Raw genomic sequence first — 896,993 nt, 5'->3', positions numbered from 1 at the left:
AATAAAAAAGCAGCAAAAGCATGAAGCCTTTGCTGCACAGGATAACAACTTGATAAATCAACCTGTTTCCTAAAATTATTAAAGAAAAAATTTGTTTTTTGACACAGTACCTAAGCGTAGTGCGGGACTTCGGAGCGATTTACTGTCCGCCTGCACCAAACTTTGATAAATGCCAAAATACTCAATTTTAGCCATTCAGCCCGCATTACGCTTATACAATGTGCCTGTTGCACAAGTTATATAATAAAAGGGATTTGATCATTGCCGATCGTGTGAAGGATCGTAACTTGTCGGTATGCAGGGAAAAAAGGAGTACCAGGAAAAGTTGTTCGCGCATTTCCAGTTGAGCGAACGTATGCCTAGGGAGAATTTTTACAGGAGGTTGAAAGGGGCCGTGGACCTTGATTTCCTTTATCCGCTGACCAAGTGTTACTATGGTGATAGCGGGCAGAAGAGCATCGACCCTGTGGTCTTCTTCAAGCTCTGCCTTGTGGGCTATCTGGAGAACATCATCAGCGACCGCCGGCTGATCGCCCATTGTTCGCTGCGTTTGGACATCCTATATTTCATCGGTTACGGCATCGACGAGGAACTGCCCAATACAGTTCCTGATATCGATAGCTTGTTTCTACCATTGCCATATCAAAACCCCTAAATTGGTTTTCAACGGTTTCTAATTTTTCTTGTTCTGTTCCTTTTATCCATTTGCCTCGTGCATTTTGCTCTTGATAGTTTCCACACGACCAAAGCAGAAGCAAAGTGATAATTGATATTGACCATTTCATATTTCGTGGTTTTTAATGTTGTAAAATTATACAGCACATAACCAAGGGCCATTCCAAACTGAGCATATCGGTACAGTGCCGCAGTCTGTGTATCCACCGCTCGGGGCTGTATTATAGCCCAAGAGGGGAAACGGAGCTGAATCTGGAACTGATGCGGCTTATGGACGAGCATTACCTGTACCACCCCGAGAAGGGCGCCAAGCGCATGCACGTTTGGCATACCCGTGACAAAGGGCATAAGGTAAGCAGGAACCGTATCGAACGGCTTTATTACCGTGTGATGGGCCTAAGGGCCGTATTGCCGGGCAGACATACCTCCAAGAGGAACAAGGACCATAAAACCTACCCTTATCTGTTGAGGAACTTGGAGATAACCAGGGCCAACCAGGTATGGGCGACCGACATTACCTATATTCCCATGGAAAAGGGTATATGTACCTTATGGCGATAATAGACCTGCACAGTCGTTTCGTCGTCCATTGGAGCGTTTCCAACTCCATGGATGCCCAATGGTGCGCCAAGACCTTGGAAGAGGCCGTTGTACAGCATGGGAAACCTGAAATAATAAACACGGACCAAGGCAGCCAGTTCACCTCGGATGAATTCTCAAGTACCGTATTGGGCAAAGAGATCAAACTTTCGATGGACGGTAAGGGAAGGGCAACGGACATTGCATTTATAGAGCGCTTATGGGGAAGCGTAAAGTATGAGGAAATCTACCTGAACCCACCAAATGACGGACTCGACCTGTTCCTGCCATTGGCGGAATACTTTGAATATTACAACAACGAAAGAAGACATGGACCGATCGATTATGAAAGACCAATGGACATGTTTAAAAAAGCAGCATAAATTAACCTGGATTTGTAGAAAACCTGTCCTACTAATTGGGGAATGAACACAGATAAAGACTTTCCTTATTGTTCTTTAGTTTCTTTTTTCGGAGTATTATTTTCATGGGAGATACACATTATTGTACCTTCATTGTATTAACAGTTTAAAAGGTACACTTCGGCATCAACTAAATAAAGTACAATTATCATCCAATAAAAAGAAACGAAAATTTTGATAATTTTTTATAAATACCTGTTTATTAGTCTTTAATAGGGTATTGTTTGATGTTGTTCGACCTTATTACTTTCCAATACAAAAAGTAATTGGTATTGAATATCAATTAGTTAAGATTTTGAGGTACAAATAAGGTACAGGGGTAAGGGGAAAACATCATTTATTTATTGTTGCTTCAATAAAATGAATTGACGATATGTTATAGAATATTTAAACAAAATAATTTCTTATTCTATTTTACTAAACCCTTCTTCTAAAACAATATCATTTGATATTGTTCGGAGTATTAAAGTACTAGAACTTATCTCTATTATTTCACTTGTAAAAGCTTCTTCATTAGTGCTCTCATAAGAAACTATTATTGCGTTATCTACTAGTTTGTAAAGAAGATTAGTACTGAATTCTTCTTGACAATTTAAAAAAGCAAATTGTATGTATCTTCCGTTTTCAGTAAACTCAATGTAATCAGGCTTGAAATCAGAACACCCCTCACCAGAATGTACAAAATCAATTATACTGCCATTTCTTTTTACCGAAACATAAGCCCACTTACCAATTAGTAATTCAGAATTTTCATTGACCATTTGAGAGTCAGAATTTTCATCTGAACTGTTACAAGAAAAAAAAGATAAAATTAATATGAGTAATAAATTTTTTTTCATTGTGTAAATTTTATTTAACGAGTTAATATTAATCATTCAAAAGTGAAAAAAATAGTATGATAGAAGAAAGATAGATATTATAGTTAACCCAACAACAATTATAGCAAGTGCCCATCTAATAAAATATATTATGCTCTGAAATGTAAATTTTGATTGTTGGCAATGTTCGCAAAAATCAATGGACTGTATAATTGTTTGCATACCTAATTTATTTCTGCATTTATTACAAAAGTCCGCCATGTCTTAAAGGTACATGATAGTAGTGAAGAAAGAAAGTTTAAATCAAATTGTATTTTTTGCAAACGCTTTTAAAGCGTTTATTGTAATGGTATTCCCTTTGCTCTTTTAGCTTGGTAATAATTAGTTGTAACGCCTCATTGTATAGAGTTGGGAATTTATAAGGTTGTGGTATTTAATTCTCTTTTGTAATGAAACCTAAATAGTTAAGGAATAATTGAAAAATCTTGATTATTCAAATGATTTTTCAATTCATGTAATCGACTTAAATAGGGTAAAAACCTCGTTTTTCCATCGTTTTTTTTCACATTGATAAAATGGCTTTCAATGAATAAGGAACAGTTCTTTATTGTACTGCCTTTGTTAAGTTTTATAGGTTGAGTTGGCAGTTCAATACTTGCAAAGTAGTTTTCCAGTTCTGCAATATCGTTACCCCAGTTTTCGGGTTGTTCCTTTTTTGGTAGTTCAATTCGTTCAGTTTCTTTTATGTAGTTGGGTTCATTTAGTTTTGGTTCAGGTTGCGAAAAAAAGGTTTTTTTTTGACGTTCACGTTTTTCACTATTTTCACGGGTTGAGGTTTCAACTGGTTCAGGTTCGGGCTGTGATGTTTCCTTTTTTAGCGTTCTAAAAACAATTCTTTCTTGCTTCTTTCTATACAGTCGCCAATCCTGTTTTATTAGATAGTCTGCAATGTCTTTGCCTTGTTCTTTGTCTTGCTGTGGTGCTAACTGTTCCAGTAAGTCCGAAACGTGAAAGTATGTACCCTGTAAACGCTTTTGTATTTCGGTGGCCTTATTGCTCCATAACTCAAAGGCTTTGCCGTCTTTTGATAGGTCGGGAAACAAATAAACATTCCTGCCTTTTAAGGCCTTGCATTTGTTGAGGTTTAAACTGCTCAAATTGTAAACTGCCAACCAAAGTAAGTTTGTAGGCTGTTCAGGAAAACCAAAATACAACGTGCCATAAATTGCCGTTTTAGGGGCTTCAACCAAGGCAATAGGGTTGTATGTGTATTTACTTAAAAGGTGTTCGCCAAACAAACAGGAAACCTTTGTTTCATTCTTATTGTACGCTTCCAACCATTCAGGCAACGGCTTATTGTTTCGGGTATGGTACTTTTCAATTATTGAGTGCAAAAAGTCTGTTGCTTTTGTGCGGTTCTGTTCGTCAAAATGTTTCACTTGTATTGCCCTAATATTGCCGTTTATATCAACAAAAGGAAAAGTATTCGACCCCGTACGGTACCCGTTTTGTACTGTTCCCAAATGATACAATGAAATAACCTTTTCAATGTCCTGCACTTCAAAAGGAAAGGCAACCCGTGTAAGTAGGTTTTGAATAAAGGTATTCTGTTCATATCCTGCACGAGTACGGTTGAATACCTCAACGGGAATAAACGTTCTTTTCGGCTTGTTTACGGGCTTCTTTTTTCGTTTTGGCTGCTGTGGCTTCCAGTCTGTTTTATTTCCTTGCTCCCGCTCCCAAATAGCTTTTGTGTAACCGTCTTTGTATGGGTTTAAAAAATAACCGCATTTGCTTTCACGGTCGCAACGTCCGTACTGTTCAGGTAAGTATTCGCCTGTTTGTGTATCAATGTATCTTACAAAACGTTTTTTATCACAATTCGGGCAAAGGTGTTTTTTACTTCCTTTTTCAAATATGTATCGGTATTCTGTATTCATATCAAAAAGAATAAGTTTTACCGTTTGACAAATACGCTACATTACCTACATTAAGTCTATCAACCAAAACCCCGAAACCTGAAAGGCGTTTAATGAAATTTGACTTGTTCACGGGCTTAAAACCGTCCTCAATACAATAGCCCCTGTATTCGGCGTATAGTTCTTTTATTAGCCTGTAATCGGTTGGGCTGCTTTGGTAGTTGTTTTCATCAATAAACATCTTTACACTATCGGACTGGCTTTTGTACTGTTCAACGGCTTGTTTTACCGCTTCACAATCTGTAAACCTCTTTTGCTCCAATAGTCTGTTTAAGCCGTCCAGTACCCAGTTAAAAACGCCTGAAAGTTCCTTTTCAATTATTTTGGTGTGTAGTTGTTTATCCTGTTCCTGTGGTGGTATGGTAACATCAAAGGGAATGATTAAAAACCGTCTGAAATAGGCGTTTGTATGTTCAACGTCTTTGGGTAACTCATTACAGTTAAATATTAGTTTGGCGTATTGTTTCAGCGTGAAAGGTTCGCCATAAGGTAAACGGGCTTCAACGGGTTCGCCTGAAACTAATTGTTTAAAAATTGCACTTTCCAGTTTGCCGTTTATCTCACTTGCATAGTTTACCAACTTATTAGCCAATTTCGCCCTGAAATAGCCGTTATCATTTGTAAGGCTTTGCAATGAATAGTTGCTTGTATTTTCTGCACCCAGTAAGGCACTTACTATTTCAAAGAATACGGACTTACCATTTGCCCCAGTACCGTAAAGTATTAACGCCTTTTCTTCTTTTAGCCTATTGCTCCCGTGCTTAATGAAAACAAAGCCCAAATATTCAGCTAAAACCTTTTGTCGTTCTTTATCGGGCAATACCTTGTTTAAATACTCTTCAAATAAAGGGGCTTTTGCCTGTGGGTTGTATTCAAATGGTAATTGATAGGTAAGGAAGTCTGCACGGTCAAACGGTCTTAATTGTGTACCGTTTGGGCTTACTTCAAACGTGCCGTTTTGCAAGTTGATTAAAACCCTATTTGCCAACGGTGGTTTAGGTTCAAGGTATGCTGTACCTAAAAATTGTTCGTATAATTCTTTTCTGAATTTATAGTACCGAGCTGAAAAGGTAGGAACGCCCATTTTTTCGGCTGCCTTTCCTAAAAACTTTTGGAATGTTTCTTTATTGAGTTCATCCCAGTAAGTACCATTGAACAAATAAATAAAATCGTGGTTTTTGCATAAGCCCCAACGATTGTTTTCAGCTATCTGTAAGACGTTTTCAATAGATAAAACAGTATAGTGCTTATTACTTAGTTTGAAGTTTTCGGCATTGTGTGGGTTTGCCATTGCTTCAAAGTCCAACGGTTCAAACTGTTCAATTAACTGGTTTAATATTTCAGCGTGTGGGGTTGCTTTGGTTTCCGTTATTTCCTGAATATGATTAGTAAAGGTTTCTGCCTTTGCCAAGTCGTCAAACTGTGGGTTTAACTTTTTTGCTTCCATTACTCAAAAAGTTTAGTTTGGTTAGACTTAGATTTTAATAACCTCTCAAACTCTTTGGGGTTGGTGCTTAAAAGGTGTGCTGAACGTTTTGTAAAAGGGCAAATAACCTGATCAATAGACTGCACTAATAAACCGTTAATTTCAAGTTTACGCTTAAACCTGCAAGCATTATCAATGTTTATATCTAACGCCTTGCAAAGTGCTTTTTTAGTTGTAGTAACGTGTTTTAATGCAACTGCAAATAAAGTTTCTTCTGAATACTTATTTTTAAGTTCTGAAATACTCGCTCCAGTTCTTTTTTCAATTTGTTTTACAATAGATTTTAAAACTAATTGCTTAACTTGTGGCTGTCTTTTGTGCTTAAAAGCATTAGCCTTGTTGTTTTTGTTTTCCATTACTTCAAGGCTTTTTTATTGTTCGACAAATACGTTTCCGCTTTTTCTTGTATTTCTGCATTAGATTTTTTACGCCCTTGCTTTAACCATTCATCAATTTCAGATTTTAGGAAATAGATTTTTTTACCCCGTTTATAGTGTGGTACTTCATTGCGTGAAATTTTACTGTACCAAGTGGGTTTTGTACGCTTTTCAGGGTCGTACTGAATAAGGTCGTTGAGGTCAAGCCATTGTTCAGGCTGTTCAGTGGTGGGTTGTTCCTGTTTTTCAATTAACAGGCGTTTAAGTTCGCTAACTTCTTTAATTAGCCGTGTTACTCCTTGTGGTAACGTGTCGTGTGTTAAATTTTCAGTCATATCGAAAGTATTTTTGTTTATAATACTTTGCGAAATACTGAAACGGAAATACGGTTAATTCACGGGTAAAATCCGATTTTACGGGTAGTTGTATTTGTTAGTCGATTAACATAAGTTTCTTTACTTCTATGTCGTAATCAGTACCGTTGTCCTTCTTTTTCTTTACTTTCCAAAAGTTTGTTTCTCTATATCCTTTGTAATCTGCAAAACAACTTTCCCAAAGTAAAAACAAAGGTGTCTTGCTTTTTGTTCTTTGATTATGAAACCCTGTTTTTCTTAATTCATCAAACAGTATGTGAAACGCTAATTGGGTAATATAGAAATTTGTATTTACTGACTTTATAGGCTCTGAAATTTTAGGTACTTCAAAGTTGTTTTCAAAAAAATAAGTAGTCCATTTTATTAATTTATTAAAGTCGTTTTCATTGGTTAAAATTGGCTTTCCTTTTCGTGGACAATCACTTAACATAAACTCAAAATGCTTTTTAATCTTTTCCAAAAGTTCTGTTTCTTTTGGTTCAGGTTTTGGCTTTTCGGTTTGGTCTTTGTTTATTGGTTGAGGTAACACATTATTTTTTTCTGTTTCAGAAATCTCTATTGTTAAATTAGAAATTCTATTACTCAATTCAGTTAAAAAAATAGATGTTTTTTGTTGTTGCAATCTTTTGTTGCTTTCATATTTTGAAATAGCGTATAAATATTTGTTTTTTACATTTTCAAAATCATTAAAATCAATTTTTTTAAAAAACAATTCAAATCTACTTATCTCGTTTATTTGTGCTTTTGAAATTATATTATTTAATGAATTATATTCGTTGTTAAGATAGCCAAATTGACTTTTGAAACTTGTTTGCAAATCTTCAAATTGCGAAAAATAGTTATCAATTTTTTCAATATAATCAGGTAGCATTTTATTGAAGTAGAAATTTAATTTGTCACTTTTTGAATTAGGCTTTAAAAATTCCTTTTCAATTTCTTGTTGAAACTTACTAGTAAAAACTTGGTATTCCTCAAATAATTCAAAAACTTTTACAGGTTTTAGTTTGCTATAATCTTTTTGGGGTAATTGTAAAAGACTTCTAATTGTAAAATCAATTTTTTTTAACTTTTCAATAAAGGTCTTTAACCAAATTATTTTAAACTGCTCTTGCTGTGTTGGGCTAATTTTATACTCTTTATAAATTTTACTTATTGATTTTTCATTATTGTTAGGCTTAAAACTGTACCCGAATTTTTCAGGAACATTTACATTATCCAAATCAATGTTGTTACCGCAATTAGTTTGAATAGCCTTTGATAAATTTTGTAATACTACATTAACATAATTCTTGTTTACATTTATCAAAAGGTCTTGCAATATGAAGCTGTTTGGGTCTGTAAATTCCACCTGTAATAAACAACTATCTAAATAAATCAATCTTTGAATTGTAAGTGTGTTTAAAGGAATTGAACATATCGTGTTTGAAAAAAATAATAAGTCTTCTTTCATAGCCTTTTATGCTTTAAGTGGTTACATATCCAGTTTTATTTTATTGGCTGCTGTCCGTTTAGCTTCATCAACTATTTTGGCGTAAACCTGCGTTGTTTTCAGGTCTTTATGTCCTAACATTTTGGAAACGGTATAAATATCCGTACCATTAAACAGTTGCAAGGTGGCAAACGTATGTCTGAAACAATGAAAGGTAATATCCTTTGTTATTCCTGCTGCTCCAATCCATTGAAATAGGTGTTTATTATTGTAGGCTGAATATTTAAGCCCCTCAAATACGGGTTTATCCTGTGGCATATCCTTTGGGTTTTCTGTACCCTCTGTAAAGCTGTACGCCTGTTCTGAAATTGGCAATACCTCAACACCTTTGGTTTTCTTTTGGTTGAAGTTCAGGAAATACCCTTGCCCGTTTATGTATTCCAGTTCGCCCCAAGTCATTTTTTGAATGTCTGAAAACCTCAACCCTGTAAGTGCTGAAAATAGGGCTGCACGTTTTAATAAAACATCATTGCACGGGGTTTTTACAAGTTTATTAAGTTCGTCAAGGGTTAAGTATTCACGTCTTGTTTCGGCTGCTTTTATGGGCTTTACTTTGGCGTTTAAGTCGTATTGTAAAATACCGTCTTTGTAGGCTTGTTTTAGTGCAGCTTTAACCTTATTGAAATACGAAACGGCTGAATTTTGTGAAAGGGTTGTTTTGTTACTCTTATTGCTTTTGGTAGTAAGTAGGTATTCTTTGAAGTCTTCTAAAAACTTTTCGTTGAGGTCGGCAAACTTTAAACTACCATTTGTAAAGGTGTCAAGGTATTTGAGTGCTGAAACCCAACTTAAACGGTTACTGCCTTTGCGTTTGTTAGTTAACTTAGTGACGTATTCAATAAAACATTGTTCGTTTAATTCCTTTAACCTTAGTTGTTCCTTTTCGTACTGGCTGTAAATTTCGGGCTTGTTTAAGAAGTTTTCACGCTTTTGACGTATGCTTTCGCCTATTTTCAAAGTTTCAGTATTGTGCTGTTTGTCAATAGGTGTTTTAGGTTTCTCGTAAATGTAAAGCCCTAAAAACTCCCTGCGTGTGGGTTCGCCTGTTTCGGGGTGTGGTATTGGTGGGTAAAAGTCAAGATACAGGCTTTTACGCCCCTTACTTATTTTCTTTTGTCTTAAACTTACTTTTGTTGTCATTGTCTTTTATGCTTTAGTGAAAAAAGTGAAAAATGTGAACGTCTAAAAAAAACTTTTTTTTACGTCAATAATTCATCAATAATATGTTTCGGTACATAAGCATACCAACCCTTTTTTATTTTAGGTATTCTGTTTCGTTTAATTAACTGCTGTACTGTACTTTCAGAAACCTTGTATTTGTCTTGTACTTCTGTTAAGGTGTAACAGTCTTTAATATCAAATGCCCTTGTCTGTTTCCAGTTTTTGGGGTCATTTATTTGTTGTTCAGGTATTTCGGATTTTCCAGTTTCTTTATTACTCAATAGCCTGTTTAGTGCTGAACGTTTAATAAGGGTACGGCTTCCAATCTTAATTTTATTTAGGTTGCCATTTTCAATCAAACGGTAAACAGTACGCCTACTTATTCCAACTAACTGGCATACTTCTTTAATACTTAAAAACTCTTTAGCTTTCAGTTGCTCAATAGGTTGGTTAATTATTCGAGTAGATTCAGCGTTTGACTGCTTAACCTTTTCGGCTCTTTTACGGGCTTTGTATGCTCTTTGGCTGCACTTATGGGAACAGTATTTTGTTACCGTTGTACGGGCTGTAAACTCCTTACTGCAATGCTGACAAATCCGTTTTACTTTAATGTTACTACTCATTTTGTGCCTGTGTGTGCCTATGTGTGTCTATGTGTGCCACAATTGCCCTAAAAAAACGTTTTGAGGTACAAATAAGCCCTGCAAAACGTATTGAGGTACAACAAAGGTACAAATTTGTACATAATAAACGTATAACATCACAAAATAGATATTAACTTTACTGCAAACAAAAAGCCCTGTATTAAGGGCTTAATGGTGGTTTGTCGTATGTTTTCTGAATGTTTGTTTTGTGGTGATTACTTTCCAATACAGAAATTCGCGAATATATTGCCCAGCAACTCGTCGTTGGTTACTTGCCCGGTAATCTCACCAAGGTGGTAAAGGGCTTCCCGTACATCAATGGACATAAGGTCGCTAGATAGCTCTTCGGTAATGCCGAACTGTACTTTTTCTATGGCCTCCAGAGCTTGAATAAGGGCATCATAATGTCTTGTGTTTGTTATAATGGTTTCGTTTTTACCCAGTCTTCCGGTATTAACAAATTTCAATAGTTTTTTTTGCAGGGTATCGACACCTTCGCCCGTTTTGGCCGAAATATAATCAATGGTCTGTAATTGGTCATTAAGCTTGTTTTTGTCTTCTCGGGAAAGAGTGTCAGACTTATTCACCAATAATAGTAAAGGTTTTTGAGGGTTTTTATTCTTTATTTTCTCAAAGTCGACGGCGATGTTTTTAAGTTTTGTTTCATCACTTAAAATTTTAGGGCCGTCAACTAAAAATAAGACCACCTGGGCTTGTTCTATCTTTTCAAAGGTCCGTTTAATGCCCATACCTTCAACCACATCTTCGGTTTCACGTATTCCTGCAGTATCTATAAACCGAAAACCGATACCCCCTATAGATATTTCGTCTTCTATGGTGTCGCGGGTAGTACCTGCAATATCGGACACCAAAGCACGCTCTTCATTCAAAAATGCATTGAGCAAGGTAGATTTTCCTACATTGGGCTCTCCCACAATGGCAACGGGTATTCCGTTTTTGATCACGTTTCCTACAGCGAACGAATCTATAAGTCCTTTTAGTACTTTCTGTATTCTTTCCAGTAATTGGTTGAACTGGGTGCGGTCGGCAAACTCTACGTCTTCTTCCGAAAAATCAAGCTCAAGCTCTATCAAAGAGGCAAAGTTCAATAGCTCTTCCCTTAATTTTTTGATCTCGTTACTGAATCCGCCCCGCATTTGTTGCATGGCTATTTGGTGGCTTGCCGCATTATCGCTGGCTATAAGGTCGGCAACGGCCTCGGCTTGGCTCAGATCCATCTTGCCATTTAAGAAGGCCCGGAGCGTAAACTCGCCGGCATCGGCCATTCGGCAACCATTTCTTAAAAACAATTGAATAATCTGTTGCTGTATGTAAGGTGATCCATGGCAAGAAATTTCTACCACGTTTTCACCTGTATACGAATTGGGGCCTTTAAAGACAGTGGCCAAGACCTCGTCCAATACTTTTTCACCTTCGACGATATGACCTAAATGAACGGTATGGGATTTTTGTTCTTGTAAATTCTTGCCCCTAATAGATCTGAACAATTGACTACTAATGGATATCGCATCTTTACCCGATAGCCTTATTACAGCAATAGCCCCGGGGCCAGCAGGTGTTGCCAATGCAATAATAGTATCGTTAGGGACCATTTGAAAGTTTTTGCAAAAATAGTCAAAAACAAGTAGATGTACCTTTTGTACAGGGCCTCAAAAAATAGAAATTCTAAATGATACGGATATCTAAAAATAACTAACTTCGCGATCCATTAACTATAAAATTTATTATTATGAAAATGCATTTATTGCCCTTTTTAGTATTTCTTTTTGGAGTAACAACCTGTTCTTTCGGACAAGAACAAGAAGAGGGGGGCGTGGTTCAAAAAGAAGTGATTTCGGAGGCCGAGCGGGCAAAGCAGGAGGCCGAAGAAATAAAGAAGAAAGTAGAAGCTGCGGAAAAAGAGGCGAAAGCAGAAAAGAAAGCCCAAAAAGAGGCGGAAAAAGCGAATAAGAAGCATGAAAAACTCAACAACAAGATTAATTCCGTGAAGAAGGATATTGATAAGAACGAAAAAAAGTTAACGAAGATTAGTGACAAAATGGAGGTGGATAAAATTAAAGGAAAATTGTCTCCCAATGATATCGAAAAAACCGAAAAGAAGATTAGTAAATTAAAAGTAGGTATTACAAAGAAAAAAGAAAAGCTTGTAAAATTGCAGCGCAAACTATAAGCTTTTATATTCAAGTCATAAAAACCCTGTAAGATATAGCTCTTGCGGGGTTTTTTGTTATGTATACTGTAACATTTTCATTTTTTGTGCGTCTTATTTATAGTATTCATCATTAAATCAATCAAAAAATGGAAGTAGTTAATAAAAACGCCGTAGAAGTACGTGAGGACCGAAATCTCTTGGTTATTACACATTTATCTCAATATTTAGATTTTGTAACAGGTTTTGGCGGTCTCTTAGTGCCGTTCGTAATTTGGTTAACGACCAAAGATTCTGTTATAGGTATGGATGAGCATGGTAAATCTGTTATCAATTTTCAATTAAGCTTAATCTTGTATTTGGTTATAGGTATTCCTGGAATCTTATTATTCGGCCTAGGGATATTACTGTTAATATTTGCGGGTATATTATCTATAGTAATGCCAGCGGTTAATGCCTTTAGAGCGAGTAACGGGGAATCGCCCAGTTATTTTGGTACAATTAGGTTTATATAATTTACCTCATATAATTTTATTAAAGAGCTGCCATGTTTGGTGGCTCTTTTTTTGAGATTATTATTCAATATCACAATTACATTATTCTTAAAAATCAGTATTAACTTTTAATGGAATAGAAAAATGTATTCGGTCATATATATTTATATTTGAGTCTCAGGTTTTATACTAAACCGAGCCAAACTAATTCAGAAAATTTTTTTCCAAAGAAAATTATTGGACCAATATCATTCATGACCAAATTTCTGTCCTTCTTTAAAAAAATTCCACATGCCATTACGATGTTGTTCGGTATCATTGTTTTGATAACCGTATTGACCTATATCTTGCCAGCAGGCACATATGAGCGGGTAATGGTAGATGGTAGAAATGCCGTAGTACCTAATTCTTATAAGACCATAGCTTCTACACCAGTTGGTTTCTTAGATATGTTTAGGGCTATGCCTTTAGGCTTTAAGGCTGCTGTAGAAATTATTTTTATCGTACTGGCAGGTGGTGTCATGTTCGGGGTAATGGAAAAATCGAAAGCGGTAGAAAACGCTGTGGGTACACTTGTGAAAAAATTAGGATTAAAGAATAAATATGTCATAGTCGTCATCATGACATTTATATATGGCATTTTGGGTGTTACCGTAGGTTATGAAAATAACATAGCTATGGTGCCAATTGCAGCTGTATTGAGCCTTGCTCTTGGTGGAGATTTAATGCTAGCTGCCGGTATATCGGTTGGGGCAATGACTATAGGTTTCGGGCTTTCGCCAATTAACCCATATACCGTTGGTACCGGACATAAAATTGCAGAATTGCCCATGTTTTCTGGAGCATTGTTACGCAGCATTCTTTGCTTTTCGGCATTGGGAATTATGGCATACTATAATGTAAGGTATCTTAAAAAAATTATTGCAAACCCAAGTAAGAGCCTAGGTATAGGCCTTAACGTGTCAGAGTTGACATTGTCAAAACCTATTCAAGAATACAATTTAACCACCAATAACAAGATGGTAATTTCTGTTTTTATTGTGGGTCTTTTGTTTATTTTATACGGGGTTTTTAATTGGCACTGGTTTATTAACGAACTGTCGGCAGTATTCTTGATAATAGCATTGTTATGCGGTATAGTGTCTCGAATGAGTGCTACAACACTAAGTGAAACAGTTCTTAAGTCTGTGAGTTTGGCGGCACCGGGTGCTTTTATGGTAGGTTTTGCCACTTCTATTAAAATACTCATGGAAATGGGTAATATTGGTGATACTATTTCTTATCAGTTATCATTGCTTTTAGAAGGGTTGCCCTTGTATGTTAGTGCCATTGGCATGTCCATTTCTCAGTCTGTAATCAACTTTTTTATACCATCTGGTAGTGGGCAAGCATTGGCTACTTTACCTGTAATGCTTCCTTTAGGGGAGTCATTGGGCTTGTCTAGGCAAATAACGATATTGGCTTTTCAAATAGGTGACGGATTGTCAAATTTGGTTAACCCGACCTTAGGTGGGTTAATAGCAATGTTAAGTATGTGTCGCGTGCCCATCGATAGATGGATCCGTTTTATATTTCCAGTACTAATATGTCTGCTGCTAATTTCTTTTTTAGCATTGATTGTCGCAGTAGCAACAAATTATAGTTAAATATGACCGTTGAGAGTATTCTAGAAAAACTAGTGGCATTTCCTGTATTAGGGGGTGAAAGTAATTTAAGTATTATTCATTGGATAAAAGAATATATAGAGTCGCAAGGTATCGAAACTAGGTTGGTGCCTAATGAAGAAGGTACCAAAGCGTCGTTACATTGTAGAATAGGACCTGCTGTTGACGGAGGTGTTATTTTATCCGGTCATACAGATGTTGTTCCTGTAGAAGGACAAGAGTGGACTACGGACCCTTTTGTACTTACCGATAAAGGTGATGGAAAATTATATGGTAGAGGCTCGTGTGATATGAAGGGCTTTTTGGCTTGTTGTCTAGCTGCTTTACCGCAAATGATTGAAGCTGACTTGAAGAAACCTATTTATTTTGCTTTTTCTTACGATGAGGAAGTAGGGTGTTTGGCAGCACCAGAATTGGCGCGTGATATAAATACGTATTATGCAGAAACTCCAAAATATGCAATTATTGGGGAGCCATCTTTAATGGAGCCTATTGTTGGGCAAAAAGGTATTTATATTCTAGAAACGTATGTAAATGGCTCTGCAGGTCATAGTAGTAGAATTAAGCAAGAAATTAGTGCCATTCACGAAGCTATGCATTTGATTCTTTGGTTGGAACAGAAAATGGACCAGTTAATTGCAGACAAACAATTAGATGATCGTTTTCATCCGCCACATTCAAGTATACATATTGGTTTGGTAAAAGGGGGCATTGCCCCTAATATTATTGCGGACAAAGCAAGTTTTTATTGGGACTTACGTACCATTCCAAAAGATGATATTAGCAGTATTGTTGCCGAGTTTGAGGCATTTTGTAGAGAACGGGAGGAAAAGAACCGAAAAATATTTCCAGATTTTGAGATTAAGAATGTCGAACATCACCCACCTGTGCCTCATTTAGATACAAAGGCTGATGATGATATTGTTGGTTTGATCAAAAAGATATCTGGTAATGATAAGTTGGATACGGTTTCCTATGCCGCAGAAGCAGGTCAGTTTGCGAATGAAGGTTTTCATGCTGCTATATGTGGCCCAGGTTCCATAGCTCAAGCACATAGGGCAAATGAATTTATAGCTATTGAACAATTGGAAAAAGGTGTTGCCATGATGGAAAAATTAATAGTGGAATTGTGTGCTGAAGATTTTAAATAAGATTATATCTTTTTAAAACCATTGAAATTAAATTGCTTAATTCCATAATAGTTCAAAACCAAAAAGAGTCCGTTTAAAATAGTTTAAACGGACTCTTTTTTATAGGGTAATTTACTTTTAGTTGTTTAGCATAACTGGCATTACCAACATGGTTACGTTTTCACCCTCATCTAAACCATCTATTGGCGTAAGTATACCCGCTCTATTGGGTAGGCTCATTTCTAAAGAAACTTCGTCAGAACCTAGATTGTTAAGCATTTCGGTCAAGAACCTTGAGTTAAAACCTATTTGCATATCGTCACCTTGGTACGAACAGGTTAGGCGTTCTTCTGCTTTATTGGAGTAATCTATGTCCTCGGCAGAAATATTAAGTTCGGCACCTGCAATCTTTAAGCGGATCTGGTGTGTGGTCTTGTTCGAAAATATAGAGACCCTTTTTACAGAACTTAAAAATTGATTTCTGGCAATGGTCAATTTGTTTGGGTTCTCCTTTGGAATAACCGCTTCGTAATTTGGATACTTTCCATCAATTAATCTACATATCAGTTCGGTATCGTCAAAAGTAAATTTTGCGTTGCTCTCATTGTATTCGATAAGCACATCAGACTCGCTACCTGCTAAAATTCCTTTCAGCAATGTTAGCGGTTTTTTCGGCATAATAAATTCGGCAACTTCAGAGGCGGTTACATCTTCTCTTTGGTATTTGACGAGTTTGTGTGCGTCCGTAGCCACAAAAGTTAAATTTTCGGGAGAAAATTGAAAAAACACACCGCTCATTACAGGTCTTAGGTCATCGTTGCCCGCTGCAAAAATGGTTTTGTTGATCGCCGTGGCAAGTATATCGCCGAGTATGGTGGTAGAACTTGGACTTGCAAGCTCCACTGCCTTCGGAAATTCTGCTCCGTCGGCGTACGCCAATGCATACTTACCGTGGTTAGAGCTTATCTCAACGGTATTATTGTCCGCTACAATAAAAGTCAATGGCTGTTCCGGAAATGTCTTTAAGGTATCTAGCAGTAATCTGGCGGGTACCGCAATGGTGCCTTCGTTATCGGAGTCTACCTTGAGAACAGAACTCATCGTTGTCTCCAGGTCCGAAGCGGATACCGTTAGTTTATCCTTATCAAGGTCAAAAAGAAAATTGTCTAAAATAGGTAAGGTGTTACTATTGTTGATAACCCCTCCCAATATTTGAAGTTGCTTTAATAAATAAGTGCTCGAGACAATAAATTTCATTAGTTGTTCTTTGGTTTAATATAAATGGGATAAGCCGCTTCTTATTTCTTTATAAAGGTACTTTAATAAGAGCGCCTCCAACCATAAAACAAAGATATTTGAAATGGTTATTTATCGGAAACAAACTTATTAACAGTCGTGGGGCTTCGATTTATGGGGAAAAGCGCCATAATATCAAGGTTAAAAAGTAAGAGGGCAAAGTAGTGCCAAGAGTTATTAACTATTGTATAAAGGAATAAAACTGAAAGTTGTATCATTAATAGTAGTGATGCCCTCCTTTTAAATCACTTTTTTCGGTGGGTTTTGCTAATGAAAATCGATGATGACGGTATCTCGATAGTCGAGGCCTAAAAGAGTGGATGCTCCCCCTACTGTGGCCAGATTACTTTTGTAAATGGCCAATTCTATATATTCAGAAGAGTTGAACAGGGCAAGTAGGTCTCCGTCTCCCTTTCGTTTGTTTTTTTCAACAGTGTAATCTATAAAATCGCTATAAGCGTTATGTATTTTCTTTATCTTATGGTTTCTTACCAATAACTCAAAATCACGTCCTTTTCTATAGGTTTCGAACAGTTTTTTTTGAATGCTGGTAACCACGTTGCCATAATTGTCTATGTAGATTACGCTGCCCACGATTCGTTTGCCATCTTCGGTAATTCTAGGGGCAAATTCCCTTAGACTTTTTAATTCTGAAAATGGTTTTCCGACCACCTCTAGCGTACCGCCGCGGGCAATATGGCATGCCACCTGTATAAAAACGCTCAATACAGGAAACGACCCATGTATTGGGTCTGGAATGTTGATTTCGACAACTTTTTCAGGCTTTATTTCAGAAGTAATAAGACCAATGACGCCCGTATTGGCACTAATAAAAAAATGCCCGTTTACCAAGGCCACCACATGTTTGTTTTCTGGTGTGGCCTCAGAGTCCACCCCTACGATATGGATCGTGCCCTTCGGAAAACTGTAATACGAATTTTTTAGAATATAGGCACACTCATGTATGTTGAAGGGAGCTATGTCATGTGAAATGTCAACAATTTGTACATCCGGCAGTTCACTATAGATAGAGCCTTTTAATACACCCACAAAGTGGTCCTTTAATCCAAAATCGGTAGTAAGGGTGATAATTGCCATACAGCAATGTTGATATGTTTTTGGTTAAACAAACTTAAATTTTACTTAAATTTGATTTACAAAATTAAGCAAAAAAACAGCCAAGCGAAATTAATCTTGGGGAATTAAAATCTTCAAAATCCCACTATTTGAACGAAATAATTTTAGAACTTACAGATGTCAGTCCCAGAGAATTTTTTGGACAACAAAACGAGAATATCAATCTTTTAAAAAAGTATTTTCCCAAGCTTAAGATCGTTGCTCGCGGTAATAAGATCAAAGCCTACGGAGACGAAGATCAATTAGAGGAGTTCGATAAACGTTTTGACATGCTTACCGAGCATTTCATTAAATACAATAAGTTGGACGAGAACAGCATTGAACGCGTACTTACGAGCGATGCCTCGGGAGGATACCAATCTTCTGAAAAAAGTAGTGATACCTTGGTACATGGCGTTAACGGCAGACTTATCAAGGCACAAACCGCGAATCAAAGGCGCTTGGTAGATGCGGCCAGAAAAAATGATATGGTTTTTGCCATTGGGCCCGCAGGAACCGGAAAAACATATACAGGCGTAGCATTGGCGGTCAAAGCTTTAAAAGAAAAACAGGTGCGGAAAATAATTCTTACCAGACCAGCGGTGGAAGCAGGTGAGAACCTAGGGTTTTTACCGGGCGACCTTAAAGAAAAACTAGATCCCTATATGCAGCCCTTGTATGATGCCTTAAGAGATATGATCCCTACGGAAAAGCTGGCGCATTATATTGAGAACGGAACCATTCAGATAGCGCCCATGGCCTTTATGAGGGGGAGAACCTTGGACAATGCATTCGTAATACTGGACGAGGCCCAAAATACCACCCATGCCCAAATGAAAATGTTTCTTACCCGTATGGGTAGAAATGCCAAGTTCTTGGTTACGGGAGATCCCGGTCAAATAGATTTGCCAAGAAGAACTATTTCCGGTTTAAAAGAGGCTTTGCTTATACTTCAAAATGTAGAAGGAATCGAGGTAATATATCTAGATGATAAAGATGTGATCCGCCATAAATTAGTGAAAAAAGTAATCGACGCATATAAAACAATAGAACATCAAAATTAAGAGAATGTCCAACACCATTTTTGATACCAATTTCAACTTTCCGGGCCAGAAAAATGTTTACAAAGGCAAAGTTAGGGAGGTTTACACCATAGAAAACGATATATTGATTATGATAGCAACGGATAGGCTTTCGGCTTTTGATGTGGTCATGCCCAAGGGAATTCCCTATAAAGGGCAGATATTAAACCAAATTGCCACCAAAATGATGGAAGCTACGGCCGATATTGTTCCAAATTGGTTGATCGCGACCCCCGATCCTAACGTAGCCATTGGCCATGCCTGCGATCCGTTTAAGGTAGAAATGGTAATAAGGGGATATTTGAGCGGACATGCAGCCAGAGAGTACAAAGCGGGTAAACGTATGTTGTGCGGTGTGCCCATGCCAGAGGGGATGAAAGAAAACGATAAATTTCCAGAGCCCATTATTACCCCGGCAACCAAGGCCGAAATGGGAGACCATGATGAGGATATCTCAAAAGAGGAAATTTTAAAAAAGGGTATAGTTTCTGAAAGTGATTATGCCGTATTGGAAAAATACACAAAGTCCCTTTTTCAGAGAGGAACGGAAATTGCCGCCAAAAGAGGGCTGATTTTGGTAGACACCAAATATGAGTTTGGAAAAACGAAGGATGGTAAAATTGTTTTGATAGATGAGATACATACGCCAGACTCATCACGTTATTTCTATGCCGATGGCTATGAAGAAAGACAAAATAGGGGAGAGGCTCAAAAACAGTTGTCAAAAGAATTTGTGCGCCAGTGGTTGATTTCCAATGGTTTTCAGGGGCTGGAAGGACAGACGGTACCGGAAATGTCGGACGAATACATAGCAACCGTATCTCAGAGATACATAGAACTCTATGAGAATATTATTGGAGAAGATTTTGTGAAATCGGAAACGGATCACATTTTGGAGCGCATAGAGAATAATGTTCTAGCATATCTTACCGGCTCTTAATTACCGAAGATTTTTAAGGGTAAGTTCTTTTTTCTCCTTTAGTTTGGTAAGTAATTTTAAAAAGGCGACCGCTGTTATATAGGCATCGCCCAGTGCAGTATGCCTGTCTTTTTTTGATATGCCAAATTTCTCCGCTAGATCGTCTAAGGTGTAATGCTGCTGGGGTTGTACCAAATATGATTTGATCAGTGTCTTTTTGTAGAGGGTGCCAGTGTCCAACACTATATTCTTGAGTTTTGGAAGCCCCATTCTCTTTAAGCCCATATTGATCATGCCGATATCAAAACTGGCATGGTGGGCCACAATAATGGCATCGCCCACATACGCTAAGAATTGCTGAAGGGCCACCGTTTCTTCCACGCGATTGCGTTTACTGTTCTTTAAAATGCCATGTACCGCAACCGTTTCTTTATTAAACTTTTCTTGATATATATAAATATCTAGAACTTCATGTGCCTGAATAATGTTGTTTTTTAGTTTTAGGGCCCCTATAGAAAGAATTCTGTCTTGAACTTTGTCGAAACCGGTTGTTTCCGTATCCAGGACAACAAAAACAAGTTCCTCGAAATTCTTGCTTTTCTTTTGTTTAAAAAGATTGGCGTAATCATGCCAAAAAGAGGGTAGGTTCGAAGATGTGGAAAATAAACTCATTAGCCTAAAATATTGGAAACCTTAAACCTTATGGATATGACTTCTTGTATTTCCTTTACGGCCTTAAAGGTTCTTTTTAATTTCATTTTCTCTTCTTTTGTCAATGCTTCCAGTTCAATGAACCTTCCAGAATCATTGTGTAGTATGCCTTGTTTGGTTCTAAATTTGAGTAGGGCCTTAGTGGCATATGAACATGCCAAATATAGTTCTTGGTTGTTGGGTTCTATTTCTGCCAGTTTTTCGTAACGCTCCCAAGTGTTGCTAATACTTTTTACGGAATGTGATAGTACAAGAACCCGAGCGGCATCAATAAGGGGTCTGAGGGCCCTGCTCTTTAGATCGAAAAAATCTTTATGTTGTCCGTCTTGCTCTACAATAAATTGCCTAAAAAACCCTGTGGGAGGAGGGTTCTGAAGTGCTCCATTCGCTATATGGACCAAGAAAATAGGATATTTTTTTACACTTTTAAATATATGGTCCGACATTTGGTCCAACAAGTTTCTGTCGCCATAGGCCAAACTATAATCAAAAAAAATGGAAGACATTAAGACTTGGTTCGGACCCGGGTTTGTAATCCAGTAAGAAAGCTTGTTTTTCCACTCCTTAAGACTTAAGCACCATTGTGGGTTGCTTGCCATCATATCGGCAGGGCAGTATTCGTAACCAATTTTGTTAAGTCCTTTGGTAACCTTTTTTGATAAGCTTAAAAAATACTGGGTCGTTTCGGGCAACAGATCTTCGGGTACATCATCAAAAACCAATGCGTTGTCTTGATCGGTGTGCAGTAATTGTTCGCCCCGCCCTTGGCTACCTAGTGCCAACCATGCAAATTTGACGGGAGGCGGGTTTTTCATTTTTTGTAATGATATGTGAATTACTTGTTTAATACAAGTGTCGTTCAACTCCGAAATTATCTTCGATGTCAAGGCCATGGGTATGTTTTGCTCCAAATACCCTTTTAAAAGTACCATAATACTTTTTCTAAGCTCTTTGATCTGCTTTATTTTTCGGGCTCTTTTTATGGCTTTTACTATTACCGCTGGGTTATCGCCCAATGAGACCATGACATCGTTTTTAGATACGACCCCTACTGCTGGGGTGTTTACGGTACCGTCTTCGGTAAGTATCAAATGGCTTATATCGCTTTTCATCATGGCCATTTGTGCCTGGGTAATGGTTAGTTTTTTGGGGTAGGTGATTACCGGGGACGACATTATGGTCTTTACACTAGAGGAAATGGGGTGGTTTTCGGAAACCACCTTGTTTCTAAGGTCTTTGTCGGTAATGATGCCTATGGGTAGGTCTTTTTCACATACTAAAATGGAGCCGATACGGTTTTTGGTCATTCGTTGTGCCGCCTTCTGGATTGTATACCGGGGGCCGCAAGAGACAATTCTCTTAGAATATCTTACGGGTTGAAAATCGGTTAAGATAATATCTTTTCCGGTGTCTATATTATAGGGCGATTCTTGTGGAGTGATCCTATTTTTTTTGTTGTAAGGGTTTCTGGTGTTGGAAGCAAAACTCTCGGTTAGAAAATTAGAGATATTGGGGTTGGAATCTGCTATGGGTCTAAAAGAAGCTATGGGAATTGCATAAAGAATGGATTCTTCGTAGGCCTTTGCTTCCAATCGATAGTTTTCTTTGGCAATAAGGGGGCGCAAACCAAAAATGTCACCTTCGTCACAAAAATCGGCAATGACATTGCTTTTTGTATTACTAAGTTCAATAGCCCCTTTATGTACAACATAAAAATTGGAATGCGGATTTTCATCCATAGAAAAAACAACACTGTTCTTTTCCTTATAAACAATAGAGACTTCTTGTGACAACGTGTCCAATAATTTGTCGTCCATTAAATTAAAAGGAGGATAGTTCTTTAGAAAATCCGCAATGCGTTCCGATATAAGGTTTTTCATTGTTTCATGGTACTTGTTAATTAGGTTGCCCGGTTTAGCGGTCTTTAGCCATGGCTACTTTAGCAATCACTTAAGAAGACACCTACGGCAAGCCCTCCTTCAGAAGTTTCTTTGTATTTAGAGCTCATGTCCTTAGCGGTTTCCCACATGGTCTGCACCACCTTGTCAAGCGGTACCTTTGCTTCTGAAGGGTCTGACCCCAATGCCAGTTCTGCTGCATTGATGGCCTTAATAGCGCCCATAGAATTACGTTCTATACATGGTACCTGTACCAAGCCTCCTATAGGGTCGCAGGTAAGGCCCAAGTGGTGTTCCATCGCTATTTCAGCGGCCATTAGTACTTGTTCGGGTGAGCCTCCCAATAATTCTGTTAATGCTCCGGCGGCCATGGCCGAAGAAACACCTATCTCTGCTTGGCAGCCACCCATGGCGGCCGATATGGTAGCACCCTTTTTAAAAATACTTCCTATTTCGCCAGCTACTAGCAGAAATTGTTTAATGTGCTCAAAGTTTCCGGCATGGTTCTCTATCACCATATAATACATAAGTACCGCAGGTATTACACCCGCACTTCCGTTCGTAGGGGCGGTAACAACCCTACCCAACGATGCGTTGACCTCGTTGACACTTAGGGCAAAACAACTTACCCACTGCAATATTTGGCGAAATTTGACCTCGGTCTGTCGAATGCTCAGCAACCATTCCTCTGGACTGTTATACGGAAGATTGCCCTTAAGTTTTGAGTGCATTTCATAGGCCCTGCGTTTCACATTCAATCCTCCTGGAAGTTTACCTTCGGTATGGCAACCTATGTACATACATTCTAACATGGTGTTCCAAATACGTTTGATCTGGAAATCTATTTCGGCATCGCTTCTGAGCGAGCGTTCGTTCTCCAAAACAATTTCTGAGATTAATTTCGAGTTTTTTGAGCAGCACTCCAGCAGTTCTTCCCCGTTTTGTATGGGAAAAGGGAAGGTGTTAAAGGCAGCATCTTTTTTCTTGGCGTTTTTTCTTTCTTCGACCACCACAAAACCACCACCTATGGAATAGTATGTTTTTGATTTTTTCTTTCCAGAATTCAATATAGCTTCAAACTTTAACCCATTGGCATGAAAGGGGAGAAACTTTTTGTGAAAAACAATATCAATATCTGGCTCAAAAGGAATTGAATTCGTTCCCCCAAAATCCAATAATTTAGATTCTTTTACCTTTTCTACCATCGAATGGATGTTTTCTATCGGAACATATTCCGGGTCTGTGCCCAAAAGGCCTAACATTATGGCATAATCGGTGGCATGGCCTTTGCCCGTTAAGGACAAAGAACCGTAAACATGGGCTTTTATTCGTACGACCTCGTCAAAAATGTTGTCTTTTTTCAGCTCGTTTATCCACCTTTCGGCAGCTCGCCAAGGCCCTAAAGTGTGTGAACTTGAAGGGCCTACACCAATTTTTAGCATATCAAAAATGCTGATGCTCTCTCTTTGTGACATTTATATAAAATCTGTTTACTAAAATACAAAGTTACTTTGAGCTTACTTGTTTTTTTGTGTTTTTGTAGAGTATTTGACTATTTGTTTTAACCCTGTTTTAAATCATATAAATGACATCATGTCAGTTTTTGTCCCTTGGCATATTGTTTGACATTTACATGTTGATTTAAATTAAAAGACTAATATTTTAAAACATATAGAATGAGTAAAATTATAGGAATAGATTTGGGTACTACCAACTCGTGCGTTTCCGTAATGGAGGGTAACGAGCCAGTGGTAATACCAAATGCGGAAGGGAAAAGAACCACACCGTCGGTTATTGCCTTTGTTGATGGTGGTGAGATTAAAGTTGGAGACCCCGCCAAAAGACAGGCGGTAACCAACCCTCATAAAACCATTTACTCCATAAAAAGGTTTATGGGGAACAAATATTCAGAATCTAGTAAAGAAGCTGAAAGGGTACCTTATAAAGTTGTTAAAGGTGATAACGATACACCAAGAGTAGATATCGAAGGCCGTTTGTATACACCACAAGAACTTTCTGCCATGGTTCTTCAGAAAATGAAGAAGACCGCAGAGGATTATTTGGGGCAAGATGTATCACGTGCCGTTATTACAGTTCCGGCATACTTTAACGATGCGCAAAGACAAGCTACAAAAGAAGCTGGTGAAATTGCAGGTTTGACAGTAGAACGTATTATCAATGAGCCTACGGCGGCTTCTTTGGCGTATGGTCTTGATAAAAAAGACACAGATCAAAAAATAGTGGTGTTCGACTTTGGTGGTGGAACACACGATGTGTCTATATTGGAGTTGGGAGACGGTGTCTTTGAGGTATTGTCTACCGATGGTGATACACACCTTGGTGGTGATGATGTAGACCAAAAAATCATTGATTGGTTGGCCGACGAGTTTAAAGCCGAAGAAGATATGGATCTAAGAAAAGATCCTATGGCATTGCAACGTTTGCGTGAAGCGGCCGAAAAAGCAAAAATAGAGTTGTCTTCTTCTGCACAAACAGAAATAAACCTACCATATGTTACGGCTACCGCTTCTGGACCCAAACACTTGGTAAGAACGTTGACCAGGTCTAAATTTGAGCAGTTGATCGCTGATTTGGTAAAAAGAACCATAGCCCCTTGTGAGAGCGCATTGAAGTCTGCAGGATTGTCTAAGAGCGATATCGATGAGATTATCTTGGTAGGTGGTTCAACAAGAATTCCTGCAGTACAGGAAGCAGTTGAAAAATTCTTTGGAAAGAAACCATCTAAAGGTGTAAACCCCGATGAGGTGGTTGCTATCGGTGCCGCAATTCAAGGAGGTGTATTAACAGGTGATGTTAAAGATGTATTGTTGTTAGATGTAACACCACTTTCGTTAGGTATTGAAACTATGGGAGGTGTAATGACCAAGTTGATCGAGGCCAACACTACCATACCTACTAAAAAGTCGCAAGTATTCTCTACGGCGGCAGATAACCAACCATCGGTTGAAATTCACGTGCTGCAAGGAGAAAGACCAATGGCGGCCGATAACAAGACGATAGGAAGGTTCCACTTAGACGGTATTCCACCTGCGCCAAGAGGAACACCTCAAATTGAAGTTACTTTTGACATTGATGCCAACGGTATCATCAAGGTATCTGCAACTGACAAGGCTACAGGAAAATCACAGGATATTCGTATTGAAGCTTCATCTGGATTAACAGAGGAAGAAATCAAGAAAATGAAAGCAGAGGCAGAAGCCAACGCTGAAAGTGATAGAAAAGCCAAGGAAACTGCAGATAAGTTGAACGAGGCCGATGGTATGATCTTTCAAACTGAAAAACAATTGTCGGAATTTGGCGATAAGTTATCAGATGATAAGAAAAAACCTATAGAGGAAGCTTTGGCCGAATTGAAAAAAGCTTATGAGTCAAAAGATTTGGCAGTAATTACACCAGCTTTAGATAAGATAAACGAAGCTTGGAAAGTTGCTTCCGAAGAAATGTACAAAGCACAGGCCGAAGCACAACAAGGTGGTGCCGCCCCAGGAGCAGATACTGCTAGCGGATCAGGTGCGACCGAAGAAGGTGATAACGTTGAAGACGTAGATTTCGAAGAAGTGAAGTAATAGTAAGAACAACATTTTTCGATTTCAACATAATATAAGGAGCAGTTTTACTGCTCCTTATTATTTTTAGACAATTATAATTTCTATAGGAAAGAAATTGGAGTAATTTTGTTATATGGCAAAAAAATACCTTAGCATCATTTTATTAACATTGTTGGTTTCCCCTCTTTTTTTCTATGCCCAAGAGGTTAAGGTCTTTACCGTGAAGGACTTTGATCTAAGGGACAGTGTTAAAACCTGTCTGGTAAGTACCAAATATGGCAAAGAGGAATATAACTTTAATAAAGAAGGGTTGTTGACCAAATCTGTTACCAGATACAATGATGCTGATTATGATGTAGTCATATACAAATATGCAAACGGAGAGCTGCTTGAGAAAAGGTCGGAAACATACAGAGACAATAAATTTGACCCAAGTACTTCCATTGCCCACTTTTTTGAATCGGATACTACCTCTAACCGAAAAGTAATCGAAAAAATAATTTCATACGACAAAGAGTTTTTAGACAGTTATATCTATCATTATGATGATAAGGGGGATTTGGTAAGAATGATCAGGACCAATAATGAGGGTACCGATGAGACCTTGGTTGAGTATAAAAAATATAAAGGGGAGTATACGGTTACGTATTTATTAAACGAGGTGCCCTTAAAATCCATTAGAACCTCTACCCGAAAAAAGAATGGGACGGTTCAAAAAATAGTTTTAACGAAAGAATTTTTGAAAGGAGAGCCTAATAGGGCCATTGAAGAGGTTTTTGATGCCAATGACCTACTTATTGAGCGGCAGGAATTTGATTATAAGGTAACAGAGAAAAAATTTGTGCCCACTATACGTACTTCCTATAATTACGATAAAAACGGTATGTTGGAATCTGAAATTATAGTAGACGGAAAATCAACGGAAAAGAAAGAATATATATATCAGTTCGATGGGGAAGAGGGTGGTAATTGGATCAAAAAAATTATAAAACCCGATAACGCCTATACCACGAGGAAAATTACATATTATAAAACGGAGTCGGAGAAAAAAGAGGAGTAACCTTCAAAATCCGTTTTTTTAATTATTAGCCATTCTTCTTTTAATAGACCATAACAGCAGGTGTTTCTTTTAAACCCACTTAATAGGTAAACATCTTTTCGTAAAATGCCTTCTAGGGTGCAGCCTAATTTTTCTACCGCTTTTCTAGACTTCATGTTTCTTTCATCGACCCTGAATTCAATTTTTTCAAAATTTAGATGGTTAAAGGCATATTCCAGCATTAAAAACTTCATGTGGGTATTTAATCCTGTTCCCTGAAATTCACGGCCGATCCATGTAGAGCCAATATGGGCCACTTTGTTTTGCCAATGAATGTTCATATATCGGGTACTACCGGCATATTCCCCTTCTTTTTTGTCATAAATGATAAAAGGGATACCAGAGCCTTGTTCTTTTTGTTCTAAGGCAATGGCTACATAATTTTTTAATGCTTGCGGGGTTTCAATATCTGAAGGCGAAAATTGCACCAAGTCTTTTTGGGAAGCGATCGGCAACAGTAAATGATAGTTGTTAAGCGTTAAAGGGCTTAGTTGAACTCTTTCATTTTCTAAAACAATGTCCATATTAGTCCGCAAAAGAGTTAATAATTTCCTTTTTTATCTCATGCCCTCCTTCAAAAGTAATTTGTTTTGCGTTGCCTTGAAAGAGCGTGTCTATTTTTAACGCTTCGGTAGCAAGCCTTTCAGAGTTTATATATTCGTCTTCGGTGCCGACTATGGTGGTGACTTCTGTATTGCCGGTTATTAAATGTTGAAAATCTTCTTTTGTAAGTTCGTTGGGGATGGCTCCCGCGTAAAGAATTAGCTTTTTGCAGGGCTTTCTGTATTTTGCGATGAATCTGGTCGCAATAGAAACCCCTTGAGAGAAACCAAGTACAATTAAGTTACAGTCCGTAGGTATGTTTTCTTTTTCTAGTACAGCATTTATATATGCCATAACATTGGCCGTTTCTTGTTGGGTATCTACCTTGGTCAACCAACTGGCACCTACATGCCGATATTTGTTGTTAAGGTAATATTTAGAAGGGGCCTGTGGGGCAATTATATAGTTTTCATCGGGTTTTAGTTCATCAAAATACCTAAGAAAAAACTTACTAAGAAAGCCTATACCATGAAACGCCAGCCAAACGTTTTTGGTCTTGGTACCTATTTCATTTAAGGTTTCATAAGAATTTGTGTGTTGGTAACTTACCTGTTTTACCGAAATGTTCATAGTAAATCTATCTGTTCTATTAATGTTTTTTGATATTCTATTCCTTAATTTTACATAAAAAAATATGAGCGAGTACAAAGATAAGATTCTTCGGGTCTGTAATAACTCTTCGAAGAACACGATGATGGAAACTTTGGAGATTGAATATGTAGACGTCGGAGAGGATTTTCTGATCGCTAAAATGCCCGTAACACCCAAGGTGCACCAACCTGATGGGGTATTGCATGGGGGGGCGATGGTCGCTTTGGCCGAGAGCGTTGGCAGTATGGCCTCTTATATTTTCTTGAATGCCGAGGAGTATTTTGTACGAGGGATAGAAATTTCTGCAAACCATGTAAAAAGTATCAGGGAAGGTTTTGTGTTCGCAAAGGCCACCTTTATCCATAAAGGGAGAACTACCCAAGTGTGGGACATTAAAATTACCAATGAAGAGCAGCAGTTGATTTCAGTGTGTAAATTGACTACGATTGCATTACCTAAAAAGTAAGATAGTGCCAGCTATTTTTAAGCAAGCCGAAAGACATTTAGAGGAGCAATTGCCATTTGTTTTATACAGAAAACCAAAAACGGCGGTATTAAATGGTCTTTTTCAGAACGACGATAAAATCCATGCCATAAAAGATTTTAGGGAAAATGGATTTGTTTTTGCACCTTTTGATGATAAAGCTCCATCCGTATTGCTTTGTCCAGATGTTTTTGTGACAGAACCACTTGTCCAAAAGAAAACGGGCAGGGGGCATAAAAGCTTTTCTAATCCGATAGATGAAATAGAGAAATCGGAATTCAAGAATATAGTAAAAAAGGCGGTAGAAGGTATTGAGTCCGGTGAGTATAGAAAGGTGGTCTTGTCCAGAAAAAAGGAAGTTTCCATCTCAAAATCTGCCATTGCCATTTTTAAGGAATTACTTCATTTATACGAAAATGCATTGTGCTATGTATGGTATCATCCTAAAATTGGCACATGGTTGGGGGCAACGCCCGAAATCTTGTTAAAAACAAGGGGGACTGCTTTTACCACTATGTCCTTGGCCGGAACAAAGTTGATAAACGAAACGGAGGACAAGCCTATTTGGGAAGATAAGGAGCTACATGAACAGCGGTTGGTGACAGAATATATAGAAAGCGTACTAAAGGAAAGAAGTAAGAACTTGGAAGTGGGTGAGTTGGAAACCGTGAGGGCCGGACATCTTTGGCACCTTAGAACCAAAATTTCTGGTATGTACGAAAAAAATAATATAGGGGAATTGATAACTGCATTGCATCCAACACCGGCAGTATGTGGTTTTCCAAAACAGGAAGCAAAAGAGTTTATCCTACAGAACGAAAGCTATACAAGGTCTTATTATACCGGGTTCTTGGGAGAGCTTAATTTTAAAAACGAGCGCGCGCGTAATACCAATAACCGCAATAAAGAAAACAGTGCCTATAGATCTATAACAACCAGTTCAGAGCTTTATGTGAACTTACGATGTATGCAAATAGTTGATGGTAAGGCCATTGTATACGTGGGCGGTGGTATTACCTTTGATTCGAACGCGGAAAATGAGTGGGAAGAGACAGAAAATAAGAGCCTGACCATGTTAAAGGCGGTTATGACTTAATGCTTTCCCTTTTGGGTAAAGAGGTTCATAGGTCGTATTTTTGTATGTAATGAAATACTCAACAATACCCACAGCTCAGAGTCTAATAGAGCATTGTAAGGCCAAAGGATTAAAGAACATAGTTATTTCTCCTGGATCCAGAAACGCTCCGTTGACCATATCTTTTACAGAGAACCCTTATTTCAACTGTTTTAGTATCGTAGATGAGCGCTGTGCCGCTTTTTTTGCCTTGGGTATGGCCAGGCAGTTAAACCGGCCGGTGGCGGTAGTCTGTACATCGGGCAGTGCCCTGTTAAATTATTATCCCGCCGTAGCGGAGGCTTATTATAGTGAAGTTCCCTTAGTGGTCATTTCTGCAGACAGACCATCTTATAAAATAGATATTGGTGATGGTCAGACCATTCGACAAAAGGATGTCTTTAAGAACCATATCGGTGAATCGGCCAATTTAAGGCAAGATGTTAGCCATGCTACCAATACTATAAATAAGTACGATCCGGGCCTATTTCAGCATAAGGATGTAAAAGAGTTACAACAAGAAGTACAGGCCTATAACGATAAGCAATTAAATAGGGCCATTAACTGTGCTATACATGAGAACCTTCCGGTTCATATTAATATTCCTTTAGAAGAACCATTGTACAATGTGCAGAAAGGCACCTGTTTAAAGCCAAATATAGAGCTGTTTGAAGAGGACGAAGTAGGGCGGTTGTCCCAAGATATGTTAAGGCATTGGAAACATGCCAAAAAGAAGATGGTGCTTGTAGGGGGCAACCCTCCCCATGTAATTGAATCGGAGGTATTGGAAAAACTCGCCAACGATCCATCTGTTCTTGTATTTACCGAGACCACTTCTAACCTTCACCATCCAAACTTTTTTAATAGTATAGATTCTATTTTGGCCCCTATTGAGCTAAAAGAGGATAGGGAGGCATATTTTAAAAATTTACGGCCAGATGTATTGGTGACCATGGGGGGGCTGATCGTATCAAAAAAAATAAAGGCTTTTCTAAGGGATTATGCTCCCAAGCATCATTGGCATGTAGGAAATACCAGGGCCAACAATACCTTTTTTTGTTTGGAAGGGCATTTTAAAGTACCTCCCAATAATTTTTTGTCGTTTTTGTATGCATCTGATGACACCACAGATTCCGATTATTTTACTTTTTGGAATAAGCTAAAAAAGAACTATGAGGCAAAAAGAAAGTCTTATTTGGGTAAAATTCCCTTTTCCGATTTTTTGGTTTTTGATCGTATCTTAAAAGAAATACCTTCAAATTACCAATTGCATTTAGCCAATAGCTCCACCATTAGATATACCCAGCTCTTTGACCTAGATGCTTCTCTGAAGGTTTTTTGTAATCGGGGAACAAGTGGTATAGATGGCAGTACTTCTACGGCAATCGGAGCCGCTGTTCATGAAGACGCTCCTACCTTATTGATTACCGGTGACCTTAGTTTTTTCTATGATAGCAATGCTCTGTGGAACAACTATATCAGAAATGATTTTAGGATCATTTTGATCAATAACAATGGCGGGGGCATTTTTAGAATCTTGCCAGGTAAAGAGGATACCTCCAATTTTGAGCGGTTTTTTGAGACCAAACATGATCTTAACGCATCGTCTATCTGTAAAATGTACAATATAGAGTATGTGCTCTCGTCCGATGAAAATTCGCTCGCAAAGGAACTGTCCGATTTTTATAAAGCCTCTAACAGACCAAAACTTTTAGAGGTACAAACACCGCGAGTTAAGAACAATAAAATTTTGACGGATTATTTTCATTTCATATCTTAGGTGGCATATTAACTATTTAATTAAAAGACACTAATTATTATGAGTAAAAGAGACGATTTAATTGTAAAATATGCAGCGGACATCAAAGACAAATTTGGTGAAAGCGCGGATATGGATTTGCTAACAAAGGTAACAATAGGTTTAGGCCCTTCTATATATAACCTTGACGCTTCTAAAGTGTCTGGAGGAGATGAAAAAGAGTTGGAAACTGTTAAGAACAACTACCTTATTAAAAAATTGGGACTTAAAGACGGCCCTGAGTTAATGGATGCCATAAAAACCGTTATGGATAAATATGGTTCTTCTAACAAAAACAAGCATAGAGCCGTGGTTTATTATATGTTGTGCAAGCATTTCAACAAAGCTTCCGTGTATTAATCCGGATATTTTAAAATTTTTTAGGGCCGCTTCTTATGAAGCGGCCTTTTTTATTTGAATTTATAAGAATTGTACTCCCGTAATAATGTAATTTTGTAGCATGATAGAAATAGGGAAAAAAAACAATCTAACAATACTTAGAGATACCAGTGTAGGTCTTTTTTTGGGAGACGAGGAGGGTAATGATATTCTACTGCCTAACAAGTACGTACCTACGGCCTATGAAATAGGAGATAAAATAGAGGTGTTCTGTTATTTGGATTACGATGAAAGACCAATAGCCACAACTATTGACCCAGATATTATGATTGGTGAATTTCGTCTTTTGCAAGTCGCGGAAGTAAATGAATATGGGGCTTTTATGGATTGGGGCCTTGAAAAGCACCTTTTGGTCCCTTTTAGGGAACAACGCAATAAAATGAAGCAAGGCCAATGGTATGTGGTACACTGTTACTTAGATCAAAAGTCAGGAAGATTGGTAGCTTCCAATAAGCTGGATAAGTTTTTGAGTAACGAAAACCTTCAAATAAAGGAATGGGACGAAGTGGATCTCGTGGTAACCCGGCAAACAGATTTGGGATGGGAAGTTATCGTAAACGAAAAACATAAAGGGCTGGTCTATTTCAACGAAGTTTTCAAAACAATAAATATAGGAGACGTTATTCCAGGTTGTGTAAAGAAGATCAGAAATGACAATAAAATAGATATTTCTTTGCAGCCATTGGGGAGTCGGGTTCTAGAACCGGCAGCGAATAAAATTTATAGTGTGATCAAAGAAAATGGAGGTTTTTTGGCATTGCACGATAAATCTGACCCCGAGGAGATTAGGGATATGCTCCAAATGAGTAAAAAAACGTTTAAGAAAGGACTGGGCACTTTATATAAAGAGCGAAAAATTAAGTTGGAAGATGATGGGGTTAGCCTGGTTGACGAATAAATTTTGGATGTCAGAAAATTCTTAAATATTTGATTTTCAAATTTTTATTGAACAAATAGGATCTATATTATTTGTTATGTTTGCCGTTAATCCTATTTTTGTGTACAATAAGGGTCGATGTAACAATTATAAGACCTTTTTGAGTTATATTTAACAAACATAGTGTTGCCTAAAATATATTTTATATGCCCTTTATTGAAGAAAGTGATTTACTAGAGTTGCATAAAGACATAGATAAAGCTCAAATTATTAACGAGCGTCTTCTTGATCAGATCAAGTTTAAGAACAAAGAGCTGAAAAAAAGTAAGTTGCAAAGAAATATTTTTGCGGGTATTACTGCTTTTTTCTTGATCGGAGGATTGGCATTAACCTCTTTTACGGCAGGTCTGAGCAGTTCTAATTCTTATGATAAGCAAAACAATACCTTATTGGTCTCGATTGATAGTTTGGATGCCATTAAATCCAGAATAAATAACCTTAAGGCACAGAACGAAGAGTTAAGTTTGGTAAAGGAGTTTTACTTGGCCAAAGAATTTTTGGAAAATGAGAAAATCTATTCCGTACAGGTCAAATCTTTTGTAGATAACAATGTGACCCTTGCCTCAGAAGCATTAACCAATACTTTGTTTGTAAAGACAAACCCTTTTTATTCTTATTCATTGGGTAATTTTGAAACTTTGGAAGAAGCCCAGTCTTTTAGAAAACAATTGGTGCAAATTGGTTTTGAAGATGCATTCGTAGCCTCGTATAAAGGAGGAAAAAGAATTCAAATAGAAGATCCTTATTAGTAGTGTTAAAATTTAAGGCTTGGGTTAACGCTGCCAGACTCAGAACACTACCTTTATCTGTATCGGGTATAATTGTCGGGGCAGCATTGGCAGGGTATTACGGTACTATAAATTATACCGTGTTTTGGCTGGCAATACTTACCACCGTTGCATTTCAAATTACCTCGAACTTTGCCAATGATTATGGTGATGGTGTAAAAGGTACCGATAATCAAAATAGAATTGGTCCTAAAAGGGCTTTACAGAGCGGTCTTCTTTCTAGAAAATCGCTTAAAAAAGGTATAATCATTAATGTATTGGTAGACCTGGTACTGGTGATTGCCTTACTCTTTTTTTCGTTCGACACCAATGAGTTGCCTTGGGCTATCTTATTTTTGGTTCTTGGAGGTCTAAGCATATGGGCGGCCATTAAATATACGGTAGGGGAATCTGCCTATGGATATAATGGTTTGGGAGATGTATTCGTATTTGTGTTTTTTGGCTTGGTCAGTGTATTGGGAAGCATGTTTCTATTTATAAAAGAGGTGCCTATAGCGTCTATATTGCCGGCGGTAAGTGTTGGTCTGCTCAGTGTTGGCGTTCTAAACCTGAACAATCTTAGAGATCACGTGTCCGACAAACAGTCTGGCAAAAATACTGTCGTGGTTAAAATGGGTTTTGAGAAAGGAAAGAAATACCATTACATAATTTTGGTGTCGGCATTTATGTGTATGTTTGGGTACGTCGCGTTTACTTATGATAATTGGAAAAATATTATTTGCCTAATCGCATTTATACCCGTTTTTTTACATTTGCTAAAAGTTAAAAGAACAAACGATCCGGTATTGCTGGATCCTGAACTAAAAAAGTTGGCATTAAGTACCTTTTTTATGGCTTTGCTCTTTTATTTTAGTTATCACAATTTTTTGTAGTTTTGGACGTTAAACCACTAAACCGCTAACTATTTTGGAACAACCTATTAAAATACTTATTGTAGAGGATAATGTGATCATAGCCGATGACATGCAATCCATGTTAGAGGAGATTGGTTATGAGATTGTAGATAATGTAATTGTGTACGAACAGGCCGTTGAGGTGCTAAAAAATCAGCAAGTAGATCTTGTGTTGATCGACATTATTTTGGCCTCCGATAAAACGGGAATAGATCTCGGAAAGCATATAAGGGACAACTACGACATCCCTTTTATTTTTGTGACCTCTAACTCGGATAGGGCTACTGTTGAAAATGCCAAAACCGTAAAACCAAATGGATATTTGGTAAAACCATTTGAACAACAAGATTTGTATACCTCTATAGAGATTGCATTGTCCAATTTTATCTATGGTAAACAATCTGGTGGGTCGGGAACTAATGCAGATGTAAGTGAAGACGGACCTATGTCCAACTCCATTCTTAAAGACTCTATATTTGTTAAAAAGCAACACTTGTATTACCGTATCCAGTTTGGTGATATTCAATTTATAAAAGCCGATAATGTTTATTTGGAGGTAAATACCGTTGACAAGAAATTCTTGGTTAGGTCACCCTTAAAAGATTATTTGGAAAAACTTCCAAAGAACAAGTTCTACAGAGCCCATAAGTCTTACATTGTTAATGTAGATCATATAGATGCCATTAACTCTAAGGATATTATGATCAACGATACTTTGATCCCTATATCAAAAGACTTTAAGGAGTTTATTATTTCCGCGATGAACTCATAAAGCTTTGTCTTGTCGGGGATTTCCGACAAGATTGAAATATCGACAAAATGTGCAGAAAAATCGATAAAAAGAACATTTTCTCTGTTGCATTGCACTTCACAACAAAAAAGAGGAGTTACACAACAAATTGCTTTGATTAGAAATACGAAGCAATATTTTTGCTGTAATGTAACATAGGGTTGCCAAATAAACTCATGTTTGTGGGGTATTCATTAGCCAAATAGTTTTAATACTATACTGCTTCATGTTATAATTTTGATAGTTACGTGTATTTAAGAATGCAATTTTAAAGCTCACGCGCAATTTTATTTGTTATAGGCAATGTTGCTGATGCAGTTCACAACAAAAATTTAACTAAGCCAAGTATAACGATTAAGTTTGTTGCTGTGTTTGTTATGATATGAAAAAGCACTTAGGGTTAATAGTTTTTGGGGTGATTTGTTTCCTTATGTCTTCTATGAAGATGCAGGGGCAGGAAGTTGATTCCTTGCTTGAAAATCATTTTCAAGAATTTCAAAATTTACCCGACTCTCAAACTCGTTCTGAATTTTTCTTTGGAAACAGCAATCGATATACGTTGAATCCGGCATATGATTGGTTGGATTCTGTCAATATTTATTTAAATACTGCTGAAAAGGAAAACGACTCCACGGCCATCGTAGACTATCAATTAATGCAGTCCCAAATTTATTATGACCTAGGGGACTATGAGAAAAGTTTGGCCATTGCCAAGGAACTGTATGATAGAATAGATGATTTTAAAATGAAGGTCAAGACTTTAATACTTGACTTAATGGATTCCAATTATGCCAAGCTAGAGTTGTACGATAAACAAATTGAAGTAAGAAGGTACAAGCGTGAAATAGGTATAACGAACAATATTTCCTTCTATGATATATATTCTAGCCTAGGGCAGCACAGAAAGGCCATGGCGGATTACATGACCGAGGAAAAGAAAAACATTGATGAAGGCGACTTTTTGGGTCAAGCGATATATAACAACAATATTGGAAACTATTTAAGGCTGGACAAATCCACACCTACGGCATTAAGCTATTTTAACAAGGCAAAGGCATTGATAGATGTCTATTTCAGTGATGTTATCAAGGTTAAGACAAAGAACGAGATCGTAGAGGCCAATTATCTAAAAGGGATAGTATTGGGGAATATTGGAAAATGTCATGTTCAGTCAAAAGAGTACGAAGAAGCTATTCCTTATTTAGAGGAGAGTATCGAAACAATAAAAAAATATAATTCCGGTAAATTTTCTACTGAATTGGTCGAGAATACTTTAGAAATTGCAGAGTGTTATCTGCAACTTAACGATTATGACAAGGCTACGGACTATCTAAGTGACGATCTTACTCCAGTACGGATCGAGAACGTGCTGAAGAAAAATAGATTGTATGCCGCTTATTATGATCGTACCGGAGATTACAAAAGTGCCATTGACTACTTAAAACGTAATAATAGGATACGAGATTCCCTCGATGTAAATGCGACCAATATTAAAAGTCAGCAGCTAGAGTCAGTTCTTAGTCAAGATTTGGAGTATTCCCGTAAAATGATGGAAGAGCAGAAAGCCGATCTTGAAAAATCTAGAAACGAGATCAGTGAAATGGACGAAAGGATCAGCTTGGTTTTTATCTCTTTGATATTTACCTTGTTGGGGTTTGCGGGCTTGGTATATGCCTATTTAAAAAGTATCAAAAACCAACGCTTGATCGCAGAGCAGAAACACTTTATCGAGAATTCGCTGATAGAGAAAGATTCTTTGTTAAAAGAGATTCACCATAGGGTTAAAAACAACTTGCAGATGGTTTCCAGTTTATTGAGCCTGCAAACAAAAAATACCAGGAGCAAGGCTGCTATAGTGGCTTTGGAAGAAGGAAAGAGTAGGGTAAAAGCTATGGCTTTGATCCATCAAAAACTGTATCAGAACGATGATCTCTCGGTGATAGAAATGCAGGGGTATATAGAGAGTTTGATCAATAGTGTACAATCGGTCTATAAAAAGGGTGGACATAATATCAACATTACCATAGATGCCGAAGGTGTTGAGCTCGATATTGATAGGGCAATACCATTTGGGCTTATTCTTAATGAATTGGTTTCCAACTCTTTTAAATACGCATTTCCACATGATGAGGAGAATGGGAAAATTTATATTCATTTAAGAAAAACAGCTGGTCAAGAAGGCTTCTTCGAGTATACCGACAACGGTGTAGGCTTGCCGGAAGATACGGAGGAGAGAGCTAATTCCTCTATGGGAATAAGGCTTATGAATAGGTTGGCAAACCAACTGCAGACCACATTAAACACAGATAGGACTACAGAGGGAGTTCGTTTCTGGTTCAATTTTAAATAAGGTTATCTTACGCTGCTTTTAAGAACGGTTTTATGAAGTAGGTTTGGAAAAAAACGTTTTAAATAAACGCCGTATTTTTCTTTGCCCCCAATATACGCTTCGAATTTTTTCTTTTCAACAGCTCTTATAATTTCCTTGGCACATTGGTGTGCCGTTATTCCGTTTTTAGTAGCATCGTCTTCTTTTTTCTGTAAACTGCCGTCACCCGTAAGGGCATTTTTTGCGATGTTGGTCTGAATAAAACCGGGGCAGATAAGGGTAACATCTATACCGTCTTTTTCATGCTCCATTCTAAGGGAATCAAAGAAGCCGTGAAGGGCATGTTTGGCACCGCAGTAACCAGAACGATAAGGCGACGAAAATTTACCCATTAAACTGGTAACCGTGACAAAATGACCGCTTTTTTGCCTTGTGAAATAAGGCAATGTTTGCATGGTTAACTTTATCGTACCCAGATAATTAATATTCATCATTTGTTGGTAAACTTCAAATTTGGTGTCTGTAATGAGAGATCGTTGGCTAATACCTCCATTATTGATAAGAATATCTATTTTACCATAGAAAGAAACGGCCTTTTCCGGCATGTTTTCAAGTTGTTCAAAATTGCCAAGGTCTAATGGAAGAACGGAAACATTTTTGGGGGCTGTGCAATTGTTCTTGACCCTGTTCAGTTCCTTTTCCCTTCTTGCGGATATAATTAATTTGCATCCTTGTTCATTTAATTGGTAAGATAGTTCTTCACCGATGCCCGAAGAGGCTCCGGTGATCCAGATTATTTTATCTTTTATACTTTTCATAATTGTTTATTGAGTATCAAAATATAGCTAAATTTGAACGATTCTATGAATGTAACTTTTAAAAAGTACTTACTCGATTTTAAGAGACCCAGTGGCACCTCTAGAGGGGTGTTAAGAACTAAGGAGACATGGTTTGTTGTTTTAAGGGAGAACGACCGTTTCGGAATAGGTGAGTGTGGTCTTTTTCGAGGGCTTAGTTATGACGATGTTCCCGGCTATGAAGAAAAATGTAATTGGGTAGTGAAGAATATTGATTTGGGGTTAGAGGCCCTACTTCCCCAATTAAAAGATTTTCCGAGTATACAATTCGGATTGGAACAAGCATTTTTGTCTTTAAGTGCCCAAGATCCTTTTCGGCTTTTTTCTTCCCCTTTTTTAACCTCAAAAGAACCAATTTATATCAACGGACTTATTTGGATGGGGAGCTACGATTTTATGAGGTCTCAGATAAGGGAGAAGATCGATCAAGGCTTTTCTTGTATAAAAATGAAAATAGGGGCCATTAATTTTAACGATGAGCTAAAGCTCTTGGAAGCCATCAGAAAAGAGTTTTCGAAAAGTGAAATTGAATTAAGGGTAGATGCCAATGGGGCCTTTAAGCATGACGAAGCATTGGATAAATTAAAGGCTTTGGCGGAATTTGATTTACATTCTATCGAACAGCCCATAAAACAAGGAAATTGGAAGGCAATGCAACGATTATGTGAAGAAACGCCGTTGCCTATTGCTTTGGACGAGGAATTAATTGGTGTGGTAGATGTAACTAAAAAGGAGGAATTGCTACTAACGATTAAACCACAGTATATTATTTTAAAACCTAGTTTGGTCGGTGGTTTTAAAGGAAGTGAGGAGTGGATCGCTCTGGCTGAAAAATGTGGCGCAGGATGGTGGATTACGAGTGCCCTTGAAAGCAATATCGGTTTAAATGCCATAGCACAATGGACGGCCACGCTTGGTAATAAAATGCCTCAGGGCCTAGGAACGGGGTCTTTGTTCACGAACAATTTTGACTGTCCTTTAGAGGTGAATAATGGGGGGCTGTATTACAACAGCTCTATAGAGTGGAATAAAAATTTAATAGATAGTTTATGTATATAGAACAGGCGTACAAAGGTTTAAGTGATAGTTGGAGGTATGTTCTGGGGGTCTTCGTTGTTTTTGGTGCATGGCAGGTTTTTGGAGCCATCCCGTTAATAGTGGCCTTAATAATGAAAGGTGACGCCATGTCGGTTTTGGCCAGTGGTGATATGGGCGCAATGTCAGAAGTTTTAGGTTCCAATACTTTTTTGTTTTTTATGTTATTGACCTTCGCTATAGGGCTCGTCTTTTTGTTTCTTTATGTGAAATTTGTGCACAAACAATCCATAAAATCGTTGACCACCTCTAGAAAAAAGGTAGATTGGGGTCGAGTTGCCTTCTCCTTTTCTTTGTGGGCCGTTATCTCGATAATATTCATTTTCATAGATATTTTTCTTTCACCCGAAGATTATGTGTTCCAATTTAATCTGGTGCCATTTCTTACATTGGCAGTGGTAGCGATTCTTATGATTCCCATCCAAACAAGTATGGAAGAGTATTTTATGAGGGGGTATATGATGCAGGGCTTGGGTATTTTGACCAAAAATAGATGGTTTCCCTTAATTTTTACTTCGGTTCTTTTTGGAATGATGCACATTTTTAATCCAGAAGTTCAAAAACTGGGCTATGGTATCTTGATCTTCTATGTGGGTACCGGTTTTTTTCTTGGAATACTCACGTTGATGGATGAAGGCCTAGAGTTGGCTTTGGGCTTTCATGCGGCCAATAATTTAACGGCGGCTTTATTGGTAACTGCCGATTGGACCGCTTTTCAAACAAACTCTCTCTATACAGATGTTTCGGATCCGGTGCTAGGATGGGATGTCTTGGTTCCTGTATTCGTTGTCTTTCCAATACTGCTATTTTTCTTTTCTAAAAAATATAAATGGACTAATTGGAAAGGGAGGTTAACAGGAAAAGTTTTGTCGAAAGAGGCCTATTTAAATGGCGTTAAAGATCAATAGCATGTTTGTTGCATCTGTACACCCAGAATTTCGTGTCGATGGTAAAAGGGTTTCTGTAGGCGATTTAACCGAAATAGCCTATAGTTTTATCAAAGAAGGTGAAGAGTATCAAAAAAGTATTGGTGATTTTCTTTTAAATTGGATAGACGGTCGTGAATGCCTTAATGTGCAAACTTCTGGTTCTACAGGAGTACCTAAAGTAATTCCACTATTAAAAGAACATATGATCAATAGTGCTCTTGCTACGGGTGCTTATTTTAAAATTAAACAGGGTGATACCGCTTTACTTTGTTTGCCGTGCGATTATATAGCCGGAAAAATGATGCTGGTCAGGGCCATGGTACTAGGACTTAATATTTATATGGTACCACCTGGTTCGGACCCTTTAGGGAAATTGGACAAGACTTTTGATTTTTGTGCCATGATCCCGCTTCAGGTCGAAAAATCTATCAATAAATTATCAGCAATAAAAACACTGATTGTTGGTGGGGCGGCTGTTTCGCAAGAACTTATTAAAAGGCTAGATAACATAAATACAGGTGTTTTTGAAACCTATGGGATGACCGAGACCATTACCCACATAGCGGTAAGGCGCCTGAACCGTTCTAAAGAGGATAATGTCAATGAATTTTTTCAAGCATTGCCGGAGATATACCTATCACAAGACAAAAGAGGATGCTTGGTAATTAGGGCTCCAAAAGTTTCGAAAGAAACGATTGTTACGAACGATGTGGTTGATCTTATTTCAGATACGCAATTTAGATGGTTGGGAAGGTATGATAATGTTATCAATTCTGGAGGGGTCAAATTACATCCGGAGGCGATAGAGAAAAAACTAGACCTGTATATTCACAAACCCTTTTTTGTAACTGGAGTTCCAGATGGCGTTTTGGGTCAAAAACTGGTTTTGATTATTGAAGGCGAAGTAACGCATAATTACGATTTTTCGTCTATGAAAGAACTGGGTAAATACGAGCTACCCAAAGAAGTTTATTACCTAAGTAAATTTGCGAAAACCAATAATGGAAAGGTGCAAAGAAAAAAATGTTTGCAAATGGTTTTGGATAAACCTTAAAAAGCAGTAATCTTATTCAAATTAAATACATTAGGTTTATGAAAAAAGCGGTTTTTCTTTTGGTTTTGTTGTCTTACATCAGTAGTAATGCCCAGTATATTTTAGATGAACGGGAAAGGGCAACGGTAATAGATGAGATATTGGACGACCGTTTTAATAATCTGTTGCCAGGTTTGATGGACGCGGCCGATATAGATATGTGGATCGTAATTTCAAGGGAATATAACGAGGACCCTGTAATACGTACTATGTTGCCTGCAACATGGCTAAATGCCCGTAGAAGAACCATCTTGCTTTTTTACAGAAACAAAGAGAAGAACAGTATCGAAAAACTGGCCGTGGCCCGTTACAATGTTGGAAAAAATATTAAATCTGCCTGGGATAAGGAGAAAGAGCCCGATCAGTGGAAGCGCTTGATGGAATTGATAACCGAAAGAAATCCGAAGAAGATAGGATTAAATTTTTCTAAGGATCACAATATAGCCGATGGTTTGGATAAGACCGATTATGATGAGTTTATGAGGTACCTTCCAAAAAAATATAGTGCTAAAGTTGTTTCGGCAGAGCAATTGGCCGTTCGGTGGATAGAGACCAGAACAGCCCGCGAAATGGTCATATATAATCAGTTGGTAGATATTACACACGATATTATTGCAGAGGCTTTTTCTGAAAAAGTGATTACTCCCGGTATAACCACCACATCCGATGTAGAATGGTGGATGCGTCAGAAAGTAACAGATTTAGGTTTGGAGACCTGGTTTCATCCTACAGTGGACGTTCAGCGTTCTAAAGAAGAGTTGGTCGGTCATCTGTATTCATTTTCTGGCAGACCGGAAGATACGGTAATTTTGCCAGGAGACTTATTACATTGCGATTTTGGTATTACCTATCTGCGATTAAATACCGACTGTCAAGAACTCGCCTATGTGTTAAAACCAGAAGAGAAATCCGCTCCTGATTTTTTGGTCAACGGACTTAAAGATGGTAACAGGGTGCAAGATTTTCTTACCACTAATATGATTAAGGGTAGAACAGGAAATGAAATCTTGGCAAAATCGCTTAAAGAAGCAAAAGCGGCCGGACTAAGGCCTGCAATATATACGCATCCGTTGGGGATGTACGGACATTCTGCAGGTACTACTATTGGTATGTGGGATTCGCAAGGCGGTGTTATGAAAGATGATGGGGAAAACTATCCGTTAAACCCCAATACCGTTTACGCCATAGAATTAAATACGACCATCAACATTCCAGAATGGAAAAGAGATATTCGTATTATGCTGGAAGAGGCAGGCTTTTATGGTGAAGACGGATTTAGATATGTAAATGGTAGACAAACGGAACTTTTGCTGATACCAAGGGTAAAAGACCATCAAGGAAATTAAACCGATACCCAATAGTATAGGGTCAATGGTTTTATAAAGAAACATTCTAACCATTAATAAAACTACTTCTTTTATGAGGGATCTAAATTTTGTTTTAAAAAGGACCCTTGTTGTTATTGTATGGTTTTGTTTCTTTTTGCTATTCCAGAATTTGTTCTCTCAAACAATTTTTAAAGGGGTGGTTTTAGATGCCGATACAGGGCTTCCCCTGCCGTATGTAAATATGGGTTTCGTAAATAAAGGTTTGGGTACGGTTTCGGAAGAGGATGGTTCTTTCAATTTTTCTTTTGACGCGTCTAAATTATCATCTTCCGATACTTTAAAGGTTTCTTCGTTGGCCTATAAAGACTATAGATTGCCATTTTTAGAGGTACAAGGGCAAGGTGCCAAACCTCTAGAAATAAAATTAGAGCCAGAGGTTGTAAGCCTTAATGAAGTTGTTTTAAGTAGCCGCAAAAGAAAACGTAGGAGCAAAAATGATAAAATTGTCGGCTATTCTTATGTTGGTCAATTAAAAAATGGTTCGTGGGAAGGTGATGGGGCCTTGGGAGGTGAATTGGTGACCAAAATTAACGTGAACAAGAAAAGTAGGCAACTAAAGGCCTTCTATTTTTACGTTTTAGAAAATACCTCCGATAGTCTTTTGATACGGATAAACGTATATGATGGAACTACTAAATATCCAGAGAAGAAGATTACCAACCAGAATATTCTTTATACCCTTAAAACTAAGGTGGGCAAAGTAGGGGTAGACCTTGTGCCTTATAACATTGTAGTACAAAACGATTTTAGCATAGGTATAGAGCTATTAAAGGTATATGGTTCGCAGATCGGTCTTATATTGGCCGGTGACGATACTCCTGGGGTTTCTTATAGAAGATATACAAGCCAAGGGGAGTGGAAAAGATATTCTAAAGATGCTTTGACTTATTTTGTGAGTACTACACTATTGGATGACGACGAAGACGATACGGACATGGATGAAACTTTGGTCATTGATTACACAGAAGAACAACTGTTAAATACCATGGGTAAAAACAAAAAACAGGTCGGTGGCTTTGTTTTTAAAGAAGGGGAACCCATTGTCAAAGCACAGGTTCAGAATCTTATGACAGGTGAAGTTGCGTTTACCGATGAGAAGGGCAGGTATACCATAAGGGCCAAAGTGAACGATGAGCTGGAGTTTAGCCATTTGTTTTTAGAAAAGGAAAAAAGAAAAGTGCTGGAAACATCATATGCCATAAATGTTTCTTTACAGGAAAAAGTAGTGAATCTAGATGGGGTGACGGTGACGGCATCATCTAAAGGAAAAAGAACGCAAGAAGAATTGTTGGCTCAGTATAATGAGGATAAGGGAATTATAAAGACTTCTTTCGGAATTTTTGATAAAGAAACTTCTGGGGTCTCTTTGAAAATTTTGGATGAGTCCGACTTTACCAGTGGGGCCACTACATTGGGCAACTTGTTAAGGGGCAAGGTTTCTGGTTTAAGTATGTTGTCTACGGATAATCTAGATGGGTCTACCGAAATTTATTTAAGGCAAGGTGGTACAAGTAACCCTATCCCTGCGGCTTATGAAATTGATGGTCTTATTGTAGAGGGGTTTCCTAGCTTTCTCGATGTCTCGCAAATTAAGCGTATTGCTATTTTATCAGGGCTGTCGGCAGTGGCCAAATATGGTTCTATAGGGGCTGGTGGTGTAATCATAATCAATACAAAATCTAGTGCTTCTGGTGGTAATAATCCAAAAAATGGAGCAGGTATTGGTATTACCCGAACCGTGGCATCAGAAGCTATAACGGAAGAGGAGGCCCGACGTAATTGGCCAGATTTTTTGCAAGAGCTTTATGGTTCCACAAATTTTGCCCAAGCACAAGATATCTATAATACCTACGAACCTAAATATGGCTCCAATCCTAATTTTAATGTAGATGCCATTAACTATTTTCTTGAATTTTGGGAGAGTGAAACTTTTACCGAGAGATTGATAGAGGGTGCTTTTGATCGTTTTCCTAGAGATGTCAACTACTTAAAGGCATTGGCCTTTGTTTTGGACAAAAATGAAAGATTTGATCTGTCGGTGGATCTTTATAAACGAATTTTGACGCAGAAATCAAATTCGATGGAATCATATAGAGATTTGGCCCATGCATACGTTCTTAATAAGCAAGAAGAAAAAGGAATGGGGTTGTACGGTCGGTGTTTTAACCTTTTAAAAGAGGGTTATTTTTCGAAACCGCCCGATGCCCTCCAAAATGTAATGAACTCTGAGATAAAGTCATTGCTCGATATTCCAGAGGAGAAAGTAAGTTTCCCTTTGGGCAACATGATGGAAGAGGAGCGCAAAACAAGAATTTTGCTGGAATGGAACGACGATTCCGCAGTGTTGGATTTTCAATTTATCTCTTCGGATAACAATGTAAGCGATTGGTCCAACGAGAGGGATGGCGAAGCCAAAGAAAGTCTTGTGTCCAGAGGTTACACCAGCAAAGATTTCTTTATATATGGTAATGAGGAATCTTGGCAAATAAACTCCAATTATAGGGGTAACAAATCAGGGTTGGCTACCTATTTAAAAATAACCGTGAGTACCGATTACGGTACTACAAATCAAAAGAACAGTACCATGTTCTTTAGATTGGATGTTAAGGATGTTTATAGAGAACTCGTTAAAATACCATAACCGCGATTTATTCTAAACCTGTAAAACTCCCATATTAAAAGGTTTTTCGATAGGGGCATGGTCGGCAGCTTCAATTCCCATAGAAATCCATTTTCGGGTCTCCAATGGATCTATAATGGCATCTGTCCAAAGTCTTGATGCTGCATAATAAGGGGAAACCTGATTATCATACCTTTTTTTGATTTTGTCGTAGAGTTCGGTCTCTTTCTTCTCGGTAATCGTCTCTCCTTTCTTTTTTAAGGAAGCTTTTTCTATCTGTAATAGAACCTTGGCAGCAGAATTACCGCTCATTACCGCAAGTTCGGCACTTGGCCAAGCAACTATTAACCTAGGGTCATAGGCTTTTCCACACATGGCGTAATTACCGGCTCCGTAACTATTTCCTATTACGACCGTAAATTTTGGAACTACCGAATTACTGACCGCATTTACCATTTTTGCACCGTCTTTTATAATGCCCCCGTGCTCACTCTTGCTACCCACCATAAAACCGGTCACATCCTGTAAAAATACCAACGGAATTTTCTTTTGGTTACAATTGGCTATAAAGCGTGTGGCCTTGTCGGCGGAATCCGAATATATGACGCCTCCAAACTGCATTTCTCCTTTCTTTGTCTTTACTACCTTTCGTTGGTTCGCTACAATACCCACGGCCCAACCATCAATTCTTGCGTAACCGGTGATGATGGTTTTTCCGTAACCATCCTTGTAGGGTTCAAATTCGGAATTGTCCACTAATCTTTTGATGATTTCCATCATATCATATTGTTCCGCTCTAGAACTGGGTAGAATACCGTAAATATCCTCTTGTTTTTCTTTAGGGGCCAAAGGTTCGCTACGATTATATCCAGCCTTGGGAAAATCCCCTATTTTGTCCATAATATTTTTAATGGTATCCAAGGCATCCTTATCATCTTTGGACTTATAGTCCGTTACACCGCTAATTTCGCAATGGGTAGTGGCGCCACCAAGGGTTTCGTTGTCTATGCTCTCGCCGATAGCGGCTTTTACAAGGTAGCTTCCTGCCAAAAATATACTTCCGGTTTTATCTACGATCAAAGCTTCATCGCTCATAATGGGCAAATAGGCGCCACCGGCAACACAACTTCCCATAACGGCAGATATCTGTGTAATACCCATGCTGCTCATAATGGCGTTGTTTCTAAAAATACGTCCAAAATGCTCTTTATCGGGAAAAATTTCATCTTGTAACGGCAGGTAAACTCCTGCGCTATCTACTAAATAAATAATGGGTAGTTTGTTTTCTATGGCAATTTCTTGGGCCCTAAGGTTTTTTTTTGCCGTTATGGGAAACCATGCTCCGGCCTTTACGGTAGCGTCATTGGCAACTACGATACATTGTTTACCTTTTACATACCCAATTTTTACGACCACCCCTCCAGAAGGGCATCCGCCATGTTCCTCGTACATTCCTTCTCCTACAAATGCACCTATTTCCAATTGTTCAGAATCTGGGTCTAGCAAATAATCAATACGCTCTCTAGCAGTCATTTTTCCTTGTTCATGCTGCTTGGCTATTTTAGCTTTACCCCCGCCTAGTTGTACTTTCGCTAATTTTTGTTTAAGCGTGGACAGTAATAACTTGTTGGTATCTTCGTTTTGATTGAATTTTAAATCCATTCTTTACAATTTCTTTTTTCTAGGCTAAAGATAAGGAGTTAAATTTGGGTAAATACAATACTAAAAACAAAAGTATGATTAGATGGGGTATCGTAGGGGCCGGTAAAATAGCTCATACATTTTCAAAAGATTTGGCATTGGTAAAAGGAGGGCAGCTGACCGCGGTCGCCTCTAGAAGTTTAAAGAAGGCCCAAGAGTTTGCCTCTGAATACGGGGCGCCCCATTCTTTTGGAAGTTATAAGGAACTGTTTGAAAGTGAAACCGTCGATGTAATTTACATAGCGACTCCCCATACCGGTCATGCAGAGTTGGCCATGTCAGCTATGAAAGCGGGCAAGAATGTATTGTGCGAAAAACCTTTAGGGGTAAACAAGAAAGAAGTAGAGGACATTTTAAAAGTAGCCCAAGAAAATGGTGTATTTCTTATGGAGGCCCTTTGGTCTAGGTTTAACCCTACGATAAAAAAAGTTAAAGAATTAGTAGATGCCGGGGAAATTGGCCAAGTAGGATATTTGTATTCCGATTTTGCTTTTTATGCTTTGGATAGGGATGAGGGAGGAAGAATTTTGAACCCTGATCTTGCCGGCGGGTCTTTGTTGGATATCGGCATTTATCCTATTTTTCTTGCCTATTTAATGCTGGGTATGCCCACAGATATCATAGCTAAGGCCAATTTTCATCATACCGGTGTAGAAAAACAATGTAGCATGGTGTTCGATTACCCCGATGCACATGCCTTATTGTACAGTGGGTTAACTTCAAATTCTGAAATGAAAAGTGAGATTTCGGGAAGCAAAGGAAGTATCTATATAAATCCGAGATGGCATGAGGCAACCAGTTATACCATTGTAAAAGATGGGGAGGCGGTAACAGTTGAAGTGCCAAAAATAGGAAAAGGCTATACCCATGAGATAGAAGAGGTGCACCAATGTTTAGGTGTCAATAAGCTTCAGAGTAATTTATGGAGTCATAAAAACAGCCTTGATCTAATTTCTTTGATGGACAAAGTCCGACAAAAGACGAATATCAGGTTTCCTTTTGAGGAATAATCCACAATAAAATTAAAAAGACATTTTAAAAATTACGATATTTGAAGTTCGCTAAAAATTATAGATAAGATGGGAATGAACAAGAATACGGTTTTGGCATGGGCCACATTTATTATGATTTTGGTCGGTTTGGGGTTAATAGCCCTTGGAGCATTCAGATATGATGACGTAGCAGGATGGGGCTTTGCCTCTGTAGGGGTAGGTTTTTTTGCTATTGCCTGGGTATTTAATGCACTTAAGGGAAGGGTTTAATTCCCTTCTAAAACACATGCGTCTTACGCTTTTCTTTTAAATACAATACCTAATTTTTAATTATTATGTCTGACGATAAGAAAGTCATTTTTTCTATGTCCGGGGTTACAAAAACCTTTAAAACGGCAAATACACCGGTACTTAAAGATATATACCTGAGTTTTTTCTATGGTGCCAAAATCGGAATCCTGGGTCTTAACGGATCGGGTAAGTCCACATTGTTAAAAATTATCGCTGGGGTAGATAAAAACTTTCAGGGAGACGTGGTGTTTTCACCAGGTTACAATGTTGGTTATTTGGAACAGGAACCTAAATTGGACGAAGATAAGACCGTATTGGAGGTTGTAAAGGAAGGGGTGGCGGAAACCGTTGCAATTTTGGACGAGTATAATAAGATCAACGATATGTTCGGTCTGCCAGAGGTCTACGAAGATGCGGATAAGATGCAAAAGCTGATGGACAAGCAAGCAGCTTTGCAAGATAAAATAGATGCATCAAACGCTTGGGAATTGGACACCAAATTGGAAATTGCCATGGATGCCCTTAGAACCCCTGAGGCCGATAAGAAAATAGCAGTTTTATCTGGAGGTGAGCGTAGAAGGGTGGCCCTTTGTCGTCTACTCTTACAAGAACCTGAAATATTATTGTTGGATGAGCCTACCAACCACTTGGATGCCGAATCGGTACATTGGTTAGAGCATCATTTGGCCCAATATAAGGGTACGGTTATAGCGGTTACCCACGATAGATATTTCTTGGATAATGTAGCAGGTTGGATTTTAGAATTGGATAGGGGAGAAGGCATACCTTGGAAAGGAAACTATTCGTCATGGTTAGATCAGAAGTCAAAAAGATTGGCAGATGAAAGTAAATCCGCCTCCAAAAGACAAAAAACATTGGAGCGAGAGCTGGAGTGGGTGCGTCAAGGTGCCAAGGGGAGACAGACCAAACAAAAGGCCCGTCTTAAAAACTATGACAAGTTGATGAGCCAAGACCAAAAGCAGTTGGACGAAAAGTTGGAAATATATATTCCCAATGGACCACGACTGGGTACCAATGTTATCGAGGCCAAAGGTGTAAGTAAAGCTTTTGGGGATAAATTGCTATACGAGGATCTTAACTTTACATTGCCCCAAGCGGGTATAGTTGGTATTATCGGACCAAATGGTGCCGGTAAAACCACCATTTTTAAAATGATCATGGGAGAGGAAACTCCCGATAAAGGAGAATTCGTTGTTGGTGAAACTGCCAAAATAGCCTACGTAGACCAAAGCCATAGTAATATTGATCCGGAAAAAACCATTTGGCAAAATTTTAGTGACGAGCAAGAGCTTATCATGATGGGTGGTAGACAGGTGAATTCTAGGGCCTATCTGAGCCGATTTAATTTCTCGGGGAGTGAGCAGAATAAAAAAGTGAGCATGTTGTCGGGAGGGGAGCGTAACCGTTTGCATTTGGCAATGACATTAAAAGAAGAGGGCAACGTATTGCTTTTAGATGAGCCAACGAACGATTTGGATGTTAATACATTAAGAGCTTTGGAAGAAGGTCTGGAGAATTTTGCCGGTTGTGCGGTGGTTATTTCTCACGATAGATGGTTCTTGGATCGAATCTGTACCCATATACTTGCGTTTGAAGGTGACTCTCAAGTATATTTCTTTGAGGGGTCTTTCTCAGAATATGAAGAGAACAAAAAGAAACGTTTAGGCGGAGATTTAATGCCCAAGCGTATTAAATACAAAAAGTTGATTCGATAGAATCTACAGATGATATAAACTAAAAAGCCCCTTCAAATTTAATCTGAAGGGGCTTTTTAATTGGTCAATATTCATTGTTCGGGTACCAATCTAGTTGTACTACTTCAATATCAGGATTGCCTGTATTCACCAATTCTTTAAACTTGGCTACATCACTAACATCGGGTTTGCCTCTATAATGGTATGGGTATACTTGTTTTGGTTTAAAGGCAAGTACCCCTTTGGCAGCACTTTCAACGGTCATGGTGTAGGGTAAGTTCATACAAACAAAAGCCATGTCGATATTTTTTAGACTTCTCATTTCTGGAATATCTTCCGTGTCGCCAGAAAAATAGATTCGTTGATCGCCCATTTTCAATACATAGCCATTGCCCCTTCCTTTTTCATGAAAATTCTTGGCCTCTTCCCGCAGGTTGTACATAGCGATGGCCTCTACGGTAATACCAAATCGCTTTTTCGATTCCCCATTGGCTAAAATATCCAATTGTGTGGTAAACTCTTCCGGTAATTTATCGGCTACTGCCTTGGGAGCAATTATTTTGGCTCTTGAGGTATTTAGTTCCTGTAGGGTCTCAACGCTTAGGTGGTCACCGTGAATATCGGTAATCAATATTAAATCTGGCAGTTCTTGTCCTTCAAAGGCCTTTGCACCGCCCACAGGGTCTATATAAACCGTAATATCGTTCCATTGAAGTATGGCGGTAGCGTGTTCTATTGGAATAATGGATACGGAACTATTCGTCTCCTCTTTCGATGGTTTTGAAACGGCATTTTGGTTTTGTGATGTTTCATTAATCTTAGAATTCGGTCTTTTTTCGTTTTTACATGAAAAAATGAAGAGTACTAAAATAATAGGTACAAACAGTTTTGCTTTTTTCATAGGAGTGGTTTTAGGGTTTATATTATTAATTCCATTTTAATATCACTTCGGACATAAGGTAGGTGTGCTTCCAACTTTATCTCTTTAAACCCGAACTTTTTATATATGTGTAGGGCTGGGCCTAATTTGGTACTGGAATATAATTCAATTTTCTTGCAATTTTTCTGTTTGGCAAAATCAATAGCGGTTGCCAACATTTTTTGGCCGATCTTTAAGCCTTGATGTTTTTCGCTTACGGCCATTTTGCCCAATTCATATGACGTCTCGTTTTTCTTGATCAAGGCATAACACCCTACAGGTACTTCCTTTATAATAGCTATAAAGATGTAGCCTCCTTTGTCAATTATGTTCTCTTGGCAATTGTTTAATAGCTCAGTGTCCTTGTTTTCAACTTCAAAATATTTGTTTAACCATGACAGGTTTAAGTCTCTAAAGGCTTTAGCGTATTTTGGTTCGTACGAAATTATTTTTAGCATAGACAGTATCTGAATCGGTGACGATATAAAATTATATAATTGATGGGCAGTAAGCCTCTATGAAAATTATTTAACAATAAAAAATCTAAAAATTAGTTCTTTGCGTATATAGTATTGATACAAACAATTATTTTAGCTTAAACCAACGCGATTAATTAAAAATTACATTATGACTGAAACAAAAAGTAACAATGGATTGAAGGTCTTGGCCGCTTTGCTGGGTGTGGTACTTTTAGGTACTATTATATACACCGTAAGTCTTTATCAAGATAAGAAAAAGACAGAAAGTGTTCTTACCAAGGAAAAGGAACTTGTGGTCGAGGATTTGAATAGCCTTAAATCAGAATATGATAAGGCAATTTTGGAGAGCAATGCCACCAATGAGGAATTGGTTACCGCAAGGGACAACATTGCAAAGTATATTGACTCTGTAAAAACGATGAAAGCCGATATTTCTACACTTTCTAGATATAGAAGACAAGTAAGTGTTTTAAAAGCGGAAAGAGAACAGTTGTTAAAACAAGTTGATTCTTTGACAAGGTCTAACACTATGATCGCTATGCAAAGAGATAGCACCTACGTAGAATTGGAAAAACAAACTGTTTTTAACGATTCTTTGGTTGTTCAAAACACCCAATTGGCCGATGCAGTTGAAAAAGGTTCTGCCTTGAACTTGTCTAAAATCAACGTAGATGCAGTAAAAGAACGTAACAGTGGTAAATTGGTTTCTACACAAAGAGCCAGGGCTACCGACAAATTTAAGATCTGTTTTACAATTGCCGATAACGTTATTGCGCAAGCGGGTGATAGAGAATTTTATATAGAGGCTTTAGATCCCCAAGGAAATGTAATGGGAGAGAGCTTCTCTAAGACGAACGATGAAGGTGCTTCTATTACTTATTCTAAGTCAACTAGCTTCTACTATGAAAATAAAAGCTTGGACATCTGTGATTATTTGAACAAGCCTGCAGGTGATTTCAAAAGTGGAAAATACATGGTAAATGTATATGACGATAAACTTAAATTATTGGGTACATCTCAATTTACCCTGAAATAATAAACACATACACTATCCATTAAATAAAAAATGGCGGTCTGTTACAGACCGCCATTTTCATTTTATATTATTTAGTTAGGTCTATTTTAAACTGCCTACCATGTCTTCGGGTTTTACCCATTCGTCATAATCTTCTGCAGAAACGTAACCTAGGTTAATAGCTTCTTCTTTTAGGGTAGTACCGTTTTTATGCGCCGTATTGGCTATTTCGGCGGCTTTGTAATATCCTATTTTGGTATTCAGTGCCGTAACCAGCATTAAAGAATTGTTCAAAAGTTGTTTAATAACCTCATGGTTGGGCTCTATGCCTTTGGCACAGTGTTCTTCAAAGCTAGTGCAGGCATCACCTAATAATTGTGCGGACTGTAAAATATTGGCGGCCATAACCGGTTTAAAAACATTAAGTTCATAATGTCCTTGGGTGCCACCAACGGTTATAGCAACATCGTTGCCCATTACTTGTGCGCACACCATTGTTAATGCTTCACATTGGGTAGGGTTCACTTTACCCGGCATTATAGAGCTTCCTGGTTCGTTCGCGGGAATAATTATTTCACCGATACCTGAACGTGGACCAGAAGCCATCATTCTAATATCGTTTGCAATTTTGTTCAAAGAAACGGCAAGTTGCTTTAAGGCCCCATGACTTTCTACAATGGCGTCGTGCGCTGCAAGTGCTTCAAATTTATTGTCGGCCGTCTTAAAAGGAAGCCCTGTGAAATCTGAAATGTATTTGGCCACCAACACATCGTATCCGGCAGGGGTATTCAATCCTGTACCTACTGCGGTGCCTCCTAAGGCTAATTCGCTTAAATGGTCCAGGGTGTTTTTTAATGCCGCCAATCCATGGTCCAGTTGAGAAACGTATCCAGAAAACTCTTGGCCCAAGGTTAATGGGGTAGCATCCATTAGGTGGGTTCTACCGATCTTCACTACATTTTTAAACTCTTTTGCTTTATTGTTTAAAGTGTCCCTTAGTTTTGTGACTCCTGGGATGGTAACTTCAACAATTTTTTTATATGCAGCAATATGCATGCCCGTGGGGAAGGTATCGTTTGAAGATTGTGATTTGTTGACATCATCATTGGGTTGTATGGTTTTTTCTCCTTCACCAATAACGTTGCCGGCCAATTCATGTGCCCTGTTGGCAATTACCTCGTTAACGTTCATATTGCTTTGTGTACCTGAACCGGTCTGCCAGATAACAAGAGGAAACTGGTCATCATGTTTGCCCTGTAAAATTTCATCACATACGGTGGCGATCAAATCTCTTTTTGTTTCGCTCAAGACGCCCAACTCGCAATTAGCAAAAGCGGCAGATTTCTTTAAATAGGCAAAACCATATATTATGTCCAAAGGCATAGAGGCCCTTGGTCCAATTTTAAAGTTATTGCGAGATCGCTCGGTTTGGGCGCCCCAGTATTTGTCTTTGGGTACCTTAACTTCGCCCATGGTATCTTTTTCTATTCTGTAACTCATGATGATAAATTTTTAGAATAACAAAGTTAGCAGATTAACGAATTATTTGGGGATCATTGAGAATTAAATATTTTTTAAATTTGATTTGCAAAATTTAGGTATTTCAAAGTATCTTTGGAGCGTAAAACTTATGATTATGTTTGATTTTGACCAATATTTAGGATTTTTAGCATTTTTGACGATATTGACCATTGGTTTTTGGTTGATGATATTTTTATTAACGTTCGTTGTTCCGTATTGGTTGTTTGGTAATATAAAAGAATTGTTGAAAGAAAGGCGCGATAAGAAAAGGGCCGCCGCCGATAATATATAACGAAAAGGGAAGCAAAAAGCTTCCCTTTTTTGTTGCCGCTAAATTTATTTTCCTCCTTCTTAGTTGAGGTCTTTAATTGGTTATGTTCTCTTTTTACGGTTTCTTACCTTACATAAGAACTTTTTGATAAGTTATAGGTTTATGTGGTAGATTTTTATTTATAGAAAGAAAAGAACCAAAATCACATTGTATATAATAAAAAAACGGGAAGCGAATAGCTTCCCGTTTTTTTATAGAGGTTTTTACTGTTAACCTTCTATTTCTTCCTCCATGTCTTCTGCAGGACCTCTATTGTTGCCTCTGTTACGTTCTTTTGGCTGATTGAACCTATATACGAAACCTAAGGTAATTTGTCTTTGTCTCCATTGAAATTCGCTATCGGAGGTAAAGAATTCGGTTTCGGTGTAGGACTTTCTTTTTCTAGAGTTCAATAAATCACTAATGTTCATAGAAAGTGTTCCGTTGTCGTTCAGTATATCTTTACTAAAGGCAAGGTTCAATGATAATATCCCTTTGTATTCGGTCTGTGCAGTTTGTGAAGGCCCTCTATAAAAGGCATTCGTCTGCCAATCTATTTTTGCAGGTAAAGACACCTTAGAGCTGAACCTTGCAAACCAACTTGTATTGGTTGCGCCATAATCTACACCGTTAAAATCACCTTCGGTAGAGAATCTAAAAAAGTTGAAACTAGAATTTAAACGTAACCATTTGGTCGGGTTGTAAAGCATTCCCGCTTCAGCGCCGATTCTGTCGTTTGTAGACAGGTTAATAGGTATGGTCCTAATTATTTCTATACCATCGGTAGTTGTTTGTCCTGTTTCTTCTTGTACGCTTTGAAAAGAGTTGGTCTCTCTTTGGTAATAAATAGAAGAGGTAAATGTTAATTTGTCCCATCTTTTTAAGTAACCAACATCAAAAGCGTTAGAATATGCTGGATCTAGATCAGGATTTCCCTGAAAAATATTGGTTCTACTTGAACGGGAAGGAAAAGGGTTTACATACCTACCTCTTGGCCTATTGATTCTTCTGTTATAACCAAGTGATATATTTTCATTATCCGCCAATTCAAATATGAAATTAACCGTAGGGAAAAGTCCCAAGTAATTTTTATCAAAATTTAAATCAACGTCTACACCAAATTGTTCTTCTAGTTCGCTACTGTCATATTCAGAATCCAATTCCCCTTTAAGTTGTGTGTTTTCTAATCGTAATCCTAATAAGAAAGAAAATTTTCCGAATTTGTTACCGTATTGGGTATACAGGGCATTTACGTTTTCTGTATAGGTGAACATATTGGTCAAATCTTTATTGATGTCGAACAGACCGGTATCTTGGTTCAAAGAATCCAAACGGTAATCTGTAGCATCTTTTTCGAACGTTCCTCTGTAACCTGCTTCAAATTGTGCATCTCCCATCGGAAGTACATAATCTGCCTGAACTAAGTATTCGTCTTCTATTTCTGTTTCATAGACCTTTTCTAATGCGATTAAACTCTCATCGGGCATGGTATTGTTTTCCTCGATAATAGAAATTTTATTTTGGTCACCTTTAGAATATTGTAGGTCTACTGTTAATTTTTGACCATCTTCGTTCAGATTGTTTACATAGTTTAATGAAAACTGGTAGTTTTCATCATCCTCATTTTCGTCTTCAGTCCTAAACGTTTCACTGTTCAGTGCGCTATCGACATATCTCTTGTTGGTATTTTCGGTTTCATCTTCACTATCGGATGTTCTGTAGAAAACACTACCTGTAATAGAGGAAGTTTCTGTTAAGAAATACTCTAAACCTAAGTTGGTGTTAAACCCTTTTCTTAACCTATTGTATTCCCTGTCTTCAATTAGCCTATCGTAGGTTCCAGAAGTATACGTGTTATCGTAAAAGGCATTTCCGGGTGCGTCTCTATAACTATATCCGGTGGTGTTGAAGATATTGAACTTATCGGTTCTTAAATTTACGTTTGCGGAAATACCACTGTTTACGGGGTAACCAATGGTTGTGTTTACCGAACCGTTGAAACCTAGTGTCTTTTCTTTCTTTAACACAATGTTCAGTATACCGGCGGTACCCTCGGCATCATAACGTGCAGAGGGGCTTGTGATAACCTCTACTTTTTCTATGGCATCTGCAGGCAATTGTGTAAGGGCGTCCGTAGAACCAAATCCGGCAAGGGCAGATGGTTTGCCGTTTATCAATATTCTAACATTTTCGTTACCTCTTAAACTGATGGCCCCTTCTACATCAACATCTACAGAGGGTACGTTGTTAAGGGCATCTGTAATGGTGGCCCCGCTATTGGTAAGGTCTTTGCCGATATTGTAGATTTTCTTGTCCAACCGTACTTCTACCGTTGTTTTTTCACCGACAACTTCTACTCCTTCTAGCTGAGCAACATCCAAAGCTAATCTTACCGTACCCAAATCTTTTGATTCGCTTAGGGTTTGATTAGGTAGGGTATACGACTTATAAGAAATGTACTCTATTCTTATGTTGTATTTGCCCGGAGTGGTTTCGACGCTAAATTTACCGTCCATGTCCGTAATGCCTCCAGTGATTTTTTGTGGGTTTTGTGCGTCTTGTAAAACTAAGGTTGCGTATTCTAAAGGTTCTCCTGTTTCTTGGTCCAGTACTGTACCGGTGATTTTGATCGATGTTTGGCCATTTTCCCGGCCTCCTCCTGGTCTTTGACTTATAATAGGGTTGAAAGTTAGTAATAGCAGGAGTAAAGGGAAAAGTTTTTTCATTAGTTTAGTTTTTGTTTTTCTTTTGTTTCTTTTTTTGTTTTTTCTTCTTTTTCAATGTTTTCGCGACTCCATTTTTTTGAAGTTCAACAAAAGCCTCATATTTATCGGCTGGCAGGCCGGCCCTTAGTTCTTCGTCTTGTTTTTTGGTAATGTTTTCATAAACTTCCCTCATTTTTTCAGGTGGAAGCTTTAAAATTTGAGCTTCGATTCTTTCCTGAACGTATTTTTTTAAAACAGAACTTAATACGGCACTTTCAAAATCGTTTAGTTGTAACGCCTCGGTAATAGAGGGCATTTCAGCATCAACAATTTCTTCGGCTGTTTTGGGCTCTTCTTCTTTGGGGGTCTCTTGGGCTTGCGGAATACCAGTTCTCTGTCTTCCATAACCGTAACCTCCTCTTCCATAGCCATAACCTCCGTAACCATATTGGCCATAAATTTCACTGCCGGCAAATAATAATAGTACTACGGCAAAAACATTAAAACGACTAAGTATTAAAATATTTTTCATAACGTTAGATTGTGAAATTATACTTTGGTTTAAGTATGATTGGTTAATTATTTGTTAATTGTTGAGACCCCTAAATCATAAATTTATGAAATCAGGTTCTCTATGTTGGCAGAAGGTCTGCCTATGACCGCCCTGCCATCTTTTACGACGATAGGTCTTTCTATTAATTTGGGGTGTTTTATCATGGCGTCCAATATATCTTCATCTGATAAGAGTCTGTTTCTGTAATTTTCTTTCCAAATGGCTTCATTTTTTCTTACCAGGTTTTCGGCCGTGATGCCAAGACACTTTAAAACTTCCCTTAGCTCTTCTTTTGAAGGTATATCTTCAAGATATCTTTTGACTTCAAATTTCTTGCCAGACTTTTCCAATAGTTCTAATCCTTCCCTAGATTTTCTACATCTTGGATTGTGGTATATCTTAATCATTGTTGTATAATTAGTGTAAACAGTTTATTCTTCTTCTTTTTGGCCCATCATCATTAGGTAAGATTTTAAGAACGCGTCTATATCGCCATCCAATACGGCATCTACATTGCCTGTTTCCTCTCCGGTTCTAACATCCTTTACCAATTTATAGGGGTGCATTACATAATTTCTAATTTGTGAGCCCCATTCTATTTTCATTTTTGAGGACTCAATTTCTTGTCGAGCTTCCATTTTCTTGCGCAGCTCTATTTCATAAAGTTGGGATTTCAACATTTTCATGGCCGTGGCACGGTTATCGTGCTGACTTCTAGAATCGGAACATGAAATTTGAATTCCCGTGGGGTGGTGTACCAATTGTACTTTGGTTTCCACTTTATTTACATTCTGCCCACCGGCACCACTAGATCTAGCCGTTGTAATGGTTATATCTGCTGGGTTTACATCAATTTCGATGCTATCGTCCACCAATGGGTACACGTAAACCGAAACAAAAGAGGTGTGCCTTTTTGCATTGCTGTCGAAAGGTGAGATACGTACCAAACGGTGTACGCCATTTTCGCCTTTTAGCCAACCAAAGGCAAACTCTCCGTCGATTTCTAATGTTACGGTCTTAATACCGGCAACGTCCCCTTCTTGAAAATTGAGTTCTTTTACCTTGTACCCATTTTTTTCGGCCCACATCATGTACATGCGCATCAACATTGCTGCCCAATCGCAACTCTCTGTACCTCCGGCGCCTGCCGTAATTTGCAAAACTGCGGGCAGTTCGTCGCCTTCTTCTGAAAGCATGTTCTTGAACTCCATTTTTTCCAACGCATCCAAAGCCTTTTTGTATTGCAAGTCTACTTCTTCTTCAGATACCTCGCCTTCTTGCTGAAATTCTATCAGTACCTCTAGGTCGTTAACTAAAGTACTGGCCGCATTATAGTCGTCTACCCATTTCTTTTTGGACTGAATATATTTCATGTGGGCCTGGGCTTCTTGGGGGTTGTCCCAAAAATCCGGAGCTAATGTTTTCTCTTGTTCGTTTTCTATTTCTATAAGTTTGGCATCAATGTCAAAGATACCTCCTTAACGCACCAAGGCGATCAATAAGACCTTTATAGTGGTCTGTAGTTATACTCATCTAGATAAAATTTCTGGTAAAAATAGTATTCTTTTTTACCAAATTTGGAATTGTTGATATCTGTTTTATTGTTGTGCTGCCTTTTGCTGGCTTACTACCGAGACGGAGTGTGAAGTTTTGTTGGATCCTTGGGTATAAATAACGCCTTTTAGAGGTGAGCAGTCATCATAATCCTTTCCATGGCTAACTTTGATGTGGTTGTGGTCTGCTACAATATTGTTTGTGGGGTCAAATCCGACCCATCCTAATGAAGGTATATACGTTTCTGCCCATGCGTGCATTTGAGAATCTCCAAAAAAGCCACTTTCATGATTTAAATAACCCGAAACATATCTGGCTGGTATTCCGTTTAGTTTTGATATCGCACAGAAAAGGTGTGTAAAATCTTGGCATACCCCATGCTTTTTATCTATTATTTCGTCTAGGGTGGTATTTACATCTGTAACGCCGGCGGTGTATTGTAGGTATATGTAGGTCCAGTTGTTCAAGGCCAACAAATTTTCATAGATAGATAGAGAGGGGATAAATTCAAAAAGGCCTGTTTTTGAATTGGGGATCGAGGTAAGACGTGTTTCCCTAAGATATTTTTCGAAATCTACTTTGAAATCTGTCGTAGATGCCAATCTGGAATATTCCTCCATTGATGGGGTAGATGGTGTTCGGGTATTGTCCTGAAAAGATTTTATAATTTTAAAAGTAGCTTTAAATGATATTTCTTTGAATTTTTTTCTGGTATGTAGTCGAATGGTATTAAAGCCGTAACCGTTAATGGAAAACTGGTTTATGGCATGTATGGAATTTGTGAAATCGATAGAGACCAAATCTTGCGTTTCATTCTCTTCCGGAATAATCAAAAATTGCCAAAAAGCATCATCGACCCAATTTTCATACGTGTTTTCGGCTGTATAGGTAACAGTATATTCTTTCGACATAAACTTTCTGCATTATTGTTACAAAAATAGATTATTTAATTCTCTAATAATTAAAGAACTCTTCATTTATCTTATTGCTTATGTCGTTTAGACTTTTGAGTATGTTTTCAATAAGGGATTTAATGTCTTGCTCTATTTCTTCTATATATTTATACTGGTATTCTGCGCGCACCCTTCCAATTAAGAAAGTGGTGGAGTTTTTATCATATCTTTTTTTGGGGTTCAATATTTTTACATGCCGATAGACTTGATTAAGTGAATTCATGACCGATCGAGGGCAGTTTGGATTCAGAATCAAAAACTCTAGAGTGGAAATGCTGGTCGGGGTTTTTTTATAAATTCTTCTCATCATATCATAAGATTCCGCACATTTTAGTAAGGTGGCCCATTCGGCACTTTTGCTAAAGAGTACATTGTTGTCTCCATGGGTCAACAATGCGTCGTTGTATTTTGCGTTTATCATACGTGTAACCTGCGTGGCTCTTTCTATATTGACACCCATTAAAATAATGGCATAAATAGAATCGTGCAGAAGGGTTCCCCTTATTTTTCCCCTTAAAATTGCGCTCATTTCCGAAATATTGGTGGTAAAGTCATACAATCCACTTTTAACAAATATTTCTCTAGGGTAATTCAGCACAAAATGGTAAAATTTATTGATGGCCTCATAGAGTTCCGTTGAAATCAGGTCTCTGGCGCTATTGGCATTTTCCCTAGCTTGTTTTACATTGTTCAATATTGAAAATTCAAAATTGGGGTCAAGGCCTATCTTATATAGAATGTCCTCTTCCTTTAATATTATGTTATTGTCTTTTTCCGGTTCTCCAACCATGAACAACATAGATCTCAATACAAATTGGCGATCTTGCGACAGTTGATTGGGGGCATCTAACGAAGAAAAATAATTAACGTTCATGTACCGTGCTATATGTTCGGAACGTTCGATATAACGGCCCATCCAAAAAAGATTGTTGGCTACTCTTGCTAACATATGATTTATTATTTTTTTAGTACCCAGGTATCTTTTGACCCACCTCCTTGAGAAGAGTTTACTATTAGATTTCCTTTTTTTAGGGCCACTCTTGTTAATCCGCCCTTTAGTACAAATTGCTTGTCCTCTCCTAAAATTGTAAAGGTCCTAAGGTCTACATGGCGTTGCTCAAAAGATTCACTTTTATCTATGTAGGTAGGGTGCACCGATAAAGACATGATGGGTTGGGCAACATATTTTCTTGGGCATTCCTTTATCTGTTTTCTAACCTTTTCTATTTCTTCTTTGCTCAAACTGTCTCCAATAGAAATACCATAACCGCCGGCCTCGTCTACGGGTTTTATTACAAGGTCTTTTATATTGTCAAGAACATACTCCAATTCTGACGGTCTACTACAATGATAGGTGTGTACATTGTTTAAGATGGGTTCTTCCCCAAGGTAGTATCTTATGATTTCTGGCATGTAGGTGTATACTGCTTTGTCGTCGGCAACTCCTGTGCCAGGGGCATTTGCCAAGGTTACGTTGCCTTTTTTGTATGCTGAGAATAGTCCGGGTACCCCTAATGCGGAATCTGGCCTAAACTCTAAAGGGTCTAGAAAACTATCATCGATACGACGGTAGATAACATCTACCTTTTCTGGTCCTTGGATTGTTTTCATATAAACAAAGTCGTTCTCGACGAAAAGGTCTCTACCTTCAACTAGCTCAACACCCATGGTCTTTGCCAAATAAGAATGTTCGTAAAAGGCCGAGTTGTACATGCCCGGGGTAATGACTACACAATTGGGTATATCTACCCCTTTGGGTTTAACAGACTCCAAAAGGTCTAAAAGGTTTTCTGCATAATTTGTAACGGTATGTGTTTTGTAATGGTTGAATACGCCGAACAAAGCTCTTTTTAGGGCTGTTCGGTTGCAAATTACATAACTTACCCCCGAAGGGCACCTAATATTGTCTTCCAATACATAGTATTTGCCGTCTTTGTGCTTAATGATGTCGGTTCCCGAAATGTGGTTGTAAATGCCGCCCGGAGGATCTATACCGTTCATTTGGTCTAGATAGTTTACCGACGAGGTGATAAGTTCTAAGGGAACAATGTTTTCACGAAGAATGTTCTTGTCATGGTAAATATCCCATAAAAATAGATTTAAGGCCTTGCTTCTCTGAATAGAACCTTTTTCTATAATTTCCCATTCATCGTAATCTATAATCCGGGGAAAAAGGTCAAATGGGAAAATCTTTTCCTGTACATTGTCTTCCCCGTAGACCTGAAAGGTTATACCTTGATTAAAAAATGAGGATTTTGCCTTTGAATTTAGATTTACATAATCTTGGATGGAATGCCCTCCATAAATATCGAATAATTTTTGGTAAACAGCTTTTACCTTCCCTTCATCATCATAAATTTCATCATATAAATCAGGGTTTTTTTGATAGGATGAGAAAATTTGATTTTTGATGTTGGTCATACAATTTAGTTTTCCTAAAAGGTAATTTTTATTCTGTTAAAAACATATGATATTTTAATATTAATAGGACTCGAATATTTCGTTTTCAATAATTAAAACACGAATTTTTATTTAAATCCTGTTTTTTGGTTTTGGTGGCCCACTATAAAAAGTATTAACTAGAATTTGCATATTTTTAATGCTAAAACCAATTATGACCATGAAAAAAGCGCTACCGTTATTTTTGACCCTTACCCTTTTTTGTGCGGTCTTTGTATCTGCACAGTTCTCTGAAAAAAAGAAGAATTTTGAAAAATATGAAGGATTTTTTGACTTCTATTATGACGAAGGCAACGATAAAATATTTCTAGAGGTGAAGGACCTTGAGAAAGAATTTCTTTATGTATCCTCATTGAGCAGTGGAATAGGAAGTAATGATATTGGCCTTGATAGGGGGCAATTGGGTAATGAGCGGGTGGTATTCTTTAGAAAGGCGGGAAACAAACTTCTGTTGGTTCAGCCTAATTTAAAATTTAGGGCATTGACCGATAATGAGCTTGAAAAAAAATCAGTAGAACAGGCCTTTGCAAAGTCCGTTTTGTTCGGTTTTCCTATCGAAGAACAAAAAAACGGGGTTTATGTAATCGATATTACCAACTTTTTAATGCAAGACACACATGGCGTGTCTGCCAGGTTACAACGTAGCGATCAAGGTAATTATTCTTTGGACAAAGAGAAAAGTGCTATTGACTTGGATAGGACCAAAGCCTTTCCAAAAAATATAGAGTTCGATGTTACCATGACCTTTAAAGGGAGCCCTAAAGGAAGTTATGTAAGAAGTGTGGTGCCTACTCCAGGTTTAATAACGGTAGCGCAACATTACTCTTTTATAGAACTACCCGACGACGGATTTAAAAAACGGGCTTTTGATCCTAGATCGGGGGCTTATCCTTTTTCTTACTATGATTATGCGACACCTGTAGAGGAATCGTTGATTAAAAGATTTATTCCGCGCCATCGTTTAGAGAAAAAAAATCCTGATCTAGAGGTTAGTGAGGCCGTTGAGCCCATTATTTATTATTTGGACAATGGTACGCCAGAACCTGTAAGGTCTGCCCTATTGGATGGTGGCAGATGGTGGAACCAAGCTTTTGAAGCTATTGGTTTCAAAAATGCGTTTCAAGTAAAGATGTTGCCGGACGATGCCGACCCGTTAGATATAAGGTACAACGTTATACAATGGGTACATAGATCTACAAGAGGGTGGAGCTATGGGGCAAGTGTGGCCGACCCAAGAACAGGAGAAATAATTAAGGGGCATGTAAGTTTGGGTAGTTTGCGAATTCGTCAAGACTTTTTAATAGCACAGGCCTTAATGAACAAACCTTTTGCGGAACGTGACGATAATTATAAAACAATGTTAGATTTGGCTCTGGCACGTATCCGTCAGTTATCGGCTCATGAAATAGGGCATACCTTGGGTTTTGCCCATAACTTTGCCGCTAGTACCAATAATAGGGCATCTGTAATGGATTACCCACATCCACAATTTTCATTAAAAAATGGGGAAATAGATTTTACCGATGCATATGACACCGGTATTGGGGAGTGGGACAAGGTAACGGTGGCTTACGCCTATAGTGTTTTTCCTGAAGGAACCGATGAACGAGAGGCCTTGAACAAAATTTTGGAAGATGCCTCGGCCAAAGGTCTAAGATATATATCTGACCAAGACGCAAGACCAATGGGAGGGGCGCATGCCTATGCCCATTTATGGGACAACGGAAAATCTATTAGTGATGAACTTAAGGCTATGTTGGGTGTCAGAAAAACGGCCATTTCCAATTTTTCTATAGATAATATTAAAACCAACGAACCAAATTCTGTATTGGAAGATGTGTTTGCGCCTTTATACTTTTTTCATAGGTACCAAACAGAAGCGGCTACAAAGGTAGTCGGTGGCTTGGATTATAACTATACGGTAAAGGGAGACGGGCAGTTGACCGTTGCTCCTGTAGACAAAAAGAGCCAAGAACAGGCGTTAAAGGCAGTATTACTGACCTTGGACGCTGAAGAAATTGCGATACCAAAAGAAAAATTGTCCCTTTTTCCTCCTAGATCCATTGGTTATGGAAGAACAAGAGAGTCTTTAAAAGGAAAAACAGGAGTTGCCTTTGATGCATTATCAGCTCCGGAAACTGCTGCAGATATGACCTTAGAATTGCTTTTACATCCAGAAAGAGCCTCTAGGTTAATTCAACAAAAAGCCTTAGATCCCAATAACATTGGTTTACAAGAGGTATTACAAGAAGTGGTATCCAATACTTTTGATAAAAAGCATAAAGACCCTTACAAGAACGAGGTACAACAAAATATCAATTTTAGGGTATTGTTTTATATAATGAATCTTGCTGCAAGCGATAAGGTGCACCCTCAGGTAAATGCTATCGCTAACCAATATCTTCAAAAATTAAATCTTTCCGCTGCACAGGAAGCTATGAAAGACCCTATAAAGGGAGAAATTGCCAGAAGAATAAATAATTTCTACGAGTATCCAGAAACATTTAAGGTGGTACCTTCTCCAAAAATTCCCGATGGTTCACCTATAGGAATGGACTGCTTTCATTAAAATTTGACCTTCATTATAACATGAAAATAAATCTTATTAGTGATACGGTTACAAAACCTACACCTGGCATGTTAGATGCCATGATGTATGCAGAAGTAGGTGATGATGTATTTAAAAATGATCCATCTGTAAATAAGTTGGAAGAAAAAACGGCCAAATTGTTCGGAAAGGAAGCCGCGTTGTTTTTTCCAAGTGGCACCATGACCAATCAAACGGCGATCAAACTGCATACGCGACCAGGGGAACAGCTTATTTGCGATAAATATGCCCATGTGTTCAATTATGAAGGGGGTGGGGCGAGTTTTAATAGCGGGGTGTCCTGTAGACTGGTAGATGGTAATCGTGGAATGATGACCGCAGGTCAAGTGGAGGATGCCATTAATCCTCCCGATTTTTATCATAGTCCGTTAACCTCACTTGTTTGTATTGAAAATACCACGAATAAAGGAGGTGGTGCCTGTTGGGATTTTAGGGAGCTCAAGAAAATAGCGGACGTTTGTAAAAACCACGGTTTGGCATACCATTTGGACGGAGCCCGTTTATGGAATGCTTTGGTGGCAAAAAACGAAACACCAGAGCAGTATGGGGCTGTTTTTGATACCATAAGTGTATGCCTTAGTAAAGGATTAGGGTGTCCTGTAGGGTCTGTTCTCGTAGGGGATGCCAAAACGATTCATGATGCGGTCAGAATTCGAAAAATACTTGGTGGGGGTATGAGGCAGTCGGGGTTCTTGGCGGCGGCCGGCACCTATGCCTTGGACCACCATATAGAAAGGTTGGCCGAAGACCACTTAAGGGCAAAAGAAATAGGAGAGTTGCTTTTAGGGTTAAACTATATTAAAAAAGTAGAGCCTGTAGAGACGAATATTGTAATTTTTGAAATAGACGAAAATTATATGACCAGTTCTGAATTTACATCCAAGTTAGAGGAAAAGAATATATATATAATAAGTATGGGGCAAGGTAAGTTGAGAATGGTGACCCATTTAGATTATACCGATGATATGCACAATCGCTTTATGGAGGTGATTAAAAAACTATAATTTAATTTCTTTTCCTTGGCCGAGAATGTTCTTCAGGTTTTTAATGCCATTTTCCATTCCGGCCTCAGAAGTGTAAAGGCCACTGTTACCTATAATACGGCCCTGTTCGTTTGTAAGGTTGAAAAGAAATTTACCTTCAAAATTCGTTTTTCGCTCAAAACGTTTTGAGGAGGGGGTTGTTTTTAGGGCTTTTAAAGTGGTCTCCAGTATCTCTCTTTTTTCAAAAATAATACTTTCCAATAGCGTCTGTCCCGTTTCTGATTTTACCGTGAACCGGTAACCTTGGTTGTCAATTTTACCAACTTCTATCATAAGAATATCTTTCTATTAAAGATAGTCAATTAATATTTTTTTGAGGCCATATTTTAATTTTCTAAAAAAAATCTTAAAAAAAATGTGACCATTTAGAAATGTCTGTTTCTTAAACATTATAAACACTAATGATTAATTAAAGATCAGCCATTATGAAAAAAGTATTATTTCTTTTCACATTTGTTACCGCGTCTGTTGCAATGGCGCAAGATTTGCCCGCCGATCCCGAGCCGGGAAAATGTTATGTTCGTTGTACTACTCCGGACGTTTATGTCAATGAAACCGTAACGGTAACGGTTAAACCGGCCTATAAGGTCTTAAAAACCGTACCTGCAACTTACAAAACTGTCACAGAACGTGTTCTGGTAAAGGAAGAAGGTAAAAAGTTAACCGTGGTTCCGGCAAAATGGGGTACAGAGACCGTAACTTATGTATCTAAAGAAGGTGGAAACACTTTAAAAGTAGTTCCTTCTACCTTTAGGCCAAGCTCTGAAACAATAGAGATTAAGCCGGCATACGCCCAATGGGAATTAGGGGCGCCCGCACCTGATTGTGAATCTGGAAATCCGGATGATTGTAGGTATTGGTGTTACAAAGGGTACCCTGCAGAATTTGTGAACGTGGATACAGAAGTTTTGGCTTCTGACGCATCTACCGTTAAAACCCCTATTCCATCAGAAAATGGTTCTTATACCAAAAGAGTTTTGTTGGAGCCTGCCAAAGTGGTAGAGGAGATTATTCCAGCGGAGTATAAGACAATTACTAAAACGGTTTTGGATAAAGATGCTTACACTGTTGAAGAAATTGTACCTGCAGTAACAAAAACCATCACTAAAGAGGTGTTGAAAGAAAAAGGTGGACTTACTACTTGGAGAGAAGTTGAGTGTGCTTTAGTAGAGTACCAAGCTTTACCTATTAACTGGAATTTAGGAAGTGCTACATTAACTGCAGAGGCCAAAACGATCATTGATACCCGTTTAATGCCTGTTTTAAAGCAAAATCCTGGAGCTAAATTAGAAATCGCTTCCCATACAGACGTAAGGGGCAATGCTTCTTTTAACCAAGATTTGTCTGAAAGAAGGGCTAAGGCGGTAGCCGATTATTTAATAAGCAAAGGTGTAAACTCTAGCTTGTTGGTAGCCAATGGTTATGGTGAAACAAGAATTAAGAATAGATGTAAAGAAGGAGTTTCTTGTACAGAAAGAGAACACTCCGTTAACAGAAGAACAGAGTTTAGGTTAATAAATCAGTAAGCAGAATTTGCCCTAACAAAGTTCCCCCAATAGTTCCCGTAATAAAAAAGGCTTTCCAATCTGGAAAGCCTTTTTTTATAAATACTTTTTAAGGAGTTGCATGTGGTATCTAATATCGCCGTTCATTGCGTAGCCCGAATATTCGTCCAATACCTTTCCCTTTTTGTTTAAAACTTGAAACAAGGGGAATACTTTTCTTTTATTGAGTTTTGAAACCATTTGTTTGTTGTACGATAATTGATCGGGTGTTAGCAAATCTTGGTTTCGAGGCATATCTATATAGACCCAAATATAATTATCTGAAACATCATTGAACTCCGTAGTTTCAAAAAGGTCTTTTTTTAGCATTTTACACGGGGCACACCAATCACTTCCGGTAAAATATACCAACACCTTTTTATCTTGTTTTTTCGCTTTTTCAATAGCCGTGTCCAAATTATACTGCCATTCTATATTGCTGGGCTGCGCCTTTATTTCTTGTGCCATCAATAAGCATGGAAGAAATAAAAGTAATATCACTTTTTTCATTGTTTTGTTATTTAAGGGTAACGACCTTTATTACTTAAATAACGAATCCATTCCCGGAATATTGGGCATGCCTTCCTTTGCTACGGCGGCAAGTTCTGTTTCGTTGACCTTGGTGGCTTGCGCTATTGCCTTGTTTATGGTGAGTATCAAATAGTCTTCCAATTGTTCTTTGTCCTCTAAAAGGCTATCGGCAATTTCAATTTTCTTTATTTCCCTATTTGCTGTAATTGTGACCGTTAATGATCCGTCAGAATTTTTTTCCTCCAACATAACGGTATCCATTCTTTTTTTTGTGGCTTCTACTTTTTGCTGGGTCTCTTTAAGCTTGCCCATCATTCCCATCATATCTCCGAACATAGTTGATAAATTTATGTGTTTAGGGTGTAAAAGTAGTAAATTGAGCGGATACAGGTTTAATGATTAAAATCAATTCGATACACCCTATAGCCTCCCGGTATTTAGTTTTATTTTTGCATTTGCTTGTTATAACATTATCTAGATTTAAATGAACAAAATAAAAGCTCCAAGAGCTAAAAAGATAACCAAACAATTGGTTACACATAATGATGTAAGATTGGACGATTATTATTGGTTGAACGACAGGGAAGACCCAGAAGTTATTTCATATTTAAAGAGCGAGAATGAGTATTATGATCAAATGACTTCGCATACCAAGGCATTTCAAGATATACTTTTTAACGAAATGAAGGGTAGGATCAAAGAAGATGATTCTTCTGTTCCTTATAAATTAAATGGCTACTGGTACAAGACTAGATATGAAACAGGAAAAGAATACCCTATCTATACACGGTTTAAGTGGAGTTTGGATGCGGAAGAAGAAACAATTTTCGACTGTAACGAGATGGCCAAGGGGCACGATTATTTTAGCTTGGGGGGTATATCTGTCAGTCCTGATAATAAATTAGGGGTATTTGGCGTAGATACCGTATCTCGTAGGCAATATGTTCTTAGGGTAAAAAATTTGGAGACCGGAGAAGTTTACGGCGATAAGATCGAAAATACGACCGGTGGTGGCGTATGGACTAATGATAATAAAACGTTCTTTTACACAAAAAAGGATCCGGTCACTTTACGCTCCGACAAAATTTATAAGCATGTTCTCGGTACTCCGGTCGATGATGACGAACTGGTTTTTCATGAAAAGGACGAAACCTTTAGCACTTTTATCTACAAAACAAAATCGAAGAAATACATTGTAATTGGCTCGCATAGTACTCTAACATCAGAGTTTCAGATCATGTCGTTGGATAAACCGGAAGCGGGTTTTAAGATTTTTTCACCAAGAAAGCGAGGATTGGAATATTCTATTGCCCATTACGGTGAGTTCTTTTATATATTAACGAATAAGGACGGTGCCACCAATTTTAAATTGATGAAGGTGGGTGAAGAGAATACCGGTTCTGAACATTGGCAAGAGTTTATTGGGCATAGAGAAGATGTGTTGTTGAACGATATAGAAATTTTCAAGGACTACTATGTGCTTTCTGAACGTAAAAATGGGTTAAACCAGATAAAAATAGTACGTTGGGACGGTGCTGATGCGTATTACCTTCCATTTAATAGTGAAACGTATACCGCTTACGTTGGAAACAACCCTGATTTTGATACACAACTGCTTAGGTATTCCTATAACTCCTTAACGACCCCAAGCTCTGTCATAGATTTTAATATGGCAACGAAAGAGAAAGAGGTTAAAAAAGAACAAGAAGTTCTCGGGGGTACCTTTAAGAAGGAGAATTACGTGGAAAAACGAATATGGGCAACTGCGACTGATGGGGTAAAGGTTCCTATTTCCATTGTACACCATAAGAATTTTCCACTTTCAAAAGAAACACCGGTACTACAATATGCCTACGGATCTTATGGTTATACCATAGACCCGTATTTTTCTACCGTAAGGCTCAGTCTGCTGGATAGAGGGTTTGCCTATGCCATTACCCATGTTCGTGGGGGTGAGTATTTGGGGCGCCCATGGTATGAGGACGGAAAACTGTTGAAAAAGAAAAATACGTTTACCGATTTTATAGATTGCTCAAAGTATCTTATTTCCGAGGAAATGACCAGTCCCGATCACTTATATGCAATGGGAGGTTCTGCCGGCGGATTGCTCATGGGTGCTATAGTCAACATGGCACCGGAACTTTATAACGGTATTATAGCTGCGGTTCCTTTTGTAGATGTGGTAACCACAATGTTAGATGATTCTATTCCGCTAACTACAGGGGAATATGATGAATGGGGAAACCCGAACCAATTGGAATATTATGAGTACATGAAATCGTATTCTCCCTATGACAATGTAAAGCCCCAAGATTATCCAAATATGCTGGTAACAACAGGGCTACATGACTCTCAAGTGCAGTATTTTGAGCCAGCAAAGTGGGTGGCAAAGCTAAGAGATCTAAAAACGGATGAAAATATTTTATTGTTCCATATTAATATGGAAGCAGGGCATGGTGGGGCTTCAGGAAGGTTCGAAGCTTTACGGGAGACCGCAAAAGAGTATGCTTTTCTATTAGATTTAGAGAGAAAAATATTACTGTAGAAAAAAAATAGTAGATTTGTAACGGAATTTTAGCAAATAAAATAAAATTTGCTAAATAGAAAAAACATATCCCCCTTATGGAAAATAAGATAAAGGCTCATAACAATATCTTAGAATTAATTGGGAAAACACCGCTGGTAAAACTTAATAGAATTACCAAAAATTTTAAAGGTGATTTTTACGCTAAAGTAGAAGCGTTTAATCCTGGGCATTCATCCAAAGACCGTATAGCTATTCATATTATAGAAGAAGCTGAACGAGCAGGAATACTTAAAGAAGGAAGTACGATTATAGAAACTACATCGGGTAATACAGGTTTTAGTATTGCCATGGTCAGTATTATAAAAGGCTACGATTGTATTTTAGCGGTTAGTTCTAAATCTTCAAAAGATAAAATAGACATGCTGAGGTCTATGGGCGCGCAGGTATACGTTTGCCCGGCACACGTAAGTGCAGACGACCCAAGGTCGTATTATCAAGTAGCGAAACGCATACATGAAGAGACCAAAAATTCTATCTATATAAATCAATATTTTAATAAATTGAATATTGATGCGCATTACAGGTCTACAGGCCCGGAAATATGGGAACAGACCGGAGGGCAAATTACCCATTTGGTAGCTTGTAGCGGTACCGGAGGAACAATTTCCGGAACGGCAAGGTTTCTGAAAGAGCAAAACCCCAATATAAAGGTAATAGGTGTTGATGCCTATGGGTCAATACTTAAAAAGTATCATGAGACCGGTAGTATTGATGCCAATGAAATCTATCCCTACAGAATAGAAGGTTTGGGTAAAAACCTGATACCTGCTGCTACAGATTTCGAGATCATTGACGAGTTTATAAAAGTGACGGATGCAGAAAGTGCCCATACAGCAAGAGAAATTGCTAGAACAGAAGGTCTTTTTGTAGGGTATACCAGTGGTGCGGCGATGCAGGCCATGAAACAGTTGAACGAGTTGAATACCTTTGATGATAACAGTAAGGTAGTGGCTATTTTTCCTGACCATGGTTCTAGGTATATGAGTAAAATATACAGTGACCAATGGATGGAAGATCAAGGGTTCTTGGAGTCTAATCCTGTAGAGGAAACCCAAGAAATACAATATATAAAATAAAGAGTTTAAGATAATAATTATAAAAGCGGGCTTTTAGCCCGCTTTTCTGTGTGCAATTATTTATGAATGCTTCTTAAAAATTTTTACTTTTGCAGGCAGAACCAAATTTAGGCGATGAGAGACTTATTTGAAAGAATCATAGAGAACAAAGGTCCATTAGGAAAATGGGCCTCACAAGCAGAAGGCTATTTCGTATTTCCAAAATTGGAAGGTCCAATTTCGAACAGGATGAAATTTCAGGGGAAAGACGTTATTACTTGGAGTATAAATGATTATTTAGGTCTTGCGAACCTGCCGGAAATAAAAAAGGTGGACGGTGAAGCGGCTGCCGAACATGGTGCTGCATACCCAATGGGGGCCAGAATGATGAGTGGCCATACTGATTTTCATGAGCAATTGGAGAGAGAATTGGCAGATTTTGCCCAAAAGGACGCATCTTATTTATTGAATTTTGGATACCAAGGGTTTATGTCTGTCATTGATGCCTTGGTAACAAAAGATGATATTATTGTTTATGATGTGGATTGCCATGCCTGTATAATTGATGGCGTAAGGTTGCACATGGGTAAAAGGTTTACCTTTATTCATAATGATGTTGACAGTTTAGAAAAAAACTTGGAGCGTGCCACTAAAATGGCAGAGCAGACCGGAGGCGGAATTTTGGTAATATCCGAAGGAGTATTCGGAATGCGCGGTGAACAAGGTATCTTAAAGGAAATTGTAGCACTTAAAAAGAAATTCAACTTTAGACTTTTGGTAGATGACGCCCATGGTTTTGGAACTTTGGGAAAAACAGGTGCCGGTACCGGAGAAGAGCAAGGCGTACAAGATGATATAGATGTGTATTTGGCAACATTTGCAAAATCGATGGCAGGTATCGGGGCTTTCGTAGCTGCTGATCAAGAAATTATCGACTACCTTAAATACAATTTGCGTTCGCAAATGTTTGCAAAATCGCTTCCTATGGTATATGTAAAGGGAGCTTTAAAGCGTTTGGATATGTTGCGCAATCGACCAGAGCTAAAAGCAAAACTTTGGGAGAACGTAAACGCACTTCAAAACGGACTTAAAGACAGAGGTTTCAATATCGGAAGTACAAATACCTGTGTGACTCCCGTATATCTTAACGGAAGTATTCCTGAAGCTATGGCTTTGGTGAAGGATTTGCGTGAGAATTATGGAATTTTCTGCTCTATAGTGGTATATCCTGTAATTCCAAAAGGAATGATTTTGTTAAGGTTAATACCTACCGCAACACATACAATGGAAGATATTAGTGAAACATTGGATGCGTTTTCTGCTATTAGAGAGCGATTGAACAATGGAACCTATAAAAGATTATCGGCTGCCGTTGCCGCTGCGATGGGAGAATAAAGTATAGATTACCGAGTATTAGAAAGGCCAAACTTTACAAAGTTTGGCCTTTTTAATTTAAAGACTCTTTTTATATGTTCTTCGTCTTTTATAGATAACGGGGTCAAAATGTTTCCACATTTGTTTTATGGCGACATTCTCTTCCAGTTCAGGAGTTCTATAGCACATTTTAATTCCTTTCTCTTTGAATGTTTTATAATATTCATTGAAGATTATGGCGGTTACCCCTTTGTTTTGATAATCTGGATGAATACCTATTAAGTAGAATATAACGTCTTTGCTGTTCTTCTTGGCTTTTAAAAGATGGAATATGCCAAACGGGAAGAGTTTGCCCTTTGCCTTTTGCAGTGCTTCTGAAAAAGAGGGCATTACTATGGCAAACGCTATAAGTTTATCGTCTTTATCCTTTATAAACTTTATATACTCCGGATTTATAAAGCTGATGTATTTTTTTTTAAAATAATTTTTTTGAACCTCTGTGATAGGAACAAAAGAAGATAGTTTGGAGTACGTTTCGTTAAAAAGGTCGAACATCTCATCCGCCAAGGGCATGACCTCTTTGGTGCTGGTAAAGTTAACCTCTTTGAGTCCGTATCGTCTTTTTATTAAATCGTTTAGCTTGGTAAAAAGAGCGGGATCGGCGTTACTGGCAGGAAACTTATTTTCCATGTACTCTTTTTCCTTTACAAAGCCTAAATTTTCATAATGGGTTTTGTAATAAGGGTAATTATACCATGTGATCATGGTGCCGATATGGTCAAAACCTTCCACAAGAACACCTACTTTGTCCAAATTTGAAAAGCCTACGGGGCCTTCCATATATTCCAAATTGTTCTTGGTTCCGATTTCGGCTACCTTTTGTAATAAGGCTTTTGAAACTTCTTGGTCGTCGATAAAATCAAACCATCCAAAACGCATTTTTCTTAGGCCTTGTCGCTCCACTTCGAGCCTGTTGATTATAGCAGCGACCCTACCGACTATTTTGTTGTCTTTGTAGGCCAGATAAAACCATGCATCCGCATTTTTGAAGACGGGATTTTTGGTCTTGTCAAAAGTTTCCAGTTCATCTTTAATAATGGGAGGGACCCAATATTTAGAGTCTTTGTATAGCGAAAAGGGAAAGGTTACGAATTTTTTTAGTTCGGTTTGTGATGTAACCTCTTTTATTGTAATCATGGGCACATTTTATAGGTACCAATATTAGGGATATTAAACAACACCTAAAAATCTTATGAAAATAAATTCTATACTATATAAGAGGCTTAAAAATCTATTTCACTTTCGTCTTTCTTTTTCTTCTTTTGGGCTTTTTTAAGTTTGCGTAATTGTTTTTTAGAAGGTCCTAAATCTATATCCTCGGCGCCACTGCCTTGTTTTTTCCTTTTTTTCTTTTTCTCTTTTTTCATGGCGTTCTTTTCTATGGCACCGCCGTTTTCATCTGCAGATTGATCCTCTATGGGTACTAGGCTGTCTTTATGAAAATCGAAACGATAAGAACCCCCCAAGCCAGCGAACACACGTGATGGGGTATCTTTAAAACTAGCTCCTAAGCTTACGTCGAACTGTAGTCTTTCGTTCATTAGGTACGCTACACCGCCCCGTAATAACAAATCGGAATAGCGATCGCTTTTAATACCTTGATGCTCTAAAAAAGTACTCCATTTCGGATTGCGAAAGGCATGTGATAATGATATGATGTAGCTTAATTCCGGATATTCGGTCCCAATACGGTCATAAGATGTATTGGTGATCATTACAAACCTTGGGGTAAGCCTGCTTTGTGTAGCGATCATTACCCTAGGTGATACTGTTGGCTCGTCTAAATAATAGGGGTTGTCGCCAAGTACAAAATTTGCACCTGCATATATGGATATGGCCGGTAATAGATTTTTTAACTGAAATTTGTTGTTGGCACGCCAACTGTATAAATTGGGTTTGTTTCTTTCTGGGTTTTTAAAAGGATCGTATATCAAGAATTTTAATCCTAGGCGATTTCTGGTAAAATCGGTTCTTTTTGCCTCTAGATTAAAATTCTCATAAAGAATATTCTGGTTTTGAAACGTTCCTTCGTAATTAAGTTCCAACTGTTCGAACAGCAAACCATAGCGCAAAGAGAAATTGGTCCCCCAGATATCCGACTGCGTATTCAACAGACCATGATCACTTTGTTCATAGAACAGTCCCATCTCTGCCTGCACCACGTTTTTGCCCACTGCATAGGCACTTACCGATAATCCTGGCCTGTTCGAATTGATGACATCTGTATACTGACCAATGGATACCAATGGTAAAAACAGTACGAATAAAAGCTGAAAATTGATTCTTTTGATAATAAAGGACCTTCCCATTGAAACGACTTTATAATTATTTTAATACTTTGAATCTAGTAATACAACGTGATAATTGTATTTTTGATATATATCAAACTAAAATAAATGGCATTTTTAAAAACAATACTGATTATTCTTTTGGTGTATTATTTGCTTAAAATTTTAGCAAGGTTGTTTGCCCCAAAAATATTGAACTACGCCGCCAAGAAAACCGAATCTCATTTTAGACAGGCGTTTGATGGGTTTGAACAACAACCATCAAGGTCTGAAGAGAAGTTTGGGGATGTAATTATAGATAAGAAATCCAATAGAAAGAAGACCGATTCCGAAAAAGTTGGCGAGTATATAGATTTTGAAGAGTTAGACTAGTTATATTTGCGTAACTAACTACTACTCGGAACATGAAGAAAGGTCTAAAATTCTTTTTCACCCATTTTTTTGTAACCGTATTTTTTATCGTTGCCGCTTTGGCCTATTTTCATCCTGTTCTTCAGGGAAAGGTTATCTACCAGCACGATATTGCCCAGTATACGGGCATGGCCAAAGAGCAAAATGATTTCAGAAAAAAAAATGACGCTGAACCTTATTGGACCAATAGTGCCTTTGGTGGTATGCCCACCTATCAATTAGGTGCCAACTACCCACATAACTATATTAAAAAATTAGATCGTTTAATTAGGTTTTTGCCCAGACCGGCAGATTATCTTTTTCTCTATTTAATAGGTTTTTATATCCTTTTATGTAGTCTTAAAGTGGATTATAAACTGGCTATTGTAGGGGCCCTGGCCTTTGGTTTTTCAACATACCTGATCATTATTATTGGGGCGGGGCACAACGCCAAGGCACACGCGCTGGGTTATTTGCCAATATTATTGGCCGGTATTGTGCTGGTGTTCAGAAAGAAATATCTCTGGGGATTCTTGGTCACGGCCTTGGCAATGGCTTTGGAGATTGTTGCCAACCATTACCAAATGACCTATTATTTTATGCTCTTGGTATTGGTTCTAGGGGTTGTATATTTAATAGATGCGATTAAGAAGAAAGAATTAAAGCATTTTTTTGTTTCGGTAGGTATTTTGGTCTGTGCCGTTGTGCTGGGTATCGCGGCGAACGCCACGGGACTAATGGCAACCAAGGAATATGCCGATTGGAGTACAAGGGGCAAAAGTGAGCTGACCATTAACCCCGATGGGTCTCCGAAGGATAATACGGGCGGACTTAGTAAAGATTATATTACCCAGTGGAGTTATGGTATATCGGAATCTTTGAACATATTTGTTCCTAGACTTTTTGGGGGTGCGAGCCAAGAGAATCTAGGGGAGGACTCCAAATCTTTTAAGTATCTTATTGATAAAGGGTTACCAAGATCAAGTGCGTTGGATTTTGTAAGTGGTATTCCGTTATATTGGGGGCAGCAACCCGGTGTTTCGGGACCAGCCTATGTAGGTGCCATTGTGTTTTTCTTATTCTTTTTAGGACTGTTTTTGGTAAAAGGAAAGCATAAATGGTGGTTGTTGTTCGGCACAATACTTTCGCTGGTATTGTCTTGGGGAAAGAACTTTAGTGTCCTAACCGATTTTATGATCGATTACTTTCCTTTATACGACAAGTTTAGGGCCGTATCTTCTATTCAGGTAATACTGGAGTTGTGTATGCCTATTCTGGCAATTTTGGCATTAAAGAAAATCTTTTCTTCCAAGATGGATCTTAATGATAAGATTACCTCTTTAAAATATGCTGCGGCAACGGTTCTTGGTTTGGGGGTTCTTTTGTTCTTGTTTAAAGGTATGTTCGACTTTACCGGGCCGGTGGACGAACGACTAAGAATGACCGGGTTAGAGGAACTGCCTGAAATGCTTAAGTTAGACCGTAAGGCTGTGTACAACAGTGATCTGTTCCGTTCTTTAGGATATGTATTGGTAGTGGTTCTTTTATTATGGTTCTATTTGAAAGGAAAATTGAAAATGAACCTTACCGTTATTGTGATAGGAGCTTTGCTTGTTTTTGATTTGGTAGGTGTGAACCTTAGATATGTGAATGAGGACAACTTTGTGTCTAAAAGAAGAATGTTGGAACCTTTTCAGAAAACGGCGGCCGATACTCAAATTTTGAAAGATACTAGCGTATATAGGGTATTTGATCAAACCGATGGTTTTGACTCAGCAAAAACAGCTTATTTTCATAATAGTATTACCGGTTACCATGCCGCAAAACCTGCGGGTATGCAAGACCTTTTCGATTTTCATGTGTACAAAGGAAACCTATCCGTATTTAATATGCTCAATGTTAAATATGTAGTTCAGCAAGATGAGCAGGGAAATAAGTTTCCGATACAGAACCCGAATGCAAACGGAAATGCGTGGTTTGTTAAAGAACTACTGGCCGTAGGGTCGGCAGATGAGGAAATAATGGCGTTGGATAGTATAGATACCAAGGTAACCGCTGTTGTCAACACTAACAAGTTCAGTATTAACAGATTTGAATATCAAGTAGATTCTACGGCATCCATCACCCTTACCGATTATAAGCCCAATCATTTAACGTATAGTTCTAAAAATATGAACCCCGGAGTGGCGGTATTTTCAGAAATGTATTATGCACATGGTTGGAATGCCTATATAGATGGTACACCAACCGACCACTTTAAGGTAGATTATGTGTTACGTGCCATGAGAGTGCCAGAGGGGCAACACACGATTGAGTTTAAGTTTGAACCCAAGGTAGTGGAACAAGGAAGTAAAATATCTTTGGCAAGTACTATTTTATTGGGCCTTGTATTTCTTGGAGGGTTAGGATTTACTTTTTACAGAAATAAGAAAGAGAATAATTCTTAATGAGAAGGGTTCTGGTCATTACGTACTATTGGCCACCGGCAGGAGGGCCGGGCGTACAACGCTGGCTTAAGTTTGTAAAGTATCTTCCAGATTTTGGTATAGAGCCCATAGTTTATATTCCAGAGAACCCACATTACCCTTTGGTGGACGATACTTTTTTAGATGAAGTTCCTGAGCAGGTACGTATCTATAAACATCCGATTATAGAGCCTTACGGGATAGCAAGTTTTTTTTCTAGTAAGAAGACAAAGCGTATAAGTTCTGGAGTTATTAAAAACAGAGATCAGTCGTTTTTAGAAAAATTTATGCTCTGGGTCAGGGGCAATATCTTTATACCCGACGCTAGAAAATTTTGGGTAAGACCTTCTGTGCGATTCTTGTCCGATATTATAGATAAAGAGAGTATCGAAACTATTATTACCACGGGTCCGCCCCATAGTCTTCATCTTATAGGTCTTGGCTTAAAAGAAAAGAAAAATATTCAATGGATAGCCGATTTTAGGGATCCATGGACTTCCATAGGATATCATAAGAAATTAAAACTGACCAATTCTTCAAAGAAAAAACATAAGCGGTTGGAGTCTTTGGTATTGAACACAGCAGATAAGGTGCTGGTGACCAGCAAGACCACAAAAGAGGAATTTGGGCAACTTACATCAAAACCTATCAAAGTTATTACCAATGGGTTTGAACCTAAAGACCTTGATGAAGTTCAACTAGACCGTAATTTTACCATTTCACATATAGGATCCATGCTTACGGGGCGCAATCCTATTAATTTGTGGCAAGTTTTGGGACAATTGGTTAAAGAGAATAGTGAATTTAAAAATGTTTTTAAATTAAATTTTATAGGCATTGTCGGTGAAGATGTATTGGCCTCTGTACATAGGTATGGACTCAAAGACTATGTAGAAGTTGTCGGTTATGTTTCTCATAAGAAGGCTTTAGAGTACCAACGAAAAGCTCAGGTACTACTTTTGGCCGAAATAGATTCTTTTGAAACAAAGGGTATTATTCCCGGAAAGTTGTTCGAGTATATGTCCGCACAACGTCCTATCTTGGGTGTAGGGCCCCAAGGTTGGGAAGTGGCCGCCATGGTTTCCGATACGGAAACGGGAAAAGTGTTTGATTACCAAGACCGTTCTGAACTTAAAAATGTAATTTTAGAATGGTTCAAAAAATACAAAGAGAACTCGTTGCAGGTTTCATCCATGAATATTAATTCATATTCTAGAAGGGAGCTAACAAAAAAATTGGCCGAATATATTTAAATGGGAATTGTACTAAAGCAATCATTGAACAACACTGTAGTTACGTACTTTGGCTTTGCGCTCGGTGCCATCAATACGTTGTTTTTGTATACCCACTTTATGCACCCCGATACTTACGGACTTGTACAGGTCGTCTTATCCATTTCAGCGGTTTTAATGCCTATACTTGCCTTTGGTGCTCCTAATAGCTTGGTCAAGTTCTATAGTAGTTTTAAAGGAGGACGGGAGCAAGAGGGTTTTTTGACCATGATGTTGTTGTTGCCCTTAGTACTGATTATTCCGATAGGCCTTATAAGCTATTTTGCCAATGAGGCAATTGGTGCATTCCTATCCAAAGAAAATCCTATTGTTAGAGATTACATTTGGCATATTTTTTTTACCGGTATGGCAATGGCCTATTTTGAGGTTTTTTATGCTTGGTCCAGAATACGGATGAAATCCGTTTTTGGGAATTTAATGAAAGAACTGTTTTGTAGGATAGGACAGACTATTCTGCTAACGTTACTGTGGTTAGATATAATCGATGTTCCTTTTTTTATAAATGCATTGGTGGGCTTCTATATTGTTCGTACCCTGATCATGAAAATATATGCCTATCGTGTGCATATGCCTAAATTAATATTTCAGCTTCCGAAGAATTGGAAAGATATTGTAAAGTATAGTGGACTTATTATTTTAGGTGGGTCAACCGCCATTGTATTAATGGAGGTAGATAAGGTTATGCTTAACAATTATTTGCCTATAGAGAATGTGGCGTACTATGGTGTAGCGGGGTTTATTGCCATAACCATCGCCGTTCCATCGCGGGCCATGCATCAGATTACCTACCCGATGACCGCCGAATATATAAACAAAGGAGATATTGGAGCCCTTTCTAATCTGTATAAAAAAAGTTCCCTGACGCTTTTTATTATTTCAGGTCTATTGTTTTTGTTGATCGTTCTTAATCTTAATGATCTTTTTAAATTGCTTCCCCAAGGGTATGCAGGCGGATTCCTTATTGTCTTCTGGATCGGACTAACCAAAGTGTACGATGCATTATTGGGCAATAACAACTCCATATTATATAATTCAGACTATTATAGGTCTATTTTGTTGTTCGGTGTACTATTGGCCCTAATGGCCATAGGATTTAATCTATGGTTGATACCGGCCTATGGTTTAAATGGTGCGGCCATTGCCAGTTTTTCCGCCTTTTTTATTTATAATTCACTCAAGCTCTATTATGTAAAGAAAAAATTTAATATGGTTCCTTTTACAAAGGGCACTTTTAAAGTGTTTTGTTTGTTGGGGGCAATGGGATTTGTTTTTTACTACGTTCAATTTTCTTTTCACCCCATAGTCAATATATTGCTAAAGAGTGCCATAATGGCCGTGGTTTACTTAACCGTTTTGTATAAATTTCGAATATCTGAGGATATTTATCAGGTAATGAAGAAATTTATAGGAGATAAATGATGCATCGTTTTTAGAGAGTTTAAGGAGGTATCAATAGGTGTTTGCTAAAGTTGTTTCCCTAAAAAAGAGGTATAAATCAATACTTGCTTTTCTGAAGTTAAAAAGTGCATGGGGCAGAAGAAACATTATACAATAAAGTATCATATATAATAATGTTATACAGAAACTTAATTCATTAAATCTGAAAATAATAGAGACACATATTGCGACCAAACAAGATCGGCCCCAAAGAATACAAGAATATGGGGTAGGTATTTTTAGGTCATTGCCCACCAAATCGTCTTTGAAAAAGGCTATAAAAAAAGAATTGGTTCGAATAGATGGCAAGGTAGCTACTACGGGGTGGTTTATAAAAGGAGGGGAGTGTATAGAATTAATGGAAGCTTCAAAGAAAACTAGTTTTAAAAGACTAAATCTTCCATTAGAAGTAGTTTTTGAAGATGAATATTTGGCGGTGGTAAATAAACCCGCCGGTATTTTGGTCAGCGGAAACTGTTTTAAGACCGTTGCAAATGCATTGGAGCAAAATTTGAGTAAAAGTCAGGAGTCAGATGCCATTTCCCCGAAACCCGTACATCGTTTAGATTACCCAACCACAGGTTTGTTGGTAGCGGGAAAAACAAGTGCTAGCCTGGTGCAACTAGGACGTCTTTTTGAGGGTAAGAAAATTGTTAAGACCTATTATGCGGTCACTATCGGTAAAATGAAGCCTAAAGGTGAGATAACAACTCCTATAGATGACAAGGAAGCCCATACGGTTTATGAGATTGTAAAAACCGTTACCTCACCAAGATTTGGTTGGTTAAACCTGGTGAAATTACATCCGAAAACAGGAAGAAGGCATCAACTAAGAAAACACTTGTATATGATGGGGAATCCAATTTTAGGGGATGCTACATACCACTTGCCAGATTTATTGTTGAAAGGAAAGGGACTGTACCTTCATGCCGGTATGATCGAGTTTGTTCATCCATTTTCTAAAAAGCCAATTGTACTCCATAAAGAAGTACCTTCAAAATTCCGTAAGATTTTTGGGGACACTCTTGGGGTGTAGGTGTTGAACACATTTATAGGCAATGGCAATTGGTATAAAAAATGGCCCTGAAGTAAATTTATTCACTTCAGGGCCAATCAACTAACTAACTAACTAACTAACCTAAAAACTATCTTAAAAATCTTATTTATTAATTTCTTCTGGCCGACGCAGATCTAGAACTTGAACTACTTCTGTTATTGGAAGAAGCCTTGCTTATAGATCGTGAGCTTGTACTTCTGCTAACAGTACTTCTTTTCGTAGAAGGTGCTTTGTGAACAGACCTTGTAACGCTTCTCTGTGTTTTGGTCTGTACTACCGATCTTTGTGTTCTGCCTTGGCTACTACGTACCCCTGTATTTTTAGTTGTGGGTTTCTTATAAGTGGTCGTAGTTCTTTTCACCGTAGTGATACGTGGTGTTCTTGTAACTTCCCTTTTGGTAACAACTGTTCTTTTTTGGTTACCGGTCGCAACATTGTTTCCACGTTTTACAGTGGTAGATCTTTTAACCGTGTCACTTCTATTGTTTCTTGTCTTATTGTTAGAGGCTATTGCCCTATCGCTTCTATAGCTATTATTCTTGGCGGATACACTTCTGTTACTTCTATATGAATTGCTTCTAACAGCTACCTTTTTGTCATTTCTGTAGATGTTGGCTCTTTCACGTCTTACTTTATTGTATCTGTGTTCTTTTCCGATTTTCACATAAGCCCTTCTTTTATTGTATCTGTAGGGTTTATGAAAAGTATATCTAATAGGAGTGTAATACCTTCTGTAAGGTCTATTTAATACTAGACTAAACCCTATGGCCGGTCTAACAAACCATCTGTGGAACGGACGGAATATATAATTTCTGTTATAGATATTTATGAATCCGGTGTGATAATTGTAAAATCCTCTATTGTCATAAAAAACATACATTCCACCTATACTACGTATCCTATTGTTTCTATAGTTGATGTTTACATCGCCAATTTGACTTACACGACCATAATAGTCATAATAAATAGGTACGTTCTCTACTTGTATTACTGCACCGTAATCGTCATATTGGGCATAAGGGCTATAATCATATCCAGAATTAAATGTGATTCCGTTTCTATTTCCCGTAACATAATCTTCTATATAAAAGTCGAACTCCCCATCTGGGTAAACGGAAAAAGTAATGCCGTTTTCAACAAATATGAATGAGTTGTTGTTTCTATAAGCATTGCTGGTTGCAACCTTATCTTCGTTTGTACTTGTGGCCATGGCACCGGTAGTGCCTAAAATCATCGCCGTAAAAATGAGTACTAAATTTTTCATGATATAAGGTTTTAAAATTCTGAGTGCAATTATTTACACTCGCTTTACTTATACCAAACAGCGTGCCAAAATTTAGAATGCTATTATATTATACTGTAAATCAGTTTGTTATAATGGTTGTTGTAATTACTATAAGGGGAGCTTTTTAATTAAAGCTTCTCTTTTAGGTATTTGGCGGTAAAAGATTTTTTGCTTTTTGCGACCTCTTCTGGAGTGCCTTCAGCCAATAATTGTCCACCATTTTCTCCACCCCCCGGACCTAGGTCAATTATATAATCTGCACATTTTATAAGTTCAATATTGTGCTCTATAACTACTATGGAATGTCCTTTTTTAATGAGGGCATTAAATGATTTCAACAACTTTTTTATATCATGAAAGTGTAATCCGGTAGTTGGTTCGTCAAAAATGAACAGTGCCTTGTCCTTTGTGGATCCCTTTACCAAAAATGATGCTAATTTAATTCGCTGTGCTTCGCCACCCGATAGGGTAGAGGAAGATTGTCCTAAGGTTACGTAACCCAAACCAACGTCTTGTAATGGTTTCAGTTTTGTAACAATCTTATTTTGTAGTCCCTTTTCAAAAAAGTCGATGGCATCGTCAATGGTCATGTTTAGAACGTCATCTATATTGGCATTGTTAAAGGTAACTTCCAGTACATCCTTTTTAAAACGTTTTCCGCCACAGGTGTCACATTCTAAATGAACGTCTGCCATGAACTGCATCTCTACGGTAATTTCTCCTTCTCCTTTACATTTCTCACACCGTCCACCGTCTACGTTAAAAGAAAAATGTTTTGCTTGGTAATTTCTTATTTTACTTAACTTCTGGTTCGCAAAAAGGTTACGGATGTCATCGTAGGCTTTTATATAGGTTACCGGGTTGGAACGCGACGATCGGCCAATAGGGTTTTGGTCTACGAACTCTACATGTTTAATATGTTTGTATTTGCCGGATACAGAGGTAAATTGTCCGGCTTTTTCCCCATATCCGCCAACTTCTTTTAAGATAATGGGATACAATAGTTTCTTTACCAAGGTACTCTTACCGCTTCCTGATACTCCCGTAACCACAGTAAGCATATCTAAAGGAAAGGTAACGTTGATATTTCTAAGGTTATGGGCCCTACATCCTACAATTTCAATATAATTTTTAGAAGTACGTCTTTCTTTCGGAATTGAAATTTCCATACTGCCGTTGAGATAACTGGCCGTTAGGGAAGTAGATTTCAATACCTCTTTCAAAGTACCTTGTGCCACTACTTTTCCGCCATGGGTGCCCGCTTCGGGCCCTATATCTATAACTTGGTCTGCAGCTTTCATGATATCCTCGTCATGTTCCACTACAATTACGGTATTGCCTAAATTTCGAAGAGAGAGCAACACTTCGATCAGGTTTTCGGTATCTTTTGGGTGTAGGCCAATACTTGGTTCATCTAGTATATACATAGAACCTACTAGACTACTACCCAAAGACGTGGCAAGATTTATACGCTGGCTTTCACCACCGGACAAGGTATTCGATTTTCTGTTCAAGGTAAGGTAGTTGAGACCTACTTTATCTAAAAAACCGAGTCGGGTATTAATTTCTTTAAGTAACCTATCCGCAACTTTTAGATCGTGTTCACTTAGTTCTAGTTGTCCGAAAAATGCGATCAATCGTTCTATTGAAAGTTCTACCAGTTCAGAGATGGATGTTCCTCCGACTTTTACATAATCTGCTTCTTTGCGCAATCGTTTTCCGTTGCAGAGGTTACATTTTGTTTTGCCCCTGTAACGAGAAAGCATTACCCTGTTCTGTATTTTGTAGCTTTTCTCTTCTAAGGTTTCAAAGAATTTGTGTAATCCTATAAAGTGCTCGTTGCCGTTCCATACCAGTGTACGTTGTTCATCGCTCAACTCAAACCAAGGCTTGTGTATCGGAAAATCGAACTTATAGGAATTGTTTACCAATTGATCTCTGTACCAGCTCATACTTTCGCCCCGCCAAGGGAAAATGGCATTTTCATAAACGGATAGCGCCGTGTTGGGCACTACCAAGTCTTCATCGATTCCGATTACATCGCCATAACCCTCACATTTTGGACAGGCACCGTACGGATTGTTAAAACTGAACAAATGGACGTTCGGTTCTAAAAACTGCATTCCGTCAAGCTCAAATTTATTACTGAATAAACGTTGGTTCGAATCGTTCAGGGATTCTATGATGCATTGTCCCTTTCCTTCAAAAAAGGCAGTATCTACCGCATTTGCCAATCTATTGTAAAAATCCTCGTCATTTTTGGTGATGATCCTATCCACGACAAGGTCAAACTCTTTACCTATATCTGCGGGAGCCTGATCTATTCTGAGCACTTTTCCTTGATATTTTATACGTGCATAGCCTTGTTTTGAAAACAGCTCCAGTGATTTTATAGAATCTCGGTCTTCCCTTATCTGAATAGGGGCCAGCAATAGCAGCTTGGTGCTTTCTTCAAAAGACTTTACATAGTTTATGACATCCGAGACGGTATTTTTTTTGACCTCTTCGCCAGATATTGGGGAGAAGGTTTTTCCTATACGGGCGTAGAGCAATTTAATGTAATCATAGATTTCGGTGGTGGTACCTACCGTGGATCTGGGGTTGGTTGAATTTACTTTCTGCTCTATGGCAATGGCCGGGGCTATACCTTTTATATAGTCTACCTTGGGTTTATCCAATTTGCCCAAGAACTGCCTGGCGTATGAAGAAAGGCTTTCTACATAGCGTCGTTGCCCTTCGGCATAGAGCGTATCAAAGGTCAAACTAGATTTACCGGACCCTGAAAGTCCGGTTATGACTACCAATTTATTTCTGGGGATTACAACATCGATATTCTTAAGGTTATGAAGTTTGGCACCTTTAATGATGATGTTCTTCTTGGGGTTTACTTGGGATATAACGGGCATAGCAATTTCTAAATTCGCAAAGATACGATATGGTACTTTTCTAGGCGATTAAATACCGGTAATCTAAAAATATGAGCGTAATTTTTCACATAATTTTTAGAGTATTTATTTTTTTTTATCTTTGGTTCTCAATAAAATACAATCAGCCTATAACGCAAAATTACTTTTTAAGTTAGAATAAGACCCAAATTAACCCTAGTCATATTGATATAGGGAATGGGTTTTAACCCCAAAAAGTAAAGTTATGACACAGGCTACTAAAGATTCCCAATTAGTTCAGGATTATATTAATGGTAATGAAAGAGCCATAGAGGTTCTTATCAATAAACACAATGCCCGTTTAACGGGTTTTATCTATTCTAAGGTAGGTGACCGTGAACTGACCGAAGATATTTTTCAGGATACTTTTATGAAAGTTATCAGAACCTTAAAAAGAGGTGCGTATAACGAAGAGGGTAAATTTCTTCCATGGGTAATGCGTATTGCCCATAACCTTATAATAGACCACTTTAGAAAAAGTAATAGAATGCCAATGTTCGAAGGATCCGATGTATTTAGTGTATTCTCTTTAATGGGAGATGAGCGCCTTAATGTAGAAAAGCAGATAATAAAGGAACAGATCGAAACCGATTTGACCAAACTGATAAAAAAACTGCCCGAAGACCAACAAGAAGTATTGGAAATGCGTTTGTACAAGGATATGAGTTTTAAGGAAATATCGGAAAATACGGGAGTAAGTATTAACACCGCATTGGGTAGAATGCGATACGCACTGATCAACCTTAGAAAGCTGGTTGAAGCAAATAGTATAGTTTTGACCGATTAATTGGTCACAGGTCGAAGAGTTTTACTATATTTATTTTTCTAGCGTTGTAGAATAGAACCAAGAAAAACCGAAGAGGAATATGGAAAAAATTTACACGACCAAAAAAAACAAACACAAATTAGTATCGGCAAAACCGGAGACCATTAAGTTTTTACTGGATTACTCTAAGTCGTTACAAGTGATGGAGGCAGATGGAATCAAATATGAGAGTAATCTGAATTAGAAAAAACAATCTATCATATAAAAACCCCCAAGGAACTTTCCTTGGGGGTTTTTCTTTATAGGTATGATATATAAGGATATATATATAATAAGGATGGTTTGCCTTAGAAATATCGTATATACCTTAATATAAGTATGTTGGTATTCTTCGCCAGTAACTAGTAAAGCCCTTATTTATTGTACTGAGAAATAGGTTTTCGTTGTTTCACATCATAAAAAGCCAGTTTGACAACATACTTTTTCCTACAGGAGGGGTTTTATATAGTTTTATCTCAGAATTAAAACACTAATCATAATTATTAACTCAGGATTCCCCAACCAGTCACCTAAATGAAAACAACTAATATGGAATTACAAATAGAAGATTCAGAACTAGTAAGAGATTATATCAGTGGCGATGAAAAAGCCTTGGAAATCCTTATCAACAGACATAATCAACGTATTACGAGTTTTATTTACTCTAAAGTATTGGACAGGGATGTAACGGAAGATATTTTTCAAGATACCTTTATCAAGGTAATTAAGACCTTGAAAAGAGGTAGCTACAGTGAAGAGGGAAAGTTCTTGCCATGGGTAATGAGAATTTCTCACAACTTGATCATTGATCACTTTAGAAAGAACAAAAGAATGCCAATGTTCGAGGGCAGCGATGACTTCAATATTTTTTCCGTTATCGGAGATGATAAGTTGAATGCCGAAAAACAATTGATAAAAGATCAGATAGATACAGATTTGAGAGAGTTGGTAGAAGAACTTCCAGATGATCAAAAAGAAGTTTTGATTATGCGTATCTATAAGGATATGAGCTTTAAAGAGATTTCAGAAAACACGGGAGTAAGTATAAACACTGCTCTTGGAAGAATGAGATATGCTTTGATCAACCTTAGAAAGATTATCGAGAAAAACAATATAGTGCTTACAAATTAGAAGACCGTAACCGGTTGAAACAATATTTCTGATGTAGTTACGTTAATTTAATGTAACAACATTGGAAATATGGAAAAAATTTACACTAATTACCCGGAAAAGGCTGAATTTAGCAAAGTATGTCCGAAGACAATAAACTTTTTGTTAAGTTTTTCGCAAGCACTTTATGAAGTTGAATATAAAGATTTAAGGTTTGAGACCTTTTTAAATTAAAAAAGACCCGCATTAGCGGGTCTTTTTTTTGTTATAATATTCTTGCAGTACTGTTTTTCTTCCTATAGTCTTGGTAATAATGTCTTTTTCAAGATCCCAGCCCCTTGCAGGGGAATATTCACGCCCATACCATATAATCTGGAGGTGCAGATTGTTCCATAATTCTTTCGGAAAAAGTCTTTTTGCATCTTTTTCTGTTTGAACCACGTTTTTACCATTGGTAAATCCCCATCTATATAAAAGCCTGTGAATATGCGTATCTACCGGAAAGGCGGGTATACCAAAGGCTTGTGAAACAACTACACTTGCAGTTTTGTGGCCTACTGCGGGCAGCTCTTCCAACAGTTTAATGTCTTTTGGTACCTCGCCATTATATTTTTCTATAAGAATTTTAGAGAGTCCGTGTATACCTTTGGATTTCATGGGGGATAAACCCACGGGCTTTATAATTTCCCTAATTTCCTCAACGGTCAATTTTACCATATCAAAGGGGTTGTCGGCTTTCTCAAAAAGCAACGGCGTTATCTTGTTTACGCGTACATCGGTACTTTGGGCGGACAAAAGAACGGCTACCAATAATGTGTAAGGGTCTTTATGGTCCAAAGGTACCGGTATTTCGGGGTAAAGCTCTTGTAGGGTTGAAATTACAAATGACACTTTTTCTGCCTTCGTCATATATTGTTTAATTTTACGGTCTATAAGTTAACGACTTTAAAGAAATTGACTATGAACACATTAAAGGTAGGGGACAAGGTACCTTCATTTTCGGCCAAAGATCAAGATGGCAATACTATTAATTTATCGGATTATTCCGGTAAAAATTTAATTGTTTTTTTCTATCCAAAGGCAAGTACCCCGGGTTGTACCGCCGAGGCCTGCAATCTAAGGGACAATTATAAAGAATTACAGGACCAGGGATACGAGCTGTTAGGTGTTAGTGCCGATTCTGAAAAAAGACAACAGAACTTCAAAAACAAATATAAATTTCCATTTCCGTTATTGGCCGATGAAGACCATACGGTAATAAATACGTTCGGTGTATGGGGCCCAAAAAAGTTTATGGGTAGAGAGTATGACGGTATTCATAGAAAAACCTTTGTGGTAAATGGAGAAGGGGTCGTGACCAAGGTTATAGATAAGGTTAAAACAAAAGATCACGCGGCACAATTGTTGGCCGGATAAAAAAAAGCCCCGGTAAGGGGCTTTTATTATTTTTCTTCTGCTTTTGGAGCCAGTTCCTTTTTCGTGAACAGCTTCTTTTCCTTTATTATTTCTGCAATACCTTCAGGTAGCATTTCTTCCCAACCATCTTCACCGTTCATAATTTTCTTTAACACATCCCTGGAGAAAATATGCATGATCTCTGGCTCGTAATCTATAATGTCCATTACCTTGCCATTGTATTTAAAGAACTTGTAGAGTTCTTTCATTCTAGGGTGTACTTTTATATTGTTGCTCGTCATAATCTGCCCCGTATCCGGGTTCTTCATTGGGTACAGATATACCTGTAGGTCTTTGAAGAATAGTTTACCAAAGGCCTCAAGAATACCACCACTTAAATGGCGATAGTATTTTTCGTCAAAAATATCTACCAAATTATTGACCCCCATGGTAAGGCCGATCCTGTTTTTGGTATAGTTGTTAAAGTATTCCACCAACCTGTAATACTCTTGAAATTTAGAGATCATTACAGAGTGCCCAAGGGAGCATAGGAGTTCTGCGCGGCCCATAAAGTCTTCCTCATCTATTTCTCCTGAAGCTTTTAAGTTGGATAAAGTGATCTCAAATATTACGATAGTATTTTTTTCTTCTACTTGCGGGTCCCTTATAAAAATATCGTACGACTTATGAAACATGTCGCTGTTCACCTTGGTAACGGGTCTAAAACTACCACGCATGGCCAAGATGTTTTTCTTGTAAAGCACAGAGGCGGGGAGAAGGTTGTTTCCGTCGGGGCCGAACATCACCGCATCGGTCATGTCGTTTTTTATCAACTGAAGGCTCATTAACCTGTTGTCCACCTCTTTAAAGTTAGGACCTGAGAAATTGATCATATCAATCTCCAGAGTATCCTTATCTATATGGTCGTACAAATATTTAAGCATCTTTTTAGGCTTATGATATTTGTAAAAAGCACCATAAATTAGGTTTACACCAAGAATACCCAATGTTTCTTGCTGTAGTCTGGCTTCGTTCTGTTTAAAACGAATGTGAAGTACAATTTCGTCGTATTCTTTTTGGTCGGGATCAAGTTGATAACGGATTCCTACCCATCCATGACCTTTGTATCGTTTAGAAAAATCGATGGTGGCTACGGTATTGGCATAAGAGAAAAAAACCCTTTCTGGATGCTTTTTCTTGCTAATACGTTCTTCCATCAACTGCATCTCGTACCGCAACATGGTTTTTAAACGAGCCTGCGAAACGTACCTTCCGTCACTTTCGATACCATAAATAGCATCACTAAAATCTTTGTCATAGGCACTCATAGCCTTTGCAATGGTACCGGAGGCACCCCCAGATCTAAAGAAATGTCGCGCTGTTTCCTGTCCCGCCCCAATCTCTGCAAATGTTCCGTAGATATCGGGATTTAAGTTTATTCTTAAAGTTTTAGCTTTAATCGAAGGGATATTCTCAAAGACACTTTCTCTCTTTAAAATTGAAGCCATTATAAATTGTTGTTTCGAGCAAAGTTATAAAGAATGGGTTATCTTACGGGCATTACGGACAAAAAAATACTATAAGTTTACCTAATCGTTTATATAAACGAATCATTACCATCTATCTTATAAATAATCGCACCAATTTTTAAGGAATAAGAATTAAATTTGGGGCAATGAAGAGAGATTTGAAGGTAACATTTTTAGGTACGGGCACTTCGCAGGGCATTCCGATTATCGGGAGTGACCACCCCGTTTGCTTAAGTACCGATTCTAAAGACAAGCGTTTAAGGGTATCTGTTCTGTTATCTTGGGACGAGTATAACTATGTTATAGACTGTGGTCCCGATTTTAGACAACAAATGTTGACGAACAAGGTAAAAAGATTGGATGGCATTCTATTTACCCACGAACATGCAGATCACACGGCCGGTATAGACGATATTCGACCATTCTTTTTTAGGCAAGGAGACATCCCCATATATGCGCACAAGAGAGTGGTAAAATCGTTGAAAAAAAGGTTCGATTACATTTTTGAAACAAAGGACCGCTATCCCGGAGCGCCCGCCGTGGCCATTAATTATGTGGACAAGGACATGGAGATAGAGTTAGGGGGGCAAACTGTGGTGCCTATAGAGGCCATGCACAATAGATTAAAAATTTTAGGGTACCGAATTGGTGATTTTACCTATTTGACCGACGTGAAATCTATGAAAGATGAAGAGTTGGAAAAAATTAAGGGAACCAAGGTTTTGGTCGTAAACGCCTTAAGGATAGAGCCCCACCACTCGCATTTTAACTTGGAGGAAGCCCTGGATTTTGCCCAGCGGGTGCAACCCGAAAAAACATATTTTACCCATATTAGCCATTTGTTGGGTTTTCATGAAGAAGTAGAACAAAGTTTGCCGGATAATGTACATTTGGCTTATGATAATCTTAGCATACATATTTAAATTATGAAGAATAAAATATATCTGTACTTATTTATTTTTGCGGCTTTAATATGCCTTTACCTATTTGTTAGCTCAAATAAAATGACAGCGGCAAGTGATGCCAGGATCCAGGCTTTGGAAACCAAAGTGGAAAACTTAAAGGATTCTTTACAACAGGCAGAACTTAGTGTATTGGAGATGCAATATTTTTCTTTGGAAAACAATGATGATGCCTTGGCATACTATGAGCATCTAGATTTAGAAAACCCGTCGAGATATATTTCCGATAAATTGTTGGAGACCAATGAGTCTGAAGGAGATAACCCTTTGGTGCCTTACGAGGGAATGCAGAACGATTTTAAGATCAACAAGATAAAGGTACTCAACCATAAGTGGATCTTAACCGATTTTTCCGATGGAAAATATTGGGGGGAATTACTGATCAAATACGAACTAAAAGATGATTTGGGGGTTGATTTTACATTGGTAGATCACCTGTTGTACACCAGAAACAATTAAGAATTCGCTATCAACCATTTTTTAAAGGAATGAAAGTTTTGTGGCGATACCCCATGGCCTGTAGGGTATTCTTCGAACACGTTTTTTATTTTTAATTTATCTAAGAATACCGGTGTTCTTTGGGCCCATTCAATAGGGATCACTTGATCTACCTGACCGTGTGAGGTATATATTTTTAATTGTTCAAAGTTGTTGTTCGTGTAGTTTTCTGCCAAGATATTCTCATTGATGTATCCGCTTAGCGCAACGACCCTCTTTATCTTTTCTGGGTACGAGAGGGCAATGGAATAACTAAGGATAGTACCTTGGCTAAACCCTAAGAGGCTCACATTGTCTTTGTCCAACGAATAGGCTTCGCACGCCTCGTCTATAAACTTTACAATCTTTTCCCTTGACTCTATCGCCTGTTCGTCATCGCTCCACTTACCTTTTTCATTGTCAAAATTTATCGCGTACCATGCATAGCCAAAAGGTTGCAGTGTATATGGAGCCCTGACCGATATAATGCATAGGTCTGCCGGTAATTCGGATGCAAAAGAGAAAAGGTCATCTTCGTTACTGCCATAACCATGTAGCATAAAAAGTACAGGTGCCTTTTCCTGTGACAATGATGAAGGTCTGATAACGTGTTCTAAAGATAGGGGAGCGGTAGTCATAAAGTATTATTGAATAAAGGTGAACCACTTTTGAAAATAAGGTCCAAGGATAGGTATTAGTTGTTTTTTATTGTTGAGTACGCCAATGAAACCATATACCCAAAGCACAATGTAGCACAGGTATAGCCCATAAAGTCCATATTGGTTGTACCACACACTGGAAAATAAGGCGAATGCATGAAACAATAAATGAATGCCAAATGCCTGTCTAGTATGAAAACGGGCAAAATCATGCTTTGGTTCAACGTTCATCGTTATGGCTATAATGGCCCCTACAATGGTTAGGTAGGCGATGATGCCCGTGGTTTTACCGGGAATATCTTGGTTTGTTGCCATAGTTAAAAGTTTACGACCATTTTATGGTTAGAGAGTGTTCCCAAAACTTTTCCTTTTAGTTCCTGATTTATAAAAAGAGAGTTTTTGGAACTGCTCAGAATATCTTCAGAGGTAAAATTATAGGTTGTGTCCGGCTCAAAAAGGCTCAAGTTTGCGGTTTCGCCTTCTTTTAGTTTTGGCGTTTCCAATCCAAAATACTCTCTTCCTCGGGTCAATATTTCAATAGTCTCTTCGGTGTCGAATATTTTGTTCAAAATTCCGTAACTACTTTCTAGTCCTATGGTGCCATAATCGGCATTGTCGAACTCTACGTTCTTTCTTTCTATATTCAAAGGAGTGTGGTCAGAGGTTACAAAATCGATAGTGCCGTTTTTAACACCTTTAATTAATTCTTTTGTATCCGCACCGCTCCTTAAGGGGGGGAGCACCTTATAATCGGTTTCAAATTCTTCCAGTACCGTATCCGTAAAAAATAGGTTGTGTACCGCGACACTACAGGTTACGTTTAAGCCTTTCTTTTTGGCGGCCGCGATCAGTTTTACCGAATTGGCGGTACTAATCGTTGGTATGTGCAGTTTTCCGCCCGTATATTCCAATATAAAGAGGTCTCTAGACACCTGTAGCTCTTCTGCCATGGCCGGTATACCCTTTAAACCTAGACGTGTGCTAACAATGCCTTCGTTTACAATACCTTTTCCGGCAATGTGCATGTCCAAAGGAAAAGAGAAAACGGTAGCATCAAAATTTTGTGCGTATTGCAAAGCGATCTTTAGCAGGTTTGGGTTGGCTATGGGGTGTTTAAAATCGTAAAACCCTACCGCACCGGCATTTTTCATATCAAAAAGTTCGGCCAAGTCAACGCCCTCTCCACTTGTGGTAAGATTACCAAGTGGGTGTAGACCTGTCAAATGGTCTTTCGCAGCATTTTTAAGAAATACAATATCTGAACTACTGTCGGGCAACGGAAAGCTATTGGGGTTTAAGACCACATCTGTAAAACCACTACTTGCCGCCGTTTTAAGCCCATTGAATATAGTTTCCCTTTCCTCGTATCCCGGTTCGCCAAAACTTACCCCGGTATCTATCCACCCTATGGAAACATGCATGTTCTTATGGCTCAACACCTTTGTTTTGCTCGGCGGTTCAATGCTGGGGGCAATTTTTTCTATCACCCCATTTTTAATTAAAATATCTCTTTTTTTCAGATGAAATTCTTTCGATTCAGCATTTACTATCTTGACCGATTTTAAGAGTACGTTCATGTAAGGGTTATTTTAATAGTCTTTGGAGTATGGTTTCCAACACTGCAAATACCAGCGCTAAAATAGCAAACCATTTCCAAAATTCGTTGATGCGATTTGTTTTTTGCGTATCCTCAAAGAAATTTAGAACAGTGTCGTAGTAGTTGATATTTTCTTGGTTTTCCAGATTTAAATATGATAATCGACTTTCTGTTCTGTTATAGTTAAAACTAATGTTCTGTAAGGTTTTTCCGTTGTTTCGTATTTCGAAAATTCCGTCGGTAGTCGGGTTTTCCTCAAAAATAAGTTGCACTTTTTTTGGCAAGGACCTTTGTTGCGGAATAAACTCGTAGTCGTCTTTGACAAGGGTAAGAATATTGTCTTTTGATAGCGTTATGGGTATTTCTACCTCTTTGTACTCGCCCAGGGTAGTGTATAGCGAGGGCAGTTTTAGACTGCTCTTGGCAATGTTGTAAAAAGTGGGCACTATTAACGGCGAGTTCTTAAAGTTGGCGTTGTCGTCCGATAAAGACGCGCTAAAAAAGTAGGCATTGTCGTTGCCCATTAAAAACGGAGCCTTGTTCTGTAGTGCCAGTGCCGTTTGTGCATTGGTTTGTACACCATAATAGCTATTAACCTTTGGGTATTGAAAATTAGCCACGTTTCTCTCAAAAACATCGGTATAGATACGGTGGTCAAAAGCAATTTCGGAGATGGCCACGGTTTGTGCTATTGGGTCTTTGTAGGCCGTATTAAAATAGGTGGTAGAGAGCTGGTTGTAAGAATCCACATTGATCTCTATTGCGGGAATAACAACAATACTACCTCCGTTTTTTGTAAAGGTATTTAAGGAGGTAGAAAGGCCCGAAGGTATTTGTTGCAGCTCGTTCAGTATTATTAGGTTGTAATTGTCCAGTGCGCCATAATTTAAACTGGAGAGTGCGGTATTGGTAAAATCGAATTCATCTTCGGTGTATATGCGCTGAAGGTATTCCGCCTCTGCATTTGAAATGGCCAATACCTTTATTTTTTCTGTGGTATTTAGGCTAAAATAAAATTGGTTGTCATAAAAAAGCCCTGAATCGGAAATTACGATTCTGCCCAAAATGGCCTCTCTGGCGGGTATCGAAAAGGTAACGGTCGCCTTTTTGTTGGTATCGAATGTTGCAGAGGTCTTTGCGATCAATTTATCGCCATTGTACAAAGAAACGGGAGTGGCTTCCGTATTCTTATTGGAAGACAAGAGAGCCGTAAGTTCCATAATTTCATTGTTAGATCTTGAAATGAAAACAGAATCAATGGAGATGTTGGTAATATCCTGGGTCGGCGATTTTACAAGATATAGTTGCGATGGCAACGAATCGGTAGGCAAAGGGCCCATCAATGTTTGAAAATCCGAGAAGAGCACTATTTTTTTAGACGTTTCTTTTCGATTAGAGAACAAACTATTGGCCTTTAGTACGATCTGGTCTAATTTTAAGTGGCCTACACTTGGGGCCAGGTCTATAAGATCGTTCTGAATATCCGTAATGGCTACATTTTCGAAAACCTTGTCATTTGTAAATAGAGAGAACGTATAGTTCTCTGGCGTCTCTTTTATAAAATCTTGAATGGTGTTCTGCAATAAGGTACCGTTCTGTGTCTTGGCCTGTAGGCTAAAAGAATTGTCGATGTAAAAGACGGTTTCTTGGGGCCTAAGCGCTTCGTTATTGGCGCTGAAGGGTTGTGCAAAGGCAATGATCAACCCGGCAAATAGCCCTAATCTACATAGTAGGATCAACCACTTTTTTAAAGAGCTGCTCTTTCGTGATTCCGAAACCACTTTTTTAAGCAATTTTACGTTCGTAAAAGGGGTTTTTTTAAACCTGCGAAGTTGAAAAAGGTGAACAATAATGGGAATTATGAGGAGTAGAAGGGCCCAAAGAATTTCTGGATGTTTAAACTGCATTCCTGTTATTGATTAGTCAAAGATACTTATTTTGTAATTAGAAGATCCGCCCAAAGTTCTATTCTTTGGTTAAAATTAAAAACGGGGCATTTAACAAAAGAAGAAATAGTCGGTCATGGGTTGCATGTTTCTACTATTAAAATAATCCTTTATTTCTTTTTGCGCCTCTTCATTGGCCACCGTTATAATGCTTTGTGTGTTGGGTAGCTCTTCCAAGATTTTAAAAGGTAGCATTTTTTTACCGTATATATCTTTTCCTATTTTCTTGGGGTTGTCACATACCCAATAAAAAGGGATCTCTTTTTTTAATAGCTCTCTGGCAATTTTTTTTCCTTTGTTACCTGCGCCCCATACCACCAATGTTTTATTGGGGTCGTGATCCAGTTTTAAAAAATAGAACAGTTTAATGTCCAAAAAATAATTCTGGGCGTAGTGTTCACTTGTTCTAGAGGTTCGGGTATCATAATCTCGCCATAACAACAATACTTGGTCGCAGGGTATTATTTTAAGGTGGTTTTCGTAAAAACGAAAAGTAAGGTCGTAATCTTCGGGGTACCTATCGGGCGAAAAACCGCCACATTTTATAAAGTCTTCTCTATAGGTCATCCAGCAAGGGGAGGGGATCACACATTCTTTATAGATTTCGCTGTAGTTGGTGCCTTTGGCGGTAAGTTTGTTCAGCCATTTTTCGTACCGGTCGTAGCCGTTGCTGATACCTCTGTCAGAAAAATAGTTTACCTGGCCAACGGCCACATGGCCCGTACCATTTTTTAGTAAAGCCCTTACCATATAATCTAACCTGTGGGGTACCATAATATCATCAGAATCCATACGGGTAATAAAGGAGCCCTTGCTGTGGGCGAAACCGGTACGCAAGGCCGCTATAATGCCTTTTCCGTGGTTGTTTATATTTATGATCCTATAGTCTTTTTTCGAGAATTCGGCCACTACTTCGGGGCTGTTGTCGGTAGAGTGGTCGTTTACGGCAATAAGTTGCCACTGATCATAGGTCTGTTCTAAAATGGAAGAAATACAGGCCGGTAAATAAGCTTGGGTATTCTTATACGGAACGAGAATACTGACCAACGGATTTTTCATGGCGGCAATTTAAAAAAAAGGTGGTAACACCGCCCAAAAATGGATTTTAAAAATAATTATGGAAAAAAGATTTTAATAGAAAGAAAAAGCTTTCTATATTTGCACCCGCTTAGGAGGAATGGCAGAGTGGTCGAATGCGGCAGTCTTGAAAACTGTTGAGGGTCACACCTCCGGGGGTTCGAATCCCTCTTCCTCCGCATAAAAGCCCCGTAAACATCTGTTTACGGGGCTTTGTATTTTTAGGTGCTAATACCGGTATCTTATTTAAGATTTTTTAAGAGAGGTTTGTATATAAAAAAAACATATACCATTTAGTTTTTTTTTTACTTTAATTCTGTTATATAATTGAAAATCAGCATTTTAGTCTGTTTTTTATTCAAAAATTGTTAAATAAACCGTTAATAACTACGAGTAACTTTTAATCATCAATATTAAATACCTATTAATTTTGCGGAAGCCCTGTTTCCTAGAACCACTAGGATGAAAAAAAGCCAAGAGGGCAATCTTGGCTTTTAAAGGGATTTATAAATCCATTCAAATATCTTCATATGGAAGATTTTATTTTAATTCTCACCATGTTGGACATTCTGTCCAGATGGTTAGAGAGGCTTAAAAAGCCCTAGTTTTTAGAAGCTGTGTTGAAAGACACGGCTTTTTTTGTGTTACCTGATAGGTGTATCAGGTATATATTACATGCAATATTATGTAAAAAATTAAAAAAATAGTAATTATCATCTCTATTTAACAATTGATTGATATATGACAACTAAGAGAAATTTAACTCTATTGGTCTGTACTCTGTCTTTACTTTAATATTAATTAACGAAGGATAATAGTGGGATAAACAGTATTACGGGATAGATTCATGATTAGGTGATTGTTAAATGCAAATAACACAACGGTACTTTTATTTAGAAGTTAATTAAAAAAACTCTTTTTTTCATTGGCTGTATTAGAACAGGATTATAATAGAAAGTATATAAGCGATTATGGTCTAGGTGATTACGCTTTTCTGTAAGAGATCTTTTCAAAAAAATAGTTAATTTGAGGGGGATTTCTACTTATAGAAAGTATGTACATGTATACGCTTTACAAAACATAGCTATGGTTAAATAGTTTAAGGTTATGCCGGTATTACAGAAAGGTGATAAGACTCATTTAATACAATTTTAGTCGTTTGTAACGGTATCGTATACGTTTAATGTACCGATAAACCCTATAAATGCCTGTTTTATTGGTATTTAGTAAATTACGCCTAAAAAAGAAATAAACGTACCTCGGTACGTTTATACAATTGTTGTACACAATTATGAGAAAATCATTTTACATACTACTAATATTATTGATTTCAGGAAATGTTTTCTGTCAAAATTCAATAATTAGCGAAAGTGATATTCCAAAACTTGATTCCATTATTAATGACTTGGAAGGGAATTACAGTCGAAGTGAAACACCTAATTTTTACTCTCTACCACAAACATCAGCTAGTTATTTTGAAATCATTGCTAAAGACCCAAAAAATTTTCTTGCCGAATTAAAAAAATCAGAGAACCTAGAACAAATACAAAATAAATTCAAAGGATTACAAATTGACAATGATTTACTGGTAATAAAAAACGTTTATTCCGATTATAAAAATGAAAAGAAATTAGAAATAAAATCTTTTGAAATTGCGAACAATCAAAACCACGGCATTACACTATCATTTAATGATTCCCTTAACCAAAATAACTTAAAATATTTTTACTCTAGTTATACAAACAAAAGGGATAGCATAACCACAATTCGTGGCTTTTATTTGAATAATGAATTCAAATCAGTCGCTATTCCAAAAAGACTTTCGGATTGGATTAACTATACTGATTTAATAGTGAGACCAGAAACCTCTATTTTTTATGATAGTGACAATAAATCAAATGGATTTAAACCATACAAAAGAACTATCATTGACTCATTAGTAAATTATTACGAACTAAAAACCAACAAACCACCTTACAAAAAAGAGCAAGATTTCATTACCCGAAGAAAGGAATTAAATGAGTGGCAATCTAAAAAAGAAATATTTGCAGATAGTCTTTATACTAATGACCAAAATTTCAAAAAACTCTTAATTGAAGCGTTAGAATATGCAGAAGAAAATAAAGTTTCTAATGGAGATTTAGAGGACTTTACCGCACAATTAATTTCCAAAAAAAGAGCTTTAGAATTAATGAGACTAAATAGACAGGTTGGAACTTGCAGTTTCGATAATGGTCCAATCATTCAACAAAAAAGGATTGCAAGTTTAGCTTCCAAAACTCAAAATTGGGACGTTTTTATTAAGTCGTTCTTAAATGTGATGAATGATAACGTTTCCAGAAACGCAAATAGTAATATTGCTTCAAACGTTAGAAAAACTTATATCGAAGAGCTTGGAAAACTTGATTTAGATATTGATAAAATCTTATTGGGTTCCAATGTTAGAATTGAAGATGCAACTCGAAAACACTATTTTTCAGATGGTAGCAAAATCGCAAAAGCATATGCTAACTTAAATTCTGACAAACAAGAATATTTCGAGAGTAAAACTTATGAAATAATTAAAGACGAGGAAATTGATGCTTTTAACAAGCTACATTTTTATAATACACTCAAAAACTATCAATACTTTATAAAAGATAGTATCAAAAAAACAGAGTTGGAAAAAGATATTCAAAATTTAGTACCATTACTTCCAATAGAATTAAAATCTCGAATAGAAAACCCAAACAAACAACTTTACGATTTACTTTATCGTGAGAAAGAAGAGCTAGATAATTTTGATGTTAAATCATCAATTATAGCACACATTAGTTCTTATAGTTTTGATGGCGATTGCTGGCAAGCTGAACTTATTGACAAAAAATCTGACGGAAAGATTATTTACGACTTGACAATGGAAATTGGAGAAGAAATAACGCCACTTCAAAATTTTATAGACAAAAAAAGCGAATTGAAATCTCGTGTTGAGGAACATTTATTCTTACAAAAAATCATCAACGATAATAAAGAAAATAAGGTTTACATCAAATTCACAACCGACAAGTCATTTGTTAATCACAGAAACAGAGTGACCGAAGATATGCCAATGGAATTAGTAGACGAATTAGACTTTGAAAATGCAATTTCTCTATATGTGTCATTTCCGAAAAGAAAATATGTACGCTTTGTTTTATTAAATAATGGAAACTTATTGATGTTAGGAATACCTAAAGGCTTTGAGTTACCAGGTTATAAATTCGAAGACTTAATGACTAAAGAAGAAAAATCATTTCTATCAACATCATATAAAAGCTTTAAATTATTTGATGAGAATGGAAAAATATTGAATTAATAAAATAACTGGCTACAACAATGGTAACCGTTGCACAACCCCATAATCCTTAAAATAACGACTCACATAACCGCTTTTCAAGGCGGTTTTGATTTTTAAGCACCTGAACAAACTATTGTTCTAGACCTATAGGTTTATAAATCAAATTCCCGGGGCCGTTTCCGAGCTATTTTTTTTCAAAAACTACCTTAGCCTCAACAACTTGAAAACGAGATCTAAGGTCTCACAGAAGTGAACGTGGTTAAGGTAGTACAAGAGGGAGGATTACCAATGTTGTAGAAGTCTAAGCTTCATTGTATAACATAACCTTAATTCTCTCTTTTGTTATTTCTTATTATTGCATCAATTTAATGAGAATAAAACGTAAGAGGTATATAAGCCATTGAAACGGCTTATATACTAGACCGTTGGCCTTTATTATATTAAGTAAATGAAAATGATAGAATATTTATACTACGGAATGTTGCTAATTTCCATTTTCCTGATCTATTTTGCCTTACGGCAGTACAACGGCACCAGGGAACTAATGCAAAGCGGAATAAAAACGAAAGCGGAGGTTGTTGATTTAATAGAAGTTAGTGATGATGAGGGTACTGCTTTCAAGCCAGTTTTTGAATATAGGGATAGATCAAAAAATTTGATGACCTTCAAAAGTCAGGTCAGTTCACGTCCGGCGCCATACAAAATTGGAGATAAGGTCAATATTATTTACTCCCCGGAATCTGATGAAAGAAAAGTGGTATCGTTCTGGGGCTTGTACCGATGGACCATTATACTTTTATGTATTGCTTCTCCTCTGCTGATTATCGGAGGCGGATATTTGTTATATTCAAGAGGATAAAACAATGGCTAAGCCGTTTATAGTTTATAGCTTGTTTCAAGCTAGGCGCAAAGTCTCTACCAATTGATTAATTTAGTTACACGGAATAGTCCGAACTAGGGGCCATCCACGTGCGAACCGTTGTTATTAGTTATGAAGAAAAAAATTAAAAAATATGTAGCTGCATTTGTCATACTTCTACTTTCTAGTTGTTCTAACGGGCAAACCTCCGTTGCCGAAAATGGAATTAAAGTCATAAATAATAGTATCAATAAAGAACAGTCCGAACTTATATTTGATAACACCAAATCGTTGCCAAACAACACTCAATTATCCATTGCCTTAATTAAAAATGGAAAAATCGACTTTATTGGAACTGAAAGAAAAAATGACACAATTAAGTTAATTGAAAATTATAGGAACGCTTTTGAAATAGGTTCTATCACCAAAGTATTTACAGCGACCTTGTTGTCAAATTTTGTGAGCGACCAAAAAATAACATTGGATGACAACATTCAACACTATCTTGATTTTAACATTAACACAGAAAATGTAATAACGTTCAAACAACTTGCAAACCATACATCTGGACTTCCAAGATTGCCTTCCAATTTAAACCTTTTACTTGTAGATCAAGACAATCCTTATAAAGATTACGACCAAGAAAAGCTTATAAGTTATTTGACAACAGAAATGAAACTAAATCAAGATCCTGGAGTTACATACGAATATTCTAATCTTGGTGCCGGAATTTTGGGATTTGAATTGGCAACAATTTCAAAATCCTCGTATGAATCACTACTACAGAAGAAAATATTCTCAAAATACAAAATGTCCAATTCTACAAGTACAAGAGAAAACCTAAAAACAAAACTTGTCGGAGGACTAAATTCCAATGGAAAAACGACTTCAAATTGGGATTTTGATGTTTTAGCCGGTGGTGGCGCTATTTTTTCTACTGTTGAAGATCTATCCAAATTTGCTGTGGCTCAATTTGATACTGCCAATATTGAATTAACCCTAACCCAAAAGCCTACATTTAAAGTAAACGACAATATGAGTATTGGACTTGGATGGCATATATTAAAAAGAAAAAATGGAGGCGAATTAATTTGGCATAATGGAGGAACTGGAGGTTATACTTCATCAATGGCCTTAGATCTAGAAAACAAAAATGGAATAATAATTCTATCCAATGTTTCTGCATTTCATGAAAAAATGGGCAATATCGACCAATTGTGTTTTGGTCTGATAAGAACATTGGAAAAAAAATAACAAAATGCCTACACTGTATATTGTAAATGGGCCTTTTAGGCATGAATGTTGGCTTTTAAGCACTAACCATTAAAAACAAAATACAACGATTTGGCACCGTGCAAAATTAAAAGGGTTGCAGGTAGCAATTCGCTACTGCCCATCGCCAATATAGATGTGGCATATTACAATAAAACGAAATAAATGGAAGATAGAACATATGAGATAACCAATAGAATACTCTTTCTGATCGGACTTGTTTTCTTTTTGATTGGCCAAATATTATTATCTCAGGGAAATCATTTTGTATATAACCAAGAACCTATAGATTTTGCGCATTGGTTTTTATTGGTGGGAGTAACTTTTTTGATTCCCCAAACAGTGACTTTTCCTAAAAAAATATATAGCTTGATAGGAATTCCCTTGACCATCGTTGGTATTGTTTGCATTATTGGAATGTGTGTATTGGACTTTATTTGGTGGAGCTTTCCTGATGAGGAAATGAGAAATGAATTCACGGGACATATCTCTAAAATTCCGTCCATTTGGAAACCTTTTGTGACCATTGGGCCGAGCTCAAAAATTTTTAATCTGGGATTACTGATTTTAAGTTTCAACTATTTGAAGAAAGGTATATTAGGAATCATCTTGGTGTTCATGGCCAATCTTATTTTATGGCATATAATTCCGTTGCCTTATCGACTGGTTTTTGGTTATGCGCTAACCCTCATTGGTTTTAGCATTATTTTACTGAGAAAGCAATAAAAGCATGCTACAGCAAGGGCCATAGTTGATTGCTACACTTTTAGCCTTTTAAAATTTCTTACTTTTAATTATAACAAAGGCCAATACAGAATAGAACAGAAAAGTTAGTGGAGCAAGTTGGCTACTACTAATACAAGATACGCTTAACGGCAATTAAACCATTGAAAGAAAAGATTGAATGAATATGCTACTAAAGCAACTTAACGAAGAAAATGAAAAGGTTGGAGAAATAGATGTAGAGATACCTAATTTTATTTTCAAGGACTGGAACGTTTATTATAACCTTTATAACCCGGAAAATTTTGAAGATCCCGAAAATAGTCCGGAATGGTATGACGAATCAGATGTTTATGAATACTATGAAGAGCCTTGTTCCAATGCAGAAACGATAACTTTTTACGCGTCGGAAAAGGTTGGTGATTTTGAGACTATTGAAGCGTTTGTGAAAGAATCGGTCAATATTGAAAAAAAAGTATTGGATGCGGTCGTGGACTATACATTTGGAAACAATGGGGCATATGCGGCTGCAAAACATTTTGAATATGCGAAAAGAACTATGGAAATTTTACATCAAACTACGTTTTCCAACGAAGAATTCATAAAACGAAATTTATGCATTAATACCATTTGTGTTGGGCAAGAAGATGATGAATTAGAGTTGCTTTTTGATTGTAGTTGGAACGAGGAACATGGGCTTACGGTTTACTTAAAAAACAATGATGTAGTATCGCTTGAATAATACCATTGCAAAGAACCAGGGTAAAAAAACAATAAAAAATTGTGTACTCCACTTGCTAAAATCCTATCACGTTCTAAACCGGATCGGGCTATTACATAAGCCTGTTTTATACGTTTGTTTCAGACCGTTATCAATGTTGGTTTTGAGTATCCGAAGTATTTTAGCAAAGTGTTTAAAACATAAACGGGGCTCATCTTCTGAATACAGAAATATAAATTAAAATCATGAAGGTTATTATAACAGGATCTACGGGTATGGTCGGCAAGGGTGTTCTACTGGAATGTATAGACGATGAAAGAGTGGACACCATTCTCCTCGTAAACAGAAACCCCGTTGGTATTTCGAATCCTAAAATAAAGGAAATTATACATAAGGATTTTACCGATTTTAGTAGCATTAAAGAAAGTTTTAAAAATTATGATGCTTGTTTTCATTGTATGGGCGTATCATCGGCAGGTATAAGCGAGGAAGCCTATTACAAACTAACATATACAATTTCGGAGGCTCTTGTAAATACCGCCTATAGCGCAAATCCGAATATGCTTTTTACTTATGTTTCCGGTGCAGGAACCGATAGTACGGAGCAGGGAAAAACCATGTGGGCTAACGTAAAGGGCAAAACCGAAAATATGATTTTGAACAAGGGTTTTAAAGACGCTTACGCCTTTAGGCCGGGAGCTATTCTGCCTGAACGTGGCGTTAGATCTAAAACCAAATTGTACCATTTTTTATATGTTGTCACTAAACCAATTTTTCCTTTGTTAAAAAGAATGAAATCGGTTACCACAACTTCAAAAATAGGACTTGCCATGATCAATTTATACAATCGTCCACAATCGTTGAAACATCTTGAAGGTGCCGATATTAATATGGTATCCGAGTTATAAGAATTACTGCACATACCTCCGCATCAACTCCAATGTACAATAGGAAATTCAAGGATGAATTAAAAGGTTGGCCGTGCATCAAAGTTGGTGCATAACCATAAGTTTAGTGCTTAAAAACTGCCTACTTTTTATATATTCACCGTTGTAACATATTAGAAAGACTTTTGGCAATACTTAAAAACATCTTGATTTTAGCTAAAACTGGATTTGCTGAACAAGAAAAAAAAACATTTAAAGAATCGACCCGCATTTTAATCAGATTGTTTTTAGTGCTGCTCGTAATAAAAGTTTTATACTTGGGTATAACCGTTCTAATTGATTTGTTGGACAAAATAATGATACCTGCCGTTTCTAATAACTTTGAGGTAGATACCTTTTCTGGAACCCAAAAATTTATTTTAACGGCATTAATAGTTCCGATTATAGAAGAGCTTACATTTAGACTGGGTTTAAGGTTTTCAAAAATCAACTTTCTTATCATGTTTTCTGGTATTGCTTACATGATGTCAAAATTAATACTGCAATTACAATGGTACACTTCTCTTTGTATTGCCGGTATGGCAGTTTTGTTATTGGCCTTGGTGTTAAAGGATCAAATTGTGAATAGAATGGCGGAATTCTGGAAAAGTAACAGACTGATCGTTTTTTACTCTTTGCTATTCGCTTTTGCTTTCTTACATATGAGCAACTACGATTTGAGGGTTTCTATGTTGCCGTATGTTCCTTTTATGGTTATTTCACATTTGTTGGGCGGATTGGTCTTTAGTTATGCCCGATTTAAATATGGAATGGTAATGGCCATTGGTTTACATGTTTTAAATAACGCGCTCTTTTCGTTCCCCTTGTTGTTTGCATCCTAACATATATTAAAAGCGCTTACAGTCAATACTTTACTGTGTAATTTATCGAAAGATTTGCGTATTTTTATAAGGTAGCAAAATTCAAAGGATTTTGTTCGGGACAATAAAAGCAAAACAAAAAGATTTCGTCGTGTGAATAACAGAAAAAACGCTGGTTTGTTTCCGTATTGTTCATAGCCAACCATTATGTTCTTTTAAAGAAAAACCTTCATGAACAAGTCTTTAGTACTATTTGTTACCTTACTGGCACTATCTTGCCAAAAGAAAACAGAAAACTTAAACCTAAGAGAGGGACTCCACATTTCCAATGTTTCAATAATCACCACAGAAGATGGAAACTATAGTCCATATATTGGTCACCTAGTAGCGGAAAAGGACAAAATAGTTTACATAGGAGAAAACGAACCACCTATTAGCGGAAAATTTGAAAAAATTGATGGAACCGGAAAGTTTGTAGTTTCAGGGTTGATAGATAACCATGTACATATTACAGAGGTACAAGGAATGCTCCCTCATCATATGGAAAAGTACCCTGAGCTAACGAAAGAATTTAACAGCCAAATGCCAAAAAGCTATTTATACTATGGCTTTACAACGCTTATAAATCTTGGGGGCATATCAAAAGAGCAGATAACATCTTTTGATCAAGGCCCCTATAAACCCGATCTATATCATACAGGCTACTCAGGGGCATCCGTTGCTAATGGTTATCCAATGAATTTTGCCCCCGAAGAAAATAGATTTGAAACAACACCCAATTTCATTTTCATTGAAAGTGAAGCAAACAACATTCCAGATAAATTTGATCCTGCCGACCATACGCCCAAAGCAGTTGTTGAGCGAATTAAAAAATCTGGGGCCATTGCCGTAAAGTCGTATTATGAATCCGGTTTTAGGGGAATGCCCAAATTACCTGTGCCTACCAAAAGTATTATGAAAGAACTACTAGAGGAGTCTCGTTCAAATGAACTTGTTTTAACTGTTCATGGTAATTCTCTTGAAGCCCACTCCTTTTTGGCCGATGTGGGGGTAGATGTTATAGCACATGGTTTGTGGAACTGGGAAGAATATAAGGATGCACCTAGAGATTCTCTTCCCTTGCCCATAAAAGAAACGTTGGATTTGCAAATTCAAAAACAAATAGGCTACACACCTACGTTAACGGTTATTGCCGGTGAAGAGGCTTTGGCGGATGATGCCTTTCTAAACTTGCCCGAATTAAAAAAGGTTGTACCAAATAAACTACTTGAATGGTATAAGACGGAGGAAGGACAATGGTTTGCCAAAGAACTTTTTAGTGAATTCGACGTAGAGATGGTACACGGTATCTATGGAAATATTCAAGCACATGCGATGCAGGCACTAAAATACCTTTCGGACAACGACGGGTTCATTTTATTTGGCACAGATACCCCATCGGCACCAACTTATGGAAACCAACCTGGTTATAATGGATATTGGGAACTCAAATTAATGAAAGAAGCAGGCGTTCCATTAAATAAAATTCTTTCGTCCGCTACAATAAATAATGCAAAAGCTTTTCATTTAGATGCCTCTATTGGCTCCTTAAAAACGGGCAAAAAAGCTAATATGGTTATTATGTCTAAAAATCCGTTAAAAGAAATTGAAGCTTATAATTCCATAGAAAAAGTTGTTGTAGGAGGCGAAGTCATACATAGAGGAGACCTAGGGGTCAAAGACTAACGACCAGAGAACAAAGTTTATAAACAATGCGAATAGGTTTAACTATATTAATTGGAATACACGCAATTATCCATTTATTTGGATTTTTTAAGGCATTTGGGGTATCTGAGTTTAATGCAATTTCACAACCGATCTCAAAAACCTACGGTGTATTTTGGTTGTTTACATTTTTACTTTTTGTTATTACAGTAATCTTGATCCTTTTACATGCCGATTATTGGTGGTTAAGCGGTTTTATAGGTGTAATTTTATCGCAGGTACTGATTTTTAACTATTGGTCCGACGCAAAATTTGGCACAATTGCAAACATCCTTATTTTATTGGCGGCAATTATCGGATATGCAAGTTTCGGGTTTAATGAGAAAATCAAAAAAGAAAGAATAGCTCTATTTAAGAATGCACAACTAAAGAACCAAGAGATTGTTACCGAAAAAGCATTGGTATATTTACCACCAATTGTTCAAAAATGGTTGATGAATAACGGAATGGTCGGAAGAGAATTAATTTATAATGTCCATTTGACGCAAAGCCTAGAACTCAAATTAAAACCAGAACAATCATCTTTTAACAAGGGTACTGCAGAACAGTATTTTACCGTTCAACCCCCAGCATTCAATTGGAACGTTAATACCGAAATGAACTCAATATTGAGTGTGGTGGGTAGAGACAAGTTTGAAGATGGTAAAGGTGAGATGATCATTAAACTTTTATCACTTATTACGGTTGCAAACGCAAAAAATGACGAAAAGGTAAATCAAGCAACCTTACAGCGATATTTGGCGGAAATCGTGTGGTTTCCCTCAGCCTCATTGAGTCAGTATATAAAATGGGAGACTATAGATGACTATACGGCAAGGGCAACAATGGAGTATAAAGGAACAAAAGGTTCTGGTGAATTTTATTTTGATAAAGACGGAAATTTTGAAAAATTCGTAGCAATGCGTTACCAAGATTCAAACGATGCCGAACCTACCGAATGGACCGTAACCGCAACCAAAACCGAAAAAATTAATGGAGTAACAATACCCGTTGAGTGCGAAGCAAAATGGGGGCTCGAGAAGGGTGAATGGACTTGGTTAAAATTAAAAATAAAGGACATTCGATACAACGTGAAAAAAATACCAGTGGCCAAAAATGGATATAAAAAATAGGCGAGACAATAGGATCCTAGAAATGGACTTGTACGAAGTTTGTGCTAACAAAAATTTTAATGTTTCGAAATCAACTGCTTTCATAACGATAAAGGATAGAAACTTGTTTATGGGTCAGAACCTCTTTTAACATGCTTTATTTAGAAACGTTGGCGGCTTTCGTAAAAGACCTATTTGCAAGTAAACATAGCATCTCTTTTTTACCATTTTTTACCTTGTAAATACTTCATGTTTGTGTTGTTAACTTACACGGCACATCTAAAAATGACGATATTATAAAGTAAAGTTATACTTTGCTTATGTATTTTAGTCTATAAACGTCAAAACGTTTCAAAAACCGTACGGCGGTATATTTTTTAGAACCAAACAAAAAAAGGGCTATGAAGAGTTTTATTTCAATTTTTGAAATTCCTGCAACAGAAATTTCACGGGCGGTCGATTTTTATTGCGCCATTTTGAACATCAACATTGAAAAAATGGAATTTCCTGATATGCAAATGGGCATATTTCCGTACGAAGGACAAATGGTTACAGGGGTCATAGTAAAGGCAGAGGGGTACAGACCTTCGGCTGATGGAGTTACCATCTATTTAAATGGAGGGGACAATCTTCAAATAATTCTTGATAGGGTAGAGAAAAATGGCGGGAAAATTATGGTCCCAAAATCACTTCATGCAGATGAAAGCGGTTATTATGCCATATTTATTGACTCGGAAGGAAACAAAATTGGTCTGCATTCCCCAAACTGAACAAGAAAGTAAAAAACATACAACCATGGCTGTATGTAATACGGACTTTAGAACAGCATTAAATGTTTTCTGCGTATCTCTATATTCACTAAATTGTAAATTAATCGAGAGCGAATATTCAAATTCAGCTTTTGCCAAGACAAAATAGGCCTAAACAATAAGCTTTGGCTTCGTGCACAGATCAAACCGGCAATACGTATACTTGTCCGTAGCTGTAGCAGAAGGTGTATCCTCCCCACTACGCTTATATCTAAAATAATATGTTATGAAAAGTGTAGTTCTTGCGATCACCCTGATTTTAAGTACCGGTATTTATGCTCAAAATGAATTCGAAAATACTAATGTCTTTGTACGGGTTTATGATTTAGAAGGTAAAAAGGTAGGTAGGGGAAAAATATATTCAATTACCGAAACATCACTTCAATTATATAGAAAAGAGGTGTTTTTTGAAATTCCTGTTAGTAATATTGGCTCAATTAGAACAAAACGTTCTGCAGGAAACAATATTCTTGTCGGTGCGGCAACAGGAGCCACATCAATGGCAGTTTTAGGAGCCGCCACTGCGGATCCGAATGCCACTTTTTTTGCGTATTCAGTTGGGGAAGGAGCTGGTGCTGGAGCTTTATTAGGAGCGACCTTAGGTGCGGGAATCGGGGGTATTACTGTTCTTTTTAAGAATTCTAAATCATATGAAATAAGTGGAGATAAGGTAAAATGGAAAGCTTTTAAAGAAATGATATTACCTGATAAATAAGTTGTTGTTAAAAGTTGTTCGAATTAAATTGAAGGCTAATCACTTTTATATACTATTTTAACTCCGGCTCTATAGACTGTTTTTTTATATCATATATTTTATAACCAACAGGTTGGGTGCCGCATTAGGGATTATAACGGGAGCTAATTTTATAGCGATCCGTATATTTGACTTATGGCCACAACAAGAGAACCTGACAATAATATCAGGGATCTTTCAATCAATGTCGGTTTGGATACTTTATCCCTTATGTACCTACAATTGCTGTGGGTGATCATGGTATTGCTATTTGGTATGGAGTTTATCTGTGGTAAAAAAAAGGGCGAATAATACAGGAATATCATTGGTAGTTTAGTAAGATTTATTGCTTATCCGAGATTTTCCAAGTTTAATAGCACCTAATATGGGCCAAATAGATTCGGCTTTTATCATATCATTGTTTTACAAAAGTATGTAAGTACTCTTTGGTGTATTTGACCGGTATATGCAAAAATAAAAGGACCATTGAAAAAGGCCCACATCCGATGCTGGATATGGGCCTATTCGTTACGTTTTTATCCCAATAGGGTTTTATATGTTACTTACAACCTCTGGGTCCAAGTTTAGAAACGAATCAAAATATTGGCGGAAGTTGTTAGGTTTGGGTTACTGGCAGATGTAACGTTCATGGTTGTGGTAAAATGATCCATAGATCCTAGAACATTGAGCAATACTATTTGCCCCGACGCGTTGAGCTCTATAATTGAACTGGCCGTATCTACGCCGTTAATCTTATAGTCACTAAAGTTGACGACATAATTGCTGTACAGATCGGCTCCTTGTACCCTGACTCCGTCTAGGTATACCTCGGCGGTAAAAGCAATGTCGCCAGGAGAAAAGCCACTGCCTAGGGTTACGCTTTTGTTGGGCATAGAAAGTTCACTTAGATCGTTTAGACTAACTACCAATGATATATCCCTAGAAGTTCCTTTTTCATCCGTGGCCCTTACGGTCACGTTGAGGGTAGGGTTTGTTTCGTAATCGAATAAAGAGGCATCGCTTACCTCTAGCATACCAGCATTGGTTACACTGAAAGCACCAGAAACCGATTCGCTGTATACGGTGTAGGAAAGTGCCCCATGCATGCCTTCATGGTAATCTTCCAAATATTGGGTTATATCGGCAATAGGGGACGAAGTATTACGGTTTTCGTCCATAGAAATGTTCGTGCCGATACTCGTATTAAAACCCCATGAACTTTCTTGTATGTTGTTCAGTTGTACTAATATTGTAATGTCTTGGGTATGGCCTTGGTTGTCAGAAATAGTTACGTTAGCTGTCTTGGCCCCCGTTTCATAATCCATCAGGTAACCATGGTTCACAATAACATCACCATTGGTGTCTATAGCCAATAAATCGGTCGTAATTTGTGAAATGGAATAAGAAAACACGATATCAGGGTCATTTGTGTTTGGGGCAATGTTACCAATAACCGTTCCGCTATTTGGATGTTCATTTATGGTCAATGTCAGGTTCTCTGCCGTCCAACTAACCTCGTCAACGTCTATTAGTGAAATGGTAATGGTGTTTTCCAAGGATGTTCCATGACCATCGGTGACGGTAAACTTTGAGGTAATAAGAGGGTTGGTCTCATAATCAAATATACTGGCGTCGTTTACATAAAGCTCTCTGCCCTCTACACGCAAGGCACCTTCGTGACTTTGTTCGCTCAATGTAATGGTAGGTTCTCCATATAGCTCTTCGTCATAGTCGCCAAGTGCTATCGTGAGCAAGTGTTCATCGGCATCCGGGTTTTCGTACATACCGATCTCTATGGGGCCTATGGCCCAAACGGATTCGAGTACATCGTTTAGGGTAAGGGTTATGTTGAAATCTTTAGATTCGTCACCGACACTCACTGTTATCACGGCCGTAAATTCCGGATTTGTTTCATAATCCAATACAGATTTATCGTTAAGCACCAATACTCCGTTCTCTATGGAGAAGGCCCCGTCTACGGACTGTGATTTTATAGAAAACGTGGGCGACACATCTGCACCGTTCTCAATGGTAATGTAATCCGTAAGTTCGGCTAGATCAAGGGGCAACTCTTCTTCGTTATCAATTTCGGTGATCTCGTCCATTTCAATCGAAATGTCCTCTGTGGTGATGGATACCGTGGTTTGCTCCTCAATCGTTTCGTCGGTGGAGCTATCATCATCTTTGGAACATGATGAAATTAGAGACCCGAAGGTCAATGCGTAGATCAGTAAAAGATTTGTGTTTTTCATAATTGGTATTATTAATTTTTTGGGAGTTCAAAACTATATCGGTAGGGCCGTTATATAATCCGGTTCTTTCTTAAATGGCGTTTTTTTTTTCTAAGCCTTTTCGCTGTTTTCTGTTCAGAAAAAAAATCACGGGGTTTAGAAAAGTTTTGAACCTTGTATATAGGACTATCTTTTTTTTTGTGGCAACAACAAACCAATTTAATAATGAAGAGAATTTATTTACTGCTTTGTGCAGGCGTGATGTTAGGGTATCAATCGGCAGAGGCCCAGTTCATGAAAAAACTAAAGAATGTCGCAAAGAAAGAGTTAAACAAAAAAATGGATAAAGACGATCCGGAAACATCCTCCAAAACTTCTTCGCAACCGGTTTCGGGTCATGAGGGTACTTATGAAAATAGTACTACTAATGAAGCGGCAGATACCGAGGAGGCAGAAGAGGCAACGATAAACCTTTATGAAATTACGGAGCCATACCCATTTGTATACAATAGAAACAAGGTAAAGGCCTGGCCGGTCTATAAAAAAGATTTTACAGATGAAAAAGGGTTATCGGGAACTTATTACCTATCTGCGGTTATGTTCGATCAAGTAGGAAACCATTTTTCCGAATTTCCATTGTATGCCTACGGTGGTTTTTCGTTGGAATATGATCCTAAGGCATATAGTGGTACCATGCATTTGTCGGACGAGGCCAAGAACCATTTTGTGATTCTGGAGGAGTATAGAGAGCTGGTCGACCGTGGAACCTTTATTATAGAGTTCGCTAATTTTGCGGGGCCCGAGGCCATGAAAATGAAACGGGCCTATGCTATTGAAAAAGATGTACTGATCGTTGCTCCACCGGTTGTGCCCATAAAGGGCCAAGAATTGGGCAATGAATGGGTAGGGGGCGACCAGTATTTATTAATGGGTAGAGACTTGGAACATATTCAGAATTTGTTACAGACCCCCGAATATGTAAAAAAACGTAGTGTCGAGGTCTTTGATATGTTGCAGTTGCACCTTAAAGAACAAAGCTTGGCCAATGCTCCTGCCTTACCGGCCCGGGGTATGAAAGATGTGGGTATAGAGGCCGACGGTCTAAAGTTCATTAAAGAAAGGGCGGCTTATTACAAATGGAAAGAACAACCCGTGTATGCCTACATACAATCAAACGATTGGAATATTATTACCCATGCCCTAACGGGGGTACCCTTGAGAAGGGAGTTAAAATTGATCGCTGTGATGAAAACACCCGACGGCAATTACAAGCGAGAAGGCTTTTTTATCGCACAGAAATATAACGGTAGCGGTTATGGAAAAAGCTATATGCTTATGAACGACCAACGTATTTACTATGTAAAAAACGAAGAGGCCTTTAAATACAAAAACTGATCAAAACTATAGATATAGCATATAAAAGCGACCTTTTTTTGGTCGCTTTTGTTTTACCAGAATGTTTCTCTGACAACACTTATAAATTCTTCTTTCTTGCTTTTTGATACCGGAATTCTCTTTTTGTTCTCCATTAACAGGTAATCACCATCTTCGCGAACCAACTCCTCAACATATTTTAAGTTGATCAGATATGATCTGTGACATTTAAAAAATAGGTTGTTATCCGCTAATTGTTCTGCAAAAAACTTGAGTGGTTTGCAAATGGTCTTATTGCCCTCTTTCTTCATATATACGGTAGTGTACATGCCATCCGCCTCAAAATAAAGTATGTCGTTGTATGAGACAAATAAAATTCCTTTGGGTACTTCCAGTGCAATTTTATTTAGACTGATCATCTTCAACGATGTTCGTAGATGTTCTATTTTGCTATGTATAGCCTCGCTATTGGCGAGTACCTCCGCTTTTTCGACGGCCACTTTCAACTCATCGGAATCTATTGGTTTTAATAAATAGTCTATAGCGTTCAACTTAAAGGCATCAACGGCGTACGAGCTATAGGCCGTGGTAAATATAATTTGGAAGTTTACCTCGTCTGTGTAATGATCAAGCAGTTCCAGCCCCGAGGCCTGTGGCATTTCAATATCCAAAAAAACTATGTCGGGCCGTTCTTTTTTTATTTTTTCCACCCCTTCGAATAGATCTTTTGCAAGACTTATTTGGTGGATCTGTGGACAGTACTCTTTCAATAAATGAAACAATAGGTCCCTTGCTTTTTCTTCGTCATCTATTACAATGGCTTTCATGATCAATGTTTTTGTAGAGGAATGTTAATAGTTACCAATGTGCCCTGTTGGCCCAGTACCTTTAGATCCATAACTTCTAAACGGATCTTTTTGTTCCGCTTTAGGTTATAAAGTTCTATGCGTTCCATATTTGCCTTGCTGGCAAATGGTTTGTGTTCTGTTTTTTGTTTTTGTGCCATAGATGCGTTGATCCCGATACCGTTGTCCTTTATGGTACATACAAGTTCGTTCGATAGGGGGGCAAGGTCAAAGCAAATAGTCAGTTTGTTTTGGTTAGAATCTCCTCTTAGACCATGTTTGATCGAATTTTCGACATAGGGCTGTATAAAAATGGACGGAACCTTAATTTGGTGAACATCAATTTCTGGCGAAACGGTTATAGAAAAGTCGAGTTTTTCTTCAAAACGTATTTTTTCTAATTGTAGGTATAGTTTTAGGGCTTCTAGTTCTTCCGCAAGTGATACCTCGTTTTTTTGTCCGTGTTCTAAATAGATTCGTATCAACCTAGAAAACTTTACCAAGTAGGTGCGGGCGAGGTGTTTTTCATTGTTAACAATGTACAGTTGAATGGAGTTTAGGGCATTGAACATAAAATGGGGGTTCATTTGCGATCTTAAGATTTCTAGTTTAAGGTTGGTCAACCTTTTGTCCTTGATCAAATCGGCGAGTTCTTTTTGTTTTTCCCTTTCGTTTTTTTTCATTTTGCCCCTGTAGAACATCCACGCCGATAAACCGATTATGATAACACTTAATGACCGAAACCACCAAGTTTGCCAAAAAGGTCTGGTAATAACCAAGGATATTGATAAGGTTTCTCCTTTTTTGTTCGAAGATATTGGTCTTATGTTAAATTTATAATTGCCCGGAGGCAAACTTTCGTATGTTACTTGCGATTTATTGGTAACCTGCCAAGTGGTGTCCAAACCTTTTAATTGGTATTCGTAAGATACAAACTCAGGGCTTCTAAACGTGTTGGCATGAAAGCCAAAACTTACTGCATTTATATGGTAGGGCAATTTGTAAGAACTATGTATAAGTGTGTCTCTTTTGTTGAGTTTAATGTTGGTGAAATATACTTTCGGTACTTTAAATTGCTTAAAAGTTGAGCGTTCCTTTTTGTTTAAGATCAGCAGGCTTTTTTCCGATGATGCAAAAATATGGTCTTCGGTTATTTCAAGGTCACCTAGGTTATTGGGTATACCGTCTCTTTGGGTAATACTTTTTATGGAGTCTGTATCTGTATCTATTCTTTGAATTCCTTTTTGTGAAGTAATCCATAATATGTTGCCATCGCTTTTCAGGTTTTGTATGTTGGTACTCAACAATCCACTATTTGTTCCGTACTTTTTTACGACCTTTTTGTTTTTAATACCTATTAACCCATGTTCATTGCTGGTGCCCCAGACAATGCCGTTTGTGGTCTGTTCCAGGTTAGACAAATATAAAGAGCGGTCTTTATAGGTAATAGGTGTGGGGTTCCATATACTATCGTACTGGATTAGTTCATCGATATAGGCGATGTAGCTGTTTTTTGAATCATGGTCATATACGACCGAGTAGGGCCGTTTTGTTAAAATAGTTTTTGCGTTAAGGGCACCGTACCTTGGTTGTTCGTACAAAACGGCTTTGTTGTACGTAAGATAGATGCTTTTAGATTCGTTTATAAAAGCCAAATCTTTACAGACATTGTATTTTTTATATAAAGGGAACAATTTTTTGGTCTCTAGGTCCAATTTGTATGATTCCTCGCCATTTATACTAATGATCACCGTGTGTGTAAACGGGTCGTAGAATATTTTACCGATCGCATTTTGTTTGGGTAAACTAAAGGTATCGGTAATTTTTTTACTTTGTTGGTCCATCAGAACAATTTCCCCTTTCGTAGTGGCCAAGACCAAATACGATTTGGCCCCGATGATAGATGATATACTTCCTTGCAGCCCATCTAGATGCATCTTTTTTAAGGTGATATTCGGAATCAAAAAAACACCGTTCCTTAAAGTAGAGATCCAGTAATTATCATCTTTGTCCTTCAAAAGACTTGTTACAAAATAGGGAGCCAACAGTTGCTCTTCCAACAAATATTTTTCTTTATTTTTCCGGTAGATAAAAATACCATGGTTCGTGGCAAACCAAAGTTCATCTTCTAGATACCGAATCTGGTTTATTTTTGCATCTGCTATGGCATCAAAACCAGGGTGGGGCAGTAGGCCATGCGATTCGTCTATAATGTTAATTTTTCGTTCCCCGTTTACCAGATAACTGATGGCCAACCGATCGTCGATTTTAATGAAATAAGGATTTCGGATATTTTGTACGGGTTTAGATTTATGCAACGCCAATAATTCATTTTCAACGAGCTTATAGATATCCCCGGTAAGGGTTATGAAATAGAGTTTGCCATCGACCACTTGTGAGTAGAGAATATCCATAGTGTATTTAAAAGTGGTGTTGGCCGTACTCTTGTCAATACTTAGAATTCCGCCCTCCCAAATAACGATGAGGTTATTTTGCATATGGTGCAACTGGGCCAAATGTCCTTTTAAGGTAGGGTTTAGGTCTTTGAAAAGCTTTAGATCTTGTCCTTTGGGGGTATATAGAATTTGACCGTGCAGATTATTGCACCAAATGGTACCTTGTTCATCTTCGGAAACCCCAAAAACAGATCGTCCTTTTTGATCGGTTATTTTATATTCTGAAAAGACTTCCCCATTGTATCTATAAAGTCCCGAGTTACTCGCAAGCCAGATATAATCATCTTGATCTTGGATTATTTTATAGCATTCCAGGTCCGGAAGCCCATCTTTTTCTGTAAGATGAAGTGTTACCGGAAGCTGTGCACAGGCCAAAGAAGAACAGAGCACCGTGAGTACTACAAAAATCACTTTTTTGAGCATATTGCAAACATAAATCAATCCTAAAAACAGCGATACATTTTTTTCTTAATGCGAGTAGTTCTTTTCTAAATGGTGATCTAGGCCCGTAGTTTTTGTAATAACTCGTCTTTTCTTCTTACAGCGACTTCAATTTTAGTTTTGTCGGACAAGGTTATGTAACCTCCTTTGCCTTTGGTGTAGGTTTTTATATAGTCTAAGTTGACAAGGTGCGATTTATGGACTCTAAAAAACATGTTTTCGTCTAGTATTTCCTCAAAATACTTGATGGTTTTTGAGGCGGTTATCTTTTTTTGGGATAAAGTATATATATGGGTGTAGTTCGTATCGGATTGAAACCTGATGATCTCTTTGGTATCCATCATCGAAAAACCTTCTACGGTAGGTATCGCTATTCTTTTAGAGGATGCGTTGCTCTCTTTGAAATTATGAAATAGGACATCTATTTTTTTTGAAGCTTCTTTCAGGCTTCTTTGTTGCCGTAACTTTTGTAGGGCATTGTCAAGCTCTGTATTATCTATTGGTTTTAACAGATAGTCCAGGGCAGAGAATTTAATGGCCTTTAACGCATATTTGTCATAAGAAGTGGTGAAAATCACTTCAAAATCTATACTGTTTAATTGCGACAAGAGATCAAAACCGGTCTCGTTTCCCAGTTGTACGTCCAAGAACAGAATATCTGGGGTATTTTTGACAATTTCCTTTTTTGCCTCATCAATTGTTTTACAATAACCTACAATTTGTATGTTGTAGGTACTGGATTCTAACAACCGCTCTAGGCGATCTATACAGTGTTGCTCATCATCAACGATCAATGCTTTTAACATGCTGTTCTTAAAATTGAAGTTCTAAGGGAAGTGTTATTTCCACGCGTACCCCTTCTGGTTTATCCATCAAATTAATAGATCCCTTTTTGTTTTTTAGATGGCTCAGAATATCAATTCGGCTTTTGGTGATCTTAATGCCGTAAGATCCGTTCGATTTTTTCTCACTCATATTCTTTTTGGGTTGCCCTACACCGTTGTCATCCACCACATATTTTAGCATATCGCCCTCTTTTTTAATTTTAATATCTATGTGGCCATCTCCGTTTTTTGGGGCAATACCATGCCAAATACTATTTTCTATAAAGGGTTGTAATATTAGTGGTGGAACCAACGTATTGTTGGGTTCAATATCTTGGTCGATCGTAATTTTATGGTGCAATTTGTTTTCTAGACGTATGGCCTCTATCTGCATATATAGTTCCATCAGTTCAAGGTCCTCGTTTAAGGGAATCGATTTTTTCTCTGAGTTTTCTAGAATTGCCCGTGTCAGCCGAGAGAATTTGACCAGGTAGTCATCTGCCTGTTGAATATCGTTTTTGGAAATAAAATCGCTGATGGAGTTGAGCGAGTTAAAAATAAAATGGGGGTTCATTTGTGAGCGCAGGGCCTTAAGTTCCGTCTCCGATACCTTGGCATTGAATTCGGCGGTTTTCTTTTTTTCTAGCTCATCGCGTCTACGCTTGTAAATATAATAACCCAAGACGGCCAGTAACACTAATAAAATGGCCCCGATCAAATAGATATTTTTCACCAGTTGCTGCCGTTTGATCTCTTCGTTGGCCACCGCTTGCTGGCGCTCCATCTGAAACTGCATTTCCTTACGGGTCAATTCCGATTTTTTCTCTTCGCTCAAAACACTGTCCCTTAGGGTAACATATTCTTTGTAGGCATTGAGGGCTCCGGCCGTTTCCCCTTTGTTTTCATAAGCACTGCTAAGTACTTTCCACGAATCTGCCTGCCACTCCACGGCCCCGATTTCTTTGGAGATAGAAAGGGCGCGGTCGGCATAGGTCTCGGCAACGGCATAATTTTGTAAAAGCGCATTTATTTCACCAATACTGTTCAATGCTGAGGCCTCGATGTATTTATTGCCGATTATTTGTGCCAAGTCTGCGGCCTTTTGGTAGTTTTCCAATGCCTTCTGGGGCTTATCTTGTTTTTTTTGGGCCAAGGCCAAGTTATTGGTGATGGCGGCCACAAATAGATTGTTTTTCTCTAGTTTGGCCAATTCCAATGCTTTTTTCAAGTAAGATACACCCTCTTTAAAATTTTCAGTATCGTTGTAGATAATGGCGATATTGGAAAGTGCCTTGATTTCTTCCGCTCTGTTGCCCATTGCCTGTGACGTTTCTAGATAGGCATGGTAATTTTCTAGGGCCTGGTCGTATTCTTTTAAATCTGCATGTATATTTCCAAGGTTGCTTAAAATGCTTGATTCTAGTTGTTTGTCCGTTATTTTTTTACTGAGTACCAAAGCCTGTTGGTAGGCGTCCAAAGCATTTAAGTTATCCGCTAAAACGTAATACAAATTCCCTTTTTGGCGCTGGGCCAAAGCCTCACCTTTAAGCCATTTATTTTTTTTTGAAATAGTAAGGGCCTCTTCTATCAAAGAAAACCCTTGGTTGGGTTCAGAATAGGTCATTTCACTGGCCAGCTTAATAAGCAGACCAACTCTAATGGTATCTTTTAAGGCGTGTGCTTGTAGCTCGTTCTTTAAAGAGTCTAGCTTGTTTTGCTGTGAGGCACCAAAAAAATGTACCAAACAGATAAGTATTATACAATACTTGTTTTTAGTTGGTCGGGGCATGCTATGCGGTTGGTTATATTCAAATTTAAACTTTTTGTTCGATTAATCGGCTGTTATACCCATGTTTACGAATATTTGAACAATTACTACGGTAAAATGGCAAATGGATACGTAGAATAATTGTGTATGGTGCTAACCAGTTGTAATGGATAGTTTAGGTATAACTAAACCATATGATTTATTTAATCAAATGAAAAACAATATTAAAATTTTACTGTACTGTTCAGCCTTCTTTCTCGTTTTTGGTTGTGGGGCGGACGATAATACCGAAGAGGAAGTTGTTTCCAGCGAGGTACAGGGCAATATTACATTGTCAGGATCTGAGACCTCGGAATTGGGTACCTCGTTAACCGTTGTAAATATTGAGGTTGCAAATGCCTCCCTTACGGGAACGGATAAATCTGTTATACTCTTGTCGGAGAATATTTCTGTGGTCGATAATGAACTTGTTTATGAGGATGACCAAAACGGATTTGTTATCGTAGCGGCAGATTTTTCTACCGGAGGTTCGGCTGATATCGACAAAAGTATTTCCATGACCATCGTAAAAGATGGTGAAGAGTACAGGCATGCTTGTTCCTCTCCCTATCTAAACTTTTTTACTGCCTGTGGCGACGGATTCGCAATTGATTTTGAGGGCAAGAGCGTCACTTTCGATGGTACTACGGTAATCAACACCGACGATGATACCATTTTAACCATGGATGGGACCATTACTTGGGATTAAAAATATAAAGGGAAAGTTATGGTAAGGGCATGTTTGTTGATTGTTTTGTGTTTTTTGGGAGTGCTTTCTGGTAAAGCACAGTCTATAGATGATAAAGAGATGGTGGTTTACCAATCACCTTCCGATAAGTTTGCTTCCATCACATTACAGGCCCATAAGGGCTTGCCACGTTTTGGGGTTCCGAATATGTATCGAGAACAAACTGGAGGTATAAGACAGGGGATGCGAACGGTTAGACCGGTTCGTGGGGGCAAAAATCCTGTGGGTAATGATAAAAACAAGCTCGTAACCACCGGCAAAAGTAATCTTTCGCTATTGGTCAGCTTAAAATATTTACGACCGTTTATGGAAGATCTGGATCGGGAGCGTTTGACCACATTGACCTCCAATATGACCGAAAAGGAATCCAATTCCGCCTTCTTACAGCGATTTTTACGGAGTCAGGTGGCACCTAACCTATGCTTGGCAGATGAATGTAAGAATGCCAACCAAGGCAAAAATGAATTTGAACGGCTTCGTAATTATACATCTTTTGTAGATAACTGTTTAGATCCACTTTTAGATTGGAGCAAAAATGTAATGGAGGGCGATGAACTGGTCGGTTACCACGTTTCTATGCTGAACATTGGCAGTAATTATGATTTTGATAAAAAAGGATATACCGCATACCATTCTTTAATTCTCAACAATATTTTTTCCGTAAAACAAGGCATTGGAAGACAAGTGGTCTTTAAACCGGTGAAACCGTTCGAGGAGGCACTTCAAAACTCGATAGATAGGAACAAGAACATTGAATTTTTTCTTTCTATGGATGAACAAACGGCAGAACGATTTCAAAAAGAAGGCATAAAACGCTTGTATGCCGTAAAAAAAATAAAGTTACAACGGTCTAACAAGCCCATGGAGTCTCCCTCCAAGGCCATAGAATTTAATTATTCGCACGAAAGTGCCGATTTAGAAATCTATACGGACGAGGCACTGACACAACATTTTAAAACTTTGTCTCTGGCAGACCTAACCAATTAAACTATGAAACAGTTCCTCATTATTCTAATATCGTTTATAGTCTCTTTTTCGGTAAGGGGGCAAGGAAAGGAAATGGTGTATGAAGCCCCTTCGTCAAATTTTATAGATCTGTCGCTACAGACCCATAATGGTAAATTGCGGTTTGGCGTACAAGATGAGTATTATGTTAGATCCGATGGCAGTTATGTAAAGGCGAGCGAAGCATCGTACGTAGCTATGGACAAGCGATTTAGTCATAACAATGCCAGCAGACATGCTTTTGTAGAACTTTTAAAGATCAGGTTTAAAGAAGAGATGTTCGCGGCTATGGACAAGGATTATTTTACCGAACGAACCAATACAATGTTCGAAAAAGATATCATGTCACATACCGCCCAGCAACATACGTTGGCCCTTGCTAATGCACTCACTACCAATGAGCACGCAATGAGTTATTTCTGTAATCAAAAAGAAGGTTCAGATTGTACATCTAGATTTCCGCAAAAAGGATATTATAACGAGCCAAGGAACATACGGCCTTGGGGCGGCAGGGGAGCCACCGAGTTTCAGCAACTAAGGGCCTTCACTTCTTTTGCCAAGAACGATTTGCCCAAGATCGTAAAATGGGGAAGTACGTTGCTTCCAGACAATACTCTTGATGGTTATTATGTAACCCGGACCCATCTGGGAAAATATGATTTTAAGGCCGAAGGGTTTTGGTTGATGACACATCAATTTTATAATCAAGGCTTTTTGTTAAAGTGGTATGGTTTGCAGCCGGCCAATTCGTCCCAAAGAAAATTAATGCACCCCAATGGTGCCTCCATCCTCTTAAAAATGTCGCCTGAAAAAGCGGAGAACTTTTCGGAAAAATATCAATACCTGTTTTTGGTTTTTGACGTCACGGGGCAGCTGAACGGATTGGAAAACTATAGGGCCGACCAGCTAAAGACCACCTTTACCCTTAACAGTTCGGTTATTGAAATTTATACCGATGATGCACTTACCCATAGGGTGGGCGAAATTGATATAAACACCATGGAGGCCAAAACCAGATAATAGAAGAATGATGAAAATTGAAAATATAAAAATACGTTTTGTACTACTTTTTGCCATAACGGGCTTCATGGTACCAAGCGCCGTGCATGGTCAGTTTTTAAAAAAATTAAAAAAGAATGTAGAGGATAGGGTGGTGGAGGCCGCTGGTGAAAAATCGGACCAACTTTTAAACGGGGAAACGGAAACTACCGTAAACGATAATGTAAAAACAGGGACCGATACCAAAACAACACCAACACAAACAATGGCCAAAAAGGTAGACCCAAGTCTTCAAGACCAAGAGGTAATAAGGTTCAAGGCACCGTCTAAAGATTTTAGGGAGGTCGTAATACAGGCCTATAAGGGATTGCCCAGATACGGAGAGCTACATTTCAAGAGAAATACACATAAACTTATTACCAATAAGGCGTATAAGGCTCTTTTAGAGATGCGGTTTTTAGAGGAAACGTTCAACGATATGGATCGTTCAAAGCTTGTTAAAAATCAAAACTCAACAGGGGACCTAAGCAAAAAGAATTCAGAATTTGCCCAGAATCTTGTAAGGATTCTTGCCGGGGAAACGCTATCCGACGATAGACTGAAAGACTATTTTTGTGATTTCGAAGCAGCATCGCCCTGTAATTTTTACCATCCGTCAGGGGAGCGGATAAGCGTTTCATATTGGGGAGGTACGTCTACAAATGAATTTGCCCAGAACCGTAGCTACACCACCTTTGTAAAGGAATATTTCGACACCCTTAAAAAATGGAGCCAAACGTTTTATACCAATGGTAGCGAAGTCGCCTATTATGTGGCAAAGGGGATGGTGGCCGAAAAATATGATTTTAAGGAAAAAGGGTATTGGATAGGCAATCTATTTTCCATCGGAGGGGACTTCATACTACACCAGTCCAATTTTTTGCCCTACACCGAGAACGAAAAAGCAATAAGGCACCAGCGCAAAAAAATATTCCTGCCCATGGATGCCGATAAGGCGAAGACTTACAAATTAATTCCAAGGTCACCGGTATATGTAGTGTTCAAGGTGCTGGTAAACCCCAAGCCCAACAATACAACCTCCGTAATTTGGGAATATGAACTGGAGAGTCCGATCATTGAAATTTATAAAGATGTGGCACTTACGGACAAAATGGGAGAGGTAGATATTAATAGTACAAATCTTAAAAACTGATCGATGGGAAGCAGTCGTACAATTATGGTGGTAATGGGAATGTTGTTCTTTATAATGGCACCCCGGGTCAATGCCCAGTTTTTTAAAAAGCTGAAACAGCAAGCTGAAGAAAAACTTACCGAGAAAGCCAATAAAGAGGTAGATGATATTTTTACCGGAAACAAGGGTACAACAAAGAAAGAGGAGGGGGCAAAGGAATTGGGAACCGTCAAAACCGATGAGAATATAGTGGTACCGCCTACTACCGTAGCGCAATCGACGACCACTTTTAACGAATCGGATTATTTGGTGTATAAATCGCCAGATCCGGCGTTTCATGATATTTATGTTCAAAAATTTAAGGGGCTCCCAAGATTCGGTTCCTGTGATTTTTATACCATGCCCAACAATCCGAAAATGCCCGTACAGACTCCCGAGGTCAATGAGAAAAGAGTAAAAATGAAAATGGGTTATAATGCTTTTTTGTTATTGGCACGAATGCATACCCTAAAGGATCATTTTAAGGTAATGGACAGAACGGCCCTCACCCCCCTTAGTAAACCCTTGGTAGAAGAAGAGGTAAAATCCAATATGGCACAGGGATACCTAATGAATTTTGCATTTTTAATGGGCACGGATGCCTTGAAAAAGGAATATTTTATGAATGATCGCAACGGTACCGGTAATGCTCCCATTGTATCTAAATGGGGAGGGCAATATGCCGATGATTTTACCGAGAATGAAAAATATGTGGCATTTGTAGAAAAGTATCTGGATAAAATACTGCAATGGACCCAAACATTTTTTGAGGACGCTACGGAAGATTTTCAATTTGTTGTTCCGCTGGAGTTTAAAGGATCCTATGATTTCGACAAAAATGGATTTTGGGTGCAACTGCCCACCAAAAGGAGGTCTAGTTATAGTATGGATTTTGGAAGTACGAGGGATAATTATTTTTTTGAGTTTCTTCCCAAGACACCTTATGGGCAGCAAATATTGAATAAAACACAACAGGTAGAGCATATAAATGCTGAGGTGCTCTTTAAAATAGATCCGGCCGCGGCCGAAGCTTTGATAAACGATAAAACAAAGAACCCACAAATGGTAGTAAAAGTAAAGGTCGTTTATGAAGGGTTCCGACCCGAGAACCCCACGATTTATGCGCCAAAATACACTTATCATTTACTAGATCCTATGATGGAACTGTATTCCGATGCTGGGCTGACTTCAAAAATTGGAGAAATAAATCTCCAAAACCTGACGTATAAGGGGACCGATTAATTTTTGCCGAGAATAGAAGTATTTATTTATGCCCATGTATTCATTTTGAAATATAGTTTTTAAATACAACGATAGCTACAGTATTCTAGGATACTATAGCTATCATGTGCATGTATTTCTCTGTGCAATATAAATTTAATATTGCAATCTATGAGAAGAACTAAATTACGGAGTGTACCACCATTTAAAAATTAGGAGCACAATTTAGATTCTCATTATAGGGCTGAATATAATTCCAAAAGGCTTCGCCCGCACTGTTCATGTAATCCATTGAATAATTGAATTTTGTTCTGGAGCCTACTTGATAAATATACTCTTTGTACGAACTCGTAAACTGTACAATGGCGAAATAGTATCTGTTGAAGCTATCATCGGACACTTCGTAAAATGTGACTTTCGAAATAGCATCACTATCATAACTGTAATAAGTGGACCCATAACCTTCTGATTTAACCATTGCCATCAGGTCTGAACAAGACGATTGAGCTTTTATACCAATGGCGAATAGAAGTGCTCCCAAGAGAATTACCTTTTTCATGAATTTATAAAACCTAAGATTACTTTTTCTACACTTGAAGCTAAATCGGCATTTTGAATTTTGTATTTTTTTATTCCCATGGCTTCAAACCAATTGGTCCAATATTCCCTAATAATATCTATGGAATACGGATTGCCGGTATTGGCGCTTTGGACCCCAATCACCAATACCTCCAAATCTTCCAGCCCGTCGTTGGCAGGTATAAAACCATAGCCCTTTTCTTGTATGGTCTTTTTATAATCGGACTTGTTCAGTCGCAATGCCCCCAAAGATTTTGGGGTCAGATAAGAGCTTTTGTTCCCTTCTTTCATTTGGGTATCTTTATGGTACATATAACCATCGGTTAAAATCACCAATATGTTGCGATGGCAGGTACTGATCGTATAATCCTTCACATTATCCTTAAAAAATCGCCAAATATCCGAACCTGGGTAATCTTTAGCCTGTTTAGCATCGGCTTGGGCCAATCCATATAGTTTGATGGGCTCTTCAGCATACAGCCTATTGGTTTCTTCGATCCTTGATTTTGGCGTGTTTCTGTTGAATTCTATATGGAGCTTTTCAGCAATGGAATTGATTCCTTCATTCGCAGGTTCGGGATTAAAGTAAAGCTGTATCCGGTCTTGTAACAGAATAAGTTTTTTAGTTTTTACATGATCGGTGAAGGCCTTGGCAATACTTTTAAGGTATTGGGTGTCTTTTTGGATGGTTTTTGCTTCTGTAATTCTATCCGACAAATCTAGAAATACACTTATGTTCAGGTTGTTTTCTTTGTTTTTCAAGATATGTCCTAGGCAATCTCCGGTTACAGAGGTGGCAGGAGGATCAACTTCAGGTAGTTTTTCCTTAACGTCTCGTTTGCATCCCGTGGTACCTAATAGAAGGGACAAGGCAATTGCTATTTTAATTGAAAATTTCATTTTAGAGGGTTTTGGTATATACTTTGTTTTGATAAGTGTCTGTATCTAAATCGAGTTCTTTTATATGGTTGTCATATACCTTACGACATTCGTGTAGATACGCTTTGGTTTCCTCAGGACCCAAGACTACGTGCCTGGTGATACTTTCCAACCATCCTTGCAAATATTCAGAGGAGAGGGCTTTGTAATTTCTAATAGGCAAAATAAAACCTTCGATAATGTTCTCCAGTTCGGTACACCTTATATTAAGGTCATCCTTTACCTTTTCGATAGCTATAATCACTTCCTTGTGCTTTTCGGCACGGCCTAAAAGGTTATTTATATCTTGTTCTAGCGAGTTAATGAAATTTTGAATTTTGTCCCTGTCGGCATGCTCTTTCATAACAAAATCGAAAACTAGTCCCCAAATCACATACGAGACGAAACCTGCAAAGATGATGACCCAAAAACTTGGGCTATTAAGAGCTAAGGAGACTGAAAAATCCGGGTCTTCGAAAGTTTTGTTCAGGTTGTACAGTTTTTCGTCGATGAGATAGGCCAATAAGGCATCGAAAATAAAGGTGGTGATAAAAAGCATGATTACCTTTATTATATTAACTGTTGTCGGCTTATGCCAAAACATATGAATGAGGTAGCCTAATCCAAAAAATACGAAAGGAATAAATAGGATAAACCCTAACTCCAACCAGCCCCCATCATAGGCTTCTTGAAGAGCCTGAGGATAAAACATACCACTAAAGAGCTGTGTTGAAGGATCAAAAGTTCTAAAGAAGGCCGAAAATGAGGTCGAAATATAAAAAATGAAGGTGTATAGGGTTAGAAACAATAACAACACAAGGCCTATCCAAAACTTTGTAGATGATCTACGGTCTGCGGGAATACCGTAATCATGTGGGTTTCTCCTCACATTTACGATATCGTTTTTTAATCCATCTATTTTATCTTCAACTTTTTCAAGCCGTTCTGTTTCCCGTTTTAGCTCTTCTTCTTTGTTTAATAGAATAGTTTTTTTTCCCTTTAGCTCGGTCATGTACGGTTGTTTAAGCCTAATTTGGTCAAGCTCTTCTACCTTACATTTATTTTCGAACTTATAGTAGATGGCCTCTAGGTTGATCTTTAAGTTTTCAGGTTGCCCTTGACACGATTTAGAAGATTCAAGTCCGTCTTTGTGATAGGTCACTTTTTCATCTTCAATGGTTTTTACCGCTTTTAATGGTTCGGGTTTTTTGGTCGGTTTTAATTGAGCTATGCTTTTTAATAATCCCATGGTTTCTTATTTAATTATTAAGTTCTTGGAGAATAGCCTCTTTACTTTTACCCTCTTTGGCACTTTCAATAAGATAATCTGCCAGAGATATTATATTCTCTTCTAGAAATTCGAATTTCCTACAGTATTTTTTCAGGGTGTTATATTCATCTTCGGTTACCTTTTCATCTGCCCATATCATACGGGCAAGATCATAGAGGTATTCGATACGTGTTTCTACTGTTTTGGGTATCGTAATAGCCCCTGAGTGCGCTACCAAGATTTCATCTAATTGCTCTTTTGAAATGTTTCTTTCACTGGCGAATTCATATAACAACTTCATTTCTAGCGGACTAAAATCATCATCGGTCAATGCGATTTGGTACAATCGCAAGAAATGACTTTTAATTTCCTCGGATATTGTGGTTTCTTCCATAATTTAATTTGTTGGTTTAGAATTTTTTATCTCGTCCGTAAGATTTAATTGGTTTTTTTCTATTGTACGGTATGTAAGGTCTAGTCTTTTTTACCTGAAAAACGTTTGCTATAAATAGTAGGGCACTTATAACATCAATAGGGAACCAAATAGATTTTCGGTATAGGTATACAGGAAATATCGGATTGAATAAATAAGCAATAAGTATAAATGAAAGTAGAACAAAAGGCTTTTTTAATGATTTTATGGCTGTAAGTAGAGCTCCAATAAAAACAAGAAACCTCAATAAATCATAAAATATACTTTCTAAAGGAAATATTGCAATAATTAAAGCCAAGGAACATGAAATGGCCATGTAACCGTAGAAATCTTTTGTGAATGTATATTTCATTAAAATAGTATGGTTATTTGGTTAAATATGATCCAAACCTATTATAAAAGAACTTGTCTTCTTTACAGATTTCCGTAATGTCTTGTGTTAATTTTTTCAATTCTCAATAAGACGCAATCTTTTTATAGCCATACTTCCTGTTTTTTTACGAAGGGTGGCGATCAATGTTTTTTTTTAATCAAATGATAGATCTTCTATAAGGGTTAAATAGTATGTTTTTGGTGATTACGCTTTTCCGTAAAAGAATTTTTCAAAAAAATAGTTAATTTGAGGGGGACTTTCTAATTATAGAAAGTCTGTAAATTAGAGGCTTTATAAAACAAGACTATGGTTAGGTCGTAAGGTTATGCCGGTATTACAGAAAGGTGATAAGATTCATTTTTATACAATTTTAGTCGTTTGTAACGGTATCGTCTACGGTTAATATACCGATAAACCCTATAAATACCTGTTTTGTTGATATGTAATAAATTACACCTAAAAAAGAAATAAACGTGCCATGGTACGCTTACACAATTGCTGTCCGTAATTTGAAAAAAAGAAATGAAATTTAAACAAATATTAGTTTTAATTATTTTAATCGTACCACTTTTGGTTTACGTCTTATTTAAAGATAGTATTAAACCAATTTGGAACGAATTTGATACAATATTTACTATTTCTTCTTATTCGATTTCGGTAATCCTTTTACTATATAATCTTAATTTAAAATTCCATTTTGCAATTAACCGAATTTTTCAATGGTTTAAGCAAGACCATACTTATTGGAGGTTTTCTTATTGTATTGAACAAGAAAATGAATTTGACAAAATTCTATTTATAAAAAATTTAAAAAGATTAAACATTTCAATAAATAAAGAATATGAGGATTTTATTGAATTTATCTATAAAGACAGTCACTTATTCAGATTGCAAATCACAAATAATGAAACTTTTAGAATAAATTTATTTTCATCTAGGTTAATAGTACCGACTAAAAGAATAAAACCAACAATAAACGAATTAATTGAGGTTACTGAAGTAATTGAAAACTCATTGAATTCAATCATTAGTGATTCCAAAAAATTTGATTTGACTATCGAATATCCTAAAACAAGTCCTTTTTACAGTTATTGGATAAAAAAATTACCAGAACAATCAATTTATAATTTTAACTTTTCTATTAGAATTCCAAACAACGAGAATATTGTAAGTGTCAATAAAAATCAATTAATAATAAAATCTAACTCGATAAATAAACTTTTTGACACAACCAAAGATTATTTGAGTTTACAAATTGAGATATGAATACATACAGATTAGTAAATATTATAAAGTTCCCTAGTATTCATACAGGTCAAGAAAGGCATAATAATTATAATTTGACACTTCCTGGATTTACAGAGGAAAAACAAACTTCAATTCGAAACATAGCTACCGCATATCACGGTTTCGAGTATTACGAAGTAGAACACGAAATGCTTATAAAGGATAAAGGATTAGCTTTTGGTTTTGTAGACAATCAACCTGTAAAAATGGAACTTAATGGATACAAAAAAACTTTTACAGTTAAAATGTATTGCAATCCAGAAGAAGGATATGCATATTTATGTGAGAGCAGTAATGTAATTAAAGATTTACTTAGGACTTTAAAAAAGGATTCCTCATTAGGGATTGAATTAAAAGAAATAGAATTAGATCTTAACCAATTACATAAACATACCGAACAATATACAGGTGCTTGGTTTAAAGGAGTAAGTTCAAGAGTGTCTTCCTCAGCACTTTTTGGAGCTGATTTAAAAAATGAACCTCTATTTGAACAATTGAAAAATGATGGTGCTGATTTATCCAGTATAACAATTCCCTTTAAAGGAATGCAAATACAATTGAGTAAAAATGGCGGAATTAGTTCGCATCAAAATCTAAAAGGTGTGAAAAATCAACTAGCATTAATCAAACAAATTAAAGAAGAAATAATAAATCATCTAATAAAATAAAAAACTACGCACAACATTGCCTATAAGTAATTGCTTGTTCTCGCCTACTTCTAAAAATCCTCGCGGATTTTCAGATTGGTGTGTATTAGCAAAGTTAAGTGCCACCTCACGTGCAACAAACCGCATACAAACACGTTGTATAAGCTTAAAAGCAATTTACACGCTATAAGTTAACCCCTCCTCCAAACATGAATAAACTTTTACTACTGTTGTTTAGTGTACTAATGTATACACGTAGTTTTTCGCAGACAGAATTTAATAGAGATACAGAAAATAGATTTATTGGATCTATTACCAGCAGTGCGATTTCTAATGAAGTAGAACCTAAAGGTTTAATGGATAGTTTTACATTAGGCATCCAGTGGTGGGATTTTTTAGGTGAACCTTTGGAGTTTTACTCGTTTAAATGGGAGGCATCCGGTTCAATTATACTTGGTACCGGTAAAATATTAAACCGAAAAGATTTAGAAAAGTACCCAGACCTATTAAAAAGGTTTGACAATATTCAACCATCAAAAATAAGTATGGTTATTTCTGGAAATAAGGATAATAGAGTTGATTCCGACTTTACCTATAAATTATCCGATTGGCAGATATTATATTCGAAAGCAGGGGTACAATCGAAAAACTTGTCTCCTGGAAGTCCTGAAACTTGGAATGATTTTTGGCAATGGAATTGGGGACTTACGAATTCTCAAGAACATAATATACCGAAATCTGAATTTAAAAACCTCTCAAGTACACAGAAAAACGAACTACTTGGTAAACTAAAGACAAAGTTCGACAACTGTACTACAATTTATCTAAAAGCCCATATAGATAAATTGGAATGGCCTAAATATGAAATTGAAAGTATATATGATACTTTCTTAAGCTATGAAAAAGGAGAAGAAAAACCTTCACCGTTTGAAGAATTAAAGGCTGCTGAAAAAACGATTGCTAAAGAAACTACTTATACAAAAGATGATTTTTGGGGTGATATTACTCCTAAGAAAAATCCTGAATTGGAAATGTTTAAAAATGAATCAGGTAATTATGGAGTTAAAACAAAAGGAGAAAATAAAGTAATTCTTTCACCTGATGATTATAGGCATATTGAGGAAATAGAACTTGATACGGCTAAAAAAATAGATAACCAATACTTTTTTGTAAGGCTTAGGCTAAGTTTTAGGGAATATAGAATGAATGAATATCAAATCGTAGCTAGAAATGGTAATAAATCAACGGAAATTTTCTGGCGTCACAAGGTACATCTAGAAGAATATTCTGTGCATACAAATAATGGGTGGATTAAGAGAAATCCGAAAGTAGTTGAATATGAAATTGAGATAGATAAGGATATGGCTAAAAACCGCAATAATAGTTGGGTAGGAGATTCTGAAATTAGAATATACGATGAAAATCTAAATTTAATTGAAACTTACTATAGAACTTATGATTAATGCTCTTCAAATCAATTATATGAAATATCTACATCTATCCAATTTTAATATAAGTAAGGTACTAATTTTTATAGCCTTTTGCTTATTTAATATTTTTGGTTCTCAATCAATGGAACCAATAGTTGCACAAGATTCTAAGGAGTATTATAAAGAGGCAGAAACAGCGTTTGAGTCCGGTAATTATGATAATAGTATTATATATGCCAATAAAGCCAAGAATTTATTAGGAAGAACAAACCCTAAAATAGAATCACTACTCATGCAAGCCTATTATAAAAATGGAGACATAGTTAAGGCTAAAATTGCATATGAGACCTTTCTTAAGGTAACACCGCCCCAAAAACAAAGTTCTGAACTATTTGAAAGTTATAAAAAAACGGGAGCGTTAATAGATAGTGCTTTTAACGAACTAGAAAGAAAGTACCAACAACAAAAAATTGATAGGCAAAAAGAGGTTGAAAATGTGGCTATCGGTAATGAAAAAAAACAACGCCAAAAAGATAACGACAAACAAGAAGTCGTAAAAACAAAAAAAGAAAACCTGGAGAGGAGACTATTTTTAAAAGCAAAAAAAAGCATAGACCCAGTAGTACTTAAAGCGTATAAAGATAATTTTCCAAATTCATATTTCTCTGAAAAAACCCAGGACTTAATAGACATACTGGATGTTAAAGATGATTTGCCTCTAGCCGAGAACAGAGAAGCTTCGTTTAGGGGAGGTAGTGCTAATTTCAACAAATGGTTATCTCATTATATAATTTACCCTCTTAAAGCTCGTCAAATGGGTGTAGAAGGAACGGTACATGTATCGTTTACAGTTTTAAAAGACGGTAATATATCAGCTATAGAAATTTCAGAAGGAGCTAGTTATTTTAAAGAAGAAGTCATTCGAGTAATGAATATGAGTCCAAAATGGATACCTGCTAAAAAGAATGATGAATTTGTTGAAGAGAGAAAAACAATTGCAATTGATTTTAAATTTGGATAATATATAATTCTGGTCATGTGAATTATACAAGAATCGTTGTAGTCGTTACTACAGGCTATATTCTATATTTAGTTTTTGGGGCCGTGTAATGGTGAACCAAGAATTTTCAACTATTGCAAGAAAAAAATTAAACTGTAGGTTCTTGTGCCCAACAAAGAACTGAGGTGAAAATCATATAAACCCTTCCCTGATTTAAGACCATACTATTCTAGGCCGATAGATTCTAAAACACTAATTTTTTTCTATAACCTTCTTTCTCTACAACCTCATGTTTTTAAACCATTTCACGCAAGAAAACAGAAGAAGGTCAGAGGAAGTGTTTGCGTGAAAAATGTTCATAAATTTCGCAGATTTCAAAAAAAGTTTTTTTTATCCTGTCGTTGGTGTTGCTAAAAATGTCGTTTATCTCTTAAAATTCGTCGATTGTGTTAAAGCTTGTTAAATAAAGCATAACTTTTTTATAAAAAAGTGTTTTAAGGCTAGTTTTGTTATACCAGAAATAACAAACTACCAACGCAAACTTATGAAACTAAAATACATTATTTACACCCTTTTAATTGTAGGATTGGGAGGGATGATAATATATCGTATTAATACCAACTCAAAGATTGGGGAACCCAAAAGCTCTGAAGGTTCCATAAAAGCAACTACCGTAAAAGGCATGGTGTTAAAGCCCCAAAAGTTTAACGATAACATTTCGCTATCGGGTACTTTGGAGGCGAACGAACAGATAGAGATTAGAAGCGAAATTTCGGGTATTGTTCAAAGTATCAATTTTAAGGAAGGTAGTAAGGTAGCCCAAGGGCAAGTACTTTTTACCGTAGACGACATAGAGCTGCAGGCACAACTGTCGAAGGTGAAAACGGCCCAAAAATTGGCGGCTGAAAACGAAAGGCGTGCCCAGTTGTTATTGGACAAACAGGCCATTAGCCAAGAGGAATACGATATTGCCAGTGCCGATTATCAATCGGCCAGTGCCGAAGCTTCGTTAATAGCGGCACAATTATCAAAGACCGTTATAAGGGCTCCTTTTTCCGGTACGATCGGGTTAAGGTCCATTTCAAAGGGAACGTATGTAACCCCTGAGACACCCGTTGCAAAATTGGTGAACACCAGTAAATTAAAATTAACCTTCTCTATTCCTGAAAAGTACGCATCCAAAATAAATATAAACTCCGATTTTATCTTTACTACATCAGATTCGTCAGAGGAGTATACGGCTACCATTTATGCCGTAGAGCCCGAGGTGGAGATAGCAACAAGAACATTGAAAATGCGTGCAGTGGCCGATAATGCCGAGGGGCATCTTTATCCGGGAGCCTATGCGAACGTGGTACTGCCATTGGAAACCATTGAAGATGCCTTATTGGTGCCTTCCGAAGCATTGATACCTGTTCAAAACGGTAAAAAGATATTTATTGTCGAAAATGGTATGGCGAAAGAAATCGATGTTGAAATTGGGGCAAGAACAGGCTCTTCCGTTAGGGTATTGTCTGGTCTGCATGCCGGCGATACGGTTCTCACCTATGGTGTAATGGCGCTTAAAAATGGTGCGCCAGTAGAAGTAGAATTGGATGAACCAGAATTAATGCCCGCTAAATAATGAATTTATCTACCTTAAGCATAAAGCGCCCGGTTCTTGCTATTGTAATGAACATTGCCATCGTATTGTTCGGTCTTATTGGGTACACCTATTTGGGCATACGTGAGTTTCCTTCCATCGATCCCGCTCAAGTATCGGTTAGAACAAGCTATTCCGGAGCCAATGCAGATATTATCGAATCGCAGATTACCGAACCCCTGGAAAAGGCCATTAACTCTATAGATGGTATTCGAAATATTTCTTCTTCCAGTGTACAGGGGTCCAGTTCTATTAGTATAGAGTTTGATTTGGACAAGGATCTGGAAGATGCCGCAAATGATGTAAGGGATAAGGTCTCACAGGCGGTCAGAAGCCTTCCAGATGATTTGGACTCGGCCCCGGTAGTATCCAAATCAGATGCCGATGCACAACGTATACTTTCTATGACCGTACAAAGTGATGATCGGAATATTTTAGAATTGTCCGATTATGCCGAAAATGTCATTGCACAACGTATAGAGACGATCCCCGGGGTAAGTAGTGTTCAGATATGGGGGCAACGTAGATATGCCATGAGGCTGTGGATAGACCCTTTGAAACTAGCTTCCTACGGACTTACCGTTGCCGATGTACGTAATGCCCTGTTGGCCCAAAATGTAGAACTGCCTTCGGGAAAACTTACGGGTACCAATACCGAATTGGCCGTTAAGACCATAGGAAACCTACAGACCGAGGAACAGTTTAACAACATTATTATCATGGCCGAGGGCGAGAAGCTTGTTCGCCTTAGTGATATAGGCAAGGCTTCGTTGGAAGGAGAAAATATGGAGACCAAAATGAGCGATTCTGGTCAGCCAATGGTAGCAACGGCGGTAATTCCACAACCGGGTACCAATTATTTGGAAATTGCCGATGCCTTTTATGAGGAGTATGAAAAACTGAAAAAAGACCTTCCGGAAGGGTTTAAACTCAATGTGGTTATAGACGATACCGTTTTCGTAAGGCGTGCGGTTACAGAGGTGGTAGAAACCCTGATAATTTCTATAATCCTGGTTATTCTGGTTATCTATTTGTTTTTTAGAAATTGGTCTATGGCCCTGCGTCCGCTAATAGATATTCCTGTTTCTTTGATCGCTACTTTCTTTATCATGTGGCTCTTTGGTTTCTCTATAAATGTATTGACATTGTTGGCCATTGTACTGGCCACGGGCTTGGTAGTGGATGATGGTATCGTGGTTACCGAGAATATTTATAAAAAGGTAGAGGAGGGCATGAGCCCCATAGAAGCTGCTATTAAAGGATCTAACGAAATATTTTTTGCCGTTATTTCTATCTCCATAACCTTGGCGGCCGTTTTTCTACCTGTTATATTTTTAGAGGGCTTCGTGGGTAGGTTGTTCAGGGAGTTTGGGGTGGTGCTCGGTGCCGCGGTACTGGTTTCGGCCTTTGTATCGCTTTCGTTGACACCGATGTTAAATGCCTATTTGATAAAACCGGGTAAACAAAAGCAATCTAAATTTTATCATTTTACCGAGAAGTACTTTGTTAAAATGAATGAATCTTATGCGGAATCGCTACGGGTTTTTATGAAAAGAAAGTGGCTTAGCTTTCCTATTTTATTTGTTTGTCTGGGCTTAATAGCACTGTTCTATATTTTACTTCCGAAAGAAACGGCTCCATATGATGACCGTAGTTTTGTTCGGTTGAGCGTTACGGCGCCCGAGGGATCGTCCTATGAATATATGGATCGTTTAATGACCGATATTACCAATTTGATAAACGATTCCATTCCTGAAAAAAAGGTGAGTCTGGTGCTTACATCCCCTGGTTTTGGTTCTTCTTCGGTAAATAGCGGTAGGGCAAATATTGCCCTGGTGGATCCAAGTGAGCGGGAACGTACACAGCACGAGATTGCCGAGGACCTCGGCAGATGGGCCAAAGCTTATGTGGGAGGTAAATCAAACGTATCGGAAAAGCCGACAATTTCAGTGAACAGAAGGGGAGGGCCACCGATCCAGTTTATTATTCAGGCCCAGAACTTCGAAAAGCTGAAAGAAAAGATTCCCGAGTTTATGAAAGAGGCGGAGCAAGATGAAACATTCTCTTTTGTAGATGTGAACCTCAAGTTCGATAAACCTGAGATTTATGTGAACATAAATAGGGAGAAAGCCGAAAGTCTTGGCGTTTCGGTATTGGACGTGGCACAAACCTTACAATTGTCTCTTAGTGGTCAACGTTTTGGTTATTTTTTAATGAACGGAAAACAATATCAGGTAATTGGTCAGTTCGATAAAAAGGATAGGGACGCACCGGTAGACCTGACTTCAATTTTTGTAAAAAACAAAGATGGGCTACTGATCCAATTGGACAATTTGGTAGAAACTACAGAGCATAGTAGTCCGCCACAATTGTATCATAATAACAGATATATGTCCGCGACCATATCGGCAAACCTTGCAGAGGGTAAGACCATAAATGACGGTATAGAGGCTATGGAGGCCATTAAAGAACGGGTCTTGGACGATTCTTTTACCACAGATCTGGGTGGTGAATCTAGAGATTTTGTAGAAAGTAGTTCCAATACCTTGTTCGCCTTCGGATTGGCGTTGTTGTTAATATTCTTGATCTTGGCCGCCCAGTTCGAAAGCTTTGTAGATCCGTTTATTATTATTCTAACGGTGCCTATGGCCGTGGCCGGGGCCATGTTCTCGTTATGGTTGTTTGGGCAGTCTTGGAATATTTTTAGTCAGATCGGAACCATTATGTTGATCGGTCTGGTGACCAAAAACGGAATCTTGATCGTAGAGTTCGCGAATCAGCTAAGAGAGCAGGGCATGCCAAAAAATGAGGCTATTTTAAAGGCTTCCGAATCTAGGTTAAGACCTATTTTAATGACCAGTTTAACCATTGCACTCGGGGCATTGCCTATTGCGCTTTCTTTGGGTGCAGCATCTACCAGTAGAATTGGTATGGGGGTCGTTATTATCGGCGGAACCATGTTTTCATTGGTGCTGACCTTATTTGTGATACCTGCCCTTTACTATCTATGGTCAAGAGATAGGGTAGAAAGACCGGAGTTTAAAGTATTAGAAAGTAATTAAAATGCCATACCATAACCGTATTCTTTTATCAGTAGTTGTTTTATTTAGTTCTATTGTCACAGGTTTTTCCCAAGAGATCCTTACCGTTGATGAGACGGTAAAGTTGGCTTTAAAGAATAACTATGATATTATTATCGCCTCCAACGGTGTAAAGATCGATGAATATGGGGTTAGTCCTGGTTTTGCAGGTATGTTGCCATATGTTGAAGCCAGTATTACCGATGACAATAGTGTTCAAAATAGCTCACAGACACGTTCTGACGGTTCCGTTGTGGAACTGGACAATGCCAGAAACAGTAGTTTGGATTATGGGGTTGCCTTGGATTGGACCTTGTTCGACGGGTTTGGTATGTTCGCCAATTATGAGCAATTAAAAGAAAATAAAAAGTTGGGCGATGCCGAGCTAAAGCAGGTAATTTTATCTACGGTAGGTGATGTAATGGTTACGTATTACGATCTGGTACAGCAACAACAGCAACTATCTGCACTGGACAGTACCATTATAATATCGAAGCAAAGGGTAGAGTTGGCGCAGAACAGGTTTACCATTGGAAAGGCCTCTAAACTAGAGGTGTTAAATGCCGAAGTGGACCTGAATACGGATTTGACCTTAATGAAGCGTCAGAAAGAACTATATGCGAATACTAAGATTCAACTTAACCAACAACTGGCGCGTGACTTGGATACCGATTTTAAGGTGTCTCCCGAGATTTTTGTGGACGAAAGTCTATTGTTGCCCGATCTTGAGACTATGGTGCTCAATGAGAATCCGCAATTATTGGCCATGGAAATAAATAAAAGAATAGCCGAACTGGAATTAAAACAGGTGAAAGCTGCCAGGTACCCTACCATATATGCTACTACAGGTTATGATTTTGGTAAATCGGAATCTAGCCTTGGGTTTAATACCAGTTCTGAATCTCGGGGATTCAGTTATGGTTTTGGGGCAACCCTGAATTTGTTCGATGGTTTTAATCAAAATAGAAGCGAGAAGATAGGAAAACTGAACATCGAGAACACAGAGGTAGAAATTGCAAAACAAAAACAAGAACTTTTGGCTCTTTTGGGTACTACCTACCAAACCTATCTCACAAATATCAGTCTAATAGAGCTAGAAGGTAATAACGAGGCCATTGCCAAAGAAAATTTGGACATTACCGTAGAGAAATATAGAATAGGTATTATACCCACCATAGAGTTTAGAACGGCCCAATTAAACTACATAAACGCTAAAGTACGCTTTAGTAATGCCAAATTTCAGGCGAAAGTATCAGAAATTGTACTGAAGCAACTCGCAGGAAATTTATCTATTTAACCAATAAGGTGCTTTCTTTTACAGGATCAGTCCACTACAAATTTAAAACCTGCGGTAACTATACCTGAGGAGAAAGTAGTGTCTCTATCGTACTTGTAATATTTTAGGTCGATACTCTTTAAACCAAGACGCCAAAGATGTGCGCTGGTAAATATATCGGTGTAAGAGACACCAAAACCAAACTGGTTGGCGGAATATTCAGAAAGGTCATAATCGGAGGTGTAAAACTCTTCTGTTGATAAATGGGTTTCGTAAGGGGCAAAGTAATCTGCCATTGTCTGATTGTAAAACCTATAAGAGGGATACAGGGTAAATTTATCGGTAATCTTTACAGGAACTTCAATACTTGCCGTATGTGAGTTAATGCCCCAATCATCAAAATAATAACGATAAAAAGTACGTACCGTTACTGTTTCGTTTACATACCAATGCAATCTTCCTCCCATGGCAATTTTAAATCGGCTATCGGGTAGGCGCTCCACATCGTCGGCCAAATGAAAGTCTTCGATAAAACTATCGGCTACATCACTGAAATATACGCGCTGAAAAGGAGTGGACAACAAACCTTCCTGTTTAACAAAATCCAAGGCCAGGGAACCTTGCACATTCTTATGCAGTATTTGAGAAAAACCAAAACCTAAAGAGTAAGAGTTTCTGTTGTCTTTGTCAAATTCGGTGAAATTGGGATTGTAAGCGGTATTTCCCGTTATTTCGGTAGGTCTAAAAAAGCCGATGCCATTGTTTCCAAAAGGTCTTAGTTCAAAGGGGTATATAGTTTTCCAAGAATCTAGATAAATATTTCCGTTGACACTTACTTCGGTATTTTTTTCGTTGAAAAGTTTAGTGTATCCTCCACCAAAACCGAAAGAGAAATAATCGTACTCGGAAGAGACGGACACTTTGGCCGACCAAATATCATTTCTATCGTCGGAACTATGACTGTAAGAGCCGGTAAAATTTACCCAAGTATCCGATCTAGAGGCTCCGGAACTGGCCACAAAAGGGTCGGCGGCTTCCGAACCGTCAAAAGGGTTTACATTACTGGAAGAAGCCGAAGTATAGGCAGATACCCCTGCATCTATGGTTAAGACATCATCGTCGTTCAATGGTATGGAAACAACAAATGTTCCCGTTACGTCCGTTAGCTCCTCTGTACCAACACCACCGCTTACGGCCGCATTGTCGCCATCTTGGGAGTAATAGCTTGTTAAAAAGTCTACTTCCGTACTTTCCAAAACACGTTTTTTGTAGGATGAAACGTCACCCGTTTCTTGCGAAAGAAGAGATAGGTACGTTAATGCCGATAATAAGAATAAATAATATTTTAATTGTTTCATGGTTTGTTACCGTTACTAGATTATTAATTGCAACCGCAGCCTCCTCCGGTTTTTCCCCCATTGGCACCAGAGGCCGCTTCGCGGTACGAATGCATGGTAGACACGTTACGGTCGCAATTTTTATCGGCGAGTATCATATCGGGGTCATTGAGATTAACTTTGTCATATTCCTTTACCACGACACAGCTGCTAAAAGAACTGAGTATAACGGCAAACATTAATGCTTTTTTTATCATAATTTTTCTATTTCTATATGCTTCGATTTTGAAATATTGCCTTTATCATCAATGATGATGCACTCAATTTTTGGCATTTGGTTTATTCTATCAAGACCTATGTCTTTTCCCATTACAAAAACGGAGGTGGCAAGGGCATCTGCCAATTCTGCTTTAGGGGCAAATACGGTAACACTGATAATTCCACTAGACGGATACCCGCTTCTGGGATCTATAATGTGACTATATCTTTTACCGTTAAAGTTTACATACTTTTCGTAGTTGCCAGAGGTAACCACGGCCCCGTTGGTAATGGGCAGTAATGCAAAGACCTTATTTTTGTCCAAAGGGTTGGTAATGGCTACTTTCCAATCATTTCCATTCGGTTGTTTGCCCCATGTGTTCATGTCTCCCGAAGCATTGATGATGCCGGCAACAACACCTTTGCTCATCAATAATTTTTTGGCCATATCCGCGGCGTATCCCTTTCCGATGGCACCAAAACCAATTTTCATTCCCGGTAGTTTTAGAAAAACAGATCTTTCTTCGTCATTTAAAACAATATTCTGAAACCCGACCTTGGCCACCGAGGATTTTATTTCCTCCTTAGAGGGCATAACCGTCATGCTACCATCAAATTTCCAGATACGGTCCATAGAGGCATAACTAATATCGAAGGCACCATCGGTAAGTTTAGAAATACCAATGGCCCTTTTTATCAGTGCATAGAGTTCAGGGGCCACTTTTACCGGTTTTATACCAGCGTTTCTATTAATTTCAGAGGTTTGAGAATTTTTGTCCCAAGAAGATATGAGCTTTTCTATTCGCGTTATTTCTGCTACTGCATCACTTATATAACCATTGGCGGTAACCGAATCGTTGGCCACAACGGTGATATCAAAACGGCTCCCCATTAACTTTAGGGTTCTCAGATAATTCTGTTGCCCTAAAGCAATGTTACAACAAAAGACAAGCGCTATGAGTAAAAGCTTTTTCAAATTATTTTATAAAATTGTTTAGTAGGGCGATGTATTTTTTTGGTCCCATTTTCTTGTAACTTGTTTCGCCTAAAACGTTTCCATCTTTGTCCAATACCACTACTAAAGGAAACACCCCCATTTGATTGTATTGTTCGGCCAATTTTTTATTGGCATTCAGTTGCTCTTCGGGCAATTTGTTTTTCTTTCTTCTGGGAAAATCCGCCTGAAGCATTATATAATGTTCCTTGGCATATGTTTGAAACTCTTTGGTGCTCCATACCTCCCTATCCAGTTTTATGCAGGGGGCACACCAATCGGATCCCTGAAAAACAAGAATAATAGTTTTGTCCTCTTTAGAGGCAATCTCTTTGGCTTCTTCAAAATCATGTTTCCAGTCTTGGGCACATAATGTCGTTAGACCGGTCATAAAAAGCACTACGATCAATTTTATCTTTCTGTTCACTTTATTTTCTATTTAATAATGTTTTGGTCATTTTGTACTTCAGAACCATGTAACATATAATACCTATTTTCAAAAGAAATGTTATTCAGTGATAAGGTTATAAGAACCTAAGGTCAAAAATTGAGTGTCCGGCTGAAAGTCACTACTGTTGTCTATAGGTACATAACCATTATATGCATCGTTACTTACTTTAACTATATTTTGCGTAAAATAATATGTATCACCTTCTTTTTTGTCCAATAACAATACGGTATTATGGTCATTTGTTTTTACGACCGCTGTACTGGGCAATGCATTTAATAGGGTTTCTTCTGTAATTATTTCAGCTTCTACGAACATGCCCGTCAAAAAGTTTTCTTCGTCCTCGTCCTCTAGGTGCCCATGTACTTTAATGGTCCTGTTCTTTTCAATGGCCGTACCTACCAAATGTACTTTCGCCTTATATTTTTTATTGGAGGCCTCGGGAATAGTAAAGATTATTTTTTGTTCTTTCTTTACGTTCATAATATCTTTTTCAAATACATTGAGCTCTAAGTGCACATGGCTGTTATCTATTATTTCCATAATCGGGGTGGCAGGGGAGACATAGGTGCCCTTGGTGACGTTTACACTGGTAATACTACCCGAAATAGGCGCATTTATCGTTACATAAGAAACTAATTTTCCGGCTTTTACGTTTGTCGGTGAAATGTTGAGCATTTTTAATTGCTTTTCGAGGCCGGTATGTTTTGCCACAGCAGATTTATAGTCGCTTTCCGCTTTTAAGAAGTTTTTCTGCGAGGTAATATTCTCTGCTTGCATAATCTTATGTCGTTCATATTCTGCCCTTAAAAACCCCAGTTGTTCGTTTACTTCCATGTATTGTTGTTGAAGGCTTATAAATTCAGGGTTTTCTATGGTCACCAATGTTTGTCCCTTCTTAACTTTATCACCAATTAAAAATGGGGTCGTTTTTATATAACCGCCCATGGTGGCGTTTACCACCGCTTTATTTTCGGGCGGTACATCTATCATGCCATTGGCACTTATTATTATTGGAAAGGACTTTTTTTCCAAAGCGCCCAATTGCATATCCAATTTGTTAAACTGATCTTGGGTAACTTTTATAACGGATGAGTTGCCGCTATCTAGGCCGTTTTCATTTTTTGTGGTGGTATCTTTATTTTCTCCACAACCCGATGCGCCGTAAACTATGGCTAGTAATAATATTTTATATATATACGATTTCATAAGATTTGTTTTAAAGAGTTAGGTAATTAATGGTAATAACTGTTTGATTGTAGTCCTTTAGCTTGTTTAAGTAGTCTATTTTTACCTCATAGGCACTTTCCAAGCTTTGTATGTACTGGTAAAAATCTATTTCACCATTTTTGAAATTGCCATTGGCGGTTTTTAGAATTTCATCGGATAACATACTTCCTTCGTTTTCATAGTAGGTCAATGTCTCTTGCAATGTGACAAGCTTTCTTTTTAATGTCGAAAGTTTTGTGTTCAGTCCAATTTCATATTCCCTGTATTCAGATTCTGCACGTAACCGATCAATTTTGGCAGCCTTGATACGTGAAGCTTGTCCTGTAAAGAACAAGGGGATTTTTAATCCCAACTGGTAGCCGTGCAAATTTTCGTTTAAACCAGCATTGCTTCCTTGAAAATAACTGATACCTATGTCGGGAAGCAATTGCTGGTTTTCCAAATTGTTTTGGGCCCGACTAATATTGATCTGGTTTTTGTAAAAATCTATTTCAGGACTATTTTCTATGTCTATAGAACGCATTGGTACTTTTAAGACAGGTTCTATAGCAATGTCTAATTTTTCTTTAGACTGTACTGTTTTAAGTAGGTTTTGAAGGGTAATGGCCATGTTCTTTTGAGCATCCAAATATTTTAGTTGTATTTGTTTTTGTTTGGAAGCAGCCGTTATTTTTTCTAGATAATTGGTTTCTCCCAATTCATAACGCCGTTTGGCGATATTGGCAAAATCACTATACAAGCTGTCCAATATATGATACACATTTGCCATCTCATAGGCTACTTGGTACTCATAATATTGGGTCGTCACCTCTTTTTCCAATCTTTTTTTCTGAATACGATAGGCGCTTCCCGAAAGATTGTATTTGGCTTTGTTTACCTTTTTCTCAGAAAAATAGACTGTAGGGAATTTAAAGTTTTGTTGTACGCCGAAAACCTGTAAGGGCTCGTTGTTAATGGCTATATTGTTTTCATCGAACTGATAATAAACACTAGTTTTTTCAAAATCGTAGGCGCTGTTGATCAAAGCATCAGATCGGTCCATATTAAGTTTGTAGGCCTTTAGACCGGCATTGTTCTCCATGGCGATGGGCAACAACTCTTTTAAGTTTTTTTTATCGCTTTGTGCATTTAAAGATGTGGATGAGCATAATAGCACAATGCCGATTATCCCCAAAGCGCCTGGTAGCTTTTTAGCTGGGTGGCTTTTAGAGCGGTAGAGATAAGAATATAAAACGGGCAATACCACTAATGTAAGTAATGTTGCAGTTATTAAACCGCCTATAACCACTGTTGCGAGAGGTCTTTGCACTTCGGCACCTGCATTGGTAGATATTGCCATTGGCAGAAAACCTAGGGCGGCTGCCGAGGCCGTTAGTAAAACAGCACGTAACCTGTCTTTGGCCCCTTGTTTTATCAACGTGTCCATGTCTTTAAAACCTTCTTTTTTTAATTCTTTAAAATGCTCTATCAATACAATTCCGTTTAATACGGCTATTCCAAAAAGGGCAATAAAACCTACACCTGCGGAAATACTGAAAGGCAAATCCCTTATCCATAAAAGAAAAACGCCGCCAACGGCCGCTAGTGGTATGGCGGAGTAGATCATTAATGCTTCTTTAATGGATTTGAAAGCAAAATAGAGCAGTATAAATATGAGAATAAGGGCTATGGGCACTGCAACCAATAACCTTGCCTTGGCACTTTGTAAATTTTCGAATTGCCCCCCATAACTAATGGAATAGCCTGCAGGTAATGTTATATGCTCGTTGACCAAGGTTTTTATATCGTCTACGACAGATTGTAGGTCCCTGTTTCTGACATTGACACCTACGACAATTCGTCTTCGGGTATCATCTCTCGATATTTTTGCAGCTCCTTTTTTATACGAGATATCGGCCAATTCACTTAGAGGAATTTTTCCTCCCGAGGGTAGATCTACATACAGGTTTTTAAGATTGTCTATATCTTTTCTTTTTTCGGCATCGAGCCTTACGACGAGATCAAACTTTTTTTCTCCCTCAAAAACACTGCCGGCCGTTTTTCCGGCAAAGCCCATGGTAACCATATCGTTGAGCTCTTGAATATTGAGCCCGTAACGCGCAATTTTAGAGCGATTGTATTTAACGTTCATCTCCGGTAATCCAGCAACTTTTTCGACAGAAATATCCGCGGCCCCATCTACATTTTTTATCAGATCGCCTATTTCTTTACCCTTGTTGGCAAGAATATCTAGATCTTCGCCAAATATCTTAATGGCTATATCTGCCCTTACACCTGTAATTAGTTCATTAAAACGCATTTCAATGGGCTGGGTAAACTCAACTCCCATGCCAGGGATAACGGCCAAAGCTTCCTTGAACTTATCGGCGAGTTCGTCTTTAGAGGATGCAGATGTCCATTCGCTTTTTGGTTTTAGCGTTATAATTACATCACTTTCTTCCATAGACATGGGATCGGTGGGTACTTCTGCAGCCCCTATCCGGGTAATTACCTGATCTACTTCAGGGAATTTTTGTAGTAAAATCTTTTCTATTTCCATAGAGGTCTCTACCGTATTGCTCAAAGAGGTTCCGGTTTTTAAAACAGGCTGTATTACAAAATCACCTTCATCCAATGTTGGTACAAATTCGCCACCCATAGAGATGTACAAATAGGTGGCCGTCGCCAATAGGGCAGTGGCTATGCCCAGAACAATTTTTTTCTTGCCCAAGGCCCAGTCTATGATCGGATCATATTTTGTTCGCAACCACTTCATTAAACGAACAGAGATGTTCTTGTCGCTTACTTTTGAAGGTTTTAGAAATAGGGAAGCTACTACAGGTACGTAGGTGAAACATAAGAGCATGGCGCCGATCAATGCAAAGCTGAAGGTAAGTGCCATTGGCTTGAACATTTTGCCTTCTACACCGCTCAATGATAAAATTGGGATGAATACGATTAGTATAATAAGTTGCCCGAAAATGGCAGAGTTCATCATTTTTGAAGCTCCCTTAAAAGTAATGCCATCTTTTAGTGCTTGTTGCTCCTTTACCGTCAGGGAGTTGATTTTATCGTGTTCTTTTGTAATCTGAAAGGCTATGAATTCGACAATGATGACGGCACCGTCTATAATAATTCCGAAATCAATGGCGCCAAGGCTCATTAAATTGGCATCGACACCAAAAATATACATCATTGACAGGGCAAAAAGTAAACATAAAGGAATTACCGAGGCCACCACTAGTCCTGAACGAAGGTTACCCAGTAGCAATACGACTACGAAGATGACGATCAAGCAGCCCAGAACAAGGTTTTCGGTGACGGTAAAGGTTGTTTTGGCAATAAGGTCGCTGCGGTCCAAAAAAGGATTTATATATACGCCCTTTGGCAATGACTTAGAGATAGCCGCGACTCTTTCCTTAACCGCGTCGATTACTTTTTTTGAGTTGGCATCCTTTAACATCATTACCTGCCCCAACACCTTTTCTCCTTCCCCGTTTCCGGTAATGGCACCAAAACGAATGGCGTTTCCAAAACCTACCTTGGCAACATCTTTGATATAAATGGGAATACCATTTTCGTTTTTTACTACAATATTCTCTATATCTGACAATGAGGATATTAACCCTTCCCCGCGAATAAAAAAAGCTTGGTTTACCTTTTCTATATATCCGCCACCGGTGACACTGTTATTCGTTTCCAGGGCCTTGAATACATCGCTTGCACTAATATTCATGGCATTTAACTTATCTGTATTGATGGCAACTTCGTACTGTTTTAAAAAACCGCCCCAAGTATTTACCTCTACGACCCCGGGGATACCCGACAGTTGCCTTTTAACGAGCCAATCTTGAATGGTTCTTAAATCTTCTGGGGTATATTGGTCTTTGTATTTTGGTTCAACATCCAAAATATATTGATATATTTCACCAAGCCCCGTTGTAATGGGACCCATTTCCGGTGAGCCAAAACCTTCGGGAATCTTTTCCGAGGCCGATTTTATTTTTTCGGCTATAAGTTGTCTGGGTAGAAAAGAACCCATGTCTTCCTCAAATACAATGGTTACCACTGAAAGACCGAATTTTGATACGGAACGAATCTCTAAAACACCTGGAAGGTTGGCCATTTCCAATTCTACCGGATAGGTTATAAACTGTTCTATATCTTGGGTAGATAGGTTGCGCGACGTGGTAATTACCTGTACCTGGTTATTGGTAACATCGGGTACGGCTCCTATAGGTATTTTTGATAGGGAATAGAACCCAAAACCTATAATAAAACATGTAAATAATAGAACAATAAACTTGTTCTTAATACTGAAATTAATAATATATGATAGCATTTGACATAAAATAATCAACGTTGAAAATACCCTGTGAAATTTCCAGGGGCTACTAAAAAATAAAACTGTTGATTATGACTGCCGAGGTGGTTGTAACAGGCCCATTGCATGCAAAGAAGAAGAAGGTGCCTGATAATGGAAATTGCTACTATTGGACTCTGAAAATAGAGGAGAGCCCAGTTCGGGGTTAAAGGAATTTGCTGTATATACAACCACAGAAGTCAAATGGCAATGGTGCTGAAAAGGCAACTGCTCATGTTCTTCTTTTTCTTCTTGGTGTTCGCGGTCGTGTTCCGCCTTGAGTTCCCCGTAATGTTTTGATATAAAAACTAAAACATTGTCCCCATATTGTTCACTATGAAACTTCGCATGCTCGATAAAATTATCAATTTGGGCAATATCATCTGTATGCAGTCCAAAACTCTGTAGCAGAATTAAAAATGAAATTGATATGGAAATTACTTTGCTCACTAATACGAAGTTATAAAAAAGTAGTGAGATAAAGGAGCATAAAACGAATATATGTGGCAACAGAAGCTTTATAGATGTTAATAATTTCTTATCGGAATTGAATTTAGTATTAAAGTCAACAATTACTTTTGCAGACTTTTGAACCTTATGAAGAAATTAGAAGTTGGCGATAAAGTTTATAATACCAAACAAAATGGGTTTGATGATTTTGTCAGATATTCATTTTCAGAAGTTGTTCGACTTACCAAGACCTTGGCTGTTTTAAAGAACGGGGTTAGACTAATAAACCAACCAAAGGCATCGTACATAACTGAAGATGTGGGATATTCCGTATCACGACAAAAAGGAGTACACTGGCATATTGTTTCGTTAGATGCCATAAGAAGGGCACAAATTGAAAACGAAAAAATTGCGGCCTACGATTGGTTTGAGGAGAAGGAATTTACCATTGAGGAAAAAGTGAAAATCTATAGATTCTTTAAATCCATGGAAAATTGACTTATTTTTAATTTTAAAATAGAACTATGCCAGGATTTGAACTTTTTGGAGAAAAAGAAAGAGAAAGTGTAAATGATGTATTGGACTCTGGGGTATTGATGCGCTACGGTTTTGATGGAATGCGCCAGGGGCATTGGAAAGCCAAGGAGTTAGAAAAGGCACTAACCACAAGAATGCAGGTAAAGTATGCGCAGGTAGTAAGCAGTGGAACGGCCGCTTTGACCGTAGCGTTGGCAAGTGCCGGAGTAGGGGCCGGTGACGAAGTAATTATGCCCACATTTACTTTTGTGGCCAGTTTTGAGGCTGTGTTGGCTATTGGTGCCGTACCTGTTTTGGTAGATGTAGACGATACCTTAACCTTGAACCCGGACTCGGTAGAAAAAGCGGTTACCGAGAAGACCAAGGTAGTTATGCCCGTACATATGTGTGGATCCATGGCCGATCTAAAACGTTTAAAAGCAATTTGCGACAATCATAACCTATTATTGATAGAAGATGCATGCCAGGCAATAGGAGGCAGCTATGAGGGCAAACCCTTGGGTAGTTATGGAGATATAGGCTGTTTTTCGTTCGATTATGTAAAGACCATTACATGTGGTGAAGGTGGTGCCTTGATTACCGATAATGAAAAGTACTACACTAATGCGGACCACTATTCGGATCATGGGCATGATCATATAGGGAATAATAGGGGGGCGGAGTCCCATCCATTTTTAGGGTATAACTATCGAATCTCGGAATTGAACGCCGCTGTGGGTTGCGCACAGATCCAACGATTGGACGAATTTTTAAATACTCAGAAAAGACATTACAGTATTCTTCGAAACAGTTTGGAAGAAATTGAAGGGGTGACTTTTAGACGTGTACCCGACAATGGCGTAGAGAATTATTCTTTTCTCAGTTTCTTTTTGCCTTCTGGAGACCTTGCCAGAAAAATACATAGCTCTCTTACCAACGGGGGAGTCGATGCCTGTTTTTATTGGTTTGATAATAATTGGCACTATTATAGAAAATGGGAACATTTGACCAATTTAAAATCTTTGGGAAAATTACCCCAAGAAGTAAGAAATCAGCTTCCGGACTATAGTGCATCCGATTTTTCATTGTCCGACAAGTGGGTGGGTAAAACCATTTCTTGTTTAATTAAGTTGAGCTGGTCAGAGGAAGAAGTAAAGGCACGTGCACTAAAAATGAAAGAGATCATTGGTAGTCTATTGTAGGTATTTTATTTTGTAAAAAAGGCAAAAGCACGGAAGCTACCTATTGGAAAAATGGAATTCCCATTCGAATTGGAATTTAGCGCCAGTGAAGGATTACTTAGTTGTGAGTGATCTAATGATGTAAAATAGTGGGAGCGTAAAAAAGAGATAGGCCAGTGTAAAACACCGGCCTATCTTTTTTAGTTGTCCATATCGTTAGTAAGAAACGTACTCTACTATTTCTAGACCGTAACCGACAATTCCCACTCTTTTGGCTTGGGGACTATTGGTCAATAACCTCATTTTTGATATACCGAGATCATGTAGTATTTGAGCACCGATACCAAAATCTTTGGCATCCATATCTATTTTAGGTGCTTTGTAAATACCTTGTTTTTGTAGTTCTTTCAGTTCCGATAGTCTAGATAGGAGGTTCAACGATTCATAGTCTTGGTTTATAAACACAATAGCTCCTTTTCCTTCGTTATTGATAGCATTGAACATATCTTCCAGTTTTTTATCGGGACTGTTGGTCAATGTTCCTAATATATCGTTGTTTATAAGGGTAGAGTTGATACGTGTTAGTACATGCTCTTCTGAGTTCCATGCCCCTTTTGTTAAAGCCAAGTGGATATGGTTATTGGTAGTTTGCTTGTAAGCACGCAATCTATACTCCCCGAACCTTGTGGTAATATCGAAATCTATTTCTTTGTTTATTAAACTATCGTGCTCCATACGGTAAGCAACCAAGTCCTCAATGGAAACGATTTTAAGATCAAACTTTTTGGCAACTTCAATAAGTTGCGGTAACCTCGCCATACTGCCATCTTCGTTCATTATCTCTACGATCATACCTGCGGGTTTTAGACCTGCAAGTCTGGCAAAATCTATAGCGGCCTCTGTGTGCCCTGTTCTACGTAGTACCCCACCTTCTTTGGCTACCAAGGGAAAAATGTGCCCAGGTCTTGCCAAATCGTGTGGTTTGATGGTTTCATCGGTCAGTGCACATACCGTTTTACATCTATCGCCGGCAGAAATACCAGTGGTAACACCGTGGCCCCTAAGGTCTACAGATACGGTAAATGCAGTTTCCATGGGGTCGGTGTTGTTGCTTACCATCATATGAAGGCCTAGTTCTTTACACCTGCCTTCTGTTAATGGTGCACATATAAGACCTCTACCATGGGTAGCCATAAAATTAACGGTTTCCGGAGTCGCCAATTCTGCGGCGGCTAAAAAATCACCCTCATTTTCCCGGTTTTCGTCATCCACGACAATAATAACCTTGCCATTGCGAATATCTTCAATAGCTTCTTCAATGGTATTCAGTTTTATTTTATCCGGAGCACTAGTTGTCATCTGATCCACTTTTGTCTTTTTTCTTAAATAGGTTTTTAAAGAAATCCGTAACCACCCCAAAATTAACCATTCCCTTGTCTTCGGTAGCCCTTTTGGTTAAAAATACGCCTAATGGCAACATAATAAGGGTAGAGAGCCATGCGCCCAACATAGGGTGTATATTTCCCTCTTTGGCATAATTACCGGCAAAAACGCCAATAAAATAATAGATTAAAAATAAGATAATTGCGATAACCATGGGTAAGCCCAATCCTCCTTTTCTAATAATAGCCCCTAAGGGGGCTCCCACAAAAAATAATATGATACAAGAAAAGGCCAATGCAAATTTATTGTGTAACGATAGTATATGCATGTTATATATCTTATATCGTTTTTGCATCTCTTCTTTCTTTCCCCTCACGGAGTTCAATATATTGGTGGTATTGTTTTTGGCGGCACTTAACACCTGTATTTGCTGCCAATCTGGAAATAGGTGTAAAATACTCTCCTTAACCGAATCTTGCTTTGCCTTGTTGGCCCTATAAAGATTTAATTTTATCTGTCTGATAGAATCTTGCTTCTTTTGTAACGCGGTTTTTGTTTTTAAAGTGTCCTTGGGGTCAAGTGGGGCGAAGACGCCCATACGGCTTTCCATATTTTTGGAAAAAGCCCTTACGATCCTATAATTGTCTTGCTTTAAAGAATCTATATCTTTTCTTAACCGAGATATATTTTTCATTTTATCGGTGCTGATATCCCGCTCGGCCTCTAAATCCTCTTTATCCAGTTCGGGCACTTCAATATTCATCGTGTAGGTGTCGAATGCTGCCTTTGCATGTGGATATTTTAATCTGTTCTTTTTAGAATCTATATCTTCATAATAATGGCCATTGGTTAAGACCAATTGTATTATATCGGACTCTTCACTACTGATAAGTTCTCCTTTCTCAGACTTAATTACCGTGCTGTTAACATTACCCTTGTTTTTAATATGAATGATTACATTTTTTAGATATCGGTCGTTTTCACCATATTTTTCATCTACTTTAATGTTCATGCCCTCAAAATCGCTAAATACGCCTTCTGCAACTACTGCCGCGGGTTTTACCTTTGCTATGTTTTTTCTAAGGTTGTAGATTTTTCGTTGTGATAATGGTATGACCGTATTGGCGAAAAAGAAGGTAACACCGCCTAAAAGAACTACAAAAACGATAAGGCTCAACATAGACCTTTGCAGTGATATGCCCGAAGCCTTCATAGCCGCAAACTCATAACTTTCGGCAAAAGAGCCGAAAGTAAGAATGGACGACAGTAGCACGGTCAAGGGCAACACTTTTTCAGTAAGATCTGGCATTAAGTAGAAAAGAAATTTTCCGATAATGATTATATCCAAGCCTTTACCGGCGAGATCATCAATAAAAAGCCAGATCGTTTGAAATATGAAGATGAACATCAATATTACAAACGAACTGACAAAATTGAATACGAACCTTGATAATATATACCGGTCTAGAATTCTCAAATTTCCTAGTTTCTTAAGATGTAGTACCCTTCATCTTTATATTTAGCCTCGTCAAAAGTAAATAAGGTAGATGACAGTGGTTGGTTTGTTTTAAAAGAATTAACAGTAATAGTGGTTTTGGTACCGTTCTTACCAGTTTCGATCAATCTATAGATATGCTTGGTGCCCATGTCTATACCTAACAATCTAGATTTGATTTCCGTTTCAGAATCAATCGGGGTTAATTTTATATACTGTATTTTTCTGCCTTGTACATTTTGTAGAATATCCCACTCGTAGTTATGGCCTTCTTGGTAAAATGTAAGCATTTTAGAGGGTGTCATGGCGTCTTCATCTTCCGAAAGGTCCTCTATGGTAACTTCTTCGTTTTCTGGGACTATGGTATATACTTTGTTTCCGTCGTAAAGCTGTTTGGACCCTAGGTAGTTAAAAACATATTTTTCTCCTGCCAAGGTTACGTCTCCTCTCGTTTCTTGATTTATGCCAGCTTCAGAATTTCTTAGGTCAAACCTAAAGTCTACGAAAATATTATCATAGCTCTTTACTTTTTTGTAAACCTCGTCCAGTAAGGCTTTTGCTTTTTCAGAGTTTTGGGCACTTAAGAAATTAGCAGAAAGAACAATGGTTAATACAAGTAATACTTTTTTCATTTTTAATTTATTTCGTTATCCAATAATTGTTGCAGGGAGGCCATATCCGGTACAAGCACCTGTCTTGCTTTGCTGCCTTCAAAAGGACCCACGATTCCCGCTGCTTCCAATTGGTCTATAATTCTACCTGCGCGGTTATACCCCAGTTTAAGCTTTCGTTGAATCAACGAAGCGGATCCCTGTTGGGCAATTACGATTACCTCGGCAGCCTCACGGAACATTTTATCCCTGTCGGCAATATCATAATCAACACTCGTGCCAGAATCTTCACCTACATATTCTGGCAGTTCGTGAGCTTCTGGGTATGCTCTTTGAGAACCTATGTATTCTGTGATCTTGGCAACTTCGGGAGTATCTACAAAGGCACACTGAATACGGGTTACATCATTACCTTGGGTGTAGAGCATGTCACCACGACCTATAAGTTGGTCGGCTCCCTGTGCATCTAAAATAGTTCTGGAATCTATCTTCGATGTTACCCTAAAGGCGATACGTGCCGGAAAGTTGGCCTTTATAATACCCGTAATTACGTTTACCGATGGTCTTTGGGTCGCTACGATCAAATGTATACCGATGGCCCTTGCCAACTGTGCCAACCTTGCAATCGGTGTTTCGACTTCTTTGCCCGCCGTCATGATCAAATCGGCAAACTCATCTATGACCAAGACTATATATGGTAAAAACTTATGCCCATCGTTGGGGTTTAGTTTTCTTGCCTTAAATTTTGTGTTGTACTCCTTAAGGTTTCGCACCATGGCCAGTTTTAAAAGCTCATAACGGTTATCCATCTCAATACAAAGAGAATTCAAGGTGTTTATCACCTTGGTATTGTCCGTAATGATGGCTTCTTCTGAATCTGGTAACTTTGCCAGAAAATGGCGTTCAATTTTATTGTACAGCGTGAGTTCCACTTTCTTTGGGTCTACCAAGATAAATTTCACTTCCGCAGGATGCTTTTTATAGAGCAAAGAAGTAAGTACGGCGTTTAAACCTACAGATTTACCTTGGCCCGTAGCACCTGCCATTAGTAAGTGGGGCATTTTGGCAAGGTCTACAACAAAAGTTTCGTTGCTAATGGTCTTACCAAAGGCGATGGGAAGTTCCATTTCCGCTTTTTGAAATTTGCTCGATGCAATTACCGAACGCATAGAAACGATGGTCGCATTTTTATTTGGAACCTCTATACCTATGGTTCCCTTACCGGGAATAGGCGCTATGATACGAATGCCCAATGCGGCCAATGATAGTGCTATATCATCTTCCAAATTTTTGATTTTGGAAATTCTGACACCGGCCTCGGGAACTATTTCATATAAAGTGACCGTAGGACCTATGGTCGCCTTAATCTGGGCAATTCCAATTTTGTAGTTTTTAAGGGTTTCTACAATTTTGTCCTTATTTTCTTCAAGCTCTTCTTGGTTTATTGTAATGCCGCCGGTTACCCCATGCGCATCTAAAAGGTCTATCGTAGGAAATTTATAATTACCAAGTTCCAGGGTGGGGTCAAATTCGCCAAAATCGTCCACTAGCTTGTTTGCAAGTACATCTACTTCTTCGGGCTCTTCCACAATTTGTTCCACTTCCATGGACAACTGCTCTTTAGGTTCCGGTTCTTTGGGGAAAGCAATTTCCAAATCTTTATTTTCGTTTTCCTTTTTTAAATGTGGAATCTCTTCTTTATGGGTGTAGGTGTCTATAATAACAGGAGTCTCATCTTCATCACTTACTATAGGTGCTTCTTCTGGAGCTTCTGTTTCTTTTTGATTTTTGAATTCTGATGATAATTGCTGTTTTTTGGATTTGAAGAAAGCGGCAATGTCCTCTGGTGTTACTTTGAACAAACGGACCATAATAAATACCAGTCCAAATACCAGTAGTAAAAGAACGCCTATTTTACCAGTATAATCTTGTAGAAAATCGTTCATTTCATATCCTACAAGTCCACCTAATAAAGGACTCTTCACTGCAAAAAAACCAAAAGCTATAGAAAACCAGATCAGGAAAATAAATCCCCAGATCCATTTTTTCCATAATCCTTTTTTATCAAGTCCTAAAAACATATAGATACCCGAGAGGCATAGAAGAAAAGGGAATATAAGCGACGCGATCCCAAATCCTTTGTACACGAAGAAATGACTGATGCTCGCACCAAACTTGTTTAAAAGGTTTTTGGCCTCTTCGTTACGGTTTTTGAATTCTGAAAGTATACTTTGATCGTCTTGCCATGTAAAATAGAAAGAAACAAAAGAGAAAAACAAGGCGATGCTGAAAAGTATCAATAAGCTACCCAGAATAATTTTATTCTGTTTAGATAGTTTAAAGGGATTGCCTTTCTTTGCCGATTTTGCCTTGGGCTTTGTTTTAGTTGCCTTCTTTGCCATGAAATCTTTATTCTGGGGGCAAAAATACAAATTTACCCCCTAAGCCATCAGACTATAATTTTTAAAAAATTTTAGGAAAATATATAATACAGCCGATAATGCTCGATGCAATGGATACGAGCATAACCGCACCTGCCGAAATATCTTTTATAAAGCCAATTTTTGTGTCAAAATCTGGCTGTACGTAATCGGATATTTTTTCAACGGCCGTATTCATGCCTTCGACCCCCAATACCATGGCGATCGCAAATATTTGCAAGATCCACTCGGTATTGGAAATCTCAAAGTAAAAGCCTGCCGCCGTCATTACGATCGCAATAAAAATTTGAATTTTTATACTTGCCTCGGTCCTGATCAACAATAGGGCTCCGCGCAAGGCGAAGCCCACGCTCTTAATGCGGTTTACCAAAAAAGATTCTTTGGACATGTTCGTTTATCGGATTTAAGAATCCATCAAAGCTTCAAGAGCGGCTTTATAATTGGGTTCGTCAACAATTTCAGATACCTGTTCTGTATAAAGTACCGAGCCATTTTCGTCCAGTACCACTACAGCCCTGGAATGTAAGGGAGCCAAGGGACCATCAGTGAAATCTAGGTTGTACGCTTTTCCAAAGTTACCATCCCTAAAATCGGACAGCATTTCAACATTTTCTATGCCTTCGGCTCCACAAAACCTAGCTTGCGCAAACGGTAAGTCTTTAGATATACAAAGAACGATGGTGTTTTCCAATTCAGCGGCTTCTTGGTTAAACTGTCGTACAGATTGTGCACAAGTACCAGTATCTACACTCGGAAATATGTTCAATACCAATCTAGATCCTTTATAGTCTGAAAGTTTTACGGTGGATAAATCGTTTTTTGTCAATTCAAAATCAGGAGCCTTACTTTTTTTTTCCGGTAAGTTTCCTAATGTGTGTATTTCATTTCCCTTTAGGGTTACGGTAGCCATAATCAGTGATTTTATGTTTAAAGTGTGAAATTATAAAATATTAAGAGGATATGTAAGTGAATATAAAAATAAACGGCCACTCTTTTATGAGTGGCCGTTTAAATAAAATGTTAAACCTGTACTAAGAGTCTATGGAACCCATGACCCTGGACATAAAACTGTTCAAAGCCTCTTTTTTGGGCACTCCTTCCTTGATGGCCTTGTTAACCTCTAAAGCACCGTACATGTTAGAGATCAATTCGCCGATAACATCCAGCTCTTCATCTTTTAATGAAGAAACTTCCGTTAAATCCTCCAAGGTTTCTATGGTCTCGACCAAGTAGTCTTCATCGTTCTTTTCAATAAAATTGGTCAAATGTTTAATTACTGGCAACTTCATTGATCAATTCTTTTAGAACATCATATTTATTGGTCTGAACCTGATTTTTGAATTCTCCGTTAGAGAACGCCGCAAAAGTGGGTAGGTTGTCTACCGTGGCCAATTTTCTGCTTTCGGGAAATTTCTCGGCATCGGCAATTACAAAGGTAATGTCCTCATGGGTAGTAGCCTCTTTTTTAAATTTAGGCTTCATTATTCTACAATTACCGCACCAACCCGCAGAATATTGAACTACCACATTTTTGTTCTCGGCAATAATTTCTTGCAAGTTATCTTTTTCTAATTCTAGTACCATTTTGATATTTTTTTGTGTTTACACGTTACACTAATACCAAAGTAATTAGTGTAACGTGTCCTGATAATGGTTAATTGTTAGTTGGCGTGTGCAGCCAAATAGTTGGCAACACCGTCTCTGTTCGCAGTCATGGCTTCTTTGCCTTCTTCCCAGTTAGCCGGACATACTTCGCCATTCTTTTGTACGTGTGTATAGGCGTCGATCAAACGAAGGTATTCGTTTACATTTCTACCTAGTGGCATATGGTTGATGCTTTCATGGAAAACAGTACCTTCTTCATCTATTAAATAAGTAGCACGGTATGTTACGTTGTCACCTTCTACCAATACCAAACCGGTATTTTCATCATAAGTTTCATTGGTGATGTCCAAAATACCCAATGTTGAAGCTAGGTTTCTGTTGCTGTCCGCTAAAATAGGGTAAGTTACCCCTTCAATACCACCGTTGTCCTTAGAGGTGTTCAACCAAGCGAAATGTACTTCTGCAGTGTCACAAGAAGCACCTATGACCATGGTGTTTCTTTTTTCAAATTCTTTAAGTGCTTCTTGAAAAGCGTGTAGTTCTGTTGGGCATACAAAAGTAAAATCTTTTGGATACCAGAACAATACTACTTTTTTGTTGTTTTTTTGAGCTTCTTCCAAAACGTTTATTTGGAATGTATCGCCCAAATCATTCATTGCGTTAACTGTTAAATCCGGAAATTTTTTACCTACGTAAGCCATTTTTTATAATTATTTATTTGATTCATTTTGAAGCAAAGTTATAATCAATAGGGGTTATTTTTTATATTCCGAATAGGAAAAATCAATGCAATAATAATTTTTTCAAATAAGTGAATGGGCGTTTTTGAATAAGTGGTAATGTTGAAATTTAAAGGGGTGGTTTTTGAGTAATTGTTAATAGACGACACTTAAAAATGACTAATGTGTAAATCAAGATTTTTGTTAAATTTTTGAAAAATTTTACCCTTGGTTTACTTTCGATGCCAGTTGTTTTATTTTGATGTTGAAGGCGGCAAAAATCAAGGTCATTATTGGGCTCAACCAATTAAAAATTGCAAAGGCGAAGTATTCTGCTACCCCAACACCCAATACCCCACTGTGGTATGCTCCGCAGGTGTTCCATGGAACCAATACGGAAGTCACCGTACCCGAATCCTCTAATGTTCTACTCAGGTTTTCCGGGGCAAGGCCTTTATCTGCATAGGCCTTTGAGAACATTTTACCGGGAACTACTATAGCAAGGTATTGGTCTGATGCTGTAATATTCAGGGCCAAACAACTGGCAACGGTACTGGCAAAAAGACCGAACATTGATTTTGCCAAGCTTAACAAAGCACTGCTTATTCTGGCCAGTGCGCCGATGCCGTCCATAATGCCACCAAATACCATGGCGCATATTATCAACCATATGGTGCCCATCATACCTGCCATTCCCTTTGCTGAAAACAAATCGTTTAAAGCTTCGTTATCTGTAGGTATAGAGGTGTTCACGGTTATGGCATTCATAATACCCTTGTAACCCGACTCAAATGTAAGTTCGGACGAATTGGTAAGACCCGCTACAATATTAGGTTGAAATATAAGGGCGAACAGACCACCAAGAAGTGTACCTATAAGTAGGGCTGCCAATGGAGGTGTTTTTTTTACGATAAGTAATATTACGACTATGGGTACAATAAAGAGCCAGCCATTTATATTGAAGGTGGAGTCAATAGAGTTTAGTATGGCCGCTATATCGGGTTCTTGCCCCGAAGTGTCTATGTTAAAACCGATAATTACAAATATCAATAGGGTTACGAGAATAGTAGGCACGGTGGTCAGTGTCATATATTTTATATGACTGAACAATTCTCCACCGGCCATTGCGGGCGCTAAATTTGTGGTGTCGCTCAAAGGAGAGAGTTTATCACCAAAGTATGCTCCGGACAATACGGCCCCGGCGGTCATTCCAAGTGATATTCCTAAGGCCTCGCCAATACCTATCAGCGCAATACCTACAGTGGCAGAGGTCGTCCAGCTGCTTCCTGTGGCCACGGAAATAATGGAGCAAATAATAACACAGGCGGCCAAGAAGATCGTGGGATTCAAAATTTGCAATCCGTAATAGATCATTGCCGGAATAATGCCGCTGATCAGCCAAGTACCTGCCAGGGCACCAACCATTAACAATATTAACAGAGAGCCAGTGGTAGATTTTACGTTCTCGGCCACTTCGGCCACCATTTGTTTGTAGGATACCTTGTTTAAAAAGCCTACAATGGCCGCTACTGCTCCTCCAATAAGCAAAATAAATTGATTGGATCCACTTAATGCATCATCACCAAAAACATACACATTATAGGCCAACATACCCACGAGGGCCACAACGGGGATCAATGCTTCAAAAATATTAAGTTCTCTATTTTCTACTATACGTTCATTCTCCCTGTGCTCATCGGTATTTTGCTCAGCCATTAATTAACTAGGTTTTTGGTTATCCTGTAATATTACGATTTATGAAAAAGATGTGCAACTAGAAGTGCCCTATGCTAAACATTACTGGTGTCCCTTTTTAGTATTTCTAGATCTATCATGCACTTTTTCATTAATTCGTAAGTTCGTTGTATGTCGTTGTCCAAACCTATCGAAAAACGGATGAGTCCTTCTCCCAATCCCATAGAAATCTGCTCTTCCATAGGTATCTCTGAAGATGTGGATGAACCTGGTGCGCTAAACAAAGTTTTATAAAAACCAAGGCTTACGGCCAAATAACCTATTTTACGTTCTTGCATCATTTCCATTAGGGCATTGGCTTTTTCCAAAGATCCCACATCTATGGTCAATAGGCCTCCATAACCATATTGTGGGTTCATTTGGTCTTCCATGATCAAATGGCCAGAATGTGAGGGTAGCCCGGGGTAAATAACTTTTAAGCCGTCTTTTTCGAACCTTTCCGCTAAAAAGTGGGCATTTTCACTGTGCTTTTTAATGCGGATGTGTAATGTTCGCATGTTCTTAAGGATAGAAGCGCTCCTAAGACTGTCCAAAGTGCTGCCCAACAGCATTCCTGCGCCGTTGTTTACATCTTTTAAACTTAAACAGAATTCTTTAGTACCACAGACAACACCGGCAACGGCGTCACTAGTACCGTTTATAAATTTTGTGAGACTGTGGATAACGATGTCCGCTCCTAATTTTGCGGGTGTTATACTTAATGGTGAGAACGTATTGTCTACTACCAAAGGAATATTGTTCTCCTTTGAAATACGAGAAAGGGCAGAGATGTCCGCTACTTCCAACAGAGGATTACTTACACTCTCGCAATAAATCATTTTTGTATTGGGCCTAATGGCTTTTTTTATGGTCTCTAAATTGGTGATATCGACGAAAGAGGTGGTAATGTCAAATTTCTTTAAAAAGTTTTTCATAAAGGCATAAGTGCCCCCATATATGGTTCTACTGCTAATTATATGGTCTCCGGCATTGCATAATTGTAATATTACCGCCGTAATGGCACCCATACCACTTGCGGTAACGTTCGCCGTTTCGGTACCTTCCAAGGCAGCTAAAGCTTCCCCCAGATATAGGTTGGAAGGGGAGGAGTGCCTACTGTACAGGTAGCAGCCCTCGGTGTTGCCCTCAAAGGTATCGAACATGGTTTTTGCAGATAGAAATGTATAGGTGGAAGAATCTGATATGGAAGGATTAACACCTCCGTATTCTCCGAAATATTGTAAATCCTGTAAATCGTTGGCTTCTTTATGACTCATAATTATAATGTTTGTCATTAAAAATACAGTAATGCAGATATATTGTCAATAGATGTGATTATATATAGTAAATTTATCTAATTATAAGATTTATTTGGATATTTCATCTATCGTGGTGCATGGATGGCACCAAAATCAGAAAATTATTCATTATGAAATTTGACAAAATTGATATAAAGTTATTGGGGCTGTTACAGTCGGACTGTAAAAAGACTACAAAGGAGTATGCGAATACGTTGGGGCTTTCTGCAACGGCGGTTTACGAACGGATCAAAAGGTTGGAAAGAAGCGATACGATTAAATCGTATGTGGCCTTAATAAATAAGAACAAGGTAGAAAAAAGTTTTACAGCTTTTTGCCATGTAAAATTAGTGCAGCATACACAAGAGAACATTCGTCATTTTGAAAATGCAATCTTAAAGCTGGAAGAAGTGGTGGAGTGCCACCATTTAAGTGGTGATTTTGATTATTTATTAAAAATACATGTAAGGGATATGGAAGACTACCGCGGTTTTATGGTGTCAAAATTAACGGCAATGCCACATATTGGTAGTACCCAAAGTTCTTTTACGATAAAAGAAGTGAAGCATTCCACTGCAATACCCCTCTAAAAATTAAAAAAGCATTAATTTTACAATAGCAAAAAAAAATAAATTTATGAATCAATATGATGTGGCCATTATAGGCTCAGGTCCTGGAGGATATGTTGCGGCAATACGTTGTGCGCAATTAGGAATGAAAACTGCAATAATAGAAAAATACTCCACCTTGGGAGGTACTTGTCTTAATGTAGGATGTATTCCGTCAAAAGCATTATTGGATTCTTCGCATCATTATGAAGACGCCGTTAAACATTTTGAGGAACACGGCATCGATATTCCTGGTGAGATAAAGGTGAACCTTGAACAAATGATCGCCAGAAAGCAAGGGGTTGTTGATCAAACCACCAAAGGCATTCAATTTTTAATGGATAAGAATAAGATCGAGGTATTTGAAGGGGTAGGTAGTTTTAAAGACGCCACCCATGTAAATATTAAGAAAAACGATGGTAAGACAGAAACCATCGAGGCAAAAAATATTATTATAGCTACAGGTTCAAAACCTTCTAGCTTGCCATTTATCAAAATAGATAAAGAGCGTGTTATTACTTCTACCGAAGCGTTAAAATTAAAAGAGGTTCCAAAACATTTAATCGTAATCGGTGGAGGTGTCATTGGTTTGGAATTGGGCCAAGTCTATAAAAGATTGGGCGCAGAGGTAACCGTGGTAGAATATATGGATCGTATTATACCGGGAATGGATGGTGCGCTTTCTAAGGAATTGACGAAGGTGCTGAAGAAGCAGAAAATGAAATTTGCGTTGTCTCATAAAGTAAAATCCGTAGAACGTAAAGGAGACAAGATTACGGTAAAGGCAGATGACAAAAAAGGAAAAGAAGTAGTGTTCGAAGGAGATTACTGCTTGGTTTCTGTAGGTAGAAGGCCTTATACCGATGGTCTTAACCTAGAGGCTGCGGGGGTAAAAGTAGATGATAGGGGCAAGATAGCCGTAGATGATCATTTAAAAACCAATGTAGATAACATATATGCGATAGGTGATGTTATAAAAGGAGCTATGTTAGCGCACAAGGCAGAGGAAGAAGGTTCTTTTGTGGCAGAACAGTTGGCCGGACAAAAACCTCATATCGATTATAATTTAATTCCGGGAGTTGTATATACATGGCCAGAAGTAGCTGCGGTTGGAAAAACGGAAGAAGAGCTTAAAGAAGCAGGTGTTGCCTATAAAGTAGGGCAGTTTCCAATGCGTGCCCTAGGGCGTGCAAGAGCTAGTATGGATATTGACGGATTTGTAAAAATATTGGCCGATGAAGCTACGGATGAAGTTCTTGGTGTGCACATGATAGGTGCCCGTTGTGCAGATTTGATCACCGAAGGGGTGACCGCCATGGAATTCAGGGCTTCGGCAGAAGATATTGCCCGTATGAGCCATGCTCATCCGACGTACGCAGAAGCAGTGAAAGAGGCAGCTTTGGCAGCTACCGAAGACCGAGCTTTACACGTGTAATCCAATAAAATTGAAGTATAAAAAAGCAGCTGTTATAGCTGCTTTTTTACTTTAATTAAAATCTTACATTATAGCCGTTTTCTTATTTTTTGTAAAAAAGGTAGGCCATGTGGTATGACTTATGTTTTTTTAATATGTATCAGCTTTTTATGAAACCGAACAACTTTACAAGTTTGGATATAAAACTTCTGGTATACCCTAAAAAGATAACCATAAACCTCTCTATCTGAAGTCGAAAAATGGTGAATACCTTTTTTAGGCTTTCTTTTATTTCCGCCTTTTTATCTTCGTAGCGTAGAGCCAAATAGGAACATACGATCATAAAGGTAATGGCCCCTGGTATAACCACCCACGGGGTAAGGGTATGGTTAAAGAAACCATATAGGCCCAGTCCGGTAAAGCTTCCGTATAAAATAATGAAATGAACCACATAAATAGATAAGGTGCTTTGCCCTAATCTTAGCGCGGTCTTATGGGTCAAGAACTGTCTGAACAACATAAAAATGGAGAAAACGATAAGAACGTCTCCCAAACGAATAAATAGATAATTGTTAAAGAAGATATCGGCAAATATTTGAATGCCCGTTATTTTGGAAATATTTAAAAAGAAGTTGGAAGAGTATAGTATAAGGACCAAACCAACGATTACGGATAAGGAAATTGCGGTAGGGTAAAGAAATTTACTGTTCTTGTATTTGGTAAACAGAACGGACATAAAGCTACCAAAAGTAGTGTAGCCGAACCATGGGAAAATAGTAAAGACAGAACCGTTGGTTTTGGTAAAATAGTTAGCCAACCATTGGGGTAGGACATTAAAATTAAGTGTTTTATATGCCGGTTCTAAAATAAAAAGGATGATGGTTACAGATAACAATGCAGTAGGGAAAAGCCATTTTTTTGTTTTTACGGTACTTAAATAAATTAAGATGATACCCAAAATAGACAGTCCGATGCAGTGCAGTACATCTACCAAATAAAAAGAACTGTAGATCTCGCCTTTTAAAAGGCCAAAAAGATTAAGACGTAATAAGTACCCTATGATCAGTAGCTCAAAACCTCTTTTTATGCCTTTTTTTACCCTGGGGTTCTTCCATCCGACTTGTGGAACCTTAATTAATAGGTAGGTGAATATAAATCCTGAAACGGTAAAGAAAACAGGGGCCGTAATTCCCCTAAAATATTTCCAGGTACTGAATAAAAGGTTAGAATTGTCACGAAAGGCATTGTCCAGAAGTCCATCTATAAAATGCCCTTGAAGCATCATTAATATGGCCCATGCCCTAATGGCATCAATAAAATATAACCTTTTTTTGTGATCGTTCATTTTATCTTATCAGTAACCTATATACTTAATTTACAGCGTGCTTAGATGTTAAAACGGCAAAATTATATAAAATACTGGCAACTCAATAGGTTTTGACTTATTTTCGTACAATACTTATTTTCAAAATATTATGGCTTATATTTTTGGTTTTGCAGGCAGTAATTCATCTAAATCCATAAACTATCAATTGGTTAGCTATACAGCTAGTTTGATTACGGACAGGGAAGTACGTCTAATGAACATGCATAACTGTCCTTTTCCGATGTACAGTGAAGATTATGAGAGAGAGAATGGTTTCTCCAATTCTTTGGCAGAATTCAAGAACGATATTCAGGCTGCAAGCGGTATAATTATCTCTGTTAATGAACATAACAGTAATCCATCTGCATATTTTAAAAACCTGATAGATTGGTTGTCCAGATTGGATAGGGAATTTATTAAGGATAAAAAGGTGTTGCTCATGGCCACCTCTGGCGGCAAACGCGGTGCTATTGGATCTCTTGAGGTTTCCGAAAAATTACTTGTCCGTTTTGGCGCTATTGTTACGGGTACCTTTTCATTGCCAAGCTATTACGAAAATTTTGATAAGGAGAAGGGCATATTGGATGCCGACTTGGCAAAATCGCACGGCACGGTCTTAAAAGAATTTTTAGAAGCAATTTCTTAATTGTTGAGGCATACAATTTCGCATAACGTTACGGATATTGAAGCTTTTAAGACATCGATGTTGGTGTGGGCCCAACAGTTCGATGAGGCCGTTTTGTTAGATAGTAACCAGCATGCAAGTAGGTATCACTCGTATGAGGCCATATTGGCCGTAGAAGGTCTTACCGGTATATCTACCGATTCTTATGGGGCGTTCGACGATTTAAAGGAATATCAACAACAGACAAACGATTGGATTTTTGGGTATTTATCCTACGACCTTAAAAATGATACCGAAAAACTGGTTTCTGGTAATTATGATGGTCTGGAGTTTCCCGAACTTTATTTTTTTCAACCCAAAAAAATAATTAAGGTAAAAGGCGACAAGGTAGAGTTCTGCTACCTAAATATGGTTTCGGACGAAATTGATTCGGATTTAAAGGAAATACTTGATATCAATACCCTACCTAAAGAGGAGAGAAAAGAAAAAGAGGGTATTAAGATAAAGATGAGAATCTTTAAAGACGAATATTTTAAGCGTCTTAAAGAAATATTGAGCTCTATACATAAAGGTGATATCTATGAAGCTAATTTTTGTCAAGAATTTTATGCCGAAAATGTTTCTATGGACCCTCTGGGCACCTTTACAAAACTTAATACTATTTCTAAGGCTCCCTTTGCTGCCTACTTAAAAATATTCGATAAATTTTTACTGTGTGCCAGTCCGGAACGGTATCTTAAGAGATCGGGTAATAAAATTATATCCCAACCTATAAAAGGTACTGCGGCAAGATCAAGTTCTTTGAAGAAGGATCGGGAGCTAAAAGAAAACCTGGCATCGGATACCAAAGAACGTTCAGAGAATATTATGATCGTAGACTTGGTGAGGAACGATCTTTCAAAGAATGCGCTTAAGGGCAGTGTTGTTGTTGAAGAATTGTGTAAGGTATATTCTTTTGAGCAGGTACATCAGATGATATCTACCATTGCTTGTGAGGTCGAATCTACCGAAAACCCTGTGGATATTATTGAAAATACTTTCCCGATGGGAAGTATGACAGGGGCGCCTAAGATTTCGGCCATGGAGATTATAGAAAAGATGGAATCTTTTAAAAGAGGGCTTTATAGCGGTGCGGTCGGATATTTTGCACCCAATGGTGATTTTGATTTTAACGTCGTTATTAGAAGTATTTTATATAACGAGACAAAAAAATATCTTTCTTATGCCGTGGGCAGCGCCATCACGGCCAAATCTGTGCCCGAAAAAGAATACGAAGAATGTTTGCTAAAAGCCAAGGCAATGCGGCAAGTTTTAGAATAATGCATATACGCTTACATAGCTAAATGGTTAACTTTGTATTATGCTAGACGATTTTAAGACACATGTTTCCAATAATTTTCCGGAACTATTAAAAGGTCCATTTTTACTGGCTTGCAGCGGTGGTGTTGATAGTGTGGTTTTGGCTCATTTATGTAGTTCTGCAAACATGGATTTTTCTCTAGCACATTGTAATTTTAATTTAAGGGGAAGTGCCAGTGATGGTGATGAGCTTTTTGTTAGAGAATTGGCGCAGAAACTAAATAGGCCAATTTATGTCACTCATTTTAATACCACTGGCTATGTTCAAAAAAACAAGGTTTCCGTTCAGGTGGCGGCACGTGAGTTAAGGTATGCCTGGTTTAAAGAGATAATGTCTGAACATGGTTTGGGTATTTTGGTAACCGCACACCATGCCGACGACAATCTAGAAACATTCCTTATTAATTTGTCAAGGGGTGCCGGTATAGATGGGTTAACGGGTATACCGGTTAAATCGAACAATGTTTATAGGCCTTTGCTCAAATATTCTAGAGAGCAAATTTTAGAATACGCACAAAAAAATGCCATTCAATGGCGAGAGGATGAAAGTAATAAGGATACCAAATACTTGCGAAACAAGATTAGGTTGAACATTATTCCAAAACTAAAAGAGTTGCACCCTACTTTTCTTCACAACTTCAACAATACCCAAAAGTATTTGAACCAGACCCAGGCAATAGCGAAAAATGAACTGGAGAACATTAAGGGTAGATTGTTCGTAGAAGAAAACGGAATCATTAAGATACCCGTTAATGAGTTGAAAAAGTTAAAGCCCTTAGAGGCCTATCTTTATGGTTTGCTGAGCGACTATGGTTTTACCGAATGGAACAATGTTTTAGGGTTGTTGGATGCAATAAGCGGAAAACAAGTGCATTCTGAGAATTTTGTACTTCTAAAAGATAGAAATTATCTCATTTTATCCCGTATGGATGACACTGAAAATTTGGAATACACAATAGAAGAGGGGACAAGCTGTATACAATCTCCCGTTCAATTAGAATTTTCGGTAGTTGAAGAAAAGAAAGAGAATGTTAAAAATGTAATTTTTTTAGATAAAAACACGTTAAAGTATCCATTGAAGTTAAGAAAATGGAAAAAGGGCGACTATTTTTATCCATTGGGATTTCATGGCAAAAAAAAGTTGTCAAAATACTTTAAGGACGAAAAAATGAATCTCCTTGCCAAGGAGGCACAATGGTTATTGTGTTCAGATGATGAAATAGTGTGGGTCATTGGCAAAAGAGCGGACGATCGTTTTAAAATAAAGGATTCTACGACAAAAATATTAAGGGTAGCATTAAAAATATGAGAGGTATTATTTTAGTTTTTTTTCTGTTTTTAAGTCAGGTTGCAATTTTCTCGCAAGACGATGATAACCCTGTAATCTGGAGTCATGAGGTGAACCAGCTTTCCGATACTGAGTACGAGCTTATTGTAAAAGGGGACATTTACGAAGGCTGGCACGTATATTCGCAATATACCGACGAGGGCGGGTCTTTACCAAGCGAGTTTACTTTCTATGAGGTAGGTGCCGATTATGAGCTTGTTGGTGAAGCAAAAGAAAGCGCCACTCTTAAAGAATACAGCGATATTTTTGAAGTAGAAGAAACCTTCTTTAAAAAGAAGGCCGTTTTTACCCAAAAAATAAAGTTATTGAAACCCGACGTAAAAAAGGTCAAGGTGAACTTGTTCTATCAGGTCTGTAAAGAGGTATGTATTCCTGTAGATATCGATTTTGTTTTTTCTTTGGACGGTTCTGAAATAGATACTACCGTGGCCGTAATAGACGATAAAAGCAAGGTCCTTACCTCAAAGTTGAAATTAGATCTAAAGAACAAAGAACTACTTACCAAGGGCCAGGAAAATATCGGTAGCGGTTCTAACCTATGGATTATTTTCGGTCTTGGTTTTTTAGGTGGGTTGATCGCATTGCTTACCCCTTGTGTATTTCCAATGATACCTCTTACCGTTTCTTTTTTTACCAAGCAATCGCAAAAAAAATCAAAAGGTATCGCAAATGCACTTTTATATGGGTTTTTTATAGTCCTTATTTATTTTCTGTTAAGCCTGCCATTTCATCTATTTGATTCTGTAGATTCCCAAATATTAAATACCATTGCCACCAACGTGTGGCTTAATTTGGCATTCTTTGTCATATTTATATTTTTCGCCTTTTCCTTTTTTGGTTACTACGAACTTACGTTGCCTAGTTCTTGGGCCAATAAGATGGATGCTGCCTCTTCAAAAATAGGAGGTGTGTTGGGTATATTCTTTATGGCGGTTACATTGGCCATCGTATCTTTTTCTTGTACGGGTCCTATATTAGGGGGCTTGCTGGGAGGAACCACCTTGGCGGAAGGTGATATGGCGACTAATTTAACAGCAGGTATGACCGGTTTCGGGGTGGCCCTCGCATTTCCGTTCGCCTTGTTCGCACTGTTTCCGGCATGGTTAAATTCTTTGCCGAAATCAGGAGGATGGATGACCACGGTAAAAGTGGTGCTAGGCTTTTTAGAGATCGCCTTGGCACTTAAATTCTTATCAAATGCCGACCTTGTGGGCCATTGGGGATTATTAAAAAGAGAAGTTTTTATAGGTATATGGATATTGATAGGACTTTTAATGACCTTGTATCTTTTTGGTCTATTCAGGTTTCCACATGATGGTCCAAAAGCAAAATTATCGGTAGGACGAAAGTCGGTAGGGCTCATCAGTGCCTTGTTTACTCTGTATTTAATTCTTGGTCTAACAAAGGTGACCGACCTTAAATTGTTAAGTGGTTTTCCTCCACCCGAGTTTTATAGTGTCTTTGAGCAAGAATCCGACTGCCCGCTTGGTATAGATTGCTTTAAGGATTTTGATGAGGGATTGGCCTTTGCCAAGGAAAACAACAAGCCTATTCTCTTGGATTTTACAGGTTGGGCATGTGTAAACTGCCGAAAAATGGAAGAGAATGTATGGAGCGAACCCGGAGTGTACTCGATGATAAAAAATGAATACGTGCTTATATCACTATATGTAGATGATCGAAAAGAACTTCCAGAGAACGAGCAATTCGACTTTCAATATGATTCTGGCAGAATAAAACGTATTCAAAATATAGCGCAAAAATGGGGTACTTTCCAAGATGTTAACTTTAATGCGGTTTCACAGCCTTTTTATGTACTGCTTTCGCCTGAATTGGAAGTGCTGAATAGTTCTATTCAGAACACCGATGCCGAAACCTATGAGAATTGGCTGAAAGATGGCTTAGGGCGTTTTAAACAGTAGATCTAGATGATTTTAAACAAGACATATCTTTTTTATGCTTTAACTCATCCTTTATCTGCCAATTAAACAGACCGATAGGTGATGTGTATTTATCGTTTACTAAATAATCATTTTTTTTACAGGAATTATTATCAATAAAACATTGTTTGTTAAACATTGTCATTTGTGTATATGGCGTACATAAATTGTAATGTAATTTTAGATTCAAATTACGTATTTAATGAGAGATTACTTAGAGTATAAGAGTAATGGGGTTCATAAGTTTTGGAAAATAGTTACGGACGATTATTCTTTGACAATTACAGAAGGCAAAGTTGGTACACTAGGAAATAGTACCACCAAAAAATATAAAACATACGGCACAGCAGATGATAAGGGGCAAAAACTGCTCTTAAAAATGGTGGAAAAGGGATACCGTTATTTAGAGAATCCTTCAAGAAAGAAAGGGAACTTACCAGTTGTAGATCAAGTAATTTTAAAAGATGCCATATCACTTCTAGAGTTGGATGATTTGGATAAATCAGATACTTTTTTAGAAGAAAAACAATTTTATTTCTGGGTAGATAAAACAAAGGGGGAAGCGCTGGAATGGCCATGCTGCTTTTTAATTTGCAATGATTTAGAGAAGGGGGAGTATTATTTGTCAGATGTATTTCCTCTTAAAGATTTCAATGATGAAATCAGTAGTCAACCAAAATTTACTACAATCAGAAAATATGAGTATGTTGAACGCATCAAAAAGTTTAAAAGAGGAAAAAACCACTTTACAGCTATTCCACTTTCGGGGATAGCTAAAATTTTAAGTGGTCTCTCATTAAAAAATTTACAGGAACAAGAAGAACGTGAATCGTTAAGTTTCGAATATTTTGATCCGACGTACTATTATGAGATACTGATAAAGTTATATGACAATTACGCTGTTGTGTGGGCATGTGGGGCATTGTTTTTTCTTTTTTATAAGGAAAGAAAGGAAGTGTCGCAGAGATTGATAGAGGCCTACAAAAAAGAATATATTTTTCTTACTACAGAGTATTCGGATAATTTGGTGAAACTTGTTGTGGAGAGTTTATCAAAAAAAAGAAGAAGAGAAGAAAATATAAAGCGAAAGGGTGCTCTTTTGAAAGAATATCCCCAGTTAAAGAAATTGGTGTTTGACCAAGAAAAGTACGATCCTACTTTTGCACATACAAGTTTTGAATTTATAAACGAAGGTTGGGAAACACCAAGCCATTTAGTGCTTACCGGAAATGAACCGTTGATAATAGATGGAAATTTAAAAGTGAACGGAGTACTGTACTTGGCCAAGAATACTAATTACATAAAAATTTTTAGTGGAAGCCAGCTTATCATCACCGGAAACGTCTATGCAAACGATCTGATCATAGGTGCTTCTTACAGTAAGCTAATAGTTTTAGGGGATGTGCAGGTAAAGAACATAACCCAAAATGATTACCTACCTCATAAGGGTATTTATTTTGGGGAAAATAGTAAAACGGATATTTTGCTGCATGCCAAAAGACATAAAGAAGATATAGGTCCTATTTTAAAATATAATTCAGAATATTCTTTATACACTAACGCAATAATTGAAGATAAAATAATTGATCGTAGTGAGAGAACTTATTTAAAATTCAATTACGATGCTCTGTATTCGGCATTGGTCTCTAAGAAGAATATCATTGATAAAAATGCAAACACCCCGGTAGACGAAACCCCTCTGCAAATAGAAAGGTTTTTGTCTTATATGAAAAGTTGGGGTGAATATTATGGAGACTTGGCAGGGTTGGAGAAATTGGGTATCTATGAGGATACAGAGGTTAAGGAAGGGGACATATACCCAAGTTCTGGAGATTGGATATTGGTAGACAGGCGGTGTAAGTCCGGTACGTATGGTTATAGACATGATGATGGAAGCATAGTTCCGGTAAAAATTAAAAACGCAAAAAAATACAAAGTCAATTATAGGGATAAAGCAGAGGAAAGAGTACCCGATACTCTGACATTGGCTTATAGATATCAATGGATTTCTAATTTATTTATGGATTGGGCGCATCGTAAAACGGTATCCCCTTTTGGTGTTTTTAAAGATTCGGAAGAAGTATCAAAAAAGTACAATGAAGAAAAACCTATGTTTGCCAATGATCCTTATGTAGCGTTGTATTGGTTGCTGCACTTTGGGTTTTCTTTGGATTCCAGATACAACGAAGTTGCCTCACTCCTTAAAGAGAACATTGAGGTAGGACAACTGGAAATAACTAAAAAGGCATTATTGTTTTTTGAGCACACCGATGCTTTTTATGATGTGGAAATAAAAAAAGGGGGCGAATTTAAAAACCTCTTTTTAATAAGAAGGGCCTATTTGATATATATAACGCAGAGCTATAAAAGTAGCGTCGAACGTTTAAATCTGTGGTGGAAATCCATTACCGTCTATCCACATCTAGAAGAAAATTTGATTGTACGTATGCGATGGTTAAAGAACAACCTTCTAAATTTCAATTTATGGAGTAGTTTTGATGCCCTGTTAAGAAAAGAACAATTCAAAATACCACTACTTTCTTATATCCATGCATGCAATCCAAATACAAAGGATAAAGCTGTGCACGCCAATTCTTTGGTTAAAGAACTACTAGATTATAAAGATCTGTGGAAAGAACCCCATAAACGCAAGTTTGCCGAAATATATCTTTGGGATGTAAAAGATTTGGTAACCAATAAGAAACTATTAAAAGAAGCAACGGAACACTATTTTAAAGGAAATGAGATTAGTGAACATTACCAGGATATTAAAGAGGTCTTAGGTGAAAAAAATGAACATATAAAGGAAGTCAAAGAGGCCCTTAAATTATTGGAAGACTCTTTTAAGGGTTTTGACAGGTTTAAGACTCCAGAAGAGGAAAGGACAAAGTACTTTGTTGCCATTGATGATATTCTGGGCAAGTTAAAACCGGAAATACTCTTAGAAACGGTGGTAAATGTAAAAGACAAAGAACTGGCCAAAAGATGTTTTAAATTTTTATGGTTCAATAATATACCTAATAAGAAAGAAACAATATTGCAACTGTTTACTTTTATAGAATATTCGGCCTATGATATAACTAAAAGTCCTGATAGTGGCTTTCCTAATTTACTTACCGATGAAAATGATTCTAACCTAGAAATAGCAAAGGCTATGTTAGAGTTAGGGGAGGATCAATTTAGAAATAGTTTTGTCTATAAAAAGTCGTTGGAGACAGCGGCATGTTTCTTCATAAACGTAGCCCATCTTCCTACAATATTTAAATATTTGCTAGGTAAGATAAACGAAAGTGAAAAATTGGTCGATTCACAAGTAAGATATGTGATTTTTTCACAATTGTTCTCTGAAAGCTATGATGCCAAAATAAACCCTACACTTTTATTTTCTAAGCAGCAGATAGAAGAAATGTTGGAGGCGATTTGTGCCTTGTTTCTTAGGGAAGGTTTTAATGAACAGGCCTTGCGGTCTATTTATTATTGTGAAAACCCCTTGGCCAAAGATTGGATTTCCAGTAGGGTGGATAATCAAGAATGGTTACAACAATTTGAACATTTTAAGACCTATTATAACAATTTAGGTATAGAGTTGAATAATGCCTTGCATTCCTCTTTAGAGTTTATAGAAAATTCGTAATTAGGTATTTGTTTTACGAATCAAATTTGTTAATTCTGGATGAATTGCTCATAGATTTTAAGGGTATTTTGAAGAATATTGTTTCTCTGTATTAAACCAATCGGGCGAGCGTTCGGTGAAAGGTAATGGATATACTTATCTAATGTGATAAAAGCATTACTGCGAGGCCTATAATGTGGAAAATAGTTTTAAATTGAGGTGTAAACTCACGAAACAATTATGAAAACATTAAAAAAGATAGGCATATTGTTTTTGGTACTCGCAGTGCTGGCTGGCATTGCCGCCATAATTTTTGTTCAGATCTTAAAGCCAGATTACTCAGGAGAAAAAGTACTTGTAGGTCTAAAACAGAACGTCGATGTATATTATGATAAATATGGGGTGCCCCATATTTATAGTGAGAACGAGCTAGATGCTTTTAGGGCATTGGGTTATGTGCATGCCCAAGATAGGTTATGGCAAATGGAGCTATTGCGCAGAATTGGTAGTGGCGGACTCTCAGAGGTATTCGGAAAGAATCTAATTACCACCGATAAGTTTTTTCTGTCATTGGGTATAGATGATGCTTCAAAAAAGGCCATCGACGAACTGAACAAGAATTCGGAAGCCGTTGGTATAATTTCGGCATATTTAGATGGTGTAAACCAATTTATAGCGGAAGGCCCCACACCTGTAGAGTTTTATTTGACGGGAATCGATAAAAAAGAATTTACCATAAACGATGTGTATAATACTATGGGATATATGGCCTTTAGCTTTGCCATGGGGCATAAGACAGACCCTTTATTGACCAATATTAAAGATAAATTAGGACCGGAGTATTTGGCGGATTTACCTTTGCATTCCAGTACCGATACCGAGTGGATCAAAAACTATCCACAAAACAAAACCGATTCTATAGGTAATTCTATTACGGCAATGGTCACCAATGTTTTAGGTAAATTGGAGCTGCCTCTTTTTGAAGGCAGCAACAGCTGGGTAATTGCGCCCGAAAAGACCAAGAACGGAAAAGTAATTTTTGCGAACGACCCCCATATAGGTTTCGCCCAACCTTCGGTGTGGTATGAGGCCCATATCGAAACACCTACCTATTCAAAATATGGTTATCACATGGCCGGGATACCTTTTCCGGTGTTGGGGCATAATAGAAACCTGGCCTATGGCATGACTATGTTCGAAAATGACGATGTTGATTTTTATTATGAAGAAAACAATCCGTCCAATGATAATCAATATAAGAAAGATGGTAAATGGGTAGATTATGAAGAGATTACCAAAACTATTAAGGTAAAAGATTGGGAAGATGTTACCTTCTCGTTTAAAAAATCATCTCACGGACCTATTTTAAACGGTATTGCAGATCAAGTAGTAGGGGAGCGGCCCATTGCTATGTCTTGGATTTACACACAAGAGAAAAATACCGTCGTAGATGCCTTTTACGAACTTAGCCATGCCGAAAACCTAACGGCCTTTAAAAAGGCGCTTCCTAAAATACACGCGCCAGGGTTGAATATTATGTACGGCGATGCAGAAGGAAATATAGGCTGGTTCGCGACCGCCAAACTTTATAGAATACCCGATAGCGTAAATACCAAATTGGTATATGAATACGATAAGGGACTGCCAGAGCAAAAAGAATATTTGGATTTTTCTGAAAATCCGCAGGCGGTAAATCCTCCATGGCACTATGTTTATTCGGCAAACAACCAACCAGATTCAATAGCGGGGATGTTATACCCGGGTTATTATCTTCCAGAAAATAGGGCAAAAAGAATTGTACAGCTTTTAGAGCCAAAAGACGATTGGGATACAAAGGAAGTCTCCAAGATGATATTGGACGTTACGTCTCCGGTTCACAAAGAGATAATAGAAAGTTTGACCCAATTGGTAGATAGGTCGCAATTAGATACAGAAGAAGTTGCTTTGTTGGATTCGTTGCGTTCCTGGGATGGTACTTATAGCTTAAAGAGTGTAGAAGCTACCGTGTATACAGGATGGGTCTATTATCTATTAAAAAACATATTTAAAGATGAATTGGGTCCCGAAATGTTCAATCAATTACTCTCTACACATCTTGTGAAAAGATCCATAGCCCCAATAATCGCCAATAAAAAATCTATTTGGTGGGACAATGTAGCTACGGCAGATTTGGTAGAAAGCAGAGAAGTGATCGTACAGCATTCATTTTTGGATGCAATAAGATCATTAAAGGAAAGCCTTGGGCCTAATGCAGCAGAGTGGACATGGAACAAGGTACATACCCTTGAACACGGGCATCCAATTGGCCAAGTAGAGGCATTAAGGTCGTTTTTTAATGTGGGGCCTTTTCCGGTTCACGGTACTAGAGAGGTAATTAATAATTTGGCTTTTCCAATAGATAGCACCGGGCTTTATAAAGTATCTTCGGGTCCGTCAACAAGAAGGGTTATCGATTTCTCGGACGTAGAAAACAGCATAAGTATTTTGCCGACAGGGCAATCCGGTAATCCGTTCAGTGAACATTACGATGATCAAGCGCAGATGTACATTGAGGGCAAGTTTAGAAAAATGATGATGAACGAAGAGGAGATTAAAAGTAAGGCGTCTTCCGTATTGGTTTTTAAAGCTAAATGATATTTGAGCATCTATTTTTGATCATATCTTTTTTTAGAAATATTTTTCTGCATATTTCTTAATTTTTTTGAAGTAGTGTTTTAAAACACTACTTCTTATCTATTTTTTGTTATTTTTAGAAACAATAACCAACTATATGAAAACCAAAACAATAGTATATGCGCTATTGTTGACTATTGTTTCCGCCAAAATAACAATAGCTCAAAGTGTGCATAAAGAACCAAAGTATTATAATTGGTTCGATGACCATGTTAAACGATTCAATACTGGACTCTTTAATGGAGTTGAATATATTGAGTTGTACAGAACCATTAACGAAAAGCACAAATTCTTCAAAAGCAGTGAATTTCAACTTGGTTCGGTAGTGTACGATGGTCAGTTTTATGACCAAGTACCTTTAAAATATGATCTGGATGCAGATCAACTTCTTTTGAACGTAGGTTATAATTATCCCTACCCTACGATAATACTCTTTAAATCTAAGATTGACCGCTTTGGTATAGGGGGGAGTGATTTTATTCATATTAAAGAGGCATCCGGTGATACCAATATTCAAGGCTTCTACGAGGTGTTAATGCAGAAAAATTCTTTGACCCTTTTAAAAAAGAACGGAACCAAAAGGTTTAAAAGAATAAGGGGAACTACCGTGTATTATGAATTTATCCATGAAAATAATTACGTAATCGGTTATAATGATACATTTTATAAAATAGATAGAAAGCAAGATGTCGTCAGAATATGGCCGGATATGAAGGAATTCATCAATGAAAATTATAATCAAGCATCAAAAAAGAACAATGAAGATGTTTTTTGGAAAAACTTCTTTTCTAAACTCTCCGATTCTTTTAACATCAATAATAGGCCACAAGATTTATGAAAAGATTATTACCGCTATTCGTATTATTTTTCGGGAGCCTAATTTTTGGTCAGGAAAATGAATCGAAGTTTAATTTCGAATTTGAAAATGAACCCCTTGCCAATATATTGGCAGTAATAGAAAAAGAATCCCAAGTTGTATTTCTTTATGACGATAAATGGCTTTCTGGAGAAACTTTTTCCGGAAAGTTCGGTAATGCCACTTTAAGTGAGATTCTAGAGAAGGTTTTTGAGAAAACAAGCTTAAACTATTTTGAATATTCCGATGATAAAATAATATTGACGCAAAACAATAGTATTTATGCAGATTTACCGGAAGGTTTTTTTGGTAAGGAAGAGGACTCTGTTTCAGAAAATCCCAATTATACAAGAATAACCAGTAATCCCGTGTTTTCAAATATTGAGGCTTCTAAAAAAAATACAATTGATAGAACGGTAAGAATCGGGAAAGAAAATTTGTCGGATGCAAGAACCACGTTTAAAATAAGTGGTTATGCAAGAACAACAGAAGGAAATCAACCTATTTCCAATTTATCTATCATATTAAATGGGAAAAATACGGGAACGGCCACTAATGATGATGGTTATTATGAACTGGAGGTACCGGCAGGAACAAGCATTCTAAAAACAAGTTCCTTGGGTATAGAATCGAGCACTACCAGAATCATAGTTTTTAATGACGGACAGTTAAATTTTGATTTAAATGAAAGTGTTGAGTTTTTAGATGAGGTTATCGTAGAGGCAAATGCCGCCAAGAATGTAGAGGAGGCCTTATCTGGTAGTACGGATCTAGTAGTAGAAGAAACCAAGAACATTCCTCTGGTACTTGGGGAACGCGATGTTTTAAAAGTAGCGACGACCCTTCCAGGTATTTCTACCGCTGGTGAGGGTGCTGCGGGCTTTAATGTAAGAGGTGGTAGTACCGATCAGAATTTAATTTTGTTGGACAATGCCGTTATTTATAATCCCTCGCATTTTTTTGGGATTTTTCAGGCTTTGAACCCATTTACGACCAAGGATCTTAAAATATTAAAAGGAGGTATACCCGCGCAATACGGAGGTCGTTTATCATCTGTTTTTGATATCACTTCTAAAGATGCCAACAACGAAAAATTTTCTGGTGAAGCGGCCATTGGTCCCGTTACTTCAAATGTGGCCTTGGAAATACCCGTGGTAAAAGGAAAATCTGGATTGCTCATTGGTGGTAGGGGAACATACTCTGGATGGATATTAAGGTCTCTAGACGATGAATCTTTAAGTAATAGCGAGGCATCGTTTTACGATGCCATTGCAAAATATACCCATGTTATCAATGAAAAAAACACAATGAAGGCAATGGGGTATTATAGTAGTGATGCCTTTAGCATTACCTCTGATTCTGTATATGGTTATAATAACAGGTTGTTATCCTTTCAATGGGACCATAAGTTCAATGATAAGAATACCGGAAGCTTGGTGATCGCCAACAGTAACTATAAATTTAACATTGGTTATGAAGGTAATTCCGATAACAATTTTGATTTAGGTTTTGTGGTGGACGAGACCGAAGCTAAATTCAAATTCTCTTATTTGCACAGCAAGGCACATAAATTTGATTATGGGCTATCGGCAAAATTATATAACGTTCAACCAGGTAATTTAGAACCAAATGGCAGTAACTCTATAGTTGAACCTAAGATCATATCAAAAGAAAAGGCCTTTGAGGCCGCCATATATCTCTCCGATAATTTTGAAGTAAACGATAAGCTGCTCATAGATGTTGGGCTGAGGTATTCTATGTTTGCATATTTAGGCCCTACAAATGCCCGTGTTTATGAGGAAAACATGCCTAAAAGTGAAGAAACATTGACAGAAACCGTTTCTTATGATAATAATGAAATTGTGGAAACTTACGGTGGGCCCGAAATAAGGCTTTCGGCCAGGTATTTCTTGGGGCCGGACCTGTCGGTAAAGGCAAGCTATAATACTACATACCAATACATTCATAGATTGTCCAATACAACGACCATTAGCCCTATAGATACCTGGAAATTATCCGACAATAATATAAAGCCACAAAAGGGAAGGCAAGTAGGACTAGGGTTGTATAAAAACCTTGATGGCAACAAATATGAGATAAGTTTGGAAGGGTATTACAAGGAAGCGGACAATCTGTTGGATTTTAAAGTCGGCTCAGAACTTTTATTGAACGAAACTATAGAGACAGAAACATTGCAAGGTGATGGACAGGCATACGGAGTAGAATTTTTAATTCGTAAAAATTCGGGCAAACTGAATGGATGGTTGGGGTATACGTATTCGCGTTCTTTCTTAAAACTGGATAGTGAATTTGCAGAGGAACGTGTTAACAATGGAGAATATTTTCCTACCAATTACGACAAACCGCACGATTTTAGTGCCGTCTTAAATTATAAGTTGACAAAAAGATTTAGCCTGTCCGCAAACTTGGCATATCAAACAGGTAGGCCGGTGACCTATCCGGTAGCTCGGTATAACTTTAATAATTCTGAATATGTGGTCTATAGCGATCGTAATGAGTTTAGAATACCGGATTACTATAGACTGGATCTTGGATTGAATATAGAGGGAAACCATAAGAAAAATAAATTGGCCCATAGTTTTTGGAATATTTCGGTTTATAATGTATTGGGTAGAAACAATCCATATTCCGTATTCTTTGTTACGGAAAATGGAGATTTAAAAGCGTATCAAAGCTCCATATTTTCTATTCCAGTACCTACGATTACCTATAATTTCAAATTTTAATGTCATGAAAAGGGAAATGAGGTTTTTAAAGATTTGTTTTCTATCCATGTCATTTGGTAACAGTAGATATGGTGTACGGGCAAATAATATAATTCATCAGTGTAGAAGTGTTGCTATGCTGGATTTAAAAATAAACTAAAGGCAAATGCAGAAACTAAGATTAAGCATTATTGTAGTCATAATCATTGGCCTCGGCTTTGTGGTCGATAGTTGTGTGGAGCCATTTGAAATTGAAAACTCAGAGTTTAAAAGTGCCTTGGTGGTAGAGGCAACCATTACGAACAATAGCGAAACGCAGCGCGTATTGGTGTCCAGGACATTTCCTTTAGATACCGTTCTAATGTCCGGGGTTAGTGGAGCACAAGTATCGGTAAGGGATAGCAATGGTGGCGTTTATAACTTTACGGAAACCTCTTCGGGCGTGTATGAGTCTAGCAGTCCGTTTGCGGCGGTCTCCGGAAATACATACTCTTTGACCATACAAACGGATGGTAATACGTACGTGTCCGATGAGATGGAGGTGCCCGCCGTTAATCCTATCGAAAGGGTATATGCGGAAAGAGATTTTAAAGATGATGGAGCCGAAGAGGGGATGTTCATTTATGTAGATAGTTACGACCCCACGGGGCAATCAAAATATTACAGGTATGAATATGAGGAGACTTATAAAATAATAGCTCCATATTGGAGCTCGGCGGATGCCTATGTGGTTTCGCCACTTCCAAACCCAGAAGTAGATATTAGGGCAAGAACACAAGAAGAACAAGTTTGTTATAGAACAGAATTGTCTAATGGTATTATTATGGAGAATACGACCGAATATAGTGAAGATAGGGTGAGTAAGTTTCCTGTAAGATTCATTAATAGGGACAATTATATTTTGTCTCATCGCTATAGCATCTTGGTAAGGCAATTTGTGCAGAGTAGGGCTGCATATGCCTATTACGAAACCTTGGAGACCTTATCCGGCTCTGAAAGTCTCTTTTCGCAAATACAATCGGGATTCTTGGAAGGAAACATTAGGTCACAAACAGACGATGAAGATGTTGTGGGCTTTTTTCAGGTGAGCACGGTTTCCGAAGAACGTATATTTTTTGATTACGATGATTTTTTTCCAGATGAAGACTTGCCTTCTTATGTAAGTGATTGCCCACTGTTGGCCCCTGCACTAATAACAGAAGGGGGTAGTTCTCCATTGATAGATGGTATTGAACAAAATTTAATAAAATATTATAGCGAATACTCACAACAAGATGATTTGTTGTTTACAGATGGTCCTGGGCCTTATTTTATGGTATATAGGGTTTGTGGTGATTGTACGGCACTGGGTGATAATGTAGTTCCGGATTTTTGGGTGGAATAAACAATTTTGATATGAAAAAACATTATTTAATACTGCTGCTAACAATTCATTTCACTTTTTTGCAAATGAATTCTCAGGTTACTGCGACGAAGGTACAAAATAACTATGCTGAGGTTCCCCACCAAGAACAGGTATATGTGCATACTAATTCAAGATTGGTTTTTGTGGGAGAATACCTGTACTACACCATTTATTGTCTAAAGGAAAATACAGGGCAATTAAGTGATGTAAGTAAGATCGCCTACTTAAAATTGGTCAATGAGAATAAAGAGGTGGTCTTAAATCAAAAAATAAAATTAACCAATGGTATAGGTGACAGCAACTTTTTTATACCCTCTAGTGTACCCTCGGGAAATTACAAATTAGTAGCCTATACCCAATGGATGCTCAACAACGGGAGAAACTACTTTTATGATCTGGATGTGACCGTTATAAACCCATATACTAGCAATCAAACAGTATTTAGGGAAAAGAACACTACAGATTTGGTTGAGTCAAGTTCAACAGGGGCCAGTAGTAGTTTAAAACGAAAGCAACCATTACGGTTAGAGTTGGACAAAACAAGCTATACCAAACGAGCGGCAATTTCAATGAAAATAGCCTCAAACACATTGGAAGGACTGGGCAATTATTCGATTTCTGTTAGAAAAGTGGATGAGTTGGAGTCAAAGGACAGAAATACATCATTCGATTTTCAAAAGGGATATCCACAAAAAAGAAAAATAGAGAAGCTTATACTGCCAGAGTTAAGGGGAGAACTTATTCAAGGGGTGTTGGGTAACATGGCCACATCAACCGTTGAAAATACTCCGATCGGTGTATCATTTCCAGGAGAGGACTATTTGTTTAAAATCGCCGTTACTGATCGTGATGGTCGTTTTTATATAAATGTAGATGAAGATTATGATGTAGGGGAAATGTATTTGCAAGTGTTGTCACAGACCGATACGATACCTGATGTAACTGTGTTTACAGAAGAAGCATTGGATTTTTCCCATTTAGATTTCAGTCGTTTTATATTAGATAGGGGTATGGAGTCCGCCATAAAAGAGCGCAGTATCCATAACCAAATTGAAAATGCCTATTATAGTTCAAAACCAGATACCATATTGATTGGAAAACCCAATGATCGCTTTTATGGTCCGGGTTCCACTAAATATTTGCTGGATGATTATACTAGGTTTCCGAGCATTAAAGAAACTTTTGTTGAGGTGGTGGAGCATGTTTGGTTGCAGAAGAACAAGAACGGTAAAAACGAGTTTCATGTAAGACCTATCGCTCCTTATGTAGAATCTGGAAAATTGCCCTTGGTCTTCGTAGACGGAATTTTAATATTGGACCACGAGCGTGTTCTTGGCTTATCGGCCAATCAGATTAAGTCCATAAATATATCTAGAGACCAACATTTTTATGGTACGACTACCTTTCAGGGTGTTGTGGATATTACCACGTTCAACGGAGATTATTACAAGAATTATTATACCGAGAACCTCGAGGTACAAAAGCTCTTTAAACCAAACGAGGATAAGAACTACTATCGACAATCTTACGAAGGTCCGTTAAAGGAAAAATACGAGCGTTTACCGGATTTCAGATATCAATTGCTATGGTACCCAAATTATAAATTGGACCATAAAGAGCAGCGAATAGAATTCTACAGCTCTGATATTACGGGCGAATTTGAAATTTCTTTTGAAGGTTTTACAGAAAAGGGAGTGCCTGTTTCATTACATAAACGGTTCGAGGTAAATTAATGTAACACAGTACTTTCCATAAAAAAAGGTTACATTTAGCGTTGAATATTCTAATATGCTCACAAAAGTTTATGGTAGTGCCGTTTTTGGCGTAGAGGCGACAACGATTACGGTTGAGGTAAATATTGATAAAGGAATAGGTTACCATTTGGTAGGTCTTCCCGATAACGCCATTAAAGAAAGTAATTATCGTATTGCAGCGGCATTGCAAAACAATGGTTATAAAATTCCCGGTAAAAAGATTACAATAAATATGGCCCCTGCGGATCTTAGAAAAGAAGGTTCTGCTTACGATTTAACATTGGCATTGGGCATATTGGCAGCATCTGGCCAAATACAATCAGAGGATATAGATAAGTATATTATCATGGGAGAGCTTTCGTTAGATGGAAGTTTACAACCCATAAAAGGAGCCCTGCCCATTGCCATAAAGGCCCAAGAAGAAGGTTTTACCGGTTTTATATTGCCCACACAGAATGCCAAGGAAGCCGCTATTGTAGGTGATTTAAAAGTATACGGGGTAGATAATATAGAACAAGTCATAGAATTTTTTGATAAGGGTACCCCATTAGAACAGACCATTATAGATACACGAGAGGAATTTTATAAAAGCCTGGATTTTCCAGAATTTGATTTTTCGGATGTAAAGGGGCAAGAGAGCATAAAGCGGTGTATGGAAATTGCTGCCGCCGGTGGACATAATATTATATTGATAGGTCCGCCAGGGGCGGGTAAGACCATGCTTGCAAAAAGGCTCCCTTCCATATTGCCTCCCATGACCTTGCACGAAGCTTTGGAAACCACCAAAATTCATAGTGTAGTGGGAAAGATAAAAAATATGGGGCTTATGAGCCAAAGACCTTTTCGTAGCCCTCATCATACCATATCTGATGTCTTATTGTAGAATGTAACCATTTTATTATATTTACCTAAAATTAGTTGTATGTTAGGTATTTATGCAAGACTTTCTAGGGAAGACCACGATGCGAAATCAATTGAAAATCAAGTTAAATCAGGAATAGATTTCGCAAATAGAGAAAATTTGCAATATAAAATCTATAAAGATGATGGCTTGTCAGGAACTCTCACAATTGATAAACGACCAAACTTTAATATACTTCTTGATGATATTACTGAAGGTGTAATTACTTCTGTATTTGTTACAAATCAAGATAGACTTGAAAGGAATCCAGAAGTTTGGTTTCATGTTTGTGAATTATTCAAAAAAGAGAATATTAAATTATACTTTGAAGGAGGGAAAGAATTTGATTTATATGATGTTGATGAGATGTTCATTGGAAGTATTTCATCTTTAATAAACAAAAGATACGTTGACATACTTAAAAAAAAGATTAAAGCTGTTTTAGATAGGAACGTTAAAGAAGGTAAGGTTCATGGAATGGTAGCTTACGGTTTTACAAAAGACAACAATGGATATTTAATAATCGATGAAGAAGAAAGTAAAGTTATTAAACAAATTTATGATTTATCTCTTTCAGGTATGGGTACTGATTCCATAGCTAATTATCTTAATGAAAAAAATATTCCAACTCGATATAAGAAATTAGGCAAGGGGCAATATAAGGTTAAAGATAAATACAACGGTTCGTATAAAACCTTAAATAAAAAAGATGCCTTATGGAAAGGTAATACTATTAGAACAATTTTAAAAAATCCAATATATAAGGGAAAAAGATTATGGAAAGGTAATGAAATAGATGTGCCTCAAATTTTGGATACTGAATTTTGGGAAAGAGTTAATGATAACATACCTAAAAACGCTAATAATTCAGGTAAAAAAGTTACATATAAATACTTACTCAAAGGAATTTTAAAATGTAATAAATGTGGTAGAAACATGTATGGGAGAAGTCGTCAAAGTAAAAAAGACCACTACTATCAATGTAGTTCTAAAAGAATTAAAAATAACAGTTGTGGAAATAGAAGTATAAATATTGATAAAATTGAAGGTGCTGTTTGGTCAAGATTTTTTAGAGATGATGAGTTGATGAATTTAATTGAAAAAGATATTGTTAAAGATGACAATAAGATTAATGAGATAGAGGAGATTATTAAAGTAGAACACAAATCACTCAATAGTTTAATAAATAAAAAAGACAACTTAATAGAGGCTATAACTGATGCTGTAATATCAAAAGAAGATGCAAAGAAAAAAATGGAATCAATTAAAAATTCTATTATTGAGAAAAATAGATTGATTAAAGACTTTCAATTACAACTTGCAAATGCAAAAAATAGTCAAGAGTTAGTAAAAAATAGAAAGAAGGAGTTTGAATCTTATACTGATAAATTATCTTTTTTAGAAAAGCAAAAAATTGTAAATAAGTACATAAGTGAGATTTATGTTCAATGTTGGGATAATCAAACTAGTATTTATTCTTTAATCTTTAAATTTAAAATTAATTTGATAGATGAACATTATGTAATAGATACTCGAAATGACATTCTTCTTTCTATTAATGATGAGAAATTCTATACTTCAAAGTTTTTTAACTCCAATACAAATGAACTTTCTTTATTACATAATAAAGATTTATTAAAATATTTTTTCATACAACCATCAGGAAAAGCTGTTTCAGTTCCTTTTTATATTGATAAAAAGAATCAAGCTTTTTTCTTGCATAACACTATTATTCCTTTTGGTAATTGTTCTGATTGGACAGAAAAAAAGATTTTAGCTTTTTACAAAAAAAATCCGAATTGGTTATCTAATGAATGTGGATTAAGCAGGATTTCAGTTGACAAGAATGCTAAAGATTATATCAATAAATCTAATGGATATTTAGATTTTAAATCCAAAGGGAAATCTATTGAAGAATGGATTCATTTCTTTTTAGAATCTTCTGGACTTTCTGAACTGTTCCTGCACTAACTTCACATAATTTGGCAGTATTTCTTATTGATTGATTCTTTTTTAAATGTTTTACTACATTCTTATATTTTGAAAGGATTGTACTGTCAGATTCTTTTGACCCTCTAACTCTGCCTTTGTAAGTTCCTTTTGCTTTAGCTATCATAATGCCTTCTTTTTGTCTTTCTAGCATTGTCTCTCTTTCCATTTCAGCTATGTTAGCCATAACACTTATAATTAACTTAAAAGCTTGATTAGGTTTCCCTTTAACTAAACTTTCTAAACCAAGATTATCTACTTTTAAAACAACATTGTTTTTATTGAATATTTCTAATGTTGAAAGAATGTCAAATAAATTTCTCCCTAGTCTATCTATTGAGTGTACACTAACATAGTTTATTTCCTTCTTTTTAACAGCTTCAATTAGTTTTATACCTTGTTCCCTTTCACAGAATGGAGTTGCACCACTTACTATGTCAATAAAGAGATTTTCGTTTTTATAATCTTCTCTCAATTGTCTTTCTAAATTTTGATTAGATGTACTTACTCTAACATACCTTGCATTCATATTTTTTATTTTAAATAAAGATACAAAATATAATTAAATGTATCAAAAAAAGGGTGGGTTTATATAGTACATTTTTTTATCAAGGTTTTAGTTTTATATTTTTTTAAAAGTGTGTTAAAAATAAACCATAGTCTAAATATAATACAATCCTTTTCAATTCAATTTTTTTTCTCATACAGTAATTTTAACCTCTAAATTTTATGGGGCGTATGCCCCCAAATAAAGTATATGGGTGGGGGTTTACAACGAGGTTACTTTACACCTGATATATATAAAAAATTTATTTATCAGATGTTTATAACTTACTCAAAACAAATGATTATTAGGTCGATTATTATTTTTAGATTTGACAAGAGATGTCAATTTAGTAATTCTACATAATGCTTTCAGAATTAATAAAATCATATAGGGAGAAAAAAGGTTTTTTAATGAAAGATTTGGCAAGTCTTGTTGGAGTTGATGTTGCAACTATAAGCAGGATTGAAAATGGAGAAAGAAAGCCTACTAAAGAGCAATTAATAAACTTAATTGATGCTCTTGAATTAGATAAAGAAAAAGTATTTACTTATTGGTTAAGTGATAAAATAATTCAAGAAGTAGAAGGAGAAGAATTTGGAATTAAAGCGATAAATCTAACAAAAAGAAGATTGAAAGATAAAGAATGAAATATACAGATAATCAATATAAAGCAATTCATACATTAGATAAAAACTTGTTGATTACAGCCTGTGCAGGTTCAGGTAAAACAGAAGTTATTTCACAAAGGATAGTTGAAATAATTAAATCAGGAGTAAATCCATCTGAAATAATAGCATTTACCTATACTGAAAAAGCTGCTTCGGAATTACAAGCAAGGGTATTAAAGAAATGTAAAGAACAATTACCTGAACAAACTGGTATTGCTGAAATGTATGTTGGTACAATACATTCATGGTGTTTGAAGATATTACAGGATTCCATGTATAAGTATCAAAAATATGGAGTGTTAGATGAGATAAAACTTAAATTATTCATTGATAAATATTTTAAGGAAAGTGGAATGATGGACTTAAACTTTGAGAGGTTTAAAGACACAGGACATTTTACATCACTTATATCAGCATTAAGAGAATCTGAAACTCTTGAAAATATTGATGAAAGCTATATTGAGGCATTAAGAAAATATGAATCACTTTTGCATAGGCACTACTACTTTGATTTCTCAATGATTATGACCCAGTTAATTGAGGAAGCAAGAAATGATGAGAACTTATATCAAAAACTAAAAGATTCTACTAAATATTTAATTGTTGATGAATATCAAGATGTAAACCCAATTCAAGAAGAAATAGTAAAACTGTTTGATGAGATGAATTGTAATTTATGTGTGGTTGGGGATGATGACCAAACTATTTTTCAATGGAGGGGTAGTGATGTAAATTATATTCAAGGTTTTCAAAATAGGTATGATAATGTTGAGTATATAAAGTTAGAGGATAATTTTAGATGTTCTAAAGGTATTATAGATGTTGCCTTGAATTGTATTACAAATAATACTAAAAGACTTGAAAAGTCAATGAATGCAAGTGGACATCAAGACTATGAAAGAGGAGATATTCTTTTCAATCAATATGAAGATATTAGTAGTGAAAATCAAGCCATAGTTGATAGCATAAATAACTTGATAGGGGTTGAGTTTAAAGATAAATTAGAAACTAAATCAAGAGGTTTAGACTATGGAGATATGGTAATATTAGTAAGAAAGTGGAAAAAAGCTAAACCAATTATGGAAGCCCTTTCAGATGCCAATATTCCTTTCATTGTTACAGGTGTAAATGAACTATTCAATAGACCTGAAATACAGTCTGCTAAGGCAATCTTTTCCTATTTACAAGGAGAAATTGATAGTACAATTCTTGAATTATATTGGCAAGGTTTAAGTTCTAAAATTAATTCAAGTGATTTAAGGGAAGCTATTGCATATTTAGATAAAAAAATCCCTCATAGGGATACTTATTACGAAGCATTTAATATTCAGGATATTTACATGACCTTTATAGAGAAAGCAGGGATAAGTGAAGATGTTTTTGAAAATGATGAAGATAATTCTTTAGGTTATAATAGTGAAGAAATAGTATTTTACAATTTAGGTATGTTTAGTCAAATTATAAATGACTTTGAAACCATTTATTTTAAAACAGACCCACAATGGAAGTTAAGTAGTTTTATGAACTTCTTAAAATATTCTGCTGAAAATTATTATCCTGAAGGTTGGTTGAACAATACTTTTAAGACACCTAATGCAGTCCAAATAATGACAATATTTCAATCTAAAGGGTTGGAATTTCCAGTTGTCTTTATACCTGGTCTTAATAGAAACTATCTACCTTCATCTAAACCTACTGGAAAAAACGCTACTATTCTAAAATCTATTTTATCGTTGCCAATAAGAGATGTTGAGCGATATGCCACAGGTACAGAAGATGAAAGAAGGCTTCTTTACGTTGCAATAACTAGAGCTAAAAAGTTTTTATTAATAAGTAGGTCTCCTGATGGTAGAATGCAAGGAAAAGAATCTGAATTTTGTCAAGAAATAAGACAATCGGAATACTTGTTCACATCTAAAGGGAGAGATTATTCAGAAAGAAATAAAACTACTCCACAATATTTAGGAGAACTTGCTAATATATCTTTAAACTTCACATTGTTAAAAGCATTTTTTGATTGTCCATATTCATTTAAGTTTTGGTCATTTTATGGATTTCAAAATCCTCTAGGGGCTAGAATTGGTTATGGTAGTGCAATTCATAGGTCTTTAATGGAAATGCACAGAGAGGCAATTGAAGGAAACGTATTAGATAAATCAGAAATTCCTGAACTTGTTGATAGGCATACTAATTTTCCTTATGCTTTGTCAGTAGTTGAGGGAGATATGACCAAACGAGCAATAAAATCAGTAGAAGTTTATCACGATAAAAATCAAGATGAATTTCCAACAATAGAATATGCTGAAAAGGACATTCAGTTAGATTTAGGGGATGGAATAATTGTTAATGGTCAAATGGATTTGATTAAAAGAAAAAAGTTAGATGGAACAGAGGAGAGGGTAATTATTGACTTTAAATCGACAGAAGATGCCCAAGCCTATAATGCTACAATTGACCAACTACAACTCTACGCTTTAGGATATAAAGAATTAACAGGGGATAATGCAGACTTTTTAGAAATTTACAATCTCGATAAAAACGATTCACATAAAAACGAATTGACAGCAAATGATTTAGATGATATGAAAAACAGAATCATAGATGCTGCAAACAAAATAAGAAATAACGAATTAGAACATACTTGTAATGACCCAAAATGTGTTTGTAGGTTCAAATCAAAAAGAAATTAAAAATGGCTAAAAAATACAAAGGTTCGCTATCACTAGAATGGTATAACAAACAAAAATCTATTCTTGTAAGAAATCAAGATGATATTAAAATGGATTCAGATATTCCTGCTCCAAAAATTAATTGGATAAATAAAGAAGATGCTCTTTTTTATGAAATTGATGATGAAGAAGGAAAAGGATTAACACCTTATTGGGTTGATAGAAATGATATAAGAGTTAAGGAAGCTAGACCACTTGTATTACAAAACACTTTTAAGGGAACTCAAAACGATGTTGAAGGAACTTTACCTGATACATTAAAAGAGTGGATTATTGAAGAAGGTAAAAAAGAAGACTCAAGTATAGACAATATGTTGATAAAGGGAGATAATTTATTAGCTCTCAATACATTAAAGAAGATTTTAGATAATAAGCCAGATGAAGAAAAAATAAAATGTGTTTTTATTGACCCTCCATATAATACTGGTAATGCATTTGAGCAGTATGATGATAATCTCGAAATGTCTGAATGGTTATCAATGTTTCGAGATAGATTGGTAGGAATCTATGATTTAATGGCAAATGATGGGTTCATTTGGGTAACTTTAGATGACAACGCAATATTTCATGCAAAATTATTGATGGATGATATTTTTGGTAAGATGAATTTCATGGGTAATATAATATGGCAACATTCACTACAAGGAAAAGGATATGAAGGTAAATTTTCAATACATCATAATTATATTTTATGTTACAGAAAAAATGATGAAATAAAATTGGGATTAGATGAAAGATTAGAAAAACATAATATTAATTATTCAAATCCAGATAATGACCCGAATGGGGATTGGAGAAGTGGGGATGTTAGAAATTCATTATATAGACCAAACTTAATATATGATATAAAAACTCCATCAGGGAATGTAATTTCTCCTCCTGAAAATGGTTGGAGATGGAGTAAAGAAACTGTAAAGGAGAAAATAAAATCAGGCGAAATAATTTTTTCAGATGATGAAACCAGAATAATTAGGAAAATATATTTGAAGAATCAAAAAGGTAGAGTACCTGAATCAATTTGGTTTGACAAGGACTTAGATGATTTGCCTGAAAGTGTTTGGTATGGAGATGAATCAGGAACTACTAGGACTGCTAATAAAGAAATTAAAGATTTATTCGGACATAAAATATTTGATACACCGAAGCCTGAAAAATTGTTAAAGAAAATTATTCATTTAAGTACTAATGAAGGGGATTTAGTATTCGATTCTTTTGGTGGTAGTGGTACTACATTTTCAGTTGCACATAAAATGAATAGAAAATGGATAGGTGTAGAGATTGGTGGTCATGCTGATGAAGTGATTTTACCTAGAATGCTTAAAGTTATATCTAATGAAGATAAACTTGGTGTTTCAGAGGAAGTTAATTGGCAAGGAGGAGGTAGTTTTAAATATTATCATTTAGGAGAAAGTATAATTACTTTAAATCAAGATGGTACAGGCGATTTCAATTGGCGATTGGGACGAAGATATATTGAAGAATCTTTTTTAGCTTCTTATGATTACATTATAGATTATAGTATTGATTTATCAAATGGATTTATATTTCCTGATAATCAAATTCCTTTAATTGGCTTACAAGAAGTTGGAACTAAAAAAAGGGTTGCAATTATTTCATTAAATGCACCTGATGAAAACAATAATTTTATGGCTTATGATGAGATTTTTCATATATACCAACATGTTAAAAGACATTATAACCCTCAATATATTAACGTATTCACAAACAGAGGAGTTGAAATTGCCTATGAAAGTAAGCCTGATGATTTAGAGGTAATTAAAGTGCCAAAAGCAATCTTTTCCGAACTAGAAAAATAATATTGGCTATGGCAAAATTAAAGACACTTATAGCCTCATATTATCAGAGGTACGAAAAGGAGTTAAAACAGATAGTATCAGACTATCAAGTAAACAAAACTGCTTTATTTTCAACTTCTGAATTTTCGATATTCAATAGTTTAGAAGATGGAATTACTAAACACCAATTAAGGTATTATCAAATGAATGCCTTATATGTTTTAGATTATTTGTTTTCAACTTCACAAGCCGAGCTTGACTTAAATAAAAAGACTGGTAGAAGAATAAGCCCACTTATTAAAGATTTGTTAGATAAGACTGCCAAAGGGGAGAAAGCACCTTATATAGGCTATGAAATGGCGACAGGAAGTGGTAAAACTATGTTGATGGGGGCTTCCATATATTTATTAAATAAAAAGCATGGGATTGATAATTTTTTAATAATTACTCCACATGCAAAAAAGGATATATATCATAAAACAGTCAGGAATTTTACAAGTGGAAATTTTGAATCTGTTTGGGCTGATGATTCTCCGTTTAAATATAACTTAATTACTGGGGATAATTATCAACAGAATCTTTTTACAGATAAAGATGTTCCAAATATATTCATTTTTAACATGGATAAGTTTGGTGCAAATGCAACAAATACAGAAAAAGCGTGGGAATCTGCTATATGGAAAGATGAAGAAGGAAATACCATAGGGATAAAACAATTTTTACAAGACAAGAAATTAGTAATTATTACAGATGAAGCCCATCACGCTCAAAGTAAAGGAGGGTCTGGTAAAATAATTAAAAACTTTCATCCTTTATCGGTTATTGAGTTTACTGCAACGGCAGTAGAAAACAATAGAGACCAAGAAAAAAAGAATCAAACTATTGCTTTCAAATATGACATCAGAAGCTTATTAGAAGATGGTCATGGAAAGTTAGTAAGAGCGATTGCATTAGCTACTCCTGAAAAAGTTGAAAAATCCAAAACTGATGTTCCACAATCAGAGAGGTTAAAACTAATAACACTTTTCCTAATACATTTAATTAAAAAGAAGTCAGTCTTATTGGATGAAAAAGCAAAAGGATTGAAGCCTATATCTTTTGTAAAAGTTAAAGATGACACAAAATATACTCAAATTGTATTTGACTATATTAAAAATGACCTTTCAAATGATATTGATAACTTGAACATCATATTGGATAAAATAGCGATTCAAGACCTAGAAATAATCAATTTGATAAAGGGTTTATTGGAAAGTGAATATCAAAATGATATATCAAAAATTAGCAAGGATATTCAGGATATTGCAGAAACCTCAATTTTTTATCATGGAAAGTCAGATAAGGAAACTGAAAAGAAGTTTAATGAGATTAGAACTAATGAAGTTGAACTGGTAGTTTATATGCAAAAGCTAGATGAAGGTATTGATTTGCCTAATATCTATGCAATGGCAGTAATCAATGATACAGATACAGAATTTAAAACATCTGTAAAACAAATAATAGGTAGAGGAGTACGGCTTAATAAAGAAAAGAGAGAATTTGATGATATTGATGATGTTTTATTACAACAAGCAGAAAGATTACATATAGTTTGTGATAAGGGGAAAAATTTTGAAGAACAAATACAAGCCATACAAAAAGAATTTGGCTTGATTGATAAATATCTTTCTTATGAAAGAGAAAAGAAACAGGTTAATAACAATGTTAAATCTCATTTATTAGATGGTAAGTATTTGCCACATATTAAGGCAGATTTTAAAGTAAAAGAAGAAAATGGTCAGAAAGTAAGTTTAGTAGATTTAATTACAAATACTGATGCTATACTTGAGAGTTTTACTGATGATAATTGCTTTTCAGGAGAAAGTGATGAAATTAAAAGATTTGTAAAATATAAACCAAGCTCTTTTTTTGTTGAAGTTGATGTTTTTGCAGACAAAAAAGAATATCATCATCAAATTCAAAATGCAGGAGGTAAACCCAAACAATTAATTCTAGGGAATAAAGATGCAAAATCAATTTTAGGTCATGTAACAAGTCAATTGTATTGTCTTCCTGATACGGATTTCATAAATAAACAGTTTCAGGTTTATATGAATAAATTAAACGAGATAGGATTGCAATATTATCACATTTCAGATTCTGATGAAGAACTTGTTAGAAACCATTTCAGAAATACATTTTCATTCTTTTACAGAAATTACATTGAGAAAAGATATTTCCGATTAGATTTTAAACCAATATTTGCAGAAGATAGTTGGAACTTAAAGAAGCAATTTACAGAGACTACCATTACCATTCCGATTGACCAAATTGAGAACAAGGATGGGATTAAGCTAAAAGATAAGACAAAGCTTATCGAACTAATTAAAGAGGGTTATAATTTTTATGGATATGATAATAATATCTATGACTATTCTAAATTCGATTCTTATACTGAAAAGAAATTAGCTGATTATTTTGATATAATTACTAATGAAAATAATGTTGGTCTAATTCCTTTTTGGATTAAAAATGATAGGCAAATTCATTTCTCATACGGTAGTAAAAAATACTTCCCTGATTTCATCGTATTGTATAAAGATATGCTTTATGTAGTTGAGGGCAAAGGAGAAAAATTCTTTGACAACAAGAAAAGTCAATTGTTGGAAAAACTTAATGAAGCAGAAGGGAATGATATAATAAAAAAATACAACGGTATCATGGTACTTGATAGTTATGCAGATGTATTTGATGAAGGGGATTCATGGAATGATTTTGTTGAAAATGCTAAAACTACTTTTGATAAATTTAAGAACTCACTTGAAGTAGAGAGTACAGTTGATGAGGAACTTAAATATAAAACTTATTTACCTCTTTACACTCCTAAAAACGCACATAGAAGGTTTTATAAAAAGCAATCTAAAGTTAAAATATCAGGGTGGGTAAAAGTACCTGAAAAAGATTACCCTAATACAGTTATAGCAATAAAAGTTATTGGAGGTTTACTAAATCCCAAGTATAATGCTAATGATTTAATTTTAATTGATACAGATTTCAAATTATCTCAAATAGAAGATAAGATAGGTTTGATATATAATAATTCAATCAAGGATTATTATGAGCCAGAGGGATATACTGTAAGAAAGCTAAATTTAAAGCAAGAAAAAGGAGATAGTTTATTTGGAAGTTATACTTTAGAATTATCAGCCTTACATCCTGCATTTCCTAAAATGACAATTGACAATATTACCAGTGAAAACCAGTTAGAGGTCATTGGTGTTGAATACCAAGAGTAAAATGTTTGCTTTAGTTGACTGTAATAGCTTTTATGCCTCTTGTGAAAGAGTGTTTCGTCCAGACTTAAATGGAAAGCCAGTTGTGGTTTTGTCAAATAATGATGGGTGTGTAATTGCACGTTCAAATGAAGCTAAAGAAATTGGAATACCTATGGGGGCAGTTGCCTATCAATACCAAGAGGTTTTTAATAAAAATAGTGTAAATGTATTTTCATCTAACTATACTTTATACGGAGATATTAGTAACAGGGTAATGAATATCTTATCAACCTATACTCCTGATGTTGAGATTTATTCAATTGATGAAGCTTTTTTGAAATTTGAAGGTTTTGACCAATATGATTTTAATTCTTATTGTTTAGAAATTAAAGCTAAAGTTAAAAAGTGGACTGGAATTCCAGTATCAATTGGAGTAGCCCCTACAAAAGCTTTGTCTAAAATCGCAAATAAGATAGCTAAGAAGTATCAAAACCTAACAGAAGGGGTTTATGTTATCGACACAGAAGAAAAGCGTTTAAAAGCTCTTAAATGGACTAAAATTGAAGATGTGTGGGGAATTGGAAGAAGAATTTCAGATAGACTTAAAAAACATAATGTTTTTAATGCTTATCAGTTTACTGAATTACCTAGTGAATGGGTAAGAAAAGAGTTTTCAATAGTTGGTTTAAGACTACAAAGAGAATTAATGGGAATAATGACTTTAGATTTAGATGAAGTCAAAAACAAAAAAGCTATTGCAACGACTCGCTCTTTTGAAAAAAACCTATCGAGTTTAAATGAAGTTAAAGAGAGGATTTCAACTTTTGCAGTATCATGTGCTGAAAAATTGAGGAAACAGAACTCATGTACTAATTTGATTTTAGTTTTTTTACACACTAATTCTCATAGAAAAGACCATAGGCAATATGGAAAAAATATAGTGGTTAAATTACCTTATCCTACAAACTCATCATTGACAATTAATAAATATGCTCAAATTGGTTTAAAGTCAATTTTCAAGGAGGGATATTATTATAAAAAGGCAGGTGTAATGGTTATGGGAATTGTTCCTGAAAATCAAAGGCAATTAAATATGTTTTGTGAGGAAAATCCAAAACATTTATCTTTAATGAAAACAATTGATAAGTTGAACAAAATTACTGGTCAAAAAAAGGTAAGATTAGGAAGTCAGGATTTAGGTAGAACATGGAAGATGAGACAAGAGAGACTTTCAAAAAAATATACTACTGACTGGAATGAATTATTAGAGGTTGAATAATGAGTATAGTTAAAATACCAAAGTTAAGTTCAGAACTAGAATTTGTGCCATTTGAATTACTTGAAGATGAAATTAAGGTTAAGTATTTTTCAGATGGTGTTCAAGCAGGGTTTCCAAGTCCTGCTGACGATTTTAAAGAGCAAAGAATCAGTTTGGATTCTAAATATTTAACAAATCCTGATGCAACTTTTTTAGTAAGAGTAAAGGGAGATTCAATGTACCCAACTTTACAAATAGGAGATTTGTTGATAGTCAAGTCAGATAAGGAGTTATTAGATAATAAAATTGGAATTCTATCAGTAAATAATACAGAATTTACAGTTAAAAGATTTGATAAGGAGAAAAACATTTTAATTGCTGATAATAAATCATTTCCAAATATTGAAATTGGAGAAGATGATACAATTTTATGTTTAGGAATAGTTCAACATTTCATTAGAGATTTATAATGTGTTTCCATACCAGTCAGACAAAGAAAGTAGTTAAATTAGAAAATAGGTTTAAAGTAAGCCTATATGATGAAGATTCTAGGGATGCATTTGACATACCCTCATATCATCTAAATGGATTTTCACATCCTAATATGCTATTTATACCACAAGAAGAACCATCAGTACTAACAATAGGAACATGGGGAATTGCACCCTCAAACACCAAAATAGAAGGTTTAAGAGACTATTATAAAAAAGCAGTACAATTTGGTGGAGGTCTTAATGCTCAATCAGAGAAGCTATTTGAACACTTCATTTATAAAAGGTCAGTCAGTTCAAAAAGATGTATAATTCCAGTTACAGGCTTTTATGAACCTCACGATTATAAAGGAAAGAAATATCCTTATCATATAAAAAGAACTGATGATGAAGTTTTTGGACTAGCAGGAATTTACACTTCAATAGATGAATATTTTACTTTCACAATTCTAACTAAAACAGCATCTCCACTTTTTGCTGATATTCACAATTTAAGAAAAAGACAACCAGTAATTCTATCTAAAGAAAATGAAGAAAGCTGGTTATCAGATTCATTAAATGATAATGAAATCAAAGAACTGGTAAATCATAAATTTGATGATTCACAATTATCAACTTTTACTGTAAGTAGAGATTTATTCAATGCAAGAATAAATACTAATATTTCAGAGATTGTAAATCAAGTTCACTATGATGAATTGAATACTTTATTTTAATGTTAAAAAGGGAAAAAAAGGATAAAAGATATAATGATTACTTCGATAATTACTCTAACAGAATTTTGGATAGTATGAAGGGTGGTTTTTTGATTTTGATTATATTATTGGTAATTTTTGGATTGTTTAAAGCATATATTTACTTCTTTGGTCAATAAATCAGATTTTTATTTAAAATTCACAATTTTAAACACATTTTCCCAAGATTAGACAAAATGATTTTCTCAAACTTTGATTATATTGTTGTACTAGTTGAGAACCCTTGTGAAAAAAACAGGGTAAAATAGGTCTAAAATAGTGGTTAAGAGATAGGGTTGTTTCTCAATCTTTTTTAGAGAAATCAAATAAATCCTTTAAGTCAACATTTAATGCAGAAGCAATCTCATAAGCAGTACTTATGGTAGTGTTTAACATACCTCTTTCAATTCTACTTATTTGTGAAATTTCCAATTCAATTTCAAAAGCTAGGTGTTCTTGAGTAATCCCTTTTTGCTTTCGGATTTTACGCAAATTAATACCAAACTCTTTTAAAAGCTTGTCATTTCTTACAGGAGGCTTTCTTGTTTTATTAGATTTTTTCACACTCAAAAGTGTGCAATTAGGCAAAGAAACCTATGGGCAAACTTGCCTATATTTAGTTTTAATTTGTATTATTGTTATGGATTAAAACAAAGATTATAAAATGAATAGAAGTATATCAGTTGTAATTGTAATGCTTTATGTAATTAACATAAAGGCTCAAACTGGAGCATCTGCTCATTCTGATGCAATTCACGCATTTGATGATTCACATAAAGGGGGTGGAGGTTTAGGGTTTGGAGCTTTAATTGTAATGATAATCATTTTTATAGTAGCACTATATATATGGGGGAATTCTATGAATAAAGGAAAAAAATGAATTGCTCTTGTGGAAATACAATGAATTTAGTTTTTATTCCTGATAAACTGAATAAACCAAAGTTCAAATGGAGTTGTTCCTTTTGTAAAAAGGCTACAATTTACAAGCAACAAATACAAATTGATTTTGCCAATGAAGATTTTAAATCAATTATTGACAATTTGAAAAATATGAGTGATGAGGAACAGGAAAAAATTATCAATGAGATTAAATCCCAAATGGTAAATATCCTCAAACATTTTATTGAGTGTGATAAAGGATGGCATTATAATACTTTGTTCAAAAGCCTTATAAAGCCTTATTTGGACAATCCTTTAGTGTTAGATTTTGTATTAAAATCAGATGTTATAAAAGCTACTAAAATCAAAGGAATAACAGGTGCAAAAATTTATCCTGAATTACAAGAAAAGTTAATAAAAGTAGATAGCCCAAATATCAAGAATTACTTAAAAAATGAATTTAAAACTACTGTCTTATGAAATTTACAAAACTTATTACAGTTTTATTTTTGACTGGTTTATTAATTAGTTGCTCATCATCTGATGAAAATAATACGAATGATGTAAATAATCAAAACACTTTTACAATAGCTAATAATAGTTATGAAATTACTAATGCTTATATAAAAAGAGATAATTTAGGTAATAGTGGTCTTTATACAATCCTTTTAACCAAAGGCGAAATATTAGATTTTAATTCAAATCCACAATTATTTTCTAATGACTTTGAATATGGTTTAGGGTTTGTGGTTAGAGTACCAGTAGAAGCTTCAATTTTACCAAGTATTACTTTTAACTATGACGAGGATGGAAACTCAAATAACTACTTATCAGTATTAAGTTTTAGTAATCAATATCAAATTTCAAATAATGAGGTTCAATCATATAATACAGTTATGAATCAAAATGATATTGTAAATGAAGAAGCAAGGATAATTGTAAATGAACTTAATGATGGCACTTTTAATTTCAATTTTAATGCAGTTACAACTTTAGGACAATTTAATGGGAGTTATACTGGAGTAGTTGAAATAATAAATTAAATTATTATTTTATGTTAATGTTTCTTAACAAAATCAACCATTCGTCGATAATTTAAATGATTATTAACATAAAATAATACAGAATTTTATCAAATTGCATTTCTAAAAAAAAAGATTTAACTTCGTTAACTCTTTAAGTTAAAAACAAAGAGCTTCCTTCTTAAAATCTTAAAAATTCTAGCTTTTTAATAATTTAAAGTTTACTTTTTTTAAACTTATAAAAGATTAATAGGTCAAAGGTAATGACTGGTTTAAGTTAGTCTGAGTTTAAACCCTTAAAAGATAAAAATCGCTTACTTTTTTTAGTTTTCTTTTTTTTTGACCCTATAAATCCAGTAGGGATTAAGATTTTATTTGATTAAGGGTGTGGTATGTTTTTTTGGGAAATTTTGGTTATTTTTAAGAGATAAATATTGATAATGATAGTCATATACTTCATAATATTTTTTACCCCCTCAATATATAATATAACAGACGTGGCCCTTGTAGGCGGCGGGGCCTACCCGCAACCAGGAGAAATATCACTTTCCCATAACGGGGTTCTATTTTTGGATGAATTACCAGAGTTTAAACGCGGTGTACTCGAAGTTATGAGGCAACCCTTGGAGGATAGGGAAGTGACCATTTCAAGGGCCCGTTTCACGGTTACCTACCCAAGTAGCTTTATGTTAGTGGCCAGTATGAACCCAAGCCCTGGAGGGTATTTTAATGATCCCGATGCTCCCGTTACCTCCTCACCGGCAGAAATGCAACGGTATTTGGGTAAGATTTCAGGGCCTCTTTTGGATCGTATAGATATTCATATAGAGGTAACCCCCGTGCCTTTCGAAAAATTATCAGAAGACCGGAAAGGTGAGGGCAGTGTAGAGATCAGAAAAAGAGTGACGGCCGCTAGAGAGATACAGACAAAAAGGTTTAAAGGGTTGGAAAATGTTCACTATAATGCCCAAATGAATACCAAACAGATAAGGGAGTTCTGTAGGCTTGACAATAAATCAAAAGAGCTGTTGAAAAATGCTATGGAACGGTTGAATCTATCCGCAAGGGCCTACGATAGAATTTTAAAAGTTTCCCGTACCATTGCGGATCTGGCCGGTGAACCCGAATTAAATGGGAGTCATATAAGCGAGGCCATACAATATAGATCGCTGGATAGAGAAGGCTGGCTGGGTTAACAAATAACTTTGTACTAGCTATAATGCTTTTTAGAGCGATAATTCTTCGTTATTGTTATCGCTGTTCTCCTTTTTTGAGGAATTAAAGATGTCTTTTAAGATATACGCCGTTACTACGGTAAGCCCTACGGTTAGTGTAGGAATAGCATAATCCCAACCTAGAAGATGCATTAAGCCTCCGGATATAATGGTAAGTACCCCTATTACCATGGCAAAATTCCATATTATTTCTGTAACGGAATTTTTTGGTTTTCGGTTATCATCCATAAAGTAAGCGGTACCTTCCATGGCAAACCATGTGATAAAGGTAATTGCTGTTCCTATCTGAAAAACTATGGTGTAGGGGAAGTCTAAAATTCTGAGCATACCGTTAGTGGTCCAAAACAAGACCAAGATCATTTTTACATAAGACACGGGCCGCTTGTTTTTCTTTTTGCTAAAACGTATGGCATATAGGACGCCAATAGCCAAAAAAGATATAAATATTACGATTTTGGCATATGGCCAGTTTAATATTCGCATCACTATACCTACCAACAAAGTTGCCAATGCCAATCTAATCGGTGTTTTAAGCGTTTTATTGGAACGGTCCATAGAAGTGCGTTTTAATTGATTACTTTGATGTTTGCTTTTAGACCTTCTATTATTCCTATTATATTTTGTACCGTTTCGTTTAAATAATTGCGGATTAAAATATGTGGAATTCGAATGGTCGTAAAACCATTTTTAAAAGAATGCATAGCTTCTTCTAATTGGTTAATAGCTTGGTCTTCCGTTAGTTTGTCATATTCAGAATCTATTTCTATATTCAGTTTTACTCTTGATATGGCAATATCTATCGACTTTTTACCATCCCACCATTCTAGCATTCCCTGTATTCCGGCTTCCTTTAATCCATAGTAAAGTTGAATAGCTTCTAATGGTGTTTTCTTTTTTCTTATAAGTTCTAGCATAAGACCATGATGATGTGAGCAAAGCTCAACTCCTAAACTGTCAATCGCATTTTTATGGTCTAAATATCCTAGTTCCTTTTTACATTCTACACAAGTCATTAAGTAGGTTAAGTTTTTTGGTTCGGGGTTATTAATAACAGCAAAATTTTAGGTTTATTATTTAAAATCGATGTATGACATCTTAGTTTTAGACGAATGACTTTTTTTTAGATGAACGGCATTTTAAAATGTTAAATCTGTTGTGAAATTCAATTTTTGAGAAGGCAAATTTTTGGGGGTTTTTACATATATCTTTACATTCAACCATAAATTATACAAATGTTCAAGAAAATTGGTCCGGGAGTTTTAGTTGCCGCAGCCTTTATTGGTCCGGGAACGGTCACTGCGTGTACCCTAGCGGGAGTTGAGTTCGGTTATTCTTTATTGTGGGCAATGCTCTTATCCATTGTTGCGACCATGGTACTTCAAGAGATGTCCGCTAGATTGGGTATAATTACCCAAAAGGGTTTGGCAGAGGTCATAAAAAGTGAATTTAAAAATAAATGGATACGAAATACTGTCATTATTATAATTCTGGCGGCGGTGGTTATTGGTAATGCGGCCTATGAGGCAGGCAATATTGGAGGTGGGAGTTTAGGGCTGGAAGCAGTTTTTGGGGATACCTATATAATGTATTACCCTTTTTTGATCGGCGGCTTGGCTTTCTGTCTATTATATCTGGGCAATTATAAGGTGTTGGAAAAGGCTTTTGTAGTATTGGTGTTGATCATGAGCCTTTCATTTGTATTAACGGCCATCATTACAAAACCCGATATTATAGAAGTAATAAAAGGTTTGTTTGTGCCAAAGGTTACCAATGAGAACCTGCTCACCATTATTGCCTTGGTGGGTACTACGGTGGTTCCATATAACTTATTTCTTCATGCCTCTTTGGTAAGTGAGAAATGGAAATCAAAAAGTGATTTGAAATCTTGTAAGAGAGATACTTTTGTTTCTATAGCGGTAGGAGGTTTCGTATCTCTGTGTATTATAATATCCGCTGCATCCATAGATGCCGTTAAGGTACGTAGTGTAATGGACCTTGCTAAGGGGTTGGAGCCTTTGTATGGTGCAGGGGCAAAATATTTTATGGGGGTCGGGTTGTTTGCTGCAGGGGTTACTTCTGCGATAACCGCACCTTTGGCCGCCGCTTATGTTGCCGCTAGCTGTTTTGGGTGGGAGAACGGATTTAAAAACAATAAATTCAGAATGGTTTGGATGACAATTCTTGGGTTGGGCGTCTTTTTCCTATTTTTCGGTATTAAACCCATAGAGGTAATAAAGTTTGCACAGGTTGCCAATGGCATACTGTTACCTTTAATAGCAATATTTCTATTATGGGTCGTGAACAAGACTTCTGTAATGGGGATTTATAAGAATAATCTATTGCAAAACTTGATGGGGATAACTATCGTATGTTTATCCATAGTATTAGGGGTAAAGAGTATTTTAAAGGTTTTTGATTTATTGTAGATGAGCAAGTATTTTATTGATATTAATTGTGATGTTGGTGAGGGTGTAAAAAATGAAGACAAACTTTTTCCCTTCATTTCTTCTTGTAATGTTGCATGTGGTGGTCATATTGGCAATACAGAGTCTATGTCCGCAACCGTAACATTGGCAAAAGCCAATAATGTAAAGATTGGGGCACACCCGGCCTATCCGGATCAATTAAATTTCGGAAGGGTCTCCATGGAGATATCCGAGAGTGTACTTGTAAAAAGTATTCAAGAGCAAATAGCAGACCTACATAAAGTATGTATGGATAAAGGAGCGGAGCTTGTGCATATTAAGCCACATGGTGCGCTTTACAACGATATTGCCAAAGACGAATCTTTGGCGGCCTTATTTTTAAGAGCCATAGAGCCCTATAGGTCTCGTTTGTTCTTATATGTGCCCTATGGTTCTAAAATTGAAACTTTGGCAGAGACAGAGGGCTTTAAAGTAAAGAGAGAAGCTTTTGCCGATAGAAATTATAACAATGATCTGAGCTTGGTTTCTAGAAGAAACGAAAATGCCATTATTAGAAACCCAAAAGAGGTCATGGAACATTTGATACTTATCATTAAAGAACACAAGGTACGTACCGTTTCTAAAGACATTAAAACACTTTTTGCAGATACTTATTGTGTACATGGCGATACACCCGAAGCATTACAAATATTGATGTACCTTTCAGAAGAAATGCCCAATCAACATATATTCTTTAAAAAATGAATCACGCACCTATTAAAATTAAACCTTATGGAGAGCATGCCATTTTAATAGAGTGGCCGAATATGGTAGATGAAAACATACTCGATAGTATCATCTTGTTTGATGAGTATTTAAAAACACATTGTTTGCCCAAAGGAATATGGGAAACGGTAACGGCCTATAACTCGCTATTAGTGGTAAACCAAGTGGAAAAAGTAGATTATATTACCTATAAAAAGAAAATAGGGGAGTGGTATGCCAATATAGAAAAAGGTAGTAAAAGAGAACAACTGCTATGGAAACTGCCGGTATTGTATGATCTGGATTTTGGAATAGATTTGGAAGAGGTGGCGCAAAAGGCTGGAAAAACAGTGTCCGAGGTCATAGAGCTACATACAAGTCATGTTTATACCGTGTATGGTATAGGCTTTTTGCCTGGCTTTATGTATTTGGGCGGGCTCCCGAAAGAATTGGAGGTTTCTAGAAAATCAGAACCTCGCTTACAGGTAAAAAAGGGATCTGTGGGCATAGCGGGCAAACAAACGGGAATTTATCCACAAGACTCCCCCGGAGGGTGGAACATTATAGGAAGCTGCCCTATTCCTATTTTCGATATCAATAAAGAGGACCCCTGTTTCGTAAGTGTAGGTGATAAAATCCAATTTCAACAAATTACCTTGGCAGAGTACAACTTACATAAAATAGAAACCGAGGTGGGTATTTATAAACCAGAAAAAATTGTTTTAAATGCTTAAGGTTTTAAAATCGGGGTTTTATACCAGTGTTCAAGATTTAGGAAGGTTTGGTTACAGAAACAAAGGCGTTCCCGTCTCTGGGGTTATGGATCATATTTCTGTAAAAAAGGCAAATTCGCTTTTAGAAAATAAAGTGACGGATGCCGTACTGGAAATTACGATGACCGGACCAACATTGATTTTCGAAAAGAGCACGTCCATAGTTATGGCAGGAGCCTCTATGTCGGTAACGTTAAACAACGAACCGGTTCGGAACTATAAAATATATCAGGTTCATGAAGGAGATATTCTTTCCTATGGTAAATTGAACAAAGGGTTTAGGGCCTATCTTGCCATCAAGGGTGGTTTTACCACAAACGAAGTACTGTCCAGTAGGTCGTTTTATATCCCTATAACCCAAGTGAACAGGTTAAAAGATGGTGATAGTATACCTTATGACGGATATGCCGATTTTATACCAAAGATCTCAGAAATAAAAACAGATAGTTTTCTGGACGAAACCATTTTGGAAGTATATAAAGCTCCGGAATTTGATTTGTTAGACGATAGACAGCTAGAAAGTTTGTTCTCTAAAGATTTCACCATATCCAAACAAAACAATAGAATGGCCTATCAGTTAAAAGAAAATATTGTGGGGTTGGAGTATAGTATGTTGACCTCTGCCACTTTGCCGGGAACGGTGCAACTAACACCTTCGGGCAGATTGATCGTACTTATGAAAGACGGCCAGACTACGGGTGGGTATCCACGAATCCTCCAGTTGTCAGATAAGGCCATCTCAATTTTGGCTCAAAAAAGGGAAGGAAACAATGTGTCCTTTAAATTGATATAGTTGTTATATTATAAACAAAATTTTAAAAGTAATTATTTACATGGTGCGGGTAATTTGAATATTTTAATGTAATATTGTTTTATGAATTTGAACGAAATACTAATCAATGTGGTCATTATTATTCCTGAACGGGAATGATATAGATTTTTTATTGATTTAAAAACCTGTATCAGAAAACTCCGATACAGGTTTTTTTTTGGTGTAATATCCAATATCTTGATTTATTGGATATGATATAAAAAGAATATGTAACTAATTGATTTTCAATTAATTAATGTGATTTTGGTAAAATTGAATTTGGATCTGTCGTTATGGATAAAAAAAAGGCGGATTTTAAACTTTTATCTTTGATTAAGACCGATTATAAAATTGATATAAGCATACTAGAATAAATATGGAATTAAATAAATACAGTAAAAGTGTAACACAAGATCCTACCTTGCCGGCAGCGCAAGCAATGCTACATGCTATTGGTTTAACAGATGAAGACTTACAAAAGCCATTGATCGGTATAGCAAGTACAGGTTATGAGGGAAACCCTTGTAATATGCACTTAAACGATTTGGCCCTACATGTAAAAAAAGGTGCTGAAAATGCCAATATGGTCGGACTGATTTTTAACACAATAGGGGTCAGTGATGGTATATCAAATGGTACTCCTGGTATGCGTTTTTCCTTACCATCAAGAGATATTATCGCCGATTCTATGGAAACTGTAGTAGAAGCCATGAGTTATGATGGTTTGGTTACGGTTGTAGGTTGTGATAAAAATATGCCGGGAGCCTTGATGGCAATGTTAAGGTTGAACAGACCTTCTATTTTGGTCTATGGAGGTACTATTGCCTCTGGTTGCCATAATGGTAAAAAATTGGATATAATCTCTGCTTTTGAGGCTTATGGTCAAAAAGTAGCCGGAACCATAGATGAAGCGGAATATAAAGAGGTGGTACATAAAGCTTGTCCGGGAGCGGGTGCGTGTGGTGGTATGTACACTGCAAACACCATGGCCTCGGCCATAGAGGCTTTGGGCATGTCGTTACCCTTTAACTCATCTAATCCTGCGGTAAGCAACGGAAACATTAAGGAAGAAGAAAGTAAAAAGGCGGGTGAGGCCCTACGTTTGCTTTTAGAAAAAGACTTAAAGCCTTTAGATATCGTTACGAAAGAATCTTTAGAAAATGCCTTTAGATTGGTAACTGTACTAGGCGGATCTACAAATGCCGTGCTCCACTTTTTGGCAATAGCCAAAGCGGCAAAATTGGAATTTACCTTAGAGGATTTTAAAAGAATAAGTGACAATACCCCTTTATTGGCAGATTTAAAGCCTAGTGGAAAATATTCTATGGAAGATTTACATGGAGTGGGAGGCATACCGGGAGTATTAAAATATATGTTGGACAATGGCATGCTTCATGGCGATTGCCTAACGGTTACAGGTAAAACTTTGGCCGAAAACCTAAAAGATGTCCCCAATCTAATAGATGGTCAGCAAATTATTAAGACTCTTGATAATCCAGTTAAGGAAACCGGACATATCAGAATATTGTTCGGTAACCTGGCTACAGAAGGGGCCGTGGCAAAAATTACAGGAAAAGAAGGACTTTCTTTCAGGGGTACGGCCAATGTTTTTGATAGTGAAACAGCCGTGAACGAGGGTATTAAAAACGGTAAGGTTAAAAAAGGAGACGTAGTTATTATTAGATATGAAGGTCCTAAAGGTGCTCCGGGTATGCCAGAAATGTTGAAGCCCACATCTTCCATTATGGGGGCAGGTCTGGGTAAAGATGTTGCACTGATTACCGATGGCCGATTTTCTGGTGGTTCTCATGGTTTTGTTGTAGGGCACGTAGCGCCCGAAGCTCAGGTTGGTGGTAATATAGCCTTGGTCGAAAATGGTGACATTATCTCTATAGATGCAGTGAACAATACCATAAATATTGAAATCTCTGAAGAAGAACTTACAAAAAGAAGAGAGAAATGGGTAGCTCCTAAATTAAAAGCTGAAAGAGGAATTTTATACAAATATGCCAAAACCGTATCATCGGCTTCCAAAGGTTGTGTAACGGATGAGTTTTAGGGCAAAGCATATTATTAATACTTTGATATGGAAACATTGAAAGAAAAAAAGGTGAAAGAGTCGACCCAAAAAACGATCAAGATTAGCGGAGCGGAAGCGATCATACATTGCTTGCTAGAGGAAGGGGTAGATATATTATATGGTTACCCCGGAGGAGCTATTATGCCTGTGTACGACGAATTATATAAGTTTCAAGACAAACTTACCCATATACTTACAAGACATGAGCAAGGTGCAGCCCATGCTGCCCAAGGGTATGCAAGGGTATCGGGCAAAGTAGGGGTGGCCATGGCGACCTCTGGCCCCGGAGCTACCAATTTGGTTACCGGCCTGGCAGATGCCCAAATAGACTCTACCCCAATGGTATGTATTACCGGACAGGTGACAAGGGAATTATTGGGGTCTGACGCTTTTCAAGAAACCGATATTATCGGTATATCTACTCCCGTAACCAAATGGAACTATCAAATTACCAGTGCCTCTGAGATACCAGAAATCATGGCAAAGGCATTTTATATAGCAAGGTCTGGTCGCCCAGGACCGGTGTTGGTAGATATTACCAAAAATGCTCAGTTCGAAGAGTTCGATTTTAGTTATACAAAATGTACTGCGGTCAGAAGTTATATAGCAACTCCGAAACCGGATATAAAAACCATTGAAGCGGCTGCCGAACTTATAAACAATGCTAAAAAGCCCTTTATAGTTTGGGGACAGGGTATTATACTCGGTAAAGCGGAAAATGAACTTAAAACTTTGGTGGAAAAGACGGGCATACCTGCCGCTTGGACCATTATGGGAGCCTCCGCTCTAGACTCCGACCATCCCTTAAATGTTGGTATGGTTGGTATGCACGGTAACTACGGACCTAATTTACTTACCAATGAGTGCGATGTGCTCATTGCCATAGGAATGCGATTCGATGACCGTGTTACAGGTAGATTGGAAGATTATGCAAAACAAGCAAAAGTTATACATTTTGAAATAGACCCGGCCGAAATCAATAAAAATGTACATGCCGATGTTCCTGTTTTAGGGGATGCCAAAGAAACTCTTGAATTATTGTTGCCGATGGTAAAATCAAATTCCCATGTGGATTGGCATAATGTTTTTAAAGAAAAGTATCAAATAGAGTTCGATACGGTTATCAAGAACGATATCCATCCTACCAAGGAAGGGTTGACCATGGGGGAGGTTATTGAAGAAATTAATTTAGCCTCTGACCAAAAAGCTGTTATCGTAACAGATGTAGGGCAACATCAAATGATAGGTTGTAGATATGCCAAGTTCAAGGAAACCAAAAGTAATATTACTTCTGGCGGATTAGGAACCATGGGGTTTGCATTGCCCGCGGCCATTGGCGCCAAAATGGGCGCTATGGATAGGGAAGTGGTCGCGATTATAGGAGACGGTGGTTACCAGATGACGATTCAAGAATTGGGCGTTATTTTTCAACATAATGTTCCGGTTAAGATCGTAGTACTTAACAATGATCATTTAGGAATGGTGAGACAATGGCAAGAGTTGTTCTTTGACCGTCGTTATGCTTCAACGGTAATGACCAATCCAGACTTTGTGAAAATAGCCGAAGGCTATCACATAGAGGCCAAAAGGGTAAGTGAGCGAAAAGATTTAAAGAAGAGCATTCAAGAAATGATAGCTTCCGAAAATCCATATTTCCTTGAAGTAAAAGTAGAGAAAGAAGACAATGTATTTCCTATGATTCCATCAGGTGCGGCCGTTTCTGAAATCAGATTAAAATAATCGATGAACGATACGAACATCCAGGATGTGCCCAAAATTTATGGGAACTTACAACGAAAGTCTAAAGAGGTGGGGTTTAATATGCCGTCCGATTTGTACACAGGAACCTTGTTAAAAACTTTGGTAAGTTCCAAGCCAAGTGCCAATATTCTGGAGTTGGGTACGGGTATTGGCCTAAGTTTATCTTGGATGATCGATGGTATGGATGAAAAATCGAGGTTGACAACAGTGGACAATGATCCCAAATTAACGGATATTGCCAAGTTCAACTTCGGTAACGACAGTAGGGTGGATATTATTTGCGAAGACGGCGAACAATGGATAGATAATTATAAAGACGCCAAGTTCGATGTAATTTTTGCAGATGCTTGGCCAGGTAAATATGGGCAGATAGATGATGTATTGGATCTTTTGAAAACAGGTGGGTTCTACGTGGTCGATGATATGTCCGAACAGCCCAATTGGCCAGAGGGACATCAAAAAAATGTTGATGGTTTAATGGCGTATCTGGAAAAAAGGGAAGATTTGGTGTTGACCAAATTAAATTGGTCAACAGGTATAGTCATTGTTGTAAAAAAGTAAGGTCCGTTGTTTTTCGGGATAATGGATAAGATAAAATAAGTATAAGTTATGGCTACCGCGACGAGTGGCGCATTTTTAGAAAATGAATTATGAAAAAAGAATGGTTTACTATTTCGGTCTATTCTGAGAACAACGTGGGTTTGTTAAATAGGATTTCGGGAATATTTTTAAAAAGACATATCAATATAGAGAGTTTAAACGTATCTAAATCTGAAATAGACAATGTTTCAAAATTTACGATCGTGGTACATACGACCGAAAAATGGGTCCGTAACATTGTGGGACAAATAGAGAAACAAATTGAGGTGATAAGGGCCTTTTATCACATAGATGACGAAACCATCTATCAAGAATCGGCCTTGTTTAAAATTGCCTCGAATCTATTGTTCGATGAACGTCAGATTCAAAATATCATAAAAGAGAGCAATTCTCAAATTGTGACGGTATCACGTGATTTTTTTGTGCTAGCGAAGAGTGGAAGAAGATATGAGATCGATGAGATGTACGAAATGCTAAAACCTTTCGGAATTATGCAATTTGTTAGATCGGGGCGTATATCCGTAAGTAAAGAAGTAATGCAGATAACCGCCTTACTCGAAGAGTTTCAACATAATTAATTAAATAAATAACTAAATCAATTCCCTTTCGGGAAAGAACATTTAAAAACAATTTAAAATGGCTAATTATTTTAATACGCTATCATTAAGAGACAAACTGAAGCAATTGGGACAATGTAGGTTTATGGACCCTTCGGAGTTCTCTGATGGTGTGACTGCCTTAAAAGGAAAGAAGATAGTTATCGTAGGGTGTGGAGCTCAAGGTTTAAACCAAGGTTTAAATATGAGAGATTCTGGTCTTGATATTTCATATGCCTTGCGAGACGCTGCAATTAAAGAAAAAAGGCAGTCTTATATAAATGCTACCGAGAACGGGTTTACCGTGGGTACATACGACGAATTGATACCCAGTGCCGATTTAGTAATTAACCTTACACCGGACAAGCAGCATACCGCCGTAGTAGGCGCGGTTATGCCGTTAATGAAAAAAGGAGCTACCTTGTCTTACTCACACGGTTTCAATATTGTAGAAGAAGGTACACAGATCCGTAAAGACCTTACCGTTATTATGGTAGCACCAAAGAGTCCCGGTTCTGAAGTACGTGAGGAGTATAAAAGAGGATTTGGGGTACCAACATTGATTGCCGTGCATCCAGAGAACGATCCCGAAGGCAAGGGGTTGGAGCAGGCCAAAGCATATGCAGCAGGTACTGGCGGACATAAAGCAGGTGTGTTGGAATCTTCCTTTGTGGCCGAGGTAAAATCGGATTTAATGGGAGAACAGACCATTTTATGTGGATTGTTGCAAACCGGAAGTATCCTTTGTTTCGATAAAATGATCGAAAAAGGTATTGATCCAGGTTATGCCTCAAAACTGATCCAATATGGATGGGAAACCATTACGGAAGGAATGAAATATGGCGGTATTACCAACATGATGGATCGTTTGTCGAATCCTGCCAAAATAAAGGCATTTGAACTTTCAGAAGAATTGAAGGAAATTATGCGTCCACTTTTTCAAAAGCATATGGACGATATTATGACCGGTCATTTTTCTAAAACAATGATGGAGGACTGGGCCAATGACGATAAAAATCTATTGACATGGCGTGCAGAGACCGGAGAGACCGCTTTTGAGAAAACTCCAGCTGGCGATGTGGAAATATCCGAACAGGAATTTTATGACAATGGTGTTTTAATGATAGCCATGGTTAGAGCTGGTGTAGAATTGGCTTATGAAAGTATGACGGAATCAGGTATTATAGGTGAGTCTGCTTACTACGAATCATTGCACGAGACTCCGTTGATCGCCAATACGATCGCAAGAAAAAAATTGTTTGAAATGAACCGTGTGATTTCCGATACAGCAGAGTATGGTTGTTACTTGTTCGATCATGCCTGTAAGCCTCTATTGGCCGATTTCATGAAAAAAATAGATACGGACGTTATTGGAAAAAAATATGGTGAAGGTAAAGACAACGGCGTTGATAACGCTAAACTTATAGCCGTGAACAAAGTACTTCGCGAGCATCCTGTAGAGATAGTCGGAGCAAGACTTCGTGCTTCCATGACGGCTATGAAGCCTATTGTATAAATATTATAGAAATTTGGCCCTGTCGGGTTTTTTTTAGAACGTTTTGATGAAAAAACACTAAATACACGACAGGGCTTTTGTTATGAATTATTTTCCGAACATAGAAGATATAAAAAAAGCGGCTAAAACCATAGCTCAGGTAGCTGAGGAAACTCCGCTCATGCCCAGTATTAGGCTATCTAAGACCTATGGTGCCAACGTACTCCTTAAAAGGGAAGACCTGCACAGGGTTCGCTCCTATAAAATTAGGGGAGCTTTTAATAAAATAAGCTCACTTTCAGAAGAAGAACGTACCAATGGAATTGTCTGTGCCAGTGCTGGCAACCATGCCCAAGGCGTAGCTTTTGCCTGTAACCATTTAAAAATAAAAGGTACGGTATACATGCCTTCCGTTACTCCAAAACAGAAAGTGGAACAGACAAAAATGTTTGGAGGTGAATGGGTGAGCGTTATATTGGAGGGAGATACGTTCGATGATTCCTCTAAAAGTGCCAAAAGATTTTGCGAAGACAACCATAAAACCTTTATTCACCCTTTTGACGATCCCAAGGTGATAGAAGGGCAGGGTACGGTAGGTTTAGAACTTTTGAGCCAATTTAAAGAACCTATAGATTATATATTCGTTGCCATTGGAGGTGGTGGATTGGCTTCTGGCCTTATAGGGGTTATTAAAGAATTGTCACCCCACACCAAAATCATAGGGGTAGAGCCGGCGGGTGCTCCGTCCATGAAAACCTCTATAGATAATAATAAGAACACCGAGCTTTCTAAAATAGACAAGTTTATCGATGGTGCTGCTGTCCAAAAAGTAGGGGACCTCACTTTTGAAATCTGTAAATGCGGGCTTCATGATATGGTAACGGTGGCCGAAGGTAAAGTATGCCAAACAATTCTTGATCTTTATAACAGAGATGCTATCGTGGTAGAACCTGCAGGTGCATTGACCATTACGGCGTTGGATATGTTTTCTGAGGAAATTAAGGGGAAGAATGTTGTTTGTGTGCTTAGTGGAAGTAATAATGATATTACGCGAACGGCAGAAATAAAGGAAAGAGCATTGCTTTATGGTAAACTAAAACATTATTTTATTGTTCGATTTCCGCAACGACCTGGAGCATTAAAACAATTCGTGGCCGAAATTTTAGGCCCCGACGACGATATTACACATTTTGAGTACTCTAAAAAATCAAGTAGGGAGAATGCCCCTGCCATTGTTGGGGTAGAATTAAAGACTCCCGATGATCTTGGGCCATTGATCCAACGTATGAAAAACAATAATTTTTATGGGGATTACCTAAACGATAAACCGGACTTGTTTCAATATTTGGTGTAATGTCACACATTTTCCACCTTTTTTATTAAAAATAGATTTACCGCTTTTATTTAATTTTCCCGTAACCAACACTAATTCGTTAATTATGTATTTTAGTTATAATTATGTTGGCTTAGGGTAAACTAAGACACTAAACCATTTTAAAAATGAAGACAATACCTGAAGAATATCAAATAAAAGAAACTATAGATCAAAGACAATACTTGGTAAATGGTGAATTGAAAACATGGAAGGGCAACACCACAGAAGTGTTTTCAACGATATCCTCTACAGAGGAATACCAACCTACACTGCTTGGTAGTATTCCAGATATGGGAGAACCAGAAGCTATGGAGGCCTTGGATGCCGCCATGAACGCATACAACAGAGGCCAAGGGCTATGGCCGACCATGCATGTAAAGGACCGTATAGAATGTATGGAGAATTTTGTACGTCAAATGAAGACCAAGCGAGAAATAATCGTAAAACTTTTGATGTGGGAAATTGGAAAATCATTGCCGGATAGCCAAAAGGAATTTGATCGAACCGTAGATTATATCAATGATACTATTGAGGAGTATAAACAATTGGATAGAAATTCGGCCAACTTTCAAAAGAACGATGGTGTCTATGCCCATATAAAAAGAGGACCTTTAGGGGTGGTTCTTTGTCTTGGTCCGTATAATTACCCCCTCAACGAAACTTTTGCCTTGCTTATTCCCGCCATTATTATGGGAAATACTACCATTTTTAAGCCTGCGAAGCATGGTGTTTTATTAATTACGCCTTTATTGGAAGCTTTTAAAAGTAGTTTCCCAAAAGGGGTAGTGAATATTCTTTTTGGTAGGGGAAGGGCCGTGGCATCCCCTATTATGCAAACAGGTAAAGTAGACGTACTTGCCCTTATAGGAAACAGTAAATCGGCCAATGCATTACAAGAACAACACCCTAAAAGCAATAGGTTGCGATTGGTCTTGGGGTTGGAGGCAAAAAACCCGGCTATTGTACTTCCTGATGCCGATTTGGACCTGACCATCGATGAGTGTATCGCAGGCACCTTGTCTTTTAATGGGCAACGATGTACCGCTTTAAAAGTAATCTATGTGCATGAGGATATTAAAGATGAGTTTATAAAACGATATACAAAACGGGTAGATGAGCTCAAATTTGGAAATCCATGGGATGAAGGCGTAAAGTTAACACCGCTTCCAGAGCCAGGAAAACCGGATTATATTCAAGAGCTCATAGATGATGCATTGGAAAAAGGGGCGAAAATCAAGAATAAAAAGGGTGGCCAACGTTACGATAATTACATATGGCCTGCAGTCTTATATCCCGTGAACAAAGAGATGCGTGTATATCAAGAAGAACAGTTCGGTCCCGTGGTACCCATACTTTCGTTTTCTGATATAGAGGAGCCATTAGACGATATGGCAGAAAGTAACTATGGCCAACAGGTAAGTCTTTTTGGAAAAGATGTGTATACGTTGTCTCCATTGATAGATACATTGGTGAATCTTGTATGCCGTGTTAACCTTAACAGCTCATGTCAACGTGGTCCAGATGTGTACCCTTTTACTGGTAGAAAAGATTCAGCACAATCAACTTTAAGTGTACATGATGCCCTGCGATCATTTTCTATACGAACTTTTGTTGCATTCAAGGACAATGACCTTAATACCGAGACGATACAGCAGTTGTTGGAATCCAAATTGTCGAACTTTGTAAGTACCGATTATATTTTATAATAGATCTTTAATTCATATATAGGGACCGAAACTGATTAGTTTCGGTCTTTTTGTTTGGTACTTTATTATATATGTGATTTTAACCATAATTAACCTAAAACTAACACTTAAGGTTAATATTCAACATAAATTAGTTAATAAACGAACTATACATCCAATTATTCGTCTATAACTTTGCCCTGTATTTCAACATGGTTACATAATACCATGATAAAATAAGATGTTATGAAAATAGAACCATCAAATAAAAAAGCATTACTGGCCTTGGCTATAGGAGGTTTTGGAATTGGTCTTACTGAATTTGTGATAATGGGCATTTTAAGCGAAGTTTCAAATGCATTGCAAATTAGCATATCTGAAGCAGGGCACTTTATTGCCGCCTATGCTTGTGGGGTGGTTGTTGGAGCTCCTTTATTAACAAGTATGGGGTCTAAACTGTCGCCAAAGAAAATGTTGTTCTTACTAATGGTATGGTTTACCGTTTTTAATACCCTTTCTGGGTTGGCGACCAATTATACCAGTTTATTGCTGTTGCGTTTCTTTTCGGGAATTCCACATGGTGCCTTTTTTGGTATTGGTGCCGTAGTGGCTATGAAACTTGCTAAAAAAGGAAAATCGGCACAAGCTATTGCCATTATGTTTTCAGGTTTAACGATAGCAAATGTTATAGGTGTGCCAATCGGTACTTATATTGGACAACAATTTAGTTGGGGAACATCCTTTTTTATGGTGGGCGCCGTAGGTGTATTGGCTATGCTGACCGTGTATTTATGGATGCCAAGAATAGAAGCTTCCAAGGAAACTCCACAGGTTAAAATATTAGAAGGACTTAAGAATAAGGAACTGTGGGCCATGATCGCATTGACGACTATTGGTACGGGTGGATTTTTTGCTTGGTATAGTTATATATCACCATTAATCACCGATGTAGCCGGATTAAGTGAGAATTTTGTGAGTTATGCTATGATGCTTGCCGGTCTGGGGATGGTCGTAGGTAATTTTATAGGGGCCAAGATGGCCGAAATATTTTTCCCGCTCAAGGCTGTTATCATAAGCCTTTCCGTTATGTCCGTAATCTTGGTGCTTAATGTTGTTATTGCGACCAATCCTTATTTATTGTTGGCATTTACCTTTGTGATCGGTGTGGTTTCGTTTACTGTTTCAACCCCTATTCAAATGGCAATTATAAACACGGCAAAGGGATCGGAAATGCTAGGCTCGTCGATGAACCAAAGTGCATTTAATATGGGAAATGCTTCCGGAGCTTATTTGGCCGGATTGCCAATGGTTTTTGGGTACGATGTGGTATACTCCAGTTTGGCAGGGGCCGTATTAGCTAGTTGTGGCGTAGTTCTTGCCATATCTATTTTGTTGTACCGAAGGCAAAAGGCTGCCAAGTACAGAAAATTGGCTCTCTAGTTGTTAAAATGATTATAAGAAAAAGCCCGATGTTTTACATCGGGCTTTTTTTCGGACCAATAAGTTCCATTATATATTTTTGGCCAACCAATCACCGACCTCACTGGTCTTATATGATTTGGCATCTTCGGAAAGGTCTTCTGTAACCACGCCTTCTGCTAAAGATTTATTTACTACTCGGCGAATGTCATCCGCTTCTTTCTGTAGTCCAAAATCCTCAAAAAGCATAGCAGCCGAAAGTACGGTGGCCAATGGGTTGGCAATGTCTTTTCCTGCGGCCTGTGGGTAAGAACCGTGAATAGGTTCGTATAATTTTGCTTTTTCGCCTATAGAAGCTGAAGGCATTAGCCCCATAGATCCAGAAATAACCGAGGCCTCGTCGGTCAAGATATCTCCAAAAAGATTTTCGGTGATGATTACGTCATATCCTTTTGGCCATTGTACCAATCTCATGGCTACCGCATCTACAAATTCATAGGTAACTTCTACTTCTGGGTATTCTTTTTCCATGGCCTGTACCGTTTCTCTCCATAAGCGCGAAGATTCCAATACATTGGCCTTATCTACACAGCAAAGACGTTTAGAACGGCCCATAGCCATTTCAAAACCTTTTTTTGCCAAACGTTGTATTTCTGTACGGGTGTAGGTCATGGTATCAAAAGCTGTATTGCCATCATCTTTTCTTCCGCGTTCCCCAAAATATACTCCACCGGTCAATTCACGAAGAATAATTAAATCGGTTCCTTCTATACGTTCACGTTTTAAAGGAGATTTATCTATTAAGGAAGGAAAGGTAAAGGTAGGTCTCACATTGGCAAAAAGACCTAATTTTTGCCTCATTTTTAGCAAGCCTTGTTCTGGGCGTACTTTTGCCGAAGGGTCGTTATCGAACCTCGGGTGACCAATGGCCCCAAAAAGAACGGCATCGGCATTTACGCAAATCTCATGTGTTTCATCTGGGTATGGTTCTCCAACGGCATCAATGGCGGCCGCACCTGTTAAGGCCGGTTTCCAGGTTATATCATGATTATATTTATTGGCAATTGCATCACAGACCTTAACTGCTTGATCAATTACTTCAGGGCCTATTCCGTCTCCTGCTAAAAGTGCAATGTTTAGTTTCATTATTGTATTATATTTTCTAAATAATATTAAGCATTTTTTCGGTGGCCTTTATGGCCGATACCGTTTGGTCAGAATCCAATCCACGAGATGTAAACTCCTTTCCCTCAATATCCCAGGTAATTACCGTTTCGCACAATGCGTCTGAAGCACTTCCGGGAGGAATTCTTACTGCATAGTCCGTTAAACGTGGCAATGTCATGTTTTGGGATTTGTATATTTTTCTCAAGGCGTTCATAAAAGCATCGTACTGTCCGTCTCCCGATGCATTTTCCTCATAAGTTTTACCATCTATTTCCAAAGATAGGGTAGTGGAAGGTTTTAATCCCTTTGAATGTGTCAGTACATAGGACTTTACAAAAACCTTTTGTTGAAAATCTGTATCTAGAACATCGGAAATAATATAGGGTAGATCATCTTTGGTGACTCTTTCCTTTTTGTCTCCAAGCTCAATGATCCTAGCGGTTACTTTTTTAAGTTCGTCATCGTTAAGGGTAAGACCAAGCTCTTGAAGGTTCTTTTGAATATTGGCTTTACCGGACATCTTGCCAAGTGCATATTTACGTTTTCTACCAAAACGTTCGGGCATTAGATTGCTGAAATATAGATTGTTCTTGTTGTCACCGTCGGCATGAATACCAGCAGTTTGGGTAAACACATTTTCACCAACAATTGGTTTGTTGGCGGGGATGCTTATTCCCGTAAAAGCGGATACCAACTTGCTTACTTTGTATAGTGCCTTTTCATTAAGGTTGATCTCTATTTCTGGCAAAAAGTCGTTAATAACAGCAATGGCACTGGCCATTGGGGCATTGCCTGCACGTTCTCCCATGCCATTTACCGTAAGGTGCAATCCATGGCAACCGGCCTTTACGGCTTCCATAATATTGGCAACCCCTAGATCATAGTCGTTATGACCATGAAAGTCAAAATGCAAATGGGGATATTTTTCTACGATTTCAGATATAAAATCGTAGGTTTCTTGATACGTAAGTACCCCCAGTGTATCCGGTAAAAGTATTCTCTTTATAGGTTGGGTCGCAAGAAACTCCAAGAAGTCAAAAACATAACTTTTGGAATTACGCATACCATTGCTCCAGTCCTCAAGATATATATTATTGATAATACCTTGTTTATCTGCGGCGTTAAAGGTTTCCGATATTTCCTTAAAATGCTGTTCTGGAGTTTTCTTTAATTGATGCGTCAAATGGTTCAAAGAACCTTTTGTTAGCAAATTTTGCGAAATGGCACCGGCCTTGGCCATCCATTCCAACGAAACACCACCATCTACAAAGGTCAGTACCTCTACCTTGTCCAAGTGATTGTTCGCCTCGGCCCATTGGGTAATCTGTTGCACGGCCAGTAGCTCACCTTCCGATACCCTGGCAGAAGCAACTTCTATACGGTCTACTTTCAATTCTTCTAATAGAAGTTTCGCCAGCGTCAATTTTTCAGATGCTGAAAACGATACCCCAGAAGTCTGTTCACCATCCCTAAGGGTGGTATCCATTATTTCCAACTTTCTTTTCATTTTATAGCCGTAAACCGGAAATAGGATTATAAAGGAGTGTTAGAAGCAAAGGTTTCGATATCTTTTTTTATGTTCAGTAAATAGTCGATATCGTCGAAACCGTTCAACATATTGTTTTTCTTATAACTGTTGATATCAAAGGATTCAGATTCCCCTGTAGCCAATAAAGTTATTTTTTGTTCCGGTAGATCAACTTCCAATTCCGTTTTTGGATCTGTTTCTACCGCATCGAATATTTTTTGCAAAAATTCAGCACTTACCTGTACAGGAAGCACTCCAATATTTAAACAATTGTTTCTGAATATATCTGCAAAAAAACTGGAGACCACACATCTGAATCCGTAATCGTATATGGCCCATGCGGCATGTTCTCGTGAAGATCCAGAACCAAAGTTCTTTCCGCCGACCAATATTTTGCCGGTGTATTTTTCTTGGTTTAGAACAAAGTCCTCTTTTAGGGTATTGTCTTGGTTGTACCTCCAATCCCTGAACAAATTGTCTCCAAAACCTTTTCTTTCGGTGGCTTTAAGAAAACGCGCCGGTATTATTTGATCGGTATCAACATTTTCTATCGGTAATGGAACTGCTGTAGAAGTTAATATATTGAATTTATCGTATGCCATTTTTATCTTTTTTACTTGTCGCTATTGATCGAATAGCTTTTGGTTTTAATGTTATGCTTTAGGCGATTTTTCTTTTTTTGGACAATCGTCTATGCGAACTCTACCATTAGTTCTCTAGGGTCGGTTACTTTTCCAGTAACCGCTGCTGCTGCTGCCACTAACGGACTTGCCAAAATGGTTCTAGATCCAGGACCTTGTCTACCTTCAAAGTTTCTGTTAGAGGTACTAACGGCCAATTTTCCGGCAGGAACCTTATCATCGTTCATTGCCAAACAAGCAGAGCACCCTGGTTCGCGCAACTCAAATCCTGCTTCCGTTAAAATATCCAGAATACCTTCTTCCTTGATTGCCGCTTCTACTTTATGAGAACCAGGAACCAACCACGCGGTAACATTATCTGCCTTTTTTCTTCCTTTAACAATAGAGGCAAAGGCTCTAAAGTCTTCAATACGACCATTGGTACAACTTCCCAAGAAAACAAAATCGATAGGTTTGCCCATCATACTTTCGCCTTCGTTGAAATCCATATATTTCAAGGATTTTTGATAAGAAGAAACGCCTCCTTGTATTTCATTGGCCTTGGGAATGTCGTTGGAAATTCCCATACCCATTCCTGGGTTTGTACCGTAGGTAATCATTGGTTCTATCTTAGAACCGTCAAAAGTCAACTCTTTATCAAACTCGGCACCTTCATCTGTGTACAAGGTTTCCCAATATGCCATTGCTTTGTCCCAATCTGCACCTTTAGGTGTAAATTCGCGACCTTTCACATATTCGAATGTTTTTTCATCAGGGGCTATCATACCACCACGGGCACCCATTTCAATACTTAGGTTACAAACCGTCATACGGCCTTCCATGCTCATGTTTCTAAAGATTTCTCCGGCATATTCTACGAAATATCCCGTAGCACCAGAGGTGGTCAATTGAGAAATAATGAACAATGCCACATCTTTAGGGGTAACTCCTTTGCTTAGTGAGCCATTAATATTGATACGCATTTTTTTTGGTTTCGGCTGCATAATACATTGGGTGGCCAAAACCATTTCTACCTCAGAAGTACCTATACCAAAAGCGATGGCACCGAAAGCGCCATGGGTAGAGGTGTGAGAGTCTCCACAAACAATTGTGGCACCCGGTTGTGTAATACCATATTCAGGACCGACAACATGTACGATTCCATTTTTTTCATGACCCAAGCCCCAATAAGAAATACCATATTCATTGGCATTTTCCTCGAGCATTTTCAACTGGTTGGCAGAAAGAGGGTCTTTTACAGGTAAATGTTGGTTTATGGTAGGTGTATTATGGTCAGCGGTCGCAAATGTTTTTTCAGGATGCATTACAGGGATATTTCTGTTTTTCAATCCTAAAAATGCTACCGGACTGGTAACTTCGTGTACCATGTGCCTATCAATAAACAAGACATCTGGCCCATCTTGTATTTTATGTACTACGTGGGAATCCCACACTTTGTCAAATAAAGTTTTCTTTGCGCTCATATTCTTTCTTATCTAAAGTAACAAATCTATTAAAAACACCCCTTTTTTGGAAATGTACACATTTCCAAATTACGATGTTCAAAACACTAAAATCAAATTTAGAACAACTATCACATGGTAGTTCTATAGGTTTAAATTATTTTTATTGTTGCGTGATGTTGCGATTTTTACATATCTAACCTACAAATAATTAAATCTACATGCATTGTTTGTTGTTTAGAATTAAAATTACTTAAATATGAGATTAGAGTATGAAGATTTAAAAAATATAAAGACAAGGAGCGAGCTGATCAAGTTGGCGAAGAAGAAGAAAGTATCCATATCCAAGGTCATAAACAAGATCAAGTACGAAAGTGAACTAGAAAAATTACAGTCCGAATTTGTCAATTTACAAAAGTGGATAGCAAAAAATGAAATGCGAGTAGCCATCATTTTTGAAGGTAGGGACGCAGCGGGCAAGGGTGGGTCTATTAAACGTTTTAAAGAACATTTAAATCCTCGTACGTCCAGAGTGGTGGCTTTGACCAAACCTACCGACGAAGAAAAGGGGCAGTGGTATTTTAGACGGTATATCAAGGTCTTGCCCAACCCAAAAGAAATAGTCTTTTTTGATCGTAGTTGGTATAATCGGGCCGTGGTAGAACCGGTAATGGGGTTTTGTACCCAGAAACAGTATAAAAAGTTTATGGTTCAGGTTCCTGAATTTGAGCACCTTTTATATGAGGATGATTTGAAAATAATTAAATTTTGGTTTTCAATATCTAAGGAAGAACAGAAAAAAAGGTTTGATGATAGGTTAGGCAATCCATTAAAAAGGTGGAAATTTAGTCCAGTGGATATGAAGGGGCAACAATTATGGGACGATTATACCTATTACAAAGAACAGATGTTCAGTAAGACCCATACAAATTTTTGTCCATGGATAATTGTAAAGGCTAACAATAAAAAACGGGCCAGACTTGAAAGTATGCGCTATGTGCTATCTCAGTTCGATTACGATCGTAAAGGAGAGTCCGGCATAAATTTGTTGCCAGATCCAGATATAGTTACACGTTACCATCGAAGTGCCGTTCAAATTGATATTTAAAAAATGGAGAAGAAAAAAAATATACCCACAACGGAAGAGATAGATCTTTTGAACAGTAAAATAGGCCTTTATGCTTTATTGAAAAATAAAAAGGTAAATGTAGACAAAGCTCTGGAGAACACTAAGCATACCATTAAATTAAAGAAGGCGCAAGAAGAGCTTATTAAGCTTCAAAATTGGGTGATCAACACCAATCAAAAAGTGGTCGTTCTTTTTGAAGGCAGGGATGCAGCGGGCAAAGGCGGGGCTATAAGAAGGATAACGGAATATATAAATCCGAGGCATTTTAAGATAGTGGCTTTGAACAAACCCAACAGCGATGAAAAAGAACAGTGGTTTTTTCAGCGTTATATAAATCATTTGCCCAAACCTGGTGAAATGGTTTTTTTTGACCGTAGTTGGTATAACCGGGCGGTGGTAGAACCTGTGAACAACTTTTGTACCCAAGAAGAGTATGAGATATTTATGTCTCAGGTAAATGATTTTGAGAAAATGCTTTTACAGTCGGGTACTTACTTGGTAAAGTTTTATTTCTCCATAACGAAAGAAGAGCAAAAAAGACGATTTGAAGAAATAAAAAAGAGTCCGTTAAAAAGGTGGAAAATGACCGATGTTGATCGTAAGGCGCAAGAATTGTGGGATGAGTATACCCGTTATAAAAAAAGAATGTTTGAAGAAACGAATACAGAAATGGCGCCTTGGATAGTTATAGAGGGAAATCATAAACTAACAGCAAGAATTGCCGCTATTAATCACTTATTGGATGTTATACCTTATGAGGATCAGGCTTAACTTATATAATTCCAGATATTCTTATACTTGGTCAACTGGGCATATGTATGCCTGATAATTTGGTTTTCAGGTTTTTTCAGGGAAGGATCATCCTTTAAAAGCTTTATTGCATGGTACCTCGCAGATTTTAGTATGTTGTTGTCCTTTACGATGTCGGCGATCTTCAGATTCAACATTCCACTCTGTTGGGTTCCCATAAGGTCGCCCGGTCCCCTTAATTTTAAATCAACTTCTGCGATTTCAAATCCGTCATTGGTAGCGACCATGGTCTCCATTCTTGTTTTGGCCTCGGAAGATAACTTATGGCCGGTCATTAAAATGCAATAACTTTGATCCGCACCACGGCCTACACGACCGCGAAGTTGATGTAGTTGCGAAAGTCCAAAACGTTCGGCACTTTCAATGATCATAACAGAGGCATTAGGCACGTTTACACCTACTTCTATAACCGTTGTGGCTACCATGATCTGGGTTTCGCCCTTCACAAAACGTTCCATTTCATAATCTTTGTCCGCAGGTTTCATTTTACCGTGTACTATAGAAATTTGGAACTCCGGTTGGGGAAAATCTCGCACAATGCTTTCGTAACCGTCCATTAAGTCTTTGTAGTCCAGTGCTTCCGATTCTTGAATTAATGGGTATACCACATAAACTTGTCGTCCCTTTTTAATCTCGTCCCTTATAAATCGGAATACTTTTAAACGATTTGTATCATATCTATGTACGGTCTTGATCGGTTTTCTACCAGGGGGAAGTTCGTCTATTACGGATATATCCAAATCCCCATACAGGCTCATGGCCAAGGTTCTGGGAATGGGCGTTGCCGTCATTACCAAAATATGTGGGGGGTACTCGTTCTTATGCCATAGTTTAGAACGTTGGGCCACGCCAAAGCGGTGTTGCTCATCAATAATGGCCAACCCAAGGTTTTTGAATTTGACCTTGTCTTCCAATAGGGCATGTGTGCCTATTAAAATATGTAGCTCTCCATTTTCAAGTTGTTCATGAATAGGCTTTCTTGCAGATTTCTTTACCGAACCGGTAAGAAGTTGACAGGTAATACCCGTATCTTTTAAAAGTGCCGAAATTCCATTAAAATGTTGGTTCGCCAAAATTTCTGTAGGGGCCATTAGGCAAGCCTGAAACCCATTGTCAATAGCTAATAGCATGGTCATTACCGCTACGATGGTCTTTCCAGAGCCGACATCACCTTGTAGCAACCTGTTCATTTGGGCGTTGCTTCCCAAATCGGCCCTAATTTCTTTAATGACCCTTTTTTGGGCATTGGTCAATTCAAAAGGCAGTTTATTGGCATAAAAATCATTGAATAGCACTCCCACTTGATCAAAATTGAACCCTTTGATCTTTTGCTTATGCAACATATTCTTTGCTATAAGCTGCATTTGCAGGTAAAAAAGCTCTTCGAATTTTAAACGGAATTGAGCCTTCGCCAACAACTCTTGGTTTTTGGGGAAATGAATGTTAAAAAGTGCCTCACTTTTAGAGATAAGCTTTAGCTCATTGCGTAAGCCGTCTGATAAGGATTCTGAAAATTTACCTTTTGTCTCAACAAACAGTTGTTGTATCAATTTGCTGATGACCCGATTGGATATTCCTTTATTACTTAACTTTTCTGTAGAAGGGTATACCGGTTGCATGTGCAGCCTTAAGCCCTTTTTATGGTCCGACAACAACTCCATTTCTGGATGGGGCATAGAAAACAACCCATTGAACCAATTGCATTTTCCAAAAATTACATAAGGTGTATTTAGTTTTAAATTATCGCGGATCCACTTTTGTCCTCTGAACCAAACCAATTCCATCTCTCCCGTATCGTCTATGAACTTGGCAACTAGTCTTTTTCCCCTTTTTTGTTCTACCGTTTTTATATGTACAATTTTACCCACGATCTGTACATCGGCATTACTTTTTTGAAGCTGGGAGATTTTGTAATACTGGGTCTTATCTATATACCTGTTCGGAAAAAGGTTCAATAAGTCTTGATATACATGAATGCCCAGTTCAGATTGCAGGGTTTCGGCCCTATTTGGGCCCACACCTTTTAAATAAGCAATGGGGGTCTGTAGAAAATTAGCATTCATAGGACTAAAATAGGCTATAGCTACAATTGCAACAAACTAAAATATTAAATTTGGTACGCTATCTGTTTTCCCTGCTTTTTATGAAGAAATTATTAAACGTTATTGTTTTTTGCACCTTGTGTTTTACTTATGGTCAGCATCAAGATAAGGTAGATTTTGTGCATGCTAATATATTTATTAAGCCTAGGGGCGTTACAAAAACGATTATGGGCGATGTGACCTATAACTTTGAAATAAAACAAAAGGTAGATTCTGTCTTTCTTGATGCAAAGAACATGACCTTCAATAAGGTGGAGCTTAATGGAAAACAGGCAAAGTATAAAGGGTCGAATAAGGTAATAACCGTTTATAACAAATTTAAAAAAGGAGAATCATATACACTTAGGGTGGTATACGAGGCCACACCAAAACAAACCGTTTATTTTTTGGGTTGGGACGATCAAGTGGCGGGCAACGAACAGATCTGGACCCAAGGTCAGGGGAAATATACAAGCTATTGGTTGCCAAGTTTTGATGATATGCAAGAAAAGGTGGAGTTTGACCTGAAAATAGAGACCCATAAAAAGTACTGGGTGGTAGCGAATGGAAACTTGGTCAAGGCAACAAATGGAACGTATAATAACAGGATATGGTATTTTGATATGAAACAACCTATGAGTAGTTATTTACTCGCTTTTGCCATAGGAGAATATGCAGTGCAAAATATTGTTTCATCCAGTGGTATACCCATTCTAAACTATTATTATCCAAAAGATAGTGCTAAGGTAGAACCAACTTATAGGTACACTAAAAAGATTTTTGACTTTTTAGAAAATGAGATCGGGGTGCCTTACCCATGGCAGAATTATAAACAAGTTCCTGTGCATGATTTCTTGTATGCCGGTATGGAGAATACGACCACTACCATTTTTTCAGACACTTATGTAGTGGATAGCACCTCTTTTATGGACAGAAATTATGTAAAAATTAATGCCCATGAAATGGCACATCAATGGTTTGGCAATCTGGTCACCGAGAAAGATGGAGGCCATCATTGGCTGCACGAGGGTTTTGCCACCTACTATGCCTATTTGTGTGAAAATGAAATTTTTGGTGAGGACTATTTTTTTTGGAAACTATACGAGTCGGCAAAAGAATTAACGGAGCGTTCAGAAAAAGGGAAGGGGCAAAGCCTTTTGGATCCAAAGGCCAATAGTCTTACCTTTTATGAGAAAGGGGCATGGGCTTTGGTAATGCTCCGGGAAGAAATAGGGGACGAGGCATTTAAGAAAGGGATTCGAAACTACCTGAAAAAATACCAATTTAAAAATGTCATGGTTTCCGATTTTTTAGAGGAAATAAAGAAAACCTCAAATAAAGATCTAAAGGGTTTTGAGGCCACATGGTTACATGGCAAAGATTTTCCGTCAGAGGTGGTCAAAGGTTTTTTTATGAACAAAAATGCTTCTTTGAAACAGTATTTTGAGATACAAAAAAAGGTAGATTCAACAATTATTCTAGATGACGAAAAACTTATGTGGTTATGGGATCGGGAATCTCCAACACCATATAAAAAACAATTATTGATGGATTATTTGGGGCAGATTTCCGATGTTTCGCTAAAGAAAATATTTGAGAACGAAGCCTCTTTAGAGATCAGACAAGCAATTGCCTTGGCGACTACCCAAATTTCCCCTGTCTTGAAAACAGCATACGAAGCGCTACTTTTAGATGATAGTTATATTACCAAAGAAACGATGCTGTATAAGTTGTGGGTGGCATTTCCAGAAAGTAGAAAGGTATATTTAGATAAATTGAAAGGAGTTGTTGGGTTGCCGAACAAAAATGTTAGGCTGTTATGGCTAACATTGGCTTTGGTAACACCGGAGTATGACAATAATGAAAAAATTGATTATTTGAACGAATTGATAAACTATTCAAAGTCACAGTATAACACAGAGGTTCGGCAAACAGCTTTTCAATATTTGTTTGAGATAAGGGCCGTTAACAATGATGTTTTAAAGCAATTGATCCTTGCCACCAACCATCATTCTTGGCAGTTTAGAAGTTTCGCAAGAAATTTGTTGGATCAACAATTGGTTGATGTTTCGGTAAAAAATCAAATTGAAAAGATAGCGAAGCAACTAAAACCGTCCGATTTACGTTATCTTAAGACTAAAATAGAATTACCATGAAAGCTTTGGTCATTTCAGGTGGTGGAAGTAAAGGTGCCTTTGCAGGAGGTGTGGCCCAGTTTCTAATACAAGAAGCGGGCAAAACCTACGATTTGTTCGTGGGAACCTCTACGGGTAGCCTCTTAATATCACATTTAGCCTTGGGCGAATTGGATAAGATAAAAGAGATCTATTCCAATGTAAACCAGAAAAGTATTTTTAATAATTGCCCCTTTGTTGTTAGAAGGAAACATGGTAGCGATGAAATTTCTATTAACCATTGGAATGTTATTAAAAATTTTATAGCCGGAAAAAAGACTTTTGGTGAGAGCGAGAACCTTAGACGCCTTATTGGTGAGAGCTTAACGGAAGATGAGTTCTATAAGCTAAAAGAAGGAATGGCAGATGTGGTAATTACCGTAAGCAACCTGTCTTTAAATCAAGTCGAATACAAATCCATAAAAGATTGTACTTATGAGGAGTTTTGTGATTGGATATGGATTTCGGCGAATTATACACCCTTTATGAGTTTGGCCAGAAAAAATGGCTGCGAATATGCAGATGGGGGGTTGGGTAGTATTGTACCCATAGAAGAAGCGATCAGAAGAGGGGCGACGGAAGTAGATGTCGTAGTTTTACACACAGAGGTGAATTATTTAAACAGATTGCCCTCTAGAAACCCTTTTGAGCTATTGACCACGATGATGAGTTTTATTCTTGATCGTATAGAAACACAGAACATAAGAATAGGGAAATTTGCCGCCAATCAAAAAAATGCAATCATCAACCTGTATTATACACCCACTATATTGACCACTAATTCATTGATCTTTGATAAGAAAAAAATGACACAATGGTGGAAAAGAGGGTATTTGTACGCTAAAAACAAAAATGAGGAAACTAATCCCATTGAGCCAAATGCGCAAGAATAATAAAAAGGGCAACAAAAATTATTTCTGTTGCCCTTTTTTATTTTTTATTAAATAAGTTTTAACGGGTAGTTTTTACCACAATTCCCCAAGTTCTTTCTTTACAAAAGATAGGGCGGTGGTAGATGGGGATGATTTTTCCATTGATTCGTTCAAGATGTCCTCACGTAATTTATCGGCAGTTTCCGCCTCGCTCATAGCTGCTTTTCGAATCATCTGTACCGTGGCGTTTTTTGCCGCCTTTATTACGTTCCAACATTCTTCGGACATGTAGATCTGTTGTGAGAGATTGTGCTCAAATTCCGTTTCGATACTCTTTGTCAACAGCGCTTCGTACGCATTCTTGTCCTGAGTGTTGGGAGCTACCCTAACCACTAAACTGGGTATTGAGATACGCTCAAGAAACAAGGCCATACGTTCGTAAGCCTGTAACCTAATGGGCAAAGTGTCTTTTTGCGAATCTTTGTGTAATAGAAAACGCCTTCTACCTTCTTCATTATTCGTATGCAACCTAAAAAAGTAAAAAGCGATGACACCCGTAACGATAGATGGCAATAAATAAGCAAATAATTGGAAAATTTGGTCAGAAGTCATTTATATTAATTTATTATTTACGAAATAAGAACGTGCAAATTTTTCAATTAGTATAGTATTTGATCGATGAAATACTTGAAACTTGTTTTTTATCGAGAGAGACTATTTATAATCAAGGCAAATCAGATAGAAATATGAATATATTTGTTATTTTAAGCGTCTAACCCTCTTTGTAATAGGAGGTTGGTTATGTACTATTTTGTTGTGGTATAGAACAACGAATATTGTAAAATTTAAATTAAGTTCCATTATATGAAAACAAGATTATTTCCTTTTTTATTTCTTTTGATCGCTATCAACTCGTGTAGTAAAAATGATGATTCCAATAATGAAGATCAACATGAAGATGATACTATTGTCAACGATGAACAGGCCCCTACAATAGAAGCCAATGGTTTTTTAGATGTTATCGAAACCTTTACTGAAGTATCGGTAGAAATAGAAGACGAATCAAGTGTAAGTACTAAAATATTGCACAATGGAATAGAATTGGTCACTAGTGCTGAAAAACAATTTAATGTGACGATCAATCCATATGAAATTGAAATCGGCGCTACAGAGTTTGTAATTACTTCGGTAGATGAATTCGGTAATGAAACATCCCGGACTTTCTCTGTTGAAATAAAGCATTTACTAAGTATCTATGATGTTACCGAAGGTAGAACGGTTTTAAATAATAGTAAATGGGTGTTCGTTAATTCCGGAGATGGACAACAACTTGCAGTTAAGCAATTAGCTTTGGGGGTCAATAAAATATATACCGATGAGATTGTAGAGGAAGAAGAGGCCATTTTCACCGAGGTAATCTACGATGATGGTTCTTCATCGAGCGATTTTGATGATAAACAATTGACTTTACACACCACAAGAAGGCCATTAGGTATTTTAAAACCTGGTTTTAACACTAGCAATATTACAGAACCAAGATATGAAATTGAGGTTAAGCTTAACGGGGTGCCTTTTGAAAACAGTTCCTCTGGCTATGACGCGAAAGGATATAACTACGGAATAACTGAGGTAAGTGGAGATGATCAACAAACTACGTTATCTATAAAACATGAATCGGATTCACCTATTCTTATAAGAACAAATGCTTTGGCATCAAGAAATCCTTTTTTTGATGGTAAGAAAGAAAATTATAAGTACACGGTTATTAGCCCTAAGGCCAATGAAACTGAACTGCAAATAGAAGCAAATGAATTGGTTGGTGCAGAGGACAATATTCAACTAACCCTACCAGAAACTGATCAAGGGGTTATTAGTTTCTATAGAAAAGGATATATAAAAACACAGGACTTTGAAAACAATGAGTATTTTGATGTCTATAATGTATCTAATTTTGATAAAACGAAGCAATTAGATTATATAGATTTGCCGGTATTGCCAATGTTCGAGTATTATGTAAATGAGGTTAATTATCGCAAAAATGGTTTGGTCTATTATAGCAAAGGCTCTGACGATAATTTGGATATAAATATGCCCAATTGGCAAGCTAGTGTAAACGAAACAGACCTTGGATATGAAATAATTGCAAATAATCCTGAAGTTGATTTATACGCTCTATATTTTGAAAAAATAGAATCTGAGGGAAATAAATTTAATGTAAAATCTTGGTATATTGAGACTTTTGAAGAAGGGGAAGATTATATGAGTTTTCCTAAATTAGAGATTCCGGAAGAGATTAAAGAACAGATGACCGATAATTTTTTTAAAACTTTTAGCAATTTTGAATTAACAGCCATTTCGGCTATGGACTATGAGGCTTATGATTCTTATTTCGAAATTATAAACAAGAACGTTTCATTTGATTATTTCCCTTATACCGATGTGGAAAAATATAGAATGCTACTTTTTCCCCTCGTAAGTGAAGAAGGTAAATCTATGTTACAACGTTTTCCTTGGGAAAGATATAGTTCTTTTAAGAACCATTAATATGGTCGAAAGAATATATGACATTATATACCATAGCATAAAATTAAAAAAACCGCCATATAGCGGTTTTTTTAATTCTTTACATCATCCTTTGCCGTCATATAAAAACTTTTATAATCTGGATGTATTTCTATTTGCAACGATTCTTTTAAACCGCCATCTACACCTTTTACGTTTATACGATCTCCCGGCACTCCATAATCTTTAATAAGTACTTGGGCTACGGTAGCCGCCTGATCTAAGGCAATATCCAATTCGCCGGTCATACTTAGGCCAGAAACGGTGACCATAGATTTTGGGTTGGCGTTGATTACTTTAGCTACATTTTCTAAATAGGCTTTGGCCGGTGCCAGAAGCGTGGTTCCCATGCCATTGGCAAAATAGAAATCCAACTTTTCAGAAATAATTACGGATCCATAATTATTTACTTGAACTTTTGCATTTTCACCTAAAACCTGTTTTGAGTTGGTTACGATGACCACCGCCGTAGAGTCGTTACTGGTTACACCGTCAACAATACTCTTTAACTGGGCCTCTTTTCGTTCTAGAGTAGCTAGGGTCTTATTTATATTTTCGGTGTTTTTGCTAGAAAGTGCAGCAAAACTGTTCAGGTTTTTTAACAAGGTCGCATTCGCATCTTGTAACTCGGTAACCTGTTTTTGTAGTTCATCAGCTTTTAAAACACTTACTTTTTCATTGTGCTTTGCATCCGAAACTAAACGTGTAATAGAATCTAATTGGAATTTCAGCTCTTGGTTTTGAGATATTAACTCGCTCTTCTTCTGCGCATTTAAATGAATGGACGCTAATAAAACAACTATAAAAAAGGATAAAAATTTATTCATATTTAATCATCTTTTTATTTGCCGCCAAGATACGAACAGTCTTTTAATTCTTGAACACCGTTAAAAGCAACTTTTGCTTTATTATAGCCATAAGTAGAGGCAAGACTCTTATTTAGGTCGTTGTCATCTACGTTTACCTGTACATCGTCCATCGTAAATTGACATGGGTGCTCGTAACCTGCGGCATGGGTAATTTCTAAAAATTCTTTCTTGAAGGTTTTAAAGTATTGGGCTAGGCGATCCGATTTTAAGGGAACGTCTATTCCCTTCTGAAGCCATTTGTTCTGTGTTGCGATTCCGGTCGGGCATCGATTGGTATGGCATACTTGTGCCTGAATGCAACCTATGCTCATCATGGCCTCACGTGCCACATTTATACAGTCTACCCCCATGGCAAAGGCCATGGCCGCTTTTGCCGGAAATCCAAGTTTGCCACTTCCTATAAAAACAATTCTGTCGGTTAATTTTCTATCCAAGAATACTCGGTACAAACGAGAAAAACCGTATACCCATGGTAATGACACATGGTCTGCAAATGAAGGGGGAGCGGCACCCGTGCCACCTTCGCCACCATCTACCGTAATAAAGTCTGGCCCCTTGCCTGTGGTCAACATTAGATCGGCCAGTTCTTCCCATTGGTCCAATTTTCCAATGGCTCCTTTGATACCAACGGGCAACCCAGTTTCATCCGCAATGTTTTCTATAAGTTCCATCAATTCTGGAACAGAGGAAAAAGCTTTATGTGTTGCGGGTGATAGTACATCTTTACCAACTTCTACACCTCTTATCTCCGCTAGTTCGGGGGTTATTTTAGCCCCGGGCAAAACGCCTCCCTTTCCGGGTTTTGCACCTTGCGATAACTTAATTTCTATAGCTTTGATACAAGGGTTTTCAGAAACCAGTTTTTTCATTTTTTCCATAGAAAAATTACCGTCGGGAGTTCTTACCCCAAAATAACCGGTACCAAAATGGAAGATTACATCTCCTCCTTGTTTATGGTATGGAGACAAACCGCCTTCTCCAGTATTATGATAAGCCCCTGCTTTTTTTACGCCTTTGTTCATTGCCTCAACGGCAGCTGCTGACAAGGAACCAAAGCTCATAGCGGAAACGTTGATGATACTCGCGGGCCTAAAAGGATGCTTTCTTTGATTATAGGCACCTATGACCTTGGCACATGGCATAAAAGTAGGGTCGGATTCGTTTGGGTGGCCAGAAGGTACCTTGTAGGCCATCATTCTATTTTTTATAAAAACATGTTGATGTGCATAGAGGTCCCTATCACTACCAAAACCTTCGTAATTGTTTTCTTTTTTTGCGGAGGCATAGATCCATCCTCTTTCAATACGGTTAAAGGGAAGTTCTTCCCTGTTGTTGGCCACAAAGTACTGCCGCATTTCCGGACCAATACTTTCCAACCAATACCTAAGATGTCCAACGATTGGAAAATTATGTTTAATAGTATGTTTTCTTTGGATAAAAATATCCCAAAATGCAACTAATGCAAGAATAAGGGCAATCCAAGCCCACCACGGAAAACCGTTTAAAAATGCCATAAAATAAATCATGAATTTAACCTTTGGGTTTAACGTCCAATCTGGGGGTTTTATTACTGTTTAAATAATCTAAACTCATTTCAGTTAAAGCTTTGACACCTAATAATAGACCACTGTCATCTACTCTGAAATCTGGTGTGTGGTGGGGGTAAGACTCCGTGTTTCCGGGTGTCATCCCTCCTAAAAAGAAGAAAAATCCGGGTACTTCTCTTTGGAAATAAGAAAAATCCTCGGCACCGGTAACGGCTTTTTGTGCTACGGTATTTTCTGCCCCTGCAACCCTTTTTATAGTAGGCAACATTTGTTCTACAAGCTCTGGGTGGTTATAGGTGATATCGGTAGCCTCTGTAATGGTGCATGTAGCTTCACCCCCATATGCTTGGGCAATGGTGCTGACCATCTCGACCATACGTTTGTTCAACTTGTCTTTCATGTCATAATCCAAGGTTCTGATGGTACCTATCATTTCTGCACTTTCAGGAATAATATTGCTTCTTACCCCTGCGGAAATTTTACCGACGGTAATAACGGCGGCTTCATTGGTCAAGTTCATTTCTCTACTGACAATGGTTTGCAGACCGTCTATAATCTTGGCACTGATTAAAATAGGGTCTACACCGGACCAAGGTTGGGAGCCGTGACTTTGTTTCCCCTTTACCTTGATTTCAAACACCTGAGCGGCCGCCATGGTGCCACCAGACTTATACCTGATCATACCGACCGGGGTTTGTGAGTTAATGTGAAGGCCAAATATGGCATCAACATCCGGATTTTTTAAGACTCCTTCTTTCACCATTAAGGCCGCACCACCTTCTTCTCCTGGAGGGGCACCTTCTTCCGCAGGTTGGAAAATAAATTTCACCGTACCTTTTATCTTGTCCTTGTTTTTGGACAAAACCTCGGCGACACCCATAAGTATGGCTACATGCGTGTCATGTCCACAAGCGTGCATCACCCCGACCTCTTCTCCCATATATTCAGAGGTGGCATTGCTCTTAAAAGGAAGGTCGTTTCGTTCTGTGACGGGTAAGGCGTCCATATCTGCACGTAAGGCGACCACTTTTCCGGGCTTTTTACCTTTAAGAATACCTACAACACCTGTGTGGGCTATGCCGGTTTCTACCTCTATGCCCAAACTTTTTAGATGTTCCGCTATTTTTTCAGCAGTTTTAAACTCGCGGTTAGAGAGTTCTGGGTGTTCGTGAAAATATCTTCTCCATTCGATTACTTTGTCTTCAATATCCTTGTAATCTTTGTCCAAACGACTTTGGGCCTGTATGGCAATACCACAAAGAAGCATGGCCAATATTCCTAATTTTCTCATATTATATATATTAAAATTTGATCAGTCTATAGTTGTCGTCCTGTAATTGTATAAGCGCTGTCATGGCAGATAATGACAGTTGTACGCCGTCTATTAAATCTTCTTTTGGGTAACCTCTTGATGCGGAGGACTGTCCGCAAAAAATAACCTGCGCGCCAGCTTCCATCAATACCTTGAGCAAATCTTCGTTTGGGTTGTCCACTCCATACTTTGCTTTGTAGGCTTTAGAGGTAATAACATCTTTGGAGGCCTTGTTGTGCACTACCAAGGCGACTTTCAACTGTGCTAACGGTACACCGCTTTGGGCGTGCATATTTAAGAATCTTGCGGCTGTTTCTATAGATGTATTAAGTTGAGAGCTATCTTCGGGTGAATTCATAATATCAAAGACAGCTTTAAAAGTGGTATTCTTATTAACTTTAAAATCGGGGTTTTCTACGGTCCAAACCTTACCATAGTTCTCAATTATCGGTCCGCTCTTTTTCTCTTGGGCAAACGTAGCGTTCATTAAAAGAATAAAAATTACAAGTAGATTTGGTTTTATGGAGAAGCTTGCCATGGAGATTGAGTTTGTGCGGTTAAAGATATTCAAAAGCGATAAATTATTATTGCATATTGTTTATAATTCTAAAAAACATCTTTTCTGGTATCGCTTAATAATAGCTAAATTCACACTTTAAAACTGATGATATCTTGAGTTCTTTTATAGATGAATTGAATGATGCCCAAAGGGCGCCGGTACTGCATAAAGACGGACCGCTAATGGTAATAGCCGGAGCCGGGTCCGGAAAGACAAGGGTGCTTACATATAGAATAGCATACCTAATGGAGCAAGGAGTGGATTCTTTTAATATTTTGGCATTGACATTCACCAATAAGGCAGCACGCGAAATGAAAGATCGTATTGCCAGTATCGTGGGTGCTTCAGAGGCCAAAAATCTATGGATGGGTACTTTTCACTCGGTATTTGCCAAATTGCTCAGGTATGATGGTGATAAACTGGGTTACCCCAGTAACTTTACCATTTATGATACCCAAGACTCTCAACGTTTAATAGCGTCCATTATTAAAGAGATGGGCTTAGATAAGGATATTTATAAGTACAAGCAGGTACAGAACAGAATTTCCTCGTTCAAAAACAGTTTAATAACCGTAAAGGCATATTTTAACAATCCAGAACTTATGGAGGCCGATGCCATGGCAAAGAGGCCGCGTATTGGCGATATCTACCAAAACTATGTAGAACGTTGTTTTAAGGCAGGGGCTATGGATTTTGATGATCTGCTCTTGCGGACGAACGAGTTATTGACCCGTTACCCAGATGTTTTAATGAAATATCAAGACCGTTTTAGGTATATTTTGGTAGATGAGTATCAAGATACCAACCATTCACAATACCTGATAGTAAAGGCTCTTGCGGATCGTTTTCAGAATATTTGTGTGGTAGGGGACGATGCGCAAAGTATCTATTCGTTTAGAGGGGCGAACATTAGCAACATTCTTAATTTTCAACGCGATTATGAAAATGTTGGAATGTACCGTCTAGAACAGAATTATAGGTCTACAAAGAACATTGTGAATGCCGCGAATTCTATCATTGAGAAGAACAAGAACCAATTGGAAAAGGTGGTTTGGACGGATAATGATGAAGGAGGCCCCATTAAAATACATAGAAGCATTACCGATGCAGAAGAGGGAAGGTTTGTAGCCGGTTCTATTTGGGAAAATAAAATGCAGCACCAGATGTCCAATGGCGAGTTTGCCGTACTATACCGTACCAACTCTCAATCAAGGGCCATAGAGGATGCCTTAAGAAAAAGGGATATACCTTATAGAATATATGGAGGGCTCTCGTTTTATCAACGAAAAGAGATCAAAGATGTATTGTCATACCTACGCTTGATCATTAACCCTAAAGATGAGGAGGCATTAAAAAGAGTCATTAATTTCCCAGCAAGGGGAATAGGGCAAACCACCATAGATAAACTGGTGGTTGCGGCAAACCATTATGGGCGTTCTATGTTCGAGGTCATGGAAAATATCTCTAAAATAGATTTAAAGATAAATTCCGGAACCAAAAGAAAGTTGGAAGACTTTGTGCGAATGATCAAAAGTTTTCAGATCATGAACCAAACTTCCGATGCCTTTGCCTTGGCAGAGCAAGTTGCTAAAAAGACAGGGCTTTTGCTGGAGTTTAAAAAGGATGGTACACCCGAGGGAATAGCCAGAATGGAGAATATAGAGGAACTTCTTAACGGTATAAAGGATTTTGTTGAGGGGCAAAAAGAAGTAGCGGATGCCACTGGTGGACTAAGCGAGTTTCTGGAAGATGTTGCCTTGGCAACCGATTTGGACAAAGATACTGGAGATGATGACCGTGTAGCCTTAATGACCATTCACTTGGCAAAAGGACTCGAGTTTCCCTTTGTCTATATTGTGGGAATGGAAGAAGACCTTTTTCCTTCGGGAATGAGCATGAACACCCGTAGCGAACTTGAGGAAGAGCGTCGACTTTTTTATGTGGCCCTAACACGGGCAGAAAAGCAGGCATACCTCACTTATACGCAGAATAGATACCGTTGGGGTAAGTTGATAGATGCGGAGCCCAGTAGGTTTTTAGAGGAAATTGATGAAAAATATGTGGAAAACCTTACTCCGGTAGATGGTGGGTACCGCTATAAATCAATGATCAATGCCAATATTTTTGGGGAAGTAGACAAAAGCAAACTTCGGCAAAACAAACCCAAAAAAGGGACGCCTCCGACTATAGACAAGCCCAACTTGAACCAACTGAAAAAATTGAGAAAAATTAAGCCTCAACTAGCTCAGCCTATAGGAAACTCAAATACAATAGACCCTAACTTAAAGGAAGGTTCGGTAGTGAACCACACCCGTTTTGGTAGGGGTAAAGTGTTAAAGATAGAGGGGGTAGGAAACGATAGAAAAGCCGAAATTAAGTTTGATCAAGGCGATGTGAAAAAATTACTACTTAGGTTTGCTAAATTAGAGGTGCTTTAAGAGATGTGATCATATAAGTTTCTTTAGGCGATCAAAACGATTGTTATGATAGGTAAAAACAAGTTTTTTACTGTGTTTTGTTTATTCTATGTATCAATTTCTTCTTGTCAAGAAACTTTGAACATCGGGAATAAAGAAAAGGACGTTTTTTCAAATGATTATTGGAAAGATGCGGTATTGGTCTGGGCCGATGAGTTTGAAGGTGATAGCCTATCTCTTGATAATTGGCGTTTTGAAACTGGTAACCACGGGTGGGGAAACAACGAACTTCAAAATTATCTGGAAAATTCGAATGTAGAAGTAAGTGGGGGTACTCTTAAGATTACGGCACGTAAAGAAAATGTTGGGGGTAGTGAATACACCTCGGCAAGACTTAATAGTAGAAAAGAATTTACGTATGGAAAAATAGAGGTACGTGCTAAGATTCCCGAGCTAAAAGGTAAAGGTATATGGCCCGCTATCTGGATGTTGGGTTCCAATATAGATTCTGTAGGATGGCCGGCTTGTGGAGAAATAGATATTATGGAGTATGTTAGTTATAGTCCTAACGAAACACATTTTTCTATTCATAGTACGGCCAACAACCATATACAGGGTACACAAGTGACCTCGGGGCCGGTACCATTGCAAACTATCGAAGAAGAGTTTCATGTGTACGGTCTCTTGTGGACCGATGAATATTTAAAGTTTTACATAGACGAAGAAGAAAATGTAAAACTCAGTTTTTTAAGACCGACCGATGCAAATACCGATAATTGGCCGTTCTCAAAGCCGTTCTATTTTTTATTGAATATTGCGGTTGGCGGAAACTGGGGAGGTTTAGAAGGAGTCGATGCTGCTACTTTTCCCGCTACAATGGAAATAGATTATGTTAGGGTTTATCAAAAAATGTAAATTTTTAATGATATGGCAGAACTTATAAGAATATATGAAGAAAACCCGAGCCCAAAGGAAATTGGTAAAGTGGTACAGGTTTTAAGAAAAGGGGGGCTCGTAATATACCCTACCGATACAGTGTACGGATTAGGGTGCGATATTACCAACTCTAGGGCCTTGGAAAAGATCGCTAGAATCAAAGGGGTAAAGTTGGCAAAAGCGAATTGGTCTTTTGTATGTGCAGATCTAAGTAATCTTTCTGATTATGTTAGGCAAATTGATACGGCCACGTTTAAAATTTTAAAACGAGCTCTACCTGGGCCATATACCTTTATACTTCCGGGCAACAACAATCTTCCTAAAGATTTTAAAAAGAAGAAAACAGTTGGTATACGTGTTCCGGACAATACTATTTCCAAGGCATTGGTAGAAGGTTTGGGCAACCCTATTGTTTCTACTTCTATACGTGATGAAGACGATGTGCTCGAATACACGACCGATCCAGAATTGATTTACGAGAAATGGGAAAACTTAGTAGATATAGTAATCGATGGTGGATATGGTGATAATGTGGCCTCTACCGTAATAGATCTATCTTCAGGGCAACCCGAAGTTTTAAGGGAAGGAAAAGGTGATTTAAGCATTTTTTAATCTTTTCAGCATAGTTTTTTAATAAACTGTCTGTCGTAAGAACATAAAAAAAGCGGCCTTAAAAGGCCGCTTTTAATTTACTCCATTATAGGAAATTATTTAATGGCAGGATCTTTCATTCCATCCTCGATCATGCTGTAGAACTGATCAATTTTTGGAAGAACTACAATTCTTGTTCTTCTGTTCTTTGATTTTTCTGTTTGCGATACAGGAACATACTCTGCTCTACCTGCTGCGGTCATACGCTTAGGATCAACATTGAAATCGTTTTGTAAAATACGTACCACGGCTGTTGCACGTTTTACACTCAAATCCCAGTTATCTAACAATACACCACCTCTGCCTCTGTAAGGTACGTCATCTGTATGGCCTTCTACCATAAACTCAAAATCAGGTTTGTTGTTAACGACTTTTGCAACTTTACCTAGTACTTCTTTAGCTCTGCTGGTTACATTGTAGCTACCACTGCTGAACAATAATTTGTCAGATATAGAAACGAATACCACACCTTTTTCAACACTGATCTCTATATCCTCATCGTCCAAATTGCCCAAAACTCCTTTTAGGCTTTGTACTAAAGATAGGTTAACAGAATCTCTTCTTGTAATAGCATCGTTCAACTTACGAATAGTCAAGTCTTTTTCTTGAAGACTTTCCAACGATTTTTCTAAGTTTTCAGCTCCTTTGGTAGTCAAAGTAGTCAAGTTGCCCATGTTGTTGATGAGTTCTTGATTATTAGCCTTCAAGAAAGCATTTTGATCCTCTAAAGTTTGAAGTCTAGAAGCGGTAGTTGCTTTTTCTTCTAAACAATCGTTAAGCTTAACAGTTGCTGAATTTAATAAATCTTGTGTTTCTTTTTGTTTTGCCTCAAGATCTGAATATTTCTTCTGTGAAACACAAGAAGATAATAAAAGAGTTACTCCAAGACACCCTAAAATGATTTTTTTCATAGTTGTATTCTATATTTATTGATTGTGGTTTACTTATTCTTAAACATCAGTACCAAAATTATATATTTTGTCATTCGTTTATTCTGGTACTTAGTTAATCTTTTACTAAAATGTTAAAATTTCTTACTCCATTTACGAAATAAGACCACACAATGGACTTCGTTGTATAGTACTTTAGTATAAATTTAGCTTTTTCCCTTTTCTTGTACATTTTTCTAAACTGTCTATAGAAGCTCAAATGGGCCCTTAAGATTGCAAAACAATGCTTAAACCTAAGTTGCATTATAAAGCGTAGGGCAGCAATACCGTCTAATAATAAGCGTATGGCAATAATAAGAAATGCCTTTCTGCGAGGTAAGTTTTTGGTTATGGAGAATAGGGTGTTTCTGAAGTTTAAATAAGTTTTCTTGGGGTTCATGTTGCTTAAGGTAGATCCGCCAAGATGAAATACTTTTGAGTGTCCTACGTAATAAATTCTATGTCCTTGGTTTTTTGCTCTCCAACAAAAATCAACCTCTTCTTGATGGGCAAAATAATCTTCGTCGAAACCATTTAGTTCTTTAAAAATGGCACTGCGAACGAACATACAAGCTCCGGTTGCCCAGAAAATCTCCTTTATGTCATTGTATTGGCCCTTATCTTTCTCGAGACTTTGAAATATTCTTCCCCTGCAAAAAGGATACCCTAGCTGATCTATAAAGCCACCAGCGGCACCTGCATATTCAAAATGATCTTGTTTTAACAGGTCTAATATTTTGGGTTGGATCACCGCTGCCTCGGGCATTTCCGTAAAGGCTTTTTTTATGGGTTCCAACCAATTTTTAGTAACCTCTACATCAGAATTGAGCAAACAGAAGATATCTGCCTCAACATGTTTTAAAGCATCGTTATAGCCCTTGGCAAAACCTTCGTTGGCCGTATTTTGAATTATTTTGACAGTAGGATGGTTTGTTCTTAAAAAATCAATGGACCCATCGGTCGATGCATTGTCTGCTACATAAATATCCACATCGTCCTCCGAAAACTTAAGGACAGAAGGAAGATAGCGCTCTAACAGCACTTCTCCGTTCCAATTGAGTATGACAACAGCGATTTTCAAAACGACTGCAAATTAACGGCTAAATTCAGGAATTTCCTTTAAAAACCTGTATTTTTCCTCATCGAACAACATTTGACAAGAATAGTGCTCTAATCCATTGGTCACCATAAGATGTGTAGCATTGAGATTAAAATTGTACCGGGCTATTTGATCAAAGGTTTCTTGGGTAATACGAATATGGGGAGCCTTGCATTCTACCAATATGTGTATACTGCCATCGCTGTTAAAGACCACAATGTCGTATCTTTTTTTTAGTCCGTTGAGAACGATCTGTTTTTCTACATTTATGAGGCTTAAAGGGTAGCTTTTGTTCATATGAAGGTAATGTACCACATGTTGTCTAACCCATTCTTCGGGAGTAAGCACCATAAATTTTTTACGGACTATGTCAAAAATGAGCTCTTTATTTTGCCTATTTTTGAACCTGAAGGTGTAACCTGGAAAATTAAGTGGTTGCATGGTACAAATTTGATGATTTTTTCCGAATGGATGAAGCACTACAGATTGTTAATGATATAAAAAAAGGGGCGGTAAAGCCTATCTATTTTTTATATGGGGAAGAAGCTTATTTTATAGATAAGATATCCTCATATATTGCCGATAATGTACTTTCAGAAGAAGAAAAGGGCTTTAACCAAATGGTATTGTACGGTAAGGACGTTTCTATAGACGATATTGTAGGGAACGCCAAGAGGTACCCTATGATGGCCGAGAAACAAGTGGTCATTGTCAAAGAGGCCCAACACCTATCTAGAAGTATAGAAAAGTTAACCGCTTATGCGGAAAATCCGCAAATGACAACCGTGTTGGTCATTTGTTACAAGTATAACAAACTGGACAAGCGAAAAGCGCTGTACAAAACCGTTAAGAAGTGCGGTGTTTTGTTCGAAAGTAAAAAGTTGTACGAAAATCAGGTGACGGAGTGGTTGCGAAAGACATTATTGTCCAGTGGATATTCAATTTCACACAAAGCCGCCATTTTACTAGTTGAATATTTAGGCACGGATTTAGGCAAAATTAATAATGAGCTCGTTAAGCTAAAGTTGGCCTTACCTGAAAAAAGGGAAATAACACCATTGGATATTGAACAGAATATCGGAATCAGTAAAGATTACAATAACTTTGAGTTAAAGAAGGCGATAGGGGAGCGCAATATTGTAAAGGCAACTAAAATTGTTAATTATTTTGCCCAAAACCCAAAAGATAATCCTTTTGTATTAACGGTTACATTATTGCAAATTTTCTTTTCGCAACTATTGCAGTACCATGGGTTAAGAGACCATTCACCAAAAAATGTAGCCAGTTCTCTTAGGATCAATCCTTACTTTGTGGGAGAATTTCAAACAGCGGCCAGAAACTATCCTATGAAAAGGGTAAGCCAAATCATATCTAGTTTGCGAGAGCTGGATATGAAAAGTAAAGGGGTTGGCTCCGTAAAAATAAGTGAGGCCGACCTTTTGAAAGAACTCTTGGTGAAAGTTATTTAAGTTACTTTCTGTCTATACTGTATTTGCCCGGGCCAACAAGTGCGATGGTAATAAAGGCTACCAAATAGAACAATGCTTTTTCTTTAGTACCGAAAGGGTCGCTACCATGAGCTATAAAAGCGGCTACGGCCATAGTAATGGCTACAGGTATGGATAGCAATCTTGTTCTATAGCCAATTATTATTAAAATGGGGCAAATAAATTCACTTATAACTGCTAAAAACAATGAAGGTGCGGCACCGATTCCAATAGGATCTCCGAATTGAAAATTACCAGAAATTAATTTTTGAAATTTGGGTAGGCCATGTGTAAGCATCATCACCGAAACGGCAATTCTAAAAAATGCCAATCCGATGTCTTTTAAAAGGGGACTTTTCATTATATAATCTACTTTTACTTTTTAAAAGTATTATTTTTTTAAGATTTTTTGAAATATTCTACTTAATTACTTTTCTTAAAATAGGTAAATATATAAGCATGTCCATTTTTATTCAATCATTGGCATCTCTGTATTTTATTGGGAACCAGGTGTTTTGGTCATTATCTTTGTAAAATGGAATGAAAGAAAAAAAGTAATGGAAAGAATAAAAAAATCCCGCTGCAAGCGAGATTTTTAATGTTTATTGAACAATCTTTACGTTGTAGGTACCAATTTACTTTAAACTGGGAAACTCTTCGGGGTTTGCTTCGTTCATAATTTCATAAACCTTTTCAAAAATATCTTCTGCATTTGGTTTAGAAAAATAGTCTCCGTCGCTACCGTAGGCAGGTCTATGTGCTTTTGCCGTCAAGGTTTGTGGTGCACTGTCTAGATATTGGTAGGCTCCTTGTTTTTCTATTATCTCATTTAAAAGATAAGCAGAGCATCCCCCGGGTACATCCTCGTCTATTACCAATAACCTATTTGTTTTTTGAACACTTTTAACCGTGTCATGGGCAATATCAAAAGGTAACAATGTTTGTGCGTCTATTATCTCGGCATCAATACCCACTTCAAGTAAATCTTTAGCGGCCTGTTCTACAATTCTTAAGGTAGAACCGTAAGAAACCAAAGTAATATCGCTCCCTTTTTTTATAGTCTCGACAACGCCGATGGGAGTACAGAACTCGCCCAGGTTACTGGGTTTGTTTTCTTTAAGTCGATATCCGTTAAGACTTTCTATGATCAATGCAGGCTCGTCGCTTTTCATTAAGGTGTTATAGAAACCTGCCGCCTGTGTCATGTTTCTAGGAGCAAGAATGTGAATACCCCTTAGTAGGTGTATTAACCCTCCCATTTCAGAACCTGAATGCCATATGCCCTCTAATCTGTGACCTCTGGTACGAATAATCAATGGCGCCTTTTGTTTGCCATAAGTTCTATATAAAAGAGTTGCCAGATCATCTGTCATGGTGGCAATGGCATAAAAAATATAATCTAGATATTGAATTTCGGCTATAGGTCGCAGCCCTCTTAAGGCCATTCCTATACCTTGGCCTATAATGGTCGTTTCCCTAATGCCCGTATCGGCAATTCTAATTTTTCCGTACTTTTCTTGAAGACCTTCCAAACCTTGGTTTACATCACCGATAGCTCCTGTATCTTCCCCAAAGACCAATGCATTTGGATATTTTTCAAAAAGCTTGTCAAAATTGTCGCGTAATACTACTCGCCCATCCACTTTTTCGGTGCCATTTTTATATTCGGGGGCTATGGCTTTTATATTTCTGACATTGTTTTGGTTTTCACTGTAGAGATGTGAGCTAAATTTAGGTTGAGTCTCTTTCTCAAAATTGGATAGCCAATTTACCAAAGTTTGTCTCTCTGCAGATTTTTCGCCCAATAAATAGCGCAGTGATTTTCTTGCGGCTATGGCCAAATCTTTTTTTAGAGGCTCCTCAATCGCTATTAGGTCGTTTTTAATTTTGTTCAGAAAGTTTTTGTTGGAACTTTTGTTCGCGGCCGAATTAAGTATTCGAACAAGGTCTTTCTTTAAGTTCAAATGCTCTTCCAAATATTCTGTCCAAGCCTGTTTCTTGGCCTCTCGAACTGTTTTTTTTATGTCTTTTTCAATCAGCTCCAATTCTTTGGCCGTGGCGATACCCGATTCTAAGATCCATTCTTTAAACCTTTTGTTGCAGTCGTTGTCGCGTTCCCAGGCCAAGCGCTTATCATCTTTGTATCTTTCGTGGGAACCAGAAGTAGAATGGCCTTGTGGCTGGGTGAGCTCGGTAACATGTATAATAACCGGAACATGTTCTTGGCGGGCTATATCGGCCGCATTTTCGTAGGCGTGCATAAGGGCCGTATAATCCCAACCTTTTACCTTTAAAATTTCTACCCCTTTGTTTTTGTCGTCTCTTTGAAAGCCTGATAAAATTTTTGAAATGTCTTCTTTGGTGGTATGATATTTTGCAGGTACCGATATGCCATATTCATCATCCCAGATACTTAATATCAAAGGTACCTGTAATACACCTGCCGCGTTTATGGTCTCCCAGAACATACCTTCGCTGGTACTGGCGTTTCCAATGGTACCCCAAGCTACTTCATTTCCGTTGTTCGAAAACTTGGAGGAATCAAGGTCGCGCAGTTCCCTGTACACTTTAGAGGCCTGTGCCAAGCCCAATAATCTTGGCATTTGCCCTGCGGTGCATGATATATCAGAGCTGCTATTCTTTTGTTTTGTCAAATCTTTCCAGCTACCGTCCTCATTTAAACTATAGGTAACAAAATGCCCGCCCATTTGTCTTCCTGCGCTCATGGGCTCTTTTTCTATATTGGTAGTGGCATACAGACCGTGAAAGAAATCTTTGGGCTTTAAAAGCCCGGTGGCCATCATAAAGGTTTGGTCTCTGTAGTAACCGCTTCTAAAATCACCATTTTTAAAAGATTTCGCCATCGCCAATTGCGGAAGCTCTTTTCCGTCACCAAATATTCCGAATTTGGCTTTGCCGGTAAGTACCTCTTTTCTTCCTAGCAGGCTACATGTTCTACTTAAAAATGCAATTTTATAGTCACTAATAATCTGCTCCTTGAAATCTTCAAATGATATATCGTTGCTTGTTTTAGAAGAAACATCCATGTTTTATCAAATTTTACCAAAAATACCGAATAGAAATCGTTTTAGCAATGATGGGAATGTTTAATTTATTGATGATAAATTAATTTAATGGTCAATATTTTAAAATATTCGTAATATACTCGGTTTTATTGAGTTGTTATTTACGAATAGTTAAATCAAAACCATTTTCTGGTAAACAGTCCCGTCAAAGTTTTTGGGCTTACCGTTATTATAAAACGTATTTTTTCGCCATAATCGGGTTGAGATATTTCCCAACCATTGTTTGAATATAAGGGAAAATACAATTCAAAATAATCTGTAACAAGATTTAATCTTACACCCGAATCATATACAAATTTTTCGTCTAAACCTTTGTTCTTTACCAAACCGGCATCACCATAAAGTTCTATCCATCTCCATAAGTTGAAGCTTGTATTTACAGTGGCCATCCAATTATCGGAATATCGATAGCGTTCGTCCAAGAAAGATTTAAAGCCACCCTCGGCAATAATGATCTGCTGGCTGTAAATGCCCGAATCCTCAGATCTTCCAAGATAGTTATAGTCAAAAAGATAGTCAGTAGGGCGGTCAAGGGCAAAACTAAAGAAATTGGTATTGGTATTGTTGCTTAAAAATTTACCGGCGAAAAAACGAAGGTTAAACTGTCTGTTGTTCTCAAAAAGTTTTCGATATTCATACTCAAATGCGAGCTTACTGAAATTGCCCGCCAACTGAAAATCCAAAAACCAGGAACTGTAATCTAAAATACCATTGTCCCTGTTTATATATCTCGCATTGAAAACACTATAGTCCGGATGTTCGGAATCATTTGCAATGCTGCCCAAACTTTCATCAAAGTTTCTAAAGATATTTACATATCTAAAAGATAGAAATTGCCTTTTGTCGGATATAAGATCATCTGGTCGCCAACCAAAACTTAAGGCCGGCGTAATGGAGGTGTAACGTGAGTTGACGTTAAAATGTGAGGTAGAGGCCCCTAAAGAATAATTGGCAACATAGAGACCGCTTTTACTTAAATATTTTCTATAATTAAACTTGCCATAGCCAACAAACGCTTTTTCCCTAAAGGAATAAGAGGGGGCAAAATCATATACAAAAGGCCGTTCTAAAAGTGTTTTGTTGTACAATCGTAGACCAGGAGCCCAACCATCATATATATTAAAGTTGATAACAGGAACATAAAAAACCTGATTGTAATATGGATTTTCAGAATCTTTGAAAAAAGTAAATTTCAGTTTTTTGTTGCTTGATAGAAAGCCTTTAAGGGATTTCCAGTTGTCTCTTTGGTTAAATTCCGGAATTTTTTGATCGTAGTTTAAAACCAGTTTGTCCTCTTTGTTGTTGGGTATGGTAAATGTTTTATAGGTCTCTATGTTCTTAAACCAATATTTTGAAACTACAGAGTCGTTTTTTAACCCGAACATACTAATGGGCACATTGGTACCTTCTTTATTCTTGATTGTAACGTTTAAGGAGTCTTCCGATTTTTTTACCTTTTTTATCTTAAAGTCTATTCTCCGGTCGGTCGAAACATAATCTTTAAAGAACCAATCAATGTCTTTATTCGTAGACCTTTTTAAAATAGATTCGAAATCAATAATTTTAACTTTGTTCAGCTGGTAATACTTAAAAAAGGTTTTAATGCTTTCGTCGACCTTTTCTTTACCTATATAATCGGCCAAATAGGCCAAGCCTAAACCTGCCTTGTATTTATTGGCGATTTTTTGATTGAACTTTATCAAAGAATCATTTGGGGTCGTCAAAGCCTGATCTAAATTTTTTCTGGCGGTTAGATTATATAAAAACGGATATTGCTCGTTGAAACCCATTTTTGCCAAGTTAAAACTCCGCAATCCCCAGATACGGCTTAAATTGCCCAATAGCTTTTGATCCGGATAGTTCTCCTCCACATATTCTATCATTAGATAATTGGCAATTGCATTGTTCAACCACTGTTCTTTTCGGGGGTTCAGAAAAATTGTTTCCTTCAGGATACTGTTCAGGGCCGTTTTCAAAAATTTCATCTCAAATTGAAATTTTTGGTCATAAGGACGAATAAACGAGGGCAGTTGATTTATGCCATATAGTGGGTCTTTATCATAATCTATTTGACTTACCAATAGTTTGTCATGGGGATATTCACCAAGGTTTTGGTAAATGAAATCGGTTATTTTGTTAATGGATATTCCTTGTTCTATTGGGCTGTACCTTGGTGCGGCTATATTGGTTACCACCTTTATATGCGGGGTAATATGTGTTGAAAAAGTATTTTCACGATTTAATATGATCTCTGCACTTTTTTGATTTTTAGATGTAAGTTTTACATTTTGAACATTGGATAATTTGGTATTGTCCTCTTCTTTGAAATTGGAAACCAGATGCAGACTATCGGGGTATGTAAAATCAATGGTTGTTTTTGTAATGTTGGTATATAGGTCTTCTAGGTTTTTATTTGAATATAGGTGCCATTTTCCATCGTAAACGGCAGGTGTTAAATACCAGTCCTTTAAATAGTAGTTGCCTTTGTTGTCATAGCCGTACGGTGTGTATTTGTTCGGGGGCAACTTAACTTTATAGGTGATGATAATTTTGGTAGACCCTTTGGGTACCAAAGCCTTGTTAAGCCTAACTTTTAAAATGTCTTCATCTTTTGTTCTTTCCCACTCCAAACCCTCGTATTCATCATCTACCACACTTATAATGGTAGTATGCCCCCTTTCACTTTTTTTTGCCAAGTGCAGACTTTTCTTGAATTCTTGGGCAAACCGCTTGGCCAGACCGGTGTTTTTGTTAGAGTAGGCGTGGGCCCAATCGTTAAAGTAGATAATACCCAAAGAATAGTTGGAGTTGTTGTAATAGGTAAACTCCTGTTTTATGTCCAGCTCTTTGGTAAATTCATTGAGCTTAACATTTAAACTTGTTTCATATTGGGCGTATGTGGTCCTGCTCCCGATGTAGCATAGTATTAATGACAAAAGTAATTTGTAGGGCAGGACGTTTTTCAATATGAACACTAAAAATTAGGACTAAGAGTATGACCTTTATAGAACGAATCGATAATGTTTACGACTTCTTCCTCGGTATCTACAATTTTGATCAGGTCCAAGTCTTCGGCACTTATGTTACCAAAACTGAGCATAGTATCTTTTATCCAATCAAAAAGACCGGACCAGAAATCGCTTCCGACCAAAATAATGGGAAATTTACCAATTTTGTGAGTTTGTATAAGGGTTATCGCTTCAAAAAGTTCGTCCAGCGTTCCAAAACCGCCCGGCATAACCACAAAACCCTGTGAATATTTAACGAACATTACCTTTCTAACAAAAAAGTAATCGAAATCTAGACTTTTATCACCGTCTATATAGGGGTTGTCGTGTTGTTCAAAAGGCAAATCTATGTTAAGGCCTACCGATGTGCCACCGGCAAGATTGGCGCCCCTGTTGCCAGCTTCCATAATACCGGGGCCACCTCCTGTAATAACACCATAGCCGGCTTCCGATATTTTTTTTGCAATACTGACCGCCAATTGGTAATATTTATTATGTTCTTTGGTTCTGGCCGAGCCAAAAATAGAAACACAGGGTCCTATTTTGCTCATTTTTTCAAAACCGTTTACGAACTCTCCCATAATCTTAAAGATGGCCCATGAGTCATTGGTCTTTATTTCATTCCATCCTTTAGGGTGTTTTTCGTTTCTCATATATAAATCACATTTTTAATTCTTTCTTCAAAAACTCTGCCGTATAGCTTTTTTTTACTTTACAAATTTCTTCCGGTGTCCCCGATGCCACTAATTGCCCTCCAGATCGTCCACCTTCATAACCAATGTCTATAACATGGTCTACCATTTTAATAACGTCTAAATTATGTTCTATTACCAATACGGTATTTCCTTTGTTCACCAGTTTGTTAAGCACATCCATTAATACCCTAATATCTTCAAAATGAAGACCGGTGGTGGGTTCATCCAATATATAGAAGGTGTTTCCCGTATCTCTTTTGGATAGTTCGGTAGCCAATTTAATACGTTGGGCCTCGCCACCCGATAGGGTAGTGGATTGTTGCCCTAAAGATATATAACCTAGGCCAACATCTTGTATTGTTTTTAATTTACGATGGATTTTCGGAATTGGTTCAAAAAAATCCACGGCTTCATTAATGGTCATTTCAAGTACATCCGAAATAGATTTTCCCTTATAGCGTATTTCTAAGGTTTCCCTATTAAAACGTTTTCCGTTACATGTTTCGCATTCTACAAAAACGTCCGGTAAGAAATTCATTTCGATAACACGTAGACCTCCACCTTGGCAGGTTTCGCAACGTCCTCCCTTTACATTAAAACTAAACCTCCCGGGTTTGTACCCTCTTATGGAGGCTTCAGGTGTTTTTGCGAACAATGATCTTATTTCGCTAAAAACACCTGTATAGGTGGCAGGGTTGGAACGTGGTGTTCGCCCTATGGGTGATTGGTTTATGTCAATAACTTTATCAATATGCTCCAGTCCGGTAATCTTTTTATAGGGCATCGGTTTTTTTACACCATTAAAATAATGGGCGTTCATGATAGGGTATAAGGTCTCGTTTATAAGTGTAGATTTTCCGCTTCCCGAAACGCCGGTTACACCAATCATTTTACCTAGAGGAAATTCTACCGTAATATTTTTTAGGTTGTTGCCCGTACAACCTGATAGTATAATTTTTTTTCCGTTGCCTTTTCTCCTGGTTTCCGGTACTTTTATTTCTTTTACCCCGGTAATATAATCCGCTGTAAGGGTATGGTGGTTTTTAAGTTCTTCGGGGGTTCCTTCCGATATTATTTCGCCGCCATGTTTTCCTGCTTTTGGTCCAATGTCTATGACATGATCCGCACGCTCTATCATATCGCGGTCATGCTCTACCACAATAACGGAATTGCCTATGTCTCTTAAGGCTTCTAGAGATTTTATTAGGCGGCTATTGTCTCTTTGATGAAGACCAATACTGGGTTCATCGAGTATATATAGCACACCTACCAATTGTGAACCTATCTGCGTTGCCAGCCTAATTCTTTGTGCTTCGCCACCCGATAGTGATTTGGAGCTTCGGTTTAAGGAAAGATAGTCTAAACCTACATCTAGAAGAAATTGAATTCTTGTTTTAATTTCTTTGATGATCTCTTGGGCTATCTTTAATTGGTTGCCTTCCAGTTTTTTTTCCAGTCCTTTAAAGAAGTCTGCCAATTCCGCAATATCCATGTTTGCGAGCTCGGCAATATTTTTATCGTCTATTTTAAAATAAAGGGACTCTTTTCTTAACCTGCTGCCACCACATACCGAGCAACTGGTTTTGTCCATATATTCTTTTGCCCATCGCTTTATAGTGGTGGATTCGGCTTCTTCGAATTGGCTTTTTATGAAGTTTGAAATACCTTCATAATCAATTTTATAAGTTCTTTTTACACCAAGTGATTTTGAATCTACCTCAAAACTTTCGTTACTACCGTGCAATATAACCTCTAAGGCTTGCTGTGGTATTTTGTTAATAGGATCTGTAAGTTCAAAATTATAGCGTTGGGCAATTATCTCTATTTGTTTAAAAGCCCATGATTTTTTGTATTCTCCTAATGGGGCAATGCCTCCACTTTTTATAGATAGTTTTTTGTTCGGAAAAATTTTGTTCTCGTTTACTTCGTACACGTGCCCCAAACCACTACAGTGTGGGCACATGCCCTTTGGGGAGTTAAACGAAAATGTATTGGGCTCTGGTGTAGGGTATGAGATGCCTGTGGTAGGGCACATGAGGTCTCTGCTAAAATAGCGGGGGTCTTCAGTGCCTTCTTCCAAAACCATTAACACATTGTCGCCACTGTACATAGCGGTATTTATGGTTTCTGATAGACGCTTGTGCAAATCGTCGTTCTCTACCACTTTGAGTCGGTCTATGACAATTTCTATATCATGGGTCTTATAACGGTCTACCTTCATCCCTTTTACGAGATCCTTGATTTCCCCGTCTACTCTCACTTTAACAAAACCTTGCTTGGCAATTTGTTCAAACAGCTCTCTGTAATGTCCTTTTCTTGCTTTTATTATCGGTGCGAGTATATTTATTTTCTTATCTCTATAAGAATCAATGATCAGTTTTTTTATCTGGTCATCACTGTAGCTGACCATTTTTTCTCCAGTATTGTAACTATGTGCATCACCGGCACGTGCATACAAAAGACGAAGAAAGTCGTAGACCTCTGTTATGGTACCTACCGTAGACCTCGGAGATTTAGAGGTTGTTTTTTGTTCAATAGCAATTACAGGGGAAAGACCGTCTATTTTATCTACGTCGGGTCTTTCCAAACCACCCAAAAATTGTCTGGCATAGGCCGAAAAAGTTTCGATATATCGTCTTTGTCCCTCTGCATATATGGTATCAAAGGCCAATGAGGATTTTCCGCTTCCAGAAAGCCCCGTAATAACAACGAGTTTTTCCCTGGGTATGGTAACATCTATATTTTTAAGGTTGTGTACACGGGCACCTTGAACCTCAATATTTTCTTCGTAATCGATCATGAATCATAGCAAAGTTGCAAAACTACGATTTTGAGCGCTAATCATGAACAAGTGAGCAAATTAACTACAGGTAGTGCGTTATGTTTTTTTATTAGCTGGATCAGTATTTTAAACTTATTAAAATAAATCTTAAATAATAGACAGTTTCTTAGTTAGACCATGATAATTATTATTCCCAATTGGGCATGAAAGCATTGGTGAACAACAATTCTGGGTCAGCTTCGCTGGCATTAATTTCCTTTCTGTAAATTTTCTTTTCAGATATACCATCATTGGATGTAAGTATATAAATTACATAACCTTCGTTTGGTGCATATCCCACATCAAGGTTGTTATAACCAGTTGGCTTATCGGTATCTATCTCTAAGGAACTCTCATTTGCAATGTCGTATTCAAAAATTCGGCTATCGAGTTGACGGTATTGAGCATTTTCAATTCCCGAAATATCTCTCGTATACAATATTTTGTTTCCGTTTATAGAATAGTCCAATCCTCCAAAAGCTCCGGGGATTCCTTCTACTATAGTTCTTGTAACGGTGTTACTGACTGGGTTTATTGTTTGTATCTTAACATTGTATCCGGCGGCATCATTGGTCTTTATGGCTATTAAATTGTTCGATAGGTTGGTCGCCACTTCTGTAATAAATTCTCCAGAAGGTGATTCGTAAACCTTTGATAACCCCGATCCATCAATATTTATGGCATATAAACTGTTGAAATTAGGGTAGTAGATAACGTTACCATTGTTAGACCAGGCAAATTCAATTTCATCGTTTCTAAACCCTGCTATCGGAATACTCTGGGTCAATTGTGTTTTATCGCTTCCGTCCAAATTCATGGTAAATAAATGTGATTCTCCTCCTTGATTACTTATATAGGCTATTTTGTTTACGGTTCTGTTTGCTTTGGGTCTATAACAGTTTAATTCAGAGGATGTCAATTGAATTTCATGTTGGTTTACCTCAGAGTTGTTTACCCCACTGGGTTCTCCTCCCGAAAAGATAACATTGTTTCCGTTAAGCGTTCTAACATATAAAAACCTGTTGTTTTCAATTCCTCTTAATTGAAAACTGCTTATTTTACTTTGTGTAGACTCTGTGATAGCATCATTGGCGGTAACTTGCCAAAAATAATTTGCACCCACCGATAAATTATCGATAGTTAGGGTAGTGTCTTGTATATTTTCAAAAATTTGAATTTCTCCCGTATTGCCTTCCCTTAATTCAAATGTATAGGTAATGGTATCGGAATCATTTTTAGACGAAGACCAAACAAATTGTACGGGATTGGAGATATCCGTTGCCTTGTCTTGTGGGGAAATCAAGGTTGGTATGGCCGGTTGTAAATTCTTAGAGGCCACACTATCCAGTTCAAAAACTACCGTAGTGGTTTTATTGCTATAAATGGTAGATGGTTCAAAAGAAGTCTCAAAATCATCTTTATCGGCTTGTACGGAATAGTCGCCGATACTAATATCCTCAATAACGAAATACCCATCTTTATCAGTAAAAACGGTAGTAGAAGAAGGGTTTGTGGTTATTTTTACATTCTCTAGGGGAACGTTGAAACTATTGGAAACCACTTTTCCTTCCAAAGTTCCGAAGGCTTCATCGCCTATGGTATCCTCTTCACATGATACTAGTAATAAGAAGACTATAAGAAATGTGGCCTTAAAATATTGATTCTTAAAAATGCTCATTATATTTTCAATTACGTTTATTCATGTTTTTGCCAAATCTCCACTCTAATCCGATAGAGAAATTATAATAGAAATCGTCTCTTTTTCCATTTACCACATCATCTATGGCGTCACTGGTAGTGTGGTTGTTTTCTGCGTTTACGAAAAGGGAGAGTCTAGGGTTAATGTTGTATTTTAATGCTAGGCCGTATTGTAGGTTTATGCCCGAGGTATCTTCGGTAAGGTTTGGGTCTGGTGACCGTAAATCGAAAATGCCTCCTATACCACCATAAATATATGGGGTCAAATCATCAAACGGTAAAATGGTATATCCCAATTGAAAGTTACCGGACATATATTCTTTATAGAAATTTTGGCCACCGGTAAAGTAGAAATAATCCCCTTTTATACCTATGTCTATTTTAGGGGATAGGTAACGGCTATATTTTATTCCGCCACCGGCACCAAGGGATTTCTTTGAAAAATCGGCATTAAGCACTGGAGTACCCCCAAAAATACCTATACTGTTCTTTAGTACATGAGGGGCCTGTTTTCTATTGTACAAAAGAGTGGATTCCTCTTCCAGTTTTCTTTGATTGTATAAAGAAACAATAGAATCGTTTACTGCCGTACCTTCCATGGTGCTCCACAGATTGTCCTGTATGCCTTCTATTATCAGTGATTCAACAGCATTTTCTATGGCATTTTGGATGGCCAATTGTATAGGTTCGTTTTTAGTAATACCGGTTTCAACTTCTAATAGGCGTTGAAATTTTACATATTTAAACAAACTGGCATCCAGTGCTTGTGATAATATAGTCTTGGACACGTAAACGGTCTTTAATATTTTTCCGTTGGAGGTAGAGACCGCCCTAAGGTATATGGTTATACGGTCTTGCCTGTATTGTGTAGAACCACCGGTGCCAAAATAGCGTGCACCATAGCCCCCCGTTATAATATTTGTGTCATATGAAATTATACCCCCTTCAAGTAAAATACCGGCGTATAACAATGGGGGTAGATTTGGTTGCCCGCTTTGGTCTCCGGTATATTCTTGCCGAGTAGATCGTATAATGTTCCGCTCGTTCAAAAGGTTGGATAAATTTTCTCTTTCTATTGGGGTAAACCATTTAGAATCCTCTAGGGCTTTAATGAGCATCGTAGTCGCACCTTGTGGCACGGCAGTACTGAACGTGCTGGCATTTTCAACACTTTTATACTGGCCTGTTTGGTCCTTAAAATTATATACCCCTACGACAATAGGTTCTTTTGGCAAGGGTAGGTTTTTTAAATAATAAGATTTCTGGGTGGTTTCTCCTATTCTTGCCTTGCTTGGTGCCAAGGGTTGGTTAAAATAGGTGCCACAACCACATAGCAGTACAAGAAGCCCTATGGCGAGGGAACTTTGGTAAAGTTTCATATTTTTTAGTTCGGAATTATGATTTGGGTTTGTTCTCCTGTAGTGGTGTCAAGAATATTTACGACTAAGCCTTCTCCAGATTCAAAAATTTCTAACAGCAGATCGCCAACATTAAAAGTACCCGGCTCTAGGCCGTCACCAAGCTCAGAATTGTAAACGGACCTTGTAAGCTGCCCCAGAAGTTGGCTGTTTAAGCTTTCTTGAAAGTATTCGAGCTCAGATTGTTCGTCGTTCGAACCACGATCATCGGTAAAGGAGTTTTGCGCCTGTGCCGAACTTAGCAACCATTGGTAATTAAAGGTTTCTCCACCAAAGTTTGGATTTTTGGGAGTATACACCAATTGTTGCGAGTATACCGATATTGTAAATAAAAAAGATAAAAAGGTTAGTAGTTTCATATTAATATTGAATAGTATTTTGACTGATAGCCCTATTGTGAATAAAATATTGGTTGATTCTTAAAATGGATTGATCTACCATTTCTTTGATATATGAACTTCGTGGATTTAAAAAGAACTGAACCACCAGTTCATTACCTGCGTATATCTTAATTTGGGTGTTGCCGCCTATGGCCAATACCTCATCGACCTTGACGATTTCGTTTCCATTGATGTTATTGTTTTGGTAGGCTAGGTAAAACATTTGATAGAAATCCCGCCCAGGTTTTGTTTTTGTATTTTCAAATACAAGCCCCTTCATTAAATCTATGTCTTGAGATTGCTTCCTTTTGTTGGGCTCTATTAAATTGTCTTTTTGAACCACTTTTGGCTGCATATCATCCTCTCCCTCAAAACCGTTGATTACGATACGGTCTTTGCCGATTACCTTTTCTTCTTCGTACAAGAGAACAAAAACTATTGTTCTCTCTTTGTTTTCCAATGATAACGTTGTTTTGCTGATATTTTTGCGCTCGCCCGCTTCGATGACAAAATATTGTTCGTCATCGAACTGTTCCTTTGAGGATGTGGGGCTCGCATTTTTTACGATTAAAGCTTTATACCTGAGACTCTTTTTTATACTTGTTTTGTTGTAGGCAGAGAAGATAATGTCGGTTAACACACCCTTTGAGTCTATATTTATTTTAGCCTCTACTTCTTTATTGAAGTTTTGAGCTCTGATCATTGGCCCTATAAAAAGGATAAGGAAAAATAAAATATAAAAACGTTTAGCCATGGTGGACAAGGAAACTTTAGTTCGTGTTTCTAATGATTATGCTCTGGCTGCCATTGCCCATCGTAATCTTCATTTTATCGACAATGCTGTTTCTGCCGTATATTACAAGATTTTGATTATTGCCATTTTGCTGTATTGTTCTTTGCAATAATTGTTTTCCGTTTTGGGTACTGTGTTCCAACAACAGATTATTGTTTCCTTTTTGTGTTACCGAGTAGTCTATTTCGTCGGCTTTAAGTGTTAAATCTACTGTATTGGCATTTCCTAGCTGGTTCACTTCTACATTGGTAACATGAGATTGTGCCGTAACCGAACTTGTGTTATCGTCTCCGATCTGATGGATAAAAACACCTGTATTGTTTACGTTAATGTGGTTGGTTTCATTGGATTGTTGTAAAAAATAGTTTAGCTGCTGGGTACCGGTGTTCAGGTCATTTTCATTAGTTGTATTGCCGTCTATAATACCTTGGGCATTTAGTGTGGATAAACTTATAATGGAAAGAACAATTAGAAAGGGAAACGATCGGTATTTCATGTATTTTATACTTTATAATTTTTAAAAGGATACGGAACATTTTGAATGTCCCGTATCCTAAGAACTCTAATCGTTGTAAATGTTGATTGGTCTTTAGTTGCTTTGATTTACAATAACGCTCGTGTTGCTGTCTACCAATGTTTGGTTTACAATGCTATTGTTGCCATTACCACTTTGTGTTACCGATATCATCGCGTCTGTTGTGGAATATTGATTGGCTGTGCTAATGTTGTTGTTTCCGTTTTGTTGCATTGTTTTTATAACACTGTTAGAAGTAGTAATGTCTTGTGATGCATAACTTCTGTTGCCGTTACCGTTACGTTGTGTAGTATACATTTTATTGGATACACCATCTTGGGTAGATTTAGCATAGTTATCATTACCGTTTTGTACTACTGAAACAAGGTTTGAGATTCCTGTTTGCGAAACTACCGACTTGTTGTCATTACCATTCTGGTTAACAGTTGTGGTAAGGTCTGTTCCATATCCAGAAGTGTTGGCACCATATTGGTCAACTGTAGAGTTGTTTCTTCTACCTACCTGATCAATATCGACCAAGCTATTTGCCGATGTTTGGTTTACGTCCGATACATTGGCTCCGTTATAAGCATTGTCTCCTGATTGTGTTACGAATACCTCGTTATAAGACCAGTTTTGCCAAACTGTAGACTTATTATCGTCATCGTTTTGTTTTACTTTTATACGGTTTTTATAACCTCCCTGAACATCGATTTTTGATAAGTTGTTATCTCCAACTTGATCAACATCGGCCACGTTTAAACGCCCTCCTTGACTAATGATGGAGTTGTTTTCCATACCATTTTGGTTAACATCGGTGGCAACTCCAGTGGCGGTGGCACCATTGTCCCAAATATCTCCTTGGTCTATGGTAGACTTATTGTCTTTTCCTTGTTGTTTGACCTTAACGCTACTAGCGGTAGTACCGTGTTCGTCAACACCAATTTGTTCAACAGTGGATTTGTTGCCGTTTCCATCCTGGTCTACATTAACAGTGGCTGCGGCGGTGGCCCTTTCTTGCGTAACGTTACTTACGTTCTGAGCCATAACAAAAGACCCCATTGCTAGTGCCAAAGCACTTAAAACTACTTTTTTCATAAAATTTAGATTAATTATTGATTAAAAGGTTAGTACATACTTGTCTATTGCTTTTTTAGATTAAAAAAAAGTGTATCCACGTAATCTTAAGGATGCTTTTGCACCCGTAAGACAATCCTCGTTCATTAAAATTTATGTAGTACAGTAGTTGTCTGCACCTCGGGGGAAGAAGTTTAAAACCAAAGAATTTAACCTGGCTTTAAACATGTCTCAATATTAAAATCTTAGATACACAATATCAATGTATTATCGATGAAATGCACGGTTTAATTGTTAAAAACAAACTTTGTAAGAATCAACTTTCACTCAAAGGGAATGAATGAAATATGTCTTATTTCTCAAAAAAAAAGAAAGAAATTTTTAAGTGTTTAAATGGTTGATTTACTCGTAATTAACCGAATACTTGTTTAATGGGCCATTATTGCCAACAATCTTTGATCGGTCCTTTTATTATAGGAGATATGTAACGGTTAAACACTGTTCGTGTTTAAATTTAGCATCTTGGCCACAGATAGGAAAATAGCATATAAGTTAGTTGGTAAACTATTTTAACCCTCTAAAAAGAATTGTGTTTCTTTAGCACTACATCTCAAATAAGTCCAGCTTTCTTTTAAGCGTCATAACTTCATCTTGTAGGTCCACCACTTTTTTTAAAAGATGATCTATAGCTTGTAAACCTTGTGGATTTATTTCTAGTTCTTGATGAAGTCTTACCATTTTTTCTAGCTTGGGCAATTCTGAATCCTTGATGACTTCCGTATTTTCGGACTCTTCAATATGTACGATCTCAAATTCCTTTAATTGATGTATAAAAGATGTTTCTACACCGTAGTGTGTACATATTTGTTCTATCTGAATATAGGTCTCTGTTTTCATTTTGTAATTAATTTAATCCACTTTGCTCCAATTGCCTAAACAGCTTTTCCTGTTCATCGTTAAGCTTTGCAGGAATTTTTACTTTATAGGTAATGTATAGGTCCCCATGTCCGTTCTTTTTATATATAGGAAAACCTTTTCCTTTTAATTTTACCTGTGCACCGTTTTGGGTTCCAGGTTTTACCTTAAGCTTTACTTTGCTGTTCAGTGTTTCCACTATAATGTCACCTCCCAGAACGGCCTTGGTCAATGGTATTTCTACTGTCTTGTAAAGGTTGGCGCCGTCCCTTTTAAAAGAGGTGTCATTGTTTATTGAAAAAGTAATATAAAGGTCACCTTTTGGCCCCCCGTTGATGCCTTCTCCTCCGTATCCCTTTATCTTGATTGTTTGTCCGTCTTCTATACCTGCCGGAATGGTGATCCTAATATTTTTACCATTAACCGTAAGTGTTCTTTTGTGCGTTTCTATAACCTCGGTAAGGTTTAACCTTAGCTCTGCATTAAAATCCTGACCTCTAAACCTCGCCTGTGATTGTTGTCTGCCAAAGCCACCGGCGCCACCGAACATAGATTCGAAGAAATCGGAGAAATCACTTTCTTGACCACCACTGTAGGTATATTGCCTAGAGCCGCCACCGCTAGACTTTCTTCTTGCCTTTGCTTTTTCAAACTCCTCCGCATGTTCCCAATCTTTTCCGTATTGATCGTATTTTTTACGCTTTTCGGGGTCGCTCAATACTTCATGGGCCTCATTTATTTGTTTAAACTTTTCCTCAGCTACCTTGTTGTTTGGGTTTAAGTCTGGATGATGTTTTCTAGCCAGTTTTCTGTAAGCGGATTTAATCTCTTTTTCCGTTGCCGATTTCGTTAACCCCAGTACTTTGTAATAATCGATAAAATTCATTGTGATATGGGCTCCAGTATGTTTATTCTAGGTTGAAATTAATCAAAAGACTACTATTTAACTAGTTTCTACCCATAGAATTTAGATACTTTTTTACTATTGAAAATAGTGGTTAAATAGACGGGTTTTTCTAAAAATTCTATTCCCTGGCAGCCTTAAACTCGCTACCATCGTACCATTTCGGAAAATAATCCTCATTGGCCAATTTAGAACCAACATTAAAAAATAGTTGCAGGTCTAATTGTACTCCACTTAATACAGTTTTTTCCGGGTCGTACTCGTCAGAAGGTTGATGGTATCTATTGGTAAGGTAATCATCTTTGATCGCCTTTATTTCTTTTATACTTTTATCGAACCCTTCATATGAACCACTGGCATATAAGGCCGGAATACCGATTTTGGCAAAATTAAAATGGTCCGACCTAAAGAAATACCCTTTTTCGGCATCTGGGTCGGGAATAATATATCTACCCTGTTCCTCTGCTGCCGCTTTGGCATATTCGTCCATTTCAGATTGGCCATACCCGGTTATGGTAAGGTCTTTCATTTTTCCGGGACTTTCTAAGGCATCTATATTAATGTTCGCTACTGTTTTTTGCGGGTCGAAAATAGGATTTTCGGCATAATATGCCGATCCTAGCAAACCTTGTTCCTCGCCTGTAACAGCTATAAATGCGATGGAACGCTTTGTGGGATTACTCTTTTTAAAAGCTTCTGCAATAGCCAACAAACCGGCAGTACCCGAAGCATTGTCCACGGCACCATTATAGATAGAGTCGCCATTAATGGCCTTTCCAATACCAAAATGATCCCAGTGGGCAGAGTAGATGATGACTTCGTCTTTTCTCTCTGTACCTGGAATAAGAGCTACCACATTTTTAGAAACATCTTTTTTAATTTCATTTTTAATGGAAACAGAAACGTTTAAGTCTAATGGAACGGGCTTAAAATCCTTATTTCTTGCCAATTCTTTAAAATCTTGCCCTTTCATGGTCGAAGCATCGAACATTTTTTGAGCGCTCTCACCGCTCATCCATGATTCTACGTCTAAAAGAGGCTGATCGCTCGCAATCGTCAATCTTGCACCTGTCCAACCAGATTCGATTACATTCCATCCATAGGAGGCAGGTTCGGTATCATGAACAATGATAAGGCCGGCCGCACCTTGTCTGGCAGCTTCCTCGTATTTGTAGGTCCAACGACCATAATATGTCATTTCATTGCCTTTAAACAAAGTGGAATCACCAGATTTAAAACCTGGGTCGTTAATTAGAACCACTGCTGTTTTTCCTTTCCAATCTATACCTTCATAATCGTTCCATCCATATTCGGGGGCAACTATGCCATAACCTGCAAATACCAGCTCAGAATTTTCTAGGGCGACTTCGGGTACGGCTTTGTTAGTGGTGGCCACAAAATCTTTTAAATAATCTAATTCTATGTTTGCCGACGATCCAGAAATAACCATTTTTTCCGAAGGAGATCCCGTGATTTCAACCATTGGAACATCTTGAAAGTAGCTGTCTCCATTTCCTGGCAAAAGACCTAGTTTTTTAAACTCATCCTTTAAATAATTCACTGTTTTTGTTTCACCCTCGGTAAAAGGTTTTCTACCTAAAAACTCATCTGAGGCCAACCGCTCTATATGTTTTGCAATGGTGCCGGTATCGACCTCTGCCACGGTGGCCGTGTTCTTTTCATTATTTCCACAACTTGTGAACAATAGAACTACCAAAAGTTTTAAGTAATGCTTCATCAGTGATATTTTAAATTAATTATGGCCAATGGCCTTGTTGTAAATACAGTTCACGGAAAGAACAATTATAAGACATAAAGTTAAGGATTTTCGTTAAAGAATAATAGCGTTGATAAACAACAGCTATTAAAACACAATGTATTGATAACCTGTGTTTTAGATTCGTTAAAGGCCTAAAATGTTTAGGCCTTGTTTATGACTCGATTATTTTGGCAAAGAATTATGTCCTATTTATTATGATAATTCTCTATCATTTCCATTGGGGATATATGGGGTCTTCCAGTTGCTTTCATGTAGTCGGAAGGTACATCGTTGGCTCCGTTTCTAATACCTTCATAAATACCTGCTATAATGGTTCCCATGAAATCTCCCAAGGCGGCCGTTCTTTCTTTTTTATACTCCTCTACGGAAACGGTTTTAAAAACAAGTGATGTTTTATATACTTTATTTATATAATCCGCGAGTTGACTTTGGGTAATACCTTCTCCTGCCAAATTATATGTGTGTCCGTTGTGTTGGTCCTCTAAAAGCATTTTTGTGTAGGCATATCCTAATTCTTTCCTGCTGGTGTAGGTACATTTGCCATCTGCTGCACAATTTCTGATTTCACCCTCTTTTACATAGGTGTCTATATAATCTAGGTCAGGCTCTATATAAATACTGTTTCTTCCGATTACCCATTCCAACCCAGAATTTTTCACGTCTCTTTCCGTTTGCCGGTTCGTTTGTACTATAGGGCTGAAAGCATTGTTTTCTTCTGCCCCTATGATACTTGTGTAGACTATTTTTTTTACACCTTTATATTTTGCCGCTTCAATGACATTTCTATGTTGTTCTATTCTTTTTTGAGGAGCATCCATTCCCGACACCAAAAGAACGGTATCGACACCTTTAAGAGCATCGTTGAATTCTTGTTTGTTGTTGTAATCACCTTTTCTTATTTCTATTCCTAAATGCGTGGCTTTTTCCGGTGTGCGGGCTATGCCTATTACATTGTCTTTTCCAATTTCTCTGATAAGGTGTTTTACGATGGAAGCTCCTAACTTTCCGCTTGCCGATGTAACCGCTATTTTCATAATATGTTTTTATAAAAAGGTCTTTATAACCTATTTGATATATGTTGTTGACTAGATTTTACTTCTTTTCAGTTTCTTGTTAGAATGTAATCTGCAAAGTATCTTTTACTGTCCATTATTTTATTGCCGATGGTGAAATCTGTATCCGATATTATTTTGTCTATCAGGGCATCGTTGTATTTTCTTGAAATTTCGGTGTGTATTTTTTCTCCTTTTGCAAAATGATATGATGCACCTAGCGCTTTTATTTCTACCGTTTGATCAGTGGTGCTTACAATAAAACTTTTTGCGATTCCTTCTTTTTCGTTGTACTCCGGTCGGTGTTCAAAATTGTTCAAATTAAAATTACCCTCTAGTTCTTCATTAATTCTTTGCAGTAGATTTAGGTTGAAGGCCGCCGTGATTCCCTGACTATCGTTGTAGGCAGGTAATACGATCTCTTTTGATTTTATTAAATCCACTCCTAATAACAGTTTGTCACCTTCTTGTAGATTATCGCCTAAATTATAAATGAACAAAGAGGCCTGTTCATCGGTCATATTGCCAATATTTGAGCCCAAAAAAAGAATGACTTTAGGGTTCTTACTTTCCTTCAACGAATCCAACACTTCAAAATAATCTCCTTCTTGGGTTTTTACAGATACGTTGGGCAGTACGGTATTGATGTCTTTTTTCAATAACGTTAGGGCATTTGCCGAAATATCGATAGGGTAATAGTCGAAATTATAATTTTGGGCATCCAAAGTTTTTAAAAGTTCTTTGGTCTTTAATCCGTCGCCCGCCCCAAGCTCTATCAGCTCAAAATAATTATCGGGCTCAACCTCAAATGAATCTATTAATTGCAGCGATTTGTTTTTAAAAATATCCAGTTCGCTCCGGGTAAGATAGTATTCGGGTAAGTTCATAATCTCTACAAACAGGGCATCACCTTTTTTGTTGTAAAAATATTTTGATGGAAGTGTTTTCAGACTCTTTTCCAGCCCTTGTGCCACCTCTTTTTTAAGCGAGGTTATCATGCTTTTTTTACTAATCGTATTCCTGTATATTGCCATCTTTCCTTGGGGCCGAAAAAGTTTCGGTAGGTGGGTCTACTATGGTTTTTAGAAGTTGCTACAGATGCACCTCTAAGTACCATTTTGTTGCTCATGAACTTACCGTTATATTCACCAACGGCACCATTTTCCTTTTCAAAGTTTGGGTAGGGCAGGTAAGCACTGTTCGTCCACTCCCAACGTTGGCCCCAGTGCAACTTAGAAGAAGCTATTTCCCATTCGAACTCGGTAGGCAATCGCATTTCTTTCCATTCGGCAAAGGCATTGGCTTCATAGTAACTAATATGGCTTAGAATGGCATCCGGGTCTACTTTCTGTAATCCGGCAAGGGTGTAGTAGTGCCATTCACCTTCTTTTTTATGCCAGTATAGGGGAGCGTTTATGTTCTGTTCGTTTAACCAAGCCCAACCTTCGTCTAGCCAAAGGTTAAAATCGGAATAGCCTCCAGACTCCATAAATTCAATAAACTCCCCATTGGTGACAAAGTTATCGTTAATTTCAAAATCGTCTATATAAACCTTGTGCACGCCCAATTCATTATCGTAACAAAAATCATCTCCTTGGTAACCAATGTCGTAAACCCCAGACTTTATGTGTATACTTTTAGAACTGTTGTTTTTGTCCTTTACCAGGTTGGCGTTTATGTCAAAAACAGGAAAAATAGGATTGTGGCCGAACATGTATTTTACATCGGTCACCAATAATTCTTGATGTTGTTGTTCATGATTTAGCCCTAGGGTAACCAAATCTAGAATTTGTTTATCTGTAACACGATCTAAAAGTTTAGCCATGTTAGCGTCCACATAATCCCTGTATTTATATATTTCTTCTGTACTTGGTCGAGACATATTGCCCCTGTTAGCCTGCATGATCCTATCTCCGGCGTTGTTATAATAGCTATTGAAGAGGAAATTGAAATTTACATCGAACTCCACGTAATCTGGAACATATTTTTTCAAGATAAATGCTTCAAAAAACCAGGTTGTATGTGCCAAATGCCATTTGGCCGGACTGGCAAATTTTACTACCTGAATAGAGTAATCCTCCATATGTAAGTGACTGCAGAACGAAACCGTTTGTTCTCTAACCTGTTTATACTTTTTACTAATATTCATCTTTATCAGAAATTTGATGCGCTTCTTTTATTTCGAAATGCTATTATTCTTTCTTTTACAAAAGGTAGTCGAACTATAAAGCCAATACCAACGATCAAGGCATAGATTAGCCAGGTCTTTTCTAAAATGGCAACATGTAACAAGCTAAGAAAAATAACGGCATAAGAAAAACTTTGCAGTTTTTTCCAATTTGTTTTTAATCGCTTCATAGATTTTCTATTGGAAGTTAAAAACAAAGGAATAATGATTAATACTGCTATAAAACCAGCTATATAGTTTACTTCGGTAAAGGTTTCTAAAAAGCCTTCTATCCAAACAAAAATGATAAAATGTAGAAAACTCCAAACTGCTGTGGCGATTCCCATAGCTTGTCTAACAAAAAGATTGGTGGTCCCAAATAAGATAAACCATGGGGTTAAGGTTAATACGGCCGTCATCCACCTTATGGCGAATTCACCAGAAACATGGTACATCATTTCTGCAGTGGTTCTGCCGTTGTTGCCTGCACTTTCTGTTAAAGAAACAGATATGCCATTCGAAAAATCGATTTGTAACATATTCAAAAGCGGAATCAAGGGCAAACAGGCTAAAATCACTACTATGATCCAACCATAATTTCTTTTTATGAACGCCATGGTGTTTTTATGATTTTACCTCTTCCAGTTGTTTTTCTAGGGCTTCAGCTTTGGTCTTGAACTTTTCCATGGCTTTTTTTAACTGTCCTATTTTTTTAATAAGTTCTTCATCTTGAACGGCTTGGTATATAGTATCGCCGTCTTTTTCCTTTATTTTACAGGTGCCTCCACAGGTAGGGCATTTTGCTACTGCACTCATAATTTGTTTTTTCAACAAATTTCGACCAAGTGCTATTTTTGCAAAAGGTAGATTAGCTGTTAAAAATGGTAAATATGAAACCGTAGTACTACAATGTGGATTTAAATTCTTTTGGCGAAAGGCCTGTATTTCTTTTAAAGAACTTGGTAAAGTTGGTTATTTCGTCAAAGCCAATTTTGTACGCCACTTCTTTTAGGCTGATTCTATTACTGAATATGGTTCTCTTTATTTCCAAGATAACGTACTGGTCTATAAAATGCTTGGCGGTATTCAAGGTAACTGCCCTAACTATTTGGTTAAGGTGTTTAGAAGAGATGTGGAGTAGGTCGGCATAATCTTTTACATTTCTGGTTTTGGTATAATTTTTTTCTACCAGATCTTTAAATTTAATGAAGAGTGTTTGGTGTTTTCTATTTAACTTTTTAAGCGGTTGCTTTTGAGCGTAGCGTTCTAGTCGTAGTAGATATAACTCTAGTATTTTGGCAATTATTTCTTTTTGGGCGTAGGTGTCCTCGCTTTTGAGCTCTTTTGTTACCTGTTCTAAAAAAAAATGGTTGAACGTACTGTTTTCTACCAATGGCTCAGAAATATGATAGTTGTACAAATGGGAAATAAAATCGATAGATGATTTTGAAAAATACTTTAGAACAAAATCTTCCGTAAATACAACAAGATAACCTCGATATTGATAATTTTTTTGAAAAGCGTGCACTTGGCCCTTTGCGATCTTAAGAACAGAACCTTTCTTTATATCATAATTCTTTAAATCTATTTGATGTATTCCCGATCCTTCCGTTACTATCAATAATGCAAAGAAGGAAATTCTATGTGGTTTTTGCGGATCGTGATCCGGATTTTTTTCTACTCGTGTTAATATTTCGTCCAACCGAATGAACTCTATATCGGTGAATCCCTCCTTACTTACAAATGATATATTAGGTATGCTGTTCAATGACTATTTCTTTTATGCATTAGCATTTTGATAACCAAAAAAACAGGGATTCCTATTAATAGGACTGGAAATAAAGGAAAAAGATAGTTACTATATCCGGTATTAAATCCGAGGCCATATAAAATAGAGGTCAAGGTCAATAATAGGCACATAATAGCAAGGACTAAGGCTAATGTGCGTAAAGCCTTTGTAGCCATCGTATAATGGTATCTGGCATTTTCCTTATTGATTTTTACGGGGTAGTTCAAAATCCAGGGATATTGATTCAGTTTATAAAAAACGATAGTTATCACCGTACAGATGATAGGGCCGACCCATAACAGGTTTTTCTCGCCAAATCCGTTTTGATCTTTTGATGGCCAGTTAAAATAGATGGGGAGTTTCTTTGGAAGTTGGTTGTAATAAACGGCAATAAGTATTACCGAAATTAAAATTAGGACAAATGTCAGAATTTCGATTCTCTTATCTAGGTTAGTCTTCCTTATATTAATTTTTGGACGATTCATTTTATCAAAAAAAAGAAAATATTATAACCGATACAAGTAGTAGGGCGTAGGCAAAGCTTGTTTGTAAAACTTACTTAAATGGTACAGTCTTAAATTTTCCGAAGATTAGAGCGGTAAGCAAGAGTCCTATACCAATACCCCAAAAGAGCCCTTTTGTCAAATCGTTAGGTTGCATATAATGTGCTATTATTTGAGAAGCTCCAATCACAAGCATACCTACGGACATTAGAAGCATTGTTTTTTTTCTTCGATATTTTTTCATCTTGATGTATGGTTTAGTTTATACGTATTCCCTTTATGAAATTTGTAACATGAAGGGTTATTTTTTAAGTTCTTAATGCGTGAATTTGTAATTATGTGTCTGTAGGTCATTCATGAAGGGTATCCGCTATTTTATCAAGGTTCAGGCTATTGGCCATGGCGTTAAAGATTTTATGATAGGTACCCTCGTTGTCGTACAGTTCCTCATGGGTGCCTTCTTCGACCACCCTTCCTTTTTCCAATACGATGACGTTTTCAGCGTCTATAATTTGGGAAATACTGTGCGAAATAATAATAACGGTCCTGCCCTTTTTAATGGAATCCAAGCTCTTTTTGATCTGTTCGGTAGCAATGGCATCCAAACTGGCGGTAGGCTCATCGAGAAAAATTATCGGCGGATTCTTTAAAAACAACCTGGCAATGGCCACTCTTTGCTTTTGACCGCCCGAAAGCAGGGTGGCCTTTGAATCATATCCCTTGGGCAAATCCATGATTTGATCATGGATGTGGGCTTTCATTGCGGCTTTTACTACTTCTTCGTGGGTAGCGTTTTCTTGTCCGTACAAGATATTTTCCTTTATGCTCCCGTTAAAAATATGGTTTTTCTGTAGCACCAATCCAATATTGTTCCGCAACCAATGGGTGTCATATTCCTTCAGGTCTACACCGTCCAAAAGAATGCTTCCCGCACTCGGCTCAAAGAATTTATCCAATAGGTTAATGATGGTGCTTTTTCCGGCACCACTTAAACCGACCAAGGCATTGATCGTGTTGGGTTTGATCAGGGCAGAAACATCGTAAAGTGCCTTGGTACCGTTCGGATAGGTAAAATCAACATTTCTCAATTCAAATTTCCCTACTACTTTTTCAGGTATATAAGAGCCCCCGGTCTCGGTCTCATCGGCGTCCATAATGTCGAAGAAGGCCTCTGAATAGATCAAGGCATCGTTTACCTCATCATATATTCTATGCAACTCCCGTATGGGTGCCGAAACATTGTTGAACAATAAGATATGAAACATAATCGCCCCAATGCTCATGGTACCGTTCAATACAAAGTAGGAAGTTAAAACGATAATAATGACCACCCCAAATTGCTCAATAAAAACCTTGACCCCATTGAACAAAAAACTTAGTCGGCGTGTCTTTAGCTGATTTTCGGTCATATCAAACTGAATATCCTCGTGCTTTTTGCTTTCCAAGTCTTCCCGGGTAAACGATTTTATAACGGTAATGGAGTTGATCAGGTCAATGATACCATTGTTCCGAGTTTCCCTAAAACCTCTCATTTTTCGTCTAAAGCCTTTTAATTTGTTGGCCTGTAGGCTACTGATGTAAAAAAATATAGGGATGATTCCCACACTTACCAAACCGACATAAAAGTTGGCCTGGAACATAAGAAATAAGGCTATTATGGCATTAGAAAATAGGGGAAGTATATCGATGAAGAAATTCTTGACCAGTTGGGTAAGACTGGAAATACCCAAATCTATTCTTGTTTGAAGCTTTCCGCTTTCATTCTCGGGAGAACTGTAAAAAGACATCCTGTAGGTCAGGATCTTATCTACTACCTTCTGGGCAAAATCACGCGATATGTAAATCTTTAATTTTTCACCATAATATTTTTGTCCGTATTGTATGCCTGCATAAATCAGTTCTTTTGAGAGTAGAATGGCACTGATTGTTAGCAACAGCGAAATACCTTCTTTAAATCCATTGTTGTTTTCTGTCAAGAGGGTGAGTTCATCTACTGTATAGCGAAGCACCAAGGCATTTACCTGGGCCAAGAAAGAACCTATCAAAGTTAGGGTGAGGGTGGCTATTACCAGATACTTATAGGGTTTTACATACCTGGTCAATTTTTTAAAAAGCGCTATGAGGCCTATGCCCGACCTTTGATCTGTATTTTTTTTGTTATTCAATAGTATCCCTTATTTGTACAAATTATAAAAAGACAAATATAAAGGAGACGAGACGTTTTGTAAAGTGACCTGTAATCCCTTGCGAAAAAACAGGTCATCTAATTTAGAAATTCTTTTATTGGATATCCCTTACCAACCTTACATAGTTGTAATACCTTTCACCACCTTCACCGGCCGGACCGTTCTGGTGCTTGGTATCGAAACGTACCGCACCTGCTCCGTGAAAATCAAGACCTTGGGGATTAACCGCACGTCCAAAGGCTACGTACCAGGCATAGTAATAGGGTTTTCCCTTTTGAAACCTTGCCGAAGTGCTGGTCCAGTAATAAGGGTAATCCTGATCGCCATTTTCATTGGTAATTTCCGAACAGCTGAACATGGGGTCTATGGCAGGCCCTACCAAGTCGGGGTCCTGGGCATTTGGCGCATAGGAATAGTCTACAATTCCCTGAAGCTCTTTTACATTGGGCAATCGCCAATCGGAATAATTTGCTAGATCCGAGTTTTCGGCATAGGCTAGGGCGTCGCCCCAATCCATACCTTTTTGGCTGTCGTATTTGGCCCACATCAATCCCGTAGATGTGTCGCTGATCGTTCCGTCGCCATTGTCCACAAAATTATTGATACCATAGCTCTTTCCACGAACGGCACGTACGTGTTTTAGCATCGGGTTGCCTATGGGTCTATCCCCGTTTTCGTTGCCATCTCCCTGTCCTTGCCCAGGAGGGGGAGGTCTATGGCCTTCCCCATCCTGTTCTTGGGGCGCATTGTTTTCCCCGGGAGGGGGACCTTGGGGCCTGCCGCCCTCGGGAGCTTCGCCAGGATAGGCCTTAATGTGGCCCGTGGCATGGTTTACCCCAAAGGCTGCGGTGTACTTGCCTTCTTCGGTATGCCCTACGTATTGGTTGGCCGTCCAATATTGTTCGCTTTTATCTACATGATCGTTATTGACCAAATAAAAATAATCGGTGTTCAGGTAGGGCCATCCCGAGCTAAAGTCGCTTATGGAGAATAATTCTTTAGCCGTCGGCATTCGCCAATCGTCATAACCCCCAAGTTCTAGGTTCTCGCAATATTCCTTAGCATCGTTCCAATCAAAACCTTCCGTGGTCGGTATTTCTTGCCACATGAGTCCTGTATTCAAGTCAGTAACGGTTCCATCACCGTTCTTTTCGTAGGCCATCTTTTTGCCCTTTAGATAATTGGCGTCTTGTCCGTAGAGCGAATCGCCTGGCAACAGGGCATTAACGACTTCCCCATCAAGGCCATAGAGGGTTGTTTGCCCCGTGGCCACCTGGGTGTATTGAGGGGTATCGGTCGTCGGCCCAGTACCTTGTTGACCTCCTTTGTTTTTCGTTTGGTTACAGGACAGAAGAAAGGCCCCGCTTAAAAGAATAATACCCCATCTCGTGGTCTTGATGGTGGATATTGATTTTATCGTGTTCATTTTATGACATTGTTTCTAACAAGTGATATACCAAAGATATAGGTAGGGATCTTTACAATAAAACAATATCTACGGATACAAATATTTTATCTATGGATGCGGAAATACTTTGTTCATGGAGGATTATTTTTTTATAAATGGTTCTCCAAATTTTGAAGCAAATAGCTTTAAATGTAAGGTTACACTTCCCATCAGCATTGTTTACTGTAGGCTTTGGATAAAATTAGAATGGTTAAAACCCTTAATGTTCATCTAAAAAAACAACAAGATAATCACCACCATGGCGGGCATACGAAACAATACCATACGTTTAGTTCATCTTATATTTTTCCCGATACTCGGTAGGGCTGATGCCTTCTTTCTTTTTGAACAGGCGCGAGAAATAGGGAGGATATTCAAAGCCCAGCTCATAGGCCACCTCAGCTATACTTTTATTGGGCTGTAATAACGCATTCTTGGCCTCGTCGATCAAACGTAACTGCAAATGTTCGGTCGTGGTCTTGCCGGTTTCCTTTTTGAGCGTATCGCTAAGGTAGCGTTGCGAAACCGACATCTGATCTGCGATATGTTCTATACTAGGAATCCCATTTTCCTGCAGTTGGCCCGATTCAAAATATGAGGATACTTGCAGGTTAAACTGCTCCAACAGGCTATTGGAAAGCTCTTTTCTATGTAAAAATTGCCTTTCGTAAAAACGGTTGGCATATTTTAGAAGAGTGCTCAATTGCGAGATGATGATGTCTTTACTGAATTCGTCCTGATTGTTGTGATACTCGATCTCAATATTCTCCACAATCGATTCTATCTGCTTTTCCTCCTTGGGGGAAAGATGCAGGGCCTCATTGGCCGAATATGAAAAGAAGCCATATTTTTTGATTTGATGCGCCAACTCCGTCCCTTTCAGAAAATCTTCGTGAAAGTTGATGGAAAAGCCTTTTTGTTCGAACACCGCACTATTGTCCCACTGCAATACCTGCCTGGGCGCAAGAAAAATCATGGCACCGTTGGTGAAATCGTATTTGGTTCTACCGTAGGTTAGGTTACCTTTCACGATCTTTTTTAAACTAATGGAATAGCAATCGTTGGTGATGGGCGGTGAGCTCTCTTTCGGACAAGGCAAAAAACCGTTTTCCGAAGCGGAAAACACGCTCAGCATCGGGTGTTCCGGACGCGGAAGTTCCAGATAATCCATATAGGCCGATAAGGTTTTAAAATGCTGCATGTTACTTTTTTAAGTCTTTTTCCACTAATAACAATTGTTTGTTGTAGGCGTCTATTCGGGCATAGGCCGTACCGTCTACCAATAGAATAACGACCAGCATGGCTATGGTGGTTATCATACTTGCCCTCCAAATCGGTGTATTTACGAACAACAAGACCAAAGCACAGGTAGCGATTAGTATCGGAATGGCCGTAAAAACAATGGTATTGTATTCTTTTAAGGTGCCATCGGCACGCTCTAGCTCAGAAGCCACAAATGCCGCTGCATCTGTTCGGTATGCTTTTTCAAATTGGGTGATTCTTGTTTTGTTGGTAAAAAACAAGCCCAGCCCTATGATCAAAAGCAAGGTGCCTGCTACCAAAGTGGGAATAATGTAGGCCCTGGCCATTTCTGTTTTTCCCAGTTGCCAAAAGCCCAAGCTAGCCACCAAGAACGCGACTCCGAAGAGCATGAAAAACGGCGTTGAAAAAAGTTCTGCCTTTGCCCAATCGGTCGCTGCCTTTAAAATATCCATGTTTTAAGTTTTTAATATTTGCCCCTTACTTCGGTGTTTAGATCTTGGGGATCTGTCCCGAAGGTTTTAGGTAGTTTACTAATTTACAAATTCCACTTTACACCCGTTTCCTTTTCCGACAATTCCCAAAGCCTTTCCATCACCGGTTTGTCTTTGGCATGGGGCTCTAGCTTACATTCTCCAACGGGTCCCGTCCAATAATTTTTGCCCGTGGGACCATAGAATCCTTCTTGGTCCAAATCGGGTTCCGTGGCACACATCAATTCGGGGTAGGCACCTTTTTCGGCCGATTGTACCATGGGGGTCAATTTCATGATTTGCCATACGAACCTTGTTAAAAGGCTGCCACTGGTCTTGATCAGTGAGGTTGAAGATGCCCCAGGGTGGCAGGCATATGCCTTTACCTTCGTATTGCCTGCCTGTTTCAATCGGTCTTGCAATTCGTAAACACACATGATCTGCCCCAATTTACTTTGACTGTATACCCCATTCGGACTATAATTCTTGTCCCAGTTCATATCGTCGAACTGTATGGTTTTAATACCTAAATTGTACCCCATGCTTCCTACCACAACAATACGTCCGTTAGAGGCTTCGATTTTGGGGTAAAGCAGTGCCTGAAGTAAAAAGTTGCCATAATGGTTTACGCCCAACTGACTTTCAAAACCATCAACGGTAAAGGTCTGTTTGGGTACTTGGGCAATGGCCGCATTGCACATGAGGGCATCGATTCGTGCAACGGTGTCCAATATTTCTTCCGCAGCCTTTCTTACGGAAACCAGCGATGCCAAGTCCATTTGTATATTGGTTACATCAATGGCATTGCCAAGCTCTTGTTTCAAGGTAGCCAGGGTATCGGCCGCTTTCTTGGGGTTTCGGTTCAACATCACCACTTTTGCTTGCTTCGATAGCAGTATTTTGGCCGCCTCAAATCCCGTACCACTGGTTGTACCCGTAATCACAAAGGTTTTTCCCTTGAGAGACCCAATTCTATCGGGTGTCCACCCTTGTTTGCCAAATTGATTTTTAGAACTCATCTTTTCCTGTTTTTCAAATAACAGGACAAAGGTAGGTGTAAGGTGCCCATACCTCCTTATACAGATTTACGAATGGTGTATACTTTTTGGTGGGATAGGTCTATGTTTGGTTCTTGACCTTGCCCAGGGTTCTGGCTACGGGCGTATGAAGCATTGGTTTTTGGGTTGCAACCCCGGAACAGGGTGCTTTTTGTTGTTCTGTCAAATACCTTTTAAAGGGTATTTGATTTTATTTCATTGTAGACTTTTTCAAGTTTTCTCCAGTAATCCCTATTCATCCATTTTAAGGCCCGGTAAGAAGTTTCGATCTCTATTTTTTTTACCGCGCTTCGTTTTGATAGCGATTGCAGTATCTTGTTAACCAACCACTCCTCCTTAAATCCGGTCCATACCCCGGCAACGTCCATTAAATTCGACCGTAAGACAGGAAAAACTTCGTATTTATCAATCACCCTAACTTCTTCAAAAGAATAGGGACTTTCCAAAATTTTTCGAGCCATATACCTGAAGTCGGCATCCTGAAGTTCGGTATCGCGATAGAATTCGGATAGCGCGGTCCAAATGGGTTTTCTTTCTTCTATGTTCAAGGTTCCGTCCATGCTAAGGTCAAAGTAATCCTGTACTCAGTATTCCGTTTTGTCGTTTTTTTCTTCCCTGCTTTTAAAAACGGGCAGGGTATCGTTTCGCAGCAATTGAATAAATTTTATTTGGCGATCGGCCATTTTCTTGTCCAATTTATCATAAATAAATTGGTCGCCGAAATCTATGGCCTTCGCATCTTCTTTTGTACAGGCGTAGAATACCGCTTTGGGCCTTGCCCAATAGATGGCACCCAGGCACATAGGGTAGGGTTCGCAGGAGTTGTATTTCTGGATAGAGTTGTCTACTTGATTGTAGATCATATATCAGGGACTAGTTTCGAGGTTCTTTTTTTTGTATTTCAGAGGTGAAGTACCTGTTTCTTTTTTAAAAAAACGACTAAACTCTTCTATGTTGTCAAAATATAATAAAGAAGCTATCTCAGAGACGTTGTAAGTGCCCGAATTTAATAAGGACTTGGCTTGCGACAAAACAATTTCGTTGATATGTTTTTTTGCCGAACGGCCTGTTAATTCTTGAAGTACTTTGGTCAAATGGTTTGTTGATATGGCAAGATGTTGGGCATAAAAACTTACTTTTCTTTCTTTGTAGAAATGTCTGCGAAGGAGTTCTTGAAATTCGGACAGAATTCTTTTATTGCCTATTCTATTCGCTATACGACTAAACTTTATCCTGTTTTTTGACAGCATATTTTCAGTTTCATAGAGTAGAATAATAATTAGGTTTCGTATGATATCCCTTCTAAAAGGGTGGTTTGTTTCTTGTGCTTTATCCTGTATGCCCTTAAAAAGCGAGGTCAAGGTTGCTACTTCTGCATCATCAAGTTTAACATAGTCAAGTCCGGTGCTGTTCAACATTTGAAAGCGTTCAAGAAAATAGATGTTGTTTAAGGTTTCGATAAGAAAGCTTTTCTTAAAAATCACCATTTGGCAACTATAATCTTCAGAAACTTCGATGACTTCCAAAATGGTAGAAGGTGTAAATACGGCAAAGGTATTTGCATCGTATTGGATATTTTCCCCGTTTATCCTTGTCCGTATATTTCCGGAAACACAAAGCGCTAACTGATAATAGTTATGGCGTACCGGATAAAAATGTAAGAAATCAGGTTTAAAGACTTCGGTTATATGGTAATCCAATGCGTTCCAAAAATTATTTTCCCTTGGGGTAACCTTGGTAATGTCCAGATTTGAAATTTTGTGGTGCATAAACCGGCTTCTAACTTTTAAGGTGTTTTTGTTAAAAAAAGACATCTTTTTGTCAAAAATATGGATTTTACAATAGATAACTTTGATATGTGTCCCAAATTGTCAAAAACCTAATTTTTCGAATGAATATTGGCGATTTCGGAGTAAATTATATTAATAAATACCTTTGGTTTTTTTAGAATTACAAATTGTTCAGAGCCCTTTTATAGATTGCGGGCTAAAAGAAAACAAAATGTATTTGTAGAGCTATCAGTGGCTTAACGTATCAAAAAAAATTAAATAGACAATGGAAAAAATGAAAGCAGTCCGGTTTTACGGAAAAGATGATGTACGAATAGAAGAAATTGAAAAACCAACTCCAAAAGGGGGTGAAGTATTGATAAAAATTGGTGGGGCCGGGGTATGCCACTCCGATCTACACATCATAAAAGATGATATAATAGGAGATATACCCCCTTTTACCTTAGGCCATGAAAATGCAGGCTGGGTAGAAGCAGTTGGCGAAGGGGTTACAGGTTACAAAAAAGGGGATGCGGTAATTGTATACGGACCTTGGGGCTGTGGACATTGTAAGCCTTGTCAAATGTCATCGGAGAATTATTGCGACTACCAGTCCATTCAGGCTTATGGTGGTGGTTTGGGACTGAACGGAGGACTTGCCGAGTATATGATAGTTCCATCAGAGCGCTTGTTGGTACCCATTATGGATTTGGACCCTGTAGTGGCAGCACCCCTTAGTGATGCCGCCCTAACACCTTACTCTGCCATTAAACGTTCTTTGGATAAAATGACAACCGATGCAACTGTTGTGGTATTGGGTATAGGAGGATTGGGACATATGGCACTTCAAATATTAAAAGCAGTTTGCGGCTCGTTTGTTATCGCGGGGGATATATCTGAGGATAAGCTTGCCTTGGCCAAAGAACACGGCGCAGATATGGTTATCAATACTATGGATGCCGATGCGGCCGAACAAATTTTAAAGGTTACCGGAATAAAGAAAGCTGCGGTGGTACTTGATTTCGTAGGAATAAATGCAACCATTAACCTTGCGAAAAAAGTAATAGGCCTAAATGGTGATATGGTGATAGTAGGTCTTGGTGGGGGACAAGTGGATGTTTCATCGGGCCAGATACCCTTTGGGGTGAATGTAAGCAATCCCTATTGGGGGTCAAGGGCAGAACTTATTGAAGTCATTGCTTTGGCAAACCAGGGCAAATTGAATATTGCATTGGAAAAATATACCTTGGATGAGGCCAATGAAGTGTATGAAAAGTTACATCATGGAAAAATTAATGGGCGTGCTGTATTAGTTCCTTAAAATAAATTGTTCTCCAGTAAAAATAAGTTCATATCAAGATGCATTGATATAGGTATAAAAGGTCTATATCAATGCATTTTTTTATATCCCATGCTTCTGAGGCTCCGCTTATTACTTCCTGATATTTTGTTTTTATGGAGTACCTGTAACTTATAATTTTGAAAATAGATAAGCCTTGTTTTCCATCAAACGGCCGTTGATGGCCCTGCTTGAAGAAAGCCAATATCTCGGCGGTACTAGTATTCCGTTTTGTCGTTTTTTTCTTCCCAGCTTTTAAAAACGGGCAGGGCATCGTTTCGCAGCAATTGAACAAATTTTATTTGTCGATCGGCCATTTCCTTGTCCAATTCATCATAAATAAACTGGTCGTCGAAATCTATGGCCTTCGCATCTTCTTTTGTACAGGCGTAGAATACCGCCTTGGGCCTTGCCCAATAGATGGCGCCCAGGCACATAGGGCAGGGTTCACAAGAGGTATAGATCACACAATCGGTTAACTGAAAGGTATTTAGTTTTTTACAGGCTTCCCTGATCACGACCATTTCGGCATGGGCCGTGGGGTCGTTGGTAGAAGTGACACGATTGTGCCCCTCGGCAATAATTTCGCCGTTCTTTACCACCACTGCACCAAAGGGCCCGCCTGCATTTGAGTTCATTCCCTTTGCCGCCATTTCAATGGCCCTGTGCATAAAAAATTCATGTTTGTTATCCATAATGGTATGCCGGATTGTTTTAACAATTTTTGTCAAAGGTACTAATTGGCCTCTTAAAACAGTATTGAAAGTTTATGATGTATTCTTAATAAAACAATGGCGCAAATCTAGTTTGTTAAGATGTACTAAATGTCCTCCCCAGAGGATTTGAACCGAAGGTACACATGCATTGTACCTATTTTGGACCAAAGGTTGGTATTGCCCCGTTTCTTAGGTGCCAAAGATATTTTTAATCGCTATATCAAAGGCCAGGTAGTGTACACCCGTTATTGATGATGTCCCCAAAATATTGTTCATATACCCTAAATTGAACGTGGTTTTTAGTTTCGGAACGGTATGGGAATAATACAGGCATAAACGCGTTTCCTTATACTTAAAAGCACTCCAAGAGCCTGTTTTTGTAGTAGAGAACAAAAACTCGGCGGTTGTAATAAGTTTATCCGTCCTAGTGGAATTAAGCCCGATGGTCATTTTTCCCCGAAATCGGGAACGGAATTGGGTGTTTTCGGTAGCTGAGGAAAAATCAGGGTCGTAAAACCGTCTATATTCGGGACGAAAATCTATGGCAAAATCCATTTTCTTGAAAGTCACGAGATAAGATAAACGGCCGTAAGCCCTAATTTCTTGGCGCGCATTAGGGTCATCCAATTCGTAGGGTTCGGTACCCTTGTACCTATTCTGCCATCTATAACTTAAAGCTATGGAATAGGCCCAATGTTCTTTGAAACGATGGGATATTTCTTCGTTAAGAACGTAAATGGACTGTTTTTGAAATAAATTATAATTATCTGGATCGCTAATACGTCCCAATCCCAAATGCGTTGCGGAACTAATGGTTCCTTTCTCGTTCAATTTTTGTTTTACCCCTATAGCGAACCAAGAAGCGGTTTTTGCCTTGCCCAATCCCGGAGGGGTGAATTGGGCAAGACCATTGAAGCAATAGATGGACACCAATGAGAAAATCAAAAAAAACCTTCGCATGTTCGGTAACGGTTTTAATCGGCAATTTTGCTTAACACCGTTCCATCAACATCCATGACCACGTCCCAATCTTCTTTCACCAATGAATTAAGCTCCATTTTATAGCAAACTTTTCCATTGTCGGTTATACGTTCCAAATCATCTATGGTATACCCCTTAAAATTTGTTTTTATAACATTTCTGACCGCTTCGGGCAATTCGCTTCTAGAGATGTCCTCTTTGTGTTTTATGATGTTTCCTTCGGTATCGTACCATATTTCATGGTCGGTGTTCCAGCCTATTTCAAATTCGACATTGTATAAGAGTCCGTCCATTTCCCATTCTATATCCGTTGCCTTTGCAAACTGTTCATGAAACTTGTTTAGAATAACCGACGGTACTTGGTTTTGTACTAAATCTTGGGCTTGTGAAGAAAAGACTGTAGCTATTAATATGCCAATAAATAAAACTTGCTTTTTCATCTTATTATGTTTTTAATTATAAGACAAATCAACGACCCGAATTTGGAAAAACTTGGGAAAGGGGGCTATGTTATGGGAAATATTATTTTAAAGGAATGTAAATCGTTCTCAAAGGCATACGAGACCTTTAAACCATAAAGGTCGGAAATTGCCTTTACGATGGCTAGGCCGAGCCCCGTTCCCTTAGACACATTGTCCGGCTTGTAAAAACGTGTAAAAATCAGATTTTCATCAAGCTTTTGTGGATCGCCGGTGTTACTTATTTTAAGTGAGCTTTCTGTAATTTCGACGGTCACTTTTCCGTTGGGAATATTATGGAATATAGCATTTCTTAATAAATTGGATATAATTACGTTAGCAAGTGATGCGTCCATTTTAAAGGACAGTTCTGCCTTCTTTCTCAAAGATATGGTTACATCTTTAAAGGCGGCTATATCTTCAAGGTCGCCCATACTTTTTGTGACTACTTTGTTGAGCGACACTTCTTGGTTCTCTAAAAATTGCTTGTTTTCAATTTTGGTCAACAGCAATAATGATTTGTTCAGTTTTACCAAGCGTTCTATAATCTGTAATATTTCGGCAATATTTTGGGCCTGTTCATTTTCTAGGTTGCCTTTTTCTATTAACAGTTCTAGTTTGTTGGTTGCTATGGCCAAAGGCGTTTGCAACTCATGGGAGGCATTTCCGATAAACTGTTTTTGCTGTTCGTAGGTTTCTAACGTATGTTGTAACAGTACATTTACGGCATTTTGTAGATCAGTAAATTCTTTGGTATTGGTTTTTACTTTCGGAAATGTTCGGCTGTGACCAAGACGAAAGTTCTTTAACTGGCCCAAAAACTCATAAAATGGCTTCCATAGCCTCTTAAGTACAAAATTATTGATTAGAACTACACCAATGATCAAGCTAAAATAAAGCCAAATGGTATCATTAAAGAGTTCTTTGATCAAATCGTCTTCTTCGACCATAGAATTGGCTACTTTTAGCTCATAATACTCCCCGTCTACCTCAAAGGCGGTAACAAGCATTCTTACAGGTTCTGCTTCCGGTTTTTTGTCATCTGCATCCTGCATATAAAAAATAGTGTCCAGATAGGTGTCCGTTACTGAAAGGGCTTGTTTTTTCGGTATTTTTCTAGTGGCAAAAAAACTTTCGTCAAATTGCCTTTTGTTTAAAATGGTAGAATCTTTTTGGGCGTTGTTTATGATGATTCGTTTGTAATGTTCCAATCCCTCGTCTATGCTTCCTTTTATTTCGTTGAGCATATTATAATAGAATACCGCGGCCCAGACAGTAACTATGGCCAAGATAGAAATGGAGATATATTTTATGGATTGGTTTAGTAATTTCATCTTTAAAAGGGGTAATTACCAATGCCGAAATCTGGCATCTTTTTTTTGCCAAGAAGGTAACTGCAATTGGGTTTAACTAAAAAACATTCCATTTTAAAGAATGCTTTACTCTTGCAAAGAAGTAGTTGCTTTTCTTTTCTTACGGAAATTTTCACGTTTTAAATTTACTTTAAGATGTTGGAAAGAAATGGGAATTCTTGTTTTTTGTACATAGGGTAATATTGGGGTAGGGGGCATAAATAAATATGTGATGCTCTTTATAGCGTTTACAAAGAACATCACATACCAACCCTCGTATGATTCTTCTATTTATTAGAATCCAATAGAGAATTTATATAGGGTCTTGACCATGTTTTACTCGGGCAAGTCATAGTTTTCTACCACATAGTCGATATCCTTATCACCTCTACCGCTTAAATTGATCAATACCGATTTGTGGGGATGTTCTTTCGCTAATTTTAGGCCGTAAGCAACGGCATGAGAGCTTTCTAGGGCAGGAATAATGCCTTCCAATCTACTGAGCTCATAAAAAGCGTCAATGGCCTCTTTGTCGTTTATTACATCGTAATTGACCGCTCCCATATCTTTAAGCATACTATGTTCGGGCCCTACACCTGGATAGTCCAGTCCACTTGCCACGGAATATACCGGAGCTGGCTCACCGTTCTCGTCCTGTAATGTATAGCATTTAAAACCATGTATGACATTTGGGGTGCCAAATGTCATCGTGGCGGCATGTTCGCCCATCTCTAAAGAACGCCCCCCAGGTTCTACGCCGTACAAGTTACATTCTTCATCATCCAAAAAGGCAGAGAATATACCAATGGCATTACTGCCACCACCTACACAGGCAACCACGCTATCGGGTAATTCCCCTGTCATATCCATAAATTGCTCTCGAGCCTCGATGCCTACCACACGTTGAAAATCGCGGACCATCATCGGAAAAGGATGTGGCCCCACTACAGAACCTATACAATAAATACTATTTTCCGGATCTTTTAAATAGGCTTCAAATGCAGAGTCAACAGCTTCTTTTAGGGTTTTTAGACCATGGGTGGCAGGTATCACCTTGGCGCCCAATATTTTCATGCGAACTACATTCGGATGCTGTTTTTTTATATCTACCTCGCCCATGTGTATTTCACACTCCAATCCAAAATATGCCGCTGCAGTGGCCAAAGCTACACCATGTTGACCGGCACCGGTCTCTGCAATAAGTTTCTTTTTGCCCAAATACTTTGCAAGTAAGGCCTCGCCCATGCAATGGTTTAACTTGTGTGCACCCGTATGGTTAAGGTCTTCACGTTTTAGGTATATACGCCCTCCGTATTTTTGTGATAAGCGCGAACAGTAGTAAACGGGAGTCGGACGCCCTTGATAATGTTTACGAATACTTCGCAATTCTTGAATAAAATTGTGCGATTTACTGATGGTGTGATAGGCGTCAGCTATCTTTTTCATTTCTACCTCTAGGGCAGGCGGAATAAAAGCACCGCCATAATCTTCAAAAAAGCCTTCGCTGTCGGGGTACTTTTTAAAATAATTACTCATACTGTTTTAAATTGGTTTTTGATCGGACACAGGGCCCGATCCGTTGTTTTTGATTTGTTTATTTCTTTTCTGGGCCAGAGTTTGGAATCTGTCTCAGAGACGAATTCTTATTTTGATGATGTCATAAACATGAGCGTTTAGATGAACCAGAACGTTCTTGTTCATTGGTATTTTTTATGGTATTAAACTTTTAAAAACGGTGTATAAAAAATACGTTGCCCCAGAACTTAAAATTAACCCCATAAAAATCGGTAAAAATATTTCCTTTTCAAACCTATTTTCTAAACAAGCCGATGTAGGATTGTTAGGATTTACATACACCGTCACTGGTTTGCCTATTACAGTGACGGATATTTTTTCTAAAGCGATGTATTCAGGATAATTTTTATAATCCCCATACTTTTGGGGAAACTTTTCAATATTCTTAAATTCTTTGTCGTACAGATAATCGGAAGCTAAAGTCTGACCCGAGGTAAATGTTTTTCCGTTAAAACTATAGGTATATGTTTTTTTAAGTACGAATCTAAAATTGGTACCCATACTCGAATCGTTACTGTAGGTATTAATCTAATTTGTGAAGCTATTATTTTTCCGATTACAGGTTTCCATTTTTTACTTTGAAGCATTTTTAGAGCCCCTACTATTCCCGTAATTAATAACCAATACCCAAAATAGAGTGCCAAAGGGGTAAATATGATGATAAATAGGGTGGCGGTGATACTATAATTCCAATGGTCGAAGTTCATTTTTGGATCGGTCGGGGTTTATGTTATAGAACCGGTCGTATTCGGCTTCTTTGCCTGTCGTGATTTAGAGGCCTTCCAACGTTGCCGGAGCATATTTTGGAGTAGATCAAAGTAGTTCCATCCTATACCTTTGGCAGCCAATAACGACAGGCTGTCCTGGTTTTTTCTATGGGGCCTTGATGGTCCGGTCATATTGGGTTTCATGTTCAGGTCGAACAAAAAGTAGCGACCGTTTTCATCGGCCCTGCAATCGATTCTTATGGGGGCTTTAATAGTTAACAATTCCGCCGCTTTTTCGCACTGGCGGCAGGTATCCGTAATTTCTTTGGAACGCCGTTCCCCGTCATCCAACAGGGCACTGTTCTCCACTACGGCCACAACTCCGTTGTAGGGGGCGATCCCGTCTTTATGGTTAAACCTTTTTACAGGGGGAAGGCACCAGGGGGCTTCAAAGTGTTGTTTTTCACCCTCTATATAATAATCGCCCGGAGGCATTACGGTAACGGTTATTTCTTGTCCGCTTAAAAACTGTTCTATGTATACCGACGAGCCGTAATGTCCACTTGAAAACAGATCTGCCAGTTTAGCGTCCAGTTCGTTTTTGTCCCTGACCACGGCAACCCCTTGGCTTCCCCTACCACGAATAGGTTTTACGACCACGGGAAAATTGAGGTCTTGTTGATCGTAGTCCTTGCCTTGGTCTTGGGTTATTAAAGTGGTTTTGGGAATAAAAATACCGTGCTCCCTCAATAATTTGTTGGTAGTCCATTTATCGTCGTACGTGTCTACCTGATGGGGCAATTGCCCTACAAGTTCTATATCGCGATCAAAGAACTTCCCTATAGGGTGCCCTTTGTAAAGTACGGTATTCAACCAAAGTATTTTGGCCCCTTTACGGATCGCATTTTCAATTCCCTCCTCGGTGTCCGGAAAAACCCAGTCCAGATCCTTTTCAATGTGGGGCCGGTCTACCGGTGTACACACCTTTACGCCCTTGGAATACAATTCGAAGGTGATATCGGCACCACTGTCGGAATATCCGCCCGGTTTCATGGGTTTTTGTATGCCATTTTTTATAGGCGATGGTTGGGCTTGGTACAAAATTGCAATCATGCTGTATGGGTTTTTATACTCCTTGTCCAGTTTCGTTCTTTAGGGCCCAAAGCTACTATTTTATATTTTTTTGGCGATTTTTTGTCTTGACTTTGTATAGTGTTGGCGGGGATGTACCCATGCGTATAGATGGCCCTTTCATTGGTCCGACTATCTTGCGGTAATTTGATCCATGACCAAGGTAAGGTCTTCGCTTAGCTCATAGATCCATATGACAAGGGCAAGGGCCATAAAGAACATTCCTGCGGAAATCGCGTAATACACATAATAGTTATGTCCCACAATTAGGCACGATTTGGTGGGTTTTTTAGGATGATGGAAGACATAGACCTGGGTGTTATCCTTTAACTTGTCCGATATGGCTTTTATCTCTTTTTTATTGGGAGACCAGAACTCAAAATAAGGGAAAAGTTTTTTACCGATAATTTCATTTTCTTGGCCGTTTGGGCGATAAGCATACTCCAAATCTGGCCTATAACTTATTTCTTTTCGGCCGTCCGAATCCTTCATCGTTCTTTCCTTTATTTCCGAATGTACAATCCTTCCTATGGTCCGATTCCATTTTTTCGAACCTTTATCAAGTATATAGGAGCTTACCCCAAAAAAGAAAACCGTGAAGCCAATAAAAAATGTGATGATCATGACAACGTTTTTATTTGGTCCGCTAGATAATTGGCCGGATGTTTTTTACCTATATATATCCAATACCCCAGAAGCAAAGGGAATATGAGCAGGGCAATGCCGGCTCCAATATCCTTTAGGTCAAGGTCGTATTTAAGAATGGACGATTGTCCCGGATTTTCCGGATTAACGTAAACAGCTACCGTATTCATCTCTTTTAATTTACCGTACAGCTCTGTATGAAATTTACTATCGTATTCTTTTTTGGTATTAAGGCCTATTTGCATATTGCTATAGTGTTTACCGTTATATTCGTAAGCATATTTGATTTTACATTCATTGATAGGGAAGACCATCGACGTTTCTTTGGGCATATCGGGATTGGGACGGTTATCGAGTTCGACCAACTCGATATTTGCGACTCGCTTTTCCCACAGAAACCTATTGTTTTCCAATATCCGTTGCAGCGGTTTATAGAAAGAATAGCAACTGAGAACTACCTGCAGTACCAAAAAAAGAAAAAGTATGGTCAACGTTAAAAAATATAAGGCCTTGATCAGATGTTTCATTGGACTTGGTTATAATCTATCGTAAGGTGTTTTTATCACAGTTTATATCGTTTAATTACTGTTCCGGCTATTTAGTGTTTGCTGCCATATCCTCAAATACCCAAACCATTCTATCTAAAAACCACATTTTGGCAAAATAAACAATTATGGTTCCGGTTATGGTCCAATCTATTTTTAGTTTCCATAGACCGAATATTAGAACGATAGCACCTATGATTTGTAAGATGGTAAGAATTAAGACAGGTGTTTTATGATGTTTCGGAATTCGGTTTTTTATTCTTTCGGACCAATATTTTTCACCAAGTACAGCCTTTGAGCCCCAATTATCAAAGCTTTTTGGTTTTTTAAATAGTGTAGGGTTTATTTTTATCCAAACAATCAATAGCAGTATTGGAATTAAGCAGTACCAACCGATCCATAACCTGGACCATACCGCCAAAATTATAAATGGCAATGATATAAACCTTGTCCAAACGGACCATGGATTGGCATGTCTCATCCAACTATCGCCTTTAAGACCGAAGGCTTTTGCTATTTTTTCTTCTAAAGTCATGCGTTGCTCTTTGGTTGGTTGTTTTCTTGTTGCTTACAAATTTAGATTGTTTAATGGGGGAAGAAACTTTCTATGTAGTTACTTTATAAATATACAAAGACCATTTATTATATGTCATACGCTCAGTGTATATAATTTTTTTGCTTTTTTCATTACATATTTTGTTTTATTCCATTGATATAATGGGTACTATATGGCGAAAAAAATCTTGCGATGTATATGGGGCGTATTAATCTTGTAAAAGAGAGGATTCATATTCTATTTCACTAACTTTAGCGGTTGATAATTTCAATTTTCCGTGGCCGTTGATGTTTGTTAAGAAAACTAATTTATACTGTTTTGCGTTTTTCGTCCTAGTGGCCTTTACTGCTTGTTTTGGACAGGATTTTGACTATAAGATCAGCTCGCTCTCCGATAAATTGGATATTACCGACAACGTAACGTCTTCTTTTTACAAAGATGATAAGGGCTTTTTATGGATAGGCAAAATGGACGGTCTATATAGGTATAACGGGTACGACTATGAAATTTTTTCCAACACTTTTAACGATAAGACCGGGCTTAGCAATCCGTGGGTAACGGCGGTAAACGGGTTCAATGATTTTTTAGTGGTTGGTACCAAGAACGGTCTAAATATATTGAATAGGTCCAAAGGTACTTTTGATTACATTTTTCCGTCCGAAACCAATCCTGAACACAGTAATTACATTACCTCTTTAGATGTTAATGATAAGGGCGTTTATGTGGGCACTATTGACGGACTTTTTTTGGTAAAATTGCAAAAAGAAGGGTCACATACGATAAAAGAGATTCAATTCGAAGGGTATGATAATACAGGTGTTCTTCCAGATGTATATCAGGTTATGGTGGCGTACATGGGGGCATTGATTAGAACATCGGCGGGTATTTTCTTTGTCAGACAGGGTAATACCATTGCAAAAAATGTAGATATGGTATTGGAGCAGGAGAAAGGCACTCCAAAAAATTGCAGGACACTGTATCTTACCAAGTCTAATGATCTGCTTGTTTTTGCGGATGGGGAAACATATTATTCCGAATTTAAGGAAGAAGATATAGTCAAAGATTTACCCTTAAAATTAAGGCCAATTTCAAATAAATATAGTAATTGGCCCAATGCTGGGGTGATTAATAATTTTTTGGAAGATGTAAACGGCGCAATTTGGATAGGTACGGAGGGTGAAGGTTTGTTTGTTTTTCACGAGGAAACAGAAAATTGGAAGAATTATAGACATAAGATAAATTATGCCAATACACTAAACAACGATTTTGTAAGAGCACTGTACGAAGACCCTTCGGGAATGATCGTTGTAGGTACCGATGCAGGAGTAAATACCGTAGTTACCCTAGAGCGTAGGTTTCATGTTATCAATAAAATAGAACAAGGCGGTGAAAATGATTCAGAAATTGTCAATGTTCATGGCATATTGGAAGATACCGATTCTAATTTATGGATAGGTACACGTGGTAAGGGGCTTTTTGTCTTAAATAAGGATAGGCAGTTACATGTGTCACCAAATATAAACAACGCTTTAGGGCATATAAGGTCTGTTGTTCAAGATAAAAAAGGGTTCGTGTGGGTCGGCACCCAAAATGGCATTTATATTATAAAAAAGCCCATAATAATTAATAAGGAACTTAGAGATCAATTTTACCATCAAAGACCAAGCCTTTTGTCCGGTGAAAACGTCTATGCTATTTTAGAGGACAAAGACACCAATAAATGGATCAGTACCTCTAATGGATTATATGTGTACACCGCTTCAGGGGTATTAAGGCAGGTGACCAATACTTCGGTGCAAACTTCGCTGGATAACAAAATTATATACTCTATGCTATTGGATAGTAAAGATAGGATATGGTTTGGTACGTTGAACGGTAGGGTGGCTTATTTAGAATTTGCAGATTACAGTATACACATGTCTAAGTACATGAATATTGGAAAACCGTTGGACTTTAAGATCATTAGAATTCCCGAAACCTATAAACAGTATTTCGAGAACTATGAATCCTATAACCTTTGTGAAGTCTCGGGCAACAAAGTTCTGGTGGGTACAAATTTTGGGATTTGCGAAATAGATGTGTCCAAGAAAGAAATTATGCCTTTCTTTTCTTTGAACAGGTCACCCGAATCTTTGGGCATGGGAGCAGGGTATGTTTATGGTATACTTTACGACCGGGCAAAGAACAGACTATGGGCAAGTACCAATAACGGGTTGTTCACTTATGACATAAATACCGATGAACTAGAAAGGTTTGGTGTTAAAGATGGCTTACAATCTTTGGAGTTCAACGGAAACTCTGTACATCGCGGTAGTTCGGGAAACTTATATTTTGGAGGAGCCAATGGGTTAAATAGGTATGATTCTTCTGTAGAAATACATAAAAATAACTACCGCCCAAATCTCGTGTTGACCAAATTAAACGTTAATGGTAAACAGGTAAGAGCCAATGACCAGAATCAAATATTAAAAGAGGAAATATCCTATACAAAGGCCATAACCCTAAAATCCGGGCAAAATACTGTTGGATTGGAATTTGCCTCGTTACACTTGCCATATTCGAGCAATAATTATTATAAATGTAAGTTGGTAGGGGTAGATGCCGATTGGCGCTATTTAGGAAACAAGAGGTCTATTAACTACGCAAATCTTCCGAAGGGCAATTATCAGTTTCACCTCATGGGAACTAATAACGATGGAGTTTGGAACCCTAAAGAGCTTGTTTTTGATATCGAGGTATTGCCAGCTTGGTATGCCACTTGGTGGATGAGATTATTGTGGTACTTTATCGGTTTGTCCGTAATAGCATCGTTTGTGCTGGTACTTATAAAGATACGAGACAGTAGAAATGAACTGAAGATCCAAGAAATGGAGCGTAAAAAACTCTCCGAGATCAATGAGTCCAAACTAGTCTTCTTTACTAATATTTCCCATGAACTAAGAACTCCGTTGTCCCTGATATTGGATCCTATACAAAGTTTGATTAGGCAAAAAAGAATGGGCAGCGATAACGAATTGTTGGGCATTGTTAAAACCAATGTAGAACGGTTGCGTATGCTGGTAGATCAAATAATGGATTTTAGAAAATATGAATACGGAAAATTAGACCTGCATATAGGCCAAGGCGATATGGTAGAGACCGTTCACGAAATTGCCAATTCGTTCGTGCATATGTCAAAGATCAAGAATATACATTATAAGATAGATCTACCGACCACACCAATACTCATGTTTTATGACAAGGACAAGGTAGAGAAGATACTCTATAATTTATTGTCAAATGCCTTTAAGGCCGTTGATAATAAAGGTAAGGTGAAGGTGTCGATCGGAGAGTTAAGAGAAAAGAAAAAGAAATTTCAAGGGCATCAATACAAACTTATTTGTGGAAAAAAAGAGCAAGTAGATCTGAACAATTATGTGTATATAAAGGTTCAGGATAATGGTGGGGGAATATCCGAAGAAAAAATGAAGGATATATTTGTTCGTTTTTATCAAGAAGATACCGTTAGTTCCGGTACGGGAATCGGGCTATACATGGTAAAACAACTTGCCGAGATGCACCATGGCTCCGTTTTGTTAAAAAGTAAAAAGAACAAAGGAGCTTCGTTTGTGATACTATTGCCTAAAAACAACGATCTATATAAAGTTTCTAAAACGGCGGTACCGCAATCGGTAATGCCCAATGTTCATACAGAAACATTGCATGCCACTACTAGCGAAGAACAATTTAAAACAATAGAAAAGAAAGATTATAGTGTAGCCATTATAGAGGACAATGACGAATTGCGGATCTATTTAAAACGCATTTTGCAAAATAGTTTTAATGTCTTTACCGCAAATAATGGTTTAGAAGGAATTGACCTAATAAAGGAAGAAAACCCCGATGTAGTGGTTAGCGATATTCTAATGCCCGAAATTAATGGTCTTGAGCTTTGTAAACGAATTAAAGATGATTTTGAAACGAGCCACATACCTATAATATTGCTTAGTGCCAGAGCTATAGACCAGCAGGTGGTAGAAGGTATAAATTCTGGGGCCGATGCTTATATAACCAAACCCTTTAATAGCGATATATTGGTTGCCAAGATCAATAACCTTATAAAAAATAGGGAAAAGCTTAGATTGATGTTTCAAAATGCCAAAATTTTAGAACCTTCAAAGGTAACGGCGACCTCGGTTGATGAAAAGTTGTTGCACAAACTGAAACAAACTATCGAAGACAATATACAGGATCAAAACCTTACCTTAGAGATGTTGGCCACCGAAGTAGGGGTGAGCAGAGCCCAATTGTTTAGAAAAGTAAAGGCATTGACCGGACTTACCCCCAACAATTTTATTAAATCCATTCGTTTAAAGTATGCGGTCTTGTTACTGGAAGAAGATAAATTCCAGATTTCTGAAATTGCGTTTCTTTCTGGTTTTAAAGAACCAAGTTACTTTTCCAGATGCTTCAAAGAAGCGTACGGATGTAGTCCAAAAGAGTATAGAAAAGACTGAGAAATTCTCCTCTTTAAAAAACTCATCTATTTATTATACATAAGTCATCATTTTTACAAATGCTTTGTAAACCCCATAAATATTATGGATATGATACTATTTTATAAGCATTTGATATGGGATTATAAGTTTTGCGGCATAGGATACCGATAATTTTACAAAGAACAAATGCACACTTTTATCTGTATTTGTTGAACCTAATATAAAAGGTTTGGATCAAGCTAACTTAAATCTATTATTTATGATGAAACAATTTAAAAGCGCAATCACTAAGACCAAGCTTATAGGCTTTTTGGTCTGTTATGTGGCTTTTGTGTCCAGCGCAAGTGCCAACAATGATCTGGCATTGTCGTCAGACGGAAAAGAAAAGGAGATAACGGGTAACGTTATCGATGATCAAGGTATTCCCTTACCAGGTGCCGCGGTCGTAATTAAAGGTACCACCACGGGTACTACCACCGATTTTGATGGTAATTTCAAAATCGAAGTTCCTTCAGAAAGTTCGGTATTGGTAATTTCCTATTTAGGATACAAGACAATGGAAATTACCGTAGGAGCCCAATCCAATTTAAAAATAGTAATGGAACCAGAGGCCAATTCTTTAGAAGGGGTTATGGTTGTTGGTTATGGAAAGCAAAAAGTAAAAGACCTTACGGGTAGTGTGGGTTTTGTGGATGAGGATGTACTAAAAGAAAGTTCTGTTCCTACGGTATCACAAGCTCTACAAGGTAAAGTTGCCGGGGTACAGATTACGGCAGATTCTGGTGAGCCAGGAGGCGGCATTGCCGTTAGAATTCGTGGTACAGGTACTTTTGGTAACAATGATCCATTGTACGTAATAGATGGTTTTCCGACAAAATCGGGAATCAGTTCTGTGAACCCATCCGACATTGCTTCGATATCCATCCTTAAAGATGCCGCTGCTTCCGCAATATATGGGGCAAGAGCTGCCAATGGGGTAATCATAATAACCACCAAAAAGGGTAAGGCAGGTGTATCAAAAATTAATATTGAAAGTTATTACGGTTTTCAACAAGCGGCCAACAAGATAGATGTTTTGGATTCGCACGATTATGTTATGATCACCAAGGAAGCATATAGGAACTCTGGCCTTCCAGACGATGAGTTTTGGGGAGACCCCAGTGATTATGGTGAAGGAAGAAAATACCCTACCGATACCGATTGGCAAGATGAAGTGTTCAGAAACGCCGCCATCCAAAATCATCAGTTTACATTTTCAGGGGGATCCGAAAAATCGGATTATTTATTTTCTCTAGGATACTATGGTCTGGACGGTATTGTTATAGGTAGTGGTTTCGAAAGAATATCTGCCCGTATCAATGGTAGCACCAAGTTCTCTGACAAGTTTAAGATAGGTACCAATTTATCTTTGTCTACAAGTACCCAAGATGTGGTGCCCGACGATCATTCATGGACCAGTGTACTTTTTGGTGCACTAAGGGAAAGACCTATGGTACCCGTGAAGGATGCCGATGGCAATTGGGGAGGAAACATCGGACCGGCAGAGTATGTGGGCGATGGAGGAAACCCTGTGCGTTTGGCTTTGTTGAACTACGATACTCGAAAAACATACAGAATGTTGGGTAACTCTTACTTAGAGTACACACCTGTCTCCAATTTCACCTTTAAAAGTTCTTTTGGGTATGATTTTTTATATTCTAAAGGAAAAAACTTTGACCCTACCTATATAGAGGGTAGTACACAGGCAATACAGAACCAGCTTTTTGAAACATCTTCGTTGAATACGACTTGGGTATGGGAAAATACCGTTAATTATACTTTTGACCTTGGCGAAGATCATCATTTTGATGTTTTGGCAGGTATTACCAAACAAGAAGATAAATACGAAACGTTAAATGCCAGTAGAAAAGACTATCCTAACAATCAGGAATATATTTGGTATTTAGATGCAGGAACAGGTACCAGGGACAATAGTGGTGGAACTTCAGAATATGCTTTAATGTCGTATTTAGGAAGAATTAACTACAACTATAAGAACAGATACCTTTTTCAGGCGAACGTAAGACGTGATGGCTCTTCCAGATTTGGAGAATCAAACCGTTTTGGAACCTTCCCATCTGTATCGGGGGGCTGGATCGTGAGCGAAGAAAATTTCTTTGAAAACGTAAAGGCTTTTAACTATGTTAAGTTACGTGCGAGTTATGGTAAATTGGGAAACCAGGATATTTATAGCAACTATCCATGGGCCAATAATCTTGACTTGGTTTATTATCCTTTCGGAACGTCGCAATCTACAGTGGCAGGTTATGCGCCAAATGCGGCATCTAATCCAGATGTTACTTGGGAAACCACTATTCAGAGCAACTTTGGTGTTGATGTAAAAATGTTCAATAGCAGTGTTTCCTTTACGGCAGACTACTTTATAAAAGATACCGAAGATATGTTATTGACCTTGCCTGCACCTGCTACTTCGGGTTACTCTACAACAGCTTACACCAATGTAGGTAAGATTAGAAACTCTGGTATTGAGTTGGCTTTGGACTATCAATCTCCATCCGATAAGGCATTTACCTATAATATAGGAGGAAACTTTACCAAGATCAAAAACGAGGTGAAAGACTTGGGTACCGTAGATTATATTTGGAGCGATCAAGATTATTTGGGGGAAAGATGGACACGTACCGAGGTAGGTAAGCCTGTAAGTCAATTTTTTGGGTATGTGGCAGATGGTCTTTTCCAAAATGAAGCCGATATCACGGAACATGGGATACAACCAAATGCAGAACCAGGGGATATCAGATTCAAGGATGTTAACGAAGATGGTGTTTTAGATGATCAAGACCGTACCTATATAGGTGACCCGAACCCCGATTTTACTTTTTCTGCGTATGCACAGGCCAACTATAAAAACCTTGATTTTAGCCTACGTTTATACGGTTCTTACGGTAACGATATTTATAACGGTATGATCCGTCAGTTAGAGACTGCTTCTGAACCATATAATAAATGGTCCTATATTTTGGATAGATGGACGGGTGAAGGTACTTCTAACTCTGTACCAAGGGTTACCCGAGATGATGTGAACCAAAACACGAGAAGTTCTTCACGTATGGTAGAGGATGGTTCTTTCTTAAGAATCAAAAACGTTCAATTAGGCTATTCTATGCCAAAAAGTGTGGTAGAAAAATTAAAGATAGAGCGCTTGCGCTTGTACATTAGCGCCGAAAACTTGTACACTTTTACTTCGTACCGTGGTTTTGATCCAGAGATGTATCAGACCAAGGGGTCAAGAACCGATCTTGGTGTAGATAGGGCCAAATATCCCGTAGCCAGCTCTTTGGTACTTGGCGTAAACTTATCCTTATAATTTAAAAAACGAAATAATGAAGAAATACATATATATTAGTTTACTGGCTTTAGGCGTATATTCTTGCGATGATTCTTTCTTGGAAAAAGAACCCTTGGGGTCACTTAGTGTAGGTACTTTCTATACAAATGAAGAAGAGGCCACACAGGCTGTCAATTCAATTTATGACGGTATACAAGGTTATACCGTGTACGGAGCAATGTCTATTGTAGAGGACGTACAGTCCGATGATGCCGATAAAGGAGGGGGAGGCCCCTCTGACCAACCTGGTATGGATCAGGTTCAGAAATTTATAGCATCTGCCGATAACCACATTTTTGTAGATAAATGGAAGGCTTATTTTGTTCCTGTATTCAGGGCCAACCTTGCCATTCAAAAGATCCAGGAGATGCCAACTGAAAGCATAGATGCAGCTGCCAAAGAGCAATTATTGTCAGAAGCCAAATTTCTTAGGGCACTATGCTATTTCGACCTAGTGATAAGGTACGGCGATATGCCAATTGTTACCGAACCTAATAGTCCGGAGGACTATGATATCTCTAGAAGTCCCGCTAGCGAAGTATGGGCGTTTATTGAAGGTGATCTAATGTCGGCTATAGAGGGTCTTAAAAAACCAAACGAATTATCTGATGGTGACTTGGGAAGAGCCACCGAAGGTGCTGCAAAAGCCCTTTTGGCAAAAGCCTATGTTTTTCAGAAAAAATGGAAAGAAGCGGAACCTTTGCTTAATAGTGTGATCAATGATTATGGGTACGGACTATCTGATGACTTTGCGGCTATTTTTGGTATAGGTAACGAAACCAACCAAGAGGTCATCTTTCAAGTAAACTTTCAGACAGGTGGCTCCAGTGACCGTGAAGGTTATAACCGTAACGGATGGATGGCCCCTAGAACTTCAGACATAGATTGGGGCGGTATCGGCTTTATGCTGCCTACCCAAGATTTGGTAGATGAATTTGAACCTGGTGATATTCGTTTGGCAGCTTCTATTCTTCGTGACGGTGACATATTTAGTGGTGATGTCTATAAAGAAGAATGGTCTACCACTGGTTACAACTGTAAAAAAGGATTGGTCGCTTTTGAAGACTATACCGCTGGTACTCCATACTTTGTAGATAACAACTACGTGGTAATACGTTTGGGAGATATTATGTTGTTACAGGCAGAAGTATTGAATGAATTAGATCGTACCTCAGAAGCTGTTGATTATATAAATCCTATCAGAACGCGTGCACAAGTGCCATTGATCAATGCCACTATATCAAAAGAACAAATGAGAGAGGCCATTTACCATGAAAGAAGGGTAGAACTGTGCTTTGAGCAAAAAAGATACTTCGACTTGGTTCGATGGGGCAAGGCGGCGGAAGTCATGACAAGTAAGGGATACAATTTTGTGGCCGGTAAGCACGAGCTATGGCCGGTACCACAGAGTGAGATCGATATTAACCCGAATTTGGCTCCCAACAACCCTAATTGGTAGTAAAATATTTATAATTGTTGAATTGGCTGTTAGTTTGTTAGTCGAAAAAAGGACGTCGCAAAATGCTTCGGGTATTTCCCTTAAAAGAAAGAGAAAGAGTATTGGGCGTTCTTTTCGGCTAATGTCGTTTATGAAAAAGTAATGTTGTTCATGACTCCAAATATTAACTAAAACCGATTCATTCAATTTTACGGCAAGTAAGTATTGAATGAGACCTGATCAATGGTTTCAAATTTTGAAAAAAAATATTTGCCCCATTGGGGCCACATATTATTAGAACTAAGAGATAGATGAAAAAAACACTTCTACTTTGCATAACCATTGGGGTTATAGCAAGTTGTAAACAAAAGGAAAAAACACCAAAGAATGATACATTAAGAAATACGGATATAGTGGATGACTTTTCGAATAAAGAACATCTAAAAAAATTATATACGCAATTAAGCGAAAGCTTTGAGCAACAGGCCAAAAAAGTGATTCAACCGGCAGAAGGTTATTTAGAGCACCCGTACCTTATTCCCTCCGGTTTTTATAAGCAAATGTGGGATTGGGACGGCTTTTTTATGGGCAATTACTTTGTAAGCAAAGGAAAGCCGGAATATTTAAAATACTGGGCCTTGAACTTGATAAAGGGGATCGATGAAGAGGGGTATGTCTCGGGTTGTGCCACCACGAAGGGACCAAGACCCATTTTTGGAAAATTTGCCATGAAACCCTATTTGTCACAAGGGGTTTATTTGTCTTCAAAAGGCGCAAATGATTTTTCTTGGGTAGCACCATATTACGAACAGCTAAAAAAAGTTTTGGCGTATAGGGAGCGTACACAACAGGATGAAAAAACAGGACTTTTTTATTGGGATATTGCCATGCAAAGTGGTGCGGACAATAACCCCGCCATGAATTATTTTCAAGAAGATACCCGTTCTTTTTTAGCTCCGGACGCCAGTGCCTTGCAGTATAAGGAATACCTTGCCCAATCGGCCATAGCAAAAATACTCGGTAAAGATGAGGATGCGCAAACATATGCCAAAAAAGCAGAAGACCTGAAAAAGGCCATTAATGAATACCTGTGGTCTAAAGAAGATAGAATATATTATACGGTTGATAGGGAGACCGGACGTTTTTATAAAAGAATAAGCTATTCTTCTTTTGTACCTTTAATGGCAGGAATCGCACCGATGAAAGATGGAAAGGCAATGATAGAAAAGTATTTGTTGAGTACCGATCATATGAAGGCTAAATATGGCTTTAGGTCGCTTTCTCTTCAAGATGTGGACTATAACAATAAAAACATAATTGTTCCCTTTTCTAACTGGCAAGGGCCCGTTTGGCCAATTGTAAATTACATTTATTCCATAGGTCTTAAAAATTATGGATATGAAGAAGAAATTGCGTGGATGGGAAACACTGTGGCAAACCTATTATTGAAAGACATTGAAAAACATGATACCATGCACGAAAACTATGATGCGGATACCGGGGTAGCTTTGGCTCCAAGTGACGATCATGTAGACGAAGATGGAAAAATTGTAGGTTTTGTTAGTTGGAACCTTTGTATCGAGAATGTACTCGATGGGGTAGCGAACGATAATTGGATGTTGTTGAATATAGATCAAGAACTTCAAAATTTCTAAATAACGGATAATGAGAATGAAGAATATTTTGGCTTTGACCGCCATCTTGGTCTTTCAAGGGCTAATGGCACAGCAAAAGCATTGGGAAATAAAAAAGTTGGATGAAATTCGACTGAATGTTACCGCTGATGATAACCATCCTTATAAAGATAATATAGAGCTTTCGGGAAAAAGGGTTTCGGGTATCGTGAGCTACGACATTGATGAGAATAGGGGTGTTACGGTGAGCCGTGAGATTTTTTTCCCCCAGTTGCGCACGTTTTTAAAAACCGATGATCCGGACTGGAAAGCCTATAGGGCCTACCTTAAAAATACATATTCGGACGATATTCTTCCTTCCATTGCCGTAGGTGATAGAATTTATGTACCCGGACCCGTTTCAGAGGTTATTATTAATGGCATGCTGACATTAAACCACGAAGCGGTTAACGGCATTACGCTTACCCGTACTTTTTACCCTTCTATGAGTCAACGACTTTTTGTCGAACAATGGACCATGACCAATACAGGTACCTCTACCATAACATTAAAAGGTGGGGACAAGGAAACCATATCAAAGACCGAAGGGGCAAAGGGCAGTTACACCATTTATGTAGATTCGAATATAAAGAGTCAGGTATCCTTGGCTCCGAATGAATCGTACACATTTTCTATCGGTATCTCCGCTACGATGAACAATGAGGAGAGGATCAAGATTGTCGATAAGGAATTTTACGGGGAACGTTTACAGTTTTTGGCCCAAATGAAGAATTCTTTAGAACTGGTTACTCCCGATGCTACTTTAAACACCTTGTTCGGTTTTTCTAAGATACGGGCCTCTGAAAGTATTTTTGAATCAAAATTAGGGTTGACACACTCTCCGGGAGGAGGCCGATATTACGTTGGTTTTTGGGCCAATGATCAAGCGGAATATGTAGGACCCTTTTTTCCATATTTAGGGTATGCCACTGGAAACGAAGCGTCTTTAAACGTTTACAGAATCTTTGATAAGGAAACAAACGATGCGTACACCAACCTTCCCTATTCTTTTGAAATGGAAGGCGATGCGCCCAAAAGTACTTTAGATAGGGGAGATGCTGCAATGATCGCTTATGGAGCCGCGCAATTTGCCTTGACAAGTGGAGATAAGAATATTGCAAAAGAGCTGTGGCCTTTGATAACTTGGTGTTTAGAGTACAATAGAAGGCAATTGAACGATGAGGGAGTGGTAGCTTCAGAATCGGATGAGATGGAAGGTAGAATCGCTACCGGAACTGCCAATTTATCTACTTCTAGTTTATACTACGGTGCCTTAGGGTTGGCCGTAGACCTTGGGCGTTCGTTAAACGTGAATGGTAGGGAGTTACAAACCTATACCAAACAAGCCAAAGCTTTAAAAAAGGCCATAGAAGCTTATTTTGGAGCCACTATTGAAGGAATCGACACTTATAAATATTATAAAGAACATACCAAATTAAGACATTGGATCTGCCTGCCCCTTGTGGTAGGGATCAACGATCGTAAAGAAGGTACGATAAAAGCTCTTTTTGAAAAACTGTGGTCAGAAAACGGGGTACATGTCGAAAAAAATGATGAGAACAAGGCTATTTCAGAAATTTTCTGGGACAGGGGCACCTTATATGCATTAAGAGGTACGTTTTTGGCCGGTAATACGGAAGAATCGTTGGAGAAACTGGATGAGTTCTCCACAAAACGACTTTTGGGTGATCGTGTGCCTTATGTTGTAGAGGCATACCCAGAAGGTAATATGGCACAGTTGTCCGCCGAGAGTGGCCTTTATTGTCGTGTGTTCACAGAAGGGGTCTTTGGTATTGTGCCAACAGGGTTACATAGTTTTAAAAGCACGCCCCGATTACCAAAAAAATGGGATCATATGGCTCTAAAAAGAATAAAGGCGTTTGGAGAAGACTTTGATATTTATGTAGAAAGAAAAGGAAAAAAACTTCATGTAAAAGTCGTGGATGATAAAAACAAAACAATATTTGATAGGTATATTAGAGAAGGGAATACGATACATGTTAATTTTAAATGATATGACTAAGAGTCGTTCATTGTATGTATTGGTGCCTATATATAAATCCACAATAATGTTTAAATAGTCCGATATGAAAAACAGAACAATTTATTTGCTCCCGGTACTTTTTGTACTGGCCTTTATAGGCTGTAAAGAACAAGGAAAAAAAGCTGCAGTCGATACCGCTGAAATAGCGGGTGATAAGATGGTTCAGAAACCAAATATCATATATATAATTGCGGATGACCTTGGTTATGGGGACTTAAGTTGTTTTGGACAAGAGAAATTTAATACGCCGAATATAGATAAACTGGCTGCAGACGGTATGGTCTTTACCCAGCATTATGCGGGCACAAGTGTTTGTGCGCCCTCTCGCTGTGCTTTAATGACGGGGATGACCACCGGGCATACCGTGGTGAGGGGAAACAAAGAGTTGGAGCCAGAGGGGCAGTACCCCATACCTGACAGTACCTATACGGTTGCCAAAGCCTTAAAAAAAGCGGGCTATGTGACCGGGGCTTTTGGAAAATGGGGACTTGGGTATCCGGGTTCTGAAGGGGACCCGACCAAACAAGGTTTTGACCAATTCTACGGATATAATTGCCAGCGTCAGGCGCATCACTATTATCCGGATCATCTGTGGAGCAATACAGATTCTATTGTGCTCCCTGAAAATATAAATGGGAAAAAGGAAATATATGCGCCAGATCTGATTCAAGAAAAGACGTTACAATTTATAGAAACCAATAAGGACAACCCCTTTTTCTTGTTCGTGCCTTCCGTAATTCCTCATGCAGAGCTGGCCGCCCCAGAAGACATCATAAAAAAATATATCGATAAATTTTCTCCAGAAAAACCCTATGAGGGCGGTTATTATGGGGGGCAAGAGACCCCACGTGCTGCCTTTGCGGCCATGATGGAAGTGTTGGATATACAGGTAGGGGAAATAGTTAAGAAGGTAGAGGAAATGGGTATTTCTGACAATACGATTATTATATTCACTTCAGACAACGGCCCACATAATGAGGGAGGGGCGGACCCCGAGTACTTTGATAGCAACGGGCCGTTAAAGGGGATTAAAAGAGATCTTTACGAAGGGGGAATACGTGTTCCCATGATTGCCAAATGGCCAGGAAAAATTAAACCAAATAGTAAAACAGCGCTTGTTTCGGCCTTTTGGGACATACTGCCTACCTTCTCCGATATTGCCGGTGTAGCATCTCCTTCGAATATTGACGGAATTTCTTTTCTACCCACCTTATTAGGGGAAACCGAACAGCAAAAAGAACATGAATACCTGTATTGGGAGTTTCATGAAATGGGCGGCCGACAGGCTGTAAGAATGGGCGATTGGAAGGCCGTTCGTTACAATGTGTTTAAAAGCCCCAATGCACAGATGGAGTTGTACAACCTGAAAACGGACATCGGAGAAGAGAATAATATAGCGGACAAGCACCCCGATGTTGTTAAAAAAATGGAAGATATTTTTAATACCGCCAGATCACCGTCGGAGGTATTTACATTCAACCAGCAATAATACCAACCAAGTATTCCGCAACCATAAGAAATGAAAGGCATCATAAAAAAGAGAGCGCTATTACTACTTTTTATATTAGCACTGGTACTTCGCGTAACCGGTCAAACCAAAGAAGAAAAGAAATACAACCTTGCTATAGGATTTAGACTTGGACTGCTCATGGATCCTGCATTGGAAGGGTATTTTGAAATGACAAAAAAGAAGATTCTTGAATACGATGTAGATGAGGTACGGATCTATGGCGGAGGAAATGCAATTACCTATAAATACTTGGATATAGAAGGTTTTCCAGAGATAGATAAAAAAGGAAATCCGGAAGAATTGGCCAAGTATAAAAAAGGGTTAAAATGGTTTAAGGATCATGGGATCCGAATTACCCTAAGTGGGGGAGAACCCAGTTTACCGGGCATGGATTACTATAGTAATGATGAAAATAGCTTTTTTAACCTTTATCCAGAAGCAAAATATTTAGATAATGGCCTGCTCTGGAAGTTTTATGAAGAAAGAACCTATGCTCTTTTTAAAACCTTCCCCGAGGTAGATGCTACGGACTTTTTTCTATGGGAGACACCCATTTTAGATGACCTTAATTATTTTCCGGGTATAAAATGGCAAAAGCCTATTACATGGCATAAAGGGGAAAACCAATATTACTCTCAGGCAGATTATTTAACCGAGTTTATGGCGGCCGTGATCAAAGGGGCCAACCGTGCCGGAAAAGACTTTTCTATTCTGACCTTTAGCCATTATCCCTATCAAGAAAACCTTTTGTTAGAGGCCTTAAAGGAACTAGAACGTAGAAACGAGTCTTTCTTAATGGTACATAAGTCGCAACCTGGAGATTGGGATCCGTACAAGGGGCCGAACAATATTATGATGCGCACACAGACCAAGGCGTCCATATTGTTCGATGGTGTTGGCGAATACTGGGGCAGGTCTTTGGTGCCGTACTGTTTTCCCGAAGAGATACAGACTAGGGTACAGCATGCCATTGAGCATAACAAGAGTATTAAGACCTTGGCCATGCGTACCTATTGGGAAGATAACCAAACGTTGTTCAATAATTTTAACGAGATAAATTTGTATGCGCTCGCACGCTTTACCAAAGATCCCTATGTAAATGTAGAGGATGTATGGAAAGATTGGGCAACCGAAAAATTTGGAGAAGCAGCGGCGCCTACCATGATAAAAGTGCTAAAGAGAACCAATGATATTGGCAACCTTGTCTATTATTTTAAGGGAGTTTGGGTTCAAGAGCATAGTAGAATAGCCTCTCTGGATTATATGACCGGGCAGGTATTGCATACGGGAAAATCCATAATGAAATGGAATCCCGACGATATTAAGAACAATGCCTTGATAGAGGCTTTTGTTTATAATCCGACCGAAGAAATAATACATATGGCGATCGCCGACCGTAAAGAGGCTTTGGCCATGTGCCAAAAATCGATTTCCGATGTGGCATCGATTAAAAAATCACTTTCAAAAGAAGCGTATCAGAAGATCAATGGGGAGCTTTTGCTGATGGAAGATTTTATAAAGATAAGCATGCCACATATTGAAGCTTACCTGCGGTATGTGATAAACCGTGATCGTCCTACAAAAGAAAACTTGGTTTCATTGACCAAATCCCTTAACGGGTTGAAGGAACTGGCACATACCATGGACAAAAAATACGGAACCGAAAACTACCTGGTTTCCGGTGATAGAATCATGAACTTTGTTTCGGATATTGAAAAGCGTATCGCCGGCACGGCACTGGGAAAATAGTACGGAAGATTCCCTCGTGGTAAAAATCCAAAGAGATGTGCTATTCGCTTGGTATTAATTACATTAAATGTTTAAACGACCGACCTTTATGTTTATATAATCCATCCAAACCAAAAAAACAATGAGACAAATAGTATCGTTAGCGTTCTTTATGCTGCTTTTTATTGCCTGTGACCAAACTACAACGGTCAAAACCAAAGATTTGGAAGCTAGTGTTGTTCCCTATCCTAAAACAATTGACAAGGGAAACGAAGTACTTGTATTATCGGACCAAAGTAAATTGTATTCTCCACAAGCCGAGGTGTACCCTTTATTGGACCTGTTTATCTCTGAAGTGCAAAAAATTACCAATAGCACATTAGTTACAACAGAGACCAACAACCATGAAGCGGATATACTTTTTCAGATAGATACTGCAATGGCAGGGGAGGCCTATTCCATTGAGATCGGCAAGACCGTTAAGGTAATGGGCGCTAGTTACAAGGCATTGGCAAAGGCCAAAGCCACCTTGTTACAACTGGTAGTAGAGGAGGAAGGTAAATTAATGTTTCCTGTATTGACCCTAAAAGATGCCCCCGATGCTTCGTACCGTGGGCTGATGGTGGATCTGGCAAGACAATGGCACGATATACCTACACTAAAAAAGTTAATAGATTTGGCGGCATTCTATAAGATCAATTTTTTACAATTGCATTTTACCGATTATCAATCCTTTACGTTGCCTTCAACAAAATACACCAAGCTATCTACCCCTAACAGGCATTATTCTTTTGAGCAGTTGAAGGAACTGGAGGCATATTCACAGTTACGGGGAATAACCATAATTCCCGAGATCGATGTACCGGGCCATTCTAGTCCGTTCGTAAAGGAATATCCCGAAATATTTGCTATCCAGGATACCCTTACAAACCCCTGGATCATAAATATGGGAAAAGAGGAAGCGTATGAGGCCTTGGATGTAATTATTGGGGAAATAGCATCCATATTCAAGAGCAGCCCTTATTTTCATATTGGTGGTGACGAGGCCATTTTTGATAAAGTGGCCAATGATCCCTCTGTGCAGGATTACATCAAAAAGCACAATATAGACAACGATGTGCACGAGTTATACAGGCATTTCTTGGTAAGGATGAACCAAATTGTAAAGAAACACAACAAGCAAATGTGTGTATGGGAAGGGTTTAGACCCGATGGAAAAATTAAGATTCCGAAAGATATTATCGTTTTTGAGTTCGAAACCAATCGTTATTTGCCCAACCAGTTGGTAGAGGATGGGTATACGGTGGTGAATACCTCTTGGAAACCCCTGTATGTGGTAAATAAAAAGAAATGGGAGCCAAAGACCATTTATGCATGGAATATGTGGAAATGGGACAATTGGTATGATAAAGCACCTTCGTACGACCCCATTCAAATAGAAAGATCACCGTTGGTGATCGGGGCACAAATGTGTTCTTGGGAGCAGTCGGAAGAAGTAGAAATACCAAGCCTAAGAAAGCGATTGCCCGTTTATATGGAAAGGGTTTGGAATACGGATAAGAAAATTTCTTTTGAGCAGGCCATGAAGCATATAGATTTGTTGGACGACCGCCTGTCTAAATTATTGGACGATAGTAGACAAGATAGCTTATTGCACGGTCATAATTTCACCAAAGAGATGCAATAGGTTCTAAACGAACCTGGTTTACATACCATCAAAAGGAAAGTAAAAAGGGAATCAAAATTGTTGTATGCCCTATAAATAGGACTTTGACAACATTTATTGATTCCCTTCTTTTTTATAGTTCCCTAAATTTACGCCATAAGCTCGTATGCTTGTTCGTTCGTATTAAGAGCCTCATTTTTTTCTGTGGTTATATCTTTAATAAATTCATCAATTTGCTGCTTGCTAACGTTCGGCATACATATTACATGGGTAATATCTTCAGTGGCCAATTGCCATTTCTTTTTAATGGAATCAGACACTTTGGGCAGCACAACGGTAATAGCCCCTGGATTGGTCCATGCGTTGATGCCTATTTTAATCAATTCGTTTTTACAATATTCCGCTATTTCCAAGCTATAGCGGTAGCGTTCCTCAAGTCCTTTGATACCCATTTTTTTAATCGCGTACCATAAGAAAAGTGGACTATGGCCATTTCTAGATCCTGTAATGGTAGTGTCTAAAGAACCTATATAAGAAATACCCCTGGCGATCCTGTCCCTTAAAGAGCGTTTTGCGATAATAACTCCGGAGGGGAAGGGGGAACCGATAAACTTATGGCCACTTATGGAAATACTATCGGCACCATCCGTAAAATCAAAAGGAATACGGGGCTCTATAAAAGCACCGTAAGAACCTGCCAAAGCGGCATCGCAGTGAATGTAGTGATTTTGAATGGCGAGTTTTTTCAGTATTCTTTTCACCTTCGAAACATCGTCCTTTGCCTCGGTCATGGTCGTACCGAACGTAGTAAGAACAATGGCCGGCTTGTCCCTGTTCAACAACAAAGTGTTCTCCAAATCCTCATAATCCAGTTCACCGTTCTCTTGGGCCCTAATGGTAATACTGGGCAAGTTCAATAAATGAATGTTCTTTCGTACGCTGTAATGTGTAGATTCTGAAAAATAGACCATAGCGTTCGAAAAAGATTCCCGGGCCAAATAAAGACCGTAAAGGTTACTTTCAGAACCGCCATTGGTTACATAGCCCCAATAGTCGGTCGGATCCGCCCTATATAATTTAGCAAAGAAATCAACGACCTCTCTTTCCATCTCATGTGTCTGTACTTTATAGGTGCTATCCTCATAGGGGTCTCCAACGTTGTTCAACGGGTGTTTCAAAAATTCGTACAATCTTGAATAATCAAAATCCTTTGCTACCGGGTAACCTATAACTCTGTCTTTTTCTTGAATTATTGTGGTTAACAGCTCATCTATCTGTTGCTCGTTATTCATAATCATTGTAATTTATGTAGGTATTTTAATACTGTAAAATTACAATTTGTAATAAAATAATACTTTTATTTGTAATAATTTAGAATATAAAACTATTATATTAATTTATGTGGTTTTTTGATATTGTTCGAGGGTTGAATGGGTACAACAACAGAAAAATAATCTAGTATGGATACGATAGATCATAAAATATTGATGCAATTGCAAGAAAATGCAAAGCAGAATACCAAAGAAATAGCCGGTAAGGTAGGGCTTAGTGTAACCCCTACGTATGAAAGAATTAAAAAGCTGGAACAGCGAGAGATTATAAAATCGTACGTGGCCTTGTTGGACCGGACCAAAATAGGGAAAGAACTGATTGCCTATTGCCAGGTTACCTTGGTAAAACAACAAAAGAAAATGGCCGACAATTTTAAAAGAGAGATACTGTTATTGCCCGATATTATGGAGTGCCATCAGGTGTCGGGTAATTTTGATTACCTACTAAAGGTGGCCGTGGACGACATTGCCGAATTTCATGACCTTTTAAACGAAAAACTGTCCAATATCAATGGTATCGCCACCATACATACTTCGTTCGTGTTAGATTCGGTAAAAGATAGTACAGCCTATAGTCTATAATAGTATCGGAGCGGTTGTGCCTAGCGTTTTCTAGTTATCGGTATTGCCCACCTTTTGATATTTATAGCTACAGCCTTCGATACAAATAGGGCCGCTGGTGGGGGTAAGAATAAAATAATCGGAGAAGAACTCTAAACGATATGTGATGTAACCATCTTCGTTGTCGGCTGAAGTTTCAAACTCGTCGCAGGTATATTCTAAAAACAAGGTGTTTTCCTCTATCCAAAAATTTCCGCTGTCACATTCGGTAAACCTGTTCGAGGAAAATGTTCCGTCCTTATAAAATTCAATCGCCTCCCCATTGTCCACATCTACCCAATATTGGGGGCCGCCTGCACTAATGTACGCCTCGTTATGTATCCATTTGCCTTGTAGTAATGATGCAGTGGGCGAGATGGGGTTATCCGTTTCTTTGTCGCAGGCAATGAACAATAGCAAAACTGGGAATATATAAGAAACGATTTTCATAATCAAGGTGGTTTAGCCATTAGATGTAGATAATGGGCAATGGTTGCTTTTGGTCAATATTCCTTTTTTGTCTTTATTCTTAAAAAATAAGTTAGAAATTATATGTCGTCGATTATTGGTTCAGTAGTTCTATTGCAGGTAAATTGTTTGCAGTACACTGATGTTATGTATATAAAAGAAACCTCCAGTACTATCCCGAGCTAAAATGGCTAATGTTTTTAGTTCGTAGTTTAACTATACGTAGGTGTTTCTTTTTTTATAATATCATTGATGGCGTCCCAAAGACCAATTCTTTTTTCTAGCGCTTGTTTGGCTATGGTGAGTGTTTGTTGCCATTTATCGTCATTGTCGCAAAGTTCAGAAACCATTTTTAGGGATAGGGGGCCGTGTTCATCTCCATCCATTTCTATATGCCTTTCTAGATAATAGGTCAACTTATTGTATAACTTGTTTTCAGAATCTGAATTTTTAAGAATTTCAATGAACATATCGGGGATCAGGTCTTCTCTACCAAATGTAAATGCTGAGGCTACAAGGTGGGGTTGGTTCGTGGCAATAATTGAAAATGAAAATTTGACAAAATCTGCGACACGTTCATCAATATTTATTAGGTTCAAAGAGTCTTCTACCGTATTGCCAGATGTGATATGTTCTATAAAACTATCTATCTCCAATGTATTGGCATTTACCTGTTTCATTGCGTCCAAATACATTTCGAAATGACTTTTAGGTTCTCCCAATTCATTGACATCGCTTTCTTCTCCGTGAACAATTTCGTTTATGAATCTTGCAAGAATCGCATTTTTGGAAGGTACCCACGGAATCTGAACGTTCGTCAGTTGTACTTGAAGAAATTTTAAGAGGGACATAAAATCCCATACCGCGAATACGTGGTTTTCCATAAAAATCTTTATATCCTCTATATTGCTGAGATTTTTATATAGTTGATGGTTTCGCAATTGGTTTCTTAGCTCAAAAATTTCCTTTTCAATATGTTGTATCCTGTCCATTGTATAGGTAAAACTGTTAGGGGCGCGGTATGCCCTATTTAATATGGACGCCAAAATTAAGGTACGGTGTGGGGAATACCTAGAAAATTATGATCGTTTATGGATCTTTTAGAAGTGTATAGGGGCTATAATTTTTTTCCTTTTTTAAGGGAGGGGATAAAATAGTTTATTGTTAAAATTGGGCCTGCCTGTACTTGGTAATGAATCTTGTCCTTTTAATATTACAAACGATTTTTAGAAGTGGCCGGTTTACTTTTTATACGTACACAATAGGCAATGGTTGCCTTTGTTGACGATCGTTAGGTATAGATCGGTTCAAATTTTAGGGCGTTTAACGCCACCTCATATTCCCCTGTTTTGCCGTGTTGTTTTTTGCGATAGATAATGCGTTCGTCTTTGGTAAGTTCGGTTACCTCAAAGCTTCCTCCGTGCATTCCCGAGAAATGGGCCATGGCATTCTTTTTAAAATCTATTAGCAACAGTTTTAGTTTAACATCATCGTCATGTTTAATGGCTTCGTTAGTGAAACTTTCGTTGGCATAGACTTCAAAAACGATGCTATCGCCCCCGTTCAAATACCAGAAATTTCCCGTGAACCAATCATCGAATTTAAAGGAATTGTCGGGCAGGGCAAGTTGGTACCTTAGGTACCAATGGTCGGCTTTTATAGGTACCTGTGATGGATGAAAGGCATCTACAAATAATAAGTGCAAAGATGCTTTTTGACTATGTATGGGAATGTTTTGCATTACGGATAGGGGAGAAGAGGTAGTAGGTGTTTCTTTTAAAATTATTTTACGTTATCAATAGACCTAGCATAGTGTAGTCTAGGATCAAGGAAGAAGTTGTTTGTTTTTAACCTTGGTGCTTTCTTTCCTTTGGCCCGTGGGTAGGTAAAGACACACTCTTTGACAAGCTTTTGCAGGTACGGATGGCTTTTGAGCGACTTGACAATGTGTATGGCCTTGAGAGTTGGCTTATTCCGATTCTCCATTAATCGTTTCCATTATTTCTTTGAAACTATTCAATCCAGATTCTATATTTTCAATTATTTCATTCGCTAAAATATTTGGGTCAGGTAGATTGTCTAAATCGGTTAAACTTTTATCTTTCAGCCAAAAAATATCCAAACTCGTTTTGTCTCTTGCTATGATTTCGTCATAAGTGTATTTTCTCCATCTTCCTTCTGGATTTTCTTCACTCCAAGTTTCTTTTCGTTTGTTAATGTTCTTACCATTATACAACTCAATAAATTCTTTTAAATGCTCTTGACGCATTGGACTTTTCTTTGGTGTATGATGTACGTTTGTTCTGTAATCATAATACCAAATTTCTTTTGTCCAAGGGTCTTTACTTGCAGGCTTGTTGTTAAAAAATAACACATTTGCTTTTACACCTTGGGCATAAAATATTCCTGTTGGTAACCTCAAAATAGTATGTAATTCTGTGGTTTTCATCAATTGTTTACGCACTTCTTCGCCAGCTCCACCTTCAAACAACACATTGTCAGGAAGTACAACAGCAGCTTCTCCATTTATTTTTAATTGTGTTTTTATATGTTGCAAGAAGTTTAATTGCTTGTTAGATGTGGTTTCCCAAAAATCTTGACGATTATAGCTTAAATCTTCTTTTACAATTTCGCCTTGTTCGTTGGTAAAGGTCATACTGCTTTTTTTGCCAAAAGGTGGATTAGCAAGTACATAATCATACCGTTTGCCATCATCTGCAATTAAGGCATCATTGGGATTGATGAACGATTCTCCGTCTATTTCCCCGATGTTGTGCAAATACATATTCATTAAGCACATTCTACGTGTATTGGCAACAATCTCATTACCATAAAAAGTTTTGTTCTTTAAAAACGCTTTTTCTTCTCTATCTAGTTTGTTGTTTTCTACAATCCAATCGTAAGCCGCCAAAAAGAAACCACCAGTTCCACACGCTGGGTCAACAATGGTTCTCATTGGTTTGGGTTGCACACAAGCAACCATTGTTTTGATTAAAGCTCTTGGTGTAAAATATTGACCAGCTCCACTTTTGGTATCTTCTGCGTTTTTCTCTAAAAGTCCTTCATAGATTTTACCTTTGATATCTGCTCCCATCATGCTCCAATCTTCTTTGTCAATTAGATTGATGACTTTTAGCAGTTTGGCTGGGTCTTGTATTTTGTTCTGACTTTTAGTAAAAATCTGTCCTAGCGTTCCTTTTTCTGTAGAAAGTGTACGCAATAATTGGCTGTAAAAAGACTCTAACTCTGCACCACGTTTGCTAGATAAGGTTTCCCAATTGGCAATTTCGGCATTTTCAACCTCATTGCCTTCAACATCTTTTAGCTTTGGAAAAACCAAACCTTTGTTATAAGGTGGTTTATTGAGTTCATCTGCCATTTTTAAGAATAGCAAATAGGTAATTTGTTCTAAATAATCTCCATAACCTACACCATCGTCACGTAGTACATTGGCGAGGTTCCATATTTTTGATATTATGCTTGAATCTGTCATTTTATTTATTTCTATTAAGTACACTAATCACTAAACGTTTTACCGTTTCCATTTCTTCTGGTTTGCTAGAAGCTATAAAAAGGGTTAAACTGGCTAGTGTATCATTACTAATTATAGGTTGATTTTGTGTATTGAAAAGCATTTTGTTTTGCTGTAAAAACTTCAAAAAACAAGCTGCTGCTATTCGTTTATTACCATCAACAAACGAATGGTTTTTTACCACTAAATATAAAAGCATTGTTGCTTTTTCTTCTAATGTTTGGTAAAAATCTTCTTCTCCAAATCCTTTTGCAATTTGAGCTACAGAACTTTGAAAGCTTTTATCTTTTTCTTTACCAAATACAGCACTATCAAATTCGGTTAGCATTTGATTGATTAATTTTTGATAATCTTCTAAACTTGGGTAATCAGCTTCTCTTTTAGTTAAACCTTTTGTATCTAATTGTTCGTGGTCGTAATCATCTAACAGGCTTAAACCTTTTGCAAAAACAGCTAACCATTCATTATCTGTTGATTTTTCTTCAATAGCCCTACTTAAAATGGTAATGCCATCTTTTAGTATTTGTACTTCTTGTTCTTTTTGTGCCAAACGTTTTTCGTTAAGGGTATACCCTTTTACCAAATGGTCTTTTAAGGTTTGAGTTGCCCAAATTCTAAATTGAGTTCCTCTTTTAGAATTAACTCTGTAACCTACAGAAATAATTGCATCTAAATTATAATGTTCTAAATTTCTATTTACTTGCCTTGTCCCTTCTTGACGAACTATCCGGAATTTCCGGATAGTTGAATCTGACGCTAATTCTTCAGAAGCATATATGTTTTTAAGATGTTCATTAATGGTTCTTACATCTTTGCCAAACAGCTCAGCCATTTGGGCTTGCGTAAGCCAAACTGTTTCTTGCTCAAACTGTACATTAATTTGAGTAGAGCCATCTTTGGCTTGGTAAATTTCTATTTGGTTTTGCCTATCCATTTATTATTTCTTGAACTGTTGCAATTTTTACACAAGTTCATTTATTCATAATTCTCCATTCCTAATTGACTATTTCTTTTTCTCTTCTTTTATTCTCTCCAACAAAACACTAGCCGGCTCATAATCTGGGTGTTGTTTACAATCGGCTATTTCTGCTTCACTTAACAATTTACCCTCAAAAGCTTTCTTCAAAATGCTTTGACGTAATGCTTGGGCTTTTTCTAAACTGTCTGCAATATCTTTTTCTACTGTGTCACAAACCGATAAACGACTTTCTATCTCGCTGACGATTTGGTGTTGTTCTTTTATTGTAAAAAGCGGGATTTCTAGACTAGCCAATTCTCCTGAATTAATATTATTTACACCACTAGTAGACTTTGCTTTGGACTCAATTTGAACTCTTAAACTATGTGAACTCAAACAATGTAAAAGATATTTTGAATTAATTTTTTCGTGATTTGGTCTTAATCGAATTAAGTAACCAGCATACAAGTAATTGATATCCTTTTTTGTAATTAAAGCACATTTTCCAACAAGGTCAACACTTCCATTAGACCTGATGGTCAGAATATCACCTTCTTTTAATTTTAATGTTGAAATTTCTTTTTCTTCAAAAGAAGCATATTTTAATTCATCTGTGTTAATTATTCCAGAACCTATATTTGGTATTCGCAAAACTGGTATTCCTTTAACCTCTAAAGAACATTTCTTTGAAGTACCGTATCTAGGTTTATCTATCACATCACCTAGTTTGATTAATTCAGGTGAAGCTTTCTCTTTTGTCAATTCCCCCTCAAAAGCCTTTTTTAAAACAGCTTGTCGGTAAATTTTGAGTTGGTCTTGTGCTTTTTTAAGGTCTGCAATTCCACTATCTAAACTGCTAAATAATTCTTCTATTTTTTTGACAATGGCTTTTTGTTCAACTAGTGGTGGAATATTTAATTTTAGCTTTAAAAATTTACTTTTATTTAATATCGGAAGAGTTGTTGAAGATGCATTTGCTTTTATTTGTTGCTGAAATTCTGAACCTATTATCTGATAATATAAAAAGATGTTAGAAATTCCTTTTTTAGGAAATAACGCATTTATTTGTTGATTAAAAGCTCCTTCGTTTTTAATTAAACCAGTTTTGCCAATTGTAGCTCCAATACAAGTAACCAGAATAGAATTTTTAATAGCTTTTCTTGAGTTCTCAAATCCTAAACTAGATAAGTAATCGTTTGATTTAATTACATTAATTCCAGCGTTTAAATCGGTTGGTTTGTAAAACGGATAATCGTCTTTAGAATAAAATTCTGGTCTTTTTTTACTAGGTGTACCTCCTGTTAAAACTTGCGCAACATTTTCAACTGTACATTCTATCCAATCCTCTTTCATTATGCCGCTAATACTTCATTGAGTTCGTTAATAATGTCATTCATTTGGTTGCCAAATAATTGGTGCATTTTTCCTTTTCCGCCTTTGGCATCAAAAGGGGTGTAATCTAAATCGTCTATTTCTATATGGTAACTGCTCACTACGTGGTCTTTTATCATACGTAACCAATCTAATTGCTCTGGTGTAAAGCGGTTGTGTTGTCCTGCGTTTTGTTTTAACATCCATTGCTGGAAATTACGGTCTATGGTTTTATCGTAGGCTTTTAATTCGCTATCTATTCCACACGCTCTTCTAATTAAGGATACCAAGGCAGTTAATTCATCTTTTGGTTGTTTGCTTTTTACGTCTTCTAAAGTTGCATAAGCATCCCAAACGTAATCAGGTGCTAATAATGGTTTTTCTAATTGTAGTTTTTCCATTACGTCTTTTATCATTTTAAAGGTAATGTTTCTACGGTTGTATGGTTGGTTGTAAAAAATGCTCAATGCCTTAATTTCGTCTTTGTTGGCTTCTAAATATTCGGTAAAGTCTTTTACAACTTCCTTGGCTTTATCTACAGAAGTGGTTTCCCATTCGCTTTTTGTAACGGTATCTATGTTTACGCTATCAATAATTTGTTCGTGTTGTTTTCGTACGTTTTCCAGATACTCGTTCAGTTCGCCATTAAAGGTTTTACTCGCTTCTAAAATCAGTTGTTCTTGTGCTTCCTTTTTAGCGTCTTCAATTAAAGCAGGTGTTTGGTCTTGTACAGGAATTTTATCTATTTCCAATTGTGCTTTTTCATCAATAGCATCTTGGTCAAAAGCGGTAATCAGTTCTTTAGTTATCTGCTTTAGATTTTTGCCACCAGAAAATTCCAATAATTTATCTTTTTCTTTATCGGTAATTTGTTTTTCTAAACGAATTAAACGGTTGGCTATAGACAAAAACAAATCTTCGTCTTGGTGTCCCATTGTAATAGCTCCCAATAAATCTTTCATTGGAACAGATTGCTTACGTTCTAAAGGTCGGCTATCTGTTTTTTTAGATTTGGTGGCACCCACTGCATCTACAATAACAAAGTGCGTTTTGCTTTTAGCTGTTTTGGTAACTAATTGTAAAGAATCGTTATTGATTGTTCGTGTTCCACGCCCTTTCATTTGCTCAAAATAGTTGATGCTTTTTACATCTCGCATAAACAATAAAACTTCTAAAGGTTTTACGTCTGTTCCAGTTGCAATCATATCAACGGTAACGGCAATTCGTGGATAATAGGAATTTCTAAAACGGTTCAGAACCGATTTTGGGTCTTCGTCTATTTTGTAGGTTACTTTTTTACAAAAGTCGTTGCCTTCGTCAAATTCTTCTCGAATGATTTTTATAATATCATCAGCGTGACTGTCGGTTTTTGCAAATACTAAGGTTTTTGGCACTTCGTAATCGCCATTTTCATCCACACGATTAGGATAAATGGTCGTTTTTAAGGCTTTTTTATACTCACGAATAATATTTCGGATTTGACTTGGGTTGACAACCTTTTTATCGAGGTCGTTACGTTGGTAATTCACATCTTCATCTAGCTGCTCCCAACGTTTTTTTCGGGTTAACTTGTCTCTTTTGTCTATATACCAACCCGATTCTACAACGGCACCTTTTTGAGATATTTCTGTTTCGATAGTGTACACATCGTAAGGTACATTTACACCATCCGTTACCGATTCCTCATAAGTGTATTCGCTTACTACATTTTCATTGAAAAAACCGAAGGTTCTTTTATCAGGTGTTGCCGTTAAACCAATCAAAAACGCATCAAAATAGTCTAATACTTGTTTCCAAAGGTTGTATATAGAACGATGGCATTCGTCAATAACGATAAAGTCAAACTGTTCAATAGGTACTTTGGGTGTGTACTCCACAGGAACTGCTTTCTTTTTGCTCATTTGTTTTTTGAGCCAGGTATTTTCTTCAGGGTTTTCCAATTCTGCACTTTCGTCTAATTCTTCTCCTTTTAAAATAGAGTAGAGGCGTTGAATAGTAGAAATACAAACTTGACTATCGTTAGCGATATAACTTGATGTTAAACGCTGAACGTTATATAATTCTGTGAATTTTCGGTTATCGTCATTGGGTTGAAAAGTCATAAACTCTTGTTCGGCTTGCTCTCCCAAGTTTTTGGTATCTACCAAAAATAATATACGTTTTGCGTCTGCGTGTTTTAACAAACGATAAATAAATGTAGCAGCTGTAAAGGTTTTACCTGCACCAGTAGCCATTTGAATTAAGGCTTTTGGTTTGTTCTTTTTAAAAGAATGTTCTAAATTATTAATCGCAACAATTTGAGCAGGACGTAATCCTGTTTCATCAAGTGCAGGAATTGATAACAATCTTTCTCGAAGAGGTTGCCCCTTTTTTAACCATTCTGCAATGGTTTCAGGTTTATGAAAACTAAAAACGTTTCTGCCCCTTGGTTTTGGGTCTCGATAATCTGTAAATCTTGTAATAGTTCCTGTACTTTCATAAACGAAAGGTAAAGGGTCGTTATTTAAGTATTTCAATTTTGCTTCTGCATAACTTTTCGATTGTTCCTCAACAACGGTAAGCCTGTGTCCTTCGTCTTCACGTTTCGCTTCTATAATTCCGACAGGTTTTCGGTCAACGAAAAGCACATAGTCGGCAGGACCAACATCAGTTTGATATTCACGAACAGCAACTCCTTTTCCAGCAGATAAATCCACTTTCTTTTTAGACTGAACTAACCATCCAGCTTCTCGTAGCATTTCGTCTATTTTATCACGAGCTATTTGTTCAGGGTTTTGGTTAATATTAGCAGTCATTTACTAGTTTAATTTTTAATTCTTTTTTGATTGTCAATTTACATTTTTTTCGGCTAGCGGAATGTCGAGCGTTGGCAAAAACAAATGTGCTGTTTGTGCGGTTGGCTTTTTTGTTCAAATGTTCAATTTTCGCTCGATTTTTGCATTACTTACAACAACTCTGTAAACGTACCATCATAGTACGTATATATCTTTTATACTTCTATAAAACATTGGGTTGGCTGCCCAAATGCACCCCAATATATAAATTAAAGTACTATTTTTTTACAGAAAAGCGTACTATAGAAAAAGCCCAAAGAATCTGTTTTACAGAATCAATGGGCCTAAAATAGTATGCTCTTAGATCAAGGAAGAATCTGTTTGTTTTTAACCAAGTTGCATTGTTGGTAACTGGCTTTATAATCTTTCTATGATCTCATTTATTAATTTAGTCGTAGAATCAAATTCTTGATCATTTTCTTTGGCTATTTCGATAGCTTCCTTTGCTTTTTTTAGGGCTTCTGTATATTTTCCGGTTTTAAACAATAAAGCGGCATAGGTGTCTACATTATGATAGTTTTTATCTAATTCAATCGAACGAATAACCCATTTTTTAGCCTCCTCTAGTTCATTGGGGTCTTCTACGTATTTATAATAATCCCAAGCTAGCGAATTTAAGTCAAGTGTACTGTTCCAAATAAATTCCACATCTTTTATGAGCCCTATTTTCAATAGGGTATATGGTAATACATTGTAACTAACGAATGCTTCTGATATATTCCCGTTTTTTAAAGAAAGTATTAGTGGGGCAGACGAAACATTAAATACATTGTCAAATCCTGTTTTACCTTGTCCGATATTGGCATGAAAATTCAAAGACTTGTCCCATTTTAGATGATATCCCTCTTTAAGCACATCTTCTAAACTATTTTCATTATCAACATTGACCGTAATAATATTCATCTTCGATAAATCACATTTATTATAACGATCTATTAATGTTATACACGGGTAACACCAATTGCCACTCCAAGTTATAACAAAAGTAGGTAGTTCTTTATTTAGATTATAAGCAGTGAATATTTCATCAAGTCGTACTGTTTTATTGTTTTTTAAATCGACTATATTAGCATCTATTTGACTAAACGCAATGTTTGTAAGGATTAAAAAAAAGGAAAGAAATGTTAATTGTTTTTTCATTTGGTTGTTGGTTATTGGTTTGAATTATTTCAGGTAATGCCCCGCTACAAGTAGGGAGGTTTTCACCATTTAAAAATAGTGAATTTATTCCCGTTTTTTTAGAAAAGCAATGGAGCCCTGTCTTCCGAGTGCAGCGGCCCCATAAATTAAGGATCAGAATAAAGTGTTTTTAGCTTTTGAGATGAGGGTATAGTTTAGTTTTTGTAGGTTCCTGTTTTTATTTATTTTTCTACCCGCAAAATTTTTTCCATTTTACGGCCTTTTGCCAATTCATCGATTAGTTTTTCCATTCGCCTGCAATCGCGATACAAGGCAAACTCCTCAGGTATTTCTTCAATACGATATCCGCACACCACGCCCTTGATCATATGTGCATTTTGATGTAGTCTGGCGCCCTCGAAAAAATCTTTAAATGTTCCGCTACCTGCAATAAAGGATTGCAAGGTATCTTGATCGTAACCGGTTAGCCACAAAATAACCTGGTCTAGTTCTTCTTTGGTTCTACCATGTTTTTCTATTCTGTTCAGGTAATGTGGATAAATGGACCCGAAGTTCATTTTTGCGATTTTCTCGTTTTTTTCTGCGGTGACCTCTGGCATGATCTTAAATTTATGAGTGCTAACCCGTTTTAGAGATGGCGCCGTTAGGTGCCAGTAGCGGTTTTTATGGTAATATAGTAAATAGAATTAAAAGTTGGTGCATGTAACGGTACCAAAGGGCTTGTATAAAGGCGGATGATCAGAGGGGGAAGGATCAAAGAGGTTCCATCTTTGATTTGACCTTATGTTGTTCTCCAAACAATCTATGAAATTAACAACTATTTCCTATATTTACGCCATACATTGGGGTGCCCTTTTACAGGGCTGAGATTATACCCGGAAGTGGACCACTTCGCACCTGATCCAGGTAATGCTGGCGTAGGGAAATTGGTAGGGCATTCGCCCTAAATTCCATTTTTGGTACCCCAGAACATTATGGACAACCAAATGCAAATGGAATTTTTTTTATCATTGATCGTATTACAATGGATCGGCACCGCCTTTGGTGTGGCGCAAGTACTTTTGGCACGGCAGAACAATGTGCACAATTACCTTTTTGGGATCATTGCCATTTTAATCGGCATCTATGTGATGTACCGGTCTCAATTGTATGCCGACATCTTGCTCAATCTTTACTATTTGGTCATGAGTATCTATGGATGGGTGTATTGGAAATTGGGTAAAAAAGGACGGGAAACCCCTGTTTCATACTCTAATAAAAGAGAGCAGGGCATTGCCATTGGGATCGTTCTGGGGTGTTTTGTAATAATGGCCTATTGGCTTGGCGAGCATACAGACTCCGATGTGCCTTATTGGGATGCTTTGGCCTGCTCCTTTGCATGGGCGGGTATGTGGTTGATGGCAAAAAGAAAAATCGGATGCTGGGTATATCTGAATATCAGCAACTTTATCTCTATACCCTTATTGGTCTATAAAGGCTTGTACATTTATGCAGGATTGACCACCTTTTTGTTCATGGTGGCCATTTCGGGATATATGAAATGGAAAAAAATAATTGCGGAAGAAAATGGTGGCATCTATGAAAAAGCTTAGCGAATTTAATTTCGGACAGGCAGAATTCTCCCCCGAGGTATTGGAGCGTATTGCCCAAGAAAATTTATGGAATCTGTGGGTGCCCAAATCTTACGGAGGGCTCGAGATGTCTTTGTCGGACGGACTAAGAAAATTGAGGGAACTGGCCAAGATAGATGGTAGCCTAGGGTGGACCGTAACCCTGTGCAGTGGGGCTAATTTTTTTATTGGAAACTTACCAAAAACCGTGGCCGATGAAATTTTTAAAGATACAGGCACGCCTGTCTGTTTTGGGGGAAGCGGTGGTGTTTTTGGTACTGCGGAAAGGGTAGGGGAAGGCTATGTGCTGTCGGGAACATGGAAGTACGCCACAGGAGCTCCATTTTTGACCCACTTTACCTTAAATGCCAAGATACAAGAGAATGGAAAAGACCTATTGCAAGCCGACGGCTCTCCGTTGATACGCTCGTTTGTGATAAAAAGGGAAGATGTGCGGATTATTAGGGACTGGAATACCATGGGGTTAAAGGCAACGGCCACCGATTCTTTTGAGGTGCTATCGAAATGGGTGCATGCCAAGTATAGCTTTGTGTACCATGAAGTGCACCAGCCCCACGCTATATTCAAAATACCCTTTGGCCCGTTTGCCGATCTAACCCTTTGGGTAAATTATATTGGCATGGCAGACCATTTTCTGGAAGAGGCCAAAGAGCTGATAGGTTCAGGGGAAAAATTGGAAAACCTTCAAAAAGCTATTGAAAATGCCGATGCATTGACCATGGATTTTGCGGAGCGCATGCAGAAGCAGGTGGCCAATGCAGATAAGGTTCCCGAAGCTTGGATCAATGAGGTACACCAAAGGGCGACAGATTCCGTTCGTTCACTTTCAAAGGTCATCATAGAAATTTTTCCCTGTTTGGGCATCCGTGCCGCTAGTGAAAACCATTGTTTAAACTTGGTATTCAGAGATTTCTTTACCGCTACGCAGCATCATATTTTTAGAAAATAGTATTAATAAAAAAGCTCAAAGAATCTGATTTTTGAATCTTTGGGCATAGACCCCACGGTCTTAATGTTTTTTACGGGTGTAGTATGTTGCAGGCTGTTACTTTTCGTCCGGTTGAATCCAATCCGAATTTCGAACAAAAAATATGTATTGTGCATAGTCTGTGGTAGATGTACCTTCTAAAATGTCATAAGCATCCCAAACGGTTATCAGTTTTTTTACTTTAGTTCCTCTGGTCGAATTTAAATATGGAGAACCTTGGGCATCTAACTTGATCAAACTTATGGTCTTGGGGTCTGTTACCCTTTTATAATCGGCTATGCCTTGTATATACATAAATAATCTATTGTCTTGTGAGTAGTTTAATCTTGTAAATTCTTTCCCTTTATCTTGCATAAACTTAGGTAATGCCCTGCTGTCTACAGTTAATTTAGAATCGACATACAAGCTGTTTAGACTCACCATTCTATCTTTATAGCGTAAGGTTGTGTCTTTCTTTATACGTCCCGCAAAAGTGTAGTTGTAAGCCTGTAGCGTATGTGAAAACCCTAATCCTCCATAGATGTTCTTATTTTTCCATTGATTCTGTTCATGCATCCTTTTAAAGTTTTGGTACATGAATTTGTCTCTGCTTCTGGTTTGTGCGTAATTAGAAAGGTTGAACTCGATATTTGTCAGCAAATCAATTGTGTTCTTGCTTAATTTTGATTCTTCTTTTTGTATAATATTAGTGAGGTTGCTTATGGACCATGAAATTAAGGAGTCGTTTTCGCACTGAATCTCTTTATGATATTTTTCAGGTAGTTTTTCTTTCAACAGTTTTCTGACTAGATCAAAGTCCGCAATTCTATCGATACCAACAAGTTGAAATTTCGAATTTTCAGGAAGTAGCTTATAATATGCTCTCATTTTTTCCCATTTATTTCTGTATTGCTTAGAAACAGTACCTATAAAAACAGGCCATTTTTTTAATATATTTTGGAGCTCAAGATTATTTGAGCCTTTTAAATATTCTTGCAGGTAATAGGCTTGGGCCATATCCATTTCAGCCAAATAAACGTCTATTTTTATTTTTTCGTTAAGTTGGGTAAATAGTGCAAAATCAATTCTGGGCGAAGTTTCAACTTCGTGCACTTCGCCTAATAAAAAAAGTTTGTTTTGATAAAAATTAGTATCTAATGAATTGAACCAGAGTGTGTCTTTCATTTTAATAACCTCGGTGTGTTCTTTTAAATAATTCACATATTTACTTGATGAGCAACTTGTAAAAATTACTAAAGAAATCACTAGGATAATGAGTGTACGGATTTTCATTTTTTTGCTTTTTTTAAGATCTCTACAAATAGAATCCAAAAAAATAAGGGCAAAAAAAAAGTGTGATTAATTTGAAATATTTGGTTTAAAATTGAAGTGTCTGGGCTTATTTTGAAGGCTATTGGGACGAATTTGAAAGCCTTTTATGCAAAGCTTCGTAATACACTTGAGAGATAGGAATGGTTTCTTCAGTTTCATGAATTCTAATAAAACGCTTTCTGGCGTTTCCTTCTAGAGATTTAAGATAATCCAGATTAACCAGGTAAGAGCGATGTACTTGCCATGCTTTAGGTAATTGTTTCATAATATTCGATAAGGTATTACGAAAGGTTTTTTGTTGAATGCCGGTTTCGGTTCTATAATAGACATCCACATAATTTTGTTGCGCTTTCGCAAAAACAAAATCCGACTCATAAATTTTTAAGGTTTCAGATTTGTTCTTTCCGTTAATAGTAATGGTTTTGTTTTTTTCAATGTTCTTTTCATCGTACATAGGAACTTCTATTAAACCATATTTAGAACGTAGGTACAGCCAAAAAGGTACTATAATGGGTATGAACGGAAATCCGAAAGAGGTTATAAAGTCCCATATCAAATCGAAAGTAAATGATGTTCGACCACTTATTATATAGAAATGATAAAAAAAGGCAAAGAGAAATATTATAAAGAGTGTTGAGATGATATAAAAAACCTCATTTAGTATAAACCAACGGTTTGTTTGAATTTCGTAAAAGTAATTTTCTATCGGATGAACAAGTAGTATGGGGATTATAATGCAAAGCGCATAACCGGATAGAATCACATATTTGTAAGAAAAACTATTGCTATTGTCAAAAGGTTCTAAGGTAATTAACAAAAGAGGAAGTAATACACCTAACAATAACGCAGTCCAAAAAGTGTGTTTCCAATTTTTGGTATATGCGATGGTTTTATTCAATGAAATCATTTATTTCTTTTTCGATTGTCCTGTTAATTATGACGAACAGTTTAGCTATGCGCAGTTTAGATGTATAATGTACAGTCACAAATCTATACTGAACGGGTTAAAACTGCGATTTTACGTTTTAAATTTAATAAACAAAATAGTCTAATCGGAGATTTTTAGGAGGAGGAGGTAGAAACTTTGGTGTAGTACTAATTCTAATAGTTTCCCTTATTGCTTTGACCTACCGTAGGTACGGTTTTTGTTTAAAAAAATCTATTTTCGCCATATTTTCTTAATATGATACAAATACGGGTGTAATAATATGGTTTTTATATTTTATTGGTAAAAATTTTGCGTAGCTCATAAATAAATCTATATATTTGGTAAACCAAATTGGTAAACCAATTATATTATGCATTTAAACAAACTATCCATCTTATTATTATCTGCACTCATTATAGTGGGTTGTGGATCAGAATCAACCGAACAACAAAACTTGGTACATAACGTAGCGGAATTCAATGCATTGGTTCCCGATCTTCAACCGGGCGATGTCGTAACGCTTGCCAATGGCGTTTGGGAAAATGCCGAACTTTTGTTCGAGGGTCATGGTACGGCAGAGAAACCGATCAAATTAACTGTTGAGGAAAAAGGAAAGGTAATTTTGGAAGGGCAGTCAAATTTGAGAATGGCCGGTGAACATTTAATCGTAGAGGGCCTTGTTTTTAAAAACGGATTTACCCCGACCACAGAGGTTATTTCCTTTAAGAAAGATAAAAATACTTTGGCCAACAATAGTAGGTTAACAGAATGTGTAATCGATAATTTTAATAACCCAGAAAGGCACGAACCCGATACTTGGGTCGCCATTTATGGTAAAAATAACCGAGTGGATCACAATCATCTCGTAGGAAAACGTAATCGTGGCGTTACCATGATCGTACGTTTAAACTCCGAAGCTAGCCAAGAGAACCACAACCAGATCGATCATAATTATTTTGGCCCTCGACAAAACCTTGGTTCCAATGGGGGTGAAACCTTAAGAATAGGAACAAGTCATTATTCTAGAACAAATTCTAATACTGTAGTGGAATCTAACTACTTTGATAGATGTAATGGTGAGCATGAGATTATATCCAATAAGTCGGGCTCGAATACTTATAAGGGCAATGTGTTTTACGAGTGCACAGGAACCTTGACCATGCGCCATGGAGAAAACACCCTTGTGGATGGTAATATTTTTATTGGAAACAATAAACCTAGCACGGGTGGTATTCGTGTAATCAACGGCAAGCAGACCGTTACCAATAATTATGGGGTAGGTTTAACGGGATATCGTTTTCGTGGTGCTTTTGTAATCATGAACGGGATCTATAACTCTCCGATCAATAGGTACGATCAGGCCAAAGATGCGATTGTTCGCAACAACACTTTTATCAATAGCGACCATATACAACTTTGTGCCGGTGCAGATGCCGAACGTAATGCCCCACCTGTAGATTCCTTTGTGGAGAATAATATTTTCTACAATGAAAATCGCGACAACCTTTTTACTGTTTACGATGACATCAGCGGTATAACCTTCAACAACAATCTTGTGAGTAAAAATGTAGTCCTTATCAATGAGGGTGGGTTTTTTAAACAAGATTTGGAATTGGCGGAGAATGGATCGGGATTATTGGTGCCCGTGAACGCCCCAGAGGGAGTCGGTGCCGATCTTCCGGAAAATATTTTATCAAAAAACGATACGGGTGTTTCTTGGTACCCTAAAGATGATACCGATGTGGCACTGTCCTCTGGCAATACCATTGAAGTAGCAGCTGGATTGAATGCGCTATTTGATGCTGTCAAAGAGGCAAATGCAGGTGACGTGTTGGTTTTGGAAGGTGGAGCATCCTATCCGAATACAAAAACCATAGAAGTGGACAAGCCCTTAAGTATCACCTCTAAAGGGAATCAGAAGGCAAAAGTGTTCTTTGAGAAAAAATCACTCTTTCAAATAAACAATGGTGGTAGCCTGTCTTTGTCACATTTGGTGTTCGATGGGGAAGATGCTCCTGATAGAACAGGTAATTCAGTTATTACTACCAGCAAATATTCCATGAACAAAAATTACAAACTGTTTATAGATGATTGCGATTTTGTAAACTTGGATGTAAACCATTCTTACGATGCCATTCGTGTGTACAAAAACACATTTGCCGATACCTTAAGTATCACAAACTCTAAGTTCAAGACCATTACCGGTAATGTGGTCGCCCTGGACAAGGAAACCGATGATATAGGAATCTATAACGCGGAATATGTTATTTTTAAGAATAACAGCTTTACCGATATTGGAGGTGCGGCGTTACGATTGTACCGAGGTGGAAAGGATGAGAGTACCTTTGGTCCATTCTTGGAAATGGAACATAATGTGTTCGATAATGTAGGTTTTGATGCTCGTAATAAATACAATTCCGCCGTATCGCTTTACGGAGTTCAGGTAATAGGCATAGAGAACAATATTTTTAATAAGACCAAAGGTATTAATATGCACTTGGTGGTAGGTGAACCCATTGTGAATGTACTTAACAATAACTTTTACCAATCGGATAAGCTCACGGTTACCGGAGATCAAAAATACCGTACAGAAAATCTTTGGGAGATAGATCCTGGGTTTGCCGAAGAAGGATATGAATTAAAGCCCGGTTCCCCTTTAAAAGGAAAAGGCACCAAAGGCCAGGATGTCGGATTATTATTTGATCAGTAAAAGATGAAGTATGTAAAGTATTTAGTGGTTCTGTTGGTTGTAGTTGCAACCAGTAACAATGTTTTAAGGGCGCAAGACCATCCAAAACTGATTTTGACCCAAGAAGGTGTAAAGGAAATAAGGGCCAATCTGGGCAATCTGCCCATTTTGGACAAAACACTGGCCGCTATAAAAGAAGAGGTCGATGCAGCTATACAGAAAGGGATAGACGTGCCCGTACCCAAAGACTATTCTGGCGGTTATACCCACGAAACCCACAAACGTAATTATAGACTGATGCAAAAAGCAGGTATTTTGTACCAATTGCTGAATGACTATAGGTATGCATTATATGTACACGAGATGCTCAAGGCTTATGCAGAACTCTACCCCACGCTGCCCGTACACCCCAAAGAACGATCGTATGCCAGGGGCAAATTGTTTTGGCAATGTTTAAATGATTCCAACTGGTTGGTGTATGCAAGTCAGGCTTACGATTGTATATATGATTACCTGAGCAAGAAAGAACGTAAGCATTTAGAGAAAAATTTATTTAAACCTTTTGCCGACTTTATTTCCATTCAAAATCCTCATTTTTTCAATAGGATCCACAATCATAGTACTTGGGGCAATGTGGCGGTGGGCATGATTGCCCTGGTCGTGGATGATGAAGATCTGCTGGAAAGGGCACTGTATGGGATCAAAGATGTGGAGTTAAACACTGGAACCAAGGACAACGATGGCGGATTTATTATTGAAGAAGGAAAAGCAGCCGGGTTTTATGCAAATTTGGACGAACCTTTTTCTCCCGATGGTTATTATACAGAAGGGCCTTATTATCAACGGTATGCCATGTATCCATTCTTGATTTTTGCCCAAGCCCTGCAAAATGTAAAACCTGAACTAAAAATATTTGAGTACAATGACGACGTATTGGTAAAAAGTGTATACGCCCTGTTGGACCTTTCGGACCAAGATGGAGATTTTTTTCCAATAAACGATGGGCAAAAAGGAATGTCCTATTACAATACCTCCTTGGTAAATGCTGTGGACGTAGCTTATTATTATGGCAACAAAGACCCGCGGTTATTGGATATTGCCCAAAAACAAGGGACCGTTGTTCTTAACGATGCCGGACTGGCAGTGGCAAAAGGACTAAAAAATGGGGAAAAGCAACCTTATGTTAAAAAAAGTATGCAATTGCGCGATGGTGCCAACGGGGAGCAAGGGGGAATCTCGGTACTGAGGAAAGACAAGTTAGAGCTCGTTTTTAAGTACACGGCCCAAGGACTGAGCCACGGGCACTACGATAAATTGTCCTATTCATTTTATGAAGACGGAGATGAAGTTGTACAAGACTACGGATTGGCCCGTTTTGTCAACATAGAACAAAAGGGTGGGGGCAATTATTTAAAAGAAAATAAAACTTGGGCCAAACAAACAGTAGCTCATAATACATTGGTACAGGATCAAAGTTCCCATTTTGGAGGTAAGTACGAGATAGGCAGTAAAAATCACTCCGAATATTACCTTTTTAATAGTGAAGACCCAAAATTACAGGTGGTAAGTGCTATCGAAGAAAATGCATATCCCGGAACAAAAATGCATCGTACCATGGTCATGATACAAGATAAGGGGTGGCAAAAACCTATCATATTGGATGTGATGCAGGTGGAATCCGACAAGGCCCATCAGTATGATATGCCTTTTTATTATTTGGGTCAATTAATGACACTGAACGTTCCGTATAACACCGAAGAAGTGTTACGACCCATGGGGAAGGATTTTGGTTACCAACATATATATAAAGAAGGTGACGCCAAGTTGACCAATGAAAACCTAAAGTTTTCGTGGATGGCCAATAATCATTTTTATACATTAACGTCACTTGCTACAGAAAAGGATAGTTTAATTTTAGGAAGAGTGGGGGCTACGGACCCAGAATTTAATTTACGGAGAGACCCTGTTCTGATCCATAGGAAAAGTGAAGAGTTAAATACCGTGTTCGCTTCTGTTTTAGAATCTCACGGCACCTATAGTCCGGTAACCGAACTAGCGGTAAACGCTACTTCGAATATTAAAAACCTTTCTAAAGTTTATGATAAAGATGGGTATTGGGCAATTCGTATAGATACCGTAGATGGCCGTAAAAATGTTTTTGTGTTTTCGGCAGTGAACAAAGCAACAGACCAAAATCATAATATTAGCATAGAAGGCCTGGAATTAAAATGGAAAGGACCGTTTGCACTAATCAATATAAATTAAAACAAGAAGTAAGATGAAATCATTTGGATCAAGTAAAGAATTCATTTTTGGGGAAGAGATGGAATGGGAAACCGTAGGTGAAGGAGTTAGAAGAAAAATAATGGCCTACGATGACAAAATTATGCTCGTTAATGTACAATTTGATGAGGGAGGTATTGGACCCATGCATGATCATTACCATTCGCAGACCACCTATGTGGTAAGTGGTGAATTTGAACTTACCATAGGTAAGGAAACCAAATTAATGAAAGCTGGGGATGCCTTTTATATCCCACCTCATGTAAGCCATGGCGCCATATGCAAAAAAGCTGGTGTGCTTATCGATGTGTTTAGTCCTATCCGAGAGGATTTTATGGAGAATAGTTAAAAACAAGGCCTTAAAATAGGATTATGGCATTTTATAAGGTGTTAAAATATGATTTTGCTAGATACTTTAACATTTTTTTGATGTGATAACTTTTATTTAACATTTTAATCATCTATATTTGGTAAACCAATTTGGTTAACCAGATAATAATAAAAAAGAAAAATATGGGGACATAGCGCACAAAAAAAGGATAGGTGCACGCCTATCCTTTCGAAATATCACTTCTTAGGAGGGAAGTAATATGTTACAGATACACTTTTAATGTAAATGTAGATTACAAAATTACTAAAATTCATTTGATTTTGGCTCTACATTAGATTGAAAGTAAGATTGGAAAAGAATCATAGCTGCACACTATGAGTGAAAATTAATAAAATAGATAAATTCTAACTAGCTAAACAAATGAATTTCAAACTAAAACTATTGCTGGTGGTCGTAGGGCTAATGAACCTACAACTATTTGCCCAAGATACCTACACCGTTACGGGTGTGGTAACAGATGCAGAAAATGTTCCCATACCGGGGGCCAATATTATTGTTGTTAATACGACTAGAGGAACACAATCCGATTTTGACGGAAATTTTTCCATAGAAGTGTCAGAAGGAGAATCTCTTCGTTTTTCTTATGTAGGGTATACTACGCAGACTATTGCAATTACGGGTCAGAGTACATTGAACGTTGTAATGGCCGAGGATCTTAATCAATTGGACGAAGTGGTTATCGTAGGGTATGGTACAAGAAAGAAGGTACACATGACCGGGGCGGTTTCACAGGTTGTAAACGAAGATCTTGACCAGATTGCCGTTGCAAGGGTAGATGATGCCCTTGTGGGTCAAATAGCAGGTGTGAACATCCAGGCAACAGAGGGTGAAGCCGGATCCGCGCCCACGATTAGAATTCGTGGTGTAGGCTCGTTAAACGGTGACTCTTCGCCTTTGGTCGTTGTCGATGGACTTCCTGTTGATAGTGACTTTTTAGGAAACCTTGATATGAACGAGGTAGAGAGTTTTGATGTGTTAAAAGATGCAGCTTCATCTGCCATTTATGGTTCAAGAGGTTCTAACGGTGTAATTTTGATTACCACTAAACAAGGTAAAACCGGTAAGACCAAATTCAGCTATAACACCTATGTAGGTTTTAAGGAGGCAAGACAGAGCGATTCTTATTACTTTTCCATAGCCGAAACCGCACAAGCTGAACTGGCGGCAACAGGAACCCTTTCAGACAGAACAAAATACAAACAATTAATAGGTGTTGACCGTGATTGGCAAGATGTCATTTTCGACGGAGGTAAAATAGAAAGTCACTCACTTAGTGCACGTGGAGGTAGCGAAAACACAAAGTTCAGTGTATCCCTCGGGTACTTGCACGATGAAGGTGTATTGTTAACAGATGACTACAAACGTTATAATGCACGTTTAAAGGTAGATACCAAGGTTGGCAAGAGCTTTAGTTTTGGCGGTAATTTGGCCCCGTCATACACTCGTAGAAGTCGTTTTGACGGATCTACCCACGATATTTTAAGGCAAACACCTTGGCTACCAGTGTACCACGATGCCAATACTATCCAGTATGTGGATAGAACGGTTTATCCAGATGTCCAGATTGGTGATTATGCACTACAGAGACATTTTGATAACTATGACCTTTATGGTGATGGTAGTACGTTGGTGGATATTTCCAATACATCGAATACGAACCCTGCAGCAAAAGTGTTGGAGAGGGATCGTAATGACTATAAATTTAAACTGGCAGGTAATTTCTATGTTCAGTACAAAATAATGGATGGCCTAAGCTTTAAGACTTCTCTTTCAGGGGATTATCAAAATACTTTTCAAGATAGATGGCAAGGGGTACTTTCCAGTAGAAACGGTGCATCGGGGGCGAGTTACGATGTAGCGAACGAAAACAGATTTCACTTTGTTTCTGAAAACTACTTTACATATGATAAAGTATTTGGAAAACATGATTTAGCGGTAATCGCTGGTGCCTCTGCGGAAAAATGGGATTGGCAAGGAGATAGTTCATCAGGTACAGGCTATACATCCGATTTGTTGAAGACCCTAAGTGCCGCAACCCAATTGACATCTATAGGCTCTTTTAAACTTCAAGAAAGATTTCAGTCTTATTTTGGAAGGGTAAACTATGCCTATGACAATAAATACTTGGCATCGGTTAGTTATCGTAGGGACGGTAGTTCTATTTTTGGGGTAGACAAAAAGTTTGGTGATTTTCCAGCGGCTTCCTTGGGATGGAGAGTTTCTGAAGAAAACTTCTTAAAGGACAGCAACTTTATAAGCAACCTTAAATTAAGGGTCAGTTACGGTTTCACGGGTAATAAGGATATTGATACCGGTAGTGACGTAGTTGATTTGTATCCGTCCATACCATTATTGGGTACCGATGTGTATAATTCCCAAGCAGCCTTTGTTGCTTTGAACATACAAAACCCTTCTTTACAATGGGAACGATTGGAAGAATTTAACCCAGGAATCGATTTTGGTTTCTTTAACGGGGTAATTTCCGGTTCTTTTGATTATTACGAGAGAACAAGTGATAACCTATTATTGTACAATCCGGTTTCATCCACCACCGGTTTTGATAGTGCCCTTGTTAACTTAGGGGAAGTAAAGAACAGTGGTTTTGAAATAGAACTTAGAACACGTAACGTTACCAAAGAGAAATTCAGATGGTCTACAACCTTTTTGGCATCCATGAACGAAAACGAACTGACCGACTTTGCGGATGCCAATGGTCAAATCCAAAACGTGGATGACAAGCGTGCCGCGGAATGGATCAACCTTGAGGGCAATCCCATTTCATCTTTCTATGGATGGGTTGTAGATAGAGACATACCGTTAGAATACCTGAACAATCCCTATCATCCGGTCGGAGGTGAAGCGCAAGACGTTTATGTTAAGGACCTGAACGGAGATGGGCTCATAGATGACGATGACAAAACCATACTGGGAGATCCATATCCAGAATTGGTATGGAGTGTTACCAATGACTTTAAAATTGGTAACATGGATATAAGTTTCTTGTTTCAAGGTAGTCACGGAGCCGAAGTACGTAACATGGGAGATCAATATCTGTTCAATCACTTTAATAGCTCACAAGATTTTAATGTGGAAACCACACCGGATCAAGGTTTTATTAAAGAAAAGATATTTACGGACGATATCATACAAGATGCTTCATATATAGCCTTGCGAAATTTAAATATAGGTTTCAATTTTCCGAGAGATCTTACGGATAAATTAGGACTGTCCAAATTTAGACTTTATGTAGCCGGTCAAAATTTAATGTACTTGACGGCAGATGATTACACTGGTTTTAATCCAGAATCGATTAATGATACCAGTCCTACCACTTATGGTTACCAGAGAGCCGGTTCACCGGTATTTAGAACAATTTCTATAGGAACCAATATTGAATTTTAAGGTGAAAATTTTTAAGGAAAATATTATGAAAAAAATTAAAAATATAGGACTGTTCATTCTTATCGGAATGATACTTTCCTGCGAAAGTGATTTTTTGGAGCCAGTACCGGAGTCTGCTATAAGTAGCGCGGGCTATTTTCAAGATGACGACGAGATAGAAACTGGTGTAATAGCGATGTATGATGCCATACAGGGTGTCAATTCAACATCTTTAGATGATAACCGAGGGGTACAAATCGAGTATTATGTTACGGAAATGCGTAGCGACAATACCCGTACCAAAAGTCAAGAAGGGGAAGCCGCCCAATTTGAGGAATATTCAATCTCCACGGCAAACGGTTTAGTAGCAAATTACTATAGAAGTTTCTACAATGTAATCTATAGGGCAAACTTGGTGTTAGACAATTTAGACAATGCTTCTAGTGCCAAAGCTTCTGAATTTGAAGGAGAAGCAAAGTTTGTACGGGCTTATGCATACTTTAACTTGGTAAGATTATATGGTGATATTCCATTGGTCGACCAGGTAATAGGTCCTTTAGATGATGAAACTGCATTTACTAGGGTTGCTTCATCTAACATTTACGAGTTAATTGTGAGCGATTTGGAATTTGCGGCCACTAATTTGAGCGATGGAAATAAATTTAGGGCATCAAAGTCAGCTGCGGAGGCATTGTTGGCCAAAGTTCATTTGACCCTAGGAAATTATTCAGAGGCGCAAGTACTGTGTGAAAATGTTATGGACAGAGGATTTGACCTTGAACCTAATTTCAACGATGTGTTCTATTCTGAAGGAAATGGTGAGATTATCTTTGCTATAGCGTATAACCCAGGCATAGAGTCAGATAGTCAAGATTTTTCCGCAGAATGGATGAACGGTGTTGGTAGAACAGCGGGCGTAAACTATGTTACGGACGAAGCGGTAGCAGCTTTTGAGGCGTTTGGAGGAGATAGGTCCCAATATTCATATCGTATAGACCCTTCGCAAACTACACAAACACAGGTAACCAAATATTTGCCTAACGGTGAAGATGGTGGTGCAGATGGTAAAACATTCTCTACAGATGCTACCTTGTCAGGTAATGATTGGATTGTTTTGCGTTATGCAGATGTGTTGTTGATGCATGTAGAGGCTATCATGGCAGGTGGACAAGAAACCAGTGCCACAGCCGCCATTTCATCTTTTCAAAAAGTAAAGGAGAGAGCAGGCATTACAGATCCTGTTACCTCTATTACCAAAACAGATTTACTGAACGAAAGAAGGGTTGAGCTAGCCTTTGAGAACCATAGGTTGTTCGATTTGATACGATTTGGTGTTGCCCAGGAAACTCTTTCCACTTTCTCGGCCACCAATGGGTACAGTTTTACGGCAACAGATTTGTTGTTGCCCATTCCGCAAAGCGAAATTAACCTGAGCAAAGGTTTAATGAGTCAAAATCCTGGATACTAAAAAAATAAGCGCAATGAAAATATTTCATAAAAACATAACAAAATATATCCTTGCAGGATTGGCCGTTGTGGGCCTAACTGCTTGCGATTTCGAGTATGATATTGCGGAAGAAGGTTCTATTGAGGACCTTACACCGCCAACGGCAAGTTTTTCGGCCTCACAAAGTGACAGCGATTTTCTACTGTACAATTTTGCCAATGAATCTGTTAGTGCCACTACTTTCTCTTGGGATTTTGGTGATGGCAATACCTCTACAGAGACAGATCCCTCAAATACCTATCCGGATGAAGGTACCTATACGGTAAGCTTAACAGCTTCCGATGCATTGGGGGCAACCAATACCTATACAATGGATATTACGGTTGTTGAACCCGAAGAGCCTGAAGCTATTACACCGGTTTTGGGAGCACCAGATTTTGAAGATGGTGTGGATGCAAATTGTTTGGACAGTAGGGATTGCTGGAGAATAGACGGAGCTACCATTCATCAGACCACATCAGACGGCCAAGATGGTTCAAGAGGGGCTAAGTATCCTTCAGGTAGTACCAATAATAGGGTAACCTACCAAGCATTTACCGTTTCACCTAATACAAAATATAGGTTGATCGCTAATTATGCGTTGCAGTCCGATGGAGACAGTGTACGTGCTAGTGTCATCAATGGGCAGCTTGGTAATTTTGATGAATTTGCGGATGCCGAGCTGTTAGGACAAGCTTCCGGTACTGTTAACGAAGGTAAAGGAAACTTTAACGAGCTAGTAATAGAATTCGAAACTGGTGCCAATGGCAATATCTCCATCTTGTTTGATCACGATGGTAATGCCAGTGATGCTTATTTGGATAATGTTTCCGTAGAACCTGTAGAAGAATAACATCAATTTTATATAACAACTTACTATAGACCCAATGAAATTTTTGGCAGCATTTCTTATCCTTTTCCTTACGGTTTTAACAAACTGCAGATCACAAGACGATATGGCCCTATTGGATGAAGACCGTGTTGAAACTGAAGATTTGCGAAAGAAAAGGTACAAGCTGCCAAAAATTGATTTGAGTCATTGGAAAGTTACAATCCCCGAAGGTCAGGGAAAAGGAGGAGCTATAAGTGTGGAGCCACCGGAAATATTGGATTATGGCACCAACGAGACCTTAAAACCTTACATGTATAACGATTCCACTAGCGGAGCTTTGGTTTTCTACGCATATCCAACAACGGCAACAACTGCAAATACCAAATATTCAAGATCCGAACTAAGGGAGCAGATGGAGGCGGGCAACGACAATGTAAATTGGACTTTTGCACAAGGAGGGACCCTAAAGGCCAAGTTGGCCATGGATGAGGTAACCAAAGACGATGAAGGAAAATACCATAAAGTCATAATTCTTCAAATTCATGGAAGACTAACCAATGAGCAGCGTAATTTAATAGGGCAGAAAGACAATAATGCTCCCCCAATTTTAAAGGTGTATTGGCACAATGGAAAAATAAGGGTAAAAACAAAGGTATTGCGGTATCCTGGAGTCTCACAAGAGGGTATCTTACATGAGGAAGCTTGGACAGATGATGAGGGACATACTTTTGAGGAAGAAGTAGGTTTTGGAAAATTTAATATTGAGATTAAGGCAAGTGATGGCAAGTTGGTCGTTGTGCTAAATAAAAATGAGTTTGCCGTTTACGATGATGTCAACATAAAACGGTGGGGCATCTTCGAGAATTATTTTAAAGCTGGGAACTATTTTCAATCAAGGGATGAAGGTTCCTATGCTAAGGTTAAGTTTTATGAATTGAGCGTTGAACATTAAAGTTGAGTAGTTGAGTTAGTTTGGTTGATTACGAAAGTTTGTTGGCCTGTTTTAAGGCCAATAAGCTTTCTTTTTGATCTCATTGTTCTTTAAATTTTCGTTCTCTAAAAAAAGATGGTGTGGGTTAAGGTTTTTTTTTTACTTTTAACAAACCAATCTGGTTAACCAATTTTGTAAATATATAGATTAGCATGAAGTATGAAGTACTCACCAAAGGTGAAAATGGGGATATTCAGCATAGTATTATAGCCAATTTAAGAGATTATATTGTCTTTAAAAACCTTGAACCTGGAGATAAGCTGCCATCGGAGCGTATGTTGTCGGAAAAGTTTGGTGTAAGCCGGAGCAATATTCGGGAAGCAATACAAAAACTTGAATTTTATGGGATTTTAAACTCCAAACCTCAAAGTGGAACTTTTATCGCCGATATTGGAAGAGTGGCGATGAAAGGGATGATCGATGACATTTTAAGGTTAGAGGAACCGGATTTTAAATCATTGGTAGAGACCAGGATTTTATTGGAGCTTAAAACAGTAAAATTGGCTTCGTTAAGAAGAACAGAGAAAGACTTAGAAAAAATTAGGGAAGCATTGGATGCTTATAAAGATAAAGTGATCAACGGTAAAGATGCCGTAGAAGAAGATCTTTTGTTTCATCTTGCTATAGCAAAAGCTAGTAAAAACAGTACCATGAACACTTTTATGTTGATCATTACCCCTGAGATCATAACCAACTTTGAAAAATATCATGTGTGTGATTCAAATCAATCATTAATGGCGATAGATGAGCACGAAGATATCTATGAAGCGATAAGGGACCAGGATCCACAGAGGGCAAAGGAAAAAATGAAGGTACATTTTAAAATTTTGTATCAATATTGTTATAACACAAAAGATTAAAGATAATTAATTGATTGTTAGGACAAAAAGTGCACGAATTTGTCCTAATAACATGCCAAATAGGAGGGAAGCTGATTATGCAGAGCACTTATATTCGATTCTTGCCAAGCACCTTATAGGTGTATTCTTCGGTAAGTATTCATAAGTGTTTAGTTTTTGGATATATGTCTTTGGAAGCTATTAAGTTTTCATAGATGACCGTTTACATGCTCCCTAGAAGGTATTTAAAGAATACAGATATGAAAATAAAGGGCTTACGTTGGTGGGTGATTTTCCTAATATGTATTGCAACGGTCATAAATTATATAGACCGTACCGCTTTTGGTGTAATGTGGCCAGAGATGGGCAAAGACCTTGGGATGGATGAGCAAGATTATGCAGTTATGCTCAATGTATTCATGGTTACCTATGCCTTAGGGAAATTTATATCAGGAAAACTTTATGACAAAATCGGTACCCGATGGGGGTTTGTGTTTTCCATCGGATTATGGTCGGGTGCGGCAATTTTGCACGCTTTGGCAAGGGGTTTGGTTTCACTTTCCATTGTTCGTGGTATGTTAGGTATAGGCGAGGCGGGCAACTGGCCAGGTGCCGTAAAAAGTAATGGAGAATGGTTTCCTGTCAAGGAAAGAGCAATAGCCCAAGGTATTTTTAACGCAGGGGCATCTCTGGGCAGTGTAATTGCCCCCGCCCTTATTGCTTTTTTATATGGCCATTTCGGATGGAGGTCCACTTTTATCATTTTAGGAGCTATCGGATTTGTTTGGATTATTCCCTGGTTGGTCATCAATAAATCAAAACCGGAGAATCATACTTGGTTGACAGAAAAAGAAAGAACCTTGATTTTTTCGGATAGAATGGAACTTGAAACGCCCAAAGGAGATAAAGGCATGTCGCTATTACAAATACTTTCCTTTAAAGAATCATGGGGTGTGCTTGTCGCTCGGTTTTTTATAGAGCCCATTTGGTGGTTGTTCGTAGGATGGATGCCTCTTTACCTACATTCAAAATATGGTTTTAGTATTGAGGATATAGGCCAAACCATTTGGATTTCCTATTTGGGTGGTATGGCCGGTAGTATTCTTGGTGGGTGGTTCTGTGGAAAGCTAATGGAAACCAAGTCGGTGGATTATGCCAGAAAAACATCTATTTTAATTGGAATCAGCCTTATTTTCTTGGGATTGTTGGGCATTATTTTCTTGGTCACGGGAGAGAATCCCATGACGTTTATATACATAGTAGGGATCGTGTTGTTCGGTTTTCAATTTGCGATCGGTAACATACAAACACTCTCCAGCGATTTATTGAAAGGCCCTTCGGTAGGAACTTTGGCCGGCTTGGCCGGAACCGTCGCAGCAATATCCGTAATTATTATGAACTGGTTGATTCCTCAGATTACAACGGTTTCGTACGCCCCTGCTTTTATCATAATTGCGGTTTTGGCGCCTATGGCCATGATATCTATATATGTACTGATACGAAAGATTAAACAAGTCGAAATAAATTAAGATTCAATAAATATAATTACGAAGTAATGAGCAATTCAAAAGAGAAAATAGCGTTGATTACCGGAGCTACCGGAGGTATTGGTTTTGCTGTGGCCAAAAGACTAGGAAAAGATGGTTTTACGGTCATTTTAAACGGTATCGAAGATGAGGCCGGGGCACAAAGGGTAAAAGAACTTGAAGCCGAAGGTATAACCGCAGCATATTATGGTTTTGATGTTACTGATGAAAATGCGGTAACTTCCAACATCAATAAAATTGGTGAGAAATATGGTAAGATAGATGCTCTTATCAATAATGCCGGTGGCCTTGGAGGAAGGTCTAGGTTCGAAGAAATGACGACAGAGTTTTATAGATCTGTAATGGCATTGAACTTAGATTCTACTTTTTTTGCCTCTAGGGCGGCAATCCCTTTTCTTAAAAAAGGTGAGAGTCCAACTATCATTAATTATACTTCTATTGCAGCTTGGAACGCAGGCGGGCCTGGCGCTGGTATATATGGGACCTCTAAAGCTGGGGTGCATGCTATAACAAGAGCATTGGCAAAAGACCTTGCCGAATATGGAATACGTGTAAATGCGGTTTCGCCCGGTACGATAGACACCCCTTTCCATACCCAAATAAAATCCACTAAACCCGAAGTTTTCGCTTCATGGAAAAATAATATTCTGTTGGGGAGATTGGGGCAGCCCGAGGATGTAGCATCGGTTGTGTCTTTCTTGGTAAGCGATGATGCCGCTTTTCTCACTGCAGAGACCATTCAAGTTGGTGGAGGACAGGGACTCGGAATCTAATATGTAAATAACAAATAAACTATAATCAATTATGCTGAAAGGAAAAATAGCGGTAGTAACAGGAGGATCTAGAGATATAGGACGGGCAATAGCTATAAAACTTGCTAAAGAAGGGGCGAAAGTAGTTGTAAATTATTATAACTCCGAAGACGGTGCCAATCAGACCGTAGCCAAAATAAAATCTTTGGGACAAGAAGCCATTGCGGTTAAGGCCGATGTTTCTATAATGGAGGATATTGCGATGTTAAGAGAGAAAACTGTTGAAGCCTTTGGCGGTAAGGTAGATATTTTGGTGAACAATGCAGGTGGCCTATTTCAAAGAAGATCCCTCCAAGAGTTTGATGAGGATTTTTACGAATTGGTAATGGGGGTGAATTTCAAATCTACCGTGTTTGTTACCCAAGCTTTTGAATCTTTAATGGGAGAAGGGGCATCCATTATCAACCTTTCATCACAGGCCGCCAGGGATGGAGGAGGGGCAGGATCAACCCTATACGCTTCCTCTAAAGGGGCAGTGAGTACTTTCACTAGAGCTATGGCGAAAGAGTTGGGGCCAAAGGGAATTCGTGTGAATGCAATATGTCCAGGTTTGATCGGAACCAAGTTTCATGATGATTTCACGAAAGACGAGGTAAGGACAAAAGTCGCTGCAAGCACACCCTTGCGTAGAGAGGGTGGAGCTGAAGAAGTTGCAGATTTGGTTGCCTATTTGGCATCCGCTGAATCGTCTTTTATCAACGGAAATAATATTGATATTAATGGTGGCCTGGCATTTAGTTAAACTCAAAAAAGCAAAAAGAACTAAAATATAAAAGAAACTTTTAGCCAAACCCGTTCATAGCTTGTTAACTAGGGTAGGTTCTATCATGGAACATGGTTTTAGGAAGGGTAAATTCTACTCGATGAGTAAGGCTACGTGTGGCAAAAGTTATTTGAGACCACTTACCAGAATTAAGGATCGTGTCCATTATGGGTATAAAGATCGGTCAGAACAATCTTACTAAGGTGGTTCGAGGTAGATCTAATCTATGTGGACATGGTTTCTTTATCGTCAATGGATAAAATATTGGCCAATAATAGTTATATCTGACTTTATAACATGTTGCTTAAGACTTTGGCTAAGACAATCAAGATAAGAAACTGATCACGTTGGTGTGTTTTGAAAATTTTTCCTAATCATTTCAATTTCAATTGATCCGATATAAATCATGGCAAAAAAACTTATAACATTTGGTGAGGTAATGATGCGATTATCTCCTCCCGGTTATTCTAAGTTTGCACAAGCATCTACATTGGATTTGGTTTATGGTGGAGGTGAGGCCAATGTTGCAATTTCCTGTGCTTATCTGGGTATGAAAGCTGCCCATGTTACCCGTTTTCCTAATAATGCCCTTGGAAAGGCAGCTACCCAATTTTTACGGAAACATTGGTTGAGTACCGAACACATTATTTATGGTGATAGTATGATGGGCAAGTATTTCTTGGAAAAAGGTGCCGTCCATAGATCCAGTGAAGTAATTTACGAAAGGGAAGGTTCCGCTTTTTCATTGATACAACCAAAAATGGTCGACTGGGAGCATATACTTAAGGGAGCTGATTGGTTTCATTGGACAGGGATTACTCCTGCTATTTCAGAAGGGGCGGCCAATTGTTGTCTGCAAGCTATAAAAACAGCCAACAAAATGGGGATTATGGTTTCGGGCGATATCAATTCTCGCGACAATATGTGGAAGTATGGCAAAACGAAACAAGAAGTGATGCCGAAGCTAGTGCGTAACAGTAATGTGGTAATTACCAGTAAGCGTGGAATTCGAGAGATGTTCGGGATTGGAGATCCCGAAGGGAAATTTAAGGTCTCGGCCAAAAAATTGATGGAAGCTTTTCCTAACATAGAGAAAGTAGTAGGCAAAACTAGAAAATCTATAAGCGCCTCTCACCAACAGATACAGGGTAAAATGTGGAATGGGGAAGAATATATCAAAACAAAGACCCTTAACATAACCCACGTAATTGACCGCATAGGAACTGGAGATGCCTTTGCTTCTGGACTCATTTATGGTCTTCTACATTATGATGAAGACATACAGGCATTAAATTTTGCGTCGGCCGCATGTGCACTTAAACACACCGTACCAGGCGATGTGAACATGGTTTCCCTTGAAAACGTCAACAGTTTAATGGATGGGGACACATCTGGGACCATCAACAGATAGTTTTGATCTAATTCAACATTTAACCTAAATCAATAGCAATGCAAAACTCAATCGGAAAAACATCAATTTTAAAAAAAATTCTATCCCTTGTACTTGCTTTTGGACCTGGTATTTTTGCTATTGGTTACACCATAGGTACCGGCAGTGTTACCTCCATGACCGTAGCGGGAAGTACTTACGGAATGGAATTATTATGGGTTTTGGTACTTAGCTGCCTGTTTTCGGGAGCTTTGATCTATGCCTACGGACATTATGCTTTGGTTACGGGCGAAACAGGTCTGTATGCCTTTAGAAAGCATATGAAAATGGGTAAACTTGTCGCTATTTTGGTACTGGTTGGTATTTCGTTCGGGCAATGGAATTCTTTGATGGGGATACTGGGTATTTCTTCCAGTATTGTTTTTGAGATTTTGGCCATTTATTTTCCTGCTATAATAGAAACGGATATGAATGTGGTTTTGATCATTGCGGTCATCATAATTGTAATCATGTATATTCTTTTGCTTCAAGGTAAGTACACATTTTTTGAAAAGGTGCTGGTCATCTTTGTGACCATTATGGGATTTTCTTTTTTGTTTTCCCTGTTTTTCGTTCACCCACTGCCCACAGAAGTTTTGAAAGGATTGGTTCCCAGTGTCCCCAATGTAAAAGGAGGAAAAATGATGGTGGCCGCCTTTGTCGGAACCACCATGGCCTCTGCTACGTTCTTGTCCAGACCTTTGTTTGTAAAGGGTAAAGGGTGGACACTTAAGAAAAATGGCGATCAACAGAAGAAGGATGCGATTATTGCCGCTTTTCTGGTGTTCTTGATTAGTGGGGCCATTATGGCTGTTGCTTGTGGAGCATTGTTTCACGAGGGAAAATCTGTTGTTACGGTTTTGGATATGGTGGGAACATTAGAACCGGTAGCAGGTAAATTTGCCTTGACACTTTTTTTCTTTGGAACCTTAAGTGCCGGTCTGTCTTCTATATTTCCATGCTTATTGATTGCCCCTATATTGTTGGCAGATTATCAATCGGGAGAATTAGATACCAACTCTAGCCAATTTAAAGTGATAACGGCCTTTGCGTGTTTGTTCGCTTTGGTCGGCCCGGCTTTCGGGGCAAATGCCATTGAAGTACAGATATTATCTCAAGTGTTTAATGTATTTGTGTTGCCATTGGTGGTTGCGGGAATTCTTTTTCTAATTAACAATGAAACCGTAATGAAAGGGTATAAACCCCATTGGATGTTAAATACACTTATAGTCGCAGCATTTATTTTCGCCTGTGTAATTTCATACAACGGTGTGCTGGCACTGTTTGAGTATTTTTAAGATTGGAGGTCAACATCTATCATTGTTATGGAAGCCATGTGTTACTACTATAGTGGACTTTCGCTGTTTATTAAGGGGTAGGTCGTATTTTAAAAAGTACATTTCCGTATTGCTTACGGTATATGTAATATAAATGCTTTATATGATATTATAATAATCTGTTTTTAAGGATATTATCTTGTTTTCAAATTAATAGGAATTTCGTTTTTTTTTACAGTTGTATGTTTTGATAGGTATTTTATTCGACTTTCTTTAAATTATTTTCTCGGGTTCATTTTAAAAGAACCTTAGGGGCTTTCTGGTTGTTCAAAGATTTTTTTATTAGAAGATAATTTGCTCAACCTTCCATCATCTTTGGTTTTTTATTGACCGCTGGTATGCTGATATTTTTGGGGCTACACGGCTTTTAAGGTGTTTGTATTCAACTTCGCCGAATATTTTAGGTTGGTTTTATTCGTATGGTTTATCTAATCATAAGGTATAATGAAAGTATTTATATTAAAAATAATTGTTAAACTATTATTTTTTGATAGTAATACTATTATATTTGCGACCTAAACTTTTATTTTATTCATATGGAACGGCTATTCCAGTTTCTAAAAATAGGGATTAACGAAAAAATTTATATCAAAGACCCGGAATCAACGAGCTTGGGCAAACGCATTGTTGAAGAAAGCATTTTGTTGATTCATGAAATTGGTTTCGAGGCCTTTACTTTCAAAAAATTGGGGCAGCGGATCGGTAGCAATGAAAGTTCTATCTATCGCTATTTTGAAAACAAGCACAAATTGCTCTTATACCTTACTTCTTGGTACTGGGGTTGGTTAGAGTACAAATTGGTTTTTGCTACCAATAGCATAACCGAACCCCGTGAAAAGTTAAAGACGGCATTGGCCATCGTTACCAAGGAAGTGGAAGTAGATTCTAACTTCTCGCACATTAATGAGGTGTTGTTGAGCAAGATCGTTATCAATGAATATTCCAAATCATATCTGACCAAGGAGGTAGATGCCGATAACAAAGAAGGCTACTTCGTAATCTACAAACGATTGGTAAATCGTTTAAGCACTATGGTCAAAGAGGTGGACCCTACTTATAAATACCCTAGTAGTTTGGCGAGTACCGTATTGGAGGGCTCGCTGCACCAACATTTTTTAAGAGATCATTTCGTTTCCTTGACGGATTGCCACGAAAAGGGCGACCCAACAGAATACTTTACCGAACTGGTATTTAATGCCCTAAACAATACACCGAATGGCTAAAAACGTACTTACCTCATGGCAACGCCTTATGGGTCTGCTAAAACTCGATAAAAGGGATGTTTTACAGACCTTTTATTATGCCATTTTTGCAGGGTTGGTAAACTTATCGCTGCCTTTGGGCATACAGTCTATCATTAACCTTATACAAGGGGCCGAGATCAGCACCTCGTGGATTATCTTGGTGGTCTTGGTCACCGGTGGCGTCGCTTTTGCCGGTATTCTGAGTATTATGCAAATACGTATTGTGGAGAATATGCAGCAGAAAATATTTACCCGGGCCTCTTTTGAGTTTACGTACCGCTTTCCGAAGATAAAAATGAGCGAATTACGAGACTATTATCCACCGGAATTGGCCAATAGATTTTTTGATACCTTAAATGTTCAAAAAGGACTTTCCAAACTTTTGCTGGATGTTCCCGCAGCCTTGCTGCAGATTGTTTTTGGCCTCTTACTACTATCGTTCTATCATCCATTTTTTATCATTTACGGCATCCTTTTATTGGTTTTGGTGTATTTGGTTTTTCGTTTTACCGTGCAAAAAGGAATGGATACTAGTTTGGAGGAGTCTAAAAGCAAGTACAAAGTAGCGCATTGGATCCAAGAGGTCGCACGTTCGTTGGTAAGCTTTAAACTCTCGGGTAAAACTAGCTTGGCCGTAGATAAGAACGATGTTTTGGTGACCGATTACCTAAAGGCGCGCGAAAGCCACTTTAGGGTGTTGTTGATGCAGTTTATACAACTAATTGGTTTTAAGGTATTGGTTACGGCAGGTCTTTTGGTCATTGGGGGGCTTCTGGTACTGAACCAAGAAATGAATATTGGGCAGTTTGTAGCGGCCGAGATCATTATTCTTTTGGTGATTACCTCGGTAGAAAAACTGATTCGGGGTTTTGAAACGTTCTATGACCTTTTGACCTCTTTGGAAAAATTGGGGCAGGTGGTCGATAAAGATTTGGAGAACCAAGAAGGAACCTGCCCGTTGTCTGAAAACGAGCCGTTGACGGTAGAACTTAACAACGTCTCTTTTAAGACCAATAATATGAAAAATATACTGAGTGATATTTCACTGAAGATTGTTCCCGGCAGTAGATTGTTGATCATGGGGGTAAACGGTTCGGGTAAGTCGACTTTGTTGCGTTTGATCGCTGGTATTATAGAGCCCACCCAAGGTACCATCTATGCCAATGATTTTTCGTTGAGCGGAATCAATCCCAATCACTATCGTTCTTTTTTGGGGCAGTCGATGACAGAGGAGAGTCCGTTTGAGGGCACGATCTTGGAGAACATCACTTTTGGGGACGATAGTATTTCACATAAAGATTTACATTGGGCCATGGAGAGCGTAGGGTTGTTACAGTTCATAAAAGAACAGCCAAATGGCCTAGATACCATTATTTACCCAGAAGGGCAGCAGATTCCCTATACCGTGGCAAGAAAGATTGTTCTGGCACGAAGTATTGTACGTAGGCCCAAACTATTATTATTGAACGAACCCCTTATTCAATTTGATGAGAAAGAAGCGGAGCGCCTTATGCGCTTCTTGACCGATCCTGTGCACCCATGGGCGTTAGTGGTCGTGAGTCAAGACCTTAGATGGGCAGTGGACAACAATATCATAAAAATGGACCAAGGTCGCATTATTACTCATAATTAGAAATCTATGCTGAACATATCTAATAACCCACTTAACAAAACGGTGCACCTTACAGGGTATAAATCTACCGATAGGGTGTTTCATAAAAGGCATTATAAACACTTTAACAGATTTTTATTGGGATCTGCTTTTTTTGGATTTGTGCTACTATTTGTACCGTGGACGCAAAGTGTGCGTGGTACGGGTAACCTTACTACCTTAAGTCCGCAACACAGGCCACAGACTATACAGAGTACTATTCCGGGACGTATAGAAAAATGGTATGTACAGGAAGGGGATTATGTAGAGAAGGGCGATACCATTTTACATATTTCCGAAGTAAAGAACGATTATTTTGACCCCCGCCTTATGGAAAGGACCGGCCAACAGATCAAGGCCAAAAGCATGTCGGTGGAATCGTACCAGAACAAGGTAGATGCATTGAACAACCAGATCTCTGCACTGGGTAACGAGCGCAAACTAAAATTGGAGCAGGCAAAGAATAAACTTATTCAGTCGAAATTAAAGGTAAAGAGCGATAGTATTGATCTTGAAGCGGCCAATACCAATTTAAATATTGCTGAACGGCAGTATAACCGTATAGCACAACTGCAGCAAGAAGGATTAAAGTCTATGACCGATGTGGAGGAAAAAAGATTGAAGCTTCAAGAGACCCAGGCCAAGCTCATATCCCAAGAAAACAAGTTATTGGCGGCCAAGAACGACGTCCTCAATGCTGAAATGGAAATCAACCGTATACATGTAGCTTATACCGATAAAATTTCAAAGGCCCGTAGCGATATGTACACCGCAAAATCTAATCAGTTCGATTCCGAGGCCCAAGTAAGCAAGCTAGAGAACCAATTTGCCAATTATGAGATACGTACGGGCATGTATTACATAAAGGCACCACAGAGCGGTTATATCAATAGGGCCATACAGGGTGGTATCGGTGAAAACTTTAAAGAAGGTGACCATCTTGTCGGAATTATGCCCGCCAATTATGAAATGGCCGTAGAAACTTATGTGGCACCAATGGATTTGCCCTTGATGCACGTGGGGGAAAAAGTGCGTGTACAGTTCGATGGTTGGCCGGCTATTGTTTTTAGCGGATGGCCCAATGCTTCATACGGAACTTTTGGAGGAAAGATCGTGGCCGTGGAAACCTTTATCGATGTTAATGGAAAATACCGTGTGTTGATTGCACCAGATCCCGAAGAACAAGAATGGCCTAAAGAGATTCGCGTAGGTTCGGGGGCAAGTACCATAGCCTTGTTGGAAGATGTACCCCTTTGGTATGAACTATGGAGGCAGATCAACGGATTTCCTCCCAATTATTATCAGCCCAAACAATCGACTGCTAAAAAGGAAAAATAATGAAAAACGTACTGTTTATTCTCTTTATGGTATGCTGTTTTGTTACGCAGGCCCAACAGCCCAATGAGGTGGTATTGGGATTTAACGAATATCTCGGCTATGTGAAAAAATACCATCCCGTAGTCAAACAGGCCCAACTGAATATTGGAATGGGGCAGGCCCGTTTGATGAGGGCTCGTGGTGGTTTCGACCCAAAAATAGAAATTGATTATGACCGAAAGGAGTTCAAGGGTACCGAGTACTACGACCGGCTGAACGCCACATTTAAAATACCAACATGGTATGGCATTGAGCTAAAGGGAAATTTTGAACAAAACCAAGGGGTATACCTGAATGCTGATGAGACCCTTCCTGATGACGGATTGTACAGTGCCGGGGTTTCCATGTCGGTGGGGCAGGGGCTATGGATCAACCAGCGTATGGCCACTTTAAGGCAGGCCAAGATTTTTAGGGAACGTTCTCTAGTAGAACGCGATTTACAGGTGAACGAGGTACTTTATGAGGCCTCTTTGGCCTATTTCAATTGGTTGCATGCCTACCAAGATACGCAGGTATACGCCGATTTTTTGGCAAATGCCGAAATGCGTTTTGAAGGAGTTAAAAAGAGCGCCCAAGTGGGCGAGGTGGCCGCAATAGACACCGTAGAAGCCAAGATAACCGTACAAGACCGTGCGCTGAATCTGGAGCAGGCGAAAGTACGCTTTCTAAAAAGTGCCCTGGAACTATCCAATTTTCTTTGGATGGGCGATCATATGCCCGTGGAACTACAAGCCAATGTAATACCTGAAACCAATTTGGCCGGTGAGATAGATAAGACGCTTGAAATTAGGGGAATACCCCTGGACAGTTTTTCCATAGAGAGGCACCCTAAGTTAAAATCCTTAGGATATAAGGTTGAAGAGCTTACTGTGGAAAAAAGGTTAAAGGCCAACAAGCTTTTACCGAAGATAGAGTTACAGTACAATTTTTTGACCCAGAAGCCCGATTATATTTCCAGTTTTACGACCGAAGCCTATAAAGGAGGTGTAGCTTTTAGTGTACCACTTTTTTTAAGAAAAGAACGAGGTGATTTAAAATTGGCCAAAATCAAATTGCAAAACGCGTTGTATGAAATGGACGATGCCGAAATCCGGATCAAGAACAAAATTGTAGGCCTATACCAAGAATTAGAGTCGTTTAAAAAACAAAATAATCTTATAGACGATGTAGTATTCAATTACAATACTATGGTCGCCGCCGAAGAACGAAAGTTTGGGTTTGGGGAGAGTTCTTTGTTTTTGGTGAATTCTAGGGAAAGTAAACTGATAGATGCCGAGCTGAAAAGGAATGCCGTCCGAAACAAGTTTTTTTCCACAAAGGCAAAGTTGTTCAACTCCATTGGGGTAAACCCTGTAAATTTATAGTTAGATAAAAAGGGTTTACCTGTATTTGTAGATCCATATACTATAAAAATTTTGTGTTGTAATTATGGTACGCTTAATTTTTATGTAGTGGCTGTATGAAACAAACTGCGCCTATATACCTAACAACCGAGCTATTTTACATTTTAAGGTGCTGTTTTAAATTTTTGAATATTGTTTCCGAACAACACAAACAATATTGTTTCGTATTGCTCCCCTAGCTTATCCTTTAAAATTCTAAAAGCTTTCGTTATCTGGGCCTCTACGGTTTTAATGGATATATTTAGGTAATTTGCTATTTCACTATTTGTCAGCCCTTCCTTTTTACTGAGCACAAATACTTTTTTACATTTAGGGGGTAATTTTTGAATTTCCGTATTTACAATATCCATCAGTTTATGAATACCGGAGTCATCCGTTTCCACAGCAATTTCATAGGCATATTCAATGTGTTTTTTGTGTAACAATGTAACAGCTTTATTCTGCTGATATACATTTAAGAATTCATTATAAACACATTTGTACAGAAAATTGCGGATAGAAAATTCCGGATTAAGCTTTTTTCTGGATTTCCATGTTTTTAAAAAGACATTTTGCACAATATCTTGGGCCAATGATTGGTCACTTGTCAAGGTTATAGCATAGGCATCCAACTGTTTATGATATTTTTCCAAGAGAAACATATAAGCTTTTTCTTCTCCAGAGATCAATCTTTCTATCAACTTCCTGTTTTCTTCGTTATTCATGAAATGTGGTTATTTGACAAATTAACGGCAAAAAATATATGATTATGAAAAAAATATCAAAAAAAAGTTAGGGTATTGTAAATTTCTCTTGTATTAATTAAAAAGGAGAAAGATTAAATGGTTTTGAAATATATTGAAAATTGTATAGTAAAGTATTTTTCGCAAGCAGCTGATATTGAAGATTTGGATGCGTTGAATACTTGGCTAGAAAACGAAAGAAACCACGAGATTTTCAAGTCATATATCAAAACCCATTTTGCTATAAACGTAGCCATGAACGATCCAAAATTAGATAAGGTAAGAGATGAGCTCTTAAAAGAAATTCGCAATGAGAAAAAAGAAGATCATAAAGTTAGATTTCTTAATACTCTTAAATATGCCGCTATTGCCCTAGTATTTTTAGGATTGGGATTTTTGTTAAAAGATAATTTGTTTACCCAAAAAGTAAACGGTGTGGTTAACCCAAGAGAAGATGTAATTACATTGGAACTTGGTAACGGAGAAAAACAAGTTATAAAAGAGGACGGAACTGCAACCATAGTTGATGCCAATGGTAATATTGTGGGAAATAAGAATGATAATAGGTTAATATATAACTCTACAACCAATATTAAGCCAGAGTATAACACATTGAGTATTCCTAAAGGTAAAAGATTTGACGTGGTATTGTCCGACGGCACTAAAGTTTACCTTAATGCTGGTAGTTCTATTACGTATCCTACTTTTTTTCCTAACAATATGCCGCGTAGAGTAATGTTGAAAGGCGAGGCATTTTTTGAAGTGATTAAAAATACAAATAAGCAGTTTGTTGTAAATGTTGATGATTTAGACGTAAAGGTGTATGGCACCAAGTTTAATGTTTCCAGTTATTCTGAGGATCTCGAAACTAAGGTAGTGCTGGTGGAAGGATCTGTAAGTTTGTCTAACTTAATGGAAGAGGGCAATAATAAAGAATTTTATCTAAAGCCGGGGTATTTGGGGGTTTTTGATAAAGAAGAAGGTGAAATTTCTGACGAGAAGGTAAACACCGGGATATATACGTCTTGGATGCAAGGAAATCTCATTTTCCGAAATGAGTCATTTAAGAATATAATTCAAAAGTTAGAGCGGCATTACAATGTGGTGATTATCAATAACAACAGTCAGCTTGATAATGAAAAATTCAATGCCACGATCGAAACGGAACATGAAACAATAGAACAGGTTTTCAAATATTTTAAAAAGGTATATAAAATAGAATATCAGATCGTAGAGAACAAAATAATAATCAATTAAACCATAAGCTTATGAAATAAGACCAATAGATCACATCTGGTCATTTTGAATTTTGTTATCAAAATAAAAAAAATCGGAAAATGCGGTAACATTTCCCGATTTATAAAAAATGACCACACTTAAAGCGTAATCACAAATTAACATTCAAAATTATGAAAAAACCACCAATGTCAAAGGGTTGTCTCTCTTTGCGCTTAAACTATTACTTAAAAATGAAGTTATCACTTCTTTTTTTTCTTGCAATAGGTTTTCTTATGCAAGCCAATTCTTATTCTCAAAAGACCAAAATTTCGATTGAAAAAGAGAATTCTACCGTTAGGGAAATTATAGATGAAATAGAAAATCTTAGTGAATTCAGGTTTTTTTTCAATACAAAATCTGTTGATTTACAAAGAAAGGTTACTATTAAATTACAAAAAGCACCTATTGATCGTGTTTTAGATTATTTGTTCAAGGATGTTGACACTTCATATGAGATTTCTGACCGCAAAATACTTTTGAAAAAGGATTTGAAAGAAAATGGTACGAAAATCGAAATACAGAATGTTGAAGTGTATCAACAAACTGTTTCTGGAACTGTTGTTGACTCTGAGGGAGCACCGTTACCGGGGGCAAATGTAATCGAGAAAGGGACCACCAACGGTGTTACCGTAGATTTCGATGGTAATTTTTCTATAACTACATCGGATGAAAATTCTATTTTGATAATATCGTATTTGGGCTTTGCCACTAAAGAGGTCTCTCTGAACGGACGTACCAATATAAATGTTGTGTTGGAGGAAAGCGCTGCCGGTTTGGAAGAAGTTGTTGTAGTGGGATATGGAACTATGAAAAAGGCCGATTTGACAGGATCGGTTTCTCAAGTTAAAACCGAAACATTAGAGTCGGTTCCCGTATACAATATGGCTCAGGCGCTTAAGGTTGGGGCTTCTGGGGTTAGGGTTTCTCAAAATTCAGGTACACCGGGTTCTAGAATAGAGGTGCGAATCAGAGGAGGAAATTCTATGATCGGTAATAATCAGCCATTATATGTTGTAGATGGATTTCCGGTAACCAGCGGTATCGATTATCTAAACCCTGCGGATATTGAATCTGTCGATATTTTAAAAGATGCCTCCGCAACTGCAATTTATGGATCTCGTGGGGCAAACGGTGTCGTAATCATAACCTCTAAAAGGGGTAAGAAAGATCAAGAAAGTAAAGTGGAGATCAACACCTTTTTTGGTATGCAACAAGCTATAAATGAATATGATGTGCTTAATGCCAAAGAATATGCGACTATTGCCAACGAATGGCTTAAAAACGAAGGTTTAGAGCCCTATTTTAATGTTTCTGAAATAGAAAATCCAGGAACCGATTGGTTGGGTGCTATTTTTAGAACCGCCCCGGTTCAAAACCATACGGTAACTTTTTCTGGAAGTTCAGAAAAAGGAAGGTATTCTATCTCAGGTAATTACTATGATCAAGATGGTATAATAGAAAACTCAGATGTGACCAGGGGTTCAGTTAGGGTCAATTTAGATCAAGAATTAAAAAGTTGGTTAAAAATGGGAGTTAACCTTCAATTGTCCAGAAATGAGACAAATTCTGTCAATGTGGACAATGGATACCGTGGTACATCAATGCTTTCTGCAGCAGCCTCTGCGCCTCCTACACTTCCATTATATGATGAAGAAGGTCTTCCTACACAAATAGGACAGGTGTATAATTTTGGATCGGCAGATATGCGAAATCCATTATTGTTTACCTATAGTAAAAACTTAAGTTTTTCCAACAGTGCTTTGGCAAATACAACCTTCGATTTTCAAATTTCTCCTAGTCTTTCCTTTAAGACTTTGTTAGGGTTGCAATACAGACATCTGCGTAATGAGCAATTTAATCCGATTGTATACGAAAATGATAGGGGATCGGCCCAAGAGCAAAATAACTACTTTAATTCTTTTCTTACAGAGAATGTCTTGACCTACTCTAAAACTTTCAATGAAAAACATAGTTTAAACATAATAGGAGGGGCAACATATCAAACACAAATGAACCGTTATTCTGGAATTTATGTAAGTGGTTTTTCAAATAATATTACAGAGAACTTTAATTTGGCCGCTGCCGAGACTGTTGGAAATCCTTGGTCGGGATATTTTGATTGGACATTGGCTTCTTTTCTTTCTAGGGTGAACTACTCGTATGACGGTAAATATATGGTTACTGCCAGTATTAGGGCCGATGGATCGTCTAGATTCGGTTCGGATAATAAATGGGGGTATTTTCCATCAGCAGCTTTGGCATGGCGTGTTTCAGATGAGAACTTTCTTAAAAACAGCTCCGTCATTTCAAATTTGAAATTAAGGGCTAGTTATGGTATTACGGGCAACACGGCACTTAGTCCTTATCAATCACTGGACAGATTGAATTCTACCAAATATATTTTTGGTAACCAAACGGACGTTATCGGGTTTTATCCTGCTGGTATCTCCAATAGTGAATTGAAATGGGAAACTACAGGTCAGTTGGACGTTGGTTTTGATCTTAACCTATTCAATAATAGATTAAGGTTTGTATTTGATTACTACAAAAAGAATACAAAAGATTTACTTGCGTCGGTACCCCTTCCGTCAAGTGTCGGGTTTAGTTCAATTCTGAGGAATCTTGGAGAAATACAAAATTCAGGAGTTGAATTTAGTGTTGATGCGGATATTCTAAGAAACGATTTTAAATGGGATATATCAGCTCAAATCTCTGCCAATAGAAATAAGGTAATAGAACTTGCTGGTGACAGTGATATTTTTGGAGCGGCCCAAAGTGCCGTTTGGCCAAGTGCAAATATTGCGCGTGAAGGAGAGCCGTTGGGGGTTTTTTATGGCCTTTTGGAAGATGGGTTGGATGAAAATGGTTTTATAAAATATAAAGATGTAAGCGGACCCGATGGAGTTCCTGACGGATTGGTAAACACATTAGACCGAGTAATTTTGGGTAGCTATCACCCAGATTTTATCTATGGATTAACATCTAATTTTAGTTATAAGGGTATTGAATTGAATGTAATGTTGGAGGGTGTTCAAGGAAACGAATTGTTTAACGCAACCAATGGAACACACTTAAATTCTTTTCAGCGTGGTAACAATCAGTTTAGGGATATAATTGGAAATTATTGGACAGAGGAGAACCCTGATCCCAATGCCAAATACCCTAAAATAAGTAGTGCAACGCAAATAACGGTTTCGGACAGATTTATTGAAGATGCCAGTTATCTGCGTGTAAAATCAATGAGGTTGGCCTATAATTTCCCTGTTTCCGATATCGGTCTAAACGGATTTGATATGCTTCAGTTGTACATATCCGGTACCAATCTGTTCACTTTCACAAAGTACTCGGGCCTTGACCCAGAGGCTAACACAAGAGGAACTGATTCTAGCAGTATTGGAGATAGATTGAGATTTGGCCACGATCAAAGTAGTTACCCCAGTGCCAAGATTTATTCCATGGGCCTAAAATTTAGATTTTAATTTATAAAGACATAATATTATGAAAAATATAGTTTTAGGATTAGTAATAATCATATGTTTCTCTGCTTGTGAAAAGACATTGGAGGAAGTTCCGAAAGATTTTGTTTCCAAAGCAAATTTCTATAATAACGAGGAAGATGCCCAAGCTGCTATCGTTGGTGTTTATGCTGGTTTGCAAAGCGACTTTTACGGTATGAACCATTATTTAATGACAGAGCTGCACGGAGATTTTATTTTCGGTAGAGGGTCACAGGCACCAATTACTATTTGGGACCAGATATTAGATCAGACAAGCATTGGAAGGTGTGCCTCAAATTGGTCATCTTTATATACTACTATAAATCGGGCCAATGCCATTTTAGATAATGTGCCAGGAATAGATGATATAAGTGCGGAGGAGAAAGAAAAGATTTTGGCCGAAGCACACTTTTTAAGGGCTTTAAGTTATTTTGAATTGGTTCGTGGTTGGGGTGCTGTACCCATTAAAACCAGTGAAAGTGTAGATTTGAGTTCCGTAGAAGCTCCAAGAGAACCCGAAAGTAAGGTATATGAATTGATTATTGCCGATGCCTTAGCCGCAGAAAATGGTCTTGGCGAAGTAGGAGGGCAAACAGGTAGGGCCTCAAAATGGGCCGCAAAAATGCTACTGGCCCATGTTTATTTGACCTTGGAACAATGGGAAGCCGCCGCCGAAAAAGCAGATGATGTAATTGTTAATGGTCCTTTTAGCTTAATTGAAGTTGAAAATCCAGATGATTTTTATAAGATTTTTGCTGTAGATACCAGTACCGAAGATATTATGTCGGTACATCATTCCGAAACAAAAACTTCGGGCATTCCAACCTATATACACAGAGGGCAGGCATTGCCGTACAATTATTCGTCTACTGGTTACTTTGCATGGCTACCCGATACGAATTCATTTATTGGTGATAGTTGGGACGATAATGATCTGCGAAAAGATTTTAATTTATATACGCAGTATCAGAATGCAGAAGGGGAGTGGGTGCCTTTACCTGAAACGGTACCAATGCTCTTTAAAAAGTTTATTTCCAACACTTCTGGACAAAATGTTTACAGTGTACCTATCTATAGGTTTACAGAAGCATATTTATTTTACGCAGAAGCGGCCAGTAAAGCCAATGGTGGTCCAACGGCACTTGCCTTGGAGCGTTTGAACATGATAAAGAGAAGAGCTTATGGATATGATCCGAATACGGCATCTCCGGTGGATTATTCTTCTGGAATGGGCGCTGCTGATTTTGAAAATACCGTATTGCAAGAGCGAGGATATGAGTTTTTGTTAGAGCGTAGACGTTGGTTTGATCTAAAACGTACGGGAAAAGTTAAAGAAGCTTTTGCCGCCGCCGGAAAAACAGTAATAGACGAACGTTTTTTATGGCCAATACCGGAAGATGAAATTAACAATAATCCGGCCATTGATCAATCGGATCAGAATCCTGGATATTAATATAGATAACAAATAGAAATACAGGCTTGTTATCGGGCCTGTATTTTTCTAATACTTACATAGTTGAACTATAAGTTGTAATCATAGAGTTTAAGAAAAATTACCACTTACATTTTTAATTAGAATTAAAACAACAACCAGGTGTTAATAATAAAATAATAGGAAATGAAAAGATTATTAGGGGCTATTGCCCTCATATTGATGTTTCAGGGTATACATGCCCAAAAAAAGAAATATGATATAGTTGTCTATGGAGGTACTTCGGCCGGTGTCGTTGCGGCAATTCAATCCAGTAGAATGGGAAAGTCAGTAGTATTAATTGAGCCGACCAGTAGACTTGGGGGCTTAACGACAGGTGGATTGGGGCAAACCGATATAGGTAATAAACAGGCTATTGGAGGTATTTCCAGGGAATTTTATGCCAATATCAAAAAATATTACGATGACGAGAACAACTGGAAATGGGAACGGAGGTCCGAGTATAAAGATGGTGGTCAAACACGTACGGAAGAAGGTGAGCCCACCATGTGGACTTTTGAACCTTCGGCCGCATTATCCGTTTATCATGATATGTTAAAAGATGAGAAGGTTAAAGTGGTATATAATGAGCGGTTAAATAGAGATACGGGAGTGGAAAAGGTGAACGGAAAAATCCGTTCTATTACTATGGAAAGTGGAAAGAAATTTACAGGTAAAGTATTTCTTGATACGACCTATGAAGGTGATTTAATGGCTGCTGCAGGAGTAAGTTACACGGTAGGTCGTGAGGGAAACGCGGAATACGGAGAAACCCTAAACGGCGTTCAGCCGAACAACTATAACGTGTCTCTGACCCATTTGATTTCTAAAAATGCCGCTAACCACAATTTTATACCCAGGGTAGATCCCTACATAGTTAAAGGGGACCCAGAGAGCGGTCTTTTGCCCAATGTCAATGAAAAACCCGGTATTGAAGGGGAAGGGGACAATAAAATTCAGGCTTATTGTTTTAGGATGTGTTTGACCGATCATCCGGACAATCGCATACCATTCAAGAAACCTGTAAATTATAATGAACAGGATTATGAGCTTCTTTTTAGAAATTATGAAGCCCGCAAAGGGTCAGTACGAGATATGTACTATAAAGGTGGCCCCTTGTTACCATTAATTAATTCCAGTATGCCAAATCGCAAGACCGATTCTAACAATAGATTTGGATTTTCAACCGATTATATCGGAAAAAACTATAACTACCCAGAAGCTACGTATGAGGAGAGGGAAAAAATAATCCAAGATCACCGTAACTATCAAATGGGCTTAATGTGGACACTTGCCAATCATCCAAGGATTCCGAAGGAGGTACGTGATGAGGCTTCTAAATGGGGTACTACAAAAGATGAATTTGAAAGAGAAGATGGTTGGCAACAACAATTATATGTTCGTGAGGCTAGAAGAATGATCAGTGACTATGTTATGACACAGCATAACTGTGAAGGACTCGTAGTAGCAGAGGATGTTATTGGGTTGGCCGCGTATACAATGGATTCACACAATGTACAGCGTTATGTTGATGCCAATGGTTATGTTCAAAATGAAGGTAATGTAGAAGCACACGGTTTTGACCCATACCCTATAAGTTATAAGTCTTTGGTGCCCAAAAAGGAAGAGTGCGAAAACTTGATAGTACCAGTTTGCCTTAGTTCTACCCACATTGCGTTTGGATCAATAAGAATGGAACCGGTATTTATGGTTTTAGGGGAGTCTGCCGCAACCGCAGCTTCTTTGGCAATTGATTCGCAAAAATCGGTTCAAGACATTTCTTATGAAAATTTAAGGTCGATTTTATTGAAAAATGGTCAACGTCTTGAGTAATTCTAGAAAGTTTAAATAACGGTTTTATGAATGTAGCATCGGAAGATAGTATAAATAAGGTCAAACATGTAAAACGTAGTAGTTCTCTAATAAGTACTATTGTTCTGCTAAGTACGTTTGCGTTTGTTTCATGTACGAACGTACAAGAAGAACAGAAACCCCTGCCCAACATTGTGCTGATATTTGCAGATGATCTTGGGTATGGTGATTTGGGATCATATAATAATAAATCTCTGGTGCCTACCCCTAATTTAGATAAATTGGCATCTGAAGGTATAAGTTTTACAAATGCATATTGCCCTGTTTCGGTCTGTTCGCCGTCTAGGTATGCACTGATGACAGGAACGTATCCTTTTAGAAGTTGGAAGAAGTCCGGTGTTTTGTCAAATTATGAACCTTCTATGATAGGTGAAGGCCAATTAACGCTGCCACAAATGTTGCAACAAGCGGGCTATACCACTGCAGGGTATGGTAAATGGCACTTGGGGGCCACATTTCCCACCTTTGACGGGTTAAAACCTGCTGGGTATGGAAAATTTAGGGCAGCTAACAATGGCGCTAATATTGATCTACAAAAACCTATCAACGGAGGCCCGGTCGACAATGGTTTTGAAAATTGGTACGGATTTAGTTGTGCCAGTGAATGTTGGATAATGGATGGTAAAAATATAGTTGCCGCCCTTGGTCACGAGTTCTATAACATCGATTCGGCCAAAGGGAAAGATCATATTGAGATTGTTCCAGCTAATCAATACCTTAAACGTATCACTAAAAAAAGTATCGCATTTTTAAGCGAGCGAGCAAGACAGAAAAAGGAAAATCCCTTTTTTTTATACTTTGCTCCTTATGTTCCACATGTGCCGTTATCGGTTAGCGATGAGTATGTAGGAACCACAAAAGCTGGCTTGTACGGTGATTATGTTTCTGAACTCGATAGCTATGTAGGTCAAATATTGAACACGCTCGATAGTTTAGGGCAAGCGGAAAACACGCTCGTCCTTTTCGCCAGTGATAATGGTTCTCAGTTCGAAAGAACAGGTGTTCATATAGATTTGGCAAATGCAAGTAATAAGCTGTCGGATGCTATGGAAAAAGGTGCAAACAAGAACGAACACTATCCCAACGGTAATCTCAGAGGATCTAAATGGACCATTTGGGAAGGAGGGGTTCGTACCCCTTTTATAGCCAAATGGCCGGGAAATATTCCCCAAGGGGTCAAAACAGATAAAATCTTTGCGTTAAACGATGTACTTGCGACCCTCGGTTCGATTATTGACTTTGATCTGCCAAAAAATATGGCCGTAGATAGTTATGACCAATCCATAAACCTTTTGGGGGAGGATAAGGATGTCAGAAAATCTGTAGTTGTTCAATCTTCAAATAATCTATTGGGTTTGCGAAAGGGTAAATGGAAATTTATTGCACCGGAGAACGATTCGGTTCAGGGTGGGTTATATGATTTGTACGAGGACGAATCTGAATCTAATAACCTAATCTTTGAGAATTCTGATTTGGCAGATGAAATGCATAAAGAATTACTTGCGATTATTTCTGGAACAGGCTCTGAAGAACAGAAAAATTCCAGTTCATATTAAAAAATGTCTTAGTAGTAAAGAATCGAATAACTCAATAGTTAAATTTTCAGATGGTTTCATTTCTTATTTCTATCGTAGTACTGATTTTAGGGTATTTCATTTATGGCAGGCTTGTAGAAAATATTTTCGTAATCAACAAAAACCACGAAACTCCCGCAGTAAGATTAAGGGATGACGTAGATTTTATACCACTGCCTACCTGGCGTATATTTTTGATTCAATTTCTGAATATTGCTGGTTTGGGGCCCATATTCGGGGCTATTGCCGGGGCCATGTTTGGTCCGTCAGCTTTTTTATGGATTGTTTTGGGAAGCATATTTGCAGGTGGTGTTCATGATTACTTCTCGGGAATGTTATCGTTAAGACATGATGGACTAAGCATTAGTGAGGTCGTAGGGGTTTATTTAGGAAACAATATGAAGCAGTTAATGAGGCTCTTCACTATTGTGTTGTTGGTCTTTGTAGGAACCGTTTTTTTAATGGGGCCAGCTAAGATAATAGCTGAAATGACAGGTAATTTTTGGAACTTATGGATTTGGGTGGGTATAATTTTACTCTATTATATTCTGTCGACCGTATTGCCCATCAATAAAGTAATAAGTAAAATTTACCCCCTTTTTGGGTTGGCCATGTTACTAATGGCCATAGGATTGCTCATTGCTCTTTTTGGTGGAGACTATACCATTCCTGAAATGGTACCTGGTAATCTTAGAAATATGACCAAGAACCCCGAGGAAACACCGTTGTTTCCAATATTATTTGTAACCATTGCCTGTGGGGCCATCTCGGGGTTTCATGCTACCCAATCCCCGTTAATGGCCCGATGCCTAAAAAATGAATCTCTAGGTAAAAAAATATTTTACGGCACCATGATTACAGAGGGTATAGTAGCATTGATTTGGGCCGCGGCCGCCATGACCTTTTTTGGTAACGTAGATTTACTTAATGATGCCATGCTCGCCAATAATAGCAACGCAGCTTGGGCGGCTAATGAGATATCTGCCAATATGCTAGGTACGATCGGAGGTTTTTTGGCACTGTTAGGAATAGTAGCGGCCCCGATTACTTCTGGTGATACGGCGTTTAGGTCTGCTCGTTTGATCCTTGCCGATATATTTAAGATCGATCAAAAGAAAATTAGGAATAGACTATACCTAAGTATACCACTATTTGTAGTAGCGTTTATTTTAACGCAGGTAGATTTTGGTATCATCTGGCGTTATTTTGCATGGAGTAACCAGACCTTGGCGACCGTTGTATTATGGACCATTACTGCGTATTTGGCCTATGCGGACAAGTTTTATTGGATTACCCTGGTTCCTGCTGTTTTTATGACCATGGTGTGCACTACCTATATTTTAATCGCACCGGAAGGATTTGAATTGGATAATACGATATCCTATGTTATTGGGGGGATTATTACTTTAATAGTTTGTATGTTGTTTTTTGCATTGATAGGAAAGAAACGAGAAGATTATAAAACTACCGAAAGCTAAGATATTATTTGAGTTGTTAGTTTAGTTTTAAAAGGAGTGACAGGTAACTGTGGCTCTTTTTTTTGCCTTAAAACTACTTTTCCATGACTTTGTAGTTGAATGACATAGTCTTGTTAATTTAATAGTAAAGAAAGGCATACTTGCATTTTAAATTTATACTTTCTACTAATTTTATGGATTTTGTGTTATTCTTAAAGAGTATTCATCGGTTTAAGTGAGTTCTTTTTATGCCGTACCGCTCGATACCTATAAAAAAGGGGAATCCAATTTTGTTTTTTCACTAGATATGTTATCGCATACGACGGAAAACACCGGCAACAAAAGACATAAAAAAACGGTTTGTGTGTACACAAACCGTTGATTTTAAGACCTGTGGATTATGTAGCGAGAGAGGGACTTGAACCCTCGGCCTCAGGGTTATGAATTTTAATAGAATAGAATTGTATTAATATGATTTTAGATAGCTTAATAATCAATTATTTAGATGATTTTTAAATTATGAAATTAAAGTAAAATTCAACTATAAGTGTGTAATGTACATTTGATTTTTATTACATTTAGATGTTATTATACTTTTTCAATTGGAAAGTTTAATTAATCTAAAAAAATTATTAAAATTTAAAGTGTACTGAATTATGATATACAAACAGTTAAAAAATATTGGTGCTATTTCAGTACTAATAGCAATAGTATTATTTGCATGTGGGAATAGACAAGTAGAAAATTCCTCAAAAAAAACTGTTAAACAGCCACCAAATATTATTGTAATATTAACGGACGATCAAGGGTATGCAGACTTTAGCTTTCACGACCCCAAAGAGTTTCCTGCCTCAGTTGATGTCTTAACGCCTAATCTTGAAAAATTAGCACAAACAGGTATATATTTCCGTAATGGGTATGTGGCATCCGCTACCTGTGGACCTTCTAGATCTTCAATTTTAACGGGTCGTTCAAGTAGTCGTTTTGAAATGGAGGATAATATAAATCTGCCTAATGGGGATACGGGACCGCCATTGTCAGAAATTTTTATACCAAAAATAATTAAACAAAAAAAATATATTTCAGGAGCTTTTGGTAAATGGCATTTAGGAGGTAGCGATTTGGCTATGTTTCCTATAGAACGTGGTTTCGATTACTATTGGGGTGAAGATTATTTAAACGGAAATGAAGTAAATCGAGACTACCATGGTTACTATAGAGAGTTATTTATGGGAAAAGGAATAAAAAACCCACCAAGTTGGACAAGTGGTGAATTTGCTGTTCCAGAATACGGTAAATATTTAACGGATGCCGTAACAGATGAAACTCTTTCTTTTATAAAAAGAAATAAAAACAATCCTTTTTTTGCCTATGTGGCATACCATGCACCGCATAGTCCATTTCAGACCAAAGAGAGTTTGATAAAAAGAATTGTTAAACATGAGCCCAAGTATCAAGCGGCATATGAGCGCATGAAACTTGAAACAGACAAATGGGAAAAAAGTGGTAATGACAGGAATTATGATTTTAAGAAATTTAAAGGATTAAATCTAGATCAAGAAGCATTACGGTTAGTCTATTTATCTATGCTTTTATCCGTTGATGATGGTGTTGGAAAAATAGTAAGTCTTTTAGAAGATGAAAATTTATTGGAAAACACTTTGATTTTTTATTTAAGTGATAACGGAGCTGCACTAGCTAGACCAAATGACCTGGGAGGGGTTAATTTGCCACTAAGAGAAGGTAAAGGTACTGTCTATGATGGTGGTGTAAGAGTGCCATTTGTAATGAATTGGAAAGGCACTTTACCAGCCGGAGAAGTCTCTGATCTAATGGTGTCATCCATGGATATATTTACAACCACAGTGGAATTAGCTGGAGCAACAGTGCCGACAGACCGTGTTATTGACGGTGTTAACCTAATTCCTTATTTAATAGGAGATAAAAAAGGACAAACAGCCCATGAATATTTGTTTTTTAGACGATATGATAGGAATATATACTCTATAAGGAGTGGTGATGAAAAACTGGTTAGAAATATCAATGTGATTGAAAATGAAAACGGTAAAATAAATAAAAATAAATATCCGCATTTAGAAGGGAGTTTATATGATATTGAAAATGATATAACCGAGCTGAATGATATTTCGGAAAAAGATCCAAAACGAAAATCCATTTTACAGGAATTATATAATAAAAACGTGAAAATTTTGCCACCCCCCAAAAGAACTAAAAAAGCAGTAAGAAGTTTTTGAAAGTCAACAGGTGTATTCTTTAATTCATGTAATAACTAATGAGAATAGTAATTAATCTACCGAAAGCTAAGATATTATTTGAGTTGTTAGTTTAGTTTTAAAAGGAGTGACAGGTAACTGTGGCTCTTTTTTTTGCCTTAAAACTACTTTTTCCATGACTTTGTAGTTGAATGACATAGTCTTGTTAATTTAATAGTAAAGAAAGGCATACTTGCATTTTAAATTTATACTTTCTACTAATTTTATGGATTTTGTGTTATTCTTAAAGAGTATTCATCGGTTTAAGTGAGTTCTTTTTATGCCGTACCGCTCGATACCTATAAAAAAGGGGAATCCAATTTTGTTTTTTCACTAGATATGTTATCGCATACGATGGAAAACGCCGGCAACAAAAGACATAAAAAAACGGTTTGTGTATACACAAACCGTTGATTTTGAGTCCTGTGGACTATGTAGCGAGAGAGGGACTTGAACCCTCGGCCTCCGGGTTATGAATCCGACGCTCTAACCAGCTGAGCTACCTCGCCGTGATAATTTTTAGCGGCTGCAAATATAAAGGTAAATTTCTTGTTCTTCAACAATAGTTGATGAAAAAATTATAATCGCCTTTTATTTTTTTATCATTTAGAAATATATATATTGGGCAATATAAAGAAGTACATAATGAACGACAAAATAAAGTTTGAAATAGAATACGTTATACAATCCTCACCTCAGTTATTATATCAATACCTGATAACGCCATCCGGACTTTCAGAATGGTTTGCGGACAATGTCAATTCTAGAGGGGAGAAATATATTTTTATTTGGGATGGAGTAGAGGAAGAAGCTAAGTTGTTGAAACGAAAAACAGATGAGTTTGTTAGGTTTTCATGGGACGAAAATGATGATGATACCTACTTTGAAATGAAAATAATCGTTGATGAAATTACAAAGGATGTTTCGTTATTTATCACGGACTTTGCCGAAGAGGACGAAGTGGACGAGGCGAAAATGCTTTGGGCAAATCAAATATCAGACTTAAAACAGGTGCTGGGATCATCATAGATTCTCTACATTATACAGTATATTTGGGCCTTAATTTTTTAAGGCTTTTTTTATGGTAAATTTTAATGGTCATTTGTATGAAGATGAACATAAGTTCTTAAATCAACAGAATAGGGGGCTACGTTATGGGGATTGCCTATTTGAGGCCATTAGGGTAGTTAATGGTCACATTTATTTTTTGGAAGAACACTATTTAAGGTTAATGTCCTCTATGCGTATTCTGAGAATGGAAATTCCTATGGACTTTACAATGGAATTTTTTCAAGAAGAAATTAATAAGACCATCGAGGCCAATGAGCTGCAAAAGGCCCAAAGAGTACGATTTACCGTTTTTAGAAAAGATGGTGGCCTATACCTTCCCAAGTCGAATGAAGTAGCCTACATTATAGAGGCACAAGAACTAGAGGACTCTTTTTATACAATAAATGACCGGCGATATGAAATAGAGTTGTTCAAAGATTTTTTTGTTAATCCGGATATGCTTTCCAATCTTAAGACCAATAATAGGGTGTTAAACGTCGTAGGCAGTGTTTTTGCGAATGAGAACGGTTACGATAACTGTCTACTTCTAAATCAACAAAAGCAAGTTGTAGAGGCTCTAAACGGCAATGTTTTTGTTGTTAAGGGAAAAACTATTAAAACACCTTCGTTAAAAGAGGGGGGGTTAAACGGTATCGTTAGAAAGAAATTGATAGGTATTTTAGAAAAAAGTGAGGACTATAATTTTATTGAAGAAAGTATTTCACCATTTGAGCTTCAAAAATCGGACGAAATCTTCATAACCAATACCATTCAAGGTATTATACCTGTTACCAAATACCGTAAAAAGGTATTTACTAATGAAGTTGCCAAAAATTTGATAGGTAAGTTAAACGCTGTGGCAAGAATTACAGCTTAGTTGAGATTGGGGTTTTCGGGGGCATTGGACCATATGAGGTAATCGCCTCCCAACTCCATCATTTTTTCTTTCCATAGAGTTCCCAAAGATTTTTTAATGATATGGCTTTGGTATTCATTGTCCACTACGATCCACGATTTAGAGGATAGTTCTTTGTTTAATTGTAGGGACGACCAGCCAGAGTAACCTAGAAAAAAGCGAATATCATCCTCCGAGATAATTCTTTGGTTGATCAAGGCAACGGTCTTTTCAAAATTTCCGCCCCAATAAATACCGTCTGATATTTCTATACTGTCATCTATAAGGTGCGGTACTTTGTGAATAAAATAAAGATTATCCTGCTCTACAGGTCCACCGTTGTATACTTGAAAGGGAATGGTGATTTCTGTAACTAAATCGCTTATTTGATATTCTAAAGGCTTGTTCAAAATAAAACCTACCGAACCTTCTTCATTATGTTCGGCCAAAAGAACTACGGATCTATTGAAGGATACATCTCCTGTTAAAGAGGGCTCCGCAATTAATAACTTTCCTTTATTTGGTTTTAATTGAACCATTGTTTTTGTATATCAATGTATCTAAAAATAAGACAATTCTTATTAATATTCAAAAAAACGAAAATAAAAAAGGCGCTTCTTAGAAGCGCCTTTGTATAAAAATATAATTGTAATATTAGTTTACAGCACTGCTTAAGTCAGCTCCTGCTTTAAACTTAACAACATTTTTTGCTGGAATTGGAATAGTTTTTCCAGTAGATGGGTTTCTTCCTTCTCTTGCGTTTCTTCTAGTTACTGACCAAGATCCGAAACCTACTAAAGAAACTCTATTTCCTTTTTTAAGGGAACCTTCAACATTTGCCAAGAAAGATTCCAATGACTTTTTAGCTGCTGCTTTTGTGATGCCTGCATCTGCTGCCATTGCATCAATCAATTCTGTTTTGTTCATAATGTGATTAAATTAATTGTTGTTAAAATAATTTTAAACCTAAAAGCAAATTTATATGGATTTACGACCAACACAAGTAAAACGGCTCTAAATCCCCTATTTTGTTGATAACTCAGGGGGTTTGTTAATAAAGTAAGGCTTTTTTTACGTTTTCTGTTAGGTCAATAACCACGGGGCTTTAGCGTAGATATGCATTTTTGTCCAACTTAAGACCGTTCAAAACATCTTTAATGGCCATCTTCCTTTTTCCCTGTAGTTGTATTTCCATTAAGTTTATAAGGCCGTTTTTGACGGCAACTTTTAATTCGTTCTTCATTTTTACAAGTGTGCCATGTGGAAACGAATGTTTGGCTTCTTCCATAGATACCTTATATATTTTAACGGTCAGTTCCTCTTCTCCGTTATATAATAGGGTCCAAGCGGCAGGGTAGGGGCTCAGTCCCCTGATTAGATTGTATATGTTCTTTGGTTCGGCATTCCAATCGATCTTGCACGTATCACGGTGAATTTTATAGGCCAGTTTAAGGTCGGTAGCATTTTTTTGTACCGTAGTTTCAAAATTTCCTTTTTTAATACGTTCGAGCGTAGACAATACCAGATCGGAACCTAATAGCATTAACTTATCGTGCAGGGTACCGGCATCCTCATCGGGTAATATATCGGTTTCTTTTTGCAGGATGATGGCTCCGGTGTCTATTTTTTCATCTATAAAGAAAGTGGTAACACCGGTTTTGGTCTCTCCGTTTATGATGGCCCAGTTTATTGGTGCAGCTCCTCTGTATTCAGGCAATAGGGATGCATGCAGATTAAAGGTTCCATATTCTGGCATTTGCCATACTTCTTTGGGCAACATTCTAAAGGCTACTACTACCTGTAGGTTGGCTTCTAGATCTGACAGTTCCTTTAAAAACTCCTTGCTTTTTAAATTGGTAGGTTGTAAAACCTTCAATTGTTTTTCAATGGCATATTTTTTAACTGCAGATTCATTTAATTTTCTTCCCCTACCGGCAGGGCGGTCGGGTGCCGTGATTACTCCTACGATATTATAGTTGTTGGTAACTAGCGCATCTAATATACCAACGGCAAAATCGGGAGTACCCATAAATACGATTCGTAAATCTTTCATAATGTAATTTCATATTCATTTTTGGAGTTGAGCTTTATTTCTCCATCCTCCAGTAGTTCCTTTAATATTATCATCAGCATATTTGGCGAACAGTCAAGATGCTGTTGCAGCTCTCTAGAAGAAAATCTTCCAGTAGACAAAAGTTTTTTTACCATTATTTTTAAACTGTCGGTATTGGACAGGTCCTCGTTATTCGCCAAACACACATCGCACTTTCCACATACCGTTGTTTGCTTTTCGCCAAAATAAAGTAATAGTTGTCTACTTCTGCAAACGTTATCGGTGTTAATATAGGAGAGCATTTGCTGCACTTGATGTTTTTTTAATAGGTTCTGTTCCTTTATGGTATTGGCGAACCTATTTATGGTATGGTCATCTTCCCTTGGCATTAAAAATGTAACTTCTAGATCGCTGTGAGATGCTTTATAATCTATAATACCGTCAGTAGCTAAAACTTCCAGTTTCTCCAAGACAACTTTTTCCGGCAGGTTTAGTTTTTTGGCTATGGAAAAGGTGTTTATTTTGGTTTCGAACTCAAAAATACCCCCATATGTTCTTAATATGAGTTTTACACAATCGCTTACCGACCTATTCTTGTTGATGTATTCATGTAGTACATCTTTGGATATGATGAATTGGATACTCGATTTTCTTGCGAAAGATTCAGATAATGCGATAACAGAGTTTTGATCCAATATTTTTAAAGCATTATAGGTAAGCATGGCGTTAAGTTTGTACACCGAGCAAAATTCATTAAAATTTAGTCGGTACTTGGTATCGTTTCCTTCACCATAGGCGATTTGAAAAAAATTGTTCAGCTTATTGTACACTAGTTTTACAAAAGCTACGTCTGGCAGTACACTTAAAAACTGTTTCTTTACCTGTTCTTGGTCGGCTTTGTTGGTCAATAATATGGCTTGTGCGGCCTCACCGTTTCTTCCGGCCCTACCAGCTTCTTGGTAATAATTTTCTATACAATCGGGTATTTGGTAATGTACTACCAGTGCTACGTCGGCCTTATCTATTCCCATACCAAAGGCATTGGTCGCAACCATGACCTTTGCCTCATTGTTCAGCCATTTGGCCAATGTCGTTTTCTTGTTTTTTTCCGTAATGCCTCCATGGTAAAACGCAGAAGAAATGCCATGGGCGGACAAGTATCTGCTAAGTTCCTCTGTAGTTCTTCTGGTTCTGGTATAGACGATGGCGCTTTTCTTTAACGCTTTACAATACTGTATTAGCTGAAATTTTTTATCCTCGTTCTTATCTACTTTAAAGGCTATGTTCTTTCGAGAAAAAGAATCTCTTTTAACCAATGGGTCCGAGAGTCGCAACGAATTTATTATGTCTTTGGCAACTCTGGTAGTAGCCGTTGCCGTAAGAGCCATAATAGGAATTTCTGGATGAAGATCTCTGATAATTTCACACTTTAGGTAAGCGGGTCTAAAATCATGGCCCCATTGTGAAATACAGTGGGCCTCGTCTACGACAAAAAGATTTACGTTCATTTGGCGGATCCTATCCTGAACAATTTCTTGTTGCAATCGCTCTGGCGATAGATATAGAAATTTATAATTGCCATAGATGCAATTATCCAAAAGGTTGCTTATGTCCTCAAAACTTAGACCTCCCGTTAGTCCGATGGCTTTAATACCTATATTCTTTAATGAAGAGACTTGATCTTGAATAAGCGCTATTAAAGGAGATACCACTATACAGATACCTTCTTGCATCATTGCCGGCACCTGAAAACAGATAGATTTGCCACCGCCAGTGGGCAAGAGTCCGAGCACATCTTCTCCTTTAAGGGCGGCTTCTATAATGGTTTCTTGCGAATCCCTAAAATGTGGGTGGCCCCAATACTTTCGAAGAATTTGTTGCGCTTCAATATTCACTTAGGTTTGGGTGTTGTTAAGAATATATTTCAACCGTTCTTCTACAGTGCCGAATGGCACTTCTATTATTTCGTACCCAAATGAATTGTATGTTTTTTCTAGATGTATGTGCAGGTCAACGGCCTGAGAGTAGCTTTCCAACCTTTCGTTGTCCTGTTTGTAGATTTCTTTCCATGGTGGCAACAGAAAAACCTTATCGTAACGGTTGGCTTTGCAAGCATTCAAAAAATCAGTGCCGTACGACTGCTCAAAATAGTCCATGTAGGCCAGTACATCGGGTACGCCACGATCATAAAAAACAATATCCTTTTGTAAGGTGGTCGCCTGTTTAAATTGATCTAGTCTACCTTTTAGCAATTTTTGATTAAAGGAAGCGGCATCACTAACAAAGTCTATGGGGTTGTTCTGTAACACATCGGCCTCCTCGTTTTCTATAGCTTCAAGAGTCATAGTTCTTATGATTTCGTGAAAGCAAAAAAAACCTGAGTTCTCCAATGATTTTATAACAGAAGTCTTTCCTGTTCCGGGAGCTCCCGTGATTACAATCCTTTTAAAGTCCAATAAAATGTAGTTTTATAATTGCAAAAATACGGAATTGAAGGGTATTAAAAAACTTGGTATTTACCCTTATATTTGTACAAAATTATAGATAATGACAGAAAAAAATTCTGATGAGTTTTATGCCAAATTGAAGGAACAATTGACAGAGACCGCTAACTGGCCTTCTGACTACCTGTACAAATTTATTGTGCTGTCGGACACCGAGAAAATTCAAAGAATACATAAAATATTCGATAACACGGGAGCGGTAATCGAGTTGAAAAAATCGAAAAAGGGAAAATATACCAGTGTTTCTATTACCGTAAATCTTAAAAACCCAGATGAAGTGATCATAAAATACAAGGAAGTAGGGGCTATAGAAGGCGTAATATCTCTTTAAAATAGTATATCACCTATAATTTTATTATTTTGCGGTCGTTATAAGAATACTTCTTCAAACATTTTTTAAGTTAAATTTTCCAATTTGGATTTAGTAGAACACCTCGAATACAATACAGAGCGTCCTCAATTAATTATACCTGAATATGGTAGGCATTTTCAGAAAATGGTAGATTATGCGGTATCGATAGAAGACCCTGTAGAAAGAAATAAAGTAGCAAAATCGATTATAAGCGTAATGGGCAACTTACAACCTCATTTACGCGATGTTCCAGATTTTCAGCATAAACTTTGGGATCAATTGTTTATCATGTCGGATTTTAAATTGGATGTGGAATCTCCATTTCCGATTACCTCTAAAGAGATGTTACGAAAGCGCCCGGAACCTTTAGAATATCCTCAAAATTTTCCTAAATACCGTTTTTATGGTAACAATATCAAAAGAATGATAGATGTTGCTGTGAAATGGGAAAAAGGAGACAAGCGATCTGGCCTAGAATATGCCATTGCCAATCACATGAAAAAATGTTACCTTAATTGGAACAAGGATGTGGTGGATGACAAGGCTATTTTTAACCATTTGTATGAACTTAGCAATGGAGAGATAGATTTGGCGGCAAAAGGTGAAAATTTGACCGATAGTGGTCAATTTTTGAAGAACAGGGTCGCTAAATCACCTAGATCAAACTCTGGTAAAAAGAATCGAAACAATAATCGCGGTAAAAAACGCTACTAAATTTCCAATCCTATAGATGGGAACATTTAAAATCGAAGGTGGCCATTCACTATCTGGTGAAATAACGCCACAAGGGGCAAAAAACGAAGCTTTACAAATTTTATGTGCAGTGTTGTTAACACCTGAAAAGGTGACCATACACAATATTCCGGACATAGTAGATGTAAATAAACTAATTTCTCTCTTAGAGGACTTGGGAGTAAAGATCCAGAAAAAAGGAAAAGGTTCATATACTTTTAAGGCAGACGATGTAAATATGGATTATTTACAGTCTGACCAATTTAAACAAGATGGTAGGGGCCTAAGGGGGTCTATTATGTTGGTAGGTCCGTTATTGGCCCGTTTTGGAAAAGGATACATTCCTAAGCCCGGTGGCGATAAAATAGGAAGAAGACGTTTAGACACACACTTTGAAGGTTTTATAAAATTAGGTGCCAAATTCCGATACAACCGTGAAGAATATTTTTATGGGGTAGAGGCCAAAAGATTGAAGGGTACCTATATGCTGTTAGACGAGGCTTCTGTTACCGGTACGGCAAACATTGTAATGGCCGCTGTATTGGCAGAGGGCCAGACCACTATTTATAATGCAGCTTGCGAGCCATATTTGCAGCAGTTATGTAAGATGTTGAACCGTATGGGGGCCAAAATCTCTGGTGTAGGTTCTAATCTTTTGGTTATAGAAGGCGTTGAAAAGTTAGGTGGTACCGAGCATAGAATGTTGCCCGATATGATAGAGATCGGTAGCTGGATAGGTCTTGCTGCCATGACAAAAAGTGAACTGACCATTAAAAATGTTAGTTGGGACGATCTTGGGCAAATACCTACGGTTTTTAATAAACTGGGTATTACCTTGGAACGTAAAGAGGACGATATTTATATTCCCGCCCATACAGATGGTTACGAGATACAGAATTATATAGATGGTTCTATTTTGACCATTGCCGATGCTCCATGGCCAGGGCTGACCCCCGATTTGCTAAGTATTATTTTGGTAGTCGCCACACAGGCAAGGGGAGAGGTTTTGATACATCAAAAAATGTTCGAAAGCCGTTTGTTCTTTGTGGATAAATTATTGGATATGGGGGCAAAGGTTATTCTTTGCGATCCCCATAGAGCTACCGTTATAGGACACGATTTTAAATCGACCTTAAAAGCAACCACAATGACATCCCCTGATATTAGGGCAGGTGTGTCATTGCTTATAGCTGCTTTATCGGCTAAAGGAACTTCTACTATTCATAACATAGAACAGATAGATCGTGGTTATGAAAATATAGACGAACGTTTAAGGGCCATAGGGGCCAAGATAACCAGGGTATAAATAAGGGTTATACAATAGATGTTCTCTCTGTAGACTAAGGTTATGGAGAGAACATCTGATTCATGTTCATATAAGAGAGGCTTGTTCTTTTAGTGAGGAGCATCGTTGATCTCTACCCAATTGTTCTCTGGGTCTTTAAGGTAAATTTGACGTACACCATCAGCTCTTAACGTTATGGCATTTTCTTTACCGGGCCAATCCCAAAAAGTAATTTTTTGTTGTTTTAAAGAAGCTACTAGCTCGTCCAGTTTTTGGGTAGATAAACATAAATGTACACTTTTGCTGTGTTTTAATGCTACACTGTCTTTTCCTATCAGGTGTAGTTGAGAGTTTCCTTGTATGCGAAACCATTTGAATCCGGTTGGAGCCGAGGGATGCGGAATTTCCTCCAAATTCAATACTTTTTCATAAAACGAACCCACTTTTTCCAAATCCTTTACAATTAGCGAATAGTGGTCGTAAGTAAAATCATAAGATTGTGCAGATGCAAAACATCCGTACATAAGAAATAGAAGTACTATATTTTTTTTCATGGTAAACAATATATTTTATCGCTTTTAAGATACTTAAAAATGAAAGAAGCTGCCTTTATATAGCAGCTTCTTTATGTGAGATATAATTTACTTGCCATTTAATGGTGGTGGACCATCGATCATAGGTTCGTACACTTCATTGCCTTTTCGGGTCTTGAATTCTTCTTTCACTTTTTCTACCATTTTAGGATTTTCAAACAAATCCAACATGGTCATCCCCATGGCCTTGGCTGCATAAACCATACCTTTGTGCCCTATAGACATTCCTCCACAGGCTACTACGGCCCATGAATGCCAAGGTGTGCCCTTTGGGGCTACGGTAACTCCCAAATTAATATTGGGTACATTCCAACTTACATCACCTACATCGGTGGATCCCCCTCCTGGATTTTCCTCGGTTTCCTTTAACGGATAGATGTTACTGTCCATTCCTACTTCCGGTTTACCGGTCGCTTTTTGAATGGCCTTGCCAAACGCCTGTTCTTCGTCGGTATAGGTGATAGGGCCCAATAATTCAAGGTTGGCCTGCATAATTTCGCCTCCCGTTCTATTCACCAAGGTTTCGTAGATTCCGGATACCAACGATATCTTGTAATCAACATTGGCCATTATTGCAGCTCCCTCTGCCATTGCTTTTACACGCTCATAGGTGGGTAGCATTTTAGATCTTTTGGGGTCTCTTACCCTGACCCAAAGCTTGGCATAGTCTGGAACAACGTTAACTACCTGGCCTCCATCTTGAATATGATAATGTATTCTAGAGGTAGGAAGAATATGTTCTCTATAATAATTTATCCCGGTCGTATACAGTTCCAAGGCATCCGAAGCGCTACGCCCGTTCCATGGGTCTGCAGAAGCATGGGCCGCCTGACCATAAAATTCGACAATAAAATCAACTAAAGACAGCCCACTTTGAACATCGGCCTCTATGCCGGCAGAAGGGTGCCAACTTACGTTTACATCAACATCGTCCCAAAGTCCTGCCTTCACCATCCATACTTTTGCAAAGTATTTTTCCTCTGCCGGGGTACCCAAAAATTTAACGGTTCCCTTGATCTTACCGGCCTCCATTAATTCTTTAATGGCTATAGCGGCGCCTAAACTAGAGGTGCCGAACATATTGTGACCGCACCCATGACCCGCAGCCCCCTCTTTTAACGGATTTTTTTCTGGTATAGCTTGTTGCGAGATACCCGGTAGGGCATCAAACTCGCCCAAAATACTGATAACAGGTTTTCCAGAGCCGTAGGTGGCCGTGAAAGCAGTAGGAATATCGGCAACTCCCCTCTTAACCTTTAAGCCATTTTTTTCGGCATAATCGGCCAAAATTCTAGAGGATTGCTTTTCTTCAAAAGCCAATTCTGCCAATGCCCATATAGAATCACTTATTTTAATGAGCTGTTCTTTGTGGTTTTCTACAGATTGAATGATTGCTTTTTTGTTTTTGCTTAATTTTTGGCCGAATCCCGTGACCATGCAAAACAGGGATAGGAATAGAATTAAATGTTTCTTCATTTTAAAATTAAAGTTTGGTGTTAGTTTATTTAGTCCCTTGACTTTTTTATGTAACCTGCCAAAGTCAAGAAAGTATAGTAAATATAACTGTTTTCGTTATCTAAATGAAGTCTTGAACGAGCCGATTATAAAATCTTCTATTGTTGTATAAAGTGGTTCATGCATGTTGTATGATGGAACCGTAATTCTTTAGTGCATCGTAAAACAATACTTTTCTGCTGCTTTTTGCGTTATATACGAACGATTAATTTAAATGAAGATATGAAAGGTCCAGTATCATTTATTTGTTCTTGTGTTGTACTATTAACTATTTTTTCTTGCAGCTCCACCAATAGGCTAACGATGGGGGTGGTAGAACCTGCCCAAATAACTTTGGCTTCGGATATTACCAAAATTGGTATTATAAATAGGAGCTTACCATCAGAAAGTAATAAAGCTATAGATGAGATAGACAAAATATTGTCTTTGGAAGGATTGAATTTTGATAAGGAAGGAGCCGAATTTGCTGTTACAGGACTTTTAGATGAACTAAGCAGAAACAATCGTTTTGAAAGTGTTAAGTTAATAGAGACCAATGAGGACCATCGTAAAGGACTTGCCGTATTTCCGGCCGCATTACCTTGGGAAACCGTAGAGAAAATTTGTGAGGAGAACGATGTTGATGTGCTGTTTTCATTAGCATTTTTTGATACCGATACCAACGCCGATTACCAAATGACCGAAGTAACCGTGCCTAACAATCTAGGAGTTAAGGTAAAGGTGCCAGGGCATAGGATTACCTTAAATACAGTGGTTAAAAATGGTTGGCGAATCTATGATCCCGTTGGTAAAAGAATATTGGATGAATATACCTCAAAGAATTATGTGACCTCTACAGGTGAGGGTATTAACCCTGTAAGAGCCTTAGAAGCAGTAGTTGGCAGAAAAGAAGGAGTAATGCAGATTAGTAGTAATCTGGGCAATAATTATGGTCTTAATGTAAAGCCTTTGAGCAGAAGGGTTTCTCGTGATTACTTTGTAAGGGGAACCGATAATTTTGTGGTCGCGATGCGCAGGGCAAGGGCAGGAGATTGGAACGGAGCCGCCGAACTATGGGAGAAGGAGCTGAACAATCCGAAAGCCAAAGTGGCCGGAAGGGCTTATTATAATATGGCCATTATCAATGAAATTAATGGTAATTTGGAAAAAGCAATGAAAATGGCATCTACCTCGTATACGGATTACAACAATTCTATTGCTTTGAAGTACATAAATATCTTAAAAAGAAGAATTGGAGACCAACAGGTATTAAACCAACAATTGGCCAAATAAATTTAGTTGTTCAAGGCGCTTTTATAGGTTTTTAAACAACGTTCCCGGGCTTCTTTATGGTCGACAATTTTATCAGGGTAGGTAAGTTCTTGTAGTTCTGGAACCCATTTACGTATGTACTCTTTTTGTTGGTCAAATTTATCGACTTGGGTCATAGGATTAAATATTCTAAAATATGGGGCCGCATCGACTCCGCTACCAGCGGCCCATTGCCAGTTGCCGATATTGGAGCTCATTTCATAGTCTAGCAGTTTTTCTGCAAAATAAGTTTCGCCCCACCGCCAATCTATCAATAAATGCTTGCATAAAAAACTGGCGGTCAGCATGCGTACCCTGTTGTGCATATATCCTGTGGCGTTCAGCTCTCGCATACCGGCATCCACTAAAGCATAACCTGTTTGCCCATTTTTCCATTTTTCGAATTCATCTTCGTTGTTGCGCCATTCTATACGGTCATATTTGGGTTTAAAAGAGGATTTTTGGGTATGTGGAAAATGCCATAGAATTTGCATAAAAAATTCTCTCCAGATAAGTTCGCTCAAAAAAGTCGGGTTATCCCCAGCAATGGCTTTTTTAATAATTTTTCTAATAGAAACTGTTCCAAAACGTAAATGAGGCCCAAGTTTAGAGGTGCCGTTTTCTATGGCCGGATAGTTTCTGGTATTCTCATAATCATCTATTAGGATGGGGGTTACCACATAATCTTGCACAGAAATATTTGATGTAACAAACCCTAGGTCTTTCAATGTAAGATTAGGAAGCTTCGTGTTTTTTATAAGATTATCAAGACAATTGGCAGTGTCTTGATCGGTTAAATGTTTATCGGGTTTAAAATTCTCTTTCCATTTGTTTTTATAGGGGGTATATACTACATACGGGGTGCCGTCTTGTTTTAAGATGTCCGATTTTTCAAAGATTACCTGATCTTTATAGGTTTTGAAAACGATACTTTGTTCATGTAAAAACTGTGCTATATCCCCATCCCTTTCTTTGGCATATGGTTCATAATCTCGATTGGTGAAAACCGCCTTTATATCGTAAATGTTGAGCAAATCTTTTAAAACCGTTATGGGTTTTCCTTTATATATAGCAATAGAACTGTTCTTTTCTTGTAGTATGGCCCTTATTTTCTGAACCGAATCGAATATAAAATTTACACGCGGGTCATTTTGGGGCAATTTTGAAAGTATATCGGTATCGAAGATAAAAATGGGCAAGACAGGATATTCTCTCTTCAATGAGGCCAATAGGCCTGTATTGTCATCGATTCTTAAATCGCGACGAAACCAAAAAACGGAGACTTTCTTTTTAGACATTTAGTTTAAATTTAAAGTAGATAGCCCGCCGTCTATATGAATAACTTGCCCTGTGATCCAAGAACTTTTGTCGCTCAATAAAAAAACGGCGGCATTGGCTATATCCTCAGCTTCACCGATGCGTTTCAGTGGATGCTTGTTTTCCATAGATTCCTTTTTCTTTTCATTGTTCAATAATTTCGCCGCCAGAGGCGTATTTGTTAAAGAAGGTGCTATTACATTTACCTTTATTTTTGGTGCATACTCGGCCGCTAAAGATTTGGCAAAGCCCTCAACGGCCCCTTTTGCCGCGGCTATACTGGTATGAAAGGGCATTCCGTTACCTACGGCCACGGTACTAAAGAATACCATAGACGATTTTAAAGACATATTCGGGATAATGGTTTTGATTATTTTAACCATTCCAAAGAAATTAACCTGCATATCATCCTCAAAAGCTTCCATGTCCAATCTTTTAAAAGGCTTGAGATTAATGCTCCCAGGACAATATATAAAACCATCCAAGGTTTGTGGCAACAAGGTTATATCCAATGTATCCATTTTGGCATCGAAAGATATATGTGTCAGGTTACGGTGAGGGTGCGCAGGTGGTGTTCTCGATGCCACGTATACTTTGTTGGTTTCTTGCAACTGGGCTACGATAGCGGACCCAATACCATAAGAACCACCAATCAATAATATGTTTTTCATCTACTTCTATTTTATGTGTAGCTCGTGTTTTTGTCCATTTATGGAACCAAATAAAGAATCCAATTTTTGAGCTCTGTAATTAAAAATATGTCGGAGTTGTTTTCTCACGATTATAAGATTGGCCAGACGTCCTATAAATCCAAAGGGAATTTTATAGTCTATTACATCTTTCATTTCCACTCCTCCTTCTATTTTTTTGATAAAATGTTTATGATGCCATAAGGCATATGGGCCAAAGCGCTGCTCGTCTACAAAATATTCGCCTTCCTTTATATGGGTGATTTCTGTTACCCATTTGGTAGTATACCAAGGAAAAGGTCTTACGGTGTACTGTACTATTTGTCCCGGAAACATTGGCAGTTCACCTCCTGAGGTAATGGTGAACGACATATTCTTAGGAGTTATGGTCTTCAAATTATTGGGATTGGACAGAAAATTCCAAGCTTCATCCATAGAAATGGATAGAAATTGCTTTGAATATAAGCGATATAGTTTCATTAGAAATGATTTCGACAAATATAAGCCCATTTTTGTTTAATAAATAATTAAAATAGTTAAACAATAATTAAAAAATTGAACGTTTTATTCTCTTTGAGAAAATTATTTGGTCGATTAAAACGACCTCGTATAGTAAATACTATTAAATAGTCGTGGGGATAGAATTGATTTTGTAAATTTCCTTCATTCGTTATTAATTGATTATGAAGATTTTAATCGGGATCCTTTTATTTTTTAACTCCTTATTGTTGGTGGCGCAACAAACAGTTACCGAAGTTGGACCATTACCTGATGTCATAGATGAATCTTCAGGGCTAATTTTCTTTAATGGCCGTCTATTAACCCATAACGACTCGGGTAACAGTGCCATTCTATACGAGCTTGATACTCTTTCTCTAGAAATTGTAAGGCAAGTGAGTATATTAAACGTCGAGAACAACGACTGGGAGGCCATTACCCAGGACGAGAATTATATTTACATTGGAGATATAGGTAACAATAAGGGCACAAGACAGAATTTGGCCATATACAGAATAACGAAAGAGGCGTATTTGGAATCGGATAAGGTTACCGCTGAAAATATCAACTTTGTTTATGAAGGGCAAGAGGATTTTAATGACAATGGAGATTCTAACTGGGATGCCGAGGCATTGGTGGTCATAGGGGAGCAGTTGGTAATTTTCACAAAACAATGGCAATCTAACGGCACGGTCGCTTATGCGATACCCAATGTACCGGGCGATCATATAGCAACGGCCATAGCAACGTTAAACGATATTGGGCTGGTAACGGATGCTAGTTATGATATTGAATCGAACGAGCTTTATTTGTTGGGATATTCAAGTATGTTAACCCCCTTTTTATTAAAGTATACAGATGTTTCCCTTTCAGGAATATTTAATAATCCTGAAGGTGATATTGATTTGGGGCTTTCTTTTGTACAGACCGAAGGTATTGTCAAATTATCGGATAATGAATTTTTTATAACATCTGAATACTTCTCTAGGCAATCACCGTCCATCACCTCGGAAGCTAGGGTATTTAAGGTAGAAATTATAGAAAAACTCCCACAAGAACCAATCGACCTAGAAGAGGGACTAGAGGGGGAGAACAAGGTCGAAGAACATGTAATTATATATAAAGATTTGGCTTCCGATGCGTTTTTGTATGAAATTAAAACAAAGGATACCATTAAGGGAATTTCAATTTTTGATTGTTCAGGAAGGCTTCTTTGGTCTTTTGGAGAGTTAGATGCTAAAGGTTCTATATCTAATATTTTCCCCTCTTTAAGTATCTACTATTTTACCGTTTACTTAAATTCACGCATTCTGTCCGTTCCTTTTGTGCGGTATTGATCCCCTAATTTTTATTTAAGAATTTGTTAACATTTGGCACCTTGGTTTATATTTAGCTTTGTTAAAACACTAAAAACTACTTAAATATGAACAAAGTAATACTCTTTTTGTTAGCAGTTGTGGCTTCTTTATCGTTAGAGGCACAAATAAATACACCGGCCCCGAGTCCGGCTTCGACAATTACGCAAGTGGTAGGACTAACAAATGTTACCATCGATTACTCAAGACCTTCAATGAGGGGGAGAAAAGTATATGGAGATTTGGTTCCTTTCGGTAAGTTATGGAGAACTGGAGCCAATGCCTACACCAAAATTTCTATTGATACAGATGTTACCATTGCCGGTAGTAAAGTAAAAGCCGGTACTTATTCTATTTTTACAAAACCAGGTGAGAAGAATTGGGAAGTTTTCTTTTATACCGATATCGATGGTGGTGGAACCCCTAAAAACTGGGATGAAAATAAGGTTGTGGCCAAGGCTTCTGTACCCGTATATCCCATAGATATGCCCGTAGAAACATTTACCATTACAATAGACGACTTAAAGTCTAGTGGTGCCAATATAGGAATCATATGGGAAAATACCTATGTAGCCATACCTATTGAGGTTCCTACCGATGAAGCGGTAATGAGCAATATAGAAAAGGTATTGTCGGGGCCAAGTGCAGGTGATTATTATGCCGCGGCCGTATATTATTCTAGTGAAGGTAAAGATATTAAAAAGGCCAAGGAGTGGATGGACAAGGCCATGTCCATGACCAAAGATCCTGCTTATTGGCAATTAAGGCAACAATCCCTTATTTTAGCAAAAGCAGGTGATAAAAAAGGAGCTATAGAAGCTGCAAAAAAATCATTGGCAAAAGCAAAAGAGCAAGGAAACGACGATTATGTTAAAATGAATCAAGATTCATTAAAGGAATGGGGAGCTATGTAGTAACGTGCTCAAAAAAAATAAAAAAGCCCCTTAGCTAAGTGCTATGGGGTTTTTTGTGTTTTACAAAGCTTGTTATTTCATAATATGCACTCCGTCATCAATATATAAATGATAGACTTCAGCATCAATGCCAGTTTCTTTCTTGTATGCACTAATAATGGTGTCCACTATATTTTCCATAGCCTCTGTTTTAATCAAGTTTATGGTACAGCCCCCAAAACCACCTCCCATCATGCGAGCTCCCATAAAGCCATCCAGTTTTTGACCGGTTTTTACCAAAAAGTCCAATTCAGGTGTGGTTATTTCAAATTCTTTAGACATTGCCCAATGGCCTTGCAATAGAGTTTTACCGGTTTCATCGGCATTACCGGATTCTAGGTATTCTATCATTTTTAAAACCCTATTGTTTTCTTCGATGACATATTTGGCACGTTTATAATCTTTTTCGTCCAGAATTGGTTTACAGTTCTCCAAATCGGTCAAGGTGACATCTCTCATTGAGTTGACGTCATTTTTTGTTTCCCCCACTTTAGAAAAGACCAGCTCACATGATGTTCTTCTTTTATTATATTCAGAATCTACGGCAAGGTTGTGTTTTATGTTCGAATTGATAAGTACCCAACTGTATCCATTAAGATTAATGGGAATGTACTTATGGGTTAGATCTTTACAATCTAAAAAGAGGGCATTGGATTTTCTTCCGAACAACACGGCATATTGGTCCATTAGACCACAATTAAGACCAATTTTATGTTCGGCCTGCTGTGCTATCAACGCTATTTCCTCTCTAGTTATAGATAGGTCTAAAGCATTGGATAAGGCATAAATAAAACCACAACAAAGAGCGGCCGAAGATGAGAGGCCAGATCCTATAGGAATATCACCTCCGAAAACACAGTCAAAACCTTTTAGGGTGTACTTTTTTTCAATTAATATTTCGATAATGGCCTTAAAATAGTTTCCCCAAAAAGCATTAAAAGGTTCATGTTTTCCTTCTAGGTCAAAGGAAATCTGCTCTGGTAGCGTTAAAAAGGTTTCAACGGTAATATGGTCACTATCATTTTTGTGAACGGCAAAATAAATTGCTTTTTCAATAGAAGCAGGTAAGACCAAACCCATATTATAATCGGTATGTTCGCCGATTAAATTTACCCTGCCGGGCGATTTTACCATTATTGGGCTGTTACCGTATTTGGATATGAAAAAGTCTTTAACTTTAGTGTGAACCATAATTGGATGATGTATTATAAAGGAAAATTATATGTAAATTAATTTGTGCTAAGTGGTTTGTTTAACATTCTATCGAACGCTTCGAAGATTATTGCAGTGCAAATAACAAGGGCCGCACCAATAAAGTTCAACCAGAGGTAACCTAGCTTTTCTTCTCCGGACGGATATATATGTATTAGGTTGTAGTATATAATACAAATAATGATCTGAGTAATGACCGCTGCAAAAAATACGGCATTTCCCTTTACGAACTTGAAGAAAAAAGCCAGTAGAAAAATACCTAGTACATTGCCGTAGAAAATACTTCCGATAATGTTGACCAACTGAATTAGATTGTCGAATAAATTAGCGATACACGCTATTAAGATAGCTATGATACCCCAGATAAAAGTGAAAAATTTTGAGGCTTTAACATAATGCTTTTCTGTAAAAACCCCCTTTTTATTTCGCTTGTATAGATCCAAAGCGGTAATGGTACCCAAGGCATTTAGTTCTGAGGCGGTAGAAGACATAGCGGCAGATAGTATTACAGCCAATAATAGTCCAATGAGTCCTTTTGGTAAATTATTAAGAATAAAATGGATAAAGACATAATCTTTATCATTGGTCTCAACAGAGCTATCGGCCTGCGAGATCAATGATTTTGCAGCTATTCTATTGGTGCTGTCCTTTTGGTTAATTCTGATTATTTGTTGCTTGGCCTCTTGTACGGCGGTGTATTCTTTAATATCCAATGCGGCGGAAAACTGATTTTGGGCAATACGTTTTTCCGCCTCCAATGCTATTTGGCCCTCTTGCAATAATTTATAGTCTTCTGCGTAGGGAGAATCCATAATCGCTTGGGTGGCAGCAGGATTAAAATTAAGTGGAGAAGGATTGTATTGATAGAACACAAAGACCATGACGCCTACCAGTAAAATAAAAAACTGCATCGGTATTTTAAAAATAGCGTTAAATACCAGCCCTAATTGACTTTCCCTGATGGATTTACCTGATAAATAACGTTGTACTTGGCTTTGGTCGGTTCCGAAATAGGCCAAGGCCAAGAACAATCCACCGGTTATTCCACTCCAAAAGGTATACCTGCTTTTTGTGTTTAGGTCAAAATCCAAAATATTCAATTTATTACTGGCACCCGCTATTTTAAGGGCTTTTGAGAAAGTGATATCGGAGGGTAGGTAACCAAGTATAAAAAAGAATGCAACGAACATTCCTGTCATTATAATGAACATTTGTTGCTTTTGTGTAACGCTTACCGCTTTGGTACCACCCGAAACGGTATAAATAATTACTAGCGTACCAATTATAATATTTAAGGTACCCAAATCCCAACCTAAGACCGCCGATAAAATAATGGAAGGGGCAAAAATGGTGATCCCGGCCGCAAGGCCTCTTTGCATTAAAAATAATATAGCCGCTAAAGAACGTGTTTTTAAATCAAATCTACTTTCTAGAAATTCATAGGCGGTATATACTTTCATTCTATGGTACATTGGCACAAAGACCAAACAAATAATGATCATGGCCAATGGCAGGCCAAAATAGAACTGAACAAATCCAATACCATCGTGAAAAGCTTGTCCGGGAGTCGATAAAAAGGTAATGGCACTAGCTTGGGTTGCCATCACCGAAAGGCCTATTGTCCACCATTTTGCCTCATTGCCTCCCCTAACATAATCATTGACATTGGTGCTTCCTTTTGTTTTCCATACGCCATAAGACACAATAAAAAGCAGTGTACCACAAAGAATCGTCCAGTCTAAAGCACCCATATTATGTAAATGATATCATTATATAGTAAAAAAAGAGGATGTAAATAAAATTCAGTACCAGAACCAAGGTATATTCCTTTTTCCAACTTTTATTTTCATCTTTTTCCCGACTCATCCCTTAATCTTTTCTTTATTTTCTAATTTATTCTTGCCAACTGACAGCATATTGGAAAACAGTTTGTATGCTCCCGGTACACCTGCGGGCAATTCTCTAAAAAAGCTTAGTCCTGTATAAATATAAGTACCTTTTCCATATGGTGCTATAAGTAAACTTCCTTTTGTAGATGGCTCTCCTTCATCTTTCATCTCTAATATTGGGGTAAACTCCTTGCTCCATTTATTGGGAAAATATAATCCTCTTTCCTGCACCCATCCTTCAAAATCCTTATTTGTTATTTTATTCGGATAATTTACTAAATCATTGTCTTTCGCTATAATTTTCACCTCTGAATTTTCATCGGTAACGCGATCTCTTGAGATTTTAAGGTCATATGGAGCAATATTTTCAAATTGATCAGCCCATCTACCGGCCGTATTATACTGCACAATTACCGTACCACCTTCTTTCACATATTCTAAAATATATTTTTGCTTAAAAGATAGTTCGTTGATGACGTTATAAGCCCTTATTCCTAGAACAACTGCATCATATTTTTGTAGTGAACTTTCTGAAATATCAGAAGGATCGATCAGGTGTACCGTATAACCGATCTGTTCTAAACTTGTTGGTACTTCATCTCCGGCACCCATAATGTAACCAATGTTTTGACCAGATTTTTGTATGTTCAATCTTACCACCTTGGTTTCCGCCGGCATTAAAATAGTTTGTGTGGGGACGTGGTCATAATTGATGGTTACCAAATCTTTGGTAATCTTTTTACCGTTCACTGTGAGAATAGAGGAAATTTTGCTTTCATCTTCCAATTCTGGGGGCGTCAGGTTAAAATAAAACGTTTTTTCATCTCCCTTTTTTTCGATGCTGAAATTTTGAACATTAGAATCTACTTTCCATTTATCTCCGATACCGAGCTGTATAGTACCTGAAACATTGTTTTTGTGGGCCTTTATGGTCACAGGAATTAATTTTGGGGAATCATCGGCAAATATTATCACCTTGTCCTTAAGATGGGAAGTGGCCTCCGGGACTATTTCAAAGGGTTGATATATTTCACCTTTATCGGGCTTTGCATATTTATAAACTACATTTTTGGTAATCGGAATTTTTACCCCATCGTAGTTTATATTAAATGTAGCGGTAAAAGATCTTGGTGTTTCTGGCTTGCCTATAAGATCGGCATCCTTCACCGTATAGGTACCCAATGTGCTACTTTCCATTAACCAATAAGGACTGGTGTATTTTGTGTCCGATGGTATTTCTATGGCTATTTCTCTTTTTAAAATTCTATTGTCGTAAAGCGTTTGTGGTTCCCTAATTGTAGGTAGACCGTTTATTAGCACCGATTCTAAAACAATTTCTTTATTGCTTCTGTTCAGGGCTTCGACATTAAATGTTATTTTTTCACCTGCATTGGAGAATGCTTGATTCGCAAAAACTTCTAAATGAAGTCCGGCAACTGCTTCGATTATAGATTTTAATTCTTCCGATTTTATTTTTTTCCAATGGGTGTCCGTAACTTTTTGTAGTAGGGCATAGGCCTTTACCAAATCTTCCAAATGTACTGATGGATCTTTGAAGTTGAAATCGGCCTCTATCTTGTTTAATATTTTACCAATGGCTTCACCTCCTTCAATTCTGGACCAGGTGGTATTTATGCCTTCAAAAGGATCATTTTTCCCTTTAGGCAGATCTCCCTTTAATAGTTCTAGATATTCTTGTTCGGAACCTCGTGTTCTTAACCTTCCAAAACCCTGACATAAATGCTGACTGCTGGCCAGTGCCGCAATTTCATTATTGGACATTCCCAGCATAGGGTAATAAGTTCCTATGTCAACATTCAACAGATTTGATTTATCCGCCTTTTCAAATTTTTCCTGACTTCCATAAAACCACCAAGAAGTGTTAAAGAACAAACGTTTTGGCTGCCATAGACCGGTACTTTCTAACTGGTTGCTATAGGCATTGGGGTCATTGGCAAGGTCGAATGCCTCTACACTTAACATGGCAGAGGATGTATGGTGGCCATGCGTGGTGCCCGGGGTTCTGTGATCAAAACGATTGATGATAATATCGGGTTTAAATTTTCTTATGGCAGATACCACATCACTTAGAATAAGGTCTTTGTCCCAAATTTTTAAAGTTTCTTTTGGGTTTTTCGAATAGCCAAAATCAATGGCCCTGGAAAATAGTTGTTCGCCGCCGTCTACCCTTCGTGCGGCTAATAATTCTTGTGTTCTTAAAACTCCTAATAATTCCCTTAATTCGGGGCCAATCAAATTTTGACCGCCATCGCCTCTGGTCAAAGAAAGGTAACCTGTTCTAGCATGTACACTATTGGACAAGTAAGATATCAACCTTGTATTTTCATCATCGGGGTGTGCAGCAATATATAATGCCGTTCCCAAAAAATTCAATTTTTGGATCGAATGGTAAATATCGGAAGTGGACTTGGTCTTTGGTACTTGGGCCGTAAGCGTACTTATAAAATAGAAGCTACATATAAAACATACCAGAATATGGCGCATCGTGTTGGTTTTAGGTCTGGTTTCAAATATAACAAGATTAATGCCCTAGATTAACTTTTTACGACTTCTTTAACAACTAGGCCTCTCCAATATCGCTAAGGGCAGATTCATCTTTATAGGTCGATATTAGAATAATTCCCTTTTGTAAAACAAGGTTGTTTGGGTAGGTTAAAATTTCCCCGTTACCTCTTCTTAAATGCATATGAAAAGCCCTGATATCCTCAATAACAAAAATTTCATTTTCCGGATGTTCGGAATCGGATAGCTCTTTGTCCAGAATACGTATGGTATTACCAATCTTGAAGGGGAACGAAAAAAATATGACCACTCCTGCCGTAATATTGCTCAAAATAGACCATTGGGCAAATAGAGCCACGCCGATTACGGCGAAAACAGAAGAAAGTAAAAGGCCCAGGTCTTTGTAATTTACGCCCCATATCAAGGTAAGGGCCACAAACGATAATATGAACATGCCAACATTGATATATTTAATGATCAAGTTGGTTCTTACAGGGTTAAAATCACTTATTTTTCCTACTTTTCTTACCAGTGAAGAAAAAACGATTTTTAAGATAATTACTAAAATAAATAATATAAGACTGGATAACAGTTGGCTTTTGTGGGTTGTAATAAATTCCTCCATAAATTATAGACCTAAACTATCTCGCAAATATATATCCTTATTATGATTTTGTTGCCAATAAGGAGTTTTTATGGTTTTGATTTTTTTAGCCTTTGAAGTTAACATTTGGGCATTAGAACCATAACCACCTTTAAAGGAGTCTGACCACCCTTCTATTGTGTGCGGAAAGTCGGCAGAGAAATTTATCGTCAAGGTTCTTTCTAGTTTGGGGTAGGTTATTTCATAACTATTTATATTGTTCTTGGTGGTCAATGTCGCTTTGGCTTTGTAGGCCCGTAATTCTTTATGGCTTAGTCGAACATATTCCAACGAAGGTATGATCTCTAAATCTCCTTCTGGTAGATCAGAGGGGCTTATCCTGATCAAATTCCATAGTTCGTTCTCTAAAACGGCTTTGTCTAGACTAAAAGTTTGATCCGCTTCCGTTTCAAAATAAGAATGCGACATAACTTCAAACGTATCCTTATTGTTCAATTGGGCATATACATGTCCACACCATTCTTGGGCCGAAAAAGATACTTTAAGCGCATGTTGATCGTTATGAACCGGATAAAAAGTACTGGTCATAATAGAGTAGGGGTAGATGCCCGTCAAATACTTTTTAGTGGTATTTAGCTTAAGTACTGGAATATTATCTGGGCTTTTCCCATCTGCCTTTACCTGTTTTTCTTTTAGAAAAGGTTCTGTAACATAGATCAAGACTGCTTTTCCATCTCGTATTTCACCATATCTTACCTGTTCTAGTTCGTATGAGGTAATTTCGGCATTGCCTGCATACCAATAATTTTTAAACTCGTTGGTAAGTGATTTTTTTTGGGTCGACGCCTTGATTTCCTGTGGTTTTGGGGCGCTGGCATCCGCACTTGTATTTTTATCATCTCTACAAGATGTTAGGCTACTATATATTACGGCACTTAAGACAATCAAAAGTTCTGATATAAACCACTTTTTAAACATAATGTCCTCTTTTGTTATAAGTTAAATAAAAAGCCTTTATCTAGCCATGTTTATTAAAGTTTCGTACACCATTTGGGTAGGCAGGCCAACAACATTGGTATATGAACCTTGTATCTGCTCTATACCAATAAGGCCTATCCATTCTTGTATGCCATAGGCCCCTGCTTTGTCAAAAGGGCTGTATGAGTCAATATAATAATAAATTTCTTCTTTGGTAAGTTCCTTAAACTTTACTTCTGTAGTGCTGTTTTTTATGAGCTGTTTTTCTTTGGTCGTAAAACAGACAGATGTAATCACCTTGTGCCAATCACCAGAAAGTTGTTGTAACATGTTATAAGCTTCTTGTTTTGAAGAAGCTTTGGCCAAAGAGGTGTTGTTATGCCATACTACAGTGTCGGAAGTAATGAGTATCTCTTTTGGTTTAAGTGATCCATCAAAGGCCGAAGCCTTTAATTTTGCTAAATAATCTGAGATTTCGCCCGCTTTTAGGCTTGGGGGGTGGACTTCATCTACAGGTTTTAGACGAATTTCAAAATCCAGTCCCATTTCCTTAAAAAACTGTTTTCTTCTTGGGGATCCCGAGGCCAAGATTATCTTATGGTCTTTTAATTTTTCGGTCCACATAGTTAGTCGTTTGCCGCACTAAAATTATCCATCCAATCTCCGCGCACTTTTAAAACTTGTTCTATTACATCGCGGGCGCATCCTTTTCCTCCGTTTTTGTGGGAAACATACTTGCAAACGGCCTTTACCTCAGGTACTGCATTTTGAGGGCAAGTAGCTAGGCCTACCATTTTCATCGGAGGAATGTCAGGTATGTCATCTCCCATATATAGCACATGGTTGGGATTAATATTATAGATGTCCAAATACTCGTCCAAGGCATCCATTTTATGATGTGCTCCCATGTAAAAATCTGTAATACCCAAGCCTTGCAAACGTTTTTTGACACCTTGGTTGGTACCCCCTGTTATAATACAGATGTTGTATCCTTTATTAATGGCCACTTTTAGGGCGTAACCATCCTTTATACTCATTTTTCTGAGCATTTCCCCTTCTGTCGTTACGAGTACATTACCATCTGTAAGCACTCCATCAACATCAAAAACAAAAGTGGTAATCCCTTTTAAATACTCTTTATAGCTCTTCTCCATATGTGGCTTTAATTGAATTGCTCATTAGTTTATATATTTCTCTATGTTGTCCGACTTTTAACAACCTTAAATGATTATGCAATGTTTTTTGATCTCCTCTTCTTGCTGGTCCTGTTTGTGCTTCTTTAGGCGACAGAACATTTAATTTATTGGCTGTTTCATTTATTAATGGCTTTAAAATTGTAAAATCAATTTGATGCTCGTTACAGATGTCATTTGCTATATGGTATAAATGATTGGTGAAATTATTTGCGAATACCGCCGCTACATGAAGCGCCTTTCGTTTTTCCGAATCTATGGTTTCAACGGTATTGCTAATATGTCCTGCCAATTTTTGCAATAATTTCAAGCTATCTTCTTGCTGGGCTTCCAAGCATATCGGAATTTTTTTGAAATCTACTTTTTTCCCAGATGTGAAGGTCTGTAGAGGATAAAAAACACCAATATCATGGTGTTTGGATAAAGCTGTCAATGGAACACTTCCCGAGGTGTGTACCAGTAGGCCATTAACATTCAATTTATCGGAAACCAAAGGTATGGCGTCATCTTTTATGGCCATAATATAAATATCGGCCAAAGGAAGGTCTGTCCAGTTTGTGGAAACAGTGGTTCTGTCCTTAAAAAAAACTAGAGATGTATTGTTTCTACCAATAACCCCAACAATGTTTATTTGCTTGTTGGGAAACATAGCTTCAAATAAGTTTTGTGCTACATTACCGGTGCCTAAGATAACTACGGAAATCATTTTGCGAAAATACAAAGAATTAAAGCGAATATGTTATGTCAAAATTAACATAATTGAAGAAGCTTTATGCTTAAAACTACTTCTTTGAAAGTGTAAAAGGCCGTATTTTTGCGTGCTGAAATCAATTGGTTCTGGTTATGACAGAAATGCTCAAGAAAATATTCTTCTCCACCCGTTTAATGGCCGTCCTGTTTATCGTATTTGCGGTCGCCCTGGCCTTCGGTACCTTTATAGAAAGTTGGTACAGTACCGAAACTGCTCGTATCTGGATATACAATACCACTTGGTTCGAGGTTATTATGGTGTTTTTTGTAATTAATTTTCTGGGCAATATTTCTAGATATAGATTGTGGAGAAAAGAAAAATGGGCTGTGCTGATCTTGCATTTATCGTGGATATTGATCATTATCGGGGCTTTTGTAACACGCTATATCAGTTTTGAAGGAATGATGCCCATAAGGGAAGGTGCTACTGAAAATGTTTTTTATTCGGATAAAACCTATTTAACGGTACATGTAGAAGGTGAAATTGATGGTGAACCTAGAAGAAAGACCCTAGAAGACGATTTGATCGTTACCCCAGAGGGCATAAAGTCTAATTTGCCATGGAACGGCGATTTTAACGGTCAACCTTTTACTGTTTCTTATGTTGGTTTTATAAAAGGTGCCAAAGAAGGTCTTATTCCCGATTCTAAAGGAAATACGTATTTAAAAATAGTAGAGGCTGGTGATGGACAGCGCCACGAACATTTTTTGGAGAATGGAAAAGTGGCCAGTATACATGGGGTGCTTTTTGCACTGAACAAAGAAACGCAAGGGGCTATCAATATTTTTGCAAATGGCCCTGATTACAAGATCATATCTCCTTTTGATGGTAATTTTATGCGAATGGCGGACCAATTTCAAGGTTTGCTGGTAAAAGACAGCCTACAGCCTTTACAGCTAAGATCTCTTTATAACACGGCGAACATGCAGTTCGTGATTCCAGATTCTTTGGTGCAGGGAAGTTATGGTGTGGTAGAAATACCAAAATCTGAAAAATCAGAGATCGATTTGGATGCCTTGGTAATGAAGGTTACCAGTAACGGGGAAACCAAAGAGATCAAAGTGTTGGGAGGAAAAGGGGGAACCAATTTTACGGATAAGATTTCGGTAGGGGGATTAAATTTTGCCCTTCGTTATGGATCTAAGGTACATGAGCTTCCGTTTGCTATAAAACTGAACGATTTTATTGCGGAAAAACATCCCGGAACTGAGAATGCCTATGCTTCTTTTATGAGTAAAATTACGGTAATGGACGAACGTCCTTTTGACTACGATATTTATATGAACCATGTGCTGGACCACAAAGGTTACAGGTTTTTTCAAGCTAGTTTTGATCCCGATGAGAAGGGGACAAGGCTTTCTGTAAACCATGACTTTTGGGGCACTTGGATCACGTACATTGGTTATTTCTTATTATATATAGGGCTCATGGGTATTATGTTTTATGGTAAGACAAGATTTAAGGATCTGGCGGAATCTTTAGAAAAGATGAAAGCAAAAAAGAACAAGGTCATAACCACTATCGTATTATTGATAGGGATGACTTTTTCAATGAATGCCCAAGAGCATACGGCCGATGATGGACATGACCATAGCATGGTTCCTACAAAATTTCAGATAGATTCAATTATAGAATCCTCTATGGTTTCCAAAGAGCATGCCGATAAATTTGGTAAACTTATTATACAGGATGAAGGGGGAAGAATGAAGCCTATAAATACCTTCTCTTCTGAATTGTTGCGAAAGCTTAGCCAAAAAAGCACGTATATGGGCTATAATTCCGACCAGGTGTTTTTGTCTATGATGATGAATCCTGCGGTTTGGTACAATACGCCCTTCATCGCCTTGGACAAGAAAGCTCAGAATGATAGTATACGTAAGATCATTGGAGTGCCCTCTGGTCAAAAATATGTAAAGGCTACTGACTTTTTTGACAGTAAAGGAAACTATAAGTTAGAACCATTTCTTAGAGAGGCAACTGCAACGAACAACCCTAACAAATTTCAGCAAGATTTTAAAGATGCGAATATTCGTTTAAGTCTTTTAAATCAGGCATTGGGGCAAGATATTGTAAAGATATTCCCTTTGTTGAACGATGAGAACAATAAATGGATATCTGCCGTAGAATTTAGAGGGGGGCAATATCAGATCCAAGATTCCCTATATGCCAATTTTGTTAAAAATGCCATGCCTTATTATCTGATGACATTGGGTAAGGCACAACAAACCGGTGATTATTCGGAGGCGGACAAACTGTTGGATGCCTTTAAACAAAATCAACATAATCACGGCAGTGAGATTTTACCATCCGATAAAAAGGTAAATATCGAAGTAATTTACAATAAACTGGACATATTCAATAGACTCTATAAATTTTATGCCCTTGTCGGACTTCTGTTCTTCTTCATTTTGATTTTTCAAATTTTTAAAGACCGTGAAATATGGAGGGTAGGGGTGTATTTCTTTAAAGGAACAGTTATGTTGTTCTTTTTATGGCATACGGCCGGACTAGTACTTAGATGGTATATTTCTGGTCATGCCCCTTGGAGTGATGCTTATGAGAGTATTCTTTATGTTTCTTGGGCCACTATGGGAATGGGGCTTTTGTTGGGTAGAAAAAACGACATGACCATAGCTGCATCGACATTCGTAACGTCTATGCTATTATGGATAGCCCACCAAAGTTGGGTGGATCCCTCTATTGCCAATCTCCAACCCGTTTTGGATAGTTACTGGTTAATGATACATGTGGCCGTAATTGTTGGTAGTTATGGACCTCTGACAGTCGGTATGATCTTGGGGGTAGTCTCGTTATTATTTATGTTGATGACCACTAAGAAGAACAAAAAGAAGATGGAGTTCAATATAAAGGAATTGACCATCATCAATGAGCTTTCGCTGAACGTTGGGCTTATTATGCTAACGATAGGAAACTTTCTAGGTGGTCAATGGGCCAACGAAAGTTGGGGACGTTATTGGGGATGGGACCCTAAAGAAACATGGGCATTGATTTCGATAATGGTATATGCCTTTGTTATACACACCCGCTTGGTACCTGGCCTTAGGGGAAAATGGACCTTCAACTTTTTAAGTGTTATTGCATTCGGAAGTATTATGATGACCTATTTCGGAGTCAACTTTTATTTGGTAGGTCTTCATAGTTATGCCAGTGGGGCCCAAGTGATCACCCCTGTTTTTATTTGGTATACCGTTGCTGGGGTATTAATCCTTGGGGCATTGAGCTATTGGCGTTACAAAGTAAATTTTTCGAAATAAAATTATTCTTTCTCTAAGAGTAATCGCATAATTTCTTCTGCAGCCACTTGTCCTTTTTGTTTTAAAAATGGCCTAGGGGTATTGTCCCCCAATTCAAAAACAATGGCGGGCATACCGTGGTTCATGTAAAAATAGTTTCTGGAAACCATGGTGGGTACTGTCTTTTTTGATGGTTTTACATTGGTTTTCTTCTGTGGTAAACGGTTAGAGATACTTTCTATCCAATCAAAAACGATCATACCTTTATCTCCGGTTACGGTACTGTCTATGGGATAATAAATATCGTCCCAAGTAGAGTGGAAATCGGCACCGAAAACAAATTCATAACCTTCGTCACTCTTTTTGTTCAAAAAATCCCTAACACTTTTTGTTTCGGGCTGATTAAAGTTTTGCCAATCCCTGTTAAGGTCTATACCGCCCATATTATGGCGCCAATGACCATTGTCCACTCCGTCCGGATTCATTAACGGAACTACAAAAATGTCAAAGTTTTCTCTAAACCTTTTAGCTTGTTCGGTATCCCCGGATATAGTTTCTATAAATGATTTCATCAGCAAAAACCCGGTAACCTCTGGCGGATGCTGTCTAGAAATGATCATCAAGGCTTTTTTACTTGATTTGTTTTCTTTGATTTCCATTAACTGCATTGGCCTGTTCTCATGTGATCTGCCAATCTCATAATTGGTAATGAACGGTTTTGTCGAAAGAGAATCTACCCATTCTTGCACACGCTTTGAGGTATATAGTTCTTGGGCCGAAATCCAAATAGGTTCTTTGCCTGCGACAACGGTAATTTCTGCAAATTCAGGTGCCGCTTTTATGCCAAATTCACCTTCTCCGGCATTAATGATCTTATAGGCAAGGCTGTCCAATGGTTTAAAATTTCTGCCATCGGTACTTATTTTTGGGTAATACCTACTTCTAGAGTTTTGGTAAGACAATTTTATGGTGATTTCCCTCGGTTGTTCCGTCCATACTTTAAAAGAATACCAAGGACTTACGTTAATAGGGGTATTTTCGGCGGTAATCCAAATAGTGTAGTGGTCGTTGCCATCATCCGCAACCCCATTTAGTCTGGCACCGTCGAAATCATTGGTAAAAAAAGTTTCTTTATCAAACGACCATATTCCTTTCCATTGTCTTTGTACTGGTTTGTCTACCGTGGGTACAACAGGGCTTGCTCCTTGGCCCTGATAACCAGTAACGGTCTTTTGGGTAATCGCTTTTTCAGAATTTTTACAGGAAAAAAAAAGTAAGCCAATAATAACAAGAGAGAGGTACAGATAACGCATTTAAAATCATTTTGATTTAGAGAATCTTAAATTATAATTTTTTATGTTGTGGCAAAACAAATTTTATAAATTTTTTGGGGCTATTGACTAGGTTGTTTTATTGAGGTTTAACAGGGTGTACGTTATTTTTTGCCGAATACGAATTTGAACGGTCTTTTTTAAAAGTAATAATAGCCTCCTCTTCAATGGGTTTCCTGTTACAAAACATGTTCGTTCGAATAAAAAGGAAGTCAAAATCAATTTTGTACCTTTAAAACTTAAAAATTTCATGGTTATGAGCTCAAATAGAAAAGGATTGAATACGGTTTGCACACACGTAGGGGAATTAGAGGACAAAGTCCATAAAGGTGCGGTTTCGCCATTATATATGAGTACTTCTTATGCGTTCGATGATGTTGATATCAAAAGGTATCCTCGGTATTTTAATACGCCGAACCAAGAAGGACTATGTAAGAAGATTGCCGCCCTTGAAAATGCCGAGTCGGCTTTGATTTTTGGTAGTGGTATGGCGGCCGTAAGTACATCTTTGTTCGCTTTTTTAAAAGCAGGAGATCATATAGTGTTACAACAAACTCTATATGGAGGAACATATAACTTGGTCGTAGAGGAGTTTTCAAAATATGGTATTGAATATTCTTTTACCGATGGTTGGACCCCACAGAATTTTGAATCAAAGATCAAAGAGAATACGAAAGTAATATATATAGAAACACCTTCTAATCCTTTATTGACCATTACCGATATTGAAGGGGTTGCCAGAATCGCAAAAAAGCATGGTCTGGTATCAATGATCGACAATACCTTTGCTAGTCCTGTAAATCAAAACCCTATAGATTTTGGCATCGATGTTGTAATACATAGTGCTACAAAATACATGGGGGGGCATTCTGATATTTGTGCCGGTGCGGTCGCCTCCAGTAAAGAAAATATGGATCGTATTTTTCATTTGGCAAAAAATTTTGGAGGTAGTTTAAGCGATTATACGGTTTGGTTGTTGGAGCGAAGTATAAAGACCATGGGTATTAGGGTAAGGGCCCAAAATGAAAATGCTCTTAAAATGGCTGAGTTCTTGGATTCTCACCAAGATATAGAAACGGTTTATTACCCAGGTTTGCCCTCGCATAAAGATCATGAACTTGCAAAAAAGCAAATGAAAGGATTTGGGGGAATGTTGTCCTTTGAACTAAAATCTTATCTGGATGCCTCGGCATTTCAAAAAAAACTACGCTTGATCAAGCCTTCTATGAGTTTGGCAGGTGTTGAAAGCACTGTGTTATCCCCAGCTCAGACTTCTCATGCCCTTATGAGTCCAGAAGTAAGGGCAAAACAGGGTATTACAGATGGTTTAATTCGTTTTTCTGTTGGAATTGAGGAAATCGAAGACCTAATGGATGATATAGAATATGCTATCAATTCTGTAAAAAAGAGCGAAAAAGTTTTATAAAACACCCTTATTGTTAGTAAGGTTATTTTATGATAACGACCATACATAATATTTAAATGATCGTATTTTAATGAAATTAGACATACTCGTTTTTGGAGCCCATCCAGATGATGCAGAATTAGGAGCAGGAGGTACCATTGCCAAAGAAATTTCGAACGGTAAAAAAGTTGGAGTGGTCGATTTGACCAGGGGAGAACTGGGTACCAGGGGTTCTGCCGAGATTAGAGATAAAGAAGCTGCTGCCGCAAAAGAAATTCTTGGACTTAAAATAAGGGAAAACCTATGTTTTAGGGATGGATTTTTTACCAATGATGAAGCCCATCAACTAGAAGTGATTAAAATGATCCGAAAGTATCGCCCCGAAATTGTTTTGTGCAATGCCATTGATGACCGCCATATAGATCATGGTAAGGGTAGTAAGCTTGTAAGTGATGCCTGTTTTTTGAGTGGCCTTCTTAAAATTAAAACAGAATTGGATGGAAGTAAGCAAGAGAAATGGAGACCGAAATTGGTTTACCATTATATTCAATGGAAAAATATAGAACCAGATTTTGTAGTGGATATCAGTGATTTTATAGATGTTAAAATAGAATCTATCTTGGCCTATGGTTCACAATTTCACGACCCAAACAGTAAAGAACCCGAAACACCCATTACAAGTAAAACTTTTATAGAAAGTGTAAGGTATAGGGCACGCGATTTGGGTAGGTTGGTAGGAAAGGATTATGCCGAAGGCTTTACAGTAGAAAGGTATATAGCCGTTGACTCGCTAGATAATCTTATTTAAGCGGTCTTTTTATATGGGTTTTGTGCCTTGGGCAATTTAAAATAGAAACTAGAACCTCTATGTAGGGCACTGTCTACCCATATGATGCCTTTATTGTTCTCGATCATTTCTTTACATAAAGAGAGGCCTAGGCCTGTTCCTTTTTCATCATTGGTACCATAGGTGGTACTATGTGTACCTGTTTTGTTAAATATCTTCCCGAGGGTTTCTTCATTCATTCCTATGCCGTTATCACGTACGTACACTTCCCAATGTTTGGTTTTTTCGGTGGCACCAATAGTGACCACACCATTTTCTGGTGTAAACTTTAAAGCGTTGCTAATTAAATTTCTAACTACAATATCCAATTGGTCACTGTCGCACCATATTAAGGTGTTTGGCTCGGTTCTATTAATTATTTTAATGGATTTATTGTTGGCTATTTCAGATAATAACGAAATGTTTTCATGAACAATGGTTTCTAATGAGGTTGTTCCAGGTTTGGTGACCGAACCGTTCATTTGTGTTTGCCCCCAAGAAAGCAAGTTGTTTAAAGTAAAGGCTATATGGTCGATATCGGATTTAAGTTTTGGAACAAGGTTTAGAAACTCTTCTTTGGGCATTTCACCTTCCTTAAATAGTTTGATGAGTCCTTGAAAGGCTCCTATAGGACCTCTTAAATCATGGCCTATAATAGAAAAGAGTTTGTTTTTGGTGTTGTTTATTTCTTGGAGGTTTTCCTCTTTTTTTTCCAGGTCTTCTTGTTTTGATAAAAGCTCTTTGTTCAGTGATTTCTGTACTTTGGCATTTTTTCTGACCAAAAGCGTTATGCCAAGAAATATAATAAGGGCTATAAGCGCGAGATATACATAGGTTTTCTGTTTCGCAAGTGCTTTTTCGTTGGCCAAGATCAATTGTTCTTTTTGCTGTTCGTACTCAATTTTTGTCTTGAGCATGGTCAAACCTTTTTTATTTTCTTTTCCTGTTATATTGCGTGTTACCTTTTCATAAATTTCATGGTATTCTAGAGCAGTTTTGAAATCTGTCTTGTTTTTATTTATTTCATATAAGATTTTAGAACCTTCTTGAATACCTATTATATCCTCTATTTTTTTTGAAATGCGATAGGCTTTCTTTGCATAGATTTCACTAATACTGTCTTTTCCTAAATTTAGGTTGGCTTTTGCGATGCCATATAGCATAGAAATTTCGGATCTTTCATCTTCAAGCATTTTATGCAAAAGTTCGCTTTGCCTGTACCAGTACATGGCCCAAGTATTTTTTTGTTGTTTTAGGTATGTTTTCCCTTTAATCTCATAGGCATATGCCAACCAATCTAAAATTTTATGGTCTTCAAATACTTTAATGGCACTGTTAATATTGAACATGGCATGATCTAATTTTCCCATATCCGCATAAGCCGAAGCCATATTGCTCATAGTTTCTGCCATGATTATGGGGTCACCGATACGTTCGTTGATATCTTTTACTTTATTATAAAACAACATGGCTTGTTTATAATCTTTTTGAGACAGATATAAATTGGCAATGTTCTCGTTTACCACAGAAAGCATTTTTTTATTATCGGTAGATTCACCAATTTCTATGGCCTTTAAATAATCTCTTAAGGCAAAATCAAAATCTCCTTTATATTCATGAGCTCCGGCAGTGTAGTTAAGAGCTTTTAATTTTAGGCCATTATCGTTTAGTTGTATGGCAATATTCAGAGCTTCTCTATAGTTATCTATGGCTTTGTCATATTTTCCTTGGTCCGAATTATAAGTACCCAATCCAATAAAAGATTTTGCCTTTCCAATATTATAATCTGTTTCGTCACTAAGTTTTAAGGCTTCTTTCGATAATATTCTTAAACTGTCCGATTTATAGAATCGTTGCTCTGAAGCTAATTGTAGAAGTAAATTAATATATGTGGTATCTTGGGTATACTTTTTTTCCTTTTTATATTGTATAATTTCACGTTTTAATGAATCTCTGACAGAAATCTGGGCAAACGAGAAGTTACAGGTAAGAAGAAATAAAAACGCATACAGGGGTCTTGCCGTTCGTATTTTAGAGAATAAGATTGTTTTTAAGGACACCCTGTTGTATATCACAATTAAGGTGTAAAATTAAAGTGAACTTGTCTTTATACGTAATTATTGTTGTGAAATGCCATTTTTTGTGTGTTTCAACGACTCAATTATGTATTTTGTCGAACATAATTTTTTGAAATAGCTTTATTATTAACATATTCGGTAATAAAACACAGGTGCTAAATATAAGGATGCATTAAATAAATAATTGGGGAATAGGTTGTATTACGTAATACGGTTAGGAAATTCAACGTGAAATGTGGTCCCATGACCAAGGGTACTTTCTACCTTAATGGAGCCGTTATTTTTTTCAACCATTTCTTTACATAACAATAGCCCAAGTCCGGTACCTCTTTCGTTATTGGTGCCGTAAGTGGAATAGTGTTCAGGGCTGTTCCATATTTTGTCTAAAGTATCTGCATCCATGCCTATGCCATTATCCTTAACAGATATACTTAGACTGGCATCATTACTTTTGGCCTTTATCTCTATATGGCCGTTTTCTGATGTAAATTTGATGGCATTACTGATTAAATTTCGAAATATTATACTAAAATGGTTAACATCGGCCTGTACATGCATTTCGTCCGTTAGTTCATTAATGACCCCAATGTTCTTTTCAGAAAGGTTTTTGTCGAACAATCCTATTATATCTTGTATTTCTTTTTTGACCTTCACCTCTCTAATTGTAATATTGGCTCCTTTCATTTGGGTTTGTCCCCAATTTAAAAGATTGTCCAATGTAAATTGAATATGATCTAGATCGGTCTGTAGTTTCGGTGCAAATTTTCTAAAGTAGTTTTCTCCTTCCTTATCTTCCAAAGAGAGATTTAATAAGCTTTTTAATGAAGTTATTGGCCCTCGCAGGTCATGACCTACAATGGAGAAGAGTTTTTCTTGGTTTTTGTTTATCTGATCTAGTTCGTTTTTATTTTCCGAAAGTATCTTTGTTTTCTCGGCAAGAATTGTGTTTAAACTCTTAACCCTTCTGTGGGCCATATATATAAAAACAATTAAAAGTATGCTGGCGGACAATGCTATTAAACTAAATTGGATATATTTTTTTTGTTGTTCAATTTTATGAATGTTGCTATTTTCTATAGCTTCTTTTTCTTTTTGAAATTGTAATCTGGCATTCAACATGGTTATGTTGATATTGTTCTCTTCTTTTGCAATGGAATCGGATAATAAATTGGACTTTTCCATATATTCCAATGCCAATTCAGGTTTTTTGTCAATTTTATATAACTTAGATAATAATTTATAACATTTTTCTTTTCCTGTTTTAATGCCAATACTGGAATATAGATCTAAGCTTTGTTTTGCCAAGTCTTCGGAGACGGAATAGTTACGAAGTCCAAGATTTGACTCTGCCAAACCAAATAGAGCATCTGTATAGCCTTTTTTGTCGTTTAGTTCTTCTTGTATTTTGAGAGCTTTTTCATAAAGCTGCTTTGCGTTTAAGTAATTCTTTTTGCTTAAGGCAACAAAGCCCCTGGTATTTAACCCAAAAGAGAGCCATTCGGGTATTTTGTGTTTTTCAAAGACCGAAATACTATAATCCAATTGAGATTCCGCCTGTTTTAATTCACCCATTTGGGCCAAGGTATAGCCCAGATTAGAAGTCAATTTGGCCTTTAATGCTTCGTCATCATAGTCTTTAAAATAGTCTAGACCTTTAAACAGATAATTTTTAGCTTGCTCATAGTTATGGAGTAAACTGAACATTACACCAATATTAAGATTTCCACGAATTAAAAATTCTGTGCTTTTAGTTTTCTCTGCAATTTCTAAAGATTGGGAGAACGATCTATATGAATTTGGGTAATCGGCCAAAATAAAATAGGCTTGCCCCATTTGATTGTGTGCTTCCAGAGCATTCAGGTCATATTCATGATCTGGTATTTTTTCTAAAATCTGTAATGAATATTCAATACATTCTTGTGGTTTTCCACTATAGAGGTAGTATCCGGATTTATTCAGTAACCCTTTTATTTTTCCATTATCATAATTTACAAGCTCGCTAAGTCTGTATGCTTCTTTTGCAAGCAAGAGCATAGTATCTGTATTGGAATAGCGAGACTCCCAACTTAATTTATTCAATAGGCCTATATAAGTAGTATCTTTCTTGTAATCGCTGTTATTTTTTCTAAAAACAACGATTTCCTTTTTTAAACTATTAATACTATCCGTTTGCGTATATATCTTATTTACAGAAGATAAAACACAAAATATCAAAGTTAACAGGAAGAAACGGGTAGTATTGTATGTAGTGTTTGTGTGGGGGGTATTAGGCAAGCTAGAAAATTAAATGGTTAGACAAAATTAGAATTGTTCCGAATTTTTGTGTTGTAAATTTAAATATAAAAAAAATTATTAATCAAGCACTTATAAGAAAAGGTGATATAATTTATGTAGAATCTTTTGAAAGATCAGATAAAAAAAATTACCTTTGCCACCGCTTGAATATGGTGGTTGTAGCTCAGCTGGTTAGAGCGCTGGATTGTGGTTCCAGAGGTCGCCGGTTCGAACCCGGTCTTCCACCCAAAGAGTGAGTATAAGTCCTGAATGATTTCATTTGGGACTTTTTTTTTTGGAGCTTCACTTTAATTAAAAAAAGACCGATCCAAACAGGATCGGTCTTTTTACATTAAGTTGGTTTTAGTTTTTATTCAGTGGCTTTGTCCACCTTTACGGGTTTGTCTCTATTGGCAAGTTCCCAAGCGGTATAAAAAACAAGACGTGTACGGTTTTCCAATAAATCATAATTTATTTTATCCGGTGTATCTCCAGGCCTGTGATAATCATCGTGGGTTCCGTTAAAATAGAAAATGATAGGAATATTGTTTTTTGCAAAATTATAATGGTCACTTCTGTAGTAAAAACGGTTAGGGTCGTTTTCATCGTTGTAGGTATAATCCAATTCCAGATTTGCGTATTTCTGATTAACTTCTTCCGATAACTCATGTAGTTCTGTACTTAATTTGTCCGAACCAATAAGGTAGATATAGTTTCGGTTCCCTTTTCTTTTGGGGTCTATTCTACCGATCATGTCAATATTTAAGTTGGTAACCGTTTGTTCCAAAGGAAAAACAGGGTCGAAATCTGTATAATATTGAGAGCCTAACAGGCCTTTTTCTTCACCGGTTACGTGTAAGAAAACGACTGATCTTCTAGGGCCATTACCATCATCTTTAGCTTTTTTAAATGCCTCTGCAATTTCTAAGAGCGCTACAGTTCCAGAACCATCGTCATCGGCCCCATTGTTAATTTCTCCATTAGATGAGATCCCTATATGATCAAGATGCGAAGAAATTACAAGATATTCATCTGGCTTTTCAGAACCTTTTATAAAAGCGATAACATTTTCCGAATCTATTTCTTCATTAGAACTTTTAAATTCGAGCGAAGCTGTTGTTTTTAATACTTTTGGTGAATTATCACTGTCAATGCCAGGTAATATAGCCTTGGCCAAAGTTTCATCAATAAAGAGGCTGGAAAAATCGTTGTTGTTATTTTTTAGGCTCATTCGACCGCTATTGTTGCCTTTCATATAATCGAATCTTCTTTTGAACCTGTTAAAGTTATCGGTGTCCAAATAGAAAATTCCCTTAGCTCCCTTATCCACGGCAAGTTGTATACGTTTGCTTAAAGATTCGGAAGCATTGCTCCAAACAGATTTTTCCGATGTACCCGATATTTTATAAGTACCGTCACTGTTTATAGGCTCACCGAATTTTACCAGTACCATTTTATCGGTGACATCAAGACCTTCATAATCTGAATAACCTTCGTCTTCAATACCGTAGCCTACATAAACAATTGGGGTATTTGTAGTTTGGGCGGCGCTAAATGTGAGTACATGTTCTCCTAATAAAAAGTCGGTATTGTTTATACTTAATTTACCGGTTGGAAGATTACTTATCTCTATTGGTACCTTTTGAAAATAGTCTCCATCGGGTTTTGCCGGTGGAATATTCAATTTTTCATATTCGTTCTTGATATAGGCAATTGCCTTTTTTTGACCTGGTTTGCCTGTTTCCCTTCCTTCAAATTCATCGGAGGCGTAAATATACAGATGGTCCTTTAGTTCGGCTTCTGTAATGGTCTCGGCATATGTAACGGGACTTACAACGGTTGTTTTTTCTGAAGTGCTTTCTTTTGAAACGGTTTTTTGGGAAGAATTACAACCAACCAACAAACCTGCTAAAATGAATAGTGTCTTTTTCATGTTTTGAAATCAAAATTTCCCAAAAATAATGAAAAGAAAACTATGCCGTCTTCTCCATAAAAAGAATCGGTTAGAATTTCCTTTTTCTATAATAAAACTTACAAGTTATCAATAAAATTCTTTCTGCATTTCTGAACTCTTTATACGTTCAAAAAAATGAAACAATAAGACCATATATTAATGTAACCATACAATTATCACGGTAAAAAGTATAACTGTCTATATTTCTTTTGTGAAGCCCTTAAATTTGTCCGGTCAAAGAATTCTCTTTATTCTTTTCTTTTCTTTGGCGTGATCGTATTTTCTTTTGAATGTTCTCAGGGTAGTTGCTTATATCATCCTCTGCCTCTAAAATCAATATGTTTTGTTCTGAATCTGTTTTTTTTAATGCATCGGGAGAACAGCCTAAGATCAATGCCGCTGTTGCTACACCGGAATGGCCTGCTCCGGCAACCCCATGAGACAGAATACTTGCACCACATAAATAAAGATTTTTTATCTCGCTTTTGGCCCTATAGGCAAAAGGACCTATATGTTTTAGGCTTTTTTGCGTGCCATAAACGTTGCCTTGGGTGGTATTGATATAATATTCATTGGTCAAAGGGGTTCCCAAATCTTTATGTACTATATGTTCGTTGACATTTGGAAGAACTTTCTCTAGACCTTTTATCATTTTCTCGGTCAGTTTTTCCTTAAATTCCATATACGTTTTAGACCTTTCTTGGGTCTCTCCCTTAAACTTGAGAAAAGCATTATAATTAATAAAGGTTATGGCTTCGATTACATGGTGCTTACCGTTAAAACTGGTAGGGTCTTTTAAGGTGGTGCAACTTATAAACATACCTTCGAAGGCCTCTCCTTTTAGAATATCGTCTCCCATCGCAAGGTCATAATAGTCATCTGCTTCCATATCTGGCATTAGCCAAATGTTCCCAGAGTCCAACCCAGCTTTCCTAACATCCATATCAACCGTTAAAAAAAGCATCAACGATGTACATGAATACAATGTCCTATCTAATTTTCTGCGCAGTTTTCCACTAAGGTTTTCTCTACCTACCAATTTATTATAGGTGATACCAACATCGGCATTTGAAATTATATTTTTAGCAAAAATCTGTTGCCCATCATGTAATTCTACCCCAATTGCTTTTTTGGTATTACTTCCCTCCAGTATTATTTTTTTGACCGCTGTAGATGTCCTTAATTCACCACCGTGTTTCTTTATTTTTTTTGTCATCGCCTTTACCAAGGCGCCTCCACCGCCCATGGGGTAATAGCCTCCCTTAAAATAATGGTACATTAAAGCGGCATGCAGAATAAACGATGCTTTGCTGGGTTGTAAACCATGGTCTCCACACTGGATGTTCAAAATATTCTTTAATAATGGATCTTTAATATGCCAATCGATAACTCTTTTTAGGCTAAAAAGGCTGTATCTTCCGAAATGTCGGGTACGGTACGGTAAGGTCAATTTTTTCCAAAACCCCTGTATATAAGGTATTGAATGGAGTTCTTTACTTGCAAGTGTAATGTACTTGAGGTATTTTTTTATTCCCTTTTTTTCTTTCGGAAACCTTTGTATCAACCTTTTTTCGAGTTCTTCCGGGTTGCTAGGATAATCAAACCTATGTTCACCTATATGTACATGTTCATATCCATTTGGGTTCATCCTAAAAAAAACAAGGTCATTGGCGATTTCCAAACCTTTATACAGATTACTGGTGGCTTCTTCTTCGCCTAATAAACCTATGTAATGTACGCCAGGAGTATACCTGTGCCCATTTAAATAAAAGCTATGGCACCAGCCTCCGGGCACATCGTGTTGTTCCAGTAACAATACTTTTTGTCCAGCTCTAGAAAGGCAAATGGCCGCAGACAAACCACCGGCACCCGAACCTATTATTATAGTGTCCCAAAACTGATTCTTTAAATTACCTGATCTTTTGTTTTCTTTCAATACTTTTTATTTCAAGGCCTTTTCTATCGCCGCTTCCACCAAAGGCTCCATTACTTTGTAGCCTTCAACTGTGGGGTGTACTTCATCTTTGGCATATTTTTTAGGTAACCCATTTCTATCATCTACCATTTTTGAAAAATAGTCAAGATAAATATGGCCCTTTGCCTCAGAATAGTCTTTGATCATTTTGTTGAGCTCTATAATTTTGTTCGCTGGCTCCAATCCCGGTCTCCATGGATAATCATAAGCTGGTAGGGTAGATGATAAAATTACTTTGATACCGTTTGCGTCGGCCATTTCTGCCATACCTTTAATATTATCCATAATCATTTTAATCGTGGAGGGCCCTGTATTACCGGCAATGTCATTGGTACCGGCAAGTATTACCACGGCTTTAGGGGCAAGGTCTATAACATCTTGTCTAAAACGTACAAGCATCTGTGGGGTGGTTTGCCCGCTAATGCCACGATTAATATATGGTTTGCCCTCAAAAAACTCTGGTCTGGCGTTTAACCATCCAATGGTAATGGAATTTCCCATGAAAACCACCCTATTTTCACCTTCACTGGGGGCTCCTAACTTTTTATTCTCCTCTTGAAACATTTTTAAATTTGCCCAGTCTTGCGCCACTGCAGCGTTTAAACTAAAAAAAGAGACGAACAATCCGATAATCAAAGATTTTATATGTTTCATTTTTATATTAAGTTTTATTGAAATTCTTTTTGTTCTTCAGATGTTAAAGGTAACTGTTCTATAATTTTTTGTCTAGAAGGCCTTTGCACTATTAAAAGCGCCATTAGACAGAGGCCAATAGTAAGAGGTAGTGCGTTACCCGAAATATAGTATGCAACAAGACATATAATAGCAGGCCCCTCAATACATGCATATTTAACCAGACTGGCCGATGTATATTCCGTAAGCTTCTTTTTTAATGATTGCTGCCTATTTATTTTTGATATGCTTCTATTAAAAAGAAACTGCCCCCCAAAATAACCAATTATGGAAATAATCGGTATTATATATAGCAATAAATCATTACCCTCGGTATGCGCGTTAAAACCTTTACCTTGTAATAATAAAATGACCGTAAGGCCTAACAGCCCTATAACCAGTGATAGATGTATAAAAGAAAGTGTTCTATAAAAAGTTTTAATAGCCATAAAATATAAAAGTATTCCAAGATACTATTTTATATGGGTTAACTTAAATTTTAGCTTTAACAAAACCGTTTTTATTTGCTTTCGATATATTTGCGGGATTATGAGGGGATTGATTCTATTTTGTTTTGTGGTCATGATGGTGGCAAAAGGTTATTCGCAACTAGAGGAAGACAAAGTGCTCCACTTTTTAGGGGGAAATTTGTATGGCCTGGTGGGAGCCGGGGTAGCTAGCCAGATTTCGAAAGGCGATAGGACTTGGACATTTGTAGGTGCTATCGGTGGAAGTTTGTTGATAGGTTTGGCAAAAGAAAGTATCGATCAGCACCAATATGATGGCTGGGACAATAAGGATTTGTTGGCGACCGTATTGGGTGGGGCAACGGTAGGTGTTACTATAGATATATTCAAACAGCGCAAAAAAAGAAAACGAGAGCAGTTGTTCAGAGATGCGATAGGAACCCATGACCATTTAGATCTTAATTCCAAAAAGATACCGATTCCGAAAACTTCTCTCGTTCTTTTGTCTATTTCGTCAAAAGTGCTAAATAGGTAGCGCCTATTTAATATTTGGCACTTTTTCCGTTGGTCAAGGTTTTGTTTATAAAATCCCTGATATCGTTATTAGCCTTTTCCAAATCCTCTTTTCGTAGATACATCATGTGACCCGAACGGTATCCTTTAAAGCTGAAACGATCTTTCATTCTACCACTTGGGTCTACTTGCCACATTAAGTATTTTGCATTGAAATATGTGGTGGCACCATCATAATATCCGGACTGGATCAAAACGTTCAGATATGGGTTTTGTGCCATGGCCTGTCTTAGGTTTTCCCTTGTGTTCTCGTTAGAGTTGTCCCAAGGATGTACAGGGCCGAACATATTATATTTTACATCCGTCTTAAATTTTAATTCTTCTTGCAGGTAATAATTAATGGCCGGTGTAAAGCTATGCAACCAAGAGGTAAGCTCAGAATTGTAATCGGGTCGCATGCCCATTAGCTGCTTGTCCATTCCCAAATATCTAGAATCCAATCTACCTACGGTAAAACCTCCTTTGTCCTTTAAAAGGTTTTTCCAGAAGAAAGAGGTGGGTACAGATAGGTTTTGATCAAGAATGTCTTTGGTGTTTAGACCAGAGTAATACGACATTTTTTCGGCGATACTTTTTCTTTCGTTTTCGTTTATAAATCCGCCTTTTGCCAATGCGGGAATTAAAGTATTTATAGTGTAATCTTCCGATTCAGGAAGAATATCCAACAAATCTTTACTTTGCAAGGCTGCGGGTAGCGCTTTATGATGCCATGCCGCCGCTGTATAGTATGGTAGGTTTATGGCTTCTGCAACAGGGCCTTCGTTTCTGATAATCTTATAGTCTGCCGGAGAAACCAGAATAACACCGTTCAGGTACATCCATTGCCTGTTTTGCAACTCTAGTGAAAGCCCCATAACCCTAGGCCCCCCATAACTTTCACCTATTAGGTATTTAGGGGAACGCCATCTGTTGTTACGAGTTACAAAGGTATTTAACCATTCGGCCAAATATTTAATATCCGCATTGATGCCAAAGAATTTTTTACGGTCTACTTTTTCCCCCGATTCAGGTATGGTACGCGAGTACCCTGTATTGGCCGGATTTACATAAACAATATCGGTAACATCAAGTACAGAATATGGGTTTTGGCTTACACCATAAGGCTGTATGGGGTACCCTTCATCGTCTATTTTTAAAATTCGTGGTCCGGTATAGGCCAAGTGCATCCAAACAGACCCAGAACCTGGGCCTCCATTAAAGGAAATCAAAAGTGGTCTTGCCGCTCTATCTTTTACATTGTTCTTGGTGTAATACGTATAATGTAAAGATGCAATGGGATCCCCATTTTCGTCCCAAACGGGTTGGGTACCTGTTTGTGCGGTATAATTAATAGTGGATCCTTTTATTGTAACACTATGTTGTGTTGTCACCACCGTGTCCACCGGCAGCTTACGACTTTGTGCAAATAGTGTTGATTGAAAGGAAAATAAGAGAATGGTAAGCAAATAATAATTTTTCATTGGTAGTTTGAATTAGTTGCTTAAAAATAAGGATTCCTCATAGAATGAGAATTTGTTTTTTTAGAAAAAAAGTGAATGTTTTGTTAATTGTTTACATTTTAAAGAAGAACGTATTTGCGTGTAAAATTAGAGGGGGATCCTATTTAGAATTTTTCGAATACCCCTAGTCCAAAAAGTGCAAAATCATATTTCACGGGATCTTTGGGGTCTAATCTTCGTAAGTTTTTATCCAATTCATAAAGTGCCTTGGCATCGTTTTGTTTTCGCTTTAATAATTTTAGCTTTCGTGCTACGTTGCCCGAATGTACGTCTAACGGACAAGAAAGTTTTGCAGGCGAAATATTCTTCCAGATTCCAAAATCCACGTTAGAGCTAGAATCTCTGACCATCCATCGTAAGAACATGTTGATGCGTTTCGCTGCCGAGCCCTTTAATGGGTCCGAAACATGTTTTATGGTCCTCTGCTCGTAGGGCAATTCAAAAAAGTGCTCCTTAAATTTAGAAATGGTGGGTTGTAGTGAGTCTTCTTCTTGGTAGGTTTTAAATATACCCTCTAGGCCATCGTGTTTTAGGTATATATTTTTTAAGCTTTTTATAAAGTAAATAAAATCAGTACCATTAAAAGTTCGGTGTACAAAGGAGTGCAATGCTTCTAAATCCGCCTGTTGGTGGTTCATGACAAAATCAAAGGGACTGTTTCCCATAAGATCCATCATTCTATGGGCATTTTTAATAATGCTTTTTCTATTGCCCCATGCTATTGTGGCCGTAAGAAATGCACTGATTTCAATATCTTCTTTCTTGGTATAAAGATGTGGAATCTGAATTGGGTCCGATTCCAAAAAATTAGGATTATTATAGGCCACGACTTTTGAATCTAAGAAATCCTTTAATTCTGTTTTTGTCATTCTATAGGAATATCTAAAATTTTGAATAAAAAAATAGGACCTACCAAAACTAGGTTATATAGAGCGTGTAATGCCATTGACCATAATAGACCGAATTTTACCCTTATAAAGCCAAGAAGTATACCTACCGATATTTGTGGAGCCACCAACAAGGGAGACAATAATATGACCTCGATAGTAATTTCATAATTGCTTATGTGCATGAAACCGAACCCCAATGTAAGCACATAAAAGATATAGGGAAAAAATCTATTGTTCCTAAACCATATCATAGGGCCCCTAAACAATAATTCTTCAATTACCGGGGCGGCTACAACTGCTCCCAACAAAAGGTAGATAGGGGAGTAGGCCTCCAAAAAGTCATCCATGGCATGTTTGCCCACATCAATATTAAAAACCAGCTGAACAATACCAATGACGATGCTTAAACCGATACTGATAACAAGGGCGATTGCCACAAGTTTCACCAATGTTCGAATTTTAGAATGGGTACCGGTAGATTTTTCTTCTAGGTATATAGGTTTTTTGGCAAAATCAACGACCTCTTTTAACATTGGTCCCAAGGTTTTATGATGTGATGACTTCCTTGTCGACTATCTTGCCATCTACCATGGTTAATTTTCTATCGGCCATTTCTGCCAAATCCTCATTGTGGGTAACGATTACAAAGGTTTGACCAAACTTTTCTCGCAGTTCAAAAAAGAGGTTGTGAAGTTTATCGGCACTCTCCGAGTCCAAATTACCACTGGGTTCGTCCGCAAAAATGATGGACGGGTTGTTTATTAGCGCTCTTGCGACAGCGACCCTTTGTTGCTCACCGCCCGATAACTCAGAAGGTTTATGGTTTTCTCTGTGAGACAGACCAAGAAAGTTCAATAATTCTTTAGCCCTGGTTTCAGCATCCTTTTTGGGAGTTTTCTTTATATAGGCCGGTAGGCAAACATTTTCAATGGCCGTAAACTCGGGAAGCAATTGGTGAAATTGAAAAATAAAACCAATATGTTCATTCCTAAATTTAGCCAACTCTTTGTCCGACAGGCGAGTGGTTTCGGTACCATTCACCAGTAGGTGTCCGTCGTTTACGTTCGACAGCACATCCAATGTGCCCAAAATTTGTAAAAGCGTCGTTTTGCCGGCGCCGGATGCACCTACTATAGAGACAATCTCCCCTTTCTTTATGTGTAGGTCTACACCTTTTAATACTTCTAGTTCCCCATAATATTTATGGATGTTCGAGGCTTTTATCATGTAACGGTAAATAAATGGTGAAATTAAAGAATGGGTGTCAGATAACAAAATAACAATTAACCTTGGTAATTTACGTATATAATATTTTACCATTGCCATTATAAATAATACTTATGCTCTTTAAATAAAAAAGAACAATTTTAACTATATATTAGCCGCGATTGATTTAACAATACTTATTTTTGTTTATCATTTTTTTAAATTAATTAAACATATTACATGTCGCCATATAGAAATTTCGAAGAATATAATTTAGAGATAACAGATGAATTAAAGGAGAAGTTTTCTTCGGTCATAAATGAAATTGGCGAAGATGCTACCAGAGATGGTTTGTTAAAAACACCCGAACGTGCCGCAAAGGCTATGATGTTTCTAACCCAAGGTTATCAACAAGACGCAGAGGAAATATTAAAAGGGGCCATGTTCAAGGAGGATTACGACGACATGGTAATCATTAAAAATATAGAATTGTACTCTTTGTGCGAACATCATATGCTGCCCTTTTTTGGTAAGGCGCATGTAGCCTATATACCAAACGGACAGATAGTAGGGCTTAGCAAGATCCCTAGAATCGTGGATGTATTTGCCAGAAGACTACAGGTTCAAGAACGTCTTACACACGATATATTGGAATGCCTAAACAATACATTAAAGCCCAAGGGCGTAGCAGTGGTTATAGAGGCTTCCCATATGTGTATGATGATGAGAGGGGTTCAAAAACAAAATTCTGTTACTACCACCTCTGGCTTTAGAGGACAATTTGAAAAAATAGAGACCCGTAACGAATTTTTGAAGCTTATTGGCTCTGAATTGTCTTAATGTAATGTACCGGTTGTAACTTTTGGCATCTTTGTTGCGCTATCAACAATAAGATCATTAATTTTATACTATGTCAATTACTAAAGACAAAAAATACAAACAACTCTTTTTAGGACTTTTGTTCGATGCAATAGGAATGCTCTCTTTTGCCATTCCGTTCATTGGTGAATTTTCAGACATTATCTGGGCGCCATTATCTGGTTGGTTAATGACACGGATGTATAAGGGCAAAGTTGGCCAAGCGGCCGGTGTTGTTACCTTTATAGAAGAGATTATTCCTGGTTTAGATGTGATACCTACTTTTACGATAATGTGGTTTTATACCTACGTTTTTAAAAAGTCCAAAAAACAGACAATTCAGGTTTAATGATTTTTTAGTTCGCTCTTAAAATATGTAACTTTATAACAAAATAGTTACAGATTGAAAAGAAGAAACTTTGTAAAAAAGGCAGGTGTGGGCGCTGTTTCAACGGTATTACTAAGTGATATTGTATATAGAAACCTACTGCCGAAAGGGTATTCCCCCTTAGCATTTCAAGAGCCAGATCCCTTTAAAATGTTCCATAAAGATCCCGAAATGGTCTTGCTGAACGATAAGCCGTGGAATATGGAAGCCCGGGCACATCTTTTAAATGACGACGTTACTCCCAATAAATTTATGTTTATTCGTAATAATGGCATCATACCCGAAGATATAGATGTTTCTACCTGGCAATTAAAAATAGACGGTGAGTCTGTGGTGAACACAAAAACCTACTCACTAGCCGATCTAAAATCAAAATTTAAACATTACACGTATCAACTTACCCTAGAGTGTGGAGGAAACGGGCGTAGCGAGTTTGACCCGCCGGCCAAAGGTAACCAATGGACTATAGGTGCCGTTTCTTGTGCAGAGTGGACGGGAGTTAGGTTAAAGGATGTTTTAGAAGACGTAGGAATTAAGGATGATGCCGTATATATAGGTTATCACGGGGCGGATATACATTTAAGTAGAAATCCACAAAAAGAACCCATATCAAGAGGTATGCCTATAGCCAAGGCTATGCAAGACGAGACTATATTGGCATTTGCCATGAATGGGGAAGATATACCGTTAACACATGGTTACCCGTTACGATTGGTTGCCGGCGGATGGCCTGCATCCGTTTCTGGTAAATGGTTGAACGGAATCAGTATCCGAAATAAAATACATGATGGCGAAAAAATGGGTGGTAGCTCGTATCGCGTACCTTGTGAGACAGTGGCTCCAGGAGAAAAGGTAGATGATGAAGATATGTGTATTATAGAGTCTATGCCCGTAAAATCGCTGATTACATATCCAAAATCTGGAGCTATCATTAATGAAGGAAAATCGTTAAAGATAAGAGGTCATGCATGGGCAGGTGAGTTAGAAGTTTCCGAAATGGAATATTCCATAGATTTCGGTTCTAGCTGGAAAAGCATTCATGTTCAAAAACCGGTGAACAGGTTGGCATGGCAACATTTTGGAGGAGAGATAAACTTTCCTAAGAAGGGTTATTATGAAATCTGGGCCAGGGCTACCGATACAAACGGAAATAAGCAACCTATGGTGTTACCAGGTTGGAACCCAAAAGGATATCTAAATAATGCATGTCACCGTATTGCGGTAAAAGTGGTATGATGAAAGGTAAAAATACACCCACTGAAAATTCTTCAAAATATAAGTGGCCCATTGTAGCCACTGTCTTCTTTCTTTTAATGGGAGTAGGTGTTTGGTACTTTATAGGGCCTGAGGAATCTGAAGAAGAAATTGAAGAAATAAGTGAAATAGACCCAAATAGGGTAGAGAACGGAATTCATGTGCGTACAGGTCTGATAGAGGCAGAAGGTTTACAAGAAGTAATTAATAATTGTACCACGTGCCATTCCTCTAAATTGATTATTCAGAATAGAATGGGAGAGGAGCAATGGAACAGTACCATTCGGTGGATGCAGGAAACACAAGGCTTATGGGATTTGGGTGACAACCAAAAAATAATCGTGGATTACTTGACCACAAATTATCCGCTTCTTAAAAAGGGAAGAAGAAAAGCGTTGTCGAATATTGAATGGTACAAGTTGGACCAATAAAAAATCCCTTCGGTTTAATTAACAAAACCGAAGGGATCTGTATTTAAAGAGGTATACTGATACCTACATTGATGTTTCTTCCAATATTGGCAATTCCATCAGTCTTTAACCTAGACAAGTGTGAAACATATGTTTTGTCAAGAATGTTATTAGCACTTACTTTGATCCCTATTTTTTGTTTAGAGAAAGAGAGAGTGGTCCCTAATCCCATGTTTAATAGGCTGTAAGAATCTGTAGGTGTTTCATATGTGCTTACTTTATCCTGTTTGAAGAAAGATTTTAACGTTATAAAACCATAACTGTTTGACAACAAGTTGGTAGCACTGTTGAACTCAAATCTTAAAGTGTTATTCCAATTATTGGCGGGTATCAATGGTAAATTGCCGTCATTGTCCAATTTACCGCGCACCAAAGAAAAGTTACTCTCTAAATGTAGCCAATCTATAGGATGAGGGTGGTAATGCAACCCAGCTTCCCCTCCATATAATACAGCATCTTGTTGTAGATAAAGATAAACGGCATCTTCATTTATAAATTCCCCATTGGGCTCTAGATATATGTAGTCGGAAACACTATTATAAAAACCGTTTATATAAATTTCGAAATGTTCATTCTTGTACTCTAATGATATATCTGTCTGTAAATTCTTTTCATTATCCAAATCGGGATTTCCAACTTCAAATCTATTGGTTCCTTCATGGGTGCCGTTAGATGTTAGCTCTGCCAAATTAGGAGCTCGAAAACCTGAGGCTATATTTAATCTACCTGTAAAATTATCGGTAAAATCATGTTTATAACCTGCGGCGATATTAAAACTGTGAAAACTACGTTCTATGGATGCTATATAAGTGTCATCACCAAGAGTGCCGCTCTCATCACCATCTATAACCCTATTATCGTATCTGATTCCTAGCTGTAAATCTCCATTTTTAAAATGTGTGTGTGATGTTGCCAATATACCTACATCATTGGTCGACGCATCGGGTATAAGCACTTCTTCGCCAAAGTTTTTGTTGGTTTGGCTCATTCCCTGAACACCGATAATTGCTTCGGTAGCTCCAATTTGTTTTATATTGTATTGAATGTTGTAGCTGAAGGTTTTCAGCACCATGTCCAAAGCTGCCCCTTCTTCTTCATGTTCTTCTTCTTCATGCTCTTCTTCATGGTGCTCATGATCTTCATATTCTAGACGATTGTTTTGTGTATAACCAAAAATGGCCTGTAAGCTCGAGTTTTTAAAATAGATGTTCGATTTAGAACTTATTATATGGCTGGTAATATCTTGAAACGGCTCTATAGCATCTCTTTCGGTATTCTGAACACCAATTTCCTCAGGTATTCCCAACTCTGAATTGTTATAGTTATATCTAAGTTCTGTATTAAAATTTGTTCCTTGATAACCAAGTCCGGTCTTTAGGTCGTATTCCTTAAATCTTGAATTTGTAACTCTTTCCCCATCACCTGTTTTATAATCTACATGAGATGCACCACCCAATCGCACCAAGAATTTTAATTTGTCCGAAGAGGTTTTAAACCCACCATTTCCATTAATACCTTGGGTATTGGAGAAATAGTTGAGATTAATGTCTCCTTCGGTATCATTGGGTACGGCAAATTTTTCTGGATTTAAATACAGTACGCCTCCTAGTGCATCGGAACCGTAAAGTAACGAGGCAGGGCCCTTTATTACCTCTACGCTTTCTATACCCGCATCACTAATACCAAGGCCGTGTTCATCACCAAATTGCTGGTTTTCCAGTCTTATGCCTTGTGTGTAGGTTAATACTCTATTAGAACTTAGGCCCCTAATAACCGGTTTACCGATACCAACACCGGTAGATACACTTTCCACTCCCGGAATATTTGTAATTCCATCAGATAAAGTAATGGCTCCATTGCTTTTTAATTCCTTAACACTTGCCCTTTCTATCTTCATTACATTTTCGCGCTGTAATTTATGAAAAGGGGTAGAGACGATCACCTCTTCCATTTCTATAGCACTGGGACTAAGATTTATAGAGAAATCAACAGTTTTCTTATCAATGTTTATTGTTTTTGAAATCGTTTGAAAGCCCAGATAAGAAACAACTATCTTAAAACTACCGGTAGGTAGGTTTCGAATCTCGTAATTGCCATTTTCATCACTTATCGTTCCTTTTTCAAGTTGTGGAAAATAAATGGATACCTGTTCTAAAGGTTCATTGTTTTCACTATCAAGAATGGTTCCTGTAACGGAATTCTGGGAAAAAATCGAATTGCAAATTAGTGCCATTAATATGACAGCATAAATATTTCTCATTATAAATTGTTTAAGAGATTAAAAAAAGTATGGATTAACGTGTACTTTAACTAACCTAGGACAGGAGGTCCTCTTAAGACAAAATGTAATTTTTGAAATTTACTAGTAAAAACATAGTGGTTGGTCAACTTCTCACTTGAAGCGGCCAATTGTATTAGTTTTGGTTTAACCAAACCTATATAAAACAGTGAAGAAATTTGATATTTGTAAAAGTCACAATCAAATTCTATTTCATGAATGTGTAAATCGCCCTTGGCTACACATATAGTGTCTTCATGTGTTAAAAGACCATGGTTTATTTTAATGATATAAGGTGTAAAGAGACATCCTATAATGCATATAGAAACTAGGGAAAATATCGCTTTATGTCTCATCAAGCCCATATTACAAATCTAATCATTGCATATTAGACAAAAGTGTTAATAAATAATAAATTAGCTGAACATGAAACCTAATCCCATACGTTTAAGCATTTTTTTTTCAAATGCCCAGAAAAACTTGAATTGACCAAATAACCAACCATACATTATCAAGAGAATTTGATAGAACGGAAAAATCAATACGATACGAAGCGTCCAATACAAAATAGACCCCCACCAAGAATCAGAAAAGTTTTGAGCCTCCAAACCTATAAAGCTCAAGAATGGCTTTGCTACATAAACAGACGAAGAACCGGTTATGGCAAATACAATAAAAATTATAATTAGTTGAAAATTACTGGTTATGCCCCAACGTGCTTTTAATTTCTCCATTTTCTTATAAAAAAGCCAAAGATACTTTTTTAGATTCTAGGAATAAAGGGTCCTAAGCGTTGATTGTATTTTCTTTGAAAATAAATAAAATAATTATAGAGTTTGTAATTAACATCGTAACCATAATCAATATTGGGATCGTAATTGATTTGTTGTTCGTACAAACTTGGGTCGTACCTTTGTGGCTGAATTACCCGTTGGTTCCATTCTAAGACCATTAACCGGTTCCGGTTTTCCATAAACGACTGGGAGTAGTAGCCTTCTGGTCTGGCTATGGAGTTTAACCAAGTATTGAAACCAGGTTCTATTATTATGATTTCGTATTCGGTCTCTTCATTGGCAATTGCTATGGTATCACCTTTGACCTGTTCAAATGCCTGAGCTTCCTCTTCTGAAATGGAAAGGGCGCTTTTAGAGGTGGTACAGTATGCAAGTAGCACTGTCAAGACCAATAAACCAACTATTTTAAAAAACGATTTCATATTATTAATATACAAAAAAAGCCGTTTGAATTTTCAAACGGCTCTTATTATGTTTGGTCGATATATCTTATTTTCCGAATAATCCGCCCAAAAGGCCTCCTAAACCGCCACTTTTTTTATTGCTGCCCATCACCATACCTGCTACATCATCTAAAATACTACCGTCGCCATCTGCATCTAATAAGGTAGTAATTAGGCTTTGGTTCTCTTGTGGTTGTCCACCTAGCATGCTACCTAGCAAAGCGTTCATGCCCGAAGAATCACTTACATTGCTTTGTGATGTTTGTTTGCCCAGAAAGCCCATTACAATAGGGGCGGCTATTTTCATGATCTGTGATACAGAGCCTGCATCCAAACCGGATTTTTGACTCAAGGTATTTTCTACGACTGGTTGTTTGTCTCCAAAAACGTGTCCTAAAATTCCAGCACCGTCCTGTACAACGGAGTCATCTACGCCACCTTGAAACAAACCACCAAGGTTATCCAAGATACTACCATCGTGTTTGCTAGATAACGCACTCATTAATCCTTGTGCTCCATCAGGTGTCGATACATTCTTTTTCATTGCGCCTAAAAGCAATGGCATTGCCATACTTAAAACATCGGCAGTTTTGCTTTCGGGCTGGTTTGTTTGCCCGGCAACACCGCTAATTAATTGCTTGCCCATTGGGCTATTTAATAAATCTAATAATCCTGCCATTTTATAGTTAATTTAATGTTTAGTCCGTTAAAGTACGAAAACTGCAGTTAAAATTGGTAAACCAACGCTTATTTTAGGCGTGAAATGATTTGTTCGGCCAATTCTACACCAATTCTATCCTGTGCCTCTTCCGTAGCGGCCCCAATGTGAGGTGTCAACGAAATTTTTGGGTGCATAAGTATCTTTATCTCAGGATTTGGCTCCGATTCGTATACATCCATACCGGCAAAAGAAATCTTGTTACTTTCCAAAGCGGCAACCAAGGCAACCTCGTCGATAACACCTCCTCGGGCGGCATTGATAATACCAACACCATCTTTCATCATGTCAAATTCTTTTTTGCCAAGCACATATTCGTTTTGAAAAGGTACATGAACCGTTATAAAATCCGCTTCTTTTAGCAAACGTTCCTTATCTGTGTTTTTTAGGTTGAATGTAACGGATCGGTTGTCAAAAAATGACAATGACACTTCTACATTATCCAGTTGAGGATCATGATATAGTACGTTCATTCCCACACCGATAGCTAGTTTCGCTGTCGCTTGACCAATTCTTCCAAAACCTATTATGCCCAAGGTCTTGCCCCTAAGCTCTTTTCCCTTTCCGTATGATTTTTTTAATTGTTTGAATCTGCTGTCGCCTTCTAAAGGCATATTTCTATTTGCATCGTATAAAAAACGGACACCACCGTATAAATGTGCAAAAACCAGTTCGGCTACAGATTCGGAAGACGCTGCAGGCGTGTTGATTACATGAATACCTTTACTTTCGGCATAAGCTACATCTATATTATCCATACCAACGCCACCACGTCCTATTAATTTAAGCTTGGGGCATGCGTCGATAACATCTTTTTTAACCTTGGTAGCACTGCGTACCAACAGGCCTACTACATCGTTATCGTTAATATAATTGGCAAGTTGCTGTTGCGCCACCGTAGTGGTCAAAACTTGAAAACCGTTTTTTTCTAGAAGCGAAATACCACTTTCCGATATTCCGTCATTCGCTAGTATCTTCATTCTTTTATGCTTTTCGTTCCATCTCACTCATTACATCTACCAAAACACCTACACTTTCTAGGGGTAGGGCATTGTACATGCTGGCTCGGTAACCACCAATAGAACGATGTCCGTTTAATCCATTGATGCCAGCCTCTTTCAACATTTCATCAAAGGTAGGTTTAAGCCCCTCGTCCGTTAAATTAAAGGTAGCGTTCATTATAGAACGGTCGTCTTTATTGGCATAACCTTCAAACACAGGATTCAGGTCTATTTCGGAATATAACAGTTGAGCTTTCTTTTCATTTATTTCCTCTATTGCCGAAATACCTCCTAAATTCTTAAGCCATTCCAATGTTAGCATCGAAGTATATACAGCAAACACAGGTGGCGTGTTAAACATACTTTCTTTAGAAACGTGCAATTTATAATCTAACATAGAAGGGATCTGTCTAGAGACTTTGCCCAATATTTCTTCTTTTACGACCACCAAGGTTGTTCCGGCAGGTCCCATATTTTTCTGGGCGCCGGCATAAATAAGGTCAAATTGTGAAAAATCCAGTTTTCTCGAAAAAATATCCGAACTCATGTCGCACACCAAGGGAGCATCAGTAGTAGGGAATTTTTTGAATTGTGTACCGTAAATGGTGTTGTTAGAGGTAAGGTGAAGGTAATCTAACCCGTTTGGAACGGAGTATCCCTTTGGGATATATTTAAAGTTTTCATCTTTAGAAGAACCTACCTCTACGATTTCACCGAACAATTTAGCTTCTTTGATGGCCTTGTCGCTCCATGTGCCGGTATTCAAATAACCTGCTTTGGTCTCCAAAAGGTTGTAGGCGACCATTAAAAACTCTAAACTGGCACCACCTTGAAGAAATAATGCATGGTATCCTTTTCCTTCTAGATCTAACAACTCCAAGACCAATGACCTAGCTTTCTCCATGATTTCCACAAAGTCTTTGCTACGATGTGATATTTCTACCAAAGAAAGTCCGGAACCGTTTAAATCCATTACGGCCTCCGAGGCTTTTAATAAAACTTCTTTTGGCAAGATACATGGGCCTGCACTAAAATTATGCTTCTTCATTTTATTATAATTAAGGGGGCAAAGGTCTATATTTTCTATGAAACGGCCTTTGTTGAAATTAAAATATTCTAGGATGTTCTTAACAGGAATTCAACAGTGTCAACGCCGTCTGCATAATCCCAGAGCTCTGGTTTTTGTGTATCTCCGAAGGGTACGGTGTTTTCAATTACGTTGTTGCCCACGACACATTGAATTTTATCGGTGTCTTTCGTTAGTTTTTCTTTTAATGAAGATTCTGAATTATAATACTCGTAAAATACCGATGCGATCGGCGAAGCATAACTTTCATCCTCTTTTAAGACCAAAAAGCCATTGTCCAAAAACTTAAACTCACTCATTAAATAAACGGCCTTGTTATAATCGTAGTTATTGGCATACTTGGTCTCGTTTATAATGTCTTTGTAATCATAGATGGCTTTGTAGAAGTTGTCAAAGTCGTAACCATGGGGCACTAACAGCTTAGACACACTTCTGCAGCCTAGTCCGTAATATCTAAAAATATCTTCGCCGAGCAATTGTAATTCTTCCTTTGACTCGGTTCCTTTGAGAATAGCGACGGAATTTCTGTTTTTTCTGATGATATGCGGTTTTTTTCCGAAATAGTATTCAAAATATCTAGCGGTATTGTTACTTCCGGTGGCTATCACAGCATCAAAATTTCCACCTAAATTGTCGGAAAACTCAATTTTATCCCCTAAACTAGGGTCTAAATGAGTTAGGTATTCAGAAATTAAGGGTATTAGTAGTTTGTCGTTGCTAGAAAGTTTTACCAAAGCGGTATTACCTGTAATCAATACTGAAAGAAAATCATGGAATCCGACCAATGGAATATTTCCGGCCATGATAATTGCGACTTTTTTGTCCTGTTTTTGTTGTGTATCATATTGCGATATCCACCCTTCCAACTTATCTTTTGTCAGTACTTTTGACCATTCCTGAAAAGAATGTACGATATTATCCTGGGTAAACCATCCGTTATGGTGATAGGCCTTTTTTACAATGTCTGTGAACTTATTGATCCATGGGTCATTATTTTCTACGATATTTTGGTCAGAATTGGTAAAATCACAAAATGTCTTTAGAAATTCTCCAAGTTTAACAAAAGCTTCTATACTTTGATTGTGTTGTGCCATTATATTTGTAAACTAGTTTAGTAGAGATTACTTTTGTGCAAAAGTACGGATACTGATTAAAAAGAAAGCGGAAAACGAACTATTGAATAATGGGGTTGGTTTAAGAAGCTTAATAAAAAGAAGAATATGGCAATTATTATTACCGATGAGTGTATAAATTGTGGGGCGTGTGAACCAGAATGTCCCAATACGGCTATTTATGAAGGTGCGGATGAATGGCGTTATTCGGACGGAACCTCTTTACAGGGCGACGTGGTATTACCGAACGGAAAAGCCGTAAATGCAGATGAAGTTCAAGATCCCATAAGTGATGAAGTCTATTACATAGCACCCGATAAGTGTACGGAATGTAAAGGGTTTCATGAAGAGCCCCAATGTGCGGCCGTATGCCCTGTTGACTGCTGTGTACCAGATGAGGACCATGTAGAGTCAGAAGAGACCTTATTGGCCAAACAGGCGTTTATGCACGGCGAAGAATAGAATAAAGATTTTATAGAAAAAACTGGGCCCTGTCAATATTTGTCGGGGTCTTTTTTTGTTATAGACTTTAAACACATGTATCATTGTTAATTAGGTATGTGTAATATTATTCTGTAATGTTGGCGCTCTTATAATTGTAGATATTATCTTTGCAGCCAAATTTGATAGGCTGGTTAACACTTTAGCCTTAAATCCATAACATAAAGAATGAAAGCAGGTATCGTAGGATTGCCAAATGTAGGTAAATCAACCCTTTTTAATTGTTTGTCCAATGCCAAGGCCCAGAGTGCAAACTTTCCATTTTGTACCATAGAACCTAATATCGGTGTAGTGAACGTACCCGACAATAGATTGGAAAAATTGGAAGAATTGGTAAATCCGGAAAGGGTGCTACCGGCAACTGTAGAGATTGTAGATATCGCAGGTCTCGTGAAGGGAGCTAGTAAAGGAGAAGGACTTGGAAATCAGTTTTTAGGCAATATTAGGGAAACCGATGCTATTTTGCATGTGTTAAGATGTTTCGACAATGATAATATTGTACATGTGGATGGTAGCGTAGACCCAATACGTGATAAGGAAACCATTGATATGGAGTTGCAGTTGAAAGATTTGGAGACCGTAGACAAAAAGTTGGATAAGGTAAAAAGAGCTGCCAAAACGGGTAATAAGGAAGCTCAGAAAGAAGAAGCGGTCTTAATGGCAATAAAAACAGGTCTGGAAGCAGGAACATCTGTAAGGGCTATTGATATATCTGAAGAGGACAGGCAAGAATTTGTAAGGCCATTACAGTTTATTACGGACAAGCCGGTCATGTATGTGTGTAATGTCGATGAAGAATCGGCTACATCTGGCAATGCGTATGTTGAAAAGGTGAAAGCCGCCGTAGCCAATGAAAATGCCGAAGTTATCTTTTTGGCAGTGGGTACCGAAGCCGATATTACAGAATTGGAGACCTATGAAGAAAGGCAAATGTTCTTAGAGGATTTAGGCCTGGAAGAACCAGGGTCCGCAAAATTGATTAGAGGTGCCTACAAATTATTGAATTTAGAGACTTATTTTACCGCCGGCGTCAAAGAAGTGAGGGCTTGGACCATTCCTGTAGGGGCCACGGCACCACAAGCGGCCGGAGTAATACACACCGATTTTGAAAAAGGATTTATTCGTGCAGAAGTCATCGGTTATGAGGATTTTGTGAATTATGGCAGTGAGGCCAAAGTTAAAGAAGCCGGTAAAATGAGGGTGGAAGGTAAAGAATACATTGTAAAAGATGGCGACATAATGCATTTCAGGTTTAACGTGTAAACCATAGAAAATATCAACAATAGATAATATTCTATTGTTAATTACTTTACGTGATAGGGGTTTTTTCTTTATGTTAGTCGTGCTATCTTTAGCAACACTTTCATAAATTTTAGTTAAATGTCCCAAGAATCTCAGTATACAGAAGATAACATACGCTCGCTTGATTGGAAAGAACATATCCGATTGCGTCCGGGTATGTATATTGGTAAGTTAGGTGACGGGTCGTCCGCAGATGATGGAATCTACATTCTTTTGAAGGAAGTCATCGATAACTGTATCGATGAGTTTGTAATGGGGGCCGGCAAGACCATTGAAATCAGTATAAAGGACAAAGTCGTAAAAGTACGCGACTATGGTCGGGGAATTCCACTTGGTAAAGTTGTGGACGTGGTCTCTAAAATGAATACCGGAGGTAAGTACGATAGTCGTGCGTTTAAAAAGTCCGTAGGTTTAAATGGAGTAGGTACAAAAGCGGTGAACGCCCTTTCTAGCTTTTTTGAAGTACAATCTTCAAGAGACAACCAAATAAAAACGGCTCAGTTTAGTTTTGGTAATCTTGAAAAGGAAGAGGGACCCGTAGAGACCTCAAAAAGAAAAGGAACCAAGGTAACTTTTATACCGGACGAAAGTATTTTTAAAAACTACAAATACCGTAATGAGTATGTGGAACGCATGCTCAAGAATTACGTTTACTTGAATCCTGGGCTTACCATTGTTTTCAACGGTGAAAAATTTCATTCGGAAAACGGATTAAAGGATTTGTTGGAAGACAATAACAATGTGGAAGATATGCTCTATCCTGTTATACATCTGAAGGGAGAGGATATTGAAGTTGCCATCACACATAGTAAAACTCAGTATAGCGAAGAATACCATTCTTTTGTGAATGGCCAGCATACAACACAAGGAGGAACCCACCAAGCGGCATTTAGAGAAGCGATCGTAAAGACCGTTCGTGATTTTTACGGTAAAAACTATGACGCTTCCGATATTAGAAAGTCTATTATATGTGCCATTTCCATCAAGGTAATGGAGCCCGTATTCGAAAGCCAGACCAAAACAAAATTAGGTTCAACCGATATGGGAGGAGATTTTCCCACGGTCAGAACCTACGTTAATGATTTTGTAGGTAAGTACCTGGACAACTACTTACATAAGAATCCCGAAACCGCCGATAAGCTTCAGCGCAAGATTATTATGGCGGAAAAAGAGCGAAAAGAACTGTCGGGTATTCGTAAACTGGCAAGAGACCGAGCAAAGAAAGCAAGTCTTCACAACAAGAAGTTGCGCGATTGCAGGGTTCATCTGGGCGATATGAAAAAAGATAATAGGTTAGACAGTACCCTATTTATAACAGAGGGGGATTCTGCGTCGGGATCTATTACAAAATCAAGGGATGTAAATACGCAAGCTGTTTTTAGTCTTAGGGGTAAGCCATTGAACTCTTACGGTATGTCAAAGAAGATCGTATACGAGAATGAGGAGTTCAATCTTTTGCAGGCAGCACTTAATATTGAAGAGTCCATGGAAGACCTAAGGTATAACAATATCGTAATCGCTACCGATGCAGATGTCGACGGTATGCATATTCGTTTGTTGTTGATTACCTTTTTTCTGCAGTTTTTTCCAGAATTGATAAAAGAGAATCACTTGTATATTCTCCAGACTCCTTTGTTTAGGGTGCGAAACAAAAAAGAAACTATTTATTGCTACAGCGACGAGGAAAGACAAATGGCAATAAAAAAACTATCAGGAAAACCAGAAATTACTAGATTTAAGGGGTTGGGCGAAATATCTCCGGACGAGTTCAAGTATTTTATTGGGGACGATATAAGGTTAGAGCCCGTAATGCTGGACAAGGCGATGTCCATAGAAGAGCTACTAAGTTTTTACATGGGTAAAAATACACCCGATCGTCAAGAGTTTATCATAGAAAACCTTAAAGTAGAAATTGACCTAATAGAGGAAAACCAAATATAAATCAAGTAAATAAGATTGTTTCTGAATGGAAGAAAATGAAGAGTTGAACGACGAACAGAACGAAAATCCATCTGCTGGTCAACAACCAACCAACGAAGATAAGTCCGAAGCTTTGACCAGGGTTACGGGTATGTATAAAGATTGGTTTCTTGACTATGCTTCCTATGTAATCTTAGAGCGCGCAGTACCGGCCATAGAAGATGGCTTTAAACCTGTACAGCGCAGAATAATGCATGCTTTAAAAGAGCTGGACGACGGCCGTTATAACAAAGTTGCGAATGTAGTCGGGCACACTATGCAATACCATCCCCATGGTGATGCAAGTATAGCGGACGCAATGGTGCAGATAGGCCAAAAAGATTTATTGATAGATACCCAAGGTAACTGGGGTAATATATTGACAGGGGACAGGGCCGCAGCATCAAGATATATTGAGGCCAGGCTTTCTAAATTTGCGTTAGAGGTAGTTTTTAGTCCTAAGATTACCGAATGGCAGATGTCTTATGACGGGCGTAAAAAAGAACCGGTGAACCTGCCCGTTAAATTCCCGTTGCTTTTGGCGCAAGGAGCCGAAGGTATAGCCGTGGGGCTTTCCACGAAAATTCTCCCTCACAATTTTTGTGAACTTATAGATGCCTCCATTAAGCACTTAAAAGGGCAAAGATTTAAATTGTATCCAGATTTTCCTACTGCCGGTATCATAGATATCAGCAATTACAACGATGGTTTAAGAGGAGGAAAGGTAAGGGTAAGAGCTAAAATATCTCAACTAGACAAAAACACACTGGTAATCAATGAGATACCATACGGTACTAACACTTCTTCTTTAATAGATTCTATTCTTAAAGCGAACGACAAAGGAAAGATCAAGATAAAGAAAATAGAAGATAATACGGCAGCCGAAGTTGAAATTTTGGTGCATTTACCGTCCGGAATTTCCCCAGACAAAACCATTGACGCCCTGTATGCCTTTACGGCTTGTGAATCTTCCATATCACCTCTAGGTTGTATTATTGAAGATAACAAGCCCTTGTTTATAGGTGTTACCGAGATGCTACAGCGTTCTACTGATGCCACGGTAGATTTGCTGAAACAAGAGTTGGAGATACAATTGGGGGAGTTGGAGGAGCAATGGCATTCCGCATCTCTGGAGCGTATTTTTATAGAGAATAGAATTTATCGTGATATTGAGGAAGAAGAGACATGGGACGGTGTAATATCCGCTATAGATAAAGGTTTAAAGCCACATACGAAACATTTAAGAAGAGCTGTTACAAACGAAGACATCGTTAAGCTTACGGAGATAAGGATTAAGAGAATCTCTAAATTCGACCTTGATAAAGCACAACAGCATCTAGATGCACTTGAGGAAAAGATCGCAGAGGTAAAGCATCATTTGGAGCATTTGGTCGATTTTGCCATCGACTATTTTAAAAACCTAAAGGAAAAGTACGGAAAAGGTAGGGAGAGAAAATCGGAAATACGTGTATTTGATGATATCGAAGCTACCAAAGTTGTTATAAGAAATACCAAGCTTTATGTAAATAGGGAAGAAGGTTTTGTAGGTACTTCGCTTAGAAGAGATGAATATGTTACCGATTGTAGCGATATAGACGATATTATAGTTTTTACCAAAGACGGTAAAATGCAGGTGACAAAGGTAGATGCCAAGACTTTCATAGGTAAAAACATTATTCATGTAGCGGTTTTTAAGAAAAAGGACAAAAGAACCACCTACAACCTTATCTACAAAAGCGGAAAAGGAGGCCCTACTTATATAAAACGTTTTAACGTAACCTCGGTCACTAGGGACAAACCCTATGATTTAACGGCAGGAGCACCCAATTCTCAGGTATTGTATTTTTCCGCAAACCCTAATGGAGAGGCAGAGGTGGTGACCGTGAACCTTAGACAGGTAGGTAGTATAAAAAAATTAAAATGGGATGTAGATTTCGCCGATGTGCTTATCAAAGGACGAGGATCCAAAGGTAACATAGTCACAAAATACTCGGTAAAACGTATTGATCTAAAAGAAAAAGGCGTATCTACCTTAAAGCCAAGAAAAATCTGGTTCGACGACGTGGTTCGTAGATTAAACGTTGATGGTAGAGGTGAACTCATCGGAGAGTTTAAAGGGGAGGACCTTTTATTGGTGATCACGCAAAAAGGTCTTGTAAAAACCATTTCACCCGACTTAACTACACATTTTGATGAAGATATGATCGTTTTAGAGAAATGGAATCCTAAAAAGCCTATTTCAGCCATTTATTGGGAAGGGGAAAAAGAACGTTATTACGTTAAGCGCTTTTTGGTGGAAAACGAGAACAAGGAAGAACTGTTCATATCTGAACATCCTAAGTCGTATTTAGAAATTATTTCTACCGACTGGAGACCAGTGGTCGAAATTGAATTTCCAAAACCAAGAGGTAAACAAGCAAAAGACAATTTAAATGTTGAAATTGAAGATTTTATAGCGATTAAGGGAATTAAAGCTTTAGGTAATCAGTTGATTGCCGAAAAGGTTAAAAACATCAACTTATTGGATCCCTTGCCCTACGAAGAAGAGGCTCCAGAGCAAACAGAAAATATAGAAGTGGTTGATGAGGAAAATATTTCCGATACAGAAAATAAAACAAATATGTCAGATACTCCCCAAAAAATAAATGGGGACGAAGAAGATGATGACGAGGGTCAAATTACGCTATTTTAAGGTTTGTCGTTTTTGAAAAGAAAAAAATATGGAACTCAAAAAAGAAGGTTGCATAAATATGATCCATAGATGAATTCTTTGGTTTCAAAGGGGTGTTGTTCTGATTGGTAGAATATCTTTTTGAAGAAATGAATAAATCTATAGCTTTACAGGGCTTATAATTCTATAAAGACTAATTATCATAGAAATCTTACATTGGAATCTTTTATAACTATCTTTATCGAAATTTAATTTTTTAAATGGATTTAACAAACCCTTTTATTTACGGTATTCCCTGCTTCATAGCTTTTATTTTGTTAGAAATTACTTATAGCCATACACATGGTGACGAAGATCTTTATGTATGGAAAGATTTTTTGGCCAGTGGGGTTATGGGGATTGGATCTGCCATTCTAGGGCCACTGATCAAAGTTACGGTTCTTATCGTAGTGTTTAATTTTACATATGATTTGTTTAATCCGCTGGTAGATGGTGTAAGAACCAATATAATGGGATATAAATCTTTTGGTTATGAATGGTATATATTTTTATTGTGCCAATTGGCCGATGATTTTACCTACTATTGGTTTCATAGGGCCAACCATGAGATTCGAATATTGTGGGCGGCGCATATAGTCCACCATTCTTCAGATCATTTTAATTTAGGTACCGCCATTAGAAATGGATGGTTTACCTTATTGTACAAACCATTCTTTTATATGTGGATGCCCGCTATCGGATTTCCTGTAGAAGTGGTCATATTCTGTTTGGCTATCGAGTCTTTTTGGCAATTTCAATTACACAGTCAATATGTACCAAAAATGGGGTGGATAGAAAAAATATTCAATACACATACCATGCATCAGGTGCACCATGCGCAGAATGTCGAATATTTAGACAAAAACCATGGTGGATTTTTAAATATTTTCGACAAAATGTTTGGCACCTGGAAAGAGCTGGATGACGATGTAGAGGTTAAATTTGGGGTTATTCACGCACCTGAGTCGTACAACCCAATTGTTATTTTAACCCACGAATTCAAGGACATTTGGGCAGATGTAAAGAAAGTAGATAAGCTTTCTCACAAACTGATGTATATTTTTGGACCTCCGGGATGGAGTCATGATGGTAGCACAATGACCGTAAAACAACAACAACGGTTGTTTGAAAAACAAAAGAGCGCCAACCCGGAGGTGGCCTTTAACAGGCCAAATTAATCCAAATTACATTTCCCACCCCTTTCTATATTCGCGGCCAACAAATTGATTTGCTTCCTCTAGGTTGGTGATTCTCATGTTTTCGCCATCCCATAGTAGTTTTTTGCGCGCATAGAAATCCATTTGACCTTGCTCGTTTTTCTTTTGCAACATATAGCTCCTAATTGCCAAGTTGCCCATTAGAACAGTCTCCGTCATTGGTCCGGCATAATCGAAGGAAGAAGTTAGTCCTAAATGTTCTTCGCTTCCAAAACCTGCTTTACAGGCATCTACCCATTTACGTTGGTGCCCATATTCAGGCTCTGGGTTTTCTTCGATTTCAGGACCGAATTCAGTAGTGCCGTCATTCAGATATAATTTGGGCATCAATGGAGAGCTGTCGTTTATATTGGTAGAGATAATGCCTTTTTCCCCAATGATCAAAACACCGTTAGCGCTATTTTTTCCGCCAATGTCATCATTTGCCGGAATTATGTCTGGGTGGGCCGGTCTTATGCCTCCGTCACTCCAGGTCATTTCGATGGGCGATTTGGATTTTTCGGTCTCATCAAATTTTAAGGTAATAAAAGAGGAGGGAGGACAGCCTTCCGGGTAATAATCTGGGGTCCACATTTTTGTATAAACAGATCCGACACTACATTCTGCAGCGGTAGGATACTTTAAGTTCAATGTTCTAAAAGGGATGTCCACTAAATGGCATCCTACATCCCCTAGGGCGCCGGTTCCAAAGTCCCACCAGCCCCTCCAGTTAAATGGATGTAAATTAGGTGTGTAAGGTCTGTCCGTGGCCGGCCCTAGCCATAAATCCCAATTAAAGTCCTTGGGTTTTAGGCTATCATCGGGTTTTGGCATTTGAATACCTTGGGGCCAAACAGGTCTGTTGGTCCAAATTTGTACTTTCGAAATAGGGCCTATGGCATCTTCATCGATCCATTTTTGAACCATTCCTAAAAGAGGGTTAGAGCCTCCTTGATTTCCCATTTGACTTACGATCTTATGGGTTCTGGCCATTTCTGTTAGTTTTCTGGCTTCACGAATGTTATGGGTCATTGGTTTTTGCACATAAACATGAATGCCTCTTTCCATGGCATATTTGGCTGCAGGGCCATGTACGTGGTCTGGGGTAGAAATGGTAACGGCATCAATGTTCTTTTTCTTGTCCAGCATTACCCTGAAATCATCGAAGAGTTTTGCTTTAGGGAAAGCTTCAACAGCTTTAGAGGCAGACCCAGAAAAATCTACATCACAGAGAGCTACGACGCGCTCCCTTCCATTTACAGAGGCATTGGTAATGTCGCTAAAACCTTTGCCTCCCGCACCTATTGCTGCTATATGTAAGCGATCGCTGGGGGAAACGAAGCCTTGACCGCCCAACACGTGTCTTGGTACAATAAAAATGGACGATGCAATAGCCCCTTTCTTTACAAAAGACCTACGGCTAATCGTTTTCTGGTTTTTTTTGTGATTTTTCATTTTAATGTGTAGTTGTTATTTATTATGATTTTAGAGGTTTGTTTGTTTTCTTTTGAAGATAAGAATTTATTGTAGTTAAAAAAGACCGCAAACTATGGCATGTGTATAAATTCTATTAAAATTCAAGAATTTTCATTCCATCGCAAGGTGTTAATTAAGAATAGTGCAAAGAGTACCTCGCAAAAAGATTCGAAGGAAAATTTAAATTGATGATATTTTTGGTCTAATGGACGGTCTTGACGCTAGGGCGCTTGTAAACCTTGAAATCTATGAAGTGTGGTTTTAAAAGATGTTACAAATAGGTTATTCAGCTTTATAAGCGGTTCCTGTTTTTACTATTTGCGGACGATTGGGGTCTTTTATCGCGGTTTTATATTCAAAAGTATAAGAGCTGTCCGTAGTGCTAATTATTTTGTAGTGGATGCCTACTTTACTTTTTAAATCTTGTAGTACAAACTCACAATCGTTGATCCATCTAACGGTAGAGCTGTCTATTTGACCATCGAAATAGTCTACACTATATTCTTCACCTCTAATGAACTTTGCCGTTTTTTCGGTGTCGTCAATCTTGTATTTAAAAATAAACTCTCCTGTTCTGTAATCGCTACAGTTTCTCTCTGGTTCGTAACAAGAGATTAGCAGGGATAATAAAAAACCGGTAAAAACTATCCTTTTAAACATGATTGCAAATTAATCAAAAAAGAGGTGATCTTTAAAAAAAAGAAACCAAATTAAGTTGAAATGTCAAGAGGGATTTTGGTGGTATTCTTCAAAAGTGCCGTCACTGTACAATACGATGACTTTTTGAGAATGTTTGTTATGGGTTGTCTTTTTAATTTTTGTTTCAATGGATGGTTTCTTTTGGTCGGGTAGGGTAGTTTCCTTGTAGGGAAATGTTCCTTTTCCGTACAATAACCAATATAGATTTACTTCCGAAAAAGCTTCGACCACCTTCATGACAAATTCTAAACTAGGTTTATTTCTGCCTTTAAGTAAGTGGGAGATACTTGAGCGGGGAACATCTATTTTATCAGCAAATGACGATGCGGACAGCTCATAATAATCGAGTATCCGTTCTATCCGTTTAACAATGTTTTCCAGTTCTACCATCGTATACAAAGTTAAACAAACATATGTCAATAATTCAAAAAAAAGAGTTTATAACTAATCATTATATTAAATCAATATTTTAAATAATTAGTTTTAAAATGTTGATTATAAATTATTTAACTATGTAATATTTATAATTGTAAATTATTGTATAACATCGTAGACCTAATTTAACTCAATTGTTTACAATTGTAACATTATAACATAGTATTTTTGCGGTTCTTATAAATTAACAATGTTAGATCACTCACAATATTCGCAGGTAAAAGTCCAAGATGTAGTTGGGCGTTATGTGACCAATTCGCACATAAATGATTTTTTAAATGAATTGGATAATTCTTTTGGTTTACAGACTATAGGTTCATCTGAAAATGGCTTGCCCATTTATGGATTGACTGTTGGTAGTGGTAAAAAGAAAATATTTATGTGGTCACAAATGCACGGCAACGAATCTACCACTACAAAAGCAGTTTTGGATTTGCTTAATTTCTTTCGAATGGGTTCTGATGAGGCCAAGACCATTTTGAACGAATGTACCTTACAGATTATACCTATTTTAAATCCTGATGGAGCACAGGCCTATACTAGGTTTAATGCGAATGGGGTAGATTTAAATAGGGATGCCCAAAAACGAACTCAAAAAGAAAGTTTGGTTCTCAGAAAGACATTTAAGGATTTTAGACCAAATTTTTGTTTTAATCTACATGATCAAAGAACCATCTTTAATGTTGGTAAAAATGATAAACCTGCCACCGTGGCTTTTTTGGCGCCGGCTTTTGATTACGATAGAAACAATTCTCCTTCACGTAAAAAAAGTATGCAGGTAATCGCAGCCATGAACAATGCCTTACAGCGTATTATTCCTGGACAAGTTGCGAGGTTTGATGACTCTTTTAACCCTAATTGTATTGGTGATGCCTTTCAAATGGAAAAAACGCCCACTATACTTTTTGAGGCCGGACATTATCAAGAAGATTATGAAAGGGAAAAAACTCGGGAGTTTATCTATTATGCACTCCGAACGGCGATTAAAACAATACAGGAAGATAGCTTATCAGATTATAAAGTGGAAGATTACATCGCAATACCAGAAAACAAAAAGCTATATTTTGATATTGTATTATTGAATGCTTCTGTAATTGACAAAACATTGAATAAAGATGAGTGTATAGGAGTACTATATAAGGAAGTGTTACGCGACAATAAAATTGTATTTGAGCCTAAAATTGAGAAAAAAGGTTTTAAACCTAATAGTTTTTTTGGACATAAAATGGTAGATTGCTTGGTAAGTGAAGATTTAAATTGGTTGGAAACCACTAAAATTATCGACTTGGTTTCCTGAAAACTACCGTAGATATGCATTAAAGGCTTGTATTATCTATACAATAAATCAAGTTTTATTATTATTCTTTTTAATATTTTTTATTTTTGCACAAAATTAATCAAGCATGGGAAAAGTTAAATTAGACGAAATTGACCACCAGATTCTGGATATGTTAATTGATAATACCAGAACTCCTTTTACAGATATTGCAAAAAAACTTTTAATTTCAGCAGGAACAGTCCATGTTAGGGTTAAAAAGATGGAAGAGGCGGGCATCATTAAAGGTTCGTCACTTACTTTAGATTACGTAAAGCTAGGATATGCTTTTATCGCTTACGTTGGTATTTTCCTAGAAAAAACACATCAGACAAAATTTGTTTTGGAGAGGTTAAATCAAATTCCTAACGTTACTATTGCGCATATTACTACGGGAAAATTCAATATTTTCTGTAAAATACGAGCAAAGGATACCACGCATGCAAAAAATATCATTTTTAAAATAGATGATATCGATGGTATTAGTAGAACGGAGACGATGATATCTTTAGAAGAAAGTTTTAATGACAAAAAGCGATTGATGCATACAATTTTTAACGAATTGTAATCAAATGAAAAGCTTATATGAAAGCCCGGTCATTTTATGATTGGGCTTTTTTTATTGAAAAAAAATGAAATCACGGTTATGAAAAAATCAGAATTGCAAAACTTAGGGACTACCTATTTTTATGAAACCTACCTAAATGCCCTAGAAGATGTAAATCTAATGGATGCCCTTTATGACGGCAGAGAGCGGTTCATAGAATTAATAAACAAATTACCTTCAGAAAAACTTGGATTCGCCTATGCGGACCAGAAATGGACCGTTGCTGAAGTTTTATTGCATATTATGGATACGGAACGTATTTTTCAATACCGTGCATTCAGGTTTTCTAGAAATGACAAGACGGTATTACCAGGCTTTGACCAAGATACCTATATTATAGAAAGTGATAGCCTAACAAGAAAAAAAGAAGATATCCTTGCCGAATATCTGGCCGTTAGAAACTCGACTATTTTCCTTTTTAAGAATATGACAAACGAACAATTGAAAAGGGTAGGTACCGCTAGTGATTTGCCATGGAGCGTTGCAACCATAGGGTTTGTTATTAGTGGGCACCAAAAACACCACGTAAATATTCTTAAAGAAAGATATCTGTAGATAAAAGGGTGGTTTTGTTAAAACTCGTCGTCAGTGATTTTAAAATCACTTTCCATTTCATATCCTATTCGGCCGTTTACCATAATATCTTTGGGAGATTTTGATTCTAACTCTTTTTCAATATTCTCCTCGAAATTGGCAATGAAATTAGAAAGGCTTTTGCTTATTTTAACTAAATAAAGCGTGTCTTCCGTTCTTAGTTCTACTGCCTCGACAATGTTTCCGTTTATATCCTTAAAGGTTATAACATCTTCGTCGCCATAGCCATGTGGGTAACTTTCAATTAATAAAGAAGCAAGTGTACGGTCTAATTTTTTGTAGTCTATTAGTCGTCTGGTCATAACTGATAAAGGTTAATTATTTGGTTTTTAATTACTTGTACCTAAACTAGTTATTTTATTTAAAGACGATGGCAAAGAGTTGTGAAACCCTTCATTTTAGTATGTAAAGTTTTTATTCCATGTAGTAAGCAAAAGCCTCTTTGTACAAATCAGGTTCTATTTGAACATCGGTTTGTGTTTCCCCTATCGTCTTGAGCAACACAAAATTTATATTCCCATGCGAATTTTTCTTGTCATACTTTAAAAGAGACACGATTTTTTCAATATCATCGGGGGTAAAAGATATCTTATCATAATATTTTAAAAACGTCTCTTTTATATCCTTTAGCTCTTCTGTAGATAGTCCTGTTAATTTATTGGATAAGTACCCTTCTAGAATCATACCAACGGCAATGGCTTCTCCATGAAGAAGGGTTTTCTTGTCCTCGTTTTCTAAAAAATAAGATTCGATCGCATGGCCCAATGTATGGCCGTAGTTTAATATTTTTCTAATATTCTGTTCGGTAGGGTCTTGCAATACGACATGGTTCTTTGTTTCTACCGATGTGTATATGTGCTCTTTTAATTCGGCAAAGTTTTCTGTTTGTTTCAATGCCTGCCAATAGTTGCTGTCTTTGATCAAACCATGCTTCAACATTTCGGCAAACCCACTTCTAATTTGCCTTTCTTCCAGAGTTTCTAAAAAACGGGTTACTATTAGTACCATTTGTGGCTGGTTAATAACACCTATTTGATTTTTAAGATTACCTAGATCCACCCCGGTTTTACCACCTACAGAAGCATCTACCATAGATAATAGGGTAGTAGGCACATTTACAAAATCAATACCTCTTTTAAACGTAGAAGCTACAAAACCGCCTAAATCGGTTAAAACCCCGCCCCCTAAGTTGATCATTAAACTTTTTCGGTCGGCACCGAGTTCAGATAAAGCTTCCCAGACCCCGACACAAGTATCTATGGTCTTATTTTCTTCACCCGATGCTATTTCTATAATTTCAAAATGATAATCACCATAAATCTCAGCCATAAATTGAGGAAGGCACAGTTCATGGGTGTTTTCGTCCACTAGAATAAAAATGGTAGAATACCCCTTTGTTTTTAAATGAGTGTTTAGCTCTTGGTAAGATGTTTCGTTAAAATGTACCGCATAAGATTCAGAAACTATAGACTGCATTGATGTTCGATTTTATATTCCCGGTTAAATAAATTTCAAAGCACAAAATAAAGGTTATTTTAATCAATAAGAATAGAAATTCTGTGTTTATATTTGGCCGGTAAAAAATGTTGTAAAAATGGAGGGTATTTTCGAGAATACTGAAACAGCTTTTTCCTTGAAGACGGATTCTGAGTTAGAAAGGGCTTATTTTTTGTTCAAAATGATAGCCAACGAGCCTTTGGTTAAAATTGGTACGGCCATGACGAATTTTGCCCTAAAGGCCCATCTTCCTGTTGATGGGTTAATTAGAGCTACGGTATTCGATCACTTTTGTGGCGGGGTCAATGAAGAGGACTGTTTGTCGGTGGTGGATAAAATGTACCAAAAACGTGTGTGTTCCGTATTGGACTATTCGGTGGAAGGAAAGGACGAAGAGGACCCCTTGGACAATGCTACCGAAATAATTTTAAAGATTCTTGATTTTGTCAAGGAGAAAGAAGCTATTCCCTTTGCTGTTTTTAAACCTACTGGGTTTGGTAGATTTGCGCTATTTCAAAAAATAGGGGAGGGTAAAAAACTTACCGGAAAAGAAGAGGCCGAATGGCATAGAGTTGTAGATAGATACAATAAAGTATGTAAAAAAGCTCATGATTTAGACGTGGCCCTTTTAATAGATGGGGAAGAAAGCTGGATGCAAGATGCCGCAGATGACCTGGCCGAACAAATGATGCGCAAGTATAACAAGAGTAAGCCAGTGGTGTTCAATACCCTGCAGACTTATAGGTGGGACCGATTGGACTATTTAAAAAAGTTGCAAGAACGGGCCATAAGCCAAGGTTTTAAGATCGGGGTAAAAGTAGTGCGAGGAGCCTATATGGAAAAAGAAAACGAACGTGCCAAAGAAAAAGGTTATCCCTCTCCAATATGCGCATCTAAAGTAGCTACCGATGAAAATTTTGATGCTACGGTTAGTTATATTATAGACAACTTAGAACATATTTCTATTTTTTCTGGTACACATAACGAAATAAGCTGTTACAAATTAATGGATTTGATGGCAGAACGTGGAATCGAAAAAGATGATGAACGTATTTGGTTTGGTCAATTATATGGAATGAGCGATCATATATCTTTTAACTTGGCCGCCAATGGATATAATGTTGCTAAATATTTGCCTTTTGGACCTGTAAGGGATGTAATGCCATATCTTATACGCAGGGCAGAAGAGAATACCTCTGTTGCCGGACAAACCAGTAGAGAGTTGTCTCTTTTGAAAAAAGAAAGGAAAAGAAGAAAGATTTAAGGGAAGAACGTAAAAACGAAAGAGGTTGTCTTATTGTTTGGGCGTAATACTTTCGACCATAGCTTTGTTGCTACAGTTCTTTACTACCACCCGAACCTCTTTCTCTTTTATAGGCCCTTCTATTATATAGGTCTTACAGGGCACAGACTTTGTATCGCTTTTGCTAAAATCTACATCTCCTTCATTAAGCAAATAGCTAATATCTAAAGAATCTATCTCTTTGTTCGCTAATTGTTTGCTAACATTATCGGAATAATATAGTGGTTTAGACCGTATATCCTTCAGTGTTCTACAATTAGGCAAATAACAGAAAGAAACACCGGTTTCCTCCGATTTCTTTTTTAAGAACATGGAAAGAAATACGAGTCCTACGGACAAACCGAATAAATAAAAACCCAAACGTTTTAAAAATGCCATAATTATCACAAATAATCCCGCAAAATTATAGCTTTAAAACTGATATAGGAAGTTTGGGACCAAAAATCTAAAAAATCAAAAAGTTGATATCGCTGTATTGCAGATCATACCATTCCCCAACGAACTTGTTGGTTAAAATGCCGTGATACATGTACAGTCCGCTTCTTAGGCCTTTATCGAATCTAAGTGAGTTTTCTAAACCTCCATCCTCCCCAATTTTCAACAAATAGGGTGTAAAAATATTACTAATGGAAACCGAAGCGGTTTTAGGATACCTTGACGGAATATTAGGAACACCATAATGTATAACGCCGTATTTTTCTATTATAGGTTTGTGATGATTGGTGACCTCGCTCGTCTCAAAACAGCCGCCCGTGTCTATACTTACATCTATAATAACAGCTCCTTTCTTCATGTGTTCTACCATGGTACTGGTAACTATTACAGGGGCTCTGTCTTCACCTCTGATCGCGCCTATGGCAACATCACATCTTTTTAGGGCCTTAAGTAAGTTTTTTGGCTGAATAGTAGAGGTGTAGATCGTTTGTTTAAGATTGGTCTGTATGTTTCTTAGTTTGGTGATAGAGTTGTCAAAGACCTTGATATTGGCGCCTAGACCAATTGCAGACCGTGCTGCATATTCCCCAACGGTTCCGGCACCGATTATAACAACCTCTACAGGAGGCACTCCACTTATATTGCCGAACATGAGTCCGTTTCCCTTATTTGTGGCCGCCATTAACTCCGATGCTATTAAAACCGATGATATACCTGCTATTTCACTAAGTGATCTTACGGCCGGATATTTTCCATCTTCGTCCCTTATATATTCGAAAGCAATGGCTGTTATTCTTTTTTTGGCCAATTTCTCAAAATAAGATTTATCCTGTGTTTTTATCTGTAGGGCAGAAATAATCGTTGTTTGTGGATTGATCATGTCTATCTCTGCAAGGGTAGGGGGTTCAACCTTTAAGAGTAGTGGACACGAAAATACTTTTTTAGTGTCTCTGGTAATCTCTGCCCCGGCGGCAACATAATCGGAATCTAAAAAATGTGCGCCTTCACCGGCACCTGATTCTATTAACACCCGATGACCGTTGGCCGTAATCGCGTTTACCGCATCTGGAGTTAGGCAAATTCGCTTTTCCTGATATTGGTTTTCTTTTGGAAGCCCAATGTAAAGCTCCCCTTTTTGCTTTAGAATCTCAAGTGTTTCTTCTTGCGGTATTAACTGTAGCTTACTAAAGGGAGAAGATGGTTCGTTCATTATCGACACTATATAAATAAGGACTTATCGATCCTAATCTCAAATGTACAATTTTTAGATAAATTGAAATATCTGAATTTGAATTATGGGCAATTGAATGTTATAACCTATCTAATATTAAGCAACCCTTGAAGCCTTGTTTGCAATTGTTTTAAAATTTGCTCGATCCTATTATAGGAAAATTGGAGGTTTCCTTGCTTTGAATCATGTTCTTGAGTTTCAGTAACATCATTTTTTTTTAAAGATTCTTCTTTCTTATTTTCTGATGTTTCTGTTTTTAACTGATTAAGTTCTTGCTCCATGGCTTCTAGGTCTATTCCGTGGACATGTTTGTCGTAAAGTTTTAACCTTATTAAATAAACGAACGGGATGGTAATCATACAAATAGGAATGATCCACCAAATATTCTCAGTATCAATATTGTCATCAGAGTCAAAAACAACCTCGAACAATTGAAATGCATACATCGCTACCGGTATTAAAATAATGTGATACCACCAATCTCTCGATGTAAGAAACCAAATTATCAATAAATAAAGAGGGATGATTTTACTTGCTAGAAACCAGATGTATACAGAAGCATCTTCAAAACCTTGTGGAGAAATCTCTATTCCCAAAAACGTTGAAATACCCTCTTCGTTCAAAGGTATATACTCATATACTTTGTATAAAAAGGGCGAAATAGCAATAAAAAAAACAAGAAGAGATTCTATAAAAATTTTCTTCTTCGCCTTTCTTTTGTTAGTTCTTGAGACCATTAGTTGTATTAATTACTATTTGCTAACGGTCAATTATTATTATTAGTATAAAAAAAAGGAGCGATTTTATCACTCCTTTTCAATTACGTTTCAAGAAAAACTTATATTTTTTTGGTAAGTTTTCTTTTCTCAATTCCTATTTGTTGTCCATTGTCGTCCAAATTAACAATAGGTGCCACTGTGGCTAAAAGAAAAATTCCTAAAGCGATCGATGCTAAAAATGTTCTTTTGTTTTTCATTTTCATTAGGGGTTTGGGTTAAACATTAAAATAATCTTATTACAAACGTAAGAAAAAATGTACAAAAAAAATGTCTTTAAACGTAAAAAATGTACCTTTTAACGTAAAAATCAAGCAATTAATCGAATTTCAGGTATTTCGTCGAAAAAAAACAATAATAACGATTGAAAAACGATGTGATTTTGAATTTTTGTTAAAAGAAGCTGTGACCCCCAAAGGACTAGAAAATTATTTTTCGTTTATCGGTGTCTAAAATTTCAATTTTAATGTCGGTTGTATTTGTTGGCAAAAAAGAAGGTATTTTTTCTGGCCATTCCATAAAAACCCAGCTCGTGGTATCAAAATAATCTTCGATTCCCATATCCAAGGCTTCAATTTCATCTTTTAAGCGATAAAAATCGAAATGGTAGGCCAATAGGCCTCCCTCTTGGTCGGCGTATTCGTTTACGAGCCCAAAAGTTGGGCTGCTTACCTTGTCAACGCTTCCAAGCTCTTTTATAATAGCTGTTATCAATGTTGTTTTGCCCGCTCCCATAGGAGCATAGAATGCTACCGTCTTATTTGGTATGCTGGTAATTATCTTTTTTGCTACTTCTTGAATCTCGCGTTCCGAATAAATTAATTCCATCAAAAAACTATTTTGGCGATAAGACAATAAATGGTACGATCATTTCTTCTAAAGATACCCCTCCATGTTGATAGGTATTTCTATAATAACTAACATAATGATTGTAATTGTTTGGGTAAGCAAAGAAAAGGTCATTTTTAGCAAAAATAAAAGAACTGCTGACGTTTATGCTTGGAAGAAAAATTGATTTTGGATCTTTGGCGGCCATTACGTCTTTCTCTTCATAACTCAGGCTTCGCCCTGTCTTATATCTTAAATTTAAACTTGTTTCCCTGTCACCTACCACTTTTGAGGGAGACTTTACATTAATGGTACCATGGTCGGTCGTTATTATAAGTTTTAATCCCATGGCCTGTGCTTGCTGAATTATTTCCAGTAAGGGAGAATTTTTAAACCAACTTTGAGTAAGGGATCTATAAGCCTTATCATTGGATGCCAATTCTTTTATTACTTCCATTTCCGTTTTGGAATGTGAGAGCATGTCCACAAAATTATAGACAATTACCGTGAGGTCGTTATCTTTTTGTGATTTAAAATTTTGAGAAAGTTGCTTACCTTGTTTTAAACTACTGATTTTATGATACTCCCATTTTATATCGCATCCCAATCGTCGGAGCTGTTCTTCTAAAAATTTATCCTCAAATAGGTTCTTGCCCCCTTCTTCGGTATCGTTTTTCCACCAATCAGGATATTTTTTTTCCATATCCAGAGGTGTGAGTCCTGAAAATATGGCATTTCTAGCGTATTGGGTCGCGGTTGGCAAGATGCTACAATATGATTTCTCTTTGTTTTTTTTGTAAAACGAACCAACCGTTTCTTCAAAGGCGTACCACTGATCGTAACGAAGATTGTCTACCACTACCATTAATGTTTTTTGATCCTTGATCTCGGGGGCTACCCACTTTTTAAAAAGGGTATGTGACATGACGGGGGCATCCGGATTGGTAAACCAATCGGCGTAGTTTTTGTCAATGAACTTTCCAAATTGATTGTTGGCCTCTACTTTTTGAGACTCCAGAATTTCGAACATTCCACTATCTTCTATCTCTTCTAACTGCAATTCCCAATATATCAATTTTTTATAAAGCTCCTCCCATTCTGCGTAGGTGTTCACCATAGACATATCCATGGCAATTTTTCTAAATTCTTGTTGATAGTTACTAGTGGTTTTTTCCGACACCAATCTAGAGTGGTCTAAGCTTTTTTTAAGCGCAAGCAATATCTGATTAGGGTTTACAGGTTTAATTAAATAGTCGGCTATTTTAGACCCAATGGCTTCTTCCATAATAAACTCTTCCTCACTTTTTGTAATCATGATAACGGGTAAAGAAGAGTCTATGAGCTTGATCTCGCCTAAGGTTTCCAAACCTGAAATGCCGGGCATATTCTCATCTAAAAAAACAATATCTACCCGGGTTTTTCTTAATTCCTCTAGTGCTTCTTGTCCACTTTTTGAAGTAATAACCTCATAATTCTTGTTTTCTAAAAATAAGATGTGTGGTTTTAAAAGATCCACTTCATCATCTACCCAAAGTATTTTTATCTTGTTCATTTAAGAAATTTATGGTCTATAAGCTTGCGTTAATTATGATATCATTGGTAAAAACTATTCATAAAGGCCCTATGTGAGTAATTACAATTGCATAACTTTGGGGCTTTGTGAACAACTACTGTGTTTTTAATGAAATACAACAAGCTAAAAATATTTAATGATCCAATTTACGGATTTATTAGAATCCCCAATGATTTGATTTTTGATTTGATCGCCGATCCTTATTTTCAAAGGTTGCGGAGAATATCTCAAATGGGGCTTTCTTATATGGTATATCCAGGGGCTCATCATACAAGGTTTCACCACGCGTTGGGGTGTATGTACTTGATGCAAAAAGCAATTTTGGCACTCCGCTATAAGGCCGTTGAAATTTCCGAAGAGGAGGAAATAGGATTGTTATGTGCTATATTATTACATGATATAGGGCATGGCCCGTTTTCACATGCGATGGAGCATAGTATCGTAAAAGATATAAGTCATGAGCATATTTCGCTCCAATTTATGCACGAGTTAAACAGGAAGTTCGATGGCAAACTAACTTTGGCAATTGAAATATTTACAGGTAAACATCCTAAAAAGTTCTTAAACCAACTAGTATCCAGTCAATTGGACATGGATCGTTTGGACTATCTTAAAAGGGATAGTTTTTATACCGGGGTTGCCGAAGGAAATACCAATGCAGATCGTTTAATTACGATGCTTAATGTAGTCGACGGCAATTTAGTGCTAGAGGAAAAAGGGATTTATTCCGTAGAAAAATTCCTGATGGCCCGTAGATTTATGTATTGGCAGGTTTATTTGCACAAGACCTCGGTTGTGGCCGAACAGATTTTGATCAGTATTTTGAAGAGAGCACGGTTTTTATTAGACAAAAACCATCAACTAAACGCCAGTAATGCACTGATGTTTTTTTTGTCGAACGAAGTAAGAATGGATAATTTTGACACAAAAGTACTTGATCAATTTTCAAAATTGGACGATATAGATATCTTATCCGCTGTTAAAGAATGGCAAGATTCAGATGATTTTGTATTGTCCACATTATGTCAGATGTTAATAGACCGTAAATTATTACATATTAAAGTTCGCAAAGAGCCGATAACCAAGAAAAAGTTGGATAACAAAAAGAGAAAAGTGCAACAAAGGCTTGGTTTAAAAAACGACGATGAGATATCCTATTTCGTTTTTACCGGAAAACTGGAAAACAGAGCCTACAACCGTAACCATCAGAATATTAATATTCTTAGAAAAAACGGTAAAATCGTGGATGTTGCAAAGTTGTCGGACCATTTAAATTTGAATGCACTTTCAAATACCGTTACCAAATATTATATCTGTTACCCAAAAGAAGCCGTTTAACAATTTTTCTTACATTTGTGCCCATGGTATTTACAGCAGGTCAAATTGCAGGTATATTGGAAGGTGAAGTCCATGGAAATCCAGAGATAGCCGTCCATAAACTTGCAAAGATTGAGGAAGGTGAAAAAGGGTCTCTGACTTTTTTGGCCAATCCAAAATATACTTCTTTTATATATAAGACAAAAGCGTCGGTCACTATAGTGAACAAAGATTTTGTTCCGGATCAGGAACTAAGTACTACATTAATTAAAGTAGAGGATGCCTACAAGTCTTTTTCCAAACTTTTGGAATATTATAATGAGGTAAAAAATAATAAAATAGGTATAGAGGAACCCGTTTTCAAGGCCCAATCGGCGGTCTACGGGAAAAACCTTTATTTGGGGGCGTTTGCCTATGTGGGCAATAATGTGGTAATTGGCGATAATGTCAAAATATATCCTAACGCCTATATTGGAGACAATGTAACCATTGGTAACAATGTGGTTATTTTTGCTGGAGCAAAAATTTATTCAGAAACCGTTATCGGAAACAACTGTGTTGTTAATAGCGGTGTTATTATAGGTGCCGATGGTTTTGGTTTTGCACCCAATGAACAAGGGGAGTTTACAAAAGTTCCGCAGACCGGCAATGTAATTCTTGAGGACAATGTTGATGTTGGGGCCGGTACTACGATAGACAGGGCTACTTTAGGATCAACAATTTTACGAAAAGGGGTGAAGTTGGATAATCAGATCCAAATTGCCCACAACGTAGAAATAGGGGAACATACGGTAATAGCCGCCCAAACCGGTATTGCAGGTTCTGCCAAAATAGGAAAACATTGTATGATTGGTGGGCAAGTTGGTATTGTTGGCCATATAGTTATAGGAGACAATGTTAAGATACAGGCCCAATCGGGAATTGGAAGAAATGTAAAAGATAATGAAGTGCTACAGGGGTCTCCAGCCCTTAATTACGGAGATTACAATAAGTCTTATGTACACTTTAAAAACTTACCTAAAATTATTAGTAGAATCGACAACTTGGAAAATAAGGACTGACGATGAAAACAGCATTTAAACAAAGAACAATAAATAAAGAGGTCTCTTTGACCGGAGTTGGATTACATACAGGTGGTAATGTTACCGTTAAATTTTTGCCAGCTCCCGAAAATCATGGGTACGCTTTTAAGCGTGTGGATTTGGAAGGTACACCCGTAATCGAGGCCGATGCCAATTATGTGGTAAACACCCAAAGAGGTACCAATTTAGAGAAAAATGGCGTCAAAATTCAAACATCGGAGCATGTCTTGGCGGCACTTGTAGGTTTGGAAATTGATAATGTTCTTATAGAATTGGATTCTCCAGAACCTCCAATTATGGACGGATCTTCAAAGTTTTTTGTGGAAGCATTGGAAGAAGCGGGAATCGTTGAACAAGATGCTTATAGAGAAGAATATGTTGTAAAAGATGTTATTTCTTATAGGGATGAAGCTAGCGGAAGTGAGATTACGATTATACCTTCACATGAATATCAGATTACCACTATGGTAGATTTTGGTACCAAGGTTCTTGGTACTCAAAATGCCAATTTGGAAAAATTATCAGATTTTAAAGAAGAAATAGCCGATGCTCGTACTTTTAGTTTTTTACATGAGCTGGAAATGCTTTTGGAAAATGGACTGATTAAAGGAGGGGACCTAAATAATGCCATAGTATATGTAGATAAGGAGATTTCCGAAGCTACTATGAAAAAGTTAGAAAAAGCGTTTAACAAAAAGAAACTTTCTGTTAAGCCAAATGGTATTTTAGACAACCTAACTTTACATCACCCAAATGAAGCCGCAAGACATAAGTTGTTGGATATAATAGGTGATTTGGCCCTAATAGGAACCAGAATACGTGGTAAGGTTATAGCTAGTAAACCTGGTCATTTTGTGAATACACAATTTGCAAAAAAAATATCTAAGATCATAAAATTGGAACGTCGCAACAATGTTCCTCAATACGATTTGACCCAAAAACCTTTAATGGATGTTACTCAAATCATGAACATGTTGCCTCACCGGCCTCCCTTTTTATTGGTGGACAAGATTCTTGAGTTGTCCGACTCCCATGTAGTAGGAGTGAAGAATGTAACCATGAACGAGCCTTTTTTCGTAGGTCATTTTCCCGGGGCTCCGGTAATGCCCGGTGTTTTACAGGTAGAAGCAATGGCCCAAACAGGAGGAATTCTTGTATTGAGCACCGTGCCAGATCCAGAAAATTATTTGACATTTTTCATGAAAATGGATAATGTGAAATTTAAAAGACAAGTACTTCCAGGCGATACGTTGATTTTTAAATGTGATTTAATATCTCCCATACGTAGAGGAATATGTCATATGCAGGCCTATGCTTATGCCAATGATAAATTGGTTTCAGAAGCGGAACTAATGGCACAAATAGTTAAATCAAAATAAAATAGTAGCATGAATCAACCCCTTGCCTATGTTCACCCAGGCGCTAAAATCGCAAAAAATGTTGTGATAGAGCCTTTCACCACCATCCATAACAATGTAACCATTGGGGATGGCACATGGATCGGTTCTAATGTTACTATTATGGAAGGCGCTAGAATTGGTAAAAATTGTAATATCTTTCCCGGAGCGGTTATTTCGGCTTCTCCACAAGATTTGAAATATGAAGGAGAGGAGACTACGGTAATCATTGGAGATGGAACCACCATTCGCGAATGTGCTACCATACACAAAGGTACTTCTGATAGGATGAAAACGGTTATAGGAAAAAACTGTTTGATAATGGCCTATTGCCATGTGGCACATGACTGTGTCGTAGGTGATAATTGTATATTTTCAAATAATTCTACATTGGCCGGACATGTAACCATTGGCGACAATGTAATTTTAGCAGGTTTGGTGGCCGTACATCAATTTGTGTCTATTGGCCAGCATGCATTTGTTACCGGAGGTTCTTTGGTTAGAAAAGATGTGCCCCCTTATGTAAAGGCGGCGAGAGAGCCCTTGTCGTACGTAGGTATCAATTCCGTAGGACTAAGAAGAAGGGGATTTCAGTCAGAAAAAATACGTGAAATACAAAACATCTACCGTATCTTATATCAAAAGAGTTACAATAACTCCCAAGCGGCTCAAATAATAGAGGCCGAAATGGAGGCTACCCCGGAAAGAGACGAAATTCTTCAGTTCATAAGAGACTCTCAAAGAGGTATTATGAAAGGATATTTTAGTAATAATTAAGGATAAACAAAAAGTGTAAGCCATATTTATGGCGACTATTTTAATAATTAAGTTTTAAGCAAAATGGCATCTACATCAGATATTAGAAAAGGATTGTGCATTAGATATAATAATGACATTTATAAAATTATAGAGTTCTTACACGTAAAACCTGGTAAAGGTCCTGCTTTTGTGCGAACAAAATTAAAAAGTGTATCTACCGGAAAAGTGTTGGACAACACGTTTTCTGCAGGACATAAAATTGATGACGTACGTGTAGAGACAAGATCTTATCAATTTTTATATGCGGAAGGAGAAACGTATCATTTTATGAATACGGACGATTACAACCAGATTACCCTTCAAGAAAGTGCCTTGGATGCACCAGGATTGTTAAAAGAAGGGGAAGTCGTTAAGATCATGTTCAATACCGAAGACAGCATGCCTTTATCCGTTGATATGCCTGCCAGTGTTATACTTGAGGTAACTTATACGGAGCCCGGAGTTAAGGGAAATACGGCAACCAACGCTACCAAACCTGCAAAAGTTGAAACTGGAGCAGAGGTAAATGTTCCCTTATTTATAAATGAGGGCGATAAAATTAAAATAGACACTTCTACCAGTTCCTATATGGAAAGGGTTAAAGAATAAAATTTCAATCTTTGAGATTTCCGACAACATTTACGCTCAACCAGATAGCTGAAATTATAAATTCAGAGTATGTGGGTCCCCATGATTTTCCAGTACTGGGAATGAATGAAATTCATGTGGTACAGGAAGGTGAGATTGTCTTTGTGGACCATCCAAAGTATTATGACAAGGCTTTGGCCTCAAAAGCCACTATTGTTCTAATAAACAAAAGAGTAGATTGTCCTGAAGGTAAGGCGCTGTTGATTTCAGAAGACCCTTTTCGTGATTTTAATAAGTTAACCCGTTATTTTAGTCCTTTTGTATCCTCTGCCAGTGCCATTTCAGATTCGGCCAAAATTGGTAAGAATACTATAATACAGCCCAATGTGTTCATAGGAAACAATGTGGTTATAGGCGATGATTGTAAAATTCATTCGAACGTATCCATTTATAACAATTGTATTATAGGTAATAATGTTACCATACATGCAGGAAGTGTACTTGGAGCCGACGCTTTTTATTACAAGAACAGACCAGAAGGTTTCGATAAATTATTGTCGGGCGGTAGAGTAGTCGTAAAAGACAATGTAGATCTTGGTGCATTATGTACTATAGACCGTGGAGTTACCGGAGATACAACGATTGGAGAAGGAACAAAGATAGACAACCAAGTACATGTAGGGCATGACACCGTTATAGGTAAAAAATGCCTTATAGCTTCCCAAACAGGTATAGCGGGCTGTGTAATTATTGAGGATGAAGTTACCCTTTGGGGACAAGTAGGTACCAACAGTGGTATCACGATCGGTAAAAAGTCTGTGGTTATGGGGCAAACGGGAGTTACAAAATCTGTAGCCGGAGGTAAAAGTTATTTTGGAACTCCTATAGAAGAGTCCAGGGAAAAATTAAAACAATTGGCATATATCAAGAAAATTCCGGATATAATTAAAAAGCTAGAGGATAAATAAGAAGAAGAATTCTTTAGTATTCATTGACAAACATATATTTTTGCGTAGAAATAAAAACCAAACAGAAGTATGAGCGTTTTAGTAAATAAGGATTCCAAAATAATTGTACAAGGATTTACAGGAAGTGAAGGTACTTTTCATGCCGAACAGATGATCGAGTACGGTACCAACATCGTTGGTGGTGTAACACCTGGTAAAGGAGGTCAGGAACATTTAGGAAAGCCTGTTTTTAATACAGTTAGCGAAGCGGTCGAAAAAGTAGGAGCGGATACGACCATTATATTTGTGCCGCCTGCATTTGCTGCCGATGCTATTATGGAAGCCGCCAATGCGGGAATCAAAGTTATTATTACTATTACAGAAGGTATTCCTGTTGCCGATATGGTGATGGTCGCCAATTACCTAAAAGATAAAGATTGTAGGTTGATAGGGCCAAACTGCCCAGGAGTAATTACACCAGGTGAGGCAAAAGTAGGTATTATGCCAGGTTTTGTTTTCAAAAAAGGAAATATTGGAATCGTTTCTAAATCGGGTACTTTAACCTATGAAGCTGCCGACCAAGTGGTAAGACAAGGGTTGGGTATTACAACTGCCATTGGTATTGGTGGAGATCCGATTATCGGAACCACTACAAAAGAAGCTGTTGAGCTTTTGATCAATGATCCAGAAACAGAATGTGTGGTTATGATCGGTGAAATAGGTGGTCAGTTAGAAGCTGATGCCGCAAAATGGTATAAGGAAAGTGGAAGTAAAAAACCGGTCGTAGGATTTATCGCCGGTGAAACTGCACCTGCCGGTAGAACTATGGGACATGCCGGAGCTATCGTAGGAGGTAGTGATGATACTGCACAAGCTAAAAAGAAAATCATGAGAGAACATGGTATTCATGTAGTTGATTCTCCTGCGGAAATCGGAGCTAAAGTAAAAGAGGTAATGGGGTAGTATCCTATTAAAATATACTTAAATCCCGTTCATGCGGGATTTTTTTTCGCCTATATATCAAACAAAACTTATATTTGACATAAGACCTTACAAATAGTGACCAGATGAAATTATTAGAAGGAAAAAACGTAATTATTACAGGTGCCAGTCGTGGAATAGGAAAAGGTATAGCCAGGGTTTTTGCCCAACATGGTGCAAACATAGCATTTACTTATAGTGCTAGTGAAGCCCCTGCTTTGGAACTAGAGGAAGAATTGAAAGGTATGGGGGTAAATGCAAAAGCATACAAAAGTAATGCCGCCAGTTATGAAGAGTCAGAAAAACTAATTGCCGATGTGCTAAACGATTTTGACGGTACCATAGATGTATTGATCAATAATGCGGGAATTACGAAAGACAACCTTCTTATGCGAATGTCCGAGGCTGATTTTGATCAGGTTATAGACATTAACCTTAAGTCGGTTTTTAATATGACAAAAGCGGCACAGCGGACTTTTTTAAAGCAACGTAAAGGTTCTATCATAAATATGAGTAGTGTAGTAGGGGTAAAAGGAAATGCCGGGCAGGCCAACTATGCGGCCTCAAAAGCTGGTATGATAGGTTTTACCAAATCTATTGCCCTTGAATTGGGATCTAGAAACATTCGTTGCAATGCAATAGCCCCTGGCTTTATAGAAACCGAAATGACCGGTAAGTTGGATGAAAAGGTAGTACAGGGCTGGAGAGATGCCATACCTTTAAAAAGAGGTGGCTCTACCGAAGATATTGCCAATGCCTGTCTATTTTTTGCTTCTGACCTATCTTCCTATGTAACGGGACAGGTTTTAAACGTGGATGGCGGAATGCTGACCTAGCCTTTGTTGGTTTTAGGGTAGGTGTACGTTATCTACTAGGGTAATTATTACTAATTCTGAATAAGTTTTTTAAATGCAAACTGAAACAGTATTGCTTATTATTATGGCTGCAATCGTAGCTATGGGAGTATCACTGTTTCAGTATGTCGTTAAGAAAAAAAAGAAAGGTAAACTCTTCTATTTATTATCCTTACTAAGGTTTTTAGGTTTTTTTTCGATTTTATTGTTGATTATTAATCCGAAATTTTCAAAAACTACTTATTCAATAGAAAAACCGAATTTGGTTCTATTGTTGGACAATTCATCGTCTGTGCAACAAAATGACGATGAGATAAGCTCCATACTTTTGACCTTTAAAACCTCAGGGGAAATTCTTGATAAGTTTAATGTAGAAGCCTACACCTTTGGTGAAAGTTTAAAGTCTGGCGATAGCCTTGATTATAAAGAAAAGCTTACCAATATAGATAAATCGCTCAGTTCCCTGCAAGAGGTATACAAAAGAAGAGAAACGGCTTTTGTACTTATTTCTGATGGAAACCAAACTATAGGCCGTGATTATACCTTTATCTCTGGCAACAGTAAAAATCCCGTATATACCGTTACGGTGGGCGACACTACACGATATGAAGACATAGGCGTTGGTAACATCAATACGAACAAGTTTGCTTTCTTAAAAAATAAATATCCTCTTGAAACATATGTTACCTATCAAGGAGAAGGTGCTATTTCGACTAACGTGAACATTCGTGTGAATGGTACCAATGTTTTTAAGGAAAAAGTAAGTTTGTCAAAATCGAACAATCTTAAAACAATTGAGACCCTTGTCGATGCCAATAGTGTAGGTGTAAAAAATATTGAAGTTAGCGTAGAGCCCTTGTCCAATGAGAGAAACCTTATTAACAATACAAGAAAGACCACGGTAGAGGTTATCGATGAAAAAACAAGTATAGCCATAATTTCCAATGTTCTACATCCAGATTTGGGCACGCTTAAAAAGGCTATTGAGAGCAATGAGCAACGAGTGGTTACAATTTTAAAGCCAACAGTGTCATTAAAGGAATTGGAGGAAATGGATCTGTTTTTGTTATATGAACCTACCAGTGTCTTTAATAACATATTTGAATTTATTTCCAATAAGCAAAGTAATTATATCGTATTTACGGGTGTAAATACCGATTATGCCTACCTGAACAAAGTTCAAAATGATTTTAATATTGAATTGGGATATCCTGTTCAAGAAATATTTGGCAGTGTAAATTCTGTTTTTTCCAAATTTGACATCACTGATTTTGATATCAATGATTTTCCTCCCTTACGAAGTGATGCAGGGCCTCTAGCAATAAACAAATCACATGAAATTCTATTAAATACACAGGTTAGGGGAGTGGACATCAACTCGCCAATGTTAACTGTTTTAAGCGATAATTCATGGAAAAAAGGCATATGGATGGGTTCTGGTATTTGGAAATGGAGAATGCAATCTTATCGAAATTGGGGAAATTTCGAAAACTTCGATAAGTTCTTTGGAAAGCTAATGAGGTACATGTCGGGTAATTCGAAAAGAGAGAGATTTGGTTTACAATACAGTCCTTTGTACGAAGGCAGCAATACGGCCTTCGTTTCGGCCACCTATTTTGATGAAACCTTTGTTTTTGACCCCAATGCAAGCATAAACATAGACATAAAGAACAAAGAGACCAATGAGGAACTAACGCTTCCGATGCTATTGAAGAATGGATATTATGAAGTGGACTTAACCAATTTAATACCTGGAACATATAACTTTAAAGTGCACGTAATCAACGAAAACCTCTCTAAAACCGGCAGTTTTGTAATCTCCGATTTTGATTTGGAAAAACAGTTTATTTCTAGCGATTACCGTAAAATGGCCTTACTGGCACAAAATACAGGGGGCAAAAGCTATTTTACGGCCAACCATAGTAATTTGTCCGCTGAGCTTACTTCCAGTGATGTTTTTGTGCCGACCCAAAAGAGCTCTGAAAATATTGTATCTTTGATAGATTTCAGAATACTCTTGGCATTAATTATGTCATCCTTCACTATAGAGTGGTTTATTAGAAAATATAACGGATTAACTTAAACAAAAATATATGGACAAATTACCAAAAATCGCATTACCTGTAATCTTCGCATTAGTTCTTATTATTATTTTAATTTCAAAATCTGCCGTAACAATAGGTTCCGGAGAGGCGGGGGTGCTATATAAGACATTTGGTGGCGGTGTTGTAACCGATGAGCCACCTTTGGGAGAAGGTTTTCATATTGTTGCACCTTGGAACAAGGTTTTCGTATATGAGGTTCGGCAACAAGAAGTTTATGAAAAAATGAAAGTACTTTCTAGCAATGGCCTTGATATTCAGTTAGAGGCTTCTACTTGGTTTCAGCCAAAGTATGAAGACCTTGGCAAATTGCACAAAGAAAAAAGTGAAATGTACAAAGAACGTATTTTGTTACCTGCTATACGTAGTGCAGCAAGAAGCGTTGTAGGTAGATATACGCCCGAGCAACTTTATTCCAGTAAAAGAGATGCCATTCAAGCAGAGATTTATGAGGAAACAAAAAAGATTGTAGACGGTCAGTATATTCAATTAAATGAAATATTGGTACGTGACGTTACCTTGCCTAATACTATTAAGGAAGCTATAGAAAGAAAGCTAAAGCAAGAACAAGAGTCTTTGGAGTATGAATTTAGACTGGTAACGGCTTCAAAAGAAGCAGAGAAGGTACGTATAGAAGCACAGGGTAAGGCCGATGCGAACAAAATACTAAGTGCTTCATTAACAGATAAAATATTGCAGGACAAAGGTATAGATGCTACTCTGGAACTTGCCAAATCGCCCAATGCCAAAGTAGTGGTGGTGGGTAGTGGAGACTCTGGTTTACCATTGATATTAGGAAACAACTAAAACACGTAGTAAAAACTTTTTGTTTCATTTTTAACTTTTGTTTTGTGATATCAAAAATACCTTTTACTTTTACCACATAATGAGAAACAGAACTATACATCATCATTTCCATACACACGCTCAGGCGAGGTAGGAATGTATTGTAGTAGTGCAACATATTTAAAAACCCGTTTGAGCAATCAAACGGGTTTTCTTTTTAAACTTCGGTTTGATCGTTCAAGCACAATAAAAAGATAATGACAAAAATTAGGATCGCTATTCAAAAATCAGGAAGGTTAAACGAAGAATCCCTTCAAATTTTAAAAGATTGTGGAATTTCTATTGATAATGGAAAGGATCAGTTAAAAGCTTCGTCCAGAAATTTCCCCATAGAGGTGTTCTACCTAAGAAATGGAGATATTCCACAGTATTTAAGAGATGGTGTAGTAGATATCGCCATTATTGGCGAGAATGTATTAATAGAAAAAGGTGAGGATATATCGATAGCCGAAAAACTAGGTTTTTCTAAATGCAAGGTGTCAATAGCGGTTCCGAAATCCGTCAAATATAATTCCGTAAAAGATTTGGAAGGCAAACGAATAGCCACTTCATATCCCAATACAGTTCTAAATTACTTAAAAGCAAAAGGGGTAAATGCTGATTTACACATAATTAATGGGTCTGTAGAGATCGCACCGAATATTGGCTTGGCAGATGCTATTTGTGACATTGTAAGCAGTGGTAGCACTTTGTTCAAGAATAATTTGAAAGAAGTAGAGATTATGCTTACAAGTGAGGCCGTATTGGCCGTGTCCCCTAAAATTTCGGTCGAAAGAAGAGAATTGCTACAGAAATTACAGTTCAGAATTCAATCGGTGTTAAGGGCTAGAAGTTCTAAATATGTCTTGTTAAATGCGCCCAATGAAAAGTTAGACGGCATCTTGAAATTATTACCGGGCATGCGGAGCCCTACGGTTTTACCTCTGGCCGATGAAGGCTGGAGCTCTGTTCATACAGTGATAAACAAAGATAAATTCTGGGAAGTCATAGATGAGTTAAAAAGCGCAGGTGCAGAAGGTATTTTAGTTTGCCCAATAGAGAAAATGGTATTGTAGTGGGCTTTATAAGAAAAGAAATGAATAAAATTTATAACCCTAAAAGAGAAGACTGGAAAGACGTTCTTAAACGTCCTACGCAAACAGTTGCCGATATTGAGGCATTGGTAACCGGTATTTTTGAGGAAGTTAAAACGAATGGGGATAGTATATTGCAAAAATATACCCAACAATTTGACAAAGTTACTTTAGAAAACTGCTTGGTTTCCGATACCGAAATAAAAGAGGCTACCGACTTAGTATCCGATGATTTGAAAATGGCCATTGAATTGGCCAAAAACAATATTGAAAAGTTTCATAAAGCACAAAAGACGGATCGTGTTGAAGTGGAAACCACAAAAGGAGTCTCTTGCTGGCAAGAAAAAAGACCTATTCAAAAAATAGGCCTTTACATTCCTGGGGGCACAGCACCTTTGTTTTCTACCATATTAATGTTGGCTATACCGGCCACTATAGCAGGTTGTTCAGAAATCGTATTGTGTTCTCCTCCAGATAAGGAAGGGAAATTGAATCCCGCTATTCTATATACGGCCAATTTGTGTGGTGTTACCAAAATTGTAAAAGTGGGTGGTATACAGGCCATTGCCGGTATGACATTTGGTACGGAGTCCATTCCAAAGGTCTATAAAATTTTTGGACCTGGAAATCAGTATGTAACAGTGGCCAAACAACTGGCTACTAAGTACGGGGTGGCTATAGATATGCCTGCCGGACCTTCAGAGTTATTGGTGGTCGCCGATGATACCGCAAATGCAGCTTTTGTGGCATCTGATTTACTCAGTCAAGCAGAACATGGGGTCGACAGTCAGGTTATTTTGGTATCGACCTCTAAAACCATGATCGATGCGGTAGAAAAAGAAGTGGCATTACAGTTAGATGCTCTACCTCGAAAAGAGATTGCCGAACAGGCTATTGCCAACAGTAAACTCATATTTGTTGAAGATGATAGTACGGCGATAGACCTAATCAACGAATATGGTCCTGAACATTATATCGTATGTGTGGACAATGAGGATTTTTATGTGGAGAACACCCAAAATGCCGGGTCGGTGTTCATAGGTAACTATACACCTGAAAGTGCTGGAGACTATGCCTCAGGTACAAACCATACGCTACCAACAAATGGGTATGCAAAGCAGTATAGCGGAGTAAACCTAGACAGTTTTATGAAGAGCATGACGTTTCAAAAAATTAGTAAAGAAGGTATATCCGCTATCGGAAAAGCTATTGAAACAATGGCGGAAGCAGAAGGTTTGCAAGCACATAAAAATGCAGTGACACTGAGATTAAAAAGTATAAAATAAAAGTGGTTGAATAGTACTATAGAATCAATGAGTTTTGACCTAGATAAAATAACAAGAGAGAACGTAAAAGGGCTTAGTCCGTATTCTTCGGCACGAGACGAGTATGTATCTGACGGTTCTACCATGGTCTTTCTAGATGCGAATGAGAATCCTTATGATAATGGGGTCAACCGTTATCCAGACCCTCAACAAAGAGGTTTAAAGTCTATTTTGGCCAATCAGAGAGGTATCAAGGAAGAAAACATTCTTTTGGGCAATGGGAGCGACGAAGTGTTAGATTTGTTGTTTAGGGCCTTCTGTGAACCTAAAGAAGACAATATCCTTACTTTGCCACCAACCTATGGCATGTATAAAGTATTGTCTGGCATCAACCTAGTAGAAAACAAGGAAGTACTGTTAGATCATGATTTTCAGCCCAATATTTCCAAAATTTTAGAAAGTATAGATAACCATACCAAATTATTATTCCTCTGTTCTCCAAACAACCCTACAGGAAACAGTTTTTCCCAAAAAAGGATTGAACAACTTTTGGAATCTTTCAATGGTCTAGTGATAATAGACGAAGCCTATATAGATTTCTCATCACAAAAAAGTTGGGTTTCCAGACTAGGGGAATATCCCAATCTGGTTATTACTCAAACCTTGTCAAAAGCATACGGAATGGCAGGTATACGTCTAGGAATATGTATGGCTTCCAAAGAAATTATTGCGGTCTTAAATAAAATAAAACCACCTTATAACGTAAACGAATTAACGCAGCAAAGGGCTATTTCTAGAGTTATAGATCAAAAAGGGGTACAGCAAGAAGTTTCCAATATTTTGGAGGAACGAGAAAAATTGAACAAAGCTTTATCGGAAGTTTCCTTTGTGACCGATATTTTTCCGACAGATGCTAATTTTATACTGGCGAAGGTCGATGATGCCACTAAACGGTACAACCAATTGTTGGAAAAAGGTATTGTAGTGAGAAATAGGACCACGCAGCCTTTGTGTAAAAACACGTTGCGGTTTACCGTGGGTACATCCAATGAAAATAAAAAATTAATCAAGGCTTTAAAAGCATTATCGTAAAACATGAAAACTAAAAAACGTGTATTGTTTATAGACCGTGACGGTACCATAATCAAAGAAACAGCAGATGAGCAAATAGATGCCTTCGAAAAAATGATCTTCTACCCAAAGGCCTTTACCTATTTAGGTAAAATAGCTAAGGAGTTGGACTATGAACTTGTAATGATCACCAACCAAGATGGTTTGGGTACCGATGTTTTTCCCGAAGATACTTTTTGGCCGGTACACAATTTTATCCTAAAATCTTTTGAGAATGAAGGTGTAGTTTTTGACAAGGTTTTTTTGGATCGTACTTTTCCGCATGAAAATGCCGATACCAGAAAACCTGGAACAGGATTGTTAACCGAATACTTTTCTGAAGACTACGACTTAAAAAACTCTTTCGTGATCGGCGATCGTTTAACGGACATGGAATTGGCCAAGAACCTTGGCTCTAAAGGTATTTTCATAAATGACAATACAAATTTGGGAACTGATGAAATTACGGTAAAGAGAACAGAATTGGACGATGTTATTGCACTGGAAAACAATGACTGGGAAAAGATTTACGAGTTTTTGAAATTAAAGGATAGAACGGCGGAGTACCATAGAAAAACGAACGAGACGGATATTTTTATAAAGCTAAACCTAGATGGTACTGGAAAAAGCAATATTAAAACAGGTTTGGCATTTTTTGACCATATGTTGGATCAATTGGCCCGTCATGGACAAATGGATTTAACTATTAAGGTAGACGGTGATTTAGAGGTGGATGAGCACCATACCATTGAAGATACAGGTATTGCCCTAGGAGAAGTGTTTAACAATGCCCTAGGGAATAAACTAGGAATAGAACGTTATGGTTTCTGTTTGCCTATGGATGACTGCTTGGCACAGGTCGCTATCGATTTTGGTGGACGAAACTGGTTGGTTTGGGATGCTGAATTTAAAAGAGAAAAGGTGGGGGATATGCCAACCGAAATGTTCCATCATTTCTTTAAATCGTTTACTGACGGAGCAAAAGCAAACCTGAACGTTAAGGCAGAAGGTACCAACGAGCATCATAAGATAGAAGCTATTTTTAAGGCTTTTGCAAAAAGTATAAAAATGGCGGTAAAAAGAGATGTTGAGAAGATGGTGTTACCAAGTACCAAAGGAGTTCTATAATAGTATAAGGTATTAAGTGCAAAGTATATAGTCGTTTTAAGATTTACTCTGTACTTCATACTAATTACTTAATACTAGTTTTAATGAAAATAGTAATAATTGATTACGGGGCGGGCAATATTCAGAGTATTAAGTTCGCCATAAAACGGTTGGGCTTTGATGCGGTTTTAAGTAGTGATTCCGATGAAATACAAAATGCCGATAAAGTAATTTTCCCGGGAGTAGGCGAGGCAAGTAGCGCCATGAAAAAATTAAGGGGCAGTGGTCTGGATAAGATTATACCAACCCTAAAACAACCAGTATTGGGCATTTGCCTTGGTATGCAATTAATGTGTAAGTCATCAGAAGAAGGCGATACAGAAGGGCTGGGGATTTTTAATGTGGATGTAATAAAATTTAGTGACCAGGTGAAAGTTCCACAAATAGGTTGGAATCAAATTACGAACCTTAGGTCAGATTTGTTCAAGGGGGTTGTGGAGAATGAGCATATTTACTTGGTCCATAGCTTTTACGCTCCGTTATGTGCCGAAACAATAGCTGAGTGTTCATACGGACTAAACTATAGCGCGGCACTACAAAAAGATAATTTTTATGGCACGCAATTTCACCCAGAGAAATCTAGTGATGTTGGTGAAAAGATTTTAGAAAATTTTTTAAAAATGTAATGAAGCCAAATTACTTTATATCAAAAGATAAAAGTCTATTAAATGTAAGAGCCATACAGGGGTTTATCGCAAATTCTTATTGGGGAAATAATAGAACTATCGAAGATGTCAAAACAACCATTGAACATTCGTACTGTTTTGGTATATACACCACAGAAAATGAACAAATTGGTTTCGCTCGGGTAGTAACCGACTACATCTACTTTGGATATTTTATGGATGTTATTATCCTCGATAAATTTCAAGGTCAGGGTTTCGGTAAAAAACTTGTAACATTTATGTTAGATGACCCTATTATAAAAAATCTGAAAACGATAGCATTAAAAACCAAAGATGCCCACAAGCTGTATGAGCGGTACGGATTTAATAAAATAGGAGATTCAGCATTATGGATGTCAATTGATAAGCAAAATTTTAGAATAAATGAGAATTATACCAGCCATAGATATCATAGACGGTAAGTGCGTACGCCTTTCTAAAGGGGATTATGATACCAAAAAAATATACAATGAAAACCCGTTAGAAGTTGCGAAAGAGTTCGAAGCCCACGGAATAAAACATTTGCATTTAGTAGATTTAGATGGTGCAAAATCCAAGCATATTGTTAACCATAAAGTTTTGGAGCAAATTGCAACCAAGACCGGTTTACAAATTGATTTTGGAGGGGGGTTAAAAACAGATGAAGACTTGCGTATCGCTTTTGAAAGTGGCGCAAAGCAAATTACAGGTGGTAGTATTGCAGTAAAGGATGCTGAAACATTTATTGGCTGGATAGAAAAGCATGGTGCCGATAAAATAATATTAGGAGCCGATGCTATGGACGAAAAAGTTGCTGTTTCGGGCTGGTTAGAAGAATCTAAAGAAGAATTGATTCCATTTATTCAATCGTACCAAGAAAAGGGAATTCAATATGTTATTTGTACCGATATTAGTAAAGATGGTATGTTAGAAGGTCCTTCTTTTGAATTGTACCAAAGGATATTGGACCAAACAGAGAATTTAAAATTAATAGCTTCAGGTGGCATATCCGCCTTTGACGAGTTGCCAGAATTAGCAGAAATAGGTTGTGAGGCAACAATAATAGGAAAAGCCATTTACGAAAACAGAATCAGTCTAAAACAGCTGGAGACATATATTTTAAGTCATGGATAAAGAGGCACAATTAGTTGAAGAATTGGTGAAAAATGCATTGTATCGTATGGATGAAAGCACCCGCATGATACAGAAAAGCTTGGTGGATATTTCTGAAGAGGAACTTTGGTTAAAACCGAACGAGTCACTTAACAGTATCGCCAATTTGATGTTGCATTTATGTGGAAACATTTCGCAATACATTATATCGTCTTTAGGTGAAAATGAAGATACCAGACAGCGGGATACCGAATTCTCGACCGTGGGCGGTCTCACAAAATCAGAAGTTTTAGACAAGTTGGAAGACACGGTAGATACTGCAAAGCGTATTATTTTTGATGCGAACACAGACCAATTGTTAAAACTAAGGTCGGTTCAAGGATTTACCTTCTCTGGTGTCGGGGTTATTCTCCATGCTGTTGAGCATTATTCATACCATACAGGGCAAATTGCCTTTTGGGTAAAACAGTTGAAGAATACCGATTTAGGTTTTTATGACAGTGTCGATTTGAATATAAAAAATAAGTAACAATTAAATACTATAAAGTACAGAGTACCAAGTACGAAGTTCAAAATACAGAATTAGTAGAGCCAAATGGATAAAAAAGGTAAATCGTATACAGCATCAAGTATAAAAAAACTTACATAATATTGATTTTATAATACTTAGTACTGTTGACTTAGTACTTAACACTAAAAAAATGCTAGCAAAAAGAATCATTCCCTGTTTAGACATTAAAGACGGTAGAACTGTTAAAGGTGTAAATTTTGTGGATTTACGAGATGCCGGAGACCCTGTAGAATTGGCGAAAATATATAGTAAAGAGGGGGCAGATGAACTGGTGTTCTTAGACATTTCTGCAACCGAACAAAAACGGAAGACCTTAGCGGATTTGGTCTACCATGTAGCAGAAAACGTAAATATTCCCTTTACCGTTGGAGGAGGAATCTCATCAATAGAAGATGTAGACATACTGCTTAAAAATGGAGCGGACAAGGTATCTATAAATTCGTCGGCGGTCAAGAACCCACAGTTGATTAACGATTTGGTGGCTAAATTCGGCTCACAATGTATTGTGGTCGCTATAGACGCCAAACAGATAGATGGAGAATGGGTCGTACATTTGGTAGGAGGCAAAGTACCTACAGAACGTAAATTGTTTGAGTGGGCCAAGGAAGTTGAGAAAAGGGGAGCAGGAGAAATATTATTTACCTCTATGGACCATGACGGAACTAAAGATGGCTTTGCCAATGAAGCATTGGCAAAATTATCGACTGAATTAAATATTCCGATCATTGCTTCTGGTGGTGCGGGAAGAAAGAAACATTTTACCGATACATTTATCAAAGGAAAAGCCGATGCTGCTTTAGCGGCCAGTGTATTTCACTTTAAAGAGATAGGAATAAAGGAACTAAAAGAAGAATTAAAGGAAAACGGTATTCCGGTCAGGTTGTAACCCTTGTACCCTTATATACCTCAAACATTTGTGCCAAGGGCACATTTAAAAATAATGTATTATGAATTTTAACACACCTAATTGGGAGAAAATGAGCGATGGCCTAGTACCTGCGATTATTCAGGATGCACGTACAAAAAATGTATTAATGCTGGGTTACATGAATGCCGAAGCATTAAAGAAGACCCAAGAATCGGGTAAGGTTACCTTCTACAGCCGTTCTAAAAAACGATTATGGACGAAAGGAGAGGAAAGTGGTAATTTTTTGAATCTTGTAAGTATTAAGAACGACTGTGATAACGACTCACTCTTGATAATGGTCAATCCTGTAGGCCCAACTTGCCATACAGGAACAGCTACTTGTTGGGGAGAAGACAATAACCCAAATTTTGGTTTTTTCTCAGAATTGGAAGCTACTATAGAACAACGGCGAACATCGGCAGATGGCAACAAGTCGTACGTAGCTTCGCTGTTTGAAAAAGGCATTAATAAGGTTGCCCAGAAAGTAGGGGAAGAGGCTGTAGAAACGGTTATTGAAGCTATGGATGACAATGATGAACTTTTCATTTACGAAAGTGCCGACCTATTGTTCCATTATCTTATGCTCTTACAGGCAAAAGGGTATACTTTAAAGGATATTGAAGCGGAATTGATAAAGCGAAAAAAGTAAATCTTATTACATACATGATTTTAAAAAAAGGGTGTTCATTATAAAAATGCGCAACCTTTTTTTATTTTATAAAGATGTTTTTTACTACCACCACACCACAAAAAACTTCTCAAATGCAGTATTATTTTTCTTCATCCATACCAAAGGTGAATTCTGTTTAAGGAGCTGTTCTTCTATTTTAACTATGATTTCTTTGTGTGAAGTCCATTCGCTGTTGGTATCGGGGTTTAAAATCCATTCTCTTTTACGGGGAATGTAAAATTGATAAGAGGTAAAGGCATTGGTGTTAAAGTCTTGTAATCGTAACCAATAGCCAACAATACATTGTTCGTTTAATGGGTGTACTTGTAAAATATCCGTTTTATAAGGTTTAAATAATTGAGCCTTAAAACATGTTTGATGTATTAAATAAGAAACATCAAGCTCTAAGCCAGCCAACGCTTTTGTACCCGCTTCAGTATGTAAAAGGGTGAATTGTTTGTTCTTTATTTTCTCCATTTTCAAGAAGAAAGCATCTCGTATATTAGGGCCTATCAATTGGTGTAACGGTTCTGAAACATCTGTATCTATAATATAGAATTTATAAGTCAGTTCTATATGTATAAGTTGTTCGTTTGCAACATCCCTCAGTATAAAATCAACTTCTCCTAACGTTTGTTTTCCTTCCCGAATAGGTAAGTTATAAACTAGTACTTCATACTGTGAAGAATGGTCCAATAACTGCTTGCACACATTTTCCAATTGATGTCCTAAACGTAAATTTTCGGGTATGGGAGCAGGGGTGAAGTTTGACAAATCCATTTTTGGAAATTCAAACTGCATAATATCAAACCGGGTATGTTCCCAAATTGGTGGGGTATTTAAAAAGCCTATGGCTTGGTTAATGATTGTTGGTTTGCTGTTGATGGTGTTTTATTTAGTTGTTGTACTTCCGCTACGTTCAGTAACCAACTTAAGTATCATTTAAAAAGAATTAAGTCCGGTAACTGAGTGAAGCCGAAGTTACTTTATTATAATGCTCTGGGCAAAACGATATACCCAATATATATGGGCTCGGCGTCTAGTGCAAAGCTTTTACCGCAATCGAACAATTATCAACAGCAAACATCAAACAACATCATAGAACCAACTTCTTAAACAACAACGTTAACATTTCTTAAATACGAATGGCATCCAACCGAAATGTGTTAATTTTATAATATGGCTATGAATATAAGAAAAGGATATCGTTTTCAGACCTATGAGGCTCCCGAGCAATCTGTTTTTGATAAACTGTTCGAAGTTTTCCAGGAATTGATTACACATACTTCAGGTGATTTTGACGAGGCTATCGATTGGTTAAGGGAACTGGACAAGGAATATGAACTCACCACCGATGATTATACTATTGACGATTTTATAGAGGAACTAAAAGCAAAAGGATACATTAGGGAAGAGTTTGAAGATGGTGCTGGAGGAGAAGGGGACGAAGGAAATGAAAATGGGGGGAAAGGAAACATTTCAATTACCGCCAAAATGGAGCGCCTTATCCGGCAACGGGCTCTAGACCAGATTTTCGGAAAGATAAAACGAAGTGGTTCGGGCAACCATAAAACAGGTAAATCTGGTCAAGGAGATGAACATACCGGAGATTTTCGTGAATACCGTTACGGCGATGGTCTAGAGCACATTTCTATGACCGAAAGTCTAAAAAATGCACAGATCAATCACGGGGTAGGTAGTTTTCAATTAAATGAAGAAGATCTGGTAGTAGAGGACACTCAATATAAGGCACAGATGAGCACTGTATTGATGATCGATATAAGCCATAGTATGATTTTGTACGGTGAAGACCGTATTACCCCTGCTAAAAAAGTAGCCATGGCCTTGGCGGAGTTGATCACCACGCGTTACCCAAAGGACACTTTGGATATTCTTGTTTTTGGTAACGATGCTTGGCCCATACCAATAAAAGACCTTCCGTATTTAAAAGTAGGGCCGTACCATACAAATACTGTGGCAGGACTGCAATTGGCAATGGATATATTGCGCCGTAAACGTAATACCAACAAACAGATATTTATGATTACGGACGGTAAGCCCAGTTGTCTAAGACTTCCAAATGGCACTTATTATAAAAACAGTGTCGGACTTGATGACTATATCGTAGAAAAGTGTTACAACATGGCCCGGCAGGCCAGAAAATTACATATTCCCATTACAACTTTTATGATTGCCCAAGACCCTTATTTAATGCAGTTTATCCGTCATTTTACGGAAGCCAACAAAGGCAAGGCCTTCTTTACGGGATTAAAAGGGTTGGGAGAAATGATTTTTGAGGACTACGAGACCAACAGACGAAAAAGATTGAAATAAGAATAGAGATTGTTATATATGAAAATAGACTATAAAAAAGTAAATAACCTAGGCGAACTAAAATCTCTCGGGTATAAAACCAAAAGTATAAAAGATGAACTTCGTGACAACCTTATTCTAAAAATAAAGAAGGGAGAAGAAACTTTTACCGGGGTCTGGGGTTATGAAGATTCTGTGATCCCCGAATTGGAGAGGGCTATATTATCTCGGCATAATATTAACTTATTGGGCTTACGCGGACAGGCAAAAACACGTTTGGCCCACCTAATGGTAAATCTTCTGGATGAATATATTCCCGTAGTAAAGGGGTCTGAAATTAATGACGATCCATTTGAGCCCATGTCTAGATACGCGATGGAGCTTATTAAGGAAAAAGGGGACGACACCCCTATTTCTTGGTTGCACAGAGATGAACGTTTTGCTGAAAAACTAGCCACACCAGATGTTACCGTGGCAGATTTGATCGGGGATGTAGACCCCATAAAAGCGGCCAATCTTAAATTATCCTATGCAGATGATAGGGTAATTCATTTTGGGATGATCCCAAGGGCCAATCGTTGTATTTTTGTTATTAACGAGTTGCCCGACCTTCAGGCCCGTATTCAGGTTTCGTTGTTCAATATTTTAGAGGAAGGAGACATACAGATCCGTGGGTTTAAACTAAGGTTACCCCTCGATATACAATTTGTTTTCACTGCAAACCCCGAAGATTATACAAATAGGGGCAGTATTGTAACTCCATTAAAAGATAGGATAGGTTCTCAAATTCTTACCCATTATCCGGATGATATTGAGACCGCCCGTAAAATTACGGAGCAAGAAGCCAATTTAGACGAGCGTCAAACCAGTTCGGTATATGTTCCCGATCTCGCAAAAGATTTGTTGGAACAGGTGATTTTTGAAGCCCGTAACAGCGAATACGTGGATGCCAAAAGTGGTGTAAGTGCCCGTACAAGTATTACGGCTTTTGAAAATTTATTAAGTACCGCAGAAAGAAGGGCCTTACTGACCGATGCCGAAAACACTGCAGTACGGCTAAGTGATTTTGTTGGTATTATACCTGCCATTACAGGAAAAATAGAATTGGTATATGAAGGTGAACAAGAAGGTGCGGACGGTGTTGCCGAAATATTAATAGACGATGCCGTAAAATCACTGTTTCCAAGGTACTTTCCAAAAATAAATAAGTTGGAACGTAAAGATGAGGAAACCGTGTACGATGAGCTATTATCCTGGTTTTTTCAGGGAGAAGGTTTTGAACTCTTGGACGATTTTACAGATGAGGAATATAAACGTGCCTTGGACAGTATTCCTGCATTGAACCAACTAGTAAAGGAACACCAACCGGAATATCCGGAAAAAGACCTTAATTTCTTAAAAGAATTATTGTTATGGGGATTGGTGTGCTATAAAAAATTGAACAAACAGCGTTTTTCCGAAGGATACTATTTTAAAGACTTATACAGTAATTTTTTAAATGATATTTAAAAAAAAGCTCCCTTTTATAGGGAGCTTTTTTATTTCTAATAGTCAACTATCTTTTATACTTGATATGCGGGTAATTGAAATATAAACGAACTTCCTTCTCGAGGTTTGCTCAATACCGTAATGGTCGTGTCATGTAATTCCATTATTTTCTTCACAATGGCCAACCCCAAACCATGACCTTGTTTTTTAGAACCTGTGGCCACCTGCTTATAACGATCAAATATAAAAGGCTGGTCGCTAATAGGAATTCCGGTGCCCGTATCTCGAATACTTATTTCGACCTGGTCGCTCTTGGGATGGATAGAAAGTGTTACTTTACCACCTGATGGTGTGTATTTTATGGCATTCTCCAAAAGATTCTGTAAAGCTCTCTCCACAAGTCCGACATCTGCAAATACCATAGCGTTTTTTTGGTCATTTTTTAATTGCAGATCAATTTGTTTCCGTTCTGCCAAAACCTTGAATTTAGCAATAAGGTCATGCGATAATTCGGTGATTGAAAACGGTTCTTTAATAGGGGTGATCTGTTCGGCTTCCAGCTTCGAATATTCAAACAATTGATTGATTAATTTGGATAGTTTGTCCACATTATCATAGGTGATTTGAAGATATTCCTGCTTTTCCTTTTCCGTTAGGGAATCTTTCTTCATTTGCATGGTTTCTATATATCCCTTTAAAATGGCCAAAGGCGTCCTAAGGTCGTGTGACACATTGGCAATAAGCTCTCGCCTTAACAAATCAACAGATTTCATCTTATCCATATTCTCAACTATAGAGTCGGCCATTTCATTGAAAGCGTTTGCAAAAACCTCTATATCGGACCCTTTGGGGTTTTCTATTCTGGCTTCAAGATCACCTTCCTGAAATTTTTTTACCGTACCTGTCATTAATCTGAGGTTCTTGGTTAGGAACCAGATACTTAAAAAACCTATAAGTCCCGCAAAGAGGATAGCCAGTAAAAACCCTCCAATACCTAGGTTCGAATAATAACGGCCAAGTAACGTATCGCTTACCAGTTGTAGTTTTTGTCCTGCCAAGACAATATAAATAAAACCTTCTTTTCCATTTACATTGTATGGTGCGGCCGAAAATATTTTTTGTTCTTTTGGGTTTCTTGGGTTATCACCAAGTATATACTCTTGCCCATTGGAGGCTATAAAAGACTTTATTGGATCCAATGACACATGTTTGGTTTCAGAACCATCACCATGATCTAAAACCACCGAATAAAGAATGTCTCCGCTCTTATCTAACAAATAAACCTCTATACTACGGTTTACTGCCATCATATCGTGCATTAAATCCCCAAACAATGCTTTGTTTACACTGCCGTCTTCCAAAAAGGGCGAGGCATCATGAAATTTTTCCTCGATAAGGTGTTCCGCTAAACTGGCGTTCATCTTTTGAATGGTAGCCTCACTATGTTTATTGCTAAAATAACCGGTTATAAAAATGTACGAGGCACCTATAATTGCAATCAAAACAATAAAAGCAAGCCATAATTTCTTGACCAGTCTGGGCGTTAAAGTTTTATCGGTACTCATTCTACAATTTCTTCATTAAATTTATAACCTACACCCCAAGTCGTCAAAATAAAAGTGGGATTTGCCATATCAGATTCAATTTTGGCCCTTAATCTATTTATATGTGAGTTAACGGTATGTTCATAACCTTCAAAATTATATCCCCATATCATATTCAATAATTCTGAGCGCGTATAATTACGTCCTGGATTGGAAGCCATTAACACCAATAATTCAAACTCTTTTGGGCTAAGCTCTATTCTTTGTCCGTTTAGATCTACCTTTCTTTTATCAATATCTATTTGTAAGCCCTCTGCATTGATGCTCGTCGTGTCTTTCCCTTTAACTTCCTTTATGTCAGCCCTTCTTAATACAGCTTTGATCCTAGCCAGTAGCTCACGAATACTGAAAGGTTTGGTAATGTAGTCATCAGCACCAATTTCCAACCCAAGAACCCTATCTATCTCTTCTGATTTTGCCGTTAGCATTATTATAGGTGTGTTTTTAACGGCCCTAAGTTTTTTACAGATTTCTACACCATCCATTGTAGGTAGGGTCAAATCCAAAAGAATCATATCATAGTCGTTCTCCAAGCCCATTTGGAGTCCTATAGCGCCATCCGTTGCTTTGGATGTCCTATAGATTAAATCTGTTAAATGAATCTCCAATAATTTGATTATCTCAAGATCATCTTCTATTATCAATATATTTTTCATAATCGTACCTACGAATAAAATCAAAAGTTATCACATAAATATCACAGCAATATTATTTCATGTTAAAACCTTTGATTGCCGTCTAAATAAAGTCGTTAAACGATTAGTTGGTCCATTAAGTAGTTGAATTATAGGGATATTCCTTACAGATAATACACTGAAACTTGGCTTTATTTCAATTAAAAAGCTATACCCCGTGATTCTTTTGTGATCATTCTTTATAAAAAGTTTACTCTTTTGTGATTCTTCTGTAACCTGCTCTGTGTTAGTTTGTTTCATAACTAAAAAACATTAGAAATGAAAAAATTAAACTTTAAGTATGCGCTGATTATGGTATCGGTACTACTGATTTCATCATGTAGTGTAAACGACGATGCCGATATACCAGAAAATTCATTTATTTCTTTGAATATAGATGGATTAGAGGATTTAGGTCCTGATTTTCTTTATGAAGGATGGATAATTGTCGATGGAGCACCGGTAAGTACAGGAACATTTTCTGTAAACTCCAATGGTGATCTCTCACAATCCTCTTTTGAAATGGACGCCTCCACATTGGCAAGTGCAACAAGCTTTGTACTTTCAATTGAACCGAATCCGGATCCTTCGGCCGATCCTGCCGACACAAAACTTTTCATTGGTGATTTCAATGGCAATTCGGCAAGCTTGGGCACTGGTACGGTTGCCTCTTCATTTGATACTATAGAAGGTAAATTTATTGTTGCGGCACCAACGGGTACAGGTGCCGAAGAAGAGAAATATAGTGGCATATGGTTTTTAGACAATAGCAGTGGAAGTGCTATCAATGGATTGGAATTGCCGATACTTGAACCAGGATGGAAATATGAAGGGTGGGTTGTTATGGACGGTATTCCGGTAACAACAGGTACGTTCACTTCTGTTACGGGCAGCGATGATGCGAGTCCTTTTAGTGGGGCAAACCCAGGTCCGCCGTTCCCTGGTGAAGACTTTTTGGTAAATGCTCCAGATGGACTAATGTTCCCTACCGATATACGAGGTAAAATAGCGGTAATAAGCATAGAACCTTATCCAGATAACAGTGCCGCGCCATTTGTCTTAAAACCTTTGGCAGGTATGATTGCTGCCGACGCCATGGGTGTACAAGAAATAGGGAGTAATGTATCTGGTAGTTTCCCTACTGGTACGGTCACAAGATAAATTCATCATAATAATAAACAAAAAAGCCTCCCTTTTAAAGGGAGGCCTTTTTATTGTTAAGAATGCTCTTTTATTAATTCCAATTGTCTACATGCTGGTTCATTTCATCAAAAGTATAGGTCCCCACAATTTCCCTTCTATAGCTAAAAGTTAAAAAAGTGAGCAATAATAGTAATACATATAAAAGGACTATAAATATACCCATGGGTAAAAATGATGCAGGAATAAGATGATTGTCGTACTGGCCGTAAGAAAATAAGGTAGTTAACGTCTCTATAAGTTTATATATATAAACCAAACTTATAAAATAAAGTATATATTCTAGATTTCGCATAGGAGGATCACTCAATTCATCTTCCTTGATCTTAAACCACATAACATACAAAAACAGTAGATGACCTAAAGCAAGTAAGGGAAATATATAGTTGCTTATTTTAAAAAAATAAAACTTATTGGTGTAAAGGCCATAGAAATTAAAAACGCTCAATAATAGTATAACTAATAGAGACGTTATCAGGGTTCGTTTCCATGGAAAAATGCCTTTAATAAATTTCATAATGTTTGGTTTCGGGTTCTTTTAGAGTCAAAAAATAAGACTAAAAATGCGTATAGTTTTTTTTTGTTCCAAAAATTCGATAAAAGACCAACTCTATCTATAAAATTAATATTTTGTTTATCTAAAGTCCTCTATTTGTGGGCTTTCTATGTTAGCCATTGTTTACGTATAGAGGCGTTTGCGAATAGTAATAACAATACACCTACCACAATTATTATAATGGGAAAAACTACAGCGCTGGCTCCATATACATCCATATTGTTGCTTAAAAGAAGTGAGTAGCCGAACTGGGCCAAGATGCCTATCAAAGAGATGATGAAAACAGGTTTTGCCCATTTTTTTCTCAACAAAAGAAATATGCATCCCAAGGTTCCGCCCCAAACTGCTAGTGCAAAAGCCGCGGTAACCCATGCTGGCTGTGTTTCAATAAGCTCTCGTTCTGCCTCGCTTAGCAGGGCAAGATCCTCATCGGTCATAAAAGCCTGTCCCAAATAAGAAACAACCCCTATAAGGTTCCATAACAATGCTACAATGCTTACGATCCAAAACCACATAGGTGGTTTTATTTTAGTTTCTGTGTTCATAATGTATTGGTTTTAATGTTTGGTTTAGATTAGTAATTGTTATTTTTCGTGAGGGATAAATTGGTTTATTTTATCCGGTTAATTTTCAATAAGTTACAGAAAATATTAGATTTTACCATGAGACGCTCTAGATTTTATTACTTGGTACGCATTCAATATTTGGGTTTTAGATACAGTGGATGGCAACAACAACCGGATCAGTTGACTATAGAGGGCATGTTGATCAAAACCTTGAATTTTGTTTTTAAGGATACCAAGTTTAAATTGTTGGGGGCGGGGCGTACAGATGCTAAAGTTTCTGCTTTGGATGGCGTTTTTGAACTTTTTGTAGAAGAAAAAGAAATTACGGACTTGAGCGAATTTTTGTTACTGCTTAATAAAAATTTGCCCCAAGATATCAGGGTTACCGAAATAACCCCGACTACTGCCGATTTTAATATAATTCAGCACAGTAAATCTAAAGAGTACGTTTATCTATTCTCTTATGGAGAAAAGAACCACCCGTTTTGTGCGCCATACCTAACCAATGTTATAGATGAATTGGATATAGAATCAATGACCAAAATGGCAAAATTATTTGAAGGCACCCATGATTTCTCTTCATATACCGCCAGATTACGCCCCAATACAAAAGTGGTCAGAACAATAGACTTTTGCGGAATTGACAGAAACACCTTGCTCTATGCCAGTTTTTTTCCGGACACAAGCTATGCACTAACGGTAAGGGGACAAGGTTTTATGAGATATCAAATACGTATGATTATGGGAGCCCTGTTACAAGTAGGAATGGGCAATCTAAGTGAAGAGGATATCAAAGCATCATTGATGCCGAATAATAATATTAAAATGACAACTATTGCACCCGGATCAGGATTGTTATTAAATGAAGTAAATTTTGGGTAAGGTTATTTATCTTTAAAAAAAACACAAGCAAATATGGCCGCAAGGAGGAAAGTAGGCATACCAAAACGAAAGAAAAAAGTATCTAGGGTACAAGGTAAAATGGGAACCGCTCCAGGTACGGTCAGTTATTTGGGCAGTAAAGAAAAAACACAAAGTGTAGTTACCATTACCGAGTATAACGAAGAATCTATTGAAATCAACGAAACAAGTAATCTCGAAGATGTTTTAAAATATAGATCCCCCCAAAAAACAACTTGGATCAATGTGGTGGGTATCACCGATGAAAAATTTATTGAAGGGCTGGGCAAGGGCTTTGGTCTAAACCCTTTATTATTGGAAGATGCTGTAAATACCGATCAGAGACCTAAAATAGACGAGTACGATGGGTATATTTTTGGAGTCTTTAGAATGTTGTATTTAAATTCTGAAGATGAGATCGTACCAGAACATATGGCCTTTGTACTTATGGAGAATACCGTATTGGTTTTTCAAGAAGTAAAAGAAGATGTTTTTGACGGGGTAAGAAATAGATTAGCTTCCCCTAAGGGTAGAATTAGGGCTAGGGGAGCCGATTATCTTTTCTTTGCTCTTTTAGATGCGATCATAGATCATTATTTTTTGGTTTTGGAACAAATAAACCATAGAATAGAAGCCTTGGAAGACGAGGTATATTTAAATCCAAAACCGATCGTGGCACAAAATATTCAACTGCTAAAAAAAGAAGTGTTGAAGGTAAGAAGATGGATCTATCCTGTTAAAGAACTGGTTAGTAGGCTAATTGACTCTGAAAGTCATTTGATACACAAAGACACCAAACTTTTTTTAAGGGACGCCTTGGACCACTCGCTGGAAATAAACGAAAGTCTACAAATTTATAGGGAAATGAGCATGAGCCTCATGGAAATGTACATGAGCAATATGAGCAATAAAATGAACGAGGTAATGAAAGTGCTTACCATCATGGCCTCCATATTTATTCCGTTAACCTTTATAGCCGGTATCTACGGTATGAATTTTGAACATATGCCAGAACTGCACTATAAATATGGATACATTACTGTTTGGGTTGTAATGATCGTTATTTCTATCGGTTTGCTTATTTACTTTAAAAGAAAAGATTGGCTATAATGTTGTGTACTATAAATATCCATAAGTATCACAGTTTGGGTAGAGCAGTTATTTTACAAGAGAAAAAAAGGGGAGCTATAATATAGCTCCCCTTTTTTATGAATATATTTTTGTACATATTGTCAATCGAACAGATCGGAAGACAAATAACGATCTCCACGGTCGCAGATAATAGAAACAATTACACCTTCATCTAATTGTTCGGCAAGTCTTAAGGCAACTGTAGCAGCACCGCCAGAGCTCATGCCAGAAAAAATACCTTCTTCCTTTGCCAATCTTTTGGCCATGGCCTTTGCTTCTTCTGTACTAACTTCCATTACGCTATCTACTTTACTGGGATCGAATATTTTTGGCAAATACTCCTGCGGCCATTTACGAATACCGGGTATTTTAGAATCATCGGTAGGTTGTACCCCCACAATGCTAATATCTTTGTTCTTTTCTTTCAAAAATGTGGATGTTCCCATAATGGTACCTGTAGTTCCCATGGCAGAAACAAAATGGGTAATGGCTCCGTCGGTATCTTTCCAGATCTCGGGTCCCGTAGTTTTGTAGTGCGCTTTCCAATTATCATCATTTGCAAATTGATTGAGCATTACAAACCCTTCGTTTTTAACTTTGTTCTCTGCATAGTCTCGAGCTCCTTCAATACCCACATCCGCAGGTGTAAGAGTTACCTTGGCACCGTAAGCTTTCATGGTCTGTACCCTTTCTTTTGTAGAATTCTCTGGCATCACCAATTCTATGTCTAGATTGTAAAAACCTGCGATCATAGCCAAGGCTATACCCGTATTACCACTAGTGGCCTCTATTAATTGGTCAGATGGTTTAAAACGACCAGTAGCCAGTCCGTTTTTGATCATATTATACGCAGCCCGATCTTTTACGCTACCACCAGGGTTATGCCCTTCCATTTTAAAAAACAATTTTACGTTCGGGTTGGTATTGAGCACTCTGGATTCTACCAAAGGCGTATTTCCTATAAGGTCTATTATATTCTTAGACATCTGTCTGTGTTTTTATTTTAATTTCAGGAGAATGATATACGGTAGAGTTTGGCGGTACAGAGGCTGTTAACCAAGAGTTGCCTCCAATAATACTATTGGCACCAATAACCGTTTTACCACCTAAAATGGTAGCATTGGCATAAATGGTTACATTATCTTCTATTGTGGGGTGTCTTTTAGTTTGTTGCAAATGTTTTGCTACATATAAGCCACCCAATGTTACTCCCTGATAAATTTTAACATGGTCTTTTATAATGGCTGTTTCCCCTATAACCACCCCCGTACCATGATCTATGTGAAAATAATTGCCTATTCGAGCACCTGGATTTATATCTACCCCGGTTTGGCGATGCGCATATTCCGTCATTAATCTTGGTACTAGTGGAAACCCTATTTTGTATAGTTCATGGGCTAACCTGTAAATGGCAATCGCATAAAATCCTGGATAGGCCATATATACCTCTTCTATAGATAAAGAGGCCGGATCGCAATTTACCGTCGCCTCTGCATCCATATTCAAATTTTCCAATATGGTGGGTAATTTTTCAACGTAATTGGCCCATACCTTTTTACAGGGCTTATCACTTTGCCAACAAGCCAGATCCACTAAACTATCAAATAGTTCTTCTAGTTTATCTAAATTTTTCTGCACTGGAGTTTCAATATCGAACAGGGTATAGAACAATAAGTTCGTAAATACTTCAACCTCTTCCTTCAACCGATATCTTAGATTAGGCTGTTTTTTATGAATGTTGATTTTATCGACAATAGACTGATGGTTCATTCTCTTCGTTTATATTTCAAAATTAACCATTAATTTAAAAGTGCTTTCTTGCAAATGGTTAACTTTAGCTTAAAATCACAACCCTTAGGTCGTATGTTATATCCTATAATTACCAAGGAAACCCTTGAATTTTTAAATGAGTTAAAAAAGAACAACAATAGAGAATGGTTCACTGATAACAAAAAACGGTTTGTAACCCGCCAAAATGAGTCAAAGGAATTTTTTAAAGGTATTCTAGACCAGTTGGAAACCCATGATGATATAGAAAAAATGAAAGTGTTCCGTATTTATAGGGACGTACGGTTTTCAAAGGACAAAACCCCTTATAAATATAATTTTTCCGCTTCTTATGCACGGTCTGGCGCCCAGCGAAGGGGAGGCTATTATGTACATATACAACCGGAAGGCAGTTTTATTGCAACAGGCTTCTGGAACCCCGAAAAAGAAGACCTTTTGCGTATTCGTAAAGAATGGGAAATAGATGCCTCTGAACTAAGGGAAATAATGACCGACAAAAAATTTAGATCGGTTTGGGGTACATTGGCAGGAGAAGAACTTAAAACAGCTCCCAAAGGATTTGATAAAGAACACCCTAACATTGACCTAATTAGAAAAAAGCAATTTATTTTTGTCAAAAAATTCACGGATAAAGAAGTCCTAGAACCCGATTTTACAGAGAAGATATCGGAAGCCTTTAGGCTGATTAGACCCTATTTTGACCTTATGAGCCAAATACTTACCACCGATCTTAATGGCGAATCGTTGTTAGACTAATACGGCGGCCTGATCAAAATATTGAATTTGATCCTGTAGCCTCTTAATAACCATATTCATCATTCTTTTATTAAGGGAAGATGAATTTTTTATATAAGATTCATACTCCTCTAGAGTAAATTGCCCTATGATGATACCTTTTAGGGAGTTTCTATATTTTATGTCCTTTTGAATGGCATTCGTAATATAGTTTAGTCTGTTTTCTATGTCTAAGTTATAGAAGTAGTTTTTTCCTTTAACGATATAATTCTGAAAGGAGGCAAGAAACAAATCGTTCTGTAACTTTAAAATAGGCCGCAAGGTCTCGTTTTGAAAACGCTCGTCAGAACTCATATTAGGAAGAATTTTTGCGGAAGAAATCTCAGGACGAATCTGAAGCAACTTTTGGGATCTGTCGTTCATTTTAATCTTGTTTTTATAAAGATATACTTTATAAACACTTCACTTTTAAATAAAAATATTAGTTTTTAACGGTGTTATAAACAAAAATGAACACGGGCAACAAATCATATAGTTTGTCTATTTTTATATGATTATTAAATATTGAGCATGAAATTTGGAAAGGTAGAAAGACCGGAATTAATAGACTTTTCGTTACCTAATGATCATAAGGGAACCAAAACCTTACTGGATAAGATAGGTTCCCATGCCCCTTTAAAGATTCACGTGGGATGCGCCAAATGGAACAAACAGGACCTTAAGAATTTTTATCCCAAAGGTACCCGAGATGAATTGGGCTACTATTCATCACAATTTAATTGTATTGAGTTGAATGCGACGTTCTATCGTATTTTCCCAATTGAGACCTATCAAAAATGGAAAGAAAAGACTCCAGAAAATTTTATGTTCTTTCCCAAAATTGTTCAAAATGTGAGTCATTTAAGAAGGTTGAACGATCAGGCTTATCCGGTTTTGGAATCTTACTTGGCAGTCACCTCCAATTTGGAACATAAGCTAGGGACCATCTTTTTACAGATGCATAATAATTTTAGTCCTAAAGATTGGGACAGGGTAGTGAAATTTGTAGAGCACTGGCCTAAAGAATATCGTTTGGCCATAGAATTTAGACATACAGATTGGTTTAACGACACTGTTATTGCCGAAGAGCTATATCATTTATTGGAAGAGAACAATATCGCCAATATTTTGGTAGATACGGCAGGCAGAAGAGATATTATGCACATGCGGTTAACAAATAATGAAGCTTTTATAAGATTTGTGGGCGCCAATCATAAAAGTGATTATGAAAGATTGGACGATTGGGTCGAAAAATTAACTGTATGGAAAGAAAATGGGCTATCGAACATTAATTTTTTCGTACACCAGAATATGGAGGTAGAATCACCTTTTTTGGCCAGTTATCTAATAAAAAAATTAAACCGCAGGTTTCATTACAACTTAACCGTGCCGAACACTCTAGCCCCACCACCTTCTTTATTTTAAACACACATTGTAAACACCTCATTATCAATTATTACCATGTAAATGTTAATGCGGTTAAAAACATACGCCATAAACTTTGATTATGGAATTTTTTAATGCTACAATTTATCAAATGTCCATTACTCCTCTACATGTTTTTAGATGTTGACAATTCTGCATGTTAAAACCATTTTGTGTAGGGTAGGGTTGGTCTTTTCGTTTTAATTTTGAACCATAAATTTTAGTATTATGAGATTTCACACAAGAAAATTGGTAAAACCTGAAGATTTAAATTCTAATGGAACTTTGTTTGGAGGAAAAGTATTGGCCTGGATAGATGAAGAGGCTGCCCTATATAGTATTATTCAGTTAGAGAATAGTAAGATAGTCACCAAATTTATGTCAGAAATCAACTTCATGAGTGCCGCGGTACAAGGTGATATTGTTGAAATTGGTATTCAGGTAGTTAAATTCGGAAAAACCTCTTTGACCTTAAATTGTGAGGTAAGAAACAAAATGAACCATGAAACCATTGTAACCGTTGATAATATCATCATGGTAAATCTTGGGGAAGATGGTAAACCGGCCCCTCACGGAAAAACAAAAGTTGAGTTCGTAAAGGACCGTTTGGCCGCTGCCAATGACAAATAAAACTTGTAATTAGAAGTTATGAAAGGGTTTCTGCTACTTTCTGAACTTCATCCAATACCCGAAGAAGATTGCCGCCCCATAACTTGGCGATATCTTCTTCGGAGTATCCTCGCTTAACCAATTCTAACGTAACGTTAAAGGTTTCAGAAGCGTCGGACCAGCCGTCAATTCCCCCGCCACCATCAAAATCTGAACTAATGCCCACATGATCTATGCCTATAAGATCGACCATGTAATCTATATGATCCACAAAATCGGAAACATTTACAGGTTCAGGAGCATCGGTTCTATTGACAACCAATTGCTCGCCTATCTCCTTTATTTTGGGGTAATTTTCCATAAACGCCTTTCTTTGGGCATCTGTAAGGGTCTTAAACTGAGAACGTTCAAACCATTCTACGCCCAAAGAATCGGCAACCTCTTTATAAACTTCTTTCATGTAGGCTGATCGGGCTTCATGCTTTTTAGTGTTCAAATAAGAACTAAAAGCCACGGTTTGCACAACACCACCATTTTCTTTCATCAGTTTTAATTGCTCATCGGTAAGGTTTCTACTATGATCACATAAAGCTCTTGCCGACGAATGAGATGCAATTATTGGAGCTTTCGATAGGGCTATCATTTGTTTCATAGCTTCTTCGGATGGATGCGAAACATCGATCATAATTCCAAGTCGGTTCATTTCAGCAACTGCCTTTTTCCCTAGCTCACTTAGTCCGTTGTGAAGCCAAACAGAATCTTTTTCTCCCGTATTGGAATCACTGAACTGACTATGGCCATTGTGCGCCAATGAAATGTACCTTGCCCCTAGGTTGTAATAACGTTCAAATTCGGCCAAGTCCTCACCCATAGGATAGGCATTTTCAACACCTATCATCGCAACCTTTTTGCCCGATGCACTTATTCTTTTTACATCATCGGAGGTAAGTGCCAACTCTATCTCATTAGGTGCGATCTCTTCACATAGTTTATGTATGGCTTCAAATTTGGCCATGGCATTCTCTTTGCCTTTCGCATAACCTTCCGCCGTTAAAGTATCTTGCCCTGTGTAAACGATCAACCACGTTACATCTAAACCGCCTTCCTTCATTTTAGGAAGATTTATCTGGGTATTCAACCTTTGGGTGTAATTTATACTGTCGGTAAAATTGGCGACATTAATGTCGTTGTGGGTATCAATCGTTATTACATTTTCATGTATACGTTTGGCCATTTCCTCCATACTCTCTTTTGGAGCTTCTTCTTTTTGCTTACACGCAATCAATGTTAAAATACTGAATAAATAAACGACTTGTTTCATGATGGTTGGATTTATACCTACAAATAAAGCTAATTCACAACAAAAAAGGAAGCCTAGGGAACATTTAATTGCCGTAAGGACAGGAAAGAAGGACTTTTAGATTATCATTCATATTTAAAGCCGCTTTATAAAGTTATCCTTAACCAATTTCTATTTTGAAAACACAAGATATTCTTAGTCAAGTAAACAATTTAGAGTCTAACCTGACCCACTTTGCGTTCGAGTCGTTGAACACAGAAGAAGCGGCGGCTTTAAAGGCTTCTTTTTCCGATTTCAAGAATAAATTGGAAAACAAAATATTTGACAATGGCACCGTGGTCGAAAAAAAACCAGAAGCTAAACCATTGTCTATTATCAAGAAACAAAAAGATGTCGGCAATGATAAGAATTTTATAGCCCATGTAAGCCATGAAATAAGGACTCCCCTGAACGGAATTATTGGTTTCACCAATCTATTAAGGGAAGAAAAACTTACTCCAGGACAACAAAAAAAGGTAGAAGCCATACACTCGGCATCGCAGAACCTTTTAGAAATTATAAACGAAGTGTTGGAGTATTCTAAACTTACATCAGGGATCGGTGATTTTAATATTATCGATTTTAATTTTCACGGATTGATCAATGATGTTGTTTTTCTATGTCAAACATTGATCATTGACAAAAACGTAGACCTAAAACTAGAAGTGGATAAAAAAATACCCACTACGTTGGTCGGTGACCCCTCTAAACTTTCCCAGATATTGTTGAACCTTTTGGGAAATTCGGTGAAATTCGTTGAGAAGGGATTCATTAAACTAAAGGTTGAAGTACTGGAACAAAGTAAAGGTGATTATGTACTATTATTCAATATAGAAGATACCGGAATAGGTATTTCAGAAGAACAACTGGCAAATATATTTCAAAGCTTTAAACAGGCCGATAGAAATACATATTACAAATATGGGGGTACGGGCCTAGGGCTTAGTATTGTCAAAGAATTGGTGGAAAAACAAGGAGGCAGCATCAACGTTACCAGCAAGTTGGGGGAGGGCACCTCTTTTAAATTTACCATTCCGTTTGCCAAGGGAAACCTTAAAAACATACCCAAGACCCATCGCTACAATGTTAACGTAAAAAAAGGCAAAGAGCTTTTGAACGGAACCAAAATATTGGTCTTCGAAGACAACAAGATGAACCAACATTTGATCAAAGAACAATTAAAAAGATGGGGCTGTAAGGTATTTGTTACTTCAGAAGCCGATAATGGAATAGGTATATTAAAGACACAATCAATAGATTTAATATTAATGGACCTAAAGATGCCGAATATGAGCGGATTTGAGGTTTCTCAAAAAATAAGGTCCGATAAAACCATTAATCAAGTTCCCATAATTGCAATCAGTGCAGATTTTACTGCTCAAGATGAAGAAAACTGTATCACATCCGGTATTAACGATTTTCTATTAAAACCATATACTTTGAACGAATTGCTTGTAAAAATGCTGAAAGGGAAAAACGAGAAATCTCTTTCAAAGGACAGTATTGCCCTATTGAAAAAAGAACCCATCACTAAATCGGAAAAAACACTGGACCTAAACGGTGTGCTTAAGGATTGTTGTGGAGAAATCAGTGTGCTAGAAGAATTGATCAGACTGTTTAAACAAAATGTTTATGAGTTTATTGGCACGGTCAAGATTGGCCTAAGCCATAACAATTTGGACGAAATAGGCCTATCGGCACATAAACTTAAAGCAGGTCTTACCATGCTTAGGTTAAACGACCTTACCCAAATGATGGTAGATATGCAAGAAAACTGTAAAAAGGAAAATAAGGAAGAGGTAAGTAATCTCTTTGACATGTTTCTTAAATATTATCCCCAAAGTGAAAAATTGATCAATAGGTCTCTAGAGGAAATAAAAAATAGACAAATATAACCGTATGGTATTTTAATCGTTTTTATGGCCATAGCCTGTACATATACAAGACACCAATGTCCAATATCGATGAAAAACAGGTAATATCGACGAACGGAAAACTCTTGAAACCCTAATAAAATATATGGTTTTGCAAGTTTTTATCGTTCACCTATAACAATCATATTTTTTACAACAGAAATGGGCACCTACACCACAATTAATTGTGTCTATAGTATTACATGGTTACATTTATCCTGTATTTAGTTAGTGATTAACCCAGATCAATTATTAAAAAATTAACCATATGCTTTACGATACCTACGGCGAAGAGTACTTAGTGTTCCTTCAAGATTTAAACGAAATTTTAAGCTTAAACGAATTATCGGAACTAGACTATATGTAGCCTAGCCTGGTAGTAAACCTTTAAAAAATTAGATCATGGCGCATCAAAATCAAGAAAATACCTCTTATCAGAATTTTATTCAGGATTTGAACAACATTCTTGTTGATTTTAATATCAACAAACTATCTCATTCATAATTTTAGTGTTCATTATTGAAAAAGCGCCCCTATTGAACAATAGGGGCGCTTTTATATGAGAGGCTATTTATAGGAAATTATCCCAAATAAGTCTTTAATAATTTACTTCTTGAATTATGGCGAAGTTTACGGATCGCTTTTTCACGAATTTGTCTTACCCTTTCTCTGGTAAGATCAAAAGTGTGCCCGATTTCTGCCAAGGTCATAGATTGCTGATCACCGATTCCGTAATACAATTTAACCACATCAGCCTCTCTTGGAGACAATGTTTCCAACGCCCTATTAATTTCGGTATTCAAAGATTGTTGCAACAAGTGATTATCCGGTTTTGGAGATTCTCCAGAACGCAATACGTCGTATAGATTAGAGTCTTCCCCTTCACGAAGTGGCGCATCCATGGATACATGTCTGCCAGAATTTTTTAATGACTGTTTTACTTCACTTACGGTCATTTCCAGTTCTTTGGCAATTTCTTCTGCAGAAGGCGGACGCTCATGTGTTTGCTCTAGATAAGAAAAAGTCTTTTTAATTTTGTTTATGGATCCAATTTTGTTCAAAGGAAGCCTCACTACCCTGGACTGCTCCGCCAAAGCCTGTAAAATAGATTGCCTGATCCACCAAACGGCATAAGATATAAACTTAAAACCACGGGTTTCATCAAAACGTTTCGCCGCTTTTACCAAACCTAGATTTCCTTCATTTATTAAGTCGGGTAATTTTAACCCTTGATTTTGATATTGTTTAGCTACAGAAACAACAAACCTTAGGTTTGCGGTTGTCAATTTTTCCAAAGCAACTTGATCACCTTCGCGGATTCTTTGGGCCAATTCAACTTCTTCATTCGCCGTTATTAAGTCTATTTTGCTGATATCTTGCAAGTATTTGTCCAAAGATTTTGATTCCCTATTGGTTACCTGCTTGATAATCTTTAGTTGCCTCATATATTATTTTGTGTTTAGTTATTGTACAAGTCTACATTATACATTTTTATTACGTCTTTTCCAAAGGGAAACACATAATGTTTTACAAAAATTATAACCTATCGTATAATATTTCAACCTTTTAGGCTATTGAAGTTTCATGACTTATTTTTGACCCAATCGTTATTACCATGAGCAAAAGAGCACTCAAATCATACTTGTCCGATTTAAACAAATCAGAATTACAGGAGCAGATTATAGAACTGTACGATAAGTTTCCGGCAGTAAAGACATATTACGACTTTGCCTTTAACCCAAAAGAGGACAAGTTGGTACAAGAGGCCAAGACCAAAATCTCCAATGAATATTTTCCGTTAAAACGAAAAAGGCCAAAAGCCAGACGGTCGGTAGCCCAGAAGTATATAAAACATTTTATAAAGCTCGGTGTAGCCCCTAATTTAGTGGCCGACGTTATGTTATATAATTTAGAAATTGCACAAACCTTCGCCTCTGAACGAAATGTACCCGATGCTTTTTACAAAAGTATGTTAAACTCTTTTGTGGAGATGACCACCTTTATTTCACAAAACAATTTGTTGTCGGAGTACAAAGAGCGGTTGATCCAGGTTTATGAACGAACACAATCCGATAATTGGCTATACATGGAAGATTTTTCAAGGGCTTTGGATATATTGGATTAATAGATTAAAATATGGCAATAGTTATTATAAGACAGGATGATAAAATTGATGTATGGAAGCAAGCACTGTTAAATAGGTCTCCCAATTTAAAAGTGTACAGTTATTTAGAGGAACACCCCAAAGAAGAAATAACCATGGCCCTTATCTGGAAACATCCGATAGGTAGTTTGGCCCAATATCCGAATCTAAAGTGCATCGCCTCTGCCGGTGCAGGGGTAGACTATATTTTTGATGACCCTGACGCGCCTCAACATGTTCCTATAACACGAGTGATAGATCCTTTTTTGGCCAGTGACATGTCTGAGCATGTATTAGCTTTGATTTTAGCAGAAATCAAGAATTTTAATACGTATAGAGTACAACAAGCGTCCCAAGAATGGAAGCCTAAAAATTATAAACGTATAAAAGATATAACAGTGGGCATAATGGGGCTAGGGGAGTTGGGCTCCTTAACAGCCTTGGATCTAAAAAAAGTTGGATTCTCTGTACAAGGGTGGTCAAAAACAAAAAAGGATTTGAAAGATGTAAGCACCTTTTCTGGAAAAGAAGGGTTGAAACCTTTTTTGAGTTCTTCACAAATACTGGTTTGTTTATTACCCTTAACACCAGAAACCGAAGGAATCTTGAACAAAGAACTTTTTTTACAATTGCCGAAAGGAGCCTACATTATAAATGTGGCAAGAGGCGGACACCTGGTAGACCATGATTTAATAGCGGCTTTGGACAACAACTTGCTGTCCGGGGCCAGTTTAGACGTATACCACCAAGAACCTTTACCGGTAAGCCACCCTTTTTGGAATCATCCAAAAATATTTATGACACCACATTATGCCAGTGTTTCCGACACAAATTCGGTCGTGCCCCAGATTATAGAAAACTATGAGAGACTCCAAATCGGCACAGTGCTTTTGAATCAAGTGGACCGTATAAAAAGATATTGATTATTTTACGTTTTTATTCAATTTTTGGCATTAATGGGTTTATATTTTCTTAACCCATAAAAATCTTCTAATTTTAAGGTCTTGCTTTTTACTAAATTAAAATTTTCTTGCCCTTTTGAAATCTACAGAAGAAATTGTCGAAAAGAAGTTATATGATTATCAGGAGGAAGACCTCAAGAATATATTCAAGTATTTAGAAGAGAACCCCGATAATTCAAATTTGCTATACCAACTACCTACCGGAGGGGGCAAAACCGTGGTTTTTTCAGAGATTGCAAGAAGGTATATAGAAAAAACACAAAAAAAGGTAGTAGTTCTTACCCATCGAATAGAACTAAGTTTACAGACCTCGAAAATGCTGCATAGCTTTGGGGTAAAAAACAAGATTATCAATAGCGAGGTAAAAGAACTTTATGACCAGAATGAGTTCAAATGCTTCGTTGCCATGGTAGAGACCTTAAACAATAGATTACAAGAAGACAAGGTCGAAATAAACAATATTGGGCTTGTAATTATAGATGAGGCCCATTACAATTCTTTCAGAAAACTTTTTAAATACTTTGAAAATGCTGTGATTCTTGGGGTAACCGCCACACCATTAAGCTCCAATATAAAGCTTCCGATGAAAGACAACTACCAAAAGTTGATCATTGGCGAGTCCATCAGTTCTTTAATAGAGAAAAAGTTTTTGGCAAAGGCGAACATGTACAATTATGATGTTAGCCTACAAAGTTTAAAATTGGGCATTAACGGCGATTATACCGTTAAATCTTCCGATGAACTATACAGCAACCATAGTATGCTCGGCAAATTGGTAAATGCGTATAACGAAATTGCCAAAGGTACCAAGACCCTAATCTTTAATAATGGGATCAACACCTCTAGATATGTGTACGAAACCTTTAAGAAAGCTGGTTATAACATTCGGCATTTAGACAATAAGAACACCGCATCGGAACGTAAAGAGATCTTAGAATGGTTTAAGGTTACGCCAGATGCTATATTGACTTCGGTAAGTATATTAACAACCGGGTTCGATGAGCCTTCGGTAGAGACCATTATTCTAAATAGGGCCACACGTTCTCTTACACTGTATTTTCAAATGATAGGCCGGGGTTCTAGGTACCTTCCCCACAAAGAAGAGTTCACCGTTATAGATATGGGCAACAACATTGCCCGTTTTGGCATGTGGGACGCTAAAATTGATTGGCAGGAAATTTTTCATTTTCCAGATTTTTATTTGGAGAACATTAAAAATGACGAAGAGATAGAACGGGAGTTCGTGTATGAAATGCCACAAGAACTGAGGGATCAATTTTCCAAATCGGAGACTATTGAATTTGATATAAAGGCCGAGTACAAGAAAAGTTTTGCCAATGGCGAAAAATCTAAATTGGTATTGGAAAAGAGTATTGAGCAACATGCAAAAATCTGCGTAGAAAACTCTGAAGATGTCTTTGAAGCTCGAATATTGGCCAAAAAGCTAAAAGAGGAAATCGCCTATCGTGTAAGACAATATTCCTATTGTATCATGAACAATACCAAGAACTACAAAGAATGGCTAGAAGAGGATTATGAGCGTAAACTTAGGTCCAAGATCTCTAAAATGTTTGCGGAAAAAATGTAGTTCCCGCCTTACGAAATCCGATTTTTCTTTACTGCGAAACGAAAATAATCTTATAGCGGTTTCTAGAGGCTAAAAATGAACTTTCCTTTAAATAACATTGTTTTTTTAAGTGATTGCCAAAAATTACGGTCAATGTGTCTTTTTAGCCTAAAGATGGTTAATTTAAGAGACTAATTAACCAACTACCTCTATTTTAAATGAAAAACAGGCTCTTTTTATTCTCCATTGTACCTACCATTATTTTGTTTGGCATTTATGGCTATCATTTTCTAACGGGTTTACCGCCACTTTTAATGATGAGTTTGGCGATAATCGTAGGTGTAGCCGTTCAACTACTCTTTTATCTTTTCTTTAAACTGCTAAGAATTCTATTTAAAAATTTTAAATCTTCCTATGTATTGGTAGGCCTTAGTGGTCTTGCCAGTCTTATTGCCTTAAAGATGTATGGATTTGGATGGCCAGACATTATTTACTACCCAATAAGTATTTTAGCCATATTGGTTATGCTTTTACTACATGCCTTTTTTCAAAAGAAAACGGTATGGATCGGTTTGTTTTTAATCATGTCCATAATCGGTTTTGGAGTCATGTTCTTTTTATTGGCAGACATGGGCGATGATCCCTATACAAAAGAAGTATCTACCATGGCCTTGGGTAAAGACCAGATTAGTTTAGAAGCGCAGGGAGTTGAAAACCCCACTACTCCGGGAAGTTTTAAGGTAAAAACCTTTACCTATGGTAGTGGTACGGATATAAAAAGACCGGAATACGCAGAGGGGGTCAAATTTATAACCCCTACCGTCGATGCTACAAACCTATTGCCCGATTGGAAAGGCAAGAAAAAAAGGTGGAGAGAACAATTCTGGGGTTTTGGGGTTGATAAATTGCCATTGAATGGACGTGTATATATGCCAGAAGGCAAAGGGCCGTTTCCTTTGGCCATTGTAGTACATGGAAATCATAGCATGATCGATTATTCCGATGATGGTTATGGTTATTTGGGTTCGTTATTGGCCAGCAGGGGGATTATTACCGTCTCTGTTGACGAAAACTTTGTGAATGGGCACTGGTCAGGCGATTTTAGGGGCAAAGAAATGCCCGTAAGGGCGTGGTTGCTCTTAAAACATATAGAGCAATGGCAAACCTGGAACAACGACGCCGAGCATGAATTGGCAAATAAAGTTGATACAGACAATATAATGCTTATGGGGCACTCTAGAGGCGGAGAGGCGGTAACTATAGCAGGAGCTTACAATATTCTTCCGTATTTACCAGATACTGCAAAAGAGAAATTCGATTTTAATTTTAATATAAAGGGTATTGTGTCCATAGCGCCGACCGATTATAGATATGATCGTAAAATTGTATTGAAAAATATCAACTACTTAAGTCTGCAAGGTTCTTACGATTCGGATGAAGTTAGTTTTTGGGGAATGCGTCCATATCGCAGGCTTCAATATACAGACAGCATAAACCGATTTAAGGCAGGGGTTTATGTGCATCATGCCAATCATGGACAATTTAATTCTACCTGGGGGAATTCCGATTTTGGAGCACCTTCTAAGTGGTTGTTAAATCTAGAGCCTCTCTTATCAGAAGAAGAGCAACAAGAGGTGGCCAAGGTATTTATAAGTGCCTTTGCAGAAGCCACCCTTAAAGGAAACAATTCTTATTTGCCCATTTTTAAAAATGTGGCCTATGGACAAGATTGGCTTCCAAATGAGTATTTTCTAACCAACTATGCTTCTTCCAAATTTAAACCGATCGTGAATTTCGAGGAAGATATAAATATTACCACAGCTCCTGACAGTATTGTTATTGCCGCCAAAAACATGAATTTATGGAAAGAGCAGCCCCTTACCACTCGTGATGGGGGCAAACAAGATAATACGGCCGTGGTTTTGGGATGGAACTACAAAGAGAAAGAGGGTTTGGAAAAAGATTCGTTGGCGGTTTATGAGATTATAGGAAACAAAGAGCTTTGGAAAAATGATTCGCTACAATTACAAATGACCGTTGGCGCTGGGGACCTTACTTGGCTCAACAATGTTAAAGGGACAGAAAATATAAAAGATCCAATTCAGTTAGATTTCACCATAGTGCTTACGGATATTGACGAAAATACCGCCAGCATCAAGGTCAGCGATGTAAAAAGGATTACAAACCCCCTGAAATCGAAGTTTACCAAATTCAATTTTCTCGACAAAAGTATGATTGGTAGTGCATGGGAGGTACAATTGCAGACTTTTCACTTTCCATTGTATAACTTTACAGAAAAAGAGAATGAATTTGACGCCGCCAAAGTTTCTAAAATCTCGTTGGTTTTTGATCAAACCAATATGGGAGTCATTGTTTTGGACGATATAGGGGTGAGCAACTAAATAAAATGGACAATGACAAATGGATCTATTCCTGATTCTTAAAAATACCCGTACTTTGTAATTTTAATGGATCTTAAATAAGAACTACTCATCGATCATCAAAAATCACATAAAACCTTATTGGTAATCGGTTTTGTATGGCCAGAACCGGACACCACGGCGGCAGGGGCTCGTATGGTGCAATTATTGGAGATATTCCATCAGGCTAATTATGATATCACATTTGCATCATCTGCAGCAGTTTCTGAACATTCTGTAGACTTAAAAAGGTGGAATGTAAACTTGCAATTTATAAGGCTTAATAGTGCTTCATTTGATGTTTTTGTCAAGACCCTTAAACCAGATGTAGTAATGTTCGACCGCTATTTGACAGAAGAACAGTATGGTTGGCGGGTGGCAGAACAATGTCCGGATGCTTTGCGGATCGTAGATACCGAAGACCTGCACTCCCTTCGTCATGTAAGGGAACAGTGCTTAAAAAAAGGAGTGCCCTTTACAACCAATGCTTGGTTACAAAACGACAAGACAAAACGAGAGATTGCAAGTTTGTATAGATCCGACCTTTCTTTAATTATTTCGAGTTACGAAACAGAATTGTTGCAAAATACTATCGGTATTGATAAATGCTTGTTATTGCACCTACCTTTTTTGATAGATAAAATAACGGACAATAATATAGATTCGTGGCCACTTTTTGAAGAGCGCAAAGACTTTATCTGTATTGGAAATGGCATGCATTCCCCTAATGTTGATGCCATAGTTTGGTTAAAAAAAGAAATATGGCCCTTGATCCGAAAAGAAATTCCACAGGCCAATTTACATATTTACGGTGCTTATTTACCAGAACACATAAAGCAAATGCACCAACCAAAACAAGGCTTCTTGATATATGGATGGGTCCATGACAAAGAAGAGGTCTTTATGAACGCCAGGGTAAATTTGGCACCGTTACGTTTTGGGGCAGGAATAAAGGGAAAACTTATAGATGCCATGCAGGCTGGAACCCCCAGTGTGACAACACCAATAGGGGCAGAGGGTATGCACGGTTCTATGGAATGGAGTGGTTCTATTGCTCTAAATGTAAAAGATTTTGCTAGATCGGCCATCACTTTATATAGGTATAAAGAAAAATGGAAAAAAGCTCAGAAAAATGGAGTGGCTATCATAAATCAGTTATATGATAAAGAAGCTTTGACTACTCTCTTTTTGAAAAGACTAACGTATTTGGAAAAGAATCTAAAAACACATCGTATACATAATTTTACCGGAGCTATGTTGCAACAACAAACTATGGCCAGCACCAAGTATATGTCGAAGTGGATCGAAGAAAAGAATAAAAAAACGGTTTGAGCTGCCCCAAACCGTTCTTAATACTATATCGCCAATTGTTTATGTCAACTTGGGGGTATCGTAATACTTTTTCTTTAACCAAAAAGAAACACGTACCAGTAAAATCAACGCAGGCACTTCTACCAATGGGCCAATGACACCGGCAAAAGCCTGACCCGAATTAAGGCCAAAAACTGCTATGGCAACGGCAATGGCCAATTCAAAATTGTTACCTGCCGCCGTAAAGGCAACGGAGGCCGTTTTATCATATTCGGCTCCCATAGCCTTCGTAAAGAAAAAGCCAATAATGAACATTAATGTAAAATAAATAAGCAGTGGAACTGCAATGATCAACACGTCCATAGGTATTTGTACGATCAACTCACCCTTTAATGAGAACATTACTACAATAGTGAATAACAGCGCTATTAAAGTCAACGGAGAAATGGTGGGGATAAATTTCTTTGTATACCATTCTTCTCCCTTTAGTTTAACCAAAATAACCCTACTTAAAATTCCCATTAAAAAGGGAATACCCAAATAAATCGCTACACTTTCTGCAATGGTTCCTATGGAGATATCTACAATGGCCCCTTCAAAACCAAAATAGGGTGGGAGCACGGTAATGAAGATCCAGGCATAAAAACTATATGCGAATACTTGAAAAATACTATTTAAAGCCACTAAACCGGCACCGTATTCGCTACTACCGTCGGCAAGATCGTTCCAGACCAATACCATGGCAATGCAACGTGCCAATCCTATCAATATAAGGCCGACCATATATTCTGGGTAATCACGTAAAAAGGTAATGGCCAATATGAACATTAAAACCGGGCCAACGATCCAATTCAGTATTAATGATATGGACAAAATTTTAGTATTGGTAAAAACCTTTGGTAACAACGCATAATTAACCTTTGCCAAAGGAGGATACATCATTAATATGAGCCCAATGGCAATAGGAATATTGGTAGCTCCGCTGCTAAAGGAATTTATAAAATCTGGAAAAGTGGGCACAAAATAACCAATACCCACACCTAGGGCCATTGCGACAAAAATCCACAATGTTAGATTTCTATCAAGGAAACTTAATTTTTTCGTAGCCATTATTTATGATTTGATTTTAGAAAAAACATACCACATTTCATTTGCTATCTGTGTGCTTCTTTCATAATACTTTTCTGCTTGCTGTGGTGTATTGTCAAAAGCTTTCGGGTCTTCAAAAGTAATAGGAATCCGTTTTTCCGCACCCGGAACAAAAGGACATGCCTCATTGGCCGAATCACAGGTCATGATAGCTGCAAATTCTGATTTTGGATTAAAATCATCATCCAGTTTTTTTGAAAAACCAATAACCGGATGCTCGTTTGCAGCATACTTAATACTATAAACCGGGTTCTCGCCACTTGAAAGGGTCTTAACTTCGAAGCCCTTATTTTTTAACGTTTCCGCAACCATCGGAAATAGTGCGGTAGCCTCTGTTCCCCCAGAATAGCAAGATACCCTATTGATATTAAAATAATGAGCCATGGTTTGCGCCCATACCTGCGACAAGTGACTTCTTCTAGAATTATGGGTACAGATAAAATTGATACGTACCGCTTGGTCGTTGGTAATTTTATGCTGAATAAAGTCTATCAAAGGGGCAAGAACGGCCTTCCGTTCATCGCTAATTGTGCCGGCATCCATATCTTGTATAAAATCTTGTATACCAATAAATAATGTAGATGTAGTAATCATTTTTCTATATTTATTAACAACAGTTTCCGTCCGAAGAACAACAAGGTTCACTACTTAAATCAGCTAAATTCAATTTTGGTTTTTCTTCGGGAATACCACATTTGTCTTTGGCCAAGCAATCGGTTTGTTTGGTGGTCAACAAGAAGTTTTTACCGTCAAAATCAATTCCGAATTTCTGAATGGTTACACCTTGGTATTCTACCTCTACTTCCAAATCTCCTATTTCCAAGGTTTTTTCAGATAACTCTATAATATTCAATAGTTTTTCGGGATGCAATCTGTGATCATAGTCATTGGCGTTCCACAACTGAAAGTTAACTACTTCCTCATTTCTGACTGTTCCCCCACAATCGATAAAATGTTTTGTTACCTTACCTACTTCCGTTACATGAAAGTGATTTGGCACCAATTCGCCATTTGGTAATTGAAATGCTATTGTTTCCAATTTTCCTAAAATAGATTTTACTTCAGATAATTTCATGCTTATATTAGTTTATTGCGATTATGCGATTAATAGATTCAAATTTTTTAACAACAATCCCCATTTTTGGTAAGGTCTTGATCAAGAAATTCTGACATCACTCTTTTCATTTTAGACCAACTTGCATCATTTATGCAATAACAAACACTTGTACCTTCAACATCTCCTTTGATAAGCCCTAAGTTTTTCAATTCTTTGAGGTGCTGAGAAATGGTAGGTTGTGCCAAGCCTATTTCATTTACCAAATCTCCACATACACAACTATTTATCTTAAATAAATGTTGTAAAATGGCAACTCTCGCAGGATGGCCAAATGCCTTTGCAAAAAGAGCTATCTCATTTTGATTGTCGGTAAACATTTCTGTTTTAGCTAGACCCATATTATTAATTGTTTCATTGCAATATTACGATGAATTATTTTATCAAACAAGATAAAGGTACTTTTATCCTAAAACAAAGTTACTTTAAAAAGATAGAAATGTAATTCAACAACGAACGGCATTCCATCATTTTATCGCTTTAAGTCTTTGGTATATATGGTATTTTGCTTTTTACCAAAGGACATTTTCTATACCATGTTTTTCCATAATGGCTATTATCTATTCCAATCTTTCAAAGTAGCATTTGGTAGTCTTGCCTAGTAACTTCTATCTTTATGGCATAAAATTGAATCAGATGAAATCACCCAACTGGCAAACTGCCATTGAATTTGAAGACATAACCTATAAAAAATGTGATGGTGTTGCGCGCATTGCGTTTAACCGCCCTAATGTTCGTAATGCTTTTAGGCCCAATACCACGAGTGAACTTATAAAAGCATTTTATGATGCGCAAGAGGACACATCCATTGGTGTTGTTTTGCTATCCGCCGAAGGGCCTTCTACCAAAGACGGTATTTGGTCGTTCTGTAGTGGAGGAGACCAAAAGGCTAGGGGGCATAAAGGTTATGTGGGCGAAGATGGTCAGCACAGACTTAATATTTTAGAGGTACAGCGTATGATCCGTTTTATGCCAAAAGTCGTTATTGCCGTTGTACCGGGCTGGGCAGTAGGTGGTGGTCATAGTTTACACGTTGTTTGCGATATGACCTTGGCGAGTAAGGAACATGCCATTTTTAAACAGACCGATGCCGATGTTACTAGCTTTGATGGTGGGTATGGTTCTGCCTATCTGGCAAAAATGGTGGGACAGAAAAAAGCAAGGGAAATCTTTTTCTTAGGCCGCAATTATTCGGCCCAAGAAGCTTTTGAAATGGGTATGGTAAATGCCGTTATACCACATGCTGAGCTAGAAGATACCGCCTTTCAATGGGCTCAAGAGATTTTAGAAAAATCGCCAACGTCCATCAAAATGCTAAAATTTGCCATGAACCTTACCGATGATGGCATGGTAGGGCAACAGGTTTTTGCCGGAGAAGCTACCCGATTGGCCTATATGACAGAGGAGGCCAAAGAAGGGAGAAATGCATTTTTAGAAAAGCGTAAGCCCAATTTCGGAAAAGACAACTGGATTCCTTAAATCTTGTTTCTTTTTGGTTTTTAGGGCCAAAGTGCTTTAAACCAAAAAGAGCCCGACCAACTAAGACCAGACTCCTTTACGAGAACACTATATGAAAATGAAAAAAATTTATTCGTTTTTTATAACACTGTAAAAGTAGATAGGATGTACTGTTTATCGAAACTATTGTTGTCAGTCAAGACAGATTTGTGGTAAACGTAAGACAAGATGTAGTTTAGAAAAAATACACCCGTAAAATACTTATTTTAAACACTTTTTAGCGAATAGCTTCCAATATATTCCTTAATAATGTGTTGAACTGCTCGTCGGATTGTTCTTTTAATCCGGTGCGTACAACGACCATGTTCTTAGATGGTATAATGAATACACGTTGCCCCTGAAAACCATTTGCGGAATAGAGGTCTTTAGGTAGGTCGGGGTATTTTCCTTCTGCGTTCAACCAAAAATGGGCTCCGTAGGTTCCGTTGGAATGTACCGTTGGTTTGGTTATATAATCGACCCACTCCTCAGAAAACAAACGGTCTCCGTTCCAATCTCCTTTATGAAGGTACAGTAGACCAAATTTTGCCCAGTCGCGGGTATTGGCCCACCCATATGAAGAACCCACAAAATTTCCTTCCAAATCGGTTTCTATTAGCATAGAGTACATTCCTATGCGATCAATAAATTGCTCATACGGAAAATCTAAATACTCTTGGTGCGATTTAAATTGTCTTCTTAATATTCCCGAAAGCAGATTACTGGTACCCGATGAATAGTTCCAAATTTCGGTAGGGGCTGCTATGACCTCATTATCAGCTTGTGCCTTGGTCATATCTGAGTCTAAAAATAACATTTGGGTAACATCCGAGATCTTAAAATAATCTTCTTCCCAAGCCAAACCACTCTGCATACGCAACAAATGGTTTAAAGTGATATTCATTTTTGGGTCTTTATCCGAAACTTCTCCTTTAAAAGGAAGGTAATCCATATTTATTTTGCCTTGGTGTTCAAGAATGCCGTAACAGGTTGCCAAAATACTTTTAGTCATGGACCAACCAAGAATAGGGGTGTCTTTAGAAAACCCGTCTATATATTTTTCACCAACAATTTGATCTTTGTAAACTACCAACAGACTACGTGTTCTTTGAAGCGAATCTGCCATAGCCTCGTTGAGCACATGCTCCAATTTATCATAATCAACATCTGTTAAAATAGTATCCATAATTCCATTGTTGCCATATGGAAAAGGCAAGGTGTCTATTCTTTTTGATCGGTGGGGTACTAAATCAAAATTATGCTTCTTATACTCGCTATTGGTCAAAACGGCTCCAACACCTTCCTTATATACCGCTTTTCGTTTCATTAAACCAAAAACACTCGCGGTAGCAGATTGGTCGCTGGGTTCCACCTTGGATCCTGCCAGTTTGATCAAAGGCATATCGTGGTCCACTTTCTCAACCTCATGGGCATCTCTATGTGCTATGTACACACTAGAGGCCATATTTTTGGATGCGTAACCAGATATTAAATTAAGTTTAGGGTAGTTTAGATATGCGAAAACAAGAATTCCTATTAGAAGGAATCCCAATAGCCATTTTATTTTTTTCAATGTAGAGGATTTTTGTATTGACGTAAATTTATTAAAAAAGAAAGATTCCTTAATTTATTTTGCCTATAAAACCAAGAACTATACTTCTTGTGCAACCTGGTATAGAAAACAAATGAAGAGATAATTTTGATATTACTTATATTAATACTCTAATTGTACACTATGTTAAGAAACTTGTTGGTTTTTGGGTTATTTTTTTTCGGTTGCCGAGAAAACCAGCCAATGGAACCCACTTATGATTGGATTCCCATACAGGTTACGGCCACGGCATATAATTCCGTTCCCGGCCAAACTTCACATGAACACCCTACTATTACCGCTTGGGGAGATTCCATTAAACCGGGCATGAAGTGGATCGCTGTTTCCAGAGATTTAATTAGGAAAGGACTTAAACACAATACCATGGTTAAAATTGATACTTTTGAAGGGGTATATTTAGTGAAGGACAAAATGCACCCTAGATGGAGAAACCGTATTGATATATACATGGGCGAGGATATAAAGAAAGCCAAAGAATGGGGCAGAAGAAAAATTCAGATCCAATATGCAGTTAAAAAAAAGGATTCAATAAATAAGAACGATCAATGAGAATATCTATTTCCGTTACCCTGATATTATTACTTACGGCTTGCAAGACTACCAATAACATTGTGGACAAACCCATTGTCTTCAACGAAGAAAGGAAAATATTGACGTTGGAATACCTCTCTAAAAGATATGGATTAGAGAAGGACACTCCAGAAATAGAACCAAAAATGATTGTGCTGCATTGGACGGTAATACCAACCCTTGAAAAGTCTTTTGAAGCCTTCAACAATCCCTCTTTACCAAATTGGCGCCCCGATATCAAAAATGTAAGCGGCTTAAATGTTTCATCGCAATTTATGGTAGATAGAGATGGTACCATTTATAGATTAATGCCCGAAACTACCATGGCAAGACATGTAATCGGCCTAAACCATTGTGCCATTGGGGTTGAAAACGTGGGTGGTGATACAGGCCAACCTTTGACTAAGGCCCAATTAAAATCGAATATATGGTTGGTACGCTACCTTGCAGAAAAGTATGATATCGATTATCTGATAGGTCATTACGAATATACCCTGTTCGAAGGTCATCCGTTATGGCTCGAAAAAGATAAAGGCTACCGAACAAAAAAAACGGACCCAGGCGAAGATTTTATGAGAAAAGTTAGAAAAGAGGTCAAAGACCTAAATTTTAAAGCGTTACCAGAATGAAAAATATTTGCATAACATTAATAGCTTGTTGCTCTTTATTTATAGTAAACGGACAAGAATCGAATATTACCACGCAACTATATGAAACCTACGGATCGTACAAAGAGCCAACACTAAGCAAAAGACGCATTAAACATAAGGATATACAACCATTGATAGCCTCCTTAAGGAACAATCCTAAATTCAAGGTCAATAAGGTAGGTACCTCCATAGAAGGTCGAAGTTTAAACCTTATAAGTATTGGTTCTGGTCATACCGATGTGTTTCTTTGGTCACAGATGCACGGAGACGAACCTACTGCAACGCAGGCTATTTTTGATATACTTAATTTCTTGGATAGCCCTGATTTTATGGAAGAAAAAGAGGCCATCCTTAAAAATTTGACCATTCATTTTCTTCCTATGTTGAACCCTGATGGGGCAGAACTATATCAAAGACGCAATATTCTTGGTATTGATATTAATAGGGATGCCTTACGTTTACAATCTCCCGAAGGGCAAACATTAAAGCGTGTACGTGACAGTCTAGAGGCTGATTTTGGGTTTAACCTGCATGACCAAAGTACGTATTACAATGCCGAACGTACGGAAAAACCCGCGACGATTTCCTATTTGGCGCCCGCCTATAATTACGAAAAAGACATTAATGAAGTCCGTGGCAATGCCATGAAGATAATTGTATTCATGAATAATATTATTCAAAAGTATGCCCCCGGACAAGTAGGAAGGTATAATGACGACTTTGAGCCCAGGGCCTTTGGCGATAACATTCAAAAATGGGGCACCAGTGCCATACTGATCGAATCTGGCGGATATCCAGATGACGTAGAAAAACAAGAAATCAGAAAACTTAATTACGTATCCATTTTGTCTGCGATCTACACCATTGCAAAACAGAATTATAAAGAAATAGATATTTCTGAGTACGAGAAAATTCCAGAAAACAACCGGATGCTTTTCGATTTAAAGATTACCGGAGCCAACTATAACCTTTTAGGAAAGAAATATGTGATTGATCTTGGTATAAACCAGGTAGAGGTTGATTACGAAGACCATAATAGTTTTTGGTACAGTAGCCGCATATGGGACCAAGGGGACCTATCCACTTATTATGGTTACAAAACATTGGATGCCAGAGATTATACGATTAAACCAGCAAAAGTATACCCTACCGTAGTAAAAACCCTAGAAGAAGCAAAACAACTGGATGCAAAAAAATTACTTAGCCAAGGTTATGGCTATGTAAGGGTGTCATCTATACCCAGAAAGGCGCTGAACGCTTCGCTTCCTTTTCATATAATTAGCGAAAAATATGAGGTTCCAGAGCTTAGGCTTCAACCTGGTATTAACCCTACTTTCATACTGGAGGATAAAGGCGTTGTAAAGTATACCGTTATCAATGGTTTTCTTATCGATGTAAATTCGGAAAAAATAAATATACCCAATGCGATGATCTATAGATAGTCCCGATTTTTAATATCCGAAACTAATATTGGCATAAAGACCGTATTTCAACAATAAAACAAGCATGGTAAAAAGTATGCTTACGATAACCAAGAACAAAAGCAACACCAAACTTTTAATCGGCGGGGTCAATAGGCCAAGGGCACTTTTTTGGAGAATTTCTTTGTATACATCCATGATTTTTTCTTTCTACATTAAACATCTTCATAGCTTTTAGGATGTGGTTGGTCAAGTAAGAATTGGGTATTATATGTATAGAACAACCATAGTTGCAAAAACCCTACTTTTTATAACGGAAAACAAAAAAGGGAAGCATTATGGCTTCCCTTTTTAATTTTATAATGGATTTATCCTTTATAGGCTCTCTGTATCCAACAAGGCAAAGAATTTATCCAAATTAGGAAGAATAACAATTCTTGTTCTTCTGTTCTTGGCCATATTCTCTTTGGTATCGTTTTCTACCAATGGTAGGTAGCTGCTTCTTCCGGCCGCAATTAATTGCTTTGGGTCTACACCGTATTTATGTTGCAATTCCCTAACTATAGAAGTAGCTCTTTTTACACTTAGATCCCAGTTATCGGCTATTACAGGGGTGTTAATGGTTCTAGAATCTGTGTGACCTTCTACCATTACTTCCATACTAGGCTCAGATTTAATGACTTCCGCAAGCTTTTTTAGAATGTTCTCTGCTTTGCTGCTCACCCTGTAACTAGCAGTGTTGAACAATAGCTCGTCGGAGATATTGATCATTACTACCGTTTTGTCTATACTCACATCTACATCTTCGCTATCATCTGATATAGATTGTTTTAATTTATAGGAAACGGCCAAGTTCATAGAGTCTTGAAGCGTTTTGGCTCCTGCCAATTTAGCTGGGTCAACATTCTGCAAGGTCTTTCTCATCTTTGCCTTGGTATTGTTGCTCATAACCGCCACATCATCTACAGATGTAAATTGGCTATCGTTCATTTCTTTAAGCGAATTTATCTTGGAATTATATTCTTCCACTCGAGCTTCAATTTTGGCAAATTTAGCTTCTAACTCCTCTTTTTCCACTTGGGTTTTTGTTAACCTGCTTTGGGTTTGGGAAAGGCTGTCTTCTAAAGCGACATATTTCTTTTTGGAAACACAAGAGGTTAAAAGTGCCAAAGAAAGTACACCAACTACTGATAATTTTCTCATTTGAATATTCTTTAAAATTTATATTAGTGTTACAGTAACATTTACGGAATAAATTATAATATGGATGTTTATCAAATGTCGGTCATACCCGATACGTATAATGTATCTTCTTAAGAACTTGGTTTTTAGATTTTTAAATATTTTAAAAAAAGACATAAAAAAAGGGCGGTCAACACCGCCCTACATCATATTTTTAGATTTATTACTCGCAACCGCCAGTAAATCCGTCCGCATTAAATTTAGTTTGCACCGCCCCTTGTTTGGTACCTGTATTCACCTCTATGGCAAGATTGTTCTCACCACTTCCGTCACGCTTGGGACTACAATATTCAAATAGGTAAAAACTGTTGGCCCGCTCAGATACTTTTTCCGATATTTCGTTAAATGTGTCTTCCAATTCATCTGTATTAGTTGCAAATACACTCGAGGTTTTTCCTATTTCAGTCAACACTTCCGTATCAATTTCACTACCAAGGCCAATGCTAAAGAACGATATGTTGGCATTGGCTTCGTTCACCTTTTCCAGTGCGGTATCTTTCTTGTATCTAGATGCCTGATCGGTACCATCCGTAAAAATTACCACCGAAGCGGCTCCGATATTACCACCCGACGTAGTCTCTTTTATTAAATCGGTAGCAATGTCGGTAGACTTAATGACCGCACCATATAAATCGGTAGACAAATCGGTACTAATATCATCTGTAATTCCGTCAATAGAAGCGATTAATTCTTCTTTTGAAGAAGTTAATTCGTTTAAAAGGTGAAGTTCATCTTCCCCGTCGAACCAATAAATGGCCATTTTAAAAGAATCTTCTGAAATATCCGGCATCACGTTATCTACAAAACTTGTACTTGCCAGTTTTAATTCCTCTAAACCGCTTTCCAGCACACTATTACTTAAATCCAACACCAAAAGGGTATTGTTATTGAATATTTGTGAATTTGGAGAGATCCGGGCGTATGATTCTGAAGTAGAAATAGTATTGAAACATTCATCATTTCTACCTTGCTCATAAATAGTAAACTGGTCTGCCGTTAAGCCAGGCACGGGATTTCCGTTAGTGTCCGATACTTTAAAGAATATAGATACTTTTCCTGGTAGTGTGGTATACTGTTCCTGTATTGAGAGTACCAATTCGCCTTCTTCCAGTCCTAGACAGTCATCAACCTCCGTTCCTTTGCCAAGGCCATCTCCTAAATTAAGGTCAAAATCAACATCATCATCTGCATTTCCACAGGAAATGAACAAAGAGATAAACAAAACAAAACCAAAGGTTTTAAAGAACAATTTCATAATCATACATTTTGAGTTCAACAAGCAAAACGGACATTCTGCCTAGAAATTATTAGTTATCGAAAAAAATATGTTAAACAATGTTAAAGAACAGGAAATCACATCTCTAAATTAGCTTAGAATAGGTAATTTCCAATATTCGAAAAGCAAAATTACACATCATTCGCACATAGAATGACACATGAATTAAAAAAAATTTTCGAGGCATATGTCTCTTTCAATAATAGTGGTCTTAAAACTGTACTTGCTACGGTAGTGGCCCTCGACGGGTCTTCTTACAGAAGGCCGGGGGTTCGTATGTTAATTTCTGAACATGGAAAAATGATAGGTGCCGTTAGTGGAGGTTGTGTAGAAAAAGAAATCCTATTTCAGGCTTCCAGTGTTTTTAGTGCGGGCAAGGCCAAGATAATGACTTACGATGGGCGTTTTAGATTGGGTTGTGAGGGAATACTTTATATTCTCATAGAGCCTTTTTCCCCTACCCATGAAATACTTAATGGCTTTAAAAAATCTATAGCCCGAAGGAAGCCTTTTAAAATTGCGTCGGGTTTTATTAAAGAATACGGTGAACATGAGAATATAGGCTCTCGTTTTCTATTTGATAAAGAATGGATTTACCTAAACAACAATGTTCTTGAAAAAGAATCCGTACCAGTTTTTGAACAGGTATTGCAACCTAGCTACAGATTGGTGATTATAGGAGGGGAGCACGATGCCGTAAAACTATCTAAACTAGCTATGCAGATGGGGTGGGAGGTAATGGTGAGCACAGTACCGGCAGAAGGTAAGACAATAAATGATTTTGAGGGAGTTGACGAGTTTTGGAACGTAGAACCAAATGAGTTGCCTATTGCTAAAATCGATGACCAAACAGCATTGATATTAATGACGCACAGTTACGTAAAAGACCTAAAATATCTGCACGCACTTAAAAACTGTAACCCCATGTATTTTGGGCTTTTGGGCCCCGTAAACAGAAGAGAAAAATTGTTTGGGGAGTATATTGAGCTGTATCCGGACGATGAATACGACTTTTTTGATAGGATTCATGGTCCCGCCGGATTAAATATTGGTGCAGAGGCTCCCGAAGAAATTGCCATTTCCATACTTTCAGAAATTTTAGCCGTAATCAGGAAACAGCAACCCATGATGTTAAAAGACAAAAAAGAAGGTATTCATAATTGAACAAGGACAAAAACATAGCTGTTTTAATAATGGCCGCTGGCGGATCGCACAGAATGAAAGCGATAAAACAACTATTGCCCTGGAAAGGCAAAACCTTATTGGAACACACGATCAATATGGTCAAACAAAGTACCGTTGGCTTTACTGTTACGGTGTTGGGGGGTAATGCTTCTTCTATTAACGATAAAATCGACTTCAATGCTCTTGGGTGCGATGTTGTGGAGAATGCAGCTTGGGCGAACGGATTGGGCTGTAGTATTTCTTTTGGGGTGCGCTATATATTAAACTTGAATATGCAAATAGACGGTATTTTGATCTGTTTGGCGGACCAACCCTTGTTTACTGTTGATTATTACAACAAATTAATTGATGAATTTTACCATGGCCATAATCCGATAGTTGCAAGTGCTTATAAAAACAAAGCGGGAGTACCTGCAATTTTTGACCGGTCGTTACTTAAAGAATTATGTAAATTAGAATCAGATTTCGGAGCAAAAAATGTACTAGCCAAATATAAAAAAGACGTATTAACGTTGGAGGCCGGTAACATGGTTACCGACATTGACACCCCTGAGGAATATAAAAGCATATATGAACAAAACCATAACAAACCACTACATGATTAAAACAGACTTCACCAAAGAATTTTATTTCTTTATTGTAATTGCCCTATTTCAATCGTTAGCTATAAATGCCCAAGAAATGAGTTTTGAGGAATACAACCCAAAATCTACCCTTGTAGTACCGGGAAAAGAGATAAAACGGGCTAAATTTCCTTTTATAGATGTACACAGTCATCAAAGGGATATGTCCATAAAAAAGCTATCAAGTTTGTTGCAGGACATGGACAACCTTAACGAAGGTATTATGATTAATCTTAGCGGAGGTTCTGGAAGTAGTTTAAAAGAAAAGGTAGAGAATATAAATAAGAGCTACCCAAACCGATTTGCAGTTTTTGCCAATGTGGATTTTGAAGGGGCAGGGGGATCAGATTGGGGCAAAAAAGCGGCCGATCAGCTAGAAAAAGATGTTAAAAATGGAGCAAAAGGGCTTAAGGTTTTTAAAAGTTTAGGTTTACGGAACAAAGATATCAATGGCAATAGATTGGCCATAGATGACCCACGTTTAGACCCTATTTGGGCCAAGTGTGGTGAATTGGGAATCCCCGTAATCATACATGCGGCAGATCCAAAACCATTCTGGGAAGAAATGAATAGCGATAATGAAAGATGGTTAGAGTTAAAAACGCATCCAAGAAGAAAACGTTCCGATACAGATCCCGCACCATGGGAGCAAATTATACAAGAACAACATAACGTTTTTAAGAAACACCCAAAGACAAAGTTCATAAATGCCCACATGGGGTGGTACGCCAATAATTTAACCAAATTGGGAACACTTTTGGACGAAATGCCTAATATGTATGTTGGCATAGCCGCCGTGATTGCCGAATTAGGTAGGCAACCACAAAACGCTCACGCATTTTTTATAAAATATCAAGACAGGATCCTTTTTGGAAAAGATAGCTGGAAACCCGAAGAGTTTCCTACCTACTTTAGGGTTTTGGAAAGCAATGACGAGTACTTTCCCTATTATAAAAAGTACCATGCGTTTTGGGCAATGTATGGTCTAAACCTGCCAGACGAGGTTCTTAAAAAAGTATATTATAAAAATGCATTGAATATAGTTCCCGGTCTAGATAGATCTTTATTCGAATAAACGATTATCTCTCTTCTGTTTTTTCTTTTTTGGGAAGGTTTTCTACATCTTGAAAAATACCACAGGAAATTTCTTTTTTCACCAAAGAAGGAGACTTTTTTCTTTTGGTAAGTTGCTCTATCTCTTTATTTAAAAACTGCATGTTCTATTTTTAGGAATAACGGCAGCACAATTATTTTGTTGCCTTACACTATCTTTTAATGCTCAACGAGAATAAAAATCAATACAAATGTGATTTTTTGGCCATCGATCATACTTACCTATAAAAGAACATTACTAAATGGGCAAAGAAACGGTTTTTGCTAATTTGATAAGGGAGCACCAAGGATTGCTGTTCAAGGTAACCTCTATTTATACGAACAACAAAGAAGATCAAGAAGATCTATTTCAAGAGGTGGTCTATCAACTATGGAAATACTTTGATACGTTCAGAAACGAATCAAAAATCAGTACTTGGATGTATCGTGTGGCAATGAATACGGCTATTACGCAATTAAAAAAATCAAAAAGGAACTCCAATTCCGTGCCCATTACCGAGGTAATATTAAATAGGTCGGAAACCAAAAACGATGTTTTAGAAGAACGCTTAAAATTGTTGTACCAACAGATACAAGACCTAAACCCACTGGAAAAAGGGTTAATGTTATTGCTTTTAGAAGACAAAAGTTACAAAGAAATGGCCCAAATCACAGGGCTTTCCGAATCTAACGTAGGTACTAGAATTTCTCGTATAAAAGCGAAACTAAAGAAAAACATGGCTAAATAACATATCATGGAACTAAAGGAATTACAAACGGCGTGGAGCCAATTAAGCCAACAGCTTAATAAACAAGAAAAATTAACTAACGAAATAATTCTTAAAATGACACAGGATAAATACCGAAATAAGTTTAAAACATTGAATACCTATGAAACAGTGGGGGCCGTAGTGTGCTATATAATCTCACTATTTGTCATCATAAATTTTTATAAGCTAGACACCTGGTATCTTCAATTATGCGGTGTAATTACCTTAGGGTTTCTCACAATAATGCCCACACTTGTATTGCGATCTCTTAAAAAGATTAAAAATCTGGATATTATAAAAGGTACCTATCGCGAAACATTGATCACGTATACAAAAGAAAAAAACCACCTTCTTAAATTACAACAAATAGGTATTGCCTTTAGCTTTTTGCTAATGTTCATAGTAGTTCCCGTTACCTCAAAGATCATATCGAACAAGAATATCTTTCATACACAACCAGAACCGATACAATGGTTTGCGGTAGTAGTTGCACTTTTGTTCGTAACAGTAATTACACGGTGGGGGTATAGGAGCTATAAGAAAATTACGGACAATGCCGCTGAAGTACTAAAAGATTTGGAAGCATAATTTATTCCGTCAATTTTTTCTGGATATAATTTAAGATAAGCATCCAATTCATTTTAAGTAGGAGGGAAGCCGTAGGTACATTGTTATCCTCTATGGCAGAAATAATGGCCTCATGCTGATTATCCGATTTATTGTAAAAAGAGTCATCTGAGGTAAATGCACGCTCATAAAAGAATATTCTTGTTTTTAAATTCTTAAGAATTTCAAGGGCCAGACTATTGTCGTATCCTTTGGTTAAAAGATGGTGAAACTCTAAATCTGCCTGAATTCGTGATAATGCATCTTGGGCATTTTCAAAAACCTCTTGTTGCTTTTTTAATTCAGTTATTCTTATTTCATCAAATTCAGAGTTTTCAATAGCCATAACCTCAAGGTTTGCCACCAAACCATAAAGCTCTTTGGCCTCTTTTACATCCAAATCGGATACTATGAAACCTCTGTTGGGCACGGCCTTTATAATATGGGACTGTTGTAACTGGGTCAATGCCTCCCTAATAGGGGTTACACTAATGTTCAGTTCTCTTGAAAGGGCCGCCAAATTTATGGTCTTACCTATTTTTAAATGGCCACTTTGCATTTGTGCCAATAGGTAATCCCGTACACGGTCCCGTAAGTTAATTTTATGATACATTCCTCAAATATAATATATCGTATACGATTTAACTTATTGTAGACTAATTTATTGTGGCTCAAAGGTTACCGTTTATCTAAAATTAAGTAAAAGCATCTATTAAAGAATACTATAAACCACCATTTTGCGTTCATATGCTAAAACCTACAAAAAAATCCAAATGAAAAATGTAACACGTTCTTTAAAAAAATTTAGCTTTTTGGCCGCTATTTTCGCCGTTTGCTATAGTTGTAGCGATGATGGCGATACAAATGAAGAAGTAACGCTCACCAATACCGAACTAAAGACAATATTAGAGGCAGATGATGTCTCAGGGGTCGTAGATACTGCTTTATACGATTTATACATGAACAATAGCTCAATGGCAAAAACCATTAGTAGTGAAGAGTGCTATTATGCTACCTACACAGAAACAGGGTATACGGCTACTTTCAATAATTGTGTTTTGAACGGTACCGACAATGTAAACGGAACCTTAACGGTAACCTATAATTTTGAGAGTGAATCCAGTTCATTTACCGCCACTTATGTTGATTTTTATGTTGGCGAAATTAAAATCAATGGTACCAGAACCTATGATATAGGAACCAATTCTGAGAACAATGCGGTCTCATTTACTACCACGAGTGACATGAGTATAGTTATGGAGGACGGAACCGTAATAGCAGAGAACGGCACAAAGACCTTTACTTTAAGTTTTGGTGACAGTTTAGAAACCACTACTTTCGGCATAGATGGTAATTGGACCGTTGTAGACGACGGCACTACATACAATGTTACCGTCGGTTCTACTTTAGAAGGTAACTATGCCTGTAGTTATTTAAACAGTGGTACTATGACCGTTGCCAAAAATGGTCTTTCTTTAATCGTTGATTTTGGGGACGGTACTTGCGACGATGTGGCTACCATAACCTATCCGAACGGGGCTGAAGAAGAAATTAGCCTTAGAGATTAATTTAGTTTCATTTCTTTGTTATGAAGAAATAACCTTATTAGAAATAACACAAAAAAAGGATAAGATCGATGAGGTCTTATCCTTTTTTATTTTTCGTACAGAATCGAAATTTCCAACGGGTTTTGTTTACAAATGCCCATATGGTTTATCTAGTGTGGTTTCTTACTTCTGCCCATTGTACCCTCTTGCTGTTTTTAAAGGTAGAAAAGAAAGAATGTCTTCTTGATTCTGTTGGTGATTGATTTACAAATGTTTTCATGACGATGATTTTTAATTGATGATTATTGATTGATGAATTTTAGATCAATGGGTGTGGTTTCTTACTTCTGCCCATTGTACCCTTTTACTGTTTTTAAAAGTGGAAAAGAAAGAATATCTTCTTGATTCCGTTGGTGATTGATTTACAAATGTTCTCATGACGATGATTTTTAATTGATGATTATTACTTTGTTATATCTAGAAGACGAAGAAGTGATTATTTTGTTACAGTACTATGTTATAAAAGGTACCGTTTTAAGCAATATTTAACATACCTAAAATCCAACAACACCAACAAACAGCTGATTATAAATGTGTTACAACAATTCATAATAGGGAGAACGCAAACAAAATACTTTTACACTCGCTCTCTATACTAATATTTATGCTATTATTTTGTAATAGGGTACCAGTAAAATTCTTACAATTACAACAATGGTAACAATACTTAACGTTAATGACATCATAAATCCAAAAACATAACTTATCTTTGAAGCAGTTTAAAGGAAACTGGGGAATCTTGCTCCGACCTCAAAGTGAACGGTTTTGTAGTTCTGATTACAATTATCATTTCATGATAGTCAACATGAATTTCTATTTCTTCTTTAACATTAATTTGATACTACTTTAAAATTACGAATGGCAAAATCGCAACAAACATTTAACAAGACCGAGAAAGAAAAAAAACGCTTAAAGAAAAGGGAAGAGAAACAAAAGAAAAAGGAAGCTAGAAAACAAGCCGCCAAAGAAAGCGGAACTTCTGGTATACCTCTTGCCTATGTGGATTACAATGGAAATTTAGTGGACACTCCGCCAGACCCAACGATGAAAGTCGAAATAGACGCAGAGGACATCGTTTTGGGAATACCTAAAAAAGAAGAAGGTGATGTAGAGGAATTTGATCCGGTGAGAAACGGAAAAGTATCCTTTTTCGATTCCTCAAAAGGATTCGGGTTTATTATCGACTCTGAAAACAACGAAAAATATTTTGTGCACGTTAGTGGCCTAATCGATGAAATCATGGAAAACGATAAAGTTTCCTATGAGTTGGAAAAGGGCATGAAAGGCATGAATGCCGTAAGGGTAAAAAAAATATAACCTAGTTACTTTTTTTAATGACTGGCCCCAAACGCAATACAGGTCTAATCATATTGGCTTTTTTTGCCATCTATGTTATTTGGGGCTCTACCTACTTACTTAATAAAATCGCGGTTACCGAACTTCCTGCCTTTATGTTGGCAGGGGCGCGTTTTGTAACGGCAGGCTGTCTTATTTTTATAATAGCCAAATTTTTAGGTATTCCATTAAAAATCAATAGAAAGCAATTCGTCAATACCATCATCGCCGGTTTTCTATTTTTAACCTTTGGCAATGGAGTAGTGGTTTGGGCGTTAAAATATGTGGATAGTGGATTCGCCGCCTTGGAAATTTCTGCACAACCCTTGGTGGTCATACTATTAATGCGGGTTTTACAAGGAAAAAAAATCAAGGCAATGTCGTTGGTAGGTGTAGCCTTGGGCATGATCGGTATTTACCTTCTTGTAAGCCAACAACAGATTATTTCTAAAGAAGGAGCGCTTCTCGGAATGGTCTTAATATTTGCCTGTATGCTTAGTTGGGCATACGGAAGCCTGTTTGTAGGTAGTGCCAACTTACCTTCCAACTACTTTGTAAATACGGGTTATCAAATGGTTACCGCGGGTATATTGTTGTTTATTATCAGTCTCATCCTTGGTGAGCAATGGGTTTCCCCTTTGCATTGGAGCACTAAAGTACAATGGGCTATGTTGCTATTGGTGCTATTGGGAAGTATCGTGGCTTTTACCGCATTTAACTACCTTTTAAAAGTGGTATCACCAGAAAAAGTTGCTACCTCGTCTTATGTAAACCCTATTATTGCCATGTTGTTGGGCTGGTATTTTCTAAAAGAAGAAATCACCGTACAATCCGCAGTGGCCGCCATTATACTTTTAACGGGAGTTTATTTTATAAACACCAAGAAAAGATTGACCCTGTTTTCCAGGTTTACTTCAAAAAAACTAAATAACTAGCCGGTTAAGTTGTATCACTTCTCCTTCTTTCATAGTATCTATACTTTGATCACCAATTCTTATACGTACTAATCTAATCGTGGGAAAACCGACTGCTGCGGTCATTTTACGTACCTGCCTGAACTTACCTTCCGTTAATATGATACTGACCCATGAGTTGGCCCGGTGCACCCCAATTCTTAATTTAGAATGTGGGGCAGGTAAGCCTATAGGGGGCTTCTGTATCCTTACCTTACATGGCTTGGTCTTATATTTTTTTCCGAACAGCCCAATGGACACCCCTTTTTGTAACCTCTGTATGGCGGCATCGTTTATTACCCCGTCCAACTGGGCCAAATACTCCTTTTCTACCCCTGCGTTATTTATATAATCGGTTAATTTTCCGTTGGTTGTCATCAATAATAATCCTTCCGACTTTTCATCAAGCCGGCCTATGGGCATTACTCCCTCTGGAAATTGATATAGCTCACTAAGAAATTTCTTTTTACGTAATTGACGTTCCTCTCCAGAAGTTAATTGACTTAACATTCCAAATGGTTTATAGATTTTAAAATGTTGGTGACCTATCATTTTTTTATCCTACGAACTGTTTCATTGGTCGGAAAGATACCCTTTTTATCCCATTTCATTAGCATTCCCAGGTGGAACGCCTTACCTTTGCACCCCTCAGAAAAAGATATAATGCAAGAGACAGTTTTTGAATTACAGGAAAAAAAGACGGACAAAGAGCTTTACAGCTATCAGCAAGGTGCAATTCAACAAATTTTTGAAAAGTTCGAGAACGAACGGGAAGATTATCACTTACTTTATCAATTACCTACAGGCGGTGGTAAAACCGTTATTTTTTCAGAAATAGTACGGCAATACCTTAAAAACCACTCAAAAAAGGTTTTAGTAATGACCCATAGGGTAGAGCTATGTAACCAAACTTCAGAAATGTTGACCAGTTTTGGTGTGGTCAATAAAGTGGTCAACAGTAAAGCAAATCTTGACGATCAAGAGAAATATAGCTGTTACGTAGCCATGGTGGAGACACTGAACAATAGGCTCAACGACGACAAACTGGATATTTCCGATGTTGGTCTGGTCATAGTTGATGAGGCCCATTACAACTCTTTTACCAAATTGTTCAAGTTTTTTGAGAAATCTTTTATTCTTGGGGTTACCGCCACTCCTTTAAGTTCAAATAAAGATTTACCCATGAACAGCAATTATGATGAGCTGATACCGGGCGAATCCATTCAAAATCTTATTGAAAACGATTTTCTGGCCAGGGCAGAAGTGTTTCAATACGACATGGGGCTAACTTCATTGGAGGTAGGGTCTAACGGAGATTATACCGTAAAATCATCCGCAGACCTGTATACGAGTCCGTCTATGCTGAACAAGCTTTTAGAAGCTTACACAAAACATTCAAAAGGAAAGAAGACCCTTATTTTCAACAATGGTATAGAAACATCCATTCAAGTCTATTATACCTTTAAAAATGCTGGTTTGCCAATAATGCATCTAGACAATACGGCTACCAAAAAGCAACGAAAGCAGATTTTAAAGTGGTTTAAAGAAACACCCGATGCCATATTAACATCGGTAAGTATTTTGACCACCGGTTTTGATGAACCGACCATAGAGACCATTATATTGAACAGGGCAACCAAATCTTTGACTCTGTATTACCAAATGATCGGTAGGGGATCTCGTGTATTGAACAACAAGTCCAAGTTTACCGTAATAGACCTAGGTAACAACATGTATCGTTTTGGCCCTTGGGGAGCCGATTTGGATTGGGTATCGATTTTTAAATCTCCCAATTATTACATGGATCGTATACAGGACGACGAGGAAATAGAAAGTGCTTTTAGACATGAGCTTTCAGACGAAATAAAAGAAGAGTTCAAAAACTCTGAAGAAACATATTTTGATATTAAGAAGACCTATGAAGAGGCGACCTATGCAGGCGAATCTTCAAAGGTTGTATTAGAAAGGTCTATTGCACAACATGCCTATATCTGCATAGAAAATAGTGAAGATGTATATGATGCCCTAGCCCTTGCCAAGCTATTAAAAGAAGATATTGATAATAGAATTCACGTATACGGAAAATGTATCAGCAAAAGCACCCACAATTTTTTGAGCTGGCTTAAAGAGGATTACCAAAAGAAATTGAACGCCTATTTGCGTGAAAACTTTGATTCCGTTTTTGAAGATATCCATGGGCACCCACCAGAAGATTAAGAACAATAAGTATTTCATTTCTGTTATAGAATACCTATAAGGTCGTTTCTTTTCATATTTTTAATCCGTGAAAACAGAATCACCTAAAATAGCTATCATAGGTGCAGGTGTAAGTGGTTTAATTGCTGCCCTAAATCTTGAAGAACATGGATATTCTCCCGTAATCTATGAAAAGACGGATCGTGTAGGAGGTAGGATCAAAACAACTATTTTTGATGGCTACCAGTTAGATCATGGTTTTCAAGTTTTGTTGGATGCCTACCCAATGGCCACAAAATATTTAGATTACGACTCTTTAGAGCTGCAAAAATTTCTACCGGGCGCACAGGTATTTAAAGACGGTACATCGGTTGTCATTGGCGACCCTCTACGAGAACCGAATCTTTTGTTTTCCACTCTGTTTTCGGGCATTGGAAACAGTAGGGATAAGTGGAAGATTCTTAAGCTCAACAAAAGCCTAAAGAATAAGTCTATAGAAGAAATTTTTGGGCAACCCGAAACTTCTACCATAGAATACCTTAATGGTATTGGTTTTTCAAAAGACATAATAAACAGCTTCTTAAAGCCTTTTTTTAGCGGAATTTTTTTAGAGCCGAATTTAGAAACATCGAGCCGTATGTTTCAATTTGTATATAAAATGTTGGGTATGGGCCAAGCAGCCATACCCAAAGCAGGTATTGAAACTATTCCCATACAACTAAAGAACAGACTACAAAGTACCACGTTTAAATTCAACACAACAGTCAAGAGTTGTAGAAATGGGGAACTACTTTTTTCCGATGATACCAAAGTATTTCCAGACTACACCATTATTGCTTCCGAAGCCCCGCTAATAATGCCGAATTTAAAAACGCAACAAATAGCTTGGCATTCTTGCGATACGCTCTATTTTACATCCCCAAAAAAAGCAATCAAAAACCCCATGATCGGGTTGATAGCAAATGACCAAGCTTTAATTAACCACTTATTTTATCATACTTCGCTACAATGCCTTCAAAAAGGAGATAATGAGCTACTTTCTGTCACTGTCGTAAAAAAACATGACCTCACGGAATACCAATTAATACAAAAAGTAAAAGAGGAGCTTAAACAGTTTGCGGGCATTGAGGTAGATCGTTATTTAAAAAATTACAGAATTAAAAAGGCAATACCCATCACTAAGGACCTTCGATATGCCATGACACCTACTGAAACGCGACTCACCGACCGTATTTTTCTTGCCGGGGACTACCTTTTAAACGGTTCTTTGAATGCGGCCATGATTTCTGGTGAAACAGCGGCAAAGGGGGTTATGGAAGTAATTTCAATGGGCTGAATCAATTATTCAACCAGTAAGTAAATTTTAAGGTAAGCCCCCAATTTCTTCCTTCAAAAGGTTCAATAAAATAATTGTTGGTATAGACCAAAAACAAATCTGAAGCTGGACTATAACGCCATTGCAGACGAGAGTTTACATTAAGGTTTTTGGTTTGTTCGTTATACTGGAACAGGTTCGCAAAAAACAACTTATTGGTAAAAGTAATATCTGCCTCGGCCCCGATCAGCCAAAATTCGTTTTGGTTCCAAGGCGAGGGAAGATCAATATGGTTATAGTTAAAACTAGCGTTTAAACTCACATACGGCTGAAAACGATAGCCCAAGTCGGCGGTAAGGCTTGTTCGGTTACCATTCTCATAATAACCTCCAAGACGACCGGCAAATGCATAGGTGAACAAACTTTGGGGTTTAGATTCATATTCCCACCCAAAAGCGTTCCATTGGTGCTTGGTACCCACGGCCAAACTCTCTAGTCCTAATCTTGTAGGGTCAAAAGGGGACAACAACTCCACGTAATCATCTGACAGAAAAAACATTAAACTGCTTCTTGTTCTAAAATCAAATTGATAGACCATATAGGCTAGATGATCTGTTTGCCTAAAGGCCTCATTAAAAAAATATGATATATTAAACTCGGGACCATGACTCACTATAGATCCGGACTTCGGAAAAAATACATGTCCGAGTTTAGAGCTTAAGTTTACATATCCTCTTCGAGGCACATACCCCACTTCGGCCGTGTATTTTTCGCCTACCCATTCTTCTTTTACGCTCCAATTCCATTTTCTGCTATTATATGTTATATGTGCCCCCTGCGTTACACCATTTCCGATGTCATCCGGAGCAAACGATTTTAAAAAAAATGCCTTTCCGCTCCATAGGTTATTGGTCGAAGCTAAATTATATTCCATTCCAAAATTTCTGTTATACCTAGCATACAGATTATTAATGGAATCATTTTCTTGCGGATAGTTAATAGACTGTTTGTTTACGAACATAAAACCTATGCTACTCCGCCCAAATACCTTACGTTGCAAAGACAGTACGCCAAAATTCTGACTTGGCAGGCCACTTTCTGAAACACTGGCGGTCTGCATATCCATAATACCCAAACGCCATTTACCGTTTAAATTTCCGCTGATGCGCGCTCCAGCTTGTATAGGTACACCAAGACCAATTCTTCTAGAGAAGAAAGGCCGAATGTTATCATAGCCAAAGTTGGCAAAAAGATCACCGTTCTCAAGAAAAAATTGTCTTCGCTCGGGAAAAAATAGCTCAAAGCGATCAAGATTGGTTATTTGACGATCTACTTCTACTTGTGAAAAGTCTGGATTAACGGTAAGGTCCAAATTTAAGGAAGAGGTAAGGCTAAACTTAACATCTCCTCCGATTTTTCCATTTGTCTTGGCGTCTCCATCCGCTTCCAAATCCCTATTAACCTCCCCTAAAACATATGGTATAATAGAGAAATTGGTACCAGGTGGTGGTGGCGGTGCATCCCAGACCAAAGTACCTGTATATGCCAAGGCCGCCGTTGGAAACTGCCTAGGTATAGGCGTCCAACTAGATTTTTCACTAGATTTTAAATCGAGCCTACTAAAATTAATGCCCCACTCTGTAACCCCCTCTCCATACCGAATAGATTTAAAGGGAACCGCCATTTCAAATACCCATTTATCATCGTCTCGGGTAACCTCCGATATCCATTTACTGTCCCAATTAAGATCTATGGAGGAGCCATTGAACATGGTGCCGTCCCATTGCGCTCCATAAGCATTGGATCCAAATGAAAAACCTGTGGTCTGGTTATTAAAAGGGTCCAAAAAAAGTAGAAAATTGTCATTTTTTCCAAAGCTAAAATCACGTCGTAACGATTCTACGAAATAATTGGCCTTGGTGGCATTGTAAAACGTTGCCAACAAATAAAGATTCTTTTCGTCATAGGTCATTTTTATAACGGTTTGTTCATCGGCCAGCCCATCGTCCATGGGCAATACCCTAAAAAAATCCTTAGCCTCATCTGCCCCTTGCCACGCGGCATCGTCCCCAATACCATCTATCTTAACAGGTATAGTGGTTTTCTTAATATGTAGTTTATATGCATTATTCTTTTTTTGTGCATATGTTGTAATGGTAAATACCAAAAAAACACACCAGGTGTATATTCTATATTTCATTGGTTGTACGGTTGGTACACACAACTTAATTAAAATAGGTTATAATATTTATTAAAATGACAAAAAATAGCACTAAAATTCACGTATCTAATAAATATGTACCTTAAATTTATTCCCTTAGGTACAAATAGATAGAAACCACTAAAAACGGATGGCGAAATCTTTCAAGACATATAGCATTGATTATTAATAAAAATGGGCAATTATACCGGTACGTTTTATCTTGGGCATAATAGCTTAGCTTGTGTATCTTAGCAATATTAAACAACCAACAAAATGAAAAAACAACTTTACAGAATCTCCTATTTAGTAATGGTTCCCTTACTGATATTAGCATGCAAGGAGACGAAACCCGAGAATAAAGAAACTACAAATACGGAGAAATCTATTCCATTGGATAGTACCGACCTAGCTCTCTTGGACCTGAATTTACCCGATGGATTTGAAATAAAAGTATATGCTCGTGGCATAGACGGTGCCCGTTCTATGGCCATGGGAGATAAAGGTACCCTATTTGTTGGTACACGAAACGAAAATAAGGTTTATGCCATAAAAGACATAGACGGAGACTATAATGCAGAAACGGTAGTGGTACTGGATACCATGGAAATGCCAAATGGGGTTACCATAAGAAATGGGGACCTATATGTGGCCCAGGTAGGAAGCCTTTGGAAATACCCTGCCATTGAAAGTCAGTTGGGTGGAGAACTAAAGAAAGAATTGATCTATGATGATTACCCAACGGAGTTTCACCATGGATGGAAATACATTGCTTTTGGTCCGGATGATAAATTATACGTTCCAGTAGGTGCCCCATGTAATATATGTAATCGTACCGATGAAGACGAACGTTTTTCTACAATCACCAGAATGGATGCCGATGGAAGCAACAGAGAAATTTATGTAAAGGGTGTGCGTAATTCGGTCGGGTTTACATGGCATCCAGAGACCGGAGAAATGTGGTTTACCGATAATGGTAGGGATATGCTCGGTGATGACACTCCACCATGCGAATTAAACCGTGTCGTAGAAATGGGACAACATTTTGGATACCCTTTTTGCCACGGCGGAATCGTACAAGACCCAGAATTTGGCAATGAGCGCCCCTGTTCAGATTTTGTAGCGCCGGCACAACAATTGGGAGCACATGTTGCACCTTTGGCGATAAAGTTCAAGTCGGGTAACATGTTTCCGTCCTCATATGATGGAAAAGCCTTTATCGCTGAGCACGGTTCATGGAACAGAAGTAAAAAAGTGGGTTATCGTATTATGTTAGCCGATATTAAAGATGGTGAAGTAGAAAGCATGCAACCGTTTATAGATGGCTGGCTAAATGATGATACACAAAAGGTAACAGGAAGACCGGTAGACTTGTTATGGCTACAAGATGGTTCCTTATTAATTTCAGATGACTATGGTGATGCCATTTATAGGGTAACATATACAGATACCCAAGTAGCAGGTATCAATTAAAAATTGCCCTGAATATGAAAACTTCTTCAAAAAATAGCCGTAGATCGTTCTTAAAGCAATCTGGCCTGGCTTCGGTCGCCTTGTTAATGCCCATTCCCAATATTATAAAAAAGGCAAACTATAAAATGGGATTACAGTTGTTCACCATAAGGGACGCCATGGCAATAGATCCCGTTGCGACACTAAAGCAGGTAACCAAACTTGGTTATGAGGATGGTGAACTATATGGCTTTAATGAAAAGGAAGGAACATACTACGGAATAAAGGCCAAGGAGTTTAAAAAAATATTGAACGACCTAAATTTTAGCATATCCAGTGGCCATTACAACTTCTCCGATTTTTTTAAAAAGTCGGAAGACGAGCTTCTTTCTTATGTAGACAAGTGTATAGAAGGATCGCATACCATTGGCGCAAAATATATTACATGGCCTTGGTTGGCCCCGGAATATAGAAACATGGACAATTTTAAGCTATTGTCCGACAAACTCAACAAAATAGGGGAGCGGGTAAATAACGCCGGGCTTCATTTTGCTTACCACAATCATGGTTTTGAATTTGAGGAAGAAAATGGGCAGATCGGCTATGACATCATTTTAAGTGAAACCGACCCCGAATTGGTGAAATTGCAGATAGATCTATATTGGGTAAAGCATTCGTCCGATAAAAGTCCTCAAGAATGGATCTCGCAGGATCCAAATAGATATGTCATGTGGCATATAAAGGATATGGACAAGGTAACGCGCGACTATTCGGAATTGGGTAATGGCAGTATCGATTACAAAAAAATGCTGCCAAAACTGAACAAAGAAAGTCTAGATTATTATTACATAGAACAAGGCGGCAATTTTGCTCAAAATTCTATGCAGAGCATTACCGATAGTGCAGTGTATTTTAAAAAGCATTTACAACATCTTATATAATGAAAGGGTATCCTAAAAAAATATACTTGAACGGAACTATCGAAGAAGTTGAAAATGCCAAGGTTTCGGTGTTTGACCGTGGTTTTATATTCGGAGACGGTATCTATGAAGCGATGGCCCAAATTGGAGGGTCTTTTTTTTATAAAAAGGAACATTTGGATAGATTGGCAGACGGACTACAAAAAATAAGTATTGCTTACAATGTTGATCAGTTGCCAAAAGAAATTGATAGATTGTTAGAGGCCACCGATTTGGTTCAAAAAGACTGTTTTCTTTATATACATATTACCAGAGGGGTTGCTCCCCGTCAACATTCTTACCCGAAAGATATTGCCCCTACGGTAATGATGTACGCCCTACCAAAAATATATCCGGATATCAATGAAATGCACGCCAAGGTAATGACCGCCAATGATTTTAGATGGTCTAGGTGCGATATAAAGATGACCTCACTTTTAGGTAACGTAATGCTGAACGAAAAGGCCATGCGGCACAATTGCTTCGAAACTATTTTAATACGAAACGGTGTTGTTACAGAAGCCTCGCACTGTAACGTTTTTTTTGTGAAAGACGGTGTCGTATATACACATCCTGCCAATGAATTTATTTTAAATGGAATTACAAGGATCGTAGTATTACAATTATGCGAGGAACTGGGTATAGAGGTAAAAGAAACCCCTATTTCAATAGAAGATATTCATGGTACCCAAGAGGCATTTTTAACCGGTACCAGTACACAGATCGCGTCCATTCGGCAAATAGATGACCATGTGTACTATTCCGGAAAAAATACCGGCCCTATCACTAAAAGGCTCCAAAGGGCTTTTCTAAATCTTAAACACAGGAAATAGGCCTAGTTTCTTATAAAAATAGAGTCATAATTTTTTAATTTACCATAAGAAAGCCCCTTTTGATAGGGAATTCTAAAAAATGGTTTCATGCTACCTATTTGCGACATTCATTTCTTAACTTTAAAGCAAAACCAACCAATTCTATAAGTTCATTATGAAGAAGTTATTTCTTTTTACCACAATTCTTGTTTTTACACTTGTTAATTATTCAACGTCGGCCCAAGATTTTTCTGCATTTCAATACCGCACTATAGGTCCGTCCAGAGGTGGCCGGGTAACCACGGTAACAGGTACACCATTGTTACCGGGAACTTTTTATTTGGGAGCATCGGGCGGTGGTGTATGGAAGACCGATGATTATGGGACCACTTGGAACAATGTTTCCGATGGTTTTTTTGATACGCCCTCTATCGGGGCCATCGAAATTGCCCATAACGATCCCAATATCGTATATGTAGGTACGGGTTCTGACGGTTTGCGAAGTAATATCATTAGCGGTAAGGGAGTTTACAAATCTATCGACGGAGGTAAAACATGGCAGCATATAGGATTAGAAAATGCAGGCCAGATAGGAGCTGTTGAGATTGACCCCACCGATCATAACATAGTATGGGTAGCCGCTATAGGAAATGCTTTTAAACCCAATGAGGAACGTGGTATTTATAAAACTACGGACGGTGGAGTGTCTTGGAAAAAAGTATTACATATTTCAGACAAAACAGGTTTTGCCGATTTAGAGTTGTTACCTAGTAATCCGAATATAGTATATGCGGCCGCTTGGAAGGCACAGCGTACACCATGGACCATAATTTCTGGTGGTGAAAACCATGAAGGGGGCATCTACAAGTCCGTTAATGGAGGTAAAGATTGGGAAAAACTAAAGAACGGACTTCCCGAGGGATTGATAGGTAAAATAGACCTAGCCGTATCACCGACCGATTCCAGTATTTTATATGCTGTCATAGAAGCACCCGGAAAAGAAGGCGGTGTCTATAAGTCGGTGGACCAAGGAAAAACGTTTAAGCAAACATCTAGTAACATTGGTCTTGTAAACAGACCTTTTTATTATACGAATATTGAGTTGGACCCTACCAATCCCGATATTGTTTACTCTAATGCAAACCCTCTATTAAAATCTGTGGATGGAGGAAAAACATGGAAACGAATGAGTGTTCCGCATGGTGACAACCACGATATATGGCTAAATCCCGACAATCCCGATCTATTGATCCAATGTAATGACGGTGGAGCCAATGTATCTCATAACGGTGGTAAAACCTGGTCTACACAATTCAACCAGCCAACCGCTGAAATATATCAGGTCGCAGTAGATGATCAATATCCCTATTGGGTTTATGGAGCACAGCAAGACAATACTACCATTGCTATACCAAGTTCTTCCCCAAGTGCCAATTCTCCACAGGGAACTCAGGTAATGATAGCCACTGGAGGATGTGAAACGGGCCCCACTATTCCAAAGCCTGGCAATCATAATATTGTTTATAACAACTGTAAAGGACGATTTAGTGTTTTTGATAAACGAACGGGAACGGACAGGGAGTATTCGATCGGGGCATCCAATATCTATGGTCACAATCCAAAGGATTTAAAATATCGTTTTCAACGTGTTGCCCCCATACATGTGTCTCCACATGACCCCGATGTCGTGTATATGGGGTCGCAATATCTTCATAAAACCAGAAATGGTGGTCAAATATGGGAAACCATTTCTCCTGACCTTACAGCTTTTGAAGCCGATAAACAGGTAATATCGGGGAGCCCTATTACAAGGGACATCACCGGTGAAGAATATTACAGTACACTATACGCTATCAGGGAATCAAAATTGGTAGAAGGGTTAATTTGGACAGGCTCTAACGACGGCATCATATCCGTAACCAAAGATGGAGGCCAAACTTGGACCGACGTAACCCCTAAAAAACTTCCAAAAGGAGGAAGGGTAGAATCTATAGAGCCATCTCAATTCGACCCGGGCAAGGCGTACATTGCGGTAGATAGACATTTATTGGGAGATATGACCCCTTATATTTACAAAACCGAGGATTACGGAAAAAGTTGGGAACTGATCAGTACGGATTCCAACGGAATCCCTTCTGACCATACCGCGCGGGTTTTAAGGGAAGACCCTAAAAAAGAAGGGTTGTTATATGCAGGTACCGAATTTGGAATGTTCATCTCTTTTGATGATGGTAAAACTTGGAAAAGTTTTCAGCAAAACTTGCCCGTTACACCAATTACCGATATTGTAATAAACAGGGGAGACCTTGTCTTAAGTACCATGGGACGTGGATTTTGGATTTTGGACAACATTACATCTTTAAGAGATACAAAAATCACCGACTTAAGTACCGAACCAGTACTTTTTAAACCTGACAACACCATTAGGTATAGATCTCCATGGCGTTCAAATGCCTTTCCAAATTACCCAACCACCAGTGTCAGCATCGATTATTACTTGCCCAAAGATTTTAAACAAGGGGTTACATTAGAAATTTTAGATGAAAATAACACTCCTATAGTTACCATCGTCAGTGATTCTACATTGTTGAAATCAACTTCTGAAGAAGTAGAGGATATGGGGTTAAGCATGGTCTTTAGATATGCAGACAACAAACTGGAAACAAAGAAAGGAATCAATCGTTTTGAATGGGATCTTAGACAAAAAGGAGCGTGGAGCAGTAATAAAAGAAGAAGTCTTAAAAATGGCCCCATGGTAGCTCCAGGTTCTTACATTGCCAAGTTAACGGTTGGTGACAAATCAATGAAGCAATCTTTTGATATACTCATAGACCCCAGACTTAAGGAAGAAGGCGTTACAACAGCGACCATAATAGAACAATTGTCTTTTCAAAACAAGGTAATAGACCTATTGTCGGATGCAAGAAGAACACAAGCGGATCTGGAGAAGAAAATCAAAAAGACCACTGGTTCAGAAAAGAAAACGAAACTTGAGAATATTTTAAAATTACTTAAGAACGAAGATGGTGCCTATCCGCAACAAATGTTGGTTGCTCAAATTTCATATCTCTCCAATATTGTTGGTAGGGCCGATAAAGCCCCCGGAAACGAGGAATTGGAGCGCTATAAAGAACTTCAAGATCAATTGGAGGACATTAAGAAAAAAATTAGCCTTCTATAGAATAAGGGCTGGTTATCAATTTGTTCAATAGATAACCAGCCTTAAAAAATTCCATCGATAGAATAATGGTTTTGGTATAGGCAAACCACTAAGACTTCTATTTACTTTTATTAAATAAGGACAATGTTTCACTTTTGGAGTGTTAATTAAAACACGCATTAGATGAAACGATATATTGTCATGGCGGGCATCTTATTTGCCCAATTTGCTTTTGCCCAAGAAACCGTTACTCCTACGGGTTCCAAAATATGGTCTTTACAAGACTGTATTAACTACGCCATAGAAAATAATATTACCATTAAAGAGGCTACCCTGAACGAGCGTATATCCGAAGTGGATTACAAGACGTCCAAATCGGCAAAGCTTCCCGATTTATATGGTAGCGCTACCCAAAGTTTTACAAACGGTACCTCTATTGATCCCATTACCAGTGATTATGTTTCCGATCAGATTCATAACACAAACCTAGGGGTTAATACCTCATTAACACTCTTTCAAGGGAATCAACTAAATAATCAAGTGGCCCAAAATAAATTGCTGATAGAACAAAATAGTCTATTGGCGGAAGAAGCCAAGAACAATATCGTTATCAGTATTCTAGAAAGTTATTTACAAACACTTTACAGTAAAGAAGGCATTTCAATTGCCGAGAACAATCTAGAAGCCTCAGAACAAGAAGTTATTAGGGCTAAAACACGTTTAGATGCCGGTACCATTGCGCTATCTGACTACACCGAGGCCCAGAGCCAAGCCGCTACCAATAAGTACAATTTGATAGCCGCCAAAAATCAATACGAACAAAATTTGATCACCTTAAAGCAGTTACTGGAGTTATCGCCGTTGGAAAACATAGAGATTGAGACCGTTGACGAGAACAAGGACCTGTTAAATCTAGAACTTAACAAAGAGAGTATTTATAGCAAGGCGTTATCATATCTACCAGAGGTAGAGGCAAGCAATATAAACATAGCTATAAGCGAGAAGGAATTGGATATTGCCAAAGGTGGGTATCTGCCCTCGTTAACCCTTACCGGCAGTGTTGGTTCTGGGTATACAAGTACAAGCGACAGCTCTTTTTCAGACCAGCTAGACCTGAACTTCAATCAACGATTAGGAGTGAGCCTAAACATTCCAATTTTCAATAGAAACCAGACAAAGGCCGCAGTACAAACGGCATCTATAAATATTGAAAAAGCGGAAATACAAAAGAGGAGCGTAGAAAAAGAAGTCATTCAAAAAGTAGAAACGGCTTATCAAAATACATTATCGTCACAAGAGCAATTGGTTGCGGCCGAAGCATCTTTGGAAGCGGCAGAACAGTCCTATAAGTTGGCTCAGAAAAAATATGAATTAGGAGACCTTAGTACTACAGACTTGGTAATAAGCCAAAACACTTATACCAGTGCACAATTAAATTATTTACAGGCGAAGTATCTAAATATTTTATACCATCAATTACTACAATTCTATCAAGGAAACGAAATTAAACTTTAATCAAAATGAAAAATAAAACTAAAATCATAATAGGCGGCATTGGCTTGGTTGTAATAGCGTTTGCGGCATATAGCTTTTTAAAAGGTGGCGATGACGTAGTCATTGAAGCAAAAACAATAGCAGCCAAAAAAGGAGATGTAACTACCACGGTCACCGCAACCGGTACTATAGAGCCCATAACACAGGTAGACGTTGGTACACAGGTGTCCGGTGTAATAGAAAAAATATATGTGGACTACAACAGTGTGGTTACCGAAGGACAATTAATAGCCGAGTTGGACAAAACAAACCTTAAAGCTGCTACCGTACAGGCACAAGCGGCCTATGATAACGCAGTAAGCCAGCGAGATTATATGAAGGCTGTTTACGAAAGACAAAAAACGTTGTACGAAAACCAAGTAATCAGTAAATCTGATTATGATGATGCGGTGTATAACTACGAAACGGCAAAGGGTACGGTAACACAACGTTTGTCGGATCTACAAGAAGCAAAGACCAATTTGGGTTATGCCAACATTTATTCCCCCATTAACGGTGTTGTTCTTTCTAGAGATATAGATGAAGGCCAAACCGTTGCCGCAAGTTATAGTACCCCAACACTTTTTACCATCGCCCAAGATTTAAAGCAAATGCAGGTAGAAGCCGATGTGGATGAGGCCGACATAGGAAATGTAAAAGAAGGGCAACGTGTTAGTTTTACCGTAGATGCCTTTCAAGGTGAAATTTTTGAAGGTACGGTAACACAGGTCCGATTGGATTATACCGAAACATCCAATGTAATTACATACACCGTGGTAATAAAAGCGGACAATCCTGATTTAAAACTGAAACCTGGGCTAACCGCTACCATTTCAATCTATACATTGGAACTAAAGGATGTATTGACCACAGAGGCAAAAGCCATCAATTTTAAGCCTACACCACCAGAGTTGATGGCCTATAACCAACAGCACAACATAGAAATGACCCCACCCAAAGGTGGTCCAAAATCCGGTGAAGACGAGACTACTACGGTATGGGTCTTGGAATCCAATGGGGCCATTTCCCCAAAAGAAGTTACTTTGGGCGCCAGTGATGGGGTAAATGTTCAAATTTTGAGCGGAATCAATGAAGGGGACGAGTTGGTATATAGTTTAAAAGGAGCCGAGATAAAAGGAACTGGTGCCAGTGGCCCTGATGAAAGTCCATTTATGCCACAAAGACCGGGAGGGAAAAGATAACAACATCATGAGCAAGGAAATAATAAAAATAGAAAACCTAAAACGCGATTTTACCATGGGCACCGAAACTGTGCATGCGTTAAAGGGAATCTCATATACTATACATGAAGGGGAATTCGTAACCATCATGGGGTCTAGTGGATCGGGAAAAAGTACCATGCTGAATATATTGGGCTGTTTGGACCAACCAACATCGGGGACCTATGAAATTGATGGTGTTAGTATGAAAGACCTTAGCAGAAATGAATTGGCCACTATCAGAAATGAAAAAATAGGCTTCATATTTCAGTCTTACAACCTATTGGCAAGAACGTCTGCCATAGAAAATGTAGAATTACCCCTTTTATACAATAGTAAGGTTTCTACCGAAGAAAGGCGCGAACGGGCCATAAAGGCTTTGGAAATGGTTGGGTTGGCAGACAGATTGCACCACACCCCGGCACAACTATCTGGTGGGCAGCAGCAGCGTGTGGCCATTGCAAGATCGCTGGTAAACAATCCGGTCCTGATTTTGGCCGATGAGGCAACAGGTAACCTTGATACAAGAACATCATACGAGATCATGTCTTTGTTCCAAGAACTCAATAAACAGGGCATCACCATTACTTTTGTGACCCACGAACCCGATATTGCCACCTTTAGCAGTAGAACCATCGTGTTAAAAGATGGTAATATTATTCAAGATTATTTGAATGATAATATACAATCGGCGGCAGAAGAATTAGCAAAATTACCTAAAGAAGACCATTGATCATGAGAGTATTAAATCTATTAAAAATAGCCTATAAAGCTATTGTCCTTAACAAACTAAGGACATTATTGACCATGTTGGGCATCATTATAGGTGTTGCTTCGGTGATTGCGATGCTTGCCATAGGCGAAGGGTCTAAAGAAAGTATTCGTACAACCATTTCTAGCATGGGTTCTAACATGATAACCGTTAGACCTGGGGAAGATGACAGAGGACCCGCAAGAGGAAGTGGTGGCGATGTGCAAACATTGACGCTCAATGACTATAAAGAAATAAAAGAAAAATCCACATTATTAAATTATATTACGCCTGTTGTAAATGGTGGTGGACAAGTCATAAACGGATCAAATAACTGGCCATCTACCATTTATGGTGTATATCCAGAATACTTGGACATTAAAGTGGTCGGACTTCAAAGTGGAAGTATGTTTACCGATGCCGAGGTACAATCTGCTTCTAAGGTTGTTTTATTAGGTCAGACGGTTGTAGATAACATATTCCCGGATGGTGAAGATCCCATTGGTAAGTTGATCCGTTTTAACAGTATACCGTTCACAGTTATCGGGGTATTGGAAGAAAAAGGGGAAAACACCTTTGGCCAAGATCAAGATGACATAGTCATAGCTCCTTTTTCCACAGTTCAAAAACGTATTTTGGCCATCGATTATTTAAACCAGATCATGGCGTCGGCCGCAAGTGAAGACGATGCACCCGAAGCTGTAACACAGGTTACCGAAATTCTGCGTGCGCAACACAAACTTCTGGATTATGAAGATGATGATTTTACAGTACGTTCTATGGAAGAATTGATATCAACATTCAGTTCTACCAGTGAAATGTTGACCGTTCTTTTGGTGGCCGTAGCCGGTATTTCTTTATTGATCGGTGGTATCGGTATCATGAACATCATGTACGTATCGGTAAAAGAACGTACCAAGGAAATAGGTCTTAGAATGGCCGTAGGTGGCAAGGGATCCGATATACTGATGCAATTTTTGATTGAAGCTATTTTAATCAGTATCACTGGAGGGGTCTTGGGCGTAATCTTAGGCTTAAGTGCAACGGTTTTTATAGAAAAGTTCTTACATTGGCCTACCAGTGTCGCAATGTATTCCATTGTAATATCATTTGCCGTGTGTGCCATCACAGGAATATTCTTTGGGTGGTACCCTGCAAGAAAAGCAGCGGCATTAGACCCAATTACCGCATTGCGCTATGAATAGGTTATTTATGCACAAAAACAAAAAAATAATATTTATACAGCACCTTCTTATCTGGTTGGTGCTGTTTAGTATGCCCTTTATTTTATCATATAGGGAAGAACAGGATATAAATAGGCTAATTGCCCATTTCTTTATTCCAATATTATTTTATGCGATTATTTTTTATCTGAATTTTTTTGTTCTCATAGATAAATACCTTTTCTCAAAAAAAACCTTGGTGTTTGTTATTATCAACATAGCCATGATCGTTTTTTTTATCTTGTTGAAAGAAGGGATAGAGAGTACATTTTTTTCTGAATTAATCAATAATCGTCCACCGAACGACAATAGGGAGGGACCTCCGTTTAAATTGTTCATTTATGTGCAAATGTTATCCTATGCAGCACCACTTCTTTTGTCCATTGCCATTAAAACAACCAAAAGATGGGTAAAAACAGAAGCGCAACGTAAAGAAGCTGAAAATTTTAAACTACATACAGAGCTACAACATCTCAGATATCAGTTGCAGCCCCACTTCTTTTTTAATTCTTTGAACAATATCTATTCTCTTGTAGATATTTCACCAGAAAAGGCAAAGTCTACCATCCATAGTTTGGGCAAGCTTATGCGTTACCTATTGTATGAAACGAATACAGAGCTGGTACCACTTTCAAAAGAAATAGAGTTCATGCGAAAATATATAGAGCTAATGAAACTGCGCCTTACAGACAAAACGCTGGTAGAGTCTGCCTTCCCCATAGGGGAGAGCAACATTAAAATAGCTCCGTTATTGTTTATATCATTAATAGAAAATGCCTTTAAACACGGTGTTTCCGCAAATAAGAATAGTACTATATCAATTGAAATGATAACTGAGGAGAACGTGGTAAACTTTATGCTGGAAAACCATAATTTTCCAAAAGAGGAGAACGATAAAAGTGGATCGGGTATCGGATTACAGAATTTAGAAAAACGCTTAGAATTATTGTATCCAAATAAATATTATTTTAAAAGGGAACTCAAAGAAGGGGTTTATACCGTTAATTTAAAAATAGAGACATAAATGGATAGTGTTCAGCTTACATGTATGATCGTAGACGACGAACCAATGGCCTTAAATTTGGTGGAGAGCTATGTAAACAAAACACCTTTTTTGGTTCTAAAGAAGAAATGTGGCAGTGCTATAGAAGCAATGCAATTCATAAATTCAGAACCTGTGGATGTGCTTTTTTTGGATATTCAAATGCCAGACCTCACCGGACTCGAATTTTCTAAAATGCTCCCGAAGAATACAAGGGTAATTTTCACAACGGCTTTTGACCAGTATGCCATAGAAGGATTTAAGGTAGAAGCATTGGATTATTTGTTGAAACCGTTTGACTATGCTGAATTTTTAACTGCGGCCAACAAGGCGCTGGAATGGTTTACATTGATTAAGGGCAATAATACCACTTCGGGTATTACCCACGAAAAAGAATTTCTTTTTGTTAAATCGGAATACAAACAATTGCGCATAAAGTTATCCGATGTTCTGTATTTTGAAGGTTTAAAGGATTATATTAAAATATGGGTAAAAGACAATCCTAAGCCCGTTTTAACATTAATGAGTTTAAAAAGTTTGGAGGAAGAGCTTCCCGAAACACAATTTATGCGGGTGCATAGGTCTTTTATAGTATCCTTAAAATATGTTGAGATCATTGAACGTAGCCAGATCATAATCAACAACCAACGCATCACCGTATCGGAACAATATAAACCCAAGTTTTTAGAATTCATAAATAGAAACTCTCTGAACCTTTAAGGTTTTCGGTTTGCGAATCCATAAAATAGCCCCTTAATTTTTATAAAAATAGTAGGGAATAATTTTATGGTTTTCACTACATTGGGTCTACCAACCAATAACCTTATGTTTCAGCGTAGAAAATTCCTAAAACAAGGAGCTATGGCTTTATTATCAGCTCCTTTACTCTCTTTTGAAACCGACAAAAAATGGTCTTTAGATCCACTGAAGAATACAAAAATAGATGAAGCCTATTGGAAAACGGTGCGCAAGCAATTTCCCCTAAAGGAAGGAGCTACCTACTTTAATAATGGCACTATGGGACCTACTTCCGGTTACGCCCTGGACCGAATGATACACCATATGATGCACTACAATATTGAAGCGGCTACCATTGACTATAAAAATGGTACGGGACCAGAGCTTTTAACAGGATATTTTCCGTACAAAGAATTACGGACCAAACTAGCAAACATTATTAACAGCGACTATAAGGAGATCTCTCTAACCCAAAATGCCACTTTTGGGATGAATTATGTAGGCATGGGACTTGACCTTAAGTCGGGTGATGAACTTTTGAATACCGATCAAGAACACGGTGGAGGATTTGGTGCATGGCAGTTATTGGCCAAACGAAAAGGTTGTGTATACAAACAGGCCACATTACCAACACCTGCCAATGACCCAGAGGCCGTTTTCGATGCCATTTTTAAACAAGTTACCATAAAGACCAAGGTCATTGCCATTCCGCATATTGTATCGGGCCTTGGAACCGTTATGCCCGTAAAGGCAATATGTGCCGAGGCGCAAAAAAGGGGAATCTTTACAGTATTGGATGGTGCACAATGTGTAGGCCATATTCCTGTAGATGTTAAGGATATAGGCTGCGATGCCTATTATTCTAGTTTACACAAATGGCTGTTGGCTCCTGCAGGTAGTGGCCTTTTATACGTGAATAAAAATGTAGCCCCTTCTATTTGGTCTACCATAGCTAGCTACAATTGGGACAACCAAGAGGACCATGGGTTTAGATTAATGCAAAATGGGACGGGCAACGCAGGGCTTATGGAAGGTTACAATGCCGCTGTAGACTTTTTTAATACTATCGGGGCAGAAAATTGGTTGGGCCGTATTAAGGAGTTGGGGATGTATTTAAGGGAAGGACTAAAAAAAATGCCACATGTAACCATTTACTCTTCTACGAACGAAGACATGGCCGCCGGCATTACCAGTTATGGTGTAGCAGGATATTCGGGGCCCGATCTACAGAGAATTATGTGGGAGCGCGAAAAACTACAGCCCCGGTCTGTGGGGAGTAAAATGATCCGACATTCGGTTCATATTTATAATTCAAAAGAAGAAATAGACAAAGCCTTGGATATTGTTCAAAGTTTAGCTTGATCGTATATAACCCATCCTAAAATAAACAAACATCTTATAATTCTTTTTTACTTAAAATTAACCCTATGAAATATTATTGTTTAGCAGTATTTACAGCGCTCTTATTTATCTCGTGTGAACAAGAGAAACCCCAAAAACCATCAAAAATAGATTTTACCGGTATTTCCGACGACATTAAACCGGGAGACAATTTTTTTATGCACGTAAATAAGATTTGGTACGATACCATCCAAATTGCCGATGATCAAGTAGGAGTAGGGTCCTATAGTTTTTTGAACATTCCCCAAAAACAATTACTTCAAAATATTTTGGAAGATGTATCTGCCCAAGAGCATCCTAAAGGAAGTATCGAACAAAAAGTAGGTGATTTCTATGCCTCTGGTATGGACACGGCGCAAATAAACAAACGTGGTTATACGCCTGTAAAGCCGGTTCTGCAACAAATAGATGAAATAAAAGACGTGGCCGGTATTATGAATTTTGTAACCAAAGAAATACAGAACGGTAATAACTCCATTATAAATTTAAGAGTCAGTGCCGATACCAAAAATAGTAGTATCAATATTTTACATGCGAGTCAAGCAGGTTTGGGGCTACCGGACCGTGATTATTATTTTAAAACCGATTCAGCTTCCATTGGCATTCAACAGGCCTATAAAAAATATGTAGCTACTTTGTTTGAACTGACGGACAACGAAAATGCGGAAGCCATGGCAGAAACTGTGTATGATATAGAAAAAAAGTTTGCCGAAGCCCATAAAACACGTATTGAACGCAGAAACATTCAGGCCAATTACAATAAGTTCTCTGTATCGGACATGACAGGCAACGAACCAAATATCGCATGGAGCAAGATGTTTTCAGAATTAGCATTGGAAGTGGACTCCGTAGATGTTAAACAACCAGCGTATTATAAAAAACTAAACGAAATGCTAGGTTCAGTTTCTGTACAGGATTGGAAAACCTATTTAAAGGCCCATACGTTGAACAATGCCGCGGATTACTTGAGTGCTCCTTTTGAAATGGCCGTTTTTGAGTATAATAAAGTACTGTACGGACAATCTAAACAAAAGCCAAGAGCGCAATTAATGGTACAACAGGTGGATCGTAAGCTTGGTTTTGCCCTAGGTCAATTATACGTAAAAAGGTATTTTGATGAAGCAGCAAAAAAAAGAGTTTTGGATTTGGTAAACAATCTTCAAAAAGCTTTTGAAAATAGAATTTCAGAACTGGACTGGATGAGTGACAGTACCAAACTAAAAGCCAAGGAAAAGCTTTATGCCATTACCAAAAAAATTGGATATCCAGATGTATGGCGAGAGTATGACGTGACCATTGATAAGAACAAGTTTTATGAAAACGTGGTGGCCCTTCACAAAAATGAATATGAGTATAGGATGAAAGATTTGAACCAACCCCCCAATAAAGACCGGTGGGGTACAACACCTTCTACGGTAACAGCTTATTATAATCCATCTTTGAACGAGATTGTTTTTCCTGCTGGAATCTTACAATTCCCTTATTTTGATGTTGAAGCGGACGATGCCGTAAATTATGGCGGTATAGGCATGGTCATTGGCCATGAGCTTACACATGCTTTTGATGATAATGGCGCACAATACGACAAAGACGGTAATTTAAAAAATTGGTGGACACAAGACGACCTAAAAAAATTCAAATCTAAAACACAGCAACTGATCGATCGTTATAGCACATTTACCGTATTGGACAGTGTTCATGTAAAAGGTGCGCTTACCATTGGAGAAAACACAGCAGATAACGGAGGTATCTCCATTGCTTATGATGCCTTTAAAATGACGCAACAGGGGCAAGATACCGTTAAGATTAACGGATATACCCCCGACCAACGTTTCTTCTTGTCTATTGCCCGTATTTGGAGAGTTAAGACCAGAGATGCATTTTTACGCAATTATGTGAACACCAATCCACATTCCCCGGCCATTTGGCGTGTGAACGGACCTTTGATGAATTTTACCCCATTTTACGAAGCGTTCGATGTAAAACCTGGTGAAAAAAATTACAAACCTGAAGAAGAAAGAATTAAAATTTGGTAATGGGCCATCTGTAACCTCCAGCATCAAATTTTTAAAAAAATATTACGGGAAATAAAATGACGATATAATGATCTTATTATTAGGGTATAGGTCAAAGTTTTATTTTATTTCCCGTTTTAGCTGCTAAAAAAATGGCATCTATAATTTTCATATCCTTTACACCTTCTTCACCGTCTATAGGAACTATAGGCTGTAAACCATCAAAAATAAGAGCTGCCATACCATCCATTTGAAGTGTTTGGTGCGTTACATGTGGTTGTGTCAACGGACCTTCATGTGTACGCCCTTCTATAGGGCCATATCCTGTTGAAGGCTGCATTTCTACAAATCCCTTAGATCCTGTCATAAAAAAACGATCTAGATTATTCATGTTATAAGTAGAAAGACAGTTGGCTACGGCACCACTGGGAAACCCCATTTGAAACTGTATGGTCTCATCTATACCTTCCTTAAATTTTATGGGATCGGTCTTTGTTTCCTGTGCGGTTACCCATATGGGTTCCTCACCCAACATATAACGTGCGCCGTTTACGGAATAAATACCAATATCCATCATAGCCCCACCACCGGACAAGGCTTTGTTCAATCGCCATTGTGTTGGATCGCCAATGGTAAATCCAGATTGTCCTTGAAAAAATTTAGGTGTTCCGAACTTGCCTTCTTTCCTCATTTTTATGACCGCCACGGTCTTAGGTTCAAAGTGCATTCTATAGCCAATCAATAATTTTACATTCGCAGCTTTACATGCATCTACCATTTCTTGCCCCTCTTTGGCATTGATTCCCATAGGTTTTTCACAGATAACGTGCTTTCCGGCCTTAGCCACCCGTAGGGTCTGGTCTTTATGTAAGCCATTGGGTGTTATAATATACACGGCATCAATATCTGGATTATTCTTTATAGCATCAAAATTATCGTAGTTATAACAATTCTTGTCGGGAATACTATATTGGGCCTTCCATTTTTCTATTTTTGATGGGGTGCCACTTATAAGACCTACTAGTTTGGCTCGCTTACAGCTTTGCATGGCTTCGGCTACTCGGGTACCATAACTGCCCAGACCCATTATGGCCACTTTGAGAATTGGTCCGTCGTAGGGATCCCCACTGGCGGCAAATAAATTTGTGGGGGAATATATAAAGGGGAGGCTTACTGCCGATACAGATAGTTTTTGTAGAAAATCTCTTCTTGAGCCCATAATAATGTCTTATTTACAGATATTTAAGTACTTAAATATAATTAATCTTTGTTTGCCATAAATAACCGATGAGAAAACGAGCCCGTTCTATATAAAAAAAGGACCTAATTTAGGTCCTTTTTTACTTTTGTACACTACTACAAAATTAGGGAAAATCCCTGTAAATAAATATTTTACTCTTCCTCGGACCCCAATATATCGGCCATCTCCAAGGCTTCGTCCATTTCATTGCCTTCAGGTACAGAATCTTTTAATTCTTTAAATTTTTCCACCCTTTCTACATCATCCTCTTCTCCTGAAAAATATGGAAAAACATCCATGATAGGCGATTCGGTTATCGCGGGAATGGTATAATCGCCCATGGTGTCTTTCATAACACTTACCGTATTGTCATAGGCCTCTTTTACGTCGTTGGCCTGAACAAGCAAGTATTGGTTGGTCTTACGTTCTTTACCGCTTTCTTCATCGAAAACGATCAATGATACTTTAGACTTAAACCATCGGTCAGAATTCTCGAACGGGTGTATTTCGGCAAAATTTGCGACTTTGATATTGGTAATCTTTATCTCATCGCTATCACTCAAATAGGCAGACATTTCTTCTGTAATTCTACTTTCTGCTTCGGTATAGGATATGGCGTCCACTAAAAAAGGCTCGGTCTTTACCTTTTGCATACCACTGGCTTCATCCAGTTTTCTATATTTTACTTTACACTCGTACCAAGTTGCACTCATAATTATATTGTTTTAGGGGTGGCAAATATAAGTTTTAGCCATAGTCGTATTGGATAAAAAAGAGATTAGATATTCACAATACAATCTTTAATTTTATAGCTTGTTTACTATGAGACACTTAACAATAACACAAAAAGTGATTATTTTGAAAATGCTATTTAAAAGGGGGCAGAAACGATTTTTAAATACTAAAACAATTCTTGTTTAACACGTTCATAATAAGAGTCGCTCACTGGTATGCACAAGTCAGAAAGCATTAAATCTCTTCCCTTTAGGCCTGTTACACACTTTCTATTTACTATATATGAACGGTGTACCCGTATAAACATAGAATCTGGCAATTCTTGTTCCACGGTCTTTAATCGTTGATTACTTATAATCTTTTTATCTCCGGTATGGTAGGTTACATACTCACTATCGCTTACCACATAAATAATTTCATTATAATTTACTTTATATAGATCGTAACCCGATTTTATGGTAATGGCATCCGATTCTTCTGATAATTTCGCCGTTTTAACCTTATTCACGGCCTTAAGAAATCTTTCAAAAGTAATCGGTTTTAAAAGGTAATCTACAGCATTTAGTTCATATCCCTCCAAAGCATACTCCGAATAGGCGGTCGTAAAGATAATTTGAGTATCGGAGCTGACCATTTTGGCAAATTCCGTTCCTTTTATTTCTGGCATCTGTATATCTAAAAATAGAAGATCTACGGTATGGTCTTTCATTAATTGCAATGCCTCCAACGGATTTTCCGCTTGTCCTAAGAGTGTAATAAAATCTATTCTTTCTATGTAATTGGCAAGTAGGGTACGTGCCAATTCTTCATCATCCACTACCACACAGTTAATATTGGCCATGTAATTCTAATTTTAAGTTCACTTTAAAAAGCTCCGATGTTTCGTTGATCGTTAATTGATGACTGTCGGGGTACAAAATTGCCAGTCTTTTCTTTACGTTCTCTATTCCAATACCACCCACGCCGTCTTTTACGATGATACTGGATGGTTTACTATTCTCTATTTCAAAATCTATCATTTTAGAATCTGCATGCAATTTTATATGCACGAACGTACCCGTGATTTTTTCAATATTACTATGCTTAAGGGCATTTTCTACAAAAGGGATCAATATCATGGGGGCTATATTAATACTTGGCGCCTCTATGTGAAATTTGGTCGTAATGGGGTAAGACTTACTACTTTTTAAACTAAATAGTTTTACATAGTTTTCTATATAATCCACTTCTTTCTGCAAGGGTACTATTTCATGGTCGCACTCATACAAAACATAGCGCAGCATATCTGACAAATAACTGATACTCTGTTGTGTTCTTGAGGAATCAATGGCCGATAAGGCATAAATATTATTTAGTGCATTAAACAAGAAATGAGGATTAATCTGCGATTTCAACAGTTTTAATTCGGTCTGTAGCGCTTCATTTTTGTTGATGATTATTTCCTCGTCCTTACGCTGTATGAACAAAAAGGTTTCTATCAACGTAGCAATTACGTACGCTATGGATATCAACAATAGATTGATGAAAAATTTTAAAGGTGGTCTCCTGTTCATTTCCATTGGCGGCACCATACCCGAACCTTCGCCCTTCATTGGGCCCGGAACAGGCCCCGGAGGACCGTTAAGGGGGCCTCCTACAATCATTGGGCTAGGAGTTATATTGGTTAAGACGAAGGTCACCACTATAATGGTCAAGATAGACACCAATGTAAACAATATGTATTTTTTCTTTAATAATAATTTTGGGGCCGTATAGTAAATTAGAACAGAGATGGCCAAAATCTGAAAAACCAATGACAACCCATTGTCAGAAACAAAACCTACCTCATCCCCACTAAAAATCCATGCCGTTGCCCAAATAAGGAGCCATAAGATCACATGAAATATAAAATGTCTATGTCTGTTCATACTACAAATTAAAGGAATAATATTTCAATAATTTGTCGAAAACCCTTCAATAAACAGGCACTTATTAGGCGTTCACCGTTTATCTCCGGCATTTTACTTAAAAGCAACGGACATTCACTTAAAGTAGCCCTTTCGTATTATAGTTTGCAACAACTTTGTAATCGAAATTTTAATTAAAAAAGAAAATTATGAAATCTACAAACACATTAAAGGCCGGATTATTATTGGGTATGTTGGTAACCTTTGGAACCGCTACCATGAATGCACAATCTAGAGGAGAAAGAAAAGAACCTCCTACATACGCTAAGCTTTTAGAGGAAATGGATGCCAACGAAGATGGAAAATTGGCCAAAGATGAAGTTAAGGGACCTTTAAAAGAAAGTTTCTCTGAAATAGATACCGATGAAGACGGATATATCTCTGAAGAAGAATTCAAAAATGCACCTAAACCCAAAGGAAGACCAAGAAATTAAGGAAGCATAAATCATTTATTAAAAATGAGGATATGATTTTTCGTAATTCAATACCCCTAATGCCTATAAAAAAATCGGTCTTTCTATTGCTGTTTTCTGTTTTCATTTCCTGTAACGAGGGTAACACGGTAGAAAATTCAGAGGAAGAAGTTACAGAGGAAGAAGTTGATACTACAGTAGACGATACCGATTTTGAAGCCACCGATTGGACGGTTGAAACACATAGCAAAGATGCTGACCCCGATTTTGACGAGGTGTTTGCCAATGATGAGGTAAAGCGATTGGATATCGTAATTACTGAAGAACGTTGGCAAAGTATGCTGGACGACATGACCAGTCTTTACGGTCCGTTTGGATCAAGAGGTCGTGGTACGGCAACCTCTACCGATGAGGATCCCATCTTTGTTCCGGCAGAAGTCTTTTATAACGATAAGGAATGGTATAGGGTAGGGGTTCGGTTTAAGGGAAATTCCAGTTTACAGTCCACATGGCAGGCCGGTAATCTTAAACTTTCCTTTAAACTGGACTTTGATGAATTTGAAGATGATTATCCTCAAATAGACAATCAGCGTTTTTACGGATTTAAAAAGCTAAGTCTTAAGAACAATTTTGACGATAAATCCATGTTGAGGGAAAAAGTGGCGGCAGATATCTTTAGAAATGCCGGTTTAGCGGTATCAAATACTGCATTTTACACTGTTTACGTGGATTATGGTGATGGCCCGGTATATTTTGGACTTTACACTATGGTGGAAGAGGTGGACGACACGGTAATTGACGAGCAATTTGATGATAATGACGGAAATCTGTACAAACCCGATGGGGGTGCCGCGACATTTGCGCTAGGTACTTATGATGAAGATGAGTACGTAAAGAAAACAAATGAGGACGAAGCCGATTTTTCTGATGTGGAAAGCTTATTGAGCATTTTACATGATGAGTCTAGAACCACTGATGCCGCCGTATGGCGCTCTAACTTAGATGCCGTTTTTGATACCGATGTGTTCTTAAAATATTTGGCCACCAACACGATTATTCAAAATTGGGATACGTATGGCAGAATGTCTCACAATTACTTTCTGTACAATGACCCCGATAGCGGTAAACTTACCTGGATTCCTTGGGATAACAATGAAGCCCTACAAGAAGGAAAACAACAAGGAGCTCCAGAGTTGGATTTCTCCGATGTATCGGAAAATCAATGGCCATTGATATCTTATTTGTACGAAGATGATGTGTACAGGGCAACATATGATTATTACTTAGAAGAAGTAATAAACGGTGCTTTTGACACTGCTACGGTACAAGCTATGTATGCTACTTATTCTTCTATGATAGAACCATATGCGACCACGGAAAACGAAGGATATACATTCTTGAATTCCAATGCGGATTTTCAGAATGCAGTGAACGAATTAAACATACATGCCGCAAGTAGAGCTACGGCGGTAAACAATTATTTGAGTAAATAGTTTTTGTTTTTGTTAGTTTTTGTTAGAGTTAGTTTCGAGGCTTCACGATTACGATTGATCGTGAAGCCTTAATTTTTAAGTTCCGAATCTTAAAAAAACCAATAATGGTGTTGTTTAGAAAAGTTAGAAAAAAATTATTGTACATGGAAAAGTTCAAAAGCTATTTTGTATACGCTCTTGGCGAAATCCTGTTAATAGTAATAGGATTACTAATTGCCCTAAAAATCAATAACATTAACGAGAATAGAAAAAATAGGATCGTAGAATTAAAAATTTACGAAAGTTTAAGTCAAGAGCTTCAGACCAATTTAAACGTTCTGGATAGCGCTATCGTAGACTATACAAAGAGTATTCAGAACCTACAGAATACTATAAATTATTTTGGTTACCAACCTAATAAATTAACCGAGGACGCCAAGGGGCTTATTGTTAATTTAAACTATAAAAGAACCATTCTGCGTAACGAGGCCATCAACTCTATTAACGCTACCAACAAGTTTGAATTTATAGAGAGCGACTCGCTCAAGACATTAATAGCCGATTACCCGAACGAACTGGACAGTTTTGATAACCAACAGACAAAGATAGAAAGTATTATATCTGACCGCTTAAAGCCAATTATAGAAAAACACATTTCGCTCATAGAGATCATACCAAAAAACACCTACAACTATAAAAGACTTAAAACGTATGGCAACAAATCTAACTACAGCGAATTATTGGTAAGCAGAGAGTACCAAAACAGTGTTATCGATAGGTTGTTACAAACCAAGGGCCAATTGGCAATCGCGCAAAGTTTAAGAAAAAAAACCATGACCATTGCAACAAAACTCAATGAAGAACTACATAGAACCTAATACTCATGAAATCTATGATTTTAGAATGAAATAAAATATTTTGACACTTAAACTTTCCATTTTAAAATATTCACTGTACTTCTTTGTTACAAGGGGTTTTATCGGTTGTAGCAATAATAAAGAGCCCGGCATTGACAAAAAAGCCTTACCTTTTTCATTTTTGCCTAAGCATAAAAAAAGAGTAAGGCTTAAAGAGCTTGTTGTTATAAGGTTAACCTTGGGTGCTTGTCATGGTGTTTGCCACTACAATTATATAATCTGCAATACCCGCTCTATCCTCAACAGAAAGTTTTTCCCATTCAGACTGTAAAACGGTGGTAATGGACTTAATCTCCAAACCTGGCTCAATTTTATTGATCCACCATATAATGCCTTGATCATAATTGGAATGGTAGGATCCTTGAAAATGCAATAAGAGATCGCCCTTGTTAAAATTCTTAAGTGAAAAATGGGCCATCGTGGCATCTTTGGCCGCTTGGGCCATTTGCATGTTTAACATATTGGGCGGCACATGCCCCCCCATATTATTGGCCATTTCCGCATAGGCCTTGACGGTTGGGTCGAAGTGTTTTTTTAGATCCGGTCCGATGAGTGCCTTTGCTTCGGGACTTAGTATTTCTAGGACATCAAATCCCTTCTTACTTATCATGGATGCATAGCGCCTGGGTATGTTCGTGGCGATAAACCGCAAAGCATTCTCCTTGGCAAATTCCACCAAAGGTCTGTAATCGGTATTATAATTACTCCACAATTGGGTTATTTCCGGAATCATTTTAGATTCTGCGTAGAAGCCCTGTAGGTATTCATCGAGGACCAATTGGTTTCCGCTCTCGAACATTTCGGCCCCTAAAAACAATTTTGTTCCTTTGATGTTGAACAAACTTTTACCGACCTCCAGTTCCAACCAATGCGAAATAGGGTTAAAATGATACTCCCCAAAAAAGACCATATCACTCTCGGCCAAATCCGAGATCATTTGGTCGTAATATACAATCTCTCCATTATTTTTAAACAGTTGGTAGGCCGGCTTTTCTTGTGCTAATGCTTTTTCCACAAAAGATAGGGCCAATAAGAGCGCTAACGTTATTATATATCTCATAGTTGTTATGTATTTAATTTATATTCTATTTCCGTTTTGGTCGTAGTACAATACCTCTCCAAATTTTTCGAGCTTTCCCTTTAGTTCAGAAACCTTGCCCGATATGGTTATTACGCACTTAAAGGGATCTATATATTTTTGTGCCATGGTTTTCACATCTTCGATAGTTACATCGTAATATTGCTTTACCTTATTTTGCAAATAATCATCAGGTAGGCCATAAACGTCTTTCTGCATGGCAAAGGTTATATACGATATTGGGGCAATGGGGTTTAAAGACCTCGTATATTCACCAATTAAACTGTTTTTGGCAATTTTCAGGTCCGATGCGCTGACATCTTCGTTTCTTAGCCGCAGCATTTCCAAAATAATATTTTCTACGGCATAGGCCGTTTGCTCATTGCGTACATCGGTAGCTACCGATCCCGTACCCCCGGCTGCCGAACTGCCCACCGAAGATCTTATGTAATAGCAAAGCCCCTTATCTTCTCTCAGGTTTTTGTATAAATAGGACAATTGGCTTTCCCCAAAAATTTTATTTAGAACTTGCAGCTTTATATCGTCTTTGAAATAGGTATAAGCGTCTCCCAAGTGCCATTTGAACGAAATTTTGGACTGTACGGCATCGGGCACATCCTTCACCACTATTTTTCTGTTTTTAATAATTGACACTTTCTGTTCCACGGTATTTTTTTTCACATACTCGGCACCCGCTTTCCAATCCCCAAAATAACGTGTCATCAGCGAACGGCATTCCGTTTCTGAAAAATCGCCTACGATCACCACTAATGAATTGTTTGACAAAATCCGGTCGTTCTTATAATCATAAACATCCTGTACGGTCAGTCCTTTAAAATTGGGGTCTAACCTAGTTTTGGTTTTCCCTTCCTCTTTTTTGGCCCCAAAAAGCAATGAATCGACAAGGGCATCCAAAGAGAATTTACGCAATGGCCGTGACAATGGCTTTTTGGTCTTTTTTTTACGGTCTAAAAATTCCTTATGTTTTTCACTGATAGTTTCTTTCGCGATAATAGGGTGCAACATAAGGTCTCTATACGCATCCAGTAAATCGTCTATATCTTTCTTCATCCCTTTGACCGTGCCACCATACGTATTTACATTGATCATGGCAGGGTAGGTGTTCTCCATGGAATCTATCTCATGGTTTGGATATTTTTTAGATAGCTTGTTCGAATAGGCCGATCCCAAAACCCGTTTCTCGGCCAATCGTGTTTCTTCATCCAAGCTCGGTGATTCTATATTGACGGACATCGTAAATTTCGGATAGTCTTTTACAGGGGCCAAATACACGCGAAGTCCGTTATCCAATACTATAGGAATTAATTTTCCTATATTCAATTGTTGGGGTGTATCCGCTTCTGGGGGTACGGTTCGGTTTACTTGGGCATGGCCCAAAAAACCGCAACAAACAAATAATATAAATAGATGTAATTTTTTCATTTTATGGAATTATTCGGGATGATAACTAATGACAATGCGCTTATCGGTATCAAGATATTTTTTTGCCACACGTTGTATATCACTACTTGTCACTTTTTCAATATCACTTATAAGGGCTCTTATATCTGAAGTGTTTTTATGTAAATGATAATAGTTGGTCACCTTGTCTGCAAAGGTCTGTGCATCGTAAAAAATATCGATATAGGTAGCAATGAATTGTTTTTTGGCCCGCTCCAACACCATAGGATCTACAGGTCTTGTCTTTAACAGCTCAAATTGTTCGTTTATCCTTTGCAGAACATAGGCTTCACTTTCTTTAGTTGTTACTTCGGCCTTAACATTTAAAGTTCCTACTTTTTCCCAAAAACTTGAAGAAGCACTTAATCGTTTGATTATGGAATCTTTTTCTGTTTTAAGGTTTTTGTCGAAATAGGAAAAATCACTGTTACCCGATAAAATAGAGGTTATTATTTGCATGGCCGGGGCATCATCGCTGCTTTGTGACATTATCGGGTAACCGATCTCTATAGATTCGTTCTTTAACCCCTTAACATCAATATTTGTATGGTGGCCTTCCCTTGGTCTTTTTTTGAAGGTTTTAGGTCTTTTTATCTTTTCACCCCTTGGAATATCATTAAAATACAGCCCGACCCATTTTTTAGTGTCTTCAATATCTATATTACCCGATACGACTAGGCAAGCATTATTTGGCACATAATATTTTTTGAAAAAAGCGTCAAAATCTTCTAGGGAAGCCCTATCCAAATCTTCCATAGATCCAATAATATTATGCCCGTAAGTATCGTAGGTAAACAGCTCGGACATTACCTCAAAATAAGAATTGCCCAATGGTTTGTTGTCGTACCGCATACGTTTTTCCTCCTTGACAATTTCCCGTTCACGATCTATCCCTTTTTGGGTGATGATAGGATGAAGCATACGTTCAGATTCTACCCATAGCCCTAGTTTATATTCATGGGCGGGAAGTAACTGGTAATAGTATGTGACATCGTAATTGGTATAGGCATTACAATATCCGCCTGCATTAAAGATGATATTTTCCAACTCGCCCTGTGGTATATTTTTGGTCCCATGAAACAAAAGGTGCTCAAAAAAATGGGCAAACCCGGTTTTGTCGACATCTTCGTTTTTAGAACCCACATGGTACTTTGTACCCACGATTACGTTGGGCTCATTGACATCCTTATGAAGAATCACATGCAAGCCGTTGGGCAAATCGTATTCTTCTATATGCACTTTATCTATCTTTTGACTCCAGATACAAAAAGGAACCAAAAAGACTATTGAAAAAAATAATCTCTTCATTAAATAGGATTTACAAACGATTTAAAATGGAATAAAAAAAGACTAGAAATGTAATTTTAAACCGGTGGTCAGATTTAGGTAATCATCATTTTTAGAATAGTAGTTTGAGCTGTTTTCCGATAGTTTTGTAACTTTTAAATAATCGGAAGATACTGACAGCTCTAACCTGTTCTGGTTTTTAAGTTTAAAATCGGTGCCTAGTTTTATGCTATAATTGATGGTACTTATCCCTGTGTAATCGGCAATTTTGTTTCCTATCCAATCCACAAAAATGTTGTTAGCCGCAAATGGATCGTGTTCAACATCCAGCACATGGTGATATAAAGCGGAGATATCTGCGAAAAATGCCGTTTTTTTAGAAATGCTTGTATTGAAACCTAAAGATACCTGTGGCTCTATATACTGGTAATCAAATGTATAGGCGTAATTTAAATCGTATTGTTCCTTATTGTGATAAGCAATGCCCAAATTAACTTTGTTCAGAAAATTATTATAGAACAATAGGGTAGCACCCGTTGCAAGCCTGTAACCAGTGGTGGTAAAATTTTTGGCATAGTACGCACCTGTTTCTTGCCATACCTTGCCGTCTCCCTTTAAATACCCTGCATTTAAATTAAGGGAGAAAAGACTATTGGCCTTATACCTATTATAAAAGACTGTAAATTCTTGATCTACAAAACTATATCTTGTTCTCTCGTCGTTCTCTTCTACATTAAGAATATTCTTATCTATCCAACGTTCTGTACCAAATTTTGTATCACTTTCTATTGATAGGTCCCAATTACCTTGTTTTAAGAACCATTGCAATTGCACTTCGGGTATACTTCTTTTGGTATCAAAACCTGAATCTAGATTTTTTATGTAAGAGCCTAAACCGGTGTTCAGATAATAATCGGCGGTAAGTTCTGTGTTGTTTTCCGGAAACTTGTTAGATAATTCAGAGTTTGCCTTATATAATTCGTTGCCTATGGACACACTTAACAAGTGTATGTCATTAAATTGATAGCTAGCAGATAGTTTTCCTACAATTTTTAAAGCTGTTAACTCATTTCTGGTATCGCTTTTTCTAAAATAGAAATTGGTATCGTAGTTTAGGTAGGCACCTAATGTAAGTTTAGAGTTCACCTTATTGGCTCCGGCTACTTTAAAATTATAATTTTGATGGTTCCACAAACCACTTGTTTGTTGAAAAAAATAGTACGGCGAACCGTAATCTAAAACACCATACGTTAAATTATTCTCTACATCCTCTTTTCTGGTATTCAAGTATTCCAAACTACCGTATAGGGTCCAATTTGTATTTTCTAAAGACGCAAGTGACGCCGTTTCTAAATACAGACCGTTTTGTTTTTTATATTCTTGCGGATGTCTCAATGAACCTTCGGAATATAAATATTTGCCCTCTCCATAGGTGAATTTATATATATTTTCATGGTTGATCAATGAAGGAATACCGAAGTACCTATCTTCAAATAATTGTAATTGAACATCTCTTTCCAAGACCGATAGACTATCGGTGTTTTTTTTTGATTGGGAATATGTACTTGAGATTAAAAAAAGTAAAGAGAATGTCATAAACATTCTCTTTACCTTTAAATAACTAATATTAGTCGTTGTAACCATATTTATCTGGAAAATTTATAGCTTCAAAATCTATTGTAGAATTGTTGGTATCCAATAAAATAGTTCTACCAAAACGAGCCGTGGCGGTCTCATCAATTTTTCTTCTGTTACTTAAGCCGGTATAAGAAACAGCACCGTCTTCTGTTAAAAAGGTAAACCCTGCATCTATAGTACTAGGAATGCGCTTAAAATCGGCGGAAGCGGAGTTGTCTAAAATATCTACACCATCTATAACCAAATCAACAGAGATTTGCATTAATTTATAGGTTGATGTGGATCCTATCGGTGTATAGTCTACAATGTCAGAATCACTAAATGTGGCCTCGCTACTAACCAACACTACACTTGCCGGTGTGGGTAATCTGAAGAAATTGGTTTCTTCGAACATATAAGTATTGGTCATGTTCGGTACCGATGGGTTGTCCAATTCGAAAAATGAATTTCCGGCACGGCCCTGAGCTTCCAACCAATCTATTGAATAGTGCTCTAAAGTGGCATCCGTATTGTCCAATTCACCATCTGGATTTGCACTTCCTTCCTTAAAGTTTATTGCGTTTAAAGCTATAACAATGCTTTGACCCGAGGCTACTGGGTAATCGGTACCTGAACCTGGTATTTGGCTCATTACATCGGTATATACATAATCGGTATCTGTTAAGATGGTATTTACCGGTGTATCACCAGACGCACCCGAATCTCCAAATACATTTGCGATGTACATTCCATCGGCATATATTGTTTCTGAAGAGTTATTGAAAATTTCTATGAACGAATCTTTAAACAAGGTGATATAACCCGATCCCGCAGTGTAAATTTCTTTAATTACCAAACCAGCGTTAAAGTTTGTTGCATCGACTTCTAAAGTAGTCTCGGTTGTCTCTTGGATAGTGACGGCTACATTATTCGACGAACCACTTAATTGATAATCGTCCGTTGCACTTGTTGCTACGATATTATAGGTTCCGACAGAAATATTTGAAAATGTCACAGCACCATTTGCATCGGTAGCTAGGTTCAAGGTTGCATTATCTACCGTATTAGTGATACTGACATCGACCCCTTCTAGGGAGATATCACTAAGGCCGGCGGCCAATTCCAATTGTACCTGTAGATTACCTAGATTGGCTACACTATCATCGTCGCTACTACAACTTATCAAGGTTGTTGCAAACAATACGATTGCTATTATTGACTTTGTCACACTTACTCTTTTTAAAATGTTTGATTTCATGTTATTTGTTGGTTTTATTACTAATTAATATTGTCACATTGAACCCCACCGATAATTTACTGTTCAATGTTCTTCTATTGCCCAGATAATCATATGTTGGGTTATACCAAGGTGCATTGATCGCAAAAAAGCTGAACGAATGTCCTTGTTTGGTCTCTTTCCTTATTTGTAGGTTAAAATTGCTATAGAACGGTGTACTTGTGGCGGTATATGTATTCTCATCTTTCTTTAGGTCAGCAAACTCGGGGTCGGCCCTGTTTTCTTCGGGAATATCAATATAATTTCCATCTGTATCATAATACGCAAATGGGTATAGGCTTGTACCGATATACTTGCTACTTTCCCTAAAATTCAATTCGGCCGATAGCGTAAGAATAAATCGCAATGAAGGTATATGTTGTATCAATGTCAAGGTTCCAAAACTTCTAACGGCTTCGACCATTGCATTTTCGTAAACACCATAACGCACCGAATTATCACCAACAACATAGGCAGATTTATCTATATTGAACCCTTTATCGGTTACCAAGCTTTTTAAATAACTATACCTGAAATTGAACTCTGTATTAGTTGCTTTTATCCGTTCTGGATTTAGGGTAACCTCAATACCATCGGTAGATTCGTAGTAGTTGTTTTTCATAACACTGATCGTTCTAGGAATGTTATAAACTTCACCCGTGGGTTCTACCGTTGGCTGCTGTCCTGCGGGTGCATCTACCACTTCATAAACGGCCTTTGGCAACAATAACAGCTCATCTGTTATGTTTATACCTCTACGTAGGTCTTTTTTGAAATAGGTGACGTTCAAATTCATAAAAGATGGGGACCAGTCGAAACCAATTTCTTTTACATCCGAATAATTAGGTTTTAAATGCTCGTTCGTAGGTTGGTAAATATAAGTGGTAACCACTGCCAAACGTTCGTCCGGATTTTCCGCATAATATTGGTAGTTGATATAATCAATGTACGATCTACCCGGATATAATTGTATCATTGCCGGTGCCTTGTATGAAACACCCCAGGCAACCCTACCCGTAATATTGTTATGTTTTGATGAAAAAGACATTCGTGGCGATACCAAATTGTAACGCTCCAGCATATTGTCGTACCTCAATCCTAAATTTAATTGCTGTCTAGAATTCTCGGCTTTTCTTTTAATAATGGTTTGGTGGTAAGCCGAAAAGGTTTTAGATGCAGGTATTTTCTCAAAAGAAGCAGACCTACTACCCACTACATCTTGCGTATGTGCTATATTACCCGTTGCAACCCTACCACTGCCCGTATTATCATCAAAGGTATATTGCAGACCGGTCTCAAAATTAAAATCCAAATTTTTAAAACTTAGATTTTGGGTAGCGTCTAGTCTACCGTTTAAATTTACCGGCCTTCCTTTAATGTCCCTGGTTTGATTAAAAGTTGTCGGAGAAAAGGTAGTGGTATATGTACCACTCTCTAAAGATTCTATAATAGGGTAGGGGCCATTGGTCACATAAGTATCGTAATAAGAATGCTGGTTGGTAATACTACCGTTAAAGTTATAATTGACTTTTCCTAATAAAGATGAACTAAAGTTCCCAGAAAGGGTTGCCTGATAAGAGGTACTTTTTACATCGGCATCATTTTTATAAACCTCTTCTGGCTCATGACGATTGCCGTCATCAGAATGATTGACTCTGATGGATGTAAAATGATCCCAGTCCAAATTTTTGAAAGCGGGCAACTTCCAGCGCAAACCTAGGTTAACGCTTTGATAAAATAATTTACGTTCGGTAGGTGAACCCGAAGAATAGGCATATGAAAGATCGGAATTCAAAATACCGAACTTGTTCAGTTCATATCCTTTTGCTACGGATGCTTGATAGTTTGTAGAGGAAACGTTTGCAGAAACGAGGTAGGGAGATTTACCTACCTTACTTTTTACTAAAATGCCCCCGGAAGATATATTCCCATATTTAGGGGACGCTACACCCGAAATAACCTCGACCGATTCGACATTGGCCAAGGAGACACTTCTTAAATCGACACCCCCGGCAACGACCGATTTTCCACCATATAAAGACCCAGAATTCTGTGCTTGCATATTCGCATCGGTACTAATTGCCGCACCGTCTAAAATAATGGCCGTACCAAAGGCATTTACCTTGGAGGCAGTTGCACTACGCAGGTTAGCTTGTTTTGTCGATGTCAGGTCTGTTGCTTCAATTTTATTGCCCGGTAACAAACTAAGAACATCAGATAAGTTCATTGCCTGTACCTGCTTTATGGCCTGGCTTCCTATTTTATAGGTAGAGGTACCTTCTCTACTAACGGTCTTTTTAGCGGTAACGACAATCTCATCTAAATTTAACAGGTCTTCCTTTAACGTTATTACAACATTGGACAAATCCGGAAGGGTAGAAACATCTATTTTCTCTGTTTTAAAACCTATAAGACTCAACTCTATCTCAAAGTTGGTATGGGGCAACTCTAAAGAGAACTCCCCATCCATATTGGTAAAAGTTCCAATATTTAGATCCCTGACAATAACATTGACATATGACAGGGCATTCTTATCACCATCCACGACCCGGCCTTTGATCTCTACCGTCTTATTTTTTCTTATGCGCGCTACATTGGTAACATCTTGCGCATCTTTTTCTTTTATGATAATGATATTGTCGTCGGTCAACGTGATATCAACATTACCTCCCGAAAGAGCCAAATTCAATAGTTCGCCTATGTTTATGGTTCCTTTACGTAATTGTACCTTAGGATAAGAATCGAACAGATTTTTGGGGTAAATGAACATAAAATCGCTCGTTTGCTTTTTAATGATCTTAAAGACCTTATCAACGGTAACGATTTTATCCTCGGCAATTTTTATTTCGGCATTTTGAGAGCGTACAGGACCAAAACTGAACAAGGTTGCACAAAACAAGAATATAAATATTCGCATAATACAGTTTAGCACACCTTTCATCCATAGCCAGGTGACACCAATTAATTTAAATTTCATTAATTTGTAACTATTAATTGATTAAACTTGATTAATATCTTTTTGGAGAAATAGTGTTGAATTTGACCGTTTGAACTATTTCTCCTTTTTTTTATCCATATAGGATCGCAATCCTATTTATTATTTTATAATTACAGACTTGTTATTTATTTCAAAGCCATTGATAATGTTCGCTTTTTGAAAAATGGACAGTATGGTTTCTATACTGTAATTCTTTTTTAATACCCCGACAAACCTTTCTGATTCTAAACTTTTTGTCTCGAAAACAACATCTATGTCGTACCACCTAGAGAGAACTGTCATAATATCTTTCAGCGATTTATCCTCAAAACTGAAAACACCATCTTTCCATGCTATTTCATTATAAACATCTATCTGACTTACATCTATCGTATGGGTCTCAGTATTCAATTTAGATTGTTGGTTCGGAACAAGATCTTCAACAAGCCCTTGTGAACGCACCTTCACCTGCCCCTCTACAAGAGTGGTATACACGGTAACCTCGTCTTTATAGGCTTTAATATTAAACTCTGTTCCTAGAACCTCTACCGATTGCGCTTTGTTGATCACTTCAAATTTTGCGCCTTCGTGCATCGTGCTTGGAGAAACATCAAAATAGGCTTCCCCGTATAAAAGCTCTACAATACGTGTTTCACCTTGCACAAAACGTACCGGATATTTTAGTTTTGATTCTGAATTCAGCCATACATGGGTTCCATCGGACAATGTTATTTGATATTGCCCACCACGTGGAATGGTTAAAAAGTTATAGGCAACCTCTTCAGAGTTTAATTCCGGATCAGAACCTTCGTTGTACACAAGTTCTTCGCCATTTGTTTGTAAATTTTTAGCTGTGTATTTTACATCCTTTACAAGATTTACCTCTTCTCCCGTTTCCAATGTCAAAATTGCCTTATGACCGCCTGGTACAATTTGGTTGTTTACAATAATTGGCTCGGTAACACTGCTGCCATTAAAATTATCTTTTACCACATATACGGTCGTACATATCCCTATTACCACAGCGGCCGCTGCCGCATATTGCCAGTAATGCGTTCTTTTAGGAACAACTACTCTAGATTGTATTTTTTTCCAGTCCGCCTTACTATCTACCTTTGTTTTCAGTTGTAACCGTGACGCTATTTCCGATTCATCCGTAAGTCTATTGATGATTTCTTTTTTGTCTTTATCAGAAAAAAGCTCCGATGAATCCAATGCATTTGGTTTTTCATCCTTTAATAAAGAAGAAGCAATCTGCTTAGACAACAATAAAATTTTAGTAAGGTTTAGCATATATTATTACCACTATTTACACCTATGACGACAAAATCATGTGATGGGGTTAAAAAAAAATTGATTTTTTTCATCTTGGCTCAAAAAAAAAGATATGACCACAGAAAAAAAGACAGAAACACGAATGTTTTCAGGTGGTGTAGTCGAATACGAAAGCCATTAAAGCGAAGTAATTTTTTAATAGAGGCTTTAGTTTTTTATACGCAATTTTTTTTTGTGCCTTAACGGTATTGACCGAAATGTTCAGATGTTGGGCTATTTCAGGGTTTGTCAGCCCGTTTATACTTAATCTTATTACTTGGGCGCACTTATTTGGCAAGGTGTTAATTGCACTCTCTATTCGGGAAGAAACCTCTTCAATAACAACTTCTTTTAAATAAAAGGATTCGCTATTTAATTCTTCCATATCCTCAACAGACATATTTTCCGTTGACCTAAACTGCTTGCTTTTCAATAGGTCCAAGCATTTATTCTTGACCGCCATGTACATATATGACTTTACGGCCACCTCATTCTTAAACTCAATTTTATCCTCCCAGACCTTTATAAAAACTTCTTGTACCAAATCTTTGGCCAAATCTAAATTTTGAACATAATTTTTGGCAAACAAACACAATGAAACATATAATGTGTCATAAAAATCCTTATAAGACCTTAAGGATAAGGTATATACGTTTTTTGTTTGGGACAAGTGGGTTCTGAATAAAATGAAGGGCCAAATATATCAAAAAAAGCAACAAACTCTGTTACCTGCCTTGACCTTAACTTTTCGTTTAACCTTTATTTTTATGAGTATTTAGATGGTTTTGTATTTATACAAAGATGCTGTCATAATCGCGTATTGATCAAAATCACCTTATAGCAGATAGTGGCCCATCTACTTAAAACTATCCACCATTCACTTAATCTTACTTCTGCGCTTTCATTTTGTTGCTATCCTTGTACCGATTAAATAATAAAATCAACTAAATAGTCTATTATGAAAAAGAACGTAATAAACAATTTTACCTTATACACACTTCTGTTGGGATTGCCCTTAACCGCCTTTATTGCTTGTAGCAATGATAGTATGGACGATACCGACATTGAAGAGGAAATTGCCAATGAGGAGGAAGAAGAGTCCATTGTTACCGAACTCCATGCAGCATATTCGGCATTTAATACAGATGCCGTGACCATATATTTAGATGGCTCAGAGGTGGTTATAGAAACCACGGGTCTACCAAATCACGAAACCGTGTATTGGGGAGAAGGGCATTCATTATACAAAGAAGAACCCGATGTACAGCTGACCCCAAGCATAATGTCCAGTAACAACAATGCGGCTACCATTAGGGTAGATGCCACCCCAAATCTATCTGGTAATTCAGTAGCCACAGATTTTGATACTATAGGTATTGCCGTTAGTGGTGCATCTATATTCAACGATCAGGAAGGTGGTGGCCCCTTAAATGCCGCTGCAGCTAGTTTAGACTGGACCGGCGCCCATATTGGTCCGGGAGTGTACCATTACCACCTTGAACCTAAAGCTTTTAGCAACGACGATGACAATTTAGTGGGCATTTTATTAGATGGTGTATTCCTGTACGGTAGAAAATGTAGTTCTACAGGTGATTATCCTACCGATTTGGACGAATCTGGCGGACATGTATCTACGACGCAGTATACAGATGGAGAGGAAGAATACCATTACCACATTATCAACGAGGTATATTCTACCACTGGATCGTATTTGGCATTCGCCGGACCATATCAAGGATACTAGACTTATGAAAGCAACTTCCTTTTATATCTATATTGGTTCAATACTCATACTAATGACGTCATGCAAACGTACTTCGCCGCTTGTTGACAAAAATGAGGAGGAGCCTGTAATAGAAAACGTTACAAGGTTTAAAGAAGAACTTACACTGAACCAATTGGAAGGCACTTGGTATTATAAAAACGAACCATATAATGGCTATTCCATAAGTATACATGCCAATGGCACATTGGTCGAAAAGATCGGGTTCTACAACGGCAAACGAGAAGGAATTGCTAAAAAATGGTCAGAAAATGGGGTGTTACGTGCTACTTATCACTACAAAAATAACCGCTTAGAGGGTAGTTATAAATCTTGGTGGGAAAATGGCCAATTGGCACAGGAAGCCAATTATGTAAATGGAAATATAGAAGGTGTTGAGAAAAGATGGTACCCTAATGGGCAGTTGGCGAAAGAACGTAATCTAAAGAATGGGAGGGAAGAGGGCCTACAAAAGGCTTGGTTACAAAATGGAAAACTCTATGTGAACTACGAGGCCAAGAATGGACGTATTTTTGGCTTAAGAAGAGCAAATTCCTGTTATCAATTAGAAAATGAAATTGTTGTTAGGGATGAATAAGAGCATTTTAATACTGGTATTGGCAGCCATATGTTTCGTAGGATGTAAAGAAACTCCTAAAAAGCCAAATACCAACGTTACCGAAACCAGTAGAGTAGACTATTTGCCATATTACAAGGATGAATCTTTTACACCACATTGGCTGACCCCGAACAGCGAAGAAGAAAAACAGTTTCATAAAATACCCGATTTTACGCTGGTAGACCAAAATGGCGATACCATTACCCAGCAGACCTTTGACAATAAGATATACATTACCGACTTTTTCTTTACCACATGTCCGGGCATTTGCCTTAAAATGACCAACAATATGACCAAGGTACAAGAGGCCTTAAAAGAGTATGATGATGTATTACTACTGTCTCACTCCGTAACCCCATCCATAGATTCGGTATCGGTGTTAAAAAAATACGCTGAAAAATATGGGGTCATGGATGGTAAATGGCACTTGGTAACCGGTGATAAGACTGAAATATACAATCTGGGCAGAAACAATTATTTTGTGGAGAACGACCTAGGTATCCCCAAGGATCTAAACGATTTTCTACATACCGAAAACTTCTTGCTAATAGATAAGAACAAGCATATTAGAGGTATTTACAACGGACTCAACCGAGCCTCCATCGCACAATTGATAACAGATGTAAAAGCGTTGTTGAAGGAGTACTAATGAAAGAATGTTTTAACTAAACCAAAGGGTATTATTCGTTTACCGAAATAAAAATATCAATTTCGGCATTGTTCCAATCCCTACTTCTTTCATCATAGACCTCAAAGTCGAACCCAAATTTTCGGTTCATATCAGAAGTCCATATTTTTTTCCATGCTTCGGCAATACAACTTGGCATGGCACCTTTGGCGACCACTTTTTTATAAGTTTGTGATGGTATTAGAAGCTCGTTCAGTTCTATAGGCGTTTTTGAATGCTCCTCGGTTCTACAACCTATGAAATAAGAAAACATACCTGTTTCATCGGTTTCATAATCATAATATACTGCGTAGATCTCCTCGCTTAGTTTATGGGGAATACGCTCCACTATCTTTTCGGTTTCAAATTTTTGCCAAAGATTGCCACAATCTATGCTAGAGCGGCCATTTTCGTTTGTGGTCTTGTTTTCTAGTTTTAACCCAACTAGTTTAAAGTTCCCTTTTTTTATTTGTTTCATTTTTGCTTGTCCTACATTTAAGAATAAGGTACCTCTTTATTTAGATGATGACCGTACCCTACACTATCGATACTCAGGGTTTTCAAATTTCCAGCGAACACCGTTGTCCCAATCTTTTCTAGAATTCCCGTAGGCGGGGTATCCGTTGTTTTCCTTTAATAATTTTGCCAAGTGCATCAAATTATAGGTCATAAATGTAGTATTTCTGTTTGTAAAATCATTTTCTGCCGCATTTGATTCCTTGTCCAAATAACTAGGGCCCGGCCCCACTTCTCCCAGCCAACCACAATCCGCTTGCGGGGGAACCGAATAGCCAATGTGCTGTAAAGAATATAATAGCCCCATTGCACAATGTTTTACCCCGTCTTCGTTTCCTGTAATTATACAACCTCCAACTTTTCCATAATACAAATACTGACCCTTTTTATTTTTTTCACCGCTCATACTATAAAGTCTTTCTATGAGCATTTGGGCGACCGAAGATTTTTCACCAAGCCATATAGGCGTTCCTATTACTAAAATATCCGCATCAAAAATATCTTTGAACAATCGTGGCCAATCGTCTTTTTTCCAGCTATATTCGGTCATATCAGGGTACACCCCCGAAGCAACATCATAGTCTACAAGCCTTAGTTGACTTACCTGCACCCCTTCTTTCTCCATAATTTTTATAGAGACATCCATAAGCCCTTGGGTGTGGCTAATTTCGGGTGTGCGTTTTAATGTACAATTCACGTACATCGCCTTAAGTCCTGAAAAATCAATAGTGTCCATAATATCTCTTTTTTGATTATAGACCGCCGTTTTAAGGTATTGAAACCTACAAAAGCCTATAATATATTGTATTACTGTAAGTTACAATATTAATATTAGTGTATGAAATTATATACGAATGGGACATAATAGTATTTTAAAAATAGGGGGAAACCACCAACGTTATGGTCGGTAACGGTACAAAGTACGATCTACTTATAGAATACAAGAAACTGCCTCTTTCAACGGTAGAAGATTATTTCTGCTTTTTATTGGAATGATATATATCATATCATAAAATATTGATTTACAATACTTTTAAACAACAGTTAATTAGAAAAACGTATAAAATGGACAAAATTAAAAGTAATACACCCCAAAAAATCTATTGGATCGTATTGATCTTATCGATCCTTATAGGATATCTTCTCTTTATTGTATTAAAGGAGCAATTTAATGTACAAACCCTCGTTTTTTTATCGGGCATACCTTTCTTGTTGTTTACCACAGGTGTTTTCGGCTTGTTATGGCCCAAGATCAAACCTACGGGCGATGCCATTTATATTACGCACGCCCTTTGGATAGGCCTGCTTTTTATTATCCTGTTCTTTATTCACGTTTGGGTTATACTACCGCGTATTTGTCCAAGTTTCGGCTCTTGTCTAGGGGTATAACTATTTACAAAGGGTAGAACGAAAAGACGGCACTGTTTTTAGCTTAATCCTTTGCTTTCCAAGGCCTTTACCAATCCGGCCTTTTCGCTTGGGTTGGCCCGCGACATCAAGAGAATAAAATGGATCAGTTTAATTTCATCGATTTTCTGAATATGGCCTAGCTGGATATTCAATTCTTGTGCCCCAATGGCTTCGTTCATCTTGGCAAGGCCTTTAAACCATTTGCCTTTCTTTTTTGAGGGTTTAAATTTTTCGTCGATGACAAGACAAATAAATTTTTGCCCGCTTATACTCATGGGGTAGGCATTGTGTATCAATTCCCAATTAATAAAACCATTATGGGTACTACAGTCAAAAATGCCGATTTCATTGATGATGATCATGGGTTTTTTATCCATCAGGTTATAAATCCCGACAACATAACCCATTCCAAAAAAAGCGATACTGCACCAACCAACTATCGGATTTTCCCTTAACAACCAAATACCCCCCAACACAAAAGGGGTACATAACAAGAGTAGTTTTATGGCCTTTTTTTTGGATTTGTACAGTTTGATTTCAGTCATTTATAAACTTTTACGCCGACACGAAATTATAGACGGTATATTACTCACGATTAAAATAAATGATAAGTTCAAGATTAAGCACCTATTTTTAAACATTATTCCGATATTGGGTCAATATCGATCAAGCCCAAATAAATGGCATGTTTTGTAAGGCCTGCAAGGTTTTTGGCATCTAGTTTCAATAATAAATTTTTGCGGTATGTCTCTACCGTGTGCTTACTTATAGATAATTTATCGGCAATCTCTTTGGTCGTGTATTCCCTCGCAATCAGTTCTAAAACCTGTAATTCTCTTGGTCTTAAAGGCGTCTGTTTAGATTCTTGTACCGTAAAAAAACTTTCTTTATAGTCTTTAAGTAACGTATCGGAGAAATAGTTTTTTCCCGATAGTATAGTGTTTACAGCTTCTAATAGCTCGGCTTTAGAAGCGTTCTTTGGCACATAGCCATTTACCTCGTTTTGTTTTAATTGATGAAACATATTGGGGTTGTTGTGCATACTCACCATAAGTATTTTTACTAATGGGAACTCTTTTTTTATACTAGTACTCAAGGCCACACCATCCATTTCTGGCATCGATATGTCCGAAATAATTAAATCGACGTTGTTTGTATATCTTAGAAATTGTAATACCATTTTGGGGTTGTTGGTTTTTAAGACAATGTCTATGGCAGGGACATCTTCAAAAATACTCACCAAACCATCAATGAACATCTTGTGGTCGTCGACGATAATTATCTTATGTGGCATATAGCTGTTTTTTTAATGGGTATGATAATATTCACCAAGGTGCCGTGGTTTTGCTTAGAATCTATAGTTAGCGATCCACCTAGGCTGTCGATGCGTTCGTTTATGTTACGCAAACCGATGCCCTCTGTACTTTCTTCATAAAGAAAGCCTTTTCCATCATCTTCATATAACAGGTTGACCATGTCGCTGTGCCCGTTCAGTTGAATTTCAATAGACGAGGCCTCAGCGTGTTTTATGGTGTTGTTGATCAGTTCTTGTACTATTTTATAAAGATTTGTTTGTATAGCATTGCTTACCTGATTAATTAATGTTTCATTGAAAAAGGAAATATCAATATTTATATGGGTAGAAGTGGCTATCTTTTTAAGGTAGTTTTTAATCACCTGAACAAACTCGTCGTTCTCAATTTTTTCTAAAAGTAAATCATGGGAAATATGGCGGACCTGGTTGTATGTCTCGTCCAGATGATGAACGATGCTTAAAAGTTTTGGTTCTTTTGATGAAAGATGGTCTAACTGCAGTTTGATCCCGGCCAAACTTCCGCCTACGGCATCGTGCAATTCTTGGGCGATACGCTTTCTTTCCTTTTCCTGGCCTTCTATGGAAGCTCGAATACTTTTTAATTCTTGTTCCTTTTTAAGGGTCAAGATTTGTTTGGCGTTTAATTCTTCTTGTTTTTTGGCTAGGGCCCTTTGGGTTTTTAGTTTTTGATAATATACTATGAGTAAAATGCCCAGGGGAATACTGAAAACGATAAATCCTATGAGGTAGGCATTTTTTAGTTGTTGCGATTTACTTGCTTCCGCTTCGGCAAGTTCCCTGCTTTTCTTTAATAAGATGATTTTGTTTTCGTTTTCACTTCTATCTTTTTGTAATTGAAGAATGGTGTTTTGATGTTGTGAAGCTTCAAGCTCTTTTTCAAGGTTCAAGGCCTTTAAGGCCTTTTCTTTTTGAGAAATTTCTAATTCGTTCTTTTTCTTTTGAAGTTTTAAAAATTCGATTTCCTGTTGTTTCTCTTTGGTCTCATAGGCTATTTTTAATTCTTCGAACTGCTTGTTTTTTTCGATATTGAAAATACTGTCCTTAACGGCGTTAACTTTCTTTAGATAGATAATGCTTTTTTCATAATCGCCCATGTTTTCATAAACCGAGGCATAGGTGTCGTATAAGTTTAATTGGTAGTTGATCGAAGGCTCCTTATTTAAAAAAACGGCCGCTTGATCTAAATAAGGTAAAGCCTTAAAGGCTTGTTTTGTTTTATTATAGGCAATGGCCAAATACAATAAAGACGAGGTAGTGAGAAATTGGGCGCCTATTTCTTCAGAAAGCTCTATTGTTTTTTCATAATATTCAATGGCCTTTTTATAGTTGTTCGCTTCAAAAAAAATATTGGCATAACCGATATAGATATGACATAAAGCCATATTGTTCTTATTTTTTAAAGCTAGTTTTTCGGCTTTATCATATTGTTGTTTCGCTTGGGTGTTTCTATCGGTCTCTAAATATACCTCCCCAAGATTAATGTACTTGCCCAACTGTAAATGCTCGTTCAAATATTGATCGGTGGTTTGGTGGAAGTATTTTTCCGCTTCAAGATAATTTCTCTTTTCCATTAGTAACACACCTATTTGGTGGAGTACGGTCGCTTTACTTCTTGCCGAGTATTTTTCGGAAAAACTTAGTGCCTTTTGATAGTTTTTCATGGCAAGCAAAGATTTTCCCTTGCCTTTATAGACATCTCCCAAAACACGATAATTATTGGCGTGAAATTTAATTTTGGTTATGTCGTCGCAGGTTTCGATCAAGGGAATATTTTCTTCTAAAACGGCGACTGCTTTAGACAGGTTGCCCTGACTGTTTAAGGCTACACCTTTGGCATATTTGATCTGTATGAGCAGTTTTTTTTCGGGATGTAGGGCAGCAGCGGAATCAAGGGCCTTTATACCATCGTCGTAGTTTTGTTCCTTGTCGATTAGGGTAAGTCCTTTTTTAAACCAAGTTAAAGCCTCTGTAGGTTCTTGTGCCCAACAAAGTTGTACCAATAAAAGCGTTAGTAGTGTTAAGCGTATATTTTTAAATGGTTGTAACAAGAAATGGGAGGTTTTTTATAACATCGTTTATATAATAAAACACCAAAATATAAAAAATGTTATTATTCATTTGAGGTATAGGTTCTTTCCGCTTTAAAGGTATGGTGGAACCAAACTTTCGTTATAGCCTGTTATTTTCTTAGGTAGGACCTTTACCGCGATTTTTACGATTATCGGAGGAGGCATCCGATTCCATATGTTCTATTAAATTTAGAATCTCCAAATTGTTTTCATGATTGAGTTTTCCGTAGAACCGCATTTCGTCTTTTTTGCTTTCAGGTCGATATAGCAGGGTTTTGCGGTCTATTCGCCTTAATTCGGTAAAAGGTAGCGTATCGCTGGTCGAGAAGGGGACAAGGCGTATTACGGAATCTTTTTCCGCCCAACGGATCTTAAAAGACTGCGTGGTGGATTTATTTTCTATATGTCCCGTACCATTTTTGTTGAGATGTAATATCACTTGCGTTATCGCCCCTTTCATATAATTATATGTTGTGTACGTAATCTGTTTTTCCGCCGCTTGAATTTGACTTATCAGATCATTTTCATTTGTGTAACTTTCATGTTGTTCGGGAGAAAGACCTTCTTGCCTATGGGATGTATTTACTTTAGTTTGACCTTGTAGAAAAGAAAATCGTTCACAGGAAGAAAATAAGGTGAAGCAGAGAGCCGTGATATGTAGATGAAGTACTTTCAAATGTATTTTACTATTTAAAAATGCTTTGGGATACTAATTTCCCTTTTTGGCTACGGATAGAAGAACAACCGTTATACAGAACAAAAGGATCTGTATTGATTGCTTTCATAAAAAGGGGTCAATCGACTTTGTGTATGTGTGTCGAGAGCACCCATTGTTCGGCTTTGTCAAAACGCAAGGTCTCGGAAAAAGCGTTTATTTTCTTAGGGTCGTATAGGAACGAAAATGATAAATCGATAGACGCCTGTAAATAATCATCGCCCATGGCCCTATACAGGGTAAACCCCAATTTAAACTTTGTTTTCATACGATCGTTTTTTACAAAAGTAGGTGGGCCCGTAAAAAGTAAAATCCCTGTTTTCAGGTATTTTGTCCTTGGCTAAAGTCATGATATTTGGCAACGTGTCAAAACGCATATCCAATTAAAACCCCTATCTATGAACACACTTTATATCCTACTTGTTTTTGGAGTGTTATTATACTCTTTGTACAATGCCATTATATACGATAAACGAAGGTTGGAAGATAAAAAAAGTACTAAAGAAGCTCTTGAAACTATGGTTTTCCATAGGGAATTGACAGAGGAAGAACGCAGCCTTTTAGATGAGTTACAAAAAGAAAAAGAATTTAAAAAAACACATAAGCGAATAGATAATAAGGTTTATTTGATTAAGGGAGCGTATAAAAGGCATGGCATTGAAACACGCTATAATACTACATGGCATAATTTCATTGGTGGATTGGAGGTGACGATAGACGACCGTGCTCTCGACTATATAAGAGAAGTTAACATTGCAGAGGTTATTAAGACCGATAAACTTCCTTTAGTTATTGGCCTGAACCATGATTTTTCCCTTGTTAACCATATAATTACTGAAAAACAAATAGAAAAAGGAGAAGTAGGAAAGATTGCGGGAAGTGATGTTGAGCTTATTAGTAATCGTAAGCAAACTAGCTTTGAAGTTCAAGCTGTTGAAAAAGTATGGAAAGGTACTATAGGGGCTTTTTTAACGATTCCAGCCTTGTTTCTTATGGCACTTACTGCTCTTGGTGACGTTTATAGCATCTACGGAGCAATTCCAGGAGGGATTCTATTTGTAGTAGCACTTTACTTTCTTTGGCGTAAACCAAAGTTTTCAAAGCCAGAAGCCATACGTACACTTAAAGGTGTTATAACGTACTCTGCAACGATAGATAATTCTGAAAATATACAGCAAATAAAACCTTTTATGGGTAATATAGAGTTGAAGTTTGAAAAACGGTATTGGTTGCCGTTTATGATTGCTTATACAGCTGATGATATCCCTGTTGAAGTAGATATTTCTAAAGATGGCTGGTTAATGCGTTTTGGATCTTATTTATCACTAGAAACTGAAGAAAAGAAGTATCCGTCTCAACCCTGGTATCGTCACGTTATTATGACGGTAACAGCTATCATAGCACTTATTGTAAGCTTGATTTCAGTACCAGGGTTAACTAACAACATAAGATCTGATGCAGCATATTATTTAACTATTTTTAAGCAATTAAGCTTGTATGCACCCGCAATATTTATGGTTTTAAACCTAATCTTAATAATTATTCATGCGCCATTAGCATACAAAAGTTATCACTATAACAAGCAACGTATAATGAACACCCAGAAATACTATGAAAAGCTAATTCCTCTTACAGAATAAAACCAGTCTAAACCTATTAAATTTTTTAACTCTAATTGAATATTATGAGCACCGATAAAATAAAGCGAATACACGATAAAAAATATAGTATAATTGGTAAACTAACTTATGAAGAGATAATTAACTATTTTATAGAAAGTGAGAATGAAGCTCTTAAATATCAATTTCAAGGTCATTTTTACCCGATGTGGCATTATGAAATTAAAGATGTGTTATCAAAGACTTTAAAAGGCATGGAGGCCGAAATAATGATTGAGGCTTACTTTCATTTAACTAGATTAAATAAATTTATAAAAGTGAAAGAAAGCAATTATCCTTTTTTATTAAAAGGGGTTGAGAAGGGCTTACATTTATTAGGAAAAGGGTATCCTATAAGTTCATCAGACCCTAGTGCTATATTTCTTCTATTTGGGGTTATGAATAGTAATGATTTGGCTAAATTATATGATACAAGCCACACCGAGTATTTGAATGCTTTTAAATTTTTTAGAAAAATTAATTCGTACATAAGTTACCCTAGTTTGAGAAAAAAGTTAAAACCTGAATTATACTTAAAAGATTCACTACTCTTAAAAAGAGCGCAAAAAATGACTTCTTTTTTTAATAATTTTGATTTTAATACCGCGGGAGTATTGGTGTTATTATTAGCCGATACTTCAATGTCATCAAAACAAGCGCTTTTAAAGTATCATACTACAGCTTTAGATCGCGAGATTGTTTGGCTTCTTGGAAGTTTTTATAAAGATTTTGATACTACCAAAGCCAATAAACAACTTTTAAAGGACTTGTATGATCATTATCCGTCAGAATGGGTAGACGACTATGAATATCATTACTAAAAGAATGATGTCAATATTAGATTATCTACCAAAAATAAAGAGACGTGTGAAAGTCAAACAATATATGGTATAATTTATAAAACGTCTGTACGCTTTTTTTTTGTAATAAGAGTAAAAACAATTACTATTAATTGAACTTCAAAGAAGTTTATAATGGCATTGATATTCTCTAGCCAATAGCTTCTAGTAAACATAGATAAGTCAATTAATTCCATTTCTGGTTTAGCAAAAAAATATATAATTCCTGATATAGGGCGAATTACATTAAAATTAATAAAGAAACGAAAACTAAAACCCCTGAAAACAGGGAGTGCCCCTCTCTTTAATATTTAGAAGTTTGTGCTAATAACACAAACCTACATCTAATGAAGAAACTAAACACATTAATTTATGTTGCTTTGGCAATCCACCTTGTTTTATTACTTATTATTGGTATTGAAGGAAGTAACGATGAAGGTGCAATAAAATTTTTAGCAATATTTATTTTAATTCCTGTCTCTATAAATTGTATTGGCTTTTGTATACTGCAATTTACCAGTAATTCTAAGTTAGGAGCCAATGTTTTTATGTACTCAAGCTACGTTTTTGTGCCAATAGGGTTAATTGGGGTAGCAGGAGCAAAAAAAATATTGGACGATATAAACAAAAAATCAATTACCAATGAAAACCTATAAGATCAAAGAAAAATTGCAAAAAAACTCTATGGTAGCTATTATTGTTATAGGAGTCATTTTATTGATGTTTTTTATAGCTACAGGCTACACATTATTGCCTATTGTACCTTTATTTATACTATTGATTTTTTTATATTACTGGCATAAAAAAAATGATGTTCTTACTTTTGATACACACCACCTAGAATTTAAATTTACCCCACTTCAAAGTAAAAGGTTCGTAAAATATAAAACGATAATAGACCTTAAATATAACTCCAAAAAAAAAGTAGTACTTCTTATTACTGAAAAGAAAAAAGTGAAGCTTCCTGTAGGTGGCATAGAAGATCAAGATGCAGAAGAAATTATCTCCTTTTTAAAAAAACAAGTGCAGCAAAATAATATAGCCGTTTAAAAAAAATCTATGAAAAAATTATTTTTAGTATCCATTGTAATGTGCTTTTTTTCAGTGTCACAAGCACAAATCAATGAAATTGGTAAACACGATTTGGAAGAACTTACAGAAAAAATTTTTAAAAAGCATTATAAAGAAAACTATACTGCACATCAAGTGAGAAAATCTAAAAGTCTTTTAGATAGTATCTTTCTTCATACAAACACTTCTCATAGTATAGAAATAAAAGCAGACTACACAACTAAGACACCAAGTATTAAAACGGTAGTTTCTAAAGATAGTAATGTACGGGTAGTTACGGCCTACCCACGCAACCTACCCGAAATAAAGATTGTTCAATATTCGAAGAACAAAAAACAGTTGTTTCTTTTTTCAGATTATGTAGTACAATTAAAATTAGAAGGTGAGGTAAGAATACAAATTGATGCTATTTACAATTTAAGTGACGATACATATTTATTTAGCTGTACCCGTTTTGGGTTTTGGACCAATCCAGAAGATGTGCATGCTTTTACGGTTAATCTAATATCAGGTAGTTTTAATTCAAATACCAACATGGTTTTTTCTGAAAAATTGGAAACGTTTTACCCTCAATTTCCTCCTGAAATTGATACCAAACCTTATTTTAAAATAATCTTCAATAAAGAAGATAAGATACTTACAACCCCTATTCATAAAGATGGAGAAATAAAGGGAATACATCTATACAAATACGACAATGTAAAAAAAGAATTTACATCATTGGGCAAAGAAGAAGCTCCCTTAACGCAAAAATAATGTAAAACAGTTATGAAATCATTTTCCTTAAGTTGTCTATTTTTAGTTTTAACTCTTGTGGGATGTAAAAAGACAGTCCCTGTTGATGAGTATTCAAAATTATATAAGGAAGCAACACATAAATTTCCCAATACGGTAACTAAAAAGGAACATGCTACGGGATTGGAATTAAACATCCCTTTTCATTACAATATTGAAAATGTAACTGCTCAGTTTAAAGAAGAGTTAAGAACAAACATCACGCCTTCTGAAATTTTTAAATTAGAATCAAACCTAACAAACTTTAACGGTTTTGGTGGACGTGTTTATTTAATTGAAAACAGTCAAGCCGATGTAGTTTCAATGGATAAAATATTGAAAAAATATTCATCCCAAATAAAACATATAGTATATCAAGATGCGGAAAGTATCATTTTTTATGATAGATATATGGTCTATACAACGGTCTTTTTTCATTATATAGAAAAAGAAAGGGTTCACATTATTTTTGAAAGTACCAATGTTAGTCAGGGAAATAGTGTATATATTGACGAAAAAGGTGATTCACCATTGTTGTCACAAGCAATGTACGATTTACAAGTTGCTAAAACACTGGTAGAAGAAAGACCTAAGATAAAATTAGATACGGTATCCTGGAAAACATTTAAAAACAACCTAACAGGTAAGCAACGTCAGGCATATAAAGATGTAGCCTCACAAATAATAAAAGTTGCTGATACCATAGCTTTAAATACTGCTGATGAAAGTCCTTATGGCAAGATCCTTCCTTATGTAGGAATAATCAAGGTTCAAGACAAAAGCCCTTTGCTAACAATTTTCAATACAACAAGCTCTGAAAAAGAGATAACCCGATTACTTTCAAAAGAGATTGAAGCTATTGATTATTATACAACTAGAGAATATAAGGTGTTGTTGTTGAATAGAGATAAAAATGCCTTGGTTTTGGCTTTAGAACCTATCTATTTAACAGCACAAAGTGATTACGTTCACGTTTCTATTAATTTGTATACCAATAAGAAAGGAGAGCAATTTTTATTATATGTTTTTCCTGAAGATGAAGCCATGGCTTATTTCTATTCAAAATTTTTAGCTACAATCCAAAATACGAGTGAAGAAGTATAATCAGCACTGTTTGATATAGAGTACAAAGTTGCCAATGAAGTGAAATAATATAATAGCCAACTTCATTATAAAATGAATACAAAGAAAATAGACATAAACTAATCGTCACAAAAGCTATAATTTTTGGGTGGATTAACAGGGTTTAGAAACGATTGTATTTGTTTTCTACGAGCTCTTGCTTTTTGAATTTGTTGTTTACGATTTTTTTCTTGCTAGATAATGTCATTTTTTCTGTATCAATTTCTAACTGCGTTAAATGTCTGTTATCTATTCTGACACAGCTGTTTTAATAGCTTTTGGAGTGTATTTGGGTTTTTCGTGAAGTATGGTTATTAGTTCTCTATTAGAGTACTCTTTATATAACTTTTGTAATTCATTCATAACTATTTAATATAAAAGCTTATTTAAAACTCTTTGGGTAGCGATTAATTTGTAGGTCGTTAATAGTAGCATTTTCCCATGCTTTGATATTGAGGCCTAAAGCGGTATTGATTTGTTTTAGCTTTTCGAGACCTTCCATTTGATTGTCCTTAGGGCAAGGAAATCCGGTCTCGAATACCAATTGCCCTTGTTGGTAAAACCCAAAGAGGTACATGGTGTGGTTGGAGTTTACCCAGTAAACCACCGCTTTGTATTGGTCGTTTTCCTCATATAGATAGGTTTCATATAAGGAGGCCCTATAGGTTTCGTTTAAGGCGTCAGCACCGGAGAAAATTACATTGCCGCTCTCCCTATAATAATCTTTTAAGAACAATTCCTGGGGTTGGTACAATAGCATGCCGTACATAAAGGATTCTCCCCAAACGGAATCTTTGAATATTACAGATTGCTCATCGTACACAGGAGGGTTTTCTTTGTTTGTTTTTTCAAAACCCTTAAATTTTCCCATAAAGGGAAAAACTTGGTCTAGATTGGTAAAAACATAGGCATCGTCATCGTTATCAATAATCCACTCGTTATCAAAAGGCGCTTTTCGCAACCACGCTTTTAAGTTTTTATTGGTAAGTTGGGCCACATCATCGTCCCATTCCAAAGGTTTTTTTGTATTGCACGAAATAAAAGAAATAGTTGTTATTAAAAGGAGCAAAAAGGTTGTAGTCTTCATGTGTAGGTGTTTTATTCGTTCATTAATTAGGGTGCCAGAGCACCTTTTTTTATAAGAAGCCTGGTTTCATGCTTTTTGGGAAGTAGCTTTTAATAGCTCTTCCTTGATGGCGCGTCTGTCGTTTTTATGGAATTCCTTAAGGGGAAGCTTGATTGTTTTAGAGGTTTTCGTAGTAAAAACAAATTTTTTGCCCTTTTCCGTAAAATAGGTATCCTTTAAATCGCTATACCGCACCATACGCTTGGCCTGTATGGGGCTCAGGCTAAATTCTAAATGATCTTCGTCCAGAATCAAGGCCTTATGGTTCTGTTGCCAAAAATATCTGAAGATTAAAACCAGAAGTGGCGGAATCAGTATAGGGTTGATGCTTCCGGTCTTTTTATAAAACATAAACGAGATGCCTATAACGACTACAATGGCAACAAGTATGATTTTGTTGGTGTTCGGGTTAAGTTTATATACTTTCATTATAATTTGTGGTTTGTTCAATAAGTTTATTGGATGCCAAAATTCCGATTACTCCGGCGGGGATAAATAGAAAAGAGGTGTATTTAAATAACTTGGCGCCTATTGCTGTTTTACTTGTAAGCAGGGCCAACATGAAGCCTATAAGGTTCAGTGCCAAGGGAATTGTGCAAAAAAGGCCCACGCTTCTGCGCATGGGGTCGTTGTCTAGCGCAAAAGAAGCCACTATGCCACAGTGCACCAGAAAGCCGATGTACATGCCTATTGGAATTTTTTTAATTGTCATGGTATTCTAGTTTTTGGTGAAGCCATTTTTAATTTCTGAAAAAGTTCTCATGTCATTAATTTGAATTGTGAAGAGCCAAAATTATGAGCGGACAAGATGGTATTTATCCCCAAAAACAGGGATTTCGTTGAAGTGGTTGTTGTAAAAGAAAAAGAGGGTTATACTACTTAATACCGTTGAAAGCGGCTTTGTAAATAGTTTTTTGTTTCCCGGTCTCTATACAATCATCAATTTTTATGGAAGTTAGTAGCACAAGTTTTCAGCCAGCGCTGTGTTTTAGCGTTTCTTTTTAGGTATTGTTCAAAATAGTTTTTCCCGTCTCTATATAGGCACAAATTTTTTCAAAGTTTGGCCATTGTTGCACTTTGCCCTCATTATCCGTCATGCTTTCTATCAATTCGGGTTGAATGACCTCCGAATAGGGAAAGGCCTTTTGGTCTTGCCAATGGCAGTTTTTGTTCGCTTTATATTCGGGTATTTCAAATCCCCAATAATCATGGGTAAGTAACAAATGGGCGAATAGTTTTTGGGCCCTTATGCGCCCGTGATTGTAGTGCGCTATAAAGCTATTGGCTACGTGAATGGTTTTGGCCACATAAATGTCGCTACCGGAACAAATGAAATTTTCCGCCTCTAGGTTTCCCATTACGACCAAGGAAGTGTTGATATCTATTTCTGCATCTATGATCAAATGGTCTACGCTAAGGTTACCCTTGACCACCATGCTGTTTTCCGAAATAGAAGACAGGTCCAGTTGCTCTAAAACCAGATCGTGATCGTAATATAGTGCCGTGGGTTCGGGCACTTGAAACGCTTGCTCACTTGTGGGCATTGTTTCTAGGTACGCCTCGGAAAGCAAGCCCTTCAATTCACCGAGCATATCTTCTTGCTCCTTTTTTCCTTGAGGGCTATTGCTGTATTTGTACTCTTCAATTAACCTGAGTGTGGGGAAGTTGGGAATCTCCTCCGATAGTTTTATAAGGCTCTTTCTTGTCATCGGTAGTATCCGGTATACACTTTTCGATTCGTTTAATTAGTGCAGTTACCATCGATTATATCCTGTAGGGTGGGATTGTATGCGTTCCCTTGGGTAATAAAACTGATGGTTTCGACATTTTCGGTAAGGCAATTGTCCAAGGCACAAAAGTCGCTTAAATTGGAATTGAGATATATTTTGATTTCAGAACTATGGGAAAGGCCTTCAAGGGCACTAATATCCGTTAGGCTGTTATTGTTCGTCAGTAAGAGCTCTTGGACTTTATTTAAGCTGTTGAATCCCTCTAAATGCCCAAGCGCAGGGTTGTTCATTACAGACAGTTGTACACCCACCGTTTCTAGATTTAACAGACCTGATAGGTCATTAAGACTGGGGTTGTCGTTGATGTTTAGGGCTTCCGAAAGTTCGGTTAAATTTTCAAGTCCGTTTAAAGAGATCAACTCGGGGTTATTGCTTATTTGCAAATTCTTTAGGCTTGCAATACGCTCCAACCCCTCAAGGGAAGTCAACATATCGTTATAACTGATAATGATGCTGCCCTGTACTTCTTCCAGATGGGCCAATGCGCTTAAATCTTTAACATTTTCCGTATAATGAACGACCAGATTACCGCCTATTGTTTTGTAATTCTGTATGTTGGGGTCATCCAAATCCGCTTGGGAACGAATCTCCAAATCCCCGTCTAAAAAGGTGCTTTCAGGAGTGGCATCATCGTCCGTATTACAAGAAAGAAAAGTGATGATGGTTGCCAGTAAAAGTAGGGACTTTGTCATTTTTATGGTTTTTGGTTTTTTCAAAAGTAATGTGGCCGTATGGCACAAAGCTCCCTGAAAACAGGGATATTGCTTTTTTGGGCAATACCCGATGCCATGACGCTTTGCGGACTACGGATTATCAAATAGATCAATTTGTAGAAGATCACTTCCCCTTACTTTTAAATCATAGCCCAGTCTATAAGACAAAATACGTTCGCCATAATCTTTGTACAGTTTTGGGACAATCTCGGCACCAAACAAAAGTTCTTGATTTTCGTTGTAGGCTTTTAAGGTAACGGTACCGTTCTGTTTGCTTAATTGGGCATATTTCTCCGAAGGAAACCTACTGGAGGTTTTTAGCCAAACGGTGCCTTCTTGCAACTCACCATTCTTGAAAACGGCTTTGTACTTGGGCCTGTTGTTGCTATACTGAACCACTTCGCCCTGCAATTCGCGGTACGCCTCGGTATAGGTAAGCAGGCGGTTACCCTCTAGATCATAGACCTCTTTCTTTTGGGTGTGTTCATCGAGATAGGTGGTAACGGTTTTAATGTTTTGGTAATTGTTTTGAAACTTAATTTCGGTCAGCCTGGTGTCTTTAACGATGCTTCCGTCTTTATATATTTTTTCGTTGCCATACGAGTCGACCAAAACACCGTCGTAGGGCTCGTTGTTTTTATATAGCAGGCGATAGGTTTTACCGGTATTTTTATCGTAAGATGTGGCATAGCCTTCGCGTTTGCCATCCTTATACAAGACTTTCGATATCTCCTTTCCGGTTTTGTCATATGTAATGGTATAGCCGTCTTTTACACCCTTTTTGTAGTTCTCCTCTAAGGTCTTGGTATTCTTTGCCTCGTAGGATGTTCGGATGCCCGTCCATTTTATGAAGGTACCGTGCTTTTTATCGTTAAGATACTGTCCTTCTTCCTTAATGGTTGTTCCATTCCCGGCGTAACGTATATACTTTCCGTGTCTTTTTCCCTCCTTAACCTCATATTTTCTATGGGTATTGTTGTTGTAAACTACACCAGACCACGGTTTTCCGTTTTTAAAAACAGCTTTGCCGATCAGGGTGCCTTGTCTGGAGTAAAACGCCGATTCGCCATTGGCATTGATAACTTCGCGAAGCACGTTCTTATGGCCTTTAAGGCTCCTGTCATACTCCATCCGGTAGTCTTTACGGCTTACGAGTTCGCCATTTTTTTGGGTTGATATTTCCTTTATCGCATCGGATTGGGAATGATACTCATAAAAAGTACCCGTCTGGGTCGTATAATCGAACTCTGAGATTTGTTCGCCTTTTTCGTTAAAGAATACGCCTTTTTCCTTCTCTTCGGTTTCCGGGTTATAGAACAGCTCGGATCGTTTGTTTCCGTTGCTAAAATAAAAGCTGTGCTTTATCGGTTTTTCGTTTCGGTTATAGACCATCTCTTGCCTAAAACAATGGTCGTCTCTATAATCAAGTATGGTTTTTTGGGTCTTTTTATAGTCTTTGAAGGTGGTCTTCTCTACAATTCTATTTTTATGGTCGTGAAAAAACAGGGTCCCCTCTACGGGAATCGGGCGATATGACTCATTCTCCAGTTTGTCCGGTAAGCCTCCGTTTTTGCTCAAGGCAATCTTAAGTGTTCCCATGGGTTTTCCTATGGTGTCGTAGTACGTTACTACAGAATCTTTTAGCTTGGCAAATATTTTTTTGGAGTTAGGGTAGGGGTACTGTGCCTTGATAACGACGCCGTTTTTATAGGTGATTATTTGGTTGTTTTCATTTCGAACCGTACCGTTCAACTCCCCGTTGATTTTGGTAAGTTCACCCAATTTTTTGCCATCATCGGTATAGCTAACGACTTTAACCACTTCGGTGTCGTCATAAAATTTTTCGCTTGTTAAAACACCAAAGGTGTTAAAGGCTTTGCTGTTGACCCGTTTTTCGTTCGCATAGGTTTCGATTAGTCTTACCGTCCTTTCGTCATGGTAAAATTCAAAATGCTTCCCCTGTGATACCGATAAACGATCAAGTTCGCCTTTATACTGCAAGGCACCCATTACATTGCCCTTTTCGTCAAAGTAGGTTTTAAGCTTTTGTATGGTATCAAAACTACTACGTTGTTCTCCGTTAGGGTAGTAGGCGTAAGAATACAATTGAAAGCCGTCCTTGATCCTCGCAATTCGCTTAGGGCGCATGGGCATCTTGTAATAACTTACCGAGGTGCCGTAGTCATTGCCAAAGTCCAATGCATGGTAGGTACCCAATAACTTTCCTTCGGTATCATAGAACAGCTTTTTGTAAACGCTGCCCTGCTTATAGAAATATTCCTCGCGGGCACCCTTTTTGTCGGTATCGTAAATAATTTCCTTTATCGGGGAATTGTCCTTGTAGGTAACTTCCCGTATATGATAGATGCAATTTTCTTTTGCTGCCCCATTGCTTAGGGGGATGTCATTTTCACGGGTATTCTTTTTACATGTATCGTACTTATAGTAAGTACAAACGCCGTTTAATTTATTGTTTTTATAAGTTTCGGTTTGCATTGCTTTACCATCCCTACGGTACCAAGAGGCCTTTCCTTCGAGGAGCACGCTGTCCTTAAATTTGGAAAGACCGGTCATTTGCAGGGTACCGTCCAGGTAATAGTCGTTAATGCGATAAAGGCCAGAGGCTTCCTTCTTAACCGGCGGCCTGTAATAATGTGCGTTGTCTTTGGTGGTTTTGTTCCAATTATGGTCAAACCATAGGGTGTCTTGTTGGGCCAAGGCGTTTATGGAGAAAGACGCTATTAAAAGTACCGTTGTATATAATTTCATGGAGTTGGTATTAATGGTATTCGTTTTTATAAACTATTATCTGGGTATAGGCCATTGTACAGTTCGTTAAAGAGGTGTACGGACCAAAAATAACGTTCGGGCTGATTGCCTAGAATAAGTTCCATTTCTTCATTTTCTTTAGAAAAGTAGACCAAGTAGTCTTTCTGATACGATTTATAATAAAACATATCCAGCCCCACCTTTATACCAAGCATAGGCAATATCTCCTGTTTAAGGTTTTCTTGATTTATATGGCGCACATGGTACACAAAGGGTTTTGCGGGAAAGGGGTGCTCGTCATCATAAGAAGAAGAACTAAAACGCATGTCGCTTACAATTTGACGTAATTTTTTATAGTCAATCTGTGGGAAATAAAACATTGTGTTCTCGATACTGGTCAAGGTTCGTTCTCATAGCATCTGTAAGGGGTCATCGGGTTTTAGAAGCAGGGTGTCGTTTGTGCTGTTATTTAAAAAATAGTCACGGGTATTCAGTAGTTTTGATTTATAATGGATATAAAGTTGTTCCGGGGCTGAATCGTTCCACAAAAAAGAGCATTCTTCATCGGGGTTGTTTATTGCTATCAAGTAATTTTGTGTTTTTTTGCCAAAAAGACGTTTAAGGATATTTCTATGTTCATCTTTTTTCTCTCTAAGAATCTCTACATATTCTTCCAGATTATTGTAAAGCCAGTAAGTGGTGCGGTTCTGTAACAAGTCGCTGTTCAATATCTTAAAAAAGTTCTTGGAATTTATGGAGCGGTCTGTAAAACAAACAGGGGTTTCGGGTCTTTTTTTCTCGTATAGCAAAGGGAGCAGTTCAAAAGCATCCTTTATAGGTATGCTGGGGTCTGCAAAAGTATCGGAAACCTTAAAATAAGAATTGTTCAAACATAGTTTTTGTAATTCTTTAAGGTCGTTGAATGCTACTGGCAAGAACACCAAGTTATCGCCGTCGATATCGATAATCAAAACCTTTTGTTGGTGTTTTTCAAATAGCCCATTAAGGAAATTATAACTCGCTACTTCGTCGGTTTCGAGTTCTTCGTTGGTGTGGTCATAGGGAACTTCAATGTGATGGAAAAATTTATAAATGTCCAAAGCATCATACATATCAAAACAATAGTCGTTCACATAAATCAACTCCAATTCGTCTAGTTTATCGATGATGAAAAGGGTGATTCTGTCTTGAGGTGTTAGTTTTTTCTCAGGATACAGCTTTTCGAAGTCAACTTTTTTCCTATGATAGAAAACAGCTTCCAGTTCGTCTTTTAATTCGGGGTTAAAATGTGATTTAAAAAGTAGTTCACAGATGCGTGTTAATGTGTTTAACGACTGTTCTTTGAGGTTCATACGAGTAGGTGTTGTTACTTTGAACCACAAAAATGCTATATAGGCCGAGAGGATTTATCCCTATTTTCAGGGAAATATCATTTTGTGACGGGGAAGAATAAACGGATAGGTGCTGCCCGTACATCTAAGGTTTAAGGATGTTTTAGGCAAGGCGGATGCCCAGCAGTATATTTTTATGAATTTGAATAAGTGCTATGTGATGGAGACACGGCGTGTCAGTGCCTTACAAGGAAGCGCGAAAAGGACAAAAATCACCTAGACCCTCATGTAGGGTATGATGGTTATTCTATGGCAGAAGGGCAGTGGTGGAGGAAACCCGAGTATCACCCGGCGTTGTCAACCCTTAACGATCGGGGCGTATTTGTCCCAGTTGGCGGCAATGGCCCAAAGGTTGATGACGAACATGACCAAGGGTATTACAATGCCCGCCATGTCGTGTACCAGGTGGTGGACCATGATACCAACCATTACGGGGAGGATGACCAAGGCTCCCAAGGCACGGGTCTTGGGGATGGCGATCAAGGCGCCCCCGACAATTTCGACAAGGGCCACCAGTGGAAAAATCCACTTTACGGCCATAAACCCGTTCATCACCTGCATCATCGCTTCCGATACCTCGGGCATGGGCATATAGTTAAGGAATTTGTTCAATCCGGCATTGATCATCATTAGTCCGAATAAGACACACAATACGGTAAGTACTTTGCTTTTCATGGTTCTGTTATTAGGGTTGGAATATTTATAAAGTTAATCATTATGGCTTATAAAAACAATGGTTTTCTTTTGATAACCAGTTGTTTATGTAAGATTGTATTTGACCCGTAAAGACCTAAGGAAAACAGGGGTTGCCTATGGGTAAATGGAGCGTTTTCGAATGGCAGGCCCTTTTTTTGCCTTTGTTTGGCTGTTGTCATTAATCCAGGGAATGCAATTATGCCCCTTTCCAATTTTTGGGATTGTCGGCAATGTAATTTGATATGCGCTGATACGATTTGTGGTTGCGAATAATATGGTCATGAAAACGGGGTTGCCATGCAAATGCAGAATCTATTTGACGTGCATTTTTGGTTACACCAATTTTAAAACCACGGACAATAGATGCCAGATTTTTGGATTGTGGACCAAATTTGTTTTGGGTTGATGGCGGGGTATCCGTGGGGCGTAGGGATGCAAAATTTTGCGTCCCCCCGATACCATCATTCGATTTGGCAATTTCAATGATTCCATGGACGTGATCGGGCATAATAACGTGGTTGTGCAACACCACAAATGGAAAATGTCGGGGTATTTCCAACCAAAATTTGTCCGCCATTTTCCCGATATCGGACAAAATCATTTTTCCGTTGGATATATCCCCAAAAAAACAATACCTGTTTTTACAACAAATGGTGACAAAATACAGGGCGTTGGCCCCGTAATCCCAATGCGATAATCTGGTGGATGCAATGCGGTATTTATTTTGGTATTTTTTTTTCATTAGACCCACTTATATGGAGACGCATATGGAGACGCAAAGTTTTGCGTCTTTACCCTATTTTGTATTTGTATATTGATAAAAAGCCAACAGCAACACCCCAAAGGGTTTTCTACCCATCCAAATTAACAATTCCATGGCTGTTATAGGCCGTTCGTATATAAATCCTATCAACAGATTAATCAACATAAATCCTTAAGCCTAAGTTATATGGGGTTTTATTTAAGGCCTATTCTTGTTATTTACTTCCCCAGGGTTGGAAAAAAACATTTCCCTTAGTAATTTCATTCCCGTTTTAAAATTGATACCCATGAAGATCACACATTACGGCCACAATTGCCTGGCCATAGAAATAGGAAACAAGAACATTATCGTAGATCCCTTTGTTACCGATAACGACATCGCGAAGGACAAGGTGGACATTATGCAGCTAAAGGCCGACTATATTTTCCTTACCCACGCCCATTACGACCATACCCTCGATGCCGAGGCCATTGCCAAGAATACGGGCGCTACCATTGTCAGCAATTTTGAGATCTATAGCCACTACGCCGAAAAGGGACTCAATGCCATGCCCATGAACCTCGGTGGTGTACGAGAATTTGATTTCGGAAGGGTAAAATACGTGACCGCCCTACACAGTAGCAGCTTTGCCGATGGCAGCTATGGCGGCAATCCTGGTGGCTTTGTCTTTACCCATGGAGATAAGAGCATTTACGTGGCGGGCGATACGGCCTTGACCATGGATATGAAACTGATCCCCATGCAGACCAAGATCAACCTGGCCGTTCTACCGGTAGGCGACGTGGTGACCATGGGCGTCGACGATGCCATTATCGCCAGCGACTTTGTGGAATGCAACCGGGTTATGGGCGTACATTACGATTCTTTTCCCTTTATTAAAATAGACCACGAAGCGGCCAAGGAAAAGTTTAAAAAGGCCGGAAAGGAACTGCTGTTGCTCGAAGTAGGGGAGTCCGTCTCCATTTAAACAGGATATTGATCGTTTACAAGGCCTGGAAACCGCTATTTTCAGGCTTTTTTATTTTGTAATGGACCTGATCTGTGTCCTCGTTTTAGGCACATTCGTTTGCATTATACTGTAAATGTATAACTTACATAACTTAAAATACAGTACGATGCAAAAACTTGTGTATTATGTGGCCGTTTCCTTGGACGGATTTATCTGTGGGGCGGATAGCGATATCAGCGGCTTTGTAAGCGAAGGAAGCGGGGTGGTCAAATACATGGCGGACCTACAGCAATACGAGACCACCATCATGGGCAGGAATACTTATGAGTTTGGCTATGCCTACGGATTACAGCCCGGGCAACCTGCCTATGCGCATATGGACCACTATATATTTTCCAAGACCTTAAAATTTGACAATACGCACGAGAAGGTTCATGTGGTTCCCGATTATGATGAGGATACCATCCACAAATTGAAAGAAAGTTCGAAAACCGATATTTATGTATGTGGGGGCGGCGTTTTTGCGGGATGGCTCTTTGACAAACAACTGATCGATGTACTAAAGGTAAAGGTCAATCCCTTGATCCTGGGTAAAGGGGTCCGTCTTTTTGGGGAATCGACACAAGGCTGCCAATTGGAACTTGTGGAAACCGAATCGCACGATAGCGGCCTACAGCTTAACAGCTATGTCATAAAATATTCCTAATCATATAATATCGAAAGGATAAAAAAAAGCCCAAGAACATGTGTTCTTGGGCTTTTTCCTTAGGTAACATAAGTGTTTACACCTTTACCACCATCTTCCCTTTGTTTTTTCCGTCGAACAGGTCGATAAAGGCCTGGGGCGTATTTTCAAAACCTTCGACAATCGTCTCTTCGTAGGTTAATTTACCCTCTTGCAGCCATTGGGCCAATTGGCCGATCGCCTGTGGGAACTTATCGGCATAGTTAGAAACGATAAAGCCTTGCATCAGAGCACTGTTTTTGACCAAAAACGGCTGTACCGCCAGTCCCTTGGGCGCTTCGGTATCGTTGTAGACCGATATGGCCCCACAAATGATAATACGGGCAAACTTGTTGATGCTGAACAATACGGCATCGGAAATGGGTCCGCCTACATTGTCAAAATAGATATCCACCCCTTCGGGTGCCGCTTTTTCGATGGCGGCCTTCATATCGTCGGTGGTCTTATAGTTGATGGCGTGGTCGAAACCGAATTTCTCGATCAGCATTTCGGTCTTTTCATCGCTACCGGCAATACCGATAACGGTGAGTCCCAAAATTTTTCCGATCTGTCCTACGACACTGCCTACCGCACCGGCAGCCCCCGAAACAACCAAGGTTTCCCCGGCCTTGGGCTTGCCAATTTCATGGAGTCCCAAGTAGGCGGTAAGGCCTGTCATACCAACAACGCCCAAATAAGCACTTAGAGGTGCCTTGTCCTTCGATACTTTTTGTAGGCCCTTGCCATCGCTTACCTGTTGGGTCTTCCATTCCAGCATTCCCGATACAAAATCCCCTTCCTTAAAATCGGTGTTTTTTGAAGCGATTACTTCCGCGACCACTCCAGAGCTTATGGGTTGTCCTACCTCAAATGGGGGAATATAGGATTTGGCGTCGCTCATACGCCCTCTTAAATAGGGATCTACCGAAATGTATTTGGCCTCCAAAAGCAGTTCGCCATCTGAAAGGGTAGGGGCCACCGAGGTTTCCTGAAATTCAAAATCTTCCAAGGTGGGCCTGCCTACAGGCCTTTTCTTTAATATGATTGTCTTGTTCATCTTTATCTTCTTAATCGATTACAGTAACAAGGTCTTCCTTGCTCCTTCTTACTTTTACCAAGTTCACCAACCAATCCTCATCGGCATTTCTATATCCTACGGGCAATAGCACGCAGCTGCGCAGCCCTTTTTCCCTCAAACCTAGGATTTCGTCGACCGCATCGGGGTCGAAACCTTCCATCGGGGTAGTATCGACACCTTCAAAAGCTGCGGCGGTAAGGGCTTCGGTAAAGGCGATGTAGGCCTGTCGGGCCGCATGCTGAAAGTTTACCTCGGGGTCGCGCTGTGGGTATATGCCCAACAATTGCTTTCTGTAGTTTTCCCAGCCCTCGTTCTTAAACCCTCGAATCTCGTTGGTAAGGTCAAACATTTGATTGATGCGCTCTTTGGTATAGTTGTCCCACGCGGCAAATACCAAGAGGTGCGAACAATCGGTCACTACGGACTGGTTCCAGGCCACGGCCTTGATTTTTTCCTTTATTTCCGGATTGGTAACCACCATGATCTCAAAAGGTTGTAGGCCACTTGAGGTCGGGGCAAGGCGTGCCGCTTCTAAAATACGGTCCACTTTCTCTTGGGGTACTTTTTCTCCGTTCATCGCCTTGGCGGCATATCTCCAATTCAATTTATCCAGTAATTCCATTTTATGAAAATTTGCTATTTATTATTTATATTGATGTTTATAATTTAATACTGTTCCAGGCGGCCAGATAGGCCGACTCCAATTCTTTCTTTCCCATTTTGAACACGCCCCTTTGCTGCATCAGCATTAAGAAAGATAACGGGTTGACGGTATAGGCATACAGTACATAATCCGATAGGGGTTTGATGATGCCTTCATCCTTACCGCGTTTCCACAAATCCAGCAAGGGCTGCAAGTGCTTGATGCCTTCTTGCCGTATGGGCTCGTCGATCATGGGGGTATTGTCGCATTGGGCCAAAAACATGGCTTCTTGGCACTTGTGGAGCTTAAACTCCGCAATGCGCTTCCAAATCACCTCAAAGCCTTGTTCTACCGGCATTTTGGGATCGTAGGTTTCAAAAGCATAGGCTGTAAAAACGGACTTTACATCTAGGTACACCTGGTTTACAAGATCTTGTTTGTTTTCGAAATACAGGTAAATGGTACCAGGCGATACGTTAGCCATTTTGGCTATTTTGGACATGGGTGCGGCGTGAAAACCGTTATTGTTCACTAACTCAATGGTCGCTTGTACCAAGGCACTCCGTTTGTCTATACATTTTTGAAGTTTGGCCATTGTCTTTGATTATACCACAAAGGTATGTCAAAAAATGAATGAACGTTCATTTTTTAACAAACTTTAATAATACATACTCGTGTGTACCTCATAAATGAATAGGGCATAAGCCTTTAATTATATACAAATTATACCAATGTACTCCACAAAAAAATATAAGTAGATGTTAAGCCGTACACACATTACGGGTAAGCATACGATACTCGCCCTGGTTTTTAAATTCGCGAATGGAAAGTCCCACATAGCGCTTAAAGGTTTTACTTAGGTGGCTTACATCGGTAAAACCGAGCTCGTCTGCAATTTCGCCCAGGGTATAATCGCTGTTCAACAGGCGTATCTCCACCAATTTCAAGCGGGCCTTTATAATGTATTCACGTAGCGACATGTGTACCTGTTTCTTAAAATATTCGCTAACGTAGGTGGGCGACATGGAAAATTGGTCCGATAAGGACTCTATCTTAAGTTTTTCGGGGTCGCTTATATTTTCATTGAGGTATTGCAATATGCGTACGATACGGTCGTCGGTCTGGTTTTCTATCGATTCAAAATAGATGGTTTTCTTGATATTGCGCATCAAAATCTCCAAAATACCGGTGAGCAGACTTGTAATAAGTCCGTTGAAAGAGTCGGTCTGGTTTCGTGACTCTTGCAGTATCATATCTATCAGACGCTCCATATGCTGGCGATCTACCTCCGACTTTATAATACTACCGGGCAGCTGATTGTAGTTCGAGAGAATATAGGAAGCCTCGTTGAACCAGGCCTTTCTATCTATGGCAGATCTACCTACTTGCTTAAAAAAAGTATCAGAAAACTTTAAGAAAACGAATGTGCTCGGTTCCTGTATCGTAAATGAGTGACATTTTAGTGGGGGATGCAAAAATATATCACCCTGGGCATAGGCATGTTCATTATAATTGATACACTGTTTGCCCTGGCCTTTCCTGACCCATACTAGTTCAAAAAAATTATTCTTCACGGGGCGTTTCTTCCACTCATTCAGTGTCAATTCTTGTATTTCAAAAGGTTTATAAGCTTCTATTACCTCCATTTTAGGGAAATTTAGGACCAAATCTACACCATAATCGCCTATAATCCCTTAAAAAAGACGTACAAACCTTTATTTGTACATAAATACCCATTTTTTTTACCACAAACATCCTGGGTGGCAGGCCTACATTTGCACCACAATTATCAATCTTATACTAAAAAACATACAAATGAATTTAAAAGAAATTTTAAACTGGAGATACACAACTAAGGAATACGATGCAACCAAAAAAATATCTGAAGCAGATATGGCCGAGGTCAAAAACTTGCTAAGAATGAGTCCTTCAAGTGTAAACCTACAACCTTGGCACTTTATAGTTGCTGAAACTACCGAAGGTAAAGCACGCATTGCAAAAGGAACACAAGGTTTTTTTAGTTTTAACGAACCTAAAGTAACCAATGCTTCAGCTGTAGTTTTATTTTGTGTAAAAACAGATGCAGATGATGCATATTACCAACATATTGCAGATACCGAAGATAAAGACGGAAGATTTCCCAACGAGGATATAAAAAACGGTTTCTTAGGTGCCGTGAAAACATTTGCAGGTATTCATAAATACGATTTAAAGGACCTTCAACATTGGATGGAAAAGCAAGTCTACCTTAACATAGGAAGCTTTTTATTGGGCGTGGCCAGTTTAGGAATCGATGCTACCCCCATGGAAGGTATTGATGTAAAAGCTTTAGATGAAGAATTCGGATTAAGGGAAAAAGGATACACATCTTTAGTCGCTGTGTCTTTAGGATATCATGCTGAGTCAGATTTCAACTCCACGGAGAAAACCCCAAAATCCAGATTACCAGAAAGCGAAATTTTCACTGTAATATAAATACGACTATTTTTAAATATATAGACATGAAAAAAAATATCCTAATCGCAATAGCATTAGTTGCTGGTATTTTTGCAAACGCACAAACACCAACGACAGACGATATTAAGTCTAAAAACGAAGTTGTAACCGCAGGCCAAGTAGAATGGGGATGGCTAAATCCCTTACGAGGCGATAAGAGTCCGGCTGCGGGTAAACTATGGGGCGACCGTACCAAAAACGAACCCGCAGGATTTTTGGTGAAATTCAAAAAAGGATTTTCATCGCCACCTCATATTCACAACATAACGTATCGTGGAGTAGTCATTAAGGGGCTATTGCACAACGATGATGAAAGTGCCGAAAAACAATGGTTGCCAGCAGGTTCGTATTGGCAACAACCAGCAGGTGAAGCCCACATTACTGCTGCTGACGGAGAAGATAACTTAGCATTTTTAGACATTCAAGAAGGTCCGTATTTAGTAAAACCGACTTCAGAAGCTTTTGACAATGGGGAACGCCCCGTGAATGTAGATCAATCGAATATGGTTTGGTTACATGCCGACGATATTGAATGGGTGGCAGATAAGAGCAATGTAGAAACCGCCTTTTTATGGGGAAGCCATGAAGCTAATCAGCTACGGGCAACACTTATAAAATTGCCGGCAGGTTTCAAGGGAAGAATCAAAAACTTAAGCCCCAATTTTAGGGCGGTGGTTATCTCTGGTAAGGTAACCCACCAATTTTCTAAAAAGGATGCTGAAAATGCCTTAGAACCAGGTTCTTATTTCGGTGCCGAGGAAGATGCAGAGCCTTTGTTGGGTACAGATACAGAAACGGTTATTTACATCCGCTCTAATGGGGATTTTGAAGTGAAATAAACCATAAGAATTGTTATGAAAAGGAAAGAAGGGGAAGACAAGTAGGTATTTCCCCTTTTTTATTTTAATTTTTAAGCAATGGCAAGAACTATTTTAGAGAACATCGTTATACAACAATACAAAGACCAAACTTTCTTTTCGTTTTGTGAGTATACCAACATTCGTTTTTTTGAAATCCTATATTTCGAGAAGGGTAGTGGCAGTATCAAAATAAATGGAAAAACCGTTAGTTATTCGCCCGACAGTGTTTTTGTATTTATCCCGGATGATATTTACATCGTAGAAGCGAAGACCGCTACAAGTACCATTGCCATTAAATTCTTAAAGAGTTTTTTTAGAAATACCAGTGCGGTAAACCAAGAACTTCCTGTGAACGATTGGTTTCGTAAAATCGAAGAAATCTTGAACAGCGAAAGCCATCAATTACGAGAAATGCAGTTTGAAACGGCTTCGGATAGGGCGCATCTTATATCGCTTACAAATATGGTCGCTACCGAGTATTTAAATAAATCATCCCATGATATTTTTATCATTCAAAATTCATTGTCTGTAATTCTGCATTTAATTGCACGTAATATTCAGTATTTAAACGCGTCTGAAGTAAAGGAAGTTAAGTCCTCCAAAATTCAGCAAATCATCAATTACATTCATTCCAACATTTATAATCCTGATCTGTTGACGACCAAAAGTTTGGCCAATGAGTTTCATATGGCCGATAATTACATTAGTGAGTACTTCAAAAAACATACGGATGTATCGCTCAAAAAATACATCATCAATTACAAATTGAAGTTGGTAGAGACACGTTTAAAGTACACCGATGCACAAGATTCGGAAATTGCTATCGATCTTGGGTTTACCGATTCTAGCCATTTGAACAAGATCTTTAAAACCTACCGTGGCATCAGTTTAAGTGCATTTAAGGCCAATCTGGCCTAAGTCATTGCCAGAAACCTTATTTTTTACCAATACCGCTGGTTTTTCTACCAAAATAAAGCTTGGGTGCCCGGGTAACTTTGCATTGTCTTAATTGAACTATAGAAAATAAAAATAGAGATTGATATGAAAGCAATGTTTTTGAACAGTTACGGAGAAAATGCAACGTTTACGGCAACTGAAATTGAAAAACCAGCAGTAAAAGCAAATCACGTATTGGTAAAAATAGCGGCATCTAGCGTAAATACGATAGACACTATGATTAAGAATATGGGCTCCGATTTGCCCTTGTCTCCTGCTACACCAGCCTTATTGGGAATGGATTTCTCAGGAACTGTGGAGTCGGTTGGCGATGGGGTAGAAGGTTTTAAGGTAGGCGATGAAGTGTACGGTTGTGCCGGCGGATTAGCCGATTTACCAGGAACCTTAACGGAATATATTGTAGCGGACAGTAAGCTTGTAGCGCACAAACCAAAAGGCTTAACTATGCGCGAAACTGCAGCCTTGCCATTGGTGGCCATTACAGCATACGAAGGATTAACAAGGGCAGGCGTAAAAGAAGGACAAAAAGTATTGGTACACGGTGGTTCCGGTGGTGTTGGTCACTTAGCGGTACAATTGGCAAAGTATTTTGGAGCAGAAGTTTTTGCTACAGGTACAGGTGATAATCAAAAAGCTATTGTTGAAAAATTTGGAGCAACTTTTATCGATTTTAAAACTGAAAAAGTAGCCGATTATACTGCAAAATATACCGATGGTGGTTTTGATGTGGTTTTTGATACCGTGGGTGGCGCAAACCTTACCAATTCCATTGAGGCGGTTGCCTTAAACGGACACATTTCCACTACGGTTTCCTTATGCGAATTAGACTTAACGCCGCTTCACTTTAAAGGTGCCTCATTGCATGTTGTATTTATGTTGATACCCATGTTGCACAACTTTAAAAGAGACGTTCACGGTAATATTTTAGAGCGTTTAGCTGAAATTTCCAACGAAGGATATTTAACTCCAATAGTAGATGAAAACAAGTTTTCGTTAGAACAGGTGGGTGATGCTTATGCCCATTTACAAAGCGGAAAAGCTATTGGCAAAATAGTAGTTGAGAACTAAAAGCAAATAAGGATTTGCAATGTATCCTTATGGTTGATTGGTTGTGTTAAATACCTCTTCTTAGAGGCATTTTTCTTTGAGGGATATCAAAACCTTATTTTTTACCAAAACAACCCTTTTTACTACCAAAGGCAAGCAGCTCTTCGTGCTTAATTTTGTTATAGATAAAAACAATAGCAGTAGCTATTCTTAAAAATAGATATTATGAAAACAATGGAACATACAAATGCACTTGCAGAAGCTCGTGATCTAGAAGTACCATCAAGAGAGTTATCATTAAGACGCGATCCATCGGTTTCAAAATTTTGGAATGACAACCGTAAATTGTTAGAAACTGCTTGGGTACAATGGGAACAGGAAAACAAAGACAATTTACTATTGCCAGATGAATCTTTGCTAGACCCAAAATTGAGAAAAGTCATTAACGATGCTTGGGAAAACCCGGAAAAAGAAGCTGCTGTTGCCGATTTATGGGAAGAAATTATTCCTGGAGTTTATGAAACGCAATTTTTCGATTTAGAGCGTTTGGCAGATTTTAGAAAGTATTTAGAGGATGCCGTAAATTCAGGAATTCCAAAACGTGCACCTTACGGTATTCAATTAAATCGTTACGGGATGATGTTAGATCCTCGTTCCGAAGGTCACTTTGCGGCACCAAGTTTCCAAGCATTTTATAACGCTATTATGGACCGTTATATGCGTCCGATTTCTCGACTTTTATTAGGGACTTATGGCTATGACAATCAAACTTTCGGATTTTCAATACAGTACAATCCGGATAAGGACAAGGATTTACACGCACATACCGATGCTTCATCGGCAACCTTAAATATCAATACCAATTTACCTGATGAAAAATTTACAGGTTCGGTAGTAGATTTTTATGATAAAGCTTCTGGTAAAACGGTACAAACCAAGTTTCAACCTGGCAAAGCTATTATCCACAGAGGCAATGTACCACACGCAACACATCCAATAGAAAGTGGGCAACGCAGTAATTTAGTAGTTTGGTTATACGGAGACCGTATGCAAATTCCACGTGGCAGTACCAGTAGTTACGGAAACATCAGTAGCAATACCATTAAAGATGTCGCTCTGGAAAATGTAACGGCTCGTCAACGGTGGAGTTTACCTGATGGTCCTAAAGATACCGTTGCACCGTTTTAAAAAAACATAAGAAACTGGCAACATTGGTGTTGCCAGTTTTCATCAACACTAAAAAAACACCATGAAACATATATTAATAACAGGAAGTACGGACGGCATAGGCAAATTATTGGCCTTGCGTTTAGCCAAAGAAGGGCACTTTATAGCCATTCACGGTAGAAGTGATGTAAAATTAGCCGCTACAATAAAAGAAATAAAAGAGCAATCTAACAATGAAAACATACTGGGCTTTTTAGCGGATTTTTCGGACTTAAATTCTGTAAAAAAAATGGCTGCGGAAGTTGCCGAAAAGATGCCGATAATTGATGTATTGGTCAACAATGCAGGTGTTTTGATGGCAAACGGCAAAAGCACTAGTACCGATATACGATTTTTGGTAAATTACTTTGCACCTTATATATTAACCAACGGATTATTATCCAATATAAAGGCATCGGCCGCACCGCGTATCGTAAATTTAAGCTCCGCTGCACAGACAAGCATCAATATACAGGCGTTAGGGGGAAAAACAGGTTTGGGTGCCAACGAAGCTTACGCGCAAAGCAAACTGGCACTGACCATGTGGAGTTTTTACTTGGCGGAACAAGAACCTTCGATTACCGTAGTGGCCGTAAATCCGGGTTCTTTATTAAATACCAAAATGGCCAACGAAGCCTACGGGCAGCATTGGTCTCCTGCAGAAAAGGGAGTTGACATTTTATACGATTTAAGTATGACCGACCTGGCCCAAACAGGACAGTATTTTGATAACGACAAAGGTTCATATGCACCGGCACATTCTGATGGCTATAGTACCGAAAAAATAAATGAACTGATTACGTTGACAAAAACGCTCGTTTCTGATTAACTTGTGGCAATAATTCTTTATTGATGTTATTTGGAAGCGGGACGTTATCGAACCATTTTTTCTGGCACCGTAAAGAAAAACCGTTGTTTAAATGGATAACATCCTAACCTTCTGTATTACAGTGTTCACGGGCTTTTTCGCCATAATGAACCCGCTTTCGAATATGCCCATTTTCTTGTCGTTGGTGGGAGGGGCCGATCGCAAGACCCAGCACAACATTAGTAAAAAGGCCACTTTTACGGCCTTTGTTATCGTTACCCTCTTTCTGGTACTGGGCAAGTTTATATTCCTTCTTTTTGGAATTACCATACCCGCCTTTAAAATTGCCGGGGGAATCTTGGTTTTCTTTGTGGGCTTCGATATGCTTCAGTCCAAAAAATCGAATGTAAAACATTTAAAGGAAACCCATATTGATGAGGATATCGCCATTTCACCCCTCGCCATTCCCATTTTGGCTGGACCCGGTACCATTGTTACCGGCATGAACTTTGTTTCGAATGCAGGTTATCTGAAAATTGGCATCGTCATATGCATATTCGGACTCCTGTGCTGGATGACCTATTTCACTTTTATGCTCAGCGAAATGTTCATTAAAAAAATCGGTCACAACGTTATATCCGTTATCGGAAAAATCATGGGATTGATCATTGCGATCATAGGCACCGATATGGTCATACAGGGAATTAAAATTTCATTTGCCCTTACAAACTAAATAGACTTTTTTCCTTTCCTAAAATGAGATACCTAGATACCGAAAAAAACAAGAAAAACGCCATGGCCTTTTACCGAATGGCCTATGAAGGAAATCCCAAAACCGCCATTGAAACCTATTGCGAGGGACAGTATATTCAGCACAATCCGCATGTAGCCGACGGTCCGCAAGGCTTTATCGACTATTTTGAAAGAATGCACAGGGAGTACCCTGAAAAATCGATTGAATTTGTACGGACCATTGCGGAGGGCGACCTAGTGGCCCTGCACACCCATCAAATCTGGCCCGATGACGACCAATATGTTACGATGGATTTCTTCCGGTTCGATGAAAATGGAAAGATTTGTGAACATTGGGACGCCATCCAACAAATACCCAAAACATCGGCAAATACCAATACCATGTATTGATGATTATTAGTATTACGGCGACAAAAGACCGTAAAAGCCATAATCACTTTCCTATTTTTGAGTCCAAGGCCCAGGTATTGTCCTTGATATAATGAAGGAGTACCACAAAAAAGGCAACATGGATAAGCTGCGACGGTAAAATATCCCAGTTTTCTATTAAAGTAGTACCGAAGATCAAGACCAGCATAATCAATGCCCCCAAAAGAATCGCTTGTCTGGTAAACAGTCCAATAAGCAACAGCAATCCCACACAAAATTCCAAAATAGGGAGGGCATAACTAAAAGGAACGACCATAAACTCCGGCAACATGGAGTTTTCAAAGCTTTTCACCATCCAGCTACTAAATCCAGAAAGTTTGGGCAAGCGTACCAATCCGTGCCCGAACATGCTTAGGCCAATGGCCATACGAAGTATTAAATAACCGGTTTTGTCCATATTATCTTTTATTGCAAATATAAAGATAAAGGGTAGTAAGAAAGAAGATGTCCTAACTTATCGTAGGAAAAGCAAAATATCTATATAAACATTAATGTGAGGGATATGGGTTTTCTTCCCCTTAAACAAACGCCACCTTTACTTTTTAATCTGAAAAAAAGGATTGTAAAAGAAAGTCCCAATCACTGTTTTTTTCCATTATTTTTAACCCTATGAAAAAAGTATTGATTCTATTTTCACATCCTACATTTGAAAAATCAAGAGCGAATGCCATTCTTGTGGAGCATGTAAAAAACAAGGAAGGAGTTACTTTTCACGATTTGTATGAAGAGTACCCCGATTTTCATATCGATGTCTCTTTTGAAAAACAACTTCTAATGGAGCACGATATTATTATATGGCATCATCCTTTCTATTGGTATAACTGCCCGCCATTAATGAAACAATGGATAGATATGGTTTTGGAATTCAATTGGGCCTATGGTCCAAATGGTACGGCCTTGGAATCAAAGACCTGTTTAAATGTAATAACTACGGGAGGCACAAAAGAATTGTATTGTTCGGAAGGCAGCAACAGCTATACCGTTGATGAATTTTTACGTCCGTTCGAACAGACCGCCAATTTATGTCTTATGAACTACCTACGTCCATTTTTAGTAATGGGAACACACCAACTTACAGAAGAAGAACTTGAAGCTTACGGTAATAAGTATAGCGAATTAATAGATACGCTACAAAATAAGAAAACCAATTCAATTGAACACGGTGTCACCTAGCGTGGCATTAGATGAAAACCATTCAGATTATGACAGGAAACATACTTTTTAATGTAATTGTTTTTCTAACAAGCGCCATTATTTGTGTTTATATCGCCAAACGGTTAGGGCTTAGTTCTGTATTGGGTTACTTGTTGGCAGGTGTTTTAATAGGTCCTTATGTATTTGGTTTTATAGGGGAAGAAGGGGAGGACATTCTTCATTTTGCCGAATTTGGGGTGGTTATGATGTTATTTTTGATCGGACTCGAAATTGAACCTAAAAATTTCTGGAATATGCGTAAAACCATATTGGGAATGGGTGGATTTCAAGTAGCAGGTACCCTATTGCTTTCCTATTTCCTTTTTATGTTTTTGGGGTATGAAGGTAAGGTCTCCCTGGTAATTTCTATGGCTGTTGCCTTATCATCGACCGCTATTGCCCTGCAGACCATTAAAGAAAAAGGGTTAATGGCAACCACCTTTGGTACTTCGGCATTTTCCATTTTACTGTTTCAGGATATCATCGTAATTTTTATGCTGGGTGCCATTCCCTTACTTTCAAATTCGGAAGGTTCGTCTATTGAAAAAAGCCTTGGCCATAGCAATCTATTAGATGGTCTTCCTATTGGTTTTCAAACACTTGCCATTATTTTATCTGTTGCAACCATTATTGTGGCCGGACGATATTTAATAGTACCTATATTGAGAAAGGTGGCCAAAACAGGTGTTAGGGAACTTTTGATCGCTTCTGCCTTTTTAATTGTCTTTAGTATTTCGCTCTTAATGGAGTATGTAGGGCTTAGCCCTGCATTAGGTGCTTTTTTAGGAGGTGTGGTATTGTCTAACAGTCAATTTAAACATGAGTTGGAAAGCACCTTGGAACCTTTTAAGGATTTATTGTTGGGGTTGTTTTTTATGGCCGTGGGAGCTTCAATAAACTTTGTTATAATCAGTAAGATACCTTTGACTATTGGAGGATTGTTGATTATAATCGTATTGCTAAAGGCCTTTGTACTTTTTATTACCGGACGAATTTTTAAACTCAAATTCGACCAAAAACTTATGTTGACCTTTGGTCTGGCTCAAATAGGCGAATTTGCCTTTGTAGTACTGTCTTTCGCGTTTCAATTAAATATTCTAAACCAAGAACAAATCGACATTATGCTTGTGGTAACAGCACTTTCTATGTCCGTTACCCCCATGGTAAGTGCGTTTAATGAACGTATATTACTTCCAAGAATAGGAACCAAAGAGTCTATAAAAAGACCTATGGACCATATTGCCAAATCACATAAGATTATACTTGTCGGCTTTGGCCATTTTGGTAGTACCGTTGGCCGTTTTTTAAGGTCACATGGTATCGAGGCCACCATATTGGACCATGATTCGAACAGAGTAGATTTTTTACGTAAAATGGGATTTGATGTGTATTATGGTGATGCCACCCGAATAGATCTATTGGAATCAGCAGGAATAGCAGAAGCAAAAATATTGATATGCGCGATAGATAATATGGATGTCACAAAAAATGTCACTAAAATCGTCAAGGAAAAATATCCCCATGTGGAACTTATGGTACGTGCAAAAAACAGGGATGCCGCCTATGATCTACTGAACATGGGTATAGAAAATATTTATAGGGAAACATTGGATACCTCTTTGGCTCTGGCAAAGGATACGCTCAGTAAAATGGGCTTTAGAAAATATACCCTGAACAGACAGGTCAAAAATTTTATAAAGTACGATGAGGATAGCTTACGACGCTTGGCGACCGAACCAAAACAAGACAAGAATTTTATATTTAAGGCCAGAAAAGAGCTAGAGGAACAAGAACGACTTTTAAATGCCGACCTAGAAAGAGGTGTGGTAATATATGATGATCTATGGGATAGCGAACAGATTAGAAAAACTCTGGAAAAACAGCAAAAAAACAACGCCTCACAAAGCAAAACAACTTAAAGGCCCATACGCTGTATTAAACATGTTTTCATTAATGAAAATCGTTTACGCCAAAATAGTAGAAGAAATCATCTTCTCGGTTACTCGCCTTTTTTAAAAGTAAAAATCAAGGGACTTTTCATAAATTTCCAATTATTCACCCCATAATTTTACAGAACCCTCCTGAATAGTTCTTATGTGTCTTAAAAACGTGTTATCTTAGTTTTTTAGAAAAAAATAGTGTTCATAGAGCTGCAATAAAATTGTATTTGAGGCCCATTAATTTGAACATTGCATAGTATAGAAAGGCTTAAAACATGTTCCCCATATACCAATTTATTATTGTTCTGTTTCTTCTTATTGATTTTAACATAGGTACCGATATACCCCTTTACACCCTCAACGACACTACTTTGTATTTTGATATCGTCTTAAAGGACAAAGTAATCGGAAATTTAAAAGCAACCAAGAACAGTAAGGACAACAAGATATTTTATCAAAGTGAAACCGCTATAAAAACAAGGGTCATCAAAAATATCGAGGTAAACTATAAATACGATGTTACTTTTGAAAACAAGGTTATGAAAAAAGCTGATGTTGTTATCGATGTAAATAATAAGCCCCATGCCAATACCGTAACAAACTGGAATAGTTCACAATATCAAGTTATAAAAAATGGCAAGGAAGAAGAGGTACTGGAAACCTCTATCGATTACACTACTATTTTACTTTATTTTAAGGAACCTGTGAATATCGACCTTTGTTACTCTGAACAAGATGGAAGTTTTAACACCATAGTCGCACTTGGAGAACACTCTTACAAGAAAATCAACGCAAAAGGGAAAGAAAACATTTACTATTATAAAAATGGAGTTCTAGAAAAAGCCAGTATCGATGGAGGTCTGGTGAAATTTGAGATAATTGCACGTAATTGAACATAAAAAAAGATAAGATGGATATTGGCTTGGTTTTGTCGGGCGGTGGAATACGGGGAGTCGCACATATTGGACTAATAAAAGCTTTAGAGGAGCATGATATATATGCCACGCATATTGCAGGCACCAGTGCAGGTGCCATTGTAGGCGCCTTATATGCCGGAGGTGTACCTTGGTCAGAAATATTACAGTTTTTCAAGGTTACATCCATTTTCCATACCAGTAGATTCGCCAAAGGAAAACCTGGATTTATAGATACCGAAAAATTCTATGACGAGTTTAAGAAGTACTTACCAGACGATCGTTTTGAAAAATTGCCCAAAACCTTGTTCGTTACCGCAACAAATATCATAAACGGCGAACTAAAGATTTTTCATGAGGGAGAACTGATACGGCCTGTATTGGCATCGGCTACTTTTCCTGGAGTATTTTCACCCATTGCTATTAACGGTTCTTATTATGTAGATGGGGGCGTATTGAACAATTTTCCGGTAGAACCACTTAAAATATATTGCGACAAGATTATCGGCAGCTATGTAAATCCTTTAAAAAATATTGATGTAAAAGATTTAAAGCATTCCTATAACGTAGTGGACAGGGCCTATAAACTAAAGTCGGCAGCGGAATCGTTGGCAAAGTTCAATGATTGTGATTTTGTTATTTCACCAGAGGCGTTGAGTAATTTTGCTACTTTCGATATGCGAAGTATCGATACTATCTTTGATATTGGTTACCAAAGCACTAAGGAAATATTAAAATCATACAAGTTATAACTTTAGAAGCCCCCTAATTACAACAGCAGGATTTTTTCAGTGTTTGAACGTTGATAAACAATATTTTATCCTTTATTATTTCATAATTGTAAATTAGTAATATTGAATTTCGTTAATTCATATGTTTACTTAACGATTGGAAGTACCCCTAATATGAAATTATACCCCCTTATTTTAATTCTCTTTTTTTTTCAACTCATCGAGGCCCAGGTAACCCCTGCCGAAAAAGCTGCCCTACAAGCATTTTATGACGCTACGGATGGTCCAAATTGGGATAGCGAAACCGATGGGGACCCAACGAACGATTGGGACTTTACCGGTCCCGTTACCGATGATTGGTATGGATTGACCCTGACAGGGGGGCATGTTGTCGGTATTGATATGAACCCTACAGACTATTTTAACGCAGGTAACATACAATCTGGATATATTCCTGATGAACTGGCAGACCTGGAATTTTTAACTGTACTGGACATTTCTGGATGTGGCCTTTCTGGAAATTTCCCAGTAAGCTTAACCACATTGAGTAATCTTACTTCATTGAATCTTTGGAACAACGACCTTGATGGAGAAATTCCAATTGAGGTTACCGATATGGTTCAGTTAACCAACTTAAACCTATCTAGAAATAACTTTACCGGCTACATATACCCGGAATATGGAAATTTAATCAACTTAAGATATTTATTGCTTTCCGATAATGAATTAACAGGAACCATTCCCGATACCATAGGAAACTTAACTTCATTATATGTTTTAAGCCTTGGAAGCCAATTGCTTACAGGAGAGCTTCCTGTTTCATTGAGAAACTTGGTCAATTTAAGGGAGCTTTCGATCGATGCAACATATATTTCCGGTAACATTCCTCCTGAATATGGTGAAATGATCAGTTTGGAAACTCTTAACTTAACATCATATAGTAGTACTCTTGATGGCGGACTTACAGGGCCTATTCCTGATTCTTTTGGGAATTTGGTCAATTTAAACAGTCTTAATTTATGGGGGAATGCCCTTTCAGGTTCCATTCCCGAATCATTATCCAATTTAACTGATTTACAATACTTCAATATAGCCAACAACGAAATATCCGGAACCTTTTCCCCCAGTTTTTCGAACTGGACCGATATTGACCAAATACTTGCTTTTAACAATAATATAGAAGGGGAAATTCCTGATACTTACTCTTCTTTTTCACAGATTAAGATTTTTATGGTAAACGACAATGCACTCTCTGGTGAATTGCCCGCTAGTCTTTCACAATGGTCCAATATTATAATTTTCGACATTAGAAACAATGAGTTTACCGGTAGTTTGCCCGCTTCCTTCTCGCAATGGACGAATGTAGAATCAATTAGTGTTTCGAATAATAATATGGAAGGTACTATGCCAGATTTTACTACCAATGTAAATTTAGAGACTTTTGCTTTTAATGATAACCGATTTCAATTTGGGGATTTTGAGGACGAGTTCGACTATTACGACCAAAGTATTACTGGTTTCTACTATAGTCCCCAAGCCAAGGTCAACGATACCGAAACATTTGATGGTTGTGTAGGATCCAGTTTAACATTGTCCACGGTCGTTAGTGGTTCGGCCAACGTTTACCAATGGTTTAAGGACGGCGCCCCCATTTCCGGTGCAACGGATGCCGATCTTGTCTTGGACCCCTTGTCCGTTTCCGATGCCGGGGTATATACCTGTGAGATAACCAGCACTATTGTAACGGGCCTTACCCTTGAGCGAAACCCTATTACGGTTACCGTTAACGAAGATGCACCCACGGCCAACCTAGTATCCGACATCCTCGGATGTGATCTTGATGCTGATGGGTTTGCACAATTCAACATAGACCTAGCGGATATAGCGTCACAGGCCATAGGAAGCCAAACAGGGGTGAGCGTGTCCTATTTTGACGCTTCGGGCAACCCCTTGACCCTTGCCGACCCTTATACCAATACCGTTCAAAACGAAGAGTTGATTACCGTAAGGGTCAGCAATGCCAGTGGTTGTTACGGTGAAACCGTATTTAGTCTTATCGCAACACAGCCGGTTACGGCCGATACCCTTGGGGACGTGGTCGCCTGCGATAGTTACACCCTTCCGGAGCTTAATCCAGGGAACACTTATTTTACACAGGCCAATGCCAATGGAAGCCAACTACGGGCAGGTGATATCATTGATAGTTCGCAAACCATATATATTCACACGGGTGTGGGCGATTGTGCAGACGAGACAAGTTTTAACGTTACCATCGATCCTCCGGTGGCCGTTGACCGATTAGAGGATGTTACGGAATGCGAGATGTTTGTTCTGCCTGCCTTGACCAATGGCCAGTATTACACCGAAAGCGGGGGAGAGGGCATTAGCTTGAACGAAGGGGATAGCATTACCGAAACCACTACGGTATACATTTATAACCAATCTGGGGCTTGTTCCGATGAGTCCAGTTTTACCGTGACCATAGACCTACTGGCCTGTGAAGATTCGGCAGAATCCATACGTTCCAAATTTCCCAAGTTCTTTACGCCAAATCAGGATGGGGCAAACGATACATGGAAGGTGGACCAAGAGTTCTTTGCGCTAGAAGGAACCATTACCATTTATGACCGTTATGGCAAGCTTTTGGCCCAGTTCGACGCTGTGAACGGTTCTTGGGACGGAACCTTGAACGGCCGTAGGCTACAGGCAAGCGATTATTGGTTCAAATTTGAGGAAAAAGACGGAAAAACAATTATTACGGGACACTTCTCTCTTGTGAGGTAGTTTTTAACACCAGCATAAAATCTCTTCGCTCTAACAACTTTAAACAAAGAACCAAATAACTTGTTTTTGTATTTGTCTATAACTTTTTCTTGTGTATAGACACAAATAGGGCTTTGGTCTAGAACCTTCTTTTTATACAATTTGCGCAACTACTTTTGCACGCATATAAAATATTCTAAACACATAATCATGAAAAAAGTAATAGGTTCCTTAGCTTTAATAGCTGCCTTGGCCAGCTGTAATAGTGTAAAAAACATGAACACATCAAATGTTTCCGATGCGGCAACATTATTGAGCTCTTTAAGTTCTAACTCAACCGTACAACAGGTGGCAAGTCTTTTTAGTCTTTTAGATACCAATAACGACGAAGCTATTAGTTCAACCGAAGCCATTGGTTCCGTTGCCGACAATTTCGATGTTTTGGACACCGACAACAACTCTAGTCTTAACCTTACAGAATTACAAGGTATACTTTCGTTACTGTAATAACGGATCAATGTATTATACAATTTGGCGTATTCTAATGAATGCGCCTTTTTTTATCTATACAATTACCTCTCTCATAGATAAAAAAACAGATCTAATCTAGTTTACCTACCATGAATTAAACCTAAGGTAAAAATAGCAGTCAAAATAGTGAATGTGCAAAACAAAGTTTAATCTTTAAAAATGATGAGCCATGAAAACAAATAACAAAAAATATCTATTATTATTCTTGTTCTTAACCGGATTTATATTCTACGGTACGGCACAAAGAAGTAACCGAACAACTAAAACGACAAGGACTACCACCGTAGTTAGAAAAACACCCAACAGGGTATCCAGTAAAAAAGTAGTTTATAGAACCCCAAAAAAGAAAGTTGTTTCGGTAAGAACCGTTCCGAATAAAAAAGTAATCGTACATAAAGGCCAGAATTACTACTATTCCAACAACAAATTTTACACTCTTTCTAGAGGTAGATACATTGTAATAGCACCTAAAATTGGTTTCAGGATAAATACGTTGCCGCCCGATTTTACAAGAATACGTTTTAACAACCATATTTATTTTAATGTGAGCGGTACTTTTTATACCCAAGTAGATGACGGATATGAAGTTGTTGAACCAGAAATAGGCACTATCGTCTACGAACTTCCAGATGATTACGAGAAAGTAACTATAGACGGAGAAACTTATTACGAGTTCGGAAACATTTTATACGAAAAAATTCAAGTTAATGGTACCAGGGCTTACGAAGTGGTGGGTATTATAGACATGGAGTAACGTTTACATTCTACATTATATAATTCTTAAAAAAGCACTGTCCATTTTGGGCGGTGCTTTTTTGTACCGTTTATCGGTCGTTAAAACACTACTTATCTGTAAATAAAATAGTTAATACAGCATTTCAACCTTCTTTTAGTGTTTCCCATGGGGAATGTTTACTTATCGGTAAACAATTCTGTACTATCGTACATCTAAATATAAGATTCATATACAAATATCAACAAAACCTCTTAAGATAACCTTCCATAATCCATTGACGGTTTTACAGTTGACTCATTTTTATATAAATTAATACTTTAAACACTATAATAAGCCATTCTATCATGCACGCATATTTGTTTCCTGGTCAAGGCAATCAATTTCCTGGTATGGGAAAAGATCTGTTCGAAAATTCCGGTATGGCAAGAAACTATTTTAAAAAGGCCAATGATATATTGGGCTTTTCTATTTCGGAGATAATGTTCAATGGAAGTGCAGATGACTTAAAAAAGACTATATATGCACAACCTGCTATTTTTCTACACTCTTATATATTGGTAAAAACCCTTGGCAACAACTTTAAACCTGACATGGTCGCCGGCCATTCATTGGGCGAAATATCCGCTTTGACTGCTATTGAATCGTTAGATTTCGAATCTGCCCTAAAACTGATATCCATTAGGGCATCACTTATGCAAAAGGTTTTTGAAACGGAGGAAACCGGTATGGCCGTGGTCATCGGTCTTTACGATATTATTGTTCAGGACGTATGCTCAAAAGTGGATGGCATTGTTGCCCCCGCCAACTATAACGCCCCCAAACAAGTGGTTATTTCGGGGGAGAAAAAAGCTTTAAAGGAGGCTTGCGATGCATTAAGACCTGGCGCTATCGATGTATTAAATTTACCTGTAAGCGGAGCATTTCATTCGCCTTATATGAAACCCATAATCGACGATTACAGAACTGCAGTTGAGCTAACAACATTTAAAATCCCCAAGTGTCCCATTTATCAAAATGTTACGGCACGCCCCACTACCAACATAACAACCATAAAGAAAAACTTGGTAAATCAATTAACATATCCCGTGTTATGGCGACAAACAATTCGTCATATGATAGCCGATGGGGCCAAAGAATTTACAGAAATTGGTCCTGGAAATTTTTTAAGGGGCCTCGTACACCAAATCAATAAGAATGTAACGGTAAAAGGAATTTCATAGGCCGACATATTTTTTACAACTCTTCTCGTTTACATACTATGGCCACGGCAACCTAGAACCACCATAAAACAATCCTACTTTTTTTATTTCCCTGCAGCATTGGTATTATGTGGTAATCGGCCTTTGCTTTTTTTAACTGCTTTTCAATTTTTGGCACATTATCGGATTTGGCCACTAAACTCGTAAATAATTTCACTTGGCCCTTAAATAATATACTTTCCTTTATCAGCCTTTTAATAAAAAGCGCCTCACCGCCATTACACCAAAGTTCATTGGCCTGTCCTTCAAAATTATAAGACCGCTCTCTTTTATCGGTATTTCCTTCTAAATTCTTAAGCTTTCTAAGGTTTTCTTTTACTGCCTCTTCCTCAGAGCTATAAAAAGGAGGATTACAGACGGTAAAATCAAAATGCTCATTTTTACCCACTATATTCTTAAACAGAAAACCCTTGTTCTCTTGCCAACAGATTTTCACCTTACCCTGTAACTCTTTTGTTCTAATTATATTGGCTTTGGCTATTTCTACAGCTTTTGCATCGCTTTCCGCACCAACCATCTGCCAATTAAAATATTGAGCTCCAAGAATACAATAGATACCATTGGCGCCGGCACCAATATCCAATCCCTTTAGTTGTAAATCTTTTGGCAATTTAAATTTGTCTAAAAGGAAATCGCGAACATGCAACAAATAATCTAAACGCCCCGGTATGGGAGGTATCAAATATCCGGTAGGCAGTTGATAATCATCCAATTTAAAATCTGCGAGCAATATGGCCTTGTTCAATGCCAATACCGCTGATGAAGAACTAAAATCTATGGTCTTTTCCCCTGTGGGATTGGAAACGACATATTTTTTTAATTCAGGATGATGTTTTACCAGCCTATTTAGATCATAGCGATTATGATATGGATTTTGGGCATGCATGTAAACAAAAGTTTCTTTTTGGTGTTATTTTCTAATGTGTTTGGCTCGTTCCATAAAATGATCCTCAAAACGTGCTAACATGGGGGGCAAATTTTCTGCAAACAACACGTATTGGCATTTTATTATGCTCTGAGTAACCCCAAGCATGGCATTATATTCGGATCGTTGTTTTAAAAAGTCACCATCGTCTATACTACAGATCTGTAATTGCGACGTACTTACCCCATTCAACAAAAACAATTTATACAAATTGGTAGGTGTGGTAACAAGAATATCGATTCCTTCGAATATTTCAGATTTTTGTACATCTATGTGAAGTTCTTTGTAACCTACATAAACCCGCAACGAGGTTTGTTTGGTATATGCCAAAAAGGCCTTGTACAATTCCATGGCGCGCTCCTTGTTTTCGACAAGGACTACCGCTCTGGGTGCATTTCCTTCTGCCTTGCACTTTAGCTTTTGCAATGTTGTTAACAATAGAGTAGTGGTCTTACCACTATTGCTCGGGGCAATACAAAAGGCGTTTGCTCCACTTTTTATTACAGGAATACTACTTTTTTGAAAAGGGGTAGGGGTCTCTATAGATAAACGTTCGAGAACTTCTAATAAATGGGGATGTAATTTTTTAAACGACATAACTTTCTATTGCAAGAGCACATTTTTTAATCTAAATGCCAAGGCCCCAAAGATACCATCTATGACCGAGAACAGTAGAACATACCTGTTTAAGTTTAATTTGACTTTTCGTTACACTAGGTACCTATAGCAGACCACCCGTTATTGTTGTATACAATGTAAATGGGGAGGTTCTTTCAGGCAACAAACCTATAAATGGACCAACACTAACCATACATCCTAATCCGACCTCGGGTATTCTTTATATAAAAGGAATGGTCGGACAATGGGACCATTCAAATATATGATATAAGCGGAAAACATATACTGACATTGACAACCCAAGATTCATCATACAAGCTGAATATGAATGAACTGGCCTCGGGAGTATATGCAATTTCTATGATAAATGTAGGCACCGAAACAGTATATGCCAAAAAAGTGATCAAGGTAAATTGATGTATTTTCCTCAAGTTACGGTGAAAAAAAACATAAAAACTTTATCAAAGTACGTAACTAGTTACATAAAATAATATACATTTGCGTAACCAGTTACTTAATAAATGGGTTATGGATGATTTTCTAATACAAATGGAGTACGAGGGACTTACCAGTAGGCTAAAGCGTTTAAGCGATGCCCTGTTGTACAGTACCAAAGATCTTTATAAAAGTAAAGGATTGGATATAGAACCAAATTGGAACCTAATATTCCGATTGTTACAGGAGCACGAGTCCATGACCATTACAGAAATGGCTGATACCTTGCAGTTTTCACACCCAGCGGTAGTAAAGATTGTAAAGAAAATGAAAAAGAACGGCTACATAGCCACCAAAGAAGATGCAAACGACAAACGTAAACAAGTTCTCTCATTAACACCAAAAGCACATGAGCATATTACCGTATTTAAACGCTACTGGGAAGCGGGGACAGAGGTCACCCGAGATATTTTGGCCAATAGTCCGCATTTTATGGAGGAACTAGAGCGCATAGAAGAAAAAATTAATGAAGCAAATTATAAAGAACGTACCTTAAAAAAACTATAACTCAATGAATTTATATGCTGAAATTTTGGGCTATATAGCCATCATGGCCGGGTTTTATGCCGTTACCAAAAAAGACATGGGCGGTTTTAGACTATGGCATATGATCTCTAGCTTTTTTTATGTCATTTATGGCGTGTTTTTAGTTTCAGGACCCTTAATTATATCTGGTGCCATTTTCTGTGTTATACACATGTACCACCTACGTAAATTAAAACAACAACAGAAACAGAACAATTTGGACAACCACACCAATTGTTCGTCGTGTTAATTTAAATTTACTGGAGAAAACCAAACGAACGTATATAAGTATTAGAATCTATTAATTATAAAAAAGGACAACGCTAGGAGGGAAGCGTTGGCCTTTCTAATTACAATTCTGTACAGAACTGTAATCGTCTGTATATTGTCTTGCTTTTTAAAAAGAAAACCTTATTGTTTAAAAGAAGGCAATTCCACTACATACGATTCTACCGAAGTACCGTCTTCACTACCGCTCCAGTCAGAACCAAAAAGCACTCTGGTTCCAGTAGGACTTATGACCGCGTGGGGTTCTCCCCAATAATCAAATTCATCTTCATCGGCCCTATGGTGCCCAATTCTATATACTTCTACATTGCCTTTTTCCACCCTGGCGATTACCAATTCTTGGTCTAAAAGCGATTGACCGTCTTGTTCATAACCTATCATCGATGCTGCAATCCAACCTGGATTTTTATGGGCAACGGCAGAGATATGGGTGCCGCTCTTTGGGTAATCGTATCCTAAATCAGTTGAAATTACGGGTATACAATCTCCAGTGTTTAGGTCAAAAGCAATAATATCGCCCAAGCATCCTCCATTAGGGCCTTCGGCAAACGTAATGGAATAATGGGTATCCGTACCATCTGTCATTTGGCCCAAACAAGAATGTTCTACTCCACTTTTATTCAGTCGCACCTTAAAATTACCATTGGCATCGTATGATGATACGTTATGGTAAAATAGATTGCCACTTGGTGCTGGCATAGCCGCAATATAGTTTACATCGTCAAGGTCTATGGTTATCAATTGTTCGGTAGAAAGCCTATAGGCAAAAGTTGTATCGTTATCGCATCTAAATCCTACTACATCAGAATCCCAAGACATCATTTGCACATCGTTGCCCATACTAATATTTCCATCACATCCAGAAACCTCTCTTACGTTCACCAATACTTCCTTATCACCCGAAGACACCGTATATCTAATAAAATCATCCGTAAGGGCATCTAAATAATACAAAACATCAGGATCGTTAAAGTCCCAAAACAATTGTTCTATATCATCTGGACGAACATCGTCAAGATTACGAATAAAGGTATAGTCCATACCATCCAATAATTGGTGTACACCGTTGGTCTGGTCATATAATATCATTCTTGATTCGTCGGCGTTCCATGCCTGAATGGTACTGTACATGGGCTTGATCACCCCTCCATTTCCTGCATCGGAAATTCTTCTGATTATGGTACCAAAAGAAGGGTCTACAATAGATTCCAAATATCCAGGTCTTGCTACGTCTTGCATAGGGTGGGGTTCAAGATTGTTCGCAACCAATTCAGTCGCCACATCTATGGTATTTTCGTTTTCTTCGGATGCAACCTCATCTTCAGTTGAGTCCGTAGAAGTCTCATTATCTTCCTCTTCTTGATTAACAAGAACATTGTCATCCGAACAACTGTAGATAGCGAAAGCTATACAAAACAACCATAAGTAGTTTTTAAATTTGATCATAAAATTTGAATTTAGGGGTTTAAATATGTACGGAGAAACGATTGGTCTTAGTTGTTAAAATCGACTTTTTATAGTGATGTTAAACATAACCAACACAGAAACAACACTATACAATACACTACAAAATGCCTGCCGAGAAATTTGTTATTTTTTTACTTGTATATCGACCAATTCCAAATAAATAAAATACAAACAACATTTAGAACAAAGTCTTTAAAATGAGGGATATTTTTGTATTCATAGCCCTTAACTTTGTAATATACGACATACGACTATGCAGATTGAACATACCGCTTATTCCATTTTAGACCTTGCACTGGTATCGGAAGGTCATACATATAAACAAACCTATAACAACGTTCTTAAATTGGCCCAACATGCCGAAAAATTCGGATATGAACGTTATTGGTTGGCAGAACACCATAATGCCCCAAACATTGGCAGTAGTGCCACTTCGGTACTTATTGGATATGTAGCCGAGAATACCAGTACCCTTCGTGTCGGATCTGGAGGTATTATGTTACCCAACCATTCGCCACTGGTGGTTGCCGAGCAATTTGGCACCTTGGCCTCTTTATACCCAAACCGTATTGATCTAGGACTGGGTAGGGCACCGGGAACGGATAGGGAAACGGCACTGGCCATACGATCAGATTTTATGAGCGCCGCACATTCTTTCCCCAATGAACTGGAAAAACTGGAAATGTACTTTTCTAAAGACAATGTCAACGCCAAAATACGGGTTCCGGTAGCGGAAGTGAACAAGGTTCCTTTTTATATTTTAGGTTCCAGTACGGATAGCGCCCATTTGGCAGCAAAAAAAGGGTTGCCATATGCATTTGCAAGTCATTTTGCCACTACCCATTTATGGGAAGCCCTAGAAATTTATCGCAAAGAATTTAAGCCCTCAAAAAATCTCGAAAAGCCATATATAATAACTGGCATCAATATTATTATTGCCGATACCGATGAAAAGGCCCAATGTTTGTTTACCTCTTTAATACGCATGATCGTAGGTATTTTTACAGGTAAGAGAGATTATGTACAACCGCCTACCGCGATGACAGACGATCTTAGAGAAATCTTAAAACACTCTCAAGTACACCAAATGCTAAAATATTCCTTTGTAGGCAGTAAAGCTACCGTGAAAGCACAGGTTAGAGAATTTTTAGAGCAGTCGAAGGTAGATGAACTTATTGCCGTTACCAACATTTATGATATTAACGACAGAATTAAATCGTACGAATTGTTTGCGGAGATTATGAAAGAGTTGGGGTAAACACGAAAACATTTACCAGTGAACATAGATATACAGATGACCACAATATGTACACATCGCTACCAGAAGTAAAACCATAATAATAGAAGATTTTGTATCCGGTATATAGTCAACTTTAAAAGGTGACGCAAGGAGCAAAAAATGTTCTTTAGAAGAGAAATAATCCGCCAAATATATAATTTTTACCGATTGCTCTCGAACAAATGCCTATCTTAGGTATCAAAGCCCCCATAAGAAGATGTAAGTTACACTCTAAATAAGCATTATGCCTTTATTTTTAGATTTACATAACCTTCCTGAGGGCATTACCCCGGCACATGTCGCTGAAATGCACCAGGCCGATTTGAATCTTGAACATAAATACAATTGTCGTGGGCTTACCTATTGGTGCGATGAAAAACGAAAAACCGCCTTTTGCCTCATAGAGGCGCCCAACAAAGAGGCATTGATAGCTCTACACGAAAATTCCCATGGTGCTGTTCCTACAAGAATTATTGAGGTAAACGACACCATTGTCGAGTCCTTTTTAGGACGTATTGAAGACCCCGAAAAGTCTAAAAATGTACGGCTCAATATTATCAACGAACCTGCCTTTAGAACCTTATTAGTGGTTAAAATAAAAAACAAGTCGTTAAGGGTTAAAGAAATTTCCACTTTAACGGCAGCCCTTAGAGGTTATACCGCCACTATAAAAAATGCCATATCACAATACAAAGGCCGTTTAGTGAAGCAGGAAGCGAATACCTTTTTAATTTCGTTCGATACCGTGACCAATGCCGTACATTGTGGAATAAAGGTCAAAGATGCATACCACCATGTTATTACTCCCGATGTAGAATTTAAAATTGGCATTAGTGCGGGAACCCCGATCACCGAAAAAGAAAATATTTTTGAGGATACCATAAAAACTTCAGATTACCTAAGCGATGTTGCCAAAGGTGGATTTTCGATTACAGATGTAATAAAAGATCTATACGAAGGAGAGAATCAAAACAGGCCATTGACTCATAAATTTATTAATGTTATAAATACCGTCGAAAAGAGTTTTATGATACAGTTAATGTTGTATACCGAAAAAATATGGTCTCAGAATAACATTAGCGTACGAGATTTTGAGAAAAGCCTAGGATATAGCAAATCGCAACTATACCGATATATGATGAATTTGGTAGGCAAATCCCCAAATATATTTTTAAGGGATTATCGCTTAAACAAGGCTTTGGAACTTATGAAAAAACAAAGTGACAACATTTCTGAGGTAGCCTATCAAACAGGTTTTAGTAGTCCTGCTTATTTTTCAAAATGCTTCCATAAAAAATATGGAATTCTACCTTCCAACTTCATTTCACACTAATATAACATTGTTATTCAAATAGTTACAAAAACATCCATCTTGGTCTAAAAGTATATTTTTTTGGTCCAAATGTAGAATTGCACAGAACAATTGTACTCTACTTTTGTTTGGAACACATTAAAATATACTATTATGAAAACAAAATTGACGGTATCGGCAGCCCTTATTATTTTCGGAATGTTGTTATCAGGATTCACAAAAAAAGTAGAACTCCAAGAAACCAAGACCGATCTTATAAATGATGAATTTCCAGAAGCCAAAAAAGAAGTAATGGAAACCTTCAATGCCATTACCCAAAGTATTAAAGATGGCGATATGGATAAACTAATATCTTTTCATGGTTACAGCCCCAAGTTTACCGAATTTAAAAACGGGGAGCCCCGTAATGGTGGTGATGCCAATGAAACTCACGAACGTACGGTTTTTGGATCTGTGACCGAAATCATAAAGTTGAACGCAAAAGATCTGAAGATTGCCGTTTACGGAGAGGTGGCCAATTTAACTTTCCATTCCGATTTTCATCTTAAGTTCGGGGAGGAACTTGTGGTTGTTAACGATCAAATTTCTTTGCTGTTCGTGAAAACGACCAATGGGTGGAAAATGGTACACGAACATCACTCTCCCTTAAACACCGAAAAAAGCTAAAAACACGCTTAAAAGCTTACAAATACCCCTTTTGACTGATACCCGTAATCGATGTATTTTTTCTGTTGACACTTTTATAATTACAAAAAATGTACATGAGAATCGTGGCGGAGTATGGGAATTGTCCCTATAAACAACATTAATATTTAGAAACATGAAAAACCTAGTAAAAGATATAGCTCCCCACAGTATAAAGGTATTCGCTTCACAATTGACAGGAAGCCTTGTATTTCCTTCGGATACGACCTACGATAATACGCGCAAAGTTTATAATGCCATGATAGATAAACGTCCAGGTTTGTTTGCCATGTGTGAAAATGCTGAAGATGTTATTTCCTCGGTAAATTTTGGAAGGGAAAACAATCTACTGATTGCCATAAGGGGTGGTGGGCACAATGGAGCAGGGTTGGGGCTTTGCAATGACGGTCTGGTTATTGACCTCTCCGGTATAAAATCGGTGGAGGTAAACACTTCTAACAATACCGTAAGAGTTGGTGGGGGAAACATTTGGAACGAAGTCGATACGGCCACACATAAATTTGGTTTAGCCATACCTGCGGGAATGGTTTCTACAACAGGCGTAGGAGGTCTAACCCTTGGTGGGGGAGTTGGGTATTTAACTAGAAAACATGGCCTAACCATAGACAATCTGTTAGAAGCACAAATGGTTTTGGCAGATGGCTCTTTTGTCACTGTAAATAAAAATGAAAACACAGATTTGTTCTGGGCCATAAGAGGTGGAGGAGGCAATTTCGGAGTGGTAACGTCCTTTACCTTTCAGGCACACCCCATAAAAACTGTTATTGGAGGTCCAACCCTATGGCCCATTGAAAGAGTAGAAGAAATCATGGATTGGTACCACACCTTTATCCACGAAGCTACTGAAAATTTAAACGGTTTTATTGCCACCATGGTTATTCCCGAGTCTCCTTTTCCAGCAGAGTTACATAATAAAAAGTTCTGTGGCATTGTCTGGTGCTATACAGGAAATCCCGAAGAATTTACAGAGCTTTTTAAACCGGTTCTTGATTTAAACCCTGTTTTTGCCCATGTTGGGGAAATGCCATATCCATCGCTACAAAGTATGTTCGATGGTCTATTGCCTCCGGGATTGCAATGGTATTGGCGGGCCGATTTTTTTAATGAATTAGGTTCCGAGGTCCGTGCTCAACATTTAAAATTTGGCAGCACCATTCCAACACCTTTATCACAAATGCACTTGTATCCACTTAGTGGCGCGGCGAGTAGGGTAGGTAGTACAGATACCCCTTGGGCATACCGCGATGCCAAGTATGCCGGGGTTTATATTGGAGTAGATCCAAACGCAAAAAATGCAGCTACAATTACCAATTGGTGTAAATCATATTATGAGGCATTGCATCCATATTCTGCTGGTGGAGCCTATTCCAATTTTATGATGGAAGAAGGCCAAGACCGTGTTAAAGCCAGTTATAAACATAATTACGATAGATTGGTGAAGATAAAAAACACCTACGACCCAAATAATATATTTAGGGTAAACCAAAATATAAAGCCTTAATATTAGTTGGTAATGCAGTAATCTATATAATAACTATCGATATAGTATATCTAAAAAAGATAGTATACCGTACTGTGTTTCATATAAAAAAACAGCCCCGCTAAAAACGATATTTAACGGGGCTGCCAATTGATTTATGAACAATTAAAATTTCACAAAACTATTTATTTATCTTTCTGGGAAGCCTTAAATTTATAGGTAAGTCCAAAATTAAGTCCGAACGATGAATACGGTACTTTTTGCGATAATTTCTTTGAAGTGTCCGTATTTGTATTTGACAGCTCATCCTCATAATTGGTTTTGCGTACATAACCTTCGGGAAGATTATCCAAGTTATAATATCCGCTTACGGCAACCGTACCATCTGGCAGTACTACATCGGTATTAAATTCCGAAATTTCCGAATCTTTTCTTTTTAAACTGATACCGTAGTACTCGGCCTCTACAAAAAGGCTGAAATTGGGGCTTAAGTTGAACTTATAACCCATAGCACCTACAAATCCCAATGGAAATTTCCCATGGTAATCTTCCTTATAACGCGTTTCGGAGTACGAACCTTCCGGTACACCAAAGGCTTCGGCCTCGGCTTCTGAAAAAACGGATTTCTGATATACTACCGCTTCCGTTTTACCACCCATTTTGATCAAGGCCCCAAAGCGACCGTAGAGGCTGTTGGTAAATTTATAGACCAACGAGGCCGAAGCTCCAAAGGCACGGGCCCTGGCAACCGCATCTACTTCTGTATTCGGTAAATCGACCTTAGATATGTCTTGATCCGTACCTTGTAAATAACCAAAACCTAAATCCACCCCAAAAGAATCATCAAAATAATACGTTCCCCTTATCTGAACATTGGCTCCTTCACCATAACTCCCATATGAGTTTTCTGTATTGGAAACGCTTACGCGCTCCCCTAATTTCATAGTGGCACTACCAATGGCATAACCGGTACTTACGGAAACTTCCATCTGTCCATAAGATACTGCACCGATCAAAACAGCCGTACATGCTGTAATTAAATGTTTCATACTAATAATTTTAGTTTTAAATAATTAAAACCCGGATGTATTAAAGCTATGTTTTAGAGAGAGTATGTACACAGAAAGATGCTATCCTTTCTAAATGGATCAGTGATTCATAGCTTAATCCGAGCCCCGATCAATTTGGGATCGCAAAGATACTTTTAAAAAGAAATTTCTTGCAAATGCATTCCCTTTTTAACATTGAAAAATATCTATAATAATCAAGTATGAACATGATACTAAAATAAATTTTTAGGACGTTTATTCCATATAGAACTGAAATTTATGTATATCAATGTATATATTAGCAATAGCAACAGATACCAAGTATTGAATACCAGATCTAGATAGTCCAACCTACCATTTGAAAAGCTCAAAATCATTAAGACCTGTGCTCCGTAGGGTAGCAACCCTTGAGAAATACAGGCAAAAATATCCAGAATTGAAGCGGTGCTCTTATTATCCAGACCGTAGTCATCGTTTATAATCTTGGCGATGGGTCCGGTTATAATAATGGATACGGTATTATTGGCAATGGCCATATTGGTCGTGCCCACCAAGGTCGCGATACCCAACTGGGCCGTTTTCTTGCTTTTGATGCGTTTTTTTATATTGACCAAAATATAATCGATTCCTCCATTTTTTTCCACTAAGGCGGCCAAACCTCCCGTAAGCAGGGATAATAAAAAAATCTCTGTCATATTGGTAAACCCTGTATAGGCGATCCGGGTCGATTCCATTAAGGTAAAATCCCCTGAAACGATTCCCAAGAGTCCGGCTGAAAGAACTCCGAGTAACAAAGTCACAAATACATTTACACCTATAATAGAGAGAACAATGACCAAGACATAGGGCAGTATTTTTAACACCGAATAGCTATATGTGGCCGCCTCCGTTTCGACAGATGTAAGGTCCCAACCCTGAAAGAGTAGAATACCCATCGTAAATAGAGCCGCAGGTAGGGCAATTTTGATATTCTGCCTAAATTTATCACTCATTTTACATTCTAGGGATTGAGTAGCTGCAATGGTGGTATCGGAGATTACCGATAAATTATCACCGAACATACTGCCACCCAATAAGGCACCGCACAAAAGTGTCAAATCGGCACTGCTTTCATTGGCAAAGCCCACTACGATAGGGGCCAATGCTACTATAGACCCCACCGAGGTACCCGTGGAGACCGATAAAAATCCTGCGATGACAAATATTCCCACATATATATACTGAAGGGCGATAAAGTCTAACCCCATATTAACGATGGCATCCACACTACCAGTTTTGGTGGTTATGGCAGCAAAGGCTCCGGCCAACAGATAGATCAAGCACATGGTCAATATCTTCTCGTCACCACAACCTTTTAAAAAGGTACTTATTTTTGTAGATATAGATTGCCCGAACATTAAGAACGCCACAATAACACCAACTATAACCGCAATAGGAGCGGGCAGGGCGTAAAAATCGTTTTGATAGATACCAACGCCCAGAAATGTAAAAACAAAAACAAAAAGAGGTATTAACGCCGAAAATTTAGGGGTTATTTTGGTTGTAACTGCCATTTCTCTGTATATTTTAAAAAGGAAACAGCTGCAAAGACGAGGACGTATGGGTTAACATTTGTTCCAACGGATTGGCCTATCTATTTAGCACCTTGCTTGTTATTGCAGGTTGCTATCTCCTTTTTGAGATTCTTGATATTAATTTAAGCCGGCAAAAGTAAAGCTTAAAACCTTCTTTGTTTTTAAAAAAAAGTTAATTCGTGATCTTTGTTTAGATCTATTCCATCAGCCCCGCCTCCAAGACTTGTAAAAAAATAATCCAGGGCCATCTCACCTAAAACTTTTATTAACAATCATTTATAATCTACCTCTTGTTTTATGTTGTTTCCTCCACGAATTTTATAGCAGCAATGACCATAATAAATCCATAACATGCCCGTTATAATCCCTTTAACAAAAACTTGGACAACGTAACCTACCCCCAGCACTTTACCTTATGAGAATACTATTTCATCTAATAAGCATTTCCTTTTTTCCCAACCCTATCCATGCCAAGGTAACCGCTATGGACAGTAACCCCCAATTACAGTCTTTGGTCTATTATTATAGTGCGATTCTTGGTTTTGATACCCTCGATAGTAGCGCTATCAAAGGCAGGTTCAAAAATGGCCATCTTTAATTAGCATTGAGGTCAATATCGCATAGACGCTCTGGTTAAGAGCCTTAAAATTCTACCAATACCACTGCTGACCATACATTGATCCAACACAATAAAATCAACTTTAAACAACAACAAATGAGATTATTACCCATTATTGCCTCGTTCCTTTTCTTCAACTCAATTTTTGCGCAAGAACAATATGTGCTCATTGACAAAACTTACGACAACGTCCCGGAAGAATTGCTTCAAAAGGCCAAGGACAACAATTTTGACAACTACGGACTCTATTTTATAAATGGCTATTTGAATGTCAGTAAAAAGGATAAGTCCACCTTTATGGACACCTCTGGTAACATAATGGACCAGCTATACGATTTTAAGACCGACATGTCTTCGGCCAACATATTCTTTACAGGCCAACCCGTGACTGGAACAAATGACACGGGCCAAAAAGAAGAACAAAGGTACATTAACATTCAGGGCTATAATGCTATGGGCGAGAAAGTACAAACCGAAATCGGTTCTATGGGAGATTATTATTTTTCTTCTAACATGGCCCGTGTCTACGACCACTATTTAAGTACCGATACCGACTATTTTACGGTTCACTATGACAAGCCCGATCCCAGCAAAAGTGGTGGATACTCCTTACAAGAAGGTTTAATAAACGCACAAGGTGATATCGTGTTAAAAGCGAAATATACAAGTGTAAGACAAATAGCAAACGATTATTTTCTTCTTAAACAGGAAGATGGAACCACAGAAATAATAAATGTTAAGGACAAGAGTACCTTGCCCGTGAAAATTGGTCGTATTTTTCCTTATAATGAAGTACCCAATGTACAGCAGGTAAACACTTTTGTCTCTTTTAACGAGAAGATAATAGCTACCGATGGTGACACCGATATGTGGGGGGTCTACGATATGGCCAACAAAAAATGGAGTATTCCCGCAACGTATGAAGAGCTGAAACCATTTAACACATTCAGACAAATTGGAGAACGTACAAAACACATCTTGTTTACCGATACTTTCTTTGTAAAAAAAGAGGGGAAGTGGGGTGCTGTAGATTCCAATAACAACACCGTTATTCCCTTTAATTATTCAAAAATGGATTACAATGGCGCCAGTTTTATCGTATATGACGAAAATGGCCATATGAATCTTTTTGATATAGCCGCACAATCAGAACTTTTCGACCATTTCTATGATCAAATAAACATTGATAGCAACCATCCAGAATTGGCCGTATTGGTTTCCAACGGGTCGGTCGGAATATATGATTATGACAATAAATCATTTATTGTAGATCCATCGGAAGGATACAAAACCTATAACAGCGTCAATAGAAACCAAAATCATTTACTAAAGCGCAAAGATGCCGAGGGCAAAGACGATATGGCGTTATTCTCTATAAAGCATAAAAAGGTGATTGCCTCCGGTTTTAGGGATTATTACGTACTGCACGAGACTAAATTCGGAAAGATACGTCATGTCGATGGCACCAGCTCTATCATAGATATGGAAGGAAAAACAATTATACCTCCAGGAAAATACATGGGCAAGGCCGGATACCAAAAGGGAATATTGTTCTTTTACGATAGCTATGGAAAGCGTAAGAAACCTGTACATTGTTACAAACCCAGTGGAGAAAAAATCGATACCGCCCTTTGCCAAGAAACCTTGAGCCCACCAAAGAAAAAGAAAAAGAAATAATAACTTGGGAGCTTATCAAATTGTAAAAAGCAACTGCTAATTAAGTAGTTGCTTTTTTTATGGAATTAAGAACACCAAAGACTGTTGCAACATTCTTTTTATGTAAAAAATTAATGGGTGAGGAGGGATGCCCTACTATCTACTAAAGCAATTCCTTCGCCTTCAAGGTTTCCTGCAACCGATAGTGGTTCTCCCAAAACCGATCTTCGATTTTTTGCATCACCGATTCAAATTCCGGATGTTTTTGTAAAGGTGCTATTGCGGGATCCAATTTCATAAAAAGCAGGATCCAGTATTGATAATGGTTTTTAGATGCAAATTCCTTGAGTTGGGCAATCGCCATGTCGAGCTTTCCCTCATGGGCATATCTGACCGCCATACTGGCCGGCTTATAAATGGATCGATCCCGTTCACAATAGTCTACATACATCTTGAAAAAACGGGAAGCCTCTTCGACAAACCCCATTTTTTCATATACCAAGGCAAGTTTAATATCTTCTTGGGGATAGATGGCCAATCCTTTCGATGTTCTAATTTCATCAAACCGCTTATAATAGTGGTAAGCACTGTCGTATTCCCTTTTAAAATAATGCAACTTGGCGGTTTCCTGTAAAATATCCAAGCGGTTAGTGTCTTTTTGCAACTCCGTTTTGATAAGGTTAAGGGTTTGTTGCAAATCCCTTTCCTTGGCGTATAAAATATAGGCCTTTACGTAGGGCGCGTAGTAATTCTGTGGATTGAACCGCAGAGACGTTTCAATATAATCCAAGGCCTCTTCGGTAAAACCCGATTGAATCAGGGCATTGCCCAAATTCAGATAGATGTAACTCTTTCCTACGGAATCATTGGCCGCAATATCCAATTGGATTCCCTTCAAGGCATACTCCAAGTATTTTCCCGTATCGGGTATAAAATTGGAATACAGGAGGGCCAGCATCTGTACCACCGCCGAGGAATTCGGATTGTATTCCAATGCTTTCTGAAGGTGGGGCACTGCCAAGCGATAATCACCCGTATGCTGGTAGTAAAGGGCTTTGGCCATAAGACTTTCGGCAAGCTTGGGATCGTAGAGCAGGGCCTTATCGGCATAATTGTTAATTTGCTCCGTGTACTTCTTTTCCTTTTTATAAAGGTCCAAATAATAATAGGCAATGGCTAGATCGGCATAGACCAGGGCAAACTCGGGATCTTCTTCCAGGGCTTTTTCAAACAAAGGAATAGCTTCTTGCAAGCCTACTTCCGATCTCAATAAAAAAGGCTCTTGGGCCTTGAGGTAGTAATCATAGGCTACCAGGTTATCGGTAGGTTTTTTATCGATCTGTTCCCATTCCGAAGGGGTCACGTTCGCCTCAACGGCATTGGCGATCTTTTTGGCCACTTCGTTCTGCAGGGTAAAAATATCTACCACTTCGTGGGTATATTGTTGTCCCCAGATGCGAGAATCGGTAGCGGCATCTATCAACCGTATGTTCAGCAGTACCTGATCGCCCACTTTCTGCCCGCTGCCCTCCACAATATAACTGACCCCCAGGTCGGAGGCTATCTCACCGATGTTCTTGTCGGAATTGCGATATTTTTCTACCGAAGTACGGCTGACCACCCTTAGATCCTCAATCTTCTGCAGGTTCCCCAAGGCGGCCTCCATAAGACCGTTTACAAAATAAAGATTGGTCGAATCGCTACTCTCGTTTTTAAAGGGAAGCACCGCAATCGATTTTTCAATATCGGGTCTCTGGGAAGCCCCGGAACCCGGGGAGAAGGGGTTCCACAAAAAAAGGGACCCTATGAGCAACAACAAAATTGCCCCTATCAAAGGCCATTGAAAGCGTTTTAAAAAGGAAAGCGGTTTTTCGGGGACCTGCTCGGAATCACGAATCGTTTCCGTCACAGCGTGTTTGCCCACTTCCCCGGGGGGATAGCCATAGTGTTCCCTAAAACATTTGATAAAATAGGAAGTACTGCCAAAACCCACGCGATAGGAAACCTCGGAAACCGTAAGGTCGGAATCCTTCAACAGCTCCATCGCCTGTTGTAGGCGTACCTGCCGAATAAACTGACTGGCTGATAACTGTGTCTGTTTTTTACATTTCCGCAAAAGGTTGGAACGGCTCATGTGCATGGCCGCTGCCAGTTCCGATACCCCAAAATGCTCATCGCTCAAATGCGCTAAGACCAAGGCTTCGGCCTGCTCGGTAAACGGACTTCCTTTTAACGGGTTCGGCATGGTATTTTTTTGGTGGCGGGCCACGGGTTAAACAAATATAATCGAATACGTGCCAAGATAAAAATAAGGGAGTTGCATCATAATTTATATGCTTGCGCCATAATTTTTATCACTTCCGCAAGGCTTATATACATTGCCCCATACGTGATTAGTGCTGCGTCAGCATTCATGGGACCTTTGGAATATTAAATTATTAGTCAAATCACAAAAAAGTAAAATCATGAAAACATCAAAAAACAATCCATTTAGACAAATGAGTTATGTACTTCTTATTATGGCCCTGTGCTTAACCGCCTGTGGACAACAAAAACAAAAGAACAATGACCAAGCCATGGCCAAGACCGAAGTAAGCACACCCGATATTCCCCTTACACAGGCCGTGGTAACTGGCAACCTAGAGGCCGTAAAGCAGCATATCGAAGCTGGCACAGACCTAGACGAAAAAGATGCTTTAAGTGGTGCTACCCCTTTAATGTCGGCCATAACTTTTGATAAGACCGAGATAGCCGAGGCTCTTATCGATGCCGGTGCCGATCTTGAAATAAAAAACAACGACGGTTCCACCGCCCTTCACGTGGCCGCATTTTTTGGCAGGGTAGAACTGGTGCAATTACTTATAGATGCCAAAGCCGATCTAACCACCAAGAACAACTACGGGGTCACTGCCCGAGAATCTGTTTCCGGCCCTTTTGAGGACATGAAACCCATCTATGAAATGATGCAGCAGCAATTGGGGCCTATTGGATTGGATTTAAACTTGGCCGAGATTGAAAAGGCACGTCCTGTCATTGCAATAATGTTGCAATAACATATAACCATTCAAAAAACAACAGTCATGAAAACCGTTCGACGTTACGATATAGACTGGCTAAGGGTCATCGCCATAGCCTTGTTATTGATCTACCATATAGCCATTGTTTTTCAGCCCTGGGCCATGTTCGTTGGCTTCGTGCGCAGTGAAAACGCGCTTGAAGAATTATGGGTACCCATGACCCTGCTCAACGTTTGGCGCATTCCCATCCTGTTTTTTGTATCGGGAATGGGGCTCTTTTTCGCCATGCGGAAGCGCAACTGGAAACAACTGATAGGAGAACGTACACAACGTATACTTATACCCTTCCTGTTTGGCATTGTGGCCATTTCGCCCCTGCACATGTATCTTTTTCAAGCCTTCTACAAGCAACCTTTGAGCTACTATCCCCATACGGGCCATCTGTGGTTTTTGGGCAATATTTTTGCTTATGTCCTTCTTTTTCTTCCTGTTTTTCTTCTGTTGAAGCATCACGGAGCAAGGCTTAAAAAGCTATTGGAAAAATTGATGGGTACCGTGGCGGGGCCACTGACCGTTTCCCTGTTCTTTGTACTGGAGGCCATTTTGGTAAAGCCACAGATCTACTCCCTTTATGCCGAAACCTGGCACGGCTTTTTTCTGGGAGCCCTGGCTTTCTTTTTCGGATACCTGTTCGTCTATATCGGTAGTCCGTTCTGGAATACCCTGAAAAAATGGAAATGGGGCTATTTGGCACTGGCAGTAGGGCTGTACACCCTACGACTTATAGCGTACCATATGGAAGCCCCAGGCTATTTGATGGCCTTGGAATCGACCTGTTGGATATTCGGTATTTTCGGTCTCTTCTTCCAATACCTTAACAGGCCCAGCCAACTGTTGGCCTATTTGAGCAAGGCGGCATACCCTGTGTATATCATCCATATGTTCGCCTTGTATTTAGGGGCTTGGTTGATCCTCCCCTTAAACATACATCCCTTTTTACAGTTCATAGCCATTACCGTATTTACCTTTACGACCTGTTTTATACTATACGATTTTTTGATCCGTAGAGTTAGGGTTTTACGTCCCTTGTTCGGGCTACGCTTGGAAAAATCACCAAAGGAAAAATCATTGCAAGGGCATCCTACGGCCAAGGAAGCTATTTAAATAGTCTATTAACATCCGGCCTCGGAAAATACTGGGGCTGGATTTTTTACCGCCAAAAGGGAGGAGCCCCCGATTACATTTATCTCTCTTTCCTATCTTTGTCTTTCCATTGTACAATACCATGCATAAATTATCCGCTTTTATACTCCTAGCCTTGTTATCATTGGCATTTTCCTTGCCCAACGAAGCGCTTCAAGAGGGAGTGTCAGAAAAAATGGCCTCCGATCACTTTCATAATTTCTATAAGGTAAGTGATCAGTTATACCGTTCCGAACAACCCTCGAAAAAAGGGATGCAGGAGTTGGAAGCAATGGGCATAAAATCCATCCTGAACCTTAGACGCCAAAAAACGGATGAAAAGAAACTAAAGGACAGCGACCTGCATTTGGATCGTATTCCCTTAAAAGCCTCCAAATTGGACGAAGTGGATATTTTTAATGCCTTGTACCTATTACAACAAGCGGAGAAACCCGTACTTGTGCACTGCTGGCACGGTTCCGATAGAACCGGGGCCATTGTGGCCGCCTATAGAATTGTTTTCGACAACTGGAGCAAGGAGCAGGCCATTGCCGAATTTACCGAAGACCGTTTTGGCTACCACCAAGGCAGGTTTCCCAATCTGATTACCCTACTTGAGTCTTTGGACGTTGATACGCTCAAAAAGAAATTAAGGCAAGAAAGCAGCTTCTAATGATCAATGTACAATCCACAAAAAAACAAGGGCCGGAAATTTATCCGGCCCTGTTCCATCTACAACTTTCGTAGCCTACAGGGCCGCATGGTACTAACTAAAACTGTAGGGAAACCACCTTACGATAGGAGCGGGATCTACAGTTTTAATAGGACTTTAAAAAATACCGCTCGGCTTTTATGTACAAAATGTACGGCACAAAACGTATATGACAGGTTTATAAGACATATCACGGCAAGTTATTTCAAGCTTATGCAAATCGATACCCCCGTAAATTTGGTACCTTTGTATTTTTGTGGTATTAGTTGTAAACCATGCGTGAATGTAAGGGCCCAACTGAGCAGATTCCATGATGGCAAACCTGAACACTGGCTTAAAAATGAAAGACATACCCATTAATATCTTACAAAAGAATTATAGTGTTTCCCCTTTATGTTTGATGTTAATCGCCCTAATGATTTACAGCTGTGCCTCTAACCGGCCAGACGAGGCAAAAACCGCACCGTTGGAAGCAACGGAAAACCAAACACAGGAAAATAAAAACCAAACGACGGAAGTGGCAGTGAATCTTGACTTTCACGTACACAAATACATCAGCCTTAAAACACCCCCAACACCAACAGAACTGGACTCCTTGGACCAAAAGGACAACCTGACGGAGAAGGAAGAGGATGCGTCTTGGGAAGCCTTTTTGGCCAAATCCAGTCCCGTTGCCCAAAAAATCGTGGAGAATTATCTGAACAGTGAAAACAAAGAACCCGGAGGGCATTGCCTTACGGTAAGCAAGGGGCGTTTTACCCAGGCCTATAAAGAGGTTCACGGCCATTTGCCCTACCAAGACCTTCCCGATAGCATGGCCACAAAACTATATACGCCCAAACAGGTCTTTAACCTGTTATACGCTACGGCCTCCGATGAAAGCGAGGGGTGGAAGAGCCTTCCAAAAGCCTATCGGGGCAAGGGCAATGCGGGAGCCTTGGCATACGCTGGAATGGGCAGCTTGGTCGATTCGACAGGAATTTGGAACGGCCAATTAAAACCCGGTGCCATGATGCAAGTATGGCGGTACCGCAAAGATTATGAACAGGTAGTACAAGGTACGGATGTGGAAAAGCTAGACCCCTACGGCCATTCCTTTATTTTTATCAACTATGTACGTGATGAAAAAAATAAGATTGTCGGACTTCGAATAGCCGATCAAGGTTTTCAAAGTTATCGCCCCTTGATACCCAGGGACTACGAGGTTTGGTGGGCGGTAAACCTGAATGTTTAAGGGCATTACATCGAGTAAATCAAAAAATTAACACCTACAGTGTAATGTACAACTAATTAATACGTTACCTTAATAGGACAAACCCCTATAATCGATATAAGAACATGCTCTTTTTTTCCCTACTTCTTAGTTTCGGGCTTGCCAATGAAATACCGCCTATAACGGACGGGGAAGCTATTCATATCGCGGTTGTCGAAACGGTTTCCTCAAAAGTAGGAGCAGAACGTTTTACAAAGGGGAGACCTAGCACCCCTACGTCAGCTTCGGACAGTATTACAGCTTCATATACCCATACCAAGATGAGTGCAGGGCAACTTCGTATGCGTTTAAGGGACGAGTTTCGCAAAGGCTCGGTTTCCCTTAAAACTGTTAAAACCGCCTTTACCGACCAGTTGGTAGACAAGATCATACCCCATTGGTACGGTACCCCGTGGAGTTGGGGAGGGCATACGACCGTACCCAAGCAAGGGAAAATTGCCTGCGGTTATTTTGTATCGACCACCTTGCGCGATATGGGTCTAAACCTCAATCGCTATAAACTGGCCCAAAAATCACCCATTGATGAGGCCAAAATGATCAGCTGTGGTGCGCCCATCGACAAAGTAAAACAGGATACACCTGAAGAAGCCCATGAAGAAATAGATAGGTTGACCAAAGAAGGCCTTTATTTTATAGGTTTTGACGAAGGTCATGTAGGCTATCTTTTAAAAAGGGAAGGGGAGTTGTTCCTCATCCATTCCAACTATCTGTCCCCGGTATCAGTTTGTATGGAAACGCTTAAGGAATCAAGGGTCTTTAAAAAATTCGATACCTTTTACCTTGTTCCCATATCCCATAACGAAACGCTCTTACAGCGTTGGCTGAACGATGAGCAGGTGCTCTAGCCTTCATTCACCAAACCATTAATATTTAGCGGAACCCACCTAGATAATAGGTAGTGAAGTAAGCGACCATACATATTGGTAAATCGCTACTAAGAAAGATATTATATTAAATCGGGTGTTCTTCCTTCCAATTGATTACGAACCAAATCGATTGAACCATGAAACTCACTTTTTGTATAAGGCTTTGTGATGAAATCGGCACATCCAAGTTCTCTTGCGGTACTCTCAAAACTTTGTTTGGTAGAACTGGATATAAATGACATTCGGTTGGAGAACATTTCCAGAAAGGAAAATCCATCCATACCGGGCATTTCAATATCGGTCAATACGGCTTTTGGTTTGGCTACCTGTATATATACCCAGGCATCGTAAGAATCAAGAAAAGAGGTTATACGGCCTATAAAAGGATGGGTTTTGGCAAGATTTTCTGCCAAGGACAACCAAAGCGAGGAGTCGTCCACAATAACAAGGTCTAGTTTCATATTTTTTGGTTTCGGGGATTTAAAACTACCCTATTGTCTCACAAAGAGAAATTAATTTGGACGAAAGGTGCAAAAGTCCCCGTAAAAGTGTAAAAATCCGTTGATTTCAAGGTTATAACATACTCTATTAAATAAATGAACATCTTTTACAAAACCTGAATGAAGAGATGTAAGTGATTTAAACACCTCTGGAACCTCAGCAATTTCTAACGTGACCATCTCAAATATGAATGACTTGATCGTAAACTACAACTGGTTTTTTAACAATGGTTAAAACTGTGAACACCTATCATATACAATTATGATGAAATTTGGATAAAAAAATAGCGAGGGCCATGCCCTCGCTATTTTTTCATTTACACATTTATAAAATAATCCTAACTATAAACCCAATGCGGTCAAGGCCGGAGAGCCGATTTCCACCGGATAGGTTCTCCAAAGTTCACTGTAATTGGTATACTTCCACAAGACCTCGCCACTCTCGTTTACTTCCCAGATGGTACCGGCGGTTCCTTCCCCAATTAAAGTGTTTCCATTACTCATTCGGCCGGCACTACTGGTTGTTAAACTATATAGACTCGTATCCGTAAATTCCCAAACAACCGAGGGTTCGTTATCTTCGCCTGCAACCAGTGCATAAGGTAGGTTCAACTCAAATTCAACAACCGCCGATTGACCGTCGTATTTGTTGTTTGAAAAAACCAACATGTTGTTCGTATCCAAAAGGTTAGGATAATGAACACGGTTCAAGGTAACATCCCCGACATTGTCATAGATTTCCGGATTTCCAAAACGATAAACCAAGTCTCCACCTAAATTATAGTTGCCCCCCGAACTTGAAGCTGCCTCAGTGGTAGTCGTACTATGATCTATGACCCATACCTCGCTGTAATAGTTAACCGTTACATAAATTAAATCGTTGGTTTCATCGACCGTGATGCCATTGGCGTGCATGATGTCACCATCCGATTGGCTACTGTTATAATTGACATCAATTTTATTGGGATTGTCCACGACTACCCCATAATTATCCGCGGTACTGTCGTAATCTTGAACAAAATGGTCTTTTGAATGCCATTCCCAGGCAATTTCACCAGTAAGGGGATTCATTTCCACAATAGCCTCAGGGTATATTGCATGGTTTCCCGAAAAGCCCATTTCAGAGGCCTCGGTAGCCGAAACCTCTTCCCAGACAAGAAATATGATATTCCCATTGGACAGATAATCCACATCGTGATGCGACCTATAATCATTGCTCGAATAGCTAACTTCCCAATCTATGGATTGATCGGCATTTATTTTTCTGAACTTTCCGCCATAACCACCAAAGGAAATGCTCGAATTGGAAGACTTTAACGACAAGAGCAAACTGCCATCATCCAAAAGTTGGGCCTCGTCCCCTAATTCATCCCCATCCAAATCCCATTCAAAAAGTTCATTGCCGTCATGGTCTATTAAAAATACGCCGTCGGTTCTAGTATCGACCACTAAAATGTAAGAGTTGGTGTCTATTGCATCGTCATCTTCGGTTGTGGTATCATCGTCCGTAGTTTCCTCTGGCACCTCTTCATTGTCGTCACTGCTACAACTGGCAACCACGGTCATTAATGAAAATAATAGTAGCCATACACCTATACTGCTTGTCTTGATTTTCAGTACTGATTTTTTCATGATCTTCAATTTTTAATAGCTGTTAATGCCTCTTTACTTTAAGGCCTTGGTTTATACATTCTCAAGATTACCGCAAAATTTCCATTGAAATTCAAAGAATCAATGAACGCCCTGTATGGTTAAGCGAATAGTTGGATTTATTGGGTAATTGGTTTGGGAGAATAAAGGAATATAGGAGAATGGTGCGTTTGGGAAACACGACTACAGCAAACAAGGCAGTTTGGACGAAGACCTGATAAAGGGGTATCCTTTGGTGGAGGGGCTATGGTGTGTTGGCAATTACTTTATCCTTGTCGGCAATACGGAAGACTGGAAAGTTGAAAGGGTAGGAGGGGATTGCGAGACACTTACGGGGTATATGGCCGATGAAATTTATGAACTTGGCACCCAGTTCATGGTCCGCTTCGCGCTTCCCGAAGGCCTACCGTTTAACATGTCGGTAATCAAACTCGCCATGGAATATATATTGGAAAGGCCGCAAAATGAACGAAAATGGGTTCATGTGACCTATTTTTACCGGTGCGGACGAAAGGACGGCAGCCCCGTCAACATTCAGCATCAAAGCATTCCCATAGCATTCGACGACAACGAGGTGCCTTATATTTTTGTCAATGTCTTTACGGATGTTTCCTTTCTTGCTCCGACCGAGCTTCCCCAGGCTATTCTGTGCAACCGCAAGACCAATGAAACCTTCCATATTCGACCCGAGCGACCGGAACTGACCAAAACAAAGGACTTGTTCAGTTTACGCGAAAAGGAAATCATACGTCTTTTGATCAGCGGGCTCAATAGCAAGCAAATCGCAGCGCAACTTTTTATAAGTCAAGAGACCGTACGTACACATCGAAAGAATATTCTGCAAAAGGCGAACATGAGGACTACGAGCGGTTTGGTGGCCTATGCCATAATCAATGGGCTTTGAGGTGCAGGGATGTGACCATTGACCCAATGCTGTTAAGGCCGATGGGTCATAATTTTTTCAACTAGCCCAAAGCTCTCAATGGTACCCAGGGGTTTGTTGTCGTGGTCAAAGGGTATGATCACTACGGGCGAGTAAATTACACCACCCGACAATAAAAGGGGAGGGCAAGGTGTGGGAAAATAGAAATCCTTAACAAATTTTAATCCCAACAAGAAATTACATAATCGGTTACTTGTGAAATTTCTATATTTAAACCTTCCAACATTTATATTACCTACTATTTAGACAAACTATTTTATAAAGTGAACCACTAATTTTGAAATGAATAAGGTGTGAAATATTTTAAATTACTGTCTTTCATGACTTCAAGAATAAAAAAACCCGTATTGTTTAACGTTCTTTCAATACTTTTTCTGGTCATACCATCAATTTCGTACACACAAAATATTGATTCATTGCTTTTGGAAATGGAAAAGGTAATGTTAAAACGAAATGAGTACGACCTTTCTAAAGAAAAACGAATTAATAATCTAAAAATATTACTCGAAGACCCTGAAGCTTCTAAAGAAAACCAATATTATATAACAAATAGATTAATTGACGAATATGAGTATTATAGTTTTGACGCTACTTTGGCCTTTATTGAAAAGAACCTAAGGTTGGCCGATGAACTCGATAATGAAGAATTATTACAAGAATCAACCTTAAGACTTGCCAAACTTTTAGCCACCTCGGGTAGATATGATGAGTCCATAAATCTACTTGAGGAGATATCCACATCAAATTTGTCCGAAGATTTGATCAGGGAATATTACCTCATATATAAAAGATGCTATTATGAACTTAGAAACATGTCTAGAGTAAATAGCATAAGTGAAAAATACGACCAATTATATTTTAGGTATAGAGATTCGCTAAATCTACAAATAGCCAAGCTGGATAAAAATTCTAAACTGTTTTTAGAAGTTGAAGAGCAAAATTATAGAGATAAATCCGATACAAAAAAAGCATTAGAGATTAATGCCAAAAGATTGAATCTTGCTAAAATGGGAACACGTGAATATGCGACGATAGCCTTTAATAGGTCATATATGAGTTTTGAATTGGACGGAAACCGGTCAAACCAGAAAAAATTTCTGATTCTTTCAGCCATTTCCGATATTCAATCCTCCGTAAAAGACAATGCTTCCATGGCTAATTTAGCCGTTATCCTATTTGAGGAAGGCGACGTTAAAAGAGCCCATAAATACATTAACTTCTCTTTTGAAGATGCAAAATTTTACAATTCGAAATTAAGGTTTTTGGATATTTCCAATGTATTACCCGTCATTTCAAAATCTTATGAAACAGAAAACCTCAAGCAAAGTAGCAAGCTTAAAAAACAGCTAGTGTTCATTAGTCTTTTGTCGGCAATATTAATGACAGCCTTGTTTTTCATTTATAGGCAATATAAAAAAATTAAGTTGGGCAAAGAAGATCTTAAAACTGCCAACTTACAACTTAAGAGCCTCAACGAACAGCTAAGCTTTACAAATAATGACCTAAAAAGATTGTACGAAGAACTTTCTGCCGTAGATTCTATAAAAGAACAATATATAGGAGCCTTTTTAAACTTATATTCAGAGTACATTGATAAGCTGGACGTTTATCGAAAAACCGTGCGTAAATATATCGTAACCAATAAAACCAATGATTTGCTCAAGTTAATTAAGTCGAAAGATGTTGTCGACGAAGAATTGAAAATATTTTACATGAATTTTGACAAATCCTTTTTACACATATACCCGAATTTTATTGAGGGCTTTAACAATTTATTGCTAGAAGGAGAAAAAATCAAAGTTAAGAAAGAAGACACCTTAACCGTTGAATTACGGATTTATGCTTTAATAAGGTTGGGCATCTCCAATAGTTCACAAATAGCCAAAATCTTAAGGTACTCCGTAAATACAATTTACAATTATAGAGTTAAAGTCAGAAACAGCGCTATTAACAGAGATGACTTTGAGAATATGGTAAAAAAGATAATGTAAAATTTATCTTGTGCTAAAATTATCAGGACAATATTACCGAATTCATGATTTTACTGAATCCAAAATCGTATTTTTTCTATATACCATATACAATTTTACTACTTTATTTATTCTTTAAAATATAGTTAATTGATTGATTAATAATTATTTAATTAAATAATTATATTACATAAATCTACTTATGTAGTACTTCACGTTGTACTTACCCCCACTTCTAGGTTTAATTTGCTTCTGGCATTTATCATTCGATGTCCAAAAACTAAATCAAACTTAACATGAAACAACACAAATTCATTTTAAAATCCTTGACGATTTTATGTATTCTATCTTCATGGTTTTCTTTTGCACAAGAGATTACCGTGCATGGAATTGTAAATGACGAAACAGGTATGCCTATTCCTGGTGCAAACGTAATTGAAAAAGGCACTTCCAATGGTATTGTAACAGATTTTGACGGTGTATTTACAATCGACACCAAGGTTGGTGCTACATTATCCATCAGTTATCTTGGTTACATAACCCAAAACATTGTAATACAGAACAGCACCGATTTAAACATTGTTTTACAAGAAGACCTTCAACAACTTGACGAGGTAGTCGTGGTAGGTTATGGTACTCAAAAGAAGAGTGTTATTACTGGCGCCATCTCGGGAGTGAAGCAGAGCGAACTTGAAGACCTGCCGATAACACGGGTTGAACAAACGTTACAAGGTAGGGTTTCGGGTATTACCATTGCCGCCAATTCAGGTCAGCCCGGTTCTTCATCAACGGTTAGGGTAAGGGGTGTTACCACGTTGGGCAGTAACGAACCTCTATGGGTAGTAGACGGTGTGGTGGTGGATTCTGGAGGAATAGGGTATTTAAACCAGTCCGATATTGAATCCATAGAGGTATTAAAAGACGCCGCGTCTCAGGCCATTTATGGGGCAAGAGCGGCAACGGGGGTAATTCTTGTAACTACCAAAAAAGGAAAATCAGGTAAATTAAGTGTTAACTATAACGGGTATACGGGCATATCGTCCCCTGCAAGAAAGTTAGACCTTTTGAACGCCACGGAATATGCCACCCTATTAAATGAAAAATCAGTGAATGGTGGCGGAGATATCATATATTCCAATCCGGCTTCATTGGGCGAAGGCACAGACTGGCAATCGGAAATTTTTAACAAAGGCGCCACAAGAACCAGTCATGAGTTAAGTTTAAGTGGTGGCAACGAGATATCTCAATATTATGCATCATTTGGATATACAGATCAAGAAGGTATTGTATTAAGTGATATTTCTAACTACACTAGAAAAAACATCCGTCTAAATTCTACCCATAACATAACCGACAAATTGCGTTTTGGGCAAACCGTCGGATATTCTAACGAAAAAAGTATAGGCATTGGCAATACCAACAGTGAATTTGGCGGTCCGTTATCTTCTGCCATAAATTTAGATCCGTTAACCCCAACAGTTGAAACAGATCCAATTTTAATAGCACAAGCTCCCTACACCAACAATGGTATATGGCGAGATGAAAACGGTAATCCGTACGGCATTTCCAATTTGGTGGCACAAGAAATGTCCAATCCATTGGCATACCAACAAACGCAATTGGGAAATTATGGATGGGCAGATAACTTTGTTGGAAACGCATATCTAGAATTTGAACCTCTTGAAGGTTTAAAATTCAGAAGTACTTTAGGTGGTAAGCTTTCTTATTGGGGAAGCCAAAGCTATACACCGGTGTCTTACTTAAATGCTTCCTCTATAACCACACAGAACAATATTTCAAGATCTACAAATAAAGGTTTTGGTTGGAATATAGAGAACACTGTTTCCTATGCAAAGACTTTGGGCAATCATAATTTTAGTGTCCTATTGGGTCAAGGAGCTTATGTCGACAATATTTCCTCTGGAGAAACAGTAACCTATTTTGATATTCCAGTGGACAACTACAAAGATGCATCGTTTAACTTTAGTGTACCTACGGACCAAATAACCGCATCGGCATATACAGGTAATGAGCATACAGTAAACTCTTTGTTTTCTAGGTTAACCTATGATTATGATGAAAAATATTTGCTTACGGCAATTATAAGACGTGATGGGTCTTCACGTTTTGGAGCCAATAACAAATACGGCTTTTTTCCTTCGTTTTCTGCAGGCTGGGTACCTTCTTTGGAAAATTTTTGGAAAGATAATGAGGTAGTCAACCAATTAAAGATCAGAGGTGGGTATGGTGTTACAGGTAGTGATGCCATTGGAGATTTCCAATACCTATCAACGGTAAGTGGAGGTAGAAACTATACTATAGGCACCTCTGGTTCCGTTGTTATCGGTAATAGTCCGGATGCACCGTCGAACCCAGATTTAAAATGGGAAGAAACAAGTCAATTAAACATTGGTTTTGATACCAGATTGTTCCATAATTTCTCTTTGACATTCGATTGGTACAAAAAAGTAACTACGGGTATTTTGCAAAGTGTTACTATACCAGGGTATGTTGGTGCAGTGGCAAGCCCTACAGGAAATGTAGCCGATATGGAAAACACGGGTGTTGACCTGGAACTTGGGTACAACACAAGTTTTAATGATTTTAATTTGTCGTTAAACGGAAATGTATCGTTTTTAAAAAATACAGTAACCTATTTAGGTAATGGAGTGGATTTTTTATCCGGAGGCGAAACCATTCAGTCCAGTACGTATCCAATCACTAGAACACAGGTAGGACAACCGGTAAATTCCTTCTATGGTTTTAAAACCAACGGTATTTTTCAAAATCAAGCAGAAATCGATAGTTATGTCAGTTCCGATGGAACGGTAATTCAACCAAATGCTCAACCTGGAGATTTTAAATGGCAAGATTTAGACGACGATGGCGATATCGATTCTGATGATAGGGATTTTTTAGGAAGCTCTATCCCTAAAGTGACCTTTGGTTTCACCTTTAATCTTGATTACAAAAACATTGACCTTTTGGTATTCTGTCAGGGTGCAAGTGGCAATAAAATTTTCCAGGCTCTAAGAAGGTTGGATATAGAAAACGCTAATTATCAAACAGCGGCCTTAGGTAGATGGGTCGGAGAAGGCACCTCTAACACATACCCAAGGTTAACTACAAACGACACCAACAACAATTTTTCAAATCCTTCGGATTTTTATTTAGAAGATGGAGATTATCTAAGAATAAAAACAATTCAACTTGGGTACACGATTCCCTCCGATGTCTTAAGTAAGTATGGTGTAAGCAAATTACGGATTTACTTTACTTCCGAGAACCTATTTACATTTACCAACTACAGCGGTTACGACCCTGAAATTGGAGGAGGGGTTATGGGTATTGATCGAGGTTATTACCCGCAGGCGATTACAAACCAAATTGGAATTAATTTACAATTTTAAAAAAAGAGAGATGAAAAATATTAATAAAATAATGGGTTTAGGTATTGCTCTGCCAATATTGATGCTCATGATATCCTGTAGTGAAGATTTTCTTGAAGTAGAACCCAAGGGAACTACACTAGAAGAAAACTATTATTCAAACGAAACCGAAGCATATTCTGGCCTAGTAGCAGTTTACGACGTTATAGGAAAGCAATCCCGTGGATTCGAAAACATGATTGCGTTCTTAAACTCCGGTTCCGATGATCACTATGCAGGAGGAGGAAGTTCTTCAGATGGTTTACAGTTTCAAGTATTTTCTAATTACACGATTAGCGAATCAACAATTGGAACCAGTTATTGGAGCGATTTCTATCAGGGCATTTTCAGAGCAAATACGCTCTTGACAAAATTACCCGATGTAGATATGTCCGATGATACAAAGGCCAGGTTTACGGCCGAGACCAAAGCTTTGAGAGCCATTTATTATTTTGAATTGGTCAGGTTGTTCAAGAACATTCCGTTAATTACCGCCCCACTCAGTACAGATGAAATTTATGACGTTACCCAAGCCGATCCCACCGAAGTGTATGCACAAATAGAAACCGATTTACTGGAAGCAATTCCAGACCTGCCTGTTACTTTAGATCTTACCAATGAAGCAGGACGCTTAACACAAGGTGCTGCCAAGGCTCTATTAGGCAAAGTATATTTGTACCAAGGCAAAAATAGTGAAGCAGCTTCGCAACTGGCCGAGGTAAATGGCACCCCTGGCTCTACAAGTCCATATGGCTATAAATTACTTGACAATTTTTCAGATTTATGGGATGTAGATAATATTTATAACAGTGAATCTATAATTGAAATAGCACATACCGATAAAAGTAATGCCGATTGGGGCAATTGGGGCGCAGGCGATGACGAAGGCAACAGCTTAAATGTAATGGTCGGGCCAAGGGGATACGTTCGTACTTCAGGTTCCACCGCACCCGACTATGCCGCAGGATGGGGTTTTAACGTAATAACCCAAAGTTTATACGATGCACTTGAAGGAGACCCTAGGCTTGACGCCACCATCGAAGACTTACAATCTTATGTAGAGGCTGGCGAAGTAGAGTTGGAAGAGAATTACCAGTATACCGGTTATTTTCTTAAAAAGTTTATGCCTTTAAATTCAGATCAATCAACAGGAGGTGGTGCTACCGAACTTAATTATAAACAGCATACGTATATGATGCGTTTGGCCGATACATATTTATTGGAAGCAGAAGCCCTTGGGGGTAGCGGAACGCGTGCACAAGCATTGCTGGACGCGGTGAGGGCAAGGGTCGGATTACCTTCCGTCCCCGTATCAATGGATGCTATTTTAAATGAGCGCCGATTGGAATTGGCCGGGGAAGGCCATAGGTGGTACGACCTGGTAAGAACAGGTAAGGCAGCTACAGTATTGGCAGATAGGGGGTTTGTTGCCGGTAAACATGAGATTTTACCAATTCCGCTTACTGAATTGGAAAATACATTGCTGGAACAAAACCCTAATTATTAATCTCTAAACACAGACCAATGAAACTAAATATAAATTTAAATATAGGGTTTAGATATACGGCAATTGCAATGGGGGCTCTTTTGATTGCTTGTCAACCCGATGAAATTGAAGAAGGCAATGGCCTTGTAGCAACCGAACTGGATGCAGGCTTTACCATAACCGATGTTGCCGATGCCAATAATACGTATGTACTTACAGCTAATGGCAGCTACCTAACTTCTAGTTGGGACTTGGGTAAAGGTATTGGTTTTGTTTCCGGTGGAACCGAAGAAACCGTTTTTTATCCAGACGCAGGCACGTATACGATTCAACATAAGGTTACGGGAATAGGAGGGGTGTCAAAAACCGCTATCCAAACAATTGATATAGAAAGCTCCGATCCAGTCGCAGGAAACCTGGTCAGGGGCGGAAAGTTCGAAAATGAAAATGACCATGCGGAATGGACGATTTTGAATATAAGCGCTAGCGGGGCTAGTTGGACTTTTAATGAAAATAGTGCAACGATCACCGCTAGTGACTACAATCAACAGGCAATTTATCAAGCTATTGAAGTGGTTGCCGGAAGAGAATATGAAATAGATATGTTTATCTCCGGAGATGGTAACGATGAGGCTTGGTTCGAAGTTTTTGCCAGCACTGTAGAACCTGTACAATGGAGCGATTATGGAAATGATGTTGTCATGGGACTAAATACCTGGACCGGATGTGGCACAGGAACATTAAGTGACTTTCTTTCTTCAACTGGGTGTGTTGCCAATTCCTATTCAGGGGTGGTAAGCAATACCGTAACATTTGATACTTCTGGAACGGTTTATTTAGTTATTAAATGTGGTGGCGGTACTGTTCCAGGTTACACAATTTCAAATGTCGAAATGAGAGGTACGGGAGAGTGACCAAATGGAATGAAGTACGTTTAGTAATTGTTTTAGTTAGTTTATTTGATTTTAAAGTCCATGTTCAACTGGATGTGGACTTTATCTATTAGTTTAAAGAGCTTCCAATCAATTGTTATTGCCAAGATTTTATTTTACACGCAACAAGCATAAACTATAGAAACCAAAATTTCAATCTAGCTATTAACCCTAAATCGACGATTTTAAATGAATAAGTTTATTGTTTTATTTTTTACAAGTACACTGCTCATAAATTGTTCTTCTGACAGAACTAGCTCCGATGATATAGATTTAGATTCTGATTCAAATAACCCAGGGTCGACTCTTACCTACAGTAATGTAGCGTTGTATTTGACCGAGGCGGACCAATCAGAGTTGTTCAGCTTACAACCCACCAATGTACCATTATTTTTAGAAAATATAAATTTCTCCATTACGGTTGATCCTGATGTAACGTATCAGGAAATGGATGGGTTCGGATTTTCCTTGACAGGTGGCAGTGCCCTACATTTACATAACATGGCCCCTACTGATAGGGCAACTATTTTAAATGAACTATTCAGTGAAGACGGTATAGGGGTAAGTTACTTGCGTGTTAGCATTGGGGCTTCCGATTTGGATGCAGAACCGTTTACGTACAATGACCTGCCAACCGGGGAAACCGATGAAAATCTGGAACAATTCTCCATAGCCCCGGACCAAGAACATCTCATTCCTGTATTAAATGAAATTCTTGAAATAAATCCTAACATAAAAATAATGGGATCACCTTGGTCCGCACCCTCTTGGATGAAAACCAACAACAATTCCATAGGTGGAAGTCTAAGGCCCGAATATTTTGAAACCTATGCTAATTATTTCGTGAAATATATTCAAGCCTATCTAGAAGAAGGAATTACCATAGATGCCATTACCATTCAAAATGAACCGTATCATGATGGTAATAATCCAAGTATGTATATGGAATCTACCGATCAGGCATTGTTTATTAAAGATTTTTTAGGCCCCGCTTTTGAAGCCGCCAACATTGATACCAAAATTATAATTTGGGACCACAATGCAGATAATACTTCGTATGCTACAAGTATTTTGGATGATGCCGAAGCAAATCCATACATTGACGGTTCGGCATTTCATTTATACAATGGCTCCATAAACAATCTCACCACATTGCACAATGCACATCCTGATAAGAATTTATATTTTACGGAACAATGGGTAGGCGCTAACAGTAATTTTGATGAAAACTTACTTTGGCACACCAGAGAATTAATAGTAGGTGCAACCCGAAATTGGTGTAAAACGGTTTTGGAGTGGAATTTAGCTTCAAACTCAAGTTTGGAACCACATACCCAAGGAGGCTGTACAGAATGTTTGGGAGCACTAACCATAGATGGCAATAACGTACAAAGAAACGTAGCTTACTATATAATTGCGCACGCTTCAAAATTCGTCAGGCCTGGATCACATAGAATAGCTTCGAATTATTCTGATGAATTGCCAAACGTTGCCTTCAAGACACCTGATGGAAACATCGTGGTCATCGTAGTAAACAATACAGAAATAGATAAATCATTCAACATAAAAACCCCTGGCGAGTCGGTTTCAACTTCTCTTAAAGCAGGAGCGGTAGGTACTTATGTTTGGTAAAAAAATAATGTAATGAAAAAAATATGTTTTAACCTTATCCTGTTTTGCGTGATTTCAATCTCATGCAACCGTATAGCCGCACAAAATTTTTTACATACTGAAGGACAGAACATCGTTGATGGCAATGGAAACAATGTACTATTGAGAGGTTTGGGCCTTGGCGGATGGATGGTTCAGGAAGGCTATATGTTGCAAACAGCAAATTTTGCAGGACCACAACATGTCATCAAACAAAAAATACAAGACCTGATAGGTGATGAGAAAACAAAGATATTCTATGATGCTTATTTGGCCAACGGCGTAACCAAAAGAGATATAGATTCGCTTGCCGCTTGGGGCTTTAACTCTGTAAGGTTGCCCATGCACTATAATTTATATACACCACCTATTGAAGACGAAAACAGTGAAGAAATCACCTGGATCGAAAAAGGATTTCAAATGACGGATGATGTGCTAAAATGGTGCAAGGAAAATCAAATGTATCTTATTTTGGATCTGCATGCCGCACCAGGTGGCCAAGGAAACGACGCCAATATATCTGATTATGACACCGCTAAACCATCACTGTGGGAAAGTGAGGCCAATCAAAAAAAAATGATCTCTTTATGGCGAAAGCTTGCAAACCGATATAAAGATGAACCATGGATTGCCGGATACGACATTATCAACGAACCTAACTGGAATTTTACCGGTGAAAATAAAAACGGCTGCGACGAAACATCAAATGCACCTTTAAGACAGCTAATGGTCGATATCACCAAAGCCATTAGAGAAGTGGATACCAATCACATTATTTTTATTGAAGGTAATTGTTGGGGAAATAACTACGAAGGTATTCTACCGGTATGGGACAACAATATGGTGTTAAGTTTCCATAAATACTGGAATTACAACACCAAAGCATCCATTCAAAAATTCTTGGACTACAGAGAGGAGTATAATGTGCCGATTTGGTTGGGCGAAAGTGGCGAAAATTCTAACGTATGGTTTAGAGAGGCCATACGTTTAGTAGAGCGCCATAATATTGGTTGGGCGTTTTGGCCCATGAAAAAAGTAGATAATACAGCAGGGGTTACTTCGGTCACAAAAAACCCTGGTTATGAAACTTTGCTCAACTATTGGAAAAACGGAGAAGAGAAACCTTCTGAAGATTTTGCATTTAATGCGTTGATGCAACTGGCCGATAATTACAAAATGGAACAGCTTACCATAAAGCCCGATGTTATCGATGCCATGTTCAGGCAAGTGCGAACAGATACCACCAAACCCTTTAAAGAACATAACATTCCAGGTATTGTATACGCAACAGATTATGATTTAGGTACCAATGGCCATGCCTATTTAGATAATGATTATATCAATTATAGAATAGATACCGGTAAACCCGTTACTTGGAACAAAGGAAGAAAAATGCGAAATGATGGTGTTGATATCCAAACCTGCAATGACCAAAAATCGAATGGATATGAAGTTTTTGATATTCATGATGGCGAATGGTTGCAATATACCGTTTACGCCAAGACTGCAGGAGAATTTGACGTTTCCATAAGATACTCAAGTAATGTCACGGGTGCATCTTTTCATTTGGAAAACGATAAAAAACACATTTCAAAAGTTGTTGCACTACCTAAAACCACAATTGACGAGACCGTATATAAGACCATAACCGTTGAAAATATCAAATTATCAAAAGGAGAACATAAAATCAAATTGGTTTTTGACAATGGTGGAGCAATTATTAACTATCTAGAATTTAAATAAATATATAAAGTTTTGAAAAATAAATATTTTATACCCATAGCAACATTAGTGCTGTTGGTTTCGTGTAACAATTCAAAAAAGGAGGCATTGAAAGTGTCGAACGAGAAGCCGACCGAGAGCATTGCAAGGTCTTTTAACGGCCAAAATGTAGAGGTTTACACAACTGCCAAAGACACCGAAAAACGATTGTCCCCTGATTCAAAGGCTACTTTTAAAGAGGCCCTACAACCCTTGGAAAACGAAGTGGCCATATTTGTTCATCCAGAAAAGCAGTTTCAAGAGTTTTTGGGCATAGGTGGAGCCATTACGGACGCTGCGGCCGAAGTGTTTTCAACTTTGAGCAAAGACAAGCAAGAAGAGTTGTTACGTGCCTATTATTCTGAAGAAGGAATCAACTATAATATCATTAGAACCAGTATTCACAGTAGCGATTTTGGATTGGGAAGCTACACCTATATTGAAGAAGGGGACAAAGAGCTTAAAACATTTTCCATAGAAAAAGATAAGCAGAAGCGTATCCCGATGATCAAACGGGCACAGGCATTGATCAACGATGACCTGGTATTCTATGCAAGTCCTTGGAGCCCTCCTGCCTTTATGAAATCGAACAACAATATGTTGCAAGGGGGTAAGTTGTTACCCGAATATTATCAAGCTTGGGCAAATTACTACATTAAATTTATTGAAGCCTATGAGAGCGAAAATATACCGGTTTGGGGGGTAACCATTCAAAATGAGCCCATGGCGGTGCAACGATGGGAGTCTTGCATTTATACGGCAGAGGAAGAAAGGGATTTTTTAAAGAATTATCTGGGGCCCACATTTGAAAAAGCGGGAATGGGTGATAAGAACATTGTAGTTTGGGACCATAACAGAGATTTGATCTCACATCGTGCAAATACCATTTTCGAAGACCCGGAAGCTATGAAATATGCCTGGGGCATTGGTTTTCATTGGTATGAAACATGGAGTGGTGGCGAGCCTAAATACGACAACCTAAAAAATATAAAGGAATCCTTCCCTACCAAAAATCTGTTATTTACAGAAGGATGTCAAGAAGGGTTTGACCCTACACAATACCAAAGATGGTCCAACGCAGAACGTTATGGCAATTCCATGATCAACGATTTCAACAATGGTACGGTAGGCTGGACCGATTGGAATATTTTATTGGATGAAAATGGAGGTCCGAACCATGTTCAGAATTTCTGTTTTGCACCCATTCATGCCAATACGAAGACCAATGAACTTATCTATACACCATCCTATTTTTACATAGGCCATTTCTCAAAGTTCATTAAAAAAGGTGCCCATCGGGTAAGTACCACTACGAGCAGAAGCACTATTGAAAGCACTTCGTTCAAAAATCCGGACGGGCAGTTAGTAACCGTTGTTATGAACAAAACGGACGATAGCATTACCTATAAATTATTGGTAGACCGATCTGAAATCAGTTATACCATTCCCCCGCATGCCATGCAAACCTTAATTTACCAAAGCCATAATCCTTAAAAAATAAATAAATGAAAAATACGGTCTTTTTGATACTTACAGTGCTTTTTTCGTTTCTCTCCTGTAGTAGTAACGAAGATGAAACCACCGGGCCCGACATACCTACCAATGTATCCATTTCCGGAGTTTTAGCGGGCGCCGATGGCAATAACCCCAACGGAGATGGTAGTGGTCTTGTTAATTTCACCATTACGGCCACCAATGCTACTTCGTACAAGGTTTTGATAAACAATGAAACACTAGAGCTAACCGACCCCACTTTTAGTTACACTTTTGACCAAGCAGGCACCAATGAATATCCGATTATTGTTTCGGCATATAACTCCGCAGGCTTTGCAAGTACCACCTACACCATAACCGTATATGTATATAATGAATTGCAATTGGTCTGGTCGGATGAATTTGATACAGATGGCGCCCCAAATCCTTCTAACTGGGGCTACGATCTGGGGGACCATGGTTGGGGCAACAACGAGTTACAGAATTACACCGATAATATTGAAAATGCCGTGGTAGAAAACGGGGTGCTTAAAATCGTTGCCAAGGCCAATGGAACGGGATATACTTCCGCAAGATTAAAATCACAGGGATTACAGTCGTTTACCTATGGTAAAATAGAGGTACGTGCAAAATTGCCCGGATCACAGGGAACATGGCCAGCAATTTGGATGTTGGGCTCAAGCTTTTCCACCGTAGGTTGGCCCCATTGCGGTGAAATGGATATAATGGAGCAGACAGGATGGGAAAAAAATAAGGTTTTAGGTACTTTCCATTGGCAAGATAGCGCAAGTGATTCTTATGCCCATTACGGATTGGAAACCGAAGCAAGTACATCTACTTCCGAATTTCATTTGTATTCCTTGGAATGGACACCGGAACTTATTCATGTATATTATGATGATGTGCGTTATGTAACCTTGGAAAACAACGAGAACCTACCCTTTAATGCCGATTTCTTTATTATATTGAACATAGCCATGGGAGGTAACCTAGGAGGTGATATTGATCCAGAGTTCACTGAGGACACCATGGAAATAGACTACGTTCGGGTATACCAATAAGGCATATCGCCTTTCATAAAGGGTATAGGCACTTGCCAAATACCGTTTTAAAAAAAGGGGAGGTCGGGTAGACCTTCCTTTTTTATATAATCCCATTTTATAACCCGATGACCATCACCGTGAGTAGGGGGCAGGCATTGGTCAACTCATAAATTAATACAAAAACGCCCGTAAGAACAGTGGACTTGCCTTAATTTTATACTATCATGTTTAATTGAAAAGACTTGCTAGAGAAAAGACGACAACTGCCCCAAGAACAATTTACAGAAGAAGAACATTTCATTTACTGTTTAGAAGGAGTTCTTGACATAGAAACACCCCAAATGACCGAGACACAGGCAAGTTTAGAGCATCTAGCCATTACATATGGCATAGCAAGTATCTATAAAACATGCGATACTATCGAAGGGCTCGAAGATAGCTTAAATGCTTTGGTCTTGGACGATCATAATTTTAAGGACTATGAAATCATCTACCTGGTAATGACCGGTGAGGCCAATAGTATCTGCTTAAACGACTACTACTATAGTTTACAGGAAATTGCTGAAATTTTCGAGGGAAGGTTAAAAGGTAAGATCCTGCATTTTTCAAATGCAAAAGTGCTAGATTTGGACGAGGAGGAAGCTCAATACTTCTTGGATATCACCAACGCAAAAGCCGTTTCTGGCTATGGCAATGTATTTAACGGAATAAGCAGCGTAAATCTCGATAAAGCATTCTTTAACTTATTTAAGGAAGATGACAATATGTTCGATGTGGTCGAAGAGCTGCACCAAAGGCATTACAACATCTGTAAATTGCTGGATTTTAGGTTGTACTATTGATTGTAGGATTATAAACCAGTCTTTTTCATTAATTACAGGATCCCATATTGAAGCCACGTAAATTAAACAGATTGATGACCCTGTTCGTAATTCTCTTTAATAACTAAATGCTGAGGGGATATTTGATATGATAGAATTATAGCTTACACGTGACAATTGAAATTATCCTATGGATGATTTTAATTGGCGGCGAGATGGCGCGTTGGCAAAAGAACACTCTAGTAAAACGGCTTTGACATAATATCTGCCGATATGAACCTAAAGGCGTCATATCTGATATTATATCAAATGCAAGCATGCGCCGTTTTACACATTAGACAAATCTGTATCATAATGTTCCGCGTTATGTAACTTGAGCTTTGGTAAAAGCGAAAGTTGTTACCATCTTCATTGATTTTTTTCTTCATAAAAACTTTCTTCTAAAAAGGTAATGGAATACTCTTTGCCCAAGTGACGATAGGAGCGAAGTGGTAATGTGTATGTAATGGCTAATATGCCTTTGCACAACCATTGCATCTAGAATTTAATATCTTTGTACTAATGAAATTCTTAAGCTTCATATTAGCAATTATAATGTTTACTTTGATCGCAGCGCCGTGTTCTGATGGTCAAAATTCTGAAGACTTGCAAAAGGAAGAATTGAGTGTTGCCCACAATCATCAAGAAGATAATGACGATTCTTGTCCTATAACTTGTATTTGTAATTGTTGTGGTATGACAATAGCATATGAGCCTTTAGTCACATTTAAGCTCAATTTTTATCACAATATTTCTGCACAATTAATTGCTACTTATCAGTCAATTTATAGATTTAACTTTCATTCCAACATTTGGCAACCACCCCAAATAATTAGCTAAAACTTCACTATTTCATTTCAACTTTTTAGTTAATTACAATCATATTCAATGAACAAGTATATATTGAGCATAAAGCTCATATTAATGCTATGCCTATCGTTAAAGGCACAAACATCAAATATTCAAATAAACGTCTATTCAGAGATTGAAAATGAACCGTTAATTGGTGCAACAGTTTATTTTAAAACATTAGAAAAAGGCGCAATAACCAATTTCGACGGTATTGCTGTGTTTAAAGAAATACCCGACGGACAATATCAAATAGTAATTTCATTTTTAGGATTTGAAACTTTAGAAACTACAATTCAACTTCCAAGCGAATCGAGTTTTATATTTAAACTTAAAGAAGGTGCTAATGAACTAGATGAAGTTGTACTTCAATCAAGCCGTAGCACTAGAACAGTAAAAAAGATACCAACACGTATCGAGTTTATCGGAGTCGAGGAATTAGGGGAAAAAGCAATAATGAATCCTACGAATATTTCTATGGTACTACGCGAAAGTACAGGTATACAAATGCAACAAACCTCATTAAGTAGTGGTAGCACAAATATACGTATTCAAGGATTAGACGGAAGATATACGCAGTTATTGAGAGATGGTTTTCCGCTATATGGTGGCTTTTCTAGCGGATTGAGCATTCTACAAATACCACCTTTAGATCTCAGGCAGTTTGAAATAATAAAAGGTAGTTCATCAACATTGTATGGAGGTGGAGCTATTGCCGGATTGGTAAATATGGTATCAAAAACACCAGATAAAGAACCTGCATTGGATATTATGCTCACTCAAACACAAGCATTGGGTAGTACAGCAAACATTTTTTACAGTAAACGAAATGAAAAGTTTGGTGTATCTCTATATGGGTCTGGACATTCACAAAAAGCCTTTGACCCTGAAGAAGATGGCTTTAGTAACTTACCGAAAACTACATCAATATCATTAAACCCAAAACTATTTTATTACCCATCAGAAAAAACAACAGTTTGGTTTGGACTAAATGGAACCTATGACGATAGAGTTGGTGGAGATATTACCAAAATTGAAAGCGGAGAAAATGGTATTCATCAATATTCTGAGGAAAACATTTCAAAACGTCTAGGTAGTCAACTTGTCTATCAAACAGAGTTCGATTCTATTAGTTCATTACAGTTTAAAAATAGTTTTTCATTTTTCGATAGAAACCTGACTGTTCCTGATTTAAACTTTGATGGCAAACAAGCTAATACCTTTACTGAAATTACCTATAATAGAGAAACAGAAAAAGCTGATTGGATATTTGGAGTAAATTTGTATTCCTCAAACTTTAACGAGAATGATAATTCACTACTACAACGGGACCAAAAAGATGTAACCTTTGGTGCATTTGCCAATAACATCTATGACCTATCACATAATTGGATTTTAGAAACAGGATTTAGAGCTGATTATAATAATGATTTTGGCTTTTTCCCACTGCCGAGAATATCGTTGCTTTTTAAAACTGATAATGGGTTTTCAAGTCGAATAGGCGGTGGTTTAGGTTACAAAATACCAGATATATTTACAGAAGAAGCAGAATATATAAATTTTGAAAGTATTCTTGCTATAGATAAATCTGCACTAGATGCAGAACGTTCTTATGGTGTAAATTTCGATTTTAACTATCAATCACGTTTAACCGATGAGATTGGTTTTTCTATTAATCAACTATTCTATATCACAGCGATAAATAAGGGGTTGCTACTAAATTCAACAGATAACGGATTTTTTCAATTTGAAAATGCCCCAGATGAAATCCTCAGTAAAGGAGCAGAAACCAATATTAAATTCACTTATAAAGACTTTAGATGGTTTTTAAACTATGCGCTTATTGATACCAAACTAAATTATTTGCCAGGTAACCCACAAAAACCTTTAACGGCAAAGCACAATGCTGGTAGCGTTTTAATGTACGAGTCTGAGAAATGGCGAATTGGCTATGAGACTTATTACACAGGAAAACAACTTTTATCAAACGGTACTGAAACAACAGATTTCGTTACTATGGGTTTACTGTTAATGCGTAATTTTAAATTGGGAAGCGTATTTATCAATTTTGAGAACTTTACAGATAGAAGACAAAGCAGATTTTCTCCATTAGTTTTACCACCTCACGATAATCCTGTCTTTCCGGAGATTTATGCGCCAACAGATGGTTTTATTTTTAGTGTAGGACTTATCATTAAACCATTTGGCAACGAAGACCACAATTAATTATGGAAACAATTGAACAACTATTAGAATCAAAAGATATTCGTGTTACAGCCATGCGGTTATTGATATATAAGTTTCTTTCCGAAAACAAGACAGCTGTGACACTAAGTAATATTGAAAATGCTTTTGAAAAGGCAGATAGAACTACGTTATATAGAACTATAAAAACCTTTGAGGAAAATGATATTGTACATCAGATTGATGATGGCACTGGAATAACCAAATATGCACTATGTGAACAAGGCTGTAACTGTGATATAAAAACCGATTTACACTTACACTTCCATTGTAATAGTTGCAATGAAACCGTTTGCTTAACAGACCATAAGATACCTCAAATAAAAGTTCCTGAAGGTTTTGTTTCAGAAAATGTAAACTTGGTTGTAAAAGGTATTTGCGATAAGTGTAGTGGGCAATAAATGCACTTCCATTGCACTAGCTATTAAACTAATTTTATCCGAAAATTAATGGATATGAAGTTTAATACTAAAATACCTAAACATCTTAAGCAGGCATATAATGAAGAATTAAAACAATACAGTACTTGTTTAGAAAATAAACAATATGGTAGTGCTTGGTATCATTTAGAGCGTAGTCATATCATAGGTCAATCTTACCCAATTGAGCATACCTATTCACATTGGTTGATGCTAAAGTTTGGGGTGATGGACAAGAATACAAAAGAAGTATTTGGACAAATCCTTAGATTAATTGTTGGCGGTTGGAAATCGTTTATTAACCATATACCGCTAGGCAATACAGGAGGTACAAATGTACCACCATTAAGACCTATGCCTATTCCTGATGATATAAAAGAATTATTCAATACAAAATGAGAAAAAAGAAAGTCAATTTAAGAGATTTAAAACCAGATTCAGAAAAAGAGCATAGTCACAATGATGGGCATAATCATAATAGCACTGAGAGTGTTTCCAGATTAAAAACCTATATTCCTGCTATCATAAGTTTTATAATGCTTATCGTAGGTATTGCCATTGATTATTTTGATGCTTTACCATTTTTTGAAGGTTGGGTGAGAATTATTTGGTATACCATTGCTTACATACCCGTTGGATTTCCAGTAATAAGAGAAGGTTGGAATAGTATTAAAAATGGAGATTTCTTCACAGAATTTTTTCTAATGTCCATAGCAACCTTGGGTGCTTTCGCCATAGGCGAATATCCAGAAGGTGTGGCTGTAATGTTGTTTTATGCCGTGGGCGAATTATTTCAACATGCAGCAGTCAATCGAGCAAAAGGAAATATAAAAGCATTGCTCGATGTTCGGCCTAATGAAGCGCTAGTCAATCGTAACGGTGACTTTATTTCGGTTAACCCTGAAGCTGTAGAAATAGGAGAAAAGATTCAGGTGCGTGTCGGGGAAAAAGTGCCAGTAGATGGCATTTTAGTTTCGGATAAAGGTTCTTTTAATACTGCTGCCCTTACTGGGGAAAGTAAACCTGATACTGTCCAGAAAGGAGCGTCTGTTTTTGCAGGAAGTATTAATCTTGATGGTGTTATAGAAATTGAAACGACTAAAGAGTTCAAAAACAGCTCGATTGCTCGAATACTGGATATGGTTCAAAATGCCACAGCTCGAAAATCCAAAACAGAACTATTTATTAGAAAATTTGCACGTATTTACACGCCTATTGTGGTTTTTCTAGCTATAGGACTCACGTTGTTGCCTTATTTCTTTGTTGATGATTACGTTTTTAGAGACTGGCTCTATCGAGCTTTAATCTTTCTTGTAATCTCTTGTCCCTGTGCACTTGTTATTTCAATTCCCTTAGGGTATTTCGGTGGACTTGGCGCAGCATCCCGAAATGGAATTTTATTCAAAGGAGCCTCTTTTCTCGATGCAATGACTAAAGTAAATACCGTTGTAATGGATAAGACCGGAACGGTTACAAAGGGAGTTTTTAAGATTAAGGAAGTTGTAAATGATTCCGCTTTCGCGAAGGCAGACTTTATGAAATACCTAATGGCAATGGAAGAGCAATCTACACATCCCATCGCCAAGGCTATTATGGAATACAAAGCCGAAGGCGCAGACTATGTTGCCAGCGAAGTATCTGAAATTGCAGGAAAGGGGCTGAAAGGAACGGCAAACGGAAAAACCGTGCTTGTAGGAAACAAAGCATTAATGACTTCAAATGCTATTGACGTTCCTTCGGAGACAGATACCATTGTTGAATCTATAGTAATGGTAGGAATAGACGGCAAATTTGCTGGCTATGTAACTATCGCAGATGAGTTGAAAGAAGATGCACAACAAGCTATCAAGGAAATCCGCAAATCAGGCATTTCTAAAATCATAATGCTTTCGGGCGATAAAGATTCCATTACGCAACAAGTTGCAAAAGAATTAGGTATCGATTGGGCAAAAGGCGGATTACTCCCGGAAGATAAGCTCAACGAAGTAGAAAAACTCAAAGCACAACCAGATACAAAGGTTGCTTTTATAGGTGATGGTATCAACGATGCACCTGTATTGGCTGCAAGTGATGTCGGCATAGCAATGGGAGGTCTAGGAAGTGATGTTGCCATAGAAACGGCAGATGTAATTATTCAAAATGACCAACCATCAAGGATTGCTCGTGCCATTAAAATAGGACGCTCTACAAGACGTATCGTTTGGCAAAATATCGCATTGGCTTTCGGAATAAAAATCATAGTTCTTATTCTTGGTGCTGGTGGACTTGCTACAATGTGGGAAGCCGTGTTTGCTGACGTGGGTGTAGCATTGTTAGCTATTTTGAATGCAGTTAGATTGCAGAGAATGAATTGGAGTTAGCACATACATCAATTAATAATTGGGTAAAAAATCAGTACTTTGTTTCAAATAGAATCTCGATGTTAAAATCGGCCTAAGAGGATTTTGGTAAAACACGCGAGAAAATAAATGCGACCCACGGAGTATTTATTTTTAGGCGAGACGGAGCGCTGGCAATTCAACTAAAAGTTCTCTTAAAACTATACAACTTAATAGAGTAGCCGAAAGGTTTCTCCCTAGGGTTTCTAAAAATTTGAAATTTTCGAAAAATTTTTTTCTGTGTAGAAATATTGAAACTACGTAAATTAAACAGGTTGATGACCCGCTTGTAAGTTTTAATCGATTCTCAGAGCTTGAGGGCTATTTTATATAAATATAGAATTATAGCTACTTGGATTAAACTTCTGTGGAATTTCGCCAGCGCACCAGCTTTCTTGATTTTAGCTTCAGCCACTGGCTAAACCTAAAATACAAAATGTACTATAATGTTCTGCGTTATGTAACTTTAGCTTTGGTTAAAAGCGCATGTTAGTAATCTTATTCTAGAAAAATTTAATCTATATGTTTCTTTACTCAGTTAATGGAACACTCTTTTTCTGAAAGGGCAGAGGAGTGGTGGAAAATGTGTGTGAATTGAAATATGTTTATTGTAATTTAAAATAAGAACCTACCAAAATATTTGATTTCAATAGGTTCTAATTTATAGTTTTTAATGGTTGTGATTCGAATGGTCTTCCGATTTCATTTCACCTGATTGATTCATCATCATTTCGTGGTCGTATTTACAACAACCTGGTAAACCATCGTAAGCTTCTTCACTACCTGCAACTTTTTCGGTATCATATCCTGAAGCTGCAATAGCTTTGTGAATTGTTATAGCATCTGTTTTGGTATCATCAAAAGAAACATCAATCTTCTTTTTATCGACATCCCAATTAGCACTTGCAACACCTTCAACTCTATTGGCTGCTTTTTCTATAGTATTTTTACACATACCACAATTTCCTCTTACACCAAAAGACAGATTCGTCATTGCCATATCTTTTGATATTTCAGTAGTTGTGGTTTCGTTTTTGGTTTCGTTCTTGCAACTTGTTAAACCTAATGCTGCTATTACAGCTACACTTAAAATTACTCTCTTCATTTTTTAAAATTTAATTATTAACACTTCTATTTAATTATTCTATGACTTGTTTTACTTCTCCACAGGTTAGCATGGCGCTACCAAAATAGGGATTGATTACTTTTTCTTCTTTACTCAACCAATACGCTCCTTTATTATTATCACCCATAGGACAAAACTCCACATACACTTTTTCATTGACACCAAACAGTTGTACAGCATTTATTAAGTGCGATGATAGATGTTTGAAGTGGTCTCTTTGTTCTTTTATATCTGACGTTTTAGAAATGGATGTTGCAGAAGCTTGTATTTCTTTTACTAATGACATCCAATGGTTATGCGCCTTATAATCTGACAACAATTTCATATCTACTTTGTTCAATTTATTTAATAAAGTTGTTGCGTTTGCTGATGTACTTTTTGAATCTTCTTTTACTAAAGCATTTTTTAAATTGATATAATCATTGTAAACAACTTTTAATTGTTCTTGGAATTTCTCTGATACTGTCAATCTTTGGTTCATATTAGTATGGTCACTTTCTTTTTTTGATGTCTTATTATCCATTTCTAAATGTCCTTCGTGACCTGTCATTACTTTGCCACCATTCTTATTCATCATAGACTTTTTACCTTGCAATTGTGCTGCTGCATCTACTGTAAATGTTCCGTTAGTTACTATTTCATTGCCAACAAATAATCCCTCTAAAACTTCATATTCATTACCAATTTGATTACCTAAAACAACTTCACGCATTTCAAAAACGGTTTGGTCTGGATTGGTTTTTAAATAGACCACAGAACGTTTACCTGTCCAAAGTACAGCAGATGCTGGAATTGTTAATACCTCATTATTACTACCGTTAACTCGTTCAATATTTGCGGTTACAAACATTCCTGGTTTAAATACATCGTTCTTATTATTAAGCACCACACGTAAGGTTACCGTTCTTGTTCTGGTATTTAATATTGGTTCAATGAAATCTACTTTCCCTTTAAATTCCTTATTAGCATAAGCGTTTGTAGTCACTAAAACTTCTTGTCCCTTTTTAAATAAATCGATTTGATTTTCATATACATCAAAGTTTGCCCAAACCGTATTGAAATTTGCAATTTTAAGCAATGGTTGACCTTGTTTTATGTAATCGCCTTGTTCTACTAATTTTTCGGTAACTGTTCCTGAAACGGTTGCATAGACTGGAAAGTTTTCTTTCACCTTTCGGGATTCTTCAATCTGATTAATTTGATTTTCAGATAGCTTCCACAACTTCAATTTATTACGAACCGCCTTATATAATGTAGGTTGCGATTCCTTTAAAGATGATGCTGTAATTAACTCTTGTTGTGCCGCATACAATTCTGGCGAATAAATGGTTGCTAATAATTGACCTTTACAAACTTCCTCACCTGTAAAACTGACATTCAATCGTTCTATTCTGCCTGAAAAATAACTGACTTGTACTGCGTTTGCTTCTTCATTTTCAGCAATTTTACCTGATAATTTAATGGTGATGCCATCAACATTTCCTTTGCCAACAACAGTTGTTTGAATATTGGCTAATGCCATCGCATTTTCAGTTATCTTGAATTGGTCTGCCAACAAACCATCACTTCCACTTTCCGCAGGAATTAAATCCATACCACAGATAGGACAATCACCTGGTTCTGGTTGCATAATTTGTGGATGCATAGAACACGTCCACATTTGATTGGTTTCTGTTGTTTCCGTATGATTGTGCTCTGTACTTTCATTGGACGAACTTCCAAATAGCAACCAACCCAAGAGTAAACCAATTATTAATATTCCTATGTAAACTATATATTTTTTCATTTTAAAAGATATTTAATAACATTAGTATTGCCATTACAATCATTATGGCATTCTCAATAAAAGTGGCTTCTGTCATTGGTAACTTTAAAGCTGTACCTAAACAAGCGCATCTAATAGATTTTTTATCTAATAAAGTTTTAGTTACTCCAATGGTTGTAATACCTAATACAACAAGTGTTATTATTAAAGCAATTTCTACTTTAAGACGCATTAAAAACATTAATCCCAAAGCAGTTTCAATAAATGGATAAATCCATCCATAAGCAGGAACTCGTTTTGCTAATGGGTCGTACATTTTGAAAGATTCTGGGAAGCCTTTTAAATCTAACATCTTGAAGAAGCTAAACACAATGTAGAATAAGCCCATAAAGTCGAGCATAAATGCGCTCCAAGTCCAATCTTTATAATGTAATAAGACACTTGCCGTTGCTATATAAAAGATGATTAGTAGTAAAGGTTTTAATTGCTGTAGTTTGCTTTTTTCTTCTTCCATTGGCATTGTAGATGCAAACACATTCTTTTCTTGCTTTTCTGATAAGGTATACTTTTCTGGTAATGCTTTTTGTAATATATCTGTTGAAATATGTTTATTCATATTTACTTCTGCTTCACCTTTTTCGAGATTAACTTCAACATTAGTTACATCTTCTATGTTTTCTAAACTTTTTTCTACAGATGCTTTACAACTGCCACAAGTCATTCCTGTAATTTTATATGTGTGTTTCATTTGTTATTGAATTAAATAATTAATAATTGTGCTTTGCACATAGTAGCCCTTAATAGACTCTATTTGGTTCAATTGAAACTTTAGTTGCAATTCCTGAATATCCAAAACATCATTAAAATCAATCGTTCCTGTTTCGTAGCTTTTGATTAAAATGTCTTCAGCATCTTTGGCTTGTTTTAAGTTCTTGGTCTGTGTAGCATAACTTATTCTTGTCGAAATACGCTCATTAATTGCTTTACTTAAAAGCGTTTCCAAAGTGTTTAAGCGTTCCTGTTTTTGAGCTGTTATTTCTTGCTGTTCTAACTCATTTTGCTTGGTTTGAGATTTATATTTTTTATTAAAAATTGGGATGGACACCGAAACCATTGGCATCACAATATCTTTTCCGTTATCCGTGAAATTCATATCTGGTCTTTCAGAAACGTTGATATAGTCCAAGCCAAAACCAATCATAGGACTGCTTTCTTTTTGGTTTAGTAATTCTGATTGTTCTATGGATTGATATAGTTTATCATACTTCAACAATTCGGGATGTAATGCTAAATTTTTAGTAGTGACTTCAAAGTCTTCTGAAGGCATCATTAAACTATCTACCACAGTAACAGCAATATCATTTTCCCTATTCAAAAGATTATTAAGATTCGTTTGTTCTGCTAAAAACTGTTGACTTAAAACATCTTTTAGTTGTTGCATTTCGTTTTGACGCATTTGCAATCGCAACACATCTACAGCAGATGCTTTACCAACCTCAACAGAGGTTAATGCTAACGTTTCGTAGGTTTCCAATAGTTTAATATTCTCGCTTAAAATCTTTTGTTTTGCTTTATTAGCATAAAGATTATAATAGGATTGTGATACAGAAGCCATCAATTTTCGCTTTGCAATAACAATGTCCTCATATTTTGCATCGGCTAATGAACTGATATAATTTTCTCGTGAAGTAATTGTACCAAACCACGGTAACATTTGTTTAGCCGATACTTTAAATCGTTGCGCTCCTGTTCGTGTTTCTGGTTCGCTCACAAAGTAACCTACACCAAATTCAGTATTAGGAATCGTATTGACTTCATTTACTTTTTCTGAAACTCTTTTGTACTGTAACTCGAATTTTTGAATTTCTGGATTGTTATTTAATGCTACATCAATAAGCTTTTCTAACTCTTGACTTTGTGCAGAAAAAACAAAGCATAAAGAACAAAGAACAAAGACTGTTTTTATATTGATTTTTATGTATTTCATTTTGTTGCTCTTTTTAGTTGAACTTCGGATTTCCAGCTGTATAATACTGGCACTACAAATAGGGTTATTAAGGCTATGAGCATTCCACCAAAACTTGGTATGGCCATCGGAATCATAATATCGCTTCCTCGTCCTGCAGAGGTTAATACTGGCAATAATGCTAAAATGGTTGTAGCTGTAGTCATTAAACAAGGTCTGATACGTTTTTCTCCTGCTTCTACTATGGACGCTCTAATTTCCTTTTTATTCTCTGGTGTATTTCTATTAAAAGTTTGCGTTAAATAGGTTGCCATAACCACACCATCGTCTGTTGCAATACCAAAGAGTGCAATAAACCCAACCCAAACCGCTACACTTAAATTAATGGGGTGCATCTGGAATAAATCACGCAGATTTTCGCCAAAGAAATTGAAGTTTAAAAACCAATCTTGACCATAGAGCCATATCATTATAAAGCCACCAGCAAACGCTACTGCAATACCTGTAAATACCATTAATGATGTGCCAACAGAACGGAATTGGAAATACAGTATTAAAAAGATGATTGCCAATGCTAACGGTACAACAACAGATAGTGTTTTTTCTGCTCGCAACTGATTTTCATACGTTCCTGTGAATGCATAATTGATACCTTTTGGAACTATCAATTCACCAGAGTCTATCTTTTCTTGAATCAATGTTTGTGCATTTTCAACAACGCTTACTTCTGCAAAACCATCTAATTTATCGAACAGTACGTAACCTACTAAAAAGGTATCTTCACTTTTAATGACTTGTGGACCTTGTTCGTAACGAATGGTTGCCAATTCGCTTAATGGAACAGGACTGCCTTTTTCAACTGGCACATAAATCTGTTGTAAGTCTGTTGGATTTGCTCGTAATTCTCTTGGGTATCGCACACGAACACCATATCGCTCTCGACCTTCAACCGTTTGAGTTAGTACCATACCACCAACAGCTACTTTTAATACGTTTTGCACCTCTTCAATACTTACACCATAACGTGCTATTTTTTCTCTATCAATATCAATTAACAAATAGGGTTTACCAACAATACGGTCTGCAAAGACAGCTTCTTTTTTAACACCTTCAGCTTCCTTGATGATGTTTTCTAATTGCACACCAAACGCTTCAATTTGCTTTAAGTCTTGACCTTTTACTTTTATTCCCATAGGTGCTCGCATTCCTGTTTGAAGCATTACCAATCGGGTTTCAATCGGTTGTAGCTTTGGTGCTGACGTAACACCTGGTAATTTGGTAACTCTTACAATTTCATCCCAAATATCATCAGGTGATTCAATTTCTGGTCGCCAATTACGATAGTATTCACCATCGTCATCTTCAATGAGTTGAGAGCTTTTGACTGTGCTATATGCAACATTTTTGGAATTATTTGGATTAGAAATAAAACGACCATCTTTTAATTCAAACAAACCATCCTCATTTACTTTGTAGCGTTGTCTTTCTCCATCTTTATTCAGCATGTATTCAGGTTTATACTGAATGATGTTTTCATACATTGATAGAGGTGCTGGGTCTAATGCTGATTCTGTTCTACCTGCTTTACCTACAACTGTTTCAATTTCTGGAATACTGGCTACTGCCATATCTAATTGCTGTAAAACTCTTTTATTTTCTTCTACGCCAGAATGTGGCATTGATGTTGGCATAAGTAGAAATGAGCCTTCATTTAAGGATGGCATAAACTCTTTGCCTGTGTTCTTCATAATGAAAAACCCTGCAATTACAATAGCTGTTGGAACAGATAGGAATAATAGTTTATTGTCTAAACACCACCTTAAAATACGCGTATAGTATTTGATGAATAGTGAAAAAACACCTAATAAACCAAAGCAAATAACACTTACAAAAATGAGATTCCAGAAGATACTTTTATCAACGCCTAATGGTCGCCAATATTCGGCTAACAGGAATACTATCGCAGATGCTGAAATAATGATGTTGATAAGATTAGTTTGTTTGTCTGTTACCTTATTTTGAAGATTGAGAAGTGCTGTAATTCCAAAAGCTATCAAAATCAATCCCAACCAATACCCGTAAATTATAGCAACAATACCCAATACAATTAAAGCCCCATTTAAAACATATTTAAAAGTGTTTTTAATGCTTTTCTTTCTGAATAAATAAGCGGCAAACGGTGGAATTAAAAATAAAGCGACAATAATAGATGCTGTTAACGCAAAGGTTTTTGTGAAGGCTAATGGTCTGAATAATTTTCCTTCTGCACCAATCATTGTAAATACAGGAATGAAACTGATTATTGTTGTCATTACTGCGGTTACAATCGCACCAGATACTTCTGCTGTGGCATTATATACTACTGTATTGATGGATTTTGTTCCGTCATCTTCATCCAAGTGCCTTATAATGTTTTCTGAAAGTATGACACCCACATCTACCATTGTTCCAATAGCAATTGCTATACCTGATAAAGCGACAATGTTTGCATCTACTCCAAAGAACTTCATAGCTATAAAAACCATTAAAACCGCAACTGGTAGTAGTCCAGATATAAGTACAGATGCTCGAAGATTGAATACCATAATGATAATGACCAAAATGGTAATTAGTATCTCTAATGTTAAGGCTTCATTGAGTGTACCTAACGTTTCTTGAATCAATTCTGTTCTATCGTAAAATGGTACTATGGTTATTTGTGAAGTTCTACCGTCTGCTAATACTTTTGAAGGTAAGCCTGCACTTAATTCATTAATTTTTTCTTTTACATTATTGATTACTTCCATTGGGTTTGCACCATAACGAGCCACAACAACAGCACCCACAACTTCTGCACCTTCTTTATCTAATAATCCACGTCTTGTTGCGGGACCTAATGATACTTTTCCGATGTCTTTAATTCGTATTGCTGTATAATCTTCGGAAGTAACGACTGCGTTCTCTATGTCTGAAATAGACTTGACATAACCTAAACCACGTACTAAATATTCTGCATTATTGATTTCAATAGTTTGTGCACCAATATCTTTATTACTTTCCTTAACTGCTTTTACAACGTGTTGCAATCCAATATTATATTGACGCATCAATTCAGGATTAACATCCACTTGGTATTCTTGAACATAACCACCAATTGAAGCGACTTCAGAAACACCACTTGCAGATGATAGCGCATATTTTACATAGTAATCTTGTATGCTACGCAGTTCGTGTAAATCCCAACCGCCAGTAACGTTTCCGTTTTCATCACGTCCTTCAAGTGTGTACCAAAATATTTGTCCTAATCCTGTTGCATCTGGACCCAAAGCAGGATTAACACCTTCAGGTAATAAACCACTTGGTAATGAGTTTAGTTTTTCTAATATTCTACTACGACTCCAATAAAACTCTACATCTTCTTCAAAAATGATATAAATACTTGAAAAGCCAAACATAGACGAGCTACGAATGGTTTTTACTCCTGGAATACCGAGTAGGGAAGTGGTTAATGGATAGGTAATTTGGTCTTCAATATCTTGTGGTGAACGACCATCCCATTTTGTAAAAACGATTTGTTGGTTTTCACCTATATCTGGAATGGCATCTACAGCCACAGGATTACTTGGTAAAAATCCAGTATCCCAATTGAAAGGTGCGTTTACAGTTCCCCATCCAACAAAAAGAGCAAGTAGCAGAACTGCAACGAGTTTATTCTCTATAAGAAATTTGATTGCTTTATTAAGCATATGATTTGATTATTAAACAGTTAGACATTGGTAGAATACCCAATAACCTTCAAAATAATCGATTGAATTCGTTTCTATTTCCTTTATATTTCAATATAAAATAGAACCGTAACTTTGGCTATGCTTATATTTTCTATTTCATCTAAAGAAAATATAATTCAAATTCACTATCAATCATTTTAAAATTCATTCGGTATTAAGAAAACACCGAATACAACAAATTATCCTTATGACATAAAGCCATAGGATAACACAGTCTATTGTTTAAAAATCAAATTAAATAAGTCTCGTCAATCTTGAAGATTTGCCTGACGACGAGTGGTGGTTCATATTCTTCAAAAGAAGATACATTGTTATCTAAACCTTCAAAAAGGTTAATATAGGTATAAACAAATGAGGCAATGAAAACTTGTTGTTCAAAAGAAATTTTGTCAACTTGTAATTGTAGTTCGTCTTGACCATCAACTACCAATTGTTCATCATTACAACAGTTTTTCTTGGTAATAGCACATCCTTCAGTAGAAGGTTTTTCCATTTCCATACCGCAACCTTTGGCTTTATGGAAAATAGCAGTCTCGACTAAAGTATCTCCGCAATAATGCATATTCATAGTAAATGACATTGTAGAGAATAACACTACAAAAGCCATTGCTAAAGACATTATTTTATGGAATACTTGTTTCATAAGTAGTTACAAAGTTATGAAATATCTATAACATCAATCTAAAATTATGTTAATTCCATGGATAATTGTGTGTAAAATGAATTGCCTGATCGATTAGATTTAAAAAAACAATCGAGCGCTTGGCAGCGGCAAATGCGTAGCATTCACGAATACCTATGAAAAACAATAGATCCCATGAGTAATTTTACATAACGACTAATTATGAGTACAGACGAAAGGTTTGTCGTGAGGGTTGCGGAATTTCTAAGTTTGGAATACATTTTCTTTTGTGTGCAAAATTTTCTTGTAGCGTAAATTAAACAGGTTGACGACCCTGTTGGTAATTCGCTTAAAAGCTACAAATGTGAGAGATATTTTACATAATAGAATTATGGCTTACAGATATTTTCAGCATTCCAGTAAAACGGCTTTTACATAATGGCTGACGATATAGACCTAAAGGCGCTATATCTGCAATTATGTAAAATGCAAGCATGCGCCGTTTTACGACATATACCAATCTGTACTATAATTTATATTATGTAAAATAGAGTTTTTAAGTAGCTACACTGGTATGAGTTTGTCCACAACCTAAACCTTCCTTCTTTATAACCTTATAAATCCTGATTGTTACTAGCAATAACTTCAATATCGCCCGTATAACTGATGGCATTGCGTTGCGAACTGTTTACGTAAAGCCTGGCATTCCGATTTGGAAACATGGTCAAAACAACATTATAATTCTCCGATTTCTCCGAAATTTCAAATTTAACGGTGTATTCATTGTTCGATGAATCAAAAATTGCCTCATACTTCTCAGGAACACCCTTAAACTCAATTCCAGCATCCTTTCCATAGCTACCACCAGATTGCCGTTCACCGTAATAAGATAAGTTAGCAGCAACCGTATCCCCTTCAATCTTCAGATAATTTCCCTTTTTTGTCAATTGAATGTTACCTGCCGTACTTCCTATCGGCAACAAACCTGCATTGGATATGGCATTTAAGCTATTACTCACCATAGGATGCGCACTGTGGGCTCCAAAAGAATAAGATTTACTTTCTATTAGGTCCTTAAAATTATTGAGTTCAGATGTCGTGTATGCAACCTTTGAGCTGCTGGAACACCCTACAAGAAAAAAAAAACATACAAATACCGCAAAGTGTTTTCATACATACAAAATATTAAAAGAAATCTACACCTTAGAATGTGTCATCATTATATACCTATTAATACTTTCTTCCAATCTTTTGGCTTCTTTCAGCTGGTGCCTCACCTTGGTCAAATGATCTTTTAAGATATTCTTACCGCTTTTTAGCAATGTCAACAACTCCAAATGCCCCTCCTCTACAGCTTCCATTTTGGCCGTAATCTGCTCTTTTTCTTCGTATTGTGAATATGTGGTGGGCTCAAATAAGTAAGAATCCAATTTTTGTTTAATCGACTGCAACCCTTTATAGCTTCTATCAATCCATACAAAACAAGCCTTTTTGTCAATTTTGCCCAACTGTGTATCATGAATTTCCATAACCATAGAGTTTTGAAGTTTTACCTCTTTAAATTACGGAAAATAAGTCATACTTTAAACTGATAAATATCACATTTTCAATGTTTAACACAAGTTTAAACTAGGAAAATGATTTTTATTGATTCTTTACATATGATATGTACAAAGATTTACGTAATTTAATCTTAAAGAAATAAAAGTTATGAATATCAATTTTGAGTATGACGATGTGAAGGCCAGTAATCGTTTAGAGATTATGGCCGCCAAGAAACTGGAAAAATTATTGGATAAGTTTGACTTTATCGTACGGGCGGATGTTTTCTTTAAAAAAGAAAACACTTCTTCTCCAGACACTGGAATGATCTGTAACATTCGCTTAAGCGCACCGGGTCCCAGATTGTTTGCAGAAGCCAGCAACAGCAGTTTCGAAGCCTCTATAAGCGAATCTGTTGACGACTTGCACAGACAGCTTCAGAAGCGAAAAGCTAAAATGCAATCACATTAAAAGTCTTTAATTTTCTAGCATATCATCGGCCGAATCCTCGAATTGGGTTTCGGCCGTGATTATATGTTGTACCTTTTCTGAAAAAGGACTTCTTTTTAACTCCCTTATCAGTCTTCTTCTTTTTCTATCCGAAATATCCAAGGTATCAAGAATCTGCTTGGTATGCCTCTGATGGGCTATCCTATTTTTCTTTAACTTAATTCTTTGATCTACAGGTAGCACATACTCGGGTTCAAACTTGTCCATCAACGTATACTTCTCTACCCTTACCTCTTTTTTGACCGTCTCTTGTCCCGACATGCCGAAAATACCGCATACCAAGACCATTAGGCCTAAAATGGCCCATTGGTTATTATTTTTCATTCGTGCGTAAATAGTGTTCTACAATAAAACTAGTCAATTTTTCAAAAAAGCATCCTATTTACCAAGCGATATGCATTCTATCGATATTACCATGCCTTTCATCCATTTTCCATATCCTTTCATCCTGAAAATCCCCTGCTCATACCCCCCTTTTTTATACCTATATATAAATAGGCTACCGCACTCCCCTATCCAGAACATTCTTGAAGTACCAGTTACCTGAATTGATTAAAATCATTTAAGAAAACGTCGAAATTTAGTACCTTCGGGGGCTTAAATAAAAAGCATTTTATGGTTGTTTGGATAATTTTTGTTGCATGTGTACTTGTTTTCCTTGCACTGGACCTTGGAGTTTTTCATAAGAACGATCATGTTATAAAGTCGAAGGAAGCCGGCATATGGACGGTAATTTGGGTGACCATTGCCTTCGCTTTCAGTGGTGTCATCTACTGGCTTTTTTCTAACGGATATGTTGAAAACCCTACAGGATTAACGCCCAACAATGCCGTACTTAAGTACATCACCGGCTATTTGATAGAACTATCCTTAAGTGTGGACAACGTTTTTGTGATCGCCGTAATATTCTCTTCCTTTAGAATACCACCTATCTACCAACACAGGGTTTTATTTTGGGGTATTTTAGGAGCCATCGTCTTTAGGGCGCTCATGATTCTTTTTGGCGTGGCATTGATTACTAAATTTGAATGGGTGATCTACGTTTTTGGTGTATTCTTGCTTTATACGTCCTTTAAAATGTTAAAGAGCGATGACAGCGATTTTAATCCAAAAGATTCTTTTGTTTTTAAACAACTAAAAAAGGTATATCCTGTTACTACGAGTATTAACGGACACGATTTCTTTGTTCGAAAAATGGGCGTTAAGGCGGCCACTCCCCTATTTGTAGCCTTGATCGTTATAGAACTGACGGACATCCTTTTTGCGTTGGACAGTATTCCGGCCATTCTGGCAATTACCGCAGATCCATTTTTGGTCTTTAGTTCCAATATTTTGGCCATATTGGGTTTACGCTCCATGTATTTCTTAATTTCCAGAATGCTGGAAAAATTCAGGTTTATAAATTATAGTCTTGTGGTTATTCTGGCCTTTGTAGGACTAAAGATGCTATTTTCCCACTATTTGGAACTACCGGAATGGGTTTCGCTGACCGTAATTTCCGTATCGTTGATCTCAGGTATTTTGGCATCCTTGCTCATTCCAGAAAAAGAATAATTCCCTATACAATTATCATTACTGAAAATCTTTTTACATTAAAAAATATACCCATAAGTATATTCGCAGGCAAGTACAAGGTTTAAGGTGTAACTTTCCATACCCAAAAACCTCCTGATACACCCCGCTTTATTTTAATGTTTTTAGATTCGGGTTGCTTTACAGACAAAAAAAATCCCCACATATAGCGGGGATTTTATTTCTAGAGCAAGGGAGTTTATTTATCCCTTTGTATTCTGTATTGCTTCCTCTTTAAGCTCTTCACTGGCAATGATCGCCAACTCCACCCTTCTGTTCTGGGCTTTTCCCTCGGCAGTGGAATTATCGCCAACAGGTTGCGTTTCGCCATACCATTTGGTCGTAAACCTGGTCGGTGAAATACCTTGGGCGATCAAATAATCTGTGACAGATTGTGCACGCTGTTTCGAAAGGTTCATATTATACTCATCTGAGCCGGCGCTATCGGTATGGCCCTCTACCAAAATATTCGAATTTGGATATTCTTTAAAAATACCGGCCAATTTGTTCAATGTAGAAGCAGAGGCTCCTTTTACATCCGACTTATTGGTATCAAAATAGACACCGGCATCCTCGTTGAAAGTTACATTGATACCCTCACCTACTCTTTTAACTTCCGCTCCAGGAATCTCCTCTTCGATCCTTTCGGCTTGCCTGTCCATTCTATTACCGATATATCCACCGGCGGCACCACCAACAACGGCTCCTAAAATAGCACCCAGTGCCGTATTGTTGCCATCGCCTACATTATTTCCTATGATACCTCCTATTACGGCACCACCTGTAGCTCCGATAGCAGCTCCTTTTTGTGTTTTGTTTGCATTTTTAATGGTACTACAGCTCATTACCAAGGCAAGAGCCAATACATAACTCGTATTCTTCAGTATTCTTGATTTCATCTTGTACTTTTTAAATGATTATGGGGGTGATTATTTTTTTGTAAAACTATAAACAACGGTCACGGGCTCTCCGTCGACAGTTACGTTAGACTTAAGCGTCATGGCATTTTCGGTCAACGACTCTATATTTAAACGATACCCAAGTCCACCGGAGATATCCTTGTTCTTTTCATCTATAAACTTAAACTGTAACTGGCTGGTGTAATTTTCCTCACGTTCCACTACCGACCATCTTATATACCTATCTCCTCCATTACAAAGTGTAGATGGGGCTATCGTGTAACGACCTGTACTATTATTGTCCCTAAAGAACCATTCGCTTCCTTCTAGACATATGTCTTCTACATCATTAAATAAAACTGCCTTAAAATTACCGGTGTTGTTTTCAAAAGACACATCGTTCAAACTCCAAGTTCCACTAAGTAAGTTTCTTTTTGACCTTGCATCCTTTGATATGGAGCAAGAAGACAATATAATTGCTAATGCCCCTAAAAATACTACTGCTTTTTTCATAAAAAAGATATTTTTTAATTTTCCTATATACGTTTCACATTCCATTCTTGGACGTGTTTAACAAACGTAACTTTGTCAAGTTTCGTGCAAAGTTCCGAAAAAGTAAATATTAGGATAGCCGCTTTTCAAAAATTTATTGACGGTAATGTCAAAAGGCCCATAGATCCAACAAATCGTGTTCAAATCTTGTTTTGGGCAAGTAGTGCTGCTCCAATTCCGAATTAAAAGGTATGGGAGTCTCCAAACTGGCGACCCTCTTAATGGGGCCGTCCAAAAACTCAAAACAATTTTCGGTCACCAAAGCGGAAATATCACTGGCAATACCCCCAAAAAGGCTATCTTCTTGCAGAATGATCAATTTACCCGTTTTTTTTACCGACCTGTAGACACTCTCTATATCCAAGGGCTGTAAAGTCCGTAAATCGAGTAGGTCCGCTTTTATATGACTATGTTTTTTTAATGTATCTAAGGCCCAATGCACCCCTGCTCCATAACTTACTACGGTTATATCGTTTCCTTCCTTAAGTAAATTCGCTTTACCAAAAGGTATGTTATAGGCATTAACGGGCACCTCTTCATAAACGCTTCTATACAGTGCCTTATGTTCAAAAAACAGTACAGGATTCGGGTCTTCGATGGCCGTGGCCAATAATCCCTTTGCATCTGACGGAAAGGCGGGATATACCACTTTTAACCCCGGTGTCTTAGTAAACCAGGCCTCATTGGTCTGCGAATGAAAAGGTCCGGCTGCCACTCCTCCTCCACATGGCATACGAATCACGACATCGGCTTTTTCGCCCCATCGGTAATGGGTTTTTGCCAAATAATTTACAATCGGATTAAATCCGGTACTGGCAAAATCGGCAAATTGCATCTCCACTACCGCTTTCATTCCGTTTATGGACAGTCCCATGGCCGCGGAGACAATGGCAGATTCACAAATGGGGGTATTACGCACCCGCTCTTTCCCGAATAGGTCGACAAAACCGTCCGTAATCTTAAAGACTCCTCCATATTCGGCTACATCTTGCCCCATGACCACAAGGTCGTCAAACTTCTCCATCGCGGCTTTAAGTCCATCAGAAATAGCATCCACCAGTCGTATATTGGTTCTTTTTTCGATAGGTTTAATTTCTTTAAAATCAAATGATTTGTGTACATCACCTATTTCTTTACTTTGATCATAAGAAATATCGGGCGCATTAAATGCCTCTTGCAGATGTTCTTCTATTTCCTGTATTATTTCCGCCCTAAAACCGGCTTCTTCCTCAGGGTCCATCAATTTTGATTCCAATAAATAATTATAGAAATTATCCAACGGATCCTTACGGCCCCATTCTTCCATTAGCTCTTTAGGAACATATTTTGTTCCACTCGCTTCTTCATGCCCACGCATGCGAAAGGTCTTAAACTCCAACAATACCGGTCTCGGATTTTTCCTGATATCTCGGCACAGTTCATCTACCTTGGCATAGACCTCAAGAACATTGTTTCCATCTATAATATGTGATTCTATTCCGTATCCAACACCCTTATCGGCTATATGCTCACATTTAAACTGCTCGTTTACGGGAGTAGAAAGTCCGTAGCCATTGTTTTCTACACAGAACAAAACCGGTAGGCCCCACACGGCCGCTACGTTCAACGCCTCATGAAAATCACCCTCACTGGTACCTCCTTCCCCGGTAAAAACCGCCGTTACTTTTTGCTCCTTTCTAAGTAGATGCGCCAAGGCTATACCATCCGCAACCCCTAATTGGGGGCCCAAATGAGATATCATACCAACAATCTTATAATCTTGGGTTCCGAAATGGAAACTTCTATCCCGTCCATTGGTAAACCCATTTTCTTTTCCCTGCCATTGCGAGAACAATCTAACCAATGGAATATCGCGGGTCGTAAAAACCCCTAAGTTGCGATGCATAGGTAAAATGTACTCATCTTTTTGTAAGGCACTGGCCACACCTACAGAAATAGCCTCTTGACCAATACCACTGAACCATTTGGAAATTTTTCCCTGCCTTAGAAGAATCAACATTTTTTCTTCTATCAGTCTGGGCTTTAACATAGCCTTGTAGAGCCCTATTTTAGTTTGGTCATCTACTTGATAAGTATCAAAGTTCATCTGTAATGCTACCTTATTTTTAAGATTTAGGCATAAATGTAACAAAAAAGCCATCAAACTGTTGCTGTCATAACAGTATAAGATCTGCTCAATTATTTGTAATTTTACTCCCTATTGATAAAACAACAAGATATGAGTTTAGTGCCAAGTGTTGATTTGAATGATTTTATTTCAGGAGACCCAAAGCGAAAGCAAAAATTTGTAAATGAAATAGGAGCTGCTTTTGAAGAAATAGGTTTTGTTGCCCTAGGAGGGCATTTTTTATCAGATGAACTTGTAGACAACCTATATACCGAAATCAAAAAATTCTTTGACCTGCCCCAAGAAATAAAGGATAAGTATGAAATTGAGGGTATTGGGGGACAGCGTGGTTATACCTCTTTTGGAAAAGAACATGCAAAAGGAAGAAAAGAAGGGGACCTAAAGGAGTTTTGGCATTTTGGGCAATATGTAGAAGATGACCCAAAACTAGAGGCTGAATACCCTGACAATGTCATCGTCGAAGAACTGCCAAAATTCAATGAAGTAGGCAAGGAAACCTATAAAATGTTGGAGAAAACGGCAAAATATGTGCTACGGGCATTGGCTTTGCACTTAGAACTCGAAGAAACTTATTTTGACAACTATATTAAAAACGGAAATAGCATTCTAAGACCTATACATTACCCACCCATTACCAGTGAGCCAAAGAATGCGGTAAGGGCCGCGGCACATGGGGACATTAACCTTATTACCCTTTTAATGGGAGCTCATGGAAAAGGCCTACAAGTACAGAACCATAAGGGCGAATGGGTAGACGCCATCGCCAAACCCGACCAATTAATGATCAATGTCGGCGACATGTTGTCGAGGCTTACCAATAACAAATTATTATCTACCATACACCAAGTGGTAAATCCGCCGAGAGAACTATGGGGCACTTCCAGGTATTCGGTACCTTTCTTTATGCACCCGATCAGCGAAATGCCGTTGAATTGCCTTGAGCACTGTATAGATGAGGACCACCCCAAGCAATTTGAAGATATAACGGCCGGAGAATTTCTCCACCAAAGATTGATAGAACTTGGTTTGATCAAAAAATAATTCATGGACTTAAAAGATCAATTAAAAAACCTGTTTCCGGACCACGAACCGGAAGAATCCCAAGAAATCGAAGAAAAGAGCGATATCTGGCTTCAGGACGACCCTATCATCTGTAAGTATGAAAAACGAAAAGGAAAGCCCATTACCATTCTAGAGGGCTATACCGGGGCCGACAGCGATTTTAAAAAGTTGGCCAAGGAACTTAAGACCAAACTTAGTGTAGGTGGCAGTTTTAAAGACGACCGTATTATAATACAAGGGGATTACAGAGATAAGATCATGGTTATTTTAAAGGAAAAAGGCTTTAAAGTAAAGCGTGTAGGAGGTTAAAATACTGACTTCGTAACCGTTACTTATTAGGGTTGCGTCTTTTTATGTTAAAATCTTTTGTTTTTTTACTTTTAACCTTACTTTTAACAATTCAACCAAAAAAATAACACCGGAAAATGAGTTCCCTTCTACACATTACAAATGGAGACAGTTTTACGGAACGTCTAAACAAGCTTAATCTTAAGGGCGATGTCATTACATGGCGAGAAATGCTCTGTGAAGGAAAAACGTTGACCAATGTAGGCAGCGAATCTTTTTGGAAAACCAGGTTTGAATTTCTTAACAAGAACTACAAAGTATCCAAATCTTGGTTTATAGAAAAAACTTTAAAAGAATACAGGTCACTTTGCAACCACAAACAGCAAGATCAAATAGTGCTATGGTTCGAATACGACCTTTTTTGCCAAATTAATATGTTGGCAGTAATCAGTTGGTTGCTCACCCATCGCAAATACGCAGAGATATCACTCGTATGTAGCGGAAAAGAGGATAAAACCGATAAACTATACAGTTTAAACGAACTTTCCGACGAGCAACTTCTTAATAAATACAACAATAGGGTTGTCTTAAACCAAGACGATATCGAGTATGCCGATTATGTATGGCAATTATATTGTAGCAACAATCCTATCAGACTTGAAAATTTAACGGATTTTGAGGATTATCATTTCGATTATTTAGGAGATGCCATAAAAACACACCTAAAACGTTTTCCGAGTATCGCCAACGGACTCAACGAAATGGAAAACAACATTTTACGCGTTGGACTGGATCAAAAACCTAAATCAAAGACCGATTTTCTTAATACCATTCTAAGTAACCAGGGCAATCTTGGTTTTGGCGACACACAATACCAACGTGCACTGCAAAGACTAAAACCATTGTTCACCTCCATGAATCCCGTAAGGCTATCAAAAAAGGGAAAACAAATACTGGAACAACAGACCAACTATTATTCCTGTATACAGGATAACGATGTTTACCTGGGTGGTGCCTTAAAATACAATTTTCTATACAACACGGACTCCAACAGAATTTTAAAGCTGTAACATGTCGTTGAGCCCTTCAGAGCTTGTCACAAATGCCGATGGAAGCATTTACCACCTAAACCTATTACCACAAGACATTGCACACACCATTATTACGGTAGGTGACCCCGAACGTGTAAAAGAAGTCTCAAAACACTTTGATACTATCCAATTAAAAAAGGGAAAACGAGAATTTCTGACACACACCGGTGTACTGAACGGAAAACGGATCAGTGTAATCTCTACGGGTATAGGAACAGACAATATAGATATTGTACTTAATGAACTGGACGCTCTTGTAAACATCGATTTTGAAAGCAAAACACTTAAAGAAAATCGTATACGATTACAAATTGTCCGGATAGGCACGTCGGGAGCGATACAACCCGAAATCCCTATCGATTCATGGCTACTAAGCGAGTATGCCATGGGGTTTGACGGGTTGCTGCATTTCTATGAAAATGATTACGAACAATATCAGGAAATAGAAAATGCCTTTGTTGCCCATTCGCAATGGTCAGAAAAAAAAGCAAGGCCCTATATCATAGATTTTGATAAAGAATTGGCAAAAAAGTTTAGCGATAATCGTATACGATTAGGTTTTACCGCCACCAATACAGGGTTTTACGGTCCGCAAGGAAGAAAGCTAAGACTCTCTCCCTCTATTGATGATTTTACCAACGTGCTATCCAGTTTCAGACACAACAAACACCAAATAACCAATTTGGAAATGGAGACTTCGGGTATTTATGCCTTATCTAAACTCTTGGGTCACCATGCCATATCCCTAAACTGCATATTGGCAAACAGGGTAGCAGGTACGTTTTCGAAAAACCCTTCCGAATCGGTGGAAAAACTTATTAAATTCACACTTCAAAAACTTACATCCAATTGAAATCCGTAAAAATTATCGGTGTTCCCGAACACTTTAATCTACCCTGGCACCTGGCCATCGAAGAAGGTGCTTTTGAACAAAGGGGTATCGATTTGCAATGGACGGATGTTCCTGAAGGGACCGGTAAAATGTGCCAAATGCTGGCCAATGAAGAAACAGACCTCGCTATCATCTTAACCGAAGGAATCATAAAAAGCATTACCGAAGGTAATTCCGCTAAAATTGTCCAAGAATATATCGCCTCTCCCCTATTATGGGGCGTACATGTATCTGCAGATAGCGATTTTAATACACTAAACGACCTAGAGAACAAAAAAGTAGCTATTAGCAGGTACGGTAGCGGAAGTCATTTAATGGCCTTTGTACAGGCCCAGAACAAGGGATGGAATCCGGCTGAATTACAATTTGAGGTCATTAACAACCTTGAAGGAGCGGTAAAGGGTCTCAGAAATGGAGATGCCGATTACTTTATGTGGGAGCATTTTACCACCAAACCATTGGTGGACACAGGTGTTTTTAGAAGATTGGGAGACTGCCCTACCCCATGGCCTTGTTTTATGCTTGTAGGTACCAACAAATTCCTAAATGCCCACAAAAGCCTTGTTCAACACATAGTTGAAGTCATTAATTTGTACACGACGGAATTTAAAAATATTCCGAGTATAGACAAAACATTAGCGAATAGATACCAACAACAGCTAGAAGACATTCAAGAATGGATGGGCATCACTACATGGAGCCAAAAGCAACTTCCAGAGGAAACACTCGAAAAAGTACAGCAAACACTCTTAAACCTAGATCTTATAGAAAAGAAATTGGCTCCCGATGTTTTCTTGCTCCAATAAATTAGGGGGTTAGACCAATTCTAACTCAAAATGCTTATTGATTAGTTTTCTAAAAGTACTGTCAGACAGTGGTTTTTGGGCAAAATCTACAATATGTGGATTCGCAATGGCCTTATCCTTATCCTCTTGGTTATCACTTATGGTAACCAAAACAATAACTATTTGGTCTTTTAATTTTTGAGGCACTTGCTCCTCGTACATTTTCATGAATTCCCAACCGTCTTTGACCGGCATTCGTAAATCCAACATTACCATACAGGGCAACGACAATTTTTCCAGACCTTTATCTAGAATAAAATCCAAACCTTCTTGACCATTAAGAGCTGAGTTTATCTCAATATCCAAGCCTAGTTTATTAATGAAAATAGAATGAAGAAAGTTGCTTGCCTCATCATCGTCTATCAACAAGATAGAGCTTAAGTGATCAAATTTTTTCATGTTAGTAGTTTTTACTTTATTGTTAGTTTCAGTATTTTCTTACCTATTTTTAACGAAAACACTAATTAGAAAACTACCCAAATGACATATTTATTGTACGTACCGATAAAAAAATTATACAAGACTTCAAAACACCAATAAACACCAACCATTATAAGGTTTCATACATTTGCCCAGGTCCACTACAATGCTTTATGCCAAACTGCCCAATTCACCAATACCGCTTCAGGCAATACATGGGCTTAAACAACTTCTTAAGATTTTTTAAGAAAAATATACTTGACAAATAAAACTACCATTTATTAATTTAGAGTGTTATTTTCCGCATAATCTTATTGTTGAATAAAAAGATTTTAAAAACATGAAAACCAAACAGATACCATTTTTTAAAGTATTTTTATTTATCCTATTCATCAGTACCTATTCCGTTACCAGGGCACAAACCTTATACGCCCTTAAAATTGATTATAAAATACGCTCCAAGGCCATTGATATAACGGCCGAGTACCAACCTTATCTGGTAATGGGTACCGATCAAGCACTCGAATTCCGACAAACGGTCGCCCGTTACTTAGTGAAAAAAAAGGCTATCGAAGAAGATGATAGTCTTTCAGAGGCCGCCAAATACACTTTATTAAAAAACCTCTCCAGTAAAGAAACCACCGAAATGGGCCAAGTACTGGAACAGTATAGATGGCAAGAATATATGCGGGTAAAACCCTTTATTCAACCTTTACCTCCAAAACCACAAAAGGCGCGTATGGATGCCATTGCGGACATAGATCTTACCAATTGATAGGCAACTGGCCATTACGGCCTAAAATTTCATTGGCCTTGCTAAAATGCCTGTTACCGAACCAATACCCTCTGTTGGCACTTAAGGGAGAGGGGTGCCCCGAAGTTAGTATGTGATGCCTGTTCTTATCTATCAAGGTCGCTTTCTTCTTCGCAAAACCGCCCCACAGCAAGAAAACCACCCCTTCTTTTTCATCCGATATTGTTTTTATTACGGCATCGGTAAAGGTTTCCCAACCCTTTTTTTGGTGACTCCCAGCTTGGTGTGCCCGCACTGTAAGGGTTGCGTTTAACAATAACACCCCTTGATCGGCCCATCTTTCCAAGTTGCTGCTCTTTGGGTAGGACACCCCTATATCGGTCTCTATCTCCTTAAAAATATTGACCAATGATGGTGGGTGGGGAATGCCGTCCTTAACCGAAAAACAGAGTCCGTTCGCCTGATCGGGACCATGATAAGGGTCTTGCCCAATGATGACCACTTTGGTTTTATCGAACGGGCAATGGTCAAAGGCAGAAAATATATCGCTTCCCTTTGGGTAACAGGTATGTTGGGCGTATTCGTTTTTTACAAATTCGGTAAGTTCAGTAAAATAAGGCTTTATGAACTCAGATTGCAATCTCTCTTTCCAACTTGGATGAATATCAACGGGCATTTTACTGTTTTTTTTGACAAACTTATGGATTTTACCACGCAAAACGATACAAACGACCTCTCTCATCAAAAAACAAAAAAGGATTACGGGCACCCATGAATTTTACATTTCGATCCCAACTAGCTACCTTTGCGACCCATTAAACAATATTGTGGCCAAGATACATTCCAAAACACTTCAAGATTTAGAGTTTCCTACCGTTTTACAACAGGTTGCGGACAGATGTAAAACGGACCTGGGAAAACAGGCCGCGTTGGAAATAATGCCTTTGCCCCATCAGACCCAAATGGAGCTATCGTTGGGCAAAACATCGGAATACCTTTCATCGCTGATCAGCGACAACAAGATTCCAAGTCATGGTTTCGACAGTATCGGCGGAGAGCTTAAGTTGTTAAAAATAGAGAACACCACATTAGAGCTACAAGGTTTTAAACGCATTGCGGGTATCTGTGATACCGTGGCCACCCATCAGAAATTCTTTAAAAAATTCAAGGAATACTTTCCTTTACTACATGAATTTGCCCTAGAACTGGAACCGAACAAAGAAATTCCAGTATTGATTAATAATGTAATCGACCGTTTTGGGGAGGTCAAGGACAATGCCTCCGACAACCTATTCAACATCCGGCGTCAAATGAACCAAGTACGGGGCAAGATAAGCCAGAGCTTCGGCGCGGCACTGGCCAGTTATCAATCTTCGGACTATCTGGACGACATCAGGGAGTCCGTTGTGGAAAACAGAAGGGTCTTGGCGGTAAAGGCCATGTACCGTAAAAAAATAAAGGGAGCGGTTATGGGCACCTCCAAAACCGGAAGTATTGTGTACATAGAACCGGAAGCCGCCTTAAAATACAGCAGGGAACTTAATAACCTCGAATTTGAGGAGAAAGAGGAAATACAACGCATCTTAAACCAACTAACAGATCAAATAAGACCTTTTAGGGCGCTTTTAAGCGATTATCAGGTTTATTTGACCCAGATAGACGTTACGGCCGCAAAAGCAAGATACGCGCAAGATATTAATGCTATAAAGCCTAAAATAAATGCGGAACAGCGCCTTTTCCTGCGAGATGCCTACCACCCTTTGTTGTTTTTAAGCAATAAGAGAAAGGGAGAGAAAACATACCCGCAGACAATAGAACTGCACAACGAAAACCGCATTATCGTAATCTCGGGACCCAACGCCGGGGGAAAAAGCATCACCCTAAAGACCATTGGCCTGTTGCAGGTAATGCTGCAAAGCGGACTGTTGATTCCCGTTCACGAACGCAGCGAGGTTTGTTTTTTTGATAAGATATTGACAGACATTGGCGATAACCAGTCCATCGAAAACCACCTGAGCACATACAGTTACCGGTTAAAGAATATGAACCAATTCTTAAAGCGCTGTAACGACCGCACTTTATTTTTGATAGACGAATTTGGTACGGGTAGTGACCCGGAACTGGGCGGGGCTTTGGCAGAGGCCTTTTTAGAGGTGTTCTACGAAAGGGGCTCCTATGGTGTCATTACCACCCATTACGCCAATTTAAAGGCACTGGCCAATGAACTACCACATGCCACCAACGCCAATATGCTCTTCGATAGCAAAACGCTGGAACCTACCTTTCAATTGATCTTGGGACAGGCAGGAAGTTCTTTTACCTTCGAAGTGGCCCAAAAGAACGGCATCCCCTACTCCCTTATCAACAAGGCCAAGAAGAAGATCGAGCGCGGCAAGGTGCGTTTTGATGCCACCATTGCCAAATTGCAAAAAGAACGCAGTAAAATGGCACAAACAGGCTCTAGATTGCAAGAAGAAGAGTCCAAAGTACGTGAAGAGGCCGCCCGTTTAGAAAAATTGAACGCCAAGATCAAGGCCAAACTAGAGAACTACCAAGAGCTTTACGACCATGATCAGCGTATGATCCAATTGGGCAACAAGGTGAATATTGCGGCGGACAAATATTTTCAAAACAACAAGAAACGCCCATTGATCTCAGAACTTTTACGCATTGTAGAAACAGAGAACAGCAGGCGCAAAAAGAAAACCGCCCAAGAGGCGAAAGCGGAACGCGCTAAAAAGGCGCAGGTGGCCCAAGAGGTACAAAAAGAAGTAAGGGTCATACGCGAAAAAAAGAAAATAGAAAAGAAAAAGGCCATCATCAAAGAAAAGAACAAACCCCGACCTGTCTTTAAGGTGGGCGATAGGGTACGTATGCAAGATGGCAAGGCGGTCGGTAGCATAGATAGCATTGAAAAAGGCAAGGCCATCGTAAATTATGGCATGTTCACCACCAATGTGAGCGTAGACCAACTGGAACTGGTGCAGGCCAAGAAATAATGTCCCCCTCTCCTACCTCACCTAATCAAAATTATTTATTTTCAGGTAGTTATATAAAATCGTATACGATAATAACAGCCGGCATCAAATGGTTGAACCCCACTTGAGCGGCCGACTGCCTGAAATAAAAAGACCTATAAACAGTCTACCTGTTCTATCTTTAAACAGCACCCTAAAAATCCTGTGGTTGCCCTATGACAACTATTACTATCACTGGTGCTGTTACCAATATCGTATTGATATACATCGGCGCCATCTTCGTCCTGTACCCAAATAGTAATATCATAAGCCCCGTTTGGTGGCTGAATGGTCTTGATAGAACCGCTTACATTGCTTGTTTTCCATAAACTTGGATTATCATCGAGATCGGCTTTTGTTACGGAACCATCCGATCCCGGCAATGCATTGTTGTAAGAGATGGCAAATTTGAAGGTGCGTCCTGTATCATTTATAAAATCAACGGTTCTGTGGGTTTTACCTTCGCTGATGCATTCTTCCACTTGATAATCTTCCGTATACCCCATTTTGGCAAGGGTATTATCCTTTAAAAACCGAACGGTATACGAAATGGGAGCTCCAGGATTATCCCTACTATAAACAGCATTTTCCCCTTTTATAATTGGGTATAGGTCACCAAAATTCCTCGCACTTACGGCCTCTGAGGCAACTTCGGCGTTCCCTCCTATTACAATGGTGGTAATGTTGGAACTCGCTAAGATCTCTTTGCTCTTAACTTCTGAATCCACAGAAATATTATTCGATTCGCCCGCAGCATAATCCAAGGCCGCTTCCAGTTCGGTTCCAGTTGCTTGATAGGAAGTTTCCAACCTGAACATAATGATTCTGCCATAACTTACAGATTTAATGTACCCTGGGGGAGCACTTGAATTGAACATGGATTCTATCTCCGAGGCGGAAACATCATCTCCTAAAACAGCCGAGGGGTTGGATGGCGTTCCCATGGAAACGGTATAAAACACCTGTTTGTAAACCATATTGGCCACTTTATTCACCGATGTGCTTTCGTAACTGAGCTGTGAACTAAAATCAGTAGATGCCCACTCTATATTTACGCCAAGGTCCATACTCACTTGTTTGGAGCTGTACGATGTCTTGGAATCCGAAAAAGAACTTGCTTCATTTACATAACCTTCTTGATAGGCATTGGCATTCCACCATTCCAAGGCAATATCAATTCCTGCGTCCACCGAGTTAAAATCCGGATTATCAACAGTAAAATTCCCGTTTTCGCCTATTCCGGGCAGGTCTACTCGAAAGGACAAAGAAGCCCTATCGGGTGCTACGGGGGTCGGAAGTCCATTTCTTAAATTCGCATCTATCTTGACCAAAGCTCCTGGCCAAATAACCCCTGCATTGGGTTTTAAAATGGCAATTTCCTCGTAATTGGTCTTAAGATTGTAATCAGTGGTAGAGCAATTTGTGGTTACATTATTTTCTTCAACGGGAGGAGAATCAACGGTTTCTCCGGGAGTTCGGGCCGTATTGGAGCTGCCCGTGTCCACTACACCCAAAAGTTCATCGGGATTGTACGAAAGGTTGGCCACCACTTCATTTATATCTGCTTTAGCTGTTCCATTAGCAGAATCAAGGCCTCCTGCGCTTTCATCTTTACTACAGGAAAAAAATACAAAACACATTAGTGTTAGCGCTACAAACGGCAGCATGCCTATTCTTTTCATTGTTGCTTTCATAATTGTTTGGTTTTAAAGGTTCAACAGGATCGAAATTAGACAGGTACGCCTCCCAAACCTATTTTTGGGGATGGACAAAGTATGGACAGCTACCATGGACATCGCCCTAAAAACACATGGACAGTACATTTTTTAAAAAGGTGCTTTTAATCGATAAAACCCAACAAATACAACGTCTTACCGGTTTTTAAAAACCATATTTCCATTAAAAAACATAGATTTTATATGGACAGCCCTGATTGCAGGGTGGATAACGGCTCGGCACAAAAGAAAATAATGGGTATATTGCTTTAACAATCAACATTTTATGAGAAATATTTACTTTATATTCCTATGAATCTTTACGATGAACGTATTACCCGACCGTATCCTAAAATCCAAATACCGATCAAAAAAAAATTGGGACTGGATAAAGAAACCGATGTAACCCAATTTTTAAACACATTATGAAAAAGCTCCTTTTCCTTTTCTTGTTTGCCATTTTAAATTGCACCGCACAAGAGCAAGCTACTTTAGATAGCATCTTGAATCAATTCTCAAACCTACATGACAGTCTAAAAATCGACAAGATCAGTGGTGAAATAATGAAGTTTGTTCGGGCAGACTCTTTATTGGTGCATGGACTTATAAGCGAACAAGAAAAAATTGCAAACATTTTGAACAAATCAAAATACTTTGCTGTTTCACAGAAAGACAAAGGCATTATTTTATTTTTAAAAGGCAATTATACGGATGCAAGAATTGCCTATGGCAATGCAAAGAAATTCTACCTTAAAGCGTCCGATTCACTAGGTTATGCACGAATATTGAACAATGAAGCATACATTCTATTTTATGAAGGCAAAATTGAAGAGGCCCAAAAACTAACCCTTACGTCAACTGCGATCAAGGAACGCAACAATGCGCCCGAGAAAGAGTTAATGGCCGGTTTTGTTGCCTTGGGTCAGTACCATACCACTCTTGAAAATTATGATGTATCGCTCTCCTATTACAAAAAAGCCGAAAAAATTGCTGCTGAAAATAAGGACTCGGTAAACCTTATGAAAATTAAGTCCAATATCGGCCTTGCCTTACAATGGCTTAATCGGTATCCCGAATCTTTGGAATATTTCAATGAAAATATCCAATATTATATTAAAAATGGTTTGCCCCATCAGCTTGGAAATGCATACAACAATATAGGAACCACTTTGTTTGAAATGGACAGTCTTCAAAGGGCAAAAGAAATTTTCAACAAAGCCCTCAAACTCAATCTTGAAAACAAGAGCTTTAACAACACGCTTTTTAATTATAATAACTTGGGACGTACCGAATTGAAATTAAAAAATCCAGAAATGGCCCTTGTTCATTTTAAAAAAGCCGGTTCTTTGATCAATACGTACAATTTCAAAATAAGCTTACAGCAGCATTATTTAAATCTGTCCGACACCTATGCTGCCCTAAAAAGGTATAACGAAGCTTATGATTACAGAGTAAAACATCAGGTTATACATGATTCTATCTACAGCAAAGAGAATGCAGACAAGATCAATGAACTGGAGATAAAATACCAAACCGAAAAAAAAGAAGCCGAGATTGCCCTGCAAGACGAAGAGATCAATACGCTCAATGCACAGGCCAAAGTAAATACGCTTACCAAAGGACTCTATGCCGGGGGCATGTTCACCTTTGTAGCCGTTTCAGGGTTGCTTTTCTTCGGATTTAAGCAACGCATCAAAAAGAACCGGATCGCCCGCGAAAAGCAGGAAGAGATCTACAAACAGGAAATTGCCTATAAAAAGAAGGAACTTACTAGCCAGACCCTGCATCTGGTACAAAAAAACACTTTTATACAAGAGTTGATGGAAAATCTGGAAAACATCAAAAACTCGCCCGAGAAGTTTAAAATGGAGTTCCGCCGTATCGTAATGCTCTTAAAGAAAGAAAATGCCTCTGACAAGGACTGGGAGGTCTTTAAGACCTATTTTTCGGAGGTGCACAATGACTTTGACCAAAAATTAAAGACCCTATCGGCCGATATCTCCGAAAAAGAGATCCGATTGGCCGCCTTTCTGCGCATGAACCTGACCACCAAAGAGATTGCGGCCACCATGAACGTATTGCCAGACAGCATCTTAAAATCGAAATACCGCTTAAAAAAGAAGCTGGGCCTGAACAAGGAGACCGACCTAAGTAGCTTCCTCAATGGATTATAAAAAGAGTGGTCGTTATCGGTAAGAAGCTACGACTACTGGACTCAACATCGTACATATAGGATCCTTTGTATTTACAAACGGATAAAAAGAATTTTCGCAAGCACTACGCTTAAAATGTTTTAATTTTAAAAGCAACAAACCGGCCACGGCAACAAAATCTGGGTTGGTAAAATATTTAAACTAAAACTATATATGAAATACTATATAATATTATTTATCACATTTTTAGCTACATTAAATATATCTGCCCAAGACATTACCGGTCAATGGAACGGTGTCTTAAAAGCACAAGGCATAGAATTAAGACTTGTTTTCAATGTTACAAAGACCGACAACGGCTATACTTCAACAATGGACAGTCCCGATCAGGGAGCCAAAGGCATTCCCGTAACCCGCACCACGTTCGAAGAACCGACCCTTACCTTTGCGGTAGACCATATCCAAATGGAATATCAGGGCACCTTAAAAGAGGAGGTCATTGTCGGCACCTTTAAACAAATGGGACAGGAATTTCCTTTGAACCTATCAAGAAAGGCAGTGGAGAAAGAAGCGGTAAAACGCCCCCAAGAACCCATAAAGCCCTATCCCTACCACTCAGAAGAAGTAACCTTTCAAAATACAAAAGCAGGTATTTCTTTAGCGGGCACATTGACCTTGCCCAAAAAAGAGGGTGTTTTTCCGGCCGTAGTGCTAATTTCGGGGAGCGGACCGCAAAATAGGGACGAGGAATTACTGGAACACAAACCCTTTTTGGTCATCTCCGATTATTTCACCAAAAACGGCATTGCGGTGTTACGGTTTGATGACAGAGGGGTCGCAGCATCTACGGGTGATTTTAAGACCGCTACTTCCGCCGATTTTGCCACCGATGTAGAAAGTGCCCTTGCCTATTTAAAAACGAGAAAAGAAATAGACCAAAACAATATGGGGCTTGTTGGGCATAGCGAGGGCGGCATAATTGCCCCTATGGTCGCCTCAAGATCAAAAGACGTAGCCTTTATCGTCTTGTTGGCAGGTACCGGCATACCGGGCGACCAACTGTTATTGCTGCAACAAGAGCGTATTGCAAGGGCCAATGGGGTCTCTGAATCTGACATTAAAAAAGCGAAGGAAACCAATGCAACCCTTTTTACCATGGTCGTTACGGCCAATGATATGGATAAGTTGAAAACCGAGTTGACCCATTCGATTACCGAAGCCATGAAAAATGAAAAGAGTACAGAAACTACAAATAGAACGGCAGAAGATGCTTATGTAGCCATGCAGGTAGATCAAATTACAAGCCCTTGGATGCTATACTTTTTAAAATATGATCCGGCAACCGTACTGGAGAAAGTAACATGCCCGGTTTTAGCGGTAAACGGGGAAAAAGACCTGCAAGTACCTTCGGATATAAATTTGAGCGCCATAAAAAATGCCCTGACTAAAGGAGGCAATAAAAATGTAACCGTAAAGGAATTTGAAAACCTGAACCATTTATTTCAAGAATGCGAAACGGGTGCTCCTAACGAATATGCTACCATTGAACAAACGTTTTCTCCCCTTGCCCTATCGGAAATTACCCAATGGATACTGGCACAGACGCACTAAATACCACCAAGAACAATACAAGTAACTATTTGGCGCGGACAAAATATACCGATTGATATATTTTAAAGATTACAGCTTTCATTGTTGAAAAACTTCAACAAACAAACCTTTCTATCATTGGCGTCCTAGAAAAAATCTCCGAACTTCGTCAACGGTAGCATCTGTCCATAAAGCGGATTTGTTTTGTTTACGGTTGATGCCTGTGCCCCCATAATCAATGCTCACCATGGATAGTACCCTCAATTACATAAAAACCGCAGTTTACGACAAATGTGCACTTACAATGACCGATTTTGAAACCGAAGCAGAAAGTAGGGAGTACAAGGCCTGCCATTATCAATTGAACGGACGCAGCATTTTGGGTAGAAAGGCTAAAACAACACCCAAAAAAGCGGGACAGTTTGTGACCTTTTGGAAAAGAAATGAAAGGGGAATCATTGCCCCCTTTGAAGCAACTGACGAAGTAGAGTTTTATGTCGTGAACGTACAGCAAGATAACAAACTGGGGCAGTTTGTTTTTCCGAAATCGGTACTGATCCAAAAAGGAATCATGTCCACCCCAGGGAAAGACGGAAAAAGAGCGTTTCGGGTATATCCGAAATGGGATGTTGTAAGCAACAAGCAGGCGGAACGCACCCAAAAATGGCAACTGGACTATTTTTATGAAGTCAATACATTAACAGACCTTAAAAAGGTGCAAGTATTGTACGGATTGGAATAATCGCTATAAATAACACCGTACAGAACACTACATAAAAAACAAATTATCTAGGTCAAACGCATCTGCGAATAGGGCCAAGTCGCTTTTTGGTTTCATCCTCCGCTAGCCCTATAAATTACTTAATCTCCCATAAAATAACCATGAGGATATTTTCAAAGGTCATGGCACCAATTGTTGATAAAAGTGTTGAAAACCAATAGGTTATATTATTTATTGAATAGGAAAATTCTTCGAATTTCGCACGGATAACCATGATAACCAAACGATTCGATCTTTGAACGTTAGACATAATCCCATAAAAAGAATCCATATGAAACAAAACCCTTTCTCTCTATACGATTTTTTAGGTTATTTAATTCCAGGCTCGACGGTCATTTACCTTTTCTTGATTATTGAAAATTGGACAAGTGTAAATGGAAAAAACAGTATAGAAGGAATTTTTTCTTCTGTATCAAAATATGATTTTCAAGAAATATTCTTTTTTATAATCATTTCTTATTCCTTAGGACATTTGATAAGTTTCATATCGTCAATTACTGTAGAAAAATATGGAAATTGGAAATATGGTTATCCCTCAAAAACAATAATAGGATATACAAAAGAATCTTATTGGATAAAAAAAAGTCTACCTGAAGGCTCAAAAGAAACAAAACTCCTTTACGAAGTAGAAAAAAACAACAACAAAGATAGAAAATTAAGCAATGTTGGTCGGGGGCTTTTACTTATTTTACTTATTCCTTTGGTTTTAATAGAATTCTTGTTTGGCACATTACTCAACTTTAAGAATTTTTATTCGAAAGGTCTTGATGTTGCTCTAACAGATATAATTAAAGAAAATGTTCTTCTATTATTAAACTCAAAAAAACTATCAAATTCCAAGGTCTTTATTGAAAGTGACTTAAAGGATATTGATTTTAATAGAATTGTTCATCATTATGTATTTGAAAACAGTAGAAAACATCAATTTAGACTGGTAAATTATGTTGCTTTATATGGTTTTTTGAGAAATCTAGTCCTTGCTTTTGTTTTATCTTCCTGGTATTATTTAATAATCAGTCTTAAAACAATCAATACGGCATACTATATAAATTGGAGTATGATAGGTCTCAATCTATTACTAATGGGACTCTCTTTCGTTTCATTTATGGCATATATGAAATTTTATAGAAGATATACACTAGAAGGGCTTATGTTATTAGTTGTGGACAAGACAATAGAAGAGCAACACTGAACTAAATCAGTCGATCTAAATAATCCACATTTATCTTGATAAACACCCATAGCAACACTAAAACCCTCCCCCTAGGTCATCATGCTAGATCATCTTATCTTTACACCGTGGAAAATTCAAAACAAATCATTTTGTTCGACGGGGTCTGCAACCTCTGTAACGGGGCCGTGCAGTTTGTCATAAAGCGCGACCATAAAGACACCTTCCGCTATGCGGCCTTGCAAAGTGAGGTGGGCCAACGCCTGTGTTCCGAGCGGGGTATCGATACCTCGCAGGTAGATTCCATCATCCTTATAGAACCTGGGGTGGCTTACTACGTCAAGTCCGACGCCGCCCTCGAAATCGGCAATCAATTGAAGGGTTACAAGACCCTATCCTCCATTTTACAATGGATTCCCCGAGGTTTGCGCGATATCGTATACGATTTTGTGGCCCGTAACCGTTACAAATGGTACGGCAAAAAGGAAGCTTGTATGATCCCTACCCCCGAACTGAAGGCTAAATTTTTAGATTAATTACCATAAAAAAAAGAAACGGTGTTGTTCGCACCGTTATTTTACCTCGTCGTAGTGGTCGTCCCAATTCTGCACCTTGGGTTCTCCCAACTTTCCGACCGATTTGGCCACGATCATAGACACACAGGCATCACCGGTAACGTTTACCACGGTACGCAACATATCCAATGGTCTATCTACCGCAAAGATCAGAGCGAGTCCGATCGCCAATTTATCTTGTGGAAAACCGATAGATTCCAGAACAATCACCAACATTACCATACCGGCGCCCGGTACGGCAGCAGAACCTATGGAGGCCAACAAGGCCGTTAATACAATGGTCAACTGGGCCGACAATGGCAGGTCGAAACTTAGGGCCTGCGCAATAAACACCGCCGCGACCCCTTGGTAAAGACTGGTACCGTCCATATTTATAGTGGCCCCTACAGGAAGCACGAAACTGGACACCTCCTTATCTACCCCAATATGCTCCTCTACACGCTCCATGGTCACCGGCAACGTAGCGGCACTAGAACTGGTAGAAAAAGCCAACAGCTGGGCCGGACTCATTTCTTTTAAGAATTTCCATGGATTGTATCGTGCAAAAACGGCAACAAAAAGACTATAACATACGATCATCAACAGCAAACCGACCGTAACTACACCTGCATATTTTAAAAGTGCGATCAACAGCTCCGAATCACCCGACGAAACTACCACATTGGCCAAAAGGGCAAAAACGGCCACAGGAGCGGAAAGCATGATCAGATCTACCATCTTCAATACCACATCGTTCATCGAATCAAAAAAGTTCTTTAGGGGTCGGGCTCTTTCCTCTCCGATCAACAGCATTGAAATACCCATAAAAATGGTAAAGAATATGACCTGCAGCATCAAACTATTGTCACCCAAGGCCTTAAAGGCATTATCGGGCACCATATCCTCTAAAAACTGAAGCGGTCCGCTATCTTTTTGTCGTGAAGCCTCTTCTAGTTTAGAGGTCACCCCACTATCATTGGAGTACGCTTCGGTCAGTTGGGCAATCGTCTCTTCCGATATACCCTCTCCCGGCTTAAGAATATTTACCAAAATAAGTCCTATAAATATAGCAATAACGGTAGTGGCTACGTAAATGGCGATGGTACGCAAACCTATGTTGCGAAACTTTGAGATATCCTTTAAATCGGAAATACCTTTGATCAGCGAGGCAAGAATCAATGGTATGGCGATAAGTTTCAGTAGTTTTACGAAGATACTACCCAAGGGTTTGACCCAATCTCCTACAAAATCACGACCCCACGATACTTGGGTCATTAAAAAACCAAAAAGAATGCCCAAAAGCATTCCTATTAGAATTTTCCAATGTAGTTCTAGTTTACGCATATTACTGTTCTTTTGGCTCAATATACCAAATTGAACGCATACATGCCACTCCTAAAAAAAATTAAATTCTATTTGTTCTCGAGAGTAATTTGTAATCCGCTAAGACTAAGGCAGTCATGGCTTCAACAATAGGAACCGCCCTAGGCACCACACAGGGATCATGCCTGCCTTTTCCTTGTGTTTTTACCATATTCCCCTCACGGTCTATGGTTTCGTAGCCCTGTATTACAGTAGCCACTGGCTTAAAGGCTACATTAAAATAGATATCCATTCCGTTACTGATGCCTCCTTGAATGCCACCACTGTAGTTTGTTTTGGTGCTACCATCGCTATTAAAAGGGTCGTTGTGCTCACTACCCTTCATGGTGACCCCGTTAAAACCACTACCGTACTCAAAGCCCTTTACGGCATTGATGGACAGCATTGCCTTGCCCAGTTCGGCATGCAACTTATCAAAGGCCGGCTCGCCCCAACCCACAGGAACATTTTTGGCCACACAGGTAATCACCCCACCTATGGTATCGCCCTGTTTCTTGATCTCTTTGATATATGCTTCCATTTTGGAAGCCATTTCCGGATCGGGACATCTAACTGCATTTTTTTCGGCAGCCGATAGATTTAGCCCAGAATAGCTTTTTTCAAGTTTTAGATTCCCCACTTGGGAGACGTACGCCGTTATCTCTACATCTTGCAAGAACTGTTTGGCTATAGCACCGGCCACTACCCTACTGGCCGTTTCACGGGCAGAACTTCTTCCACCGCCCCTGTAATCGCGAAAGCCGTATTTTTTATCGTACACATAATCGGCATGCGAAGGTCGGTACGAATCTTTTATATGTCCGTAATCCTTAGATTTCTGATTGGTATTATGAATCGCAAAACCAATGGGGGTACCGGTGGTCTTACCTTCGAACATACCGGAGTATATTTCTACCTCGTCGGGTTCTTTTCTTTGGGTCACAATGGCCGACTGCCCTGGTTTACGCCGATCCAAATCTTTTTGGATCAAACTTAGGTCCAGAGCTATTCCGGCGGGACAACCATCTAAAACTCCTCCAATAGCCCTACCATGTGATTCTCCGAATGTAGTTACCCTAAATAAATTACCAAAGGAATTTCCCGCCATAATATTTATCAAAATGTTGATCGCAAAGGTAAATTTTATATGCTTTAGAGAAAAATTTACCCATCACTTAAAGTTAAATTAAAGTTGTTTGCCCCGCATAATGATTATTTAACACTTTGCTTTACAAATGTTGATATCATAACCCACTAAAGAATAAACCATTAAGACTAATTTTGCCTAAACTTCTATCTTGAAAAAAAGAAAATTAGATATAGCCCTCATATCAGATGTACATCTTGGTACATACGACTGCTATGCTGATGAATTACTTGCCTACTTATGCAGCATACAGCCAAAAACATTGATCCTAAACGGAGATATCGTTGATATATGGCAGTTTAAAAAAAGTTACTTTCCAACCTCTCACTTAAACGTCATAAAGAAAATCGTATCCATGGCATCAAAGGGTACCGAGGTATACTACATTATGGGAAACCACGACCATGCCCCCAAAACACTTGCCAACATCTCTTTGGGAAACATCAAATTCTGCAGAAAGCTGGTACTGGACCTACACGGTAAAAAAGCTTGGTTTTTTCATGGTGATGTCTTCGATATTCCATGGATAAACGGACGATGGATGGCCAAATTGGGAAGCTTTGGTTTTTCGCTCCTGATCAATTGCAACAAAATCAACAATTGGTTGCTAAAAAACCTCAAAAAAGAAAAGTACTCCTTGGCCAACAAAATAAAGAACAACGAAGAATGGTCTGAGAAATATATCTCCAATTTTGAAGAAACCGTAATCGACGTGGCCATAGAAAACCACTATGACTATGTTTTATGTGGACATATACACCAGCCTAAAAAGAAGAATGTAGAAACCGCCAAGGGGAGTACCACTTACCTAAACTCGGGCGATTGGGTAGAAAACCTGACAGCTTTGGAATATTCGTTAAAAAGATGGAAGCTTTACCAATATAAAAACGACAAATTGTCGCCATTCTTTATGGACGAGGCCCTAAAACAAATGAACATCAACGAGCTCATTGCCTCCATATCCGCCAAGGCGGAAAAAGAGCAGAACAAAAAAGACCTGACATAAAGACTACACCAACAAAGCCTTTCTCAAAATACTTACCGGATGTTCGGCTATTCTTTTGGTACCATCAAAAATTTGATGTCTACAACTTGTTCCGTTCGCGGCTATAAGCGTATCTGGATCTGACTTGGACACCGCAGGAAAAAGTTTTAAACCTCCTACCTTCATACTGGTTTCGTAATGTTCCTTTTCATAACCAAAAGACCCTGCCATACCACAGCAGCCCGAAGGTATGATCGTAACCTTATAATTCTTTGGTAGGTTTAATACATCAAACGTTACCTTTTGGTTGCTCAAGGCCTTTTGATGACAATGGTTATGAATCTTTATCTCTTTTTTCTCTTCCGTAAAGAGCGAAGCATCCAATGTACCCTCTTGTATTTTTAACGATAGGAACTCTTCTACCAAAAATGAATTACCCGCTATTTTCTCGGCCACTTCGGCATCTTGGATCATCCGCTTGTATTCATCCCTAAAAGATAGTATGGCGGATGGCTCCAACCCCAACACCGGCCATTTTTTCTCGGCATAGTCCAACAAGGCCACGGTATTTTTTTCCACTAATGATTTTGCTTGCTTCAAAAAGCCTTTGGACAGAAAGGTTCTACCGCTTTCCGCATAGTACAGCTCCACATCAAAACCCAGCCCGGTTAACAGATCAATGGCATCTTTACCAACAGTGATATCTAGATACTTGGTAAATTCGTCGATATATAAAACAACCTTCTGCTTGTTTATAACACTCTTATTATTAGCCTTTTGAAGGTGTTTATCAAAATTAAAACTATAAACACTTGGCAAGGTTCTCTCTGGGGCCACCCCAGCAAATTTCTTAAGTACTCCCCCTAAAGATTTCGATTTATAGAGCGTATTGGTAATGCCCGAAAATTTACTTCCCAAGCGATTTAACCCTGTGTTATAGGCAAACAACTTACCTCTTAAAGGATAGCCGTTCGCTTCTTGGTATTGGTATAGGAATTCTGCTTTTAGGGTAGCCACATCCACATTACTGGGACACTCACTGGCACAGGCCTTACAGCTTAGGCAAAGGTCAAAAACCTCTTTTAACTCTTTTTGGTCGAACTTGTTCTTTTTGTCGGAGACCGTTAAAAACTCCCGTAAGGCATTGGCCCTGCCCCTAGTGGTATGCTTTTCGTCTCGCGTGGCATGAAAACTTGGACACATGGCACCAACGGCCTGCTCCGTCTTTCTACAATCCCCGCCCCCATTACACTTTTCCGCAGCCCTTAGAATACCTTGGCTATCGGAAAAATCGAGCAAAGTCTCTATTTCGGGCTCTTCTCGATCCACCTCGTACCTAAGGCTCTCGTCCATAGGATAGGCATCGACTATTTTACCAGGGTTAAGGATACCATTGGGATCAAAATAGGATTTTACCCTTCTGAGCAGCTCATAGTTTTCTTCGCCTACCATAATGGGAATAAACTCGGCCCTTACGATACCATCGCCATGCTCACCACTAAAGGACCCCTTGTATTTTTTGGTCAATCTAGCGACATCGGTAGTAATATCCCTAAACATAACAACATCATCGCCTTTTTTCAGGTTCAGAATAGGACGTAGGTGCAATTCTCCCGCTCCTGCATGTGCATAATAAACAGCGGACTGTTTATAATTTGCCATTATTTGCGAAAACTCACCGATAAAAGCCTTTAAATCACTGACGGCCACCGCTGTGTCCTCTATACAGGCAACTGCCTTACGGTCGCCTACCATATTGCCCAAAAGCCCTAATCCGGCCTTTCTAAGGGTTACGGCCTTGTTTACATCGTTGCCATAAAGTACAGGACTGGCATAACTCAAACCTGAGGTTTCGATAGTGCTTTGCAATTCTTTTAACTGACGGTCCAAATCCTCTTCGGTATGCGCTTTCACCTCTAGCATCAGCAAAGCTGCCGGATCGCCTTCTACAAAAAATCGATTCTTTAACTGCTCTCTATTGTTCTTTGTACAATCTAAAATCACCTTGTCCATCATCTCACATAGATGCAGGTTGTGCTGCATTACCGGTGCGACATCACTAAGGCAATCTTCGAGGGTCTTATAATGTGTAACCACCATGGCGGAGAGTTTTGGGGGAAGGTCCTCCAAAGACAAGGTGACCTCTGTTGTAAATGCCAAAGTACCCTCACTACCGCTCAACAGTTTACAGATATTTATTTTTTCGTCGGTATCGCCAAAAACATTGGTATTCAAAAGTTCGTCTATGGCATACCCCGTATTTCTTCTATGGATCTCGGGTTTTGGAAACTCTGAAAAAATACGTTCTTGCACTTCTTTGGGCGATAGCTCTTCGTATAGTTTTTTATATATGTTTCCTTCTAATGTATTCAGTTTTGTCTTTTCCTCGAATTCGGAAGTCGTCAACGCCTTGAACTCTGCCTCATTGCCGTCGGACAGAACGGTTTTTAGCGATACAATTTTTTCTCTGGTAATGCCGTATTGTATAGAGGTGGTACCCGAAGAATTGTTACCCACCATTCCCCCGATCATACAACGGTTTGCCGTAGAGGTATTGGGACCAAAAAAGAGTCCGTACGGTGCCAAATATTGATTGAGTTCGTCTCTAATTACACCAGGTTGTACCGTAATCTGTTTCTTCTTCTCGTCGAAGTCAAGAATTTTTGTAAAATACCTAGAGACATCCACCACAATGCCATCACCGACAACTTGACCTGCCAAAGAGGTACCTGCCGTACGCGGAATAAGACCCACCTTATGCTCGTTGGCAAAGGAAATAAGTTTTTTTATATCTTCTATGGTCTTCGGAAAAGCAACGGCCAACGGCTTTTTTCTATACACAGAGGCATCTGTTGCATATAAGGTTCTTGACAGTTCGTCGATCCGTAAATTTCCCTGTAGATCCTTATCTAATCGGGAGAGTAATTTAATATCCAACTTGGCACAATTTTGGTTGCTAAATTAAGTTTTATTGTTTGAGCAACAAGTTACAAAATGCTGCTTTTTGTTATAAATCTAAAAAAGGAACAGATGAAAATTTTAAATTATTTATCCGTATTAACTGTATTTATCACATTTTCAATGAATAGCCAAGAAATCTCCGATCATGCACTCGGATTGCGATTAGGGGACAGTGATGGTTTTGGCGCAGAAATATCCTATCAAAAATCCATTGGTCGTTACAACAGGGCCGAATTTGACCTTGGTTGGAGGGACAGTAGAAACTTTGACGCCTTTAAATTGGTCGGCCTGTACCAATGGGTAAGACCCATAGAAGGTGGTTTTAATTGGTATTATGGCGTTGGAGGTGGCCTTGGTAGTGTAGATTTTGTAAATGTCTACGATAGCGACGACGAAGGATTGTTCGTGCTGGCCGCCGGAGATATAGGTATTGAGTATCATTTTGACATTCCGCTACTACTGTCTTTAGACTTTAGGCCCGAAGTAGGCGTTCTGGGATACAGCGGTTTTTCCGATAATTTTGATTTTGATATAGGATTCGGTATCCGTTATTTGTTTTAAAACTCTTAAGTAAATATTAAAAAAGACCTTAAGCTAAATGCCTTAGGGTCTTTTTTTTATCCTGTTGAAGAATATAATTACCTTTGTTGTTCACAAAAAAATTGACATGAAAAAAATAGTACTACTTTCTTTTGGTTTCCTGACCATGCTAAGCTGCAACGAATCCTCTAACGGGTTTACCGTAAACGGTTCCCTACGGGGAGATATAGAGGACGGCACCCAAGTTTTCCTAAAAAAGATCGGGGACGACAACCAACCTGTAGAAGTGGATACAGCAATGGTTACCAGTGGTAAGTTTACCTTTAAAGGAGTATCGGAGAAACCAGAATTACACTACCTGTTTGTAGATAAGGCAAAAACGTACGCCGCCTTTGTTTTAGAGAACGGTGATATAGATTTCGAGGCTCAAATAGACAGCTTAGGTTATGCCAAAGTAGAAGGTACTACACAAAACGAACTATTTTCCGACTACATGAAACAGTCCAGGGAAATATCGCAACGCGCACAATCCATTCAACAAGATATGCAGCGCGCATCCACTACCGGAGGTTCGCAAGAAACCATGATAGCACTAAGGGATGAAATGCAAGAGCTACAGGAAGAATACCAGAATTTTGAAATCGACTATATAAAAAGCAACCCTAACGCTTTAATTTCTGCCTTGTTACTAGAAAGGGCAACAGCGGCCAAAATATTGGGAAGCGAAGAAATACAGGAACTTTACGATACATTTACCCCAGAGGTAAAAGATTCTAAACCGGGCCAACGTATCATCGAAAGCTTAGAGGTACTTAAAAAATCTGAAGAGCAGGCAAAAAATACCGCTATCGGTGCGAAGGCCCCAAATTTTTCGGGACCCAACCCAGACGGGGAAACCATTGCCCTGAACGATGTACTCGGAAAGGTAACCTTGATAGATTTTTGGGCGGCATGGTGCAGACCTTGTAGGGCCGAAAATCCCAACATTGTATCGGTTTATAAGAAATACCATGAAAAAGGGTTGAATGTTATTGGTGTCTCTTTGGACAAAAGTGCCGATGCTTGGAAAAAGGCTATTGCCGACGATGGCCTAGAATGGAACCATATTTCTAACATTGCCTATTTTGATGATGCCATCGCGAGGTTGTATAATGTAGATGCTATTCCTGCAGCGTTTTTGTTGGATGAAAACGGGGTCATCGTTGCCAAGAACCTAAGAGGCCCTGCGTTGGAACAAAAAGTATCCGAATTATTGGATTAATATACCGAAACGAACCATAAAAAGCCCGAGCATAAACTGCTCGGGCTTTTTTATTCTTAAAATCCTGATTAAGAAATAGACCTGTTCTTTCGGTGTATTATATTTTACCCATTTTCTCCAAAACAAAAAGAAGAACGATCGGCAATGCCAATAAAATAACCATTAAGGTATCTGTCTGCAGAAGACTTGGCATAAAGACCAAGGTGGCCAAATAGCCTCCGATGGCCCCTCCAAAATGGGCCGTATGCCCAATATTGCCCAATCTACTTTTCATACCATAAATAGAATAGAGCAAATACCCTATACCCAAGACGTAGGCCGGTAGCGGAATCGGTATAAACATAATACCCAAACGCATATCGGGTTGCAAGAGAATGGCCGCATACAGTATACCCGTTACGGCACCACTGGCCCCTACCGCACTATAATATGGTTCTTTTTTATGAAAGAACAGGGCCAACAAGCTTCCTGCCAACAAACTGATGAAATAGATTATAAGAAATTTGGCCTGCCCAAACCAGTTAATGACAACGTTTGCAAAAAAATACAACGTGAACATATTAAAAAACAAGTGGGCGATGTCCACATGCAAAAAACCCGAGGTAAGCATTCTTTCTTTTTGGCCACTGTTAATGGCCCCGATACTAAATTTGTACCTATCAAAAAAATACGAATCATTGAACCCTTTAAGCGATACCAAAATATTGGCACCTATTACCACGATCGTGGCCAAATCCATATTGTACATATAAAAACCCTTACTATTGGGTTCAAATATAGCTATATTTGCCCATTATAACAGAAGGCATGCAGCTATTGGTTTTTATATTGGTCTATCCATTTTTATGGGTTATTTCAATTTTACCACATCGATTGTTCTACGGATTTTCAGACATTATTTTTTTTATTGTCTACCACATTGTTCGGTATAGGAGAAAAGTGGTCGTCAACAATTTAAAATTGGTTTTCCCCCAGAAAGACGAGAAAGAAATACACAGGATCGAAAAAGCATTCTATAAACATATGTGCGATATGTTTTTAGAAATGGTAAAAACCATGAACCTGAGCAAGGAGGATGTCAAAAAAAAATACCATGTTACCAATATTGAGCTGTTAAGGGAGCTGGAAAAAAAACGTAGTATTTTAATTGTATGCGCCCACTATGCCAATTGGGAATGGAACGTAAGTATCAACAATTATATAAATGCCAAAGGATATGGTGTCTACCAAAAAATCGGCAACCACTATTTTGACAATTTTATAAAAAAGGTAAGGGCCCGTTGGAACACCACCCTGATCACCCAACAGCAAACGGTAAAGACGGTAGTAAGAAACCTGCGAGAAGAGGTTCCAAGCGTTTACGGAATGGTCAGCGACCAATCACCACAAGCCCATAAGGCACAATATTGGGCCGAGTTTATGGGAATAAAAGTACCGGTTTTTAACGGTGCGGAAACCATGGCCAGAAAATTGGGACTTGCCGTAGTCTTCTTAAAAGTATCAAAGGTAAAAAGAGGGTATTACCAAGCGGAGTTTACCACTATTACTGAAGACGGAAAAGAAACCCAAGAGAACGAAATAACCGATACGTTTTTACGCTTAACGGAACAACAAATCAAAGAAAGGCCGGAATATTACCTGTGGACACATAGAAGATGGAAACACCGCAATAAGAAACCTGCCCATTTCGCAAAAACCTGAATATTTCCAGAATAGACACCTTATAAAAAACATTCCCCCATATTATAAATACGGGGGAATATAAAATGCGGAAAAAATCCAACGTTTATTTTCTGTCTTAAATACCGGCCACTTCCTTTATTTCATCAATAATCCTTTCTGCCAAGGCGTCTGCTTCCGACTGGCTCTTAGCTTCGGTATATATTCTGATGATAGGTTCCGTATTCGATTTTCTAAGGTGTACCCAATTTTCAGGGAAATCAATTTTTACACCGTCTATGGTAGAAATTTCCTCGTTTTCATATTTCTCTGCCATAGCTTTCAAAATACCGTCTACATCCAGTTCTGGGGTCAATTGAATCTTGTTTTTGCTCATGTAGTAACTTGGGTAACTTGCCCTAAGCTCTGCTACGGTTCCTCCCTTTTCTGCCATAAGCATCAAAAACAAAGCGGTACCTACCAATGAATCTCGCCCGTAGTGACTTTCGGGATAAATGATTCCTCCATTACCCTCTCCCCCAATCACGGCATTATTGGCCTTCATTTTAGTTACCACATTTACCTCACCCACTGCAGCGGCCTCATATGTACCCCCGTGTTTTTCGGTGATATCCCTTAATGCCCTGGATGAAGATAAATTAGAAACGGTATTTCCTTTTGTCTTGCTTAGAACATAGTCGGCACAAGCAACCAAGGTATATTCTTCGCCAAACATTTCCCCGTCATTGCTAATAAAGGCAAGCCTGTCCACATCGGGATCAACTACGATTCCAAAATCGGCCTTTTCCTTCACTACCAACTCACAGATATCTGCCAAATGCTCTTTTAAGGGTTCAGGATTATGGGGAAAATGGCCTGTGGGGTCACAGTACAACTTAACCACTTCTACCCCAAGTTCTTCCAATAACTTAGGAATTGCGATACCCCCTGTAGAATTAACACCATCCACAACTACTTTAAAACCAGCCTTTCTAATGACATCCGCATCTACCAAGGATAGATCCAATACTTCATCTATATGTATATCTATATAACTATCGTTCTTGATTATTTCCCCAAGATTGTCTACTTCAGAGAAATCGAAATCCTCTTTTTCGGCTATCTCCAATATTTTGGCACCTTGAGCGGCATCCAAAAATTCTCCCTTTTCGTTCAACAATTTTAAAGCGTTCCATTGTTTAGGGTTATGACTGGCGGTAAGTATAATTCCCCCATCGGCCTTTTCTAAAGGAACCGCAATCTCTACCGTTGGTGTGGTGGAAAGGTCCAAATCTATTACATCTATTCCCAAACCTACCAAGGTAGATACGACCAAGTTTTGAATCATTTCTCCCGATAAACGGGCATCGCGACCTATAACAACTTTTAATTTATCCTTTTTTGAATAGTCTTTTAACCATATGCCGTAAGAAGCGGCAAATTTTACGGCATCGATCGGGGTCAGATTGTCTCCAGGCTTACCTCCGATGGTACCCCTTATTCCTGAAATTGATTTTATAAGTGTCATAAATCTAATTAAGTTTTTGCAAATATAAAGTTCTAAGTGAACTTGAGTGTTTATCAATTCGTAAATTCGACCTTAAATAAACAATACAGGATTAATGAACTTTCTTGCCCACATATATCTTTCTTTCGGGGATAAGGACATCACCATTGGAAATTTTATTGCAGACAGTATTCGCGGCAATAAATTTGACCACCTGCCAAAAAGAATCCAGAAGGGAATAACATTGCACCGTCATATAGATACGTACACCGATTCACATAAAATCCCGAAAATCAGTAGCAAAAGACTACATAAGAACTATAGTCATTACAGCCGTGTTATCGTCGATATCTTTTACGATCATTACTTGGCCAAAAATTGGAACGATTACTCCGACACCCCCCTAGAAGTATTCGTGGACAATTTTTATGACCAATTAGAGGAGAACTATGCTATTTTGCCCGATGGAACCAAAAGAATGATGCCCTATATGATTTCAGACAATTGGTTGCTTAATTATGCCAATATGGAAGGTATTTCGAAGGTTTTAAATGGAATGAACCGAAGAACCAACAATAAATCTAAAATGAACTTTGCCATTTTGGACCTAGAAGAGCATTATGCTGATTTTGAAAAAGAGTTCACTATGTTTTTTGAAGAATTGATTATCTTTTCAAAGCAAAAATTCAAGTCCTTATAAAGGATAGTGAGCAAACCATAAATTAACAATTTTCATGAAAAAAATTACCCCCCTCTTTTTACTACTTTTAATTTTTTCCAATTGTAAAAAATCACCTCCGGCCCCTACTGGTCTGGTTACCGAAAAGGCCATGGTAGTATCTGCCCGTGAAGAAGCATCGCAGATAGGGGTCGAAATCATGAAAAAGGGAGGAAACGCCTTTGATGCTATGGTCGCGACAGAAATGGCCCTAGTGGTCGCCTACCCTTTTGCCGGTAATTTAGGCGGCGGCGGATTTATGGTCTACAGAAAAGCGGAGGGTGATGTTGGCGGATTGGACTATAGGGAAAAGGCCCCGTTAAACGGACACAAAGATATGTACCTGGATTCATTAGGAAACGTAATTCCGAATAAAAGCACCTTAGGGGCGACCGCCGTAGGTGTACCCGGAACCGTTGCCGGAATCATAGAAGTACACAAAAAATTTGGATCACTGCCCTTAAAAGAAATTTTTGAACCTGTCATCGCCTTGGCAGAAAGAGGAGTCGTGGTAACCGCGAACCAAGAAAAAAGATTGGCTAGTCAACGAGAAAAATTTATCGAGGTAAACGGCGACAGCACCAAATTTGCCAAAGAATACAAGCAAGGGGATATCATTAAATATCCGGCCTTGGCAAATACCATGCGTAGAATTGCCGAACATGGAAGAGACGGATTTTACAAAGGGGAAACAGCCCAAAAGTTAGCCGCTTTCATACAAGAGAAAGGCGGGTATATTACCGAGGAAGACCTTGAAAAATACCAAGCGGTATGGAGACAGCCCATTATCTTTAATTATAAGGACCTAAAAATTATTTCCATGAGCCCGCCAAGCAGTGGAGGAGTTACTATGAATCAGATATTTAAAATGATAGAGCCCTACGATCTGGCATCTTATGGACATAATTCTGCCAAAACGGTTCAATTATTTACAGAGGCGGCACGTAGAGCCTATGCGGACAGAAATTATTATTTGGGCGATCCCGATTTTGTCGACATTCCGTTAGATGTATTGCTCAGCGATTCGTATTTACAAGAGCGTATGGTTAATTTTTCTTTTGACAAGGCTACCAAATCTTCAGAGGTAGAACGTGGAAATATCGAAATAGTAGAAAGCATGGAAACCACCCACTACTCTATCGTAGATGCCGAAGGAAATGCTGTTTCGGTAACCACTACTTTGAACGGTGCTTACGGTTCAAAATTATATTCGGACGAGTTAGGTTTTTTCCTGAACAATGAAATGGATGACTTTAGCGCAAAACCAGGGGTTCCGAACATGTTTGGTTTAATCGGTGCCGAAGCAAACAGTATTGCCCCGGAAAAACGCATGCTAAGTAGTATGACACCTACAATTGTAGAAAAGGAAGGCCAACCATGGTTGGTGGTAGGCACCCCGGGAGGCTCTACGATAATAACCGCGGTAGCCCAAACCATTTTAAACGCCTATGAGTTTAATATGAGCATGCAAGAAGCGGTCAATGCGCCTCGTTTTCATCATCAGTGGCTTCCCGACATGGTCATTTTTGAACCAAATGGTTTTCCGGACAGCTTAAAAGAAGAAATGAAATCTAAAGGCTATATTATTAATGAAGACCGTACGCCCATAATTGGGAAGGTGGACGCTATTAGAATTTTGCCCGATGGCCGATTGGAAGGTGGTGCAGATAAACGCGGTGATGATATGGCGGTAGGTTTTTAATACTTTTGTACCATCATGCCTATTCATATTAATTAACACATGATAAAAAAAATATTCAGAATCTTAGGGGTCATCTTGGTCTTGACCATCATCGCCTTTGGTGTTATCTACGCCCTATATAACGAACCGATGCCAGAAGGGCGATCGGGTCCGGAAGCAGATGCCTTGGCCGAAAAAATGCTGAATTCCCTCAATTATGAGAAATTTGAAAATACTCGTTTTTTAGAATGGTCGTTTAGGGATGGTGCCCATCTTTATAAATGGGACAGAGAAAATAGAACGGTCGAGGTACAATGGGATGAGTATAGGGTAGACTTGGATCTAATCGCACCCGATTCTAGCATAGGCTACAAAAACGGTACAAGACTGGGCACTACAGAGAATGAGGAACTGGTAGCCGAAGCCATAGATAAATTCAACAACGATTCTTTTTGGTTGGTAGCCCCCTACAAAGTTTTTGATAAAGGTGTAGAACGACGGGTAGTTTCCCTAGAAAATGGCCTAGAGGGACTTTTGGTCACCTATACAAGTGGAGGCTCTACGCCTGGCGATTCTTACTTATGGATATTACAACCCAATGGTTTTCCAAAAAGCTTTAAACTATGGGTGAAAATAATACCCATTGGAGGCGTAGAAGCATCTTGGGACGATTGGTTGGTAACCGACAGCGGTGCTTTTCTACCTAAATCACACATTATGGGCCCTTTAGAATTTTCTATGGGAGACGTTAGGGGATACAATCACTAGAAAGGAATTGCATTTCAATTTTGTTTTAACAGCCAAGAGGTATTTAATAAATATGTACGTATGGAAATTAGGCTACTGTCAAAGCAAGAAGTAACCGATAATCTACAAAAGCAATTATCCGAACTGTATCTTCAACTAAATGCGGAGATAAAACAACTTTCATTAAAAACGATACTCGAACGCCCCGATGATATAGACATAGCCATCTGTTTTAATGGTGATTCTTTAATCGGTATTGCCATGATGGCAAATTATAAAGTGGTATCTGGCCACAAGGGAATGATAGAAGATGTGGTTGTATCCGACAAGCACCGGGGAAAAGGTATTGGACGCCAGCTTATGGAAAAATTATTGGAGCAGGCCATAAAAAGAAAACTCAACGATGTTCTTTTATTTAGCGGACACCATAGAACGGCAGCCATCAATCTATATAAAAGCTTGGGTTTTAACCTAAAAAACAGTGGTCTGTACATAAAAAGACTTACGTGACCATAGCCCAACACAAAACGGTTATACCTTTTTTACGTGCTGCAACTGATTTTTAAGTTCTTGCATCGACTCTTGTAATTGCCTCAAGAGGCCACTATCGGTACTGGCATCGACATTAAAGGTTATCTTACTACTGACTTCCCAAATTTCTTGAATCAAAAAAGGCTTAATATCGTACGGTGGGTAAGTTTCGTTTAAGGAAACCAAGGTAATATTATTTGAATTTGGCCTTTTTTCAATCTTTTTTACCATAACGGAATCTTGCAACACCACCACATACATCTTGTTAGGGCTGACATGATCAATATGTTCAATGGCTCTGGCCAAAACCCACTCTCCAGGATGTAAATTGGGCAACATACTATCCCCTTCTACCTGAAACCCTCTGTAAGTGGCGTTTCTAAACTCGGGTATGGGCAGATCAAAAGCAGGTAGTTGCTGGTACCAACTGGTATCGGATATATTTTGAGGGTAACCGGCCGCCGCTTTCGCATTCACCAATACCATATTCTCATTTTCAGAATTATCTACGGTGACAACTTTCGGAATTACACTGGTCTGCGATGTTTCCAAATACTTGTTTTCACTTTCTCCGAACAGCCATAAGGGGTTTATCTTAAACTGGCGAAGTAGCTCAGCCACCACCTTACCGGACAACTTGGTTCGTCCCCGTTCTATATCTGCCGTAGTATTCGAAACCCCGATAAGCGCCGCAAACTCAGCTTGGGTATACCCTAATTCCCTTCTTATTTCAGTGAATCTTTTTAAAGTAAGCTCATTTTCCATATTCAAATATAGCAAATATGGATTATATCCAAAATAATATTTGGATTATTTCCATAATTAGGAATATATCCATATTTTTGGAATAATTACCACTATTTATGAATTTTGAGCGAATTAAGGAAAAACTGAACATTCTTGCTGATGCGGCCAAATACGATGTATCGTGTTCCAGCAGCGGTAGTAACCGTAAGAACAAAGACAAAGGTCTTGGAAACACAGGCAATGGTATATGCCATACCTATACCGAGGATGGCAGGTGTGTTTCACTCTTAAAGATTCTTTTGACCAACCATTGCATTTTTGATTGCGCCTATTGCGTAACCAGAAAAAGTAACGATATAAAACGTGCTGCATTCAAGATTCAAGAAGTGGTGGACCTTACCATTAACTTTTATAGAAGAAATTATATAGAAGGATTGTTTTTAAGCTCCGGAATCTTTAAAAATGCCGATTACACTATGGAGAGGTTGATCGCGGTAGCCAAAAAATTAAGGGAAGAAGAAAATTTTAACGGCTACATTCATTTAAAATCCATACCCGGTGCCAGCGATGAACTAATGTACGAGGCCGGACTTTATGCGGACCGCTTATCGGTAAATATAGAAATCCCCACTATCTCCGGTCTTAAACTTTTAGCCCCTGACAAAAAGCACGAAGATTTTGCCAAGCCCATGCTTAAGGTGAGAAATGAGATCATACGCCATAAGAATGAAAAAAAATTGATTAAGAGCACACCAAAATATGCACCTGCCGGCCAGAGCACCCAAATGATCGTAGGGGCCACGGGCGAATCGGACAAAGATGTTATGTATTCCGCCACTTATTTTTATAAAAAATTCAACATGAAACGCGTCTATTACTCGGGTTATGTTCCCGTTATGGAAGATGCCCGTTTACCTTCAATAGGCACGCAGGTTCCCATGCTAAGGGAAAATAGATTGTACCAAACAGATTGGCTGCTTCGTTTTTATGGCTTTTCGGTAAATGAAATACTTAACGATCACCACCCGAACCTTGATATTGATGTGGACCCAAAGCTGAGTTGGGCCCTAAGAAACCTACACCACTTTCCTGTAGATATCAATACTGCCGACAAACGTATGTTGGCCCGCATTCCCGGTATTGGAATGAGGTCTGTACATAAAATAATAAATGGGCGTAAGTACAGGAATTTGAACTGGGAACACCTTAAAAATATGGGTGTAGCCCTAAATAGAGCCAAATACTTTATTATCTGCAACTCTAGATATTGGGAACGAAGAGATCTAGATTCGGAACGCATTAAAGGGATGATACTACAAAACTCAACCGGAAAATTCAGAAACCAATATAGCGATCAATTATCATTGTTTAGTTAAAACCAAACCTTATGGACACAACAAAATCACTTATATATGACGGGAGTTTTAATGGTTTTTTAACCGCAGTTTTTGTAGGGTTTGAACAAAAATTGACCCGTGCCGACATTCAGTGCGATCAACGGGCACAGAACGGGTTATTTTCTCAAACCGAAACCATATTTACCGATGTACACAAGGCAAAAAGGGTTTGGAACGGCATAAAAAAAAGAAGTAGTTCGGCCATTAAAAACATTTATTTTGCCTTTTTGAGCAGGCAAGAAGGTATAGAGCCCCTACTCTATTATTATATTCAGAAGCTCATGGCCGCCAAAGAAAACAAGGGAACTGACTTTTCTGATGATTTAGTACTGAAAATTAACCAGTTGGCACACAAAGTAGGCCGAGAGAAACATAGAATGGAAGCCTTTGTACGCTTTCAGAAAACAAAAGACAATATTTACTTTGCCAACATAGAGCCTGACTATGATGTAATTCCGCTTATATCCAAACATTTTAGAAATCGTTATGCCGATCAAGCCTGGATAATCTATGATGTAAAACGAAGCTATGGACTTTATTATAATTTAGACACGGTAGAGTTGATTTCATTAGACTTGACGGGTGTTCACGTAAATAGCATAAAAAAAAGTAATGCTTTTACCAATGAAGAGTACCAATATCAAGATTTATGGAACAATTATTTTAACAGTACCAACATTAAATCAAGAATAAACAAAAAACTACACACCCAGCACGTACCTAAACGATATTGGAAATACTTGAGCGAAAAAAAAGAAGCCGTTTAACAAACGGCTTCCGAATATATATTAGGCTTAGCTATATTGCATTGCATAAGCCATTTCTATTTGCTCTTGGCACCTACAAAATGATCACTTTTGTTCTTAAATAACACATTAAAGCTTGTTAAGCTTCCATAAATACGGGTAATATACTGCTGAAGGTCCACCTTTTCTTGATCATCCAGATTTTTGCTGGAATTTATCTTCTGCTCCATTACACGTATTCTATCCCTTACCATCACTATTTTATGAAAAAAGGTATCGATGGGCATTTCTTTATTGGCCAAGGCGTCCCCTGGTTCCAAAATCAATTTACCCCCTCTCCATTTATCGGAAATGGCTACTTTTTCATGTGTGTCGCTCCATTTTTCCAATATTTTCACTAATGAGCTTTCTACATCAAAAAAACTTACGGAATCCACTTCGGCCTCTATGGCCTCTATCACCTCAAAATCCGAATCTATATCAATAGTTTCCAGTCCTGCATCCATAAAGGTTACCCAATAATATTGAGAAGAAACATTGGTTACCACACCTTTACCATATTCTGGATGTTCTATTCTAGAGCCTATTCCTAACAATTTCATAGCATCATTTTTTTAAATTATTTTTCGCTAATTTATAATGTCTTTTGCACAGCGCCAATATGATGATTATATTATCGCCACTTTTTATGATAGTTCAATACTCGTATATAAAGTATATGGCCGTCCTTTTTGGCCCTAGTATTTTTATTTGATCAAAAAACCGACTAACAAACCTATGATTATAAGAATTTTAACTTTTGGTTTCCTACTGCTTACAACAATCGGATGCGGAAAGGCCAAAAAAGAACAGACTACAGAACCAAAAGACCCCACACCACTAAAGGCGTTGATTATTGATGGACAAAACAATCATTATATATGGCCCAAAGCTACTATGATGATGAAAAGTTATTTAGAGGAAACTGGGATGTTTAAAGTGGACATCCATAGAATGGACTCTGTTTGGCTAGGTATTAAATACAACGAATCGAGACCCGAACCTTACACCATGTTCATTGAAAAATATCCTTTGGACAGTAACAAATACAAAACATCCAGTAAGCCTATAAAAACATCAACATTTTCCATAGATTTTAGCCAATACGACCTTATTGTCTCCAATTTAGGTGCAGAATCTGCCCTATGGCCAGAGGATACTCGAAAAAACTTTGAAAAGTATCTTTCTAACGGTGGAGGCTTTGTAGTTGTACATGCTGCCAACAATGCATGGGGAGAATGGGAAGAGTTCAACAAGATGATAGGTTTGGGAGCATGGGGCGGCAGAGATAGCAATACCGGCCCTTATGTATACTATAATGATAAAGAAGAGTTGATTCTTGATGATTCTGAAGGTATATGTGGATCACATGGCCCAGAATATGAATTTACCGTGACCACTAGGGCTCTCGAACACCCCATCATGAAAGGAATCCCCAACAAGTGGGTACATGCACAAGATGAACTATATGAACGTATGCGCGGACCGTTTGAAAATACTACTATTTTGGCCACCGCTTATTCCGATGTAGAAAAAAATGCTCCGCCATGGGACCCATCGGTTAAAGGTCTTGGTAAACACGTACCCATGTTAATGGCCATAGATTACGGTAAAGGACACGTTTTTCATACCACCTTGGGCCATTTTGATTACTCATTAGAATGTGTTGGATTTATAACCACTTTTCAAAGAGGTGCCGAATGGGCCGCTACCGGAAAGGTTACACAAAAAGTTCCGGTCGATTTTCCTACTGAAAACAGTTCATCATCGAGAAAATGGCAAGACTAGCCTAGGCATATGGTTTTACTCCTTTTTGGGGATGTGGGTACACCCATCGCGCTTTCTAGTATCTATAAGGTAGATAATTTTCCATGCTCCATTTTCTTTTAGCAACTGAAAAGAATTTACGCCGCAGTGGCTCAGTTTACCGTTTAACCAGAATTCGTAGGGCGTCCAAACATGGGCCATAATTCCATCTTCATTTATGGAATAATCCGTTAATTTCTCTTGAAACAAAACAGAATCGGGGATAGCTACGATAGATTTTACAAGACTCTCAAAATTTTCAGTCTTAAGTATGGTTTTTCCCTCCTTATCCAACCCAATGGTCTGCAAGATAATCTCCGGGGTTACGACATTTTTCATGCCAACGGAATCTTGGGCATGAAAAGACTCAAAAAAAGCGTCTACGGTTCTTTTGACATCTACCTCTTCACTAGATTGGCCAAACAGCCTAAGCCCCCCTAACAAACAAGTTAACAGTATGGTATTTTTCAAAATAATAATTTTAGTGATTGCATCTTAAAAGTAACTATAAAATAAGGCAATAGGTTCAATGCATACAAAATATTCTATATCAACAAAACTCATTACTTTTGTTTATATCAAATTATAATATATGTCTACCGCTAAAAAAGAATATAAAAGGGTAACGGTTAAATCGTTGGTGGAAATGAAAAGCAATGGAGAAAAAATATCCATGCTCACCGCTTATGACTACTCTATGGCCAAAATTGTAGATGCAGCTAATGTGGACGTGATTTTAGTCGGAGATTCTGCAAGTAATGTAATGGCGGGTCACGAAACCACGCTTCCTATTACCCTGGACCAAATGATTTATCATGCTTCATCTGTTATTAGGGCGGTAAAAAGGGCTCTGGTAATCGTAGACCTCCCTTTTGGCAGTTACCAAAGCGACCCCAAGGAAGCATTGCGGTCCGCAATTCGAATAATGAAAGAAAGCGGAGCACATGCCGTTAAGGTAGAAGGAGGAACAGAAATAAAAGAATCGGTAAAGCGTATTCTTGCCGCCGGTATACCCGTTATGGGCCACTTGGGGCTTACACCACAATCTATCTATAAATTTGGCACCTATACCGTGAGGGCAAAAGAAGAAGAAGAGGCAAACAAATTAATGGAAGATGCCCTAATGCTAGAAAAATTAGGCTGTTTCGGAATTGTTCTTGAAAAAATACCGGCGAATCTTACCAAAAAAGTATCTGAAAGCCTTACCATACCCACTATCGGTATTGGAGGTGGAAAGTATGCGGATGGGCAAGTATTGGTAGTTCATGACCTGTTGGGCATGACCCATGAGTTCAACCCAAGGTTTCTTAGACGTTACATGAATTTATACGAAGAAATGGGAAATGCCATTGGAAACTACGTCAAGGATGTCAAAAGCCTCGATTTTCCGAGTGATGATGAACAATATTAGGTCTTGATGGATGTAAAGCGGCCCATTATCCTAAAAAGAGTTTTAATAATCACTTTGATACTCTTGAATATTGGCTGTGACCAAATATCTAAAAAAGTGGTTCGCAACAATATTGAGAGCCATGATTATATTCCATTGATCCAAGATCATTTTATTTTAACCAACATAGAGAACAAAGGTGCCATGTTGGGTTTCGGGGAGAACTTCTCCCCTATTTTAAAGGTTGTTTTACTGCAAGGGCTGCCTTTATTAGTACTGTTGGTTTTATTACACAGAACATTGACAAAAAAGAATATGAACAAATGGATGGTTTTAGCTTTCGCGTTTGTTATCGGTGGAGGCCTCGGCAACCTCATTGACCGTATCATCTTAGGATCTGTCACAGATTTTTTTCAGATACGCGCCGGCATATTTAAAACCGGTATATTCAATGTAGCCGATATGGCCGTAACATTTGGGGTTATATTGATTTTGTTATTGAATTTTAGCAGAACAAAAAAGAATGATATAGCTACCGATGACGCATAAAAAACCCATGCATACGAACAGTAACAATCTTCAAGTATTACATGAAGACAACCATATTATAGTAATAAACAAAAGACCGGGCGATATAGTACAGGGAGACAAGACCGGAGACACCCCCTTAAGCGAAATCGTAAAACAATACCTTAAAATAAAATACAATAAACCCGGCAATGTATATTTGGGTGTGGTACATAGATTGGACCGGCCAACATCGGGACTCGTTGTTTTTGCCAAGACCTCTAAGGTCTTACCTCGGTTAAACAAATTGTTTGCCGAAAAAGAGGCTCAAAAGACCTATTGGACCATTGTAAAAAAAAAACCTCCTAAAACCGAGGGTACCTTGATCCACTGGTTAAAAAGAAACCCGAAGCAGAACAAATCGTACGCTCACATTAAGGAAGTAAACAACAGTAAAAAAGCCATACTGGATTATAGGGTCTTAAAAAAACTTGATTCTTATTACCTACTGGAAATAGATTTAAAAACAGGAAGACACCACCAAATAAGATCCCAACTATCGGCAATAGGATGCCCTATTAAAGGGGATTTAAAATATGGGTTCGATAGAAGCAATAAAGATGGCAGTATTCATTTACACGCAAAAAAACTATCGTTTGTACATCCTGTAAAAAAAGAACTTATTTACATAACGGCACCCTTACCCAAAGACCCTATCTGGAATGCCTGTGTTTAATTTTGTATTTTTAATACACTAAACACTCCTTAACATGTTAAAAAAAGCAAGAATTCTTGCCGCATTTATTTTAATAAGTAGCTGTGGCAGCCACAATTCTATAGATACTTTCTATAATGCGCATAAAAACGATGCCCAAGTTACGGCCATACGTGTTCCTCAATTTATGCTAACGCTTATAAGTGGTATTTCTCCAGAAATGCAATCCTTGATCGGAACCACTAAAGACCTAAGGTATATGCAATTTTCCAGTCCTACCCCTGCCAAGACCCAATTTTTAAATAAACAAATGAATGGTATTACAGGCAATTCGTTCATTGAGATCTATAGAAAAAATAATGACTTAAAAAGAAATGTTGTATCCATTAGAGAGAAAAGAAATACCGTAAAAGAAATTTTGATTTACAACAATAACGGCCAAACAGGCTCTTTTCTATATTTTAATGGAAATTTTGACCCCGTGAAAGTACGGGAAATGGCCAAAAACAACCAATTTGAAAACTTGGAAAGTGAATTTATAAACCAATATGCCCCTCAAGGCTCCAATACCCATTAACGGCCTATGGGTTTTCATGTTTCTTTCTAGATGAGCGATAGCTTTCTATAACAACGGAGCTTAGAATCAAAATTCCTCCAAAAATGGTGGCTAGTGCTGGTATTTCCTTTAAAAAGAAAACCCCTATCAAAATTCCGTATACAGGTTGCACACTGCTCAGTATACTTACGGTCGTAATACTAAAATATTTAAAGGTCATTAAAAACAAGGTATGCCCTGCGGCTGTAGTCACCACTGCCAAAGTCAACAATCCCGGCCATTGCCCTATTACGTCCTCAAAATCCGCTGTAAAAAGAACTGGAATTAAAATTATTCCGATAATGGCCGTTTGATATACCATTAAGGTGGAACCTTGGTATCTTTTTATTTTAGATTTTAATATCAAATTTCTCAATGCATATGCCAGTGCAGAAATCAAACCCATAAAAATGGCCAAGGTATTGGAGTCTTTCATATCAAAATTAGGACTAAGAAAATAAACTCCCACTAAGACTAATCCTCCCAAAACAATATGCATCTTTTGAAATTTGGTCTTAAGAACTATCGGCTCTAAAAAAGCGGTAATGACCGGATAAGTAAAAAGCGACAGCATTCCGATGGCGACACTGGACCATTGCAATGCGTAAAAGTAGAACAACCAATGGGCAGCCATTAAAAGACCGCTCAAAACAACGATAAAAAAATCGGTTTTTTCTATTCTCAGCGACACCCCCCTCCACCTACAGAACAAGTAAAGAATAATAAATGCCAATATTCCCCTTACCCCAATGGTCACTGGAACAGGAAGGTCTACATACCTGCCCAAGGGCCCCGACGTGCTTATCAACAGCATCGCCAAATTAATCTCCAATAAATTTGTAAGATGAGAACGTCCCATTTTTTACCTGGTCTGCTCCATCGCCTTTTCCCTTATAATCTGCGAAACAGGCTTGTTCTCTAAATGACTTTCCAACCAAGAGATTATGTCTAGGTATAGAAAAGCTCTTTTTTCATATGGATGATCTTCATACTTTTTCAGTTCGGTATGTAATTTTTTAAACTCGGCCTTAAGCTCGTTCGGGTAAATACCCCCTAGATTTCTTAAAAACTTTATCATCTCTTTTTGAACCGCGTGCATATCGTTCATTTTAAGCAAAAACTTATACGTACTTTTTAACTGCACTTCTAAATGATAATCCATGCCAGCTTCATAATGTGCCACCAAACTTAAGACCCTGGCAAAACACATTAAGTCTTCCCGCATTTTCAGATTCTTGTTATCTATAATCTTCTTTAGGTAGACAATACACGTTTTGTTATCGCCTATACCAAAATACAAACAAGCAATCTTGTAATACAAGACCATTACATGATGAACATCTATACGGTCTTTATGCTTGTTGATACCGTACTCCACAATCTTAACCAGGTAAAGACCTTTTTCGAAAGTACCTTCCATAAAATGAAGGTTCAACTTATTGGCATTGAGATAAAGAAAAGCCAAAGAGTTAATGTTATCGTTTTTCGGAAAATTCTTTTCTTTTAAGACTACTTCAAGGTTTTGAAGTGTTTCTTTAAATAAAGAGCTGTATTTTACATAAAATAAAGATTCTAACAAATAATGATTTCCTTTTAAAAAGAATACCGGATTTAGATAGATCATCTCTTTATGCTCATAGAACAGATCTACCCATTTACTGGCATATTTATAACATGAAAGAAAATCTTGCGTTAAAAAACTATACCACAAATGCGCCTTATAAAGCCACAGTTTTTCTCTAAACCCAAGCTTCTCTATATCGGTCTTTGGTAAGTGTTTGGAGAAATAAACCTTTACCTTTTGAAGGTCTTCATCACTGCGCACATAACCTACCTTTAACATCATACTATACAGCTGCATCGAAAGGTTAGACAACTTGCTGGTCATCACATTTTGCCCTGAAAGCTCTTTTGCCTGCACGGCAAGCTCGTTCGCACGGTCTGGTATACTTCTGGTTATATACTGGGTTTCTATTATTTTTTCGAACTCCACTATTTCGTAGGCAATGTTCTTTTCCTCATTTTCTATGGCCATAGATTTCGCCTTGTCCAATATCTTAAGGCTTTGTTTATACAATCCTTTTTGATAAAGAATGGTAGCAAAGTCCAACTGCTCCCTGATCTGAATTCTAATATTCTGATTAACAGGATTAAGACGCAAACTAACCAAGATTTGCCTATAAAGGTGTGCTTTTAGATTTGAAAGTTGTGCCTTTTTTACAATACCACTTTCTAGGATTATCTTTTCGTCATACCTCTTTATTTTATCCAATAGATTGAAAAGAGCCAAAAATTTTGCATCTGCATTGACCCCCAAACGCCCAACATATAATTTAAATTGGCGTTTTTCAGATTTCGAAAGTGATTTGACCAGAACGAACAAAGCATCTTTATGCGCATTTGTCATCGTAAAAAAAAGTATTTATATTGTTCAATATCAGTATTTTAAATAAACCAAAAACTATATTAACGTTGTAAATGTTATAACTAAATTTGCATATTTCCCTACTAGCGTTATATATTCGTTTAACTTGCTAAAACTACGTAAATATAATGAGCAAAGATATAGTACAAATATTTGACACTACACTAAGAGATGGAGAACAGGTTCCTGGCTGTAAATTGGACATGGAACAAAAACTGGTTATTGCAGAAAGATTGGATGAACTGGGTGTAAATATCATAGAAGCAGGTTTCCCTATTTCTAGTCCTGGAGACTTTAAGTCTGTGGAAAGTATTGCCAAGTTGGTAAAGAACGCTACAGTTTGTGGGCTTACCAGAGCGGTAAAGAAAGACATTGAGGTAGCCGCAGAAGCTTTGAAACATGCCAAAAAACCGAGAATACATACAGGTATAGGCACTTCTGATTCTCATATAAAATTCAAGTTCAACTCCAATAGGGAAGCAATAATCGAAAGAGCTGTAGATGCGGTCAGTTATGCCAAAAAATTTGTAGAGGATGTTGAGTTTTATGCAGAAGACGCAGGCAGAACCGACAATGAGTTTTTAGCAAGGGTATGTGAGGCGGTCGTAAAGGCCGGAGCCACAGTTCTTAATATACCGGATACTACAGGGTATTGCCTTCCAGAAGAGTACGGGGCCAAAATGAAATATTTAAAAGAAAACGTTACCGGTATACACAAGGCAACACTTTCTTGCCATTGCCATAACGACCTTGGCTTGGCCACCGCAAATTCCATTGCAGGTGTCATCAATGGCGCCAGACAAATAGAATGTACCATAAACGGTATAGGTGAACGCGCCGGAAACACTTCTTTGGAAGAAGTAGTGATGATCTTGAGACAACACCCAGGTTTAAACTTGGACACGACTGTAAACAGTAAATTATTATACGACACAAGTAAGATGGTTTCCAACAAAATGGGAATGGTCGTACAACCCAACAAAGCAATCGTAGGCGCCAACGCATTTGCGCACAGTTCTGGTATTCACCAAGATGGGGTTATAAAAAACAGGGAAACCTATGAAATTATAGACCCTGCAGATGTTGGTGTTACCGAATCATCTATAGTGCTGACTGCACGTAGCGGAAGAGCTGCATTGGCATACCGAGCTAAAATAGTTGGGTACGAACTTACAAAGACCCAATTAGACAGGGTCTATGAAGAATTTTTGAACTTTGCCGACAGGAAAAAAGAAATATTGGACGAAGACATCCATGAAATCATAAAGGCAAGTAACCTTGGCCTTCAAAGCATTAGTTAAACATGCATTTAAATATTGCCGTTTTAGAGGGAGATGGTATTGGCCCTGAAGTAGTTGCACAATCCTTAAAATGCCTTAGGTCCGTAGAAGAAACCTTCGGCCACAGTTTTACTTTTACCAAAGGGCTAGTGGGCGCAACGGCAATAGAAAAAGAAGGAAACCCGCTACCGGAAAAAACTTTAAAGATCTGCAAAGAATCGGATGCTATATTGTTCGGCGCCATAGGCTCCCCCAAGTACGATGACGACCCAAATTCTAAAGTATGGCCAGAACAAGGGTTGCTTAGACTTAGGAAAGAACTAGATCTTTTTGCCAACATTAGACCTGTAAAGGTGTTTCCTGCCCTAATTAAACAATCACCATTATCAAAAAAAATAGTCAAAAACACCGACCTTGTTATTTACCGTGAACTTTCTGGCGGTATTTATTACGGTGAAAAAGACCACGACCCCGATTCCAATTCGGCTACGGACATTTGCACTTACAACGAAGAAGAAATTAGCAGAATTGCACATTTGGCCTTTAAAGCGGCCAAAAACAGAAAAAAGAAAGTAACATTGGTAGACAAGGCCAATGTATTGCAAACTTCACGATTATGGAGAAGGGTCGTTTATGATATAGCAAAGAGCTACCCCGAAATAACGCTGGAAGCACTTTTTGTAGATAATGCAGCAGTGCAGATGGTTCTTAATCCTAGCCAATTCGATGTAATACTTACAGACAATATGTTCGGGGATATTTTATCGGACCAAGGCAGTGTTATTGCCGGCTCTATTGGGTTGTTACCTTCTGGATCCGTAGGAACCGACTATGCCATGTTTGAGCCAATACACGGTTCGTACCCCAATGCAAAGGGCAAGAACACGGCAAACCCCGTAGCCGCCATCTTAAGTGTCGCCATGCTCCTACAACACTTTAAGTTACACGAAGAATCCGATGCCGTGGTAGCAGCGGTATTAAAATCGTTCTCAAAAAACATAGTGACCCCTGATATTATGGGAAGCAGTAAATACGGCACGGATTACGTAGGTGATTTTATAGCCGATAATATTATGGAGCTCGACGAGCATTTTAACATGAACGATGAAAATATAGATTTAGGCAAATCTACTATAATCTAGGCCTTATTGTTCAGAAAGCAACTGCTGCAGAAAGCTATCAAATTCCAATTTGAATTCTTCAAATTTATCACCGGTCGCAGGGCCGTTGAATCCTGTATGTATTTTTCTGACCACACCTTTTTTATCAATAAAGATTGTGGTCGGGTATGACAGAACCCTGTTTAACATTGGTAATTTCTCTTGAGCCTTTTCTTTATTATCTGTGCCATACTGAGCCAATAAAATAGGGTACTCTACCCCTATTCTATCCACCAGCCTCTTTATGCTCCTAAAAGCCAATTCCTCTGTTTTGGCATACTCAAAGGCCAAGCCCACAACAGCTAGATCCTTATTGTTTTTCTTACTTAAATAATCTACCAAAAATTTGGTCTCATCTAAACAATTGGGGCACCAAGAACCCATAATCTGCACTACCACCACCTTATCTTTAAACATATTACCACCTAAAGAGACCATATTCCCGTTCATATCAGGAAAAGTAAAATCAAGTTTATCGTACCCTTGCTTTAAAAAAGTCAAAGAATCTGGGCTTGGCAATTCATAACTTTCGTTTCTAATGGCCAAGAACGGTTCTTTAAAATGATTTCCAGAATAAAAAATACCGCTCATGGTACTATCCGTAACTTTGGCTTTGAACAAAAAAGCATGTGCACCATCAAACGCAGAAACCCTTAACGAATCATTATCCATCACCCCTTCCAAAAACCGATAATCACCTGTCGTTGTCCTAAAGGTACCTACTACTTTATTATCTTTTTGTGAAAAAATTCCCTTCCCCATATAATTTTTATCCGTACCGGGACTAAATTCTGTCTGCCAAACTCCCGAGACATCTTTCGAGGCATTCTTTACCCCAATAAATCTTTTTGACCTGCCATAAACAGCCTTAAAAGGAACAACCCTTTCCAAACTCTCTATAACAAAATTCCCTTTCATTTGGGCCGAAGAAAAATCTGCCACTATGTAGCCTTCAAAAACAGGCATTTTTATTACAACGGAATCATTTTTAAAGCTAATTTCATCTACCGTAATCACTTCTTCAGCATTATAGATATCCAACATATAACTACCTTCCTTATTCTTGTACACCTCAAAGTTAAAAGGCAATATTTCATCATCCATAACACTGAGCCTACCCTGCCAGACCCCTTCTTTTAATTCCTGCTTTTTACCCCCATCAACACACCCAAAAACAAACCATAACAAAGCAAGGAAAAAATATTTCTTCATAAACACTGGTATTAAAACCAACTAAAATAGTCACTTATGCCCATTAATTAAAATTTTAAGGTAAAACGGACCCGTTACTTATTGAATGTCTTATACCATTGTTTTATCTTTACCCGCTTTAAAACTTACGAATGAAAATTTCTTACAACTGGCTAAAACAGTTTATCAATATTGATTGGGATTCCCAAAAAACCGGCGAACTTTTAACCGATCTAGGTTTAGAAGTAGAGGGTATTGACACTTACGAATCTGTCAAAGGTGGTTTAGAAGGTATTGTGGTAGGACACGTACTTAGTTGTGAAAAACATCAAAATGCCGATAGGCTAAAAGTGACACTGGTAGATATCGGTGAGGGCGACCCCATACAAATTGTCTGTGGGGCACCAAATGTCGCAAAAGGACAAAAAGTTCTTGTTGCTACCGTAGGAAGCACGCTTTACACAAAAGAAGGTGAAGCCTGGAAAATTAAAAAAGGGAAAATTCGAGGGGAAGAAAGTAGAGGTATGATCTGCGCCGAAGATGAACTAGGTCTTGGTGACAGCCATGACGGCATCATGGTCTTGGACGAAAGTTTAGTACCCGGAACATTAGCTTCGGAGGTTTTTGATATAGAAAAAGATGAAGTTTTTGAAATTGGACTAACCCCGAACCGCGCTGATGCCATGAGCCATTATGGGGTGGCAAGGGATTTAAAGGCCGGGCTAAAGCAAAAGGAGATAAACAAAGAGTTGATTACCCCAGCTGTTAGCCAGTTCAATGTAGACAACCGGTCTCTTAAAATTGATGTAGATGTTGAAGATAGCTCTCTTGCACCAAGATATTGCGGTATTACAATTAACAACCTAATTGTACAACCGTCTCCCAATTGGTTAAAAAACAGATTAAAGGCAATAGGGTTAACCCCTAAGAATAACGTGGTAGATGCAACAAATTATGTATTGCATGAGTTGGGACAACCCTTGCACGCTTTTGATGCCAATAAGATAAAAGGTGGTAAGATCAGGGTTAAAACAATGCCCAAAGGCACTAAGTTTACCACACTTGATGGAATTGAAAGAGAGCTTCATGAAGACGACCTTATGATTTGCGATAGCGAAAAACCGATGTGTATTGCCGGTGTTTTCGGAGGATTGAATTCTGGAGTAACGGAAAACACCACTTCCATCTTTTTGGAAAGTGCCTACTTTGATCCAGTATCTATCAGAAAATCTGCAAAAAGACATGGCCTAAATACAGATGCCTCTTTTAGGTTCGAACGCGGAATAGACATAGAAAACGTAGAATACGCCCTTAAAAGAGCCGCACTTTTAATCAAGGAAATTGCTGGTGGTGATATAACATCGGATATAGTAGACCTTTACCCTCATAAACAGAAGGATTTTGAAGTCTTCTTGGCTTTTGAGAAAATAAATAAGCTCATTGGTCAAGAAATTCCTAAAGACACCATTAAATCTATCTTGGTCTCTTTAGACATAAAAGTGAAAAACGTTACAGAAGCAGGTATGGGGCTGAGTGTGCCTTCATACAGGGTAGATGTTCAACGCCAAGTGGATGTAATCGAAGAAATACTAAGAGTATATGGTTACAACAATATAGATTTCAGCCAAAAACTGAATGCCTCCATAGCCTCCACCACTATTTATGAAGACCATAAAATTCAGTTCACTATAGGAAATCTATTGGCTTCCAAAGGCTTTTATGAGATAATGACCAATAGTCTTACTTCTCCAGAATATAATGAGCTTTTAGAAGGTTCTATAAAAAACACCGACTCTGTGAGCATCCTAAATCCTTTGAGCAGTGATTTATCGGTACTGAGAAAAGCATCTATATTCTCTACATTGGAAGCGGTTGCCCACAACATCAATAGAAAGAGACAAAACCTAAAGTTGTTCGAGTTTGGAAAAACCTATACCCAACAAAACAACGAAAGGCTGGAACACAAATATCTAAGTGTTTTATTGACGGGAGAATCTGGAGATAATAGTTGGACCGCCCCGACGAAACCAAGCGATTTTTTCCAGTTAAAATCAATAGTGGAAACCGTCTTAACAAGACTGGGCATTAACAACCCAACTAGCAGCCCAGATGAAAGCCAACTGTTTTCAGAAGGTTTAAGCCTAAAATCGGACCAGAAAGAACTAGTATCTTTTGGAATGGTCAAAACATCGATTCTTAAACATTTTGACATTAAACAAAATGTTTTTTATGCCGATTTTAAATGGGACACCATTCTTGATATTTTGAAAAAATCGAATATCGTTTTTAAAGAAATATCAAAGTATCCGGAAGTTAAAAGGGATTTTGCCTTGCTACTCGATCAAGATGTAACTTTTAAGGAATTACATGAAATTGGATTTAAGACCGAGAAAAAATTACTTAAAAACATCAATTTGTTTGATGTATACCAAGGAAAAAACCTACCTGAAGGTAAAAAATCGTACGCTATAACTTTTACCCTGCAAGATAGCAACGGGACCTTAACCGATAAACAAATAGACAAAATCATGTCTAAATTACAGCACAATTATGAAAGGGAGTTAAATGCGGAATTAAGATAAAAAACCGGTTAAATCTCAAAAGGTAAAAAGACACTGTCGATTTCATGAACAACACCGTTGCTTTGATTGGAATCGGCAGATACTATCTTTGCCTTGTTACCATAATTATCCATTAGTATAATATCTATACCGCTCATGGTAGCCGTTATCTTTTCTCCCAGCACCGTGGTAAAAGACGCTATTCCGTTGCCCCTGCACATAGCTTTTAAAATTTTTGAAGCGGTTAATTTTCCCGCGATTATATGATAAGACATGACAGCCTTTAGCTCCTCTTTGTTTTTGGGGTCAAGAAGCTCGTCCATAGTAACCTTCGATAATTTTTTAAACGCTGCATTGGAAGGTGCAAAAACGGTAAACTGCCCTTTGTAATCCAATATGCAATCCATATCGGAAGCCCTCAATGCCTTTAATAATGTACTATGGTTCGCTGTTCTTTCGGTTTTAAAAAGAATCGAATTATCTACTGCCTGTATATTTGATGATAATAAATCTAAATGTTGCTGTGGAGATGGGCCTTGTGCCATACTCACTAACGAAAAGAGCATAATACAAAGACATACGGGGGCTGTCCAATTTTTCATATTCAAGGTATAGTTGGGGCAAAATGTTTGCAATCGACAAAAGGTCAACTTTCATCGACAATATACGATCTCAAAGGATAAACACATAATCAAAAAATTACCTTCCCCTGTTAATTAACATTTATTTAACAAACAAGGGTCAGCTATCGGTTTTAAGACCTATTCGTTATTAACTAACTTTGAGTGTATTACACAAAAAATGCTGCGATGTTAAAGAAAACAAACCTCAGGGAGAAACTTAATATAGAAAAATCGCGAGTTAAGATGTCGGAAGACAAGTTACTTGCAGAAGTAAAATCAATTCTACAGCAAGTTAGCATTGAACACAAACGTATAGAAAATAACTTAACAGAACATAAAAACAAAACGTTCAATAGCTTTAACCACGAATTGCTTCAGACCAAGAACATCTACCACATAGATCAAATCAAAAAAGTCTGCATTGATTACCGCCTTCGTTTTCTGGATACCACATTTTTTAAAGGTACTATTCCGAAGGCAGCAATTTCAAAAATAAGGGAACTAGAAAAAGACCATGGAATAGAAATTCAAGGTTTCAAAATAATAGCACCATCGAAACTTTTTAAATTAGAGGACAAAGACGACCCGTTACTGTTCGCACCAATAGGCAATGGTTATTTTTACCTGATCCACCAATGGGGAAACGACCTACATCCTTTACGCAAATTAATGATGTGGCCTTTTAAGAATATAATAAACCTCATCATATTGGTGTTGATACTCAGTTATTTTGTAACCATGATGATTCCCGAGGGCCTATTCTCTAAATCAAGTTCCCCTGCCCAGTTCGGAATCCTGTATTTTTTTATGTTCAACAGTATTGGATCTATAGTTATCTTTTATGGGTTTGCCCTAAGAAAAAACTTCAATCCCGCTATTTGGAACAGTAAATACTACAATGCATAACGAAAGTATGCCTACTTGACATAAATTGACCTTGGAACTCCATCCAAATCTATATTATCGATAAAGGTCAATTCTGGAGACGACGTTATTCTTAAGATTCCGCCCTTACCATCGTTTCCTGTCTTTTGATATCCAACGAGAATGATATCGTTGGCATTGTCATAAGCTATTGAAGTGGTAGATTCAATCTCAAACTCAACGCTGAGCTGAGCCGTTGACAGAAAATTTTCATAAAAATAAAGTACGGCCGTATTTGTAGCAAAATCATACGTTGCCGGTATGTTTTCAGTTGCCGAACTTTCTTCCGTTTTCATTTGATAATATAATTTTCCATCATCACCGAAAGAGACAAACTCCGAATTATAAAAATTGGGTGCTGTATCGGCATCATAGCGTGTGTAGGTCTCTATCATAGTACTACTGTCTACAATGGTATGAAGCTCAGGATAGGCCAGTACAATATTCCCATCAAGATTTTTGAACATAAGCCCCACATCATATCCCATGTTTTTTTCGTAAACAATCGTCTTATCCTCAATATCGATTACAGATATTCCATTTTCATCGGTAATATCCTCATCAAACGTAAGCACGAATAATTTATCGTTGGTGGGTACCATAGCTATTGGTTTTGGAGACACGGGAATATCTACAAAATCTTTATTCTCAGTATCCAAATCAATCATTCTAACATAAAAGGTATCACTCTTACCTTCTTCGTCTTTAATGAAGGAAATAAAGACATAATCGTCTGTATGGGCAATGGAGGTCACCTCTACATTACAGGCACCTAAAACTCCGAAGGTTTCAAACTCGATAGAATCTTCCGATTCAAAATTATAATATAAAACCTCTCCTATACAGCCCGAAGTGGCATTGTACAGGCTGATGATATCGTCAGCATTGTAAAAAATATCGGAATTGGAAAAACCCGGAAAAGAACTATCGTTGTCGTTAATTTCCAAGTCATCGGAACCAGCAGTAAGACCTTGTGCACTTAGACCGCCGCTTTTTTCGAGTAAAACGGTATAATCCGCTTCAACAAAGATAGGAGTCTCATTTTCTTCTATAGGCTCATTGGTTGATTCACTACTACAGGCAACCAAGAAAACAGTCAGCAATATGCCGACCACATAAATGTAAGTCTTCATGATCTAGAAATTATAGTTCAACTTCCTTAAACGGAAACAGCGTACATTTTGTTGCGCTGCTCCTTTAATGCCTTGTCAGACATATATTCATCAAACGTAGAATATCGGTCAATGTTGCCTTTCGGAGTCAATTCTATAATTCTATTAGCTACTGTTTGTGCAAATTCATGGTCATGAGTGGTAAAAAGCACGGTACCCTTAAAGTTCTTCAGAGAGTTGTTAAAGGCTGTAATACTTTCTAGATCCAAGTGATTTGTAGGCTCGTCCAACATCAACACATTGGCCCTCATCATCATCATTCTACTCAACATACACCTTACCTTTTCTCCCCCAGAAAGTACGGTACATTTTTTTAAAGCTTCCTCTCCACTAAAAAGCATTTTACCAAGAAATCCCCTTAAATAAACCTCTTCGCGCTCTTCTTCTGTTTTCGCCCATTGCCTAAGCCAATCAACAAGATTTATATTCTCTTTAAAAAATTCGGAATTATCGGCCGGCAAATAAGATTGATTGGTAGTTACCCCCCAATTAAACGTACCGCTATCGGGTTTTCTGTTATTGTTTATAATTTCATAAAAAGCGGTTGTAGCCCTAGAATCCCTAGAGATAACTGCAATTTTATCTCCTTTGGCCAAGTTAATGTTCACATTATCGAACAATAGTTCACCTTCTTCCGTAGATGCTTTTAGACCTTCTACATTCAATATTTGATCACCGGCCTCGCGCTCTCTTTCAAAGATAATGGCCGGGTACCTTCGGCTAGAAGGTTTTATATCGTCGACTTTTAACTTAGACAACATTTTCTTTCTCGAAGTCGCCTGCTTACTTTTTGCTACGTTGGCACTAAAGCGCATAATAAACTCTTGCAGTTCTTTGGCCTTTTCCTCTGCTTTTTTATTCTGCTGAGCTCTTTGCCTTGCAGCTAACTGGCTACTTTCGTACCAAAAAGTATAATTACCGGAGTAGAGGTTTAACTTACCAAAATCTATATCCCCTATATGGGTACATACCGTATCTAGGAAGTGCCTGTCGTGTGAAACTACGATTACCGTATTCTCGTAATCGGCCAAAAAGTTTTCTAACCAGCTGATAGTTTCATAATCCAGGTCGTTCGTTGGCTCGTCCATCACCAATACGTCCGGATTTCCAAATAGTGCCTGCGCCAAAAGCACACGTACTTTTAATTTAGAATCTACATCCGACATCAAAGTATAGTGCAACTCCTCTCCTATCCCTAAATTAGATAGCAGGGCTGCGGCATCACTATCGGCGTTCCATCCGTTCATTTCCTCGAACTGTACCTGCAACTCCCCTATCCTATCTGCATTCTCGTCACTATAATCGGCATATAGGGCATCTATTTCCTTCTTGATCTCATAAAGTGGCTTATTACCTTTGACCACGGTCTCCAATACGGTAAATTCATCCGATGAGTTATGGTTTTGCTCCAAGATCGACATTCTTTTCCCCGGCTCTAAATGAACATGGCCCGAGGTAGGCTCTATCTGTCCAGATAAAACCTTTAAAAATGTGGATTTACCCGCACCATTGGCCCCAATAATACCATAACAGTTACCTTCGGTAAAGGAAACATTAACCTCGTCAAACAAAACCCTCTTTCCAAACTGGACCGATAAATTAGATACAGATAACATAAATCACTATTTAAAAATTCGTGCAAAAATACAGAATTTTAAAGGCGAAAACCAACAAACTTAAATTACATCTTGTTTAATTGTGCTTAAGACCCAATGAATTAAGATTTAACTACCTATTAACAGCAATGGAAGATAGGGTTCATTATTTTTGGATATGAAACATTGCCCTTTTGTGTATGGATAAATATTTACCTCTAGCATTTATTTTCTTGTTAGTTGGTTGCAATGCTCCCCAAAAAAATACGGACAGCGTTTTCTTTGCTGGAGAAATTGTGAATCCAACCGATGAATATGTAGTTCTGTACAAAGGCGGTGATGTACTGGACTCCGCTAAATTAGATGCAAACAATAGGTTCACCTTTCACTTGAATGCTATTGAAGATGGTCTATATCATTTTAACCATTCGCCTGAATACCAATATATTTACCTGGAGAAAGGAGACAGCCTACTGGTTCGGCTAAATACCCTATATTTTGACGAATCGTTGGTTTTTTCTGGCACCAATGAGGAAATAAACAACTTTCTTTTAGAGAATTTTTTAGCCTACGAAGAAGAGGAAAAAGAAATATTGGCGAACTATTATGAACTGGAAGCCGATGATTTTTCCGATAAAATAGATGCGCTTAGAAAAAACAAGCTACGATCTTTGGACGACATTAAATTAGAGTTCGGACTTTCGAAAAGAGCATACGACATAGCTGAGGCCAGTATTAACTACACCTATTACAGATACAAGGAAATCTATCCTTTTAAACATAAAAGAAAATTAAAGGAAGATAAATTACACGATTTTTCGAAAGATTTCTACGCCTATAGAAAAAATATAGATTACAATAACAAGCATCTTATTTACCTAAGACCTTACTACGATTTTATGAAATCACATTTCGGCAATCTTTCATACATGGATTGTTCGCGATCATGTGGTAAACACGATGGCATAATCACCAATCAGCTTCACTTTAACAAACACAAATTACAAATGATAGACAGTCTAGTTGTCGAAAAAGAACTAAGAGACAACCTGTTTAGAAATGTAGCTATCAACTATTTGCTAAAAGAGCACAATGCCCCTGACAGCAATAAAATATTCATAGATGAGTTTCAGAAGGTTTCTGGTAACAACATGCACATACAAGAAATCGTGACTCTTTACCAAGGTATCAGAAATATACAGCCCCAAAACCCCATACCCCACTTAACAGTAACCTCTATGGAGGGTAAAAATATTTCGCTTCCAGAAATTGCAAAGGGCAAAAACGTAGTTTTTTATTTTTGGTCGGCCACCAATAAAACCCATTACGATAATATTTTTAAACGTGTTGCGGAATTAAAAAAGTCAAAACCTAATTTCGAATTCGTTGGAATCAACATTCGCACAGAAATGGAAGACTGGGAAACTATTGTAAACAGTATGAATGCGGAACCCAACACCCAGTTTAGGTCCAATGATTATAAAAAACTTACAGAAACCTTGGTTCTTTATCCGTTAAACAAGTGTATCATCGCAAAAGACACTTTGATCGTGGATGCTTTTTCAAATATATACGACAATACACTATAGCCAAATTCCTATGAGCCACTGTAGTTCAAGAGTAATTTTTCGTACCACTTATCAGGTAAGATTCTCTTAAGTACAATTGAAAATTTTTGAAGAAAAGATCCTACTTTATAATGTATTTTAGGATTTTTGGCATTAATTATACTATGTACCTTTTTAGCTACCTGAACCGGGTCCCCCCCATTGTCTACATCCTCATCGATAGCCTCTAATGTACGGCCGTACGAAGTTTCATATGGAGAACCTTCCAGGACCGGGGCATGATAACGACCGGCAGCAATGTTGGTGGCAAAATCACCAGGTGCTACACAGGTAATACGAACTCCAAAATCTTTGGTCTCCATCCTTAAACTTTCTATGGCCAACTCCAAAGCTCCTTTAGAAGCAGAATAAATACCCCTAAAGGGCAATCCCATATACCCCGCTATGGAAGTAATATTGATGATCAAGCCATTTTTCTGCCTGCGCATTTGCGGCAAGACTGCCTTTATAACATTCAAAGGACCATTAAAATTGGTATCAAAAGCCTTTAAAATTTCCTCGTTAGGTGTTTCTTCCAAAGGTCCGGTTATTCCAACACCGGCATTATTCACCAATACATCCAACCTGCCTTCCTTATCTACTATCTCTTTAACAGCCTTAGCAATGGTGTCTGGAACGGTAACATCCATCTGAAGCAAAGCGAAATCGCTAAAATCGGGATATTTTCCTAAGTTTCGGGTTGTGCCGTACACAATGTATCCTTTAGCCGTAAGATATTGGCCCATAGCCTTACCAATGCCCGACGAACCTCCCGTTATAAGTACTATTTTAGATTGCATGAAATTATAATTGTATAAGTGACAAAAAACAAAGTCATGGACCTTATTCGACAAATTATAAAATCGCTGACTTTAGGGTACAAAAAAAGGCAAGCTACCTACATCGCACCGCTACAACCATATACCCTTGCTGCGTTCCCACCCTGGGGGATTCTACAGGAGCTGGTCGTGTAGGACTTGCCGGGTGCAAATATACAATCTTTTAAAACTTTCACAATCCTTTTTACATTCTAAATTTTATGGACTAACTTGCCTCAAATTCGGGCGAACCCCTTTAAAACAAAGAAAATAGTAAAAAATGAATTCCTTTAAATTATTTTTTTTTAGTCTATCATTGTTATTATTAGCCTCTTGCGGCAGCGGCAACCAAAAACCATCATCTCTTTTTAGCATAGAGTTGGAGGGCAACCCAAATAAAATAAACCAAGGTGCCACCATTGGTGTTTCCATTAAAAATATCAAGAACAAGAACATAGAGAAGACAACCTACTTTATGGACGGTAAAGAATTGCCCATAGCTGACGGAAAAATCAATTTTTCTGTTCCTAAACTGGGCAACAAAGTGCTTAAAGCAAATATTACCTATGAAGGCACTACAGTCGAGGTAACAAAAAAGCTAAAGGTGTTAGCTTCCAAAGCTCCCGAAATATACACTTATACCATACTTAACGAGTACCCCCATGATACTGGCGCATACACCCAGGGACTCGAGTTTCATAATGACACCCTTTATGAAGGAACCGGTAAAAAAGGGCGTTCTTTCTTAAGAAAGTTTGATTATAAAACAGGAAAAGTCTACCAACAAGTAGATTTGGACAAAACTTATTTCGGGGAAGGAATCACCATACTCAACGATAAAATATATCAACTTACCTGGCGAAGTGGCGTAGGTTTTATCTACAACCTAAAAGACATGAAAAAGTTAGATAATTTCCAATATGGTGAAAGCAGGGAAGGCTGGGGACTCACCAATGACGGAACCAAGCTCTATAAAAGTGACGGTACCGAAAAAATATGGATTCTTAATCCTGATACCATGCAAGAAGAAGACCATATTGAAATAGCCTCTAACAAATCACTCTTTGCGGACACCAATGAGCTGGAGTATGTAGACGGGAAGATATATGCAAACGTATATCAAAAACCTGGGGTAATGATCATTGATGCAAAAAGTGGTGCCATTGAAGGAGTTGTCAATTTTGGGGGGCTTAGCGATAAAGTAACAAAGACGGAGAATTGGATAGATACCGATAATGTTCTGAACGGTATTGCATACCACCCTACCAGAAAAACATTTTTTGTAACCGGTAAGGATTGGGACAAACTTTTTGAGGTTCAAATTGAAAAAAAATAATATGCCTTCCTATACCAAGAGAATAACGGTTACCAAAGATGATTTAGATGACCTAAACCATGTAAACAATGTACGTTATGTACAGTGGATACAAGATATCTCTAAGGAACATTGGCAGAGTAAAGCCCCCAAGAACATTCAAGACCAAGGTGTTTGGGTCGTAATGACCCATTATATAGAGTACAAGGCTCCAGCAATTGAAAACGACCCTATTTTAATTAGCACCTATATAGAAAAGAGTAAAGGAGCAATATCTGTAAGGGTGGTGGAAATGGTAAACGAAATAACAAAAAAGCTGTTAGTGCGATCAAGCACAGAATGGTGTCTATTAAACAAAAACACCTACAAACCTATGAGGATCTCCGAAGAGATCATGCAAATTTTTTCTTGAACCAACTCAACATCAACATTGTGCGTATAAAGGTTTCTATGTTATTTGTAATTGCCCTTTTTATTATTTGGGCCAGTTCATGCAGGAAAGATTTTGAATATGCACCCAGCAACGGTCACCTCACTTTTTCAAGGGACACGGTTTTTCTTGACACTATTTTTAGCACCATTGGCAGCAGCACCTATACACTTAAAGTATATAACAATACAAGAGACGATGTGATCATCCCTTCTATTCGGTTACGAAATGGAACCGACAGTTACTACAGGCTAAACGTAGATGGTGTTGCAGGCAAAAGCTTTCAAAACATACCACTATATGCCCAGGATAGTCTTTTCATTTTTGTTGAAACTACGGTAGACCTTACCTATAATCCAGAAAATACAATATTGTATACCGATGCCATACAGTTTGATTCCGACAACAACCTTCAACAAGTAGAACTGGTAACATTAGTAAAGGACGCTATTTTTCTTTTCCCAAAGACTACATCCGATGGTAGTAAAGAAACCATTGTTCTAACCTATAATGATGATGGCGAAGAGATAAGGACCGAGGGATTTGCGCTTAGTGATGGTGAGCTTACCTTCTCTAACGAAAAACCATATGTCATCTATGGTTACGCTCTTGTACCCGACAACAAAAGGCTTATTGTGGATGCCGGAGCAAGGGTCTATTTTCACAAAAATTCTGGGATTCTAATAAAAAATGGAGCCTCATTATCCATAAACGGGTCATATAGCAACGACAGGGAACTACTTGAGGGAGAGGTTATCTTCGAAGGTGATCGTTTAGAACCTGATTATTCAAATATTCCCGGACAATGGGGAGGTGTTTGGATAGAAAACGGCAGTATAAACAATACTATAGAATATTTAACCATTAAAAATGCCAATATTGGACTATACATCGAAGGAAACAATCAATTACAAGAATACTCCTTAGAAATTAAAAATACACAGATATACAATAGTTCCAATTATAATATCTATGCAAGATCCGCCCACATCACTGGTCAAAATGTAGTACTGGGTGGCGCCGGAAATTCTTCTTTGTCCTGTAACCTCGGTGGCAGATACAATTTTACCCATTCCACTATAGCCAACTATTGGAGCGGAGGGTATAGAACTGCTGCTGCTCTGCAAATCGATAATTTTTCTACCTCCGAAACGGGAAACGACCTATTAAGTGCCAACTTTAAAAATTGCATTATCGACGGTAACGGGTCAAAAGAGATTTCACTTAACTCCAACGGGACAAACTTATTTAACTTTAGTTTTAATAACTGCCTCATTAAATTCAATGATATCGGCAATCAAAGTTCAACCAACCCATTATATGATTTCGATAACGAAAGTATGTACACCCATGTTTTAATTAATGGCAAAACAGCTTTTTTTGCCCCTTTATACAACGATTTTAGAGTAGCATTGGATTCGGATGTAGTAAATATGGGAAATACGACTTTCGCCCAAGAAGTCCCAGAAGACCTACTTAAAACGGACAGAACCATTAGACCTGACCTTGGTGCCTACCAAGCAATTGAAAATATTAGTAGTCAATAACTTTTAAATATGCAAGTATTTTCTTTCAAAAATTAGTATTTTGAGAAGAATAATACAAAAACCTCGGTTTTTATAAGGTTTTCCTAGTCATATCGTAAGCAGTCTATTAGTAAATTGCCGTAGAACACTAATTAACTTGGAATATTCATACACCATCATCGACCCTGATGCCGTGTCAAATTTGCAATTGAGCACTTTTTTGGCCGAGTATGGGGATTTTAATTGTTCAGGTATTTCTGAAACACCTGATGACGGCCTCAATCTAATTCTTAAATTTTCTCCAGATATTGTTTTTGTCAATTTAGATCATGATGCACAACTTATATTTCAGAAAATCATAGAGTTACATCAATATATTACGGAATTACCACTGATTATTGGTATTTCTAAAACTAAAAACCATGCCTATGATGCCATTAAAAATGGTTTTTTTGATTATTGGTTGCAACCATTTAATGAATTTGATGTTAGAAAATCGATTTTAAAGCTTAAAAGAAAAGTTCCAAAAGAAAAAGAGCCACAAACTATTTGTTTAAAATCATATAACGATTTTCATTACCTGAACACCGAAGATATACTTTACCTACAGGCAGATAATAACACTACAGAGTTCTTCATGAAAGACGGTTCGGTAGCCAATGCATACAAAACATTGAAAACTTTTGAGAAACAGCTTCCGAAGAATTTTGTGAGAATACATCAAAGCTACATTGTAAACACAGATTACGTGTCCAGAATCAATTTTGGCAAATCTATCTGCTCATTAAAAAAAGTTGACAAAAAGCTACCCTTTTCAAAATCCTACAAAGAAAAGGTAAATCAACTTAAACAAACACTCTCCAAAAACAGCATTTCTTCGTTGAATTAACGAATTCTCTCAAAACTGGGCTAAATACTCACAGATTTAACCTATTCACTAAGTGTACTTTAATTTCATTTTATCCCTTGTCGAAGCTTATTACTTTGGCAGTATAATAATCAGTTCCCTAACTAAAAACTATTTAAAATGAAAAAATTGACAAGCATCTTAGCTGTAGCATTAATGGCATTAGGTTTAACAACTTATATTGTTCAAAATAATACCAATGAGTTTAACGGAGACGCTAATCTAGCCTGTGATAATTGTGACAATCCCATAGACAGAAGAGACCCTCCAAAACTCGGAATCGCAATGAATATAAATGACAATGTTGCCGATGAATTCAAATTCATGAAAAATGATAACTCCACATTGGCATGCGATAATTGCGACAATCCCATAGACAGAAGAGACCCTCCAAAACTCGGAATCGCAATGAACATAAACGACAATGTTGTTAATGACTTCAATTTCACACAAAATGATGACTCCACATTGGCCTGCGATAATTGTGACAACCCTATAGACAGAAGAGACCCTCCAAAAATTGGAATTGCCTAAACACTAACACATATGACAATTTAAGTGCCCTGAACTTTTAAGTTCGGGGCATTTTCTTATCTTGTAGGTATTGAATTACAAAATCGAATTAAAATACCATACATTGCCTAAGTTGTTTTTTACCCTACTTGTAATTGCATTTTTCCATTTTGGTCAGGGCCAGCCCCACCGGACTTCTACAACTACCGATAAAATTAAGGCCGAAATTGACAGTTTAATCGTTGTTAGCAACAGTAGTTCTCTTTCCCATGAAAACAGAATAAAAACACTTTCACAAGCTCATGGGCTTCTTAAAAAATTGGAAGAGGATAGTTTAAAATTACAGTTGCTTTCTAAATTATCATACTACAGTTTTGACACCCATGACAAAAAATTATTCAAAGAAATAAACAAAGAAACCATTCAACTTGCCGCAAAAACGAAAGACTCTACGGTTTTAGCGGAAGCCCATTGGGACAGAGGTGTATATTACCGTGAAAACTTGGTAAAGGACAGTGCCTATTACAATTTTTCAGAGGCCCAGAAAATATACGAGGCAAAAGGTAATTATTACTACTCTGGCCGAATGTTCTTTAACATGGCCGTGGAACAATCGGATATAAGGGACTATGTAGGAAGCGAAGCCTCTACCATCGCTGCCATTGAGCGATTAAAGCCTTTAAACAAACATAAAGAACTTTATCGTTGCTACAACAATTTAGCCATAATATCGGCTGCCATTGGGGAATACGAAAGGGCTTTAAAATATTATGATGAAGCAGTAACATATTTACAAAAAACAGATAATCCAGATATATATATGACCAGCTATTTGAATAATAGGGCAATTGCTTATCTGGACATGGGAAATTATTCAGAAGCCCGCAAATATTTTAAACAAACAATAGAGACAAACGATTTAAAAAACAATAATCCCGGTTTATACTCTAAAGCTTTACATAACCTAGCGTTAAGCAGACTAAAGTTAAACGATACCGTTGGTACTTATCAAAGTATTCAAGAATCCATTCGCTTAAAAGACAGCTTAAACGAAACAAGAAGCCTAGCTGCATCCTATTACACTTTAGCAGAGTATTATCTTTATAGAAAAGACACAGCCAAAGCAATTCTTAAAGCAAAAACAGCCATGGAACTTTCTGATGAAAGCTCTAACAACGAACGGCTATTGGACACTTACAAATTTTTAGCAAGTGTAGACCGCAAAAATGCCTCTAAATATTTTCAGAAGTATATATCCCTAGACGACAGTTTACAGAAAGAAGAAAGACAGGCCAGAAACAAATTTGCACGTATCCGATTTGAAACGGACGAATTTATTGCTGAAAATGAATTACTGGAAGAACAAAAAAGCATTCTGGCCCGACAGAAACAAATGTGGACGGGCATCGCCATTGGTTTTTTCTTACTGGGGTTAGCCGTATACATTATCATCCAACAACGTGCAAAAAATCAAAAATTACTTTTTTTACAACAACAACACGCGAACAATCAGGAAATATTCAACCTTATGCTTACCCAAAAGCAGAAAGTAGACGAAGTAAAGAGAATGGAGCAAAAACGTATTTCAGAAGAACTCCACGATGGTGTATTAGGTAAAATGTTAGGAGCTAGAATGGTGCTCACCGGGCTCAACAAAAAAACAGGCCCAGAAGCCATAGAAGCACGGGGCGAAGCCATTAAAGCCCTTAAAACAATAGAAGGTGAAGTAAGGGCTATTTCTCACGAACTAAGCCATTCAGCATATCAAAAGATAAACAATTTTGTCAATTCTATAGACTCACTTCTTAATTCCGCCAAGGAAAATACCGAAATAAACACTATCTTTAATTATGATGAGGACGAAGATTTTGATAGCTTAAAAGGGGAAATAAAGATCAATGTCTATAGAATGATCCAAGAAACATTACAAAATGCCATTAAACATTCGGGTTGTTCTAATTTCTTTGTTAACTTCGAACGGTCCGAAGAGTTATTTTCAGTTGAAATGGGTGATGACGGAAAAGGTTTTATCCTCGATAAAGAACGCAAGGGCATTGGAATGAGAAACTTAAGCTCTAGAATCGAAAAACTAAACGGAAAGTGGTTTATAGATACCGCACCGAACAAAGGAACCAAGGTCACTTTAGAAATTCCGTTATTTTATGCGGAAAGCAATACTAAGAACCAACTTCAGGACGTTTAACTAATAACCTTAAATAATGATAGAATGAAAACGGTGAGGATTTTGGCAATCGATGATCATGAGATGACCACTTTAGGATACAAATACATCCTAGAAGATGCTGATTTCGAGGATTTTAACGTTAAAGTAGAGATTGCCAAGAGTTATGACAAAGGAAAGGAAAAGATAGAGTTTTCTTCAAAAACACTTCCTTTCGACATTATTTTATTGGATATTCAATTATTTCCGGCAGAAGCAAAAGACCCAAGGTCTGGCGTTGATCTTGGAAAATTGGCAAGAGAACTAGTTCCAGATTCTAAAGTTGTTTTTATGTCCTCTTTCAGTGACAGCTATAGAATAAACAATATTTTTAAGACAGTGAACCCAGATGGGTACATGGTGAAGTCTGAAATTGATGAGATGTCGCTAAAAGCAATGGTCGAAACGGTTTACAATAGACCCCCATACTACACAGCAAGTGCCCTTAGTGCCGTTAGAAGAAGAATGGCCAGCACTATCAATATCGACGAACAAGACCAAAAAATACTTTACTACCTATCTTTAGGTACCAACACCAGGGATATAGCGCCCTTAATCGCCGCTGCCAATACTACGGTCGAAGCCAGAAAAAGACAATTAAAAGCAATTTTTGGAGTAAAAAACGGAAATGATCTTGCTCTAATTCAAGAGGCAAAAAAAAGAGGGTTTTTATGACTTTTTAAATAACTAAAAATCAATAATTTATTTTTTTGTTAAAAAAATATTACAATATCCTCCAAAATTCTAAGGTTTTCCTAAGTCCAACGAATACACATTAAGGCTATCTTTAAAATAAAAAGATTGAATTAATGCCTTTATCCCCACACAGTTATTCGCAAATTCAGATTACCAAACTGAATACCGACTCTGGAATCTTTGGTATAGAAGAATTTATTAAGTCATTGGAACTTAGTTTCTTTTCAAAAGTTATATTAAGAAACTGCAGCTCAAAAGAAGATGAAATTGCCATCGCATTGGAAATGCAATGCTCTTTTAGTCTATTGGAAATTTTAGGCCATTTTAATAAAGGGCTTTGGGGATCAAACGATATAGACGAATCTCCCCTTCAAAAAAGTTTCAATAACCTGGTAAATTCCAATTCGAACAGGATACCTATCGATATTCAAGAATTGACCTTGTTCTTGAATGATACAACTATAACCATCAAAAAAGTATACTCCAACAGTATCATAGAGAATTTTGACACTATAATCAATGAAATAGGAAAACGCTACGTTGCTTTATCTATGGGACTTACCGAAAAGCCCGAAGAAATATTCATTCCAGTATTCGAGGACAATATTCAAACTATTGGTTCTTCTACGGTGCCAAAAAATATTCAATCCGCAACAACACAGACTACATACTATAAATATTGGGGCATTTACCTAGAGTCAGATTTTGACGGTCTTATATTTGATGTTCAAAAAAACAAGTTTATACCTGCCAAACTGGACTTTTGTGTATTGGACGATTAATCAACAAAACAATACCTTAGCACTAAGAACAGGTTTATTTATAACAAGCTCTTTCTAAGCCTATGCAATTGTTGCATTAAAAATAGGCCTAGACCCCATCATCTTGTTTACCTCCCCTTTTACTTTTGCGATAACCTGTTCGTTTTCAGGATTGCTGATGACCTGGTCTATTAAATCGACCACGGTTTCCATATCATCCTCTAACAAACCTCGTGTGGTAATTGCGGCAGTACCAAATCTAATACCAGATGTTATAAAGGGAGATTTATCGTCAAAAGGAACCATATTCTTATTCGCGGTTATATCGGCCAATACCAATGCCTTTTCAGCATCTTTTCCCGTAATCCCTTTATTTCTAAGATCGATCAACATCATATGGTTATCCGTACCACCTGAAATTATATTATAATCCCTTGACACAAATGCTTTTGCCATTGCATCGGCATTTTTCTTAACCTGTTTCATATATTCTCCAAACTCATCGGTTAAGGCCTCACCGAAAGCCACTGCTTTTGCAGCAATTATATGTTCTAACGGTCCCCCTTGGTTACCAGGAAAAACTGCCAAATCCAAAAGAGCCGACATTTTTCTCAGTTTACCATTTTTAAGTTTGATTCCAAAAGGATTATCAAAATCTTCACCCATCAAAATAAGACCTCCCCTAGGCCCTCTTAATGTTTTATGCGTGGTAGTGGTCACAATATGACAATGGGGAATCGGATCACTAAGAAGTCCTTTGGCGATTAGACCGGCAGGATGCGATATATCTGCCAATAATAGTGCATCTACACTATCTGCTATTTCCCTGAATTTTTTAAAATCGATATCTCGGGAATATGCCGATGCCCCGGCAATTATTAGTTTAGGACGCTCTTTGGTGGCTATTTCCTGAATTTTATCGTAATCGAGTGTTCCCGTAGCTTCGTCAACCCCGTAAAAAACAGGATTGTACAACCTTCCAGAAAAATTGACCGGAGAACCATGGGTTAGATGCCCTCCATGAGACAAATCAAAACCTAAAATAGTATCCCCAGGCTTTAAACACGCATGGTAAACAGCGGCATTTGCCTGCGACCCCGAGTGGGGTTGTACATTGGCATAGGCGGCACCAAACAGCTCTTTGGCCCTATCTATAGCCAATTGCTCCACTTGATCAACTACTTCACAACCTCCATAATATCTTTTACCGGGATACCCTTCTGCATATTTATTGGTCAATACAGAACCAGCGGCCTCCATTACCTGAGGACTTGTAAAGTTCTCCGAGGCAATTAATTCTATACCGTTTATCTGACGTTGCTTTTCTGCTTCTATTAAATCAAAAATTCGAGTATCCCTTTGCATTTTATTAAAATTAAAATCTCAGGCAAAAATACAAATAGCAACCAGTATAAAGCCGATAAAAATAATATTCAACAAAATATTTTATCAAACGATAGTTAATAACTAATTATCGGTAATATTCAAGCCACCTATATGCTTTCACAACCATATGAAATTGCCTTTGAACCTATGCCAAAAAATCTAAGACAAATAATCCTCCAGATTTATTTCCGAAATCTCGCCATGGGAAGCATGACGTTCTACCCTACCATTCTTGATTATTAATAGTTGAGGTGATTGGTGGACTATACCAAATTTTACCGCAACCTCATTAGAGACATCCCTATTGGCATGCAAATCCAAAAAATATAAGTCCATCTGGGAAGACTGCAGATTATAGGAAGATTTAAAAATATTCAACACCATTCTACTAACTCCGCAAGTGGTAGAATGCTTAAAAATAACTTGGGGGCGAACAGAAGATTTTTTTTCTATTTCGCTCAATTGGTCAATAGAGACTAGAGATATCCACGGAACCTCGTTACCGTCCCCCTTGTTTTCATTGTTTTCTTTACCAAATAACCCCTTAAATAATCCCATTCTTTGTTAACTTTAAGCTACGTTATAAAAACACCTAACAACTGCCATTTTGTCTTTGATAATGCGGCCTTTTAGCGACATTTTGTCTGTTATGTTCAATTGGTAGGATTGTTGTCCTTTTCACTGCAAAAGTAACACTCAATTTAAAACTAAAATATATGAACTTTAACAATTTCACCATAAAATCACAAGAGGCTATTCAACAGGCCCAAGTGATCGCCCAATCTTTAGGGCACCAACAAATCGAAAACGAACATATTTTCAAGGCAATTACAGAAGTCGAAGAAAACGTTGTTCCGTTTATAATTAAAAAACTAGGGATCAACATTAACCTGATCACCCAAATTCTTGAAAAGGAATTGGAATCGTTTCCCAAGGTTCAAGGTGGAGACATCATGCTTTCTAGAGAAGCGGGTAAAACTGTAAACGAATCCAGTATTATTGCTAAAAAAATGGGAGACGAATACGTTTCCATAGAACATTTACTACTGGCCATCTTTAAATCAAAAAGTAAGATTTCTCAAATCTTAAAAGACCAAGGGGTAACCGAGAAAAGTTTAACAGCAGCTATTACCGAACTAAGAAAAGGATCTAACGTAACTTCACAAAGTGCCGAGGAAACCTACAATTCATTGAACAAATATGCCAAAAACTTAAATGAATTAGCGGATAGCGGTAAACTGGACCCCGTAATAGGTAGGGACGAAGAAATTAGAAGGGTACTTCAAATATTATCTCGTAGAACCAAGAACAACCCAATGTTGGTAGGTGAGCCAGGTGTTGGTAAAACGGCCATTGCCGAAGGTCTTGCCCATAGAATAGTACAAGGGGACATTCCTGAAAACCTTAAAGATAAAACCATTTACTCTTTGGATATGGGCGCTTTGATAGCTGGCGCAAAATACAAAGGGGAATTCGAGGAACGTTTAAAAGCGGTAATCAAAGAGGTTACCAGTGCGGACGGAAACATAATTTTGTTTATCGATGAAATACATACACTTGTTGGTGCAGGTGGTGGACAGGGCGCCATGGATGCTGCAAACATTCTTAAGCCCGCTCTTGCCAGAGGTGAACTAAGAGCCATTGGCGCAACTACTTTGGATGAGTATCAAAAATATTTTGAAAAGGACAAAGCATTAGAGCGTAGATTTCAAAAAGTAATCGTAGATCAACCTGACACAGAGAGCGCCATCTCTATCTTAAGGGGGATTAAAGAAAAATATGAAGCCCACCATAAGGTTCGTATCAAGGATGAAGCCGTTATCGCAGCGGTAGAACTCTCCCAAAGGTATATTACCAATAGATTTTTGCCCGATAAGGCCATAGACCTTATGGACGAAGCTGCCTCTAAATTAAGAATGGAGATCAACTCTAAACCAGAAGAATTGGACGTATTGGACAGAAAGATTATGCAGCTAGAGATTGAAATAGAGGCCATTAAAAGAGAGAACGACCAATCGAAACTTAAGGCTCTAAATCTGGAACTTGCCAATGTAAAAGAAGAGCGAAACGAGATTTTTGCCAAATGGGAATCCGAAAAATCGGTAGTGGACAATATTCAAAAAACAAAATTGGATATCGAAAACTATAAAATTGAAGCCGAGCGAGCCGAACGTAACGGAGATTATGGCAAGGTTGCCGAAATTAGGTACGGAAAAATTAAAGAGGCACAGGAAAGGCTTACCAAATTGCAACAAGAACTGGCCGAACAACAGAAAGCCGGCACCTTGATCAAAGAAGAAGTTACCAGTGAAGATATTGCCGAAGTGGTAGCAAAATGGACAGGTATACCTGTAACAAAGATGCTACAGAGCGAACGCGAAAAATTACTGAACCTAGAGAACGTATTACATAAAAGGGTCGTTGGCCAAGATGAAGCAATACAAGCCGTTTCAGATGCGATAAGAAGAAGTAGGGCCGGCCTACAAGATATGAAAAAGCCTATAGGATCTTTCTTGTTTCTCGGTACAACCGGGGTAGGTAAGACCGAACTGGCGAAAACCTTGGCCGCATACCTGTTCGATGATGAGAACGCCATGACCAGAATAGATATGAGCGAGTACCAAGAACGACACTCTGTAAGTAGACTGGTAGGTGCGCCTCCAGGATATGTGGGGTACGATGAAGGTGGTCAACTAACCGAAGCCGTTAGAAGACGCCCCTACTCCGTTGTTTTACTTGATGAAATCGAAAAAGCGCATCCAGACACCTTTAATATCTTATTACAGGTTTTGGATGAGGGTAGGTTGACAGATAACAAAGGAAGGGTCGCCGACTTTAAAAACACGATCATTATAATGACCAGTAATATGGGTAGCCATATTATTCAAGAAAAATTTGAAAACGCAACAGACCTACATAGCGCCACAGAGGCAGCCCGTGTAGAAGTATTAGGACTTCTAAACAAAACAATTCGTCCTGAATTCCTAAACCGTATAGACGACATAATTATGTTCACTCCTTTGAATATGGAAAATATTAGGGAAATAGTGAAACTTCAATTAGAAGGACTCAAAAAAATGCTGAACAAGCAAAATATAACCCTAGACGCTACAGACGAAGCCATAGATTATTTGGCGGAACGAGGTTACGAACCACAATTTGGAGCCAGACCCGTTAAGCGAACCATTCAAAAAGAAGTGCTAAACAACATGTCTAAAGAGCTTTTAAGTGGAAAAATAAAAGCAGATAGTATTATACTCTTAGATGCTTTTAACAACGAACTGGTATTTAGAAACCAAAATGACCTGGTGGTCTAAAACAATGTTGATTATGAAAGCGTCCTGAATAAAAAATTCAGGACGCTTTTTTTGTTACCTATATATACCAAACAGTATAGATTTTTTATCTTCGCACAAAAGCATCCAACATGTCTACAAAAGCCGAAAGAACTACCGCCTATATTATTGAAACGGTCGCACCTTTATTTAACAAACATGGCTATATTGGCACAAGCATGAGCGATCTTACCGAAGCCACAGGACTCACCAAAGGCGCTATATATGGTAATTTTGAAAACAAGGAAGCTTTAGCGCTTTCCGCATTTGAATACAACAGAAATATTCTATTAACAGCATTGGACGAAGAACTAAATGCCCCAGGATCCGCATTGGATAAATTGTCCAATCTTACCGAATTTTATAAAAAATACGATGCTTTTACACTTAAAATGGGCGGTTGCCCTATTTTAAATGTAGGTGTAGACGCCCAGCACAACAACAAACTCTTGGCAGCTGCCGTCAAAGAAACCATAAAGGAAATTGAAGGTAAAATTGCCCTAGTATTGGAGAATGGCCTTAATAATGGTGAGCTTAAACTCCCGGTAACCCCTTTGCAATTTGCAAAACAACTATTCACAATGATTCAAGGGGCCATTGCCATGTCTACCATTACCTTAGACCGTAAATACTTGTTGAATACCATTACCTACTTAGAAATTTTAATCAAAAGAGAACTGTAAATTCAAGTAAGACCCAAGTAATCTTTCTTTTTAAGCCTTAAAAGGTGCAAAACACCATCATGGCAACTACTCGCCCACTACCCTAAAAATCCATAGTCTCTCGGTGTACTTTCCACCAAGTTTAGAATCCCTTGCTTTTCTTGCCTCATTTATTGAATCGTACTTGCCTAAGTATACATAGTTGTATTTATTCGTTTCCCTGTAAAAAGATTGCGGGTTCAGCCCCTTCTTCTTAAGGTCGGCCATAAAGGCATCAAAATAGCGTTTGGTTCCAAAAACATTGGCTATTAAATAGTAACCCGGTTCTAAAGACCCCTGCTTGGTCACTTCTTCATACTTCTCGCCTGCCTGTGGTGTTACCACTTCTTTTTTCCGTGCCAAACGCTCAAGCTCTTCTTTCTTAGCAGCGGCCTCCGCAATGGCTTTTTCGGCACTGGCAACAGAATCTTGTTTTTTCTGAAGTTCAATGGCCAGTGCCGCTTCTTTTGCTTTATTAATAGAATCTAATTCCCTTTGCCTATTTAATGCCTCGGCTTTTGCCAACGCAGAGATCTCTTGCGCCTTGTTAAGCGAATCTCTTTTTCGTTCCGCTTCAATTTTCGACTCTTTTAGAGCTAGCTCTGCCTGTCTGTTTGCTTTTCTAATGGAATCTTTTGCACGTTTCTGATTAATCTTAGCCAATCTTACCTCCTCTTTCTCTTTCTCCCTTAAGGCTATTTTCTCCATTCGGGTGAGCTCATTTTCAACAACGTCCCCTTTTTCTTCCTCGGCAATTAATTCTTCCTGTAATTTATCTTCTGAATCCCCTAATCTACCTAACTTATACGAAGTAACCAATTCAAACGAGGGGTCGGTTCCTTTTAGATCCGTACTCGTACCAAATTCCACCAGCGCCCCTATTGAAAGCCGCTTAAAGAACCTTCCGCCGGCACCACCAGAAATACCGTAATAACTATTATAGCCTAGTTGCGCCCAAAACTTGTTCGTAGATAGTAAGGTTGAAACCCCAAATTGCGAATCATACCCAGGCACCGACTTAAAGTATACCGAAGGGCGTAAGAACGAGTTGGGATCAGAAGCCAAGACCGACATAGGTATGTCATAACTTGCTTGGGTGAAAAAAACCCTTCCTTCAGAACTAGTGCTTCTTTCTTTTGTGGTAAAGTTGTAATCGAACAGGTTCTCGGAAGATAGCCCTATACTAAACCTATCTATCTTAACATTTATACCCGGGGCCACTTGCAACACAAAATCGTTCGTTAATTCTGTCTGAATAGGATTTGGCGTAAAAAAGCGTGTGTCGGACAGTTCTTGCACATACCCAAAAACATTGATTCCCAGACCTAACGACACCTTTTCGCTCAACTCTATATTATACGCGTAGTTTAGAGCTCCACCAGTATTTAGGAACAAGCCTGTGTTATGCTGAAAAAAACCGATACCGGCCGCAGACTCATCATTTATCTTTAAAGCATAGTTCAGAAATAGTGTAGAAGGGTCCACATCAATGGATTGCCATTGCCATCTAGACCAAAAAGCAATAGAGGAAGGGTTGTTTTTATCCAACGAATAGGCAGGGTTCAGCAGACTGGAATTGTATTCTGTTATATTCTGCTGCCTATAGTCGCTAGGTAATTCAGGTTCTTGAGCCCTTAAACCAATAACTACAAAACAAATAAGAAGTGCCCCACAAAATTTTCTCATATGCAAAAAAACAAAAAATAGACTACTAACGTACTATTTTATCCTAAATTAAGTTTTACTATTATAGTAATAATATTTTAAACCGAATGAAAACAATAAAGATTCTTTCTATTTGTTTACTGGCCATTTTTGTTTCTTGCAAAGAGGAAAAACCCGATCAGACCATTAACGAAAACCCTGATGTAACTACATTTTATTTGATTCGCCACGCAGAAAAGGACAGAACCTACCCGGATGACGCCGATCCAGAGTTAAATCAAAAAGGATTGGGAAGAGCCATGCATTGGGCAGAAATCTTGGATGAAGTGGATTTAGACGCCATATACTCTACCGATTACAACAGAACCTCTATGACGGCCGCCCCGACTTCGGTGAAAAAAAATATCGATGTACAATATTACGAACCTAGGGATATTGATATTGAACAGTTTAAAAAAGACAACCTAAATAAAAAGGTATTGGTCGTAGGGCATAGCAATACTATTCCCGATTTCGTAAACCAGTTAATAGGCGAAGACAAATATCCATATATAGACGACAGCGAAAACGGCACCCTGTTTATCGTACAATTGGTAGGTAGTACGGCTACATCCACTAAACTTGTCTTTAATTGTAACTGTCCTGATTAACCTCTACGTTTTCAAGTTTAATCTCTGATAATAACTCTAATCCATTATTTACATATAAACTGTCTATAGCGTATATAGAACCGTTTTTCTGTTTCGGTTTGTAATTTTTATAATCTACAAACCGAATTCCACCAACGGTTCTTTTGTTATAAGCCACCCTAAAACGCTGACCACCTCCATTAGTATGAAATTCATACGATAAATAATCCGGCTCAAGGGTTTTTGTATTGAACCAATACAGATATACATCGTCGAAGTCATCACCACCACCTTCTTTACTAAAAGTCACCTCTATTTTATAATAATCGGCGGTGTCTATTTTTACGGTCTCCAAGAACTTCTTTTTAACGGCTTTATCGTTTAACCCATAAGGTAACATGGCAAAATAATGTACCGAGTTGACCGAATTGGCATATACATTGGCCATACTATCGGACAATGTCACAATACTATCGTTTACCGATCTTTCAAATTTGTTCGGGTATTTGGTATCTATAATAGTAGTCGAATCATTTACTATTTTACGTTTTAATATCTTCTTTCCCTCTACTACTTCAGAAGTATAGTGAATATCCCTAAAGTCAAAAGAAATATTACTTTTCACATAGTTCTCCCCTCCACTAACAGCTATACTTTTATCTACAATTTCTTGGGCCGTAGGCGTTTTTACTACATTTTTACATCCTAAGAACGATATCAACACAAAAAACAAAAGAAGTTTATTCATTACATCAAGTTTTATTAAGCTTTATTCGTAAATATTTATCCTTCATTACAAAAATAAGTGCTTTAATTCGTTTAAAATTTTGAAGGTATTCTTTTATTGTCCTTATTTTTGTAAGTGATGCAGAAGAATATCAACATAAAAAATAAGAGAGCCCGTTTTGAGTACGAGATTTTGGACAAGTATACGGCTGGCATTGTCTTGGCCGGTACCGAAATAAAATCCATTAGGTACGGAAAGGCTTCTATTTCTGAAAGTTTTTGTGAGTTTAATGAAAATGGGGAACTTTTCGTTATTAACATGCAAATAGACGAATACTCGCATGCTTATCATTTTAACCACAAACCAAAGGCCGAGCGAAAATTATTGCTAAACAAAAGAGAACTGAAAAAGCTTCAAAAAGAAGTGAAGACTTCTGGTCTTACGATAGTTCCACTTACCTTGTTTATAAATGACCGTGGTTTGGCAAAACTACAAATAGCCTTGGCAAAGGGTAAAAAACTATACGATAAGAGAGAAACCATAAAAGACAGGGACAATAAGAGAAACCTTGACCGTATTAAAAAAAGCTTTAACAATTAAGGTTCTTTAGTTTTTGTCTTCCAATAAGGGAACAAACCTAAAAGAACCATATTCTGTCTTTTGAAACTCTTTTTCCGAAGTGCGAACAAATAATGTCATGATTTGCTCTTCAAAGCCAACCGGTATAACCAGCCTCCCCCCTACCTTTAATTGGGCGAGCAGCGCCTTTGGTACCTCTGGGGCTCCGGCCGTAACTATGATACGATCAAAAGGAGCATCTTCTGGCAAACCTTTATAGCCATCGCCAAAAATCACCTTTTTGGGTCTGTACCCCATTTTCTTAAAAAACAGATTGGTTTTCTTAAACAGTTCCAATTGCCTTTCTATAGTATATACCCTGGCCCTACATTTAAGAAGAACGGCGGTCTGGTACCCGCTTCCGGTTCCAATTTCTAAAACGGTATGGTTAGGTTTCAACTGCAACAACTCTGTCTGGAAAGCCACCGTGTAAGGTTGCGATATAGTTTGATCAGCCGCAATAGGAAACGCCTTGTCCTGATATGCATGCCCCTCAAAACTACTATCCATAAACAAGTGTCTTGGCACATCTCTAATGGCATCCAAAACTTTCTGGTCCTTTATTCCCTTAGCAATCAGCACTTCCGCTAGCTGATTCCGCATTCCCTTGTGTTTTAAGGTATCTTTCAATGTTAATTTGGTTTGGTTACCAAAGTTATGAAAGTTCCTTAAATGAAAGAAACTTCAAAAAAACTTAATCTTAAAATTGGAATTTACAATTCGGGTAAACTTATAAAGTATGCTTATTTTTGATAAAAAGATAATTATGCTCAAAGTTGGCGTTTTAGGAGCCGGACATTTAGGAAAGATACATTTACGTCTATTAAATCAGTCTAATAAATATGATTTAATAGGCTTTTACGATGCAGATATTATTAACGGAAAAAAGGTTGAGGCCGAATTCGGATATCGCTATTTTGACAACATGAACAGCTTAATAGATGCTGTAGATGTAATAGACATAGTTACCCCTACCCTTTCACATTACGAATGTGCCAAGAAATCCATAGAAAAGGGGAAACATATTTTTATAGAAAAACCAATTACCAATACCTTAGAGGAAGCACAAGAACTGCTTGATCTTGAAAAGAAATTCAATACAAAAGGTCAGGTAGGTCATGTAGAACGGTTTAACCCCGCTTTTTCCGCCGTTAAGAATGCAATTAATCAACCTATGTTCATAGAGGCCCACCGTTTAGCGGAATTTAATCCTAGGGGTACGGATGTTCCGGTCGTATTGGATTTAATGATACACGATATAGATGCTATATTAAGTGTTGTAAATTCTGAAGTAAAACAGATTAACGCAAGTGGCGTTTCAGTCCTTAGTCAATCACCAGATATCGCCAATGCCAGATTGGAATTTGAAAATGGCTGTGTGGCCAATTTAACGGCCAGTAGAATCTCTTTAAAGAACATGCGCAAATCAAGGTTCTTTCAAAAAGACGCCTATATATCGGTCGATTTTCTAGAGAAAAAGGCCGAAGTGGTAAAAATGAAGGATGCACCAGAGCAGCCCGGTGATTTTGACATGATCTTACAGAATGCGGAGGGAGTAAAAAAACAAATCTATTTTGAAAACCCCGACATTAAGGAAAACAACGCTATTTTAGACGAACTGGAGTCTTTTGCCGAAGCAATAGCAACAAATTCTACCCCCACAGTTTCTTTAAAACAAGGTACACAAGCCCTTAAGGTTGCCCTGCAGATCATCGACTCTTTTGAAGATAAAAAGATCCAACAAGTGTAATTTATATTTTACTATAAGTATATATTTTTTAATAAAATGAAAAACATTGCTATAATAGGTTCAGGAACCATGGGTAATGGCATTGCCCACGTTTTTGCCCAAAAAGGTTTTAAGGTAAACTTAATAGACATTTCACAAGAGGCACTTGAAAAAGGCCTTGCCACCATTTCAAAAAACTTGGATAGAATGATTGCCAAGGAAAAAATCAATGAAATGGACAAAGCCAACACTTTAACGAACATCTCTACCTTTACCTCATTAAAAGAAGGGGTTTCAGATGTGGACTTGGCCATAGAGGCCGCTACCGAAAATGTTGAATTAAAATTGAGCATTTTTAAAGAGTTGGACACTTTTTGTAAAGAAGGAACCATTCTTGCCACCAACACATCATCTATTTCAATTACACAAATAGCCGCTGTAACGGCAAGACCATCCAAGGTTATTGGAATGCACTTTATGAATCCGGTGCCCATAATGCAACTTGTAGAGGTAATAAGAGGGTATAGCACCTCTGACGAGACCACCGCAAGAATTATGGAACTGTCGGCCAAATTAGATAAAACACCTACCGAAGTAAACGATTACCCTGGTTTTGTGGCAAATAGGATTTTAATGCCCATGATCAACGAAGCTATAGAAACCCTGCACCATGGTGTTGCCGGAGTCAAAGAAATAGATACGGTTATGAGACTCGGTATGGCCCACCCCATGGGCCCATTGCAATTAGCTGATTTTATTGGCCTAGATGTATGTCTTTCTATATTGAATGTAATGCACGAAGGTTTTAAAAACCCAAAATACGCAGCTTCTCCCCTTCTTGTAAATATGGTAACAGCAGGCAAACTTGGTGTAAAATCGGGAGAAGGTTTTTATGATTATTCCCAGAACAAAAAAGCGGAAACCGTTTCTCAACAATTCTCTAAATAGTATGTCGATAGCAGAAAAACTTCTTCAGATAAAACAAGAATTACCGGATCATGTGACCTTGGTAGCCGTATCAAAAACAAAACCCGTTGCAGATATCCAAGAAGCTTATGACGCCGGACATAGAATATTTGGAGAGAATAAAATACAGGAAATGACCCAGAAATGGGAAAAGCTACCCAAAGACATTCACTGGCATATGATCGGGCACGTTCAAAGAAACAAAGTAAAGTACATGGCCGAGTTTGTTTCCTTGATACATGGGGTAGACAGTCTAAAATTATTAAAGGAAATAGATAAGCAGGCAAAAAAACACAACCGTAATATCCCCTGCCTGCTCCAGGTGCACATAGCTGAAGAGGACACGAAATTCGGATTTGACGAAACCGAGCTTGTGGCACTGACAAAAGATCCCGAATTTCTTCAACTTGAAAACATAAAAATTGAAGGATTAATGGGAATGGCAACTTTCACAGATGACCAGAAACAGGTGAGCAGGGAGTTTAAGTCGTTGAAAAAATTATTCGATAGGCTTAAACAAGATTTACCCGATATAAAAGTTTTATCTATGGGAATGAGTGGCGATTACAAAATTGCCATTGAAGAAGGCAGTACTATGGTCCGTATAGGAAGTAGTATCTTTGGTGCGAGAAACTATAATTAAAGCCCCCAAGGGAACAAAGATTACAAAAAGAAGAAAATCAAATGTACGCCATACTTGATATTGAGACCACGGGAGGAAAATTCAATGAGGAGGGTATCACGGAGATTGCGATACATAAATTTGATGGACACGAAATAGTCGATTCTTTTATAAGTCTTATAAACCCCGAAAAAGAAATTCAGCCCTTTGTGGTAAATCTTACCGGGATCAACAACAAAATGCTGAGGACCGCACCAAAATTTCATGAAGTGGCCAAACGTATTGTGGAAATTACACAAGACACGGTATTAGTAGCCCACAATGCCCAGTTCGATTATCGTATTTTAAGGACAGAGTTTAGGCGTTTGGGATACAATTATGAACGCAAAACAATATGTACGGTAGATCTCTCGAAAGTTCTTCTTCCAGATGCAGAATCTTATAGCCTAGGTAAACTTGTAAGGTCATTGGGTATTCCGGTCAGTGATCGCCACAGGGCAAATGGCGATGCCTTGGCAACTGTGAAACTATTTAAGTTACTTCTTGCAAAAGATTCACAAAAGACGATTCTACAAGATGTAATAAGAAAAGAGTCTCATGGTGAACTGTCAGAAAAACAATTGGACATCGTTCAAAGCATGCCAAACGAAACCGGTGTTTTTTATATCCATGGAAAAGACGGCAACATCATTTACCTAAGCAAGAGTACAGACATTAAGAAACGTGTTAACCAACTATTTACAAAAACAGGGGAAAGGTCCCGAAAGCTGGTCAAGGACACAAAAAAAGTTACCTTCGAAAAAACGGGAAGCGAACTTATTGCCCTTTTAAAAGAGCACCAAGAGCTGTTAAAAAACAAACCAAAATACAATACCATACCTCGAAAAAGAATGTACTCCCATACTCTTTGCCTAAAAGAGAACGAGTTGGGCTATTTAGAATTAAGCGTGGCACCAATTTCTAAGTGTAGTGATAAATGGGGTTTGTTCAATGGTGAGTTCAGCGCCAAAAACCACTTGCATAAAATTTCTAGGGAATTCACCTTATGTGATAAATTAAACGGAATAAGTGAAGCAAGGAAAAACTGCGCCAACTACGAAGATAATAAGTGCAACGGGGCGTGTATACAAAAAGAAGCTCCCGAAGAATACAATGTACGGGTCATGGAGGCATTGAACAAATATTGCCTTAAAAATAAAAATATACTATTGGTGGACAAAGGACGGGAACTAGGTGAGAACAGTGCCGTTCTTATCAAAAAAGGGTCATTGGTCGGAATTGGCTATTACGATCTTAACCATCAAATAAATAATATTCATATATTAGAAACATTGATTACCCCAATGAACGGAACCCTAAACGCTAATTTTATAATAGAGTCCTTTCTTAGAAAAAAAAGGGTATTAAAAACAATTCCGCTCAATATTTAAAATTGGAAACAAAAAAGTCAAAGACCGATTGGAAAAAGAAACTTCATGAAATCATTTATGAGGCAGATACCCCAATGGGCAAATGGTTTGATATTATTCTGATCATCATCATAATTTTCAGCGTTCTGCTGATTATGCTAGAGAGTGTTAAGAGTATAGATATGGAATACCACTATCTATTGCTTACCCTTGAATGGATCGTCACTATATTTTTCACCATAGAATATATTGCCAGAATTGTCTGTATTAAAAAACCCTCAAAATATATTTTCAGTTTTTATGGTATCATAGATTTTTTATCGACTATCCCCTTATATTTATCCTATATTCTGGCCGGATCACAAGTATTATTGGCGGTAAGGGCCTTTAGACTTTTAAGGGTTTTTAGAATATTAAAACTAGTCAGGTTCTTAGGGGAGGCCAGTCAATTAAAAAGAGCCTTAAAGGCTAGTAGGGCAAAAATTACCGTTTTTCTTTTCGCCGTCTTAATCGTATCGGTAATGCTGGGTACGCTTATGTATATTATAGAAGGTGACCAAGCAGGTTTTACCAGTATTCCTACAAGTATTTACTGGACTATAGTAACCCTTACAACAGTCGGCTATGGAGATATTGCCCCCATTACCCCCCAAGGCCAATTTATTGCAACGATCATAATGCTGTTAGGTTATGGTATAATTGCCGTACCTACAGGAATTGTAACCGTAGAATTTGGAAAAAGAACCAACAAGGACGGTTCTAACAAAGTAGAAAGTTTTGTTCATGTCAACACACAGGCTTGCCCTAATTGCACAAAAGAAGGCCATAGGGACGATGCTTTATATTGCTATAATTGCGGAAGTATTTTAAATGAATAAAGTTCTCATTTCCGTCGTGGGCCCAACGGCCATTGGTAAAACTAAAATGGGTATTGCCCTGGCCAACCATTTTAACACCGAAATCATATCGGCAGATTCCAGGCAGTTCTATAAAGAAATGTCAGTAGGTACGGCCGTACCCTCAAAAGCAGAATTAAAAAGTGCCAAACATCATTTTATTCAACACAAAAGTATACATGATATGTATACCGTAGGCGATTTTGAAAAAGACGCCCTAGAACTACTTGACAAAATTTTTGACAAAAAAGATGTAGTAATCATGGTCGGCGGCAGTGGCCTTTATGTAGATGCCGTTACCTTAGGGTTAAACAAGTTTCCGAAAGTAGACGAGATTATACGCACAGAACTCAATCAAGATTTTGATATAAACGGCATAGAAAGTTTACAGAACAAACTACAAGAACTAGATCCAGTATATTACAATAAAGTAGACATCAACAATCCACATCGCTTAATTAGAGCTCTCGAAATATGTATTGGTACCGGCAAATCCTATTCCAGCTTTCTTAAACAACCAAAAGACCAACGCAATTTCAAGGTTTTACAAGTCGGATTAATGGCCGATCGCAGTGTTATTTACGATAGAATCAACCAAAGAGTGGACGTAATGATGCAATCGGGACTCTTGGAAGAAGCCAAGGCCTTATTAAAGTTCAAAGACCTTAATGCATTGCAAACCGTTGGGTATAAAGAAATGTTTGAATACCTGTTGGGTGTTTGGGATCTGGATTTTGCTATATCTGAGGTTAAAAAAAACACTCGAAGATTTGCAAAAAGACAATTAACTTGGTTCAAGAAAAAAACAGATACGTTATGGATCGACTATAACTACCAAAACGAAGATATGGTCACAACGGTCAAAAAAGCTCTTTTAAAATTAAACCATGAAGAATAATCCTGTTTTATATGTAATGGGTGTATCGGGTAGTGGAAAATCTACCATAGGAAAATTATTGGCCGAAACCTTGAACATTCCATTTTTTGATGGCGACGATTACCACCCCAAAGCCAATATCGAAAAAATGGCAGGTGGCACCCCTTTAAACGACGATGATAGAAAAGGTTGGTTGCTAACACTGAACGGTCTTGCAAAATCGAACGAACAGCAAGGTGCCGTCATCGTATGTTCGGCCCTAAAAAAAAGTTACAGAGAACTTTTAAGGAACGGTCTTGACCAATGTAGGTTTGTATATTTAAAAGGCAGTATGGAGCAAATAAATCGCAGGCTTCAACAGCGCAAAAACCATTTTATGCCCGCAGACTTGCTACAATCACAATTCGATACCTTGGAAGAACCTATAAACGCAATTATCGTTTCAGCAGATATGACTCCAGTAGAAACGATAAAAGAAATTGTTCAACAACTATAAAAACAAAAAAGACCTCTTAAAAAGAGGCCTTTTTTGTTTTTAATTTAATTTTTCTTCTACTGTTCCTCATCTGTCTTTACCACCAAACGGAAACCTTCACCATGAATATTTAAAATTTCAACGGTTTCATCTCTTTTTAAATATTTACGCAATTTGGCAATATATACATCCATACTTCTAGACGTAAAGTAATTATCGTCTCTCCATATTTTAGTCAAAGCCAATTCTCTTGGCATCAAATCATTTTCATGCAAGGCCAACAAACGTAACAATTCGTTCTCTTTTGGAGATAGCTTAATTGCCTCTTCATCTTTATATTTCAAAAATCTAAGCTTAGAGTTCAAGTGAAAACCTCCTATCTCAAATTCAAATTTCTTACTGTCGGCCAAACTACTAGAAGCCTTTCTTTGAAGTATTGCTTTGATCTTCATTAAAAGCACTTCCGAATCAAAAGGCTTGTTCAAATAATCATCGGCGCCCGCTTTATAACCTTTAAGCACATCCTCTTTCATTGTTTTTGCAGTCAAGAAAACAATAGGTACATTCTCGTTCTTCTCCCTTATCTCCTTTGCAAGTGTAAACCCATCTTTATACGGCATCATAACATCAAGAATACAAATATCAAAATTGTCTTTCTTGAATTTTTCAAACCCCTCCATCCCATTTTTTGCCAATGTCACATCAAAGTCGTTCATAGACAAATAGTCCTTTAGGACAATACCAAAATTTGGGTCGTCTTCTACTAAAAGTATTTTCTTGTTAACTGTTTCCATAATTTTTTTAAATTAAAGGTAGTTTTATGTAAAAAGTGCTTCCTTTTCCTTTTTCACTTTCCGCATATACTTCACCCTGATGATCATCTACTATTTTTTTTACATATGCCAATCCTAATCCATGGCCTTTTACATTGTGAATATCTCCAGTATGCTCTCTATAGAACTTTTCAAAAACTCTTTTCAACACCGCTTTGCTCATTCCGGCTCCTTGATCCTTTACCTTTATAATTATATTGTTCTTGGCTACCTCTGTATACACATCTATTTTGGGTGGATCGATGGAATATTTTATGGCATTGTCCAATATATTCACGATTACGTTGGTAAAATGCATCTCATTGGCCAAAACCTCTGAACGTTTCGCGTCTAAATGTGTTTCTATGTATCCGCCCCTATCCTGTACAATCAATTCTACATGCGTAATGGCATCTTCTATTATGTCGTGTACATCTACCCTATCCTTACTAATGTCCAATTGGTTTTTTTCTAATTTAGATATCCTTAGTACATTTTCTACCTGGGCGTGCATCCTTTTATTTTCATCCCTTATCATTTGTAGATAACGAGAAATTTTTTCTTGATCACCAATAACCTTTGGGTTCCTAATAGCCTCTACCGCCAAATTTATAGTAGCTATAGGGGTTTTGAACTCATGGGTCATATTATTGATGAAATCTGACTTTATCTCAGATATTTGTTTTTGTTTAATTAATTGGTAAATAGCTCCAGAATAAGCAATTACAATAATTAAGGTAAACAAGAGTGACAATAGCGCCAATCCTAATATAGACCGGACCAAAAAACGCTTTTTCTCTGGAAACGACACCAAGAGGTCAAAATTGGACACACCTTCAAAATCTGTAAACAAAGGTGATTTGTAAACATTTGATTCCGAATACTTGAATTTACGCGATTTAAGCTTTGTGGGCAATCCTTTGCTATATACTCCATATTCAAAGCTGATATCAACCCCCCTATCCTTTAATTCCCTTTGAAGTAAAAGTTCTATTTCCTGTCTGCTTACCCGCTTATGTATCGGAACACGCTTGGCATAGGTGGTAAACAAATCTTCCATGGCCAATTTATCAAATTCCCTTAAACCTCCTATCTTCTCAATTCTTTGAATAGGCGTTAATACAGAGGTTTTGCCTTCGGTATCGTAATCTTCCTTGAAAATCGAAGTTGTTCGTTTACTGGTATAATTCTTAATGAAGGTGGTATCTCCAACTTCACCGTTATCAAAGAACGTGGACGAGATACCATAATCTTCTTCTAGGATACCATGCTCATAAAGCAGTATCTCATTAGAGTTGACATCCCTATCAATGAAAAAGAAATTTCTGAACTGTGTATCCTTTACCTCTCCAACGCTGTCCTTGGCATAAAGATATCTATCGTAATAGTTCTTTTTTTCACGCTCCTCTATTTGATTGGTAACACTGTTCAATGCTTCGGAAACAACGTTCGAAAATTGTTCTTCCTTATTTTCAACCGACTTTTTTATCCAAAAACTTTGAACAAATATCAATCCAACAAGCGAGAGGCTCATTAGAACAACCAAGAGAATAAATAACCTCTTATCCATTTTAATGTTAAAATTAAATATTTACAGGGAAGCCCATAGTACGTTTAACCAAACCTTAACACAAATGTTAAAATTCACTGGTTCTGGCATAATTTTAATAAAACCCTATTCACTTCCTCTACCTTTTTTCTTGTTTCTTCCAGAAAAATATTTTCTATAACAAAATCGGCCAGTTCAAATTTTTCTGAATCCTTGAGCTGATTTTCCATCCTGGCCAATATATCTTCCTCGGTACTACCATCTCTTTCTAAAAGTCGTTGGATTTTTAATTCTTTCGGAGCAGTAACTAAAATAATTTTGTCATAAAGGTTCTGAGCTTTGTTTTCGAACAGGAGTGCTGTTTCTTGAACAACATAAGGAGTGTTTTGTTCACTATACCATTCAAGAAAATGTTTTCGTACTTCAGGGTGTACAATTCTGTTTAATTCTTGCAATAACTGTTTATCGTTAAAAACCTTTTTGGCGATAAAAGACCTGTTTAGCACATTACCATCAAAAGCTCTTTCACCAAACAGGGATATCAGTTTTTTTCTTATGGTTTCGGAAGATTGCATCAGCTTTTTAGCTTCGACATCGGAATTGTATACAGGAACCCCCAACCCTTCAAGTATTTTGCCTACGGTAGACTTACCGCTTCCTATTCCTCCTGTAAGTCCTACGATCATTATTCCCTTCTTAAAATAAATTCTATTTCTTGTGTGCTTAAAATAGCATTGCTTATCCCCATTGGTTTTTTCGATAATTTTACAGGGATTATATTTTGGCTGCTTCCCGTTACCTGGGCATAATCTGCCGTAATTAAAAAGTCATCGGTTTCTATATCTTTCAGCCTCTCTAATTTTGCTTGACAAATCACTTTTATTACATCAGGAAACATTCTCACTTTTACATTTTCGGGCACATTAAGTATGGTAACGGGCACATTGTATACTTTTTCCGAAAAGCGATACACCTTTGCGGAAATGGTTACGGAAGTAGGCTCAAATACAGTCATGTTCAACTCTCTCGGTTTCACCAAAGTGCTTTTTACAGAAAAGTCCTTATCCACGTCCAAAAGTTCTAAAAAAGAAGTTCTAACATTACGAATAGAATCTATTTGGCTCTTTGGCCCGGTTATCTTAACCGATTCAGGCACTATCTTCAAAGAATCCTCTATTTCATAATTTTTGGCCAAGCTTAGATTAATTCTTGGAAGCACAGGCACCGTCTTTGTTATAACCTTGGTAAAATCAACGAAGATAGTATCGTCATCTACCTCTAAAAGGGTCATATCAGCCGACAACTGCCTATTTATCTGTCTTTTATAAACAGAAGGCGGTATATAATAAAGAGAATCTTTTTTCTGTACCTCGGACAGGTCTATTTGAATACTTTTTTTTCTGATACCAAAACCGATAAACTGAAAACCAACAGCTTTTAACCTTACGTTTATACTATTTTTTGGAGGACTGGCAAGTAATAGGTTTTTTGGAGTTCCTACATATTCCAAATGAAACGATGCGTTACTAACAAATGTTCTAGACAGGTTGTTTATAAACCAAGCCAAAAAGGAGAAAAATAAAAAAATCAAAAATAATTTGACCTTTCTCTTCTTTAAACCCGCTTTAATTCGTTCTACTATCACAATCAATCATTTGTCTTAAAAAACAATTTCGGAAAAAGGACCTCTGGAGACCTTTTACTAAAGGTAGTATATATGGTAGACTTCAAAAAACCCAGTCCGTATCCAAAAAATTGAACACAGGTGGCAAATAATGCCATTATGGAAACCTTAAGGTTCCGGGTCTTTAACAATGCATCTACAAACAGCAGCACAAAATAAAAAACAAAAAATGCGATAGGCCACCAAATATCAAAAACCACCAAGATCAAGGCTCCCAGTAATCCCAAGGTGAACAATGTTGGAAACCAGTAAGTGATTTTTGCCGTTGTGGGATGCCACTTATTTAGAATGGGGCGTACCATTCCAAATTTTTTTACCTGGTTATAAAATTTGTTCCAATCAATTCGTCTCTTGTGGTACACAAATGCCTCGGGAATCAATTTTGTCTCAAAACCGTTATTCCATATTCGAATGGTCAGATCAGGATCTTCGCCCGGATGTATATTGCCATACCCCCCTACGACCTCAAAGGCCTCTTTGGAGATGCCCATATTAAAACTTCTTGGTTGAAATTTGTTCACGGCATCTTTACGCCCACGAATACCTCCCGTGGTAAGAAAAGAGGTCATGGCATAGTTGATCGCTTTCTGCACATTACTAAAAGAGGTATGGGCCGCATCTGGACCACCATAACAATGAACAAATTGTTCTGATAGACTTTTCTCTGCCTCTACCAGATATTGAGGAGGCAAAATACAGTCAGAATCCAGCACAATAAAATAATTGCCTTTGGCCAACCGCATCCCATAATTACGAGAATCACCAGGACCAGAATTGGGTTTCTGATAGTAAGAGATATTCAGCTTGTCATCAAAACGCTCTACTACTTCTTTTGATGGCAGTGTAGAACCGTCTTCCACAATAACTATTTCATAGTTTTTCGTGTAGGTCTGCGACAAGAGACTATCTAATAGTTCCTCAATTTCATTAGGCCTGTTAAAGACAGGTATTATAAAGGAAAACGATAGATCCATTATTGTTTTTAGGTAATTAATTGCCATGGGACCAAAACGGACCTTACTGGCAGAAACCGATAACCTTTAAAATTTATCGATAACCTCTTGGCTAACTCCGGTATTTGAAAAACCACCATCGTGAAACAAATTCTGCATGGTCACTTTTCTTGTTAAGTCAGAGAACAAGGTAATTGTATAATCTGCACAATCTTGTGCTGTTGCATTGCCCAAAGGAGACATTTTTTCCGCATAATTGATAAAACCGTCAAAACCTTTGATTCCTTGACCCGCCGTAGTAGCAGTAGGTGACTGGGAGATAGTGTTTACGCGTACTTTCTTTTCCTTTCCGAAGAAATACCCAAAACTACGGGCTACAGACTCTAAATACGCCTTATTGTCCGCCATATCGTTATAGTCGGGAAAAGTACGCTGTGCAGCCATGTAGGTCAACGCTACGATACTGCCCCATTCGTTCATTGCATCAGCTTTATATAAAGACTGCATTACCTTATGAAAGGAAAGAGCGGAAACATCCCAACCCTTTGCCGTAAAATCATAATTTTCATCTGTATAGGATCTTCCTTTTCTAACATTTACAGACATACCTATGGAGTGCAGCACAAAATCAAGTTTACCTCCTAAGATTTCCATTGATTTTGTAACCAAATTGGCCAAATCTTCCTCATTGGTCGCATCTGCCGGAATAATTTCAGAACCGGTCTTTTTTGCCAATTCTTTAATTTGACCCATTCTCATTGCTATCGGTGCATTGGTCAAAACAAATGTACCTCCTTCTTCATGTACGCTCTGTGCGGTTTTCCATGCTATTGAATTTTCATCCAATGCCCCAAATATGATTCCTCTTTTTCCTTTTAATAGATTATAAGCCATGTTTGTTGGTTCTATATTTAATTATAAAAATCAAAGATATTTAAAATATACCAATCCGATTTTAATGTCTGGTATTTTTAATTGAGTAACTGTCGGGCATGGGCCATCGCCGAATCTGAAATTTCCTTACCTCCCAACATTTGCGCCAGCTCCACCACTCTTTCGTCTTTCGACAATTTTTTCATGTTGGTCTCTGTTCCTTCGTGGCCATCTGTCTTATAGACTTTAAAATGATAATCACCCTTAGAGGCCACTTGCGGCAAATGGGTAATAGAGAACACTTGCATCTCTTTGCTCATCTCTTTCATAATATCAGCCATACGATTGGAAACTTCACCAGATACACCAGTATCAATTTCATCGAACATGATCGTAGGAAGCTTCTCGTACTTTGCCAAAATAGATTTTATGACCAACATTATTCTGGACAACTCTCCTCCGGACGCCACTTTTTTCAATTCTCCATAATCGCTGCCCTTATTGGCAGTGAACAAAAACGACAGGTTATCTTTTCCGTTCACCTTAAAACTCTCGGCATCGGAGAGACTTATTCTGAACGAGGCGCTTGGCATACCCAAAAGGGAAAGGTCTGACTCTAATTTTTCTTTTAAACTTGGAATCACGGCATTACGTTTATCTCTTAACACCATTGCCTGCTTCTCTAGCAATGACTCCAACTCTTCTACCTTTTTGCCCGTATGCGCTATCTTTTCGTCCAAATTTGCAGTCTCAAAAGCTTTTTGGGAAAGGTCTTCCTTGATCTTGATCAGTTCTGAAATATCAGAAACACCATGCTTCTTCTGAAGATTGTACAGTAATTGCAGCTTACCACTTATTTCTTCCAATAAAACCGGATTCGACTCTATACCGTCCTTGTAGTTCTGCAATTCTGTATTTATATCGTCCAGCTCTATAAAGACCGATTGTATTCTTTGGTTCAACTCTACATATTGATTTCCAAAATTCGCCAACCTTGAAAAAGTGGATTTTAGCTCCCCTACAAGAGACAACACCCCAATTTGCTCATCGTTCAACAATTGGTCTCCCTTGGATAACTCTTCCATGATCGACTCTACATTGTTAAGCTGTGCATATTGCTCTTCCAAATCCTCGAGAACCCCTTCTTTTAAAGGTGCGGCTTCTAGCTCTTGCAACAAGAAATCATTGTAATCCTTTTCTTTTAAGGCATCGCCCTGAAAATCGATTAACTGCTGAAGTTCCTTTTTTGTTTCGTTATAGTCCGCTAGTGTTTTTCTGAAAGAAGCCAAACGCTGTTTATTGTCCGCCAAGGCATCTATCAACTTCAACTGGAAGTCGTTTTCTGTCAACATCAATGTTTGATGCTGTGAGTGTATATCTATAAGCCTACTCCCCAATTTTGAAAGCACATCCAGTGTCACGGGCGTATCATTAATAAAAGCACGTGACTTACCGCTTGGCAAAATTTCTCTTCGTATAACCGTACTTGCCTCATAATCCAAATCATATTTTTCAAAAAATGGCTTTAAGCCATAGTTGTTGATTTGAAAATAAGCTTCTATGATACATTTTTTGTCTTTGTTGCGCAACGAAGATAAATCGGCACGTTTACCCAGCACCAATGAAAGACCTCCGAGAAAAATGGACTTGCCCGCTCCCGTTTCTCCGGTAATTATAGTAAAACCACCATCTAAGCTTACTTCTAAGCTATCGATCAAGGCGTAATTTTCAATAGATAGATTGGATAACAAATCTCAGAAATTTAGAAAAACAAAGGTAGTCTATATTCTGGATCGAAAAAAGAATCAGTACGTAATGTCGTTCCAAGTACTGGAATATAGCGGGGCTATTTTGTTCAGTGTATTTTTAAGCTTTACTATGTCTACCTTCGGGCCATCGGAAAATATATTTCGAATTTCCTCTGACTTGGCATCAAAAAAAGTCTGAATCAAAAAAGCGTTGGGCCTTCTATTTATCATGGTCTCAAAAAGCTTCATGGTACCGGCAATTATTTGTTTTCCGGTACTATTGTTGTCCGCCATAATATCCAACCCCTTTCGGTGGTAATTATACATTGCAATACGGTACTCCTTATAAGTATTGGACAACAAGTTGTCTACCAGCTCAAAACGGCTTCGGTCAGAAGATTGGCTCCACCCGGTATAATTGCTTCCTTGCGCCTGTGTTACTATATTCTGGGCCTTTCTATAAAAATCGGTACCCCCTTCCAAAGAAAAAGTGTCCGCATCCAAACCTAATATAATGTATACATAATAAGAAATAACACCTACCAAATTAGATTCAAATACATTTTCATTGTAGACCAATGGCTGAAATTCTATATACTGAAAATCGAACTGGTTATCTTTGTAATTAAAGACAGAACTTTCATAAGAAGTATTGTATACAGGTCTTGAAGATTGAATTTGAATGTTTCCCTTGAACCTATCCGATTCGTATTCGGTAATTGTAATAAACATTTGGGCATTTACACGCTCGTTCTCCTTATATACACGATTTGTCCATTTACTTTTGTTGACAAAATCATTCAAAGAACGCTCCAAGGTCTTAAAAACCTGTTGATTTGTCTGAGATACCTGTTCAGAGTTTATAGTGATCGTACAATTTAATTCTTGGGCACGGCCCTGTACAAATACACTAATTAGGAGACAAACAAATAATAACTTACGCATAGCGTCTTTTAATGATTTCATTAAGAATATCCTTGGCAACGTCTGCCTTGGTTTTTAAATCAAACGTTTGTATTGTCAAATTGGTATCTATAAAGCTAATTTTATTGGTTTTACCCCCAAAACCGGCCCCTTTGTCATTTAGAGAATTTAAAACAATGGCATCTAGATTTTTACGCTCCAATTTTGCTTTTGCGTTTTCTAGCTCATTTTCGGTTTCCAAAGCGAAACCTACCAAGTATTGATCTTTCTTTATTTGCCCTAATGAAAACAATATATCCTTATTCTTGACCAAAGCTATATTTAATTCGGCATCGGATTTCTTTATTTTTTGCTCGGCTTGCTCTTTTGGTTTGTAATCGGCCACCGCAGCGGCACAAATAACGATATCCGCATCAGAATAATGCTGATGGGCACTATCGTACATTTCATCTGCGGAAACCACACGCACCAAGGTTACCAAATCGTTATTTATAGTACAATGGGTAGGCCCTGACACCAAAATCACCTGTGCTCCTAATTTGGCTGCTGCATTGGCAAGCTCAAACCCCATTAAACCAGAGGAGTGATTACCTATAAAACGAACAGGATCTATTGCTTCATACGTAGGCCCGGCCGTAATCAATACCTTCTTGTTTCTTAAGGGAAGCCCTTTCAGCAAAAATGCATTAATAAAAGATAGTATTGCTTCCGGTTCTGCCATACGCCCCTCCCCATGCAAACCACTGGCTAATTCTCCAGAAGTTGCCGGAATCATTACATTACCATAAGATTCTAGCTTTTTAAAAGAAGCCTTTGTAGTTGGGTGCCGATACATATCCAAGTCCATGGCAGGCGCAAAGAAAACCGGACATTTGGCGGAAAGGTAGCATGCCAACAATAAATTGTCGCAATTACCCGATGCCATTTTAGATAAGGTATTGGCCGTAGCAGGTGCTATAATCATTAGATCGGCCCACAGCCCCAACTTTACATGATTGTTCCAATCGGTTATATGATCCTCATTCTTTACAAAATCTGAAACTACCGGATTTTTTGATAATGTGGCCAGAGTAAGTGGAGAAACAAAAGAACTGGCGCTATCTGTAAGAACAATCTTAACAGTAGCGCCAGCTTTGATCAGTAACCGTACAAGAAAAGTTGTCTTATAAGCGGCGATCCCTCCGGTAATGCCTAAAAGGATGTTTTTGCCACTCAACATACTACTTATGCGTCTTTCTCGGTATTTCTGTGATATATTTTATCCATTAACCACTCTTCAACGGCCAAGGCGTGTGGTTTTGGTAGTTTCTCATAAAATTTTGAAACCTCTATTTGCTCCTTGTTTTCAAAAACCTCTTCCAAACTGTCACTATAAGTAGCAAATTCCTCCAATTTCTCCAAAAGCTCCTTTTTGATCTCAGAATTGATCTGAACGGCACGTTTGGCAGTAATAGATATTGCCTCATAGATATTACCTGTTGGCTTGTCAAATTCGTTTCGGTTGATGGTAACCGTAGAAACAGGTGCCTTTGAGTTTTTTAAATCGTTCATGTTCATATTTGAAACTGTTTATTTTGATTCTCTATTTTTGAATTTTTCCAATTCCTTTTCTATACGCTCCAATAAATCGGCGGATTCTTTATCAAACTTAGTCTCCGGATAGTTCTTTTTTAAAGCTTCGTATGCGTCTTTTGCCTTATTCAACCTTTCTTCCTGTAATTGCTCGTAACTGTTTAACGCCAAATGGGTCAAGGCATCCAACTTAACAAAATAAGCTTCCTCCCTATATACGGAACCTGGAAAATCGGAAATAAAATTATCACTGGCTTCCACAGCCGATTTTAATACTTCGTAATTAAACTCGCCTAACTTATTGTATTGCTTGGCGATTTCAAACGCCTTTTTTTCTTTTTTTGTAGTAAGCTCATGCGCCATGGTATTGGCTTCTTTGTAATACTCCGAATCCGGATAGGCATTTATGAAGTTCTGCAATTTCAACAAAGCCTTGTCCGTATCTGTCTGATCCAAAGAATACTTTGGCGACAACATATAATAACTCTTAGCACCTAAAAAGGAAGCTTGTATAAGTTTATCGCTCTTGGGGTATGACTTGATGAAACGCTCAAACTGATAGCCTGCCATGTTATAGTCCCCACGTTCAAAATATGAATTGGCCAAAAAGAACATCACCCTTTCACCCTGTGGCTTACCTATATATTTGGGAGCTATTTGTTCAAACAGCCTATTGGCCCTTTTGTAGTCGCCTTCTTCATAGAATTTTTGAGCCATTTCATACTTAGCTTTAATATCATCTTTTTTAAGTACTTGCTGGTACTCGCTACAAGATTGAAAAGCGACTACCAATAGGCCTAAAACAAAAATTCTTCTCATTTTAAAAAACATTTTGCAAAATTAGTGATTATCAATGGATTTAAAAAAACATTTTTAATCCATCAAAAATAGCATCAACCAACTACAAAACCGATGTTTTAGGTAAGATTTAACGCAATTTTATTTATGCAGGTATTTTGGAGAGCGATGTAATAAATTCAGCTATTTGATTTTTTAAACCTGAACTAGCCTCTATCAACGGCAATCTTACCTTTGCTTTTGACAGGCCTAAAATTTCGAATATAGCCTTTATTCCCGCAGGGTTTCCTTCTTTAAAAATAAGGTTCATCCCCTCTTGCAACATATAGTGGTAATGATACGCTTCTTTAGTTCTACCTTCTAGGCCAAGCTTCACCATCTGACTAAATTCAAAAGGCAACCCTTGCCCTATAACAGAAATTACTCCATCTGCACCTGCCAGAATTGTAGGTAGTGCGGTAATATCGTCACCTGAGATCACAAGAAAACCTTCTGGCCTGTTCTGTATGAGCTCCATTACTTGCACAATATTTCCACAGGCTTCCTTAATAGCTATAATGTTATCAAAATCATTTGCAAGCCTTACCGTGGTCTCGGGCAACATATTACTACCCGTTCTCCCCGGAACATTATACAATATTATAGGTTTTGGAGAAGCTATTGAAATTGCCTTGAAATGCTGGTATATTCCTTCTTGAGTGGGTCTGTTATAATAGGGTGAAACCGAAAGTATTGCGTCAAACGCAGATAAGTCCAGTGTTTTTAAATCTTCTACCACGCCTACCGTATTATTGCCTCCGACACCAACTACCAACGGCAGAGCCCCTGCATTGGCCCTCACCACGGTATCAAGAACCAATTGCTTTTCTTCGCTGGTCAAAGTCACCGATTCGGCAGTTGTACCCAATGCCACAAGATAATCAACACCACCCTCCTTATTATAAGTAACAATGTCTACAAGAGCATTCACATCTACACTACCGTCGGCCTTAAAAGGAGTGATTAACGCAACTCCCGTACCCCTCAACTGTTCCATAATCTATATTTCTTTAAAAACACCTAAATACTTTTTTAATTCCGCCTTAAATATTTTAAAGTCCTCTATCGGTGTATCCAACATTAAATCATTAAAATCTGGCCCTACCTCACTAAAACCAACTTTGATCCTAGCCTTCGTCTTAACGGACATTAAATTTAAAAGCAAGTTGTTCTCATTGTAATAATTGACCAACAAATCATATTCTCGGCTTAAGAATTCCAGCGCATAGCTATTTTCTATTTCACCGTTCCACCCTAGATCCTTATCGGAGAAAACAGGTGTAGAATACGGAGAGTTCTTGTCATAATAACTCTTATACCCAATTATCTTAACAGCATTGGGGCGTAGAGAAAAATCTTCCAAGAACTGAAAGAACAAGTCCGATTTCTCAAATTTGTCCAAATCAACAATACAACCTAAAGAACTTATTCCTTTTTCCCTGGTACTAACATAACTAGGCTTTTCAAGGGCCTGCTTTATGTATTTGCGACCAGATTTCTGTTTAAACTTGTCCTTAATTCCTTTTAAAAACATGTATTTTTACATTTGTACAAATGTAAATAATATCCGTTCAACTCTATGGCGAAGTTAAAACACTTTAGTTGTTTAAAAATAAAACATTTTGTTATAATTATAACAATTTTTTCGATTGCATCTTGCAAACAATCCGCACAAACCCTTACAGATATATCCGCAAAACAGATTACCGTTGACAGTACCTACCAGTCGGTCAAAGAATTAACGGATTTTATTAAGCCCTATCGCGACCATGTAGACTCCGTATTGGATAGCGCTTTAGCCTACTCGCCCCAAAAGATTAGCAAAACAGATGGTGAATACAACACTTCGGCAGGCAACCTTATGGCAGATATAGTTTTGCAGCAAGCCTCTCCTATATTTAAAATGCGTACTGGAAATGACATAGATTTTGTTTTACTCAACCACGGGGGTATACGATCTATTATTTCTGAAGGAAATGTGAGCGCACGTACGGCCTACGAGGTAATGCCTTTCGAAAACACCATTGCCGTAGCTGCACTAACGGGCGCCTCGATATTGGATATGGTATCATACCTTATTAAATCTAAAAGACCACATCCAGTGGCGGGCATACAAATAATACTAAATGCCGACAATACCCTGAATACCTTAAAAATTCAAGGCAAGCCATTTGACAAGAACAGAACCTACTATGTAGCTACTTCCAATTACCTAATTTCCGGTGGCGACAATATGGGCTTTTTTAAAGACGCTCAAGAAATCACCGAAATCGATTACAAAATAAGAAATGCCATGATCGATTATTTTACAAAAGTAGACACCATTACCGCTAAAGTGGATGATAGATACTTCAAATTAGACTAAGTATGAAAAGAAGAACCTTTATAAAAAACACTATAGCTACCAGTGCCTTTATTGGAGCTAGCTCCCTTACCTTAAATTCTTGCGGAACCGAAAAAAAGAAACATATAACCATTCTGCACACAAACGATGTTCACAGCCATATAGACCCATTTCCCAACGATCATGCCGATTTTCCGGGTTTGGGCGGTGTAGCACGCCGCGCGGGATTAATAAACAGTATACGGAGGGAAAACCCCAACACCCTTTTACTGGATGCCGGCGATATTTTTCAAGGAACCCCTTATTTTAATTTTTACGGTGGTGAATTGGAATTTAAACTTATGAGTATGCTCAAGTACGATGCGGCCACTATTGGAAACCATGATTTTGACAACGGCATAGAGGGTCTTTTGGCACAACTGCCCCATGCCGGATTCGATTTTATTTCCGCAAATTACGATTTCTCGAATACGGTACTTGACGGCCACACCCAACCGTACAGGACATTCATAAAGGACGGCATTAAAATTGGTGTTTACGGACTTGGAATAGAACTAGCAGGATTGGTCACAAAAAAATTATATAAAGAAACCGTATTCTTAGACCCGTACGAAATAGCAGTAGATACAGAGCGTCAATTAAAGGAAAACGAAAACTGCGACCTTGTTATTTGCCTGTCCCACATAGGTTATGAATACAAGGACAAAAACCGCCCACAAGATATAGAATTGGCGAAACGCACAAAATATACAAACCTTATTATTGGCGGACATACCCACACTTTTTTAGATAAGCCCGTAGTGATCAAAAATGCCGTAGATGATGATATATTAGTAAACCAAGTGGGCTGTTTTGGCATTAACTTAGGTCGGGTAGATTTCTATTTTGGTTCTAAAGACAACAAAGTAGAGGGCGCATCTATAAAAGTATAACACTATGGACGGTATTCTACGAACAAACACCAGCAATAGCCATTTTAAAGGACTGGTTGCCCTATTAGATGCCGACCTCGCCAAAAGGGACGGGAAAGACAATGCTTTTTACGCCCAATTTAACGGAATAGACCAACTAAAGCACTGTATTGTTTATTTTAAAGACAAGAAAGCGGTTGGCTGTGGAGCCATAAAACCATTCAACAATCAAAGCATGGAAATAAAACGCATGTACGTGGTACCTAGCATGAGAGGAAACGGAATAGCATCTATTTTACTCGCCGAACTGGAAAAATGGACCAAAGAACTAGGTTACGAATGCTGTGTGCTAGAAACCGGACTGCGCCAACCCGAAGCTATAGCCCTCTATACTAAAAACAATTATAAGATAACAGCAAATTACCCTCCTTACATAGGTGTAGACAATAGTGTGTGCTTTAAAAAATACCTTTTATAACCACCACCCCTTCTTCACTTCACCCAAAGGCCTTAATAAAGACGTTTCGTTTTCAGGAAATCCCCAAAACAGATTCCACCAACTCTCTTAGTTCGGCATCTAAAGAAATTTCAGGATAGGTTTTATTCGCCTGTCTATACCAATAACCAGCATTAAACCTATCACCTTCTTTTCTATGTAGATATGCATGGATCCAACTACCTAGACGACTATACATATCTTGAGCGATATTATGAGAAGCTTCCCAATCCCCTTTAGCATCGAACCAAAGAGCCTTTAAACCTTTTGGCCAAGTTACCGGCGGACTTTCTAAATTAAGCGTCGCTTCAAATTCAGTATAATCAATAGGCATCATGTTGTTACTCTTTTTACCAATTTACCCACCGTAAGCCCTTGTACAATAATAGAAAATACGACTACAATGTATGTGATCACCAAAAACAAATCTCTGTGCATTGCCTCGGTCAACCCCAAAGCCAGGGCTATGGAAATACCCCCTCGTAATCCGCCCCATGTCATAACCAAATTGGTTCCAGGAACAAAGTCAAGTTTTTCCTGAAAAAACTTTATAGGTAACAATAAACTTAAATATCTACAAAGCAAGACAATGGGAATGGCCACCAAACCAGCCACGACATAACTGGTTTCAAAACTAATCACCAACATCTCCATACCAATAAGCACAAACAACAAAGTATTCAATAAAATATCCAACAACTCCCAAAATTTGTCCACATAAGTTTCAGTAGTCTCGGACATTGCCGAATTACGTACGGTATCATTACCCACGACCAAGCCTGCCGTAACCATCGCCAATGGTGCGGAAACATGAAGTTTTTGAGCTACCACGGTACCCATCATAACTGCTGCCAGGGTAATGATTACCTCAATATCATAATCGTCTATGGAGCGCATTAACCTATAGGTAATCCAACCGGCAAACAGACCTAATGCAATTCCACCTATGACCTCTACCCCGAACAATTCTAGAATGGCCATTGGCTCAAACTCAGAGCTACCCGATGACGCCAATTGAAATATCGTTAAGAACACCACTACGCCTACACCATCGTTAAAAAGGGACTCCCCCACTATTTTTGTCTCCAATTTTTTAGGTGCTCCCGCCTGCTTTAAAATACCGAGTACGGCAATAGGGTCGGTCGGAGAAATCAAGGCACCAAACAACAAACAATAAACAAACTGCACGTTCATTTGAAACAACTGAAGCATATAATAAACAAACGTTCCTACCAAAAAGGTAGACACCAACACCCCCAAGGTAGAAAAAACCAAAATGGGCCAGCGTTGTACTTTTAATTGTTCAAAATTGGTATGCAAAGCACCCGCAAAAAGTAAAAAACTCAGCATAATATCCAACAACACCGTTCTAAAATCGATATGTGTAATGATATACTTTTCGGCATTTAACAACGTATCGTCAACAAAGCTAACAGCAAACACCGCCAATGTAAATACAATGGTAATCAACATAAGCCCTATTGTATTGGGCAGTTTAAGAAAACGTACATTAATGTAACCAAAAGCGGCAGATATAGATACCAAAACCGCGCTAATTATAAAATAATCCATATCCTGATATTAAATCATTTGTAAAAAATCCTGTTCCGATATGATGGGAATATTCAACTTCTCTGCCTTGGTTCGCTTGCTTGGCCCCATTTTATCCCCTGCTACCAAATAGCTGGTCTTAGAAGAAATAGAAGACCCTACCTTGCCGCCATTGTCCTCTATAAGCTTTTTAAGCTCATCCCTACTTACTGACTCAAACACCCCTGAAACCACAAAAGTAAGACCTTTTAGAACTTCGGTCTGGTTTTCCAACTTATCGGCAGACAGCTCAAATTGAAGGCCGTGCGCCTTTAACCTTGCCACAGCTTCTTGGTTTTTCTCATTTTTAAAGAAAGACACCACGCTTTCCGCAATGCGCTCACCAATCTCGTCTACCATTACAAGTTCTTCTACCGTTGCCGCCATAAGAGCATCTATACTTTTGTACGCCTTGGCCAATTTTTTAGCCACTGTCTCCCCTACATAACGAATCCCCAATGCAAATAGAACACGCTCAAAAGGCACATTTACCGAATCTAGAACCCCTTTTATCAAATTATCCGCAGATTTCTCTGCCATACGCTCCAAAGGCAATATTTGTTCTTTGGTAAGATCATACAGATCCGCATAATCCCGTATCAACCCCTCTTTAAACAACAATTCTACGGTCTCTGCCCCCAAACCTTCGATATCCATAGCTTTTCTAGATATAAAATGCTGGATACGACCTGTTATTTGAGGAGGACAACCATACTCATTTGGACAATAATGTTTAGCATCACCTTCTTTACGCTCCAAAGCCGTGCCACATTCCGGACAATGGGTAATATACTTAGTTGGCACTGAATTCAAAGTCCTTTTAGACAGGTCCACACCTACAATCTTGGGTATTATTTCCCCTCCTTTCTCTACAAAAACTGTATCTCCTTCTCGCACATCTAATTTTTCTATTTGGTCGGCATTATGCAACGACGCCCTTTTTACGGTAGTACCAGCCAAAAGAACCGGCTCTAAATTAGCCACTGGCGTAATAGCCCCTGTTCTCCCTACTTGGTATGAAATATAGTCTAATACAGTAAACACCTGCTCCGCCTTAAACTTATAGGCCATGGCCCATCGTGGAGATTTTGCCGTATAACCTAATTCTTCTTGATGTTGCAAGCTGTTCACCTTTACCACTACCCCATCCGTTTCATATGGTAAGTTGTGCCTATGTTCGTCCCAATAACTGATAAACTCCATAACCTCTTCGGTATTCTTACATAATTTGGCGACTGTAGGTACTTTAAAACCCCATTCACGCGCTTTTTGCAACATCTGAAACTGGGTAGAAATATTAAGGTCCTTTCCGACGACACTATAGAGCAAACACTCTAAAGGCCGCTGTGCAACGGCTGCACTATCTTGTAATTTTAGACTGCCCGAAGCCGTGTTTCTTGGGTTCATATAGGGATCCTCGCCATTTTCTATACGCTCCTCGTTCATTTTAAGAAAGCCTTCAAAAGGCAAAACTATCTCTCCTCGAATATCAAACTTTTCAGGATAATCTCCCTTTAACTGTAGCGGAACCGATTTTATTGTTTTAATATTTACGGTAACATCATCTCCCTGAATACCGTCACCCCGGGTAACCGCTCTTACAAGCCTACCTTTTTCATATGTAATACTGATAGATGCACCATCATACTTTAACTCACAAGTAAATTGAACAGGAACATCACCTAGGTTACGCTGAATCCTCTTTTCCCAATCCTCTAAGTCTTCTTTTGAATAACTATTGTCCAAAGAGTACATTCTATGTTCATGAACGACCGTTTCAAAATTCCTGGTCACCATACCGCCGACACGAAGTGTTGGCGAGCTTTCATCATAGAACTCCGGATGTTCCGCCTCCAACGCTTGCAACTCCTTCAACTTCATATCGAACTCAAAGTCCGAAATTGTCGGATTATCAAGCACATAATAATTATAGTTATGCTCTCTCAACTCTTGTCTGAGCTCCGTAATTTTTTTAGAAATATCCATTTACAACTGTTCTTTATTTATCCATTTCGGAACCGATTGCGGTGCGTAATTTTCCATTTTCCCCAACAATCCATAAACATTGTCATCCACCAAAATGGACCTATAATCCGTTTCTTTAACAAACCCCTTATCAACCATTTTCCACAACATCTGCAATAACTCGTCATAAAAACCATCCACATTTAAGACACCTATCGGATATTGATGTAGCCCCAACTGAGACCATGTCAACATTTCAAAAAACTCTTCTAAAGTGCCAAAGCCCCCAGGAAGCATAATTATTGCATCCGACAACTCGTGCATTTTTAATTTACGTTCATGCATGTTTTGGGTAACTATAAGATCTGAAAGGTTTTCATGAACCACCTCTTTTATTTTTAAAAATTCGGGAATCACCCCAACCACACGACCATTATTTTCCAAAACTCCTTGCGCCACTTTACCCATGACACCTATTTTTGCACCCCCGTACACCAAAGTCATATTCTTTGCCGCCAAGGTTTTACCTAAAACATAAGCCTGCTCTGCAAAAATACTTGAACCACCTTCGCTACTACCACAAAAAACAACGATACTCTCCATTATTTTACCACTTTGACCATACGATCGTTACCAAACATATCTTTTCGCAATTCCACTTTTCTAAAATTGCCCATATTAAATAAATCTACGGTTTCCTTACCAAGGTATTGATTGATCTCAAGGTATAAAATACCGTCTGTTTTTAAATGTTTTACTGAAAATTCTGCAATGGCCCTGTAAAATACCAACGGGTCTTCATTAGACACATACAATGCCAAATCAGGTTCGTGACCAATTACATTTTTTTTCATTTCATTTTTCTCCAACTCTCTAACATATGGAGGATTAGATATAATTATATCAAATTTCTCTTTAATATCTAAAGCCAAGATGTCAGACCTTAAAAACCGAACGTCCACATTATTCTTAAGCGCATTTTCCTTTGCAATTATTAAGGCCTCTTCCGAGATGTCCACAGCTACAACCTCTGTCTTTTTCAAGTTCTTGGCCAGCGACACCGAAATACAACCACTGCCCGTACCCAGATCCAAAACCTTCAACGGCACCCTACCGGTTTTTTTCACATCGTTCAACACCCACATAACCAGCTCTTCGGTCTCTGGGCGCGGGATCAACACACCGGGAGCCACCTTAAAATCCATATCCATAAAATGGGCATAGCCAATAATATACTGTACAGGCTCATAGCTCTTTAGCTGCGACAATGCCCTAAACAGTGGCACCTCTTCCTCTTTATCCACAACCAAATTCGGCTCTAAAGCCAATACAAAACGTTGAAGACCTAAAAAATGCTCGATCAGCAAATAAAAAAAACTGGCAACCTCCTGCTTCCCATAAAGGCCATCCAGTTCTTTGTGAAAAATATCCCTAATCTCCTTTAACTGCATCGTTATAGCTCTTTTATCATCCAAACCGGACAAGAGTAGTGCCCTGTATCGCCTAACGGGGCATCTAAATATTCAAATCCATTTTTTACATACAGCCTCTGTGCCATTTTCATATACGGCATGGTCTCAAGATAGCATTTTTCAAATCCATAATCCTTCGCTTTTTCCATGCAAATTTTAATCATCTTACTACCTATACCCCTACCCCTTGCCTCTTCTAAAAAGTACATCTTTTGCAGCTCACAAACATTGCCCTCGTAATTATCCAATGGTGCCACCCCGGCACAGCCTATAATTTTTTGACCATCTTCGACCACAAAATAACTAGCCCTTGGCCTTTGGTAATTTTCAAACATACTATCCAAAGCCTTATCGGCATAGGCCGTACCCACTTTAGGAACACCGAGGTCTTCCAAAACTTTGCGAACTACTCTTGCCACAGCCACATTGTCTTCTTTTTTTATTTCTCTTATAACTGGTGATTCCATAGTTTACCCTAGCTAGTTTTAAAGTACTATTTTTGACGGGTGAAGATACAGGAAATGCATAAAATGCTAAAGGGGATACAGTAATAAAAATAAAACCTACCTAATGCAAAGGGCAACAGTACAAAATACAAGTGTAATTGACGAAAAGTATATGCGCAGATGCATACAGATCGCGAAATGTAGCCTAGGAAAAACAGCTCCAAACCCTATGGTAGGTGCTGTAATAGTTTATAATAACACGGTCATAGGAGAAGGGTTCACCAGTGCTTTTGGAGGACCCCATGCCGAAGTCAACGCCATTGAAAGTGTGCACAATAAAAAGCTTTTAAAAAAATCTACACTATACGTTACTTTAGAACCATGCTCACATTACGGTAAAACACCGCCCTGTGCCAACCTTATCGTAGAACATAAAATCCCCAAAGTTGTAATAGGCCTAAAAGATCCTCACACAAAAGTCGCGGGCAAAGGCATAGAAATACTAAAAAACGCAGGATGCGAGGTCATTATTGGGGTTTTACAAGAAGAATGCCGAGAACACCATAAACGATTTTTAACCTTTCACGAAAAAAAACGCCCCTATATTGTTTTAAAATGGGCGGAAACAGCGGATGGCTTCATAGCTCCTTCCAAAGAAATGCGTAGCACAAACAACCCTGAACCTTTCTGGATAACCAACAACATATCCAGACAACTAGTGCATAAATGGCGTAGCGAAGAACAAGGCATACTGATAGGCACAAAAACCGCACTTGAAGATAACCCAAAATTAGACGTTCGCTCTTGGTCCGGAAAAAACCCAATAAGGATAGTTTTGGACAAAAACCTAAAAATACCCTCCAACTACCATATCCACAAAAACAATCAAAACACTATTATATTAACTTCAAGTAAAAAAGAACATAAAATATCACAATACACTGATTATAAGTATATTGATTATTCAAAAAATACTATTATAAATATCTGCAAAACCCTACATGAATCAAACATTCAGAGTATTATTGTAGAAGGAGGCTCCACGACACTACAGAGCTTTATCGATGCAAACTTATGGGACGAAGCAAGAATTTTTACCGGCAACTCAACATTTAAAAACGGAATTAAAGCACCCTCCATAAAAGGAACCGTCCTTCATAAACAACAACTGATAAACGACCAATTAACAACCTTAAGAAATGATCAAGAACATCATATTTGATTTTGGTGACATTTTCATAAACTTGGACAAAAAGGCCGTATTCAAGAAAATGTCACTTTTTGGTTTTACAACACCAACCAAAGAATTGGAAATTCTAGGACAACAATACGAAACAGGATTAGTGTCTACCCAAGAATTCATCAACAGGATAAATCAAATTTACCCCCAGGCCACTCCAAACAAAATAATCGAAGCCTGGAATTCCATTATACTCGATTTTCCAGAATACCGATTGGATTTTATTTCCACTTTAGCGTCTGAAGGCACATACCGATTGTTCTTATTAAGCAACACCAATGAACTTCACATAGAACAGGTAATAAAAAACATGGGGACAGGGCGCTATGAAAAGTTTAAAAACTGCTTCGAAAGGTTCTACCTTTCGCACCTTATCAATATGCGGAAACCCGATGCAGCCATTTATCAATTTGTATTAGAAAAAAATGGACTAAAAGCCAATGAAACCTTTTTTGTGGACGACACCCAAGAAAACACTGACAGCGCTTCGCAATTAGGAATACGTTGTTGGAACCTACAAGTTGGAAAAGAGGACATAATTGCACTAAAAGATAAACTATAATGCAATATTTAGGCTTAAGCATCCTCTCATCCAGTCTAATTTTTGTAGTTTTTAAACTTTACAAAAAATTCCACATACAAACCCTATACGCCATTGTTATTAATTATATAGTTGCCTGTTGCGCAGGACTATACTTTTACAATGAAACGATAAATATCTCCGAAATACCGACAAAACCCTGGTTTTTAAGTACTTTGGCATTAGGAATACTATTTATCATCGTATTTAACCTAATGGCCGCCACTTCTCAAAAAATCGGTGTTTCGGCAGCATCCATAGCTACAAAAATGTCATTGGTGCTACCGGTATTATTTGGGGTGGCCATATATTCGGAACACTTGAGCCACCTTCAAATAGGCGGAATAATCCTAGCATTATCAGCTGTTTATTTAGCCTCTACAAAAGACAAAAACACCATTACCAATAAGCGCGCACTACTACTCCCCTCACTTGTCTTTTTAGGATCGGGCATTATAGACACCTGCATTAAATACACTCAAGAAACCCATATTAAAGAAACGGAATACCCTTTATTTTCCGCTATTGTTTTCGGGTCAGCAGCTTGCACTGGAATCCTATTTATTGCTTTTAAGACTCTAAAAGAACAAATCAAAATCAACATAAAAAACATTCTTGGAGGAATCTGTCTGGGCATTCCTAATTATTTTTCTATTTACTTCTTAATGAAAGCCTTGGATTCAAACATTTTAAACAGTGCTTCAATATTCACATTGAACAATGTTGCCATTGTAATGTTATCCACCTTACTTGGTATTGCCCTATTCAAAGAAAAAATAAGCCCTAAGAATTGGGTCGGGATAGGGCTATCTGTCATTAGTATCATCCTCGTAGCCTTTGGCAATAAATTACAAACCCTTTTACTTTTGTAAAATGAAGAAAGCTTCGGACATATATAAAACTATAGCAAAACCTTCAGAAGAAATCCTTTTTAAGGAAAAGAAAAGTAAGTTTTACGGCTATGCCTTTCCTATAAAGCAAGAGGAAGAGGTTAAAGACATTATCGAAAACCTAAAAGCAAAACACCCCTCCGCGAATCACGTTTGCTACGCATGGCAAATTGGAGTAGAAAGCCCCACCTATAGAGCCAATGACGACGGAGAACCCAACAATACCGCAGGAATGCCCATCTACGGGCAAATACAATCTTATAACCTAACGAATATATTAGTGGCCGTCGCGCGAATCTTCGGCGGAACTAAATTAGGTGTCGGAGGACTGATAAGCGCCTACAGGGAAACTGCCAAACTAACATTGGAAAACTCTACAATAAAGGAAGAGATTCTTCAAAAGCAAATTACACTTCGTTTTAGCTACGAAGAAATGGATATTGTAATGCGATTTATAAAAAAGCACCAACTGGAAATCATATCCCAAGAAATGCACCTTAAATGTGAGCTTGTCATATCGGTACGGCAGACAGCTTTCGAAAAAATAAAAAAATTATTGAAGGCCTATCACAAAATAGAAATATCCACTTAAAAATACCACTTGTATTTTTTTATCACTTTAGTTTTTCCAAAATATAATCCGGACATTTTATGGGCCTTTTTCTTTCAGAATCCATAAACGCCAACACAGTATTGGCCTCTACCAAAACCTCCCCTTTTTCATTTAAAATGGTGTAATCAAATTCTATTCGGACAGACGGTATTTTTTTCAGGGAAGTACGTACGGTAATCAAATCATCGTACTTAGCCGGATTGAAATATTTTATCTGAAGACTTACCACCGGAAGCATCACACCTTTTTCTTCCATATCTTTATAAGAAATCCCCAAAGCCCTTAACCACTCTACTCTTCCCATCTCTAGGTATTGGGCATAATTACCATAATAGACTACGCCCATCTGATCGGTCTCACCGTATCTTACCCGAAAAGAAATTTCATTTATTTCCATATTATTAAAAGTAAAAACTATATATTTAATGCTCCCCCAGCGAGACAATGAACATGAGAAAAAAAAAGGTCAAATTCAATAGAGATTGATTTTTTTTTTAGAATTTTTGTTCACATATTTGTCCGCTTGACAGAATCAACTCAATTACTCTTACCTGGTATTGATTTGATTAATTTATAACCATTAACTAGAGCTTTTTTTTATTATGAGTGTTACTGCTAATTCCGTTTGGAAAAACTGTTTGATATTTATCAAAGATAATATCCAACCGCAGGCATTCAAAACTTGGTTTGAGCCTATTAAACCAATTAAATTATCGGATAATGCGCTAAGCATTCAAGTTCCCAGTAAATTTTTCTACGAATGGCTTGAGGAGCATTACGTAAAACTTTTGAAGGTAGCGCTTACTAAACAATTGGGAGAATCAGCCAAGTTGGTCTACATTATCAGAATGGAAAACACTTATGGCAACAAGGAACCTTTTACCGAAAAAATTCCTAGTTCGAACAGAGGTAACATGGCGCCACAAGAAATGGACGTTCCGATAAAATCAAAGAATCCTGAGTTGAGGAATCCATTTGTGATTCCGGGTATAAGAAACATTAAGATAGAATCGCAGTTAAATCCAAATTACAATTTTGATAATTTTCTGGAAGGCGACTCTAACAGATTGGCCAGATCTGCCGGTATGGCCGTTGCCAACAAACCAGGCGGCACTTCCTTTAATCCTTTATTGGTATTTGGAGGTGTTGGACTAGGGAAAACGCATTTGGCGCATGCTATAGGCGTGGAGATAAAAGACAAGTACCCTGAAAGGACCGTTCTTTACATCTCTGCAGAAAAATTTACTCAACAATATATAGAGTCGGTAAAAAAGAACACAAGAAACGATTTCATCCACTTCTATCAATTGATAGATGTATTGATTATCGATGACGTACAGTTCTTATCCGGAAAATCGGGAACACAAGATGTTTTCTTCCATATATTCAACCATTTGCACCAAAATGGAAAACAGGTAATATTGACTTCCGACAAGGCACCGGTTGATATGCAAGATTTTGAACAGCGCTTGTTGTCCAGGTTTAAGTGGGGACTTTCAGCAGAATTGCAGAGTCCGGATTACGAAACCCGAATTTCTATCCTAAAGAACAAACTCTATAGAGACGGTGTGGAAATGCCGGAAGACATTATCGAGTATGTCGCAAAACATATTAAGACGAACATTCGTGAGCTGGAAGGTGCCATTATCTCATTGATAGCACAGTCCACCCTTAATAAAAGAGAAGTAACCATAGAGTTGGCGCAGCAGGTGGTCGAAAAATTCGTGAAAAACACGAAAAGGGAAGTTTCTATAGATTATATCCAAAAAGTAGTTTCCGATTACTTTGAAATGGATGTTGCAACACTGCAGTCGAAAACAAGAAAAAGACATATCGTACAAGCGAGACAACTAGCAATGTTCTTTGCCAAAAAATTTACCAAAGCATCATTGGCGAGTATTGGTTCACAAATTGGAAAAAGAGACCATGCCACCGTACTACATGCTTGCAAAACGGTAGATAATCTTGCAGAAACCGACAAACAGTTCAGAAAATACATAGAAGATCTTACTAAGAAATTCTCATAAACATTGATAAAGACTAAAGTTTTAATGGTCTGCCTTGGAAATATCTGTAGGTCACCATTGGCCGAAGGCATACTAAAAAGCAAGGTTGACCCTAATAAGGTTTATGTAGATTCTGCGGGTACGGGGGGTTACCATATCGGAAACCCACCGGACCCTAGATCTATCAAAGTTGCCAGCAAATACGGTATAGATATAAGCGATCAAATCTGCAGAAAAATTAGACCCGAGGACTTAGATGATTTTGATATCATTTACGCCATGGACAAAAGCAATTACAATAACATCTTAAGGCTAAGCAATAGTACACACCATGGCAACAAGGTTAAATTGCTTCTTAATGAAATAGACGGTACAGAAAAAGAAGTGCCAGATCCTTACTATGATTCTATTAACGGATTTGAAAACGTATTTGATCTCATCAATGAAGCCTGTTCCGCTATTGCAAAAAAATTAGAATAATCCATTATGGCAAAAGAAACCTTAAAACAGGGAAAACTTTATTTAATACCCACCACATTAGGTGAAATTCCACCTTTAGAAGTACTCCCCATTTCCATTAAGCGTGCCATTGAGGAAATAAACCACTATGTGGTCGAGAACGAGAAGACAGCCCGTCATTTCATAAAAAAGATTTCTCCTAGAAAATCGCAACCAAGTCTGCATTTATTCACTTTGAACAAATTTACGGAAGCTTCAGAGCTCCCTAATTTTTTAATCCCCTGCTCAGAAGGCCATGACATTGGTATTTTATCGGAAGCGGGTTGCCCAGGTATTGCCGATCCCGGTGCGGCCGTGGTTAAAATTGCACACGAAAAAAACATACAGGTAGTTCCTCTAGTAGGTCCATCATCTATTATACTGGCTTTAATGGCCAGCGGTTTAAATGGACAAAATTTTGCTTTTAACGGCTATTTACCTATAGATAGTTCTGATAGAAAGAAAGAGATTAAAAAACTCGAAAGAAAGTCTAGGGAAGAAAACCAATCACAAATTTTCATAGAAACCCCTTACAGAAACAACAAACTCTTAGAAGACCTACAGAAAACCTTAGCCGGTAACACCAGAATATGTGTTGCCTGTGATTTAACCTTACCCACCGAATATATTAAGACTAAAAATGCGGCTAATTGGAAAAACGAAAAAATAGACTTACACAAGAGACCCGCCATTTTTATAATTCATGCATAAAAAAAACCTTGACATAAACTGCCAAGGCTTTCCCATTTTCATATTCAGATAATCTTTAAATCCTAGGATTTTTAATCGGTTCCACCAACGTAATATCATATCCTGAAAACTTCTTGATATACGTTGCAATGGTAGTTCCGTAACCGTCCATTACATCGATTTTGCCATAAGACCTCAAATATTGTTGTACGTTACCTGGACCGGCCAAATGGGCAGCGGCCAAAATACCTGATTCCGTAATCTCGGTACCTTTAATGTATTTACCTACAAATCGTTTGATATCTTTACGCAATATCCACTTATTTCTCGCTATGTTCACCTTGAACACCTTTTCTTGCAAGGCCGGATCCTTTAAAAAATTCTCCATGTTATAAACACCGACCAATTCTAAGGTATTAACGCCGAACTGGTATTTACCCATATACCCAAAGGAATTTACGGCCAAGTAATTTCCTTGAGACTCTTTAAAAGCCAAAGCCTCCTTGAAACCAACAAACCTGCTTCCCAAAAAAGGCGGTTGCACTAAATTGTTTTTGAAAAAGGTCTCATCCTGAGGGAACAAAACCGGCATGGGTTCTTTTATCTTAAGTGATTCTGGTACCGTAACCTTGTAAAGGCTGAAACCATAACTTGATAAAATAAAAATCACGATAAGTGGACAAGTTATTAATATCCATCTTTTCATAAAGCGTTTTTCTTAAGACTTACAGCATAAAAAATGCTTGCTTAAATTTCTCGCTGCAAATTTAAATTACTTTCTACCAGCTTTTTAGAAGTATTTGTTAAAACTATACAGTTTTAGTTAACATGTCTTAAAATTCGGATAATTGAACTACCTATTTATCTTTTGAGAGTTGATCCATCGGATGTATTGCGCCTTATTTCGGTTGTGTTGCACAATATTCTCAGCAAACATGTGATACCCAAAATTCTCTACGTTGGCCACAAAATAATAGTAATTATGTTTTTCGGGGTTTAAGACCGCATCTACCGCACTAATATCGGGCATTGTAATGGGGCCTGGCGGCAACCCTCCATATTTATAGGTATTGTACGGCGAATCCAACTCTAAATCTTTATATAAAACCCTTTTTATGACCGTGTCAAAATTTCCGGTTTCTTTTTTAATGGCATAAATAACTGTGGGGTCCGCCTGTAAAAGCATCCCTTTTTTTAATCTATTAAGGTAAACACCCGCTACTTTTGGTCGTTCGTCCACTTTTGCTGTTTCTTTATGGACTATGGAAGCCAAGGTAATTACTTGATTTGGGGTAAGTCCTTGCTCTCTTGCCTTTGCCACGCGGTCATCGTTCCAAAACCTTTCGTATTCCTTCAACATGCGATCTCTAAATTCTTCTGCAGAGGTATTCCAAAAAAATTCATAACTATTGGGTATGTACAGAGACAACATATTGTCGGAATTAAAATTATGGGATTCCAAAAAATCCACATCCTTAAATACCTTTATCAAACTAAGGCTATCCGCCTCTATTTGCGCGGCAACTCTACCTGCCAGGTTTTCCACCCTTTCTTGATTGTTAAAAGAAACTTTTACGGGAATGTTGTTTACCCTTAAGGTATTAATTATCTCATTATTGTTCATTCCCTTAGAAATTCTATACTTCCCCCCTCTTATATTTTGGTCATACCCCTTTCTTTGTGCCGCTGACTTAAACGAATCCAAATCGGTCAACAAAGGTGTCAAATCCTCTAAAACTTCATCAAAAGAGGACTCTGAAGCAATATACACATAAGCCTCTTTATTGTTGAAATTGGTGTTCGGCGTAAAAAAAGTGCTATAGACCATATAAGCAAAAAGGCCACCCCCAATAAGACCAAGCAGTACAATGGCCAATAAAATCTTTTTGATATACATTATTTATTTATCTTTTGAAATAATAATTCATTTTTAAATCTTCCGTTAGAAGATATCCAATCTTTCTTGACCCCAACAAGCTCAAAACCTAATTTTTCAAAAAGATGTACGCTAGGGGTGTTTTCCTCTAAAATATTGGCATACAATTGCCTTAACTGCAAGACACCAAAAGCATACCTACATAAAATCTGCAGTGCCTCACTCCCTACTCCTTTGTTACGATCCTTTTCGCTTAATACGATTATACCCACTCCGGCCCTTCTGTTCTGAGGATCAAAATCGAACAGATCTATAAATCCCAATGGTGTATCGTCCAATTTACAGATTACCAAACGCAATTGCTTTACGTCATAGATATCTCTATGGGCATTATCTAAATATAGTTGCAATACATCTTTTGAGTAAGGCGTAACCGTTCCACTTATTTCCCATACGGCAGGATTATTCTCCAATTGATACAAAAAATCCAAATCCCTTTGTTCAAGAGCCCTTAACTTTACACTATCTCCTTTAAGGCTTACCATGAAATCGTACCTTTAAACACCTGCTTTGCCTCTCCGGTCAAATAAATATGACGGTACTCTTTTTGGTCTAATTTGAAATCAACTTTTAATTTGCCTCCGACCGCATCGATATTCACATGTCCCACGTCAGCCTTTCCTAAATGATGCATTGCCAAAGCTACGGCCGTAACCCCCGTTCCACAAGATAATGTTTCGTCCTCGACCCCACGCTCATAGGTTCTTACCTTAAAGGTATCAGGTGTTTCCTGTTCAACAAAATTTATATTACTGCCCGCTTCGCCATAAATACCATACCGTAATTTAGCCCCCTCTTTAACAACATTAAAATCATCTAGACCCGAAACCAATTGAACATGGTGAGGAGAACCTGTATTTAAAAAAATGGCGTTAGGTTTGGTATGGATCTCTAAAACATCTTGCATTTTTAAACTTACCACATCTTTATCTACAGAGGCCTCATGGAGACCGTCCACCGCTATAAAAGTTGTGGTTTCTTCTATAACCCCCAAAAACTTGGCAAAAGCAACGATACACCTACCCCCATTACCGCACATACTGCCTTCTTTGCCATCTGCATTAAAATAGACCATCCTAAAGTCGGTGTCATCATCATTTTCCAACAAAATTAACCCGTCAGCTCCAATACCGAATCTTCTGTGACATAAATGGGCCACCAACCTTTCATCCTCTTTCGGAAAAAAAAGAGTCCTATTATCTATGACCACAAAGTCATTGCCAGTTCCTTGATATTTATAAAATGTAGTTTCCATAAGCAAGATAAAGTCACAAAGATAGGGTTTTATTAAAGTTGTTTTTGCAGTTAAAAAGTAGTTAAACCATCACAAAAAAAAATGAAATAATGTAATTTTACATAGAATTCCTTTAAACAGAATAGATTATGAAAAGAATTGGAAGTCTTTTACTTGTTTCCATTTTTTCGGGAGCCATTACTTTGGGAGCATATAAATTCTTCTTTGAGAAAACTGATTTCACCATCGTTTCTTCTAACAACAATTCACACCCTGTGGTAAGCACCAGCTATACTCCCACTTCTGCCAAAGGTGCGGGAATCAATGAAGTAGATTTTACAAACGCCGCAGAAACTACGGTCAACTCTGTGGTACACGTTAAAAATTTGACCTTGAACAAGAGAAGAACCAGCGTCTTTGACTTCTTTTATGGCTATGGGGAAACAGTAACCCCCCAAGTCGGAATGGGTTCTGGTGTCATTATATCGCAAGATGGATACATTGTTACCAACAACCATGTAATCGCCAATGCCACCCAACTTCAAGTAACCTTGAACAACAACAAAACCTATGAGGCCGAATTGGTAGGGACAGACCCTAATTCTGATATTGCACTTATAAAAATAGACGCGGACGAAAAGTTGCCTTATTTGGCCTTTGGAGACTCCGATAACACAAAAATTGGCGAATGGGTGTTGGCGGTCGGCAACCCCTTTAACTTAACCTCTACCGTTACGGCTGGTATTGTTAGCGCAAAGGCCAGAAGTTTGGATACCCGATCTAATCAATCGTTCATTCAAACAGATGCGGCAGTGAACCCCGGAAACTCAGGAGGAGCGTTGGTAAATACAAACGGGGACCTCATTGGAATTAATACCGCAATCTCTTCCCAAACCGGTTCTTATGTAGGGTATTCTTTTGCCGTGCCAAGTAATATTGCAAAAAAAGTTGTCAACGATATTATAGAGTATGGCAATGTTCGTAAAGCATTTATGGGTATTAGACCTGCACCCGTGAATACTAGGGATGCCGTTGAAAGAGGCATAAACAATATCGACGGTGTTTATGTTGAATATATAGAGGAAGAATCCGGTGCGCACGAAGCAGGCATGGAGTTAGGGGACATCATCAAAAAGGTAGACGATATCTATGTACATAAATATCCAGATTTGACCGGATACCTTTCCACCAAGCGACCTAACGACACCATTAATGTAACCATCAAAAGAGATGAAGAAGAACTGGTTCTTCCCATAATCTTGAAAGAACGTCAGCAATTAATTGTTCCGGAGATGGGAATGGAGGTGAAAAACCTTACCGAAGCCGATAAAAAATATTATAAGACCAAATACGGCGTAAAAATTATCGGTGTACCGGAAAGATACAGAGGATATGGACTTGAAGGCAAGGTTATTGTGAGAGTAGACGATAGGGAGATAAAAAATATATCTGATGCGGACACGGCCTTCGGCGCTATATCAAGATACGGAAAAACAATAATCACTCTTTTAAGTAAGGGAGGCGAAAGAGAAAGACTCATTTTTCAATAACGCCTATAAATGGTTTTAGCAAGAAGCATCCGCCAAAAACGGATGCTTCTTTTTTAGAAATCTGTTATAAAAATATTTTATTGTCTTACTTTTGAGTCAAAATATAACAATCTCACACCTTATGCCACGTAAAATATCTTACGAAAAAGAACTAGCCTTTCAAGCGGACAGAAGAAAGGCCACTACCGAATTTATAAAGATAGTTAGTGATTTGTGGTATGACAAATCAATTGAAATAGTCCTATTCAAGAATCAACTTATAGACCGTAATGTCAGTGATATAATACAACTGCACGAATATGCGGGCGAGTTTGTACAGAAACCGATATCTATTTTTGATTCTGTAGAATTACTAAGGGCCATCAATGATATTCCACTACCTCCCTCAAAATTGGATATCGGGAAACTAACCTATGAATACCATTCAGATGACAACAACTTTAACAATGTAAAAGCCTTTGTGATCGACAAACTTAAGAGCGCAAAAAATTATAAAGACATTCGCCCTAAAGATGTAGTTCTATATGGTTTTGGAAGAATCGGCCGATTATTGGCCAGAGAATTAATGTCTAAAACAGGGAAAGGCACCCAAATGCGTCTAAGGGCCATCGTGGTCAGGGGAGATATCAGCGAAGACATATTAGAAAAAAGGGCAAGTCTATTGCGCTCAGATTCTGTTCATGGAAAGTTTACGGGAACCGTAACCATAGATGCCCAAGAAAATTCGCTGATCATAAATGGCACAACGGTTCATATTATCAGCGCCGACAAACCTGAGAGCATAGATTATACAAAATATGATATTTCGGATGCTTTGGTAATAGACAATACAGGAGCTTTTAGGGACAAAACTCAATTATCACGTCATTTAAAAGCAAAAGGAGTGTCTAAGGTATTGCTTACGGCTCCCGGAAAAGAAATTCCCAATATTGTACATGGGGTCAACCATTTGGAATATGATCCCGATTCCACCCATATTTTCTCTGCTGCATCGTGTACCACCAACGCCATAACCCCTATATTAAAAGTCGTGGAAGATTCGTTGGGCATTAGAAAGGGACACCTTGAAACGATACACGCCTATACCAATGACCAAAACCTTGTAGATAATATGCACGGCAAGTACCGCAGGGGCAGAGCGGCAGGCCTTAACATGGTTATTACGGAAACAGGTGCAGGGCAAGCCGTAGCCAAAGCACTTCCTTCCTTAAAGGGCAAACTTACTTCCAATGCCATTAGGGTTCCAGTACCCAATGGCTCACTGGCCATACTTAATCTAGAAATAAAGAACAAGACCTCATTGGAAGGTATTAATACCATTATAAAAAAGTATGCCCTTGAAGGCGACCTTGTAGAACAGATAAAGTACTCTCTCAATAAGGAATTGGTTTCTTCCGACATTGTAGGAGCCTCTGCACCAGCCGTATATGACAGCAAGGCTACCATAGTTTCGGAAAACGGAAAAAACCTTATTTTATATATATGGTACGATAACGAATATGGGTACTCGCATCAAGTTATTAGATTGGCAAAGTACATTGCAAAAGTTAGAAGGTACACCTATTATTAAAATTAAATAAAAAACATCCTATTTCTTTGTTTTTACGTACTACTATATGAGAAGACAAGCTTTAGGTGTTTTTTTTTCTTAATTGATTTTATTCAATTACTTTAGTCTTCTCTAAATCATTTTTTAACGGCAATTTTTTAAACGAATGAAGATCTTAAGATTACTATGTTTGTTAACAATCCTACTTAGTGTTAATTTACAATTTGCGCAGGAAACAGAAAATGAAGAAAAACTATCTCTTGACGAAGGCCCCATAAGTGGCCAATTCGATTATGTATCCAAGAAATCCGGTAATTATCGTGCAGATGGAGTACGGTACGAAGTGGTAAAAGAATCGAATCTTTACAAATTAAGAAAGAACGTTCTGGATTCCATCGCAGGTTTCAACAAAAAAATATCGGAGTTAAAAAATACCATTTCAGAACATGAGACCACGATTACCTCTTTAAATAAAAAGCTTGACGAAACTACCACTAACCTTGCTGCCGTAACAGAACAAAAAGACAGCATGTCTTTCTTAGGAATCTTGGTTTCAAAAGCTACCTATAACATTATTTTGTGGACGATAATTGCCGGACTTTTCTTGCTACTGGGCATATTCATATACAAGTTTAGAAATAGCAATATTCTAACACAGGAAGCAAAACAAAACTTGTCCGAACTGGAAAAAGAATATGAAGACCATCGACGCAGGGCGCTGGAACGAGAGCAAAAGATAAGCCGCCAATTGCAAGACGAACTTAACAAGCAAAAAAAAGCTAAGTAACATAGAAAACAAGCCCCATATATGGGGCTTGTTTTTTTTGAGTCCTATCATACCGCACCGCATTAACCTTCACCTACCGTACGTTAAGTATCCATTATATCCACTACTCCACCACACCATTCATTCTAAAATTATCCACGAAAGCAAACAGAAAAAATCTCATTGTTTTCACTACTTTTGAACCGCTAAACAACGTTATTTCCTAATAAGTATTATGCGAATCGACATCATAACAGTATTACCAGGACTACTAAAAAGTCCTTTTGAGGCCTCTATTATGAAAAGAGCCATAGAAAAAGGACTGGTAGAAGTCCATTTCCATAATTTAAGGGATTATACCGACAACAACTACAAACAGGTAGACGATTACCAGTTTGGGGGAGGTGCCGGAATGGTAATGATGATAGAGCCTATAGACAAATGTATTAGCGATCTAAAATCTCAACGTAGTTACGACGAAATAATATACATGACCCCAGATGGCGAAACCCTTGATCAAAAAACTTCAAACGGTTTATCGCTACTAAAGAATATTATTATACTATGTGGCCACTATAAAGGTGTAGACCAAAGGGTTAGGGATGCTTTTATAACCAAAGAGATTTCGATAGGAGATTACGTACTTTCTGGCGGAGAATTGGGTGCAGCTGTACTTTGCGATACTATTATACGATTGCTTCCCGGCGTCTTAAACGATGAGACATCTGCACTGACAGATAGTTTTCAAGACGATTTATTAGCCCCGCCCGTATATACAAGACCTGCAGATTATAAAGGAATGAAGGTTCCTGAAGTATTACTGAGCGGAAATTTTGGTAAAATTGAACAATGGCGGGAAGAAAAAGCCCTGGAACGGACCAAAAAAATGAGACCTGACCTTTTAAGGTAATGTGATATCAAAATAAAACAGAAAAATATTTGCAGGTAATAATATTAAAACTATTTTTGCACCCTGTTAAATCAACCTCTGACGAGAATCGTGAAAGTTGTTTTAATCTAATTCCTATATTAAAATCAAAATGGAATCATTAATTAAGTTTGTTCAAGACGAATTTGTAGAGAAAAAAGAATTTCCTGAATTTTCGGCAGGTGATACTATCACTGTTTATTATGAAATTAAGGAAGGTGAAAAAACACGTACACAGTTTTTCAAAGGTGTAGTTATACAACGTAGAGGAACTGGTGCCACTGAGACGTTTACCATTAGAAAAATGTCTGGAACCGTAGGTGTTGAGCGTATATTCCCTATTAATTTACCTGCACTACAAAAAATAGAGGTTAACAAGAGAGGTAAAGTACGTAGATCCCGCATTTACTATTTCAGAGGCTTAACCGGTAAAAAAGCTAGAATCAAGGAAATTAGATCATAATTTCAACTCAATAATATTATTAAAACACCGATACTTACGTATCGGTGTTTTTTTATGAACAATTGTTAAAAAGACATGTTTATAACATGTTCATTATTAATTGTTTATAATATTGGTGTTTATTTAAAAATAATTACTATATTTAAGTGTGAAATAGAAAATATCTGAACGGAAAGTTTGTTGTTTTCTATACACTATAAAGTTTACGTTCTTTATATTGTTGTTTAACCAATCTTAAGATTTTCTCTGAAAAAATTGGGAAAGGTGAGTAATAAAATTAAGGGCTGTCGCTCTTAAGATTATTATAGACAAACATTTTTTTACCGTCAAAAGTGGAAAAGTTGATTTGTTAAGACAACAAAAAAGACATGTAGAGTAGGTGCTTGGTTCTATAATTAAGACCAAAATACAGGTCAAACGTTGATATAGTGACGCAGAAGCAATCAAGGGTTGCAGTTTTGAATAAAATCAAAACAATATGTCTGTAAACTATTTCTAAAAAGCCATATCCATATATTTATATATCGATATGGCTTTTGCTATTGAACAAATCTTTGCAAAACCCTTAAATATTAAGGAGACTCCCCGCATTTAAGCCTAGATAAAATCGTATCTTTACACCGCTTAAATTTAAAATTAACAAACTAATGTCCAAAATTTTTTATACTAAAACGGATGAAGCTCCAGCTTTGGCCACTTCATCCTTTCTACCAATTGTTAAAGCATTTACCAAAACTTCAGGAATAGAAATCGAAACCAAGGATATTTCCTTGGCCGGAAGAATAGCTGCCGTTTTTTCGGATTACCTAACACCGGAACAAAGAGTTTCCAATGATTTGGACGAATTAGGCAAACTGGCCAAAAGCCCTGAGGCGAATATTATCAAATTACCAAACATTAGCGCTTCCATTCCCCAATTAAAAGAAGCCATTTCAGAATTACAGGACAAAGGATATAATTTACCCGATTACCCGGACGAACCTACTTCAGACGAAGAGAAAGAGGTAAAAGCCAAATACGACAAGATTAAGGGAAGTGCCGTAAACCCTGTATTAAGAGAAGGAAACTCTGACAGAAGGGCCCCTAGGGCAGTTAAGAACTATGCGAAACAAAATCCACATAGTATGGGAGCTTGGTCCCATGACTCAAAAACGCACGTGGCCACTATGTCTCACGGCGATTTTAAATCCAACGAAAAATCGGTTACCGTAGACAAAGCGACCGATATACAAATTGTATTGAATACTACAGATGGCAAAAAAGAAATTTTAAAAGAAAAAATTTCTTTGCTAGACGGTGAAATTATTGATGCGACTGTCCTAAGCAAAAAAGCTTTGTTGGATTTTCTAGAGGAACAGATTGCGGACGCAAAAGAAAAAGGAGTATTGTTTTCGGTTCACCTAAAGGCGACAATGATGAAGGTCTCCGACCCTATCATTTTTGGTCATGTGGTAGAAACATTCTTGAAACCGGTTTTTACAAAGTACGAAGCCACTTTTGATAAGCTAGGAATAAATCCAAATGACGGCCTTGAAGTATTGTTTAATAAATTAAATGAATTACCTGAGAGTGAAAGGTCAGAAATCGAAAATGAAATCACATCTGTTTTAAGCAACAGGCCTGCACTTGCCATGGTGAACTCAGATAAAGGCATTACCAATCTTCATGTTCCCAGCGATGTAATTATCGATGCATCTATGCCGGCCATGATCAGAAATTCTGGACAAATGTGGAATGCCGAAGGAAAACCACAAGATACCAAAGCGGTAATACCCGATAGTAGCTATGCTGGTGTTTATTCTGCAACGATCGACTTTTGTAAAGAACATGGGGCATTTGACCCAACTACTATGGGAACTGTACCAAACGTAGGTCTTATGGCCCAAAAGGCCGAAGAATACGGCTCTCATGACAAAACCTTCGAAATTAAAGAAAATGGCAAGGTAGAGGTAATAGACCTAAACTCTGGTAGTATTCTTATGGAACATTCAGTAGAGGCCGGTGACATTTGGCGTATGTGCCAAGTTAAAGATGCGCCTATACAGGATTGGATAAAACTAGCGGTTTCTAGAGCTAGGGCAACGAAAGATCCTGCTGTTTTTTGGCTTGATGAAAATCGTGCACACGATCAAGAGTTGATCAAAAAAGTAAATACTTATTTACCGCAACAGAATACTGAAGGTCTGGACATACGTATTCTCTCTCCAGAAGAGGCTACCATATTCACATTAAAAAGAATCAAGGAAGGTAAAGACACCATCTCTGTTTCTGGTAATGTTCTTAGAGATTACCTTACGGACCTTTTTCCTATTCTTGAGGTAGGAACAAGTGCCAAAATGTTATCCATAGTTCCGTTGATGAACGGAGGAGGACTTTTTGAAACAGGAGCAGGAGGTTCGGCCCCTAAACATGTGGAGCAATTTTTAGAAGAAGGCCATTTAAGATGGGATTCTTTGGGCGAATTTTTGGCATTGGGTGTTTCGTTGGAATTTTACGGTGAAAAAAACAACAACAATAAGGCAAAAATACTTGGTGAGGCATTGGACAGTGCCACCGAAAAATTCTTGGTAAACGACAGATCACCTTCTAGAAAAGTAAACGAATTGGATACCAGGGGCAGTCATTTTTATTTGGCAATGTACTGGGCAGAAGCTTTGGCCGAACAAAATGAGGATTCAGAGCTAAAAGCTATTTTCTCTACAATTAGTGCCGATTTGAAAGAAAAGGAGAAACAAATCTTGGACGAATTGTTAAAAGCACAGGGAAGCCCACAAGACATAGGAGGCTATTACAAGCCAGACCCTTCTTTGGAATCAAAGGCAATGCGTCCCAGCAATACATTTAATAGTATTCTAGATACAATCTAAAACTCTTATAACAAGGCCTCTAAAAAGAGGCCTTGTCTTTTTTATTAATCGCTTAGAATTGAACGCTTACATAATTTCTCTTTATTTTTAATAAAAAATTCTAAATGAAGAAGCCTATCTGGCTATTTTTACTTGTATTCCTTTTTAATGGCCCCCTGTCATTTTCTCAACAGAAATATACCTTAAGCGGGTCGGTAACGGAAGAAAACAGCAATGAAACCCTAATCGGTGTTACCATAGCCTTCCCTTCGTTAAATACAGGTGTTACCACCAATGAGTATGGCTTTTACTCGATAACCTTACCCGAAGGCGAGTATCAAGTAATTGTTAGCTATCTAGGTTTTAAAAGCATTGTTCAGAACATCTCTCTTACCCAGGATCAAAAAGTAGACTTTAAACTTTCAGAAGAAGCTGAGCAACTACAAGAAGTGGTCGTGACAGAAAATGTTGAAAGAATGGATATACGAAAACCACAGATGAGCGTAAATACCCTTTCTGTCGGGACCATCAAAAAAATTCCGGTAATTCTAGGTGAGGCAGATGTTATTAAATCTATATTACTATTGCCCGGTGTTACCAATGCAGGAGAAGGAGCTTCGGGATTTAATGTACGTGGCGGTTCGGCAGATCAAAATCTAATTCTGTTAGATGAAGCCATCATTTTTAATTCCTCTCATTTATTCGGTTTCTTTTCTGTTTTTAATCCAGATGCCATTAAGGACATAAAACTATATAAAGGAGGTATTCCCGCACGCTACGGAGGCCGGGTATCTTCTGTTTTGGATATTTTTCAGAAAGAAGGTAATAGCAATGAATTTAAAATAAACGGAGGAATAGGGGCCGTTGCCAGTAGGCTTTTGGCCGAAGGTCCGATAAAAAAAGGGAAAGCGGCATTTTTAGTAGGTGGCAGAGCCTCATATGCACACTTATTTTTGCCCTTGTTCGATGTTGACAATACCGCCTATTTCTATGACCTTAATACAAAATTCAATTATAAGGTCAACGATAAGAACAATATCTTCCTTTCTGGCTATTTTGGAAGAGACGTGTTTGGTATAAGTGACAGTTTTGTAAACACCTATGGCAATGCCGTAGGAAATTTTCGTTGGAACCATCTGTTCTCCGACAAACTGTTTTCCAATCTTTCCTTAATATATTCCGATTACTATTACGGCCTAAAATTGGATTTTGTCGGATTTAATTGGAATTCAGGAATTCAAAACTTCAATCTTAAATATGATCTAAAACATTATGTAAACGACAAACTTCAGGTCAACTATGGCATAAACAATATTTACTACCAATTTAATCCGGGAAAAATTGAGCCCTCCAACACAAATTCTGGAATTGTAGAAGAGCAACTTATACAAAAGTACGCGAATGAGTTTGCCGCATATGTTGATTTTGAACATCGGTTAACCAGCAACCTAAGTTTAGGTTACGGACTACGATTTAGTTATTTTAATAGGCTAGGTCAAGATGAACTAAACGTATATACCAATGATAATCCGGTAGACTATGACCCCATTTTACTCATATATAAAGAAGCCTCGCCTATAGATGTCATAAACCCTGAAAAAGGCAAAAGCCTTGCTTCTTATACCAACTTTGAACCCAGGGCATCTTTATCTTACACTTTAAACGATAATAGCTCAATAAAGGCAAGTTACACAAGGCTGGCCCAGTACCTGCATTTGCTTTCGAACACAAGCTCCCCCACTCCATTGGATGTCTGGACGCCGAGCGGACCTTTTATAAAACCCCAATTACTAGATCAATATGCCCTTGGTTATTTTAGAAACTTTAAGGATGCAACCTATTCTATGGAAACCGAAATCTTTTATAAGGGTGTTCAAAATAGAATAGATTATATTGACGGAGCTAACCTAATTGCGAATAATGCCATTGAACAAGTAATTCTCAATGGTGAGGCAAGGGCATACGGCCTGGAATTACTTTTGCGCAAAAATGAGGGTAAATTTCAAGGTTGGCTGGCCTACACCTTATCAAAGTCTGAACAACGTACACCCGGAAGAAGCCTACCTTTGAGCAATGTAACGGAAACAGGAATAAATTTTGGGGAGTGGTACAACACTCCTTATGACAAAACACACGATATTTCAATATACGCAAGTTATGATCTAAATGACAAATGGAACTTAAACGCCAATTTTGTATATCAGACCGGCCAACCAACAAACTATCCGATAGGACAATATGAATTTCAAGGTTTAACGGTACCCTACTATGGGGCAAGAAACAAGGAGCGTTTACCAGCATATAACCGATTGGATATTTCCGCAACGCTGACACCCAAAAAAAACAAGAACAAAAAAATTAAAGGAGAATGGGTATTTAGTCTATATAACGTTTACAATAAGAAAAATGCCGCCTCCATAAATTTTAGAAGAAATGACGATACAGGAGCTAATGAAGCCGTGAGAACCTCTATTTTCGGAATAGTACCGGCGGTAACCTATAACTTTAAGTTGTAACATATGAAAAAGATATTCTATTTTCTGTGGACGATAGCCCTTTTGACCTCATGTGAAGACGTGGTAGATGTAGATACACCGACCGAACCTCCCAGACTTTCGGTAGATGCGGTTATAAGGCTGGATACAACGTTAACAAATACAACGGCACGCATTAGAATAAACCTAAGCAGCTCCTTTTTTGACAATAACGAACCATTATCGGTAAAGAGCGTCTTTATTCAAAATCTAGATTATACCCCCGAAGACCCTTCAAAATCAAATGTGCTGTTCTTTTTTGAAGTTGCCCCGGGCATTTACGAGGGCACAAAAGAAACTTCTTTTTTTACAACGGGTAAACTATCGCTCCAAATAGAGTATAACAAAGAGAAATATTACGCCGAAACGGAGTTTGTTCCAACATCGCCCATCAACAAATTGGAACAAGGAAACGAATCTTTATTTTCCGGTGACGAAACCGAGGTAATTATTAGTTTTACAGATGATGGCACCCGAGATGATTTCTACATTTTTGATTTTGATTTCAATGAATACCTTGTATCGGAAGATGAGTTTTATCAGGGTCAGGAATTTGAATTTTCATATTTCTATGGCGACAGTATAAAACCAGGACAAGAAATCGATATCAGTATATTGGGTGCGGACGAATCTTTTTATAACTATATGAATCAAGTCATCGTACAGTCATCAAGCGGGGAGCAAGGCCCTTTTCAAACCCCTGCGGCAACGGTAAGGGGAAACATTTTCAATATTACCGGCATAGAGGATATTGATGAGTTACAAAGTATAGAACAAACCAATAGCTTTGCCTTGGGATATTTTGCAGTTGTTCAAGAATTTAAACAAACTATTACAATAGAATGAGAACCGACAAGGAAATGATGTTGAAAGGATTAAAAAAATTGGGGTACACCTTGATCTTAATGTTTTTGGCCCCTTTTGTTATTTGGCAGGCTTTTAAAAATGAAGGCCACCCATTTTATTGGCCGGTATTGATTATCGGTATTATTTTGGCCATTGCCGCCGTATACATGGGATTTAAAGGCATTTCCACCATCGTAGACTCGCTTTTTGGAACAAAAAAACCTAAATCTTAGTTATTGGTTCTTTTGTTGGTGAACGTCCCTTTTTTTGGTAGGTTTCCTCCACTTGTTATACAATTCATCATAATTGTAATCTAAAACCGTTTCTTGCCTTTCCAATTTTCCGGACGCAAAAGCCCGTTGTAGGATATCCTCAATTAAATAATCCTCTTCTACCAAATCGGGATGAAACTCTTCCTTTATACTAATTTTAAAAAGTTTGGCCGTAGTATTATACCAAAAGGCCCTCCATCCATTTCTCAAATCCTTCACCAGATCAAATGCTGTGGATCCCGTTTGCCTATAAATTAGTTTTACCAATATCTGACCTTCAGTTCTTGTGAGCTTTTTTAATTCTTCCGAAAATTCCTCCTCTATATATTTCTGTACCTTTTTGGTATACTTTTTACGTTTTCTGGTTTTTGTAATTTTCGCCAAACTATCATTGAGTTCCACCAATCGCTCAGCCGCCAATTTTGCGTATGGGTAAACTTTATGTGTCTTTCTTCTAAGAATATAATACCTTAATTTTTCATCATAAGAAGAAAATTTAAGCTTTCCGAACACATAGGCCTCTTCAAGCGCAATTGAACTTTGCACCAAAGAATCTCCTGCTATGATTATCATTTTCTCGGATACAGAATCTAAAACCTGCTCCTCTACTTGCCCCATGGTTTTAAACATGGCAAGAATTACGATTATCAGAAAACAAGTATTTTTTCCCATACTCAAAATTTAAACAAAAGCCTTGCCAAAATTAACGATTATTGGCAGAGCATATTATTAAAAACAGGTGAATATTACTAAGTTTGTAGTTAAACAAAACATACATGGCTAAAAAAGATATCATCACAAAAGAATCTCTGGCATTTTTTGAAAAATACCTGAACAATGCAGCTCCTACCGGTTATGAATGGGAAGGGCAAAAATTATGGATGGATTACCTAAAACCATACGTAGACACCTTTATAACAGACACTTATGGCACAGCTGTAGGGGTCATAAATCCCGATGCCGACTATAAAGTAGTTATAGAAGGGCATTCCGATGAGATATCATGGTACGTAAACTATATTACCGATAACGGACTTTTATACGTTATTAGAAACGGGGGAAGCGACCACCAGATCGCCCCTAGCAAATGGGTAAACATACACACCAAAAAGGGCATCGTAAAAGGTGTTTTTGGGTGGCCAGCGATCCACACAAGAAAAAACGAGAAAGAAGAGTCTCCCAAACTGGACAACATTTTTATTGATATAGGTGCCAAGGATAAGGACGAGGTCGAAAAAATGGGGGTACACGTAGGTTGTGTCATCACCTACCCAGACACCTTCCATGTTCTAAACAATAATAAATTCGTGTGTAGGGCCATAGATAACCGTGCCGGTGGATTTATGATTGCAGAGGTGGCAAGATTACTGCACGAGAATAAAAAGAAACTGCCTTTTGGACTCTATATCACCAACTCGGTACAAGAAGAAATTGGCTTAAGGGGCGCCGAAATGATTACACAAACGATTAAACCGAATGTTGCCATCGTTACCGATGTTTGCCATGACACTACGACCCCTATGATAGAGAAAAAAACACAGGGACATACAGAAATAGGTGCCGGACCCGTTATTTCTTACGCACCTGCAGTACAGAACAAATTAAGAGAGCGCATTATAGAGACCGCAGAGTCCAAAAACATTCCTTTTCAACGTATGGCCGCCTCTAGAATGACAGGGACAGATACGGATGCTTTCGCGTATAGTAACGGTGGTGTTGCCTCCGCATTGATCTCTTTGCCATTGCGTTATATGCATACGACGGTAGAAACAGTTCATAAAGACGATGTAGAAAATGTAATCAGATTAATTTATGAAACGTTGTTGAATATAAAAGAAGGCGAAACTTTTAGCTATTTTGATTAAATAACAAAAAGGAAAACTAAATTGATATGAGGGCGAAGTCGAAATAAGAATTATTTTATCGGCTTCGCCCTCTTTTTAAACACCCGTATTCAACAATCTCTTTGCCATGGACGAACTTGTAGACATTTTATCGGAGAACGGAGAACCAACAGGTACAACCGCCATGAAATCAGAAGCTCACCGTAAAGGATTGTTCCATGCTACCGTTCACGTTTGGTTCTATACGGATCACAAAGAAATTCTTATACAACAAAGAGGAAAGAACAAAGATACCTACCCCCTACTTTGGGATGTTTCAGTAGCCGGACATGTGAGCGCAGGTGAAAGTATCGAAACATCGGCATTACGGGAAATTTCGGAAGAAATAGGACTAGATGATCTGCCTGCACATCAATTAGAAAAAATAGGAACCTTCAAATCATTACAAAAACACTCCGAAACATTGATAGATGCCGAATTTCACCACACCTATATATGCCTTTTACAAGCACCTTTAAGCAAACTTACAAAACAAGAAAGTGAGGTAGAGAAACTTGCCTTAATTCCCTTTGAGCAATTTAAAGAAGAGCTCTTACGGGCAGATTTTTCCCAGAAATATGTACCTCATGACCTTGATTACTACCGTACCGTGTTGGCCTCCATAGATCAACGTTTATAAGGTATCTATAAATTCTTGTGCATTATCTATGGAATAGGTCTTTTGCTCTCCACTCTCCATATTCTTCACAACAAAAGAACCATCTATCAATTCTTGTTCACCCAAGAGAATTACATAGGGCACATTTCTACTGTTGGCGTACTTAAACTGTTTGTTCAGTTTTGCCGCAGACGGATACAAATCGGCCTTTATACCGGCATTTCTAAGCACAGTAGTCAATTTAAGTGCCGCCATTCCTTCCATATTTCCAAAATTAAGACACAACACATCCAAAGACCTATCTATGGCCTCTGGAAAAAGCGAAAGCTCTTCCAACACCAAATAAATACGGTCCAGTCCGAAGGAAATACCTACACCACTAACATCTTTCAGCCCAAAAATTCCGGTTAGGTCATCGTATCTTCCTCCACCACCAATAGACCCCATGAAAACACCCTTTGGAGCCGACACTTCAAAAATAGCACCGGTGTAGTAATTTAGCCCCCTTGCCAATGTAACATCAATGGCAAGGTTAGAAGATTGCAGGCCTAAACTTGCAACTGCCTCCACAATAAAGCACAATTCATCCACGCCCTTACTACCTTCTTCAGAATCTTTTAATAGATCACCCAGCATTTGTAACTGGTCTACATTACTGCCACTTAAGTTAAACAATGGAGAAGCTTTTTCAATGGCCGTTTCGGAAATGCCCTTGGAAAGCATTTCCTTTTTGACCCCTTCTTCCCCTATTTTGTCCAATTTATCAAGAGCTACGGTAAAATCGACCAGTAAATCTTTTGCCCCTATAACCTCTGCTATACCGGCCAATATTTTTCGGTTGTTTAATTTTATAGTGGCGCCCTTTAATTGTAAATCGGTAAATACCGCATCGTAAAGTTGAATCAACTCTATTTCTTGAAGAAGCGAATTTGACCCAACAACATCTGCATCACATTGATAAAATTCCCTAAATCTTCCTTTTTGAGGTCTATCTGCCCTCCATACCGGCTGTATCTGATACCGTTTAAATGGAAAATTCAACTCATTTTGATGCATGACAACGTATCGGGCAAAAGGGACCGTTAAATCGTACCTTAGAGCCTTCTCAGATATCTTTGAGGTAATTTTTGCGCTATTTTTAGACTTATACAGCTCTTCATCTACTTTGGTCAGGTAATCTCCAGAGTTCAAGATCTTAAAGATCAAGCGATCTCCTTCATCTCCATATTTACCCATTAGCGTATCCGAGTTTTCAAAAGAAGGAGTTTCAATAGGTTGAAAACCGAAAATTTGAAAATGCTTTTTTACAATGTCGAAAATGTAATTTCGTTTTATGACTTCGGATGGTGTAAAATCTCTGGTCCCCTTTGGTATAGATGGTTTCTGTGCCATTAAAAAATTTCTTATAAGCTGTATTAAGGATTGAATAGACGGGCAAATATCGCTTTATCCGATCACTTTATCAAACCACTGGTACAATTCTCCTTTTGTTATTACGGCACCTTGTCGTATCAATTCAAATTTATCTTGATTACGATCTTCGGTATACGCTTTTGATGCGGTCATATAATCCACAAAATCAGATTGCCAATTTCTTTTAAACCAATCAAAACCAACTTTCGTGGTCAAATCTATTTCGGGGTTTAAAACCTTTACGGCAATCAACTTCATCTCTTTATCCGTCAAATGAAATAAATGCATTTGCTGTTTTGAGATATTTTCCAAATACTTCACTTTCGTCAATACACCCTCCCAAACCAGATCACTAAAGATATCCAGCTCTTCTTCCGCTACTTCCGGTTTGTTAGCCTTAATATCATCCCATTCACTTTTTGTAATGGACTGTGTTGCCAAAAAATTTATGAATTCTTGGTGAAGTTCCTCTAGTTGTTCTTTTGTAAGTCTTGTATATTTCATGAAAAGCAAAAACAAATAAGCCTTTCAGTTTCCTGAAAGGCTTAAACATTAATATTTCCTCAAATTATTTTTTTTCTGCGACTACTTCAAAAGCAAAGTCAACGATTACCTCTCTATGAAGTCTAATCTGAGCATTGTAAGGTCCGGTCCTTTTTACGGCACCACCTTGAATACTGATAAACTTCTTTTCTATGGTATGACCCTCTTTGGCAAGTGCCTCGGCCAAGTCATTATTGGTAACAGATCCGAATAATTTGTCTCCGGCACCTGTTTTAGCGGCAATTTTCAATTCCAATGCTTTTAGGGCATCGGCTACCTTCGTTGCAGCTTCAACAACTTTCTTTTCTTTGTGTGCTCTTTGTTTTAGGTTTTCTGCCAAAACTTTTTTAGCAGAAGGAGTTGCCATTGTCGCCAAGCCTTTTGGTATAAGGTAATTTCTACCATAACCGTTCTTAACATTGACCAAATCGTCTTTAAAACCTAAATTTTCTACGTCTTGCTTTAATATAAGCTCCATGATTCTTTTCTTTTATTTTAATAAATCACCAACATATGGCATTAACGCCAAATGACGAGCTCTCTTTACCGCTTGGGCTACTTTTCTTTGGTACTTCAAGGAAGTTCCTGTAAGTCTTCTTGGTAATAACTTACCTTGCTCGTTCACCAATTTCATCAAAAAGTCAGCATCTTTGTAATCAACATACTTGATTCCAGATTTTTTAAATCTACAATACTTCTTTTTTGTGTTGGTCTCAATGTTCAACGGGGTAAGATACCTTATCTCCCCATCCTTTTTACCTTTTGCTTGTTGTTGTAATGTTGACATAATACTTAAGCTTTAGCGGTTTTGTTTCTTGTTCTTCTTTTTTCTGCCCACGCAATCGCATGTTTGTCCAGTTTAACGGTCAAAAATCTCATAACGCGTTCATCTCTCCTAAACTCTTGCTCGTAAGGCATTATTACCTCACCTGCACTAGTAAATTCGAACAAGTGGTAAAAACCACTCTTTTTGTTTTGGATGGGATACGCCAATTTCTTTAGGCCCCAATTTTCTTTGGCTACCATTTTGGCTCCATTGTTAATTAAGAAATCTTCAAATTTCTTAACTGTTTCCTCTATCTGAACATCAGATAGAACGGGATTCAAAATGAAAACAGTTTCGTAATGGTTCATAATTATATTTTATTTTAAGGAGTGCAAAAATAGATATTATTTTAAAATAATTATAAGAAAAGGGAAATTTATTCGTTATACCTAGGAGAATATAATAAAATTGAACGAACCAAATCTTAAATAATCCAATGGTCATCGCCATTTACACAGATATTAAAGCATTGTTTACATCTTTTGTTGCAGTTGAACGTGTTTTTTCGGTTATTTGTCGATGATTTAACCCCACAAATCAGCCCTTATGAAATTAAGAAGTATTATCGTTGACGATTCGTCTATGCAGAGGATGGCCGTCGCAAAGTTGGTAAACAACCACCCCAACTTGGCCATGGTAGCGGAGTACAGTAATGCTATCGAAGCAAAAAACGGTATCAAGAACAATGAAATCGATTTGATTTTTCTTGATGTTGAGATGCCTATCATTACAGGATTCGACCTACTGGAGTCCCTGGAAAACAGCCCTCAAGTAATATTAATTACAGGAAAACCGGATTACGCCTTAAAGGCATTTGATTATGATGTAACCGACTATTTGCACAAGCCTATCACCATGGCACGTTTTGACGCCTCTGTAAAAAGAGCCGTTGCCAAATACGAGCAAATGAACAGGGTGGTCGAAGATGAAGAACACATCTTTGTTAAAAGCAACCTAAAGAAAAGAAAGGTTATTTTAAACGATATCAAGTGGATAGAAGCCTTGGGCGATTACATAAAATTGGTTACCGACGAAGCCAATATCGTAATTTTATCAACAATGAAATCTTTTGAAAAACAGTTGCCCCAAGATAAGTTTTTAAGAATACACAAGTCTTATATCGTTAACTTGGAAAAGGTAGAAAAATTCAATAGTAAAAATGTTGAGGTAAGCGGCAGATCTATTCCATTGAGTAGAAACAAGAAAACCGAATTGGCCGAGGCACTTAGTAACGTTTAACAGTGTATATGAATATATTTTACTTATTATAGAAAAAACCGCCAAATGGCGGTTTTTTTATTTTATATGTGATCTACGTTATATATGACCCGAACACTTCTATACATAGAAATGGCATTAAACGACTTTTCTATTCTTTTAATATTCCGTTTACTGCGTGCCAAAGAATCATTTTTTGAAATCTTGACCAAGATATGTTTCAAATATTGATTTCTGATTCGGGAAACCGGAGGATATTCTGGCCCTAGAACAGTTCCCCCGAAATTATTCCTCAAAGCACCGGCAAACCAATCGGCAGCCTCATTGAGAATGTTATAATTTTTATGCTTAAAAGTAATCTTAACCACCCTGTTTATGGGAGGATATTTATATTGCTCCCTTTCATAGAGCTGCTCTTTATACATTTCATCATAATCTCCGGTAGTTACCTGTTTTAATATTTGATGGTACGGATTGTAGCTCTGTATGATTACCTTACCCCTTTTTTTGGTTCTTCCCGCCCTGCCCGAAACCTGGGTCAATAACTGAAAGGCCTTTTCATGCGCCCTATAATCAGGGAAATTCAAAAGTGTATCTGCCTGCATAACACCTACAAGGCTTACATTTCTAAAATCCAGCCCCTTGGTAAGCATTTGTGTGCCTATTAATATATCGAGCTCTTGCTGTTCAAAAGAGGTAATAATCTTTTCATAGGCATGCTTGCCCCTGGTCGTGTCCAGATCCATTCTCCCCACCCTAACTTCTGGAAACAATTTTAAGACCTCTTCCTCTATTTGTTGGGTGCCAAAACCTTTAGTATCAAGATCGGGACTTCCACAGGCAAAGCAACTTTCGGGGAGTGCCGCGTGGTAACCGCAATAATGACACCGTATTTGCTTTCTGTATTGGTGATACGTCAAACTTACATCGCAATTGGGACATTGTGGTGTATGTCCGCAGGTCAAACATTCCAAAACAGGGGCATACCCCCTTCTATTTTGAAATAAGATTACCTGTTCACCCATATCTAAAGCTTCTTGTATCTCCTCCATCAAGCGTTCAGAAAAATGCCCTTTCATTCTCCTCTTGCGATGCGCCTCTTTAATATCAACCAACTCTATATCGGGCATTAAAACATTGCCAAAACGCCTGTTTATCTCAGCATAACCATATTTACCCGTTTTTGCATTGTAATAACTTTCTATACTTGGTGTAGCGGAGCCTAAAAGAACATTTGCCCTATGAAAATTGGCCAAGACGATGGCCGCATCTCTTGCATGATATCTTGGGGATGGATCAAATTGTTTAAAGGAAGACTCATGCTCCTCATCTACTATTAACAGCCCTAGATTTCTAAAAGGGAGAAACAAAGACGACCTTGCCCCTATTACTATTTGGGCCTTTGGCTCTTGGTTCAGCACATTGTTCCAAACCTCTACCCTTTCATGTACATTATATTTAGAATGATATACCGTGATCTTTTCCCCAAAATACTCTTGCAACCTTGATATGAGCTGAGTGGTCAAAGCGATCTCTGGCAATAGATACAGCACTTGTTTCCCCGTAGCCAAACAAGCTTCTATCAACTTTACATATACTTCTGTTTTCCCAGAAGAAGTAACCCCTTTTAAAAGGGTAACTTTTTTATCATTAAAAGACTTTTCTATATTCCGAAGGGCTTCTTTTTGATATTCGTTCAGGTCTTTTATAGCTGCATTGTAATCGGAACCGTCATAATTCACCCTATCTGTTCTAATAAAATATTCTTCCAGAATTTCCTTATCCACCAAAGCTTTGATTACAGCCTTTGAGCTATTACTAGCCTTCTCTAGATCTGCCACAGAAATAGGCTTCTTCGTCTGCCCCAACAACTGAAACAGGGCCAGCACGACTTGACTCTGTTTTGGTGCCCTTGTCAAAGATTCCAGCAAGGTTTCCAAAGATTCGTCGGAGGTGTATGCCTCCCCCAATCTTATGTACTTCACCAATTTTGGCCTGTACTGCTCAAAAACCTCCTCTTTTAAATGAATTACCTTTTTTTTCAATAATCTATTGAGTACCGGCAACACATTCTTCCTATCCACGATAACGGCCACTTCCTGTACTTTTAATACCGATTGATGCTGAAGCGCCTCAAAAACCAAAAATTCATCGTCTTTTAAATCGCTCTCTTTAACATCCGCCTCCATGTTGCGCAAGACCAAGGTCTCACTTTCAAGCAAGAAAGCGGAAGGCAGGGCACTTCTTAATACCTCGCCCAATGTACACATGTAGTATTCGGCGATCCACTCCCAATGTTGTATCTGTGTAACCGTAACTATGGGCTCATAATCCAATATTTGGTCTATTTCCTTAGCCTCGTATGCCTCTGGTGCTTTTTGATGCACGCTATGGACCAATCCCGTATATATTTTTGATTTGCCAAAAGGAACAGAAACCCTCATGCCGGGCTTTATCTCATTTGCCTGACCAGAAGTAACACTATAGGTAAACAGCCTTTCTAAGGGAATTGGTAATATGACATCTATAAAATGTGACATTATTTTTATTCTTCTACTCGCAACCAGGTTTGAGTACGGTAGATAAACGCAAGATACCCTCTTACTTTTAACTCATTGGGGTTATGGGGGTTCAACCATATTTTACAACGAAAAGTCATTGCTTGTTCGGGATCAAAAAGCCTTTTCCCCTTCCACTCCCCATCGCCATGCTTTTCGGCAGCGGTAATTATTTCCATGCCCACCACGGGTTTATCCTTTAGTTCACCTTCGCACTTATGGCAAGTTGCATCCTCCTTACCTTTTTCCAGTATCTTCTCTACAAAACCGTACATAAGCCCATCTTTTTCATAGATATTAATAATCCCTTTTGGATTACCTGTACGATCATCTATGGTTTTCCATTTACCAAAAACACTCTGTGCCGATACAAAGTTTGTAAGGCATACCATAAATAATACAAGGATACTTTTTTTATAATCTATCATTCTTTTTTACTGATTCTCCGTAAGGAATTTAATGATGCGTTCAACTCAAAACCAAGTAGCAATATATTGGAATTTAACCATATATAGACCATTAATATCAATAATCCCCCCAAAGCCCCATAAAGTTCATTATATCTGGCAAATTTTTCAACATAAATACCGAACAAATATGAAGTCAACAAAAATAAAATCGTTGTCATTAAAGACCCAACGGAAAAGAAACTGGCCTGTTTACCCTCTTTTGTACCAAAATAGTAGAGAACGGCCGTCGTGAAATAAGAGAGTATAACAAAGAAAAGAACTTTTGCTATCTGCACCCCGATAATATCATCGTCACCCAATACATAACCACCTTGTTTTGCCGCAAACTCGGTTAAATAGCCCAGCACATAAAATTCGAAATATACATATGCAATAAAACCGACGATTATTAAAATTGCCAATATTAACCCTACCATCAATGCATATAGATATTGTCTAAAAAAGTTACGTCTCAACTCTATGTGGTAAGAGGTCTCAAATCCTCCAAAGATAGAATTTACACCATTGGCAATCAGAAATATCGAAAGCAAAAATGCCGATGACAACAATCCTCCCCGTTTTTGATCTTTGATCTGCTGAAACACTTCCCCGAAGTAATCTCCTGTCGCATTAGGTAAAAACGATTCTAAAAAAATTTGAAACTCTAGCTCAAAATCCGCATTTTTGATACTGACGTAGTCTACCAAATATGGCACGAGGGTAACCATAAAAATCAACAAGGGGAACAATGCCATAAAAAGACTAAAAGAAATGGCACTTGCCCTTGAGGATAGGGCACCTTGCACGATCCCGCTAACATACATCTCCATTAGATCATAAATGGACAATCCCTCAAATCCCGGTAACTTTATTCTTTTTAATAATTTAACGAGCTTGTTTATAATCGGTATTTTATCCAGCTTCTCTTCTATCTCTGCAGACATTTACACAGCTTTTAGACTTAGGTCCATGTTATAAACAGAATGCGTTAGGGCTCCCGAAGAAATATAATCTACGCCACATTCCGCATATTTACGAATGGTTTTCTCATTGATTCCACCAGACGATTCGGTTAAACACTTATTACCGATCAACCTTACGGCCTCTCGGGTATCTTCATAATTAAAATTATCTATAAGTATGCGGTATACACCTTCGGTTTTTAAAATCTCCCTTATTTCTTCAAGATTTCTTGCTTCTACAATAATTTTAAGATCTCTTCCTGTTTCTTTTAAATAAGCCTTTGTTTTCTCTATGGCCTTCGTGACCCCACCTGCAAAATCTATATGATTATCTTTTAGCATTATCATATCATAGAGCGCAAACCTATGATTTTCCCCTCCCCCTATTTTTACGGCCCATTTCTCTAACGCTCTTATTCCAGGTGTTGTTTTTCTGGTGTCCAGTATTTTAGTTCCAGTACCGTTTAAGAGGCCCACAAAAAAGTCTGTTTTTGTAGCTATTGCACTCATTCGTTGCATGGCATTTAACACCAACCTTTCCGCTTTTAATATACTTTGCGATCTTCCTTCTACATAAAAAACGATATCGCCGTATTTTACCCTTGCGCCATCTTCTATTAAAGTAGTTACCCTCAAGTCCTTATCAACATACTCAAAAACCTGTTTTGCTAATGCCACACCCGCAATAACACCTTCGTCCTTCACCAATAATTTAGCTTTACCCGTAGCCTCTTCTGGAATACAGGCCAAAGAACTATGGTCTCCATCCCCGACATCTTCCCTGATCGCATTGGCTATTATCCCCTTTATTTCTTTATCAAATTGTTCTTGCGTAATCATAATTATAACTTGTTATATGCTAAAATACGAATCCATTTTGTGAAATTGATTTACTTTTGAAATATGACGATTAAACTACTGGCCATAGGCAAAACCGATAGTTCTGAATTACAAAACCTTATAGACCTATACGAAAGGCGATTGGGGCATTATATAAATTTCGAAATAGAAATTATTCCCGATTTAAAGAAAACCAAAAACCTTACTGAAGATCAGCAGAAGACAAAAGAAGGGGAATTGATCTTAAAACAACTCTCCAATACAGATGTTTTGATTCTTTTGGACGAAAAAGGCAAACAGTATACCTCTATAGAGTTTTCTACCTATTTACAAAAGAAGATGAACTCAGGTATAAAGCAATTGGTATTCTTGATCGGAGGACCTTATGGTTTTAGCCAAGAAATATACAATAAAGCCGCCGGTAAGATCAGTCTTTCAAAAATGACCTTCTCTCACCAAATGGTTCGATTATTCGTGATAGAGCAGATCTACCGAGCTTTTACCATTTTAAGAAATGAGCCTTATCACCATAAATAAGACTAGTACAATACCCTAAATTTAATTGTATTCTCTACCTTTTTAAGGGCCTTGATCACATCTTTGTTGTATTCTTTGTCCAAATCGGTAATTACATACCCCACTTCGCTATCGGTAGAAAGGTACTGGCTTGATATATTAAGTTCATATTTCGCCAATACTTCATTGATCTTTGCCATGATTCCCGGTACATTTTTATGTATGTGCAAAAATCTATGAACTTTATTCTGTTTCGGCAACCTTATATTAGGAAAGTTAACCGCATCTACCGTATTACCAGAGTTAATGTAATCCATTATTTTATTGGGCACAAAATCGGCAATATCTCTCTGGGCCTCCTCTGTACTACCACCAACATGAGGTGTTAATATAACATTTGGAAAGCCCTGCAGCTTAGTTTTAAATTCACCGTTACTTCTTGGCTCCTCAGGATACACATCTACTGCCGCCCCTGCAATCTTACCACTTTCGAGACCTTCTGCCAAAGCATCTATATCGACCACAAAACCTCTTGAGAGATTGATCAACATAGCCCCTTTCTTCATTTGGTTTATTTCCCTGGCCCCAATAAAGTTCTTATTGGCCTTATTATCATCTACATGAAGGGTAACTACATCTGAAACACTCAATAAATCCTCTAACGTATTACATTTTACCGCATTACCAATAGCAAGTTGATCGTTAACGTCATAGTAGTACACTTTCATACCCATAGCTTCCGCCAATACGGACAATTGTTTACCTATGTTACCATAACCTACAATACCTAGGTTCTTACCACGCACTTCACGGGACCCTGCAGCAGTTTTTTGCCATTGTCCGTTATGTATTTCCGAACTTCTGGCAAAGACGCTACGCATTAACATTATAATTTCTCCTATGGCCAATTCTACGACCGATCTTGTATTGCTATAGGGAGCATTAAAAACAACCACTCCTTTTTTCTTGGCATAATCAAGATCTATTTGTGTGGTACCGATACAAAACGCCCCTACAACCAATAATTTTTCTGCAGCGTCCAACACCTTTTGGTTAACCTGTGTCTTTGATCGGATACCCAAAACATGGACATTTTTAATTTTCTCTATCAATTCCTCTTCCGGAAGACTATGTTTTACCAACTCAACAGAGAAACCATCTTTAGATAGGTTCTCAAAAGCTGCCGGGTGCACATTCTCCAATAAAAGGATCTTAATTCTGTTCTTTGGGTAGGATATATTTCTTGGCAAATCGTTCACAAATAAAAATTCATCTAAATTAGGGGCAATATGGTCGGCTTTGTTTGCAGCTTTATCTCTATGCACATTTTCTGTATATGCAAAAAACTTATCTGCAATTCCCGCTTCCCTCATTACATAATCACTATAGCCGTCTCCAATGACCTGAACCTCTCCGTCCAAGTTCATTTGCTTTAGGCATTCTATTTTTCCGTTATGATGAGATAATACATTATGCTCATCAAAACCGATAATGTTTCCGTCCTTGTCAAACTTAAATGTATTTGCATACACTCTTTCGGACGGTATATTGTACTCTTCTACAATAGGATCTATAAACTCTTTGAATCCACATGATATAACATAGATATCATCTGAATATTTTTCAAAAAACTCTTTGTTAGAGGCAATCGATTTTGATATTTTGTGTCTAAGCTCGTTCACCAAACCATCTAAATGATCTTTGTGGGCATTTAACAACTTAATTCTTCGCTCTAACGACTCTGTAAAGGAAATATCCCCATCGATACCAAGATTGGTTATATTTTGGATCTCGTTGATGATTTCCTCCTTGTTGGATTTACCTTCCAATGTCATTTCGGCCAATACATCCAAGGCCTCTACCCTAGTTAACGTACTGTCAAAATCAAATACATACTTTCTGCCTGTTGCAACCATTTTTACTTAGAATCTCTGTTTTTGAAAACCAAGGCGTAAAAGTAAAAATTATATTTGTTTGATCTTACTCATAATATGAAATAAAACAAAAAGATGTTAGTTTGATGAAAATTCTGATCAATCCATCCACACCCATGGTATAATAACTTACAAAAATCGAAGAACCTTCTTTGAAAACTCTTTTGTTTTCCATGCTCCGTTATGGTCTCCGGGTACCCTAACCAGCCTTCCTCTTTTAAAAACTTTGCTCAATGCCGCAGAATCCCCGTTATCCATATCCTTGTCACCAACGATTACCAAAACTTTAACCTTTACCTTGACAAGGTCTTCCACCAAAGTAACCGGTTGATACTTCTGCTGCAGGTGAAGAGATCTAAAATCCGCATTTATAGATTTTGCATAGGTGACCGCCCCTCGGGTCATTTCTGTTTCGTTGCCATCAAAAGCCTCTGCGAACATTAAACGCCTATCCCATTCAGGATCGGTAAAATCTATGCCCATACCCCCAAGCACGGCCTGTTTAATTCGCATATCTTTTGTCAAAAGTTTTGCCAAAACGATACTTCCCCTAGAATATCCGATGGCATCGTACCGGGCGATCTTTAAATGTGACATTAATAACTGAAGGTCTTTTACCTCTGCGTCGTTATGGTAATACATATCGTCTTGTGGCTTGTCGGACATTCCCGTTCCCCGCAAATCAGGGGTAATCACACGGTATCCTTTTTCCAGCAAATCTTTTTTTATATGGGTATTTTCCCATGACCTGCCAGAGTTTAAGAAACCGTGAACAAGCAATATGACATTACCGAGCCCCTCATCCGTATACGCTATGGCAACATCGTCAAAAGAAGTAAAATGTTTAGTTTGGGCAGCAACGTTAAGTACAAACCCCAATGTTATAAATAATACCGCAAACCTGTTCATGCCATTAAATCAATTAAAGCTTGTATAAAGAATACCGGCAATAATGGCCAAGCCAAAGCTTACCAAGGTACCGATCAAGATATATTCCGTTAATTTTCTGCTATTGCTCTCTTTTAGGTCGTTGAACCTAAAAACAGATTTAGCGGTGATCAGAAAACCTATGGCATCCCACCTTCCCATTAAAATGAACACCAATACGAACAACCTTTCTATAATTCCTATATACTTACCTGCGTTCGGCAATGATTTGTGATCTGTACTGATCTGATCCGACATTCCCTCCAAAAGCTTCGCCATTATAATGGCAGAAGGAAAAGTAACAAAAACTACCGCCAGTAATAAGCCCCAATCCAAATTATTGAAAAGCATTATGGTGTGCTCGTACAAATTATCATAAAAGCAACAAATATAAAGCACTAGAATATGCAGTATCTGATCTAAGAAAAAAGGAACGCTCCCGTTCTTAAACCAAGGGGCAGCGTACAACTTGCCCATATCAATAAACAAATGGCTTACGGTTATAACAACTGCTATTTTCCAATCGTTCATATTCCATAAGACCAATACATATAGTGCAAAGTGCACTAAAACATGAAAATAGAGATACTTTGACCTTGCTTTGTTGGCTTCTTTATGTACCACCCATTTACTTGGCTGCAACATAAAGTCCCCTATTAAATGAGCCAACAATAGCTTTATAAATATTTGCATCCCTTATATTTCTTTGATTTGTTTTTCATAATAGTCCAATAAGTCTAAAACCAAGTTTAGTCGAGCCCGTTTTAGCCGTTGGCTAACGGCAGATTGTTTAATACCCAATTTCTTCGCTATCTCTTTCTGGGAGGCATTGGGCTCATCCAACACCAATGCTATTATTTCTGCGGACACCACGCTCCAATCATCCATAAAGTCCAAAGCAAGCCGTAACATAAGATTTAATGTGCGGTCATAGAATTCGTTTCCCGTTGCTATGCTAAGATTAACCTTGCTATCTTTTAACGATTCTAGTTTACGGCCAGATCTTTGGTAAGCCGGACCGTTGGATTCACTAACACCGGAACCGATATAGGTCTCTAGACCAATTCCAATTCCCATACGCACATCCAACCCCTTGATGGATTTTAAAATAGCCTTTATTTGAATGGCTACCAACAAGGCGTTTTCTTGTGTCACCTTTAACTGAAACTCATCTCCCCTATATATCTCCCAATTCATCGGAGCTGGGCCAAAACGTGAAAAATATTCTTTTAAAATATCCATCCATTCAGATGAAGGATGATTTTCAGAATTGACAATGTCACCTGTTATTATTGCTATCATGATTATTAATTAAAAAGCTAATATACCAATTAATAAGTTAATTAAGTAATATTTTTAATTATTATCTAAAAAGCTAATACACAAAAATGTTTATTACTTTAGAACCACCTTCTTGTTTGTGAAAGGTATATTTTATACTCCTTTCCAAACTTCTGGAGTAAAATTTTCTCTTCCGGAATTATTTGAAATCGATTCATATAGGACACAAACCCGGCTGCCACCAATGTATTGAACGCATTTCCCATCTGTAGACCATATGCCAGTATCAAAAGCAGCATGGCCAAATACATGGGGTTTCTAGAATATTTATACAGACCGTTAGTTATCAATCTATTAGTTTTATGGGGAGCTCTAGGATCTACCGTTGTTTTTAACCTATAAAATTGAACCAGTGATACCAGCGCGACCAGTACAGCCAATACACTCAATATTTTGGCCAGAAGAAAGCGTCCGAAAAAATCAAAAAAGCCAAAAGGCAAGAACCTCCCCACCAAATACATCATAATAGCAAAAAAGATAAATACCAGAATAGGAGGCAGTTTTAGTTCCATATTATAAAATTAGTATTTTTGATTCTGATAACTTCCTTTTCCCCTAAAGAATAATTCATTTAAATGAAACTTGTATTCGCTACGCATAACCAAAACAAATTAAAGGAAATACAAAAATTGCTTCCCCCTTTTATCAACCTGGTCTCCTTAACGGACTTAGGATGCTCCGAACCTATTCCCGAAACTGCAGATACATTAAAGGGCAATGCCAAGCTCAAGGCAGATTACGTTTCTAAAACCTATCAACTTCCTTGTTTTGCGGATGATACCGGACTGCTTGTAAATGCCCTGAACGGAGCACCGGGCGTATACTCGGCCAGATATGCCGGAGAAAAAAACGACGCCAATGCAAATATGGACAAACTTTTGACCAATCTTAAGGATAAAGATGACAGATCCGCAAGTTTTAAGACCGTCATAGCATTAAACCTTAACGATGAAACATTGTTTTTTGAAGGATCTGTCAAGGGACAGATTACCAAGATAAAAAATGGAGAAAAAGGTTTTGGCTACGACCCCATATTCAAACCAGAAGGATTCGACAAAACATTTGCAGAACTACCCTTAGAGACAAAAAATAAAATTGGACACCGGGGAAAAGCTTTCTCCAAGCTTATTTCCTATCTAAAAACCAAGAATGTCACAACCTAACAAAACCAAGGACACCGTAGAAGTCTCTGTTGCTTCCGAAAGAGCCGAAGCTGTCGGAGGTGTTCTGATAGCCTTTTTTGCTGCCCTAATGGCCATATCGCAAATGATCAACGGAGAACTGGAAGAAGAAATGATGATTGCCCACAACAAAGTTGTCAACTACTCTGGCTGGTATCAATCTAAAAGCATTAAAGAAAGCCTCAAAGAAGGAGAATTGGATTATTTACAGGCATTATTGGAAAGTGGCATAGTGTTAGAAAACAATAAAGATGGTATTAAGGAGAAAATTGACGGCATAAAAAATAAAATTAAAAAATATGCCGCCGAAAAAAAGGAAATCTTAATTGGGTCTGCAAATATCCCAAAAGAAAAATGGGCTCAGGACCTTGATGGCGAAATGGGCAAAATTATCGGAATCAAGGAATGGGAAACCCTGACCGAAGAATACGACAATGCCACTAAAAAATTTGACATGGGCATGCTCTTTTTTCAAATAAGTATAGTTCTTGGCGCCGTATGTATCATAGTTCACGACAATCCCAAACTTCAAAAAACCTTTATTTTTCTTATGGTAGCGTTTGGTATCATAGGTATTTTAATGTCTTCATACGGCTATAGTCTGGCGCCTTAAAAAATCAATACCTGTAATAATTATAACATCTCATTTATTAGCAGTACCTTTGCCGCTTTAATTAATGCCGCTGGTATAGCATGTGTTGCGCTGAGTCTAAACAGGTTGTAAAATAATCGCTCTAAGCAACATTCTTATTTGCGATTAAGTATATAACATAATATGACAAAGTTTGAAGCACTGGGACTAGAGAAGTCTCTATTAGATGCTGTTTCGGATATGGGTTTTGAATCGCCCTCCGAAGTACAGGAAAAAGCAATCCCAATTTTATTGGAAAGTGAGACCGATTTGGTGGCACTTGCACAAACAGGAACCGGAAAGACCGCTGCTTTTGGTTTCCCCCTGATTCAAAAAATAGATAGTAACAGTAGAACAACACAGGGCCTTATACTATCGCCTACCCGCGAATTGTGCCTACAGATAACCAATGAGCTACAACTCTATTCCAAATACGAGAAAAACGTAAATGTTGTTGCTATATATGGTGGTGCCAGTATCACCGAACAAGCCAGACAGATAAAAAGAGGTGCACAAATAATCGTTGCCACTCCAGGAAGAATGAAAGACATGATCAGTCGCCGTTTGGTAGATATCACCAAAATCGATTATTGTGTTCTTGATGAGGCGGACGAGATGTTGAACATGGGTTTCTTTGAAGATATCAAAGATATTCTGTCCAACACCCCTAACGAAAAGTCTACATGGCTATTTTCCGCCACCATGCCCAAAGAGGTATCGGTAATAGCAAAAAAATTCATGCACTCGCCACAAGAAATTACGGTAGGTGCAAAAAACTCCGGGGCTTCTACAGTACAACATGAGTACTATGTCGTAAGCGGCAGAGACCGTTACCCCGCCTTAAAAAGATTGGCAGATACGAATCCCGATATTTTTTCGGTAGTTTTCTGCAGAACAAAACGAGATACCCAAAAAGTTGCCGAAAAACTGATCGAGGATGGGTATAATGCCGGAGCCCTGCATGGCGACCTAAGCCAGAATCAACGTGACCTTGTCATGAACGCATTCAGAAAAAAGCAGATTCAAATGCTAGTGGCTACCGATGTTGCCGCCAGGGGTATCGATGTTGACGATATTACACATGTTATCAATTATCAGTTACCGGACGAAATAGAGACCTACACCCATAGAAGCGGTAGAACGGGACGTGCAGGAAAATCAGGAATCTCTATGGTAATAGTCACTCGTAGTGAACTAAGAAAAATAAAGGCCATAGAAAATAAGATAAAACAAGATTTTATTTCCAAAAACATTCCTACCGGAATGGAAATCTGTGAGATTCAACTTTACCATTTGGCCAATAAAATAAAAGATACTGAAATTAATCCGGAGGTAGACAATTTCCTTCCGGCCATTAACGACGTGTTACAGGGTATTGACCGCGAAGAGCTGATCAAAAAGATAGTTTCGGTAGAGTTTACAAGATTCTACAACTACTACAATAAGGCCAAGGATCTTAGTTCTGGTTCTGGAAGAGATGGTGACCACGGAAGAAATTCATCTATGCCTACTAGTGGATCGGTTAGATATTTCGTGAACGTTGGGGAAAAAGACGGGTATGACTGGATGTCGCTTAAAGACTTTATCAGAGATACCGTAGGACTTGGTAAAGAAGATGTTTTCAAGGTAGATGTAAAAGAAAGCTTCTCTTTCTTTAACACTGATGCCGAAGTGTCCGAGAAAATACTGAGCACCTTTAAAGATTTTAAGGTAGACGGTAGGTTCGTAAATGTAGAAATCTCCAAGAACCCAGGTGGTGGTGGAGGTAAACGACGTGGAGGCGGAGGCTTTAGAGGAGACAGGGGCAAAGGAAGAAGTCGCTCTAGAAACGATGACAGAGGCCGAAGCAAAGGTAGGGACCGCGGAAATTCACAAAGTCCAAATTCAGGAAAAAGACGGAGCCAGAAAAGAAAAGGTGATTTCTTTTAGTTAATTGTATATTAAAAAATACGCTTCGGCGTATTTTTTTATTTTGTTTGTATCTTTAAATTTTGACGAAACAGATTTATGCGTGTTCTTATTGTAGGATTTTTTTGTTTTTTTAGTTTATTAATGGTAGCCCAAGAAGATTCCGCAATCAGATCTTTAAAGGCTGTCGTTAAAAATGCCCAAACCGACGAACCCTTAGAAAGTGTACACGTTGTGAATCTTAACCAGGTTATTGGGACCATTACCAACCAAAAAGGGGAATTTTCTATTTCAGCGGCCGTTAACGACACCTTATATTTTTCTTACCTAGGTTTTAAGTCGCAAAAAATAAGGGTCACCAACGATATGTTTAAATTTGAAAATACGGAAATTGCCTTAACAGAACTTGCATACGCACTAGAAGAGGTTATAGTAAGACCCTATCAACTTACGGGATATCTTGAAATTGACGTTAAAAACCTACCCATCAACAATGCTTACCAATATAGCATTTCGGGTTTATCGGTAGGTTACGAAGGTGGTAACAAAAACCCAAGCGCTGTTACAAAGGTATTGGGTGCCATTTTAAATCCGGCCGACCTACTGAGAAATTTGTTCGGAAAAAGACCCGCACAAATGAGAAAACTGCGTCAAATGAAAGAAGACGACCAAATACGTGATCTTCTGGCATCTAAATTTGATCGTGAAACACTAATGGAACTTTTACAATTGGATAAAATGGATATTCAAGATATACTTAACAACTGTAATTACTCCAAATCTTTTATAACAACAGCGAACGACCTTCAGATCTTGGATGCCATTAGTAGCTGTTATGAAGAATTTAAAGTTTTAAATCCAAAAAAATAAATTTTAACCTTCCATCTGCATTTTATAGCTTTAACCAAATTAAGATGCATATGAAAAATTTGATCCTTGCCACAGGTATTTTTTCCCTTTTATTTTCATGCAACTTAAAAAACAAAGAGGTGCCCAAAAAAACCATAGCCTCTAACCAAGCCCCTACCACCATAAAAAGAGAAACACCTTTTGTTTGGGACGCCGCCAATATCTATTTTTTGCTTACGGATAGATTTAACAATGGCAACGTAGATAACGATGTAAATTTTGGGCGCACCAATCACACGGGAAAACTGAGAGGTTTTATGGGTGGAGATCTACAGGGTATCACCCAAAAAATCGAAGAAGGATATTTTACAGATTTGGGTATTAATGCTATTTGGTTTACACCCGTTGTAGAGCAAATACACGGTGATACCGATGAAGGTACAGGTAACACCTATGGTTATCACGGATATTGGACCAAAGATTGGACCACTTTGGACCCCAATTTCGGCACAAGACAAGATTTGGCCAACTTAGTACGTACTGCCCATAAAAATGGCATAAGAGTTATTATGGACGTGGTTCTTAACCATACTGGACCGGAAACAGATGAAGATCCCGTTTGGCCAAAAGAATGGGTCATTACCGAACCTACCTGTAAATTTACCACCTACGAGAATACTACACATTGCACTTTGGTGAACAACCTACCAGACATTATAACAGCTTCGGACAAGGCTGTTAAACTACCGGATCATTTATTGGCAAAATGGAAAAAAGAAGGAAGATTAAGTACCGAACTGGACGAGCTACAGTTATTTTTTGAAAGAACCGGCTATCCAAGGGCTCCAAGATATTACATTATTAAATGGTTGACCGATTATATACATGAATTCGGAATCGACGGCTTTAGGGTAGACACCGTAAAACACGTTGATGAAAAGGCTTGGGCCGAGTTGTACAAAGAAGCGTCCTATGCCTTTAACACATGGAAAAGAAAACATCCAAAAGCGGTCTTGGACGATGCTGATTTTTTTATGGTCGGAGAGGTATACGGATATGGAATTTCTGCTGGTAGAAACTACGATTTTGGTGATAAAAAAGTGGATTATTTTGAAAATGGCTTCCATAGTCTGATCAATTTTGAACTAAAGGAAGATGCTAATAATGATTATGAGACCATTTTTTCCAAATACGACAAATTACTCCACACCCAGTTAAAAGGAAAAGGTGTACTAAATTATTTAACCTCTCATGATGATGGCTATCCGTACGATAAACTAAGATCAAAGCCAAAAAGGGCGGCCAATGTTCTTCTTCTTACCCCAGGAGCCTCACAAATTTATTACGGAGATGAAACCACAAGAAGTTTGGTTGTGGATAGCACTCAAGGAGACGCCACTCTTAGGTCTTTTATGAACTGGAACGAGCTAGATACCGTACCAAAAGTACAAGAAACGTTAAAGTATTGGCAAAAACTGGGACAGTTTAGAAACAATCACCCTGCCATTGGTGCAGGCAGGCATATACGTCTGGCAAAATCACCCTATGTATTTGGTAGAACATACATAAAAGGGGATTATAAAGATAAAGTGGTAGTCGGGCTAGATTTGCCAAAAGGAAAAAAATCCATTTGGGTAAAAGGTTTTTTTGGAGACGGCACCAAATTATTTGATACTTATTCTGAAACGGCCGTAGAAGTCAAAAACGGAAAAGTACTCTTGGATAATGACTACGATATAGCATTATTACAGTTGGCCCATTAACCCCATAGAAAACCGAACTATTGCATAACATCCAAGAGAGCTGAAGAAGTGATGAAGAGAAGGGGATTTATTAAAAAATTGTTTTTTTCTATTATTGGTCTTGGTGGTCTTTTTGCCCTGGACGCATTTTGGTTCGAAAAATATATTATCGATTGGACGGTTTATGATATCAGTAAAAACAAAAATAATAGCATAACCTTAGTTCAGTTATCCGACATACACCTAAAAGAACTTAACACCTCCCTTGTTTCAATTGCAGAGAAAATTAATTCTATACGCCCCGATATTATCCTTTTTACCGGTGACACCATTACCAGAAAAAGCAAGCTATCTATGTTAAACGCACTACTTGCCCTATTCGATTACAACATCCTTAAAATTCTGATTTACGGCAATAAAGAACATTCGGGTAAGATAGCCTATTCAGAAATAGCTCAGGTATTAAACAAGCATAACGGTGTTGTTTTAATGAATAAAAATCATATTTACACCAAAGGCTCTAGAAGCATTAATATCTTGGGTATCGATGATTTTATAGGAGGAACGGCCGACTTTCAAAAAGCGGTGAACGATATGGACGACAAACAATTGGACACCATTGTTCTAAACCATTGTCCGGAATATAGCGATATCATCTCGGAACTAAACACATCGCTAAAAGTAAACATTACCTGTATACTATCTGGACATACCCATGGCGGACAGATTACCTTTTTTGGCAACGAATTATTTAAACCGGCAGGCAGTGGCAAATACTTAAAGGGATGGTACACCACCAACCACATTAAAATGTATGTTTCTAAAGGTATCGGCACCACGCTACTGCCCATTAGGTTCGGTGCAAGGGCCGAAGCGTCTATTTTTTATGTGTAAGGGGCATTTTTTTTGATCAGATGACCATTTAGTCACTTTGCAGCTTACTGTAGTATAAAAACAAAAACCTGTTCTATTGTTCGTTGTATGGATTTTCCAATAGGTCCTTTAAGGTTTGAAGACCCTCTTCAAAATCCTTTCCTACCATTTTGTCCATACTCATAAAAAGCATCATTATACTGAACGGAAATCTATTTTTACCAGCAAAACCCCACGTCACCTTACATGTATCGTCCGATGATTCCTCCAGGTCAAAATAACAATCTGACTGGGATTTCATCGGTTTAAAAAAGCGCAGCTCACCTTCTACCCTTTCCCCTTCTACTACCTTTTTTATTTCCTGTTCCCCTTCTCCAACTTCCCGGTTACCATTCCAATAACTAACCGCCCCTACTTCGCCATCTGTACCAATAAGCTTGGTTTGCATATTAGGGTCTTTTTTGGACCATGGCGACCATTCTCGCTGTTTTTCCAAATATTTAAGATATGAAAACACTACATCTTTAGAGCTGTTGATCTGTATACTTCTAGAAACACGGTAGGTTTTGGGCGCAATTGCTGCCAACAACAATACCAAGGCGACAATGGCAACAAAAATATAAATCACTATATCCATTTGTATATCAATTAGTTGGTTAATGATTTAATATAGTGAAAATATTATTCGGAGCTATAAAATCTTTGCAAAATGTTGTCAATGCTCTTAATAGATTTTTTGGTCCAATCCAATCTTTTTTCAATAATCTCTTCGGGTGTCAGCTGCCAATTTAAATCACTCTTTCTTAATTTGGTGGTTAAATCTTGAAGAACAATCGCGGCCGAAACCGATATATTTAGGCTTTCGGTAAAACCGACCATAGGTATTTTTAAAAACCCATCGGCATTCGTCATAACCTCATCGCTCAACCCTTCTTTCTCAGTTCCAAAAAACAAGGCTATTTTTGAATCTAAGGTAAAGTCGTTCAGTAAAGAACTATCTGCATGTGGCGAGGTGGCTATAATTTTGTAACCTTGGTCCTTAAGGTTATTAATTGCCTGACCAGAAGAAGTGTACCTGTAAACATCTACCCATTGTTGCGCCCCCATGGCTATATTCTTATCTAAACGTTTTCCAAACCTCCCCTCTATGACATGGGCTTCTTGAACCCCAAAAGATTCACAACTTCTTATAACAGCACTGGTATTGTGCATCTGGTAGACATCTTCGATAGCTACGGTAATAAATTTTGTACGTTCTTTTAATATTGAAATAAAACGTTCTTTTCGTTCTTCGGATATAAAATCCTCCAAATAAGTTAAAAGCTCTGTATCGATCATAAAATCCAAGATAATAAAAAGTATAATTTTGAAACAAAAAGCAACTATGAAAAACATTGTAGTACTTACCGGTGCCGGCATAAGTGCAGAGAGTGGTTTAAAGACCTTTAGGGACGCCGACGGCCTTTGGGAAGGACATGATGTAATGCAGGTCGCAACGCCCCAAGCCTTTGCAAGAAACCCCGAGTTGGTGTTGGAGTTTTACAATCAAAGAAGAAGGCAACTTTTACAGGTGTCTCCGAACCCTGCCCATATGGCCTTAAAACAGTTAGAGTCTTATTACAAAGCGCATATTATAACACAAAATGTAGACGATTTACACGAAAGAGCCGGTAGCTCAAACGTTATACACCTTCATGGAGAGTTGTTAAAGGTAAGAAGCACTAAAAAAGGAGGAAAAGAAATAAACTGGAAAAAAGATTTATTGTTGGGTGACACGTGTGAACAAGGGTATCAGTTAAGGCCACATATCGTGTGGTTTGGAGAAGCCGTTCCTCTCCTGGAAGAAGCCATTAAAATAACCGCCTTTGCCGATATATTAGTCATCATCGGCACCTCTATGCAGGTATACCCAGCAGCAAGTCTTATTGATTTTGTACCTCATATGACCCCTATCTATTATATTGATCCCAAACCCTCCATTTCTGAAAACAGTAGACAAAACCTAACGATAATACCTGAAAAGGCGAAAAAGGGCGTTCCTAATTTGGTTGCTTCCCTAATTGATATAACAACCTAGTTTTGGTCGCCCATTCTATCACCTGTTTTGTTTGTTGCTCAGAAAGGTTTGCCTCTTTGTGTGTCCAAGTGTACTCCTTCAAAGGCATTCCCCCCTCTTGTACCTCTTCTATAATCTCTTCTAACTTATGGTCTTTTTTTTGTTTGGTATAATTTTCCCAATCAGAAAAATTAAGATGCTTTTTTCCATCTTTTATATGATCTGAAAGCCAAAAGGAAATAGGGGCCACCTGATTATACCAAGGGTATTCGGTATTATTGCTATGACAGTCATAACATGCCGTTCTTAATATATTCAAAACCTCTGTTGACGGATTTGTTTCTTGCACGAACACTTTGGCATGGTTACCGTTACTAATATTTTTTTGTGGTCTATAAAATTGTAGGGCAACGAATACTAAAAGTAGGCCTACTGTAATTTTTTTCAGTATTTTCATTTGGGAGGGGAAATCTTTCTTTTATAAAATTACGATACTATGACCATAGATGGATTATATCAATTGTTAAATTATGTGGATTCCTCTCTTGCAAAAAGAGAAGAAGCGACAGAAATTGTATTGTCCGACCCTACGGCCATAAAGCTTTTACTAGAGGTAATCGGCCAAAACCACAATCCTGTTTCTTGTAAGGCCAGTTGGATCATGGAGTTTACAGTGAGAAAAGAATTGGCCATCATATACCCTTATATGGACGATTTTACAAATGTATTGGACAAGGTGACGCTGGAATCCTCTATTCGACCCATGTCAAAAATTTGCGAACTACTGGTCGATGCCCATTTTTCCGCACATATCCATAAAAGCCAAGATCATATCAAAAACAATCATTTAGAACTAATTACCTCAGCTTGTTTTGATTGGTTGATTGGCAAGCATAAAGTAGCTCCGAAAGCGTATGCCATGACAACTTTATTTTTATTGGGAAACAAATTTGAGTGGATACACCCAGAACTAAAAATGATATTGGAGCAGAATTATGGCAAAAGTAGTGCCGCATACCAAGCAAGGGCGAGAAGGGTATTAAAAAAAATACAGAGAAAGAACGGCAAACCTACTTAAACCCAACTTAAAAAGCTTTCGCTGAATTTTAGTTCCCAGAAGTATTTTAAACTCTACCAGTTATCGGTATATTTGCCTCCTTAAAAATAAACCGAACATCATGGCCTTAAATGCATTGAACGCCATTTCTCCAATAGATGGCAGATATAGAAACAAAACCGAAAGCCTTGCCCCCTATTTCTCCGAAGAAGCCCTCATAAAATATAGGGTTAGGGTAGAAATAGAGTACTTCATCGCCCTATGCGAAATACCATTGCCACAACTAGCCGATTTTGACAAATCAAAATTTGACGCCTTAAGGGATATCTATCTGAATTTTGACGCTAAAGATGCGTTGGACATAAAGGAAATCGAAAAAACAACCAACCATGATGTAAAAGCGGTCGAGTATTTTATCAAAAAAGCCTTTGACAATCTTGGACTTTCTTCTTTTAAAGAGTTCATACATTTTGGGCTTACCTCACAAGATATCAACAATACGGCCATACCTCTTTCTATAAAGGAAGCCTTAAACAATGTATACGTTCCAGAATATCTTAATGTGGTAAATAAGCTCGAAGAGCTTTCTAAAGAATGGGCCGAAATTCCTATGTTGGCGAGAACCCATGGGCAACCAGCCTCGCCTACCCGTTTAGGAAAAGAAATTGAAGTATTTGTTGTTAGGCTAAAAGAACAGTTTAATCTATTGAACGACGTACCGAGTGCTGCAAAATTCGGAGGTGCTACCGGAAATTATAATGCGCACAAAGTTGCCTACCCAGATATTGATTGGAAAAAATTCGGGAATGAGTTTGTACAAGAAAAACTAGGACTGCATCACTCTTTTCCCACCACTCAAATTGAGCATTACGATCATATGGCGGCTCTTTTTGATACCATGAAACGTATTAATACCATTATTCTAGATCTAGACCGCGATTTTTGGACCTACGTATCCATGGACTATTTTAAACAAAAAATTAAGGCCGGAGAGGTAGGCTCATCGGCCATGCCACATAAGGTAAACCCCATAGACTTTGAAAACTCTGAAGGTAACCTTGGGATTGCCAATGCCCTTTTTGAGCACTTATCGGCAAAACTTCCCGTTTCGAGACTGCAACGCGATCTAACCGACAGTACGGTATTAAGAAACGTGGGCGTGCCTTTTGCGCATACGATTATAGCGTTCTTATCTACCATAAAAGGTTTAAACAAATTATTGCTGAACAAAGAGAAATTTGAGCAAGACCTTGAGAACAATTGGCCCGTAGTAGCAGAAGCTATTCAAACAATTTTAAGAAGGGAAGGTTATCCAAACCCTTATGAAGCCTTAAAAGGACTTACGAGAACCAATGAAAAGATAAACCAGCAATCTATTGCTTCGTTTATAGAAACGTTGGACGTTTCAGATGAAATTAAAACCGAACTGAAACAGATAACACCTAGTAATTATACAGGAATATAGTTTTATTTAATGTATATAAAATAAAAAAGGACCGTTTTACAACGGTCCTTTTTTTTACATCAAATTCTATTATTTATTTATCTGTACCTCATGTGGGTATGGTATTTCTATACCTGCTTTGTCCAGTGCCAATTTACAGCCTTCTATAGTTCCAAAATAAACATCCCAGTAATCTTCTGGTCTACAGTAGGGTCTTACGGCGAAATTAACCGAGCTATCCGCCAATTCCTCCACGTTAACAGATGGTGCCGGATCTGATAAAACTTTTGGATTTGAAGTCAAAACCTCCATCAATACTTCTTTTGTCTTTTTAATATCTTCGTCATATCCTACCCCGATTACCGTATCTACCCTCATTTTTCCTTCTGCGGTATAATTTACAATATTGCCGTTGGCCATTGCCCCATTGGGTACGATAGCCAATTTGTTCTGTGGCGTTATCAATTTGGTAGTAAAGATGTCTATTTCCTTTACATGCCCCAATACTCCTTGGGCCTCTATTAAATCATCGACTTTATAAGGCTTAAAGATTATAATCAATACACCACCTGCAAAATTGGACAACGACCCTTGCAAGGCCAAACCAACTGCCAAACCAGCGGCCGCTATAACTGCTGCCAAACTAGTGGTCTCAACGCCCAAGGTAGAAATAACCGTAATTATAAGGAAAACTGTAAGTCCCCATTTAACAAGGCTCAACAAGAACTTTTGAAGTGACTTATCGTATTCTTGTTTTGTCATCCCCTTTTTAAGAAGGTTCATTAATTTCTTGATGACCCAAGAACCTATAATGTAAATTAAAATTGCCATTAATAATTTGGGGCCATACTCTATAGCGAGTCCTATTCCTTTATCGATCCATACTTGTGCGTTCTGTTCCATTTTATATCTAATTTTAGTTTTAAAGGTTATTTATTAGTGTGACACTAAAATTAGGGAAAGGTCACTTAATTGGGTCCTAAATTTCAATTTATGCATAGAAAACAAAAAACCTGTTATGATATCACAACAGGTTTTTAATTAAAGATACTTTATGTTTTAACCTTTAAACAGGTCTCTGATCTCGCCCAGGCCTTCTCCTTTATAGTCTGATTTTTGAATGGCCTGTAATAACTGTATAAAATGGGCGGGATTCATATTATTTCCCAATACTCTGATCAGCGCAAACCCCTTATCTTTATTGTCTCCATATATAATAACCTCATCTATGGCATCGTCTTCTCCCAAATATTTTATTGTCGCACGGCCAAAATCGGTATTCATTTTCATTAATTCTGTATAGCTATCAGCTGACAGAATTGCCTTTACCTGTTTTTTCTCTAATTTATACTCCTCTGCATTGTTCTCCGTTTTCTTAAAAGCGAGAATATTCAGTTTCTTCAAAGAGGCCAATGCCGTTTGTTGCTCCTGTGATAGCTCCGCTTCTTTTATATTCAAAATACTGGTTGGAATATCTAGATGTAAAAAATTAGGGTTCTCGGTATTGTCTATATAATATTCTTGCAAGCTCTGGGTAGAGGAACAAGAACTTACGATTACTACTATAGCTAGAACAATCGCATTTTTAATTTTTTTCATAGTTGTCATATTTTAAAATAAGAAAAGACCTATCGATTGTTCGATAGGTCTATTATTGGGTTTTACTTGCCACCTGCCTTGTTCAGGTCTTGGGGCAAATCCATTTTTTCAGTTAAAGCGCCTATTTTATTTAGGTCTATATCTCCCGTTAGGCTTACCAGAACAGTTTCTAATTTTCTTCCTTTGTGTCCTATTTCAACATCATCCATTCCAGATACGAACATTAACAATTCTGTCACATGGTCTTTTTTCTTTCCATTTCTGATATAAAACTTAACGTTGACATCCTTATCCTTCACCCTCATTAATTCTTCCAACCTTGAGGATTTTAGATATTTCTTGACCGTCTTGGCCATATCTGCGGATACAGATTTATCTTCTGTCATAAACACTTTCACCCCTTTAAGTCCTTTTGCTACTTCCACAAATTCTTGTGTTTCTCGATCATCGTCAAAAGCCCCGATTTTAGATACTAGATCTATCATCCCTTTATTTACGATCACAGACCCTACGTTGTCCATGCTTTCATATTTGTCGAATACGGATTGTGAAAATCCAAATAAAGGCAAAATGGCTACTAAAAGTACTACTGCTAATTTTCTCATGACTGTTTGTTTTTTGATTTGTTATTGATGAATTATTTATGTGTGGACCTATCGGCCAAATTTTAGAATCTTCCCATTTGACCGTTCCATCTTTTTAATTGTCTTTTCCTGCTTTGTTCAATTCCTCCGGAAGGTTCATTTTACGGGTAAGCGAACCTATCTTGTTCAAGTCTATATCTCCTGTCAAGGACAATAGAACGGTTTCAAATTTTCTTCCGTTTACTTCAACATCCGAATTATTGATACCCGTAACGAACATAAGCAACTCGCTTACATGATCATCATCCTTGCCGGGCTTGATGTAAAACTTTACATTGGCATCCTTATCCTTTACTCGCATTAGCTCTTCCAATGAATTTGACTTTAGATAAGAATTCATGGTGCCCAACATATCTGCCGATATTTTTTTGTCTTCCGTAATAAAGACCTTTAAGTTTTTTAAACTTTTGGCAATGTCCATAAAGTCCTTGGCTTCTGGATCGTCTACCTCCACATCTATATTTGACAGTAGTCTGAACATGCTTTGGTTCACCACAACAGCACTCACATTGTCCAAATCTTCATATTTATCGAACACAGATTGTGAAAACCCTGTATAACACGCCAATGCCATTACTACGGTTACTATTATCTTTTTCATCTCTTTTGTTTTTAATTTTAATCGTTATTGTAAATTTTATCCTTTGCCTCTTCAAACTCTTTTAAATAAGCCACCTTCTGTGTTCCTTTATTAAAGTTTTCCGCCAAAAGCGTAAAGGCCTTTTTTGTTTGGTTATAGGCAAATAGAGCTTCTTCTTTTTCAGCTTGTTTTTGCTCTCGATAGTCGTTTCCAAAATACACCCCAAAAGCCAACACTGCCACCGCTGCAACAGAAGCCCATTTATAAAGGTTCGTTTTAGGTTTTAATGCCAACTGTTTGGTAAAACGCTCTTCTTTTGCCAAATTAAAATATTGGAACATAGAAGCGTATTGCTCTAAATGGGCCGGTATATCTTCTTTAGAGAAATATCGCCTTAACTCCTCTTCTTCGGCAACCGTTGTAGTGGCCTCAAAATATTTTTCCAACAATTTTTCTATGTTATCCAATTCCATAACTATGTTTTTCCATTAATTTTTCTCTTACTGTTTTTCTTGCCCTAGACAAGGCTACTCTTATAGCTGTTGGTTTCATACCCAACAAAGCTTCAATTTCGTCATAATCGTACTGCTCTACATCTCTCAACTGTAATACCATTTTTTGTTGTTCGGGCAACTCCTCCATTATTTTCTCTACCCAACTTAAACTGTCTCTCGCCTCTACCTGGTTTTGTAGGTTTGTACCCTCTTCCTTATAATTACTATGAACCAGTTTTAGATTTCCCGCTTGTTTCGACTTTAAGCGATCTAAACAAAAATTCTTGGTCATTGTCATGGCAAAGGCCTCTACATTTTTGTAATTGGCCATGGATTTCTTTTTTGCCCACAACTTCAACAAAATTTCTTGTGTGGCATCTTCGGCCTCTTCGCTAGAAACCAAAAGACGTTTCGCCAATCGGTATAGTTTATCCTTAAAAGGCATTACCACATTTAAAAATTCCGCTTGTTTCATGCTGGTTTAGTTGTCCATAAACCCTATTACCGGTTTATATTAGGAAGACGAGGTGAAACGAATTTTGTTACAAAAAATTTTTTTTTCTGTTTCATCTGGGTAAATTTAACATCTCTTATCAATGTTTATTACGTATAACAATTAATTACCTAAAGTCCCCTACGGTTATTTTACATATTATTCTTGGTATAATACTTGTTCAAAGGACTTTAATAAAAACAAAAAGAATTTATGAAGAAGTATTTTTTCTACCTGTTATTTTTAGGGATAATCGTTGTCTCTTGTAAAAAAAATGATGACAACCCAGTAGTTGAAGAGGAGGTTACCGACGATGAAGTTGTTGAAGAAGTTGATATTCAGGTACAGGATTTTATGTGGCAAACCTTAAACGCTTATTATTATTGGCAAGGTGATGTACCCGTTTTGGCAGATGACCGTTTTAGCACCCAAACAGAGTATGAAAGTTATTTGGAAGAACATCCGGATCCCGAGGATTTTTTAATAGATGAACTTCTTTATGAAGAAGACCGCTTTACATTTTATAGCGATGATTATAGGGAATTAACGAACTACCTTTCAGGTATATCAAAAAGTAACGGGCTGGAGTTCGGTCTTAGCCGAATCGGGAATACCGATGATGTTTTCGGATTTGTGCAATATGTGGTGAAAGATTCTGATGCGGCTACAAAAGATATTAAAAGAGGTGATTATTTTATAGGTGTAAACGGAATCGACCTTACGGTCGACAATTATTACGATTTACTTTTCGGAGATAACGACACCTATGTTTTAAATATGGCCACTATAGAGGACAATACTATTAGTCCCAATGGTAAAGAGGTCTCTCTTACAAAACAAGAAGGTTTGGTAGAGGATCCGATTTTAACCCATACTGTTCTAACAGTTGGAGATAAAAAAATCGGGTATCTCATGTACAATTCCTTTATAGGCGGATCTGGCGAAGCCCTAAACGAAGTTTTTGGTGAGTTTAAAAGTCAAAACGTCACCGATCTTGTTCTTGACCTACGATACAATCTGGGAGGTAGTGGCTCTACGGCCGAAATATTGGCTAGCCTAATATATGGTACCAATACCAGCGATCTGTTGTACACCACTAGGTATAACGCCAAATTACAAGCGCTTTTTGAAGAAGGTGAACTAGATAATAATTTCGTGGCCACTACCGGTACGTTATTTGGAAATACAGATGCTCCTTTAAATACCTTAAACTTGAGTAAAGTGTATATTCTTGCCACAGATTCTTCAGCTTCGGCAAGTGAATTGGTCATGGTAGGACTAGAGCCCTATATGGAAGTGGTACATATCGGAACCACAACTGTTGGTAAAAACCAAGGATCCATCACTTTTGTGGACAATCCGGAAAATGGTAACTTTTATGACGAGGAGACAGAAGACCAAATTAATCCGGATAACCAGTGGGCGCTACAACCTATAGTAAGCAGGGTTGAGAACAGTGCAGGTTTCTCCGATTATGCCGATGGTCTGATCCCTGATATAGAACTGGAAGAGGATGTCACCAAATTAGGCACATTAGGTGATCCCGATGAACCATTATTGGCCAAGGCCATAGAAGAAATTACCGGTATTAGCGCCAAAAGAAGTTTTGAAGTGGTAATGCCGGCCAATCTAGTTTCCAGTTCAAAACTGTTCGATGACAGAAAAAACGTTCTTATTTTGGATAATTTGAGACGTGCCTCTAAAAATCCTATAGATAAACTAAAATAAAACACGGCTTTCGAAGTTCTACCTATAATGAAAAGGTTCTTAATTTTATTTTTAACGGTTATGGTCATCTCTTGTTCAAAAGACGATGAGCTAACTATTCCAGGCACCATAGATCCATTGTCTTCAGCAGATGTAGCCGTACAAGACTTTATGTGGAAAGCAATGAATTTTTGGTACTTCTGGCAAGCCGATATGCCAGATTTGGCCGACGATAGGTTTTCCGATTCCGAAACCTATACCGCTTTCTTGGAATCTGAAGATGACCCAGGAGCCTTTTTTGATAACAAACTTTTATATATCGAGGACAGATTTAGTTTCTATAACTCTGATTATAGGGTGTTGACACAATCTTTGGCCGGTATCTCTAGAAGTAATGGATTAGAATTTGGTTTGGTGCGCAAAGCCAACAGCGAAGAAGTGTTCGGATACGTGAGATATATTGTACCGAATTCTGATGCCGCAGCCAAAGACATTGAAAGAGGAGATCTTTTTACCGGTGTAGACGGCCAAACACTTACGATCAATAATTACACAGACCTATTATTTGGAGATAATGATACTTATGTGTTGAATATGGCCGATTTTGTTAATGGCGACGTAGTACAAAATGATGAGGAAGTGTCATTGACCAAGCAAGAGGCTCTTGCAGAAAACCCCGTATTTATATCCAAATCATTTGAAATAAACGGAATTACAATTGGTTATCTAATGTACAACCAGTTTACCAACGAGTATGATAACGATTTATATGATGCCATCACTGGCTTAAAAGATGTAGGTATAACGGAATTGGTACTGGACCTAAGATATAATCCGGGTGGATCCGTAAACACTACAAGGTTATTGGCCAGTATGATCTATGATACGGACAAGAGCAATCTGTTCCTCAGAAAAAGATACAACGACAAGGTACAAGAGCAACTTTCGGAAAGCCAATTAGAGGTATATTTTACGGATGAAGTTGAAGGTAATGCGATCGACCCTTTACGACTATCAAAACTATATGTTCTAACAACGGCCAGCTCTGCCTCTGCCAGTGAGCTCTTGATCAATAGTCTAGAACCCTATATTGATATTGTACATATTGGTGATGTAACACGTGGAAAAAATGAGTTTTCCACTACTTTGGTAGATGATAGGGAAAACTCTTATCTATATACCCCAAGCCGGGTAAACCAAATAAATTCAGATAACGAATGGGCCATACAACCACTTTTGGGGAGAAATGAAAATGCAGATGGTTTCTCTGACTTTACCAGTGGATTGGTGCCAGATATTCTACTTAAGGAAGATTATGGGAATTTGGGAATTTTAGGAGATTTAAACGAACCCTTATTGGCTCGTGCCATACAAGAGATAACGGGCTCGAGCGGAAAATCCAACTTAACGGTTCAAAACCCCATCGAGATTTTAAGTAGCTCTAAAATGTATAGCCCTTTTAGTGATAAAATGATAGACGACACCCATTATAATGCCAATTTGGAATAAAACAATAATTAAAAAAATAAAAAGGCGGCCTTTTGGCCGCCTTTTCTTTGCTTATAATTTTAGGTTCATTCCTATTCGAACGTTTCTTCCTTTCGTAGTGTAATTTAATATTTCTACATACTCTTCATTGAAGATATTGCTAACCGATATAAAGAAACTAAATTGATCACAAACCTCATGTTTCAGATAAAGGTCTACAAGACTAAAAGGCTCTAAATCTACCGTACTATAGGTTAAAAAGTCGGTATCTGTCCGGCTAGAGACATTTTGGTACATTATGGAAGCATAAGTCTTGTTTCTAAAAGTATAGCCTACCGTTGCATTGATCTTGTTCTTTGGTATTCGTAGAGCTAGGTCCTCTTCTGCTTCTGTTAAGGTGTAATTGGCGGTAACATCCATATTCTTTAATGGTTTTGCCTGTAGCTCTATTTCTACCCCAGATAAATTAACATCCTCTTCAATATTTCTGTATTGACTTTCGAACGTCTGCGGGTCAATAGTAACATAATCTATACGACCTTCTTCCTTTCTATTATAATAGATTCCACTCAACCTTAACCAATCAGAAAATTTAACCTCTATACCTCCCTCTATGGTGGTATCTTCCTCGGGGTCCAAATCCGGGTTGGCTCCGTACGGACCATACAATTGCGAAAGGTTCGGTGCTATATACGAAGTTGCATATGAACCCATCATTTTAAAATACCCCTCGTTAATTCCAATACGGTAAGAAGGGTTGATGTTATAAATAAGATTACTGCCATATTCGCTATGGTTGTTCAACCTTGCGCCCACATTAAGGTTTAGACCAAAATCGCTTACATACACAACATTGGCATAAGGGTCTAAATTATCGGCATTTTTCTCTTCATCGAACAGTGTTTTTCCATCAACATAGTTTACCCCAACAATAGAGTATATATTCCCATTAAAAGTATACTTATTGTATACATCTAACACCAAAGACTCTGAATCATAGGCTGAGGGATAATTGGAAACAAACTCCCTGTTTATCTGATTAAAAGCGGTATTCGCATGTATTTCTCCATTCTTGTAAAAGAAAGTCCCGGCAAGACCAAATCGGGACTGCTCTCCTTTATAATAGAAATCTGCATCTTCTATAGGAAAACCATTATCGTACTCCGTATTTAATTTATTGTAAAAGGCAGAAGCCGTTACATCAAATTTGTTCGAAAACCGATATCCTATTTTAACATTACCGTCTATTCTAGAAAAGTCGTCGGCCTCCTCTCCTACCGCAGCAGATAAACCATCTGTATATTGATGCCCCCCAGAGGCCAAAACGGATAAACCTCCCTCTTTGGCTGTAATTGTAACCGTATTAGAGAAATCAGAAATATTATAATTTTGATCGTTTTCCGGTTGGTTGGTACCCATACTTGATAGCACATCCAATGCCAAACCATCTTTATCTGCTTTTTTTGTGGTTATATTGATGACAGCTGTTGCCGCAGAGTTACCATACAAGGTACTGGAAGCCCCTTTTATGATCTCTATACTTTCAATTTGTGAGGTGTTCAACAAACGAAGATCATATTCGGCACTTACATTAGAAGGGTCGGATACCTGAATACCATCAATAATCACCAGAACCTGACGATTGTTTCCTCCTCTTGCGTAGACAGAAATGTTCTGCCCTGCATAACTTCTACTACCATTTACCTCTAACCCACTTTTAGTGTTAATAATCTCCGCTACCGACCGCCCTTGGTTTCGTTCCAATTCTTCGGCCGAAATTTTAATCACCGTTTTACCTGAATTTTCTCTTTTCAAATTAAAACGAGAATCACTTACCACTACTTCGTCCAATTGTTGGACCGACATAGAATCATTTTGCACTACTTGTTGTGCAATTACATTGGTGCATAGCAATGCCAAGCCACCAAAACCTACAAGTTTTTTGTTCATTTTTAAATCTCTTGTTCGAGCGAATAGTATGTCTGTACCCATACGTAAACCTTTATCCCGAAAGTTTAACAATAGTTGTTTGAATTTGGCAGGTCTCCTGACTTGCATCTTATTGTTTACCTTCCCGGTCCATTACAACCAGTGGTCTTGAAGTCTACAATAAGTACCGATAAACGGCTTAGCTTACAGTTGCGGGAACAGTTCCGGTTTTTCACCGGATTCCCTTTTAATCAAAACGGTTATGTACAAACCGTCTTGAACCAAAATTCTGCGCGAAAATAAACATTTTGTCCATTTTTATAGGCAAGAGTTAAATAATATTACTTTTGAAAAAGCTTTTATAAAAACCACCATCTCTTGAAACAGATTTTTTATTTCATTGCCCTATTGCTTGTTTTTGGATGTAAATCCGAGAAAAAAGAAGCAAAACCAACCCAACAGAATACTAAATCGAGCTCTATTGATTATGCCAAAGGATTTACCTTGAAAAAAACGGCCGACGATGTAACCATTATAGAGTTGACTTCGCCTTGGCCCAATGCCGAAGCTTCTTTTACATATGCACTGGTTCCAAAAGAAAAAGTAGGTACGATCAACCTTAACAAAACCAATTTTGATGCCATAATTCCTGTACCGATCAACACCGTGGTGCTTACTTCAACTACCCACATTCCAGCATTGGAGGCCTTAAATGAGCTAGACAAGTTAACGGGATTCCCCGATACGGAATACATATCATCAAAAGAGGCCAGAAAACGCATAAAGAACGGTCAGATCATTGAATTGGGAAACAACGAGACCATCAATACAGAGATGGTAATATCCTTACAGCCCGATCTTGTGGTAGGTTTTGGTATAAACGCGCAGAACCGTGCTTATGAAAATATAGAGCGCTCCAATATTCCCGTAGTATATAATGGCGATTGGACAGAGGAAACACCATTGGGAAAGGCGGAATGGATCAAATTTTTTGCTCCATTTTTTAACAAAGAAAAAGAAGCAGCGCAAATTTTTTCCGATATAGAAAAAAACTATTTGTCCGCAAAACAGATTGCCAAAAGCGCACCGCATAGGCCTACGGTACTTAGTGGGGCCATGTATAAAGATGTATGGTATCTTCCTGGTGGCAATAGCTGGGCTGCCCAATTCATCAATGATGCCAATGCAGACTACCTTTGGAAAGAAACAACGGAAACGGGAAGCTTGTCGCTTAGTTGGGAACGTGTTCTACAAAAAGCTAAAAATGCCGAGTATTGGATATCTCCCTCTCAATTTGTGAGTTATGAAGATATGGCCACTTCCAGTGAACATTATAAGCAGTTTGATGCTTTTCAGAATAAAAAATTATACACTTTTTCGAGCACAGTTGGTGAAACAGGAGGCTTGTTATATTATGAACTGGCTCCCCAAAGACCCGATTTGGTATTAAAGGACCTGATTCATATTTTGCACCCAGGGCTATTACCAGAATACGAACCAATCTTTTTTAAGCCATTACAGTAATTGAAAAAAACAAAAACATACTTTCTTCGGTTTGCAATTCTTTTCGCGGTCTTGTGCTTATGCTTTATACTCAACTTAAGCTTGGGGTCCGTAACCATTTCATTTACAGATACCTTAAAGGTTATTTTCGGATTTACCATCGAAAACCCTGCCTTTGAATATATCATATTCAATTATCGTTTTCCAAAAGCTATAACGGCCATACTGGTAGGAGGGGGTTTGGCACTAAGCGGCCTTTTAATGCAGACCTTGTTCAGAAATCCATTGGCAGGGCCGTTCGTACTCGGAATAAGTTCTGGAGCAAGTTTGGGGGCCGCCATACTTATTATGGGAGCTTCCGTTTTATCAAGCTTTTTATCACTGTCCCTTATTAATGATATTTCATTGGCCATTGCCTCCAGTCTAGGCAGCTTTTTAGTGCTATTTCTCGTAATTGGTGTTTCTTCTAAAATAAGGGATACCATGGCATTATTGATCATTGGCCTCATGTTCGGAAGCATTACTGCCGCCATAGTAAGTGTGCTTTCCTATTTTACGGATGCAGAGCGGCTACAACAATATATTTATTGGACCTTTGGTAGTCTAGGAAACCTATCTTGGCAGCAATTGGGCATACTTTTTATTGCTATCGTTACCGGTATTGTTCTAAGTATACTTTCCATTAAACCCCTCAACGGATATCTTTTAGGGGAAAATTATGCAAAAAGCCTAGGTATAGACATAAAGAGGTCACGATTACTTATTATATTGGCCGCTGGGGTTTTAGCCGGTAGTGTTACCGCCTTTACGGGCCCGATTGCATTCATTGGATTGGCCGTACCACATTTAACCAAGCAAATTTTTAATACTACCGATCATAAGGTTTTGGTACCCGCGGTACTTATATATGGCAGTATAATATTGTTAATATGTGATATTGTGGCCCAAATACCGGGCAAAGCGAGCGTACTACCTATAAATGCCATAACTAGCATTATAGGGGCTCCCGTGGTGATTTGGCTTTTAGTACGAAAAAGAAAAATGGTTTTTTAAATACTTGTTTATTATAAAAAATACAGATAAACATATTACCCTTGAGATCAAAGACCTCTGCGTAGGTTATAAAACTACCGCCGTATGTAGCAATATTTCCTTTAAGTTAAACCAAGGTGAGTTTATGGCCATTGTTGGGGTAAACGGTATCGGTAAATCTACTCTTTTAAGAACTATAGGTAATTTTCAACCCAAAATAGCAGGTAGTATATTATTTGAAGGAAAACCACAAACCGACTTCACTCCTATCGATTTTTCAAAAAAAGTAAGTGTCGTACTAACGGAACCCATTGCTTCTAAAAATTTGACCGTTATAGAGCTTATTGCCCTGGGCAGACAACCTTATACCAATTGGATAGGCAATCTATCATCGACCGACCAATCGAAAATCAACGAAGCCATACAAATATTGGAACTACACGCCCTAAAACAAAAAAAGTGTTATGAACTAAGTGATGGTCAATTGCAACGGGTACTGATCGCAAGGGCCCTGGCTCAGGATACCGACATTATTTTGTTGGACGAACCCACCACCCATCTAGATCTCTTCCATAAGGTGCAAATACTGAAACTTTTAAAATCTATAGCCCACCACACCAATAAAACCATCGTATTTACAAGTCATGAGATTGAAATGGCCATACAATTGTGCGATAAAATTTTAATTTTGGACGGCCATCAAAATTCCTTCGAGACCCCATCAAAACTAATAGAAAACAAGGCCTTTGAAAGTTTGTTTCCTTCAAACACCGTAGTGTTCGATAGTAGGTCCGGAGCTTTCCGAATTCAGAAGTAACATGTATCTTTACTTAGCGTATTTAATATAAAAATGAACGAAGCATTATATTACATTATTATTGGGCTGGTATGCCTTATACTTGGTTATTTTCTAGGTTATTATATTCAAAGCTTAAAGACAAAATCCAACCAAAGTAAGTTAGAGGAAGAAAACAGACAATTGGCCTTGAACAGAGCGCAATTGGAGAATCGTATTCTTACGGTCGAAAATGAGCGGGAAGAATTACGTTCTGAAAAAGTACAATTGGGCAACCAAATTGTAAGGTACCAAGCCGATCTAGAGAATTTAGAATCTAAAAATAAAGAGCAAAAGTTAGAAGTTGAAAAACTTCAAGAAAAGTTCACGAAAGAGTTTGAGAACCTGGCCAATAAAATCTTAGAGGAAAAAAGTCTAAAATTTACCGAAAGAAACGAGAAAAACATTAAAAACATTCTAACTCCCCTTAATGAAAAAATACAGTTGTTCGAGAAAAAAGTGGAGGAAAGCCAAAAAGAAAACATCAGTATACATTCTGCCCTAAAAGAGCAATTACTGAATTTACAAACACAGAACCTGAAAATAACCCAAGAAGCGGAAAACTTGACCAAAGCTTTAAAGGGCGATAGTAAAATGCAGGGTAACTGGGGTGAGTTGGTGCTTGAACGCGTGCTAGAAAAATCGGGGCTTGAGAAGGACAGGGAATATTCGGTACAACAAAGTTTTACTAGAGAGGATGGTAGCCGCGTGTTACCCGATGTCATTATCAACCTCCCGGATGGCAAGAAAATGATCGTTGATTCCAAGGTTTCCCTTACCGATTACGAACGCTATGTGAATGCGGACGATGAACTGCGCGAAAAATTCTTAAAGGACCATATAAACAGCCTTAGAAAACATGTAGACCAATTATCTTCTAAAAAATATGAGGACCTGTACGAAATGGAGAGTCCCGACTTTGTATTAATGTTCGTTCCCATAGAACCTGCTTTTGCCATTGCGGTAAATAACGACAATACCCTTTACAACAAAGCTTTTGAAAAGAATATTGTAATTGTAACCCCTTCTACCCTATTGGCTACTTTACGTACCATAGACACTATGTGGAACAATGAAAAACAACAGCGCAATGCTATTGAAATTGCCAGACAGGCCGGAGCTTTATATGATAAATTTGAAGGTTTTGTGAGCGATTTGACCAAAGTGGGCAAAAAAATGGACGAGGCCAAAAACGAATATAAAGGAGCCATGAACAAATTGGTAGAAGGCAGGGGAAATATTGTCACTAGCATAGAAAAATTGAAAAAAATGGGAGCCAAGGCCAAAAAATCGATTCCTGAACCAATTTTAAAAAGGGCACAGGACCACGATGAAAATTTTGAGATAGAAGCTCCAAAACCCAAACAGTAACATGAAAAAAATATTATTCCTTTTTTTAGGTGGTTGCCTCCTTTTATTGGCGTTGTTCTATGCTTTTATATACTATGTACCCTACAGTGAGGGCGTAAGGTCTGGAGAATTAATAAAAGTTAGCAAGAAAGGTGTCTTGGTAAAAACGTGGGAAGGTGAAATAAGCCAAGGCATATCCGGTGCCCAGATATTTTCCTTTTCCGTACTGGACAAGGATAAAGATGTTATACAGAAACTTAAGGACTATCAAGGACAATATGTCAAGATTGATTATACCGAACGCTACGCCACTTTCTTTTGGCTGGGCGATTCTAAATATTTTGTAACCAACGTACAACAAGAACAATCACCACATATCAGGAAATAATGGAAAAATATAAAAGTGCCAAAGACTCCCAAGTTTCCATCACTGAATTAATGCTCCCCTCCCATTCAAATTTTGGAGGAAAAGTACATGGTGGACATATCTTGAACCTAATGGACCAAATAGCTTTCGCCTGTGCCTCTAAGCATTCGCAATGCTATTGTGTGACCGCATCTGTAAATAGGGTAGATTTTCTTCATCCGGTAGAAGTGGGAGAGTTATTGACGCTTAGGGCCTCTATCAATTATACCGGTCGAACCTCTATGGTCGTAGGGGTACGTGTTGAATCTGAAAATATTACCACAGGTGAAAAAAAACATTGTAATTCGTCTTATTTCACCATGGTGGCCAAAGACAGTCAAGGAAAAAGTGTTCCCGTTCCAGGATTAATGGTCACGGACAAGCAAGGGGTACGACGTTTTACCCGTAGCAAATATCGTAAACTGGAAGCCCGCGAAAGGGATACCAAGTTTGAATCGGATAGCTTTGATGCCGATAAGTACCTTAAAGAACTGGAAAACGAAAACTGTAAAGTTGAATTAAACTTTTAAGAAATTTCCGAAGCAGCCGATTGGTCTAAAAACCATACCAATGATTTACTGATAGGGTCCACCAAGGAAGCAGGATATTTGTTACACCCTTTTTCCTGTTGGGTAATAATCCGTACTTTTTCTGATTTAGCTTCACCGGTCACCAAAAAGGCAACCGTATCCGCATTGTTGATTACACCCCCTGTTATAGTAACCCGTTTTTGACCACTTTCTGGATGTACTGCCACCTCACATAGCTTATCGGAATTCCAAAGATCTAATTCATGTGGAAAAATGGAGGCCGTATGGCCGTCGTCTCCCATTCCCAATATAACCATGTCAAATTTTGGCAGACCATTGCTCTTGGGTAAATTTTCTTCCAAAACCTGTGCATACCTATCCGCTTCTTCTTCTGGGTCGTTTTCCCCTTTTACCCTATGAATGTTCTCGCTAGGAATATCGATTTTTGACAATAAATGAGCTACGGTCATTTTAAAATTGCTCTGATCGTCCGTAGGATCTACACAACGTTCGTCTCCCCAATAAAAATGAACATTTTTCCAATCTATTTTATCGGCATAAAAAGATGCCAGCTCATCAAAAACTATTTTAGGGGTACTGCCTCCGGAGAGCGCTATATGAGATACTTTTCTGTGTGAGACAAAATCTGCCAAGTATTTAGAAAATTCAACGGCGACTTCGTTCTTATCGGTATATATCTTTAACTCCATATTTTAAATCAGTTCAATATCTATTAACATAGTACACAGAAACCTCCGTCATCCGTAAGGTTTTCCCCTGGGTTTCGCCAAGCGCCGATACCTTCGATAAGGTCATCTGCATTTTCTGGTCCCCATACACCTGAGGGGTAACCGTACATGCGTACATTCTCACCATTTTTCCAATAATTTAATATCGGGTCTACGAACTCCCAAGCAGCTTCCACTTCATCGGCTCTGGCATATAAAGTGGCATCGCCCTGCATAGCATCCAGCAATAGTCTTTCGTAGGCATCCATTACGCGTGTCTCGGCCAAACTGGAATAATAAAAATCTAAATTGGCGCGTTCCACATTAAACCCTTGTCCCGGAACTTTTACTCCAAATTTGATCAATATTCCCTCGTCCGGTTGTATTCTGATAATCAATTTATTATCCTTATTATGAATACCAGATTCTTTAAATATTTGATGGTGAGGGCTCTTAAAATGAATTACCACCTCTGTAACCTTGGTCGGCATTCTTTTGGCGGTACGTACATAAAACGGCACGTCTTTCCATCTCCAATTGTCAACATAAAATTTAATTGCCGCATAAGTTTCGGTGGTGGACATTGGATCCACACCTTCTTCTTCCCTATAACCCTTTACCTTTTTTCCATCAATGGTAGATGCCATGTACTGTGCCCTGATAGTTTGATCATGTAAAGTCTTTTCATCTTTCATGATTCTTAAAGATTTCAGGGCCTTTACTTTCTCATTGCGTATTTCTTCGGCTCCATCGCTAATGGGAGGCTCCATAACTATAAGAGAAACAATTTGAAGTAAATGGTTCTGGAACATATCTCTCAAAGCCCCGGATTTATCGTAATAACCGCCTCTTTTCTCTACCCCCACGCTCTCAGCATTGGTAATCTCTATATGATGAATGTAATTTCTGTTCCACAAAGGCTCAAAGATACTGTTGGCAAAACGGGTCACCAACAGATTTTGAACCGTTTCCTTACCCAAATAGTGGTCTATTCGGTAAATCTGTGATTCGGTAAAATATTTTTGAATTCCTACATTTAATTTTTTGGCCGTATCTAAACTATAACCAAAAGGTTTTTCTACAATCAATCTTTTCCAACCATTGTTTTGGGTGCTTAAACCTGCATCCGCCAAATTTTTGGCTATAACTTCATATAATGTAGGTGGTGTTGACAGATAATACATAATATTACCCGCTGTACCTTTTTCTTTGTTCAAATCCCCTACCCTCTTGCGTAAAGGAGCATAATCGGTATCATAGTCATTGCCCAGATCCTCATAAAAGAACTTATTGGCGAAATCCAATATTTCTTCTTTCTTTTTATCTTTAAGCTTATCTTCTAGATAAGTACTTTCCAATACTACTTTCTTTCGAAAATCATCATCGGTCAAGTTACTTCTACTTGCCCCCAACACCACAAAATTCTCAGGTAGTTGCCCAGCTTCGTACAAATTATATAAAGCGGGAACTAATTTTCTGGCTGTTAAGTCTCCAGAAGCCCCAAAAATAACCAACATTTGATTTTCTGTCCTTTTCATTATTAGCTGAATTCTTTTGAGGGGCAAAAGTATCGAAAAGAAAAACTAAAACACAACGAGTTTACAATTAGTTAAGAAGGATTGTGAATATTTTAATTTACTTTTGAAACTTACTTATTTAATAAAAGAAAATAGCATTTTATATGGAGCAGAAATATGACTTTGGATTGGTAGGACTGGGTGTCATGGGACGTAATTTTATCTTGAATGTCGCGGATAATGGTTTTACAGCCTATGGAAACGATTTGGACGAGGAAAAAGTGAATGCACTCATAAAAGAAGGGGGCGATATAAAAAAGGTAAACGCAACCACAGACGTAAAAACATTCTTGAACGCTCTTTCTACCCCTAGAAAAATTATGCTATTGGTTCCTGCAGGAAAAGCAGTGGACAGTGTTATCGAAGGTCTACTGCCTAACCTAGACGAAGGTGATTTGATTATTGATGGTGGAAATTCATTTTATACCGATACGGATAGAAGAGAAGCTTATTTATCTCAAAAAGGCATCAACTTTTTTGGTGCCGGTGTATCTGGAGGTGCAGAAGGAGCTAGAAAAGGACCTAGTATAATGCCAGGGGGCAATAAAGAGGCCTACCAACACGTAAAACCAATATTCGAAGCTGTTTCCGCTAAATATCAAGGTGAGCCCTGTGTTGCTTATCTAGGGCCAAAATCTGCAGGAAATTATGTAAAAATGGTACATAATGGAATCGAATATGGATTGATGCAGCTTACATCGGAAATATATGATGTTCTTAAAAAGGGAGGCGATTTTACCAACGATGAGCTACATCATACTTTCAAAAAATGGAACAGCGACCGTTTACAATCATTCTTGGTCGAGATTACCTCTGAAATATTTGAAAAAGAAGATGACCTCACAAATGGTAGACTTGTAGACATGATTCTAGACAAGGCCAAACAAAAGGGTACAGGTAAATGGACAAGCCAAAATGCAATGGACCTTGGTATTCCGGTACCTTCTATAGACGTTGCGGTCAGTATGAGAGAAATCTCCGCTTTAAAAAAAGAGAGAATCCAAGCAGACAAACTATATGATCGCCCAAAAGTGGCACATATGGACAAAGATAAACTGGAAAAAATAACCGAAGAGGCACTATATTTTTCCTTTATCATTACATATGCCCAAGGCCTGCACCAATTGGCAGATGCCTCTAAAGAATATGGTTATGAACTGAACATAGCAGAAATCGCCAAAATATGGCGTGCAGGATGTATTATTAGAGCAGGCCTGTTAGCGGATATAACAGAAGCCTTTATGGCTGATGACAAATTGCCCAACTTACTTTTATCACCCACTTTTGTTGAAAAAGTACAAAGTACCGTAAACTCGGCAAGGGAACTCGTGGCCTTCGGAGCCAAAAACGGCATACCTTTACCCGGGTTGTCCAATTCACTTACTTATTTCGACGCCTACACTTCTAGCAGATTACCTTTAAATCTAATACAAGCACAAAGAGATTATTTTGGGTCGCACACCTATGAGCGACTAGACAGAGAAGGTATTTTTCATACCGAATGGGAATAAAACAATAAAGGATCGCCATCTCTGGCGATCCTTTATTTTTAACAGCTCGAATAAATTATGCCGAGCATCGATCCATTGGCCCTGTTCAGGCCAATTCTATTTCATTTTCCTATATTAGTCCTCGAAAGGGAGTACCTAAATAAATCTAACCAGCCTAAAAACCTTATGAAAAAAATCAGGCAATCTACTTTAGTTGGATTTTTATTGTATACAACTTTCGTAATTGCCCAAAATGACTCTATTTGGCAAAGAGATAGTTTAGAATCCTATTTAAACAAGTCCAACGACGCTTACGATCTTTATAAATATAAAGAAGCTATAGAGTACGCTTCAATTTTGGTCGAAAAAGGAAAAGAATACGACCAAACAGATTATGAGTTTCTTGGTTACGATATTTTAGGAGCTATCTATGTAGAAACCGATGATAGTGTTCAAGGAAAGAGATACTCGGAAAAAGCTCTAGAACTGGCCCGAAAATCAGGAAAAGACAGTTTAGTGGCCTGGGGAGCACTTAATTTAGGTGTTTTATATTCTGAAAACGAAAATACCCTTGATAAGGCAATTCGGTATTTTCAAGAAAGCATTGCCATTAACGAAAAACTTAAGGATTATGATGAAGTATGTCTTACGTACATTAATTTAATATGGACTTACCTGGACAATGACCAACCTGATGAGGCATACAAATTTCTACAAAGAGCTTCTGCCCTGCCCCAAAGTAAAATAGACTCCCTTAACAAGGTATACATTAATCTCTTATACGGAAGATACCATCTAGCCAAAAAGAATTATACAACCGCCGCATCGAAACTTGAGAATATTGCAGTATACGCCGAAAAGAACGACAATATGGATATGGCCCTAGAGGTCTATGACAAATTAAATAAGCTATATGCGGAAACTGATAATTATGAGCGAGCCTATAAGACTCTGGACAAATATCAAAATTATAAGCAGAAAGCCTATACACTGGCCAAGCTAAAAGAAACAGAAAAGGCAAGAGCTAAATTTGAACTTAAACAGGCTCAAAATGACCTAGAAATAGCACGTAATGAACAAAAATATGCTGAAGAGCTTGTTTCTAAGTCAAAATCTCTAAACACCATACTCTATAGTGCCATAGGTATACTTTTACTACTTCTTTTTGCGGTATACCTTTTTATTAGAACAAGAAAAAAGTATATAGAAAACCTGAAGAAAAAAAATATCGAATTGGATGCCGCCCGCGAAAAGGCCGAAAAACTGTCGAAAATAAAAACCAAATTCCTATCTACCGTCAGCCATGAACTACGTACGCCATTATACGGGGTAATAGGCATCTCTACACTTTTAAAAGAAGATGAAAACTTGGCTGCATATGCCGAAGACCTAAACTCCCTCAAATTTTCTGCCGATTACTTACTTTCCTTGATCAACGATGTGCTTTTACTGAGCAAAATGGATGCCAATGCCATCACCTTGTCAAAAACCCCATATAAGCTCAACGCCTTATTGAACAACATTGTTTATTCATTTGAATCCACCTTAAAACAAAACAACAATAAACTGCATCTTTCTATTGATGAAAAAATACCGAACAGCCTTATAGGAGACCCTGTTCGGCTATCACAGGTGCTTATCAATTTAGTTGGCAACGCCATTAAGTTTACAAAAAACGGAAATGTTTGGCTAGAACTCCATTTAGTTAAAACAATGGACAACAAGGTCTTTGAGACTAAATTTGTAATCAAGGACGACGGCCCCGGCATTCCTTTAGAAGAGCAAAAAACCATATTCAATGAATTTGTACAACTGGATAATGACAACCACAGTTATCAGGGTACAGGTCTGGGACTTACCATCGTAAAGAAGGTATTAAAACTGTACCATAGTAAAATTCACCTAAAAAGTGCGCCAAATCAAGGTTCTGAGTTTAGTTTTACCCTTAATCTTGTTGCTTTAAAAGAAGACTCTCCTTCCGAAAATGTCCTGAACGGGACCTTAAGTTCCTATAATCCCTTAGTACCGGGTGAAGCCAAAAAAGTGCTTATTGTCGATGACAATAAAATAAATCAGAAAGTAACCCAAAAGACCTTAAAAAAATACAACATCGTATCAAGTCTTGCCAATGATGGGGCACAAGCCATAGAAATGTGCAAAAAAAATCATTTCGACTTAATTTTAATGGATATCAACATGCCAAAAATGAATGGCATGGAAGCCGCTCAAGAAATAAGAAAATTCAACAAAGAAGTACCGATCATAGCTCTTACGGCGGTTGAACTTGATGAAAATAAAACAGAAATATTAAATTCGGGGGTCAATGACATTGTGCACAAACCCTACAACCTTACCAAGTTTTTAAATACCATCGTTGCCTATCTTTTCGAAGAAGAAAGTAAAATTCCCCATTAAATTTCTTGTAAGAAGAAGTATGCTTCGGTTTATAATCACTTAGAGATGCCCAAGGTAGAATATAGAGTTTATGTTGTGGAGCTTTCAAAAAAGGTCTTTACGGAAAATAGAAAATTCAGGGAAGCAAATCCGCAGTTTAACGGGGTGCTGGAATGCCTTTATGTAGGCATGACCAGTAAATCGCCTAAAGAACGTTTTGAACAGCACAAAAATGGAGCCTTAAGTAAAAAGGGGTACAACCTATCATCTTCTATCGTAAAAAAATATGGCCTATATCTTCGAGGAAGCCTTTACAACCATATTCCCCCATTTTCTACGAGGGCAGAGGCGTTAAAAATGGAAAAAATTCTCGCCCTCGAACTTAGAAGAAAGCGTTATGCCGTTTGGTTCAACTGATAAGATAAGAAAGCACCTCGAAAAAGGTGCTTTTTTATTTTATTAAGAGAAGTTCTTCTACTTGCTCAAGTACATTTTTCTTCTAGCATAAAGATTGTAGAAGTCATCATCCTTTAAGCTATCTATAAACAAAATACTTTCTCCCGTACTTTTCATTTCAGGACCCAAGTTCTTGTTTACATTAGGGAATTTATTAAATGAAAAAACAGGTTGTTTGATCGCAAAACCTTCTAACTGCGGGTTAAAATCAAAATCCTTTATTTTCTTCTCTCCCAACATTACTTTAGTTGCATAGTTTACATAAGGTTCTTTATAAGCTTTGGCTATAAACGGAACCGTACGCGATGCCCTCGGGTTGGCTTCGATTATATAGACCGTATCATCTTTTACCGCAAACTGTATATTAATTAAACCTACCGTATTCAACGCCAAGGCAATTTTCTTGGTATGGTCTTTTATCTGTTGCATCACAAACTCACCCAAATTAAAGGGTGGTAAAGTCGCATTGGAGTCACCAGAATGTATTCCACAGGGTTCTATGTGCTCCATAATTCCAATTATATATACATCCTCTCCATCACATATAGCATCTGCCTCCGCTTCTATGGCTCCATCAAGGTAATGATCCAACAACAACTTATTATTTGGAATCTTACGTAACAGATCTACTACATGCTCTTCCAATTCCTCTTTGTTGATGACAATTTTCATTCCTTGTCCACCAAGTACATAAGAAGGTCTTACCAGTAACGGAAAATCCAGTTCATCGGCAAGTGTTAAAGCCTCATCGGCCGTTTCTGCAACACCGAACTTTGGAAATGGAATATTGTTCTCCTGTAAAAGTTCTGAAAAACTACCCCTATCTTCCGCAAGGTCTAGAGACTCGAAACTTGTTCCTAATATCTTTATACCATACTTCGAAAGCTTTTCCGCTAGCTTCAAAGCTGTTTGCCCTCCCAGTTGCACAATAACACCTTCGGGTTTCTCATGCCTTATGATATCATAGATATGTTCCCAGAAAACAGGTTCAAAATACAATTTGTCGGCGGTATCAAAATCGGTAGAGACGGTTTCGGGATTACAATTGATCATAATGGTCTCATAACCACATTCCGCTGCGGCCAACACTCCGTGAACACAACAATAATCGAACTCTATACCTTGCCCGATACGATTTGGCCCCGAACCTAACACAACGATTTTTTTACGGTCGGTAACTATACTGTCGTTTTCTACATACCTAGTACCATCCGGCTTTTCTATTTCTGCCTCAAAAGTAGAATAGTAATAAGGAGTCATAGCCTTAAACTCCGCGGCACATGTATCTACTAATTTATATACCCTATTTATATTAAGCTCCGTACGTTTGTTATATACCTCACTCTCATAACAATCTAGCATATGAGCTATCTGCCTATCCGCAAAACCTTTTTGTTTTGCCTCTAACAATAGGTCTTTTGACAGGGATGCTATGGTATATTTAGATATTTCCTTTTCCAATTGATACAGTTCTTCATATTGTTTCAAGAACCACATATCAATTTTTGTAATCTCATGAATTCTACTTAACGGAATCCCCATTTGAATGGCATCATAGATTACAAACACCCTATCCCAACTTGGCACGGTAAGTTTACCTATAATCTGATCATAGTTTTTATAGCCCTTGCCATCGGCCCCAAGGCCATTTCTTTTGATCTCTAAAGATTGTGTCGCCTTATGTAGCGCTTCTTGGAAAGAGCGCCCTATACCCATTACCTCTCCAACAGATTTCATCTGAAGGCCCAAGGTACGGTCCGATCCTTCGAATTTATCAAAGTTCCATCTTGGTATTTTTACGATTACATAGTCCAAAGTAGGTTCGAACAACGCTGAAGTGGACTTTGTAATTTGATTATCAAGTTCATCCAACGAGTAACCAATAGCCAATTTGGTGGCGATCTTTGCGATAGGATATCCGGTAGCTTTAGATGCCAAGGCAGATGACCTTGATACACGTGGATTTATCTCAATGGCGATTATTTCTTCTTTTTCATCCGGACTTACGGCAAACTGCACATTACATCCGCCTTCGAAATCGCCAATACTACGCATCATTTTAATGGCCATATCCCTCATTTTCTGAAAAGTACGATCAGACAAGGTCATCGCCGGGGCCACCGTAATCGAATCTCCCGTGTGGATTCCCATAGGGTCCATATTTTCTATGGTACATATAATAACGACATTGTCGTTTTTATCTCGAAGCAGCTCAAGCTCGTACTCTTTCCAGCCCATTAAGGCTTTGTCTATCATTACTTCATGAATAGGAGAAATCTCTAAACCATGACTTAACAATTCGTCAAAATCCTCTGGTTTATACACTATAGAAGCACCGGCACCACCCAAGGTGTAAGAAGCTCTAATAACTAACGGAAAACCAAATTCTTGGGCTATTTCCTTTCCTTGCAAAAATGAAGTGGCAGTTGCTTGGGGCGCCATACCTACGCCTATTTTCAGCATTAATTCGCGAAACTGCTCTCTATCTTCCGTAATGTTAATGGCATCGATGTCCACACCGATAAGCTCTACCCCAAAATCTTCCCAAATACCTTTTTTATCGGCTTCTATACATAAATTAAGGGCCGTCTGCCCTCCCATGGTGGGTAGTACCGCATCAATTTGAGGATGTGCCTTTAAGATTTCTACAATAGATTTTGTCGTCAATGGTTTTAAATAAACATGATCCGCCATTGAAGGATCGGTCATAATGGTGGCAGGATTACTATTGATCAGAATAGTTTCGATACCATCTTCCCGCAATGAGCGTAAAGATTGACTTCCGGCATAATCAAATTCACATGCTTGGCCTATTACGATAGGACCAGAACCGATCAATAAAATAGAGTTTAAATCTTTTCTTTTAGGCATTCCAATAGTGTTTCGTGTTTTCTATAAATTCAAAATTAGGTCAAAAAAAAGGTGCTAAACTTAAATAAGCAGCACCTTTTTTTAAAAGTTATCTACAGTCATTACTTTTTATGACGTGGCTCTGAGGATACGGTTAACTTCTTTCTTCCCTTTGCTCTTCTTCTAGCAAGAACTTTTCTTCCATTTACGGAAGCCATACGCTCACGAAAACCGTGTTTGTTTTTTCTCTTTCTCTTAGATGGTTGAAATGTTCTTTTACTCATCGCCTATATTTTTTTAATCTGTATGTCTATTTTTGAACTACCTTACGTGGACAGGTAAAACTGGGCGCAAATATACAAAGAGTTTTTTCTTTGGCAAGTAGATATGAAAAAAATATTTTAATAAATCCATTCGCTCCGAAACCTAGCTTTTCCCTAATTTTGCCGAACCTGTTTTCTATAGGCCTTTTTATTTTTAAAGGAATAATATAACAAGTAAGTGTTTAATGAAAATAGGTTTAACAAAATAAATTTAAAAATGTTCAACAAAAACATAAAATTAGTCATAGCCGCATTGATCATAGGTTATGCGGTATATCAATTTGTAGAAGGCAACATAGGTAATGGTATATTTTTAATTTTAATATCGCTGATATTCATATTTCTTTATTACAGAAACGAAATCATATTACTTGCATTCTTGAGAATGCGAAAACAAGACTTGGAAGGAACCAAAAAATGGTTGTCAAAAATTAAGAACCCTGAAAGCGCCCTAATTCAAAAACAACAAGGGTATTATAACTACCTACACGGTATTATATTTTCACAGACCAACCTAACACAAGCAGAAAAATACTTTAAAAAGGCATTGAAACTTGGTTTAACCATGGATTATGACATTGCCATGGCAAAATTGAGCTTGGCCGGTATTGCCATGCAAAAAAGAAGAAAAAGAGAGGCTACTACCCTACTTAACGAAGCAAAAAAATTGGATAAGAACAACATGTTGACCGATCAGATCAAAATGATGCAACAACAAATGAAAAAGATTTAATACAGTTACGTCTTTTTAAACAATCATATAAAAGAAGCCCCAACCGTAAAAACAGTTGGGGCTTCTTTTTTCTAGGTACAATAACCAATAAAGTTTTATTACTTCGACTCTTTGTAATAGCCTTTGTTCGGAATTTCTATCACGTATTTTTTTCTAGAGCTATTATTTAAATGAGGCTGGCGCAACCACGGGTTATGGCGCTTAAGTATCTTATAGGTAATTTCATACTCTCTGGCAAAATCCGCAAAACTGGCTATAGGTTCATCTACCTCTACCGTAAAAGTGGGAACAGCAGTATACAAATCTTCCTTTTCCACATGAAATCCGTATTTTTCGGGATTGGACAAAATCTCTTTGATCGCCATGATCCTAAATACATATCTTCCTGTTTCATCGCCTAAAAGCAAATCCCAATAATTATCCACTTTTTGGATGCCCATAAATTTATTGATGGCTCCCGGGCCTGCATTGTATGCCGCAGCTGTCAATGCCCAACTACCATAACGGTTTTTCCATTTGTTTAGATATTTACAGGCAACTTCGGTAGATTTTTCTAGGTGGTACCTTTCATCTACGTTAGAATTGATCTCTAAACCGTATTCCCTACCCGTTTCTTTCATTATCTGCCAGAAACCGGTGGCACCGGCGGGTGACACAACATTGGTCAATCCACTTTCTGCAACGGCCAAATATTTAAAATCGTCCGGAATTCCGTTTTTAGCCAAAATAGGCTCTATCACAGGAAAATATTTATGTGCACGTTTCATCAAAAGCAATGCATTGGACTGCCAATAGGTATTTACCAAAAACTCCCTATCCACACGTTCCATTATTTCCGGGTCTTCTTGCGGAACCAACTCTCCTGCAAAATTTAAATCTTCAGGAATATCTATGGCCGAAATACGATAGCCCGAAGCTACATTTTTTTGAATCGTATCAATTACAACATCTTTCTTCTCGGTAATTTCCAGCTCACCTGACTTAGTGGCAAATACCAAAGTACCTACAACGAACAAAACCCCCAAAAACATTAGAACATTCTTTAAAATCTTCATACACTTAAAATTAGTTTAATACACCATAAAGGTATCAATAGAACTGTCTTAATCCAAAATAATTGTGGGCAGGTGCTCATTAAACCATTTAGCCCTATGTATTATCATCGTATGGGTGCCATTTGGCACCTTTATGCAATCTTTTATGTTGGCAATGGGAAACACGGCATCTTTATCTCCTTGAATATGAACAACATTATCGGCATATTCGGTCTGGTCCCAATTTACCAACCGGTCTATACACCAATCTATATATTTTTTATCGCGTATGGATAAATACTTCTCATAAAGGTCCAATCTTTTGGTTACAGATTCTCCAAAGGCATATTTTGCCAATAGCTCCACATTGGTAATCAACCCTGTAGGCAACAACTTATGTACCTTGGTATACCTTGCAAACAACATTCGTTTAGGAAGTTCTTTTTTTAGTTTCACGCTCGATACCACAATCACTTTTTTTACCGGTACCAACTTGGCCATTTCCTGTACTAGCACACCCCCAAAAGACACTCCTAGAAGTACCGGGTCTGGGTGTTCTATTTTTTTTGTCATTTCTTTGGCATAATCGATCAGACTCTGGCCATTTTCCGGAATAAACCAATCCAACAAATGAATCCGGAACTTTTCTTCGGGAAGTTTTATGTATTCGAAAATTTTACGGCTAGCGGCCATTCCTGGCATAAAATATACATGAACAATAGTACCTGACATATAAAGCAATTACTACAAAAATAGGAAATTAGGTATTTTTTTTTTAGTTTTGAACATTACTTGTTAATAAATTGTTTTTTCTGATATAGAAGCAATATTGAACGAATTACGATTGGAGAACATCGTAATTTTTTTGTCTAAACACAATACTAAAATCAACTATATGAACGATGTTATTATTAAAGACAACGCCTTCTTGCGTCAATTCGAAACTATTGTCGATGGCCAACTTGCCAAAATAGAGTATTCGTCCCAAGAAAGAAAGGTCTTTTTAACCAAACTTGTTGTTCCTGAAGGAATTACGACCGAAGGTTTTAAAGAAAATTTTATCAAAGCTGTTCTTCACCATATTCAAGAAAAAAGCCTAAGAGTAGTACCTACAAGCCCTCAAATAGCAGGTTTTTTAAGAAAGAATAGACAATACAAGGAAATGTTGCCAGTAGGCATCAGAATCTAACAAAAAAAAGCCTCTCTAGCGAGAGGCTTTTTTTTTATGCCATTATTTTTTCGTCCACAAAATCTATGGCCACCAAACCGTCTTCAGCAATATCCTTTAATCTAACTTGATGTATGGTATTCACCAAAGCGGGATTCCAAGGGGTTTTTACCTTTACATAATTTTGTGTAAATCCGTGTATATACCCTTCTTTGTTCTCGCCTTCGAACAACACCTCGAACTCCGCCCCCAATTGGCTTTCGTAAAATGCCCTTCTTTTCTTTACCGATAGGGCTCGCAGCATCTTACTACGTTTGTTTCTTACATCTTTAGGCACTACACCTTCCATGGAAGCAGCTTCTGTATTGTCCCTTTCAGAATACGTAAATACATGCAGGTACGAAATATCCAAATTGTTCAGAAAATGATAAGTCTCCAAAAAACGTTCTTCGGTTTCACCAGGAAAACCAACAATTACATCTACCCCAATACAGCAATTCGGAATCACCTTCTTGATTCTTTCAATTCTATCTGTATATAATTGGGTAAGATATCTTCTCTTCATCAATTTCAAGAGCGCATCATTGCCACTTTGCAACGGTATATGAAAATGTGGTACAAATGTCTTGCTCTGCGCCACAAAATCTATGGTTTCATTTTTTAGCAAATTAGGCTCTATGGACGATATCCTAAGACGATGAATACCATCTACATCATCTAAGGCCTTTACCAAATCCAAAAAGGTATGTTCGTGCTTTTTGTTGCCAAATTCCCCTTTGCCATAATCTCCTATATTGACCCCCGTCAATACTATTTCCTTTATATTTTGATCGGCTATCTCTTTAGCCTTTAAAAGTACGTTCTCTAAAGAATCGCTTCTAGATATCCCCCTGGCCAACGGAATGGTACAATAAGTACATTTATAATCACAACCATCTTGCACTTTTAGAAAAGCCCGGGTTCTATCTCCAATGGCATAACTACTCACATAAAAGTCGGCTTCCTGTATTTCACAAGAATGTACCTCGCCAAAATCGTTCTTTGAGAGATCGTTGATATAATCGGTAATCTTAAACTTTTCGGTAGCCCCCAATACCAGATCCACACCATCTACGGCCACCAGTTCTTCCGGTTTCAATTGGGCATAACATCCTACTGCAGCAATAAAAGCTTTTGGATTCCCCTTTTGGGCCTGTTTAACAATAGTCTTGAATTTTTTATCTGCATTCTCCGTCACAGAACAGGTATTGATTACATACATATCCGCTTTCTCAGAAAAATCCACACGTTGAAAACCTTCGTCAACAAAACTTCTGGCTATGGTGGAAGTTTCCGAAAAGTTCAGCTTACAGCCCAAAGTATAAAATGCAACTTTCTTTTTCATAACAACTATACGCCCTTTCAGATTAAAAGTTAGTAATTACGCCACTTTTTAGTGATTTCAAACACATGATTGAGAATGTCGGCATCCATCTCACTGAATTCAACCCCTCTTCTTGCCATCATCACCTTGGCTGCCTCAAATGCCTTTTGCGGCATATAGGTAGAAAAGCCAGAGGCCCCTCCCCAACTGAAACTCGGTACAAAATTTCGAGGAAAACCGGGAACATAAATGTTTGAATTAACCCCTATGACCGTTCCGGTATTAAACATGGTATTGATAGCCGTTTTACTGTGATCCCCCATCATAAGACCACAAAACTGCAATCCGGTTTGTTCAAATTTTTCGGTCGCATAATTCCAAAGGCGAACCTTGGCGTAATTGTTCTTTAGGTTTGAGTTATTGGAATCTGCCCCAATATTGCACCATTCCCCCAAAACGGCATTTCCCAAATACCCCTCATGTCCCTTACTGGAATAACCAAAAATAACGGAATTACTTACCTCACCACATACTTTTGAGTAAGGGCCTATGGTCGTTGCCCCGTACAACTTACCCCCCATTTTAACTATGGCATTATCACAAAGGGCCAACCCTCCCCTAATAAGGCTTCCTTCCCATATCTCTGCGTTTTTTCCAATATAGATAGGCCCATCGGTCGCGTTTAAAATACTATACTCCACTTTTGCACCTTCTTCCAAAAATATTCTTTCGGGACGAATAAGGCTATTTGTCTTGGAAATGGGTTGACTCTTTCTTCCTTTCGTTAAAAAATCAAAATCATCTTCCAGTGCTTTTCCATTTTTCGAGAAAATATCCCAAGTATATCTTATCTGAAAAAATTCGTCGTTATAATCAATGGTTTCAAACTTTTCCCAAATGTTGTCGGTATTGGCTGTATCACTTTTATAAGCAATCACAATATCGCCCTGCTTTAATACTTGTAATGTTTTCAGGTTCTCTATTGCCCTTAATAATTTGGCATCCGGTACAATAGATCCGTCTATAAAAATATTTTCGGTAGTTAAAACCAATGGAAACTTATGACTTAAATACTCTTCTGTCAGGTATGATACCGTGTGGTCTAAATATGCTTCCCACTTTTCTTTTATGGTCAATATCCCAATTCTTACCTCTGCTACCGGACGGGTAAATGTAAACGGAAGTAGGTTTTCCCGAACAGGACCATCAAAAAGAACGTAATTCATCTATTCGATTTTTTTTCAAAATTAATCAATACTGTGGTACTTGTTGTAAAAACCGGCCTAAACACTTAAAATCTAGTTCTTTTTCAAAAAAGAAACGCCCCCGAAAGTTCGGAGGCGTTTTATATCGTTATTGCAAACAAAATGTTATTCCTCTTCCTTTTTAGCTGGCTTAGAGAATTTCTTGTATTTGTTCTTGAACTTATCGATACGTCCTGCCGTATCCAAGAATTTAGCCTTACCAGTATAAAATGGATGTGAAGTTCTTGAAATCTCCAATTTAACCAATGGATATTCAACACCGTCCACTTCTAATGTCTCTTTTGTCTCAGCCGTAGATTTTGTAATAAAAACCTCTTCATTCGACATGTCCTTGAAGGCTACTAATCTATAATTTTCTGGGTGTATTCCTTTTTTCATTTTTAAAAACTTTATCGCACCCATTCCAACGGGCACTCATTTTAAGGCTGCAAATTTAGTCATTTTATACAAACCCGCAATTTATTACCTCTAAAAAAACAAAATATATGTAAATTTATATGTAACAAATAAAACTGTTGATATACTTATTAAGTGTTCAACATATAAAAACTATAAGAAATGGAAGAGAACCAACCCAAAACAGGAAAATACGCTTTAAACTATGGTCTAATTCTTGGGGCCGTCTCCGTGATATTCGCTTTTATGCTTTATACGGCAGATATGCATTACCAAGGGGGTATAGCAGTAATGCTTATTAGCTTGGTGATCACCCTTGCCGCTGTGGTCATTGCCATGTTACAGTTCAGAAAGGCCAACAACGGTTATATGACATTTGCCCAAGGACTTAAAATCGGTGTTGGGGTAAGCCTTGTGGGGGGTATTATAGGAATTATCTTTAATCAGTTAATGGCAAATGTAATTGACCCCGAAATGATGAACAAGGCCATGGAATTTCAGAGAAACCAATTAATGGAGACCACCTCTTTAACCCCCGAGCAAATTGATGCGCAAATGGAAATGGGAAAAAAGTTCTCTACTCCTACGATGCAAATAGTTTTCGGGCTCATATTTAGTCTGTTCATAGGTTTTGTTTTTTCATTAATTCCGGCATTAGCTCTAAAAAGACAAGAAAATCTGAACTAATTTGTACTTTTGAGGGGAATTCCTGAAGCAAAAAATGCAGCTATCTATTGTAATTCCTTTATTAAACGAAGAAGAATCGCTCATAGAGCTACATGATTGGATTGTATCCGTGATGCAATCCAATCATTATTCATACGAGATTTTATTCGTGGATGACGGCAGTACGGACAATTCATGGTCCGTAATTTCAGAACTGTCCAAAAAAAACACCAATGTCAAAGGCATTCGTTTCCATAAAAACTTTGGAAAATCGCAAGCCCTACATGCCGGTTTTAAAGCTACCAAAGGTGATGTTATCATTACCATGGATGCCGACCTGCAAGACAATCCAGAAGAAATACCGGAGCTGTATAGCCTTATAACGGCCGATGGTTATGATTTGATCTCTGGATGGAAAAAGAAAAGATTCGATTCGGTATTGTTCAAAAACCTGCCTTCCAAACTGTTCAATTGGGCGGCAAAAAAAACGTCCGGTGTAAAACTCCATGATTTTAATTGTGGTCTAAAGGCCTATAATAATTCTGTTGTTAAAAATATCGAGGTCTCAGGGGAAATGCACAGATATATTCCTGTATTGGCCAAAAATGCCGGTTTTACCAAAATAGGCGAAAAGGTAGTACAACACCAAGCCCGTAAATATGGCAAGACCAAATTTGGCATGGAACGTTTTATCAATGGTTTTTTAGACTTGATTACTATTTGGTTCGTATCCAGATTCGGAAAACGCCCCATGCATTTGTTCGGTGCTTTAGGGGTTTTAATGTTTACGATCGGTTTCGGCTTTGCTATTTATTTGGGAATAGATAAACTTTTCTTAAACCCTTTTGGTAGATTAATAACCGACAGACCCCAATTTTTTATTTCATTGGCCGCGATGATCATAGGTACACAGTTGTTCTTGGCAGGTTTTATAGGAGAAATTCTGATTCGTTCAAGAAGAAACGAACCTCGTTACCGCATTGCAGAGGAAATAAACGTGAATTAGGTGCAAACCCAATATTCTTTGTAAATTTAAATTTTAAACTAAAATCACACATTACATGGATAACATCCTAGATACCGCCAAAAGTTGGCTCTCCGATTTTTTTGATGCTGATGTAAAAAAAGAAGTTCAATATCTAATAGATAATGATACGGAAGAGCTTAAGGACAGGTTTTATAAAAATATGGAATTTGGTACCGGAGGCATGCGCGGTGTAATGGGTGTAGGTACTAACAGGATAAACAAATATACCCTTGGAAAAAGCACGCAAGGACTCAGTAATTACCTTAAAAAGGTTTATTCGGAAGAAAAAGAAATCAAAGTTGTCATAGCATTCGACTGTCGCCATAACAGCGATACCCTTGCCAGAACAGTGGCCGAAGTATTTTCTGCCAATGGCATCAAGGTTTTCTTATTTTCAGAATTGAGGACCACACCAGAATTATCTTTTGCGGTAAGGCATTTAGGTTGCCATGCCGGTATTGTGCTTACCGCATCGCACAACCCACCGGAATATAATGGGTATAAAGTATATTGGACCGATGGAGGCCAAATAGTTCCACCACAAGACGGCGAGATTATTGCAGAAATAAATGCCTTAAACTATGAGGACATAAAATTTGACTCCAACGACACTTTAATTCAAGTTATAGACAAAGAGGTGGATGAGGCCTTTATAGAGGCTTCCGTTGCCAATGGCAATTTTAACGCCAAAGGCAAAGACGACTTCAAAATTGTTTTCACCTCACTGCACGGCACCTCTATCACAGCTATCCCAGAGGTATTAAAACGTGCTGGTTACAAAAACGTTACCATTATAGAAGAACAGGCCAAACCAGATGGGGCGTTCCCCACTGTAAAATCGCCCAACCCAGAAGAACCCGAAGCCCTCTCCATGGCCATAAAAAAAGCAGAGGAAATAGGTGCAGATATGGTTGTTGGCACTGATCCAGACAGTGACCGTTTAGGTATTGCCGTTCGCAATCTGGACGGAAAAATGGAAATAGTTAACGGAAACCAGGCCATGGTTCTAATGACCAAGTTCTTACTGGAAAAAAGAAAAGAAAAAGGGTTTAAAGGCAATGAGTTCATTGCAACGACCATAGTATCTACCCCTATGATGGAGGCTATGGCCAAAGCATACGGAGTAGAGTTCAAGACCTCACTTACAGGATTTAAATGGATAGGTAAAATGATCAAAGACTTTCCGCAGTCGGATTTTATTGGAGGCGGGGAAGAAAGCTTTGGTTACATGGTGGGCGACTTTGTTCGCGACAAAGATGCGGTTACCTCTACCCTACTGGCCTGTGAGATTGCATCCCAAGCCAAGGCAAACGGAAGTTCTTTCTATAAAGAACTTGTAGCTTGTTATGTGGATTATGGTTGTTATAAAGAACATTTGATATCCATAACAAAAAAAGGAATCAGTGGAGCAGAAGAGATAAAACAAATGCTCAAAGATTTTAAAGAAAATCCTGTAGATACCGTAGCCGGTTCTAAAGTAAAGTGGATTGAGGACTATAACACTTCTATCGCCAAAAATGTATTGACCGGCGACGAGAAAAATATAGATATACCAAAATCCAATGTACTGATATACGAAACCGAAGATGGTACAAGAATAGCCGCCAGACCTAGTGGAACAGAACCTAAGGTAAAGTTTTATATCAGCACCAATACCACTTTGGACAGTGTTGAAAACTACAAAAACGTATCCGCCCAACTGGACAAAAAAATAAAAAGCATCCTTAGCGAGCTTAATCTAGGTTAATGGAGTATTTTAAAAAAATTCTACGGTTTGCAAAACCGTATAGTAAGTATGGCTATTTAAATATATTCTTTAATATCCTGTATGCATTGTTCAGCGCATTGTCATTTGCCGCTCTGATCCCTATGCTGGACGTTCTTTTCGATAAATCTAAAAAAGTTTTCAAAGAACCCGAATATACAGGTATCGGTCATATAAAAGATTACCTACAAGAATATATCAACTACAGGGTTACGGCCTATTCGGGTGATGATGACATGAAAGGCCTAATGCTGGTCATAGGCTTAATTCTAGTCCTTTTTCTACTTAAGAATTTCTTTAATTATATGGCCATGTACTTTATTACCTTTTTAAGAAATGGCGTACTAAAAGATATTAGAAACAATCTCTACAAGAAAGTGATAGACTTGCCTATCTCTTACTACTCGGAAAAAAGAAAAGGCGATATTATCGCCCGTATTACTTCAGATGTTTTAGAAATTCAACATTCTTTTCTTTCCGTTTTAGAACTGATCGTAAGAGAGCCCTTGACCATCTTGTTTACTATCTTAATCATGTTCGGTATAAGTGTAAAACTTACTTTGTTCGTTTTCATTTTTATTCCTATTGCAGGAATGATCATTAGCAGAATCGGAAAATCGTTGAAAAAGAAGTCAGACGATGTACAACGTGAACAGGGTGAATTTTTATCCATTATAGAAGAAACCCTTGGAGGGCTCAGGGTCATAAAGGCGTTTAATTCGGAATCGCGGTTTTTAAAAACATTTACCAACTCTACAAAGCGCTTTTTCAATTTCAGCAATACATTGCTCAACCGACAGAACCTGGCTTCGCCTACCGGAGAATTTCTAGGAATTTTAGTAATTGGTACATTGCTTTGGTTCGGTGGCAAAATGGTATTGGTAGACAAAACATTGGACGCTTCTTCCTTCATCGCTTATATAGGACTGGCATACAATATATTAACTCCTGCAAAATCTATCAGCAAAGCATCTTATGGGGTTAAAAAGGGAAATGCGGCCGCAGAGCGTGTACTGGAAGTCTTAGAAACAGAAAATCCTATCTCTGAAATTGCGGACCCTGTTGAGAAAGGTAGTTTTGATTCGGATATCACCTTAAAGAATATTTCTTTTAAATACGAAGACGAATACGTTCTAAAGAACTTCAATCTTCAAGTACAAAAAGGAAGTACCGTAGCCCTTGTTGGGCAATCTGGTAGTGGTAAAAGTACCATTGCCAACTTGGTCACCCGATTTTATGATGTTAACGAGGGAGAAATTTCCATTGATGGTATCGATATACGGAACATGACCAAAAAATCGCTTCGGGGCTTAATGGGGCTGGTTACCCAAGATTCTATTCTCTTTAACGACACGGTTAAGAACAATATCGGATTAGGAAAAGAAGACGCCACCGAAGAAGAAATCATAGAAGCGGCCAAGATTGCAAATGCCCATGATTTTATTATGGATCTTCCCGATGGCTATAACACCAATATCGGGGATAGTGGAAACAAACTTAGCGGTGGTCAAAAACAACGACTGTCCATTGCAAGGGCCGTTCTAAAGAACCCTCCCATTATGATATTGGACGAGGCAACGTCTGCTCTGGACACCGAAAGCGAAAGACTGGTGCAAGACGCATTGGAAAAAATGATGAAAAACAGAACATCCATTGTTATTGCCCACCGCCTTTCTACGATACAAAATGCTGACAATATTATTGTACTTAGCAAAGGGGAGATCGTTGAGCAAGGCACCCACACAACTCTTTTGGAAAAAAAAGGAACCTACAAGAAACTGGTAGATATGCAATCTTTAGTTTAATGCGCCTATGCTACCCCTATTTCTTACTATAATTATTTTGCAAAGTGGTTGTTTGGCCTATTTTTATTGCAACATTCTGGCTTAAAATGTGTTAAACTATATAAAACCGTTTTGTCGGAGCATATAGAAGAAATTAGCAATAGGTTGCTAAAAAAGGTTTTTGTTGATTTTAAGAACTAACATTAAACCTTTTCCAATTATAAATGTCTAATAAACAAAACATATTCCGTTGATTGCAGAGGAAACTTTAGTAAAGGAATTAAAGTCAAAAGATACACAGGCACATGCTTTTGAAGTGCTTGTGAGCACTTATAAAGAACGTTTGTATTGGCATATACGTAGAATTGTACTAAATCACGATGATGCCGACGATGTTTTACAGAATACTTTTATAAAAGTATTTAGGAATATCGAAGGTTTTAAAGGAGATAGCAAATTATTTTCCTGGATGTATAGGATCGCTACCAATGAAGCCTTGAGTTTTTTAAAGCAAAAAACAAAAAAACTTGGTATCAGCGACGTTGACTATCAAGAAAAAATGGTAGAAAACCTCCAGGCAGATGTATATTTTGAAGGAGACGACATTCAGTTAAAGCTTCAGAAGGCCATTGCAACATTGCCTGAAAAACAAAAATTGGTCTTTAACATGAAATACTTCGAAGATTTAAAATATGAGGAAATATCCGAAATATTAAACATCTCCGTCGGAGGGTTAAAAGCCTCTTATCATTTAGCCGTAAAAAAATTAGAAAATTATTTAACTCAAGATTAAACCATTTAAATAATTGGTAGTCATAACAATAAGATGAAAAGAAAGAATTTAGACAAAAACCCATTTAGCACTCCAAAAGGTTATTTTGATAACTTAGAGGATAATTTAATGGACAAACTTTCCAAGGAAACTTCCCGTATTCCAGAAAATACAGGTTTTACCGTTCCCCCTTCTTATTTTGACAATTTCCAGTCCAAACTAAATGCCAAAATCAAGAAAGAAACTGAACCTAAGGTAATTCAATTAAAAAGTTACAAAAAGTTCATAGGCATAGCCGCTTCTATTGCCGCTCTTGTTCTAATGGCAATAGGCATTGATTGGAACCCTAAAGATGGTATAGAGTTTACCGATTTGGCCAACTCGGATATAGAGAACTATTTTGAAAACCACGACCTAAACCTATCCGTTGATGAAATTGCAGAAGTAATCCCTGTAGACGGTATGGAGATATATGATTTTATGGATACTCCAATGAACGAAGAAAACATATTGGATTATCTTAATGAAAATGTTGAAGACCTAGAAGAATTAAATATTGAAAACAATGAATAAGCTACTATTATTTGCATTGCTGTTGTTTACGGTTACCTCTAATGCCCAAGATAAATCAAGAGAAAAAATAAAAACCCTAAAGGTTGCCTTTATAACAGAACGCCTAGAGCTAACCCCAAAAGAGGCACAAGAATTTTGGCCGGTATATAACAAATATGAAGAAAAAAGGGAGGCTTTACACCGTAAAAGACGTACTGAACTCAGGAATAAATTTAAGGATACCGGTTCTTTATCTGAAAAAGAGGCCCAAAACCTATTGGACGAATACATTAAAATAGAAGAGGAAGAAGAAGAACTGGACAAGGTTTACCTTAAAGAGGTAAGCAAAGTTATCTCCGCTAAAAAAACATTGAGCTTAATGCAGTCAGAAGAAGATTTTAAGCGTCAACTGATAAAACAGTACCGCAAAAACAGAGGCGGACGATAATTTTATAGACATGCAATTATTAAAAGGAGCCTTAGAGCTCCTTTTCTTTTTAATTGAACACACTCTATTAACATGGTATAAAAACCATACTCTACTTACTTAAAAACAAGCTTTGATATTCTGTTCTTACCAGCTGCATACGCAACTTTGTCATTTAAAAATCGAATGGTATAAAAGCTGTCGTCACTAAGCTGGATCCAGCTCTTTCCCCCATCGTTAGAATAGGAAATTCCGGTAAAACCAACAGCTACCAAACCTTTTCCTGCAAAACCGGGAACATATTGCACGCAACTCTTATAGACAGGGGGAGCACCATCGGCCACCAGTTCCCAGGTAAGTCCACCGTCTTTAGTAAACATTTTGTTCCTCTTGTTTTCATTTGGTTTTGTATAATCACCTCCGATTGCAAAACCTGTTTTTGCATCATAAAAATCAATAGAATAAATACCCCGTGTTGGCCCGCTATTTTGCATTGGCGTTTCAACAACCTTCCAATGTACGCCCTTATCCCCCGAAAAATAAATACGGCCGGCCGTGGTCGCCAACCAAGTACTATCCCCTATAATTTCAATATTCGTGTTACTTGCGGCAAAGGCCCCCTCTTCTCCAACAGATGGGGGTAACATATCGCAAGATAATTTTACCCAAGATTTTCCTCCATCCCTAGTAATAATTACACTTAAACAACCATCTACGGTATCTCCGACCGCAATACCCTCATGATCGTTCCAAAATTTCATGGCGTCATAAAAGACGGCCTCCCCTGCTTCTTTATATACCAAATTCATACGTCCTTTATTACCCGTCTTATAAAGCAACGCAGGACTTGCTACCGACAACATAAAAAAATCGGAAGATGTATGGGCCACGGACCTAAACTCAGGGATTACAGAGTCATATTTCATTACATTGGTACGTACTTTTCCACTTAAAACATCTACGGTACCGTAGATTCCGTTACTTCCGGCAAAAGCCAATGTATTATCGTCTAAAAATTCTATGGCCCTGATACTTACAGAATCTATATAAACATCTTCAACGCTAATTTCTGAAAAAACAAAAGTTTCCTTAGAATTGTTACAAGAGAACAAACAGGCTACAAACAAAAGAAGTATAAATGGTCGCATATGTACAAAGTTTCTCAAAAATAAATGGAATCAACTCTAAAACAATACCTTTGCACCCTTAATTTTTTATAATGAAATTGCACAGGAACTTGGTATTCGCCGTCATAGATGCGTTAAACTTAATTTTTAACGAAGGCGAATATGCTGATAAAGTAGTACAAAAGGTATTAAAATTTGATAAAAGGTGGGGAGCACGTGATCGCGGTTTCATCGCGGAGACCACATATGAAATGGTCCGTTACAAAAGACTTTACAGTGAAATAGCGGATGTAAAAGCACCTTTTAGCCGGCCTGATCTTTTTCGTATGTGGGCGGTATGGGCAGTTTTAAAGGGAATTAATTTACCCGATTGGAAACAAATAGAGCCTACCCCAGAAAGGCGTATCAAGGGAAAATTCGATGAACTATCAAAAATCAGAAAATATAGGGAAGCTGTCCCCGATTGGATAGATGAGCTATGCGAAAAAGCCTTGGGAGAAAAGCTTTGGACCGCAGAAATAGCAAAATTGAACGAGCCCGCAGAAGTAATTCTACGAACCAACACCTTAAAAACTACCAAAGAAAACCTGAGAAAGGCCTTATTGGACGAAGGTATTGTTACAGAACCCATAAAAGGGTACCCAAATGCCCTTAGGTTACCGGAAAGAGCCAATGTTTTTGTAACACAATGTTTTAAAAATGGCTTTTTTGAAGTACAGGATGCTTCCTCTCAACTGGTCGCCGCATTTTTAGACGTAAAACCGGGCCAACGTGTCGTAGATACTTGTGCTGGTGCAGGAGGTAAATCTTTACACCTTGCCGCTTTAATGGAAAACAAGGGACAGTTGATCGCCATGGATATCTACGGTAGCAAACTTAAGGAGTTAAAGCGACGCGCCAGACGTAACGGAGCCCACAATATAGAACCAAGAGAGATTACCTCTACCAAAGTCATTAAAAAACTATATGGTAGTGCCGACAGGGTCTTAATAGATGCCCCATGTACGGGTCTTGGCGTTATTCGGAGAAATCCGGATACCAAATGGAAATTACAACCAGAGTTTTTGGACAAGATCACAAAAACGCAACAAGAGATTCTTCGTAGCTATAGCAAAATAACAAAACCTGGAGGAAAGGTTGTTTACGCCACCTGTTCTATATTGCCACAAGAAAACAATGATCAAGTAAAATCATTTTTGACCTCTGAGGAAGGCAGTGACTTTTCTTTAATAAAAGAAAAAAAGATCTATGCCTCTAAAAGCGGTTATGATGGGTTTTATATGGCACTATTAGAGAAAAAGGCCTAAGTTGCTCAGTCAAATAACGGCAATTGCTGATTTTCATCTTTTTTAATCGTTTTAACGCCTGGCATATGTTTTAACCCCCATTTGTTCATTGACTGTATTACAGGCAAAAGCGACTTTCCTTTAGTGGTCAGGGAATACTCTACACGGGGTGGTATTTCTGGAAAAATCTTTCTTTCTAAAATACCTGATTTCTCCATTTCTTTCAATTGTTTGCTCAGCATTTGTTTATTAATGCCGTCTATATTCCTCATTAGCACCGTAAAACGATTTATTCCTTTTGAAATACGGAAAATTATGATGGGTTTCCATTTGCCCCCGATCGCTTCCATACAGAATGCAACGGGACATGAATCAGAAATAGGTTTGCTCTTAGAGGATGTTTCCTTTTTCATTCTAATTAAATGTTGTCAGAAAACAAAAATAATGAACACAGTCTATATTTCATATAAACACCATCTATAAACTTGAGTCTAAAAACAAGACCATTAAAAAGACTTGAAATCTACTTTTGCAATGTAGGGTAATCGACCCCCAATTGCTCTAGATAGTTTTCATATTTTGTTTCATCATAGTAAAACTTCTCTAACCTATCTCTAAACTGTGACTGCTTATCAGCATTTAAATATATGGGAGGCATATCGTTCTCCGAAATCATAGGTTTATAAGATGTCTCCTTTTGCTGTACATTTTTAAAGTAGTCCCAGGCCCCCTCCAACAATTCGGGTTTTAAAAGAAAATCGACAATGGTCATTGCTTCGGCCTTAGCTCCGGCTACCACTCCTTTATGGGCTATAGGTGTAGCCATGGCAATGGCATTGCTCCAATGATGTCCTGGTAGGCCGGGGATATTGGACGGAAAACGAAGAGTTACCGTAGGCACTTTCCAAGAAACATCACCAATATCATCGGACCCCCCGCTCACAGGCTCTTCTACGGGCAAACCTAAAGGCGAAAGTTCGGTAGCCAGCCCTTCAATTTTTTCCGAACTTACCTCTGTCTGTACAGCTTTTGCAAGCGCTTGATCCGCTTCGGACCACTGGGGCAACCCTACATTTTTCATATTTTCGTACATGGTCTCTGCAATCACCTTATTATAATGCCTTGGCCATGCGGTCCCTAATATTTTCGAGGTCATTTTTGTTCCCGTCATCAAAGCCGCACCTTTTGCCATGTCATTGGCCATCTCATACATTTCCATGATTCCCTCGTACTTAATATCCCTAAAATAAAACCAGATGGCAGCTTTAGAAGGTACCACATTGGGCTGGTCACCAGCATCTGTAAAAATAGAATGGGAACGCTTTAAGGGGTGTAGATGTTCACGTTTATAGTTCCATGCAACATTCATGAGCTCCGCCGCATCCAAAGCACTTCTTCCCCTCCACGGAGCACCGGCAGAATGAGCCGATTCCCCCTCAAAGGCATATTCTACGGATATTAGTCCCGTACCCCTTGTAGGACCATAAGATACCCCTAAGTTATTTCCAACATGGGTAAATATACACATATCAATATCATCAAATAGTCCATCGCGAACATACCATGCCTTTGCGGCTACCAATTCTTCCGCAATGCCAGGCCAGAGTATAAGTGTTCCACCAATATTCTCCCTTTCCATAATTTTCTTTACCGCAAGTGCCGCGGAAATGTTCAAAGGATTACCGGCATTATGTCCCTCTCCATGTCCAGGAGCTCCCTCAACAATTGGTTTGTGATACGCTACCCCAGGATATTGTGATGCCTTGGGTATACAGTCAACATCACTTCCCAAAGCGATTACAGGGCCTTCCCCATTACTCCATTTTGCAAACCATGCTGTAGGGATCCCAGAGATTGAATGTGTTATTTCAAATCCGTTTGCCTCTAAGATACCTGTAAGGTATTTTGAAGATTCAACCTCTTGAAAACCTAATTCCGCAAAGCTGAACACTTTGTCTACCATTACTTGGACCTGCTTTTTATTATCCTCTACGACAGTAGCTACTTCAGATTTTAATTTGGCAATTTGTTTTTTGGAATATTTTTTTTGTGCGGTTGCAGTATATAGGACAATACAACAAAATGATAACGTAACGAATATGCTCTTTTTAGTCATTTTTTTTGGTCGGTTATTGAATTAGCCCTTAAAAGATACTGAAATAAACACTTACATATATGGCATTTAAAAATTATTGCCAAAATCCACTTCAGACAGAATTTTTTTTATGTTTTCCAAAATTTATTTATGTCATTTTTACATTCCCTTATCTTTGATAGAAACATTCATAAAATACCTCCATATATGAAAAAAGTATTTTTTTTGCTCATATTACCTCTATTGTTTTCTTGTGATCTTATAAAAGAAAACGGCATCAATTATAAAATTGTAAATAATTCAAATAGTACCATAAACGATATTGTTATCTCTACTTCTGAAAAGGTGGACAGTTCCGTTATCAAAAGTATTGCTCCTAATAAAAGCGCCAAGGGATTTTTAAAAATGAAAAATACTCGTACCGACGGTAGCTATACCCTAACATTTAACCATGCCGATGGTTCTAAAGAATATGCACTGGGAGGGTATTATACCAACGGAATAGCTTTAAATAGCTGGATACGCTTTGAGATACAGACCGACACCGTATTGATAAAGGCCGGTAATCTGCCCTAACCTCCTTCTTTAAATATCAACAATTACCGTTGAAAACTGTTGGTGAACATCTGTTTAAATCTAGCATAAAATCGTAATTTTGCATTTTCCATTTTTGATAAAGAACCAAGCTGATATGATTCACTTCTTCGGAGATTTGGCAACTAAGATTTTTGCCGTCCAAACCACTAAAGATATTACTTCCCACAACGAACAAAAACTTGTCTGGTTGTTTGGGAATCAACCAAAAATAAACGTGGCGTCTCTTGACGCCTTTTTTGTTGGCCCAAGAGCAGCCATGATTACGCCATGGAGCACCAATGCCGTAGAAATTACCCAAAACATGGGTATAGACGGCATTATTAGAATCGAAGAATTTAATGTGGTTACGGAGAGCTTCAATGATTTTGACCCCATGCTTTTTCAGAAATTCAACGGTTTGGGGCAAGATATATTTACCGTAGACGTACAGCCAGAGCCCGTTTTGGAAATAGATGATATAGCTGCCTACAATATTCAAGAAGGCCTGGCCTTAAGTGATGAGGAAGTAGATTACCTTAAAAGGTTATCTAATAAAATGGGAAGAAAACTTACCGATTCGGAAGTTTTTGGTTTTAGTCAGGTAAACTCCGAACACTGCAGACATAAAATATTCAATGGTACTTTTATTGTCGACGGCAAAGAGATGCCTTCCAGTCTTTTTAAACTGATCAAGAAAACATCTGAGGAAAACAAAAATGATATTGTATCTGCATATAAAGACAATGTTGCCTTTTTAAAAGGCCCCAAAGTCGTTCAATTTGCCCCAAAATCGGCGGACAAACCCGATTTTTATGAAGAAAAGGAATTTGAATCCGTAATCTCCCTGAAAGCTGAAACACATAACTTTCCAACTACCGTGGAACCTTTTAATGGAGCAGCCACAGGTTCTGGAGGCGAAATCAGAGATAGATTGGCGGGCGGAAAAGGCTCTTTACCCTTAGCGGGAACAGCTGTTTACATGACAGCCCTGTCAAGATTGGAAAAAGAAAGACCATGGGAACAAGGTATGGAAGAAAGAAAATGGCTGTACCAAACCCCTATGGATATTCTTATAAAAGCATCCAATGGAGCTTCCGATTTTGGAAACAAATTTGGCCAACCCTTAATTTCGGGTTCCGTGCTAACATTCGAACACGATGAAAACACTTCTGTTAGTGGCGCCAAACCAAGAAAATTGGGGTACGACAAAGTAATTATGCAGGCTGGTGGCATCGGTTATGGAAAAATAGACCAAGCTATTAAAGAAACTCCGGAAAAAGGAGATAAAATAGTAATACTTGGCGGTGACAACTACAGGATAGGAATGGGCGGAGCTGCAGTTTCCAGTGCCGATACGGGAGAGTTTAGTTCTGCCATAGAGTTAAACGCAATACAGCGATCAAACCCCGAAATGCAGAAAAGAGCCGCCAATGCCATAAGAGGAATGGTAGAGGGAGACAAAAATTCTATTGTTTCCATCCATGACCATGGAGCTGGAGGCCATCTAAACTGTTTATCTGAACTGGTAGAAGAAACAGGCGGTAAAATAGATTTGGATAAATTACCAGTGGGCGACCCCACCCTATCGGCAAAAGAAATCATAGGAAACGAATCGCAAGAACGTATGGGCTTGGTTATTGGCGATGAAGGTGCTGATCTTTTAAAACGAATTGCAGACCGAGAACGATCTCCAATGTACGAGGTAGGAGACGTAACCGGAGACGACCGTTTTACCTTCGAATCAAAAACTACCGGAGAAAAACCGATGGATGTTAAGTTAAGTGACATTTTTGGCAGTTCACCAAAAACCATCATGCAAGACAATTCGGTATCCAGAACGTATGCAAACCCCGAATACTCTTTGGAGTTTTTCCACGATTATTTAGAACAGGTACTACAATTGGAAGCGGTAGCTTGTAAAGATTGGCTTACCAACAAGGTAGACCGTTGCGTCGGAGGCCGTGTGGCCAAACAACAGTGTGCAGGCCCATTGCAGCTACCTTTGAACAACTTAGGTGTAATGGCGCTGGATTTTAAAGGTAAGGAAGGCATAGCCACAAGTATAGGCCACTCCCCTATTTCCGGATTAATAGACCCTTCGGCGGGTAGCAAGAACAGTATTGCGGAAGCCCTTACGAATATTATTTGGGCCCCTTTAAAAGATGGTCTAAAATCGGTATCCCTTTCCGCAAACTGGATGTGGCCATGTAAAAATGAAGGTGAAGATGCCAGATTATACGAAGCGGTAAAGGCTGTTTCCGAATTTTCGATTGCCCTAGGTATTAACGTACCTACAGGAAAGGATTCCCTTTCCATGAAACAGAAATATAAAAATGAGGAGGTAATTGCCCCAGGAACCGTAGTTATTTCAGCTGCAGGAAACTGCAATGATATCAACAACGTAATAGAACCCGTTTTGCAAAAAGACGGAGGACCTATTTATTACATAAACCTATCAAAAGATACATTTAAACTAGGTGGTTCTTCTTTTTCTCAAGTAAGAAATGCTATCGGAAACGAAGCGCCCACCATTAAAGATGACGCATATTTTAAAAAGGCTTTCGATGCGATGCAAACTTCAATCAAAAAAGGACAAGTCTCTGCCGGTCATGATGTTGCATCTGGCGGATTGATCACCACCTTATTGGAGCTATGTTTCGCCGATAAAAATCTGGGGGCTACTTTAGATCTATCGGGATTAAAAGAAAACGACACCATAAAATTGTTGTTTTCAGAAAATGCAGGTATCGTAGTACAGGCAAAAGATAATAGCTTCGAAAAAGAGATGGCTACTGCCGGAATAGAGGCCGTTAAAATTGGAAATGTTGTCCCTGAGGGCACTTTGACCGTTAAAAACGGAGGGATGGAAATGGGACTCAATATTGCCTCTTTACGAGATACATGGTACAAAACCTCTTTCTTGTTAGATAATAAACAGACCGCTAACGGTTTGGCAAAGGATAGATACGATAACTATAAAAACCAATCCTTAACCTATATTTTTCCGACTACAAACAAACTAAACCTACCAAACCGTTCTCAAGAAGAAACAGCAAAAAGACCAAAAGCAGCAATTTTAAGGGAAAAAGGAAGCAATTCTGAAAGAGAAATGGCAAATGCCATGTACTTGGCCGGTTTTGATGTTAAGGACGTACATATGACCGACCTTATCTCTGGACGTGAAACATTGGAAGATATTCAATTTTTAGGTGCCGTAGGTGGTTTCTCCAATTCAGACGTTTTGGGAAGCGCCAAAGGTTGGGCAGGAGCCATAAAGTATAACGAAAAAGCTAATAAGGTCATAAAGGATTTCTTTGCAAGGCCCGATACCCTTTCCGTAGGCATATGTAATGGATGTCAGTTATTTATGGAACTGGATTTAATAAATCCGGAACATGATATGCACGGAAAAATGACGTATAACGATTCTCATAAACACGAGAGTAATTTTACATCCGTAAAAATACAGAAGAATAATTCTATAATGCTCTCATCTTTAGAAGGCGCCACCTTAGGCGTTTGGATCTCTCATGGTGAAGGAAAGTTTAAGTTGCCTAAATCGGAGAACGACTATAACATAGTTGCCAAATATGGATACGAAGGTTATCCCGCAAATCCTAATGGCAGTGATTTTAATACTGCGATGCTGTGCGATAAAACAGGAAGACACTTGGTCACCATGCCCCATATAGAGCGCTCTATCTTCCCATGGAATTGGGCTTATTATCCCTCGGACAGAAATGATGAAGTTTCACCGTGGTTAGAAGCATTTATCAATGCAAAAGAATGGATTTTAAACAGGTAATTTTGCAAAATTACCTGTTTAAAATAGAATTTGTGCGTATCAAAATAAATGTATTTTGAAGTCTAATACGTACCCAAAAATTAACATCTTTGAAATAGAAAAGAACAATCCCTCAATTGAATTGAGTCTTCACAAAGGCTTTATTTCAAATATGTTTCTGCTAAAATTATGATAAAACAGAAATAATAACCTATTGCAGACCCTTTCTCTTTTAATTCTAAAAAAAATATCATAATACCCTAAACTACAAATTGTTGCATTGAAACAACAAAGCCATACCTTGCACAAAGACATTTATTTTAATTATAGAATATATAATCTACCCCTATTAAATTTGTCAATACAATTTTAAAGTACCGAGTTCTTTCATTATTTTGCAATAAAGTTTATAGAATCCAAGTATGCAAAAAGTTACCCGCCTATTCGATTTTCCGTATTACCAATTGGAAAACTATCCTTTGGAAAAAGCTCTGGTTACCAAATATGATGGAAAGTGGTTGGCCACTTCAACCGAAGAGTATATAAAAAAGGCCAATACCATAAGTCGTGGCCTGCTAAGGCTTGGTGTAAAACCAAACGATAAAATAGCTATAATATCATTGACCAATCGTACGGAATGGAATATTATGGATATTGGAATATTACAATTAGGAGCACAGACCGTTCCAATCTACCCGACCATATCGGAAGAAGATTATGAATATATCCTGAACCATTCTGAAGCAAAATACTGCTTTGTCTCTTGTGATGAAGTACTAACAAAGGTCAATGCCATTAAATCAAACCTAAAACACCTTACAAAAATCTATAGTTTCAATAAGATAGAAAATTGCGACAATTGGCAAGACATTCTTGATTTGGGAGAAGATGAGTCCAATCAGCCCGAAGTTGAAAAATTAAAGGAAATGGTAACACCCGACCAGTTGGCCACACTTATCTATACCTCTGGTACAACAGGTAAGCCCAAAGGGGTAATGCTATCACATGACAATATCGTATCTGATGTAGTGGCCAGTAAAATGCGTGTTCCTTTTGATCAGGGCGCAAGCGCCTTAAGCTTTCTTCCGGTCTGCCATATTTTTGAACGTATGATCTTGTACCTCTACCAATATTGCAGTATCCAAATTCATTTTGCGGAAGGGCTCGATAAAATCAGTGACAACCTAAAAGAGGTGAAACCCAATGTCATGACCGTGGTACCAAGACTGTTAGAAAAAGTTTACGACGCCATTATAGCCAGAGGAAGCGAACTAACAGGCATAAAGAAAAAGTTGTTCTTTTGGGCCGTAAATATAGGACTAAAGTTCGAGCCTTATGGCGCCAATGGCTGGTGGTACGAAAAGCAACTGTCCATAGCAAGAAAACTAATCTTCAGCAAATGGAAAGAAGGATTGGGCGGTAACCTAACCACCATGGTTTCGGGCAGCGCAGCATTACAAACTAGACTTGCCAGAGTTTTTGGAGCCGCCGGTATACCCGTTATGGAAGGTTACGGACTTACCGAAACCTCTCCTGTAATTGCCGTAAACCAAGTAGCAGGCAAAGGATGGAAAATTGGAACCGTTGGTAAGATTATTGATAAGGTAGAAGTAAAAATAGCGGACGACGGAGAAATTCTCTGCAAAGGTCCAAATGTGATGCTTGGCTATTATAAAGATCCGGAAAAAACGAAAGAGGTCTTAAAAAACGGATATTTTCACACTGGTGATATCGGCGAAATAGATTCCGAAGGCTTTTTGAAAATTACCGACCGTAAAAAAGAAATGTTCAAAACCTCGGGAGGTAAATATGTAGCACCACAAATTTTAGAGAACCGGTTTAAACAATCTCGCTTTATAGAAGAATTGATGGTCGTAGGAGAAGGCGAAAAAATGCCAGCAGCCCTCATACAGCCAGATTTCAAATTCTTGGCTGATTGGGCCAAACTTAAAGGAATTTCGTTTACCAGCAACGAAGATCTGATTTCTAATCCAAAGGTATTGGAGAGGTATCAAGAAGAAGTTGATTTGGCCAATGAGCAATTTGCAAGATGGGAAAAAGTAAAACAGTTCCGCCTAACCCCGGATGTATGGAGTATTGATGCCGGCCACCTTACGCCTACCATGAAACTTAAACGGAAAATAGTCAAAGAAAAATACATAAATCTATACAACGACATTTATGGCCATTAACAAAATCATGACCCCACTCACTAACCTGGGGTTGTGATCATTCTGGCAGATTCAAAAATGATGCTCCATTAACAGCCATTTTTGTCCATAGCCAACTAACACTATTATCGACAATTTGTACCATACGCAAAAGGTTTTCCTTTTTGTGCCGATATCTATATTATTGCAGATAACCACAATTATTCCCTAATACTTTACATTATACATAATCTAAATTGCAATAATTTTCCATATATGCTTTTTTGCCCCTAACCTTCCTCCCATCTAACAAGAACAAAAAACACCACCCTCACTTAAAAAATAACTAACAAAATTTTACTAATTTATTATGCATGCATAATAAATTTTCATATATTTGGTAACCAACTAAAAATCCTATATGAAGGAAATCACCATTGATTACGCCCTTCGTGCTACTTGGCAAGCAGTTGCTAGAATGTACAATGAAGAAGCTAAACATTTTGAAACAACAATGGCCATAGGTTTTACATTATTAAGTATAGATCCTAAAACAGGTACCCCTTCTACTTCCCTTGGCCCTAAGATGGGAATGGAAGCCACCAGTCTTTCTAGGATATTAAAAAGTATGGAAGCAAAAGGTCTAATAGAAAGAAAACCAAATCCTTCCGACGGACGTGGGGTGTTGATACACTTGACCGATTTTGGACTAGAAAAAAGAAAGGACTCCAAAGACGTAGTATTAAAGTTCAATGACGTAGTTAAAGAGCATGTTTCCGAAGAAAGCCTAAAGGGCTTTTTTGAAGTAACCAATGTGATAAACAAGCTAATAGCGGACAAAAAAATATATACAAAAGATACATCAAATCATTAATACAGCTAAGATTTCATGAACAAGCACATTAAAAAAGTAGCGGTAATCGGTTCCGGGATAATGGGAAGTGGAATCGCTTGCCATTTCGCCAACATTGGCGTAGAGGTTTTACTCTTGGACATTGTTCCTAGAGAACTAACGGACAAGGAAAAAGCGAAAGGCTTAACATTAACGGACAAAGTGGTTCGTAACAGACTCGTGAACGATTCGCTCACAGCTGCTCTAAAATCGAAACCCTCCCCTATCTATCACCAGAAATTTGCGGATAGAATAACTACCGGAAACTTAGAAGATGATATCTCTAAAGTAGCCAAAGTGGACTGGATCATAGAGGTTGTTGTAGAACGATTAGACATAAAAAAACAGGTTTTTGAAAACTTGGAAAAGTATAGAACCCCTGGAACTTTGATCACTTCGAACACTTCGGGTATTCCGATCAAATTCATGAGCGAGGGAAGAAGTGACGATTTTCAAAAACATTTTTGTGGCACGCACTTCTTTAACCCTGCCAGGTACCTTAAATTATTCGAAATAATCCCAGGGCCAAAAACCTCACCCGAGGTATTGGAGTTCTTGAACGGATACGGCGAAAAGTTTTTAGGAAAAACTTCAGTAGTCGCAAAAGACACTCCGGCCTTTATTGGAAACCGTGTGGGTATTTTCAGTATTCAGAGCTTGTTTCATACCGTGAAAGAATTGGGCATGACAGTCGAAGAGGTAGATAAACTTACCGGCCCCGTTATCGGCAGGCCAAAATCTGCCACTTTTCGCACCGTAGATGTAGTAGGTTTGGATACTTTGGTGCATGTTGCCAATGGTATTTCGGAAAACTGTAAGGACGATGAACGCCATGAGCTGTTCGCCCTGCCAGACTTTATCCAAACCATGATGGAGAACAAATGGCTCGGAAGTAAGACAGGTCAAGGATTTTATAAAAAGGTTAAAGGAGAAAAAGGCAAAAGTGAAATTTTGACCTTAGACTTGGATACCATGGACTATAGATCTAAAAAAAGCGCAAAATTTGCCACTTTAGAACTTACCAAGACCATTGACAAAGTAGTAGATAGATTTTCTGTTCTTGTAAATGGAAAGGATAAAGCCGGGGAATTCTACAGAAAAAGCTTCGGACAGCTATTTGCCTATGTGTCTCACCGTATTCCAGAAATTACAGACGAGCTTTATAAGATAGATGATGCGATGAAAGCCGGATTTGGATGGGAACACGGCCCTTTCCAGATTTGGGATGCCATTGGTCTTGACAAGGGATTGGAGTTTATTGCTGCCGAAAACCAAACAGCTGCTGCCTGGGTTACAGAAATGAAGGCAAAAGGCATAGAGTCTTTCTATTCCGTAAAAGATGGGGCTACCTATTTTTATGACATCCCTAAAAAGGAAATGGTAAAAATACCTGGACAGGATGCCTTTATTATTCTAGACAACATTAGAAAATCTAAAGAAGTATTCAAGAATAGCGGTGTTGTTATAGAAGATTTGGGCGATGGTATTTTAAACTGTGAGTTTCAGTCTAAAATGAACACTATTGGTGGCGATGTGCTCACTGGGTTGAACAAAGCCATTGATTTGGCCGAAAAAGATTTTCAAGGCCTGGTAATTGGTAACCAAGCAGCTAATTTCTCGGTGGGTGCGAACATTGGTATGATCTTTATGATGGCCGTAGAGCAAGAATACGATGAATTGAACATGGCCATTAAAATGTTCCAGGACACCATGATGCGAATGCGCTATTCTGCGATTCCTACCGTATCGGCCCCTCATGGTATGACTTTGGGAGGTGGTTGTGAATTATCCTTACATGCCGACAAAGTGGTTGCAGCGGCCGAAACCTATATAGGTTTGGTAGAATTTGGCGTTGGGGTCATCCCTGGTGGTGGTGGTTCTAAAGAATTTGCCTTAAGAGCTTCGGATACTTTCCGTAAAGGAGATGTAGAATTAAATGTTCTTCAAGAATACTTTTTAACCATTGGTATGGCCAAAGTATCTACCTCGGCATACGAGGCATACGATATGGGTATATTACAAAAGGGGAAGGATATTGTAGTCGTAAACAAAGACAGACAGATAGCAACCGCAAAAGCCTATGCAAAACTTATGGCAGAAGCAGGCTATACACAGCCTCCCAAACGTAAGGATGTAAAGGTTCTTGGAAAACAGGCCTTGGGTATGTTTTTGGTAGGTACCGACTCTATGGAAGCTAGCCATTATATAAGTGAACACGATAAAAAAATAGCCAATAAATTGGCCTATGTAATGGCGGGTGGTGACCTATCGGAACCTACCTTGGTAACAGAGCAATACTTATTGGATCTGGAAAGGGAAGCGTTTCTTTCTTTATGTACCGAACGTAAAACCTTGGAACGTATTCAACACATGTTAAAGACTGGTAAACCTCTTAGAAATTAAAAAAATGAAAACAGCATATATAGTAAAAGGGTATCGTACTGCAGTTGGAAAAGCCCCTAAGGGCGTCTTCCGTTTTAAAAGAACGGATGAGCTTGCGGCCGAAACAATAGAGTACATGATGAAAGAACTGCCCGACTTTGATAAGAAACGTATCGATGACGTAATTGTGGGCAATGCAATGCCAGAAGGTTCCCAAGGCCTTAACATGGGACGGTTAATTTCCCTTATGGGATTGGATATTGTAGATGTACCCGGTGTAACGGTAAACCGTTTTTGTTCTTCGGGACTTGAAACTATCGGTATAGCTACGGCTAAAATTCAATCGGGAATGGCAGATTGTATTATTGCAGGTGGCGCCGAGAGCATGAGTTCCGTGCCCATGACAGGTTATAAGGCCGAACTTAATTACGACTTGGTAAAATCTGGTCATGAAGACTACTATTGGGGAATGGGAAATACCGCAGAGGCAGTAGCCGAGGAATTCAAGGTTTCTAGAGAAGACCAAGACGAATTTGCCTATAATTCCCATATGAAAGCCCTTAAGGCACAAGAAGAAAATCGTTTTCAAGATCAAATCGTTCCTATAGAAGTGGAACAAACCTACATAGATTCTAATGGTAAGAAAGCTACCAAGACCTATACGGTAACGAAAGACGAAGGACCACGAAAGGGTACTTCGGTAGAAGTGTTGAACAAATTACGTCCGGTTTTTGCCGCTAATGGTAGTGTTACCGCAGGTAACTCCTCACAAATGAGCGATGGTGCCGCCTTTGTATTGGTAATGAGCGAAGATATGGTAAAAGAGTTGAACCTTGAACCTATAGCACGTTTGGTAAATTATGCCGCAGCAGGCGTTCCTCCGAGAATCATGGGTATCGGCCCTGTGGCCGCCGTACCAAAAGCTCTTAAACAAGCCGGTCTTAAACAAGAGGATATAGAGTTGATAGAACTTAACGAAGCCTTTGCCTCACAGTCCATCGCCGTAATACGCGAATTAGGTCTAAATCCTGATATCGTAAATGTAAATGGAGGAGCCATAGCATTGGGCCACCCATTGGGTTGTACAGGAGCCAAATTATCCGTTCAGCTTTTTGATGAGATGCGCAAGCGCTCTATGCAAGGCAAGTATGGTTTGGTAACCATGTGTGTAGGTACCGGACAGGGAGCTGCAGGTATTTTTGAATTTTTGAAATAGACAAAAGAATTATAATTATGAGTACCGAAAATAAACAAGATATTCTTAGAGGAGGACAATTCCTCGTCAAAGAAACCAATTGCGAAGACGTCTTTACTTTAGAAGACTTGAACGAAGAGCAAAAAATGATGCGTGAGAGCACCAAAGAATTCGTCGACAGAGAACTTTGGGCCCACTGGGAACGTTTTGAGAAAAAAGACTACGCCTATACCGAAGAAGCCATGCGAAAAGCCGGTGAACTTGGTCTATTAAGTGTTGCCGTACCAGAAGCTTACGGCGGAATGGGCATGGGATTTGTATCTACCATGTTGGTCTGTGATTATATTTCTGGGGCCACAGGCTCTTTTAGTACCGCTTTTGGTGCACATACGGGTATTGGTACCATGCCTATCACCCTTTATGGTACCGAAGAACAGAAACAAAAATATGTTCCAAAATTGGCCTCTGGAGAATGGTTCGGGGCATATTGCCTAACAGAACCGGGTGCCGGTTCGGACGCCAATTCCGGAAAAACAAAAGCCGTGCTGTCCGATGATGGAAAATATTACAGCATTACAGGTCAAAAAATGTGGATTTCCAATGCGGGATTCTGTAACATGTTCATCGTATTCGCACGTATTGAAGATGATAAGAACATCACTGGCTTTATTGTAGAAAACAATCCTGAAAATGGAATAACACTTGGTGATGAAGAGAAAAAACTAGGTATTCACTCCTCTTCTACCCGCCAGGTATTCTTTAATGAAACAAAGGTTCCTGTAGAGAATATGCTCTCTACCCGTGGAAACGGTTTCAAAATTGCCATGAATGCCCTAAATGTTGGTAGAATTAAATTGGCCGCCGCTTGTTTAGAAGCTCAAAGAAGGGTTATTAACGAAGCCGTTAAATACGCTAATGAACGTATTCAGTTTAAAACGCCTATTGTGAACTTTGGGGCCATCAAAGCAAAAATTGCCGATATGGCCACCAATGCATATGTGGATGAATCTGCTTGCTATAGGGCCGCTAAAAATATCGAGGATAGAATAGCGATACGTGAAGCGGATGGCAATTCGCACCAAGAAGCAGAATTAAAAGGAGTGGAAGAATATGCCATTGAATGCTCTATTTTGAAGGTAGCGGTATCTGAGCATGTGCAGCACACCACAGATGAAGGTATTCAGATTTTTGGTGGAATGGGCTTTAGTGCCGATACCCCAATGGAATCTGCATGGAGAGATGCCCGAATAGCCAGAATCTATGAAGGAACCAACGAAATTAACCGTATGTTGGCCGTAGGTATGTTGGTTAAAAAGGCCATGAAAGGCCATGTAGACCTTTTAGGCCCTGCTACTGCCGTTGGCGAAGAACTTATGGGAATCCCTTCTTTTGATACACCAGATTTTTCTGAACTTTTTGCTGAAGAAAAAGACCTATTAAAAAGACTAAAAAAGGTTTTCTTGATGGTTGCCGGTAGTGCCGTGCAAAAATTTGGTCCTGAGTTAGACAAGCACCAACAATTATTGATGGCCGCATCCGATATTTTGATCCAAGTATATTTAGCGGAATCGGCTATCTTAAGAACAGAAAAGAATGCCAAACGTTTTGGAGAAGACTCACAGGCTACCCAAATCGCAATGTCTAAATTATACCTGTACAGGGCTACCGATATTGTGATCCAGAAAGGTAAGGAAGCCATTGTTTCTTTCGCCGAAGGTGATGAGCAACGTATGATGCTTATGGGACTAAAACGTTTTACAAAATACACTAACAACCCTAATGTAGTGGCCTTGCGCACACAAATTGCCGACAAGGTAGCTGCAGATAACGGTTACACCTTTGACTAATTCAGATTTCCCTTTTGTTTTGTTGAACAAAAGTAAAACCACTCCTTAAAAGGAGTGGTTTTTTATTTGCCCAGGTTTTAAGAAGCGTCTATTTTTAAACCATGAACAAAAGCTATTTAACCGCTGTATATTCTCCTGAATCCTTTCAAAAAAAGGGACATGAACTTATAGATGACCTTACACGTCATTTAGATGATAAAATCAATGAAAAATCAGGAAAGGCCATTCATTGGAAAAATCCGGAAGAGGAATTGGAATTTTGGAGAAATTTTCTAGAGAAGGGAAATAAGGATGATTTGTTCAAAGAAATTACTAAACGTACCGTTTATGTACATCACCCTCATTACATAGGGCATCAAGTGAGTCCCGCCGCTCCCATAACGGCACTTACAGGTATGATAAGCTCATTGCTCAACAATGGTATGGCCGTTTATGAAATGGGAATGGCCCCAAGTGCTATCGAAAGAATAGTCACCGATGTGCTCTGCAAAAAAATAGGATGGAACACCGATTCCAGAGGTTTTTTGACCTCTGGTGGCACCTTGGCAAACTTAACCGCACTATTAGCGGCAAGGAAGGCAATAGTCTCAGAAAATATATGGAAAGACGGTACAAATAGACCCATTGCCATTATGGTCAGCGAAGAGGCCCACTATTGCGTGGATAGAGCCGCTCGTATTATGGGATTGGGAGAAAAAGGAATCATTAAAATTCCTGTGACCGATAATTATCAAATGAACACCTCGGTATTAAAGGATAAATATGAAGAAGCCAAGGCCAAGGGCATTGAAGTTTTTGCCATCGTCGGCAGTGCCCCTTCTACGGCAACAGGTATTTTTGACAATCTAGAAGAAATAGGGGAATTTGCCCATACCCATAATATATGGTTTCACGTAGACGGTGCCCATGGAGGCGCGGGAATCTTTTCGGATAAATACAAAGAAACCCTCAAAGGAATCGATACATCCGACTCGGTTGTTATTGACGGGCATAAAATGATGATGATGCCTACCATTACCACTGCCCTATTATTAAAAGATGGACGGTATGCAAATAAGACCTTTAGCCAAAAAGCGGACTATCTATTAACCGAATCTGACCATGAAGATTGGTATAATTCGGGTAAAAGAACCTTTGAATGCACCAAGACAATGATGAGTATTCACTGGTATACCTTGCTTAAAGTATATGGCGAACAGGTATTTGATTCCTATGTTACACACCTATACGATATGGGGTTCATTTTTTCCGGCATCATTGAAGAAAACCCTCATTTTGAGCTGGCCCTAAAACCCATGTCCAACATTGTCTGCTTTAGATATATAGACAAAAACCTCTCCTCTGTAGAACTTAATGAGATAAACGCAAAAATTCGGCAGCAATTATTGGAGGATGGAGAATTCTACATTGTACAGACCAAATTACAAAATATACATTACCTGCGCGTTACGGTCATGAATCCGTTTACTACAGAAAAGCATTTTAGACAATTATTGGAAAAAATACTGACATTTGCCGATCAAATTTTGCCCATCGGCACTAAATAATCAACTTATAGATTCCAACACCTGTTCCTCACTTTCTTTTTTAGAGAAATTGATAGCACATTCTATCAAGGCAAGGTGCGAATAGGCCTGTGGAAAATTCCCCAGTAACCTTTTGGTCTTAAAATCAATATCTTCGCTAAACAACCCTAAATGATTACTGTAAGACAATAACCTATCAAAATGTTTCATGGCCTTTTCCTCTTCCCCTATTTTGAACAAGCTATTAATAAACCAAAATGTACAAATGGTAAAAGACGATGAAGGCAGGCCAAAGTCATCGGCATTTTTGTAACGATACAGTAATCCATCGTTACTTAATTCCTTTTCTATTGCCTTTACCGTACTAACATATTTTGGATCTTTGGCATGAATAAATCCATAGGATTCCATCAGCAGCACAGATGCATCCAAATGTGATGAACCATAGGATTGTGTAAAGGCATTAACCTCTGAATTCCACGCATTTTTGTGAATATCGTTCTTTATTTCTTGCTCTAAGGCCGTCCATTTTTGAATCTTATTGGCTTTTCTAAAAAGTCTTGCCACTTTAATAGCCCTGTCTATCGCCACCCAACAAAGTACTTTTGAAAAGGTAAAGTGACGGTCTTCGGTCCTAAACTCCCATATTCCTTTATCGGCCTCTCTCCAGTGGTTAGAGACGATCCATACAATACCTTTGGTTATTCCCCATAAATCTTCCCCATTTTCTATATCATTACTATATTTTGATAACTGCTCATAGATAACATCCATCAAAATGCCATAAATATCATTTTGTCTTTGTTTATAAGCTGCATTTCCTATCCTTACAGGGGTAGATCCCTTATAACCGCTGAGATGGTCCAAAGTATGTTCGGTCAACTTTTTTTCTTTGTTGATGCCATACATGATCTGCAGTTTTTCATCCTTATCGGGAATAAGGTCCACAATAAACTGTAAATATCTTTTTGCCACGTTTCTATGGCCCAGTTCACCAATTACCTTTATGGCCATAGAAGCATCCCTGATCCAGCAAAAACGATAATCCCAATTACGGACTTCACCGATAGTTTCCGGCAATGAAGTCGTTGCCGCTGCCAATACGGCCCCCGACTTGTCATAGGTCAACAATTTTAAGGTAATGGCACTACGGCTTATCTGCGCATTGTATTTTCTGTAATTAGGTGTTTTACTGCTCCAATTAAGCCAATACACCTTGGTACGCTCTAGTTCTGTATACATTTTTCGCACCGTTGGCTGAAAAAGTTTTTCATTATATCCTAAAAGAAAATAACCATCTTTTGTCAGCTCAATTTCGCGCCCTTCTAAAACAGCATTCTTGTTAAAAGAAGTATATAAAAAACAGGTGTCGAATTTTTCGCCATGGGTAAGGCTTACTATAAAATTCTTTTTTATATATGTTTGCGTTTCGCCATGTGCATATTCTAATTTTGGATCATAAAGTACTTTAAACTTGGGCTTTCCGCTTACATGTTTAAAATAACGTACAAACTCTGGCGGAGCATTGTATCCTCCGTTGGGTTTACGGTATCTTGGCATAAAATCCCTGATTTCGAAACAATCTTCGCCCGATGAGAACCTAGTAATCAAAACAGCCGTATGCTTTTTATATCGTTGGGTGATCTTAAAAGAATCATCGACCAAAATCTCAAAACTACCTCCAATTTTCTCATCCAATAACTTGCCGAATAGAGATGAAGAATCAAACTCTGGCAAACAACACCAATCTATTGATCCGTTTTTAGAAACCAAGGCCGCACTTCTACAATTTCCAATAATTCCGTAATCTAAATTATCCATTCAATAAAAATATCAATTCAATTGGGCATACAATTGCTATTGCCCTTCTTTTTCCCGAAATTGAGTGAAAATAAATTTAAATCAAAGTAAAAATCGCTATTTATGGCCAAAACTATCATAATCTCAAATAGACTACCTGTTCAATTACAAATTAGCAATGGATCCATTACCGCGATACCCAGTGTTGGTGGTTTGGCAACAGGGATGAAATCTGTTCATTCGGGAGGCGATAGTCTGTGGATAGGTTGGAGCGGTCTTACCGATGAAGAAATTCCAGAAGAACTGGCTCCAAAAATTGATGCCGCCTTGGCCGAACATGGCTCCTCTAAAGTCATGTTAACAAAGAAAGAGGTAGATGGTTTCTACTTCGGGTTCAGTAACAGAACCATTTGGCCATTGTTTCATTACTTCATGGAATATTCGGAGTTTGAACTGGAGAGCTGGGAAATATACAAGGCAGTTAACCAAAAATTTGCCGATGCCATATTGAAAAAGGCCGATAATGACGATACTATTTGGGTTCATGACTATCAACTAATGTTGGTTCCGCAAATGGTGAGAGAAAAAAGACCTGATATTTCCATTGGATTCTTTTTACATATACCGTTTCCCTCATTTGAAATCTTTAGAACGCTACCATGGAGAAAAGAAGTGCTCTTAGGTCTATTGGGGTCAGACCTAATAGGTTTTCATACATACGATTATGAAAGGCACTTTTTAAGTTCTGTACGAAGATTGTTGGGCCTAGAAGTTAGTTTTAACGATATTTATCTGGACGAACGTGTCATTAAAGTAGATTCATTTCCGATGGGTATCGATTATAAAAAATTCAACGATGCTGCCAAAGAACATGCCCAACGAACGGAAGATGAAAAATCTGAATTACAAAAACGGTTGGACACCCATAAAAAATCGGCTCCCGATGCAAAATTCTTTCTGTCGATAGATCGTTTGGATTATACCAAAGGAATTGCAAAAAGGTTAAATGCCTTTGAATATTTTTTAAACAAGTATCCACAATACAAAGAAAAGGTAAGGTTGATCATTCTTGCGGTACCCTCTAGATCCAACGTGCCACAATATCAATTGCTAAAAAAGGAAATCGATGAACTGGTAGGCCGTATAAACGGAGAGCTTTCAACCGTAAGTTGGACTCCTATATGGTATTTCTACCGGTCTATGCCATTTGAAAACCTAATAGACCTTTACACCTCTTGTGACATTGCCTGGTTGACCCCTATTAGGGACGGTATGAACCTTGTAGCAAAAGAATATATCGCCACTAGAACGGACAAGACCGGTGTTTTAATATTAAGCGAAATGGCGGGTTCTGCCAATGAAATGAACGAGTCACTATTGATCAACCCCAATAATTTTGAGGAAATCGCCGACACATTGGACAAAGCCATTAACATGCCCAAAGAAGAACAACAACATAGAAACGGGCTTTTACAAAAAAGACTGGAAAGATATAATGTTGAAAAATGGGCCAATGATTTTATGACCTCTTTGATGAACCAAAAAGAAAAGGACCTCACCTATATTTCACGAAGGCTGTCCATAGATTTGATGAACACGGTCATGAAACAATATAAAAAGGCAAAAAGAAGACTTATTTTCTTGGATTATGACGGTACTTTGGCCGGATTTCATAACGACCCCCAAAAGGCGAGTCCCGATGAAGACCTCTACAGGCTATTAGATGAGATATCCAGTCAAGAAAACACAGATATGTACTTAATAAGTGGAAGAGACAAAGAAACTTTCACAAGGTGGTTTATGCCAAAAAAATACAACATGATCGTTGAGCACGGAGTTTGGATTTCACAGAACGGTGAAGATTTCAGAATGCTGGAAAACGTAAAAAAAGATTGGATGGAAAAAATACACCCAGTATTGGAATCTTTTGTAGATAGAACCCCTGGTAGTTTTATAGAAGAAAAAAATTACTCATTGGCATGGCACTATAGAAATACCGATCCCGATTTTGGTCAGAAGAGAGCCGTTGAGTTAAATACGGTATTGACAAGTTTGATCGCCAATGACGACTTAAGTGTGCTAAACGGTAACAAAGTAATGGAGATTAAAAGTAGTAACGTAAACAAGGGAAGGGCCTCTATGCGCGTATATACAGAAAAAGAGTACGATTTTGTTTTCGCTATCGGCGATGATTGGACCGATGAATTTATGTTTCAGGAATTACCGGAAGATACCATCAGCGTAAAGGTAGGACGCCAGAAAACACAGGCCAGATATTTTGTTGACAATACGAAAAATGTAAGGGATATTTTGTCTCGTTTTGGAAACCAACATTAATAAAAGCAGTAGAATGGTAATTTATAATGATAGTATATAAGGTTGTCAACGACCAATACAGTGCAGCTTATAAACCATATACCCCATTTCCCCTTCAAGGGGTTGCAATGAATATTGAAAATTGACAAAAGAACACTTTCATTTCCTTAACAAATTTTGAGGCCTAAACCATACATTCTACCCGTTATTATCATTGCCCAATTCGCATGTACCTCACCATGGTTTGCCGGAAATACGATCATAGACGACCTTGCCCTTAAAACAGGAATCGGAAATGAAATTGTCGGGTATATCATATCGTCGGTACAATTAGGTTTCATAACGGGCACTTTGTTTTTTGCCCTTTTTATAATAGCCGACAGGTTTTCCCCTTCTAAAGTGTTTATGGTTTGTGCCTTGATCACGGCGGCATTCAATTTTTCTTTATTGATGGAAAACATATCTAAATGGCCGCTATTGATCGCTAGGTTCGGAACCGGCTTTTTTTTGGCCGGCATTTATCCTGTGGGAATGAAAATAGCGGCCGATTATTATAAACACGGATTGGGAAAAGCCTTGGGCTTTTTGGTAGGGGCATTGGTACTCGGAACTGCGTTCCCATACCTGATAAACGGTACTTCATGGGGAGACAGCCCTGAAATGGTCATAAAAACAACCTCTGTTTTCACGGCCATCGGAGGTGTTTTTCTTTTTGTTCTTGTTCCCAACGGTCCTTATAGAAAATCCAGTAAAAAATTAAACTTTGCTGCAGGCCCTAAACTCTTTAGATCCAATAACTTTAAAAAAGCGGCTTTCGGATATTTTGGCCACATGTGGGAACTATATGCCTTTTGGACATATACCCCATTCGCTATTAAAACCTTTAACGACCTATCGGATACCAACATTTCCATACCATTGTTCACCGGAACGGTCATAGCCTTAGGGGGTATTTCATGTGCTATTGGCGGCTTGGCCTCACAGCGTTATGAAAGTAAAAAGATCGCACTCATAGCTTTGTTCATTTCTGGAGTATGTTGCCTTTTCTCTCCCTTTCTATTTACAGCTTCACCCTACTTCTTTATAATCGGATGGTGTGTATGGGGAATGGCCGTAACCGCAGACTCACCCCAATTTTCAAATTTAGTGGCCAATGCAGTATCCCCAGAATTAAAGGGCACAGGACTTACTATTGTAAATAGTATTGGGTTTGCACTCAGTATAGTCAGCATACAACTATTATCCTTTTTATCCGAATCCATCCCCCCTACTTATATTTTTTTAATATTGGCACTTGGTCCCATATTTGGATTGTGGCAATTAGGTCAAAAGAGATTTATTTTTAATACTTTTAGAAACGATGAATCTACCACGTAATATTAGTAGAATTAAGACCTTCAGAAATGCCATATTTACCATTACAACAACATATTTTTACAGGTTGTCTATTCTACAAAACAAACAAAACCAATTAAAATGAAAAAATTGCTTCTACTAGGTCTTCTAACCCTCACTTTTACACTAACCGCCCAAACAGACCAACGTATTTATGACATCATTAATACCGTTTCGGCAGAAAGGATAGAAAAAGATGTGACCACCTTGGTCAATTTTGGTACTAGACACACCTTGAGCGATACCGTTTCTAAAACTAGGGGAATAGGGGCCGCACGACGTTGGATCAAATCTGAGTTCGAGAAAACTTCCAAAGCATGCAACGATTGCCTCGATGTCTTCTACCAAAAAAATTTAGTGAAAAAGGGTACCAACCAACGTATTGTAAAAGATGTGGAGGTCGTAAACGTTTTGGCCATACAAAAAGGCTCTAAATACCCAAATAGATATATTATCATGAGTGGCGACATAGATTCCCGTGTTAGCGACCCCACCAATTACACGGATGATTCTCCTGGAGCCAATGATAATGCAAGTGGCATGGCAGGTACTATAGAAGCGGCTAGAGTATTGTCTAAATATACATTTGACAACAGTATTATCTACATGGGACTTTCCGGTGAGGAACAAGGCTTGTTCGGTGGTAAAGGAGTAGCAGAATACGCCAAAGAACAAGGATGGGAAATAATAGGTATTTTCAACAACGATATGATAGGAAATATCAAAGGGGTAGACGGAGTTGTAAGCAATGTAGATTTTAGAATTTTCTCTGAACCCGTACCTCCAACAGAAACCGAAGAAGAACGGAAAGCTCGTAGGTTTTACGGGGGTGAAGTCGATGGTATTTCTAGGCAATTGGCTCGTTATGTCCATAAAACGGTAAAAACATATATGCCAGAAATGAACCCTATGATGATTTATCGTTTAGACCGTTTTGGCCGAGGAGGCCACCATAGACCTTTTAACGATGCTGGTTTTCCTGGTATACGCATTATGGAAGCCCATGAAAATTACACACAACAACACCAAGATATTAGAGTTGAGGACGGTATAGCCTATGGAGATGTACTGGAACATGTGAACTTTGAATATGCCGCTAAACTAACTGCGGTAAATGCTATTAACCTAGCTTCTTTGGCATGGGCGCCACCGGCACCAAAGGAGGTGAAAATCGGAGGTATCGTACAACCTGCCGCCAAATTTCAATGGAGCAAGGTAGAAGGGGCCGTAGGCTATAAAATATATTGGAGAGATACGACCTCACCTACATGGGACCATAGCCGATTTGTAGGTGATGTTACAGAATTTACCTTAGATGGCATTGTTATAGACAATTTCTTTTTTGGTGTATCGGCCGTTGGTAAAAATGGCTTTGAAAGCCCCGTTGTATTCCCTAATGCAATTTTTAGATAAACGATTAATTATATACAATGAACAGGATAGTTATTATATGTTGTATGGTGTTTATCACCTCTCTACACGCACAAACATTTACCGAACAAGATACATTACGCGGAAGTATAACCCCGGAAAGAGCTTGGTGGGACCTGAATTATTATCATTTGAACATAGAGGTAAAACCTGATGAAAAATTAATATCGGGTAGCAATACCATACGTTACAAGGTTTTAACAGAGGCTCAAGTATTACAAGTAGACCTACAGCCTCCCTTACAAATTAAGAAAGTAACACAAGATGGTATAGAACTAGACATTGAACATAATGGAAATGCCCATTTTATCAAATTAAAAAAACAGCAAAAACCTGGTGATTTCAATGAAGTGGTAGTGTATTATTCGGGTCATCCAAAAGAGGCCGTAAGGGCACCATGGGACGGTGGATTTTCATGGAACAAGGATGCAAACGGAAAAGACTTTATAGCTACATCTTGCCAAGGCCTTGGAGCCAGTGTGTGGTGGCCCAACAAAGACCATATGTACGATGAAGTAGACAGTATGTTGATCAGTGTAAAAGTACCCAAGGGATTAATGGATGTTTCCAACGGAAGATTACGTAGCATCGATAAAAAGACCAATACCTATCACTGGTTTGTTTCCAACCCTATCAACAATTATGGGGTTAACGTAAACATTGGCGACTATGTTCATTTTGGAGAAAAGTATAAAGGTGAAAAAGGTATGTTGGATATGGATTATTACGTACTGCGAGATAATCTTGAAAAAGCAAAAATCCAGTTTAAGCAAGCTCCCTTAATGATGGAAGCGTTTGAGCATTGGTTCGGCCCCTACCCTTTTTACGAAGATTCGTACAAATTGGTAGAAGTGCCCTACTTGGGCATGGAACACCAAAGTTCCGTCACCTACGGCAACAAATATAAAAATGGTTACCTAGGCAGAGACCTATCACAATCTGGATGGGGACTAAAGTTCGATTATATTCTTATACACGAATCTGGCCACGAATGGTTTGCCAATAATATCACGTATAAGGACATTGCCGATATGTGGGTACATGAATCATTCACAACTTATTCAGAAAATCTTTATGTAGACTATCATTTTGGTAAAGAAGCCGCTTCGGAGTACGTGATAGGAATGCGTTCAAATATTAAAAACGACAGACCCATTATAGGTACCTATGACGTAAACAAATCAGGGTCGGGAGACATGTACTTTAAAGGAGCCAATATCATTCATACGCTACGACAACTAGTGGACAATGATGAAAAGTGGAGGGCTATTTTAAGAGGTTTGAACAAAGAGTTCTACCACAAAACCGTAACAACCGCTGAAATAGAACAATTTATAGCCACCAAGATGGGAAAAGACCTTGGCCCGTTTTTTGACCAGTACCTTCGCACTACAAAGGTTCCTCTACTTTCTTATAAAGTTGAAGGAAACACCCTCACATACAGATATGAAAATACAGTGGAAGAGTTTGAAATGCCTGTCCGTATTTTTATAGAAGGAAAAGCTATTTGGATAACCCCGAAGAAAGATTGGCAAAACCTAAGCGAAAAAGGAGACTTAAACACCCTTAAGATAGACCCCAATTTCTACATAGATACCAAAAAACAATAATATTCAATATGGAAAGTAATAATGTTCCACAGAACATCAATATTCTTTTAGATCAGAAAAATATAGATTGGGCCATGGTCTTAAGGGCAACCTTGGATCATTTTGATTGCTCTACAGGTACTTTGCACTTTTTAAACCCGTCCACTTCCTTACTAGAATTGGAAGCTCAAATCGGAATACCAGACTTTCTTTTGCCCAAGGTCTCAAAAATACCTATCGGTAAAGGAATGGCCGGCATAGCTGCAGAACGGATGGCCCCTGTAGAGATGTGCAATCTACAAACCGATGATTCTGGTGTGGCAAGGCCTGCCGCAAAAGAGACAAAAGTAGAGGGGTCTTTGGCCGCCCCCTTATTGCTAAAAGAAAAACTCTTCGGCACTATAGGAATAGCCAAACCCGTACCTTATGATTTTACCGAAACAGAAATTAATATGTTAATGAACATCGGTGCGTCTATTTGCCAAAAACTGTCCTAATAGTTTTTCTTATCCCGCAACCAACATAGTTTAAGTTATATAAAAATAAAAAGCCCGCATAAAAGCGGGCTTTTTCATTCGGTAAAATATCCTATTTACTTAAAAATGGCACTGGTCAATGCCAGCTGAGAAAGTTCTTTGCCTTCTTCTGCCTTAAAAGTAATATAATAAGGACCTTCACCAGAAATCTTTCCGGTTATGGGCATTGTGAACATGGTTCCTTGTGGACCACCGGAATTTGCCGGTAATATGCCTTTACCCAATAAAGGTCCGTCTGGAGCTCCTTCATGAATTTCAAAATCAATTGACAACGTTGGAGGAGATTGCCATCCGGCTGTTATAGACACCGATTTAACTCCTTTTAACGACATATCTTCCAACATAAACCAACCTTCCCGATCACTTAACAATAAAAGGTCCATACCTCCAAAGCTTACTGCCTGCATACCATCTGTTTTTGTTTTATCAGAAAACTTAACGGTACTACTGGGTATAGCTATGGCCTCTGATCCCGTTAATGGTATGGTACCTTCCGCACCATCATCGGTATAACTTGCCGTGATCACCAACATATTACCCGGAGCTGACTGTGCCGCGGTAATGACCCCTTTAACCGGTAACGATTTTTCTTCTTCTTGGTCTCCGGCCAATGAAAGAATATACAAAGCAATTTGTCTTGACTCGTCAGAGGTGATCTTTGGATGTGCCGGCATCATAACCTCACCCCAAACACCACTTCCACCAGTGATAATTTTCTTTTGAAGATAATCCAACGCATCTTTTTGCTCTTTGTACTTTTTGGATACATCCATATAATTTGGTCCAATGGAGGCTTCCGCTTCTTTGTGGCAAGTTTTACAATCCATTGTTTGCGTCAATGCTTTACCTGTTACCGCCGCAGAAACTTGTTGGTGCCCCATATTCATGGCCACCTTATCCATTCCTTCCAAATAATCTACACTAACAAATATATTATCCTCATCTATCTGGGTGCCATCGGGATCGCTTACGCTTACCTCATAAGGTATTTTTTGTCCCGGTAGGTAAAAAGCAGGTTTTCCACCTTTTAGATTAATGGTAACCTCTGGTCTAGAGTTTCCTGCAACGATACCCACACTTTGGCTAATTGCCGAAGCCCCCTTGTCATCCATTGCCGTCACATTCAATTTATAGGCACCGGCACCTGTATAGGTATAGCTTATACTTGGTTCTGCAGTCTCTTTGGTCTCTCCATTACCAAAATCCCATACATATTTTACGGCATCCCCTTCACGGTCAACAGCCTCTACCTGTGCATTGATGGACAATGGAATTTTTCCGGCCGTTTCATCTACCGTCAAGTTATCGATAACGGGGGGTCTATTTCCTCCATTATACTCAATATAACCTAAAGCTGAATTATCATTTTTCGAAAACCAACCGCTGCCGTATTCCAACAGATATATTTTGCCTTTGGGGCCTACTTCCATATCTATCAAGTTGTTCAATTTAATTTCGGGGGCAAAAGGTTCCATTTTACTAAAGGTTCCGTCTTCGTTTAAATGAACGGCGAACATCCAGCCACGCATCCAATCATATATAATGACTTTGCCATCATAATAACTGGGCAGTTTCTCGTCACCTTCGTACAAATCTGAATAATAAGTAGGTCCTGCCATGGCATTTCTACCTCCTGTAGCTGTTTGGGGAAAATCTTGGGACTCGTCGTAAGGATAGTACACATATGCCGGTTTTGCCGGTGGTAATTCTGTCAGTCCCGTATTATTTCGTGAATTATTGATAGGTTTTTCCGGGTCAAAGGCAGGTCCGCTCTCCCCTGTTTCGTAATTGTATTCATGATAGGCGTAATTATCACCTATAAACAATGGCCACCCAAAGTTACCTGCTTCACGCGCTTGGTTCATTTCATCATACCCCCTAGGGCCTCTGGTTCCTAAACTATCGGCTCTAGCATCAGGGCCAACATCTCCCCAATATAAATAACCTCTTTTAATATCTACAGATATTCTATAAGGGTTTCTATGTCCCATAGTATATATTTCGGGTCTTGTTTTTTCGGTACCTACAGGAAACAAATTGCCTTCTGGTATATCATAACTACCATCTTCGTTTACTTTGATCCTTAATATTTTACCACGAAGGTCATTGGTGTTACCCGAACTTCTACGGGCATCATATTGCTCATGCCCAGGGGTATCGTTCAAAGGAGCAAAACCGTTGTTGACATACTTTTCACCTTCCTCGTTAAAAGGTGTTGAGTTATCACCTGTGGACAGGTAAAGTAAATTGTCGGGGCCAAATGCGATTGAACCACCTGTATGACAGCATATTTCTCTCTGAGAATCGATTTCAAGTATTACCTGTTCAGAAGACAGATCAAAATTACCATCTTGATATTTAAAACGAGATAATCTATTTATCCATTTATCGCCAGTTGGTGCATAGTACAAATAGACCCAGTGATTATTGGCATAATCGGGGTCTTTTTGCAGTCCCATTAAGCCCTCTTCGGCATTAACACCAGGTGTCTCCAATGTTTTGCAGTACACATCTAATTTTGCTACTTGCTTTAGCTCTTTTGTTTGACTGTCATAGAGCATTACCTCTCCCCTTCTCTGGCCTACTAGAACATCACCGTTAGGCAATACTGTCATTTCAGTAGGTTCAAAAAACTGACCTTCGGACAATACTACTTTTGAAAAACGATCCGCATCTGGCGGTATCTGTGATCTTACTTTCGAATAGTCCAATTTTAAATTATCTCCAATGGCATACTTGATACCTCCTAAAAGATGTTTTAAGAACAACTCTTCAGAAAAACTTTCATCGGTATGGCCACCACCGGTGTAAAATGCACGACCTCCATCAAACTCATGGTACCATGCTATAGGATGAAAATCACCATTTTCCCCTCCTTCATAAGAAGATTCGTCTAAAGTGATCAAGACATTTACATCTGGATTGATATTTTTATAATTGTAAAGCTCATCGGTTCTATTCCATACCGTATCCGTAAAAAATTCGGTGGCTACAAAATTTTTATTTTTTATAATAAAGTCGGCCGTTGGTGTCCCACTCGGGTGGCTTAAAAATTGTGCTCCCGCTAAATTGTTGTACCAGCCCCAATCATATTCGGTATCGGCTGCGGCATGTACACCAACATACCCTCCACCCGCTTGAATATAGCGTTCAAAGGCAGCTTCTTGGTACTGATCTAAAACATTTCCGGTTGTACTCATAAAGATTACGGCCGAATATTGTTTTAGATTTTCGTCGGTAAACAATTCGGCATTCTTTGTCGTATCTACAACAAACCCATTTTCTTTACCCAACTTTTGAATTGCAGCAATTCCCGCAGGAATAGATGCATGTTTAAATCCCATGGTTTTTGAGAACACCAATACTTTAGGCTCACCATCCCGTTTATTGCCACCACATGAGACAATAACAAGTGCAAAGCCAAAGAGCAGTGCCATAATAATTTTCTTCATACGTTAAAATTTGTTGATTAGTTGATTTTAGAATTGCTAAATGTAGCAATTAAAAATTGTACATTAAATTTATTTTTGCCCTTAATATCGATAAAATCATAATTTAACATCAAACATAATGTCAATTAAATTTTATCACAAAACCTTTTTATTACACAATTATTCCTCCGTGGCCACCGTACGAAATCATTATCTATCTGATAATCAATATCCATATTTCACCAGTTATTAAGTCTTTGATGTTTTTATCGTACTTTTAAAGGACCTAACCCAAAAAAACCAAGCTAGCGTGTCTTCGTTATTGGGCAATCTTTGGGTATGGCACGTACCAATGCCTAAACTACCTGAAAAACATCAATTTTTTGACTTGTCCGATTATGGACGTCCCATGGGGATACTAATTGCAGAGTCTTTAAAACATAGTACTTATTCCCCTATTCATATCACATTGGGTTTTGTGGTGAGCGGTCTCATTGCAGTCGGTTTCATTTTATATGAATATTATTGGGCCGCATTGTTCTTTTTACTTTTAAAATCTATTTTGGATGCAGCCGACGGTGAATTGGCCAGAATTAAAAACACCCCTTCATATACAGGACGATATCTAGATTCTATTTCTGATTTTGTTTTGAACCTCCTTACCATACTTGCCATTTGGCATATTACAGATAATAGCTTTTTCTATGCCATAATGGCCTTTATCGGATTAGAATTGCAGGGTACGCTTTACAATTATTACTACTCCATTTTAAGAAACAGATACCAAGGGGACACCACAAGTCAAGTTTTTGAAACCAAAACTCCCATGGCTTTTAAAAATGAAGAACAGCGTACGGTAAATATGTTACATCACATATATACACTATGCTATGGCCCCTATGATCGCATTATTTACAGTCTTGACAAGAATGCCAATACAGAAGATAGGTTACCCAATTGGTTAATGACGGCCGTCTCATGCTTTGGGCTTGGCTTTCAACTATTGTTGATCGGTTTTTTTCTGGTTTTGGATATAAAAGAGCTTATAATTCCCTACTTTATACTAAACACCCTAATGATCTTTGTTTTTATTGCGATAAGGCAAATGTTGAATAGGTAATTATTTTTACCTTTCTAGCCAAACTCTTATAAAATGTCCATTACCGTCAAATTCAAACAATTTTTTCTTACTCTAGTATTGTTTACTTTTTTTATTTCATGCAAATCGGAACCTCAAATTTTGTACGATATAGCCATACAGAACGTACATCTAATTGATCTGGAAACAGGAAAGGTCAATAAAATGGATATTTACCTAAACGGTGACCGTGTTGCCAAAATTGCCCCTACGGGAGACAATACAGAACCCAAGGCGAACCGTATTATTGATGGTTCGGGTAAATATGTACTGCCAGGTTTTTGGGACAACCACGTACACTTTAGGGGTGGAGATTCTTTAATAGAAGCGAACAAGAACTTTCTAAAACTGTTTATGGCCAACGGCATTACAACGGTACGGGAGGCCGGTGGGGATCTAACTTCCTCTATTATGGAATGGAAAAAAGCTATTGGTAAGGATGAACTAGTGGGCCCTACCATCTTTACTTCTGGCCCCAAAATTGATGGTCCGGGCGCTACATGGGCCGGATCACTGGAAGTTGAAAATGAAACCGACATCGTTAAAGCATTGGATTCTTTACAAGCGATACCCGTAGATTTTGTAAAACTCTATGACAGTAAAATTTCTGGGGAAAGTTACTTGAAAGCAATTAAAGAAGCGGACAAAAGAGACCTTATCACCTCTGGCCATATGCCGTTTACCGTAGAACTCGACGCCACCATTGATGCAGGTATCGATGCCATAGAACATTTATATTATATCATGAAAGGCTGTTCTTCCAATGAAAAAGAGATAACGGAACAATTAGTGAGCAAAGAAATTGGTTTTTGGGATGCCATGCCACTATTGCAATCGTCCTATTCCGATACTACGGCCCTAAAAACTTTTACCAATCTAAAAAAACACAACGTCTTTGTAGTGCCAACGCTCCATATCGGTAAGGTCTTAAGCTATTTGGATGAAGTGGACCATTCTACCGATCCCTATCTAAAATATATGCCTGTAGGAGTTCAAAAAACATATCAGGGCAGAATAGACCGTGTAAAAAATGCGTCTGAGAAACAAGTAGCCGACCGCAAAGCACTGGATCGTTTTTTTGGGCAACTAGCCCATACCTTAAATAAAAACGGGGTTTCTCTTTTGGCCGGTTCGGATAGTGGCGCATTTAACAGCTATACCTATCCGGGTATTTCTTTACATAAAGAGATGGAAGCGATGGTAGCTGCCGGTATTCCTCCACTAGATGCCTTACGGACCTCTACTTTTAATGGAGCTAAATTTCTAAAAAAGGATAATGATTACGGCACTATTTCCAAAGGTAAAATAGCGGACATTGTTTTACTTAACAGTAACCCTTTAGAAGACATTACAAGTACCAAGGATATTTTTATGGTCTTGAAAAAAGGAAAACCATATACCAAAGAAAACTTGGACGACCTTTTAAAATCGGCCATTACAAATTAATATAACCAGTAGTATGAAACCTATTTCGCTTTTTTGTTTATTCTCTATCTTCATAAGCTCTGCCCAAACACTTTTAGTACCCGACAGGGTATTCGACGGTACCGAACTTCATGAAAATTGGGTGGTATTAGTAGAAAATAACCGAATTACCTATACAGGAAACCTCAACGGTCTAAAAAAACCAAGCAACACAACAGAGGTTTATTTAGATGGTACCACGCTGTTGCCCGGTATTATAGAGGGGCATTCACACATATTGTTACACCCTTACAATGAAACGGAATGGAACGACCAGGTATTAAAAGAATCGCCAGTTGAAAGAGCCATACGAGCTTCCGTACATGTAAAAAAGTCGCTAATGGCAGGTATAACCACTATGAGAGATCTGGGGGCAGAAGGTGCAGGTTATACAGATGTTTATGTAAAAAAGACCGTTGATGATGGCATTATAATAGGTCCGCGACTTTTAGTCGCCGGACCGGCCATTGTAGCGACCGGTGCCTACGGCCCTAAGGGTTTTCATGACGGCGTTACCGTTCCCTTGGGGGCAGAGGCTGCCAGTGGCGTTGACCAATGCATTGAAACGGTGCGTAGGCAAATGGGAAACGGGGCCGACCTTATTAAAATCTATGCCGATTATCGATGGACACCCGGGGCCGATTCACAGCCTACCTTTTTACAGGAAGAAATTGATGCCATGGTGGCCACTGCAAAAAGTGCAGGTAAATATGTTGTCGCCCATGCAGGCACTGTAGAAGGAATGAAAAGAGCCATTGCCGGGGGTGTGGAAACCATAGAACATGGTGATGGCGGCACTCTAGAAATTTTCAAGTCCATGAAAGAGAAAGGAATCGGCTTCTGCCCCACCCTTGCCGCTGGCGATGCCATTACCCAATATCGCGGATGGAACAAGGCAACCGATCCAGAACCCGAACGTATTCAACAGAAACGAAAATCTTTTAAAGCTGCCTTGGAGTCTGGTGTGCAGATTGTTTTTGGTGGTGATGTAGGTGTGTTTCCCCACGGTGAAAATTATCGTGAGATGGAACTCATGGTGGAATATGGAATGAAACCTATCGATGTTTTAAAATCGGCCACTTCGGGCAATGCTAAAATGTTCCACTTAGACCAATTAGGGAAGCTTGAAAAAGGATTTTTGGCGGATATCATCGCCATTAAAGGAAACCCTGTAAAGGATATAAAAAACATGAAAAATGTCTCTTTCGTGATGAAAGACGGGGTTATTTACAAGAAATAATTACTTCTAAAACTATTTCATGGTCCATGCCTAAATATTCTTATACCCTCCCTTTTTTATATTTATCGCACATGTAATTATCCAGAAGATAAAAGAAGCTTCTATAATTCGCTGTAAAAGGCCCCGATAAGATGACCCTGGATCGGAAAACAGTAAGAAAATACAAATAGAACTTACGATACCCACTGTAATTGCAATTTGAGCTAAACCTTCGGCATGTGTAGTTCGTTTTAATCCGAGACCAATGGCTATTATAGATATGGGTACAAAAATATAGGTAAGGGCGGCAACCGCATTATGTATTAGCTGTGCCATACTTGGATCTATCAACTCTACATTACAACCTTCATCACATGGGAACAACCCTACCAGTATAGTTCCCATACCATAAAAAATTGCCAATCCAATAAATCCAGCCGTAACAAGCTTAGAACTAGGTAGATATTTGAACGCATTCAAACAAAAAATAGTCGTTAGAATACCGCTTGGCACATATCCGAAATATTGTAGATACCTCCCATACTCGGTATTAGAAGCGAATGATTCACTTATATATTGGCCGACAACACTATAATCTTCTATTAATAATGGGCCGATAATAGCCGCTAACCCGAATAAACTTACACCAAGTATTCCAATATAGGCTACTATTTTGTTGTTCATAATTTGTCTTGTTCTATTGATATAATCAATAGACGATTAAACAAAGTAAATGTTACGATGAAAGTATAATTAGAAGATACATACCTTTAAAATTCCACAATTGCCATTAACCATTCGTTTTATTTTTTTCTTCCCATTGTTTTCGTAAATCGGAAGATAAAACACTGCTGCCATCGTGTTTCCAACCTGGTGGCTTAAATAAATAGTTAAACCTATTTATCAATGAGGTTTTAAAGGTTAGAAAATCTTTCAACATCGCATACCACTCCATAAAGGCCACCTTTATGGGATTGTAGGTATCAATATCCTTAACCAAACCATATACCGGTTTTTCCACTTCTGGTTCAAAAGTGCCAAACATTCTGTCCCAAATAATAAAAATACCTGCATGGTTTCTATCTAAATATTGTGGGTTCGTTGCATGGTGTACCCTATGATGGCTGGGCGTATTAAATATGGCTTCGAACCATTTTGGCATTTTATGGATCAACTCTGTATGAATCCAATATTGATAAATTAAGCTAACGGACATTTGTACCAAAACCATAATAGGATGAAAACCTATAAAAATCAACGGAAACCAAAAAATGAAGGTATAAAAGCCACCGGACCATGTTTGTCTTAAGGCAGTACTCAAATTATATTCCTTTGAAGAATGATGTACAACATGACTTGCCCAAAAGAACCTACTTTCATGACTAATTCTATGAAACCAATAATAACAGAGGTCCTCGGCAAACAATAGTATCAACCAAGACCACCAAACAAAGGGGATGGTAAATGCATGATAAAAATTGTACAGCACATAGAAAAGACTTAGGGTAATCGCTTTTGTAAAAAGTCCAATTATGACATTTCCCAAGCCCATTAAAATGGAGGTCCCTGCATCTTTATAGTCGTACCCCTCCATTTTAACCTTTACGGTCAGTATTACCTCTATAACAATCGTTACCACAAAAAAAGGTATCGCGAAATGAATTAAGTTTGGTATTTCTGGAATTTGCATATAGCTAGTATAACCATGTTCTTTTTCAATTTACAAATCTATTGGTTAAAATTTCTGACAACCCTTAATATTTTTAATGATTAGGCAAGTATATTATACATAAACCAGAGAGCCAATTATTAAATATTATACCTTCAAACATCATTTTATCACAATTATCATTAAAAATTACAAAAAGACCTTAAAAATATTTCAGTATTTATATCTTAAACCTTTGTACCAACCAATAACCAAACAAAATGAAAATTAAATCTGCCCTTACCTCTTGTTTTATTTTACTGTTTTTTGTCTCTTTCTCACAAACCGACCCTACCGTATTCGACGATTTAAAATTTCGTTTTATAGGTCCGGAAGGTAATAGGGCCATAGCCATTGCAGGTGTGCCCGGAGACCCAATGACCAATTATATCGGAGCTGCTTCCGGCGGATTGTGGAAAACAACGGACGGAGGTATTTCGTGGAAGCCGATTTTTGATGACCAAGATGTTTCCTCTATCGGGGCATTGGCCATTGCCCCTACCGACCCCAATATAATCTGGGTAGGAACCGGTGAAACTTTTGTAATAAGACCTGCCCATGCCATGGGCGACGGAATCTATAAGTCTGAAGATGCCGGGAAAACATGGAAAAACATGGGCCTTGAAAAAACAGGTAGAATAGGCCGCGTTATCGTACACCCTACCAATCCTGACATTGTCTACGCTGCTGCTTTGGGGCATACCTACGGTCCACAGCAAGAAAGAGGTATCTATAAAACCACGGATGGAGGAAAAACATGGAAACAAATTCTCTTTATCGACGAAAATACGGGAGCGGCCGAAATGGCTATCGACCCCCAAAACCCTGACAGGCTTCTGGTAGGTATGTGGTCTATACACATAAACACATGGGAACTAAACAGCGGAGGACCCGGTGGTGGTGTTTATAGAACTACCGACGGTGGTGAATCTTGGGAAGCCCTATCCAAGTATGGACTTCCTGGCGGAAAAGACAATCCGGTGGGTAAAACGGCAGTGGCCATATCCCACTCCAACCCCAACATTGTGTATGCTCTTTTTGAGATCGATAGCCCTGCTTTGTACCGGTCAGAAGATTTTGGAAATACTTGGACCCTACAATCCCGTAACCATGATATTGCCGAAAGAGCACCATACTATACAAGAATGGCTATTTCTCCCACAGACCCCAACGAGCTCTATTTTGCAAGTGTAAGGTTCAGTACATCCACAGATGGAGGAAAAACATTTGGTAGGCTTCCTGCAGGAGGAGACAACCATGATATATGGCTAGACCCCACCAATGCAGACCGTATGATGGTCGCCCATGATGGCTGTGCAAGTATTACCCTGAACCACGGCAAAAGTTTTCAACGGATAGTACTTCCTATCGCCCAAATGTACCATGCCGCCGTAGATGATCAAATACCATACAATGTTTATGGTAATCGCCAAGACGGTTACTCGTATAAAGGCCCCAGTAACAGTCGCCAAGGATATATACCCCTTGGCCTATGGCAAGGAGTTGGTGGATGCGAAAGTGGATTTGCCCAACCCGACCCTTTTGATAACGACATTGTATGGTCTGGCTGTTACGACGGGGGCCTTCAGCGATATAACGCAAGAACAGGTCATGCGCGCGAAGTACGGGTATGGCCAGAAGCAGGTTACGGATGGGAACCCGGTAAATTAAAATATAGATGGCATTGGAATTTTCCCTTGGCCTTCTCGCCCCACACGAAGCACCGCGTATATGTTGGAAGTCAATTTGTTCATAAAAGTGATGATGACGGCCAAAGTTGGCAAGTTATTAGCCCGGATCTGACCCTAAACGACAAAACACACCAAAAGAGTTCTGGTGGTATCGCAATCGATAACCTTATGACTTTTGACGGGGCCACACTTTTTAGCATTGTAGAATCTAAATTAGAACCAGGCCTTATCTGGACAGGAAGTAACGATGGCCAAGTAAACCTTACCAAAGACGGAGGCACTACTTGGACCAATGTTACCAAAAACATCCCCGACCTACCAAAATGGGGCACTATCAGCAATATAGAACCTTCTAGATTTAAAAAAGGAACAGTCTATATCTCTGTAGACCTTCATCAAATGGGTGATTTTGCCCCATATATCTATAAAACATCCGATTATGGTGCCAGTTGGAAATTAGTGAGCGGAACAGTACCAAAATCCGTTCACAGTTTTGCCCATGTCATAAAAGAAGACCCAAAAAGAGAAGGTATGCTATATCTAGGGGTAGATAATGGAATTTATATCAGTACTAATGATGGGGAAAGTTGGATGCGTTTAAGAAACAATCTTCCGCCTGCACCTGTGTATTGGCTAGAGATTCAAGAACGTTTTGACGATTTGGTCGTAGGCACCTATGGCCGGGGATATTATATACTTGACAATGTTTCCCCTCTTCGCGAATATGACATGGATGCTAAAGATCAAGAAGCTCATCTTTTCAGTATAAGGCCTTCTTTCCGTTTTAATGACCAACAGGCCATAAAAACAGATGGGCGCAGTCTAAATTCAGGAAGAAACCCGGCATATGGGGCAGATATCAATTATTATTTAAAGGACAATACCGAAGAAAAAGTAGAAATTCAGATTTTAACCTCTAACAATGAAATCATACGAAAACTAGAAGGCAAAAACACGGCAGGAGTAAACAGGGTTATGTGGGATCTAAGGTACGAACCCACTTTTAAACCCCAATTACGATCAACACCACCAGGAAGACCTTGGGTACAGCTAAACGGGGAAGGTTGGAGACCTTTAGTGACATGGGATCTAGATTTAATGCGAGGACAATATGGTCCAAGAGTGGTTCCTGATACATACAAAGTAAAATTGATTATAGGTGAAAAAGAATACATAAGAGAAATGAACGTATTAAAAGAACCTACTTCAGAAGGCAGTTTGGAAGACATTAAAAAGCAAGTGGCCTTTTCTTTGGAATTAAGGGACGCTATGAACCTAGCCGTTACCATGATCAATAATGTAGAGGAAATAAGGGCAGAACTTAACGAAGTCATACCACGATTAAAAAACAAGGGAGACATTAAAAAGGCCGAGCAACTACGTATAATGGCCGAATCTATTGCAGGATCTTTATATGACATACAATTAACGGGAGCACGTGAGGATGCTTTCAGGTCACCTATGAAACTATATGGTCGTTTAAGTGCCCTTGCGAGTGATATTACCGGCAAAGGTGTGGATTTTAGACCAACGGACCAACAGAGTGAAGTCTATGATATTTTTAACGCAAGGCTCAAAAATGTAGATGAAAAACTTAAACAGTTCATTAATGTTGAAGTCCAAAAATTTAACGGACAATTAAAAAAGAGCGAACTTCAGATAATGCTGGACAAGAAGATTAAATCATAAATAATGCACACAGGTTTTGCCATTCAGCAAAACCTGTGTGTCTTATATACTATAATGATTTATAATATTTACCCAATTTTAATGGCCAATTATAATATTTATAAGTGGATTTTGATTCTGAAAACAATTTCATTAAAAAATATTGCAGTTTAAAAAACAATTTATAAATTCGGTCCTGCTTTTACATATGCGCAAAAACACATATGTTCAATACTACGGAAAAATGGATAATTACATAAAAATTTTTAAGGCCCTATCGGATACGACCAGGTTAAAAATAATGTGGTTACTCATAAATATTGATGAAAAAATCTGTGTTTCTGAAATTGTTGATGTATTGGAAGAATATCAATATAATGTATCACGTCATTTAAGGATATTAAAAGGTGCCCAACTAATAAACGAAGTAAAAGAAGGAAAATGGGTATTTTACTACCTATCCCCTATGAAGGATGAGTTTGGAGAATTGGTACAACAGGCCATTCACTCCATACCAGATTCAGAAATGACCAATGAAATGATGAAATGTAAAAAGCGGCTAACAATGCGTGAAAACGGTATAGATACATTAGATGACAATGTCTAATGAACAGTATGTTTAGTGTCCTTTTTTTTATTAAAACATATGCTAATATGTGCATATATACATATAATATATTTTAACTTTAAATGACATACGTATTATGAACGAAAAATTGACTTTGGCCTTAAACGAGTTTATTCATGTTGGAGTAGTATTAGTTTTGATCATCGCTTTGGTATCTGTTCTTACAGGAATGGTAAGGGCTTTTATTCCGCAAGAAAAATTACAGAAAAGACTCGCTAAAACTGGTAAATACAGTGGTCTTACCGGTGCTTTATTAGGTGTGCCAACTCCTTTCTGTAGTGCATCAATGGTACCTGTTTCTATGGGCATGATAGAAATGGGGGCTCCATTTTCGATGGTTTTTTCTTTCTTACTTTCCGCTCCTCTGGCCAATTTTGTGGTTGTAGGTTTTATTTTTGGTGTTTTTGGATGGAAGGTGGCTTTAATTTATTTTCTAGTTGTTTTTTTAGGCGCCGTAACCATAGGTAGCGTCGTGGGAAAAACATCTTTAAAAAATGAAGTAAAGCGAATCGATTTAACTAAAAAAGCAACGTCCACTACCTGCCCTACCGAACCCCGAACCAATTGTGAAAACACTGCTTCAACTTGTTCTGTACCATCGAACAAAGCTACCGTTGAGCAGTGCACCCCCAACGTAGCGCCTTCTACTTGTATACAAGCGAAGCATTCCAACACAAAATTAAAAGAGGCATTTACATTTGCCCTAGCGTTGTTCAAACGTATTTTTCCATATGTCATACTAGGTGCTCTAATCAGTGCTATTTCTGCAATCTTTGTACCCGATGCATGGGTTCAAGAATATTTGGGAAACAATAGTCCTTTTGCTATTCCTATTGCCGCTGTCATTGGTGTACCCTTGTATTTACGAATAGAAATGGCCATTCCTATCTTAAGTGCCCTTATTGGTAAGGGAATGAGTATGGGTGCTGCAATGGCACTGATCATAGGTGGCACTGGCGCAAGCTTACCAGAAATAGCGATCATCTCATCCATGTTAAAACCAAAAGCGATCATAGCTTTTATTGTTGCTGTAATGGCCATGGCAATTGTAGGCGGATTTATATTCTATTTTCTATTTTAAGATACCATGAGAAGGATTACCGACTTTATTAAATCCATGATCAAAGCATGTCCGTATACTTTGGCCGGAAAAAAATGCATTGCTGTTATTAAGGGGAAAAAACCAACAGTACAAGAGAATGACAACAAAATATTGAGATTAAAGAGGGGTATGAAAACTGGACGGAATATATCGTTGGTAGGTATATTCTGTCCTTTTTTTTGGTATTCCCTTTTAACGGGGATGAACACCAGTTTTATTGTATTGAATGCCATACATTCTGCACTAGTTATACTCTTTGGGCTTTTGATAATATTAGTAAACTATCTTTTATTGATAAATTATAAACGAAAAGCCGTTCAACAATAAAACACTTCATTTTACCCTATCATATTGGTTTCGTTTTCATACCATTAATATAAAATCGGTTTATTACCTACAATGGCAATAAACCGATTAGTTTATATTACATATTTATTAGGAGGTAGCTACTCTACCTCTTTCATCAATACTTCAATAGACTTTTCCAATTGCTGATCTACACCTTTGGCTATGATCTCTGGTTGATTTTTCACTATAATATCCGGATTGGTCTCGTTGTTTTCCATCCACTCCCCTGCCTTGTTCTTGGCACTAACGGGTACTACTCCCCAACGACCTCCGTTCGGTAATCCTTCCCAACCTGCAAAACTACAGGTGCCGGGTACGGGCATACCCACAGTTTTTCCAATTTTCAGATCTACATATCCACTGGCAAAACACGAACCATCACTGTACATTGATTCGTTGAACATGGCCAAAGTTGGTTTTGTCCAACGAGAAGTAGGTTCTCCGCCCACTACCCTAGCTTCGGTCTCATAAGACAAAAATGGTACGCCGGTAAAGAACATGGCCAAGTCGGCCACCAAATCTCCTCCACCATTAAAACGGGTATCTACAATGACTCCTTTTTTATCATGGAACTTACCTAGCATTTCTTCGTAAATAGTGCGGTAGGGACCATCGCTCATTCCAGGTATATGCACATAGCCCAACGTACCGTTGCTCTTGGCCAAGACCTCTTTCTCATTATTTTTCACCCATCTATCGTACAACAACCTACCTTCTTCCCTCAGTGAAATAGGCTTTACGGTTATTTGCTTTCTTTTTCCATTTTTATCCAATATGTCCAATAGGGTAAAATCACCTTCGATACGGTTTAGGTAATAGGCCACATCTATGGAGTTTCCTATGACGTTACCATTTATTTTTTCAATGATCATACCAGGTTCAATATCAAAACCGGATTTATCTAAAGGTCCGCCTTTTATAATCTCTGTAATCTTTAATCCGTTACCTTGGTATCCGTAGTCATAAAATACACCTAATGAAGCAGTTTTATCCCCATTTTTAACATTTTTTGAAAAACGGGCTCCAGCATGGCTCACATTCAATTCTCCCAACATTTCAGATATCATTTCGGCAAACTCATAATCATTGCCGATATGGGGCAAGTACTTTTCATACTCCGTACGCATTGCTTTCCAATCTACCCCATGAAAAGAAGAGGTATAAAATATTGCGTTGGTCCGCAACCAAATATGATCGAACATATATTGGCGTTCCGCTTCCGCATCCAATACCATTTCTGAATTTATCTTTACCGGTTTCGTTTTTGAGGCCTTCAAATCTACCTTGGCTATTTTTCCGTCGGACAACAAGAACAGGTTTTCTTTTTTGGCATCCCATTGTAAACTTCCAGATCTTGCCCCTAAAGAGATAAGCATTTTCGTATTCTTGGTCCGTATTTCGGTTTCCCACAAGTTTAGATCTTTTTCGAAACGGGTGAGGTAGTAAAGTTTTTCACCATCTTTAGAAAGAACCGCATCGGAAAGCAACGAAGAATGTATGGTCAACCGTGCTTTTCTTCGGTCTACATCTTCCAAGTCAAATTTTAGTTCTTTAGCAGGTTTCTTCTCTTTTTTATCTTTCTTCTTCTTTTTACCCTCAGATTCGGTATCTTCCTTTTTATCCTTAGAGGCCTCTTCTATCATTTTTATCAAATCGAACTCTTCCTTCGATTTATTAAACTTGTCCCAAGCTTCTTGATTTAAGAACATGGTATAGACATCCATCTCCGATCTTCCACTAGTTGCATAGCTCCTTAATCCATCTCGGTTGGTAAAGTAGAGAATTTGATTACCTTCATTTACCCATTTCGGAGAACTATCGTAATAACCACTTTCGGTCAAGTTTTTTCGCTTCTTTCCGTCTTTGGAGATCAACAACACTTCCGAATTACTTAACGAAACGCTCCAATCTACCAATAACCAATTACTATCGGGACTCCATTTAAAATACTTATCCCCATCCCGCATATGAAAAAGCTCTTTCTGAGTCAACAAGGTATAAGTCTCATTGGTCTTAAGGTTCTTTACTTTCAAGTTTCTTCTATCCTCGATATAGGCAACATAGGTGCTATCGGGAGAAAATTCAGGTAGGTACACATCGGTTTTTGCCGTAATCAACGTATCTTCCTTAAACAAGGTAGCCGCAAAGAAATAAGGTTCTTCAGAACGTACTTTCGACGATTTGAAAATGGTCCATTTTCCATCGCGTTCACTGGCATAGGCAACCGATTTGCCATCGGGCATGAATTTGACAAAGCGTTCTTGTTCTGGCGTATTGGTGATACGCTTGGTCAATGATCCATCTACAGAGGTAACAAAAACCTCTCCCCTACTGATAAAAGCAATTTCCTTGCCGTTTGGTGCTACATCCATTTCCCGTACACCGCCATTTACGGTCACATACTCTATGGGGTTGGTATCTTCTTGTGTTCTAATAATAATATTTACTTTTTGGGCAGATTTACCAGGCTCTAGAGTATATATCTCTCCATCATAACCAAAAGCCAATGTACCATTACCAATACTTAATGAACGAACGGGATGTGTTTTAAAATTCGTAAGAGTCTGAATTTGTGACCCACCGTTCAAAGCTCTTGAAAACACATTGAAAGTACCTTCTCGTTCACTTAAATAGTAAAGGGTGTTGCCATCTTTAGAAAATACAGGGTTACGGTCCTCCCCTTTAAAATTAGTCACCTTTTCATGTTTTCCCGTGGCAAAATCATAAATCCATATATCTCTGGTAATGGCAGAAGTATGGTGTTTTCTAAAGGTGTCTTCATACCCCTTTTTATCTTGATACACCAATTTAGTACCATCGCCGTTTACTTGAACACTTTCTGCTGGCACCGTAAGCACCTGGTCTACCCTACCACCTGTTACCGGTACACTATATAATTCTGGCTGAGAACCGGTAGGGTATTGCCGATGTGTTACGGCATCTAACCGTGCCGCCCCAAAAAGTATACTACTCCCATCTGCCGAAAAACTATAAGGTGTTTCATCGTTACTGTGATAAGTTAATCTTTTGGCTTCACCACCTTCGGCATCCATCACATATACATCAAAATTACCATACCTATTTGAGGCAAATGCCAATTGCTGGCCATTCTTGCTCCATACAGGAGCATAATCATGCGCCGAATGAAAGGTTAACTGCTTTGCCACACCCCCATTTGAAGGAACAGAAAATAGGTTGCCCTTATAGGTAAAGACGATAACTTCACCATTTGGTGATATTGCAGGATACCGTGCCCATTTTGGGCTTGTCTGAGCCATGGACATAATGGAAAAACAGATGGTAAATGCGGTCAAGAAATAAGCTTTCATTTAGTTGTTTTTTGTTGATAATTGTAGATTTTGAAAGATAGGAAATTGATCTAACGTCCACAATTTTGTTTCACATTAGATGTCAATATTATTAAACTACAAATAAGTAATTTTACTGAGTACATTAAAAAAGACATAACAATTGAAAAAAGAGGAAGACTACTGGACCCAACGTTACAAAGAACACAAAACAGGTTGGGACATTGGTTATGTAGCAACCCCCATCAAAACATATATAGACCAAATTATAGATACATCCCTAAAAATATTGGTTCCTGGGGCCGGAAATGGATATGAAGTGGAATATCTATGGCAACAAGGTTTTAAGAACGTTCACATTTTGGATATTTCAGAAATTCCATTAGGCCACTTCAAGAAAAGAAACCCCGACTTTCCTGAAAAACAAATACATTGTTTCGATTTTTTTGAATTTCAGGAGCAGTTCGACCTTATAATCGAACAGACCTTTTTCTGTTCAATGGTTCCCACGAACAACAATAGGACTGCATATGCAAAACACATGTCAGAACTTTTAAAGCCAAACGGAAAATTGGTAGGCCTTTGGTTCGATTTTCCATTGACAGAAGATATGGAAAAAAGACCTTTTGGTGGAGACAAAGAGCTGTATATAAGCTACCTATCCCCTTTTTTTAAAATAATTACTTTTGATTGCTGCTACAATTCGATTCCCCCAAGACAAGGAAACGAACTGTTCGGGATATTTGAAAAACGCAATTAAATTATATCTCCTATACCCACAAAACCATCTCTTAACATGGTTTTAAGAAACCCAATCTTTCTTTTCAATTATATTTAGGCAACTAACTAACAAACCAAGAAATGACTCGAAAATCACTTTCCTTTTTGATGCTCATGGCATCTTTTTTTATTAATGCACAAGACTTTAACATGGATCTGGCACAAGACCTAAAACCCCGTAACATAGGTCCTGGGGGCATGAGTGGTCGTGTAACCGCTATTGATGTTGTTACCGAAAACCCAGATATCATGTATGTAGGTACCGCTTCTGGAGGCCTATGGAAATCAACCTCTGGAGGCGTAAAATGGACTCCAATTTTTGATAATGAGGTGACGGGCTCTATCGGTGCCCTCGCCATTCAGCAAAACAACCCTTCTGTAATTTGGGTAGGTACGGGAGAAGGAAACCCAAGAAATAGTGTAAATGGAGGTTACGGTATATATAAATCTATGGATGGTGGCAAAACATGGAAATCTATGGGACTGGAAAAAACCAGGCACATTCATAGAATTAAGATAGACCCTATGAATCCTAATACGGTTTATGTGGGTGCCATAGGTTCCCCATGGGGAGAACACCCCGAGAGAGGCGTTTACAAAACAACAGATGGTGGTGACACTTGGGAAAAAGTTCTTTTTGTAAACAATAAGACCGGTGCTGCAGACCTGATAATGGACCCTACCAATCCGAATAAATTGATCGCCGCCATGTGGGAACACAAGAGAGAGCCTTGGTTCTTTAACTCTGGTGGGCCGGGAAGTGGTTTATACATGACGCACGATGGCGGAAAAAATTGGAAAAAGCTAACGGAAGAAGATGGTCTTCCTAAAGGAGACCTAGGTAGGATCGGTGTAGCAATTGCTCCAGGTAAACCCAATATTGTCTACGCTTTGATCGAGGCAAAAAAGAATGCCCTATACAAATCTGAGGATGGTGGGTTTAAATGGAAAAAAATAAATGATAAAAGCGATATAGGCAACCGTCCTTTTTACTACTCTGAAATCTATGTGGACCCTGAAAACGAAAATAGGGTATTCTCTGTGTTTACCTATGTGAACGTTTCACAGGATGGTGGTAAAAACTTTAAACAATTAATGCCGGCCTATAGAGCAAATAATGGGGTCCACCCCGACCATCACGCCTTTTGGATCCACCCCGATAACGGCCAGTTTATGTTGGACGGTAACGACGGTGGTCTTAATATTTCTAAAGATGGTGGAAAAACATGGCGATTTATAGGTAATTTACCGGTAGCTCAATTTTATCATATTGCTACTGACAATGAGTTCCCATATAACGTGTATGGAGGAATGCAAGACAATGGCTCTTGGAGGGGGCCTGCCTATGTCTGGAAAGCACAAGGCATACGCAATAGTTATTGGCAAGAGATAAGTTTTGGTGACGGTTTTGATGTTGTGCCGGACCCTGAAGACTCTAGATACGGGTATACCATGAGTCAACAAGGTAATGTACAAAGGTTCGATTACTTAACGGGTAACAACTATTTAGTACGCCCTACCCCACCAGATGCCGATACAAAACTGCGTTTTAATTGGAATTCGGCCATAAGCCAAGATCCATTTGATGCCAGTACTGTATATTTTGGAAGTCAGTTTGTTCACAAGAGCACAGATAAAGGTTTAACCTGGAAGGTAATTTCCCCCGACCTGACCACTAACGACCCAGAAAAGCAAAAACAAAGCGAGAGCGGCGGTCTTTCTATGGATGCCACGGGTGCCGAAAACCATACGACTATCTTGGTCATTGAGCCTTCCCCTGTTGAAAAAGATATGCTTTGGACAGGTTCTGACGACGGTAAGGTCCACTATACCCAAAACGGAGGCCAGACCTGGACAGATGTAACGGATAATATAAAGGGATTACCAAAGGGAAGCTGGATTCCCCAAATAAAAGCCTCTACCAGAAATAAAGGAGAAGCGCTTTTAATTGCCAATGACTATAGAAGATTCAATTACACCCCTTATGCATACAGAACTAAGGATTATGGCAAAACATGGACAAGAATCGTGGACAGTGATGATGTAGAGAGCTATGCTTTATCCATTATAGAGGATCCCGAAAACCCCAATTTAATGTTTTTAGGTACAGATGATGGGCTTTATGTTTCTTTTGATGCGGGAGAAAAATGGCAAAAATGGACACAAGGTTTCCCCACTGTCTCCACAAAAGATTTAGCAATTCACCCAAGAGAACATGATTTGGTAATCGGTACTTTTGGAAGGGCCGCCTGGGTTTTGGACGATATTAGACCCTTACGTGCACTGGCAAAGGACAAAAACATATTGAACAAAGATATAGCATTGTTTACCCCACCTACCGCCTACCAAGCCGCCTACCAACAACCAACCGGAAGTAGATTTGGTGCAGATGGCCTTTACCAGGGAGAAAACAGAAAACCCGGAGCTATGATTACCTACTATATAAAAGAAGGCAAAAAAGATAGCGCCAAAGAAAAACCATCAGGTGACAAGAAGAATTCCAAACCAAAAACGGAAAACAAGACCGATAATAAAAAGAAACTGACCGGGGTTCAAAAGAAAGACTCCATTCAGTTTGATATCTACGATGGAGACCGATTGATCCGTACCTTAAAATATAAAACACCTGAAAAGGCCGGTTTCCATAGAATTTATTGGCGTATGGATGAAAAAGGACCGGACAGGCCTTCTAGAAGAATCCAAAACAGCAAAAATGAACGTGGTGGTGTAGATGTAAAACCTGGTACTTACACTATAAAGGCACATTATGGCGATGCAACGGAAGAAACTCAGATTACGGTAAAATCAGACCCACGGTTAAATGTTTCTACCGCTGCCATAAACGAGATTTACGCAAATCAAAAAACGTTGGAGAAGTATACCCAAACAGCAGCAGATGCGGTAAAACAATTGGTTGAAAGCAAACAGGTAGCCGAAAGCTATCAAAAAGACCTAAAAAAGCTAGATGAAGAAAAATACAAACAACAAATAAACGACTCTAAAGCCATTGTAAAACAGATAGACTCGGTAATTGCCTTATATATTGGAAAAATTGACAAAAGACAAGGAATTACCAGAAACCCGGAAATTACGGTGATGAATCGTATACAGGATGCCCAAAGGTATGTGAGCTCTAGACAAACAGGTATCACCGCTACCGAAAAACAATTGATGAATTTCGCAAAAGAAGAGCTACAATCCGCTCTGGAAAAAACCAATACGTTTTTCTCCAAAGAATGGAATCCTTACAAAACAAAGATGGAAAGCTTACAATTGTCTCCATTCAAAAAGATAGAGGTCTTTGATTTAAAGTAAAAAGTATAAATAAATGGTCTGAATTATTTTACTTTATAGTTGCTAAAACATATTTAAAATAAAATAAAGTCTAATATTCATACCGGTAAAATTAGATGCAAAAAAATATTTATGAGGAAATTAGTTATAGTACTATTCACCATTATATCAACCGTAACCATGGCCCAAGAAAATGGAGAAAACGAATTGGGAAGTTGGTTCATGTATTTCGGAACTAACAAAATAGCGGATAAATGGAGCGTTCATACCGAAGCTCAATTTAGATATTACGAAACCGCTTCAAATTATAACCAATTATTATTAAGAACTGGTATCAACTATCATATCAATTCGGACGCCATTGCCACTCTTGGGTATGGTTATATAGATACAGATCCAACTTTTGAAAGTAGTTTGAACGCGGCCAATTTGTCTGAACATAGAATTTTTGAACAGTTTATCCTAAAGAACAAAGTATGGGAATTTTTGTTTGAACACCGTTACCGCTTAGAACAAAGATTTATATCACAAACCGATATTTTAAGTGATCCCGAACAGGACTTGGACAGAACGGAACACCGTGCCAGGTATCGGTTACAGGTTACACTACCGTTAACAGATATTTTCTTTCTGAACTTTTATGATGAAATCTTCATTAACCTACAAAATGAAGCTTTCGGCCAAAATAGACTTTATGCGGCCCTAGGCATCAACGTAACCGAAGACCTAAGTGTGCAATTTGGATACCTAAAAAATCATTTTAGCAGTACCAATTACGATCGTTTGCAACTGGGCCTTGTGTTCAATACCGATCTAAGAAGTGCCTTTAAAAAGAAGAAGTAACGAAAAGATTTTAATTTTTGATGCCGTAATTCTTTTGACGTCTTATATAATCAGTAACTTTATACTTTTAATAAAATTCACAATTATGAAAAAAATAATTTATGCGTTCATTTGCTCATTAGCACTTTTGTCTTTTAGCTGCAAAAACGCCAAAAAAAATCAAGAAGTAAAAGATACCCAAGAGGTAACCGAGTCTGCTGAAATGTTCAGTATAATCAAAGATTCTTCCAAGGTCGCTTTTACGGCCTATAAAACAACAGAAAAAGTACCTGTAGGCGGAGAGTTCAAGGAAATAAACATTACCAAAAGCCAAGCAGGAACTACGCCATTGGAAGCCTTGAACGGTCTTGAGTTCAGTATTCCGGTAAGTAGTTTATTCACCAACGACCCTACCGGTGTAAGAGACCCTAAGCTATTAGAATTTTTCTTTGGTGTTATGAAAGACCCTGAATTAATTTCGGGCAGTTTTAAAGTGGAGAACGACAAATGTTCGGTTGACCTTACTCTTAACGGTGAAACCCATAATTTACCATTGGAAAACGCTATGGCGGGCGATTCTAAAATTACCCTTACAGGGGTTTTGAATTTAGAAGATTGGAATGCAATGGATGCCGTAAACTCTATTAACAAAGCGTGTGAAATTTTGCACACCGGTAAAGATGGGGTAAGTAAAACTTGGAGCGAAGTAGCTATAAACGCAGAAGTAATGGTCCAAAAAAAATAGTAATTTTCTAGGATTTGAAAATACCAAGTAAAAGGGCCACCCAATGGGTGGCCCTTTTTGCTTGTAACATTGTTCAGTATAAGCTTCAAAAGCTTTATATAGCCCCGATACAAGGCTTTACTTCTAAAGAGTATTGTTTTATAATGCTATCAAAATATTTTTTTTGATAGAACCCCAACCAAAATTTTCTTATTTTTCGTCCATGGATGTAAAGAAACTTTTCGGAACACTACTTACCCTTCTTGGAATAGGAGGCCTTATTTATGCTGCTATCTTATTTGGCAACGGTACAGGAAACACAAAACAACTTATTGTTTATGCCGTACTCGGTGCCATATTTTTCTTTTCGGGAGTTGGACTCATACGAACCATGAAAAGTAAGGAATAACGGTTCTCAAAGTCTTGATACATAGACGAAGGCACAACACGGCATTAAAGTAATATCTTCAAAAGTGCTTTACCTATATGGTTTAAGTACTGTACGGGGTTTTTAATAATGAGTCGTGAAGACGTTTCAGTTTTTTGCCCGAAACGCCCATTTTAAAAAGTACCATTAAAAGCAAATTGGATAAATTCACCTTTAAATAAGAGTTACTCTCATATTTACGTGCAGATACCACAAGGTTGTTACCAATTATCGTATAGGGTACTCTTTGTTGTTTCATTCTTTTAAAAAACTCAAAATCTTCCATAATAATTTGAGTTTCATTAAACCCTCCCAAGGTATTGAAAACTGTTTTTTTAATAAATAGACATTGGTCTCCCCCACCTGTAAAAAACCCATCTTTTCTCGTGAAGAAAGCATTGATGTTCAACAAAAAACTATCCTTATCAAATTTATAGGAAAAGAAACCAGCATCGTTACCGTTGGCAATAGCACTTTCTATATCCATTAAAAATGATGCAGGTGGTCTAACATCTGCATGTAAAAAAGCCACTATTTCTCCCTTTGCCACCCTAGAAGCTTCGTTCATTTGTACCGCCCTGCCTTTTTGAGAACACATTATTAATTGCGCCTTGTTACAAACATCTACACTAAAATCATTTTTACTTTCTGGAGACAAGGCCACAATTATCTCAAAACCATGATCACTTTTTAACCCGGACAGTTCACCTATTAAATCTGTTAAGTTCTCTTTTTCTTGATGTGCGGGAATAATAATGCTTATCATTTGAACAATAGTACGTAAAAACAAATAACCTGATTACGATCCATAATTATTAAAGCTACATAAATAGTATACCAACCATTGAAAGTTTCTCCAATATTTACGACCTATTTGCTGTAGGCCGACTATTATTATTGCACAAATACCATTAGTAAAAACAATGAACACACCCCCAGTAAGACTACTAATATATATTCTTCTAATTACGATGACATCTTGCAAAAGCGTTCAAGATTCAGATGAAGTTACCACAAAAGATATCGATTACAACGAACTTTCCGAGGATTTTCTTAAAAAGACAAAGCTGAATGAAAGTACCGAAAACATAGAAGCTACCTTGGCTAAGGCCAGTTTAGAAAGTCTAGAGAGGTCTCTATCCAGTGATGCCAAAAAGTTGGCCTTTTGGACCAACATATATAATGCGTACATTCAGGTAATTCTTAAAAAAAATCCAGATCTATATAAAGACCGGGGCAGCTTCTTTAAAAAGAAACAGATTATCATTGCCGGCGAAAAAATTTCATTTGCAAAAATAGAACATGGTATTCTTAGAAAATCGCAATGGGAATATGGCCTGGGGTACATTAGAAAATGGTTTCCCGGTAAGTTAGAAAGAAGATTGCGGGTGAAGAAGCGAGATTATCGCATACATTTTGCCCTAAATTGCGGGGCAAAAGACTGTCCGCCGGTAGCTATTTATGAATGGGACCGGTTAAATGAGCAATTTGACAAAGGAACCAAGGCATATTTAAGTAGTACCACGGATTATAACGAACTTAAAAAAGAAGTATCCGTCACCTCGCTGTTTAATTGGTTTAGAGGTGATTTTGGAGGAAAAAGTGGAATTAGGAAAATATTGAAACAAAATAGTTTGATTCCCACCACAAAAGATATCGACCTTGTATATAAAAACTACGACTGGACTTTAGATCTGGATAATTTTGTGGATCTCTAATTATTTGACACCCTCAACAATTCATTTACACGGCCGTTTGTGTAATGCATAATGGGCATAAAAAATTTATTGTACCAACAATACGTTGTACATATTTCCAAAAAAACATGTTAGGCGTAATGGATGTTACTTTCTATTAAGTGTTCTTTGAAGCGCACGGTGCGCCATTATACTTTTACCTACCATAAAAGCCATGACCGTAATCCATATAGTAAAAAGAAAGTATGTCATAAGAAAAGTAATTTAGAAGATTGGTTTAGTTATTATCCTTTATCCGTTGATAAGCGTTTGGTGTCTTTTCAATCTATAAAATGCATTTCACCGATAAACATATGCATTTCATCTAATAAATTCTTAATAAAATTATAATTTTCGATGAAATACACTCATATTCACCTGTAAATCTTAAAATTCGGATATATCAACCTTAAAAAAATACAAAAAGGTCCCAATCCTTTAAAAAGAGTGATGACCACAAAAGAACAAATACTCCCATGGTATATTTGCTTGATTATAATGACAAGGTCTTCAAATTCATAACACAATTTCTATAACAACAAAAGAATCAATTAACTAACTTTGTGGTTCCCAAAATAATAACATATGAACCCATCCGCTAACGGTTGGATCGATAAATTTGGCTCACTGATCAAGAAACACGAAGACACCTATGTAAGCTTTGGTGAGCTATATGATGCTTTAAAAGAAATTGGATTTGTATACGGAATAAGTAGCGACCTACCCCCTTTTATAATTCCCGAGCATAAACCTTCTGAAGATGAAATGGCCAAAATAAACCTATTAACGGCACTTTATTTCACCTTTAAGATAGAAACTTCTCAAACAGATTTTGATCTGTACCTAAAAACAATGTTCGAGTTTTATGAAGCTTTGGAAGTAAACAAGGTATCATTTCTAGGAAAACTGTTCTCGGGAAACAAAACCTCATCAAAACTGGAGAAAATATTGGAATCCAGGGTTTATATCGAAGATAATATCATAAGCAAAACCTTTAATGGCCTTATTACCAATTCGCTTCTTTTTATGGATGTTCTATTGTTTCGAAAGTATTTAACAAACTCCGAAGAAATTTTGAAACAGGCCAAAAAACTGGAATATCTGGCCCTAAATATTAGTTATAACGCCCTAAAATCGAAAAAAAGGAATAAAACCGATAAAAAATTGGCCCAGTTGTTAGATTCCTCTTTGACCTATATAAACAGTGATGACCAAAAATATGACGATTCGTATAGAGCCCAGTTACTGTCCAACAAAGATGTTTGGGAGAATATGTACCTACTGGACTTCGCCTGCCTGACAGTCTGGGAAGATCATTCTTTGGAACACACGGAATCTGAATTCATTTACACCCTTGGAAAGGACCTAAACTTTGACTATAATGTCATAGACAAGTCTCTTTTTGATGTAACCCGCTTCATAAACGTGAACAAGGAGACCATTCCCTTTCTACAAGAGCACAATATGGCTTTTCAGTTTTATGACAATATGTCCAAACTGGTGAATCGGCTTATCTTAAGAAACAGTAAGAGGCTTCAAAAAGAACTTTCTGAAAGTGCAGAACTGGTGTCTCTATTATCCAAATCTACCGTTAGGGAGCTTAGTAAAGAAGAAAAGAAAAAAGTGCAATCACAACTTTTGGACATCTTTAAGAGCATACCCTCCTTGGCTATTTTCTTATTGCCGGGCGGAGCGATATTACTGCCTATTTTTATAAAATTAATTCCGACACTATTGCCTTCCTCGTTTGATGAAAATAGAGTGGAAAAGGATAAATAGCGGTTACCAATATGGCATGCCCGTTAAATTAGATTACTCTAACCATAGTTTAAAATCCTTTACCCGCTCTCTACTTACAATTATTTCAAGCTCGGGGCAACCGCTCAACTTGATCTGCAACCTAGAGTTCGTGTAAGAAACGATATCTTTTATATAATCTATGTTCACATAGAACTTGCGGCTTACCCTAAAGAATGTTTTGGGTTCCAATTCGGTTTCCAGGTTTTCCAAGGTCGTATCCAAAAGGTAATTTCTACCATCGCTCGTTGCGGCATAAGTACCTTTGTTTTCGCTGTAAAAACACGCCACTTCATCCGCATTGATAATTTTTAGATGCTGCCCTACTTTTGCTGTAAACCTCTTTTTATACTCCCTTTCAATGGGGTTTACCAACAACTTTTTTATATCCTCAAAATCTAGGGTCAGTTTATTAGTAGAAGGTTTTAGCTCCCGATACTTTTTAACGGCACTTTCCAACTCTTCGTCATCTATAGGTTTAAGCAAATAATCTATACTATTAAGCTTAAAGGCTTGCAGGGCATATTCATCATAAGCAGTGGTAAATATAATGGCACTCTTAATTTCTATTACATCGAATATTTCAAAAGACAGGCCATCGGATAATTGGATGTCCAAAAAAATTAGGTCGGGGTGCTCGTTGGTATGAAACCATTGTATGGCCTCTTCTACCGAATGCAACATAGTGGATACCACTACATCCAATTCTGCCAATAACCGCCCCAATCTTCTAGCAGCAGGTTTTTCGTCCTCAATAATTATTACGTTCATTGCTCTTTACTATTATAAACCTGTCAAATACTAGTCTTTATGGTTTTGATTTATCGTCCTCTTCCTGTAAGAACTTTTTAATTTGTTTTTCTTCCCATTTTTTGATGAAACCTGGTTTCATTTCGGCCCAAGGGATGGCTTTGAACCTAAAGACATAAATGCCATGAACCAAAAGGCCTATTCCCCATAAAATAGGAGTACCTATAATATTCCATTCAAACCAATCAACAAAATTCTCATTTTGAAACCCTTGACCGTTAAAATAATCAAGTACCTTAAATTTAATCAATAGTAGAACAATATTTACAACTATAAAAATTCTAACATGTTTGTAGAACTTTTTTATTTGTGCTACCTGTCGTTGCGCCCTTATATATTTTTCCGATTGTTGTACGTTCTCCATGTTATCTAAATTTCTCGGCCTCTTGCCTATCCTTTTCTATATATTTCTGTATTTGGCGCTCTTCCCACTCTTTTGAAAAAATAGGATTATAAGAGAACACCTTCATGCCATGGAAGAACAAACCTATTCCCCAGAACACCCATATTGCGAAACTACCAAAATCCAATACATCCATTATCTCTGCACCGTCGTTCACCCTTCCAACAATAGTACTTGTAGTTATAAAAACATTTACTACAATGTAAATTGTCAAATGAAAATAAAAGCCTTTTAGTTCTTTGAGTCTTTTTTTTGCCCTTTCCAATTTTACGTTCTTTCTTTCCATTATTTCCATTTCTTTTGTTCTTCCTCTTCTTTCATTAATTCTTGAATCTTTCTGTTTTCCCAATCTTTACCGAGTATAGGGTTAAAACCAAATGCTTTTACTGCTTGAAAAACCAAGCCTATACCCCACCCAAAAGCAGCCCACAAAAACCACGGATAGTTCCATTTGTCCACCCAATAGTTCAATCCTGCTAAAAAGGCTATAAAAATTACGTAAGACAGCACGCCCGTATAGAATTTTTTGATGTTCTCCACCCGTTCCTTTGCCCTAAAATACTTTGCTTCTTGATCTCTTTGTGTCATAATAGTTGGTTGTTATTGGTGTAAAGCCTTCTTAAATATAATTAATCCTTAAAATTCCTCTTCTTTCATAAACTCCCTAAGTTTACGCTCCTCCCATCCTTTACCTAATATTGGGTTGTAACCGTATGCCTGGAACCAGTGCCCCAATAAACCTATTCCCCATCCTACGGCCGGAAAAATGACCCATGGAAAACTTGTGGTATTGTAATTTATCCATGCCAAAAAAGGTATTACTATGCAATACGCCAATACGTTACTGTAAAATGATTTAATGGCCTCTACTTTTTCTTTTGCCCTGATGTACTTAATTTCTTCCGTAGTTTTCATAATGTAATTTTTAGTTGGATTAAAACCCATGGTTATTATAATTATAGTATAAAGGTCACGAAAGAAGAGTGGTTTTTAAAAATTGAATTACCCAACTGTAAATTTTTAAGGATAGAATGTAAAACGGTACGGTACGAGAATTAAAGACAAGTAAAATACATCATGGAAGTTCAACGCCCCGATGATCAAGAACACCGATGTTTTGCCTAAAAATGAATTAAAAATCCTCCTTTTCCATTAATTCCCGAAGCTTCTTTTCTTCCCATCTTTTTCCCCAAATGGGATGATAACCAAAAGCTTCCATACCATGGGTAAGAAGGCCAAATCCCCACCCTACGACAGGAAAAATAATCCACGGAAAACTTGTGGTCTTATAGTTTAAGAATGCAAGGCATGGTATAACAATGCAATACGCGATCAAGTTTCCGTAAAAACCTTTTATGGCCTCTACCTTTTCCTTTGCCTTCTGGTAGCGCTTGTCATCAATATAGTCGTCTTGGGTCTCAACAACCGACACCTGCTGGGTCAGTATGGGCAGATCTACCGTAAAATCGGTAGCGGTCTTTGTTATTTCCATTTTACGGTCGCTTAACAACTGGTATCGTTGTTGTATATTCTGAAGTCCTACTCCACTACTTTTCTTTACCACTTGTTTCTCTTGCAGGTTATTGGTTACCCGCAACCGCCCATTATCTTCGTAGATTTTTATATGTAGTGGCTTTACTGAATTAACGATATTATGTTTTACGGCATTTTCCAATAAAAGTTGTAGGGACAATGGTACAATTTTGGCCTCGGGGTTGCTAGCCTTTTCGGGTATATCCAAAACAATACTATCCTCAAAACGCATTTTTAAAAGCTTTACATAGGTTTTTGCGAATAGGAGCTCTTCATCTACCGAAACCAAATCTTTGTTCTTTTGCTCTAGCACATACCTATAAACCTTTGATAGTGAGGTTGTAAATTTTTGAGCCTGATTGGGGTCTTCCTCTATTAAGCTAGTCAGTACATTAAGACTATTAAATAGAAAATGAGGGTCTAATTGGTTTTTTAGGGCGTCAAACTTGGCGGAAGCGGTACCGGCAATTATTTTTTGCTCTTTTACCTTGTTTTCTTGCAGTGCCTTATAAAAATGAAAAGCATGCAAGAACAAAGAGATCAATACCGTAATAACAATCGCAAAAATGTAGGCAAAAGACTCTTCGTTAGCTATAAAATAGCTGTAGGTTTGGCCATAAACCACAACCGACAAGAACATTCTCAATAACCCAAAAACTATTATAGAGAGAATAATGGACCCCAAGGCCCCTACCCACAAACGGGTCTTGGGTTGTGTAGCCCAATCGTATTTTATGGATACGCCATCATAATAATAAGCGTTTACCAAGGTGAGTACAAAACTAAATAGAAAACAGGTTCCAAAATACTCTATAAAAACGGACCAAGTTAGAGGTTCGTTCAAAAAAACAAGAAGATTTAGCAGGGTAATACCTGCGGTAATATAAATGGATATTCTTAAGAGTTTGAGAAACTTTTGCATCGATCTAGCCTTTACATTGTGCCAAGGCTTCCTTTGCCCTATCTTCTCCCCAATTGGGGTAAAATGCACCTTCGGGTTTAAAGTTAGCAAAAAGTTCTAACGAACGTTCTATATCTTTACAGTAAGGGGACGTATCTTGCCCAAAATATCTGGCCGAGCCCATATCCCATTCTGCCTTTGAAAAAACCACCCTTGGATTTTTAGGAGCCAATTGCATGGCTTGGTTGTACAAAGCTACCACTTTGCCGGAAAGCGTCATCCCATAGGTAGCACCATCAAAAGCGATCCATGCGGTATATGTCATGGCCTGCTGTACCAAAATCTCTGGATTTTGCGGAGAAATTGCTTTGGCCAAATCCAAGAATTCCTGGGCCTTGTCCAATTGCTGTTTTAGTTTTTTTTCATCCTTCTCACCAAAAGATATAATCGTATTTATCTGGGCTACATAGTAATACGGCAACCAATTATCCGGTTCGGCAGTGCCTATCCTTTCAAACAGGTTAGAGGCCTCTAGGGGTTTCCCCTCTTTCCAAAGAGAAAAGGCTTTTTCCATTCCCTTTGTATATTTATCTTGGGCAAAAACATTGCCAGCTACTACCAATATTATAAGTGTGATTATTTTTTTCATCTGAAGAGTTTAACTTTTTTATAATTGAATATGTTGTTTTACGACTTTGTCGGTAATATAAAATTTGGCATCCTGCCATTTTGGTGGCCCAAACCTCGCCGGTGCATTATTTGAGCACCCTACGGTCTCTCTCGGAATTCCCATAAAAGTCTTTAGCTTACCGTTATTGTCCTCATCATGAAAGACAGAAATGGCGTATTCCCCTTCGGGAATATCCTTGAAGGTGGCATTTGCCTTTCCGTCATTTATGGCACTATAGGTGCCCTTGTAGATTTTTTTTAACCATTGGTCATCGGAACTATAGAGCCCTATGACCATTTGGCCCTCGTTGCTTTCCACTCCTGCTATTTCCACCTCTATGACCCCAGATCTTTTACTTTGGCCCATGCCCATTGTTACGTACATAAAACAAATAACGGCGAGAAAGTTTTTCATAAGATTTTATTTAAATATGTTATCTGTCCAAAAGTGAGGTAAAAAGCTGTAATCGTAAAAAAAGAAATACCCAACTGTCGATATTGATGGATGTACTGTAATCCTATTTTGCGAACAGATCGTTCATCACAATTTTGGTTTTAGTTATATTCACCTATTCCGTAAAAAAAAAATTCGCATTTTTGAAAAACATAAAAGATCGTTCAGTGGTCTTGGCAAGACCTCTGATTTGTTAAAAAAGTAAACAACGCCCCATTAAACAAAAGCAACCGAAAAAAGGCCTATAAGTACGAGCAAACAACATATTACTTCAAAAAAAATATCGCAGCGAGTATCGCTGGCCTTTTTCTCTAACCATCTATGGACATGGACAAAAAGAAAGAAAATTTTATCTTAAAAATCTATTCGTTGACCTTAACCTCTATATTGGTTTTCTTGGCACTTTCATCTTTTAACCAACAATCTTTAGAGAAAAAATTCGACGAAATAACTGTAGAAAGAATCAATATCGTTGAACCCAACGGAGATTTAAAAATGGTTATAAGCAACAAATCAAAACAACACCCCGGTATGTTCGATGGAAAAGTACTGTTCGGAGAACGGGCAAGACCGGCCGGAATGATCTTTTTTAATGAAGAACAAGACGAAGTAGGAGGAATACTCTACCAAGGTAACAAAAAGGACGGGGCATCATGGATACTATCTGTAGACCAATATAAAACAGATCAGGTAATGCAGATGAGATACCTAAAAAACAACAACGGAAATGCTAGGTACGGTATTCAATTTTGGGATAAGGACGAAGATGTAACCATGCCCGTAATCGCAAAAAAAATGGATTCGTTAAAAAGTAACGGGCATACCATGCAAGAAGCCATAGAAATAATTAAAAATTCTAAAAAAGGCGCCCCTATCACCGCCGAAAGAATGTTCATAGGAAAAACGATGGATAAGGACGCGGGAGTATTTATACAGGATAAGATGGGAACGGACAGACTTAAAATCTATGTAGACGACCAAAACACCCCTAGAATAGAAATATTGGACGAAAAAGGAAATGTTATTAAAAACCTCACCGCCGAATAAATAGTCCACATTATAGAACAACGAAACGAAGTAGGCTCATATTAATATAATATGAATTCCCATGATTACGAAAACGAGTCCGCTTATTTTGTTTATCCATAGGCCCATTTTTGTATTGTTTTTAATTTTTACCGAAAAAACACTAGCAAAAAATGTCAAGGTCAAATACCAAACTATTCCAATTGATGCATATGTAACACCAAGCAGAATATAAGGTATTGGATTTTCTAGTTGGGTCGGTGAAATAAACTGGGGAAAAAACGACAAAAAGAATAATGCGACTTTCGGATTTAAAGAGTTGGTCATAAAACCAGACCAAAAATCATTTTTAGAGCTATGTTTTACATTTTCCGATACTTCTGCCAATAGACCGTTCTTGTTTATAAGCTTTGACAAACCAAGGTAAACTACATATAAAGCCCCAACATATTTGACCATTGTAAAAGCAAGGTCGGATTGCGATAATAAAACCGACACTCCGAGAGCCCCTAAAAGAGTATGGCTCATAACCCCTACATTTATTCCGAACGTAGCAAATACACCCGATTTTCTCCCTTGACTTATAGATTTGTTCAGAACAAAAACAGTGTCCATCCCAGGTGTCATTACAAATAGTAAGGCGGTTACCAAAAAAGTGATAAAATTCTCTACCCCCATAATTCCCTGTTTTATTAGGTATCTATATTTTATAGGACAAAAGAATGATTTTGACTTCAAGAATTAAATACTTAGTTTCGATCAACTAATGCATAAAACGCATTAATTATGACGATTCAACAAATAAAATACTTTTTAACCCTGGCCAACGAGCTTCATTTT

Annotated in this window: 792 protein-coding genes, 3 tRNA genes, 1 other RNA gene, 5 pseudogenes and 3 riboswitches (1 of these 804 cut by a window edge); of the genes and pseudogenes, 437 read left to right on the top strand and 364 right to left on the bottom strand. The window is 38.0% G+C overall.

Features of this window, described 5'->3' with window-relative positions; translation table 11 throughout:
* Nucleotides 1–295 precede the first annotated feature (295 nt).
* The 3 genes and pseudogenes from AB657_RS17820 to AB657_RS17810 all read left to right on the top strand — a co-directional run.
* A pseudogene (locus AB657_RS17820) lies at nt 296–598 on the top strand (transposase); the annotation flags it as partial.
* A 347-nt stretch (nt 599–945) separates the two neighbouring features.
* Nucleotides 946–1,236: a hypothetical protein gene (locus AB657_RS17815; protein ID WP_198146883.1), complete on the top strand. Its 291-nt coding sequence runs from the start codon at nt 946–948 to the stop codon at nt 1,234–1,236.
* Nucleotides 1,227–1,637: a DDE-type integrase/transposase/recombinase gene (locus AB657_RS17810; RefSeq protein WP_198146882.1), complete on the top strand. Its 411-nt coding sequence runs from the start codon at nt 1,227–1,229 to the stop codon at nt 1,635–1,637. The genes AB657_RS17815 and AB657_RS17810 overlap by 10 nt, the downstream gene beginning before the upstream one ends.
* A gap of 443 nt (nt 1,638–2,080) precedes the next feature.
* Here AB657_RS17810 and AB657_RS06330 read toward each other — a convergent pair whose 3' ends face one another.
* The 9 genes from AB657_RS06330 to mnmE form a co-directional block, all read right to left on the bottom strand.
* A complete protein-coding gene (locus AB657_RS06330; protein ID WP_198146881.1) occupies nt 2,081–2,515 on the bottom strand; it encodes a lipocalin family protein in 435 nt (144 codons plus the stop codon).
* Nucleotides 2,516–2,958: 443 nt separating this feature from the next.
* Nucleotides 2,959–4,434, bottom strand: a complete 1,476-nt coding sequence (locus AB657_RS06325) for a DUF6965 family protein (RefSeq protein WP_198146880.1) — start codon at nt 4,432–4,434, stop codon at nt 2,959–2,961.
* A gap of 1 nt (nt 4,435) precedes the next feature.
* Nucleotides 4,436–5,920, bottom strand: a complete 1,485-nt coding sequence (locus tag AB657_RS06320) for a DNA primase family protein (RefSeq protein WP_084696387.1) — start codon at nt 5,918–5,920, stop codon at nt 4,436–4,438.
* A complete protein-coding gene (locus AB657_RS06315; RefSeq protein ID WP_047245723.1) occupies nt 5,920–6,315 on the bottom strand; it encodes a hypothetical protein in 396 nt (131 codons plus the stop codon). Before AB657_RS06315 ends, AB657_RS06320 begins: the two co-directional genes overlap by 1 nt.
* The gene (locus tag AB657_RS06310) at nt 6,315–6,671 is read right to left on the bottom strand and encodes a helix-turn-helix domain-containing protein (protein ID WP_047245722.1); all 357 of its coding nucleotides are present in this window, start codon (nt 6,669–6,671) and stop codon (nt 6,315–6,317) included. The genes AB657_RS06315 and AB657_RS06310 overlap by 1 nt, the downstream gene beginning before the upstream one ends.
* Nucleotides 6,672–6,768: 97 nt before the next feature.
* Nucleotides 6,769–8,160: a hypothetical protein gene (locus tag AB657_RS06305; protein WP_157491611.1), complete on the bottom strand. Its 1,392-nt coding sequence runs from the start codon at nt 8,158–8,160 to the stop codon at nt 6,769–6,771.
* 21 nt (nt 8,161–8,181) lie between these two features.
* Nucleotides 8,182–9,339 carry a tyrosine-type recombinase/integrase gene (locus AB657_RS06300; RefSeq protein ID WP_047245720.1) on the bottom strand — a complete coding sequence of 386 codons (1,158 nt, stop codon included), beginning with the start codon at nt 9,337–9,339 and terminating at the stop codon, nt 8,182–8,184.
* 59 nt (nt 9,340–9,398) lie between these two features.
* The gene (locus AB657_RS06295; protein WP_047245719.1) at nt 9,399–9,983 is read right to left on the bottom strand and encodes a helix-turn-helix domain-containing protein; all 585 of its coding nucleotides are present in this window, start codon (nt 9,981–9,983) and stop codon (nt 9,399–9,401) included.
* Between the two features lie 236 nt (nt 9,984–10,219).
* Complete coding sequence (mnmE, locus tag AB657_RS06290) at nt 10,220–11,617, bottom strand: tRNA uridine-5-carboxymethylaminomethyl(34) synthesis GTPase MnmE (protein WP_047245718.1); 1,398 nt, start codon at nt 11,615–11,617, stop codon at nt 10,220–10,222.
* A 137-nt stretch (nt 11,618–11,754) separates the two neighbouring features.
* On the opposite strand from mnmE, the gene AB657_RS06285 reads away from it, so the two are divergent.
* The 4 genes from AB657_RS06285 (at nt 11,755) to argE (ending at nt 15,483) form a co-directional block, all read left to right on the top strand.
* A complete protein-coding gene (locus AB657_RS06285) occupies nt 11,755–12,195 on the top strand; it encodes a hypothetical protein (RefSeq protein ID WP_047245717.1) in 441 nt (146 codons plus the stop codon).
* A gap of 128 nt (nt 12,196–12,323) precedes the next feature.
* Nucleotides 12,324–12,689: a DUF4870 domain-containing protein gene (locus AB657_RS06280; RefSeq protein ID WP_047245716.1), complete on the top strand. Its 366-nt coding sequence runs from the start codon at nt 12,324–12,326 to the stop codon at nt 12,687–12,689.
* 233 nt (nt 12,690–12,922) lie between these two features.
* Nucleotides 12,923–14,314 (top strand): YfcC family protein, encoded by a 1,392-nt coding sequence (locus tag AB657_RS06275; RefSeq protein ID WP_047245715.1) that lies wholly within the window; start codon nt 12,923–12,925, stop codon nt 14,312–14,314.
* A gap of 2 nt (nt 14,315–14,316) precedes the next feature.
* Nucleotides 14,317–15,483 (top strand): acetylornithine deacetylase, encoded by a 1,167-nt coding sequence (argE, locus tag AB657_RS06270; protein ID WP_047245714.1) that lies wholly within the window; start codon nt 14,317–14,319, stop codon nt 15,481–15,483.
* A 117-nt stretch (nt 15,484–15,600) separates the two neighbouring features.
* Here the strand turns inward: argE and dnaN are convergent, their stop codons facing one another.
* Together dnaN and AB657_RS06260 are read right to left on the bottom strand one after the other, a co-directional pair.
* Complete coding sequence (dnaN, locus tag AB657_RS06265) at nt 15,601–16,719, bottom strand: DNA polymerase III subunit beta (protein WP_047245713.1); 1,119 nt, start codon at nt 16,717–16,719, stop codon at nt 15,601–15,603.
* Between the two features lie 306 nt (nt 16,720–17,025).
* A complete protein-coding gene (locus AB657_RS06260; RefSeq protein ID WP_047245712.1) occupies nt 17,026–17,856 on the bottom strand; it encodes an SAM hydrolase/SAM-dependent halogenase family protein in 831 nt (276 codons plus the stop codon).
* Between the two features lie 128 nt (nt 17,857–17,984).
* Between AB657_RS06260 and AB657_RS06255 the strand changes: the two genes are divergently transcribed.
* Together AB657_RS06255 and AB657_RS06250 are read left to right on the top strand one after the other, a co-directional pair.
* The gene (locus AB657_RS06255) at nt 17,985–18,938 is read left to right on the top strand and encodes a PhoH family protein (RefSeq protein WP_047245711.1); all 954 of its coding nucleotides are present in this window, start codon (nt 17,985–17,987) and stop codon (nt 18,936–18,938) included.
* A gap of 4 nt (nt 18,939–18,942) precedes the next feature.
* Nucleotides 18,943–19,896, top strand: coding sequence for a phosphoribosylaminoimidazolesuccinocarboxamide synthase (locus AB657_RS06250; protein WP_047245710.1), 954 nt, complete (start codon nt 18,943–18,945; stop codon nt 19,894–19,896).
* On the opposite strand, the gene AB657_RS06245 is transcribed toward AB657_RS06250, so the two are convergent.
* The 3 genes from AB657_RS06245 to AB657_RS06235 are packed head-to-tail and all read right to left on the bottom strand — an operon-like array spanning nt 19,897 to nt 23,959.
* Nucleotides 19,897–20,547 carry a 3'-5' exonuclease gene (locus AB657_RS06245; RefSeq protein WP_047245709.1) on the bottom strand — a complete coding sequence of 217 codons (651 nt, stop codon included), beginning with the start codon at nt 20,545–20,547 and terminating at the stop codon, nt 19,897–19,899.
* The gene (locus AB657_RS06240) at nt 20,547–22,466 is read right to left on the bottom strand and encodes a DUF294 nucleotidyltransferase-like domain-containing protein (protein ID WP_047245708.1); all 1,920 of its coding nucleotides are present in this window, start codon (nt 22,464–22,466) and stop codon (nt 20,547–20,549) included. The genes AB657_RS06245 and AB657_RS06240 overlap by 1 nt, the downstream gene beginning before the upstream one ends.
* 59 nt (nt 22,467–22,525) lie before the next feature.
* Nucleotides 22,526–23,959: an L-serine ammonia-lyase gene (locus AB657_RS06235; protein WP_047245707.1), complete on the bottom strand. Its 1,434-nt coding sequence runs from the start codon at nt 23,957–23,959 to the stop codon at nt 22,526–22,528.
* A 201-nt stretch (nt 23,960–24,160) separates the two neighbouring features.
* On the opposite strand from AB657_RS06235, the gene dnaK reads away from it, so the two are divergent.
* Together dnaK and AB657_RS06225 are read left to right on the top strand one after the other, a co-directional pair.
* Nucleotides 24,161–26,071: a molecular chaperone DnaK gene (gene dnaK, locus AB657_RS06230; protein WP_047245706.1), complete on the top strand. Its 1,911-nt coding sequence runs from the start codon at nt 24,161–24,163 to the stop codon at nt 26,069–26,071.
* 115 nt (nt 26,072–26,186) lie between these two features.
* Nucleotides 26,187–27,113: a hypothetical protein gene (locus AB657_RS06225; protein ID WP_047245705.1), complete on the top strand. Its 927-nt coding sequence runs from the start codon at nt 26,187–26,189 to the stop codon at nt 27,111–27,113.
* Here AB657_RS06225 and AB657_RS06220 read toward each other — a convergent pair.
* Both AB657_RS06220 and AB657_RS06215 read right to left on the bottom strand, forming a co-directional pair.
* Nucleotides 27,080–27,676: a GNAT family N-acetyltransferase gene (locus tag AB657_RS06220; RefSeq protein WP_047245704.1), complete on the bottom strand. Its 597-nt coding sequence runs from the start codon at nt 27,674–27,676 to the stop codon at nt 27,080–27,082. The two genes, AB657_RS06225 and AB657_RS06220, sit on opposite strands and share 34 nt — an antisense overlap.
* Before the next feature lies 1 nt (nt 27,677).
* Nucleotides 27,678–28,325, bottom strand: a complete 648-nt coding sequence (locus tag AB657_RS06215) for an alpha/beta hydrolase (protein WP_047245703.1) — start codon at nt 28,323–28,325, stop codon at nt 27,678–27,680.
* 64 nt (nt 28,326–28,389) lie between these two features.
* On the opposite strand from AB657_RS06215, the gene AB657_RS06210 reads away from it, so the two are divergent.
* From AB657_RS06210 to AB657_RS06170, 9 genes are all read left to right on the top strand, one after another.
* Nucleotides 28,390–28,812 carry a PaaI family thioesterase gene (locus AB657_RS06210; protein ID WP_047245702.1) on the top strand — a complete coding sequence of 141 codons (423 nt, stop codon included), beginning with the start codon at nt 28,390–28,392 and terminating at the stop codon, nt 28,810–28,812.
* 4 nt (nt 28,813–28,816) lie between these two features.
* Nucleotides 28,817–29,926: a chorismate-binding protein gene (locus AB657_RS06205; protein ID WP_232304851.1), complete on the top strand. Its 1,110-nt coding sequence runs from the start codon at nt 28,817–28,819 to the stop codon at nt 29,924–29,926.
* Between the two features lie 49 nt (nt 29,927–29,975).
* Nucleotides 29,976–31,724 carry a 2-succinyl-5-enolpyruvyl-6-hydroxy-3-cyclohexene-1-carboxylate synthase gene (menD, locus tag AB657_RS06200; protein ID WP_047245701.1) on the top strand — a complete coding sequence of 583 codons (1,749 nt, stop codon included), beginning with the start codon at nt 29,976–29,978 and terminating at the stop codon, nt 31,722–31,724.
* A 39-nt stretch (nt 31,725–31,763) separates the two neighbouring features.
* The gene (locus tag AB657_RS06195; RefSeq protein WP_047245700.1) at nt 31,764–32,102 is read left to right on the top strand and encodes a DUF2853 family protein; all 339 of its coding nucleotides are present in this window, start codon (nt 31,764–31,766) and stop codon (nt 32,100–32,102) included.
* 100 nt (nt 32,103–32,202) lie between these two features.
* Nucleotides 32,203–33,039, top strand: coding sequence for a CvfB family protein (locus AB657_RS06190; RefSeq protein WP_047245699.1), 837 nt, complete (start codon nt 32,203–32,205; stop codon nt 33,037–33,039).
* A 185-nt stretch (nt 33,040–33,224) separates the two neighbouring features.
* Nucleotides 33,225–33,827, top strand: a complete 603-nt coding sequence (locus AB657_RS06185; protein WP_047245698.1) for an SPOR domain-containing protein — start codon at nt 33,225–33,227, stop codon at nt 33,825–33,827.
* Nucleotides 33,828–33,829: 2 nt separating this feature from the next.
* The gene (gene menA / locus AB657_RS06180; protein ID WP_047245697.1) at nt 33,830–34,738 is read left to right on the top strand and encodes a 1,4-dihydroxy-2-naphthoate octaprenyltransferase; all 909 of its coding nucleotides are present in this window, start codon (nt 33,830–33,832) and stop codon (nt 34,736–34,738) included.
* A 34-nt stretch (nt 34,739–34,772) separates the two neighbouring features.
* Nucleotides 34,773–35,531, top strand: a complete 759-nt coding sequence (locus tag AB657_RS06175; RefSeq protein WP_047245696.1) for a LytR/AlgR family response regulator transcription factor — start codon at nt 34,773–34,775, stop codon at nt 35,529–35,531.
* A gap of 400 nt (nt 35,532–35,931) precedes the next feature.
* A complete protein-coding gene (locus AB657_RS06170) occupies nt 35,932–37,899 on the top strand; it encodes a sensor histidine kinase (protein WP_047245695.1) in 1,968 nt (655 codons plus the stop codon).
* 2 nt (nt 37,900–37,901) lie between these two features.
* Here the strand turns inward: AB657_RS06170 and AB657_RS06165 are convergent, their stop codons facing one another.
* A complete protein-coding gene (locus tag AB657_RS06165; protein ID WP_047245694.1) occupies nt 37,902–38,696 on the bottom strand; it encodes an SDR family oxidoreductase in 795 nt (264 codons plus the stop codon).
* A gap of 45 nt (nt 38,697–38,741) precedes the next feature.
* Here AB657_RS06165 and AB657_RS06160 point away from each other — a divergent pair, with 45 nt between their 5' ends.
* From AB657_RS06160 to AB657_RS06140, 5 genes are all read left to right on the top strand, one after another.
* Nucleotides 38,742–39,794, top strand: a complete 1,053-nt coding sequence (locus AB657_RS06160; RefSeq protein WP_047245693.1) for an o-succinylbenzoate synthase — start codon at nt 38,742–38,744, stop codon at nt 39,792–39,794.
* Nucleotides 39,785–40,738: a CPBP family intramembrane glutamic endopeptidase gene (locus tag AB657_RS06155; protein WP_047245692.1), complete on the top strand. Its 954-nt coding sequence runs from the start codon at nt 39,785–39,787 to the stop codon at nt 40,736–40,738. The genes AB657_RS06160 and AB657_RS06155 overlap by 10 nt, the downstream gene beginning before the upstream one ends.
* A 1-nt stretch (nt 40,739) precedes the next feature.
* On the top strand, nt 40,740–41,813 hold the full coding sequence (locus tag AB657_RS06150) for an AMP-binding protein (protein ID WP_047247840.1): 1,074 nt from the start codon (nt 40,740–40,742) through the stop codon (nt 41,811–41,813).
* A 38-nt stretch (nt 41,814–41,851) separates the two neighbouring features.
* Nucleotides 41,852–43,198 (top strand): M24 family metallopeptidase, encoded by a 1,347-nt coding sequence (locus AB657_RS06145; protein WP_047245691.1) that lies wholly within the window; start codon nt 41,852–41,854, stop codon nt 43,196–43,198.
* Nucleotides 43,199–43,271: 73 nt separating this feature from the next.
* On the top strand, nt 43,272–45,881 hold the full coding sequence (locus AB657_RS06140) for a carboxypeptidase-like regulatory domain-containing protein (protein WP_047245690.1): 2,610 nt from the start codon (nt 43,272–43,274) through the stop codon (nt 45,879–45,881).
* A gap of 12 nt (nt 45,882–45,893) precedes the next feature.
* Here AB657_RS06140 and AB657_RS06135 read toward each other — a convergent pair whose 3' ends face one another.
* Entirely contained in the window at nt 45,894–47,522 is a 1,629-nt protein-coding gene (locus AB657_RS06135; RefSeq protein ID WP_047245689.1) for an acyl-CoA carboxylase subunit beta, read from the bottom strand.
* A gap of 74 nt (nt 47,523–47,596) precedes the next feature.
* Between AB657_RS06135 and AB657_RS06130 the strand changes: the two genes are divergently transcribed.
* The 3 genes from AB657_RS06130 to ettA all read left to right on the top strand — a co-directional run bounded on the left by AB657_RS06130 (nt 47,597) and on the right by ettA (nt 50,580).
* Nucleotides 47,597–48,571, top strand: a complete 975-nt coding sequence (locus AB657_RS06130; RefSeq protein WP_047247839.1) for a Gfo/Idh/MocA family protein — start codon at nt 47,597–47,599, stop codon at nt 48,569–48,571.
* Between the two features lie 69 nt (nt 48,572–48,640).
* Nucleotides 48,641–48,823 carry a CAL67264 family membrane protein gene (locus AB657_RS06125; RefSeq protein ID WP_047245688.1) on the top strand — a complete coding sequence of 61 codons (183 nt, stop codon included), beginning with the start codon at nt 48,641–48,643 and terminating at the stop codon, nt 48,821–48,823.
* 65 nt (nt 48,824–48,888) lie between these two features.
* Entirely contained in the window at nt 48,889–50,580 is a 1,692-nt protein-coding gene (ettA, locus tag AB657_RS06120; RefSeq protein ID WP_047245687.1) for an energy-dependent translational throttle protein EttA, read from the top strand.
* A gap of 64 nt (nt 50,581–50,644) precedes the next feature.
* On the opposite strand, the gene AB657_RS06115 is transcribed toward ettA, so the two are convergent.
* Together AB657_RS06115 and AB657_RS06110 are read right to left on the bottom strand one after the other, a co-directional pair.
* A complete protein-coding gene (locus AB657_RS06115; protein ID WP_047245686.1) occupies nt 50,645–51,460 on the bottom strand; it encodes an MBL fold metallo-hydrolase in 816 nt (271 codons plus the stop codon).
* Between the two features lie 17 nt (nt 51,461–51,477).
* Nucleotides 51,478–51,936, bottom strand: a complete 459-nt coding sequence (locus AB657_RS06110; RefSeq protein ID WP_047245685.1) for a GNAT family N-acetyltransferase — start codon at nt 51,934–51,936, stop codon at nt 51,478–51,480.
* Between the two features lie 169 nt (nt 51,937–52,105).
* Here AB657_RS06110 and AB657_RS06105 point away from each other — a divergent pair, with 169 nt between their 5' ends.
* Nucleotides 52,106–52,993, top strand: coding sequence for a hypothetical protein (locus AB657_RS06105; RefSeq protein WP_047245684.1), 888 nt, complete (start codon nt 52,106–52,108; stop codon nt 52,991–52,993).
* An 81-nt stretch (nt 52,994–53,074) separates the two neighbouring features.
* Here AB657_RS06105 and fumC read toward each other — a convergent pair whose 3' ends face one another.
* The gene (gene fumC / locus AB657_RS06100; RefSeq protein WP_047245683.1) at nt 53,075–54,472 is read right to left on the bottom strand and encodes a class II fumarate hydratase; all 1,398 of its coding nucleotides are present in this window, start codon (nt 54,470–54,472) and stop codon (nt 53,075–53,077) included.
* A gap of 136 nt (nt 54,473–54,608) precedes the next feature.
* On the opposite strand from fumC, the gene AB657_RS18055 reads away from it, so the two are divergent.
* Nucleotides 54,609–54,785, top strand: coding sequence for a hypothetical protein (locus AB657_RS18055; protein WP_047247838.1), 177 nt, complete (start codon nt 54,609–54,611; stop codon nt 54,783–54,785).
* A gap of 248 nt (nt 54,786–55,033) precedes the next feature.
* Here the strand turns inward: AB657_RS18055 and AB657_RS06090 are convergent, their stop codons facing one another.
* The 7 genes from AB657_RS06090 to AB657_RS06060 form a co-directional block, all read right to left on the bottom strand.
* On the bottom strand, nt 55,034–57,529 hold the full coding sequence (locus AB657_RS06090; RefSeq protein ID WP_047245682.1) for a TonB-dependent receptor domain-containing protein: 2,496 nt from the start codon (nt 57,527–57,529) through the stop codon (nt 55,034–55,036).
* A 4-nt stretch (nt 57,530–57,533) separates the two neighbouring features.
* The gene (locus tag AB657_RS06085; protein ID WP_047245681.1) at nt 57,534–58,040 is read right to left on the bottom strand and encodes a hypothetical protein; all 507 of its coding nucleotides are present in this window, start codon (nt 58,038–58,040) and stop codon (nt 57,534–57,536) included.
* Nucleotides 58,041–58,123: 83 nt separating this feature from the next.
* Nucleotides 58,124–58,468 carry an arsenate reductase (glutaredoxin) gene (gene arsC, locus AB657_RS06080; protein WP_047245680.1) on the bottom strand — a complete coding sequence of 115 codons (345 nt, stop codon included), beginning with the start codon at nt 58,466–58,468 and terminating at the stop codon, nt 58,124–58,126.
* A gap of 24 nt (nt 58,469–58,492) precedes the next feature.
* A protein-coding gene (gene prfB / locus AB657_RS06075) for a peptide chain release factor 2 (protein WP_232304850.1) occupies nt 58,493–59,594 on the bottom strand; the annotation gives its coding sequence in 2 pieces (ribosomal slippage) (nt 58,493–59,527 and nt 59,529–59,594; 1,101 coding nt in all).
* 65 nt (nt 59,595–59,659) lie between these two features.
* Complete coding sequence (locus tag AB657_RS06070) at nt 59,660–60,526, bottom strand: transglutaminase-like domain-containing protein (protein WP_047245678.1); 867 nt, start codon at nt 60,524–60,526, stop codon at nt 59,660–59,662.
* A 43-nt stretch (nt 60,527–60,569) separates the two neighbouring features.
* Nucleotides 60,570–61,517, bottom strand: a complete 948-nt coding sequence (locus AB657_RS06065; RefSeq protein WP_047245677.1) for an alpha-E domain-containing protein — start codon at nt 61,515–61,517, stop codon at nt 60,570–60,572.
* A gap of 8 nt (nt 61,518–61,525) precedes the next feature.
* Nucleotides 61,526–62,989 carry a circularly permuted type 2 ATP-grasp protein gene (locus tag AB657_RS06060; protein ID WP_047245676.1) on the bottom strand — a complete coding sequence of 488 codons (1,464 nt, stop codon included), beginning with the start codon at nt 62,987–62,989 and terminating at the stop codon, nt 61,526–61,528.
* Between the two features lie 199 nt (nt 62,990–63,188).
* On the opposite strand from AB657_RS06060, the gene AB657_RS06055 reads away from it, so the two are divergent.
* Nucleotides 63,189–65,597, top strand: a complete 2,409-nt coding sequence (locus AB657_RS06055; RefSeq protein WP_047247837.1) for a zinc-dependent metalloprotease — start codon at nt 63,189–63,191, stop codon at nt 65,595–65,597.
* A 20-nt stretch (nt 65,598–65,617) separates the two neighbouring features.
* Nucleotides 65,618–66,640 (top strand): threonine aldolase family protein, encoded by a 1,023-nt coding sequence (locus AB657_RS06050; RefSeq protein WP_047245675.1) that lies wholly within the window; start codon nt 65,618–65,620, stop codon nt 66,638–66,640.
* Here the strand turns inward: AB657_RS06050 and AB657_RS06045 are convergent.
* Entirely contained in the window at nt 66,635–66,952 is a 318-nt protein-coding gene (locus tag AB657_RS06045) for a YegP family protein (RefSeq protein ID WP_047245674.1), read from the bottom strand. The two genes, AB657_RS06050 and AB657_RS06045, sit on opposite strands and share 6 nt — an antisense overlap.
* Nucleotides 66,953–67,104: 152 nt before the next feature.
* Here AB657_RS06045 and AB657_RS06040 point away from each other — a divergent pair, with 152 nt between their 5' ends.
* On the top strand, nt 67,105–68,205 hold the full coding sequence (locus tag AB657_RS06040; RefSeq protein ID WP_047245673.1) for an OmpA family protein: 1,101 nt from the start codon (nt 67,105–67,107) through the stop codon (nt 68,203–68,205).
* Between the two features lie 75 nt (nt 68,206–68,280).
* On the opposite strand, the gene AB657_RS06035 is transcribed toward AB657_RS06040, so the two are convergent.
* Nucleotides 68,281–68,733 carry a thioredoxin family protein gene (locus AB657_RS06035; RefSeq protein WP_047245672.1) on the bottom strand — a complete coding sequence of 151 codons (453 nt, stop codon included), beginning with the start codon at nt 68,731–68,733 and terminating at the stop codon, nt 68,281–68,283.
* Between the two features lie 30 nt (nt 68,734–68,763).
* A complete protein-coding gene (locus tag AB657_RS06030; RefSeq protein WP_047245671.1) occupies nt 68,764–69,090 on the bottom strand; it encodes a YbaB/EbfC family nucleoid-associated protein in 327 nt (108 codons plus the stop codon).
* Between the two features lie 148 nt (nt 69,091–69,238).
* On the opposite strand from AB657_RS06030, the gene AB657_RS06025 reads away from it, so the two are divergent.
* From AB657_RS06025 to AB657_RS06015, 3 genes are all read left to right on the top strand, one after another.
* Entirely contained in the window at nt 69,239–71,299 is a 2,061-nt protein-coding gene (locus AB657_RS06025) for a S9 family peptidase (RefSeq protein ID WP_047245670.1), read from the top strand.
* A 77-nt stretch (nt 71,300–71,376) separates the two neighbouring features.
* A complete protein-coding gene (locus tag AB657_RS06020) occupies nt 71,377–72,417 on the top strand; it encodes a PLP-dependent cysteine synthase family protein (protein ID WP_047245669.1) in 1,041 nt (346 codons plus the stop codon).
* A 114-nt stretch (nt 72,418–72,531) separates the two neighbouring features.
* Entirely contained in the window at nt 72,532–73,791 is a 1,260-nt protein-coding gene (locus AB657_RS06015; protein ID WP_047245668.1) for an aminotransferase class I/II-fold pyridoxal phosphate-dependent enzyme, read from the top strand.
* A gap of 57 nt (nt 73,792–73,848) precedes the next feature.
* On the opposite strand, the gene AB657_RS06010 is transcribed toward AB657_RS06015, so the two are convergent.
* Together AB657_RS06010 and AB657_RS06005 are read right to left on the bottom strand one after the other, a co-directional pair.
* Nucleotides 73,849–74,967: a hypothetical protein gene (locus tag AB657_RS06010; RefSeq protein ID WP_047245667.1), complete on the bottom strand. Its 1,119-nt coding sequence runs from the start codon at nt 74,965–74,967 to the stop codon at nt 73,849–73,851.
* Between the two features lie 86 nt (nt 74,968–75,053).
* Nucleotides 75,054–76,139 carry a transporter gene (locus AB657_RS06005; protein ID WP_047245666.1) on the bottom strand — a complete coding sequence of 362 codons (1,086 nt, stop codon included), beginning with the start codon at nt 76,137–76,139 and terminating at the stop codon, nt 75,054–75,056.
* 87 nt (nt 76,140–76,226) lie between these two features.
* Here AB657_RS06005 and AB657_RS06000 point away from each other — a divergent pair, with 87 nt between their 5' ends.
* The 5 genes from AB657_RS06000 (at nt 76,227) to AB657_RS05980 (ending at nt 82,738) form a co-directional block, all read left to right on the top strand.
* A complete protein-coding gene (locus AB657_RS06000) occupies nt 76,227–76,490 on the top strand; it encodes a DUF4834 family protein (protein WP_047245665.1) in 264 nt (87 codons plus the stop codon).
* A gap of 32 nt (nt 76,491–76,522) precedes the next feature.
* Nucleotides 76,523–78,955 (top strand): YfhO family protein, encoded by a 2,433-nt coding sequence (locus AB657_RS05995; protein ID WP_047245664.1) that lies wholly within the window; start codon nt 76,523–76,525, stop codon nt 78,953–78,955.
* Nucleotides 78,955–80,226, top strand: coding sequence for a glycosyltransferase family 4 protein (locus AB657_RS05990; protein ID WP_047245663.1), 1,272 nt, complete (start codon nt 78,955–78,957; stop codon nt 80,224–80,226). The genes AB657_RS05995 and AB657_RS05990 overlap by 1 nt, the downstream gene beginning before the upstream one ends.
* Entirely contained in the window at nt 80,227–81,684 is a 1,458-nt protein-coding gene (locus AB657_RS05985; RefSeq protein ID WP_047245662.1) for an oligosaccharide flippase family protein, read from the top strand. It abuts the gene before it with no gap.
* A 283-nt stretch (nt 81,685–81,967) separates the two neighbouring features.
* Complete coding sequence (locus AB657_RS05980; RefSeq protein WP_316933209.1) at nt 81,968–82,738, top strand: RluA family pseudouridine synthase; 771 nt, start codon at nt 81,968–81,970, stop codon at nt 82,736–82,738.
* Nucleotides 82,739–82,868: 130 nt separating this feature from the next.
* Here the strand turns inward: AB657_RS05980 and AB657_RS05975 are convergent, their stop codons facing one another.
* Both AB657_RS05975 and uvrA (AB657_RS05970) read right to left on the bottom strand, forming a co-directional pair.
* A complete protein-coding gene (locus AB657_RS05975; protein WP_047245660.1) occupies nt 82,869–84,023 on the bottom strand; it encodes a hypothetical protein in 1,155 nt (384 codons plus the stop codon).
* A gap of 149 nt (nt 84,024–84,172) precedes the next feature.
* On the bottom strand, nt 84,173–86,950 hold the full coding sequence (gene uvrA, locus AB657_RS05970) for an excinuclease ABC subunit UvrA (RefSeq protein ID WP_047245659.1): 2,778 nt from the start codon (nt 86,948–86,950) through the stop codon (nt 84,173–84,175).
* A 244-nt stretch (nt 86,951–87,194) separates the two neighbouring features.
* Here uvrA (AB657_RS05970) and AB657_RS05965 point away from each other — a divergent pair, with 244 nt between their 5' ends.
* The 3 genes from AB657_RS05965 (at nt 87,195) to AB657_RS05960 (ending at nt 88,925) form a co-directional block, all read left to right on the top strand.
* Nucleotides 87,195–87,776 carry an RNA polymerase sigma factor gene (locus AB657_RS05965; protein WP_047245658.1) on the top strand — a complete coding sequence of 194 codons (582 nt, stop codon included), beginning with the start codon at nt 87,195–87,197 and terminating at the stop codon, nt 87,774–87,776.
* A gap of 79 nt (nt 87,777–87,855) precedes the next feature.
* Nucleotides 87,856–87,999 (top strand): hypothetical protein, encoded by a 144-nt coding sequence (locus tag AB657_RS18050; protein WP_198146879.1) that lies wholly within the window; start codon nt 87,856–87,858, stop codon nt 87,997–87,999.
* Between the two features lie 344 nt (nt 88,000–88,343).
* Nucleotides 88,344–88,925 carry an RNA polymerase sigma factor gene (locus tag AB657_RS05960; protein WP_047247836.1) on the top strand — a complete coding sequence of 194 codons (582 nt, stop codon included), beginning with the start codon at nt 88,344–88,346 and terminating at the stop codon, nt 88,923–88,925.
* A 225-nt stretch (nt 88,926–89,150) separates the two neighbouring features.
* Here AB657_RS05960 and AB657_RS05955 read toward each other — a convergent pair whose 3' ends face one another.
* Nucleotides 89,151–89,813, bottom strand: coding sequence for an endonuclease III domain-containing protein (locus AB657_RS05955; protein ID WP_047245657.1), 663 nt, complete (start codon nt 89,811–89,813; stop codon nt 89,151–89,153).
* A 51-nt stretch (nt 89,814–89,864) separates the two neighbouring features.
* Here AB657_RS05955 and bcp point away from each other — a divergent pair, with 51 nt between their 5' ends.
* Nucleotides 89,865–90,320, top strand: a complete 456-nt coding sequence (gene bcp / locus AB657_RS05950) for a thioredoxin-dependent thiol peroxidase (protein WP_047245656.1) — start codon at nt 89,865–89,867, stop codon at nt 90,318–90,320.
* Between the two features lie 26 nt (nt 90,321–90,346).
* On the opposite strand, the gene AB657_RS05945 is transcribed toward bcp, so the two are convergent.
* Nucleotides 90,347–91,807: a nucleotidyl transferase family protein gene (locus AB657_RS05945; protein ID WP_047245655.1), complete on the bottom strand. Its 1,461-nt coding sequence runs from the start codon at nt 91,805–91,807 to the stop codon at nt 90,347–90,349.
* A 167-nt stretch (nt 91,808–91,974) separates the two neighbouring features.
* Here AB657_RS05945 and AB657_RS05940 point away from each other — a divergent pair, with 167 nt between their 5' ends.
* Together AB657_RS05940 and AB657_RS05935 are read left to right on the top strand one after the other, a co-directional pair.
* Nucleotides 91,975–92,751: an MBL fold metallo-hydrolase gene (locus tag AB657_RS05940; RefSeq protein ID WP_232304849.1), complete on the top strand. Its 777-nt coding sequence runs from the start codon at nt 91,975–91,977 to the stop codon at nt 92,749–92,751.
* A gap of 3 nt (nt 92,752–92,754) precedes the next feature.
* Nucleotides 92,755–93,249 (top strand): hypothetical protein, encoded by a 495-nt coding sequence (locus tag AB657_RS05935; protein ID WP_047245654.1) that lies wholly within the window; start codon nt 92,755–92,757, stop codon nt 93,247–93,249.
* Here the strand turns inward: AB657_RS05935 and AB657_RS05930 are convergent.
* The 5 genes from AB657_RS05930 to AB657_RS05910 all read right to left on the bottom strand — a co-directional run bounded on the left by AB657_RS05930 (nt 93,246) and on the right by AB657_RS05910 (nt 98,528).
* Nucleotides 93,246–93,905: an alpha/beta hydrolase gene (locus AB657_RS05930; protein WP_047245653.1), complete on the bottom strand. Its 660-nt coding sequence runs from the start codon at nt 93,903–93,905 to the stop codon at nt 93,246–93,248. The two genes, AB657_RS05935 and AB657_RS05930, sit on opposite strands and share 4 nt — an antisense overlap.
* A 6-nt stretch (nt 93,906–93,911) precedes the next feature.
* Nucleotides 93,912–94,241 carry a hypothetical protein gene (locus AB657_RS05925; protein ID WP_047245652.1) on the bottom strand — a complete coding sequence of 110 codons (330 nt, stop codon included), beginning with the start codon at nt 94,239–94,241 and terminating at the stop codon, nt 93,912–93,914.
* A 2-nt stretch (nt 94,242–94,243) separates the two neighbouring features.
* On the bottom strand, nt 94,244–95,503 hold the full coding sequence (locus AB657_RS05920; RefSeq protein ID WP_047245651.1) for a dihydroorotase: 1,260 nt from the start codon (nt 95,501–95,503) through the stop codon (nt 94,244–94,246).
* Nucleotides 95,504–95,510: 7 nt separating this feature from the next.
* Nucleotides 95,511–97,430, bottom strand: coding sequence for a BatA domain-containing protein (locus AB657_RS05915; protein WP_047245650.1), 1,920 nt, complete (start codon nt 97,428–97,430; stop codon nt 95,511–95,513).
* 90 nt (nt 97,431–97,520) lie between these two features.
* A complete protein-coding gene (locus AB657_RS05910) occupies nt 97,521–98,528 on the bottom strand; it encodes a glycosyltransferase (protein WP_047245649.1) in 1,008 nt (335 codons plus the stop codon).
* 112 nt (nt 98,529–98,640) lie between these two features.
* Here AB657_RS05910 and AB657_RS05905 point away from each other — a divergent pair.
* From AB657_RS05905 to AB657_RS17945, 13 genes are all read left to right on the top strand, one after another.
* A tRNA-Ser gene (locus AB657_RS05905) sits at nt 98,641–98,725 on the top strand.
* A 1,112-nt stretch (nt 98,726–99,837) separates the two neighbouring features.
* Entirely contained in the window at nt 99,838–101,880 is a 2,043-nt protein-coding gene (locus AB657_RS05900; RefSeq protein WP_047245648.1) for a hypothetical protein, read from the top strand.
* Nucleotides 101,881–102,316: 436 nt separating this feature from the next.
* Nucleotides 102,317–102,721: a DUF3592 domain-containing protein gene (locus AB657_RS05895; RefSeq protein WP_198146878.1), complete on the top strand. Its 405-nt coding sequence runs from the start codon at nt 102,317–102,319 to the stop codon at nt 102,719–102,721.
* A gap of 132 nt (nt 102,722–102,853) precedes the next feature.
* On the top strand, nt 102,854–103,975 hold the full coding sequence (locus AB657_RS05890) for a serine hydrolase domain-containing protein (RefSeq protein ID WP_047245646.1): 1,122 nt from the start codon (nt 102,854–102,856) through the stop codon (nt 103,973–103,975).
* A 183-nt stretch (nt 103,976–104,158) separates the two neighbouring features.
* The gene (locus AB657_RS05885) at nt 104,159–104,719 is read left to right on the top strand and encodes a hypothetical protein (RefSeq protein WP_052958639.1); all 561 of its coding nucleotides are present in this window, start codon (nt 104,159–104,161) and stop codon (nt 104,717–104,719) included.
* Between the two features lie 178 nt (nt 104,720–104,897).
* Nucleotides 104,898–105,458: a DUF6985 domain-containing protein gene (locus tag AB657_RS05880; protein ID WP_157491607.1), complete on the top strand. Its 561-nt coding sequence runs from the start codon at nt 104,898–104,900 to the stop codon at nt 105,456–105,458.
* A gap of 224 nt (nt 105,459–105,682) precedes the next feature.
* On the top strand, nt 105,683–106,345 hold the full coding sequence (locus AB657_RS05875) for an NAD-dependent epimerase/dehydratase family protein (RefSeq protein ID WP_047245644.1): 663 nt from the start codon (nt 105,683–105,685) through the stop codon (nt 106,343–106,345).
* 296 nt (nt 106,346–106,641) lie between these two features.
* On the top strand, nt 106,642–107,205 hold the full coding sequence (locus AB657_RS05870) for a CPBP family glutamic-type intramembrane protease (protein WP_157491605.1): 564 nt from the start codon (nt 106,642–106,644) through the stop codon (nt 107,203–107,205).
* 210 nt (nt 107,206–107,415) lie between these two features.
* Nucleotides 107,416–108,909: an amidohydrolase family protein gene (locus AB657_RS05865; RefSeq protein ID WP_052958638.1), complete on the top strand. Its 1,494-nt coding sequence runs from the start codon at nt 107,416–107,418 to the stop codon at nt 108,907–108,909.
* Between the two features lie 26 nt (nt 108,910–108,935).
* Entirely contained in the window at nt 108,936–110,060 is a 1,125-nt protein-coding gene (locus tag AB657_RS05860; RefSeq protein ID WP_047245642.1) for a DUF6920 family protein, read from the top strand.
* Between the two features lie 380 nt (nt 110,061–110,440).
* A complete protein-coding gene (locus AB657_RS05855) occupies nt 110,441–110,809 on the top strand; it encodes a VOC family protein (RefSeq protein WP_047245641.1) in 369 nt (122 codons plus the stop codon).
* Between the two features lie 265 nt (nt 110,810–111,074).
* A complete protein-coding gene (locus AB657_RS05850; protein ID WP_047245640.1) occupies nt 111,075–111,563 on the top strand; it encodes a hypothetical protein in 489 nt (162 codons plus the stop codon).
* A gap of 174 nt (nt 111,564–111,737) precedes the next feature.
* Nucleotides 111,738–111,893 (top strand): hypothetical protein, encoded by a 156-nt coding sequence (locus tag AB657_RS17945; RefSeq protein ID WP_157491603.1) that lies wholly within the window; start codon nt 111,738–111,740, stop codon nt 111,891–111,893.
* Between the two features lie 272 nt (nt 111,894–112,165).
* Here AB657_RS17945 and AB657_RS05845 read toward each other — a convergent pair whose 3' ends face one another.
* Nucleotides 112,166–113,833 (bottom strand): cadherin repeat domain-containing protein, encoded by a 1,668-nt coding sequence (locus tag AB657_RS05845; protein WP_047245639.1) that lies wholly within the window; start codon nt 113,831–113,833, stop codon nt 112,166–112,168.
* Nucleotides 113,834–114,037: 204 nt separating this feature from the next.
* On the opposite strand from AB657_RS05845, the gene AB657_RS05840 reads away from it, so the two are divergent.
* Entirely contained in the window at nt 114,038–115,207 is a 1,170-nt protein-coding gene (locus tag AB657_RS05840) for a hypothetical protein (RefSeq protein WP_157491601.1), read from the top strand.
* 53 nt (nt 115,208–115,260) lie between these two features.
* Here AB657_RS05840 and AB657_RS05835 read toward each other — a convergent pair whose 3' ends face one another.
* The 4 genes from AB657_RS05835 to AB657_RS05820 all read right to left on the bottom strand — a co-directional run bounded on the left by AB657_RS05835 (nt 115,261) and on the right by AB657_RS05820 (nt 121,496).
* Nucleotides 115,261–116,013: a LytR/AlgR family response regulator transcription factor gene (locus tag AB657_RS05835; protein WP_047245637.1), complete on the bottom strand. Its 753-nt coding sequence runs from the start codon at nt 116,011–116,013 to the stop codon at nt 115,261–115,263.
* Between the two features lie 2 nt (nt 116,014–116,015).
* Nucleotides 116,016–118,910 carry a sensor histidine kinase gene (locus AB657_RS05830; protein ID WP_047245636.1) on the bottom strand — a complete coding sequence of 965 codons (2,895 nt, stop codon included), beginning with the start codon at nt 118,908–118,910 and terminating at the stop codon, nt 116,016–116,018.
* 77 nt (nt 118,911–118,987) lie between these two features.
* Nucleotides 118,988–119,734, bottom strand: a complete 747-nt coding sequence (locus AB657_RS05825; protein ID WP_047245635.1) for a LytR/AlgR family response regulator transcription factor — start codon at nt 119,732–119,734, stop codon at nt 118,988–118,990.
* 7 nt (nt 119,735–119,741) lie between these two features.
* On the bottom strand, nt 119,742–121,496 hold the full coding sequence (locus tag AB657_RS05820; RefSeq protein ID WP_198146877.1) for a tetratricopeptide repeat-containing sensor histidine kinase: 1,755 nt from the start codon (nt 121,494–121,496) through the stop codon (nt 119,742–119,744).
* 235 nt (nt 121,497–121,731) lie between these two features.
* On the opposite strand from AB657_RS05820, the gene AB657_RS05815 reads away from it, so the two are divergent.
* From AB657_RS05815 to AB657_RS05795, 5 genes are read left to right on the top strand one after another with little or no spacing between them, the layout of a single operon-like run.
* Nucleotides 121,732–122,268 (top strand): hypothetical protein, encoded by a 537-nt coding sequence (locus tag AB657_RS05815; RefSeq protein WP_157491599.1) that lies wholly within the window; start codon nt 121,732–121,734, stop codon nt 122,266–122,268.
* A gap of 18 nt (nt 122,269–122,286) precedes the next feature.
* Entirely contained in the window at nt 122,287–123,294 is a 1,008-nt protein-coding gene (locus AB657_RS05810; protein WP_047245632.1) for a hypothetical protein, read from the top strand.
* Nucleotides 123,295–123,297: 3 nt separating this feature from the next.
* A complete protein-coding gene (locus AB657_RS05805; RefSeq protein WP_047245631.1) occupies nt 123,298–124,332 on the top strand; it encodes a hypothetical protein in 1,035 nt (344 codons plus the stop codon).
* A gap of 7 nt (nt 124,333–124,339) precedes the next feature.
* The gene (locus tag AB657_RS05800) at nt 124,340–125,503 is read left to right on the top strand and encodes a hypothetical protein (protein WP_157491597.1); all 1,164 of its coding nucleotides are present in this window, start codon (nt 124,340–124,342) and stop codon (nt 125,501–125,503) included.
* 3 nt (nt 125,504–125,506) lie between these two features.
* Entirely contained in the window at nt 125,507–126,763 is a 1,257-nt protein-coding gene (locus AB657_RS05795; protein WP_047245629.1) for a hypothetical protein, read from the top strand.
* Nucleotides 126,764–126,947: 184 nt separating this feature from the next.
* Here the strand turns inward: AB657_RS05795 and AB657_RS05790 are convergent, their stop codons facing one another.
* The 5 genes from AB657_RS05790 to AB657_RS18270 are packed head-to-tail and all read right to left on the bottom strand — an operon-like array spanning nt 126,948 to nt 130,258.
* Nucleotides 126,948–127,301, bottom strand: coding sequence for a hypothetical protein (locus tag AB657_RS05790; RefSeq protein WP_047245628.1), 354 nt, complete (start codon nt 127,299–127,301; stop codon nt 126,948–126,950).
* A complete protein-coding gene (locus tag AB657_RS05785; RefSeq protein WP_047245627.1) occupies nt 127,298–128,221 on the bottom strand; it encodes a hypothetical protein in 924 nt (307 codons plus the stop codon). Before AB657_RS05785 ends, AB657_RS05790 begins: the two co-directional genes overlap by 4 nt.
* 1 nt (nt 128,222) lies before the next feature.
* Nucleotides 128,223–129,488 (bottom strand): hypothetical protein, encoded by a 1,266-nt coding sequence (locus tag AB657_RS05780; protein WP_047245626.1) that lies wholly within the window; start codon nt 129,486–129,488, stop codon nt 128,223–128,225.
* 10 nt (nt 129,489–129,498) lie between these two features.
* On the bottom strand, nt 129,499–129,903 hold the full coding sequence (locus tag AB657_RS05775; RefSeq protein WP_047245625.1) for a hypothetical protein: 405 nt from the start codon (nt 129,901–129,903) through the stop codon (nt 129,499–129,501).
* A gap of 16 nt (nt 129,904–129,919) precedes the next feature.
* Nucleotides 129,920–130,258, bottom strand: coding sequence for a DUF6804 family protein (locus tag AB657_RS18270; RefSeq protein WP_394332528.1), 339 nt, complete (start codon nt 130,256–130,258; stop codon nt 129,920–129,922).
* A 579-nt stretch (nt 130,259–130,837) separates the two neighbouring features.
* On the opposite strand from AB657_RS18270, the gene AB657_RS05765 reads away from it, so the two are divergent.
* From AB657_RS05765 to AB657_RS05735, 7 genes are all read left to right on the top strand, one after another.
* The gene (locus AB657_RS05765; protein ID WP_047245623.1) at nt 130,838–131,581 is read left to right on the top strand and encodes a hypothetical protein; all 744 of its coding nucleotides are present in this window, start codon (nt 130,838–130,840) and stop codon (nt 131,579–131,581) included.
* The gene (locus AB657_RS05760; protein ID WP_047245622.1) at nt 131,578–132,270 is read left to right on the top strand and encodes a hypothetical protein; all 693 of its coding nucleotides are present in this window, start codon (nt 131,578–131,580) and stop codon (nt 132,268–132,270) included. The genes AB657_RS05765 and AB657_RS05760 overlap by 4 nt, the downstream gene beginning before the upstream one ends.
* Before the next feature lie 188 nt (nt 132,271–132,458).
* Nucleotides 132,459–133,712, top strand: coding sequence for a hypothetical protein (locus tag AB657_RS05755; protein WP_157491595.1), 1,254 nt, complete (start codon nt 132,459–132,461; stop codon nt 133,710–133,712).
* Entirely contained in the window at nt 133,684–134,700 is a 1,017-nt protein-coding gene (locus tag AB657_RS17615; RefSeq protein ID WP_157491594.1) for a TonB family protein, read from the top strand. Before AB657_RS05755 ends, AB657_RS17615 begins: the two co-directional genes overlap by 29 nt.
* A gap of 523 nt (nt 134,701–135,223) precedes the next feature.
* The gene (locus AB657_RS05745; RefSeq protein ID WP_047245620.1) at nt 135,224–136,303 is read left to right on the top strand and encodes an efflux RND transporter periplasmic adaptor subunit; all 1,080 of its coding nucleotides are present in this window, start codon (nt 135,224–135,226) and stop codon (nt 136,301–136,303) included.
* Nucleotides 136,303–139,383, top strand: coding sequence for an efflux RND transporter permease subunit (locus tag AB657_RS05740; protein WP_047245619.1), 3,081 nt, complete (start codon nt 136,303–136,305; stop codon nt 139,381–139,383). Before AB657_RS05745 ends, AB657_RS05740 begins: the two co-directional genes overlap by 1 nt.
* 1 nt (nt 139,384) lies before the next feature.
* The gene (locus AB657_RS05735; RefSeq protein WP_047245618.1) at nt 139,385–140,698 is read left to right on the top strand and encodes a TolC family protein; all 1,314 of its coding nucleotides are present in this window, start codon (nt 139,385–139,387) and stop codon (nt 140,696–140,698) included.
* A 26-nt stretch (nt 140,699–140,724) separates the two neighbouring features.
* Here AB657_RS05735 and AB657_RS05730 read toward each other — a convergent pair whose 3' ends face one another.
* From AB657_RS05730 to AB657_RS05700, 7 genes are all read right to left on the bottom strand, one after another.
* Complete coding sequence (locus AB657_RS05730; RefSeq protein WP_047245617.1) at nt 140,725–142,035, bottom strand: DUF3570 domain-containing protein; 1,311 nt, start codon at nt 142,033–142,035, stop codon at nt 140,725–140,727.
* Nucleotides 142,036–142,058: 23 nt separating this feature from the next.
* Complete coding sequence (locus AB657_RS05725) at nt 142,059–142,271, bottom strand: DUF4266 domain-containing protein (protein ID WP_047245616.1); 213 nt, start codon at nt 142,269–142,271, stop codon at nt 142,059–142,061.
* A complete protein-coding gene (locus tag AB657_RS05720) occupies nt 142,268–143,248 on the bottom strand; it encodes an FAD:protein FMN transferase (RefSeq protein ID WP_047245615.1) in 981 nt (326 codons plus the stop codon). The genes AB657_RS05725 and AB657_RS05720 overlap by 4 nt, the downstream gene beginning before the upstream one ends.
* A gap of 1 nt (nt 143,249) precedes the next feature.
* Nucleotides 143,250–143,693 carry a thioredoxin family protein gene (locus tag AB657_RS05715; protein WP_394332521.1) on the bottom strand — a complete coding sequence of 148 codons (444 nt, stop codon included), beginning with the start codon at nt 143,691–143,693 and terminating at the stop codon, nt 143,250–143,252.
* A gap of 81 nt (nt 143,694–143,774) precedes the next feature.
* Nucleotides 143,775–144,923 carry an efflux RND transporter periplasmic adaptor subunit gene (locus AB657_RS05710; RefSeq protein ID WP_047245613.1) on the bottom strand — a complete coding sequence of 383 codons (1,149 nt, stop codon included), beginning with the start codon at nt 144,921–144,923 and terminating at the stop codon, nt 143,775–143,777.
* Nucleotides 144,924–144,933: 10 nt separating this feature from the next.
* Complete coding sequence (locus AB657_RS05705; protein ID WP_047245612.1) at nt 144,934–149,265, bottom strand: CusA/CzcA family heavy metal efflux RND transporter; 4,332 nt, start codon at nt 149,263–149,265, stop codon at nt 144,934–144,936.
* Between the two features lie 72 nt (nt 149,266–149,337).
* On the bottom strand, nt 149,338–149,736 hold the full coding sequence (locus tag AB657_RS05700) for a hypothetical protein (RefSeq protein ID WP_047245611.1): 399 nt from the start codon (nt 149,734–149,736) through the stop codon (nt 149,338–149,340).
* 147 nt (nt 149,737–149,883) lie between these two features.
* On the opposite strand from AB657_RS05700, the gene AB657_RS05695 reads away from it, so the two are divergent.
* Nucleotides 149,884–150,234, top strand: a complete 351-nt coding sequence (locus AB657_RS05695) for a hypothetical protein (protein WP_047245610.1) — start codon at nt 149,884–149,886, stop codon at nt 150,232–150,234.
* A gap of 26 nt (nt 150,235–150,260) precedes the next feature.
* Complete coding sequence (locus tag AB657_RS05690) at nt 150,261–151,454, top strand: DegT/DnrJ/EryC1/StrS family aminotransferase (protein ID WP_047245609.1); 1,194 nt, start codon at nt 150,261–150,263, stop codon at nt 151,452–151,454.
* A gap of 195 nt (nt 151,455–151,649) precedes the next feature.
* Here AB657_RS05690 and ribB read toward each other — a convergent pair whose 3' ends face one another.
* The 11 genes from ribB to AB657_RS05635 form a co-directional block, all read right to left on the bottom strand.
* On the bottom strand, nt 151,650–152,792 hold the full coding sequence (gene ribB, locus AB657_RS05685; protein ID WP_047245608.1) for a 3,4-dihydroxy-2-butanone-4-phosphate synthase: 1,143 nt from the start codon (nt 152,790–152,792) through the stop codon (nt 151,650–151,652).
* Nucleotides 152,782–154,224 carry an LptF/LptG family permease gene (locus AB657_RS05680; protein WP_047245607.1) on the bottom strand — a complete coding sequence of 481 codons (1,443 nt, stop codon included), beginning with the start codon at nt 154,222–154,224 and terminating at the stop codon, nt 152,782–152,784. Before AB657_RS05680 ends, ribB begins: the two co-directional genes overlap by 11 nt.
* Nucleotides 154,225–154,298: 74 nt before the next feature.
* Nucleotides 154,299–154,943, bottom strand: coding sequence for a LolA family protein (locus tag AB657_RS05675; RefSeq protein WP_047245606.1), 645 nt, complete (start codon nt 154,941–154,943; stop codon nt 154,299–154,301).
* Nucleotides 154,944–154,945: 2 nt separating this feature from the next.
* The gene (locus AB657_RS05670) at nt 154,946–157,324 is read right to left on the bottom strand and encodes an FtsK/SpoIIIE family DNA translocase (protein ID WP_047245605.1); all 2,379 of its coding nucleotides are present in this window, start codon (nt 157,322–157,324) and stop codon (nt 154,946–154,948) included.
* A gap of 61 nt (nt 157,325–157,385) precedes the next feature.
* Entirely contained in the window at nt 157,386–157,751 is a 366-nt protein-coding gene (locus AB657_RS05665) for a diacylglycerol kinase family protein (protein ID WP_047245604.1), read from the bottom strand.
* Nucleotides 157,752–157,766: 15 nt separating this feature from the next.
* Complete coding sequence (tpx, locus tag AB657_RS05660) at nt 157,767–158,273, bottom strand: thiol peroxidase (protein WP_047245603.1); 507 nt, start codon at nt 158,271–158,273, stop codon at nt 157,767–157,769.
* A 121-nt stretch (nt 158,274–158,394) separates the two neighbouring features.
* A complete protein-coding gene (locus tag AB657_RS05655) occupies nt 158,395–158,652 on the bottom strand; it encodes a DUF6952 family protein (protein WP_047245602.1) in 258 nt (85 codons plus the stop codon).
* Nucleotides 158,633–158,947 carry a thioredoxin family protein gene (locus AB657_RS05650; RefSeq protein WP_047245601.1) on the bottom strand — a complete coding sequence of 105 codons (315 nt, stop codon included), beginning with the start codon at nt 158,945–158,947 and terminating at the stop codon, nt 158,633–158,635. Before AB657_RS05650 ends, AB657_RS05655 begins: the two co-directional genes overlap by 20 nt.
* A gap of 77 nt (nt 158,948–159,024) precedes the next feature.
* Nucleotides 159,025–159,669, bottom strand: coding sequence for a peroxiredoxin (locus AB657_RS05645; protein ID WP_047245600.1), 645 nt, complete (start codon nt 159,667–159,669; stop codon nt 159,025–159,027).
* Between the two features lie 240 nt (nt 159,670–159,909).
* A complete protein-coding gene (nhaC, locus tag AB657_RS05640; RefSeq protein WP_047245599.1) occupies nt 159,910–161,403 on the bottom strand; it encodes a Na+/H+ antiporter NhaC in 1,494 nt (497 codons plus the stop codon).
* Between the two features lie 74 nt (nt 161,404–161,477).
* On the bottom strand, nt 161,478–162,698 hold the full coding sequence (locus tag AB657_RS05635) for an aminotransferase class I/II-fold pyridoxal phosphate-dependent enzyme (protein WP_047245598.1): 1,221 nt from the start codon (nt 162,696–162,698) through the stop codon (nt 161,478–161,480).
* Nucleotides 162,699–162,850: 152 nt separating this feature from the next.
* Between AB657_RS05635 and AB657_RS05630 the strand changes: the two genes are divergently transcribed.
* Both AB657_RS05630 and lpdA read left to right on the top strand, forming a co-directional pair.
* Nucleotides 162,851–163,309 carry an Lrp/AsnC family transcriptional regulator gene (locus AB657_RS05630; RefSeq protein ID WP_047247831.1) on the top strand — a complete coding sequence of 153 codons (459 nt, stop codon included), beginning with the start codon at nt 162,851–162,853 and terminating at the stop codon, nt 163,307–163,309.
* 46 nt (nt 163,310–163,355) lie between these two features.
* On the top strand, nt 163,356–164,762 hold the full coding sequence (gene lpdA / locus AB657_RS05625) for a dihydrolipoyl dehydrogenase (protein ID WP_047245597.1): 1,407 nt from the start codon (nt 163,356–163,358) through the stop codon (nt 164,760–164,762).
* A gap of 139 nt (nt 164,763–164,901) precedes the next feature.
* Here the strand turns inward: lpdA and AB657_RS05620 are convergent, their stop codons facing one another.
* Complete coding sequence (locus AB657_RS05620; protein WP_047245596.1) at nt 164,902–166,086, bottom strand: heparan-alpha-glucosaminide N-acetyltransferase domain-containing protein; 1,185 nt, start codon at nt 166,084–166,086, stop codon at nt 164,902–164,904.
* A gap of 130 nt (nt 166,087–166,216) precedes the next feature.
* Here AB657_RS05620 and AB657_RS05615 point away from each other — a divergent pair, with 130 nt between their 5' ends.
* The 12 genes and pseudogenes from AB657_RS05615 (at nt 166,217) to AB657_RS05560 (ending at nt 187,278) form a co-directional block, all read left to right on the top strand.
* A complete protein-coding gene (locus AB657_RS05615; protein WP_047245595.1) occupies nt 166,217–166,753 on the top strand; it encodes an NADPH-dependent FMN reductase in 537 nt (178 codons plus the stop codon).
* A gap of 3 nt (nt 166,754–166,756) precedes the next feature.
* Nucleotides 166,757–168,052, top strand: a complete 1,296-nt coding sequence (locus AB657_RS05610) for an anthranilate synthase component I family protein (RefSeq protein WP_047247830.1) — start codon at nt 166,757–166,759, stop codon at nt 168,050–168,052.
* Between the two features lie 40 nt (nt 168,053–168,092).
* Entirely contained in the window at nt 168,093–169,400 is a 1,308-nt protein-coding gene (tilS, locus tag AB657_RS05605; RefSeq protein WP_047245594.1) for a tRNA lysidine(34) synthetase TilS, read from the top strand.
* Nucleotides 169,397–171,361 carry a protein-disulfide reductase DsbD family protein gene (locus AB657_RS05600; protein ID WP_047245593.1) on the top strand — a complete coding sequence of 655 codons (1,965 nt, stop codon included), beginning with the start codon at nt 169,397–169,399 and terminating at the stop codon, nt 171,359–171,361. Before tilS ends, AB657_RS05600 begins: the two co-directional genes overlap by 4 nt.
* Nucleotides 171,362–171,581: 220 nt before the next feature.
* Complete coding sequence (locus AB657_RS05595; RefSeq protein WP_047245592.1) at nt 171,582–175,013, top strand: WGR domain-containing protein; 3,432 nt, start codon at nt 171,582–171,584, stop codon at nt 175,011–175,013.
* Between the two features lie 219 nt (nt 175,014–175,232).
* Nucleotides 175,233–177,626 carry a penicillin acylase family protein gene (locus AB657_RS05590; RefSeq protein WP_047245591.1) on the top strand — a complete coding sequence of 798 codons (2,394 nt, stop codon included), beginning with the start codon at nt 175,233–175,235 and terminating at the stop codon, nt 177,624–177,626.
* 136 nt (nt 177,627–177,762) lie between these two features.
* Nucleotides 177,763–178,503 (top strand): hypothetical protein, encoded by a 741-nt coding sequence (locus AB657_RS05585; RefSeq protein ID WP_047245590.1) that lies wholly within the window; start codon nt 177,763–177,765, stop codon nt 178,501–178,503.
* A complete protein-coding gene (locus AB657_RS05580; protein WP_047245589.1) occupies nt 178,500–181,268 on the top strand; it encodes a carboxypeptidase-like regulatory domain-containing protein in 2,769 nt (922 codons plus the stop codon). Before AB657_RS05585 ends, AB657_RS05580 begins: the two co-directional genes overlap by 4 nt.
* A 145-nt stretch (nt 181,269–181,413) precedes the next feature.
* The gene (locus tag AB657_RS05575) at nt 181,414–182,631 is read left to right on the top strand and encodes a DUF4249 domain-containing protein (protein WP_047245588.1); all 1,218 of its coding nucleotides are present in this window, start codon (nt 181,414–181,416) and stop codon (nt 182,629–182,631) included.
* A gap of 11 nt (nt 182,632–182,642) precedes the next feature.
* Complete coding sequence (locus tag AB657_RS05570) at nt 182,643–184,385, top strand: hypothetical protein (RefSeq protein ID WP_047245587.1); 1,743 nt, start codon at nt 182,643–182,645, stop codon at nt 184,383–184,385.
* A gap of 55 nt (nt 184,386–184,440) precedes the next feature.
* A pseudogene (locus tag AB657_RS05565) lies at nt 184,441–185,286 on the top strand (YifB family Mg chelatase-like AAA ATPase); the annotation flags it as partial.
* Between the two features lie 42 nt (nt 185,287–185,328).
* Nucleotides 185,329–187,278: a recombinase family protein gene (locus AB657_RS05560; RefSeq protein ID WP_047245586.1), complete on the top strand. Its 1,950-nt coding sequence runs from the start codon at nt 185,329–185,331 to the stop codon at nt 187,276–187,278.
* Here the strand turns inward: AB657_RS05560 and AB657_RS05555 are convergent.
* Nucleotides 187,214–187,825 (bottom strand): recombinase family protein, encoded by a 612-nt coding sequence (locus AB657_RS05555; RefSeq protein WP_047245585.1) that lies wholly within the window; start codon nt 187,823–187,825, stop codon nt 187,214–187,216. The two genes, AB657_RS05560 and AB657_RS05555, sit on opposite strands and share 65 nt — an antisense overlap.
* Before the next feature lie 380 nt (nt 187,826–188,205).
* Here AB657_RS05555 and AB657_RS05550 point away from each other — a divergent pair, with 380 nt between their 5' ends.
* Genes AB657_RS05550 through AB657_RS05520 form a run of 7 tightly spaced genes read left to right on the top strand, consistent with a single transcriptional unit; the run spans nt 188,206 to nt 198,755 of the window.
* Nucleotides 188,206–188,490 carry a helix-turn-helix domain-containing protein gene (locus tag AB657_RS05550; RefSeq protein WP_052958636.1) on the top strand — a complete coding sequence of 95 codons (285 nt, stop codon included), beginning with the start codon at nt 188,206–188,208 and terminating at the stop codon, nt 188,488–188,490.
* Nucleotides 188,487–191,201 (top strand): ATP-dependent DNA helicase, encoded by a 2,715-nt coding sequence (locus AB657_RS05545; protein WP_047245583.1) that lies wholly within the window; start codon nt 188,487–188,489, stop codon nt 191,199–191,201. Before AB657_RS05550 ends, AB657_RS05545 begins: the two co-directional genes overlap by 4 nt.
* 2 nt (nt 191,202–191,203) lie before the next feature.
* Nucleotides 191,204–193,057 (top strand): site-specific DNA-methyltransferase, encoded by a 1,854-nt coding sequence (locus AB657_RS17610; RefSeq protein WP_052958635.1) that lies wholly within the window; start codon nt 191,204–191,206, stop codon nt 193,055–193,057.
* Between the two features lie 8 nt (nt 193,058–193,065).
* A complete protein-coding gene (locus tag AB657_RS05535) occupies nt 193,066–196,311 on the top strand; it encodes a DEAD/DEAH box helicase (RefSeq protein WP_047245582.1) in 3,246 nt (1,081 codons plus the stop codon).
* A gap of 1 nt (nt 196,312) precedes the next feature.
* The gene (locus AB657_RS05530) at nt 196,313–197,569 is read left to right on the top strand and encodes a Y-family DNA polymerase (protein ID WP_047245581.1); all 1,257 of its coding nucleotides are present in this window, start codon (nt 196,313–196,315) and stop codon (nt 197,567–197,569) included.
* Entirely contained in the window at nt 197,569–198,018 is a 450-nt protein-coding gene (locus AB657_RS05525; protein ID WP_047245580.1) for a LexA family protein, read from the top strand. The genes AB657_RS05530 and AB657_RS05525 overlap by 1 nt, the downstream gene beginning before the upstream one ends.
* Nucleotides 198,018–198,755, top strand: a complete 738-nt coding sequence (locus AB657_RS05520) for an SOS response-associated peptidase (RefSeq protein WP_047245579.1) — start codon at nt 198,018–198,020, stop codon at nt 198,753–198,755. The genes AB657_RS05525 and AB657_RS05520 overlap by 1 nt, the downstream gene beginning before the upstream one ends.
* Nucleotides 198,756–199,076: 321 nt before the next feature.
* On the opposite strand, the gene AB657_RS05515 is transcribed toward AB657_RS05520, so the two are convergent.
* Nucleotides 199,077–199,337, bottom strand: a complete 261-nt coding sequence (locus AB657_RS05515) for a helix-turn-helix domain-containing protein (protein WP_047245578.1) — start codon at nt 199,335–199,337, stop codon at nt 199,077–199,079.
* A 100-nt stretch (nt 199,338–199,437) separates the two neighbouring features.
* On the opposite strand from AB657_RS05515, the gene AB657_RS05510 reads away from it, so the two are divergent.
* The 4 genes and pseudogenes from AB657_RS05510 to AB657_RS05495 all read left to right on the top strand — a co-directional run.
* Entirely contained in the window at nt 199,438–199,653 is a 216-nt protein-coding gene (locus AB657_RS05510; protein ID WP_047245577.1) for a hypothetical protein, read from the top strand.
* 20 nt (nt 199,654–199,673) lie between these two features.
* Nucleotides 199,674–200,132, top strand: a complete 459-nt coding sequence (locus tag AB657_RS05505; protein WP_047245576.1) for a hypothetical protein — start codon at nt 199,674–199,676, stop codon at nt 200,130–200,132.
* A complete protein-coding gene (locus tag AB657_RS05500) occupies nt 200,129–200,695 on the top strand; it encodes a hypothetical protein (protein WP_047245575.1) in 567 nt (188 codons plus the stop codon). The genes AB657_RS05505 and AB657_RS05500 overlap by 4 nt, the downstream gene beginning before the upstream one ends.
* Nucleotides 200,696–201,156: 461 nt before the next feature.
* Nucleotides 201,157–201,870, top strand: a pseudogene (locus AB657_RS05495) (YifB family Mg chelatase-like AAA ATPase); the annotation flags it as partial.
* A 30-nt stretch (nt 201,871–201,900) separates the two neighbouring features.
* Here the strand turns inward: AB657_RS05495 and AB657_RS05490 are convergent.
* Both AB657_RS05490 and AB657_RS05485 read right to left on the bottom strand, forming a co-directional pair.
* Nucleotides 201,901–202,464 (bottom strand): hypothetical protein, encoded by a 564-nt coding sequence (locus AB657_RS05490; RefSeq protein ID WP_047245574.1) that lies wholly within the window; start codon nt 202,462–202,464, stop codon nt 201,901–201,903.
* Between the two features lie 11 nt (nt 202,465–202,475).
* Nucleotides 202,476–202,922, bottom strand: a complete 447-nt coding sequence (locus AB657_RS05485) for a hypothetical protein (protein ID WP_047245573.1) — start codon at nt 202,920–202,922, stop codon at nt 202,476–202,478.
* A gap of 219 nt (nt 202,923–203,141) precedes the next feature.
* On the opposite strand from AB657_RS05485, the gene AB657_RS05480 reads away from it, so the two are divergent.
* The 12 genes from AB657_RS05480 (at nt 203,142) to AB657_RS05425 (ending at nt 217,695) form a co-directional block, all read left to right on the top strand.
* Nucleotides 203,142–204,335, top strand: a complete 1,194-nt coding sequence (locus AB657_RS05480) for an Nramp family divalent metal transporter (RefSeq protein ID WP_047245572.1) — start codon at nt 203,142–203,144, stop codon at nt 204,333–204,335.
* A complete protein-coding gene (pxpA, locus tag AB657_RS05475) occupies nt 204,336–205,079 on the top strand; it encodes a 5-oxoprolinase subunit PxpA (protein WP_047245571.1) in 744 nt (247 codons plus the stop codon). It begins immediately after the preceding gene.
* The gene (pxpB, locus tag AB657_RS05470; RefSeq protein ID WP_047245570.1) at nt 205,076–205,813 is read left to right on the top strand and encodes a 5-oxoprolinase subunit PxpB; all 738 of its coding nucleotides are present in this window, start codon (nt 205,076–205,078) and stop codon (nt 205,811–205,813) included. The genes pxpA and pxpB overlap by 4 nt, the downstream gene beginning before the upstream one ends.
* Nucleotides 205,806–206,645 carry a 5-oxoprolinase subunit C family protein gene (locus AB657_RS05465; RefSeq protein WP_047245569.1) on the top strand — a complete coding sequence of 280 codons (840 nt, stop codon included), beginning with the start codon at nt 205,806–205,808 and terminating at the stop codon, nt 206,643–206,645. Before pxpB ends, AB657_RS05465 begins: the two co-directional genes overlap by 8 nt.
* 394 nt (nt 206,646–207,039) lie before the next feature.
* Nucleotides 207,040–208,722 (top strand): dihydroxy-acid dehydratase, encoded by a 1,683-nt coding sequence (ilvD, locus tag AB657_RS05460; RefSeq protein WP_047245568.1) that lies wholly within the window; start codon nt 207,040–207,042, stop codon nt 208,720–208,722.
* Between the two features lie 27 nt (nt 208,723–208,749).
* Nucleotides 208,750–210,483 (top strand): biosynthetic-type acetolactate synthase large subunit, encoded by a 1,734-nt coding sequence (ilvB, locus tag AB657_RS05455; RefSeq protein WP_047245567.1) that lies wholly within the window; start codon nt 208,750–208,752, stop codon nt 210,481–210,483.
* A 3-nt stretch (nt 210,484–210,486) separates the two neighbouring features.
* A complete protein-coding gene (locus AB657_RS05450) occupies nt 210,487–211,065 on the top strand; it encodes an O-methyltransferase (protein WP_047245566.1) in 579 nt (192 codons plus the stop codon).
* Between the two features lie 89 nt (nt 211,066–211,154).
* Nucleotides 211,155–211,682 (top strand): acetolactate synthase small subunit, encoded by a 528-nt coding sequence (gene ilvN / locus AB657_RS05445; RefSeq protein ID WP_047245565.1) that lies wholly within the window; start codon nt 211,155–211,157, stop codon nt 211,680–211,682.
* 58 nt (nt 211,683–211,740) lie between these two features.
* Complete coding sequence (ilvC, locus tag AB657_RS05440; RefSeq protein WP_047245564.1) at nt 211,741–213,216, top strand: ketol-acid reductoisomerase; 1,476 nt, start codon at nt 211,741–211,743, stop codon at nt 213,214–213,216.
* A gap of 82 nt (nt 213,217–213,298) precedes the next feature.
* Nucleotides 213,299–214,549 carry a threonine ammonia-lyase IlvA gene (gene ilvA, locus AB657_RS05435; protein ID WP_047245563.1) on the top strand — a complete coding sequence of 417 codons (1,251 nt, stop codon included), beginning with the start codon at nt 213,299–213,301 and terminating at the stop codon, nt 214,547–214,549.
* 146 nt (nt 214,550–214,695) lie between these two features.
* Entirely contained in the window at nt 214,696–216,276 is a 1,581-nt protein-coding gene (locus AB657_RS05430; RefSeq protein ID WP_047245562.1) for an NADP-dependent glyceraldehyde-3-phosphate dehydrogenase, read from the top strand.
* A gap of 225 nt (nt 216,277–216,501) precedes the next feature.
* Complete coding sequence (locus tag AB657_RS05425; protein WP_047245561.1) at nt 216,502–217,695, top strand: MFS transporter; 1,194 nt, start codon at nt 216,502–216,504, stop codon at nt 217,693–217,695.
* Nucleotides 217,696–217,764: 69 nt separating this feature from the next.
* Here the strand turns inward: AB657_RS05425 and leuB (AB657_RS05420) are convergent, their stop codons facing one another.
* From leuB (AB657_RS05420) to leuC, 4 genes are all read right to left on the bottom strand, one after another.
* Nucleotides 217,765–218,820, bottom strand: coding sequence for a 3-isopropylmalate dehydrogenase (gene leuB / locus AB657_RS05420; RefSeq protein WP_047245560.1), 1,056 nt, complete (start codon nt 218,818–218,820; stop codon nt 217,765–217,767).
* 16 nt (nt 218,821–218,836) lie between these two features.
* On the bottom strand, nt 218,837–220,348 hold the full coding sequence (locus AB657_RS05415) for an alpha-isopropylmalate synthase regulatory domain-containing protein (RefSeq protein WP_047245559.1): 1,512 nt from the start codon (nt 220,346–220,348) through the stop codon (nt 218,837–218,839).
* 26 nt (nt 220,349–220,374) lie between these two features.
* A complete protein-coding gene (gene leuD / locus AB657_RS05410) occupies nt 220,375–220,971 on the bottom strand; it encodes a 3-isopropylmalate dehydratase small subunit (protein ID WP_047245558.1) in 597 nt (198 codons plus the stop codon).
* An 89-nt stretch (nt 220,972–221,060) separates the two neighbouring features.
* Complete coding sequence (gene leuC / locus AB657_RS05405; RefSeq protein ID WP_047245557.1) at nt 221,061–222,473, bottom strand: 3-isopropylmalate dehydratase large subunit; 1,413 nt, start codon at nt 222,471–222,473, stop codon at nt 221,061–221,063.
* A 238-nt stretch (nt 222,474–222,711) separates the two neighbouring features.
* Between leuC and ppk2 (AB657_RS05400) the strand changes: the two genes are divergently transcribed.
* Together ppk2 (AB657_RS05400) and ppk2 (AB657_RS05395) are read left to right on the top strand one after the other, a co-directional pair.
* Nucleotides 222,712–223,560: a polyphosphate kinase 2 gene (gene ppk2 / locus AB657_RS05400; protein ID WP_047245556.1), complete on the top strand. Its 849-nt coding sequence runs from the start codon at nt 222,712–222,714 to the stop codon at nt 223,558–223,560.
* A gap of 3 nt (nt 223,561–223,563) precedes the next feature.
* Nucleotides 223,564–224,352 carry a polyphosphate kinase 2 gene (gene ppk2 / locus AB657_RS05395; protein ID WP_047245555.1) on the top strand — a complete coding sequence of 263 codons (789 nt, stop codon included), beginning with the start codon at nt 223,564–223,566 and terminating at the stop codon, nt 224,350–224,352.
* Here the strand turns inward: ppk2 (AB657_RS05395) and recG are convergent.
* A complete protein-coding gene (recG, locus tag AB657_RS05390) occupies nt 224,349–226,454 on the bottom strand; it encodes an ATP-dependent DNA helicase RecG (protein ID WP_047245554.1) in 2,106 nt (701 codons plus the stop codon). The genes ppk2 (AB657_RS05395) and recG overlap by 4 nt on opposite strands.
* Before the next feature lie 80 nt (nt 226,455–226,534).
* Between recG and AB657_RS05385 the strand changes: the two genes are divergently transcribed.
* Both AB657_RS05385 and AB657_RS05380 read left to right on the top strand, forming a co-directional pair.
* Nucleotides 226,535–228,628, top strand: coding sequence for a M1 family metallopeptidase (locus AB657_RS05385; RefSeq protein WP_047245553.1), 2,094 nt, complete (start codon nt 226,535–226,537; stop codon nt 228,626–228,628).
* Nucleotides 228,625–229,539 (top strand): patatin-like phospholipase family protein, encoded by a 915-nt coding sequence (locus AB657_RS05380; protein ID WP_047245552.1) that lies wholly within the window; start codon nt 228,625–228,627, stop codon nt 229,537–229,539. The genes AB657_RS05385 and AB657_RS05380 overlap by 4 nt, the downstream gene beginning before the upstream one ends.
* A 72-nt stretch (nt 229,540–229,611) precedes the next feature.
* Here the strand turns inward: AB657_RS05380 and AB657_RS05375 are convergent, their stop codons facing one another.
* The gene (locus AB657_RS05375; RefSeq protein ID WP_047245551.1) at nt 229,612–230,130 is read right to left on the bottom strand and encodes a DUF7935 family protein; all 519 of its coding nucleotides are present in this window, start codon (nt 230,128–230,130) and stop codon (nt 229,612–229,614) included.
* Between the two features lie 252 nt (nt 230,131–230,382).
* On the opposite strand from AB657_RS05375, the gene AB657_RS05370 reads away from it, so the two are divergent.
* Nucleotides 230,383–232,062: a hypothetical protein gene (locus AB657_RS05370; RefSeq protein ID WP_047245550.1), complete on the top strand. Its 1,680-nt coding sequence runs from the start codon at nt 230,383–230,385 to the stop codon at nt 232,060–232,062.
* 71 nt (nt 232,063–232,133) lie between these two features.
* Here AB657_RS05370 and AB657_RS05365 read toward each other — a convergent pair whose 3' ends face one another.
* Genes AB657_RS05365 through AB657_RS05350 form a run of 4 tightly spaced genes read right to left on the bottom strand, consistent with a single transcriptional unit; the run spans nt 232,134 to nt 236,346 of the window.
* Nucleotides 232,134–232,907 (bottom strand): OmpA family protein, encoded by a 774-nt coding sequence (locus tag AB657_RS05365; RefSeq protein ID WP_047245549.1) that lies wholly within the window; start codon nt 232,905–232,907, stop codon nt 232,134–232,136.
* A 14-nt stretch (nt 232,908–232,921) separates the two neighbouring features.
* Nucleotides 232,922–234,463, bottom strand: coding sequence for an FMN-binding glutamate synthase family protein (locus AB657_RS05360; protein WP_394332520.1), 1,542 nt, complete (start codon nt 234,461–234,463; stop codon nt 232,922–232,924).
* A 16-nt stretch (nt 234,464–234,479) separates the two neighbouring features.
* Entirely contained in the window at nt 234,480–235,787 is a 1,308-nt protein-coding gene (locus AB657_RS05355) for an amidohydrolase (protein ID WP_047245547.1), read from the bottom strand.
* Nucleotides 235,788–235,797: 10 nt separating this feature from the next.
* Nucleotides 235,798–236,346, bottom strand: coding sequence for a DsrE family protein (locus tag AB657_RS05350; RefSeq protein WP_047245546.1), 549 nt, complete (start codon nt 236,344–236,346; stop codon nt 235,798–235,800).
* Between the two features lie 134 nt (nt 236,347–236,480).
* Between AB657_RS05350 and AB657_RS05345 the strand changes: the two genes are divergently transcribed.
* Genes AB657_RS05345 through AB657_RS05335 form a run of 3 tightly spaced genes read left to right on the top strand, consistent with a single transcriptional unit; the run spans nt 236,481 to nt 240,332 of the window.
* Complete coding sequence (locus tag AB657_RS05345) at nt 236,481–238,805, top strand: ATP-dependent helicase (protein WP_047245545.1); 2,325 nt, start codon at nt 236,481–236,483, stop codon at nt 238,803–238,805.
* Between the two features lie 45 nt (nt 238,806–238,850).
* Nucleotides 238,851–239,699 (top strand): glycoside hydrolase family 16 protein, encoded by an 849-nt coding sequence (locus AB657_RS05340; RefSeq protein WP_047245544.1) that lies wholly within the window; start codon nt 238,851–238,853, stop codon nt 239,697–239,699.
* Nucleotides 239,700–239,711: 12 nt separating this feature from the next.
* Nucleotides 239,712–240,332 (top strand): L-threonylcarbamoyladenylate synthase, encoded by a 621-nt coding sequence (locus AB657_RS05335; protein ID WP_047245543.1) that lies wholly within the window; start codon nt 239,712–239,714, stop codon nt 240,330–240,332.
* 95 nt (nt 240,333–240,427) lie between these two features.
* Here the strand turns inward: AB657_RS05335 and AB657_RS05330 are convergent, their stop codons facing one another.
* From AB657_RS05330 to AB657_RS05320, 3 genes are all read right to left on the bottom strand, one after another.
* Nucleotides 240,428–241,282 (bottom strand): OmpA/MotB family protein, encoded by an 855-nt coding sequence (locus tag AB657_RS05330; RefSeq protein ID WP_047245542.1) that lies wholly within the window; start codon nt 241,280–241,282, stop codon nt 240,428–240,430.
* Between the two features lie 94 nt (nt 241,283–241,376).
* Nucleotides 241,377–242,381: a glycosyltransferase family 2 protein gene (locus AB657_RS05325; RefSeq protein WP_047245541.1), complete on the bottom strand. Its 1,005-nt coding sequence runs from the start codon at nt 242,379–242,381 to the stop codon at nt 241,377–241,379.
* Nucleotides 242,382–242,393: 12 nt separating this feature from the next.
* On the bottom strand, nt 242,394–242,840 hold the full coding sequence (locus AB657_RS05320) for a type I restriction enzyme HsdR N-terminal domain-containing protein (RefSeq protein WP_047245540.1): 447 nt from the start codon (nt 242,838–242,840) through the stop codon (nt 242,394–242,396).
* A gap of 26 nt (nt 242,841–242,866) precedes the next feature.
* Between AB657_RS05320 and holA the strand changes: the two genes are divergently transcribed.
* A complete protein-coding gene (gene holA, locus AB657_RS05315) occupies nt 242,867–243,868 on the top strand; it encodes a DNA polymerase III subunit delta (RefSeq protein ID WP_047245539.1) in 1,002 nt (333 codons plus the stop codon).
* A gap of 1 nt (nt 243,869) precedes the next feature.
* Here the strand turns inward: holA and AB657_RS05310 are convergent, their stop codons facing one another.
* The 29 genes from AB657_RS05310 to AB657_RS05165 all read right to left on the bottom strand — a co-directional run bounded on the left by AB657_RS05310 (nt 243,870) and on the right by AB657_RS05165 (nt 276,679).
* Nucleotides 243,870–244,247, bottom strand: a complete 378-nt coding sequence (locus tag AB657_RS05310; protein WP_047245538.1) for a DoxX family protein — start codon at nt 244,245–244,247, stop codon at nt 243,870–243,872.
* A gap of 274 nt (nt 244,248–244,521) precedes the next feature.
* On the bottom strand, nt 244,522–246,933 hold the full coding sequence (locus tag AB657_RS05305; protein WP_047245537.1) for an alpha-ketoacid dehydrogenase subunit alpha/beta: 2,412 nt from the start codon (nt 246,931–246,933) through the stop codon (nt 244,522–244,524).
* Nucleotides 246,934–247,088: 155 nt separating this feature from the next.
* Nucleotides 247,089–249,908: a gluzincin family metallopeptidase gene (locus AB657_RS05300; protein WP_232304848.1), complete on the bottom strand. Its 2,820-nt coding sequence runs from the start codon at nt 249,906–249,908 to the stop codon at nt 247,089–247,091.
* A 38-nt stretch (nt 249,909–249,946) separates the two neighbouring features.
* Entirely contained in the window at nt 249,947–250,633 is a 687-nt protein-coding gene (locus AB657_RS05295) for an LOG family protein (protein ID WP_047245535.1), read from the bottom strand.
* 7 nt (nt 250,634–250,640) lie between these two features.
* Nucleotides 250,641–253,475, bottom strand: coding sequence for an excinuclease ABC subunit UvrA (uvrA, locus tag AB657_RS05290; RefSeq protein WP_047245534.1), 2,835 nt, complete (start codon nt 253,473–253,475; stop codon nt 250,641–250,643).
* A gap of 169 nt (nt 253,476–253,644) precedes the next feature.
* Nucleotides 253,645–255,174 carry a carboxypeptidase regulatory-like domain-containing protein gene (locus AB657_RS05285; RefSeq protein ID WP_052958634.1) on the bottom strand — a complete coding sequence of 510 codons (1,530 nt, stop codon included), beginning with the start codon at nt 255,172–255,174 and terminating at the stop codon, nt 253,645–253,647.
* Nucleotides 255,175–255,181: 7 nt separating this feature from the next.
* The gene (locus AB657_RS05280; RefSeq protein WP_047245533.1) at nt 255,182–256,573 is read right to left on the bottom strand and encodes a CsgG/HfaB family protein; all 1,392 of its coding nucleotides are present in this window, start codon (nt 256,571–256,573) and stop codon (nt 255,182–255,184) included.
* Nucleotides 256,574–256,578: 5 nt separating this feature from the next.
* Nucleotides 256,579–256,971: a curli production assembly/transport component CsgF gene (locus AB657_RS05275; protein ID WP_047245532.1), complete on the bottom strand. Its 393-nt coding sequence runs from the start codon at nt 256,969–256,971 to the stop codon at nt 256,579–256,581.
* A 1-nt stretch (nt 256,972) separates the two neighbouring features.
* Nucleotides 256,973–257,695, bottom strand: a complete 723-nt coding sequence (locus AB657_RS05270; RefSeq protein WP_047245531.1) for a CsgE family curli-type amyloid fiber assembly protein — start codon at nt 257,693–257,695, stop codon at nt 256,973–256,975.
* Nucleotides 257,696–257,762: 67 nt separating this feature from the next.
* Nucleotides 257,763–258,281: a hypothetical protein gene (locus AB657_RS05265; protein WP_047245530.1), complete on the bottom strand. Its 519-nt coding sequence runs from the start codon at nt 258,279–258,281 to the stop codon at nt 257,763–257,765.
* Nucleotides 258,282–258,374: 93 nt separating this feature from the next.
* Nucleotides 258,375–259,397, bottom strand: coding sequence for a hypothetical protein (locus tag AB657_RS05260; protein WP_047245529.1), 1,023 nt, complete (start codon nt 259,395–259,397; stop codon nt 258,375–258,377).
* A gap of 582 nt (nt 259,398–259,979) precedes the next feature.
* Complete coding sequence (locus AB657_RS05255) at nt 259,980–260,273, bottom strand: chaperone modulator CbpM (RefSeq protein ID WP_047245528.1); 294 nt, start codon at nt 260,271–260,273, stop codon at nt 259,980–259,982.
* A 7-nt stretch (nt 260,274–260,280) separates the two neighbouring features.
* A complete protein-coding gene (locus AB657_RS05250; protein WP_047245527.1) occupies nt 260,281–261,177 on the bottom strand; it encodes a DnaJ C-terminal domain-containing protein in 897 nt (298 codons plus the stop codon).
* A 139-nt stretch (nt 261,178–261,316) separates the two neighbouring features.
* A complete protein-coding gene (locus tag AB657_RS05245) occupies nt 261,317–262,933 on the bottom strand; it encodes a M28 family metallopeptidase (RefSeq protein WP_047245526.1) in 1,617 nt (538 codons plus the stop codon).
* A 227-nt stretch (nt 262,934–263,160) separates the two neighbouring features.
* Nucleotides 263,161–264,009, bottom strand: a complete 849-nt coding sequence (locus AB657_RS05240; RefSeq protein ID WP_047245525.1) for an SDR family oxidoreductase — start codon at nt 264,007–264,009, stop codon at nt 263,161–263,163.
* Between the two features lie 68 nt (nt 264,010–264,077).
* Complete coding sequence (locus AB657_RS05235; protein WP_047247825.1) at nt 264,078–265,025, bottom strand: L-histidine N(alpha)-methyltransferase; 948 nt, start codon at nt 265,023–265,025, stop codon at nt 264,078–264,080.
* The gene (egtB, locus tag AB657_RS05230) at nt 265,022–266,176 is read right to left on the bottom strand and encodes an ergothioneine biosynthesis protein EgtB (protein ID WP_047245524.1); all 1,155 of its coding nucleotides are present in this window, start codon (nt 266,174–266,176) and stop codon (nt 265,022–265,024) included. The genes AB657_RS05235 and egtB overlap by 4 nt, the downstream gene beginning before the upstream one ends.
* A 5-nt stretch (nt 266,177–266,181) precedes the next feature.
* On the bottom strand, nt 266,182–266,811 hold the full coding sequence (locus AB657_RS05225) for a ferric reductase (RefSeq protein ID WP_047245523.1): 630 nt from the start codon (nt 266,809–266,811) through the stop codon (nt 266,182–266,184).
* A gap of 7 nt (nt 266,812–266,818) precedes the next feature.
* A complete protein-coding gene (locus tag AB657_RS05220) occupies nt 266,819–267,010 on the bottom strand; it encodes a hypothetical protein (RefSeq protein ID WP_047245522.1) in 192 nt (63 codons plus the stop codon).
* A gap of 88 nt (nt 267,011–267,098) precedes the next feature.
* Complete coding sequence (locus AB657_RS05215; protein WP_047245521.1) at nt 267,099–267,962, bottom strand: helix-turn-helix domain-containing protein; 864 nt, start codon at nt 267,960–267,962, stop codon at nt 267,099–267,101.
* 576 nt (nt 267,963–268,538) lie between these two features.
* The gene (locus AB657_RS05205) at nt 268,539–268,730 is read right to left on the bottom strand and encodes a hypothetical protein (protein ID WP_047245519.1); all 192 of its coding nucleotides are present in this window, start codon (nt 268,728–268,730) and stop codon (nt 268,539–268,541) included.
* A gap of 106 nt (nt 268,731–268,836) precedes the next feature.
* Nucleotides 268,837–270,615, bottom strand: a complete 1,779-nt coding sequence (locus AB657_RS05200; RefSeq protein WP_047247824.1) for an ABC transporter ATP-binding protein — start codon at nt 270,613–270,615, stop codon at nt 268,837–268,839.
* 151 nt (nt 270,616–270,766) lie between these two features.
* Entirely contained in the window at nt 270,767–272,098 is a 1,332-nt protein-coding gene (locus tag AB657_RS05195) for an Lcl C-terminal domain-containing protein (RefSeq protein ID WP_052958633.1), read from the bottom strand.
* A 310-nt stretch (nt 272,099–272,408) separates the two neighbouring features.
* Entirely contained in the window at nt 272,409–273,320 is a 912-nt protein-coding gene (locus AB657_RS05190; RefSeq protein WP_047245518.1) for a helix-turn-helix domain-containing protein, read from the bottom strand.
* 1 nt (nt 273,321) lies between these two features.
* Entirely contained in the window at nt 273,322–273,834 is a 513-nt protein-coding gene (locus tag AB657_RS05185) for a hypothetical protein (protein ID WP_047245517.1), read from the bottom strand.
* A gap of 83 nt (nt 273,835–273,917) precedes the next feature.
* Nucleotides 273,918–274,871, bottom strand: coding sequence for an SDR family oxidoreductase (locus AB657_RS05180; RefSeq protein WP_047245516.1), 954 nt, complete (start codon nt 274,869–274,871; stop codon nt 273,918–273,920).
* A gap of 212 nt (nt 274,872–275,083) precedes the next feature.
* Nucleotides 275,084–275,470, bottom strand: coding sequence for a DUF7079 family protein (locus AB657_RS05175; RefSeq protein WP_047245515.1), 387 nt, complete (start codon nt 275,468–275,470; stop codon nt 275,084–275,086).
* A gap of 24 nt (nt 275,471–275,494) precedes the next feature.
* Entirely contained in the window at nt 275,495–275,773 is a 279-nt protein-coding gene (locus AB657_RS05170) for a tRNA-specific adenosine deaminase (protein WP_052958632.1), read from the bottom strand.
* 3 nt (nt 275,774–275,776) lie between these two features.
* A complete protein-coding gene (locus AB657_RS05165; RefSeq protein WP_198146875.1) occupies nt 275,777–276,679 on the bottom strand; it encodes a helix-turn-helix domain-containing protein in 903 nt (300 codons plus the stop codon).
* A gap of 286 nt (nt 276,680–276,965) precedes the next feature.
* Here AB657_RS05165 and AB657_RS05160 point away from each other — a divergent pair, with 286 nt between their 5' ends.
* Nucleotides 276,966–278,000, top strand: coding sequence for an NAD(P)-dependent alcohol dehydrogenase (locus AB657_RS05160; protein WP_232304847.1), 1,035 nt, complete (start codon nt 276,966–276,968; stop codon nt 277,998–278,000).
* 236 nt (nt 278,001–278,236) lie between these two features.
* Here the strand turns inward: AB657_RS05160 and AB657_RS05155 are convergent, their stop codons facing one another.
* From AB657_RS05155 to AB657_RS05110, 10 genes are all read right to left on the bottom strand, one after another.
* On the bottom strand, nt 278,237–278,713 hold the full coding sequence (locus AB657_RS05155) for a nucleoside deaminase (RefSeq protein WP_047245513.1): 477 nt from the start codon (nt 278,711–278,713) through the stop codon (nt 278,237–278,239).
* Nucleotides 278,714–278,923: 210 nt separating this feature from the next.
* The gene (locus tag AB657_RS05150) at nt 278,924–279,694 is read right to left on the bottom strand and encodes a DUF2490 domain-containing protein (RefSeq protein ID WP_047245512.1); all 771 of its coding nucleotides are present in this window, start codon (nt 279,692–279,694) and stop codon (nt 278,924–278,926) included.
* 14 nt (nt 279,695–279,708) lie between these two features.
* The gene (locus tag AB657_RS05145) at nt 279,709–280,155 is read right to left on the bottom strand and encodes a PepSY-like domain-containing protein (RefSeq protein ID WP_047245511.1); all 447 of its coding nucleotides are present in this window, start codon (nt 280,153–280,155) and stop codon (nt 279,709–279,711) included.
* Between the two features lie 65 nt (nt 280,156–280,220).
* Nucleotides 280,221–281,507 (bottom strand): sensor histidine kinase, encoded by a 1,287-nt coding sequence (locus AB657_RS05140; protein ID WP_047245510.1) that lies wholly within the window; start codon nt 281,505–281,507, stop codon nt 280,221–280,223.
* 354 nt (nt 281,508–281,861) lie between these two features.
* Nucleotides 281,862–283,061 carry a tryptophan synthase subunit beta gene (trpB, locus tag AB657_RS05135; protein WP_047245509.1) on the bottom strand — a complete coding sequence of 400 codons (1,200 nt, stop codon included), beginning with the start codon at nt 283,059–283,061 and terminating at the stop codon, nt 281,862–281,864.
* A 174-nt stretch (nt 283,062–283,235) separates the two neighbouring features.
* On the bottom strand, nt 283,236–283,601 hold the full coding sequence (locus AB657_RS05130) for a DUF3592 domain-containing protein (protein ID WP_047245508.1): 366 nt from the start codon (nt 283,599–283,601) through the stop codon (nt 283,236–283,238).
* 224 nt (nt 283,602–283,825) lie between these two features.
* Nucleotides 283,826–284,920 carry an ATP-grasp domain-containing protein gene (locus AB657_RS05125; RefSeq protein ID WP_047245507.1) on the bottom strand — a complete coding sequence of 365 codons (1,095 nt, stop codon included), beginning with the start codon at nt 284,918–284,920 and terminating at the stop codon, nt 283,826–283,828.
* A gap of 150 nt (nt 284,921–285,070) precedes the next feature.
* A complete protein-coding gene (locus AB657_RS05120; protein WP_047245506.1) occupies nt 285,071–285,562 on the bottom strand; it encodes a DUF3592 domain-containing protein in 492 nt (163 codons plus the stop codon).
* Nucleotides 285,559–286,110, bottom strand: coding sequence for a DUF3592 domain-containing protein (locus AB657_RS05115; RefSeq protein ID WP_047245505.1), 552 nt, complete (start codon nt 286,108–286,110; stop codon nt 285,559–285,561). The genes AB657_RS05120 and AB657_RS05115 overlap by 4 nt, the downstream gene beginning before the upstream one ends.
* 67 nt (nt 286,111–286,177) lie before the next feature.
* The gene (locus AB657_RS05110) at nt 286,178–286,663 is read right to left on the bottom strand and encodes a DUF6653 family protein (protein ID WP_047245504.1); all 486 of its coding nucleotides are present in this window, start codon (nt 286,661–286,663) and stop codon (nt 286,178–286,180) included.
* Between the two features lie 308 nt (nt 286,664–286,971).
* Between AB657_RS05110 and AB657_RS05105 the strand changes: the two genes are divergently transcribed.
* The 8 genes from AB657_RS05105 (at nt 286,972) to AB657_RS05070 (ending at nt 304,630) form a co-directional block, all read left to right on the top strand.
* Nucleotides 286,972–291,180 carry a two-component regulator propeller domain-containing protein gene (locus tag AB657_RS05105; protein WP_047245503.1) on the top strand — a complete coding sequence of 1,403 codons (4,209 nt, stop codon included), beginning with the start codon at nt 286,972–286,974 and terminating at the stop codon, nt 291,178–291,180.
* A 241-nt stretch (nt 291,181–291,421) separates the two neighbouring features.
* Nucleotides 291,422–294,529, top strand: a complete 3,108-nt coding sequence (locus AB657_RS05100) for a SusC/RagA family TonB-linked outer membrane protein (RefSeq protein WP_084696380.1) — start codon at nt 291,422–291,424, stop codon at nt 294,527–294,529.
* 16 nt (nt 294,530–294,545) lie between these two features.
* Nucleotides 294,546–296,009 carry a RagB/SusD family nutrient uptake outer membrane protein gene (locus AB657_RS05095; RefSeq protein ID WP_047245502.1) on the top strand — a complete coding sequence of 488 codons (1,464 nt, stop codon included), beginning with the start codon at nt 294,546–294,548 and terminating at the stop codon, nt 296,007–296,009.
* Between the two features lie 290 nt (nt 296,010–296,299).
* The gene (locus AB657_RS05090; protein ID WP_047245501.1) at nt 296,300–297,643 is read left to right on the top strand and encodes an MGH1-like glycoside hydrolase domain-containing protein; all 1,344 of its coding nucleotides are present in this window, start codon (nt 296,300–296,302) and stop codon (nt 297,641–297,643) included.
* 10 nt (nt 297,644–297,653) lie between these two features.
* Nucleotides 297,654–299,675 carry a hypothetical protein gene (locus AB657_RS05085; RefSeq protein ID WP_047245500.1) on the top strand — a complete coding sequence of 674 codons (2,022 nt, stop codon included), beginning with the start codon at nt 297,654–297,656 and terminating at the stop codon, nt 299,673–299,675.
* Nucleotides 299,676–299,748: 73 nt separating this feature from the next.
* Nucleotides 299,749–301,194: an arylsulfatase gene (locus AB657_RS05080; protein ID WP_047245499.1), complete on the top strand. Its 1,446-nt coding sequence runs from the start codon at nt 299,749–299,751 to the stop codon at nt 301,192–301,194.
* Nucleotides 301,195–301,224: 30 nt separating this feature from the next.
* Nucleotides 301,225–302,964, top strand: coding sequence for a hypothetical protein (locus AB657_RS05075; protein ID WP_047245498.1), 1,740 nt, complete (start codon nt 301,225–301,227; stop codon nt 302,962–302,964).
* Nucleotides 302,965–303,085: 121 nt separating this feature from the next.
* On the top strand, nt 303,086–304,630 hold the full coding sequence (locus tag AB657_RS05070) for a family 20 glycosylhydrolase (protein WP_047245497.1): 1,545 nt from the start codon (nt 303,086–303,088) through the stop codon (nt 304,628–304,630).
* A gap of 128 nt (nt 304,631–304,758) precedes the next feature.
* Here AB657_RS05070 and AB657_RS05065 read toward each other — a convergent pair whose 3' ends face one another.
* On the bottom strand, nt 304,759–305,901 hold the full coding sequence (locus tag AB657_RS05065; RefSeq protein WP_047247819.1) for a histidine decarboxylase: 1,143 nt from the start codon (nt 305,899–305,901) through the stop codon (nt 304,759–304,761).
* Between the two features lie 168 nt (nt 305,902–306,069).
* Between AB657_RS05065 and AB657_RS05060 the strand changes: the two genes are divergently transcribed.
* Nucleotides 306,070–306,522 carry an Lrp/AsnC family transcriptional regulator gene (locus tag AB657_RS05060; protein WP_047245496.1) on the top strand — a complete coding sequence of 151 codons (453 nt, stop codon included), beginning with the start codon at nt 306,070–306,072 and terminating at the stop codon, nt 306,520–306,522.
* A 30-nt stretch (nt 306,523–306,552) separates the two neighbouring features.
* Here AB657_RS05060 and AB657_RS05055 read toward each other — a convergent pair whose 3' ends face one another.
* The 9 genes from AB657_RS05055 to AB657_RS05015 form a co-directional block, all read right to left on the bottom strand.
* On the bottom strand, nt 306,553–306,990 hold the full coding sequence (locus AB657_RS05055) for a hypothetical protein (protein WP_047245495.1): 438 nt from the start codon (nt 306,988–306,990) through the stop codon (nt 306,553–306,555).
* 230 nt (nt 306,991–307,220) lie between these two features.
* A complete protein-coding gene (locus AB657_RS05050) occupies nt 307,221–308,000 on the bottom strand; it encodes a DUF3050 domain-containing protein (RefSeq protein ID WP_047245494.1) in 780 nt (259 codons plus the stop codon).
* 299 nt (nt 308,001–308,299) lie between these two features.
* Nucleotides 308,300–308,713 carry a hypothetical protein gene (locus tag AB657_RS05045; RefSeq protein ID WP_157491591.1) on the bottom strand — a complete coding sequence of 138 codons (414 nt, stop codon included), beginning with the start codon at nt 308,711–308,713 and terminating at the stop codon, nt 308,300–308,302.
* Between the two features lie 264 nt (nt 308,714–308,977).
* Nucleotides 308,978–310,501: a class I SAM-dependent DNA methyltransferase gene (locus AB657_RS05040; protein WP_047245492.1), complete on the bottom strand. Its 1,524-nt coding sequence runs from the start codon at nt 310,499–310,501 to the stop codon at nt 308,978–308,980.
* A gap of 1 nt (nt 310,502) precedes the next feature.
* A complete protein-coding gene (gene rhuM, locus AB657_RS05035) occupies nt 310,503–311,474 on the bottom strand; it encodes a virulence protein RhuM/Fic/DOC family protein (protein WP_047245491.1) in 972 nt (323 codons plus the stop codon).
* A gap of 69 nt (nt 311,475–311,543) precedes the next feature.
* On the bottom strand, nt 311,544–312,851 hold the full coding sequence (locus AB657_RS05030; RefSeq protein WP_084696378.1) for a restriction endonuclease subunit S: 1,308 nt from the start codon (nt 312,849–312,851) through the stop codon (nt 311,544–311,546).
* Entirely contained in the window at nt 312,851–315,664 is a 2,814-nt protein-coding gene (locus tag AB657_RS05025; RefSeq protein WP_047245489.1) for a type I restriction endonuclease subunit R, read from the bottom strand. Before AB657_RS05025 ends, AB657_RS05030 begins: the two co-directional genes overlap by 1 nt.
* Nucleotides 315,665–316,060: 396 nt before the next feature.
* A complete protein-coding gene (locus AB657_RS05020) occupies nt 316,061–316,843 on the bottom strand; it encodes a hypothetical protein (protein ID WP_047245488.1) in 783 nt (260 codons plus the stop codon).
* A gap of 221 nt (nt 316,844–317,064) precedes the next feature.
* Entirely contained in the window at nt 317,065–317,442 is a 378-nt protein-coding gene (locus AB657_RS05015) for a DUF2200 domain-containing protein (protein WP_047245487.1), read from the bottom strand.
* Nucleotides 317,443–317,676: 234 nt separating this feature from the next.
* A riboswitch (TPP riboswitch) is annotated at nt 317,677–317,784 on the top strand.
* A gap of 45 nt (nt 317,785–317,829) precedes the next feature.
* Here AB657_RS05015 and pnuC point away from each other — a divergent pair.
* Both pnuC and AB657_RS05005 read left to right on the top strand, forming a co-directional pair.
* Entirely contained in the window at nt 317,830–318,435 is a 606-nt protein-coding gene (pnuC, locus tag AB657_RS05010) for a nicotinamide riboside transporter PnuC (protein WP_047247818.1), read from the top strand.
* Complete coding sequence (locus tag AB657_RS05005) at nt 318,422–319,423, top strand: acyl-CoA dehydrogenase family protein (protein ID WP_047245486.1); 1,002 nt, start codon at nt 318,422–318,424, stop codon at nt 319,421–319,423. The genes pnuC and AB657_RS05005 overlap by 14 nt, the downstream gene beginning before the upstream one ends.
* A 96-nt stretch (nt 319,424–319,519) precedes the next feature.
* Here the strand turns inward: AB657_RS05005 and AB657_RS05000 are convergent, their stop codons facing one another.
* Both AB657_RS05000 and AB657_RS04995 read right to left on the bottom strand, forming a co-directional pair.
* The gene (locus tag AB657_RS05000; protein WP_157491589.1) at nt 319,520–320,626 is read right to left on the bottom strand and encodes a TraB/GumN family protein; all 1,107 of its coding nucleotides are present in this window, start codon (nt 320,624–320,626) and stop codon (nt 319,520–319,522) included.
* A gap of 226 nt (nt 320,627–320,852) precedes the next feature.
* Nucleotides 320,853–321,680 (bottom strand): LytR/AlgR family response regulator transcription factor, encoded by an 828-nt coding sequence (locus tag AB657_RS04995; protein ID WP_047245484.1) that lies wholly within the window; start codon nt 321,678–321,680, stop codon nt 320,853–320,855.
* Nucleotides 321,681–322,071: 391 nt separating this feature from the next.
* Here AB657_RS04995 and AB657_RS04990 point away from each other — a divergent pair, with 391 nt between their 5' ends.
* The 17 genes from AB657_RS04990 to AB657_RS04910 all read left to right on the top strand — a co-directional run bounded on the left by AB657_RS04990 (nt 322,072) and on the right by AB657_RS04910 (nt 346,117).
* Nucleotides 322,072–324,411 carry a chondroitinase-B domain-containing protein gene (locus AB657_RS04990; RefSeq protein ID WP_047245483.1) on the top strand — a complete coding sequence of 780 codons (2,340 nt, stop codon included), beginning with the start codon at nt 322,072–322,074 and terminating at the stop codon, nt 324,409–324,411.
* 3 nt (nt 324,412–324,414) lie between these two features.
* Nucleotides 324,415–326,655, top strand: coding sequence for an alginate lyase family protein (locus AB657_RS04985; RefSeq protein ID WP_047245482.1), 2,241 nt, complete (start codon nt 324,415–324,417; stop codon nt 326,653–326,655).
* Nucleotides 326,656–326,668: 13 nt separating this feature from the next.
* Nucleotides 326,669–327,022: a cupin domain-containing protein gene (locus AB657_RS04980; RefSeq protein ID WP_047245481.1), complete on the top strand. Its 354-nt coding sequence runs from the start codon at nt 326,669–326,671 to the stop codon at nt 327,020–327,022.
* A 402-nt stretch (nt 327,023–327,424) separates the two neighbouring features.
* A complete protein-coding gene (locus tag AB657_RS04975; RefSeq protein ID WP_047245480.1) occupies nt 327,425–330,466 on the top strand; it encodes a SusC/RagA family TonB-linked outer membrane protein in 3,042 nt (1,013 codons plus the stop codon).
* 25 nt (nt 330,467–330,491) lie between these two features.
* On the top strand, nt 330,492–331,913 hold the full coding sequence (locus tag AB657_RS04970) for a RagB/SusD family nutrient uptake outer membrane protein (protein WP_047247817.1): 1,422 nt from the start codon (nt 330,492–330,494) through the stop codon (nt 331,911–331,913).
* A gap of 13 nt (nt 331,914–331,926) precedes the next feature.
* On the top strand, nt 331,927–332,784 hold the full coding sequence (locus tag AB657_RS04965; RefSeq protein WP_047245479.1) for a PKD domain-containing protein: 858 nt from the start codon (nt 331,927–331,929) through the stop codon (nt 332,782–332,784).
* A gap of 34 nt (nt 332,785–332,818) precedes the next feature.
* Complete coding sequence (locus AB657_RS04960; RefSeq protein ID WP_047245478.1) at nt 332,819–333,715, top strand: polysaccharide lyase family 7 protein; 897 nt, start codon at nt 332,819–332,821, stop codon at nt 333,713–333,715.
* Between the two features lie 191 nt (nt 333,716–333,906).
* Entirely contained in the window at nt 333,907–334,614 is a 708-nt protein-coding gene (locus AB657_RS04955) for a FadR/GntR family transcriptional regulator (protein ID WP_047245477.1), read from the top strand.
* A 239-nt stretch (nt 334,615–334,853) separates the two neighbouring features.
* Nucleotides 334,854–336,122, top strand: coding sequence for an MFS transporter (locus AB657_RS04950; protein ID WP_047247816.1), 1,269 nt, complete (start codon nt 334,854–334,856; stop codon nt 336,120–336,122).
* Nucleotides 336,123–336,148: 26 nt separating this feature from the next.
* Entirely contained in the window at nt 336,149–336,913 is a 765-nt protein-coding gene (locus AB657_RS04945; RefSeq protein ID WP_047245476.1) for an SDR family NAD(P)-dependent oxidoreductase, read from the top strand.
* 31 nt (nt 336,914–336,944) lie between these two features.
* Nucleotides 336,945–337,694, top strand: a complete 750-nt coding sequence (locus AB657_RS04940) for an SDR family NAD(P)-dependent oxidoreductase (RefSeq protein WP_198146874.1) — start codon at nt 336,945–336,947, stop codon at nt 337,692–337,694.
* 427 nt (nt 337,695–338,121) lie between these two features.
* On the top strand, nt 338,122–339,126 hold the full coding sequence (locus tag AB657_RS04935; protein ID WP_047245474.1) for a sugar kinase: 1,005 nt from the start codon (nt 338,122–338,124) through the stop codon (nt 339,124–339,126).
* 38 nt (nt 339,127–339,164) lie between these two features.
* Nucleotides 339,165–340,442: an Nramp family divalent metal transporter gene (locus tag AB657_RS04930; protein WP_047245473.1), complete on the top strand. Its 1,278-nt coding sequence runs from the start codon at nt 339,165–339,167 to the stop codon at nt 340,440–340,442.
* 575 nt (nt 340,443–341,017) lie between these two features.
* Entirely contained in the window at nt 341,018–341,704 is a 687-nt protein-coding gene (locus AB657_RS04925; RefSeq protein WP_047245472.1) for a TetR/AcrR family transcriptional regulator, read from the top strand.
* Nucleotides 341,697–343,358 (top strand): peptidase domain-containing ABC transporter, encoded by a 1,662-nt coding sequence (locus tag AB657_RS04920; protein WP_047245471.1) that lies wholly within the window; start codon nt 341,697–341,699, stop codon nt 343,356–343,358. Before AB657_RS04925 ends, AB657_RS04920 begins: the two co-directional genes overlap by 8 nt.
* A gap of 6 nt (nt 343,359–343,364) precedes the next feature.
* Nucleotides 343,365–344,714: an HlyD family secretion protein gene (locus AB657_RS04915; protein ID WP_047245470.1), complete on the top strand. Its 1,350-nt coding sequence runs from the start codon at nt 343,365–343,367 to the stop codon at nt 344,712–344,714.
* Nucleotides 344,714–346,117 (top strand): TolC family protein, encoded by a 1,404-nt coding sequence (locus AB657_RS04910; RefSeq protein WP_047245469.1) that lies wholly within the window; start codon nt 344,714–344,716, stop codon nt 346,115–346,117. The genes AB657_RS04915 and AB657_RS04910 overlap by 1 nt, the downstream gene beginning before the upstream one ends.
* Nucleotides 346,118–346,260: 143 nt before the next feature.
* On the opposite strand, the gene AB657_RS04905 is transcribed toward AB657_RS04910, so the two are convergent.
* Nucleotides 346,261–346,860: an RNA polymerase sigma factor gene (locus AB657_RS04905; protein WP_047245468.1), complete on the bottom strand. Its 600-nt coding sequence runs from the start codon at nt 346,858–346,860 to the stop codon at nt 346,261–346,263.
* Between the two features lie 123 nt (nt 346,861–346,983).
* Here AB657_RS04905 and AB657_RS04900 point away from each other — a divergent pair, with 123 nt between their 5' ends.
* The 7 genes from AB657_RS04900 (at nt 346,984) to AB657_RS04870 (ending at nt 360,282) form a co-directional block, all read left to right on the top strand.
* On the top strand, nt 346,984–348,135 hold the full coding sequence (locus tag AB657_RS04900) for a FecR family protein (protein WP_232304846.1): 1,152 nt from the start codon (nt 346,984–346,986) through the stop codon (nt 348,133–348,135).
* A gap of 212 nt (nt 348,136–348,347) precedes the next feature.
* Nucleotides 348,348–351,635: a TonB-dependent receptor gene (locus AB657_RS04895; protein ID WP_052958628.1), complete on the top strand. Its 3,288-nt coding sequence runs from the start codon at nt 348,348–348,350 to the stop codon at nt 351,633–351,635.
* A 19-nt stretch (nt 351,636–351,654) separates the two neighbouring features.
* Nucleotides 351,655–353,106 (top strand): RagB/SusD family nutrient uptake outer membrane protein, encoded by a 1,452-nt coding sequence (locus tag AB657_RS04890; protein ID WP_047245467.1) that lies wholly within the window; start codon nt 351,655–351,657, stop codon nt 353,104–353,106.
* Nucleotides 353,107–353,271: 165 nt separating this feature from the next.
* Complete coding sequence (locus tag AB657_RS04885) at nt 353,272–354,957, top strand: FAD-dependent oxidoreductase (RefSeq protein WP_052958627.1); 1,686 nt, start codon at nt 353,272–353,274, stop codon at nt 354,955–354,957.
* 26 nt (nt 354,958–354,983) lie between these two features.
* Nucleotides 354,984–356,552 (top strand): sulfatase family protein, encoded by a 1,569-nt coding sequence (locus tag AB657_RS04880; protein WP_157491587.1) that lies wholly within the window; start codon nt 354,984–354,986, stop codon nt 356,550–356,552.
* 50 nt (nt 356,553–356,602) lie between these two features.
* On the top strand, nt 356,603–358,048 hold the full coding sequence (locus AB657_RS04875; protein ID WP_047245466.1) for a carbon starvation CstA family protein: 1,446 nt from the start codon (nt 356,603–356,605) through the stop codon (nt 358,046–358,048).
* A gap of 635 nt (nt 358,049–358,683) precedes the next feature.
* Nucleotides 358,684–360,282: a sulfatase-like hydrolase/transferase gene (locus AB657_RS04870; protein WP_047245465.1), complete on the top strand. Its 1,599-nt coding sequence runs from the start codon at nt 358,684–358,686 to the stop codon at nt 360,280–360,282.
* A 453-nt stretch (nt 360,283–360,735) separates the two neighbouring features.
* Here AB657_RS04870 and AB657_RS04865 read toward each other — a convergent pair.
* A tRNA-Met gene (locus AB657_RS04865) sits at nt 360,736–360,809 on the bottom strand.
* Between the two features lie 136 nt (nt 360,810–360,945).
* Between AB657_RS04865 and AB657_RS04860 the strand changes: the two genes are divergently transcribed.
* Nucleotides 360,946–361,329: an START-like domain-containing protein gene (locus tag AB657_RS04860; RefSeq protein WP_047245464.1), complete on the top strand. Its 384-nt coding sequence runs from the start codon at nt 360,946–360,948 to the stop codon at nt 361,327–361,329.
* A 52-nt stretch (nt 361,330–361,381) separates the two neighbouring features.
* Complete coding sequence (locus AB657_RS04855; protein WP_047245463.1) at nt 361,382–362,227, top strand: aminotransferase class IV; 846 nt, start codon at nt 361,382–361,384, stop codon at nt 362,225–362,227.
* Here the strand turns inward: AB657_RS04855 and AB657_RS04850 are convergent.
* From AB657_RS04850 to AB657_RS04830, 5 genes are all read right to left on the bottom strand, one after another.
* Nucleotides 362,224–362,784 carry a YqgE/AlgH family protein gene (locus tag AB657_RS04850; protein ID WP_047245462.1) on the bottom strand — a complete coding sequence of 187 codons (561 nt, stop codon included), beginning with the start codon at nt 362,782–362,784 and terminating at the stop codon, nt 362,224–362,226. The two genes, AB657_RS04855 and AB657_RS04850, sit on opposite strands and share 4 nt — an antisense overlap.
* Nucleotides 362,785–362,899: 115 nt before the next feature.
* On the bottom strand, nt 362,900–363,172 hold the full coding sequence (locus AB657_RS04845) for an HU family DNA-binding protein (RefSeq protein WP_047245461.1): 273 nt from the start codon (nt 363,170–363,172) through the stop codon (nt 362,900–362,902).
* Nucleotides 363,173–363,350: 178 nt separating this feature from the next.
* Nucleotides 363,351–364,298: a methionyl-tRNA formyltransferase gene (gene fmt / locus AB657_RS04840; RefSeq protein ID WP_047245460.1), complete on the bottom strand. Its 948-nt coding sequence runs from the start codon at nt 364,296–364,298 to the stop codon at nt 363,351–363,353.
* Nucleotides 364,295–366,193, bottom strand: coding sequence for a RecQ family ATP-dependent DNA helicase (locus tag AB657_RS04835; protein WP_047245459.1), 1,899 nt, complete (start codon nt 366,191–366,193; stop codon nt 364,295–364,297). The genes fmt and AB657_RS04835 overlap by 4 nt, the downstream gene beginning before the upstream one ends.
* Entirely contained in the window at nt 366,194–366,754 is a 561-nt protein-coding gene (locus tag AB657_RS04830) for an AAA family ATPase (RefSeq protein WP_047245458.1), read from the bottom strand.
* Nucleotides 366,755–366,845: 91 nt separating this feature from the next.
* Between AB657_RS04830 and AB657_RS04825 the strand changes: the two genes are divergently transcribed.
* The 3 genes from AB657_RS04825 (at nt 366,846) to murA (ending at nt 369,192) form a co-directional block, all read left to right on the top strand.
* Complete coding sequence (locus AB657_RS04825) at nt 366,846–367,133, top strand: DUF493 family protein (protein WP_047245457.1); 288 nt, start codon at nt 366,846–366,848, stop codon at nt 367,131–367,133.
* Between the two features lie 84 nt (nt 367,134–367,217).
* Nucleotides 367,218–367,868: a DUF4290 domain-containing protein gene (locus AB657_RS04820; RefSeq protein WP_047245456.1), complete on the top strand. Its 651-nt coding sequence runs from the start codon at nt 367,218–367,220 to the stop codon at nt 367,866–367,868.
* A gap of 16 nt (nt 367,869–367,884) precedes the next feature.
* On the top strand, nt 367,885–369,192 hold the full coding sequence (gene murA, locus AB657_RS04815) for a UDP-N-acetylglucosamine 1-carboxyvinyltransferase (RefSeq protein ID WP_047245455.1): 1,308 nt from the start codon (nt 367,885–367,887) through the stop codon (nt 369,190–369,192).
* 89 nt (nt 369,193–369,281) lie between these two features.
* On the opposite strand, the gene AB657_RS04810 is transcribed toward murA, so the two are convergent.
* Complete coding sequence (locus AB657_RS04810) at nt 369,282–369,725, bottom strand: VOC family protein (protein WP_047245454.1); 444 nt, start codon at nt 369,723–369,725, stop codon at nt 369,282–369,284.
* Nucleotides 369,726–369,812: 87 nt separating this feature from the next.
* Nucleotides 369,813–371,240 (bottom strand): amidohydrolase, encoded by a 1,428-nt coding sequence (locus AB657_RS04805; RefSeq protein WP_047245453.1) that lies wholly within the window; start codon nt 371,238–371,240, stop codon nt 369,813–369,815.
* 261 nt (nt 371,241–371,501) lie between these two features.
* Between AB657_RS04805 and AB657_RS04800 the strand changes: the two genes are divergently transcribed.
* Complete coding sequence (locus tag AB657_RS04800) at nt 371,502–372,551, top strand: DUF6340 family protein (protein ID WP_047245452.1); 1,050 nt, start codon at nt 371,502–371,504, stop codon at nt 372,549–372,551.
* 2 nt (nt 372,552–372,553) lie between these two features.
* Here AB657_RS04800 and AB657_RS04795 read toward each other — a convergent pair whose 3' ends face one another.
* Genes AB657_RS04795 through AB657_RS04785 form a run of 3 tightly spaced genes read right to left on the bottom strand, consistent with a single transcriptional unit; the run spans nt 372,554 to nt 375,055 of the window.
* On the bottom strand, nt 372,554–373,867 hold the full coding sequence (locus AB657_RS04795) for a cryptochrome/photolyase family protein (protein ID WP_047245451.1): 1,314 nt from the start codon (nt 373,865–373,867) through the stop codon (nt 372,554–372,556).
* Entirely contained in the window at nt 373,868–374,557 is a 690-nt protein-coding gene (locus AB657_RS04790; protein WP_047245450.1) for an SDR family NAD(P)-dependent oxidoreductase, read from the bottom strand.
* Between the two features lie 6 nt (nt 374,558–374,563).
* Entirely contained in the window at nt 374,564–375,055 is a 492-nt protein-coding gene (locus AB657_RS04785; RefSeq protein WP_047245449.1) for an SRPBCC family protein, read from the bottom strand.
* Nucleotides 375,056–375,258: 203 nt separating this feature from the next.
* On the opposite strand from AB657_RS04785, the gene AB657_RS04780 reads away from it, so the two are divergent.
* Nucleotides 375,259–376,410, top strand: a complete 1,152-nt coding sequence (locus AB657_RS04780) for a hypothetical protein (protein WP_052958626.1) — start codon at nt 375,259–375,261, stop codon at nt 376,408–376,410.
* An 86-nt stretch (nt 376,411–376,496) separates the two neighbouring features.
* A complete protein-coding gene (locus AB657_RS04775; protein WP_047245448.1) occupies nt 376,497–377,342 on the top strand; it encodes a DUF2911 domain-containing protein in 846 nt (281 codons plus the stop codon).
* A 72-nt stretch (nt 377,343–377,414) separates the two neighbouring features.
* Here AB657_RS04775 and galK read toward each other — a convergent pair whose 3' ends face one another.
* The 8 genes from galK to AB657_RS04735 all read right to left on the bottom strand — a co-directional run bounded on the left by galK (nt 377,415) and on the right by AB657_RS04735 (nt 386,486).
* Complete coding sequence (gene galK, locus AB657_RS04770; RefSeq protein WP_047245447.1) at nt 377,415–378,572, bottom strand: galactokinase; 1,158 nt, start codon at nt 378,570–378,572, stop codon at nt 377,415–377,417.
* Between the two features lie 38 nt (nt 378,573–378,610).
* Nucleotides 378,611–380,344 (bottom strand): sodium:solute symporter, encoded by a 1,734-nt coding sequence (locus AB657_RS04765; RefSeq protein WP_047245446.1) that lies wholly within the window; start codon nt 380,342–380,344, stop codon nt 378,611–378,613.
* Nucleotides 380,345–380,455: 111 nt separating this feature from the next.
* Nucleotides 380,456–382,987 (bottom strand): PIG-L family deacetylase, encoded by a 2,532-nt coding sequence (locus tag AB657_RS04760; protein ID WP_047245445.1) that lies wholly within the window; start codon nt 382,985–382,987, stop codon nt 380,456–380,458.
* Nucleotides 382,988–383,063: 76 nt separating this feature from the next.
* Nucleotides 383,064–383,630, bottom strand: a complete 567-nt coding sequence (locus AB657_RS04755) for a mechanosensitive ion channel domain-containing protein (protein ID WP_047245444.1) — start codon at nt 383,628–383,630, stop codon at nt 383,064–383,066.
* A gap of 3 nt (nt 383,631–383,633) precedes the next feature.
* Entirely contained in the window at nt 383,634–384,587 is a 954-nt protein-coding gene (locus AB657_RS04750; protein ID WP_047245443.1) for a hypothetical protein, read from the bottom strand.
* A gap of 36 nt (nt 384,588–384,623) precedes the next feature.
* Entirely contained in the window at nt 384,624–385,211 is a 588-nt protein-coding gene (locus AB657_RS04745; protein ID WP_047245442.1) for a Maf-like protein, read from the bottom strand.
* A gap of 2 nt (nt 385,212–385,213) precedes the next feature.
* Nucleotides 385,214–385,741 (bottom strand): KdsC family phosphatase, encoded by a 528-nt coding sequence (locus AB657_RS04740; protein ID WP_047245441.1) that lies wholly within the window; start codon nt 385,739–385,741, stop codon nt 385,214–385,216.
* Nucleotides 385,725–386,486 (bottom strand): Rossmann-like and DUF2520 domain-containing protein, encoded by a 762-nt coding sequence (locus AB657_RS04735; RefSeq protein WP_047245440.1) that lies wholly within the window; start codon nt 386,484–386,486, stop codon nt 385,725–385,727. The genes AB657_RS04740 and AB657_RS04735 overlap by 17 nt, the downstream gene beginning before the upstream one ends.
* A gap of 137 nt (nt 386,487–386,623) precedes the next feature.
* On the opposite strand from AB657_RS04735, the gene ccsA reads away from it, so the two are divergent.
* Nucleotides 386,624–389,806 (top strand): cytochrome c biogenesis protein, encoded by a 3,183-nt coding sequence (ccsA, locus tag AB657_RS04730; RefSeq protein ID WP_047245439.1) that lies wholly within the window; start codon nt 386,624–386,626, stop codon nt 389,804–389,806.
* A gap of 2 nt (nt 389,807–389,808) precedes the next feature.
* On the opposite strand, the gene AB657_RS04725 is transcribed toward ccsA, so the two are convergent.
* Nucleotides 389,809–391,098, bottom strand: coding sequence for a M14 family metallopeptidase (locus AB657_RS04725; RefSeq protein WP_047245438.1), 1,290 nt, complete (start codon nt 391,096–391,098; stop codon nt 389,809–389,811).
* 274 nt (nt 391,099–391,372) lie between these two features.
* Here AB657_RS04725 and AB657_RS04720 point away from each other — a divergent pair, with 274 nt between their 5' ends.
* Nucleotides 391,373–392,542, top strand: a complete 1,170-nt coding sequence (locus AB657_RS04720) for a trans-sulfuration enzyme family protein (RefSeq protein ID WP_047245437.1) — start codon at nt 391,373–391,375, stop codon at nt 392,540–392,542.
* A gap of 70 nt (nt 392,543–392,612) precedes the next feature.
* Nucleotides 392,613–393,329, top strand: a complete 717-nt coding sequence (gene bshB1 / locus AB657_RS04715) for a bacillithiol biosynthesis deacetylase BshB1 (RefSeq protein WP_047245436.1) — start codon at nt 392,613–392,615, stop codon at nt 393,327–393,329.
* Here bshB1 and AB657_RS04710 read toward each other — a convergent pair.
* On the bottom strand, nt 393,326–395,422 hold the full coding sequence (locus AB657_RS04710) for a tetratricopeptide repeat-containing sensor histidine kinase (protein ID WP_232304845.1): 2,097 nt from the start codon (nt 395,420–395,422) through the stop codon (nt 393,326–393,328). The two genes, bshB1 and AB657_RS04710, sit on opposite strands and share 4 nt — an antisense overlap.
* A gap of 204 nt (nt 395,423–395,626) precedes the next feature.
* Nucleotides 395,627–397,504, bottom strand: a complete 1,878-nt coding sequence (locus tag AB657_RS04705) for an ATP-binding protein (protein ID WP_157491585.1) — start codon at nt 397,502–397,504, stop codon at nt 395,627–395,629.
* 367 nt (nt 397,505–397,871) lie between these two features.
* Here AB657_RS04705 and AB657_RS04700 point away from each other — a divergent pair.
* Nucleotides 397,872–397,947, top strand: a tRNA-His gene (locus AB657_RS04700).
* A 122-nt stretch (nt 397,948–398,069) separates the two neighbouring features.
* Here the strand turns inward: AB657_RS04700 and AB657_RS04695 are convergent.
* The 4 genes from AB657_RS04695 to AB657_RS04680 form a co-directional block, all read right to left on the bottom strand.
* Complete coding sequence (locus AB657_RS04695; protein ID WP_047245434.1) at nt 398,070–399,632, bottom strand: M28 family peptidase; 1,563 nt, start codon at nt 399,630–399,632, stop codon at nt 398,070–398,072.
* A 241-nt stretch (nt 399,633–399,873) separates the two neighbouring features.
* Nucleotides 399,874–401,589, bottom strand: coding sequence for a phytoene desaturase family protein (locus AB657_RS04690; RefSeq protein ID WP_047245433.1), 1,716 nt, complete (start codon nt 401,587–401,589; stop codon nt 399,874–399,876).
* Between the two features lie 6 nt (nt 401,590–401,595).
* Nucleotides 401,596–402,282, bottom strand: coding sequence for an SGNH/GDSL hydrolase family protein (locus AB657_RS04685; RefSeq protein WP_084696376.1), 687 nt, complete (start codon nt 402,280–402,282; stop codon nt 401,596–401,598).
* 14 nt (nt 402,283–402,296) lie between these two features.
* Nucleotides 402,297–402,749: a hypothetical protein gene (locus AB657_RS04680; protein ID WP_047245431.1), complete on the bottom strand. Its 453-nt coding sequence runs from the start codon at nt 402,747–402,749 to the stop codon at nt 402,297–402,299.
* Between the two features lie 100 nt (nt 402,750–402,849).
* Between AB657_RS04680 and AB657_RS04675 the strand changes: the two genes are divergently transcribed.
* Nucleotides 402,850–403,302 (top strand): hypothetical protein, encoded by a 453-nt coding sequence (locus AB657_RS04675; protein ID WP_198146873.1) that lies wholly within the window; start codon nt 402,850–402,852, stop codon nt 403,300–403,302.
* Nucleotides 403,303–403,309: 7 nt separating this feature from the next.
* Here AB657_RS04675 and AB657_RS04670 read toward each other — a convergent pair whose 3' ends face one another.
* The 4 genes from AB657_RS04670 to AB657_RS04655 form a co-directional block, all read right to left on the bottom strand.
* Nucleotides 403,310–404,800, bottom strand: a complete 1,491-nt coding sequence (locus AB657_RS04670) for a S10 family peptidase (RefSeq protein ID WP_047245430.1) — start codon at nt 404,798–404,800, stop codon at nt 403,310–403,312.
* Nucleotides 404,801–404,943: 143 nt separating this feature from the next.
* Entirely contained in the window at nt 404,944–405,708 is a 765-nt protein-coding gene (locus AB657_RS04665) for a TIGR02757 family protein (protein WP_047245429.1), read from the bottom strand.
* The gene (locus AB657_RS04660) at nt 405,705–406,262 is read right to left on the bottom strand and encodes a CPBP family intramembrane glutamic endopeptidase (RefSeq protein WP_047245428.1); all 558 of its coding nucleotides are present in this window, start codon (nt 406,260–406,262) and stop codon (nt 405,705–405,707) included. The genes AB657_RS04665 and AB657_RS04660 overlap by 4 nt, the downstream gene beginning before the upstream one ends.
* Before the next feature lie 13 nt (nt 406,263–406,275).
* Nucleotides 406,276–406,956, bottom strand: coding sequence for an ABC transporter ATP-binding protein (locus tag AB657_RS04655; RefSeq protein WP_047247808.1), 681 nt, complete (start codon nt 406,954–406,956; stop codon nt 406,276–406,278).
* A 219-nt stretch (nt 406,957–407,175) separates the two neighbouring features.
* Between AB657_RS04655 and folE the strand changes: the two genes are divergently transcribed.
* The 4 genes from folE (at nt 407,176) to AB657_RS04635 (ending at nt 409,866) form a co-directional block, all read left to right on the top strand.
* Nucleotides 407,176–407,775: a GTP cyclohydrolase I FolE gene (folE, locus tag AB657_RS04650; protein ID WP_047245427.1), complete on the top strand. Its 600-nt coding sequence runs from the start codon at nt 407,176–407,178 to the stop codon at nt 407,773–407,775.
* Between the two features lie 70 nt (nt 407,776–407,845).
* Nucleotides 407,846–408,142, top strand: coding sequence for a hypothetical protein (locus AB657_RS04645; protein ID WP_047245426.1), 297 nt, complete (start codon nt 407,846–407,848; stop codon nt 408,140–408,142).
* A gap of 54 nt (nt 408,143–408,196) precedes the next feature.
* The gene (locus AB657_RS04640) at nt 408,197–409,417 is read left to right on the top strand and encodes a sulfite oxidase (RefSeq protein WP_047245425.1); all 1,221 of its coding nucleotides are present in this window, start codon (nt 408,197–408,199) and stop codon (nt 409,415–409,417) included.
* Nucleotides 409,414–409,866: a monoheme cytochrome C gene (locus AB657_RS04635; RefSeq protein ID WP_232304844.1), complete on the top strand. Its 453-nt coding sequence runs from the start codon at nt 409,414–409,416 to the stop codon at nt 409,864–409,866. Before AB657_RS04640 ends, AB657_RS04635 begins: the two co-directional genes overlap by 4 nt.
* Nucleotides 409,867–409,909: 43 nt before the next feature.
* Here AB657_RS04635 and AB657_RS04630 read toward each other — a convergent pair whose 3' ends face one another.
* The 7 genes from AB657_RS04630 to AB657_RS04595 all read right to left on the bottom strand — a co-directional run bounded on the left by AB657_RS04630 (nt 409,910) and on the right by AB657_RS04595 (nt 417,320).
* Nucleotides 409,910–412,165, bottom strand: a complete 2,256-nt coding sequence (locus AB657_RS04630) for a TonB-dependent receptor (protein WP_047245423.1) — start codon at nt 412,163–412,165, stop codon at nt 409,910–409,912.
* A 434-nt stretch (nt 412,166–412,599) separates the two neighbouring features.
* Nucleotides 412,600–412,917: a DUF6787 family protein gene (locus AB657_RS04620; RefSeq protein WP_047245421.1), complete on the bottom strand. Its 318-nt coding sequence runs from the start codon at nt 412,915–412,917 to the stop codon at nt 412,600–412,602.
* A gap of 29 nt (nt 412,918–412,946) precedes the next feature.
* Nucleotides 412,947–413,399, bottom strand: coding sequence for a DUF6146 family protein (locus AB657_RS04615; protein WP_047245420.1), 453 nt, complete (start codon nt 413,397–413,399; stop codon nt 412,947–412,949).
* Nucleotides 413,400–413,466: 67 nt separating this feature from the next.
* A complete protein-coding gene (locus AB657_RS04610; RefSeq protein WP_047245419.1) occupies nt 413,467–414,099 on the bottom strand; it encodes a DUF937 domain-containing protein in 633 nt (210 codons plus the stop codon).
* A 68-nt stretch (nt 414,100–414,167) separates the two neighbouring features.
* Nucleotides 414,168–415,118: a D-2-hydroxyacid dehydrogenase gene (locus AB657_RS04605; protein ID WP_047247807.1), complete on the bottom strand. Its 951-nt coding sequence runs from the start codon at nt 415,116–415,118 to the stop codon at nt 414,168–414,170.
* A gap of 4 nt (nt 415,119–415,122) precedes the next feature.
* Nucleotides 415,123–416,187, bottom strand: coding sequence for a 3-phosphoserine/phosphohydroxythreonine transaminase (serC, locus tag AB657_RS04600; protein ID WP_047245418.1), 1,065 nt, complete (start codon nt 416,185–416,187; stop codon nt 415,123–415,125).
* Between the two features lie 68 nt (nt 416,188–416,255).
* Complete coding sequence (locus AB657_RS04595) at nt 416,256–417,320, bottom strand: acyl-CoA reductase (protein ID WP_047245417.1); 1,065 nt, start codon at nt 417,318–417,320, stop codon at nt 416,256–416,258.
* Nucleotides 417,321–417,446: 126 nt separating this feature from the next.
* Here AB657_RS04595 and AB657_RS04590 point away from each other — a divergent pair, with 126 nt between their 5' ends.
* The 5 genes from AB657_RS04590 (at nt 417,447) to AB657_RS04570 (ending at nt 424,988) form a co-directional block, all read left to right on the top strand.
* Nucleotides 417,447–417,800 carry a 4Fe-4S dicluster domain-containing protein gene (locus AB657_RS04590; RefSeq protein ID WP_047245416.1) on the top strand — a complete coding sequence of 118 codons (354 nt, stop codon included), beginning with the start codon at nt 417,447–417,449 and terminating at the stop codon, nt 417,798–417,800.
* 207 nt (nt 417,801–418,007) lie between these two features.
* Nucleotides 418,008–419,102: a redox-regulated ATPase YchF gene (ychF, locus tag AB657_RS04585; protein WP_047245415.1), complete on the top strand. Its 1,095-nt coding sequence runs from the start codon at nt 418,008–418,010 to the stop codon at nt 419,100–419,102.
* A 117-nt stretch (nt 419,103–419,219) separates the two neighbouring features.
* On the top strand, nt 419,220–421,082 hold the full coding sequence (locus AB657_RS04580; protein ID WP_047245414.1) for a DNA topoisomerase IV subunit B: 1,863 nt from the start codon (nt 419,220–419,222) through the stop codon (nt 421,080–421,082).
* Nucleotides 421,083–421,107: 25 nt separating this feature from the next.
* On the top strand, nt 421,108–423,792 hold the full coding sequence (locus AB657_RS04575; protein WP_047245413.1) for a DNA gyrase/topoisomerase IV subunit A: 2,685 nt from the start codon (nt 421,108–421,110) through the stop codon (nt 423,790–423,792).
* Nucleotides 423,793–424,031: 239 nt separating this feature from the next.
* Complete coding sequence (locus tag AB657_RS04570) at nt 424,032–424,988, top strand: sterol desaturase family protein (RefSeq protein WP_047245412.1); 957 nt, start codon at nt 424,032–424,034, stop codon at nt 424,986–424,988.
* 6 nt (nt 424,989–424,994) lie between these two features.
* On the opposite strand, the gene AB657_RS04565 is transcribed toward AB657_RS04570, so the two are convergent.
* From AB657_RS04565 to AB657_RS04555, 3 genes are all read right to left on the bottom strand, one after another.
* Nucleotides 424,995–426,461 carry a Gfo/Idh/MocA family protein gene (locus AB657_RS04565; RefSeq protein WP_047245411.1) on the bottom strand — a complete coding sequence of 489 codons (1,467 nt, stop codon included), beginning with the start codon at nt 426,459–426,461 and terminating at the stop codon, nt 424,995–424,997.
* A 303-nt stretch (nt 426,462–426,764) separates the two neighbouring features.
* Nucleotides 426,765–427,142: a hypothetical protein gene (locus tag AB657_RS04560; RefSeq protein ID WP_047245410.1), complete on the bottom strand. Its 378-nt coding sequence runs from the start codon at nt 427,140–427,142 to the stop codon at nt 426,765–426,767.
* Between the two features lie 63 nt (nt 427,143–427,205).
* The gene (locus AB657_RS04555) at nt 427,206–427,571 is read right to left on the bottom strand and encodes a helix-turn-helix domain-containing protein (RefSeq protein WP_047245409.1); all 366 of its coding nucleotides are present in this window, start codon (nt 427,569–427,571) and stop codon (nt 427,206–427,208) included.
* Between the two features lie 235 nt (nt 427,572–427,806).
* Between AB657_RS04555 and AB657_RS04550 the strand changes: the two genes are divergently transcribed.
* The 3 genes from AB657_RS04550 (at nt 427,807) to AB657_RS04540 (ending at nt 430,093) form a co-directional block, all read left to right on the top strand.
* On the top strand, nt 427,807–428,913 hold the full coding sequence (locus AB657_RS04550) for a M14 family metallopeptidase (protein WP_047245408.1): 1,107 nt from the start codon (nt 427,807–427,809) through the stop codon (nt 428,911–428,913).
* Between the two features lie 106 nt (nt 428,914–429,019).
* Entirely contained in the window at nt 429,020–429,499 is a 480-nt protein-coding gene (locus tag AB657_RS04545) for an Lrp/AsnC family transcriptional regulator (protein WP_027066901.1), read from the top strand.
* A gap of 78 nt (nt 429,500–429,577) precedes the next feature.
* Entirely contained in the window at nt 429,578–430,093 is a 516-nt protein-coding gene (locus AB657_RS04540) for a DinB family protein (protein WP_047247806.1), read from the top strand.
* A 17-nt stretch (nt 430,094–430,110) separates the two neighbouring features.
* Here AB657_RS04540 and AB657_RS04535 read toward each other — a convergent pair whose 3' ends face one another.
* Nucleotides 430,111–430,434 carry a hypothetical protein gene (locus AB657_RS04535; RefSeq protein ID WP_047245407.1) on the bottom strand — a complete coding sequence of 108 codons (324 nt, stop codon included), beginning with the start codon at nt 430,432–430,434 and terminating at the stop codon, nt 430,111–430,113.
* Nucleotides 430,435–430,546: 112 nt separating this feature from the next.
* On the bottom strand, nt 430,547–431,608 hold the full coding sequence (gene aroB, locus AB657_RS04530; protein WP_047245406.1) for a 3-dehydroquinate synthase: 1,062 nt from the start codon (nt 431,606–431,608) through the stop codon (nt 430,547–430,549).
* Nucleotides 431,609–431,726: 118 nt separating this feature from the next.
* On the opposite strand from aroB, the gene AB657_RS04525 reads away from it, so the two are divergent.
* Nucleotides 431,727–432,893: a proline dehydrogenase family protein gene (locus AB657_RS04525; RefSeq protein ID WP_047245405.1), complete on the top strand. Its 1,167-nt coding sequence runs from the start codon at nt 431,727–431,729 to the stop codon at nt 432,891–432,893.
* Nucleotides 432,894–432,923: 30 nt separating this feature from the next.
* On the opposite strand, the gene AB657_RS04520 is transcribed toward AB657_RS04525, so the two are convergent.
* The 6 genes from AB657_RS04520 to porX form a co-directional block, all read right to left on the bottom strand.
* Nucleotides 432,924–433,310, bottom strand: coding sequence for a DUF4258 domain-containing protein (locus AB657_RS04520; RefSeq protein ID WP_047245404.1), 387 nt, complete (start codon nt 433,308–433,310; stop codon nt 432,924–432,926).
* A gap of 67 nt (nt 433,311–433,377) precedes the next feature.
* Entirely contained in the window at nt 433,378–434,577 is a 1,200-nt protein-coding gene (locus AB657_RS04515; RefSeq protein WP_047245403.1) for an alanine dehydrogenase, read from the bottom strand.
* A gap of 107 nt (nt 434,578–434,684) precedes the next feature.
* Nucleotides 434,685–435,335, bottom strand: a complete 651-nt coding sequence (locus AB657_RS04510; protein WP_047245402.1) for a hypothetical protein — start codon at nt 435,333–435,335, stop codon at nt 434,685–434,687.
* Nucleotides 435,336–435,436: 101 nt separating this feature from the next.
* Nucleotides 435,437–435,574 carry a hypothetical protein gene (locus tag AB657_RS17940; RefSeq protein ID WP_157491583.1) on the bottom strand — a complete coding sequence of 46 codons (138 nt, stop codon included), beginning with the start codon at nt 435,572–435,574 and terminating at the stop codon, nt 435,437–435,439.
* Nucleotides 435,575–435,794: 220 nt separating this feature from the next.
* Entirely contained in the window at nt 435,795–436,202 is a 408-nt protein-coding gene (tsaE, locus tag AB657_RS04500; protein ID WP_047245400.1) for a tRNA (adenosine(37)-N6)-threonylcarbamoyltransferase complex ATPase subunit type 1 TsaE, read from the bottom strand.
* A gap of 7 nt (nt 436,203–436,209) precedes the next feature.
* Complete coding sequence (gene porX / locus AB657_RS04495) at nt 436,210–437,754, bottom strand: T9SS response regulator signal transducer PorX (protein ID WP_047245399.1); 1,545 nt, start codon at nt 437,752–437,754, stop codon at nt 436,210–436,212.
* 129 nt (nt 437,755–437,883) lie between these two features.
* Between porX and AB657_RS04490 the strand changes: the two genes are divergently transcribed.
* The 20 genes from AB657_RS04490 (at nt 437,884) to hisIE (ending at nt 457,186) form a co-directional block, all read left to right on the top strand.
* Entirely contained in the window at nt 437,884–439,113 is a 1,230-nt protein-coding gene (locus AB657_RS04490) for an HD domain-containing protein (protein WP_047245398.1), read from the top strand.
* 23 nt (nt 439,114–439,136) lie between these two features.
* Nucleotides 439,137–440,153, top strand: coding sequence for a UDP-3-O-(3-hydroxymyristoyl)glucosamine N-acyltransferase (gene lpxD, locus AB657_RS04485; RefSeq protein ID WP_047245397.1), 1,017 nt, complete (start codon nt 439,137–439,139; stop codon nt 440,151–440,153).
* Between the two features lie 2 nt (nt 440,154–440,155).
* On the top strand, nt 440,156–441,553 hold the full coding sequence (locus AB657_RS04480) for a bifunctional UDP-3-O-[3-hydroxymyristoyl] N-acetylglucosamine deacetylase/3-hydroxyacyl-ACP dehydratase (protein ID WP_047245396.1): 1,398 nt from the start codon (nt 440,156–440,158) through the stop codon (nt 441,551–441,553).
* A 9-nt stretch (nt 441,554–441,562) separates the two neighbouring features.
* A complete protein-coding gene (lpxA, locus tag AB657_RS04475; RefSeq protein ID WP_047245395.1) occupies nt 441,563–442,348 on the top strand; it encodes an acyl-ACP--UDP-N-acetylglucosamine O-acyltransferase in 786 nt (261 codons plus the stop codon).
* Nucleotides 442,349–442,411: 63 nt separating this feature from the next.
* Nucleotides 442,412–442,978, top strand: coding sequence for an elongation factor P (efp, locus tag AB657_RS04470; RefSeq protein ID WP_047245394.1), 567 nt, complete (start codon nt 442,412–442,414; stop codon nt 442,976–442,978).
* Between the two features lie 11 nt (nt 442,979–442,989).
* A complete protein-coding gene (locus AB657_RS04465) occupies nt 442,990–443,925 on the top strand; it encodes a UDP-3-O-(3-hydroxymyristoyl)glucosamine N-acyltransferase (RefSeq protein ID WP_047245393.1) in 936 nt (311 codons plus the stop codon).
* Between the two features lie 69 nt (nt 443,926–443,994).
* Nucleotides 443,995–444,867 (top strand): succinate--CoA ligase subunit alpha, encoded by an 873-nt coding sequence (sucD, locus tag AB657_RS04460; protein WP_047245392.1) that lies wholly within the window; start codon nt 443,995–443,997, stop codon nt 444,865–444,867.
* A 104-nt stretch (nt 444,868–444,971) separates the two neighbouring features.
* Entirely contained in the window at nt 444,972–445,721 is a 750-nt protein-coding gene (gene fabG / locus AB657_RS04455) for a 3-oxoacyl-[acyl-carrier-protein] reductase (RefSeq protein WP_047245391.1), read from the top strand.
* A 73-nt stretch (nt 445,722–445,794) separates the two neighbouring features.
* The gene (locus tag AB657_RS04450) at nt 445,795–447,822 is read left to right on the top strand and encodes a hypothetical protein (protein WP_047245390.1); all 2,028 of its coding nucleotides are present in this window, start codon (nt 445,795–445,797) and stop codon (nt 447,820–447,822) included.
* Nucleotides 447,823–447,832: 10 nt separating this feature from the next.
* Nucleotides 447,833–448,648 carry a prohibitin family protein gene (locus tag AB657_RS04445; RefSeq protein WP_047245389.1) on the top strand — a complete coding sequence of 272 codons (816 nt, stop codon included), beginning with the start codon at nt 447,833–447,835 and terminating at the stop codon, nt 448,646–448,648.
* A gap of 236 nt (nt 448,649–448,884) precedes the next feature.
* Nucleotides 448,885–449,742: an ATP phosphoribosyltransferase gene (gene hisG, locus AB657_RS04440; protein WP_047245388.1), complete on the top strand. Its 858-nt coding sequence runs from the start codon at nt 448,885–448,887 to the stop codon at nt 449,740–449,742.
* A 20-nt stretch (nt 449,743–449,762) separates the two neighbouring features.
* The gene (gene hisD, locus AB657_RS04435; RefSeq protein WP_047247805.1) at nt 449,763–451,046 is read left to right on the top strand and encodes a histidinol dehydrogenase; all 1,284 of its coding nucleotides are present in this window, start codon (nt 449,763–449,765) and stop codon (nt 451,044–451,046) included.
* 27 nt (nt 451,047–451,073) lie between these two features.
* The gene (hisC, locus tag AB657_RS04430) at nt 451,074–452,117 is read left to right on the top strand and encodes a histidinol-phosphate transaminase (RefSeq protein ID WP_047245387.1); all 1,044 of its coding nucleotides are present in this window, start codon (nt 451,074–451,076) and stop codon (nt 452,115–452,117) included.
* A 3-nt stretch (nt 452,118–452,120) separates the two neighbouring features.
* On the top strand, nt 452,121–453,263 hold the full coding sequence (hisB, locus tag AB657_RS04425) for a bifunctional histidinol-phosphatase/imidazoleglycerol-phosphate dehydratase HisB (RefSeq protein ID WP_047245386.1): 1,143 nt from the start codon (nt 452,121–452,123) through the stop codon (nt 453,261–453,263).
* Nucleotides 453,264–453,346: 83 nt separating this feature from the next.
* Nucleotides 453,347–453,928, top strand: coding sequence for an imidazole glycerol phosphate synthase subunit HisH (gene hisH, locus AB657_RS04420; RefSeq protein ID WP_047245385.1), 582 nt, complete (start codon nt 453,347–453,349; stop codon nt 453,926–453,928).
* A complete protein-coding gene (locus AB657_RS04415) occupies nt 453,928–454,389 on the top strand; it encodes a GNAT family N-acetyltransferase (protein WP_047245384.1) in 462 nt (153 codons plus the stop codon). The genes hisH and AB657_RS04415 overlap by 1 nt, the downstream gene beginning before the upstream one ends.
* The gene (hisA, locus tag AB657_RS04410) at nt 454,352–455,080 is read left to right on the top strand and encodes a 1-(5-phosphoribosyl)-5-[(5-phosphoribosylamino)methylideneamino]imidazole-4-carboxamide isomerase (RefSeq protein ID WP_047245383.1); all 729 of its coding nucleotides are present in this window, start codon (nt 454,352–454,354) and stop codon (nt 455,078–455,080) included. Before AB657_RS04415 ends, hisA begins: the two co-directional genes overlap by 38 nt.
* Nucleotides 455,073–455,588, top strand: coding sequence for a DinB family protein (locus AB657_RS04405; RefSeq protein ID WP_047245382.1), 516 nt, complete (start codon nt 455,073–455,075; stop codon nt 455,586–455,588). Before hisA ends, AB657_RS04405 begins: the two co-directional genes overlap by 8 nt.
* Before the next feature lie 172 nt (nt 455,589–455,760).
* Complete coding sequence (hisF, locus tag AB657_RS04400) at nt 455,761–456,516, top strand: imidazole glycerol phosphate synthase subunit HisF (protein WP_047245381.1); 756 nt, start codon at nt 455,761–455,763, stop codon at nt 456,514–456,516.
* A gap of 61 nt (nt 456,517–456,577) precedes the next feature.
* Entirely contained in the window at nt 456,578–457,186 is a 609-nt protein-coding gene (hisIE, locus tag AB657_RS04395; protein WP_047245380.1) for a bifunctional phosphoribosyl-AMP cyclohydrolase/phosphoribosyl-ATP diphosphatase HisIE, read from the top strand.
* An 84-nt stretch (nt 457,187–457,270) separates the two neighbouring features.
* Here the strand turns inward: hisIE and AB657_RS04390 are convergent, their stop codons facing one another.
* Nucleotides 457,271–457,987: a DUF1853 family protein gene (locus tag AB657_RS04390; RefSeq protein ID WP_198146872.1), complete on the bottom strand. Its 717-nt coding sequence runs from the start codon at nt 457,985–457,987 to the stop codon at nt 457,271–457,273.
* Between the two features lie 399 nt (nt 457,988–458,386).
* Between AB657_RS04390 and AB657_RS04385 the strand changes: the two genes are divergently transcribed.
* Complete coding sequence (locus AB657_RS04385; RefSeq protein WP_047245379.1) at nt 458,387–459,541, top strand: vWA domain-containing protein; 1,155 nt, start codon at nt 458,387–458,389, stop codon at nt 459,539–459,541.
* An 18-nt stretch (nt 459,542–459,559) separates the two neighbouring features.
* Nucleotides 459,560–461,029 carry a magnesium chelatase gene (locus tag AB657_RS04380; RefSeq protein WP_047245378.1) on the top strand — a complete coding sequence of 490 codons (1,470 nt, stop codon included), beginning with the start codon at nt 459,560–459,562 and terminating at the stop codon, nt 461,027–461,029.
* A 53-nt stretch (nt 461,030–461,082) separates the two neighbouring features.
* Here AB657_RS04380 and AB657_RS04375 read toward each other — a convergent pair whose 3' ends face one another.
* Complete coding sequence (locus AB657_RS04375; RefSeq protein ID WP_047245377.1) at nt 461,083–462,573, bottom strand: sensor histidine kinase; 1,491 nt, start codon at nt 462,571–462,573, stop codon at nt 461,083–461,085.
* Nucleotides 462,570–463,268: a response regulator transcription factor gene (locus AB657_RS04370; protein WP_047245376.1), complete on the bottom strand. Its 699-nt coding sequence runs from the start codon at nt 463,266–463,268 to the stop codon at nt 462,570–462,572. Before AB657_RS04370 ends, AB657_RS04375 begins: the two co-directional genes overlap by 4 nt.
* A gap of 297 nt (nt 463,269–463,565) precedes the next feature.
* Between AB657_RS04370 and AB657_RS04360 the strand changes: the two genes are divergently transcribed.
* On the top strand, nt 463,566–464,447 hold the full coding sequence (locus tag AB657_RS04360) for an anti-sigma factor (protein ID WP_047245374.1): 882 nt from the start codon (nt 463,566–463,568) through the stop codon (nt 464,445–464,447).
* 73 nt (nt 464,448–464,520) lie between these two features.
* Here AB657_RS04360 and AB657_RS04355 read toward each other — a convergent pair whose 3' ends face one another.
* The gene (locus AB657_RS04355; protein WP_047245373.1) at nt 464,521–465,003 is read right to left on the bottom strand and encodes a hypothetical protein; all 483 of its coding nucleotides are present in this window, start codon (nt 465,001–465,003) and stop codon (nt 464,521–464,523) included.
* 146 nt (nt 465,004–465,149) lie between these two features.
* Nucleotides 465,150–465,587: a hypothetical protein gene (locus AB657_RS04350; protein ID WP_047245372.1), complete on the bottom strand. Its 438-nt coding sequence runs from the start codon at nt 465,585–465,587 to the stop codon at nt 465,150–465,152.
* Between the two features lie 117 nt (nt 465,588–465,704).
* On the opposite strand from AB657_RS04350, the gene truA reads away from it, so the two are divergent.
* Together truA and corA are read left to right on the top strand one after the other, a co-directional pair.
* Nucleotides 465,705–466,490, top strand: coding sequence for a tRNA pseudouridine(38-40) synthase TruA (gene truA / locus AB657_RS04345; protein ID WP_047245371.1), 786 nt, complete (start codon nt 465,705–465,707; stop codon nt 466,488–466,490).
* A gap of 33 nt (nt 466,491–466,523) precedes the next feature.
* Complete coding sequence (gene corA, locus AB657_RS04340) at nt 466,524–467,618, top strand: magnesium/cobalt transporter CorA (protein ID WP_047245370.1); 1,095 nt, start codon at nt 466,524–466,526, stop codon at nt 467,616–467,618.
* Between the two features lie 122 nt (nt 467,619–467,740).
* Here the strand turns inward: corA and cysM are convergent, their stop codons facing one another.
* Nucleotides 467,741–468,625, bottom strand: a complete 885-nt coding sequence (gene cysM, locus AB657_RS04335) for a cysteine synthase CysM (RefSeq protein ID WP_047245369.1) — start codon at nt 468,623–468,625, stop codon at nt 467,741–467,743.
* Entirely contained in the window at nt 468,618–469,409 is a 792-nt protein-coding gene (gene epsC / locus AB657_RS04330; RefSeq protein WP_047245368.1) for a serine O-acetyltransferase EpsC, read from the bottom strand. The genes cysM and epsC overlap by 8 nt, the downstream gene beginning before the upstream one ends.
* Nucleotides 469,410–469,502: 93 nt before the next feature.
* Here epsC and AB657_RS04325 point away from each other — a divergent pair, with 93 nt between their 5' ends.
* On the top strand, nt 469,503–470,183 hold the full coding sequence (locus AB657_RS04325; protein WP_047245367.1) for a DUF2461 domain-containing protein: 681 nt from the start codon (nt 469,503–469,505) through the stop codon (nt 470,181–470,183).
* On the opposite strand, the gene AB657_RS04320 is transcribed toward AB657_RS04325, so the two are convergent.
* Nucleotides 470,175–470,585, bottom strand: coding sequence for a hypothetical protein (locus tag AB657_RS04320; RefSeq protein ID WP_047245366.1), 411 nt, complete (start codon nt 470,583–470,585; stop codon nt 470,175–470,177). The two genes, AB657_RS04325 and AB657_RS04320, sit on opposite strands and share 9 nt — an antisense overlap.
* A 147-nt stretch (nt 470,586–470,732) precedes the next feature.
* On the opposite strand from AB657_RS04320, the gene AB657_RS04315 reads away from it, so the two are divergent.
* Nucleotides 470,733–471,626 (top strand): DUF72 domain-containing protein, encoded by an 894-nt coding sequence (locus tag AB657_RS04315; RefSeq protein WP_047245365.1) that lies wholly within the window; start codon nt 470,733–470,735, stop codon nt 471,624–471,626.
* A 228-nt stretch (nt 471,627–471,854) separates the two neighbouring features.
* Nucleotides 471,855–472,256 (top strand): acyl-CoA thioesterase, encoded by a 402-nt coding sequence (locus AB657_RS04310; RefSeq protein WP_047245364.1) that lies wholly within the window; start codon nt 471,855–471,857, stop codon nt 472,254–472,256.
* A gap of 16 nt (nt 472,257–472,272) precedes the next feature.
* Here the strand turns inward: AB657_RS04310 and AB657_RS04305 are convergent, their stop codons facing one another.
* Complete coding sequence (locus tag AB657_RS04305; protein WP_047245363.1) at nt 472,273–473,556, bottom strand: dipeptidase; 1,284 nt, start codon at nt 473,554–473,556, stop codon at nt 472,273–472,275.
* Between the two features lie 155 nt (nt 473,557–473,711).
* Between AB657_RS04305 and AB657_RS17605 the strand changes: the two genes are divergently transcribed.
* Nucleotides 473,712–475,469 carry an ATP-binding protein gene (locus AB657_RS17605; protein ID WP_052958624.1) on the top strand — a complete coding sequence of 586 codons (1,758 nt, stop codon included), beginning with the start codon at nt 473,712–473,714 and terminating at the stop codon, nt 475,467–475,469.
* A 599-nt stretch (nt 475,470–476,068) separates the two neighbouring features.
* Here AB657_RS17605 and AB657_RS04295 read toward each other — a convergent pair.
* Nucleotides 476,069–476,932, bottom strand: coding sequence for a sigma-70 family RNA polymerase sigma factor (locus tag AB657_RS04295; protein WP_047245362.1), 864 nt, complete (start codon nt 476,930–476,932; stop codon nt 476,069–476,071).
* A 170-nt stretch (nt 476,933–477,102) separates the two neighbouring features.
* Here AB657_RS04295 and AB657_RS04290 point away from each other — a divergent pair, with 170 nt between their 5' ends.
* From AB657_RS04290 to AB657_RS04270, 5 genes are all read left to right on the top strand, one after another.
* Nucleotides 477,103–477,612, top strand: coding sequence for a DUF6155 family protein (locus tag AB657_RS04290; RefSeq protein ID WP_047245361.1), 510 nt, complete (start codon nt 477,103–477,105; stop codon nt 477,610–477,612).
* An 11-nt stretch (nt 477,613–477,623) separates the two neighbouring features.
* A complete protein-coding gene (locus AB657_RS04285; RefSeq protein WP_047245360.1) occupies nt 477,624–478,553 on the top strand; it encodes a 2-hydroxyacid dehydrogenase in 930 nt (309 codons plus the stop codon).
* A gap of 115 nt (nt 478,554–478,668) precedes the next feature.
* A complete protein-coding gene (locus AB657_RS04280; protein ID WP_047245359.1) occupies nt 478,669–480,180 on the top strand; it encodes a DEAD/DEAH box helicase in 1,512 nt (503 codons plus the stop codon).
* A gap of 197 nt (nt 480,181–480,377) precedes the next feature.
* Nucleotides 480,378–482,561: an alpha/beta hydrolase gene (locus tag AB657_RS04275; RefSeq protein ID WP_052958623.1), complete on the top strand. Its 2,184-nt coding sequence runs from the start codon at nt 480,378–480,380 to the stop codon at nt 482,559–482,561.
* 120 nt (nt 482,562–482,681) lie between these two features.
* On the top strand, nt 482,682–483,911 hold the full coding sequence (locus AB657_RS04270) for a glycosyltransferase (RefSeq protein ID WP_232304843.1): 1,230 nt from the start codon (nt 482,682–482,684) through the stop codon (nt 483,909–483,911).
* A gap of 39 nt (nt 483,912–483,950) precedes the next feature.
* On the opposite strand, the gene arsB is transcribed toward AB657_RS04270, so the two are convergent.
* The 4 genes from arsB to AB657_RS04250 are packed head-to-tail and all read right to left on the bottom strand — an operon-like array spanning nt 483,951 to nt 486,494.
* Nucleotides 483,951–485,000 (bottom strand): ACR3 family arsenite efflux transporter, encoded by a 1,050-nt coding sequence (gene arsB / locus AB657_RS04265; protein WP_047245357.1) that lies wholly within the window; start codon nt 484,998–485,000, stop codon nt 483,951–483,953.
* 3 nt (nt 485,001–485,003) lie between these two features.
* Nucleotides 485,004–485,633, bottom strand: a complete 630-nt coding sequence (locus AB657_RS04260; protein ID WP_047245356.1) for an arsenate-mycothiol transferase ArsC — start codon at nt 485,631–485,633, stop codon at nt 485,004–485,006.
* Between the two features lie 13 nt (nt 485,634–485,646).
* Nucleotides 485,647–486,114 carry a DUF6428 family protein gene (locus AB657_RS04255; RefSeq protein ID WP_047245355.1) on the bottom strand — a complete coding sequence of 156 codons (468 nt, stop codon included), beginning with the start codon at nt 486,112–486,114 and terminating at the stop codon, nt 485,647–485,649.
* Between the two features lie 47 nt (nt 486,115–486,161).
* A complete protein-coding gene (locus tag AB657_RS04250; RefSeq protein ID WP_047245354.1) occupies nt 486,162–486,494 on the bottom strand; it encodes an ArsR/SmtB family transcription factor in 333 nt (110 codons plus the stop codon).
* A 295-nt stretch (nt 486,495–486,789) separates the two neighbouring features.
* Here AB657_RS04250 and AB657_RS04245 point away from each other — a divergent pair, with 295 nt between their 5' ends.
* On the top strand, nt 486,790–487,632 hold the full coding sequence (locus AB657_RS04245; RefSeq protein WP_047245353.1) for a 1,4-dihydroxy-2-naphthoyl-CoA synthase: 843 nt from the start codon (nt 486,790–486,792) through the stop codon (nt 487,630–487,632).
* A gap of 256 nt (nt 487,633–487,888) precedes the next feature.
* On the opposite strand, the gene AB657_RS04240 is transcribed toward AB657_RS04245, so the two are convergent.
* Complete coding sequence (locus AB657_RS04240) at nt 487,889–489,223, bottom strand: serine hydrolase domain-containing protein (RefSeq protein ID WP_047245352.1); 1,335 nt, start codon at nt 489,221–489,223, stop codon at nt 487,889–487,891.
* Between the two features lie 222 nt (nt 489,224–489,445).
* Between AB657_RS04240 and AB657_RS04235 the strand changes: the two genes are divergently transcribed.
* Genes AB657_RS04235 through AB657_RS04225 form a run of 3 tightly spaced genes read left to right on the top strand, consistent with a single transcriptional unit; the run spans nt 489,446 to nt 491,924 of the window.
* On the top strand, nt 489,446–489,811 hold the full coding sequence (locus tag AB657_RS04235) for a 3D domain-containing protein (RefSeq protein ID WP_232304842.1): 366 nt from the start codon (nt 489,446–489,448) through the stop codon (nt 489,809–489,811).
* Complete coding sequence (locus AB657_RS04230) at nt 489,808–490,461, top strand: peptidoglycan recognition protein family protein (protein WP_047245350.1); 654 nt, start codon at nt 489,808–489,810, stop codon at nt 490,459–490,461. The genes AB657_RS04235 and AB657_RS04230 overlap by 4 nt, the downstream gene beginning before the upstream one ends.
* Nucleotides 490,458–491,924, top strand: a complete 1,467-nt coding sequence (locus AB657_RS04225; RefSeq protein WP_047245349.1) for a M14 family metallopeptidase — start codon at nt 490,458–490,460, stop codon at nt 491,922–491,924. Before AB657_RS04230 ends, AB657_RS04225 begins: the two co-directional genes overlap by 4 nt.
* Before the next feature lie 9 nt (nt 491,925–491,933).
* Here AB657_RS04225 and AB657_RS17935 read toward each other — a convergent pair whose 3' ends face one another.
* The 3 genes from AB657_RS17935 to AB657_RS04215 form a co-directional block, all read right to left on the bottom strand.
* A complete protein-coding gene (locus AB657_RS17935) occupies nt 491,934–492,101 on the bottom strand; it encodes a hypothetical protein (RefSeq protein ID WP_157491581.1) in 168 nt (55 codons plus the stop codon).
* 177 nt (nt 492,102–492,278) lie between these two features.
* Nucleotides 492,279–493,106, bottom strand: a complete 828-nt coding sequence (locus AB657_RS04220; RefSeq protein ID WP_047245348.1) for an OmpA/MotB family protein — start codon at nt 493,104–493,106, stop codon at nt 492,279–492,281.
* A 202-nt stretch (nt 493,107–493,308) separates the two neighbouring features.
* Nucleotides 493,309–494,400: a vWA domain-containing protein gene (locus tag AB657_RS04215; protein WP_047245347.1), complete on the bottom strand. Its 1,092-nt coding sequence runs from the start codon at nt 494,398–494,400 to the stop codon at nt 493,309–493,311.
* 174 nt (nt 494,401–494,574) lie between these two features.
* Between AB657_RS04215 and AB657_RS04210 the strand changes: the two genes are divergently transcribed.
* From AB657_RS04210 to AB657_RS04200, 3 genes are read left to right on the top strand one after another with little or no spacing between them, the layout of a single operon-like run.
* Entirely contained in the window at nt 494,575–495,585 is a 1,011-nt protein-coding gene (locus tag AB657_RS04210; RefSeq protein WP_047245346.1) for an XdhC family protein, read from the top strand.
* Nucleotides 495,582–496,211 (top strand): nucleotidyltransferase family protein, encoded by a 630-nt coding sequence (locus AB657_RS04205; RefSeq protein ID WP_157491579.1) that lies wholly within the window; start codon nt 495,582–495,584, stop codon nt 496,209–496,211. The genes AB657_RS04210 and AB657_RS04205 overlap by 4 nt, the downstream gene beginning before the upstream one ends.
* Complete coding sequence (locus AB657_RS04200; RefSeq protein WP_047247801.1) at nt 496,204–497,304, top strand: amidohydrolase family protein; 1,101 nt, start codon at nt 496,204–496,206, stop codon at nt 497,302–497,304. The genes AB657_RS04205 and AB657_RS04200 overlap by 8 nt, the downstream gene beginning before the upstream one ends.
* A gap of 4 nt (nt 497,305–497,308) precedes the next feature.
* Here the strand turns inward: AB657_RS04200 and AB657_RS18045 are convergent, their stop codons facing one another.
* Nucleotides 497,309–497,446: a hypothetical protein gene (locus AB657_RS18045; RefSeq protein WP_198146871.1), complete on the bottom strand. Its 138-nt coding sequence runs from the start codon at nt 497,444–497,446 to the stop codon at nt 497,309–497,311.
* Nucleotides 497,447–497,584: 138 nt separating this feature from the next.
* Here AB657_RS18045 and AB657_RS04195 point away from each other — a divergent pair, with 138 nt between their 5' ends.
* Together AB657_RS04195 and AB657_RS04190 are read left to right on the top strand one after the other, a co-directional pair.
* The gene (locus tag AB657_RS04195) at nt 497,585–498,070 is read left to right on the top strand and encodes an RNA polymerase sigma factor (RefSeq protein WP_047245344.1); all 486 of its coding nucleotides are present in this window, start codon (nt 497,585–497,587) and stop codon (nt 498,068–498,070) included.
* 6 nt (nt 498,071–498,076) lie between these two features.
* Nucleotides 498,077–498,679 carry a hypothetical protein gene (locus tag AB657_RS04190; protein ID WP_047245343.1) on the top strand — a complete coding sequence of 201 codons (603 nt, stop codon included), beginning with the start codon at nt 498,077–498,079 and terminating at the stop codon, nt 498,677–498,679.
* Between the two features lies 1 nt (nt 498,680).
* Here the strand turns inward: AB657_RS04190 and AB657_RS04185 are convergent, their stop codons facing one another.
* Entirely contained in the window at nt 498,681–499,310 is a 630-nt protein-coding gene (locus AB657_RS04185) for a GntR family transcriptional regulator (RefSeq protein WP_047245342.1), read from the bottom strand.
* Nucleotides 499,311–499,470: 160 nt separating this feature from the next.
* Between AB657_RS04185 and AB657_RS04180 the strand changes: the two genes are divergently transcribed.
* From AB657_RS04180 to AB657_RS04170, 3 genes are all read left to right on the top strand, one after another.
* Complete coding sequence (locus AB657_RS04180) at nt 499,471–500,265, top strand: hypothetical protein (RefSeq protein ID WP_047245341.1); 795 nt, start codon at nt 499,471–499,473, stop codon at nt 500,263–500,265.
* 897 nt (nt 500,266–501,162) lie between these two features.
* Entirely contained in the window at nt 501,163–501,621 is a 459-nt protein-coding gene (locus tag AB657_RS04175; RefSeq protein WP_047245340.1) for a cold-shock protein, read from the top strand.
* Between the two features lie 17 nt (nt 501,622–501,638).
* Nucleotides 501,639–502,574, top strand: coding sequence for an EamA family transporter (locus AB657_RS04170; protein WP_047245339.1), 936 nt, complete (start codon nt 501,639–501,641; stop codon nt 502,572–502,574).
* Here the strand turns inward: AB657_RS04170 and AB657_RS04165 are convergent.
* Nucleotides 502,563–503,144 carry a pseudouridine synthase gene (locus AB657_RS04165; RefSeq protein ID WP_047245338.1) on the bottom strand — a complete coding sequence of 194 codons (582 nt, stop codon included), beginning with the start codon at nt 503,142–503,144 and terminating at the stop codon, nt 502,563–502,565. The two genes, AB657_RS04170 and AB657_RS04165, sit on opposite strands and share 12 nt — an antisense overlap.
* 111 nt (nt 503,145–503,255) lie before the next feature.
* On the opposite strand from AB657_RS04165, the gene AB657_RS04160 reads away from it, so the two are divergent.
* On the top strand, nt 503,256–504,809 hold the full coding sequence (locus tag AB657_RS04160; RefSeq protein WP_047245337.1) for a DEAD/DEAH box helicase: 1,554 nt from the start codon (nt 503,256–503,258) through the stop codon (nt 504,807–504,809).
* A gap of 67 nt (nt 504,810–504,876) precedes the next feature.
* Nucleotides 504,877–506,124, top strand: coding sequence for an FAD-dependent oxidoreductase (locus AB657_RS04155; protein ID WP_047245336.1), 1,248 nt, complete (start codon nt 504,877–504,879; stop codon nt 506,122–506,124).
* Between the two features lies 1 nt (nt 506,125).
* On the opposite strand, the gene AB657_RS04150 is transcribed toward AB657_RS04155, so the two are convergent.
* Complete coding sequence (locus tag AB657_RS04150) at nt 506,126–508,303, bottom strand: carbohydrate binding family 9 domain-containing protein (protein ID WP_047245335.1); 2,178 nt, start codon at nt 508,301–508,303, stop codon at nt 506,126–506,128.
* 276 nt (nt 508,304–508,579) lie between these two features.
* On the opposite strand from AB657_RS04150, the gene AB657_RS04145 reads away from it, so the two are divergent.
* The 12 genes from AB657_RS04145 to AB657_RS04090 all read left to right on the top strand — a co-directional run bounded on the left by AB657_RS04145 (nt 508,580) and on the right by AB657_RS04090 (nt 524,630).
* On the top strand, nt 508,580–509,776 hold the full coding sequence (locus AB657_RS04145; protein ID WP_047245334.1) for a PQQ-dependent sugar dehydrogenase: 1,197 nt from the start codon (nt 508,580–508,582) through the stop codon (nt 509,774–509,776).
* A 14-nt stretch (nt 509,777–509,790) separates the two neighbouring features.
* Nucleotides 509,791–510,696: a sugar phosphate isomerase/epimerase family protein gene (locus AB657_RS04140; protein WP_198146870.1), complete on the top strand. Its 906-nt coding sequence runs from the start codon at nt 509,791–509,793 to the stop codon at nt 510,694–510,696.
* A gap of 26 nt (nt 510,697–510,722) precedes the next feature.
* On the top strand, nt 510,723–511,547 hold the full coding sequence (locus tag AB657_RS04135) for an aminotransferase class IV (RefSeq protein ID WP_232304840.1): 825 nt from the start codon (nt 510,723–510,725) through the stop codon (nt 511,545–511,547).
* A gap of 154 nt (nt 511,548–511,701) precedes the next feature.
* On the top strand, nt 511,702–514,707 hold the full coding sequence (locus AB657_RS04130) for a WD40/YVTN/BNR-like repeat-containing protein (RefSeq protein WP_047245332.1): 3,006 nt from the start codon (nt 511,702–511,704) through the stop codon (nt 514,705–514,707).
* Between the two features lie 162 nt (nt 514,708–514,869).
* A complete protein-coding gene (locus AB657_RS04125) occupies nt 514,870–516,201 on the top strand; it encodes a TolC family protein (RefSeq protein ID WP_047245331.1) in 1,332 nt (443 codons plus the stop codon).
* Nucleotides 516,202–516,206: 5 nt separating this feature from the next.
* Complete coding sequence (locus AB657_RS04120; RefSeq protein WP_047245330.1) at nt 516,207–517,421, top strand: efflux RND transporter periplasmic adaptor subunit; 1,215 nt, start codon at nt 516,207–516,209, stop codon at nt 517,419–517,421.
* A 7-nt stretch (nt 517,422–517,428) separates the two neighbouring features.
* Complete coding sequence (locus AB657_RS04115; protein WP_047245329.1) at nt 517,429–518,172, top strand: ABC transporter ATP-binding protein; 744 nt, start codon at nt 517,429–517,431, stop codon at nt 518,170–518,172.
* A 2-nt stretch (nt 518,173–518,174) separates the two neighbouring features.
* Nucleotides 518,175–519,395 carry an ABC transporter permease gene (locus tag AB657_RS04110; RefSeq protein ID WP_047245328.1) on the top strand — a complete coding sequence of 407 codons (1,221 nt, stop codon included), beginning with the start codon at nt 518,175–518,177 and terminating at the stop codon, nt 519,393–519,395.
* Nucleotides 519,388–520,437 carry a sensor histidine kinase gene (locus tag AB657_RS04105; protein WP_047245327.1) on the top strand — a complete coding sequence of 350 codons (1,050 nt, stop codon included), beginning with the start codon at nt 519,388–519,390 and terminating at the stop codon, nt 520,435–520,437. Before AB657_RS04110 ends, AB657_RS04105 begins: the two co-directional genes overlap by 8 nt.
* Nucleotides 520,438–521,175, top strand: a complete 738-nt coding sequence (locus tag AB657_RS04100; protein ID WP_047245326.1) for a LytR/AlgR family response regulator transcription factor — start codon at nt 520,438–520,440, stop codon at nt 521,173–521,175.
* Nucleotides 521,176–521,316: 141 nt separating this feature from the next.
* Nucleotides 521,317–522,555 carry an aminotransferase class V-fold PLP-dependent enzyme gene (locus AB657_RS04095; protein WP_198146869.1) on the top strand — a complete coding sequence of 413 codons (1,239 nt, stop codon included), beginning with the start codon at nt 521,317–521,319 and terminating at the stop codon, nt 522,553–522,555.
* Between the two features lie 65 nt (nt 522,556–522,620).
* Nucleotides 522,621–524,630: a M13 family metallopeptidase gene (locus AB657_RS04090; protein ID WP_047245324.1), complete on the top strand. Its 2,010-nt coding sequence runs from the start codon at nt 522,621–522,623 to the stop codon at nt 524,628–524,630.
* A gap of 91 nt (nt 524,631–524,721) precedes the next feature.
* Here AB657_RS04090 and AB657_RS04085 read toward each other — a convergent pair whose 3' ends face one another.
* From AB657_RS04085 to AB657_RS04070, 4 genes are all read right to left on the bottom strand, one after another.
* Nucleotides 524,722–525,828 (bottom strand): Gfo/Idh/MocA family protein, encoded by a 1,107-nt coding sequence (locus AB657_RS04085; RefSeq protein WP_047245323.1) that lies wholly within the window; start codon nt 525,826–525,828, stop codon nt 524,722–524,724.
* Nucleotides 525,829–526,001: 173 nt separating this feature from the next.
* Nucleotides 526,002–526,562: a DUF4494 domain-containing protein gene (locus tag AB657_RS04080; protein WP_047245322.1), complete on the bottom strand. Its 561-nt coding sequence runs from the start codon at nt 526,560–526,562 to the stop codon at nt 526,002–526,004.
* 188 nt (nt 526,563–526,750) lie between these two features.
* Nucleotides 526,751–527,425: a LytR/AlgR family response regulator transcription factor gene (locus AB657_RS04075; RefSeq protein WP_047245321.1), complete on the bottom strand. Its 675-nt coding sequence runs from the start codon at nt 527,423–527,425 to the stop codon at nt 526,751–526,753.
* On the bottom strand, nt 527,412–528,491 hold the full coding sequence (locus tag AB657_RS04070; RefSeq protein ID WP_047245320.1) for a sensor histidine kinase: 1,080 nt from the start codon (nt 528,489–528,491) through the stop codon (nt 527,412–527,414). Before AB657_RS04070 ends, AB657_RS04075 begins: the two co-directional genes overlap by 14 nt.
* Before the next feature lie 188 nt (nt 528,492–528,679).
* On the opposite strand from AB657_RS04070, the gene AB657_RS04065 reads away from it, so the two are divergent.
* The 3 genes from AB657_RS04065 (at nt 528,680) to AB657_RS04055 (ending at nt 531,293) form a co-directional block, all read left to right on the top strand.
* On the top strand, nt 528,680–528,964 hold the full coding sequence (locus tag AB657_RS04065; RefSeq protein ID WP_084696375.1) for an EF-hand domain-containing protein: 285 nt from the start codon (nt 528,680–528,682) through the stop codon (nt 528,962–528,964).
* A 32-nt stretch (nt 528,965–528,996) separates the two neighbouring features.
* Nucleotides 528,997–530,436, top strand: a complete 1,440-nt coding sequence (locus AB657_RS04060; protein WP_047245319.1) for a CotH kinase family protein — start codon at nt 528,997–528,999, stop codon at nt 530,434–530,436.
* 143 nt (nt 530,437–530,579) lie between these two features.
* The gene (locus tag AB657_RS04055; protein WP_232304839.1) at nt 530,580–531,293 is read left to right on the top strand and encodes a hypothetical protein; all 714 of its coding nucleotides are present in this window, start codon (nt 530,580–530,582) and stop codon (nt 531,291–531,293) included.
* A 211-nt stretch (nt 531,294–531,504) separates the two neighbouring features.
* Here AB657_RS04055 and AB657_RS04050 read toward each other — a convergent pair whose 3' ends face one another.
* The 8 genes from AB657_RS04050 to AB657_RS04015 all read right to left on the bottom strand — a co-directional run bounded on the left by AB657_RS04050 (nt 531,505) and on the right by AB657_RS04015 (nt 543,012).
* Entirely contained in the window at nt 531,505–532,392 is an 888-nt protein-coding gene (locus AB657_RS04050; protein WP_047245317.1) for a ChaN family lipoprotein, read from the bottom strand.
* 18 nt (nt 532,393–532,410) lie between these two features.
* A complete protein-coding gene (locus AB657_RS04045; protein ID WP_047245316.1) occupies nt 532,411–533,853 on the bottom strand; it encodes a M16 family metallopeptidase in 1,443 nt (480 codons plus the stop codon).
* A 9-nt stretch (nt 533,854–533,862) separates the two neighbouring features.
* Entirely contained in the window at nt 533,863–535,179 is a 1,317-nt protein-coding gene (locus AB657_RS04040; RefSeq protein WP_047245315.1) for a M16 family metallopeptidase, read from the bottom strand.
* 42 nt (nt 535,180–535,221) lie between these two features.
* Complete coding sequence (locus tag AB657_RS04035) at nt 535,222–536,754, bottom strand: DUF6850 family outer membrane beta-barrel protein (protein ID WP_157491577.1); 1,533 nt, start codon at nt 536,752–536,754, stop codon at nt 535,222–535,224.
* 31 nt (nt 536,755–536,785) lie between these two features.
* Complete coding sequence (locus tag AB657_RS04030) at nt 536,786–538,003, bottom strand: DUF4876 domain-containing protein (RefSeq protein ID WP_198146868.1); 1,218 nt, start codon at nt 538,001–538,003, stop codon at nt 536,786–536,788.
* A gap of 31 nt (nt 538,004–538,034) precedes the next feature.
* Entirely contained in the window at nt 538,035–541,028 is a 2,994-nt protein-coding gene (locus AB657_RS04025) for a TonB-dependent receptor (protein ID WP_084696374.1), read from the bottom strand.
* Between the two features lie 120 nt (nt 541,029–541,148).
* Nucleotides 541,149–542,294: a FecR family protein gene (locus AB657_RS04020; RefSeq protein ID WP_198146866.1), complete on the bottom strand. Its 1,146-nt coding sequence runs from the start codon at nt 542,292–542,294 to the stop codon at nt 541,149–541,151.
* Between the two features lie 157 nt (nt 542,295–542,451).
* The gene (locus AB657_RS04015) at nt 542,452–543,012 is read right to left on the bottom strand and encodes an RNA polymerase sigma-70 factor (RefSeq protein WP_052958621.1); all 561 of its coding nucleotides are present in this window, start codon (nt 543,010–543,012) and stop codon (nt 542,452–542,454) included.
* A 288-nt stretch (nt 543,013–543,300) separates the two neighbouring features.
* On the opposite strand from AB657_RS04015, the gene AB657_RS04010 reads away from it, so the two are divergent.
* From AB657_RS04010 to AB657_RS04000, 3 genes are read left to right on the top strand one after another with little or no spacing between them, the layout of a single operon-like run.
* Nucleotides 543,301–544,086, top strand: a complete 786-nt coding sequence (locus tag AB657_RS04010; RefSeq protein WP_047245311.1) for a YHYH protein — start codon at nt 543,301–543,303, stop codon at nt 544,084–544,086.
* 52 nt (nt 544,087–544,138) lie between these two features.
* Nucleotides 544,139–544,702 carry a toxin-antitoxin system YwqK family antitoxin gene (locus AB657_RS04005; protein WP_232304838.1) on the top strand — a complete coding sequence of 188 codons (564 nt, stop codon included), beginning with the start codon at nt 544,139–544,141 and terminating at the stop codon, nt 544,700–544,702.
* Nucleotides 544,695–545,372, top strand: a complete 678-nt coding sequence (locus AB657_RS04000) for an SCO family protein (protein WP_232304837.1) — start codon at nt 544,695–544,697, stop codon at nt 545,370–545,372. Before AB657_RS04005 ends, AB657_RS04000 begins: the two co-directional genes overlap by 8 nt.
* A 31-nt stretch (nt 545,373–545,403) precedes the next feature.
* Here AB657_RS04000 and AB657_RS03995 read toward each other — a convergent pair whose 3' ends face one another.
* Both AB657_RS03995 and AB657_RS03990 read right to left on the bottom strand, forming a co-directional pair.
* Entirely contained in the window at nt 545,404–545,868 is a 465-nt protein-coding gene (locus AB657_RS03995; protein WP_047245308.1) for a GyrI-like domain-containing protein, read from the bottom strand.
* A 63-nt stretch (nt 545,869–545,931) separates the two neighbouring features.
* Nucleotides 545,932–546,642 (bottom strand): flavodoxin family protein, encoded by a 711-nt coding sequence (locus AB657_RS03990; RefSeq protein WP_047245307.1) that lies wholly within the window; start codon nt 546,640–546,642, stop codon nt 545,932–545,934.
* 329 nt (nt 546,643–546,971) lie between these two features.
* Here AB657_RS03990 and AB657_RS03985 point away from each other — a divergent pair, with 329 nt between their 5' ends.
* Nucleotides 546,972–547,295: a hypothetical protein gene (locus AB657_RS03985; RefSeq protein ID WP_047245306.1), complete on the top strand. Its 324-nt coding sequence runs from the start codon at nt 546,972–546,974 to the stop codon at nt 547,293–547,295.
* Between the two features lie 38 nt (nt 547,296–547,333).
* Here the strand turns inward: AB657_RS03985 and AB657_RS03980 are convergent, their stop codons facing one another.
* The 5 genes from AB657_RS03980 to AB657_RS03960 form a co-directional block, all read right to left on the bottom strand.
* Entirely contained in the window at nt 547,334–547,861 is a 528-nt protein-coding gene (locus tag AB657_RS03980; RefSeq protein ID WP_047245305.1) for an STM3941 family protein, read from the bottom strand.
* Between the two features lie 95 nt (nt 547,862–547,956).
* A complete protein-coding gene (locus AB657_RS03975) occupies nt 547,957–548,610 on the bottom strand; it encodes a response regulator (protein WP_047245304.1) in 654 nt (217 codons plus the stop codon).
* Nucleotides 548,595–550,700 carry a tetratricopeptide repeat-containing sensor histidine kinase gene (locus AB657_RS17600; RefSeq protein WP_157491575.1) on the bottom strand — a complete coding sequence of 702 codons (2,106 nt, stop codon included), beginning with the start codon at nt 550,698–550,700 and terminating at the stop codon, nt 548,595–548,597. Before AB657_RS17600 ends, AB657_RS03975 begins: the two co-directional genes overlap by 16 nt.
* 139 nt (nt 550,701–550,839) lie before the next feature.
* Complete coding sequence (locus tag AB657_RS03965; RefSeq protein ID WP_047245303.1) at nt 550,840–551,397, bottom strand: hypothetical protein; 558 nt, start codon at nt 551,395–551,397, stop codon at nt 550,840–550,842.
* Nucleotides 551,398–551,515: 118 nt separating this feature from the next.
* On the bottom strand, nt 551,516–551,704 hold the full coding sequence (locus tag AB657_RS03960) for a hypothetical protein (protein ID WP_047245302.1): 189 nt from the start codon (nt 551,702–551,704) through the stop codon (nt 551,516–551,518).
* Nucleotides 551,705–551,834: 130 nt separating this feature from the next.
* Here AB657_RS03960 and AB657_RS03955 point away from each other — a divergent pair, with 130 nt between their 5' ends.
* From AB657_RS03955 to AB657_RS03930, 6 genes are all read left to right on the top strand, one after another.
* On the top strand, nt 551,835–553,076 hold the full coding sequence (locus tag AB657_RS03955; protein ID WP_084696373.1) for an IgaA/UmoB family intracellular growth attenuator: 1,242 nt from the start codon (nt 551,835–551,837) through the stop codon (nt 553,074–553,076).
* 44 nt (nt 553,077–553,120) lie between these two features.
* Nucleotides 553,121–553,915 (top strand): hypothetical protein, encoded by a 795-nt coding sequence (locus tag AB657_RS03950; protein WP_052958619.1) that lies wholly within the window; start codon nt 553,121–553,123, stop codon nt 553,913–553,915.
* Nucleotides 553,916–554,280: 365 nt separating this feature from the next.
* The gene (locus AB657_RS03945) at nt 554,281–554,589 is read left to right on the top strand and encodes a hypothetical protein (RefSeq protein ID WP_047245300.1); all 309 of its coding nucleotides are present in this window, start codon (nt 554,281–554,283) and stop codon (nt 554,587–554,589) included.
* Entirely contained in the window at nt 554,576–554,983 is a 408-nt protein-coding gene (locus tag AB657_RS03940) for a hypothetical protein (protein WP_047245299.1), read from the top strand. The genes AB657_RS03945 and AB657_RS03940 overlap by 14 nt, the downstream gene beginning before the upstream one ends.
* Before the next feature lie 9 nt (nt 554,984–554,992).
* Complete coding sequence (locus AB657_RS03935; RefSeq protein ID WP_157491573.1) at nt 554,993–555,760, top strand: hypothetical protein; 768 nt, start codon at nt 554,993–554,995, stop codon at nt 555,758–555,760.
* 12 nt (nt 555,761–555,772) lie between these two features.
* A complete protein-coding gene (locus AB657_RS03930; RefSeq protein WP_157491570.1) occupies nt 555,773–556,882 on the top strand; it encodes a hypothetical protein in 1,110 nt (369 codons plus the stop codon).
* Nucleotides 556,883–557,282: 400 nt separating this feature from the next.
* Here AB657_RS03930 and AB657_RS03925 read toward each other — a convergent pair whose 3' ends face one another.
* The 10 genes from AB657_RS03925 to AB657_RS03880 all read right to left on the bottom strand — a co-directional run bounded on the left by AB657_RS03925 (nt 557,283) and on the right by AB657_RS03880 (nt 566,127).
* Nucleotides 557,283–557,987: a hypothetical protein gene (locus AB657_RS03925; RefSeq protein ID WP_047245296.1), complete on the bottom strand. Its 705-nt coding sequence runs from the start codon at nt 557,985–557,987 to the stop codon at nt 557,283–557,285.
* Between the two features lie 66 nt (nt 557,988–558,053).
* Nucleotides 558,054–558,455 (bottom strand): hypothetical protein, encoded by a 402-nt coding sequence (locus AB657_RS03920; protein ID WP_047245295.1) that lies wholly within the window; start codon nt 558,453–558,455, stop codon nt 558,054–558,056.
* A complete protein-coding gene (locus AB657_RS03915) occupies nt 558,442–558,738 on the bottom strand; it encodes a hypothetical protein (RefSeq protein WP_047245294.1) in 297 nt (98 codons plus the stop codon). Before AB657_RS03915 ends, AB657_RS03920 begins: the two co-directional genes overlap by 14 nt.
* 289 nt (nt 558,739–559,027) lie before the next feature.
* Nucleotides 559,028–559,735: a hypothetical protein gene (locus AB657_RS03910; RefSeq protein ID WP_047245293.1), complete on the bottom strand. Its 708-nt coding sequence runs from the start codon at nt 559,733–559,735 to the stop codon at nt 559,028–559,030.
* Nucleotides 559,736–559,767: 32 nt separating this feature from the next.
* Nucleotides 559,768–560,508: a hypothetical protein gene (locus tag AB657_RS03905; protein ID WP_047247794.1), complete on the bottom strand. Its 741-nt coding sequence runs from the start codon at nt 560,506–560,508 to the stop codon at nt 559,768–559,770.
* A gap of 111 nt (nt 560,509–560,619) precedes the next feature.
* Nucleotides 560,620–563,298: a toxin-antitoxin system YwqK family antitoxin gene (locus AB657_RS17595; protein ID WP_052958617.1), complete on the bottom strand. Its 2,679-nt coding sequence runs from the start codon at nt 563,296–563,298 to the stop codon at nt 560,620–560,622.
* Nucleotides 563,299–563,324: 26 nt separating this feature from the next.
* Nucleotides 563,325–563,624 carry a hypothetical protein gene (locus AB657_RS03895; RefSeq protein ID WP_157491567.1) on the bottom strand — a complete coding sequence of 100 codons (300 nt, stop codon included), beginning with the start codon at nt 563,622–563,624 and terminating at the stop codon, nt 563,325–563,327.
* Nucleotides 563,625–563,708: 84 nt separating this feature from the next.
* On the bottom strand, nt 563,709–564,650 hold the full coding sequence (locus tag AB657_RS03890) for a hypothetical protein (protein ID WP_047245291.1): 942 nt from the start codon (nt 564,648–564,650) through the stop codon (nt 563,709–563,711).
* A gap of 336 nt (nt 564,651–564,986) precedes the next feature.
* Nucleotides 564,987–565,364, bottom strand: coding sequence for a DoxX family membrane protein (locus AB657_RS03885; protein ID WP_047245290.1), 378 nt, complete (start codon nt 565,362–565,364; stop codon nt 564,987–564,989).
* A gap of 217 nt (nt 565,365–565,581) precedes the next feature.
* Nucleotides 565,582–566,127: a transposase gene (locus AB657_RS03880; protein ID WP_047245289.1), complete on the bottom strand. Its 546-nt coding sequence runs from the start codon at nt 566,125–566,127 to the stop codon at nt 565,582–565,584.
* 307 nt (nt 566,128–566,434) lie between these two features.
* Between AB657_RS03880 and AB657_RS03875 the strand changes: the two genes are divergently transcribed.
* A complete protein-coding gene (locus AB657_RS03875; protein ID WP_047247792.1) occupies nt 566,435–567,115 on the top strand; it encodes a metal-dependent hydrolase in 681 nt (226 codons plus the stop codon).
* 148 nt (nt 567,116–567,263) lie between these two features.
* Nucleotides 567,264–567,803, top strand: a complete 540-nt coding sequence (locus AB657_RS03870) for a dihydrofolate reductase family protein (protein WP_047247791.1) — start codon at nt 567,264–567,266, stop codon at nt 567,801–567,803.
* 76 nt (nt 567,804–567,879) lie between these two features.
* Here the strand turns inward: AB657_RS03870 and AB657_RS03865 are convergent, their stop codons facing one another.
* From AB657_RS03865 to AB657_RS03850, 4 genes are all read right to left on the bottom strand, one after another.
* Entirely contained in the window at nt 567,880–568,878 is a 999-nt protein-coding gene (locus AB657_RS03865; protein ID WP_047245288.1) for an NADP-dependent oxidoreductase, read from the bottom strand.
* Between the two features lie 10 nt (nt 568,879–568,888).
* Nucleotides 568,889–569,521, bottom strand: coding sequence for an NAD(P)H-dependent oxidoreductase (locus tag AB657_RS03860; protein ID WP_047245287.1), 633 nt, complete (start codon nt 569,519–569,521; stop codon nt 568,889–568,891).
* 37 nt (nt 569,522–569,558) lie between these two features.
* A complete protein-coding gene (locus AB657_RS03855; RefSeq protein ID WP_047245286.1) occupies nt 569,559–570,137 on the bottom strand; it encodes a TetR/AcrR family transcriptional regulator in 579 nt (192 codons plus the stop codon).
* Nucleotides 570,138–570,303: 166 nt separating this feature from the next.
* On the bottom strand, nt 570,304–571,188 hold the full coding sequence (locus AB657_RS03850; protein WP_047245285.1) for an AraC family transcriptional regulator: 885 nt from the start codon (nt 571,186–571,188) through the stop codon (nt 570,304–570,306).
* Between the two features lie 169 nt (nt 571,189–571,357).
* Between AB657_RS03850 and AB657_RS03845 the strand changes: the two genes are divergently transcribed.
* The 8 genes from AB657_RS03845 (at nt 571,358) to AB657_RS03810 (ending at nt 578,059) form a co-directional block, all read left to right on the top strand.
* Nucleotides 571,358–572,017, top strand: a complete 660-nt coding sequence (locus AB657_RS03845) for an oxygen-insensitive NAD(P)H-dependent nitroreductase NfsB (protein WP_047247790.1) — start codon at nt 571,358–571,360, stop codon at nt 572,015–572,017.
* Nucleotides 572,018–572,043: 26 nt separating this feature from the next.
* The gene (locus tag AB657_RS03840; protein WP_052958616.1) at nt 572,044–572,877 is read left to right on the top strand and encodes a DUF4437 domain-containing protein; all 834 of its coding nucleotides are present in this window, start codon (nt 572,044–572,046) and stop codon (nt 572,875–572,877) included.
* A gap of 78 nt (nt 572,878–572,955) precedes the next feature.
* Nucleotides 572,956–573,816 carry an AraC family transcriptional regulator gene (locus AB657_RS03835; protein ID WP_047245284.1) on the top strand — a complete coding sequence of 287 codons (861 nt, stop codon included), beginning with the start codon at nt 572,956–572,958 and terminating at the stop codon, nt 573,814–573,816.
* A gap of 123 nt (nt 573,817–573,939) precedes the next feature.
* The gene (locus AB657_RS03830) at nt 573,940–574,923 is read left to right on the top strand and encodes a zinc-dependent alcohol dehydrogenase family protein (RefSeq protein ID WP_047245283.1); all 984 of its coding nucleotides are present in this window, start codon (nt 573,940–573,942) and stop codon (nt 574,921–574,923) included.
* 204 nt (nt 574,924–575,127) lie between these two features.
* On the top strand, nt 575,128–576,090 hold the full coding sequence (locus AB657_RS03825; RefSeq protein ID WP_047245282.1) for a hypothetical protein: 963 nt from the start codon (nt 575,128–575,130) through the stop codon (nt 576,088–576,090).
* A gap of 61 nt (nt 576,091–576,151) precedes the next feature.
* A complete protein-coding gene (locus AB657_RS03820) occupies nt 576,152–576,937 on the top strand; it encodes an SDR family NAD(P)-dependent oxidoreductase (RefSeq protein WP_047245281.1) in 786 nt (261 codons plus the stop codon).
* Between the two features lie 91 nt (nt 576,938–577,028).
* A complete protein-coding gene (locus AB657_RS03815) occupies nt 577,029–577,649 on the top strand; it encodes a MarC family protein (RefSeq protein ID WP_047245280.1) in 621 nt (206 codons plus the stop codon).
* 23 nt (nt 577,650–577,672) lie between these two features.
* The gene (locus AB657_RS03810) at nt 577,673–578,059 is read left to right on the top strand and encodes a nuclear transport factor 2 family protein (protein WP_047245279.1); all 387 of its coding nucleotides are present in this window, start codon (nt 577,673–577,675) and stop codon (nt 578,057–578,059) included.
* Nucleotides 578,060–578,102: 43 nt separating this feature from the next.
* On the opposite strand, the gene AB657_RS03805 is transcribed toward AB657_RS03810, so the two are convergent.
* Nucleotides 578,103–578,495, bottom strand: a complete 393-nt coding sequence (locus tag AB657_RS03805) for a DoxX family protein (protein WP_047245278.1) — start codon at nt 578,493–578,495, stop codon at nt 578,103–578,105.
* Between the two features lie 212 nt (nt 578,496–578,707).
* On the opposite strand from AB657_RS03805, the gene AB657_RS03800 reads away from it, so the two are divergent.
* The 8 genes from AB657_RS03800 (at nt 578,708) to fabD (ending at nt 588,127) form a co-directional block, all read left to right on the top strand.
* On the top strand, nt 578,708–579,271 hold the full coding sequence (locus AB657_RS03800; protein WP_047245277.1) for an NAD(P)H-dependent oxidoreductase: 564 nt from the start codon (nt 578,708–578,710) through the stop codon (nt 579,269–579,271).
* A 29-nt stretch (nt 579,272–579,300) separates the two neighbouring features.
* A complete protein-coding gene (locus AB657_RS03795) occupies nt 579,301–581,211 on the top strand; it encodes a monovalent cation:proton antiporter-2 (CPA2) family protein (RefSeq protein ID WP_047247788.1) in 1,911 nt (636 codons plus the stop codon).
* Between the two features lie 296 nt (nt 581,212–581,507).
* Complete coding sequence (locus tag AB657_RS03790) at nt 581,508–582,125, top strand: DUF6134 family protein (protein ID WP_052958615.1); 618 nt, start codon at nt 581,508–581,510, stop codon at nt 582,123–582,125.
* Nucleotides 582,122–582,898 (top strand): patatin-like phospholipase family protein, encoded by a 777-nt coding sequence (locus AB657_RS03785; RefSeq protein ID WP_316933208.1) that lies wholly within the window; start codon nt 582,122–582,124, stop codon nt 582,896–582,898. The genes AB657_RS03790 and AB657_RS03785 overlap by 4 nt, the downstream gene beginning before the upstream one ends.
* A gap of 153 nt (nt 582,899–583,051) precedes the next feature.
* Nucleotides 583,052–585,661 (top strand): T9SS type B sorting domain-containing protein, encoded by a 2,610-nt coding sequence (locus tag AB657_RS03780; protein WP_047245276.1) that lies wholly within the window; start codon nt 583,052–583,054, stop codon nt 585,659–585,661.
* A gap of 189 nt (nt 585,662–585,850) precedes the next feature.
* Nucleotides 585,851–586,147: an EF-hand domain-containing protein gene (locus AB657_RS03775; protein ID WP_047245275.1), complete on the top strand. Its 297-nt coding sequence runs from the start codon at nt 585,851–585,853 to the stop codon at nt 586,145–586,147.
* Nucleotides 586,148–586,340: 193 nt separating this feature from the next.
* Nucleotides 586,341–586,925 carry a DUF6515 family protein gene (locus tag AB657_RS03770; protein ID WP_047245274.1) on the top strand — a complete coding sequence of 195 codons (585 nt, stop codon included), beginning with the start codon at nt 586,341–586,343 and terminating at the stop codon, nt 586,923–586,925.
* A 326-nt stretch (nt 586,926–587,251) separates the two neighbouring features.
* Nucleotides 587,252–588,127 carry an ACP S-malonyltransferase gene (gene fabD, locus AB657_RS03765; protein ID WP_047245273.1) on the top strand — a complete coding sequence of 292 codons (876 nt, stop codon included), beginning with the start codon at nt 587,252–587,254 and terminating at the stop codon, nt 588,125–588,127.
* A gap of 52 nt (nt 588,128–588,179) precedes the next feature.
* On the opposite strand, the gene rlmF is transcribed toward fabD, so the two are convergent.
* Nucleotides 588,180–589,052: a 23S rRNA (adenine(1618)-N(6))-methyltransferase RlmF gene (gene rlmF, locus AB657_RS03760; RefSeq protein WP_047245272.1), complete on the bottom strand. Its 873-nt coding sequence runs from the start codon at nt 589,050–589,052 to the stop codon at nt 588,180–588,182.
* A 24-nt stretch (nt 589,053–589,076) separates the two neighbouring features.
* The gene (locus tag AB657_RS03755) at nt 589,077–589,688 is read right to left on the bottom strand and encodes a DEAD/DEAH box helicase (RefSeq protein WP_047245271.1); all 612 of its coding nucleotides are present in this window, start codon (nt 589,686–589,688) and stop codon (nt 589,077–589,079) included.
* Nucleotides 589,689–589,958: 270 nt separating this feature from the next.
* On the opposite strand from AB657_RS03755, the pseudogene AB657_RS18265 reads away from it, so the two are divergent.
* From AB657_RS18265 to AB657_RS03745, 3 genes and pseudogenes are all read left to right on the top strand, one after another.
* A pseudogene (locus AB657_RS18265) lies at nt 589,959–590,126 on the top strand (T9SS type A sorting domain-containing protein); the annotation flags it as partial.
* 111 nt (nt 590,127–590,237) lie between these two features.
* Nucleotides 590,238–590,711: a MarR family transcriptional regulator gene (locus AB657_RS03750; protein WP_047245270.1), complete on the top strand. Its 474-nt coding sequence runs from the start codon at nt 590,238–590,240 to the stop codon at nt 590,709–590,711.
* Nucleotides 590,712–590,715: 4 nt separating this feature from the next.
* Nucleotides 590,716–590,979 carry a YgjV family protein gene (locus tag AB657_RS03745; RefSeq protein ID WP_047245269.1) on the top strand — a complete coding sequence of 88 codons (264 nt, stop codon included), beginning with the start codon at nt 590,716–590,718 and terminating at the stop codon, nt 590,977–590,979.
* 161 nt (nt 590,980–591,140) lie between these two features.
* On the opposite strand, the gene AB657_RS03740 is transcribed toward AB657_RS03745, so the two are convergent.
* Nucleotides 591,141–592,463, bottom strand: a complete 1,323-nt coding sequence (locus AB657_RS03740; protein WP_047245268.1) for a hypothetical protein — start codon at nt 592,461–592,463, stop codon at nt 591,141–591,143.
* A gap of 274 nt (nt 592,464–592,737) precedes the next feature.
* Here AB657_RS03740 and AB657_RS03735 point away from each other — a divergent pair, with 274 nt between their 5' ends.
* From AB657_RS03735 to AB657_RS03720, 4 genes are all read left to right on the top strand, one after another.
* Nucleotides 592,738–593,742, top strand: a complete 1,005-nt coding sequence (locus AB657_RS03735) for an LLM class flavin-dependent oxidoreductase (protein WP_047245267.1) — start codon at nt 592,738–592,740, stop codon at nt 593,740–593,742.
* A 265-nt stretch (nt 593,743–594,007) separates the two neighbouring features.
* Nucleotides 594,008–595,096: a nickel-binding protein gene (locus tag AB657_RS03730; RefSeq protein ID WP_047245266.1), complete on the top strand. Its 1,089-nt coding sequence runs from the start codon at nt 594,008–594,010 to the stop codon at nt 595,094–595,096.
* A gap of 132 nt (nt 595,097–595,228) precedes the next feature.
* The gene (locus tag AB657_RS03725) at nt 595,229–595,741 is read left to right on the top strand and encodes a YybH family protein (RefSeq protein ID WP_047245265.1); all 513 of its coding nucleotides are present in this window, start codon (nt 595,229–595,231) and stop codon (nt 595,739–595,741) included.
* A gap of 154 nt (nt 595,742–595,895) precedes the next feature.
* A complete protein-coding gene (locus AB657_RS03720; RefSeq protein WP_047245264.1) occupies nt 595,896–597,281 on the top strand; it encodes an FAD-binding oxidoreductase in 1,386 nt (461 codons plus the stop codon).
* A 164-nt stretch (nt 597,282–597,445) separates the two neighbouring features.
* On the opposite strand, the gene AB657_RS03715 is transcribed toward AB657_RS03720, so the two are convergent.
* A complete protein-coding gene (locus AB657_RS03715; protein WP_047245263.1) occupies nt 597,446–598,309 on the bottom strand; it encodes an outer membrane beta-barrel protein in 864 nt (287 codons plus the stop codon).
* A 233-nt stretch (nt 598,310–598,542) separates the two neighbouring features.
* On the bottom strand, nt 598,543–599,862 hold the full coding sequence (locus tag AB657_RS03710; protein WP_047245262.1) for a Na+/H+ antiporter NhaC family protein: 1,320 nt from the start codon (nt 599,860–599,862) through the stop codon (nt 598,543–598,545).
* 47 nt (nt 599,863–599,909) lie between these two features.
* Nucleotides 599,910–600,006, bottom strand: a riboswitch (SAM-I-IV-variant riboswitch).
* A 292-nt stretch (nt 600,007–600,298) separates the two neighbouring features.
* On the opposite strand from AB657_RS03710, the gene AB657_RS03705 reads away from it, so the two are divergent.
* A complete protein-coding gene (locus AB657_RS03705; RefSeq protein ID WP_047245261.1) occupies nt 600,299–600,481 on the top strand; it encodes a hypothetical protein in 183 nt (60 codons plus the stop codon).
* 117 nt (nt 600,482–600,598) lie between these two features.
* Nucleotides 600,599–602,179: a WG repeat-containing protein gene (locus AB657_RS03700; RefSeq protein ID WP_047245260.1), complete on the top strand. Its 1,581-nt coding sequence runs from the start codon at nt 600,599–600,601 to the stop codon at nt 602,177–602,179.
* A gap of 142 nt (nt 602,180–602,321) precedes the next feature.
* Here AB657_RS03700 and AB657_RS03695 read toward each other — a convergent pair whose 3' ends face one another.
* Entirely contained in the window at nt 602,322–604,403 is a 2,082-nt protein-coding gene (locus tag AB657_RS03695; RefSeq protein WP_047245259.1) for a helix-turn-helix domain-containing protein, read from the bottom strand.
* 220 nt (nt 604,404–604,623) lie between these two features.
* Here AB657_RS03695 and AB657_RS03690 point away from each other — a divergent pair, with 220 nt between their 5' ends.
* From AB657_RS03690 to AB657_RS03670, 5 genes are all read left to right on the top strand, one after another.
* Nucleotides 604,624–605,211 (top strand): ankyrin repeat domain-containing protein, encoded by a 588-nt coding sequence (locus tag AB657_RS03690; RefSeq protein ID WP_047245258.1) that lies wholly within the window; start codon nt 604,624–604,626, stop codon nt 605,209–605,211.
* A 27-nt stretch (nt 605,212–605,238) separates the two neighbouring features.
* Nucleotides 605,239–606,339: an acyltransferase family protein gene (locus tag AB657_RS03685; protein WP_047245257.1), complete on the top strand. Its 1,101-nt coding sequence runs from the start codon at nt 605,239–605,241 to the stop codon at nt 606,337–606,339.
* A 121-nt stretch (nt 606,340–606,460) separates the two neighbouring features.
* On the top strand, nt 606,461–607,030 hold the full coding sequence (locus tag AB657_RS03680) for a dual specificity protein phosphatase family protein (protein WP_047245256.1): 570 nt from the start codon (nt 606,461–606,463) through the stop codon (nt 607,028–607,030).
* 379 nt (nt 607,031–607,409) lie between these two features.
* Nucleotides 607,410–608,303 (top strand): hypothetical protein, encoded by an 894-nt coding sequence (locus tag AB657_RS03675; protein ID WP_157491565.1) that lies wholly within the window; start codon nt 607,410–607,412, stop codon nt 608,301–608,303.
* A gap of 104 nt (nt 608,304–608,407) precedes the next feature.
* The gene (locus AB657_RS03670) at nt 608,408–609,187 is read left to right on the top strand and encodes a C40 family peptidase (protein ID WP_047245254.1); all 780 of its coding nucleotides are present in this window, start codon (nt 608,408–608,410) and stop codon (nt 609,185–609,187) included.
* Between the two features lie 101 nt (nt 609,188–609,288).
* Here the strand turns inward: AB657_RS03670 and AB657_RS03665 are convergent, their stop codons facing one another.
* Together AB657_RS03665 and AB657_RS03660 are read right to left on the bottom strand one after the other, a co-directional pair.
* Complete coding sequence (locus AB657_RS03665) at nt 609,289–609,669, bottom strand: response regulator (protein ID WP_047245253.1); 381 nt, start codon at nt 609,667–609,669, stop codon at nt 609,289–609,291.
* Between the two features lie 381 nt (nt 609,670–610,050).
* Nucleotides 610,051–611,340: an aryl-sulfate sulfotransferase gene (locus AB657_RS03660; RefSeq protein WP_047245252.1), complete on the bottom strand. Its 1,290-nt coding sequence runs from the start codon at nt 611,338–611,340 to the stop codon at nt 610,051–610,053.
* Between the two features lie 220 nt (nt 611,341–611,560).
* Between AB657_RS03660 and AB657_RS03655 the strand changes: the two genes are divergently transcribed.
* From AB657_RS03655 to AB657_RS03585, 15 genes are all read left to right on the top strand, one after another.
* Nucleotides 611,561–612,262: a response regulator transcription factor gene (locus AB657_RS03655; protein ID WP_047245251.1), complete on the top strand. Its 702-nt coding sequence runs from the start codon at nt 611,561–611,563 to the stop codon at nt 612,260–612,262.
* A 359-nt stretch (nt 612,263–612,621) separates the two neighbouring features.
* Nucleotides 612,622–614,292 (top strand): DUF6377 domain-containing protein, encoded by a 1,671-nt coding sequence (locus AB657_RS03650; RefSeq protein WP_052958614.1) that lies wholly within the window; start codon nt 612,622–612,624, stop codon nt 614,290–614,292.
* A 275-nt stretch (nt 614,293–614,567) separates the two neighbouring features.
* Nucleotides 614,568–617,681: a SusC/RagA family TonB-linked outer membrane protein gene (locus AB657_RS03645; RefSeq protein WP_047245250.1), complete on the top strand. Its 3,114-nt coding sequence runs from the start codon at nt 614,568–614,570 to the stop codon at nt 617,679–617,681.
* Nucleotides 617,682–617,691: 10 nt separating this feature from the next.
* Nucleotides 617,692–619,206 carry a RagB/SusD family nutrient uptake outer membrane protein gene (locus AB657_RS03640; protein WP_047247784.1) on the top strand — a complete coding sequence of 505 codons (1,515 nt, stop codon included), beginning with the start codon at nt 617,692–617,694 and terminating at the stop codon, nt 619,204–619,206.
* A gap of 17 nt (nt 619,207–619,223) precedes the next feature.
* Nucleotides 619,224–620,099, top strand: coding sequence for a PKD domain-containing protein (locus AB657_RS03635; RefSeq protein ID WP_047245249.1), 876 nt, complete (start codon nt 619,224–619,226; stop codon nt 620,097–620,099).
* Between the two features lie 207 nt (nt 620,100–620,306).
* Nucleotides 620,307–621,749, top strand: a complete 1,443-nt coding sequence (locus AB657_RS03630; RefSeq protein WP_047245248.1) for a glycoside hydrolase family 30 protein — start codon at nt 620,307–620,309, stop codon at nt 621,747–621,749.
* A gap of 12 nt (nt 621,750–621,761) precedes the next feature.
* On the top strand, nt 621,762–623,510 hold the full coding sequence (locus AB657_RS03625) for a cellulase family glycosylhydrolase (protein WP_047245247.1): 1,749 nt from the start codon (nt 621,762–621,764) through the stop codon (nt 623,508–623,510).
* A 93-nt stretch (nt 623,511–623,603) separates the two neighbouring features.
* Nucleotides 623,604–625,022 carry a glycoside hydrolase family 30 protein gene (locus tag AB657_RS03620; protein WP_232304906.1) on the top strand — a complete coding sequence of 473 codons (1,419 nt, stop codon included), beginning with the start codon at nt 623,604–623,606 and terminating at the stop codon, nt 625,020–625,022.
* Between the two features lie 11 nt (nt 625,023–625,033).
* On the top strand, nt 625,034–626,083 hold the full coding sequence (locus AB657_RS03615; RefSeq protein WP_047245246.1) for a glycoside hydrolase family 16 protein: 1,050 nt from the start codon (nt 625,034–625,036) through the stop codon (nt 626,081–626,083).
* Between the two features lie 224 nt (nt 626,084–626,307).
* A complete protein-coding gene (locus tag AB657_RS03610) occupies nt 626,308–626,907 on the top strand; it encodes a DUF6642 family protein (protein ID WP_047245245.1) in 600 nt (199 codons plus the stop codon).
* Nucleotides 626,908–627,447: 540 nt separating this feature from the next.
* Complete coding sequence (locus AB657_RS18225; RefSeq protein ID WP_047245244.1) at nt 627,448–627,765, top strand: DUF6660 family protein; 318 nt, start codon at nt 627,448–627,450, stop codon at nt 627,763–627,765.
* A gap of 48 nt (nt 627,766–627,813) precedes the next feature.
* Complete coding sequence (locus tag AB657_RS03600) at nt 627,814–630,000, top strand: TonB-dependent receptor (protein WP_047245243.1); 2,187 nt, start codon at nt 627,814–627,816, stop codon at nt 629,998–630,000.
* A gap of 2 nt (nt 630,001–630,002) precedes the next feature.
* The gene (locus AB657_RS03595) at nt 630,003–630,419 is read left to right on the top strand and encodes a Fur family transcriptional regulator (RefSeq protein ID WP_047245242.1); all 417 of its coding nucleotides are present in this window, start codon (nt 630,003–630,005) and stop codon (nt 630,417–630,419) included.
* Nucleotides 630,420–630,473: 54 nt separating this feature from the next.
* The gene (locus AB657_RS03590) at nt 630,474–630,836 is read left to right on the top strand and encodes a DUF3703 domain-containing protein (RefSeq protein ID WP_047247782.1); all 363 of its coding nucleotides are present in this window, start codon (nt 630,474–630,476) and stop codon (nt 630,834–630,836) included.
* Nucleotides 630,833–632,797, top strand: coding sequence for a heavy metal translocating P-type ATPase (locus tag AB657_RS03585; RefSeq protein ID WP_047245241.1), 1,965 nt, complete (start codon nt 630,833–630,835; stop codon nt 632,795–632,797). The genes AB657_RS03590 and AB657_RS03585 overlap by 4 nt, the downstream gene beginning before the upstream one ends.
* A 688-nt stretch (nt 632,798–633,485) precedes the next feature.
* Here the strand turns inward: AB657_RS03585 and AB657_RS03580 are convergent.
* The 8 genes and pseudogenes from AB657_RS03580 to AB657_RS03545 form a co-directional block, all read right to left on the bottom strand.
* Nucleotides 633,486–633,920: a heavy-metal-associated domain-containing protein gene (locus tag AB657_RS03580; RefSeq protein WP_047245240.1), complete on the bottom strand. Its 435-nt coding sequence runs from the start codon at nt 633,918–633,920 to the stop codon at nt 633,486–633,488.
* A 34-nt stretch (nt 633,921–633,954) separates the two neighbouring features.
* Nucleotides 633,955–635,727: an efflux RND transporter periplasmic adaptor subunit gene (locus tag AB657_RS03575; RefSeq protein WP_047245239.1), complete on the bottom strand. Its 1,773-nt coding sequence runs from the start codon at nt 635,725–635,727 to the stop codon at nt 633,955–633,957.
* A gap of 1 nt (nt 635,728) precedes the next feature.
* Complete coding sequence (locus AB657_RS03570) at nt 635,729–636,454, bottom strand: heavy-metal-associated domain-containing protein (protein ID WP_047245238.1); 726 nt, start codon at nt 636,452–636,454, stop codon at nt 635,729–635,731.
* A gap of 3 nt (nt 636,455–636,457) precedes the next feature.
* The gene (locus AB657_RS03565; protein ID WP_047245237.1) at nt 636,458–637,693 is read right to left on the bottom strand and encodes a TolC family protein; all 1,236 of its coding nucleotides are present in this window, start codon (nt 637,691–637,693) and stop codon (nt 636,458–636,460) included.
* Nucleotides 637,690–641,397 (bottom strand): efflux RND transporter permease subunit, encoded by a 3,708-nt coding sequence (locus AB657_RS03560; RefSeq protein WP_047245236.1) that lies wholly within the window; start codon nt 641,395–641,397, stop codon nt 637,690–637,692. Before AB657_RS03560 ends, AB657_RS03565 begins: the two co-directional genes overlap by 4 nt.
* 271 nt (nt 641,398–641,668) lie before the next feature.
* Entirely contained in the window at nt 641,669–642,082 is a 414-nt protein-coding gene (locus tag AB657_RS03555) for an HYC_CC_PP family protein (RefSeq protein ID WP_047245235.1), read from the bottom strand.
* A gap of 593 nt (nt 642,083–642,675) precedes the next feature.
* Nucleotides 642,676–643,140: pseudogene (locus AB657_RS03550) on the bottom strand (DUF4251 domain-containing protein); the annotation flags it as partial.
* Between the two features lie 117 nt (nt 643,141–643,257).
* Complete coding sequence (locus tag AB657_RS03545) at nt 643,258–643,590, bottom strand: hypothetical protein (RefSeq protein WP_157491563.1); 333 nt, start codon at nt 643,588–643,590, stop codon at nt 643,258–643,260.
* A gap of 181 nt (nt 643,591–643,771) precedes the next feature.
* Between AB657_RS03545 and hpf the strand changes: the two genes are divergently transcribed.
* Nucleotides 643,772–644,074 (top strand): ribosome hibernation-promoting factor, HPF/YfiA family, encoded by a 303-nt coding sequence (hpf, locus tag AB657_RS03540; RefSeq protein ID WP_047245232.1) that lies wholly within the window; start codon nt 643,772–643,774, stop codon nt 644,072–644,074.
* Between the two features lie 6 nt (nt 644,075–644,080).
* On the opposite strand, the gene AB657_RS03535 is transcribed toward hpf, so the two are convergent.
* Nucleotides 644,081–644,437: a hypothetical protein gene (locus AB657_RS03535; RefSeq protein WP_047245231.1), complete on the bottom strand. Its 357-nt coding sequence runs from the start codon at nt 644,435–644,437 to the stop codon at nt 644,081–644,083.
* Between the two features lie 291 nt (nt 644,438–644,728).
* Between AB657_RS03535 and AB657_RS03530 the strand changes: the two genes are divergently transcribed.
* Nucleotides 644,729–645,667 (top strand): TerC family protein, encoded by a 939-nt coding sequence (locus AB657_RS03530; protein WP_047245230.1) that lies wholly within the window; start codon nt 644,729–644,731, stop codon nt 645,665–645,667.
* Between the two features lie 221 nt (nt 645,668–645,888).
* On the opposite strand, the gene AB657_RS03525 is transcribed toward AB657_RS03530, so the two are convergent.
* The 3 genes from AB657_RS03525 to AB657_RS03515 form a co-directional block, all read right to left on the bottom strand.
* Complete coding sequence (locus tag AB657_RS03525; RefSeq protein ID WP_047245229.1) at nt 645,889–646,584, bottom strand: OmpA family protein; 696 nt, start codon at nt 646,582–646,584, stop codon at nt 645,889–645,891.
* Nucleotides 646,585–646,614: 30 nt separating this feature from the next.
* A complete protein-coding gene (locus tag AB657_RS03520; RefSeq protein ID WP_047247781.1) occupies nt 646,615–647,097 on the bottom strand; it encodes a lipocalin family protein in 483 nt (160 codons plus the stop codon).
* 148 nt (nt 647,098–647,245) lie between these two features.
* Nucleotides 647,246–649,222 carry an alpha-ketoacid dehydrogenase subunit alpha/beta gene (locus AB657_RS03515; protein ID WP_047247780.1) on the bottom strand — a complete coding sequence of 659 codons (1,977 nt, stop codon included), beginning with the start codon at nt 649,220–649,222 and terminating at the stop codon, nt 647,246–647,248.
* Nucleotides 649,223–649,354: 132 nt separating this feature from the next.
* On the opposite strand from AB657_RS03515, the gene AB657_RS03510 reads away from it, so the two are divergent.
* The 5 genes from AB657_RS03510 (at nt 649,355) to AB657_RS03490 (ending at nt 653,403) form a co-directional block, all read left to right on the top strand.
* Nucleotides 649,355–650,305, top strand: coding sequence for an isopenicillin N synthase family dioxygenase (locus AB657_RS03510; RefSeq protein WP_047245228.1), 951 nt, complete (start codon nt 649,355–649,357; stop codon nt 650,303–650,305).
* Nucleotides 650,306–650,308: 3 nt separating this feature from the next.
* Nucleotides 650,309–650,635, top strand: a complete 327-nt coding sequence (locus AB657_RS03505) for a translation initiation factor (protein ID WP_047245227.1) — start codon at nt 650,309–650,311, stop codon at nt 650,633–650,635.
* A 116-nt stretch (nt 650,636–650,751) separates the two neighbouring features.
* On the top strand, nt 650,752–651,684 hold the full coding sequence (locus AB657_RS03500; protein ID WP_047245226.1) for a DUF1835 domain-containing protein: 933 nt from the start codon (nt 650,752–650,754) through the stop codon (nt 651,682–651,684).
* Between the two features lies 1 nt (nt 651,685).
* Nucleotides 651,686–652,558: a nucleoside phosphorylase gene (locus AB657_RS03495; protein ID WP_047245225.1), complete on the top strand. Its 873-nt coding sequence runs from the start codon at nt 651,686–651,688 to the stop codon at nt 652,556–652,558.
* Nucleotides 652,555–653,403: a substrate-binding domain-containing protein gene (locus tag AB657_RS03490; protein ID WP_047245224.1), complete on the top strand. Its 849-nt coding sequence runs from the start codon at nt 652,555–652,557 to the stop codon at nt 653,401–653,403. Before AB657_RS03495 ends, AB657_RS03490 begins: the two co-directional genes overlap by 4 nt.
* Nucleotides 653,404–653,412: 9 nt before the next feature.
* Here the strand turns inward: AB657_RS03490 and AB657_RS03485 are convergent, their stop codons facing one another.
* On the bottom strand, nt 653,413–653,841 hold the full coding sequence (locus AB657_RS03485; protein WP_047245223.1) for a response regulator: 429 nt from the start codon (nt 653,839–653,841) through the stop codon (nt 653,413–653,415).
* A gap of 361 nt (nt 653,842–654,202) precedes the next feature.
* Here AB657_RS03485 and AB657_RS03480 point away from each other — a divergent pair, with 361 nt between their 5' ends.
* Complete coding sequence (locus AB657_RS03480) at nt 654,203–654,637, top strand: hypothetical protein (protein WP_047245222.1); 435 nt, start codon at nt 654,203–654,205, stop codon at nt 654,635–654,637.
* Here AB657_RS03480 and AB657_RS03475 read toward each other — a convergent pair.
* On the bottom strand, nt 654,627–655,292 hold the full coding sequence (locus tag AB657_RS03475; RefSeq protein ID WP_047247779.1) for a uracil-DNA glycosylase: 666 nt from the start codon (nt 655,290–655,292) through the stop codon (nt 654,627–654,629). The genes AB657_RS03480 and AB657_RS03475 overlap by 11 nt on opposite strands.
* A 151-nt stretch (nt 655,293–655,443) precedes the next feature.
* On the opposite strand from AB657_RS03475, the gene AB657_RS03470 reads away from it, so the two are divergent.
* On the top strand, nt 655,444–657,615 hold the full coding sequence (locus AB657_RS03470) for an endonuclease MutS2 (protein ID WP_047245221.1): 2,172 nt from the start codon (nt 655,444–655,446) through the stop codon (nt 657,613–657,615).
* Between the two features lie 134 nt (nt 657,616–657,749).
* Here AB657_RS03470 and AB657_RS03465 read toward each other — a convergent pair whose 3' ends face one another.
* Entirely contained in the window at nt 657,750–659,327 is a 1,578-nt protein-coding gene (locus AB657_RS03465) for a thiol-activated cytolysin family protein (protein WP_084696368.1), read from the bottom strand.
* Nucleotides 659,328–659,773: 446 nt separating this feature from the next.
* Here AB657_RS03465 and AB657_RS03460 point away from each other — a divergent pair, with 446 nt between their 5' ends.
* The 5 genes from AB657_RS03460 to AB657_RS03435 all read left to right on the top strand — a co-directional run bounded on the left by AB657_RS03460 (nt 659,774) and on the right by AB657_RS03435 (nt 665,579).
* Nucleotides 659,774–661,522 carry a tetratricopeptide repeat protein gene (locus tag AB657_RS03460; RefSeq protein WP_052958612.1) on the top strand — a complete coding sequence of 583 codons (1,749 nt, stop codon included), beginning with the start codon at nt 659,774–659,776 and terminating at the stop codon, nt 661,520–661,522.
* A 192-nt stretch (nt 661,523–661,714) separates the two neighbouring features.
* Nucleotides 661,715–663,112: an alpha/beta hydrolase family protein gene (locus tag AB657_RS03455; protein ID WP_047245219.1), complete on the top strand. Its 1,398-nt coding sequence runs from the start codon at nt 661,715–661,717 to the stop codon at nt 663,110–663,112.
* Nucleotides 663,113–663,338: 226 nt separating this feature from the next.
* Nucleotides 663,339–663,833 (top strand): MepB family protein, encoded by a 495-nt coding sequence (locus AB657_RS03450; protein ID WP_047247777.1) that lies wholly within the window; start codon nt 663,339–663,341, stop codon nt 663,831–663,833.
* A 310-nt stretch (nt 663,834–664,143) separates the two neighbouring features.
* Nucleotides 664,144–665,064 carry a hypothetical protein gene (locus tag AB657_RS03440; protein ID WP_047245217.1) on the top strand — a complete coding sequence of 307 codons (921 nt, stop codon included), beginning with the start codon at nt 664,144–664,146 and terminating at the stop codon, nt 665,062–665,064.
* Between the two features lie 107 nt (nt 665,065–665,171).
* Nucleotides 665,172–665,579 carry a thiol-disulfide oxidoreductase DCC family protein gene (locus AB657_RS03435; RefSeq protein WP_047245216.1) on the top strand — a complete coding sequence of 136 codons (408 nt, stop codon included), beginning with the start codon at nt 665,172–665,174 and terminating at the stop codon, nt 665,577–665,579.
* A gap of 36 nt (nt 665,580–665,615) precedes the next feature.
* Here the strand turns inward: AB657_RS03435 and AB657_RS03430 are convergent, their stop codons facing one another.
* Nucleotides 665,616–666,941, bottom strand: coding sequence for a dicarboxylate/amino acid:cation symporter (locus AB657_RS03430; RefSeq protein ID WP_047245215.1), 1,326 nt, complete (start codon nt 666,939–666,941; stop codon nt 665,616–665,618).
* 61 nt (nt 666,942–667,002) lie between these two features.
* Nucleotides 667,003–668,067, bottom strand: a complete 1,065-nt coding sequence (gene aroC / locus AB657_RS03425) for a chorismate synthase (RefSeq protein WP_047245214.1) — start codon at nt 668,065–668,067, stop codon at nt 667,003–667,005.
* Nucleotides 668,068–668,257: 190 nt separating this feature from the next.
* Between aroC and AB657_RS03420 the strand changes: the two genes are divergently transcribed.
* Complete coding sequence (locus tag AB657_RS03420) at nt 668,258–669,112, top strand: UDP-2,3-diacylglucosamine diphosphatase (protein ID WP_047245213.1); 855 nt, start codon at nt 668,258–668,260, stop codon at nt 669,110–669,112.
* Between the two features lie 3 nt (nt 669,113–669,115).
* Here the strand turns inward: AB657_RS03420 and AB657_RS03415 are convergent, their stop codons facing one another.
* Nucleotides 669,116–672,028 carry an FAD-binding and (Fe-S)-binding domain-containing protein gene (locus AB657_RS03415; protein WP_047245212.1) on the bottom strand — a complete coding sequence of 971 codons (2,913 nt, stop codon included), beginning with the start codon at nt 672,026–672,028 and terminating at the stop codon, nt 669,116–669,118.
* 93 nt (nt 672,029–672,121) lie between these two features.
* On the opposite strand from AB657_RS03415, the gene AB657_RS03410 reads away from it, so the two are divergent.
* On the top strand, nt 672,122–672,613 hold the full coding sequence (locus AB657_RS03410) for a hypothetical protein (protein WP_047247776.1): 492 nt from the start codon (nt 672,122–672,124) through the stop codon (nt 672,611–672,613).
* Nucleotides 672,614–672,719: 106 nt separating this feature from the next.
* Nucleotides 672,720–673,853 carry a TlpA disulfide reductase family protein gene (locus AB657_RS03405; protein ID WP_047245211.1) on the top strand — a complete coding sequence of 378 codons (1,134 nt, stop codon included), beginning with the start codon at nt 672,720–672,722 and terminating at the stop codon, nt 673,851–673,853.
* A gap of 97 nt (nt 673,854–673,950) precedes the next feature.
* On the opposite strand, the gene AB657_RS03400 is transcribed toward AB657_RS03405, so the two are convergent.
* Nucleotides 673,951–674,601 (bottom strand): rhomboid family intramembrane serine protease, encoded by a 651-nt coding sequence (locus AB657_RS03400; protein ID WP_047245210.1) that lies wholly within the window; start codon nt 674,599–674,601, stop codon nt 673,951–673,953.
* A 59-nt stretch (nt 674,602–674,660) separates the two neighbouring features.
* On the opposite strand from AB657_RS03400, the gene AB657_RS03395 reads away from it, so the two are divergent.
* Nucleotides 674,661–675,554: a lysophospholipid acyltransferase family protein gene (locus AB657_RS03395; protein WP_047245209.1), complete on the top strand. Its 894-nt coding sequence runs from the start codon at nt 674,661–674,663 to the stop codon at nt 675,552–675,554.
* 97 nt (nt 675,555–675,651) lie between these two features.
* On the opposite strand, the gene glmM is transcribed toward AB657_RS03395, so the two are convergent.
* A complete protein-coding gene (glmM, locus tag AB657_RS03390; protein ID WP_047245208.1) occupies nt 675,652–677,040 on the bottom strand; it encodes a phosphoglucosamine mutase in 1,389 nt (462 codons plus the stop codon).
* 94 nt (nt 677,041–677,134) lie between these two features.
* Between glmM and AB657_RS03385 the strand changes: the two genes are divergently transcribed.
* From AB657_RS03385 to AB657_RS03370, 4 genes are read left to right on the top strand one after another with little or no spacing between them, the layout of a single operon-like run.
* Nucleotides 677,135–677,719, top strand: a complete 585-nt coding sequence (locus tag AB657_RS03385) for an acyl carrier protein phosphodiesterase (RefSeq protein WP_047245207.1) — start codon at nt 677,135–677,137, stop codon at nt 677,717–677,719.
* A 34-nt stretch (nt 677,720–677,753) separates the two neighbouring features.
* The gene (gene ggt / locus AB657_RS03380; RefSeq protein ID WP_047245206.1) at nt 677,754–679,439 is read left to right on the top strand and encodes a gamma-glutamyltransferase; all 1,686 of its coding nucleotides are present in this window, start codon (nt 677,754–677,756) and stop codon (nt 679,437–679,439) included.
* Between the two features lie 39 nt (nt 679,440–679,478).
* Nucleotides 679,479–680,186 (top strand): hypothetical protein, encoded by a 708-nt coding sequence (locus tag AB657_RS03375; protein WP_047245205.1) that lies wholly within the window; start codon nt 679,479–679,481, stop codon nt 680,184–680,186.
* Between the two features lie 60 nt (nt 680,187–680,246).
* On the top strand, nt 680,247–680,675 hold the full coding sequence (locus AB657_RS03370; RefSeq protein ID WP_047245204.1) for a GNAT family N-acetyltransferase: 429 nt from the start codon (nt 680,247–680,249) through the stop codon (nt 680,673–680,675).
* A gap of 21 nt (nt 680,676–680,696) precedes the next feature.
* On the opposite strand, the gene AB657_RS03365 is transcribed toward AB657_RS03370, so the two are convergent.
* The gene (locus AB657_RS03365) at nt 680,697–681,461 is read right to left on the bottom strand and encodes an XRE family transcriptional regulator (RefSeq protein ID WP_047245203.1); all 765 of its coding nucleotides are present in this window, start codon (nt 681,459–681,461) and stop codon (nt 680,697–680,699) included.
* Nucleotides 681,462–681,559: 98 nt separating this feature from the next.
* Here AB657_RS03365 and AB657_RS03360 point away from each other — a divergent pair, with 98 nt between their 5' ends.
* Both AB657_RS03360 and AB657_RS03355 read left to right on the top strand, forming a co-directional pair.
* Entirely contained in the window at nt 681,560–682,819 is a 1,260-nt protein-coding gene (locus AB657_RS03360) for a putative DNA modification/repair radical SAM protein (protein ID WP_047245202.1), read from the top strand.
* 11 nt (nt 682,820–682,830) lie between these two features.
* Nucleotides 682,831–683,607 (top strand): TIGR03915 family putative DNA repair protein, encoded by a 777-nt coding sequence (locus AB657_RS03355; RefSeq protein WP_047245201.1) that lies wholly within the window; start codon nt 682,831–682,833, stop codon nt 683,605–683,607.
* 56 nt (nt 683,608–683,663) lie between these two features.
* On the opposite strand, the gene AB657_RS03350 is transcribed toward AB657_RS03355, so the two are convergent.
* Nucleotides 683,664–684,188, bottom strand: coding sequence for a hypothetical protein (locus tag AB657_RS03350; RefSeq protein ID WP_047245200.1), 525 nt, complete (start codon nt 684,186–684,188; stop codon nt 683,664–683,666).
* 175 nt (nt 684,189–684,363) lie between these two features.
* Here AB657_RS03350 and AB657_RS03345 point away from each other — a divergent pair, with 175 nt between their 5' ends.
* Nucleotides 684,364–685,413, top strand: a complete 1,050-nt coding sequence (locus AB657_RS03345; protein WP_052958611.1) for a ThuA domain-containing protein — start codon at nt 684,364–684,366, stop codon at nt 685,411–685,413.
* Nucleotides 685,414–685,428: 15 nt separating this feature from the next.
* Here the strand turns inward: AB657_RS03345 and AB657_RS03340 are convergent, their stop codons facing one another.
* Nucleotides 685,429–685,902, bottom strand: coding sequence for a 3-methyl-2-oxobutanoate hydroxymethyltransferase (locus AB657_RS03340; RefSeq protein WP_052958610.1), 474 nt, complete (start codon nt 685,900–685,902; stop codon nt 685,429–685,431).
* A 121-nt stretch (nt 685,903–686,023) separates the two neighbouring features.
* Between AB657_RS03340 and panB the strand changes: the two genes are divergently transcribed.
* From panB to AB657_RS03320, 4 genes are read left to right on the top strand one after another with little or no spacing between them, the layout of a single operon-like run.
* The gene (panB, locus tag AB657_RS03335; RefSeq protein WP_047245199.1) at nt 686,024–686,842 is read left to right on the top strand and encodes a 3-methyl-2-oxobutanoate hydroxymethyltransferase; all 819 of its coding nucleotides are present in this window, start codon (nt 686,024–686,026) and stop codon (nt 686,840–686,842) included.
* 6 nt (nt 686,843–686,848) lie between these two features.
* Nucleotides 686,849–687,370: a signal peptidase II gene (gene lspA / locus AB657_RS03330; protein WP_047245198.1), complete on the top strand. Its 522-nt coding sequence runs from the start codon at nt 686,849–686,851 to the stop codon at nt 687,368–687,370.
* Nucleotides 687,360–688,064 carry an RluA family pseudouridine synthase gene (locus tag AB657_RS03325; RefSeq protein ID WP_047245197.1) on the top strand — a complete coding sequence of 235 codons (705 nt, stop codon included), beginning with the start codon at nt 687,360–687,362 and terminating at the stop codon, nt 688,062–688,064. The genes lspA and AB657_RS03325 overlap by 11 nt, the downstream gene beginning before the upstream one ends.
* Nucleotides 688,065–688,098: 34 nt before the next feature.
* A complete protein-coding gene (locus tag AB657_RS03320; protein ID WP_047245196.1) occupies nt 688,099–688,620 on the top strand; it encodes a DUF4252 domain-containing protein in 522 nt (173 codons plus the stop codon).
* Between the two features lie 4 nt (nt 688,621–688,624).
* Here AB657_RS03320 and AB657_RS03315 read toward each other — a convergent pair whose 3' ends face one another.
* Together AB657_RS03315 and AB657_RS03310 are read right to left on the bottom strand one after the other, a co-directional pair.
* The gene (locus AB657_RS03315; protein ID WP_047245195.1) at nt 688,625–689,497 is read right to left on the bottom strand and encodes a DMT family transporter; all 873 of its coding nucleotides are present in this window, start codon (nt 689,495–689,497) and stop codon (nt 688,625–688,627) included.
* 3 nt (nt 689,498–689,500) lie between these two features.
* Entirely contained in the window at nt 689,501–691,045 is a 1,545-nt protein-coding gene (locus AB657_RS03310; RefSeq protein ID WP_047245194.1) for a hypothetical protein, read from the bottom strand.
* A 146-nt stretch (nt 691,046–691,191) separates the two neighbouring features.
* On the opposite strand from AB657_RS03310, the gene AB657_RS03305 reads away from it, so the two are divergent.
* Both AB657_RS03305 and leuB (AB657_RS03300) read left to right on the top strand, forming a co-directional pair.
* Nucleotides 691,192–692,364 carry a 2-isopropylmalate synthase gene (locus AB657_RS03305; protein WP_084696366.1) on the top strand — a complete coding sequence of 391 codons (1,173 nt, stop codon included), beginning with the start codon at nt 691,192–691,194 and terminating at the stop codon, nt 692,362–692,364.
* 2 nt (nt 692,365–692,366) lie between these two features.
* Nucleotides 692,367–693,485, top strand: coding sequence for a 3-isopropylmalate dehydrogenase (gene leuB / locus AB657_RS03300; protein WP_047245193.1), 1,119 nt, complete (start codon nt 692,367–692,369; stop codon nt 693,483–693,485).
* Between the two features lie 3 nt (nt 693,486–693,488).
* On the opposite strand, the gene AB657_RS03295 is transcribed toward leuB (AB657_RS03300), so the two are convergent.
* Nucleotides 693,489–694,715, bottom strand: coding sequence for a TlpA disulfide reductase family protein (locus AB657_RS03295; RefSeq protein ID WP_047245192.1), 1,227 nt, complete (start codon nt 694,713–694,715; stop codon nt 693,489–693,491).
* Between the two features lie 131 nt (nt 694,716–694,846).
* Between AB657_RS03295 and pheT the strand changes: the two genes are divergently transcribed.
* Entirely contained in the window at nt 694,847–697,276 is a 2,430-nt protein-coding gene (pheT, locus tag AB657_RS03290; protein WP_047245191.1) for a phenylalanine--tRNA ligase subunit beta, read from the top strand.
* A gap of 8 nt (nt 697,277–697,284) precedes the next feature.
* Here pheT and AB657_RS03285 read toward each other — a convergent pair whose 3' ends face one another.
* The gene (locus AB657_RS03285) at nt 697,285–697,857 is read right to left on the bottom strand and encodes a fasciclin domain-containing protein (protein WP_052958609.1); all 573 of its coding nucleotides are present in this window, start codon (nt 697,855–697,857) and stop codon (nt 697,285–697,287) included.
* A 207-nt stretch (nt 697,858–698,064) separates the two neighbouring features.
* Between AB657_RS03285 and AB657_RS03280 the strand changes: the two genes are divergently transcribed.
* The gene (locus AB657_RS03280; protein WP_047245189.1) at nt 698,065–698,784 is read left to right on the top strand and encodes a hypothetical protein; all 720 of its coding nucleotides are present in this window, start codon (nt 698,065–698,067) and stop codon (nt 698,782–698,784) included.
* A gap of 11 nt (nt 698,785–698,795) precedes the next feature.
* On the opposite strand, the gene AB657_RS03275 is transcribed toward AB657_RS03280, so the two are convergent.
* A complete protein-coding gene (locus AB657_RS03275; protein WP_047245188.1) occupies nt 698,796–699,935 on the bottom strand; it encodes a hypothetical protein in 1,140 nt (379 codons plus the stop codon).
* 26 nt (nt 699,936–699,961) lie between these two features.
* Nucleotides 699,962–701,590 (bottom strand): ABC-F family ATP-binding cassette domain-containing protein, encoded by a 1,629-nt coding sequence (locus AB657_RS03270; RefSeq protein WP_047245187.1) that lies wholly within the window; start codon nt 701,588–701,590, stop codon nt 699,962–699,964.
* Nucleotides 701,591–701,769: 179 nt separating this feature from the next.
* Here AB657_RS03270 and AB657_RS03265 point away from each other — a divergent pair, with 179 nt between their 5' ends.
* Nucleotides 701,770–703,158 carry a TlpA family protein disulfide reductase gene (locus AB657_RS03265; RefSeq protein WP_047245186.1) on the top strand — a complete coding sequence of 463 codons (1,389 nt, stop codon included), beginning with the start codon at nt 701,770–701,772 and terminating at the stop codon, nt 703,156–703,158.
* A gap of 8 nt (nt 703,159–703,166) precedes the next feature.
* Here AB657_RS03265 and AB657_RS03260 read toward each other — a convergent pair whose 3' ends face one another.
* Entirely contained in the window at nt 703,167–703,976 is an 810-nt protein-coding gene (locus AB657_RS03260; protein ID WP_047245185.1) for an SDR family oxidoreductase, read from the bottom strand.
* A gap of 84 nt (nt 703,977–704,060) precedes the next feature.
* Nucleotides 704,061–704,159, bottom strand: an RNA gene (ffs, locus tag AB657_RS17800) — signal recognition particle sRNA small type.
* Between the two features lie 115 nt (nt 704,160–704,274).
* On the opposite strand from ffs, the gene AB657_RS03255 reads away from it, so the two are divergent.
* The 8 genes from AB657_RS03255 (at nt 704,275) to AB657_RS03220 (ending at nt 712,384) form a co-directional block, all read left to right on the top strand.
* Nucleotides 704,275–705,330, top strand: coding sequence for a glutaminyl-peptide cyclotransferase (locus AB657_RS03255; RefSeq protein ID WP_047245184.1), 1,056 nt, complete (start codon nt 704,275–704,277; stop codon nt 705,328–705,330).
* A 1-nt stretch (nt 705,331) separates the two neighbouring features.
* Complete coding sequence (locus tag AB657_RS03250; RefSeq protein WP_047247772.1) at nt 705,332–705,721, top strand: acyl-CoA thioesterase; 390 nt, start codon at nt 705,332–705,334, stop codon at nt 705,719–705,721.
* Nucleotides 705,722–705,759: 38 nt separating this feature from the next.
* Complete coding sequence (locus tag AB657_RS03245; RefSeq protein WP_047247771.1) at nt 705,760–707,286, top strand: hypothetical protein; 1,527 nt, start codon at nt 705,760–705,762, stop codon at nt 707,284–707,286.
* 136 nt (nt 707,287–707,422) lie between these two features.
* Nucleotides 707,423–708,154 carry a LytR/AlgR family response regulator transcription factor gene (locus AB657_RS03240; protein ID WP_047245183.1) on the top strand — a complete coding sequence of 244 codons (732 nt, stop codon included), beginning with the start codon at nt 707,423–707,425 and terminating at the stop codon, nt 708,152–708,154.
* A gap of 174 nt (nt 708,155–708,328) precedes the next feature.
* Entirely contained in the window at nt 708,329–708,706 is a 378-nt protein-coding gene (locus AB657_RS03235) for a hypothetical protein (RefSeq protein ID WP_157491561.1), read from the top strand.
* Nucleotides 708,707–708,776: 70 nt separating this feature from the next.
* Complete coding sequence (locus tag AB657_RS03230) at nt 708,777–710,888, top strand: ATP-binding protein (protein ID WP_047245181.1); 2,112 nt, start codon at nt 708,777–708,779, stop codon at nt 710,886–710,888.
* 24 nt (nt 710,889–710,912) lie between these two features.
* The gene (locus tag AB657_RS03225; RefSeq protein ID WP_047245180.1) at nt 710,913–711,581 is read left to right on the top strand and encodes a response regulator; all 669 of its coding nucleotides are present in this window, start codon (nt 710,913–710,915) and stop codon (nt 711,579–711,581) included.
* 134 nt (nt 711,582–711,715) lie between these two features.
* Entirely contained in the window at nt 711,716–712,384 is a 669-nt protein-coding gene (locus tag AB657_RS03220; protein WP_047245179.1) for a hypothetical protein, read from the top strand.
* 60 nt (nt 712,385–712,444) lie between these two features.
* Here the strand turns inward: AB657_RS03220 and glyA are convergent, their stop codons facing one another.
* Nucleotides 712,445–713,728: a serine hydroxymethyltransferase gene (gene glyA / locus AB657_RS03215; RefSeq protein WP_047245178.1), complete on the bottom strand. Its 1,284-nt coding sequence runs from the start codon at nt 713,726–713,728 to the stop codon at nt 712,445–712,447.
* 180 nt (nt 713,729–713,908) lie between these two features.
* The gene (ytxJ, locus tag AB657_RS03210) at nt 713,909–714,307 is read right to left on the bottom strand and encodes a bacillithiol system redox-active protein YtxJ (protein WP_047245177.1); all 399 of its coding nucleotides are present in this window, start codon (nt 714,305–714,307) and stop codon (nt 713,909–713,911) included.
* Nucleotides 714,308–714,465: 158 nt separating this feature from the next.
* On the opposite strand from ytxJ, the gene clpB reads away from it, so the two are divergent.
* Nucleotides 714,466–717,066, top strand: coding sequence for an ATP-dependent chaperone ClpB (gene clpB / locus AB657_RS03205; RefSeq protein ID WP_047245176.1), 2,601 nt, complete (start codon nt 714,466–714,468; stop codon nt 717,064–717,066).
* A gap of 110 nt (nt 717,067–717,176) precedes the next feature.
* Nucleotides 717,177–717,767, top strand: coding sequence for a TetR/AcrR family transcriptional regulator (locus tag AB657_RS03200; protein WP_047245175.1), 591 nt, complete (start codon nt 717,177–717,179; stop codon nt 717,765–717,767).
* A gap of 66 nt (nt 717,768–717,833) precedes the next feature.
* Here the strand turns inward: AB657_RS03200 and AB657_RS03195 are convergent, their stop codons facing one another.
* Nucleotides 717,834–719,471: a PorP/SprF family type IX secretion system membrane protein gene (locus tag AB657_RS03195; protein WP_047245174.1), complete on the bottom strand. Its 1,638-nt coding sequence runs from the start codon at nt 719,469–719,471 to the stop codon at nt 717,834–717,836.
* Nucleotides 719,472–719,557: 86 nt separating this feature from the next.
* On the opposite strand from AB657_RS03195, the gene AB657_RS03190 reads away from it, so the two are divergent.
* Nucleotides 719,558–720,100, top strand: coding sequence for a SixA phosphatase family protein (locus tag AB657_RS03190; protein WP_047245173.1), 543 nt, complete (start codon nt 719,558–719,560; stop codon nt 720,098–720,100).
* Here the strand turns inward: AB657_RS03190 and AB657_RS03185 are convergent.
* The gene (locus tag AB657_RS03185) at nt 720,078–720,827 is read right to left on the bottom strand and encodes a DUF6503 family protein (protein ID WP_047245172.1); all 750 of its coding nucleotides are present in this window, start codon (nt 720,825–720,827) and stop codon (nt 720,078–720,080) included. The genes AB657_RS03190 and AB657_RS03185 overlap by 23 nt on opposite strands.
* Nucleotides 720,828–720,944: 117 nt before the next feature.
* On the opposite strand from AB657_RS03185, the gene smpB reads away from it, so the two are divergent.
* A complete protein-coding gene (smpB, locus tag AB657_RS03180; RefSeq protein WP_047245171.1) occupies nt 720,945–721,406 on the top strand; it encodes an SsrA-binding protein SmpB in 462 nt (153 codons plus the stop codon).
* A gap of 6 nt (nt 721,407–721,412) precedes the next feature.
* Here smpB and AB657_RS03175 read toward each other — a convergent pair whose 3' ends face one another.
* Complete coding sequence (locus AB657_RS03175) at nt 721,413–722,054, bottom strand: protein-L-isoaspartate(D-aspartate) O-methyltransferase (RefSeq protein ID WP_047245170.1); 642 nt, start codon at nt 722,052–722,054, stop codon at nt 721,413–721,415.
* A 136-nt stretch (nt 722,055–722,190) separates the two neighbouring features.
* Here AB657_RS03175 and AB657_RS03170 point away from each other — a divergent pair, with 136 nt between their 5' ends.
* From AB657_RS03170 to AB657_RS03140, 7 genes are read left to right on the top strand one after another with little or no spacing between them, the layout of a single operon-like run.
* The gene (locus AB657_RS03170; RefSeq protein ID WP_047247770.1) at nt 722,191–723,174 is read left to right on the top strand and encodes a Gfo/Idh/MocA family oxidoreductase; all 984 of its coding nucleotides are present in this window, start codon (nt 722,191–722,193) and stop codon (nt 723,172–723,174) included.
* A 36-nt stretch (nt 723,175–723,210) separates the two neighbouring features.
* Nucleotides 723,211–724,101 carry a 3-hydroxyacyl-CoA dehydrogenase family protein gene (locus tag AB657_RS03165; RefSeq protein WP_047245169.1) on the top strand — a complete coding sequence of 297 codons (891 nt, stop codon included), beginning with the start codon at nt 723,211–723,213 and terminating at the stop codon, nt 724,099–724,101.
* Between the two features lies 1 nt (nt 724,102).
* Nucleotides 724,103–724,762, top strand: coding sequence for a YggS family pyridoxal phosphate-dependent enzyme (locus AB657_RS03160; protein WP_047245168.1), 660 nt, complete (start codon nt 724,103–724,105; stop codon nt 724,760–724,762).
* Nucleotides 724,763–724,803: 41 nt separating this feature from the next.
* Entirely contained in the window at nt 724,804–726,171 is a 1,368-nt protein-coding gene (locus AB657_RS03155) for an exonuclease domain-containing protein (protein ID WP_047245167.1), read from the top strand.
* Between the two features lie 2 nt (nt 726,172–726,173).
* On the top strand, nt 726,174–727,028 hold the full coding sequence (locus AB657_RS03150) for an ion transporter (RefSeq protein WP_047245166.1): 855 nt from the start codon (nt 726,174–726,176) through the stop codon (nt 727,026–727,028).
* Nucleotides 727,021–727,944, top strand: a complete 924-nt coding sequence (miaA, locus tag AB657_RS03145; protein ID WP_047245165.1) for a tRNA (adenosine(37)-N6)-dimethylallyltransferase MiaA — start codon at nt 727,021–727,023, stop codon at nt 727,942–727,944. Before AB657_RS03150 ends, miaA begins: the two co-directional genes overlap by 8 nt.
* Nucleotides 727,934–728,419 (top strand): gluconokinase, encoded by a 486-nt coding sequence (locus AB657_RS03140; protein ID WP_047245164.1) that lies wholly within the window; start codon nt 727,934–727,936, stop codon nt 728,417–728,419. The genes miaA and AB657_RS03140 overlap by 11 nt, the downstream gene beginning before the upstream one ends.
* A gap of 56 nt (nt 728,420–728,475) precedes the next feature.
* Here the strand turns inward: AB657_RS03140 and AB657_RS03135 are convergent, their stop codons facing one another.
* The 13 genes from AB657_RS03135 to AB657_RS03075 all read right to left on the bottom strand — a co-directional run bounded on the left by AB657_RS03135 (nt 728,476) and on the right by AB657_RS03075 (nt 740,884).
* Nucleotides 728,476–729,192 carry a response regulator transcription factor gene (locus AB657_RS03135; RefSeq protein WP_047245163.1) on the bottom strand — a complete coding sequence of 239 codons (717 nt, stop codon included), beginning with the start codon at nt 729,190–729,192 and terminating at the stop codon, nt 728,476–728,478.
* Nucleotides 729,193–729,199: 7 nt separating this feature from the next.
* Complete coding sequence (locus tag AB657_RS03130; protein WP_047245162.1) at nt 729,200–730,780, bottom strand: sensor histidine kinase; 1,581 nt, start codon at nt 730,778–730,780, stop codon at nt 729,200–729,202.
* Nucleotides 730,781–730,854: 74 nt separating this feature from the next.
* Entirely contained in the window at nt 730,855–731,445 is a 591-nt protein-coding gene (coaE, locus tag AB657_RS03125; protein WP_316933207.1) for a dephospho-CoA kinase, read from the bottom strand.
* A complete protein-coding gene (locus AB657_RS03120) occupies nt 731,445–732,326 on the bottom strand; it encodes a CdaR family protein (RefSeq protein ID WP_157491559.1) in 882 nt (293 codons plus the stop codon). Before AB657_RS03120 ends, coaE begins: the two co-directional genes overlap by 1 nt.
* 80 nt (nt 732,327–732,406) lie before the next feature.
* Nucleotides 732,407–733,417 carry a glycosyltransferase gene (locus AB657_RS03115; RefSeq protein WP_047247769.1) on the bottom strand — a complete coding sequence of 337 codons (1,011 nt, stop codon included), beginning with the start codon at nt 733,415–733,417 and terminating at the stop codon, nt 732,407–732,409.
* Between the two features lie 66 nt (nt 733,418–733,483).
* The gene (locus tag AB657_RS03110; RefSeq protein ID WP_047245159.1) at nt 733,484–734,290 is read right to left on the bottom strand and encodes an enoyl-ACP reductase FabI; all 807 of its coding nucleotides are present in this window, start codon (nt 734,288–734,290) and stop codon (nt 733,484–733,486) included.
* A 77-nt stretch (nt 734,291–734,367) separates the two neighbouring features.
* Complete coding sequence (recN, locus tag AB657_RS03105; protein WP_047245158.1) at nt 734,368–736,020, bottom strand: DNA repair protein RecN; 1,653 nt, start codon at nt 736,018–736,020, stop codon at nt 734,368–734,370.
* Nucleotides 736,021–736,074: 54 nt separating this feature from the next.
* A complete protein-coding gene (porD, locus tag AB657_RS03100) occupies nt 736,075–736,962 on the bottom strand; it encodes a type IX secretion system protein PorD (RefSeq protein WP_047247768.1) in 888 nt (295 codons plus the stop codon).
* The gene (coaBC, locus tag AB657_RS03095) at nt 736,955–738,160 is read right to left on the bottom strand and encodes a bifunctional phosphopantothenoylcysteine decarboxylase/phosphopantothenate--cysteine ligase CoaBC (protein ID WP_047245157.1); all 1,206 of its coding nucleotides are present in this window, start codon (nt 738,158–738,160) and stop codon (nt 736,955–736,957) included. The genes porD and coaBC overlap by 8 nt, the downstream gene beginning before the upstream one ends.
* Before the next feature lie 5 nt (nt 738,161–738,165).
* Nucleotides 738,166–738,492, bottom strand: a complete 327-nt coding sequence (locus AB657_RS03090) for a DNA-directed RNA polymerase subunit omega (protein WP_047247767.1) — start codon at nt 738,490–738,492, stop codon at nt 738,166–738,168.
* A gap of 18 nt (nt 738,493–738,510) precedes the next feature.
* Complete coding sequence (locus AB657_RS03085; RefSeq protein WP_232304836.1) at nt 738,511–739,332, bottom strand: outer membrane protein assembly factor BamD; 822 nt, start codon at nt 739,330–739,332, stop codon at nt 738,511–738,513.
* A gap of 124 nt (nt 739,333–739,456) precedes the next feature.
* Nucleotides 739,457–740,347 carry a 4-hydroxy-tetrahydrodipicolinate synthase gene (gene dapA, locus AB657_RS03080; RefSeq protein ID WP_047245155.1) on the bottom strand — a complete coding sequence of 297 codons (891 nt, stop codon included), beginning with the start codon at nt 740,345–740,347 and terminating at the stop codon, nt 739,457–739,459.
* 3 nt (nt 740,348–740,350) lie between these two features.
* Entirely contained in the window at nt 740,351–740,884 is a 534-nt protein-coding gene (locus AB657_RS03075; RefSeq protein ID WP_047245154.1) for a DUF6913 domain-containing protein, read from the bottom strand.
* A gap of 45 nt (nt 740,885–740,929) precedes the next feature.
* Between AB657_RS03075 and AB657_RS03070 the strand changes: the two genes are divergently transcribed.
* The 3 genes from AB657_RS03070 to AB657_RS03060 are packed head-to-tail and all read left to right on the top strand — an operon-like array spanning nt 740,930 to nt 743,083.
* Complete coding sequence (locus AB657_RS03070) at nt 740,930–741,715, top strand: 5'-nucleotidase C-terminal domain-containing protein (protein ID WP_047245153.1); 786 nt, start codon at nt 740,930–740,932, stop codon at nt 741,713–741,715.
* Nucleotides 741,716–741,717: 2 nt separating this feature from the next.
* Nucleotides 741,718–742,626, top strand: coding sequence for a metallophosphatase (locus AB657_RS03065; RefSeq protein WP_047245152.1), 909 nt, complete (start codon nt 741,718–741,720; stop codon nt 742,624–742,626).
* 4 nt (nt 742,627–742,630) lie between these two features.
* Nucleotides 742,631–743,083: a GNAT family N-acetyltransferase gene (locus AB657_RS03060; protein ID WP_047245151.1), complete on the top strand. Its 453-nt coding sequence runs from the start codon at nt 742,631–742,633 to the stop codon at nt 743,081–743,083.
* A 52-nt stretch (nt 743,084–743,135) separates the two neighbouring features.
* Here the strand turns inward: AB657_RS03060 and AB657_RS03055 are convergent, their stop codons facing one another.
* The 6 genes from AB657_RS03055 to AB657_RS03030 are packed head-to-tail and all read right to left on the bottom strand — an operon-like array spanning nt 743,136 to nt 748,595.
* Nucleotides 743,136–743,438, bottom strand: coding sequence for a hypothetical protein (locus tag AB657_RS03055; protein WP_047245150.1), 303 nt, complete (start codon nt 743,436–743,438; stop codon nt 743,136–743,138).
* Nucleotides 743,435–744,673: a cation:proton antiporter gene (locus AB657_RS03050; protein ID WP_047245149.1), complete on the bottom strand. Its 1,239-nt coding sequence runs from the start codon at nt 744,671–744,673 to the stop codon at nt 743,435–743,437. Before AB657_RS03050 ends, AB657_RS03055 begins: the two co-directional genes overlap by 4 nt.
* Nucleotides 744,674–744,682: 9 nt before the next feature.
* The gene (gene ligA, locus AB657_RS03045) at nt 744,683–746,677 is read right to left on the bottom strand and encodes an NAD-dependent DNA ligase LigA (protein ID WP_052958608.1); all 1,995 of its coding nucleotides are present in this window, start codon (nt 746,675–746,677) and stop codon (nt 744,683–744,685) included.
* Nucleotides 746,678–747,259, bottom strand: a complete 582-nt coding sequence (locus AB657_RS17930; protein ID WP_047245148.1) for an LOG family protein — start codon at nt 747,257–747,259, stop codon at nt 746,678–746,680.
* A complete protein-coding gene (gene prmC, locus AB657_RS17925; RefSeq protein ID WP_047245147.1) occupies nt 747,259–748,107 on the bottom strand; it encodes a peptide chain release factor N(5)-glutamine methyltransferase in 849 nt (282 codons plus the stop codon). The genes AB657_RS17930 and prmC overlap by 1 nt, the downstream gene beginning before the upstream one ends.
* Before the next feature lie 2 nt (nt 748,108–748,109).
* The gene (locus AB657_RS03030) at nt 748,110–748,595 is read right to left on the bottom strand and encodes a GNAT family N-acetyltransferase (protein ID WP_047245146.1); all 486 of its coding nucleotides are present in this window, start codon (nt 748,593–748,595) and stop codon (nt 748,110–748,112) included.
* A 103-nt stretch (nt 748,596–748,698) separates the two neighbouring features.
* On the opposite strand from AB657_RS03030, the gene ribD reads away from it, so the two are divergent.
* The 4 genes from ribD to AB657_RS03010 are packed head-to-tail and all read left to right on the top strand — an operon-like array spanning nt 748,699 to nt 751,876.
* A complete protein-coding gene (ribD, locus tag AB657_RS03025) occupies nt 748,699–749,796 on the top strand; it encodes a bifunctional diaminohydroxyphosphoribosylaminopyrimidine deaminase/5-amino-6-(5-phosphoribosylamino)uracil reductase RibD (RefSeq protein WP_232304835.1) in 1,098 nt (365 codons plus the stop codon).
* Nucleotides 749,774–750,376 (top strand): HAD family hydrolase, encoded by a 603-nt coding sequence (locus AB657_RS03020; protein ID WP_047245144.1) that lies wholly within the window; start codon nt 749,774–749,776, stop codon nt 750,374–750,376. Before ribD ends, AB657_RS03020 begins: the two co-directional genes overlap by 23 nt.
* A complete protein-coding gene (locus tag AB657_RS03015) occupies nt 750,376–751,266 on the top strand; it encodes a GRP family sugar transporter (RefSeq protein ID WP_047245143.1) in 891 nt (296 codons plus the stop codon). Before AB657_RS03020 ends, AB657_RS03015 begins: the two co-directional genes overlap by 1 nt.
* 1 nt (nt 751,267) lies before the next feature.
* A complete protein-coding gene (locus AB657_RS03010; protein WP_047245142.1) occupies nt 751,268–751,876 on the top strand; it encodes an IMPACT family protein in 609 nt (202 codons plus the stop codon).
* 22 nt (nt 751,877–751,898) lie between these two features.
* On the opposite strand, the gene AB657_RS03005 is transcribed toward AB657_RS03010, so the two are convergent.
* Nucleotides 751,899–752,294 (bottom strand): acyl-CoA thioesterase, encoded by a 396-nt coding sequence (locus AB657_RS03005; RefSeq protein ID WP_084696365.1) that lies wholly within the window; start codon nt 752,292–752,294, stop codon nt 751,899–751,901.
* A 205-nt stretch (nt 752,295–752,499) separates the two neighbouring features.
* Here AB657_RS03005 and dnaA point away from each other — a divergent pair, with 205 nt between their 5' ends.
* From dnaA to AB657_RS02990, 3 genes are read left to right on the top strand one after another with little or no spacing between them, the layout of a single operon-like run.
* Nucleotides 752,500–753,924 carry a chromosomal replication initiator protein DnaA gene (dnaA, locus tag AB657_RS03000; protein WP_047245141.1) on the top strand — a complete coding sequence of 475 codons (1,425 nt, stop codon included), beginning with the start codon at nt 752,500–752,502 and terminating at the stop codon, nt 753,922–753,924.
* A gap of 6 nt (nt 753,925–753,930) precedes the next feature.
* On the top strand, nt 753,931–754,383 hold the full coding sequence (locus tag AB657_RS02995; protein ID WP_047247764.1) for a low molecular weight protein-tyrosine-phosphatase: 453 nt from the start codon (nt 753,931–753,933) through the stop codon (nt 754,381–754,383).
* 6 nt (nt 754,384–754,389) lie between these two features.
* On the top strand, nt 754,390–755,112 hold the full coding sequence (locus AB657_RS02990) for an SAM-dependent methyltransferase (protein WP_047245140.1): 723 nt from the start codon (nt 754,390–754,392) through the stop codon (nt 755,110–755,112).
* Nucleotides 755,113–755,167: 55 nt separating this feature from the next.
* Here the strand turns inward: AB657_RS02990 and AB657_RS02985 are convergent, their stop codons facing one another.
* The 4 genes from AB657_RS02985 to dapF form a co-directional block, all read right to left on the bottom strand.
* A complete protein-coding gene (locus AB657_RS02985; RefSeq protein WP_047245139.1) occupies nt 755,168–755,797 on the bottom strand; it encodes a hypothetical protein in 630 nt (209 codons plus the stop codon).
* A 147-nt stretch (nt 755,798–755,944) separates the two neighbouring features.
* Complete coding sequence (mltG, locus tag AB657_RS02980) at nt 755,945–756,988, bottom strand: endolytic transglycosylase MltG (RefSeq protein ID WP_047245138.1); 1,044 nt, start codon at nt 756,986–756,988, stop codon at nt 755,945–755,947.
* Entirely contained in the window at nt 756,988–757,512 is a 525-nt protein-coding gene (locus AB657_RS02975) for a GNAT family N-acetyltransferase (RefSeq protein ID WP_047245137.1), read from the bottom strand. Before AB657_RS02975 ends, mltG begins: the two co-directional genes overlap by 1 nt.
* The gene (gene dapF / locus AB657_RS02970) at nt 757,506–758,282 is read right to left on the bottom strand and encodes a diaminopimelate epimerase (protein ID WP_047245136.1); all 777 of its coding nucleotides are present in this window, start codon (nt 758,280–758,282) and stop codon (nt 757,506–757,508) included. Before dapF ends, AB657_RS02975 begins: the two co-directional genes overlap by 7 nt.
* A gap of 128 nt (nt 758,283–758,410) precedes the next feature.
* Between dapF and AB657_RS02965 the strand changes: the two genes are divergently transcribed.
* The 9 genes from AB657_RS02965 to AB657_RS02925 all read left to right on the top strand — a co-directional run bounded on the left by AB657_RS02965 (nt 758,411) and on the right by AB657_RS02925 (nt 769,976).
* Nucleotides 758,411–759,811: a S1C family serine protease gene (locus AB657_RS02965; RefSeq protein ID WP_047245135.1), complete on the top strand. Its 1,401-nt coding sequence runs from the start codon at nt 758,411–758,413 to the stop codon at nt 759,809–759,811.
* Between the two features lie 121 nt (nt 759,812–759,932).
* A complete protein-coding gene (locus AB657_RS02960; protein WP_047245134.1) occupies nt 759,933–761,381 on the top strand; it encodes a glyceraldehyde-3-phosphate dehydrogenase in 1,449 nt (482 codons plus the stop codon).
* A gap of 169 nt (nt 761,382–761,550) precedes the next feature.
* Nucleotides 761,551–762,147, top strand: a complete 597-nt coding sequence (locus AB657_RS02955; protein WP_316933206.1) for a tRNA (guanine-N1)-methyltransferase — start codon at nt 761,551–761,553, stop codon at nt 762,145–762,147.
* Nucleotides 762,148–762,361: 214 nt separating this feature from the next.
* Entirely contained in the window at nt 762,362–763,036 is a 675-nt protein-coding gene (trmD, locus tag AB657_RS02950) for a tRNA (guanosine(37)-N1)-methyltransferase TrmD (protein ID WP_047245132.1), read from the top strand.
* A 130-nt stretch (nt 763,037–763,166) separates the two neighbouring features.
* Entirely contained in the window at nt 763,167–763,517 is a 351-nt protein-coding gene (gene rplS, locus AB657_RS02945) for a 50S ribosomal protein L19 (RefSeq protein ID WP_047245131.1), read from the top strand.
* Between the two features lie 647 nt (nt 763,518–764,164).
* Entirely contained in the window at nt 764,165–766,384 is a 2,220-nt protein-coding gene (locus tag AB657_RS02940) for an NADP-dependent isocitrate dehydrogenase (protein ID WP_047245130.1), read from the top strand.
* Between the two features lie 104 nt (nt 766,385–766,488).
* Entirely contained in the window at nt 766,489–768,879 is a 2,391-nt protein-coding gene (locus tag AB657_RS02935) for a TonB-dependent receptor (protein ID WP_047245129.1), read from the top strand.
* Between the two features lie 3 nt (nt 768,880–768,882).
* Nucleotides 768,883–769,743, top strand: coding sequence for a DUF4249 family protein (locus tag AB657_RS02930; protein WP_047245128.1), 861 nt, complete (start codon nt 768,883–768,885; stop codon nt 769,741–769,743).
* Complete coding sequence (locus AB657_RS02925; protein ID WP_047245127.1) at nt 769,740–769,976, top strand: DUF6095 family protein; 237 nt, start codon at nt 769,740–769,742, stop codon at nt 769,974–769,976. Before AB657_RS02930 ends, AB657_RS02925 begins: the two co-directional genes overlap by 4 nt.
* Here AB657_RS02925 and AB657_RS02920 read toward each other — a convergent pair whose 3' ends face one another.
* Nucleotides 769,977–770,687, bottom strand: coding sequence for a DUF4294 domain-containing protein (locus tag AB657_RS02920; RefSeq protein WP_052958607.1), 711 nt, complete (start codon nt 770,685–770,687; stop codon nt 769,977–769,979).
* Nucleotides 770,688–770,791: 104 nt separating this feature from the next.
* Between AB657_RS02920 and AB657_RS02915 the strand changes: the two genes are divergently transcribed.
* Complete coding sequence (locus tag AB657_RS02915) at nt 770,792–771,880, top strand: M42 family metallopeptidase (RefSeq protein WP_047245126.1); 1,089 nt, start codon at nt 770,792–770,794, stop codon at nt 771,878–771,880.
* Nucleotides 771,881–771,986: 106 nt separating this feature from the next.
* Complete coding sequence (locus tag AB657_RS02910; RefSeq protein WP_047245125.1) at nt 771,987–772,538, top strand: NUDIX hydrolase; 552 nt, start codon at nt 771,987–771,989, stop codon at nt 772,536–772,538.
* Here AB657_RS02910 and hisS read toward each other — a convergent pair.
* From hisS to rpsF, 5 genes are all read right to left on the bottom strand, one after another.
* Complete coding sequence (gene hisS / locus AB657_RS02905) at nt 772,533–773,909, bottom strand: histidine--tRNA ligase (RefSeq protein ID WP_047245124.1); 1,377 nt, start codon at nt 773,907–773,909, stop codon at nt 772,533–772,535. The two genes, AB657_RS02910 and hisS, sit on opposite strands and share 6 nt — an antisense overlap.
* Nucleotides 773,910–773,963: 54 nt before the next feature.
* Nucleotides 773,964–774,434: a DUF6495 family protein gene (locus AB657_RS02900; RefSeq protein WP_047245123.1), complete on the bottom strand. Its 471-nt coding sequence runs from the start codon at nt 774,432–774,434 to the stop codon at nt 773,964–773,966.
* A gap of 64 nt (nt 774,435–774,498) precedes the next feature.
* Nucleotides 774,499–774,951, bottom strand: a complete 453-nt coding sequence (rplI, locus tag AB657_RS02895; protein ID WP_047245122.1) for a 50S ribosomal protein L9 — start codon at nt 774,949–774,951, stop codon at nt 774,499–774,501.
* A gap of 12 nt (nt 774,952–774,963) precedes the next feature.
* Entirely contained in the window at nt 774,964–775,260 is a 297-nt protein-coding gene (gene rpsR, locus AB657_RS02890) for a 30S ribosomal protein S18 (RefSeq protein ID WP_047245121.1), read from the bottom strand.
* A gap of 5 nt (nt 775,261–775,265) precedes the next feature.
* Complete coding sequence (gene rpsF, locus AB657_RS02885) at nt 775,266–775,607, bottom strand: 30S ribosomal protein S6 (RefSeq protein ID WP_047245120.1); 342 nt, start codon at nt 775,605–775,607, stop codon at nt 775,266–775,268.
* Nucleotides 775,608–775,845: 238 nt separating this feature from the next.
* Between rpsF and AB657_RS02880 the strand changes: the two genes are divergently transcribed.
* Entirely contained in the window at nt 775,846–776,538 is a 693-nt protein-coding gene (locus tag AB657_RS02880) for a LytR/AlgR family response regulator transcription factor (RefSeq protein ID WP_047245119.1), read from the top strand.
* 62 nt (nt 776,539–776,600) lie between these two features.
* On the opposite strand, the gene priA is transcribed toward AB657_RS02880, so the two are convergent.
* Genes priA through nadC form a run of 4 tightly spaced genes read right to left on the bottom strand, consistent with a single transcriptional unit; the run spans nt 776,601 to nt 781,326 of the window.
* The gene (priA, locus tag AB657_RS02875) at nt 776,601–779,057 is read right to left on the bottom strand and encodes a replication restart helicase PriA (protein ID WP_047245118.1); all 2,457 of its coding nucleotides are present in this window, start codon (nt 779,055–779,057) and stop codon (nt 776,601–776,603) included.
* A gap of 5 nt (nt 779,058–779,062) precedes the next feature.
* Nucleotides 779,063–779,503: a DUF2147 domain-containing protein gene (locus AB657_RS02870; protein ID WP_084696364.1), complete on the bottom strand. Its 441-nt coding sequence runs from the start codon at nt 779,501–779,503 to the stop codon at nt 779,063–779,065.
* Nucleotides 779,500–780,468 carry a YihY/virulence factor BrkB family protein gene (locus AB657_RS02865; protein ID WP_047245117.1) on the bottom strand — a complete coding sequence of 323 codons (969 nt, stop codon included), beginning with the start codon at nt 780,466–780,468 and terminating at the stop codon, nt 779,500–779,502. Before AB657_RS02865 ends, AB657_RS02870 begins: the two co-directional genes overlap by 4 nt.
* A complete protein-coding gene (nadC, locus tag AB657_RS02860) occupies nt 780,469–781,326 on the bottom strand; it encodes a carboxylating nicotinate-nucleotide diphosphorylase (protein ID WP_047245116.1) in 858 nt (285 codons plus the stop codon).
* 63 nt (nt 781,327–781,389) lie between these two features.
* On the opposite strand from nadC, the gene rlmH reads away from it, so the two are divergent.
* Nucleotides 781,390–781,863, top strand: coding sequence for a 23S rRNA (pseudouridine(1915)-N(3))-methyltransferase RlmH (gene rlmH / locus AB657_RS02855; RefSeq protein WP_047245115.1), 474 nt, complete (start codon nt 781,390–781,392; stop codon nt 781,861–781,863).
* Nucleotides 781,864–781,865: 2 nt separating this feature from the next.
* On the opposite strand, the gene serA is transcribed toward rlmH, so the two are convergent.
* The 5 genes from serA to AB657_RS02830 form a co-directional block, all read right to left on the bottom strand.
* On the bottom strand, nt 781,866–783,758 hold the full coding sequence (gene serA, locus AB657_RS02850) for a phosphoglycerate dehydrogenase (RefSeq protein ID WP_047245114.1): 1,893 nt from the start codon (nt 783,756–783,758) through the stop codon (nt 781,866–781,868).
* A 147-nt stretch (nt 783,759–783,905) separates the two neighbouring features.
* On the bottom strand, nt 783,906–784,685 hold the full coding sequence (locus AB657_RS02845; RefSeq protein WP_047245113.1) for an alpha/beta fold hydrolase: 780 nt from the start codon (nt 784,683–784,685) through the stop codon (nt 783,906–783,908).
* A 9-nt stretch (nt 784,686–784,694) separates the two neighbouring features.
* Entirely contained in the window at nt 784,695–785,396 is a 702-nt protein-coding gene (locus AB657_RS02840; protein WP_047245112.1) for a DUF3307 domain-containing protein, read from the bottom strand.
* A 3-nt stretch (nt 785,397–785,399) separates the two neighbouring features.
* A complete protein-coding gene (locus tag AB657_RS02835; protein WP_047245111.1) occupies nt 785,400–786,005 on the bottom strand; it encodes a SatD family protein in 606 nt (201 codons plus the stop codon).
* A gap of 98 nt (nt 786,006–786,103) precedes the next feature.
* Nucleotides 786,104–786,556 carry a methyltransferase family protein gene (locus AB657_RS02830; protein ID WP_047245110.1) on the bottom strand — a complete coding sequence of 151 codons (453 nt, stop codon included), beginning with the start codon at nt 786,554–786,556 and terminating at the stop codon, nt 786,104–786,106.
* Between the two features lie 63 nt (nt 786,557–786,619).
* On the opposite strand from AB657_RS02830, the gene AB657_RS02825 reads away from it, so the two are divergent.
* From AB657_RS02825 to AB657_RS02800, 6 genes are all read left to right on the top strand, one after another.
* A complete protein-coding gene (locus tag AB657_RS02825) occupies nt 786,620–787,207 on the top strand; it encodes a non-canonical purine NTP diphosphatase (RefSeq protein ID WP_047245109.1) in 588 nt (195 codons plus the stop codon).
* The gene (locus tag AB657_RS02820) at nt 787,194–787,838 is read left to right on the top strand and encodes a DUF4337 domain-containing protein (RefSeq protein WP_047245108.1); all 645 of its coding nucleotides are present in this window, start codon (nt 787,194–787,196) and stop codon (nt 787,836–787,838) included. Before AB657_RS02825 ends, AB657_RS02820 begins: the two co-directional genes overlap by 14 nt.
* 162 nt (nt 787,839–788,000) lie before the next feature.
* The gene (locus AB657_RS02815; RefSeq protein ID WP_047245107.1) at nt 788,001–789,785 is read left to right on the top strand and encodes a DEAD/DEAH box helicase; all 1,785 of its coding nucleotides are present in this window, start codon (nt 788,001–788,003) and stop codon (nt 789,783–789,785) included.
* Nucleotides 789,786–789,908: 123 nt separating this feature from the next.
* Complete coding sequence (locus AB657_RS02810; protein ID WP_232304905.1) at nt 789,909–790,634, top strand: carboxypeptidase-like regulatory domain-containing protein; 726 nt, start codon at nt 789,909–789,911, stop codon at nt 790,632–790,634.
* Nucleotides 790,635–790,684: 50 nt separating this feature from the next.
* Nucleotides 790,685–792,376: an alpha-amylase family glycosyl hydrolase gene (locus AB657_RS02805; protein WP_047245105.1), complete on the top strand. Its 1,692-nt coding sequence runs from the start codon at nt 790,685–790,687 to the stop codon at nt 792,374–792,376.
* Nucleotides 792,377–792,427: 51 nt separating this feature from the next.
* Entirely contained in the window at nt 792,428–793,249 is an 822-nt protein-coding gene (locus AB657_RS02800; RefSeq protein ID WP_047245104.1) for a metallophosphoesterase, read from the top strand.
* A 73-nt stretch (nt 793,250–793,322) separates the two neighbouring features.
* On the opposite strand, the gene AB657_RS02795 is transcribed toward AB657_RS02800, so the two are convergent.
* Complete coding sequence (locus tag AB657_RS02795; RefSeq protein ID WP_047245103.1) at nt 793,323–793,865, bottom strand: SRPBCC family protein; 543 nt, start codon at nt 793,863–793,865, stop codon at nt 793,323–793,325.
* 44 nt (nt 793,866–793,909) lie between these two features.
* Nucleotides 793,910–794,566 carry a TrmH family RNA methyltransferase gene (locus tag AB657_RS02790; RefSeq protein ID WP_047247761.1) on the bottom strand — a complete coding sequence of 219 codons (657 nt, stop codon included), beginning with the start codon at nt 794,564–794,566 and terminating at the stop codon, nt 793,910–793,912.
* 46 nt (nt 794,567–794,612) lie between these two features.
* On the opposite strand from AB657_RS02790, the gene AB657_RS02785 reads away from it, so the two are divergent.
* On the top strand, nt 794,613–795,305 hold the full coding sequence (locus tag AB657_RS02785; protein WP_047245102.1) for an SIR2 family NAD-dependent protein deacylase: 693 nt from the start codon (nt 794,613–794,615) through the stop codon (nt 795,303–795,305).
* Here the strand turns inward: AB657_RS02785 and AB657_RS02780 are convergent.
* Entirely contained in the window at nt 795,268–795,741 is a 474-nt protein-coding gene (locus AB657_RS02780; protein ID WP_047245101.1) for a heme-binding domain-containing protein, read from the bottom strand. The genes AB657_RS02785 and AB657_RS02780 overlap by 38 nt on opposite strands.
* A 39-nt stretch (nt 795,742–795,780) precedes the next feature.
* Here AB657_RS02780 and AB657_RS02775 point away from each other — a divergent pair, with 39 nt between their 5' ends.
* Together AB657_RS02775 and purB are read left to right on the top strand one after the other, a co-directional pair.
* Entirely contained in the window at nt 795,781–796,362 is a 582-nt protein-coding gene (locus tag AB657_RS02775; RefSeq protein ID WP_047245100.1) for a hypothetical protein, read from the top strand.
* A gap of 100 nt (nt 796,363–796,462) precedes the next feature.
* Nucleotides 796,463–797,806: an adenylosuccinate lyase gene (gene purB / locus AB657_RS02770; protein ID WP_047245099.1), complete on the top strand. Its 1,344-nt coding sequence runs from the start codon at nt 796,463–796,465 to the stop codon at nt 797,804–797,806.
* 69 nt (nt 797,807–797,875) lie between these two features.
* On the opposite strand, the gene AB657_RS02765 is transcribed toward purB, so the two are convergent.
* The 6 genes from AB657_RS02765 to AB657_RS02740 all read right to left on the bottom strand — a co-directional run bounded on the left by AB657_RS02765 (nt 797,876) and on the right by AB657_RS02740 (nt 801,577).
* On the bottom strand, nt 797,876–798,688 hold the full coding sequence (locus AB657_RS02765; RefSeq protein ID WP_047245098.1) for a mechanosensitive ion channel family protein: 813 nt from the start codon (nt 798,686–798,688) through the stop codon (nt 797,876–797,878).
* Between the two features lie 156 nt (nt 798,689–798,844).
* Complete coding sequence (locus AB657_RS02760; RefSeq protein ID WP_047245097.1) at nt 798,845–799,384, bottom strand: DUF4252 domain-containing protein; 540 nt, start codon at nt 799,382–799,384, stop codon at nt 798,845–798,847.
* A 62-nt stretch (nt 799,385–799,446) separates the two neighbouring features.
* Nucleotides 799,447–799,989, bottom strand: coding sequence for a DUF4252 domain-containing protein (locus AB657_RS02755; protein WP_047245096.1), 543 nt, complete (start codon nt 799,987–799,989; stop codon nt 799,447–799,449).
* Between the two features lie 94 nt (nt 799,990–800,083).
* Nucleotides 800,084–800,629, bottom strand: a complete 546-nt coding sequence (locus AB657_RS02750; protein ID WP_047245095.1) for a DUF4252 domain-containing protein — start codon at nt 800,627–800,629, stop codon at nt 800,084–800,086.
* A gap of 17 nt (nt 800,630–800,646) precedes the next feature.
* Complete coding sequence (locus tag AB657_RS02745) at nt 800,647–801,081, bottom strand: hypothetical protein (RefSeq protein WP_047245094.1); 435 nt, start codon at nt 801,079–801,081, stop codon at nt 800,647–800,649.
* Nucleotides 801,068–801,577 carry an RNA polymerase sigma factor gene (locus AB657_RS02740; protein ID WP_047245093.1) on the bottom strand — a complete coding sequence of 170 codons (510 nt, stop codon included), beginning with the start codon at nt 801,575–801,577 and terminating at the stop codon, nt 801,068–801,070. The genes AB657_RS02745 and AB657_RS02740 overlap by 14 nt, the downstream gene beginning before the upstream one ends.
* 231 nt (nt 801,578–801,808) lie before the next feature.
* Here AB657_RS02740 and AB657_RS02735 point away from each other — a divergent pair, with 231 nt between their 5' ends.
* Nucleotides 801,809–803,323, top strand: coding sequence for a S41 family peptidase (locus AB657_RS02735; RefSeq protein ID WP_047245092.1), 1,515 nt, complete (start codon nt 801,809–801,811; stop codon nt 803,321–803,323).
* A 27-nt stretch (nt 803,324–803,350) separates the two neighbouring features.
* Nucleotides 803,351–804,811, top strand: a complete 1,461-nt coding sequence (locus AB657_RS02730; RefSeq protein ID WP_047245091.1) for a S41 family peptidase — start codon at nt 803,351–803,353, stop codon at nt 804,809–804,811.
* 51 nt (nt 804,812–804,862) lie between these two features.
* On the opposite strand, the gene AB657_RS02725 is transcribed toward AB657_RS02730, so the two are convergent.
* Nucleotides 804,863–806,740, bottom strand: a complete 1,878-nt coding sequence (locus AB657_RS02725) for a TonB-dependent receptor plug domain-containing protein (protein WP_047245090.1) — start codon at nt 806,738–806,740, stop codon at nt 804,863–804,865.
* 70 nt (nt 806,741–806,810) lie between these two features.
* Nucleotides 806,811–807,020, bottom strand: a riboswitch (cobalamin riboswitch).
* A gap of 77 nt (nt 807,021–807,097) precedes the next feature.
* On the opposite strand from AB657_RS02725, the gene AB657_RS02720 reads away from it, so the two are divergent.
* From AB657_RS02720 to AB657_RS02695, 6 genes are read left to right on the top strand one after another with little or no spacing between them, the layout of a single operon-like run.
* A complete protein-coding gene (locus tag AB657_RS02720; protein ID WP_047245089.1) occupies nt 807,098–808,243 on the top strand; it encodes an ABC transporter substrate-binding protein in 1,146 nt (381 codons plus the stop codon).
* Nucleotides 808,244–809,275, top strand: coding sequence for a FecCD family ABC transporter permease (locus AB657_RS02715; protein WP_047245088.1), 1,032 nt, complete (start codon nt 808,244–808,246; stop codon nt 809,273–809,275). It abuts the gene before it with no gap.
* 4 nt (nt 809,276–809,279) lie between these two features.
* On the top strand, nt 809,280–810,071 hold the full coding sequence (locus AB657_RS02710; RefSeq protein WP_316933205.1) for an ABC transporter ATP-binding protein: 792 nt from the start codon (nt 809,280–809,282) through the stop codon (nt 810,069–810,071).
* A 33-nt stretch (nt 810,072–810,104) separates the two neighbouring features.
* Nucleotides 810,105–811,460 carry a DNA recombination protein RmuC gene (gene rmuC / locus AB657_RS02705; RefSeq protein WP_047245087.1) on the top strand — a complete coding sequence of 452 codons (1,356 nt, stop codon included), beginning with the start codon at nt 810,105–810,107 and terminating at the stop codon, nt 811,458–811,460.
* 1 nt (nt 811,461) lies between these two features.
* Nucleotides 811,462–811,827 carry a hypothetical protein gene (locus tag AB657_RS02700; RefSeq protein ID WP_047245086.1) on the top strand — a complete coding sequence of 122 codons (366 nt, stop codon included), beginning with the start codon at nt 811,462–811,464 and terminating at the stop codon, nt 811,825–811,827.
* Nucleotides 811,827–812,375, top strand: a complete 549-nt coding sequence (locus AB657_RS02695) for an acyl-CoA thioesterase (RefSeq protein ID WP_198146863.1) — start codon at nt 811,827–811,829, stop codon at nt 812,373–812,375. Before AB657_RS02700 ends, AB657_RS02695 begins: the two co-directional genes overlap by 1 nt.
* On the opposite strand, the gene pgl is transcribed toward AB657_RS02695, so the two are convergent.
* Both pgl and zwf read right to left on the bottom strand, forming a co-directional pair.
* The gene (gene pgl, locus AB657_RS02690; RefSeq protein WP_047245084.1) at nt 812,372–813,085 is read right to left on the bottom strand and encodes a 6-phosphogluconolactonase; all 714 of its coding nucleotides are present in this window, start codon (nt 813,083–813,085) and stop codon (nt 812,372–812,374) included. The genes AB657_RS02695 and pgl overlap by 4 nt on opposite strands.
* Nucleotides 813,086–813,108: 23 nt before the next feature.
* Nucleotides 813,109–814,641: a glucose-6-phosphate dehydrogenase gene (zwf, locus tag AB657_RS02685; RefSeq protein WP_047245083.1), complete on the bottom strand. Its 1,533-nt coding sequence runs from the start codon at nt 814,639–814,641 to the stop codon at nt 813,109–813,111.
* Nucleotides 814,642–814,784: 143 nt separating this feature from the next.
* On the opposite strand from zwf, the gene gndA reads away from it, so the two are divergent.
* The 3 genes from gndA to AB657_RS02670 all read left to right on the top strand — a co-directional run bounded on the left by gndA (nt 814,785) and on the right by AB657_RS02670 (nt 818,981).
* Nucleotides 814,785–816,191, top strand: coding sequence for an NADP-dependent phosphogluconate dehydrogenase (gene gndA, locus AB657_RS02680; RefSeq protein ID WP_047245082.1), 1,407 nt, complete (start codon nt 814,785–814,787; stop codon nt 816,189–816,191).
* 165 nt (nt 816,192–816,356) lie between these two features.
* Nucleotides 816,357–818,585, top strand: a complete 2,229-nt coding sequence (locus tag AB657_RS02675; protein WP_047247759.1) for a tetratricopeptide repeat-containing hybrid sensor histidine kinase/response regulator — start codon at nt 816,357–816,359, stop codon at nt 818,583–818,585.
* A 45-nt stretch (nt 818,586–818,630) separates the two neighbouring features.
* The gene (locus tag AB657_RS02670) at nt 818,631–818,981 is read left to right on the top strand and encodes a GIY-YIG nuclease family protein (protein WP_047245081.1); all 351 of its coding nucleotides are present in this window, start codon (nt 818,631–818,633) and stop codon (nt 818,979–818,981) included.
* Between the two features lie 57 nt (nt 818,982–819,038).
* Here the strand turns inward: AB657_RS02670 and carB are convergent, their stop codons facing one another.
* Nucleotides 819,039–821,891 carry a carbamoyl-phosphate synthase large subunit gene (gene carB / locus AB657_RS02665; protein ID WP_047245080.1) on the bottom strand — a complete coding sequence of 951 codons (2,853 nt, stop codon included), beginning with the start codon at nt 821,889–821,891 and terminating at the stop codon, nt 819,039–819,041.
* Nucleotides 821,892–821,992: 101 nt separating this feature from the next.
* Nucleotides 821,993–822,154, bottom strand: coding sequence for a 50S ribosomal protein L34 (gene rpmH, locus AB657_RS17790; protein WP_084696363.1), 162 nt, complete (start codon nt 822,152–822,154; stop codon nt 821,993–821,995).
* A 256-nt stretch (nt 822,155–822,410) separates the two neighbouring features.
* Between rpmH and AB657_RS02660 the strand changes: the two genes are divergently transcribed.
* Nucleotides 822,411–822,926, top strand: a complete 516-nt coding sequence (locus tag AB657_RS02660) for a hypothetical protein (RefSeq protein ID WP_047247758.1) — start codon at nt 822,411–822,413, stop codon at nt 822,924–822,926.
* Nucleotides 822,927–823,024: 98 nt separating this feature from the next.
* Here the strand turns inward: AB657_RS02660 and AB657_RS02655 are convergent, their stop codons facing one another.
* Nucleotides 823,025–823,981, bottom strand: a complete 957-nt coding sequence (locus AB657_RS02655; protein WP_047245079.1) for a lytic transglycosylase domain-containing protein — start codon at nt 823,979–823,981, stop codon at nt 823,025–823,027.
* Between the two features lie 48 nt (nt 823,982–824,029).
* Nucleotides 824,030–824,692, bottom strand: coding sequence for an alpha/beta fold hydrolase (locus AB657_RS02650; protein ID WP_047245078.1), 663 nt, complete (start codon nt 824,690–824,692; stop codon nt 824,030–824,032).
* A 163-nt stretch (nt 824,693–824,855) separates the two neighbouring features.
* On the opposite strand from AB657_RS02650, the gene AB657_RS02645 reads away from it, so the two are divergent.
* A complete protein-coding gene (locus AB657_RS02645) occupies nt 824,856–825,149 on the top strand; it encodes a GNAT family N-acetyltransferase (protein ID WP_047245077.1) in 294 nt (97 codons plus the stop codon).
* A 34-nt stretch (nt 825,150–825,183) separates the two neighbouring features.
* Here the strand turns inward: AB657_RS02645 and mtaB are convergent, their stop codons facing one another.
* From mtaB to AB657_RS02630, 3 genes are all read right to left on the bottom strand, one after another.
* A complete protein-coding gene (mtaB, locus tag AB657_RS02640) occupies nt 825,184–826,512 on the bottom strand; it encodes a tRNA (N(6)-L-threonylcarbamoyladenosine(37)-C(2))-methylthiotransferase MtaB (protein ID WP_047245076.1) in 1,329 nt (442 codons plus the stop codon).
* Nucleotides 826,513–826,541: 29 nt separating this feature from the next.
* Nucleotides 826,542–827,717: a GlmU family protein gene (locus AB657_RS02635; RefSeq protein WP_047245075.1), complete on the bottom strand. Its 1,176-nt coding sequence runs from the start codon at nt 827,715–827,717 to the stop codon at nt 826,542–826,544.
* A 144-nt stretch (nt 827,718–827,861) separates the two neighbouring features.
* The gene (locus AB657_RS02630; protein WP_047247757.1) at nt 827,862–828,134 is read right to left on the bottom strand and encodes a type B 50S ribosomal protein L31; all 273 of its coding nucleotides are present in this window, start codon (nt 828,132–828,134) and stop codon (nt 827,862–827,864) included.
* 180 nt (nt 828,135–828,314) lie between these two features.
* Here AB657_RS02630 and AB657_RS02625 point away from each other — a divergent pair, with 180 nt between their 5' ends.
* The 7 genes from AB657_RS02625 to AB657_RS02595 all read left to right on the top strand — a co-directional run bounded on the left by AB657_RS02625 (nt 828,315) and on the right by AB657_RS02595 (nt 835,166).
* Nucleotides 828,315–828,839: a DUF4199 domain-containing protein gene (locus AB657_RS02625; protein WP_047245074.1), complete on the top strand. Its 525-nt coding sequence runs from the start codon at nt 828,315–828,317 to the stop codon at nt 828,837–828,839.
* 34 nt (nt 828,840–828,873) lie between these two features.
* Complete coding sequence (locus AB657_RS02620) at nt 828,874–829,824, top strand: glycosyltransferase family 2 protein (protein WP_047245073.1); 951 nt, start codon at nt 828,874–828,876, stop codon at nt 829,822–829,824.
* Between the two features lie 55 nt (nt 829,825–829,879).
* On the top strand, nt 829,880–831,592 hold the full coding sequence (locus AB657_RS02615; RefSeq protein ID WP_047245072.1) for a phospho-sugar mutase: 1,713 nt from the start codon (nt 829,880–829,882) through the stop codon (nt 831,590–831,592).
* Nucleotides 831,592–833,415 (top strand): ABC transporter ATP-binding protein, encoded by a 1,824-nt coding sequence (locus AB657_RS02610; protein ID WP_047245071.1) that lies wholly within the window; start codon nt 831,592–831,594, stop codon nt 833,413–833,415. Before AB657_RS02615 ends, AB657_RS02610 begins: the two co-directional genes overlap by 1 nt.
* Before the next feature lie 229 nt (nt 833,416–833,644).
* A complete protein-coding gene (locus AB657_RS02605) occupies nt 833,645–834,187 on the top strand; it encodes an RNA polymerase sigma factor (RefSeq protein ID WP_047245070.1) in 543 nt (180 codons plus the stop codon).
* Nucleotides 834,188–834,220: 33 nt separating this feature from the next.
* Complete coding sequence (locus tag AB657_RS02600) at nt 834,221–834,739, top strand: hypothetical protein (protein WP_047245069.1); 519 nt, start codon at nt 834,221–834,223, stop codon at nt 834,737–834,739.
* Nucleotides 834,732–835,166 carry a hypothetical protein gene (locus AB657_RS02595; RefSeq protein ID WP_047245068.1) on the top strand — a complete coding sequence of 145 codons (435 nt, stop codon included), beginning with the start codon at nt 834,732–834,734 and terminating at the stop codon, nt 835,164–835,166. The genes AB657_RS02600 and AB657_RS02595 overlap by 8 nt, the downstream gene beginning before the upstream one ends.
* Before the next feature lie 95 nt (nt 835,167–835,261).
* Here the strand turns inward: AB657_RS02595 and AB657_RS02590 are convergent, their stop codons facing one another.
* Entirely contained in the window at nt 835,262–836,293 is a 1,032-nt protein-coding gene (locus AB657_RS02590) for a WD40/YVTN/BNR-like repeat-containing protein (protein ID WP_047245067.1), read from the bottom strand.
* Nucleotides 836,294–836,364: 71 nt separating this feature from the next.
* Here AB657_RS02590 and AB657_RS02585 point away from each other — a divergent pair, with 71 nt between their 5' ends.
* Complete coding sequence (locus tag AB657_RS02585) at nt 836,365–837,579, top strand: RsmB/NOP family class I SAM-dependent RNA methyltransferase (RefSeq protein WP_047245066.1); 1,215 nt, start codon at nt 836,365–836,367, stop codon at nt 837,577–837,579.
* A gap of 5 nt (nt 837,580–837,584) precedes the next feature.
* Here the strand turns inward: AB657_RS02585 and AB657_RS02580 are convergent, their stop codons facing one another.
* Together AB657_RS02580 and AB657_RS02575 are read right to left on the bottom strand one after the other, a co-directional pair.
* Nucleotides 837,585–837,971 (bottom strand): winged helix-turn-helix transcriptional regulator, encoded by a 387-nt coding sequence (locus AB657_RS02580; protein WP_047245065.1) that lies wholly within the window; start codon nt 837,969–837,971, stop codon nt 837,585–837,587.
* Between the two features lie 110 nt (nt 837,972–838,081).
* A complete protein-coding gene (locus tag AB657_RS02575) occupies nt 838,082–839,674 on the bottom strand; it encodes an amidohydrolase (protein WP_047245064.1) in 1,593 nt (530 codons plus the stop codon).
* Between the two features lie 186 nt (nt 839,675–839,860).
* Here AB657_RS02575 and AB657_RS02570 point away from each other — a divergent pair, with 186 nt between their 5' ends.
* The 8 genes from AB657_RS02570 (at nt 839,861) to AB657_RS02535 (ending at nt 854,026) form a co-directional block, all read left to right on the top strand.
* Nucleotides 839,861–840,229, top strand: a complete 369-nt coding sequence (locus tag AB657_RS02570) for a hypothetical protein (RefSeq protein ID WP_047245063.1) — start codon at nt 839,861–839,863, stop codon at nt 840,227–840,229.
* Between the two features lie 115 nt (nt 840,230–840,344).
* On the top strand, nt 840,345–844,034 hold the full coding sequence (gene purL, locus AB657_RS02565) for a phosphoribosylformylglycinamidine synthase (protein WP_047245062.1): 3,690 nt from the start codon (nt 840,345–840,347) through the stop codon (nt 844,032–844,034).
* A gap of 401 nt (nt 844,035–844,435) precedes the next feature.
* Entirely contained in the window at nt 844,436–846,205 is a 1,770-nt protein-coding gene (locus AB657_RS02560; protein ID WP_047245061.1) for an AMP-dependent synthetase/ligase, read from the top strand.
* Nucleotides 846,206–846,584: 379 nt separating this feature from the next.
* A complete protein-coding gene (locus AB657_RS02555) occupies nt 846,585–847,037 on the top strand; it encodes a MarR family winged helix-turn-helix transcriptional regulator (RefSeq protein ID WP_047245060.1) in 453 nt (150 codons plus the stop codon).
* Nucleotides 847,038–847,052: 15 nt separating this feature from the next.
* Complete coding sequence (locus AB657_RS02550; RefSeq protein ID WP_047245059.1) at nt 847,053–849,458, top strand: 3-hydroxyacyl-CoA dehydrogenase/enoyl-CoA hydratase family protein; 2,406 nt, start codon at nt 847,053–847,055, stop codon at nt 849,456–849,458.
* A gap of 4 nt (nt 849,459–849,462) precedes the next feature.
* A complete protein-coding gene (locus AB657_RS02545) occupies nt 849,463–850,653 on the top strand; it encodes an acetyl-CoA C-acyltransferase (RefSeq protein ID WP_047245058.1) in 1,191 nt (396 codons plus the stop codon).
* A gap of 17 nt (nt 850,654–850,670) precedes the next feature.
* Nucleotides 850,671–852,479, top strand: coding sequence for an acyl-CoA dehydrogenase family protein (locus tag AB657_RS02540; protein WP_047245057.1), 1,809 nt, complete (start codon nt 850,671–850,673; stop codon nt 852,477–852,479).
* A gap of 101 nt (nt 852,480–852,580) precedes the next feature.
* A complete protein-coding gene (locus AB657_RS02535) occupies nt 852,581–854,026 on the top strand; it encodes a pyridoxal phosphate-dependent decarboxylase family protein (protein ID WP_047245056.1) in 1,446 nt (481 codons plus the stop codon).
* Here AB657_RS02535 and AB657_RS02530 read toward each other — a convergent pair whose 3' ends face one another.
* The gene (locus AB657_RS02530) at nt 854,027–855,826 is read right to left on the bottom strand and encodes a glycoside hydrolase family 15 protein (RefSeq protein ID WP_047245055.1); all 1,800 of its coding nucleotides are present in this window, start codon (nt 855,824–855,826) and stop codon (nt 854,027–854,029) included.
* A gap of 102 nt (nt 855,827–855,928) precedes the next feature.
* Here AB657_RS02530 and AB657_RS02525 point away from each other — a divergent pair, with 102 nt between their 5' ends.
* From AB657_RS02525 to AB657_RS02505, 5 genes are all read left to right on the top strand, one after another.
* Nucleotides 855,929–858,142 carry a bifunctional alpha,alpha-trehalose-phosphate synthase (UDP-forming)/trehalose-phosphatase gene (locus AB657_RS02525; protein ID WP_047245054.1) on the top strand — a complete coding sequence of 738 codons (2,214 nt, stop codon included), beginning with the start codon at nt 855,929–855,931 and terminating at the stop codon, nt 858,140–858,142.
* A 156-nt stretch (nt 858,143–858,298) separates the two neighbouring features.
* The gene (locus AB657_RS02520; protein WP_047245053.1) at nt 858,299–859,498 is read left to right on the top strand and encodes an MFS transporter; all 1,200 of its coding nucleotides are present in this window, start codon (nt 858,299–858,301) and stop codon (nt 859,496–859,498) included.
* A 99-nt stretch (nt 859,499–859,597) separates the two neighbouring features.
* A complete protein-coding gene (locus tag AB657_RS02515; RefSeq protein WP_047245052.1) occupies nt 859,598–860,929 on the top strand; it encodes a M28 family peptidase in 1,332 nt (443 codons plus the stop codon).
* 17 nt (nt 860,930–860,946) lie between these two features.
* Complete coding sequence (locus AB657_RS02510; RefSeq protein WP_047245051.1) at nt 860,947–862,557, top strand: M1 family metallopeptidase; 1,611 nt, start codon at nt 860,947–860,949, stop codon at nt 862,555–862,557.
* A gap of 8 nt (nt 862,558–862,565) precedes the next feature.
* Nucleotides 862,566–863,033, top strand: a complete 468-nt coding sequence (locus tag AB657_RS02505) for a GAF domain-containing protein (RefSeq protein ID WP_047245050.1) — start codon at nt 862,566–862,568, stop codon at nt 863,031–863,033.
* 95 nt (nt 863,034–863,128) lie between these two features.
* On the opposite strand, the gene AB657_RS02500 is transcribed toward AB657_RS02505, so the two are convergent.
* Nucleotides 863,129–866,524 (bottom strand): ThuA domain-containing protein, encoded by a 3,396-nt coding sequence (locus AB657_RS02500; RefSeq protein ID WP_047245049.1) that lies wholly within the window; start codon nt 866,522–866,524, stop codon nt 863,129–863,131.
* A 331-nt stretch (nt 866,525–866,855) separates the two neighbouring features.
* Between AB657_RS02500 and AB657_RS02495 the strand changes: the two genes are divergently transcribed.
* The 3 genes from AB657_RS02495 to AB657_RS02485 are packed head-to-tail and all read left to right on the top strand — an operon-like array spanning nt 866,856 to nt 870,345.
* Complete coding sequence (locus AB657_RS02495) at nt 866,856–867,623, top strand: CDP-alcohol phosphatidyltransferase family protein (protein ID WP_047245048.1); 768 nt, start codon at nt 866,856–866,858, stop codon at nt 867,621–867,623.
* Between the two features lie 33 nt (nt 867,624–867,656).
* Nucleotides 867,657–869,087, top strand: coding sequence for an amidohydrolase family protein (locus AB657_RS02490; protein WP_047245047.1), 1,431 nt, complete (start codon nt 867,657–867,659; stop codon nt 869,085–869,087).
* Nucleotides 869,088–869,100: 13 nt separating this feature from the next.
* Entirely contained in the window at nt 869,101–870,345 is a 1,245-nt protein-coding gene (locus AB657_RS02485) for a metal-dependent hydrolase family protein (protein WP_047245046.1), read from the top strand.
* 30 nt (nt 870,346–870,375) lie between these two features.
* On the opposite strand, the gene AB657_RS02480 is transcribed toward AB657_RS02485, so the two are convergent.
* The gene (locus tag AB657_RS02480; protein WP_047245045.1) at nt 870,376–871,008 is read right to left on the bottom strand and encodes a DUF998 domain-containing protein; all 633 of its coding nucleotides are present in this window, start codon (nt 871,006–871,008) and stop codon (nt 870,376–870,378) included.
* Between the two features lie 106 nt (nt 871,009–871,114).
* Nucleotides 871,115–872,014: a sterol desaturase family protein gene (locus AB657_RS02475; RefSeq protein ID WP_047245044.1), complete on the bottom strand. Its 900-nt coding sequence runs from the start codon at nt 872,012–872,014 to the stop codon at nt 871,115–871,117.
* Nucleotides 872,015–872,253: 239 nt separating this feature from the next.
* On the opposite strand from AB657_RS02475, the gene AB657_RS02470 reads away from it, so the two are divergent.
* From AB657_RS02470 to AB657_RS02460, 3 genes are all read left to right on the top strand, one after another.
* Nucleotides 872,254–875,412, top strand: a complete 3,159-nt coding sequence (locus AB657_RS02470; RefSeq protein WP_047245043.1) for a WD40/YVTN/BNR-like repeat-containing protein — start codon at nt 872,254–872,256, stop codon at nt 875,410–875,412.
* Nucleotides 875,413–875,599: 187 nt separating this feature from the next.
* Nucleotides 875,600–875,998, top strand: coding sequence for an ArsR/SmtB family transcription factor (locus tag AB657_RS02465; RefSeq protein ID WP_198146862.1), 399 nt, complete (start codon nt 875,600–875,602; stop codon nt 875,996–875,998).
* A 97-nt stretch (nt 875,999–876,095) separates the two neighbouring features.
* A complete protein-coding gene (locus tag AB657_RS02460) occupies nt 876,096–877,100 on the top strand; it encodes a permease (protein WP_047245042.1) in 1,005 nt (334 codons plus the stop codon).
* Nucleotides 877,101–877,567: 467 nt separating this feature from the next.
* On the opposite strand, the gene AB657_RS02450 is transcribed toward AB657_RS02460, so the two are convergent.
* A complete protein-coding gene (locus AB657_RS02450) occupies nt 877,568–880,798 on the bottom strand; it encodes a S41 family peptidase (RefSeq protein WP_047245040.1) in 3,231 nt (1,076 codons plus the stop codon).
* A 142-nt stretch (nt 880,799–880,940) separates the two neighbouring features.
* Between AB657_RS02450 and AB657_RS02445 the strand changes: the two genes are divergently transcribed.
* The 5 genes from AB657_RS02445 to AB657_RS02425 all read left to right on the top strand — a co-directional run bounded on the left by AB657_RS02445 (nt 880,941) and on the right by AB657_RS02425 (nt 886,806).
* The gene (locus AB657_RS02445) at nt 880,941–881,537 is read left to right on the top strand and encodes a methyltransferase (RefSeq protein ID WP_047245039.1); all 597 of its coding nucleotides are present in this window, start codon (nt 880,941–880,943) and stop codon (nt 881,535–881,537) included.
* Nucleotides 881,538–881,638: 101 nt separating this feature from the next.
* A complete protein-coding gene (locus tag AB657_RS02440; RefSeq protein WP_047245038.1) occupies nt 881,639–884,872 on the top strand; it encodes a VPS10 domain-containing protein in 3,234 nt (1,077 codons plus the stop codon).
* A 111-nt stretch (nt 884,873–884,983) separates the two neighbouring features.
* Complete coding sequence (locus AB657_RS02435; RefSeq protein WP_047245037.1) at nt 884,984–885,694, top strand: DUF2490 domain-containing protein; 711 nt, start codon at nt 884,984–884,986, stop codon at nt 885,692–885,694.
* Between the two features lie 85 nt (nt 885,695–885,779).
* Nucleotides 885,780–886,418 carry a YceI family protein gene (locus AB657_RS02430; RefSeq protein WP_047247755.1) on the top strand — a complete coding sequence of 213 codons (639 nt, stop codon included), beginning with the start codon at nt 885,780–885,782 and terminating at the stop codon, nt 886,416–886,418.
* Between the two features lie 163 nt (nt 886,419–886,581).
* Entirely contained in the window at nt 886,582–886,806 is a 225-nt protein-coding gene (locus AB657_RS02425; RefSeq protein WP_232304834.1) for a hypothetical protein, read from the top strand.
* An 82-nt stretch (nt 886,807–886,888) separates the two neighbouring features.
* Here AB657_RS02425 and AB657_RS02420 read toward each other — a convergent pair whose 3' ends face one another.
* The gene (locus AB657_RS02420; RefSeq protein WP_047245036.1) at nt 886,889–887,590 is read right to left on the bottom strand and encodes a TIGR04283 family arsenosugar biosynthesis glycosyltransferase; all 702 of its coding nucleotides are present in this window, start codon (nt 887,588–887,590) and stop codon (nt 886,889–886,891) included.
* A gap of 205 nt (nt 887,591–887,795) precedes the next feature.
* Here AB657_RS02420 and AB657_RS02415 point away from each other — a divergent pair, with 205 nt between their 5' ends.
* On the top strand, nt 887,796–888,542 hold the full coding sequence (locus tag AB657_RS02415) for a DUF547 domain-containing protein (protein WP_084696362.1): 747 nt from the start codon (nt 887,796–887,798) through the stop codon (nt 888,540–888,542).
* A gap of 603 nt (nt 888,543–889,145) precedes the next feature.
* Nucleotides 889,146–890,339: an LETM1-related biofilm-associated protein gene (locus AB657_RS02410; RefSeq protein WP_047245035.1), complete on the top strand. Its 1,194-nt coding sequence runs from the start codon at nt 889,146–889,148 to the stop codon at nt 890,337–890,339.
* Nucleotides 890,340–890,372: 33 nt separating this feature from the next.
* On the opposite strand, the gene AB657_RS02405 is transcribed toward AB657_RS02410, so the two are convergent.
* From AB657_RS02405 to AB657_RS02370, 8 genes are all read right to left on the bottom strand, one after another.
* On the bottom strand, nt 890,373–891,128 hold the full coding sequence (locus AB657_RS02405; protein WP_047245034.1) for a LytR/AlgR family response regulator transcription factor: 756 nt from the start codon (nt 891,126–891,128) through the stop codon (nt 890,373–890,375).
* A 37-nt stretch (nt 891,129–891,165) separates the two neighbouring features.
* Nucleotides 891,166–891,531: a 2TM domain-containing protein gene (locus AB657_RS02400; protein WP_047245033.1), complete on the bottom strand. Its 366-nt coding sequence runs from the start codon at nt 891,529–891,531 to the stop codon at nt 891,166–891,168.
* 1 nt (nt 891,532) lies between these two features.
* Nucleotides 891,533–891,856 (bottom strand): 2TM domain-containing protein, encoded by a 324-nt coding sequence (locus AB657_RS02395; protein ID WP_232304833.1) that lies wholly within the window; start codon nt 891,854–891,856, stop codon nt 891,533–891,535.
* Nucleotides 891,856–892,158: a 2TM domain-containing protein gene (locus tag AB657_RS02390; protein ID WP_047245031.1), complete on the bottom strand. Its 303-nt coding sequence runs from the start codon at nt 892,156–892,158 to the stop codon at nt 891,856–891,858. The genes AB657_RS02395 and AB657_RS02390 overlap by 1 nt, the downstream gene beginning before the upstream one ends.
* 48 nt (nt 892,159–892,206) lie before the next feature.
* The gene (locus tag AB657_RS02385) at nt 892,207–892,485 is read right to left on the bottom strand and encodes a 2TM domain-containing protein (protein WP_047247752.1); all 279 of its coding nucleotides are present in this window, start codon (nt 892,483–892,485) and stop codon (nt 892,207–892,209) included.
* A 217-nt stretch (nt 892,486–892,702) separates the two neighbouring features.
* On the bottom strand, nt 892,703–894,025 hold the full coding sequence (locus AB657_RS02380) for a 2TM domain-containing protein (RefSeq protein WP_047245030.1): 1,323 nt from the start codon (nt 894,023–894,025) through the stop codon (nt 892,703–892,705).
* Nucleotides 894,026–894,029: 4 nt separating this feature from the next.
* Nucleotides 894,030–894,653, bottom strand: a complete 624-nt coding sequence (locus AB657_RS02375) for a tetratricopeptide repeat protein (protein ID WP_047245029.1) — start codon at nt 894,651–894,653, stop codon at nt 894,030–894,032.
* Between the two features lie 18 nt (nt 894,654–894,671).
* The gene (locus AB657_RS02370; protein WP_052958604.1) at nt 894,672–895,088 is read right to left on the bottom strand and encodes a DUF2141 domain-containing protein; all 417 of its coding nucleotides are present in this window, start codon (nt 895,086–895,088) and stop codon (nt 894,672–894,674) included.
* A 366-nt stretch (nt 895,089–895,454) separates the two neighbouring features.
* On the opposite strand from AB657_RS02370, the gene AB657_RS02365 reads away from it, so the two are divergent.
* Nucleotides 895,455–896,174: a hypothetical protein gene (locus AB657_RS02365; RefSeq protein ID WP_047247750.1), complete on the top strand. Its 720-nt coding sequence runs from the start codon at nt 895,455–895,457 to the stop codon at nt 896,172–896,174.
* Nucleotides 896,175–896,210: 36 nt separating this feature from the next.
* Here AB657_RS02365 and AB657_RS02360 read toward each other — a convergent pair whose 3' ends face one another.
* Entirely contained in the window at nt 896,211–896,831 is a 621-nt protein-coding gene (locus AB657_RS02360; protein ID WP_047247749.1) for a LysE family translocator, read from the bottom strand.
* 108 nt (nt 896,832–896,939) lie between these two features.
* Between AB657_RS02360 and AB657_RS02355 the strand changes: the two genes are divergently transcribed.
* Nucleotides 896,940–896,993: the 5' portion of a LysR substrate-binding domain-containing protein gene (locus AB657_RS02355; protein ID WP_047245028.1), read on the top strand. It continues 828 nt past the right edge of the window; only the first 54 of its 882 coding nucleotides appear in the window; its start codon is at nt 896,940–896,942; its stop codon lies off the right edge, out of view.

The sequence above is a fragment of the Maribacter thermophilus genome (assembly GCF_001020565.1).
GTDB lineage: Bacteria > Bacteroidota > Bacteroidia > Flavobacteriales > Flavobacteriaceae > Maribacter > Maribacter thermophilus.
The sequence above is the reverse complement of the archived record's forward strand: the minus strand, read 5'-3'. Positions and strand labels throughout refer to the sequence as shown.

What these genes read in the sequence shown, in the direction of transcription:
- AB657_RS17815 (WP_198146883.1), top strand. Translation starts at nt 946, where the DNA reads ATGGACGAGCATTACCTGTACCACCCCGAGAAGGGCGCCAAGCGCATG.
- AB657_RS17810 (WP_198146882.1), top strand. Translation starts at nt 1,227, where the DNA reads ATGGCGATAATAGACCTGCACAGTCGTTTCGTCGTCCATTGGAGCGTT.
- AB657_RS06330 (WP_198146881.1), bottom strand. Translation starts at nt 2,515, where the DNA reads ATGAAAAAAAATTTATTACTCATATTAATTTTATCTTTTTTTTCTTGT.
- AB657_RS06325 (WP_198146880.1), bottom strand. Translation starts at nt 4,434, where the DNA reads ATGAATACAGAATACCGATACATATTTGAAAAAGGAAGTAAAAAACAC.
- AB657_RS06320 (WP_084696387.1), bottom strand. Translation starts at nt 5,920, where the DNA reads ATGGAAGCAAAAAAGTTAAACCCACAGTTTGACGACTTGGCAAAGGCA.
- AB657_RS06315 (WP_047245723.1), bottom strand. Translation starts at nt 6,315, where the DNA reads ATGGAAAACAAAAACAACAAGGCTAATGCTTTTAAGCACAAAAGACAG.
- AB657_RS06310 (WP_047245722.1), bottom strand. Translation starts at nt 6,671, where the DNA reads ATGACTGAAAATTTAACACACGACACGTTACCACAAGGAGTAACACGG.
- AB657_RS06305 (WP_157491611.1), bottom strand. Translation starts at nt 8,160, where the DNA reads ATGAAAGAAGACTTATTATTTTTTTCAAACACGATATGTTCAATTCCT.
- AB657_RS06300 (WP_047245720.1), bottom strand. Translation starts at nt 9,339, where the DNA reads ATGACAACAAAAGTAAGTTTAAGACAAAAGAAAATAAGTAAGGGGCGT.
- AB657_RS06295 (WP_047245719.1), bottom strand. Translation starts at nt 9,983, where the DNA reads ATGAGTAGTAACATTAAAGTAAAACGGATTTGTCAGCATTGCAGTAAG.
- mnmE (WP_047245718.1), bottom strand. Translation starts at nt 11,617, where the DNA reads ATGGTCCCTAACGATACTATTATTGCATTGGCAACACCTGCTGGCCCC.
- AB657_RS06285 (WP_047245717.1), top strand. Translation starts at nt 11,755, where the DNA reads ATGAAAATGCATTTATTGCCCTTTTTAGTATTTCTTTTTGGAGTAACA.
- AB657_RS06280 (WP_047245716.1), top strand. Translation starts at nt 12,324, where the DNA reads ATGGAAGTAGTTAATAAAAACGCCGTAGAAGTACGTGAGGACCGAAAT.
- AB657_RS06275 (WP_047245715.1), top strand. Translation starts at nt 12,923, where the DNA reads ATGACCAAATTTCTGTCCTTCTTTAAAAAAATTCCACATGCCATTACG.
- argE (WP_047245714.1), top strand. Translation starts at nt 14,317, where the DNA reads ATGACCGTTGAGAGTATTCTAGAAAAACTAGTGGCATTTCCTGTATTA.
- dnaN (WP_047245713.1), bottom strand. Translation starts at nt 16,719, where the DNA reads ATGAAATTTATTGTCTCGAGCACTTATTTATTAAAGCAACTTCAAATA.
- AB657_RS06260 (WP_047245712.1), bottom strand. Translation starts at nt 17,856, where the DNA reads ATGGCAATTATCACCCTTACTACCGATTTTGGATTAAAGGACCACTTT.
- AB657_RS06250 (WP_047245710.1), top strand. Translation starts at nt 18,943, where the DNA reads ATGTCCAACACCATTTTTGATACCAATTTCAACTTTCCGGGCCAGAAA.
- AB657_RS06245 (WP_047245709.1), bottom strand. Translation starts at nt 20,547, where the DNA reads ATGAGTTTATTTTCCACATCTTCGAACCTACCCTCTTTTTGGCATGAT.
- AB657_RS06240 (WP_047245708.1), bottom strand. Translation starts at nt 22,466, where the DNA reads ATGAAAAACCTTATATCGGAACGCATTGCGGATTTTCTAAAGAACTAT.
- AB657_RS06235 (WP_047245707.1), bottom strand. Translation starts at nt 23,959, where the DNA reads ATGTCACAAAGAGAGAGCATCAGCATTTTTGATATGCTAAAAATTGGT.
- dnaK (WP_047245706.1), top strand. Translation starts at nt 24,161, where the DNA reads ATGAGTAAAATTATAGGAATAGATTTGGGTACTACCAACTCGTGCGTT.
- AB657_RS06225 (WP_047245705.1), top strand. Translation starts at nt 26,187, where the DNA reads ATGGCAAAAAAATACCTTAGCATCATTTTATTAACATTGTTGGTTTCC.
- AB657_RS06220 (WP_047245704.1), bottom strand. Translation starts at nt 27,676, where the DNA reads ATGGACATTGTTTTAGAAAATGAAAGAGTTCAACTAAGCCCTTTAACG.
- AB657_RS06215 (WP_047245703.1), bottom strand. Translation starts at nt 28,325, where the DNA reads ATGAACATTTCGGTAAAACAGGTAAGTTACCAACACACAAATTCTTAT.
- AB657_RS06210 (WP_047245702.1), top strand. Translation starts at nt 28,390, where the DNA reads ATGAGCGAGTACAAAGATAAGATTCTTCGGGTCTGTAATAACTCTTCG.
- menD (WP_047245701.1), top strand. Translation starts at nt 29,976, where the DNA reads ATGAAATACTCAACAATACCCACAGCTCAGAGTCTAATAGAGCATTGT.
- AB657_RS06195 (WP_047245700.1), top strand. Translation starts at nt 31,764, where the DNA reads ATGAGTAAAAGAGACGATTTAATTGTAAAATATGCAGCGGACATCAAA.
- AB657_RS06190 (WP_047245699.1), top strand. Translation starts at nt 32,203, where the DNA reads ATGATAGAAATAGGGAAAAAAAACAATCTAACAATACTTAGAGATACC.
- AB657_RS06185 (WP_047245698.1), top strand. Translation starts at nt 33,225, where the DNA reads ATGCCCTTTATTGAAGAAAGTGATTTACTAGAGTTGCATAAAGACATA.
- AB657_RS06170 (WP_047245695.1), top strand. Translation starts at nt 35,932, where the DNA reads ATGAAAAAGCACTTAGGGTTAATAGTTTTTGGGGTGATTTGTTTCCTT.
- AB657_RS06165 (WP_047245694.1), bottom strand. Translation starts at nt 38,696, where the DNA reads ATGAAAAGTATAAAAGATAAAATAATCTGGATCACCGGAGCCTCTTCG.
- AB657_RS06160 (WP_047245693.1), top strand. Translation starts at nt 38,742, where the DNA reads ATGAATGTAACTTTTAAAAAGTACTTACTCGATTTTAAGAGACCCAGT.
- AB657_RS06155 (WP_047245692.1), top strand. Translation starts at nt 39,785, where the DNA reads ATGTATATAGAACAGGCGTACAAAGGTTTAAGTGATAGTTGGAGGTAT.
- AB657_RS06150 (WP_047247840.1), top strand. Translation starts at nt 40,740, where the DNA reads ATGTTTGTTGCATCTGTACACCCAGAATTTCGTGTCGATGGTAAAAGG.
- AB657_RS06145 (WP_047245691.1), top strand. Translation starts at nt 41,852, where the DNA reads ATGAAAAAAGCGGTTTTTCTTTTGGTTTTGTTGTCTTACATCAGTAGT.
- AB657_RS06140 (WP_047245690.1), top strand. Translation starts at nt 43,272, where the DNA reads ATGAGGGATCTAAATTTTGTTTTAAAAAGGACCCTTGTTGTTATTGTA.
- AB657_RS06135 (WP_047245689.1), bottom strand. Translation starts at nt 47,522, where the DNA reads ATGGATTTAAAATTCAATCAAAACGAAGATACCAACAAGTTATTACTG.
- AB657_RS06130 (WP_047247839.1), top strand. Translation starts at nt 47,597, where the DNA reads ATGATTAGATGGGGTATCGTAGGGGCCGGTAAAATAGCTCATACATTT.
- AB657_RS06125 (WP_047245688.1), top strand. Translation starts at nt 48,641, where the DNA reads ATGGGAATGAACAAGAATACGGTTTTGGCATGGGCCACATTTATTATG.
- ettA (WP_047245687.1), top strand. Translation starts at nt 48,889, where the DNA reads ATGTCTGACGATAAGAAAGTCATTTTTTCTATGTCCGGGGTTACAAAA.
- AB657_RS06115 (WP_047245686.1), bottom strand. Translation starts at nt 51,460, where the DNA reads ATGAAAAAAGCAAAACTGTTTGTACCTATTATTTTAGTACTCTTCATT.
- AB657_RS06110 (WP_047245685.1), bottom strand. Translation starts at nt 51,936, where the DNA reads ATGCTAAAAATAATTTCGTACGAACCAAAATACGCTAAAGCCTTTAGA.
- AB657_RS06105 (WP_047245684.1), top strand. Translation starts at nt 52,106, where the DNA reads ATGACTGAAACAAAAAGTAACAATGGATTGAAGGTCTTGGCCGCTTTG.
- fumC (WP_047245683.1), bottom strand. Translation starts at nt 54,472, where the DNA reads ATGAGTTACAGAATAGAAAAAGATACCATGGGCGAAGTTAAGGTACCC.
- AB657_RS18055 (WP_047247838.1), top strand. Translation starts at nt 54,609, where the DNA reads ATGTTTGATTTTGACCAATATTTAGGATTTTTAGCATTTTTGACGATA.
- AB657_RS06090 (WP_047245682.1), bottom strand. Translation starts at nt 57,529, where the DNA reads ATGAAAAAACTTTTCCCTTTACTCCTGCTATTACTAACTTTCAACCCT.
- AB657_RS06085 (WP_047245681.1), bottom strand. Translation starts at nt 58,040, where the DNA reads ATGAAAAATATTTTAATACTTAGTCGTTTTAATGTTTTTGCCGTAGTA.
- arsC (WP_047245680.1), bottom strand. Translation starts at nt 58,468, where the DNA reads ATGATTAAGATATACCACAATCCAAGATGTAGAAAATCTAGGGAAGGA.
- AB657_RS06070 (WP_047245678.1), bottom strand. Translation starts at nt 60,526, where the DNA reads ATGTCGAAAGAATATACTGTTACCTATACAGCCGAAAACACGTATGAA.
- AB657_RS06065 (WP_047245677.1), bottom strand. Translation starts at nt 61,517, where the DNA reads ATGTTAGCAAGAGTAGCCAACAATCTTTTTTGGATGGGCCGTTATATC.
- AB657_RS06060 (WP_047245676.1), bottom strand. Translation starts at nt 62,989, where the DNA reads ATGACCAACATCAAAAATCAAATTTTCTCATCCTATCAAAAAAACCCT.
- AB657_RS06055 (WP_047247837.1), top strand. Translation starts at nt 63,189, where the DNA reads ATGAAAAAAGCGCTACCGTTATTTTTGACCCTTACCCTTTTTTGTGCG.
- AB657_RS06050 (WP_047245675.1), top strand. Translation starts at nt 65,618, where the DNA reads ATGAAAATAAATCTTATTAGTGATACGGTTACAAAACCTACACCTGGC.
- AB657_RS06045 (WP_047245674.1), bottom strand. Translation starts at nt 66,952, where the DNA reads ATGATAGAAGTTGGTAAAATTGACAACCAAGGTTACCGGTTCACGGTA.
- AB657_RS06040 (WP_047245673.1), top strand. Translation starts at nt 67,105, where the DNA reads ATGAAAAAAGTATTATTTCTTTTCACATTTGTTACCGCGTCTGTTGCA.
- AB657_RS06035 (WP_047245672.1), bottom strand. Translation starts at nt 68,733, where the DNA reads ATGAAAAAAGTGATATTACTTTTATTTCTTCCATGCTTATTGATGGCA.
- AB657_RS06030 (WP_047245671.1), bottom strand. Translation starts at nt 69,090, where the DNA reads ATGTTCGGAGATATGATGGGAATGATGGGCAAGCTTAAAGAGACCCAG.
- AB657_RS06025 (WP_047245670.1), top strand. Translation starts at nt 69,239, where the DNA reads ATGAACAAAATAAAAGCTCCAAGAGCTAAAAAGATAACCAAACAATTG.
- AB657_RS06020 (WP_047245669.1), top strand. Translation starts at nt 71,377, where the DNA reads ATGGAAAATAAGATAAAGGCTCATAACAATATCTTAGAATTAATTGGG.
- AB657_RS06015 (WP_047245668.1), top strand. Translation starts at nt 72,532, where the DNA reads ATGAGAGACTTATTTGAAAGAATCATAGAGAACAAAGGTCCATTAGGA.
- AB657_RS06010 (WP_047245667.1), bottom strand. Translation starts at nt 74,967, where the DNA reads ATGATTACAATAAAAGAGGTTACATCACAAACCGAACTAAAAAAATTC.
- AB657_RS06005 (WP_047245666.1), bottom strand. Translation starts at nt 76,139, where the DNA reads ATGGGAAGGTCCTTTATTATCAAAAGAATCAATTTTCAGCTTTTATTC.
- AB657_RS06000 (WP_047245665.1), top strand. Translation starts at nt 76,227, where the DNA reads ATGGCATTTTTAAAAACAATACTGATTATTCTTTTGGTGTATTATTTG.
- AB657_RS05995 (WP_047245664.1), top strand. Translation starts at nt 76,523, where the DNA reads ATGAAGAAAGGTCTAAAATTCTTTTTCACCCATTTTTTTGTAACCGTA.
- AB657_RS05990 (WP_047245663.1), top strand. Translation starts at nt 78,955, where the DNA reads ATGAGAAGGGTTCTGGTCATTACGTACTATTGGCCACCGGCAGGAGGG.
- AB657_RS05985 (WP_047245662.1), top strand. Translation starts at nt 80,227, where the DNA reads ATGGGAATTGTACTAAAGCAATCATTGAACAACACTGTAGTTACGTAC.
- AB657_RS05975 (WP_047245660.1), bottom strand. Translation starts at nt 84,023, where the DNA reads ATGAAAAATTTAGTACTCATTTTTACGGCGATGATTTTAGGCACTACC.
- uvrA (WP_047245659.1), bottom strand. Translation starts at nt 86,950, where the DNA reads ATGCCCGTTATATCCCAAGTAAACCCCAAGAAGAACATCATCATTAAA.
- AB657_RS05965 (WP_047245658.1), top strand. Translation starts at nt 87,195, where the DNA reads ATGACACAGGCTACTAAAGATTCCCAATTAGTTCAGGATTATATTAAT.
- AB657_RS18050 (WP_198146879.1), top strand. Translation starts at nt 87,856, where the DNA reads ATGGAAAAAATTTACACGACCAAAAAAAACAAACACAAATTAGTATCG.
- AB657_RS05960 (WP_047247836.1), top strand. Translation starts at nt 88,344, where the DNA reads ATGGAATTACAAATAGAAGATTCAGAACTAGTAAGAGATTATATCAGT.
- AB657_RS05955 (WP_047245657.1), bottom strand. Translation starts at nt 89,813, where the DNA reads ATGACGAAGGCAGAAAAAGTGTCATTTGTAATTTCAACCCTACAAGAG.
- bcp (WP_047245656.1), top strand. Translation starts at nt 89,865, where the DNA reads ATGAACACATTAAAGGTAGGGGACAAGGTACCTTCATTTTCGGCCAAA.
- AB657_RS05945 (WP_047245655.1), bottom strand. Translation starts at nt 91,807, where the DNA reads ATGGCTTCAATTTTAAAGAGAGAAAGTGTCTTTGAGAATATCCCTTCG.
- AB657_RS05940 (WP_232304849.1), top strand. Translation starts at nt 91,975, where the DNA reads ATGAAGAGAGATTTGAAGGTAACATTTTTAGGTACGGGCACTTCGCAG.
- AB657_RS05935 (WP_047245654.1), top strand. Translation starts at nt 92,755, where the DNA reads ATGAAGAATAAAATATATCTGTACTTATTTATTTTTGCGGCTTTAATA.
- AB657_RS05930 (WP_047245653.1), bottom strand. Translation starts at nt 93,905, where the DNA reads ATGACTACCGCTCCCCTATCTTTAGAACACGTTATCAGACCTTCATCA.
- AB657_RS05925 (WP_047245652.1), bottom strand. Translation starts at nt 94,241, where the DNA reads ATGGCAACAAACCAAGATATTCCCGGTAAAACCACGGGCATCATCGCC.
- AB657_RS05920 (WP_047245651.1), bottom strand. Translation starts at nt 95,503, where the DNA reads ATGAACGTACTCTTAAAATCGGTCAAGATAGTAAATGCTGAATCGAAA.
- AB657_RS05915 (WP_047245650.1), bottom strand. Translation starts at nt 97,430, where the DNA reads ATGCAGTTTAAACATCCAGAAATTCTTTGGGCCCTTCTACTCCTCATA.
- AB657_RS05910 (WP_047245649.1), bottom strand. Translation starts at nt 98,528, where the DNA reads ATGAAAAATCCGTTGGTCAGTATTCTCGTTCCGTATAAGAATACCCAA.
- AB657_RS05900 (WP_047245648.1), top strand. Translation starts at nt 99,838, where the DNA reads ATGAGAAAATCATTTTACATACTACTAATATTATTGATTTCAGGAAAT.
- AB657_RS05895 (WP_198146878.1), top strand. Translation starts at nt 102,317, where the DNA reads ATGATAGAATATTTATACTACGGAATGTTGCTAATTTCCATTTTCCTG.
- AB657_RS05890 (WP_047245646.1), top strand. Translation starts at nt 102,854, where the DNA reads ATGAAGAAAAAAATTAAAAAATATGTAGCTGCATTTGTCATACTTCTA.
- AB657_RS05885 (WP_052958639.1), top strand. Translation starts at nt 104,159, where the DNA reads ATGGAAGATAGAACATATGAGATAACCAATAGAATACTCTTTCTGATC.
- AB657_RS05880 (WP_157491607.1), top strand. Translation starts at nt 104,898, where the DNA reads ATGAATATGCTACTAAAGCAACTTAACGAAGAAAATGAAAAGGTTGGA.
- AB657_RS05875 (WP_047245644.1), top strand. Translation starts at nt 105,683, where the DNA reads ATGAAGGTTATTATAACAGGATCTACGGGTATGGTCGGCAAGGGTGTT.
- AB657_RS05865 (WP_052958638.1), top strand. Translation starts at nt 107,416, where the DNA reads ATGAACAAGTCTTTAGTACTATTTGTTACCTTACTGGCACTATCTTGC.
- AB657_RS05860 (WP_047245642.1), top strand. Translation starts at nt 108,936, where the DNA reads ATGCGAATAGGTTTAACTATATTAATTGGAATACACGCAATTATCCAT.
- AB657_RS05855 (WP_047245641.1), top strand. Translation starts at nt 110,441, where the DNA reads ATGAAGAGTTTTATTTCAATTTTTGAAATTCCTGCAACAGAAATTTCA.
- AB657_RS05850 (WP_047245640.1), top strand. Translation starts at nt 111,075, where the DNA reads ATGAAAAGTGTAGTTCTTGCGATCACCCTGATTTTAAGTACCGGTATT.
- AB657_RS17945 (WP_157491603.1), top strand. Translation starts at nt 111,738, where the DNA reads ATGGCCACAACAAGAGAACCTGACAATAATATCAGGGATCTTTCAATC.
- AB657_RS05845 (WP_047245639.1), bottom strand. Translation starts at nt 113,833, where the DNA reads ATGAAAAACACAAATCTTTTACTGATCTACGCATTGACCTTCGGGTCT.
- AB657_RS05840 (WP_157491601.1), top strand. Translation starts at nt 114,038, where the DNA reads ATGAAGAGAATTTATTTACTGCTTTGTGCAGGCGTGATGTTAGGGTAT.
- AB657_RS05835 (WP_047245637.1), bottom strand. Translation starts at nt 116,013, where the DNA reads ATGAAAGCCATTGTAATAGATGACGAAGAAAAAGCAAGGGACCTATTG.
- AB657_RS05830 (WP_047245636.1), bottom strand. Translation starts at nt 118,910, where the DNA reads ATGCTCAAAAAAGTGATTTTTGTAGTACTCACGGTGCTCTGTTCTTCT.
- AB657_RS05825 (WP_047245635.1), bottom strand. Translation starts at nt 119,734, where the DNA reads ATGTTAAAAGCATTGATCGTTGATGATGAGCAACACTGTATAGATCGC.
- AB657_RS05815 (WP_157491599.1), top strand. Translation starts at nt 121,732, where the DNA reads ATGAAAAACAATATTAAAATTTTACTGTACTGTTCAGCCTTCTTTCTC.
- AB657_RS05810 (WP_047245632.1), top strand. Translation starts at nt 122,287, where the DNA reads ATGGTAAGGGCATGTTTGTTGATTGTTTTGTGTTTTTTGGGAGTGCTT.
- AB657_RS05805 (WP_047245631.1), top strand. Translation starts at nt 123,298, where the DNA reads ATGAAACAGTTCCTCATTATTCTAATATCGTTTATAGTCTCTTTTTCG.
- AB657_RS05800 (WP_157491597.1), top strand. Translation starts at nt 124,340, where the DNA reads ATGATGAAAATTGAAAATATAAAAATACGTTTTGTACTACTTTTTGCC.
- AB657_RS05795 (WP_047245629.1), top strand. Translation starts at nt 125,507, where the DNA reads ATGGGAAGCAGTCGTACAATTATGGTGGTAATGGGAATGTTGTTCTTT.
- AB657_RS05790 (WP_047245628.1), bottom strand. Translation starts at nt 127,301, where the DNA reads ATGAAAAAGGTAATTCTCTTGGGAGCACTTCTATTCGCCATTGGTATA.
- AB657_RS05785 (WP_047245627.1), bottom strand. Translation starts at nt 128,221, where the DNA reads ATGAAATTTTCAATTAAAATAGCAATTGCCTTGTCCCTTCTATTAGGT.
- AB657_RS05780 (WP_047245626.1), bottom strand. Translation starts at nt 129,488, where the DNA reads ATGGGATTATTAAAAAGCATAGCTCAATTAAAACCGACCAAAAAACCC.
- AB657_RS05775 (WP_047245625.1), bottom strand. Translation starts at nt 129,903, where the DNA reads ATGGAAGAAACCACAATATCCGAGGAAATTAAAAGTCATTTCTTGCGA.
- AB657_RS18270 (WP_394332528.1), bottom strand. Translation starts at nt 130,258, where the DNA reads ATGGCCATTTCATGTTCCTTGGCTTTAATTATTGCAATATTTCCTTTA.
- AB657_RS05765 (WP_047245623.1), top strand. Translation starts at nt 130,838, where the DNA reads ATGAAATTTAAACAAATATTAGTTTTAATTATTTTAATCGTACCACTT.
- AB657_RS05760 (WP_047245622.1), top strand. Translation starts at nt 131,578, where the DNA reads ATGAATACATACAGATTAGTAAATATTATAAAGTTCCCTAGTATTCAT.
- AB657_RS05755 (WP_157491595.1), top strand. Translation starts at nt 132,459, where the DNA reads ATGAATAAACTTTTACTACTGTTGTTTAGTGTACTAATGTATACACGT.
- AB657_RS05745 (WP_047245620.1), top strand. Translation starts at nt 135,224, where the DNA reads ATGAAACTAAAATACATTATTTACACCCTTTTAATTGTAGGATTGGGA.
- AB657_RS05740 (WP_047245619.1), top strand. Translation starts at nt 136,303, where the DNA reads ATGAATTTATCTACCTTAAGCATAAAGCGCCCGGTTCTTGCTATTGTA.
- AB657_RS05735 (WP_047245618.1), top strand. Translation starts at nt 139,385, where the DNA reads ATGCCATACCATAACCGTATTCTTTTATCAGTAGTTGTTTTATTTAGT.
- AB657_RS05730 (WP_047245617.1), bottom strand. Translation starts at nt 142,035, where the DNA reads ATGAAACAATTAAAATATTATTTATTCTTATTATCGGCATTAACGTAC.
- AB657_RS05725 (WP_047245616.1), bottom strand. Translation starts at nt 142,271, where the DNA reads ATGATAAAAAAAGCATTAATGTTTGCCGTTATACTCAGTTCTTTTAGC.
- AB657_RS05710 (WP_047245613.1), bottom strand. Translation starts at nt 144,923, where the DNA reads ATGAAATCGTATATATATAAAATATTATTACTAGCCATAGTTTACGGC.
- AB657_RS05705 (WP_047245612.1), bottom strand. Translation starts at nt 149,265, where the DNA reads ATGCTATCATATATTATTAATTTCAGTATTAAGAACAAGTTTATTGTT.
- AB657_RS05695 (WP_047245610.1), top strand. Translation starts at nt 149,884, where the DNA reads ATGAAGAAATTAGAAGTTGGCGATAAAGTTTATAATACCAAACAAAAT.
- AB657_RS05690 (WP_047245609.1), top strand. Translation starts at nt 150,261, where the DNA reads ATGCCAGGATTTGAACTTTTTGGAGAAAAAGAAAGAGAAAGTGTAAAT.
- ribB (WP_047245608.1), bottom strand. Translation starts at nt 152,792, where the DNA reads ATGACAACTAGTGCTCCGGATAAAATAAAACTGAATACCATTGAAGAA.
- AB657_RS05680 (WP_047245607.1), bottom strand. Translation starts at nt 154,224, where the DNA reads ATGTTCATCTTCATATTTCAAACGATCTGGCTTTTTATTGATGATCTC.
- AB657_RS05675 (WP_047245606.1), bottom strand. Translation starts at nt 154,943, where the DNA reads ATGAAAAAAGTATTACTTGTATTAACCATTGTTCTTTCTGCTAATTTC.
- AB657_RS05670 (WP_047245605.1), bottom strand. Translation starts at nt 157,324, where the DNA reads ATGGCAAAGAAGGCAACTAAAACAAAGCCCAAGGCAAAATCGGCAAAG.
- AB657_RS05665 (WP_047245604.1), bottom strand. Translation starts at nt 157,751, where the DNA reads ATGTCCAAAGAATCTTTTTTGGTAAACCGCATTAAGAGCGTGGGCTTC.
- tpx (WP_047245603.1), bottom strand. Translation starts at nt 158,273, where the DNA reads ATGGCTACCGTAACCCTAAAGGGAAATGAAATACACACATTAGGAAAC.
- AB657_RS05655 (WP_047245602.1), bottom strand. Translation starts at nt 158,652, where the DNA reads ATGAAGTTGCCAGTAATTAAACATTTGACCAATTTTATTGAAAAGAAC.
- AB657_RS05650 (WP_047245601.1), bottom strand. Translation starts at nt 158,947, where the DNA reads ATGGTACTAGAATTAGAAAAAGATAACTTGCAAGAAATTATTGCCGAG.
- AB657_RS05645 (WP_047245600.1), bottom strand. Translation starts at nt 159,669, where the DNA reads ATGGCTTACGTAGGTAAAAAATTTCCGGATTTAACAGTTAACGCAATG.
- nhaC (WP_047245599.1), bottom strand. Translation starts at nt 161,403, where the DNA reads ATGGCTGAGCAAAATACCGATGAGCACAGGGAGAATGAACGTATAGTA.
- AB657_RS05635 (WP_047245598.1), bottom strand. Translation starts at nt 162,698, where the DNA reads ATGAGTCATAAAGAAGCCAACGATTTACAGGATTTACAATATTTCGGA.
- AB657_RS05630 (WP_047247831.1), top strand. Translation starts at nt 162,851, where the DNA reads ATGAAATTTGACAAAATTGATATAAAGTTATTGGGGCTGTTACAGTCG.
- lpdA (WP_047245597.1), top strand. Translation starts at nt 163,356, where the DNA reads ATGAATCAATATGATGTGGCCATTATAGGCTCAGGTCCTGGAGGATAT.
- AB657_RS05620 (WP_047245596.1), bottom strand. Translation starts at nt 166,086, where the DNA reads ATGAACGATCACAAAAAAAGGTTATATTTTATTGATGCCATTAGGGCA.
- AB657_RS05615 (WP_047245595.1), top strand. Translation starts at nt 166,217, where the DNA reads ATGGCTTATATTTTTGGTTTTGCAGGCAGTAATTCATCTAAATCCATA.
- tilS (WP_047245594.1), top strand. Translation starts at nt 168,093, where the DNA reads ATGCTAGACGATTTTAAGACACATGTTTCCAATAATTTTCCGGAACTA.
- AB657_RS05600 (WP_047245593.1), top strand. Translation starts at nt 169,397, where the DNA reads ATGAGAGGTATTATTTTAGTTTTTTTTCTGTTTTTAAGTCAGGTTGCA.
- AB657_RS05595 (WP_047245592.1), top strand. Translation starts at nt 171,582, where the DNA reads ATGAGAGATTACTTAGAGTATAAGAGTAATGGGGTTCATAAGTTTTGG.
- AB657_RS05590 (WP_047245591.1), top strand. Translation starts at nt 175,233, where the DNA reads ATGAAAACATTAAAAAAGATAGGCATATTGTTTTTGGTACTCGCAGTG.
- AB657_RS05585 (WP_047245590.1), top strand. Translation starts at nt 177,763, where the DNA reads ATGAAAACCAAAACAATAGTATATGCGCTATTGTTGACTATTGTTTCC.
- AB657_RS05580 (WP_047245589.1), top strand. Translation starts at nt 178,500, where the DNA reads ATGAAAAGATTATTACCGCTATTCGTATTATTTTTCGGGAGCCTAATT.
- AB657_RS05575 (WP_047245588.1), top strand. Translation starts at nt 181,414, where the DNA reads ATGCAGAAACTAAGATTAAGCATTATTGTAGTCATAATCATTGGCCTC.
- AB657_RS05570 (WP_047245587.1), top strand. Translation starts at nt 182,643, where the DNA reads ATGAAAAAACATTATTTAATACTGCTGCTAACAATTCATTTCACTTTT.
- AB657_RS05560 (WP_047245586.1), top strand. Translation starts at nt 185,329, where the DNA reads ATGTTAGGTATTTATGCAAGACTTTCTAGGGAAGACCACGATGCGAAA.
- AB657_RS05555 (WP_047245585.1), bottom strand. Translation starts at nt 187,825, where the DNA reads ATGAATGCAAGGTATGTTAGAGTAAGTACATCTAATCAAAATTTAGAA.
- AB657_RS05550 (WP_052958636.1), top strand. Translation starts at nt 188,206, where the DNA reads ATGCTTTCAGAATTAATAAAATCATATAGGGAGAAAAAAGGTTTTTTA.
- AB657_RS05545 (WP_047245583.1), top strand. Translation starts at nt 188,487, where the DNA reads ATGAAATATACAGATAATCAATATAAAGCAATTCATACATTAGATAAA.
- AB657_RS17610 (WP_052958635.1), top strand. Translation starts at nt 191,204, where the DNA reads ATGGCTAAAAAATACAAAGGTTCGCTATCACTAGAATGGTATAACAAA.
- AB657_RS05535 (WP_047245582.1), top strand. Translation starts at nt 193,066, where the DNA reads ATGGCAAAATTAAAGACACTTATAGCCTCATATTATCAGAGGTACGAA.
- AB657_RS05530 (WP_047245581.1), top strand. Translation starts at nt 196,313, where the DNA reads ATGTTTGCTTTAGTTGACTGTAATAGCTTTTATGCCTCTTGTGAAAGA.
- AB657_RS05525 (WP_047245580.1), top strand. Translation starts at nt 197,569, where the DNA reads ATGAGTATAGTTAAAATACCAAAGTTAAGTTCAGAACTAGAATTTGTG.
- AB657_RS05520 (WP_047245579.1), top strand. Translation starts at nt 198,018, where the DNA reads ATGTGTTTCCATACCAGTCAGACAAAGAAAGTAGTTAAATTAGAAAAT.
- AB657_RS05510 (WP_047245577.1), top strand. Translation starts at nt 199,438, where the DNA reads ATGAATAGAAGTATATCAGTTGTAATTGTAATGCTTTATGTAATTAAC.
- AB657_RS05505 (WP_047245576.1), top strand. Translation starts at nt 199,674, where the DNA reads ATGAATTTAGTTTTTATTCCTGATAAACTGAATAAACCAAAGTTCAAA.
- AB657_RS05500 (WP_047245575.1), top strand. Translation starts at nt 200,129, where the DNA reads ATGAAATTTACAAAACTTATTACAGTTTTATTTTTGACTGGTTTATTA.
- AB657_RS05490 (WP_047245574.1), bottom strand. Translation starts at nt 202,464, where the DNA reads ATGGACCGTTCCAATAAAACGCTTAAAACACCGATTAGATTGGCATTG.
- AB657_RS05485 (WP_047245573.1), bottom strand. Translation starts at nt 202,922, where the DNA reads ATGACTTGTGTAGAATGTAAAAAGGAACTAGGATATTTAGACCATAAA.
- AB657_RS05480 (WP_047245572.1), top strand. Translation starts at nt 203,142, where the DNA reads ATGTTCAAGAAAATTGGTCCGGGAGTTTTAGTTGCCGCAGCCTTTATT.
- pxpA (WP_047245571.1), top strand. Translation starts at nt 204,336, where the DNA reads ATGAGCAAGTATTTTATTGATATTAATTGTGATGTTGGTGAGGGTGTA.
- pxpB (WP_047245570.1), top strand. Translation starts at nt 205,076, where the DNA reads ATGAATCACGCACCTATTAAAATTAAACCTTATGGAGAGCATGCCATT.
- AB657_RS05465 (WP_047245569.1), top strand. Translation starts at nt 205,806, where the DNA reads ATGCTTAAGGTTTTAAAATCGGGGTTTTATACCAGTGTTCAAGATTTA.
- ilvD (WP_047245568.1), top strand. Translation starts at nt 207,040, where the DNA reads ATGGAATTAAATAAATACAGTAAAAGTGTAACACAAGATCCTACCTTG.
- ilvB (WP_047245567.1), top strand. Translation starts at nt 208,750, where the DNA reads ATGGAAACATTGAAAGAAAAAAAGGTGAAAGAGTCGACCCAAAAAACG.
- AB657_RS05450 (WP_047245566.1), top strand. Translation starts at nt 210,487, where the DNA reads ATGAACGATACGAACATCCAGGATGTGCCCAAAATTTATGGGAACTTA.
- ilvN (WP_047245565.1), top strand. Translation starts at nt 211,155, where the DNA reads ATGAAAAAAGAATGGTTTACTATTTCGGTCTATTCTGAGAACAACGTG.
- ilvC (WP_047245564.1), top strand. Translation starts at nt 211,741, where the DNA reads ATGGCTAATTATTTTAATACGCTATCATTAAGAGACAAACTGAAGCAA.
- ilvA (WP_047245563.1), top strand. Translation starts at nt 213,299, where the DNA reads ATGAATTATTTTCCGAACATAGAAGATATAAAAAAAGCGGCTAAAACC.
- AB657_RS05430 (WP_047245562.1), top strand. Translation starts at nt 214,696, where the DNA reads ATGAAGACAATACCTGAAGAATATCAAATAAAAGAAACTATAGATCAA.
- AB657_RS05425 (WP_047245561.1), top strand. Translation starts at nt 216,502, where the DNA reads ATGAAAATAGAACCATCAAATAAAAAAGCATTACTGGCCTTGGCTATA.
- leuB (WP_047245560.1), bottom strand. Translation starts at nt 218,820, where the DNA reads ATGAAACTAAACATTGCACTTTTAGCAGGAGACGGAATAGGCCCTGAA.
- AB657_RS05415 (WP_047245559.1), bottom strand. Translation starts at nt 220,348, where the DNA reads ATGAAAAGAAAGTTGGAAATAATGGATACCACCCTTAGGGATGGTGAA.
- leuD (WP_047245558.1), bottom strand. Translation starts at nt 220,971, where the DNA reads ATGGCATACGATAAATTCAATATATTAACTTCTACAGCAGTTCCATTA.
- leuC (WP_047245557.1), bottom strand. Translation starts at nt 222,473, where the DNA reads ATGAGCGCAAAGAAAACTTTATTTGACAAAGTGTGGGATTCCCACGTA.
- ppk2 (WP_047245556.1), top strand. Translation starts at nt 222,712, where the DNA reads ATGAGATTAGAGTATGAAGATTTAAAAAATATAAAGACAAGGAGCGAG.
- ppk2 (WP_047245555.1), top strand. Translation starts at nt 223,564, where the DNA reads ATGGAGAAGAAAAAAAATATACCCACAACGGAAGAGATAGATCTTTTG.
- recG (WP_047245554.1), bottom strand. Translation starts at nt 226,454, where the DNA reads ATGAATGCTAATTTTCTACAGACCCCCATTGCTTATTTAAAAGGTGTG.
- AB657_RS05385 (WP_047245553.1), top strand. Translation starts at nt 226,535, where the DNA reads ATGAAGAAATTATTAAACGTTATTGTTTTTTGCACCTTGTGTTTTACT.
- AB657_RS05380 (WP_047245552.1), top strand. Translation starts at nt 228,625, where the DNA reads ATGAAAGCTTTGGTCATTTCAGGTGGTGGAAGTAAAGGTGCCTTTGCA.
- AB657_RS05375 (WP_047245551.1), bottom strand. Translation starts at nt 230,130, where the DNA reads ATGACTTCTGACCAAATTTTCCAATTATTTGCTTATTTATTGCCATCT.
- AB657_RS05370 (WP_047245550.1), top strand. Translation starts at nt 230,383, where the DNA reads ATGAAAACAAGATTATTTCCTTTTTTATTTCTTTTGATCGCTATCAAC.
- AB657_RS05365 (WP_047245549.1), bottom strand. Translation starts at nt 232,907, where the DNA reads ATGAATAAATTTTTATCCTTTTTTATAGTTGTTTTATTAGCGTCCATT.
- AB657_RS05360 (WP_394332520.1), bottom strand. Translation starts at nt 234,463, where the DNA reads ATGGCATTTTTAAACGGTTTTCCGTGGTGGGCTTGGATTGCCCTTATT.
- AB657_RS05355 (WP_047245547.1), bottom strand. Translation starts at nt 235,787, where the DNA reads ATGAGAAAATTAGGAATATTGGCCATGCTTCTTTGTGGTATTGCCATA.
- AB657_RS05350 (WP_047245546.1), bottom strand. Translation starts at nt 236,346, where the DNA reads ATGGCAAGCTTCTCCATAAAACCAAATCTACTTGTAATTTTTATTCTT.
- AB657_RS05340 (WP_047245544.1), top strand. Translation starts at nt 238,851, where the DNA reads ATGATAGGTAAAAACAAGTTTTTTACTGTGTTTTGTTTATTCTATGTA.
- AB657_RS05335 (WP_047245543.1), top strand. Translation starts at nt 239,712, where the DNA reads ATGGCAGAACTTATAAGAATATATGAAGAAAACCCGAGCCCAAAGGAA.
- AB657_RS05330 (WP_047245542.1), bottom strand. Translation starts at nt 241,282, where the DNA reads ATGAAAAAAATCATTTTAGGGTGTCTTGGAGTAACTCTTTTATTATCT.
- AB657_RS05320 (WP_047245540.1), bottom strand. Translation starts at nt 242,840, where the DNA reads ATGCAACCACTTAATTTTCCAGGTTACACCTTCAGGTTCAAAAATAGG.
- holA (WP_047245539.1), top strand. Translation starts at nt 242,867, where the DNA reads ATGGATGAAGCACTACAGATTGTTAATGATATAAAAAAAGGGGCGGTA.
- AB657_RS05310 (WP_047245538.1), bottom strand. Translation starts at nt 244,247, where the DNA reads ATGAAAAGTCCCCTTTTAAAAGACATCGGATTGGCATTTTTTAGAATT.
- AB657_RS05305 (WP_047245537.1), bottom strand. Translation starts at nt 246,933, where the DNA reads ATGGATGTTTCTTCTAAAACAAGCAACGATATATCATTTGAAGATTTC.
- AB657_RS05295 (WP_047245535.1), bottom strand. Translation starts at nt 250,633, where the DNA reads ATGAGAAACGAAAAACACCCTAAAGGATGGAATGAAATAAAGACCAAT.
- uvrA (WP_047245534.1), bottom strand. Translation starts at nt 253,475, where the DNA reads ATGATCGATTACGAAGAAAATATTGAGGTTCAAGGTGCCCGTGTACAC.
- AB657_RS05285 (WP_052958634.1), bottom strand. Translation starts at nt 255,174, where the DNA reads ATGAGCATTTTTAAGAATCAATATTTTAAGGCCACATTTCTTATAGTC.
- AB657_RS05280 (WP_047245533.1), bottom strand. Translation starts at nt 256,573, where the DNA reads ATGAAACTTTACCAAAGTTCCCTCGCCATAGGGCTTCTTGTACTGCTA.
- AB657_RS05275 (WP_047245532.1), bottom strand. Translation starts at nt 256,971, where the DNA reads ATGAAACTACTAACCTTTTTATCTTTTTTATTTACAATATCGGTATAC.
- AB657_RS05270 (WP_047245531.1), bottom strand. Translation starts at nt 257,695, where the DNA reads ATGATCAGAGCTCAAAACTTCAATAAAGAAGTAGAGGCTAAAATAAAT.
- AB657_RS05265 (WP_047245530.1), bottom strand. Translation starts at nt 258,281, where the DNA reads ATGAAATACCGATCGTTTCCCTTTCTAATTGTTCTTTCCATTATAAGT.
- AB657_RS05260 (WP_047245529.1), bottom strand. Translation starts at nt 259,397, where the DNA reads ATGAAAAAAGTAGTTTTAAGTGCTTTGGCACTAGCAATGGGGTCTTTT.
- AB657_RS05255 (WP_047245528.1), bottom strand. Translation starts at nt 260,273, where the DNA reads ATGAAAACAGAGACCTATATTCAGATAGAACAAATATGTACACACTAC.
- AB657_RS05250 (WP_047245527.1), bottom strand. Translation starts at nt 261,177, where the DNA reads ATGAATTTTATCGATTATTACAAAGTACTGGGGTTAACGAAATCGGCA.
- AB657_RS05245 (WP_047245526.1), bottom strand. Translation starts at nt 262,933, where the DNA reads ATGAAGCATTACTTAAAACTTTTGGTAGTTCTATTGTTCACAAGTTGT.
- AB657_RS05240 (WP_047245525.1), bottom strand. Translation starts at nt 264,009, where the DNA reads ATGAAAATAGCGGTTACATCGGCAAGCGGAAAGTTAGGAGCTTCCATC.
- AB657_RS05235 (WP_047247825.1), bottom strand. Translation starts at nt 265,025, where the DNA reads ATGATAACCTCGCTTAAAAAAGAGGTGGCACAAGGGCTGGAAAAGAGT.
- egtB (WP_047245524.1), bottom strand. Translation starts at nt 266,176, where the DNA reads ATGAATATTAGTAAAAAGTATAAACAGGTTAGAGAACAAACGGTTTCG.
- AB657_RS05225 (WP_047245523.1), bottom strand. Translation starts at nt 266,811, where the DNA reads ATGGCGTTCATAAAAAGAAATTATGGTTGGATCATAGTAGTGATTTTA.
- AB657_RS05220 (WP_047245522.1), bottom strand. Translation starts at nt 267,010, where the DNA reads ATGAGTGCAGTAGCAAAATGCCCTACCTGTGGAGGCACCTGTAAAATA.
- AB657_RS05205 (WP_047245519.1), bottom strand. Translation starts at nt 268,730, where the DNA reads ATGAAAAAATATCGAAGAAAAAAAACAATGCTTCTAATGTCCGTAGGT.
- AB657_RS05195 (WP_052958633.1), bottom strand. Translation starts at nt 272,098, where the DNA reads ATGAACACGATAAAATCAATATCCACCATCAAGACCACGAGATGGGGT.
- AB657_RS05190 (WP_047245518.1), bottom strand. Translation starts at nt 273,320, where the DNA reads ATGCAGCATTTTAAAACCTTATCGGCCTATATGGATTATCTGGAACTT.
- AB657_RS05185 (WP_047245517.1), bottom strand. Translation starts at nt 273,834, where the DNA reads ATGGATATTTTAAAGGCAGCGACCGATTGGGCAAAGGCAGAACTTTTT.
- AB657_RS05180 (WP_047245516.1), bottom strand. Translation starts at nt 274,871, where the DNA reads ATGAGTTCTAAAAATCAATTTGGCAAACAAGGGTGGACACCCGATAGA.
- AB657_RS05175 (WP_047245515.1), bottom strand. Translation starts at nt 275,470, where the DNA reads ATGGACGGAACCTTGAACATAGAAGAAAGAAAACCCATTTGGACCGCG.
- AB657_RS05170 (WP_052958632.1), bottom strand. Translation starts at nt 275,773, where the DNA reads ATGATCTACAATCAAGTAGACAACTCTATCCAGAAATACAACTCCTGC.
- AB657_RS05165 (WP_198146875.1), bottom strand. Translation starts at nt 276,679, where the DNA reads ATGCACCACAAAATTTCAAATCTGGACATTACCAAGGTTACCCCAAGG.
- AB657_RS05160 (WP_232304847.1), top strand. Translation starts at nt 276,966, where the DNA reads ATGGAAAAAATGAAAGCAGTCCGGTTTTACGGAAAAGATGATGTACGA.
- AB657_RS05155 (WP_047245513.1), bottom strand. Translation starts at nt 278,713, where the DNA reads ATGGATAACAAACATGAATTTTTTATGCACAGGGCCATTGAAATGGCG.
- AB657_RS05150 (WP_047245512.1), bottom strand. Translation starts at nt 279,694, where the DNA reads ATGCGAAGGTTTTTTTTGATTTTCTCATTGGTGTCCATCTATTGCTTC.
- AB657_RS05145 (WP_047245511.1), bottom strand. Translation starts at nt 280,155, where the DNA reads ATGAAAAAGCAAGTTTTATTTATTGGCATATTAATAGCTACAGTCTTT.
- AB657_RS05140 (WP_047245510.1), bottom strand. Translation starts at nt 281,507, where the DNA reads ATGAAATTACTAAACCAATCCATAAAATATATCTCCATTTCTATCTTG.
- trpB (WP_047245509.1), bottom strand. Translation starts at nt 283,061, where the DNA reads ATGAGTAATTATTTTAAAAAGTACCCCGACAGCGAAGGCTTTTTTGAA.
- AB657_RS05130 (WP_047245508.1), bottom strand. Translation starts at nt 283,601, where the DNA reads ATGGGTACCAATTTTAGATTCGTACTTAAAAAAACATATACCTATAGT.
- AB657_RS05125 (WP_047245507.1), bottom strand. Translation starts at nt 284,920, where the DNA reads ATGATTGCAATTTTGTACCAAGCCCAACCATCGCCTATAAAAAATGGC.
- AB657_RS05120 (WP_047245506.1), bottom strand. Translation starts at nt 285,562, where the DNA reads ATGATCATCACATTTTTTATTGGCTTCACGGTTTTCTTTTTTGGGGTA.
- AB657_RS05115 (WP_047245505.1), bottom strand. Translation starts at nt 286,110, where the DNA reads ATGAAACATCTGATCAAGGCCTTATATTTTTTAACGTTGACCATACTT.
- AB657_RS05110 (WP_047245504.1), bottom strand. Translation starts at nt 286,663, where the DNA reads ATGACTTTAGAAGAAAAAATAGCAAAAGCCTTCGGTCTTAAAGGCGAT.
- AB657_RS05105 (WP_047245503.1), top strand. Translation starts at nt 286,972, where the DNA reads ATGTTTGTTAAGAAAACTAATTTATACTGTTTTGCGTTTTTCGTCCTA.
- AB657_RS05100 (WP_084696380.1), top strand. Translation starts at nt 291,422, where the DNA reads ATGATGAAACAATTTAAAAGCGCAATCACTAAGACCAAGCTTATAGGC.
- AB657_RS05095 (WP_047245502.1), top strand. Translation starts at nt 294,546, where the DNA reads ATGAAGAAATACATATATATTAGTTTACTGGCTTTAGGCGTATATTCT.
- AB657_RS05090 (WP_047245501.1), top strand. Translation starts at nt 296,300, where the DNA reads ATGAAAAAAACACTTCTACTTTGCATAACCATTGGGGTTATAGCAAGT.
- AB657_RS05085 (WP_047245500.1), top strand. Translation starts at nt 297,654, where the DNA reads ATGAGAATGAAGAATATTTTGGCTTTGACCGCCATCTTGGTCTTTCAA.
- AB657_RS05080 (WP_047245499.1), top strand. Translation starts at nt 299,749, where the DNA reads ATGAAAAACAGAACAATTTATTTGCTCCCGGTACTTTTTGTACTGGCC.
- AB657_RS05075 (WP_047245498.1), top strand. Translation starts at nt 301,225, where the DNA reads ATGAAAGGCATCATAAAAAAGAGAGCGCTATTACTACTTTTTATATTA.
- AB657_RS05070 (WP_047245497.1), top strand. Translation starts at nt 303,086, where the DNA reads ATGAGACAAATAGTATCGTTAGCGTTCTTTATGCTGCTTTTTATTGCC.
- AB657_RS05065 (WP_047247819.1), bottom strand. Translation starts at nt 305,901, where the DNA reads ATGAATAACGAGCAACAGATAGATGAGCTGTTAACCACAATAATTCAA.
- AB657_RS05060 (WP_047245496.1), top strand. Translation starts at nt 306,070, where the DNA reads ATGGATACGATAGATCATAAAATATTGATGCAATTGCAAGAAAATGCA.
- AB657_RS05055 (WP_047245495.1), bottom strand. Translation starts at nt 306,990, where the DNA reads ATGAAAATCGTTTCTTATATATTCCCAGTTTTGCTATTGTTCATTGCC.
- AB657_RS05050 (WP_047245494.1), bottom strand. Translation starts at nt 308,000, where the DNA reads ATGGACAGGATACAACATATTGAAAAGGAAATTTTTGAGCTAAGAAAC.
- AB657_RS05040 (WP_047245492.1), bottom strand. Translation starts at nt 310,501, where the DNA reads ATGACAGATTCAAGCATAATATCAAAAATATGGAACCTCGCCAATGTA.
- rhuM (WP_047245491.1), bottom strand. Translation starts at nt 311,474, where the DNA reads ATGGATAGGCAAAACCAAATAGAAATTTACCAAGCCAAAGATGGCTCT.
- AB657_RS05030 (WP_084696378.1), bottom strand. Translation starts at nt 312,851, where the DNA reads ATGAAAGAGGATTGGATAGAATGTACAGTTGAAAATGTTGCGCAAGTT.
- AB657_RS05025 (WP_047245489.1), bottom strand. Translation starts at nt 315,664, where the DNA reads ATGACTGCTAATATTAACCAAAACCCTGAACAAATAGCTCGTGATAAA.
- AB657_RS05020 (WP_047245488.1), bottom strand. Translation starts at nt 316,843, where the DNA reads ATGAAAAAACAATTAACATTTCTTTCCTTTTTTTTAATCCTTACAAAC.
- AB657_RS05015 (WP_047245487.1), bottom strand. Translation starts at nt 317,442, where the DNA reads ATGCCAGAGGTCACCGCAGAAAAAAACGAGAAAATCGCAAAAATGAAC.
- pnuC (WP_047247818.1), top strand. Translation starts at nt 317,830, where the DNA reads ATGCAAATGGAATTTTTTTTATCATTGATCGTATTACAATGGATCGGC.
- AB657_RS05005 (WP_047245486.1), top strand. Translation starts at nt 318,422, where the DNA reads ATGAAAAAGCTTAGCGAATTTAATTTCGGACAGGCAGAATTCTCCCCC.
- AB657_RS05000 (WP_157491589.1), bottom strand. Translation starts at nt 320,626, where the DNA reads ATGAAAGACACACTCTGGTTCAATTCATTAGATACTAATTTTTATCAA.
- AB657_RS04995 (WP_047245484.1), bottom strand. Translation starts at nt 321,680, where the DNA reads ATGATTTCATTGAATAAAACCATCGCATATACCAAAAATTGGAAACAC.
- AB657_RS04990 (WP_047245483.1), top strand. Translation starts at nt 322,072, where the DNA reads ATGCATTTAAACAAACTATCCATCTTATTATTATCTGCACTCATTATA.
- AB657_RS04985 (WP_047245482.1), top strand. Translation starts at nt 324,415, where the DNA reads ATGAAGTATGTAAAGTATTTAGTGGTTCTGTTGGTTGTAGTTGCAACC.
- AB657_RS04980 (WP_047245481.1), top strand. Translation starts at nt 326,669, where the DNA reads ATGAAATCATTTGGATCAAGTAAAGAATTCATTTTTGGGGAAGAGATG.
- AB657_RS04975 (WP_047245480.1), top strand. Translation starts at nt 327,425, where the DNA reads ATGAATTTCAAACTAAAACTATTGCTGGTGGTCGTAGGGCTAATGAAC.
- AB657_RS04970 (WP_047247817.1), top strand. Translation starts at nt 330,492, where the DNA reads ATGAAAAAAATTAAAAATATAGGACTGTTCATTCTTATCGGAATGATA.
- AB657_RS04965 (WP_047245479.1), top strand. Translation starts at nt 331,927, where the DNA reads ATGAAAATATTTCATAAAAACATAACAAAATATATCCTTGCAGGATTG.
- AB657_RS04960 (WP_047245478.1), top strand. Translation starts at nt 332,819, where the DNA reads ATGAAATTTTTGGCAGCATTTCTTATCCTTTTCCTTACGGTTTTAACA.
- AB657_RS04955 (WP_047245477.1), top strand. Translation starts at nt 333,907, where the DNA reads ATGAAGTATGAAGTACTCACCAAAGGTGAAAATGGGGATATTCAGCAT.
- AB657_RS04950 (WP_047247816.1), top strand. Translation starts at nt 334,854, where the DNA reads ATGAAAATAAAGGGCTTACGTTGGTGGGTGATTTTCCTAATATGTATT.
- AB657_RS04945 (WP_047245476.1), top strand. Translation starts at nt 336,149, where the DNA reads ATGAGCAATTCAAAAGAGAAAATAGCGTTGATTACCGGAGCTACCGGA.
- AB657_RS04940 (WP_198146874.1), top strand. Translation starts at nt 336,945, where the DNA reads ATGCTGAAAGGAAAAATAGCGGTAGTAACAGGAGGATCTAGAGATATA.
- AB657_RS04935 (WP_047245474.1), top strand. Translation starts at nt 338,122, where the DNA reads ATGGCAAAAAAACTTATAACATTTGGTGAGGTAATGATGCGATTATCT.
- AB657_RS04930 (WP_047245473.1), top strand. Translation starts at nt 339,165, where the DNA reads ATGCAAAACTCAATCGGAAAAACATCAATTTTAAAAAAAATTCTATCC.
- AB657_RS04925 (WP_047245472.1), top strand. Translation starts at nt 341,018, where the DNA reads ATGGAACGGCTATTCCAGTTTCTAAAAATAGGGATTAACGAAAAAATT.
- AB657_RS04920 (WP_047245471.1), top strand. Translation starts at nt 341,697, where the DNA reads ATGGCTAAAAACGTACTTACCTCATGGCAACGCCTTATGGGTCTGCTA.
- AB657_RS04915 (WP_047245470.1), top strand. Translation starts at nt 343,365, where the DNA reads ATGCTGAACATATCTAATAACCCACTTAACAAAACGGTGCACCTTACA.
- AB657_RS04910 (WP_047245469.1), top strand. Translation starts at nt 344,714, where the DNA reads ATGAAAAACGTACTGTTTATTCTCTTTATGGTATGCTGTTTTGTTACG.
- AB657_RS04905 (WP_047245468.1), bottom strand. Translation starts at nt 346,860, where the DNA reads ATGAATAACGAAGAAAACAGGAAGTTGATAGAAAGATTGATCTCTGGA.
- AB657_RS04895 (WP_052958628.1), top strand. Translation starts at nt 348,348, where the DNA reads ATGAAGTTATCACTTCTTTTTTTTCTTGCAATAGGTTTTCTTATGCAA.
- AB657_RS04890 (WP_047245467.1), top strand. Translation starts at nt 351,655, where the DNA reads ATGAAAAATATAGTTTTAGGATTAGTAATAATCATATGTTTCTCTGCT.
- AB657_RS04885 (WP_052958627.1), top strand. Translation starts at nt 353,272, where the DNA reads ATGAAAAGATTATTAGGGGCTATTGCCCTCATATTGATGTTTCAGGGT.
- AB657_RS04880 (WP_157491587.1), top strand. Translation starts at nt 354,984, where the DNA reads ATGAATGTAGCATCGGAAGATAGTATAAATAAGGTCAAACATGTAAAA.
- AB657_RS04875 (WP_047245466.1), top strand. Translation starts at nt 356,603, where the DNA reads ATGGTTTCATTTCTTATTTCTATCGTAGTACTGATTTTAGGGTATTTC.
- AB657_RS04870 (WP_047245465.1), top strand. Translation starts at nt 358,684, where the DNA reads ATGATATACAAACAGTTAAAAAATATTGGTGCTATTTCAGTACTAATA.
- AB657_RS04860 (WP_047245464.1), top strand. Translation starts at nt 360,946, where the DNA reads ATGAACGACAAAATAAAGTTTGAAATAGAATACGTTATACAATCCTCA.
- AB657_RS04855 (WP_047245463.1), top strand. Translation starts at nt 361,382, where the DNA reads ATGGTAAATTTTAATGGTCATTTGTATGAAGATGAACATAAGTTCTTA.
- AB657_RS04850 (WP_047245462.1), bottom strand. Translation starts at nt 362,784, where the DNA reads ATGGTTCAATTAAAACCAAATAAAGGAAAGTTATTAATTGCGGAGCCC.
- AB657_RS04845 (WP_047245461.1), bottom strand. Translation starts at nt 363,172, where the DNA reads ATGAACAAAACAGAATTGATTGATGCAATGGCAGCAGATGCAGGCATC.
- fmt (WP_047245460.1), bottom strand. Translation starts at nt 364,298, where the DNA reads ATGAAAGATTTACGAATCGTATTTATGGGTACTCCCGATTTTGCCGTT.
- AB657_RS04825 (WP_047245457.1), top strand. Translation starts at nt 366,846, where the DNA reads ATGACAGAAAAAAATTCTGATGAGTTTTATGCCAAATTGAAGGAACAA.
- murA (WP_047245455.1), top strand. Translation starts at nt 367,885, where the DNA reads ATGGGAACATTTAAAATCGAAGGTGGCCATTCACTATCTGGTGAAATA.
- AB657_RS04810 (WP_047245454.1), bottom strand. Translation starts at nt 369,725, where the DNA reads ATGAAAAAAAATATAGTACTTCTATTTCTTATGTACGGATGTTTTGCA.
- AB657_RS04805 (WP_047245453.1), bottom strand. Translation starts at nt 371,240, where the DNA reads ATGAAGAAACATTTAATTCTATTCCTATCCCTGTTTTGCATGGTCACG.
- AB657_RS04800 (WP_047245452.1), top strand. Translation starts at nt 371,502, where the DNA reads ATGAAAGGTCCAGTATCATTTATTTGTTCTTGTGTTGTACTATTAACT.
- AB657_RS04795 (WP_047245451.1), bottom strand. Translation starts at nt 373,867, where the DNA reads ATGTCTAAAAAGAAAGTCTCCGTTTTTTGGTTTCGTCGCGATTTAAGA.
- AB657_RS04790 (WP_047245450.1), bottom strand. Translation starts at nt 374,557, where the DNA reads ATGAAAAACATATTATTGATTGGTGGTTCTTATGGTATTGGGTCCGCT.
- AB657_RS04785 (WP_047245449.1), bottom strand. Translation starts at nt 375,055, where the DNA reads ATGAAACTATATCGCTTATATTCAAAGCAATTTCTATCCATTTCTATG.
- AB657_RS04780 (WP_052958626.1), top strand. Translation starts at nt 375,259, where the DNA reads ATGAAGATTTTAATCGGGATCCTTTTATTTTTTAACTCCTTATTGTTG.
- AB657_RS04775 (WP_047245448.1), top strand. Translation starts at nt 376,497, where the DNA reads ATGAACAAAGTAATACTCTTTTTGTTAGCAGTTGTGGCTTCTTTATCG.
- galK (WP_047245447.1), bottom strand. Translation starts at nt 378,572, where the DNA reads ATGGTTCACACTAAAGTTAAAGACTTTTTCATATCCAAATACGGTAAC.
- AB657_RS04765 (WP_047245446.1), bottom strand. Translation starts at nt 380,344, where the DNA reads ATGGGTGCTTTAGACTGGACGATTCTTTGTGGTACACTGCTTTTTATT.
- AB657_RS04760 (WP_047245445.1), bottom strand. Translation starts at nt 382,987, where the DNA reads ATGCGCCATATTCTGGTATGTTTTATATGTAGCTTCTATTTTATAAGT.
- AB657_RS04755 (WP_047245444.1), bottom strand. Translation starts at nt 383,630, where the DNA reads ATGGAGGAATTTATTACAACCCACAAAAGCCAACTGTTATCCAGTCTT.
- AB657_RS04750 (WP_047245443.1), bottom strand. Translation starts at nt 384,587, where the DNA reads ATGTTTAAAAAGTGGTTTATATCAGAACTTTTGATTGTCTTAAGTGCC.
- AB657_RS04745 (WP_047245442.1), bottom strand. Translation starts at nt 385,211, where the DNA reads ATGTGGACCGAAAAATTAAAAGACCATAAGATAATCTTGGCCTCGGGA.
- AB657_RS04740 (WP_047245441.1), bottom strand. Translation starts at nt 385,741, where the DNA reads ATGGAGAAGAGCTATAAAGAGTATTTAAAAGGGATTACCACTTTTGTT.
- AB657_RS04735 (WP_047245440.1), bottom strand. Translation starts at nt 386,486, where the DNA reads ATGATTTCCGTAGTTATCTTAGGCACCGGTAATGTAGCACAAAACTTA.
- ccsA (WP_047245439.1), top strand. Translation starts at nt 386,624, where the DNA reads ATGACAGAAATGCTCAAGAAAATATTCTTCTCCACCCGTTTAATGGCC.
- AB657_RS04725 (WP_047245438.1), bottom strand. Translation starts at nt 391,098, where the DNA reads ATGCGTTATCTGTACCTCTCTCTTGTTATTATTGGCTTACTTTTTTTT.
- AB657_RS04720 (WP_047245437.1), top strand. Translation starts at nt 391,373, where the DNA reads ATGAGCTCAAATAGAAAAGGATTGAATACGGTTTGCACACACGTAGGG.
- bshB1 (WP_047245436.1), top strand. Translation starts at nt 392,613, where the DNA reads ATGAAATTAGACATACTCGTTTTTGGAGCCCATCCAGATGATGCAGAA.
- AB657_RS04695 (WP_047245434.1), bottom strand. Translation starts at nt 399,632, where the DNA reads ATGAAAAAGACACTATTCATTTTAGCAGGTTTGTTGGTTGGTTGTAAT.
- AB657_RS04685 (WP_084696376.1), bottom strand. Translation starts at nt 402,282, where the DNA reads ATGAAACATATAAAATCTTTGATTATCGGATTGTTCGTCTCTTTTTTT.
- AB657_RS04680 (WP_047245431.1), bottom strand. Translation starts at nt 402,749, where the DNA reads ATGGCTATTAAAACTTTTTATAGAACACTTTCTTTTATACATCTATCA.
- AB657_RS04675 (WP_198146873.1), top strand. Translation starts at nt 402,850, where the DNA reads ATGAGGGGATTGATTCTATTTTGTTTTGTGGTCATGATGGTGGCAAAA.
- AB657_RS04670 (WP_047245430.1), bottom strand. Translation starts at nt 404,800, where the DNA reads ATGAAAAATTATTATTTGCTTACCATTCTCTTATTTTCCTTTCAATCA.
- AB657_RS04665 (WP_047245429.1), bottom strand. Translation starts at nt 405,708, where the DNA reads ATGACAAAAACAGAATTAAAGGATTTCTTAGATTCAAAAGTCGTGGCC.
- AB657_RS04660 (WP_047245428.1), bottom strand. Translation starts at nt 406,262, where the DNA reads ATGTTAAAAGAGGTCGTTGATTTTGCCAAAAAACCTATATACCTAGAA.
- AB657_RS04655 (WP_047247808.1), bottom strand. Translation starts at nt 406,956, where the DNA reads ATGATAAAAGCCTCGAACATCCATAAATATTATGGGGAACTAGAAGTA.
- folE (WP_047245427.1), top strand. Translation starts at nt 407,176, where the DNA reads ATGTCGCCATATAGAAATTTCGAAGAATATAATTTAGAGATAACAGAT.
- AB657_RS04645 (WP_047245426.1), top strand. Translation starts at nt 407,846, where the DNA reads ATGTCAATTACTAAAGACAAAAAATACAAACAACTCTTTTTAGGACTT.
- AB657_RS04635 (WP_232304844.1), top strand. Translation starts at nt 409,414, where the DNA reads ATGATGAAAGGTAAAAATACACCCACTGAAAATTCTTCAAAATATAAG.
- AB657_RS04630 (WP_047245423.1), bottom strand. Translation starts at nt 412,165, where the DNA reads ATGAGAAATATTTATGCTGTCATATTAATGGCACTAATTTGCAATTCG.
- AB657_RS04620 (WP_047245421.1), bottom strand. Translation starts at nt 412,917, where the DNA reads ATGGAGAAATTAAAAGCACGTTGGGGCATAACCAGTAATTTTCAACTA.
- AB657_RS04615 (WP_047245420.1), bottom strand. Translation starts at nt 413,399, where the DNA reads ATGAAATCGTTTTTTAAAATAGTTGGTTTATTGGTCTTGACAGTGCTA.
- AB657_RS04610 (WP_047245419.1), bottom strand. Translation starts at nt 414,099, where the DNA reads ATGGCAGGATTATTAGATTTATTAAATAGCCCAATGGGCAAGCAATTA.
- AB657_RS04605 (WP_047247807.1), bottom strand. Translation starts at nt 415,118, where the DNA reads ATGAAGATACTAGCGAATGACGGAATATCGGAAAGTGGTATTTCGCTT.
- serC (WP_047245418.1), bottom strand. Translation starts at nt 416,187, where the DNA reads ATGAAGAAGCATAATTTTAGTGCAGGCCCATGTATCTTGCCAAAAGAA.
- AB657_RS04595 (WP_047245417.1), bottom strand. Translation starts at nt 417,320, where the DNA reads ATGGCACAACACAATCAAAGTATAGAAGCTTTTGTTAAACTTGGAGAA.
- AB657_RS04590 (WP_047245416.1), top strand. Translation starts at nt 417,447, where the DNA reads ATGGCAATTATTATTACCGATGAGTGTATAAATTGTGGGGCGTGTGAA.
- ychF (WP_047245415.1), top strand. Translation starts at nt 418,008, where the DNA reads ATGAAAGCAGGTATCGTAGGATTGCCAAATGTAGGTAAATCAACCCTT.
- AB657_RS04580 (WP_047245414.1), top strand. Translation starts at nt 419,220, where the DNA reads ATGTCCCAAGAATCTCAGTATACAGAAGATAACATACGCTCGCTTGAT.
- AB657_RS04575 (WP_047245413.1), top strand. Translation starts at nt 421,108, where the DNA reads ATGGAAGAAAATGAAGAGTTGAACGACGAACAGAACGAAAATCCATCT.
- AB657_RS04570 (WP_047245412.1), top strand. Translation starts at nt 424,032, where the DNA reads ATGGATTTAACAAACCCTTTTATTTACGGTATTCCCTGCTTCATAGCT.
- AB657_RS04565 (WP_047245411.1), bottom strand. Translation starts at nt 426,461, where the DNA reads ATGAAAAATCACAAAAAAAACCAGAAAACGATTAGCCGTAGGTCTTTT.
- AB657_RS04560 (WP_047245410.1), bottom strand. Translation starts at nt 427,142, where the DNA reads ATGTTTAAAAGGATAGTTTTTACCGGTTTTTTATTATCCCTGCTAATC.
- AB657_RS04555 (WP_047245409.1), bottom strand. Translation starts at nt 427,571, where the DNA reads ATGGTAGAACTGGAAAACATTGTTAAACGGATAGAACGGATACTCGAT.
- AB657_RS04550 (WP_047245408.1), top strand. Translation starts at nt 427,807, where the DNA reads ATGTTAGATCACTCACAATATTCGCAGGTAAAAGTCCAAGATGTAGTT.
- AB657_RS04545 (WP_027066901.1), top strand. Translation starts at nt 429,020, where the DNA reads ATGGGAAAAGTTAAATTAGACGAAATTGACCACCAGATTCTGGATATG.
- AB657_RS04540 (WP_047247806.1), top strand. Translation starts at nt 429,578, where the DNA reads ATGAAAAAATCAGAATTGCAAAACTTAGGGACTACCTATTTTTATGAA.
- AB657_RS04535 (WP_047245407.1), bottom strand. Translation starts at nt 430,434, where the DNA reads ATGACCAGACGACTAATAGACTACAAAAAATTAGACCGTACACTTGCT.
- aroB (WP_047245406.1), bottom strand. Translation starts at nt 431,608, where the DNA reads ATGCAGTCTATAGTTTCTGAATCTTATGCGGTACATTTTAACGAAACA.
- AB657_RS04525 (WP_047245405.1), top strand. Translation starts at nt 431,727, where the DNA reads ATGGAGGGTATTTTCGAGAATACTGAAACAGCTTTTTCCTTGAAGACG.
- AB657_RS04520 (WP_047245404.1), bottom strand. Translation starts at nt 433,310, where the DNA reads ATGGCATTTTTAAAACGTTTGGGTTTTTATTTATTCGGTTTGTCCGTA.
- AB657_RS04515 (WP_047245403.1), bottom strand. Translation starts at nt 434,577, where the DNA reads ATGAACGAACCATCTTCTCCCTTTAGTAAGCTACAGTTAATACCGCAA.
- AB657_RS04510 (WP_047245402.1), bottom strand. Translation starts at nt 435,335, where the DNA reads ATGGTCTCAAGAACTAACAAAAGAAAGGCGAAGAAGAAAATTTTTATA.
- AB657_RS17940 (WP_157491583.1), bottom strand. Translation starts at nt 435,574, where the DNA reads ATGAAAAACAAAAGAACATTTTTAGCATCGATCGCTTTAGGAATTTTT.
- tsaE (WP_047245400.1), bottom strand. Translation starts at nt 436,202, where the DNA reads ATGGAATTAATTTATTCGGAACGCGAGATTCAAGAAGTAGCAAAAAAG.
- porX (WP_047245399.1), bottom strand. Translation starts at nt 437,754, where the DNA reads ATGAACAAGATAAAAATACTTTGGGTAGATGATGAAGTGGATCTTTTA.
- AB657_RS04490 (WP_047245398.1), top strand. Translation starts at nt 437,884, where the DNA reads ATGAAATACAACAAGCTAAAAATATTTAATGATCCAATTTACGGATTT.
- lpxD (WP_047245397.1), top strand. Translation starts at nt 439,137, where the DNA reads ATGGTATTTACAGCAGGTCAAATTGCAGGTATATTGGAAGGTGAAGTC.
- AB657_RS04480 (WP_047245396.1), top strand. Translation starts at nt 440,156, where the DNA reads ATGAAAACAGCATTTAAACAAAGAACAATAAATAAAGAGGTCTCTTTG.
- lpxA (WP_047245395.1), top strand. Translation starts at nt 441,563, where the DNA reads ATGAATCAACCCCTTGCCTATGTTCACCCAGGCGCTAAAATCGCAAAA.
- efp (WP_047245394.1), top strand. Translation starts at nt 442,412, where the DNA reads ATGGCATCTACATCAGATATTAGAAAAGGATTGTGCATTAGATATAAT.
- sucD (WP_047245392.1), top strand. Translation starts at nt 443,995, where the DNA reads ATGAGCGTTTTAGTAAATAAGGATTCCAAAATAATTGTACAAGGATTT.
- fabG (WP_047245391.1), top strand. Translation starts at nt 444,972, where the DNA reads ATGAAATTATTAGAAGGAAAAAACGTAATTATTACAGGTGCCAGTCGT.
- AB657_RS04450 (WP_047245390.1), top strand. Translation starts at nt 445,795, where the DNA reads ATGCAAACTGAAACAGTATTGCTTATTATTATGGCTGCAATCGTAGCT.
- AB657_RS04445 (WP_047245389.1), top strand. Translation starts at nt 447,833, where the DNA reads ATGGACAAATTACCAAAAATCGCATTACCTGTAATCTTCGCATTAGTT.
- hisG (WP_047245388.1), top strand. Translation starts at nt 448,885, where the DNA reads ATGACAAAAATTAGGATCGCTATTCAAAAATCAGGAAGGTTAAACGAA.
- hisD (WP_047247805.1), top strand. Translation starts at nt 449,763, where the DNA reads ATGAATAAAATTTATAACCCTAAAAGAGAAGACTGGAAAGACGTTCTT.
- hisC (WP_047245387.1), top strand. Translation starts at nt 451,074, where the DNA reads ATGAGTTTTGACCTAGATAAAATAACAAGAGAGAACGTAAAAGGGCTT.
- hisB (WP_047245386.1), top strand. Translation starts at nt 452,121, where the DNA reads ATGAAAACTAAAAAACGTGTATTGTTTATAGACCGTGACGGTACCATA.
- hisH (WP_047245385.1), top strand. Translation starts at nt 453,347, where the DNA reads ATGAAAATAGTAATAATTGATTACGGGGCGGGCAATATTCAGAGTATT.
- AB657_RS04415 (WP_047245384.1), top strand. Translation starts at nt 453,928, where the DNA reads ATGAAGCCAAATTACTTTATATCAAAAGATAAAAGTCTATTAAATGTA.
- hisA (WP_047245383.1), top strand. Translation starts at nt 454,352, where the DNA reads ATGAGAATTATACCAGCCATAGATATCATAGACGGTAAGTGCGTACGC.
- AB657_RS04405 (WP_047245382.1), top strand. Translation starts at nt 455,073, where the DNA reads ATGGATAAAGAGGCACAATTAGTTGAAGAATTGGTGAAAAATGCATTG.
- hisF (WP_047245381.1), top strand. Translation starts at nt 455,761, where the DNA reads ATGCTAGCAAAAAGAATCATTCCCTGTTTAGACATTAAAGACGGTAGA.
- hisIE (WP_047245380.1), top strand. Translation starts at nt 456,578, where the DNA reads ATGAATTTTAACACACCTAATTGGGAGAAAATGAGCGATGGCCTAGTA.
- AB657_RS04390 (WP_198146872.1), bottom strand. Translation starts at nt 457,987, where the DNA reads ATGGATTTGTCAAACTTCACCCCTGCTCCCATACCCGAAAATTTACGT.
- AB657_RS04385 (WP_047245379.1), top strand. Translation starts at nt 458,387, where the DNA reads ATGGCTATGAATATAAGAAAAGGATATCGTTTTCAGACCTATGAGGCT.
- AB657_RS04380 (WP_047245378.1), top strand. Translation starts at nt 459,560, where the DNA reads ATGAAAATAGACTATAAAAAAGTAAATAACCTAGGCGAACTAAAATCT.
- AB657_RS04375 (WP_047245377.1), bottom strand. Translation starts at nt 462,573, where the DNA reads ATGAGTACCGATAAAACTTTAACGCCCAGACTGGTCAAGAAATTATGG.
- AB657_RS04370 (WP_047245376.1), bottom strand. Translation starts at nt 463,268, where the DNA reads ATGAAAAATATATTGATAATAGAAGATGATCTTGAGATAATCAAATTA.
- AB657_RS04360 (WP_047245374.1), top strand. Translation starts at nt 463,566, where the DNA reads ATGAAAAAATTAAACTTTAAGTATGCGCTGATTATGGTATCGGTACTA.
- AB657_RS04355 (WP_047245373.1), bottom strand. Translation starts at nt 465,003, where the DNA reads ATGAAATTTATTAAAGGCATTTTTCCATGGAAACGAACCCTGATAACG.
- AB657_RS04350 (WP_047245372.1), bottom strand. Translation starts at nt 465,587, where the DNA reads ATGAACACAGAAACTAAAATAAAACCACCTATGTGGTTTTGGATCGTA.
- truA (WP_047245371.1), top strand. Translation starts at nt 465,705, where the DNA reads ATGAGACGCTCTAGATTTTATTACTTGGTACGCATTCAATATTTGGGT.
- corA (WP_047245370.1), top strand. Translation starts at nt 466,524, where the DNA reads ATGGCCGCAAGGAGGAAAGTAGGCATACCAAAACGAAAGAAAAAAGTA.
- cysM (WP_047245369.1), bottom strand. Translation starts at nt 468,625, where the DNA reads ATGTCTAAGAATATAATAGACCTTATAGGAAATACGCCTTTGGTAGAA.
- epsC (WP_047245368.1), bottom strand. Translation starts at nt 469,409, where the DNA reads ATGAACCATCAGTCTATTGTCGATAAAATCAACATTCATAAAAAACAG.
- AB657_RS04325 (WP_047245367.1), top strand. Translation starts at nt 469,503, where the DNA reads ATGTTATATCCTATAATTACCAAGGAAACCCTTGAATTTTTAAATGAG.
- AB657_RS04320 (WP_047245366.1), bottom strand. Translation starts at nt 470,585, where the DNA reads ATGAACGACAGATCCCAAAAGTTGCTTCAGATTCGTCCTGAGATTTCT.
- AB657_RS04315 (WP_047245365.1), top strand. Translation starts at nt 470,733, where the DNA reads ATGAAATTTGGAAAGGTAGAAAGACCGGAATTAATAGACTTTTCGTTA.
- AB657_RS04310 (WP_047245364.1), top strand. Translation starts at nt 471,855, where the DNA reads ATGAGATTTCACACAAGAAAATTGGTAAAACCTGAAGATTTAAATTCT.
- AB657_RS04305 (WP_047245363.1), bottom strand. Translation starts at nt 473,556, where the DNA reads ATGAAACAAGTCGTTTATTTATTCAGTATTTTAACATTGATTGCGTGT.
- AB657_RS04295 (WP_047245362.1), bottom strand. Translation starts at nt 476,932, where the DNA reads ATGAGGCAACTAAAGATTATCAAGCAGGTAACCAATAGGGAATCAAAA.
- AB657_RS04290 (WP_047245361.1), top strand. Translation starts at nt 477,103, where the DNA reads ATGAGCAAAAGAGCACTCAAATCATACTTGTCCGATTTAAACAAATCA.
- AB657_RS04285 (WP_047245360.1), top strand. Translation starts at nt 477,624, where the DNA reads ATGGCAATAGTTATTATAAGACAGGATGATAAAATTGATGTATGGAAG.
- AB657_RS04275 (WP_052958623.1), top strand. Translation starts at nt 480,378, where the DNA reads ATGAAAAACAGGCTCTTTTTATTCTCCATTGTACCTACCATTATTTTG.
- arsB (WP_047245357.1), bottom strand. Translation starts at nt 485,000, where the DNA reads ATGGCTACGAAAAAATTAAGTTTCCTTGATAGAAATCTAACATTGTGG.
- AB657_RS04260 (WP_047245356.1), bottom strand. Translation starts at nt 485,633, where the DNA reads ATGATTACTACATCTACATTATTTATTGGTATACAAGATTTTATACAA.
- AB657_RS04255 (WP_047245355.1), bottom strand. Translation starts at nt 486,114, where the DNA reads ATGAAATTATCTGAAGTAAAATCTATTTTAGGAAAATTGGAAACAATA.
- AB657_RS04250 (WP_047245354.1), bottom strand. Translation starts at nt 486,494, where the DNA reads ATGGGTCTAGCTAAAACAGAAATGTTTACCGACAATCAAAATGAGATA.
- AB657_RS04245 (WP_047245353.1), top strand. Translation starts at nt 486,790, where the DNA reads ATGAAATCACCCAACTGGCAAACTGCCATTGAATTTGAAGACATAACC.
- AB657_RS04235 (WP_232304842.1), top strand. Translation starts at nt 489,446, where the DNA reads ATGGAACCCACTTATGATTGGATTCCCATACAGGTTACGGCCACGGCA.
- AB657_RS04230 (WP_047245350.1), top strand. Translation starts at nt 489,808, where the DNA reads ATGAGAATATCTATTTCCGTTACCCTGATATTATTACTTACGGCTTGC.
- AB657_RS04225 (WP_047245349.1), top strand. Translation starts at nt 490,458, where the DNA reads ATGAAAAATATTTGCATAACATTAATAGCTTGTTGCTCTTTATTTATA.
- AB657_RS17935 (WP_157491581.1), bottom strand. Translation starts at nt 492,101, where the DNA reads ATGGATGTATACAAAGAAATTCTCCAAAAAAGTGCCCTTGGCCTATTG.
- AB657_RS04220 (WP_047245348.1), bottom strand. Translation starts at nt 493,106, where the DNA reads ATGAGAAAATTATCAGTAGTTGGTGTACTTTCTTTGGCACTTTTAACC.
- AB657_RS04215 (WP_047245347.1), bottom strand. Translation starts at nt 494,400, where the DNA reads ATGAAATTGTTCTTTAAAACCTTTGGTTTTGTTTTGTTTATCTCTTTG.
- AB657_RS04210 (WP_047245346.1), top strand. Translation starts at nt 494,575, where the DNA reads ATGACACATGAATTAAAAAAAATTTTCGAGGCATATGTCTCTTTCAAT.
- AB657_RS04200 (WP_047247801.1), top strand. Translation starts at nt 496,204, where the DNA reads ATGATTAAAACAGACTTCACCAAAGAATTTTATTTCTTTATTGTAATT.
- AB657_RS18045 (WP_198146871.1), bottom strand. Translation starts at nt 497,446, where the DNA reads ATGCAGTTTTTAAATAAAGAGATAGAGCAACTTACCAAAAGAAAAAAG.
- AB657_RS04195 (WP_047245344.1), top strand. Translation starts at nt 497,585, where the DNA reads ATGGGCAAAGAAACGGTTTTTGCTAATTTGATAAGGGAGCACCAAGGA.
- AB657_RS04190 (WP_047245343.1), top strand. Translation starts at nt 498,077, where the DNA reads ATGGAACTAAAGGAATTACAAACGGCGTGGAGCCAATTAAGCCAACAG.
- AB657_RS04185 (WP_047245342.1), bottom strand. Translation starts at nt 499,310, where the DNA reads ATGTATCATAAAATTAACTTACGGGACCGTGTACGGGATTACCTATTG.
- AB657_RS04180 (WP_047245341.1), top strand. Translation starts at nt 499,471, where the DNA reads ATGAAAAATGTAACACGTTCTTTAAAAAAATTTAGCTTTTTGGCCGCT.
- AB657_RS04175 (WP_047245340.1), top strand. Translation starts at nt 501,163, where the DNA reads ATGGCAAAATCGCAACAAACATTTAACAAGACCGAGAAAGAAAAAAAA.
- AB657_RS04170 (WP_047245339.1), top strand. Translation starts at nt 501,639, where the DNA reads ATGACTGGCCCCAAACGCAATACAGGTCTAATCATATTGGCTTTTTTT.
- AB657_RS04165 (WP_047245338.1), bottom strand. Translation starts at nt 503,144, where the DNA reads ATGATAGGTCACCAACATTTTAAAATCTATAAACCATTTGGAATGTTA.
- AB657_RS04160 (WP_047245337.1), top strand. Translation starts at nt 503,256, where the DNA reads ATGCAAGAGACAGTTTTTGAATTACAGGAAAAAAAGACGGACAAAGAG.
- AB657_RS04150 (WP_047245335.1), bottom strand. Translation starts at nt 508,303, where the DNA reads ATGAAATATAGAATATACACCTGGTGTGTTTTTTTGGTATTTACCATT.
- AB657_RS04145 (WP_047245334.1), top strand. Translation starts at nt 508,580, where the DNA reads ATGAAAAAACAACTTTACAGAATCTCCTATTTAGTAATGGTTCCCTTA.
- AB657_RS04140 (WP_198146870.1), top strand. Translation starts at nt 509,791, where the DNA reads ATGAAAACTTCTTCAAAAAATAGCCGTAGATCGTTCTTAAAGCAATCT.
- AB657_RS04130 (WP_047245332.1), top strand. Translation starts at nt 511,702, where the DNA reads ATGAAGAAGTTATTTCTTTTTACCACAATTCTTGTTTTTACACTTGTT.
- AB657_RS04125 (WP_047245331.1), top strand. Translation starts at nt 514,870, where the DNA reads ATGAAACGATATATTGTCATGGCGGGCATCTTATTTGCCCAATTTGCT.
- AB657_RS04120 (WP_047245330.1), top strand. Translation starts at nt 516,207, where the DNA reads ATGAAAAATAAAACTAAAATCATAATAGGCGGCATTGGCTTGGTTGTA.
- AB657_RS04115 (WP_047245329.1), top strand. Translation starts at nt 517,429, where the DNA reads ATGAGCAAGGAAATAATAAAAATAGAAAACCTAAAACGCGATTTTACC.
- AB657_RS04110 (WP_047245328.1), top strand. Translation starts at nt 518,175, where the DNA reads ATGAGAGTATTAAATCTATTAAAAATAGCCTATAAAGCTATTGTCCTT.
- AB657_RS04105 (WP_047245327.1), top strand. Translation starts at nt 519,388, where the DNA reads ATGAATAGGTTATTTATGCACAAAAACAAAAAAATAATATTTATACAG.
- AB657_RS04100 (WP_047245326.1), top strand. Translation starts at nt 520,438, where the DNA reads ATGGATAGTGTTCAGCTTACATGTATGATCGTAGACGACGAACCAATG.
- AB657_RS04095 (WP_198146869.1), top strand. Translation starts at nt 521,317, where the DNA reads ATGGCTTTATTATCAGCTCCTTTACTCTCTTTTGAAACCGACAAAAAA.
- AB657_RS04090 (WP_047245324.1), top strand. Translation starts at nt 522,621, where the DNA reads ATGAAATATTATTGTTTAGCAGTATTTACAGCGCTCTTATTTATCTCG.
- AB657_RS04085 (WP_047245323.1), bottom strand. Translation starts at nt 525,828, where the DNA reads ATGGGCTCAAGAAGAGATTTTCTACAAAAACTATCTGTATCGGCAGTA.
- AB657_RS04080 (WP_047245322.1), bottom strand. Translation starts at nt 526,562, where the DNA reads ATGAGTGCAACTTGGTACGAGTGTAAAGTAAAATATAGAAAACTGGAT.
- AB657_RS04075 (WP_047245321.1), bottom strand. Translation starts at nt 527,425, where the DNA reads ATGGCCAATATTAACTGTGTGGTAGTGGATGATGAAGAATTGGCACGT.
- AB657_RS04070 (WP_047245320.1), bottom strand. Translation starts at nt 528,491, where the DNA reads ATGAACAGACATAGACATTTTATATTTCATGTGATCTTATGGCTCCTT.
- AB657_RS04065 (WP_084696375.1), top strand. Translation starts at nt 528,680, where the DNA reads ATGAAATCTACAAACACATTAAAGGCCGGATTATTATTGGGTATGTTG.
- AB657_RS04060 (WP_047245319.1), top strand. Translation starts at nt 528,997, where the DNA reads ATGATTTTTCGTAATTCAATACCCCTAATGCCTATAAAAAAATCGGTC.
- AB657_RS04055 (WP_232304839.1), top strand. Translation starts at nt 530,580, where the DNA reads ATGGAAAAGTTCAAAAGCTATTTTGTATACGCTCTTGGCGAAATCCTG.
- AB657_RS04050 (WP_047245317.1), bottom strand. Translation starts at nt 532,392, where the DNA reads ATGAGATATATAATAACGTTAGCGCTCTTATTGGCCCTATCTTTTGTG.
- AB657_RS04045 (WP_047245316.1), bottom strand. Translation starts at nt 533,853, where the DNA reads ATGAAAAAATTACATCTATTTATATTATTTGTTTGTTGCGGTTTTTTG.
- AB657_RS04040 (WP_047245315.1), bottom strand. Translation starts at nt 535,179, where the DNA reads ATGAAGAGATTATTTTTTTCAATAGTCTTTTTGGTTCCTTTTTGTATC.
- AB657_RS04035 (WP_157491577.1), bottom strand. Translation starts at nt 536,754, where the DNA reads ATGACATTCTCTTTACTTTTTTTAATCTCAAGTACATATTCCCAATCA.
- AB657_RS04025 (WP_084696374.1), bottom strand. Translation starts at nt 541,028, where the DNA reads ATGAAATTTAAATTAATTGGTGTCACCTGGCTATGGATGAAAGGTGTG.
- AB657_RS04010 (WP_047245311.1), top strand. Translation starts at nt 543,301, where the DNA reads ATGAAAAAGAACGTAATAAACAATTTTACCTTATACACACTTCTGTTG.
- AB657_RS04005 (WP_232304838.1), top strand. Translation starts at nt 544,139, where the DNA reads ATGACGTCATGCAAACGTACTTCGCCGCTTGTTGACAAAAATGAGGAG.
- AB657_RS04000 (WP_232304837.1), top strand. Translation starts at nt 544,695, where the DNA reads ATGAATAAGAGCATTTTAATACTGGTATTGGCAGCCATATGTTTCGTA.
- AB657_RS03995 (WP_047245308.1), bottom strand. Translation starts at nt 545,868, where the DNA reads ATGAAACAAATAAAAAAAGGGAACTTTAAACTAGTTGGGTTAAAACTA.
- AB657_RS03990 (WP_047245307.1), bottom strand. Translation starts at nt 546,642, where the DNA reads ATGGACACTATTGATTTTTCAGGACTTAAGGCGATGTACGTGAATTGT.
- AB657_RS03985 (WP_047245306.1), top strand. Translation starts at nt 546,972, where the DNA reads ATGGACAAAATTAAAAGTAATACACCCCAAAAAATCTATTGGATCGTA.
- AB657_RS03980 (WP_047245305.1), bottom strand. Translation starts at nt 547,861, where the DNA reads ATGACTGAAATCAAACTGTACAAATCCAAAAAAAAGGCCATAAAACTA.
- AB657_RS03975 (WP_047245304.1), bottom strand. Translation starts at nt 548,610, where the DNA reads ATGCCACATAAGATAATTATCGTCGACGACCACAAGATGTTCATTGAT.
- AB657_RS03960 (WP_047245302.1), bottom strand. Translation starts at nt 551,704, where the DNA reads ATGAAAACAAAGTTTAAATTGGGGTTTACCCTGTATAGGGCCATGGGC.
- AB657_RS03955 (WP_084696373.1), top strand. Translation starts at nt 551,835, where the DNA reads ATGAACACACTTTATATCCTACTTGTTTTTGGAGTGTTATTATACTCT.
- AB657_RS03950 (WP_052958619.1), top strand. Translation starts at nt 553,121, where the DNA reads ATGAGCACCGATAAAATAAAGCGAATACACGATAAAAAATATAGTATA.
- AB657_RS03945 (WP_047245300.1), top strand. Translation starts at nt 554,281, where the DNA reads ATGAAGAAACTAAACACATTAATTTATGTTGCTTTGGCAATCCACCTT.
- AB657_RS03940 (WP_047245299.1), top strand. Translation starts at nt 554,576, where the DNA reads ATGAAAACCTATAAGATCAAAGAAAAATTGCAAAAAAACTCTATGGTA.
- AB657_RS03935 (WP_157491573.1), top strand. Translation starts at nt 554,993, where the DNA reads ATGAAAAAATTATTTTTAGTATCCATTGTAATGTGCTTTTTTTCAGTG.
- AB657_RS03930 (WP_157491570.1), top strand. Translation starts at nt 555,773, where the DNA reads ATGAAATCATTTTCCTTAAGTTGTCTATTTTTAGTTTTAACTCTTGTG.
- AB657_RS03925 (WP_047245296.1), bottom strand. Translation starts at nt 557,987, where the DNA reads ATGAAGACTACAACCTTTTTGCTCCTTTTAATAACAACTATTTCTTTT.
- AB657_RS03920 (WP_047245295.1), bottom strand. Translation starts at nt 558,455, where the DNA reads ATGAAAGTATATAAACTTAACCCGAACACCAACAAAATCATACTTGTT.
- AB657_RS03915 (WP_047245294.1), bottom strand. Translation starts at nt 558,738, where the DNA reads ATGACAATTAAAAAAATTCCAATAGGCATGTACATCGGCTTTCTGGTG.
- AB657_RS03910 (WP_047245293.1), bottom strand. Translation starts at nt 559,735, where the DNA reads ATGACAAGAAAGAGCCTTATAAAACTATCGGAGGAGATTCCCAACTTC.
- AB657_RS03905 (WP_047247794.1), bottom strand. Translation starts at nt 560,508, where the DNA reads ATGACAAAGTCCCTACTTTTACTGGCAACCATCATCACTTTTCTTTCT.
- AB657_RS17595 (WP_052958617.1), bottom strand. Translation starts at nt 563,298, where the DNA reads ATGAAATTATATACAACGGTACTTTTAATAGCGTCTTTCTCCATAAAC.
- AB657_RS03895 (WP_157491567.1), bottom strand. Translation starts at nt 563,624, where the DNA reads ATGCGTTTTAGTTCTTCTTCTTATGATGACGAGCACCCCTTTCCCGCA.
- AB657_RS03890 (WP_047245291.1), bottom strand. Translation starts at nt 564,650, where the DNA reads ATGAACCTCAAAGAACAGTCGTTAAACACATTAACACGCATCTGTGAA.
- AB657_RS03885 (WP_047245290.1), bottom strand. Translation starts at nt 565,364, where the DNA reads ATGAAAAGCAAAGTACTTACCGTATTGTGTGTCTTATTCGGACTAATG.
- AB657_RS03880 (WP_047245289.1), bottom strand. Translation starts at nt 566,127, where the DNA reads ATGAAAAAAAAATACCAAAATAAATACCGCATTGCATCCACCAGATTA.
- AB657_RS03875 (WP_047247792.1), top strand. Translation starts at nt 566,435, where the DNA reads ATGAAGATCACACATTACGGCCACAATTGCCTGGCCATAGAAATAGGA.
- AB657_RS03870 (WP_047247791.1), top strand. Translation starts at nt 567,264, where the DNA reads ATGCAAAAACTTGTGTATTATGTGGCCGTTTCCTTGGACGGATTTATC.
- AB657_RS03865 (WP_047245288.1), bottom strand. Translation starts at nt 568,878, where the DNA reads ATGAACAAGACAATCATATTAAAGAAAAGGCCTGTAGGCAGGCCCACC.
- AB657_RS03860 (WP_047245287.1), bottom strand. Translation starts at nt 569,521, where the DNA reads ATGGAATTACTGGATAAATTGAATTGGAGATATGCCGCCAAGGCGATG.
- AB657_RS03855 (WP_047245286.1), bottom strand. Translation starts at nt 570,137, where the DNA reads ATGGCCAAACTTCAAAAATGTATAGACAAACGGAGTGCCTTGGTACAA.
- AB657_RS03850 (WP_047245285.1), bottom strand. Translation starts at nt 571,188, where the DNA reads ATGGAGGTAATAGAAGCTTATAAACCTTTTGAAATACAAGAATTGACA.
- AB657_RS03845 (WP_047247790.1), top strand. Translation starts at nt 571,358, where the DNA reads ATGAATTTAAAAGAAATTTTAAACTGGAGATACACAACTAAGGAATAC.
- AB657_RS03840 (WP_052958616.1), top strand. Translation starts at nt 572,044, where the DNA reads ATGAAAAAAAATATCCTAATCGCAATAGCATTAGTTGCTGGTATTTTT.
- AB657_RS03835 (WP_047245284.1), top strand. Translation starts at nt 572,956, where the DNA reads ATGGCAAGAACTATTTTAGAGAACATCGTTATACAACAATACAAAGAC.
- AB657_RS03830 (WP_047245283.1), top strand. Translation starts at nt 573,940, where the DNA reads ATGAAAGCAATGTTTTTGAACAGTTACGGAGAAAATGCAACGTTTACG.
- AB657_RS03825 (WP_047245282.1), top strand. Translation starts at nt 575,128, where the DNA reads ATGAAAACAATGGAACATACAAATGCACTTGCAGAAGCTCGTGATCTA.
- AB657_RS03820 (WP_047245281.1), top strand. Translation starts at nt 576,152, where the DNA reads ATGAAACATATATTAATAACAGGAAGTACGGACGGCATAGGCAAATTA.
- AB657_RS03815 (WP_047245280.1), top strand. Translation starts at nt 577,029, where the DNA reads ATGGATAACATCCTAACCTTCTGTATTACAGTGTTCACGGGCTTTTTC.
- AB657_RS03810 (WP_047245279.1), top strand. Translation starts at nt 577,673, where the DNA reads ATGAGATACCTAGATACCGAAAAAAACAAGAAAAACGCCATGGCCTTT.
- AB657_RS03805 (WP_047245278.1), bottom strand. Translation starts at nt 578,495, where the DNA reads ATGGACAAAACCGGTTATTTAATACTTCGTATGGCCATTGGCCTAAGC.
- AB657_RS03800 (WP_047245277.1), top strand. Translation starts at nt 578,708, where the DNA reads ATGAAAAAAGTATTGATTCTATTTTCACATCCTACATTTGAAAAATCA.
- AB657_RS03795 (WP_047247788.1), top strand. Translation starts at nt 579,301, where the DNA reads ATGACAGGAAACATACTTTTTAATGTAATTGTTTTTCTAACAAGCGCC.
- AB657_RS03790 (WP_052958615.1), top strand. Translation starts at nt 581,508, where the DNA reads ATGTTCCCCATATACCAATTTATTATTGTTCTGTTTCTTCTTATTGAT.
- AB657_RS03780 (WP_047245276.1), top strand. Translation starts at nt 583,052, where the DNA reads ATGAAATTATACCCCCTTATTTTAATTCTCTTTTTTTTTCAACTCATC.
- AB657_RS03775 (WP_047245275.1), top strand. Translation starts at nt 585,851, where the DNA reads ATGAAAAAAGTAATAGGTTCCTTAGCTTTAATAGCTGCCTTGGCCAGC.
- AB657_RS03770 (WP_047245274.1), top strand. Translation starts at nt 586,341, where the DNA reads ATGAAAACAAATAACAAAAAATATCTATTATTATTCTTGTTCTTAACC.
- fabD (WP_047245273.1), top strand. Translation starts at nt 587,252, where the DNA reads ATGCACGCATATTTGTTTCCTGGTCAAGGCAATCAATTTCCTGGTATG.
- rlmF (WP_047245272.1), bottom strand. Translation starts at nt 589,052, where the DNA reads ATGCATGCCCAAAATCCATATCATAATCGCTATGATCTAAATAGGCTG.
- AB657_RS03755 (WP_047245271.1), bottom strand. Translation starts at nt 589,688, where the DNA reads ATGTCGTTTAAAAAATTACATCCCCATTTATTAGAAGTTCTCGAACGT.
- AB657_RS03750 (WP_047245270.1), top strand. Translation starts at nt 590,238, where the DNA reads ATGGATGATTTTCTAATACAAATGGAGTACGAGGGACTTACCAGTAGG.
- AB657_RS03745 (WP_047245269.1), top strand. Translation starts at nt 590,716, where the DNA reads ATGAATTTATATGCTGAAATTTTGGGCTATATAGCCATCATGGCCGGG.
- AB657_RS03740 (WP_047245268.1), bottom strand. Translation starts at nt 592,463, where the DNA reads ATGATCAAATTTAAAAACTACTTATGGTTGTTTTGTATAGCTTTCGCT.
- AB657_RS03735 (WP_047245267.1), top strand. Translation starts at nt 592,738, where the DNA reads ATGCAGATTGAACATACCGCTTATTCCATTTTAGACCTTGCACTGGTA.
- AB657_RS03730 (WP_047245266.1), top strand. Translation starts at nt 594,008, where the DNA reads ATGCCTTTATTTTTAGATTTACATAACCTTCCTGAGGGCATTACCCCG.
- AB657_RS03725 (WP_047245265.1), top strand. Translation starts at nt 595,229, where the DNA reads ATGAAAACAAAATTGACGGTATCGGCAGCCCTTATTATTTTCGGAATG.
- AB657_RS03720 (WP_047245264.1), top strand. Translation starts at nt 595,896, where the DNA reads ATGAAAAACCTAGTAAAAGATATAGCTCCCCACAGTATAAAGGTATTC.
- AB657_RS03715 (WP_047245263.1), bottom strand. Translation starts at nt 598,309, where the DNA reads ATGAAACATTTAATTACAGCATGTACGGCTGTTTTGATCGGTGCAGTA.
- AB657_RS03710 (WP_047245262.1), bottom strand. Translation starts at nt 599,862, where the DNA reads ATGGCAGTTACAACCAAAATAACCCCTAAATTTTCGGCGTTAATACCT.
- AB657_RS03705 (WP_047245261.1), top strand. Translation starts at nt 600,299, where the DNA reads ATGAGAATACTATTTCATCTAATAAGCATTTCCTTTTTTCCCAACCCT.
- AB657_RS03700 (WP_047245260.1), top strand. Translation starts at nt 600,599, where the DNA reads ATGAGATTATTACCCATTATTGCCTCGTTCCTTTTCTTCAACTCAATT.
- AB657_RS03695 (WP_047245259.1), bottom strand. Translation starts at nt 604,403, where the DNA reads ATGCCGAACCCGTTAAAAGGAAGTCCGTTTACCGAGCAGGCCGAAGCC.
- AB657_RS03690 (WP_047245258.1), top strand. Translation starts at nt 604,624, where the DNA reads ATGAAAACATCAAAAAACAATCCATTTAGACAAATGAGTTATGTACTT.
- AB657_RS03685 (WP_047245257.1), top strand. Translation starts at nt 605,239, where the DNA reads ATGAAAACCGTTCGACGTTACGATATAGACTGGCTAAGGGTCATCGCC.
- AB657_RS03680 (WP_047245256.1), top strand. Translation starts at nt 606,461, where the DNA reads ATGCATAAATTATCCGCTTTTATACTCCTAGCCTTGTTATCATTGGCA.
- AB657_RS03675 (WP_157491565.1), top strand. Translation starts at nt 607,410, where the DNA reads ATGAAAGACATACCCATTAATATCTTACAAAAGAATTATAGTGTTTCC.
- AB657_RS03670 (WP_047245254.1), top strand. Translation starts at nt 608,408, where the DNA reads ATGCTCTTTTTTTCCCTACTTCTTAGTTTCGGGCTTGCCAATGAAATA.
- AB657_RS03665 (WP_047245253.1), bottom strand. Translation starts at nt 609,669, where the DNA reads ATGAAACTAGACCTTGTTATTGTGGACGACTCCTCGCTTTGGTTGTCC.
- AB657_RS03660 (WP_047245252.1), bottom strand. Translation starts at nt 611,340, where the DNA reads ATGAAAAAATCAGTACTGAAAATCAAGACAAGCAGTATAGGTGTATGG.
- AB657_RS03650 (WP_052958614.1), top strand. Translation starts at nt 612,622, where the DNA reads ATGACTTCAAGAATAAAAAAACCCGTATTGTTTAACGTTCTTTCAATA.
- AB657_RS03645 (WP_047245250.1), top strand. Translation starts at nt 614,568, where the DNA reads ATGAAACAACACAAATTCATTTTAAAATCCTTGACGATTTTATGTATT.
- AB657_RS03640 (WP_047247784.1), top strand. Translation starts at nt 617,692, where the DNA reads ATGAAAAATATTAATAAAATAATGGGTTTAGGTATTGCTCTGCCAATA.
- AB657_RS03635 (WP_047245249.1), top strand. Translation starts at nt 619,224, where the DNA reads ATGAAACTAAATATAAATTTAAATATAGGGTTTAGATATACGGCAATT.
- AB657_RS03630 (WP_047245248.1), top strand. Translation starts at nt 620,307, where the DNA reads ATGAATAAGTTTATTGTTTTATTTTTTACAAGTACACTGCTCATAAAT.
- AB657_RS03625 (WP_047245247.1), top strand. Translation starts at nt 621,762, where the DNA reads ATGAAAAAAATATGTTTTAACCTTATCCTGTTTTGCGTGATTTCAATC.
- AB657_RS03615 (WP_047245246.1), top strand. Translation starts at nt 625,034, where the DNA reads ATGAAAAATACGGTCTTTTTGATACTTACAGTGCTTTTTTCGTTTCTC.
- AB657_RS18225 (WP_047245244.1), top strand. Translation starts at nt 627,448, where the DNA reads ATGAAATTCTTAAGCTTCATATTAGCAATTATAATGTTTACTTTGATC.
- AB657_RS03600 (WP_047245243.1), top strand. Translation starts at nt 627,814, where the DNA reads ATGAACAAGTATATATTGAGCATAAAGCTCATATTAATGCTATGCCTA.
- AB657_RS03595 (WP_047245242.1), top strand. Translation starts at nt 630,003, where the DNA reads ATGGAAACAATTGAACAACTATTAGAATCAAAAGATATTCGTGTTACA.
- AB657_RS03590 (WP_047247782.1), top strand. Translation starts at nt 630,474, where the DNA reads ATGAAGTTTAATACTAAAATACCTAAACATCTTAAGCAGGCATATAAT.
- AB657_RS03585 (WP_047245241.1), top strand. Translation starts at nt 630,833, where the DNA reads ATGAGAAAAAAGAAAGTCAATTTAAGAGATTTAAAACCAGATTCAGAA.
- AB657_RS03580 (WP_047245240.1), bottom strand. Translation starts at nt 633,920, where the DNA reads ATGAAGAGAGTAATTTTAAGTGTAGCTGTAATAGCAGCATTAGGTTTA.
- AB657_RS03575 (WP_047245239.1), bottom strand. Translation starts at nt 635,727, where the DNA reads ATGAAAAAATATATAGTTTACATAGGAATATTAATAATTGGTTTACTC.
- AB657_RS03570 (WP_047245238.1), bottom strand. Translation starts at nt 636,454, where the DNA reads ATGAAACACACATATAAAATTACAGGAATGACTTGTGGCAGTTGTAAA.
- AB657_RS03565 (WP_047245237.1), bottom strand. Translation starts at nt 637,693, where the DNA reads ATGAAATACATAAAAATCAATATAAAAACAGTCTTTGTTCTTTGTTCT.
- AB657_RS03560 (WP_047245236.1), bottom strand. Translation starts at nt 641,397, where the DNA reads ATGCTTAATAAAGCAATCAAATTTCTTATAGAGAATAAACTCGTTGCA.
- AB657_RS03555 (WP_047245235.1), bottom strand. Translation starts at nt 642,082, where the DNA reads ATGAAACAAGTATTCCATAAAATAATGTCTTTAGCAATGGCTTTTGTA.
- AB657_RS03545 (WP_157491563.1), bottom strand. Translation starts at nt 643,590, where the DNA reads ATGGAAATTCATGATACACAGTTGGGCAAAATTGACAAAAAGGCTTGT.
- hpf (WP_047245232.1), top strand. Translation starts at nt 643,772, where the DNA reads ATGAATATCAATTTTGAGTATGACGATGTGAAGGCCAGTAATCGTTTA.
- AB657_RS03535 (WP_047245231.1), bottom strand. Translation starts at nt 644,437, where the DNA reads ATGAAAAATAATAACCAATGGGCCATTTTAGGCCTAATGGTCTTGGTA.
- AB657_RS03530 (WP_047245230.1), top strand. Translation starts at nt 644,729, where the DNA reads ATGGTTGTTTGGATAATTTTTGTTGCATGTGTACTTGTTTTCCTTGCA.
- AB657_RS03525 (WP_047245229.1), bottom strand. Translation starts at nt 646,584, where the DNA reads ATGAAATCAAGAATACTGAAGAATACGAGTTATGTATTGGCTCTTGCC.
- AB657_RS03520 (WP_047247781.1), bottom strand. Translation starts at nt 647,097, where the DNA reads ATGAAAAAAGCAGTAGTATTTTTAGGGGCATTAGCAATTATATTGTCT.
- AB657_RS03515 (WP_047247780.1), bottom strand. Translation starts at nt 649,222, where the DNA reads ATGAACTTTGATACTTATCAAGTAGATGACCAAACTAAAATAGGGCTC.
- AB657_RS03510 (WP_047245228.1), top strand. Translation starts at nt 649,355, where the DNA reads ATGAGTTTAGTGCCAAGTGTTGATTTGAATGATTTTATTTCAGGAGAC.
- AB657_RS03505 (WP_047245227.1), top strand. Translation starts at nt 650,309, where the DNA reads ATGGACTTAAAAGATCAATTAAAAAACCTGTTTCCGGACCACGAACCG.
- AB657_RS03500 (WP_047245226.1), top strand. Translation starts at nt 650,752, where the DNA reads ATGAGTTCCCTTCTACACATTACAAATGGAGACAGTTTTACGGAACGT.
- AB657_RS03495 (WP_047245225.1), top strand. Translation starts at nt 651,686, where the DNA reads ATGTCGTTGAGCCCTTCAGAGCTTGTCACAAATGCCGATGGAAGCATT.
- AB657_RS03485 (WP_047245223.1), bottom strand. Translation starts at nt 653,841, where the DNA reads ATGAAAAAATTTGATCACTTAAGCTCTATCTTGTTGATAGACGATGAT.
- AB657_RS03480 (WP_047245222.1), top strand. Translation starts at nt 654,203, where the DNA reads ATGAAAACCAAACAGATACCATTTTTTAAAGTATTTTTATTTATCCTA.
- AB657_RS03475 (WP_047247779.1), bottom strand. Translation starts at nt 655,292, where the DNA reads ATGCCCGTTGATATTCATCCAAGTTGGAAAGAGAGATTGCAATCTGAG.
- AB657_RS03465 (WP_084696368.1), bottom strand. Translation starts at nt 659,327, where the DNA reads ATGAAAGCAACAATGAAAAGAATAGGCATGCTGCCGTTTGTAGCGCTA.
- AB657_RS03460 (WP_052958612.1), top strand. Translation starts at nt 659,774, where the DNA reads ATGAAAAAGCTCCTTTTCCTTTTCTTGTTTGCCATTTTAAATTGCACC.
- AB657_RS03455 (WP_047245219.1), top strand. Translation starts at nt 661,715, where the DNA reads ATGAAATACTATATAATATTATTTATCACATTTTTAGCTACATTAAAT.
- AB657_RS03450 (WP_047247777.1), top strand. Translation starts at nt 663,339, where the DNA reads ATGGATAGTACCCTCAATTACATAAAAACCGCAGTTTACGACAAATGT.
- AB657_RS03440 (WP_047245217.1), top strand. Translation starts at nt 664,144, where the DNA reads ATGAAACAAAACCCTTTCTCTCTATACGATTTTTTAGGTTATTTAATT.
- AB657_RS03430 (WP_047245215.1), bottom strand. Translation starts at nt 666,941, where the DNA reads ATGCGTAAACTAGAACTACATTGGAAAATTCTAATAGGAATGCTTTTG.
- aroC (WP_047245214.1), bottom strand. Translation starts at nt 668,067, where the DNA reads ATGGCGGGAAATTCCTTTGGTAATTTATTTAGGGTAACTACATTCGGA.
- AB657_RS03410 (WP_047247776.1), top strand. Translation starts at nt 672,122, where the DNA reads ATGAAAATTTTAAATTATTTATCCGTATTAACTGTATTTATCACATTT.
- AB657_RS03405 (WP_047245211.1), top strand. Translation starts at nt 672,720, where the DNA reads ATGAAAAAAATAGTACTACTTTCTTTTGGTTTCCTGACCATGCTAAGC.
- AB657_RS03400 (WP_047245210.1), bottom strand. Translation starts at nt 674,601, where the DNA reads ATGTACAATATGGATTTGGCCACGATCGTGGTAATAGGTGCCAATATT.
- AB657_RS03395 (WP_047245209.1), top strand. Translation starts at nt 674,661, where the DNA reads ATGCAGCTATTGGTTTTTATATTGGTCTATCCATTTTTATGGGTTATT.
- glmM (WP_047245208.1), bottom strand. Translation starts at nt 677,040, where the DNA reads ATGACACTTATAAAATCAATTTCAGGAATAAGGGGTACCATCGGAGGT.
- AB657_RS03385 (WP_047245207.1), top strand. Translation starts at nt 677,135, where the DNA reads ATGAACTTTCTTGCCCACATATATCTTTCTTTCGGGGATAAGGACATC.
- ggt (WP_047245206.1), top strand. Translation starts at nt 677,754, where the DNA reads ATGAAAAAAATTACCCCCCTCTTTTTACTACTTTTAATTTTTTCCAAT.
- AB657_RS03375 (WP_047245205.1), top strand. Translation starts at nt 679,479, where the DNA reads ATGATAAAAAAAATATTCAGAATCTTAGGGGTCATCTTGGTCTTGACC.
- AB657_RS03370 (WP_047245204.1), top strand. Translation starts at nt 680,247, where the DNA reads ATGGAAATTAGGCTACTGTCAAAGCAAGAAGTAACCGATAATCTACAA.
- AB657_RS03365 (WP_047245203.1), bottom strand. Translation starts at nt 681,461, where the DNA reads ATGGAAAATGAGCTTACTTTAAAAAGATTCACTGAAATAAGAAGGGAA.
- AB657_RS03360 (WP_047245202.1), top strand. Translation starts at nt 681,560, where the DNA reads ATGAATTTTGAGCGAATTAAGGAAAAACTGAACATTCTTGCTGATGCG.
- AB657_RS03355 (WP_047245201.1), top strand. Translation starts at nt 682,831, where the DNA reads ATGGACACAACAAAATCACTTATATATGACGGGAGTTTTAATGGTTTT.
- AB657_RS03350 (WP_047245200.1), bottom strand. Translation starts at nt 684,188, where the DNA reads ATGAAATTGTTAGGAATAGGCTCTAGAATAGAACATCCAGAATATGGT.
- AB657_RS03345 (WP_052958611.1), top strand. Translation starts at nt 684,364, where the DNA reads ATGATTATAAGAATTTTAACTTTTGGTTTCCTACTGCTTACAACAATC.
- panB (WP_047245199.1), top strand. Translation starts at nt 686,024, where the DNA reads ATGTCTACCGCTAAAAAAGAATATAAAAGGGTAACGGTTAAATCGTTG.
- lspA (WP_047245198.1), top strand. Translation starts at nt 686,849, where the DNA reads ATGGATGTAAAGCGGCCCATTATCCTAAAAAGAGTTTTAATAATCACT.
- AB657_RS03325 (WP_047245197.1), top strand. Translation starts at nt 687,360, where the DNA reads ATGACGCATAAAAAACCCATGCATACGAACAGTAACAATCTTCAAGTA.
- AB657_RS03320 (WP_047245196.1), top strand. Translation starts at nt 688,099, where the DNA reads ATGTTAAAAAAAGCAAGAATTCTTGCCGCATTTATTTTAATAAGTAGC.
- AB657_RS03315 (WP_047245195.1), bottom strand. Translation starts at nt 689,497, where the DNA reads ATGGGACGTTCTCATCTTACAAATTTATTGGAGATTAATTTGGCGATG.
- AB657_RS03310 (WP_047245194.1), bottom strand. Translation starts at nt 691,045, where the DNA reads ATGACAAATGCGCATAAAGATGCTTTGTTCGTTCTGGTCAAATCACTT.
- AB657_RS03305 (WP_084696366.1), top strand. Translation starts at nt 691,192, where the DNA reads ATGAGCAAAGATATAGTACAAATATTTGACACTACACTAAGAGATGGA.
- leuB (WP_047245193.1), top strand. Translation starts at nt 692,367, where the DNA reads ATGCATTTAAATATTGCCGTTTTAGAGGGAGATGGTATTGGCCCTGAA.
- AB657_RS03295 (WP_047245192.1), bottom strand. Translation starts at nt 694,715, where the DNA reads ATGAAGAAATATTTTTTCCTTGCTTTGTTATGGTTTGTTTTTGGGTGT.
- pheT (WP_047245191.1), top strand. Translation starts at nt 694,847, where the DNA reads ATGAAAATTTCTTACAACTGGCTAAAACAGTTTATCAATATTGATTGG.
- AB657_RS03285 (WP_052958609.1), bottom strand. Translation starts at nt 697,857, where the DNA reads ATGAAAAATTGGACAGCCCCCGTATGTCTTTGTATTATGCTCTTTTCG.
- AB657_RS03280 (WP_047245189.1), top strand. Translation starts at nt 698,065, where the DNA reads ATGTTAAAGAAAACAAACCTCAGGGAGAAACTTAATATAGAAAAATCG.
- AB657_RS03275 (WP_047245188.1), bottom strand. Translation starts at nt 699,935, where the DNA reads ATGAAGACTTACATTTATGTGGTCGGCATATTGCTGACTGTTTTCTTG.
- AB657_RS03270 (WP_047245187.1), bottom strand. Translation starts at nt 701,590, where the DNA reads ATGTTATCTGTATCTAATTTATCGGTCCAGTTTGGAAAGAGGGTTTTG.
- AB657_RS03265 (WP_047245186.1), top strand. Translation starts at nt 701,770, where the DNA reads ATGGATAAATATTTACCTCTAGCATTTATTTTCTTGTTAGTTGGTTGC.
- AB657_RS03260 (WP_047245185.1), bottom strand. Translation starts at nt 703,976, where the DNA reads ATGCAATCTAAAATAGTACTTATAACGGGAGGTTCGTCGGGCATTGGT.
- AB657_RS03255 (WP_047245184.1), top strand. Translation starts at nt 704,275, where the DNA reads ATGAATTCCTTTAAATTATTTTTTTTTAGTCTATCATTGTTATTATTA.
- AB657_RS03250 (WP_047247772.1), top strand. Translation starts at nt 705,332, where the DNA reads ATGCCTTCCTATACCAAGAGAATAACGGTTACCAAAGATGATTTAGAT.
- AB657_RS03245 (WP_047247771.1), top strand. Translation starts at nt 705,760, where the DNA reads ATGTTATTTGTAATTGCCCTTTTTATTATTTGGGCCAGTTCATGCAGG.
- AB657_RS03235 (WP_157491561.1), top strand. Translation starts at nt 708,329, where the DNA reads ATGGCATTAGGTTTAACAACTTATATTGTTCAAAATAATACCAATGAG.
- AB657_RS03225 (WP_047245180.1), top strand. Translation starts at nt 710,913, where the DNA reads ATGAAAACGGTGAGGATTTTGGCAATCGATGATCATGAGATGACCACT.
- AB657_RS03220 (WP_047245179.1), top strand. Translation starts at nt 711,716, where the DNA reads ATGCCTTTATCCCCACACAGTTATTCGCAAATTCAGATTACCAAACTG.
- glyA (WP_047245178.1), bottom strand. Translation starts at nt 713,728, where the DNA reads ATGCAAAGGGATACTCGAATTTTTGATTTAATAGAAGCAGAAAAGCAA.
- ytxJ (WP_047245177.1), bottom strand. Translation starts at nt 714,307, where the DNA reads ATGGGATTATTTAAGGGGTTATTTGGTAAAGAAAACAATGAAAACAAG.
- clpB (WP_047245176.1), top strand. Translation starts at nt 714,466, where the DNA reads ATGAACTTTAACAATTTCACCATAAAATCACAAGAGGCTATTCAACAG.
- AB657_RS03200 (WP_047245175.1), top strand. Translation starts at nt 717,177, where the DNA reads ATGTCTACAAAAGCCGAAAGAACTACCGCCTATATTATTGAAACGGTC.
- AB657_RS03195 (WP_047245174.1), bottom strand. Translation starts at nt 719,471, where the DNA reads ATGAGAAAATTTTGTGGGGCACTTCTTATTTGTTTTGTAGTTATTGGT.
- AB657_RS03190 (WP_047245173.1), top strand. Translation starts at nt 719,558, where the DNA reads ATGAAAACAATAAAGATTCTTTCTATTTGTTTACTGGCCATTTTTGTT.
- AB657_RS03185 (WP_047245172.1), bottom strand. Translation starts at nt 720,827, where the DNA reads ATGAATAAACTTCTTTTGTTTTTTGTGTTGATATCGTTCTTAGGATGT.
- smpB (WP_047245171.1), top strand. Translation starts at nt 720,945, where the DNA reads ATGCAGAAGAATATCAACATAAAAAATAAGAGAGCCCGTTTTGAGTAC.
- AB657_RS03170 (WP_047247770.1), top strand. Translation starts at nt 722,191, where the DNA reads ATGCTCAAAGTTGGCGTTTTAGGAGCCGGACATTTAGGAAAGATACAT.
- AB657_RS03165 (WP_047245169.1), top strand. Translation starts at nt 723,211, where the DNA reads ATGAAAAACATTGCTATAATAGGTTCAGGAACCATGGGTAATGGCATT.
- AB657_RS03160 (WP_047245168.1), top strand. Translation starts at nt 724,103, where the DNA reads ATGTCGATAGCAGAAAAACTTCTTCAGATAAAACAAGAATTACCGGAT.
- AB657_RS03155 (WP_047245167.1), top strand. Translation starts at nt 724,804, where the DNA reads ATGTACGCCATACTTGATATTGAGACCACGGGAGGAAAATTCAATGAG.
- miaA (WP_047245165.1), top strand. Translation starts at nt 727,021, where the DNA reads ATGAATAAAGTTCTCATTTCCGTCGTGGGCCCAACGGCCATTGGTAAA.
- AB657_RS03140 (WP_047245164.1), top strand. Translation starts at nt 727,934, where the DNA reads ATGAAGAATAATCCTGTTTTATATGTAATGGGTGTATCGGGTAGTGGA.
- AB657_RS03135 (WP_047245163.1), bottom strand. Translation starts at nt 729,192, where the DNA reads ATGGAAACAGTTAACAAGAAAATACTTTTAGTAGAAGACGACCCAAAT.
- AB657_RS03130 (WP_047245162.1), bottom strand. Translation starts at nt 730,780, where the DNA reads ATGGATAAGAGGTTATTTATTCTCTTGGTTGTTCTAATGAGCCTCTCG.
- coaE (WP_316933207.1), bottom strand. Translation starts at nt 731,445, where the DNA reads ATGATCGTAGGACTTACAGGAGGAATAGGAAGCGGTAAGTCTACCGTA.
- AB657_RS03115 (WP_047247769.1), bottom strand. Translation starts at nt 733,417, where the DNA reads ATGGATCTATCGTTTTCCTTTATAATACCTGTCTTTAACAGGCCTAAT.
- AB657_RS03110 (WP_047245159.1), bottom strand. Translation starts at nt 734,290, where the DNA reads ATGGCTTATAATCTATTAAAAGGAAAAAGAGGAATCATATTTGGGGCA.
- porD (WP_047247768.1), bottom strand. Translation starts at nt 736,962, where the DNA reads ATGCGTAAGTTATTATTTGTTTGTCTCCTAATTAGTGTATTTGTACAG.
- coaBC (WP_047245157.1), bottom strand. Translation starts at nt 738,160, where the DNA reads ATGTTGAGTGGCAAAAACATCCTTTTAGGCATTACCGGAGGGATCGCC.
- AB657_RS03090 (WP_047247767.1), bottom strand. Translation starts at nt 738,492, where the DNA reads ATGAACGATTTAAAAAACTCAAAGGCACCTGTTTCTACGGTTACCATC.
- AB657_RS03085 (WP_232304836.1), bottom strand. Translation starts at nt 739,332, where the DNA reads ATGAGAAGAATTTTTGTTTTAGGCCTATTGGTAGTCGCTTTTCAATCT.
- dapA (WP_047245155.1), bottom strand. Translation starts at nt 740,347, where the DNA reads ATGGAACAGTTGAGGGGTACGGGAGTTGCGTTAATCACTCCTTTTAAG.
- AB657_RS03075 (WP_047245154.1), bottom strand. Translation starts at nt 740,884, where the DNA reads ATGTTTTTAAAAGGAATTAAGGACAAGTTTAAACAGAAATCTGGTCGC.
- AB657_RS03070 (WP_047245153.1), top strand. Translation starts at nt 740,930, where the DNA reads ATGGCGAAGTTAAAACACTTTAGTTGTTTAAAAATAAAACATTTTGTT.
- AB657_RS03065 (WP_047245152.1), top strand. Translation starts at nt 741,718, where the DNA reads ATGAAAAGAAGAACCTTTATAAAAAACACTATAGCTACCAGTGCCTTT.
- AB657_RS03060 (WP_047245151.1), top strand. Translation starts at nt 742,631, where the DNA reads ATGGACGGTATTCTACGAACAAACACCAGCAATAGCCATTTTAAAGGA.
- AB657_RS03055 (WP_047245150.1), bottom strand. Translation starts at nt 743,438, where the DNA reads ATGATGCCTATTGATTATACTGAATTTGAAGCGACGCTTAATTTAGAA.
- AB657_RS03050 (WP_047245149.1), bottom strand. Translation starts at nt 744,673, where the DNA reads ATGGATTATTTTATAATTAGCGCGGTTTTGGTATCTATATCTGCCGCT.
- ligA (WP_052958608.1), bottom strand. Translation starts at nt 746,677, where the DNA reads ATGGATATTTCTAAAAAAATTACGGAGCTCAGACAAGAGTTGAGAGAG.
- AB657_RS17930 (WP_047245148.1), bottom strand. Translation starts at nt 747,259, where the DNA reads ATGGAGAGTATCGTTGTTTTTTGTGGTAGTAGCGAAGGTGGTTCAAGT.
- prmC (WP_047245147.1), bottom strand. Translation starts at nt 748,107, where the DNA reads ATGCAGTTAAAGGAGATTAGGGATATTTTTCACAAAGAACTGGATGGC.
- AB657_RS03030 (WP_047245146.1), bottom strand. Translation starts at nt 748,595, where the DNA reads ATGGAATCACCAGTTATAAGAGAAATAAAAAAAGAAGACAATGTGGCT.
- ribD (WP_232304835.1), top strand. Translation starts at nt 748,699, where the DNA reads ATGCAAAGGGCAACAGTACAAAATACAAGTGTAATTGACGAAAAGTAT.
- AB657_RS03020 (WP_047245144.1), top strand. Translation starts at nt 749,774, where the DNA reads ATGATCAAGAACATCATATTTGATTTTGGTGACATTTTCATAAACTTG.
- AB657_RS03015 (WP_047245143.1), top strand. Translation starts at nt 750,376, where the DNA reads ATGCAATATTTAGGCTTAAGCATCCTCTCATCCAGTCTAATTTTTGTA.
- AB657_RS03010 (WP_047245142.1), top strand. Translation starts at nt 751,268, where the DNA reads ATGAAGAAAGCTTCGGACATATATAAAACTATAGCAAAACCTTCAGAA.
- AB657_RS03005 (WP_084696365.1), bottom strand. Translation starts at nt 752,294, where the DNA reads ATGGAAATAAATGAAATTTCTTTTCGGGTAAGATACGGTGAGACCGAT.
- dnaA (WP_047245141.1), top strand. Translation starts at nt 752,500, where the DNA reads ATGAGTGTTACTGCTAATTCCGTTTGGAAAAACTGTTTGATATTTATC.
- AB657_RS02990 (WP_047245140.1), top strand. Translation starts at nt 754,390, where the DNA reads ATGGCAAAAGAAACCTTAAAACAGGGAAAACTTTATTTAATACCCACC.
- AB657_RS02985 (WP_047245139.1), bottom strand. Translation starts at nt 755,797, where the DNA reads ATGAAAAGATGGATATTAATAACTTGTCCACTTATCGTGATTTTTATT.
- mltG (WP_047245138.1), bottom strand. Translation starts at nt 756,988, where the DNA reads ATGTATATCAAAAAGATTTTATTGGCCATTGTACTGCTTGGTCTTATT.
- AB657_RS02975 (WP_047245137.1), bottom strand. Translation starts at nt 757,512, where the DNA reads ATGGTAAGCCTTAAAGGAGATAGTGTAAAGTTAAGGGCTCTTGAACAA.
- dapF (WP_047245136.1), bottom strand. Translation starts at nt 758,282, where the DNA reads ATGGAAACTACATTTTATAAATATCAAGGAACTGGCAATGACTTTGTG.
- AB657_RS02965 (WP_047245135.1), top strand. Translation starts at nt 758,411, where the DNA reads ATGAAAAGAATTGGAAGTCTTTTACTTGTTTCCATTTTTTCGGGAGCC.
- AB657_RS02960 (WP_047245134.1), top strand. Translation starts at nt 759,933, where the DNA reads ATGCCACGTAAAATATCTTACGAAAAAGAACTAGCCTTTCAAGCGGAC.
- trmD (WP_047245132.1), top strand. Translation starts at nt 762,362, where the DNA reads ATGCGAATCGACATCATAACAGTATTACCAGGACTACTAAAAAGTCCT.
- rplS (WP_047245131.1), top strand. Translation starts at nt 763,167, where the DNA reads ATGGAATCATTAATTAAGTTTGTTCAAGACGAATTTGTAGAGAAAAAA.
- AB657_RS02940 (WP_047245130.1), top strand. Translation starts at nt 764,165, where the DNA reads ATGTCCAAAATTTTTTATACTAAAACGGATGAAGCTCCAGCTTTGGCC.
- AB657_RS02935 (WP_047245129.1), top strand. Translation starts at nt 766,489, where the DNA reads ATGAAGAAGCCTATCTGGCTATTTTTACTTGTATTCCTTTTTAATGGC.
- AB657_RS02930 (WP_047245128.1), top strand. Translation starts at nt 768,883, where the DNA reads ATGAAAAAGATATTCTATTTTCTGTGGACGATAGCCCTTTTGACCTCA.
- AB657_RS02925 (WP_047245127.1), top strand. Translation starts at nt 769,740, where the DNA reads ATGAGAACCGACAAGGAAATGATGTTGAAAGGATTAAAAAAATTGGGG.
- AB657_RS02920 (WP_052958607.1), bottom strand. Translation starts at nt 770,687, where the DNA reads ATGGGAAAAAATACTTGTTTTCTGATAATCGTAATTCTTGCCATGTTT.
- AB657_RS02915 (WP_047245126.1), top strand. Translation starts at nt 770,792, where the DNA reads ATGGCTAAAAAAGATATCATCACAAAAGAATCTCTGGCATTTTTTGAA.
- AB657_RS02910 (WP_047245125.1), top strand. Translation starts at nt 771,987, where the DNA reads ATGGACGAACTTGTAGACATTTTATCGGAGAACGGAGAACCAACAGGT.
- hisS (WP_047245124.1), bottom strand. Translation starts at nt 773,909, where the DNA reads ATGGCACAGAAACCATCTATACCAAAGGGGACCAGAGATTTTACACCA.
- AB657_RS02900 (WP_047245123.1), bottom strand. Translation starts at nt 774,434, where the DNA reads ATGAAATATACAAGACTTACAAAAGAACAACTAGAGGAACTTCACCAA.
- rplI (WP_047245122.1), bottom strand. Translation starts at nt 774,951, where the DNA reads ATGGAGCTTATATTAAAGCAAGACGTAGAAAATTTAGGTTTTAAAGAC.
- rpsR (WP_047245121.1), bottom strand. Translation starts at nt 775,260, where the DNA reads ATGTCAACATTACAACAACAAGCAAAAGGTAAAAAGGATGGGGAGATA.
- rpsF (WP_047245120.1), bottom strand. Translation starts at nt 775,607, where the DNA reads ATGAACCATTACGAAACTGTTTTCATTTTGAATCCCGTTCTATCTGAT.
- AB657_RS02880 (WP_047245119.1), top strand. Translation starts at nt 775,846, where the DNA reads ATGAAATTAAGAAGTATTATCGTTGACGATTCGTCTATGCAGAGGATG.
- priA (WP_047245118.1), bottom strand. Translation starts at nt 779,057, where the DNA reads ATGTCACATTTTATAGATGTCATATTACCAATTCCCTTAGAAAGGCTG.
- AB657_RS02870 (WP_084696364.1), bottom strand. Translation starts at nt 779,503, where the DNA reads ATGATAGATTATAAAAAAAGTATCCTTGTATTATTTATGGTATGCCTT.
- AB657_RS02865 (WP_047245117.1), bottom strand. Translation starts at nt 780,468, where the DNA reads ATGTCTGCAGAGATAGAAGAGAAGCTGGATAAAATACCGATTATAAAC.
- nadC (WP_047245116.1), bottom strand. Translation starts at nt 781,326, where the DNA reads ATGATTACGCAAGAACAATTTGATAAAGAAATAAAGGGGATAATAGCC.
- rlmH (WP_047245115.1), top strand. Translation starts at nt 781,390, where the DNA reads ATGACGATTAAACTACTGGCCATAGGCAAAACCGATAGTTCTGAATTA.
- serA (WP_047245114.1), bottom strand. Translation starts at nt 783,758, where the DNA reads ATGGTTGCAACAGGCAGAAAGTATGTATTTGATTTTGACAGTACGTTA.
- AB657_RS02845 (WP_047245113.1), bottom strand. Translation starts at nt 784,685, where the DNA reads ATGAACAGGTTTGCGGTATTATTTATAACATTGGGGTTTGTACTTAAC.
- AB657_RS02840 (WP_047245112.1), bottom strand. Translation starts at nt 785,396, where the DNA reads ATGCAAATATTTATAAAGCTATTGTTGGCTCATTTAATAGGGGACTTT.
- AB657_RS02835 (WP_047245111.1), bottom strand. Translation starts at nt 786,005, where the DNA reads ATGATAGCAATAATAACAGGTGACATTGTCAATTCTGAAAATCATCCT.
- AB657_RS02830 (WP_047245110.1), bottom strand. Translation starts at nt 786,556, where the DNA reads ATGGAACTAAAACTGCCTCCTATTCTGGTATTTATCTTTTTTGCTATT.
- AB657_RS02825 (WP_047245109.1), top strand. Translation starts at nt 786,620, where the DNA reads ATGAAACTTGTATTCGCTACGCATAACCAAAACAAATTAAAGGAAATA.
- AB657_RS02820 (WP_047245108.1), top strand. Translation starts at nt 787,194, where the DNA reads ATGTCACAACCTAACAAAACCAAGGACACCGTAGAAGTCTCTGTTGCT.
- AB657_RS02815 (WP_047245107.1), top strand. Translation starts at nt 788,001, where the DNA reads ATGACAAAGTTTGAAGCACTGGGACTAGAGAAGTCTCTATTAGATGCT.
- AB657_RS02810 (WP_232304905.1), top strand. Translation starts at nt 789,909, where the DNA reads ATGGTAGCCCAAGAAGATTCCGCAATCAGATCTTTAAAGGCTGTCGTT.
- AB657_RS02805 (WP_047245105.1), top strand. Translation starts at nt 790,685, where the DNA reads ATGAAAAATTTGATCCTTGCCACAGGTATTTTTTCCCTTTTATTTTCA.
- AB657_RS02800 (WP_047245104.1), top strand. Translation starts at nt 792,428, where the DNA reads ATGAAGAGAAGGGGATTTATTAAAAAATTGTTTTTTTCTATTATTGGT.
- AB657_RS02795 (WP_047245103.1), bottom strand. Translation starts at nt 793,865, where the DNA reads ATGGATATAGTGATTTATATTTTTGTTGCCATTGTCGCCTTGGTATTG.
- AB657_RS02790 (WP_047247761.1), bottom strand. Translation starts at nt 794,566, where the DNA reads ATGATCGATACAGAGCTTTTAACTTATTTGGAGGATTTTATATCCGAA.
- AB657_RS02785 (WP_047245102.1), top strand. Translation starts at nt 794,613, where the DNA reads ATGAAAAACATTGTAGTACTTACCGGTGCCGGCATAAGTGCAGAGAGT.
- AB657_RS02780 (WP_047245101.1), bottom strand. Translation starts at nt 795,741, where the DNA reads ATGAAAATACTGAAAAAAATTACAGTAGGCCTACTTTTAGTATTCGTT.
- AB657_RS02775 (WP_047245100.1), top strand. Translation starts at nt 795,781, where the DNA reads ATGACCATAGATGGATTATATCAATTGTTAAATTATGTGGATTCCTCT.
- purB (WP_047245099.1), top strand. Translation starts at nt 796,463, where the DNA reads ATGGCCTTAAATGCATTGAACGCCATTTCTCCAATAGATGGCAGATAT.
- AB657_RS02765 (WP_047245098.1), bottom strand. Translation starts at nt 798,688, where the DNA reads ATGGAACAGAACGCACAAGTATGGATCGATAAAGGAATAGGACTCGCT.
- AB657_RS02760 (WP_047245097.1), bottom strand. Translation starts at nt 799,384, where the DNA reads ATGAAAAAAATTAAAAATGCGATTGTTCTAGCTATAGTAGTAATCGTA.
- AB657_RS02755 (WP_047245096.1), bottom strand. Translation starts at nt 799,989, where the DNA reads ATGAGAAAATTAGCAGTAGTACTTTTAGTAGCCATTTTGCCTTTATTT.
- AB657_RS02750 (WP_047245095.1), bottom strand. Translation starts at nt 800,629, where the DNA reads ATGAAAAAGATAATAGTAACCGTAGTAATGGCATTGGCGTGTTATACA.
- AB657_RS02745 (WP_047245094.1), bottom strand. Translation starts at nt 801,081, where the DNA reads ATGGAATTGGATAACATAGAAAAATTGTTGGAAAAATATTTTGAGGCC.
- AB657_RS02740 (WP_047245093.1), bottom strand. Translation starts at nt 801,577, where the DNA reads ATGAAACAAGCGGAATTTTTAAATGTGGTAATGCCTTTTAAGGATAAA.
- AB657_RS02735 (WP_047245092.1), top strand. Translation starts at nt 801,809, where the DNA reads ATGAAGAAGTATTTTTTCTACCTGTTATTTTTAGGGATAATCGTTGTC.
- AB657_RS02730 (WP_047245091.1), top strand. Translation starts at nt 803,351, where the DNA reads ATGAAAAGGTTCTTAATTTTATTTTTAACGGTTATGGTCATCTCTTGT.
- AB657_RS02725 (WP_047245090.1), bottom strand. Translation starts at nt 806,740, where the DNA reads ATGAACAAAAAACTTGTAGGTTTTGGTGGCTTGGCATTGCTATGCACC.
- rmuC (WP_047245087.1), top strand. Translation starts at nt 810,105, where the DNA reads ATGAACGAAGCATTATATTACATTATTATTGGGCTGGTATGCCTTATA.
- AB657_RS02700 (WP_047245086.1), top strand. Translation starts at nt 811,462, where the DNA reads ATGAAAAAAATATTATTCCTTTTTTTAGGTGGTTGCCTCCTTTTATTG.
- AB657_RS02695 (WP_198146863.1), top strand. Translation starts at nt 811,827, where the DNA reads ATGGAAAAATATAAAAGTGCCAAAGACTCCCAAGTTTCCATCACTGAA.
- pgl (WP_047245084.1), bottom strand. Translation starts at nt 813,085, where the DNA reads ATGGAGTTAAAGATATATACCGATAAGAACGAAGTCGCCGTTGAATTT.
- zwf (WP_047245083.1), bottom strand. Translation starts at nt 814,641, where the DNA reads ATGAAAAGGACAGAAAATCAAATGTTGGTTATTTTTGGGGCTTCTGGA.
- gndA (WP_047245082.1), top strand. Translation starts at nt 814,785, where the DNA reads ATGGAGCAGAAATATGACTTTGGATTGGTAGGACTGGGTGTCATGGGA.
- AB657_RS02675 (WP_047247759.1), top strand. Translation starts at nt 816,357, where the DNA reads ATGAAAAAAATCAGGCAATCTACTTTAGTTGGATTTTTATTGTATACA.
- AB657_RS02670 (WP_047245081.1), top strand. Translation starts at nt 818,631, where the DNA reads ATGCCCAAGGTAGAATATAGAGTTTATGTTGTGGAGCTTTCAAAAAAG.
- carB (WP_047245080.1), bottom strand. Translation starts at nt 821,891, where the DNA reads ATGCCTAAAAGAAAAGATTTAAACTCTATTTTATTGATCGGTTCTGGT.
- rpmH (WP_084696363.1), bottom strand. Translation starts at nt 822,154, where the DNA reads ATGAGTAAAAGAACATTTCAACCATCTAAGAGAAAGAGAAAAAACAAA.
- AB657_RS02660 (WP_047247758.1), top strand. Translation starts at nt 822,411, where the DNA reads ATGTTCAACAAAAACATAAAATTAGTCATAGCCGCATTGATCATAGGT.
- AB657_RS02655 (WP_047245079.1), bottom strand. Translation starts at nt 823,981, where the DNA reads ATGAAGATTTTAAAGAATGTTCTAATGTTTTTGGGGGTTTTGTTCGTT.
- AB657_RS02650 (WP_047245078.1), bottom strand. Translation starts at nt 824,692, where the DNA reads ATGTCAGGTACTATTGTTCATGTATATTTTATGCCAGGAATGGCCGCT.
- AB657_RS02645 (WP_047245077.1), top strand. Translation starts at nt 824,856, where the DNA reads ATGAACGATGTTATTATTAAAGACAACGCCTTCTTGCGTCAATTCGAA.
- mtaB (WP_047245076.1), bottom strand. Translation starts at nt 826,512, where the DNA reads ATGAAAAAGAAAGTTGCATTTTATACTTTGGGCTGTAAGCTGAACTTT.
- AB657_RS02635 (WP_047245075.1), bottom strand. Translation starts at nt 827,717, where the DNA reads ATGAATTACGTTCTTTTTGATGGTCCTGTTCGGGAAAACCTACTTCCG.
- AB657_RS02630 (WP_047247757.1), bottom strand. Translation starts at nt 828,134, where the DNA reads ATGAAAAAAGGAATACACCCAGAAAATTATAGATTAGTAGCCTTCAAG.
- AB657_RS02625 (WP_047245074.1), top strand. Translation starts at nt 828,315, where the DNA reads ATGGAAGAGAACCAACCCAAAACAGGAAAATACGCTTTAAACTATGGT.
- AB657_RS02620 (WP_047245073.1), top strand. Translation starts at nt 828,874, where the DNA reads ATGCAGCTATCTATTGTAATTCCTTTATTAAACGAAGAAGAATCGCTC.
- AB657_RS02615 (WP_047245072.1), top strand. Translation starts at nt 829,880, where the DNA reads ATGGATAACATCCTAGATACCGCCAAAAGTTGGCTCTCCGATTTTTTT.
- AB657_RS02610 (WP_047245071.1), top strand. Translation starts at nt 831,592, where the DNA reads ATGGAGTATTTTAAAAAAATTCTACGGTTTGCAAAACCGTATAGTAAG.
- AB657_RS02600 (WP_047245069.1), top strand. Translation starts at nt 834,221, where the DNA reads ATGAAAAGAAAGAATTTAGACAAAAACCCATTTAGCACTCCAAAAGGT.
- AB657_RS02595 (WP_047245068.1), top strand. Translation starts at nt 834,732, where the DNA reads ATGAATAAGCTACTATTATTTGCATTGCTGTTGTTTACGGTTACCTCT.
- AB657_RS02590 (WP_047245067.1), bottom strand. Translation starts at nt 836,293, where the DNA reads ATGCGACCATTTATACTTCTTTTGTTTGTAGCCTGTTTGTTCTCTTGT.
- AB657_RS02585 (WP_047245066.1), top strand. Translation starts at nt 836,365, where the DNA reads ATGAAATTGCACAGGAACTTGGTATTCGCCGTCATAGATGCGTTAAAC.
- AB657_RS02580 (WP_047245065.1), bottom strand. Translation starts at nt 837,971, where the DNA reads ATGAAAAAGGAAACATCCTCTAAGAGCAAACCTATTTCTGATTCATGT.
- AB657_RS02575 (WP_047245064.1), bottom strand. Translation starts at nt 839,674, where the DNA reads ATGACTAAAAAGAGCATATTCGTTACGTTATCATTTTGTTGTATTGTC.
- AB657_RS02570 (WP_047245063.1), top strand. Translation starts at nt 839,861, where the DNA reads ATGAAAAAAGTATTTTTTTTGCTCATATTACCTCTATTGTTTTCTTGT.
- purL (WP_047245062.1), top strand. Translation starts at nt 840,345, where the DNA reads ATGATTCACTTCTTCGGAGATTTGGCAACTAAGATTTTTGCCGTCCAA.
- AB657_RS02560 (WP_047245061.1), top strand. Translation starts at nt 844,436, where the DNA reads ATGCAAAAAGTTACCCGCCTATTCGATTTTCCGTATTACCAATTGGAA.
- AB657_RS02555 (WP_047245060.1), top strand. Translation starts at nt 846,585, where the DNA reads ATGAAGGAAATCACCATTGATTACGCCCTTCGTGCTACTTGGCAAGCA.
- AB657_RS02550 (WP_047245059.1), top strand. Translation starts at nt 847,053, where the DNA reads ATGAACAAGCACATTAAAAAAGTAGCGGTAATCGGTTCCGGGATAATG.
- AB657_RS02545 (WP_047245058.1), top strand. Translation starts at nt 849,463, where the DNA reads ATGAAAACAGCATATATAGTAAAAGGGTATCGTACTGCAGTTGGAAAA.
- AB657_RS02540 (WP_047245057.1), top strand. Translation starts at nt 850,671, where the DNA reads ATGAGTACCGAAAATAAACAAGATATTCTTAGAGGAGGACAATTCCTC.
- AB657_RS02535 (WP_047245056.1), top strand. Translation starts at nt 852,581, where the DNA reads ATGAACAAAAGCTATTTAACCGCTGTATATTCTCCTGAATCCTTTCAA.
- AB657_RS02530 (WP_047245055.1), bottom strand. Translation starts at nt 855,826, where the DNA reads ATGGATAATTTAGATTACGGAATTATTGGAAATTGTAGAAGTGCGGCC.
- AB657_RS02525 (WP_047245054.1), top strand. Translation starts at nt 855,929, where the DNA reads ATGGCCAAAACTATCATAATCTCAAATAGACTACCTGTTCAATTACAA.
- AB657_RS02515 (WP_047245052.1), top strand. Translation starts at nt 859,598, where the DNA reads ATGAAAAAATTGCTTCTACTAGGTCTTCTAACCCTCACTTTTACACTA.
- AB657_RS02510 (WP_047245051.1), top strand. Translation starts at nt 860,947, where the DNA reads ATGAACAGGATAGTTATTATATGTTGTATGGTGTTTATCACCTCTCTA.
- AB657_RS02505 (WP_047245050.1), top strand. Translation starts at nt 862,566, where the DNA reads ATGGAAAGTAATAATGTTCCACAGAACATCAATATTCTTTTAGATCAG.
- AB657_RS02500 (WP_047245049.1), bottom strand. Translation starts at nt 866,524, where the DNA reads ATGAAGAAAATTATTATGGCACTGCTCTTTGGCTTTGCACTTGTTATT.
- AB657_RS02495 (WP_047245048.1), top strand. Translation starts at nt 866,856, where the DNA reads ATGCCTAAACTACCTGAAAAACATCAATTTTTTGACTTGTCCGATTAT.
- AB657_RS02490 (WP_047245047.1), top strand. Translation starts at nt 867,657, where the DNA reads ATGTCCATTACCGTCAAATTCAAACAATTTTTTCTTACTCTAGTATTG.
- AB657_RS02485 (WP_047245046.1), top strand. Translation starts at nt 869,101, where the DNA reads ATGAAACCTATTTCGCTTTTTTGTTTATTCTCTATCTTCATAAGCTCT.
- AB657_RS02480 (WP_047245045.1), bottom strand. Translation starts at nt 871,008, where the DNA reads ATGAACAACAAAATAGTAGCCTATATTGGAATACTTGGTGTAAGTTTA.
- AB657_RS02475 (WP_047245044.1), bottom strand. Translation starts at nt 872,014, where the DNA reads ATGCAAATTCCAGAAATACCAAACTTAATTCATTTCGCGATACCTTTT.
- AB657_RS02470 (WP_047245043.1), top strand. Translation starts at nt 872,254, where the DNA reads ATGAAAATTAAATCTGCCCTTACCTCTTGTTTTATTTTACTGTTTTTT.
- AB657_RS02465 (WP_198146862.1), top strand. Translation starts at nt 875,600, where the DNA reads ATGCGCAAAAACACATATGTTCAATACTACGGAAAAATGGATAATTAC.
- AB657_RS02460 (WP_047245042.1), top strand. Translation starts at nt 876,096, where the DNA reads ATGAACGAAAAATTGACTTTGGCCTTAAACGAGTTTATTCATGTTGGA.
- AB657_RS02450 (WP_047245040.1), bottom strand. Translation starts at nt 880,798, where the DNA reads ATGAAAGCTTATTTCTTGACCGCATTTACCATCTGTTTTTCCATTATG.
- AB657_RS02440 (WP_047245038.1), top strand. Translation starts at nt 881,639, where the DNA reads ATGACTCGAAAATCACTTTCCTTTTTGATGCTCATGGCATCTTTTTTT.
- AB657_RS02435 (WP_047245037.1), top strand. Translation starts at nt 884,984, where the DNA reads ATGAGGAAATTAGTTATAGTACTATTCACCATTATATCAACCGTAACC.
- AB657_RS02430 (WP_047247755.1), top strand. Translation starts at nt 885,780, where the DNA reads ATGAAAAAAATAATTTATGCGTTCATTTGCTCATTAGCACTTTTGTCT.
- AB657_RS02420 (WP_047245036.1), bottom strand. Translation starts at nt 887,590, where the DNA reads ATGATAAGCATTATTATTCCCGCACATCAAGAAAAAGAGAACTTAACA.
- AB657_RS02415 (WP_084696362.1), top strand. Translation starts at nt 887,796, where the DNA reads ATGACATCTTGCAAAAGCGTTCAAGATTCAGATGAAGTTACCACAAAA.
- AB657_RS02410 (WP_047245035.1), top strand. Translation starts at nt 889,146, where the DNA reads ATGAACCCATCCGCTAACGGTTGGATCGATAAATTTGGCTCACTGATC.
- AB657_RS02405 (WP_047245034.1), bottom strand. Translation starts at nt 891,128, where the DNA reads ATGAACGTAATAATTATTGAGGACGAAAAACCTGCTGCTAGAAGATTG.
- AB657_RS02400 (WP_047245033.1), bottom strand. Translation starts at nt 891,531, where the DNA reads ATGGAGAACGTACAACAATCGGAAAAATATATAAGGGCGCAACGACAG.
- AB657_RS02395 (WP_232304833.1), bottom strand. Translation starts at nt 891,856, where the DNA reads ATGGAAAGAAAGAACGTAAAATTGGAAAGGGCAAAAAAAAGACTCAAA.
- AB657_RS02390 (WP_047245031.1), bottom strand. Translation starts at nt 892,158, where the DNA reads ATGACACAAAGAGATCAAGAAGCAAAGTATTTTAGGGCAAAGGAACGG.
- AB657_RS02385 (WP_047247752.1), bottom strand. Translation starts at nt 892,485, where the DNA reads ATGAAAACTACGGAAGAAATTAAGTACATCAGGGCAAAAGAAAAAGTA.
- AB657_RS02380 (WP_047245030.1), bottom strand. Translation starts at nt 894,025, where the DNA reads ATGCAAAAGTTTCTCAAACTCTTAAGAATATCCATTTATATTACCGCA.
- AB657_RS02375 (WP_047245029.1), bottom strand. Translation starts at nt 894,653, where the DNA reads ATGAAAAAAATAATCACACTTATAATATTGGTAGTAGCTGGCAATGTT.
- AB657_RS02370 (WP_052958604.1), bottom strand. Translation starts at nt 895,088, where the DNA reads ATGAAAAACTTTCTCGCCGTTATTTGTTTTATGTACGTAACAATGGGC.
- AB657_RS02365 (WP_047247750.1), top strand. Translation starts at nt 895,455, where the DNA reads ATGGACAAAAAGAAAGAAAATTTTATCTTAAAAATCTATTCGTTGACC.
- AB657_RS02360 (WP_047247749.1), bottom strand. Translation starts at nt 896,831, where the DNA reads ATGGGGGTAGAGAATTTTATCACTTTTTTGGTAACCGCCTTACTATTT.